Source organism: Roseobacter denitrificans OCh 114 (genome assembly GCF_000014045.1).
Classification (GTDB): Bacteria; Pseudomonadota; Alphaproteobacteria; order Rhodobacterales; family Rhodobacteraceae; genus Roseobacter; species Roseobacter denitrificans.
Genome location: NC_008209.1, coordinates 1,215,017 through 2,137,762, shown reverse-complemented (window position 1 = coordinate 2,137,762; position 922,746 = coordinate 1,215,017). Strand labels below are relative to the sequence as shown.

Below are 922,746 nucleotides of genomic sequence, written 5' to 3'. Positions count from 1 at the left end.
GAGCACGTCGGGCGATGGGACTGCCTCAACTTCGCCTTCGGTGCCCGTGTTGAGGTCAATCTCGTAGGTGCGCAGTCCATTAGTGCAATAGGCAAAGCGCGCGCCGATCCTGCGGGCATAGTCGAGGGCTTGGCCGCGCCCTTCAGTATAGGATAGCGAGGCTTTCTTGGCCTCCAACACAGCCATAACGTGGCCCTTCATGCGCAGCACGTAGTCAGCGGGTTTGGGCGCGTTCTGCCCACCGCCCGACATGATGCGACCGGGCCAGAGCATTTCCTCGCGATGCACCCGCGCGCCGTCGATCTTTCCCGCGCCTTCCCATCCGGCGGCGGCAAGCGCAGGGTCTATCCGCTGAGCGCGCGTGTCCGCTTCGGTCTCTGTGGCAAGGGAAGAATGTTCAACCATTGTTGGAGGTTAGCGTCAGGTGAGTTCCCCGGCAAAGGCTTTTTGCAGGAGGGATTGACGCAGGTCGGCAATGTCAGTGAGTTTGGTTCGGTAGTTGGTTTCGCACTCTGCTGAATGCGTGGCCAGTTCTTCAATCTCCTGCACGATCCTTTCTTGTGCCTCCAATTCTGGCAACGGCACTAAGAACTCCCGAAAAAAGGCAAGGCTGAGATTTGCCCTAGCCATGTTACTTTCGCCTTCATGAAGGCGGGCCTTAAAGTAAGGAGAGTTCAGCAAAAAGCTTAAAAACTTGGGGGAAAGTCGCTCCGGCAAGCAACGCATCAAACAAACCGCTTGATTGATATTCGCAACCGCGTCCAAGTCAAAAACAGCGGTGCGCCCAATAGATGCCCCGACAATGTTCGACAGCACGTCACCCGGTGCAAGAATAGACTTCCTATCTTTCTGATTGAAACCCTCTTCGACATACTTTGTCTTTTCGAGGAGCAACTCATTTTTGCCTACGTTTTCGCTTGTGACAAAAAGCACTCCCGGCGAATCGACATATGAAAACCCCTGCCATTTAGGGGAAGAGCCTTTCGTGATTTTTGAGGTGACTTCCTCGAGCTTGATCGTCGCGTGTACAGCAACTAGTTCTGCGAAAACTCTTTCGAGGGTTCGATCAAACAACTCGCGGGCGTTTTGGAGATTGGCTTCGGCGTTCTCTTTGGCACGGTCCAGCCTCTCAAACGCCGCATCCAAAATCGCCACAATCCGCTTTTGCTCTTCAAGAGGCGGGATTGGGAGACCAAGTTCGTACACGTCATTACGGTTTATTCCGGGCTTCACACCTTTTGCCAGAGACGGGAGATTTAGAGTCATTAGACCATAGTGGAAATAGTCGAAGTCCAGACGATTTGGGTCGTGCTCGGTGTAATACGTTACATCGCTGGGCCAAAACGGGCCGTCTACACGATTGACCTCTCCTGCGGAACCTTTACGGCCAACGATGAGCGAGGGGCCTTCTGTAAGTGTATGGTCGGACCAACCCAGAACACCATTTGCACCGTACACTGGCACAGTGCCGTTTGGACTACGCTCAGATTCTGCAAGGGCTTTTCCATAGTGCAATTTTGCAACTTCGCCAAGCGGCTTAACCTCCCAACCTGCTTTCACAACATCCCCCGGATGTCTTCCAGTATTGCCGCTGTCTCCTTGTCTCGGGCCAGCATATCTTCGATGATCTCTTCGGGCGAGCGGAGCGGCGCTTCTTCGGGGGCGAAGGGGTTCTTCACAGACATATCCATCGTCTCCGCATCGATGTCCTCGCGCGCGACGGTCCAGCTTTTGGGGCTGTCGGCCTTTGTCTTTTGAAGCTCCAGAAACTCCGCCAGCTCATCATCCCGCAGCGGAGAGCCTTTGCCCAATGACCGCCCCGGATCGAGCGCGTAGTACCATGTTTTGCGCGTTTTGCGCCCTTTCTCGAAAAACAGCACGACGGTTTTCACGCCCGCGCCCTGAAACACCTTGGCGGGGCAGTCGAGCACCGTGTGCAGGTCACAAGTCTCCAGCAACTCACGCCGCAAGGCCGCCGCATCGCCATTGCTTAGAAAGGTGTTCTTGATGACAACCGCCGCGCGCCCACCCGCCCGCAGTTTGCGGATGAAGTGCTGCATGAACAGATACGCCATCTCGCCCGACTTGATCGGGAAGTTCTGCTGTACCTCGGGACGCTCGCCAGAGCCAAAAGGCGGATTGGCAAGGATCACGTCGTGTCGGTCCTTTTCCTGAATATCCATGACGTTTTCGGTGAGCGTATTGGTGCGCCGGATGTTGGGCGCGGTAATTCCGTGAAGGATCATATTCATAATGCCGATGATATAGGCGAGCGACTTTTTCTCCTGCCCGTAGAAGGTGCGCGTTTGCAGGGTGCTGTAATCGCTGGCCGAGATGTCGGTCGTCAGCATATGCGCGTAGGCTTCGCAGAGAAAGCCCGCAGAGCCGCACGCGCCGTCATAGACCGTCTCGCCGATCTTGGGGTCCACCACCTTGATCATGGCGCGGATAAGGGGCCTTGGCGTGTAGTATTCGCCGCCGTTGCGCCCTGCGTTGCCCATGCGTTTGATGCGGGACTCGTAAAGGTCGGAAAGCTCATGTTTGGCTTCCTGCGTGTTGAACTCCAGCCCGTCCACGATTTCAAGCACGTCCCGCAGGGAATAGCCGGAGCGGAACTTGTTGGTGATCTCGGAAAAGATCTCGCCGATCTTGTATTCGATGGTATCGGGGCTTGTGGCGTCCTCGCGGTACTTCTTGAGCGTCGGGAAGAGTTCGGTGTTGACGAAGGTGATGAGGTCTTCGCCAGTCAGAACGTCCTTGCGGTCGGTTCCGTCAGGATTCTTGGGTGAGGCCCAGGATTTCCAACGCATGTCGTTCGGAAGGGTTGGCGTGTAGTCCTTGCCTTCGAGTTCCGCTTCGTCTTCGCGCTCCTGCTCCATATCGTCCAGATACTTGAGAAAGAGGATCCAAGAGGTCTGTTCGGCGTAGTCCAACTCCGACGCCAATCCGTCTTCGTTGCGCAGTTCCTTGTCTATGCTGTTGAAAGCGTTCTCAAACATGTTTTGCCCTGTTTTTTGATTACCGTAGGCGCTGGGCGCGGAATGGACAACGGCCTAAGCCGGAATTTTGGGTGCTTTGATGAGTTCGCCTTGTCGTTCCGTACTGACAGGGCAATACGCACTTAGGGTCGTTGCGACGTTTGAATGCCCGATGTTTTGCGAGAATGCTTTGAATGCTTCGTGGGTGGGATATTGGACTGTCGCCCACTTGGTCAGTGTTTTGCGAAGCGAATGCGGAGCGAAAATCGGTAGGCCTGCATTCTCAAAGGCTTGTTTTACCACTGTCCGGAGTGCGTTGGCGTTTTGATAAGTTTCCCGCTTCAAGCCTACGACCGTAAATTGACCATCTTTGAGACCCATCTCCGGGGGAGGGAAAAGCGGATCATCGGGGCCAAAGAGCAATTCAGATTGAAGATATTGCACCCATGTGCAAAAACACTCCATGTAAATCGGATCAACAGGCATGAAGTAGGTCGTGAAGGTTTTGGAGTTTTTCGTTTTCACCTCGCGCGCGTCCTGAAAAACGTACCCGTCCACAAGATTGATGTGCTTGAGCCGAAGTGACGCTGCCGCCCCATCTCTTGCGCCGGAGATCATGAAAAACGCGATAACTGCCGCGTTACGTCGCTCTAATTCTGTATTTGCAGGCATCTGATTAAAAGCGTGGCGAACCATCTCCAGAGAGGGATGGGGCCTTTCTCTGACCGCGTTAGCAACGCGCTGTCCTTTTGCGTCCATGTTGAAATAGTCCGCATCAGAGTAGCGTATCCGGCTTTTGTATCCCTGTTGATCTGCCAGCCAAAAGATGAATGCCTTGATGCTGGCCAAACGCTTGGCGATGGTCGCTTTTGCCAGCGGCTTACCTGTCTTCTTGTTTTTCTCGATGTCCAGTTTATCCCGGTAGCGGATCGCCTGTTCAATGCGAAACTTTTTGAAAGGCGCGTAGTTGGTGCTGGCTTCAAAGTGCAGGATCGCCTCCGCATCTTTGTCAATGGTCGCTTCATCCTTGCGCTGGGCGGTCTTGCGGTATTGGAAGTATTTTCGCTTTATCCGCTCGTTTTCCTCGTTTACTTTTCTCATGTCCGTTCATCTCCTTCAGATGTGTTGTTCAAACGGTAAGAGCCGGTATCTATTAGTCTCTTCTGGCGCGTTTTCTTTTGAACCCGAACACTTGGAAGAAAAGAGGTTCGTCCTTAGCGGATATGATCCGCGACATTGGTGCGCCGCAGGTCCCGCAAAGGCCGTTGATCCTGCTGGTTTTACTGGTTTGTGCACTCAAGGTGACTGACATAGCGAGCGGTGTGCGTCCGGCTTTGCAAGACAGGCAGTAGATTTCGTCTGGCGCGAGTGGTCTTTTCCGTGACGCCGATTTTGCCTTGATGTAATCGCGGATCGCTTGACCAAGGATCAGATACGGTTTGCGCGACGCCATGATCTCTAACCCATCCTTGATCCAGTGCCGGATGGTTGCGGGCGTCCGTCCAAGCGCATTGGCTGCTTCGATCACGTCATAGGTGCGGGATGCTTTCACCAACATGGGGTTCGGATACTTAGCCATCAGCGTCACCTTCAAAAAGTGCGCGGATGTCTTCAACCTTCCAAACCGTTGTGCGGGGACCAAGTTTTTGAGGCTGGGGAAAGCGACCATCCTTTACGCCTTGCCACCATGCAGACTTGGAAACCGGTATAGGCCCGGCGGGCGCTAAAATCTGGGAAAGGCGAACAAGTCCGGTCTTGGGGAATGCTGGAAAATCCATACTGCTTCATCCTCGTTTGATTAAGTTCGAGGAGAACCTGTCTGAAATTCCGGGATAAGTATCGGATTAGCCTTTTGCCCAAACGGAACAATCTTAAGCATTGATTTCATTAAATAAAGCCAAACTAATCGGAAACCGATTAGGAGTTGTTTGGCTTCCAGTCTTTCGAAATCATCTTCGTGCTGAGTTTCAGGTACTTTCGGACCGTATCATCAGTAAGACTGATTCCTAATTTGCTGGCGTCGTTTACGATATCTGATGTAACATCACTCTTCTTGTCTCTTGGATTGTAAGTGTATCCAGCAACGGCCATCGTTGCTATGATTTTGAGCATTGATGATCTGACGCGCGGGTCCAAGTTTTCGTCGGTTTCATTTGCATTGGGCGTCGCCTGTGCCTTTCCCGTTGAAACGAAATGCGAGTGAAATTCTGGATGCATGTCGAGCTGCACATAATGCGCCCATTCGAAGAATTCTTTTGGGTCGATCTTGTGTCCGCGCCCGTAAGACCGAAACTGACGCTCAATTTGTTCACGGCGTCTCAATAGGTACACCAGCGGCAGCCAAAGTGTGTCACCTCTTTCAAGCTGCGATTGCATGTTCATGACTTCTTCTTCGCGGAAGTGCTTGGGTTCAACGCCTAATGATAGAAGGAGCGCCTCGTGGTTCGTGAAGGACGACATCTGCGCCCAGTATTCGAAATCCGCCCTATAGTTCTCGTGCCCAAAGCCACCTGCGTACCAAGGCGGGTTGAACTTTTGCATCTGGCGAATGGCTTCGCGTTCGTGTCGCAACCAATTTGACTTATCGTCGTCGTCGCTGGGAGTTTCCGGATCGGAGAGTTTGTCAACTACCTCATCCGACAGGTCGGCAAGATAATCCTGTACGCGCTTGACCAGTGCCAAGCGTTTTTCGTCGAAGTCTGCGAATTTGGACGGATCATGGGGACCCACGGTTTCAACAATAGTGGGCAATTCCCATTCAAATAGCCATCCAAGCTTTTGCTTCAATAGATTTTGAAAGGCTAATCCGCGTGACGATTCATTTAACTTCAAGCTGTTACTCCCGAAATGAGTCGGTTCAGCTTGAACGGAAATCGTCCAGTCTTCCAGCCCACCAGTCGGATAATTTCACGCGCTCTTCCCAGTGTGCCCCGCGCGCATAGGCTCTGCGCACTTCGTTGCGTTCTTCATGCGCCAATGCTCGTTCAATTGCGTCTGGGTTCCAGAGACCGCTTTCATTGGCCAGCGTGGAAAACGTGGCGCGGAAACCGTGGGCGGTCATTTCATCGCCGGAGTATCCCATACGCCGAAGTGCCGCGTTCATAGTGTTTTCGCTCATTGGCCGGTGCCATGACCGAAGGGAAGGGAAAAGGTACTCGCTTTCGCCGGTCAGAGGGCGAAGCTCGTTCAGCAACGTAATCGCTTGATCTGCGAGAGGTACAAAGTGATCGCGGCGCATTTTCATTTTGCCAGCCGGAATTGCCCACACTTTGTCCGCCTCATCGAACTCGCTCCATTTGGCGTGCCGCAACTCTCCGGGGCGCTGGGCGAGTAGGGCCAAAAGCTGAAGCGCGATGCGAGTTGTCACTTGGCCATCGAAGACATCAATTTCGCGCAGCAAAGCGCCGAATGCTGTTGGGTCCGTGATTGCAGCACGATGCTGCCGGGTCGGACGGATGAGCGCATCGCGCAAAGCATAGGTCGGATCGGTTTCTGCGAGGCCACTTGCAACCGCATAACGGAACACAGACCCGATCCGCGCCCGAAGGCGATGCGCCGTCTCATAGTTGCCCTTCGCTTCGACCTTGCGCAGCGTGCGCAGGATCATTGGTGCAGTTATCGCCGTTATGGGCTTCTTGCCAAAGTCGTGGTTCGCGAGCTTCAGATGATATGCGGTCTTGTCGAGCGTAGCCTTGGACTTTCCCTCCTTGCGCTGCTTATCAAGAAACATGCCGCCAATTTTCTCGAAGGTCTGTCCACTGGCCTCGCGCTTCAGTCTCTTTTGTTCCTGCTTCTCTTCGGAAGGGTCTTCACCATTGGCAATCATCGAACGGGCTGCATCCCGCGACTTTCTGGCTTGCTGCAACGACACAGCCGGGTAAGCGCCGATGGAGAGCGTTTTTTCGCGTCCATCCAAGCGGTACTTCATCTGCCAAAGCTTCGAGCCGTTCGGTTTGACCAGCACATACAGGCTGTCGAAATCAGCGACTTTGTATTGCTTGTCGCGCGCTTTGAGGTTTCGAATCTTGGCGTCGCTTAAAGGCATTTTGGGGGTATCGTGATTTTTGTGTTCTGCCGATACCCCCAATATTGCCCCTTTTCTGGGGGTATTGTATCGGACGGCAGAAAACGTGGCTGGACAATAAATCTCATAAAAGCTCTTATATACAAGGCTTAAATGGATGTCACTGGACTTTGTAATGTAGGTAAATGGTGCCCCCACACGGACTCGAACCGCGGACCTACTGATTACAAATCAGTTGCTCTACCAGCTGAGCTATAGGGGCAGACGCTTGGACAAAACTTGTTTTTCATGCGTCAGGCGTTAATCGGAGAACCGGGTTTGCAATAATCTTGCGATGAACCGGTTATCCCCAACGCTGGTGCGGAGGCGTGTAATCGCAAAATCCGATTAGTGCAAGACCCTAAGGGCCAGAAAATCGGACGAATTGAATGGATCGAGCACAAGCGGGGATCTGCGTCTCAATCCTGCTTGTTGCGCCTTCAATTTCGCACGCCAGCGACAGTTGGAGACCACGCATCCGGCAATTGATTTGCAAGTGATGGACATAGGTGTGGGCATTGCTCATTCGGATCGCCCAGCGCCTGTGGTAAGCGCTGATCGTAAGAGCAAGGACAAAGCGCGTTGCATCTCGTCAGCAACTCAGAACAGTGTCCCGCGCGCGCGTATTGCCAACGTCACAATGAGTTACTGCGACGAATTTCATCCAAAAGCATACATCGGCTTTCTCACACGACGCAGCCCGGCTGAAGGTTTAGATGAACCGCTAAAACCGTCTGAAAACGGTCAAGATCGCTTGATCCCAGACGGCGGTGACATCACCCGATCAGGTTCCATGCGTCAGCGGCACATCGTTCGAGCGCGGGTGTCTGCTGATGCGGACGTACATGAAAAACAAGTGCGGGAAGCCACGTCACCCGACATGGGGATTGAATTAGGGGCCGGATTTCCCGTCAGGCTCTTGCCATTGACAAAAAATAGCCCAAGGTTGCAGCGCAAAAATAACAACCACGGGGATTCTGAATGAAACCGACAATAGCAACCATGATCGGCGCCTTGCTGCTGACCACTGCCGCACCACTGAGCGCAGAGACACTGCGGTGGGCGCGCTCCGGCGATGCGCTGACGCTTGATCCGCACGCCCAGAACGAAGGGCCGACCCACACGATCCGCCACCAGATGTACGAGCCGCTGATCATCCGCGACGTCACCGGCGCGTTTGAGCCAGCTTTGGCCACGGACTGGGCACCCAAGGCGGATGATCCGAATGTCTGGGTGTTCAACCTGCGCGAAGGCGTGAGTTTTCACGATGGCGCGGCCTTTACGGCCGAGGACGTGGTGTTCAGCTTTGAGCGTGCCAAGCAGCCAAATTCCGACATGAAGGAGTTGATCGGCTCAATCACCGAAGTGCGTGCCGTTGACGATTTCACCGTCGAGATCGTGACCGATGGGCCAAACCCGATCTTGCCGTCGAACCTGACCAACCTGTTCATCATGGACAAGGATTGGACCGAGGCAAACGACACCGTCAATGTGCAGGATTTCGAGGGTGGCGAGATCACTTTTGCGACCACCAACGTCAACGGCACCGGGCCCTACGTGCTGACCAGCCGCGAGCCGGACGTGAAAACGGTGATGACGCGCAATGAAGCCTATTGGGGTCGGGATCAGTTCCCGATGGAAGTGAGCGAAATCATCTATACGCCGATCCAAAATGCAGCGACCCGCGTGGCTGCGATGCTTTCGGGTGAAATTGATTTCCTGCAGGACATGCCCGTGCAGGACCTCGTGCGCGTGAATGACGTGGATGGGCTGGTGGTCAAACAAGCGCCGCAAAACCGGGTCATCTTCTTTGGGATGAACCAGGGCGCGGATGACATCGAAGCGGATAACGTCGACGGTGCGAACCCGTTGGCCGATGTGCGCGTGCGCAAGGCCATGTCGATGGCGATCAACCGCGATGCGATCCGTCAGGTCGTGATGCGCGGGCAGAGCCAGCCTGCCGGCATGATCGCCCCCCCCTTCGTGAACGGCTGGACGGCCGAGATGGATGCGGAATCCACAACGGATATCGAAGGGGCCAAGGCGCTGATGGCTGAGGCCGGATATGCCGATGGGTTCTCGATCCGGCTGGATTGCCCGAACGATCGGTATGTCAATGACGAAGGCATCTGTCAGGCGGCGGTCGGCATGTTGGGTCAGATCGGCGTCACGGTGAACCTTGATGCCAAACCGAAGGCGCAGCATTTCCCGCTGATCACCGATGGCAAGACTGACTTCTACATGTTGGGCTGGGGCGTGCCGACGTACGATTCCGAGTACATCTTCAACTTCCTCGTCCACAGCCGCGAATCTGACATCGGCACGTGGAATGGCACCGGATTTGGTGATGCCGACCTCGACGCGATGATCAAATCGCTGGCCTCCAACACCGATCTGGAAGCGCGCAACGCCGATATCGCCAAAATCTGGCGGGTCGTTCAGGATGAGCAACTCTACATCCCAATCCACCATCAGGTGCTGAACTGGGGTATGGCGGAAAAAGTCGGCATCGAAGTGGATCCCGAAGATCAGCCGAAGGTGAAATACTTCACCATGAACTAAACGAGACGCGGTGCGCCCTGCCCTTGGGCGCACCGCTGTTTTCATGCGTCAGCACAGGCCACCGCTTTGGCCCGGTTCAGGGATAGAATGTTACGTAATTTCAGCTTTGCCGCCCTCTTTGCCGTTCTGGCACCTGTCACGCAGGCAACAGAATTCACATGGTCCAGCACGACGGATCCGCAAACCATGGACCCCCATGCGGTCAATTCCGCACCGGTTCTGGGGTTTCTCAACAACGTCTACGAAGGTCTTGTACGGCGCGGCCCGGACATGGCCATCGAGCCCGCCCTCGCCACAAGCTGGGAAGCGATTGGCGAGGGCGCGGGCTGGCGTTTCAACCTGCGCCGCGATGTGACCTTTCACGATGGCGCTGAATTCACCGCACAGGACGTGCTGTTTTCCTATGAGCGCGCCGCCAGCGATGCGGCGGACACCAGCAGTTGGTTCGCGCCGGTCTCGGAGGTGATCCTCGTCGATGATTTCACGGTCGATTTCATGACCACCGCGCCCAATCCGATCTTTCCCGACAGTATCGCAAACTGGATGATCATGGACAGCGACTGGGCTGTGGCAAACGATGCCACCCGCCCGGACAAGGAACGCGGCAACCATGCCACGCTGCACGCCAATGGCACCGGGGCCTTTGCGATCACCAGCCGTGAACCCGGGCTGCGCACCGTGCTTGAACCGCACGCAGGCTGGTGGGGCGCGGCGACCCATAACATCACCCGGGCAGAGTTTACGCCCATCCAGAACCCCGCCACCGCCATCGCGGCTTTGCTTTCGGGGGAAGTCGATTTCATCAACCCGGTGCCGGTGCAGGATGTCGCGCGCTTGCAGCAGGACGCCAATATCAGGGTGATACAGGGCATCGAGGCGCGTGTGATCATGTTGGGCTTTCCCCATGAGGCAGAAGCATTGAAGTATTCTGCGGAAACACCGGACGCCAATCCCTTCACCGACCCGCGCGTGCGCCGCGCCGTAGCCCATGCCATCAACGTGCCCGCGATCCTGCAAACAACGATGCGCGGCAACGCCGAAGCGGTGAACCAATTGGTCAGCCCCGCCATGCGCGGCTATTCCGATGCGCTGGCCGGGCAGCCCCCCTATGACCCCGATGCCGCGCGCGCCCTGTTGGCCGAAGCAGGATATCCGGATGGGTTTTCATTCGGGTTCAAATGCCCCAATGACCGCTACCTCAATGATGAAGCGGTCTGTCAGGCGATCACGGCCATGCTGTCACAGGTGGGCATGCGCGCCACGCTCGATGCCATGCCGGTGCAGACCTATTGGCCTGAATTGCGCGCGGACAATTACGACATGTACCTGCTGGGCTGGTCGCCCGGCACCTTTGATGCTGAACACCCGATCCGCTTTCTGGCCGCGACCCCGAATGCGGAAAAGCGGCTGGGCAGCTGGAATTTCGGCGGCTACTCCAATGCACGCGTCGATGAATTGCTGCCAATGATCCAGTCGGAAATTGACGAGCCTGCGCGTCAGGCGATGCTGGATGAGGTGGCGCAGATCCTGCAGCGGGACACGGCCTATGTGCCGCTTTATGTGCAGCCGCTCGTGTGGGGAACCCGTGCGCATATTGATCTGGTGCAACGGCCCGACAACTTCTTTATTCTGCGCTGGGTTAGCCTTAACTAGGAACATCTGCGGGGCGTTCAGGCCCTGCGGCAACGGGGATAGTCACCATCATGCTTGCCTTTATCATCCGGCGTGTCCTGCAATCCGCGCTTGTCCTGCTGATCGTGGGGCTGACGGCGTTTTCCATGTTTCGCTTTATCGGCGATCCGATTGACAACATGCTCGGACAGGAACGCACGGCGATGGATATCGAACGGCTGCGTGAGCAGTTGGGGCTCGATCAGTCCTTTCCCGTTCAATATTACAGGTTCCTGCAGGAGGCGGTGCAGGGGAATTTTGGTGTCAGCTATCGTCAGGGACGGCCCGTGGCGGAAATCCTGCTCGAACGTGCGCCCGCCACGCTGGAGCTGGCCGCCGTGTCGGGCATCCTTGCCATTGCCTTTGGCATCGCATTTGGAGTGTTCACGGCGATCCGGCGCAACGGGTTCACGGCCAATTTCATCATGTCCGCCTCTCTGATCGGTGTGTCCCTGCCGACGTTCCTGATCGGGATCCTGCTGATCTATATCTTTTCTGTTGAACTCGGCTGGCTGCCCAGTTTCGGGCGCGGCGAGGTCGTGCAGATCGGCAATTGGTCCACGGGGCTGCTCACCAGTTCCGGCCTCAAGGCGCTGATCCTGCCCTCGATCACGCTGGGTCTTTATCAGATGACGCTGATCATGCGGCTGGTACGATCCGAGATGCTGGAGGTGCTGCGCCAGGACTACATCCGCTTTGCCCGCGCGCGGGGCCTGCGCGACCGGGCGATCCATTTCCGCCATGCGCTTAAAAATACGATGGTGCCGGTGATCACCGTGATCGGCCTGCAGCTTGGCGCGATCATCGCCTTTGCCATCATTACCGAAACGGTGTTCCAATGGCCGGGCGTCGGTTTGCTCTTCATCAACGCTGTGCAATTTGTCGATATCCCCGTCATGGCCGCGTACCTCATGCTGATTTCGGTCATGTTCGTGGCCATCAACCTGATCGTGGATATCCTTTATTTCTTTATCGACCCGCGCCTGCGGGTTGACCGTGCGGGAGGGCACTGATGACGGATTTGCCAGTAAAGGCGGCAGAGCAATCGCGCTTGCGGGTTTTTCTCGACAGCGACGTTTTCTACATGTTCAGGAAATCGCCTGTCGCCGTGGTCTCTTCAATCGTATTCGGGCTCCTTGTGCTCTCGGCTGTCTTTGCACCGCTGATTGCCCCGACCAACCCGTTTGATCCGTCATCCCTCAACCTGATGAATGGTTTCACCGCGCCGATGACCCCGAACGCCTTCACCGGGGAGAGCTTTTTACTGGGCACCGATGATCAGGGGCGGGATGTGTTTTCGACCATCCTTTACGGGATGCGCGTGTCGCTTTTTGTCGGGGTGTCCGCCGTACTGCTCGCGATGGTGCTGGGCATCACGCTGGGGTTGATATCGGGATATGTGGGTGGGTGGACGGAAACCATCATCATGCGCACGGCGGATGTGCAGCTGACCTTCCCCTCCATCCTCGTGGCCATGCTGATTTTCGGGATCGCCAAGGGGATCACGCCGGTCGAATACCGCGACCAGATGGCCATATGGGTGCTGATCCTCGCCATTGGGCTGGGGGAGTGGGTGCAGTTTGCCCGCGTCGTGCGCGGAGCTACGATGGTCGAAAAGCGCAAGGAATACGTTGAGGCGGCGCGCCTGATTGGGCGCACGCCCTTTGCCATCATGCTGCGGCACATCCTGCCCAATGTGCTCTCGCCCGTTCTGGTGATCGCCACGATCACGCTGGCGCTAGCGATCATCGCCGAGGCCACGCTGAGCTTTCTGGGCGTCGGCGCGCCGCCCACCCAACCCTCGCTGGGCACCTTGATCCGCATCGGGCAAGGGTTCCTCTTCTCGGGCGAGTGGTGGATTTTGCTGTTCCCGGCGATCACGCTTCTGGCACTCGCGCTCAGTGTCAATCTGCTGGGCGACTGGCTGCGCGATGCGCTCAACCCGAGGCTGCGCTGATGTCGGATGCTGTCTTGTCAATCCGCGGGCTGTCGGTCGAAATCCCCAACCGCAGCGGCACGGTCAAACCGGTGGACGGTGTCAGCTATGACATCCGTGCGGGCGAAATCCTTGGTGTTGTGGGCGAAAGTGGTGCGGGCAAATCCATGGCGGGCAATGCCGTGATTGGTCTGCTGACGCCACCTGCACATGTGGCAGCAGGTGAGATCTGGCTGAATGGCACCCGGATTGATGGTCTTGAAGGCGAAGAGATGCGCCGGTTGCGCGGCAAGCAGATCGGCATGGTGTTTCAGGACCCCCTCACCTCTTTGAACCCCCTGCTCAGCATCGGCGATCAGCTGACCGAAACCATATTGACCCACCTTGATGTGAGCCGCAGCGAAGCACACAAGCGCGCGGTTGCGGCCCTCGAAGAGGTCGGCATCCCCGGCGCCGCCGAACGCATCGACAGCTATCCGCATGAATTCAGCGGTGGTATGCGCCAGCGCGTCGTGATCGCCCTCGCCCTATGCGCCGAACCGTCCCTGATCATCGCGGATGAGCCGACGACCGCGCTCGATGTCTCCGTGCAGGCGCAGATCATCGCCTTGCTCAAGCGGCTCTGCCGTGAACGTGGCACGGCGGTGATGCTGATCACCCATGACATGGGCGTGATTGCCGAAGCCGCCGACCGCGTCGCCGTCATGTATGCGGGCCGGCTTGCGGAACTGGGCAGCGTGCGCGATGTCCTGACCGCCCCGCGCCATCCTTACACCTTTGGCCTGATGGCCTCGACCCCGCTCGCCTCACAGGGCAAGGCGCGGCTGCATCAAATCGAAGGTGCGATGCCCCGGTTGAACAAAGTCCCCGAGGGCTGTCCGTTTCATCCACGCTGCGCGCAGGCGCAAGACAAATGCCGCGCGGCCCCAAGCCCGCAGATCACCGACGGTGTTGCCGCCTGCTGGTTCCCGATGGCCGCACAAAAGGTTTCCTGATGTCCCTGATTTCCGTCAAATCCCTCACCCGTGTCTTTGACGTCTCAAAGCCCTGGTTGAACCGCGTGCTGGAACGGCGCCCGAAATCCCTGCTGACGGCCGTCTCGGAGGTGGATTTCGAAGTCGCGGCACGCAGCACCTATGCGCTTGTCGGCGAAAGCGGCTCCGGCAAGTCCACCATCGGGCGCATGCTGGTCGGGCTTTTGACCCCCACCTCCGGGACCGTCGAAATCAACGGCGTCAACCTTGTCCGGGAAACGGACGCGGGCAAGATTGATGCGATCCGCTCTGACATCCAGATGATTTTCCAGGACCCTTTCGCCTCGCTCAACCCGCGCTGGCGGGTGCGCGACATCATCGTGGAACCGGTTGTGGCGCGGGGCGGTAACGCGGACGGTCTGGCGGAGAAGCTGCTGGAGCAGGTGGGGCTGTCCGCTCTGGATGCGGGCAAATTCCCCCATGAGTTTTCGGGAGGTCAGCGCCAGCGCATATGTATTGCACGCGCCCTGTCATCCGAACCCAAACTGATCGTCTGCGATGAGCCGACATCGGCACTTGATGTCTCCGTTCAGGCGCAGGTTCTGAACCTGATGAGCGATCTCAAGGATAACTTCGGCCTGACCTATGTGCTGATCAGCCATGATCTGACGGTTGTGCAGCATATGGCGGATCGCATCGGTGTGCTTTACCTCGGTCGTCTTGTTGAAGAAGCCAGCCCTGAGGATCTGTTTGCCACCCCCAAACACCCCTATACGCAAATGCTGCTCGACGCCGCGCCCAGCATGACCGCCATCGGTCGCGAGGCCACCCTGCCCGAGGGAGAGATACCCGACCCCATCAACCCGCCAACCGGATGCGCCTTTCATCCGCGCTGCCCGCTTGCAACCGACATCTGCAAAACAGAGCGCCCGGCCATGCGGCACCTGAATCAATCCCGCGTGGCCTGCCATCTGGCGGAATGATTCATCGCATACGCCACGGGGTAAAACAGACCGCCACGCGCTTGCCTATTGCCAGAAACACAACCCTGCGATAACTGGCACCAGATCGGGTGCTACGTTACCTGTGGCAACGCAAATACCCCCTGCACTGCAAGAAGGTGAGCTGACACACTATGAAGAATTCCAATCGCGATCGCTTTGACGGACGCTTGAAAAATGCATCCGAAGCGAAAAAGGACCTGCTGGAGCGGTTCAAGGCAGCCGCAAGCGATCCTGACCGGTTGGCAAAGCGGGCAGAGAGGGACGAACGAGCGCTCGCCCGCGCGGCAGAACGCAAGGCCGAAGCGGAAGAACTGCGCAAGGCGCAAGAGGCCCTTTCGGCGCAACAGGCGGCAGATGCCGAACGCGATGCCGCACAGTCGGCAGAACGCGCCGCGGCACTGGCGGCTGAACAGGCCAAGGCGGCAGAAAAAGAGCTTGAAGAATTCGCAGCGCTCGAAGCGGAGCGCAAGGCCGAACGCGACCGGCGCTATGCCGCGAGACGCGCGCGCAAACGCTGATTGCACTGACCTGCCCGCCCCGGATGACGGAGCATCTGAGGCAGGATTGCCGTAAACCCAAGGGCTTGCGTCACTGAGCACCGCCCCTGTTACCAACAAGGAATTGAGCACGACACCCGCGCTCAAATGCGACCGATTTGATGTAAATGCGCAAAATCCAATGCATTGTTGCAAAAGGAATTTCAGAAAAAATTAGAGCTTTGATGGGCACCTTATGCGCTGGAGCAGAGGGGAAACGCATGAGCTCACAGATCAGCACGGCACATCGCATAGTGTTCCCGGTGATTTTTCCGGCAAGGCGTACTGCCTGCATTCTGGCGGCATGGAGGCATTGCGCATGACACAACAGAACACTGTCCCGATCCACCGCGACCCCGATCAATCACTTCATCTCGCAAATGTGTCGGCGCTGCAGCGGTTTCGCATTCTCGACAGCGCACCCGAAGCAGCCTTCGATCATATTGTTGAAATTGCCTCGCGTGTTTTTTCGGTTCCTATTGTTCTCGTCTCCTTGATCGATCTCAACCGACAGTGGTTCAAGGCCAAGGTTGGCTTGGAATTATGCGAGACAAACCTTGATGTCTCCTTTTGCACCTACGCCGTGCGCCAGAACGATGTGATGGTCATTCCTGATGCGACCAAGGACGCCCGCTTTGCAAATAACGAACTTGTCAGGGGACCAGACGGCATTCGTTTTTATGCGGGTGCGCCACTGCGCACCGCCGACGGTTTTGTTGTGGGGACATTATGTCTGGTTGATGGGGTTCCACATCTGGACTTTGGGTCCGAAGACCGCGCACTCCTTGCGAAACTGGCGGTTCTTGTTGTCGACCTGATGGAAGGGCGCGCCAGCCATCAGGCGAGTTTGGAGGCGAAAAGCAAACTGGAGGATTTCACAACCGCATCACTCGATATTTTCTGGGAAACAGATGTCGAGCATCGGTTTACCCGTTTGTCTTCCGAAACAATGCCCGGCATGTCGGCCAGCGCCAACCCCTGGGACTCAGGGCTGGAAAGCATGGTGGGCCATAAAAGATGGGACATCCTGAAGGTGGATACGACGCGCGAGCCCTGGCGTTCTCACCTGAAACTTCTGGAAGCTCGCAAGCCCTTTCGAGATTTGCGCTATGCCAAGGAGTTTGACGGCAAACTCATGTATTTTTCGGTAAGCGGACGACCGGTTTTCGACAAGGACGGTGCATTTCTTGGCTACCGAGGCGCGACGCAGAATGTCACCGAACAAGAGCAATCGAGACTTGAGGCGGAAAGGTTGGCCAATTCGGACCCGCTGACGGGCCTTGCCAACCGCCGCTGTTGGAACGCGGCCCTGCGCGAGCGTCTCAACGCGGATGAGATACCCCCGACGGGCATTTTGCTGTTCGACGTGGATCGGTTCAAGGACATAAATGACGCGCTCGGGCATGCCGTCGGTGATCGCCTGCTGATCGAAATCGCCAAGCGTATTGTGAATTGTTCGCTGAAAACATCGCTCGCCGCGCGCCTTGGCGGGGATGAGTTCGCTTTGATGATAGAAGGCAAGAACAAAGATACGGTGCGTTCAGCCGATTGCATCTTGCAGGCGATGAAACAGCCTTTCGAAATTGACGGGCACAATCTGCATGTCGAGCTTTCGATCGGGATAAAACTGGTTGGAACGCGCGAATTTGAATGCGACAGGATCATGGTCGACGCGGACCTCGCATTGCGAACGGCCAAGATGCAAGGCCGCAGTCGGCATGTCGTTTATGAACCGAGCATGCGCAAAGAGAATGACAGCCGCATAACGCTCACCGCACAATTCGAGCGCGCATTGCAGAATAACGAATTCGAGCTGCATTTTCAGCCGCAGATACGTCTTTCAAACGATACTGTCGTCGGTGTCGAGAGCCTGCTGCGGTGGAACCATCCGGAACGCGGGTTATTGTTTCCCAATCAGTTTCTGAACGCACTTGAAACATCTGCATATGACATTCCCGCAGGCCAGCAAGTGATCGACCTTGCCTGCAAACAAGCGCGGATCTGGCAGGATTTGGGCACGCCAGTGCGGGTCGGGATCAATGTATCGGCCAGCCAGCTTTACGGGGACAACCTGCCGAAGGTCCTGAATGACGCAATGACCCGGCATGGCACAGCACCCGCTTTGATCGAGGTTGAGGTCACCGAGCGCGTCGCGCTTGGCAACGTGGAGAAAATCACCTCAGTGCTTGAAGCCATACGCGACTTGGGCGTTACGATTGCCTTTGATGACTTCGGAACCGGCTTTGCATCTCTGAGTTCTTTGATGCAATTCCCGCTGGACCGGGTCAAAGTCGACCAGCGGTTCATTACCGATCTTCACAAGAATCCGGCCAACACGCGGCTGACAAGCGGTCTGATACGCCTGTGCCATAGCCTCGGTTTTGAAGTCATCGCCGAGGGTGTGGAAAAGCACGCGCATGAAACCTTTCTGCGCAAACAGAATTGCGACGAGGTACAGGGGTATCTGTACAGCAAACCGGTAAGTGCGCAGAAAACGACAGATTTCCTGATCAAAGGAAAACATGCGCAAACACGAAGGAAGCAGGCAGGCTGACGGGTGGGTCGGTTTTCCTGCTCGCTGGTCAAAAACCGCAGAACTTGCTGCCGGGGTCCATGCGCGGGTTGGCATACCTGCCAAATGCGTGCCATCAATGGTCGTTGCGGCCCATACGCCTGACACGCGGATGTACATCAATCGGCAAGACCAGTCCAAGTCCCGCAGCATGCAGTACCGCCTTAATCAGTTGCTGCACCAAGAGATGGAAACAAGAGAGTAAGATCGAACGCGTCAGGTCGCCTGAAACCAGTCCGAAACCCACGTCTGCCATGACTATTCGCCCTGCGCCGGGGCATATCAGTTTCAGAGAGCGGCTGCACTCAGGCAGATTTTGGTCAACGGATGCCGTCTATTCCGGTCATTTCAGGCGGGTAACACGGCGAAAGCGGGTGATCGTTTCTCACACCAAAACGATCGACGGGTTTCCAATCGGATAACGCTCTCTAAACGAACAATTAATCAACATAGTTCAAAATCGTCGTAATTTGGCGGGTTGAAGTGCTAGAACAGGGAGGCTAAGTGAGTCGAGTTGTAAATAGTTTAAAAGAGTTGAATATGGTACGGTATGTGATGTTTGCCGCTTGTGCAGCGGTTCTGAGCGCGACTTCGTCTGTCGCAAGCACAATTTCCGGAGATTTTAGCGGCTCGATATCCGACCCGCGCGGCTCGAACACGACGCCGATGAGAACAGTGGGACAGAACACCGATACTTTGTATTGGGGTACGCCGAATGCCACCTCAAGAAATGTGAACAAGTCAAACTCCAGCGTGCTTTCCGTGCACGGTCAGTCATTTAACCATACGTTTTCCGGGCCAGGCGATGTCCTGCTGGGGTCGATTTCATGGGTAAATCACTCCAACTGGTTCGCCGGGCGGAGATGGAGCAGCGTGCTGTCCTTGGACATCGACTTCGACACGGCCAGCGGCGGTGTGTCACAATCGCTGCAAGTCGGGTTCAACACCTACAATTCGATCGACGGTTCGGTCAACACCAACAGGAACGAAAGAACCGGCGACAATCCTGACGAGATCAGCGGCTTTTACATTGACACTTCAGACCTGAATCTTCCTGTGGCGTTGGATGGCGGGTTAAAGGTGATGGATATCTTCTTCCGTCTTGACGATGCGGGCACGCCCGGTACCAGAACAGGCTTCCTTCACAACGGTCAGGCCTCTGGCAGCACGTACGATCAGTCAACAGGTCTATGGGTCAACCGCGAAGGCGGAAGCTCAACCATCGGCGTCTATGCATCCATCGCAGCCGTTCCTTTGCCAGCAGGCATCTGGTTGATGCTGTCAGGCCTCGGCAGCGTTCTCTTGGCCCGACGCTTCAAACGAAAAACGGCGTGAAAACCTTGGTAATCTTTGAAACCCGTCTGCTCAGTCAAGGACTTTCACCGTAGATCCGCAGACCTGACGAATTCGCCTTCATACTTCCTCTCAACGGGGCTTTGGACTGACCGACACTTTGTAGGCGCCAACCACCCCGCAACCCAATCCGATCCGAAAGGTAATTAAAATGAGAATCTCTGTTTACTCAAAAGCTGCCGTTTTGTCTTCCGTCTTCCTGCTCGCCTCCATGGCGTCTGCCAGCGCTGAGCAGACGAACAAATGGGATATGTGCAACTGGGAGAACATCCCTCAAAACGTGGTGATGCGCATTACCAATCGCGCCGATTACGACGATATCCTGCGCCGTATGTTCGAAGCATGCCCGGAAAGCGCACTGTCTTTGACCGACCGCCCGACCGCTAGCTTGTCATCAACGCGAGACGCACTCGGTCAACGTGATAACTCCGGCGGAGAGAACACTGGATCATCAGACAGCTCGAGCCAGGGTGGCGATGGAAGCTCATTGCCCGGGTAAGTCGCACCTTTAAAAAACCGCACGACGCTATCACAACTCCGGAAGGCGCAGACAAACGTTCGATTGTCTGCGCTTTTTTCGTCACACGATGGCAAAACTACTGTCAGCGCGACGCAGTAGGCCGGTCAGAAATGACACCGCCGGCCAGCACGGCATCCCACCGGTTCAGCGACTTGGGGTTTTGAAGCTTCAGGAACGTGTAGCCCGTTTCTTTCCATGGCTTGATCTTGTTTGTCAGATTGTCGAGCACGAGATCACCCGCCTTTGTGCGCATAACCAGAACCGCGTGACTGTTGAGTTTGCGGTCCAGAACGGTGGCGATCAAAAGTGCGTCCGAAGGAACACCACGCTCCACCAGCATTTTCTTTTTCAACAACACGAGATCTTCGCAGTCTCCGCCGCGCGCAGAGGGCAGCGCCCAGTGCTCTTCCTTGCCATATTGGCGCAGATCCTCGATTTCCTTGACCTGGCGGTTGACCGTTCGATTGATGGTTTTTGCCAATGAAATATGCTCGGCGGTTACGTTGCCGCGCGCTTTTGTTGCAGAACAAACCCAATCGTAGCGCGCACACAGCCCGATAAACCCGGACGGTGCCTTTGCCGGCTTTTGCGCCACAAGAAACGCGCTGCCAACATTTCCGGCAGCGGCGACAGGCACAGTGCTCACCGCAAGTGCCACGCCAACGGCCAAACCAAGAAACAACCCTTTCACAGGGTTTTGCGGTTGGGGAAAAAGCCGTGAGATGAAAGGGGTCGGACGCGCAGCCAGAGTTGCATTTGCTTTTTCCGAACGGTTCTGCTGAAACGGCACCAAAATTCCCCCTTAAATAACGTTAACACTTATTAATATGTCAAAATATTCGGGTGGGAAAGTGTTAAGAATGTGCCCAACTAGGGGATGAGTTCTTAAAATTCACAATGAATTGCCTTCTTTTCACTATCACTACCGCAATAGGCTAACGGCGAGAGTCAATGCACTCAAAAGTGGCCATCTGACGCCATCGGTTTGGATACCAGAAAATACTGAGAGAAAACGGGAACGCATGCCGCACCGATGCCGCGCGCCTCGGCGCCGACCTGCCCGGCGAGAATATTCGGAAGAATGAGGCCGCGACTGTCTTCCTTGGCCACGTAAGCCGCGACAGCCTCCACCAAAGCGCTGCGCACCCAGTCCGGGATGTATCCGTCGATCAGGACGGCTTCAAAATCAATGACCGAACAGGCGGAAATGCAGGCTTGCGCAATGGCATGGGCGGTTTCATCTATCCAGGGTGTGACCTGCGCTGAAAATTTGTCCCAGTCCTGAGGCTGCGACCAAAGCTGTTTGGGGTCATGGCCCGATTGTGCCAGCCGCGTTTCGAGCACATGCAGCGATGCAATATCCAGCAGTTGCCGCGTGCGCCCCGCCTTGTCACCGACACGAAGCGGCCCAAACGCGCCCGCATTGCCCAGCTTGCCTTCATAAACCGAATTGCCCAGAACAACGCCCCCGCCGATAAACGTGGACACAAAGAAGTAGACAAAATTGTCCAACGCCTTGCCACGTCCGTAGATTTGTTCGGCCCAGCAGGCGCTGGTTGCATCATTCACCATGTAAAGCGGCAAATCGGTGAAGCCTGCGACCTCGTGTTCAAAAGAGACATCTTTCCACGACAGAAATTCCTCAGGCGTATTGCCGTCCGATGCGCCCCATTTCCAGATTTCAAAGGGCGCGGCGATCCCGATGCCGCATAGCTTGTTGGCAAGCTCCGGGCCAATCTGTTCCACTGCTTCGGAAAAAGCCGCGCGCAAAAAGGCGAAGACCTCATGCGGCAAGGCAAGATCGTACTGGATATGTTTTCTGAACAAAATCAGCCCGTTGAGGTCGGTCAGCAACACGTCACTACCGCGGCGGCCCAGTTTGCACCCAACCGAAATGGCCCCTTTGGGATTCAAGGCCATCGGTATGGATGGCTTGCCCACCCGCCCCTTGGAGGGCCGCCCCTTGGTCACGAGACCGTCGCTTTCCAGTTTACGCAAAATGACCGAAACGGTTTGGGCCGAAAGCTTGGTCTGTCGGGCGATCTCACTGCCCGGCAGTTGCCCATTCCGGTGCAGAACCGACAGAATCAAACGCTCGTTGTAGGCGCGCAACCCCTTCTGATTGGCCCCGCGATTCGACGCCCTGATGACAGGTGACTGGGTCATCCGCTCCCTCGCAAATTCGCTTCCAAGCTGCCGGAGCGGAGTTAATAAATCAAGTTTACTTATTAATTGACTCGCGCCGCGATTTAGCGCACCGTCCGGCCTCAAGCACGTCAGACAACGTGTGTACAAATTGGTTTGGGAGGATCACATGAAAAGACTTATCGCTGGCACCGCATTGGCGCTGATTGCATCCGCAAGCACCGCCGTGGCGGACGATTCCGTTTCCGCGTGCCTGATTACAAAAACAGACACGAACCCCTTCTTTGTCAAAATGCGCGAAGGCGCTGCCGCCAAGGCCGAAGAACTGGGGATTACGCTGAACTCCTATGCAGGCAAGGTCGACGGCGACCATGAAACGCAGGTCGCTGCAATCGAAACCTGCATCGCGAATGGCGCGGATGGCATTCTGCTGACAGCTTCAGACACGTCCTCGATTGTGCCTGCGGTGCAGCAGGCCCGCGACGCCGGACTGCTGGTGATCGCGCTGGATACGCCGCTTGAACCCATTGACTCAGCCGATATGACCTTTGCGACGGATAACTTTCTGGCTGGTGAATTGATTGGCAAATGGGCGGCCGCAACCTTGGGGGATGATGCAGCGAATGCGAAAATCGCCATGCTGGATCTGGCCGTGAGCCAACCCTCCGTCGGGGTTCTGCGCGATCAGGGCTTCATGACCGGCTTCGGGATCGACGTCAAAGACCCCAACCGTTGGGGTGACGAGGACGACCCGCGTATTGTTGGCCATGACGTGACCGCCGGAAACGAGGAAGGCGGGCGTCGCGCCATGGAAAACCTGCTGGCCAAGGACCCGATGATCAACGTGGTCTATACGATCAACGAACCGGCGGCAGCGGGTGCCTATGAAGCGTTGAAATCCATTGGCCGTGAAAACGACGTCTTGATCGTTTCGGTCGATGGCGGCTGCCCCGGCGTGCAGAATGTGGCGGACGGCGTGATCGGCGCGACCTCCCAGCAATATCCGCTGCTGATGGCCTCCAAGGGTATCGAGGCGATTGCGAATTGGGCCAAAGACGGCAGCAAGCCCGAAGCCACTGAAGGCAAAGGGTTCTTTGACACAGGCGTTGCCTTGGTGACGGACCAGCCCGTGGACGGTGTGGACAGCATCGACACCAAAGAGGGCATGGATCTGTGCTGGGGTTGATCCGCGGGTCGCAATAATCTTACCTGAGATAAGAGGGGGGCGCGTCTGAACCCGCCCCCCTTGGTTGTTCAAAACCAGATGTCACGGCATCTCAACAAGGAGAGACCGCAATGTCCGGACCCGACAATTACGAGGCCGCAAGCGCGGATGCCGCGAATGAAATTGCCTCGTTTGATACAGGCAAGAAGGGGATTGTCAGCCGCTTTCACCATGCGCTGCATACAACCCCTGCCCTTGTCCCGCTCATCGTCCTGCTTGCATCCATTGCCATCTTTGGCGTCTTGCTGGGCACGCGGTTCTTTTCGCCCTTCGCGCTGACGCTGATCCTGCAACAGGTGCAGATCGTCGGCATTGTGGCGGCAGCGCAAAGCCTTGTGATCCTGACCGCCGGCATTGACCTCAGCGTCGGGGCCATCGCCGTGATCTCATCGGTTGTGATGGGACAATTCAGTTTTCGCTACGGGGTGCCGGTTGAGGTTGCAATCGTCTGTGGTCTGGCGTTTGGCACAATGATCGGTGCCGTGAATGGCTGGCTGATCGCGGTGATGAAACTGCCCCCATTCATCGTGACGCTGGGCATGTGGCAAATCGTGCTGGCGGCGAATTTCCTGTATTCCGCGAATGAAACAATCCGAAGTCAGGACATCGCGGAACAGGCCCCGATGCTGCAATTGATGGGTGCGAAGTTCAATGTGGGCGGCGCGGTCTTTACCTTTGGTGTGGTCTTTATGCTGGTCCTTGTGCTGGTGCTGGCCTATGTGCTCAAACACACGGCTTGGGGGCGGCACGTCTATGCGGTGGGCGATGATCCCGAAGCTGCCGCCCTGTCCGGGGTGAATGTCAAGAAGACGCTGATTTCTGTCTATGCGCTGGCCGGTTTGATCTGCGCCTTTGCCGGATGGGCACTGATCGGGCGGATCGGCTCGGTCTCCCCCACGTCAGGACAGCTGTTGAACATCGAAAGCATCACCGCCGTGGTGATCGGGGGGATTTCGCTGTTTGGCGGGCGCGGGTCGATCCTTGGGACGTTCTTTGGCGCGCTGATCGTCGGGGTTTTCACGCTCGGCCTGCGTCTGCTCGGTGCGGATGCGCAATGGACATTCCTGCTGATCGGGGCGCTGATCATCGCCGCGGTGGCGGTTGACCAATGGATCAGGAAGGTGGCGGCATAATGGAACCGATTTTGAAGGGCCGCGGGCTGGTCAAACGCTACGGCAAGGTTACAGCGCTTGATCATTGTGACTTTGACCTGATGCCGGGCGAAATACTGGCCGTGATCGGGGACAATGGGGCGGGCAAAAGCACGCTGATCAAAGCCATGTCCGGCGCTGTGACACCGGACGAAGGCATCGTTGAACTGGAAGGCCAACAGGTGCGCTTCACCTCCCCCATTGATGCGCGTCATGCCGGTATTGAAACGGTATATCAGACACTTGCCATGTCACCGGCCCTGTCGATTGCCGACAATATGTTCATGGGGCGCGAGCTGCGCAAACCGGGGTTTCGCGGCAAGGTGCTGCGCCAGCTTGACCGCAAAAAGATGGAAGAGATCGCGCGCGAAAAGCTGTCCGAACTTGGGTTGATGACGATCCAGAACATCAATCAGGCGGTCGAGACGCTTTCGGGCGGGCAACGTCAGGGGGTGGCGGTCGCACGCGCTGCGGCGTTCGGGTCCAAGGTCATTATTCTGGACGAGCCGACCGCCGCACTTGGCGTCAAGGAAAGCCGCCGCGTGCTGGAACTTATTCAGGACGTCAAAAGCCGAGGCATCCCGATCATCCTGATCAGCCACAACATGCCGCATGTTTTCGAGGTCGCAGATCGCATTCACGTGCACCGTCTGGGCAAACGCCTCTGTGTTGTCGACCCCAAGGATCACTCCATGTCCGACGCCGTGGCCTATATGACCGGGGCCACCGTGCCGGATGGGGCGCATGCAGCTTGACTGGGATCTAGAGGCGCTGGCCGCACGGATCACGGCGCTGCCCTTTCGCAACAAAAGGCGGCTGATTGCCTTGGCTGGCCCGCCCGCAAGTGGGAAATCAACGCTCGCCGAGGCCTTGGCCGAACGCGTCCCCAACAGCTGCGCGCTGCCGATGGACGGGTTTCACCTTGACAACCGCATCCTGCGCGAACGCGGGTTGAGTGCGCGCAAGGGTGCGCCCGAGACCTTCGACGTGGCCGGATTGGCGCATCTGCTGCGCCGCCTGCTGCGGGAGGACAGCGTGGTTTACCCGCTCTTTGACCGCCATCTGGATTGCGCCGTGGCTGGCGCAGGCATCGCCGAGGCGAGTGCGACGACCGTTATTGTCGAGGGCAACTATCTGCTGCTCGACGCCCCGGAGTGGCGCGATCTGCGCCCTCTTTGGGATTTCGCGGTTTATGTGTCCGTCTCCTCCGACGTACTGCGCGCTCGCCTGTTGAAACGCTGGCACGATCACGGGTTCGCGGATGCAGATGCGCAGGCAAAGGTTGCGCAAAACGACATGCCCAACGCGCAAACCATATGTAACGCATTGCTGACCCCTGATTGCACCCTGCACCAAAAATCAACGCCCTAAAGCGACATGCGAAAAACCGCAATCACGTAACGCCGCCTGAAAACAAAGGTTTCAACACGTTACGTGCTTCTTGATGTTTCAGGTATTTCGTCAGACGCCCTAAACCGTGCCCCGGTGCTCGGCAGGCTACTTGTAGGCGGTATCCGCGATCTTCAACAGGTCATCGAAAACCGCACTTCCGCCAGCGATCACGCGTCCACCCTGTGCAATCATCTGGTTGGCGCTTTGATCCTCGATCTGCCCACCGGCTTCGGCAATCAGCAGCTGTCCGGCCAGACAATCCCAGGCGTTCATGTGCTCTTCGATATACCCAAGCAACCGTCCCGACGCCACATAGGCCAGCGACAGCGCGCCCGATGCATTGCGATGAAACACGCCACCCTTTTCCAGAATGGCCAGCACGACCTCGGCAGAGGCCTGCGCGGAAATCCGGCTTGAATAGCCGGTGCCAACGGTCCCACGGGTAATCGGCGCATCGCTCGCACAGGCCATGGGCGCACCATTCAGAGTGGCCCCCGCACCGCGATTGGCCACGAACATCTCGTTATGCACCGGATCAAAGATCACACCGATCTGCGTGCTGTCCTCGCACACGACAGCCAGCACCACCGTCCACGCCGGAATGCCGGAGATGAAATTTGTGGTCCCGTCAATCGGGTCAATGACCCAAGTGTACCCCGTCGTGGATGGCTTTGGCGCATCCTCCTCACCAACGATCCCATCATCCGGGAAAGCGGCGGTGATCAGGTTGCGAATATGTGTTTCAACCGCTTTGTCAGCCTCGGATACAAAGTCCTGCGGGCCCTTGTCTTCGATCACGAGTGATCCGAGGCGTCGAAAATACTCCAGCGCCAGTTCGCCCCCGATCCGCGCAATTTCAACGGCTGCCTGACTTCGATTGTTCACGGTCACTCTCCTTCAATACAATTGGTGCGACCCTTACAGTGAATGGGCTTCTGGTCCACCGTTTATCCGCTGAAATCAAAGAGATTTTATCACTCGGCGGGGTCTTGCCGATGGCGCGATCACCCTATGGTTGTGGTCACGACCCGCCGGGCAATGTCCTCCAGCACATGTTCCAGATCGACGGTCACTCTTTTTTCGGTCAGCTTGCCGTCTATGGTCAAAAACGACAGACCATGTACGAAACTCCACAACAGGAACGCCTGATGTTCGTCCTCAGGCGTCACCTCATCCGCGCCGCGGCAGCGCGCCACTTCTTTTTTGACGACCAGAAACGTATCATCGCCCATCGCCACGAGATCGCTGTGATCCCCGTGATCTTCGGACAGACCAAACATCAGCCGAAAAACGCCCGGTTCCGCCACCGCGAAATTGACATAGACCCGCCCCATACCAACGATGCGCCCCAACGTGCCGGGCTCGTATTTCTGCAATTCGGCAAGAAGCTGTTCGCGCTGGCGCACCATCCCTTCCATGGCGACGGCGCGCAGCATGCCGCTTTTATCCGCGAAATGTTTATAGGGCGCCGCAGTGGACACACCGGCACGGCGACAGGCCTCGGATACCGAAAAGTGATCCGGTCCTTTTTCCTCGACCAGGGCGCGCGTGGCTTCGATCAGTTGAGACCTGAGATCCCCGTGATGATAACTGCCCCGTTTTCCGGCATTTGTACTCTCTTCCATAATCCATTCTGTTTCAGAATACGTAACCCTTGTCAAAGTAAGAAGTTCTAACATATGTTAGAGGTGCTAACTTGAGTGAGAGTTGAGATGACCGGACCAACAAAGCAGACTTGGACAAGAAAGGTGTTGGGCACAACGGCGCGCATGATCCTGACCGTTAGTTTCATTGGGATCGCGGGTTTTGCTGTGGTCATGGGCGTAGGCCTTTTGAGCGACCGCGCGCGCGCTGTGCCGGAACCCGAAGCTGCCCGCCCCCTGCCCGTTCATGTGCAGACGATCGAGATGAAGCAGGGCTATACCACCCCGCGCCACTTTACCGGTCAGATCGAGGCGCGCGCAAATGTGTCCCTGTCCTTTGAATTGGGGGGGCGCATTGTCAGCCTGTCGGTCGATGAGGGCGACAGCGTCGTGGCAGGGCAGGAAATTGCCCGCCTTGATACCGATCTGCTGGATGCAGAGGCAACCCGGCTCAGCGCGTCGCGGGGCGCGGTTGCCGCACAACTCAGCTCCGCAGAGGCGCGTTTGACCCGCGCGATTGAGCTGCAACGACAAGGATTTACCAGTCAGGCGCGGCTTGATGATGCACTGGCTGCGCGCGATGAATTGACCAACCGCATCGCCGAAATCGACGCCGCACTGAAATCGGTACAGATCAATCTTGAGAAATCGGTGATCTATGCGCCTTTTGACGGGCAGGTCGGGATGCAGAACGTGGATGCTGCAGAAACCATTCAGGCCGGGCAACCCATCGTGCGGATCATGGAAACCTCCGCGCCGGAACTGCGGGTCGGCTTGCCGCTCGATATCGCTGCGGATGACCTCAGGTCGGTGGAGATCTCCCTTGGTGGCACGCTCCACCCTGCAAAACTGTCGCGCATCCGGCCTGATATCGACCCGATCACCCGAACCCGCACCGCCCTGTTTTCGCTGGAGAAACCGGGAAACCTGCTGTTCGGGCAAAGCGCATCCCTCGTCCTGCGCTCGGACATCAAGGCGCAGGGTGCCTGGGTGCCAGTTGATGCGCTGCAATCCGGTGAAGGCAGCGTCTGGACGCTGATGCTGGTGGTCGAGGACAGGCTGCAACCCGCAGCCGTGGAAATCCTTCATATCGAAGACCAGCGCGCCTATGTGCGCGGCACCTTTGAGCAGGGCAGCGTTTTCGTCACCACAGGCGCGCACCGCGTGGTGCCCGGTCAGAGCGTCAGCGTTCTGACGCAGGAGGGCTGACGCGTGGAAACGCTGACCTTTCGCCACCCCCGGCTTGTCGCGCTGATCATTCTGGTCCTTGTCTCGGCGGGGTTGTCCTCCTTCCTGTCGCTGGGCCGTCAGGAAGACCCGACCATCACCAATCTGTTTGCAACGATCACAACGCCCTTTCCCGGCGCTGATCCTGCGCGCGTCGAAACGCTGGTTACGGCGGAGATCGAAGAGGAATTGCGCGAAATCGCCGAAGTGGACGTGATCGAATCCGTGTCCCGCTCCGGTGTTTCGGTTGTGTCTGTCGAATTGTTGCAAACGCTGGATGAGGCCACCATCGAACAGGTCTGGTCGGAGGCGCGGGATGCGGTCGAGGACGCGCGCCGCAATTTTCCCGCCGGTGTCGAAGCCTCGGAATTCAACGCCGAGGGCATCTCCGCCTATTCTGCCGTCGTCGCTGTCACGTCGGATCACGATGGCGTCCCTCTCTCGATCCTGCACGATCATGCAGAGGCGCTGGCGGACCGGCTGCGCACGATCCCCTCCACGCGCGCCGTTGACCTTTTTGGCGAACCGGAGGACGAAATCCGCGTCGAGGTCGACCCCCAGCAGGCCGTTGCGCTGGGTCTGACCGCCTCGGATATCTCCGCACGTATCGCCGCCGCCGATGGCAAAGTGCAGGCGGGGCGCTTGCAAAACAGCGACGTGGACCTGACCATCAACATCTCGGGAGAAATCGAAAGGCTGGACAGGCTGGGGTCTGTCGTTCTGCGCGAGAATGAGGGCAGCGCCAGCGTCGTTCTCTCCGATATCGCGCAGATCAAGCGCACCGTCGCCGACCCGCCCGAAGAACTCGCGCTGGCCTTGGGGCGACCGGCGGTGCTGGTGGGTGTTCTGGCGCAGGATGGCGTGCAGATCGACCGCTGGATGTCTTTCGTGCGCGAAGAACTGCAAAGCGGCCAGGACGCCCTGCCCTATGGCATCACCGAAACACTGATGTTTGATCAAAGCACCTATACCGCGGACCGGCTGGCCGAGGTCGGCATGAATATGGCCATCGGCGTTTCCCTCGTTGTGGCCGTGTTGTTTGTAACGCTTGGCGTGCGGGCGGCAGCAATCGTGGCGGTGGTCTTGCCGGTTGTGTCTCTGGCGACACTGGCCAGCATGAACTTTCTCGGTCTGCCGATCCACCAGATGTCCGTCACCGGGTTGATCGTGGCACTGGGTCTCCTGGTGGACGCCGCCATCGTGATGGTCGACGAAGTACGCCAGCGTCTCGCCCGCGGGATGGAACGGATAGATGCGGTCGGTGACGCCACGCGCCGGTTGGCGGCACCGCTGCTGGCATCGACCGTCACGACCGCGCTGTCCTTCACTCCGATGATCCTGCTGCCGGGGCCTGCGGGTGATTTCGTCGGCGCCATCGCGATTGCCGTGGTGTTGATGTTGATCTGGTCGCTGTTCGTCGCCGTGACCGTCACGCCCGCACTGGCCGGTCGTTTCATGAAACGTGGCACGGGCAGTGGCCTGTCCATCCCCGTGCTGGGCCGCGCGTTTCACAAGACCATTCAATGGTCCGTCACCCACCCTGTAAAATCCATTGCGCTGGCCCTGATCCTGCCAGCCATGGGCTTTGGCGCTTTCCCGACGCTGACCGCGCAGTTCTTTCCCGGCGTTCAGAGGGATCAGTTTTATATCGAAGTGGAAATGCCCCCCGGCACGGCGATTTCTGAAACGGCAGAGATAGCCGCGGCAATTGATGCGCGTCTTGCGGCACAACAGGGCATTGATCGCGTCTACTGGTCGATCGGAAAATCCGGCCCTGCGTTTTACTACAACATCACCAGTGGCCGCTCGTCAGAGCCCGGATATGCGCAGGCCATGGTCAAGACCACGGACGCCTACGCCGCTGAACGGTTGGTGCCAGAGGTGCACAGGCCCTGAACCGCGCGCACCCCAAGGCCCGCATCATCGTGCGCGACCTCATTCAGGGCCCGCCCGTTGCCGCCCCGGTCGAAATCCGGCTGGTCGGCCCGGATCTTGATGTGTTGCGCGCTCTGGGCGATCAGGCGCGCGCGCTGATGGCCGATTTGCCGCTTGTGACACAGGTCCGCTCCGGCGTGACGGGGGGTGCGCCGCAACTGCGCTTTGAGATTGATGAGACCGCCGCACGGCTGCTGGGGCTGAATGTCACCGATATTGCAGCGCAGCTTCAGGCCGCTTTGGTTGGCGTGACGGGGGGCAGTATGGTCGAAGGCACCGACCAAATGCCGATCCGCGTCCGCCTCACTGACGCCGTGCAGGGCGAAATATCCGCCATGGCGGACCTGCCGATTCTGATGCCAAATGCGGCTGAGCTTTCCGCGCAGGGGCTTTACCCGGCGGTGCCACTGTCGGAACTGGCCCGCCCTGTGGTTGAGGCGGCAGAAAGCGTCATAACCCGGCGCAACGGGGAACGCGTCAACACCGTGCAGGCCTATATCGTGCCCGGCGTCTTACCCGAAGAGGCGCTGCAATCCGTGCTCGCCTCGCTTGAGGCTGCGGGTTTCGAAACCCCCGCCGGCTACCGCATTGAACTGGGCGGCGATTCCGATGCGCGGTCAGACACGATTGGCAATCTGCTCGCCTCTGTCGGGCTGATTGTGACACTGACGATTGCCACGATTGCGCTGACGTTCAATTCGTTCCGCCTGACAGCGGTGGCCCTGATCGTGTGCGTCCTGTCTGCCGGATTGTCGATGCTGGCCCTTGCCGTGATGCAATTTCCTTTTGGCATCAATGCAATCATCGGCGTGATCGGCTCCATCGGTGTGTCGATCAATGCCGCGATCATAATCCTAACGGGCCTCAAGGGAAACGCACGCGCCGCGATGGGCGATACTGAGGCCATGGCGCAAGTCGTCACCGGGTCCAGTCGGCACATTATCTCAACGACGATCACGACCTTTGGCGGGTTTTTACCGCTGATCCTGGCGGGCGGCGGGTTCTGGCCACCTTTTGCCGTGGCGATTGCCGGGGGTGTTCTGCTGTCCGCCGTTGTTTCGTTCTACTTCGTCCCGCCGATGTTTGCGCTGCTCTATGCCCGCCGTCAAAAATCGCAGGACGCAAGCCAAACAGGGACGCTGACGGATGCGCCGCGCCCGCTGGCCGCGCAGTAGTCGTGCCGATTCCGCTGTGACTGGCGTCACGATTGCTCAATTGTATACCATGGGGTGCGGCGTATCCGCTCTGTTACCGCAACACGCTGTGGACCTGCGCAGAACGGTCGGTTAATCAACGCCAACTGACATGAAAGGCTTGGAATCTATGTCCGATACAACCACTCCCGACATCATCTACACCAAAGTTGACGAGGCACCGCAGCTCGCATCCGCGTCGCTTCTGCCGATCATCCGCAAGTTCGCAGCCGCCGCCGGCGTTTCGGTGGGGGTCAAGGATATCTCGCTCGCCGGGCGCATCCTCGCCGCATTCCCCGAGCATTTGTCAGCCGATCAACGCCAAAGCGATGATTTGGCGGAACTGGGTAAACTGGTGAAGACACCAGATGCCAATGTCATCAAACTGCCGAATATTTCCGCCTCGGTCCCGCAACTGGTCGCTGCGATCGAGGAACTGCAAGCGCAAGGATACCCGGTGCCGGACTATCCGGAAAACCCGCAGACAGAGGCCGACAAGGACGCGCGCGCGCGCTACGACACGATCAAGGGGTCCGCAGTCAACCCGGTGCTGCGCGAAGGAAACTCGGACCGTCGTGCCGCAGTTGCCGTGAAGAATTACGCCCAATCCAACCCGCATTCCATGGGCGCATGGTCGAAAGACAGCAAAACCCGCGTCAGCACCATGAGCGCCAATGACTTTCGATCCAATGAAACATCCGTGACCCTGAGTGCCGCGCAGGCAGGCCCTGCCAAGATCGAACTGATCGGCGCGGATGGTGCCGTGACAGTGCTGAAAGACGGCATTGATTTTCCGGCAGGCACAGTGGTCGATGCCACCTTCATGTCTGCCAAGGCGCTCTCGGCTTTCCTCGAGGCACAGATTGAGGCCACCAAGGCAGAGGGTACGTTGTTCTCGATCCACCTCAAAGCCACGATGATGAAGGTGTCCGACCCGATCATCTTTGGTCATGCGGTCAAAGCCTATCTGAAACCGATCTTTGCCGAATATGGCGATGCTTTTGCTGCGGCCGGAATTGATGCAAACTCCGGTATGGGCGAGGTGCTGGACCGCATCAAGGACTTGCCGCAAGGTGCTGAAATCCTGTCGAAAGTGGATGCGCTGATGCAGCAGCAGCCCCCGATGTACATGGTGAATTCCGACAAGGGCATCACCAATTTGCACGTCCCCTCCGATGTGATCATCGACGCCTCCATGCCCGCGCTGATCCGTGCCGGCGGCAAAGGCTGGGGGCCGGACGGGGCCGAAGCGGATGCAAATTGCGTCATTCCTGACAGCTCCTATGCGGCGGTCTATGAGGAATCGGTGAATTTCTGCAAGACCAATGGCGCGATCGACCCTGCCACTGTGGGCACCGTGCAAAACGTGGGCCTGATGGCGCAAAAGGCCGAGGAATACGGCTCGCACCCGACCACTTTCGAAATCCCCCATGACGGGACGGTGCGCATGAGCGCCGCCAACGGTGATGTTCTGCACGAACATACGGTCGAGGCTGGCGACATCTGGCGTTCCGCCTCCACCCGCCAGGCCCCGATCGAGGACTGGGTACAACTGGCGATCGACCGCCAGAAGGCCGAAGGGTGTCAGGCGATCTTCTGGCTCGACGAAGATCGCGCCCACGATGCGGAGCTGATCGCCTATGTGAAACCCTTGCTTGCCGCTGCGGGGGCCACCGACAAATTCCAGATCCTCGCCCCCCGCGAGGCCACACGCCTGTCCTTTGAAACCATTGCCAAGGGCGAAAACAGCATTGCCGTCACCGGCAACGTGCTGCGCGACTATCTGACGGACCTGTTCCCGATCCTTGAGTTGGGCACATCGGCCAAGATGTTGTCGATCGTGAAACTGATGCAGGGCGGTGGTCTGTTTGAGACCGGTGCAGGTGGGTCAGCCCCAAAGCACGTGCAGCAACTGGTCGAGGAAAACCACCTGCGCTGGGACAGCCTTGGTGAATTCTGCGCCTTGGGGGAAAGCCTGAAGTTTCTGGCAGACGTCAAAGGCAACGAAAAGGCCCGCGTGCTCGGAAAGGCCGTAGACGTGGCGACCCAAGGCATTCTGGATCACAACAAATCACCCGGCCGCCGGGTTGGTCAGCCCGACAACCGCGACAGCCACTTCTATTTTGCGCTCTATTGGGCGCAGGCACTGGCCGCGCAGACCGACGATGCGGAACTTGCAGCCAGTTTTGCGCCCATCGCAGCGGCACTGGCCGAGAATGAGGCCGCGATTGTGGCTGATTTTGCCAAAGTACAGGGCGCGCCTGCCGACATCGGTGGCTATTTTCACACCGATGACGCCAAGACCGCTGCCGTGATGCGACCGTCACAGGTTCTGAACAAAATTCTGGCCTGAGCCACGAATTGACCGCTGAAAAAGCCCCGGCGCGCGACATCGCCGGGGCTTTTTTTGTACCCAGCCCGGTTCTGTCAACTTTCGTACCGGGTGGAGCCGCGCCGGTTGGCATCCACCGGCAGGTTGACATGCAAGGGCTCATGCGCGCGTTCCGAACAGGCCTGACGCGGGCAAATGTGACAGTTGATGCCGATTTTAGCGATGTTGGCACGGTCTTCGATGTTCAGCGGGGCCGCATAGCCGATCTGATCCACATGCGCGCGTTCGCACCCCAAGGTCACAACGCGCCGCCGGTCCGGCGTGTGGCGACTGACCACAGGCCGGTCTGAGGTGCGGCTGATGGTGAAAAACTGCCCGGCATCCGGCAGTTCGACCATTTGCGCCACGATACGCCCCGGCGAGATGAAGGCGCTGTGGATGTTCCATACCGGACAGGAACCGCCCTGCTCCGCAAGGGTGAAGGCGGTGGCATTGAAGCGTTTCGTCACATTGCCCGATGTATCGGTGCGCAAAAAGAAAAACGGTACGCCCTGCGCCCCCTTGCGTTGTAGCGTGGTGAGCCGTTGGCACGCTTGCTCAAAGGACACGCCAAAGGTGGTCGCGATCCGGTCTATGTCATACTGCGTGTCTCGTGCGACCCGCAGCACATCGTCATAGGGCATCATGAAGGCCGCGGCGAAGTAGTTGGCCAGTTCCACCCGGCAACGCGCCTGACCCTTTTGCGTCGGAATTTGCGCGCTGGCGGATAACTTATCCAGCAATCCCGCACAGCTGACCAGCGCCAGAACATGGGCCAGCTGGAAATTCCGGTTGATCTGATCCAGCGCCTCGGAAAGCTCAACGCGCCCCTGATCTTCGGCGAAAATGCGCAGGGCCTCGGGCATCTTGTCCACACCCATGATCTCCACCTCAATACCAAAGGCATTTTTGAGGTGCCGTTTGAGGTTGCCGTAAATGTCGTCCTGCCGCCCACCCACAGCACTGCGGGCCGAATCCGCCGCCAGTTCGAGATCGCTGAAATAATTGGCGTGGTTGCGAAAAAAATCATAGATCGCCGTTTCCGGCGAGGTCACCATCATCTCCGCAACGCCACCGGCTGCGGTGACACTGCGCATGTTGTCGCGCAGTTTCGCGTGATTGCGATAAAGCTGCAAAAACAGATCGACCAGTTTGGGCGCATGGTCCAGCGCTGCGCGCATTTCCTGTAAATCCGGCGTATCGCCTTCGAAAATCGGGTCGCGCACCGCTGTGCGCAGATCGGCCAGATGCGTGATTTCGCTGTCATTGACCAGGCTGCGCCAATCAATGCCGTAGCTTTCGGTCAGTTCCATCAACATCTTGACGGACAGGCTGCGCTGGTTGTTCTCAAGCAGGTTGATATAGGCGGCGGAGACACCAAGCTGGCGCGCCATTTCTGCCTGCGTGTGATTAAACGACCGCCTGAGTTGTCGCAACTGCGGTCCGACAAGTGTTTTACTCATATTAACAAGTTTACAAGAAATAATTTCGTTAATGCAATAATTAACATCCGAACACGTATTTTCGTGAAATAATATTTCGCGGGTCTATGTAGCTTCGTCAGGTAAGGTACGCGACAGCCTTTCTCAACGCTTTCATAAGGGGTGCATGCCCCGTTTGGTCTTAGGGAGGACACTACATGACTAACAGATTTACACGGCGTATCGCGCTCGCCATGGCAGCCACCGCGGCGCTGATGACGGCAGCCCCCGCCATCGCTGGCGACTGGAAGCCGCAAAAACCGGTCGAGATGGTCATCATGGCCGGTCAGGGTGGTGGTGCGGACCGTCTGGCGCGTCTGTTCCAGTCGATCATCCAAAAGGAAAACCTTGCCTCCATGCCGATCCTGCCGGTGAACAAGGGCGGCGGGTCCGGCGCTGAAGCGCTGCGCTATCTCAAGGACAAAGAAGGCGACAACCATGTCATCATGGCGACGCTCAACAGCTATTACACAACCCCCCTGCGCACGGACATCGGTGTCGATATCGAAGAGTTCACGCCAGTGGCGCGTATGGCGCTCGACACATTCGTGCTCTGGGTAAACGCCGACAGCGACATCAAAACGCTGGATGACTATGTGGCTGCGGTCAAGGACGCGGGTGGCACATGGAAAATGGGCGGCACCGGCACAGGCCAGGAAGACAGCCTCGTCACGGCGATGCTTGAGAAGGAATTCGGGATCGAAGTCACATACGTGCCCTTCAAAGGTGGCGGCGATGTTGCCAAGAACCTTGTCGGTGGGCACATCGACAGTTCCGTGAACAACCCCTCCGAAGCGCTCGGTTTTTACAATGCGGGCAAGGTACGCCCCATCGCGGCCTTCACGCCCGAGCGGATTTCGGTCTTTCCCGACACGCCCACCATGGGAGAGTTGGGCCATGATCTGGTCTATTGGATGCAGCGTTCCTTCGTAGCTCCCAAAGGCATGGATCCGGCAGCGGTTGCTTATTACACAAAGATGTTTGAAAACCTCGCCGCCTCGGAAGAGTGGCAGACATACACGCAGGAAAAAGCCCTGATGGCGGACTTCCTGACCGGTGATGAGCTGCAGGCCTATTTCATCGAAGAGCGTGCAAAACATGCCGACCTGCTGAGCTCCATGAACGAAGGTTCCTAATTCGATTATCCTCGGACACGAGCCGGAAGGGGGCGCGCAGGTGCCCCCTTTTCCTACCCTTCTGAAATGCAAAGAGATACCTCATGTTAATGGCTGACAGAGTGATCGCCGGGGCCATAATGGCCCTTTCCCTGTACTTCATGTGGCACGCATCGGAGCTGTCCATTGGCTGGAACGGAATGACCGGCGGGCCGGGCGGCGGGGCCTTCCCGTTCTGGCTCTCGGCGATCATGTTTGTCTGCGCCGCAGGTATTCTGGTCCGGAGCCTGCGGGGCAAGACCGACTATTCAGGCAACTTCTTTGACCCTGAAACGCTCTCCTGGGTGGTCAGCGTCGCAGTTGCACTCACGATCACAATTGCGCTGATGCCCGTGGCGGGCGCCTACATCGCACTGCCGCTCTTCATGTTCTGGTATCTCAAGATCTTTGGCAGACACGGCTGGACCCTGACAGCGTCCCTTTGCATCTGCACGCCGATCTTCCTGTTCTTTTTCTTCGAAGTCACTCTGAAGATCCTGTTGCCCAAGGGCCTGACAGAGCCACTCTTTTTCCCGCTCTACGCGATGTTCTTCTAGGAAAGCAGAACCATGGAACTCATCGGTCATCTGGCGGACGGCTTTGCCACGTCCCTCTCGCCGCTCAACCTCTTTATCGTGATCATCGGCGTCACAGCCGGGCTTTTCATCGGCGCTATGCCGGGTCTTGGCTCGGTCAATGGTGTGGCCATTGTGCTGCCCATGACGTTTATCGTGCCGCCCTCCTCGGCCATCATCCTGCTGTGCGCCATCTATTATGGCGCCATGTATGGCGGCGCGATCAGTTCGATCCTGCTGGGCATCCCGGGCGCTTCCACGGCCGTGGCGACAACATTTGATGGACGACCCATGGCGCAACAGGGCCGCGCGGGTCTGGCGCTGATTGCGGCGGCTGTTGCTTCCTTTGTGGGCGGTACGATCTCGGTGATCCTGTTCACGCTGTTTGCCGCCCCTTTGGCCGATGTGGCGCTCGCCTTCGGCCCTGCTGAGGAGTTCGCGCTGGTCCTGCTTGCCTTCACCACATTCGTGGGCCTCGGTGGGGATGACATCCTGAAGACCATCATCATGATCTGTCTCGGTCTTGCGCTTTCCACTGTTGGGCTGGATCTGATCTCCGGTGATCCAAGGCTGATTTTCTTTGACCAGCCGGGCTTTTACTCAGGCGTCAGCTTTCTGGTGCTGGCTATCGGCATCTATGGCGTCGGCGAAATTCTCTATACCATCGAAACATCAAAATCCGCCCCCTCCGTCACGCCGGCAAGACTGACGTTCCGCGATCTGTGGTTTGGCATCAAAGAGGTAGGCAAACTCTGGAAAACCCTCGGTTTTGGCTCTTCCATGGGCTTCTTCGTCGGCATGCTGCCCGCCGCCGGGGCCACGCCTGCCGCGCTGATGTCCTATGGTCTGTCCAAACTGATGTCCAAACAACCAGAGACCTTTGGCAAGGGCAATATCGAGGGCGTCGCCTCGCCTGAAACGGCCAACAACGCCGCCTCGACCGGATCGCTGCTGCCGATGCTGACCCTGGGGATTCCCGGCTCTCCGACCACGGCCTTGTTGCTGGGCGGGATGGTCATGTGGGGGCTTGTGCCCGGGCCGATGTTGTTCATCGAACAGCCCGATTTCGTCTGGGGTCTGATTTCCTCGCTGTACACGGCGAACCTTGCCGCGGTGCTGGTCAACCTCGCGCTGATCCCGGTCTTTGTCTGGGCGCTGAGGATGCCGTTCACTGTTTTGTGCACGCTTGTTCTGGTGCTCTGCATCGTCGGGGGATTTGCGCCGAGCCAGAAAATGCATGACGTCTGGCTGATCATCGGCTTTGGCGTTGCGGGGTATCTGTTGCGCAAGGCGGAATACCCGATGGCACCGCTGGTGCTGGCCCTCGTGCTGGGTCCGCTGATGGAAAAGAGCTTCCGTCAAACCCTCATCTCGGAGCAGGGCAACATGATGGCCTTTATCGAACGGCCCTTGTCTGGCACCTTTATCGCCATCAGTGTGGTGTTCTTCTTGCTGCCCTTGCTCAAGTACGTCAAAAAGGCGAACCGTGCGCAAAAGGCTTGATCGGAGCCGGAAGTCAAATAAACCAAGGATTATTACGATGCATACAACAGTGTCTGGTTTCATCGCCGCTCATGCAGATGACGCGCCCGCGCTTGGATCGCCGACAGCGGCGTGGCTGAGTTATGGGGGCTTGCGTGAGTTGAGCACAAATGTGCGCGACGCACTGCACGGGTTCGGCATTGGCCGGGGCGACCGCGTTGCCATCGTGCTGCCCAATGGGCCCGAAATGGCCGCCTCTTTCATCACCGTAGCACAGGTCGCAGTCACCGCCCCTCTGAACCCTGCCTACCGCGAGGATGAATACGTTTTCTACCTTGAGGACCTGCAGGCCAAAGCGCTGATGGTCATGGCAGGCGACGAAGGGCCCGCCGTTGCGGCAGCTCGCCGATTGAACATCGCCATTCTGCGCGTCAGCGTCCCTGATGGCGCTGACGCCGGCCGTTTCGAGTTGTCCTCGGACGCGACCGGTCAGGCCGACACAGCCGCACCCGGCCCGGATGATGTGGCGTTGATCCTGCATACGTCCGGAACGACATCGCGACCGAAAATCGTACCGCTCCTGCAATCCAATGTCGCCGCCTCGGCAGAACACATTCGCGCATCGCTCGACCTGACACCCAAGGATCGCTGCATGAACGTCATGCCGCTGTTTCACATTCACGGGCTGCTTGCCGCTGTTTCCGCGACGCTTGCGGCGGGGGCCTCGGTCTGGTGCACCCCCGGTTTTGACGCCCTCAAGTTCTTCGGCTGGATGCGCGATGCCAAACCGACCTGGTACACCGCCGTTCCCACAATGCATCAGGCGATCCTGACGCGCGCGGGGCGCAATGCAGAGATCATCGAAAATGTGCCCCTGCGGTTCCTGCGGTCGTCCTCTGCCTCGCTGCCTGCGCAAGTCATGCATGCGCTGACCGAGACCTTTGGCGCGCCGGTGATCGAAGGCTACGGCATGACGGAAGCCGCGCATCAGATGGCGTCAAACCCTCTGCCCCCGCGCGCGCAAAAACCGGGTGCCGTCGGAATTGAAGCCGGCCCGAAGGTGCGCATCGCCCATGAGATCGAGGATCGCTTGACCGAAGGCACCGGCGAGGTTGTCATTTCCGGCCCCAACGTCACGCCCGGGTATGAAGGCAACCCCGAAGCCAACGCCAAGAGTTTCTTCGAGGCCGATGGCGACCGCTGGTTCCGCACCGGGGATCAGGGGGCGTTTGACGAGGATGGATACCTGCATCTGACCGGACGCCTGAAGGAGATCATCAACCGCGGCGGTGAAAAGATCAGCCCCCTCGAAGTGGACGGCGTTCTGCTGGATCATCCGGCGATTGCACAGGTGGTCACCTTTGCCCTGCCCCATCCGAAACTCGGCGAAGAGGTTGCAGCCGCAGTTGTATTGAAAGCGGAAGCGACCGAACGCGACATTCGCAATTTTGCCGCTGAACGGATGGCCGATTTCAAAGTACCGCGCAAAGTGATCATTCTGGATGAAATTCCCAAAGGGGCCACCGGCAAGATGCAGCGGATCGGGATGGCGGAAAAGCTCGGCCTTGTCGAAAGCGCCTGACCGGGTACTTTGCAAAATGCGCTGATCAGCTTTGCAAAGTTGATCAGCGCAGTTAAGCCCCTGTTATAGCTGCAATACCACCAGCGCGGCTCAGGGGATTTGAAGGAAAAACACCATGAAGATTTGCATATTCGGAGCGGGCGCCATAGGCGGCTATATGGGCGTAAAACTCGCACAGGCTGGCGCGGACGTCAGTCTCGTCGCGCGGGGCCCACACCTTGCGGCCATGCAGGAAAAGGGCCTGACGCTGATCGAGGAAAGCGGCGAAAGCACCGTCAAGGTCACCGCCTCTGACAACCCGTCGGACCTTGGGCCGCAGGATTACGTGATCGTCACGCTCAAGGCCCATTCTGTCCCGCCTGTGGTGGATAAAATGCAGCCGCTGATCGGTGAGAACACGACCATCGTCAGCGGCGTGAACGGCGTGCCGTGGTGGTATTTCCACAAAATCGGCGGCCCACTGGAAGGCACACGACTCAGCACCGTGGACCCGGGCAATGCACAATGGGACGGGTTCGGTCCGGACCGCGTGCTCGGCTGCGTGGTCTATCCCGCCGCCGAAGTGTCCGAACCCGGCACGATCAAGCACATCGAGGGCAACCGCTTTTCCCTCGGCGAACCGGATGGATCAAAGTCCGACCGCGCCTTGGCCTTGTCAAAAGCGCTCGCATCTGCAGGGCTGAAGGCCCCCGTGCGCCCCCGCCTGCGCGACGAAATCTGGGTCAAGCTATGGGGCAACCTGTCTTTCAACCCGATTTCTGCGCTCACCCATGCAACGCTGGATGTGTTGTGCACAGATCCCGGCACCCGTGCCGTTGCGCGCGGCATGATGGTCGAAGCGCAGGAAATCGCAGAAAAACTTGGCGTGAAATTCCCGATTGATGTGGATCGTCGCATCGACGGGGGGGCGGCTGTGGGCGCGCATCGCACATCTATGCTGCAAGACCTCGATGCTGGTCGCCCGATGGAAATCGATGCCCTGCTCGGCTCGGTACATGAATTGGGCAAGGTGACGCAGACGCCGACGCCCACGATTGATACGGTGCTTGCGCTGACCAAATTGCGCGCGAAAACGGCCGGGCTCTACGCCTGAGGGAGGGTCGCTATGTCCATCAAGAACATTCTTGTCGCCTATAACGGCCTGCCCGGATCCGGTGCGGCCCTGCACGGCGCGGTCACGATGCAGAAGTTTTTCGATGCGCATCTGACCGGCCTGTTTGCGCATGGTGGCTCTCAACTCTCCAGCCAGATCAAACCCTGGATGCCCAAGCGGGTCAAAGAGGCGATCATGGAGGTCGAGAACCAGTCGAATGAGGAAATAGAGAATAGTTTCAGAGAGATATGCGCCGACGTTCCAGCAGATAAACTGCATTGGATCGACAGCGACGGGCCGGTTCAGCAAACGGTGGCAAGCTATGCCCGCCTGTTTGATCTCACGGTCATTGGCATGCATGAGACATCCGATAAACCCGGTCAGTCGCATATCGAAATCTACCCCGACCGGGTCACATTCGACAGCGGGCGCCCGGTGATGATCTTTCCCGCCGGGTATCGCGGCTCGGTTTTCAACAACAAGGCTGTGGTCGCATGGGATGGCGGACGGGCGGCGGCGCGCGCACTGGCGGATGCGATGCAAATCCTTGAGACCGAAGTTTCGGTGGAAATCGTATCCGTGGGCCGCTCGCCGCTCGCAGGCAGCCTGCCCGGTCTGAATGTCGAAATGGTGCTTGATCGCCACGACGTGAATGTGTCGATCAAGCAGCTTGATCGTACTGGCAAAACCATCGCCGACACGCTGGTGGACTATTGTGAAACGTCAGGGGCGGGCTTGCTGATCATGGGGGCCTATGAGCACTCGCCTTTGCGCGAGGGCCTGATCGGCGGTGTGACGCATGACATCGCGTTGCACGCAAAAATCCCGGTTCTGATGAGCCACTGACTTATCGAATATAGAAATGGCACCGGGCACGCATCACGCGCCCGGTGCCATTGATTTTAGGCCGCCAGATCGAAGCGGTCCGCGTTCATCACCTTGGTCCAGGCTGCCACGAAGTCACGCACGAATTTTTCGGCGTTGTCATCCTGTGCATAGACCTCGGCGTAAGCGCGCAGGACGGAGTTCGAACCAAACACCAGATCAGCACTTGTTGCCGTCCACTTGACCGCACCCGTGGCCCGGTCGCGGATTTCATAGGTGTTTTCCCCGTCCACCGGATGCCAGCTATAGGCCATATCGGTGAGGTTGACGAAGAAGTCAGGCGTCAGCTGCCCTGCGCGGTCGGTAAAGACACCATGTTTGGAATTGCCGTGATTGACACCCAGCACACGCATGCCACCCACCAGAACGGTCATTTCCGCCGCTGTGAGCCCCAGCAATTGCGCCTTGTCCAGCATCATTTCCTCGGCGCTGACGGCGTAGTCCGCCTTTTGCCAGTTGCGGAAACCATCGGCAAGCGGCTCCAGCACATCAAAGGATGCAGCATCGGTTTGATCTGCCGTTGCATCGCCGCGTCCTTGGGCGAAAGGTACGTCAACATCATACCCTGCGGCCTTGATGGATTGCTCCAGCCCCACATTCCCGGCCAGAACGATCACATCCGCAACAGAGGCACCGGTTTCCGCGGCGATCGGCTCAAGAATGCCCAGCACTTTCGCCAGACGCTCAGGCTCATTACCGGCCCAGTCCTTCTGCGGCGCAAGACGGATGCGCGCGCCATTGGCACCACCCCGCTTGTCAGAACCGCGGAAGGTGCGCGCGCTGTCCCAGGCGGTCGCGATCATATCAGCCGCAGACAGACCGGAGTCGGCAATGCGCGCCTTGACGGCAGCGACGTCATACTCCGTGCTGCCCGCCGGGATGGGGTCTTGCCAGATCAGGTCCTCTGCGGGCACATCCGGGCCGATATAGCAGGCCTTTGGCCCCATATCGCGGTGCGTCAGCTTGAACCACGCGCGCCCGAAGACATCGGCGAAATACTCCGGATCGGCCATGAACTTCTGGCAGATTTCGTTGTAGATCGGATCGACTTTCATCGCCATATCCGCATCGGTCATCATCGGCTGGTGACGTTTTGAAGGGTCGGTCGGATCGACCGGCATGTCTTCTTCCTTGATGTCGATCGGCTCCCACTGCCATGCACCGGCGGGAGATTTGGTCAACTGCCACTCATAGCCGAAGAGCAGCTTGAAATAGCCCATGTCCCATTGTGTCGGATGCGTGGTCCAGGCCCCCTCGATACCGGAAGTGAAGGCGTTTGTCGCCTTGCCGTCATGCCTGGGGTTTGACCAGCCAAAGCCCTGCGCCTCAATCCCTGCGGCTTCGGGTTCGACACCGATGTTATCGACAGCGCCACGCCCATGCGCCTTGCCCACGGTGTGCCCGCCACAGGTCAGGGCGGCAGTTTCCTCGTCATCCATCGCCATACGCGCGAAAGTCTCACGCACATGCTGTGCGGTGCGGGCCGGATCAGGTTGTCCATTCACACCTTCAGGGTTGACATAAATCAGCCCCATATGCACCGCCGCCAGGGGGTTTTCCAGGGTGGAGGCATCATCCAGATCGCCGTAACGGTTTTCGCTTGGCGCCAGCCATTCATTCTCGCTGCCCCAATAGACGTCGGTTTCAGGGCCCCAGATATCCTCACGGCCAAAGCCGAAGCCAAAGGTTTTCAGGCCCATGGATTCATAGGCCATGTTACCGGAGAGGATAATCAGATCCGCCCAGCTGAGCGCGTTGCCGTATTTCTTTTTGACAGGCCACAACAGGCGACGCGCCTTGTCGAGGCTGGCGTTGTCGGGCCATGAATTCAGAGGCGCAAAGCGGATGTTCCCGGATCCCGCACCGCCACGGCCATCCTGCATGCGGTATGTGCCCGCCGAGTGCCACGCCAGCCGGATCATCAAGCCACCGTAGTGTCCCCAGTCTGCGGGCCACCAATCCTGATCCTGCGTCATCAGCGCTTTGACATCCGCCTTGACCGCTTCGAAATCAAGCGCCTTGACCGCCGCGCGATGGTCGTAATCCGGGTCCATCGGGTTCGTGCGCGCACCATGCTGGTGCAGAATGTCGAGGTTCAGCGCATTGGGCCACCATTTGGTCACGGGCTTGTCCATCGCCGTGTTACCGCCATGCATCACAGGGCATCCGCCGGTTGGATCTACGTTATTTCCGTCCATCACAGTCTCTCCACAGTTGGTTGAGGGTTCAGTTTGGAACGGTTCTAACAACTGCACCGCAAAGACACTAATTGATTATTCTGACCATCGTGATAAGTTTTTCTTATGATTGGCCTCACCCTGAAACAGCTCAGATATTTCGACGCGCTCGCCCGCCACAAACACTTTGGGCGCGCCGCTGATTCCTGCGCCATCACGCAGCCCGCCCTGTCCCTGCAGATCAAGGAACTCGAAGCATTGGTGGGCGCGCCGCTGGTTGAACGGGCAACGCGCGAAATTCGCCTGACGTCCCTGGGGTCGGATTTCATCACCAGAACCCGCAAAATTCTGCTGAGTATTGATGAGCTGGACGAACTCGCCCGCGCGGCGCAAGGCCCACTTGCCGGCCGACTCAGGCTCGGGGTCATTCCAACCGCCGCCCCCTATCTGTTACCGTCGATCATGACATCATTCGCGCAGAGGTTTGCGGATCTTGATGTCGAATTGCGCGAATCCGTGACGCAAGCCCTGATTCAGGACCTGTTGGAGGCGCGATTGGATCTGGCGATTGTGGCCCTGCCGATTTCGGAACCCGCGTTGCGGGAGTTTGCGCTCTTTGAAGAGGATTTCGTGCTGGTCCGCCCGCCGCAGGATGCAGGAAAACCCGTCCCAAGCCCGGAAATGCTGCAGGAGATGCGCCTGTTGCTGCTTGAAGAGGGTCATTGTTTTCGCGATCAGGCCCTGTCCTTTTGCAAATCGGTCGAAGCGCACCCCCGCCAGATGATGGAGGGCAGTTCGCTCTCGACGCTTGTGCAGATGGTCGGGGCGGGCATCGGCGTCACCTTGATCCCCGAAATGGCTCTGTCGCTGGAAACGCGGTCTGCGGATGTGGCGGTTGCGCGCTTTCCCAAACCCGGCCCGTCGCGCACCATTGGCATGGTCTGGCGCAAAACCAACCCCCTGTCCGACCAGCTGATGCAGATTGGGGCCATCGTGCGCGGGGTTGGGCAGAAGGCGCGTGATACGCACCCCCTGCCCCCGGCCAGCGGCGCAAAACGCATGCCCTGATGCACGACTGTGGCATGTGGCGGCACAGATTGGTAAATAATATCAGACCTCTAAGACGTCAAACACACGCCAGCGTATGCGCATCGCCCAAATGACACATCCGCAAGGCAATAGACAATAATACCCATGATGTTTAACGTTAAAACCAAACATCCGACCGCCGGAACAACATCACTGGCGCAGCGGACCAATGGGAGGGCACCTTATGTGCGACGTTTTTGCCGGACAGGATCCGGAACGATATAGCTGCACCACGCGTCGGTTGCGGTTGAACGGGCAAAGCACCAGCATCAGGCTGGAGAATGCCTTTTGGGAAGTGATTGACGAAATCGCGCAGAGCGAGGGCACAACCGCCCCCTGTTTCATTTCAAAGCTGCACACCGAAGTTTTGGAAAAACGCGGGGAACCAAAGAATTTCACCTCACTGCTGCGCTGCGCCTGCCTGAAGTTCGCAGAGATGAACCCGGAGCGCAAAAGCCTGACGCTGGCTGCTGAATAGCGGCTGCCAGACAGGCCAAAGAAAAAATACGGGGTAGTACGGGAATACTACCCAAGTCCTGCGGCCCTCCTGCACGATGTTCCATGTGAACAACGGGAGGGACCACTTTGGCCAAAGCCATTCATTCCATGATCCGGGTGCGTGACGAAAATGCGTCGGTTCGCTTTTACGATACCGCATTCGGGTTGAAAGTCGCAGACAGGCTGGATTTCACCAATTTCACGCTGCTTTATCTCAGCAATCCGGAAACCAGTTTCGAACTTGAACTGACCGTCAACAAAGACCGCACCCAACCTTACGAGCTTGGCGAAGGCTATGGCCATCTGGCGGTGTCGGTCACGGATCTCGACAGCGAACATGCCCGATTTGAGGCCGCAGGCCTGTCACCGCGAAAGATCGTTGAATTTGCGCCCGATGGGGAGGTCATCGCGCGCTTTTTCTTTGTGGCCGATCCGGATGGCTACGAGATCGAAGTGCTTGAGCGCGGTGGACGCTATCTGTAATTCAAAGGGAGGATACCATGACAACCACAACCGGCCCGAAAGGGCTTACCCGACGCCAGCTATTGTCGCGTGCGACATCTGCGGGGGCTTCATTTGTTGTCGGCGCGGGGTTTCTTGCCGCACCCGATGGGGCATGGGCGATGGAAACGAGCGAGCTGCAACCGGAAACCTTTGCGACGCTGGTGCAAATGGCGCGCGATATCTATCCGCATGACAAGGTGGGCGATGCCTTTTACGTGATCGCCGTGAAAGGCTATGACTCAGCCGAGGCCGCACAGGCAGTTGAGGATGGCATTGCCGCGCTCAACGCAGCGGCGGCCGGCAAAGGCTACGCCAGTTACCTCGACATTGGCTGGGAACGCGACCGGGTCGACATCCTGCGCGGTATGGAGAACAGCGCGTTCTTTCAGCAGGTCCGCGGCGGCCTTGTAACCGGGCTTTATAATCAGAAAGCGGTCTGGCCGATCTTTGGCTACGAGGGCTCTTCTTATGAATTCGGTGGTTATATCGACCGCGGATTCAATGACATCAACTGGCTATAAGGGAGACTAGGCACCATGACGGCACCTTTTGATCTCACGGACGACAGCGTTATTGTCGTGATCGGAACAGGCGCGGGCGGCGGCGTTCTGGCAAATGAACTGGCGCAAAAAGGCATCAGCGTTGTCGCGCTGGAAGCCGGCGGGCGCTACCTGCCCGAGGACTACGTCAACGACGAATGGGAAAGCTTTGGGCAACTGGCGTGGCTGGACCCGCGCACGACATCGGGCGACTGGCGCGTGGCCAAAGATTTTTCCGGCCTGCCTGCCTGGATCGTCAAGGCGGTGGGTGGTGCGACGACCCACTGGGCGGGGGCGAGCCTGCGCTTTCAGGAACACGAATGGAAGGCGGCGACCACCTATGGCAACGTGCAGGGCGCAAGCCTGCTGGATTGGCCGATAGATGCAGCGGAAATGGACCCATGGTACGCATTGGCTGAGGAAAAGCTGGGCGTGACACGCACGGGCGATCGACCGGGCCTGCCGGGCAACAACAACTACCTTGTGTTCGAGAAAGGCGCCAAGGCGCTGGGATACACCGAAGTCAGCACCGGGCGCATGGCGATCCAGTCCACCGATGGGGGCGAACGCACCGCCTGCCAACAGACAGGGTTTTGCTTTCAGGGCTGCAAATGGGGGTCGAAATGGTCGACCGCCTATACCGACATCCCGCAGGGTGAAGCGACCGGCAACCTCGAAGTGCGCGAACGGGCCCATGTGGCGCGCATCCTGCACGATGACGCCGGCAAAGTCTCGGGCGTTGAATACTTCGACGCGGACGGCAACCTGCAGCTGCAAAAGGCGCGCGCCGTCTGTGTGGCAGGCAATTCGTTCGAAAGCCCGCGCATGCTGTTGAATTCGGCGACATCCATGTTCCCGGATGGGCTGGCCAATTCCTCCGGTCAGGTGGGGCGCAATTACATGCGTCACATGACAGGGTCGGTTTATGCCACCTTTGATCAGCCGGTCAGGATGTGGCGCGGCACGACCATGGCAGGCATCATTCAGGACGAGGCCCGCCATGACCCCAGCCGTGGTTTCGTCGGCGGATATGAACTTGAGACGCTCGCGCTCGGCCTGCCGTTCATGGCCGCCTTCCTTGATCCCGGCGCATGGGGCCGCGAGTTCACTTCCGCGCTGGATGCCTATGAGAACATGGCGGGCATGTGGATTGTGGGCGAAGACATGCCGCAGGAAACCAACCGCGTGACACTCAACCACGACGTCACGGATCAATACGGCCTGCCGGTGGCAAATGTGCACTTTGATGACCACCCCAATGATATCGCGATGCGCAATCACGCCTATCAGCAGGGGCAGGCCGTCTATGATGCGGTCGGGGCCACGCGCACCTTCCCGACGCCGCCATATCCGTCAACGCATAACCTTGGCACCAACCGGATGTCGGAAAATGCCCGCGACGGGGTGGTGAACAAATGGGGTCAGACCCATGATATCCCGAACCTGTTCATCTCCGATGGGTCGCAGTTCACGACGGGGGCGGCCGAAAACCCCACGCTGACCATCGTGGCGCTGGCCATCCGGCAGGCCGATCACATGGCGCGCGAGATGTCCGCCGGAAACCTGTAACACCACATCGCCGCATCTTTTGGTGCGGCGATATCGCCCCTGATCTGATCCCCCCGCTATCCGGCGTTTTTGATCTGGCAAAGCCCTAGGATATGCGGCTTACTGCGCGTTGAAGCGTCGCCGAGACGGGACGCAACAGGACAGGTAGAACGTGCAGCCGATGTCAAAAGATCCCTTGATGCAACCCTTTCAACTCAAGCATCTGACGTTGAAGAACCGCATCATGACCACCAGCCATGAACCTGCCTATCCCGAAGACGGCATGCCCAAGGAACGCTACCGCGCCTATCACGAAGAGCGCGCCAAGGCCGGGCTTGCACTTGCGATGACCGCAGGTTCGGCGGCGGTGTCCAAAGACAGCCCGCCGGTGTTCAACAACGTGCTGGCCTATAAGGATGAGGTGGTGCCATGGATCACCGATCTGACCGATGCCTGCCATGCGCATGGCTGTGCGGTGATGATCCAGTTGACGCATCTGGGGCGGCGCACGACGTGGAACAAAGGCGACTGGTTGCCCTCCCTGTCTTCCTCGCGCCACCGCGAACCGGCGCATCGCGCCTTTCCCAAACTGATCGAAGACTGGGATATTGACCGGGTGATCACCGATTTCGCCGACGCAGCCGAGCGGATGCAGGCCGGTGGCATGGATGGGATCGAATTGCAGGTTTACGGCCATCTGCTGGACCAGTTCTGGTCACCGCTTACGAACGATCTGTCCGGTCCTTACGGTGCCGATACTTTGGAAAACCGGATGCGGTTTCCGCTGGATGTCTTGGGGGCCATTCGCAAACGCGTGGGCGAGGATTTCATCATCGGCTTTCGCTTTACCGCCGATGAGGTGCAAAAAGGCGGGATCACGCCCGAAGAGGGCCTGCGCATTTCAAAAATCCTCGCCGATGATGGGCGTCTCGATTTCCTGAATGTGATCCGGGGGCGCATCCATACGGACCCTGCGATGGTCGACGTGATCCCGGTGCAGGGCATGAGCAATGCGCCACATCTTGATTTCGCCGGGGCGGTCAAAAAGGCAACCGGCCTGCCCACATTCCACGCCGCCAAAATCCCCGATGTGGCGACTGCGCGACATGCCGTGGCAAACGGGCTGCTCGATATGGTCGGGATGACGCGGGCGCATATGGCTGATCCGCATATTGTGCAGAAAATCCGCGAGGGGCGCGAGGACGACATACGCCCTTGTGTCGGGGCCACCTTTTGTCTGGATCGGATTTATCAGGGCGGCGAGGCGCTGTGCATTCACAACGCGGCCACGGGGCGCGAACTGTCCATGCCGCACGTCATAGCCCCGGCCCCTGCCCCACGCCATGTTGTGATTGTCGGCGCAGGTCCGGCGGGGCTTGAGGCCGCCCGTGTTGCCGCCGAGCGCGGGCACGTTGTCACGGTCTTTGAGGCGCAAGCCGATCCCGGTGGGCAAATCCGGCTGACCGTCCAGAACCCGCGCCGCCGCGATATGATTTCAATCATCGACTGGCGCATGGCCCAATGTGCCGCGCGCGATGTGCGTTTTCATTTCAACACATGGGCCGAACCTGAAACAATCACCGACCTGAATCCGGATGTGGTGATCGTGGCGACGGGCGGCCTGCCAAACACCGAACTTTTCGAGGCTGGCCGCGACACGCCCCATGTGATCAGCAGTTGGGAGATGATCGCAGGCGATGTCAAACCGGCAGATCACGTGTTGATCTATGATGAAAGCGGCGACCATCCGGGGCTGCAAGCCGCTGAGACGGCTGCCCTGGCCGGTGCAAAAGTCGAGGTGATGACGCCTGATCGCGTATTTGCGCCCGACATCATGGCGATGAACCTGACACCTTACATGCGCGCGTTGCAGGACAAGGACGTCACCTTTACCGTGACGCGCCGCCTGCTGGATGTGGCGCGCAATGGCAACAAGTTACGTGCCACAATCGGGACGGATTACAGCGATCACAGCTATCAGACCGATTACGACCAGATCGTTGTGAACTATGGGACCTTCCCGCTGGATGAGCTTTACCACGCGCTCAAACCGCTCAGCAGCAACCTTGGCGCTGTGGATCATGACGCGCTGATCGCGGGCGAAGTCCAGAATGTGAACACCAACTCCGATGGCGCGTTTCAGCTTTTCCGCATCGGGGATGCGGTTTCGGCCCGCAACACACATGCGGCGATTTACGACGCCCTGAGGCTGGTCAAGGACTTGTGAGCACGCATCCGGCGACCCCGACGCATACTCAGTCGCGCTTTGAGGACGCATAGGCTTGCGACGCCGCATAGTAGTCGTCAAACCCGATCCGGCTGCGCAACTCGCCAAAATCCATCAATCCGGGCCGCTGATCCGCGCGCATCGCGCGCAACGATGTGACCATCGCCTGCATCGCCGCCGCCATCAGAGACAGCGGATAGGCCGCGATGGAATAGCCGATGTCATGCAGGGCCGCATTGGGCAAATCCGGTGTTTCCCCACCTTCGACGATATTCGCCATCTTGGGACCGGGCAGGTTTGAGCAGATATCCTGCATCTCTGCGATGGATTTAGGAGCCTCCACGAACAGGATATCGGCGCCGAGTTCGGCAAAGACTGCCGCCCGTTCGATCGCCTCTGACAGCCCGTGTTCATGACGCGCATCCGTGCGGGCAAGGATCAGGATATCGCCGCCGTCTTCGCGCAGGGCATCGCGCGCATCCACCGCCGCCTTGATCCTGTCATATGCCTCTTGTCGTGGCACAACCGCCTTACCCGGCGTGTGCCCGCATCTTTTCGGGGCAAGCTGGTCTTCGATCATCACCGACGCGCAACCGGCTTGCGCAAACCCCGTCACCGTGCGGCGCACATTCATCGCATTGCCATAGCCCGTATCGCCATCCCCGATCAGCGGAATGTCGATGGCAGTGGCGATGTTGCGGGCCTGATCCACGACTTCACCATAGCTCATCAGGCCGAGATCCGGCGCGCCGATCCGGCTGGCGGAGGCGGCAAAACCCGACATGAAGGTCAGATCATACCCCTCCTGCGCGATCAGTTTGGCCGAGAGCGCATCAAAGCAACACGGCATCACATGGCATTTATCCTGCGCCAGCAAGGTACGGAGCGTTTTCGCAGCAGTCATGATTTCACCATTTGAACGGGATATAAAGCGCCAGATCAGGCACCAGATAAAGAATGCCAACCGTGAACAGCATCAGCATCAGGAACGGCCAGACCCCGCGCGCAACATCGGCCAGCGTGGCGCGCGCAACCGATTGTATGACGTAGAGGTTTAGACCCACCGGCGGCGTGATCAGGGCGCATTCCACCATGATCACCATGTAGATGCCAAACCAGATCGGATCGAAGCCCAGACCCATCGCCGCGGGCAACAGCACCGGCGTCATGATCAGGATCATCGACAGGGCCTCGAACACCAGCCCCATCAACAACAGCACGACCGAGACGACCAGAATGAACATGATCGGCCCGTCGATGGTCTGGGCCAGGAAGGCCGAAATATCCTGCGGGATGCGATAGAGGGCGATGGCCTTGCCAAAGATTTTCGCCCCCGCCACGATCAACAGGATCGCGGCCGTGGTGATCGCGGATTCGCGCACCGCTTCCCAGAATTTAGCCCACGTCATGGTGCGCAACCAGAATACGGTGATCAACAGGGCCGCAGCAAAGCCAATCGCAGCCGCTTCCGTAGGGGTGAACGCCCCGGAATAGAGACCGAGAATGACCAGAGCCGCAAGCGCCACAGAGGGCAATGCGCGTTTGGAGGCTGTCGCGCGTTCGCGCATCGACGCCTTGGGCACCGGCGTGTACCCGCCCCAAAGGCGCGCGTGCAACATCGCGAAAAGCACGAACAATGTGACCAGCACAGCCCCCGGCCCGATGCCTGCCAGAAACAGCGCAATCACCGATTGCTCGGTCACAAAGCCATAGACGATCATCGGAATGGAGGGCGGTATCAAAATGCCCAGCGTGCCGCCCGCCGCCAGCAACCCGTAAACAAAGCGTTTTTCATATCCCCGGTTTATCATCTCCGGAATGGCCACCGTGCCAATCGTGGCTGCCGTCGCGACGGACGAGCCTGAGATGGCGGCAAAAAGCGCGCAGCTGAGAATGGTAGCAACGGCAAGCCCCCCCGGCCAGTGCCCGACCCAGGCCTGTACGGCCGAAAAAAGGTCACGCCCGACGCCCCCCTTGAGCAGCAGGTTCGACATCAGCAGAAACAGCGGCACCGCCAGAAGGATGAAACCATCCAAGGTAGAGAGCAGCGATTGCGGCGCCATGAGCGGTGAAAAACCGCCCAGCAACAACATGCCAAGCCCCATGCCCCCCAGCGCAAAGGCCACCGGCACCCCGACCAGCAACAGCCCGAAAAGGGAGCCCAGAATAAGCAGAATGGTCATTCGTGTGTCGCTCCAAGGCTTGTGGTGCCCGCGCCGGGCAGTCGGATCAACTCAACAAGACCCTGCAAGGCGAGCATGCCAAACCCCACGGGCACAGACAGTTCCGCGATCCAGACCGGCAGGTTCAGCAGCGACCCGGTGGTGCGCCCGCGCGAAAAGCTGTCGTAGAATATGTGCCAGCCGTAAAACGCAACGATGGATGAAAACACGATAATCGCGACAAGCGCAAAAGCGGCGCAAACCTTCTGCGCACGCTCAGGCAGCAGGTTGGTAACAGCGTTCACCGTGATGTGGCGACGCAACACCAAAAGATGCGGCAGTGCGAGAAAACACCCCCAGATCAGGCACAGCTGACTGAGTTCAGCGGCCCAGATCGTCGGTTTGATAAAGAAGTATCTGGCGATCACCTCATAGGTCAGCATGGCCCCGGTGGCGGCCATCAGGACCGCACCAATGGCGCACAGCGCCCGTGATATTCTGGAAATGACTGACATATTACATGGACGCGGGCAGCCCATCAGCCACCCGCTTTCCTTCTATATTACAGATACTTCAGGAGCCTCCTGCACCCAAAGCATCAAGAATTTTCTGACCTGCTTCACCCGTGGCCTCAAGATAGGCGTCATAGACGGGCTGTGCGACCTCCTGCCATGCGGACAGTTCTGCATCGCTGAGTTCGACGATGGTCATTCCGTTCTCTTCGGCGGCTTTGTAGGCTGCCGCTTCGATCCCACTCATGCGGTCGCGCACGTCATCTTGTGCGACCTGTGCTGCCGCCTTGATATGGCCTTGCAACTCGGGTGACAGACCGGCCCACCAGTCGCTGTTCACGACAACCACAAATTCGATATTGGCGTGGTTGGTTTTGGTGATCGTATCCATGACCTCCCAGAGCTTGCGGGATTTGACGCCGGATACCCCGGTCATACCAACATCCACCGTCCCCCGCTGATAGGCCAGATATTGCTCCGAACCGGAGATCAGCGTCGGTGCCCCGCCCGCTGCGGTGACAAAGTCACCGAGGGTTTTACCGAAAACCCGCGCCTTTTTGCCCTTCATGTCTTCCGGTGTGCGGATCGGGCCTCCTTGTGAGAGCAAAATCGCACCGCCATAGGCCTGCCAATAGAGAACCTGACCGCCGGTCTTGGCGATTTCCTCTTCAAGCACAGTGCGCACGGGCGACCCTTCGGCCACGGCGGCGCGCACCTTTTCCTCGGTGTTGAACAGGAACGGCATGTAGAACACGTCAACAACAGGCGCATCGCCCACATAGCGCGTCAGGGATGCGACACCGGCTTCGATGGCACCCGACCCGACCGCAGCGGGGACTTCCTTGTCCTTGTAAAGCGTCGCACTGTCGTAGATTTCGACGTCGATGGCACCGCCCGTGCGTTCCTCAACCTCTTTTTCGAACAGAACGAGGTTCTCTCCGAGGTGGCTGGTCAGGGGCAGTTGCAACGAGATGCGCATTTTCTCCTGCGCAATGGCGGCACCGCTGAGCGCAGTCAGCGCAACAGCGCCCAGGATTGCATTTCTGAACATGTGGTTCCTCCCGTGAATTCTTCTTTTTGGAGTTGCGACGTTAACGGCGCTTGCAGAACTTGCAACTGTTTATTCGCCGGGACCGCTTCCTCCCAGCAGCGCAAAGGCTCAGCGCAGCACCGCTTTCAAAAAGGCCCGGGTGCGTGGCTTTTGCGGTGCCGTGAACATCTGCTCCGGGTTGCCCTGCTCAAGGATACGCCCGCCATCCATGAAACAGATGCGATCCGCCACCTCGCGGGCAAAGCCCATCTCATGGGTTGCAAGCAACATCGTCATGCCTTCAGCGCGCAAATGGCGCAAAACGCTGAGCACCTCGCCCACGAGTTCGGGATCAAGGGCCGCCGTAATTTCATCAAAGAGCATGATTTCGGGTTCCATGGCCAGCGCCCGGATCACGGCGACACGTTGCTGCTGCCCCCCTGACAACTGATCGGGAAACTTATGCATATGTTGCGCAAGACCAAAGCGGCTAAACAACGCCTCGGCCTTTTCGGTTCGGGCATCCGCCGATTGTTTCAGCACCCGGCGCGGTGCCAGTTGCACATTTTCAAGCGCGCTCATGTGCGGAAACAGGTTGTATGATTGAAACACAATGCCAATGCGCCGCCGGATCGGGGCCAGATCCATCCCCGGTTCCGAGATGTCCACACCGTCGAGCCAGATTGACCCCTCATCAATCGCTTCAAGCTGGTTGATGCAGCGCAGGAGCGTCGATTTACCCGAGCCCGACGCGCCAATCAGGCAGATCATTTCGCCCGCATGCACATCCAGATCAATACCGGCAAGGACCTGATTGTCGGCAAAGGATTTCTGCACGCCGCGCAGCGACAGTTTAGCTTCGGGCATCGCGGTCTCGGTTCAACAGGTAGTCGGCGTAGCGCGTGGCGGGCACGGTCACCATCAAAAAGATCACTGCGGCCACCAGATAGGGCGTGAAATTGGCCAGCAGGCTTTTGTAGATGCCCGCCTGACGCAATATTTCGACCGGGCCGATAAAGCTGAGCAGTGCCACATCTTTCTGAAGCGCCACCAACATGTTCATATTGGCCGGCACCACGCGGCGGATGGCCTGCGGCAGCACGACATAGCGCATGGTATCCCGCTCCGACAGGCCAAGGCAGATGGCGGCGTTGCGCTGACTGGCGTGCACGCTCTCGATGCCGGAGCGCAGCACCTCGGCCACATAGGCCGAGTAGGTCAGCACCAGCGCCACCGTTCCCCAGATGTAGGGTGAATTCCACGGGCGCGGCAGGCCAAGACCCGGAATCCCGAACCCGATCAGATAGATGGTCAGGATCACCGGCACGCCGCGAAACACATCCACATAGACGGCCCCGAAAATCCGCAGCGGGAAAAGGGCCGGCGCGCGTGCGCCGCGCGCCAGCGCAATGGCAAGCCCCAGCCCGAGGATCAGCGGCACCGACCACGCGAAAATCATGACATCAATCATGAAGGCCTGCAAAAGCGTCGGGAAGGTTTCGGCAAACACCGAGGCGTCAAAAAAGCTGGCCCTGACCGCTGGCCAGCCCGGCGCGAGCGGCACAAGAACGACCACGGCAGCCAAGACCAGCGCCGTGCTGATGCCCGCAATGCTCAGCGACCTGCGCCGCTGCTGCGCTTCATATGCCTGCCTGCGGTTCACCACCGGCTCACTGGATCAGTGGCACACCGGTTGCTTCCTGCAACCATTGCGCCTCGATAGCGGCAAGGCTGCCATCAGCTTTCATCTCCGTAAGTGCCGCATCAACACATTCCTTCAGCGGATTGCCTTCAGTCATAAGCGCGCCGAAATGATCAGGGTTCTTGGTTTCATCGGCGGTAAACTGGCCCAGCACCTGCCCGCCCTCCAGCACCACCGCCCCCAGATAAAGCGCGGTGGGCAGATCAAAGAGTGCTGCATCTATCTGACCCGCTTTCATGGCCTCGACCACATTGACGTTGTCGTCATAAATCAGCGGAGGGCTTTCGGGCGCGATCTTCTCCATCACCACCGGCAGCGCGGTCGTGGTCGCAACAACACCCCATTTCAACCGTTTCAACGTTGCCATGTCAGCGGTCAACCCGTCCCCGCCCCGCACCAGCACAGCCATGGGTGCGGTGTAGTAAGGTGCTGAGAAATCGACGACTTTATCCCGCTGCGCGGTGATGGAAAACTGCTGCATGTTCAGATCGAAATCCTTTGCACCCGGCTGGATCGCCTGATCAAAGGACGTGCGGGTCCAGATCACATCTTCCTGCATGAACCCCATTTTGCCCGCCAGCGCATAGGCCACAGCCGCCTCAAAGCCCTGCCCGCTTTCCGGCGCATCATCCAGCACCCAAGGGTAATAGGCCGGGTTGCCGGTGGCGATGGTCAGCTTGCCCGCACTGATCGTCTTGCCCTCGTGGCAGCTTTGCGCCTGCGCGCCACCGACTGCAATCATTGACGCAATAATGGAAATGGCCAGGACCTTGTGCATTTCGACTTCTCCCCATTTGGTTGTGCTGTTTGGCACTTTTATTGCGACCCGGAGTGTTTCGCGCAAGGGGCAAGACATGACGGCGGGGCCGACGTCGGAATTATCCCGCCCGGTGCTGCAAATTCGATCCAGTGGTGGTTGACCCTGCTCAGCGGGAATGCACTAACTGCGCCAACACAAGCACGGGGATTTCCAGCATGTCTGACGAAAACGAACGTCACAACGCCAAGATGCGCAAGATCAAAGCGGCACGCGACAAGATGATGGAGCAAAAGACCGAACAAAAGGGTCTCATCATGGTGCATACCGGGAAGGGCAAAGGTAAGTCATCCTCCGGCTTCGGGATGATCATGCGCTGCATTTCGCACAAGATTCCCTGCGCCGTGGTCCAGTTCATCAAGGGCAACTGGGACACGGGCGAGAAGTCGTTCCTGCGCGACAATTATGCGGATGAATGCCGGTTTTTCGTCTCCGGCGAAGGGTTTACATGGGAAACGCAGGACCGGGCGCGCGACATTGCGGCGGCGGAAAATGGCTGGCGGATCGCGAAAGAGCAAATCCTTGATCCCGACATTCAATTCGTACTGCTGGATGAGATAAACATCGCGCTGCGTTATGACTATCTGAACATCGACGAGGTGGTCGAGTTTCTGTTGACGCAAAAGCCACACATGACCCACGTCTGCCTGACCGGGCGCAATGCCAAGCCCGAACTGATTGAGGCCGCCGATCTCGTGACCGAGATGACCTTGGTGAAACACCCGTTCAAAGACGGTGTCGTTGCCCAAAAAGGCATCGAGTTTTAGGGTAACGCGCATGGGCCGCGCGATCATGCTGCAGGGCACAGGCTCTGATGTCGGCAAGTCACTTTTGGTGGCAGGGCTTTGCCGCGCTGCCAAGCGTCGCGGCATATCTGTCGCGCCGTTCAAGCCGCAAAACATGTCCAACAACGCGGCAGCCACGACGAACGGGGGCGAGATCGGCCGCGCGCAGGCGTTGCAGGCTTTTGCCTGCGGGCTAGACCCAACGGTGGACATGAACCCGATCCTGCTCAAGCCTGAAACCGAAACAGGCTCGCAGGTGATCGTTCAGGGCCAGCGCATGACCTCCGTTGCAGCGGGCGATTATGCAAAGCTGAAACCGACATTGCTCGGCCCTGTGCTCGACAGTTTCAACCGGCTCAAGGCGCAGTATGATCTGATCATCGTCGAAGGCGCCGGCAGCCCGGCAGAGGTAAACCTGCGCAGCAATGACATCGCCAATATGGGCTTTGCTGAGGCGGCGCAGGTTCCCGTGCTACTTTGTGGGGACATCAACCGAGGCGGTGTGATCGCGCAGGTCGTGGGCACGCAAGCAGTCATATCACCCGCTGATGCAGGCATGATAAAGGGCTTCCTTATCAACAAGTTTCGCGGCGATCCTAAACTTTTTGATGAAGGCTATGAGATCATAAAAAACCATACTGGTTGGCCCGGATTTGGCGTGCTGCCGTGGTTTACTGATGCCTGGAAGCTCCCGGCTGAAGACGCCTATGATATCAAAACGCCACCCCGCAAGGGTGGTCTGCACATTGTGTGTCTGCACCTGTCTCGCATCGCAAATTTCGACGATATGGACCCGCTGAGCCATGAACCCGGCGTGCAGATGACCATGTTGCGCGCAGGCGAGGTTTTGCCTGCGGATGCGGATATCGTGATCTTGCCGGGCAGCAAATCAACGCGGGGTGATCTGGCCTTCCTGCGTGCGCAAGGATGGGACATTGATCTGGCCGCGCATCTGCGCCGTGGCGGCCATGTGCTGGGCTTGTGCGGTGGGTATCAGATGCTGGGGCAGTCCATTGCCGACCCTGATGGCATAGAAGGCCCCCCCGGCACGACGGAGGGTTTGGGGTTTCTGGACATCACCACGGTCATGACGCCGCAAAAACGGGTCGCCCGGATCACAGCGAAACACGCGCAGAGCGGTGCGATGTTCCCCGCCTATGAAATTCACGTTGGTCGCACAGACGGGCCCGATTGCGCCCGCCCTTTTGCCTATGTTCACGGGCAACCCGATGGTGCGATCAGTCAGAACGCGCAGGTCACGGGCACCTATCTGCACGGTATGTTCACGGATGATGCGTTCAGGGCGCAATGGCTTGCACAGTTCGATGTCACGCAGAACGCATCCTACACGGCGACGGTTGAAACCACCCTTGATGCTCTGGCGACGCATCTTGAAGCTCATGCGGATGTTGACGGTATACTGGCGCTGGCGCGTTAGACAGGGCCATTCAAGACCAGCACGGTATCACTGGAAACACAACCACCCCGATTGACTCCGCGCGCGTCAGGCCACAGACCTTGGCACAACGACCAAACCGCAGGACAGACCACCCCATGGAACTCAGCGCACATCACCCCTACCCCTCGCGTCGCTCTGCTGTTGCGGCGGACAACATCGTGTCATCCTCGCATCCGCTGGCCACGCAAGCCGGGGTGTCCATGATGGCGCGGGGCGGAAATGCGGTGGATGCTGCCCTTGCCACGGCGATCACGCTGACGGTGGTTGAGCCGACAGGCAATGGTATCGGTTCAGATGCCTTTGCCATTTTGTGGGATGGGCAGGACTTGCATGGGTTGAACGCATCGGGCCGCGCCCCGGCTGCCTATACGGCTGAGAGGTTTGCCGGGCTTGACCAGATACCAATGCACGGCTGGGGCTCTGTCACCGTGCCGGGGGCGGTGTCGGCATGGGTGGCGCTGTCGGATCGCTTTGGCAAATTGCCCTTTGCGGCCTTGTTTGAACCAGCGATCCGCTATGCGGAAAACGGATTTCCTGTCTCACCCGTGATTGCCAAACTATGGCAGCGCGCGGCAGAGCAACTGGCCGAACAGCCCGGCTTTGCCGATGCTTTCCTTCCCGGTGGCCGCGCCCCGCGCGCAGGCGAATATTTTCGCAGCACAGGTCACGCGCGTTCGCTGCGACTGATCGCCGAAACCAAGGGCACAGCCTTTTACGAAGGTGTGCTGGCCGAGGAAATCGCAGCCCATGCGCAGGCCCACGGCGGCGCGCTGACGGTGACCGATCTGGCCGCACACAGGGCAGATTGGTGCGGCACGATCGCGCGCGATTTTGACGCGGTCTCGCTGCATGAAATCCCGCCCAATGGTCAGGGGATAGCAGCGCTGATGGGCCTGGGGATCCTGTCCCGGACCAACATCCGCGATCTTGACCCTGACAGCGCGCAGGCCTTCCATCTACAGATCGAGGCCATGAAACTTGCCCTGCGCGACGCCGAAGGATTCGTGGCGGATGCGGACCATATGACATCCGTCACCGTGCAGGACTTGCTGGACGATGGGTATCTCGCAACGCGGGCGGCGGAAATCAATCTGGACACTGCGAGCGACTTCAAACCCGGCGCGCCGAAACGCGGCGGCACCGTGTATCTGAGCGCGGCAGATGCCAGCGGGATGATGGTGTCCTTCATTCAATCGAACTATATGGGGTTCGGGTCCGGCGTGGTTGTGCCAGATACCGGAATATCCATGCAGAACAGGGGTTTCGGATTTTCTCTTGATCCATCACATCAAAACCACATCGCCCCCGGCAAACGCCCGTTTCATACGATTATCCCCGGCTTCCTCATGCGCGATGGCGCGCCTCTGATGAGTTTTGGGGTCATGGGCGGCCCCATGCAGGCGCAAGGGCATGTTCAGATGGTGCTGCGCACGCAACTCTGGGGCCAGGACCCGCAGATGGCGGTGGATGCCCCCCGCTGGCGCGTGACGCAAGGCCTCGGCGTTGCCTGCGAAACGACCATGGCCCCCGATACGATTTCGACCCTGCGCGCGATGGGGCATGACATCACGCTGGAAACCCCGGACAATGCCTTTGGTTTTGGCGGCGCGCAGCTTATTCACCGCCTGCCGGGGCGCGGGTATGTCGCCGGGTCCGACCCGCGCAAAGACGGCTGCGCAATGGGGTTTTAAACGCGCTGCGTCAGGTAAATTTGCGGAACAGTTTGGTGCTGTCAAAGATCTCTTCCAGCTCCTGCATGCGCTCTTTGGTCTCGCCCCAATGCAGCCCCTGCACGGCGGCAATCAGTGTCTCGACCAACAGTAATGTGGTGGCGGCTGAATCCCATGCCGAGGGCACGACGATACGACTGCTGAGCGTGATATCGGCCAGCGGATGCACCGGCGATCGCCACTGATCGGTAAAGAGCACGATCTTCGCGCCGCGCGCATGGGCCAGTTCCGCCAGTTTCAGTGTGTTGTTTTCATAGCGGCGCACGTCGAAAATCACAAAAACGTCGCCCTTGCCCGCATTCAGCAAATAATGCGGCCAGGTGTTTGACGTGGACTGCACATGCGTCAGGTTCGGGCGGATCACCTGCATGTGCAAAAAGAGGTATTCCGCCATGGTATGCGTGATCCGCCCCCCCACGATATAGAGATGCCGCGCCGGGTCAGCGACCAGCGCGCAGGCCTCATCAAATCCGGCCGGATCAATATGGCCCAGCGTGTGGCGGATGTTGTCGATCACCGCATCGGTAAAGCGGTTGAGGATATGACCCGAGGGCGCCGCCTCTGCCCATGTTTCATGCTTGGCGATGGGGCTTTTGACTTTGGCGCGCAATTCCTCGCGCAGTTCGGCCTGAAAATCGGGGTAGCCTTTGTAGCCCAGCTTTTGCACCATCCGCGCCACCGTCGGCACAGAGACATTCGCGTCCTTGGCCAGCGCGGTCAGCGGACCAAGACCCGACGCGGGATAGTTTTCGAGGATCGACAGGGCCAACTGCCGCTCGGCACGCGTGAGATCTTCCAGCTTTTGCTGGATACGATCCGATATGGTCTGCGCTGCTTCTGCCATGCGCCCCTCCAAATGTTCAGAAAATTACCAGCAGCGGCACGTCTGTGATAAATTTTTCACAATTTTGTTGACATATCTGCGCTGAGGCAAGCACTTTATCGCTCAGGGGTGCGGATGAATCAGTCGCAAAACATAGATGATGACGCAGTGGTCGAGGTGCTCAATGCCGCGGGAACCTCGGATATCGTGCTGGTCTGCGAACATGCCAGCGCCTTCATCCCGCCTGCGTTGAGCGATCTGGGGCTGTCTGACGCGGCGAAGCGGAGCCATGCGGCGTGGGACCCCGGCGCGCGCGCGGTGGCTGTGCTGATGTCCCGACAGTTGGACGCGCCTCTCGTTGCATCGAAAGTGTCGCGGCTGGTCTATGATTGCAACCGCCCGCCCCATGTGCCGAGCGCGATGATTGAGCGCAGCGAAGTGTTCGACATTCCCGGCAACCAAAATCTGACGCAAGAGGACCGCAAGACCCGGGCGGCCAGATATTACACCCCGTTTCGAGACCGGCTGACACAGGTTCTGGCCGCAAAACCCGATCCCATCATCGTAACGATCCATAGTTTCACACGCATCTATCAGGGGATCACCAGAGAGGTCGAGATCGGCATCCTGCATGATCAGGACACGCGGCTTGCCGATGCGATGCTGGAAGCCGACACCGGCAGATTTGTGACCCGGCGCAATGAACCCTACGGGCCGGCAGACGGCGTGACGCACACTCTGAAGGAGCACGCGTTGCCCCATGGCCGCCGCAATGTGATGATCGAAATCCGCAACGATCTGATTGAAACAGAGGACACGCAGACCGCCATGGCGACGCTGATGTCGCGTTGGGTGGCGGAGGCTGTCGCGCACACCAAGGGCCTTTCATGCAAGGTCTGATGCGCGGATACATACGCGGCGTCGATGCGCTCAACTATCGCCTTGGGCGCGTGGTGATGTATGGAATTTTCGTGCTGATGGCGATCCTGCTGTGGTCCTCGATCAGCAAGACGTTCTTTCTGCCCACGCTCTGGACGCTGGAAATGGCGCAATTCGTGATGGTCGGTTATTACATCCTTGGCGGGCCCTATTCGATCCAACTGGGGGCGAATGTGCGGATGGATCTGCTTTATGGCGAATGGTCGATAAGGCGCAAGGCGTGGTTTGACCTGACTACCGTGTGTTTCCTGATCTTTTACCTCTGCGTGTTGCTTTATGGCGCGGTCAGTTCCACCGCCTATTCGCTGGGCTATTGGAAGGACGCGCCGTTTTCCTATCTGTTTGGCGTTTTGATCGGCACCGAGGAAGTCGGCCGGATGGAGCGATCATCGTCCGCGTGGCGTCCCCTTATGTGGCCGATCAAGGCCGTGATGATCGTCGGGTTTTTCCTGATGCTGCTGCAGTGCATTTCCGAGCTGTTCAAGGACGTGCTGCGTCTGAAAGGTCACACCATCTGATGCCCTATGAACTGATCGCCACGCTGATGTTCTCGACCATGATGCTGATGCTGCTGACGGGACAGCGGGTCTTTGGCGCGATTGGTTTTGTGGCTGTGGTTGCCGCCCTACTGCTCTGGGGGGATCGGGGCGGGTATGATCTGGGCTTTTCAGCGGCGATGAAGCTGATGAAGTGGTATCCGCTGCTGACCCTGCCGATGTTCATTTTCATGGGCTACGTGCTGTCTGAAAGTAAAATCGCAGATGACCTCTATCGCATGTTCCACGTCTGGATGGGCGGCGTGCGCGGCGGGCTTGCCATCGGGACAATCGGGTTGATGGTGCTGATTTCCGCCATGAACGGGCTGTCGGTTGCGGGCATGGCGATTGGCGCGACCATTGCGCTGCCCGAATTGCTGAAACGTGGCTATGACAAACGGATGGTGACGGGTGTTATTCAGGCCGGATCGTCCCTTGGGATATTGGTGCCACCCTCGGTGGTGCTGGTGCTTTACGCGATGATCGCGCGGCAACCCGTGGGGCAATTGTGGCTTGCGGGTGTCATTCCGGGGCTGATGATGGCCGCGCTTTTCATCCTCTACATCGCGCTGCGGTGTCGGATAAACCCCACTCTTGGCCCCGCGCTGGCGGCGGAGGAGCGCGACATTCCCCGCGCTGAAAAGATGCGCCTGTTGCGCGCGGGTCTGCTGCCACTGACGATCTTTGCCGTGATGATGGTGCCTTTTGTCAACGGCTGGACCTCGCTGGTCGAAAGCTCTGCCATCGGAGCGCTGGCCGCCTTCCTTGCCGCCGTGTTCAAGGGCCGCATGACGCGCGAAGTCTTTGAGAATTCGGTGCGCAATACGCTGGGCATCACCTGCATGTTCATGTGGATCATCCTCGCCGCGCTCGCCTTTGGCGCGGTCTTTGACGGGCTGGGCGCTGTCAAAGCCATAGAGAGCCTGTTCACCGAACGCTTGAACCTGAACCCATGGATGATCCTGATCCTGATGCAACTCAGCTTTATCCTGATGGGCACCTTTCTGGATGACACCGCGATGCTGGTTATCGTGGCCCCGCTTTACGTGCCGCTCGTGGGCGCGCTGGGGTTCGATCTGATTTGGTACGGCATCCTTTACACGATCACCACGCAGATCGCCTATATGACCCCGCCCTTTGGTTACAATCTGTTCCTGATGCGCGCCATGGCCCCGCCCGAAATCTCCCTGCGCGACATCTATGCCTCCATCACGCCTTTTGTGTTGATCATGGCGGGCGCACTGGCGCTGGTGATGCTTTTTCCCGGCCTTGCGCTTTGGCTGCCGGAGTATGTTTATGGAAATTAACCAACCAAGATCAGGCCAACCTGACATAACCCAATAAGGAGAACCACTATGACAACCAGACGTAAGTTTATCCAAGGGGCCGCCGTGGCCGCCCCCGCCGCCCTCGCGGCCCCCGCAATTGCGCAGGGCACGATCACATGGCGCATGCAGACCTATGCCGGGGCTGCCCTGGCCGAACATGTGATCGACCCGGCCATCGAGATGTTCAACAAGATCGCGGGCGACCGGATGCAGATCGAGCTGTTTTATGCCGACCAACTGGTCCCCACGGGCGAATTGTTTCAGGCCCTGCAACGCGGCACCATCGACGCCGTGCAGTCAGATGATGACTCCATGGCCTCCCCGACCGAAGTCACGGTGTTCGGCGGCTATTTCCCGTTCGGATCGCGCTACAGCCTCGATGTGCCGGTGCTGTTCAACCAGTACGGCCTGAACGAGATCTGGGACGAGGAATATTCCGCCGTCGGCGTCAAACATATCTCTGCGGGTGCGTGGGATCCGTGCCATTTTGCGACCAAGGACCCCATTCGCAGCCTCGAAGACCTCAAGGGCAAGCGCGTCTTTACCTTCCCCACGGCGGGCCGCTTCATGTCGCAGTTCGGCGTGGTCCCTGTGAACCTGCCATGGGAAGACATCGAGGTCGCCTTGCAAACGGGCGAGTTGGATGGCATCGCGTGGTCGGGCATCACCGAAGATTACACCGTCGGCTGGGCGGATGTGACCAACTACTTCCTGACCAACAACATCTCCGGTGCCTGGGCCGGGTCGTTCTTTGCCAATATGGAACGCTGGAACGAGTTGCCCGAGGACCTGCAGACATTGTTCCGGGTCTGCTGCGATCAGTCCCATTACTACCGCCAGTGGTGGTATTGGGGCGGCGAGGCAAACCTGCGCGTCAACGGCACCAAGCTGGAACTGACCACCATCCCCGACGAGGAATGGGCCACGGTCGAAAACGCAGCGCTGGAATTCTGGGAAGAGATCGCAGCCGAATCCGACGTCAAACGCCGCGTGGTGGATATCTTCAAACAGTATAACGCCGACATGTTGAAAGCGGGTCGTCCCTACCGCTATACGTGACGTCGTGCGGGGCGGCTTTGTGGTCGCCCCCATGCCCCCCCTTTTCACGAAAGAGCAGACTTATGCCCGGCACCCTCAGCTTTGATGATCTGAAATCGCGCGTCACCGACGGCAGCATCGACACGGTACTGGCCTGTTTTCCCGACATGCAGGGCCGCCTGATGGGCAAGCGCTTTCACGCGGTCAACTTCGTGGAAACGTCCTTCAAGGAGACCCACTGCTGCAACTACCTGCTGGCCACGGATCTTGAGATGGCAACGCCCGATGGCTATGCCGCCAGCAGTTGGCAGGGCGGCTATGGCGATTATGTCATGCAGCCCGATCTGGACACGATCCGGCCCGTGCCATGGCTGGAGGGCACCGCAATGGTGCTTTGTGACATTCTCGATCACCATACCCATGCCGAGGTGCCCCATTCGCCGCGCGCGATGCTGAAAAAGCAGATCGCCCGGCTGAAAGCGCTTGGCTTTGACGCGATGATGGCCACCGAGCTCGAGTTTTTCCTGTTTGAGAAATCCTTTGATGATATTCGAAAGAGCGGTTTTCGCGATATGGCCCCGATCAGCGGCTATAACGAGGACTACCACATCTTCCAGACCACCAAGGAAGAAGGGGTCATGCGGCCCATCCGCAACCATCTATACGCGGCTGGCCTGCCGATCGAAAACACCAAGGGTGAGGCCGAGGCGGGGCAGGAAGAGCTGAACATCCGCTATTCAGAGGCGTTGCTCTGTGCCGATCACCACACCATCGCAAAAAACGCCATAAAGGAAATCGCATGGGCGCAGGGTCACGCCGCGACCTTCCTGCCCAAGTGGCACCATGACCGCGTGGGCAGTTCCAGCCATGTCCACCAATCGCTGTGGCAGGATGGCACGCCGGTCTTTGTTGACGACGCCGACCCGCTGGGCATGTCGGAGCTGATGAAAAACTATATGGCCGGGTTGATTGCCTATGCACCGGATTACACGTTCTTTCTGGCCCCCTACATCAACAGCTACAAACGTTTTGCCAAGGGGACCTTTGCGCCCACGAAAACCGTCTGGTCCGTGGACAACCGGACTGCGGGCTTTCGCCTGTGCGGCGAGCGCACCAAGGGCGTGCGCGTGGAGTGTCGCATCGGTGGCTCGGACCTGAACCCGTACCTTGCGCAGGCCGCGATGCTGGCCGCAGGGATCAAGGGGATTGAAGACAAGATGCCCCTGCCCGCCCCCACCACCGGCGACGTCTATGAAGACGCCAAAGCCGCCGATATCCCGCAAACCCTGCGCGCGGCCACGCAAACCCTGCGCGACTCTGCCATGCTGCGCGCGGCCATGGGCGACGATGTGGTCGACCACTACACCCGCTGCGCAGAGTGGGAACAAGAAGAATTTGACCGTATCGTGACCGACTGGGAAGTCGCGCGCGGATTTGAAAGGGCCTGAGCCATGATCACCTGTATCTCCCCCATTGATGGCAGCGTCTATGCCCAGCGCCCGACCCTGAGCGCCGAGGACGCAGAAGCCGCCGTGGCCCGCGCGCGGGCCGCCCAAAGCGACTGGGCCGCGCGCCCGCTCAGCGAGCGCATCGCTCTTGTCCAAAAGGCGGTGGCTAATGTGGGCGCCATGAACGACGAAATCGTGCCAGAACTGGCGCATCAAATGGGCCGCCCCATCCGCTACGGCGGTGAATTCGGCGGGTTCAACGAACGTGCGAGTTACATGGCCGATATCGCAAAGGACGCGCTGGCCGATATCGTGATCGAAGACAGCGCGGCCTTTCGCCGGGTCATCAAACGCGTCCCCCACGGCGTTGTTCTGGTCGTAGCCCCGTGGAACTATCCCTATATGACGGCGATCAATACCGTGGCCCCTGCGCTGATCGCGGGCAATGCGGTGATGCTCAAACACGCAAGTCAAACCCCGCTGGTGGGCGAACGCCTCGCACAGGCCTTCCATGCGGCAGGCATCCCCGCGGATGTGTTTCAAAACGTGTTTCTCGACCATCAGACGACATCCGACCTGATCGCGGCGAAATCCTTTGGTTTTGTGAATTTCACAGGCTCGGTTGGCGGTGGGCAGGCGATTGAACGCGCCGCCGCCGGGACATTCACGGGGATCGGGCTGGAACTGGGCGGCAAGGATCCCGGGTACGTCTGCGATGATGCCGATATCGACGCGGCAGTGGATACGCTGATCGACGGGGCAATGTTCAACTCCGGGCAATGCTGCTGCGGGATCGAACGGATTTACGTCGCCGAGCAGCATTTTGATGCCTTTGTGGAAAAGGCCGTGGCCATCGTCAGTGGCTACAAGCTGGGCAACCCGCTGGACCCCGAAACGACGCTTGGCCCCATGGCGCATGCGCGCTTCGCCGAGGAGGTCCGCGCCCAGACCCGCGAGGCGATCGCCGCCGGTGCCAGGGCGCATATCGACCCCGCGTTGTTCCCGCAGGATGCGGGCGCATATCTCATGCCGCAAATCCTCACCAATGTGACCCACGACATGCGCGTGATGCGCGACGAGAGCTTTGGCCCCGTCGTGGGCATCATGCCCGTCAAGGACGATTCTGAGGCGATCCGGCTGATGAATGACAGCAATTTCGGCCTCACCGCGTCCATCTGGACGCAAGATGCATCGCGTGCCGAAGCCATCGCCGACCAGATCGAAACCGGCACCGCATTCATGAATCGCGCCGACTACCTTGACCCCGGCCTGTGCTGGACCGGATGCAAAGACACCGGGCGCGGAGGTGGTCTGTCGCTGATCGGCTATCACAACCTGACGCGCCCCAAATCCTACCACTTCAAGAAGGCCTGAGCCCATGACCCTTTCAGCAAACTGGTCCTATCCCACCGCCATCCGTTTCGGTGCCGGCCGTATTTCAGAGATCGGGGAAGCCTGCGCGGCTGCCGGGATCAAAAAACCCCTGTTGATCACCGACCGTGGGCTTGCAGGGATGGATATCACCACCCGCACGCTTGACCTGATGGCAGCGGCGGGCCTTGGCCGTGCGATCTTTGCCGATGTGGACCCGAACCCCAACGAAAAGAACGCCGCCGCTGGTGTTCAGGCCTTCAAAGCGGGCGGATATGACGGTGTGATTGCCTTTGGCGGCGGCTCCGGCCTTGATCTGGGCAAGCTGGTGGCCTTTCTGGCAGGCCAGACCCGACCGCTGTGGGATTTCGAGGACATCGGCGATTACTGGACGCGCGCGGATGCCGATGCCATCGCGCCAATCGTGGCCGTGCCCACCACCGCCGGGACCGGTTCAGAGGTCGGTCGCGCCTCCGTCATCACCAATTCTGAGACCGAAGAGAAAAAGATCATATTCCATCCGAAATTCCTGCCCAGCGTCGTGATCTGCGATCCCGAACTGACAGTCGGCATGCCAAAATTCATCACGGCAGGCACCGGGCTTGATGCCTTTGCCCATTGTGTCGAGGCATTCTGCTCACCGCATTACCACCCCATGTCGCAGGGCATTGCGCTTGAGGGCATGCGACTGGTCAAGGACTACCTGCCACGCGCCTATGCCGACGGCAGCGATCTGGAGGCGCGCGCGCATATGATGTCCGCAGCTGCCATGGGGGCAACGGCGTTCCAAAAAGGGCTTGGGGCGATCCATGCCTTGTCCCACCCGATTGGCGCGATCCATCATACGCACCACGGCACCACCAATGCCGTCTGCATGCCGGCGGTCTTGCAGTTCAACAAATCCGCCATTGCCGCCCCCCTTGGCAACGCCGCGGCTTATCTGGGCATCGAGGGTGGTTTTGACGGCTTCTGTGCCTTCGTGGATGATCTGAATGCAACACTGGGCATCCCCAAGACACTGACAGAGCTTGGCGTCACTTCACCTGATATCGACCGGATCGTCGCAGGAGCACTCAATGATCCAAGCACGGGCGGGAACCCGGTTGAGATGACCAAATCCAACACCACCGCGCTGCTGGAAGGACTGTTTTAAAGCGTCATGCGAAAATCTTGCATCACGTAACGCTGCCTGAAGTCAAAGGTTTCAACGCGTTGCGTGACACTTGATGTTTCAGATGTTTCGTTGGACGCTCTAAACGACAGCGGTGGCGCTGGTTGATCTGTGCGACCAGCGCCATTTTCCATGATGCGGCCCGTTCATGGGGCTGGGTCTTTCGCGATCTGCGTACGCTGTCTTGTGGCCCGCATTAAAAAACTGTCCGGATTTTAGACGCATTTTCTGCAAAATAATCCGTGGAATGACGCGCCCATACGCCCCGGTAACGCCATATTAGATGGTTTGTGTCAGCATTGACGTGTTCAAATCAAACAGCGATGCTGAAAAAATGGGCAGTGTGAAAAGACTTGTTTTTGTAGTCCTTGCGGTGGCGTCTTTGGCGGCCCCGGCGGTCGCGGACAATGGTCTGTTTCGGGTTTTTGCGGAATGCGTCGGGCGATTTTCCGCTGAGCGTGAACACGCCTGGCTGGTGGGCGATCCTGATGCGGCGCTTTATGAGGATCAACACCGGGTGTTCTTGTCACTTCTGGATGCGACCCTGCCACGGGATCGGGCACGTGATGCACTGGCCCACCGGGTTGAGGTAAAAATGGCGCATGCCTCGCTGCTGCAGCGCGCCACGTTTTCGCAACACCCCGAGCAGGTCACCAGAGCGAGACAGCTTGCAGCCTCTTACCGAAAAACCTGTCAGCATCTGTTGTTGGACAGCTAGGGCAGCGGATTCACCGCGCGCCGCATTATTAAGCGCTTTTACACGTATAGGTTAAAAAACAGGCACAGGGTCGCGCTGTTTTTCCCTTAATGCACGCTGCGACTCCATCCTCCCCCGATAATGGACATAGCCTCCGGAGTGACTGAACAGGTCATTCAGAACCGTGCGACGGCACCGGCCTACGAACCCAAGCGCCGCCGCACGCCGCAATAAATTGCGTGAGTGGGATATGGGGAAGGTTAAGAGACTTCGCAAGCCCACCGCGCATCGTAAGAGAGGAATTTACGATGTCACGAAAAATGCTTGGCGCGACAACCGCCCTTGTTTTGGCGGGAACGCTGCCCGCTCTGGCGGATTGTCCGATCAAGGTTGGCGTGCTGCACTCGCTGTCCGGAACCATGGCAATCTCCGAAACGACGCTGAAAGATACGATGGAGATGCTTGTCGAACAGCAGAATGCGGCGGGCGGCGTTTTGGGCTGTCAGCTTGAAGCGGTTGTTGTGGATCCCGCATCCGACTGGCCGCTCTTTGCCGAGAAAGCGCGCGAGTTGCTGACGGTACACGAAGTTGATGTGATCTTTGGCAACTGGACGTCCGTGTCGCGCAAATCCGTGCTGCCCGTGATCGAGGAACTGAACGGGCTGCTGTTCTATCCCGTCCAGTATGAGGGCGAGGAAAGCTCCAGAAACGTATTCTACACCGGTGCTGCACCCAACCAGCAGGCGATCCCGGCCACGGATTACTTCCTCGAAGAGCTTGGCGTTGAAAAATTCGCGCTGCTCGGAACGGATTATGTCTATCCACGCACGACCAATAATATCCTCGAATCCTACCTGCAGCACAAAGGCATCCCGACCGAAGACATCTTTGTGAACTATACGCCTTTTGGTCACTCTGACTGGTCAAAGATCGTCGCTGACGTGGTGGCGCTGGGGGCCGATGGTAAAAAGGTCGGTGTGATCTCCACCATCAATGGTGATGCGAATGTGGGCTTTTACAAGGAACTCGCGGCGGCGGGCATCTCGGCAGATGACATTCCTGTCGTTGCCTTTTCCGTCGGCGAAGAAGAGCTTGCGGGTCTCGACACGTCGAACCTCGTGGGGCACCTGGCCGCATGGAACTACTTCCAGTCGGCAGACTCCGAGGCAAACGACGCATGGGTCGCGGCCTGGAAAGCCCGCATGGGCGAGGAGCGTGTGACCAATGACCCGATGGAAGCCCATTACATCGGTTTCAACATGTGGGTAAACGCCGCGACACAAGCGGGTTCGACCGAGGTCGATGCCGTGCGCGCTGCGATGTACGGGCAGGAATTTCCGAACCTGACCGGCGGCACGGCAGTGATGTTGCCCAACCACCACCTCGCCAAACCGGTATTGATCGGGGAAATCCAGGCCGATGGTCAATTCGACATCATCTCGCAGACAGAAGAGGTGCCGGGCGATGCCTGGACCGATTTCCTGCCGGAATCGGCGGTGCTGAAGTCGGATTGGCAAGAACTGGGCTGCGGTATGTTTAACACCGAGACCAATTCCTGCGTGCAGATCAAATCCAACTACTGATCCGCCCTGAACGCTGAACCGGGCGCGTGCCGGACGCTGGCACGCGCCGCCTTCCAGATCCGAAGGATTCTCCCATGATTTCTGTCGTCCTGCGGTGCTGTGCGTGCCTTCTCATTTGCGCCGCGCTTATAGGTCCTGCGCCGGCGCAGGATAGCCAAGCACCGATCCAGCAGTTGTTGCAAACCCATGGTGAGATCATCAAGAAATCATCGCGCCGCACCATCGGACCGGCCATTGATGCGCTTGCAAACAGCGGCATGGTGGAAGCGCAGAGCATTCTGCAGCGCTGGCAGGACAAGGAGATGTGGTACAATAAATCCACCGGCGTCTTTGTCTTTGCCCAACCTGCAGAGGGCGATGCGCTGGCGCTGTTCGATGTCGCCGGTGGCGGGGCGCTACCGCAGGGTGACGCAGACGATTACAAACAGCTCAAACCCAATTCCGGCATCCGCGCGATGATCGGCGCAGCCCTCGTGCAATTCCAGTTGAACAGCCCTGATCCCGCAGAACGCGCTGTCGCGCTCAGCGCGATTGAGCGGGATGCGGACCCGTCTCACCTCACTGCCCTGCGCAGCGTCGCCGCTACGGAAACCGACCCGGCCCTCAAACTGCGAAAAGAGCGTCTGGAGCGTCTGCTGACCATCCGTTTTGACACGGACGACACCGCCAGGATCGCCGCGATTGAAAGCTTCTCCGGCGATCTGGGCGTGGACCTGCGCGCCGCGCTGAACCCTCTGGTCGCGACCCGCATTGAGGTCGGCGAGACCGTGCCTGATGGCGCCCGCGCGCTGGAGGTTGGCAGCGATGCCCTGCCCCGTGTCACCGCCTATGACGCTCTGATCGCACGGGACCTCGCGCCGCCGCGTGTGTCCACAGACAACATGCGCGATACGCTGATCGCCAATATCGACGCAGGCCAGATCGCAGGTGTTCAGGTCGCCTCTTTGAACACGGATGACGCGCGGGCCGCCGCCTATGCGCTGCTGGCCGCAAGCGGGCTGGCACAACCGCTGGTGACAGAGGCCGACATCGACGCGGCACTTGCGTCGTTCAGGTTTTTCGAGGTTTTCACCGGCGCGCCCCTGCCCGTCGCGCAAGCGGCCCAAACCGCGCTTGAGCAGATCGAAACCCGTGTCGCCGTCAACCAGACCGCTGATCTGGCGCTGGATGCGCTGTCGCTGGCGTCGATCTATTTTCTGGCCGCCATCGGGCTTGCCATCACCTTTGGCGTGATGGGCGTGATCAACATGGCGCACGGGGAATTCATCATGATGGGGGCCTATACAGGCTATGTGGTGCAGCTGTTCATCCCCGATTATACGCTGTCGATCCTGCTGGCCATTCCGCTCGCCTTTATGGTGACTTTTGGCGCGGGTGTCGCGATGGAGCGTTTGGTGATCCGTTGGCTCTACCATCGCCCGCTGGAGACCTTGCTGGCCACTTTCGGGGTCTCGATTGCGCTGCAACAGCTGGCCAAGAACATCTTTGGCACGCAGGCCCGCCCGCTGACCGCCCCCGGCTGGCTGGATGGATCATGGGTGATCAACGATATCGTGTCGATCAGCTATATTCGCATCGCGATCTTCTTCCTCGCCTTGATGTTTCTGGCGCTGTTCCTTTTCGTGATGAAAAGAACAAGACTGGGGCTTGAGGTGCGCGCGGTGACGCAAAACCCGCGCATGGCCGCCTCCATGGGCATCAACCCGGACAGGATCAACATGCTGACCTTTGGCTTTGGCTCGGGCATCGCGGGGATCGCGGGCGTGGCCATCGGGCTTTATTCAAAAGTCACCTCCGAGATGGGCAGCGAATACATCGTGCAGAGCTTCATGACTGTTGTTGTGGGTGGCGTTGGCAACATCTGGGGCACGCTGCTCGGGGCCACGATGGTGGGCACGCTGCAAAAAGGGATCGAGTGGCTGAACCCCTCAAACACATTGGCGGCGCAGACCTATATGATCCTGTTTATCATCCTCTTTATACAGTTCCGGCCCCGCGGCATCATCGCGCTCAAAGGCCGGGCGGCGGAGGCCTGAACCATGGCAGACATCGCCCTCGCCCCCCCGCACAAACCCTTCGTGGCGCGCCATCCTTCGGTCCTGATTTTCCTCGGGCTTCTGGCGCTCTTTACCCTCGGCGTGACCATATTGGCCGAAGGCTTTGGCATCGGGGTGATCAGCACCAGTTTTGTCAAAACCCTTGGCAAAACGCTGTGCCTGTGCGTTGTGGCGCTGGCGATGGACCTCGTCTGGGGCTATTGCGGTATCCTTTCACTCGGTCATATGGCGTTTTTCGGCATCGGCGGCTACGCCATCGGGATGTGGCTGATGTATGCGCGCACCGAAATCATCGTGCGCGAAAGTCTCGCGAATGCCCCCTTGCCGCCGACCCCGCAAGAGATATCGGATGGAATCGCGGGCCAGATTTTCGGCGTTGTGGGTGCATCCGAATTCCCGCCCATCTGGGCGGTGGCCCATTCCTTGCCCCTGCAACTGGCCGCTGTGGTGGTCGTGCCGGGACTGATTGCGCTGATCTTTGGGTGGCTGGCATTCCGCAGCCGCGTCACGGGCGTCTACCTGTCGATCCTGACACAGGCGATGACGCTGGCCCTCGCGCTCTATCTTTTTCAGAACGACAGCGGGTTGCGCGGCAATAACGGCCTGTCTGGTCTGCAAAACCTGCCCGGGCTCAGCCATGTGCCGCAATCGACTGTTTCCATGTGGTTTTTCTGGGCTTCGGCTCTCGCGCTTGGGCTTGGCTATGTGATATGTGCGGCCGTCGTGTCGGGTAAATTCGGCTCCGTCATTCGCGCGATCCGGGATGACGAGGCGCGCGTGCGCTTCCTTGGCTATTCGGTTGAGGCCTACAAGCTCTTTATCTTTACCTTCACCGCCATTCTGGCGGCAATCGCGGGCGCGCTCTACTACCCGCAGGCGGGCATCATCAATCCGGCGGAAATTGCCCCGATCGCTTCGATCTATCTGGCCGTCTGGGTGGCGATCGGCGGGCGGGGCAGGCTCTATGGTGCTGTGATCGGCGCCGCTTTCGTGTCACTGCTCTCGACCTGGTTCACCGGTGGACAGGCACCCGATATCAACCTTGGGTTCTATACCATCCAGTGGGTGAATTGGTGGACGATCCTGCTGGGCCTTTCCTTTGTGGCGGTCACGCTGTTTGCGCCGCGCGGGATCGGCGGCCTGATCGATCTGATCTCAGACCGGCGCAGCCCCAAACGGCATGGGGCAGACCTTGGCCCGGATGCGGGTGCCCTGCAAGAAAGGGAGGCGGACAAATGAGCACATTGCTCGAGGTTTCCGGCGTTTCGGTCTCATTTGACGGGTTCCGGGCGATCAACAATCTGACGTTCAAGATCGGTGCGGCTGAGATGCGCGCGGTGATCGGGCCGAATGGCGCGGGCAAGACCACCTTCATGGACATCATAACCGGCAAGACAAAACCTGACAGTGGCCACGTGCTTTGGGGCGAGAAATCCGTCTCATTGCTGGCCATGTCGGAAAGCAGGATCGCGCAGGAAGGCATCGGGCGCAAGTTTCAGCGCCCGACGGTTTTCGAGGACCAATCGGTCGCGGACAATCTGATGATGGCGTTGAAAAAACCCCGCAATCCTTTCGCTGTTTTACGCTTCAGACCGACGCGGCAAGACCATGAAAAAGTTGCGGATCTCGCCGATCAGATCGGTTTGTCCGCAGCGCTGCACCGCAAGTCGGGGGAGCTGTCGCACGGCCAAAAACAATGGCTTGAGATCGGCATGTTGCTCGCCCAGGACCCGCGGCTGCTGCTGGTGGATGAGCCCGCCGCCGGCATGACCCCTGCCGAGCGGGAGCATACCACGGAACTGCTGGTGCAGGCCGCGAAAACCCGCGCCGTCGTTGTCGTTGAACATGACATGGAATTCGTGCGTCGGCTGAACTGCAAGGTCACGGTGCTGCATGAAGGGTCCGTTCTGGCCGAAGGGTCGCTGGATCACGTGACTTCGGATGAAAAAGTAATCGAGGTGTATCTTGGCCGCTGACCTGCTTCAAATCAACGATCTGACGCTGCATTATGGCGGCAGCCAGATCCTCAATGGTATTTCCATGTCGGCGGCCAAGGGCGAAGTCACCTGTGTGATGGGCACCAATGGCGTTGGCAAAACCAGCCTGCTCAAGGCGATCTCCGGGACGCACCCGCGCAGTGACGGCAGCTACAGGCTTGAAGGGCAGGACATCGGGAAGACCAGCGCGCAGGCGCTGGCACATATGGGCGTCGCCTACGTCCCACAGGGGCGCGAAATCTTTCCATTCCTCACCGTGCGCGAGAACCTTGAAACGGGTTTTGCCTGTCTGCCCAAACAGCATCACAAAATCCCGGATGAGGTTTTTGACCTTTTCCCGATCCTCAAGGACTTTCTGTCCCGGCGCGGCGGCGATCTTTCCGGGGGTCAACAACAACAACTGGCCATCGCCCGCGCCTTGATCACGCAGCCCCGGCTGTTGCTGCTGGATGAACCGACCGAAGGCATTCAGCCCAATATCATCAAACAGATCGGCGAAGTCATCAAGCTCCTGCGCAGCCGGGGGGATATGGCAATCATACTCGTTGAGCAGTTTTTCGACTTTGCGTTTGAACTTGGGGACAAGTTTGTCGTGCTTGAACGCGGACAGATCAAGCTGAGCGAAACTGCCGGACACATTGATCGTGATCGCCTGCATGCCGCTGTCTCCGTCTGAGGCGCAACGGACCGGGTTTTGATCGCAGCCCGCAGATGCCGCAGAATACAAGCGCGGTGCGGGATCATTAAAACAATAGTCACTTTCTTCTGACCCTTTACGCTTCATGCACGCTTTTCGGTGTACTGAGGCTGCGGCAAGTATTTTCTGCGTGGCACGTCCGAACGATCTGGCGCGCGTCCTGTGGCGGATAACGTAACTCAGTGTGTAGTCAGGCGGTGCAGCAATGACCCTTCAAAACCTAAAAATCGGCGTAAAACTCCCCATCGTGATGGGTATCCTGGTCGCCTTTACCATTCTCATCATGTCTGTCGCCAACTTCTATTTCACGTCGAAAATAATCGCAGATGCCGCGTCGCAGCGCCTCGAAACGGTTGCAGTTTTAAACAAGAGCCGCATTGAAACACTGTTGGAAACTGTTGATCGCGACATCAGATTGCGGGCGGCTGCACCAGCGACCTCTGTCGCACTTATTGCTCTGGCGGATGGCTATAACGCGCTGGAAAATGCCGAAGACGTGTTGCGCCGGGTTTACATCGACGAAAACGAACACCCGCTGGGCGAGAAGGACCTGCTAGTCAAAGCCGATACCGGTTCAAGCTACGGGTTTATCCACGCAATCTATCACCCGGCGTTTGATGTCCTTCAAAATGAGATGAATTACTACGACATCTTCCTTTTCGACACTGAGGGCAACCTTGTGTACAGCGTCTTCAAGGAAAACGACTTTGCAACGAATATGATAAACGGCCCCTGGGCCACCTCTGGCTTGGCACAGGCCTATACCGCCGCTGCGGCATTGGACGCGACTGCGCCGTCAGTCTTCATTGACTTTGCGCCCTATGCACCCAGCAACGACGCACCAGCCGCTTTTATCGCACGCCCCGTGTTTAACGAACAAGGCACGCGCCTTGGCGTGCTTGCCTATCAGATGCCGATTACGGAGATCAGCAGCGCGGCGAGCGATCTGCAAGGCAAAGGGGAAACGGCGGACGGGTTTCTGGTCGGCTCGGATGGTTTGATGCGCTCTGACTCCACGCAGACGGACATCGATGACATTCTGACGACCCCTGTTCAGACCGCTGCCATTCTGGAAGGATTGGCTGACAATCAGGCACGTCTGTTCGAGGCGACGGGCCACTATGGGCAGGACGTGATGGGGTACATGATCCCGGTCGAGTTTCTCGGCACGCGTTGGGCCACGGTTGTCCAGCAAGACACAAAGGAGCTGTTTGCCGGTCTTTATGCTGCCAAACTGCGCGCGCTGGTTCTTGCAAGCGTCATTTTGCTTGGCGTGCTGATTATCGCCATTCACTTTTCACGCAGCATTGCGCAACCAATCCAGCGACTTACAAAAGCCGTCAAGGAAGTTGCCGAAGGTGCGTTGGACACAGTCGTACCCGGCACCGACAGACAAGATGAAATCGGTGAACTTGCTCTGAAAACCGAGGTTTTCCGACAAAACGCGCTGAAAATGGAAGAGATGGGCCAGCAGCAGGAACAGGCTGCGAGGAAAATGGCAGAACTCAGTGATGAGCGGGAAAAATCGGCGCAACGCGAAATCGAACTGGCGAAGGAAAAGGAACAGGCCGATCTCGCCGCAAAAGACCTGCGTGAAGAGATGATGCGCACCCTTGGCGCATCTTTCGGAGAGGTTGTACACGCGGCCCGCAACGGCAACTTCAAAAACAGAATAGATGCTAAGTTTGACGATCAGATCTTAATGGAACTGTCCGAAAACATGAATCAACTGATGTCCACAGTCGACGACGGCCTTTCGCAAACAGGTGCCGTGTTGAGCCGCGTTGCGCAGGGCGATTTGACACATCGGATGGAAGGCGCGTTCAAGGGGGCTTTTCAGGAGTTGCAAACAAATGTGAACAACATGCTGGGCGCGCTGACAGGGTTGATCGTGGAAATCTCCGAAAGCGGTCAGACACTGTCCGGTTCGGCCTCGGAGTTGCGTCAAACTGCCGATGTTTTATCGCGTCAAGCGGAACAGAACGCAGCATCGGTTGAGGAAACCTCCGCCGCGTTGGAAGAGCTGAGCGCAAGCATTTCGCAGGTCAATGACAATATCACTGACGTCAGCAACAACGCGAAGGAGGCCAAAGAAACCGCCGTTTCCAGCGAAAGGATTGCGCAAACAGCGTCAGAATCCATGGATAAGATCGCAAATGGCTCGAAAGAGATCATGCGTGTCACCGAGGTGATCAACGATATCTCGTTCCAGATCAACCTGCTTGCTTTGAATGCAGGCGTGGAGGCGGCCCGTGCCGGAGACGCCGGGCGCGGGTTCTCTGTCGTTGCATCCGAAGTGCGGCAGTTGGCCCAACGCGCAAGTGAAGCCTCCAAGGAAATCTCGGTCGTCCTGACTCAAAGCGACGCTGCCGTGACGGAAGGTGTGGAAAACGTATCAAACGCCAAAGCTTCGCTTGACGACATTGCCAGTACGGTGATCAAAATCTCGCAAAGCGTCGAAGAGGTCACTCGCGCCGTTTCCGAACAAGCCGCCGGCATCAAGGAGATATCCACCTCCGTCTCGCTGGTCGATGGCAACACCCAAAAGCAAGCCGCCGCATTCGAAGAAGTAACGGCCTCCAGCCATGTGCTGGCAAAGGAAGCAGGCGATCTGCTGACCTCCACCGCCCGGTTCCGCGTGTCGGGGACTACGAACACGCTCACACCCCCCTTGCCTGACAACATCATAACAGCGGACACAACCAAAGTCGCACCAGCCAAAGCAGTTGGCGCAGAAAACTACGGGGGCTGGGATGAGTTCTGAGACTTGCACGGGCAAATGAAGTATGTTGCCGGGTATACGAACACAACCTGGCGTTCTGTTTCCCGCGATGAGAACCCACAGGGATTTTGCACCATCGCCAAAAAACGAGTTGTCACACCACGTCTTGCGTCAGCCCCCGTGGCCATGCATATTTGCGAACTTCCGATAAGAAGGGCCGCCCCAGCCCAGACATTAATTGAGTAACGTATGAGCGGCGAGACTGACCTGGAAACACTGCTGCATACAATGACGGCGAAGCTCGACGACTCTACCTATGTCTTCGCAACGCTTGCCCGCCACGGTGTTCCGCCGGATATCAAGCCGCGCATGGTATTCGAGGAAGAAGAAGGCACAACATTTATTCTGAAACTCAGCGACGCAGAGCGGCACAATCTGCCATATGAGTTTGCGTGCAGGATGATCACGCTTGATGTGCATTCATCCCTCGAAGCGGTTGGCTTCATCGCACGGATCTCCGCTGCCTTGACCAAGGCCGGCATGGGCGTCAATCCGGTTTCCGGTTTTTATCACGATCACCTGTTTGTCCCTCTGGGCCGAGAAGATGAAGCGATGCGCGTGCTTGCACAATTGGCAAAGTCACAGAGTTAATCGCATCTGGACGCACCGAAAAAGCGCGCAAAAAGCGGGGCACCGATGATGATCACGATGATCCGAAACACGTGATGTGCAATGACGAAGGCCATATCGGCCCCCACGATCAAGGCGAGGACCGCCATTTCCGCCTGCCCTCCGGGCGCAAAGGCCAGGAGCGCCTCGCGACCGGGCGCAAGACCGGCGATATAAACGATTTCCACAAAAACGAATGTGATCAGCAACAAAACGACGCAGTACCCGAGGCCGGCGGCCAGATCATGCCGGACCTCATCAAGTGTAATACCGCTGTATTTGACGCCCACCGTCATACCGATGAAAAACTGCGCAGCCCAGATGGCTTCGGCCGGTGGGCGCACGATCAACACTTCCGTCACGGCCGCCGCACCCGCGAAAATCATCGGCCCAAGAATTGACGCACCAAACAAGCCAACAAGGTTTGCCAGATACCACCCCAAGGCCGCACATATGAGCATGACCGTCAATTGCCCCGGCGCGATGGACGTCAGTGGCGCGCCCGGCGGCGTTGACAAATCTGCCGACCAGAATGACTGCAAAAGAAAGGGCAATGCCGTGACGATGACCAAAATACGCGTCGCATGGATCAAGGATAGCGTTCTGGGATTGCCCCCCGCCTCTTCCCCGAAAACAAGCATATCTTGCAGCCCGCCCGGCATGGCGGAATAATAACTCGTCGCAAAATCATACCCCCACAGCTTCTGAAAATACGGCACACCTACAGCGGCCACGCAACATATCATCACAGGTATCAACAGCAGCGTGACCCACATATCGACCATCAAGGACAGGATAGCCGGCGTAAAGGTTGCACCGACGGCAACACCCAAAATCGTGCGCATGGCCGCATTCACGGGTGCAATCGCGCGCATCTTGAAGCCCATAAGCGCCGCCGCCAGACAAGCCGCAATCGGCCCGATCAGCCAGGGTAAGGGCAAATCCAGAACGTGAAAGAGCCACGCACCGCTCAAGGCGAATACAAAAGGGGTCACATATCGCAGCGCGCCATCGCCAAGAAAACCCACGTCTGTCACCACCTTTTCCAGCTTCGTCAGTGGCTCAGTTGACGCCATGCAGCGGGCAATACTGCCGCCCGGTCAGCCCTGCCCGCGCAGCCATTCCATGACCGCAGGTCGCACGGACATCTCACCCCGGTGACGCGCGTCTGCGATGACCTTGCGGACCTGACCCAGATCGCTGCGGCGCAGCAGGTTTTTCACCGGGCCGATGGAGGCAGGCCGCATCGACAGGCTGCGCAACCCCATCGCCGCAAAGCACAAAGCCTCAACCGGGCGTCCGGCATCTTCGCCGCAGAATGAAACAGGTGTTCCGGTCGCCTCGCAACGCTCCACAATCCGCTCCACAAAGCTCAGAAACGAGACATTCAAAGTGTCATAGCGCCGCCGCACCCGCTCGTTTTCCCGGTCCGCCGCAAAGAAAAACTGCTTGAGGTCATTGCCACCAATCGACAGAAAATCCACGTTTTCAAAAAATTTGTTCGGGGCGAATGCGAGGCTCGGCGTTTCAAGCATTGCGCCGATTTCAATCGTTTCAGGCAAAATGTGACCCAGTCGCGCTTCGGCGGCCACGGTTTTATCCATCAGGCGCCGCGCCTCGGTATATTCTTCCATTTGCGCCACAAAGGGAAACATCACGGTGAGCGGGCGGCCATTTGCAGCCCGGATGAGCGCCTGAAGCTGCATGCGCATGATGCCCGGCTTGTCCAGACCGACGCGAATGGCGCGCCAGCCAAGCGCCGGGTTCGGCTCTTCGTTCGGCTTCATATAGGGCAGCACCTTGTCGGAGCCGATATCGAGCGTTCGAAAAACGACCCGCTTGCCCTGCGCCGCATCAAGCACGCGGGCATAAAGAGCCACCAGTTCAGAGCGCCTTGGCATCTGGTTGCGCACGAGAAACTGCAATTCGGTCCGGAAAAGACCGACACCTTCCGCCCCAGAAGAGACCAGCGAAGGCAGGTCCGCCATGAGCCCGGCGTTCATATTAAGCGCCACTGTGAACCCGTCCTGCGTCAGTGCGGGTTTTTCGCGGATGGAGGCGTAGCGTTCCTGCGCGGCGGCCAGCATCGCGATTTTGTCGCGAAACGCAGAGACAACGGATTCGTCCGGTCGCAGGTGTGCGATGCCCTGCTCTCCGTCCACCATGATATGATCGCCATTCAACGCCTCGGTCGTGATCCGCTGGGCATGGACGATCAACGGAATGGCCAGTGCGCGCGCGACCACCGCGGCGTGGCTGCCAACCGAACCCTCCTCCAGCACGATGCCTTTCAGCTTGCGCCCGTATTCCAGTAATTCAGCCGGCCCGATATTGCGTGCAATCAGGATCGGATCATCCGGCATCTCGGCGCCTGTGTCGGCACCCTGCCCGGTCAGAATGCGCAGCAGCCGGTTTGACAGATCATCAAGGTCACTCAAGCGCTCGCGCAGGTATCCGTCCGTGATCTGTGACATGCGCGCACGCGCGGTCGATTGCTCCTTTTCGACGGCGGCTTCGGCGGACAGACCGTTTGCGATATCCTCCTGCATGCGCCGCATCCACCCCTTGGAGTTGGCAAACATGCGGTAGGCTTCGAGCACCTGACGCTGATCCTTGTCCTGCCCACCGGCAATCTGCATCATCTTGTCAACGCCGACACGCAACTCTTCGACCGCTTCGTCAAGACGCTCTGCCTCGCGCACCGGGTCATCGGCGATCGGGTTGGTTACGACAACGCGGGGTTCATGCAGCCAGACATGACCCTCCGCAGCGCCTTCCTGCCCGACGGTCCCCGGAAACATCGCAGGCTGGGAATGACGCGCCGACATGGCGGCCCCCTCGCCCACGAAAGCGCCAAGTTCCGTCATCTCGGCCAGTACCATCGCAACAACTTCGAGGGCATAGACGGCATCTGCGGAAAACTCCCGCGCCGCGCGCGACTGCACCACAAGCACGCCCAACGCATCACCAAGGCGCTGGATCGGTATACCGAGGAAACTGGAGAAAACCTCTTCACCGGTTTCGGGCATGTAGCGAAAACCCTTGGCCTGCGGCGCATCGGGCGTGTTCACGATGGTGCGCTGTTTGGCGACACGCCCCACAAGACCCTCACCGAGTTTCATGCGTGTCTTATGCACGGCCTCTTTGTTCAGGCCCTTGGTGGCGCATAGCTCCAGCGTTTCTGCATCGCGAAACAGGTAGATGGAACAGACGTCACAGTCCATGCTTTCCGCGATCAGCGATGTAATCTCATCCAGCCGTTCCTGCCCGGCGGCGAGCCCTGCCATCGCATCGCGCAATCGCCCCAGCAGTTTGCGCGATTCACTCTCGAGACGTTCAGCCACGTATGCTTCCTTCCCATATGCGCGACGCCATTTTGCGTGTGACGGTCAGGCGGCCTTTTCCAATTCGAAGGCATCATGCAGGGCCTGCACGGCAAGTTCCATGTATTTCCGGTCAATGAGGACAGAAATCTTGATTTCCGAGGTCGTTATGACCTTGATGTTGATGCCTTCGGCACTGAGTACCTGAAACATCTTGGCAGCGACACCCGTATGGCTGCGCATACCGATTCCAACCACCGACACTTTGGCCACATCAAGATCCGCGATGACCTCGTGGTAGTTGATAACCCCTTCGGATTTCGCATTTTCCACCGCTTTCTGGGCGCGGGCCACATGATCGGTGGGGCAGGACCACGTCATGTCGGTGCGCCCTTCTTCGGCAATATTCTGCACGATCATATCCACGTTGACACCCGCATCGCTGAGCGCGGTGAAGATGTTCGCTGCGATTCCGGGTCGGTCGGCGACGCTGAGAAGGGTCATTTTGGCCTCATCGCGGCTGAAGGCGACACCGGCGACTACATTGCTTTCCATGATTTCCTCCTCATCACACACCAGCGTTCCCGCTGTGTCAGATTGTTCTTCGAAACTGCTCAACACGCGCAGTTTCACTTTGTAGCGCATTGCCAGCTCGACCGAGCGGGTCTGCAGAACCTTTGCCCCCAATGATGCCAATTCAAGCATCTCTTCAAAGGCGATCTTGTCAAGCTTGCGCGCCTTGGCGCTGACGCGAGGATCGGTTGTATAGACCCCATCGACATCGGTATAGATATCGCAGCGCTCTGCCTCAAAAGCAGCGGCAAAGGCGACGGCCGTGGTGTCCGACCCGCCGCGCCCCAGCGTTGTGATGCGCCCTTCCGGGCTGAGGCCTTGAAACCCCGCGACAACAGCGACCCGCATCCCTTCGGCGAATTTTGCACGTATATTTTCGGTTGGAATCTCTTCGATCCGGGCGGAGGAATGCGCATTGGTGGTTCGGACCGGCACCTGCCAGCCTTGCCAACTGCGCGCAGGCACGTCCATTTCCTGCAAGGTCAGAGCCATGAGGCCCGCCGTCACATTCTCACCGGAGGAGACAACAGCATCATATTCGCGCGCATCATGAAGGGGCGAAATTTCATTGACCCAGCCGACCAATTCATTGGTTTTACCCGACATCGCCGAGACAATCACAATGACATCATAGCCCTTGGCCACTTCGACCCCGACCCGTTTTGCCACGCGCCGGATACGGTCCAGCGTCGCGACCGATGTCCCCCCGAATTTCATTACCAGAACAGGCATTTGTGCGTCCCTTGCATCAGTCGCGGCGGGTTTACGCGCAACGCCCATGACACACAAGTACTTTGCAAACGCCCAAAGCATCTGCATCCCGATCCCCGGACGGGTTTTTTGCTCTCACCAAGGCTTTTCGAGTTTTGCGTGAGGCTTTACACACCACTTTGCGCGTTCGACCGCAGGGAAAGACAGCAAACAGCACGGCCCGAACCTGCAAGATACCCGAACCCATCGCTGGTGGCGGTCATCAGACCGGTTTACGTTCAGTTCGCCTTTCGGTTTGGCAAAAAGGGCAGCGGTGCAACGGGTACCCCGTCTTCGATCAGCGCTTTTGCTTCTGTCCCATTCGCCTCGCCGTAAATCGCGCGCTCCGGTGTTGCGCCAAGGTACATGGACCGCGCTTCCTGCGCGAAATTGCTACCGACGTAATCCGCATTATCCTCGACGTGTTTGCGAAGGGCGGCAAGCGCCTTTTCACTGTCCGACTGCTCAGACGTCAGTGCCGGCACTTTTGGCGCATCGGCATTGCTGGACACACGCGGTGACATAATCGCCTTGGCCACATCGGTGCTGCCGCAGACCGCACAGGACAAATGCCCGGATTTGGCAAGCGCATCAAAAGCCGATGCCGATTGAAACCAGCTTTCAAACTGGTGACCTTCATCACATTTCAAAGCGTATTGAATCATACCGCGCTTGCGTCTCCGAATGCTCTTCCCACTCAGAAAATGGGGATTGAAAAAGCGAAGGTCAAGCCGGGCTAGCCGTAAAACCGCGGGTCGAAATCCAGCAAAATGCGCGCCAGTTCAGGCTCTTCAACCATTTTCGCGGCCCGCTTGCGCGACACCCATGTGCGCTTTCGCTCGGACACCTCGGGGTACACATCGGCCAAAGACGTCACCTCAACCGCGAATACCATCGCCAGACATGGCAATTCGCCCTGCGTGTCGGTTTCTTTGCTGTAGGAAAAAATGCCAATGCAGCGCCCATCGCTCTGACCGCGCACGCCCGCCTCTTCCCAGGCTTCGATGGCGGCGGATTCCGCCGGCGTTTTGCCATCCATCGGCCAGCCCTTGGGCACAATCCAGCGTTTGGTATTGCGCGATGTAATCAGCAAAATCTGCACTTTTTTCTTGCGCACGCGATAGCAAAGCGCGGCAAACTGCGACCTCACATCGGACTTTCTGCCACCGGGCAGAGAAATGGGAAGTTGCTTGATCATGTTATGCTGATGCTTGCTCATACGTCCGAAAAGGCCGCATCAATAGTACAAATACGCCGCAGCATAAAGCCAGTTTCCAACAATTTCATATAATCTATCACTAGGCGAGCTTCTTTAACGGCGCGTTAACGCCACATTTTGCGCGGACAGCGGGTTTACACCAAGGCCCTCTTTTCAAGCCGAAGGCGCAGACGCTCCACCAGATCCTCAAGTGGGACATCAGCATCAATCGCCAGCCTGCGCAGTCCGAAATGAACATGCGCCATTTCCTGATAATAGCTGGTGTAGGCATAATTTGTTGCAGCCCCCGCCACTGCCCCCAAAATAGGCACGGTTTGCGCGGCAAGCTTTTGGCCCAAAACAGTCGCAAGCCGTGGCGAAACCCGGCCAATCAACCCATGCACCGCAGCCCCGGTCAGGGTCACGCGGGCGGAAATGAAGGCCAGATCTGCGCCATCATCCGCCTCCAGCGGTCCTGCCGAGGCAAAGACACGGATGCAATCAAACTGCACATTTTCCGCCGAAGCATCAAATCCCTGCTCCTGCGCCGCCCCCTGGATGACGCGCAGCAAAAGGGTTGTGGTCACGGGCAATTCAGCCAGCGCCGTGGGCAATCCGCCCATGCCACCAACAGCCCCCATCGCCGCACCGACAGCCGAATTCAGCCACCCCTTTTGATCCGGCACAACGCCACGGCTGCCATGTGCCGCTTTCATCGCCTGCTCGAGCGCGCGGGTGGTGGCCTGTTCCAAACCACCCCGCACGGGCCCCGGCAACCGGTCGAGCAACCCTTCGGCGCGCCCCCCGATCAGGTTCAGGATTTCAACCCCAAAGCCGCCCGCGCGCCGATAGCGCTCTGCCAGTGCGTCCAGTCGTGCCTCGGTATCCGGCAGGTCGTTGACGTTGATCAGGTCCATATGCCCTCCTTGCGTTCAAGATGGGATAGGCAGGGTGCAATTTCAATCCGCCCGCCAGCGCGTCACCTCACCAGCCACCCCGTCCCAGGCCCCCGGCACCAGCGCCCGCCCCAACACCCGGTCAGGATTCGTCGGCGGTGGCATAGTGACATCGCTCAGGCGTGCGAACTGATACCGCTGGTAATAGGGCGCGTCCCCCACGAGCATCACGCGCTGCCACCCCGCCTCTGCGGCCAGTTCAAGTGTGCTGCGGATCAACAGCGACGCCAGCCCCTCGCCCTGACGGGTGGGGTGTACCGCAACCGGCCCCAAGAGCAGCGCACTCGCCTCGCCAATCCGCACCGGCCAATAGCGGATCGCCCCGCCAAGGATGCCATCCCGATCCCGCGCAACATGGCTGAGGTTTTCAACCGCTGGCACATCGTCCCGCAACCGATAGGACGACAAAGCCTCACGGCCCGGCGCAAAACACAGATCATAAAGCGCTTCGACCTCGTGATGGTCCTGCTCGGTTTCATGGGTCAGGGTATACACAGGAATAAAGGGCCGTTTGGGGATTGCATCGTGTTTCAGGTGGTCCGGCCCTATCACATGGGATATGCCGCCTGCAAACCATCAGGAGTGATCATGTTCTACCGTCCGCAAGAAGGCCACGGCCTGCCGCATAACCCCTTCAACGCCATCGTGTCGCCGCGCCCCATCGGATGGATTTCAACGCGTGATGAGGCGGGGGCGAACAACCTTGCACCCTACTCCTTTTTCAATGCGGTGGCCTATGTGCCCCCCCAGGTGATGTTCGCCTCGACATCGGCCAAACCGGATCGCGACGACACCAAAGACTCCGTCGCCAATATCCGCGAAACCGGTGTATTCTGCGTCAATATCGTCGAATATGACATGCGCAACGTGATGAATGCCTCATCGGAGGGCCTCGCGCGCGAGGTTGATGAATTCGAACACGCCGGTATCGCACCAACGCCCTGCCGCGACATCGACTGTGCGCGGGTCACGGGCGCACCGGCAGCGCTGGAATGCCGTATGACGCAGATCGTCAAGATCGAAGGCGCACATAATTTCGTGGTGTTCGGTGAGGTCGTCGGCGTCCACATCCGCGATGATACACTGATCAACGGCCGGTTCGACGTGACGACCTTCAATCCGCTCAGCAGGATGGGCTACCGCGACTACACCAAGGTAAGTGAGGTTTTCGAACTGTCGCGGCCCGACGACTAAGCACCATCGCAATCGGATTCACGCGGTTTCCCACGCTCCACGGCTGTGGGACGGTGGGTGGGGCGCATTGGCCAAGGGCCAACAGCGCCGCCAAACCGTCAGTGCCCGCCCAGAACCCCCGTGCGCACACTGTAATTCACCGCCAGCGCGTAGTCCGGATCGTCATCGCTATCCACCATGAGATGCCCTGCCTTATTCAGCAGTCTGTGGCAATCAGGGCTCAGGTGACGCAGCTGAATGCGCTTTCCCTGCGCTTCGTATTTTCCGGCAATCGCCTCAATGGCCTGCAGCGCGGATTGATCCACCACACGGCTGTCTGCAAAATCCACAATCACTTCGGATGGGTCGCCCTCGACATCAAACAGTTCCGTAAACCCGTCTGATGAGCCAAAAAACAATGGTCCCTGTACCTGATAAACCCGGGCACCTTCCGGAGTGGTATAGGCCTTTGCGTGGATGCGGCGCGCGTTGTTCCACGCATAGGCCAGCGCGCTCACGATCACGCCGACCACCACGGCAACTGCGAGATCTTCCATGACGGTCACCACCGTCACCAGCAGAATGACAAAAGCGTCCGTAAGCGGCACCTTGCGCAGGATAGTCAGGGAATTCCACGCAAATGTGCCGATCACCACCATGAACATCACGCCCACAAGCGCGGCCAGCGGGATCAATTCAATGACCGAACTGCCCACCAGAATGAACAAAAGCAAAAACACCGCGGCCGCAATACCGGCAACCCGGGTACGCCCTCCCGACTTCACGTTGATCATCGACTGTCCAATCATCGCACAGCCGCCCATCCCACCAAAAAAACCCGTGACCGTATTGGCAAGGCCCTGCGCGATACACTCCTGCGAGGCCCCGCCGCGTTTGCCCGTCATATCGCCCACAAGGTTCAGCGTCAGCAGGCTTTCGATCAATCCGATCGCCGCCAGAATGATCGCATAGGGTAGAATGATTTCCAACGTCTCCCAATTCAGCGGCACCATGGGAATATGCAAACTCGGCAAGCCGCCCTGAATCGATGCAAGATCACCGACGCGCGGCACATCCAGCCCGAAAAAGATCACAACCGCAGCAACGATACCGATCCCCGCCAAAGGCGCCGGGATCGCCCGCGTGATGCGGGGCATCACCCAGATGATCGCCATGGTCGCCGCCACCAGCAGCAACATCAGCGCAAGCGGCTGCCCCGACAACCACTCTCCGCCGCCCATGCCATGACCTGTATTCTCAAGCGTTCCGGGCACTTTGAACTGGCTGAGCTGTGCGAGGAAAATCACGATCGCCAACCCGTTGACAAAGCCCAGCATCACCGGGTGCGGCACCAGCCGGATGAACTTGCCCCATTGCATCACACCCGCGAAAACCTGCAAGAACCCCATCAAGACAACAGTCGCAAAGAGATATTCGACACCATGTTCGGCCACCAGCGCCACCATGACAACGGCCAAAGCCCCCGTCGCGCCGGAGATCATACCGGGCCGTCCGCCGATCAGGGCAGTGATCAACCCAACGATGAAGGCCGCGTAAAGCCCGACAAGCGGATGCACACCGGCCACGAATGCAAAGGCAACGGCCTCCGGCACCAACGCCAGCGCAACCGTCAGGCCCGACAAGAGCTCAATCCGCAACCGCGCCGGTGAAAAGCCCTTATCGGGCATCCAACGCAGGTCCGTCACATCCAAATTCTTTGCAAAGGTGCGAAACGATGCGCGCGCCATAATGTCATTTTCCTGAGTTTGAGTCGTCTGAACCCGCGTCCTGCGCGCGCTAACATGGTGGCTCCCTAGACCTATTCGGTACAAATGAAAACCCCGCCCCTTGTCGTTGATCATGGTAAATCAATGATGAACAAACGCCATCCGCCCCACGCCTTGGCGCGCGCGCCCTTCACAACACCTTAATGAAACCGGGCGATTTGTGCCTTTTCAACCTGCGCTTCAACGGGCAAACTGCCGGCAACGCACGAAAGGACAGCTTCAATGACCCAAACAAAAATAGCCGTGATCGGTGGATCCGGTCTTTATGATATAGAGGGTATGACCGGAGCGAAATGGACACAGGTGTCAACACCATGGGGCGCACCATCCGATGATATTCTGACCGGGGAACTTGATGGTGTTCCGATGGCCTTTTTACCACGCCACGGACGCGGCCATGTGCATAGCCCCACCACAGTGCCCTACCGCGCAAATATCGACGCGCTCAAGCGGCTTGGGGTGACAGATGTCATTTCGGTGTCGGCCTGCGGTTCCTTTCGCGAGGAAATGGCACCGGGTGATTTCGTCATCGTGGATCAGTTCATCGACCGCACCTTCGCGCGGGAAAAATCGTTCTTCGGCACAGGCTGCGTGGCACATGTCAGCGTCGCCCATCCGACCTGCCCCCGTCTGTCCAAAGCCTGCCACACGGCGGCCACCGATGCGGGCATCACGGTGCATGACGGTGGGACTTATCTGGCGATGGAAGGCCCGCAGTTTTCGACCCTTGCGGAATCCAAGATGTACCGCACAAGCTGGGGCGCGGATGTGATCGGCATGACCAACATGCCCGAAGCGAAACTCGCCCGCGAAGCCGAACTGTGTTACGCCTCGGTCGCGATGATCACCGATTACGACAGCTGGCACCCCGACCACGGCGAAGTCGATGTCACGCAGATCATCCAGACCCTGATGGGCAACGCGGATAAGGGCCGCGATCTGGTGCGCCGCCTGCCGGCGATGCTCGGGCCGGAGCGCGCACCCTGCCCCCACGGCTGCGATCGCGCGCTGGATTTCGCGATCCTGACGCAACCCGACGCACGCGATCCGGCGGTCATGGCCAAGCTGGATGCCGTGGCCGGGCGCGTACTCTAATCCAAGGAATCCATGAAATGCCTCTCGACCTCTGGCTGACCTTTGTTGCAGCCTCCACCGCGCTCCTGCTGATCCCTGGCCCGACTGTGCTTTTGGTGCTCAGCTATGCGCTGTCCAAAGGGCGCTCGGTCGCCGTGGCCTCGGCAGCCGGCGTTGCTTTCGGCGACCTTATTGCGATGACTGCATCTTTGCTGGGCCTTGGCGCGCTCCTGCTGGCCTCTGCGACGGCCTTTACGGTTCTCAAATGGGTCGGTGCCGCCTATCTGGTCTGGCTCGGCATCAAGCTGATCCGCTCTGCCCCCACGGACGGTTTGACCCCTGCACGCGATGTGACCGCGAATGGTGTCTTTGGTCACACGGCCATGGTGACAGCGCTCAACCCGAAATCCATCGCCTTTTTCATCGCCTTTGTACCGCAGTTCATCCGGCCTGACGCAGCACTCTTGCCGCAATTCGCGATCCTGATCGCAACTTTTGTCACGCTTGCTGCCCTGAACGCACTGGCCTATGCGCTTCTGGCGGATCGTTTGCGCCGTGTCATCGCCAGACCCTCCGTCCTGACGTGGATCACCCGCGCAGGCGGCGCCACCCTGATTGGCATGGGCGTGCTGACCGCAACCCTGCGCCGCGCCACATAACCCTGAGAGACATTATGAAAACCGTACAAGACTACATCCGCACCATCGTCGATTTCCCCCACGAGGGGATCATGTTTCGCGATGTGACCACGCTTTTCGCAGATCCACGCGGGTTTCGCATCGCGATTGACCAGATGTTGCACCCCTATGCGGGCTTGCAGATTGATAAGGTTGTGGGGCTGGAGGCACGCGGGTTCATCCTCGGCGGCGCCATCGCGCACCAGTTGTCCAAGGGGTTCGTCCCAATCCGCAAGAAAGGCAAGCTGCCGGGCAAAACCATCAGCGAAGCCTATACGCTGGAATATGGCGAGGCGATTGTCGAAATCCACGATGACGCCATCCAACCGGGCGAAAAGGTGCTGGTGGTCGATGATCTGCTCGCCACAGGCGGCACTGCCGAAGCGGGCATCAAGCTTATCGAGCGGTTGGGAGGGGAGATCATCTCCACCTCCTTTATCATTGATCTGCCCGATCTTGGCGGGCGCGCGCGCCTTGAGGCCATGGGCGTGGAGGTCAACGCGCTCTGCGCCTATGAGGGGCTGTGATCAACCCACAAGCGTTGGCCAGTTTGCATCCCCCGCAGCGATGTTGCCCGCGACGTCACGTTCCCATTTGCGTTGAATGCGGCGTGAAAAGTTGAGGTACAATTTGCCATCCACGATCTTCCACGCCTCCGGCACGGTAGAAGCGGTGTAGCCTTTGCTGACCGCATAGGCGCAAAAGCCGCCGTATTGCGGGGCATAGGCAGTCGGATCGGCCGCAAAGACATCGCGGTTCTCTTCACTGGCAAAGCGCCATGTGACGCCCATCCAGTCATGGGTGAGGTCCGTGCGGCCCTTGGTTGGCACACCATCGGTGAAATAAGCGACCACGTCGCTGCCATCTACCGCAATACCACCCTCAGAATATACTTTGCCTGCCCCGGCGTCCGCGCGACGGCTGCTGATCGCCCAGCCTGCGACGGGTAAAGCCGCGATGCCCCATAAAACCTGTCTGCGTGTCAATGCCATACCTGACCTCTCTTTTCATGACGGTGATCCTGTGCATGAGATCAGTACGCATGTGCCGACAGACAACCGCACCCACGGACATGTTATGTCTGTTGCACCGCACTCGGCACTGTTTTGAGAACCGCGCCCGGGTTCATGATCCCCAGCGGATCAAGCGCCGCCTTGATCGCGCGCATCGCCGCCAGTTTGGCCGGGTCGCCATAACGTTCCAGATCGTCCACCTTCAACCGCCCCACCCCATGCTCCGCGCTGACCGAGCCGCCGAACGCATGCACGAGGTCATGGACCACACGCTGCACTTCCATGCGCTGGTTGGCGTGATCGGCAACACTGCGGCCCTTGGCCGGAAACACGTTGTAGTGCAGGTTGCCGTCCCCCACATGGCCGAAGCAATTGATGCGGAAATCGCCCAACGCCTGAACCAGCTTGTCCCCCCGTTCAATGAATTCCGGCAAGACCCCCAAGGGAAGCGAAATATCATGGGATGAGATGGAACCGATGCGCTTGTTCGCCTGTGGAATATGCTCGCGCACCGACCAGAATTCAGCGGCTTGTTGATGGCTTTGGGCCACGATGCCGTCCTCGACGAGTCCCGCCTGCATGGCGGCGGCAAAGAGTGTTTCCAGTGACTTCTGCGGATCAAGCCCGTGCACAAGGCCCACTTCGATCAGGACAGACCACGCAGGGGCTGTGTCAAAGGGCTGGCGCACATCGGGCAGCGTTTCGCGTAAAAAGGCCAGGCCCTGCCCGCTGATCAGCTCGAAGGCGCTGACCAATTCCCCGAGTTGCGCGCGCGCAAGGGCGAGCAGCGACAATGCGGCCTGTGGCGATGACACGACCAGGACCGCCGTGCCCATATGGGCCGGTTGCGGGCTGAGCTTCAACGCAGCCGCCGTGATGATCCCCAGCGTCCCTTCGGAACCGATCAGCAGATGCCGCAAGTCATAGCCGCTGTTGTCCTTGCGCAACCGTTTCAGCCCGTGCCAGATTTGCCCGTCGGGCAGAACAGCCTCCAGCCCCAGACACAAGTCCCGCGCGTTGCCATAGCGCAAGACCCCGGTGCCACCGGCATTCGTCGCCAGATTACCGCCGATCCGCGCGCTGCCCTGTGCTGCCAGCGACAGCGGGAAAAGCCGCCCCGCATCTGCAGCGGCCTGCTGGACATCCGCAAGGATCGCGCCTGCGTCACAGATCAGAACATTTTCCTGCGGATAAACCGCGCGAATGCTGTTCATCCGCTCCAACGAGATCATGAGCGGCGCAGGACCCTCCGGCATGACCTGACCGCCCACCAGTCCCGTACCGCCGCCATAGGGGAGGATGGGCACACGCGCATCCGCGGCCAGCCGCACCAGATGCGCCACCTCTTGGGTGGAACGCGGGGCCGCGAGCACCCCCACCTTGCCCTGCCACCGGCCACGCGGCTCCTCGCGGTAGCGCGATTCAGCGTCGCGCAGCACCTCGGCTGGCAACTGCTCCAGAAGCGTCTGTCGAAACGCGGAATCGGCTGAATTATGCATCATGCGCCTTGATCCCTTGCCGGGCCGCCGGATGCAAGGGCGCGCTAGTTTTCGCTCAGGAAGGCAGGGCGCAGCACCATCACCGTGGGGCGTGACGGCAGCCGGTCCAGTGACATTTCCAGCGAGGGGCCACCGACCTCCACGATCTGGAATTCATCGGACATGCCTTGCAGAAAATCATCCAGCGCAAACAGCGAAAACCAATGCATCGGGATCACGACAGAGGACCTGAGCCGTTTCAACACGCGCGTCATCGTCGCAAGATCAAGCGTATAGCCCCCATCCACCGGCGCCATCACGATATCGACCCGCCCCAGCGCGGCATATTGTTCCGCATCCGGTTCATGGTGCAGATGCCCCAGATGCCCAACACATAACCCCGCCAGCTCAAAGACAAAAATCGAATTGCCTTTCGGCTCCACTCCCGCAAAGGAGGAGCGTATATCTGTCGAGACATTGCGCACCAGAACCTCCCCGAGATCCAGGTTGTGCACGATGCCTTCGCCAAAGGGGCCCCAGCCGGGCAGCACATGGGGGATCGCGGGATCGGGGTTTGCCGTCCAATGCGTGGAATGGGCATGGTTCATGGTGACCACATCAGGGATCAGCGGCAGCGTGCCGGTATAGCCTGTGTAATCGGTAACCATATTCAGCCCGCCGTGGCTGCGGATAAGAAAGCTCGCGTGGTGGATATAGTGGATGCGCACCGTCTCTTCATCGACAGGGCCAAGGCTGGCGGGCACGATGTATTCGACGCCCGGTGTACCTTCGGCCAGCGCCAAACAATGGCTCGGCGTGCGTTCAAGGCTTTGTGCCTGCCCTATTCCGGCCGACAAGATGAAGATAAAAAGACTTCGCAATATCATGTCATATCCCCTCCGCTAGGCCTAAAGACTAGCACAGTGCCGTGAAATTCCAGACCGTGGGGCGCAGAAATTCGCGATGTTTGACAGTGATCCGCTCAAATGGCGGGCAGATGTCGCGTTCACGACACGTTGGTCTTGCCCCGCCGGTCAGAGCGCAGCGCCGCATAAAGCACATGGGTGCGCCAGCGGCCGTCGATTTGCAGATAGCTTTGAGCAACGCCCTCGTATTTGAACCCCGAGGTTTCCAAGAGCCCGCGCGACGCCTTGTTTTCAGGCAGGCAGGCGGCTTCGATCCGGCTGAGGTCAAGGCGCGTAAAGGCATAATGCACCAGCGCCGTGATCGCTTCGCGCATGAATCCCTGCCGGGCAAAGGGCTCGCCCGTCCAATAGCCCAAGGTGCCGGCCTGTGCCGGGCCACGTCGGATATTATCAAGCGTGATCGCGCCCAGCAGTTGCTCATCCTGCCTGCGGATCAGGAAGAGCGGCAAGGCGGAGCCCCCCGTGACCGACCGCTGCGCCCAGTAGACGCGGTTGGTAAAGGCCTTGCGGCTCAGGTGATCATCGGCCCAGTTCGGCTCCCACGGGGTGAGGTAATCCATGCTTTGCGCACGCAGGTGCGACCACGCGCGGAAATCCGAATGGACCGGCGGGCGCAATGTCATCCGCTCCGTCTCGATCCTGAGTTTGCGACGACCGCGAAGTATCACGCTGCACGGCGCTCCTGCAGAGCCGCCAGCGTCGGCGCGCCGTCAACCGGCCCGTAAAGCGCGAGGGCCGCCGGTGCACTTTGCGCAATTCTTTGGGCAAATTCACGCACGTCCCCGGTGGTCACCGCGTCGATCATCGCCACTGTTTCATCCAGTGGCGGCACCCGGTCCCAGATCTGCACCAGACGCGCCAGCCGTTCTGCGCGGTTGGAGGGGCTTTCCAGCCCCATCAGCAGACCCGCTTTCATCTGCGCGCGCGCACGGGCCACTTCGGCGGGAGACATGTCATCCACGGCGCGTTTTATCTCGTCGATTGTGATCTCCGCCAGTTGACCCAACTGCTCGGCACTGGTTCCGGCATAGATCGTCGTCATACCGGTGTCGGCATAGGCCCCGGCTTGTGCAAAGATCGAATAGCACAGGCCACGGTTTTCGCGGATTTCCTGAAACAGGCGGCTCGACATGCCGCCCCCCAGTGCAGAGGCGTAAATCTGCGCCGTATAGATGCAATCATCCCGGTAGCCGGGGCTTTCAAAGGCCAGCGCAAAATGCGCCTGCTCGAGCGCTTTGCTCTGGCGACGCTCACCGCCCAGAAACTGCGCGGCATCCACATCAAACATCGGTTTGGCCTGCATGCTGCCGAAAAGCTGCTCCGCGAGGCGCACGATCTCATCGTGATCCACAGCGCCAGCCGCCGACAGGATCATCTGTTCGGGTCCGTAGTGCTGAGCGATGAACTGCTGCAGATCATTCCTTGAAAACTGCGATACCCGCTCGCTCGGTCCCAGAATGGTGCGCCCCATGGGGTGGTTTGGATAGGCTTCTTCCTGAAGCCAGTCGAAAATCACATCGTCCGGCGTGTCCAGCGACTGGCCGATTTCCTGCAGGATAACACCACGCTCGACTTCGATCTCGGCCTCTTCCAGCGTGGGATTGAGCAGAATATCCGCAATCACATCCAGTGCCAGCGGGACATCGTTTTGCAACACCCGCGCGTAATAGGCCGTCACCTCCCGGCTGGTATAGGCGTTGATGTAGCCGCCCACATCCTCGATGCTTTCCGCGATCTGCAAGGCTGTGCGCTGCGTCGTACCCTTGAACGCCATATGTTCCAGAAAATGGGCGATGCCGTTTTGTTGCGGCGTTTCATGACGTGCCCCCGCCGTGACCCAGACGCCGATCGAGGCAGAGGCAAGCCCCGGCATATGTTCCGTTACAATGCGAAAGCCATTCGGCAGGCGGTGTTGGTTCAATGTCACGCTCAGATGTGCCCTTTTATGTGGTCTTTGAGGGCGGCCAGATCGTTTGGCACGCGAGTCACCCTTTCGGTGCGGTCATACAGGTCCGCCATGCGCGCAGGCAAGGGCGGGTGTACGCCGGATGCCGCCTCGACGGCTGCGGGGAATTTGGCCGGATGGGCGGTTGCCAGCGTGACCATGGGCGTGCCGATTACGCGCTGCTCTTCGGCGACCTTGACGCCAATGGCAGAATGCGGGCACAGCAACTCTCCGCTGTGTTTCAGCGCGCGCGTGATGGTCGCCGACGTTTCCTCTTCGGAGGCGCGACCGGACGCATAATGCGATTGCAGGACCTGCATCGCTCCCTGGCTGACGTCAAAGCCGCCGGCCTTCAACTCATCCATCAGCTGGACGATGGCGGGTGCCTCACGGTCATAGGCGTCAAAGAGCGCGCGTTCAAAGTTTGAACTGACCTGAATGTCCATCGACGGGCTGATCGAGGGCACGGTTTCGCCCTTGTGATAGCCCTGCCCGCTCAAGCACCGGTGCAGAATATCGTTCTGATTGGTGGCCACCACCAGCTTGTCAATCGGCAAGCCCATCCGCTTGGCGATATAGCCGGCAAAGACGTCCCCGAAATTTCCGGTGGGCACGGTAAAGCTGATCTGGCGGTGCGGCGCGCCAAGCGCAACGGCGGCTGAAAAGTAATAGACCACCTGCGCAAGCACCCGGCCCCAGTTGATCGAATTCACCCCGGCAAGGCGCACGGTATCGCGGAATTCGAAATCATTGAACATGTCCTTCAGACGCGCCTGACAGTCGTCAAAATCACCATCCACGGCGAGCGCATGCACATTGCTTTCGCCCGGTGTAGTCATCTGGCGGCGCTGGACCTCTGAAATGCGGCCATGGGGATACATGATGAACACATCCACGTTGCTCAGACCCCGGAAGGCCTCGATTGCAGCGGAGCCGGTGTCACCGGATGTGGCCCCCACAATCGTCACGCGTTCGTTCTTGCGCCCCAATGCGGTCTGGAACATCTGACCGATCAACTGCATCGCAAAATCCTTGAAGGCCAGCGTCGGCCCGTGAAACAGCTCCAGCAGGAAATGACCCTGATCCAGCTGTTTCAAGGGCGCGCGTGCATCATGGCCAAAGACCGCATAAGCGCGCGCGATGATCTCGCGGAACTCCGTGTCCGTGAACACCTCCCCGACAAAGGGGCGCATCACCCTGTAGGCGATCTCCTCATAAGGCTGACCCTCCATCGCGCTGATGGCTTCGGCCGACAGCTGCGGGATCGTCTGGGGCACATAGAGGCCGCCGTCACGGGCAAGGCCGCTCAACATCGCCTCTTCGAAATTCAGCACAGGGGCCGTGCCACGGGTCGAGATATACTGCATATCGTTCAGCTTTTGATTGCGCCGGATTTCCGGCGGAGAAAGAAGAAAGTCATCAGGGACCAGATTGCCGCAAGGGAAAACCACGTTACCGCATATTGCAAGTGATCGTTCGGAATCGCGCGCGTGTCCACAGGCATTGGCGACAAAGGCCCCCCGAGTTGCGGCGCATCCCGGCGCACCACGAGGATCGGCCGCGTCCCGAGCGCTGCCGCCATGGCATCAACGTCGCGGGCAAACCAGATATTGCGCGCAAGATCAGGTTCCGGGGTAAATCCGTCGACTTCCTGCGGCCATTGCAGGTTGCCCACGATGTTCAGCGGCGGGCCTTCCTCGAACTTGAGACCGGCGGCGTTTTCGGTCGTCACAAAGCCGAGGTCGATCAGGATGTCACCGTCGGGGTGCAACAGTGGTCGGATGATCCGGTAGCCCGCACCGACGTCCTTTTTGGACACAAGCACCCTGATATAATCCGCGCGCAACGTGCCCGTCACCCGCACGGGCAGATAGGCGTCGCGTGTCGGGTCCAACTGCATCGGCAGCGCCACCGGTTCGGCCGCAATGCGGCTGTTGATTTGAGCGATCACGCCTTCTTTCCACGCCAGACGCTGCACTTGCCAAACGCCAAGGCTGATCAGGATTGCCGCCCCGCCCAGCCCTATAACCACCAGAAACACCAACCGGCCCATTCGGTGCTGCCTTTCCCAAAGAAAAGCGCGCGAAAAAACGCGCGCTTTGATTTCAAACCCTGAAGGAACGCCTAGTGCGCGCCGGGCATCACGCTGACCCCGTAGATGTAGACGGCGAAGAAGAGGAACAACCAGACCACGTCAACAAAGTGCCAGTACCAGGCCGCCGCCTCAAAGCCGACATGTTTCTCGGGGGTGAAATGCCCCTTGATGGCACGCACCAGACAGACGGTCAGGAAAATCGTGCCGATGATGACATGCAGCCCGTGGAAGCCGGTGGCCATGAAGAAGTTCGAGAAGAACTTGTCGCCGCCAAACTCCCAGCCCTTGTAGAGCAGGTAAGAGTATTCGTAGGCCTGCAGGAAGGTGAACAAAACCCCGAGGATGATCGAGATCGCAAGACCCCAGATCAAATCGCGGCGGTTGTTCTCATGCACCAGCGCGTGGTGCGCCCATGTGACCGCACAGCCCGACAAAAGCAGGACCAGCGTGTTGATCAGCGGCAGGTGGAACGCATCCACATGGTAGATTTCCGGCTGAACATATTCGGTGCCTGCATATCCGCTCATCGGGTAGATGGCGTGTTTGAAGAACGACCAGAACCACGCGGCAAAGAACATCACCTCGGACATGATGAAGAGGATGAAGCCATACCGCAGCCCGATCCGCACGACCGGCGTGTGATCCCCCATTTTGCTTTCCGCGACCACCTCGGACCACCACCCGAACATCACGTAGAGCACGGCGACAAAGCCCATCAGGAACATCCACGGAAACTGCCCCTGCATCCACAGCACAGCGCCAAAGAGCATGAAAAATGCCCCGACAGAGCCAAGCAGCGGCCAGATCGAGGGGTTTAAAATGTGATAGTCATGGTTCTTTTCATGCGCCATGGTTTCGTCCCTTACCTTATGTTGGTCAGTTCAGACTTGTGTCTGAATTTTCTTCGATGTCCTGCGCGTCGGCATATTCTTCGGGCAGGTCGATTTCGTAAAATGTGTATGACAGCGTGATCGTGTGGACATGCTTGCCATCCCGGTCGTCCACGATTTCCGGATCGACATAGAAGGTCACGGGCATCTGCACCCGCTCCCCGGGTTGCAGAACCTGCTCTTCAAAGCAGAAGCACTGGATCTTGTTGAAAAACCCACCGGCCTGATAGGGGGTCACATTGTAGCTTGCCGAGCCGGCGACGGGCCTGTCGGTCGGATTATACGCCTCATAGAATGCCAGACCGGATTCGCCGATGCGCACGTCCATCTCGCGCACGACAGGTTTGAATTCCCACGGCATATGGTTGTTCAGCGACCCGTCAAACCGAATGGTGATGGTTTGATCGAGGATATCCTCGGGCGCGACATCGGACACACCCGTCACGCCCCCGAAACCGGTCACCCGGCAAAACCAGTCATAAAGCGGCACCGACGCCCAAGCCAGCGCGCCCATGAAAATCACGACGCTGACGGTTTGCGCTACGGTTTTTGCGGGTCCTCTCAGGGCCATCAGTTAGATACCTCCGATGCATCTGGCACAACAAAATCATCGCTCGTGACCTTGGCAAAGGTGATTGCCAGAACAAGCACGACAAATCCGGCCAGCATCAGGCCGACGCCCACATTGCGCCCTTTGCGGCGCGAATGGATTTCATGTTCAGCGCGAATGGCCATGTTTTACCAGCCTCCCAAACCAAAGGGGCGCAGCGCCGATTCCAGCAGGATGGCCCCGAAATGCGCGAACAAGTACCACAGCGACAGCCGGAAGAACTTTTTCTCAACCCGGTATTCATCCGCGATGGCAGTGTCTTCATCGCGCCGCCAGATGTCGATTGCGCCCTTGAGGAACAGTGCATTCAGAACCAGCGCCGCCGCAAGATAGACCGGCCCGCCGATCGCGCTGAAGCCCGTCCCGACCGCAAGCACGGCAAGCAGCACGGTATAGGCGATGATATGCGCGCGGGTTTTCTTGCGCCCATGGGTCACCGTCAGCATCGGGACACCGGCGTCGTCGTAATCAGACTTCATGAACAGCGCCAGCGCCCAGAAATGCGGCGGCGTCCACATGAAGATCAGCGCAAACATCAACCACGCCTCAATCGACAGGCTCCCCGTGGCGATGACCCAGCCGATGACCGGCGGAAAGGCCCCCGCGGCACCACCGATCACTATGTTCTGAGGTGTCCAGCGTTTCAGCCACATGGAATAGATCACCGCGTAAAAGAATATCGTGAAGGCCAGCAGCCCCGCCGCCAGAAAATTGGCCGTCAGCGCCAGCATCATGATCGAAAGGCCCGACAAGGCAGCGCCAAGGTTCAGCGCTTCGCCCGGCTGGACGCGGCCAGCAGGGATCGGGCGGTTGGCCGTGCGGCGCATCACAGCGTCAATATCCGCATCCCACCACATATTCAGCGCGCCGGACGCCCCTGCACCGATGGCCACAAACAGGATTGATGCAAAGCCGATGACAGGGTGCACAGACACAGGCGCGGCCTGCAAGCCGACAAGCGCAGTGAAGACCACCAGCGACATGACGCGCGGCTTGAGCAACGCGAAATAGTCGCCAAGCTGCGCTTCATATTCCTTCGCCGCCGGGGAAGATGTATATCCTACGTCAGCCATTTGCGCGCCTCACGGTCTCCAAAGCCAAAGGGAAGCATCTGCGAACCCCACCCCACGTGCATCAGTTGGACGCCAGGACCCGGTCGCGTGGGATACCGGCATATTCCTCGCGCGCGTCCGCAAGCCATTCGGCATATGCCTCTTCAGATACGACTTTGACCGTGATCGGCATATAGGCATGGTAGAAACCGCACAGTTCGGAACACTGGCCGAAATAGATGCCTTCACGCTCCGCGTTGAACCAGAGCTCCGCCAGACGACCGGGCACCGCGTCCTGCTTTACGCCAAAGGACGGGATGGTCCATGCGTGGATCACATCCGCCGCGGTGACCTGCATAACGACGGTTGCACCGACGGGCACGACAACGGACGTATCTGTCGCCAACAGGAACTCATCACGGCTGTATCCCGCGTCGATGAGTTTGGCTTCCATATGCTCATCCAGCACGAAGGGTGTCACATTTGCATCGTCAGGACGGGCGTTTTCGTCAAGCGTCGCGGGCGAGCCCAGCATGTAGCTTTCGAATTCGAACCCTTCGTCGACATACTCATAGCCCCAGTACCACTGGTAGCCGGTCACCTTGATCGTCAGGTCAGCCTCGGGGATTTCCTGTTGTTTGAACAGGATCGGCAGCGAAAACGCCCCGATGAAAACAAGAATCACGATCGGCACGACAGTCCATGCGATCTCAACCGGGGTGTGGTGGGTAAAACTCGCCGCCTCAGGGTTGCGTTTGGCGTTGTAGCGGATGGCCACCCACGCCAGCAGGGCGGTCACGAAAAGCGTAATGATCGTGATGATCACCAGAATCATCCCATCCAGCCACTGCAGATCGGTTGCAAGCTCTGTCGCTGCGGGCTGAAAACCAACCGCGCCGTCCACAGGCGTTCCGATGATCTCAAGGCCCTCTTGTGCCCAAGCAGCCGTCGCCGTTGATGCAGCCGCCAGTGCTGCCATTGAAAATAGTCGTGTCATTTGCCGTCCTGATCTTGAACTGATCGTGGGATCATGTTGCGCATTGTGGGCAGGGTAAAGGTGTGCGCACCGTCCTGCCCGTTGTAATCTTCATCCTTACAATCATATTCTGTACACAAGATAAAGACTTCATGCTGCGAATTTCCGACGCAGTTCTTGCAATTCACAACCCCGGACGGAGCCTTTCATGACAGCAAATGCCTTTTCTCCTTTTGAGGACGCTCTGGATCGGGACGCCGCCCTGCGGGTCCTCAAAACGGCCACGGATGGCGCGGATGATGGCGAGCTTTTTCTGGAACGCCGCCGCTCTGAGTCGCTGGTTTTTGACGATGGGCGCCTCAAGACCGCAAGCTATGACGCCTCCGAAGGATTCGGGCTGCGCGCCGTGCGCGGCGAGGTCGCAGGCTATGCCCATTCCACCGAGATGACCGAGGCCGCGTTACAACGGGCGGCGCAGACCGCGCAACTGGCGGTCGGTGATGGCGGCGGGACCTGGGCGGATGCGCCCGCCGCGACGAACAAGCGGCTCTATACGGACCGAGATCCGATTGCCGGCGCCGAATTCCCGGTAAAGGTGGAAACGCTGCGCGAAATCGATGCCTATGCGCGCGGTCTTGATGCCCGTGTGGTGCAGGTCTCCGCCACGGTTGCCGCAAGCCTGCAGGAAATCGAAATCCTGCGCCCCGATGGCTATTCTGTCCGGGATGTGCGGCCGATGACGCGCGTGAATGTGTCCGTGATCGTTGAGGAAAACGGGCGGCGCGAGGCAGGGTCAGCAGGCGGTGGCGGGCGCGTCGGGCTGGACGGATTGCTCGATCCGGCGGATTGGCAGGCCAAGGCGCGAGAGGCCCTGCGGGTGGCCTGCGTCAACCTTGAAGCCGTCGCCGCGCCTGCGGGTGTGATGGATGTGGTGCTTGGCCCTGGCTGGCCGGGTATCTTGCTGCATGAAGCCATCGGTCACGGGCTTGAGGGGGATTTCAACCGCAAGGGGTCATCGGCTTTTGCCGGATTGATGGGTCAGCAAATCGCCAGCAAGGGCGTTACGGTGCTGGATGACGGCACGATCCCGGATCGGCGCGGGTCGATCACCGTGGATGACGAAGGCACGCCGTCGGGCAAAAATACCCTGATCGAAGACGGCATTCTGGTCGGCTATATGCAGGATCGCCAGAACGCGCGCCTGATGGGTGTTGCCCCCACCGGCAACGGTCGCCGCGAAAGCTATGCCCATGCGCCGATGCCCCGTATGACCAATACCTATATGCTGGGGGGGGATGCCGCGCCGGCTGATATCGTCTCAGACCTCAAGGATGGCATCTATGCTGTGGGGTTTGGCGGCGGTCAGGTGGATATCACGAATGGAAAGTTCGTCTTCTCCTGCACCGAGGCCTACCGCGTTCAAGACGGCAAGGTCGGCGCGCCGGTAAAGGGCGCAACCCTGATCGGGGACGGTGCAACCGCATTGAAACACATCCGGGCCATAGGCAACGACATGTCGCTTGATCCCGGCATGGGCAATTGTGGCAAGGCGGGCCAGTGGGTGCCGGTCGGTGTGGGCCAGCCGACCCTGATGATCGGCGGCCTGACAGTCGGAGGGTCTGCGGCGTAAAACAGCGCACAAAATTAGTGCTGAATACAAGGCATTTCGTTCATCCGTTGTTAACCAAGTCGGCTTAAACCTGATTCTGCAACGGACGGAGCCACGGATGACTGACAGGGACCACAATCCTTCTTCCACTCACCCCCCACTCCCACCCACCTCGGAAGATGAACAGTTTTCCAGGCTCCGTCTGTTGCGATCCCGCCGGGTTGGCATAACGACGTATAAACGACTGCTGACTGAACACGGCACTGCGCAGAACGCGCTGGCCGCGCTACCTGAGGTAGCGCGTGCCGCCGGCGTAGAGAAATATGAGATTTGCCCCGAAGCGGTCGTGCAGGCGGAACTGAACAAGGCGCATGCCGCGCAGGCGCGCCTCGTGATGCAAGGCACCGACGCCTACCCTGACCTTTTGAACGAGCTTGAGGATGCGCCGCCCTTTTTATGGGTGATCGGCGACGTTGAATTATTGAAAAAACCGATGGTGTCCCTCGTTGGAGCGCGCAACGCGTCGTCGCTGGGCACGCGTATGGCGCGCGCGCTGGCGCGGGACCTTGGCGCTGCGGGCTACACGGTCGTATCCGGTCTTGCGCGCGGAGTTGATGCGGCAGCCCACAACGCAGCACTGGAGACCGGCACGATCGCGGTACAGGCCGGCGGTGTCGACGTGATCTACCCGGCGGAAAACACCGAACTGGCGCTGTCCATGGCCGAGCATGGGTTGCGCATCTCCGAACAGCCCATGGGCCTGCAACCCATGGCGCGGCATTTTCCCAGCCGCAATCGAATCATCGCCGGCCTCAGCCAGGCCACGGTCGTGGTCGAAGCCGCCGCGAAATCCGGCAGCCTGATCACCGCGCGCGATGCATTGGATCAGGGGCGGGATGTTCTGGCCGTGCCGGGCAACCCGTTTGACGCCCGTGCGGCGGGGTGCAATCAACTGATCCGGGATGGTGCGACGCTCATCCGTTCCGCAGCGGATGTGATCGAAGCGCTCAGCCCGATGCACAAAGACGCCCCTGAACTGCCCTTGCCCGCATCCGCAACCGCCCGCCCGAAGGAAACCGCCCGCCCCACCAAAATCAAAACCACATTGAAACAGGCGGCTGCGTTGCACCGTCAAATTCTCTCGAAACTGAGCCCTGCCCCGGTGCCCGAGGATCAGTTGATTCGCGATTTGGCCGTCAGCGCGTCAGAGGCAGCGCCCGCGCTGCTTGATCTGGAGTTGGATGGCCAAATTAAGCGTGAGGCAGGCGGTATGCTGTCGCGCGCCTGACCCATTATCAGGGCACCGCGTCACCGCTTGCGCCCGCACCCACCGGCGCGGCGCGAGACAGGCGGCAGCGCAGGTCAATCGCGCGCTTCGTGCGGTTTTTTCAACCCCGCCTCACGGGGGCCAAAGCTGTTGCCCGGCGGCCTCACTCCCGCAAGATAAAACCGCGCTGAAATCAGCTTACCATTGAAAATAATGACTTGCGCACCACCTGTCTCACGGCCATAGACACAAGATATTTTTGATCAGAGGTGCTTCAGTACATGCCGGTTGTTGTCGTCGAATCCCCTGCGAAAGCCAAGACAATCAATGCGTACCTGGGCGACGATTATACGGTGCTGGCCTCCTACGGCCACGTGCGCGATCTGCCCCCGAAAGACGGCTCGGTCAATCCCGATGCGGATTTCGAGATGCTTTGGGAAGTGGGCTATGACAGCCGCAAACACGTCAAGGCTATCGCGGATGCACTGAAGGAGGATAACGCCCTGATCCTCGCAACCGACCCCGACCGCGAGGGCGAAGCGATCAGTTGGCACCTTCAGGAAGCGCTGACAAAACGCAAATCCATCAAAAAGGATACCCCCGTCAGCCGCGTGGTCTTTAACGCGATCACAAAGGCGGCCGTGACAGAAGCGATGCAGAACCCGCGTCAGGTGGATATGCCGCTGGTTGAGGCATACCTTGCGCGGCGGGCGCTGGACTATCTGGTCGGGTTCAACCTCAGCCCCGTGTTGTGGCGCAAGCTGCCCGGCGCAAAGTCCGCAGGCCGCGTGCAATCGGTGACCCTGCGCCTGATCGTTGAGCGCGAGATGGAAATCGAAGCGTTCCGCGCGCGCGAATACTGGTCCGTCAAGGCACTGCTGGCCACGCCGCGGGGTCAGGAGTTCGAAGCCAAGCTGACCGTTCTGGCGGGCAAGAAACTGGACCGCTTCGACATCGAAAACCAGACGCAGGCCGAGTTGGCCGTGCAGGCCATCACCAGCCGCGATCTGAGCGTCAAATCGGTTGAGGCAAAACCGGCGAACCGAAACCCCTCGGCCCCCTTCATGACATCGACGCTGCAACAGGAAGCAAGCCGCAAGTTCGGCATGGGTGCGCGCCAGACAATGAGCACCGCGCAGCGGCTTTATGAGGCCGGCTACATTACCTACATGCGGACCGATGGCATCGACATGGCGCCCGAAGCGGTCACGGCCGCGCGCGATGCGATCAAAACGCTCTACGGGTCGAAATACGTGCCCGAAAAACCGCGTATCTACAAGAACAAGGCCAAGAACGCGCAGGAAGCGCATGAATGTGTCCGCCCCACGGACATGATGACCAAGGCCGAGGACCTCAAGACCACGGATGCGGATCAACGCAAACTCTATGATCTGATCTGGAAGCGTACCCTCGCCTGCCAGATGGAAGCCGCCCGGATGGAACGCACGACCGCCGAGATCGCGAGCGAAGACGGCCAGGTTGGCCTCAGGGCGACCGGTCAGGTCATGTTGTTCGACGGTTTCCTGCGCGTCTACGAAGAAGGCCGCGACGATGTGGCGGTGGTGGATGACGACGACAAACGCCTGCCACAGATTGATCAGGGCGACCGGCTGGACAAACGCACCGTCACCCCGGAGCAGCATTTCACCCAGCCACCGCCCAGATATACCGAAGCCACGCTGGTCAAACGCATGGAAGAATTGGGCATTGGTCGCCCCTCCACCTATGCTTCCGTGGTCACGACGATTCAGGACCGTGAATACGTTCGAAAGGACAAGAACCGCCTGATCCCGGAGGATAAGGGGCGTCTCGTTACCGCCTTCCTGAGCAATTATTTCCGCAAATACATCGGATACGACTTCACTGCCGACCTTGAGGATCAGCTCGACACGGTCAGCGCAGGAAATGCCGATTACAAGGAGGTTTTGGGGCGGTTCTGGCGCGATTTCTCCGCAGCGATTGCCGAAACGGCAGATCTGCGCATCACCGAGGTGCTGGAAAAAATCAACGAGGTGCTGGAACCGCATCTGTTTCCGCCGAATGAAGACGGAAGCGATCCGCGCCTGTGTCCAAACTGCGGCGCGGGGCGACTGAGCATGCGCACGGCCCGTTCCGGCGGTGCTTTCATCGGTTGCTCGAATTACCCCGAATGCCGATATACCCGCGCCTTTGGTCCGCCCGGCGAAGAGGATGACAGTGGCATCCCACCCGAAGGCAAGCTGCTGGGCGAGGACGGCGACGACAAGATTTATGCCTTCAAGGGACGTTTCGGCCCCTATGTGCAGCGCGGTGAAGTCACCGAGGACAACAAGAAACCACCGCGCCAGTCCATCCCGAAAGACTGGCCGCCGGAGGATGTCGATCTCCCGCAGGCGCTCAAACTGCTGTCACTGCCACGCGAAATCGGGCCCCACCCCGAGGATGGGATCATGGTCTGGGCCAATATCGGTCGCTATGGGCCCTACCTCAAACACGCGCCATCGACCTCTGACCGGGGGGGCACAAATGCCAATCTCGAGAGCATCGAGGAGGTCTTTACCGTCGGCATGAACCGCGCGGTGCAGCTTCTGGCGGAAAAAGTCGCATCCCGTGGCAGGCGCGGTGGCGCTGCGAAAACGCTGCGTGACCTTGGTGAACACCCCGAAGAGGGCGGCCCCGTCGCGATCATGGAGGGCAAATACGGACCCTACGTGAAATGGGACAAGATAAACGCCACCCTGCCCAAGGACAGCGACCCTGCCGAGCTGACCATGGAAGCCGCCATCGCGCTGATCGACGAAAAAGCCGCCTCGAAAGGCAAGAAGCGGCGCAAGGCGGCCCCCAAGAAGGCAGCCGCCAAAAAGACTGCGACAAAAAAGGCCGCGCCCAAAAAGACGGCTGCAAAGAAAAAGGCACCGGCAAAAAAAGCCAAGGAGTAACGGACGTTTGAACGGCGTGCGCCCCAGGCCGTGTTAATATCTTGTGCTACGCGCATGCGTGAAATAAAACGTGGGCAACACCGGCCTGCGCTGTGGCAATACACCACAAATTTGTCATCGGCTTCCGGTTCGCAGAGTAGAAGTAAGGAAGCACGATGAATAAAGTGTACGGATCGGCCTCTGAGGCGCTTGAGGGAGTTTTGCACGACGGCATGCTCATCGCGGCGGGGGGCTTTGGGTTATGTGGCATCCCCGAATTGCTGCTCTCTGCGATCCGCGATGCTGGCACCAAGGACCTGACCTTTGCCTCCAATAACGCCGGTGTTGATGATTTCGGCATCGGCATTTTGCTGCAGACACGGCAGGTCAAGAAAATGATCTCCTCCTATGTCGGCGAGAATGCGGAATTCATGCGCCAGTACCTGTCGGGCGAATTGGAGCTGGAATTCAACCCGCAAGGGACTTTGGCCGAACGGATGCGCGCGGGCGGCTGCGGCATACCCGGATTTTACACAAAAACCGGCGTCGGCACGGTGATTGCCGACGGCAAGGAGCACAAGGATTTCGATGGAGAGACCTACATCCTCGAACGCGGCATTGTTGCGGATCTGTCCATCGTAAAAGCGTGGAAGGCGGATGCGACCGGCAACCTGGTGTTCAGAAAAACCGCGCGCAACTTCAACCCGCCCGCCGCGATGTGCGGAAAAATCTGCGTGGTTGAGGTTGAAGAGATCGTGCCAACTGGCAGCCTTGATCCCGACAGCATCCACCTGCCCGGCATCTATGTGCATCGCCTGATACAGGGCGAACACGAAAAACGCATTGAACAGCGCACCACAAGGGCCGCGTAAGGCGCAGGGTATGGCAGATACGAATACGAAAACGCGCAGCGATGCGACGCATGCGGCGGGGACACCATCGGAGAAAGACTTCGGCGGGTTTTCCCGCTCTCAGGTGGCGATGGTGATGACCAACCCGAACCTCGACGACAATCCCATCGTCTATGCGAACGAAGCTTTCGTGCGGACCACCGGCTATTCCCATAGTGCGATCGTGGGGCGTAATTGCCGCTTCCTGCAAGGTGAAGATACGGATAAGGCGGCTGTGGATGTCCTGCGCCATGCAATCGAACTCGATCAGAATGTGACGGTCGATATTCTGAACTACAAAGCCAATGGTGCGCCTTTCATGAACCGGCTGATTGTATCGCCGATCATGGACGCACAGGGCAGGACCGAATACTTCATCGGCATTCAGAAAGAGTTGCGCAACGGAGAGCGGGATCCGAACGCGGAAAAAGTGCATGACCATCTGATGGAAGTGCAAAACCGGGTTCAATCCGATCTGTCCATGATCATTACGATGATCCGGAACCAGTCGGCAGCAACCTCGGTTCCGGATGATTTCGCGGCCCTGAAGCGGCGCGTCGAGACGCTGGAACTCCTTTATGAAGAGATGAAGCTGGCGGATCAGCACGCAAATCGCGACGCGGTTCAGATGGGCAGTTTCGTCTCCCGGCTGGCCAGTGCGATTGCCCATACGGAAGGCCGCCCCGGCATCCGCATGAATATGCAGATCGAACCGCTTGAGGTCTCCATCGAGGTGGCGACGCGTGTAGGTCTTGTGGTGTCGGAACTGCTGACCAATGCGTTTCAGCATGCGTTTGAACGCATGGACACGGGTCTTGTGGAAATCCGGATGTCGCAATTGAGCGCGGGCGGTCTGCGCCTAATTGTATCCGACGATGGGATCGGCATACCGCGCTCGATGGAATGGCCCTCCAGCGCCACCGTTGGCGGGCGGATCGTCTGCGGCCTGATTGAAGGTCTGGAAGGAACACTGCACCTCGGCCGTGGGGCTGCGGGCAGCTTTGTAACAATTGATGTGCCGGCAGGCGCGTCGGTCACCGAATAGGATAGGACTTTTATGCCTTGGGATCGAAACCAGATGGCGGCGCGTGCGGCGCAAGAACTTGAAGACGGCTGGTATGTCAACCTCGGGATCGGCATCCCGACGCTGGTCAGCAATTACATCCCCGACGGCATCGAAGTGACGCTGCAGTCGGAAAACGGCATGCTGGGCATGGGCCCTTTCCCCATCGAGGGTACCGAGGATGCGGACCTCATCAACGCGGGCAAACAGACCATCACGGAACTGCCGCAGACCGCCTATTTCGACAGCGCCCAGTCCTTCGGCATGATCCGGGGCGGCAAGATTGCGATGGCGATCCTCGGGGCAATGGAAGTGGCCGAAAACGGCGATCTGGCGAACTGGATGATTCCGGGCAAGCTGGTCAAGGGTATGGGCGGCGCGATGGACCTTGTAGCGGGCGTCGGGCGCGTTGTCGTGGTGATGGATCACACCTCGAAACACGGCGACAGCAAGCTGCTGCGCGAATGTACCTTGCCGTTGACGGGCAAAAATGTCGTGGATCGGATCATCACGAATCTCGGCGTGCTTGACGTGGTCGAGGGTGGTTTAAAAATCGTCGAGACGGCGGATGGCGTCAGCGAAGAAGACCTGCGCGCCGCGACCGAGGCGACAATCGTCTGATACCGCTTTGAGGCAGGCCGTCGCGTTGCACGATACGTGCTACCTCGGGCACCTCATCCGCCGCGCTCGTTCAGCCCGGCAAAAACACATCCGTCCGACACGAGTTCGGGCGGGGTGAGGCATAAGCCCCTTGCCACCTGAAACGCCGCAAGAACCTTGGGCACATAGTCGCGCGTTTCGGGAAACGGTGGCACGCCGTCATGTTTGGCCACAGCCCCCTCGCCCGCGTTATACCCGGCAAGCACCATGATCGGGTCGCCATCAAACCTCTCCATCAGCCAGTCGAGGTAGCGCACGCCGCCTTGGATGTTCTGCTGCGCTGACAATGGATCCTCGACCCCGAAGCGTTCTGCCGTGGCGGGCATCAGCTGCATCAGACCTGCGGCGCCTGCCTTGCTAACCGCTCCCGGATTGCCGGCAGATTCCACCGAAATCACCGCCAGCACGAGAGCGGGCGACACACGCGTCCCCACGGTCGCGCGCAGAATTGTGGCGCTGTTGTGACGCGCGATTTCCTGCAGATGCTGCAATCTCGGCTGTGCAATGCTGCCTTCACGGCCCATCACACTGATCGCTTCGTGCAATCGCCCCGGACCGGAATCGCGCAGTTGCGGGGAAATGCGCGACCAGAACCAACTGTAGGCCCCGATTTGCAAATCTTCCAGAAGGACCACGTCCCGCAGGGCTGGCGGCTGGGCAACACGGGCCAGCAAGCGCGCTTGTTCTTCGGGATCAATCTGCACGATCCGGGGTCTTTCACCGGCTTTGGGCACACCGATGCGCTTGGCACTGAAGTCAGGGAAAGCCGCAGGGGTGTCAGCCGCTGCAACACAGCCCATGAATAACGCCGCCAAAAATGGCAGTGGGAAACGAATGCGCATGATCTCTGCTCTCGGTATTCTTGGTCTTGTTTTGGGGGAAGTATTTCAGATCAGGCAGCCCCTGACCAGAAATCGAGGCTCAGATCACGGCGATTTTGCCCCGCTCAAAACAGCATCCGCCGGTACAAGATCGAGTCCGGATAGTTTTTCAAATTAGATTCAATACCTTGGAAATGAACACGACACTTCCTCAATAGATACGCAAAAGTCACAATCAGCGTCAAAATGATGCCTTATTCACGCAGCTATATGTCCGCATACCAAGTCGGGCCGATCAAGATACGCAAACGGTCACTGAAATCGACAAGGTGCGTACGTTTAATCAAGTGATCCTTTGGAGGGACAAGGCATGATGAAATCTTTCAATAAATTCCGCACGGACGAAGACGGTGCCGTCACGGTCGACTGGGTCGTGTTGACGGCTGCTGTCGTTGGTCTGGCTGTTGCGGCGTATAGCTCGATCCAGACGGGCGCGACAGAACTGACCGGCAAGACCAGCACGTTCCTTGGTGCGCAGGACCCGGCACTTGCCGCGGGCGGCAACATTCAGGGCGTCGTTGGCGGTGGTACAACAACACCGGCGACCACGACACCAGCCACAACGACACCAAGCGCGACAACACCCGCCACGACGACAACGGAGTAAAAGCCCCAACCGTCTATATCCATAGGGGGGCCGCAATCTGCACGCAGACTGCGGCCCCCTTCTTTTCAAAGGCTGCTATGCAGGGGGCACGGGGTGGTGTGATGCTGGCCAAGTTGAATAAATTCATGTCCAGGGAAAATGGCGCAGTATCAGCGGACTGGGTGGTCCTGACCGCTGCCGTTGCCGGTTTTTGCATCGCTTTCATTGTGGAACTGCGCAGCGACGCCACCAGCCTTAGTTTTCTGACACAAAGATACCTCGAAGCGCAGGACCCGCAGGCGGCCGCTGGCGGCATGATACAAGATTGACGGTGCGGCGTGAACCATCGCGGATCCGCACCGTATTATGGGGTATGCGCGCAACAAACCATTGAGATACCGCACGAAAACCGCGAAATGGCCATATTTCACCAGCACCCTCAATACCAAGGCGACGACGCGCGAAGGCGTATCGGCAAAACGAGGTGACAGGATGCGAGTGATATTCGGAATGGTTCTTCTGGCGGGCGTCGCCCTTGCCGGTGGCGCGGTATATATGGCCAAGGGCTATATTGGCCAGTATCAGGCGGAACTGGCGCGCGCGCAGCAGATGCACAGCGCCATTGTGCCCACGCAACAGGTATTCGTCGCCACAAGGCACCTGCGGTATGGCGACACCTTGAAACCCGAGGATGTGCGCGCGGTCAACTGGCCGGTCAACGCCATTCCTCAAGGGGTCTTCACCGATATCGCAGCGCTCTTCCCCGAAGGGACGGATGAACCACGCCTGATCATCCGCCCGATGGAGCCGAGTGAAGCGGTGCTCGCGGTCAAGATCACCGAACCCGGCGAAGATATCGGGCTGACCACGCGGCTCGAAAAGGGCATGCGTGCCTTTGCGATCCGGGTTGATGTGGCAAGCGGTGTGTCGGGCTTCTTGCGGCCCGGGGACAAGGTGGATGTCTATTGGACCGGCGGCGTGCAAACCGGCAATGGGCGCGAAGACGTCACCAAGCTGATCCAGACCGCCGTGCGCTTGATCGCGGTTGACCAGATCGACGACCAGATGAATGGCGCGCGCATTGCCCGCACCGTGACGGTCGCCGCAACGCCAGAACAGGTCGCAGCGCTGGCGCAGGCCCAATCCACCGGCAACCTGTCACTGTCCCTTGTCGGGGTGGGGGATGATGAGGAACTGGATGAGATCAAGGTCAATCAGGTCTCCCTGCTGGGATTGCAACAGGCCGCCCCCGTGATCGCCGCGCCCGCAGCGCGCGTATGCTCCATCCGCACCAGACGCGGCTCAGAAGTTGTGGCGATCCCGATCCCCTGTACAAACTGAACAAAACCATGAGTTTACACAGGCGCAATCGCATAGGTTGCGCCTATTCCCGTTTTGCGTGTTGCCGTTTATCCACATAAGGAGCACCGCAGAACCCGTTGATTCTTGCAAAAAAACCAAAACCTGCGCAGAGTGTCTCAAAGACGGGCGAAAAGACCCGAAACCGAGGCGTGATCAAAAAAGGCAGGTCACATGAAAACCAATGGAATATTGAAAGCAGCCCTTCTCGGGCTGGCGATCAGCGTGAGTCCTATTGCCTTTACGGCACCTTTGAGCGCGCAGGCCGAAGCCCTGCGGATCATTGCAAGAGAGACCAGCGAGACGCTGAATGTGTCGCAAAACCGGGCGGTTGTGGTTGAAAGCGAAATTCCTTTCGCAGAGCTCAGCATCGCAAACCCCGGTATTGCCGATATCTCGTCGCTGTCGGATCGCAGCATCTATGTGCTTGGCAAGGTGCCGGGCATCACGACGCTGACTCTTCTGGATGCGGCCGGGCAGCTGATCACCAATGTGGAGGTGCGGGTTGCCCCCGATCTGACCGAGTTCAAGGAACGCCTGCGCCAGATTCTGCCCGGTGAAGCGATCGAAGTGCGCACCGCCAATGACGGCATCGTTCTGTCGGGACAGGTATCGAGCAGCCAACGGCTGTCAAAAGCGCTTGAACTGGCAGCGCGCTATGCACCGGATCGGGTTTCAAACCTGATGACGGTAGGCGGTGTGCAGCAGGTGATGCTTAAGGTGCGTTTTGCCGAGATGAGCCGCGGTGTTTCCAAACAATTGCAAAGTTCCTTGCGGATCGGCGGCAGCGACGCTCAGGCAGGGATCGGGCGCGGCATCGGCGGCATTCCGAACCTCGCCGCAGATTCAGCGCAGGGCGCGGTGTTCTTTGACTTCGGCCTTGGATCGACGCAGGTACAACTGTTGTTGGAAGCGCTGGAAACCAAGGGGGCCGTGCGCACACTGGCCGAACCCAATCTTGTGTCGCTTTCCGGGCAAGAGGCGAATTTCCTTGCAGGTGGCGAATACCCCGTCCCGGTGCAAAGCGAAGATGGCATCAGCGTTGATTTCAAACCTTTCGGGATCGAATTGAACTTTGTCCCCCGCGTTGTGGACGGCGATCTGATCAACCTGCAACTCTCGGCGGCAACCTCGTCGATTGACCCCTCAAACGGGATCAGCGTCGGTGACGGTTTCACCGTGGATGCGTTTATCCGCCGCGAAGCGTCAACCACGGTCGAGATGCGCGATGGTGAAAGCTTTGCGATTGCCGGGCTGCTTGAGGACAATTTTAACGACAACATCACACAGGTGCCCTGGATCAGCGATGTGCCGATCCTTGGCGCCCTGTTCCGCAGCACGGATTACATGCGCAACCAGACCGAACTGGTGATAATCATAACCGCGCATCTGGTGACCCCGACCCGTGGCGAAGCCCTTGCCTTGCCCACGGACCGGATCAGGCCACCAAGCGAAAAGGATCTGTTCCTGAACGGGCGCACGATCGAAACCCTGAATGCGCGCGGTTCTGCGGGCGAAGTGGCCAAGCAAGACTTCAGCGGGTCTTATGGCTACGTGATGGATTGATCAGATGGTTGTTTCTCTCACCACACCCGCACGTGCTTTTCTCATTCTGACCGGGCTGGCTGCGCTCACCGCCTGCGCCCCGGACACAGGGGTCGGTCAATTTTACCGCGAGGCTGGCGCACAGGTTGACACAGGTGAATTCGGTAACGCGACGCTGCACAATCAACTGTCGCAAACCTGTCGTACAAACAATGCAGGCGTGGGCAAGGCCGGTGCTCAGGGGCGCGACCCGCTCGTGGTGCTTGACCCGGAAAGCACGCTGCAGCGCCGGGTATACCGTGTGCACTGCGATGGCACGCTGGATGGAAAGTTCGCGCAAGTGATCTACCGCGAATACGTCGGCAGCAGCGTGCAGACTTCAAATGTGCAGCAGGCCGACGCACAATAACGCCCCCAATCCGCCGCAGAAACACAAGGCAGAGCAGCCATGCTCTGCCTTTTTTGTTGGCCCGGGCCGCTCCAACAATTCGACATGACATGCGCCATTGTGTCGGCAAACCCAACAATTGGGCGGATTCAGCCCTAATAATGCCCAAGTTCACTGCGATGTTCTGCGAGGGGACACGCAGGTTCGGCACAATCAGCCGAGCGCTGGCGTCAAAGAGGTAACGCAGGGCGCTGATGATGCGCCATCCTTGTTTGATCCGCTGCGGAACACGAAGGAAGACGAGGCAATGACCAGCACACCGCCAAATTCGCAGATCGCACCGATCGTCGCTTGTACGGTCAGCCGCGATGTCCAGAACTTTGATCTGCTGATCGAAGACATGGAACTCGCCCTTGGTGAAAACTGGGGCGACCTTGGCTTTGGCGAAGCGCTGGCGTTCTTTGCCCAACCCGAGGCGCAGGCGCTGGGGTTCATCGCTCTTGCGATTGACGAAACCGATGAGGAAAACCTCACCCATATCGGCGACATCATCGCAGAGGCGAAAATACGTGGAATCAAGGTGATCCTGATTGCCGAAGACGTGACACCCGCCGCGCTGCATACGCTGCTGAGGAAAGGCGCGGATGAATTTGTGCCCTACCCCCTGCCCGAAAACGAACTGGCCGAGGCAATTGAACGTGTGCGCGCCGCCGATCAAACAGTGCAGGCGAGCGCCAATACCCCCGCGTTGCATGCTGGTGCACAAAAGGAAGGGGCCGTGATCGTCGTACATGGGCTGGCGGGCGGAACCGGGGCCACGACCCTTGCGGTGAACCTCGCCTGGGAACTTGCAAACCACGACAAGACAGACGCACCACGCGTCTGCCTGATCGATTTCGACCTGCAATACGGCGCAGTTGCCACCTATCTGGATCTGCCGCGTCGCGAAGCGGTCTATGACATGCTGGCCGACACGGAAAATATGGATGACGAGATTTTCGGCCAGTGTTTGATGACCTTTCAGGACCGGCTCGAGGTCTTGACCGCCCCGGCGGATATGCTGCCGCTTGATCTGATGTCCGCGCAGGATGTGAGCCGGATTCTGGATATGGCGCGCCGGCATTTTGACTATGTGGTCGTTGATATGCCCTCCACGCTTGTGACGTGGTCCGAAACGGTGCTGAGTGCAGCGCATGTCTATTTTGCGACCCTGGACATGGACATGCGCTCGGCTCAAAACGCGCTGCGCTTCAAACGCGCGCTGCAATCCGAAGACCTGCCCGTCGAAAAACTGCGCTATGTGATGAACAAAGCGCCCAAATTCACCGATCTGTCCGGTAAAAGCCGGATCAAGCGGATGGCGGAAAGTCTGGACATTTCAATTGATCTGCAAATGCCGGATGGGGGCAAACCCATCACGCAAGGCGCGGATCACGGCATACCGCTCGCCCAATCAGCCGCCAAAAACCCATTACGTCATGAGATCGCCAAGCTCGCAGCCTCCATCCTCGCGCTTGGTACGCGCGACGTCAAAGCCGCCTGATTTTCAAAGGAAACCCTGCATGTTCTCGAAGTACAAGAAGGCAAAGGGCGCGACACCCGTCGCGTCAGGCGCTCTGGCCCAGCAAGCTGGATCCGGCGATCCTGCCAATGCGCCGGTGCAAAATGTCATGCGCAAGGCGGCGCAACCCGCCCCGGCACAGGCCGCGGCCATGGACAAGGAACGCAAACGCAAGGAGCGGATGGGCGAGATCAAGCTGGACCTGCATCACGTGCTGCTCGACAACCTCAATCTTGCGGCACTTGAACATGCGACCGAACAGGATTTGCGTCAGGAAATCAGCGCCATCACCAGCGAGCATCTGCAAGCCCAGAGCATCGTTCTCAACCGCGAAGACCGCCAGACGCTGACATCCGAACTCTATGATGAGGTCACAGGGCTCGGTCCGCTTGAGACGCTTTTGAAAGACGACTCGGTCAACGATATTTTGGTCAACGGGCCGCAGCAGATATTCGTGGAACGGGATGGCAAACTGCAACTCACGGATGTGATGTTCAAGGATGAACGCCATCTGCTACGCATTATCGACAAGATCGTCTCGGCCGTCGGGCGGCGCGTCGATGAAAGCAACCCCTACGTCGATGCCCGCCTCAAGGACGGGTCGCGGTTTAACGCCATGGTGCCCCCCGTGGCCGTGGACGGCAGCCTCGTGTCGATCCGGAAATTCAAGAAAGACAAGCTGGGCATTGATGATCTGGTGCATTTCGGCGCCTTTACCGAAGAGATGGCCGCCTATCTGCAGGCGGCTGTGGCGACGCGCCTCAACATCATTGTTTCGGGCGGGACAGGCTCGGGCAAGACCACAACCCTGAACGCCCTGTCGTCCTTCATCGACAACTCGGAGCGTATCCTGACCATCGAGGACACGGCGGAACTGCAATTGCAGCAGACACACGTGGGCCGCATGGAAAGCCGACCGCCCAACGTGGAGGGCAAGGGCGAAGTTTCCCCCCGTGACTGCCTCAAGAACGCGCTGCGGATGCGGCCTGATCGCATCATCGTGGGCGAGACGCGTGGCGAGGAAGTGATTGACATGCTGCAGGCGATGAACACGGGTCACGATGGATCAATGACGACAATCCACGCGAATTCGGCGCGCGACGGGGTGTCTCGTCTGGAAAACATGATCGCCATGGCGGGGATTGAAATGCCGCTCAAGGCGGTGCGCAGTCAGATCGCCTCGGCGGTGAACCTGATTGTTCAGGCCTCGCGCCTGCAGGATGGCTCACGCCGCATGACCTCGATCACCGAGGTCACGGGGATGGAGGGTGAAGTCATCTCGATGCAGGAGATTTTCCGCTACCAGCGCGTGGGTCTCACACCGGAAAACAAGATCATCGGCCACTACACGGCCACGGGTGTGCGCAGCGCCTATGCCGAACGCTTCCGTATGTGGGGCTACGATTTGCCGGCTTCCATCTATGAACCCACCGCAGCCCCGCAAGGGTTTTCAACGTGACCTGCCGTTGCGTCACTTGAGGATTTGACCATGAGCCCAGAACCCATCATCTATGGCCTGATCTTTATCGGCGTGCTTGTTCTGGTCGAGGGTCTTTACCTCGTGACCTTCGGCAAATCCATCAGCCTGAACAGCCGGGTGAACCGCAGACTTGAGATGCTGGACAAGGGCACGGGCCGCGATGAAGTACTGGAAAAGCTGCGCAAGGAAATGCAGCAGCACATGAAGTCGAAGTCGATCCCGCTCTATTCGCTGCTCGGTGAAAAGGCGCAAAAGGCCGCGATTGCCTTCACGCCAAGCCAGCTGGTCATGATCATGGGCATGCTCGCGGTCGTTGCCTTTCTGGGCCTGAGCGTGGGCACGGCTTCATCCCTGCCTGTGCGGATTATGATGTCCATCGGCATCGGTGTCGGTGCTGTCTATTTCTGGGTTTCCAGCAAGGCCAACAAGCGCCTCGCCATGATCGAAGAACAACTGCCCGATGCGGTGGAACTGATGGTCCGCTCCCTGCGGGTTGGGCATCCGTTCTCCTCGGCGGTGCAGATCGTCTCCAAGGAAGTGCAGGACCCGCTGGCATCCGAAATGGGTGTCATCGCGGATGAAAGCGCGTATGGGCGTGATGTCGGTGACGCCCTCAAGGAAATGGCGGAGCGTCTGGACATGCAGGATTTGCGCTTTCTGGCGGTTGCGGTGAACATCCAACAGACCTCCGGCGGCAATCTTGCGGAAATCCTCGCTGGCCTCGCCAAGGTGATCCGGGCGCGCTTTCGCCTCTTTCGCCGGGTCAAAGCCATCACCGCCGAGGCAAAGTGGTCAGGCAAGTTCCTCTCTGCCTTTCCGGTCGTGGCGCTGATCGTGATCAATGTCGGCGATCCGAATTACTATGACGCGGTGCGCGATCATGCGTATTTCATCCCCGCATGTTTCCTTGTGGGCATCTTCCTCGCGTTGAACCTTTTTGTCATGCGCGTCCTGACCGACATCAAAGTATAGGAAGTGAGATGATGGATTTCTTTCACAATATCAACGCGTTGATTATTGAATACCTTGGCCCCCTCGGCCCGGTGATCCTGCTGGGCACGCTGGGTCTGATCATGATCGGCGTGACCGTTGCCCTGATGCTGGCCCAGCCCGAAGACCCGATAGAAAAGCTCAAAAGGCAAATCCAGACCCCTGAGACCAACGCCCCCGAACAACGCCTGCGTCAGGGCGAACGCAATGAACAGCTGCAAAGGTTTGCGTCCTTTCTCGAACCACAGGACGTCGCGGAACTGAGCGCGCGGCAATTGATGCTGCGTCAGGCCGGGTATCAAAGCCAGGACGCTGTCCGCTTTTTCCACTTTGCACAATTTGCCTTGGGGATTGCGGGGTTGGTTCTCGCCTTTGTCTACCTCAACCTGCTGGGCCACGGTGAGGGGTTCACCACGCAGAAAATGATGATCTATACGATCATTCCCGGCGCGGTGGGGTATTATCTGCCGGTCTATTGGGTGCGACGCCGGGTCGACGCCCGCAAGGATGAAATCACACGCGGTTTCCCCGACAGCCTTGATATGATGCTGGTCTGTGTCGAGGCGGGCCAGTCGCTGGATCAGTGCATCGTGCGTGTCTCCAAGGAGTTGCACGCCTCCTACCCCGCGCTGGCACAGGAATTTGATGTGGTGGCCTATGAGATGAAGGCGGGGAAGGACAAAACGACTGTCCTGAATGATTTTGGCGAACGCTGCGGTGTGCAGGATGTGTCGTCCTTTGTGACCGTGCTGAACCAGTCGCAGCAATTTGGCACATCCATCGCCGAGGCCCTGCGGGTCTATGCAGAAGAGATGCGCGATAAACGTGTGATGCGCGCCGAAGAGGCCGCAAACAAGTTGCCAACCAAGATGACCCTTGCCACTATGATGCTGACGGTCCCGCCCCTGCTGATCATTCTGGTTGGCCCATCGGTGCACGGGATCACACAACTGGGGAATCTGGGCGCCGGACAATGAAAACAGCAAAACGGCGGGCTTTTGCCTTTGCCACCTTTGCGATTGCTGGATTGGCCGCGTGTGAAAACACAAGCAGCCCGTCGCTGCCCAAAGATCAGGTCATGGCACCGGGTGTCGATCTGCGCGCTGCGGCCAAACAGGACAGTTCAGAAGCAGTCGAAGCCGGGCACCGGATGATTGCCGCCGGGGAATACGAACTTGCCCTGCGCGCCTTTAATCGCGCAGCACTGAGCCGCGGCGCGTTGGATGCGGAAATTCTGTCCGGTCTGGGCACCGCCAATCTGGGCCTCGGCCGTCTCGGGCAGGCCGAAGAACTGCTGCGGCGCGCCGTGCGTGACGATGCGGCACAGCCGGTGGATTACAACAATCTGGGCGTTTTGCTGATGGAACAGGGCAACACCGCCGAGGCGCTGCAGTATTTTCGCCGCGCCTTCGCCCTCAGCAATGGCGAAAACATCGCAATCCGGGATAATCTGCGCTTGGCACTCGCAAAAACAGAAAATTCTGCTACGCTGGAGGCAGAAAAAAGCAGTGAATACAAATTGGTGCGACGCGGAAACAGCGATTTTGTGATCCGCCCGACGCCATAAACGAGGCCAGAGCAGAAAAAGGACGCAAAAATGCGCCACCCTTACGTTTTTCCCGCCTGCGTTGCGGGCGCGTTGCTTGTTGCAGGTTGTGCCCCAAAGCAGACAGATGAAGAAACCGTCGAGCGCGCCTTTCAGGACGTGAACGTGGTTGATGAAACCAACCTGTCCGAAGTCATGCTGACGGTGACGGACCCGAATGAAGCGATTTCATATTACCAGCGGACATTGAAAAGCGATCCGGACAGGCTGGATTTGCGGCGCGGGCTTGCCACGTCTTTCGTGCGCGCCAAACGCTTTACCGAAGCAGCCAGCGCATGGGAGAAAGTCACAGAACTCAAAGACTCAACGCATGAAGACAGCGTGAATTACGCCGATGCGCTGATCCGCAGTGGCGATTGGGACACCGCCGAAAAGGTGCTGGATACCGTGCCCCCGACCTATGAGACCTTCAAACGCTACCGCCTCGAAGCAATGATGGCAGACGCCAACAAAGAGTGGAGAAAAGCCGACAGTTTTTACGAAACAGCGATCGGGCTGACCACAACGCCAGCCGGTGCCTTCAACAACTGGGGTTATTCCAAACTGACCCGTGGTGATTTTTCCGGCGCGGAGAAGCTGTTTGGCCAAGCGATCCGTCAGGACCCCACATTGTTCACAGCCAAAAACAACCTTGTTCTGGCCCGAAGCGCACAGCGTAAATACACCCTGCCCGTGGTGCCGATGACACAATCCGAACGCGCGCAACTGCTGCACACGATGGCGCTTTCGGCGGTCAGACAGGGGGACATTCAAACCAGCAAGAGCCTGCTGCGCGACGCGATTGACACGCACCCCCAACACTTTGACGCCGCCGTGCGTGCGCTGGAAGCCCTCGAAAGAAGCGGCTGAAGCGGCATGGCATTTTCATCAACGGCCGCACTGTGGTTCCTGCCCTTTGTGCTGCCGCTGTGCCTTTATGTCGCCTATACCGATCTGGCCCGGATGAAAATCACCAACAAGGCGGTTGTCACACTGGGGGCCATTTACGTGATCCTTGGCCCTTTCGTCCTGCCCTCCATTGAGGTCTATCTTTGGGGCTTTGCGCAGTTCGCCATCGCCTTGGGCGTTGGATTTGTGCTGAGTGCCATCGGGGCGATGGGGGCGGGGGATGCGAAATTCATCGCCTTCGCCGCGCCCTATATCGCACCGGGCGACCTGCCCCGCGTTGTGTTGCTTTTCACCTGCATCCTTTTGGCGGCCCTGATCACGCATCGCGGTGCGCGCGCGAGCCGACTGCGCAACCTCGCGCCCGACTGGGTCAGCTGGTCACAAGACAAACGCTTTCCCCTCGGGCTCGCACTTGGCCCCACCCTCGCCCTTTATCTGTGCCTCTGCGCGCTCAATGGTGCCTGAATTACGCCATTTTCCTTTTGTATCCCACGGGTCATGGGCGCGAAACGCCCCACGGAGAATGACGAAAGCAAGGTCCGCCAGATGAATATGCACACCACCGACGTGATGTCGCCGCCCGCCCCAATGCGACTGGCGGATATGAAACTTTCGACCGTGATGATGCGCGATATCATCCTCAAGACCATGTTTCGCAAGAATGTCGATGTGGTCAGCGAACTCAGCGCGGCGGTCTGCCTGCCCGTCCCGGTGACGCAGGAACTGGTTGATCTTGCCCGCAGCCAGCAACTGCTCGAAGCGACCGGAACGCTGAATGCCAACAACGGCAACGAGATGGGCTATCAGCTGACAGAACAGGGCAAGGCGCGCGCGCTGGATGCGCTGGCGCAATCTGAATACTTCGGCCCGATGCCCGTGCCGCTGGATGTCTACCGCGAACAGGTCAAACGGCAGTCGATCCGAAACATCATGGTCACAAAAGGTCAGTTGACCGATGCGATGGGGCATCTTGTGCTGCCGAATGATCTCTTGGGCCAACTTGGTCCTGCGGTATCCGCCGGCCGCTCGATCCTGATGTATGGCCCGCCCGGAAACGGCAAATCCTCGATTTCAAACGGCATTCGCGACGCGCTGGGGGATCAGGTCTATGTGCCGCGCGCCATCGAATACGCAGGACAGGTCATCACCGTTTATGATCCCATCGTGCATGTGGCCGTGGCGGACGAGGCCGAAGACCCCACCTGCCTGCGCCGCCGCACGCGGTATGACAAACGCTATGTAAAATGCGAACGCCCGACGGTGATCACGGGTGGCGAACTGTCGCTCAATATGCTGGATCTGGTCTACAACCCCACCGCGCGCACCTATCAGGCCCCGCTGCAATTGAAATCGACGGGCGGTATTTTCATCGTGGACGACCTTGGCCGACAGGCAGAACCGCCCCAAGCGCTTGTGAACCGCTGGATTGTGCCGCTGGAAGAAGGCAAGGACATCCTCGCGCTGCAATCAGGCGAAAAGTTCGAAGTGCCCTTCGATACGCTGGTGATCTTTTCCACGAACTTTCACCCCAACGAGATTTTCGATCAGGCGGCCCTGCGGCGGATCTTTTTCAAGATCAAGATCGACGGCCCGGATCAGGAGAGCTTCCTCAAGATCTTTGCCATGATGGCCAAGAAACGCGGCATGCCGCTGGATGAGGCGACCCTTGAGCATTTGCTCAAGGTGAAATACCCGGAAATCGACAATGTGTACGCCAACTACCAGCCGATATTCCTGATCGACCAGATGATCGCGATTTGCGAATTCGAAGGCATCCCCTATCAGATGCGGCCCGACCTGTTGGATCGTGCATGGGCGAATATGTTCGTCAAAAGCGAAAAAATCGTCAAATAGGGTCAGAAACGCAGCGTGGTATTGGCCGTTGCGCTGCCTGGCACTACAGTCTGGCCATGACCGGCGTGCCGCAGAAATTCACCGATTGGTTCGCCTCGAAGGGCTGGCAAATCCATCCGCACCAGCTTGACATGCTGGCGCGCGCGCATGATCCGGCGTTACTGCTCATTGCGCCGACGGGCGGCGGCAAGACATTGGCGGGTTTCCTGCCAACGCTGATTGATCTGGCCACTGCGCCACGGGATGGATTGCACACGCTTTACATCTCTCCTCTCAAAGCCCTGGCGGCAGACATAAAGCGCAACCTGACAACCCCTGTGACTGAGATGGACCTGCCCATCCGGGTTGAGGACCGAACAGGCGACACATCAGCCGCGCGCAAGAAACGCCAGCGCGCTGACCCGCCGCATATTCTGCTGACAACACCCGAAAGCCTTGCGTTGCTGACCAGTTACGAGGACGCACCGCGCATGTTTAAAGGGCTGCGGCGCGTTGTTGTGGATGAAATCCACGCGCTGGCAGAATCCAAACGCGGCGATCAGTTGATGCTCGCACTTGCGCGGTTGCAGCGGCTTTGCCCGGACCTGCGCCGGGTCGGGTTGTCCGCGACTGTGGATGATCCGCAGGCCATCGCGCGCCTGCTGGCAAAACACCCCGACCCGTGCGAGATTTTGCAGGCCGACCCCGGCCCGGCCCCAGATATCTCGATGCTGACCACGCCCAAGGCGCCGCCTTGGGCGGGGGGCAATGCGGCCTATGCCATTCCGGCAGTGCTTGAGCAGATCAAGGCGCATCAAACAACGCTGATCTTTCACAATACCCGCGCGCAGGCCGAGATTTTCTTTCATAACCTGTGGCTTGCCAATGAGGAGGGCTTGCCGATCGGCATCCATCACGGATCGCTGGACCGCCAACAGCGCGAAAAGGTCGAAGCGGCGATGGTGCGCGGCGATCTGCGCGCGATTGTCTGCACCGGCAGCCTCGATCTGGGGATCGACTGGGGCGATGTGGACCTGGTCATACAGATCGGCGCGCCCAAGAACGTCAAACGTCTGGTGCAGCGGATCGGACGCGCCAATCACCGTTACAACGCCCCCTCCAAGGCGCTGCTCGTGCCTGCGAACCGGTTTGAAGTTGTCGAATGCCATGCCGCTCTGGATGCGGTTTACGCCGGGCAGCTTGATGGTGAGCCGCGCGGGCGCGGGCCGCGTGATGTCTTGTGCCAACATATCCTCATCACCGCCTGCGCCGGACCATTTGACGCGGATGCGCTTTATGGTGAAGTGATCACCGTCGGGGCCTACGCTGACCTTACGCGCGCGGAATTCGATGAATGTCTGACCTTCTGTGCGACGGGCGGATACGCGCTGCGCGCCTATGATCAATGGCAACGTCTGATGCAGAATGCCGATGGGTTGTGGCACCTGCGCGACCCGCGCGCCGCACAGAAAATCCGCATGAACATCGGCACGATACAGGACACGGACACGCTGAAAGTACGCTTGCAACGCAGCCGTGGCGGCAAACCTCTGGGCGAGATCGAGGAAGGCTTTGCCGCAACACTGACACCCGGCGATACCTTTCTGATCGGCGGGCAGATCGTGCGCTATGAGGGATTGCGCGAAATGACCGTCGAGGTCAGCCGCAACGCTGCCAAGAAGCCCAAGGTTGCCACGTTCCTCGGAACGAAATTCGCAACCTCCACGCAGCTCAGTGCCCGCGTTGTCGAAATATTTCAGGACACCGCCTGGCCCTATCTGCCCGCACATACCGCCGATTGGCTGGCGCTACAGCGCGAACGCAGCCAATTGCCCGCGCCGGGCCGTTTGCTGATCGAAAGCTTTGCCCACGACGGACGCGCGCAGACCGTCGTCTATGGCTTTGCGGGGCGAAACGGGCAACAGACCCTTGGCCTTTTGCTGACCAAACGCATGGAGGAGATGGGGCTCGACCCGCTGGGATTTGTCGCGACAGATTACGCGACGCTGATCTGGGGGCTGCAACCTGTGACGGACCCCGCACCGCTGTTTGATCTCGAAGCGCTTGAAACCGGGCTGGAAACCTGGCTGGCAGGCAACGCCGTCATGAAACGGACCTTTCGCGCCAGCGCGACAATCGCCGGTCTGATCCAACGCAACACGCCATCGGCGCGCAAGACAGGCCGGCAGGCGACCTTCAGTTCGGATATTCTTTACGACACATTGCAAAAATATGACCCCGAACATCTGTTGCTGGACGTCACCCGCGAGGAGGCGCTGCGCGGTCTGGTCGATTTTGGCCGGATCAGGGAGATGGCAGAGCGTGTCGCGGGCCGGATCGACCATGTGACCCTGCCCCGCGTCAGCCCGCTCGCCGCACCGATGCTGTTGGAAATGGGCCGCGTTCCCGTCAAGGGCGCTGCCGAGGAGCGGCTGCTCGCCGAAGAGGCCGAGCGTCTGATGAATGCGGCAGGTCTGGCACAGATCACACCGCCGCCGAGCGACAAGCCGAAATGGCGCGTGGGCTGGTAACCCCTTGTCAAGACCGCCGGAGTGCGCGATGAACAAACCATGAACTCCTACGAATTCTCCTTTTGTGGCGTGACGCTCTGGGCGATGCCTTCGGGCGCGCTTTTCTGGCCGGACGCCGAACTGCTCTGCGTTTCCGATCTGCATCTGGGAAAATCCGAGCGGGTGGCGCGGCGCAGCGGGCAAACCCTGCCGCCCTACGAGACCCGCGACACGCTGGCGCGGCTGGCAGAAGATCTGGGGCGCACCGATGCCCGCGTGGTTGTCTGTCTCGGGGACAGTTTTGACGATGTCACCGCCGCAGAGAACCTTGCGCAGGAGGATCGCCACTGGCTGATGCGGCTGCAAGCAGGGCGGCGCTGGATCTGGATCGAGGGCAATCATGATCCGGGGCCGGTTGAACTGGGTGGACAACACCTGCGTGAACTGCAGCAAGGCGGGCTGACCTTTCGCCATATCGCAGACCCCGGTCAAGAGGCTGAGGTATCGGGACATTATCACCCCAAGGTACAGCTTGCGACGCGCGGGCGGATGATCTCGCGCCGGGCCTTTCTGATGGATGAAAAGCGCCTCGTGATGCCTGCCTACGGGACCTATACGGGCGGGCTTCACACACAGCACCAAGCCCTTAACCAACTGATGGGCCCGCAAGCTCTTGCAATTCTGACTGGTCCGGTGCCCACTTGCGTGCCGATGCCACGATAGGACAGACCGATGGATCAAGCCGAATTGAACCGCATTCAACGCAGTTTTGAAGCGCAAAGCATGATGCACACCCTCGGCGCGGAGCTGGCCAGCATCGCCCCGGCAGCGATCACCATCAAAGCGCCGATCTTGCCGGGCAGTCGGCAACAACAGGGGTTTGCCCATGCCGGGCTGACCTTTGCCATCGGGGACAGCGCGGCAGGATACGCGGCGCTGACCACCCTGCCCCTTGACCGCGAGGTTGTGACGGCCGAGATGAAAATCAACCTGCTTGCCCCTGCGCTTGGTGACCATCTGATCGCAAAGGGCCGCATCATCAAGACGGGCCGCCAGTTGATCGTCGTCGCCGCGGATGTCTATGCGATGAACGGTGCACAGGAACGCCACGTCGCCGCCTTGCAGGGCACGATGGTGCCCGTTCCCGCAACCTCAAAGCATCCGGCTTAAGCCGTCAGCCCTTCGGGTTCCTCAAGACCGTTTGCACGACAACAGGCAGTGACCGTATTGGCCAGCAGGCAGGCGATGGTCATCGGCCCTACACCGCCGGGCACAGGCGTGATGGCCCCGGCAACTGCCGCACAGCTGTCAAAATCCACATCGCCCACGAGGCGCGTTTTGCCTTCGCCCTTTTCCGGCGCATCCAGACGGTTGATGCCCACATCTATCACCGTCGCGCCGGGTTTGATCCAATCCCCCGGCACCATTTCGGGCCGCCCCACCGCCGCCACGACAATGTCGGCGCGGCGCACGACATCCGCAAGGTCCTTGGTGCGGCTATGGGCAATGGTCACGGTGCAACTATCACCCAGCAAAAGCTGCGCCATCGGTTTGCCGACAATATTCGAACGTCCCACGACGACCGCATCCATCCCCAAGAGGGAACCATGATAATCCCGCAGCATCATCAGACAGCCCAGCGGCGTGCAGGGCACCATGCTTTTCTGTCCCGTGCCCAACAGCCCCACGTTCGAGATGTGAAAGCCATCGACGTCCTTTTCCGGCGCAATCGAATTGATCACGAGATCCTCGTCCAGGTGCCCCGGCAAGGGCAGTTGCACCAGAATGCCGTGGATGTCAGGATCCTTGTTCAATTGATCCACAACCGCCAGCAAATCCGTTTCCGAGGTGTCGGCATCCAGCTTATGCTCAACCGATTTCATCCCCACCTCGGTGGTCTGTTTGCCCTTGGAACGCACGTAGACCTGACTTGCCGGGTCTTGCCCAACAAGCACAACCGCCAGGCCCGGTGTGATCCCGTGGTCGGCCTTGAGCCGCGTTACATGCTCTGCGACCTGCGCGCGCACGCGCGCGGCAAAGGCTTTGCCATCAATGAGCGTAGCTGACATATCTGACCCTTCCGTCATCTGATGAAATCGACCCGGTGGGCCCAGTTTTGACCGTCACTGATGATCAACTCATCAAAGGCCAGCAACTGTAAAAGATCGTAAAATGTGACGACATACTGCAGGTCTTCCTGACGGAAATACCCCCCTTGCCGGACACTGACCGTCAGTTGCGCAAGGATGGCACGCGCACGGTAAATGGTTGAAAACACGTCATCATCAAGGGCCACAAGGATCAGCGTATCCGCCCCCTCGCCCTTTGTGAAAAAGACAAAGCGCGGGCTTTCCGGCGCTTCCAGTTGCGCTTTGGTCAATACGTTCACAAAGTCGATCCGCACACTTTTGCTCGTACCTTCCGAACTGCGCACAACCCGATCAAATGTCTCTGAGGTCGTCACCCGGGGATAGTAATACCCGGCATACCGGTCCTCAGCCACCGCGCCGCCCGCAAGCAACAGGGCCGCAACAAAAGCGATCCATCTGATCATCGTGGTTCCTTTCCGCTCCTCAGGCGTTCAGACTGCCCAACAACTGTACTGCGAGCAAGGTAAAACGCGCACCGTCCTGTCTTTATGGCTCTGTGATCCCACGCGACGCTGACCCCTGACCTCCAGTTTGAACGCGGTAGCAAGCGGTGCGTGCGGGGCATGGAACACCTTTGACAGTTACGCATCGGGAGAACCCGTGCGCTGTCACCCCCTGCAATGCGCCTCTTCCCGCCAAAGATCGGGCCCTTGCGCATGCAGGCAGCGGCCGCGCTGACTGTCCTGTTCCAGCATCGCAAAGAAGGGCAAAAACGTGGATTCATCTTCGCCCGCGGGCATGGGAGCGATGGGGAGAGCAACGACCAGATCGCCATTTGACGACCCTGCGCCAAGTTGACCAACCACTGCGCCGGCACAACATTTTCCTGTCCTGGTGGAAACAACGCCTGACAGGCGCCCCCCACGCGCTAGAATGCGGGGTTTTGACCGCGCGCCTCTCCCAACATCTGCCAAACTGGCTGATCCGGTATATGCAGGCGCAGGGTGTCTCCCACTGATACCGACCCTTCACGTTCGACCCAAGCCGTCACACCGCGCCGGTTTTTTGCGGCAGGTTTGAATTTTGGACCTAAGCCGGGACGGTCCTTTTCAATCTCTCGTCCGGGATAAATACAGGGTCGGTTTTCCATATCCACCACGATGCTGGCACCGCTTTGGACCTGCAGGCGCGACGAGGGTGGAATATGGCTGAAATCGGGAATGCCCGCGATGACCATAGATGCCCCGAGCCACGCCGGGTCAATGTCGGGCATGCCCATGTCACGCGCGATCGCGTCCAACTCCTCTTGCGATAAAATACTGAGCTGGCGCACGTTCCGAATTTCGGTGCCCTGCGGATACTGCGCCTCGGTGCGCACGCAGGCAGGCCGGGTCAGGCCACCATGGCATTCGCCTTCAATGCCGGAAAACGTCAACATCGCGGACTGCAAGGTTTCGGATCGCAGCGTTTCCTGCGTATTGATCACGCGCCCCAGCCATTTCACATGGCCGCGAAACTCTGTGGGCATCAGTGCTGGCATTGTCCGCCTCCGCTTTTGGATTTGACGGCAGGATGCAGAAACGGCGCACAAAAGAAAAGGCCCCTCAGCAAGCCTGTCAGGCTGGAACGGCCAGATCACGCACTGGCAAAGGGCGGCATAGGCCGTCGCCCCCAACCTGTGCGATTGTCTGCCGGGCATAAAACCATCCGCGAACACTATCCTGCACCGCCGACGCCGGGACGCAGGAAACACTCACACGCCACATCGAAACGGATGCCAACGGGTCAACCGACCGCGCAAATATCGCTACACGCGCAGACAGGAAACCACCGCATCGCCCCCCGGCACGCCAACTCTCCGTCCTTTGCATAACGCAGCAGACGGATTGCAAAGGCGCTCAAGCACATCGCGCCTCAAGTCGCCTGACGATAAAACAGCGACCCGATGCGTCACATCAGTACAAACGAAAACCCCGCCGAAAGGGCGGGGTTTGCAAGTGAGGCCGCAGATTTCAAGCGCAACCTCTTATGGATAAAGGCCCGTTCAGACCGATGGTTCAGGCTCCAGACCGCCATCCGATGGAGGCCTTTTGCTCGCCTTGGCCTTCGCTTTTGGAATGGCCGTCACGCTTGTTGTCTCACCGCTGTCCGGCTTGTCGGACTGATCCGAAGGCGGGACAGGTGGTTCGCCATTCATGACGCGTTTGATCTCTTCTCCGGTCAGGGTTTCGTACTCCAGCAGACCCTGCGCGAGGCGTTCGAATTCGACCTCGTTTTCCTTGATGATCTTGCTCGCCCATTCATAGCCGTCCTGAATGAAGCGTTGTACCTCTTCCTCGATCAGCTCCTTGGTATTGGCCGAAACGGAGAAACCCGCCGTATTGCCCTGATACCCTTCGGCTGCTTCCGAATAGTCGATGTTGCCGACCTTGTCCGACATGCCCCAGCGCAACACCATCGCGCGCGCCAGACCCGAGGCCTGCATAATGTCACCGGCAGGACCGTTCGACACCGCATCAGGACCGTATTTGTGGATTTCAGCCGCCTTACCAGCCATGGTCATGGCGAGGCGCTGGTGGCATTCGTCCTTGAACATGTTCAGACGGTCCATCTCAGGCAAGCTCATCACCATGCCCAACGCGCCGCCGCGCGGAATGATGGTGGCCTTGTAGACCGGGTCACATTTCGGCAGCTTGATCCCGACCAGAGCATGACCGGCTTCGTGATAGGCTGTCATCTCTTTCTGCTCGGTCGTCATGACCATGGAGCGGCGCTCAGCCCCCATCATGATCTTGTCTTTTGCCTGCTCGAAATCAATCATCGTCACAAAGCGACGTCCGACACGCGCCGCACCCAATGCCGCCTCGTTCACGAGGTTTGCCAGATCAGCCCCGGAGAACCCGGGCGTTCCCCGCGCGATGATGCGCAGATCAACATCAGGGCCCAGCGGCGTTTTGCGCGCATGCACGCCGAGGATCTTCTCACGGCCCTTGATGTCCGGATTACCGACAGTGACCTGACGGTCAAACCGGCCCGGACGCAACAAGGCCGGGTCCAACACGTCCTTACGGTTGGTCGCGGCGATAATGATCACACCTTCATTCGCCTCAAAACCATCCATTTCGACAAGAAGCTGGTTCAACGTCTGTTCGCGCTCGTCGTTACCGCCGCCGTAACCAGCGCCACGGTGGCGCCCGACCGCGTCGATTTCGTCGATGAACACGATGCAGGGCGCGTTTTTCTTGGCCTGTTCGAACATGTCGCGGACACGCGAGGCACCCACACCGACGAACATTTCCACAAAGTCCGACCCGGAAATCGTGAAGAACGGCACGCCCGCCTCGCCCGCGATGGCGCGCGCCAGCAGCGTCTTACCGGTCCCGGGAGGACCCTCAAGCAAGGCGCCTTTGGGAATTTTACCGCCAAGGCGGCTGAACTTTTGTGGGTTGCGCAGGAATTCGACGATCTCTTCCAACTCTTCCTTGGCTTCATCAATACCAGCGACATCGTCAAATGTGACACGGCCATGCTTTTCGGTCAGCATCTTGGCCTTGGACTTGCCAAAGCCCATCGCGCCGCCTTTGCCACCGCCCTGCATCCGGTTCATGAAGTAGATCCACACGCCGATCAGCAACAGGAAGGGCAGCAAGGACATCAAGAATGTCTGAAACCCGGATTGCTGTTGTTGTTCGGCCCGCACAGCCACGTCATTGGCGATCAAAAGCTGCGTGATTTCAGCATCCGATGGCTTGATCGTGACATAATCTGTCCCGTCTTCCTGACGGAAACGCACATGTTCCCCGTCCAATGTCACATTGCTGACATTGCCGGATTCGACCGCTTCAACGAACTCCGAATAGCTGATTTCGCGGCTTTGCATGGTGCTGCCGGGACCGCTGAACAGGTTGAACAGCGCCAAGATCAACAGAAATAGTACAACCCAAAAGGCTATGTTGCGTGCGTTTCCCAAAGAAAACCTCCTAATACCGTTTGTGGTCTTGATCCGCATGATAAAGCCACAGTCTTAAGATAGACGTACCACCAGTATGTTCAATGGCCGAATACCTCATCAAAAAGGCAGCCCGGCCTTTTTATCACGTCCGCGCGCCATCGTGCCGTGTTTTGCACCACCGGTGCCGCGATCAGGACGTCGCCCTGGTAAACAGCCGGCGTGGCGAGCAAGAGTGCACGCGGCAGGCCCATGGTTCGCCACTCCGGGTGCTGTTGCAGACCAATTTCACCCAAGGCCCTGATTTCTCTTGCCTGTTTGCCCTGACCACCGGTGACTTTCCAGCGATTATCCCACAGCTGTGATGCATCTGCACGCGCATGCGCCACGGCCTGAAATTCCCTGAACATCCAGAACCGGTCATCCTTGAGGATCAAACGACAGCCCGCCACTGTTGCGCTGCCGCTGGCCCTTAACGCCGACAGAGCGGCGGTGAGGGCTTTTTGTCGCGGCGCATGGGGCGGCGCGGCGATCCAGTCGATGGCGGCCATCAGCACCCGGCGCGCAATCTCGCTCGGCAGGGTCTGAAAGCCGGACCATGGCATCATCGCACCACCGCCAAGCAGGCTGACAAGATCACCAATCGCCCGCCGCGTCTGCTGCTCCAGTGCTGCCCGCGCCTGTGCCATATTCTGTGCAACCTGCGCGAGGGATGCGCGATCCACCCCCAGTTCCGCCAACGTCGTGAGCGCGCGGCGTGCCTTTATCCTTTCGAATTGCGCATCATCGTTGCTGGGATCCTCGCACCACGCCACACCATTCGCGCTCAGGAAACCGCGCAACCCTGCCCGCGATGTAGCGAGGAGGGGCCGGTGCCAGCACAGGCCCCGATCATCGCGCCGTGCCGGCATCGCGCTGAGCCCATCAACACCGGACGCACGCGCGAGCCCCATCAGCACGGTTTCGGCCTGATCATCCTGCGTGTGCCCCAGCGCGATATCCGCAATGCCCTGCCCCCGCGCCCAGTCCGCCAGCAGCCGATACCGCGCCACGCGGGCAGCGTTTTGCGTATTGCCCGTGCCGTCCCATCCCTCCCATTTCAGCGTGACATGCGGCACATCATGCGCGGCGCAATATCCTGCAACGCTCCGCGCCTCGTCAGCCGCCTCGGGCCTCAGCCCATGATCCACCGTCGCACAGGACAGCGCGACCCCATTGCGTTCCGCAAAGCCGCACAGCAAGACCAGCAGCGCCATTGAATCACTGCCGCCCGACACGGCAACACCAAGTGCTTTCGGGATGTCATTCACAAAATGTGCGTCGATCTCAGCGTCAAGATCGCACATGACGTGCTATTGACAGGCCAGCGCGCGCCGGGCCTCTTCGGCTTGCGCCACCGCTGGATCACCGGCAAAGCGGATGCCCACCTCGGCTAGGGTGACGCAGGCTTCGGCGACCTGATTCAACGCACCCAATGACCGTCCAAGCCGGAAGAGCGCCTGCGGGGCCACCTGCCCGGTTGGTTCTGCGCTGAAACTGTCCAGATAGGCGCGCGCCGCTTCGCGTGTGCGCCCCAACCCTTCGAGTGCCTCCCCACGGCCCAGATCAGCGCCAGCAGCCAGCGGACCCCCCGGATAATTCATTGAAAAAGCGGCAAATTGATCCGCAGCGGATTGATAATTCCCTTGCGCCAAAGCCGCCTGTGCCTTTTTGAAATCATCCTCCTCACCGACCGCAAGCTGACCGCCACCTGTCACGCCCGCCGAGGCTGCAGGCGGCTGAAGCGCCGCAGTGCCGCCGGTTGCAGGCACCGAAGCGCCCGTGTCGCCGCCGAGCGTCGTGGTTTCGCCCAAGGTACTGATATCGCCGCCCTCAAGTTCAACCAGACGGAATTCAAGATCGCCAATCCGGTTTGTCCCATCCTCGACGATCCGGTTGACCCGGAATTCCAGTTCCTCGGTCTTGGAGGTCAGCCGCTGCATTTCGCCTTCCATCACGGACAGACGCTCAAGCACCGTATCCCCTCCCACGACGACAGACGGCCCACCGGTCGTGGAAAGCTCGCGCTTGAGGCGCTGCATTTCCACATAAAGCACGGTGAGTTCCTGCCGGATGTCGGCAAGGGTCTGATCATCCTGTGCCGCTGCCGGCAGGGGCGCAAGCAACAAAGCTGCGGCACAGATCACGAAAAAGCGCATCGGATCAACCGGACAGGCCACTGGCCAGAACCGTTACAGCCCGGCGGTTTTTCGCATAACACTCTTCGCTGCTGCAAATCTCAATCGGGCGTTCCTTGCCATAGCTGACAGTCTGCAACCGGTTGCCCGCAACCCCGCGCGAAATCAGATATTCGCGCACCGCATTCGCGCGCCGCGCGCCCAGGGCGACGTTGTATTCGCGCGTACCCTGTTCATCCGCGTGCCCTTCGATCACCGCCGTGTAATCGGTGTTTGCCAGCAGCCACTGCGCCTGACCTTCCAATGTGGTTTGCCCGGCCGGATTGATCGAGGATTCATCCACTGCAAACAGCACCCTGTCCCCCACGGTCTGATTGAAAAACGCAGGAGAGTTTGGATCATTGGCGCTGCCGGGCACAACCGCACCACCGCCAAGGCCACCAGCCCCGGTGCCGTCACTGCCAAAACGGCCCGGATCGGTACAGGCGGCCAGCGCCAGCCCCGCCACCAGTAAAAGAATATTCCGTGTAAGTTTCATGCTCTTTGCCTCATTCGGTCAGATTATATTTCTATGCCTGATATTTTACCAGATGCGCGCCGCCAATAGAAATTGTTTCGCGCGCACCGTTATCTCTGCAGCGGGGACCACGATGGGTCCGACCCTCCTTCGGGCGTGCGCACCGGGCGCAGGTTTCTGCCCGTGATGTCCACGGAATAGAGCGTGGCGCGTCCCTGGGCACCCTGGGTTTCGCGCGAAAACATGATCACGCGGCCATTGGGGGACCATGTGGGCCCTTCGTCAAGAAACGAAGCCGTGAGCAAACGCTCTTCGGAACCATCAAGGCGCATCACGCCGATATGGAACCGCCCGGCGTTTTGCTTGGTGAAGGCGACGAGATCGCCGCGCGGCGACCAGACCGGCGTGCCATAGCGTCCGGGTCCGAAAGAAATGCGGCGCGCCTCCCCCCCGTTTGCGGGCATCACATAAAGCTGTTGAGAGCCGGACCTGTCGCTTTCGAACACGATCTGCGTGCCATCGGGCGAATAGCTCGGCGCGGTCTCGATCGAGGGCGCCGATGTGAGCCGTGTCGCCGACCCGCCATTGACGTTCATGCGGTAGATATCGGTATTCCCACCCTGACTGAGCGAAAAGACGATGGTCTGCCCATCCGGTGCAAAACGCGGCGCAAAGCTCATGGTGCCTTCCTGGCTTTCAAGGCCACGACGCTGCAGCGAGGTCACATCCAGCACATAGATGCGCGGAAAGCCTGTTTCATAGCTGGTATAGAGAATGCGCTGTCCATCCGGCGAAAACCGCGGGGCCAGCACGATGGAACTGCTGTCGGTGAGGTATTTCACATTTGCCCCATCGTAATCCATGATCGCCAGCCGCTTCTGGCGTGCATCCTTGGTGCCGGTTTCGGAGACGTAGACGACGCGGCTGTCGAAATACCCGCCCTCCCCCGTGATCCGGCTATAGACCGCATCCGCCACCTTATGCGCCATGCGACGCCAGCCGTCGGGCGTGGCGGAAAACTGCAACCCATCGCCCATTTCCGCCCCCGAAAACACATCATACAGGCGGAATTTCACGTTCAACTGATTGCCCTGCACCGCTACAGCCCCGGTGATCAGCGCTTGCGCGTTGATGGCTTTCCAATCCGCGTATTGGATCGGCGCGGCAAAGCTACTGACCGTGCTGATGAAAGCGTCCGGCTCAATCTGGCGAAACAGTCCCGTCCCTGTCAGATCCGCCGCGATCACCTGTGTGATCTGGGCCGCCACATCGGCGGCATCGGCAGTCTCGGCCTCGAAAACCGGCAGGGCAAAGGGCAAAGGTTCGATCACACCTTCGGTGATCTCAATGCGCAGCGGGCCGCTGTTCTGGGCCAGCACCGGCGCGGTGAAGAGCGATAGAACAGCCAGAATTGCTGTGAAAACGCGTATCTGAAAACTCATTTGACCCGCATCCTTTCGGGGTTGAATGTCATCTCAATCTCTTGCCATTGGCTGTATTTCTCAACCGGTAAATTGAATCCGCGCGCGCCACAGCGAATGATTGCACGGCGCGCCGCCTCAAAGGCCTGTCTTGCCGCCGCCTCCGAACCACCGGAACTGGAGGTCATCCGGATCGACCCGGTGATCGGTTTACCATCCTGCGTCATGGACACTTCGACCACGACCGTGGTGCCAAGCGCATCCGTTGACAGCGAACCGACGTTCCAGCAGTTGGATACCGCCACGCGCAGCGCATCCTTTTCACCCGCCGACAGCGGCGGGCCCTGCGGCACGGCAGGCGCGGGCGTTTCATTCGACAGCGCCTCTTGCAGGGCCGCATTCACGGCATCCTCCGTTGGCGGCGTTTGCGGTGCTGCAACGGCAGTGCGCACGGGCGCTTCGGGGCGGCGCGCGGGCGGGCGCTGTGATTGCTCGGGCGCGCGCGCGGGACGGTCGGCTTCGGTCACAATCTCGGTCGCGGCAGCCTCCGGTGCGGTCGCATCCGCGGGTTCCTGTGTATCATCTCCCGTTGCATCCGGCGCGACCGCGTCGCGCTCAACAGGGTCGGGCAAGGCTTCGGGCGCTGGCGGCGCAAAGGCTTCGGGGGCGACACGGTCTGCGGCTTGCGGCACGGGTGTGTCGCTGACGTCGGGCGCCAGAACGGCGATATCCGCCTCGGGCTGATCCAGAACAGGAGCCTGATCCGAGATGTCGGCGCGCGGCGGCAAGGGTTCGATCTCGGACACATCCGGCGGCGTCTCTGCCTGCGGTGTCGGGGTCGCCTGCGGTGTGGCGATATCAGTCTGATCCTCTGGCTGATCCGGCACTTGCGGTGCGTCCGGCACCACGGAGGGTGTCGCAGGTTGCGCAACCTCGGTTACCGATTGCGGCGGCTGCACGGCAGCGACCAGCGCGTCGAATTCGGCACTGGAAATCACCGACACATCGGTGGTCTGGAACGGCAAGGGTTCAGCGGCAAAGACGTCGCCAAACGCCATCCAGCCCAGCAAAAACAGATGCCCCGCCCCCGAGATATAATGACCGGTGTGCACCGCGCCGCCTACCGATCTGCCCCGTCGGCAGCCCCATCGCGCCCATCAAGCGTCGGCCCGCCGATATCCGTCACCAAACCGATGTTGGAAAACCCACCGGCGTTGAGCGCCCCCATCACCTCCATGACGCGCAGGTAAGGCACAGAGCCATCGGCACGCAAAAACACCCTGTCCGAGGTCCGCTCCGCCGCGATGGAGCGCAGTTTCGGGATCAGTTCATTGCCTGCCGTCTCAGTGGTCTGGATCTGGATGGATCCTTCCGCCGTGATCGTTACGGTCAGGGGTTCCTCCTGATCCGTGGGCAAAGCGCCAGCTGCCGTCTTGGGCAGTTCAACCGGCACGCCGACCGTCAACAGCGGTGCGGCGACCATGAAGATGATCAGCAGCACCAGCATCACATCGACGAATGGCGTTACGTTGATCTCGGACATGGGCTGCGCGCGCGTGGTCCGCCTGCGCCGCTTTGTGCTGCCGCCCGGTTTCTGAAGAACATTCGCACCCATGGCTCAACTGTCCAACTGGCGGCTGAGGATGGTTGCGAACTCATCGGCAAAGGATTCATAACCTGCGAGAATACGATCCGCATCCGCACTGAGCTTGTTGTAGTAGATCACCGCCGGGATCGCCGCAAAGAGCCCCAGACCCGTGGCCAGCAAGGCCTCGGCAATGCCGGGGGCGACAACGGCGAGGTTGGTGTTCTGCTGCTCTGCAATCTCGATAAAGGCATTCATAATCCCGATGACAGTCCCGAAAAGGCCAATGAACGGCGTGGACGACCCAATGGTGGCCAAGACCGTCAGACCATCGCGCAGATGCTCGGCTTCCTTGTTGATCGCCACATCCATGGAGCGGTCGATCCGCTGCGTCGCCCCTGCGATCAGCCCGCCGTCATCGTGATGCGAGCGTTGCCATTCCATCATCCCGGCGGCGAATATCTTTTCCGTACCGCCCGAAGGGGCCGGGCCGACTTCTTCAAAGAGACCGTCCAGCGGCTCCCCCGACCAGAACGCACGATCAAAAACCGCTGCTTCATGGCGAGTCTTGCGATAGAGGATCAGCTTGATCACAATCACCGACCACGCCCAGAACGAGGCCACGATCAGCATGATCATCACGATCTTTACGATTAAAGTTGCGCGCGCGAATAATCCGAAGAATGAGAAATCAATCTCATGCGCCATAGCCAGCGTTTCTGCTTCCATATGCCTGCTCTTTGCCCAATACGCCCGGGGTCGATTGTTTCGACCTCCATTGCTGGCAAGTCTAGCGCAGCCTTGTACAGAAAGCTATCACTATGGTGTTATCGCTCGTCAGATAAGGGCAGTGAGCGGAGATTTGCTGGCAACCTCGCAGGCTTACTCCCCGGCCCGATGCACACAATCGTCACCTTTGCTGCAAACATCAGCGTCTCATCGCGCCAAATGTCCTGCGACATCACCATGCGTGCGGGTGTCAGCTGCGTCATTTCGGTGCGCACCACCAGCCGGTCATCAAAGGTTGCCGGGGCGATGTAATCCGCCTCGACCCGCCTGACGGCGAAGACAACGCCTGCGGCTTTCATCGCAAGCTGATCGATGCCGATCTCGCGCACCCAGTCGCTGCGCGCGCGCTCAATATAGCGCAGGTAATTGGCGTAATAGACGATCCCGGCCATATCCGTGTCTTCGTAATAGACGCGGATGGGAAAGCTGTGGCTCATTGTGACAGCCCCACGCGCGCCGCAAGCCGAAGTGCATGGCTGGCATCCGACGATGCCACCGGCAGAACAGGATCATAGGCCGCGCGGATAAGCCCGGCGATATCCGGGCGCAGAATGGTCTTCTCCCCCGCTACCGCCAAGGGTGAGCGGTCTTTGAAGGCCGTGTCCGACCACAGTAAAACCGATTGCACGATCTGGCTCAACGCGAGGGTTTCGGCCGGCACAGCGCTCAGGTTTTCTTCCATCCGCAGAAAAACGAAACAGGCCTTGATCCCACCGTCGGTGTCAAAATGGAAAATACGGTATTGGTTCGCATCCGCCTGTTTGAGGCGCGCCAGCAACGGCCCCAGATCCGGCACGAGACGATCCAGCCCCGGCACCTCCGGCAATTCGTCCCATTCACGAAAGAAGAACATCATCAGGTTGCTGCCAAGCTCGGGGTCCGTCTCGGCCATCTTGTGCCCCGATAGCGCCATGACCGCCTCAAGCGCGCCCTTGATCACGGACAGTGTTTCATCCGTCACACCAAAAACAACAGGCGCAATGGGCCGCCCCCACCGGGCAAAGGCGAACTGACCTCCGCTGCGCGTAAAAAGCGCTTCGATCTCGCTGGCATCCATCATAAAGGCTGCTGTCTCCTGCTTGGCGGCACGCGCAGGCGCCGCTTATCCCTCGAACAAATCCGTCTGGGCGCGCGGCGCGTCAAGGCCCAGATGCGTCCAGCCCTTTTGCGCCAGCATGCGCCCGCGCGGCGTGCGCTGGATCAACCCCTGCTGCAACAAGAAGGGTTCGATGACCTCTTCGAGCGCATCGCGGCTTTCGCTGAGGGCCGCGCTCATCGTTTCAATGCCCACAGGTCCGCCGCCATAGTTTTCCGCGATCAGCCGCAAATAGCGCCGGTCCGCGCCATCAAGGCCCAGATGATCCACCCCCAACCGGTTCAGCGCCATATCCGCAAGCGCGCGTGTCACCCGGCCATCGCCCTCAACGACTGCGAAATCCACAACGCGGCGCAACAATCGCCCGGCAATCCGGGGCGTGCCACGCGCCCGGCGCGCAATTTCACGCGCGCCGCCCTCATCCGCGGGCGCACCCAGTTTGCGCGCGTTGCGATCCACAATGATGAAAAGCTCATCTTCGGTGTAGAACTGCAACCGCGTGGGAATGCCGAAACGGTCGCGCAATGGCGTCGTCAGCAGCCCCATCCGCGTGGTTGCGCCCACAAGCGTAAAGGGTTGCAGTTCAATTCGCACCGTGCGCGCCGCAGGGCCCTCGCCGATGACCAGATCAAGTTCGAAATCCTCCAGCGCGGGATAGAGCACTTCTTCCACGGCGGGGTTGAGCCTGTGGATTTCGTCAATAAAAAGCACATCGCGTTTTTCCAGATTGGTCAGGATCGCCGCAAGATCGCCCGCCTTGGCCAGCACCGGGCCGCTGGTCATGCGAAACCCGACGCCCAATTCGCGCGCCATGATCTGTGCCAGCGTGGTCTTGCCCAGACCGGGGGGGCCGTGAAACAGCGTGTGATCCATGGCCTCGCCGCGTTGCCGTGCAGAGGCGATGAACACCTTGAGGTTGGCGCGCGCCTCCGCCTGCCCAACGAACTCCGACAGCATCTGCGGGCGCAAGGCGCGGTCGTGATCCTCTGGCAGGGGATCGGCGCGCACGGTCGGATCAATATCGCTCATGAGGTATCCTGCATCTGGCCCAGCCTAACCTTTGGGGGCGAGCCGTTTCAATGCCGCCCGGATCAGATCGGGCGTTTCTGCGTCGGGCAACTCACCTGCCGCCTGCGCCACGGCGGCGGCCGCATCACCCGGAGCATAACCCAGATTGGATAGCGCCGACAGGGCCTCAGCCTGCGCCGACGGGTTTTGGACAACGGGGCTTGGTGCGGCGCGCGTTTCGATGACCGCATCTGACGACTGAGCAGCCACCGTGGCTTGCGTGTCGCTCATACCCATCACGCTGGGGGCCTTGTCCTTGAGGTCCAGAACCACGCGTTGGGCGATCTTTGGACCGACCCCCTTGGCCGCCTTGACCGCGTTCCAGTCCCCCAGCGCAATGGCCCGGCTGACGCCATCCGCTCCCAAGGTGCCGAGGATCGCAAGCGACGCCTTGGCCCCGACCCCCTGCACAGAGGTCAGCAGCCGGTGCCATTCCTTTTCCGTCAACGTGGTGAAACCGAAAAGCTGCATCACGTCCTCGCGCACCAGCAGGTCCGTATATAGCGCGACAACCTCGCCCACACCCGGCAGAGCCGCCAATGTACGTTCCGAGCAAAAGACCAGATACCCGACCCCGCGCACATCAATCAGCACATGATCGCTCGCGCGGTATTCAAGTCGGCCCGTGATCTTGCCAATCATGCCGTTGCCTTTGCAATTGCCGCGCCCAAACCAGCCGCCCCCCCGTGATGTGCATGACAGATGGCAATCGCCAAAGCATCCGCCGCATCCGGGCTTTTGATCTCTGCGCCGGGCAATTGCAAGCGTACCATATGCAGCACCTGCGCCTTATCCGCATGCCCAACCCCCACCACGGTCTTCTTGATCTTGTTGGGCGCATATTCACCTACGCGCAGACCGGCCTGCGCGGGCACCAGCATGGCAATCCCGCGCGCCTGACCCAACTTGAGCGTTCCGGCCCCGTCCTTGTTGACGAATGTCTGTTCCACCGCGGCCTCATCCGGCGCAAAGGTCGAAACCACCGCCGTCAGTTGCTGGTGGAGGGACAGCAAACGGTCTGCCAAATCGCTGCCCCCCGACACGCAAACCCCATTGGCTATATGCGCGATTCGGCTGCCGGACACTTCAATGACACCCCAGCCCAGATTGCGCAGCCCCGGATCAATGCCGATTACCCGTGTCATAGATGCTGTCCTGCTCTTTTTATTCGTTTTGTACGCATTAGCACGAAAGGCGAACATCCGCCAAGCAGTTCCTTTTTCGCATCTCCCTATGTGCGTTTTCCGGCACATCCGCCGACAAAGGCCCGAAAACGCCATCAAAAGGCAGAATTCCGACACGTCCGGATGATTATTTATTGTTTATTTACTTTAGGTTAATCACCGTTTCGACCTATGCGAAAACTGCATACCGACCATGCAGTTTCTCACCTTGCTGAAATATCAGGCACACCCTATCTGCCCCTCACAACACACCGGCATGACCGGTCAACTCAGTAACATAAAGGACGGCTACAATGGCTACTTTTGACACCACCCGCACCACATACGGCTCCGCCACAGCATCGAGCCGTTTCTTTGCCGCCATCAGCGCGGTCATTGCAACTGTTGTTGCATGGAATGACGCGCGCGTCACACGCAATGCGCTGTCCGGTCTGACCGACCGTGAACTCGAAGACATCGGCCTGACACGCGGAGACATCGACGCGGTCGCAGAAAACACGATGATCCGCTAACAAGGCGCGCGTTCGACCCTGCGCGGGTAGGACACGATAGGCAAAAACACCAAGCCGCGTTTTCCGATACGGGAAAGCGCGGCTTTTTTATGTGATTGCGCATGAATAAGTGCTGCGTTTTATCCAACGGTCATCAGCAGAAATGTTGCGATCTGTAGCGATATCGGGTCGGCTTGCATGATCCATGCGCATAGCTTTTCAAAACCATGCCCGGCCGCCAGAGCATCAATCCGACCCTGATAGGTCACCGGGCCGATCAAAGCGATTGCCAAGGCTTTGAACGCCAGGAAACCAAATGCGGCCGCGCCGATAAAACGGAAGTTCAGACCGGAACGCGTCGGCCTGGCGGAAATGGTGATCAATCCATCGGGATCGACCTGCGCCACATAGCCTTTGGCCGGTGCGCGATGCCTGCGCTCAAGCCTGTCGCGCCGTTTTTCAAACTGAGTGAATGCGTCGGACATCCCACTCTCCCGCTGATCAAGCCCCCACCCGATCAGCGCACAAGGTGTTCTGAATTTATGAAAAATTCAACGAAAACTGGTCAAATACGTCCAATTTCACCTGTTCCTGCTTAACGTAAGCGTTGTCCAGTCAACAATCTCTTCGCGATGGGCCAGATTGAACCCGGCCTGTGTATAAACGTCGAGAACGCCATCCGCCTGTTCGTTCAGGATGCCAGACAGGATTGCCTGCCCGCCGGGCGCGATATTGGCGGCCATATCCGGCGCAAGCGCGATCAGCGGTCCCTTGAGGATATTCGCAAAAACAAGATCAAAGGGGGCGGCTGCGCGCAATTCCGGGTGATCGAAACCGGCGGCCTCGACACAGAAAACGCGCCCCGTCAGCCCATTAGCCGCGATGTTGCTCTTGGCCACATCCACCGCAACCTCGTCAATGTCGCTGGCCAGCACCGGGTTTTCCCAGATCCTCGCGGCGGCCATGGCCAGCACAGCCGTGCCGCAACCAATGTCGGCGACGTTCTTGCCGGAAAACCCGCTGTTGTCCAAACGATCGAGCGCACGCAAACAGCCCAGTGTTGTACCGTGATGCCCGGTGCCAAAAGCCATCGCGGCCTCGATCAGCAAAGGCTCTGCGCCTGCGGGGACCTTGTCCGCGTCATGGCTGCCATAGACAAAAAACTGCCCCGCCTCGACCGGCACCAATTCGCGGCGGACATGGGCGACCCAATCGGTTTCGGGCAGTTCTGAAATCACAAAAGGGTTTGCATCAAGCGCTGTGGACAGCAACAGCAAGGCCGTCTCATCCGGAGATTCGGTGAAATAGCCACCCACTTCCCAAAGGCCCGACCCATCCTCAACCTCAAAGACGCCAATGCCGGTGGGTTCAGGCTGCAAGCCCTCCATCGCGAGGCCGAGTTTTTCGGCAGCATCCTTTCCGCGCAGCGTCGTCAGGGCAGTAAAAGTAGGCATCAGCGTCTCCGGTATCGATCAGGGTTCGGGTAGGGCCGCAGCGCTGCGCCGTCAAGCATCCGTTTGCGCGCACCGTGCAAACCGCCCACGAAACGCCATCCCCAAACCCCGGCAAGCGTTCCAACCAGCATGCTGGCGAAGGCCTGCCCGTAAATCACACCGGACGCCCCGAAAGAGAGCGCAAGCGCGGCAGCGGCGGGCCATCCAAGCACCGCTTCCTTGGACCAGTTCAGCAGCGTCGACCGGCTGGGTCTGCCAAGGCTGTTGAAGGCGGCGTTGGCAACAAAGAGCGGTCCCGCAAAGACAAATCCGCCAACACCGATCAGCGTGAAGGCATGCAACACCTCAGCCCCCTGCCCGGTCAAGCCGAACACCGCGCTGACGTAAGGCGTTGCCCAGAACAGGGCGCACCACATGGTCAATGTGTAGATAAGACAGAACACCAAGGCGTCCCGGTAGGTGGAGCGCAGGCGCGCATAGTTCCCCGCCCCAAAGTTCTGCCCAAAAATGCCGCCAATCGCACCCGACAAGGCAAAGATACCGCCAAAGACCACCACCGTGAGCCGCCCCACCACCGCCCATGCCGCGACCGCATCATCGCCAAAAGGGGCCATGACCATTGTCAGCAGGTAGTTTCCGACCGGCGTGGCCATCTGGGTGGCGATGGCGGGCACGGCAATGGCAAGGTATAGGGGCAGCACGCAGCGCACCGCCGCCAAATCGGGGCGCGCGATCAGCTTGTTCTGCCAGACCGCGAAATAAAGCCCGAGGCCCATCAAGGCGGCGCGGAAGAGCCACAGACCGATTGCAGTACCATCCAGCCCCCAGCCAAAGCCGAGGATCAGCACCGGGTCGATCACCATCAGCAAGGTTCCCGACAAAAGCGTGGTGTACATCGCCTTGGCCCCGAACCCATCAGCCCGCAGCACGCCGGAGGCAATCAGACCAATGGCCATCACCACGAGCGAGGGCATGGTGATCAGCAGATAGCGCGCCGCCATGGCGGCCGTTTCACCAGTGGCCCCTGCCAGCGCCAGCAAATCATGGCGCAGCAGGATGACCAGCGTGGCCACAACGGCCTGAATAAGGGCCGCCGTGACAATGGCCGCGCCTGCCTGCATCCGGGCTTTCTCGCGGTTCCCCTCTCCGATGCTGCGTGACACCATGGCGGTGGAGGCGATCATCAACCCCACGCCGGAGGAGACCGAAAAGAACTGGATCGCAAAAGCAAAACCGATGGCCGCAACAAGCCTCGGGTCCCCCAATTGTGCGATCCAGACCAGATTGGCCGCATCCACGAGAAAAACGAAGGTGATCCCGAAGGCCCCTGTGGCCGTCATGCGCACAACATGCCCCATGGTCGATCCCGTGAGGAACCGACCGGTGCTCATTCTGCCGGTGTGGGGATGCCACGCGCGAAAATGGTTTCAAACCCTTTTTCGGGATGGCGCGGGATCATCATCGCCAGCACAAAGGACACCGCCGCCATGGACGCCGCCAGAAAGAACACCGCCGCCGGGGACCATAGCCACAGCAGACCAAAAGACACGGGCAGAAAGACCGCCGCAATATGGTTGATGGTAAAGGCCACGGCAGCGGTCGGCGCGATGTCACCGGGATCGGCGATTTTCTGAAAATAGGTTTTCAGCGCCAGCGCGAGCCCAAAGAAAATGTGATCCAGCACATAAAGCGTCGCCGCCACTGCCACGCCCCAGCTGAAATAGTAAACGCCACCATAACACAGGAACACCAGCACCAGACCGATGTATTCAAACCCGAGCGTGCGCCGTTCGCCAAAATAGCCCACCGCACGGCCCAGCAAAGGGGCCACCATCATGTTGACCACAAGGTTGATAAGATAGAGCAGCGTGATCTCATGCACATCATAGCCGAATTTCTCGACCATCATGAAACCCGCAAAAACCACAAAAATCTGACGCCGTGCGCCGGACATGAACTGCAGCGCGTAATAGAGCCAGTAGCGTTTGCGCAGCACCATTTTCTTGATCTGCGGATTGGGGGCTTCGAACTGCGGATAGGCAAGCATCGCAAAAACTGCCAGGACGACGGTGATGCCACCGCCCACCATGTAGACCGTATTGTAGGACAGCCCCAAAGTGTCCCAGAGCGCCATGATCGCCAGATAGGCAATCAACGTGGCCCCTGATCCGGCCGCGAGCAGCCAGCCGAGGACACGCGGCGCTTCCTGTTTGCTCAGCCATTGCAGTTGCAGGGATTGATTGACCGTCTCGTAATAGTGAAAGCCGATCGAACTCAGCATGGTGATGGCCAGAATGCCGCCCATGGACGGGAACCACGCCGTGACCGCAGTGGCAACGCCGAGCAGGATCAGCGACACCAGCCCCAGCACCTGTTCGCGCATGAAAATGATGATGGCGATGACACCGACCGCCAGAAACCCCGGTATTTCGCGCACCGTGTGCAAAAGACCGATGTCGGAACCGTCAAAATTGGCGGCTTCAATCACGAAGTTGTTCAGCAATGCAGACCATGTATTGAACGCAATCGGCATCGCAAGCGCCATCAGGAACAACAAGGCGATGGGCCGCCGCCACAACGGGAGGCGATGTGCATCTGCAAGGGGAACATAGCGGGCCATACCGGTTGCTTAGTCCTTTTGCTGGCCTTTGACGAGGTGCTATTTCGCGGCGCGTCAATGTCCCTGATGCCCCGCATGATGACGGTGAAGGTCAGTAGAAACTCTGTGGGTCGATATCAACGGCGACACGTAAATCACCTTTGATCCGCAATTGGGCCACCCAACGCGCGAGCGCTTCCTGCAAAGGGGCGGATTTCTCGGCCTTTACAAGCATCCGGACCCTATGGCGCCCGCGGACCCGCGCAATCGGCGCAGGCGCTGGTCCGAAAACCTGCGCACCGATGGCCCGCAACGGCGCATCCTGCCGCGCCAGTTGGTTGCCTGCGTCAAACACCATTGCCACGTCCGACCCGCTGAGGATGATACCCGCCATGCGCCCGTAAGGTGGCACACCTGCGGCCTTGCGCTCGCGCGCCTCGGCAGCCCAGAATTCATCTTCGTCCCCGGCCAGAATGGCGCGGATGACGGGATGTTCGGGTTGATAGCTTTGCAACAGGGCCACGCCTGCTTTCTCGGCACGCCCTGCACGGCCCGCCACCTGCCGCATCAATTGAAACGTCCGTTCGGCAGCGCGCAGATCAGATCCTTGCAGGCCCAGATCCGCATCAATCACACCAACCAGCGTCAGGTTAGGAAAATTGTGCCCCTTGGCCACGAGCTGCGTGCCGATGATGATGTCCGCACCGCCCGCCGCGATATCTTCGATCTCCGCCTTGAGCGCGCGGGCGGAACCATACATATCCGAACTGAGCGCGGCGATCCGGGCGTCGGGGAACAATTCTGTCGCCTCTTCTGCGAGCCGCTCGACACCGGGCCCGACCGCGGCCAGTCTGTCTTCGGCATTGCAGGACGGGCAGACCGTCGGCATCGGTTTGCTTTCGCCGCACTGGTGACAGACAAGGCGCTTGAGAAAGCGGTGCTCCACCATGCGCGCGTCGCAATGATCGCAGCCGATTTGATGGCCACAGGCGCGACACAGCGTGATCGGGGCATAGCCGCGCCGGTTGATGAACAGCATCGACTGCTCCCCCCGCGCCATGCGTGCCTCCACCTCTTTGTGCAGCACATCAGAGACCCAACGATTGGACGGAAGGCTTTCAACGCGCATATCAATGGCCCGCATCTGCGGCATCACAGCGGCCCCGAACCGCGAGGTCAGTTCCAGCTTGGCGTATTTGCCCGCCTGCGCATTGGCCCAGCTTTCCAGCGAGGGCGTGGCAGAGGCAAGCACGACCTGCGCCCCGCAGATCGAAGCGCGCAGCACTGCCATATCGCGCGCGTTGTACAAAACCCCCTCTTCCTGCTTGTAGGAAGTATCATGTTCCTCATCGACCACGATCAGGCCAAGGTTCTGATAGGGCAGAAACAGCGCCGACCGCGCGCCGATGACAAGCTGCGCCTCACCCTGACCAACCATGCGAAAGATACGCCTGCGTTCGGTCATGGTCGCGCCTGAATGCCATTCAGCCGGGCGCGCACCAAAGCGCTCCTGCACCCGGGTCAGAAATTCAGCGGTCAGGGCGATCTCGGGCAAGAGCACCAGCGCCTGCCGGCCCGCCGTAAGGGCCGCCGCAACCGCCTCAAGATAAACCTCGGTCTTGCCCGAACCCGTGACACCACGCAGCAAGGTCGTGCCATATCGTTCTGAACGGACCGCTTGCGTCAATTGCGCCGCCCCCGCCGCCTGATCCGCTGTCAGTGCCTTGCCGGGGCGCGAGGGGTCAAGACGGGGAAAGGGCAGATCGCGCGGGCTGTCTTCTTCGACAACAGCGCCCTGTGCGACCAGACCTTTGACCACGGACGTACCCACATCGGCCATCTCGGCGAGTTCCTTGAGCGTGAAGGCCAGATCACCGTATTCCGCCAGGGCCGCCAGAACCTTGCGCCTGGCCGCCGTCATCTTGTCAGGTTCTCCTGTTCCGCGCCGGTAAATCTTGCGCATCGACGGCGGATCACCCAGACCCGGCGCGCGGGTGGCAAGACGCAACATCGCAGGCAGCGGCGTCAGGGTATACTCCGCCGCGCGTTTGAGAAACAGACACATCTCTTCGCGCATGGGAGCGGCATCCAGCACCCGGTAGGCCTGACGGATTTTGGAGCGTTCATAATCCCCCTGCCCCGGCCCCCAGACCACCCCCAGCACCTTGCGCGGGCCAAGCGGCACCTCGACAAAAGCACCCAGATGGCACCCCCCTTCGGGCGCGCGATAATCCAGCGTGCGGCCCAGAGGCTGGGTCGTCAGGACAGCGATCAACGCATCACAATCGTAAAATTGCGGCAGGCTCAAAGGGCAGGCTCCGGCTGAAACGGCAATTGAGGGTTTCAGCATCGCAGATCATGCGGTAAAGCCAAGCGCAAGAGCGATCAACGCCGCGACACCTGAACACCGCGCCAAAAAGGATACCACGCACATGAAGTTTTTCGTCGATACCGCCGACACGCAGGCCATTGCAGAGCTTAACGATCTGGGCATGGTCGATGGCGTCACCACGAACCCCTCGCTGATCCTGAAATCCGGACGTGACATCATCGAGGTGACAAAGGAAATCTGCGGCATCGTCTCTGGCCCGGTGAGCGCCGAAGTGGTCGCGCTTGAAGCAGAGGCAATGATCGCCGAAGGGCGCAAGCTTGCCGAGATCGCGGAGAACATCACCGTCAAACTGCCCCTGACGTGGGATGGCCTCAAGGCGTGCAAGACCCTGTCGGATGAGGGTAAAATGGTCAATGTGACCCTCTGCTTCTCGGCTAATCAGGCGCTTTTGGCGGCCAAGGCCGGTGCCTCCTTCATCAGCCCCTTTATCGGGCGGCTCGATGACATGAGCCTGGATGGCTGCGAATTGATAGAGGACATCCGCACGATCTATGACAACTACGGGTTTGGCACTGAAATCCTCGCGGCCTCCATCCGCACGGTGAACCACGTTCAGCAAGTGGCGCTGATCGGGGCAGATGTGATGACAGCGCCCCCAGAAGTGATCCAGAAACTGGCCTCGCATCCGCTGACCGACAAGGGCTTGCAGCAATTCATGTCGGACTGGGAAAAAACCGGCCAGAAGATCCTCTGAGACCCTGACACACCGCCTTACCGGCGCGCCGCCCTGACGCGGGGTGGCGCGTGCGGGCAACACATGCGGGTCGGTCGCACATTTTGGCAGATTTTGAACATGACCCGTGGTAGTGTTCGGAAAAACCAAAAAAATGAGCAGCATATGACCAGCACACCGAAAATCGAAGACGCATTGCGCGCAAAGATCATCGCCACTCCCGATGTCATTCTGGACGACAAGGACGTCATGCGCGCCCTTGTGGCCGCCAATGAAAAGATCATGGGCGACAATATTGTCGATCTGCGCGGCATCGCGATGGACCGTTTGGAAAGCCGCCTTGACCGGTTGGAAGACACCCATCGTTCCGTGATCGCGGCGGCTTATGAAAACGTTGCGGGAACCAACCAGATACACCGCGCGATCCTGCGGATTCTCGAAGCCGACAGCCTGCCAGACCTGCTTGCGCATCTGCAAGGCGATGTGGGCGAAACCCTGCGAGTCGATGCGATCCGGCTGGTTCTGGAGAGCGATCAGAACGACAGTGGCCCGCCCCCGGCGGCGGCTGAAAACGGTATGCTGCGCGCACCTTCGGGCTATATTGATGGCTATGTGACCCAAGGGCGCGGGGGCATTTCACGGCAGGTGACGCTGCGCCGCGTGGATCACGGCGATGCTGATCTTTTTGGACAGGACGCCGCGCAAATCCGCTCCGAGGCCTGTCTCAAACTTGATCTGGGCACGCAGCGCCTGCCCGGCCTTGTGGTTCTGGGCTCACAGGACGCCGAGATGTTTGGACCCCAGCAAGGCACGGATTTACTTGTGTTTTTCACCGGCGTGCTGGAACGGACCCTGCGCCGCTGGGTGACGTGAGCTTTATCAGCCCTGCCGCCGCTGATGCGCTGCAAAGCTGGCTGGCGCATCAACGCGCGATCAAGGGTGCCGCGGAGAACACACTGATCGCCTATCAGGGCGATGTGATCGACTTTCTGTCCTTCATCACCGCGCATAAGGGCGCGCCGCAAGGTTTGGGCGCGCTGGCGGATGTATCCGTAACCGACATGCGGGCGTGGATGGCGCAGACGCGCGAAACTGGCGTCGCGGCGCGCTCGCTGGCGCGAAAACTCTCGGCGGTGAAGGCGTTTTACAAGTGGCTGGCCCTGCGCGAGGGCTTTGAACCCACGGCGGTTTTATCCACGCGCGCACCCAAGTTTCAAAAGAAACTGCCCCGCCCGCTGGCCCCGGATGCGGCGCGAAACCTGATCGACGCCATCGAAATCCAATCGCAACACCCTTGGGTCTGCGCGCGCGATGTGGCGGTCGTGACCCTGTTGTGGGGCTGCGGGTTGCGTATTTCCGAAGCGCTCTCGCTCACCGCAGCCGACGCGCCACTGCCCGCCACACTGCGGATATCGGGCAAGGGTGGCAAGGAACGCATCGTGCCCGTATTACCCGCCGCGCGCGACGCGGTGGACGCATATGTCAGGATGTGCCCTCACCCGCAGACCGCTGATGCCCCGCTGTTTCGGGCGGTGCGCGGCGGGCCCTTGCGCCCCGGTGCGATCCAAAAGGTCATGGCCGCCGCGCGCATGCAACTGGGTTTGCCCGCCACCGCGACACCGCATGCGATGCGCCACTCCTTTGCAACCCACCTTCTGAACGCGGGCGGTGATCTGCGCGCCATTCAGGAACTGTTGGGCCATGCCTCCCTGTCCACAACGCAAGCCTATACGGCCGTTGATACCGTGCGTCTGATGGAGGTTTATGACCGCACCCACCCCAAAGCGTGATCTCTTTGCAATGGATCCCCGCGAAGGCGACATTTCTTTTGCATCCCAAGGCCGTATCGGTCAAAAAGCCCGCATGACCAATCGAATGGCCGCGCTTGCGGTTCACCTTCTGACCGCAACAGGCGCGGTATTTGCAATGCTGGCGATGCTGGCCGCCGTGGACGAAAAATGGGACCTGATGTTCCTGTGGCTCGTCGTCGCCTTTTTCGTCGATGGCATAGATGGCCCGCTTGCCCGGAAATACCACGTCAAGGTCAACGCGCCGGAGTTTGATGGCGTATTGCTCGACCTGATAATCGACTACCTCACCTATGTCTTCATCCCCGCCTTTGCGCTGTTCAAATCTGGGCTAATGGATGGCTGGACAGGCTGGGTCGCGATCATCGTGATTACCTTTGCCTCGGCCATGTATTTCGCCGATACGCGCATGAAAACAAAGGACAATTCTTTTTCAGGGTTTCCGGGATGCTGGAACATGCTAGTGCTGGTGATCTTTGCGCTCGAGCCCAATTTCTGGGTCAGCCTTGCGCTTGTCTCTGTACTTGCCGTTGGCATGTTCCTGCCGCTGAAGTTTGTGCACCCGGTGCGCACACGGCGCTGGCGGTGGGTGACGCTGCCCATGGCCATAGCGTGGACGGGGTTTGCGGGCTGGGCCGCCTGGGTGGATTTCCACCCCGAAAGCTGGGCACATTGGGGATTGGTCACGACATCCGTCTACCTTCTTTTCGCAGGGGTCGCCCAACAGATCATCCCGGAAAAAGCGCACCACTGATCCGCAATGACGGCGCATCAGACACCATGAATTTCAGCACAAGCGTTTCAAGTTGATCCTGAAGCATCATGCAAAAAACCTGATACTCGCAACGCTGCCTGAAATCAAAGATTTCAACGCGTAACGTGATACTCGATGTTTCAGGTTGTTCGTCAGACGCTCTAGATCAACAAACCCGCCGCCCCTTCGTGACGCAAAAGCGCCACTTTGGTTTCCACCCCACCTACCCCCGAAAACCCGGTAAGCCCTTTGGCCCCCATGACACGGTGACAGGGTATGATGATCGGGATCGGATTTGCCCCGCAAGCCTGTCCGACCGCTTGTGCAGGCACGCCGAGCGCTCTGGCGATATCCCCGTAGGTGCAGGTATCGCCAAACGGAATGGCGCAGATTGCGTCGCAGACCGCCCGTTGAAAGGCGCTGCCCCGGATGCGAACAGGCAGATCGAACTGCTGGCGCGCGCCTTGATCATATTCCGAAACCTGCAAGGAGGCGCGCTGCAAAAGCTCTGATGCATCCTCTCGGGCTGCACTGCCCCAGCTGACGGAGACAAGTGCGCCCGCCTCTTCCCTCAGGGTCAGGCGTCCGAATTGCGTATCCACCGTGCATGTCAACATCGCCCGACCGTCGCGCATCACGGCCCTCGGAACAACCCGAAAGCTGCGCTTTCGGGCCGCGCCTTTTCGGGTCAGCTCATCGCACTGTCACAACGCCCGCAAACACCTGCATGGCTGTGGCTGCCCACATCCGGCAAGATCTTCCAGCAACGCGCACATTTTCCGCCCTCGGCTTTGCGGAACACAACGGCGATCCCATCGGTCTCCGGCAGGCGGAAGGCCCCGTCCGGTGCCGCATCCCCCGTCAGGGTGATCTGCGATGTGATGCAGATGTCTTCAAAGGGGACGGCGTCCAGCGTGGCGCGCAGCGCGGCGTCGCTGACATGGACCGTCGGCGCCGCTTCCAGCGACGCGCCGATGACCTTGTTGGTACGCTCGACTTCCAGCGCAGCCGTGACAACACGGCGCGCGCTGCGCACCCCGGCCCATTTCGCGGCAAGATCAGGGTCCAGCCAGGCGGCGGGTGTCTCGGGGAAGTCCTGCAGATGCACCGAACTGTCAGGCCCGTCAAAACGCTGCAGCCAGACTTCTTCCATGGTGAAGACCAACACCGGTGCAAGCCATGTGGTCAGACGGTGAAACAGGATGTCCAGAACCGTCCGCGCCGCACGCCGCTGCACAGTGTCGCCATCACAATAAAGCGCATCCTTGCGGATATCGAAATAAAAGGCCGACAAATCCACCGTAGCAAAGGTAAAGACCGCCTGAAACACGCCCTGAAAGTCATAGGCCGCGTAGCCATCGCGCACGGTCTTGTCCAACTCGGCCAGCCGGTGCAGCACCCAGCGTTCCAATTCCGGCATGTCGGCAGGGTCCATGCGGTCGCTTTGCGTAAAATCCGTAAGCGAGCCCAGCATATAGCGCATGGTGTTGCGCAACCGCCGATAGCTGTCGGCCACACCCTTGAGGATTTCCGGCCCGATGCGCTGATCTAGAGTGTAATCGGTCTGTGCCACCCAAAGCCGCAGGATATCCGCACCGTATTGCTGAACGATCTTTTCAGGCACGATGGTATTGCCGAGCGATTTGGACATCTTCATACCCTTTTCATCCAGCGTGAACCCATGGGTGACCACGTTACGGTAGGGTGAGCGCCCCGTGGTGCCCACCGATTGCAACAGCGACGAATGGAACCAGCCGCGGTGCTGATCGGTGCCTTCCATATAGACATCCGCGATGCCATCCTCGGACCCATCCGCCCGGTCGCGCAGGGTAAAGGCATGGGTCGATCCGCTGTCGAACCACACATCAAGGATATCCATCACCTGATCGTAGTCGTCCGGGTCAACGATCCCGCCGAGGAACCGTTCCTTGGCACCCTCCTCATACCACACATCCGCGCCTTCGGCCTCAAAGGCATCGACGATGCGCTGATTGACATCCTCATTGCGCAGCAGGAAATCAGGATCGGTTGGCAAGGCACCCTTCCTGGTGAAACAGGTCAGCGGGACACCCCAGGCGCGCTGGCGCGACAACACCCAATCAGGCCGTGCCTCCATCATCGAATGGAGCCGGTTGCGCCCCGATTGCGGGGTCCAGTTCACCCTGTCGATCTCGCGCAGGGCGCGGGCGCGGATGGTAAATTCGTCATCCCCGATCTGCATGGGCTTGTCGATCGCCGCGAACCACTGGGGGGTATTGCGATAGATGATCGGAGCCTTCGAGCGCCAGGAATGCGGATAGCTGTGCTTGATCTTGCCCCGTGCAAGCAGACCGCCGACCTCTGCCAGCTTGTTGATGACCGCAGTATTGGCATCGCCCTCCTTGCCCTTGCGGTTGAGGATGTATTTGCCACCGAAAAACGGCAGGCTTTCGCGGAACATGCCCTCATCGGTGACGTTATAGGTGATCACATCCTGCAACATGCCCAGATCACGGTAGAGCTCATATTCCTCCATCCCGTGGCTGGGCGCGCAGTGGACAAAACCGGTGCCTTCCGTGTCAGTCACGAAATCCGCAGCGCGGAAATCACGCAGGCCGTCCCATTCGCCGTCGGCGCCCTCTTTTTCCTTCAGTGGGTGCGCCAGTTTGATACCGGCCAATTCATCGTTGGTGACGTCACGTAGGCGCCTCCACATTCCCTCGTCGAGGCGCGCTCTCGTCAGTACCTCTTCAGCCTGTTTGTCGGCGAGGATGTAGCGATCGCCGATCTTCACCCAGTTTTCTTGGGGCCGGCCGGTGATCTCATAAAGCCCATAGGAGATGTTCTCGCCATAGACCACGGCCTTGTTTGACGGGATCGTCCATGGCGTAGTTGTCCAAATGACGACATGCGCTCCCATCAAATCCTCCGGCATTTCTCCGATAGGCTCATCGCCTAGAGATCCAGCTTGCGGCGCGGAGATCATATCCACCCGGAACTTCACCCAGATGGTAAAGCTCTCCTTGTCGTGATACTCCACCTCCGCCTCGGCCAGCGCCGTCTGCTCGATCGGCGACCACATCACGGGTTTGCTGCCCTGATAGAGCGTGCCGTTCATCAGGAACTTCATGAATTCCTCGGCAATCACCCGTTCGGCGTGGAAATCCATCGTCAGATAAGGTTTTTCCCAATTGCCCGTGACACCCAGCCGCTTGAATTCCTCGCGCTGGATATCGACCCAGCCTGCGGCAAATTTGCGGCACTCGGCGCGGAAATCGTTGATCGGCACATCGTCCTTGTTACGGCCCTTTTGGCGGTATTGTTCCTCGATTTTCCACTCGATCGGCAGCCCGTGACAATCCCAGCCGGGGATATAGCGCGCGTCATGCCCCATCATCTGGTGGCTGCGCACGATCATATCCTTGATGGTCTTGTTGAGCGCATGCCCGATATGCAGATGCCCATTGGCATAGGGCGGCCCGTCGTGCAGCGTAAAGGGCGTGCGCGTGGGTTTGCCATCTTCGCCCGTCGAGGCAAGCGCCTTTTCACGCAGCCGGTCGTAAATCCCGATCCGTTCCCAGCGGGCCAACCAGTCGGGTTCGCGCTTGGGCAGACCTGCGCGCATCGGAAAATCCGTCTTGGGCAGGTTCAGCGTGGATTTGTAATCAGGGGCGGCTGTCGTGTCAGTCGTGTCGGCGCACATTGCGGGCGTCCTCTCGGATGGTCTTTGAAATGGAGTAAGCTGTCGGTGCGAAAAGCTCAAACACCTTGGCCCGGCGTCTCATCAACTCAGAGCGCCGGGGATGTAATTCGCACGGTAATCACGAAAAATCCTGTCATGCGCGCGTGTATAAGCCCAGCGTTGCGCCATCACAAGACCCCATCCAACGGACCTGCAGCCAGCGCCTTCAGGTTCTGCCGGGTTTGAAAAGGCCGCTCAGGCTGTTGGTGATGATCTCGCGCACCTTCGGGCGTTTTTGCGTCGCGAAAGCCATGGGCCGGCACACCTCCATCGCCGCGACACCCACGCGTGCGGTCAGTGCTCCATTGACGAGCCCCTCGCCAAATCTCCGCGACAGCTTGCCCACGATGGAGCCGCCAAGGATCGGCTCAAGCATATCGTCCCCCACGGCAACCGCACCCGTCGCCACCATATGCGCAAGCACAGCACGCGTCAGCCGCCAGCTGCCCAGTGTCCCGGCGCGCCCGCCATAGACTTCGGCGATACGGCGAATCATGCGGATGTTGGCGGTCAATGCAGCGGCCACATCCGCGAGGGCCAGCGGCACCAGCGCCGTTACCGTGGCGACGTGCCGCGCGGCCACCTCAACTTCGCGCGCCGCCATCCGGTCCAGCGGGGCGAGCAGTTCGGTTTCACACACGCCCAGCAAGCCGGCCGCATCCAGTTGATCGGGGGCCAGATCGGCAAACCGTCCGCGTGCCCAGCGGGTTTCCTCGCGGGTTTTATACAGCGCGACCAGACGATCCGACACTTTGCGCGCCGCTGCCAGATCAGCGTCCAGCAAGGCGGCATCGGCATCGCGGCGCAGGCTGTCAACCTTTGCCAGACGGCTCAGCGCGGCAAGTTCACGCAGGACAATCAGCGCCAGCACGACAAGAAAAGCAGCAAGCAGCACCGTCACCGCCCAGCCCAGCACCGGATTGCGCATCACGAGGCCGGTGACAAAATCCCAGGCCGCAACCGAGACGATGGCCCCCATCAGCCCCGCGCCAAGGCCAAAAAACCAGCGCACAAGCCGGGACGGGCGGCGCGCGGCCAGCCCTGCCACGCTTTGCATCGCCTGCCCCTGCGGGGGCGGTGTCAGGTCTGGGACCGGCGGCGCCTCGGCGACGGATCTGGTTTCTTGCGCCTCAAGGTCGATCAGCACAGGACCTTTGGCCATCAGCCCGTTTTCCTTGCGCCGCGCGCGGGTTTGAATTCGGGCGCATTGCGAGTCCATTCAAAGCGGATGTCCGGCAAACCGGCCTCGTTCCCACTGCCGTTCGTGCGATCCACGCTTACGAAACCGCGCAACTCATAGAAAATCGCGGCAACGCCATTGGCCTCATAGCTCCATAAGCCGAGCTTGTCGCATTCGCCCTTCGCATCTTCAAGCAGCGCGGTGCCGATGCCCTTGTCCTGCGCTTCTGGCAGGACATACAGCGCGTAAACCTCGCTCTCGTGACGGGCGATAAAACCGACAACCTTGTTGTCGATCTTGGCAACCTTGACCCACCCGGCCTCAATCATGTCGCCGGCATATTTGATTTCTTCCGCCGCCGAATGCACGCGCGGCAGCCACGGCATCAAGTCATTTGACACCGACAGAATGTTTCCAACAGCACCGGCATCCAGCGACCGGGCGGGAGAAATAGTGAATTCGATCATAGCCTATCCCCTAAAAGGAATTGGGCCGCCTGATCAAGTCGGATATGCGGCGGACCATCGCCGGGGCGCAAACTCAACACCGATGGTGCGAAATTCATCACACGGTAATCGTCATCGAGCCAGCTTTCGGCGCCCTCCCGCGCAGGCGTCAGCACTCTGGCCGGATCGCCTGGCAGGTCACCGGGATAAAACGCCGCCTGTTTGCCGGTCTCAAGCAGTTGACCGCGCACCACATCAAGGGTTTGACCCGCGTGGGTGACGGTTTCTTCGGTGGTGGCGCGCAAAGAGGCAATCGCCATCGCCTGTGTCTGCGCCCCTGCAAACTGCGCCTTGTTGCGCGCATCGCGCACCAGAGCGTCAATGATCGCGGTGAGTTTATCGTGCTGCTTGTGATGCAAATGATCCGCTTTGGTCGCGGCAAAGAGTATCTTTTCCACCCGTTTGCCCGCAAATAGCTGCGTCAGAAAGGCGTTGCGCCCGGGCCGGAAGGCACCAAGAATGTCTGCCATGGCCCCGCGCATATCCTCAACTGCCCGTGGGCCCTTGTGGATCGCGCCCAAGGCATCAACCAGCACGACCTGACGGTCGATCCGCGCAAAATGATCCCGGAAAAACGGGCGCACGACCGCGCGTTTATAGGCTTCAAACCGCCGTGCCATCTCGCGGCGCAACGATCCGCGCGCATTTGTTCCATCCCCTGTCAATGGGGCAAAGGTCAGCACGGGGGACCCCTCCAGATCACCGGGCAGCAAAAAACGCCCCGGTGAACAGTCGTAATATCCCGCAAGGCGCGCGACATTGAGGTAGTCGGTAAAGCCCGCCGCCAGCGCCTTGGCCAACGGTTCGTCCAGTTTTGCATCCGCTGCGACGGCCGCGCTTTGCGCCAGATAGGCTTGCGCCTGTGGGCGCTCAGCCGCGCGCGCCAGCGTTTCCTGCGACCATGTGGCGTAATCCTTGTCCAAAAGCGCCAGATCCAGCAGCCACTCACCGGGATAATCAATGATGTCCAGATGGATCGTGCGCGGCCCCTGCAGCCCCGCCAAAAGCCCCGCGCGGCGCACCCGCAACGACAACCGCAACTCGGAAACCGCGCGTGTGCTGTCGGGCCAGCGCGGTTTGGGACCTGTCAGATCGCTCAGATGCGCCTCGAAATCAAAGCGCGGCACCGTATCGTCGGGCTGCGGTTGCAGAAAAGCGGCCTCGATGCGCGCCTCTGCAGCGGCGGCCAGATGCGGCATCCGCCCCCGGTTCATCAGATTCGCAACCAGCGAGGTGATGAAAACCGTCTTGCCCGACCGGGCCAGACCCGTAACGCCGATCCGTATCACCGGTTCGAACAAGGTCTCATTGACCGAGTTCTGTACCGTTTCGATCTGGCGCAGCACCGTGTCGGCGAGTGTCGATATAACCAAAACGTGTCTGCCTTTGAACTTCTCGATTGGCCCTACATAAGCGCGCATCCCCGAGCACGCCAGAGCAAGAAAGCCATTTGACGCTGGCGGGCGAGTTGGCTAGGCCCACGCCCATGCACAGATACGCCCTCAAAGTCGAATATAACGGTGCGCCCTTTGTCGGATGGCAGCGTCAAAAAGAACACCCCACCATTCAGGGGGCGATTGAGCGCGCGTTGGGCAAGATCGCGCCGGGCCCGCACACGATCGCGGCTGCAGGGCGCACGGATGCGGGTGTGCATGCGATCGCGCAGGTGGCGCATTGTGATCTTGAGCGCGACTGGGACCCCTTTCGTCTGTCGGAAGCGTTGAATTACCACCTCAAACCCGCGCCCATCGCCATCACCGCCTGCACAGCCGTGGACGCGGAGTGGCACGCAAGGTTTTCCGCGCGCCAACGTCAGTATCTGTTTCGCATCCTGTGCCGCCGCGCCCCGGCCACCCACCAAAAAGGGTTGGTGTGGCAGGTGAAACAGAAGCTTGATGTAACCGCCATGCGCGAAGCCGCGGCGCTGCTGATCGGCCAGCATGATTTCACGACATTCCGCTCCACCATCTGTCAGGCGGAAAGCCCGGTCAAAACGCTCGACCGGCTGGATGTGAACGAAGTCGATACGCCCTATGGCCGTGAGATTCATTTCGACGTGCGCGCCAGATCCTTCCTGCACAATCAGGTGCGCAGCTTCGTGGGCACGCTGGAACGGGTTGGGGCCGGGTCGTCCACACCGCAGGATGTGGCAAGGGCGCTGGCCTTGCGGGACCGCGCCGCCTGCGGGCCGGTTTGCCCGCCCCATGGCCTCTATCTGGCGCATGTGGTTTACGACCGCCCGCCCTTTGAGGCGGAGCGATCGATCTAATCGTTATCCGTCAGCCCGGCACCGGCACCGGCACTGCGTGAGGCGGCACTTTCGGGCACAAAGGTGCGCGCGGCCAGATCGCTCATCCGCGCGACCAGCGCATCACATCCCGTGATCCGCAGCGCCTGATTGCGCGGCCGGGGTTTTGCGAAATCCACGACCAGCCTGATCGCACCGTCCTGCATGCATTCGGTATGCGCCGTGAAAGGCAATGCCGCGACATAGCTGTCCAGCAGGCTATCCTGTGTAACGCTGACGACAACAGCGCACCCGTCGGTGCGCGCAGTGCTCAACGCTGCATCGAGCGCCAAAGGGTATTCCAGAATAGGCCCCCCCGGCAGGCAATCCAAAGCCTGCGCCAGCGCATCCGGGGGCCGCGCCGCGGTCAGATGCACAGCCGCCGCCTGTCCAAAGCGTGCAGCCTGCAGCGGCGGTGCCCCTGCCCCGCGCGCGGCCTTGCTCGCCAGTGCCGTGATTTCAGTGGCCGACCAGTTCACGCAGCATAGACCGGCAACCACCAGTCATCCGAACGATCCTGCAATTCATCCGCCAAAGGCGCACCCTGACACAGGGTGATCCGGGTCCAGCGGTCTGATTTCGGATCGAACTTGGACGCGCCAAAGAACGAAAGCTTGCAGCGCAGCATGTCAATCGGCAGGCAGGTTTGCGCGATCAGGTTGTCACGGATTTCGCCGTAAGGATACTGGGTCGCCGCCGCAACGCGCGATGCGGCCAGCGCATGATCCGGGTGATCAGCCAGAAAATCGGCCATGGGTTGCGCCGTTTCGGGCAAATCCTGATAGAGCGCCTTGATCCGCCGCCCGATGTCCAGCGGCGATTCCAGATCGGCCCCCGGCTCTTCGAAACGGTTGCCCAGACGCGGTTCCTGTTTTGCCGCACTCACATACCAGAACTGGTGACATTCTGGTTTGGCATCATAGTCAGGCGCGAGCGCCCAAGGTGCCGCCTCTTCGATCTGCGCCTTGACGGCATCCGTGTCAGGCAGCGGCGGCACCATCGCGCCAAAGGGGTCGGACATGCAGTCAGCCAACCCGTCAATCACATCGCCAAAAGGTTCAAGCAGCAGTGCGACCACCAGTTCCAGCACATCAAGCGACGCGGTTTCGGACCACGCCAGCAACGCCTCGATCGCACCCATCTTGACCAGCGCGCCTTGCTCAAAGCGACCCTCGGCACGCGCCGCTGCCCAGTCGCGCAGCAACCGGTCGATCCGGTCCTGATGTCCGGCATCGGGGACGTGCCACTCGCTCAGGTGGCGTTCTGCACGCAGCGCCAGCGCTTCCAGTTGCGCCGCTTGCCCCTTGGGCACGAGTTGGATCGCGCGCACCTGCGCCAGCGCCGTTTCGCGCGCCAGCATCCAGTTATTCAACAAAACGGGGTGGTTGACCAGAAACGGCGCCATGCCAAGGCCCGTTGAATTCCCAATCCCCAGATGGCGTTTGATGCGCCGATCAAGCGGAGCACCACCGACAAATTCCACAAGATCATGGGTGAAATGCCGGATCAGCCAGACCGTCAGCATTTCGGCCATGAAAGGCCCGCCAAACCCCGGGCGCGCCTCAATACGCGCGCGGTCCGCGATCCCGAATTTACCGTTGCCATAGACGGCCGTGGTGCGCATCAGATACCCGGTTTGGCGCACCAGTGCTTCGTCGGGTTGCTGCCCGGCCTTGAGCCGCTCAACCACATGGGCAAAGAGGCGCACGGATTTATTAGCCCGGCTCAACACCAGATCACGCTCTGTAAAGCGGGCAGCTTCCTGCTTGGGGGCGGTGGCGCAGATCCGCGCGATTTCATCCGCATCAGGCATCCCGTCATAAAGCACATAGGCCGTGTCCCAGGCGGTCGCGATCACGCGATCCGTGCGCTGATCCGCAGGCAGATCGGTGGAGACGGCAACGAGCGCATAATCATGCCCGCCGAACCGCAGGGCATAGACCGCATGGCCAAACCCCTGCGCGTCGATCTGCCAGACGGGCCGCGACACCTGCACGTTCTCAGCGGCAAGCGCGCGCATCAAGGTACGCAGGAAGGACAAACGCGTGGGAAACATCGACCCCATCCGGTCCAGCCGCATGACCGTGTCCGGGCTGCGCAGCGGCGCTTGGGGCGGGTTTGGAAAATCCTTCATAGCGGCGCAAAACTCTCTTCGTAAAACCTCAACCAATTGCCGCCCATGATCCCGTCCACATCAGCTTCGGATAGAGAGGTCTGCGACAGTCCTGCGCGGATGTTACCAAAATCGCGGTTGTCTTGGAACCATGTCGGCATCGGCGGAAAACCTGCATTGCTGGCGGAACCTTCGCCGTAATCCATGACCTTGGACCATCGCCCCACCCGCATCCATTCCACAACGCTGTCGGGCTGGTCCTGACACAGGTCCGTGCCGATGCCCAGATGGGACGCGCCATAGCGGCGGGCGGCCTCTTCGACCATCGCGCAAAAACCATCGAGCGTGCAGGCCGAACCACCCTTGAGGTGGTGAGGATAGACCGAAAACCCCAACATCCCCCCCGCGCGCGTCAAGGCCTGCAACACCTCGTCTTTCTTGTTGCGCAGCGCGGCGTGCCACCAATGCGGATTGGCATGGGTGATGGCGATGGGCCGGGTCGAATGTTCGATCGCCTCCAGCGTCGAGCGGTCGGCGGAATGGGACATATCCACCACCATTCCCACGCGGTTCATCTCGGTGACCACCTGTTTGCCCATGCGCGTGAGGCCCGTGTCATCGTCTTCGTAACACCCCGTGGCGAGCAGGGACTGATTGTTGTAGGTCAGTTGCATGAAGCGGATGCCAAGCTGGTGGCAAATCTCAACAAGGCCGATGTCGTCCTCAATGGGGCTGGGGTTCTGGAACCCAAAGAATATCGCCGTGCGGTTTGTTTCCTGTGCAAGGCGCACGTCCGCAGCGCAGGTGCCCTTGAAGATCAGATCAGGGTGCGCCTCGAACCAGCGGTTCCACTGCTCAAGGTTCAGCACCATCTCACGAAAGCTCTCGTGATAGGCGATGGTGACATGCACCGCATCCACCGCGCCCGCGCGCATCTGCGAAAATATCTCAGGTGAAAAATTGGCGTATTGCAGGTTGTCGATCAGCGGTGTTTTCATAAGGGCATGTTGCGAAATCCTGCGCATTACTCAATTCCAAAAGCGGCATGTGCCCGGTCGTTTAAGTCAGCGCCAAACGCGCAGGTGCCGGAAATCCGCTGATATCGGCGCCCGCGGCTTTTCATTTATCGACATAACTGACCAACGAACACTTCCAGAATACAGAATTATATACATTTTACGATATTTCGCCATATTCGCCGCCCCGCGCCCTGCATGGCATGGACAACCAAATGTCTCAGATTTTTTGCTGCGTGTGTTTGCGCAATTCCGTGCGCGCAACCTGACGGCGGTGCACCGCATCCGGGCCATCGGCAAAGCGCAGAGCGCGCTGCCATGTCCAGGCCATGGCCAGCGGCGTGTCCTGACTTATGCCCTGCCCACCATGCATCTGCATCGCCTCATCAATCACCTTGAGGGCCATGCGCGGGGCCACGACCTTGATCTGGCTGATCCACGGGGCGGCCGCGCGCGCGTCTCCCTGATCCATCATCCACGCCGCCTTGAGGCACAACAGACGGGCCATCTCGATTTCCATCCGACATTCCGCGATGATGTCGAAATTCGCCCCCAGCATCGCCAGCGGTTTGCCGAAGGCTTCCTTTTGCAGGGACCTTTTGCACATCAACTCCAGCGCCGCTTCGGCCTGCCCGACCGAGCGCATGCAGTGATGAATACGCCCCGGCCCCAGACGCCCCTGCGCGATCTCAAAACCGCGCCCCTCACCCAGCAACAGGTTTTCGGCAGGCACGCGCACATCCGAAAAACGGATATGCATATGCCCATGCGGCGCATCATCATGGCCAAATACCTTCATCGGGCGCAGGATTTCGATCCCCGGTGTCGCCGCATCCACGACAATCATCGAATGGCGCTGGTGTTTTGAGACCTCGTCACCGCCCGTGCGCACCATGACGATGTAGACCTTGCAGCGCGGATCACCGGCACCGCTGGCCCAGTATTTTTCGCCATTGAGCACATAATCGTCCCCATCCCGCACGCAGGACATGGCGATATTGGTCGCATCAGACGAGGCCACTTCCGGTTCCGTCATCAGATAGGCAGAGCGAATCTCCCCCTCCAGCAGTGGCGCGAGCCATTGTTCCTTCATCGCGGGCGTGCCGTAGCGTTCAAAGACTTCCATGTTGCCCGTGTCAGGTGCCGAGCAGTTGAACACCTCCGCCCCGAGGGGGGTCTTTCCCATCTCTTCGGCAAAATACGCGTATTCCACGGTGCTGAGGCCGAACCCCTTGTCACTGTCGGTCAGCCAGAAATTCCACAACCCGGCCGCTTTCGCCTGCGCCTTGAGCCCTTCGAGGATTTCCGCCTGCCGGTCGGTATAGTGCCAGCGGTCCCCCTGACCGATTTCGCCGTGGTATTCTTCTTCCAGCGGCATGACGACGTCCCGGATCATATCGGCGACACGCTGCAACAACGCGCGGTTCTCTTCTCGCATGCCGAAATTCATATCCATCACCGTCTCCTTCAGCCCGCCCAACGGGGCTTTCCCCCGCGGCACAGGTTTGCTTAGATCACCTGCGGTGTCCATAAGACAAATCAAGGGGGATGCGCATGCACAGCTATGATCACAAAACGCTGGAGGCGTATCTGGCCACACACGTGCCGGGATTCGGGTCGCTGGACGGCATCGAAAAATTCTCGGATGGGCAATCCAACCCGACCTACCGGCTCACCAGTGGGGGCACGGATTTCGTGCTGCGCGCCAAACCCCCCGGTGTCCTGCTGAAATCCGCCCATGCGGTGGATCGCGAATTCCGCGTGATGCAGGCGCTGGCCTGCACAGATGTGCCGGTGCCCCATGTGCTGCATCTGAGCGGTGAAGACACCCCGCTGGGCGCGCAGTTCATGGTGATGGAGATGGTCAAAGGCCGCATCTTCTGGGATCCGGCTCTGACCGGCATGTCCCCGGCAGAGCGAGCCGCGATCTATGACGCCATGAACGAAACGCTCGCTCGGTTGCACAGCGTTGTGCCCGACAGCATCGGGTTGGGCGATTACGGCAAGCCGGGCAATTACTTCGAACGGCAAGTGACCCGCTGGTCTGGTCAATACCAGCAAGCTGCGCGCGCGCCGCTGCCTGATGCGCTCTGGCTCATGGAATGGCTCAGCACAAACATGGTGAGCGATGACGGCGCGAGCAGTATCGTGCATGGCGATTACCGCATCGACAATATGATCTTTGCGCCCGACGCGCCGCGCGTTCTGGCCGTTTTGGATTGGGAGTTGTCCACCCTCGGCCACCCGCTGGCCGACCTTGCCTATCAGTGCATGCATTGGCGGCTGCCCCATGCCGGTCATTTTCGCGGCCTGGGGAGGGTGGATCGTGCCGCCCTTGGGTTGCCGGATGAGGCCGCCTATGTGGCCGCCTATTGCGCGCGGCGACAGATTTCGGTGCCGGACAACTGGACATTCTATCTGGTGTTTTCCTATTTCCGCCTGCTTGCGATCCTGCAAGGGGTGCGGCGCCGCGGGCTGGAGGGCAACGCCTCAAACCCCAAGGATACAGAGCGGTTGCGCGATGTGATTGCGCTTTTGGCCCACGATGCGCGCCAGCTTGCACAAACGGCATGACCTGCTTTGACCGGCTGAAGGCTTGACGCCGTGGGCAGACCTGTGATCCTGCTTTGGCGGCACCGCGATTTTCGAGGATTACGATGAACCCCAAACACGCCAGTTATGATGTTGTGATCGTCGGCGGCGGCATCTACGGCTCCAGCATTGCGTGGTGGCTGACGCAGATGGCGGGCTTTGACGGCCGCATCCTCGTGATCGAAAAAGACCCGACTTATGCACAGGCCGCCACCAGCCTGACCAACAGCTGTATCCGGCAGCAATTCTCGAACCCGACCAACATTGCGATCTCGCAATTCGGGGCGGAATTTATCCATAACTTTCAAAAGTTTATGGGCGCGTCGGATGACGTACCCGCGCTTGCCTTGCAAAACTTCGGCTATCTCTATCTGGCCGACACAGCCGCGCAGGCCGACACATTGCGCGAAAGCCAGCAGGTGCAGGCGCAGTTGGGCGCAGGTACCCGGCATATGCTGCGCGATGAGATCGCCGCCGCCTACCCGTTTTACAACCTCGACGATATTCTGGCCGCCAACCATAACCGCGTGAACGAAGGGTATTTTGACGGCGGCACCATGTTTGACTGCCTTCGGCGCACAGCGCGCAAGAACGGCGCGGAGTATCTGAGCGATGAGGTCGTCGCCATGACGCGTGCCCGCACCCGCGTGGAAAGTGTGACGCTGAAGTCCGGCGCGACGCTCTCCTGCGGGCTGGTGGTCAATGCATCAGGCACCCGAGCGGCTGCCACTGCGCGCATGGCGGGCCTCGACATCCCCGTGGAGGCCCGCCGCCGCTACACGTACATCTTTGACGCCGCCGAACCGCTTGACCGGGATCTGCCGCTGACGATCGACCCCTCCGGTGTGCATTTCCGCACCGATGGGCGGTATTACATGGCCGGCGGCGGGCCGGACCAGGACCCCGCAGTTGATGTCGATGATTTCGAGGCGGATCACAGTTTGTGGGAAGAGAAATTCTGGCCCATCATCGCCCATCGCATCCCGCAGTTCGAACGGATCAAGCTGGTGAACATGTGGGTTGGACATTACGATTATAATACGCTGGATCAGAACGCCATTCTCGGCCCGCACCCGGAAGTGAGCAACTTTGTCTTTGTGAACGGGTTCTCGGGTCACGGGTTGCAGCAGGCCCCGGCCATCGGGCGCGGCATCGCCGAATGGATCGCCTATGGTGCCTATCGCAGTCTTGATCTTGCGCCCTTTGGGGTCGAACGTGTCCTGCGGGGCGAGAAATTCTTGGAAAAAGCCGTGATCTGACGGCAGGGAGACAAATATGAAGAAACTGGTTTTGACAGGAGCCGCAGGTCGCCTTGGCTCTTACCTGCGCGAGCCGCTCACCGCGCTCTGTGACACGTTGGTCAGCACGGATATCGTGGACGATATCGGCACGCTTTATGCGGGCGAAACCTATGTCAAAGCCGATCTTGCGCAGATGGACCAGATTGCGCCGGTGCTCGAGGGGGCCGATATGGTGGTGCATTTCGGGGCCATCGTGGATGAAAAACCCTTTGAGGAATTGCTGGGTCCGAACTTTGTCGGCTCCTACAACATCTGGGAAGCCGGGTATAAGGCCGGTGTGAAACGGATCGTCTATGCCTCGTCAATCCACGCGGTAGGCATGCATCTGAAATCCGATTTCATCGGAATCGACGCAGAACACCGCCCCGATACGTTTTATGGGCTCGCCAAATGCTTTACCGAAGATCTGGGCCGGATGTATTGGGACAAACGCGGGCTGGAATCCGTTCACCTGCGCATCCTCTCCTGCGCGCAAGTCAACAACACGCGCGCCCTGGGATCATGGCTGAGCTATCCCGACCTGATCCAACTCGTCACCCGTGCCATCGACACGCCATCGGTGGGGTTCAGCATCATCTACGGCGTGTCCAACAACGACCGCGCGCCCGTGGACAATGCCAAAGCGAGCTTTCTGGGCTACCGCCCCATCGACAATGCCGAAGTCTATGCCGCCGAGGTTCTCGCACAGGCAGAGCCGGTTGATACCACCGACCCGGGGCAGATGTGTCACGGCGGACCTTTTGCCAAGGTCGACCTTGGACAAAGCGGGCTGGCCCAGATGAATGTCGTGAACGACAAAAAGCAGACCTGACCGATGGCTGTCGTGTGCAGTGACAGATTGACCGAACGGCGCGTGAACTCCGCGCTGTCAAATTACCAGTATGATCTTGCCGCTGCATTCACTGATATTGGGGGGGTATCCGCATGCCGTTGGAAATAATTCCGGGAAATGGCCCTTTGATCGTTGCGATGCCCTATACCGGCACGAATATCCGGCGCGAACTGGTGGAGCGCCTGCATGATCAAAGCCGCTATTTTACCTCCAATGACCGATATCTTGACCGGCTGCTCAGCGGTCTGGCACAGGATGCAACGACCATTCGCACCAACTTTCATCGCTATGTCTCGGATGTGGATGCGGTCTCAAAAGGCTCGGAATTGCGTGCGCGCGATGGCATGCTCGGCGTGATCCCCCTGATTGATCGCGATGGCACCGGTATCTGGGACACGCCGCCCAGCGTGAGTGACGCAAGGGTTTGGCGGGCGTTGTATTTCGCGCCCTATCATGCAGCGCTGGCCACACAGATTGCCCGCGTACGCGCCAAATATGGCCATGCGATTGTGCTGAACTGTCGGGCAAGGCGCGACACGAACGCCGCTGGCTCAGATGTACCGGACATCGAATTCTCCACGCATTTGGGGGCATCCTGCGCTGTCAGCCTGTCGATGAAACTGGCCACGCTGGTTAAAAGTAGCAGCGCCCATAGTGTGACGTTCAACGGTCAGTTGCGAACCGGGTTGACCACGCGCCAATATGGCAGGCCAAAGGCAAACACGCATGCCTTTGATATGGACGTGCACGAAAGATGCTACCTGACGGAAGAGCGTGAGGGCGAAGGCGGGCATTACGACGCTGAAAAAGCCGGACCCCTGCGGGAAACGCTGCGCGAGGTGATGGACCATCTGAGCCGTTGGACGCCGTACTGACAGTGCCACGTCGCTTTTGGCAATAGCGCCTGCCGCCTGTACAGGCCCGGCGTCTACTGCGCCTGACGAATTAACCGAAACATCAAGAACCACGTAACGCGTTGAAATCTTTGATGTCAGGCAGCGTTGCGTGATCCGGGTTTTTCGCATGACGCTTTAAGGCGGCTCTCCCTCGGTGGCCTTGAGCGTGCGCAAAGTAACGCCCCAAAATCGCTGTGACAACAGGAGCGCCGCCACCGACAACCCGACAACGAGGCCGAGCCACACGCCGATCCCGTCCAACCCAAGAACGAACCCAAACACATAAGAGCACGGGATGCCCACGCCCCAATAGCTGACGGCGGCATAGATCATCGGAATCTTGGTGTCTTGCACCCCGCGCAAGAGTCCCAGTGCGATGACCTGGGCCCCATCCACCAGTTGAAACAGGGCGGCCATCGCCAGGAGCCCAACGCCGATGGCCATGATCCCCGCGCGCTGCGGGTCGTCTTCTTGCATGAACAGCGACAAAAGCGTTTCGGGTACGGCGAGGAAAATGATGATCGTCAGGGCCGCAAAGCCAAGCGACATGAAGGTGACCATCTTGCCGCCCCGCCCCATCTGAACCGGGTCATTACGCGCATGAGCGTTGCCCGCGCGAATTGTGGCGACATTGGACAGACCCAGATGCACCATGAAGGTGATCGACGCCAGTTGTAACGCAATCCCATGGGCCGCCAGCGGCACCGTGCCCAGCCATCCCATCATTACGGCGGAACCTGCGAACAGGCCCACTTCTGCCAGCGCGGTAAGACCGATGGGCCAGCCCAACAGAAAAACTTGCAGCAACATCTGCCAGTCGGCCCGCCACAGGCGCTGGAACAGGGCATGCTCCGGCAAGCTGAGCCGCGCATAAACCACCACCCCGATCAGCGACACCGTTTGCGTGATCAGCGATGCAATCGCGGCCCCCCTGATGCCAAGTTCCGGCGCACCCCAGTTGCCGAAGATCAGCGCATAATTGGCGATCGCATTGACCACCGCCGCCAGGATCGTCACCCAAAGCACCACCTGCGTGCGCTCCAACGCCGCCAGATAGGATTTGATCACCATCACCAGCAAGGCGGGTATGATGCCATAGGCCGCCACCTCAAGGTAGGCGCTGGCATCTCTTGCAACACTGTCCTCCTGCCCGATCAGATGCAAAATCGGCTCGGACCAGATCATCAACGGCATGGCGAGAAAGCTGAACCCAAGGCTGAGCCAGAGCGCCATGCGCGTGCAGCGGCGCAGCCCGATTTCATCCCCTTTTGCCGCGAAAGACGCCACCATGGGCATCACAGCCCAGGCAAAACCCGACCCGAAGATGAACAGCACAAAGAAATAGGTAGACCCCAGCGTCACCGCCGCCAGCGCTTCGACTGAATACCACCCCAACATGACCGTGTCGGTCATGCCGATGGCAATCTGCGCCAAATGCCCGCCGACAAGCGGCAGGCCGAGGCTCAGGATGGCACGTGCGTGCTGGGGATATGTGACACTGGCTTGCATTGGTTTTCCATACGCCTGCGTTGCCCCGAACGAAAGAGGCCAGCCGCCCGGATCAGGACAATTTGCGACACAACCGACACAGCCATCCTGTATCCGTGACACATTTTCAGGCCACGCGGATACGATACTGATCACGGGTCAACCTAAAAAACAGTTCTTAAGCGCTTGATTTTCTGGGGGAGTCTGTCACTTTACGGGTGCTGTCAATTACGGCGGCACCGACCGGAGCCCAAGAATGAAGACAACCACCAGGATCGCTGCGATTGCGAGCCTAGCTGCAGCGCCGGTGTTTTCCAACTCGATTGATCAGATAAGACCCGACGCTCCCGAACTCGCCCCCTATGGCGCCATGCCAATCGGTGTGCAGACGCTGTCGATGGTCAACCCGGATCAGATTGATGTCGTTTCGATTACGGACGATGACATCCCGATGTATGATCGCCCGCTTACTGTCGAGATATGGTATCCAAGCAGCGCTCCCGCCAGTGAACGCGGCAGCTATTCTGCCATTTTGCGCGATGGCGTCTCCGTCGTGACCCTGAGCGGTCGTGCACAGCGTGACGCGCCACCGGCCACGTCGGAGCGCTATCCCCTCATCGTGATCAGCCACGGCTATCCCGGCAACCGCTATCTGATGTCGCATCTGGGTGAGAACCTCGCGTCAAAAGGCTATGTCACGGTTGCCATTGATCACGCTGACAGCACCTACAGCGATCAGGCGGCAATCGGATCCACGCTGCTGAACCGGCCGCTCGATCAGCGATTTGTCATCGACTATCTGGCAGAGACGGACACGCCGCTGGGCGAGATCATCAACACGGATGTGGTCGGGGTGATCGGATACTCGATGGGCGGGTATGGCGCGCTGGTCTTTGCCGGCGCCGGGGTGACGGAGGCTGCGACCGAATACAGCTGGGGCACACCCAACGGCCTGCTGGCCGCGCATCTTGCCGGATCAGAACAGCACGAGGCGCTTGTGGACCCTCGGGTGCGGGCCACCATCGCGATCGGACCATGGGGTCGAAATGCAGGGCTATGGGATGCGGGCAGCATGGCGGGACTGCGCACACCGACGCTGCTGATGGCGGGCAGTTCGGATGATGTTTCCCTTTATGAGGCAATCCGAACCATTTTTGACGAGGCGACCGGCACCGACCGGCATCTGCTGACGTTTGAATATGCCAATCACAATGCCGCCGCCCCGATCCCCGCTCCGATCGAAAGCTGGGAGCCTGTCGACACCCTCGATTTTGTCCCGTTTGAGCATTACGCCGATCCCGTCTGGGATACCGTGCGGATGAACAACATCGCCCAGCATTTCGCGACCGCGTTTTTCGATCTTCACCTCAAGAACGACGCAACCAAGCAACCCTACCTCGAGCTTATCCCGAATGGGGCCGACGGTGTCATCGCGCTGGATGAAAACGCCGAACCAACCGAAGATCACACCTTCTGGACCGGCTTTGCTCCGCGCACCGCCAATGGCCTCAGGTTTGAAACCAAGCTGAAGGGCGAATAAAACGGGCGGCTGGTGCTCTGAGGCCAAAGGGCACAGATCCACGCATCGTCCTTGCCACGCATCCGGCCGAAACCGGCCCCTCCCGCGCAGCGCTGGCGCTTGATCTGGCACATGCGTTCACGCTCCGTGACGTCGCGGGCTTGTGCCCCTCGCGCGGCTGCCAGGGGTTGCACGCATGGCCAAAGCACTTTTGCAACTGCGCGAACAGGTGCATGCCATATCCATCGGGCGATGGCCGCTCTTCGGCGCTCAGATCACCGATCTGACGGATCACCTTGATCCTGCGCGATGGCCGCACACACCGCGGCGCTGTGTGCACAGCGCGAAGGGGCAGACCCGCCGCCTGCGACAGCTTTTTGCGCTGTGACGGCATGCGCGCGGCGACACGGTCTTTTCCCCAAGCGGCGCCTCTGCCATACTCATGGTCAAACCAACACAAAAAAGAGCAGCGGTATGAATGACCTTCTTTCCTCGGGGACCGAGGCCACAGATTATGATGCGTCTTCCATTGAGGTGCTCGAGGGTCTCGAACCCGTACGCAAGCGCCCCGGCATGTATATCGGCGGCACGGATGAACGCGCGTTGCACCATCTGGTGGCCGAAGTGCTCGACAACTCGATGGATGAGGCCGTCGCCGGTCACGCCACAAGGATCGAGGTCGAGTTGCACGAGGATTACGCCATCACCATCCGCGACAATGGCCGTGGCATCCCCATCGACCCGCACCCGAAATTCCCCGACAAATCCGCACTTGAGGTGATCCTTTGCACGCTGCATGCGGGGGGTAAATTTTCCGGCAAGGCTTACGAGACATCGGGCGGTTTGCACGGCGTCGGGGCTTCGGTGGTGAATGCGCTCAGCGACAGTATGGTGGTGCAGGTCGCGCGCAACAAACAACTCTTTGAGCAACGGTTTTCGCGCGGCGTGCCGCTTGGCCCCGTGCAGGAACTGGGCCCGACGCAGAACCGGCGCGGCACGACGGTGACCTTCCATGCGGATGCCGAAATCTTCGGCGCACACCGCTTCAAACCTGCGCGGCTGTTCAATTCCATCCGCTCCAAGGCCTATCTGTTTTCCGGCGTCGAAATCCGCTGGAAATCTGCCATCGCGGATGGCGACACCCCGCAGGAGGCGACGTTCCACTTCCCCGGGGGCCTGTCGGATTATCTGCGCGAAACCCTCGGGACTGCTACCACCTATGCCGACAACCCCTTTGCCGGGTCCGTTGATTTCAAAGAGAAATTCGGCGAACCGGGCAAGGTTGAATGGGCCATCAACTGGACACCCTCACGCGATGGGTTCATCCAGTCCTACTGCAACACCGTCCCCACGCCCGAAGGGGGCACCCATGTGGCCGGGTTCTGGGCTGCGATCCTCAAGGGTATCAAGGCCTATGGTGAGTTGTCCAACACCAAGAAGGCCGCGCAGATCACGCGTGAAGACCTGACATCCGGCGGCTGCGCGCTGGTGTCCTGCTTCATTGCCGAACCCGCCTTTGTCGGGCAGACCAAGGACCGTTTGTCCACTGAAGCCGCCGCGAAAATGACCGAAGGGGCCGTGCGCGATCATTTTGATAACTGGTTGGCGGCGGATACGAAATCCGCCGGGGCGATCCTCGATTTTCTGGTGCTGCGCGCCGAAGAACGCCTGCGTCGCCGTCAGGAAAAGGAAACCGCGCGCAAATCGGCCACCAAGAAACTGCGCCTGCCCGGCAAGCTGACCGACTGCACTTCAAAGGATCGCGCCGGCACGGAACTGTTCATCGTGGAGGGCGACAGCGCCGGCGGCTCCGGCAAGGGTGCGCGCAACCGCAACACGCAGGCGCTCCTGCCGCTCAAGGGCAAGATCCTGAACGTGCTGGGGGCGGCGTCGTCAAAACTGGGCACCAACGCCGAAATCTCGGACCTGTGCGAAGCGCTTGGCTGTGGCATGGGCACCAAATTCAACCTCGATGATCTGCGCTATGAAAAGATCATCATCATGACCGACGCGGATGTGGATGGCGCCCATATCGCGGCCCTGCTGATGACGTTCTTCTACACCCAGATGCGGCCGCTGATCGACGCGGGCCACCTCTATCTGGCCTGCCCGCCCCTGTTCCGGCTGACTCAAGGGGCCAAACGCGTCTACTGCCTGACGGAGGAGGAAAAGAACGACTGGCTGGAAAAAGGTCTGGGCGGCAAGGGCAAGATCGACGTCTCGCGCTTCAAGGGCCTGGGCGAAATGGACGCCAAGGACCTCAAGGAAACCACTATGGACCCCACGACCCGCAAACTCATCCGCGTGTCAATCGACGAGGACGTACCGGGCGAGACGGGCGATCTGGTGGAGCGTTTGATGGGCAAGAAACCCGAACTGCGCTTCCAGTATATTCAGGAAAACGCGAAGTTTGTGGAGGAGTTGGATGTTTGAAGCCAGAAAAATTAGAAGATCCCGAGCTATGTCGGCGCGTCAAACGCTTAGATAAAGTTGTCGGGCAGCTTGAAAAGCGCTTTTCGTCAGCACTTTATGACATTGGCTCGTTGAAGGGGACTGTTGATAACCCAAACGTAGGAAAGAAGCTGGGGCACTCGTATTCTGGGCACTTTCTAGACACTTCAATTCGGGCGCTTAGTGCCAAAGTTGCGCTATTCGTAACTAAATCCTTTGATAAAAATTCGCACTCCGTCACGAGCTTTCTGAGAGAAGTCGATGGAATGGCACCGTACATTGAACACGTGAGAAAAAGTAAACACCCAGATTGGAGCGACGAATGGCTTGAAGTCGGCGGCGTTGCAAAAACAATTCGCGAGCTCTCTGAACGCGTTGATCTTTTGCAGAGCAGCGAGCAATTTCTTGCTTTAAAGATAAATCGCGACGAGATGTTGGCGCATTCCCTCGAAGGAGAAAGCGGCCAGCGAAGAAAACTCAATAAAATAGACATTGATCCAAGTCCGATAACATATCGTCAGCTATTGGATATGTCGGTTGAAACAGCCGAAATCATTAGTGAAGCTATTAGAATTTGGACTTTTTCAGTTATCGACCCAAAAGACTGGATTGAAAACGCTGAAGAATACGCGGTGATGTTTTGGCACTCTATCCCTTCGCTTACCGAAGTAGAGGAGATGCCAGACAAAAAAGAATAGCTGCAGCTCGCTTTGTCGACATTCATAAAACAACATATGCACTGGCTGCAGTTTTGCAAATGTGCCCGAGGCCCCGCCTCGGGCAGCGCCCGACCTCCCCCCGGGGAGGGCGCACTGCGTTTGCCCTGATGCTCCCGCATCCCTCCGGGCTCAAAAGGTCCCCCGGACCTTTTGCAAGACGCCCTCCGGCCCGAGGTCGAGCGCTGCCCTGAACAACGTTCACACAGAATAAATTCCAGTTTCGGCCGCTCAGCCCGACGCAAACACCACCCCGCCGGTTTTGTTCTGCATTGTCATGGGCAACTCCTCCGTCGCCTCTGCGCGGATGGCGGCGATCTTTTCCTGCGCGGATATGGCGGTCGCTTCATCAACATACTGTGTCACGACGGAAAATGCGTTTTCATCCGTGCGCAGCATCTGCACGCTGGATGCGCCCACGGCCATGACGAGGGGCACGTATTTCTCGCGCGCCAGCGCCTCCATCTCGTCGGTCCATGCGGTCGTTGTCCAATGGCTTACTGTGCAATAGCTCATTTCAATACCCTCCCTTAAAAGATGCAACAGCGTTGCACGCGAGGGGGTATTCACCTAGAAACTTCCGCCCGAAGTCCCGGAAGGGTCATCCGGGCGGCGTCGTTTCTTACATCACCACCATGTGGAATGTCGAAAATACAACCCATACGCCCATCAGGGAGGCGAATCCGACGGCGGTTGGCAAAATGACTTTCAGCATGTCTCTTTTCCTTTCCAGGCATCCCGATTCCGGGGTGCGGTGTGCGCCGCAGGACGTTCTGCCCTGCGATCTGGAAAAGAGATGGGGGCGCTTCGTTGACACAAAAAGCCCCCGTTTCGTCACGATGCCTCACCCCTGCGGGAGCGGCTGTAACATCGTGTCAGTCCTGCAAACCCTGCAAAAACGCCACCAGATCCGCCACGGCGGGGGAGGTCAGGATCGGCTGGCCGCTTTCGGTCCTGAGCGAGAGATCATCGCCCACGAAGAAGTCACCATAGATCGGCATGGGAGAGCCGTGGCTGACCAGCGGGTCGCGCCCGTCGATGCGCATCACCACGCGCGTCATGGGGAAAACGCCGTCGTTGCGCGCCGACAGCGCCGTCAGATCAGGCGGTTGCAGCACCAGCACCGGGGCCATCGGCCCGCCGCCTTGCGCATCGGCACCGTGACAGGTCGCACAGTGGCGCGCGTAAATCTGCGCACCGTTTTCGACGTCCTGCGCAGCCGCAGCCCCTGCGCAGATCGACAGCGCCACACCAAGAATCAGGTTCTTCATCGCTCCCTCCTCATCACTTTCGATCCGAGTGTAGCATCAGACCCGGCAAGGGGCTGTGATCTCGATCAATGATCTTGCCGAACGCGCCTGTGAATGTGACCCAAAGACATCTTGATCCCTGCGCCACAATTCTGCACTGCTGCGGGATGCGATTGCTGATCTTTCTTTGTCTCGCCCTGTTGACCGCTTGCGGGCGCCCGATGACGGATAATGAAAAGGCGTTTGCCTATACGCTGCATGGCGACACGCTGGATACATCGCGGGTGCGCATCGTCGATGGCGCGCCCACGCGGGCGGTGACCTTCACGCGCACGCCGCAACCGCGCACAACCTGCCGCCAGCGTATTTTACCGCCCCCAACAGGGGAAACGGTGACATCGAAACCTGCTGCGATCGCGCTTTACAATCACATCCTGTTTGATCGCGACTGGTATCTTGAGGATTACATGCCCGATTACCCCGATCAGATCGGGTTGATCGCAGCCATGCTGTTTGGCCATGAGTTGACCCATGCCTGGCAATGGCAAAACCGGGCTGAAACGGGCTATTCCCCCTGGGCGGCGGCATTCGAGCACCGCGGGGCGCGCGACCCTTACCTGTTCGATATTGATGCAAGCCCGGCATTCAACGATTTCGGATATGAGCAACAGGGCGCCATCGTCGAGGAATTCATCTGTTGCCGCGCATTGGACCCGACCGCCCCGCGCACCGCGCGCCTGCATGCGCTCCTGTCGCAGGTGATGCCCGTCGCCCCGCTGCCAAAGGAGAGGCCCTATGCTGTGGGGCTGCCGTGGGCGGGCGTCGAGTTGAAGGGGATTTGCCGTTGATCACGGCAGTTGCGACGCTTCAAGATAGGCCAGCAGGGCTGCTTGAGGTGCGGGAATCCGGGTGCGCCCCTGTTCGGTCTTAATGCGCTCGGTGTCTTGCGATGTCAGATGGGCAAAGGGGCGCATCAGCCGGCCCGGTTGTACACCGGCCGCATAGTCATTCAGCAGCGCGAGAACCTCGCCACGTGGGAAATCCCCGCCCGAACGCACCGCAAGGGTCGTCAGATCGGTCGGAACCTTGTTGAGCCCCACAACCCCGATGCCGCCGCCCCCGCGCAAATCGCCACCATGACAGATCGCACAGTTTTCACTGTATAAAACGGCCCCACGGCTGACGCGGTCCTCCGGACTGCAAGCGGCCAGAAAAACACAAGCGGCCATGATCAGACTGCTGAAACGGGGCATCGCATACTCCATCGAAAAACGCGTTGCACCCATCCTAGCCTAATTGTCTTGCTGATCTGGTAACGAGCCTGCATTCTCTTTACAGCCCGGATTTTCAAAGGATGATGGCCATGGCGCAATACGCATTCACGATGGTTCTGGCCGGTATCGGCATCCCTGTTCTGGCCGCGCTCAACGCAGCACTCGGTGCCAAGATCGGCTCTCCCGCGGCTGCGGCGACGGTTTTGTTCACCGTGGCTTTCATCAGTTGCGCCTGCGTGGTCGTAACCACGGGTCCAGAGGCCTTGTGGCGCCTCACAGATGCCCCAAAACACTTGTTCCTTGCCGGTGTGCTGATCGCGTTCTACGTGCTCAGCATCACCTATATCGCACCCAGCTTTGGCATTGGAAACGCTGTGTTTTTCGTTCTGTTGGGCCAATTGATCAGCGCCGCTGTCATCGATCACTTTGGCCTGTTTGGCGCACGCGTCAGCCCGATCAGCGCAACCCGCGCCCTCGGGATAGCGGTCATGGCAACCGGCGTGTTCATCACCCAGAAGGTTTAGGCCCCTGCGCCAGTTCCTGCAATCTGTTCCAGACCTGATCCACCACTTCGACTTCCTGCATGATCTGGCGTGACTGGCCCGGCATGCGCGCCCCTTCATCCTTGGTAGCAGCCTGAGACAGCGCGGCGAGCCGCTCGGCAAAGGCCTCCCCGCTTTGTGGATCGATGAGGATGTAAAACTGCCCCAGATCATGCGGCGGTCCCTGCGGGGCCTTGAGCGGTTTGACGCTGCCCGACAGGACCGAGCCCGTCATGCCGGCTGCGAGGATTTCAGCCATCAGGCCAAAGCCCCAGCCCTTATGCCCGCCAACCGACACCAGCGAACCTTCGAGAGCGGCCTGCGGATCGGTGGTGGGCTTTCCCTGCGCATCCAGCGCCCAGCCCAACGGAATCTGCTGGCCCAGGGCCTTGGCCATCGTGATCTTGCCCAAGGCCACGGTGGTGGTTGACTGATCAAACTGCATCGCGACGCCGCCAGCCCCGTCAGGCACCGAAAACGCGATCGGGTTTGTGCCGATCACCCGCGTTTTACCACCGGGTGCGGCAACGATGGGCGAGGCATTGGTGAACCCGATCCCGATACACCCACTTTGAGCGATCTGTTCGGTAAAATACCCCAGCGACGTGCAGGTGTGTGCATGCCCCACGGCAAGCGTCGCGGTTCCCAGCGTCTTGGCCGCGTCCAGCGCAGGCACCAGACCCTGCGCAAAGGCAGGCTGGGCAAATCCATAATTGGCGTTCACATGGATCGCCGCGGGACGGGGGTTGGTCACATCGGGCACCGCATGCCCGTCGACCCGACCCGTTTCGAGCTGCAAACAATAACTTTCGACATAGTACAACCCGCAGATCTTGTTGCCATAGCCCTCGGCCACGCGCACGGCGCGGGCAACTTCGGCGGCCACAAACGGGGTCGCGCCATAGGCCATGAGTGCCTGTTTGGTCAGCGCTTCTATGTCTTCCAAGCTGTGGTATGGCATCACTGTTCCTTCCGGTTCGCCCGCTAGCCTGCGTAAGGCCTTGATATTATACGTCAGACAGCTGCCCTGCGTCCAAACGGATTTGCCGGTCCATACGGGCCGCCAGCGCGAGGTTATGCGTTGCAATCAGCGCCGACAGGCCTGTGTCGCGCACAAGATTCATCAGCGCATCAAACACCTGATCCGAGGTGCCGGGATCCAGATTGCCCGTGGGCTCATCCGCCAGCAACATTTTGGGCGCATTGGCCAGCGCGCGGCAAAAGGCGACGCGTTGCTGTTCGCCCCCCGACAGCGCACCGGGGCGATGCGCGGCCCGCGATGCAATCCCAACCGCAGAGAGCAAGCCCGCCGCACGCTCCGCCGCTGCGGCTTTGGACACCCCATTGGCCAGTTGCGGCAGAATGATGTTTTCAGCGGCGTTGAATTCCGGCAGCAAGTGGTGAAACTGATAGATGAAACCCACATCGCTGCGCCGGATCGCAGTGCGGCGCGCATCGCTGAGGCCCCGCATCTCTTCGCCCTCGATCAGGACCTGACCGGTATCGGCCTCATCCAGCAGACCTGCGATGTGCAACAGCGTGGATTTCCCTGCACCCGATGGTGCAACCAGCGCGACCACTTCACCCTTGGCAATACGCAGATCCACTCCGCGCAGGACGGTGACGGCATTGGCCTGACCTGCGTTGTAGGACTTGGTGATGCCGCGCATTTCGAGGATTGGATTACTCATAGCGCAGCGCCTCAACCGGGTTCATGCGTGCCGCGCGCCGGGCAGGAAAGATTGTCACCACAAACGACAGACCAAGCGACAGCGCCACAGCGGAGAGCACATCCCTGAGGTGCAGTTCGGCGGGCAGCGCATAAATCCCGCGAATGGACGGATCCCAGACACCGCCCCCCATCGCGACATTCACAAAAGAGAAAATCGGATCAATATAGAGGGCAAAGAGCGAACCCAGAATGACACCCGCGGCTGTGCCGATAATGCCCGTGAACGCGCCGCAGATGAAGAACACCCGCAGGATGGACCCCTCGCTCAGCCCCATGGTGCGCAGGATGCCGATGTCGCGGCCCTTGTTCTTCACCAGCATGATGAGGCCCGAGACGATGTTCATTGCGGCGATCAGCACGAGAATCGACAGGATGATGAACATCACATTGTCCTCGACTTCGAGCGCGCGCAGAAAGCCGCCGGATGCATCCTGCCAGGTCCAGAGTTGCCCACGCTCCCCGGCGGCTTTCAAAAGCTCCATGCGCATCAGATCGATGCGTTCAGGCTCTTGAACCATCACTTCAATTTCATCCGCTACCCCCTGGCGATTAAAGAAACTTTGCGCCTCTTTAAAAGGGAGGTAAGCGCGTGTTCGGTCGATGTCATAACGCCCGGCGGTAAAGATGTATGTCACCTCATAGGCGTTCACGCGCGGCGATGTGCCAAAGGCGGTTTTCACCCCATCCGGCGAGATCAGACGGATGCGATCCCCGATACCGACCCCCAATTCGCGCGCCACACCAGAGCCGAGGGCAATCCCCTCACCAAAGCGCGCGATATCACCACGCGATGTGGCCGGATCCGCAATGCGCGGCAATGAGCGCAGGTTTTCAGGGGCCACGCCAAACACTTCGACACCGGCATTTCGCCCGCGATGCGCGGCCATGACCTGCCCCCGTACCAGCGGTGCGACGCGGGTGACACCCGGCACCACCGCAAGCTCCGCGGCGATCGCATCAAAATCCGGTATGGTGCGATCCATCTGGCCATTTTCCGTCACGGATGCCAGCGCATAAACGGTCACATGGGCATTCGCCCCCAAAATCGTATCCACGAATTCCGCCCTGAAACCGGAGCGCACAGAGAGGGTGGCAATCAGCGCAAAGACCGCAAGCGTGATGCCGATCAGGCTGATCCACGTCATGACACTCACACCGCCTTCGCTGCGGCGGGCACGCAAATAGCGCCATGCAATCATCCATTCGAAACCCGCAAATGGTGGGGGTGTTCTGGTCATTCAACGTCCTCGACTGAAACTGCGCGCAACCTGCGATTTCGCGCGTCGCGGGTCAAGCCGACAGTGCTTTGGATCTGCGCCGGGACCGCAACAAGCCTGCGAGCAAAGCCGCCGATATGCCCCCGGCAACCCCGCCAACTCCCGCAAACAAGGCGCTCGCAAAGGTGATCGGTAGCGCCGGTTCGAAGGCCTCCCACGCCCCTTTTACGATTTCCCCGTCCGTCAGATGCGCAAAATGATAGGCCCGCATGAAAGGCCCCTGCCCCTCTAGCGTGTCAAGCGCGGCGCGCAGCCCGTCGTAGCGCCGGAACGCCTGTTGCATATCCGCGCGGCGCGCCTGCACAAAGGCCGAGCCCGTCATCTGCGCCAGCGCCTCCTCCCGGCTGAGCCCCAGTGAGGCCGCAGATGCATCGAAATCCAGTATCACTTGCTGCAACGCGTCCACCGCCCCGCCAAGGCGCTGCAGATACTGCTGTGAAAACGCCGGAAACTGCGCAGCGCCCAGCGCGCCCGCGACACTTGCCGCCAGAATGAAACCGCGAAGGATCATCGCCTTCTCCCGCTCATCCCCCGATGGCGCCTCGACAGCCTAGCAGAAACAGCGCGCCGCTCAAAGCCCCGCGCCGCGCGTCCTTGCTTACAGGTTGCCACTCACATGATGGGGCGCGTATATTTTAGCAATCTTTTCAATTGCCTCTTCGGGTGGAAGCTCTGAGCTTTCGCCGGTCTTGCGGCTGGTCAGTTCGACAACACCGTTTTTCAGCCCCCGTGGCCCCACCGTGATCCGCCATGGCAATCCGATCAGATCCATGGTTGCGAATTTGCCGCCTGCGCGTTCCTTGCGATCATCATAAAGCGGATCAAGCCCGAGCGCACGCAATGACGCATAAAGCGCATCACAGGCTGCATCAGCCTCCGTATCGCCCTGTTTCAGGTTCACGATTCCGCAGTGGAACGGCGTCACGCCTTCGGGCCAGATGATGCCCTTCTCGTCATGGCTGGCCTCGATGATCGCGCCGACAAGGCGGCTGACCCCGATCCCGTGGCTGCCCATATGTACAGCCGTCGGTTTGCCATCGGGGCCCTGCACCTTAGCGCCCATCGCATCGGAATACTTGGTGCCAAAATAGAAGATCTGGCCGACCTCGATCCCCCGCGCCTGGCGCTGACGCTCAGCCGGGATCGCGGCGAACAGGGCCTGATCATGGGTTTCATCCGTGCGCGCGTAAAGGTTGGTGAATTCTTCCATCACCCCCTGACACTGTTCGACGCTGTCATAGTCAATGTCACGGTCCCCAAAGGTCAGATCGGTCACGGCGCTGTCATAGAACACCTCGGATTCTCCGGTGTCCGCCAAGACCAGGAATTCATGCGTGTCATCGCCGCCAATCGGGCCGGAATCAGCGCGCATCGGAATGGCCTGCAATCCCATCCGCTCATAGGTGCGCAAATAGCTGACCAGATGGCGGTTATAAGCGTGCAATGCGTCCTCTTTCGTCAGATCGAAATTGTAGCCGTCTTTCATAAAGAACTCGCGCCCCCGCATCACACCAAAGCGCGGGCGCATCTCGTCGCGGAATTTCCACTGGATGTGATAGAGCGTCAGTGGCAAATCCTTGTAGCTGCTCACATGGCTACGGAAAATGTCGGTGATCATTTCCTCATTGGTCGGCCCAAAGAGCATGTCGCGGTCCTGTCGGTCCCTGATCCGCAGCATTTCAGGCCCATAGGCATCATAGCGCCCACTTTCGCGCCATAGATCCGCCGATTGCATCGTGGGCATCAGCATCGGCACGTGGCCTGCGCGGATTTGTTCCTCATGCACGATGTTTTCCAGCTTGCGCAGCACCTTGAACCCCAGCGGCAGCCACGAATAAATCCCTGCCGCGTTCTGTTTGATCATCCCGGCCCGCAACATCAGACGGTGGCTGACAATCTGCGCCTCTGCCGGGTTTTCGCGCAGTACGGGCATAAAGTATCGGGTCAGGCGCATGGGGTGTCCTCATCTGGTCTACGGAATGCCCTTGATTAGGCCAAAGGCGCGCGGCTCGCAATCGCCAAACCGTCTCAACAGGCTGAGCTGAAAACCAGTCCTTTCGCTCAAACAGGAAATAGGTTTTTGCAGCGCTACACTTCTGCCCAAACCTGCGGTAAGCACGGTGACATCGCGACCACAAAGGACAGAGAGAGAAAAATGGCCCTGCCCATCCGGGATCAGTTGAAATATTGGGGAATTGCCACCGCGGTGCTGTTGGTTGCGCTGATGTTCTTGGGCGATGTGCTCTTGCCCTTTGTTCTTGGCGGCGCAATCGCCTATTTTCTGGACCCTGTGGCAGATCGCCTCGAACGCCTCGGCCTGAGCCGGGTCGCCGCGACCGCGATCATTACGCTTTGCGGCTTGTTGGTTTTCTTTATTGTCGCGCTGCTCGTGATTCCTGCCCTCGTCGAACAGGCTGTAAAGCTGGTCAATGTCGCGCCGGAATATGCACGCAATATCACCGCCTTTTTGACAGAACGCTTCCCAACGCTGCTGGATGAAAATTCTGCCATGCAGCGCTCCCTGCATTCGCTGGGTGAGACGATCCAGAGCCGGGGTGCCGAGTTGTTGGAGACGGCACTGTCTTCTGCGGCGTCACTGTTGAATGTCTTGATCCTCTTGATCATCGTGCCGGTTGTCGCGGTGTATCTACTGCTGGACTGGGACAATATGACGGCAAAGATCGACAGCCTGCTGCCCCGCGATCATGCCCCGACCATCCGCCAGCTTGCGTCCCAGATTGATCAGGTGCTGGCGTCATTTATCCGCGGTATGGGCACCGTCTGCCTGATCCTGGGGACATATTACGCGATCGCCTTGATGGTTGCGGGGCTGCAGTTCGGGCTTGTGGTCGGGTTCATCGCGGGGCTGGTGACATTCATTCCCTACCTCGGGGCCCTGATCGGCGGGGCCTTGGCCATCGGGCTTGCCCTGTTTCAATTCTGGGGCGAGTGGATGTCCGTGGGCATCATTGTCGGCATATTCGCGCTGGGTCAGGTGCTTGAGGGCAATGTCATCACGCCCAAACTCGTGGGCAATTCCGTCGGGCTGCACCCGGTCTGGCTGCTGCTGGCGCTGTCAGTCTTTGGCGCACTCTTCGGGTTCGTGGGCATGCTCGTAGCCGTACCGCTCGCCGCGGCCCTCGGGGTTCTGGCGCGCTTTGGCGTTGCGCAATACACAAACTCGCTGCTTTATCGTGGCATGTCGGACAAGGATCAGGACTGACATGCCCGAACAGCTTGGTTTGGACCTGCCCGGCATCACCGCACTGGGGCGGGCGGATTTTCTGGTGGCGCCGTCAAATGCTCTCGCCGTGGCCCTGATCGAGGGCTGGCAGGACTGGCCGGGGCGCAAACTTGTGCTGAGCGGCCCGGCAGGATCGGGAAAGACGCATCTTGCACATGTGTGGGCCGCCCTCAGCGGCGCAGAGATCTGTCCGGCGCGCGACCTTGTCGGGCAGGACATTCCCGATCTGGCACGACGTTCCGTCGCGATCGAAGACGTGCCCGACATCGCCGGGAATGCGCAGGCTGAAACGGCATTGTTTCACCTACACAACCTTGCGTTGGCCGAGGGCAACGCACTGCTCTTTACCGGTGAGGCCGCGCCGCGTGCGTGGCATCTGAACCTGCCGGACCTCAAAAGCCGGATAGAGGGGACGCAGGCGGTCTCCCTTGATTTGCCCGATGACGCGCTGCTGTCGGCGGTGCTCGCCAAGCTTTTTGCAGATCGGCAACTGACGCCGAAACCTGAGCTGATTGCCTATCTGATCCTGCGCATCGACCGCTCGTTTGCAGCCGCGCGCAGGATCGTTGCGGCCCTTGATGCGGCATCGCTGGCGCAAAAGCGCCCGCTCTCACGGCAACTTGCGGCGGCAGTGCTGGACAAAGAGGATCAGCTTGCGCGATAAATGTCATTCAGCCGACACATGCTTTTTGCAAAAGGTCAAAATGACACAAGCAGATTTTCTCAGCGCAGATTTTCCAGAACCGGTGGCGCTTCCCAATGTGGATGCAAGCGGACCGGAGCGGTTTTTCAATCGGGAACTGAGTTGGCTGGGCTTCAACTGGCGCGTACTGGAAGAAGCCGAGAACCCGCGCGTCCCCCTGCTGGAGCGCTTGCGGTTCTTATCCATCTCAGCGACCAATCTGGATGAATTCTACACCGTGCGGGTGGCAGGCCTGCGCGAATTGGCCATGGCGGGCAATACCACCCCGGCGGCCGACGGGCTGACCCCGGCCGAGCAACTGGTTCTGATCAACAATGACGCGCGCACGCTGATGGAAACGCAGCAGCGTGTTCTGGTTGCGCTGCTTGCCGATATGGAAGCCGAAAACATCTCCGTGCTCAGACGGGATGATCTGACCGCTGCAGACAAGAAGTACCTCGAAGAGGTTTTTCTGACGCAGGTTTTCGCTGTCTTGTCGCCGCTTGCGATTGATCCCGCGCACCCTTTCCCGTTCATTCCAAACACCGGATATGCCCTCGCCCTGCAGCTTGAACGCAGCCGCGACAAACGCCCCTTGCAGGCGCTCTTGCCGATCCCCGCACAGATCGAGCGTTTCGTCGCGTTGCCCGCGCCCGATGGCAGCCACCGCTTTCTTCCCCTCGAAGAACTGCTGGTCATGAACATCGCGCAATTGTTTCCCGGCTATAAGCTCAAGGCGCATTTTGAATTCCGCGTGTTGCGCGACAGTGATCTGGAGGTCGAGGACGAGGCCGAAGACCTCGTGCGCGAATTCGAGGTGGCGCTCAAACGGCGGCGGCGCGGCGAAGTCGTGCGCCTGACCCATTCCGCCGGTGCACCGCCCAAGCTGAAATCGGTGATCATGGAAGAACTGGATGTTGATCTCGACGAGGTGATCCAGCTTGATGGCATGGTCGGCATGGCCGACCTCGCCGAATTGGTGCTGGATGCGCGCCCCGATCTTCTGTGGCCCAATTTCACCCCGCGAATCCCTGAACGGGTCACGGACCATGACGGCGACATGCTGTCCGCGATCCGCAACAAGGACATGTTGTTGCACCACCCCTACGAGACGTTTGACATGGTGGTGCGCTTTTTGCAGCAGGCCGCACGCGACCCGCAGGTTGTCGCGATCAAACAGACGCTCTATCGCACATCACGCGACAGCCCGATTGTCGAAGCACTTTGCGAAGCGGCGGAGGGCGGCAAATCCGTCACAGCGCTGGTTGAGTTGAAAGCCCGCTTTGACGAAGCGGCCAACATCCGCCAGTCCCGCCGCCTCGAACGCGCGGGCGCCCATGTGGTTTACGGGTTTCTTGACCTGAAAACCCACGCCAAGATTTCCACCATCGTGCGGCGCGAGGGCAATCAACTCGTGACCTATACCCACTATGGGACCGGCAATTACCACCCCATCACGGCGCGGATTTACACGGACCTTTCGTTTTTCACCTGCGATGCGCGCCTCGGGCGTGATGCCACCAAGGTTTTCAACTACCTGTCGGGCTATGCACAGCCCGATAGCCTCGACAATCTTGCGATTTCGCCGATCACGCTGAAACCACGGCTGCTGGAACTGATCGCCGCCGAAGCGGATCACGCCCACAATGGCCGCCCGGCCGTGATCTGGGCCAAGATGAATTCCCTGATCGACAGCGAAGTCATCGACGCCCTATATGCGGCCAGCGCTGCCGGGGTCAAAATCAGTCTGGTGATCCGGGGCATCTGCGGTCTGCGCCCCGGGGTGAAAGGTCTGAGCGAAAACATACGTGTCAAATCCATCGTGGGGCGGTTTCTGGAACACTCCCGCATCGTCTGTTTTGGCAACGGCGCGGGCCTGCCCCACAAGAAAGCGCGCGTTTTCATCTCATCAGCGGATTGGATGGGTCGCAACCTCAACCGGCGCGTCGAAACGCTGGTCGAGATCGAAAACCCGACGGTCAAAGCGCAGATCGTCAGCCAGATCATGGCTGCAAATCTGGCGGATGTCGCCCAAAGCTGGGTGATGCGCCCCGATGGTGTTTTCGAACGCCCCCCCGTCCAAGAAGGCAAGTTTGCCTTTAACTGCCATCGGTTCTTCATGGAAAACCCGTCGCTTTCCGGCCGTGGGTCCGCCGGTGCCTCGGATGTTCCCAAACTGACGCACACCGAAGACTGACGCCCACACACAACAAAACGCAAAAGCCGCAAAAATAACCCCGTGATCCGCATTGACGGCTGCGGTGTTTTTGAACAGGCTGCGCGCGAACAGCCGGTGTAGGTCCATGAGCGAAACCAACCTGAACCCTGGAACCCCGGATGCCAGCCATCCCGATGCTGGCCTGTTCGGGCAGCCGCTTTTTCGTGATCCGGGTGCGCGGGCGCTGGCACGTGTCGGCGTTGTTGATGTGGGCTCGAACTCCGTTCGGCTTGTGGTTTTTGACGGGGCTGCGCGCAGCCCGGCATATTTTTACAACGAGAAGATCATGTGTGCGCTTGGCGCGGGTCTGTCCGACTCCGGCGTTCTGAACCCTCAGGGACGGGTGCGCGCGCTGAGCGCATTGCGCCGTTTTCAGCATCTGGCACAGGGCATGGGATTGCCCAATCTGACCGTTGTCGCCACCGCCGCCGTCCGGGATGCAAGCGACGGGCGCGATTTTTGCGCAGAGGTTTTGCGCGAAACAGGCCTGCGCATCTGGGTCATCGACGGCAAGGAAGAGGCACGCCTCTCCGCGCAGGGTGTCTTGCTGGGATGGCCGGGATCTTACGGGCTGGTCTGCGATATCGGGGGCTCGTCGATGGAGCTGGCAGAGATTTCCGACGGGCGCGTGGGGCGTCGGGTCACATCCTCTCTTGGACCACTGAAACTGCGCGAGATCAGGGGCGGCAAGAAAGGCCGCGAGGCACATATCAGAGAAACCATGACGGCCCTGCAAGAGGCGATGGGCGCGCAGCGTGACCGGCTTTTCCTTGTTGGTGGATCATGGCGCGCCATTGCACGGATTGACATGCACCGGCGCGGCTATCCGCTGCACGTGCTGCATGAATACCGCATGACCGCGCGCTCCGTCAGCGCCACCATCAAATTCATCGAGAAAAGCAACCTGGACGAATTGCGCAGCGCCTGCGGTATCTCGTCCGCCCGGATGAGCCTTGTTCCGCTCGCAGCGGAGGTGCTGAGCCGGTTGGTAAAAACCTTCCGGCCCAAGGATATCGCGGTGTCAAGCTACGGCATTCGCGAAGGCATGCTCTATGAGCAAATGCCCCAGCGTTTGCGCGACCGCGACCCCTTGATTGAATCCTGCCGTTTTGCGGAAGCAAAAGACGCCCGCATGCCGGGTTTTGGCAAATCCCTTTATGCCTTCATCCACCCGTTGTTCAAATCTGTCCCCGCCTCCCGGCGCAGGCTGATCAAAGCGGCCTGCCTGCTGCATGACGTCAGTTGGCGCGCGCACCCCGATTACCGGGCCGAAACCTGTTTTGACAATGCAACCCGTGCCAATCTGGGCGGCCTGAAGCATTCCGAACGGGTGTTTCTGGGCCTTGCGCTGCTGCATCGCTATTCAAACAAACGCGAAGGGACGCGTTTTGCCGAGCTATATGAATTGATTGACGAGGCCGAACGACGTCAGGCTGAGATACTGGGCAAGGCGATGCGCTTTGGTGCCATGCTCTGGATGACGCAAGATGCCAAACGCGGCACACTGCGTTGGTTTCCAAAGAAAAAACACCTGCAGCTGAGCCTGACGCCCGACATGGTCCCCTTGTTCGGAGAGGTTGCAGAGGCGCGGCTGATGTCCCTTGCCGCCTCGCTCGAAGCCAGCGTCGAGGTCAAAAAACTGCGTTAGAGCGCCTGACGAAGCACCTGGAACATCACATCACGCATTGAAACCCTTGATTTCAGGCAGCGTTACGTGATTCAGGTCTTTTGCCTGACGCCTTAAAGCTCGATCTGGGGAACGGGGTCTGTTTGCTCCGGGACCGGGTCAACGTCAGGTTTGCGACGAATGATGATGTCGCCATTGTCCAGCATTTCCGGCGGCTCATAAGCGGACCAGTCCTTGACCTCATCCATCAACCCCATCATGGCGGGCCCCATTTCCTCCATGAAGCTGCGCATCTCTTCCCATGCAGGTTGCATCTCTTGCAGCAACCCTTCGAGGAACTGCTGCGCGCCCCTTTCCATCAGGGAGGACCCGTCCTCCTCCTGCGCCAGGGCAGGATGGCCCGCGACGGTCAAAACAAAAAGTGCAGCAAAAACCCGTTTCATGGACAGACCATAACAATCCATCCGCGATTCTGACAGATCAGATCAATCCGACCACAGGCAATGGCACTGAGGTGCCGCCGCCTGACAAACCCTTGACCGCATCACCCTTGTTCAGCGCGGATGTCGTCCCATGCTTTATTGATGTCCGACATGCGCTTCTGCGCAAGTTGCAACGCTTCTTCGGGCACACCCCGCGCGATCATTGCATCGGGGTGATTTTCGCGCACAAGGCGGCGGAACGTCCGGCGTATGTCCTCGATCGGCGTGTCCGGGCTGACGCCCAGAACGGTATAGGGGTCTTGGGGCGCATCGGGTGCGAATCTCATCCGCAGCCTGTTGAATTCGGATTTCGGTATGCCGAAAATATGGGTCACCTTTTCCAGAAAGGCGTTTTCGTTCGGGTGATAAAAGCCATCCGCCATCGCGATATGAAACAACCCTTCAAGAAGGTCGCGCAGGGTGTCGGGCTGCCCGCTGAACATGGTGCCGATGCGCTGCGCATATTCCTCAAAGCCCGCTGCATCCTGACGCGCAAGATTGAACACCTTGGCGGCCCCTGCCTCATCCTGTGCAGCGATACGAAAGACTTCGCGAAAAGCGGTGACCTCATCGCGGGTCACGCGCCCGTCCGCCTTGGCCATCTTGGCCCCCAGAGCAATCACCGCAATCGTAAAGGCAACAGACCGCTCCGGCGGGCTGCGCAGCCGGTCGAAAACGGCCGACAGCCCTTCGCCCGCCGTCAGAGCGGAAAGCGCGTCAGTGATGCGGGACCAGATAGACATGCGCGGACCATAGCCCCTGCGGCGCGGACTGTCAGGCCATCAACCGACGTATCAGAGGTTTTTCTGCATCAGAATAAGGTCAAGCCACTGCCCTTGCTTGTACCCCACACCGGGAAGATGCCCGACCTGTATGTAGGCCAGCCTTTCATGGAAACGGATCGCGCCTCGATTGTGACTGCTGATTGCACCGATCATGACCTTTTTACCTGCCGCGCGGGCAGCGGTTTCCGCCTGCGCCATCAGCGCGCGCCCAATGCCGCGACCATGCGCCTGTGGGTCGATAAGGATGGTATGTTCAACCGTCGCGGCATATCCCGGCCCGGGTCGAAACGGTCCAAAGGTCACAAAACCGACAAATATCCCTTTGTTTTCCGCGATATGAAACTGCGTCGGCGCTGAGGTGATGCGCGCCGCGACCTCTGCGCTGGTTTTTGGCACCGTGGTGAATGTCGCCAATGTGTCGCGGATCATCCAGTTCCACAAAGCCGCAATTGCCGCGCTGTCCTGAGGTGATGCAGGTCTGATCATGCCCCCAGTGTACGGGGCCCCTGCGGTGTGTCAAAATCTGCCTGCATCGCCACAGGCCCTGTTTCGATCGAAATGCGGTCATCCTGCATCTGACCTCGTAACAGGTCCTTCAACTGTAACGCCTGTGGATGGGTTACCGTCAAACGGCGCAGTGTGACCCCAGAGCGCGGCAGGCGTTCAGCCGGGTGCGGTGCGGATTGCCATTCGATCAAGGCCGGGGCGCAATTGTCAAAGGGCAATATTCCATCCTGTGGCACGGCCATCTGCCAACGCAGATCGCCCCGCTTCAAAGCGACCGGCTTTCCGAACGCCTCCGGCATGTTGACCAGTGTTTCGGCTAAATCACCTGTCCGGCAAATCCAATTGGTCAGGCGCGGCGCGCCCTCGAAACGGTCCAGATCAAACCACCTCGGTCGATCTGGCTGCGGCGCATCCGGGTTGATGGCAATCGCCTCAAGGTACAGCCCCGCTTCGAGGCCCAGCAGGGCGTTATGCGTAAAAAACACGTCATGCGCGCCACCGTCTTGCAGGGCGACGCCAAGCGCATCTTCGACATAAGCGCGCGCGGCCGACAGCGTTTCACCGGCGATTGCAATATGGTCAAACGCGATCAACCGCGCGCCTCGGCAATCAGTTTGAGGATATCCTGCGCCGCTTCGGGGATATTGGTGCCCGGTCCGAAAATGGCCTTAACCCCTGAATCGTAAAGGAACTGATAGTCCTGCTGTGGGATTACGCCACCGCAGATCACCAGAATATCCTCCGCTCCCGCTTCCTTGAGGGCCGTGACCAATTGCGGTGCCAGTGTCTTGTGGCCCGCCGCCTGGCTGCTGATGCCGATCACATGCACATCGTTGTCAACCGCATCCTGTGCGGCCTCGGCGGGCGTCTGAAAGAGCGGTCCGACGTCCACATCAAACCCGATATCCGCAAAAGCGGTCGCGATCACCTTGGCCCCCCGGTCATGCCCGTCCTGCCCCATTTTCACGACCAGCATACGCGGTCTGCGCCCTTCGGTCTCGGCAAAGGCTTCGACCGATTTCTGAATGGCGGCAAAACCCGCATCCCCTTCGTAAGCCGCGCCATAAACACCGGCGAGGGTTTTTACTTCGGCTCTGTGGCGGCCAAAAATCTTTTCCATCGCCATGCTGATCTCTCCTACTGTTGCGCGGGCGCGTGCCGCCTCAACGGCCGCTTCCAAAAGGTTGCCACCTTCCGCCGCGCGCCGGCTGAGTTCTTCAAGGGCGGCGTCGCAGGCCGCGCCGTCACGACCGGCACGTACCTGTTCCAGGCGCGCAATCTGACTTTGGCGCACGGCGGCGTTGTCGATGTCCAGAATGTCGATCAGGTCCTCTTTGTCGCGGCGGTACTTGTTGACACCGACAATCACTTCGGTGCCCCGGTCGATGTTGGCCTGACGGGTGGCGGCGGCCTCTTCGATGCGCAACTTGGGCATGCCGCTGGCCACGGCCTTGGTCATGCCGCCCATTTCCTCAACCTCTTCGATCAACTGCCACGCCGCCTCGGCCAGATCATGGGTCAGTTTTTCGACATAGTAGGACCCGGCCAGAGGGTCAACCACATTGGTCACACCCGTTTCTTCCTGCAAAATCAACTGGGTATTGCGTGCAATCCGGCTTGAGTTTTCCGTGGGCAACGCAATCGCCTCATCCAGCGCATTTGTGTGCAGCGATTGTGTGCCCCCCAACACCGCGCTCATCGCTTCATAGGCCGTGCGGATCACGTTGTTATAAGGGTCTTGTTCCTGAAGGCTCACACCGGAGGTCTGGCAATGGGTCCGCAACATCGAGGATTTGGGGTTCTTCGGTTCGAACTCCTCCATAATCCGCGACCAGAGCAAACGCGCGGCACGCAGCTTGGCCGCTTCCATGAAAAAGTTCATCCCGATGGCGAAAAAGAAGCTCAGCCGTCCGGCGAATTTATCCACATCCATGCCCCGCGCAATCGCGGCGCGCACGTATTCGCGCCCGTCAGCAAGGGTAAAGGCAAGCTCCTGCACGAGGTTCGCGCCCGCCTCCTGCATGTGATAGCCGGAGATGGAAATCGAATTGAATTTCGGCATCTCGGCGGAGGTATATTCGATGATATCCGCGATGATCCGCATCGAGGGTTCGGGCGGATAAACATAGGTGTTGCGCACCATGAATTCCTTGAGAATATCGTTCTGGATTGTCCCCGAAAGTACCGCGCGGTCATGCCCCTGCTCTTCCCCCGCGACGATGAAATTCGCAAGGATCGGAATAACCGCACCATTCATCGTCATGGAAACGGACACTTTATCCAGCGGGATGCCGTCAAAGAGGATTTTCATATCCTCAATACTGTCGATGGCCACGCCCGCCTTGCCCACATCGCCTTCAACGCGTTCGTGGTCGCTGTCATAACCCCGGTGTGTCGCCAGATCAAAGGCCACCGAAACACCTTGTTGCCCATTGGCCAGTGCTTGGCGGTAAAAGGCGTTGGATTCCTCAGCCGTCGAAAACCCGGCGTACTGGCGAATGGTCCAGGGGCGGCCTGCGTACATCGTGGCCTTGACGCCGCGCGTATAGGGCGCCGCACCGGGGGTTGAGCCGAGGTGTTTGACGTCTTTCAGGTCTTCTTCGGTATAGAACGGTTGTACGTCGATCCCTTCAAGCGTGCGCCACGTCAGGTCCTCAATCGGACGGCCGCGCAATTCAGCTTCAGCGAGGGCGCGCCATTTGTCTTTTGTCGAGCTCATCTTCTTGTCCTTTGTTTTGTGCCATCCGCGGCAGGGTTGGCCCTGCTCTTTCCGGGCGGCGATCCTCTCTCAGTGTGGCACGGCCATCAGCGCCCGCTGTCAGCCACATTATATCATCAGCATGGATTTCCCGCAGGGCTGCATGCTCTTCATTCGTAAACGGATTCCAGCGGCCCATGCCAAAGGGCAGGTCCGACGATGCGGCTCCGCGATCATTTAACACCCGGCGCAGTTCAGGCAGGCGCGGCATCCGGTTCAGCCATGCGCGCTGCGTGTCAAACGGCGCATCCAAACCGGCGCCCTGCGCCAAAATCAAGTCAGAACGCCCCCTGAAGTCTTCAAACGGCAAAACGGCAATCGTGGTTCGCGGCAGCGCATCAGAGATATCGGTGATCACATCCCGCCACCCGCGCGCATCCCGCGCGATTTGCGCCAAGGCATCACGATCCGGCACATCCAGCCCTTGTGAAATACCATGCGCAAGGGCCGAACACCAATATGTCTCAAGACTGCGGATACTGATCAAAACGGTTGAAATCTGTGCCCCAAGCCTCCCCGCGACCTGCTTTAGCCGCGCGCCCGCCGCCGGGTAGAGCCTGCGTTGCTCAATATTCTGCGCCACGCTCCCGAGGCTGTCCGCATCGCTGATCAGGAGAGTTTGCATGCCGCGTTGGCGCGCTTGATCCATCTGGCTTTGCACGCAGCCATAATCCTGCGCTGTCAGCCCGACACGCGACACAGTCCGCGCATCCGGAAAGGTGGTTGATCGGGCAGGTTGAAAGCAGGCAATATCACACGCCGAAAGCGCCTCCGCATGGCGGCGCAGATAGTCCTGAAAACTTGCAACGCCGGTGCGATGCGCCCCGATATGCAGAATGATGTCCATAGCGCAACTGACCTGCTGAGCAGAGGCCGCCCCTGTCGGCCGGTGTATTGGGGGATGCGTTTGCATTACACCAAATCCATTGCTGCAGGTTTAATGGTAAATTTGCGCGACACCCCCATCGCATCTTGAAAATTCCGGCCTATATTAGCTGCAACAGGAGACATCATGAAAACACTACTACCCTTTGTTTTAGCAGCTCTTTTCGCCTCCCCCCTCAGTGCCGAGAATGGCGAGGCCCCTGCGAGCGAACAGTTGTTCTTTTCCATGGATGAAGTGGATTTGTCACAATTTAAGTGGAAAAAACGCCCCGTCGTGGTTTTTGCCGATTCGGATCTGGACCCGGCCTTTGTCGAACAGATGAAGTTACTGCGCGAAAGACCGGATGAATTGATGGCGCGCGACGTTGTCGTGATCACGGATACCAACCCCGAACCGCTGTCAGATCTGCGGCGCAAACTGCGCCCGCGCAATTTCATGCTGGTCCTGATCAACAAGGAGGGCACAGTCAACGTGCGCAAACCCTTCCCGTGGGATGTGCGCGAGGTGAGCCGCAGCATTGACAAGATGCCGATCCGCCAGCGCGAAATCCGCGAGGAAAAGGCGCGCGCCGCCGAAGGGTAGCGCGCGGCATCTTTCCTGAAAATCTGCGGCGACGGACACTCAGGCATCGCGTTTATTCGAACTCCATGATCACATCATCTACCGCGAGGCTGTCGCCCGCATCGGCATTAACCTTGGTCACGACTCCCTTGCGTTCGGCGCGCAGGATGTTCTCCATCTTCATCGCTTCGATTGTGCACAGCGCCTGACCTTCCTGCACCTCGTCGCCGACGGCGACATCCAGTTTGACCATCAGACCCGGCATCGGGCAGAGCAGCATTTTCGATGTATCGGGCGGCAGTTTCTCAGGCATCTTGCGGGCCAGTTCCGCCTGACGGGGTGTGCGAATATGGACCTTGAGGTCCGCGCCACGGGTGCGGATGCGAAAACCGCCCGACACCTTGCCAACCTTCAGGATCAACGGCGCATCCGCGACTGTCATTTCCGCCAATTGATCGCCCGGCGTCCATGAGCCGGACACACGCAGGCGCGCGGCATCCTCGAACAATACTGTTGCACCGTCCTGATCCGCGTCAATCTTGAGGTCAAACGAATGGCCCTGCAGATGCGCGTTCCAGTCGCTGCCCACTTTGCGCTCGTGGTTGTCCATGCGGCCGGACACCCGCGCACGACGGATTTCAGCCACCCGGTGCATCGCCGCACAGGCCGCTGCAATGCGGCGCAACTCGGCCTCCGGCAAGTCGACCCCTTCAAAGCCATCGGGGTATTCCTCGGCGATAAAGGCCGTGGTCATATCCCCCGACACGAACTTTGGATGATCCATGACCGCCGACAGGAACGGCAGGTTATGCCCGATGCCTTCCACCTCGAAACTGTCCAGCGCAACGCGCATCTTCTCAATGGCTTCTGCCCGCGTCGGCGCCCAAGTGCAGAGCTTGGCGATCATCGGGTCGTAATACATGCTGATCTCGCCGCCCTCATAGACGCCGGTATCATTGCGCACGGCCATATCGCCCGCTGGTGCATCCCCCTGCCATGTTTTCTGCTCTAGCAGCGGACCTGCCGCGACTTCTGCAGGCGGGCGATAGCGCGTCAGCCGCCCGATGGAGGGCAGGAATCCGCGATAGGGGTCTTCGGCATAAAGTCGGTTTTCAATCGCCCAGCCCGTCAGCGTGACATCGTCCTGCGTGATCGACAGCTTTTCGCCATTGGCCACGCGGATCATCTGTTCGACCAGATCGACACCGGTGATCAATTCGGTCACCGGATGCTCCACCTGCAACCGCGTGTTCATTTCGAGGAAATAGAAGTTCTTGTCCCCATCCACGATAAACTCAACCGTTCCTGCGGAGGCATAGCCAACCGCCTGCGCCAAGGCGACCGCCTGTTCGCCCATGGCTTTGCGGGTGGCCTCATCCAGAAACGGGCTTGGGGCTTCTTCGACGACTTTCTGATTGCGGCGCTGGATCGAACATTCCCGCTCGCCCAGATAAATCCCATTGCCATGGGTATCACAGAGCACCTGAATTTCGATGTGGCGCGGCTGCGTGACGAATTTCTCGATGAAAATGCGGTCATCGCCAAAGGAGTTCGCCGCCTCGTTCTTGGACGACTGAAATCCCTCGCGTGCCTCATCGTCATTCCAGGCGATCCGCATGCCCTTGCCGCCGCCGCCCGCCGAGGCCTTGATCATCACCGGGTAGCCAACTTCATTCGAGATTTTGACCGCATCCTCTGCGTCCTCGATCAGGCCCATATAGCCCGGCACGGTGCTCACCCCGGCCTCCTTCGCGATCTTTTTCGACGTGATCTTGTCACCCATCTTTTCGATGGCCCCGACAGGCGGGCCAACAAAGGCAACACCCGCCGCCTCAAGCGCCTGCGCGAATTTGGCGTTTTCGGACAAGAAGCCATAACCCGGATGCACCGCCTGCGCCCCGCTGGATTTGATCGCCTCCATGACCTTGTCAATCACGATGTAGGACTGGTTTGCAGGAGGCGGTCCGATATGCACCGCTTCATCCGCCATCTGGACATGCAAGGCTTGCCGATCCGCATCGGAATAGATCGCAACGGTTGTTATACCCATCTTCCGCGCGGTCTTGATGACACGACAGGCAATTTCTCCGCGGTTGGCAATCAGGATCTTATTGAACATGTGAAGTCTTTCTGTAGCAGGAAGGATATTTCTGAGTGAGGCCAAGACATGCCAAAGGGCCGCGCAAGCCTAGCCTGCGCAGCCCGAATGAAGGCGCTTGGATGTTCGTGTTCGGTCTAGTTACACTGACCGGGGTTGAGCTGGCAGTAGAGCACGTTTGCCCCCGCACCAAGTGCCGCCCCCTGAGCGAGACCGTTGTTCGTGATAACCGCCGCACCGGCACCGATGGCAGCACCCCCGACGGCCTGTTCACCAATTGAGTCGCCACAGGCCGCAAGACTGAACCCTGCCGCCATGACAAATGCGATTGCTTTGATCTGCATTCCCGAATTCCTCTGAACTTGTTCTTTTGTTTTTTGGGTGAGGCGGAGATACGTGCGCTCTGCCTCACCGGCAGAATACCACAGTTGTCCACCCTGCTCAAAGAGACGGGCAACAATGGCAAAAAAGCGCCACGTTGCCCGTCAGGGGAAGGGGTACGAATAGTGTACACAGATACCATGCGGGGATATGCGCCGGCATCTGCACTCTCATGGATACACGCCTCGGTTGAAAAATAAAGCGAAAATTTGGAAAAAATCGCTTCACTGGCCAGGACCCGCCGCTTGGACGGAAATTCAGGCGAAAAAATGCCGATCATGTCTCAAAGGCCTCCGGGAAAGAGGCGCGCGCCACTTTTTCGTCAATGACCAGCATCGCTTCATAGCTTGCAGGATCAAATGGATCCGTCGCGGCAACCACTTCACGGCCGAAAAGCCATGACAAGCGACCCGCGTCCAGATTTCCGCGCTCGAAGGGCTCCGCACCAAAATGCAGCCACAGCGCTTTGAAAAACGCGGCATCCGCCCGACGGTCCGCGGGCTTGCGGTCGTGAAACCGCTCACGGCGGGACAAAGGCGTCACCCCACGCGGATTGAACCTGCGCAGCGTGAAATGATAGTCTGTTCCCGGAAGCCTTCCAGGAAAGCCCTTGTGCTTCAACATATTACATCACTTATCTCATGCATCGCATCAACACCATGGCGGCTGGTGCCATGATCACTGAACCTCGGGTGCGCGTCGCTCACCATAAATCCTTCCATGCGCAGGCGCCATCTACGACGCGAAAGGCCTCGACATACTGTGTTGCCTCTGAATCAGACGCGCCGAATTCCAACGGTCGATCCAACATCGCGATGGAAATCACATCTGTTTCCAGCGAATACTGCCGCATGTAGGGTAAGGCGACCGTGTTGCACAAATGCTCGAAATCGCTCTCCACCTGCGCAAACGACAGGTCGAATGCGTCTCGCCCGATGCCCAACGCCAGAAACCGAAAGCGCAGCCAGACTTCCTCCCCCACCTGATCAATCAGCACTTCGAACAGCTCGATGACCTGACCGGACGGCACGTCTTGCACGGATGCGTTCTGGTGAAACGCCCCGCCCGCATCTGGCATTATTACCGCGACTGACATATCCGCCCCGGCACCGCCGACCCGCCATCAACCCTCGTGACGCAGTCAAACGGCGGCACATGTTCCGGGGTATCGGGAGATTTATGGAAAATCATACCTTACAACACCTTACAGTGGGATGTTATCGTGCTTTTTCCACGGCATCTGTACCGACTTGTTGCGCAAGGAGGCAAAGGCCCGCGCCACACGCTTTCGGGTGCTGCGCGGCTGAATCACCTCATCCACAAACCCGCGCTCGGAGGCGACAAAGGGGTTGGCAAAACGCTCTTCGTAGTCAGCCGTATGTTGCGCGATTTTCTCAGGGTCACCCAGATCACCGCGGTGAATGATCTCAGTGGCCCCCTTCGCCCCCATCACCGCGACTTCGGCGGTTGGCCAGGCGTAGTTGAAATCAGCGCGCAGGTGCTTGGATGACATCACGACATAGGCACCGCCATAGGCTTTGCGTGTGATGACCGTCACCATCGGCACCGTTGCTTCACCATAGGCGTAAAGCAGCTTGGCACCGTGTTTGATCACACCTCCGTACTCCTGGCTGGTGCCGGGCAGGAAGCCGGGCACGTCAATCAAGGTGAGCAGCGGGATTTCGAAGGCGTCACAAAAGCGCACGAAACGCGCCGCTTTGCGCGAGCTGTCAATGTCCAGACATCCCGCCAGAACAAGGGGTTGGTTGGCGACAACACCCACCGTGCGCCCCTCAAGACGGATGAAGCCTGTGATGATGTTTTTTGCGAACTCTTCCTGTATTTCGTAAAAGTCACCCTCATCCGCCAGCTTATGGATCAGCTCCTTCATATCGTAAGGCGTATTCGGATTGTCCGGAACAAGCGTGTCCAGCGAGGGCTCGATCCGGTCCGGATCATCAAAAAACGGTCGTACCGGCGGCTTTTCGCGGTTGTTCAGAGGCAGGAAATCGACCAGTCGACGCACTTCGGCCAAGGCTTCCACATCGTTTTCAAAAGCGGCATCGGCCACCGATGACTTGCGGGTATGCGTCGTGGCGCCCCCCAACTCTTCCGCAGAGACCTGTTCATTTGTAACGGTCTTGACCACGTCGGGTCCGGTCACAAACATATAAGAGCTGTCTTTGACCATGAAGATGAAGTCAGTCATCGCCGGAGAATAAACCGCACCGCCCGCACAAGGCCCCATGATCATGCTGATCTGCGGCACAACGCCCGACGCCATGATGTTGCGCTGGAAAACCTCGCCATAACCCGCAAGGGAATCAACACCCTCCTGAATGCGCGCGCCGCCCGAGTCGTTTATCCCAATCACCGGGGCCCCGTTCTGCATCGCCATATCCATGATCTTGCAGATTTTCTTGGAATGGGTTTCGGACACCGAACCGCCAAGCACGGTGAAGTCCTGACTGAAGACATAGACAACCCGTCCGTTGATCGTCCCCCAGCCCGTAACAACACCATCGCCCGCAGGCTTTTGATCTTGCATGTTGAAATCGGTGCAGCGGTGCGTGACGAACATGTCGAACTCTTCAAAGCTGCCCTCATCAAGCAAAAGGTCCACACGTTCACGCGCCGTCAACTTGCCACGACCGTGCTGTGCATCGATCCGCTTTTGCCCGCCACCCAATCGGGCAGCTGCCCGGCGATCTTCGAGTTGCTCAAGGATGTCTTTCATTCTGAACCCCATTTTTGGTTTTCGGACTTTTACCGAAACAAGGATCGGAATCGAAGGACAAAGAAGCAAATTTGCAAACTTTATTCACGGTAATATTTGCAAAGTGCAAAACTGCAAATATGCTCCTATGGCAGCAGGGTTTTGCACCTATTGGCTGTTGCCCGGAATAGTGGGTATTTACCTCATATAGTCAACGACTTAAAGACTTTTTCCACCTCCAGAAATACCGAACGCACTCTGACCAGCGCCGGGCAGAGAGACCGAGCCGGGCGAGACAGCACAACGCGAGATCATTTCCCCGAGATACAACCGGGCAGCCCCCGCCCCACATCTCCTCTGAACACTTCGGGGTGCGGGGTCCTTTCGCAGCTCATCAAAACCCGGCCCGGGACGGTGTGTCTGCGCGCCCGGGCGACGGATTACGGGTCTGTCGATGGACAAGCCGCCAGTGCTGACCTACAAAACCGTTATGTCTAAACTACCCGCCGTTCGTTTCTTTGATCGGACTACACCCCCGCACATTTCGACGCTGATCCTGCTGGCAGGCATGTCCGCGATTGTCATGAACATGTTCCTGCCAAGTCTGCCGCGCATGACCGCGCATTTTGAAACGGATTACGGGATCATGCAGCTTTCGGTGGCGCTCTATCTCGGCATCAGCGGGGTGTTGCAGCTGTTTCTGGGGCCGATCTCGGATAACTTCGGGCGCCGGCCGGTCATTCTGGTCGGTCTGGCCGGCTTTCTTCTCGCCACGCTGGGCTGCATTTATGCGCCATCGGTCGAGGTGTTCCTGTTCTTTCGCATGTGTCAGGCCGTGGTCGCTGTGGCGATGGTGCTGAGCCGTGCGGCCGTGCGCGACATGTTCGAACAGGACAAGGCAGCCTCCATGATCGGCTATGTCACGATGGGCATGGCGGTGGTGCCCATGGTCAGCCCGATGTTTGGCGGAATTCTGGATCAGATGTTTGGATGGGAGGCTAATTTCTGGGCCCTTTTCATTCTCGGTGCGCTCATGCTCTGGGTGGCATGGGCGGATATGGGAGAAACGGCCGTCAAGAGCGGCAAGACCCTGACCGCGCAATTCGCCGAATACCCCGAACTCCTCACCTCCCCGCGGTTCTGGGGCTATTCGCTGGCGGCGGGTTTTTGTTCAGGCGCGTTTTTCGCCTATCTGGGCGGCGGGCCTTTCGTGGGCTCCGTGGTCTTCGGCATGACACCCTTCTGGGTCGGGATTTTCTTTGGCGCGCCTGCAATCGGGTATTTCTTTGGCAATATGTTCACCGGAATGTTCGCGCAACGCGTCGGGATCAACACGCTGATCCTGATCGGTGCCTTGATCAATGCCGCGGGCGTGGCGCTGTCTTTGCTAATCTTCCTCCTCGGCGCGGGCAGCCCGATCAGCTTTTTTGGCCTGATGACATTCGTCGGCTTGGGCAACGGCCTTGTGATCCCGAATGCGACCGCCGGCATGCTGTCGGTGCGCCCGCATCTGGCAGGCACGGCCTCCGGCCTTGGCGGGGCCATCATGATCGGCGGCGGTGCGGCATTGAGCGCACTGGCAGGCGCGACCCTGAACGAAGCCACAGGCGCATTTCCGCTGCTTTACATCATGCTTGCGACGGCCCTCGCGGCAGTTGCGTCGATCATGGCAGTCTATGCACGCGAACGCCGCCTGACGCGCCAGAACAGCCCGTTTTAAGCCACCGGTTAGGCAAGTCTTAACCATGATGACGCACCTTGCTTCGGCGGGTTTGCAAAGTTAGCCTTTGCCGACTCGACCCATTTGCAAAATCTGCGGAAAGGCACCCGAATGGCCACACAAAAACTATACGCGGGGGCCAAGCTGCGAGAGCTGCGCACCCGTATCGGCCATACGCAAAAGGACTTTGCCGCAAAGCTGGGCGTGTCTCTGCCCTATCTCAACCAGATGGAAAACAACAACCGGCCGGTGTCGACAACGGTTGTGCTGGCCTTGGCGCAGGAGTTCGGTCTGGATGTCACGGAACTCAGCGAGGGCGACAGCGAGCGGCTGGTCAGCGACATGCGCGAAGCATTGGCCGACCCGGTTTTTGCAGAAACCCTGCCGCCCCTCGCGGATTTGCGGCTCGCCGCGTCAAATGCGCCGACCTTTGCACATGCTTTCCTGAAACTGCACCGCAGCTACCGACAGATGCAGGAACGGCTGGCCTCACTGGATGAGGCATTGGGGCGCGAAGATGCGCGCGCCACTCCCAGTCCATGGGAAGAGGTGCGCGATTTCTTTCACTATTGCGACAATTACATCGACGCCGTGGATCGCGCCGCTGAGCGTTTTGCGACGCGGGAAGGGACCTATCGAAACATCCGCGTGGCCGCTGTCTCCACCCTCGGCAACAGCGATGTAACCGTCGCTTTTGAGGAAACGGACCGGCTCCGGCAGTATGACGCGGAAACCAAGAAGCTGACCCTGTCGCGCCGGGCCCCTGCAGAAAGCCAGACCTTTCAGTTGCTGCTGCAGGTGGCTCTGGTCAAACAGGACGCCCTGCTTGAGGCGACGCTCGACCTTGCCCGGTTCCACACCGCCGAGGCGCGCGCCATCGCCAAGATCGGACTTGCCAATTATTTCGCGGGTGCAGCGCTGATGCCCTACACGAAGTTCCAAGAGGTCGCCGCAGAGTGTCGGCATGACCTCGAAGTTCTGGCAGGGCATTTCGGCGCCTCGATCGAGCAGGTGTCGCATCGCCTCTCCACGCTGCAACGCCCCGGGGCCAAAGGTATCCCGTTCTTTTTCGTGCGGGTCGATCAGGCGGGCACGATCACGAAACGCCACTCCGCCACTCGCCTGCAATTCGCGCGGTTTGGGGGGGCCTGCCCTTTGTGGAATGTGCACCGTGCCTTTGAATTGCCCGGCCGCTTTCTGCGCCAACTGGCGGAAACACCAGATGGGGTACGCTACATCAGCCTGGCGCGTGATGTGACGAAACCCGGCGGGCGGTTCGGCGCGCCCGTGCGGCGCTATGCCATCGCGCTGGGGTGCGAGGTCCGTCATGCGCGCGATCTGGTCTACGCTGATGGTATGGATCTGACGACGGATCACGCCTTTGAACCGATTGGTATTTCCTGCCGGATTTGCGAGCGCAGCACCTGTCATCAACGCGCCGTGCCACCGCTGGAACGCCAGCTCAAGGTCGATCCGAACCTGCGGGATGTTCTGCCTTACAGCATCGGATAGGCTTACCGGCGGGCGGCACGCCAGCCCGCCGCGCGCGCCTCGGCCACAGAACAGAACCACCGCTCGCCCTGTTTGGTACGAATACGGGTGCGGTCATAATGATGCTGGCCCGGCACATGATAGATGCGCGTGCCATCGCTTGAGATGTTGCCCTTGATCCGGCACGCCCCGTCCGGCGGCGCATCGGCGTTCGAGCGTGATTTGCGAAACTCCGCCGGGGATTGGAAACGGCTCGAATGAAGCCCTGCGCCACGTGATGCGGCGGCGCGTTCCATGCCGGTATATGCGTCAGAGTATCGCCTGTAGGAGAATGCCAGACCCTCTGTCACAAGATTTGCCGCGATGTCCTGTCCATCGACGTTGCATCTTGCCACCATCCGGCCATAGCGGTCGGTATCTATCGAAACGCACCGCGCTGTTTTTCCGCCAAAGCGCGCCGTTACGGTTTGACTGACCCAAGCGCCGCAGCGCCAGATCTCACCGCCCGTCGTGGTGCAGGTCTGATCCGCTTCGGGGGCGTCGATCCCGTGCAGACGCACACGCGTGCCGCCCACATCCAGCGTATCACCGTCAATCACGCGGATCACGCCCACAGTACCCGCCACCGCAGACGACGCACCCGTGCAGACTGCCATTGCAGTCAACATGCTCAAGACCCACCTCACCATGTGCATGAGATGTGCATCTCACGCCGCCAAAACAAGCGCTGGCCTCAATCTAGACTAACCAAAGCTTACCGCTGTGCAGTTTGCCAGTCCGGATGTATCCACGCCCGGTCATTGCTGCGCGCCAATGTGTCTTTGCCCAGCAGGTGGTCAGAGACTTTTTCCCCCACCATGATGGAGGGCGCGTTCAGGTTACCGTTGGTAATCCGGGGAAAAATGCTGCTGTCCGCGACGCGCAGCCCCTCGACACCGATCACACGGGCCTGCGGGTCCACAACCGCCTGCGGATCATCGGCACGCCCCATCCGGCAGGTGCCGCAGGGGTGATAGGCGCTTTCCACATGTTCCGAGATGAAGTCATTCAAGGCGTCATCGGATTGCACGGCAGCACCCGGCTGGATCTCATGTTTGACGAAGGGTTTGAACGCGTCCTGCGCGAAAATCTCGCGGGTCAGGCGGATGCAACGCCTGAAATCCTCCCAGTCATCCGCGTGCGACATGTAGTTAAAGGTTATTTTCGGCGCTTCAGCCGGATCAGGCGAGGCCAGCGTAACCGACCCGCGTGATTTTGACCGCATCGGCCCCACATGGGCCTGAAACCCGTGACCTTCCGCCGCGACTTTACCATCGTAGCGCACGGCGATTGGCAGGAAATGGTACTGCACATCAGGATAGGGCACGCCCGCCTTGGACCGGATGAACGCTGCACTTTCGAATTGGTTGGACGATCCCATGCCGGTTTTTGTAAACAGCCACTGCGCGCCGATCACGGCCTTGGAAAACAGGTTCCAATAGCGATAGAGCGTGATGGGCTGTTTCGAGGCCATCTGCAGGTAAAGTTCCAGATGATCCTGCAGGTTCTGCCCCACGCCGGGGCGGTCCGCGATCACGTCAACGCCCTGTTCCGCCAGATGCCCAGCCGGGCCGACACCCGAGAGCATCAGCAATTTGGGCGAATTGATGGATGAGGCCGCAAGCACGACCTCGCGCGCCGCGTGGATCACCTTTGTCTTGCCGCCTTGCAGGATTTCGACGCCGCGCGCCCGGCGCCCTTCGAATATCACCCGCTGCGCGAGGCCATTCACAAGCGTGCAATTGTCGCGCTTCAGCGCGGGGCGCAGATAGGCGTTTGCCGCAGACCAGCGCCGCCCGCGCCAGACCGTTTGCTCCATCGGGCCGAAACCTTCCTGCTTGTGACCGTTGTAGTCATCGGTCGCCTGATAGCCTGCCTCGATCCCGGCCTGCACAAAGGCTTTGAAGAGCGGATTTTGCCGTGCCCCCCGGCTGACATGCAGCGGCCCGTCGGTGCCGCGCCACGCAGGGTCACCGCCATGACCGCCATCGTGCCAATTCTCCATCCGTTTGTAATAGGGCAGCACATCCGCATAGGACCAGCCCTCCGCGCCCTGCTCTGCCCAATGGTCAAAATCCATCGCATGGCCGCGGACATAGACCATGCCGTTGATACTGGATGAGCCGCCGATGACCTTGCCGCGTGGGCAAGCGAGCCTGCGCCCGCCCAGATGCGGCTCAGGCTCCGAGCTATAGCCCCAATCATAGCGTTTCATGTTCATCGGATAGGAAAGTGCTGCGGGCATCTGGATGAGCGGCCCGGCATCTGTCCCCCCATGTTCAATGACGATGACGGATGCTCCCGCCTCGGACAGGCGGTATGCCATCGCGCAGCCTGCGCTGCCCGCCCCCACGATAACGAAATCTGCTTGCATCACATGATCCTCAGGCGTTCATGTAGCCAATGAACAAGGAGAGAAACGCGCCGATATGGACGACCATGATCGCCTTGTCTTTCCACATCACGCCAACCGCCAGCCACAGCAAAATGCCGATGAAGAAAGCGAAAACGTTCCATGGCACGATGTTGAGCCCGGTCAGCCCATAGCCGATCAGTTGCACGATTGTGGCGATCCACTTGACGATATCGACGGTTTGGATACGCGTTGGCGTCTTTGGTGTGCTGGTCATCAGAAAGGAGCCTCCAGATCGCCCATGCGGACGTAAACGGATTTGATCTGGCTGTAGTGTTCGATGGCAGCCTTGGAGTTTTCGCGCCCCACGCCGGAGGCTTTTGAGCCGCCAAATGGCGCCTCCACCGGCGCGTCGTTGTAGGTGTTGATGTAGCAGGTGCCTGCTTGGAACCCGGCTGCGATGCGATGCGCACGGGTCAGATCGCAAGTGAATACGCCCGCCGCAAGGCCAAATTCGGTGTCATTGGCGCGGGCGAGTACATCTGTTTCATCATCGAAATCCAGCACCGCCATGACGGGGCCAAAGATTTCCTGCCGCGCGATGATCATGTCATCATGCACATCCGCAAAAACGGTGGGTTGCACGTAAAACCCCGCGCGGTCCATCCGCGCGCCGCCAAAGACAAGACGCGCGCCCTCCGCCTGCCCTTTCGCGATGTAGTCCAGCACGATGGACGTTTGCCGCTCCGACACCATGGGGCCAAAGCTGGTTTGCGGGTCCATCGGATCACCGATAACGGCAGTCGCCAATCGCTCTGTGAGGCGCTTGAGAAAGGCGTGTTTGATGGCTTTGTGAACGAAAACGCGCGTTCCGTTGGAACAGACCTGCCCGGAGGAATAGAAATTCCCAAGGATCGCACCGCTGACCGCATTTTCCAGATCAGCGTCGTCAAAAATGATCAGCGGGGATTTACCGCCAAGCTCCATCGTGACGTGTTTGATGCCCTCGGCTGCGGCGGCATAGACCTTGCGTCCGGTCGGCACAGAACCGGTCAGGGACACCTTGTCGACCCGTGCGTCCGCGACCAATGCAGCCCCCACATCGCCCATACCCTGAATGACATTGTAAAGGCCCTTGGGCAGGCCCGCAGCATGCAGAATCTCGGCCACCTTCAGGGCGCATAGCGGCGTCGTCTCGGACGGTTTGAACACCATCGCATTGCCGCAGGCCAGCGCTGGTGCGCCCTTCCAGCAGGCGATTTGCGTCGGATAATTCCACGCACCGATCCCGACACACACGCCCAATGGTTCGCGGCGGGTATAGACCCAATCCTCGCCCAGCGGGATATGTTCGCCAGTCAGCGTTGCTGCCATACCGCCGAAATACTCCAGCGCATCCGCACCGCTTGTTGCATCGACCACCGATGTTTCCTGATAGGGTTTTCCGGTGTCATAGGTTTCCAGCACGCTGAGGTCATGGTTGGCGGCACGCATCATGTCCGCAGCACGGCGCAGGATGCGCCCGCGTTCAGTACCTGTCATGGCCGCCCATGCGGCCTGTGCAGCCCGCGCCGCATCCAGTGCTGCATCAATGATCGCAGGCGTTGCGGAATGCACCGTTGCGATCACCTCACCGGTTGCGGGGTAAATGACCTCAATCGCTGCGCCATCGGTATCTTCGACATATTGCCCGTTGATGAAATGGCTGGCGGTGGGTTGGGTTGGATAACTCATCAGCTGTATTGCCTTTGGTGCAGGGGTTTTGGGGCGTGGTTACTCACCGCGCGGAAACCGTTTGCTCTCTTCGAGCACGTTGAGGTCCATGTGATTGCGCATGTATTGCTCGGATGCGGCGCGCAGGGGCTGATAGTCCCATGGGTAGTACCCGCCCTCGCGCAGGGCCTCGTAGACGACCCAGCGGCGCGCCTGACTTTTGCGCACATCGGCGTCAAAGGCGTCGAGATCCCAGCGCGCTTCCGCCTTGCTGCGCAAAGCCGACAGGGTGCCTTGGTGATCCGGGTGCCCGGCAAGGTTGTGCAATTCGTGCGGGTCGTTTTCCAGATCAAACAGTTGTTCCGGATCGAGAACGCATTTGTTGTACTTCCACGGGCCATAGCGCAGGGACACCATCGGGGCATAGGAGGCTTCCGCCGCATATTCCATCGCAACGGGTTCTGTGCGTTCGACCCCCTGCCCCATGGGCACCAGCGACACCCCGGTTGTCCATGCCATCACCTCGTCCATCGACACGCCCGCAAGGTCACAGAGCGTCGGACAGACATCGATGTTGGACACGGCCGTTGTCTGCAGCCCCGGTTCCATTTGCGGCGCAGAGATCATCAGCGGCACCCGCGAGGATCCCTCGAAAAAGGACATCTTGAACCATAACCCACGCTCGCCCAACATATCGCCATGATCCGAGACAAAGAGGATGATCGCCTCCTGCCGCGTGTCTTCCAGCGTTTGCAGGATGTCACCGATTTTGTCGTCGAGGTAACTGATATTGGCAAAATACGCGCGTCTGGACCGTTCGATATCGCGTTTCGTGATGTCAAAGCTGCGCCAGTCGTTCGCATCGAAAATACGCTGGCTGTGCGGGTCCTGATCGGCGTAGTCAAAGGCCGCGACCTCAGGCTGAAGATGCGCACAATCCTCGTAGAGATCCCAGTATTTCTTGCGCGCCACGTAAGGGTCATGCGGATGGGTGAAGCTGACCGTCAGACACCAGGGGCGCGCATCTGCCCCGCGTGACAGATCGTAGAGTTTGCGGGTCGCGTTGAAGGCCACCTCGTCATCATATTCCATCTGGTTGGAAATCTCGGCCACACCCGCGCCCGTGACCGAGCCCATATTGTGATACCACCAGTCGATACGCTCGCCCGGTTTGCGATAATCCGGGGTCCAGCCAAAATCCGCCGGGTAGATATCGGTGGTCAGGCGCTCTTCGAAGCCGTGCAACTGATCGGGGCCGACAAAATGCATCTTGCCCGACAGGCAGGTCTGATACCCCGCCCGCCGCAGATGATGCGCATAGGTCGGGATCGAGGAACAGAATTCGGCGGCATTGTCATAAACGCCGGTGGCCGAGGGCAATTGACCCGACATGAACGCGGCACGACCCGGCGCGCACAGGGGGCTGGCGGTATAGGCGTTCTTGAACCGTGTTGAGCGCGCGGCGAGCTTTTTCAGGTTTGGCGCATGCAGCCACTCGGCTGGGCCATCGGGAAAAAGGGTGCCGTTCAACTGGTCGACCATCAGGATCAGGATGTTCGGCTTGCTCATGCGGGGCGCTCCAGCAAGGTCGACAACGCGGCAAGGGCGGTATCGCGTGCGGCGTCGGCACTTTTTGAACGCGACAGGGCGGCGCGCAGATAAAGGCCATCTATGAGTGCCGCGATCACCTCTGCATGCGCAACCGGATCGGACGAAATCGGGCGCAAGGCGTGGATGAGGTTTGAGTGCAGCCGCTGTTGATAGACCCGCAACAGCCGCAGCGTATCGGGATTGGTCGCAGCCGATGCGTAAAGCGTCATCCACGCGCTGATGGTCGAGGGCGTAAAACACGACGGCGCAAAACTGGCATCAATCAACGCCTCCACACGCGCGCGCGGCGTCGGGGCGGCGCGCAGACCGCGGCGCACTTCCGCACCGAAATCGCGCAGGATCTGTTGCATCGCCGCCAGAAATATCTGGTCCTTGCCGCCAAAGTAATGATGCGCCAGCGCGGTGGACATGCCAGCGCGTTTCGCAATCTGACCGACGGTGACATCCAGCGAGCCGCGCGCGCCGATTTCAGCGATGGTGGCATTGACCAGGGCCGTCCGACGGATCGGTTCCATTCCAACTTTTGGCATTTTCCCTCCGGGTCTGAGCACGCAAGCCATCCCTAAAAGGATTTTGATTGATCCGTCAATCAATAAAAACGACGCTAACCTTTGGTCTCGTTCAGCGTCGGTGTCGTTGGTTTGCGCTTGAGCACCGCTTCGCGCCAGGTGATGAATGTAACGGATGACAGGATCACAACACCACCGATCACCACCCAGATGTCCACCGCCTCCCCAAAGGCGAAATATCCCAAGAGCACCGCCCAGATCAGCTGCGTAAAGGTGACAGGCTGCGTAACGGTGACTGGTGCTGCGGCAAAGGCGAGCGTCATGGTGTAGTGTCCGGCGACCGCACAGCAGGCTATGCAAAAGAGCAAAAACAGCTCCCAAAGGGTCGGTGTCACCCAGTTGATCAGCGCGAAAGGGGCCAGCACGATGGTGACGAAAATCGACAACATGGCCACGACAACGGACGGTTTGACCTCATCCGCCGTGACCTTTGCCGTCAGGTAAGACGCACCAAAGGCGAGGGCCGTAAACAGCATGGCAAAGTGCCCGCTGCTGATGTCACGAAACCCGGGTCGCAGGATAATGAACGCCCCGATCAGCGCCATCACGACAGCGGCAATGCGCCGAAAGGCCAGCTTCTCCCCAAGGAACACGGCGGCCCCGATCGTCACATAGATCGGGGCGAGGTAATTCATCGCCGTGACATCCGCGAGCGGAATGCGCGTCATGGCGTAGAACCATGAAATCACGCCCAGCCCGTGGATCACACCGCGAAACCCGAAGAGCTTCCATTGGCGCGGGGTCAGATGCGCGGCCCGCAAGGCCCCGATGGCCGGGATCAGAAAAACGAGCCCGAGCAGATACCGCAGGAAAGCCATCTGCGCCGGCGGCAGCCCGGTGCCCATGAATTTCACCAACGCCGTAACGGAGATAAAGCAAATACCTGTCACCAGCATCCAGAAAATGCCGGTCAGGGGCTGAGAGGTCTTGGTCATGGACATGCGCCATAGACACCTTCTTGGTGAAATAGTGCAAGGGGCATACCGAAGGGCGCTGCTGTGCCGTTCACGGATAGTTTATCCATAAAACTCTCATCACATAAATCTGATCAGGGATGATTGGCGTATCTTTTGCAGATGACCATATCGTAGTGAGAGTAAACAGGAGGTGTGATGTTTGATAACCTGAACCGTCTCGATCTGACGTCGAAAGACATCGACATGATCGAAGCAGCGCTACACACGCAGAAGAAAATTCTGTCTGTCCAGAGTGCGGCGGGCGGGACAGGCGCGCGCCGAAAACTGAACGAAATCAAGCAGTTGATGAAACGTGTCGGGCGCGCGCGTGCCGCGCAAAACGGCAACGCCGCCCCGTCGTGGGCCCAGATGGCGCGTATGATGCTCACAGGGCAAAAAACGTCCGGCTGAATGTCGAACCCGTCGCAGATATGGTGCATTGAGCAGACGGGTTCTGGCGTTAAAGCTGCTCCATCACCTCATCCGAGGCTTCGAAATTGGCCGTGACCCGCTGCACGTCGTCATCATCTTCAAGGGCCTCGATCAAGCGCATCAGCTTTTGCATTCCCTCAAGGTCCAATTCTGTCGTGGTCGTCGGCCGCCATACCAGTTTGGTCTGCTCGCTTTCGCCCAACTCGGCCTCCAGCGCGGTCGCAACCTCGTTGAGATCCGTATCCGCGCACCAGATAACATGGCCATCTTCGGAGCTTTCAACATCCTCTGCTCCGGCTTCGATCGCCGCCATCAGCACCGTGTCCGCGTCCCCGACATCCGCCGGATAGGTGACCGTGCCCTTGCGGTCGAACATGAAACCGACGCTGCCGGTTTCGCCAAGGTTGCCGCCATTCTTGGTAAAGGTCGACCGCACTGTTGACGCTGTGCGATTACGATTGTCAGTCATCGCTTCAACGATCACTGCAACGCCATTCGGGCCGTAGCCCTCATAACGGATTTCTTCGTACTCGTCGCCATCCCCGGCTTGGGACTTCTTGATCGCGCGATCAATATTATCCTTGGGCATGGACTGCGATTTGGCCTCTTTTACCGCCAGGCGCAGGCGCGGGTTCTTGTCAGGATCAGGATCGCCCATTTTCGCAGCAACTGTGATCTCCTTGCTGAGTTTGGAGAAGAGCTTTGCCCGCACGGCGTCCTGGCGCCCTTTGCGGTGCTGGATGTTTGCCCATTTTGAGTGGCCTGCCATTTCGTTTTCCGTCCCTGACTTCACCGTGAGCGTTTTCTATAAAACAGGAGCGCTGGAAGGGGCAAGGCCGCACGGATGCGTAATTTGATGCCGCGCCGCACATGAACGGAGCCAGCGCCACCCTGCCCGTCTTTTCCTCTTGGCGCGCGGCACAAGGGGCAAGGCAAGCTGTGTCAAAGCCGGCGCGCCAGTTTTCGCCGCACTTTCCCCCTTTCCCCGCAGCACCGCCTATGCGTAGATCGGCGGATCATGACAAACGAACAGATCATTCTCTTTTCCCTTTTTGCCGCCGTGTTTGCGATGCTGCTATGGGGGCGGTTGCGCTATGATATCGTTGCCTTTTCTGCCTTGCTGATTGGCGTGGTTCTGGGCGTTGTCCCCACCAAAGACGCGTTTTCGGGTTTTGGGCATCCGGCCACGCTGGTCGTTGCCCTTGTGCTGGTCGTCTCGGCGGGGTTGGTGCGTTCGGGCGCTGTTTTCCTGATCACGCGCACGCTGGTGGATGCCTCGCGCAGTCTGGGTGCGCATATCGCGCTCATGGGGGCCATCGGCGGGGTTTTCTCCGCGTTTATGAACAATGTCGCCGCCCTCGCCCTGTTGATGCCAGTCGATATCCAGACCGCGCGCAAGGCAGGGCGCGCCGCCGGGTTGAGCCTGATGCCCCTGAGTTTTGCAACAATTCTTGGCGGCATGGTGACACTGATCGGCACCCCGCCCAACATCATCATTGCCGCCATCCGCGAAGACAGTCTGGGCGCGCCCTTCGCGATGTTCGATTTCGCCCCGGTCGGCGGGGCGGCGGCCATCGCGGGCCTTGCCTTTGTGTCCCTGATCGGGTGGCGCTTGATTCCGACCCGTGAGACAGACGCAGGCCAAAGCAATGATATTTCAGAGTATATTGCCGAATTGACCGTGCCCGAGGGCAACAAGCAGATCGGCAAACGCGTCGCCGAATTGAGCGAGGCCGCAGACAAGGCAGATGTTGCGATTATCGGCCTTGTCCGCGATGGCAAACGCCGGTACGGGCAGGCCCGCAACACTGTGCTTGAAGCGGGTGATGCGCTGGTGCTGGAGGCAACGCCGGAAGCCCTCGATGAATTCCGCTCCAGCCTTGATCTGGCGGTCACGGACGCCAAGCGCGAAGAGGCGTTGCATGCAGCAGGCGAAGGTGTCGAGGTCATCGAAGTCGTGGTGCCTGAAGATGCGCGCATCCAAGGCAAGACCGCGCAGGCCATCGGGCTTGCATGGCGACAGCGCAGCGTGTTGCTGGGCGTGTCGCGGCGCGGCAAACGCCTGACCAAACGGTTGCGCCAAACGCCCATTCAGACCGGTGATATCCTGTTGATGCTGGTGCCGCGCGACACAGGCCCGGATGTGGCGGACTGGCTTGGCTGCCTGCCTCTGGCCGACCGCGGGCTGGCGGTGACCGTCAACAAAAAAGTATGGCTGGCCATAGGTTTGTTCGGGGCCGCGGTCTTGACGGCCAGCGTCGGGCTGTTGTATCTGCCCATCGCCATGGGCTTGGTGGTGGTTGCCTATGTGCTGACAAAAATCATACCGCTTGCCGAGCTTTATGATCACATCAACTGGCCGGTCGTTGTGCTGCTCGGCTCCATGATCCCGCTGGGTGCGGCACTTGAAAGCTCCGGCGGCACGGAACTGATCGCGACGGCGTTGGTCTCTTTGACCGACGGGCTCCCGGCCTGGGCGGTTCTGACGGTGCTGATGATTGTCACGATGAGCCTGTCAGATGTCCTGAACAACACGGCAACCACCATCGTCGCAGCCCCCGTGGGCATCCAGATGGCGCAAAGCCTTGGGGTATCCCCCGACCCCTTTCTGATGGCTGTGGCCGTGGCCGCTTCCAGCGCCTTCCTGACGCCCATCGGGCACAAGAACAACACGCTGATCCTTGGCCCCGGGGGATACGGTTTTGGCGACTACTGGCGCATGGGCCTGCCGCTGGAGATCATAGTCGTCGCCGTCAGCATCCCAGCAATCCTCATTTTCTGGCCTTTGTGAGACGGCAGAAACAGGCAAAACAGCGCGCTGCCACGTTGTTGCTATGGGACGGCAGCGGCACCTGCTTTGATGCGTCTGTCTCTTGCAGATGCGATCACTGCACGCAACTCAGGCATCTGCCGCCTGCGGGCAAGAGCCGTGATCGGGAACAATATCGCCCCACGAAACCATTCTTTAACGGGTCGAAGGCTACAGTTTCGCGTGGTTCAATCACAGGCCGGGAACATGCTCTCATACTCAAAAAATGAAATGTATCAGTCGCGCAGGAACACCAGTGAAGTGACTCCGGCCTTTGAGGATGCTGGTCTTTTCAAAACCGCGATATGTCAGCAGATGCTTGAACTCATCCCGCTCATGCGCCGCAACAGCCGTGATGACCTCATCGTGCGCGGGTTTGTCGACAGAAAGATCGAGATTGATATATTCTTTGCCGGTCGCCGCACGGCGGAGGTCGGCCCCCTGGAAGCACAACTCAAGGCATTGATGTCCATCGCGCGCAAGAAAGCCGCCGCCGCCGGTGCCCGGCCGCCGGACGTGGAAAAGATTCGGCTCCCCGTCCGGGTTGAGGGGGCCTGGCGGCGCAGCAGGCAAATTGACGACAGCGGATGGGAAACAGGCTCCTATCATTTCGTCGTGGCGCGCTGGTCCCTGCTCGACAAGGATGGCAGCACCGTTTCCTTTGGCGAACCACCGGTCGCCTGAGGGGCTGCCGAGCGGCCGTGGCCGGGTGTTTCAGAGCGGCCAGATCAGCGGAATAACGAGCGAAACGATCACCGCCATACTTATGTTGAGCGGCAAGCCGACCCGCGTAAAATCGGTAAAACGATACCCACCGGGACCGTAGACAAGGGTGTTTGTCTGATATCCGATCGGGGTGGCAAAGGCGCAAGAGGCCGCGATCATGACGGCAACCACCAGCGGGCGCGGGTCAAGCCCCAAAGCAGTGCCCAGCCCAATCGCAAGCGGTGTCATGATCACCGCAACCGCATTATTGGACACGATTTCGGTCAAGGTAGAAGTCATGGCAAAAACCACCAGCACAACGACAGCAGGCGGCATTGTCATCAAAACCGGCGACACACCATCAACGATCAATGCGATAGCCCCGGATTGCTGTAGTGCGGCACCGACCGTCAGCATCGAAAAGATCAGCGCAAGCAAGCGCCCCTCCACAAAGGAGAACGCTTCATCCGCGTCGATGCACCCGGTCACCAACACAAGCGCGACCGCAACAACGGCCAGAAGCAGAATGGGTGCGACATTAAAGGCCGCAAAACCAACGATCCCGGCCAGGGCGGCGATGGCAATCGGCGCATGGCTGCGCCGATACGCCCGTTCCGTGGGGTGCGAAACGTCCACCACGTCCATGTCATCCGCAAGGCGCTGGATATCCGCCGGCGCCCCCTCCAGCAGCAGGGTATCCCCGACCTTGACGATGAGGGAATCCAGCTTTTGCCCGATGTTCTGGTTCCGCCGGTGCACCGCCAGCGGGTACACACCGTAGCGCCGCCGCAGGCGCATCCCGCCAAGCGAGCGCCCGACCATGCGACACCCCGGCGTGATCAATACCTCTACCGTGGTCGTTTCCACTGCAGAGACCTGATCCACGCGGCGCAATTCCTTGTTTGTCTGAAGGCTCAGCAACTCGGTCATCTGCGTGCGTAAAACCACCCGGTCACCGACTTCCAGTTCAACCGCCCTGAGGTCCCGTCGCAACGACAGATCGCCGCGAATGACGTCGATCAGACGCACGCCTTCCCGCTTGAACAATTGCACCCCCAGCACCGAACGCCCGATGAGGTTGCTGTCAGGCGGGATTACCGCTTCCGTAAAGAATTTCATCTTCGAGCGGTCGGTCAGCATATTCGCCATACTGTCGCGCTCTGGCAAAATGCGCGGCGCGATGAAGGCAAGATAGGTCAGCCCCCAGGCACAAACCACCAGCCCGATCGGCATGATCTCGAAAATGGTAAACGGGGCCAGCCCCTCGGTGCGCGCCACCCCATCGACGAGGAGGTTTGTCGATGTGCCAAGCAGCGTCAGCGAACCGCCCATAATCGCCGCATAGCTCAAGGGGATCAGCAGTTTGGAAGCCTTGACGCCCAGCGTTTTACTCAATTGCACAACCACCGGGATCATCACCACAACGACCGGCGTGTTGTTCATGATCGCAGAGGCTCCCATGACGGATAATATCACCCCGGCAACAGCGGCCTTGGGGCGGACCTTTGCCTGCCTTTCCGCCGCGCGCGTCAACACATCAAGCGCACCCGTGCGCACCAACGCGCCCATGACAATGAACATCGCGGCGATGGTCCAGGGCGCGGGGTTGCTCAGCACAGCGCGTGCATCGTCATAGGGCAACACCCCCATCACCAGCATCAGCGCCGCGCCCGCAATGGCCACAACCTCTGTGGGAAAGGTTTCACGGACGAATAGAACGAACATGACGCCCACGATGGCAAGCGTCAGAAGCGGCGCTGCCTGAGCGGGAAGCTGGAAGAGATGTATCAATGCAGATGCGCTCCGTGCTTTGCTCGCCTGTCGGACACTTTCGCTGATCGGTCACACTTGAGCAAGCCCGCCCTTGCCCCGCGGCTGAACAAGATACATGCCAAGAAACATCAGCGCCAAAGCGGCCCAGACCGCAGGCGGGTAGGCTTCGGCAAGTATGACCTTCGCCCATAAAAGCGCAAAACCGGTCACGAGGTAGCTGACCTGCACGGTAAAGACCGGTCCCGCCCGACCGACCAGCCAGACATAGCCTGCGTAAACCAGCACATGCGCAACGGAGGCCGCAACGAGCGCATGGCCCGCGCTGCTGTTCAGATCAGCGGGGGGAATGAACTGCCCCGATGCAAGGGTCACCGGCAAAATGGCGACTGTTCCCAGCAGGGACGCGCCAAAGAGAACCTGTATCGCATCCAGCCCGGCAGTGCCCCATTTGGCCACCGCATTACCCTCCAGGGCATAACAAAGACCCGCGATCATCGCGACCAACAGCCAGAAGACCGGGGCCGCCAGTGCCGCGCTTACCCCCGGCATGACGATGATCAGAACGCCTAAGAGACCCGCGAACAACCCCGACAGGCGCCGCCATGAAAAGCTGTCGAGCCGCAGCGCCAGCGCAATGGGAAAGGCGAACATCGGGATCATCGACAACAAGATGGCCATGATCCCCGCCGGCACATGGACCGCCGCCTGAAAGGATGCGGTATTGGGGATCAATGTCCCGATCAGCGCCACCAGCGCAAAGACGCGCAGTGTTGACGCGTTGAACGGCACGCCCTTGCCGCGCAGAGCGCATAAAATGGCCATCAGCACAGACCCGATGCACAGCTGCCAGAAAATCAGGCCGAAATGACCAAAACCGGTCGACACCGCGATTTTGGTGAGCGGGATCGTCACGCCCCACCCGGCCCCCAGCAGCACCAGAACGCAGGTGAAAAACACGGTTTCCCGACGGGTCATGGCGCGGCGGCTTGCAGTATCCCCCCGTCTCGCACCATGGCGATTCGGGTGGCCTTGCCGGTGCGGTCATCGGTCTCGACATAAACGCCCGACAGGGTGGCTGTTCCGGTCGCGGGCGTGAAGCGTTCCTTGGGCATGCCTGTGATAAACCGGCGCAGGGGTTCGGATTTTTCCATGCCGATCACGGAGTGATAATCCCCGCACATGCCCGCATCCGTCAAATAGCCTGTGCCCCCCGGCAGCACCATCGCATCAGCGGTCGGCACATGGGTATGCGTGCCCACGGCAAGGCTGGCCCGCCCGTCGCAAAAGTGCCCCAGCGCCATTTTCTCCGAGGTCGCTTCGCAATGGATATCCACAAGCACCGCCGCCGCCTGCCCGCCCAGCGGGTGCGTTTTCAGAACCGGTTCAAGCGCCGAAAACGGATCATCAAAGGGCCGCTTCATGAACACCTGCCCGAGGACCTGCGCCACCAGAACCTTGCGCCCGTTTTGGGCGGTGAACAGACGCGCGCCCTTGCCGGGTGCGGCCTTGGAGAAATTAAGAGGTCTCAGGATGCGCGGTTCGTGCTGGATGAATTGCAGCATGTCCTTTTGATCAAAGGCATGATCCCCCAGCGTCAGGCAATCTGCCCCCGCCTCCAGCAGGATCTTTGCATGGCTGCCCGACAGCCCCATGCCAGAGGTTGCGTTTTCGCTGTTCACAACAACGAAATCCAACCGCCATTCCTGCCTCAGTCGCGGCAGGTTTTCCGTGATTGCGCGCCGCCCGGCCCGGCCCATGACGTCGCCAAGAAACAAGATTTTCATGCAAGATGCCTAGGCCCGCGATACGATCAGGGCAAGAGCCGGGAAACATATTTCTGACGCCCATGCAAAGACCGACGGTGCCGCACCCTTTAACAGGACAGCGGAAGGCACCAAAAAACAATACCTAACAATTAATATTATCAATATTTTATAGCTATTTATTCATGCATCACTTGAGCGAAAATCATAGATCTTCTGCTCCGTCACGATGGCATCCAGCGGTTGATCCGTTGGCTCCAGTGGCAGCGTATCGGCAATTTGCGCCGCATAGGCGAATCCAATGGCAAGGGTCGCGCGTTTGGCGCGCAAACCCTCAAGCGTGCGATCATAAAACCCGCCGCCATACCCCAATCTTCCCCCCTGTGCATCAAAGGCCACGAGCGGCGCAATCACAATCTCAGGTTCGAAATACTCGGCATGGGCGGGGATCTGAACGCCGAATTCACCGCTGACCATTTCCATGTCGGGCTCCCAGCGGGCAAAGCGCAGGGGTTGACCCGCGCCGATGATCACCGGCACACCAACCGGACCATGGGCCGCGGCCTCGATCATCGCGGGCATGGGGTCGATTTCCGAACGGATCGGCATATAGCCAGCCGTAGGCACCCCGCGATAGCCCGCCAGAACGCTCGACAGCATCCCCGCCCCGGTCCCTGTATTCTTCGCATGCGCCGCGTCACGACGCGCAAAGGCAGCCTTGCGCGCGGCCGCCTTGATTTGGGTCATATCCGTCATAAAAGCACCATAACTGCAATGCCAAGAAAGGCGAAAAAACCGACCACATCGGTGACGGTTGTCACAAATGCACCCGAGGCCAGCGCCGGGTCAATGCCCATGCGGTCCAGAAGAACCGGAATGGCCGTGCCCGCAAGCCCGGCGACGATCATGTTGATGATCATCGCGATGGCAATGACATACCCCAGCGCAGGTGAGCCAAACCAGATCACACCGACAATACCGATCACCACCGCAAAGATCAGCCCGTTGATCGCGCCCACCAGAACCTCGCGCCGTATCACACGCCACAGGTTGGCGCCGGTGAGGTCCTTGGTCGCCAGGGCGCGCACCGCAACCGTGAGCGACTGGGTCCCGGCATTTCCGCCCATGGACGCCACGATGGGCATCAAAACCGCCAGCGCCACGATCTGCGCAATGGCCTCTTCGAACTGGGCAATCACAAGGGACGCCGCGATCGCCGTGAGCAAATTCACCGCCAGCCAGGGCAGCCGCTGTTTGCTCGTTTCTGCAACGCGGTCCGACAAGGACCCCTCCCCGACCCCGGCAAGCCGCAGGATGTCTTCCTCGTGTTCCTCATCCAGAACGGCCATGGCATCGTCTATGGTGATAATGCCGATCAACCGCCCTTCCTCATCCACCACCGGCGCGGAAATCAGGTGATACTGATTGAACGCATAGGCGACGTCTGATTCCTCCTGCGTGGCGGGAATGATCTGAAAGGTTTCTTCCAGCAAATCCATGAGTCGGGTTTCACGCCGGGACCGCATCAGCTTGCCAAGCGTGACATTCCCCACCGGATGCAGGCGCGGATCGACGATCACGATGTGATAAAACTGATCGGGCAGCTCTTCTTCAGGCGTTGCGCGCAAATGATCAATCGCCTGACCGACGGTCCAATGCTCGGGCGCCATGACGACTTCGCGCTGCATCAGACGCCCGGCGGAATATTCGGGATACCCCAGCGCCTGCCGCACAGCGGCGCGGTCCACATCCTCAAGCGCATCAAGGATCGTTTCCTGCTGATGATCTTCCAGATCCTCAACCAGATCGACCACATCATCGCTGTCCATCTCGCGGACCGCTTGCGTCAAGACCTGAGGTGTGAGAACGGCGATGACCTCTTCGCGGATGCTTTCATCCAGTTCCGAAAGGATTTCCCCGTCAAACTCACGATCATAAAGACGGATCAGCCGCGCGCGGTCAAAGGCGTTGATCTGTTCCAGCAGGTCCGCGATATCCGCCGGGTGCAAAGGCTCCATCAACGCGGTCAGCTTGGCCTGATCCTCGATGTCCACGGCATAAAGAATGGCGGATATCGCTTTGGGACCGAGCACATAGGCGTCGTCCTCGACCTCCACTGGTCCTGTTTCGGTTTGATCCGACATCTGCGCCCTCCTGCTGCAGGGCAGACAATAGGCGCGCGCCAATGTGGTTACAATGGCGCGCGCGGATGATCGTTGCTGTTGCCGGGGCAAGCGCCTAAGAGTTGCCTATGAGCGAATATGATCTGATCCTTGGGCAGACGTTCCAAGTCACCGCCAACCCGATGACGACGCCCTGGCAGCAGGCCGTGACGGTCGCCAGCGATGGCGCTGTTTTGCTGCGAGACGGTCGCATCGAACAGGTCGGTCATGCCAGTGATCTGCGCCAGCAACACCCGCAGGCCCGGATCACGGACTATGGGGATAAGCTGGTCTGCCCGGGCTTTGTCGACGCGCATGTCCACTACCCGCAGACCGCCATCATCGCCAGTTGGGGCAAACAGCTGATCGACTGGCTGAACACCTATACCTTTCCCGAAGAAACCCGCCTGTGCGATCCCGCCTACGCACGGGCCATCGCGGATCGCTACCTCGACCTCGCGCTGGCACATGGCACCACGACGGTCTGCTCTTATGCCACGTCCCACCCGGCCAGCGTGGATGCCTTTTTCGACGCGGCAGAACGGCGCGGGCTGCGCGTTATCGCGGGCAAAACCTGCATGGACCGCAATGCGCCGGAGGCGCTTTGTGATACCGTTCAACACGCCCATGACGAAAGCAAATCGCTGCTGGAAAAATGGCATGGCCGGGGTCGTGCGCATTATGCGATCACGCCGCGCTTTTCGCCCACTTCGACGCCGGAACAACTGGAAGCCCTCGGTGCGCTTTGGGCACAGCATCCGAGCTGCCTCATGCAGACGCATCTGAGTGAGCAGGTGCCGGAAATCAAATGGGTGCGCGAACTTTTCCCGACGGCGCGCGACTATCTCGATACCTATGAGATGCATGGGTTGATCGGGGAGCGCGCGGTTTTTGGCCATGCCATCCACCTTGAACCGCGCGAAATCGACCGCATCGCAGAGACCGGCGCGGCGCTGGTGCATTGTCCGACCTCGAACACCTTTATCGGGTCCGGGTTGATGGATGTGGCGGGCCTCGCGGCGCGTTCCGTCCCTGTCGGATTGGCAACAGACACGGGCGGCGGGTCGTCGTTTTCGATGTTGCGCACGATGGCCGCCGCTTACGAGGTGGCCCAACTGCGCGGCACCGCGTTGCACCCGGCGCAACTGCTTTATCTTGCGACTGCCGGGTCGGCGCGTGCGTTGCATTTGCATGACACAATCGGCACCCTTTCACCGGGGTATGAAGCCGACCTGACGATCCTTGATCTGGCCTCCACCCCAGCGATTTCCCAACGCGCCGCCGAAGCGGAAACCATCTGGGAAGCGATTTTTCCAACCATCATGATGGGCGATGACCGGGCCATTGCAGATGTCTGGATCGCCGGAAAACGGCGGATCACAGACCAGAGCGTCTGACGAAGTATGTGGTTCCGGCTTTTCGCATGACGCCTTAGCCGCCCGGCCCGTCACATCCCGTCGCGCAGGGCCTCCACCAGACTGTTCTGGCGGGCAATCACGGCACTCGTGTCGATCGTGACCATCTGCCCGTCGCGCACCACGTCGCGCCCCTCGACAATCAGGTCTCTGACCGTTGTCGGTCCGGCCAGCAGCAATGCGGCGGGATCCCAACTGCCCGCCGCTTCAATGCCGCTCATGTCCCAGATCGCGATATCCGCCCGCGCGCCCACCTGCAATCGGCCACATTCAGGACGCCCCAGCACATCCGCGCCACCCCGCGTGGCAATCTCCAGCGCTTCATCTGCGCTCATGGCGTCGGCACCGGCGGCCACACGCTGCAACAACATGGCCTGCCGCGCCTCTGCGATCAGGTTGCCTGCATCATTGCTTGCAGAGCCATCAACGCCAAGGCCCACCGGCACCTGCGCATCCCGCATCTTGCGGATCGGCGCGATTCCACTGCCAAGACGGCAGTTCGAGCAGGGGCAATGCGCAACGCCGGTCGATGTGTCGGCAAAGAGTTTAATCTCGGCGGCATCCAGCTTGACGCAATGCGCATGCCACACGTCCGGGCCGACCCAGCCGAGGCTTTCGGCGTATTGACCGGGACGGCAGCCGAAAGTCGCGAGGGAATAGGCGATATCCTCGTCGTTTTCCGCCAGATGCGTGTGCATCATCACGCCCTTGTCCCGCGCGAGCAGAGCGGCATCGCGCATAAGTTCCCGGCTGACCGAAAATGGCGAGCAGGGCGCGACCCCGACCCGACACATGGAAGACGGCGCCGCATCGTGAAAGGCGTCGATTACGCGGATGCAGTCCTCAAGGATATCCGCTTCCTTTTCGACCAGCGTGTCCGGCGGCAAGCCGCCGTCAGAGACACCGATGCTCATCGCGCCGCGTGTGGGCTGAAAACGCAGACCAACCGCGCGGGCGGCATGGATGGTGTCTTCCAGTCGGGAGCCGTTGGGGTAGAGATAAAGGTGATCGCTGCTCAGGCTGCACCCTGACAGCGCCAGTTCGCTCAACCCCACCTGCGCAGCGGTGAACATATGATCCGGCGTGAACCTTGCCCAGATCGGATAAAGCGTCTGCAACCACCCGAACAACAGCGCATCCTGCCCCTGTGGCACAGCGCGGCTCAGGGACTGGTAAAGATGGTGATGCGTATTCACCAAACCGGGCGTGACCAAACATCCACGCGCATCCACCGCAGGCAGATCACCGGCAGCGCCCGGCCCGATGGCCTCGATTGCACCGCCCTTGATGACGATATCCGCCCTTGCCAGTTTTCGGCGCGCATCGTCCATCGTGACGATCACATCCGCATTCCTGATCGCCCGGATCGTCACGGACCGGCACGTTTCAGGATGGCAAGCGCCTCCTTGTGGATGTCCGCATTGGCAGCGGCGATTGCTCGCCCCCCGTCATGGGCCGGTTCACCCATCCAATCGGTGACAATTCCGCCCGCTGCCTGCACCACCGCGATCGGCGCCTGAATGTCATAGGGTTGCAAGCCCGCTTCGATCACGAGGTCAATCTGGCCGCTTGCAAGCAAGGCATAGGCATAGCAATCCATGCCGTACCGCGTGAGTTTTGCCTGACGTGCCACGTTGTGAAAAGCCTCTTGCTCTGCCGGGCTGCCAACTTCGGGGAAGGTGGTAAAGACGGTGGCTTGCGCCAAGGCACGCGGTGGCGCTGTTGATAAGTCCCTGTGGCCCATGGGGCCTGTCATATGCGCATGCGCGGGGGCGCCAATGAACCTTTCACCGATGTAGGGTTGATCAATCAGCCCGTAAAACGGCCCTTTTGCATCGCGCACCGCAATCAGAACGCCCCATGTGGGCGTGCCGCTGACAAATCCGCGCGTCCCGTCAATCGGGTCCAGCACCCATGTGAGCCCGCTGGTGCCGGGTTTGTCGCCCAGTTCTTCTCCCAGAATGGCGTCGTCCGGGCGCATCCGGGCCAAGAGGCTGCGCATTTCCTGCTCTGCCGCGCGATCCGCTTCTGTCACAGGGTCATACCCCGCAGCCAGCTTATTGTCCTGCGTCAGGGAAGGTGATCGGAAAAACGGCAGGATGGCCGCGCGCGCGGCGTCGGCCAGACGGTTCGCAACCGCGTCAATTTCAGTGAGGTCAGTTTCCGGCAAGGTCATAGCCGGAGCAAATGCCATCTAACACCGCCCCTCGCAAGGGGCGGCGCAGGTGGTTTCTTCGCAAACATGTTCAGCCGTTTTACGCTACATCGCTCAACACACGCGCCAGTTCAAACAACCGACGGCGCTGGTTTTCAGGGATCGCGTAATAGGAGCGCACAAGGTCCATCGCCTCCTTGTCGCCCATCATATCAGCGGGAACCGATGAGGTTGGCTCTGGCGCATCCTTGCCCGCTTCCTCTCGCAGCCCTTCAAAGAAGAATGCCACGTCCACATCCAGCGCATCGGCAATGTCCCAGAGACGAGACGCGCTGACCCGGTTGGCGCCGGTCTCATATTTCTGGATCTGCTGAAACTTGATGCCAACACATTCCGCCAGCTTTTGTTGGGTCATACCAACAAGCCACCGGCGCTGCCGAATGCGTTTTCCAACATGTACGTCTACAAGGTGTGCCATATTATCTTCCTCACTCTTACCCATATTACAAACGCGTCGCCGCCACAGTACCGACATAGTTGTGTCACTGGTGCAGCAACCTTAACCTTCTAATACCGTCAACAATACGAAAGTTGTCATTTGGATCAATACCAAAGACCGCACCAACCACTGTGCTCAATTGCGCGATAGACAATCTATACGTGTTTTATCCTGTAGAAAGGTGCGTTTAGCGCCAGGCAATTAAAAGCACTGAATTTGCGTAAAAATTGATATTTCCGGTAAATTTCCGGCAGTTAGACCACAATCAGGCGTTGAATGGACGGGAATTGCACAATTCATGCCGATTCTAGCACTGCGGGAGCGCTGCGAAACAGGGCGAAAAAGTGACGCTGCGGCAGGGCCGGGCCTGCCGCGTTCACGAAAAGTTCAATCAGCGGAATCCAGCTTATCGGCGGCTTTGACGGCCTGTGGCGCGGCATCCAGCGCCGTGTGCCGCCCTTACACGGCTTTGAGCTTCGGATGCTCGGGCGCGGAAAACGCGCGCCGCAGGTAATCCGCCAAAGTATCGTGAATCACCCCTTTGCTGCTATGCGCGCCGTAGAGGTTGATCTGCTGCAGCGGCAGGTCCGGCAGAACACCGCCGTGATCAATCCGTTCCAGGTGCGGCGGCTCTGTGCCCTCGATCATCGTGTGAATGGCGAGATCGGCGCTGACGGTTGCTTCGATGGTGCGGTCGCTTTCCGTTTCGACAATGACATCCCAAGGGATACCGGCGGTATCCAGCGCCTCGACCACGCGCGGGCGAAAGGTGCACAACCGCCCGAACGCCAGTTTCAGCGGTTTTTGCCGCCACGCAGCGCCGCCCGGTGCCCCAACCCACTTCAGCGGCTTGCAGCACAGCGTTTGCGCCCCCGCATCCAGCGATGTTTCGGTCGTCAGGATCACATCGCACTCCCCCCGCCCGAATTTATCCTTGAGCGCGCGGGTATAGGAGGAAACAAGGTGCACCTTGACCCGCGGAAACGCCGCATGGAACTGCTTCAGAACCTGCGGAATGGCCGGGTAGACGATATCATGCGGCACGCCCAGCACGATTTCGCCCTCATAGGCCTGATCGGTCAACCTGCCGATCACCTCATCATTCAATGCCACCATGCGCCGCGCATAGACCAACAGCTGCTCTCCCGAAGCGGTGAGGGCAATGGTGCGCCCGGAGCGGTCCAGCAAGGAGACATCGAGCACCTCTTCAAGACGTTTCAGTTGCATCGACACTGCCGATTGCGTCAGGTGCAAGAACCCTGCTGCGCGGGTGACACCGCCGGAATCGGCCACCGCGACAAAGGAACGGAGCGTGGTGACGTCCAGATTTCTCATATCAACATTCTTGATGGTATGCTTCACAAACATTCGTTTTAAACATCTTAACGCGTCTGCCATATACATCAAGAGAATTGATACAAACCCAAACACCATCACAGAAGCGAAAGGAACGGAACATGGCACTGAGCAATCTTGGCACCCTCTTGGGAACCCGTGGCGCAGGATCGGTACAGCTCGCACTGTCGACCCGCCTCGCCTTGTGGAAATCACGCCGTGCGCTGGCAAAACTGGACGACCGCGCCTTGAATGATGTCGGGATTTCGCGGGCGGAGGCCGATCGTGAGGCCCAGCTGACAGTCTGGGACGTTCCGGCGGCCTGGAAACGCTGCTGACGGCGTTTGAACAGCCGGTTCGAGCATGGATTAACGGCGCATTAGCCAAATCTGGTCAAATCGGCACATTCCTGACCGAAAAGCCTTGAAATGGCCGCGAGAGACCACGATATTCAATCGCGAGAGCGCGCAGAAAACCTGACGCGCCGTTACGTCAATTTGGAGGTCTTTTAGAATGGCTGACGTGAATACAATCCGGACCGCTGCCGGATCCCGCGCCGCCCAGATAGATGAGGGTTTGCGCGCCCACATGAATAAAGTCTACGCGACGATGTCCGTAGGCATGTTGATCACTTTCGCTGTGGCATGGGCCGTCGGGACCGCGCCGCAACTGATGGCGGTGTTCCGTGATCCGGTCACGCTGTCCCCGAACATCCTTGGCTGGATCATCATGTTTGCTCCGCTGGGCATGGTCTTTGCATTCAGCGCGATGATCAACAAACTCTCCGCAGCCGCGGCGCAGTTGTTCTTCTATTCCTTCGCCGGCGTCATGGGCCTGTCGATCTCTTGGATTTTCGTGGCTTTCACCGGCATGTCGATCGCTCAGATCTTCCTGATCACATCGATCGCCTTCGCGGGTCTGTCGCTTTGGGGGTATACCACAAAGAAAGACATCTCCGGCTGGGGTAGCTTCCTGATCATGGGCGTTATCGGTCTGGTGGTTGCATCCATCGTGAACATCTTCCTCGGCTCGCCTGCGATTATGTTCGCAATCTCGGCCTTGGGCGTTCTGATCTTTGCGGGCCTAACAGCCTATGACACGCAGAACATCAAGAACACCTACCTCGCGCACGCCCATCACGGCGACAGCGAGTGGTTGCAGAAGTCGGGCATCATGGGCGCGCTGAGCCTGTACCTGAACTTCATCAACATGTTCATGATGTTGTTGTCCCTGTTCGGAAACAGAGAATAAGTCGCACGCTTGAAGCGACGAAAGACCAAAGCCTGCCAGTCGCCTGACTTGGCAGGCTTTTTATTTTGCCGACTCGTTTTCTTCAGATCGTGTGCGACGGTCAGCTAGACTGTTTGCGAGCCATGCAAAACCGCGCTTCGTTGCGCGCGCGCTCAGGTCCGGATCATCCTGAAACGCGTTAAGCACCGGCGCACCGCCGCAAAGTTTTGCACCCGGACGAAAACAACCACCCTTCGCAGAGCGCTCAGCGCAGACGGAGACTTGGCAAGGGCGCGCATGCGCGGTACATGGCGGCCAAGTAAATGAGGAACCCGCATGTCCATTGATGAAAGCACCGCCGCCCGCGTGGCGAAACTGGCCCGGATCAAGGTTGAACCAGCCGCATTGCCCGCGCTGGCCGGAGAGTTCAACACCATTCTCGGCTTTATCGAACAGCTGAACGAGGTGGATATCGACGGCGTCGAGCCCATGACATCGGTGACACCGCAAGTGTTGAAACGCCGCGCGGATGTTGTTGCGGATGGGGATCAGCAGGCACGTGTCCTGTCCAATGCGCCGGATGCGCGCGAAGGGTTCTTTGCCGTGCCGAAGGTGGTTGAATAATGAGTAAGCTGAATGAATTGGGACTGGCCGAGGCGCGCGATGCCCTGCGCGCAGGTGAAACTACCTCGAAAGACCTGACCGAGGCCTGCCTCACCGCCATCGAAGAAGCGGGCGTGTTGAACGCCTTTGTGCACCACACCGCCGATCTTGCGCTTGAGCGGGCAGCAGCGGCCGACGCGCGTCTGGCACAAGGGGCGGCCCCTGCGATGTGCGGTCTGCCCATCGGGATGAAAGACCTGTTCTGCACCAAAGGTGTCGCGTCACAGGCAGGATCGCGCATTCTCGAGGGCTTTTTGCCCGAGTATGAATCCACCGTCAGCCAGAACCTTGTGGACGCCGGGGCAGTCATGCTGGGCAAGCTCAACATGGATGAATTCGCCATGGGCTCGTCCAACGAAACCTCGATCTATGGCGATGTGATCAACCCGTGGCGGCGCAAGGACGATGAAAAACCGTTGACACCGGGGGGCTCTTCGGGCGGTTCGGCGGCGGCGGTTGCCGCTGATCTGTGCCTTGCCGCGACCGGTACGGACACCGGCGGCTCCATCCGCCAGCCTGCGGCTTTTACCGGCACCGTAGGCATCAAACCGACCTATGGGCGTTGTTCACGCTGGGGGATTGTGGCCTTTGCCTCCTCACTTGATCAGGCGGGACCGATGACGAAATCGGTACGCGATGCTGCCATCATGCTGGAGGCGATGTCAGGGCATGACCCAAAGGACAGCACCTCTGCCGATCTGGCCGTTCCGGATTTCGAGGCGGCGCTGAGCGGGGATATTCGCGGCAAAAAGATCGGCATCCCCAAGGAATACCGCATGGATGGTATGCCCGATGAGATCGAAGCGCTCTGGCAAACCGGCATCGCCATGATGAAGGACGCAGGCGCTGAAATCATCGACATCTCCCTGCCGCACACGAAATACGCGCTGCCCGCCTATTACGTGATTGCCCCGGCCGAGGCGTCGTCGAACCTCGCGCGCTATGACGGTGTGCGCTATGGACACCGCGCCAAGCTGGATCAGGGCGATGGCATCACGGAGATGTATGAAAAGACCCGCGCCGAAGGCTTCGGACCCGAAGTGCAGCGCCGCGTGATGGTCGGCACCTACGTGCTGTCCGCCGGTTTTTACGACGCCTATTACAACCGCGCGCGCAAGGTCCGCACACTGATCAAGCAGGATTTTGAAACAGTGTTTGCGCAGGGTGTCGATGCGATATTGACGCCAGCGACCCCGTCGGCGGCCTTTGGTCTGGGCGAAATGACCGACGCCGATCCGGTCGCGATGTATCTCAATGACATCTTTACCGTGACCGTCAATCTGGCCGGACTACCGGGCATTGCGGTGCCGGGCGGGCTTGACGCCAATGGCCTGCCGCTTGGTCTGCAACTCATCGGTCGCCCGTGGGAAGAGGCCGAGTTGCTGAACACCGCCTATGCTCTTGAGCAGGCAGTGGGTTTTGTGGCCAAGCCGCAGAAATGGTGGTAGTGTTACGGGATGGAAAAAGTGGGTAAAATGATGGGACGGCGCATGCGACCACATCTCTCCATGGCACTGCCTGTGGCACTGCTCCTTTCGGCCTGTGCTCAACAGGTGCCCAACAACCCGAACGGGTCCGGCGTCACCAGCGCGCAAGCCATTGAGGCCCGCGATGCCGCCTTGCAGGGCCTGCCTCTCGAAGCATCCGGCGCGGGTCTGGCGCCGCTGGATGCCACCGGCGCACCAATCGCTGACTCCGCCGAGCAAACGGCCGCCGATACCACCCGCATTTTACAGCAAACCAGCACGACAGGCACGCTGCAGCCGGTGCCACCGACCGTCACGAACACGATCGGCATCTCGAATGAGAACAATTTCGATGCGGTCTCCGAACAGCGCAGCATCGAAAGTGACGCAGAGCGCATTGCCCAAAACCGCGCGCAGTATCAGGTCATTCAGCCCGAAGCGCTGCCCGAACGTACGGGCGATGATCAGCCCAATATCGTGGCCTTCGCGCTTGCGACCAGCCATCCGGTGGGCACCAGGGTCTATGCACGCGCAGGCCTCAATGGCGCCGCACGGGCGGCACGTAACTGCGCGCAATATCCGTCTCCCGACCGGGCGCAACTGGATTTTCTGGCGCGCGGTGGTCCCAAACGCGACCGCAAGGGTCTTGACCCGGATGGGGATGGCTATGCCTGCAGTTGGGATCCGACCCCGTTTCGCAGTGCTGCGCAAGGATAGCCGTGCGCCACTGCCCTTCGCTGAATTTTGGCCCACGGCGCAATAGCCTGACGCCCATACTCATCGTGATACACTACACGGCCATGGCCAGCGCCGAGGCAGCGATCGCGCGCCTTTGTGATCCGCAGGCAGAGGTTTCCGCACATTATCTGATTGATCGCAGCGGCCCCGTGACACAAATGGTCAATGAAGAGCACCGCGCCTGGCACGCGGGCGTCGGGGAATGGCGCGGGCTGACTGACATCAATTCCCGTTCCATCGGAATCGAACTGGATAACGACGGCACGCATCCGTTTCCCGAACCACAGATGGCCGCGCTGGAAGACCTGTTGCGGGGTATCCGGTCCCGCTGGCCCGTGGCGGCAAGCGATATCATCGGCCATTCAGACATGGCGCCGGGGCGCAAATCGGACCCCGGGCCACGCTTTGACTGGGCGCGGCTGGCCCGACAGGGGTTGGCAGCACCGGTGAGCCCGCAGATGCAAGGTGAGGGGTTTGAGCAATCCGCACAGCGCGCAGGGTTCACCGCCCCTGTGGATCGCGCAACGCTGTTGACCGCCACGCGGCTGCGCTTTGCGCCCTGGCGCGAGGGTCCGATCACGGATGACGATCTGCAGCTTTACCACCGGATTTGACCGCGCGCCCGCGCAATGGCCATTGACGCTGTTGCGATTTGAGCGCATCACGCACCCGCGCGGAGGGCCGGATGGCCGCGGCACTGGCAACAGGGTCGAGGAAAGTCCGGACTCCAAAAAGCAACGGTGCCGGGTAACGCCCGGGCAAAGCAATTTGACGGAAAGCGCCACAGAAAACAGACCACCTGTCGTGCAGGTCGGGCAACCGAAACCGCCGACGGGCAAGGGTGAAAAGGTGGGGTAAGAGCCCACCGCGCGGCTGGCAACAGCGGCGGCATGGCAAGCCCCACCGGGAGCAATGCCAAATAGGGACCGCGCGTCGCAAGACGGGGCCGCTTTGGCTCAGCAGGTCCGGGTTGGCAGCTAGAGCCTTGCGGGCAACCGCCGGGCAAGAGGAATGGTCATCGAACCGGGGGCAACTTCGGGGAACAGAATCCGGCTTACAGGCCCTCCGCGCACCTTCGAAACTGTCTTTTTTGCGCCGGATTGAGGTGATTGAAGCATCGTTTAGCTGTTGACTCACTGCCTTAACCGGGTAAAAGCCGGGTTTCAGGATTTACGCGCCCCCTCGCCAGCGCTGGGACGCAGCAGGAGAAAAAACATGGCCAAGCCAACCACGATCAAAATTCGTCTGAACTCCTCGGCGGGGACAGGCCATTTCTACGTCACCAAAAAGAACGCACGGACCATGACTGAAAAGATGGTCATCAAGAAGTATGACCCCGTTGCGCGCAAGCATGTCGAATACAAGGAAGGCAAGATCAAGTAACCGGATCTTTCCCCGAAAAACGTTCAAAGGCTGTGCACCCCGCGCAGCCTTTTTTCATGTGGGCCGGGCGTGTCGCCAAGGCAGGTCTGCCGATTATGCGCGACCTTCTTCAGCCTTTTCGCGCATGAGCCTGACGTAAACCTCGATCATCCAGCCCAGCATCACACCGTTCAGCACATGCCACATGAAATGCGTGCCAATCGGGATGGCGTCACAAGCCGGCTCATCCAGCGTGCGAAAGGTCAAAGAAACCACCAGCAACCCCGCCCCGATCGCCAGACCACGGGCAAACTCCGGTAACCGGTGGCGCAGAAATCCGGCGTAGAGGAAAATCAGCAGCGGCACGGGCGCATAGGCCGCCGATCCGCCGAGCGCCGGGATCAGGGAAAACGCCGGGACCATCATGCCGGCGTAGGGAATGAAAAGCGCCGTCAGCCCAAGGGCGGCCCAGCCGTTCACGTCAAAGGCCGCGCGATTCACCGCAAACAGATAAAGCAGAATGAAACCGATGATGGGCAATACATCCGCCATGGCGGCCCAGACCTGCGCGTGCGTATGAAACAGATAGCTGCCGATCCCGATCAACCCCAAGACGACGCATAAGGCGCGCGCCAAAGCGAGCCCGCGCGCACGCCGCCACATCACCAGCGCCGCAATGACAAAGGCCAGATTTGTCACCGCATTGATGGGTTCCGCCCAGTATTCAGGCCCCATTCGTTCGCAGTATCCGTCAATGTAGCGCGTCCACTCCATTTCTGTCTCCCTTGCACCTGAACATGCGGCCAACGACGGTTTTGCCTAAAGCGGCATCCGCGTCTAAGGTCCAAGTATTGCAGAGAGGGAGAGGTTCAATGCAAATCATTTGGCTCGGGCACGGCAGCTTTCGCATCGAAATCGGGGATCAGGTGCTGCTGATTGATCCATGGCTGACGGGCAACCCGATGCTGGCCGAGGATCAGCACGCCGCTGCCACCACCGGTGCGACGCATATTCTGATCACCCATGGCCATTTCGATCACACGGCGGATGTGGTCGCCTTGTCCAAATCGCTGGAGGCACCGGTCGTGGGGATTTACGACTTCATGAGCTACTTCGAGGCCAAGGAGGGCCTGAGTGTCGTGGGGTTCAACATGGGCGGCACGGTCACCTTGGGCGATGTGGCGGTGTCACTGGTCCCTGCCCTGCACTCGACGTCCTACGGTCCGGATGCGACGGCCCCGCTCGGGCGCGAGGCAGGGTTCATCATCAAGGGCGAACGTTACACGGTCTATGTGTCAGGTGACACAGGGATTTCGGCGGAAATGGATTGGATCGGGGACTATTACAAACCCGACATCGGCATCCTGAGCGCCGGTGGACATTTCACCATGGACATGAAGGGGGCCGCCTATGCCGCGAAACGGTACTTCGACTTCAAAACCGTGATCCCCTGCCACTACAAGACCTTTGATCTGCTGGAGCAATCCGCAACGGACCTCATCGACGCCCTGCCGGATGTCGATGTGATCGAGCCGCAGGTCATGACGCCGATAAGGTTCTGAGCATGGCCTAGCGCCGCGCGGTAAAAAATCCCCTGAGCATCGCCTCGGATTCCGCAGCGGCGATGCCGTCAAATACTTCGGGTGCATGATGGCATTGCGGATGGCTGAACACGCGCGCCCCCTGCGCCACCCCCCCCGATTTGGGATCACTGGCCCCGTAATAGAGCCGCGAAATACGGGCCGCCGAAATCGCTGCCGCACACATCGCACAAGGCTCAAGCGTCACATAAAGCGCATGATCCAACAGACGCTCACTGCCCAGCACCGCGCAGGCCCTGCGGATCGCGAGGATTTCGGCATGTGCGGTCGGATCATGGTCCGCACGGGTCTGATTGCCCGCAGCGGCAATGATCGCGCCATCCGGTGCCACGATGACAGCGCCGACCGGGACCTCTCCGCGTTTGGCCGCCGCGCGCGCCTCAGAGAGGGCCGCTTCCATATGCGTGTTGAACTGCATGGGCCTAGTTGCACGCAAACTGTTCTCTTTCGCAAGGGCCGCAAACAGGCTATGCCCCGCCCCATGACCTCTGAACTCACGCCACAGGGCGACCGCATTGCCAAAGTCCTCAGCCGCGCCGGTGTCGCCAGCCGCCGCGAGGCGGAACGCATGATCGAAGCCGGCCGCGTCAAGGTTAATGGCAAGCCCATTTCATCCCCCGCCCTGAATGTGCAGGCCAGTGACAAGATCACTGTGGATGGCAAGGACGTATCCCCTCCGGAACCCGCGCGGCTTTGGCTCTATCACAAACCCACGGGCCTTGTGACGACGGACAATGACGAAAAGGGCCGCGAAACGATCTACAGCGCCCTGCCTGCGGATTTGCCGCGTGTGATGAGCGTCGGGCGGCTCGATATCAATTCCGAGGGGCTGTTGCTGCTGACCAATGATGGCAGTATCAAACGCCGCCTCGAACTGCCCACGACGGGCTGGCTGCGTCGCTACCGCGTGCGCGTCAACGGCAGGCCCACGGATGCGACACTGGAGCCGCTGCGGCGCGGGATCAGCAGCGAGGGCGAGAATTTTCAACCCATGCAGGTCACGCTGGACCGCCAGCAAGGCGCGAATGCGTGGCTGACAATGGGCCTGCGCGAGGGCAAAAACCGTGAAATTCGCCGCGCGCTGGCAGAACTGGGGCTCACTGTGAACCGCCTGATCCGGATCAGCTATGGGCCTTTTCAGTTGGGCGAGTTGAAATCCGGCGCTGTCGAAGAGGTCCGTCGCAAGGTTCTGCGCGATCAACTGGGCCTTGAAGAGGACGCAGGCACCGACCCGGCAAAACGCCTCGAGGCGGGCAGGAAGCGCGGACCACCCATCCGCCGGACGCGCGCGACTGCTGGCGCAAAACCCGCCAGATACGCCAAAAAACCACGCAAATGACGCGTGCCCTGCGTCTTTCCCCCTCGAATACGGGGGAAAATGCAGCCATGTCATTACCGATGCATCCGCGATCTGTTACCAAGGCAGGCGCGGTTGTTCAGAACTCAGCCCTAGCGCAGTCTGCGGCGAGGGCCTATATCTGTGCATGACATCGCTTTAGGGGACCAAATGCGACCGACGACGCTTCAAAAAACGGCCTATATCGCGCTGCTGCTTCTGATGATTGGCGTGGCCTCCGGTTTGATGGGGGGCTTGTAGGCATGGCAAAACGCTTTGGCGGGAAATACAGCCCCAAAGGCGCGCCGCAAGCACGCTCACAGGCCGAGGCGACATTTACCGCCGCGACCGTGGACCCTGTTGGTGCGCGGGCGAACTTGATGTTCCTGCCTGCTGTGGTCCTGCTTTTCTCCGCCCTGTTTCAGGGTGCATTGGCGCTTGTTCTGGGCCTTGCGGGTGCTGGTGCACTGTCTCTGGGGGCTTGGCTGCTGCGCGGTGGCTTACAGGCCGAGGCCGCCTATCACGATCGCAAGGTCGCACGCCGCCCCGCCCTGCCGCGCAAGATCCTGGCGGGCCTGCTGGCGGGCGCGGGCATTGGCCTTGGCGCGCTGAGCCATGACAACGGCCTTGTCGCTGCCGTTCTTTACGGCGTGGCCGTGACGGGACTGCATCTTGCGGCCTTTGGCATCGACCCGCTGTCCGACAAGGGTATGGAAGGCATCGACATCTTTCAGCAGGACCGCGTTGCACGTGTCGTTGACGAGGCGGATGCGCATCTCAAGGCCATGACGGATGTGCTGCTGCGCATCGGGGACCGTCAGATCAACGAGCGTATGGCCGCTTTTCAATCCGCCGCGCGCAAACTGATCCGCACTGTTGAGGAAGATCCACGTGACCTGACGGCCGCGCGCAAATACCTTGGCGTCTATTTGCTCGGCGCGCGCGATGCGACGGCGAAATTTGTGGATTTTTACGCACAGAACCAACGCGCGCAGACACGTGATGACTATCTGTCACTGCTGGATGACCTGCAGCGCAACTTTGCTGCACGCCATGAGAAACTACTGCTCGATGATCATAGTGATTTGACCGTCGAAATCGACGTCCTGCGGGATCGTCTGGACCGCGAAGGGGTGCGTCTTGACTGATGCATCTTTTGATACTTGATTTAGGGAGCTAAAATGTCCGAAGAAATACGCGTCAAAGCCGAACAAACCCTCGCCATGGTCGAGGAAGTGACCGCAGCGAGTTTGCCGGAACCAACCGAAGCGAACGCCATCGTCCCGTTGGCCGAAGCCGATGCTCCCGTCAGCGCAGAAATCACCAAGCGCATGGCAGAGATCGACATGTCGGATACAAATTCGATCGTGTCTTTCGGCAGCCGCGCGCAGGTGGAATTGCAGGAAATCTCGCAAGCCATGCTGGGCGGTGTGCGCAACAAGGATTTGGGACCTGCGGGCGACAGTCTGCGCGATATCGTGACCACCATTCGCGGGTTTTCCACTGCAGAACTGGACATGCGCCGGGACCGAAGCTGGTTTGAGAAACTGCTCGGGCGCGCCGCCCCCATCGCGAAATTCACCGCCAAATACGAAGAGGTGCAGGGGCAGATCGACCGGATCACGGATGAGTTGCTCAAGCACGAACACACGCTGCTGAAAGACATCAAATCGCTTGATATGCTCTATGAAAAGACGCTGAATTTCTATGACGAACTCGCGCTTTACATCGCGGCGGGCGAAGAGAAACTGACCGAACTGGACGAAACGGTGATCCCCGCCAAGGCCGCGGAGGTCGATGCGGCAGCAGAGAACGATCAGGTCATGGTTGCACAGGAATTGCGCGATCTGCGCGCCGCGCGCGACGACCTGGAACGGCGTGTGCACGACCTGAAGCTGACACGTCAGGTCACGATGCAGTCGCTGCCCTCCATCCGGCTGGTGCAGGAAAACGACAAATCCCTCGTGACCAAGATCAATTCAACGCTGGTCAACACCGTGCCCCTTTGGGAAACACAACTGGCGCAGGCCGTCACCATCCAACGTTCCGCCGAGGCCGCGCAAGCGGTGCGTCAGGCTAATGATCTGACGAACGAATTGCTGACCGCCAATGCCAAGAACCTGCGCGAGAGCAACAAGGTGATCCGCCAGGAAATGGAGCGGGGCGTCTTTGACATCGAGGCGGTGAAACAGGCCAATGCCGACCTGATCGGCACCATCGAAGAAAGCCTGCAAATCGCGGATGAAGGCAAGGCCAAACGCGCCGCCGCCGAAGCAGAACTGCAAGAAATGGAAACCACGCTGCGCGACACGCTGGCCTCCGCCAAGGCGCGCGGCGATGGCACGGGCGATACCGCCGCGACTGCCGTTCCCCGCTAAGGCTGCATGCGACAGGCAAATCTCATACTGCGCTGGGGCGTGGCTTTGGCCGCGCTCCTTGCCGTTGCAGCTTGTGATATGCCGCTCAGGTCCAGCGCCACCCCCAAGGCGCGCCCGGCAGGTCTGGGCCAGCCTGCGATCCAGCCAACCTCGGAAAAAAGTGCCGCGCTGCGCAGTTATTTCGTGCAGGTACAGGCGGCGCAACTCAGGCAGGGATTGCTGCGTGAGGATGGCGGTGGGCCGGACACGCCCTTTACCCCGGATATGTTGGCGCGCAACTTTGAAGACATCGTGTTTTACAACGAATATGCCAGTGCCTTGCAGGGGCGTGGCGGGGAAAGCCCGCTGCGCAGATGGGAAGGTCCGGTGCGCATTGATACGATTTTCGGCGCAGGCGTGCCGCCCTCCGTGCGCAAGGCGGAGGATGCGCGCATCCGTGACTATGCCCGCCGGCTGGGGCGCATCACAGCTCATCCGGTCAACACACTCGGCCCGAGCAATTTCATTGTGATCGTTGCCGGCGAAGATGATCGTGACGCGGCCCTGAACACGGCTGCCGCGCGCATCAGTGGCATCACCGCCCGGAGCCTTGACCCCTTGCGCGACCTTGGCCGCGACACCTATTGCGCGGTGGCCGCCTATGCCTCGGGCGCGGATGCCAACACCTATACCGCCGCCGTGGCCGTGATCCGGGCCGAAAACCCGGACCTTTTGCGCCTGAGCTGCATCCACGAAGAGCTTGCGCAGGGGCTTGGGCTGGCCAATGACAGCCGCGATGCGCGCCCTTCGATCTTCAACGATGACGATGAATTCGCGCTTTTGACCGCGCATGATGAGCTGTTGCTGAAAATGCTCTACGATCCGCGCCTCAAAACCGGCATGAGCGCCGCCGAAGCCGCGCCGATCACACGGATCATCGCACGTGAATTGACCAATTCCGGCCCCTTGTAGGGCTTACAGACCAAAGGACCGAGACATATGGGTATATTTGATTTTCTCTCCGGCGAATTCATCGACGTCATCCATTGGACGGACAACACCCGTGACACCATGGTGTGGCGTTTCGAACGGGAAGGGCATGAGATCAAATATGGTGCGAAACTGACCGTGCGCGAGGGTCAGGCGGCCGTGTTTGTGCATGAGGGGCAACTGGCGGATGTCTTTACGCCGGGGCTTTATATGCTTGAAACCAACAACATGCCGGTGATGACGACGCTGCAACACTGGAACCACGGCTTTCGCAGCCCGTTCAAATCCGAGGTGTATTTTGTCAACACGACCCGGTTCAGCGATCTCAAATGGGGCACCAAGAACCCCGTGATCTGCCGCGATCCGGAATTCGGCCCGGTCCGGCTGCGCGCCTTTGGCACCTATACGATCAAGGTGAGTGACCCGGCCAAATTCCTTGTCGAAATCGTTGGGACCGATGGCGAATTCACCATGGATGAGATCAGCTTTCAGATCCGCAACATCATCGTGCAGGAATTTTCGCGCACGCTCGCGCGCGCAGGCATCCCGGTCATGGACATGGCCGCCAACACGCGTGAACTGGGTCAGCTGGTGGGCAAGGAAATCAGCGGCCAGTTGACCGAATACGGGCTGACCATGCCGGAGCTTTACATCGAAAACATCTCGCTGCCGCCGTCGGTGGAACAGGTCATGGACAAGCGCTCGTCGATGGGTGTGATCGGGAACCTCAACGAATACATGCAGTTTCAGGCCGCTGAAGCCTTGGGCCGCGATGGCGGCGGGGCGGCTGCCCTGCAGACCGGTCTGGGTGCCGGTCTGGGCATGCAGATCGGGCAGGCCGCCGCGCAACAGGCAGGCCCCTGGGGCGCGCGGGCCGAGGCGGCACCGGCTGCTGCGGCGCGGCACATGGCCCCTCCCGCCCTGCCCCCGGTCGAACATGTCTGGCACATCGCAGAGCAGGGTCAGACCAAGGGCCCCTTTTCAAAGGCCAAGATGGGCCGCATGGTGAGCGAAGGGGCGCTGACGCGTCAGACCCTCGTCTGGACGCCCGGTCAGGACGGCTGGATGGCCGCCGAGGACGTCACGGAACTCGCACAGCTTTTCACCGTCCTGCCGCCTCCCCCGCCCCTGCCGAACGCGGGATAAACCCTTGAGAGACCGTCAGAAACCATATGCCGCGCCGTCACCGCTGAACCCGATCACGCGCCAGAAACCGACGAAAGCGCGCGTGTCATGACCCGGCGCCGCGCCACCATCCTGTTACACTGGCTGGTGCTGGTTCTGCTCCTACTGGTTCTGACATCGGGGCGCGAAACCGCACTATTCACCGCCGCCTTCGGGCTGAGCGGTCTGGCCATGGGCGCGCTGGCCCTTGCGTTTGGCCTGATGAATGGGCCGGGTCCGAAACTGACCGGGCCGTTTCGACAGGCGCACCCATGGCTCAATCGCGCCATGTATCTTCTGCTGGTCTGGACATCCCTCAGCACGCTGGCGCTGAGCTTTGGGGCGCATTTACCCGGCCCCGACACGCATGCGCTGCTGGTTGCTCTGGTCGCAGCCACGGCCCTGCACGCACTCTTCAACCTCTGGCGGCACATGGCGCTGATGGACGGGGCGCTGCGCCGGATCACACCTCGATCCCTCCACGGTATGTTATGAGCACAGAGGCGCAAATCCAGCAGGCAGAGCATCATTTTCCCTGCGACACCTGCGGCGCAGACCTGCGGTTTGACCCGGCACAGGGGCAGATGATCTGTGCGCATTGCGGACATATGGAAAGCCTCGATCAGGGGCCATGGGCGGCGGCGAAAATCCGCGAGCTTGATTTCAACACGGCCCTGAAGGGCGATCTGCCGGCCCCCGAGATGGAAGAGACGCGCGTCTCCTCCTGCCCCAATTGCGCCGCCGAAGTCGCCTTTGACCCCAATGTCCACGCCAAGGAATGCCCGTTCTGTGCAACGCCCGTTGTTACCGACACCGGCACCCACCGCCACATCAAACCCCGGGCGGTGTTGCCTTTCGCACTGGACGAGCGCACCGCCCATGACGCGATGAACGACTGGCTGGGCTCGCTTTGGTTCGCGCCAAACGGGCTGCAGGATTACGCGCGCAAGGGGCGCAAGATGGATGGCATCTATGTGCCCTACTGGACCTATGATGCGGACACCACGTCGCGCTATAGCGGCGAGCGGGGCACGGTCTACTATCAGACCCGTCAGGTGATGCGCGACGGCAAACCAACAACCGTGCGGGTGGCCAAGGTGCGATGGCGCGCCGCGCGCGGGCAGGTTGCGCGGTTCTTTGATGATGTTCTGGTGCTGGCATCAAAAAGCCTTCCCAAAAGGTTCACCGATGGTCTGGCCCCCTGGGATCTTGCCGCGCTTGAACCCTATACGCCCGAATACCTCGCAGGCTTCCGCGCCGAAGGATACGCCGTCACGCTGGAGCAAGGCTTTGTGGAGGCGCGCGCGATCATGGACGCCACGATCCGCCGTGACATCAAATTCGATATCGGCGGTGATCGGCAACGCATTCACCGCGTCGATACGCAAATTCGCGATGTCACGTTCAAACATATCCTCCTGCCGGTCTGGCTTGCCGCCTACAAATACCGCGGCGAGACCTATCGCTTTGTGGTGAACGGGCGCACAGGCAAAGTGCAGGGCGAGCGGCCCTATTCAGCGATCAAGATTGCACTGGCCGCAATCGTCGGTTTATCTATGGCCGCTGCCGTGGGATATTTTTACGCGATGAACCAATGATCCAATCTGTCAAACCGAAACACCACCGCGCGGGGGTGACGCGATGAGGGCGCTGCTGCAACGCGTGAGTTCAGCATCGGTCGCGGTCGATGGGAATACGATCGGCGCGATTGACCATGGGCTGCTGATCTTCATCTGTGCCATGCCCGGTGACACGAAGGACACAAGCGCGCGACTGGCCGCCAAGATATCACGGTTGCGCGTGTTCAAGGATGACGCCGGGAAAATGAATCTGAACCTTGCACAAACCGGCGGTGCCGCCCTCGTGGTCAGCCAGTTCACGCTGGCCGCCGACACCTCGCGTGGCAATCGCCCCGGTTTTTCCGGTGCCGGCAAACCCGCAGAGGCGCAAGCGCTGTACGAGCAATTCGCGCAGGATCTGCGCGCGCTGGACATTCCCGTGCAGACCGGCCAGTTCGGCGCAGACATGCAGGTATCGCTTTGCAACGATGGGCCTGTTACGCTCTGGCTTGATACAGCCGATGGCTGACCTTTTCCTTTCAATGGCGCACAACATCGCATGACACATCAAAACACATTGGTATCCCTGTTTGAGGCTGGCGTCATGGCGGTGCGGGGTGACAGCGCTGTGCAGCATGCGCTGTCAACGGATGCCGTGACCGATCCCCCCGATCAGATCATCGCCGTGGGCAAGGCCGCCACGGCCATGGCGATTGCGGCGCATGAGAAATTCCCCAACGCCCCTGTCCTGATTGTCACGAAACATGGCCACGCGGACGGTGCCCCCGCGCATGCGGAAATCATCGAGGCGGCGCACCCGGTACTGGATCAAAGCTCGCTGCGGGCCGGGGCGCGCATGCTGGATGTGGTGTCGCGCATGGCGGCTGGCAGCCATCTGCTGATGCTGGTGTCCGGTGGCGCCTCTGCCCTTGCCGAAGCCCCGGTCGAGGGGCTGGATCTGGCCGGGCTTAAGACGAAAACGACCGAAATGCTCGGCTCTGGCGAGGATATTCACGCGATGAACAGGGTGCGCAAAACCCTCAGCCGGGTAAAGGGGGGCAAGCTTTTGTCCAACTTCAGCGGCGCGCAGGTGACGAGCCTCGCGATTTCGGATGTGGAAGGCGATTTGCTCTGCGTCATCGGATCGGGGATTGCAGATGCGCCGGAGGATCCGCCCTTTTCCTTCACCGCGCAGATCGTCGCCAGCAACGCCATCGCCAGACAGGCCGTCGCGCAAAAGGCCACGGATCAGGGCCTGCCGGTCAGGTCGAACGAAGAGAGCCTTTATCACGACATCAAAACGCTCGGGCCCCGTCTCGGCCGCGCATTTGTGTCCGGGCCTGCGGGCGTGCACATCCGGGGTGGTGAGCCCACCGTGATCCTGCCGCCGCAGCCGGGACGCGGCGGGCGCAATCAGGCGCTCGCCCTGTTGATCGCGCGTGAAATCGCGGGCCAGTCGGGGATTGAGGTGCTGGTTGCAGGCACCGATGGCACGGACGGGCCGACCGATGCCGCCGGGGCCATTGTCGATGGCGAAACATGGGATGCCAGCGGGCAGGACGCGCTTGACCGCGCCGATGCAGGGACATGGCTGGACGCGCGCGGGGCGTTGTTGCGCACGGGGCCGACGGGCACAAATGTGATGGACCTCGTCATCGCGCTGAAGGTGTGACAAGGCCACACCGACTGCTTGACAACAGGGCGCAAGGCGGCAACCGTTAGCGCATGGCTGACGACACCTCCTTACGCGACATCGAAGAAGACGCAGATTTCGGCATCACGCTTTCAGACGGATGCAGGCTCTCTGCGCGATTGTGGAAACCCAAGGATGCAGGGTCAGATCCTGTGCCGGTGATCCTCGAATATCTGCCCTATCGCAAGCGCGACGGCACCTGCGCGCGCGACGCGCTGACACACCCGTGGTTCGCGGCGCGCGGCTACGCCTGCCTGCGTGTGGACATACGTGGCAACGGCGACAGCGAAGGGCTGATGCAGGACGAATACACCCCGCAGGAACTGGCCGATGCGGTCGAAGTCATCAACCAGATCGCCGCCAAGGACTGGTGCAACGGGCGCGTCGGGATGATGGGGATCAGCTGGGGCGGGTTCAACAGCCTGCAGGTTGCGGCCCTTGACCCTGCCCCGCTCAAAGCGGTCATCACACTGTGTTCGACCGTGGACCGCTATGCGGATGACATCCATTACAAGGGCGGCTGCCTGCTGAATGAAAACCTCGGCTGGGGGTCGACCATGTGGGCCTATTCCAGCCGCGCGCCCGACCCTGCCCTGCGCCCGGACTGGCGCGCCATGTGGCTGGAACGCCTTGAAAACGAACCATTTTTGCCTGCGGTCTGGCTGCGTCACCAAAGGCGCGATACCTATTGGCAACACGGCTCGGTCTGCGAGGACTACAGCGCCATCAAGGCCAAGGTACTTGCCATCGGCGGCTGGGGGGATGCCTATAAAAACGCGGTGCCCCAACTGGTCGAAGGACTGCCCGGCGCCAAGGGCATTGTCGGGCCATGGGTGCATAAATACCCCCATTTCGCCGTGCCCGAACCGCGCATCGGTTTTCTGCAGGAGGCGCTGCGCTGGTGGGATCACTGGCTCAAGGATATCGACACCGGAGTGACGCAGGACCCTGACTACCGCGCCTACATCATGGACGGCGCGCGCCCGCAGCGCTGGTATACCGAACGCCCGGGCCGCTGGGTGGCGGAGGAATATGGCGCGACAACCCATATCCCCCATCGCTCCCTGCATCTGACGAACAACGGGCTGTCGGATGGGGCCGGTGCCTTGCGGGCAGAGGTCTCATCGCCACAGGATTGCGGTGCGGAATCCGGTGAATATTGCGCGATCTGGCTGGGGCCGGAAATGCCGGGTGATCAGCGGCGCGATGATACGCATTCCACCACGTTTGACAGCGCCCCGGCGGAGGATGACACGGATATCTTCGGCGCGCCGCGCATCACCTTGCGGCTGAGTTCTGACCAGCCACAGACGCAGATCGCCGTGCGGCTCAATCACGTGCATCCCGATGGTGCGACGACGCGCATCACATATGGCGTGATGAACCTGAGCCACCGCGACGGGCATGCCAACCCCAGCCATCTGACGCCGGGGGAACCGGTCCGTGTGGTTTTCCACCTCGATCATATCGCCTACCGGCTGCCCAAGGGTCACAAACTGCGGGTGTCCGTGTCGACAAACTACTGGCCGCTGATCTGGCCCGCACCGCAGGCGGCCCGGATCACGCTGCACAGCGGGACAATGAACCTGCCCGTGCGCCGCACCGCGCGGCGCGACGAATGCCAGTTCGGACCGCCGACCGCCGCTGAACCCTGGCAGGTCGAAACCCTGCGCGAGGCCAACAGCCTGCGACGCCGCGAAACGGACATGACCACAGGTATCGTATCGCTTGTCATCGAGGATGACTTCGGCAAGCTGCGCGATATTGAACATGGCCTGATCGCGGGTTCGGTTGCGCGCGAACGCTGGGATATTCACCCGGATGATCCCCTGTCGGCCAGCGGTACCTGCCATTGGACCGAGGAGATCGAACGGGACAACATACGCCTGCGTACGGAAACGCACAGCAAAATGTGGTGCGATGCCGACACGTTTTTCCTCTCTGCACGCATCGAAGCCTATGAGAACGACGAATGCATCTATGCACGTGATGTGTCGGACCAAATTCCGCGCGACCACATTTAGATGGGTGCAATGAAATTCACGCAATAAGCCTTGCGGCATGGCAGGAAATGCGCATGCTTACTGACATCAAGAAATAACAGATGAGCGCACAAAGCGCGTCACAATCGGGAGATGACGATGAACGACGAACTCAAGCACCTTAGTACACGTGTGACCAAAGGGTTGATGACCCGCCGCGAATTCGTGGGGCGCGCGGCAGCGCTTGGTGTCACAGCCGTGGTCGCTAATGCCATGCTTGCGAGCGCTGCAAAGGCAGCAGGCCCCGTGCGCGGCGGCACGATCAAACTGGGCGCTTCGGGCGGCGAGAGCACGAACACACAGGATCCGGCCCTGACCGCCTCGGAAGTGCCGCTCTACAACCTGCGCCACTGGGGCGAGACGCTCGTGGATGTCGGCGCTGACGGAAATCTTGAGATGCGCATGGCCGAAAGCGTGGAAGGCTCATCTGACGCCAAGCGCTGGGTGTTCAAAATCCGCAAGGGCATTCCGTTCTCAAACGGCAAGGAGATGACCCCAGAAGATGTGATGCTGACCATGCAGCGCCACTCCAACGAAGACAGCCAGTCGGGCGCCCTCGGCATCATGCGCGGCATCGAGGATATGTCCGTGGATGGCGACAACTTCATCGTTGATCTGAGCACCGGCAATGCGGATTTGCCCTACCTGATGGCCGACTACCACCTGATGATCCAGCCCGGTGGCGGCATGGACAATCCCGCTGCGGGCATCGGCACCGGCCCCTACACCATCGAATTCGACGAACCCGGCGTGCGTCACGGTTTCAAGCGGCGCGATGATTATTGGGATGCGGACAACCGTGGCTTTGCCGAATTTTCCGAGCAACTGGTGCTGAACGACGCAACCGCGCGCACCGCAGCCCTGCAGTCGGGGCAGGTACATATGATCAACCGCGTGGACCCCAAGGTGGCGGCCCTTCTGGACCGTGCGCCCAATCTCACCGTGAAATCGACGTCAGGGCGCGGGCACTACGTGTTCATCATGCATGTGGACACGGCCCCGTTTGACAGTAACGAGCTGCGCCTTGCCCTGAAATACGCCATCAACCGCGAGGAGATGGTCGACAAGATCCTGCGCGGCTATGGTTCCATCGGCAATGATTTCCCGATCAATGCCAGCTATCCACTGTTTGATGACACGATCCCGCAACGCGAGCATGACATTGCCAAAGCAGCGGAGCACTACAAGAAATCCGGCCATGACGGATCGCCCATCATCCTGCGCACGGCCGATGGCGCCTTCCCCGGTGCGGTCGATGCTGCCGCCTTGTTCCAGCAATCCGCGCAAGCCGCTGGTATTCCACTGGAAATCAAGCGCGAGCCGAATGACGGCTATTGGTCCGAAGTCTGGAATGTGCAGCCCTTCTGTGCCTCCTATTGGGGCGGTCGCCCGGTGCAGGACCAGATGTATTCGACGGCCTATCTGTCGACTGCGGACTGGAACGACACGCGTTTCAAGGTGCCGGAGTTCGACGAAAAACTGCTGGCCGCCCGCGCCGAAATCGACGAGGGCAAGCGCAAGGCCATCTATTCGGAAATGGCCATGATGCTGCGCGACGAAGGCGGGCTGATCCTGCCGATGTTCAACGATTTCGTCGGGGCTATTGCCAGCAACGTGGGCGGTTGGGTCGATGATCCGAACGGTCCGCTGATGAACAACAAGGCACCGATCAAATGCTGGCTGACGGACGCTTAGGGCGGTCGGTCAGATGCATCCCATTGTGAAACTGGTAACCCAGCGCGTTGCGCTGGGTATCCTTTTGCTCTTCGCCGCCTCTGTGCTGATCTTTGCGGGAACCTCGATCCTGCCCGGCGATGTGGCACAGCAGATCCTTGGCCAATCAGCCACGCCCGAGGCGCTAGAAAACCTGCGCCGTGAACTGGGCCTTAACGAACCGGCGCTGACCCGCTATTTTGCATGGCTGGGCGGCGTGATGCAGGGCGATCTGGGCACCGCCCTGACCAATGGCCGCGACATCGCCGAAAGCCTCGGCTCACGCCTGTCAAATACGCTTTTCCTCGCCTTCTGGGCCGCCGCCATCTCGGTGCCGCTGGCGATTTTTCTCGGCCTTCTGGCGGTGCGCTACAAGGACCGCTGGCCTGATAAACTGATCTCCGGGGTGACGCTGACCACGATCTCCATCCCGGAATTCATGATCGGCTACATCCTGATCTACTGGATATCCATCCAGTTCGGCTGGTTCTCCTCCGTCGCCATCATCAACGACAGCATGAGCCTTGGTCAAAAGCTCAACGCCATTGCGATTCCGGTCATGGTGCTGACGCTGGTAGTGCTGGCGCATATGATGCGCATGACACGCGCCGCGATCCTCAACGTGATGCAATCGGCCTATATCGAAACCGCCGAACTCAAGGGCATGCCGATGTTGAAAATCATCGCCACACATGCCTTCCCCAACGCCATCGCGCCGATCGTGAATGTGGTCATGATCAACCTCGCCTACCTCGTCGTGGGCGTCGTGGTGGTCGAGGTCGTCTTTGCCTACCCCGGCATGGGCCAATACCTTGTGGATCACGTGGCCAAACGGGACATCCCCGTGGTGCAGGCCTGCGGGCTGATCTTTGCCGCCGTCTACATCGGTCTGAACCTCGTCGCGGACATCGTGTCGATCCTTGCAAACCCAAGGCTGAGGCATCCGAAATGAGAATACCCATTGCGGCCCTTGTCGGCCTGTTTTTCACTTCCCTGTTTTTCCTCATGGCGATCTTTGCGCCCCTGATTGCGCCCTATGGCATGGCCGAAGTCGTCGGCGATGTCTGGGAGCCGCCCTCAGATCAATTCATGCTCGGCACCGATAACATCGGGCGCGATCTGCTCTCGCGTATGATCTATGGCGGGCAAACAACGATCTTTATCGCCACCGCCGCCACGGCGCTCAGCTTCATCACAGGCTCCGTGCTGGGCTTCTTTGCCGCTGTTTCCGGCGGCTGGGTCGATCAGGCGATCAGCCGTTCTGTTGACCTCATCATGTCGATCCCCTCGCTGATCTTCGCGCTTGTGGTTCTGTCTGTCATGCCCACGACGATCACCATCCTCATCGTTCTGATGGGCCTGCTGGATTCCACGCGGGTCTATCGGCTGGCGCGTGCCGTCGCCGTGGACATCACGGTCATGGATTACGTCGAAGCGGCGCGCCTGCGCGGTGAAAAAACCGGTTGGATCATATTTCGCGAAATCCTGCCCAATGCGCTGTCGCCGCTGGTGGCCGAAATGGGCCTGCGGTTCATCTTTGCGGTGCTCTTCGTGTCCACCCTGTCGTTCCTCGGCCTTGGCGTGCAGCCTCCGCAGGCGGATTGGGGCGGCATCGTGAAAGAGAACAAGGAAGGCATCAACTACGGCATCGCGGCGGCCCTTTATCCGGCCTATGCTATCGCCGTGTTGTGCATTTCGATCAACCTCGTGGCCGATTGGGTGCTGAACCGCACCACGAGCCTGAAAGGGGGCCGGGGATGAGCGAACCCCTTCTCAAAGTCCGTGGCCTGAAAATCGGCGCGACGATCTTCCCGCCGGGCGAAAAAGCGCGCGACATCGAAATCGTGCATGGTGTCGATTTCGATCTGGCCCCCGGCAAGGTACTGGGTCTGATCGGGGAATCCGGTGCGGGCAAATCCACCATTGGTCTTGCCTCCATGGCATATGGGCGCGGCGGTGTGGAACTGACGGGCGGCTCGGTTGAGGTCAACGGGCGCGACATCCTGCAATCCGGCATCCGTGACATCCGCCGGCTGCGCGGGGCCGAGGTCACATACGTCAGCCAATCCGCTGCCGCCTCTTTCAACCCGGCCAAGAAGATACTGGAACAGGTCACCGAAGCCGCCATCCTGCAAGGCAAATTCGCCCGCAAGGAGGCCGAGGAACGCGCGGTCGCGCTCTTTGCCAAACTCGGCCTGCCCGATCCGGAAAACATCGGCCAGCGCTATCCGCATCAGGTCTCCGGCGGGCAATTGCAGCGCTGCATGACCGCCCTTGCGCTCTGCCCTGAACCGGACCTCGTGGTCTTTGACGAACCCACAACCGCGCTGGATGTGACGACACAGATTGATGTGCTGGCCGCGATCAAGGACGCGATCCGGGACACCGGTGTCGCCGCGCTCTATATCACCCACGACCTTGCCGTGGTCGCACAGGTGTCGGACCACATCATGGTGCTGCGCATGGGCGAAATGGTCGAATTCGGCACGGTCGATCAGATCATCAACAACCCGCAGGAAGAATACACGCAGGCACTGGTCTCCGTGCGCTCCATCAATCACGAGGAAAAGCAACCCACCGCCGAGCCTGTGTTGAAGATCGAAGGCGTAACCGCGCGCTACCCCGGCACCAAATTCGACGTTCTGAAAAACATCAACGTTGATCTGCATCCCGGTCAGACGCTCGCGGTCGTGGGCGAATCCGGGTCCGGAAAATCGACGCTGGCGCGGGTGATCACCGGGCTTTTGCCGCCCAGTGCGGGTCAGATCACCTTTGACGGGCGCGTACTGACACCTGACCTGCCCACCCGGCCACTGGAAGACCTGCGCGAGTTGCAGATGATATATCAGATGGCCGACACCGCGATGAACCCGCGCCAGACCGTCGGCACGATCATCGGGCGGCCCCTCGAATTTTACTTCGGCCTCAAGGGTGCGGAGAAACAGAAACGCATTCAGGAACTGCTGGACGAAATCGAGCTTGGCAGCGGGTTTCAGGACCGCTATCCGGCGGAACTTTCGGGCGGACAAAAGCAGCGTGTCTGCATCGCCCGTGCACTGGCCGCCAAACCCAAACTGATCATCTGTGATGAGGTCACATCAGCGCTCGACCCGCTGGTCGCGGACGGGATTCTCAAGCTGCTGCTGAACCTGCAAAAAGCCGAAGACGTGGCCTATCTGTTCATCACCCATGATCTGGCAACGGTGCGCGCCATTTCAGACAGCATCGCGGTCATGTATCAAGGCGCGGTCGTGCGCTATGGACCCAAATCGCAGGTGCTCAGCCCTCCATTTGACGACTACACGGACCTGCTGTTGAGTTCCGTGCCCGAAATGCGTCTCGGGTGGCTCGAAGAAGTGATCGCCAACCGGAAAATGGAAAGCGCGGGCAACTGATCGCGCGTCACGGCAGATGTCCGGGTCTGCGCAGCCATCGCGAAAGACAAGGCCCACGCCGTCTGTCTGGCCCTGTCCCTTTTAGCGTTGCCTTGCGCCCTCAAATGGCCTCAGATGCGGCAGCGACAGGCTGAGGGTTTGACATGGACGCCAAATTGCTTCTGATCATCATCGACGGGGTGCCCTATCGGAATTTCCGCAGGCTCTTTGGCAATCTTGAGGGCTGGGTAGACAGCGGTGCTGCGCGCGTCTGGAAACACCGTTCGGTGCTGCCTTCCATCTCGGCCCCCTGCTATGCCTCCCTTCACACAGGCGTTTCCCCGGCCGTGCACGAATGCACCGGCAACCACGCGGTTTTCCGGCTCAAACAGGCGGATCTGTTTTCTCAGGTGCGCGCAGCGGGCGGCGTCACCGGCGCTGTCGCCCATTCCTTCTGGTCAGAGTTTTTCAACCGCGCGCCTTTCGATCCGGTCCGCGATATCGAATATGACGAGCCGCAAAGCAGCAGTATCAACCATGGCCGATTTCATACGATGGAAGGCTATGGGCTGGCCAACCAGATGACCCCGTCGGATGCCGATCTGTTTGCCACGCTGACCCGGCTGTGCACGCGGTTCGATCTGAACTACGGGATCTACCACAGCTGCACGCTCGACAGCATGGGGCACCGGTTTTTCCACGACTGTCAGGAGATGGACGACGCCTGCGCCAAGATGGACGAGATGCTCGCGCCCTATATCATCAAATGGCGCGCGGCGGGCTATGAGGTGATCGTTACCGCGGATCACGGGCAGGACGCGCGCGGGCATCACGGCGGGCGCGACCCGCTGCAACAGGAAACCGCGCTCTATTACTTCGGGCAGGCCGATGGCCCCGATCCGGATACTGTGATTGACCAGTTGCAACTGGCGCCGACGATCCTGTCGCGTCTGGGGGCGCCCATCGCTGCCACAATGCAGGCGCCGGTCTTTCTGACGTAACCGCAGCCTCGCACGTTTGCCCCACCCGTTTGCCAGAACGCGCCTCAGGCTGTGGTGCTGAATTCCCACGGGCGGATAAACTGGCCCAGCACTGCCGCGACCTCATCTTCGCCCGCCCCATGTGCCGCCACCTGCGCCACCAGACCGCGCTTCTTGTCATCTACCACCGTGACCACGCGCGCTGAGACGCCCGCCTCTTCAAGTGCGCCGTTATAGATGCGCATCACCGCATGTTTGCGCAGATCCGGTTTGAAAATCTTGCCCACAGCCGTTTTCGGCAACTCCGGCAGGATCGTCATATGCTTGGGCTGTGCGGCGCGCTCCAGCACGTGTGATTTGCAGAATTCCAGCAGTTCGCCCTCGCTGACCTCTGCCCCCTCGACCAGTTCGACAAAGGCACAGGGCACTTCACCCGCATGGGCATCCGGCTGCCCAATGGCCCCGGCAAAAGCGACCGCCTCGTGGTGCAGCAGCGCCTCTTCAATCTCGGCAGGGTCAATGTTGTGACCGCCCCGGATGATCAGATCCTTGGCCCGCCCGGTGATCCACAGATAGCCATCGCCGTCCACCCGCCCCAGATCGCCGGTGCGCAGGTGATCGCCATGAAACAGATCATTGTTCTTTTCGGCCTCCGTATAGGTGCTGCCGACGAACACACCGGGGTTTGAGACGCAAATCTCACCGACTTCATCGACCCCGGCCTCCACATGGCCCTCTTCGGTGGTCTTGAGGATTTTGACGCTGCAATAGGGAAACGGGATGCCGATGCTGCCCACTTTCTTTTCGCCATCCACCGGGTTGCAGGACACAAGGCAGGTGGCCTCCGTCAGCCCATAACCCTCCACCAGCTTCACGCCCGTGGCCTCTTCGAAGCGCCTGAAAAGCTCAAGCGGCAGAGGGGCCGAGCCTGAGAACGCGATCTTCACGCTGCTCACATCCGCATCAATCGGGCGCTGCATCTTGGCCGAAATTGCCGTCGGCACCGTGATGATGAAACTGATCTTCCAGCGTTCCACCAGCTTCCAGAAATTGTCCATCACCCCCTCACCGCGATAGCCCTGCGGGGTCGGAAACACCACATGCGCGCCGGATACGACCGCCGCCATCAGGATCACGTGACAGGCGAAAACATGAAACAGCGGCAAGGGACACATGATGTTGTCCTGCTCGGTAAAGAGCAGCTTAGTCCCGACCCAGCCGTTGTAGATCAGACCGGAGTAAAGATGCTGCGCCACCTTGGGCATGCCGGTCGTACCACCGGTATGAAAATAGCAGGCCACGCGATCCTCAGTGCTGTCGGCAAAACTGAGGGTCTTGGGTTGTTTCGCAATTTCCGCCGAAAAATTCAGGTATTGCGCCTGATTCTGCACCGCGCGCTTGGGGCGGATCAGCGGAACGATCCAGGATTTCGGCGGCGTGAGATAGCGCAGCAGATCGACTTCGAGCACGGTTTGCACATTGGGGGCCAGGGCAACCGCCTGCGCGGCCTTATCGGCAACATCCGTCTTGGGAAAGGGCCGCAGCGTAACCACGACCTTGGCCTTGGTTTCACGCAGGATCGATCCGATCTGTTCGGCATCCAGCAAAGGATTGATGGGGTTCGCAATACCAGCCACCGCGCCGCCAAGAAGGGCAAGAACGGTCTCATTCGCGTTGGGCAAAATATAGGCCACCACATCCGTCTCACCCACACCCAGCGCGCGGAAGAGGTTTGCCGTCTGCGTCACCTGATCCTTGAGCACGGACCACGTCAGCGTCTCCGCCTTGTCGTTGGGTCCGGAAAATATCTGGTAGCTGACGGCGTTGCGATCGGGATGCTTTGCCGCCGTTTCGCTCATCGCCTGATAAAGCGTGACAGGCAGGCGCCGCTCCGCCCATGCCATTTCGGCTTCAATCGCGTCGCGATCCTCAAAACCGGCAAAACCCATGCGTGTTCCTCCCAAAACATGTCATGCTGCGTCGTGCTACGATGCAAAAACAGTTTGGGCGCAACTGCACCACAGCGCAAGCGATCTGGAAAAAACGTAAGGTCACGCGCCGCCTTATTCGGCGGCGATCCCTTCGGTGAACTGCAGCTTGGCCAGACGGGCATAGAGGCCTCCTTCAGAGACAAGCTGATCATGCGGCCCGGTGGCAACCACACGCCCCTGATCCAGCACGACGATACGATCGGCCTTTTTTACCGTCGCAAGCCTGTGCGCCACGATCAGCGTGGTGCGTCCCTGGCTCAAGGTGTCCACCGCAGATTGCACCGCGCGTTCGCTTTCGGCATCCAGCGCACTCGTCGCCTCATCCAGCAGCAGGACCGGCGCATCGCGCAGAATGGCCCGCGCAATGGCAATGCGCTGCTTTTGGCCGCCCGACAGCATCACGCCCCGCTCGCCAAGGTATGAATCGTACCCGTCCGGCAGCGCTGCGATGAAATCATGCGCCGCCGCCGCCTGTGCCGCCGCTTCGATTTCGGCGTCACTCGCATCGGGGCGCCCGAACCTGATGTTCTCGCGCGCCGAGGCGGCGAAAATTATCGGGTCCTGCGGTACCACGGCGATGTATTTGCGGAAATCATCGCGGCGCAACTCGGCCAGATCAACCCCGTCAAGCAATATGCGACCGGAACTGGGGTCGTAAAACCGCAGCAACATCTGGATGATTGTCGTTTTGCCTGCCCCGGACGGCCCCACGAAAGCAACCGTTTCCCCCGGTTCAATCGCCAGCGACACATTTTCCAGCGCCTTGGTATCCGGTCGGGAGGGATAGGCAAATGTGACATCGTCAAAGGCAAGCCGCCCGACAACCGGGCTCGGCAAGGTCCGCGGGGTGATGGGATCAACCACCGTGTCTTCGGTTTGCAGCAATTCAACCAAGCGCTCCGTCGCGCCTGATGCCCGCTGCAACTCGCCCCAGATCTCAGAGAGCGCGGCAACACCGCCCGCAACCATCACCGCATAGATGACAAACTGCACAAGCGCGCCCTGCGTCATATCGCCCGCGCGCACATCCCGCGCCCCGATCCAGAGCACGCCGACAATGCCTGAAAACACAAGGAAAATCACGATAACGGTCATGACGGCACGGGTGTTCACGCGCCGCCGTGCCGCATCATAAGACAGTTCGGTAAATTCGGAAAACTTCGCCCGGCTGGCCCGCTCATGGGTAAAGGCCTGAACCGTCTGCACCGCGCTCAACCCTTCGGAGGCATTGCCCGACGACGCCGCGATCCAATCCTGGTTTTCCCGACTCAACACCCGCAGTTTGCGCCCCAGCACAAGGATCGGCACCACAACCGCAGGCACGATCAACAAAACCATCGCTGTCAGTTTCGCGGAAGTGAACAGCATCAACGCCAGCCCACCGATGAAAATCAGCAAATTGCGCAGAGCGATGGACACCGATGAGCTGATCACCGAGAGGATCAAGGTGGTGTCCGTGGTGATCCGGCTCAGCACTTCGCCGGTCATGATCTTTTCATAAAAGGCCGGGCTCATCCCGATCACACGGTCAAAGACGGCCTTTCTGATGTCCGCCACCACGCGCTCACCCAGCCGGGTGACAAGCAGGTATCGCAGGCCCGTGCCCACGGCCAGCAGCCCGGCAATCCCCAAGGCCGCTGCGAAGTACAGATCAAGCGTCTGCGCGTCCTTGGTGTAAAAGTTATCGACCACACGCCGAACGGCAAGCGGCAGGGTCAGCGATAAAACAGCCGTGACCACAAGGGCGGAGAGCGCCGCAAACAGCAAGGGGCGATAGGGGCGCAAAAACGGAAACAACGCCTTGAGAGACCCAAGTTTCTTGGATTTCTCGCGCTCTTCTGTCTGCCCGGGCGCGCCGGGAACCGGTGGTGTGGGCCGGGCCATAAACTGTCCTTCGTGGTGTCGCCTTCTGTGATGGCTGGCGCAGCTTGCCGCGTCAAGATGTCGATGCCTACAGGAGACAAACTTACGCAGCCAATCGCGGCGAAAGCATCGCATTTCCCGGATCAAACAGCGCTGCGATTTCGGTGGGTTTTGCATCCCGGCAGATGGATGCGCAAACACTTGCCGGATCGCCCCACGTCAGACCATCTGCGCCGCCAGTCACGATTTTGGTGGGATTTGAAATTCTGGAGCGGGCGGCGGGAATCGAACCCGCGTCATTAGCTTGGAAGGCTAAGGTCTTACCACTACACAACGCCCGCTCAACAGGTTGACGTAGTATTGGATCGCCATGTGAGCGTCAAGTGGCCCTGCGTGAAAAGCAGCCTTTGCGACGCACGTGCCGCTGGCGCATTACCGCTGTCGCGGCCCGCGCCCGACGACACCCCAAAACAGAAACGGACCCGAGGCATTGTTTCAGATCGACCGCGACCCGGCATTGCGGCGCAAAACCCCAGCAATCAGCGTTCAATTTGTTTCGCGCAGATTTGAGCCAAAACGTGAAGTGGTGCGGATGAGAAGACTCGAACTTCCACGGGTGTTACCCCACAGCGACCTCAACGCTGCGCGTCTACCATTCCGCCACATCCGCACGATAATGGTTCGCGGTCTTTAGCCTGCCGCGCCAGCCTTGTGAAGAGTGATTTTGCATTTTTCCGAAATCGAAAGATACGGACAGGCCTTTGCGCGCCCGATCTGCTGCGCTATGGCTGCGCATATGGTGGATTGGATCATCTCTGAGGGGCTGACCGACTTTCGCGCGGCGGAACGCTGGATGGAAAGGCGGGCGGCGGACATTGCGCAGGGCCGCGCGGCGGAATGTATCTGGCTGGTGGAACACCCACCGCTATACACCGCCGGGACCAGTGCCAGGCAAAAGGATCTGATCGAACCGGACCGCTTTCCTGTGTATCCGACCAAACGGGGCGGGCAATATACCTACCATGGGCCCGGTCAGCGCGTGGCTTACACTCTGCTGGATGTGGGCGCGCGCGGGCGGGATGTGCGGCTCTTTGTCCAACAGCTGGAAAGCTGGGTGATTTCAACGCTTGCACAGTTCAACGTCACCGGTGAAATCAGGCAGGGCCGCGTCGGCGTCTGGGTAGAGCGCCCGGACAAACCAAAGACCGCGACGGGCGCCCTTGCCGAAGACAAGATCGCCGCCATCGGCATCCGGTTGCGCAAATGGATTTCCTTTCACGGCGTGTCCATCAACGTCGAACCGGATCTGAGCCATTTCAACGGGATCGTGCCCTGCGGCATTGCCGAGCACGGGGTCACCAGCCTTGTGGATCTGGGTTTGCCCGTGACGATGCATGATCTCGATATCGCGCTGATGCAGGCATTCGCCAAGGTCTTCGGCAGCGTCCCGAAACCGGCGCCGTGGATCGATTCGTAACTGCGCCCAGGCCCGCAGATGAACATACCCGAAAACGCCGCGTGCCACACAAGACTACGCACCTGATAGCTGCGCGGCATTGCCCCTATCGGCCAACTGCTGCGTCAGCGACGCATTGGCCTGCCGCAGCACCGCTTCGGCGTTTTTCTCTGCAGTAATATCAAAGGCAACGCCGATGTGGCGCAGCACGCCCCCATCGGCCGCGCGGGTGAAGACCGTTTCAATCGAACGCAACCACACCTCGTGTCCATCGCGCGCGATGGCGCGATATTCCCAAACCGCCTGCTCATGATCGGCGAGGTGCTGCAATTCGGCCACATGGCCGGCGATGCGGTCAAAATCATCATCCGGCGATGCGGTCAAAATCATCATCATGTATGATGGTGGGTAACAGATCATCGCCCATCGCCTTGATGTCCGCCGGCGAGTACCCAAGCAACTCCGCGATGCAGCGGTTGGTATATTCGTTGCTCATCGTCTCGTGATTGAACACATAGATGATACCCGGCACCAGGGCCGCGACCTGGCGTAAGAATTCCAGACTGTCCGCATCAATGACGCCGGATGTCTGAGACTGCCAGGGGATCCGTCCCAATGCCATGGTTATCATCCTCTATCATCCCCGCCTTGCCAAACGCTGCGTTAACAATGACACCGCGCCGGTAAATAGCGGGTTAAACCCCGCCTCCACTCGTGACGCATCCACAGATTTAACCGCCGGTATTGAGACAAATGCGAATGATGTCGTCGGCACCCGTTTCCGCAGACAGAGAAATTTTCATTTTATCTTACACGTGCGGCATTAGGATCATTGCTCCTTGGCACAACACACTCTAAAACCGTTGTGAATCTACGGTCGGAACGGGAACCCCGGCCTGGAGCAACACACAATCAGGAGGCACCGCATGGCAGACGCAGCCATTCACGGGCACGACCATCAAGATGAGCGCGGGTTTTTCACCCGCTGGTTCATGTCCACAAACCACAAAGATATCGGTATTCTCTATCTGATCACATCCGCGTTCGTCGGATTCGTATCAGTTGCCTTTACCGTCTACATGCGCCTCGAGCTGATGGAGCCGGGCGTTCAGTACATGTGTATGGAAGGCGCACGGATGTTCGCCAGCGATGCGCTCTGTACACCCAACGGACACCTTTGGAATGTTTTGATCACCGGTCACGGTATCCTAATGATGTTCTTTGTTGTCATTCCGGCGCTTTTCGGCGGATTTGGCAACTATTTCATGCCGTTGCAGATCGGCGCGCCGGATATGGCCTTCCCGCGGATGAACAACCTCAGCTTCTGGATGTATGTTGCGGGCACCGCCTTGGCGATCTGTTCCGTCCTTGCACCGGGTGGCAATGACCAGTCGGGTTCTGGCGTGGGCTGGGTGCTCTACCCACCGCTCTCCACGAATGAGGGCGGCTATTCGATGGACCTCGCGATCTTCGCGGTTCACGTCTCGGGAGCCTCTTCGATCCTTGGCGCGATCAACATGATCACGACTTTCCTGAACATGCGTGCCCCCGGCATGACCCTGTTCAAGGTGCCGCTGTTCTCATGGTCGATCTTTGTCACAAGCTGGTTGATCCTGCTGTCCCTGCCGGTTCTGGCGGGCGCGATCACCATGTTGCTGATGGACCGTAACTTCGGCTTTACCTTCTTTGATCCCGCAGGCGGGGGCGACCCCGTGCTCTACCAGCACATCCTGTGGTTCTTTGGCCACCCGGAGGTCTACATCATCATTCTGCCCGGCTTTGGCATCATCTCCCATGTGATCGCGACCTTCGCGCGCAAACCGATCTTCGGCTACCTGCCGATGGTCTGGGCGATCATCGCCATCGGTGCTTTGGGCTTCGTCGTCTGGGCGCACCACATGTACACCGTGGGCATGTCGCTCAACCAGCAGGCCTATTTCATGCTGGCCACGATGGTCATCGCGGTGCCCACAGGGGTCAAGGTCTTCAGCTGGATCGCGACCATGTGGGGCGGATCGGTGGAATTCAAAACGCCCATGCTCTGGGCCTTTGGTTTCCTCTTCCTCTTCACCGTGGGCGGTGTGACCGGCATCGTGCTGTCGCAGGCCGCCGTGGACCGCTACTATCATGACACCTATTACGTTGTGGCGCACTTCCACTATGTGATGTCGCTCGGGGCCGTCTTTGCCATCTTCGCCGGGATCTACTTCTACTTCCCCAAGATGACGGGCAAGATGTATCCCGAATGGGCCGGCAAGCTGCACTTCTGGACGATGTTCATCGGGGCAAACCTGACCTTCTTCCCGCAGCACTTCCTGGGCCGTCAGGGCATGCCACGTCGCTACATCGACTATCCTGAGGCTTTCGCCTACTGGAACCTGTGGTCAAGCTGGGGCGCGTTCCTGTCCTTTGCCTCCTTCCTTTTCTTCTTTGGCGTCATGGCCTATGCCCTGCGCTACGGCAAGAAATGCACCGAGGCGAACCCATGGAACGAATACGCCGACACGCTGGAATGGACCCTGCCCTCCCCACCGCCCGAGCACACGTTCGAGCAGCTTCCAAAGCAGGAAGACTGGGACAAGCAGCACAGCCACTAAGGCGCGCGTCTGAAACACTCAGGAAAAGCCCCGCACCGTCGGGGCTTTTTCGCGTTCGGGATCATCCGAGGCGGGCCGCTGAAAGCCCACAACCGGTTTTGCGCAAGCACCGACGCAATACCGACGTGATACCGACGTCATACCGACAGAGCGTTTTGCCCACCTGACGGCGCTGCGCGGTGCCTGCAAAATCGGCAAAAAACCACGTCGTGCGCCTGTGGTCCGCGTGCCGCATTGCACCCCGCCCTGACCCTGCGGTAAACGTCCATGTAGCCGCAACCAGATCAACGACCGACCATGCCCTATCAATGGATTTCACAGCCCGGTGAGACCCCCCAGACCCTGCGTCTGTGGCCTCATAACTCTCTGCCCCCACAAGGCATGGCCGCCTTTGTGCTGGCCACTTTCGCGATGATCCTGATTCCCGTGGTGACGATGCTCGGCTCCCCGGTGTTATGGGGCCTGCTCCCCTTTGTTTTACTGGCTGTCTGGGGCATCTATCATGCCCTGCAACGCAACCGCAAAGCCCGTAACATCGTCGAGGTTCTGACCCTCAACGACGAAGAGGCGCGCCTGATCCGCACAGAGCCCACAGGTGCCACGCGGGAATGGGACTGCAACCGCTATTGGACCACCATCACCAAATACGAAAAGGACGGACCGATCCCGCATTACGTGACCCTCAAAGGCATGGGGCGCGAGGTGGAAATCGGCGCTTTTCTCAGCGAAGAGGAACGCGTCGCACTCTATGATGAGCTGCAACGCGCATGGCGCCGCTAAAGAAACATGTGGAAGGTATGATCCACGGGTCCTGTCGAAACTGAATTACTTCAACGTGTTAAGGCGCGCGGGTTGGGTGCGATACTTCGTCAGACACGTCAGGCGTGCCCCACTGGTTTTCCTCGCCCCAAAGCTGGCGCAGCAAAACGGATTGTTCCGCAAAGCGATCCTCAAGAACAACGCATGCATAAATCCGGTCCGTCCGGAAATGCCGGAACCCTGTTCGCAGTTCACACCACCCCGCCACCATCACGCATTCCAGATGATAGATCAGCGCCAGCGGGCGAATGACCCGGAGCGATTCCGTGCCATCTGCGCTGCGATAGGTGATCTTTAGCTTCGTCGCATCACGAATGGCCGATCGCAGCGACGCGATCGACACGCAGCCTTTCGCCGGATCATCGCGCGGTGCACCCCATGGGGAGACCTGCAGCCAGTCCGCAGGACCATGAAGCGCATCAACCTTCTGGCGAATGCTCCCGGCCGCAGCCTCAAGCCCACTGTCCCCGGTACGCACGAGCATCGCCAGCCCCACCCGCAGCGCATCTATTTCCTCCGCATCAAAATTCAGTGGCGGCAAATCATAGCCTGCGCGCATCATGTACCCGATACCGGGGGCGCCATCGATGGGCGTCTGGCGCGCTTGCAAGGTCGCTATGTCACGGTAAACCGTCCGCTTGGACACTTCCAGACAGTCGGCCAGCACGTCCGCCGTCATGGGGCGCGGCGCTGCCCGCAACAGCTGGATAATTTCGAACAGGCGATCAGATCTGGCCATGGTGCACCCTTCTCTTCGTTGCTGACACCTTATCATCCGCTGCTGACAGCGTGCTGTCAGCAGGCTTGTGCGACCAAGGTGAAAAAGCGAGGGGGTGTTTATGTATTCCTACGACGAATACACACTGTTGCGGCTGCGTCTGGGGCGGTGGGATCCAGAGTCCAGCCCGAAACCTGTACACGCACAGATCAAGCCGTTACCCTGTAAAAAGCTGCTGCGCCGCGCAAAGCAGATCGTGGGGGTTCGACCATCTCGGATAAAAAGCTGATCAGCTCAAACGCTCTTTGACAGTCGGGCCAATCTTCCCGAAATCCATCTGGCCAGTGTACTTGGCCTTGAGCGCGCCCATGACCTTGCCCATGTCACGGATACTTTCGGCTCCTATCTCGGCAATCGCCGCATCCACAGCCGCGGCAGCCTCTTCGTCGGACAGCTGTTGCGGCAAGAATTCCTCGATAACCGTGACTTCCTGACGTTCCCGCTCTGCGAGGTCAAGGCGCCCGCCCTCTTCGTAGGCGCGCGCGCTTTCGAGACGCTGTTTTGACATTTTCCCAAGGATCGCGAGAACTTCTGCATCGCCCACGCCCTCGTCATTGCCGACAGCGCGCGCGGCAATATCCTTGTCCTTGATTGCCGCGTTGATAAGGCGCAGCGTCGACAGACGATCCGCTGCCTTGTCTTTCATCGCCTGTTTCAACGCGGTCGAAACCTTCGTGCGCAAGTCCATCGCTCACATTCCTTTTTGACTGTCCTGCGCCAGTAATCCGGTTGCAGGAAAGGCGCGGTAAGTCGCAGACATTACCCAAAGCCCGGCGGCGCCGCAACACCCGTCGCTGCGTCATGTCGTTCGCATCAAACGTGCGGCCAGCAGGTGCCAATCCGCTTGACCCGATCTGCCTGCCCGTCTAGGTATCGCCAGATTTTGCTGGCTCCCCTTTCCGGAAAGGACATCCCATGACTGTCCCTGCAACCGACCGTCCTACCGCCTGTCTGGCGCTTGCGGATGGCACTCTGTTTTACGGGATGGGATTTGGCGCAACGGGCCAGACCGTGGCTGAGCTCTGCTTCAACACGGCCATGACCGGCTATCAGGAAATCATGACAGACCCGTCCTATGCCGGGCAGATCGTCACATTCACCTTTCCGCACATCGGCAACGTGGGCGTGAACCCGCAGGATGATGAAACGGCTGATCCTTTCGCGGCGGGGATGGTTGTGAAATGGATGCCGACGGAGCCGTCGAACTGGCGGGCCATTCAGCATATTGATGACTGGTTGACGGCCCGAGGACGCATTGCCATAGGCGGTGTCGACACGCGGCGTCTGACGCGCGCGATCCGTCAATCCGGCGCACCGCATGTGGCTCTGACACATGATCCGGACGGCAATTTCGATGTTGAAGCGCTGGTGGCAGCAGCGCGCGGCTTCAGCGGGCTGGAAGGTCTCGACCTTGCAAAGGAAGTGACCTGCGCGCAATCCTACCACTGGAATGAAATGCGGTGGGCCTGGCCCGAAGGCTACAGCCCGCAGACCGACCCCAAGCACAAGGTTGTCGCGGTTGATTACGGCGCCAAGCGCAACATCCTGCGCTGCCTTGCAAGTGCTGGCTGCGATGTGACCGTGCTGCCGGCAACCGCAACTTATGAGGATGTGCTCGCGCATAACCCGGATGGTGTTTTTCTGTCCAACGGGCCGGGGGATCCGGCGGCGACCGGCGCATATGCCGTGCCCATGATTCGCGGTGTTCTGGACAACACGGACCTTCCGGTCTTTGGAATTTGCCTTGGCCATCAGATGCTTGCCCTCGCACTTGGTGCGCAAACCATCAAGATGAACCACGGACATCACGGGGCCAACCATCCGGTCAAGGATCACGATACCGGGAAGGTGGAAATCACCTCGATGAATCACGGTTTTGCGGTGGATGCGCAAACCCTGCCTGATAGGGTCATCGAGACGCATACATCGCTGTTTGACGGGTCCAATTGTGGGATTCGCGTGGATGGGCGGCCCGTTTGGTCCGTGCAACACCACCCCGAGGCAAGCCCGGGTCCGCAGGACAGCTATTACCTGTTCGAACGTTTCGCCAAAGCGATGGCGGAGCGAGCCGCATAGGTCGCATCAAAGGCACTCTCTTAAGTTGAATAATGCAGGTTTAACAGTTCATTAACCGCGATCTGCAAGATTGCATCGTCCACCAACGATGCAAGGCAATCGACGATGAATGACGTTCACCTGCGTTTGTCTGACAACAAGTCCAACGCGCCCCCGGTAACACACCCGCCCATTGGCCGGGTGCTGCTAGATCAGGGCAAGATCGCATCAAATGATCTGACCCATGCGTTGAACTTGCAACGTCGCATCGATGCGCCCTTGGGCGACATCATGATCTCCGAAGGGTTGATCAACAAAAAGGATGTGTTGAGCGCGCTGGCCGCACAGGCACGGGCAGAGGGTGCCGATCTGGAACTGGACCCTCCTGAAATGGAGATGGCGAACCGCTTGCCTGCTTCGCTCTGTCTGCGCTTTGGCGTGGTGCCCTGGCGTGAAGATGCGCGCGCGCTCTATGTAGCCACCAGCAGCCCGGCGGGCTTTACGCAATTGCTGGATGCCTGTGGCCCTCAGAGCCGTCAGCTTTTTCCCGTGATTGTTGATGACGCGCAGATTCAAGCCCATCAGAGCCGCCTTTATGGCAATGAGCTGGCACAGGGGGCGGCGGTGCGTGTCCCGGCGCAGGAAAGCTGCCGCAGTTGGGCAGACCGCGGGCATCGCCGTCTGCTCTGGGCCGCCATGGCCTTCTGCAGCCTTGTGTCTGCGCTCGTTTTTGCGCCCGCGTGGTCTGTCACTGCGCTGGCCTTGTGGGCCGTCATCACGCTGCTGATGACCAGCACCCTGAAAGCGGCCGCCTTGTTCATTCACCTGAGCGGCGCGCGCGCGGTACAGGGTGCGCGCGCATCCGGCAAACCATTTCGCATGCCGCGCGTTTCCGTTCTGGTCCCCCTGCTCAAGGAGAAAGAGATCGCAGGCCAGTTGATCGCGCGCCTGAGTCAATTGACCTACCCCAAATCCCTTTTGAACGTTGTGCTTGTTCTCGAAGAGGGTGACACGCTTACACGCCAGACCATCGCACGCACGACATTACCCGACTGGATGAGCGTCATTGAGGTGCCCGAAGCAGGCGGATTGACCACGAAACCACGCGCGCTGAACTACGCGCTCGACTTTTGCAAGGGATCCATCATCGGTGTCTGGGATGCGGAGGACTGGCCCGAAGCCGACCAGATCGAGAAGGTCGTCACACGCTTCAACACCGCCCCCGATAACGTCGTCTGTTTGCAGGGCGTTCTGGATTACTACAATTCGCGCAGCTCATGGCTCGCGCGGTGTTTCACGATCGAATATGCCATTTGGTGGCGCATCGTGATGCCGGGCATTGCCCGCATGGGCCTTGTGGTCCCGCTGGGTGGCACGACCCTGTTTTTCAAACGCACAGCCCTTGAGGAGTTAGGCGGTTGGGATGCCCATAACGTCACCGAGGATGCGGATTTGGGCGTGCGCCTCGCGCGGCATGGCTACAAGACCGAACTCTTGCCCACCGTCACCCGCGAGGAAGCCACCAGCCGCCCCTGGGCCTGGGTGCGGCAGCGATCACGATGGCTCAAGGGTTTCATGATTACCTATTTCGTCCATATGCGCCGCCCCGGCGCGCTCCTGCGCGATCTGGGGTTCTGGCGGTTCATGGGGGTGCAAACCATCTTTCTGGCTGCCGTATCGCAATTCGCCGCCGCCCCGGTGTTGTGGAGTTTTTGGCTGACGTTCTTTGGGGTTGCGCATCCGGTTGCCATGACGCTTGGCGCACCGGTCATGTGGGGCCTTGCCGGGTTCTTCATCGCCACCGAAGCGCTCAGCCTGCTCTTGGGCGTGGTCGCTGTATCGGGGAAGGGCCACCGACACCTGATCCCCTTTGTGCCCAGCATGATGTTCTATTTCACCCTTGGCACGGTCGCGGCGTATAAAGCGCTGTGGGAATTGGTGCGCGCCCCGTTCTTCTGGGACAAGACCCAACATGGCGTCAGCGTGCAAACCGACCCGGCCCCCCGCAAATCGGGGCCGCTAGACGGCGGCTAAAGCGTCATGCGAAAAACCTGAAACACGCAACGCTGCCTGAAGCCAAAGGTTCAACTTGTTGCGTGATACATGATGGTTCAGGTGTTTCGTCAGAGGCTCTAAACCTCTTCCTCACGGCGTTTTGCATCCTGTTTCAACCGGGTCATGAAGGCCACGGAAATATGGTCTCTGAGCGCCACATAAGCCGCTTCCTCGTCCTTCTTTTCAATAGCGCTCACAATGCCATCATGTTCGGCCTGCGCGATTGCCCCGCGCCCCTGCGCGGCCAGCGAGGTCGTCGCCATCAAAGCCATCGTGCGATGTACCAGATCAAGTTGCTGCACCAGATATCGGTTGTGTGAGGCAAGATGGACCTGTTTGTGAAACCGCCTGTTCGCGCGTGACAAGGCCACCGGATCATCAATCAGCGCATTGTCCGCCTCAACCATCTCGCGCAGGATGCGCACTTCTTCGGGCGTTGCATGTTGCGCGGCGAGGCGCGCCGCCAGACCTTCAAGCTCACGGCGCACGACATATAACTCCGCCATCTGGTTGTGATCCAGAGAGGCGACAATCAGGCTGCGCCCGTCGCGGGCCAGCAGGGATTGCGTTTCAAGGCGCTGCAGGGCTTCGCGGATTGGCGTGCGCGACACACCGAAGCGTTCGGCCAACTCGCTTTCAACCAGCCTGCTGCCGGGACGGTAAATGCCAAGGTCGATCGCTTCGAGGATCATCGTGTAGGCATCTGTATTCTGGGGTTTTTGCATGGTCAGCGGCGGCCTTTCGTTGCTCTGCATATATTTTAACGACGCCACGCGGCGACGCGCAAGACTTGCCTCGGCACAGCAGAGCTTTTAGGAGGAACGCATGGCTAAAGCTGCTTTCTCGGATGTGCGTCACTGGGTTTTTGATCTGGACCACACCCTGTATCCTCCCTCTGCCCGTCTGTTTGACCTCATCGAAGTGCGCATGACCGCATATGTCATGCAAGTGCTTGGGGTCGAGCGGGCGCAGGCCGATCGCCTGCGCAAGCAGTATTGGGCGGAACACGGCACAACGCTTGCAGGCCTCATGCGCGAACATGATGTGGATCCGGGCCCTTATCTGACGGATGTTCATGATATTCCAATGGATCGCCTATCGCCGGATCCCGAATTGGCGGAAAAGATACGTGCCCTGCCCGGTCGGCGCATCGTCTATACCAATGGCTGTGCGCCTTATGCGGAACGGGTGTTGGAAGCGCGCGGATTGGCGGGCATCTTCGATGCGGTTTACGGCGTTGAACATGCGGATTTCATGCCCAAACCGGACCATGCGGCCTTTGAAAAAATATTCGCCAAAGATGGCCTGCACACCAAAACCGCCGCCATGTTCGAGGACGACCCCCGCAACCTCAAGGCGCCCCATGCGATGGGCATGCGCACGGTCCATGTGTCCGATCAAGCAGACAACAGCGATCACATCCATTTCCACACCGATGATTTAAGCGGGTTTCTGGCAAGGATAATTTAACCGCCCGAATGCGACAATCAGGCTCATTCCGCAGTGCAGCGGACATCCTATCTACAACGTAGTTTGAACAGGAGAGTTTAATGAGCCTTGCCGCCACGCCTACCCGATTGCCGCTTTGGCAGCGGTTGTTTTTTGCGCTGCCCATCATCGGCTGGATCGCAAAAGACCTTTTATTCGGGGATAAGAACAACGTCTGGTTTGCGCTGATCGGCTTTGTCAGCCTGTGGCTGTCGTCCGCGCTGGTCTTTGGTCTGCCCGGTCTTTATCTGCCGGCACTGGCGCTGGTGCCGATCATTTTCGTGACCTTGCTCTTTATCACCTGGGCCTGAGCTTGATGATGGTCATTCGGATTTGCTCTGGCTATTCTGCTCGAAATGGAGCGGGAGTGCCATGACAGATCAAACCTGTGATATTCTGATATCGGGCGGCGGTATTGCCGGGCTTACGGCTGCGGCCGCATTCGGGACCGCCGGTTTTGACGTGATATGCGTTGACCCCGCGCCGCCAGTCACGGACCGCGCCGACCTCAAGGCGGATATGCGTTCCACCGCCATGTTGCAGCCTGCGCGCGAGGTTCTTTCCGCTGCTGGCCTTTGGGATCGGCTTTCGCCCCATGCCTCCCCCTTGCAGGTCATGCGCATCGTGGATGCTGGCGGGCCAGAGCCAGAAGCGCGCATGACGAAGGACTTCAACGCCTCGGATGTGTCGGATTTACCCTTTGGCTGGAACCTGCCCAATTGGCTGCTGCGCCGCGAAATGGTGGGGCGGCTGGACGAATTGCCGAACGTCGATTTCCGACCCGGCACAGGGACGAAATCCCTGTTCACGCGGGAAAACGAGGCCCGTGTCGGATTGACAGACGGCTCGCGCGTGCGCGCAAAACTGGTGGTGGCCGCGGATGGGCGCGCCTCGCGCATGCGCGAAGCCGCAGGTATCCCGGTGCGCACAACCCGCTATGGGCAAAAAGCGCTGGCATTCGCCGTGACGCACCCGATCCCCCATGAAAACGTATCGACCGAAATACATCGCACGGGCGGCCCCTTCACCCTTGTGCCGCTCCCGGATCATGAGGGGATGCCGTCGTCAGCGGTGGTCTGGATGGATGACGGCCCCGTCAGTCAACAGCGTTTACATAGCGATGTGGCGCGCTTCGAAGAAGAGATGTCAGAGCGCAGCTGCTATTTGTTTGGACCGCTGACGCTCGCCTCTCACCGCACAATCTGGCCCATCATCACGCAAAAAGCGGACCTCCTGTGCGGTGAGCGCCTCGCGTTGATTGCCGAAGCGGCCCATGTTGTGCCGCCCATCGGGGCGCAGGGTCTGAACATGAGCCTCGCAGATACATCGACGTTGCTGGCGCTCGCGCAGGAACGGCCGGAGGGTCTGGGTGATCGCAAGATGCTGGATGCCTATCACAAGGCACGTGACAATGATATTGCCCTGCGGGTGCGCGGTATCGACCTGCTGAACCGCGCCAGCCAAGTGCACACGCCCGCCCTCAGAGACGCGCGTGCCATGGGATTGAATGCCCTGTATGCGCTCGGCCCTGTCCGGCGCACCCTGATGCAGATGGGGCTTGGCGTCAGATGACGTCGTCCAACACCCGCGCGAGGCGAGCAACGGTCCCATCGACATCATAAAGCTTGTCGAGCCCAAAGAGCCCCAGACGGAATGTCCTGAAATCTGCCGGTTCATCGCATTGAAGCGGCACACCCGCCGCAATCTGCATGCCCTGCGCCATGAACTTCTTGCCATTCTGGATATCCGGATCAGCGGTATAGCTGACCACGACGCCCGGTGCGCCAAACCCATCCGCCGCGACCGAAACGACCCCTTTTGCGGCAAGCATGTCGCGCACCCGGTTGCCAAGGTCCCATTGTGCATCCTTGAGGCGCTCAAAACCGTACTCGCGCGTTTCCAGCATCGTGTCACGGAACGCGCGCAAGGCATCCGTGGGCATGGTGGCGTGATAGGCATGCCCGCCATTTTCATAGGCCTGCATGATGCTGTGCCACTTGCCCAGATCAATCGCAAAACTGTCCGACTGCGTCTCGGCCAGGCGCGCCACGGCACGCTCCGACAGCATCACAAGTCCCGCCGACGGGGACGCGGACCAGCCTTTTTGCGGCGCTGAGATCAGGACATCGACACCGGTTATGCGCATGTCAATCCACGCACAACCCGAGGCGATGCAATCAAGCACCATCAACGCGCCGACCTCATGCGCGGCGCTGGCCATCGCGGTGACATAATCATCCGGCAGAATGACACCCGCACTTGTCTCAACGTGCGGTGCAAAAACCACATCCGGTTTCTGCTCGCGAATGGCCGCGACAACCTCTTCGATGGGCGCCGGCGCAAAGGGGGGCGGGCTGGCATTGCCGGTCTGGCGCGCCTTGAGAACGGTCGTATTGGCCGTCAATCCACCGGTTTCGAAAATCTGGCTCCAGCGATAGGAAAACCAGCCGTTGCGCACCACCAGAACATCCGCATTGCGCGCGAATTGCCGTGCGACAGCTTCCATCCCGAAAGTCCCGCCACCGGGAATGATCACCACGGCATCCGCGCTGTAGACGTCCTTGAGCATACCGGAGATGTCGTTCATCACCTTCTGAAATGCCGCGCTCATGGAGTTCAGCGACCGGTCGGTGAACACAACCGAAAACTCTTCGAGACCGTCGGGGTCAATCGTGTCAAGCAAGGCAGCCATTTGTATTCTCCTGTAAAATCCTGACTTCTCCTTTAACGCGTCCGGTGATCAGGGGCAAAGCCTGCTTTGCCGCACCCCTGCACATTCCTGCACAGCACCTAAAGAGGTCCGGGCAAGCGCTCTTCACTCAGCAGGACATTTGCCTCCACCTCGCCAGCGCCGGGCAGTGTCATGATCCGGCGCCGCAACACACGTTCAAAGTCCGGCAGATCACGCGCCACGACGCGCAGACGATAATCATAAAGCCCCAGAACATGCTCGACCTGCTGCACTTCGGGGATCGCGCTGACTGCCCGCTCAAAATCCTCAAGGCTGACGCGCCCTTTGGTGGCGAGTTTTACGCCCAGAAAGACCGTGACCCCAAAACCAAGGCTTTGCGCATTCAGGCGCAGGCGGCGGCCCCGCAACACACCCGCCGCCTCAAGTTTGCGAATGCGTCGCCATGTGGCAGGCTGTGACAGGCCAAACCGCCGCCCCAAGGCGCCGGCAGTTTGCAGCGCGTCATCGGCAAGCGCGCGCACAAGCCGTCGGTCAATACCATCCAGTTCGATCATATGGGCAGCGCCTCTTCGGATTTGATCCGGGCGATTTGCATCAGGGCTTCGATATCGGCGATATGCGGCAGGGTCAGAATGCGGTCGCGATAAATGTCGTGATAATGCGGCATATCCCGCGCGATGATGTTCAGACGCGCATCAACACGGCCCAGAAAAGTCTGGATTTCCGTAACCTCGGGAACACCCCGCGCCGCTTCGATGAATTCATCAAACGCGCGCGCGACGGTCTTGTCCAAGGTGACACGCAGCGATACCTCGACCGAATAGCCCAACGCGGCCCAATCCACGACCGCGCCCACCCCTTCGATAACGCCTGCATCCTGCATCCGCGCCAGTCGTCGGGCAGCCTTTCCGGGAGAGATCCCGACACGTTCAGCCAATTCGGCCGAATTCAGGGTGGCGTCCGCTTGCCAGTGGCGCAAGAGACTACGATCAATCGCGTCGAGCATGATTTTATCACTTTCTACCAGATCAACAAATGAATACTGCAAAAAACCAACAATTTCCAGAGCCTCAATCGCTGGTATTACGGGGATATGCGCGTATTGTGCACCCCAGCATAAACCAGACAGAAGGAGCGCCCGACATGCGCGTCTATTACGACAGAGATTGCGATGTAAACCTGATCAAGGACATGAAAGTAGCCATTCTTGGCTATGGCAGCCAAGGTCACGCACATGCGTTGAACCTGCGCGATTCAGGGGCCAAGAACCTCGCCGTTGCGCTGCGCGAGGGATCTGCCTCTGCCGCAAAGGCCGAAGGCGAAGGCCTGCAGGTCATGGGCATTGCCGAAGCCGCCGCATGGGCCGACCTGATCATGTTCACCATGCCCGATGAGCTTCAGGCCGAGACCTACAAGAAATACGTCCATGACAACATCCGCGAAGGGGCTGCAATCGCTTTCGCGCATGGGCTTAACGTCCACTTTGGCCTGATTGAACCCAAGGAAGGCATCGACGTGATCATGATGGCGCCAAAGGGCCCCGGTCACACGGTACGCGGTGAATATACCAAAGGCGGTGGTGTTCCCTGCCTTGTTGCTGTTGACAAAGACGCCTCCGGCCGCGCGCTGGAAATCGGGCTGTCCTATTGCTCTGCCATTGGCGGTGGTCGCTCGGGCATCATCGAAACCAACTTCCGCGAGGAATGCGAAACCGACCTCTTTGGCGAACAGGCCGTTCTGTGCGGTGGCCTCGTTGAACTGATCCGCATGGGCTTTGAGACCCTTGTCGAGGCAGGCTACGCGCCCGAAATGGCCTATTTCGAATGCCTGCACGAGGTGAAACTGATCGTTGATCTGATCTATGAAGGCGGCATCGCCAACATGAACTACTCGATCTCGAACACGGCGGAGTATGGCGAATATGTCTCCGGCCCGCGCGTCTTGCCCTATGACGAGACCAAAGCGCGCATGAAGGCGATCCTGACGGACATTCAGAACGGCAAATTCGTGCGTGACTTCATGCAGGAAAATGCCGTAGGCCAGCCACACTTCAAAGCGACACGTCGCATCAATGACGAACACCAGATCGAAGCAACCGGCGAAACCCTGCGCGGCATGATGCCCTGGATCTCCGCTGGCAAGATGGTTGATAAGTCCAAGAACTAAGCGTTCAACAGCTTTGAACCACGATCACCCCGGCGCAGCACGTCGGGGTGACGCTTTTACGGTAGAAAGAACCCGTGTCACAACACCCCCAGATCACCGCCTCCAGTTGGCTCATGATCGCCATCCTCGGCGTGACGTGGGGCGGGACATTTCTGGTGACGGAAATCGCCCTTGAGGGCATCACACCGTTCTGGCTCGCGGCGGCGCGCATCGGTTTTGCCGCGCTTTTGATGACCGCCTTCTGGGGCGCCATGGGGTTTCGCCTGTTTGAAAGCCCGCCCGACCGGCGTGTCTGGGGCGCGACCCTTTTCATCGGCGCGTTCAGTTCCGCCGTTCCCTTCGTCTTACTGGCCTGGGGCCAGCAGTATGTCACGGCCGGATTTGCCGGTGTATCGATGGCGGCCGTGGCGCTGATCGTCTTGCCGCTTGCGCATTTTCTGGTGCCCGGTGAAACCCTCACCCTTCGCAAGGGCATCGGGTTTGTCATCGGGTTCGTGGGCGTGTGCATACTGATCGGTGGGCAGGCCTTTGACACAACCGGCGCGCGCCTTGAGCCCCTCGGCCGCATCGCCTGCGTTGGCGCGGCAAGTTGTTACGCCGTTTCTTCGGTCGTGCTGCGCCGCTTACCTGCGGTGGATGCCATCGGGCTCTCTACGCTGTTGCTGTTGATCGGGATGGGGGTCGTGGTCCCCGCCGCGTTTATTGTCGAAGGCCCTCCGGTGCTGCCGGACAACAAAACGCTGTGGGTGCTGGCCTTTTTGGGGCTGGTGCCGACCGCCGCCGCCAGTCTGCTGCGGGTGCTTGTGGTGCGCACGGCGGGCCCGGTGTTCATGTCACTGGTCAATTATCAGGTGCCGGTTTGGTCGGTCGTGATGGGCGCGCTCTTGCTGAGCGAGCCGCTGCCACCCTCCCTGCTCTGGGCGATGATCCTGATCCTGAGCGGCGTGGGCCTGAGCCAATATGGATCACTCAGTCGGCTGTTCAGGCGCGGCTAAAGCGTCTAGCGAAATACATGACACATCAAGTATCACATAACCCGTTGAAATCTTTGATTTCAGGCAGCGTTACGTGATTCAGGTTTATCGCATGACGCTTTAAAGTGCCATGCGCAAAGCCTGAATCACCCCCCGGCTGGCTGAAATCAGAGACTTCGGCCCTTGGATGATATGAGATGGTCTGGCAAGTCGCCCGACGCTTTACGTTCCGCCGACAGCATCCGCGACCGCTTCGACAACACTGTCGACCGCCTGCTCCATCACCGTTTGATCCTCATGTTCTGCCATCACGCGCACCAGTGGTTCGGTGCCAGATTTACGGATCAGCAAACGCCCCTTGCCGGACAGGTCAGCCTCCGCCGCCGCAATCGCGGCTTTCACGCGGGCGTCCTCAAGCGGGGTTTGACCTGCTGCAAATCGCACGTTCCTGAGCAGTTGCGGCACCGGTTCAAACCGGTTGAGCAAGACACTCGCAGGCTGTTCGGACTGCGTCATCGCCGCGAGAAACTGCAACCCCGCCATGAGGCCATCCCCCGTGGTTGCATAATCGGTCATCACAATGTGACCTGATTGCTCCCCCCCGAGGTTGAAGCCACCGGCACGCATCCGTTCGACCACGTATCGGTCGCCAACCGCCGTGCGCTCCAGTTTCAGACCCAGATCGCTCAGAAAATGCTCCAAACCAAGGTTGGACATTACCGTCGCGACCAGCGCATTATTCGCCAGTTTGCCGCGTTCCGCCCAGCGTTGCGCCATCAGTGCCATGAACTGGTCACCATCGCCAACCTTGCCGGTCTCATCAATCAGGATCACGCGGTCCGCATCGCCGTCAAGGCAGATGCCCACGTCAGCACCATGGGCGACGACCGTATCTGCCGCGAATTGCGGATGCGTTGACCCGCAGCCCTCGTTGATGTTCTTGCCGTTCGGAGACACGCCAACAGGAATGACCGTCGCACCCAGTTCCCATAGCGCCTCTGGTGCGACGCGGTGTGCCGCGCCATTTGCGCAATCAATCACAACTTTCAGCCCGTCAAGCCGCCGCTGGCGAGGAAAGGAGGTCTTGAGCCGTTCGATGTAGCGAAAACGCCCATCATCAATGCGTTTGGCCCGCCCGATGTCATTCGCTTCCACGGCATCGACGCCGGACGCGATCAGCGCTTCGATCTCCTCTTCGGCCTGATCCGACAGTTTGAATCCGTCAGGGCCAAAGAACTTGATGCCATTGTCACAGGCCGGGTTATGGCTGGCCGAGATCATCACCCCAAGGTCCGCGCGCATCGACCGTGTCAGCAGACCGACCGCAGGCGTCGGCACCGGACCCAGCAACAGCACATTCATGCCCGTTGAGGTCAGCCCTGCCGTCAGCGCGTTTTCGAACATATAGCCTGATAATCGCGTATCCTTGCCGATCACAACGCGATGCGCTGCCGATCCATCGCGCCTGAAGTATTTACCTACCGCAGCACCGATACGCAGTGCCATCTCGGCTGTCATCGGGTGCTCATTGGCCTTGCCGCGCACCCCATCCGTTCCAAAAAGCTTATCCATGCCCCTGTCCTGCCACGACCGCGCGCCAAAGCGCAATGGCCTGCAGGGTCTGTGGCACGTCATGGACGCGCACAATTTGTGTCCCATGTTTCAAAGCCGCGAGCGCCACCGCCAGTGACCCCGGCATCCGGTCGCGCGCCTCTTCGGCCCCGCCGAGCGTTCCGATGAACTTTTTGCGCGATGCCCCCAACAGGATCGGCACGCCCAACGCATGAAACAGGGACAGATGCGACAGCAGCCTCAGATTGTGATCCAGCGTCTTGCCAAAGCCAATTCCGGGGTCGGCAATGATCCGGTCGCGCGGCACACCGGTTTGCACCAGCCGGTCAATTTGCAACGCCAGAAAATCGTATACATCCAGCAACACGTCATCATAAACAGGCCGTTCCTGCATGGTTGCCGGATCACCCTGCGCATGCATCACGCAAACCGGAACCTGCCGCGCAGCACAAAGCGGTGCCAGATCAACATCAAAGGTAAAGCCGGAAACATCATTCACCAATGTGGCCCCCGCATCCAGCGCAGCCTCGGCGACAGATGTCTTGCGGGTGTCGATCGAAATCGTCATCGCGTGTCCCGCCGCGCGCAGGGCACGAATGACCGGGGCGGTCCGTTGGACTTCCTCTGTTTGCGGCACCACCTGCGCACCGGGTCGCGTAGATTCGCCCCCCACGTCGAGAATGTCCACACCCGTCATTTGCGCCGCACCCGCCAGGGCGGCGGCAATCGAATTATGCATGCCCCCGTCCGAAAAACTGTCCGGCGTGACATTTAATATCCCCATGACGCGTGGCTGGCTGAAGTCGAGCCCGGCCACCGCCGGTCTTTCCCGCGTCAGGCAAGTCAGGACGTCTGCTGGCAACTCACTGACAGGAATGACCTGCGATGGACGCCCCCGCTCCAATACCTCGATATCTGTAAACCACGTCCAGCCCCCGGCCAGCGTGACGGCACTGCGCGGACGCACAGGCCCCGATTGCAAGAGCGGTCGAAAATAGGGCTGCATGTTTACCAGACTTCAGCGTCGGCGGAGACATGGCGCAAAGGCACAGAAGCCTCACTGGGCAATTCCGCCCCGATCACGACCATTTCCCGTGCCCCGAGGGTGGCCGCAAACCAAGCAGCCAAGGCCACGGCATCGCGCGGTTGCGCGGATGGGCCATCCACAGCGTCAAGGACGATCTTTGAGGGTGCCCATACCGAGGATTGGCCGTTTTTCATGGCCCAATCAAGTTCCGTGCGCGTGGAAACCACCACGCAGCGGTCGTCCTTTGAAGCCAGCACCCAAGCGTTTTGTTCGATGGCCAACAGGTCGATCCGGCGCTGCGTCATGCGGTGATTGATCTGCGGGGCGCGCGTGTCGGATGCGCCGACACAAAACACCAGCGGGCGGCCGGATTTTTCAAGCTGATCAATCCATTTTTTCAGATGTGGTGAAGCGATGGCCTCGTTGCTGAGATAGAGCAATTCGGGTCGGACGGTTGTAATTTCCTCTTCCGGCGCGGCGGTCAGCATCTTGGCAGAGCGCACAATCTCCACACCCAGCGCGCCCGGACCCCGGTCCAGCTTTTCGATGCGAACAAATGCCCGTGTGGCCTGCGGTTCCAGCAAAATGCGTTCCGCAACGCGCTCCGCCAGTGTCTCAAGCAGGTTGAGGCGTTCATCGGCAAGCGCGCCGGCGATGGCTTCGGTGACGCGGTCATAGCTCAGAATGCGGTCGACATCGTCGTCAATCGGCCCCGTCAGCGGCTGCACCTCGACCACGACGTTGAAGCAAATCCGCTGGGTGACCCCACGCTCGGCCTGAAACGCGCCGATCTCAACCTCGACGATATGATCGCGCAAGGAGATGCGATCCAATGGTGTCGTGTCAGCCGTCGCCTCGGACCTTTCGGAAGGATGCGCAAAGGCAAGCCGTATTTCGGAACTCATTCAAAGCGCCTCTTTTCCCTGAACATTACGCGCATCTTAACGAAAGCGCGCCGGGGCGCAAAGCGCAGACCGCCACTCTGGGTCTGGAATACGTCAGTTGCTGGCCGTACGCCACGTGTGTCGGTAAAAGATATGCGTCCCGATGGCCGTGGTTTTCGTGTATGTCTTGCTCCACCGCGGCTTTACGGCCGTGGTGTGGTAATGGGTGGCGCCCTCGGTCAATTCCGGCGCTTTGCCATCAAGCGCCACGCGGGCAACTTTCGAAACACGCTCGAACGCACGGGGCTCCTTGATCACCTCTTTGTGGCCATCACAGGTATAGGTGAATTGGCATTGATACTTCTTGCCGGTGCCCTGATTGATGACACCGCAGGCAGAGGAAGGAAAACGCTCCGATTCGACCCTGTTCAGGATAACTTCCGCCACGGCAAACTGGCCCTTCACGGTTTCACCGCGCGCCTCGAAATAAAGCGCTTCGGTAAGACAGCTCCACTCCTCGCCACCCGTTGCCTCGGGCAGCCCGTCAATCCAGTCGCGTGTAAACTCCACGCCGTGGCTGGTCGCTCCGCCCTTGGGTGTAAGTCCGAGCGTAACCGACTGAAGCGCATGCTTTTCATCAGATAGCGCGTCGTTGTTTGCAGCCACAGGCGCTGCCGCAAAAAGGCCCAATGTCAGTCCAATGGTCAACAAAAACGTATGTGCACGTAATACTCGCATGCCTGCGTCCCCCACCAAAGTTGCAGTGAGGGCTCTCTAGCGGGATTAAAAGTTTACGTAAAGTTTACCGCCGTTAACATGGTTAATTGGTCAGGCAATCTGACGCTTTACGGCAACACATAATAGCCGATATGGTACTGAAATCGCTCAAAACTACGAAATGCTGTGTCCGATCGCAAGCTGTGCGGCAGCTAGTCGCGCCACGGGGACCCGAAACGGCGAACACGACACATAGTTGAATCCGGCGGCGCGGCAGAAGGCTATCGATTCGGGGTTCCCCCCGTGCTCGCCACAAATGGACAACGTGATGTCAGGCCGCGCCTCCCGCCCTCTTTGTGCCCCAATCTGCAAAAGTTCCCCCACACCGTCGGTATCAAGCGAATGAAAAGGGTCTTCGGGAAAGACACCCTGCCGCACATAATCGGACATGAAACGGCCCGCATCATCGCGCGACAAGCCATAGGTCATCTGCGTCAGGTCGTTGGTGCCAAAGCTCAGAAAGGCGCAATGTGGTGCGATGTCGGCGGCTCGAATGGCCGCGCGTGGCGTTTCAACCATCACCCCGAGCCGGTAGTTGAAATCCTGCCCCTTTTCCAGCCTGACCGACGAGGCAACCGTGTCGATGGACGCCTTGACCAGTTCAACCTCGCGCTTTGCGGACACCAGCGGGATCATGATCTCTGGCACGACCGGATCACCATCCGCGCTGGCATCCAGCGTTGCCTCGAAAATCGCGCGCGCCTGCATCTCGTAGATTTCGGGCACGGTGATGCCAAGGCGCACACCGCGCAGGCCCAGCATCGGGTTGTATTCCATCATCGCATCAATCCGGCGCGTGACGTCAGACAGCGGCAGATCCAAAGCATCCGCAAGTTCGCGCTGCCCCGCCCGATCCGTCGGCAGAAATTCATGCAGGGGCGGATCAAACAGACGGATACAGACCGGTTTGCCTTCCATGATACGGAACAACTGCGTGAAGTCCGCCCTCTGCATCGGCAACAGGCGTTCCAGCACTGCGCGCCTGTCCTGCGAGCTTGCGGCGAAAATCATCTCGCGCATGACGGTCAAGCGCCCCGGTTCAAAGAACATGTGTTCCGTACGGCACAGCCCGATGCCTTCGGCCTGAAAATTCCGCGCGGTCTGCGCATCGGCGGGCGTGTCGGCATTGGCGCGGATCTCAATGTCGCGCAACTCATCCGCCCATTCCATCAGCGTCTGAAAGCTCTCATCCAGCGCCGCCTCGCGCATTTCCGGCGCACCCGCGAGGACCTGACCGTTAGTGCCGTCAACGGTGATGATGTCCCCCGCTGAAAACACCCGACCATCGCTGGCCACCAGTTCCTTGCGCCTGCGATGGAACCGCATGTCGGACGCCCCAACCACACAAGGAAGACCGATCCCACGGCCGATGACGGCGGCATGGCTGGTGATTCCCCCGCGTTCGGTCAGCACGCCCTGTGCGGCATGCATCCCGCGAATGTCTTCCGGTGCTGTTTCGCGCCGCACGAGGATACAGGGTTCACCCCGCGCCGCACTGGCCTGCGCTTCGGTTGCGGTAAAAACGATCGCCCCGGTCGCCGCACCCGGACTGGCTGCGATGCCGCTGCCGATCACATCGCGCACCGCATTGGTGCGCACCTGCCGGTGCAACAACTCGCTCAAGGTGCGCGGCTCGACACGCATCAAGGCTTCCGCTTTGGAGATCACCTTGTCTTGCGCAAGCCGCACCGCGATGCGCACAGCGGCACGGCTGGAGCGCGGCACCCGCACCCCGTCAAGGATATGGACTTTGCCATTGTCCACCGCGAATTCCAGTTGCATTTCGGCCCGCAGTTTGACCCGCATCAGCGCGGCATGCTCCTGAAGCTCCGCGAAGGCTTCCGGCACGAGGTCTTCCAGCGACGGCCCACGCGGATCGCGCCCAAGATAAAGCGCCGAGGAATCCCCCTCGACCGCGTCGCGTCCCTGGCTTTGGCTCAAGTATCGCCCGGTGATCTGCGGCAGCCCCGTGTCACTGTCGACAAGCTGCAAGACGCCGGACCCGCATTCACCCAGACCGACACCGAGCGCCATCTGCTGCACCACAAGGCCCAAGCCCGCATCCGCAGGCGCGCCCTTGGCCTGCCGCAACAGCCGCGCCGACGTGCCATCCCACGCCCGCGCCATGGATTTCAGCACAGCGGCAAGCTGCTCGCCGGGGTCTGTGGGAAAGGGTTCTTCCATTTCGATTTCATAGGCCCGCAGGGAATCCTGCAACGCCTGTGGGCCGCTTTGCGCCACATCATCGAACATATCCGGATCAAGCCGGGCCACATCGACCGCAAAGGACTGCACGAAACGGGTATAGACCGAACTTGCCGCCTCAGCGCCGAGTTCGTCCACCAGCGCCTGAAAACGCGTGTCATTCATCCCGATGTTGAGAACCGCGCCCGGCCCGCCCCAGTCAGGATCCTCCGAAGACGGACGCACGCAGAGCAACGCATCCTCCGGAAACTGGGACACGATGGCCGCGATATCCGGCAACTGGCCCCGGGCGATATTCTGCACCGCTTCAAAGGACAGCGCGACGGTGCGCGGCACCGGCAGATCGAGGCGCACAAGCCGCTGGAGACACTTTGCGCGCCCGCCATGGGTATTGTTTGCGATGGGCGCTGTGGGCGTTACGAGGGTCGTATTCGGATTATTCTGCACTGCGGCACCTTTTTGAACTTGCCTGCAGCATAGAATGTAAACCTAGCCTGACAAGCACTAGTGCAAGCGCTCCCATTTTGCCGCAGGTCGGTTCAGCCCTCGATCCGGGTCAGATCCGCAACTGACAGGCAGATCTGCGTGATCCGATTGAGCAGGTTGAGCCTGTTGCGCCGGACTGTAGGGTTGTCAGAATTGACCTGCACCGCCTCAAAAAACGCATCAATCGGCGCGCGCAGTGTGGCCATGGCGGACATGGCGGTGGCAAAGTCTTCGGATTTCATCGCCGGGGTGATGATCGCCTCAGCGGTGTCCAGCGCTTTGAACAGCGCGCGTTCTTCGTCGGTTTCGGCGAATTTGGCGTCCGCGCCGTAGGAGTATTCGACCCCATCCGCCTCCTGCGCCTGCGTCAGGATGTTGTTGGCCCGCTTGAAGCCCTGGATCAGGTTTTCTCCATCCTCGGTCCCGACCACATCGGACAGCGCCTTGGCCCGTTTGACCAGCAATGTCAGGTCATCATTGCCCGGCATGGCGATGCACGCGTCGATCACGTCGTGGCGGATGCCTTGATCGCGGAGATAGACTTTGAGGCGGTCGTGGAAGAATTCGGATAAGCCATTTTTGCGAGTGTCTACCGTAGAGGAAATCTTCAACAACTCCTCCTCCAGTATCTTTTTTAGCTCTGCCTTTTCTGTTGGATACCTATGAGCAACCCTTTCAACACTACGCTTCACTTCGAGTTTGGCAATTTCGTATCGGTCGGAAAATGATATTTCCAACAGATTTTTGAGCGGTAATTTGAGCCTATTTTCGAGAATTAGCCGAATGGTGCTGAGAGCCGCGCGTCGCAGCGCATAAGGATCTTTTGAACCAGTTGGCAGCTCATTCGCAGCCCACATTCCAGTAAATTGGTCAAGTTTGTCGGCCAGCGCCACAGCGACGCTGACTGAGGCGGTGGGTACGGCGTCGGATGGCCCTAAGGGCGCGTAGTGTTCCTCAGCCGCCGCCGCGATGGCGTCAGACTTCCCGGCAGCTTTCAGGTAGTAGCGCCCCATCAAGCCTTGCAATTCAGGGAATTCATAGACCATTTCAGACGACAGGTCCGCCTTGGCGAACCGCGCGGCCTCCTCGGCCTCGTCCGAGTCCGCACCCACCATCGGGGCCAGCTCCCGGGCAAGGGCCGCGACGCGGGCGATCCGCTCCGCCTGCGTGCCCAACTTGTTGTGGAAGGTCACATTTTCCAAGGCTTTCAGCCAGTCGCCCATGCCCGCCTTGGCCACGCGCAAATCATTGTCCCAAAAGAATTTCGCATCCGCCAAACGCGCCGACAGCACCTTTTCATTCCCCGCCAGAATGGTCGCGCCGTTATCCGCCGTATCGCGGTTGGCCACGGTGACGAACCGCTCGATCCGGCCCGTCTTGGGATTGCGCACGGAGAAGAATTTCTGATGCTCTTTCATCGATGTTTGCAGCACCTCGGGCGGCAGATCGAGGAAATCATCACCAATCCGCCCCATCAGCACCACGGGCCATTCCACAAGCCCCGCAACTTCGGCCAGCAGGGCCGCATCCTCAACCACCTCAAGCCCATTGGCAAAGGCCTGATTGGTGGCATCGTGCCAGATCATATCTGCCCGCTCTGCCGGGTCGAGCACGACAAAGGCGCGTTTCAGCTTGGCCGCATAGTCATCAAAGCCGGTGACCGTAAAGCGGTCCGGCGCCATGAAACGATGCCCCTGTGTGTGGTCCCCCGCCGTGATGTGATCGACGCTCAGCGGTACGACCTGCGTACCTGCCTCATCGGACAGAATGCACAGGATCGAGTGTAACGGGCGCACCCAGCGCAGGGTGCCCGCACCCCAGCGCATGGATTTGGGCCAAGGAAAGTTACGGATCGTCTTTTCCAGAACTTCCGCCACGATCTGCGCGGCGGGCCGTCCCTCCTTGGTGATTTTGGCAAAGAGCACCGGCCCTTTGGGCGTATCGCGCGTCTCGAGTGCCTCGCGCGCGACACCTGCACCGCGCAGGAAACCCTCGATGGCCTTGTCGGGTGCATCGGCCTTGGGGCCTTTGCGTTCCTCGACGGTGGTGGGGCTTGCCGCAAGCACTCCCTCAAGCGTGAGGGTCAGACGGCGCGGTGTCGAGAACGCCGCCGCAGAGGCATAAGTCAACCCGGCCTCAACCAGCCCATCAGTCACCAGTTTTTGCAAATCCTGCGCCGCGCGGCGTTGCATGCGGGCGGGGATTTCTTCACAGAAGAGTTCAATCAGTAGATCAGGCATCAGTTATTTTCCCGTCTGGGGCATTCTTCACCAATGATGGTGCCGTCATAAGCCTTTTCGCCGCAGTCATTCAGCTCGTGCCAGATGTAGCCGCGCCCGTCCTGCGTGATCGCCACAATCCGGTCGACGCCGAAGTCCACGTTCTTTTCGCTCAAAAATGCGAGCGCGGTGCCAGCCTTTAACTCCTCGGCGATGGCGGCGGCATCAAAACAGGCGAACCACGCCGGCGCATTGCGCGGCACGGCCCGCTCAACGCCCACGTAGATCTCGGTCAGCATCGCAAGGCTTGACGGGGTGGTGAAACAGGCGCGAAAGCGAATGGGCGAGCTGTCCGCATCAATCGCCTCTATGTTTTCGGCCAGAATGGGCACAGGTGTCTCGGCCCCCAGCCGCATCAGTCGCACCTGCTGAAGGTCCGCACTTGCCTCTTCGTAGAACCCGTAGACCTGCAGATAATAGAGCGCACCCCCGGCAATCAGAGCCGAGATCAGGATGACGATACCGACGATTTTACCGCTCATGCGGCGCTCTCCGCTGTCCAGCCGCCCGCCTGTGTCTGCACGAAGGCATCGGCGCATTGCTTGGCAAGGTCACGCACACGCCCGATATAGGCCTGCCGTTCGGTCACCGAGATCACGCCGCGCGCATCCAGCAGGTTAAAGATGTGGCTGGCCTTGATGCATTGATCATAGGCGGGCTGGGCCATGACGATGCGCCGCCCGGTTTTGGGATCATCCGGCGCTTGCGCAAGGATGCGCGCGCATTCGGCTTCGGCATCAATGAAGTGCTGCAGCAGTACATCGGTATCGGCCACGTCGAAGTTCCAGCGGGCGTATTGCGCCTCGGCCTCCTGAAAGACATCGCCGTAGGTCAGCGGGATCGGACAATCAGGGTCATTGAATGGCATCTTGTTGCCATCATCGGCTCCCAGAATGTACATCGCCAACCGCTCCAGCCCATAGGTCAATTCGCCCGACACGGGGTGGCAGTCATGACCGCCCACCTGCTGGAAATAGGTGAACTGGCTGACCTCCATCCCGTCGCACCAGACTTCCCACCCGAGACCCCAGGCCCCGAGCGTGGGGCTTTCCCAGTCGTCCTCTACAAAGCGGATGTCGTGCAGGTCCATGTCGATGCCGATGGCGCGCAAGGACCCCAGATAGAGGTCCTGCAAATCCGGCGGGCTGGGTTTGATGATCACCTGAAACTGGTAGTAATGCTGCCAACGGTTGGGGCTGTCGCCATAGCGTCCATCGGTCGGACGGCGTGAGGGTTGCACGTAGGCTGCGGCCCACGGCCTGTTGCCCAGACTGCGCAGGGTGGTGGCCGGGTGAAAGGTACCTGCCCCCACTTCCATGTCGTAGGGTTGTAGGATCGCGCAGCCTTTCCCGGCCCAGTAGTCCTGTAGCCGCAGGATGATTTCCTGAAAGGATTTTGGCGACGTGACGCTGTCTGACATGGCGCGAACCTCAAGCTGAACTCGCGCTCTTCCTACGTGGGCTGGGAACAAGGGTCAATTGTATCTCAGACGATAAATTACCGGCCGACTTATGGTCAAACCGCTGATTTCCTGCTTATTGGTTCCCTGAACGGTGGCCGTGAGGAATGGGACGGGAATGACGAGACTTGTTTTGGTGTTATGTGTCTGGCTGAGCGGCCTTTCAGGCGCCGCGCGTGCGCAATCCGAAAGCGATCTGGTATGGGTGCAGATAGAGGCCCGCCCGACCTATGACGCAGCGCTTGCGCGGGTTCAAAGCTATGCGGCCAGCCTGCCCGATGTGGCCGGATTTTCCGTGGCCGGCGGGTGGTATGCGGTGGCGCTTGGCCCCTATACGCCGGAGGATGCCGAACAGGTTCTGACCACCTATCGCCAGCAGGGCCTGATACCGAATGACAGCTACATCGCGCTTGGCAGCAGTTATGCACAACAATACTGGCCAATGGGCGTTGATGTGCTGGGGCTGGGCGCAATCGGCGCGCTTTCCGCGCAGGCGGAACCAGAGATCGTGCCCCCGGTTCGGGCAGGCGAGCAGAGCGCGCAGTTGCAGGATGTCATCACCGCACAGGACACGGAAACCCCCGCACAGGCGCGTCGCAGCGAAAGCCAGCTCACCGCAGCGCAGAAGCGCGAATTACAAACCGCGCTGCAATGGGCCGGCGTCTATACCGCTGCGATTGATGGCGCCTTTGGTCGCGGAACCCGCAACGCGATGGCCGCGTGGCAGCGCGATAACGGGTTTGAGGCCACGGGCGTTCTCACAACGCAGCAGCGCGCAAGACTGCTTGCGGCCTATACGGCCATTCTCGACGGGCTGGATATGCGCATGGTGCGCGATACAGAGGCAGGCCTTGCCGTCAAACTGCCGACAGCCGTGGTGCGTTTTCAAGGCTATGAAGCCCCCTTTGCACAATATGACAGCGTCGGTGATTTTGGTGCCCGCGTCCTGCTGATCAGCCAGAGCGGAGACCGGGATGGCCTTGCCGGGCTCTATGATATCCTGCAGACCCTGACGATTGTTCCGCTGGAGGGGCCACGCAGCCTGTCGCGCAACAGCTTTAAGATCGTGGGGCGTGGGCCGGATTTCGTCAGCGAAACCGACGTGCGTTTGAACGGGGACGAAATCAAGGGGTTCATGCTGATCTGGCCGTTGGGCGATGATGCCCGCCGCGACCGGGTGCTGAAGGAAATGCGCGCGAGTTTCGAAAGCATCCCGGGCGTATTGGACCCGGGCGCGGGTATTCCCGCCGCACAGCAGATCGACCTGTTTGCCGGGCTGGATGTGCGCAAGCCGACACTCTCGCGCTCCGGGTTTTACGTGGATGCGGCAGGGTCGGTCGTCACCACGGCGGCGGTGGTGGAAAGCTGCGCCCGCATCACGCTGGATGATCAGTTCGAGGCGACACTTGCGGGCGTCGACCGGGAGCGCGGCATTGCCCTTTTGACACCAAATCAATCCCTCGTGCCGCCCGCATTTGCCCAATTCAGCGCGCAGCCGCCCCGGCTTCAGTCCGACATCGCGGTTGCCGGCTATTCCTTTGAGGGGCAACTCGGCGCGCCTTCACTCACATTCGGAACACTGGCCGACCTCAAGGGTCTGAGGGGCGAACGCGACCTTGGCCGATTGTCCGTGCAGGCATTGCCGGGTGATGCGGGCGGGCCAGTACTGGACAACAGCGGCCGTGTTCTGGGCATGTTGCTGCCCCGGATCGACAGCGCGCGCCAACTGCCTGAGGATGTGCGCTTTGCACTCATCGGTCAGGCAATTGAACCAGTGATGGCGCAGGCCGGGCTGCGCCCGCGCAAGGGTGATCAGACCGCCAGCCTTGACCCCGAAGACATTACCGACCTGGGGGTTGGCATGACCGTGCTTGTCAGCTGTTGGGAATGAACCCCTTACGCTATTTTCCGACGTCCGGCGTGACATAGATCAGCGTCGGTCCATCTGCTTCAAAGGCCGCCCGCACCGCGTGCTGCAAAGCCTCCAGTGTTTGCGGCGCCGCTGAACGCGCACCGAAGGCTTCGGCGAGTTTGCAAAAATCCGGGTTGCGGGCGATGACCGCCTTGGGCGCGATCTGAGCGCGCACCATGCTGTCCTCGATCTCTTTCAGCTTGCCATTGTCCCACAGCAGGATCGGCAGGCTCAGCCCAAGTTCAACCGCCACGCCCAATTCCTGCATCGTGTAGTGAAACCCGTAGTCGCCAATGATGGCGAGGGTTGGCTTGCCCGCCCGCCCGATGGCCCCGCCGATCGCAGCGGGGGTCGCATAGCCGAGGGTGCCAAAGCCGAACGGGTGATGCCAGTGGCCCGCGCGGTCCATGTCCCAGACTTCCTTGGCCGCATAGGCAAACTGCGTCATGTCGGAATAGATCATCGTACCGTCCGGCAGGACCGCTTGCAGCGCGTCACAGACCGGCACAATGCCCGGACGTTCCGCGGCTATTTCCGCGCGCCACTGTGCGCGTGTTGCCGCGATGTCCTGCGCGCGCCATTCGGTTTGCGGAATATGCCCTTCGAGGGCCTCACAGAGCGTCTGTGCAAAGGTGGATGCCCGGCACAGGATCTGCGCATCGCCGTCGCGCCGCGCGCCGGTCATATGGGAGGGGTCGATGTCCACGCGGATCATGGGGCATGTGTGCCCGAGCCCGTCGCGCCAGATATCAACCTCTGCAAGCTCCGACCCGATCACCAAAAGCAGATCAGCTTGCGCCAGAACCCGCGCAGAATCCGGGCGCGCCAGTGTCGAACCAAAGTAAAGCGCATAATCCGACGGGACGATACCACGCCCGGCATATGTGCAAAACGCCGCCGCCCCGGCACGGCTGGCCAGTTTGTAACAATCGCTGGCGGCAGACACGGCGCCACCGCCAAATATCATCATCGGGCGTTTGGCGGATTTGAGCGCTGCAACGACCTGACCGGCATCGGCGGGGGGAAACCCATCTGCGCAGATCGTTGCCGGATCGACGCGCGCTGGCGCATCCGGTGCCGGCGCCTGAAGCGCGGCAATCGGCACCTGAATGTGCTTGGGGCGTGCGCGCCGGGTCTGAAACTCGGTGAAGGCGCGGTCAATCAGGTGATAGGCGGCCTGTGCCGTTTGCGCCTGCACCGACCAGTCGCAGACGGTTTCCGCAGCGGCGCGCTGATCCTTCATCTGGTGCAACTGGCCTTTTCGTGCCGCCACCTCATCCAGACAGGAGGACAAAACCAGCATCGAAACCGAATCCGAATAGGCCTGCCCCATGGGCGTCATCGCATTGCACAGGCCCGGTCCGGTGATCACATAGGCCACCCCCGGTTTGCCCGTCGCGCGCGCATAGCCATCGGCCATGAACCCCGCCCCCTGCTCGTGACGCGCCAGGACGTGAGTGATGCCCGCCTCTTCGATGCCACGATACATTTCCTGATTGTGGACGCCGGGAATGCCAAAGATGACATCGACACCGCGATCCTTGAGCATATGTGAAATCTGCGCTCCCAGGGGACGTTGCATATCAATCTCTCCAGAATGAAAGGGTGAGCATGGCATAGACGGCCAGAAGTTCGAGCCGACCCAATAACATGCCAAGTGACAAAAGCCACTTGGCGGTGTCATTCAGACCCGCAAAATTGCCAGCGGGGCCAATTTCATCGCCCAGCCCCGGCCCGACATTGGACAAGGCCGTGGCCGCGCCCGAAAGCGAGGTGATGAAATCAAGACCCGTGAGGCTGAGCGCAACCGCCAGCAACCCCAGCGTCAACACGAAGAACATGAAAAAGGACATCACCGAACTGAGGACTTCCTCATCGACGGCCCGCTTTTCATAGCGCACGATAAACACACCATTGGGCGAGCGGATTTTGCGCAGTTGCAAGCGGATCGAGGCAAACAGCAACTGATAGCGGAAAATCTTGATCGAACAGGTGGTTGAACCCGCACAGCCGCCAATCAGGCCAATAAAGAAGAAAAGCGAGATCAGCAAAGGCCCCCATTGCATGTAATCCGCCGATGAATACCCCGTGCCCGTCATGATCGAGGTCACATTGAAAAGCGCTTCGCGAAATGCGGTTTCGGCGTCCTTGGGAAAAATCTGCGTCAATGCGATGGCGATGGCGAGCACGATGATCATCAGCGTTATCAGGAACACACGCACCTGACTGTCGCGCCACAGCGGTTCCGTGTGGCCATTGATCATCTGCACATAGCGCACGAAAGGCAGGGCTGCGAGGATCATGAACAGGCTCGCCACATATTCCGGCGGGCCGGAAAAGGTGCCGAAGGACGCATCGTAATTGGCAAAACCGCCGGTTGAAACCGTCGTCAGCGCGTGGACTGTCGCATCAAAGGCATCCAGCCCGAGCGCAAGATAGCACAGCGCACAGGCCATGGTCAGGCCAAGGTAGATACTGGAGATCTGGCTGGCGATCTGCGTCGCACGGGGCAGGATTTTACCCATGGTATCAAAGGCTTCAGATTTAAAGATCTGCATACCGCCGACCCGCAGCTCTGGCAGGAACACCATGGCGACAACGATGATACCGATGCCCCCCAGCCATTGCAGAATACCGCGCCACAAGAGCAACCCCTTGGGCAGCGTTTCAAGTCCGGTGAACACGGTGGAGCCTGTGGTGGTCAGGCCAGACATCGCTTCAAAAAACGCATCGACAAAACGCGCCTCGGTCGCGCCAAGCACGAAAGGGATGGCCCCGAAAAGCGGCAGAGCGACCCAGACCCCGGTGGTCAGGATGAACGTTTGCTGGATCGTCAGCCCTTCCTTGACGCCGTTCGAGCAGGCAACGGCAATCAGCCCCCCCGCAAGGACCGTAAAGAGCGCGGATTGCAGAAAAACCGGCCAATGCGCGCGCCCTTCGGCAATGTCGATCATCATCGGCAGCACCATGGCCGCACCCAATACGGCCACCAGCAAACCGATCACATATCCGACGGGGCGCAAGTCCAACATATGCGCAGGGTTGGCGCGGCGCTCCGCTGGTGTCAAGCGCATCCGGTCTGCTCTGCAAATACCGCCTGCCCGCGAGGCCGCCGCGCGTTACGGCCGGTTGAGATACACTCGCGCCGAGTTTGCCCCAAAAAGGCAAATCACATCCATGGTGGTCAAACTAACCGACGTGGAACAGCGTATTGAACAGTTTGGGGTCAAGGCTTTCTGACTTGAAGGTCTCCCCCTCCATCAGGACGCTGACCGCATCATGGCTGTGCAGGCTTTCCTGATGGCTTGCGATCACGCGGAAATCACCAATTCGCGTATCGCTATGCAATTGCTCACAAAACAGCCGCGCAGCATCTTCGACGAAGATCGGGTTGGCGGCGTTGAGTTCTGCGAACGCCTGTTCGTCCTCGCGTTTGACCATAACTTGTGTTTCGGTCGGCACAGCGCGTCGGCAGGCTTCGATCAGATCTTCGAACCACAGACATTGGCCGTCGTTTTCAACCTCAACCGAGATCCGCGCAACAGAGCGTTGCGAATGCGGCGTCGCCAACTGCCCGCGGGTTGCGCGCGCATGCTCGGAAAGCTCAAGCGAGCACGGGCAGGTCGATGAATACACGTAATCAAGATGCATGATTTTCTTGCGCACGCCGCCCTGATCCACCAGTTCCAGCGCGATGTCATAGTACTGGTACCCGGACAAACCAGACCGCAGGCTATCCACTTTCATCGGGAAGCTGAACCGCATCTGAATGCGGGCGTCAAAGCTTTCCAGATCATTGATATAGGCATCAAGCGCGGCTTCGATTACCTCAAAACTGAAGGTTTCTTCTGCATGTTTGTAAAAACTGCGCATGATCCGGGACATGTTGATGCCCTTCTTGTCCGCCTCAAGGCTGACCGAGCCGGTCACGGATGTTTCCAGCGTGATATCCCCACCGCTGCGCGTGTGGAATCGGATCGGCAGGCGGAAGTTGGAGATCCCTACATGCTGGATTTGCTGTTTCGTCCCACGGATCAGGCTCGACGGACCATTCTGCAAATCAGGCAGCGTTTCCTTATAGCCATCGTCCAAGGAAAAGTCGCTTGGATACTCACGCGACAGCGCCGGATACTCCACACCGTCCATGCCCGGGACAAGGCGGGCGACGGATGGGTCAAGCTCGCTGATCTCGGCCGGGGTCGCCTGTTTGGCCCACTGGCGCAACACATCAAGCGCTGCCTGCGCCTCATCTCTGTCTGGTGTGAGCTCTAATCCGGGTGTGTGAATGTTCATCGCGATGATCCCTGTGCGTCTTCGAAGTAGCAACATAGGGCAGCATTAACTGTCTGCCAATCATAGAGGGAAATACATGGTGCATATTTGCCCACTCCAGGCGCCAGCACCGCCGGAAAATCAACCTAAAACATTGTTTTATATATGTTTATCAACGCCGCGCTAAACATGACGCAAAGCCTGAAAAAGGTCCTTTCGCAGGTCTTCCTGATCTTCAATCCCTACGCTGATCCGAATTAGGCCAGCCGAAATCCCCAGTGCATCTTTCTGATCCTGCGGCAAACGCTGGTGCGTCGTGGTTGCCGGATGGGTCAGAATGGTTTTGGCGTCACCGAGGTTGTTGGAGATCACCCCGACCTCGATGGCATTCAAAAACCGGAAGGCCGCGTCCTTGCCCCCGGCCAGATCAATGGCCAGTACCGTGCCGCCTTTTCCCATCTGCCGCTGGACCAGATCATGCTGGCCGTGACTGGCAAGACCGGGATAGATCACGCGGTTGAGCTTTTCATGCCCCTCCAGCGCCGTGGCCAAGGCCATCGCATTCTCAGTCTGCGCGCGCACCCGCAGATCCAGCGTTTCAAGACCCTTCAGCATGACCCAGGCCGTGAACGGGCTCATAGAACCGCCGGTGTGTTTCATGTAGGGTTCAACGGTCTTGCGGATGAAATCCGTGGTGCCAAGGATGACGCCGCCAAGGGTCCGCCCCTGTCCGTCGATGTGTTTGGTGGTTGAATAGATCACCACGTCTGCACCTTGTTCAAAAGCGCGGGACCAGACCGGGGTGGCAAATACATTGTCCACCAACACCATCGCCCCTTTGGCATGCGCGAGGCTGGCTACGGCCTCAATATCAACGACCTGCAGAGTGGGGTTTGAGATGGACTCGAAGAAAACCGCGCGCGTGTCATCCCGGATGGCACTTTCCCATTGCGCAAGGTCGGTGCCGTCCACAAAAGTCACCTCAACCCCATAGCGGGTCAGGATTTCTTCGAGCACATAGAGGCAAGACCCGAACAGGGCGCGCGCCGATACCACATGATCGCCGGCCTTGAGCATGGAGGTCAGCGCGCCTGATACAGCGGCCATCCCCGAGGCAGTGGCAAAGGCGTCTTCGGCCCCTTCCAGAGCGGCGATGCGCTCTTCGAACATCGCAACTGTCGGGTTTCCGTAGCGCGCGTAGATGAACTCATCCGGGCCCGCTTCGATAAAGCGCGCTTCGGCCTGTTCTGCCGTCTCATAGACAAAGCCCTGCGTCAGGAAAATCGCTTCGGACACTTCGCCGTACTGGCTACGTCTTGTGCCTGCATGCACGGCGCGCGTCCGCGGTTTGAGGTCTTTTTTCATTCTCGCCTTCTCCAGCCCAATTGGGCACAAAAAAACCCCATACGCGGTCAATGCGACGGGGTTTCCTCATCGAGTGACCTTTTAGCGGAGTGTTTAATGTGGCCCGCAATCCGGTATCAAATCGCCACGCTCTCCTCCTAGGCGAAAGGGTGTTGCGCGTCAACACCGTCACGGTGGTGTAATACGGTTTTCACTTTTCCTGCATATGCATGGTTGGAATAGCAACCACAAGATACGGTGTAGGAAAAGCGCGATGCCTTTACTCAGGATCAATGCCACGCCGTCGGATCTTGCCCTGCATGACACCTCGACCGGGCTGCGTCGCAGGCTGCGCGCGCTGGCCGCCGCACCCGGACCCGTCGTCATCATGGTGCATGGATACAAATACGCCCCCGCCTCCCCTGATCACTGTCCACACCGCAAGCTCTTTGGAGAAGCTGAACACAGTTGGCCCGCCGCACTCGGGTTCAAGGGGGTGCATCCCGCCGAAGGGCTCGCGATCGCCTTTGGCTGGTATGCCCGCGGCTCGCTTAGATCCGTGCACCAAAGAGCCGCGCAGCTTGGCACACAACTTGCGCATGTTATCGCACGGCTTAAGACCCACGCACCGCAGCGCCCGGTCCATATCATTGCGCATTCCATGGGGTCCGAAGCCGCACTCAGCGCTTTGGCGCATTTGCCGACAGGTGCGGTGGACCGCATGGTTTTGCTGACCGGTGCAAGCTATGCGAACCGCGCAAGCAAACTGTTGGAAACGCCAGCGGGGCGCAGCGCGCGGGTCTTGAATGTGACCAGCCGCGAAAACGATCTTTTTGATGCGGCATTCGAACGCCTGGTCAAACCCGAACATCCCGGAGATCATGCCATCGGCCGGGGCATACGAGCGCAAAATGCCGTCACGCTGCAACTTGACTGCCAGCAAACGATTACAGGTTTGCACCAGATCGGCCTGCCCATTTCACCCCGCAGCAAGCGCATATGCCACTGGTCTGCCTACAAGCGCCCCGGGGTCATGCAACTTTACGCGCGTTTCCTGCGCGACCCGGAAATTCTTCGGCTTGCGCAACTCAAGGCCATATTGCCTGAAACACCCGCGCCCAGATGGTCGCGGCTTCTGCAAATGCCCGGGCAAATTCGCATCCCTCAGGATTTTGACTTGTCGCATCGCACACATCAGGTAGGCTCCGGCGTGCGCCTGCCCAATGCGACCTGCCTGCGGAGTGACAAGAATGAGCCAGCCTATTGATCTGTTTTTCTGGCCCACGCCAAACGGCTGGAAGATTTCGATAGCGCTTGAGGAAATGGGCCTGCCCTATGCGACACATCTCATTGATATCGGGGCTGGCGATCAATTCGCTTCCGACTTCCTGAAAATTGCACCAAACAACAGGATGCCCGCAATCATCGACCCTGAGGGGCCAGATGGTGCGCCGGTTTCGGTTTTCGAATCCGGTGCCATCCTGCAATACCTCGCCGGGAAAACCGGCCTTTTCGGTGGCCAGACCGCCCGCGACAGGATCGCTGTGACCGAGTGGCTGATGTGGCAGATGGGCGGCCTTGGCCCTATGGCCGGTCAGGCGCATCATTTCTTGAAATATGCGCCGGCAATGGACCCGCCCCATGATCTGCCCTATGCGAAAAACAGGTACAGAACCGAGGTTGAAAGGCTATACGGCGTGCTGGATCGTCAACTGGCCCGCCATGAATATGTCGCCGGTGATTTCTACTCGATTGCGGATATGTCGATTTGGGGTTGGGCATCTCTTTGGGAAGGTCAGCAGCAATCCCTTGACGATAAACCACATCTTGAACGCTGGCTTGAGACGGTGAGTGCGCGCCCCGGTGTCATCGCAGGCCGCGCGCTGCATGCGGACAAACGCGGGGATTTCCGCAAGTACAAGGCCGCGCAGGATCAACTGTTCTCAAAACCCTGATTTCCGCAGAGTTCCTGATAAACAATACTTTTCGTCTCGATTTTCTTTGCAATGCCGGGCGTTTTCTCCAAAAGTCCCGCAATGACAGCAAAGTACAGAGTATCAGAATATGTACGGTAGCGTATTGACGCCGGAGCACATGGTTTACCTTGCCGGTGCTTTTTATGTCGCAGGTATGGCGATCACAAATCAGATCATCCTGCGGCTGCTCATTCTGGCGGGAACCTGCGTTTATCTGATCTATTATGCGATCATTGGCGACACCCCCTTGTGGGAAGCGATCTATGTGAGCCTGCTGATCGGCATCGCAAACATCGGAGGGTTGAGCAGCCTGATCGCGCGCCAGTCGCGTCTGGCGATCCCGCGCGCCCACGCCGATATCTTCTACGACTTTCCGCGTCTGCCACCGGGGGATTTTCGCGCCCTGATGAAGCTCGCCAAACGCTATACGGTCGAACAGGACACGCAGGTCACCCTCGAAGGCGAAATGGGCGAAAAACTGTACTTTGTACTCAAGGGCGCGACGCTTGTGCGCAAGGGCGAGCAGGCCTTTGTCCTGCCTCCCAAGCTGTTTCTGGGTGAGGTGTCATTTCTGACCGGTGTCCCCAGTTCCGCCTCGGCGTGGCTGGAAGAAGGCGCCGAGGTGCTGGAGTGGCAATTCGATGATCTGCGGCGCAAGTGCGCGCGCAATCCGCGCTTCAACCTCGCGCTGGAGGCCGCGATTTCACTGGATCTGGCGGCGAAGGTTGCACGCTCCATGGGCGAATCTTCGGTTCATGTGGACAATATTCCGTCGCCGATGGTGAATGCCTTGTCAGATGTCCGGCGCAACTAGGTCTCGTCGGTGCTGTCCTCGTCGATCATGTAGCTTTGCAAGGACGTGAACTGCCACATCAGGAAGGCCATCAGCGCAATCGGAAAGCCAAAGGTTTCGATCTTGACCCATGCATCTGTCGACATGGTGCGCCAGACGATTTCATTCGCCACCGCCAGTGCAAGGAATGCCGCGCACAGACGACGGGTCAGGATCATCCAGCCCTCATCGCGCATTGGCATCAACTCGCTCATCACATAGGCCAGATAGGAGCGGCCCTGCATCAAACCGATCCCGAGCAAAGCGGCAAACACGCCGTAGACGATGGTCGTCTTCATCTTGAAAAACCGTTCATCGTTGAACCATGCGGTCAACCCGCCAAAGAAGATCACCATGAAGGCCGTGAACACCTGCATCCGGCTCAGCTTGCCGGTCAGCGCCCAGAGTATGCCCATCGCAACCAGCAAAATCGGCACAAAGATCAAGGCCGCAACGATAAAGCCGGTATACTCGGTGCCGCCAAACACAAAGACGTCGTCCTTGATCCTGAGGTAAATCAGGAAGAATAAAATGGTCGGCCCCAGTTCCAGCACCTGTTTCAGGATGGGGTTGATGGTTTTTTCGTCGCTCACGTTGCTCTCCTATCCGCCCACCTCAACTATCACGGCCCCCAGCGCAATCAATGCCATAAGCGCAATGCGCCGCGGCCCGACGGTTTCTTTCAGAAACAGCCACCCGATGATCGCCGCAAAAACCGTCGATGTTTCGCGCAACACCGCCGCTTCGCCGACCTTATCAAGCCGTGTGGCAAGCATGATGCTGCCAAAACTGAAATATGCAATGAATCCACCGCTCACACCGCGCATCGCGAGCGCTGGCAGTTCCGGGCGCGCGGTGCTCGGCATGGCCCACCAGCGGCGCACGGCCACAAGCGGCATGAAAAAACCATCAATCAGAAAGAACCACGCCAGAAATGTGAACGGGTTGGCCGTGGCGCGAATCCCGTAGGCGTCATAGGTTGTGTAAAGAGCCACGAATAACCCGGTGAGCACGGCAAACCCCAAGGCTGCATGCAGCGTGTCACGCTCTGATACCAGAAATATCATGTTGTAGATGGCCAACCCGAAGATGCCCGACAACAACACTACGATGCCGCCCCATTGCACGAGGGTGAATGTCTCGCCAAAGATCAGATAGGCACCGATGACAGCAAAAAGCGGGCCGGTGCCGCGCACAACCGGGTAGACAACCGTGTAAGCGCCGCGCGTATAGGCCATGGCTTGCAGTATTTTGTAGAGCGTATGGATCACCCAGGCCCCAGCAAAGATCGGCCACATATGTGGTTCCGGCCAGGGCACGACGAAGAACGCAAAAGGTGCCGCCATCACCATGTAGGAAAAATCAATGGCCCCGCGGGATATCCACGGATCATGCCTGCCCTTTTGCAAGGCACCAAAGACCGCATGCAGAAACGCCGCCAGGATGGCCAGCCAGAGGGCCAGCCGGTGGCCCGCCGCGGTGCCTTCGATGGAGATCAGCCAATCTGTCATCCCGTGGCTTTACGATCCGCTGCAAGGCGCACACCCGCTGCGCAATTGCACGACCGGGCTGCGCGAAAGATCACGCGCGTTCAAGCCCCATGAGCGCGTCGGCGAAATCCTCGGGGTCGAAGGCGTCAAGATCATCGATCTGTTCGCCCACACCGATTGCATGGATCGGCAGGCCGAATTTATCGGCCAGTGCCACGAGCACGCCGCCCTTGGCAGTCCCGTCCAGTTTGGTCATCACAAGGCCGGAGACATCCGAAATATCGCTGAACACCTTGACCTGATTAAGTGCGTTCTGCCCCGTCGTCGCATCCAGCACCAGCAAGGTATTATGGGGTGCCGTTTCGTCGTTCTTGCGGATCACGCGCACGATCTTGGCCAGTTCTTCCATCAGGTCTGTCCGGTTCTGCAAGCGGCCCGCCGTGTCGATCAGCAGCAGATCCGCGCCGTCCCGCTGCGCCTTGAGCATGGCGTCAAAGGCAAGACTTGCCGGGTCGGACCCTTCCGGCGCTGTCAGCACAGGCACGCCCGCGCGATCCCCCCAGACTTGCAATTGCTCAACTGCGGCAGCGCGAAAGGTATCACCCGCAGCGATGACAACCTTTTTGCCTGCCGCGCGAAACTGGCTGGCCAGTTTGCCGATGGTGGTTGTCTTTCCGGAGCCGTTCACCCCCACGACCAGAACAACCTGCGGTGTTCGGGGGTAAAGCGGCAAGGGTTTCGCCACAGGCTCCATGATCTGCGCGATTTCGGAGGCCAGCAACTCCTTGATTTCCTGAACCGAGAGTTTTTTCCCGACCCGCCCTTCGGCCATGTTCGCTACGACCCGCAGCGCGGTGTCCACGCCCATATCGGCCGAAATCAACAGCTCTTCGAGCTGTTCCAGCATGTCATCGTCCAGCGTGCGCCGCACCACGGTGGCAGGCGCCTGCCGCCCCATCAGGCGACCAAGCAACCCCGGTTTATCACGCACGACAGGGGTCGGTTCGGAAAGGTCCGAGGCAATAGGCGCGGTCGCGCGCGGCAGCTCAAACGGATCATCCTCTGCGCTGTGTTGCGCCGGTGCGACCTCAACCTCAGGCACCTCGGGTGTTGGCGGCGCATGGGCGACAGGCGTGCGCTCTGGCTCTGGCTCTGGCTCTGGCTCTGGCTCTGGCTCTGGCTCTGGCTCTGGCTCTGGCTCTGGCTCTGGCTCTGGCTCTGGCTCTGGCTCTGGCTCTGGCTCTGGCTCTGGCTCTGGCTCTGGCTCTGGCTCTGGCTCTGGCTCTGGCTCTGGCTCTGGCTCTGGCTCTGGCGAAAAGGCCACGGTCGCTTCCTGCGGGTCAAGCGCTTTGACGGGCACATCCGCCGTATTTTCATCAACCGTTTTTTGCTCAGCGGGATCAGGTTCCGGCGCGGAGGCATCAGAGGGTTCGGCCAAAACGTCGGCATCCGCAGCTTCAGGGGCCGCGACCTGCGCCGTCGCGTGCGTTTCATGCATCCCGGCAGCAGAGGCCGGTTTAACATCAACCGTTTCCTCCACACCGCCATCATCAACGATGGCTTCCAACCCCTCATCAATCCTTGATGAGGATTTGAACAGTTTGTCTTTGAGTTTTTTGAAAAACGCCATGCGCGGGCCTGCCTCTAAACCGGTTCATGATCATCTAAGAGGATTTGGCAGGAAACAAAAGACCCGAGGGTGGGCCGCACAGGTAGCAGGTCTCGCACCGATGCACCGTCGCCATGCTCTGGCACCTTGCCCAGGGCCGGCACGCGCAAAGGGACAAGGCCGGGCATTGTCAGGTGGTCCTGTGGTTTCGCCGCATAAAAGACCCCACCGCAGAGCAAATCGAAAGCTCCCTTTGGTGCCAGCCGACAGGCGCGCCATTAACCGCAAAACAACAAGTATCTTGGAGCAACAGCCGCAAAGAGGTAAACAGAGTGTTAACAAAAGGCCACCCGAGTAACCACTGGTGCCGCAGCGCAAGAGTATTGCCAGCTTTGGCACCATGGGTGCGCTGGCTTCAGTTTGAAACGTAACGTCCAAAGGTGAGTAAACATGCAGAAACGTCCAATGTTCATTCCGGCAATTGCCACCAGCCTCGCCATCTTTTGCGCCGATCTGGCCCTTGCGGCGGAGCCCATGGATGGTCAGGCGTTTGATGCATATACCCGCGGCAAAACGCTGTTTTATGGCCAGAACGGTGAGAAATATGGGGCGGAGGTCTATCTCGATGACCGTCGTGTCAAGTGGTCGTTTCTGGATGGGCAGTGCAAGGAAGGGTTCTGGTACGAAGAGGCAGGGCAGATTTGCTTTGTCTACGAAGATAACCCGACGCCGCAATGCTGGGCCTTTACCAAGGAGAATGGCCGCCTTTCCGCCCGGTTCGAGAACCTGCCCGGTGCGACCGAATTATACGAAGCTGAAGACGTGAACGAAGAGATGATCTGCCTCGGCCCCGACGTCGGTGTCTGATGCCCTGACGCGTCTGACGAAATGCCTGAAACATCAAACATCACGTAACGCGTTGAAATCTTTGATTAGAGGCAGCGTTACGTGATACAGGGCTTCACATGACGCTTTAGAACAGCGACCCCTGTTCCGGTGGTTTGCCCGCTGATTTCCTCGACGCGGGTTTGCCGCCCAGCGTCACGCGGCCATCTGCGAACTGGATTTCCAGACTGCTGGCCGTTTTCGCGGTCTTGCTGTCTGTCACCACGGCCCCATCCGCACGCACAACGGCAAAACCGCGCGCCAGCGTGGCCTTGTAGCTGAGGGTTTCATTCAGCCGTCCCAACGCGTCGAGTTTGCGGCGGGCCGCATCAAGGTTCTGCTCGCCCACTTTGCCCAGACGGTGCACCACGTCATCAAAATGCTGTTTCTTGCGTCGATACTCCTGCTCAAGGACTGCCGGGCGATATCGCCGCACCCGTGTTTCCAGTTGCTCTTTGCGCGTCGCCAGAGCGCGCAACAAAGCCGGTTGCAGACGGCGCACCTTTTCCTTTAGTTGCCGGTCCTCTGCCTGCACAGCGCGCGTCAGCATCGCAGGTCGCAGTGACCCGCTGACATCCGCCAGACGTATCTTGCGCCTCTGCACCCCGGACATCAGCGCCGGGGCCAGCCGTGCGCCGCGCGTGTCGACCAGTTGACGCGGGCTTTCCAGCAGACTGTCCGGGCGCGGCAAGGCACGGGCCATGTCGCGCAGGCGCTGGTCCCGGCGGGTCAACCCCTGGCTGAGCGCCTGACGCATGCGCGCATCCTGCTGCTCGACCCATGCGATCAGCTCATGGCGTACCGGCACCGCCAATTCAGCGGCCGCCGTGGGTGTAGGCGCACGTTTGTCAGACACATAATCGATCAGCGTGGTGTCGGTTTCATGGCCCACTGCGGAAATCAGCGGAATATCTGACGCTGCCGCTGCCCGCGCGACGCTCTCCTCGTTAAATCCCCACAGGTCCTCGACCGAGCCACCGCCGCGCGCCACGATGATCAGGTCCGGGCGCGGCAAGGCGCCGCCCGGTGCCAGCGCGTTGAAGCCCGCGATGGCTGCCGCAACCTCGGGCGCGCATCTCTCACCCTGAACCGCCACGGGCCAGATCAGCACCTTGCGCGGGAAGCGGTCGCGCAGGCGGTGCAGAATATCGCGGATCACTGCCCCGGTCGGCGACGTCACAACCCCGATGATTTCCGGCAGATAGGGCAACGGACGTTTGCGCGATGCCTCAAACAGCCCCTCGGCCTGCAACTGCTTCTTGCGTTTTTCCAGCAGCGCCATCAGCGCGCCCTTGCCCGCGACAGCTACCTCATCCACATTCATGTTGTACTTGGACTGTGCGCCATAGGCGGTGATGCGCCCTGTCACGACCACCTCAAGCCCCTCTTCGGGGATCACGCTCAGCCGGGCGACCTGCCCTTTCCATGTAGTGCAGGCAAGCTGGTTCCGATCATCCTTGATGTCGTAATACATATGGCCCGATCGCGCCCTGATCACGCGGCTGACCTCGCCGCGCACCCGCACGCGGCCGAACTCTCCCTCCAGCGTGCGTTTCACAGCGCCCGAGATTTCACTGACCGTGAATTCAGGCGTATTCTGACCCGGTGTGGGATCGTCAAGCAAGTCCATAGCGCCTCGGGTGTTGTCACAGGTTCCCCGCCAGCTTAGAACGCCCTGAACCTAAGGCCAAGCAGATCGGGAGCCCTTCATGAACATTCTTATTCTCGGCAGCGGGGGGCGCGAACACGCTCTGGCCTGGGCGGTCAAACAGAACCCCAAATGTGATCGCCTGATCATGGCCCCCGGCAATGCGGGGATTGCGGGGATCGCCGAATGCGCGTCCCTCAACATCGAGGATGGCGGGGCCGTCGCAGGTTTTGCCGATGCAAATGCCATTGATCTGGTGATCGTCGGGCCCGAAGCGCCCCTCGCCGCGGGTGTCGCGGATCGCCTGCGGGATGCGGGCATTTCGGTTTTCGGCCCCGGCCTCGAAGCAGCAAAGCTGGAGGCCTCGAAAGCCTTCACCAAAACCATCTGCGATGCAGCGGGTGCGCCGACCGCCGCTTATGCGCATTTCACCGACCGGGCTGCGGCGCGGGCCTATGTCAAGGCACAAGGCGCACCCATTGTCATCAAGGCCGACGGTCTGGCCGCGGGCAAAGGCGTGATCATCGCCCAGACGGTCGACGAGGCGCTGAACGCTCTTGATGACATGTTCGGCGGCAGTTTCGGCGCGGCGGGCGCAGAAGTCGTGATCGAAGAATTCATGGAAGGCGAAGAGGCGTCCTTCTTTGTGCTCTGCGATGGCGAAACCGTGCTGCCCATCGGCACGGCGCAGGATCACAAGCGTGTGGGTGACGGCGACACAGGCCCCAATACCGGCGGCATGGGCGCCTATTCCCCTGCCCCGGTGATGACGCCCGAGGTAACGCAGGCGGCGCTGGACCAGATCGTGCAGCCAACCATGGCCGAAATGACCCGGCGCGGGACGCCCTATCAAGGGGTGCTCTTCGTCGGCCTGATGATCAAGGACGGCGCACCCCGGCTCGTCGAATACAACGTGCGCTTTGGCGACCCGGAATGTCAGGCTCTGATGATGCGCCTTGGTGCGCAGGTATTGGACCTTATTCAGGCCACCGCCGAAGGCAGACTGGGAGAGGTTCAGGTCAATTGGGCAGATGATCATGCTTTGACGGTCGTGCTGGCCGCGCGCGGATATCCCGGCAGCTATGAAAAAGGCTCCGTCATTGGCGGGCTGGAAGGTTTCAAGGAAGACAGCAAACAGATGATCTTTCATGCCGGGACAGCCCGCAGGGACGGTCGCTACATCGCCAGCGGTGGTCGGGTTCTTGGTGTGACCGCGCGCGCCGCATCCCTGAGCGAGGCGCGCGAAAGGGCCTACGCCATGGTGGATCAGATCGACTGGCCGGACGGCTTTTGTCGCCGGGACATCGGCTGGCGCGCATTGGATTAGAGCGTCTGACGAAATACCTGAAACATCACGTTTCACATACCGCGTTGAAACCGTCGATTTCAGGCAGCGCTTGCGTGGTTCAGGTTTTTCGCATGACGCTTCAGCCTTCGCATTTCATGGCAGCTGCAAACGCATCACGGGACGTGTCCGCACCAAGAAGTCGCGTTTCAAAAAGACCGCCCACGAAACGGACCGCACGCAATTCTTGCCAATCGGCACCTGCGACGATCATCTCCGGCATGCCGTCGCACTGCCGGATGCCACCGGCGATGTCACGCTCCCCAATGCGATGGTTCGTGACCCCGGCAAGTGCCGCGATGTCGTTCAGCCGGCGGTCTTCATAGCGCCAGATGCGCAGTGTTTTTGCCAGATGGGGACGGTCAATGTAGGCGATCTCCATACGCCCGTCCCCATCAAGGTCAGACGCGCCCAAAGGGGCAAGCCAGCGGAAGCGACTTCCGATGTAGGGGGTCGCCGTGATCAGACCGGCCGCGTCATAAACAGCCAGTCGCGCGCCCTCCGACTGGTCGCTTTGCACAACGATGACTTCCGGTGACCCATCTGCGTCAAGATCGGCAAGCCGGGGTTCGGTATCTTCAAAAACCGACGTCTCCGGCAGGGTGAACCGGCGAAACGTCCCATCGGCCAGTGTCAGGACAAGTGTTTCATGCTCGATCCCATCCCCAAGGACGGCATGCGCATAGCGATCCGTCGGGCCTTCGTACTTTGCCGAGACGATGGCCTCAGAGGCCTGTGCCGCGCCCTGCAACAGGCACAACACTGGCAACGCGCGGCGGGTGAACCGGTGCAGGCAGCGCGCCAGAAGACGCCGCGCCCACGCAGGCATCAGATCTGTTTTTCCGGCATTTGCACGATCAGCCCATCCAGAGCATCCGTAACTTTCAGCTGGCAGGTCAGCCGCGAGCGCGCCGGATCAGGTTCATAGGCAAAATCAAGCATGTCTTCTTCCATATCGTCCTTGCCGGGCAGCTTTTCGACCCACGCAGGATCAACATAGACGTGGCAAGTGGAACACGCGCAGGCACCGCCACAATCGGCTTCGATACCGGGAATGTTATTGTCGCGCGCGCCTTCCATGACAGTCAGGCCGTTTGCGACCTCGACAACATGTTCCGTTCCGCCGTGTTCAATATAGGTGATTTTGGCCACGTTGATCCATTCCTTCTTGCCGTGTTCAATCCGTTCTGTGTCGGCATATAGAGCGCGGGCGCCTGTTTTACGACCCCCTTCGCAGAGGATTGTTTTTGATTTCTTTTGTTCTATATTTGTTCTCATGCAGGTTATCACGTCTCACCCCGCCTCGCCGGTCAATGCGAAACCCGCTGGGAAGTGGCCCAGCCCCCCCGCCTGCCTTGTCGCGCGGCAACTGACACAGCCACCGCAAAATGCACGGGTTGCCGTGGCCGGCATCGTCATTTTACGCCAGCGTCCCGGCACGGCAAAGGGTGTTATCTTTCTCACGCTGGAGGATGAGACCGGCGTTGTGAATGTGATTGTCTGGCGGAATATCTATGAAAAATTCCGCCGCGCGGTGATCGCGGGGCGGATGTTGCGCGTTACAGGCAGGCTTCAGCGCGCCCATTCCGTCACCCATGTTCTGGCGGAAAAGATCGAGGATTTATCGCCTTTGCTGGATGGTCTTGTGCAGGAAAACAAGGCATCTGAGTAACCCCCTCCCCGGCACAAAAAAGGGCGCTGCAAGAGCGCCCCTTTTACCACTTTTTCCGATCCGATCACTCGGCGAGGGACAGCGCCACGAACCGTGGATCACCCGCACGGCGCACCAGCAGCAGCAACGACTTGCGCCCGGCTTCCCTGGCTTCTTCAACGCGGGTTTCAAGATCCGCGATGCTTGTCACCTTTTTCTGGCCAGCTTCGGTGATCACGTCCCCGGCGCGCAGGCCTTTCTCAAAGGCTTCGGATGCTTCGTCCACCTCCATGACGGCCAGACCTTCGGTTTCCGGCGTGGCGCCAAGTTGCTCACGCAACTCATCGTTCAGCACCATCAAGGTAAGCCCCATCATCTCGGCAGAGGTTGGCGCATCATCCTCAGGGGCCTGCGCCACGGCAGGTACGGCACCTTCGGCTTCTTCACGGCGGCCAAGTGTCACAAGCAGGGTTTTGGTTTCATCGCCCCGCCGCACGACAACGCGCACAGCCTCACCAACCGGCGTATTCCCAACCTGACGCACCAGACCGCGCGTGTCTTCCACGTCGCGCCCGTCAAAGCTGATGATGACATCGCCGATCTCGATACCTGCTTCCATTGCCGGACCCTCCAGCACACCATTCACCGCAGCCCCATCTGTCGAGGCAAGCCCCATCGCTTCGGCCATATCCTCGGTCACGTCCTGAATTTGCACACCCAACCAGCCGCGCCGCGTCTCGCCGAATTCCTGCAACTGGTCCACCACACGGGTCACAACATTTGCGGCCATCGAGAAACCGAGCCCGATCGACCCGCCCGTCGGTGACAGGATGGCCGTGTTCACGCCAATCACTTCGCCATCCATGTTGAACAACGGACCGCCGGAGTTTCCGCGGTTGATGGCCGCATCGGTCTGGATATAGTCATCATAGCGGCCACTGAGTTCGCGGTTGCGTGCCGATACGATCCCGGCGGAGACGGAGAAACCCTGCCCCAGCGGGTTGCCCATAGCGATCACCCAATCCCCGACCCGCGCGCTGTCACTGTCGCCAAAGGACACGAACGGCAGTGGCGCATCCGCTTCCACCTTCAGCAAGGCGATATCGGTGTTCGGGTCCGTTCCTACCACCTCGGCAACCAATTCGCCGCCATCGAAAAATTCGATCAGAATCTCATCCGCGCCTTCAATCACGTGGTTGTTGGTGACCACATAGCCATCTTCAGAAATCACGAAGCCCGAGCCGAGCGCAGACGAGCGGCGCGGCGCACCCTCTGGTCCGATATTGCGGTCGCGGAAAAAATCCTCGAAGGGCGAGCCTTCGGGCACAATCCCCTGTGGCCCCGTCCGACGTGATACGGTCGTCGAGGTTGTGATATTGACTACCGAGGGGCTGATCTTTTCAGCCAGCGGTGCAAGGCTTGCAGGTTGTGCATGCCCTGTGAGCGGTGCCACCAGCGCAAAAGCCATTGCCAGAACTGCGACCATCAATAACCGAAACCGTGTCTGCGCTGAATCTATGTTTGGCATGGTTACCGTTTGGGATGTCATGCGTCGTCTCCTGAAATACGTTGTTGCCTGTCATACTCTGCGCTTGTTTTGCGCTCTAAGCCAGTCTGCATGTAGCCATGCAGTTTCAAAATCATAAGATGGGCCACCCTCGCGCGGTTTCAACTCCCCGTGAGCGCGGGGCTTCGGTTCACACGCCGCCAAGTTGCCACGCCGCCCACACCAGAATGAGCCCGCTGACCGCGATCAGCAAACCCATTTGCCGCACCGCCGTTTCCGGCAGGGAGCGCAACATCTCAAGCATGCGCTCAATAAGCGAAGGGGCCAGCGCATAGGCCAGCCCCTCGATAATCATCACCAACCCTAAGGCCAGAAGGATCGTGCTCACCGGCTCTCGCCCTCCTCAGAACGCAATCCCTGGTCGCTGCGCAGGTAGTTGAAGAACTCCGAATCCGGTGACATCACCATCGTCGAGTTGGTTCCCTGCAAGGCGCGTTCATAGGCAGTAAGGGAGCGATAGAATTCAAAGAATTCAGGATCTGCGCCAAAGGCATCTGCGAAAATCGCGTTCCGCTCCGCATCCGCCTGACCGCGCACGATGTCGGCCTCGCGCGTCGCTTCCGACGTCAGTTCGACCACCGTACGATCTGCCAGAGCCCGCACCCTTTGTGCCGCTTCCTCACCACGCGCAATTTCGTCCGCCGCTTCGCGCTCACGTTCCGCGCGCATCCTTGCAAAGGTCGCGTCAAGGTTCTGATCGGGCAGGTTCGTCTGTTTCAAACGCACGTCGATCACCTCAAGACCCAGAGGCAAAGCGCGTTGACGCGCCTGCGTTGTGATCCGCGCCATCAGTTCCGCACGATCCGCAGAGAGGATCGTGTTGGACGTCACCCCGTCAGAACCCAGAACCGCCCGGATTGTCGGGTTGAGGATACCTTCAAGACGGTCCTCGGCGGCGCGCAGGCCCCCGACACCAACCGCCTGCCGGAACTGCACCACGTCAGAGATGCGGTAGCGGGCAAAGGCGTCAACAACCAGACGCCGGTCATCCGATGGCGTGACCTCGACCACATCCGTATCCAGCGACAACGTTCTGTCATCGTAGCGCACAACATCCTGAATAAACGGAATTTTGAACGCGAGACCCGGATCTTCCTTGACGGATTTGATCTGGCCAAACTGCAGCACAAGCGCTTTTTCGCGTTCATCCACGATGAACACCGAACTCAGAACACCAACAATCGCAATTACCCCGATCGGGATCAGAAACTTAGCAGCTTTCATCAGTTTATCCCTCCGCCTGTACGACGCAACTCATTGAGTGGCAGATAGGGCACGACCCCGTTTCCGCCTTCACCGCCAAGACCGCTTTCAAGAATGATCTTGTCGACACTTCCAAACACTTTTTCCATGGTCTCCAGATAGAGACGTTTGCGCGTTACTTCCGGGGCCTTGGCGTATTCCTCAAGGACCGATGTGAAACGCGCCGCCTCACCCTGTGCCTCGTTGACTTGCTGGGCACGATAGGCTTCGGCCTGTTCCAGCTGGCTGGCGGCTTCACCCCGTGCGCCCGCGGTCACGCGGTTGGCATAGGCATCGGCCTGACGCTCCAGACGATCGCGCTCCTGCTCTGCCGCCTGCACTTCGCGGAAGCTGTCGATGACCTCGCGCGGCGGGTCGGCCTTGTCGAGGTTGAGACGGATGATATTCACGCCGCTGTCATATTGATCGAGTGTCGCCTGAATAAGCTGTTCGGCCTCATCGGCAATCACCTGACGATCCCGGTTGAGGATAGGTGCCAATTCATTGCGCGCAATCACTTCGCGCATCGCTGATTCAGACACCGCGCGAATCGTTTCCTGCGGTTCTGCAAGGTTGAACAGAAATTTAGCCGGATCATTGATGTTCCAGACCACCTGGAAGTCAATGTCGATGATGTTTTCATCCGTGGTCAGCATCAGCCCGCTGCCTGTACGGGAGCCGATATCTTCGGTTTGCTCCCGCGTGACCGGCAGAACCTCGGCCGTCACAAGCGGCCATGGCGCAAAGTTCAGACCGGAATTACCCGTGGCCGAATATTCGCCCAGAAACAGTTCAACCGACTGCTCTTCGGGAGCCACCGTGTAGAGGCTCGCCATCAACCATGCGCCGAACGCAGCCAGCGCCGCCAGCCCTACCGTGCCACGCGTCAGCGCGGGTCCGCCACCGCCACCGCCGCCAGCACCACCGCCGGTCCCATTTCCACCTTTGCCGCCCATCAGAACGCGCAGACGTTCCTGGCCCTTCTTGACCAGTTCATCTATCTCGGGAATTTGCGGCCCTTCGCCGCCGGGACCGCGCGGGCCACCGCCGCCTGATCCACGATTTCCGCCGCCCGAACCGCCGTTCGGCCTGTCATTGCCCGAATTTCCGCCGCCCCCCCAGGGGCCGCCATTGTTGCCAGCCATTAAGTTCTTTCCCTTCTAAACCGCATAACGTCACGATCAAACCAAGTCATAGGTACGTTGCCCTGCCCGGAATTCAAGCCGTGCGCATGGGAGAACGCATCGTCACGATCTCTTCCGACATTGTGGGGTGGACCGCAACCGTTCGGTCAAAGTCTTCCTTGGTTGCGCCCATCTTGATTGCAACACCCGCCAGTTGGATCATTTCACCCGCATTCGGGGCCACAATATGGCATCCAAGGACCTTTCGCGTCTTTATGGAAACAATAAGTTTCATCAACACGCGGTCCGGTTTTTCGGCAAAAGCCGTCCGCATGGGGCGAAACGAAGTGCAATAAATTTCAACCGGTTCCTGTTCGCGGGCCGCTTCTTCGCCCAGACCGACCGTGCCCATCTCGGGCTGGGTGAAAATCGCGCTTGGGATCAGGTCGTGATCCACGGCAGTCGGATTGCCCTTGAACACGGTTTCGACAAAGGCCATGCCCTCGCGGATCGCAACCGGCGTCAGGTTGACGCGGTCGGTGACATCGCCGATCGCATAGATGGAGGGCACGGCGGTCTGACTGTAGGCGTCAACCTCGATCTGGCCACGCCGGCCCAGTTTCACGCCCTGCGCTTCAAGCCCCATGTCTTTGCTGTTCGGGTCCCGCCCGGTCGCGAAGAGGACCACGTCAAAAACTCCTTCGGTGCCGCTGGTGGATTTCACCCAGACCGGGCCTTTTGTCGCAGCGCTTTCATGCATTTGTGCAAGATCGGCGCGATCCTGCGCTGTGCCGCCCATGGCACCGCCTTCGGACGTGCTGTCGTGCTCCTTGGCCGGGGCCATCTCCAGAATGTTGGTGCCGACTTTCAGATCAATGCCGCGCTCGCGCATCTGTTCGGCCACAAGGCCCCGCGCCTCGTCATCAAAGCCACGCAAAATCTGCGCCCCCCGATAGTATTGTGTAACCTTGACCCCCAACCCGTTCAGAATACCGGCGAATTCGCAGGCGATGTAACCCCCGCCTACGATCAGAACCGATTTGGGCAGGTTTTCCAGATGGAAAATGTCATCGGACACAATGCCAAGATGGGCATTGGGCAAGTCGGGCCTGACCGGGTGGCCGCCGGTTGCCACGAGGATATGTTTGGCCGATTTGGTTTGCCCGTCGGACAGCGTCACCTCATGCTGGCCGGACACCGTGGCGCGTGCATCAAAGGTCTCGACACCTGATTCCGACAGCAGCCTGCGGTAGACCTGCTCAAGACGGTCCAGTTCGGCGTTCAGCTTGGTTTTGAAAGCCGGCCAATCAAAGCCGCCTCTCTGCATGTCCCAGCCATAGGCCTGCGCCTCATCCGGCATGCCCGCATATTCCGAGGCGAATACCATCAGCTTTTTGGGCACACAGCCCCGGATCACGCAGGTGCCGCCGTATCTGTCTTCTTCCGCCAGAGCCACCTTCGCGCCTGCTTCGCTGGCCGCAACACGCGCCGCCCTGACGCCCCCAGAGCCGCCGCCGATTACGAAAAGATCATAGTCAAAGTCAGTCATGGGAAGGGCCTTTCTGTATTAATCTGCTGACCCGCAGCGGGGCCAAGAGGTTTGCCTGTTCCTGCGTCACACCGGTCAGACAGGCATAGCTCCGATCAATCGCTCAGATCGCTGAACAGATTGTCGGTTTCTGCAAAAATCATGCGTTCGCTGGCAATGGTGCCGTCATTGATGTCGCGCACTTCGACTTTTCCGTCCCCAAAACCCAGCACAACCGTGTCACAGATATCAATGAACAGACCGTTCTCAACCACACCCGGCACCTGATTGAGCGTCAGCGCCAGCTGCCGCGCATCGCCAATCCGTTTGAGGTGCAGATCAATGATGTGGTTGCCTTCATCCGTGACGAAAGGTTTGTCGCCATCCATGCGCAGGCTGCTGTCGCGCCCCAGAACGTCCATCGACACAAGGGTTTCATCAACCAGCGCATGGGTCGTCTGCAATCCGAAGGGGATGACTTCGATTGGCAGCGGGAAGGCGCCCAGCGTCTCGACCTCCTTGCCCACATCGGCAATCACGACCATGCGATCAGACGAGGCCGCTACCACCTTTTCATGCAATAAAGCCCCGCCACCGCCTTTGATCAGGTTGAACGCACCGTCAAATTCATCCGCACCGTCAATCGTCAGATCCAGCCGCTTGGCCGCATCCAGTGTGATGATGTCGATTCCAACCTCACGGGCCAATTCGGCGGTACGTGTCGATGTGGGAACCCCCGTGATCTGCAGCCCCTCGTTGCGCACTCTTTGCCCCAGACAGCGCACGAGCCAGGCCGCTGTTGATCCGGTGCCCAAGCCAACCCGCATGCCACTTTCAACAAGTTGTGCGGCCCGTTTGGCACAGACGAATTTTGCCTTGTCGATCGGCGAGAGTTCGGAAGACATCGCAGGCTCCTTGCGTGGACTCACGCGCCTTATAAGAAAGATGCAGCCAAGGTGCGAGGGCGATTCTCGCCTGCCTGCCGAATAGTTCTGCACCACCAGACATTTTTCCGTTGCAATCGCAGCTTTCGCAACCGCCCTTTGCCGTCCAATTCACCATGGCAGAACCATGGAAAAGGTAAATTACGCGTCTTGCTATGCGCCGGATGACGCCCCGGTGGTGATTTGTCTGGCGTTGAAAGACCTGCGCCCTGCGTAGACCACGCAAGTGGTTGATCCCATTGCCGGAAACCCAGCAGGGTGCGATCTTTGAGACCGCTGCCATTTCGCAGTGGCTGTCGGGTACGCACGAGCATCCCCGCCCCGCGCGCGCATCATGGGCTGCGTGGCGCGTCATCTCCCTCACGGGGGTAGAACAAGGTTTGACCTTGAGGCCATTGGCGCGATAGATGCAGCCTTGCATGAACTGAAACAGCGCCCGCCCGTAAAGATCGCACAACCGGCCGAAGGGTTGTGCAGCAGCCCAGTGACTCCCCCACGCCATCCAGACCCGCCAGAAGGAAGTGCCACCTAAATGTTTTTATCTGTCTTTGATATGTTCAAGGTCGGTATCGGCCCCTCATCCTCGCACACCATGGGCCCCATGGTGGCCGCCGCACGGTTCCTTGACATGATGCGCGCCTCGCCATTCGAATTTCACGGGGTGCGCGTGTCGCTGCATGGCTCGCTTGCCTTTACAGGTGTGGGTCATGCCACGGACCGGGCCACCATTCTAGGGCTCGCGGGGTTTGTCCCCGATACCTATGACGCCGACAAGGCCGAAGCCGCGCTCGCAAAGATCAAAGAGACAAAGACGCTGAACGTCGATGGCCTGCCCCCGCTGCGGTTTGACCCGGCAAGCGATCTGATGTTCGACTATGAGACGCCGCTCACTGGGCATGCAAACGGTATGATGATCCGCGCCACGGATGCCCAGGGCGATGTCACTCTGCGCGAGGTTTTCTATTCCATCGGCGGTGGATTTGTGATGACCGAAGCCGAACTCGCAGCGGGCAAGGACACCGATGAAAGCGGTCCGCCCATCCCCTACCCGTTCAAATCCGCCGCCCAGATGCTTGAGATGTCCACCGCCTCCGGCAAGAACATTGCCGAAATGAAGCGGGCGAATGAAATTGCCCGTGGCTGTCCGACCAGCCTCGCAGAAGGCACCAAACGGCTGTGGCAGGTGATGGATGACTGCATCACGCGTGGGCTGACGACGGATGGAATTTTGCCCGGCGGCCTGCAGGTCAAACGCCGTGCCAAGGGCATCTATGATGCGTTGATGGCTGAACGGGGCATGAACCTGAACGCGCCCCATACGATCAATGACTGGATGAGCGTCTACGCCATGGCGGTCAACGAGGAAAACGCCGCCGGTGGGCAGGTGGTCACCGCCCCCACAAATGGTGCTGCGGGCGTTTTGCCAGCCACCTTGCGCTATTATCTCGATCATGTCCCGGGCGCGTCAGAAGCGCATATCGAGGATTTTCTATTGACGGCGGCCGCCATTGGCGGATTGGTCAAGTTCAATGCGTCGATTTCAGGCGCTGAGGCGGGCTGTCAGGCCGAGGTCGGCTCTGCCGCGGCGATGGCCGCTGCGGGGCTGTGCGCCGTGATGGGCGGCACCCCCGCTCAGGTGGAAAACGCCGCGGAAATCGCCCTCGAACACCACCTTGGCATGACCTGTGATCCGGTCAAGGGTCTGGTGCAGGTGCCCTGCATCGAACGCAATGGCCTTGGCGCAATCAAGGCCGTATCAGCGGCTTCGCTGGCCCTGCGCGGCGATGGTACGCATCTGGTTCCGCTGGACGCATGCATCGAAACCATGCGCCAGACCGGCCTTGATATGTCCGAGAAGTACAAGGAAACCTCGCTTGGCGGATTGGCGGTAAACGTGCCGAACTGCTGAGCAGGAAAAACAACCTGTGCTTGCAATGCCATTGGGATCGCCTTAGGCTTGATGCATGACAATTGACCGACCTTTCCTTGGCATCATGCTGATGCTGGGATTTTGCGTGCTTGCGCCAGTCGGCGATGCAATTGCGAAAATCCTCGGACAAACCGTGCCAATCGGCCAGTTGGTGCTGGTCCGTTTCGCGGTTCAGGCTGTGCTGCTGATTCCACTGGTCTGGCTCACACATCGGCACTGGCGCATGAGCAAACGCGTGACATGGCTGACTTTCCTGCGCACTATCCTCCATATTCTTGGCATAGGCGCGATGGTTACCGCGTTGAAATACCTGCCCCTTGCGGATGCGATCGCCATTGCCTTCGTGATGCCGTTCATCATGCTCGTGCTGGGTAAATTCGCCCTCGGCGAAGAGGTGGGCGCGCGCCGTATCATTGCCTGCGCCGTGGGGTTTCTTGGCACGTTGCTGGTCGTGCAGCCCAGCTTTGCCCAGGTCGGCTGGCCTGCCCTTTTGCCCGTTGGCGTGGCCATCAACTTTGCGCTTTTCATGCTGGTTACCCGCCAGATCGCAAAGGAAACCGATCCAATCAGCCTGCAGGCCGTCAGCGGCGTGATGGCAGTGTTTGTGATCCTACCGATTCTTTTGATCTTTCAAAACAGCAGTTTTCTACAACTCCGGATTGTAAATGTGTCGTCCCATGACTGGGCCTTACTGCTGAGCATTGGCGTCTTGGGGACGGTCGCGCATCTGCTGATGACGTGGTCGCTGCGTTTTGCCCCCTCGGCCACGCTTGCGCCGATGCAATATCTGGAAATACCCTTTGCCACGATCCTCGGCTTTATCGTGTTTGGCGATTTTCCAAACCCAGTGGCAAGCCTTGGCATCATGATTACGATTGCAGCGGGCCTTTATGTGGTGCTGCGGGAGCGGGCCATCGCCTTGTCGCTGAAAGCGCCTGCACAACCGGCTGAAGAAACGCGCGCGGCATGATGCACAACATCACCGGGGCATCCATTTCAAGCGATACCGGCCCGGTTGCCCGATTTGATGTACCTGTCCGCGCACCGGGCGCAAAATCAATCCCGTCGATGGGCCAGAACAACCCTTCAGACCGCCCCTGAACCGCCCCCATCGGGAATAGCGACACCCGTGTGCCTTCGGGGGTTGGCACCTGGAAGGCGGGCGGGCACAGGAAAATGATGTCCTGTGCACCGAGCAAGACCACATGCCGGTCCGCCCGGCACACCAACGTGTTCAAGGCCGCCAGCCCATGATCGACCCGCCCTCCGCTGAAACCAACGGCGATGATCAAAGGCGCTTTGATGTGCCGCAGTGCCTTGTCGAAATCTGTGCTGTCCTGTTCCGCAATGTGATGAAACCGCTGTGGCGCGATGCGCGCGCGCGCGGAGGCCGAGATTGAGTCCATATCCCCGATGACGGCGGCCAGATCGACACCGGCCTCCAGCGCCAGATGCGCGCCGCTGTCGGCCGCAACGCATGTCGGAGCCAGCGCCAGCGCGCTGGCCAGATCATCCGCCGTCGCCTCTCCGCCCCCAATCAGGGTTAACGGTTTGGTCGTCTCTACACATGTATAAGTCATGAAAGTTTATGGCTCATTGGGGATACACGCCACAATATTGCCATGATCTGGCACGATGAATAACACGAATGGTGGCTCCTTGAGGCTTCTTTACAGTGTTGAATACCTTGTTACCAAAACGCACGGGACGCGCATGAGATGACAGATGACAGCAAGGTGCTTACCGTATCATATGGTACATTTTCCTGTACTTTAGAAGGGTTTGACGACGCCCTTGATGCGATGAAAGACATTGCTGAGTACTTTCGCGACCTTGCAGAAAGGGACCGGTTTTTCGGGGCCGAACCGTTGCAAGCGGATGCAGAGGTGCTGGCGCGGGTCGCTCGTCAAAACAAGGCCAAACCTTTCGAGGCGGCGCAAGCAGATGGCAAGATCACGCTTAATGCACATCAAACCGTGCATGGCGCCGCGCCAACGCCTGAGCACGCGGCGGCGCGCCATGCGCAAACGGCCTTGGACAGCGCAGCAGCCTTTTTTGCAAAATCAGCGACTCCGTCGGCGATCACGCAAGACGATATGGAAGAGGAAATGACCGCTCAGGCCTTTGCAGCGGTTGCTTTCCGGGCCGGTGTTGCCCCGCCGCCGGGCGCGCCTCTTGCGACGGCAACCCCTGTGGCCGGGTCCACCATGCGATCAACCGATGACCTTGCGGAGAAAAAAGAGCGTCTGCGCGCGGCGGTGGCGCGACAAAAAACCCATGCACAGGATGAGCCTTGCCACCAAGAACGGGCTGGTGACAAAACACGAGCGCTGCGCAGCCGCGCAGCAGGCGATGCCAGCAGTATTGTTGTCAATGCGGCCCACGACATCGAAGAGGCGCTGCAAGCAGACGTTGACCACGTGGATGGGTCAGTTCAGTCGCAGGGCGAAGAGCATGGCGCAGATGATATCGACGCGGTTCTGCGCGCGCTGGAAAAGAACGGGAACGCACCTGACCATGGTCTGGCAGCGGGCAGAACCGACGAAGTAGCGCAACAGAATGGCGGGGAATCAGACGTGGACGCCGCATTGGACAACGGCCTCCCCAAGCCGATCACCGACGGTTCACCCGACGAGCCCGAAGCCGCCCTGTCCCAAGGCGCGCCCGCCGATGGACCGCCCCCCGCGTCGGGTGCAAAACGCAAAGAGATATCTCAAATCAAACAGAGTGCAGATGATGACCTGTCACGCCTCATGGCAGAGGCGGATCACCAGATGAAGCACCCTGACGGCCAAACACGACGCCGCGCTTTTTCACAGCTGCGCGCCGCCGTGGCCGCGCGTCGCGACGACCAGTCTCTGGATCATGATGCGGTGATCCGCGCCAAGGACGTGCAAGCCTATCGCAGCGATCTTGCGGATGTCGTTCACCCGCGCGATGCAGGGTCGCCAAGGGCGCGTTCAACAGGCGGGCGCACCGTTCCGCTTAAACTGGCAGCAGAACTGCGAGTGGATGCGCCGGGCGTGACGCCAAAGGCTCAGCAGTCCGAGATCACGGGATGGGCCGCTGACACAGGTTTTGCGGCTTATGCGCAACGGCTTGGCGCGCAGAGCCTGCCAGAACTGCTGGAAGCCGCCGCAGCATACGTCAGTTTGATTGAGGGAAAGGCGCAATTCACGCGTCCGCAATTGATGTCCCTCATAGAGCAGACCGCAAGACGTAAACTCAATCAAGAAGAAGGATTGCGCTGTTTTGGTCAACTGCTGCGCGCCGGGAAGATTAAAAAGCTGACCGGCGGCTGGTTCACGATATCTGACGGTATCGGATTTACACCGGACCGGCGCGTCACCGCGCAAGGCTGAGCGAAACGAGGGCTGTTTCAGCCTTCGTGTTGGTCCGGATCAGCCTGGCCGACGCCTTTGAACACAAATTTGAACGGCAAGGCCCAGAACACACCCAGCACCACGTAGACAATCAGTTCGACCCAGAGCGAGGGGCGTTCAAGCCAGTTGATCACAGTGATGCAGGACACGATATAGACCGGTAAGCCAATCAGGAGGATCAGCAGTGTCAGGCGGCGTCTGGCTTTGTAACTCAGCGACATGGGGTTCCCTATCAATCGGCAAACGGATCCGTGACGAGGATGGTGTCTTCCCGCTCCGGCGAAGTAGAAAGTAGAGCGACCGGGCAGTCGATCAACTCTTCAACACGGCGCACATATTTAATCGCGTTGGCGGGCAAATCCGCCCAACTGCGCGCGCCTTCGGTGGAATCCGACCACCCCGGCATTTCTTCGTAAATGGGACGGCAGCGTGCCTGATGGTCCGCTGCGGTCGGCAAATAATCCATGCGCTTGCCATCCAGCTCATATCCAACACAGATCTTGAGCGTCTCGAATCCGTCCAGAACATCCAGTTTGGTCAGGGCAATCCCGTTGACACCGGATGTCGCACAGGTCTGGCGCACCAGCACCGCATCAAACCAGCCACAGCGCCGTTTGCGCCCTGTCACTGTGCCAAATTCATGCCCGCGCTCGCCAAGACGCTGGCCGTCGGCATCATCCAGTTCCGCCGGAAAGGGGCCTTCACCCACCCGCGTTGTATAGGCTTTGACGATCCCGAGCACATAGTTGATCGCGCCCGGCCCGACACCAACACCGGTGGCCGCCTGACCTGCGATCACGTTTGATGAGGTTACAAAGGGATAGGTGCCAAAGTCGATATCCAAAAGCGCGCCCTGTGCGCCCTCAAACAGAATACGCTTGCCCGCGCGCCGCTTTTCGTTGAGCACCTTCCACACGGGCGCTGCGTACTTGAGGATGTGCGGTGCAATTTCGACCAGTTGCGCCACCAGCGCGTCCCGGTCCACCGGCTCAATCCCGAGGCCTTTGCGCAGCGGATCGTGGTGCTGCAGCGCACGATCCACCCGCGCTTCGAGCGTGGCAGTATCGGCCAGATCCGCGACCCGGACCGAACGGCGACCGACCTTATCCTCATAGGCGGGGCCAATACCCCGGCCCGTCGTACCGATCTTGGTGCCTTTGCTCGCGGCTTCCTCGCGCGCACGGTCCAATTCGCCATGAATGGGCAGGATCAGCGGTGTGTTTTCGGCGATCATCAAGGTCTCGGGAGAAATATCGACGCCCTGCCCGCGGATAATATCGATTTCCTTGATCAGGTGCCAAGGGTCCAGCACAACGCCGTTGCCAATAACAGACAGTTTGCCGCCCCGCACCACACCGGAGGGCAACGCGTTCAGCTTGTAGACCTTGCCATCAATGACCAGCGTATGCCCGGCATTGTGACCGCCCTGAAAGCGCGCGATCACATCGGCGCGTTCAGACAGCCAGTCGACGATCTTGCCTTTTCCTTCGTCGCCCCACTGAGCGCCCACAACGACGACGTTTGCCATATCTGGTCCTTTGTTTTCGGATAAAACCCGCGCCCGTATAGCGAGGCCTGCGCCGGGGCGAAACCGCAAAATGCAGGCCGCTCAATTGACGCGGCACCGTGGAACGGTAATAGACGTGTGCGAGCCGCAAGCCCCGCTTCCGGCGCAAGGATACAACCGGACGGATTGAAACCATGGGCATACTCACACGTTGGATGGGCGCGTTCGTGCTCTTGGCAGCCACCTTCAACCCGACCCAATACAACTATATCATGTGGCTACAGACGCACGGTGCGCAAAACCTGTCCGTCGCCGTCCTTGTGGGGCTGGTTCTGGCCGTTGGCTATATCATCTTCCTGCGTGCAACGCTGAGATCCATCGGGCCGCTTGGCATGGCGCTGATCCTTGGAATTTTCGCGGCCTCGGTCTGGGTCCTGCATGATTTTGGCGTTCTGTCGCTGGACAACCAGAACCTCAACGTCTGGCTTGCGCTCTTTGCCTTGTCTGCCGTTTTGGGCATCGGGCTCGGGTGGAGCCATGTGCGGCGCGCGCTTTCCGGGCAAACGGATGTGGATGACGTTGAGGATTGATCAAAACTGCCATCAGGCAGGCAATCAATCCGCCAGATGCACGGGCTTTCCATGTGGTGTGCGCAGATAGGCCGTTTCCCAGGCGGCCTTGATTGCGGTAATATCGGATGTTTCAGCCATGCCCTTGGACACCAGCACCTTTTCAAGCGTTTCGAGCCAGGCCAGAAAGTAGTCGTCACCGCCATCCAGTTCTTTGCTCAACCCATGGCGCTTGAGTGTACGCGAAAAGGCCGCCGCCCACTCGGGCCAAGGCAAATGGCCCGTTTCATTCAACCGCACGGTGACGGCGAAAACCTGCGCGTGCCAGGGTTCTGAAAACACAGGTTCCGGCGGTGTCATGCGTCCGCCACCAGATAGCTTTGCCACAGATCCAGCACGACTTCATCCTCCGGATGCTCAGGATGCGCCCAGAGTTCGGCGGCGCGAAAAGCAACAGCGTAAAGCGGTTCGGGTGCATCGCCAAGCCGATGCGCCGCACTGTCCGGCAAGACATGCGTACCGTGGAAACGGACGATGCGGCCCCGCATCCCCGCCGCGTAGCGCGGCAAGCGCGTGTGGCCGCCATCGACAAGGCAGTTCGCCGCAACCTTTCGCGTTTTGACGGCGTCGCCGACACTGAAAAGCTGTGGAACCTGCGACGGTCGGTCCGCAGGCCCGCCAGTTGCAAGCACTTTGTCCACGTCTTGCGCGCGCAAGGCCCGATCCGCCAGAGGGCTTGGCACCGGGTCCGCGCCCGCGTACTCACGTGGATCGACAACACCACTGTGCACCAGCAAATCGGCCAACCCGGCTATCCATTTTTCGTAATAGCTAAAGCGCGCATAATCCGTGGGGGAGAGTTTTTCACGCGCGTGCCGTGAGATGTCGATGTTCCACTGACCCAGACTGCCAGAGGCCAGCGTCACGGCCAAGGCACGCGCATGCCAGTCCTCTTTGAAGCGCAGGTTCTCATTTTCCGGTATGACAGGGCCGTCGCCATACCGCCCGCCCATGTCGTGCGGACGTGTCATGTCGTGCCCGCCGCGGGGTAGTGCGCGAGGCCCGTGCCGATCATGCTGTCGCGGGTGACGAGGTCCATCAAGGCCTTCTCATCCAATCCGTCGGTGCCATCGGGACGTCGCGGAATGACCAGATAGCGCACCTCGGCTGTGCTGTCCCAGACGCGCACGGCCACGTCAGAGGGCAAGGCGACCCCAAAGTCCGCCAGCACCTTTCGCGGCTCGCGTACCGCGCGGGCGCGATACGCATCCGATTTATACCAAGTCGGCGGAATGCCGAGCAGCGGCCAAGGATAACAGCTGCACAGGGTGCACACGACCATGTTATGAACGCTATCCGTGTTTTCAACGGCCACCATATGTTCGCCCTGACGCCCATAATATCCCAGTTCGGACACGACCTTTGTAGCATCCTCCAGCAAGGCGGCGCGGAACGCGGGGTCCGTCCATGCTTTGACCACCACATGCGCTCCGTTGCGCGGGCCGATCCTGTTTTCATAGGTATCAATGATCGCATCCAGCGCTTGCGGATCAATCAGCCCTTTTCGGGTCAGCAGCGTTTCCAGAGCCTTGATGCGCAGCGCAGGGTCGCTGGGCAGCAGAGTATGCGGGTGAGTGTGGTCATCGTGATCATGCGGCATGACGCAAGGATGCGTCCAAGCGGCCATGTTTGTCCAGTCGCTTTGGATGGCAAATGCTGAACCTGGCCACCAAAGGGCCCCGGGCTTCATGCCGGCAAAGGCCGAAGTGAGAGGCAATATCAACCGGTTCGCGCAGCACGATCGAGGCTTGCGAGGGGCCGCAATCGACCTGTTGCGGCAACCTCGATTGGAATCCTCCCTTGCGGGTGGGGACAAACTTGCCTAGATACGCCCAAAGTCGCTTTGAACCCCACAGGTCCTTCATGGAAAACGTCGTCCTGATCATACACCTTATCCTCGCTTTGGGGCTGATCGCAGTCGTACTGCTGCAGCGTTCCGAGGGGGGTGGCCTTGGCATGGGTGGCGGTGGTGGTGGCGCCATGACCGGACGCGCGGCGGCTACCGCCCTGGGCAAGGTCACATGGCTGCTGGCGATTGCTTTTATCTGTACCTCGATCACGCTGACGATATTTGCGGCTGAGAACGCATCGGGATCTTCGGTGATTGACCGCCTCGGCGTGACGCCACCGGCGGCGGATCGCGGCGAGACGCCCGCACTGCCCGACAGTGACCTCTTGCTGCCCCCCTCGGCAGATGAGAACGCGCCTTTGGTGCCGACGCTGGACTGACATAGCACTACAACACCTTGAGAATTGTCAGGATTTTGCAACATCATATTGCGAGTGGCCTTGCTTTGCCCGCACGAATCCTGATAAACTTTACTCCCGTGGTGCTGCGACTTTTCGCAGTCGAAATTTCGCGAAACGGACTTTAATTCGCGGCGACGCACGGGAGCAGCTCAAGCAATGGCACGATATATTTTCATCACCGGTGGCGTGGTTTCGTCGCTTGGAAAAGGGCTGGCCTCGGCGGCTCTGGGTGCCTTGCTGCAGGCGCGTGGTTTCTCGGTCAGATTACGCAAGCTCGACCCCTATCTGAATGTTGACCCCGGCACGATGTCACCCTTTGAACACGGTGAGGTTTTTGTTACGGATGATGGCGCGGAAACCGACCTTGATCTGGGACACTATGAGCGTTTCACCGGTGTCGCGGCGCGCAGCACTGATTCCGTATCTTCCGGGCGGATTTATTCCACGGTTCTGGAAAAGGAACGGCGCGGTGATTACCTGGGCAAAACCATACAGGTGATCCCCCATGTGACGAATGAGATCAAGGATTTCATCGCCATCGGCGACGATGAGGTTGATTTCATGCTGTGTGAAATCGGCGGGACGGTCGGTGATATCGAAGGCTTACCATTCTTTGAAGCGATCCGGCAGTTCACCCATGACAAGCCGCGCGGGCAATGCATCTTTATGCACCTGACCTTGCTGCCCTATCTTGCCGCCTCAGGCGAGTTGAAAACCAAACCGACGCAGCATTCGGTCAAAGAACTGCAATCCATCGGCATTGCGCCCGATATCCTTGTCTGCCGCTCCGAACACCCGATTCCGGAAAAGGAACGGGAAAAAATCGCGCTGTTCTGCAACGTGCGCAAGGAAGCCGTTGTGGCGGCCTATGATCTGAAAACCATCTACGACGCGCCGCTTGCCTATCACGAACAGGGGCTTGATCAGGCTGTTCTGGATGCGTTTGACATCTCACCCGCGCCCAAACCCGACCTGACGGTATGGCGGGATGTGTCGGACCGGGTGCATAATCCCGAAGGCGAAGTCAAAGTGGCCATCGTCGGCAAATACACGCAGCTTGAGGATGCGTATAAATCCATTGCCGAGGCGCTGACCCACGGCGGAATGGCGAACCGCGTCAAGGTGATCGTGGAATGGGTCGACGCCGAAGTCTTCGACACGCAGGATGTCGCGCCGCACCTTGAAGGGTTCCACGCGATCCTTGTCCCCGGCGGGTTTGGAGAACGCGGCACCGAAGGCAAGATTAAGGCCGCTCAATATGCACGCGAGCACAATGTACCCTACCTTGGCATTTGCCTCGGCATGCAGATGGCCGTGATTGAAGCGGCCCGCAATGTGGCCAACATCAAGGCCGCAGGGTCCGAGGAATTCGACCATGAAGCGGGCAAGAAACGGTTTGAACCGGTTGTCTATCACCTCAAGGAATGGGTGCAGGGCAACGCCAAAGTGTCGCGCAGGGTTGGCGATGACAAGGGCGGAACCATGCGTCTGGGTGCTTATGATGCCGCCCTGACCCCGGGCACGCGGGTGGCAGATATCTATCACACCTCCGCCATTGATGAACGGCACCGCCACCGCTACGAGGTCGACATCAAGTACCGCGCGCAACTCGAAGATGCGGGCCTGGTGTTTTCCGGCATGTCCCCTGATGGCAAACTGCCAGAAATCATCGAATGGCCGAATCATCCATGGTTCATCGGCGTGCAATTTCACCCGGAATTGAAGTCGAAACCCTTTGATCCGCACCCCCTGTTCGCCGATTTCATCCGTGCCGCCAAAGAAAACAGCCGCCTCGTTTGATTAAGAGTGGTTTTATTGCGGGTAATTCCCGTGTTGCGTGCGCGAATTACTACCTAGAGTCGCACTTTTTATACCCACGCAATCAAGGCGATAGAAAAAGCAACAAAAATTAACCGCATTATCTTAATCGGCGCGTTTTCGCTTGAAATTAACGGGGATTAACGAGATATTAACGTCACAATTACATTTTTAACGAGGTAACTCATGCTTAGAACGACAGTTGCAGCAGCGGCGCTGCTTTCATTTGGATCGGTTGCACATGCAACGTCGATCTCTATTCAGACCTTTACAATTGCTGACTTCAACAGCCTGACCAGCAGCGCTGTGATCGAAGACTTCGAAGATCAGAGCACGCTGACCGGCTTGTTCGAAAATGGCGCTAACGTTGACGGCACGGGCGGCACCACAGAAGGCGAAATCCAGGGTGTGCTTGGAACTTCCGTTGGTACGTTCACAACAATCGGGCCAATCGGCAACGGTTCCACTTGTGGCGCGCTTGATCTCAATGGCGATAATTGCACGAACATCGCTCTGCAAGAAGATCCAGGCCAGAACGGTCAGGGGAACTTGGTGCCTGCTGCCGGTGATTGGTCAATCAACTCCAACGATACGCTCGGCGTAATCTGGCAAGCTGCTCTGGCGGGTGGGACGTTCTTTGACTCCCTCGTTTTCGCGATCCAAGATGCGGCGGATGCAGGCGCGAAGAAGTTGGCAGTTTCGGCTGACGGTGTGACTGAGACATTCGACAACCTCGGCAACGGAAACGAAAGCATTGTTGTTGTTTCTTTCGGAACAGCTGTAAACGCGGCAACCGTGAACATCGAAACGTCGGCAAACGACGGTTTCACAATTGACGGCGCAGCGATCAGCCCCGTTCCACTGCCAGCATCTTCGCTGCTGTTGATCGGTGGTATGGCTGCTCTGGCAGGCGTGGCACGTCGCCGGAAGAACAAAAAAGCCTGAACACGGCTTTAGGTCTTACAAAGGGCGCTCCGATGTTTCATCGGGGCGCTTTTTTCATGTCTTGGCCCCATACATCATCCTGCCGCTTTCCTGTTGTGCAGGCGTGTCATTCATTCTAGCGATGTATCATGCTAAGCTACCAACATATCTACCACGCGGGCAATCTTGCCGATGTGCATAAACATGTGCTGCTGGCGTGGATTTTGTCTTACATGCTGCGCAAGGACAAACCGCTTTCCTATATCGAGACTCATGCGGGCCGCGGGCTTTATGACCTGCAGGACCCGGCAGCGCTGAAAACGGCTGAGGCAGCGCAGGGTATAGAGAAAGCCCACGCCTTTTTCGACGATACACATCCTTTTGCGACCGTCCTGACCAAAATCCGGCGTGATTTCGGGACCTCGTTTTACCCCGGCTCCCCCCTGATCGCGGCCTCCCTGCTCAGGCCCGGTGACCGGATGCATTTTGCCGAACTTCACCCGGCTGAATTTGAGGCATTGGATTTCAATACCTCCGCAACCGGCGCAAAATGCTACAAGATGGACGGGTTTGCCTTGGCGCATTCCATCTGCCCGCCGACCCCGCGACGTGGCGCGATGCTTATTGACCCAAGTTATGAACTCAAATCCGACTACAGCAAAATTCCGCAGCAGATCGCAAAGTTGAACAAAGCATGGAATGTGGGCGTGATCTGCCTATGGTACCCGATCCTGAAGGTCAGCCAGCACATTGGCATGTTGCAAGGCCTGCAGCGCGATCACCCCAACGCGCTGCGCCATGAGGTTGCGTTTCCGCCTGCCAAAAAGGGGCATGGCATGATCGGCTCTGGCATGTTTGTGATCAATCCCCCCTATGGTCTGGCCGAAGAGATGACCCGCCTCGGCACGCATTTTGGGCAGGCCAAGCGGCTTGTCTCATAACGCGTTCAACGCGGCACAGGGCGAAGCAACGACATGACCAGATCACATCGGTGTGATTGACACCTGATCCATCCACCTTTGCCTGCAATCAAAGATTTCAACACGTTCGATGATATGCGATGCTTTCGGTATGTTGTCCCCCGCTATTCCCAATCGCGCACCTCATGCGCATGATGTAGAGCAATGCGATCCGTTGTGAGTTGAGACGTAAAATGTTTGAACGACTGTTTCCCAGCAGAAAACCGAAGGCGAAACCGCTGCCGCAACCCAATGCACAGCTTGCACTTGGCGCTTTGCTTGTGCGGGTTGCCTTTGCCGATCGGCAATATCGCGCATCCGAGGTGGGGCAGATTGACCGTATTCTTGCGGCGACCTTCGGGCTGAAACCGCTGGAGGCCGCCAAGTTGCGCGCGACCTGCGAAGCATTGGAGCGGGACGCCCCAGGCACCCCCGAGTTTGCGCGCATTCTGCGCGACGAGGTGCCCTATGACGACCGTCGTGCCCTCGCACAAGCGATGTGGTCGGTTGCGCTGGCGGATGGGGAACGCGCCGACGATGAAGAAGCCATGCTTGAACAGATCGAAGAGGCATTGGGCCTGAGCGCAGAAGATATCGCCCAAGCGCGTAAAACGGCCCTCAATGACGATTGAGATTGGCACGTCCGGGAAAGGTATTTATATCATTCCACATGTTTGCTGATTTCCTGAAAAGACTGACCCAGTCTGACGCCGAAGACTTCCCCGATGAGGACGCACGTCTTGCATTGACCGCTTTGCTGGTTCGGATCGCACGGTCCGACAATGACTACAGCAGCGAAGAGCGCGAGCGGATCGACAGAATAACAGCGCGTCGTTACGGCCTCGGGCCGGGTGCTGTCAGTGCCCTGCGCGAAGAGGCCGAAGCGCTCGAAGCCGAGGCGCCCGATACCGTCCGCTTTACCCGCGCGATCAAAGACGCCGTCCCCTATGATGACCGCCTGTCGGTGGTCAAAGCGCTGTGGGAAGTGGTGCTGGCAGATGGTGCGCGGGCCGAGGAAGAAGACGCTTTGGTGCGCATGGTCACGAACTTTCTGGGCATCAGCGACCGCGACAGCGCTTTGGCGCGACAGGAAATAAACCCGCAGGCATGATCGCCAGTCTGCCCATGTATGAAAGCCCGCATACCCGTGCGGCGCATGATACATATTGGCAAGCCATCCGCCATCATTACGGGCGCGGACCTCTCCAGTTGCGCCGCGACATGGACCCACACGCATGTTGGGAAAGAGACGACCTGATTTTATCCCAAACCTGCGGTCTTCCCTATCGCAGCGGCCTGCACCGGTCGGTCTTGCTGGTCGGGACACCGGATTACGGGGTGACCGATTGCCCGCCGGGCTATTACCGGTCACATCTCATTGTACGCGCCACAGACAAGAGAACACACATCGCGGATTTCGCAGGTGCGCGCTTTGCCCGCAATGATGTGCGATCTCAATCCGGATGGGCAGCTGCGGAGCAACACCTCATTGACCACGACGCCGGTTTCAGTTTTGCAACCAACTGTTTGGACACAAAGGCACATCGCGCTTCTGTCGAAGCTGTCAGCACCGGCATGGCGGATATCGCGGCTATCGACGCGGTGACATGGGCCTTGCTGGACCGCGACACGGATCTTACCGGCACTCTGCGCGTGCTCGCCTCCACCTCGCCGACACCGGGGTTGCCCTATGTCTGCGCGCGCGCGCAGGACCCTCGGGCGCTTTTCGCCGCCATCACGCAAGCTATTGCAGGATTGGACCCGGATGTGCGCGCAGCATTGATGATCAAAAACATCGTGTACATTCCGAGGTCGGCCTATCTCGCTGTGCCACAGCCGCCAGCACAGGACTGCGATACGTGACGTAAACGGTCATATTGACCTTGGGGAAACTGAGAATCCGCACTTTCAAAGTTGCCAAACCGGCAAAATTCCTCCCTTATGTTTTAGCGAAACAAGCCAGAGACATCGTCAGTGAAGCCAAACGCGCCAGTCATTGAAATGAAAAACCTGCATAAGGCCTATGGGTCTCTTGAGGTGATCAAGGGTGTCGACATCACAGCCCCCAAAGGGCATGTGATATCGCTTATTGGCTCCTCCGGTTCAGGAAAATCCACGTTGCTGCGGTGTTGCAACCTGCTGGAGGACAGCCAGCAAGGTGACATTCTGTTCAAAGGGGAACAGGTCACGTGGAAAGGCGAGGGTCATGCCCGCCGCCCTGCGGACAGCGATCAGGTTTTGCGCATTCGCACGAACCTCAGCATGGTGTTTCAGCAATTCAACCTCTGGGCGCATATGACCATCCTGCAAAACGTGATGGAAGCGCCGGTGACCGTCCTCAAGCGGGATCGGGAGCAGGTGGAAAAAGCCGCGCGCGCATATCTGGACAAGGTTGGCATCGGTGACAAATGCGACGTCTACCCGGCGCAGCTTTCTGGCGGTCAGCAACAGCGCGCAGCGATTGCGCGCGCGCTCTGCATGGAGCCGGAAGCGCTGCTCTTTGATGAGCCGACCTCCGCGCTGGACCCGGAGCTTGAACAAGAGGTGGTCAAGGTCATCAAGGACCTAGCCAAGGAAGGCCGCACCATGTTGATCGTGACGCATGATATGAAACTGGCCGCCGATGTGTCAGATCATGTGATCTTTCTGCATCAAGGTCTGGTAGAAGAACAAGGGCCGCCGGAAACGCTGTTCGGCGCACCCAAATCGGAACGCCTGCGCGGGTTTCTCTCTGCGACCCAGGCAGCGTAAGCAAAAAATAAAAACGGGAGTACTAATATGAAAACACTTATCCTGACGACCGCCACACTGGCCCTGACAGCTGGTATGGCACTTGCGGATGGTCACGGCAAAACCGTGCGCCTCGGCACGGAAGGCGCCTACCCTCCGTATAATTTCCTCAATGACGCCGGTGAAGTCGACGGGTTTGAGCGCGAACTTGGAGATGAACTCTGCGCGCGTGCCGAGCTGACCTGCGAATGGGTCACAAACGAATGGGACAGCATCATCCCCAACCTCGTTTCCGGCAACTATGATGTCATCATCGCGGGTATGTCCGTTACGGATGAGCGCGATGAAGTTATTGATTTTTCGGAGCAATATACGCTTCCTGATCCCTCTGCCTATCTGGCGACCTCTGCGGATGTGGACCTTGAAAACGGTGTGATCGCTGCACAGGCCAACACCATTCAGGCCAGCTTCATCGCCTCCTCTGGTGCAGTTCTGGTTGAATTCGCCACGCCCGAAGAAACCGTTTCTGCCGTGAAAAATGGCGAAGCGGATGCGGTACTGGCGGACAAAGCCTTTCTGGCCGAACTGGCCAACGCCGATCCGGAGCTGATGTTGCTGGAACAAAACGTCATGATCGGTGGCGGCATTGGTCTGGGCCTGCGCGAAAGCGACACGGAACTTAAGGAAAAGTTCAACGTGGCCATCCGCTCCATGAAGGAAGACGGCAGCCTGAACGCCCTGATCGGCAAGTGGTTGCCCGATCTGGAACAGTTCTGATTCACTCAAACCGGCGCGCGCCTCATCGTGCGCCGGTTTTCTTTCAAGCGAGTTAGATTATTTTCAGCTTTTGCACAGACCCGAGTATTCTGCCCGACTGGCAATGGATGTCGTGTTATCTGACGACACCCAAACACATGTCGCTCTATTGGTCGGTGCTGACGGTTCTTCTGCTGCTGGCCATCACGGCCCCCGTGGCTTTGGCATTCGGGTTTGGCGGCGCATCCGCTGCACGCTCAAACATTGCGCCCCTGCGGTGGTTTGGCAAATCCTACATTGCCGTGGTGCGCGGCGTGCCGGATATCGCCTTTTTCCTGTTTTTCGTCATCGCGCTGGATCAGGGGATCGAATATCTCAGACACAAGGCACTCTGCCCCGACTGGTCGGAACCAATCCGGCAGGGGAACGATTTTGTCGTCTGTCAGGCGGCGAAAATGCCCTTGGGCTCGGCCCCGCAGTGGGTCCATGAGAGCTATGGCTTTGCGCTTGCGGTGCTGACATTCGCCATTGTCTTCGGCGCCTTTGCCGCCAACGTTCTGTTCGGGGCGATGCGGGCTGTGCCGCGCAGCCAACTTGAAACTGCCGAGGCTTATGGCATGTCGCGCCGCCAGACCTTTTGGCGGGTGTTGGTGCCGCAGATGTGGGTCTATGCGCTGCCGGGTCTGTCCAATCTCTGGATGGTGCTGATCAAGGCCACGCCGCTGCTCTTCCTGCTGGGTGTCGAAGACATCGTCTATTGGGCCCGCGAATTGGGTGGGACCAAGACGCCTCGCTTCACGGATTATCCGCATGGCGACTGGCGCATGTGGTATTTCCTTGCGCTTCTGGTCTTTTATCTGCTGTTCACGCGCGTCTCCGAGATCGTGCTTGAACGGGTCATGGCCCGCCTGACCCACGGTCAGGCAACCGCCGCCGGTGAAGCGCAACGAAAGGCCGCCGCATGAGTTGCTGGCAAACCATTCAGGATTATGGCCTGCGCGCGATCGGGATCGGGGAGCGGTTGCTGCCCCGCGATGATTTCACACTGTGCCAACAGTTTACACTGATCGGCTCCGGCATGATCTGGAACATCTATTTCGGTGTTGTTGCATTGATCTGCGGCTTTTTTCTGGCGACCGCCGTGGCTGTCGGCAAGGCGTCCCCTCGCAGGATTTTCCGCAAACCATCTGAGTGGTTCATCTTTATCTTTCGCGGCTCGCCGCTGTTTATCCAGTTCTTTTTTGGCTACTTTCTCTTTCTGAGCCTCAAATCGGTATCACCCATATTCGACCCCTTCACAGCCGCCTGGCTGGGAGCGTTGATCGTTCTGTTCCTCAACACGGCCGCCTATTCGGGCGAGATCTTTTACGGCGCGCTGCAGTCCATACCCAAGGGCGACACGGAGGCCGCAGATGCATACGGCATGACCGGCTGGCCCCGGTTCCGGCGTGTGATCTGGCCCACCATGCTGCGGCTGGCATGGCCTGCCTACACCAATGAGGCGATCTTTTTGTTTCATGCCACGGCGCTCGTTTTCCTGTCCGGCTTCCCGGCGTGGCAACAACGCGGCGATGCGCTTTATTACGCAAGCTACTTTGCCGATAAAACCTTCAATCCCTTTATCCCCTACCCGATCCTCGCGGGGTATTTCATCGTGCTCACGCTGATCGTTGTGGGGATATTCGGGCTGGTCAATGCGCGGCTGAACCGTCATTTGCCGCAGGACATCAGACCGAAATTGAGGTTGCGTCCCAACCTGATCCGGTAGTATCCATAATTTGATCAAATTATCCGTGGCGCTGGCCGTGGTACGGGACGCCGCACCCTTATGACCAGCGCTCAAGACTGGTGCTGTATGAACAATTGGCTTCGAAAAAATCCACAGGTCCGCACGATCCGGGTGGCGGCGTCCGACCTCAACGGTCAGGCGCGCGGCAAACGCATTCCGTCGCGCTATGCAGATAAAGCGGTGGAAGGCGGCACGCGGTTCCCCATGTCGGTTCTGAACCTCGACATCTGGGGTGAGGATATCGACGACAGCCCGCTGGTCTATGAAACCGGCGACCGCGACGGCGTGCTGAAACCGACCGAGCGGGGGTTCATGCCCATGCCGTGGCTCGATGCGCCCTCGGCGCTTTTGCCGATCTGGATGTTTCACGAAGACGGGCGACCCTATGCAGGCGATCCCCGCCACGCGCTGAATGCGGTGGTTGAGCGCTATAGGGCGCGCGGGCTGACGCCGGTCTGTGCGGTGGAGCTGGAGTTCTTCCTGATTGACGATTCCGGGCGCACGCTGCAGGTGCCACCATCGCCACGCTCCGGCAAGCGGCGCGTCGCCGGAGAAATCCTGTCGCTGCGCGCGCTGGATCAGTTCGATGCGTTTTTCACCGACCTTTATGACGCCTGCGAGGAAATGGACATTCCGGCAGACACAGCGATTTCCGAAGCTGGGCTCGGCCAGTTCGAGATCAACCTGATGCATTGCGATGATGCGCTCAGGGCGGCGGATGACGCGTGGCTGTTCAAGATGCTGGTCAAGGGCATGGCGCGGCGGCATGGGTTTGCCGCCAGTTTCATGGCCAAACCCTATGAAGATTACGCCGGGTCCGGCCTGCACATCCATTTCTCCGTGCTGGATGGCGCGGGCAACAATGTCTTTGACGACGGGGGCGAGGCGGGCACCGATGTGCTGCGTCATGCGGTGGCGGGGTGCCTCAAGGCGATGCCCGGCTCGGCCTTGGTGTTTGCGCCCCATGCCAACAGCTTTGATCGGATGGTGCCGGGATCGCATGCGCCCACTGGCATCAGTTGGGCCTATGAAAACCGCACATCCGCCATACGGATTCCGTCAGGCAGCCCCGCGGCGCGGCGCATCGAACACCGGGTGGCGGGCGGGGATGTGAACCCCTATCTGATGCTTGCCGCCGTTTTGGGTGCTGCCCTCAATGGGATCGAAGACGCGCAGGCCCCCCCCGCCCCAATCACCGGGAATGCCTATGCCGCAGACCTGCCGCAAATCCCCGGCGACTGGCAAAGCGCGATTGACCTCTTTGAAACCGACGAACAGGTGGCGCGCATTTTTGCCCCCGACCTGATCCGCAATTTCGTGCTGACCAAACGGCAGGAGTTGAAATACATGGCCGAATTGTCGCCGCAGGAACAGGTCACCATCTATCTGGACACGGTGTAGAATATGAAGATTGGTATCCTGATCACCGGGCACCCGCCTGAAAACATGATGGAAGGCGGCAGTTACGACCGGTATTTTGAGCGGTTGCTTGAGGGCCACGGCTTTGACATGCAGGGCTGGGCCGTTGTGGATGGCATCTTTCCCGAGAGTGTCACGGAGGCGGATGGTTGGCTGATCACCGGCTCGAAACATGGCGCTTATGAGCCCCACGACTGGATCCCGCCACTGGAAGACTTCATTCGCGAGGCTTACGCGGCGGGGCGTCCGATGATTGGCGTGTGTTTCGGCCATCAGATCATCGCGCAGGCCATGGGGGGGCGGGTCGAAAAATTCGACAAAGGCTGGTCGGTTGGACTGACTGAATATCAGATGGACGGTCGCACCTATGCGATCAACGCCTGGCATCAGGATCAGGTTGTAGAACGCCCTGAGAATGCCGAGGTGATCGCCCGTTCAGATTTCTGCGAAAACGCCGGGCTGTTGTACGGTGATCGCATCTGGACCATTCAGCCGCACCCGGAATATGATGCGTCGTTTATCAAGGGGCTGATCGAAACACGCGGGCGCGGCGTTGTGCCCGAGGACCTCTTGGCACGTGCAATGTCCAAGCTCGATCAGCCGAGCGACCGCATGGACGTCGCCAACAAAATGGCTGCATTTTTCAAGAAAGAGAGGGCCGCATGGCCGACTGGATGACAGAACTGCCGGATGCTGCGCGCAGCTATCTGGAGGGGCACCGGCTTGACGAGGTCGAGTGCATCATTTCGGACCTGCCCGGCATTGCGCGCGGCAAGGCCGTACCTGCATTGAAATTCCAACGGCAGGATTCCTTCCACCTGCCCGACAGCATCTTTTACCAGACCATCACCGGCGGCTGGGGCGAAGCGGCGGGGGATGATGGTTTCATCGAACGCGACATGATCCTCAAGCCCGACATGAGCACCGCGACCGCCGCCCCATGGACCGGCGACTGGACGTTGCAGGTGATCCATGACGCCTTTGATCGCGCCGGGGAGCCTGTCCCCTTCAGTCCGCGCAACGTGTTGAAACGCGTCTGCAAGCTTTATCAGGACAAAGGCTGGTCCCCGGTTGTCGCCCCCGAGATGGAGTTTTTTCTGGTGGCGCGCAACATTGACCCGGCCCATGACATCAAGCCGATGATGGGCCGGTCGGGGCGTCCTGCGGCGGCGCGGCAGGCCTATTCCATGACAGCCGTGGACGAATTCGGCCCCGTCATTGATGACATTTACGATTTCGCCGAGGCGCAGGGCTTCGAGATCGACGGCATTACGCAGGAAGGCGGCGCAGGTCAGTTGGAGATCAACCTGCTGCACGGAGAGCCGGTGAAGCTCGCCGATGAAATCTTTTACTTCAAACGGCTGATCCGCGAGGCGGCGTTGCGCCACGATTGTTTCGCCACTTTCATGGCCAAACCCATCGCGGATGAACCGGGCAGTGCCATGCATATCCACCACTCCGTTCTGAACATGGAGACCGGGCAGAATGTGTTTTCTGACGCGGATGGTGCTGAAACCGATCTGTTCCGCCACTTCATTGCCGGTCTGCAAAACCACATGCCCGCAGCGCTCGCGGTGTTTGCACCTTACGTCAACAGCTATCGCCGCTACGTCAAAGATCACGCAGCACCGATCAACCTGAACTGGGGACGGGACAATCGCACCACGGGCATCCGCATACCCCTGTCCAGCCCCGCCGCGCGGCGCGTGGAAAACCGGCTGGCCGGGATGGATTGCAACCCCTACCTGGGCATCGCCGCCAGCCTCGCCTGCGGCTATCTCGGCATGACCCGGCAAGAGGAACCGCAGCCGGAGTTCAAGGGCGACGCTTATGACGGGGATGGGGACATTCCGCGTGATCTGGGCTCTGCCCTGAATATGTTTGACGAAGCAGAGGCGATCCACAAGGTTCTGGGACCAGATTTCGCCCGCGTTTATTCCATCGTGAAACGCGCGGAATACGAGGAGTTCCTGCAAGTCATCTCGCCCTGGGAACGCGAGCATCTGTTGCTGAACGTCTAGGCAACGTCTGGCCGTCATATGGATTTGCTTTACACAAACGACACTGCGGGCCAGTATCCGCCAAGCTGGTATGCGGCAACCGCAATGCCGCCTGCCCCCTTTTCCGCGATCCAAGGGACGCAGCGTGCCGACGTCTGTGTGATCGGCGCGGGCTATACCGGGCTGTCAGCGGCGTTGCATCTGGCACAATCGGGCCGCCGGGTCATTCTGGTGGAGGCCCATCGGGTGGGCTTTGGTGCATCCGGGCGCAACGGCGGACAGCTTGGCAGCGGGCAGCGGGTTGATCAGGACGCGCTCGAACAAATGGTCGGGTTTGATCGCGCGCGTGTGCTTTGGGAATATGGCGAGGATGCCAAGGCGCTGGTCAAATCCCTGATCGCAAAACACAAGATCGACTGCCACCTGAAGCCCGGCATCGCCTGGACCGGGTCGACCAAGGCAGATGTGGCGCATCTGCATGACTATGCAGCACTTCTGCAAGACAAATACGGTTATCAGCAGGTCAAACCCCTCTCTGCTGAGGAATGTCACGCGCTCTGCCCCTCTCCTGATTTCAAGGGCGGGTTGCTGGATATGGGGGCGGCGCACCTTCACCCGTTGGCCTTTGCCTTTGGGCTGGCGCGTGCTGCCGTGGCCGCAGGTGCCACAATTCATGAAAACACACGGGTCACAGAACTGGAGCACGGGCAAACCGTGAAGGTCAAAACCGACAGCGGTGTCATCACCGCAGATCATGTCATTCTGGCCTGCAATGGTTACCTGTCAGGATTGGCGCCGCAGGTCACCGCGCGTGTAATGCCGATCAACAATTTCATCGTCGCCACCGAGCCATTGGGCAAAGAAGCAGACCGCGTGCTGACGCAGGATGTCGCGGTCGCGGACAGCAGGTTCGTGGTGAATTACTTTCGCCTGTCCCATGACAAACGATTGCTGTTTGGCGGGGGCGAAAGCTATGGCTACCGCTTTCCGAAAGACATCGCATCCGTCGTGCGCAAACCGATGGAGGTGGTTTTTCCGCACCTGAAAGACGTGCGCATCGATTATGCGTGGGGCGGGACGCTGGGCATCACGATGAAACGGTTTCCCTACCTTGCACGCGTGGCGCCGAATGTTTTGTCCGCCTCAGGGTATTCCGGTCATGGGGTCGGCACGGCCACACACGCCGGGCAGTTGATGGCCCGCGCGATCGCGGGTCAAGATGAGGGGTTCAAGACGATGGGCTGCATCCCGACACCGGCCTTTCCGGGCGGCGGTGCCTTGCGCACGCCGTTGTTGATCCTCGCGATGAGCTGGTACGCCATGCGCGACCGACTGGGGCTATAGAGCGTCATGCGAAAAACCTGAACCACGCAAACACTGCCTGAAATCAAAGATTTCAGGGCGTTATGTGATACCTGATGTTTCGGGTACTTCGACAGATGCGCCCGCTACGGGCTATTTCAGCTTTGACAGCTTGTCCTGCAGTTCCGAAAGCTGCTGCTTGATGGAATCCAGATCTTCGCCCTGTTCATCTGCGGCGTCCTCGGCTTCGGCTTCATCCTTGGTGTTCCAGCCGGAAGATCCGGCCAGACCGCCAGTCATGGCCTTCATAAAGGCCTTTTGCTGGGCCTCCATCATCTCGAAGCCCGGCATCTTTGCCATCGGGTTCATCGAGCCCATCTGATCCAGCATCTGGCTTTGCCCGCTGCGCAGCATTTCGAAAGAAGCCTGCAGGAACTGCGGCACGACGCTGGCACCGGGGGTCATGTAGCTGCGCACCAGATCGTTGAGCACATCAACCGGCAGGACACTTTCACCACGGCTCTCATGCTCGGCGATAATCTGCAACAGATATTGCCGGGTCAGATCATCCCCGGACTTCAGGTCGAGGATCTGCACTTCGCGCCCCTCCCGGATGAAACCCGCGATGTCTTCGAGCGTCACATAGTCGCTGGTTTCAGTGTTATAAAGCCGTCTGCTGGCGTAGCGCTTTATCAGTAGTGTTTTTTGTTTTTCCGCCACGGGTTGCCTCCGAAAAAATAGCGCTGCAACGCAGCTTAAGACACGGGCGCGCAAAAAGAAAGGGCGAGCTTTCACAAGCTCGCCCGACATCATTGCGCCTTACAGGGAGGATCCAGCGCAAATCAGATTTCTGACTTAGTTGGCTTTTGCAGCTTTCTTGACAACTGCAGTCGCTTCGTTGGTTGCTTTCTTGACTGCGGCCTGAGCGTCTTCGCTCATGTCTTTGCCAGCGGCCATCATTAACTCAACTGTGTCCATTTGCGCTTTTTTCGCCACTTCAGCGAAAGCAGCCATGTGCTCTGCAGCTGTTTCGGAATAGGCGGAAGCGAAATCTGTCATCGCTTTCGCGTAGTCAGCAGGCTCTGCCTTAGCTTTGGCCATGTCCGACATTTTCGCAAGCGTGTCTTGCGCCCATTTGTTGGAGATGTCTGTGGACTTTTCTGCTGCGGTCAGCGCAACGGTGGAGAGCTTTTCATTCAGCGTCGCCGATGTTTTGAAAGCTTCGTCAAATGCTTTGGTGTCTACCGGAAAAGCGCCCAAAACGTCTTTGAACATTGCGGAGAGATCAGGTGTCTTGCTCATATCTAATTCCTTTCGTCGCCTTCCGGGATGATCCCGGTCTGTTGCGTCTGAGAAATATATAGATGCCGCAGCGCAGCATTGCAAGCTTTTTTCTGCACTGCAGCACAAATAAATGCCGCAGCGCAGAATTTCATTAAAATTCAGAGCGTTGCTTTCATCGCAACATAGGTTCCCGGCGCATCACAGAGAATTTCATGGGTGGAATCACCTGGAATGCGCGCCTTGACCTTGCGACCTGATCGCTTTTTCAGCCATTCGCCCCAAAGCGGCCACCACGACCCTTCGTGGAAGTCGGCGCCAGCCTGCCAGTCCTTGTAGTCCAGTTTCATATCGGGGTTCGTGTAGTGCCCGTATTTGTTTTTGGTCGGTGGATTGACGATCCCGGCAATATGCCCGGACTGGGTCATGATGAAGGTCTTGTCCTTTGATCCCATCTGCTGAATGCCACGGTAGCTGTCTTTCCATGCGGCGATGTGATCCGTCTCGCAGGCCACCGCGCAGAGCGGCACATCAATATCCGCAAGTGTCAGCTTGTGGCCCAGCAGTTCGAACCCATCCCCCGCCAGCTCATTGCGCTGGCACAGCCCCCGCAAGTACTGCATCGCCATTTTACCCGGCAGGTTTGCCCCATCCCCATTCCAATAGAGCAGATCGAATGCAGGCGGCGATTGCCCCATCATATAGCTCTTGATGGCAGGCCCGTAGATCAGATCGTTGGAGCGCAAAAACGAAAATGTGCGCGCCATGATGACCGAGGGCAGCACCCCCTTGTCCTCGATCTCCGCCTCGATGCCATCAATGAAGTCATTGGTCAGAAACGGTGTGAATTCGCCCTGATCCGAAAAATCCGTCAGCGCCGTAAAGAAGGTGGCCGACTTGATCGACTTGTCACCGCGCTGCTTCATCAAGGAAAGCGTGAGTGCAAGCGTGGTGCCGGCAATACAATACCCGACCGCATTGACCTGATTTTCGCCGCAGATCTCCTTGACCTCGCGAATGGCGGCCAGATACCCGTCTTCTATATAGTCCTCCATGCCGATATCGCGGTAGGTCGGGTCGGGATTGATCCAAGAGACGATAAAGACCGTCTGCCCCTGTTCGACGGCCCATTTAACGAGGCTGTTCTGTGCCTTGAGGTCGAGGATGTAGAACTTGTTGATCCACGGCGGAAAGATCACCAGCGGGGTCTTGTGGACCTGCTCGGTGCTGGGCGTATATTGCACCAATTCCATCATCCGATTGCGATAAACGACCTTACCGGGCGTTGTGGCGATGTTGCGGCCCAATTCAAAAGCGTTTTCGTCCGCGAGCTTGACCACCATTTCGCCATTGTTCGCTTCAAGATCGCTGATCAGGTTTTCAAGCCCCTGCACCAGGCTCTGGCCTTCGGTCTCGATCGCTTTCTCAAGGGCATCGGGGTTCGTCGCCAGAAAATTCGTCGGGGACATCATATCGACGATCTGTTGGGCAAAATAGTTCAGCCGTGTCTTTTCCAACTCGTCCAACTCAGTCACATCCTGAACCGCGGTCTGCAGCGCTTGCGCGTTGATCAGGTACTGCTGCTTGATGTAGTTGAAATAGGGGTGCGTGTCCCACAGCGGGTTGGCAAAGCGTTTGTCCTTGGGCCCCGGGTCTTCGGGGGCTGCCAGTTTGCCCTGCGCCAGAACTTGCTGCGCTTGCACAAAATGCTTCATCGTGTCGGACCAATAGGACATCTGATGCTCCAGCACCTTGGCCGGGTTGCTCATCATTTCCGCCCAATAGGCTTGTGCCGCGCGTCCGAACAATTCTTGATTCGGGCCATCCAGGGCCGGATTGTGGCCCTGTCGTTGCGTAATGACCCTTTGCAAACGTTCTGACAACACCTCTACTTTTTTGAGGTTTTCGGTCATTTTTTCGAGTGTTTCGCCACTTGGGACAACACTTCCGTCACTTTTTGTTGTCATCGGAACCTTTACTCCCTATGTTTGCACCTGCAGCATTACGTCGTTGGCTTTCAGGGGGCGATGCGACTGTCTGTCTCGGCAATCCGGGCAATGGTTAAGGAGACCCCTTATGCGATACATGGCGACATACGACCTCATGGAAACGATCCGTAACACGAACCAATGGCTTGGTGCTTCTGCATTGGCTATGGGATCATACCCTGCATTTGCACTGATACCCAACCCTGCATTTGCATGGATGACCGCATGGGGTGAAGTGACGGAGCGCACATTCCAGCGCATGATAGTAAAACCGGACTGGAATATTCCACCTGTCCCCTCGCTGGACGCGCAGGACCACCTTGTGTCGACCGAAGTGGTTGTGGAGAAGGATTTTGGCGATTTGCTGCATTTCGTTGTCGCCGACCGCCCCACGCCCAAGCGCAAGGTGCTGCTGGTCGCACCGATGTCCGGGCATTATGCAACACTGCTGCGCTCGACAGTCATCAGCCTGCTGCCGGATGCTGATCTCTACATCACGGACTGGCACAATGCGCGCGACATTCCTGTTAGCGCGGGCAAGTTCGACATCGAAGACTACACCCTGTACCTTGTGGATTTCCTGCGCGAGCTTGGGCCGGACACGCATGTGATTGCCGTCTGCCAGCCCGCCCCGCTGGCCTTGGCGGCGACGGCCTATCTGGCCGAAGAAGACCCCAAGGCGCAGCCGCGCAGCCTGACGCTGATCGGTGGCCCGGTCGATCCGGATGCAACGCCCACCGATGTGACCGATTTCGGTCGCCGTGTGACCATGGGCCAACTCGAAGAAATGATGATCCAGCGCGTTGGTTTCAAATACCCCGGCGTCGGGCGCATGGTCTATCCCGGCCTTTTGCAGCTCAGTTCCTTCATCTCGATGAATGGTGAAACGCATACCAAAGCCTTCGTGAACCAGATCACGCGCGTCGCGCAAGGAGACGCCGAAGAGCACGACAAGCACAACCGGTTTTACGATGAATATCTGGCTGTGATGGACATGACGGCCGAATTCTATCTCTCGACCGTAGAGCGAATTTTCAAGAACCTCGAAATTGCCAAGAACGAGTTCGTGGTTGCCGGGAAAAAGGTTGATCTGGGCAAGATCACAACCGTCGCGGTGAAAACCGTCGAAGGATCAAAGGATGATATTTCGGCGCCGGGGCAATGTGTGGCAGCACTGGATCTGTGCACGGGCCTTCCGGATGAGAAAAAGGCGAGCCATCTTGAGGAGGGTGCGGGCCACTACGGTATTTTTGCGGGCAAAAGCTGGCGGCGCAACATCCGCCCGTTGGTTCTGGACTTCATCGACGCCAACAGTGGCGACGACCAGCCGGAGCCGAAAACCAAAAAGGCTGCAAACAAGAACGCGGCGGCCTGACGGCCCCGTGTCAGGTCACGACGTAAGGCTGTGACATCCATTCCCTGAGCGCCTGCGTCGTTTGCGCGGGATGCTCGAGGGTAGGCAAATGACCAGCATTGTCCAACACACGCAACACGGCTGACGGGATCAGTTCCGCCATGAATTCATGTCGCTTCACCGGGCAAAGCGCGTCATGCGCCCCGCAAAGAACCAGTGCAGGCACTTTGCATTTGCGCAGCGTCGTCTGCTGGTCCGGGCGGCGCTGAAGGGCGCGCGACTGACGCACGAAAACTTCCGGCCCGGCGGCGGCGGCCATATCCATGACCAGATCCAGAACCTCGACCCGTGCCGGGCCGGGGGCAAGGTAATTGGGCTTCATTTCTTCGCGCATCACATCCAGCATTCGACCGGTGCGCGCCGCGACAATCTGCGGTTCCCGCCCGGCGGCCACCTGTGGCGTCTCTGCCAGCGGATTGGTGTCCATCAGCGCGATACGCGTCACCCGCTCCGGCGCGCGTCGCAGGAGTTCCATCGCGACGATGCCCCCCATGCTCAGCCCAGCAAGAGCAAAGCGTTGGGGCAATTCATCCAACAGACCCGATGCGATTTCCTCGACACGCTCGCCGCGTGTAATCGGCGCAACCATCACCGCCGTATCAATGGAAAGCTCGGCGATCTGGGGGCCGAACAGCCGCGCATCGCACATCATACCGGGCAACAGAACGAGCGGTTCAGCCACCATGCCGGCCCTGTATTTTGGAAGGGTGATGTGTGTTCATCACGGTGTTCGAACCTGGAAAGCAGTGTTTGCGCAGTTGTGACTCGCATGGGCCAAAATCACAAGTGCCACGCCCTGTCGCGGCGGGCTCCCTGCGCGAGACATCGCCCATGCGCTCATGACGCGGCGAGTGCGAGGATCTCTTCGACCGCCGCTTCAATCAGGCCAAGACAGGGCCCATCGGAGAATCGGTGATCCGCGTCTTTCACAAGCAGCAGGCGCATATCCGGGCTTTTGGCGTGCTCGAGCAACCGCACCGCGGTCTGTGTGCTCACAGCTGTATCGGCGGTGCCTTGCAGGCATCTGACCGGAAACTCCAGCGGCAGGGGCGTGCGCAGCACCAAGTGCTGCCTGCCATCTTCGATCATGCGGCGCGTGATGATGTAGGGTTCCATATAATCAGAAGGTATCTCGACCTGCCCCTCTGCTTCGATCTGCGCTTTTTGCGCATCGCTGAAAGAAGCCCAATACCCGTCTTCGGTAAAATCCGGGGCAGCCGCGATTGTCACCATCCCGATCATGCGATCCGACATCCGCCGGGACAACAGCAACGCCTGCCAGCCGCCCATGGACGAACCAACAGGCAGGATCGGCCCCGATATCAGCGTGTTCAGGATGTCGAATGTGTCGTCGGCCCAGTCGCCGATGCAGCCTTCCTCAAAAGTGCCGGAAGAGAGACCGTGGCCAGAGTAGTCAAACCTGAGGAATGCTTTGCCGTGTTGCTGTGCCCATGCCTCGAGATGGAGCGCCTTGGTGCCGTCCATATCGGACTTCAGCCCACCAAGAAAAACAATCGTGGGACCAGTGCCCGCGGTAAGATGGAACGCAAGCCTGCGTCCACGGTGGCTATCGAAGTATTTCAGTGCAGACATCACAACCTCTTTGGGTGCGATGATGCGCTGAACGTGGTGGGACGTACAATCCCTAAGTCACTCACAAATCCGACAAAAACCCGCTTGTCCAACTTCTCGAAAACCCACTCGCCACCCGGGTTTAATACGGTCGTACATAAGGTGTTGACGTGAAACATGCGCCGCGCACAAATCGAGTGCGTCACAAAAGTTATAGCGACCCGGTTCAGCCGCGTTTCGCCCGTTCGAACATACGTCAAACGGGCAATTGAGCCCTAGCCGCTGACGTAGGCCTGATTGCGGGGGCGATAGAACACTTTTTGATTGTGCAGCCGGCCCAGCAATTCCTCGTTTTCACGAAGGTCCGCCTCGATCACCCGGATCGATTCAAAATCTGCCGGATCCTGATCGGACAAGGCACGACGCATCTTGCACAACTCGCGAGAGCGGGCGCGCATCGCTTCTTCGATGATGTCCACGTCATGAATGCTAAGTTCGAAGTTTCTGTTAAACCGAGGCATCAGGCAATCTCCTACATTTGAGTGTTTCTTATTGGAAACTTGTGTCGGATTTAACACGTAACAGGTCGTAGTCAACGTATTCTTCGGTATACAGTTTCCGCCTCGCTTGACACGACCGGCTCAGAGGTTCATCAGCGCCACCAAACCAACCCGCAACCGGGCGTCTCGTAGGCGCCAAACTGACGAGGAGCGCCCAAGATGGCCCAAATCTCTCTCACCTTTCCTGATGGCAGCACACGCGAATTCGATGCAGGCGTGACCGCTGGCGATGTCGCAGCGAGCATTTCAACCTCCCTGCGCAAAAAGGCGATCAGCGCCACCGTCGGCGGTGCGCATTATGACCTTGCCTGGCCCATCCATGCGGATGCCACGATCGCGATCCACACGATGCAGGACGAAGAGCAGGCCAACGAATTGGTGCGCCACGACCTGGCGCATATCATGGCGCGCGCCGTGCAGGAAATCTGGCCCGAAACCAAGGTGACAATCGGTCCTGTGATCAAGGACGGCTGGTACTATGACTTTGACCGCGCCGAGGCGTTCTCTCCCGAAGATCTCGGTCTGATCGAGAAAAAGATGAAGGAGATCATCAACAAACGCGACCCTGTGCGCACGGAAGTATGGGATCGCGCGCGCGCCATCGCGCATTACGAGGCGAACGACGAACCATATAAGGTCGAATTGATCAACGCCATTCCCGGCGATGAACCCTTGCGGATGTATTGGCACGGGGATTGGCAGGACCTGTGCCGCGGCCCGCATCTGCAACATACCGGGCAGGTGCCCGGCGATGCGTTCAAACTCATGTCCATCGCGGGCGCGTATTGGCGCGGTGACAGTGACCGCGCGATGCTGCAGCGTATTTACGGCGTGGCCTTTACCGGCAAGGAAAAGCTCAAGGCGCATCTGACCATGCTGGAGGAAGCGGCCAAACGCGACCACCGCAAGCTGGGCCGCGAGATGGACCTGTTCCACATGCAGGAAGAAGCCCCGGGGCAGGTCTTCTGGCATCCAAATGGCTGGTCGATCTACACGACGCTGCAGGATTACATGCGCCGCAAGCAGCGCGCGGCAGGCTATCAGGAGGTCAACACCCCCCAGGTGGTTGATCGCAAACTGTGGGAAGCGTCCGGCCATTGGGACAAATATCAGGAACATATGTTCATCGTCGAAGTGGACGAGGATCACGCGCGCGAAAAAGCGGTCAATGCGCTCAAACCCATGAACTGCCCCTGCCACGTGCAGATCTTCAATCAGGGGCTCAAATCCTACCGCGACCTGCCCTTGCGCATGGCTGAATTCGGCTCATGCAACCGCTATGAGCCATCCGGAGCGTTGCATGGCATCATGCGGGTGCGCGGCTTTACGCAAGACGATGGCCACACCTTCTGCCGCGAGGACCAGATCGAGGCGGAATGCGCGGCCTTCATCACCTATCTGTCGTCCGTCTATCAGGATCTCGGATTCGAGAAATTCGAAATCATGTTTGCCACACGGCCCGAAAAGCGCGTGGGCTCAGAGGAAAGCTGGGACCACGTCGAGGCCGCACTGGAAAACGCGATCAAGGCAACCGGGCACCCCTATACGCTGGACGAAGGCGAAGGCGCATTTTACGGGCCCAAACTGGATTTCAAACTCACGGATGCGATTGGCCGCGAATGGCAATGCGGCACCTTTCAGGTTGATCCGAACCTGCCCGAGCGGCTGGATGCGACCTATATCGGTCAGGACGGCGCCAAGCATCGGCCTTACATGTTGCACCGGGCCTGCCTTGGGTCTTTTGAACGCTTCATCGGAATCCTGATCGAAAACTCTGCCGGAAAGTTGCCCTTCTGGCTGGCCCCGCGTCAGGTCGTTGTCGCTTCGATCATTTCGGATGCGGATGACTACGTTCTGGAGGTGGTTGAGAAACTGCAGGCGGCGGGCGTGCGCGCCGAAGCTGATGTGCGCAACGAGAAGATCAACTACAAAGTGCGCGAACACTCGGTTGGAAAGGTCCCGGTCATTCTGGCTGTGGGTGCCCGCGAGGTCGAAGAGAAAACAGTCACCCTGCGCCGGCTCGGAGAGAAAAAGACCAGCGTCGAGACACTGGACGCTGTAACACAAGCCTTGGGACGCGAGGCAACGCCACCCGACCTTTTGTAACAAAATACGCTGTTTTCAGCCCTGAACCGGAATACACCGCAGATATTGAAACAATTCTGCGGCGTTTTGCGTGTTTTCTCGCCCCTTGGTCACCATTTGCTGACGCATGTGTGACACACAGGCTCGTGAATGGTATGTTTTGCATGCTTTGATACAAATGAGGCACGGATGGCCAGCAGGTCAGTTTAAAAAGGGAAAATGATATGTCCAAAACGATGAAAACCGTCGCAATCGCAAGTGCAGTCGCTGCCGCCTTCGTCGCGCAGACAACCACCGTTCAGGCCGCCGCCAAGGAAAAATGCTATGGCATTTCGCTGGCAGGCGCGAATGACTGTGCTGCTGGTCCCGGCACAACATGCGCTGGTTCGTCCACCGTTGACTATCAGGGCAACGCATGGACGCTCGTTGACAAAGGCACATGCACGGAAATCGAGCTGCCCGCCATGGCGGATGGTACGCCACGCCAAGGGTCGCTTGAAGAGCTGGACCGCGACCGTCCTGCATAAAGAAAACACGTGCGCCCGGCATTTTCTGTGTCGGGTGCTTTTCAGATACCTCTCGGCTGACCGCAATTCTCGGAGAGCCCCATGCTAGACACGTCCCGACACGCGCCCCGCCTGCCCTATGGCCCGGGCGTCGGTTATAAACCACAACATTTCAGTGACCTCATGGAACGGCCGGGCTGCGTTGAATGGCTTGAAATCCATGCGGAAAACTACATGGGCGATGGCGGGCGCCCGCACGCTCAACTGCGCGCTCTACAGGAACGCTTTGCGCTGTCTGTTCACGGCGTCGGATTAAGCATCGGCGGCGCACCGCCCCTCGACAAGGCGCATCTGGCGCGCCTGAAAACCCTGTTGGGTCGCACAAATCCGGCCAGCTTTTCCGAACATCTGGCCTGGTCGACCCATGGTGCGGAATTTCTGAATGACCTGCTGCCCCTGCCCTATACGGACAAAACGCTGGCCGATGTCGCGGATCATATCGATGAGGTACAGGACACGATTGGCCGTCAAATGCTGCTTGAAAACCCGTCAAGCTATCTGGCCTTTGACGAAAGCACGTGGTCCGAAACCGATTTTCTGGCGGAATTGGTCAAACGCACCGGCTGCGGTCTGTTGCTGGATGTCAATAACGTCTTCATCTCCGCGACCAACCTCGGCTACACGCCGAAAGCATATATCGACGCCTACCCGCTTGCCGCAGTGGGCGAGATACATGTTGGCGGTCACGACGAAGATGCCGACGATCACGGCGCGCCGCTGTTGATCGACAGCCATAGCAAGCCGGTGGTGGACCCTGTCTGGGATTTGCTGACCTATACGATCTCGAAAACCGGACCGCGCCCCGTTTTGGTGGAATGGGACAATGACGTCCCCGATTGGCCAGCCCTGCGGGCAGAGGCCGAGCGTGCCGCACACGTCTTAGAACCAGTAAGATGACTGTTGAACAGACCCAGTTTCGCGCAGCCTTGCTCGACGCTCAGGCAGCGGTGCCGCCCGGATTGTCGGATGGCGCAGGGGCACCCGCCGGCAACCGGTTTTCCGTCTACCGCAACAATGTGATTGTCTCGCTGAGCGAAGCGCTGACGGTTGCTTTTCCGTTACTTGTCAAGCTGTTGGGCGCGCAGGGCTTTGGACAACTCGCTGGCATCTACGCGCGGCAAAACCCACCTCAGTCCCCTCTGATGATGCACTATGGCGCGACCTTGCCCGCGTTTCTGGAGGGCTTTGAACCCCTTGCCCACCTTGGATACCTCGCGGATTGCGCGCGGCTCGATATTGAAATGCGGAAATCCTACCACGCAGCGGAGGCCGCAAACCTGAACCCGGAGGTGTTCCAACGGGATGAAACGGCGCTGATGCAGGTACAGTTGCGGCTGAAACCCTCCAGTCGGGTGCTGCGGTCGCGCTGGCCGCTCTATGACATCTGGGCGTTCAATATGACCGAGGGCGCTGCCAAACCGCGCGCCATCGCGCAGGACGTGATCATAACACGCCCCGAATTTGATCCCACACCGCATCTGCTGGCACCCGGCAGCGCGGACTGGCTTGATGCGCTGCATGCGGGTGAGATATTTGTTGCGGCATGCGAGGCCGCCGCCAGCTCATTTCAGGATTTCGACCTTACGACCTCGCTGACGCAGGCGATCACCACGCAGGCCCTGACAGAATACACCACAAAGGAAACACCATGATCACCCTTTACACCGCCATTACCGACCGTCTGACGCGGGCGGAATGGTTCTTGCCGACACTTGCCCGTCTGGTTTTCGCAGGCACATTGCTGATGTATTTCTGGGTTTCCGGGCTTACCAAACTGGGCGACGGTTTCATGGGTCTGTTTCAACCGTCCGTCGGCGCTTATGCGCAGATTTTTCCAAGGATGATGGAAGCCGTGGTCTATGACACATCGCAGCTCTCCATTTGGCACTGGGCGGTGGTGGTCGCTGGCACTTGGGCAGAGTTCATTCTACCCGCCCTGATCGTGGTTGGGCTTTTCACAAGGTTGAGTGCCTTGGGCATGATCGGTTTCGTCGTCGTTCAATCACTGACGGATTTGATCGGTCATGGCGGTCTGGAACATGCCGAAACGTTCGGCGCATGGTTTGACCGGTTTCCTGACAGCATCATCATGGACCAGCGCGCGTTCTGGATATTCCTGTTGCTGGTGCTGGTGATCAAGGGTGCGGGACCACTATCGCTCGACAGGGCGATTTCCCGGCAGGTTCTGCCCCGAGACATATAAACCTTTTCAGACTGCGCCCAACGCAGCCTGCGTTTCCTTGCTCCACCCCAGATGCAAAACACTACCCTGTTGTATCAACGGCCTTTTCATGAGCGCGGGGTGTTCCTTGAGCAGCGCCAGGGCTGGTCTGGCGCGCGCCTCTTCGTCGAGGCCGCGCCACGTCGTTGAACGCGTATTCAACAGTTGGTCTCCGAATGCGTGATACGCCTGCTCAAGAACAGCATCGGGCACACCCTCGCTGCGCACATCGACCAGCGTCGCATCCGGCAAGGCTTTCAGCGCTTTTCGGCAGGTATCGCAATTCTTCAGACCATATAGATGCATAGTTTTTCCTCACTTTTAATCGTGGTTAACGCAGTTTTCATGAGTTTACATCTGATCCCGCTTGATTTTTTGCGGCAAAGCCCAATTTCTTAAAGTAAGGCCGGATTTGGGGTATTTCGCAAGGACAGCCGAAACTGGAAGTGCACACGCCCGTAAAACGGCTGTGTAAAGAGACAAAGGAGGCACGGAGAAGATGCCAACTGGCACCGTGAAATGGTTTAATACCACCAAGGGTTACGGGTTTATTGCCCCCGAGGGCGGCGGCTCGGATGTGTTCGTGCACATCTCTGCGGTGGAACGGTCAGGCCTGACGGGCCTGGCGGACGATCAGAAGGTCGACTTCGAATTGACGGAAGGGCGAGATGGTCGCCAGATGGCGAGCGATCTTAAACTGCTCTGATCCGCAACTCATAATACGAGGCTTGGGCCACGAAATCTGGCCCGAGCAGTGCGACGGCATATGTCGGCATCGTGCTTGTCAACCAGAGCAGATGACAACCATCCTGCACTGCGTCAGTCTCGTCTCAAATGTTCAACCACAAAACACGCAGGATCGCTCTCGCGCAGGGATCGCCTGTCGATCTGGTGCCATTCGGCCAAGTCGACGTGCGGGAAAAAAGTATCCGCGTCTGGCACCTGAAGCTGAACTTCCGAGATGAGGAGTCGATGGGCAAGCGGCAGCATTTCTGCGTAGATAGACGCGCCGCCGATACCATAGATGCGCTGGTGGTCTTGTGCTTTTGCAATCTCAATTGCCGTCTCGACACTTGGCGCGACCACTTCGGCGATATCCGAATTCGACGATACCACGATATTGAAACGTCGGGGCAAAGGTTTGACCGGCAGGCTCTCCCAGGTGTTGCGTCCCATGATCAACGCCCCCCCAAGGGTTTCGCGCTGAAAAAACTTGAGGTCCTCGGGAATGTCCCATGGAATTGTCCCGTCTCGACCGATCGCGCCGTTTTCAGCGCGTGCCACAATAAGCGTGATCATACCTCAGACCGCCACAGGTGCCCGTATAGCCGGGTCTGGATCATAGCCGATCACTTCAAAATCCTCATAGCGGAAGTCGAAAATGGAACTCACCTGCCTGTTTATTCGTAGTGTCGGCAGCGGTTTGGGTGTCCGCGTCAGTTGCAAATTCACCTGATCCATGTGGTTGCTGTAAATATGCGCATCCCCCAGCGTGTGCACGAAATCACCCGGTTCATAGCCCGTGACATGGGCCAGCATCACCAGCAGCAACGAATAGGACGCGATGTTGAACGGCACGCCAAGGAACATATCGGCGGAGCGTTGATAAAGCTGCAGGTGCATACGACCGTTCAGCACGCGCACCTGCCACAACGCGTGGCATGGCGGCAGCGCCATACGCGGCACATCCGCCGGGTTCCACGCGGACACGATCATACGACGGCTGTCGGGACTGGATTTGATCATGTCAATCAGGTTTGTGACCTGATCAACGCCGCGGCCTAGGTACAAGGGCTCGCCATCTTTGACCTCTTCCGTCGGCGAAAGCGCAGAAAACGCACGCCACTGGTGGCCATAGACCGGTCCGAGGTCGCCATTTTCATCGGCCCATTCATCCCAGATCGAGACTCCGTTGTCCTGCAGGTAGCGGATGTTCGTATCCCCTGAGAGAAACCAGAGCAACTCATGAAAGATCGAGCGCAGGTGCAGCTTTTTCGTCGTCACCAGCGGAAAACCGTCCGAGAGCGGGTAGCGCATTTGCATACCGAAGTAGGAGATCGTGCCGGTGCCCGTCCGGTCCGTTGACTCTTCTCCGCACTCCAGAATGGTGCGTAGTGCGTCGTGATACTGCTGCAATTCAATCCCCATCATTCGTTCAGGATGCACCGCGCCGGAAAGGCTGCGGCATGCTCGACCAGAGGCAGATCGCGCTCTGCCCAGACCTTTGATTTACGCGTTGCGCTTGCGAATGGAAATACCCTGTTGAGTTTACATGGATGATGGAGAGTTGAACGCAGGTGACGCCGCGCGTGATTGCACGCGGTAATGCGCGACAACGAGATACCATGGCGTTTCGCGGGCCGTCCTTGCATCCGCTTTTCGATGCAGCTTTTGTTGCCGCGTTCGCATTGATGGGCGGGTGACATGCCGGCGTGTTCACGTCTGCGGGATGATGCTGACGTCGCGGGCTGAGCATGTTAAGCTGCAATCGTAGTACACATAAACGGAATGCCAGATGACACTGAAATACCTGCACACGATGGTCCGCGTAAAGGACCTCGAAAAATCCATCGCTTTTTACGAACTGTTGGGCCTGAAGCAAACGCGGCGCATGGACAGCGAGAGCGGTCGCTTCAGTCTTGTGTTCATGGCACCACCCGGGCAAGAGGAATGCCCGGTGGAATTGACATACAACTGGGATGGTGACGAGGGTCTGCCCAGCGACAGCCGCCATTTCGGGCATCTCGCCTACCGGGTGGGCAACATCTATGAGGTGTGCCAGCATTTGATGGACAACGGCGTTACAATCAACCGCCCCCCGCGTGATGGTCACATGGCTTTTGTGCGCTCACCTGATAATGTTTCGATCGAGCTTTTGCAGGAAGGCGACCACCTTGCGCCGGCTGAGCCATGGGCAAGCATGGAAAATACGGGGCATTGGTAAGAGGAGCCACTCTTGCCGCGCTCATGCTGTTCTCTGCGCCAGCCGCTCTGGCGCAGAATTGTCGCTTGGCGTTGCTCCTTGCGATAGATGTGTCGAGCTCTGTTGATGCAGCCGAAGACAGGCTGCAACGCGGCGGCCTCGTTGCCGCGCTGACGGCACCCGAGGTCCAAGCCGCTTTTTTCGCGACGGATCAGTTTGTTGCGCTTGCCGCTTTTGAATGGTCGGGACGCTATAATCAGGAAATCCTGTTGGACTGGACGCTTATCGACAGTCAGATGACGCTGCTTGACGCGGCGGGCACGATCGCAAACAGCACGCGCAGTCACAATGATTTTCCCACCGCAATGGGGTATGCCTTGGGCTATGGTGCGGGTATGTTGGAGCGTGCCCCTGCCTGTTTGTACAAAACGCTGGACATGGCTGGCGATGGTCAGAACAACGAAGGGTTCAGCCCGGCGCAGGCCTATGCCGCGTTTCCCTTTGACGACGTCACCGTCAACGGGTTGGTTGTCAACGGCGCCGATTTTGAGGCGGAAACAGGTTTGATCGCTTTTTACAAAGGACAAGTCATGCGCGGCCCCGGCGCCTTCGTCGAGATTGCGCAGGGGTTTGAAGACTATGAACGCGCGATGCGCCGGAAGCTTGAGCGTGAATTGACACCTCCCGTTATCGGTTCAACATCATCTCCACATGCCCCTCGGGGTTAGCGATGCGGTGCGTTTTTCTTTGTATAACATGTGCGTGTCTTGCCTTGCCCTCGGGCGTCTTTGCGAATTGTCGTCAGGCACTTGCGATTGGCTTGGACGTGTCTGGATCGGTCGATCTTCGCGAGTATCGTTTGCAGATTGACGGCCTTGTGGAAGCCCTGAACCATCCGGAGGTCACACAGATTTTCCTCGCTGTGCCCTCTGCGCCGATTTCCCTTCTGGTATATGAGTGGAGCGGTCCGGACGATCAGGAATTACTGGTCGATTGGACACCCATTACCGGGATTGACGCGCTGCGCAGCGTCAGCAAAACCCTTGCACAGACGCAGCGACGGGAAGCAACCCCCGGCACAGCACTTGGCGTCGCGATGCAAACCGGTGCGGATTATCTGGACCAGATGGGCTCCTGCTGGAAACGCACGCTGGACTTGTCGGGAGACGGAAAATCCAACCTTGGCCCGCGTCCACGGCATGTCAAAGACTTCCTCAGGTCAAAGGACATCACAATCAACGCGCTTGTGATCGGGTCAGACGCGCCGGCATCCACAGACCGCAGATACGTTGAAATCAGCGAGTTATCCGCCTACTTCGCCGCCGAGGTCATTCTGGGAGCGGACGCTTTTGTGCAGACCGCAGTTGGGTTTGAGGATTATGCCCATGCGATGACACAAAAGCTGAAGCGCGAACTCGCGGGCATTGCCGTGAGTTCGCTGGAATAATGTTCAGTAGATGTAGCGGATCTGGTCCGTCCAATACCGCTCCATCCGCTTGAGCGACCGTGTGATATCGTCGATGCCTGCGGGACCCAATACGCCCTTTTGTTCCAGACCTTCCGCATGTCGTGAAAAGAGCAGCGTGACCACATCACGGATCTTGCGCCCCTTGTCGGTAAGCTTCACCCGAACTGAGCGGCGGTCGATTTCGCAACGCTGATGGTGCATATACCCCATTTCGACCAGCTTTTTCAGGTTGTAACTGACATTGCTGCCCTGGTAATAGCCGCGGCTTTTCAATTCGCCAGCGGTGACCTCATTCTCGCCAATATTGAACAGGAGCAGCGCTTGTACCGCGTTGATTTCCAGCACGCCGACGCGTTCAAATTCGTCCTTGATGACATCAAGCAGCAGCCGATGCAGCCGTTCGACCAATGACAACGCCTCCAGGTAGGCGATCATAAAGCCCTGGTTCTGACCGGGCTGATCTGCCTCGGACTTAATTGGATCAAGAATACTCATACACGCGCTCCGACATTGCTGATTTGTCCAGAAATTGCGCCGGAAAGCCCAATATTTCGTTAAAAATTAGTTTTGTGATCGTTAAAACTGTATAACATGTTGAAAAGTAATAATTCTGTTGGTTCTTTATTCCACAGGAACCGATTTTCAAACGGTGGGCAGATACCCTTCGAGTCGGGTTGTTTACCCCGCAATCTGTGGCCGGTGGCGGATGTCATGTTGGTGCGATGACGTGCGGTCCATTTAAAGGCGGGCAACGAAAACGGACCCCTCGTTGCGCCCCCGGCTGACGCATTTGGTTCAGGTCGTCGGCGGATCGCGCAAGACCCGCCTGAGTATCTTGCCGGATGCAGATTTCGGGATCGCCTCTACCACATTCAGCAAATGCACCTGTTTATAGGGGGCCAGACGTTGTGAAAGATAACTTTGGACGTCCTCCAGCGAGAGCGCTTCGCGGTGCTGGGCGATCACGATGAAGGCCGCCGGCACCTCGCCTGATTCGTCATCCGGCACCCCGATGACGGCGGCATCAAGAATATCCGGGTGCGAGACAAGTGCCGCTTCCAATTCAGCCGGTGCCACCTGAAACCCTTTGTATTTAATCAGTTCCTTGAGACGGTCCGTGATGTAGACAAAGGAATCACCGTCTATTCTGGCAATATCCCCGGTTCGCAGCCATCCGTTTTCGACAATGCTCTCCCGTGTGGCCTCGGGGTTGTTCAGATAGCCCGCCATGACCTGCGGCCCGCGCACCCAAAGCTCTCCTTCCTGCCCGGGCGCTGTGTCTTTGAGGGTTTGTGTATCGACAATCCTGCATTCGGTGTTGGGTAAGGCGGCCCCTGACGCGCCAAGCTTGCCTTTTCCAAAGGGCGATACATGGCTGGCGGGCGACAGTTCTGTCATACCATAGGCCTGCGTGGCATGCGTGCCCAGTCGCTGGCTGATGGCCTCGGCCACATCCGCCCCCAGAGGCGCCGCGGCAGAATTGACCTGCTCGAGACAGGAGAGGTCATATTTGTCGACCATGGGGTGTTTCGCCAGGGCCAATGCCACGGGTGGCACAATCCAGAGTTTCGGTGTTTTATGCGCTTCAATCAGACTGAGAAAAAGCTCAAGATCAAAGCGGGGCATGGTCACAAGACACCCACCCGCCGCCATATACACGTTCTGAAGAACCTGCAGGCCATAGATGTGAAAAAACGGCAAGAAAGCAACGGTCGTCTCGCGCGCGCCTGCCAGCCCAGTCACCGCCAAAATCTGATCCACATTCACAACGAGGTTCTGATGGGTGAGCATCACGCCCTTCGGAAGACCTGTTGTGCCTGACGAATAGGGCAAGACCACCACATGGCTCGCCACATCCACAGGGGTTTGCGCATCCATCGGCGGCCCCCTCAAATCATCAAGGGGGATCATACCCGCAGGGGCTTCATCAATGATGACGATGTCGTTGATGCGCGTACCTTTGATGGCCTCCTTGGCGATATCCGCAAACATCGCGATCGTGATCAGGACCTCCGCCCCGGCATCCTCAAGCTGATGATTGACCTCTGGGGCGGTATAGGTCGGATTGATTGTGGTAACGGTTCCCCCCGCCCAGGCGGACGCGTGAAAAAGGGCGCAGAATTCCGGGATATTTGGTGCCATCAATGCGATGGTTTTCCCGGCACCCCATCCGCGCGCCTCCAGCCCGCCTGCAAGGGATTTCACGTCCTGAATGAATTGAGCACCCGTGCATTTTCGCCCCGTCGGCCCGTCGATCAGGACCGTCATCTTTGGGTCGATGTTTTCAAAGACCCTCTGCGTAATGGTGGCTTCGCTCAGAGGCACATCCGGAAAAGTGCTCTTGTAAATCGTCATTCTCAATCCCCTGTCCACTGAGAGCCGTGCAATGGAAACACTTGCACAGGTCAACTCAGATGTCGTCTCCGGCTTTTTTCCGGTTTGATGATACGCCAAAGCATGCGTTGTTCGGGGAATATTTGTCGAGAGCCGTTTGAACCCGCGCGGTGTGGCCGCGGCAACGCCAGTCAGAAAGGCACTGCGTGAAAAAGGAAATCCCTCTGTGAGGTCTGACGATTTGCGCCCTGAAGTCTTTTGGCAGAATGACCCGATGCAGTTGACCAGACTTGTGCTTTCCACAAAGGTAGACCTGTACGAAAAGACAAAGGCCATCAGGTCCAGGGAGAGAAGATGAAGATTTTGAAGGTTGCCGCTGCGGCACTTGCCGTTTTTGCCAGTCCGGCACTCGCCGAATATCCGGAGCGCGAGGTTCTGGGCGTTGTGATGTGGGGTGCGGGAGGTGCCACAGACACTGTTGCGCGCGCCATCAATCCGGCAGCGGAGGAAGCGCTCGGAAAGCCCATTGTGGTATTGAACAAATCAGGCGGTGCAGGCGCAATTTCCACCGCTTTCGTAAACGCCGCACCGGCGGATGGCTACACGTTCCTCTACGGCGCTGAAAACCCGCAGCTTCATGGTGTGATGGGCGTTTCCGACATCGATTATGGTGACATGTACCCGATCAATATTCTGGGTCGCGGCGTCGCTGTGATCGTGGTTCCCGCCGCATCCAAATATCAAACGCTGGCTGAGCTTCTTGACGACATCGCCGCCAATCCCAATGCCATCAAGATGGGATCGACCGGGCCGGGCGGGTTGCCCTCGACGATTGGTGCGCTGATCTCCAACGCCACAGATTTTGATGTCACGGCAATTCCCTTTGATGGCGAAGGCCCCGGCCTGACCGCGATGCTCGGGGGTGAGGTTGACTTTATGCCAACGGGTATCTCGGCCGCAGCCGAACAGGTCAAAGCGGGCAACATGCGCGCCTTGGCCGTTGTGAACCCGGAGCCGGTGGATACGCTGCCCGATGTGCCCGCGATCACGGACACCATCCCCGAGATGGCGCGTTTCCTGCCCTGGGGCCCGTTTTATGGCGTGTTCGTGCGCAACGCAGTGCCGGATGACGTAAAAGCCACTTTGACCGAGGCGTTTTCCACTGCGGCCACGGATGCAACCTTCCTCGATCTCATGGCGAACCGCGGTAATGTGGTCATGAACATGAGCGGGCAGGAAGCCGTCGACTTCCTTGCAAAGTGGCAGCAGGTCACCGTCTGGGCGCTACAGGATACCGGGGCCGCCAAGGTCAGCCCGGAAGACCTGGGCATCGCGCGCCCCTGATCCAACCGGTCGACCCGCCTGGGAACGGCGGGTCGACCAGCGGAAAACACATGAAAACACCTGACACCCTCAGACCCGGCGAACGGCTTTTTGCGCTGCTTCTGGTGCTCTTTGCCGGTTACGCCTTTTGGGAATCCTATGAAATATCGGGATTTGCCGGGCTAACAACCGGCGGCGTCATGCCCATGCTCGCCTCTGGCGTGATGGGCGTGACGGCGTTGTTCATTCTAAAGGACGCACTGCGCAGCCCGCGCGCACCTGACGCCAGCCCCGCCGGGGTGATCGCCTACCTCTTTCCGTTGCGTGTGGTGCTGTTCACGCTCCTGGTGGGCCTGTTCGTGGCCGTGATCCCCAGCCTTGGCTTTCTGCCTGCTTCGGGCGGGCTGCTGTTTGTCTCGATTTGGGCCCTTTGGCGCAAGGGCCCGGTCTGGGCGCTGGTGCTTTCACTGCTTTCGGTCGGGGCCATCTACGTTCTGTTTCGCGTTGTCTTTCAGGTCGTTCTGCCCCTTGGGAGCCTGTGGCGATGATGGAAACACTGGGCTATTTCGCGACCTCGTGGACAGATCCCTATCTGCTGCTGATCACCGCACTTGGCACATTTGCCGGCATCTATATCGGTGCCATTCCGGGGTTGTCGGTCACGATGGCCGCGTCGATCCTGATTTCCTTCACTTTCAAATGGGACGTCAACGAGGCCCTTGCCCTGATCGTGGGCGTCTATGTGGGCGGTGTCTATGGCGGGGCGCGCACCGCCATCCTGCTCAATATTCCCGGCGCACCCAGTGCAATCGCCACGGCACTCGATGGCTATCCGCTGGCCAAGAAAGGGCTGGCCGGGGAGGCGATCGGTCTTTCGACGGTCATGTCGGTCATGGGCGGCCTTGTCGGTGTTCTTGCACTGGCCCTTGCGGCGCCTTTGATCGCTGATTTCGCCATCAAATTCACCTCGCGCGATTACATGCTTCTGGGCATCATCGGCATTCTGCTCGTCGGGACGCTGTCCGGCGAGAGCTTTGCCAAGGGGGCCTTTGCCGGGGCACTTGGCGTGATGATCGGCATGATCGGTCTTGATCCGATGACGGCCGAGACGCGCTTTACTTATGGCTCGATCAATCTGATGGGGGGTGTTCCCTTCGTTGTGGCGATGATCGGGTTCTTCGGCGTGGCCCAGGCGCTGGTGCAGCTGGAACACATCGACACAGCACCAATCAAGCAAAAGGTATCACGGATCATTCCGGCCTGGTCGGATGTCCGCCGTTATCTGGGCCTAGGCCTCAAATCCTCTGGTCTTGGCACAATGATCGGCGCGTTGCCCGGCACGGGCGGTGATATCGCCGCACTGCTGGCCTACGATCAGGCCAAACGCAGCACGAAAAACCCCGATGTGCCCTTTGGCGAGGGGGCCAAGGAGGGGCTGATCGCGCCTGAAACGGCCAATAACGCCGCCGTGGGCGGGGCCTTTGTGCCGATGCTGACACTGGGCATTCCCGGCGATGCAGTGACCGCCATCATCATCGGCGCGTTATATATTCATGGGCTAAAGCCCGGCCCGCTGCTGCTGAGCGATACGCCGCATTTGTTCTGGTTCATCGTCGGCAACCTGACGCTGGCCAACCTGTTCCTGCTGGTTTTCGGGCTGACCGGCATCCGAATCTTCACAAAGGTCGTCGAATGCCCGCGCGCGATCCTGATACCGCTGATCATCATATTGTCTGCGGTCGGTGCCTATGCGATCCAGAACAACCCGGTACATATCACATGGGCGCTGGCCTTTGGTGTCATCGGCTATTTTCTGATCCGCTACGGATTTCAGGTCGGGCCCATCATCCTAGGGGTCATTCTGGGACCGATGATCGACGCCAATTACCGCCGCGCGATGATTGGCGCGCAGGAAGATATCGGGACGTTCCTTTACGACCTGCTGAGCAATCCCATCTCTCTCGTGTTGACCTGCGCGCTGGTCTTGATGTTCCTCAACCAGCTGCCGTTTGTGAAAAACAGAAAGCGCCGCGCAGACCAGCGGGTCTGATGAAGCACCTGAAACGTCAAGTATCGCGTAGCGTGTTGAAATGCTTGAATTCAGGCAGCATTGCGTGATTGAGGTTTTTCGCATGACGCTACAGCTTTGTACCGGACCACGCTATCCCTTCTGAGAGGCTGGAGCAGGACCAATCTGGTCCAATTCTCATGCCTTTCGGGTTCGCGGCCCCTTTTCGGCGGCTGCAAGCGCTGCACCGCCCAGAACAAGCGGCAGTGCAAACAGAAAACTGGTGGAAAGCGCAACATTGAAGATCAGCAGATCCGCGAGCACAGGCCACAGAAGCGCCACATATTCAAACGGCGCGATCCGGCTGGCTTCGGCGTAGCGGAACGCAAGCGTCATGGCGATATGGGCAAAACCACCGAATAGGCCAGCGCCGATCAACAGCGTCAGCGTCCAGATGTCGGGCGTGATCCAACCCCAGGGCAGCGTCAACAGCCCCCCTATCATGGACGCCAGCGCAAAATAGAACGCGATGGCACCGGGGCTTTCGGTGCGGTTCAGGCTGCGCACCATGATGAGCGCAAATGCCGTAAGCGCCGCCCCCAGCAAGCCGATTGCAAAACCAGCAAGACGGGCCGCGTCCGGTGCGCGCCCGCCAAGCTCCGGCCAGACCAGAATGACGACCCCGGCAAACCCGAGCGCAAGGCCTCCAACCCGCCAGCGCGTCAGCCGTTCCGACAGGAAAACAACCGCCGCAAGCGCCATCAGGATCGGCGAAAGCTGCGCAATCAGGGTTGCCTCAGCCACATTCAGCCGCGCAATCGCCGCAAAGGAAGCAAACATCGCCAAAGCCCCGAAACTCGCCCGTAACAGATGGGCGACGGGGCGTTTGGTTGCCAGACCGCCCGGAAATTCCCGCCTGATCCAGAGGAAAACCACCAGCGGGATCAGCGCAAAGGCGGAGCGGTAAAAGACGATTTCGCCCAATGGCACATCCGCGCTCACAGCTTTGACGCAGACCAGCATGCCGGCAAAGAGAACACCCGACAGGATGCGCAAGCCGATGGCGAGACCGGGTTTATCCGTGCCTGTCATTTCCTGTGATCCCCTTCGGTCAAGGCGTCGCGCAACACGTCCCCGGCAAGGTTGATCGCAAGGACGCAGAAAACGACCGCAAGCCCCGGCCAGATCATCTGCAGTGGGGTCGAGCGCATGTGGATACGCGCATCCAGCAACATCGTACCCCACTCCGGCGTAGGTGGCTGTACACCAAAGCCCAGAAAGCCAAGAGCCGATATGCCCAGGATCGCACGAGCGAACATGCCGGTCCAGACCACCGTAAGCGATGGTAACAGCGATGGCAGGTAGTGCCACCGGGCGATATAGACCGGCGATACCCGGGCGAGCCGCGCCTGAACCACATAGCCGCGCGTTTGCAGGGACAGACCAATGCCACGCGCAACCCGTGCATAGCGAATCCACCCCGTCACGGTCAGGGCAAAGATCAGACTGCCAGTCCCGGCGCCAAGCACGCCTGCAATGACAACCGCAGCGATCAATTCGGGAAAGGCGAGGAATGAATCCGTGGTGCGCATCACCACCCAATCGACGATCCTGCCGCCCTGCGCGGCAAGCAGACCTACCAGCGTGCCGATGCACAGGCCCATGACGGATATCAGAAAGGCCAGACCGAGCGACCAGCGTGCCCCGTGCAAGAGCCTCGACAGGATGTCGCGCCCCATTGCATCAGTCCCGAGCAGCCAGTCAGCGCTTGGCGGGCTGAGGCGGTTGGGGATATTGATCGCAGCGGGATCGTGCGGCGCGAGCACCGGGCCAAACAACGCAAGGCTCACCAGAAGAGCGACAAGCACGAACACACTACGCATTGCGCTCTCCGATCCGGGGGTCGAGGGCACGATATAGCAGATCAATCACGAGGTTGATGATCACAAAGATCACCGCCGTGACGATCACCACGGCCTGCACCTTGGGAAAATCCCGCGCAAAGATCGCGTTGACCAGAAAACTGCCAAGACCAGGGCGCGCAAAGATCACTTCGATCACCACGATACCCTCCAGCAGGAAGGCGAGTTCGAGGCCAAAGACGGTAATGACGGGAACAGCGGCATGGGGGGCGACATGATCACGCTCGACACGGCGCGCAGCGACGCCGCGCCGCCGGATCGCGGGCAGAAAGGGCTGGCTGCGCGCCTCAAGGATCCCTGACCTGAGGATACGTGTGAAAGACGCGGCCACGCCAAGCCCCAAGGCCAGCGCCGGCAGAATGGCGTGTGTGGGCGTGCGTGCGCCCATGGCGGGCAACCAGCCGAGGTGCACCGCGAAGAGCAGGATCAGCAACAGCGCCAGCCAGAACTGCGGAATCGCCGTGCCCATAGAGGCAAGCGCAACGGCCAGGCGGTCCAGCAAGCCGCCGGGCCGCCGGGTGGCAATCACCGCAAGCGGAACAGATATCACCAGACCGACGAGCAGGCCGAGGATCGCCAGCGGAAAGGAATAGGACATGGCCGTGACAAGATCCGGCCAGACATCGCGGCCCGTGACGGACGATTGCCCGAAATCCCCCCTCAGGAGCGGGCTGATCCAAGCTTGGAACGCGGGCCAGAACCCGGTCTCCAATCCGGCCTCACGGCGGATCTCATCGACCACCTCTGCCGGCACCTGTGATCCAAAGCGCGCCAGCGCAATGGCAAGTGCGGGATCGCCCGGCGCGTGCCACAGCAGCGCGAATGTCGCCACTGCGGTGCCCGTCAGAACGACCACCGCCCGCAGGATCAGACCGGACAGCACTGCGATCATGCGACGTGCTCCAAGGCGCCAAGCGCAAAGGCGGCATCGCGCAAGGTGCGGCCATACCCGGACTGCGGCGCATGCACAAATTCTGCCGCAGTTGATTGCTCCTCGATTTGCCCCGCACGCAGCACCGCGACGTCATCAGCGTAGGCAGCAGCATAGCCGAGATCATGGGTCACGATCAGCGCGGCAAAGCCAATCTGTCCCTGAAGATCGGCGATCAGACGCGCGGTGTGTTTTTGCGTAACAGCGTCAAGGGCCGAAAGGGGTTCGTCGAACAAGACCAGCGGTGGTGTGGCGATCAGGGCGCGCAGGATACCGACCCGTTGCGCCTGCCCGATTGAGACCTCTGTGGGCAGGCGATCCAGAAGATCGGGCACAATCTCCAACCCACGGCACAGTCTTTCCAGATGCGTCTCATCAACAGCCCGCCGTTGGGCCACGAGCGGCTCCATCACCGAGCGGCGCAGGGAGAGCCGCGGGTTGAATGCGCTGCGCGGTTCCTGCATGACCAAGGCAGGGCGACAGGATTTGACGGCCCCACCCGTCCACGTGATATGCCCCGATGCGCAGCGGATCAGCCCGAGGATCGCGCCGATCAGCGTCGATTTTCCCGCCCCGCTTTCGCCAACCACCGCCAATGTGCGCCCCGGTGCCAGCGACAGAGAAATGTCTTTCAGCGCAACTGCCCGTCCGCGCCGCACGGTAACATTGCGCACCTCTAGCATGGCAGTTCGAGCCAACTGCGATGCGCGCATAGCGCCCTGGCCGCCGCGGTTGCAGGTGCCGCCAGCAACTGCGCGGTCGGTGCATCCTCGACAATGCGCCCCTCGGCCATGACCATCAACCGCGTCACACGCCTTGCGGCAAGTCCGAGGTCATGGGTGATCAGCAGCAAGGCCGTTGTCCGATCCGACAGGTAGCGATCCAGGAGGTCCATCGTGCCCGCAGCCACAACCGGGTCGAGCGCGGATGTGGGTTCATCCATGACAAGCAGGTCAGGCGTGCCGATCAGGGCCATGGCGATGACGAAACGCTGCTGCATCCCCCGGCTCCATCCCCAGGGGCGTTTGCGCAGATCACCGCCTTCTATGCGCAGGGCTTCAAACAGCATGGACCGGCGGACAGGATCAGGCGGCAGGCCCAATGCCTGTTCCGCTTCACGCCAGTGAAACGCCATACTGCGCAGCGGGTCGAGCGCTTCCTCCGGGCTTTGTGGGACATGTGTCACGCTTTGACCGCCTGCGCGCAGGGCATCAATCAGCACGTGGCCAAGGGTCGATTTACCCGACCCCGACGCGCCAACAAGCCCGACGCGGTCGCCGGGCGCCATCCGCAGATGCGTCGGATGCAGGATCGTGCGGCCCGAGCGCTCAGCGCTCAGGCCCGTTGCATTAATCGTCATTCGCTCAAAGCGGTCTCATGTGTAAGCCAGTAAGTCTCTGTCGGATGAACGGCATAGCCCGTCAAGCCCGCGCGCGCCACATTGGCCTGACTGACGTGAAAGACGGGGATCAGCGGCACATCTGTCGCGATGATCTGCTGAACCTCATCATAAATCCGCTCACGCTCGGACTGCTCAAAGGTGGTTTGCCCCTTTATCAATAGTTCGTCCAAGGCGGGATTCGCATAGCGCCCCGAATTCGCCCCCCCATCGCTGGCCAGCAAAAAGCCGAGAACCGAACCGGGATCACCCTGCGGCAGCATCACCCAAGCCTGCAGAAACATATCCCCCTCCCCGGCCAGCATCGCATCATTGCTGGCGCCATATTCGCCAACCCGGACGCGCGCCGTAATGCCGATCTGCTGCAGGAACGCCTGCGTGATTTCGGCTGTCGGGGGAAGCGCGGCACGCGAGGAATAGGTCAGGATGTCGATCTCAATCGGTTCACCGTCCAGCATCCAGCGCCCGCCCCGTTTGACGGCACCGGCCTCGCTCAACAAGGCCTCTGCGCGCGCGGGGTCATAGGTGGGGGCGATGTCAGCCGCCCAGCTTTTGCCCGCCGGGTAGATGGTGCCCGCAGGCACGCCGCCCACGCCCGACAACACCGCCTCGACGATGCCATCACGATCAATCGCCAGTGAAACGGCGCGGCGGATCAAAGGGTTGGCCAGCGGACCGGATGCCGTGTTCATCGAATAGAAGTAAAGCCGTGCCGTGGGGGCCGTGAAGCCAAGCGCACCCGTCTCCTGTATCCGTTCAAAATCGGTTTCCGGATAGTTGATGACCAGATCAACCTCCCCCGCTTCAAACGCGAGGGCTGCGGCTGCCGGGTCCGGTGAGGCAGCAACGCGCACTTCCTCAAAACCCGGCGCGCCAAGGCGGTAGTCGGGATTGGCCTCAACGCGGTAGAGCTGATCCACAATGGCCTCACGGAACACATAAGGCCCGGTCGCATTGATCGGAAACGCCTCGGAGGCTGCGCCGAGTATGGCCACACCGGGGTCCGACAGGCTCCACTGGAAGGCGGCATTCGGGCTGTTTGTTTCAAACACCACAGTCCTGTCATCCTGCGCCGACATTCCCGCCAGATCCAGCACGCGGGCAATGCGGGCGTTGTAACCTGGATGATCCGCCTGAGAAATCGGAGCAATCGCGTCAATGACGGCCTGCGCCGTCACCGGCGATCCGTCATGGAATTGAAGACCCTCGCGCAGGGTGACACGCCACTGCGTGGGCGCGATCTGCGCGATGTTTTCGGCAAGGCGCGGGTAGAGGTTCAAATCATAATCAATGCCCATCAGGGTTTCAGTCACACCGGTCTGATTTGACATCCACCCGTTGTAGCCTGCCCGCGGGTCGGGCACCTCGGCCGTTGGCCCAAAGGTGACGGAGATGGTAAAACTGCCCTCCTGCGCAAGCGTGGGACCGGCCAGCCCCAGCGCAAATACCGCAGCAGCGGCCATGCGTTTGATAAGTAACATATGTGGTTTCCCTGATAGCTTAAGGTGTGTGAATTTCGCGGATCAAAGGCCGGTCACGCGCCAGTGTTTGCGCCTCGGCACGCGACAGGGCACGGAGTGCATCCTGAACGCTTTGACCCTGCGCCTCGGCACGGTTCCAGATGCGTCGTGCAGAGGTCGGCGACCATGGCAGTGCCGCCTGGGACAGCCAGTTTCGCAAGGGTTTGGGCAAGTTGTCATAACTATGCATCGGATCGACCGGCCGCCGCCTGCGTCGCAGCTTTGTGGCGCCGAGGTTGCGGTTCATAGTGCATCCTCCCGGTCAAAGACCGGATCAAGCACAAGGACCAGCCTCGTTTCCTCGCTGCCCTCAATGGGCGGCGAACGGTGCAACAGACCGGAACGCGGGGAGTCCGGCCAAAGCGTCCCACGCAGCAAAATGGGAGATCCCGTCGGGACGGTGAACACCCGCAACGGATCATCCCCCTTTTTGGAAATGCCATATTGAGTGCCCGTCCCGCGGTAGGTGCAGATCAGACGCGCCATGACCGCATCGACGTGAAACTTGCGGCAGGCATTGGTTTTCACCGGTTCAAGCCGCACCTGCAGATAGCGCGCCTGCATCAGATCTGCGAAAAGATGGGCCAGGGCCGCCATGTCGTCGATGAGTTGGACGCGCTCTGCACATTTCGGCGTCCGAGCCCTATCAAAAAGCTGGCTCAATGCATCAGAAACGTCCTCTGGGCGCAGGGTCGCGCGGAGCCGGGGCAACTGTGTGCTGGGAAGCGCATCCAACCACGATTGAAACGCGGGCGCGGCTTGCCTGCGCCAGATCGCAGCGGCACAACCGGGTTTCCGGATGGCCACGAGGTCTTCAGGCCGGTCCGCAACAGCGACCCCCACGGCGGCGTCTCGCACAACTTCACGCACGAACGTCATGCCGCTTGTTCCGCACGGCGCCACATGGGGAACGGGTCGGGATAATCCGGCAAGTCATCCGGCCCCGGGGCCACCGACGCAGGCACAAGACAGCCATCAAGGCGTGATTTCAGCGAAGGCCAGTCGATCCCTGCCCCGATAAACACCAGTTCCTGACGGCGGTCCCCCCAAGGTTCTTGCCAATGCGCCTGCAAATAGCTTTTCACGCTTTCATGCGCAGGCCAGCTCTCCTTTGACACAGAGGCCCACCACGTCCCCAGCGGTTTCACCGTAGATAACGACCCCGCCAGTGAAAACTCGGCAATCCAGTCAGGGCGCGTTGCGATCCAGAAATGGCCCTTGGCCCGGATGACGCCCGGCATATCACCGTTCAGAACCGCGAGGATCTGCGCCGGAACAAATGGACGCCGCGCCCGGTAGACAAAAGAGGCAACACCGTATTCTTCCGTTTCAGGAACATGATCGGCAAAGCCATACAGCTCTTTGGCCCACATCGGGTGCTCATGGGCCTTTTCGAAATCAAAGAGGCCCGTGTCGAGGATCGCATCCGCCGGGACATCGGATTGATCCGTCTCGATGATCCTCGCATCCGCGTTCAGTGAGCGGATGATCTTGCGCGCAGCATCGACACGTTCGGGACCGGCATCCGTGACCTTGTTCAGGACAATGACATCCGCGAATTCAATCTGGTCGGTAAGAAGGTGAACCAATGTGCGGTCATCCTCTTCCCCCATCGTCTCGCCGCGGTCGCGCAGAAAATCATGGCTGCTGTAATCATTCAGCAAATTCGCCGCATCCACCACCGTGACCATCGTATCCAGTCGCGACACATCTGCCAGGCTATCGCCGAATTCATCCCGGAAATCGAATGTCGCTGCCACGGGCAATGGCTCCGAAATGCCGGTGGACTCGATGAGCAGGTAGTCAAACCGACCCTCAATGGCGAGACGGCGCACCTCGTCCAGCAAATCATCGCGCAACGTGCAGCAAATACAGCCGTTCGACATCTCGACCAGCGTCTCATCTGTCCGGCTCAGCTGTGTATCCGCCCGCACCAGATCAGCGTCGATGTTCACTTCGGACATATCATTGACGATGACCGCAACGCGCCGACCTTCCCGATTGTTCAGAACACGGTTCAACAGCGTGGTTTTTCCAGCCCCCAAGAATCCGGAAAGAACCGTGACGGGAAGACGAGCCTGTGACATTCTGTGCTCCAAAGCTTAGATCGCATATTACGCAACTTACTCAGTTACTAGACTATTGCAACAGCAATTGTTACGTAATGTGGGACGTCAGAGGAAAAGCGCCTATGAAACGTAATTCACGGTTATCGCTTGCGCTGCACACGCTCGGGCATATGGCAGGTGATCCGGAAAGAGTGCAGACATCTGCCGATATTGCGGAACATGCCGGTACGAACCCTGTCGTTGTCAGGCGCGTTTTGGGAAAGCTGCGCAAGGCGGGCCTTCTGACGTCAGAAAAGGGTCACGCGGGCGGGTGGCGGCTTGCGCGTGCACCGGGCCAAATAACTCTGGCTGATGTGTACCTCGCACTTGATGAGAGCCTCGTTGCCACCGGTGAAGCCGAGGCAATTCCTGCATGTTCCGTGGAGCATATCCTGCAGAGGAAAGTCGCATCCGTGCTAAAGGACGTGGAACAAAGCCTTGTAGAAAGGCTTTCCGCCACCACGATCGCAGAGGTCCGTGAGTCCAACGACATGAACGCCGGTTGAACCACGATGGCGGTTGCGACTACGCGCTCAAACGTCAAAGCCGCCGTTTTGCACGACACTTCGGAGTGACAGGGTTAAATCACTGGCAGCATCGACCTTGGCGCCGCCTGAAATCCAATTTGACACCTTTGCAAGAAATACTGTTGCAGTGTCGTCATTGCCATTGCCCCATCGCCATTATGGATCTGCCCAGCTTTTGGTGCCTCCCCAATCGCTCGGTTAAGCCCCCTTCCGCTCGCATGCGACAAGGCTTTTTGAAGAAGCTGAGGAACGAGAAAGGCGACAGTCCAGTGAACTGTCGGCCCCGACATAGTCACCGCCTTGCGGCATGTGTCCGCCTGTTTCAGCCCCGCTGTTCCGCCTCTGTCTGGCAGTAATACAGTCACAAGAACGGCACTTAGTCGGGACAGGCTTACGCCGGGCCGCTTGTCTTTGACAGATAGCCCATCCAGAACGCTCCTGCGGCGCGCCCAAACCAATAATTTTCCCGGAACTCCGCCCTGAATGATGCGGGGCGCGATGGGAAGATACTCATTAAATTAAGTCAGCACCTCAGCGTCATATCGTGAATTGGGGAAGGGGTGAGGATATGCTCTTCCGGATTCCACACGTAGGCTAAAGTTCACCACCAGCCAGTTAAGTTTCTTCTTTGTGACGTAGTCGCTGCGGGCACCACACCAACAGACTGTAAGGTCAAAACCCAGCGTCGGCGCAATCGCTTCCAAGGCTCCGGGAATGCTGGCCCAATACGCTCAGGTCAGTCGAAACGCAGGCAGTGCGCGAAATGTCGCTTGACGCTCAGATTTCAAATCCATATGGCTACGGTGCTAACAGGCGAGTTGGCGGAGTGGTTACGCAGCGGATTGCAAATCCGTGTACACCGGTTCGATTCCGGTACTCGCCTCCAAAATTTCTTAGCGAAAACATGCTTTTACACAACACGGGCGATCAGGCACCTCGTTCAGGAACAGTATAGACACAGTATTTGAGCGAAACATCGCTCGGAGCGTCGTGCTATCCTGCCAAGGCAAAGCCCAGAGGATCGGGTATTCGCAAACGACCGTAGGCGCAGTAACCTGCGGGTGGTGTTCGGGCGGTCGGAGATTCTCAACCCGCACAATTAAACCCATTCAGGCCAAGCCATTACAGGATGGCATTGTTCGTGCGGAGGACCCCAAGTTGGTCTCACAGCTTCAGCGGGTGTCGAGTGTAGACCTGTACTATATCTGCCAGATGGTAGACGGCGTCACGAGGGAGCCTGGGGCATACCTCCGAAACGTCGAGGACATATTCGGCGACATGTCTTCATCTAGCCTGGCGCGGAAGTTCCCGAAGTGGACCTGTTTTCACGTATTCGTGGAAGAGCTGTGACCTGCTCCCCTGAGAGTCCGCTACTTTAGGTTAGCACTGTTCAGGTTTTGGTCTTCCTTTGACCGTTGGTGATACTCCCACGGCGTGAGCCCGTCGAGGCTCGAATGTGGGCGGTAGTGATTGTAGTCGCCGCGCCATGCCGCAATCATGCGGCGGGCATGGCGCAAAGACGGGAACAGGTGTTCATTGAGGCATTCTTCGCGCATTCGCCCGTTGAAGCTTTCGACAAGACCGTTCTGCATCGGCTTTCCTGGCGCGATGTAGTGCCAACCAACTTTGCGGTTTTCCTGCCATTTCAGCATCGCATTGCTGGTCAGTTCTGTGCCGTTGTCTGAGACCACCATGCAGGGATAGCCACGGAGTTCTGCGATGCGATCCAGCTCACGGGCAACACGCGTGCCTCCGATGGATGTGTCCACCACAGCGGCCAGGCATTCCCGGCTGAAGTCATCGATCACATTCAAAACCCGGAACCGGCGACCATCCTCCAATGCATCCGACATGAAGTCGAGTGACCATCGCTGGTTCGGCCCCTGCGGGATCGCCATAGGCGTCCTGGTGCCCACAGCACGCTTGCGCCCGCCCCGTTTGCGAACGGTTAACCCTTCTTCGCGGTAGAGCCGGTACAGCTTCTTCCAGTTCACTTGCCATCCCTCGCGCTTCAGTAGGATATGCAGACGGCGATATCCGAACCGTCGCCGCTCGGACGCCAGTTCCTTCATCCTGGCCCGCAATTCCGTGTCGGCGGGGCGCTTCGACCTTCGCCGATAAACACGCGGATCGATCCCGGCCAAGGAACAGGCCCGTTTCTGATTGTAGCCCTTGGTCTTCATGGCCCAGTTCACAGCATTCCTCCTCGAACCGGGCCTCAGAAGTTTTTTCCGAGCATCTCTTTCAGCGTCGCCACGTCCATCATCTGCTCGGCCAGCATCTTCTTCAGTTTGGTGTTCTCGCTTTCAAGCGTCTTGAGCCGCCGTGCGTCGGACACTTCCATGCCGCCATACTTGGATCGCCACTTGTAAAAAGTCGCATCGCTGATCCCATGCTTGCGGCACAGCTCTTTCGCGCCAAGCCCGGCCTGGTGCTCTTTCAAAATGCCAATGATCTGCTCTTCGCTGAAACGGCTTCTCTTCATCGTCTGTCTCCTCAGTTGGAGAACAGGCTAACCAAAATTCGAGGACTTTTCAGGGGAGCAGGTCACGCAACTACGCCAGGAATCTTCTTAGCCAGCTCGGAGAGCGACTTTTCTCCGATTTCCTCAAGAACCTGTTCTGTAATAAATTGCCGAACTTTCTTGTCGAAGTGCGCTTCGACAGCTTCAAAAAAGTTATCTGTTTCAGGCGCTTGATCCTGTGCTTCCTGAGCAGAGACTTGCTCTGTAAGCGCAAGCGCAAAAGCAAGACAGGCAGAACCTTTGGCTTTCTTCATTGAGATCCTTCCTCCAGTTCATCGAGGACACGCAATTTCATTCGGAAAACTTGATTGTCAAACATCATTCTAGCGGCGCGTTCAAACGCAATACCTTCACTTTCGCGTGCTGATTGTACAGCTTCGCTTTGCAAAGCACTGAGGATCATTAGGTCAATTTTGTCAGAACACTCCGATGCGGCACGACCAACGCTCTCTTCAGTCGACAAGTCTTCTTCAGAGTGCAGGTAACGCGCGGCCAGACGAATGCATATTTCGGCTTCCAGCCATACTGTTGTTTCTTCGGAGACGCTTTGCTCCGCTACCGATTGCACGGGTAGAGAAACGATTGAAAGATTCAAACCCAAGATCAAGAAAAATGTTTTCATGTAGTCACTTTAACAGAGAATTTTGTGTCGTGCGAGCCACAACAAAGTGGGCGATATATTTTTGCAAAGCTCGTATTATTATCTTGGGTGCCAAAAGCTTATCTGTGCAGGTCATAGTCAGCTATGAATCTGGTATTAATTCGGGTGCCGAGTACCTGCGGGCTCTTTAACTAAGTTGTTCCGAACGGGCTTAACCCAGGATGTGATAAGCTGTTAAGAGTTAGTGTGATCAAGCCGGTTGATTAAGTCACAAATCGAACATCGGTGTGGAATACCTGCAACCCCTCATCATCAAACCGCGATGCAAGTCTGCGCTGATCTGTTGGTAGGTTCTTATCGGGTGACGTTATGACGACAAAACGGTGATCACCAGCGTCGTCCATTTCGACAAGCGGGTTCGGCTGCCCTTTTAGATCACGCAGCAAAAGCTGAACGCCATCCGTGATTGCGATGCGTAAACGCCTCTCATCGCCACTAAGAGCCAATGGATAATACTTTCCGCGATAACCCTGAAATGCGATGGCATGTCCAAAGCGATCAGAGGTCAGTTCCAGACAAAACGCGTCGCCAAACCGCAACGCTTTGGAGACTTTACGCATTTTGTCTGCGCGCTGCGCAATCCCGAATTCGTTTTTCATTTGTACGATGCGCAGCCCACCATCGACACTGCGACTATCAAGAAAACGATTCCAAGCACGCTTCGGGTTCATCTGAAACAGCTCTGGCGCAAAGGTCTTCGCCAGCTCGAAATGGTTTTCTTCCAACCATCGATGCATCAGCATGGCTTTGGCCGCTGAAACGTTCCCTCTCCTGAAATTGGAGTCATAGTCGGTGCCGACTTTGGGCAAGCCTAAGAAAGCCTGATCAATCAATTCCGCAATCGTGATGCTGTTGAGGTCTGCAACACCGCTGACTGCCTTAAAGAGGTTTTTCGTCAGGTCAATCCGCTGGTCTTTTGGAAGCTGGTCCCAATCGATATCCCCAGAGTTTTTATCCATGCCCAATACCCGTTCTTACCCGCGCTCTACCTGATGCTGCGCCCCCAGATACACCTTATCCTGCCAAGGCACGACCATAATCTTCACAGATAATGCTTTGAGATATAGGACTTTTATCCTATAATGTTCACATTATGTTCTCGCGCATGGTGCGTGAAGAAAGGAGAGATCAACAAAGCAAAAGCCACAGCGGCAGAAAGGACAACACCATGCGTGAACTACCCCCAAACTTTAATCCAGAGACGGCCCCGCCAACACTGACGATTGATTGGGATGCATATCTGCCGTTTTTTGAAGACGAAGATATTTCCTACGAGGACAAGCATGAGTTGATCGAGGCGCTTTGGTCTATTGTCGTCAGCTTTGTTGATCTGGGCTTTGGCGTCCACCCCGTCCAACAGGCTTGTGGAAAAAGCGATGATCCGCTGAGTGATGTGCCGCCTGATCTGCTATCCTTGTTAAAGAGCGAACAATCAGAACAGGAGGACCCATGGCAGGATCAGTAAATCAACAACAGGCCGTTATTTATTGCCGTGTGTCTGGGGCAAAGCAAGTGCGTGAAGGCGACGGGCTGGCCTCTCAGGAAACGCGCTGCCGTGAATATGCGAAATACAAAGGCTACTGCGTTTTAGACGTGTTCACTGATGACATGACCGGTAAGGCCGCAAGTCGCCCAGGCATGCAATCGATGCTCGGTTATCTGCACATGAACGCCAGCAAGGGTAGTGAGATTGTCGTCATCATTGATGACATCAGCCGTCTGGCGCGCGGCCTGACAGCACATCTTGAGCTGCGTCAGTCCTTGGCTGGCGCGGGCGGTAAGCTGGAAAGCCCATCGATTGAATTTGGCGAAGACAGCGATTCCGTGCTGGTAGAAAACCTTCTGGCTTCGGTTGCCCAACACCAACGCGAGAAAAATGGCGAGCAAACGAGCAACCGCATGAAGGGCCGGATGATGAACGGCTATAGCGTTTTCTGTGCGCCTGTCGGCTATCGCTATGAGAAAACAGCGGGCCATGGCAAGCTTTTGGTGCGCGACGAGCCTGCCGCTTCCATCATTCGCAAGGCAATGGAAGGCTTTGCCTCTGGTCGCTTTGAAACCATGGCCGAGGTCAAACGTTACCTTGAAAGTCAGCCTGCATTTCCAAACATCGACGGATCAATCCGCCAACAGGTTGTGACGGATTTATTCAGCCGTGTTCTCTATGCAGGATATATTGAGCATGAGCCATGGGGGATCACACGACGCAAAGGCCATCATGAGGCGCTTGTGTCCTTGGAAACCTTTGAGCGCATTCAAGCCCGCAAGGCAGAACGCAATCTCGCTCCGGCCCGAACAGATATTAATGCAGACTTTCCACTGCGTGGCGCTGTCGCCTGCGCGGATTGTGATGCGCCGATGACCTCGTGCTGGTCAAAGAGTGCGACGGGCAAACGCTATCCCTATTTCTGGTGCCAAACCAAAACCTGCGGCATGTATCGCAAGAGTATCCGCGCTGAAAAGATCGATGCAGCTTTTGCTGAAGTGATGCATGCACTTTCTCCAGCCAAGGGTCTGGTCGGTCTCGTAAAAACCATGTTGCACGATGCGTGGGGCCAGAGATTGGCGCAAGCCAACACGATCAAAGAGACGACCAAGCGCGACATTGCTCAGTTGGACAAACAGCTCGATGGTCTGCTGGATCGCGTTGTTGAATCAGACAACCCAACGGTCCTTTGGTAATCCCCCCGAAATTTAGGGGTCTGCGGAAGTAGAATTTTCTCGAAGATGGAAGAGGAGATTCTGATGAAGAAATCGAAGTACAGCGACGCGCAGATCATGGCGATCTTGAAGCAGGCGGAGAACGGCGTGCCGGTGTCTGATCTGTGTCGCGAACATGGGATGAGCAGCGCGAGCTTTTATAAGTGGCGTTCAAAATATGGCGGCATGGATGCCAGTCTGATGGCGCGGATGAAGGAGCTCGACGAAGAGAACAAGCGGCTGAAAAAGATGTATGCCGAGAAGAGCATGCAGAACGATCTGCTGAAGGAAGCCCTTGGAAAAAAGTGGTGAGGCCGTCTCAAAGACGCGAGATGGCCGAATGGGCGGTGCGCTACCGTTCCGCCAGCATCGCTCTGGCGTGCCGGGCGTTCTCAATCAGCGAGACCTGCTTTCGATATCAGCCAAAGCTCAGCGATGAGAACGAGTTGATCGCTGATTGGCTGGTCGCGTTGACGAATGCCAAGAAGACATGGGGTTTCGGCCTGTGCTTGCTGCATCTGCGGAACGTGAAAGGGTTCAAATGGAACCACAAGCGCGTTTATCGCATCTATCGCGAGTTGGAGCTGAACATGCGGATCAAGCCCCGAAAACGGCTGCAACGGGAGAAGCCTGAGCCACTGGCCGTGCCGGAGGCCCCGAACGAAGTGTGGTCGATGGACTTCATGGCCGACCAGTTGGCGGATGGCAGATCGTTCCGGACGCTGAACGTGCTGGATGACTTCAATCGAGAAGGCTTGGCCATTGAGGTCGACTTCTCACTGCCGTCAGAACGCGTGGTTCGGACGCTAAACCAGATCATTGCATGGCGTGGCAAGCCGTTGGCCATTCGTGTGGACAATGGCCCAGAATACGTCAGCGCCAGGCTCCAGAACTGGGCAGAGAAGGCGGGGATCGGGCTGATCTACATCCAGCCCGGCAAGCCCCAACAGAACGCCTATGTCGAGAGATACAACAGAACTGTCCGCACGGAATGGCTTGGGCGGTATCACTTCAACAGCATCGAAGAGGTGCAAGACCATGCCACCCGTTGGCTCTGGACATATAACAACGAAAGACCAAACATGGGGATCGGCGGAGTGACACCGATACAGAAACTGAAAGCAGCATAGATTCTACTGACGCGCCCCTCTGAAAATGGGGGGATTACCATTGCAGCCTTCGAGAAAAACATCACGAAGCTGGAACGCGACAAGCTAATTTTGGTGGATAAAATGGATCAAAAGGCGCAACCCAAGCACACACTCGAAGAAATTTTCGAACTTTCCATGGCATTTCTCGCAAACCCTTGGATTATCTGGAAAAACGGCGACCTCACCCTCAAGAAAACAGTGCTGAGACTGGTGTTTGACAAGCCATTGGCCTACAGTAAGAAAACTGGATTTCGAACTCCGCAAACCTCTGTAATCTTTAGGTTTTTGGATGATCTTACTGAGAAATGTAAAATGGTGCCCGGGGGCGGAATCGAACCACCGACACGAGGATTTTCAATCCACTGCTCTACCCCTGAGCTACCCGGGCAACATGCGTCAACATTCTACTGCTGCCTGAGCGTTCTAGGAGGTTGGCAAGGATGTGTCCAGCCCATATTTTGAATTTAGAACTGCATCATTCGGACATCTCGGTTCAACGACCAAAGTTCAAATCCAGAGCGCAGCAAAACCAAGAAATCAGCCATTTAGTTTTGCGTACAAAACACCGTTTGGGATGCGTCATTCCAAACCTTTCGTATAATTCTCAAATTTGATTTCTCGGGCGCAACAGCAACTTGAGCAACATGTAAAAAACTGAACCAAGCCGACTTCACCGGAGAAATGAGCTGGAAGAAACTCTGCAGGCTCCACCATGACAAAGCGCTAAAAGGGGCGGATGCTAGCGCGTACTGGGCGCTGGTACCCCCATGGCGATCCCGCAGGCGCCAAGCCAGCGGTGGTTGCGCAATGTGATGTCAGGCGCGCCAAAGGATAGTCGACGTTTCCATGTGCTGAAGGTGATCAAATTCGTGAACTGGGCGGCTGCCCCTGCATCGCGGTCCCAGCCAACGGCACCGGACTGACTTCGCAGCACATGCTGATATGGCAGGAAGACCACACGGTCGGCCGGACCTGCAATGTATGAGGTAAAAGGCTTCCGGCGCCGCGCACATCAAGACGGATCGTTTTCTCACGATGTCGACAGGTTCCGCCGCAAGGAAAACGACCGCACCCACCTATCAAATTATCGCCTTGGGCTCGGGAGGCTGCAAGTAGTCGCGCAACAAAGCGGCAAAGAGTTCCGGTTTTTCAAGGTGTACCGCATGGGCGCATCCCGGAACAACAGCGAGGTGCGCCTTCTCAATCGCCTGCCATAGCAAGGCGGTCTGCTCCCACGCATAGGTGCGGTCGCAATCCCCCCAGATGATCAGCGTTTCCCGGGTCAAATCGCCAAGCGCTGTTTCTCCTGACCAGCCTTGCATGGCATCGAGGCCTGCCAATATCGCGCCCAGACTTGCGTGTTCTGCAATCGCTGCACAGTCTTCATAGGCCGGTGCCGCCTCGCGGTGCAGGAACCACGTTGCGGCAATGCGTCTGGCGGTGGCCTGTGCACCGTCCAGCCGGGCGCGCTCCTGGCTTTCAGCGATGGGCTCAAAGCGTCCGGGCAAAACACCTTTGGCTCCCGTGGCATAGAGCACGAGTTTCCCGATCCTGTCCGGGGACTTGCGCGCCATCTCCTGCACGATCATCCCGCCCATCGAATGCCCCAACAGATCAAAATCCTGCACCCCCCTGCGGTCCAACGTGTCAATCACCCAATCCGCAAACCCGCAAATGGTGTTGACCGGGGCGAGATGGCTGTTTGCCCCGAACCCTGGCAGATCGAGTGCAATCACCTCGCGTATGTCCGAGAGCCGCGCGACCTCTCCGGCCCATTGTGCGCTGCCGCCCATGAAACCATGCACCATCACCAGAGGTGTCACTTGCGCTTGCCCTGCACAATTCGGTCAAGGATCATGGCACAGAACAGGATCGCAAAGCCCGCCAGAATCCCCTGCCCCACATTGGCGTATTGCAAGGCCTCCAGCACGTCTTCGCCAAGACCCTTGGCCCCGATCAACGATGCAACGACGACCATCGCCAGGGACAGCATGATGGTCTGGTTAATGCCCGCGCGTATCGACGGGCTGGCGAGCGGCAGATCCACCCGTGTCAGCAGATACCACTTGTTGGCACCAAATGAGATTGCCGCCTCTCGAACGCTTTCGGGAACCCCCCGCAGCCCCAGAACGGTCAGACGCACCACGGGCGTGCCGCCAAAGATCATCGTTGTCACCACAGCCGCGGGCTTGCCCGTGCCGAAGAACGCGATGACGGGGATCATAAAAACAAAGGCGGGCATGGTCTGCATGAAGTCCATGATCGGCTGAATGGCTGCGTAAAACCGCGGACGCCGGGCCGCAAACATTCCCAGCGGGATACCAATCAGGATGGACAAGCAGGCCGCAGTGCCCAGCAAGGCAAGGGTTGTCATCGCTTTTTCCCAAAAGCCCAGCAGCCCCATATAGGACAGGAAAGCACCCGACCAAATCGCCATGCGGACACCCGCCGTCAGCCATGTCAGCAGGATGATCAGGGCAGCGATGACAATCCACGGCGTGCTGACAAAGACAACCTCCAAGGCATCCAGCAAGAGCCGGATCACAAAGGTGATCGCATCAAAAAGGGCATCCCCGTTCAACACAGCCCAATTAAAGAACCCCTCGACCTTGTCGATACTGGTGAGCCGGATATCCGCATTTGTCGGGAAGTTGTCCAGCAGATCAAATCGTCCGGGGAAACTGTAGTGCAACATCGCCGCCAGAACGATCAGAGCCATGAAAATCGCGCTGAGCACGATATGCGATATCGGCATGGCCGACCGGATCGTGCGATCAGACACCCAATCAGAAAACCGCGCCTCAAGCGCCCAATTGGCAACGATGGCTTGTGCGGCTTTCGCCACGATCAGAATACCAAGACCGATCAATGCAATCTGCGGCCCCTGTGCGGCCATCGCTGCTGCTTCATCGCGCATGGCATCAATATTGTTTTCCAAACCGTCAACCGCTCGGCGGAATGCATCTACCCTGTCCGAGCCGGACTCGATCGCGGCTGCGAGCTGCTGGCGGCGCAATTCCAATGTGCCCTCGATAGAGGCAATCCGCGCCATCGCATCAGCGCCGAGATCGCCGAAAAGACCACGCGCAATCTGCACCAGCGCCAAGACTTCGAGGATCAGAAAAGGCAGCGCCCAGGACCAAAGCCCGCGCGCCCCGAACCAAACCGGGCCAAATATGCCCGCCATCAGATTGAACGTCGGCGTAAAGCGGGCGGAAGCCCCGATCTTGTTGAAATTCGCGATGTAATAGTCAGGGTTGGTTCGCACAAAGCTGCGAATGTTATCGCGCCGCTCTTCGGCATAGGCGATTGCGGCTTCGCTGTTGGGATCATCAAGCGGATTTACGGATGCGTCCATCATGATACCTCTGTTCCTTCGATCACGGTTCGCAGCAGATCAGCGCGCGTGACAATACCAACATCAGTGCCGGCATCCTGCACAAGGATCGGGTTTTCATCGTCAATGGCAAGGTTGATGAGGTTGCTGAGCGTTTCGTGCCCCGCAACACGGCGGAGATCGCCGGAAATGGGACCGCTTTGGGCGATGTAGCTGTCCAATGGCTGCATGACCGCATGTGCATGTACCACCTTGAGACGCGAGATCCCGGCGACAAAATCGGCGACGTAATCATCAGCGGGCTTCATGACAATGTCTTCGGCGGTGCCAATCTGCACCACCTTTCCGTCCCGCATGATCGCAATGCGATCGCCAATGCGGACAGCTTCATCAAGGTCGTGGGTGATGAAGATCGTCGTTTTCTTCAAAATCTTGGACAGGCGGATGAATTCATCCTGCAACTGTCTGCGGATCAATGGATCAAGTGCCGAGAACGGCTCGTCCATCAACAAGACATCAGGGTTGGCAGCAAGGGCGCGCGCCAGACCGACGCGCTGTTGCATCCCGCCGGACAATTCATGGGCAAATTTTGCCCCCCATGCACCAAGTTCGACGATATCGAGGATCGCCGCCGCCTGTCGCAGCCGTTCATTCTTGGCCACCTGTCGGATTTCCAGGGGCATCGCCACATTATCCAGAACCGACCTGTGTGGCATCAATGCAAAATTCTGGAACACCATCCCGATCTTGCGGTTTCGGAATGCCTGCAACTCTTTGGATCCAAGAGCCATCACATCGGTCCCTTCGATCGCTATTTTGCCCGCAGTAGGTTCAAGAAGGCGGTTGAAATGGCGCACCAATGTCGATTTGCCGCTCCCGGACAGCCCCATGATGCAAAAGATTTCACCGCGAGAAACCGAAAGGGAAACATCGGCGACACCAACGACAGAATTGAATTCCGCCAGGACTTCGGATTTGGAAAGCCCCCTGTCGCGTATGGCCTGCAACGCGGCTTCCGGTTTGGCGCCGAAAATCTTCCACACGTTGGAGATTTCGATAACGCAGTCATTGATTTGCATGCTCGCCCCACCCGCTGTTTGAATGATCGGCGCGATCACGCGCGCCGATCATGTTTGATTCACTCCGCCTCTTACAGGCCCAGCATTGCATCAACGCGGTCAGAATTCGCGGCAACCCACTCTGCTGCGACGTCTGATGGTTCACGGCCATTCGCACTGATCTCAAATGCAAGGCTGCTGACATCATCGGCAGTCAACTGAAAATTCGCAAAGAACTCCGCGATGGCTGGCGCACGCTCGGGCAGGGAATTGGACCATGCGATCTGGACCTGCTTGAGGTCATCCTTGGTCGCCACCATCGATTTCTCATACCAGTCCGCATCATCGGATGGTTGCACCATGATGTATTTTTCCGGGTCGAAAGCTGGCTCAGTCAGCATGACAACGTCAAACATGTACCAAACCGCATGCGGCTCATAGCAATAGAACGCATAGCCCTCGCCCTTTGCAATACTGTCCTTGATCCGTGCGGTCTTGACCGCTTCTTCGGCGCGAATTGGCTCGATAAAGTCGAGCAGGCCGTAGTCGCGAACCTTTACTTCATTGACGTTTGCAGACGCCCAGCCGGGTGCGCCAATCCACATTTCGCCCAGCCCGTTGCCATCGCTGTCCATCAGGGCCGCCACATCCGGGCGGCCCAGATCCGCAATGTCGGTGATGTCGTTGGCCGCTGCAAAATCCTTGGACACGCAGAAGCCCTGATTGCCCTGATAGGGGTTCGTTGACAGCGTCACGGTGCCGGCTTCATCCACATATTGCTTGGTAAAGCTCTCCTGGTTTGGCAGCCAGACATCAGGGTGCACGTCAATGTCGCCCTCGCCCTGGTCCATGGCCTGGAAAATTGTGGCGTTGTTGCCGGGAACATAATCAACTGTTCCGCCAATGCGTGTTGTGACCACCTCGCCCAAGACATAGGCAATCGCCTGCGCCCCGGTCCATGTCGGCACCCCGATTTTCACCTCTTCCGCGAAGGCGGGAACGCTTACCACGCTGGCAAGCGCTGCAGTCATCAGTTTCATCTTCAAAGTCATCTCTAGTCTCCTTGTTGGTCTGTTTCTTGCGTTTTTATGTTACATAGCCGGGCAGTCCGAAGGTGTCGGGGTAGCCAAAGAGCGCGGCACTGCCCCCTGTGTGCAGGAATACAACGTTATTCATACCATCAAAGTGGCCCTTGCGGGTCAAATCGATCAGCCCGTCGAGGCCCTTGCCAGAATAAACCGGATCGAACAAAAGCCCTTCCGTCTGCGCCAAGAGCTTGAGCGCCCCGATCATACCAGCCGTCGGCAAGCCATAGCCCGGACCGACGTAGTCGCAATTGGCCCGCACGCTGCGGCGCGAAATCACATTCGGTACGCCCAGATCGGCCGCCGTGCGCTGCGCAAGATCATGCACCATGCTCTCTTGCTGCTCTTGCGCGGCGCGCACGCCAATACCGAGGAGGTGAATATCGCTCTCAATCGCGGCAAGTCCCGTCACCAGACCGGCCTGCGTGCCTGCGCTGCCGGTGGCGTGAACAAGGGCATCAACGTCCAGCCCCTTGCGGATGGATTGTTCTACCAGTTCACGGGCGCAATTGACGTATCCCAAGGCGCCAATCGTGTTCGATCCGCCACCGGGAACGACATAGGGGGTCTTTCCCGCCTTGCGGCATTTATCCGCGAGGAGTTGCATTTCGGCATTCATATCCGTGCCGCCACTGCGTTTGGACACGCTTGCGCCATGCAGACGGTCCAGCAAGACGTTGCCGTTCATTGTGTAACTGTCGTCATTTGACCCGGTGCGGTCCTCAAGCAGAATATGGCATTCCATCCCCAGCCGCGCCGCCGCTGCGGCCGTTTGGCGGGCGTGGTTGGATTGCGTCGCACCTTGGGTAATGATCGTGTCGGCGCCCCTTTTCTGGGCGTCAGCCATCAGGTATTCCAGCTTTCTGGTCTTGTTCCCGCCAGAAGACAGGCCGGTGCAGTCGTCGCGCTTTACCCACAGGCGCGGGCCGCCAAGATATGCGCTGAGGCGGTCCATCGGCTCAAGCGGCGTTGGGAAGTGGCCCAAGGTCACGCGCGGGTATTTGGCCAGTCGCACGGCCAGATCCTTGCAGCGGCTTGCCACCAAATCCGCCGGCTCCGTCGCGTGTTGCACCATTGCGTGTTCGATTGCCGTCATCCCATGCCCAAATCGCCTTCAGGCAAAGCATCCTCTGGGGTCATACAGAAAAACAGTGCTTTTTTCTATGGCTGCCCATACGATTGATATGAGCAGAGGGGTGAAACGGATGCAATTTCAATGGCTGGACGACGTTCTTGTGCTGCTGGAGGAAGGCAATATGTCTCGGGCTGCGGCGCGCCGAAACATCACCCAGCCTGCGTTTTCAAGGCGGATTCGCGGGTTTGAGGATTGGCTCGGCACGGACATTATCGAGCGCAAGATGAACCGGGTTGAGATCAGCGAAGCGCTCATATCCAACGAAGATGAGATTCGCGCACTGATGACTCGTTTGCGCGAGTTGCGCACAAAAATTGCGCATTATGAAAAGTCGCGGATGACCGTTGAACTGGCCGCCCAGCACGCACCGATATGTGCGGCTTTTCCCGACATGGCCCTGCGCGCGAGGCAAGAGCTGCACGGCCTGCAGTTCCGGTTGCGCGCCGGCAATCTGAACGACTGCGTGTCCATGTTTCTACGCGGTGATACAAGCATGTTGCTATGCTATCAGGCAGAAAGTGTGCGCAGGCTTCAATTCGGTCCGGACATCATACGCGGCGTATGGGGAAATGACTATCTGGTGCCCGTCGTCGGTGGGGCCTTGCGCTCTGTCGTGACAGATTTCGGCACGGTTCCCGCGCATACGCCCGCAATCGTCTATCCAGAGCACAGCTACTTTGGCGAAGTGCTGCGCAGGAATAACAGACCTTTCGGCATTCCGAGTTCCAGCGCAAACACGTTCAGCGTTTCGGCCTTTTCGAGTGGTACGCGCGAACTTGTTCTGAAGGGGTTGGGCATCGGTTGGTTGCCTTTCAGCATGGCGCACCGGGAAATCGAAAGTGGAGAGTTGATTTCGCTTGCAAACCACTACGGTCAGGAAGCGCTTCAAGTGGCGATCTACGCCGACAAAACAGTCGAAACCGCCCGGACACTGATGGAAATCTGGGCGCAGGATGGTTGAAGCATGCCCGCTACCGCCTGCGGCGGATGTGTTGGATTACGCATTTCGGTTCAGATATGCCTCGAACGCCGCCAGCCCTTCGTCCAGCCCGCGGCGACCCAGCCCGATGCGAAAGCGGTCCTGCGGCACGGGGCCGACATCAGATGCGTAGATCGCGCTTGGCAACACGAGCACGCCGCTCTGCTCCACGAGGTTTCGCGCGAAACTGTCCACGCCCTCTGCACCTTTGTAGCGCGGGTATGCCATGCAGGACCCATCCGGGTGCTGCCAGTCAAACAGATCGGGGTAGCGCGCAAAAAACGCATCCCACTTCGGCAGGTTTTCGTCGACAATCGCGCAGTTGCGCGCCAGCAACGCGCGCCGGTTCGCAAGCGCAATCATCGCAAGCCTTTCACTGGGACCCGAGTTGCAGATGGAAAGATAGTGTTTCAGACGCTCCATCCGCGCCAGCACATCGCGGTCCTTCGCAGCAATCCAGCCGATCCGCAACCCCGGCAGGCCATAGGATTTGGACATCACATTCAGCGACAGCCCGCGTTCGTAGACATCCGCGACAAAGGGCAAGAACTGCGTCCCGCTGGGGCCCAGCCCATGAAAGATCTCATCATGCAGAATATAGATGCCATGCTTGCGACACAGCGCGATCAATGCGTCATAACGGTCGCGCGACAGGATCGCCCCCGTCGGGTTATGCGGAAAATTCATCGTCAAAAGCCGGGTGTTGGGTCGGATGGCAGCGGCCACCCGGTCGATATCGAGGGACCAGCCATCATCCGGGTCAAGCGGGACGCCCGTGGCACTGCAGATCGTAACCGGCAGCGTCTCGTGGGACTGATAGTTCGGGGTCACGACGATGGCATGGCTGTCCTTGTCCAGCAGGACCGAATTGGCCGCAAAAATTCCCTCACTGGCCCCGGCAAAACACAGGATGTTGTCCGCTCCCTGCCCTGCATAAGTCTGCGCAATCCGCGCGCGCAGGTCCGGCGCGCCAAAGGTCTCCGTGTACCCAAGCCACATCTCTTCGAATGCCACGCGGTCCTCATCCGAGGCCATGGCAAGAAGGTCACGCAAAGAAATGCTTTCCGCATCCGAAGCCGTCAGATGGTACTGCGCGGTAAACTCCCATTTGGCGAAATGGGTCTCAAGGCGGAAATCGGGCAAACTGGGCATGGGACGTCCTGTGTAGCGTCTGGCGAAGTGCCGCAACCGTCGCATATCGCTTAACGCGTTGAAATCCTTGATTTCACGAAGCCGTGGATGGGGTCGTTTTTTTGCCCATGACGCTTTGGTGTGCCCGGCACGGGAGACCGCGTGCCAGACCTGAGCGATCTGCCCATGGATGCCATGCCCCGGCCACGGCCAAATGCCGACCCTCTCGGGACAGGATGCCTTGCGCACCCTTGCCACCCCGCCTCCTGTCATCGCGCGATCGGGCGCGCACCGGATACCAACACGCAGAGGGTTGCGGATGTGGCGGCCTGGGCGCGCGACCCTTGTACCCTTGTGCGGCTTGCCATAACCATGTGGCAAATCAAGTCCTCAGGAGAACCCACGATGACAGACCCAGAAGGTCCCAGCTACGGCTTTGACACGTTGCAGATTCACGCCGGCGCGCGTCCGGACCCTGCAACAGGTGCACGGCAGACGCCCATTTACCAGACAACCGCCTATGTCTTTCGCGACACCGACCACGCAGCGGCCCTGTTCAACCTGCAGGAAGTCGGATTCATCTATTCCCGGCTGACCAACCCGACGGTTGCGGTGCTGCAGGAGCGGATTGCAACCCTCGAAGGGGGCGTGGGTGCAGCCTGCTGTTCCTCTGGCCATGCGGCCCAGATCATGGCGCTGTTTCCCCTGATGGGGCCAGGCAAGAACGTGGTGGCGTCAACCCGTCTTTACGGCGGCACGGTCACGCAGTTCAGCCACACGATCAAGCGGTTTGGCTGGGAATGCACCTTTGTCGATTTCGACGATCTGGACGCCGTCAAGGCCGCGATCAACGACGACACCCGCGCGGTGTTCTGCGAGGCGATTGCCAATCCGGGCGGATATATCACCGATCTCGATGCGATTTCCAAGATATCTGACGCGGCGGGCATTCCGCTGATCGTGGATAACACATCCGCCACGCCATATCTGTGTCGCCCGATCGAACATGGTGCGACGCTGGTTGTGCACTCCACCACGAAATACCTGACAGGCAACGGCACGGTGACGGGCGGCTGCATCGTGGATTCGGGCAAATTCGACTGGTCTGCCAATGACAAATTCCCGTCGCTGAGCCAGCCGGAACCGGCCTATCACGGGCTGAAATTCCACGAAACCTTTGGCCCGCTGGCGTTTACCTTCCACTCGATTGCCATCGGCCTGCGCGACCTCGGGATGACCATGAACCCGCAAGCCGCGCATTACACATTGATGGGGACAGAAACGCTGTCGCTGCGGATGGACCGTCACGTGGAGAACGCGGAGACGATCACCAAGTGGCTGGAAAAAGACCCGCGGGTCGACTACGTGACCTACGCGGGCCTGCCGTCATCGCCCTACCATGACCGGGTGAAAAGGATTTGCCCAAAGGGTGCGGGCGGCCTGTTCACCTTTGCGATCAAGGGCGGCTATGAAGCCTGCATCAAGTTCGTGAACGCGCTTGAAGTCTTCAGCCATGTGGCAAATCTGGGTGATACACGATCCATCGTGACGCATTCGGCGTCCACCACGCACCGCCAGTTGACCCAAGAGCAGCAGGAGGCGGCAGGGGCCGGGCCGGGCGTTGTGCGTATATCCATCGGGACCGAGGACGCCGACGACCTGATCGCCGATCTGGATCAGGCGCTTGCCAAGGCCACCAGCTGAAAAGCATGAATTTGCCGGGAAAGGGCGGCCGCGCGCGGCCCTTTCTTTTTATCCTCAACCGTTTTCGTCCAGTATCCGGAACACCATGGACACCTGCGACGTCAGGCTGACTTCCCCTGCGGCAACAGGCACATCCGATGCCTGCCGTGCAGCGGCCATATTGAAAATCGAGGGCCGACTGCCACCACCGCTTTCTGATATCGTCTGCACCGGTCCCAATACGACGCCCGCCGCTTCGGCCAATTGCTCGGCCTTGGCGATGGCATCCCGGACCGCATCCTGACGTGCCCTTGCCATGGCAGGTTTCGGGTCCTGCACGGAAAACTGCAATCCGTTGAAGGTGTTGGCCCCATCCTCCACCACCCGATCCAGAATACCGCCGAGCGCATCAAGGTCGCGCACGCGGATGGTCAGCACGTTTTGCGCCACGAATCCGGTAATACGGGGGGGCTCATTATCCGGGTTGTTGCGGTTCCAGACGGGGCGCAGGTTGACACCCTGCGTTTGCATGTCGCGTGGTTCAATTCCCGCCTCGCCCAGTTGTGCAAGAACGGCCGCAACCGCTTCGGACGTCAGGCGCAACGCATCACCAGCCAGCGGCGCCTGATTGGTCACCCCGACGTTCAGCGTCGCCATGTCAGGGGCCATGTCGACAGCCCCTTGACCCGTCGTGGTAATGACGCGGTCCGTCTCCGCCAAAAGAGGCGGGGCCGTCGCCAAGATCCACGCAAGTGCAACAATCAACTGTTTCATCCAGAGCCTCCGTCTGTTTCTGCGAAAAACATGACCCTACCGTCGCCATATGACAAGAGCGTGCACCGTTTTACTTTCCCTCGGCAAAGACCTGCTTTATCATGGTAAATGTCGTCCCGTGACTACAGGCCAACTCCTTTTTCAGGTAACACGCACGCCATGAGACCGAATTTTGCATTGTCCCTGTCCCACGACGGTATCCTTCTGCTGCATCGCACGGCAGCGGGCTGGCGCAGCATTGGCGAAGCGGACCCGGCCTCCGAGAGCCTGGGCGAAGATCTCGCGGGCCTGCAGCGCAGAGCCTCAGCACTGATCAGCGGCGAATTGCTCTGCAAGCTCGTCATCCCCAATGATCAGATCCGCTATATGGCCATTGAAACGCCGGGACTGGAGGATGCGGAAAGGCGCAGCGCGGCAGATCGTGCGCTGGAAGGGGCGACGCCATACGCGGTTTCAGAACTCATCATTGATGTGGAAGCGGACGGTGATACCACGCAGATCGCCGCCGTTGCCCGCGAAACCCTGAAAGAAGCCGAAGCCTTTGCCATCGAACATGGCTTTGCTCCGGTCAGTTTCGTGGCCATCCCGATCGTCGACAGTTTTCAGCGAGAGCCGTTTTTCGGTCTGACCAACGCCGCGCAGAGGCTGCTTGAACCGGGGCAAGATGTCGCGCGGGACGAGGCAGTCATCCACATCGTGGAAACCCCACCGCAAATCGTCCCGGACACCATGGCCGAGATCCCGGATGTCGTTGATACACCGACACCGGGGCCGAGCTTTGTCAGCCGTCGCACGGTGCCGACCTTTCGCACCGACCCTCCTGACCCGAGTGTCACGGCGGGGTTTGTCCAGGGCGAGGCCAGTGTTTCGCCCGGGTTTGCCGAGCCCCCCGCATCCTTCGACGCACCCCAGCCCAAGAAGCCTGCGTCCGTACAACCGCGCCCTACAGCCGTGAGAAAACCGAACAACGAAGCGGAGCGTTTGACAGTATTTGGTGCAAGAAGCGGTAACAGGCTGTCAAACCGTTTTGGTTCTGTCGGCCTTCTTGTTGCGGTTTTTGTTGTGCTCTTTGCCGGTTTCGCCGCCTTTTCCAGTGGTGCGTTTGGCGGCGGCCTCAGCACATTGATTGCACGCCTCTCCACGCCAAAGCCGACCGCGCAGTTCACCACACCGATTGTGGAACAGGCCCCCCTTGCCGAAGAAAAGCTCGAACAACCCGAAAGCAGTGTTAGCCTCGCCTCGCTGAACCGCGACCTCACGGATGAAGATGCCGCCGTTCTGGATGCGCTGCGCGCTGCCGATGAAACAGATGTGGCGCCTGCCCTTCCGCCGGCCCCCGCCCCAACGCCGGCTCCCGCCCTTACCGAAGACCAATTGCGCGCGGATTATGCGGACAGCGGCATCTGGCCCCTTGCCCCCGAGGTGCCAAGCCCGCCTCCGCTCGTCGGTCTCGAAGACCTGTATATCACCAGCATCGACCCGATTAATCCGAACTTTGACGCGGTCGCCCTGCCCGCGCTTGGCGGATCGCCCAGTGATCAGAGTTTCCTCGCGCCCGCGTCCCCCGCGCCTGCCGGCACGACGTTCGATCTGGATGAAAACGGCATGGTGATTGCCACACCCGAAGGCAGCATGAACCCCGATGGCATCCGTATCTTTGCAGGGGCCCCTGCGGTGCGCCAGCCTTCAAACCTGTTGCGTGTCGAAGACCCCGGCGAGGACCTCGCAACACGGTTGCGACTGGCCAGTTTCCGCCCACAGGTCCGCCCCACGGATCTGATCGAAACGACGGAACGCGCGACCTATAGCGGCCTGACACGCGAGGAACTCGGAGAATACAGACCACAGCTGCGGCCCCAGTCCGCACAGGAGAACGCACTGGCCGCCGCAAGTCTCGTGTCGCTGGACAATGCGGGTGGGCAGGCCCTGATCACACAGCAATCCACCGAAGATTTTGACGGCGCCACCGCACGGGCAGTCGCCGCGTCGTTGCGACCGGATGTCCGGCCAAGGGATTTCAGTGCTACCGTTGCAAAAATCCAGAGCGCAACGCCTGCACCCAGAGCTTCGGCGGTCACAACCGCCTCGGCCGCCAGTGTCGCGCCCCGCGTGGTCGCCCCAAAGATACCCTCCAGCGCTTCGGCCAGCAAGGAAGCGACCGTGCGCAACGCGATCAATCTGCGCAAGGTCAACCTGATCGGTGTCTATGGCAAACCCTCCAGCAGACGCGCGCTGGTGCGGCTCAGCAATGGCCGCTATCGCAAGGTTGAGGTCGGGGACAGCATCGACGGTGGCCGGGTATCCGCCATTGGCGATGCGGAACTGCGGTATCAGAAAAGCGGCCGCGCGATCGTGTTGAAAATGCCGCGCGGCTGACCCGGGGGCGTTATTCTGCGGCGATCTCTCCGATTGCGATCTGTTCCTGTTCGATGCTCTCGAACAGCGCTTTGAAATTGCCCTCCCCAAAGCCATCGTCGCCCTTGCGCTGAATGAACTCGAAAAAGATCGGGCCGATCACGGTTTTGGAAAAGATCTGAAGCAGGATCTTGGTTTCGCCACCATCCACGACCCCTTCGCCATCAATGAGGATGCCGTGCGCCTTCATCCGGTCGATTGGCTCTTCATGGCCGGCGACACGCTCGTGGCTCAAGGCGTAATAGCTGTCGGGAGGGCCGGGCATGAATTTCACACCCCGCACGGCAATCGCGTCGGTGCTGTCATAGATATCATGCGCACCCACGGCGATATGCTGAATGCCCTCACCCTTATACTTCCTGAGGTAAGAGACGATCTGCCCGGTCTCGCCGCGGTCTTCATTGATCGGGATACGGATGCGCCCGCAGGGGGACGTCAGCGCCCGGCTCAGCAGGCCGGTATATTTCCCTTCGATGTCAAAGAACCGAACCTCGCGGAAATTGAACAGATCACGGTAGAATCGGAACCATTTATCCATATTGCCCTTGTGGACATTATGGGTCAGGTGATCGAGATAATAGAACCCGACACCCGCCGGTTTTGAAGGCTGCAGCCAATCATATTCAGCGTTGTAGGGGCTGGTGTCGTGATACTGGTCGACAAAATACAACAGCGACCCACCGATCCCGATGATCGCTGGCACATCCAGCACCTTGCCACTGCCCTCATAAGGCACGGCCCCTTTGGAAACCGCATGATCAAACGCCACCTGCGCATCCGCCACGCGCCAGCCCATGGACGGCGCACAGGGTCCGTGATCCTGAACAAAGCCGGCGGCGAAACTGTCCGGGTCCGCGTTCAGCACGTAGGTAATGTCGCCTTGCTGCCAAAGCTCGATCTGACGCGTCTTATGCGTCGCTACATGGCGATATCCCATCTGCGCAAAAAGTCTGCGCAGCGCCTCGGGCTCAGGGTGCGAAAATTCCACAAACTCAAACCCATCTGTGCCTACCGGGTTTTCCTCCGTGATCTGCGATTTCGGGGCATTGTGCGGGAAAGGACCCATTTCCAGTTCTCCTTGCGGATTTTGCGCATGATTACGCCTATGAAGGCAAAATTTAGCAGTTTCTTGCCGCAATGATTGCGCGAATTTCAGGGTCGCACTCGCTATTTTTGCAAGAACACCGCATCATAGGGCCAACTTATGCGGAGGTTGTGCATCATGCTGGACAGCATTGATTTGAAACTCTTGGCTGCCTTGCAGCGCGACGCGCAGTTGACGGCGCAGCAACTGGGGGATTTGTTGCATCTGTCCAACAGTCAGGCGGGCCGACGCCGTCAACGGCTGGAAAGCGAAGGATACATCAAATCCTATGTTGCGCGCCTGGATCCACGGCGACTGGGTCTTGCGGTGCAAGGGTTCGTGCAGGTGCACCTTGCCAGCCATGGTGCGGAACAGGCCAATGCATTTGCGCGGCTGATCAACACGACCCCTCAGATCGTTGACGCATGGACAATGACCGGGGACGCCGACTATCTTTTGCGCGTTTATTGCGCCGATTTGCCCGATTTCAATCATTTGATACAGGATGTTTTACTATTTCACCCTACAATTGCACGCGTGCACAGCCAAATCGTAATGGATCAGTTGAAGACCGACGGTCCGCTGCCCATGTGACCGGACGGGAGACGTAAACGCAATGGAAGGCTTCCTTTATCAGGCGTCCATCTATCTGGCCGCCGCCGTGATTGCCGTTCCAATTGCGGCCCGCCTGGGCCTGGGTTCGGTGCTGGGGTACATTGCGGCAGGCATCATCATCGGCCCGGTGCTCGGGCTGGTGGGCGCCGAAACGCAGGACTTGCAGCATTTTGCCGAGTTCGGCGTCGTCGTCATGCTGTTTCTGATCGGTCTCGAACTTGAACCGCGCGCCCTGTGGGACATGCGCAACCGGTTGCTTGGCCTTGGGGGATTGCAAGTGGCGCTGAGTACGCTCGCACTCATGGGCATCGCCATGGCCTACGACCAGCCGTGGGGCGTGGCACTGGCCATCGGGCTGAGCCTGTCGCTGAGTTCAACCGCGATTGTGCTTCAAACACTGTCCGAAAAAGGGCTGATGCAGACGAATGGGGGCCGCAACGTGTTCTCCGTGCTGTTGGCACAGGATATCGCGGTCATTCCCATGCTGGCCTTTTTGCCCCTGCTCGTCGTCACGATCCCCCTGCAGATCGCGCAGGATGGCTCGATCATAGTGACCGCAACCAGCCATGCCGGCGGGGATGCACATCATTCCCTGTCTCTGGTTGACGGCTTGCCCGCCTGGGGTGTCACGCTGGTGACGATCGGCGCCATTGCCGCCGTCATCTTTGCGGGTGTCTACCTGACGCGGCCCCTCTTTCGCTTTATCCACGCCGCGCGCCTGCGCGAGATGTATACAGCGCTCGCGCTCCTGATTGTCGTGGGGATTTCATTTCTGATGACGCTTGTGGGCCTGTCCCCTGCACTTGGTGCCTTTCTGGCGGGTGTGGTTCTGGCGAATTCCGAATTCCGCCATGAGCTTGAGAGCGATCTTGAACCCTTCAAAGGTCTGCTGCTGGGGCTGTTTTTCATCACGGTTGGCGCGGGGATCAACTTCCCGCTGCTTTTTGACAACACGCCAGCCATCCTTTCCATGGCGCTGCTGGTCATTATCGTCAAAGGTCTGATCCTGTTTGTTCTCGGCTGGGCGTTCAAGCTGAAGGGGCGCGACCAGTGGCTCTTTGCCCTTGGCCTCGCACAGGCGGGCGAATTCGGCTTTGTTCTGACTTCTTTTTCGGTGCAGCAAAACGTCATCCCGCTTGAGATTGCCGAAACGCTGTTGCTGGTCATCGCACTGTCGATGCTGATCACGCCGCTGCTCTTTATCATCTATGATGTCCTGTCGCGCCGCATGGAAGAACAGGTCGAGCAGCATCCCGACGATGAAATCGATGAACAAGGCCCCGTCATCATCGCGGGTGTCGGGCGCTTTGGGCAGATCGTCAACCGATTGGTGCAGGCGAACGGATTCAAAACCGTCGTCCTCGATCAGGATATGGAAACCATCGCCGTCATGCGCCGCTTTGGATACAAAGGGTTTCTGGGGGACCCCAACCGGCCCGATATTCTGCGCGCTGCCGGGATCGACAGTGCCAAGGTGCTGGTTGTGGCGCTGGATGATCCTGAGGCGTCAATAAAACTGGTGAAATACGCCCGCAGTATCCGGCCGGATTTGCACATCATCGCGCGCGCCCGGGACCGCACATTCGTCTATCGCCTGTTTCAGGCCGGGGCCAGCGACATTGTGCGTGAAATGTTCGACAGCTCCCTGCGCGCAGGCCGGTATGTGCTTGAAAACGTGGGCTTGAGCGAGTTCGAAGCCGCCGAAGCAGAGCGTGTATTCTACCATCACGACCGCAAAACGATACGGCAGCTGGCCGATCTTTGGGACCCGTCGCGGCCCGCCAGTCAGAACCCCGCCTATGTCGCGCGGGCCAAAGAGCTGCAAAAGGAGTTGGAAACTGCCATTTTAAGCCGCTCAATCTCCGCAAAAAACACCGACGGTTGAGCCCTCAGCCCGGCTCATCCGTCGGCAACGCCTGCTTCGGCAAAGGTTGCCATGCCGCTGAGGCAGGCAACGGCCCCTTGCAGCACCGCCAGGGACAAAGCCGCGCCAGAGGCCTCCCCAAGGCGAAGGCCCAGGGAGAGCAAGGGCGGTTTCCCGATGGCCTGCAACAGCCGGTCGTGTGACCCTTCGGCGCTCAAATGCCCCGCCACGCAATGTTCCAGCGCATCCGGTGCCGTATGCATCAAACTGCCCGCCGCCGCGCAGCAGATGAACCCATCCAGCAGCACCGGGATCCGCAGCACACGCGCCCGCAGGATGGCACCCGCCATTGCGGCAACTTCACGCCCGCCCAGACAGCGCAGCTTCTCCAGACCGTCATGCACCGTTGCGTGCCGCGCCAGACCTTCGGCCACAACCCGCTGCTTGATGGCCAGACCCGCGTCATCGACCCCCGTGCCGCGCCCCACCCAGTCGGCAGGTGCGCCCCCGAAACAGGCAGCGGCAAGGGCAGCGGCGCAGGTCGTGTTGCCGATCCCCATCTCTCCGACGATCAGGACATCCGCCGCCGCATCGACCGCCTGCCAACCCGTATGGAGCGCGTCGATCACCTCAGCCTCCGACATCGCGGGGGCTTGAGTGAAATCCGCCGTGGGTTGCTCAAGTGCCAGCGCGTGCACGTCCAGCTTGGCGCCGAATGTCGCCGCCAACTGATTGATCGCCGCCCCGCCATGCTGGAAATTCAGCACCATCTGCGCCGTCACTTCCGCCGGAAAGGCCGACACACCTTGCGCAGCGATCCCATGGTTGCCCGCAAAAACGATGATCTGCGGGGTCTCAATGCGTGGCGTCGCAACGCCGCGCCAGCCTGCATACCAGATCGCCAGAGCTTCCAGACGGCCCAAGGCACCGGGGGGTTTGGTCAACTGCCCATTACGCGCAGCCGCATCGTCAATGCTCTCAGCATCACTTTCGGGGAGCGCACGCAGGATATCGCGGACCTCATCAAGGGTGGAAAAAGCAGCCGTCATCAGAGAACCCCGTTGCATGATTGTTGCGTCCTCTTTACCCCAAGGGACGCAACCAGCAAGATGTGAAGAGGCCGCAGGCGCATGAAAACCGACATGATCCCGTCTTTCGTGCGCGAGATCGGGGTCGCCTTTTGTCTGCTGTCACGCCTGCCCATGCCCGCTCTGCCGGCCGCTGCATTTGAGCGAAGTGCGCGCAGTGTCTGGGCTTATCCGCTTGTCGGGGCAACGCTGGGTCTGATCGCAGGGGGCGTCGGCGCCGCGGCCCTGTGGGCCGGGCTGCCTGTAGGCATCGCCGCCGGTTTGACACTCGCAGCTTTGATGCTGAGCACGGGCGCCATGCACGAAGATGGCCTCGCCGACACGGCAGACGGTTTTTGGGGCGGGTTTGATCGCGACCGCCGCCTTGAGATCATGAAAGACAGCCAGATCGGAACCTATGGCACCCTGTCACTGATCGTGACAAGCGGGCTGCGATGGGCTGCTCTTGCGGTTCTGCTGCCTGCGGGGATAGCCCCGGTGATCGTCGCCGCTTGTTTGTCACGCGCCGCGATGCCCGTGATCATGCGCCATGTCCCACATGCGCGTGGCGATGGGCTGTCGCACAGCGTCGGTCGACCGGCAATGCCACATGTGTTCGCGGGCCTGTGCATTGCGGTCTTGCTGGGTGCGGTTCTGTCAGGGCCTGTCGTCCTTGTCGCGCTGGCGCTTGGTGCGGGCCTTGTTTTCGGGGCCATAAAACTCACGCAACACAAAATCGGTGGCCATACAGGAGATGTCCTCGGGGCCACGCAGGTGATCACCGAATTGCTGGTCTTGCTCACCTTCATTGTGGCCACCCCATGAAAAAACCGCGCCGGCACGGGCGCGGTTTTCAACAGTAGCCTTGGCTGCGTTCAGGCGGCGACGCGGCTTTCCAGAACGTCACCGACCTGTTTGGAGGCGGCAAGCTCGTCGCCACCGCTGACGGCCGCGACTTCACGGGTCAGACGCTCAAGCGCTGCTTCGTAAAGCTGGCGCTCGGAATAGCTCTGCTCGCGCTGATCGTCGGTGCGGTGCAAATCGCGCACCACTTCGGCAATCGCGATCAGATCACCGGAATTGATCTTTTGCTCATATTCCTGTGCGCGGCGCGACCACATGGCGCGTTTGACCTTGGCCTTGCCCTTGAGCGTCCGCATCGCATGCGAGATTACATCGGGGCTGCTCAATGCGCGCATTCCGATTTCCGTCGCCTTATGCGTCGGCACCCGCAGCGTCATCTTGTCTTTCTCAAAAGAAATCACAAAAAGCTCAAGGGAGAGACCCGCGACTTCCTGCTCTTCAATCGAGAGTATCTGGCCCACACCGTGGGCCGGGTAGACGACGAATTCGTTGGGGCGGAAATCAAGTTTCTTCGATTTTGTCATTCACTATTCCTCAGCTGACGGCGCTTGCCCCTACTTTCGACAGTCAAAACCACACAAGAGGCGAAGCAGCAATGCTGCGCGATCCAGTGCGTTCATGCCGATTATTTCAGGTCCGTGTCCCACGGGGAGACAGGGCGGAAAGCAGTTCCGTCGTTAGTTTGCACGACTCTTATATCACAAAATTCGTCCCGGCGAAAGCTGCCGTAACGTCATTTCAGAATTCTTCTAATAAAATGAGACTGTTGCGTCCCAATACCGTTGAAAACCGCCGAATCAGCCGCCCTCGCCCGGGTTTTCGGAGAAGTATTTTTCGAGCTTTCCGGTCTCACCATCGCGTTCTTCTGCGGTGGGCAGCGGATCTTTCTTGGTGATGATGACCGGCCAAAGCTCCGAATACTTGCGGTTGAACTCGACCCACTTTTCCATGTCCGGTTCGGTATCCGGGCGAATCGCATCTGCGGGGCATTCGGGTTCACACACGCCGCAGTCGATGCATTCATCGGGATGGATCACCAGCATGTTTTCACCTTCGTAAAAACAGTCAACCGGGCATACCTCGACGCAGTCGGTATATTTGCATGCAATGCAGCTGTCGTTCACGATGTAGGTCATGGACCCTCTTTCCGAATAGAATAGCTAACCGCTTGCTAAATGACAGATTAGAATCATTCAAGAGACCGGGCACGAGAAAGATCAAGGGTGCGACGATCCTTCTTTGTGGGACGACCTTTTCCCTCAAATGAGGGGTTTTTCGGCGTTTCGTCCCGCGTGCGGCGCTCAGGTGGTGACAGGTCGGTATAAAGGGCCCGTGCCTCGGGTGCGGGGCCACGACGCGTCCCCAGCGCCTCAACCCGGATCACGCGGATATCGTCGCCTTGCGGGAAGGTCAGAACATCGCCCGAAACCACCATATGGCTGCGTTTTTGCGTGCGTGTACCGTTCACCCGCACCGCACCGGATGCAACAACCGTTGCGGCGAGCGAGCGGGTTTTGAAAAACCGCCCGTGCCACAGCCATTTGTCGATCCGCAGCTTGTCAGCCACTTACTTGCCGTCCTTCAACCCCATCAGCGCGGCCGCAAACGGGTTGTCGGGGTCGATTTTCTTTTCGGGCTTGGGCGGACGGGCAGAGAATTTTTGACCGCCCCTCGGCTTGTCGCCCTGCGGCGCGCCTCTCTTGCCTTTGCGCCCGGGCTTACCCTTGTTTTGCGCACCCTCGCCACCGCGCCGGTTTTGAGCACCCTGTGCCCGGGGCGCACGACCCCAGGTAAAGGTATAGAATACCTCGGTCTCAACCTCTGCATCACCCTCCGGCTCTGCCATCCCGGCAGGTTCACGCGCGGGCGTTGCAGCTTCTGCTTCCGTGGTCTCGACGGTTTCAGGGCCTGAGGCGGCGGCGTTGTCTCCGGTTTCTGAAGCAACTGGCCCATCCGGCTCATATGCTTCTCCGCCCTCCGGATCTGGCACGCCCGATTGCGGCGCTGGGGTTTCAACCACGGCTTTCACCTTGGGCCGCTCGCCTTTTGCGGCCTTATATCCGAGGCCCTGCATCAGGTCGGCGAACTGTTCGAGTGTCATCCCCGTGATCGACAGCATATCTGCCTTGGCCTCAAAACCTGCTCGGGTGTTCTCCGCCCGCAGCATATCCGCAAGCCGCTCCAGCATGTCGATGCGAATCGCCCGCTCGCCCGCGTTTCTGTAGCCCGACATCGTGTCAGACCCTGCCGGTGCATCCTTGTCGACCGGGATTGTCACCAGCCCGGGCGGTGGCGCTTCGGGAAAGGCATCGATCCCCTGGGACAGCGACCACAACACCAAACGCAAACGCGTCGGCGCAGGTTTCAGCAGCAAAGGCAGGAAAATCGTGAACTGGCCAAAGCGAATACCGTGTTTGCGCAACGCGCCGCGGGCATCCTGATCCAAGGCCTTGACCTCATCCGCAACCTGAGCGCGGGGCAAAACGCCAAGGGCCTCGACCATCTGAAAGGCAAAGCCGCGCGCCAGCCCCGACAGCGTCTCATCCCGGCTGAGGTTCATCAAAGGTTCGAACAAGGCGGCGATCTTGCGGTCAATGAAATGCTGCAACCGCCGCTGCACCTTTTGCGCAACTTCCGGTCCGGCCACATCATCCACGAACACCTCAACATGAGGCTTGAGCGCATCAGACCCGGCGACAAGCTTGCCCACCGCATCCTTGCCCCACATCAGACCCCCCTGCTCGGTAAAGTCTATTTCCGTGTCGGGCGCGTTGTAAAACCGATCCGCGCGCAGGTGGAACTGCGGGGCGAGGGCCTGCAAGGCCGCCGTTTTAATCGTCTTGGCTTCGGCGCCGGTTGTGCCCTTGTCCTGACTGAACCGGAAACCTTCCAGTTTTCCAACGTATTCACCTTCAACGGTCACTTCGCCGGTATTCGATACTTCTGCCACCATGGCTTCCTTCTGGCCGAGCCGGCGCAAAAGCACGGATGTGCGCCGATCTACAAATCTTTGGGTCAGACGCTCGTGCAGCGCATCCGACAATCTGTCTTCTACAGAACGCGCATGCCCGCGCCAATGGCTTTCGTCATCTGTCCACCCTTTGCGCTGCGCGACATAGGTCCATGTGCGAATAAACGCCAATCTTTTTGACAAAGCATCAATATCACCGTCCGTTCGGTCGATCCGGTCGATCTGGCGCGCCATCCAATCATCCGGAATTTTGCCCAATTGATGCAGATAGCCGAAAATCTGCTCCAGAAGGGAGGCATGCTCCGCGCTGCTGATGCCGCGAAAGTCGGGGATTCGGCACACATCCCACAGCAGACGGACCGACGGCCCATCCGTACAACGCGCCATGATGTCTGCGGTTTGCCCGATGCTTTTGAGCGCACGCAGATCGTCTGCCTCACGTGCTTTGACAAGGATTTCATCGTCGGGCGATGCTTCGAGCGTCTGGATCAACCTGTCGATCGAGCCGAATTGCAACGCATGATTGCGCCAGTTCAGCTTTTTCAGCGGGGTAAAACGATGATCGGTAATCGCCTGCGCGGTCCCGTCATCGAGTGCGGAGGCGTCCCCCGTCACGCCAAAGGTGCCGTTTTTCATGCCACGCCCGGCCCGCCCGGCAATCTGCGCCAGCTCATTCGGCGCCAAGGGGCGCATCCTGCGCCCGTCAAATTTGGTCAATGAGGAAAACGCGACGTGATCCACATCAAGGTTCAGGCCCATCCCGATGGCATCTGTTGCCACCAGATAATCGACCTCTCCGTTTTGATACATATCCACCTGCGCATTGCGCGTGCGCGGGCTCAGCGCGCCCATCACGACCGCTGCGCCGCCCTTCTGACGACGGATCAGCTCCGCAATGGCATATACATTCTCAACCGAAAACCCCACGATTGCGCTGCGCGGCTTCATCCTGCTTATCTTTTTCGGACCAATATAGGATAAGGTCGACATGCGTTCGCGCTGGATGAATTCGGCATTGGGCACCAGCGCACGGATCGGTCCGCGCATCGTATCCGCCCCAAGAAACAGCGTTTCATGCAGGCCCCGCGCGCGCAAAAGCCGGTCGGTAAAGACATGCCCCCGCTCCGGGTCGGCGCATAGCTGGATCTCGTCGATCGCAAGAAAGTCACAGCCCATGCCCTCGGGCATCGCCTCGACGGTACAAACCCAATATTGCGCGCGCGGCGGTACGATCCGCTCTTCGCCAGTGACCAGCGCCACCACAGACGGGCCCCGCGCGACAACGCATCGGTCATAGACTTCGCGGGCCAGCAGTCTGAGCGGCAATCCGATGACACCCGTTCTGTGTCCCAACATACGCTCAATCGCATAGGTTGTTTTGCCTGTGTTGGTCGGGCCTAAAACGGCCACGACCCTTTTGTCACCTGTCACGGCGTTTCCCTTGCTCAAACCTGACTAGAGTGTCTGCCCCAGTCCTTGCACGGCCATTTGTTCTTTCGCTGCTTTCGCGCGTTTGTGATGCGGATGCAATTCGAGCACGCGGTCAAATGCGCGCGCCGCACGGTCCAGATCGCCGAATTCACGCATCATGACCCCAAGGCCAAAGATTGCATTGAAGTTGTTCGGGTTGAGCAAGAGCGCCTGATGCAGCGCATCCAAAGCCGGGCCATACAATCCGGCGCGATAAAGGGCGGTTGCGCGCGCGTGCCAGCCTTCGGCAAACTCCGGCGCATGATCGGTCAGCGCGGAGAGATGTTCGACCGCGCGGGCATTATCCTCATCCTCCAAGGCTTCGCGACCGCGTTTGAGCAACAGGTCCATGGCGGCTGATCCGGATTGATCCCAGATCAGCGCAAGTTCACGCTCCAGCCGGTTGGCCTCTGATTCCGGCGCGGTCTGCAATTGCGCCAGCAGGTCGGTTTCGCTGGTCTGTGCCTCAGCCGGTGCTAAAAACAAAGGGACGACAAAAAGTGCCGTAACGATAAATTTGAGAATCTGCGCGTGCATGGCCATAACATGTGTCAATGTAACAGCCATGCGGGCCAATTCCAGAGCTTGCGGGCAGATAAGGCAAAAGGGTCTATAAAATGAGCGATATTGTGAACGGTGCCGTTGCGCGGTTGAATGAAAAACTGGCTGGTTCCGAGTTTGCGGGCACCGCCAAGTTCGACATCACCGGCGAAGGTGCCATCATCGTCGATGGTTCGGGCGCCCGCGCCGGGGATGAGGACACGGATGTGACGCTCACCGCCGATGCGGAGACGTTTCAGTCAATTCTTGACGGTGAAACGGACCCGACCGGGGCCTTCATGACCGGCAAGCTGACGGTCGACGGCGATATGGCAATGGCGATGCAACTCGCGGCTGCTTTGGGCTGATGCCCCTTCCGCCCGCCCCGTATTTTGGCGACATAGCGCATGGTCCCGACGACGCGGCGGCCTATTGGGTGTCGACATCGGATGATATCCGCATCCGTGTGAGCCATTGGCCCCTGCAAGCGGCCAGGGGCACGGTGCTGATTTTTCCGGGGCGGACGGAGTACATTGAAAAATACGGCCAGATCGCCAAGGCGCTCGGCGCGCGCGGTCTGGCGAGCACCGCCGTGGACTGGCGGGGTCAGGGCCTTGCGGACCGTCTGCTTGATGATCCGGTGATCGGGCATGTGCAGCATTTCACAGATTACCAAAAGGATGTCGCGGCCATGATGCGGGCGGCGCGCGCGTTGGGCCTGCCCCGACCGTTTTATCTGCTTGCGCATTCAATGGGCGGGGCGATCGGGCTGCGCGCGGTGATTGAGGGCCTCCCCGTCAGTGCTGTTGCATTCAGCGGCCCGATGTGGGGGATCAAGATCGCCCCCCACCTCAAACCCGCCGCCTGGATACTGAGCCATGCCATGCCGCGCATCGGTCAGGGCCACAGGCTGCCGCCGGGCACGAAAATGGAACACCACGTGCTCACCGACGGGTTTGACGACAACGTACTGACCCGCGATCCGGCACAGTTCGAGATCATGCGCCAGCAGTTGATCGCCCATCCGGAACTGACGCTGGGTGGTCCCAGCTATGTCTGGCTGCGTGAAGCACTGTTGGAAACACGCCACCTTGCCAGCCGCGCGGCACCCGACCTGCCCTGTATCACGCTGCTGGGCAGCAATGAACGTATTGTCGATATCTCCGCTATTCACACGCGCATGCAAAGCTGGAAAAGCGGGCATCTCGAAATCGTACCGGAGGCAGAGCACGAAGTCCTGATGGAAAGCGCGCAGGTGACAACGGGGTTGTTCGATCAGATAACCGACCTGTTTCTTGGAACAGACAGGGTTTAGCCTCTGGGCATTGGACATTCTGTTGCTAGGTTAAGCAGATGTCGAAAACACCGGTCCTTTCCTTTACCGACAAGGGTATCTACTGCGCAGCGGGCGATTTCCATATTGACCCGTGGCGTCCTGTCGCGCGTGCGCTCATCACGCATGGCCATGCAGATCACGCGCGCAGCGGTCACGGCCATTATCTGGCCACCGAACAGGCGCTTCCGGTCATGAAACACAGGCTCGGCGACATCACCTGTCAGGGCATCCGCTACGGGGAGGTGCAGCAAATCGGCGCGGCCGAGGTATCCTTTCATCCCGCAGGCCACGTTCCCGGTTCCGCGCAGATCAAAGTCAGCGTCGCGGGCGAAATCTGGGTCGCATCCGGCGATTACAAGATTGAGGACGACGGTTTGTCCGAACCGTTCGAGCCGCAGCGCTGTCACCATTTTATCACGGAATCGACCTTTGGCCTGCCGGTTTTTCGCTGGCGGCCCCAGCCCGATATCGCGCAGGACATCAATGCATGGTGGCAAGGATGCGCCGCCGCGTGCAAGACCGCTTTTCTGGGGGCCTATGCGCTTGGCAAGGCGCAGCGGCTGTTGCGCATGCTGGACCCTTCCATCGGCCCGATCCTGACCCATGGCGCGGTTGAGGCAACGAACGCGGTTCTGCGCGGACAGGGCATCGTGCTGCCGCAGACAACCCAGTTGACGAAAGACACAGACCCCAAGGCGAACCGCGGCGCGCTGGTCGTGGCCCCGCCGTCAGCTTTGGGCAGCACATGGGCCAAGCGGTTTGGCCCCAGTGAAAGCGCCTTTGCCAGCGGGTGGATGCAATTGCGCGGCGTGCGCCGCCGCCGGTCCGGCGATCGGGGGTTTGTCATCTCGGATCACGCCGATTGGGACGGATTGCTGAGTGCGATCAAGGCCACAGAGGCAGAAAACGTATACGTCACGCACGGTTATACGGATATCTTTGCCCGCTACCTCAGCGAGAACGGGTGGCATGCGCAGGTGGTTCCCACCGAGTTTGGCGGTGAGAGCGACGAAAGCGAGGCAGAACCGTGAAAGAATTCGCAGCGCTTTTCAATGCGATCGACCAGAGCACCAAGACCACCGTCAAAACGGCGGCACTTGCGTCCTATTTTGCCAAGGCCCCGAAAGAGGACCGGCTGTGGACAATCGCGCTCTTTTCCGGTCGCAGGCCAAAACGGGCGGTCACAACCTCAAAGTTGCGCGAATGGGCAGCGGAAACGGCCGACATTCCCTTGTGGCTCTTCGAGGAAAGCTATCCGATCGTCGGCGATCTGGCCGAAACGATCGCCTTGGTTCTACCCGACACCACCAGCACGAACGACACACCCCTGTCCGATTGGATCACCGCCTTGCGCGCCTTGTCAGAGGCGGACGATGCGCAACGCAAAGCCTTCGTGCGGGACGCATGGGCAACCCTCGGCGGCACGGAGCGTTTTGTGTTCAACAAGTTGATCACCGGCGGTTTTCGCGTTGGGATCAGTCAAAAGCTGATGACCCGCGCGTTGTCAAAGGCCACGGGCAAGCCCGAAACCGAACTGGCGCATCGCCTGATGGGCAACTGGCACCCGGATGACACCACATGGGACGCCCTGATCGAGGCGGACGACCCGATGGCGGATGCCTCGCGCCCCTATCCGTTCTACTTGTCCTACGGGCTGGAAGGGGCGGTTGAAGACCTCGGCAGCCCATCAGACTGGGTTGCGGAATGGAAATGGGACGGCATTCGCGGCCAGTTGATCCTGCGCGACGGGCAATATTTCGTGTGGTCGCGCGGCGAGGAGTTGATGACGGACCGCTTTCCGGAACTGGCGCAGGCGGTTGACTTTTTCCCGGCAGGCACCGTGCTGGATGGCGAATTGCTGGTCTGGGAGGCGGGTGCCGACGCGCCGTCCAGTTTCAATGCGCTGCAAAAACGGATCGGGCGCAAAACGGTGCCCAAAAAGCTGCTCGCAGAAGCACCTGTCGTGCTGCACGCCTATGATGTGCTGGAATGGCAGGGCGTGGATATCCGCCAACGCCCCTTTGCGGAACGGCGCGCGATCCTGCAGGACGCCTGCACGGCCCTGCCGGCAACGGCGCCGGTAAAACAATCCCCCCAGCTTTCGTTTCAAGACTGGGACAGTCTCGCGCAACATCGCGGTGCTGCGCGCGAGGCACAGGCCGAAGGGGTGATGCTGAAACGCGCCGACAGCCCCTATCTGGTGGGACGCAAAAAGGGGGATTGGTGGAAATGGAAACTTGATCCACTGACGATTGATGCCGTGATGATCTATGCGCAGGCCGGGCATGGGCGGCGCGCGAATCTCTTCACCGATTTCACCTTTGCGGTGCGCCATGGCAATGACCTCGTGCCATTCACCAAAGCCTATTCCGGCCTGACCGACGCCGAATTCCGCGCCATTACCGCTTGGGTGCGTAAAAACACGCTGCAGCGTTTTGGCCCGGTGCGCCAAGTGACGCCGCACCATGTCTTTGAAATCGCATTTGAAGGCATTCAGGCCAGCCCACGCCATAAATCCGGCGTGGCGCTGCGCTTTCCCCGCATGGCGCGGTGGCGACAGGATAAACCCCTGCAAGAGGCCAATACGCTGGATGACCTCAAGCAGATGCTTGAATTATATGGCTAAGGCCCAGAGCCTCTGACGAAATACATGGTACACCCAGTACCACGTAACGCATTGAAATCCTTGATTTCAGGCAGCGTTACGTGATCGAGGGTTTTCGCATGGCGCTTTAGTTGCAAGCACCCTCCAGCCCGACCATGCCATTGCCGACGCCGGTGACAGTCACATTGCAGGTCTGATCGCCTGCCGCGACCTCAATCGAGGCACCGGAATCAACCACTTGCGTGTCGATCCCATTGACTGCGATCCGCGCCGAACTGCCGTCCTGTGCAAGGCTGGACACGAATACCCGCAACGCCCCGTCAGACAAAAGCGCAACGGAACCAGGTGTATAGCCTTCTTCAGGGGCTGGCGGCACGTCAGCGGCTGACATCTCGGACATGCTACAATCCGAGCCGACCTCAACGCCTGCATCACTTACCCCAACCACCGACACGGCGCAGTCGCCACTTTCGAGGGATACGGTGGTCGATGCCCCGGCATCCAGCGTTACCATCTCTCCGTTTACGCTCAGCTTGGCGGAATTCGCCGCGGCGTCAAAGGAAGAGACAAAGGCCCTGACCGCGCCTTCGGCAAAGACTGCCGTCTCTCCCACACCCATGGCGTTCAGGCTGGGCATCTGTGTTTCGACCTCAGGTGCCGCGGCAGGCGCCACAGCCGCCGCTGCCAACTCGGCCAGCGCAGCTTCGAACTCACCGGCCTGCGCCGCCGCCGTTTCGGACAGGGCAGCCAATTGCGCGCCAAAGCTTTCCTCGAGCGCGGCAATCCGGGCCTCTGCTTCCTCAGATGCTGCCGCTGCGCCATCGCTCAGGCGCGCCTCAAGCTCGGCGAGTTGTGCCGCCATGGCCTCCGTTGCATCCGTCACGGCGCTGCTGGTGGCTCCTTCAGCACGCTCCAGCGCGTTGGATATCTTCGTATCCACGCGCGAGCCGCTGATTGCCACGGCAAGAAGTACGCCAATGACCATGCCGCCTGCGGCGATTGCGATCGGTTGATTACTCATGAATGGTTCTCCCTTATGGTCATGCAACAGATACCGGAACGGCCCTGTCGTTTGTTTTCCCCGAATGCAGTTTAACGAGTTTCCGGCTCTTTTCTATACATTTCGGGCGCCGCCAAAGCGTTATGTTTGCGCAGATAATGACATCTGCTTGCTTGTACCCTGCCCTGCTGCGGCCTAGGTAATACAGGAATTCAAAACGAGGTCTTTCATGTTTCAACTTCCCTTTCCGGTGCGCGATGCAAATGCTTCAGGCGCGGCTGATCCCTTGGGCGATCTGCCCGAGTGGAATCTCGACGATCTCTATACCGGCGAGGATGCGCCCGAACTGAAACGCGATCTGGACTGGCTGGAACAGGCCTGCGCCAGCTTTGCCACGGATTACGAGGGCAATCTGGAAACCCTCGACGCTGCGGGCTTTCTTGAATGCGTGTTGCGCAACGAAAAAATCAGCCAGATCGCCGGGCGGATCATGTCCTATGCCGGGCTGCGGTATTACCAACTCACCACAGATGCCGGGCGGGCCAAATTCATGTCCGACCTGCAGGAAAAGATCACCAATTTCACCACGCCGCTGGTATTTTTCACGCTGGAGATCAACCGGCTTGCGGATGATCATCTTGACGGGCTTTATGCGCATAATGGCGATCTTGCGCGCTATAAACCCATCTTTGATCGCATCCGCGCAATGAAACCCTATCAACTCAGTGATGAGTTGGAGAAGTTCCTGCATGATCTCGGCGTGGTGGGCGATGCCTGGGAGCGGTTGTTTGACGAAACCATCGCCGGGCTGGAATTCGATGTTGACGGTGAGACGCTCAACATAGAGGGCGCACTGAACCTGCTCACGGATCCGGACCGCACCAAACGCGAAGCCGCCGCGCGCGAGTTGGCGGATGTCTTCGGCGCGAACGTCAAAACCTTTGCCCGCGTGCACAACACTCAGGCCAAGGAAAAAGAGATCGCGGATCGCTGGCGCGGCATGGAAAGCCCACAGCAAGGCCGCCATCTGAGCAATCAGGTCGAACCCGAAGTGGTCGAAGCGCTGCGCAACGCGGTGGTGAAATCCTATCCGAAACTCAGCCACCGCTATTACGAGCTCAAGCGCAAATGGCTGGGCCTCGACAAGATGCAGGTCTGGGACCGCAACGCGCCGCTGCCGCTGGAGGACAACCGCATCGTCGGCTGGGATCAGGCGCAAGACATGGTGATGGAGGCCTATACCGCCTTTGATCCGCGCATGGGCGAGATCGCCGCGCCGTTTTTCAGCAAGGGCTGGATCGACGCAGGCGTGAAGCCCGGCAAGGCACCCGGTGCTTTTGCGCATCCGACCGTCACCGATGTGCACCCCTATGTCATGCTGAACTACCTCGGCAAACCACGCGATGTGATGACCCTCGCGCATGAGCTTGGGCACGGTGTCCATCAGGTTCTGGCCGCCGGACAGGGGGAGATGCTGTCGTCCACACCGCTCACACTGGCGGAGACGGCCAGCGTGTTTGGCGAAATGCTCACCTTCCGCAAGATGCTGGACGGCGCCAAGGACAACGCGGAACGCAAAGTCCTGCTGGCGGGCAAGGTCGAGGATATGATCAATACGGTCGTGCGCCAGATCGCCTTTTACGATTTCGAGTGCAAACTGCATGATGCGCGGCGCGGTGGCGAATTGACCCCCGATGACATCAACGCGTTGTGGATGTCCGTGCAGGCCGAAAGCCTCGGACCGGCGTTTGAATTCATGGACGGATACGAAACCTTCTGGGCCTATATCCCGCATTTCGTGCATTCGCCGTTCTACGTCTACGCCTATGCTTTTGGCGACGGGCTCGTGAATGCGCTCTATTCCGTTTACGCGGAAGGCACCGAAGGATTTGAGGAAAAATACTTCGACATGCTGAAAGCAGGTGGCTCAAAGCACCACAAGGAATTGCTGGCGCCATTCGGTCTGGATGCCTCCGACCCTGCGTTCTGGGACAAGGGGCTGAGCATGATTTCAGGCTTCATCGACGAGTTGGAAGCGATGGAAGAGTAATCCGCAAAGACAGGATCGCCCGGCCCTTGCGATCAGGGGCCGGGCGGTTTTGTTTGCGGCGTCTGACCCGTGAGGGGGGAGTCAGACGCGGGATGGTAGGTACGCCGTTGAACCAATGCGAAAAACGCAGGTTCCCAAGGGTCAGGCCGAAACGGGCATGCCTTTTTCCTTGGCCAGATCGCGCATCTTCTTTTGCAGCTTTTCAAAGGCGCGCACTTCGATCTGACGGATACGTTCACGACTGACGTTATACTCGGCGCTGAGGTCTTCGAGCGTCACCGTCTGCTCGGACAGCCTGCGCTGTTGAAGGATATCTCTTTCCCGGTCATTCAGGACACTCATCGCGTCTGCCAACAGTTCGCGCCGCGCTTCCAACTCGTCGCGCGCCTCGTAATCACCGGCCTGATCGGCATCCTCGTCCTCGAGCCAGTCCTGCCATTGCATCGTCCCCTCGCCTTCGGACCCGACGGTCGCATTGAGAGAAGCATCACCGCCTGACATGCGCCGGTTCATCGAAATGACTTCGGTCTCGGTTACACCAAGGTCCTTTGCAATACGTGCCACGTTGTCGGGATGCAGATCGCCTTCTTCGAGCGCGCCAATCTTGTTTTTGGCTTTGCGAAGATTGAAAAACAACTTCTTTTGACCCGATGTCGTGCCCAGCTTTACCAGCGACCAGGACCGCAGGATATATTCCTGAATCGACGCGCGGATCCACCACATCGCATATGTGGCCAGCCGGAACCCTTTTTCCGGATCGAACCGTTTCACCGCCTGCATCAAGCCGACATTCGCCTCTGATATGACTTCGGCCTGCGGCAATCCGTAGCCACGATAGCCCATGGCGATTTTTGCCGCCAGACGCAGATGCGAAGTGACCATCTTATGGGCCGCCTCCGTATCCTGTTCTTCGACCCAGCGCTTTGCCAGCATGTATTCTTCTTGCGGTTCAAGCAGCGGGAACTTGCGAATTTCCTGCATGTAGCGGTTCAAACCGCCCTCCGGCGTCGGGGCCGGCAGATTTGCGTAATTGGCCATTTGAAGCCTCCCGATGTTTAAGGTGTTAACATAGATATGGGATCTAAACTGATCGGTTCAAGTCTCGATCCACAGAAATTGTTAACGCAAGACGCACAGACGCCCCGCTTGTCTGAACATATCCATAAAAGCCGCCCGTTAACACTTGGCAAAGGCCGCGTTCACGCGGGTTTGCTTTTCATGTTACTGACCGCGCAGGGTGTTCAGCAATTGGGCCATATCCTGTGGCAAAGGTGCTTCAAACCGCAGATGTTCCCCCGTGACAGGGTGCTCAAATCCCAAAACAGCCGCATGCAGCGCTTGCCGATTGAAACATTTCACTGCCTCAAGTGCCGTTTCGGGCAGCGATTTGGCGGGCAATTTACGCTTTCCGCCATAGGTCGGATCGCCCACCAACGCATGCCCTGCATGGGCCATATGCACCCGGATCTGATGCGTACGCCCGGTTTCCAACCAGCATTCCATCAGGGTCAGCACAGGCGGCGTGCCGAACCGTTCGAGGCTGCGTGCGCGCGTGACCGCGTGCCGCCCGCCCTGAAACAGAACCGCCTGTCGCTGCCTGTCGGTCTTGTGGCGCGCCAGTTGCGTGGTCAGTTTCAGGATGTTACCCGCCTCGAACCGCGCGCCCTTCACCCCGCGCAGGCGTGGATCATTCGCATCAGGAGCACCATAAACGAGGCAGTTGTAATAGCGTTCGACCGTATGGGCCTGAAACTGCGCCGCCAGCCCGTGGTGGGCGGCATCGGATTTCGCGACCACCAGCAAACCACTGGTGTCCTTGTCGATCCGGTGCACGATGCCCGGACGTTTGAGTCCACCGACCCCGGATAAATCGGCCCCGCAATGGGACAGCAGCGCATTCACCAGCGTGCCAGACGGGGTGCCGGGTGCGGGGTGCACGACCATGCCAGCGGGTTTGTTCACCACGATCAGATCGCTGTCCTCATGTATGACGTCAAGGGCGATGTCTTCGGGCAGGATGTGGCTGTCCTGCGCCTGCTGCACCTGGATCGTGATCTGCGCGCCCGCCGCGACGCGCGCTTTGGCATTGGACTGCACGACACCATCCACAAGAACGCCGCCCTCGTCGATCAGACGCGCAAGTCTTGTCCGTGAAAGTGCCGCCTCCACTGGCACATCGCGCGCCAGCGCTTTATCAAGACGAGGTGGCGGCGCTTCGTCGATCACGAATTGGATTTGACGCACAGACATGAATACCCCTGAACTCACCCCCGACAGGGAGCCTGAAGAACCCGCAAACCTCAAGTTTTTGCGGCGTTTGGTGACAGTGCTGACCGCCACGATGATTGCAGGCGTTCTACTCATCGTCGCGCTGATTGTCATCCGCTTCTATGACGTGCCCCCGGTTTTACCCCAGAGCCTGTCGCTGCCGGATGGTGCGCAGGCGGTATCTTTCACCCAAGGGCCTGACTGGTACGCCGTTGTCACGGACGACAACCGCATCCTGATTTATGACCGGATCACGGGCACGCTCAAGCAGACAGTGACCATCGACTGATGCCCGCCGCTCAGGTGTTCATTTGGCGGTATTCTCTGGGGGACAGGCCGGTTTCGCGCTTGAATGCCGTGGAGAAGGACGCCGTCGAGCCATAGCCGAGCCGCCAGCTGATCTCGCCGATCTGGTTTTTGCTTTCGCGCAACTCACGCGCGGCCACCCGCAGGCGAACATGGTTCAAGATGCCGGAATAGCTCGTTTCCGCTTCGTTGAGCCGACGCGCCAGAGTGCGTTGGGACAGGCCAAGCGCATGCGCGATATCGCTGATTTTGGGCACTTCATGTGCCAGCCCCGCCTCGATCAAGACTTCGACCTTCTCTGCCGTGCTCGCCTGCGCGTGAGACACTTTCGCCTCGATGGCCTTCGCTTGGTCAAGCAGCAGGCCAAGCAGCACTTCGTCGCTGGAAACCATGCAGGCATCAAGGATCGCAGGGCTCATCGACATCTCGATCTGCTCTGCGCCAAACGCGACCGCGCACCCCATCCGCGCGCGCACTTCGGCCCCGATGGGCGGCCTGTGATAGGAAAAGCTGATTGCATCCGGATAAAAGGCGCGCTTGGTGAAGGCACGGACCTGCGCCGTGACACCGGCATAGATCATCTCCGTGTGCCGGGGAAACTCCAGCAGCTTGGTATCAGACAGCACCAGCCTCAGATTTGCCGCGTTTCCGCTTTCATCCAGCACGAAATCCATCCCCGGTCTGACGGTGTGCAAATGATCTATTGCGAGGTTCAACCCTTCGCGCAAGGTACTGGCGTGCTCGGCAAGATAGGCGGGCAAGGTTCCGGCGGTGGCATAGGTCAGACCGCATGAAAACCCGAAATCAATGTCGCGCAAAGCCCGGCTTGCCTGCTCAACAAAGGCCGCTTCCTGATGCGTCGTGATCTTTTCCGTGCGTTTGGCCGTCAGAGGGTCCGGCATATCCAGATTATCCGCGATTTGCTTCACGACCTCTGCGGAAGCCTGATGGCGTAACCGCAATGCGGCGTGGCTGGCCAGCGCGAGGTTTGGTCCGATGAACGTCATATCCCGAAGGAATACACTTCACCCGGCTTTACGCAAGATCACGCGGTGCGCTTGCCCTATCCGAACCCGGCTGCAGCGACGACGTTGTAGGGGGGGTGGTACCACCTCCCCGGCTTGAACGGGGGACCTCCTGATCCACAATCAGGCGCTCTAACCAACTGAGCTAAGGCGGCACTGCGCTGGATTTAGCCGCCACGCCTGCGAATTGCAAGAGGGTTAAAAGGCGTAGATGTAACTCTCGACGATCAAATCCTGCCCGAAGGATCGCGTCGGTTTGGTCTCGATGCACTGCCACCCCTGCGCTTTATAGAGGGCGCAGGCGGCTTCGTGGCTTTGATGGGTCCAAAGCCGCATGCCCGAGTATCCACGTTTTTGGGCGAACCGCATGCAATGGCGCAGCATGCGTCGGCCCAGCCCCTTGCCACGCGCCTCGGGAAGCAGCAGGAACAGGCGCAGTTGCGCGGTGCACTCATCCAGACGCACGCAGAATATCGACCCGAGCCGCGCGCCCTCGCTTTCGGCGATCCAGCCGCATTCGTCTTTCGGATCGTGGCGCAAGAGAAAGTCATCCAGCACATCCGCGACCAGATCACCAAAACTGTCGTCAAACCCATCCGTTTGCGCATAGATTGCGCGGTGTTTATCCACCAGCCAATCACGGTCCTGCGCTCCGATTTCTCTGAGAATCACCTCTTTCATATGCCCAGAGGACCCGGCCGATGCTTGCGTTGCAAGCCGCTACGCGCTAGCCATGCGGCAATACGTAAAGGAGGCCGCGATGGGCATTGACACCGAACGGGACATTGAGGCGAACCTGCAAATCGGCCCGACAAACAAAGGCATGGTGCGCATTTACGTCGAGGCCGAAGGCGCCGAGATTCCAATGGATTTCACGCCGGATGACGCCGAAGAAATCGCCGAGGAAATCGTGGCTGCTGCCAATCGTGCGCGGGCGATGAAATAACCGCGACGTGATCAGGAGCAGGCCAACTGCATGTCCGGGTCGCGCAGACTGTGCAGCCGACGCGCTGCGGTGATCGCGAATTTCTGAACAAGCTGTTTGCGGCGCGCTGGGACCAGTTTGTGTTCCGGCCCCATGCGCAGGATTTCCCCACCGTAGGGGTCCGCGATGATCAGGCCAGTTTCATCCGGCAAAAGCTCTGTCGGGAAATCCGTATCCACAGCCCAGAAGAAGCGATCGCACCAGTTCAGATAGCCCTGCCATTTGTGATCCGAAAGGAAATCCGTTCGGCTGGATTTACACTCAACAACCCAGATTTCGCCTTTTGTGCCAAGAGCCATGACATCCACGCGCAATCCGCGTGACGGCACCAGCTCTTCGACAGTGACCATGCCATGGCTTGCAAGCAACCGTGAGACACCACGCGCCAGAAGCGGTCCGCGCGGTACGAAGCATGTCTTTTCGGCATCCATGGTTGAAATATGAACAAAGTAGGAACACCATGCAACATTTATATTGCGCGATGTGCCGCTTGCCCTTGTTCTTGGGGTCCGTGCGGCCTAAGTCGTGAGGTGTGACGGGTGCTGCTTCTCTCGTGACTGGTTACATTCCAGTGGCCTTAAGCAAATCCGAGGGAGCTGGCTCTGTCCTGGCCCTGGCCTGGTTACCTGGCGCCCACCTGTATATACAGGTCCTCGGGAATAAAAACCAAAACGGTTACTGCGGGCCCGTCACACCCGCAATCATCACCCGGCAGATTGACATCAACGGCGGCGCAGTTGGTCCTGTTTACGGTCTACGCGCACGGGGATCAGAATTTCCTGCCCCTGTGGCTGTGCAAACAATGATCGAAAGAACGATATGATGGCGTCAAACATTTCTGCTCTCCTTTAATCTTAAGATGGCATTTGGAAAAAAAATGTCCAGTGCCGATGCCGTTTGATATGGCGATAAAAGCGACCTTAGGCAGAATTTCTTAATATTTTGCCACAAACGACCCGGCTAGCGGCCGGTTTCATCCAGTTCAGACGGATCAACACGTACCATCTGCGACAAAGCCCAGGCAAATTGAACGCCGGAAAAGACGATTCCATTCAGAATCCAGAACGCGACCGTGGCCAGAACGCCGATATCGGATGTACCGACGAGATGGCGCAGGTTTGCGATGTTAAAGACAAGGATCAATGCCACGAAGGCCAGCGAAATGCCAAAACCATTCAGCGCACTCATCAGGTACAGTTTGAAAACACGCGGCATGACGTTCGTTCCCTTCCTGTCGCCAAATAGCCCGCTCGACGCGCCCGGCAAGCCTCAAAAGGCGTCGGGCCGTGCCTCGCGCGCCATGTGGTCCAGCACGCCGTTGACCAGTTTCGGCTCTTTTCCGTCCTCGAAAAACGCCCGCGCCACATCTACATATTCCGAAATCACAACCTTGGGCGGCGTGTCCTTGCCATTCAATTCCGCGCCAGCGGCGCGAAACAGGGCACGCAGCGTCGGGTCGATGCGCCCCAGGGGCCATTTCGCCACCAAGGCGCGGTCGGTCATCTGATCAATCGGGGCCTGATAATTCACTGCCCCCTCGATCACTGCTCCAAACAGGTCCACGTCGCCGTCCAGCATCTCTTGCCCGTCGTATGTCTCTCCGAAGCGATGGTCGAGAAATTCGCGCCGCACGGCTTCAATGGTCTGACCCGAATGCTCCATCTGAAACAGCGCCTGCACCGCATAAAGCCGCGCGGCAGATTTCATCTTGCGGCGCTGATTGCCCGACAGGTTCCCGTGAAACGCGCTCATACTGTGTTAGTTCCGTCCGTATCGCCAGCCATCCGGATCGTTTGACCCAGCGGCTTGAAGCCGATGCCCTTGCTCTCGGAGGACCACTTACGCGCCAGTGCGATCAGATGCAACGCCGCAGCCGCCGCACCGCCGCCCTTGTTCTGACCCGAAACCTCTGCGCGTGCCTCGGCCTGCGCGCGCGTCTCGACAGTCAGGATGCCATTGCCGATGCAAAGCCCCTGTAGCCCCAAAAGCTGCAAGGCACGGCTGCTGTCATTGCAGACCGTCTCATAATGGGTCGTTTCGCCACGGATCACGCAGCCCAAGGCCACATAGCCGTCAAAATTGCTGCGCCGGTCCGCCATGGCAATCGCCGTGGGCACCTCAAGCGCGCCGGGCATTTCCGCCACTTCCCACGTGCCGCCCGCCGCTTCAATCTCGCCTTGGGCACCTGCCACCAGACTTTCGGCGATGTCCTTGTAATAGGGAGCGACCACGATCAGAATCTTCACCGGCTTTTCGAATGTCGGACGCGGCAAGACGTGGTGCTGTTCATGTGCGGCCATGGTTCAGTCCTTTGTAATCGGGCGGGTCCCGACGATGGAGAGGTTGTAGGCTTCAAGCCCCAGGTATTTCGTTTGCGGGCTGTCGGTCAGCAGGATCAGTTCGTGCAGCCCCATGGTCGACATGATCTGCGCGCCCACACCGGTGCGTTTGATCGTGCGCGGGCCGTCGTCCTCATCACCGTCCAGACGCAGTTTCGGGTGCGGTTCGCGAAACAGCAGGACCGCGCCGCGCCCTTCCTCGGCGATGATCTGCATGGCGCGAGGCAACTCATCCGCCGGGCTTGGACCAAGGCCCAGAACGTCTTCCAACGCGTTCAGAGCGTGGGTGCGCACAAGCACCGGTTCCGGCGTCGAAATATCGCCCTTGGACAGCATGACGTGATCCGTGCCGGTCATCTCATCGGAGAAAATCCGCATGCACCACTCACCGCCAAAGGCGGAAGTGACCATCCGCTCGTCCCGCTGGCGCAGCAGATTGTCGTGTTTGTGGCGATAGGCAATCAGATCGCTGATCGTGCCGATCTTCAGGCCGTGTTCCTGCGCAAAACTCACAAGATCCGGCAGACGCGCCATTTCACCATCCGGTTTCATGATTTCGCAAATCACGCCCGAGGGATGCAGCCCGGCCAAGCGGCTGATATCAACTGCGGCTTCGGTATGCCCGGCCCGCGCCAGTACGCCACCCGTGCGCGCGCGCAGCGGGAAGATATGCCCCGGCGTGGCGATATCCGCCTGCCCCTTGTCCTCATCAATGGCGATGGCGACCGTCAGCGCCCTGTCAGGGGCGGATATGCCGGTGCTCACCCCTTCGCGCGCCTCGATCGACACGGTGAAGGCCGTCTCATGGCGCGACGAATTGTTGACCGCCATCATCGGCAGACCCAGCGTTTCGATGCGCTCCGAGGTCATGGGCAGGCAGATGAGCCCACGGCCATGGGTGGCCATGAAGTTGATCGCCTGCGCGTCGGCAAATTGTGCGGGGATCACGAGGTCGCCTTCATTCTCGCGATCTTCATGATCGACCAGAATGAACATCCGACCGTGACGGGCATCCTCGATGATCGCTTCGATGGGTGAGATGCTGTCGCGCAGCTCACGCTCAACTGGGCCGGATGTTTCAAATGTCATAGCATGCACGCCTCTTTGTCTGGGACAGGCTCATAGACCAAGCGGCAAGGCTTGACCAGCCGCCCCCGGTTCAATGCGCAGGCATTTCCGCAAGACGCGCGACGTAACGGGCCAGCGTGTCAATCTCAAGGTTCACCGCATCCCCAACGCGCACACCGCCCCATGTTGTGACTTCTTTCGTATGGGGAATGAAGTTGATCCCGAAGTCCCTGCCGTCGACCTCGTTCACCGTCAGAGAGGTCCCGTTGAGGGCCACCGACCCTTTGGGCGCGATGAACCGTGCCAGTGCCTCAGGGGCGCGCAGTGTCACCCGCGTGCTGTCGCCCTCCTCCGTGACCGCGATGACCTCGGCGACACCGTCCACATGCCCGGACACGATATGGCCGCCCAACTCATCGCCCACACGCAACGCGCGTTCGAGGTTGACGCGACCGCCGACGGCCCACTGGGTGAGGTTCGTCTTGCTCACGGTCTCGGCGCTGATCTGCACATCATACCAATCCGGCCCGAGATCGACCACGGTCAGGCAGACACCATCCGACGCGATGGAGGCCCCCATATCAATGCCGGACGTATCATAACCCGTGCGAATGCGCGCCCGCAGGTCGCCCTCCTGCTTGAGGTCGATGATCGTGCCGATGTCGGTAATGATTCCCGTAAACATGAAAGCCCCGCCGTGCTGGTGTTTGTGATGACGTAGCGGCGCGACCCAAAGCTGACAAGCCCCCGCAGCGCGTCACGGCCTTGCGGCTGGCATTCGTGCACCGTGCAACCGGTGGCAGAAGCGTTCATTGCCCCGCGTGTCAATCAGGGCTGCGCACGCTCCCAGATGTGCATGACGTCCGGGCCGACGGTCTGCGTGCTGCGCAGGTCATAACGCGGTGCGCGAGACAATTTGCTCAGCCCCAAGGCGCCGATCGACGGCAACCCCTCCGCCCCGATCGCCAGACCTGCGGTGAAGCCGATCAACTCATCCACAAGGTCGGCCTCGAACAAAGACGCCGCCAAGGCGCTGCCCCCCTCGCAAAAGATCCGCGTCAGACCATGCCCCGCCAGTTGGCGCATCACATCCGCAGGGTCCAATTGCCCACCCCGCGCCGCGCAGGGCAGCAGGACAGCCCCCAAATCCTGCCAGGTTCGGATCAACTGCGGGTCAGCGTCCTTGCCATGACATAAGATCACCGGCACCTCGGTCGCCGTGCGGGCCAAGACCCCCATCAGCGGCACATCAAGCCTGCGACTGATCACAACGCGCGCAGGCTGCCACGCGGTGCCAAGGTCCCGGACGGTCAGCGCCGGGTCATCCTTGCGCGCCGTACCCGCGCCCACCATCACCGCATCATGCCGCGCGCGCAATGCATGCACCACGCGGCGTGCCTGCGGGCCCGTGATCCACTTGCTCTCGCCTGTGCCGGTTGCAATGCGCCCGTCAAAACTGCCCGCAAGCTTGAGCGTCATGAAAGGGCGATCCAGTTCCACGCGCGCAAAAAACCCCGCGTTGTCCCGGCGCGCCTGCGCTTCCAAAATGCCTGACTGAACATGAATGCCCGCCTGCTCCAAGGCGCGAAAACCTGCACCATGCACCCTCGGATCCGGGTCCCCGGTGGCCGCGAAAACCCGCGCAACGCCCGCCCTGACCAATGCCTCTGCGCAGGGTGGGGTCTTGCCGTGATGTGCGCAAGGTTCCAGCGTCACATAGACGTCAGCACCGCGCGCCTGCGCCGCGGCTTGCGCCAGCGCCTGCGTCTCAGCATGCGGACGGCCCCCCGGTTGGGTCCAGCCGCGCCCGATAATCCGGCCGTCTTTGACAATCACGCAGCCCACGGCCGGGTTCGGCCATACACGACCAAAGCCCCGCCGCCCCAACGACAGGGCCAGCGCCATGTAGCGGGACGCCTCGGTCACTCGTCGCCGGGAACGTCCGGGCGCAATTCACTGACAAACTTGTCAAAATCATCTGCGGCCTGAAAGTTCTTGTACACACTGGCAAAACGCACATAGGCAACGGTGTCGATCCGCGCGAGCGCTTCCATCACGATCTCACCGATCTGTTTGGAGCCGATGTCGGTTTCGCCCATGCTTTCCAACCGGCGCACAATGCCCGATATCATCTGGTCGATCCGTTCGGGATCAATGGGTCGTTTCTGCATGGATATGCGGATGGAGCGCTCCAGCTTGTCGCGATCAAAATCTTCTCGTTTGCCGGTGGATTTGATCACAACCAGATCGCGCAGCTGCACACGTTCATAGGTCGTAAACCGCCCCCCACAGGCCGGGCAAAACCGGCGTCGCCTGATGGAGACATGGTCCTCCGCCGGACGGCTGTCTTTAACCTGAGTGTCAATATTTCCGCAAAACGGGCAGCGCATCGGCCGTCCCCCTTATTCCAGTCTCTGCCTCTTGTTGTGGGATCGCCGCCCCACTTATCCACAAGTATAGGCGAACGCCTAAGTTTTGGGTAGAGGCGAATTATCATCCCACATGTTGTGGCAAAAACCGTGTCTTATCGGTCAGCATTAAAGTGCGCGGCCACCCGCCTGCGGTGCGGGCGGCGGCGATGCTCCACAAGATAAATCCCCTGCCATGTGCCCAATTGAAGCTGCCCCGCCGCGACCGGAATGGACAGGCTCACCGGCAGGATCGCCGCCTTGATATGCGCAGGCATATCGTCCGGACCTTCCAACGTATGGCTCAGATAGGACATTCTTGGGTCGTCCGCAGGCGGCACCAGACGATTGAAAAACGCCTGCAAATCGGTTTGCACATCCGGATCGGCATTTTCCTGGATCAAAAGCGATGCGGACGTGTGCTGCACCAGCAGCGTTAACAGACCATCACCGAATTGCCGGACCCAAGGTGCGATCTGGTCGGTCAAGTCGTAAAGCCCGGGCCCGCCTGTGTGACATTCAAACTGTCTTTGCATCATTCATGTCCCCTGCGTTCCCTCAAAAGGCGCTGCTCAAAATCCGCCGAATACTTCTTCCAGCAGGTTATCGCAAAAGTTATACGCGTGACCGATTGCAAGGTTCTCGTTGCGTCGTTTCACCGAGACCGAGTAGGAAGAGGGCGTGTTTTTCATCGCATCATCCGGGGTGACCGTAAACACCACGCCTTTGACACCGTCCGTTGTTTTTGAAGCACCCAGCGGATCAACGATATACAGCCGCTTACGCACCCCATCGAGACCCGATGCGCGGGCGTAATCCGCCGCCGCGCACCAGAAATCCTTTGCGCTGGACCACCGGTCATCCAGAACCTCAAAGCTGTCTTGGCTGATCGGGACAACATACAGCCAATTCACCGCGCGGTATGGTTGCGCCGCAGCCGGCAATGCCAAAGCAACACAGCATAGCGCAGTGATCAAAGCCCGGGGCATCATGATCCAACCCGTTTCAATTCCTGCATTTAGCTTACAGGCTCGCCTTGCAAATACCAGACATTTGCAGCCCTTCAGGAACGGAAAATTCGATCTCCCTGCTCGTCAATGACTTGTTTCGCCTTGCGAAAACTGGCAGCCTGTGCGTCTTCCAGCCCTTGCACCATATCCGAGCGGATCAACTTGTGGCTGCGTGTTTCACCGTCGATTTCTTTTTCGATGATCGCGCAGATCCGATAGGACGGGCCTTCGGCCATTGGTGTGGCCGTGATCAGAAAGCCCTCATGGGTTTCAGTCGGGGCTTTGGCCTCAGACCCACCGCCACCGCTACCTCCGAATAGTTTTTTGAGAAATGACATGCGCGCTCCCCTTTTGGCTTTGCCCAAGCTTAACGCGGCGGCGGTGCAGGGAAAAGACTGATAACGGCGAACTATGTCATTGCTGTTTGATCAGTTCGATCTCATCGTAGAAGACTCCCCAGCGGTTGCCGGTGCCATGCAGGCGGATTGTGTCACCGGGTTTTGCATGTTGCCAGATATTATGAGGAACCCTGTAGACAGAACCACCCAACGGAAGACGATCGGGCAGTGATATGTAGTCGGCCATCCTGTATTCTTGATTCAGCCTTCCAATTGTAAAATCTTGATTGGTCGTCCGCGAATCCATCAAGACCGTCGCCATTGGAAACCACAGCACTGCGAGCGCAGTGAACCCGAACCATGGTACGAGAGGAGAAATGAACACAATGACCGACACCCATCCCGAACGCCGAACTGGCACATCTCGTTTGTAGGTCGCCGGAGGCTTCCGGAGAACGCCAAGAACCCGGTCTCCAAATGCATCAAGCCAACCCGGGATTACTAGCGGCCAACATAAAAGGGCAAAGAAAGCAAGAGATGCAAGACCTGTGAAGTGTCGCACAAAGTCGCCAGCATCTGCAGCTGGAACAAAGCGTATTGCCCCCAGCCACATAAACAATACGACATAGGCAATACCACTTGCTGCAAGCACGATGTGCATAACAGCGTACGCATCCGGTAACTTTGATCTAATGGTCCGCCAAAAATACAGTAAGTCGTAGCTCACTGATCGAGGAAACTCCGCAGCTTGCGTGACCGGCTGGGGTGCTTGAGTTTGCGCAGCGCCTTCGCCTCGATCTGGCGGATACGCTCGCGTGTGACCGAGAACTGCTGGCCGACCTCTTCGAGCGTGTGGTCCGTGTTCATACCGATACCAAAGCGCATGCGCAGCACGCGTTCCTCGCGCGGGGTAAGGGACGCCAGCACGCGGGTCGTGGTTTCCTTGAGGTTTTCCTGAATGGCGCTGTCCAAAGGCAGAACGGCGTTCTTGTCCTCGATGAAATCGCCAAGCTGGCTGTCTTCCTCATCGCCAATCGGTGTCTCAAGCGAAATCGGCTCCTTGGCGATCTTCATCACCTTGCGCACTTTCTCAAGCGGCATCTGCAGCTTCTCGGCCAGTTCCTCAGGCGTCGGTTCACGCCCGATCTCATGCAGCATCTGGCGGCCCGTGCGCACCAGTTTGTTGATCGTCTCGATCATGTGCACAGGAATACGGATTGTCCGCGCCTGATCCGCAATCGAGCGTGTGATCGCCTGACGGATCCACCACGTGGCATAGGTCGAGAATTTATACCCCCGGCGGTATTCAAACTTGTCAACGGCCTTCATCAGGCCGATGTTGCCTTCCTGAATGAGATCAAGGAATTGCAGGCCGCGGTTGGTGTATTTCTTGGCAATGGAAATAACCAGACGCAGGTTCGCCTCTACCATTTCCTTCTTGGCCTGACGCGCTTCCTTCTCGCCCTTTTGCACCTGCTGCACGATCCGGCGGAATTCCGAAATATCGAGACCCACGTATTGGCCAACCTGTGCCATATCAGCGCGCAGTTCCTCGACCTTGTCGCTGGAGCGTTCGATGAACATCTGCCATCCACGCCCGGATTTTTCCGTCATCCGCTCCATCCAGTTCGGATCAAGCTCGTATCCGCGATATTCATCGACGAATTCACGCCGGTTGATGCGGGCCTGATCCGCCAGCTTCACCATCGCGGAATCGATCTGCATGATGCGGCGGTTGATCCCGTACAGCTGGTCGATCAAAGCCTCGATACGGTTGTTGTGCAGGTGCAACTCGTTGACCAGCAGGACAATTTCAGAGCGCAGCTTTTGGTAGAGCGCTTCATCCCCTTCGTCAAAACTACCGTCTTCATTCAGCGTCGCGGAAATGCGGCTGTCCTGCATCTCGCTCAGTTTTGTGTAGTCACTCGCGATGATATCCAGCGCTTCAAGCACCTGCGGCTTCAACGCCGCTTCCATCGCGGCGAGGCTCATGTTGGCCTGTTCGTCCTCATCGTCGTCGTCATCATTGGCAATCGGATTGCCATCCGCGTCAAGCTCAGGAGACGATTCCTCTTTTTGCGGCGCAGTGGCACCGTCCGCAGCCACCACCGGCTCTCCGACGCTGACGTCTTCATCCAGTTGATTGCCGAAGGTCGCTTCGAGGTCAATCACATCGCGCAGCAGAATGTCCTCAGACAAGAGTTCATCGCGCCAGATCGTGATCGCCTGAAAGGTCAAAGGGCTTTCGCAAAGCCCTGAAATCATTGTATTCCGGCCAGCTTCGATCCGCTTGGCAATCGCAATTTCGCCCTCGCGGCTCAGCAGTTCAACCGACCCCATCTCGCGCAGGTACATGCGAACCGGATCATCCGTGCGGTCCAGCTTCTCGCTGGTGCCGGACCCGAGCGTGACTTCACGGGTGCCTTCGGTCGTGGCAATCTCGGTCGAGCCTTTTGCCTCTTCCTCCTCGGCGTCTTCGTCTTCGATGATGTTGATGCCCATTTCGGAAAGCATCGACATCACGTCCTCGATCTGTTCGGAATTCACCTGATCAGGGGGCAGCACGGTGTTGAGCTGATCGTAGGTGATGTACCCCTTCTCGCGCGCCTCCGCGATCATCTTCTTGACCGCCGCCTGACTCATATCAAGCGAATGGCCCGCATCCTGATCGTCTGGCTTTGCGTCGTCATTGGTGTCTTTGGCGGCCATGCGCTGCTCCTCACAGAATAGGTTGATTCGCTTGCCCGAATCACAGGGGAATCATCTAGCGTTTTGGGTGATTCGACCACCCGTTAAGCAATACTATTTCACGCTTTACTCTTCAAATATGGTTAACCATGCGGTTTTTGCGACTTAATCGCCTCCAGCAGGGCGTCCAGAGTATTTCTTTCATCCCGACTGATTCGCGCCCCATTTGCCCCAGTTTCGTATTCTGCCCGGTCCTCATGAACACTCTTGCGCGCATTTTCAGCCGCTTTGGCCGCCTGCGACAGCCGCCACGTCAACCCTTCATCCGCCAGACCGCTCATGTCTTCCGACGCCTCCTCGATTTCCGCGTTCAGGCCACGGGTTGCACTGAGCTTTGCGAATTCTTCCGCGACGGTCATGCGGGTTTTTTCCACATCACCGGGCCGGCGGATGCAGGGTACGATTGCCACATGGCTCTGTGTCAGCAGGTTTTCAAGGGCGTCAGGTCCCAGAGTTTCAGAAATCACCGCCCGCATTTCGGCTGCGGTGGCCGACATGTGGCGCAACAGAATATCCCGCAGCGCCTGATGTGTGTGATCACTGCACGTCATACGCTCGAGATCACTTTCAAACTCTTCGATGACCGAAGGGCAGGTTGCGAATGCGGCGAGCAGAACCGCCTCGCGCAGGTTTTCCGTCACATCGATCGTTTGCGCACTCGCCAGCGCCGAGGCTTTGGTCGATTGCAACGGTGTCGCGACAGACGCGCCCCAAGGCCGCCCGCCTTTACGCCAGCCCTTGTTTTTCTGGCGTTGAGGGCGAAACAACTGCCATTGCAGGTCTTTTAACTCCTGCTTGTAATGGTTTTGAATGGAGGGATCCTTGATCAGCGCAACCTTGTCACGCAGCGCTTTTTCAAGGGCAGCCTTGCGCTCCGGGCTATCGAAAACGCCGCCTTCGGTCTCGCGCTGCCACAACAGTTGCACCATCGGCAGGGCCTCATCCAGCAGCTTTTGCAGCGCCCCGGCCCCCTGCTCGCGCAGCAGGTCATCCGGATCCTTGCCCGCTGGCATGATCGCAAAGCGCAAGGACCGGCCCGCCTCAAGCAAGGGAAGGGCAAGATCAATCAACCGCATTGCGGCACGCAAGCCCGCTGTATCGCCATCGAGCGCGACAATCGGTTCGGGGGCAATCCGCCAGAGCATCTGGAGCTGGTTTTCGGTGATCGCGGTGCCCAGCGGAGCAACGGCGGCAGTGAACCCGGCGGCATCAAGCGCGATAACATCCATATACCCCTCCGCCACGATCAGGGGCTGACCCTTGCCGGCTGCGGTCCGCGCCTCTTTCTGATTGTAGAGACTGCGGCCTTTATCAAACAACTCCGTTTCCGGAGAATTCAGATATTTGGCGTTATCATTCGGGTCCATTGCCCGACCGCCAAAGGCGATGGCCCGGCCCCGGGCATCGCGGATCGGGTACATGATCCGTCCGCGAAACGTGTCATAGGGCCTGCCCCCTTTGGTGGATGGCTTGGCAAGTCCCGCTGCCAAAATCAGATCATCCGCAACACTCTTTGCCTTGAGGTGATCCCAAAGTCCCTGCCACTGATCCGGCGCAAAGCCTATTTCCCAGCGCTCCAAGACCTGCGCGCTCAGGCCGCGGCGCTCCAGATAGCCGCGCGCCTCTGCCGCAAGGCCGGTGTTCAACTGTAGGCGGAAATACTTGACCGCCAGTTCCATCACCTCTGCCAATTGCGTGCGGCGGTCCGCTTTCTGCTGGGCTTGCAGGTCCCGCTCCGGCACGGGCATCCCGGCCTCCTGCGCAAGAATTCTGACCGCTTCCATGAAGCCGACATTTTCGGTTTCGCACACGAAGGAAATCGCGTCCCCCTTGGCATGACAGCCGAAACAGTAATAAAACCCTTTGCGGTCATCTACATGAAAAGACGCTGTTTTTTCCTGATGAAAAGGGCACGGCGCCCACATGTCGCCCTTGCCCTGATTGGACTTGCGCGCATCCCACATGACCTTGCGTCCGACCACCTGAGTCAGGCTCAATCTGGTGCGCAGTTCATCTAGAAATCCGGGCGGCAGGCTCATGCCTCAAGTATCGGGCCAGCCGGGCAGAGAGTCCAGATGCCGTGGCGTCCCCGCGCTACACTGCGGGCAACGCAAGCGTGCGTTTCATTGGCCGAGGCAATTCTGGTTCCAGATTTCGCTCAGGTCATTGTCACGCACCTGCTTCATTGGCAACTCGTAAACCCATGGTGTGATGAGCGGAATCGCATTGCTGTAATTCGCAGGCCATGCCGGATCAGACGCAAGGATCGTCTTTTCCACGTTGCGTTCCTTGACGTTATCCAGACGCGCTTGCTGGATCGCCGAAACGACCTGCGCCTGAAACCCGCAGGATTCCGCTTTTTCCGCATCGGCCAGAACAGGCACCGCTATGCAGGCCAAAAGGACAGCTAGTGAAAGACGCAACATTGTGAAACTCCTTTGGTATGACGCGATGCATGTTAACCGCGCGCCGCGACCGCTTCCATAGCTTCTTTCAACTCATCCACCAATGTGACCGCCATGGACCGGAAAACAAGGATCAGCACCTCATCCGGCGCGGTTCGGGTGATGGAGGCGTGCATATGACCCAACAGCGTGCGCGTTGTATGGCCCACCTCAAAGCTCTTCAGACGCAGGTCAACCGGCACGAGCCGCGCCAGCGCATCCGTATGTCCGGGGCCGGACAGGGTCACGCAGGCCCAGGCGTCTGATTGATCGGTGATCGCGGCAATCTTGTCCAATCCGGGCGGCACAGGCGCACCAACCAGAACGGCGGTTTCGCGTCCAAACCAGATCGCACGGGCCCTGTCCTCACCTGTTGTTCGGTTGGGCGCCGGGAACGCCAGACCATACGCCTGGGTCAGTGCATCCGACACCGCAACCTGCTGATCCTGAAACGGAGAAATGGACGTCAACGTGCCAAGGTCGGCTTCGACAAGGGTCATGGACCCGATCTTGACGGGCAGTATGTCGAGACATGCGGATCGTGCTGTCAACTCAACCACGCAAGTGCCCTCCATCCGGATCCACAAAAACCGGTGCGCAGATCTCAACCAGATGATCATGGCCACGCAAGGCGTCCACCATGCGCATGACGTCACCATGACGCGCCCGACCATCGGCCACAAAGCCCAGACCAATCCAGTGCCCCAAGGTGGGCGAATAGGCGACAGAGGTCATGTACCCTTCATCGTTTGCACGCGTGGCCGCTGCGCCGCGCTCAAAAAGATGCGCGCCGGCTGTCAGCTCATCTGTCGGGCAGACGGGTCTGACACCGACAAGCTGGCTGCGCTGCGCGCCAACCAGACCGGGCCGGGCGGCCATGGTCTTGCCAATACAGTCTTTTTTCGCGCTGATCATCCGCTCAAACCCGATGTCAAAAGCAGTCGTTGCCCCGTGGATTTCCGCATGGGTGATATGCCCTTTCTCGATCCGCAGGGCATTGAGCGCCTCCATGCCGTAGGGCCCGCCTTGCAGCTTGTGCGCCCGGCTGACCAGCAGATCAAACAGGCTCGCACCATAGCGCGCAGGCACGGCAATCTCATAGGCATGCTCGCCCGAAAAAGATATCCGGAAAATCCGCGCCGCCACATCGCCGATCCGAACCGGCCCGCAGGACATGAAGGGCCAGCTTGCGTTGTCGATTGGCTCTGACAGCACAGCATTCAGCAAGTCGCGCGACTTCGGACCGGCCACGGCAAACTGCGCCCATTGCTCGGTCACCGAGGCAAAGCGCACATCAAGTTCGGGGCGCAGGGCTTGATGCACGAATTCGAGGTGGCGCATCACCGGCCCCGCCGCCGCCGTCGTCGTTGTCATCAGAAAATGCGTCTCTGCCAGCCGCGCGGTTGTCCCGTCATCCATCACGTGGCCGTCTTCGCGCAGCATCAGGCCATAGCGCACGCGCCCCACATTGAGCGTGGAAAACATGTTGGTATAGACAAAATCCAGAAAGCGGCCCGCATCCGGCCCCTGTATGTCGATCTTGCCGAGGGTCGAGACATCGCAAATGCCCACGTGGCCGCGCACCATCTCCACTTCACGATCGCAGGCATCCCGCCAAGTTGTCTCGCCTGCTGCGGGAAAATAGCTTGGCCTGTACCACAGCCCCGCTTCGATCATGGGGGCTGCACGCGCCACGCTTGCAGCGTGCGACGTCGTAAGGCGGCGCGGCGCAAAACCCATGCCGCGCCCCCCGGCCCCCATCGCCGCGATCGCCACCGGGCTATAGGGCGGGCGGAACGTGGTCGTGCCCGTTTCCGGGATACCGCGCCCGGTCGCATCCGCGAGAACGGCAAGGGCGGTGACGTTGGAATTCTTGCCCTGATCGGTGGCCATCCCTTGCGTGGTATAGCGTTTCATATGCTCAACAGATCGGAAGTTCTCCGTCGCTGCCTGTTTGATATCCTTGACCGACACATCGTTCTGATAATCCAGCCACGCCCGCCCTGTACCGGGCACCGCCCAGAGCGGCTGGATCGCATATGGCGCCTCTTCTGCCGCTGGTACACCGGTGGATTTCACCTTCATACCCAACGCCGTGCAGGCTTCAGCGGCGGCCTGTGCACCCGCCGCAAGACAGCCAGCCGTGCTGAACACACCCGCACAGGCCCCCACCGCCACCAATCCTGGCACGGCACCGGGCGTCGGGACAAAGCTGGCGATGTCGGGCTGCCATGTGGGACGACCATTCATGTGGCAGGTCAGATGCACTGACGGGTTCCACCCGCCCGAAACCGCAAGGCAATCCGCATCAATATGCCGAACACCCCCGCGCGTTCTGACATGGACGGTTTTGAGGCCCAGCCTGCCGCTGGTATCCTCGACCACCGCGCCTGTAATTACCGGGAAGTCCGCCGTGCCGACGTTTACATCCTCCCGCGCATCCACCAGCGCCGCAATTTCGATCCCGGCATGAGACAAATCAAACGCCGTGCGGTGCGCATCATCGTTATTGCCAAACACCACAACGCGTTTGCCCGCCGCAACCCCCCAGCGGTTGAGATAGGCGCGCACGGCACTGGCGGTCATGATACCGGGGCGATCATTGTTGGCAAAGGCGATCTGCCGCTCAAGCGCACCTGCGGCCAGAATGCAGCGGCGCGCGACGATGCGCCAGAATGTCTCGCGCGGGCGGCCCTCCACCGGCGCACCGGGCCACCGCTCAAGCGCGCCAAAGGTTCCCTGATCATAGGCCCCGGTGACAGTCGTGCGCGTCATGATGCGCACATTGGGCATGGCGCTGAGTTCAGCAACAACCGCTGCCGCCCATGCATGGCCCGCCATCTCTTCGACCGTGTGGGTTTCGGCGTTCAGACGTCCGCCCGGCAGGCTGTCTTCATCGGCGAGGATCACATCTGCCCCTGCCCGACCCGCGGTCAGTGCCGCCATCAAACCCGCAGGCCCGGCTCCGATCACCAGCAGATCGCAAAAGGCAAAGGCCTTTTCATACGACTCATCGGCAGGCAGACCGCTGAGCGCCCCAAGCCCTGCCGCGCGCCGGATCACGGGTTCATAGATCTTTTCCCAAAAGCCCTGCGGCCACATGAAGGTTTTGTAGTAAAACCCGGCCCCCAGAAAGGGCGAGATGAAATCATTGATCGCCATCGCATCAAAGGACAGGGACGGCCATGCATTCTGGCTGCGCACCTGCAGGCCCTGGTAAATCTCTTGCACGGTTGCGCGCACATTGGGGTCCTGCGCCGCCCCCTGCCCCACGGTAACCAGCGCGTTTGGCTCTTCGCTCCCGGCAGTCATCACACCGCGCGGACGATGATATTTGAAGGAGCGCGCCATCAACCGCTGCCCCTTGGCCAGAAGCGCGGAGGCCACCGTGTCCCCGGCAAAACCGGTATGACCGACGCCATCGAACTGAAACCGCACCCTTGTGCTGCGGTCGACCAGCCCCTTGCCCGCAACCCTCACGACGTGGCTCCTGCATCGCGCACGAGGCGCACGTCCGTCACGTCATGGGTCACTGTGTTGCGCGTCACGACCAGCCATGCACCACACCCCGCCTCATGCTGCCACAAGTCTCTGGTGTCACCCGCCGGGTTGTCGCGCAGATGCAGGTAATCGTCCCAAACGTCGGCCCCCGCATCCGGTGCGGGACGGTCCAAGGCACGCGCCGCTCCCTGGTAATAAAACTCCCGCCGATCACGCGGGCCGCACAGCGGACAGGTCAGCCTCATGTTTCTCGACCCTTCTTATGCATGCGCCCAGCCTCGTTCATCAGTGCAGGTTGTGCTGGGCACCGGTGCCCTCTTCGTCCATCAATCCGCGCCCTGTGCGAAACCGATCAAGGCGAAAGCCTGCCGCTGTCTCATGCGGCGCGCCCGTCGCCATCAGATGCGCCAGCGCATACCCGGAAGCGGGCACCGCCTTGAACCCGCCGTAACACCAGCCGCAATTGATAAAGAGCCCGGCGGTATCCGTTGTGTCGATAATGGGCGAGCCGTCGGGCGTCATATCCATGATCCCCCCCCACGACCGCAACACCTTTGCCTTGCCGATCATCGGCATTAGGGTCATGCCCGCCTCCATCACATGTTCGGCCATGGGCAGATTGCCGCGCTGCGCATAGGAGGCGTAGAAATCAAGATCACCGCCAAAAACCAGCCCGCCCTTGTCGGACTGGCTGATATAGAAATGCCCCATCCCAAAGCTGATCACATGGTCAATGCAGGGCTTCAGCCCCTCCGTCACAAAGGCCTGCAACACATGGCTTTCGATCGGCAGCCGCATGCCGGCCATCGCGGCCACCTGACCGGACCGCCCGGCCGTCACGATGGCGACTTTTTTGGCGCGGATCACACCGCGCGATGTTTGCACGCCGCGCACCGCGCCGTTTTCAATGTCGATGCCCGTAACTTCGCAGTTCTGCAGCAGATCGACGCCTCTTTGATCAGCACCGCGCGCATAGCCCCAGGCAACCGCATCATGGCGCGCAGTGCCCCCACGGGCGTGCAAAAGCCCGCCGTAAATCGGAAAGCGGCTGTTTTCAAAATCCAGATAAGGCAGCTGTGCGCGCACCCCTTCACGATCCAGCAGGACCGCGTCATCGCCCTGCGCATGCATCGCATTGCCGCGCCGCACGAAAGCATCGCGCTGCCCATCGGAATGAAACAGGTTGATGATGCCACGCTGGGAAAACATCACATTGTAATTCAGGTCCTGCTCCAGCCCCTCCCAGAGTTTGAGCGAATGGCTGTAGAATTCCTGATTGCCGGGAAGGTAGTAATTCGCGCGCACGATCGTGGTGTTGCGCCCGACATTGCCCCCGCCGATATAGCCCTTTTCCAGCACCGCGATGTTGGTCATGCCGTGGTTCTTGGCCAGATAAAACGCGGTGGACAGCCCATGCCCGCCGCCGCCGATAATGATCGCGTCATATTCCGCCTTAGGCGCCGGGTCGCGCCATTGCGGCGTCCACCCCCTGTTACCCGTCAGCCCTTCGCGCAGGACCCGCAGACTTGAAAAACGCATCAATACCCCTGTACCGGCAGCCGTTTTGGACATGCTGCCGGCCTAGGGTAGCAATGCAAATCCCGCGACAACAGCCAAAAGACGACGCGATATGTCGCTTTTTGAGGCCGCTTTGCGCAGGGATCAACAGGGTGTCATTCACTTGCGTTTCGGATCACCGCGTGGATAGCAATGGCCGCAACCGTTTTCACGGGCATCGCCCCTGCTCCAGCGCTATGCCCTTCAGCGACGGACCGAGGCAGCGAGAAACCCGGTTTCACGGCAAACGGGGCAGCCTATGGCCCATGGAATGGAGGCCATGGGCCAGAGGTGAAAACCTACAGACCCTTCGCTTGATAGCTTGCGGCCACCTTGCCGATGGACACAAGGTAGGCCGCCGTGCGCAAATCCTCCACATCATCGCGGTCATGCCAGACCTGCGCCATGGATTGATAGGCAATGCGCATCGTATCATCGAGACCGGAGCGCACGAGTTCCAATTCATCCGCGCCGCGCAGGTATTTCTCTTTGAAATTCGGGCTTAGTTCCCAGTTCAGCTCCTTGTCGCGGGACAGGCGTTCCAGCTCGTTGATCAACAGCTGGTGGCGCGATTCTTCCTGACGCCGCTGCATCCGGCCAAACCGGATATGGCTCAGGTTCTTGACCCACTCGAAATAGCTGACCGTGACACCGCCCGCATTGGCGTACATATCCGGAATGATGACCGTCCCGCGCTCGCGCAGGATTTCATCGGCCCCCGCCGTGATCGGGCCATTCGCGGCCTCAATGATCAGCGGGGCCTGTATGCGTTTGGCATTTCCAAGGTTGATCACGCCCTCAAGCGCGGCAGGGATCAGGATATCGCACGGCTCTTCCAGCACCTTGACCCCATCCGCAACCTGATGCCGGTCCGAATATCCCGCAATTCCCCCATGTTTGGAAATCCACGCACGGATCTTGTCAACGTCGAGACCCTTGGGGTTATAAAGCGCACCATCATGTTCGATGATCCCCACGATGTCGCAACCATCTTCTTCGTTCAGGAATTTGGCCGCATGATAGCCCACATTGCCAAGCCCCTGAACGATCACGCGCTTGCCATCCAGTGAGCCGGTCAGCCCGGCTTTCTTCATCCCTTCACCGTCGCGGAAAAACTCGCGCAGAGCGTATTGCACACCGCGCCCCGTCGCCTCCACCCGGCCGGAAATACCCCCTGCATTCAGCGGCTTGCCGGTCACACAGGCGTTGCCGTTGATATCCGTCGTGTTCATCCGCTTGTATTGATCCGCAATCCACGCCATTTCGCGTTCACCGGTTCCCATATCAGGGGCCGGCACGTTCTGGCTGGGGTTGATCAGGTCACGCTTGATCAACTCATAGGCAAAGCGGCGGGTGATCAACTCCATCTCATGCGGTTCATACTCGCGCGGGTCGACACAAAGCCCCCCTTTGGAACCACCAAAGGGCGCTTCAACCAGCGCGCATTTATACGTCATGAGCGCTGCAAGCGCTTCAACCTCGTCCTGATTGACCTCAAGGGAAAACCGGATGCCGCCCTTGACCGGTTCCATATGTTCCGAATGAACCGAGCGATAGCCGGTAAAGGTCTTGATCTCGCCGCGCAGCCGCACCCCAAAACGCACCGTATAGGTGGCGTTGCACACCCGGATCTTCTCTTCCAGACCGGGGGACAGGTCCATCAGGCTGACCGCCCGGTTGAACATCTGGTCGACACTTTCGCGAAAGCTTGGTTCTGAGGCGGGGATATTCACATTCGTTCTCCTGTTGAACTGCAAGACGGGCATGCGCCGACGGCTACATGACCGCGACCCTATGCCCGCACTGGTGGAATTGCCAGTTTTTTAGGCAGTGTGAGAACCTTAGCGGAAGGCCGGTTAAAAGGGTTTAAACGTCACCGCTGACGGCGTCAGTCCTGCTGTTCACGCTCTGCAAGCATGATGGCGATGACTTCGGCCATGTATTTCGTCGCGCGCATCGGGGTCATCCCGCCCACGCCGACGCGCGTTGCCGAACGCCACCACAGGCCCGGGCGCCAGTCGCGCGCATACGGTTTTGTCAGCCGCAGCAAAAACCCGTTGGACGGTTTGAACGCAAAGGCCCCGCGGTCAATGGAGGAGATGTCTTCGATGCGCACGACAAGCGTGCCTGTATCGTCGCGCAGCTCGGTACGCGTCAACTCAAGCGTTCGGCAGGTCGATTTACGCATCGCATTGGCGATCATCAGCGATCCGGTGCCCAGAGCGATCAGGAACACCTGCCAGCCCAGCGAGGGCGGCGAGACGATGGCGACATAAATCACCAGCACCGCCAGAAACGCCAGCATCCCGATCCCGAGAATACGCCGCCCCATGGAGGGGGTCACACGTGCCAGAACTTCGTCTTCGGATTGCTGTGCCATACCTGCGCCTTGTCTGTGACTGGCGCAGTTCCTAGCCTGCAAGCCCCATGGCTCACAAGCGCAATCGGCGTCAGGGCTTGCGAAAAAGCCGTGGCATCACCTTGCGCAGCGATCTGGGGCGATAGCCGGTTAGCAAAACCGCACGCAGCCGGACAGTCGGATGCAGGTCTGTGGCCGCGCAGGGTCCGGCCCGCCATGCCTCAAGCCATGGAAGCAGACGATAGGCCCAGTGCACCCGGTATAAATCCGGTGCTTCTACCACCGCATCAATGGGCGTGTCCGGAATCTGATAGCCCGTTTTTACCTCCAACCCCGCCGCGCAGGCCGCCTTGAATATCCACGCAAGCGAGGCTGCGGCCAGCCCCTGCGGCGCGGCGGAGCCGCCGACAATGCCGTGATTACCTGCAAACCAGACCTGCTGGTAACGCCGCGCCTCGCTCTGATCGCCGCGATTGAGGCCTGGCCCTGCGTCCGATGCGTCCAGATTATCCCACAAGGCCGGCGCAAAAAGCGCGCGTTTTTCATCCAGTGCCAGCGCATGGCGGGCCTGTTCCACAAGATGCGTGAGGGATGTGTCGTGAAACGCATGGCGCTGGTTCCAAAAGGCGGCCAGACGCCCCAGAAACAGCGCAGGAATTCCCAGCGCACCCACCGTATCCCACACCCCAAGGTACGTGATGCGCACCAGATAACTGTGATCGGCCCGTTCGATGGCATCAACCGCACTGGTTGCGTAGTCGGGCGACAGCCGCCGCCGCTGCGCGCGCACATGCGGCGCATCCGGCGCATTGCGCGCCCCGCGTGAGCGGTAGAGCCGAAAGGCCGAGCGCAGGTTTTCCGGCGTCGGGTCGGACAGGATACCGCATTTTCGGATCATGCCGACCAGCGACCGCGCCGTATATGCGCCGCGCGAAAAGCCAAAGATCATGATCCTGTCGCCCGGTTGATAGGTCTTGCAGAGGGCGAGATAGGCGATCCTGATATTGCGGTTCAGACCCCAGCCGAAAAACCCGCCCCCCACCTTGGAAAGCCAGCGCCCCAAGGCACTTGCCATGCCGGTGCCGGTGCCGACACCGGGAACATAGATGATCTTTTGCGTTTTCGACTCCGCGCAGTCCCCGGCGAGGCGCGCCACATGTGTCTGCGCGCCGCTTTCCAGCGTGCTCCAGGTGCCATCACAGAATATCGCGATCACGGCCATTTGCTTCTCCTCTTGAAAGCTCTAGACCTAACGACCAAACGCTGGGGGCCGGTTACGCCACCGCGCGCTGCCTTAATCTGAACAGCGCATTTTCGCGCGCAAAGGACCAACCATGACGAAACCAATTGCCTTTCTTGCCGTGCTGCTCTGCCTGACCTTTGCGGGGTCCACCCTCTGGGTGCCTGATTTTGGCGGTTTTGACGCTGACCAGTTCCCGATCCCGCAAATGGACCCGCCGGTGCAACCCGCAGGCTATGCCTTTGCGATCTGGGGCATCATCTATCTGTGGTTGCTGCTGGGGATGGGCTTTGGCCTGTGGAAACGCCGCGAGGACCCCACATGGCACGCCATGCGCGCGCCGCTCTGCGTGTCACTGGCGGTCGGCTCCATCTGGTTGCCGGTGGCTGTCGTCAGCCCGGTCTGGGCCGCGATCCTGATCTGGGCCATGCTGATCCCCGCGCTGATCGCGCTGTTTCGCGCACCACGCGATGATCGGGGCTGGGCGCTGGGGCCGGTCGGGCTTTATGCGGGCTGGCTGAGTGCTGCAAGCTGTGTCGCCCTCGGGCTGGTGGCCGCGGGCTATGGATACCTTGATGACGAGACCGCGGCCTTCGCCTTCATATTCCTGGCCCTGCTGATTGCCTCGGCGGTGCAAAACCAACTGCGCCGCGCGCCAAGCTACGGCATCGCCGTCATCTGGGCGCTGGTCGCAATCGTCGTACAGAACATGGCCAGCTATCCCACCGTTGCAGCGCTCGCCGGGGGTGGCGCATTGGCCCTGACGCTGCCGGTCTGGAAGGCGTGGCGCGCGGGCAGAGCAGCCTCCGCCTAGAACGTCTGACGAGATAGCTGAAACATCAGTCACCTCGTAACGCATTGAGATCATTCATTTCAGGCCGCGTTACGTGACCAAGGCTTATCGCACGACGCTTTAATCCTTGCGACGCCCGTCGGTGTGTTTGCGCAGTTTCGAAGGCGGCGCCTTTTTGCGCCCCTTATAGGGGTTGGCATCGTTCTGACCGCGCATCCACAACCGGATCGGCGTTCCCGGCATATCAAAGTCGAGCCGCAATCCGTTCACCAGATAGCGGTTGTAACTGTCCGGCACCTTATCGGGATGCGAACACATCACCACAAATCCCGGCGGGCGTGTTTTCGCCTGCGTCATATAGCGCAGCTTGATCCGTTTGCCCTGCGGCGCGGGGGGTGGATGCGCCTCCAGCATGCCGGCAAGCCAGCGGTTCAGTTGCGCGGTGGTGACGCGGCGGTTCCAGACCTCATAGGCGCGCAGAACAGCCTTGTGCAACCGATCAAGACCCCGCCCGGTCCGCGCCGAGACCGTGACCAAAGGGGCGCCGCGCAACTGCGGCAAAAGCCGCTCAAAGCTCTCACGCAACTCATTCAACTTGGCCTGTTTGTTTTCCTCGATGTCCCATTTGTTGACCGCAACGACGACCGCGCGCCCCTCACGCTCGGCCAGATCGGCGATGCGCAAATCCTGCTGTTCAAAGGGGATCGCAGCATCCAGCAGCACGACGACCACTTCGGCGAATTTCACCGCCCGCAATCCGTCACCGACCGACAGTTTTTCCAGCTTTTCCTGCACCTTGGCCTTTTTGCGCATGCCTGCCGTGTCGAAGATCCGCATGGGGATAACATCCCCCTCCGGCCCGACCCAATCCGTGCGCAGCGAAATGGCATCGCGCGTGATCCCTGCTTCGGGCCCGGTGAGCAATCGGTCTTCGCCAAGGATCTGGTTGACCAGCGTGGATTTGCCCGCATTGGGCCGCCCGACAACCGCGACCTGCAACGGCTTGTTGGCCGTTGGCATGCGGAGCGCCGCCTCCATGTCACCGCTGTCCTCATCCAGCGCGACATCTGTTTCGGGTGCGTCTTCGGCGGCGCGTTCGGCATAGGCATCCGCCAGCGGCATCAGATGGGTATAAAGGTCGTTCAACCCCTCCCCATGTTCCGCAGACAGGCGGATCGGCTCCCCCAGACCGAGACTATAGGCCTCGATCACACCGGCATCCGCAGCCGCCCCTTCGGCCTTGTTGGCCGCCAGAACGACATGCCCCGCGCGTTTGCGCAGAATATCAGCGAACACCAGATCAGTGGGCGTGATGCCAACCCGCGCATCCACCATGAAGAGGCAGATGTCCGCCATATCAACCGCGCGCTCTGTCAAACGGCGCATCCGCCCCTGCAGGCTGTCATCGGTCACATCTTCAAGCCCTGCGGTATCAATCACCGTAAACCGCAGATCCGCCAGCCGCGCCGCCCCCTCGCGCAAATCGCGTGTAACGCCCGGCTGGTCATCCACAAGGGCAAGACGCTTGCCCACCAGACGGTTGAACAGCGTGGATTTGCCCACATTGGGCCGCCCTACGATGGCGAGCGTGAAAGACATGGCAAAGGCTCCGGATGTCAGGAATTGTCCTGCGCTTTACCGCAAAGCCGCGTCAACGGAAAGCATGCAATCGGCCATTTGACGACACGACATAAAGAACACCGCCCGCAACCACCGGGCTGGTCGTGGCACCGCCCGCGATCTCGACCGTGTTTACCAAGGCGCCGCTGGCAGGATCAAAGCTGCGCAGGAACCCGTCGTTGGAGGCCACGTAAAGCCGCCTACCGGCGAGGATCGGCCCGTGGTGAGCATAAATCTCGGCCCGTCTTCTGGGCCGGTCCTTGACGAAACGCGGCAGGGGCGTGCCCCAGATGCGGCTGCCGTCAGAGGCATCAAGGCGCAGCAATTCGTTGAGATCGGAGAGGATGAAAATACTGTCGCCTGCCGCCACGATGTTGCCCTCTGCCCCCTCATTGGCGGTCCAGATGCGTGCACCTGACTCAAGGGACAATGCCACCAGTCGCCCCGACTGATTGCCGACATAAACGCGGTTGCCCACGATCACCGGCGGGGCCGTAACATCGCCGATGCTGCCAAGGGCCGTGCCCGGACGCTCACCACGCACGGATGCATCCCAGCGCCGCAAGCCGCCCCGCCGGAACACCGCCTGCACCTCGCCCGAGCCAAAGGCAAAGACCGCCAGATCACCCGCCACCGCAGGGGCCGGCGCGCCCAACACGTTCGTCACATCCGGCGAGGCGGTGAGTTGCCACAACAGCCGCCCCTCATCCGCCGTAACCGCCCAGCCGCGATCATCGCCAGCGGTCAGATAAACGATACCGTCAACGATCGTCGGCGTGCCGGAGGCTGTGCCATCAAGCCGCTGACGCCACAACTCCGCACCCGTTGCCGCATCCAGAGCCACCAGATTGCCGTACCCCAGCGAGACGAAAACGCGCCCGCTGTCATAGGCCACACCGCCGCCTGTTGCCTGACCGCCGCGATCCCGGGCGGGGCGCACATCCGACTGCCAGACCGTTTGCCCGGACGGTGAGGTCGCGCTCACCAGAGCCTCGGCATCCAGGGTGTAAATCAGCCCGGCCCCGACAACCGGTGTGGCGACAATTCTCTGTCTGCGCCCGTCCCCCTGCCCGATGTCAGCCGACCAGATTTCGCTGATCTGTGCTGCAAGCGCCGGGTGCGCTGTGCGAAATGCGGGTGAGCCATAGGCCTGCGGCCAACTGTCATTCGATTGCACCGCGGGCAGGGAAATGGCGCGTTCTTCGTTCTGGATGGCGAGGCGCTCCGTTGCCTCTGTCCCGTTGAGAATGGATTCGACGCTCTCGCGCTTGCCCACCAGAATAGTGTCGTCTTCGGCACAGGCCGCAAGAAAAACCGTTGCAGCCAGCAGTAAAGACAGAGGTCGCGAAACGCGCGCCGGGGCTACAAAAAACATATACTCTATTCCGCCCTATTCACCCGCGTCAGCATCTGCGCGGCTCTCCCCAAGCTGCGCGCCACTCCGGTTCAGTTCCCCAACCCGGGAAGACTATCCAGTTCCGGCGTGCCGCCGAGCGCCACAATCACCTGTAAGGCGCGTTGTTGCAAGTCCGCGCTCGCACCCTCCGCCTGCAAAATCGACTGATACTGCGCAAGCGCGGCCTCGGTATTGCCAGCGGCGACTTCCATCAGCGCAAGCTGCTCCTGCGCCAGAAAGGACAGCGGCGCACCGGGCACGGCCAGCGCTTCGAGTTGCTGGCGACGTTCGGATGGGTCCATCGTGTCCGCCTGCAGAACAATGGATTTGAACGCGGCAATCTGGCGGTAAATCTCAGGCACATCACCATCAACGGCGACCTGTTCCAGCGCTGCGAGCGCTGCGTCAAGTTCACCGGCCTGCTGCGCTTCGGCGGCGGACAAAAGGCGCACCACGGCGGCCGCGCCGGGTGTTGCGGTGTCAATCGTATCAAGGCCCGCCTGACGGGTCGCGGGTTCGCTCAGCGACAAGGCGTCCAGAATCTGATCGCCCAGACGTTCCGCCTCGGCACGCGCCTGCGCCTTGCGGTATTCGCTCCACGCGGCACCGCCCACGATCAGCACGACCACCAAAGCGGCGACCCAACCATAACGGCGCAGCATCAGGTAAAACCTGTCGCGGCGCACCTCTTCGTTGACCTCATCGATGAAACTGTCTGTGTCGCTCATATTGCCCCGCCAAAACTCGCTTGTGGCCTCTCTTACAGTGCGCGGACGGGCAAGCCAAGACCCTGCACTTTCTCTGCGGGCATGCCATTGCACTCGGGCCGGAAAATAACTATTCTGAACTGATCAGTTTAGCGCGAAAACCAGTTTTCAATCGCCAGAGAGACCACCCAACGCGGCGCATTGACGGCTGAAAATCCACAACGAGGCAGCTTTAATGCGTATTTTTTCCATCGTTGCAGCGATTGCAGTGGCGGCGGCTTTGTACTTTGCCATCGTTGATCGCGGCGCTCTGCTGGCCCTGTTGGGACAGGATGCCCCCGCCCAGACCGGCGACGATTCGCCGGAAGCGGCGGCGCAAGATACCGTCCCGAGCAGTGATCTGGTCAAGGTCGTGGTGCAAAGGTCGGTGGCCCAGGCCATTGAAACAGCCGTGTCACTGCGGGGCGAAACGCGGGCCGCGCGGGTCGTGGATGTGAAATCCGAAACATCCGCCATCGTGATTTCCGACCCCCTGCGCAAGGGCGAGAATGTGGAGAAGGGTCAGATCCTGTGCCGTCTTGACGAATCCACACGCGGCGCGGCGCTGGCACAGGCCAAGGCACAGTTGGAGGAGGCCCGCGCACGCGCGCCCGAGGCGCAGGCACGTCTGGATCAGGCCATCGCGCAACTGGCCGAGGCGCGGATCAATCAAAACGCATCAAGCAAGTTGAGCGAGGGCGGATTTGCCTCAACCACCCGCGTGGCAAATGCCGAGGCCAATGTCGCAACCGCGCTCGCATCCGTCGAGTCCGCGCGTGCGGGTGTGCAGGCGGCACAGGCCGGGATCGAAAGCGCGCAGGCCAATGTCGCCACCGCCGAAAAAGAGCTGGAACGCCTGCTGATCCGCGCGCCTTTCGCGGGCCTGCTGGAAAGCGACACGGCGGAACTCGGCACGCTTTTGCAGCCCGGTGATCTCTGCGCGACGGTGATACAGCTCAACCCCATCAAACTCGTGGCGTTCGTGCCCGAAACCGAGGTGGAGCGGGTCAAGATCGGTGCGCAGGCGCGCGCCACGCTCGCCACCGGGCAGGACAACGTGACCGGGCAGGTCACATTCCTGTCGCGCGCCGCGGACGAAATGACCCGTACCTTCCTCGTCGAGATCGAGGTGGCCAATACGGATATGAACATCTCCGACGGTCAGACCGCGGAAATCCTCGTCGCGGGCGCAGGTGCCAAGGCGCATCTGCTGCCGCAATCCGCGCTGACCCTGAACGATGATGGCGTGCTCGGCATCCGCAGCATCGACGAGAACGCCATCGTCGGATTCCATCCCGTGAAATTGCTGCGCGACACACCGGAAGGCGTCTGGCTGACCGGGCTGGCGGACAGCGTTGATGTGATCGTTCTGGGTCAGGAATATGTGATTGCAGGTGTTCGCGTCGCCCCCACCTACCGGGATCTTGTGCAATGACCGGCATCGTCGACTGGGCCGCCGGGCGCGCACGCATGATCGTGGCGTTTATCCTGCTGAGCATCGTGGTCGGCGCATTTTCCTACACCACATTGCCGAAAGAGGGCGAGCCGGACATCGAGATACCTGCCCTCTTTGTCTCGGTGCCCTTTCCCGGCATTTCAGCCGCGGACAGCGAAACGCTGCTGGTCAAGCCGATGGAGACGGAGCTTGCCGATCTCGACGGGCTGAAGAACATGAGCGGCACCGCCGCCGAAAACTACGCCGGCGTGGCGCTTGAGTTCGAATTCGGCTGGGACAAGACGAAAATCCTCGCAGATGTGCGCGACGCCATGGGCAAAGCCGAAGCGAATTTCCCGGACGGGGCAGAGCAATATTCGATCAACGAGATCAACTTTTCCGAGTTTCCGATCATCATCGTGAACCTGTCCGGCCCCGTGCCAGAGCGCACAATGGTGCGCATTGCCAAGGACTTGCAGGACGATATCGAAGCATTGGATGCGGTGCTGGAGGCAGGCATCGCCGGATCGCGCGACGAGATGCTGGAGGTGCTGATCGACCCGCTGCGCCTTGAAGCCTATAACGTCACCGCCAGCGAACTGATCTCGACCGTTCAGAACAACAACCAGTTGATAGCCGCGGGTGAGGTGGATTCGGCCCAAGGCACATTCGCCGTCAAAATCCCCTCATCGTTCGATGAGCCGCGCGATGTCTACAACCTCCCGGTCAAGACCAATGGCGACCGCGTCGTGACCCTTGGTGATCTCGCAGAGATCAATCTCACTTTTGAGGACCGCGCGGGGACCGCGCGTTTTGACGGGGAAACCACGGTCGCCTTGCAGGTGGTCAAACGCAAGGGTTTCAACCTGATCGACACCGCCGCACTGGTCAAAGACCTCGTGGCCGAGAGAAGCGAACGCTGGCCGGAAGGCCTGCGCTCGGCGGTGCATGTGGGCACGTCAAATGACCAGTCGCGCATCGTGGACAGCATGGTGCAGCAGCTTCAGGGTTCGGTCTTTACGGCGATTGCGCTGGTGATGATCGTCTCGCTGGCCGCTCTTGGCATACGCGCCTCCCTGCTGGTGGGTTTTGCGATCCCCACGTCTTTCCTGCTCTGTTTCGCCTTTCTCGCCGTGATGGGAATCTCCATCTCGAACATCGTGATGTTCGGACTGATCCTTGCGGTGGGGATGCTGGTGGATGGTGCCATCGTGGTCGTCGAATACGCCGACAAGCGCCAACAGGAAGGCGTCGGCCCCATGCAGGCCTATGTGGAGGCGGCCAAACGGATGTTCTGGCCCATCGTGTCGTCAACTGCCACGACCCTTTGTGCCTTTTTGCCCATGCTCTTCTGGCCCGGTGTGCCGGGTGAATTCATGGGAATGTTGCCCGTCACGCTGATCTTCGTGCTTTCGGCCTCGCTGGTCGTGGCGCTGATCTATCTGCCGGTCATGGGCGGCGTCACAGGGCGTCTGGAACGCTGGATTTCGCAGTACATGCAAGAGGTTGCGGGCCTTGCGTGGTATCTGCACCTCGCGCTCTTCCCGATTGCCGCCTTGATGCTGATGACATTGGCCGGGCTGCCACCGGTGTTTGACGGTATCAGCGCGCGGTTTGCGACGATGGACGGGCTGAACCTGCTCGGCTCCGTGATCCCGACCTTCTTTGTGGTCTTTCTGTTGCTTGTGGCGGCGGCGGCCTGTGTGGCCATTGCCATCGGCGGTTTTCTGGTGCTGCTGGTTTCAACCTTCGCGCTGTTGACCCGCATGGGGCGCGCAGGCCGCTGGCTGGCGGCGCGGCTCTTCAGCGCCGAACCTGCGCAGATCACCGCAGGCTATCGCCGCTCCGGCTTTGGCCATGTGATGGCGGCAATCGTCGGCAACCCGGCCATGCCGCTGGTGATGGCGGGGGCGGTTTTCGTCTTTGTCGGCACGATTCTGATCTATTTCATAAACAACAACAATGGTGTTGAGTTCTTTGTGGAATCCGAACCCGAACAGGGCATTGTCTATGTTCTGGCGCGCGGCAACCTCTCGCTTGAGGAGAAAGACGCGCTTGTGAAAGACGCGGAAACCATCGTGCTGGCCCATCCCGGCATCAGCAACGCGTTTTCCTTCGCGGGGCAAGGCGGGCTGAACACGGATACCTCCGGTGCGTCGACCCCGAACGATATGATCGGCCAGATTCAGTTCGAAACGATCCCCTGGGAGGAGCGCGCCGACCGGCCAGAGCTTGACGGCAATATCGTCATCGCCGAACTCAGTGAGCAACTGGCGCAACTGCCCGGTATCAAAACCGAGATCCTCGAAGTCGCGCAAGGCCCCGCATCGGGCAAACCCGTCCATCTGCGCCTCAAGGCAGACAGCTTTGAAACGCTGACCGAGGCCACGAAAATCGCGCGTACACAGTTTGACGCCACCCCCGGCCTGACCCTTGTAGAAGACACGCTGCCCCTGCCCGGCATCGACTGGCAGATCGACGTGGATGTGGAAAAAGCGGGCCGCTACGGCGCTGATGTGCAGATCGTGGGCGCGATGGTGCAGCTTGTGACACGGGGGCTGCTGCTTGACACCATGCGCATCGACAGTTCGGACGAAGAGGTGGACATCCGCGTCCGCCTGCCCGCTGAGGATCGCTTCCTGTCCACGCTTGACACGCTCAAGGTGCGCACCACCGACGGGCTGGTCCCGCTCAGCAATTTCATCACCCGCACGCCGGTGCCAAAACTGGCCGAGATCAACCGGATCGACCAAAAGCGGTACTTCGATGTTAAGGCCGATGTCGCACCGGGGCTGGTCAAGGTGGTGGGCGACCCCGATGGCACAAGCGGCGAGCTGACCCTCGCCATGCTGCGTCCCGCTGGTGCTGCGGCGGATGTCACCGCGCCGGATGGCACCGGTTACAATTGGACATTTCGCGCGAATATCGACAACGACGCGCTGCAATCAGGTCTTGACGACGGACGCTTCAGGCTGGTGCCTGTGAATGCAAACGAACGTATCGCGGTTCTGACGGCGTGGCTTGTCACCGACCCCCTGCCGGACGGTGTCGAATGGGAATGGACCGGCGATCAGGAAGAACAGGCCGAAAGTGCGGCCTTCCTGCAGACCGCCTTTTCCGCCGCGCTGGGTTTGATGTTCATCATCCTGCTGGCGCAGTTCAACAGTTTTTACAACGCCGTCCTTGTGCTTGTGGCCGTGGTTTTGTCGACCACGGGCGTGCTGATCGGGATGCTGGTCATGGATCAGACGTTTTCCATCATCATGACCGGCACGGGGATCGTGGCGCTGGCCGGCATTGTGGTGAACAACAACATCATCCTGATCGACACCTATCAGGAATACAGCCAGTACATGCCCCGGATCGAGGCGATCATTCGCACCGCCCAAGCCCGCATTCGCCCCGTATTGCTGACCACGATCACCACCATGGCAGGTCTTGCGCCGATGATGCTCGGGCTGAGCCTGAATTTTTCCGAAGGCGGCTACACCCTCAACAGCCCGACGGCGCTGTGGTGGAAACAGCTTGCAACGGCGGTGGTCTTCGGGCTTGGCATTGCGACCGTGCTGACGCTGGTGGTGACACCGTCGATGCTGGCCATCCGCGTCTGGGCCACAACCTATGTGCGCTGGGTCGCCACGTTGCTGGCCAAGCTGTCACTGGGGCGCGCCTCGCGGGCGGCCCGCGACTGGGCGCTGGAGCGTGACGCCCGCCGTGTGGCGAATACCGAACTGATTTGGGACGACACCCCGGCCCCCGGCCCCGCAGACACGACGCTGAAGGCCGCCGAATAAGGCACTTCACAGCACTGTGACGAACATCTTGCCAGCGCCGTGCTAGCCTGTGCGCGACCATCAAAGGAGAATACCCATGCCGAACACTGCCGCCATCGCCGGACTGATCACGATCGTCAGCGCAACCAGCGCTTTTGCCGCCGATCTGATCGAAAAGACCAGCCCCCATGCCGTCGGCTACACAATCGACCGCCTTGAGGCGGCTGTCACTGGGGCTGGGGCGACGGTTTTTGCGCGCGTGGACCACGCTGCCGGTGCTGCATCCGTCGATCTGGAGCTTGCGCCCTCGCAACTGCTGATCTTTGGCAACCCCAAACTGGGCACGCCCGCAATGCAGGGCGGTGCGACGGCTGGGCTTGATCTGCCCCTGCGGGTTCTGGCCTACGAGGATAACGCAGGCGTCGTGCATGTGGTCTATCACGACCCGGCCACGCTCGCCGCAACCCACGGCCTGCCTGCGGATGCGAAATACATCCAGATGATGACCGGCGCGCTGGACAAACTGACCGACAAAGCGGTCGCTGCGCAATAGATCTTTGGCAACCCATCTGCCGGCCATCTCGCGCGCGGTCGGCAGATGCCCGTCAGAGGTGTTGAAAACTGTTATCGAGGCACTCGACGATTTCGATGCGCTGCGGATTGCGCAACAGCTTTGCGTATTTGTATTTGAACACGCCACCAGAGAGCTCAACGATTTGAGCGGCCACCCAATCCGGCGAGAGCATGGTTGCGCTGTCCTCCTCTGTTTCGGCCCGGAACGCGCTGTCAATACCTGAGGGTGCAACCACGAGCACCTTGCCGATCTCGCGATCCCGCACCAATGACGCGCCAAACATCCCCAACCCGGCTTGGGTGGCGCAGTAGGCAGGTTCAAGTTCCCTTGGTGTGTACTGCGCGCTTGAGGTGACAAGCATCACCTTGAGCGGCCCCGACGTGCCCGCTTTCAAACGCTGCACAAGCAACATCGGCGCGAGCAAACCTACATTCACCATGGTCCCCAAGGCTATATCATCGAGGTCATCAATATGGCCCCTTTGCAGAAACCCCGCCGCGTAAACCAAGGTGTTCACCGCCGGAAAAGCCGCCAAAAGAGCGTCTGCCGCACGGGCCAGATCCTCGGCTTTGTCCGTGATCGCAAACGCATGGAACTGCGCGCCCGCTAGCCTGGGGTCTTTGCGCCCGGCAACACACACATGATGTCCCTCATGCACATAGTGTTCTGCCAGTTTCAAACCAACGCCCGACGTCCCGCCAACGACAAGAATATTCTTTCTCACGTCACACCCTTCCTTGTCGGCCCCAGTATCTGCCCCGAAACCCTCTGATGCGGGGCAAACAGACCATTATGCTTCAAGCTCCTCAGACTGCTGACGCCGCCAAAGCTGCGCGTAGCGACCCTCGCGCGCGAGCAGCGCGTCATGTGTGCCCGTTTCGATGACCACGCCTTTTTCCAACACGATGATCTGATCCGCCTCGGCGATGGTGCTGAGCCGGTGCGCGATCGTGATAACAGTACGCCCACGGCCCGCTTGCATCAGCGCCTCCTGAATATCGGCTTCGGTTTCGGAATCCAGCGCCGATGTCGCCTCGTCCAGCAACAGGATCGGCGGGTCCTTCAGCAAGGTGCGCGCAATGCCGACCCGCTGCTTTTCCCCGCCCGACAGTTTCAGCCCGCGCTCCCCAACAGCCGTTTCGTAACCCTCGGGCAAGGATATGATGAAATCGTGGATCTGCGCAGCCCTTGCCGCCGCCTCGATCTCCTCCGGGGTCGCGCCGTCCTTACCATAGGCGATGTTGTAGCGGATGGTGTCATTGAACAGCACCGTGTCCTGCGGCACGACGCCAATCGCGCGGTGCAGGCTTTCCATCGTCACATCGCGCACGTCCTGTCCGTCAATGCGCAACGCGCCACTGGTCACATCGTAAAACCGAAACAGCAGCCGCCCGATGGTGGATTTGCCCGACCCGGTCGAGCCGCAGATCGCCACCATCTGACCGGGGTCCGCCGTGATCGAAACCCCCTTGAGGATGGCCCGGTCCGTGCTGTAGCCAAAGTGCACGTCATCCAGTTCTATGCGCCCGCCTTCAACCCGCAGGGGCCTGGCATCCGGGGCATCCACCACTTCTGCCGGTTGCTCCAGCAGATCGAACATCTCGCCCATATCCACCAGCGCCTGCCGGATTTCGCGGTACACTGTACCCAGAAAATTCAGCGGGATGGTGATCTGTAGCATATAGGCGTTGACCATCACGAAATCGCCTACCGTCAGCGTCCCGTTCTGCACCCCGATCGCCGCCATCACCATGACCCCGATCAATCCGGAGGTGATCAGAAACGACTGGCCAAAGTTCAGGAACGTGAGGCTCAGCGCGGTTTTGATCGCGGCATCCTCGTATTTTTCCATCGCCCTGTCATAGCGTTCCGCTTCGCGTTTTTCGGCGACGAAGTATTTGACAGTTTCGAAATTCAGCAGGCTGTCGATGGCCTTCTGATTGGCATCCGTGTCCTGATTGTTCATCTCACGGCGCAGTTTGACGCGCCACTCCGTCACCGCAAAGGTGAACCAGACATAAAGGACAATCACCACCGCCACGACCAGCAGGTAGTAGAAATCAAAATAGAGCGCGAAGATGATCCCCACGAGGATCAGTTCAAAGATCAGCGGCCCGATGGAAAACAGCAGGAAACGCAGCAGGAAATCAACACCCTTGACGCCACGCTCGATAATCCGGCTCAAGCCGCCGGTCTTGCGGGTGATATGATAGCGCATTGACAGGCGGTGAATGTGGTTGAAGGTCTCCAGCGCCAGCATGCGCAGGGCGCGTTGCCCGACCTTGGCAAACACCGCATCACGCAGTTGTTGCAGGCCCACCGTCATCAGACGCGCCATGCCATAGGCCACCGTCATGCCAATGGCCCCAAGCGCAAAGAGCGGCACGCCCTCCTCGGCCAGCGCATCCACCGCGCCCTTGTAAAAGAACGGCGTCGCGACCGATACCAGCTTGGCCAGGATCAACAGCGCAAACGCCATCAGCACCCGATGACGGACCCAAGCCTGATCCTGCGGCCAGAGATACGGCGCGACCTTGCGGATGGTCCGCCATCCCGAGCGGCGTTCTTTTTCTTCGATGTTCTGCTCGGCGCTGTCAGTGCTCTGATCGGCGGCGGTATCACTGGGCATATAGGGTCCTGTCACGTCTTGGAAGCAGATACCTAAGACACAGGCCCCGGCTTGGCCAGCGTGCCGCCCGATTTAGTCTGCGGGAAGGTCGAAAACCTGTCCCGGATAGATCAGATCGGGGTCGCGTATTTCACTGCGATTGGCCTCAAAGACCTGCACATAAAGCAAGCCCTCCCCATATCGCTCACGCGCAATGGCCCAGAGCGTGTCGCCCGCCTGCACGGTAATTGCCTGTATCTGCCCGGTGGCTGCCTGCGTGGCCGCCTCCAGCACAGCCGGTGCCTCGCGTTTGAACGGTGTTTCCAGACGGCTCGTCACCGCGCCATCCTGCCCCAGCGCATCCACACGCAACCGGTAGATACCCGCTGCCACATCTTCGATGACACCGCGCCATTGCCCGTCGGGCTCCACCCTCATACGGGCCACCGCCCGGTTGTCGAGATAGGCGCGCACTTCGACCGCGCCGGTGCCCGCGCGCCCGCCAAGCTGCACGTCGCCCGCATCCGAATAGCTGATCGTGTCGAGCATGATCCGCGACGCCGGGGCCGTCTGCACCCGCGACACCCCTTGCGCATCCGAACGCAATACGGCGATCGCGGGATCTTCCGTCCCCTCGGCAGTGGGCGCGGCCTCCGCCTCCGCCGGGGGCGCGACATCGCTTTGATCAGGCGCGGGGGGATCCACCGCCGCAATCTCCTGCACCGCTTGCGCAGGTTCTTCGTCCTGCGCCGGCTCCGCACCCGTGCCCGCATCCTGCACCATAGCCGTTGGCGCGGTCGCAGTCTCGGGCTGGTCTGGCGCTGCGTCCGGTGGCGGCAGGTCCGCCAGCGGCGTGACCGGGGCGAGGATAATCTCATCCACGGACGCGACCGCTTCGTCCCCTTCACCGCTGCGCAGGGTCAGGCTGCGTGCGCCCTCATCCGCCGTTACCGAACTCACCGCCGCGAATGAACCGGTTGAATCGGCCTGCGCTGTGGTGACGACCTCACCGTCGAGCAGCACATCGACCTGCGCGCCCGGCCCTGCGCGCCCGGCAATCACCATCGTTCCGCCCGTGTCTACCCGCACCTCGTCAATCGTGGGCGCGGCCTCCTCGGGCTCTGTTTGCGCAACGGGCGCGTCTTGCGGCGCGTCCTGTGGTATCTCCTGCGGCGCATCATCGGCTTCGATCTGCTGCGTGACGACCTGATTGCCCCCCGCCCCGCCAGAGGATTCCAGAACCGCCACGGCCTCTTCGCTCAGCCGCCCGGAATCGCGCATCGACAAAAATACCGCCGCCGCGATCAGCCCCGCAATCACGAGGCCCGCGGTCAACAGACCGGTGCTCTGGGATGGGTTGGCAGACCCATTGTCTTTCATTTTGATCTCAACTTTCCGGGTTCACGCGCTCGGATGCGATGCAGACATTGAGCCTACATAGCAACTGCCCTATCACTGGTCAAAACGAATGAAGTCATAAATCCGCGATTTGAAACAAGAAAGTCATGCCGATGCCCCCAAAATCCGTCTGTGTCTATTGCGGATCCCGCCCCGGAACCGACCCCGACTTCCTGCAGGACGCGCAAAACATCGGCCGCGTGATCGCCGATGAAGGCTGGCGGCTGGTCTATGGCGCAGGCGATGTCGGGCTGATGGGAGCTGTGGCGCGCGCGGCGCAGGAGGCGGGCGCTGACACCTTTGGCGTGATCCCGCAACTTCTGGTGGATTGGGAAATCGGGAAAACCGATCTGACCACCTATGTGATCACCGAAACCATGCATGAGCGCAAGAAAGTCATGTTCATGAATTGCGATGCCGTCGTGGTGCTGCCCGGTGGTGCCGGATCGCTGGATGAGATGTTCGAAGCCCTGACATGGCGGCAACTGGGCCTGCATCAAAAGCCGATATTCCTATTGAATACAAACGGATATTGGGACCCGCTGGTATCGCTTCTGCAACATGTGACAGCGCATGGTTTTGCCGATGAAACGCTGCACGGGTTCTACACCACCGTGCCCGATGCCGAGGCCTGCCGCCAAGAGCTGCAGCGCGCCTTTGGTCAGGGCGCCTGACGAACCACCCGACACATCAAGAATCCCGTAGGGCGTTGAACTCCCTGATTGCAGGCAGTGCTTGCGTGATCCAGGTTTTTCGCATGAGACTTTAGGGGGCTCCGGGCATTCAATCGCTACGAAAAACCCCGCGCCATCAACGATGACACGGGGCTGCAACAACTTAACCTGTCACGCGGTTACATGCGCGATGCGACGTTTTCCCAATTGACGAGGTTGTCGAGGAAGTTTGTCAGGTAGGCAGGGCGTTTGTTGCGGAAATCAATGTAGTACGAATGCTCCCACACATCGCAGCCGAGCAATGCCGTCTGGCCAAAACACAGCGGGTTCACGCCGTTTTCCGTCTTGGTCACCGCCAGCGAGCCGTCAGGGTTTTTCACCAACCAGCACCAGCCTGACCCGAACTGACCCGCACCGGCGGCGGAAAACTGTTCCTTGAACGCATCGACAGACCCGAAATTCTCGGTCAGCGCTTTTTCCAGCTCTCCGGGCATCTTGCTCTCACCCGGACCCATCATTTCCCAGAACTGGTTGTGGTTCCACAACTGGCTGATGTTGTTGAAGATGCCATTCTGCGCCACGGCAGAGGCATCATAGGTGCCCGTGATGATGTCTTCCATGGACTTGCCCGCCCATTCGGTGCCCTCAATCGCCTTGTTGCCATTGGTCACATAGGCGTTGTGGTGCAGGTCGTGGTGGTATTCCAGCGTTTCGGCGGACATGCCTTTGCCCGCCAGAGCATCATGCGCGTAGGGAAGATCAGGAAGTTCAAAAGCCATTGTCGGGCCCCCTCTTGGTTATTCAATGCGGTGTGTAGTGCAATGAAGCGCTACACGCTCGCAGTTCAAGTATCAGGGCGCGCAAAAAGTTCCAAGCGTATAGACAAAAGCTATTTTGCGGTCTTGGTCACACAGTTGCCTTTGCCGCTGAACCGATTGGGATATCCATCCGGCTTGGCATAAAGGCTGAAGGCACCGGTTTGCTTGTTGATCCGGGCGTTGTAATCCATGTGGTTGACGGTCTGATTGGCATCGTCGCGCGCCCCACGCAAGGTCCACCTTACATCCAGCTTGTTCGCCCTGTTACGAACCTGCGTTGTCTCGATGGGCTTTCCGTAAAAGTGCAAGATAACCGAATCTGAGATAACCGCGGGTTGCCCCTGTCTTATGACAATGCCAACCTTTTCGGATATCCAGTCAACACCTTCGCGTTTTTGAGTGATTGTGCAGTCATAAAGAGTGCCCGCAGCACGCGACGCGGCGGGCACGACCCCCACGACACCGACCACCGCGAGCAGCGCGCACACCGTTGCTGATCTATTCATCGGATCAGCCGTTTTTCAGCACGCAGGTGCCCGAACCTGTAAACCGGTTAGGATAGCCATCAGGGGAGCCTGATACATGCACCTTGTTGTTCGATTTCGTCAGCGAGGCGGTATAGTCGAAGGAGGGCGTCTGCTGGTTTTGGCTGTTGACGTTATTGTTCAATCGCCAGCGCACGACCATCTTGCGATCATTGTTCCGCGTGACACGTGCCACGATGGGGGCTTTGTTAAACTGCAAAACCACGGAGTCAGAAACAAGCACCTGCCCGTTTTCTTTCATAATGATTGCTAATTTTTCGGAAACCCACCCACCGCTTGCGCGGGTCGTGTTGATATCGCAGTCGTAATAAGTGCCGCCCGCTGTTGCGGTCCCGGCGAAAAGCAAAGAAACCAGTGCGGACGCCGTCAATTTTTTAAACATGTGGTACCTAACGCAAAGAAGTATGTTGTCAGGGTACCGGCAGCGCTTGGACAATTCAAAGTCCAAAGTGTCGCGATTTCCGCGAGCCACATTCACCTGCGATGCCGCGCGGGCACATCTGGCGCAAAAGGGCGCACGGTGTCACACGCGCGCCCTCGTAGGTTTCAGTGAATACCCTGTATTATTCCGTGATGGCCGGTGCCGTTTCAGGCTCTGCCACCGGGGTGGCGGGATCTATGACAGCAGTGCCCGGTTCAACTTCCGAGCCGTTCGCGCCGAGGAACGCAAGCCCTGCCACAAAGAGCCCGATGAGAAGCAATCCGACAACAATACCTTTGCCACCGATGCCTTGGTTGTGCTGTGAGTAGTCTGACATGATCTTCTCTCCTTTTGATGAGAGGCTCATGATGACGGGTCCGGGGCACGCTGCAATATAGGCGGAAATCCCCGACAACTTTCGGCGGGTGACAGCCTTTGCGCCCCAACCCCATCGGCTGAGCACCGCGCATTTGGCCCGCCTGCCAACTTGCGCTATACTGAAGCGAACCTCACAGAACGGAGAGACTTGATGAGTGAACAAATGTTGGCAGTACTTGGATTTGGCAGCATCGGCGCGATTGCCATCGTCTTGCTCGTACTGGAACGGCGCGGCATGGCCAAACGCAAGGCAGCGCGCGGCGGACGTGAAGTAGATGTCAGCAACCTGATCGCATTCGGCTCTGCCGCAGGCGAAAACAACAAGACAGACAAAACGCCCAAGTAACCGGCGAAACCACGGCGCAGGGTCGGTTCGCGGCCCATCACGGCGCCTGTGTGCGCCCTGAGCAATGGGCCACAGGGCGCATTGGCCTGCCCGGCGCAAACAAGGCATGCGCGCGCGCCCTTGCCCCAAAACCGGCGACGCGCGACATCATCTCGCATGCAACTGCCATGCTCTTGATCGTTTGCCCCTTTTGCGCGGCCCATTTGATCGCTACATGAATAGTCCAACGCTGCAAGAGGGCTTTATGACGTTCTGGATTATCTCGGCTGGACTGGCAATCATTGTGGCCGTTTTGATGGTACTTGCCCTGCGCGCGCCGAAACGCGGCATGACCGAACCTGCGGCGGCCTATGATCTGCGAGTCTATCGTGATCAGCTGCGCGAGGTGGAGAAGGACCTGGCGCGCGGCGTTGTGGATCCTGCCGATGCCGACCGCGTGCGGGCCGAGATCTCACGCCGCATCCTCGCGGCAGATGCCGCCCTGCAAACCGATGCGCTCGAAGCGGACGCAAACAAGGGTGCACCGGGTCTGGTCGGGGCCATTCTGGCGGTGGTTCTGGTCGGTGGCAGCCTGTGGCTTTACATGAATATCGGCGCGCCGGGCTATGGCGATCTGGCCCTCAAGGATCGCATCGTTCTGGCCGAAGAAGCCCGCGCAAACCGTCCCAGCCAGCAAGAGGCCGAAGACAGCCTGCCCGCCTATGTGGCCCCCCCGGACATCAGCCCCGATTACGTCGCATTGGTGGAACGGCTGCGCGAGGCCGTGGCCGCACGCCCCGACGATATTCAGGGCCTGACCCTTCTGGCGCAGAACGAGGGTAACCTCGGTAATTTCCGCGCCGCCGCCCGCGCGCAGGCGGAAATCATCAGGGTGCGCGGCGATGAGGCGACCAGCGAAGACTACGCGAATTACGCCGACATGCTGATCCTCGCCGCCGGTGGCTATGTCTCTCCCGAAGCGGAAAGCGTGCTGACCCGGGTGCTTGCCCTTGATCCCACCAATGGCGCGGCGCGCTACTACGTCGGCCTGATGCTGGCGCAGACCGGACGCCCCGACAATGCCTTTCGCATCTGGGATCAACTGCTGCGCGAAGGCCCGCGCGAGGCCGCCTGGATCGAACCCATTCTCGCCCAGATCGAAGACCTCGCGTTTCGCGCTGGCGTGAACTATCAACTCCCCGAAATCGGCCCCGGACTGGACGCTCCCGGCGGGCCGAGCGCTGCGGACATCGAAGCCGCCGGTGAGATGAGCCCCTCCGAACGCCTCGAGATGATCGAGAGCATGGTGCAGGGCCTCTCGGACCGGCTCGGCACCGAAGGCGGCCCGGTACAGGACTGGGCGCAGCTGATCACCGCACTTGGCGTCCTGGGCCAGACCGGTGCGGCGCGCAGCGTCTATGAAAACGCCATTCAGGCCTTTGCCGACGACACCCGCGCGCTCGATCTGCTGCTGCGCGCCGGACAACGGGCGCAAGTGGCCGAATGATCCTTGAAGACACCGCTGACTTTCTCGCGGCACTTCCCTCCATGCGCAGCCTCATGGGCCTTGATCTGGGCACCCAGACCATCGGTGTTGCCGTCAGCGACACGTTCCTGTCCGTCGCCACGCCGCTGGAAACCGTCAAACGGCGCAAGTTCACGCTGGACGCCGCACGTCTGAGCGACATCGTGGCACAACGGCGGCTCGGCGGGCTGGTGCTGGGCCTGCCGCGCAACATGGACGGCTCCGAAGGGCCGCGCTGCCAGTCGACCCGCGCCTTTGCCCGCAATCTGGACAAATCCATCGGGTCGGACCTGCCCATCACGTTCTGGGATGAGCGCCTGTCCACCGTCGCCGCCGAACGCGCGCTCCTTGAGGCGGATACGTCCCGAAAACGTCGCGCAGAGGTCATTGACCACGTTGCCGCAGCCTATATCCTGCAAGGCGCGCTGGATCGCATCCGCGTAATTCGAGCAGAACAGGACCAAGAATGAGTGACATCTGGAAGCGGGACGAAGTCGAAAGCCCCTGCGTCAAAATCTGTGTGATCCACCCCGAGGCACGCCTGTGCACCGGCTGCCTGCGCTCCATCGAGGAGATCACGATGTGGTCCAAACTCTCCCCCGACGCGCGGCGCATGGTGATGGACGAATTGCCAGGCAGGCAAGGGCTGCTCAGCAGACGTCGCGGCGGACGGGCCGCACGGCTGGCCCGCTGATCCACCGGCCGATGCCACGGCGTGATGTCGCGGCAGGCGCCCACCCCCCACGAAACAGATCACAACGACCTTGAATCACGCCACCCGCGCGCACATCTATGATGTGCAAGGCAGCGGATTCACGCTGCCTTTTTTTAATAAAAAACAGGCTATAACGACATATGAAATCTACCAGAATTTGCCTTGGTGCCTTTGGCCTTCTGACGCTCACAGCGGGCGCAACCTTTGCGGACGGACACGGCGCTGTCGGCGATGATGTCATCGCCGCACAACGGGCAGCCTTGGCCGAAAATACGCAAGGCGCCGGTTTCGGGCCACAATCCCCGCGTGACCTCGAAACCCTGCGCGGCAACAACCCGCGCGCCTTCGGCACCGCCCCCGAATATACGCAAATGAACCTGTGCAACATCCACTTTCATGAAAACGCCGAACACCGGGGCGGCGAATTCACGACCTACGCAGGCAACGGCGATGGGGCGGGCGCTGGCACGGGCTTCAGGTATAATGGCACCCTGTCCGAAGCTGAACTGGCCCCTTTGGGACGCACCATCGGCGCCGGGACATATGGCGATCTGGCACCGGGCGACACGATTGAACTGCATTACGTCCACACCACTGCGCAAATCGAACCGGGCCCGACACTGGGCTCCTGCCTGTCAGACGCCATCGGCAACCCTCAATTGCGCGTCGAAGCACAGGTCTATGTGCTCGTCAACGATCCCGACGCGGCAGATTTCGTGACCCTGACCCAAGTCGAACAAGTCGACGGCCTTTATCAGGCGGTCAACATCCCCACCGACACCGGCACCCCGATCGCCTACAACGGATCGACAACGGGCCCCTCTTTCAACGAACAAGGATCACCGCTGCAGGTGTCATGGCGTGTGCGCCCTGAGGTCATGAAAGTCTCCATCACCAGCGTCGAGACATGGCTGTCCGACAATATTTTCAATGAGGGCGAAGCCCATGGCGTGCGCAACCTCGTCGCGAACCCGGACCTGATTTCCGACATCAACTAGAGCGTCTGACGAGATATCTGAAAGACCAAACATCACGTAACACGTTGAAATCTTTGATTTCAGGCAGCGTTGCGTGACAGAGGTCTTTCAGCAGACGCTGCAGGTGACCAGATACCCGCCCCGCACCCTGTACCCATATGTGACAAGGGCAACGGGGCGGGTCCGTCACATTTGACTTACGCCGACTGCAGTTTCCGCGCCTCCTCCCCTGCGAGGTCGAGCAAATGCTGCATGAAGGGCTTGTCCAGATCATCACTGCGCACCGCCGCATAAAGACGCCGCGTGATCCCTTGGGCCGTAAGGGGCCGCGTGACATAATCAGATGAATACTTCACCTCGCGCACCACCCAATCGGGCAAGACCGCGACCCCCCGATTGGACGCCACCAACAGCAGGATAACGGCCGTCAGTTCCACCTGCCGGATCGCCGCAGGTTCGACCTTGGCCGGGATAAGCAACTGGCTGAACACATCCAAACGCGAACGCTCCACCGGATAGGTGATCAGGGTCTCACCACGAAAATCGCCCGCCTCGACATAGGGTTTCTGCGCCAGCGCATGGGTGCTGGCGGCCACGAAAACCGGCGCATAATCAAAGAGTTCGACAAATTCCACACCGGGCAGGTCTTCGGGGTCGGATGACACCACCAGATCGACTTCCTCCTTCAGCAGCGCGGGCAGCGCATCAAAGGCCAGACCGGGGCGGATGTCCACGTCGACCTCCCCCCAGGCCTTGCGAAACTGTTCCAGCACGGGAAACAGCCACTCAAAACAGGCGTGGCATTCAATGGCGATATGCATCCGCCCCGTGCTGCCCGCGCGCAAGCCGGTGAATTCATCCTGCAATGCCTTGATCTGCGGCAAGACCTGCCGCGCGAGTTTCAGCAAGCGCATCCCCGCCGGAGACAGCTTGAGCGGTTTGGAGCGGCGCACGAAGAGCTCAACCCCCGCCTGATCCTCCAAGCCCTTGATTTGATGACTCAAAGCGGATTGCGTGATATGCAACTGTTCCGCCGCACGCGCCAAGCCCCCGGCCTCATGGATCGCCTCGATCGTGCGCAGATGGCGAAATTCAATATGCATACCGAACTCATGTTAAAGATGAAAGTTATGAATTTGTCTCATTTTTACTTCTGTGGCACAAGTCATGAAAAGCCCAAGGATAAAACGATGCCCGCTCCAGAAGTCTCATTCGAAGTTTTCCCGCCCCGCTCCATTGATGCATCGTTCAAGCTTTGGGAGACTGCGCAGGCGCTTGCCCCTCTGGCGCCACGGTTTTTCTCGGTTACCTATGGCGCGGGCGGCACGACGCGCGACCTGACCCATGATGCGGCCTATACATTGCACAAATCGTCCGGTCTGCCGGTCGCTGCGCATCTGACCTGCGTGGGGGCCTCCAAATCGGAAACACTCGCCATCGCGCAGCGTTTTGCCCAGGCCGGGATCACGGATATCGTCGCTCTGCGCGGCGACGCCCCCGAAGGCAGCAACGGCTTTACCCCTCACCCGGACGGGTTCGCCAACGCGGTGGAGCTGATCGACGCTCTCGCCCGCAGCGGCCAATTCACCCTGCGCGTCGGCGCCTATCCCGAAAAACACCCCGAAGCCGCCAGCCAGCAGGCCAATATCGACTGGCTCAAGGCCAAGGTTGACGCAGGCGCCTGCGAGGCGATCACGCAGTTTTTCTTTGAGGCCGATACCTTCCTGCGGTTTCGCGACGATTGCGTGCGCGCGGGCATCTCGGTGCCGATCACACCCGGCATCCTGCCCATCACCAACTGGACGAATGCCCGCAAATTCGCGCAGCGCTGCGGCACATCTATTCCCGCGTGGCTCGATCAGGCGTTTGACGCGGCCATTCGTGATGACCGGCACGACCTGCTGTCACGCGCGCTGTGCACCGAACTCTGCTCGGATCTGGTGGGTGAGGGCGTCGACAAGCTGCATTTCTACACCCTGAACCGGCCAGAGTTGACGCGCGAAATATGCCATGCCCTCGGTGTCACACAGGCCGTGACAGGCATTAAGGACGTCGCGTAAACCTTGAAGCCGCGCCCCAGCCGCTTAAGCTCCCCGCAACACACTTTTGCGGAGAACCAGATGCCCTACGCTGCCCAAACCCCTGACGATTTGCTGCCCCGCTCGGAAATCCTAGGCATGTCGGGGCTGACCTTCATGCAGCGCGTGCTCAAGGGAGAGATCGCGGGCGCCCCCATCGCGGCGACGCTCAACTTCAACCTGCTTGAGGTCGAAGAGGGCCGCGTGCGCTTTTGCGGCACACCGGAATTCAGCGCCATGAACCCCAGCGGTGCCGTGCATGGCGGCTGGTATGGGGCCTTGCTCGATTCGGCTCTGGGCTGCGCTGTGATGACCAAAGTGCCGCAGGGTTCGGTCTATACGACGCTGGAATACAAGGTGAACATTACCCGCGCCATTCCCCTCGGCATGTTCGTCCACTGCGATGCCTTGGTGGATCACGCAGGCCGCACCACAAGCGTGGCCCATGGCGAAATTCGCGGTGCCGAGGATGGCAAGCTCTACGCCACCGGCTCAACGACCTGCATCATTATGAAACCGGGCTAAAGACGACGCGCCGAGTAGATGGACAGTATTTAAACACCTGCGCGTCGCAGTTGCCTTTGTTTTGGGGCGTTTTTTATAGCGACGGTCGAATCCATGGTAAAACTGCCGGATTCCAAAACCTACGACCTTGCTGCCGCAGAATCCGAGGTGCAGCGTGCCCTGTCGGCGAAGGATCCGATGCGGAGGCAAAAACTGCCTTTAGCGGAGCGCATCAGGCAGGGCGGCGGATCTCAGACAGCGGTCAACCTGTCTGACGCGCTTATGCTAGACGGCCCGGCCAAAGGCCATTCTGCGGCGGGGCGCGGGACGGGCGGCGGCGCGCAAATGCACGCTGTCATGCATCCGCTCGGACGCATCTGTCAGCGCCACACGCGCACGGCGCGTCACGAACCACTTGCCGCGCCCGCGAAAGGTGCCCAGCATCGGCGCGTTCGGATCACAGGGAAACCGCTTCGCCCAGCCCTCGGGCAGCGGCAACCCGGCCAGCTGCGCACGCTCCAGCATCCAGACCAGCGGGATGTTGGACAGGGGCCGCGCCTCCTCGAACCCGCCCAGCTGCCCGCCGATATCGCCATGGGTCCCGGGAAACCAAAGCTGCTCCACCCGGCCCTCGAAACCGTCAGGGGTGTTCCACATCACCGGCGTATAGGCCGCGCGCGTTTCATCCAGCGCCACCGCGTGAAACCCCGCCTTGACGTTGTGACTCAGCGCATCGTTGTGAAACGCATGCGCCTTTTCGCTCAACCGCCACAGCACGGGCATATTCAGGCCCAGCGCCTTGACCGTATCCCACACGCCAATCATCTCGATCTCGATATCTTGCAAACACTTGGCCCGGGAAAAGGCGCGCGCCACATCGGCCTTGGGATCACATTCGTAATGGCGATAGACATCACGAATGTTCCGCTCCGTCGCGACCTGCGCGCGCAACAGCCCCATCATGTCAATGACACCCGCAAGGCTGCGCACCGCATAGGCCCCGCGCGAATACCCCATGAGGAAAATGCGGTCCCCCGGCCTGTAGCGCGACGCGAGATAGCCATAGGCGCGCCTGATTTGCCGGTTGATGCCGCGCCCGATCATCACATCGCGCGCGGACCGCCAGTCGGTCCATTGCAGCCCCGGCTCATAGTAAATCGACAGTTGCGCCCCCATCTCGCGGCACAGATGATAGGCGATCCCGGCGTTCGTCTCCTGACCGGGGGTGAGCGACGACATCGTGCCATCCAGAATGACAACATGTGTGACCGGCCCCCGCCGGGGCCCGAAATCCCGCGCTGGCCGGCGCCAGATCGCCCGGCGCAGCCAATGCCACGTCTTCCTATTCGGCCGCGATAGCCTCACTGTTTAACAACTCCCAAACCTTGAGCGGGGTAAAAGGCATATCCGCCTGCCGCACGCCATGCTCCCAAAGCGCATCCTGAACCGCATTCGCCACAGCCGCGAGGGCCCCAACCGTGCCGGCCTCTCCGCACCCCTTCATCCCCATGATATTCGCCGTTGACGGCACAGGTTCAGAGGTAAAGCGAATATTGGGCACACCATCCGCCCGCGGCATGGCGTAATCCATGAAACTCGCGGTCAGCAACTGGCCCTGCTCATCAAAGACCACATGTTCGCTGATCGCCTGTCCGATACCTTGAGCGACACCGCCATGCACCTGTCCTTCGGCCAGCATCGGGTTGATAAGATTGCCAAAATCATCCACCACCGTATAGCGGTCCACGCGGACAACGCCGGTATCGGGATCAATCACGACCTCGGATATATGGCAGCCATTGGGGAAACTGCGCGCAGGCAGGGTCGCGCGTGCTTCATGGCTCAACAGATCGTCGCGGCCCTTTTCGCGGGCCATCTCCGCCACTTCCAACATGCTCGGCGTCATATTGCTGCCATCCGCGCGAAAGCGTTCATCGTCAAAACTGATCTCGGAGGCTGGCACACCCATTTCATCGGCCAGAAACGCTGTGAATGCTGTGGTCATGACCTCAACCGTGGCCAGCGTCGCCGTATTCTGCACGGTAACGGAGCGTGACCCGCCAGTGCCGCCGCCCTGCGCAATCTGATCACTGTCGCCCTGCACGACAAAAATCTGATCCGCCGGTATCCCGGTCTGATCACTCAGGAACTGGGCGTAGACGGTTTCATGCCCCTGTCCTGTGCTTTGTGTGCCGACATAGATGCTCACGGTGCCATCCTCATTGAACGCGATCTTTGCGCCTTCACTAGGATCACCCAAAATACTTTCAATATAGTAACACAGCCCCAGACCGCGCAGCAGACCCCGGTCCGCATCGGCTTTTTTGCGCGCGGCAAAGCCCGCAAGATCGGCCTCAAGCTCAGCCCGGCGCAGCACCTTGTCGAAATCGCCGACGTCATAAACCTCACCGGTGGAGTTCTGATAGGGGAACTGATCCGGCTTGATGAAGTTGATGCGCCGCAATTCCAGCGGGTCCACACCGAGGGTCCGGGCCGCGCGGTCAATCAACCGCTCCAGCACGTAAATCGCCTCCGGTCGCCCTGCGCCGCGATAGGCGTCCACATAGGTCGTGTTGGTGTAAATCCCCTCGACCCGCAGCCATGTGGCCTGCACGTCATAGACCCCCATCAGCACCCGGCTGAACAGCTGGCTCTGGATGAACTGCGCATACATGCTGTTGTAAGCGCCAAGGTTGCAGCGCGTGTGGACACGATATCCGATGATCTTGTGGTTTTCATCAAAGGCAAATTCGGCAAAGCTCGTCAGGTCACGCCCGGCGTTATCGGTCAGCATCGCCTCGGTGCGTTCGGACATCCAGCGCACAGGCTTGCCCACAACCTTGGCGGCATGGGCGGCCAGAACATATTCCGGATAGGGGAACCCCTTCATCCCGAAACCACCGCCTGTATCGGGGTTGGTGACGCGCACACGCTCTGCGTCGATGTTCAGCAATTCCGCGATCTCTGATTTCTGCGCCCAGACGCCCTGCCCGCCCACGGAAACGTGGACCCGCTCGCCGTCCCACTGCGCGAAACATCCGCGCGGCTCAAGCGAATTGACGATGATGCGATTGTCCGGCACCTCCAGCGATACGGTGCGCGCAGCGGCGGCAAATGCAGCGTCCGTGGCCGCCTCATCCCCCATGCCCCAGTCAAAGGCCACATTGTCAGGGGCCTCGGCGTGCAATGGCGCGCCACCGGCCTGAATATCCATCTTGGCGGGCAACTCCTCATAGGACAGGTCGATCAATTCCGCCGCATCACGCGCCTGATCAAGCGTTTCTGCCACGATGAAAGCCACAGGCTCACCCACAAAACGCATACGCTCCTCGGCGAGGATCGGTCTGCGGGGGGCCGCGCCCATGCTGCCATCGCGGTTCTTGACCGTCTGGGCTGACATCGACTTGGTTATCCCGGCCGCCTTCAGATCATCCGCCGTCAGCACCGCGTGCACGCCCGGCGCGCCGCGCGCCTGCGCCACATCCAGACCGGTGATCACCGCATGGGCCACAGGCGCGCGAAACACAAAGGCAAAAAGCGCCCCCTCAGGCGCGATATCATCCACGTAGCGACCTTCACCTGTGAGAAAACGAACATCCTCAACCCGCTTTACGGGCTGTGATTTGCCAAATTTTTCCATGTGATGCCTCCTTGCATACCGATCTGTGTCCGTGGGGACAGTAGCGGCGATGACCCGCATGTCCAGTGCTGTGGCCCGTCACGGCATAATCGCACAGAAAGGTGATTTCGCAGCCTGCAATCCAGTGTCGCAAACAGAACAGAAGCCCGCCCGCGCCAAAGCGATCATTCAACCACACGACAAGGAGGATCAGATGCCCCACCCCTTGCCACTGGAACAGGGCCGCCTGACACAGGCGCAAACCGATCAATACTGGCGCGACGGCTATCTCTTTCCGCTGCAGGTGATGCCCGCGACTGAGGCGACCGCCCTGCGCACCGAACTTGAACGGATCGAGGCGGATTACCTTGACGCGGGCTTGCCGCTCCCGCTGAGCACCTATAAACGTGTCAATGCGCATTGCGTGATGCCCATGGCCCATCGCATCGGATCCGACCCGCGCATCCTGGACGTTGTCGAAGGTATCCTCGGCCCCGACATCATGATCTACGCGGTTGAATTCTTCATCAAGGAACCGCGCACCAACCAGATCGTCTCCATGCATCAGGACCTGACCTACTGGGGTCTCGGCGCGATTGACGGGCTGGTTACCGCATGGCTGTCGCTCTCGCCCGCAACACCTGCCTCCGGGTGCATGGATTTCGTGCGCGGCTCACACAAGAACGCGATCCTGCCGCATGAAGACACCTTTGCCGAGAATAACCTCCTGTCGCGCGGGCAGGAAGTGCAGGTCGATGTGGCGGACACCGACAAGGTGCCCATCGAAATCCACCCCGGCCAGATCTCGCTCCACCACGGGCTGACGATCCACGGCTCCGGCCCCAACACCACCGAGGATCGCCGCATTGCCGCCGTGATCCGCTACTGCGCGCCGGATGTGAAACAGCAGGTGGCCGAGGTCGATTACGCCCTCCTCGCCCGGGGCACAGACAGGCACGGCCATTTCGCCAGCTTCCCCGCGCCATCGGCGAATTTTGCCCCCGATGCCCTCGCGCAGTATGATGAAATCCGCGCCGCACAGGCCAAGGCGATGATGTCCGGCGCCAGGAAAAAAGGAACCCTCTACGGATGATCGACCGCGTCAGCTTTACCCAGATGAAAGACGGCACCAAGGAAGACTACGACTTCCTCACCGAACACGAAACCGCCTATACCAAAGGCACCGCCGACCGCCTGCTCACCGCGCTGGTCAGCCTTGATGAAAGCCTCTCGGGCTACCAGATCACGCGCCTCGGCCACTCGCTGCAATCGGCCACCCGCGCCGAACGCGATCGCGCTGACACGGATTGGATCGTCTCCGCCCTGCTGCATGACATCGGCGATATCTTTGCGCCCTACAACCACGACGAATACGCCGCCACCATCCTGCGCCCCTTCGTGCGCGAACAATGCACATGGGTCGTGGAAAAACACGGTGATTTCCAACTGCTCTACTACGGCCACCACGTCGGCGCAGACCCGCACAAACGCGACGCCTACCGCGACAGTCCCTATTTCGACGACTGCGCGCAGTTTTGCGAACGCTGGGATCAGGCGAGCTTTGATCCCGCCTATGACACCCTGCCGATCGAACACTTTGCCGACCGGGTGCGCGCCGTCTTTGCCCGCACACCTTACGATCCGGCCATCATCCGCCCCGGTGCGCGCGAACCCCTGATCAGCACATAAACCGCACGCCCGACCTTTCCCTTTGCGGCGACCTCGGCTAGATCATCGCGCAAGCAAGGGTAAAGGACGCATGTAATGGCGCTGGACAAGACATTCGACGCAAAAGAGGCCGAAGCACGCCTCTACGCCGCCTGGGAACAGGCGGGCGCATTCAAGGCCGGGGCCAACGCCCGGGCAGCTGCTGAAACCTTTTCGATCATGATCCCCCCGCCCAATGTGACGGGATCGCTGCACATGGGGCACGCCTTCAACAACACGCTGCAGGATATCCTGATCCGCTGGCACCGCATGCGCGGCTTCGACACGCTCTGGCAGCCCGGCACCGATCACGCGGGCATCGCCACGCAGATGGTCACCGAACGCGAAATGGCCGCCAATGGCGAAGGCCGCCGCCAAGACATGACGCGCGATGACTTCGTTGCCCGTGTCTGGCAGCAAAAGGTCAAATCACGCGGCACGATCATCGGGCAACTCAAACGCCTCGGCGCGTCCTGTGACTGGTCGCGCGAAGCCTTCACCATGGGCGGCGCACCGGGCGACCCTGACGCAGGCAACGGCCCGAATTTCCACGACGCGGTCATCAAGGTCTTCGTGGACATGTACAACAAGGGCCTCATTTATCGCGGCAAGCGGCTGGTCAACTGGGACCCGCATTTCGAAACCGCGATCTCGGACCTTGAGGTCGAGAACATCGAAGTCGATGGCCACATGTGGCACTTCAAATACCCGCTCGCCGAGGGGGCCACTTATGAATACGTCGAAAAGGACGAGGACGGAAACGTCACCCTGCGCGAGACCCGCAATTATATCTCGATCGCCACGACCCGGCCCGAAACCATGCTGGGCGATGGCGCGGTTGCCGTGCATCCGTCAGATGAACGCTATGCGCCAATCGTCGGCAAGCTCTGCGAAATCCCGGTCGGACCCAAGGAACACCGCCGCCTGATCCCGATCATCACCGATGAATACCCCGATCCCGACTTCGGCTCCGGTGCGGTCAAGATCACAGGCGCGCATGACTTCAACGACTACGCCGTGGCCAAACGCAACGGCATCCCGCTCTACCGCCTGATGGACACCAAAGCCGCCATGCGCGACGACGGTGCCCCCTACGCCGAGGCCGCCGCGATTGCGATGGCCGTGGCCCAGGGCGAGCGCACACTCACTGAAGCCGAAGCCGACTCGGTCAACCTCGTGCCGGACGAATTGCGCGGGCTGGACCGGCTCAAAGCCCGCAAGGCGGTCGTGAAACAGATCACCGCCGAAGGGCTGGCCGTCATGGTCCCCGTCGCCAACCCCGACCCCGAAGACGCGTTTTTGCCCGTGGACGAACCTTTCCTTGAGCCGCTGGTCGAGAACAAAAAGATCATGCAGCCCTTTGGCGACCGCTCCAAGGTCGTCATCGAGCCGATGCTGACCGACCAGTGGTTCGTCGAAACCTCCAAAATCGTGCAGCCCGCGATTGACGCCGTGCGCAATGGCGACACCCAAATCTTCCCCGAGCAGGACAAGAAGGTCTACTTCAACTGGCTGGAAAACATCGAGCCATGGTGCATCTCGCGGCAATTGTGGTGGGGGCACCAGATCCCGGTTTGGTACGGGCCGAGTAAATACGAGATTTCCGACTATCCCGCGACCCATTCGGGTACACCCAAATCGTTCTGTGCATCATCGTTTGACGATGCATGTGAACTAGCCAAAGAATACTACGGCGATAACGTTTCGTTTGCTCAACATCCGCAAGACGAAGGCACCATGCAATATGGTTTTGGCTTTAGCAACGGTAGTCTGTCCTCGGTCTCTTTACGTCGCGACCCCGACGTCCTCGACACATGGTTCTCCTCCGGCCTCTGGCCCATCGGCACGCTGGGTTGGACGGGCGACGCCGAACTGGACGCGCAGAACGACGCGCTGCAAAAATACTTCCCGACCTCCACGCTGATCACCGGCTTTGACATCATCTTCTTCTGGGTCGCCCGGATGATGATGATGCAATATGCGGTGACGGGGCAAAAGCCGTTCTCGACCGTCTATGTCCACGCGCTCGTGCGCGACGAGAAGGGCAAGAAGATGTCGAAATCCCTCGGCAACGTCATCGACCCGCTCGACATGATCGACGAGTTCGGCGCGGACGCCGTGCGCTTTACCCTCACCGCCATGGCCGCCATGGGGCGCGATCTGAAACTCTCCACCCAGCGCATCGCGGGCTACCGCAATTTCGGCACCAAATTGTGGAACGCCTGCCGCTTTGCGGAGATGAACGAAGTCTTTGCCCAGCGCGCGGCCCGCACCGACGTGATACCGACGCAAAACCGACCTCCTGCCGATGTCGAACAGGCCGTGAACAAATGGATCATCGGAGAGACCGCGAAAGTCCGGGAAGAGATCGACGCAGCGCTCGAAAATTACCGTTTCAACGACGCGGCCAACGCGGCCTATGCCTTTGTCTGGGGCAAGGTCTGTGACTGGTATGTGGAGCTGTCCAAACCCCTGTTGCAGGACGCCGCCAACGCCGAATTCGCGGCCGAGACACGCGCGACGATGGCGTGGGTGCTGGATCAATGCATGATCCTGCTGCACCCCATCATGCCCTTCATCACCGAAGACCTCTGGGCGCAAACCGGCCGTCGCGACGAGATGCTGGTGCTCACCGATTGGCCCATCTATACCGCCGCTGAACTGGTCGATCCCGATGCCGATGCGGAAGTGAACTGGGTCATCAGCCTGATCGAATCCATCCGCTCCGCACGGGCGCAAATGCATGTCCCCGCAGGGCTTTACGTCCCCCTCGTCGTCACCGAGATCGACGCCGCCGGACAGACCGCTTGGGACCGCAACGAAGTGATGATCAAACGCCTCGCCCGCGTTGAAGCACTTGAGCACGCAGAGGGTTTCCCCAAAGGCACAGTATCCCTCGCCGTGCGCGGCGCATCCTTTGGGCTGCCGCTGGCCGATATCATTGATATTGCTGAGGAAAAAGCGCGGCTTGAAAAGTCACTGGGCAAGCTCGCCAAGGAGCTTGGCGGGCTGCGCGGGCGGCTGAACAATCCGAAATTCGCAGCCTCCGCCCCGCCTGAAGTGGTCGAGGAAACCCGCGCCAACCTCGCCCTGCGCGAAGAGGAAGAAGCCAAGCTGAAAGAAGCGCTGGCGCGACTGGCCGAACTGGGCTGAGCGGAGCGCAGCCAAGCCGATAAATGCGCCCCCGGCGCTAGCCAAAATCCGGGGCGCGTTTGGCAAATTGCGCGGCGATCACTTCCATCTGCTCGGGCTTGCCCAACAAGGCCACCTGCAGGCGCGATTCCTCCTTCAGGACATCCGCCGGCGCAGCGGTATGGGCATAGGCGCACAGGCTCTTTGCGGCCCGGATGGCGTTCGGCCCATTGCCCGCGATCTGCGTCGCCAGGTCCTGCGCCGCCTCCAGCGGGTCGGCGACAACCTCCGTGACCAGCCCCCAGGCCGCCGCCTGCTCCGCCGGGATCGGGGCGGCGGTGTAGATCATCCGCTTCATCACATCGTCGCGCACCAGACGCGGCAGCAGCACCATGCCCCCCATGTCCGGAATAAGACCCCACTTCATCTCCATCACCGCCACCTGCGTGCCCGGTGCCGCAAGTCGAATATCCGCCCCCAACGCCAGCTGCAGGCCAGCGCCAAAGACGACGCCATGCAGCGCGGCAATCACAGGAATATCAAGGCGATGCCAGATCATCGCGACCTCCTGCCAGCGGTTCGTCGTCCCCATGCCGTGGGTGCGGGGCATGACAAGCGCTTCGATATCCTGCCCGACCATCCCGGACAGACCGGCGATATCAATGCCCGCACAAAAACAACTGCCTTCCCCCGACAAAACCACGGCGCGGGCAGAAGAGGCTGCAACGTCTTCGCCCGCCGCGATAATGGCATCAATCATCTCATCATCCATCGCGTTTTTCTTTTCCGCCCGGGTCAAGGTGACGTGGGCGATATGATCGTGGTGGCTCAGGCGCAGGCGCGACATCGCGGCTCTCCTTTTCTGATAGCTGTAGAAATCCTGACACACATTTCACTGCCTGCGCAACGTCACTGCAAAGCGGGCTTGCTCAAGACGCATACCTTGATTTATCACGCCGCATGATTCGTTTTCGCCTGACCAAAATCGCCGAAACCCTGCCAGCCACTGTTCCCTTTGTCGGCCCCGAAACGCAGGAACGCGCGCGCGGCATGCGCTTTGATGCGCGGCTTGGAGCCAATGAAAGCGTCTTTGGTCCCTCCCCGAGTGCGGTGCGCGCGATGGCGGAAACCCCGCAGTGGATGTATGGCGATCCGGAAAACCATGACCTGCGCAACGCTCTTGCACAGCATCTCGGCACCCCGCCCGATACGATCATGATCGGTGAAGGGATCGACGGGCTGCTTGGCAATCTGGTGCGGCTTTTTGTGGGCCCGGGCGATGCGGTTGTGACCTCGGACGGAGCCTATCCGACGTTCAACTATCATGTCGCGGGTTTTGGCGGGATTGTGCATAAAGTCCCGTATAATAAGGACTTTGAAGATCTCGCGGCCCTGTTCGAAACGGCCGGTGAGGTGGATGCAAAACTGGTCTACATGTCCAACCCTGACAACCCCATGGGCACGGTCCACAGCGGCTCCGACATCGCCGCAGCCCTCGATGCGCTGCCCTCCGGCACGCTGCTCGTGCTGGATGAGGCCTATCTCGAATGCGCCCCGGAAAGCAGCGCGGTGCCGGTCGCCTATGACGATCCGCGCGTGATCCGGCTGCGCACCTTCTCCAAAGCGTATGGGCTTGCAGGGGCACGCGTCGGGTATGCGATAGGACATGCGGATGTCATATCGGCCTTCAACAAGGTCAGAAACCACTTCGGGATGAACCGCTCCGCACAGGAAGGCGCACTGGCGGCACTGTCCGATCAGACATGGCTGCGCTCGGTGGTGGCACGTATCACCTCGTCCCGGCTGCGGATCGCCAAGATCGCCACATCCTGCGGATTGAAGCCAATCAAATCCGCAACAAACTTCGTTGCCATTGATTGCTGCCGCGACAGCGCCTTTGCCAGCCGCGTGTTGGAAGAGATGCTGGCGCAGGGCATCTTTGTGCGCATGCCCATGGTCGCCCCCCTCAATCGTTGCGTCAGGGTCAGCTGCGGCACACCCGCGGACCTTGACCTTCTGGCCGAAGTTCTGCCAGAGGCCCTGCGGCGCGCAGAAAAAGGCTGACGTCCACGCGTGCCGCTCTATACTCTTTGAAAAGAGCGGTCAGCGAGGTGTGATATGGAAGGTCACAAGCTTGGGCGGGCTCCGAATTTCACAGGTGCCTGTATCGTCATGTTCGGCGTCAATCTGGCGTGGATCCTATTGTTCCTCTTTGCGGTCTACGGCCTTGTTGCAGCGGTCTTTCTGGGTCTGGTCGTCAACCATTGGGTGTCGTGGCTGGAACATCGCAAACAACTGGAAGATCAGCGCTACTCCGACGCCCCCGCCGACAACTGACCGGTGGCAATCACGGTGGATGCAGCCTCAAGCGCGCCCGGCCCGTGCGGAATGTCCAGCGCTTTCAAACCCGCATCCACGCCGCCGAGCATCCCCATGATCATGTGGCCGTTGATGTGACCCATGTGACCCAACCGGAAAAACCCATGCCATGCCGGATCGCCCCGTGTCGCCATGCCAAGTCCGATGCCAAGGGTCAAGCCAAGCTGGTTTTCAGTCCAGTCGCGCAGCGCGGTGGCCTGCGGGCTTTCAAGTTTCAGTGACGTAACAGCCCGGCTGCGCGCATCCGGTTCGGCCACATTGAAGGCCAGACTGCCACCTGCGCCCCATGCGCTGCAAGCCGCCCAGATCGCATGTGCGAGCACTTCGTGACGCCGCCACACAGCTTCGATTCCTTCGGCGTGGATCATGTCCAAGGCAGCCCGCAGACCGTAGACATGATGCGTGGGCGCTGTCCCGTTCCAGTATTGATAAAACAGGTCAGGTGCGGCGCGCGGGGTCCAATCCCAATAGCGGCTGACCCTCGGCATTTGCCGTCGAACCTCGCCAGCCTTGTCGTTGAAAAAGACGAAAGCCATGCCCGGTGGCACCATCAGCCCCTTTTGACAGGCAGTGACCATCACATCCACGCCCCAGTCGTCCATCTCGAACACGTCGCAGCCCAGTGACGCAATGCAATCCACCATCAACAACGCGGGATGCCCGGCCTCATCCATCACCGCGCGCAGGGCTGCAATATCATTGCGCACCGAGCTTGATGTGTCCACATGCACCGCCAGAACCGCCTTGATGGCATGTGATCTATCCGCCTTGAGCGCCTCGCCGATCCGCGCCATATCCATGGCCGACGCCTTGCCAAAATCGAGCGTTTCAACCTCTGCCCCAAGCCCCGCGGCCATATCCCCCCAATCATGGCCAAAACTGCCCGTGGCAGGGACCAGCACCCGATCCCCCGCGCCAATGACATTGGCCAGTGCTGCCTCCCATGCCGCATGCCCGTTGCCGATGTAAATCGCAACATGATGGCGGGTGCGCGCAACGCGGCGCAGGTCGGCGACAAGGCCCGGCATCATGTCAGGCAAGGCACCGGCATAGATGTTCGGCGCTGCGCGGTGCATGGCCTGCAATACCGCATCAGGAATTACGGAAGGCCCCGGAATCGCGAGATACTCCCGCCCGGCAGACAGGTTGCTTTTTTGGGTCATCAAGACTGCCCTTTTTGTTTCTCGGCAACACTAGCGTTCTGAAACCACGCGTCAATTGCCAGCGTGCTTGCAGCTTGGCGACGCGCAGCATAGACCAGAGTTTACGTAAAACGTCACCCAATGCGGAAACAAAGGCATTTCATGAGCAGCAAAAGCGTTTCCTCAGGCATTTTGTTCAAATGGCTCTGGCGAGGATATTTGCGCAAGCACGCAAGGCTGATCGCAGTGGCGCTGGTCTTCATGTTCATCGAGGGATCAATGCTGGGCGCGCTCGCCTATATGATGCAGCCCATGTTCGACAATGTCTTTGTGCAGGGCGATGGCCGGATGCTCTATGTCATCGCCGCTGTGGTGATTGGCATCTTTCTGGTGCGGGCGGTCTCGGGTGTCGTGCAGAAAATACTGTTGTCACGGGTCGCAATGCTGACCGCATCTGAAGTGCGGCAGGATCTTCTGGCCAGAATGATGAAGCAGGGGGGCGAGTTTCACCAGACGCATCCGCCCGGTTATCTGATCCAGCGGGTGCAGGGCGATGTAGGCGCCGTGAACAAGATCTGGCGCACCCTTCTGACAGGTGCGGGGCGGGATTTTATCGGCCTCTTCGTCCTGCTTGCCGTCGCGATCAATGTTGATGTGACATGGGCCTTGCTCGCCTGTTTCGGGGTGCCAATCATCGTGCTGCCAGCCATTGTCGCGCAACGTTTCGTGCGCCGGCGCGCGCGCGAGGCCCGCGATCTTGGTGCTCATCTGGCCACCCGTCTGGATGAGGTGTTCCATGGCATCGTGCAGATCAAGCTGAACAGTGCAGAAGACTACGAACGCAGACGCTACCGCGAGACAACCAAGAAGTTCATCAAGACGAATATGCGTACCATCAAAGGGTCGGCGTCTCTGCCCGCCATGGTCGATGTGATGTCGGGTTTTGGTTTCATGGCGGTGATCCTCTACGGAGGCAGCGAGATCATTTCGGGCGAAAAAACCATTGGCCAGTTCATGAGTTTTTTCACGGCCATGGGTTTTGCATTTGACCCGATGCGGCGGCTGGCCAGCATCAGTGGCCAGATTCAGGTCGCCTCGGCGTCGCTTGAGCGATTGAAAGAGCTCATGGAAATGCCTGTGAAACTCGTCTCCCCCGAGAACCCGAAGCCGGCTCCAACAGGCACACCTGATATCGCGCTGGAAAACGTGTCCTTGAGGTACGGCGAAACCGAAGTTCTCGACAACCTTTCCCTGACCGCCGCCGCCGGCCAGACCACAGCACTTGTGGGGGCTTCCGGAGCGGGCAAATCCACGGTCTTCAACCTCTTGACCCGGTTGATCGACCCCACGGAAGGCGTGGTGCGTGTCGGCGGTGTCGCTACCAACGAGATGTCACTTCCCGATCTGCGCGGCTTGTATTCCGTGGTCACGCAGGAGGCGTTGCTCTTTGACGAGACCATCCGGGAAAATGTTGTGATGGGGCGCAAGAACGTCAGTGACGAGGCGCTGCACGCAGCCCTTGACGCAGCCCACGTCAGAGATTTCCTCAAGCAGATGCCCAAAGGTGTCGACACACCTGTGGGGCCACGTGGCTCTGCCCTCTCGGGTGGGCAACGACAACGGGTCGTGATCGCCCGCGCGCTGTTGCGCGACACCCCCATCCTGCTGCTGGACGAGGCCACCTCCGCCCTTGATGCGCAATCTGAATCCGTGGTGCAACAAGCACTGGACAAGCTCGCATCCGGCCGAACGACACTTGTGATCGCGCATCGTTTGTCCACGGTGCGCGATGCCGACAAGATCATCGTGATGGACCGTGGCCGCGTCGTGGATGAAGGCACACATGACGAACTGCTTGCCCGCGGCGGCACCTACGCCGACCTCTATCGCCTCCAGTTTCAGGATGGCAAGCTCGTTGCAGACACACGTTCCATCAGCCCGGAACAGAGACAGAAAACCGCGACGGATGCACCCGCGAACCTTCTGCAGCGGATTGGCGGATTCTTCACAAACTAGCCACGGTAGCTCTGGGCCAGTTGCTGGGGCGGCGTGCCCGCAAAATACCGGATCAGCGTCCAAAGGTTGCGCCCGCCCCGGCGTATCCAGCCTTGTTTCTTGTAGCGCGACGCACTGGTGGTTGCGGTAACGTTCAATCCAACCATATGGCCTTTGAGAGCGCGCGCAATCGCGACGTCTTCCATCAGCGGCTGATTGGGATAACCCCCGACACGCGTGTATAACGCAGCAGGCACAAGCAACCCCTGATCCCCATAGGGCAGCCCCAGGTGGCTGCGCAGGTTGGCCCAGGCCGCCACAATGCGCCCTGCCCTGCCACCGTCCTCAAAGGCGAGCCTGAACCACGCAGCCTGCGCGCTGCCAAGATGCTGCACGACCGGACCAACCCAAGCCTCATTCAGCCGGGTGTCTGCATGAAGCACCAGCAACCATTCGCCCTGCGCCACACGACATCCACGTGCCAGCTGCCCGCCGCGCGACGCATCACCCTCAACAACGTCGGCCCCCCATGCTTTGGCAACTTCGACGGTTGCATCGGTTGAGCCGCCGTCCGTCACGATCAGCTCACGGATCAACCCCGCCTCCACGCCCGGCATGAGCGCCCCAAGACAGGCGCCAAGACAGTTTTCGGCATTCAGTGTCGGAATAATCACCGAAATCGGTGCGCGCATTCAGCTACCTCTTCAAACTTGCGGCTGCATTGCTATATGCCTGTCATACGTTAACAAAGAGGCCCCCATGACCAAACGTCGCATCCTCAGACTGACCGGAACAGATGTCTCCGAGTTTCTTCAGGGCCTGATCACGAACGACATCAAAGGCGTGGAAACAGGGCTGGTCTATGCCGCCATGTTGACGCCGCAAGGCAAGTTTCTGGCCGACTTCTTTATTTGCAGATCGGGCGACGCCATGCTGATCGACGTTGCCGAAAGTCATGGCGATATGCTGATGCAACGGTTGAACATGTATAAGTTACGCGCCGATGTCACCATTGAGGCGACAGATCTGCATTTGCACCGTGGCCTCGGCGATCCGCCTGAAGGAGCGATGGCAGACCCGCGTCATCCCGCCCTTGGCTGGCGTCGCTATGCTGACGCGCCACAGACAGATGACAGCACCGACTGGACCGCCCTGCGGGTGGAACATCAGATCCCGGAAGCCGGAATTGAACTGACGCCGGACACCTTCATCCTTGAGGTCGGATTTGAACGCATCGCGGGCGTTGATTTTCGCAAGGGCTGTTATGTCGGGCAGGAAGTCACCGCCCGCATGAAGCACAAGACCGAATTGCGCAAAGGCCTTGCGCAGGTTTCGATCGCGGGTCCGGCGGAGCCGGGTGCGGAAATCACTGCGAATGGAAAACCAGCCGGCGTGCTGCACAGCCGTGCGGGCGACAGGGCACTGGCCTACCTGCGCTATGACCGTGCAACGGGGCCAATGCAGGCGGGCGCGGCGGAAGTGCACCGCATCGCCTGACCCCGCGATGTGAGGCCCGGCGCGCGATGCCAGGACGCTCACGCGCGTTCGGAGTATTCCATGGTCTCGGTGTTGACCACGATATTCTCATCCTGCCCGACGAAGGGGGGGACCATGACCTTCACGCCGTTCTCCAACAGGGCCGGCTTGAAGGATTTTGCGGCAGTCTGGCCTTTGACCACGGCCTCGGTTTCCACGATTTTGCAGACCACCTTCTGGGGCAAGGTCGCGTTCAGCGCCTCTTCTTCGTAGAATTCCACCACGATGGTCATGCCATCCTGCAAAAACGGGCGACGTTCGCCCAAAAGCTCCGCAGGCAGTTGCACCTGCTCATATGTCTCGGTGTCCATCACGACCAACATACCCGCATCTTCATAAAGAAACTGCTGGTCTTTTTGTTCGAGACGCACGCGTTCCACCTTGTCCGCAGACCGGAACCGCTCGTTCAATTTGGACCCGTTGCGCAGGTTGCGCATCTCGACCTGGGCAAAAGCCCCGCCCTTCCCCGGCTTGACATGATCGACCTTTACCGCGGCCCAAAGACCATCATTGTGTTCAAGCACGTTTCCGGGCCGGATTTCGTTTCCGTTGATTTTAGGCATGTGTCTAAACCGATACAAAAGGTTGATGAATTATTACCCGCTCCTATATATGGGAGGCTGTTGGGTGACAACCCGACGATATGTCGTGGTCAACGCCCTAAGTCATGCAAAATTCACATAGAAGGTATGCAAAAACGGGGTACCCGAATCACTCCGGTTCCTGCATAAGGGACTTCACGCCGAAAAGACAAGAGCAAGAATAATGGAAAGGACGACGAGATGAAAGATTTCGTTGACGGCACAGCCTTCAATAACGAGCAAGGCAATCGTGCGCGTAAACTTTTTGCAGCTGTGGTACTTGCTGCACTCGATGATGCAATTGCTGATGACAAGAAATACGGCAATGGCCCTGAACAGATTGCGCGGTGGGCGCGCTCGCGTGATGGACGCGAAGTGTTGAGCTGCGCTGGTATTGACCCCAACGAACGTGTGGTCGAAGGCCTGATGGATTTCGTCGGCAAAGGCGTCAGAACATCCGTTGCACTTTCACGCGAAGAATCCGAGCGTCGCAATGCTGCTCAGCAGGCGGAAGCAGCGTAGGCAAGCCGGTATCCCAGACAAAAACGCGTCCGCTTCCGGGCGCGTTTTTCTATTGGGCCATAAAGATAAACAGCCACTGGCGCACGATCCAGAATTCCGCCATCAACAGGATCGCAACCAAAACCGTCACTGCAAGCCCAAGGCGCTGTTGCCACAGGATCACCGCAGCGGCGACGGCAAGACCAGCTTCCATCGGAGCAAGCCAAACTGCGCCATGCGCGCGGTCCCAATAACTCAGCGGGCTTTCAAACACCCAACGCGTAATCGGCCAGAAATGTGGTCGCCCGTCGTCGTGATGCAACGGAAAATCGAGGCAAAGGTGCAAAAACGCGGCGCCGCTCAAAGCCACCGCCCATGGCGCGCGCCTCCGGATGGCGAGCGCCAGCAACAGCCCCCAAAGGATGAATGAGTTATCAATGGCGAAAATGGTCTGCCATAGGGTCGAAAAATAGAGCTCATCGAAAACGATCTGCGGCGGGATGCCGAGAACGAACAGCGATATGCCCGCCATCACGTAAAGTGACAAATCTGGCAAAAGCCCGCCAACAAGCGCTGCCAGCACCACCCTGCGGGATTTGTGCCGCCCCCAGACGGCTGCGCCGATCAACAGATGCGCCGGCGTATTCACGTGTAGCAGACTTTCCTGGCCATCCCGTGGGGATTGCGCAGACAGATCACCGCATCACGCCCGGCGCATTTCAGGAAAATGACTTTGCCGTCAGCGCCCGGTGGATCTCACGTCGCACCAGTTTGCGCACGTTGCGGGTGATCCTGTCGCCCAACTCGCCCTGAAGCTCTGACTTCACGATATCTGCAACCATGCTGCGCAGTGCTTTCTCATCCAGAACCTGCCCCGACACCGCCGTCTGCACCGCATCCGTGAGCGCCTTGCCAGTGGCAGGCCCGCGCACGAGATGTTGCAACGCCGTTGCGGTGTCATCAGCATCATCCTCGGGCCACGCCATCGAAAGCGGCTGTTTCCCGGCGTAAGGGTCGTTGCTGGACCCATCCGGTTCCCACTGATCCACCGTTTTGGCGATGGCGGTTTCCAACTCGGTTATCTTTGTTTTCAAATCGCTGACGTCTGTCGGTCGCGACGCTGCAGGCTGTTTGATGGGGGACGTCAAAACCAGCACATCTGCTTTTGAACCGTCCTGTTTCACAGGTTCCGGCGCGGGCGTCCGGACCGGTTCGACATGGGGTGTAGACACGCTCTGCTTCGTCGTCGGCGGCGTGTCATTTGCGTCAGGTCCCTCGGCCGCCGGGACGGCATATTGCGACGACAAACGCAGAACGCCCGCGTTGCCAACCCGCAGTTTCGGCGTCAGTATCAAGCGTTCGTTTGACCCTGCATGGGGGGTCTTGCGCGCCCTGCTGCCCATCAGGCGCAGCGTCGCCCGCACGTCATCACTCACCTCTGTATTCGCAACACGCTCTGACATATCTTACCACTCCACACAGGCGTGCAGTCTACCGCGCGCAGCCGCGCGGCACAATGGTTTGACAAAAAAGCCTTAATTTCGCTGCAGCGAACGCAATACCCGATCAAGCTGGCGGCCCTGCTCCGACTGTGTGGTCGGTGCATCTTTGGCGAGATTGTAGTAGGCCGTCGGATCATACTGCTGCACACCGAGGTTCAGGTTCTGGGCCGTCAGCCTGCCCGTCGCATCGAGCACCCCGTAGGCCGCGATGTAAAGGTTTGCCTCATCAGATATGCGTGCTGTCTCAGCGTCCAGCAATTCCTGCTCGGCATCCAGAACATCAAGAGTTGTCCGCGCGCCAAGCGTTGCCTCTTCGCGCACGCCCCGGAACGCGATCCGCGCGGCGCGAATACGCTCTTCACTCGCCGCAAGGCTGGCACGACGCGCGGCCAATGCGGCATAGGCGTTGCCCACGTCCTGTGAAATCGTTTTGCGCACCTCATGCAGGTTGCCCAGTTCAGCATCACGCGATGCGATCGCGCGACGGATTGAAGAGCTGAGCGCGCCGCCGCGATAGATCGGTTGTGAAAGCTCGATCCCGATCGTACCCGAGTTGCGGTAGTCACGCGATTCCAGATCATCGGTCACGCCCAAACTGCCGACGGCCGAAATCGTCGGCTGCAACGCGGATCGCGCGCGTTGAACATTGATTTCAGAGGCTGCCACACGGTGCTGAGCCTCCCGCAGATCGGGATGTATCCTGACCGCAAGGGCGCGCGCAGCCTCCACGTCGCTTTCAATCTGCGGCAATTGCGGCGGCGGCACGATCTGACCGGGCTGGCGGCCAATCACATTCTGATATTCCTCAATCGCCTGTTGCAAATCACCCTGCGCGGTTGCCAAACCACTGCGCGCCTGCGCGAGGCTGGCCTCGGCCTGTGCAACGTCGGTGCGCGTCACCTCGCCAACCTCAAAGCGATCCTGTGCCGCACGCAATTCCTCGGAGAGAAGCCGCAGGTTGTTCTGGCGCAATTGCACCGCGTCGCGGTTCGCATAGACACTCAGGTAGGCCACGACAGCGCGCAACAGCACTTGTTGCTCGACACTGATCAGGCGCTGGCGCGTGGCCAATACGGTTTCCTTTGCCGCCTCGACGTCCAGCGATGCCGCCCCGCCGTCATATAGCAAAAGACTTGCAACCAGCCCCACGTCGGCCTGCGTACTGTCCAGCCCGGAGACAATGCCACCCGCGTTGGTCGTGGACCGGGCCGTTCCAAAGTTACGGGTGACATTGGCCGTGAAATTCAGAATTGGCCTCAGTGCCGCGACGGCACCTGCCACGTCTTCGTCCGCAGCACGCAACAGCGCCCGGTTCTGATCAAGCAAGCCGCTGTTTTGATAGGCCGATGCCAAAGCATCCGCCAGAGTTTCGGCCTGCGCTGCCGGTCCTGCCAATGCAAAAACAACGCCAAGTGAGAATGCCGCTTTGCGCATAACTTGCGCAGCGCTTCTGGTTTTTCTTCTTACTGCCATTTATTATGCCTCTCCGAGAGCCTGTTTACTGTCCCACACCGCCTAAAACTGAAATGCCGCAGCCTTTTCAAAGCCGGGCAGAACGGGCGCACCTGCATTAAACGCCATCCGCCAGCTTATTTTCCCATTTTGCTTGCGCCCAATGCGCACCTCGCCCAGAGCGCCCACCATGAAGATACAGGCAACACGCCCGCCCTCATTGAGTTGATCGGCCAATGTCTGGGGGAATTCAACCACGCCGCCCTGCACCAGCATCACATCATAGGGACCGTGCTGTGCAGCCCCTTCGGCCAGTGGCGCAACATGCAAGATCACGTTGTCGACACCCGCAGCACTCAGGGCTTCCTGTGCCTCTGACGCCAGCGCTTCGTCTTCCTCGACCGCGACAACCGCCTCGGCCATGCGCGCGATGACCGCTGCCGAATACCCCAGTGCCGACCCCACATCCAGAACCAGTTCATCCACAGATACATCAAGCGCATCCAGCATCTTGGCCAGCGTTCTGGGTTCAAGGATCACCCGGTGACCGCCGATTGGGAGGTTTTCGCCCAGATAGGCCGCCTCGCGTTGTGCAGCAGGTACAAATTCCTCGCGCGGGATGGTCAGCATCGCATCTATGATTGGGAACTTTGTCACATCGGACGGGCGCACCTGCGTGTCCACCATCATCGTGCGTCGTGATAAAAAGTCGGCCATTTGGCTAAACTCTTTCGTTTAGAAGTTTCTTTTCAACATGTCGCACATCTCAGTTTGCTCGGCAACGCTTCACAACGGGATTTTATGTGGCTGTGACACTTGAGTCACCCGTCGCAAAACACTTGGGCAAACCGCGCCAAATCAGTCCGCAAACCCAAGCCGGTTCTGCACCCGTTGAAACCTGATGAGACATGATAAGGATGATCACGCACCTTCTGCGCGGTCTTTTTCACTACGCTTTGATCTGGCGCCACAACAAACCGGGCAACGCTGCGACCGGGCGTGCGCGACTTATTGCAAAAGGCGTCGGTCCTTGGGTGTTCGTCACTGTACAACACCCCGGGCTGCTGTTATGGTATAAAGTAACAAAAACCAGCCGCTCTGCGCAGGTGATTTGCATCAGACAGACAGATGCTCTGCATGATCACGACGCGCCGGCATGGACCGTAGCAAACCGATAGAATAGACATATGAAAATTCTGCCTCTGATCGCAATTTCCACCCTTATTTCGTCGCCCGCACTGGCCGAAGAGGTCCGTCAGCTGGACGCACACGAACACGGGGTTGGCCATTTGGACATTGCTTTTGAGGGGCAACAGATTGCGATGCAGTTGCATGCACCGGGTGCCGATATCGTAGGCTTTGAATATGAAGCCAAAACCGCTGAGGACCGCACCAGCATTGACTCCGCCGTTGCAAAACTTGCGCAGCCGCTGACGCTGTTTGTTCTGCCCGAAGCCGCCCAATGCAGCGTCGTTCAGGCCAGCGCGGCACTCGAAAGCGAAGAGGAGCACCATGATCACGGGGCACATGACGATCACGCCGCGGATCACGGACACGAGGATCACGACGATCACGCGGCCGATCACGGGCACAAGGATCATGACAAACATGGCGAAGATCACGCGCATGACCATGATGCGCATGCCGCAAGTCACAGCGAGTTTCACGCCGAATACCTTTTGACTTGCGCGGACCCGGCCGCGGCATCTGAAATCACATTTGCATATTTTGACGCTTTCCCCAACGCGCGGGAACTGGAAATCCAAATGATCTCGGAAAGCGGGGCCACGGCCTTTGAAGTTTCGCGCGACAGCCCCATTTTGGACTTACGCGGCATGTTTTGAATATAGGAACCCGATGGCCAGTCCGACGCCGATCCTGAACCTGCACAAGGTACGCTACCAATGGCCGGGACGGGAAGCGTTCGGGTTGATGGTGCCGGAACTTTACCTCAACGCAGGAGAAACGACGCTCTTGCTGGGGGCAAGCGGGTCGGGGAAATCCACGCTGCTTTCGCTGATCTGCGGCACGGTCAACGCGCAATCGGGCACCGTCAGCGTGGCGGGAACGGATATCTCCGCACTCTCCGAAGGCCAGCGGGACCGTTTCCGCGCAGAACACATTGGCTTGATCTTTCAACAGTTCAACCTGCTGCCCTATGCCAGTGTTCGGGACAACATCCTGCTGCCCTTGCAATTTGCACCGCGACGTCGGGCGCGCGTGACATCGCCTTATGATGAGGCAAGGAGGTTATGCCTCGAATTGGACTTGCCTCAGGATGTCCTGCTGAAACGCGCCGGAACGCTGAGCGTCGGGCAGCAACAACGCATCGCGGCGGCGCGCGCCCTGATCGGCGCACCGCCCTTGATCCTCGCGGACGAGCCGACATCTGCATTGGACGCCGCCACACAGGCCACGTTTCTGCGCCTTTTGTTTGCGCAGTCCAAAGCAAACAATACCGCGATCCTGATGGTCAGCCACGATGCACGGCTGGCCTCGCAATTCGATCACGTGGTGGAAATGTCCGATATCGCCTCAACGCTGGCAGAGCCTGTATGATATTTCGTCTTGCCTTTTGCTCCATGGCCGCGCGCGCCCTGACCGTCACGATGACGGTGATTGCCATCGCTTTATCCGTGGCGTTGTTTCTGGGTGTGGAAAAGGTACGCACCGGAGCCAAGGCGAGTTTTGCGGATACGATTTCCGGCACCGACCTGATCGTGGGTGCGCGGTCGGGATCGGTGCAACTGCTGCTCTACTCCGTGTTTCGCATCGGCAATGCGACCAATAACCTGACCTGGGAAAGCTACAGCGACATCGCCGCGCGTCCCGAAGTCGACTGGATCGTGCCGATCTCTCTGGGCGACAGCCATCGCCAGTTTCGCGTGATGGGCACCACCACCGAATTCTTTGAGCGTTACAAATACCGCTCAGGCCGGTCGCTGACCCTTGGCGACGGGGCGATCATGTCCGACCTGTTTGACGCGGTCATCGGGGCGGATGTGGCAGCGACCCTGAACTACAACGTTGGCGATCCGATCGTGGTGGCGCATGGTCTGGCCTCTTTCACCAACCACGATGACCAGCCTTTTCGCATCTCGGGTATTCTGGAGAAGACCGGAACACCCGTGGATCGCACCGTAATCGTGAGCCTGCGTGCGATCGAGGCAATCCACGTGGACTGGGCCAGCGGGGCCAGAATTCAGGGACAATCCACGCCTGTTGAGGTGATCCGACAGATGGACCTGCAACCACAGGCCGTCACCGCAGCGTTGATCGGAGTCAACAGTCGTCTTCAGGTGTTCAGCCTGCAACGGGCGATCAACGAATACCCGCAGGAACCTCTGCTGGCCATTTTGCCCGGCGTCGCCCTGCAAGAACTGTGGCAGATTGTCGGCATCGCCGAAACCGCCCTGATTGCCGTTTCCAGCATGGTCATCATCACGGCTTTGATCGGCATGATGGCGACGATTTTCTCCAGCCTCAACGAACGCCGCCGCGAAATGGCGATATTCCGCGCGATGGGCGCGCGCCCCCGGATCGTGCTGGGCATGCTGGTGCTCGAAGCGACCCTTATGGCGGCACTCGGGGCTGCCCTGGGCCTCTTGTTGCTTTATGCGGGGCTTGTTGTGGCGCAGCCGATGGTCGATCGCGCCTTTGGCCTCTGGCTGCCCATCGAAGCACCGACCCTGCGCGAACTTTGGGTTTTGCTGGGCGTGGTCGCTGCTGGCGCAATTGTGAGCCTGATCCCCGCACTCAGGGCTTACAGAATGTCACTCGCAGATGGTATGATGGTCCGGATCTGAGGCCGACTGAAAAAAGGTATCGCATATGAACTTGTCCCGCCGCAGCCTTATCACCACCGCAACCGCCAGCGTTTTCTGGCCGCACACGGCTTTTGCGCGCACCGCACGCCAGATTACGTGGGACGATTTGATCCCTCCCGGCGTCCCCTATTCAGAGATCATCGGCCCCGGTCAGGTGGATGAGGTAAACGACACATGGCTTCCGGTGTTCGACGAAAACGCGGTCAAGCTCAACGACGCACTCGACGGGGCCTATATCAGGATGCCGGGCTATATCCTGCCGTGGGACATGACATCGGAAGGGGTAACCAGCTTTATCCTCGTGCCCTATGTGGGGGCCTGCATCCACGTGCCGCCCCCGCCTGCCAATCAACTGGTGTTCGTGACGACCGACAAACCATGGGCCAGCACCGACCTCTGGGAAGCGGTCTGGGTCACAGGCGAAATACGTCACGAGATGCAGAGCACGGAAGTCGCCGAAATCGGGTACTATATGACTGCCGACTTAATGGAGGTTTTTGAATGGGACGAAAACGGGTGAAACGCAGAAGCCTGCTCGCCGGGATCGGTGCATGCGCTCTGTTGCCCCGCCTTGGTTTGGCCAAGGAGTACATTGATCTGAATTGGTCAGACCTCGTGCCAGAGGGCGAAACAATCATGCCGCCTATGCTGCAGGGCCTGATTGATCACGACGACTCCAACCTGATGAGCCAGCAACCGCCCTCAAGCGGGCTGCGCACGGATTGGAATGGTCAGATCGTGCGGCTGCCGGGGTTCATCGTCCCGATTGATTACACCGGCGCGGGTGTGACGGCCTTTATTCTGGTTCCGTTTGTTGGCGCCTGCGTGCATGTGCCGCCCCCGCCTGCAAACCAGCTTGTCTTTGTCACCACCGCCGAACCCTATGAAAACACAGGGCTGTTTGAAGCGGTAAACGTGGTTGGCATGTTTGGTACCGCCTCCATGACGACGCAGCTGGCGGAAATAGGATACGCCCTGTCGGCAGAGAACATCGAACCCTTCAGGGCCAATTGATCGACAAGCCACGCGCAGGCTTTAGAAAATACGTTCCTGCGCCTCGTTGAAATGAAACACCTGTTGCGGCGCGAAGGTCAGATGCACCACATCCCCCACCTCGCTCGGATCCTGACCGAAAACCCGCACCGTCAGAGTTTCATCTTGCGGTGTCCTGACCAGCAGGTTCGTATCCCCACCCAGCCGTTCGACATGCGTGACCCTGCCCGAAATCGGCCCCGCATCGGACAGGCGCAGATGCTCGGGGCGGATACCCATGGTCTGCCCGGGCGGTAAATCCGGCACCGAACGCACAAGGAAGTTCATCGACGGGGACCCCAGAAAGCTGGCCACAAAACGGTTGGCCGGATTGTTGTAAAGCTCCATCGGGGTGCCGATCTGTTCGATCCGCCCGTCGCGCAAAACGACGATCTTGTCCGCCAGCGTCATCGCTTCGATCTGATCGTGGGTCACATAGATCATCGAGGCGGACAGCGTGCGGTGCAGTTCTGCGATCTCGACGCGGGTGTTCATCCGCAGGGCGGCATCCAGATTGGACAGCGGCTCGTCAAAGAGGAACAGTTTCGGATCCCGCACGATGGCCCGCCCGATCGCCACCCGTTGCCGTTGCCCGCCGCTCAATTCGGCCGGTTTACGCGTGGCATAGTCATCAAGGTCAAGCATCTTGATGGCTTTGGATACCCGTTCCTGCACAACCGATTTCGGCTGGCCCTCTTGTTTCAGGCCAAGGCCCATGTTGTCCTTTACCGACAGATGCGGATAGAGCGCATAGGACTGGAAAACCATGGCAATGCCGCGTTTGGCCGGCGGGACCGCATTGACCACATCGCCCCCGATGGCAATCGTCCCGCAGGATGCATCCTCAAGCCCTGCAATCACGCGCAGCAAGGTGGATTTGCCACATCCCGACGGGCCGACAAAGACAACAAACTCGCCCTCCTCCACAGTCAGGTTGATGTCTTTGAGAACATGCACGGGGCCAAAGGATTTGTTGACACCCTCAAGTTTCAATGCGGTCATGCGCCGGGCCTCAGGTTGATTGTTTGTCCGGTGCGAATGCTTTCATCCGCCGCAAGGCAGATGCGCAGCGATTGCACCGCGTCCTTCATATGACGGCTCAGATCCACGTCGCGCCGGATGGCATCCACAATCCAGCCTTGTTCGGCATCGCAGAGTTGCTGGTGTCCGGGTTCATCGGGCAGGTCGATCCGGCGGTCCCCCCCGGGTCGGTGCACGAGCAGCCCGCCGACTTTGGTATGGCCATCAATGTCATCGGATGCCCCCTTGTTGCCATCGGTGATCGACACCGCACCGTTGGGGCTGATCACGTCTTTTACAAAGAACGCGGTCTCTGACATCATCGGCCCCCACCCGGCTTCGTACCAACCTACGGAGCCATCCTCAAACACGACCTGAAGCTGGCCGTAGTTATACATATCCGGCGCGATTTCATCACTGAGGCGCAGGCCCATCCCATGCACCCGCACCGGCTGCGCATCGGTGATCTGACACATCACATCAACGTAATGCACACCGCAATCCACCAAGGGAGACGTCGTTTCCATCAACGCCTTATGCGTCTCCCAGGTTGGGCCGTCTGACTGCTGATTGAGGTTCAGGCGGAACACATATGGCCCGCCAAGGCCACGCGCCTCCTCGATCAGGCGCGTCCAGCTTGGGTGATGGCGCAGGATATAGCCGACGCCAAGTTTGCGCTTGAGGCGACGTGCCGTGTCCACCACGCGCGCGGCATCCTGCGCCGTCATGGCGAGCGGTTTTTCCACAAAGACATGCGCCCCCGCCTGCATCGCTGCGATGGCATAATCCGCATGGGTGTCGGTATAGGTTGCGATCACCACAAGCGCCGGGCGCGTGGCGCTCAGCGCCGCATAAAAATCATCATCGAGCGGGTAGCCCCGCAGCGCGTCGGGCAAATCCACCGCCGAACGATTAACAAGGGCGACAATCTCTGTCTCTGGGTGGTGGTGATGGGCCAGCGCATGGCTTTTGCCCATGTTGCCCAATCCCGCGATAAGCACTTTCATTTGACCGCTCCTGATGTAATGCCCCGGATCAACTGGCGCGAAAAGATCACATAAAGCACCATCACCGGCAGGATCGCCATCGACAGCGCCGAAAGCACCGCGTTCCAGTCCGTGACGAACTGCCCGATAAAGACCTGACTGCCGAGCGTCAGCGTTTTTACCTCTTCTGCGGGGGCAAGGATCAGCGGGAACCACAGATCGTTCCAGATCGGGATCATGTTAAAGACCGCAACAGTCGCCATTGCGGGCCGCACCAGCGGCAAAACCAACCGCCAGAAGATCTGGTATTCGGACAACCCGTCCATCCGCCCTGCGTTTTTCAGATCATCCGACACCCCGCGCATGAATTCACTGAGGATGAAAACCGCCAACGGCAACCCCTGCGCGGTATAGACAAGGATCAGCGCCACCAGCGTGTTGACCAGCCCCGTGGACACCATCATTTCAAGGATCGCCACCGTACCAATCCGTATGGGGATCATGATCCCAAGGGCCAGATAAAGCCCCATCAGCGTATTGCCTTTGAACCGGTATTCAGCAAGCGCAAAGGCCGCCATCGCGCCAAAAAGCAGGATCAGCGTCAGGGACACAACCGTCACAATCATCGAGTTCTGAAAGTAGAGCACGAAATCCCCCTGCCTGAACACGGTCTGATACCCGATCAGGGAAAAGGTCTCTTCATTCGGCAGGCCAAGCGGGTCCCGAAAGATGGCACGCCGTGTCTTGAAGCTGTTGATCAGGATGACGAACACCGGGAAAAGCGCGATCACCGTATAGGTCATCAGCACAGCATGAGCGGCAATCGTTGTCCCGGAGATGCGGCGCGCGGTGGTCATGGTCTCGCCCCCCTCAGAACTGGTAATTGCGCAGGCGGCGCTGAATGCCGAAGAGGTAAGTGCACACGCCGATCAGGATGATGCCGAACATGGCCGAGGCAATCGCGGAGCCCATATGCGGATCGCCCAGTTGCAACTGAAAGCCAAAGAAGGTGCGATACATGAACGTCCCCAGAATATCCGTCGAGAAATCCGGCCCCGCAAGCGCACCCTGTGCCGCATAAATCAGATCAAAGGCGTTGAAATTCGCCACGAAAGTCAGAACCGAAATGATCCCGATAGAAGGCAGGATCAGCGGCAGTTTGATCTTCCAGAACGCGGACATGCCCGTGATCCCGTCGCATTCGCCCGCCTCCAGAATTTCATCAGGAATGGACAGCAGGGCCGCATAGATCAGCATCATGGGAATGCCTACGTATTGCCAGACCGACACAAGGCTCAGCGTGGTCAGGGCGTACTCTTCCTTGCCAAGCCACGGCTGGTAGAGGAACTTCAAACCAATTGCATCCAGCATACCCGGCGCAATGCCCCAGATCGGGGAGAGGATCAGCTTCCACGCGAAACCAACGATGACAAAAGACAGGATCGTGGGGATGAAGATCGCGGATCGGTAAAACGCCGAAAACCGCAGACGCGGGGATGACAATAGCGCCGCGAGTGCAATGCCAATCGGGTTCTGCACCAGCATGTGGATCAGAAAGAACCACGCATTATTGCCCAAGGCATTCCAGAATTGTTCAGACCAGATCGCATCCCCGAACAGCGTTTGAAAGTTCTGCAGGCCCACCCATATCCGCTGCTGATCGACCTCAGCATAAAGCGCAAGTCGCAGGGTGTTGAAGAGCGGATAGATCATGACCGCGGTATAAACCAGCACGGCAGGTGCCAGAAAAACAGCGATATGCCATCTGGTTTTCGGTTTTGAGGGCGCAGGCATGCGGCGTCTCCTTGGCGATGTCAGCGCGGGTCAAACCCCGGGGCGAGCATGCATCGCCCCGGGGGATTTGCCGCAGGCGTTACTGTTGTGGTGTGTACCACAGGGCCAATCCATCCTGCAGACGCTGCGCGGCATCCTCAGGACTTTCATCGCCCTTGATAACCGCGACGGATGCATTCCACGTTTCGTTCTCGAGGTTAGGCGTGCCACGCGACAGGATTTGATAGGTGGAGCGGATGGAGCTTTCGCATTTGCCGCGCCACGAAATGAACTCCTGCGCGAGCGGATCTTCGAGCGCCACATCGGCCTTGGACAACGGGAAGAACCCCGGCAGTGAATTGGCAAAGATATTCGAAAACTCCGATGATGCCACCCAGTTCAGAAAGGTCATGGCGGCTTCGGGGTTTTCGGTGGCCGCATTCATGCCAATACCGATATCCGTGTGATCCGAGATGTAGCAGGTATCGCCCGCATTCTGGACCGGCGGATGGAAGGCACCCATTTCGAAATCGGCCAGCGCATTGAAGCCCGAGATTTCCCAGCTTCCGGCCGGGTAGATCGCAGCGCGCCCGAGCGTAAAGATGTTCTGACTGTCAGGATATGTCTGCGCTTCAAACCCATCACCCAGATAGGCCCCCCATTTCGCCAACTGCCGGAACGGCGCAACCCAACCCTCATCCGTCAGCTTTTGCTCCCCGGCGATGAGAGCCATGCGCCCCTCCTCGCCCTTCCAGTAGTTGGGGCCGATGTTGTTATACCCCATCGTGGCCGCTTCCCACTGATCATTCGTGCCCATGGCCATGGGAATGTAATTCCCGTCTTCCTTGAACGCTTCCAGCACGGCAAAGAACTCTTCTTCGGTCTGCGGCACGGCCACACCGACTTCTTCGAAAGCATCCTTGTTGTAGATAAATCCATGGATCACCGAAGCCATTGGGACGCAGTAGGTCGCGCTGCCATCATCCGTGGACCAGCCCGATTTTGCCACATCCGAGAAGTTCGACATCCCTTCCAGATCGCTCAGATCGGCAAGCCGTCCAGCCTCGAACAGGGCGAGCGATGCGTCAAACGGACGACATGTGATGATATCCCCCGCCGATCCCGCATCCAGCTTTGAGTTGAGCACAGCGTTGTACTCCGCGGGCGCGGATGGTGTGAAGCGAACGCTGATGTCCGGATGTTGCGCCTCAAATGCCGGGATGATCTTGTCTTGCCAGATAGCAAGGTCATCATTGCGCCAGCTTTCAATCGTCAATTCCGCCTGCTGTGCCGTCGCGGCTGATGCGCCCAAAAGCGTTGTGGCCAGAAACAGCCCCTTGAAAGTGTTTTTATGCATTGGTGTCTCCCGTTGGAATGTCGTCAGATGTTCATTTTTGTTTTTATTCCCGCATCTTGCAAGCACGCGCACAGATCACCCTGTCAGAGTCGTCCTCTCGCGTTTTGACCACATGGACAATGAGACATGGCTTGCGATGCCGCATTTGGCCCAGATTCACCACAAACGCGCGTATGGCGCCGAGGTCTGCGGAGCAACATTTCGAATGGTTGCTGCATTCTCAAACCCGGCTTTACCAGCCTGTTGTTCACCATGTCATTTCCTGGTGAGAAAGGTGTCATTCCATGGTGCCGCCACCGACTTTGGTTACAATACCTAAATAACACCTTTAGCCTATCATTGGTTTAAGATCACGATTATTCGCCGAGAACCATATAGTTTCACCCTTTTGGTCTATTATTGGCTATTTATGAATCAAATAGGTATGATATAGGTATTTTATGAAACTCAGCCCCAAATCCTATTTGCTTGGTGTGGACGGCGGCGGAACCGGCTGCCGGGTCGCCATATCCGACACGTGTGGTCGGCGCATTGGCGGTGCATCCGGCGGGCCAGCCAATTTCGCAACCGACCCGGACAGCGCACTCCGGAACATTCTTACCGCCCTCGATGCGGCAGCGTCTGATGCCGGTCTTGCAAGCGGGTGGTCGGAGGCATGCGTGGCCCATGTGGGGCTTGCGGGCATTATGGAACCTTCGGATGCGGAACGGGTCGAATCCGCCCTGCCGTTCACACAGATCACCGTGAGCGACGACCGCGAGACCTCGGTGGCGGGTGCGCTTGGCCCACAAGACGGGGTCTTGATGGCCATTGGCACGGGAACGATCGTTGCCGCGCAGTCGCAAGGTTCTACCCGATACTTCGGCGGATGGGGGATGGCCCTGGCGGATCAGGCTTCGGGCGGGTGGCTCGGGCAACGCGCCTTGCGCCAGACCGTTCTGGCGCTTGATGGCCTGCAAGCGCATTCCGCCATGACCAAAAACCTGCTGGACCTTTTTGACAACGATCCAAACCAAATTGTCCAATTCTCAAAACACGCCGAACCCGGGGACTATGCCGGTTTTGCGCCAATGATTATCGACGCCGCACGTATGCAGGATGACAACGCACAGGCCTTGATGCAGCGGGGTGCCGCCTATCTGAACGCCTGCATCAAAGCGGCGGATCTCGCCGAGACGGCCGCTTTGTGTCTTTCAGGTGGGGTGGGCCCGCATTACGCCGACTATCTTGATCCGCGCTGTCAGAACCGACTGCAAGCCCCCAAGGGCTCCGCCCTCGACGGGGCGTTGATGCTTGCGCATCAGGCCTTGCATCAAGGGACGGGCGCGCGATGAATGTTGCCGCTTTCCTAGAACCTGCGGACTGGTTCCGTTCAAAAGGGGGCCCGCGGTATATTCAACTGCGCCAAAGGCTCAGCGACGGGGTCACGACCGGGCAACTGGCGACGGGCAGCCCCTTGCCCCCAGAACGCGAGATCGCGGCCATCACGGGTTTTTCCCGGGTGACCGTGCGCAAGGCCATCCGGTCCCTGGCCGAGGATGGCGTGATCTTGCAGAAACAAGGGTCCGGCTCGTTCATCGCCTCAAGACCAAAGCAGATGGAGCAGAATCTGTCCCGGCTGACCTCATTTTCAGAAGAAATGGCACGACGGGGTAAGGACGCAACATCCCGTTGGTTGGAACGTGGGCTGTTCATGCCCTCTGCGGATGAGATCACCTGCCTGTGTTTGACCAACGAAGATCAGGTCGCACGGATCACCCGCCTGCGCCTTGCGGATGGTGATCCGATCGCGATTGAGCGCGCGTCCCTGCCCACGGACATCCTGCCCAACCCGTTGGCGGTGGAGACCTCGCTTTATGAAACACTCGAAGGCCACGGCCACCGACCGGTCAAAGCATTGCAAAAGATTTCCGCCATCAACCTGACAGATCAGGATGCCGATTTGCTGGCCACATCCCCGAAAGACGCGGGCCTGCAGATTGAGCGCACCTCATACCTGAGCTGCGGACGGGTCGCGGAGTTCACGCAATCCACCTATCGGAAGGATGCCTATACCTTCATCGCCGAACTCAGACTCGCCAAGGAGCCAGCATGACTTCTCAAACCCACATGCGGCGCGAAATCCTTGAAATTCCGGACGCGGTCGCAACCCTGCTGACACGGGGCGCGCCCGAAGTCAGGGCCGCTGCACGCGCCTTGCAAGACGCAGACCCCGCGTTCCTGATTTCGGTTGCGCGCGGCTCGTCCGATCACGCAGCGACCTATTTCAAATATGCCACCGAGCTTGTCGCCGGTATTCCGGTTGCCTCCGTCGGCCCGTCAGTTACCTCTATCTACGGGCGCAACCTGCGGCTGTCCCGCGGTGCCTGTCTGGCGATTTCGCAGTCAGGGAAAAGCCCGGATATCGTGCGCATGGCAGAAATGGCCACCGCGCAGGGTGCCGTTTCCATCGCCCTGACCAACCACATCAACAGCGATCTGGCCGGGGTCAGCACCCATGCGGTCAATCTGCATGCCGGTGTCGAACACAGCGTGGCCGCCACCAAGACATTCGTGACCTCTGCCGTGTCGGCCATCTGGCTGATGGCCGAGTGGCAGCAGGACCATGCGCTGTTGCGTGCCCTGCATGATTTACCGCAGGTGTTGAAGAAGGCGGCGCACATGGATTGGTCCATCCTGGAAGATGAGATCGTTTCGTCCCGGTCGCTCTTTTGCCTTGGCCGTGGGCCCGCGTTGGCGATAGCCAATGAGGCGGCTCTGAAGTTCAAGGAAACCTGCCAACTGCACGCAGAATCCTATTCCTCCGCCGAAGTGCTGCACGGGCCGGTTTCCATAATCGAACGCGGATTTCCCGTGATCGCGCTCGCAGCCGCTGATCAGGCCGAAGCATGGCTGGTGGATGTGGCCGACCAACTTGCCGCGAAAGGCGCGCATGCCTTTGTGACCTCTGACAAGACCGCGCTGGCCCGCGCCCTGCCCTGCGCGCGCACATCGCACCTCTTGCTTGATCCGCTCGCGTTGATCGTTTCATTCTACGCCATGGTCGAACAGGTCGCCCGGGCGCGCGGCATCAACCCCGATGCGCCGCGCCACCTCAGGAAAGTGACGGAAACACTGTGATGAAACGCGCATATACGGGAGCGGATATCTTTGATGGCAGCACGCTCAGCTCTGACAGCGCGCTGCTGTTGGATGGCGGTGTCTATCGCGGTGTCGTGCCAAGGCGTGACATCCCGTCTGACTACGCGGTTGAAACCTTGCCGGGGGGTACGATCCTGCCGGGGTTTGTTGATTTGCAGGTCAACGGTGGTGGCGGTGTTCTGTTTAACGAGGATCCTTCAGTGGCAGGTTTGCATGCCATCGCGCAGGCGCATGCGACCACGGGAACGCGCGCCCTGCTGCCCACGCTCATCACCGACACGCCAGCGCGCACACAGGCAGCCGTCGACGCCGTCGCGGCGGCCATTGAACGCAAGGTGGCGGGGATCATCGGCATTCACCTTGAGGGGCCGCACCTGAGCCTTGCCAAAAAGGGGGCGCATGACCCCGCCTTGATCCGCCCGATGACGGATGCGGATGAAGCATTTTTGCACGATGCTGCACGGCGTTTGCCAAACATCATGCTCACGGTGGCCCCGGAAAATGTGACGAACGCACAGATCACCCGCCTGTCCCGCGCTGGTATCATCATTTCGCTGGGTCACACCGATTGCAGCATGGCCGATGCGCAAGCCGCCTTTCGGGCCGGTGCCCGCTGCGTCACGCATCTGTTCAACGCGATGCGCCAGCTGGGCAGTCGTGAACCGGGCCTTGTCGGGGCGGCGCTGGATACCGGTGATGTGCATGCAGGTCTGATCGCGGATGATATCCACGTGCACCGGGCCAGCATGCGCGCAGCTCTTTGCGCCAAGCGCGCGGGTGGCGGTATTTTTCTGGTGACCGACGCCATGGCCACCGCCGGGTCCGACATCACGGAATTCCGTCTCAACGGGCGGCGCGTGCTGCGTCGGAACGGTCGCCTGACCCTGGAGGATGGCACGCTTGCCGGGGCTGATCTGACGTTTCCGCGTGCGCTGGACGTTCTGATCAACATCGTGGGCTGCGAAAAAGAGGTCGCGTTTTCGATGGCAACCCGTGGCCCTGCGTGTGTCTTGACCAACCCTGGCGCGGTGGGGCGGTTTACACTGGACCACGGCGCGCAGGCCATCCATCTGGACGATGATCTGCGCTATGTCGGGGGTCTGTAGGGGCGCTGTCTGATATCCCGAAAGACGCTATAGCGCCGATCGCATCCGTTACCGACGCCGCAAGCCCTGCCATGCACGCAGCCGCAGCACCACATAGCCCGTTGCGATGATCACCAATGCGCACAGCGCAACCTTTGAAACGATCTCCATCGTTCCCTCGATCAAAAGTGCATGCACCACGCTACCTGCGACGATGATCAGGGCAAAAACCGTGTGAATGATCCGCCAGTACCGGGGTCGCAGCCGCATGCGATGGCGCAGTGCTGCAAGCAATGCGGTCGCAAAGATCACCCACATCGCAATCACACCCCAAAGAGAAAACGGCGTGGGCGAGACAAAAAGAAGCGCATCGACAACATCCGGCGGACTTGTGATCCAGAGCGCTGCAACATGGACAAGCACGGCTGCAAGCAATGACACCCCGATCCAGCGGTGAACACGTCGGCCCCGCATCATCGACACGCCGGGCAAAACGCCACCCGCCAGCAGCGGCTGTACCAGCAAAAGGGTCAGGGCGATGACACCTGATAACCCGGCGATGATGTAAATGGGATCACGCCACGCCAGCAACGGGCTTGCGGCAGATGCAGCTACAGGCACGATCACAGCCAAGGCGAGCGCGACCCATATCGCGACCGCGCGGATCAACATCCCAACCATGTCAACAGGGGATCAGACCGGTTGCAGAACAAAATCCGCGCTCAACGTGGTGTCTTTTGCGCTGCGCATGACCGGCCTGAGGAAGACAGTTTCGAATTCATCGCTGTCATAGGCCAGATGTGCATGCGGTTGACCAAAGGCCGGAACGATCTGCGGCATCTCAAGGCGAAACGCGCCATTGGCATCGGTCAAAGTCGCGCCGTGGCTGTGCGGGTCGCGTTCGTGCCCTTCGGTTGTATCCGCCGATCCGTTCGACGATTGGGGCACCGGGCAGGTAGTTGTTCGCGCCCCCGCGCATGGTGGGCGTCGGGGCCAATCCGCTGGCCTGCGCGGGCAGGATCAAGCTTGTCGCGGCCGCCGCCGCGCTGGCCGTGACAAGTGAACGGCGGGTCAATACTCTGCGGGTCACTTCCGGTTCTCCTGTTACGGTTGTTGTTCCCTTGAAAAACTAGCACGCAATCCGCCGAATCCGAACAAAGCGCCGCAAAACCGGCCATAACACCCAATCACAGCTTCGTGATCGCAGGCGACGCGTCTTGCCGCGCCTCAACATGTAGCCGCCCGTTTGTCTCTACCCCTCGCGGAAGGCGCGGGTGAAGTAGTCGGTCAAAGGTTTGGCCAGATAATTCAACGGCGAGCGTTCCGCCGTTTTGATGAAGGCCTCAACAGGCATGCCCGGCAAGAGCACCTGTCCGCCGAGCTTCTCGGATTCGCCCTCCTTCGGCACCAGTTTAACCTCGTAATAAGACATGCCGGTGACTTCATCTGTGAACACATCTGCGGACATGCGCACCACATGCCCGATGATTTCAGGCGTCAGGCGCTGGTCGAAAGCTGCAAAGCGCAGGGTCGCTTCCTGCCCGACATGGACCTGATCAATGTGAATTGGATCGACCCGTGCGGCGACAACCATCGGCTGGTCCTGTGGGATGATGTACATGATCGGCTCCGCGGGCGAGACAACCGATTGCAAGGCAAAGATGCGCGATCCGTAGATGACGCCGCTGACCGGGGCGCGCAACTCCATGCGCGACAAGGTCTCCATCGTGCTCAGGCGGCGCTGAACCAGTTCGACTTCCTGAAATTGAAGGTCGCGCAGGGTCGATATGGCTTCTTCGCGCAGGCGCGTCGTCAACGCAATCCGCTCGATGCTGAGTGACGCGATCTCACCACGCAGTTGCGCGACGCTGGCGGTGATACTGCCGATTTCACCCAAGAGCCGCGCCTGTTCGCGCTGCAACGAAGAAACACGCGAGGCAGGTGCCAGCCCTTTGTCAAAGAGCGTCTGACTGTCGGTGAGCTCAGCTTCGATCAGGCCGCGCTGGGTTTCCAACGCGGCCAGCTGCGCGGTTGCCCCTTCGATCTGGTTTTCGGCTTGTGCGATCTGCTCAAGGATCTGCTCCGAACTTTGTTGCAGCGAGGTTGCGCGCGCCTCGAAAAGCTGCGCCTGCCCGTCAATAAGCGCCTGCACCGAAGGGTCTTTTTCCGCCAGTTCGGCGAGTTCTTCGCTCAGCGGCAAGGCATCCAGCCCGTCCCGCTCTGCCTTGAGCCGGGCCTTGCGGGCAAGGATTTCGAAGAGTTGCCCCTCTATGATCGCAAGTTCGGAGCGCAGCTGCGTGTCATCAAAGCGCAAGACCGTATCCCCGGCGTTGACGAAATCACCATCCTGAACGGGCAAGGCACCGACGACCCCCCCTTGCGGGTGTTGCAGCACCTGCCGGTTCGATTCCACCTCGATATTGCCAGAGGCAATAACGGCACCGGCGATCCGCGCCTGAACGGCCCAGACGCCGATCACCCCGACCAGTATCAAAAGCGCAGTCATCCCGACCATCAGCGGGCCGGTTGCTTTCCATGCGCGCGGTTGTTTCGATTGTCCGTTCATGATGATGTCGCCTGTGCCAGTGATTTTTTGATGTTCTCGACGTTGCTGACCATGGATTTCAACACTTCATCGCGCGGGCCATCCGCCTTGATCCGCCCGCCGTCAATGACCAGCAAGCGGTCACATTCCGACAACGCACTTGGTCTGTGAGTCATGATCACAACGGCACGGTTGGCCGCCTTGAATTCGCGCACCGCGAGGTTCAGCGCAACCGATCCATCGTTGTCCAGCGCCGAATTCGGCTCATCCAGGATCAGCAGAACAGGGTCACCGTAAAAGGCGCGCGCCAAGGCGATGCGCTGCCGCTGGCCGCCCGACAGTTGCCCATCATCGCCCTGCACGATGGTTTTGTACCCATCGGGCAGCGACAAGATCATGTCATGGGCATTGGCGCGCTTGGCCGCCTCCACGACTTTTTCATCATCGGGGTTGATCGCCATGCGCGCGATATTCTCGGCAATGGTGCCCGAAAACAGCACGACATTCTGCGGCAGATAACCGATGTAGGACCCCAAGGCGTCCGGATCGTACTGATCCAAAGTCGCGCCGCCAAAACGCACCTCGCCCGCCGCCACTCGCGTCAGGCCCAGCAACGTCTTGGCAAGGGTCGATTTGCCCGAACCGCTTTTCCCGATAACGCCAAGTGCCTCTCCCTCCCCGAGGTAAAAAGAGATACCGCTGAGCGTTGGAAACTTTGCGCCCTGGGCAACGACAGAAACGCCTGCAAAAGACACATTGGCGTGCGGTGTCGGCAATGTATGCGTTTCAGGGAGCACAGGGGTCTTTTCCAGCAGCTCCCCCAGCGATGACCAGGCGCCACGGGCACGTTGCACGGTGCTCCACTGGCCCAATGCCTGTTGCACCGGGGCAAGGGCACGGCCCATCATGATCGAGCCCGCGATCATCGCACCCGCCGTCATCTCCGCCTGCAACACCAGATAGGCCCCCAGCGCCAGCATCGCGGATTGCAAAAACAGGGTGAAGGATTTGGACATGGATGTGAACACACCCGTCCAGTCGTTGGATTTGACGGATGTATCCGTCGCCTCCTCGCTCAGGCCCTGCCAGCGGGCCGTGACCGCTGTGCTCATGCCTTGCGCGCGGACAACTTCGGCGGCCCTGCGCGCCTGTTCGGCAAACCCATGCGCGCGGTTGGAGACGTTCTGCGCCTCAAGGGTCTTTGTATTTGTCAGCCAATTGTTGAGCAGCGTGATGATGATCAACAGCACACTGCCGCCCAATGCCAGCCAGCCCAACATCGGGTGAAAAATGAAAATCGCGCCAAGGAACAAAGGGGTCCATGGCACGTCGAACAGCGCGAGGATCACGGGGGAGGCGAAAAACGTGCGGACGGTTTCCAGATCCCTGAGCCCGCTTGCCGGGATCGATCGTTCGCTGGGCAATACCGCGCGCCGCAGCACCGCCTCGAACACGCGGTTTTCAAGGATCGACTGAAACCGTGCACCAAACCGGGCCAGCACACGACCGCGCGCATATTCCAGAAGCATCATCAGGCCGTACAGCGCCCCGACCAACACAAACAAGGCCACCAGCGTTTCTTCGGACCGCGACCCGAGGACACGGTCATAGACCTGAAGCATGAACAATGGCCCGGTCAGCATCAGCAGGTTTACAAAAATACTGAACAGAAACACCGCCCACAGCAGCCATGAACCCGCACGGCGCGCGCTTCGCAACTCTTCAATGCCTGTTACTTTCTTGGCCACGATACCAACCCCACCCGTTTAAATGCCCGTTCTCACGGCGCTCATCAAATACATTAAACCCAATGTGTCTTAAAGTAGTATACACAAACGCGCGGTTTTCCACTGTCCGAAACAATCGCACGCCTAAAATCTGCGGCTTTAACGACCACGCCAGTCATTTAAGCGCTCTTGCGCAGGTCGGCGTCAAGTGGCAGGCGCTGACAGACAAGAAGTTAAGAGACGATCCGCTGCTCGGCCAGTCAAAAAGATGCATCGCAGCGTGATCAGTTTTGCGCCGACAGTTGATACCCCGGGGCCGTCACGGATCGAACCGTCGTGATCGGAGCCGAACCGATCCATGTGGTGCGTTCAATCACCAGCAAGGCCTCTCCTGCCGCGACAGACAGGTGTTCAGCGTTTTCACCTTTGGCATTCACGGCAAAGAAGCGGACATCGAGCTTGCTGTAGGGCTTGTTGCGCACAAGCCATTCGTTGGCGCTGCTACCGGCAAGGTCGACCTGCAGGATATCGGGCGTTGTTGTGATGTCTATCCAGCGATCTTCAAAGATATATGGTTTGCTGTCAGACAGATGCACGGCTTTGACATGCAAGGCTTCGCCCGGCTCGCTGCTGCCAAAACGCAGTAGGACTGACTCCGGCATGGGCTCCACCGCGCTGCTGATCAGCCGGTAGTCATAGGTACTGCCGCGCTGCTCGACCTCACGCCGGGTGATCGGGATATCAAAGGTGGCGCGCGTCACCGGGTCGGCCCTGACATGGGTTCCGCCTTTTCGCTTACGTTCGACCAATCCTATCCGCGCGAGGTCCTGCATCGCGCGGTGCACGGTCGTGCGCGCGCATCCCAACCCCAAAGCGAGATCGTTGTCGCGCGGCAGCTTGTCCCCCGGTGCATATGTCCGGTCGAGAATACGCGCCTGTATCTCATCACGCACATCAGTCCAGGAAAGGCGGGTTTGACCAGTCAAACGGCTGCCTCCCGCCGCCACCGCCGGAGCGGGGCTGCCCGGTCAAACAGGCTGCTTGCAAGACTCTGCGGATGTTTCGCGCAAATGAGTGGCATGCGCGGCCTCCCGTGCTGAAACGACGTTGACATTTTTATGTAGCTACATATTAACTTCAAGTCGGGGATAAAACAAGGACCATAAATGCCAAACACCTGCATCCCGTCACACACTGCGGCCGCTGAAACTGCGCGCCTGATTGATGGTGTGTTGGCGCAATGGTTGCGCGTCCCGCACCGGAACAGCGCGTCACAAACAGCCGGTTAAGAAAACGCATTCAACCCAACAAGGAGAGAGAAATGGACAGACGAGATTTTTTGAGGGCAGGAACCGTTGGAGTTGCAGCATCAACCCTCGCCGCGCCCGCCATCGCGCAGGATGTGATGCAGTGGAAGATGGTCACCGCATGGCCCAAGAACCTGCCCGGCCCTGGTGTGGCTGCGCAAATGCTTGCGGATCGGATTACCACGCTGTCAGGTGGCCGGATTGAAGTAAAACTCTTCGCGGCGGGTGAATTGGTGCCAGGTCGCGGCGTGTTTGATGCTGTCTCCGAGGGCACCGCGGAACTCTATCACGCCGTGCCCGCCTATTGGGGGTCGAAATCAAAGGGCATCCTGTTGTTTGGCTCGCAACCCTTTGGCCTGCGCGCAGATGAACAATTCGGCTGGATGCAGCATGGCGGGGGGCAGGCGCTTTATGATGAGATGTATGGCCGTTTCGGAATCAAACCATTCCTGTGCGGCAACTCCGGCCCACAATGGGCGGGCTGGTTCAAGAATGAGATCAACTCCGTCGAAGACCTCAAGGGCTTGAAATTCCGAACCACCGGGATTGCGTCGCAAATGGCGGCGAAACTGGGCATGGCCGCCGAAGCCATGAGCGGCCCGGCGATGTTCCAGGCGCTGCAGACCGGCGCGCTGGATGCGGGCGAGTTTATCGGGCCGTGGACGGATTCTGCATTGGGCTATTATCAGGTCGCCAAGAACTACTACTGGCCGGGCGTTGGAGAACCCTCCTCCGCAGAGGAATGCGGTGTCAACGCCGACGCTTTCGCAGCCTTGTCCGATGACCTCAAAGAGGTCGTCACGCAGGCTTGTACCGGGCTCTATAACCCGGTGTGGACCGAATACACGACCAAACACGCCCAGTCGCTCAAAACGCTGGTGTCAGAGCATGGCGTCACCGTCCGCAAACTGCCCGATGACGTGATCGCTGCCATGGGCAGCGCCGCCGGTGAAATCATGGAAGAATACCGCGCGGATGACGATGAACTGGTGCGCCGTATTACCGAGAGCTTTATCGCCTATCGCGATCTGGTTGGCGGTTACATGACCTATGCGGACAACGGGCAGATGAATGCCCGCGCCGGAGTTTTCGGCTACTGAAACACCGCTGGCGCGCGGCCCTGTGCTGCGCGCCCATCCTGCGGTAACGAGGGGGAAGTAGCGTGCTGGCATTTGCAGACGCGGTTGATCGGCTGAACCAAAAGGTCGCTTATGCGGTGCGCTGGCTGGCTCTGGCGATGGTGCTGGTACAGTTTTGCATTGTCATTGGCCGCTATGTGTTTGGCTACAATTCCATCGCAGCGCAGGAAAGCGTGCTCTACATGCATGCGACCCTTTTCATGCTGGGAGCGGGGTATACGCTGCTGGTCGACAAACACGTCCGTGTCGATGTCTTCTACGCCAAGCTCACCGAACGTAGCCGCCGCAGGGTCGATATCTTTGGACATGTGTTTTTGCTGCTGCCCTCCATGACGGTGCTGCTCTATTGGTCGTGGCCTTCGGTGCGCAATTCCTGGAAAATCCTTGAGGGTCCGATGTCCGTCGGCGGGATCGAGGCCGTCTTTCTGCTCAAATCGCTGATCCCGGCGTTTTGCTGTCTCATCATCCTGCAATCGCTGTCCCTTTTGATCCGTCTGCTTGTGCAAGGTGCAAAATCGTGACCGAATACCTGGACCTGATCATGTTTGCAGCCCTCATGGTCGCGATCCTTTCAGGCTTTCCCGTCTCTTTCAGCATCGCGGGCGTGGCGGTGATCTTTGCCTATCTCGGTTGGATGATGGGGATCATGAATGTCTCCCTTCTGGGGGCTTTGGGGCAACGCGCCTTTGGCCTGATCAGCAATCAGGTGCTGATCGCCATCCCGGTTTTCGTACTGATGGGCGCGATACTTGAAAAAAGCAAGATCGCCGAAGAGCTGCTCGACACCATGGCGCGCTGCTTTGGTCAGTTGCGGGGTGGCTTGGGTATTTCCGTGGTTCTGGTCGGGGCGCTGCTGGCGGCCTCGACGGGCATTGTGGGCGCGACGGTCATCGCGATGGGCTTGATCGCGCTGCCCACGATGCTGCGTGCAGGTTACAACCCGGCGGTCGCCTCGGGCATTGTCTGCACGGCGGGCACTCTGGGGCAGATCATCCCCCCCTCAACCCTGCTCATCATCCTCGCTGATGTGATGTCAAACGCCTTCCAGCAAGCCCAATACGAACAGGGCAAGTTCTCGGTCGAGGCGCTTTCGGTGGGGCAGTTTTTTGCCGCAGCCCTCATACCGGGCCTGCTTTTGGTGACGCTCTACCTGCTCTATATCCTCATACGCGGCGCGCTCAGACCGACCGATATGCCCCCGGCGGAACTCGGTCTGGGCCGCCCGGACAGCCGTGAGGTTCTGGCGGCGATCCTGCCGCCTGTCCTGCTGATCTTTGCGGTGCTGGGCGCCATCCTTGGCGGCATTGCCACCCCGACAGAAGCGGCCTCCGTCGGCGCGATCGGAGCGCTTTTGATGGCCGGGCGTAAAACCGGCAGTCACACGCGGCTGATCCTTCTGGGCGTTGCGGCCTTGATTGTGCTGGCCATTCTCGCGGGGTCCTTTCCAATTCGCCTGCAGCGCAACGACAATGGCATGCTGGAATGGATGGCCGGGGGCGTCTACGGGCTGCTTGCGCTGACGGGGCTTGGCGCGGTTGGATTGGCGCTGCGGGCCGCATTTCGCAAAAGGATCATCCATGATGCGTTGAATTCGACCCTCACCATGACAGCGATGATCTTTGCAACCATCCTTGCGGCGGGTTTCTTTTCGCTGGTCTTCATTGGCCTGGGCGGAGAGGAACGCGTCGAACACGTCCTCGCCAGCCTGCCCGGCGGCCCCAGCGGTACATTGCTGTTCGTGATGCTCTTTGTATTCGTTCTGGGCTTTTTCCTCGATTTTGTCGAAATCTCCGTCATCGTACTGCCTTTGGTGGTCCCGTCCCTGATCGTGATGGGCCATGACCCGATATGGCTAGGCATCCTTCTGGCCATCAACCTGCAAACCAGCTTTCTGACGCCGCCCTTCGGGTTTTCCCTGTTTTATCTGCGCGCGGCAGCCCCGGACGAGATTGCAACAAGCCAGATCTATCGCGGGGTGGTGCCTTTCATTGCCCTGCAGGCAGTCGGCATTTTCCTTGTCTGGAGCATGCCATCCCTCGCCACGTGGCTGCCCGACGCCCTGTTTTAGCAATCCGGGCCCGTTTACCCCTTCCCCGCGCCCCGGACCGCCTAAACGGGTGTTCAAATCACCCACGCCACTCTACGATCACGCTCAACACAAATTGAGGAGCAAGATGTGGCGGTTTCAACAATAGAAGAAGACCTTACAATCAAAGGCAATGTTTCGTCGAAAGGCGGGAACGTGGACATAAAAGGCAAGGTCGTCGGGGACGTCACGGCAGAAGCGGTTCTGATCCATGGCACAGGTTCCGTAGACGGGGCGCTTGCCGCGAGGAAGATCGCCGTTCAGGGCAAACACAAAGGCAACCTGAAATGCGATGACCTGACATTTGCCTCAACCGCGCAAGTCGAAGCGGATGTCAGCGCGCAAACGCTGACGACGGAAAGCGGCGCTAAAATCCTTGGCAAGGTCCAGATCAGCGGGGGATAATGACGCCCTGTTATGTCTTGGCGTGAATGGTGCATGCAACTGCGCCGGGTCGATATCCTTGGGTATCGGGTTATCTGTATGTGACTGCGCAGAAGTCGGCGGCGTTCATGCTGGTTCAAATCAAATCAAGAGGCACTTATGACACGTGATACAGTTGCCAGGGCGCGCGCGCTTGCGCCTGTGTTCGCGGCCCGTGCGGCGAAATGGGACAGAGAACGCGCCTACTGCTGGGACAATATCACGGATCTGGTTGATGCGCGGATCATGGGCATGACCATTCCCAAGGAGCTTGGCGGCCTTGGGGCCAGCTATCTGGATGTTGTCAAGGTTGTCGAAGAGGTGGCCAAGGCCTGCACGCTCACAGCGCGGGTCGTGGTCGAGGCCAATATGGGCGGCATCAGCGCCGTCATGGCCTATGGCACGGATACGCAGAAGCAACTCTGTGCGCCGCTGGTTCTGGCCGGAGACAAACCGGCGATCTGCATCACCGAGCCCGATGCGGGTAGTGCTGCGACCGAAATGCGCACAACCGCCCGAAAGCAGGGCGATACCTATGTGATCAATGGCACGAAACACTGGATCACAGGGGGCGGGGTTTCAAAGCTCTACCTGATATTCGCGCGGGTTCTGGACGGTGATGGATCAGACCTCGGGATCGGTGGATTTATCGTTCATGTGGACCCGGGCGCGGGCATTGAACCGCCCGGTTTTTATGTCCTTGGCCGCGAGAAAACCATGGGGCTGTGCGGGATGCCCGAGGCTGAACTCAGGTTTGAAAACCTCATGGTGGGTGCAGACATGGCGCTGATCCCGCCATCAGGTTTCAAACGCGGTTTTGCCGACTTGATGAATGCCTACAATTCTCAACGGGTGGGCGCGGGTATGATTGCGATGGGCGTGGCGGCAGGTGCATTGGAACATGCGAAAAAATACCTGCTCGAACGCAGGCAATTCGGCCGTCCCTTGGCAGAGTTTCAGGGGTTGCAATGGATGATCGCCGACATGGACACCCAGCTTTGTGCCGCGCGCCTTTTGTTGCACGCGGCCGCGCAATCGCGCGGACCCGGTGGCAGCCAGTTCCCTGACATGACCATGGCCGCACGCGCCAAGCTGTTTGCATCGGAAATGGCGATAAAGACCGTCAGCGATTCCCTGCAAATGTTCGGCGCGCGCGGATATGGAGACCGCGAACCGCTCGAACGCATGTACCGCGACGTTCGGATGTTCACCATTGGCGGTGGCACGGCGCAAGTGCTGCGCACGCAGATCGCCGGTTCCGTGCTGGGGATCAAAACGCCGCAAACACGCGATACCTGATGAGCGGCGGCGTTGCCATGTCGCGCCGCATTCAAACCAGCCGCGCTTTTCGCAACGATTGTGCTGGATTTATACCTGACAGCCGCAGAAATGTGATCCGGCTCGGACCGGATGACACAGATATCTCAGGGTGCGGGATCGGGGTTTGGCCCGCCCGCGCCCGGTGCGGGAAAGCGCCGCTGCCCTTGACACGTAAAGCGCTGAAATCCTTGATTTCAGGCAGCGTTATGTGGTTCAGGCGGCGGCGGTCGTTGCCAGCGTGATGGCGCGGGAAAGCGCTTCGTCAACAAAAGGGGTTGGTTGGCTGGTATTGCAGACCTGCCTGCGGCCCGGTCCCACTTCGTAAACGCAAGGCACATAGGTTCCATCCGGCACGGCAGAGGCACAGGGAACCCATCGTCCACCCGGACCTTCGATGGCCGTTCCGGTCTGCACATTCACCGTTCCCGGCGGGGGACTGGTTACAAGAACCGATGGGTCAAACAGCTCAGCGAGGCTCATCACGACTCCTTTGGCAGATCAAGGATGAGCCACCGTCATGAAGGATTGGTCTGTCGAGAATGTGACCACATCAGCCGCTTTGCCTTCGATCCGCCGCATTTGCGCAATACCTCGCACGAAATGAGATCAGCTAGCAGGGTGAAACTCCCTGTCTGGTTTCGCAAAACCACAGTAAAGGCTTTAAAAGCAGTAAGTTAGGCAGGCGTGAAAGGCGTCGTAAAATCACCTGAATTTTAGGTGAACGCCTCAGTCTTGCCACTTTTGTCCAAGATTCCCCGCCGACGGAGCCCGAGATCATCCCGCTTGGGCGTCATGGTTTCAAAGCCAACACTGGTGTGCAACGAACAACGGTTAACCTGCGCTGGCGATATTACGCAGCACCTTGCGGTTTTCGTCAACCGGTTGCGGGGACCAGAATTGCCCGCCCGATTCAATGAGCCTGTTGCGCAGATCGCTCTCGCTCATCGGTTTGCCAAAATAGAAACCCTGCAGATAATCGCAGCCCATCTCCGTGACGAGGCGCGCATGTTCTTCGGTTTCGACGCCTTCAGCCACCACCCGCATTCCAAGGCTTTTTCCAATGCCCACAATTGATGCGACCAGCGGCCTTGTGTTTGCCTGCTCGACAATCGGCTGAATAAAATGACGGTCAACCTTCAAAATCGCCGGTCGGATTTTCAACAGGCCAGACACAGAGGCATGTCCGGTGCCAAAATCGTCAAGGGCAATCGTCACGCCCAACTCGTCCAACTCATCAATGGTCCACCGCACCACATCCCCCATCCGGTCCAGATAAACCGACTCAAGGATTTCAATCGTCAGTCTCTGAGGGTTGATACCAGAGCTTTTGATGTCATGGATGAATGTGGGATCCGCCAAGCGCGCGGCAGAGACATTCACAGCAACGCGCGGCAGATCCACACCTGCATCGTCAAAGCGGGACAATGCACCATGCACGCTGGCAAAGACAATTTCATCAATCCGCTTGAGGATTCCCATATTTGCGGCGGTATCAAGAAAGGCGGCGGGTGCAAGAATGCCCTGCGTTGGATGTGCCCATCGCACCAGCATTTCAGCGGAGACAATTTTACCGCTCTGCGCATCAATCAATGGCTGGAAATATGGGATGAACTCACTTCTTTCGCAGGCGAGCAACAAGTCTGATGCGAGCTTTTTGGTGGCGATGGATTTGGCGTGCATTTCCTCGGTGAAAAATGACCAACGGCCCTTGCCCTGCGATTTCGCATGATAAAGCGCTTCATCAGCATCCGCGACCACCTGTTCGGGGTGTTCCATGTGTTTATTCGCAATCGCCACACCAACACTCGCGCTGCAGGCCGTCGACTTACCGTCGCATGCAAAAGGCGCCTGCATCGTCCCGACGATGTCATCGGCCAGACTGCTGATATTCAGAGCGCTCTGCGCGAGTGGCCTCAGTATCACAAACTCGTCCCCGCCAAGACGCGCAACGAGGTCACAGTCACCAGTCAGATCGCGCAGCATATCGGCCACGGAAACCAGCAGCCGGTCACCGGCATCATGACCCAGCGTGTCATTCACGAACTTGAAACGGTCAAGGTCGATGTAGATGACAGCGAATTCCGTGCCGTGCTTTTTCAGGTTCTCAATCCATGTCTTGAGCTCAACCTCGAAATGGCGGCGGTTTGACAGGCCGGTCAACGCATCCTCATTCGCATCTTTGGCAACCGATTTTGCAAGTTGGTGCAAACGTGTGTTTTCCTTTTCCAGACGTTCAACCTGTTCAAGCGCCTTTGCAAAGGCTGCCTGATCTGCCACCGCCGGGTCTTGCAACACCTGCGAGGCGGGTGCCGCGTGCTCTTCCTCAAGTTCTATGATCGAGCATAGCCACCAGTGATTGCCCGTCTCGGCCTCGGAGAGGTGTACCCAACTCATGCGCTGCCAGTAAACCTCGCCATTCTTTCGGTTGTTGCGCGATTTGGTTGAAAAGTTCTCCCACTTCATCAGCTTTTCGATGATATAGAGGTGAACGCCCTGCCCCATATCCGGACCGATCAATATGGTGCCGCGTTCACCCAAAGCCTCGGCGGCGGTGTATCCGGTAATCCTTGTAAAGGCTTTATTACTCCACTGGATTTCCATCACGGCGCCGTCCTCGCTCGACGCCAAAGCAAGTGCGAGCCCTTCGGTGCACTTGTCATTGATTTGATTGAATATCTGAGCAGGTATCATGTGTAGAGCCCTAAACGCTGTCCTCCTTGTGGCATCCAGACGATTAGGAATTGTTAAGCCCAAAGAATGCGCCAAGCCTTTTTTAGGGAAAGTTATAATGATCTGCCTTTGAAATGGCCCAGCCCGCAGCGGCGCAAAAATGCACTCTGGAAAACCCAAACTAGCGCGAAACACGACACCAACTCACACAAGATTAACCAATTGATGGGAGGGTCCGCCACAGGCAGAAATCAGAGGGCCGACTGAATGTTGATGTCACCGAGTAGACTATTTGAACTGACGAGACAGTTGAGCGACACGCTCACAGAACTTGAGCAGGCCGGAATTCGCGTCGAGATCGGTGACGACTTTGCCAAATACCGCGCCTATCGCAACCAGCAGCACGACCGCAGCCCTCTCTATCCGATGTTTGATGTGACCCGATCCTACGTCGATCACACCAATGGCTTCTGGGTGTGTGGTTTCAACACCGATGGCGAATTGGTTCACACGCAGGCCGTCCGTCTGCTCGACCTGACGGGCATTTCCCTTGCAACACATCTGAACAAACACCGACACAAATACATCACCCCGGATTCAACACCCGACCCGGATCTGACCTTCTATTCCGGTCCGGATGCGCTGCACATCATTACCGGCAAGGTCTGTTATCAAGGCGACTTCTGGCTGCGCGCGCGGGGCCTTGGCGGGCCACGAAGTCAGGGCACGACGTCACTTTTGTCCCGCGTCCTGCTTGAGGTCATGATCGCCGCCTGGAACCCGTCTTTCGTCTTTGCGCTGGTGCCCAAACCACTCGCCGCAAAAGGTGCACATCTGCGGTATGGTTACAATCACTGCGATCCCGGACGATGGCTGGGCCCGGACCAGCAGATAACCGAAGAGGACTATCTGATCTGGATGGGTGCGAATGACATGGCCAATTTTGTCGGACGTACCCCGCAAAACCTGCAGCGCACGACAGGTATGCTGACCGCCGCGGAAAGTGACAGGAAGCGCAATGCGCCCACAAATGCAAATGCCTGAGCGGCGAGTTGGTATAAATGACATCGCACATACCGCAGATTGACAAGGCAAGCGCCGCCGCCGTATCGCCGCGTGGCATGATTATCGGCCCGGTGGCGGCGCATGTCGCCTTCGTGCTGGAACTGACATTGGTGCCTCTGCTGCTGCCAGCGATGCAGTCGCACCTTGGTTTGTCGGTTGGTGATCTGGCCTGGATCTTCAATTCTTACGGCATTGCAGTTGCAGTTGGTGTTTTGCTGAGCGGATGGTGCGGCGACACCTTCAACCCGAGGAAAGTCTTCGGATACGGCGTCGCCCTCTTTGCAGTCGGCTCGCTTTTGGTGGCCGCTTCAAACAGTTTCGAGATGCTCCTTTTCGGGCGTGCCGTTCAAGGTCTCGGCGCGGGTGTCTTTTCACCTCTCCTTCCCCTGCTTCTGACGCGTGCCTCACCTTTGAAACCGGGGAGAATGTTGATCGTCTGGGGCAGTATTGCAGGCTATGTGTCCGCCCTTGCCCCGTTTTTTTACGGCAGCTTCTTCAGCAAATTCGGCTGGAACATCGCCTTTGTCTTCATTGCGCTTGTGGCGCTTGTTGCATTGATACTGCTGAACAGGTTGCGCGACCCCGATGAGCACGCAGCAACACCGCCTGCTCCCAAGGACTACACTCAGATTTTGCGCGCCCGCTATCTCTGGATCACCTTTGCCTATGTGTTTTGCACCTATGGCGCGATCACCTATTACCTGTTTCGGCTGCCGGTCTGGCTGTCGGACAATGACGTCAGGACGGCCAGTGTCGGCCTTGCCCTGACGGTTTTATGGCTGACATTTTCCGGGTTGAGCACCTTGCTGCGAAACATGGTGGACAGCCCACACATCCGCACGATCATGTTTGCCTCGCCAATCCTTATCGTCGTTGGCTTTCTTCTTTCATATGGCAATGAAAATCTGTTTTTCATCGTGCTGTCGTGCGTCTTCGTCGGTGCCGGCTTGGCCTGTAGCAATGCACCATCAACGCAGCTGATCCTGCGATTTGCTCCAAAGGGGCTCAGCGCGGCCTCGACCAGTCTGGACATAACCTTCGCACGGCTCGGCGGAATTGCGATGGTCGCGCTGCTTGCAACTGCGGGCTTTGCCTTTGCTTTCTACGCAACTGCCTTGTCGTGTTTCATCGCCGCGACCTGCGCGCTGATCGCCAGCAGGGGCCTCGGGTTTCCCCCCAGCCCCGCTGCGCGCTCAACACTCTGACCCAACGTCCGGGTGCGCCCCAGAAAAACAGGGGAGTAAGCAAAAAATGTTTCTCACCGATATTTGGCAACGATGCGCGTTTCTCTGCGTAAGGCTGGGCAATACCGAACGTCCCACCCGTTCAAGCCAAAAAATACCCAGCTCAAAACAACGGTTACAAACCAACCGAGAGCTCTGTAACTCCGATCTCCAGCAGGCCATGGACATGGGGGAAATAGGACCGCCAGACTTCGACGCGGAAGGCATCCTCCGCGTCCCGGATCAGTACGATCTGCGCATAGTCAAAAACCGTGCGCTTAGCAGTTCCCACCGCCATACGTGCCAGATCGAGCGGGCAACCAACAGCCAAGAGGTCAATCGCTGCCGATCCTTTGATCCCGATTGTGAGTTCACGATCTGAGATCACCGTCAAACTATGCGGTGTCTTTGCGCGGACCGCATCAAAAACTGCAACGATGGCTTCCTGATCCGCCTCGCCTGCGTGCAACAGCCACTCATCCGGCCCGATGCAATAGGCCGCGCGATCGCCCTTTTTCGCGCCCTGCCCGATCTTGCCGGGTAGGTCCAGTCCAAAGGCCTTGCTGGCGACGGACAAATCGGCCGGCGCAATACGCAGGTTGAAACGTGCCACCGGCGGCAGGACACTCACCGATACGGCGTCAAAAGAGTTTACGGGAGCATTCATCTGGTCGTCCTCCTCATTCAACCTTCAGGCGGTCGCCCGCCGGGTCATAAAATACGGTTCCGGTGACTTTGGCAGGAATGCTCCCCCCGTCTTCGGTCGGGACATGCAGCGTTTCATCCATGCGATCAAACCCGCCTTCGACAACGGCCATGGCGATCGAACGGCCCAGTGTTTCAGACCAGTAGGACGAGGTCACATGACCGATCATTTTCATCGGCTTGGGCTGCTTTGGGTTCGCCACGATCTGCGCGCCTTCCACCAGCACGGTTTTGGGATCCTCTGTCAGCAAGCCGACAAGTTGTTTACGCCTCGGCGCCACGATGTCAGGGCGATCCAGTGAACGCTTGCCAACGAAATCAGGCTTCATCTTGCCGATGGCCCAACCGATGCCCGCATCCTGCGGCGTGACGGTGCCATCCGTATCCTGACCGACGATGATAAAGCCCTTTTCAGCGCGCAAAACGTGCATGGTTTCAGTGCCATAGGTGCAGATATCGAATTTCTGCCCCGCCTCATGCAGTTTTTCCCAAAGGGCAAGACCATGGCGCGCAGGCACGTTGATCTCAAAGCCCAGCTCTCCGGTAAAGCTCACCCGGAACAGGCGCGCGGGAAAACCGGCAACCGTGCATTCGACAAGCGCCATATGCGGCATCGCATCGGCGGAGATATCCGCGCCTTCAACGAAGGGCTGCAACAATTTGCGCGCGTTCGGACCGTTCAGCGCGATGGTGGCCCATTCCTCCGTGGTGGAGGTCAGCCAGACCTTCAGGTCGGGCCATTCCGTCTGGAGGTAATCCTCCATCATGTTCAACACGCTGGCGGCACCGCCCGTCGTGGTTGTCACATGGAACAGATCGTCCCGTATCCGCCCGATGACACCGTCATCGCGGATAAAGCCGTCCTCCCCCAGCAGCAGGCCATAGCGGCACCGCCCCACGCCCAGTTTGGTCCAGGGATTGGTGTACATCCGATTCATGAATTCGACCGCATCCGGGCCGGACACCTCGATTTTACCCAAGGTGGAGGCGTCGAACATGCCGACACTTTCCCGGGTCGCCTTGCATTCGCGCGCAACAGCCTTGTGCATGTCTTCACCGGCTTGCGGGAAATACCACGCGCGCCGCCACAGCGCGACCGGCTCAAACACTGCACCGTTTTCTTCGGCCCAGCCGTCGATGGGTGTCTTGCGTGTCACTTCGAAATGCTTGCCTTTGTGATAACCCGCAAAGGCGCCGAATGTTGTCGGGGTGTAGGGCGGGCGGAAGGTCGTCAGACCAACTTGCGGGGCCTCCTTGCCCAAGGCGTCGGACGCAATCATCAGACCGTTCATATTCGACAGTTTGCCCTGATCCGTTGCCATCCCGTTTGTCGTGTAGCGTTTGACGTGTTCGATGGATTTCATGCCCTCGCGCACCGCCAGACGGATGTCCTTGGCGGTCACATCGTTCTGGAAATCGACAAAGGCCTTGGCCTTGCCCGCACTGCGATCACTGGGCAGTTCTTTTTGCGTGATGCCGGTGCCGGTACGGTCATCGGTCACCTTATACGTCACCGTATCCGCCGTCTGCCCCAGCGCCTGCACCGCGTCAACGCCCGCCTTTGCGCCATCCTCAAGCGCGGCGGCGACACCCCAGAGGCCGCGCCCCGCACCCGCAATGTGGACGTCTTCGGTCTTGTTGCCGGGCAGATAGGCTTTGGCGTCCGCATCCCAATCGAGGGACCCTTTGGTGTGCGAGAACAGATGCAGCGACGGTGTCCACCCACCACAGACCAGCACCGCGTCACAGGACAGCATCCGCGCATAACTCACACGGCCCTCCTTGATCGGGTTAACCCGCAGCCCCTTGACGCGCAAACGGCCCTTTGTGCCGGTCGCTGTATGTCCCACCAGCGTTTCGATCCCGCGCTTCATCGCCTGCTGCACAAGCGAGGGCGCAACATCAGGCCGGGTGTCGACAATCGCCACGACTTCCGCGCCTGCATCCGCCATGTCAAAGGCACTGTACCAAGCGCTGTCATGGCTGGTCAGCACCACGGGCCGCCTGCCGACCAGAACGCCAAAGCGGTTCAAAAAGGTCTGCGCCGCACCCGCCATCATCACGCCGGGGCAGTCGTTACCGTCAAAAACCATAGGCCGCTCGATCGCGCCCTGCGACAATACGACCTCATGCGCACGCACCCGCCACATGCGTTCACGCGGTGCGCCATCAGGAATATCGGCCATGTGATCGGTCAGTTTCTGCACCATGCCGATCATGTTCTGGTGATAGTATCCCATCGCCGTGGTGCGCGTCATCAGGCGCACGTTGGGCATCTGATCGAGTTCTTTCATCGCGGCGGCGAGCCAGTCCCACGCGCTCTGCCCCTCAATCGAAACCGTAGGTTCAGAGAGCAAAGTACCGCCCATTTCGCTGTTTTCGTCGACCAGAACAACATTGGAACCGGCGCGCCCCGCTGTCAGCGCCGCAGCAATCCCCGAAGGGCCCGCGCCCACGATCAGGACATCGCAATGCAGATAGCGACTGGCGTAATGGTCGGGGTCGACCTCGGTCGGGGCCTTGCCAAGACCCGCAGCCTTGCGGATCAGTGGCTCATAGACGCTGTCCCAGAAACTGCGGGGCCACATAAAGGTCTTGTAGTAAAACCCGGCGGAAAACAGCATGTAAAGCCGGTCGTTGATCGCACCAAGGTCAAACTGCAAGGTCGGCCATTTGTTCTGGCTTTCGGTTTCAAGACCTTCATAGATTTCCTGAATTGTGGCGCGGGTGTTCGGCTCAAACCGACCCTTGCCCCGCATTGTTCCGATCAACGCGTTCGGCTCTTCGGAACCAGCAGTCACCACGCCGCGCGGGCGGTGGTATTTGAAACTGCGCCCCATCAGGTGAACGCCATTCGCCAGCAACGCCGATGCGACCGTGTCACCCTCAAGACCTTTGTAGATTTCGCCGTCGAATATGAATTTTACCGGCTTTTCCGCGTTGACACGGCCCCGGCCTTCTACACGAAATTCGTTCATTTCCCGGCCTCCTCGGCTGTCGTGTCAGGGCGGGGCTGCCCGGCCTTGTAGGTTGTGACAAAACGGTCACTGACCGTGTCCCGCAGGGCATTGAAAAAGCGTCCGCAACCGTTGATGTGACGCCAGCGCTCGGCGTGCACGCCTTTCACGTTGGTACGGATAAACAGGAAATCGCGCCATTCCTCATCCGTCAGCTTTGATGGATCGGCGGGGCGGTCGATGTGCGCCTCACCCGCATACGCGAATTCCAATTCGGGCAGCGTCTCATCGCAATAGGGGCAATGTATCAATAGCATCAGATTTCTCCTTAATGCGCGACGGCGGCGGCGGCGGCTTCGTCGATGAGCCGACCCGTCGTGAAACGCTCCAGCGTGAAGGGCGCGTTGATCGGGTGCGGTTCGTCCTTTGCAACGGTCCATGCCAGCGTGTGCGCCGCCCCCGGCGTGGCCTTGAAGCCCCCCGTGCCCCAGCCGCAGTTGACATAGAGCCCCTTGACCGGCGTCTTGCCCAGAATGGCCGAGCGGTCCGGGGTCACATCGACGATACCGCCCCATTTACGCAGCATCCGCATGCGGTTGAAGATCGGGAAAATCTCGCAGATCGCCGCGACGGTGTGTTCGATCAGGGGCAAGCCACCGCGCTGCGAATAGCTGGTGTATTGATCGGTGCCCGACCCGATTACCAACTCGCCCTTGTCGGACTGGCTGATGTAGGCGTGCACGGTGTTGGACATCACTACGCACGGGAACACGGGCTTGATCGGTTCCGAGACAAGCGCTTGCAGCGGATAGCTTTCCAAGGGCATGCGCACGCCGGCTGTGTCCATCACCACGCTGGTGTGTCCGGCGGCGGAGACGGCGACCTTCTTGGCCTTGATGAACCCTTTGCCGGTTTCCACGCCCTCGACCGCGCCATCTGCACCACGCCGGATCGACAGCACCGGGCAGTTCTGGATGATATCCACGCCGCGTTTTGCTGCCTGACGTGCATACCCCCAGGCCACCGCGTCGTGCCGTGCGGTTCCTGCGCGTTGCTGCAAGGCAGCGCCCATGACCGGATAGCGCGCATCCGGCGAGATATTGAGCGGCGGGCAAAATTCCTGCGCCTCTTTCGGGGTGAGCCAGCGGTTGTCCACACCGTTCAGGCGGTTGGCGTGAATATGCCGCTGGAAGCTTTGGACGTCATGCACATTATGCGCGAGCATCATCACACCGCGCTTTGAATACATCACGTTGTAGTTCAATTCAGTGCTCAGGTTGTCCCACAGATCAAGGGCATGATCAAAAAGCCGCGCGCTTTCGTCATAGAGATAGTTGGATCGGATAATCGTCGTGTTCCGCCCGGTATTGCCACCACCGAGCCAACCTTTTTCGATCACGGCGACATTCGTGATGCCGTGTTCTTTCGCAAGGTAATAGGCCGCGCCCAACCCGTGACCACCCGCACCGACGATGATCACATCGTATTCGTCCTTGGGAGCCGAGTCGGGCCATTGCTCGGGCCAGTTCTTATGGCCGGACAGAGCATTCTTGAGGAGCGATATCCCGGAAAAATGGGTCATGATGCGGCCTTCCCGAACAGTCAAAATGTGAAGCTCGCGCTCGTTAACACATTATCCCGAGTCGCCGCTGTATAATAACGCCAGATGCGCGTTATTATATCGTCATGAAGCACCCTGATTCTGCCATTTCTTCAGATCGCACGCGCTTGCGCATCGGATTCATCCTGACGCGGCAATTTACGATCTGTGCCTTTGCAAATTTTGTCGATGTGCTGCGCCTGGCCTCCGACGAAGGCGACCGCTCGCGTGCCATTCTGTGCAATTGGCGGGTGCTCTCTGCGGACATGACCCCCGTCACTTCTTCAAGTGGCGTCACGGTGCAGCCCGAAGAGCGCCTTGGCGACCCCAGACGCTTTGATTATATCGTGGTCATTGGCGGCCTGATGGGCGAGTTGGAGCAGGTCGAACCCGAATACACCGCCTTTCTGCGCCGGGCGGCGATGGCGCGTGTACCTTTGATCGGCGTGTGCACCGGGTCTTTCGTGTTGCACGCTGCCGGGCTTCTGGATGGTTATCGCTGCTGCGTCAGCTGGTTTCACCATAATGACTTTCTTGAGCAGTTTGATGGGTTGGAGCCGGTATCCGATCAGATTTTCGTGGTCGACCGGGACCGGCTGACATGTTCTGGCGGCACAAGTTCCGCGCATCTCGCGGCCTTTCTCGTGGACCGCCACATCAGCAAGGCCGCCGCGCGCAAAAGCCTGTCCATCATGATGATCGACGAGGCGATGGAAGCCGACCGCCCGCAACCGGGGTTGCCGCTGGATATGACAACCAGCGACCCCATCGTGCGGCGTGCCTTGCTGCTGCTGCAACAAGCGCTGGACGCGCCGCCGACACTTTCCACCCTCGCTGCACGCCTGAAGGTAAGTCCAAGAACACTGGAACGCCGCTTTGACGCCGCGCTGAACATGACGCCTTTCGAGGCAGGCAAACGGATACGTCTGGCGCAGGCCGAACGCCTCTTGCGACAGACGCAACGGTCCGTGACGCAGATTGCGCAGGATACGGGTTTCTCGGATGTGTCCCATTTCATTCGGGTTTTCAAAGCGACCTATGACATCACGCCAGAAAACTGGCGGCTCAAGCGAACATCATCAGCGTGATAACACCGGTCAACAATGTGCCGAGAACGGGTTCCAACGACACAAGGTCACGGATCTCTTGCCCGTTTCGACCAACTCAAACGGAGTCTTAACGGATAGGGTGCTAGGCTGCACGCTGGAAGTGCCGGATAGGACCCGGTTCAGCGTAGGATAACCGCACCGATGAGTAAAATGGACAGGCACTCAATCGAGTTGAATGAAGCCGCCCGAAATGTTGCCCTTGTGCTGAAACGCGGCGCGCTCGAACCACTTTGGCTTGCCTGTATCGCCGTTTGTATCGACGTGTTCGTTTTCGCCCTGGCCTTCTGGTTTGCGCTCTACGGGGCCACGCCAACGGAACAATTCGCGCCCGTCGGTGCGGCGGGCTGGGCCATTCTGGGCAGTGGCGTGGTTGTTGCATCCATGGTTGCCATTGGCGGATATCGCAGTGCGGTCATGGCCAATCGGGTGTCCTTCCTCACCTATAGCCTGCTGTGCGCTGCTGGGCCAATTGCTGCAGGCATTGCCTTTTCGCCCGTCACAAACCTGAGCACGGCATTCGCAAGCGCCGCTTTGAGTTTGACAGTTGCGATCATCCCGACCCGGCTTGGCGGCAATATGATCATCAGATGGGTCATCGAAACCGGTTTGATCGCACGTCGCGCCGTCATCGCCGGTGGCGGCGAGGAAGCGGCACGCCTTATCCGTGGGCTGAATGCGCGACCGGGCAACGATATTCGCCTGCACGGCATATTTGATGACCGTGATGATATACGCTCGCCCAAACAGGTTCTGGGCGTTCCCAAGATCGGGGGGTACAAGGACCTGATCGCCTTTGTGCGCGCTGCAGACATTGAACTGGTGATCATTGCCCTACCCTTTGCCGCAGAAAAACGCATCAAGTGGCTGTTGGATGAATTCCGTGTCCTTCCGGTCGAAGTTGGGCTGTCGACCTACAGCAAGGATTTTGCCTTTGATCAAAACCGGCGGGCGCCATTGCTGGCGAGGGTCAAGCGCAGCTATGCGCCCGAGTGTCGTTTGGCCAAACGTCTCTTTGATGTGTTCTTTGCGCTCTGTGCCCTTGCGGTTTTTTGGCCTGTGATGGCCTTGGCGGCCCTCGCCATTCGTCTGGAATCTCCTGGCCCCGTCCTGTTTCGACAGCACCGCCACGGCTATAACAACCGCATTATCGAAGTGCTGAAATTTCGCTCGATGTACACGGAAATGAGCGATCCGTTGGGCAAGAATGTGGTGACCAAGGACGATCCCCGTGTAACGCGGGTCGGGCGCTTCCTGCGGCGCTCTTCGATTGACGAACTTCCCCAGCTTTTCAATGTGTTGCGCGGCGACTTGTCACTCGTCGGGCCGCGCCCCCACGCCGTCGAAGCAATGTCCAGTCAACATGAGCGCTTCACCCAGATCGTGGATGGGTATTCGGCCCGCCACCGGCTGCCACCCGGCATTACCGGCTGGGCTCAAATCAACGGTTGGCGTGGCGAGATTGATGACGCCAAAAAGCTGGAAGCCCGCTTTGAACACGATCTGTTTTACATTGAAAACTGGTCAATCTGGCTGGATCTCAAGATCCTGCTCCAAACCCCTTTAAGCCTGTTCCGGGCAAAAGGCGCGTATTGAAGCGTCTGGCGAAATACCTGAAACATCATGCATCACGTAACGTGTTGAAATCCTTGAATTCAGGCAGCTTTACGTGATCGAGGCTTTTATCATGACGATTTAAGCAGCGCACGCCTTTCCGTCTGGCCTTTGTCACGCAGGATCGCAGGGGGCTTTGTGCGCCGACGCTCCACTGACCGGGCGCATGTTGATCACCGGGTCAGTCAAGACCCACGCAGCTGGCATAGTAGCTGGTCGTGGCAGGCCAGTCCGAAAAGATGCCCTTAACGCCAACCTGCTGGGCCAGCACGTCGATCACCTCGTACATGATACCATCGGAATTGGTGACGTCCTTTATGGTCTGGTAATACCACCCACCGCCATTCTGCAGCGGCCCGGACCGTTCTATCGTCCAAGTGATAATTTCAATTCCGGCCGCGCGGGCTTCGAGCGCGTATCTGGATGGCACGATCTCACCATCCACCAGTGCCAGCAGCACCCATGTGGGCGGCGCGATGTAATTCACACCCATCGCCTTGAGATCACCCATCTGGTGAACCCATGTTTCGGGCAGGTCCGGGCGCCACCCCTCGATCCTGTAGCTGCCATCCAGATAGACCGCCTGCGCCCCGAACTCTGGCGCGTGTCTGATCCAATAGAGCACATCATCAAGGTTGAACGATTGCACCCAGACATCCGATGCGGGGATGCCGGCGGATATGTATTCATCGATCAACTTCTGCGCGTAGTCTTCCTGCGAAAAGCCGTCATACGGCATCTCGACAACCGCCGGTTTCAGTTCAGGCGTGAATTTTGCGCCGAGTGATTTGAACAGCGCAATCGACTCCGCATGGGTCATCAGATCGCCACCATCCGCTGCATAAAGATCGGTACGCCAGCCTGCCGTGCCGTCCATGTATTGCGCGACAGACCGGGCATTTGGGTTGGCCGCGTCCATTTTGCCGGTCAGGGTGCGAAACTCGGCCAATGTGATGTCTGAGGTTCTGCATTCGGCATGTGCCCTCATATCGTCATCCGCAGGGGTAAAACCGGCCGTGCACTTTACCGCAAGATCCGTGGCAAGGATGTTGGTCGTGGTGTGCAGATCGTTTTGCGCATGGCGGCAAACCAGTTCCTTGTCCGCCGTAAATGTCACGTCGCATTCAAGAATGCCCGCCCCCATCCGCGCGGCGGCGACGTAACTCTCCACGGTGTGTTCGGGGAACTGCATGGGCGCGCCACGGTGGCCAATGGAGAACAAGGTGCGCCTCACCGGATCATTTGCACAGGACATCAGCCTGTCGCGCAACGGTCCTGGTGCCATCTGGTCAACCAGGTACAGCGGACGCGGGCCGGAGGTGATTGGCTCCGCCAAGGCGGGCGCGCAAAGGAGCAGCGCGAGGATGATGGGTCGGAACATGGTGGAACCTTTCAAGCGGGATTGCCCGGCACTATAACCGCAAAAACCAGTGCGGGTCTAACCAACTGCGATCTCGCACCGCAGGACAGCGCAACCTGCAACAGGTCGCACTGAAAAGCGCGCAGGTCTGCCTGTTGCCACGAACGGATACCTGGCGCGACGCAGATCACCGCATGGCAGTCCCACGCACTGATCCGCTCACACCCCGGGTGGCAGGAAACTGTTGCGTTTGATCAGTTCCGGCAAAAGCCTCAGACATCCTCCATCTGCTGAGTGCCGCCACCGCAGGCTTTGACCTCTGCGCCATTGGGCATCTTGAACGCCTGGCTTCTCTCCTGCGCCCGCTCTTTACCCTGCTCGCGCAGGGCTGCGCGACGTTCGGCGGCTCTGGCGGCCTTGTCGGCAGAGGCTTCCCAGTCTTCCATCTGCGCCTCGGCGATGGTGCGGGTGTCATCGAAATGGAAATCGAGTTTGTGCTTTGATTGCGGACCGGTGTAGCCGACCTTGCCCAGATCATAGAATGTGCGCCCCACACCTGCCTTTAGGAAGGCATAGAGACAGCCCAGCAGGTAGCGGCGGCGGAATCCGTTGCCACGCCATGGATAATGGAACAGCGCCTTGCGCGAATAAAACCGGCGGTAGTTTTTCATCACACCGTCCAGCAATTCACCCCGCGTCATGGATTTGGGTTTCATGATGGGCGTGACGAAATTGTAGCGGCTATAGTCGAAAACCTCGACCTTGTCCTTCAATTCCTGAAACAGCGGCGTGAACGGCCAGGGCGTATACATGGACCAGTTTGCAAGGTCCGGCTGCCAGTCCCAAGCCATCTGGAACGTCTCTTCGAGGGTTTCAGAAGTTTCATTGTCCAGACCCACGATAAACTGTGCCTCGACAAGGATGTCGGCCTCGCGCAGCAAGCGGATCGCCTCTTTGTTCTCTTCAACTTTGGTCTCTTTGTTGAAGATGTCGAGCTTCATCTGCGCGGCCGCCTCAGTCCCAAGACTGACGTGCACCAACCCGGCCTCACGGTAGAATTTCAGAAGATCGCGGTCGCGGTAGATATCCGTCACACGGGTGTTGATGCCCCATTTGACCCGGTCCGGCAGGCCCCGGTCAATGAGTTCCTGACAAAAGGCGATGAACTTCTTCTTGTTGATCGACGGCTCCTCATCCGCGAGGATAAAGAAGCCGACGCCGTGATTGTCCACCAGATCTTCGATCTCATCGACCACGTCCTTGGGGTCGCGCACGCGGTAGTCACGCCAGAATTTCCATTGGCTACAGAACGAACAGGTGAACGGGCACCCGCGCGCAAGGTTCGGAATGGCCACCCGCGTACCGAGCGGGATGTAGATGTATTTCGACCAGTCGAGGACCGTCCAGTCCGGTTTGATCTTGCTCAGATCCTTGACGGTGGAAGCTGCAGGCGTGGCGATGATCTGATCGCCGTCCAGAAAGGCGAGGCCTTTTATATCGTGCCGGTTTCCCGGAAAGCTGCCATCCTGAATGGCGAGCATCAGTTCGGAGCAGATTTCCTCACCTTCGCCGCGCACGATCACATCGATCCACGGGGCTTCGGAGAGAACCTGTTTATACATGAACGTCGCATGGACACCGCCCATCACCCGCACGGCGTTGGGGACCAGTTCCTTGGCGATTTTCAGAACATCTTCGGCGCGATAGATCGACGGTGTGATGGCCGTGACCGCCACGACATCCGGTTGCAGCGCCTCCATCTTCTGTGCCAGATCCGCATCTGTCAGATTGTCGGTCATCGCATCAATAAACTCGATGTCATCAAAGCCCACACCGCGCAGGTGACCGCTCAGATACGCAACCCAGGCCGGGGGCCATGTCCCGGCAATTTCAGCGCCGCCGGACCGGTAATTTGGATGTACAAACAGAATTTTCATGATGATTCCTCAATCTGTGTAAATCCAAATTGACAGTCATTTTGTAAATCCACCTTGACATATATCAATGTCCGCCTCGCCAACACGGCACCAATGCCGTGTGGAACAGCGCCGGGCAGCGAGAATCGGGGAGTATCACGGGGACATCACCCGAACCCTCCGCACGCCAGTCCGGCGCAGTTGGGTGCGGGGCAAGTGGTAGGCAACGGAGCATCGCCCGTCAAAAGGCGCATGGGGTGCAGCGGGGCTAAAAGCCCCTAGACAGCAACCGCATGGCGTGCCCGCTGCGCCGCGAAATAGGCGTCAAAGACAGCTGCCGCGACGCGCACGACCGGTGCGCCGTGATCCGTGACCGTGATTTTTCCACCCCGGCGCGTGATCAGACCATCGGCTTCAAGAATGGCCAGTTCTGCTTCGTGGGGGTGATACCAATCGCGCGGCGTGCCAAACTGCAGGGCAGCCGCGTCGAGGTCCACCTCCCCATTGCACATCAGCCGCTCTATGACATGACCGCGCAGGTTGTCATCCTTGCTCAGGCCGACGCCCTTGGCGATGGGCAGCACACCTGCTTCAACAGCGCGCGCCCAGGCACCCGTTTCCGCGAGGTTTTGAACGTATCCTGACGGCGTGCGCCCGATGGACGTTGACCCCACGCCCAGCATGGTTTCCGCGCGGTCGGTTGTGTATCCTTGGAAATTGCGGCGCAGGCTGCCTTCTCGGGCAGCTTTAGCCATCGGGTCAGAGGGCAGCGCGAAATGATCAAGGCCAATGGCCACATATCCCGCCGCGACCAGGGCGAGGGCCGCCGCCTGTGATTGCTGCAAGCGAGCATCCCCATCGGGCAGGGCAGCCTCATCAATAAGCCTTTGTTTCTTGGCCATCCAGGGCACATGCGCATATCCAAACAGCGCAATGCGATCCGGCTGCATTTCCACGCAGAGGCGAATTGTCTCCAACAGCGTATCGACGGTCTGATGCGGCAGCCCGTAAATCAGATCAAAGTTGATGCCCGTGACACCCGCCGCACGCAGGCCCTCGACTGAATGGCGCACCATGTCGGGCGGCTGTATCCGGTTGATGGCTTTTTGCACCTTGGGGTCAAATTCCTGCACCCCAAAGCTGGCACGGGTGAAACCCATTTGCCCGATCCGCAGGGTCATCTCATCGGTGAGCGTGCGCGGGTCACTCTCGATCGCCAGTTCGGCGTCAGGGGTGAAATCGAAGCTGGCCTGCACAGCGTCCATCGCACGCTCCAGATCGTCCGGCACAAGGGCTGTGGGTGTTCCACCGCCCCAATGCAGATGCGAAACCTGCATCCGCTGCGGCAGATGTTGCGCCAACAAGCCGATCTCGCGGTTGAGCGTCTTTGCGTATTGCGCGACAGGCGCATCCTTTTTCGCCAGTTTCATATTGCACCCGCAATACCAGCACAGCTCACGACAAAAGGGCACATGCAGGTAGAGAGAGACTGGTTTTTCGGGAGGAAGCGTCGACAACCACGCCGCATAGTCCTCAGAACCGATGGCATCGGAAAAATGCGGCGCCGTGGGATAGCTGGTGTAGCGCGGCACGTTGCGGTTCATGTAGGTTTTAAGCGTGTTGGTCATCGAAGTCCCAGTCTGTTTTTTCAGCGTTGTGGCTGCGGGCCTGGAAACCGTCCCAAGCCATTCGGTCGTCAGGGCCTTGAAGACAGCCCGGTTTCGGTCAGTTTCGTGAAAGACGCCCGGACTGTCTTTGATCCAGATCATCACCGGGGTCTGATTTCAGTGTGCCATCGGCTCATGGATCAACCGGCAAAGACCGCGCCACCCCCGCGCAAACCGCTGATATCAAGACAAAACAGGGACGCCGATCACAACCGGATGCAAAAAGACAAGCACCAGATAGAGGATAACGCCGGCACCAAGGCGCAGCATCATCGCGGGCGACGGCACTCGAATGCGGCGCTGGCGGCGGGTTTCGCCCACCAGTGCCTCCCAGGCCTCGGCGCCCATGTCGCGCCTATTGCGCGCATCAATGATGCGCGGTCCGACATATGCGAAAAGGCCCAGAGTGCCAAACAACAAGACATGCGCCAGATCGCCATTCGCCAACACATGCAAGAGTGCCCAAAGGGCAAGAACGCTCAGCAGCGGGTGGCGCATATACCCGATGATACCGCAATCCGTCGGATCGAACGCGTCATTGTCGCGGCCCCCGAATGAAAACGGGTTGGGTTGCCCAATGGACGCGGCAAGGATCAGGCAAGCGGCCAGCATCCCCACCAAAATGGCCGGACGATGCCAGGCCGCCTCAGCCCAGAGCAGCACGAAAGGCGCCTGCCCCGCAGCCCAGATCAAGAGCGCCAGAATGCACAGCGACAGTGCCGAATAGGCGGTCGTAAACCCCTTGGCACCCAGATGCCTGACCAGACGTTTTTTGACGGGCGGCCGCACGGGGATGGAATGCGTCGCAAAGAACAGCGCGAACACGCCCGCAAATGTCAGCCAACCGCTCATGCGCGCGCCGCTTTGGGCTTCAGCAGAGCGGGGCCGTAAACAATTGCAAAGCCGACAAACGCGCCGGCCCACAACACGCCGGATACAGCGTAAAGCGTCATGGCCGAACCGACCCAGATTGCCCCGGCAAGCCGGGCGAACACCGAACCGATCAAGGCGAGGTAGATCGCAACGGTACCCGGTCCTGCGGTCAGTTCCTGCCCGGTATGCCCCAATGTCGCGCGGGTCATCATCGCCAGGGTCATCAGACCGAAACCACCTGCCATCCATAGGTGTTGCGCAGCGACGAGCATCATTGCGTCGGTAATGAATATCGAAACCGCGGCGACAAATGCACCAAGCGGGACAAAAAGATACCCCAGATGCAACACCAACAGCAGCGGCTCAGCGACGGTTTGCACACCCTGCCAGCGCATAAGGCGGATCAGATGCACCCCCCCGATGATCAGCAACGCCGCTGCCGACATCGTGTGATCTGGCGCCGCAACCCAGCAACACAGGCCAAACAGCGTGATCAGAAGCGCGACCTTGTCAAAACCCTGCATCGGCGGGGTCGGCAAGCGCGCCGCCTTTTGGCGCACGAGCCAGTTGCGGGTAAAGGATGGGATAACGCGCCCCCCGATGACAGCAATCATCATGATCACGCATGCCACACCAAGACGCGCCCCAACCCCCTGCGCGGCCATCTCGCCCCGCGCCGCTTCGATATGGAAAAGCAGATTGGCCAGCGTGAAGACCACAACCATCGCAAGCACCACCAGATTGCGCCAGTTCTTGCCCGCAATGATTTCACGCAGCATGACACCGCAGAGCGCGATGGGAAACAAAAGGTTGAAGGCCTCGGCCACACCCGGGGGCAAAAGAGCCGACGTGGCGATGGCAACCCGCCCGCCGAGCCACAGAACGAACAACCCGGCCAATGGCCAGCCGACAATCGGCAACCGCCCGGTCCAGTTGGGCACTGCCGTCAGCAAAAAGCCCGCGATGATCGCCCCGAGATAACCAAAGAGCAGCGCATGCGCATGCCAGGAGGCCGGATCAAGCCGGGTCGGCAGGCTGACATGACCCGCGAGCGCCAGAACCCAGAACACCATCGCCAAAGCCGCCCAAACAGCACCAAAAAGAAAGAACGGCCGGAAGCCGTAGGAAAAAACACCGGGACCCTGCCATTCCCGGCTTTGTTGAGACGTTGTTTGCGCCATGGCAGACCCTCGATCGATCTTTCGTTACACTTCCGGCGCGATGTCAGCACGCGCCGGGGTGCGGGATTTTGCGGTAAAACTGGTGCGTTTCAGGATCGCACCGGTCTGATCGACGACAAGTCGAAGCGCGCGGTCACCATAGTGAAAGGTCAGCCGCGCGCGCCCCGCATCCTCCCCAACACCTGTTTCGCTCAGGGATGTGATCTCGCCCTTGCGCATCAGGCCCTGCACATCGCCCGGCTCCAGCGCAAAGGCCTCGGCCAGCAATGTGGCGTCAACCACGAAACCGCTTTCGTTGATTTCCACCTGTTTCATGTAACCTCTCTACGGTCGCCGTTGGGTGCTGCAACGGTTGAAATATGCGGGGCACTACACGTCATCAAATCTGGCAACAGCACCGGATATCACACCACGATGGCCCAAACGACGATCAGGCTCAGCACGAGGTAAACAAGCGTGTTGACCATCCAGCGGATCAGCCCCGCCTCGCCCTCAGGGTCCACGCCCAGACGTTCGCAGACCTTGGTTCCCGGCCACAGAAAAGCTTCGGATAGTGACATCAGTTTGCCCCTTTACCAGATAATTCACCTGAATATTAACTAACGCTTTTAAATACGTATTGTAAATGCTAATTATAAATTCATGCAACTGGACAAATTCACCGACTATGCCCTGCGCATCCTGATGACGCTGGCGGTGCGCGCACCGGCACGGGTTGCCACGTCAGAAATAGCGACGCTGTTCGGGCTATCGGAAAACCATTTGTCCAAGGTTTCGACACAGCTTGTCCGTGAGGGTTTTGTCCTTTCGGAGCGGGGACGCAATGGCGGCCTGACCCTCGCGCGCGCGCCCGAGCGCATTCTCGTCGGCGCGGTTGTGCGCACGATGACGCGCAAGGCACATGTGGTGGAGTGTTTTGGCACGGACAAATCCTGCCTGATCCTCCCCTCCTGCGGATTGCGCCAGCCCTTGGCAGAGGCGCAAGAGGCTTTCTTTGCGACGCTGGATCACTATACGCTGGCTGACGTGACACGGTCACGGCACGGCCTTGGCGCCTTGCTGAACCCACAATTCGCCAATACCTGAGGCGGGCATGATCCGGGCGACGGTATGGGCAACGGTGATCAAAGCGCAGGCCGTTTTGCCAAACACTTGATGACCGCAAACCCATTCAGTTTATTCGGCTTGCATGACGTGCGGTCGTTCGACATGCTTTGGTGCAACCGCAAGACGCGCACCGGCAAAACCGAACCGGTGGCACAGCAACAAAAGAACGACCCGGCATTATGGTTTTTGAAGTCTTCGCAATCGGCGCTGCATTCATCTTTGGCCTTGCGGCAAAACCGCTGGGGCTGCCACCGCTGGTGGGTTTTCTGACTGCGGGATTCGTCATCAACGCCGCCGGGCCGCGTGTCGGCATGCCCGATACGACCGGGCCGATCCTTGAATATATCGCAAACCTCGGTGTCTTGATTCTACTCTTCACGGTGGGCCTCAAGCTGAAGATCAAACAGATCGGCGAGCCGCATGTTGTCGGTGTGTCCCTGCTGCACTTTGCCTTGTCGGTTGCGCTTTTCACCCCGCTGGCGCGCGCATTTTTCACCGATGACTGGACGGTGGCCCTGCTGGTCGGCATCGCACTGGCGTTTTCCTCGACCGTGCTGGCCGCCAAAATGCTGGAATCCAAACGCGAAATGGGCACATTCCATGGCCGCACCGCCATCGGCATTTTGATCGTGCAGGACATCATCGCGCTTGTTGTGCTGGCGATCTTTTCGGGCAAGGTGCCGGGACCCTGGGCGCTGCTGATCTTTGCCACGCCCCTGTTGCGCCCGTTTTTGCACAAGCTGCTCGACTGGGCGGGCCATGACGAGGTGCTGGTGCTCGCAGGCATGGCGCTTGCGCTTGTCATCGGCGGTTACGGGTTCGAGGTCATCGGGCTAAAGGGCGAGATCGGCGCGCTTGTGATGGGCCTGCTGTTGTCCAATCACCCGCGCGCAAGCGAGTTGTCAGACGCCCTTTGGTCGCTGAAGGAGGTATTCCTCGTCGGGTTCTTTCTGTCGATTGGCATGTCGGGCTTGCCGGACTGGGACGCGCTCGTCTTTGCCATCGTGCTGGGGCTGATGCTGCCGCTCAAGGGGATCCTGTTCTTTTTCCTGCTTGTAGCCTTCCGCCTGCGGGCCAGAACCGCGTTTCTGTCCGCCCTCTCGCTGACGGTCTACAGCGAATTCGGCCTGATCGTGGCCACCGGCATACCGGCAGCGGAACCCTTCGTGGTGCCGCTTGCCATCGCTGTATCGGTATCCTTCCTGATCGCGGCACCAGTCAACCGGCTGGCCCATCCGCTTTACGAACGCTTTGAAAACCGTTTGCACCGGTTTGAGCGGGTGACGCGCCACCCCGATGAGCAGCCCGCGGATCTCGGGGATGCGGATGTGATGATTTTCGGCATGGGACGCACCGGCTCCGCCACGTATGAGGTGCTGATCCACAACGGGTCCCGCCCGATCGGGCTGGATGCGGACACCTACAAGGCCGCAGCCCACGTCAAAGCCGGGCGCAATGTGGTATTTGCCGATGCCGAAGACAGCAATTTCTGGAGCAGTGTCGATCTGAGCAAGATCAAATCGGCGGTTCTGGCGATGGATGATCTGGAGGCAAAGCTGATCGCGACCCGCACGTTGCGCGCCAAAGGGTTTACAGGTCCGATCGTGACCCATGCCCTGCATGAGGAGCACATTGATCTGATGAAAGAGGCCGGCGCCAATCAGACCTATCTGACCATGCAGGAAGCGGGGCGCAGCCTCGCGCACCACGCCGCCGGCACCACGGGCGTCGATCCCTTGTCGGACAAATGACCGGCGCGTGCTGCGTCAATGCGGCTTGGGGCGGGGTTGGTTTTCCCGCTCTGCATCAAGTGCCTCTTGCAAAGCATCCGCATCGTCCGGGTTTTCGGAGGCAACCGCATAGCTGCCATTGAACCACCGCGCCAGATCAAGGTCGGCGCATCGTTTTGAACAGAACGGGCTCACCGCCTGAACAGTCGGCTTTCCACAGATCGGGCAACTCACGGCAAGACCTCATGCAAGGGCACACGCGCCCGTTTGCGCTGCAACTCATAGTGGCCCAGCGGCGTCCACCCCACCAGCGCAGTTTCCACACTACAGCTTTTGAACGCCTGCCGAAGCGCCGTTTCAAACCGACGCCGATCCTTTTTCGGCATCGGGGCCAGATCAAGGACAATCTGCCCCCCCAGCCCCTTGACGCGCAACGCACGCGGCAACATGCGCGCACAGGCGAGATTTGCATTCAGCCCCGCCGCAAGCGAGGTATCGCGCCCTGTGTTGACGTCCACCGCGATCAGGGCCCGGGTTGGTTCAATGTAGAAACTTGCCCCCCCATCAAGCGGTTGCAGGACACCAAGGTCGCGGTCCAATGCGTCCAGCACGCCATGTGTCTCAAAGGAACCCGCCTGCGTCACCACCTCACCGGGATTGACCCAGTCGCGCCATGCAAGCAGATGCGGGCCGTCCCCCGTGGCCAGCACGGCCATGTCACCGCCCGCATCATTCAGCACGTCGGATGCCAGCGCCATCATCGTGTCGATGTCCTGCGCAATATCCTCTTCATCCGCGTTCTCACAGGAAGACCGCAGGATCAAACCGTATCCGGACCCGCCTGCGCCCTCGTGGGCGATTTCCAGCAGGCGGTCGCGTTCCGCCTCATCCCTGATTGAGCGGCTGATGTTGAGACCGGGCGCATCCGGCGTCACGATCACATAGCGGCTCTTGAACAGCAGTTTTTGCGCAACGGGGATGGCCTTGCCCGCTTCGGCGTAGCCACTGACCTGCACCAGCACCGCCTGCCCCGGGGCCATCCCCTTGACCTGCCGCAGAAACGCAGACCCATCAGGCGTCTTGAGGAACATGCCCCCCTGCCCTTTGACAGGCCGGTCGGCAATCGCGCGGTAAATCGTACCGGGGCGCGGTTGATCCGACGCTACGAGCATATCCTGCAAGGTGCCATCCACCATCAGGGCAGCCGCTTCCCGGTTTTCGATGTGATCGAGAATGATCGTCTGGCCCTTCATGAGGCCCCCCTGTATCCCGCCGCCTGCAACAGACCGGCCGTTTCGGCCAGAGGCAACCCGACGATGCCCGTGTAGGACCCACTGATCCACGGAATCAATGCCGCTGCCGGGCCTTGGATGCCGTATCCCCCCGCCTTGCCACGCCAGTCCTCGCTGTCGATGTAGCTTTGAATCTCCGCTTGCGACAGTGATTTCATGCGCACGATGCTGACCACGTCCTTTTCCCAGACACGTTCGGCGACGCGCACGGCAATTGCCGTGATCACCCGATGCCGGCGTCCGGACAGTAGTTTGAGAAATGCCGCCGCCTCGGTTGCATCCTCGGGTTTGCCAAGTATCCGGCGGCCCAGGGCGACAGTCGTATCTGCGCAGAGCACAACATCATCGGGCAGCGCATCAACCGCGCAGGCTTTCTCGCGCGCCATTCGCGCACAATAGGGCCGTGGCAATTCCCCCTTCAGGGGCGTTTCATTAATATCGGGCGGGCGAATATCGTCAGGCACAACGCCAATTTGCGCCAGCAATTCCTTGCGGCGCGGCGATCCTGACCCCAAAATAAACAAAGTCTATTTGAAGCGGTAGTTGATCCGACCCTTTGTCAGATCATAGGGTGTCATTTCGACCTGAACCTTGTCGCCAGCCAGAACGCGGATGCGGTTCTTGCGCATCTTGCCTGCCGTATGTGCGATGATTTCATGGCCGTTTTCAAGCTCGACCCGGAATGTCGCATTCGGCAGGAGTTCCTTCACGACACCGGGGAATTCGAGCGTATCTTCCTTGGCCATGTTTTCTCCTACAAACACATCCACCATTGTGGACGCCGCTTAAATGAGCGCATTCGCAAGTATTTTCAAGCCTGATTCAGCGTAAATCGACGATTGGCGCAGGCGCATCACGGCCTGATTGCTCTGTCCAGTGCTTTCGGCCCAGCACAATGCCGTCTTCGCGCACATGCTGGATGCTCTGCAAATCAATGTCTGCCATGGTCCACCCCGCCGCATCCAGCGCGCCAATGCTGACCACGCCTGTCTGCGGAAATCCCCGGTCCGGTGGTGCAAACACACCGCCTGCGCCGGTTGAGATATCGACCGCCTCGGACCACTCGACCATGCCAACCACCGATGACATGACACTGACGCATTGCATTTCAAGCGCGCGCGCCATGGCACCGATGCGCACACGCCAATACCCGGCCAGCGTTTCCGTGCAGGAGGGCACAAGAAGAATGTGACAGTCGGCCAGCGCACGACCCAGCAGCGGGAACTCGCAATCGTAACAGATCAGAATGCCGATCCGGCCAATGGATGTGTCAAACACCTGCAGCGGGCCACCGCCGATCACATCCCATGTTTCACGTTCAAACCGGGTCATGATCTGCTTGTCCTGCACGCCGACGCTGCCTTGCGGGGTAAACAGACGGGCGCGGTTGACCGGGCGCGTCGCCGTCAGCGCGGGACCCGAGGCCGCAAGGATGTGCATGCCGTATTCGACCGCCAGTTTTTTGTGCAAAGCGTCCGCATCCGCCAGCCGATCCGACACCGCCTTGAGCGATTGTTCCAGATCTGCTGCGACGGAGGCGCCGGCGAGGGTTGCAAGTTCCATCGCTCCATACTCCGGGAAGACCGCCAGATCCACGTTTTGCCCGGCGGCCTGAGACACCCAAGCGGCAATTTTATCTTCGTACTGCGCCCAGGATGACAGGAAATCCAAAGGATAGGCAGAAGTCGCAATTTTCATCACAGGATCCTCAATGCGTTTGTCCCGCACCGTTTCGAAAAATCACCGCCTTCGCAAGCCCGCAGCGCAGCGTTTCGCACAGGCTTTGACATGAACCGGCAGACTGGGCACAACGGGGCCAGCAATGGGAAAACCGATATGAAGAAAATCGTGATACTGACCGGGGCCGGCATTTCAGCGGAAAGCGGGCTTGGCACCTTTCGCGCCGAAGGCGGTCTCTGGGCGGAGCACCGGATCGAAGATGTGGCCACGCCAGAAGGCTTTGCGCGCGATCCCAGGCTCGTGGTCGATTTTTACAATGCCCGCCGGGCACAGGCGGCAGAGGCTGCACCGAATGCCGCTCATCTGGCGCTGGCGAAACTGGAGGAGGCCTTCGACGGGGAGGTCGTGCTGGTGACGCAGAATGTCGATGATCTGCACGAAAAAGCCGGGATGAAACGGGTGATGCATATGCATGGTGCCCTGAACGGGGCCTTGTGCGGTGCCTGTGATCATCGCTGGCCTGCCCCGATGGTCATGGCGCCCGGTGACACCTGCCCAGGCTGCGAAGCCCCCGCAGCACGCCCGGACATCGTCTGGTTCGGCGAAATGCCCTATGACATGGAAGAAATCTATGACCACCTCGCGCAGGCGGACCTTTTTGCGGGCATCGGCACGTCGGGGAATGTCTATCCTGCAGCCGGTTTCGTGGCCGAAGCGCGCCGCTCCGGGGCGCGCACGCTTGAATTCAACCTTGAGCCTTCAGCGGTCGGCAGCCAGTTCGATAACATCCGCATCGGCCCTGCGACCCAGACAGTGCCTGCATGGGTCGCAGAAATCCTTGGGAGCTGAACGCAGTTTCGGTTAGTTGGTTTTGCCGTGGTTCATGTGGCCATGGTTCATATGCCCATGCTTCGGCTTGCGCTCATTATCGACGGGGATCATGACGGTCACATCACCCGCTTGCTCAAAGGTCAGCGTGACCGAGACTTCTTCGCCCTGCTCAAGGCTTTCGGTGAGACCCATGAACATGACGTGATCGCCACCGCGCACCATCATATGCGTGCCGCCTGCGGGTATCTCGATACCCTCTTCGATCTCCACCATTTTCATGACGCCCTCGCCCTGATCGATGTGTGTATGCAGTTCAACGCGCTTGGCGATATCTGACGTCGCCGAAACCAGACGATCCGCCGTCTCGCCTGTGTTCTTGATCATCATGAAGGCAGCACCGGTCGGCGCGTTGGGGCGGGACGCACGCGCATAAGGGTCATCAATGACGATATCGGCAAAGGCGAATGTGGGCAGAGTGATGAACGCGGCTGCCAGAACAGCACGCGAGACGTGAGAAGGGAACATGGATGTCTCCTTGAAAAATATGACGTTTTTGATGGGTTTTACGACTCAGAGCACGGCAGGGGGTGCACGGCTCTTGAACCCGGTCTCAACGTCGCAGGCGCGCGCGATGTCGCGCCGCAACATCTTGACCTGCGTGCCAATAATCTCGGTCGGTGGCGTCAAGATGACAGGGGACGCCAGATCACCGATCACCAGAATACAGTCGGGACAGATATGCGGCGCATCCGTTGGCGCGCCTTCTGCATCCATATAGACGACCACGGGGCCTGCACCGGTGCAGATCACCATTTGCCCTGTCGCGCCCGCCGCACCGCGCGCCATCGCCATATTGTGACCAGTGGCGATCAGCAGCAGGCTCAGCAGAACACCAAGCACAGGGGATAAAGAGGCACGCAACATGCCCCGATTATACGATCCGGGCGGCGTCACTTTCCAGCACAAAAGCGAAAGGCCCCGACCTTTTCAGGTCGGAGCCCTTACAAGACTTCTTGCACGCAGGCTTAGCTCAGCGCTTCGGCACCATCGGATGCTTTGCTGATCGCTTTTTTTACTTTCAGGGCGTTAGCGGACAGGTCGCTGTCCTTGGCCTTCGCCATGAATTTATCCAACCCGCCCCGGTGATCCACGGTGCGCAGTGCCGCGGCGGAAATGCGGAACTTGAACCCACGGCCCAATGCTTCGGACTGCAGGGTCACATCATTCAGGTTCGGCAGAAAGCGCCGACGTGTCTTGTTGTTGGCGTGGCTGACGTTGTTGCCAGTCATCGGGCCTTTTCCGGTCAATTCGCATACGCGCGACATGAGATCATCCTTTTTTACAGGTCGCACCGGCGGTCCGGTAAACGACAAAGGGGCTGGCGTCACGCCGAACCCCGGAAATTCGTTCGCTGGCTTTAGTGGGAATCGCACGTCCGGTCAACCCAAGCCGGGCGCAAAATCACGACTTTGATCCCTCGCGCCGCTCAAGACCCTGCAAAAACGACTGTGCGGCGACAGAAGGGGGCATCTCACCAGCTGCGACCTTGTCGCCAAAGGACTGCAAGGCCGCGCGTGCCTTCGGGGTTTCCAACTGTTCAAGCAGGGCGTTGCGCACGTCCTGACCAAACCAGTAGCGCGCCTGAGCAGCGCGGGTGCGGTCCCAAAACCCCTGCGCGCGCCGCCATGCGGTCAGCGTTTCGATATCGCCCCAGACATCGGCCAGACCTATGCTGTTGAGGGCCGACACCATGGCCGCCTTGGGAAATCCATCGGGATCCTGTGGCCGCTTGCGCAAAAGCCGCAAGGCCCCCGCATAATCCGCACAGGTCCGCGTTGCCGCAGGCTTGAGATCCCCGTCCGCCTTGTTGATCAGAATCATATCCGCGATCTCCATGATTCCGCGTTTGACGCCCTGCAATTCATCCCCGCCCGCCGGGGCCAGCAAGAGCAGAAAGAGATCGGAAATTTCCGCAACCACGGTTTCGGATTGCCCCACGCCCACGGTTTCGATCAAAACCACATCAAACCCCGCCGCCTCGCACAACGCAACCGCCTCGCGCGTGCGCCGCGCCACGCCACCAAGGTGCGTCTGGCTCGGCGAGGGGCGGATGAAGGCGTTGGGCGCACGGGCCAGCCGGTCCATCCGTGTTTTATCCCCAAGGATCGACCCGCCCGAGCGGGACGATGACGGATCAACCGCCAGAACGGCGACCCGCAGGCCCTTTTCCACCAGCATCATGCCAAAGCTTTCGACAAAGGTGGATTTTCCGACGCCCGGCGTGCCCGACAGCCCGATACGCAGCGCCTGCCGGTCCCGGGGCAGGTGCTGCAACAGGGCGCTGGCCTGCACCCGGTGATCCTCGCGCGCACTTTCCACCAGGGTGATTCCCCGCGCCAAGGCACGACGTTCGCCCTTTATGATGCCTGCCGCCAGCTGCGCCGTCTCCATATGCCCTGCCCTTTTGTTCCCCGATGGTTTTCCGGCAGCCGCCGGGAAATGTCCAGTGCTTGGCGCGCCTGCACCCATGGGCTAAGAGGCCACATGTCCTTTTCTTTGCCAATTGATGCGATTTTACCTGCGGTTATAGACGCGTTGGGCCGTGACAAACGCGTGGTTCTGCAGGCCCCGCCCGGTGCGGGCAAAACGACCCGTGTTCCGCTGGCGATCCTGTCTGCGGGCCTGACGCGCGGGCGTATCCTGATGCTGGAACCCCGGCGGCTGGCCGCCCGCGCCGCTGCCGAACGTATGGCGCAAACGCTGGGCGAGCCCTTGGGCGGTCGTGTCGGATACCGGATCAAGGGCCAGTCGAAGGTCAGTAAGGACACGCAGATCGAGGTCGTGACCGAAGGCATCCTGACGCGTATGCTGCAAAGCGATCCGGAACTGCCCGGCGTGGGTGCCGTGATATTTGACGAATTCCACGAACGCTCGCTCAATGCGGATCTGGGCCTTGCCCTATGTCTGGAAGTGGCAGAGGCGCTGCGCGATGACCTGCTGCTGGTGGTGATGTCTGCAACGCTCGATGCAGCCCCGGTGGCGGATCTGATGGGCGCGCCGGTTCTCACATCGCAAGGGCGCAGTTATCCCGTGACCGAACACTGGCTGCCCCGGCCCATCGGCAAAACCCGGAGGCTGGAGGCGGCCACTGCCGATCTGATCCTGCAGGCATTGAATGAGGAAGAAGGCAGCGTGCTGGCCTTTCTGCCCGGTGAGGGGGAAATCAGACGTACATTGGCGGCGCTGAAAGACCATGTGACGGGCGATACAACCCTCCAGCCGCTTTACGGCGCCATGGATTTCAAGGACCAGCGCGCCGCCATCGCGCCCTGCAAGGAGGGGCGAAAGGTGGTTCTGGCCACTGCGATTGCGGAAACCTCGCTCACCATCGAAGGGATACGCGTGGTTGTGGATGCGGGCCTGTCGCGGCGCGCGGTTTTTGATGCGGCATCCGGCATGGCCAGACTGGTGACGACAAAAGTGTCCAAGGCCGAGGCACGCCAGCGCGCGGGACGCGCCGGTCGCCTCGCCCCCGGTGCCTGTTACAAACTATGGACCAGGGGCGAAGACGGCGCATTGGCGACCTTTCCTCCTGCTGAGATCGACGTCGGCGATCTGACCGGTTTTGCCCTTGAGGTGGCGATCTGGGGCAGCAGCCCGGACGCGTTGCGCTTTGTGTCACCGCCGCACGCCGGGCGGTTGGCGGAGGCGCATGCGGTGCTGCGCATGTTGAACGCGCTGGATACCAGGGGCCGGGTGAGCGCGCATGGGCGCGCCCTCGCGCAGGTGCCGCTGCATCCGCGGTTGGCGCATATGGTCGCGCTCGGGGGGCAGAACGCGCCCTTGCTGGCGGCGATGCTTGCGGAACGTGACGTGCTGCGCGGTGCGCCCTGTGATCTCACGCTGCGCTTTGAAGCCCTGCGTGACCCGGCCGCCTTTCAACGCGCACATGGGTTTGAGCCGCATCGCGCAACCATCCAGCGCATCCGGCAGGAAGCCAGGCGGCTCTCCCGCAACACGCAGGGCGATGGGCCGGACGACATCGCTGTACTGGCGGCTCTTGCCTATCCGGATCGCATCGGCCTGCGCCGCGCCGGAGACGCCCCGCGATACATCCTCGCAGGGGGCAAGGGTGCGCGCCTGCCGGACGGCGACCCCCTCGCGCAGACGCGATTGATCATCGCGACCGATCTGGATGGCGATCCGCGCGAGGCGCGCATTCGCCAAGCCGCAGCCCTGTCCGAGCAAAACCTGCGCGACACCTTCGCAGATCAGATCGCATGGCACGATGTTTGCCAGTGGTCGCGTCGCGAAAACCGGGTTGAAGCACGCCAGCAGGAGCGGTTCGGCGCGCTGGTGCTGGACAACCGGGTTTGGCGTGACGCACCGGCGCAGGACATCGCCCGCGCCATGTTGGAAGGTGTGCGCCAATTGGGCCTGTTGCCAAGCAAACCTGCCGAGCGGCTCATGGCGCGCGCGGCGTTGATGCGCCGGGAACACGCGGATTTCCCCGACCTGAGCGAACCACATCTGATGGACACGGTCGAAACATGGCTGCTGCCCTATCTGAGCGGTGTCAAAACAGCCAGCGACTGGCGCGGCTTTGACATCACATCCGCCCTGCAGGCGCATCTGGGCTGGGATCGGATGCAGGCATTGGACCGCGCCGTGCCCGCGCATTTCATAACGCCACTGGGCCGCAAGATCGCCATAGACTACGAAGGGGCGCAACCCCGCATCGCCGTCCGCCTGCAAGAAATGTTTGGCGTTACGCAGCACCCCAGCGTTGCCGGAACACCGGTGCAGGTCACGCTGCTGTCGCCTGCCCAACGCGCCGTGCAGGTGACCGAAGACCTGCCGGGGTTCTGGGCCTCCTCCTATGCGGATGTGCGCAAGGATATGCGCGGCCAATACCCCAAACACCCCTGGCCCGAAGACCCGACCGCAGCCGACCCGACACTGCGGGCCAAACCGCGCCGCCGGTGAGATGCCAAAGCGTCATGCGAAAAATCTGAAGCACGCAACGCTGCCTGAAATCAAAGATTTCAACGCGTTACGTGATACTTGATGTTTCAGGTATTTCGTCAGACGCTCTAGACAGCCAGACACCACCGCATGATGGCTTTTTGCGCGTGCAACCTGTTTTCCGCTTCGTCAAAGATCACCGACTGCGGCCCGTCCATCACCTCGGATGTGGCCTCATCGTCGCGATGGGCCGGCAGGCAATGCATGAACAAGGCTTCCGGCTTGGCCCGCGACATCAGCGCCGCATCCACGCGGTAGGGCCTGAGCTGATTGTGGCGGCGTTCACGCGCCGATTGCGCGTCATGCATGGAAACCCACGTATCCGTGACCACGAGATCGGCGCCCTCGACCGCCTTGGCCGGGTCACGTTCCACCGCGACATTCACCCCTTTTGACCGGGCGAGTTCGACGAACTCCGCATCCGGGTCGAGCGTTTGCGGACCGGTAAAGGTCAGATCAAAGCCGAATTGCCCGGCGGCATGCAGAAACGACGCGCAGACATTGTTGCCATCCCCGGACCAGACCACCTTCTTGCCCGCAATCGGGCCGCGGTGCTCTTCAAAGGTGAGGATATCGGCCATGATCTGGCAGGGGTGCGTGCGATCCGTCAGACCGTTGATCACCGGGACAGTCGCAAACTCGGCCATCTCGGTCAGCACAGCCTCATCAAAGGTGCGGATCATGATCAGGTCGACATAGCGGCTCAGCACGCGGGCCGTGTCGGCGATTGTTTCGCCGTGACCCAACTGCATGTCGGCGCCAGAGAGGACCATCGTCTGCCCCCCCATCTGCCGCACGCCGACGTCAAAAGACACGCGGGTTCGGGTGGACGGTTTTTCGAAAATCAGCGCAACGATGCGATCTTTCAGCGGTTGCGTGTCATCCGGGGCCCCACGCGGGCGACCTTTGCGCGCGCTTTTCATGATGGCGGCCTGATCAATGATTTCGCGCAAATCCGCAGGGTCCGTCAGGTGGATGTCGAGAAAGTGGTTCATTATATTTTCTCTGCTCAAGGCGGGCGACTGTCGCGCCCTGCATACTAAAGGTTCGAGGTTCAGGCCGTTGAGACACGACGCGCGGCGGCATCAAGACGCGCAATGGCCTCCGATATTTCATCGTCCGAAATTGTAAGCGGCGGCAACAGGCGCACCACATTGTCAGCGGCAGGGACCGTCAGGATCAACTCCTCATACCCCGCCGCCACAACATCCGAGTTGGTCGCACGGCATTTGATGCCCAGCATCAGACCCGCGCCGCGCACGCTGTCAAAGACCTCCGGATGCTCCGCCACGAGCCCCTCAAGCCGCTGGCGCATCAAGGCGCCCTTGCGCGCCACATCCGCCAAAAACGCAGGATCGGCAACGTGATCCAGCACCGCGCAACCCACCGCGCAACCGAGCGGATTACCGCCATAGGTCGACCCATGCGTGCCCAGCGTCATGCCGCTGGCGGCCTCTTCGGTGGCCAGCACCGCGCCAATGGGAAACCCGCCGCCGATGCCTTTGGCGACCATCATGATGTCCGGTGTCACCCCGGCCCATTCATGTGCAAAAAGCCGCCCCGTGCGCGCCACGCCGCATTGCACTTCGTCAAAGATCAGCAAAACACCATGGGTGTCACACAGATCGCGCAAGCCCTTGAGGCATTGATCCGGCACGGGGCGAATGCCGCCCTCCCCCTGAACGGGTTCGATGATAACCGCCGCTGTGGTCTCGTCAAACGCGGCATTCAGCGCATCGTGATCGCCAAAGTCCAAATGCGTGAAACCGGGCAAGAGCGGGCCAAAGCCCTTGGTCATCTTCTCCGACCCCGCCGCGGCGATCCCGGCGGCGGAGCGCCCGTGAAACGACCCTGAAAAGGCCAGTATCTGCGATTTCTCCGGCTGGCCTTTGTCATTCCAGTATTTGCGCGCCATCTTGACGGCCAATTCGCAAGCCTCGGTGCCCGAGTTGGTGAAAAAGACCGTATCGGCAAAGGTCAGGTCAGTCAGCCTGTCGGCGAGGTCTTGCTGTTGCGGGATCTGATAGAGGTTCGAGGTATGCCACAGGGCCTCTGCCTGATCGCTGAGCGCCTTGACCAGCTTGGGATGCGCGTGCCCCAGAGCCGTGACCGCAATCCCCGCCGCCAGATCCAGAAAGCATCGCCCATCCGCCTCGATCAACCAGGAACCTTCGCCTTTTACAAAGCTCAGGGGGGCACGGGCATAGGTCGGCAGTAGTGTGGGGATCATCGGATCATCCTCAGGTAGGTATCTCAGGCCAGAGCGCGGAACGTGCATGAGCCGGGGACACAGGTCAATAATGTTTAAGGGTTTTCAGTTGGTGTCAGTGCACGCAAAGACGTGCAGTCACGTAAATCCGGCATCAGCCGTGGCGTCGGGATGCTCGTCGCAAGGGGATATTTTTCAACATCAACATACGGGCGGTTTAGGGCACCGCTTCCATTTTGCAAAGCGGAATTTGTGTCCTACTCGCGATTTATGCCCACATAACGCGGTTTAAGCCTGATGAAAGGACGTTCGCGGCTTGTATCTCCGGGTCCAGTCTCTAGAATAGAGGACTACGCTGACACGGTGGCGGTCCTGATCCTTGGGCCGCCTTTTGAATTGGGGAATGCTGATGTCCTGGACAGACGAACGGGTTGAACTGCTCAAGAAAATGTGGGGCGAAGGCCAGTCCGCAAGTCAGATCGCCAAGGAACTGGGCGGTGTGACCCGTAACGCCGTGATCGGCAAAGTGCACAGGCTGGGTCTGTCAAACCGCGCCACGACCGGCACGAAGACCGAGACCAAAGCCAAGGCCGCGCCAAAAGCCGAGGCCAAGCCCAAGCCCGCGCCAAAACCGGCAGAACCGGCGGCACAAGCGGCCCCCGAACCGGCGACGCCCAAGCCCCTGCCCTCCCGCAAACAGATTATCCCCGCAGGCCAGCCCCTGCCGCCGCAACCGTCCGCCAATGAAATCAGCCCGGAGGCCCTCGCCAAGGTGTCGGCCATCGAGAAGAAAGCGAAAAAGCTGACGCTGATGGAGTTGACCGAACGGACCTGCAAATGGCCCGTCGGCGACCCTGCGACCGACGATTTCTGGTTTTGCGGCCTGACGGTGCAGCAGGGCAAACCCTATTGCGAGGCGCATGTGGGCGTTGCCTTTCAGCCGATGTCGTCGCGCCGGGACCGCCGCCGCTGATACGGCCGGTGGCAAAGCGCCAGCGCCACCCTCCTGAAATATCGAAAACGCAAAGGTGAGTTGCGCGTGGCTTCGGGTCAGGTATGAACCGTTGGCAACAACGACGGAAAGACAACCAGCGTGAGCACCAAAACCCAAATCCGCGCCGCAGACGCGGTTGCGCAAAGATTGTACCGGGCGGGCTGTCGATACGCCTTTGGCATGCCGGGCGGCGAAGTTCTGACGCTGGTGGATGCGCTTGAGACAGCGGGCATCACCTTTATCCTCGCCAAGCATGAGAATGCAGCAGCTTTCATGGCCGAGGGTGTGTATCATCAGACCGGCGCGCCGGGCATTCTGGTGGCGACGGTTGGTCCTGGTGCCCTGAACGGTGTGAATGCGGTTGCGAATGCACATCAGGACCGCGTGCCGCTGATCGTTCTGGCCGGTGCCGTGGACGCGGATGAGGCGCAAAGCTACACGCATCAGGTTCTTGACCAGCAGGCCGTCTTTCGACCCATCACCAAAGCCAGCTTTTCGCTTGTTCCGGGTGCGGCGCATATCATCGCGGACAAAGCCGTGGCCATCGCAACCGAAGGGCGCCCCGGCCCGGTGCATATTGACGTGCCGATCTCCGTCGCCGACAGCCTTGTGCCCGCAAACGCCCCCCCAGACCGCCAGCCTGCCGCACCAACAGCCCCCGCCGGCGCTGATCTGGAACAGGCGCGCGCGTGGCTGACCGCTGCCAGACGCCCGATCATCGTCGCGGGCGTTGATGCCATGAACCAAGGCTGCGGCGCGACGCTGTTGCAGTTTGCCGAGCGCTTCGGCGCGCCGGTGATCACGACCTATAAGGCCAAAGGCATCATCCCGGAGGATCACCCGCTGGCCCTTGGCGGTGCGGGTCTGTCGCCGCTGGCGGATAAGCATCTGGTGCCACTGCTCAATGCCGCTGATCTGATCCTTTGTGTGGGCTATGACCCGATCGAGATGCGCACCGGCTGGCGCGACATCTGGACGCCGCAAACGCAGAACATCATCGACATAACGGCCGCACCGAATCACCACTACATGCATCAGGCCAGCCTGAACATCATCGCGGATTGCGCGGCGACGCTTGAGGCGCTGTCCGCAGGGACCACGCCGGCCGCCACTTGGCCCGACCAAGCACCTGCAGCGACCAAGGCAGCGCTGGCGGCGGCTTTCCCGAGGGATGATGACTGGGGCCCGGCTGCTGTCATCGACACCTGCCGCACCACCCTGCCGCGAAAGACCATTGCAACAGCCGACAGTGGCGCGCATCGCATTCTGCTCAGCCAGATGTGGCACTGCCATGCGCCGCGCGGCCTGATCCAATCCTCTGCCCTTTGCACGATGGGCTGCGCAGTCCCGCTGGCCATGGGCGCGACGCTGGCCACGACGGACACGCCGGTGGTGTCGTTTTCCGGGGATGCGGGGTTCCTGATGGTCGCCGGAGAGTTGTCGACTGCCGCCGAACTGGGGCTGCGCACGATCTTTGTGGTTTTCGTCGATGCCTCCCTCGCCCTGATCGAGCTCAAGCAACGCGCCCGCCAGTTCGGCAACAACGGCGTGGATTTTGCTGAGCATGATTTCGCGGCCATCGGACGCGCCTTCGGCGGTGCCGGGGTCACAGTCCACAACCGCGCAGAGCTACGCGACGCGCTTGAAACAGCACTTTCGGCAGAAACGTTTACCGTGATCGCCGCCAAAATCGAACGGGGGTCCTATGACGGTCGAATCTGAAACTGCTGGCGCGCTCGATGGTCTTGTCGTGCTCGACCTCAGCCGCATTCTCGCCGGGCCGACAGCCACGCAGCTGCTCGGGGATCTGGGCGCGACGGTGATAAAGATCGAGAACCCCAAAACGGGGGGCGATGACACACGCGGATGGGGGCCGAACTATGCGCTGAACGAGGACGGCACGCGCACGGACCTTTCGGCCTATTTCATGGCCGCAAACCGCAACAAACAATCGGTAAGCGTTGATCTCTCGACCCCGGATGGACAGGCGATTGTCCAAAAGCTGGCGGCGCGGGCGGATGTGGTGATCGAAAACTACAAACCCGGTGGTCTGAAAAAATACGGGCTGGATCATGCGACGCTTTGTGCCGCGCATCCGGCGCTGGTCTATTGCTCAATCTCCGGCTTTGGGCAAACCGGGCCGAACAGGGATCAGCCGGGCTATGACCTGATGGCGCAGGGCTATGGCGGCATCATGTCCCTGACGGGGGAACCTGACGGCCAGCCGATGAAGGTTGGCGTCGGGATCGCCGATGTCATGTGCGGCATGTATGCCACCATCGGCATATTGGCGGCCCTGCGACACCGCGATGCCACCGGCGAGGGGCAGCACATAGACCTCTCTCTTGTCGATGCGCAGATGGCGTGGCTGATCAATGAGGGGACCAACTATCTCACCTCCGGAAAACTGCCGGTGCGCCGCGGTAATGCGCATCCCAACATTGTCCCCTACGAAGCCTTTGCCTGTTGCGACGGGCATGTGCTGGTTGCCGTGGGCAATGACGCGCAATTTGCGCGGTTCTGCGATGTGCTGGGCTGCCCGGAGATGGCAGCCGATGCGCGCTTCAACACGAACCTTGCACGCATTGAAAACCGCGATGTGCTGATCCCGCAGATCGCAGATCGACTGTCCCGCATCACCAAGGCGGATCTCATTGCCCGTCTGAACGCCGTCAAGGTGCCCGTGGGGCCGATCAATACGGTTGCAGAGGCGCTTCATTCCGATCAGGCACAGGCGCGCGGTGTCGTTCAGGAAATGGCAGCGCCGGGTGTCGAGGGCGGCGCTGTGCGGCTGTTGGGCAACCCGCTGAAGCTGTCACGCACGCCCGTGCGGTATGACCGGCCGCCGCCGCGTTTTGGCCAAGACACCGAAGCGGTGTTGCGCGAATTCGGCCTGTCCGACGACAAGACCTGAAAGACATGAAACAGTTGATGCGCAGAATTCCGCTGAAATCATGATGTTGATCGCCTGAAACTGTGAAACATTCATCGTTTTTCCACACATGCATTCACGTTGGCGTGTAACTTTTGCGCGACCCCTTCGCACCGTGCAGTTTTTCGATAAACAGAATGCGACATGTGTAAAAAGGTGCGTTTTCAATGAATTTCGATATTTGCCAAAGCCCGGTGTCCCTGTCGACCCCCGAAGCGGTCGAGGACTGGAACGGCATGATCCGCGCCTTTTTGGCCCACGGAACTGCAACACCGACCTATCTTGGTGCCGTCATGACGGCAGAGCCCGATTTCGCCATGGGTCATGCGGCGCGGGGGATTTTTTCGCTCATGATGGGGCGACGCGAATTGGTTCAGACGGCGCGGGAAGCGCTGCAGGCCGCCCGCATGTGCGACGCCAAAACCCCGCGAGACCGCGCATGGGTAGACGCGCTTGACGCGTGGCTGGCCGGGCGACCCTCTGACGCTGTTGGCGCGATGGAACGCGCGATGCGTACTTATCCGACTGATACGCTATCGGCAAAGGTCAGCCATGGGATCCGGTTCATCATGGGCGACGCCCCTGGCATGCGCCGGTCCATCGAACGGGTTCTGGCCGCGCATGATGCGGATCACCCGCTGCGCGGTTTTATCCTTGGGTGCCACGCCTTCACGCTGGAAGAGACCGGCGAGTATGACCGCGCCGAAGAGGCCGGTCGCGCCGGGCTTGAACTTGCGCCCGATGATGCCTGGGGCCTGCACGCCGTGGCGCATGTTTTCGATATGACCGCGCGCCCGGATCTGGGCATCGATCTGATCGAAGGCAATACCGCTGCCTGGGATCATTGCAACAACTTCAGATATCACGTGTGGTGGCACAAGGCGCTCCTGCATATGGATCGCGGCGAGTTCGACGTGGCACTGGGCCTTTATGACGCGCAGGTCAGATCGGACAAGACCGATGATTACCGGGACATATCCAATGCAACGTCGCTTTTGCTGCGCCTTGAGTTGGAGGGAATGGACGTTGGCCCCCGCTGGGCCGAACTGGCCGATATCGCCGAACGCCGCACCGAGGATGGCTGCGTCGTCTTTGCCGATCTGCATTATATGCTGGCGCTGGCCGGTGCGGCCCGCCCGGAGGCACAACGCGCCATGGCCGCACGATTTGCGCGTGACGCGCGCTGTGACGGGGAAATGTCCCTGCGCTATGCCGATCCCGGTGTGGCGGCGGCATCAGGACTGAATGCCTTTGCCGAAGGGCGCTATGAGGCCGCTTTCAGTGATCTCGCCGCAGCACGTCCAAACATGCAAACCATTGGCGGCAGCCACGCACAGCGCGATGTTTTCGAACGTTTGACCATTGATGCCGGGCTGCGCGCCGGACGCTATGAGCAGACAGAACGGATCCTGCGCGCGCGCCTGAAACAGCGGGCCGGACAAGCAGACAGGTTCAGCAAAACGCGTCTGGCAGCCATTGAGGACGCCCGGCGGATCCCTGCCCAATAAAAGCGCCGCCCTGATGACAAATCTCAACAGACGACATAAAGACGCGCCATGACACTTGCCGATGCCTCCAACATCTCTGCCGCGCGCGACGACGCGGCCGCGCGCAAACATGCGCAGGCTGGTCAGCGTATCCGCGACCCGCGCCTCGACTTTTTCCGCGGTATCGTGATGTTCATCATCCTGATTGCCCATACGCCGGGCAACTGGCTGACGCTGTGGATTCCTGCGCGCTTTGGCTTTTCGGATGCCACCGAGGTTTTTGTCTTTTGTTCGGGCATGGCCTCTGCCATCGCCTTCGGGGCTGTGTTTCGCGATCAGGGCCTGTTGATGGGCGCGGCACGGGTCGCGTTTCGCTGCTGGCAAGTCTATTGGGCGCATATCGCGCTGTTTTTCGCCATCGCGGGCACGATGGTCTTTCTGAACAGCACGGAACTTTTTGAGCGCGACTATGTTGGGCAGTTGAACCTCTACCCGTTTTTCAACCGGCCCGAGGAAAACCTGCTGGGATTGCTGACGCTGACCTATGTGCCCAATTACTTTGACATTTTGCCGATGTACCTCGTGGTCTTGGCCATGATGCCGCTGGTGATTGCCTGCCACCGCGCTCATCCCGCCCTGGCGGGCGCGCTGATCGTCGGTGTCTGGTTCGGGGCGCAGATTGATGCCTTGGCCCTTCCGGCAGAGCCTTGGTCGCAGCGGCATTGGTTTTTCAACCCCTTTGGCTGGCAACTGGTGTTCTTCACCGGCTTTGCCTTCATGGCGGGTTGGATACCCCCGCCCCCGCGTCGCAAACTGTTGGTGATCGTGGCCGGGGTGATCGTACTTGTGATCATCCCGCTGGCCTATTTCCGCATCACCCGGCAATTGCCCGAGGTGCGTGAATGGCGCAAGGAATACAATTTCCTGATCAACAAATCGGATTTCGGCGTCTTGCGTTATGTGCATTTCCTCGCCCTTGCCTATCTGTGCTGGATCGCCGTGGGCGAGGCGGGGCGGCGCATTTTGCCGCCGCAGACAGGTGGGGTGCTGGCCGAAGCGTGGCGTCGCATCCTTGCCGTCATCATGAAAGTCGGGCAGCAGTCGCTGGCCGTTTTCATCACCTCCATGTTCACGGCCCGTCTGCTTGGCGTGGCGCTGGACACATTGGGGCGCAACTCCCTGTTCAACCAGGTCATCGTCAATCTGGCGGGTTTTGCCATCCTCATCGGGGTCGCCTATGGGGTGGGATGGTTCAAATCCCAGCCCTGGCGCAAAAAGGCGGTGCGTTAATGCTGCGTCGAGAGCTTCTCAAATCACTGGTGGCCGTGGCCACCTTGCGCCCGACCGTTCTGGCGGCGCAGGAACCCGGGCTGCAAACCGGTGCCGCGACCGCATTCGACGCGCAGATGGTGACGGCGCGGGCCAAGGCGCTGGCGGAAAAACCCTATGCCCCGCGCCCGCTGATCCCGGAAAGCTGGCGCAACCTCAGCTATGATCAATATCGCAAGATCTGGTTTGACGGGCGCAACGCGCTTTGGGAAAACACGGATCGCCCGCAACGGGTTGATGTCTTTCCCCCCGGTCTCTATTTCCCGCAACCGGTCGAGATCAATGTCGTGGAAAACGGCACTGCACGGCCCTTGCAATTCGACATGGGTGTCTTTGACAGCACGGACAAATTTCCCGACGTGGAGATTGACGAGACGCTGGGCTATTCGGGCCTGCGGCTGCGCGCCGAACTGGAACAACCCGGCATCTTTCAGGAATACGCGGTTTTTCAGGGCGCCAGCTATTTTCGCGGCATCGGCACGGGCGAGACATACGGGCTGTCCGCACGGGGTCTGGCCTTGAAAACCGCCGACCCCGAGGGCGAGGAGTTTCCCGATTTCACCGCCTTCTGGCTGGAAACGCCGCAACCCGGTGCGCCGGACGTGGTGTTGCACGCGCTGCTGGATGGTCCAAGTTGCACCGGGGCCTACCGCTTTGTCATCACCCATGGTGAGACACTGACCATGCAGGTCGAGGCCGAGATTTTCGCCCGCGAAACGCTGACCCACATTGGGATCGCGCCTCTGACATCCATGTTTCTCTTTGATGCCACGATGCGCGAGCGGTTTTCCGATTTTCGCCCCGCTGTGCATGACAGCGATGGCCTGATGATCCATAACGGCGCCGGCGAAACCATCTGGCGTCCGCTCGCCAACCCCAAGAACCTGCAGATCAGCGCCTTTGTCGACAATAACCCGCGCGGCTTTGGCCTCATGCAGCGGGCGCGTGCCTTCAGCGATTTTGCCGATCTTGAAGCGCTTTATCACAACCGCCCCGCGCTTTGGGTCACGCCCGGTGAGGGCTGGGGGCCGGGGGCGGTCACGCTGGTGGAAATCCCCGCCGATCTGGAAATCTACGACAACATCGTGTCCTATTGGCGCCCCGCTGCGCCGCTTCCTGCGGGCGAAAGCCACAAGATGTCCTACCGTCTGGACTGGGCCGATGATCCTGCCCCCCGGACAGGCATGCCGCTGCGCGTCAGGGACACGGCGATGGGCGCGCGACCGGAAGGCGGAATTGTCGTCGCCATCGACTTTGAGGGACGCGAAGATGTGCCCGAAGACCTGAGCCAGCTTGATATTGTCTTGCGCAGCAGCACCGGTGAGGTGTCGCAAGGACTCGTGCAGCGCAATCCGGAGACCGGCGGACCCCGCCTTGCCTTCACTTTTGACCCGCAAGAAGCCGATCTGGTGGAATTCCGTGCCCAGTTGCGCCTGCAGGACGCGCCTTTCACAGAAATCTGGCTTTATCGCTGGACACGCGCATGAGCGACAACGGCAAAACCGCCTTCATGGCAATGCCCCGGCGCGCCCCGCTTGAGATGATCGCGCAGGACTTTGGCCGCCAGCCGGTCCACCATGCGCCTGCGCCGGACCGATCCGGAACCTCATTCTACTGGCGTCTTGCGCTTTTCGTGCCCGCATTGATCGGCACCGTGCTGTTGATGCGCGGCATCTACGGATGGTTTTCGGAAACCGGCATGGCGGGCCTTGAATGGTTCCTGCTCAGCCTGATTGGCCTGACGTTCATATGGGTCAGCCTCTCAGTCAGCACGATTGGCATCGCCCTTGCTGGCCTGTTGGCGCGCGCCAGTGACGCGCAGCGTGTCAAAAGGGACGCAGCGCCCATGGATGTTGCCTTGCTGATGCCGATCTACAACGAAGCCACCAGCGATGTTTTCGGCAACGCGGCGGCGATGCTGGATGATCTGGCCCGCCAGAAAGCCCACCACCGTTATACGTTGTTCATCCTGTCCGACACGCGCGACCCACAAACCGCTGCGCGGGAAGAGCGCGCCTATGGCCTGCTGCAAGCCACGGCCCCTGCGGGCATCGGTGTGTATTACCGCCGCCGGGCCGAGAACACCGACAAGAAAGTCGGCAATCTGATGGACTGGATCACGGGCTGGGGTGCGGCGCATGACGCGATGGTTGTGCTGGACGCGGATAGTCTGATGACGGGACAGGCCATCGACCGCCTCGCCTATGAACTCAGCGCGGACCCGCAGGCCGCGTTGATCCAGACATGCCCGGTTCTGATCGGAGCGGAGACGCTTTTTGCGCGCCTGCAGCAGTTTTCAAACATCGCCTATGGCTGGTTGATGTCCGAAGGTCTGGCCAACTGGGCGAGAACTGAGGGCAATTACTGGGGCCACAACGCGATCATTCGCACCCGCGCTTTCGCTGCCTGCGCCGGGTTGCCACGTCTGGCGCGCCGGGGGGGACGTTCAGACCTGATATTCAGCCATGATTTCGTCGAAGCGGGCCTTTTGCGGCGCGCAGGCTGGCGTGTGCGTTTCATGCCGCGCCTGACCGGCAGCTTTGAAGAGACGCCCGGCACGCTGATCGATTATGTGCTGCGCGATCAACGCTGGTGTCGGGGCAACCTGCAACACCTGCGGCTGCTGGGCACTGCCGGGCTGCACCCTGTCTCACGGTTCCACCTGCTGCACGGCGCGGTCAGTTATTTGCTGTCACCCGCATGGTTCGTGCTGCTCATCGTGTGGTCTTTGCTGGGCAAGGACCGCGATACCAATGTGATCCGCTACTTCAACGAGGCCAATCCGCTGTTTCCCGACTGGCCGCCCGCCATGAGCCACATCGATTCCGCAGTCTTTCTGGTGATCATGTATGCCATGCTGCTCACCCCCAAACTGGTGGGGGCCGGCATCATCGCCACGCATCCCAAGGCCACGCGTCTTTATGGGGGGCGACGTGCCTTCCTGTCGGCCTTTGGGGTCGAGGTGTTCTTGTCCATCGCCTACGCCCCGATCCTGATGATCCAGCAAACGCGCGCTGTCGTGCGCACGGCTATCGGGCGCGAGATGACATGGGCGGCACAGAACCGCACGGCGACGGCCTATCCGCTCAGGGACCTGTTGCGGTTTCACTGGATGGAAACAGTCATCGGTCTCGTGCTGACGGCGGGTCTTTTGTCGGGTCTGGTGTCCCTGTGGCTGATCCCGATTGCCGCCAGCCTGCTGTTGGCCGTACCGCTGTCTGCTGCCAGTGCCTTGCCCGTCGCGCGGTATCTGCCGGGCCCGCTGCGCATGCACAGCCCGCTCACGCTGCGCGAACCGGGCATCGTGCAGAATGCCCGGCGTAAACGGCTACAGCTTCTGGCGGTTCTTGACCGGCCCCATCACGCGGCGGAATAGCGCCAAAGCGTCATGCGGAAAAGCTGAACCACGTAACGCTGCCTGAAATTAAGGATTTCAACGCGTTACGTGATACTTTACGTTTCAGACTTTCCGTCAGACGCTCTATTGCGCCACCACCACCGGCAAGCCACGTTTCAACCATCCCGGGCCTGCGCCAGATCCCAGCATCCCCTCGGGCACGTCAATAATGCGCGTAAAGCCCGCGGCGGCCAGTTGTTCTGACATGTGGCGTGATCTGACACCCCGCGCGCAGATCAAGGCGACAGGGCGCGCTTTGTCCCCTTGGGTCGCAGCGAGCAGCGCATCTACAAAATCCGGGCGGCGCATGTCTATGGGCACGGCACCCTGACCGATACCGGTATGCGCCCATTCTTCAGGCCGCCGGATATCAACCAGAACAACCTCACCGCTGAGGGCGGCCTGATGCACATCCGGGGCGCTCAGCGCGGCCTCGCCGTTTTCGGCGAGGATGTTGAACCACTGTGCAGCAACGGCACCGCCCGTCGCCACGCCCGCAACAGCAAGAACGAGCAATCCCCGCCGCGACATGCGCAACGGGGATTTTTGGCTTTGTTCGATCGGATCGAGCTGGCCCATCAGTTCACGGGAGCAGCGCTGCTGAACTGCGGTATCGCACGATCAGACGCGGCGGCGGGCTCAAGGCTCACCCAGTTGTTTTCAGACAGGGTCAGGTTGCCGGGAATATCCTCTTCCCAGAAGCCCACGACATTGTCCGTGATGTTCAGATAGAGCTTCCCATCCACAATGCGCCACAGTTCCGGGTTGCCGGGAACCTTTCCGCCCTTGGAAACACCATAGGCGCAATGCCCGTCATATTGCGGCGCAAAGGCGGCGGGGTCCGCATCAAAGCGCGCTTTGTTGGCTTCGCTGGAGAACGCGAATGTCGCCCCGTTATAGGTGGACGTGATGTTCTTGTTCCCCGGCACTGCGGCAGGCTGGTCCTGACCAACGGGTGCCTGATCGAGGTCGAAATAGGCAACGACATCATACCCGGACACGGCAAAGCCTGTCGGGTCGATATATTGCTCGCCCGCGAAGGCGGAGGTTGCAAGGGTTATCGCAGTTGCCGCAACGGCGATCATCTTAAGTGGGAAACGCATCGGAATACTCCAGTCTGGCATTTTTCATCAACGGGCGCTTTTGCACCGCTGTCAACTGATTTAACCGCTTGCCCCGCACAGGTGCACCCCTTGGGCCCGCGCCTCTCAGGCTTGTGAAAAATGGGCTGTTCGCGTGATCGTTTCGTGAGAATTCGCGCTTCACTTGGCCGAATTATTTCAGTTTGGGCGGATTATCGGGGTCTGAGCCGGGGGCTGGGCGGGTTTGTGTTACGGAGTTTTGCAACTGAGGCAGGTCAAACCGCAGGCCCACCCGCTCCATTCTGGCCGTCACCGGGTCCGTGCTCAGGAAAAAGGCAACATCCATCGCTCCTGCCTCGATACCCGAAAAGGTCAGCGCCTCGGCGGCTGCACTGGCGAGCGCCCCTTCGGCCTGTGGCAGTGCATCGACAAACCCCAGCATATGACTTTGGCGTCCCTTCGCAAAACGCACACCGACAAGATAGGCGCAAGTTGCAAGCCCCATGGCGGTGGCAAGCTTTGTGTCGAGCGCCTTGATCAGGGATTCCGGCAGGCCTTTGGGAGGCGAGAGTTCAGCGATCTTTTCCTCAACCTCATCGGGTGCGTTGCCCAATGTCTGGTGCAACCAGTCCACCGCCGCATCCGCCAATAGAATTGACGACGGGGCCACGTCCAGATTGACACCAAGCCCGATCCCCTGCCCTGCCAGCATCCCCGCGATGGTGCGACCGGACACGGCGATGTAAGGCGTCACCTGCCCGGCAAAACCGGCCAGACGCTCTTCGCGGTCGAACACCAGCACGTATTTTGCGCCCTCCAGTTCGAATATTTCGGGCGAGACCGCGTCATCCTCCGCGTTGAGGTCTTCGGCCAGCATCAGGAACAACTCACTCTCTGCCAGTCGTTCGTAAAACCCCAACCGCGCCTGATCATTTTCCTCATCCGCAAGCATCAGCGCATGGGCCTTGTCCAGAGGGGTCAGATCGGTCATGCAGAACATCCTTTAAACGCGATCGCGGACGAGCCAGCAGCTCTTGTGCGAACCATGGGTTTCTCTTGCGCCATCCCGTATTGCGCCTGCTTGGTTGGGGCAAGACAAAGATATCCCCATTGCGATCTTTCCAACTGTGATCCACCAGCCGAACCGCAGATGCCTTGTTCAGGGCAAACCCCTCGTGTGGCGGTGCAGCGGTCGCATGTCCTGGCCCGTTCGTGCCTGTTTCCGCGGCGGGGCAGATCGCGGCCAGACACGAAACGGCCCGCAATGACGCAGGTTGATGACCTGCAAGCTATCCATAATCCGGCGATCCGATTGATATGATCTTGTTCTTGCCAAACTAACCGGACGACAGTTGGTTATCTGCCCTCTGCTTCCCTCAGACTGCGCCTTACGTTTTGCCGGATTCTTGGCACCACATCCGCTTCAAACCAAGGGTTTTGCTTGAGCCATCTGTTGTTGCGCGGGCTTGGGTGGGGCAGGACGAACATTCGATCCTCACCGTCAGACGCGTGCCTGACCGCTTGTACAACACTCTGTCGGCTGAGGTGCGGCAAATGCCACGCGATGGCGTAGGCCCCCAAAACCAGGGTCAATTCGACATGTTTCAGAGCGCGCATTGTCTTCTCACGCCAAGTCATTGCACAAATGTCCGGTGGTGGTTTATCGCCTGAAGGCCCTGAGCCAGGGAAGCAGAGTCCCATTGGAAAAATGCCAATCCGCGGATCCCCGTAGAAAGCAGATTTCTCAATCCCGAGCCAGCCCCGCAAACGATCCCCGGAAGGATCATCAAACGGGCGATTTTTCAAATGCGTGATGCGACCGGGTGCCTGGCCAACGATCAGGATCTTTGCGCGTTCATCCAGTTGAAAAATAGGATTTGGACCAAGCGGCAGGTCGTTGCATAGCCTGCAAGCCCGCATCTGACGCGTGAGCGTATCAAAATCCTGTTGCATCCATTCCCAGTTCAGCAGTTTCAAAGGCCGCAGGCTGAATTTTGGCGTATGTCAGCAATACATGAGATGTCCCCACATTCAACCGAATGCTGGGGCCTGCAGACCGGGGAGCAGGTCAGCGCAGCCCTCATCGACCAGGCGGGGGCTCGTATGAACGGATTGGGCGCGCAATAGCGCGAGGGTGGGTCGGCGCAAGCCTCGATGCGTTTCGATCAGGCACCACCACATGTTCAACGCGCAGAAGGGCAACACAAGCCTTGGCGAACACGCCCTGACGCCCCGCAGGAGGCGCGCTATCCGCGCAGCTTTGGCAACACGACGCGCGCCTTCTTGATCTTTACCGGAAACTGCCTGATGGTCTTTCTGACAGCATCAATTCTCACAGAACAGGTAACTTCTTGACATGACACATGTTCCCGTCGGCGATCTTGTGATCGGTAACGACCGCCCCCTGACCGTGATCGCAGGCCCTTGCCAGTTGGAAAGCGCGGATCACGCCCAGATGATCGCAGGCCGCATGAAAGAGGCCTGCGACAAGGCCGGCGCGCAATATGTGTTCAAGGCCTCATACGACAAGGCAAACCGGACGTCACTGTCCGGCATTCGCGGCCCCGGCATGGATGAGGGCCTCAAGATCTTGCAATCGGTGGGACAGGCAATTGATGTGCCCGTCCTGACCGATGTGCACAATGAGGGACAATGCGCGCCAGCCGCCCAAGCCGTCGATATCTTGCAAATCCCGGCGTTTTTGTGCCGCCAGACCGATATGCTGCTGGCGGCGGGTCAAACCGGGGCTGCGGTCAACGTCAAAAAGGGACAGTTTCTGGCCCCCTGGGAGATGTCGAACATCACGACCAAGATCGAAAGCACCGGCAACACCCGTATCTTGCTGACCGAGCGTGGGACGTCCTTTGGCTATAACACGCTGGTGGCTGACATGCGCGCCCTGCCCCAGATGGCGCAAACCGGCTATCCGGTGGTGATGGATGCGACACATTCGGTGCAGCAACCGGGCGGCAAGGGTGGATCATCGGGCGGTCAGCGCGAATTTGCACCCGTGATGGCGCGGGCGGCGGTCGCCATTGGTGTTGCCGCCGTCTTCATTGAAACGCATGAAAACCCGGACGCCTCGCCCTCGGACGGGCCCAATATGATATACCTCGACCAGATGCCGGACCTGATCGAGACGTTGATGCAATTTGATGCGCTGGCCAAGGCCAGACCGGTCGTGATCTAAAGCGGCATGCCCAAAACATGGATCACGCAACGCTGCCTGAAATCAGGGATTCCAACGCGTTACGTGATTTTCAAGTATGTCGCCAGACGCTCTAGTCGAACAGTTTGCGCAGCAATTCGTCTTTGACTTTGTCCTTGATGGCATCTTCAGTGGATTTTCCCTCCTCCTGCTTGATGCCAAGGCGCTCTGACACTTCGCTTTTGGCGCGATCCTCAAGGTCTCTGCGCTCCTGATCAAGGTTCAGATCAAGCGCCGCCTCAAGGTCCGGTGTGATGGACACGTCCGACCATGGTCCGCGAAACCGCACCGGAATGGCCACGCCATTCCCGGAGTTGGCGCGCAGGGCAATCGGTGTCACCGTGTAATTGAGTGTGCGCTTGCCCAACCCGATCTGACCCTCGCCGGAGGCGCTGTAGTTTTTCAACTGCAATAACAGGTCATCGTTGCGCAAAACCCCGTCCTTGATGTTCCATGTGGCCGACAGATCATCGAAAATCGTTGTGCCGCTGGAGGCACCCCCGCGCAGCAGTTGATCAAGGTTGATCCCCTCAATCGTGCCGCGTGCGATGTTCAAACCGCCGTTTCCAGACAGCGAATTCATAATGGCGTGCACGGAATTGCCCGCCCCGAGAAAGGACAGTTGCACATCGCCCTGACCCGTCAGCCGATCAAATTCAACCGCATCCTTGAGCAGGGGTTGCATCTGCATCCCCGCGACATTCATCCGGCCGCCCACCGACAGGCCACTGCGGTTATTGACCACGAATTCACCTGTGACCTGCCCGCCATAGGCGCTGACCTGACGCAGTTCGAACACCATGCGCGAATTGTCGTTGCGCAATACGGTTTGCGTCGTGCCCAGCTTGAATTGCCCCAGATCAATGCTGTTCGCGCTCAAGGCAATATCACCGTTAAAAGAGGCCAGTGCGCTGGCATCAATCGGGGATTTCGACCATCCGTCAGAGGCCGGTTCAGCACCGGATTGCCCAACAGAGGATCCCGAAGAACCCGAGGCAGTCTGCACCGGGCGCAGATCAAGATCACCCGCCGCCAATTGCACATTCACATTCGGGGTGCCGTTCAGGGAAACATCGGCGGCACCTGTCAACCGGTTGCCATGCAGATCAAGGACCAGATCACGCAGTGCCAACTGCCGATCCGGCGTCAGGGTCAGGTCCGTGCGCATGTCGATCTGCGCCCCGAGTTTGGGCGGCAGTGCAATACCCGGAAGACCAAGCGCGGCCAGAAACGCTTCGGTGTTACCGGCACTGAAACTGACGGCGCCCGCGACAGCCCCGGCTGTGCTGGCACGCCCGTCGAGGCTCAATTCTCCCGACGGCACCGCCACGGTGGCATTGACGCCGCGCGTCTCTCCCGCGATGAAATCGCCAAAGCCCTCGATTTGCGCCGCGATGCGGACCGGCACGTCCGCTGGCCGGACTGTGGCCGAGATTTCGGCAGGGCCGCCCGGGTCCGGCCAATCAAGCGCCAGATCGACACCAGCCAAAGTCACCAGATCGCTGCCTTCGGCGTCATAGACCAAGGTGGCATTTGTAACGCTCAGCCGTTCGATGCTGATCGTGCGGCTTTCATCTGCCATGGCGGCGGGTGCATCGGTGCTCGCATCGGTCGATGTTGTGATCTGCGCGGTGTCTTCGGCGTTCGTAAATTCCCAGCTGGCCCGCCCGTCAAGGCGCTGTTCGAGCCGGATGGTCGGGCTGTGTGCCTCGACATTTGTTATTCGGATGTCACCGCGCAGCAGTGCCATAACGTCAACGCCAATCGCAGCATTTGCCGCCTGCAGCATCGGCCCCTGTTCGGCCCATGCTGCATTGCCGACCTCCAGATCATTGGCGCTGACGCCCAAAACAGGCCAAAAGGTCAGCGCCACATCACCGTTGATTGCAACATCCCGACCCGTGGTCGCCGACAGCTGCTCCGTCGCGATGCGCGCCAGCCGGTCCGCTGGCAGAAAAAACACCGTCACGACCAGCAAAACCACAAGGGCAAAGATCAGCCCGAAAAAACGAAAAACCCATTTCATCCCGCACACTCCCGCGCCAACGCAAGGCCTTTCAAGCCTCTGACAACTGCAGTATAGCGCAGATCATGAGCACAAACCCACCAGACCTGCGCCCCGATCTTGCGCCCAAAGCCCGGCTGACGCAACCGGACCGTCCCGGACAGCCGACAATCGGCATGGTCAGCCTCGGCTGCCCCAAAGCACTTGTCGACAGTGAACGCATTTTGACGCGATTGCGCGCGGAAGGCTACGGCATATCACCGGATTATGATGGGGCGGATGCGGTCATCGTGAATACCTGCGGATTTCTGGACAGCGCCAAGGCGGAATCGCTTTCTGCCATCGGGGAAGCGCTAAATGAGAACGGCCGGGTGATCGTCACGGGCTGTCTGGGCGCTGAGCCCGAGTACATCACAGGGGCGCACCCAAAGGTGCTGGCAGTGACCGGCCCGCAACAATACGAACAGGTGCTGGATGCGGTGCATGCCGCCGTGCCGCCCAGCCCGGACCCTTTTGTTGATCTCTTGCCTGCAACGGCGGTCAGCCTGACACCGCGCCATTTCAGCTATCTGAAGATTTCCGAGGGCTGCAATCACAAGTGCAAATTCTGCATCATCCCTGACATGCGCGGGCGTCTGGCCAGCCGTCCGGCCCATGCGGTGATGCGGGAAGCGGAAAAGCTGGTCGACAACGGCGTCAGGGAACTGCTGGTCATCAGTCAGGACACATCGGCCTTTGGCGTGGACATCAAACACGCCGAGGAGCGCGGGCACCGCGCCCACATCACCGACCTTGCACGCGACCTCGGATCGCTGGGGGCATGGGTTCGGCTGCATTACGTCTATCCCTACCCCCATGTGCGCCAGTTGATCCCGCTGATGGCGGACGGTTTGGTGCTGCCCTATCTGGACATCCCCTTTCAGCACGCTCATCCGGATGTGTTGCGCCGCATGGCACGCCCTGCCGCTGCTGCAAAAACGCTGGATGAAATCGCGGCTTGGCGCGCGATTTGTCCGGACCTGACGCTGCGCTCGACCTTTATCGTGGGCTATCCCGGCGAAACGGAGGAAGAGTTTCAGACCCTTCTTGACTGGCTGGACGAAGCGCAACTGGACCGGGTCGGGTGCTTTCAATATGAAAACGTCGCCGGTGCACGCTCAAACGCGCTGCCGGATCATGTGCCCGAGGACGTGAAGCAGGACCGCTGGAACCGGTTCATGGCCAAGTCGCAGGACATCTCTGAAGCGAAACTCGCCGCGAAAGTCGCTCAGCGCCTTGAGGTGATCGTGGATGAGGTGGACGCTGATGCCGCCACCTGCCGCACCAAAGCCGATGCGCCGGAAATCGACGGCAACCTGTTCATTGATGACGGCCACGATGGCTTGAAACCGGGCGACATCGTCACGGTCGAGGTCGATGAGGCAGGTGAATACGACCTGTGGGGACGCCTTGCGCCATCGGCGTAACCGCGGAGTTTGCCTTTGACGCGGCTGCGCTATCTTTTGCACACAGCAAGGAGAACCCAGCCATGTCCGACACGCCCAAAATCGCCCAGACCGCCCCCTACCCGGTCGACGTCATTGCCGGTAAATCATATTTCTGGTGCACCTGCGGTCAGTCGTCCAAACAGCCATTTTGTGACGGCTCGCACAAGGACACGGGCTTTGCGCCAATGAAATACGAAGCCGAAGAAGACCGTAAGGTGTTTTTCTGCGGCTGCAAAGCGACCAGCAAGGCCCCCATGTGCGACGGCTCACACAGCAAACTGTGATACTGGCGCGCCGGCCTGCGGTGAATTGTCCGCCTCTTTGGTCAATGCAGCGATGGCACCTACATCTGGTGCATGAGCGAGACCGACGACAATAAAACCGCCGTGCTGTACAACGCGGCCTGCCCCGTGTGCAGCTATGAGATCAACCATTATGCGCAGTATAGCCGGAACAAGGCTCTGCCGATCGCGTTTGATGACCTGAATGACCGCGACCGGCTCGCCGCATGGGGGATCGACCCCGACACCGCCGCGCGCAAACTCCACGTGATGAAAGACGGTGAGGTTTTCGCAGGCATCCCTGCATTCATCGTTCTGTGGCAGGATATGCCACGATACCGCTGGCTGGCGCGACTGGTTGGCCTGCCCGGCGTGCATTGGCTGGCCTGTGTCGCGTATGACCATATGCTCGCCCCGCTGATTTACCGCTGGTACATGCGGCGGCTCAGGCGCGGGACGGCGTGATCACAGACCGGCAGCGACCCGTCTGACGGTGGCGATGCGCTGCGCATTGGGCGGATGGGTGCCAAGAAACTTGTTGCCCGGATCGGGGATGCGCGTAAAAAACTCAGCACCCCGCACCGGATCATAGCCCGCGCGAGATGCAATCACCGTGCCAAGCGCATCCGCCTCCAGTTCGAAATCCTTGGAATAAGTGCGCGCGCCAACCTGCGCGCCGCGTTGCTGCGCAACTTCCACAGCGGTGGCATCCCCGCCCAGCAAGACCGCAAGGCTGCCCGCGATCACGGCACCTGCCACGGCGTTTTGTTGCTGGCGTCCGATATGGCCCGAAATATGGTGCGCGGCTTCATGGCCGAGCACAAAAGCCAGCTCATCCTGATTGCGCGCATCGGCGATCAACTGCACCGTAAAGGCGATAATCGGGCGGCCTGACTGATCAATGGTCTGAAACGCATTGGGCGGTTGATCCGGGCGTTCATCTACCAGAATTTTGAAATCACAGTTCACCCGTGACGTCCGGGCCCGGCATTCGCGCTCGGCAACCGGTTCAACGGTTCGCACCACGTTCCTGAAGTTGCGCATCGTATCGGATGCGGGCAGAGGATCCGTGCGGGCCGGCGTCTGCGCCGGTGGGGCAGACGGGCCGGGCTGGGTCGAGACGGTGCACCCGGCACACACCAGCGCGATAACGGCAAATAAACCAATCTTGCGCATCAGAACGTACCCCTGTTTCACAACGACCCTGCTGGGAAACATATTAGCATCATTCACGCTGACAACCAGTCCCCGCTCGCGGCCTTGTGAGACTTGCAAAACCTGTATCAGAACGTAGTCTGGTGACATGTTTACCATTGAGCATGAATTTGATGCGACCGTCGTGACGCTTGTTGATGACGGAACCGCCCCCTTGCAGGAAGACGTCACCGTCCATGCAACGGAAAGTGTTATCCTGCTAAATCAATATGATGCGCGCACCGATCAGGTCGTATCAGTCAGACTGTCGCCCGAACAATGGCGGGACCTGACCGCAGCGCTCGACCTGCCCGAAGGTGTCTACAAGGCGACCTGACGCCCAACAGGGCGTTGACCCCACGCCATAAAACAGCGACGTTGCCGCGATGGATGAAAGGGGTGCGGCGGATGGCGACCGGAACGAATATTTCAACGTGGTTTGACGGGCGCTGGCACCGGGATGACGTGATGATCATGCGCGCGGCGGACCACGGCAGCTGGCTGGGCAGCAGCGTGTTTGACGGTGCGCGGTATTTCAACGGGAAAACCCCTGATCTGCTGGCCCATTGCAAAAGGGTGAACCGTTCTGCCCGCGCCTTGATGCTGAACCCGACGGTCACGGCAGAAGCCATGGTCGAGATCATCCGCGAGGGTCTTAAAACCTATGGCCCGCAGGATGCGGTTTACATAAGGCCCATGTATTGGGGGATCGAGGGCGATGTCACAGCGATCGTGCCTGACCCTGATCAGGTCGGTTTTGCCATCTCGCTTGAGGAAATCCCGATGGCCCCGGCGGATACGGCCGTGAGCCTCGGGCGCACCAGTTTCAGGCGGCCCGTGCTGGAAAGCAGCGTCGTCAACGCGAAAGCAGGGTGCCTTTATCCAAACAATGCGCGCATGCTCAATGAAGTGCGTCGCCGGGGCTTTGGCAATGCACTCGTCGCGGATGCCATGGGCAATGTCGCGGAATCAGCGACGGCCAATGTCTTCATGGTCAAGGATGGCGAAGTGTTCACACCGATTCCGAACGGCACATTTCTGGCCGGGATCACGCGCGCGCGGCATATGTCCAATATGCAGCGCGACGGGATTACAGTGCATGAAAAGGTGCTCAGCTTTGCTGATTTCGAGCAAGCGGATGAAGTGTTTCTGACCGGGAACATGTCCAAGATCACCGCCGTCAAGGCGTTTGAGGACACATCCTATCAGATGGGTCCGGTGACCCGGCGACTGCGCGAGATGTATTGGGACTGGGCCGCGTCAGAGCGCTTATGACGCCTCGGATGAGCGGATAAATACCGCCCTCACCTGATCTGCGGAAACGGTCTGCAGGATGCCATCGTGGATTTCATCCGGCGACCAAAGCCACGAATGCGCCGGATCATGTTTCATGTCCCACTCCGGGAACAGCCGGTCTTGTGGCTGCGCGCGTGACAAGACGGTGACCTCAACGTGGCGATCATCCCTGCGTATCTTTTCGAACAGTGTGTCGATTTTTTCTGACGGACCCTCAATGAGTTGCAGATAGATATCGGACCGGCAGATCAGCGATCCGGTGATGTCGTTCTGCTTGTTGCTGACACGCGCTTTGGACAGAATGCCCGCCAAGACGGATGAATCATATCCGAAGGGCCGCGACGCATAGATGAGTTGTTGCAGCGCCATTGTTGTCCACCCTTGTCCAGACCGCCCTCAATGTGATCCTGATTTGCAAAGCTGTCCAGTGACTTTCGCGCCTAAATTGCGATTGCGTAAGCCTGTTTCTGCGGTCATGATCTGCGCCAACAGGGGAGCGTGCGATCATGCGCAAGTTTTTGGTGGTACTCGATGACAGCAGTGAATGTCTGAATGCGATGCGATTTGCCGCGATGCGCGCCGCACGCACAGGCGGTGGTGTTCAGATTCTGTCGGTCATTCCCCCGGATGAGTTCAACCACTGGATCGGTGTCGGCGAAGTCATGCGCGAAGAAGCGCGCGAACGTATCGAAGTGCATTTTGAGGTCTTCGCGAAATGGATGCGGGACCGGCAGGGCATTGATCCTGAACTGGTGATCCGTGAGGGGCAGGCCGTTGATGAAATCGTGGCACAGATCGCAGAAGACACTGAGATTGGCGTTTTGGTTCTGGGTGCCGGCACAGGCAAGAAAGGTCCCGGCCCGCTGGTTACACAGCTGACCAAGAATGCCGGGGGCCTGCCCATTCCAATCACGGTCGTGCCGGGCGATCTGAGCAAAGAGAAACTCGAAGCAATCACCTGAGCGCCGCCGCGGGCGCTGTGATCGGGGCGTATTGCGAAAACCCGCCAGCACGCGTTTAAAGCGCCCGGCGAAATATCTGGGACGTCAAATATCACGTAACGCGTTGATATTCTTGATTTCAGGCAGCGTTGCCTGATCAAGGTTTTTCGCATTGTGCTTTAGAACGGTTCTAAACCTTGACTTGCGCAGATGTGATCCGCATATCTAGGTCAACCTCAGGAGATTGCCGATGTTTATCCAGACCGAATCCACGCCGAACCCTGCGACGCTCAAGTTTCTGCCGGGTCAGACCGTTCTTGAAATGGGGACCGCCGATTTTCCCAGTGCGGAGACAGCGGATAAATCCCCGCTGGCCGAACGCGTCTTTGCGGTTGAGGGCGTGACCGGTGTGTTTTTCGGGACCGACTTTGTCACCGTGACCAAGGCGGATAATGTGGATTGGGACCATATCAAACCTGCCCTGCTTGGCGCGATCATGGAGCATTTCCAATCCGGCCAACCTGTCATGGCCGGCGATCACACACCGACCTCCGGCCATGCCGAGCACACAGGGGATGACGGTGTAATCGTCAACCAGATCAAGGAGTTGCTGGACACCCGTGTACGCCCTGCTGTTGCGCAGGATGGTGGTGACATCACCTTTCACGGGTTCGAACGGGGCGTCGTTTATCTGCATATGCAGGGTGCCTGCGCCGGTTGTCCGTCCTCTACGCTGACGCTGAAGATGGGGATCGAAAACCTGCTGCGTCACTATATCCCCGAAGTGACCGAGGTGCGCCCGGTCGCTACCTGACACCGGACGCAGCCTACCCGCCCCGAAATCACTGAAAGACCTGACAGTGACAAGCGCGCCCGTTGTCCTCGCCTTTGATACCGCGTCGGCGTGCTGCGCTGTGGCTGTGATCCGCGGTGATCACTTGCTCGCCACACGGGTTGAACCGATGACCAAGGGACAGGCGGAACGCCTGCTTGTGATCTGTGAGGAGCTTCTCGCCGAAGCCGGCATTTCGCTGCCCGAGGTCGATGTGATCGGCGTGGGCACCGGCCCCGGAAATTTCACAGGAATTCGCATATCGGTATCTGCGGCGCGCGGGCTGGCGCTGGGGCTTGGGGTGCCGGCCGTGGGCGTGACGGCGTTCGACGCCTTGGGATACGGGCAAACACCCCCTTTTGCCTGCGCCATCGACGCGCGGCGCGACCATGTGTATTTTCAAAGCACCGCAAAGGATGGCAGCGCGCGTGATGCCGCCCTCTTCCATCATGCGGAATGTCCGACCCACGAGGGCCCGCTGATCGGCGCGGGTGGCGATGCGGCCGCGGTGCCCACGGCGGTGGCTATCGCGCATATTGCAGCCAAGCGACGCAATGAAACGCCTGAGCGCCCCGCACCCTTCTACATCAGGCCCGCGGATGCGGCACCTGCAAAAGACGCCCCCCCCATGATCCTGACATGACGCCCTCGGTCCTCGCGCAGCTTCACAAGGTGGCTTTCGCCCCGGAGCGCGGGTGGAGGGCTGATGAGTTCGACACCCTCTGCGCATCCCCGCATGTCGATCTTTTTACACAGAACAACGGGTTTGCCCTGACGCGCACCGTCGCGGGGGAAACGGAACTCCTGACCCTCGCGGTCCATCCTGAATACCGTCGGCGCGGGATCGCTGATGCCCTGCTGAAAACATGGCTCGTTTCGGTTGAGGCGGACGCGGCATTTCTGGACGTCGCAGCAGATAATGAAGCCGCACACGCCCTTTACGTCAAACATGGATTCGCCGTCACCGGGCGGCGCACAGCCTATTACGCGCGCGCAGATGGCGCCAATGCGGACGCGCTGCTCATGAGACGCGAATTGACCCGTCGTAAGGGGGCTGAATCACCGGCCTGAAGGACAAAAACCGGTTGACCCGGCCAATGCCTTAGGCCCTAAATTGGGCAGGATCAGAAATCATCTGCTCAACAAGAGCGGTGGCAGGGTGATGCCCATGCACACTGCTCCAATATCAAAACCTGGGAGACCCTAAATGACCCTCATGCAAAAATTTCTTGGCGCAACGGCAGCCATGACCTTGTCGGCGGGTGCCGCACTGGCGGAACCTGCGCTGATTTTCGACCTCGGCGGTAAATTCGACAAATCCTTCAACGAAGCGGCCTTTGGCGGCGCAACCCGCTGGGCCGAAGAAACCGGGCAGACGTTCCGCGAAATCGAGCTGCAATCCGAAGCACAGCGCGAACAGGCCCTGCGCCGCTTTGCAGAAGCGGGTTCAAACCCCATTGTGATGGCCGGTTTTGCCTTTGGGGATGCTTTGGGACAGGTCGCGGCGGATTATCCTGACACCAGCTTCGTGATCATCGACATGGTTGTGGATGCGCCCAACGTCCGCTCCGTTGTGTTCAACGAACATGAAGGGTCCTATCTGGTCGGCATGATGGCCGCGCAGGCGTCCAAATCAGGTACCGTCGGCTTCATCGGCGGCATGGATATCCCCCTGATCCGCAAGTTTGCATGTGGCTACGCGCAAGGGGTCAAGGCGGTCAACCCGGATGCGACCGTGATCGCCAATATGACGGGAACGACGCCTGCCGCGTGGAATGATCCCGTGAAAGGGTCGGAATTGACCAAGGCGCAGATCAACCAAGGCGCGGATGTGGTCTATGCGGCTGCGGGCGGCACGGGCGTCGGCGTTTTGCAAACCGCAGCGGATGAGGGCATTCTGTCCATCGGCGTGGACAGCAACCAAAACCACCTGCATCCGGGCAAGGTCCTGACATCCATGATGAAACGCGTGGACAATGCCGTGTTCGAAGCCTTTACCGACGGGCCGGGGCTGGAGACTGGTTTTCAGGTCATGGGGCTGGCCAATGGCGGTGTCGGCTATGCGATGGACGAAAACAACGCCTCGTTGGTGACCGAAGAGATGCAGGCCAGCGTGGACGCAGCCTCGGCTCAGATTGCAGCTGGCGAAGTGACGGTCCATGACTATATGTCCGACGACAGTTGCCCGGTACTGAGCTTCTGAACGTGAGTTCTGAAAGCACTTTGGGGCGGCAGGCCACTGCCGCCCCAGCCATCGAATTGAAAGGCATTTCAAAAGCCTTTGGCCCGGTTCAGGCCAACAAAGACATTTCCATCAGTGTGATGCCCGGCACGATCCACGGGATCATTGGCGAGAACGGCGCCGGGAAATCGACGCTGATGTCGATCCTCTATGGATTTTACAAGGCCGACAAAGGCGAGATTTTCATCGCAGGCAAGAAAACCGACATTCCCGACAGTCAGGCAGCCATCGCTGCGGGCATCGGCATGGTCTTCCAGCATTTCAAGCTGGTTGAGAACTTCACCGTTCTCGAAAACATCATTCTGGGTGCCGAGGATGGCAAGTTGCTGCGCCCCTCTTTGGCCAAGGCGCGCCGCACGCTCATCGAACTGGCAGAGGAATACGGGCTGAACGTGGACCCGGATGCGCTGATCGAAGAGATCGGCGTCGGCATGCAGCAACGTGTCGAAATCCTCAAGGCGCTGTACCGTCGCGCCGATATTCTGATCCTTGATGAACCCACCGGCGTGCTGACCCCGGCCGAGGCGGATCAGCTGTTCCGGATTCTGAGCCGCCTGCGCGAAGAGGGCAAAACCATCATCCTGATCACTCACAAGTTGCGCGAGATCATGGAGGCCACCGATACGGTCAGCGTCATGCGCCGGGGGGAAATGACTGCGACTGTCAAAACATCCGAGACGTCACCCGCTGCACTTGCAGAACTGATGGTGGGCCGTAAGGTCTTGCTGCGGGTGGATAAAAAACCTGCCACACCCGGCAAAGTCATTCTGGACATCAAAAACCTGCGCGTCGTGGACGAGCAAAAGGTCGCGCGTCTGAAGGGCATCGATTTGCAGGTGCGCGCAGGCGAAATCCTCGGGATCGCGGGGGTTGCGGGCAACGGGCAGTCTGAATTGCTCGAAGTGCTCGGCGGCTATGCGCATGGCACCGGCGAGATCACGTTGAACGGCACGGCCCTTGATCTGACCGGGCGCGATTCCGATGGCCGCTCACGGCGCACCCACGGGATCGGACATGTGCCCGAGGACCGCCAGCGCGAAGGTCTGATCATGGATTTTGCAGCCTGGGAAAACACCGCCTTTGGCTATCACCGCTCCGAAGGGTATCAATCCGGTCTGTTCCTGAACAACACGGCCATCCGCGCGGATACCGAGGAAAAGATGGGGCGTTTCGATGTGCGCCCGCCCAACCCGGCCCTCGCCGCCAAGAGTTTTTCGGGCGGGAACCAGCAGAAAATCGTACTGGCGCGCGAAATTGAACGCAATCCGGATCTGTTGCTGGTGGGGCAACCGACGCGCGGCGTGGATATCGGCGCGATCGAATTCATCCACCAACAGATTGTCGCACTGCGCGATCAGGGTAAGGCGATCCTGCTGGTCTCGGTTGAGTTGGAAGAGATTCTGGCGCTCGCCGACCGCGTTGCCGTCATGTTCGACGGTCACATCATGGGCGAACGTCTGTCGGCAGAGACCGATGAAAAGGAACTGGGCCTTTTGATGGCCGGAGTGGGGAGCTAACACCATGGACGTCGTGCCAAAGTGGGCAGAAGTCATCCTCGTGCCACTGATCTCGCTGATCCTCGCGGCGATCCTGTCGGCGCTGGTCATTCTGGCCATCGGCGAAGACCCGGTGGCCGCGGTCAAGCTGATGGTGACCGGCGCCTTGGGCAGCACCTACGGCTGGGGCTACACCCTTTACTACGCGACGAACTTTCTGTTCACCGGCTTGGCGGTATCTGTCGCGTTTCATGCCGGTCTGTTCAACATCGGCGGCGAGGGGCAGGCGATGTTGGGCGGGCTTGGCGTCGCGCTGGCCTGCCTGCTGATCCCCTGGCCGCATTGGACGGTTGCGCTTATCGCGGCCACGGTGGCTGCGGGGCTTTTTGGTGCAGCATGGGCCGCGATCCCTGCGTTTTTACAGGCCAAACGCGGCAGCCACATCGTGATCACGACGATCATGTTCAACTTTATTGCCGCAGCCGTGCTTAACTATGTGCTGGTCAATCTGCTGCGTCCTGCGGGCAGCATGGACCCCGCCACCGCGCGCTTTCCCGAGGCGGTTCATCTGCCGACGCTCCATGACATCTTTGCCACGGTGGGGATCAGCTTTTCCAAGGCCGCGCCCGCCAATGTCACCTTTCTGATCGCGATCGTGGCCTGCGTGCTGGTCTGGCTGCTGCTGTGGCGCACGTGGCTTGGCTATGAGATCCGCAGCTATGGCAAATCAGAACCCGCCGCGCGCTATGCAGGCATTTCCCCGGTCGCGATTACGATGATCGCCATGCTGATTTCCGGCGCACTGGCCGGGATGATGGCCATCAACAACGTCATGGGCGAGGCCGAGCGGCTGGTTCTGAACGCGGTTGAAGGGGCCGGCTTTATCGGCATCGCCGTGGCCCTCATGGGTCGAAGCCACCCCTTTGGCGTGTTTCTGGCTGCAATCCTCTTTGGATTTCTTTATCAGGGCGGTGCTGAACTTGCGCTCTGGACGTCGATCCCGCGCGAGTTGATTGTCGTCATTCAGGCGCTTGTCATCCTGTTTACCGGCGCGCTCGATAACATGGTGCGCATGCCGCTGGAGCGTATTTTCCTGATGCTGCAGCGGGGGAAAGCGTGATGGATTTCCTCACTCTCATTCAATTGCTCGACAGTACCGTGCGCCTTGCAACGCCGCTGCTGCTGGCCTGTCTTGCGGGGTTGTTTTCGGAACGCGCTGGCATTTTCGATATCGGGCTTGAAGGCAAGATGCTGGCGGCTGCTTTCTTTTCCGCCGCTATCGCGGCGATCACCGGCTCGGTCTGGCTGGGCCTGATGGCGGGGATTGCGGCGTCCATGACGCTCAGCTTGCTGCACGGCGTCGCCTCCATCACTTTTCGCGGCAATCAGCTTATTTCCGGTGTGGCGATCAATTTCCTCGCTGCCGGGCTGACGGTCCTGATCGCGCAGGACTGGTTTCAGCAAGGGGGGCGCACGCCATCGCTCATGGGCGGTGCGCGGTTCGAGCCGATCACCCTGCCCTTTGCCGATGCGCTGGCAAGCGTTCCGTTGCTTGGCCCGATTTACGGCGAATTGATCTCGGGTCATTCGATCCTTGTCTATCTGGCTTTTGCAACCGTGCCCCTGACGTGGTGGGTCCTCTACCGCACGCGTTTCGGGCTGCGCCTGCGCGCGGTGGGCGAAAATCCTGCGGCGGTAGATACCGCAGGCGTATCCGTTGTCGGTTTGCGCTACGCGGCTGTGCTGATTTGCGGCGTCCTGTGCGGCATCGCGGGGGCATACCTCTCGACCGCGCTGCAGGCCGGTTTTGTCAAGGACATGTCAGCCGGGCGTGGTTTCATCGCGCTTGCCGCGCTGATCTTTGCGAAATGGCGCCCGTGGTATGCGCTTTATGCCACGCTGCTGTTTGGGCTTTTCGGCGCGTTGGAAACGCGACCAGACGTCATTCAGGCGGTGATTGGCATCAAGGTACAGGGGCAAATCCTCGGCGCACTGCCCTACATCATGACGGTCATCATTCTGGCGGGTTTTGTCGGCAAGGCCATTCCCCCACGTGCGGGCGGCCAACCCTATGTAAAGGAACGCTAGCCACATAAGGCCAGTTTTCAAAATTTCATCAGTCCTGATGCGTCCAGAGGCCCGCTAAGCATTGATTTTGCATGGCCCTGCGCCTAAACGAGGTCATGCAAATCTACCTCCCCATCGCCGAAGTGTCGGTCAACGCCTTCCTGCTGCTAGGCCTTGGCGGCATCGTGGGCATTTTGTCGGGAATGTTCGGAGTCGGCGGCGGATTTCTGATGACACCGCTGCTCTTTTTCATCGGCATTCCACCGGCTGTTGCCGTGGCGACCGAAGCAAACCAGATTGTCGCCTCGTCGTTTTCCGGCGTTCTGGCGCACCTCAAACGCAAGACCGTAGACCTCAAGATGGGAACGGTGCTCTTGATCGGCGGCCTTGCCGGGGCCGCTGTGGGGGTCGTGATTTTCAACTACCTCAAAGCGCAGGGCCAGGTCGATCTGCTGGTCAAGCTGTGCTACGTTGTTTTCCTTGGCGTGATCGGCGGGCTGATGTTTATCGAAAGCCTCAATGCGATCCGCAATACCAAGAAGGGCAAGCCGCCCGCACGTAAAAAACACAACTGGATCCATGGGTTACCGTTCAAAATGCGGTTCCGGGTCTCGGGTCTATACATCTCGGTCATCCCACCGTTGATTGTTGGCCTTTGTGTTGGGATTCTGGCGGCCATCATGGGGGTGGGTGGTGGTTTCATCATGGTGCCTGCCATGATCTATCTGCTTGGCATGCCAACCAAGGTTGTTGTCGGCACCTCCCTCTTTCAGATCATCTTCGTGACCGCCTTCACCACGCTTTTGCATGCGACCACCAATTTTACCGTAGATATCGTACTGGCTGTTTTGCTGCTGATTGGTGGCGTGATCGGCGCACAGGTGGGCACGCGCATCGGCGTGAAGCTCAAGGCGGAACAGCTGCGCATCCTGCTCGCCATTATGGTTCTTGCTGTCTGTGGGAAACTGGCGCTTGATCTGCTTCTGATGCCTTCGGAGCTGTATTCCATCGGCGCAAGCGCGGGTCATTGAAAATGCTCGCACGCCTTTTGACCCTGATCGCTTTTGCTGCACTGGCAATGACAGCCTCAACAGCGCCTGCCGAGGAAGTCGTTCTGGGCCTGAGCAAGGACAGGATTTCGATCAACACCAATTTTGACGGCTCGGAAATTCTGATTTTCGGCGCCATCAAGCGCGAAGAGCTGATCCCGGATGGCCCCCCCATACAGGTGATCGTGACCGTGGCCGGGCCATCGCTGCCGATCACGGTGCGGCGCAAGGAAAAGAAGCTGGGCATCTGGGTCAATACCGATGCGGTCGATGTGGATGCAGCGCCAAGTTTTTACGCGGTCCTGTCCAGCGGTCCGTTGCGCGAAGTGCTCAAGGAGGTCGAAGACCTGCGCCACAAGGTGTCTGTGCCGCGCGCGATCCGGTCCGTGGGCGCACCTCAGGATATACAGGACTCGGCCAGCTTTACCGAAGCACTCATTCGGATCCGGGAAAACGGCGATGTTTACCAGTTGCGCGAAGGCAGTGTCGAGATCGAGGAACAGACGCTTTTTCGCACATCGGTACGCCTGCCCGCTGCATTGACCGAGGGGGATTACGTGACCCGTATTTTCCTCACACGCGGGGGCGATGTGGTATCCAGCTATGAAACCACGATCGACGTCCAGAAGGTTGGCATGGAACGCTGGCTGTTCGAACTGTCACGCCAGCAGCCCCTGATCTACGGGTTGATGTCACTTGCCATCGCCATCGCCGCAGGCTGGGGGGCGGCCGCCGTTTTCAAGCTTTTTCGCGCTTGACGCCGCCCGACCGGCACCTTCACCCCTCCGTCTCGGGTTGCGCAAGGCTCAGCGGCGCGGCGGGCAAGGCGCGCAGATCATCAACCCGCAACCCACCCGTGGGCTTTGCAAGACGGTTGCGCACCACCCAGACCAACCTGTTTTGCGCGCGCGTGATCGCCACGTAGGCCAGCCGTTTCCACAGCGGTTGTCCGGCCTCGGACCGCCCCATGCGCGCCGCTGCGTAAAGGTCGGGTGCAAAGACCTGTACCGTGTCCCACTGGCTGCCCTGCGCCTTGTGGATCGTCACCGCCGCCCCATGCAGAAAAGTCGCGCCCATGCGCGCGGCAAAGGGGATGAACGGTTCTTCTTCATCGGGTTTTTCAATCTTTACGATCGACGCGGCAGAGACTTGCGGGTCTTCGGCCCCCATCACGTGCAAACGGCTGAACCCCGGTTTGCGCCCCTCGCCCAGATAGATCACCTGCGCCCCTTTGATCAGCCCGCGCGCCTCAAGATCCAGACGTTTCTTGCGGTGTTTCAAGGGCAGTTCCAGCCCGTCGCAGATCAGCGGTTCACCTTCCAGCAACGCATCTTCGGGCGCGCCATGCACCTGACGAAAGGCATTGATCAAGCGGATCCGGGTCGCGTTGCGCCAAACCAGCACCGGGCTGCGCGCCATCAGGTCGACCTCGACCCGCTGACCCCAGACGACACGTTCATCGCGACTTGCGGCGTCTTCGACCATACGTTCGAAGGTTTCAAAACCGATGTCGGGGTCCGACAGGGCATGCGCCAGATCAAGGATCGGGTTGTCCGCTTCCTGACGGTGCACGCGGCTGAGTTTCAGGACGCGCGGGGCCGGGAGTTTGTCGAACACCATCGCGCCGGACTGGTTGACCGGGGCGAGTTGCGCCGGATCCCCGAAAAGCAAAAGCGTGGGGAAAATCTCGCGCAGATCCTCGAATTGCCTGTCATCGAGCATGGAGGATTCATCCACGAAACCGATATCAAGCGGTTCCTCACGGCGTTTCCAGCCTGTGATAAAATCCGAACCGCGCAATCCTGCGGCCGCCAGCGCGCCGGGGATGGATTTATTGTTGGCATAAAAGGCTTCGGCGCGCGCCAACGCTGCTTCGCTCAACGCTTGGGTCTCGGGTTTGTCACCACTGCCGGCCAGCCATTCCGCAATCCGTTCATATTCGGGATCATAGACCGGGGTGTATAAAATGCGGTGGATCGTGGTTGCCGGAACACCGCGCAACCGCAGCACCGATGCCGCCTTGTTGGTCGGCGCCAGAATGGCCAATGTGCGCCTGTCGCGTTTCTTGCGCGGCTCATAGTCCCCTGAAACCACATCAACGCCCGCTTCCTGGATGGCCTTGTAAAGCTCTGCAAGCAGGAGGGTTTTTCCCGAACCCGCCTTACCGGTGATCGCCATGACCGCCGCCTTGGAACTGCGCGGCGGCATCAGGAGTTGATCTTCGAGGTTTATGCCTGCCTCGCTCAGCAAAGCAGTTACCGCATCAAAGGCAACCGCTTGGTCATCAGAGTATTTTACAACAGAGGCATCCATGGCGTGACCCTACAGGCAGGCCACGCCGGGAACCAGTGAGGAACGCTCTGTTTTAACCGGCCTGCGCCAGTGTTTGTTCGGATGTGGTGCCAAAGGCGCGGTTGAACCACAGGCGGGACAACTCCAGCGAAAGACCGGCCTTGGCTGCGACCTTGGCCTGTGCATCCGGCGTGAACTCCCACAGACCGACGCTGATCTTGTCCCTGCCCTCGCCCATGCTGCCCAGCACCTCCGGTGAAGAACCGATCAGGCGATAAATACGCACCATGCGCGCATCAAAGACACCGGCAAAATGCGCAACCTCGAAGTTCTGCATGATTTCGCCCCCTGCCAGCATCAAGGCCGCGGCCACTTTGCTCTCCGCACCACGGCTCAGGCAGAAACGTGTGCATTCCCAGATCAGCGGGCTGGTAATAGTGCCGCCGCCCAGAATATCGGTAAAGTGCTCATTGATCATCGTACGGCCAGTCGTCGGCAAAAAGCGCATGGACCCGCCGTGCGTGCCATCTGCGTTTTCCCAGATCACATAGAGCGGATTCAGCGCATCATACTGATCCCGTTCGAACCCGTTTTCGTCGATATCAACGTCCCAACCCAGCCGCGTCTTGAACTGATCCGCGCGGTCCCGGAACATGGAATCGCGCAGTTTCGGGTGTTGGTTCAGTTGGTCAGCGTATAGATAACGGATCATTTGTTTTTCCTCTGGTCGGTTCGTTTGATGACCAAAGGAATAACTTGAGGATGCTTAACAGCCGCCAACCCGCACGCGCGTGTTGGTAACCTTTGGCCTTCAAAACGCCAAAGACTCAGACCACGATAAGGCCCCTGCTGAGGGCCCGGGCAACTGCGTGTGTGGTATTGGCAGCACCCAATTTGAACCGCGCGCTTTCGATGTAGACGCGCAGTGTATGTTCGGAAATCGACAGAGTTTCAGCGACTTGCGCTCGGTTGTATCCGATTGCAAGGAGCGTCATCGCATCAATTTCCCGGGGCGACAGAGCCTGCGATTGCTCGGGTGTCTTGTTAGGTTCGAACTCCAGCGCCTTTTGGTTAAAATAATGGGCGATCAGGATCAGCTCACGCCGGTTTTCTTCGGTAAATTTCGCCCACTCCTCATCGTCGCAACTGGTGTTCACCGTAAAGAGCGCGAACTGCCCGTTAGGGCCCCTGATGGGAATAGAATAGCCCTGGTTGCCCAATCCGTATGTCGCAGCTTCGGCACGAAGCGCCCTTGCGGCCTTGCTCGACCAGTCGAGGCGTTTCCAGTCTACAGGGTGAAACCTTTGGTAGCACCCGATGACGACCGGATCCACGCGAATGTAGTTTTGCTCCTGATACCGTGCTGCCCATTCAAGGGAGTATGTGCCGTAGCCATATTGCTCGCCCGCACTGTCAACCCAGTGATAGACCATATGCTCGACGCCAAAGTGACCCCGCAGCGTGAATATAGCCTCGTTTATTCCTTCAAGCGTGTCCGCTTGCTCCAGCGCCGCTAGCACTTCCTCCACTACTGTGTTCGTCGCCATGAGCGTTGTTCTGCGTCCTTTCATGAAGCGATGCAATCTCTGCCAATGCGACAATCGCAGTATCGTCCAACTGTTCCGCAAGTACCGGCAAATCGTTGGCCGTGGCAAAAGTTTTCAAGTCCGTCAGGGCGTCCAGTATCCAGTCGCTTCGCATGGTAGACTCGCCTCTCAAAGGTTAACAAATGATTAAGAATAATGTACCATTTAGTAACCACGTTTGAAATTCGCGGATATACACTCCCCAGAAATAGCGATGCGCGGTTTTCTAACCTGTTGATCCTGCACAGCGTCAGTTTCTTGAAGTAAAAAACCCGCGATTCACTGTGGTGATTCGCGGGCTTCAGCATTCAAAACGACTCGGTTTGCGGTTAACTGCGCGCCTCCAAAGCGTCTTCCAATGTACGCAGTCCCGTTGTCGGCGCTTGTACCAGGACCGACATGTTACCCGGCTTGTGCTGATTGCGCAGCATTTTCATATGTGCCAGCGGCAGGTCAGCCCAGCTGAAGACTTCGGACATGCAGGGATCGAGCCGCCGTTCCAGCATCAACTTGTTCGCCGCACTCGCCTGTTTGAGGTGGGCGAAGTGGCTGCCTTGCAAACGCTTCTGATGCATCCACATGTAGCGCACGTCAAACGTCAGGTTGAAACCCGTGGTCCCCGCACAAATGACGACCATACCGCCTTTCTTAACGACGAAGGTCGACACCGGGAACGTGCTTTCGCCGGGATGTTCAAACACCATATCGACATTCACGCCTTTGCCCGTGATGTCCCAGATCGCCTTGCCGAATTTGCGGGCTTCAGTAAACCATGTGGCATATTCAGGCGTGTTCACCGTGGGCAATTGTCCCCAGCAGTTGAAATCCTTGCGGTTCAGAACGCCTTTGGCACCGAGGTCCATCACGAACTGGCGTTTGCTTTCATCCGAAATCACGCCGATCGCATTGGCACCAGCCGTGTTGATCAACTGGATCGCATAGGATCCAAGCCCGCCCGATGCGCCCCAGACCAGCACGTTCTGCCCCGGCTTGAGGTCATGCGGCTCATGACCAAACAGCATCCGATACGCCGTTGCCAGTGTCAGCGTGTAGCACGCAGACTCTTCCCAGGTGAGGTGTTTGGGGCGGGGCATAAGCTGTTGGCTCTGAACGCGTGTGAATTGCGCGAAGGACCCATCCGCGGTTTCATATCCCCAGATACGCTGCGATGGCGAATACATCGGATCGCCCCCGTTGCATTCCTCGTCATCGCCATCGTCTTGGTTGCAATGCACGACCACTTCATCGCCCACTTTCCAGCGCGTCACACGATCTCCGACCGCCCAAACGATCCCGGCCGCATCCGACCCGCAGATCTGATACGGTTCATCGTGGCTGTCAAAAAAGCTGATCGGCTTACCCAGCGCAGCCCAGACACCGTTGTAATTCACCCCGGCCGCCATCACCAATATCAGCACGTCCTGGCTGTCGAGTTCCGGCACATCCACCACTTCCTGCAGCATTGCCTTGTCAGGCTCGCCATGGCGTTCGCGACGGATGGCCCAAGCATACATTTGCTTTGGCACATAGCCCATGGGGGGCATCTCACCGACCTCATAGAGATCTTTTTCGGGTGCTTCGTAATGTGCGACGGTCGTATCCAGTGCCATTGCAGTCTCCAGCCTGTTTCATTCATGCCGCGCCGCAGAATCGCGTCGCTCTGCGCTCTGAATAAGTTCTCATACGCAACATTGCAACATATGAGACCTCATTTTTGTAACTTTATGACCGAGCACCTGCAGAAATCATGATGCGGCGACCTGATCCTCCGGAAATCTGTGGGCAATCGAATTTGCGTAGAAATCAATGACCGCACGCTCGGAGCCAATCGTCTGCCACTGCGCGCCGCGCTGTTCCAGCACTTTGTTGCGCCGCATGCGCACCAGCCCCTTGCCCACGGCCTTGGCCAGATCCGGCGGCGACATCCGCGGCATGTGATCGCCCAGATTGGCCGCATCGCGCGCCACCTCATTAACCAGTTCGTCCTGTGACACCGGTCCGGGCCGTTTCTGGAATTGACGCGCCAGCAAGGGAACGATCAGGACCGGCATGGCGTCTTCGATCCGTGTCATCAGTTCGGCGGCCAGATCCTCCACCGACCGCTCAGCGCAAAAGCCCCGAATGGACAACGGCTCGCCGAAAACCACCGCTGCGGTGCCGAACCGCACGTAGCGGCCGCGCAGTGCCTGCCAGAACTTGCGCAATATGAACCGCACGGCGACCGATATCCGCGCGCCAAAACGACGATCCCCTCGTTGAGCGGCCGCGATCAGCACCCGGTCCTCTAGAACGCGGTCATAGTTAATCGCAACCGGCACAAAGACCACATCGCGCGCCGGCCCGTTCGGCCCCTGCGCCAGATAGGACAACAGCCCCATCTTGGGCGGCATCAAGCGTCCCGTCAGACTGAGCCCGCCTTCGGGGAAGATTCCCTGTGCCACGCCGCCGTCAGTCGCCATCTGCACATACCGCTCCAACACCTTGCGATAGAGCGCCCCGCGCGAGCGACGCCGGATGAAATAGGCTCCCATCATCCGGATCAACCGGCTGAGCGGCCAGACACGCGCCCATTCCCCCACCGCGTAGGACAGGGCCGATGTCTGCGCGGCCAGATAGGTCACCAGCACGTAGTCCATGTTGGAACGGTGGTTCATGATGAAAACGATCGTGGCGTCCTTGGAAATGGACCGGATGATTTCGTCGTTCTGCGGGCCGGTCCATACCTCGTAGATCGAGTTGACCAGCATGCGCGCCAGACGCGTCCCAAGCCCGAAATAGGTCACGGCACTGAAACTGGGCACGATTTCACGGGCATAGCTGCGGGCTTTTTCAAAGCCTACGTTCTCTGGCACACCATGGCTTTTTGCGTAGTTGACGATTTCGCGCGTGACTTCGGGGTCGTAAATCAGGCGCTGGATCATGTCGTAGCGCCGCGCCAGTTTGAAAGGTTCAATCGGACGCGTCAGGCGTTCGTTCAGTTGTGAAACGGCCCGTTCAAGACGCCGCCGGAAAAACCACCGTACGGAAGGAAATAGAAAGTGGGACGCAAAGGTCACTGCTGCAAACAGCAGGATCAGAACAAAGAACCAAACCGGCAATTCCACTGTCGAAGTCATGCTGGCTTGTTTCAAGAATTGGCCGACGGGTAAACCTTTTTCGTGCGCGCAAGCGGGTGTTCTGCGCATGAGCATCGTTTTCCTGCATCACCCCGACGGCGCAGCTTTTGCCAAGTGCGGACATATGGCGTATGGCAGGACAAAAGCGCAGGCAAGTTGCTGCAGCGCGGCAAATTTGCATTGATATAAAATTCCGCATATGGCAGCTTGCACGTAAGAAAATTACTCAAGCTGATTCAGGACGACTCACATGACGCACCCGCAGAAAGACCGACCCTGGCTGATCCGGACCTATGCCGGCCATTCCACCGCGAAAGCGTCAAACGAGCTTTATCGCTCGAACCTTGCCAAGGGGCAGACCGGCTTGTCCGTGGCCTTCGATCTGCCGACCCAGACCGGCTACGACAGCGATCATATCCTCAGCCGGGGCGAAGTCGGGAAGGTCGGCGTGCCGGTTGGCCATCTGGGCGATATGCGCGCCTTGTTTGACCAGATCCCGCTGGATCAGATGAACACCTCGATGACGATCAATGCGACAGCACCATGGCTGTTGTCACTCTATATTGCCGTGGCCGAGGAACAGGGCGCGGATATCTCAAAGCTGCAAGGCACGGTGCAGAATGACCTGATCAAGGAATATCTGAGCCGCGGTACCTATATTTGCCCGCCCGCGCCCAGCCTCAAGATGATCGCGGATGTGGCCGAATACTGCTATACGCATGTGCCGAAATGGAACCCGATGAACGTCTGCTCCTACCACTTGCAGGAGGCGGGTGCGACGCCGGAACAGGAACTCGCCTTTGCGCTGGCGACCGCGACCGCTGTGTTGGATGCGCTCAAACCCCGCGTCCCGGAAGAGGATTTCCCCGCACTTGTGGGTCGAATTTCGTTCTTTGTGAACGCGGGCATCCGCTTTGTGACCGAGATGTGCAAGATGCGCGCCTTTGTCGATCTGTGGGACGAGATCTGCCGCGACCGCTATGGTGTTGAGGACCCGAAATATCGCCGCTTCCGCTATGGTGTGCAGGTAAACTCACTTGGCCTGACCGAGCAGCAGCCCGAAAACAATGTCTACCGCATCCTGATCGAAATGCTGGCGGTCACCCTGTCCAAAAAGGCACGCGCGCGCGCCGTGCAATTGCCTGCGTGGAACGAAGCGCTTGGCCTGCCCCGTCCGTGGGATCAGCAGTGGTCGATGCGCATGCAGCAGATCATGGCCTATGAAACGGACCTTCTGGAGTTTGACGACCTGTTTGACGGCAATCCGGCGGTCGATGCCAAGGTCGAAGCGCTCAAGGAAGGTGCGCGTCAGGAACTCGCGAACCTCGACAGTATGGGCGGCGCGATTGAAGCCATCGACTACATGAAAGCACGCCTTGTGGACAGCAATGCCGATCGTCTGGGCCGTATTGAAGCGGGTGAGACCGTCGTGGTCGGTGTCAACAAATGGCAGCAGGGCGAACCCTCGCCGCTGATGACGGGCGACGGGGGTATCATGGTCGTCGACCCGGCGGTCGAGGCGGAACAGATTTCGCGCCTTGATGCTTGGCGCGCCGCGCGGGACCCGGAGGCCGTCAAACAAGCCCTTGGTGATCTGCGCGCAGCGGCAAAAGAGGGGCGCAATGTCATGCCCGCCTCGATTGCGGCGGCCAAGGCGGGTGTGACCACGGGCGAATGGGCCGCACAGATGCGCGCCGTGCATGGTGAATACCGCGGCCCGACCGGCGTGTCCGGTGCGCGCTCCAACAGGACCGAGGGTCTGGATGATCTGCGCGATGCGGTGGATGTGGTCAGTGACAAACTGGGCCGCCGCCTGAAGTTCCTTGTAGGCAAACCCGGGCTGGACGGTCACTCCAACGGGGCCGAACAAATCGCCGTGCGCGCCCGTGATTGCGGCATGGAAATCGCCTATGAGGGCATCCGCCTGACTCCGGCGGAGATCGTAAACGCCGCGCTGGAGGACGAGGCGCATGTGGTCGGCCTGTCGATCCTGTCAGGCAGCCACATCCCGCTGGTCGAAGACCTGATGACCCAAATGCGCGAGGCCGGGCTGGCCCATGTGCCTGTGATCGTCGGCGGTATCATCCCGGACGATGACGCCGAACGCCTGCGCGCGATGGGGGTTGCGCGGGTCTATACGCCCAAGGACTTTGAACTCAACACGATCATGATGGATATCGTCACGCTGGCGGACCCTCAGGCGGTGGCGGCACAGTAGCTGATGGCTTGCACAGGGCAGTGAGGTGCCGTTAACTGCGCCGAACTGCCAAAGGAGTCCTGCATGACCATCCATATCGGTGCCCGCCCCGACCAGATTGCCGAAACCGTACTGATGCCGGGCGATCCTTACCGCGCCAGATGGGCGGCGCAGACCTTTCTGGACGGCGCCGAACTGGTCAACGAAGTGCGCGGCATGCTGGGGTTCACCGGCACCTACAAAGGCAACCGCGTGACCATCCAGGGCTCCGGCATGGGCATGCCCTCCCTGTCGATCTACGCCAATGAGCTGATCTCAAGCTATAACGCGCAAACCCTGATCCGCATCGGGTCCTGTGGTGGGATGCAGCCGCATGTGGCCGTGCGTGATGTGATCATTGCCATGTCCGCCACCACGATCACCTCGCCGTCTTCAGGGATTTTCCGTGAGGTGAATTTTGCGCCCACCGCGCATTACGATCTTTTGGCCGCTGCTGTCACCGCCGCCAAGGCAAAAGGCACGCGCACCCATGTGGGCGGTATCTATTCATCGGATGTTTTTTACGCCGAACGCCCCGATCTGGACGAACAGATGGTGCGCCACGGTATCCTCGGGGTCGAAATGGAAGCCGCCGAACTCTACACGCTGGCGGCGCGTCACAACCGACGCGCGTTGGCCATACTCACCGTCAGCGACCACCTGCAGACCGGCGAGGCGCTCCCGGCTGAGGACCGCGAACAGACCTTTGGCGATATGGTCGAAATCGCGCTGGAGGCCGCCTTCGCCTGAGACTATGGACCATGGGTCCGGTCATAGCTGTTCGCTGCCGGTGGGTTCCAACCTGCCAAAGCCTTCGGCGCGGGTTTGAACACCTCCACCAGCAGGGGATGGCAGGGCGCAGCATCGCTTGAATGCTCGGAGGAGCAATCCCCACCCGGGCAGGCCGACAGATTGCCCAAAAGGTCGATCTCGGCGAAAAACTCGATAAAATCACCGGGCCGCACCGGGCTGGCCTTCATGAAATACTGGCCTGTGTCCCGGGTAAACCCTGTGCACATAAACACGTTGAGCACATCATGCACCAAAGGCTCCGCCTCAGCGCGCGACACCCCGAGGTGATCGGAGAGGGCGCGCGTCAGGTTCGAATGGCAGCAATGGTGATACTGCCCCCCGTCGGACAACAGCGCATGGGTATAAGGGTCGCAGCGGGTGCCGATCACATCGTGCACCGACCCGCCAAAAGGATCGATGCCGTACCAGCCCAATGTGTCCTGCGTGATCGTCGCCATCGGACGCAGGTGCGGGAAACTGGACCACATGCGCTGGCCTGTCGTCAGATGCGTGCCATGCAGGGCGCGTGTCTTTCCGGAATAAAACCGCTCGGACACATCCTGCGCGTTATGCAGGTTGAGATCGCCAACCTGTGCCCCCTCCACCGAAGTGATACGAAAGAAATGACCGCGCGGCACCGAAAAACACCGTGCATCGCGTGCGGGAACGAGCACCTCATCGACTTTGCTCAGACTGTCGCGCGCACGCGTGTAGAGCGCCATATCCGGTGCGGGCAGCGTCTCGACCGGGTAGCAGATCACCGGCTTGACGGCGCGGCGGGCATCGGCATCCTTTGGTTCGCTCACTTTTCTGTTCCTTTGGGTTTGGGTCATGACACGGTCGTTAAGGTTTAAACTGCGGGGTCACACACGGTCTGACAGGCAGAGATTTGGGGGCGATTTCGTCTTGGTATAGGTTTCTGCCCCGCAGGCGGCGCATTTGTATTTGTACAGGATATCCTGATCGCCACTGTGGTCCGCGCGCCAACGACACATACGTGAGGTGCGGTTTTTGCGCTCATAGAGCATCACAAGCAGAAAGGCGATCAAAAGACCAATGATGATATGCATCAGATGAACAAATCCCCCGCCAGCCCAAGCCCGAAGCCCAACACGCCACACAGCGGCGGGAGCATGGCGTTATCCAACCGGACCTGCGGCGCAATATCCTGCAACATGAGGTAGAGTATACCCCCCGATGCCAACATCATGACCGCCCCGATCAACGCGTCCTGTTCCGCCGGCAAGGTCACACCGATAAAAGCCGCCAGCGGCCCAAGGGGAACCATCACAAAGAAAATCCAGAGCGGCACCGGCCTGTCCTGCGACATCTCACGCATGGCGTTGAACCCTTCGGGCAGGTTCTGCAACGCGATCAGCCCCGCCACCAGAACGGCCGCGCCCGGATCCCCGACGATCAACGCGCCAAGGGCAAGCGCCTCGGGCAGATAGTCCATCATCATGGCCAGAAACTGCGAGAGCCGTCCGCCGGTTTTGCCGAGTATCCTGTCGATCAGCGCAAAACCCACGCCGCCAGCAAAAAACCACAACAAGGCAGGGGCAGGTGCCAACCTCTCGCTGCCTTCGGGAATGAGGACCAATGCAACCGCAGCCAGCAAGGCGCCAGCGCCAAACGCTACGACGCCGTGGCGCGCCTCATCCTCCAGCCAGTCCGGCATGATATGGCGGTGAAAAGTGCCCAGCCACGCGCCCAGAGGGATGGAAGCGCCCGCAAGTGTTGCAAGAACGAGCGCACCCCAGATGCTGTCGACCGCGCTTTCCATGGCGAAAGCTTAGACGCGCCGCTCCACCATCATCTTTTTGATGTTCGCAATCGCTTCGGCAGGGTTGAGGCCCTTCGGGCAGGTCTTGGCGCAGTTCATGATGGTGTGGCAGCGATACAGTTTGAACGGATCTTCCAGATCGTCGAGCCGTTCGCCCGTGGCCTCATCCCGGCTGTCAATGATCCAGCGATAGGCATGCAGCAAAGCGGCCGGTCCAAGGTAACGGTCCCCATTCCACCAGTAAGACGGGCATGACGTTGAGCAGCAGGCGCACATCACGCATTCATAAAGACCGTCCAGCTTTTTGCGGTCGTCAATGGATTGCTTCCACTCTTTCGCCGGGCGGTTCGTCTTGGTTTCAAGCCATGGCATGGTCGATGCGTGTTGGGCGTAAAAATGCGTCAGGTCCGGAATAAGGTCCTTGACCACAGGCATGTGGGGCAGCGGGTAGATCCTGACATCTCCCTTTACCTCATCCATGCCGTAGATACAGGCCAGAGTGTTGATCCCGTCGATGTTCATCGCACAGGATCCGCAAATACCTTCGCGGCAAGAGCGCCGGAACGTCAGCGTCGGGTCGATTTCGTTCTTGATCTTGATCAGCGCGTCCAAAATCATCGGCCCGCATGTATCCATATCGACAAAATACGTATCCACGCGTGGGTTTTGACCGTCATCAGGGTTCCAGCGGTAAATGCTGAATTTACGCAGGTTGGTCGCCCCTTCGGGTTTGGGCCAGGTTTTTCCCTTGGTCATACGGGAGTTCTTCGGAAGCGTCAGTTGAACCATTTTTAAGGTCTCCTGTTCTTATGTCCTAAAGCGTCAAGCCAGCCGCCGGGGCCGCAGCGCGCAAACAATCCTGTGTGGCGCTGCGGCTCAGCACTGCGCGGATCGTATCCGCCGTGCCGGCATCGACGCCGACGATGGCATCACCTGCAAGCGCCTGCACCTCGCTGGCGTTGGCATTGTCCACCACACAGTCCGTGAAAGGGGTGAACAGCGCCTTGGGCACTTGCGGGAAATAGACCGCGATCGCCTCTGGCATGATGGTCTTGGCCGCATTGCGCCCCGCTTGGTCCGTGGTTTCCTGCACCGCAGCGCAAGCCGAAAGCGCCACAGCCGCCCCCAAAAGACCAGTGCCTTTGGCAAGGCGGGATAGGTTTCGTATCATCTCAGAACGTCCGTTTTTTGGGCGCGATCTTTTTGGGATCAATGCCGCCATCATTGTGGCTGGTGAGCGCTTGTTCATGCACGCCGCGATAGCCAAGGCTCGCCTTGTTGCCCTTGAACCAGATCAGTGAATGCTTGCGCCAGTTCTCGTCATCCCGCTCCGGGAAATCCTCATGCGCATGCGCGCCGCGGCTTTCCTTGCGGGCTTCGGCCCCGGTGATCGTCGCCACCGCGTTGGGGATCAGGTTGGCGAGTTCGAGCGTTTCCATCAGGTCGGAATTCCACACAAGGCTACGGTCGGTGACACCAACGTCCGACCATTTGTCCGCAACCTCTTCCATTGCCTTCTTGCCTTCGGCAAGGGTTTCGTTGGCACGGAAAACAGCGGCGTCTTTTTGCATGGTCTGCTGCATTTCAAGGCGCAAAGCGGCGGTCGGCATATGCCCTTTGGCGTAGCGCGCGTTGTCGAACCGATCGAGTGCTGCCTCAACGGATTTCTGGTTCGGGCTTGGCACCGGGCTGTTGGGATCGACAATCTTGCCCGCCCGGATCGCCGCCGCACGCCCAAAGACCACAAGGTCGATCAGGGAGTTCGACCCCAGCCGGTTGGCCCCGTGAACCGAGGCACAGCCCGCTTCGCCCACAGCCATCAAACCGGGCGAGATACGATCAGGATCGTCCGGTGTCGGCGCCAGCACCTCACCCCAGTAATTCGTCGGGATACCGCCCATGTTGTAATGCACCGTCGGCAGAACCGGGATTGGTTCCTTGTTGAGGTTCACGCCCGCAAAGACGCGCGCGCTTTCCGAAATACCCGGCAGGCGCAGTTTCAGCGTTTCTGGCGGCAGGTGGTTCAGGTTGAGGTGAATGTGATCGCCGTTCGCGCCAACGCCGCGTCCTTCGCGGATTTCCATCGTCATGCAGCGGCTGACATAATCGCGCGGCGCGAGGTCCTTATACTGCGGCGCATAGCGTTCCATGAAGCGTTCGCCCTCAGAATTGGTCAGATAACCGCCTTCGCCCCGCGCCCCTTCGGTGATGAGGCAGCCTGCCCCGTAGATGCCCGTCGGGTGGAACTGAACGAATTCCATATCCTGCAACGGCAGACCCGCACGCGCGGTCATGCCGCCGCCATCCCCGGTGCAGGTATGCGCCGACGTTGCAGAGAAATAGGCACGGCCATAGCCACCCGTCGCCAGAACCACCATTTTCGAAGAGAACAGGTGCAGCGTGCCGTCGTCCAGCTTCCAGCACAGCACCCCCTGACAGATGCCATCGTCGGACATGATCAGATCAATCGCGAAATACTCGATGTAGAATTCCGCGTTGTTCTTGAGCGACTGCCCATAAAGCGTGTGCAGGATCGCGTGGCCCGTCCGGTCGGCGGCGGCACAGGTCCGCTGCACCGCGGGGCCTTCGCCGAATTCGGTGGTGTGGCCGCCGAAGGGGCGCTGGTAAATCTTGCCCTCTTCTGTCCGGCTGAAGGGGACACCGTAGTGTTCCAGCTCATAAACCGCCTTGGGCGCTTCGCGGGCGAGGTATTCCATCGCATCCGTATCGCCCAGCCAGTCCGACCCTTTGACCGTGTCATACATATGCCACTGCCAGTTATCCGGCCCCATATTCGCCAGCGAGGCGGCGATCCCGCCCTGCGCGGCAACCGTATGAGAGCGGGTCGGGAATACTTTGGTGACGCAGGCGGTGCGAAGCCCCTGCTCGGCCATGCCGAGAGTCGCACGCAGGCCAGCACCGCCTGCTCCTACGACGACAACGTCGTATTCATGTGTTTCATATTCGTATTCAGCCATCGAGTATCTCCCGGAAGTCTAGCTGGCACACAGGCGCGCGCCGGAATAATTTTTACAATGCGAGCCGCACAACTGCGTAAAGGCCAAAACCCATGGCCGCATAACTGACGCATGTCATTGCCACGATCGCCACCTTCTGCGCTACACCGTGCACGTAGTCTTCAAGTAGCGCCTGAACGCCCCCCGCAAAGTGCTTGAACGTGACAATGATCGTCAAACCGGCAATCACAGCCGGGAACGGGCGGGCGAAATAGGCGGTGACTTCGTCGTAGGATGCGCCCAGCATCGGGCCAAAGGTAAAGACGAACAGCGGGATGAGAATGAGCAGCGCCCCCGAACTGACCGTCATCGACCAGTGGTGTTCCGTCCCCGACTTGGCAGATCCAAGTCCCACAGCGCGCTTACGGTCGGTTAGATAGCTCATCACAGGCCCCTTAGATCAAGATGATGGTCAGAAGTGTCAGTACAAAGGATCCGCCGATCACCGCATAGCCCAGTTTATAGGCGGTTTCGATGTCAAGGCCGATGCCCTGGTCCCAGATCAGATGCCGCACACCGGCAAGCGTATGATACCACAGCCCCCAGAGCGACAAGGTCATGACCAGATCACCGAACCAGCTGGTCAGCACGCCATTGGCAACCGCGAAGTATTCAGGCGACGTTGCCGCTGCGAGAAACCACCACACGACCAGCAGGGAGGAAATCAGCAGTGCGTTTCCCGTGATCCGCGTCAAGATGGAGGTCATCGACGTCAGTTGCGGGCGATAGATTGTCAGATGCGGTGACAAGGGACGGTTGCCCCGATTCACATCAGCCATGATATGTTCCTTTCGATCCTTGGTATTCTTTTACTCCTATTATAGTCTGTGTCACCTGCGGCATCGTTCAAAAACCGCGTTAAATTGGCGCGATCTGAACAAAATTCTGTCTTTTGCGCCCTTTGTGATCACACGGCGCAAACCCGTGATCACATTAATCCGTCTGACTGAGTTGCCGCGTCGTTTCGCGTTGCAGCTTGCGTTTGATCTGTGCCGGATAGTCCTCAAACCCGTTTGCGGTCATGACAAAGGCACCTTCCCCGTGGATCAGGTTCTCGTAAAACCACCCGGTCAGATCGTCCTCATCGGTTTCAATGGCCAGCGCGTTTACCGTCACGCCCAGAGCGCTCAGCGCCGCTCGGCGACTGGCGGGCGCGGCACCTTCATTCGAAATCCCGTCGCCTGACACATCAATGACCTTGCGCGCGCAGTGGGGCACGGATTTCAACGCCTGTTCAGCCGCGATCAGGGCCTCTCCGATGGCCGTTGAATAGTTGCGCCAGACCCGCTCATCCGCCGCGATCCGGTCCGCAAGTCGGGTGACATCCTCGGCCACGCGCAACGCGCTCCACGCGATTGTCTGACGCTGACGGCTTGAGCCGGTCCACTGGATCAGCGTCACCATCGCCTCTTGCTCCAACAGCGCATCCACGACAATGCCATCCCTCAAACCGGCGGCAAGCCCGTCCATCTGGATACGATATTCATGTTTGTCGACAGACCCCGAAACATCAACCGCCAAGACCAGCGCCAACTGGCAGGCCAGCGCAGCCTGCACGGACCAAAACAGATAAATGACGCCAGCCCAAAAACATTTCATGCGCCGAGGTTACGCCACTATCGGGACATGCCCAGCATTTTCAGCACAACAGCGATCAAAAATCCGACAGGGCGCGCAAATACCCATCCAGTTCAGAACACAGAATGATCTCGCGTGTTTCCGAGTCGTAAAACCCATTTGCTTCGTCGCAATCCTGCACGGACAGATGAACGCTTTCGGGCAGGACAAAATCGGCGTTCAGCGCGGCAACCTCCTCGGCCAGCACTGCGCCAAGCAAACTGGTTGCGTCGCCTGTAAAAACAAGGCTCTCACCCGGCGCCTCCGCAGCAATCTCATCCAGCACAGGACCCCAGCTTGCCTCGGCCAGTTCAAACTCATCGGAACAGGTGTCACGTCGTTCTTCCGGCAGATCAAGTTCCTCTGCGAGGTCATGGCGCGCATCGGGATCAGCGCCATAAAACAGGCAAATCATCGTGTAATAGCGCTGCAGGTCCGGACCATGCACACCCCAGAGCGCGGGTTCATGTTCTTCTGCCTCCCGCAGGAACCCGAAGGCCGCATCATAGATGATATCGGTCGCATCGCCATCATCGTAAAGCTGGTGGATCAGCAACACGCTCAATACGTCTGCTGCGTCTTCCTCCTGACCGAAGACGGGCAAGCCGAGGATGTCAATCAACGCGTGACCCAATTCGTGATAGAGAATGGCCAACGCATTTGCGGTCACGAAATCATCCGCCCGGTCATCTGATTTCGCCATGGCGGGCAAAACGAGCGTGGCCGCGAGTAGCATCGCGATGAACGCTTTACGCATGGTGGACCTTCCCATCTGTGTACTCCCGCGTGCAGCAACCGAGCACAGCGCTCAGGTTACGCGGCATGCGCAACGAAGTCACGCCGTTACAGGGGCATCAAGGCCCAGTAATCGAGGTCCAGCAGCACGTCGGGCAGGTATTTCCCATCCTCACCGCGCAACTCGAAAGGCGTGCCGCCCTTGGTCGCAACCAATCGCAAGCGGATCGCACCAACGCCCGGGGCGGATGTTTCGGCCTTGTCCAGCACTTCGGACCACGCGCGCACCGTATCGCCACTGACACAGGGGTTCGCATGGGCACCGCCATTCAGTCCAACGATCATCTGCGCATTCGCCAGCCCGTTAAAACTGAGCGCACGCGCCATCGAGATCACATGCCCGCCATAGATCAACCGCGAGCCATCAGGCCGGGCAGAGGTGTCGAAATGCACCTTGGCGGTGTTCTGCCACAGCCGGGTCGCCATCATGTGCTCTGCTTCTTCGATGGTGACGCCGTCCACATGGTCAATCGTCTCGCCCACCGCGTAGTCCCCCCAGCGATGCGGCTCACCGGCGAGGGTGAAATCGTAGTTCGTGAAATCCAGACCGCGCGGGATCACCAGCGTGTCCGGCGCAACCACTTTGGCAAGGTCCGGCACCACCGGTTCGGGCGCATCCGCCCCCGGGTCCCGTTTGCGCACCATCACCCAGCGCACATAATCCATGACTGTTTCGTCATGCTGGTTCAGCCCGGTGGTGCGCACCCAGACCACGCCGCTTTTCCCGTTGGAATTCTGCTTGACCCCGATGACCTCGGACTGTGAGCGCAACGTGTCCCCCGGCCAGACCGGCAGATGCCAGCGCCCTTCGGCATAGCCCAGATTGGCGATGGCATTCAGCGACACATCCGGCACGGTTTTGCCAAATACCACATGGAAGGCGATCATGTCATCCAGCGGGCTGAAGGGCAGCCCACAGGTTTGCGCAAACTGGTCCGATGAATAAAGCGCATGCCGCGCCGGGTAGAGCATATGATAAAGCGCGCGCTCGCCCATTTTCACCGTGCGGGGCACCGCGTGGTTGATCACCTGCCCGACCGCGTAGTCCTCGAAAAAACGGCCGTCATTGGTTTTGGTGCGCATCAGTGCTCTCCGAGTTTGGTGTCAGCGGTATAGGTGCCGGGCGCCTCTTTGGTGACCGCCTGCCCGCACCGCATGACACCCGCATCATGGTCCCACGTCTGCGTCGGACTGCCGTGCAACGACCAGCCCTTGTTCAACGCCTCCGTGACCTTGTGGCAAAATGCGGATGTATCCTCTGCCGAGAGGAAGCGGTATAGTATCATGCCAATTGCTCCGGAATTAGCTGGGGAACGGCCAGACGCCTGCCCATATGTGAACGGCCGAAATGAGCGCGTAAAGAACCAGTGTGATGATGGCCAGACGCACCCGCGTCGCCATGCCCGCCCGCTCTGGCGCTGTCCACTCGGGTTCTGCCTTGTTGATCAGGATCACCGATCCCACCGCCCAGCCGAGCAGCCCGCCGAACAGAATGATCGACGCAAGATCGCCATTGACCAGCAAATGCGCCAGCGCCCAGATCTTGAACCCGACAAGCTGCGGGTGACGCAGTTTATACGCAGGCCACGCCTTGGCCCCTTTTGCCGCGCTTGATCCATAAACCCAGAGCGCAAAGAGCATCAGCGTATTGTTGACGTGCATCATGAAAGCAGGCGGTTGCCAGACCGGGATAAACTCCGCCGCGCGATAGCCCATCACCATCAGCACCAGAGATGCGATGATCGCAACAGCCACACCCCCCTTGCCCGCATTCCCCATCGCCGCGCGCTGTTGCGGCATCAGACGTTTGAAGTAATGCGCTGCGATCCAGAGGATCAGGCCGGCGATCAGGAGTAACATGTGGCTACCTCGCGTTCAGGGTTGCTATTGCGTCCCTTTTTGCCAACGTTTCGCGCGCAGTTGCAACATGCAGATTTTCAACGATCCGATTGTCCACCACCGCAACCGCCTGCCCTTCGGCAATTGCTGCCTCATAGGCGTCGATCTGGCGGCGGGCCAGCTCAACCTCTTCTTCGGTCGGTGCAAAGGCTGCGTTGGCGATGGCGACCTGCGCGGGGTGGATCAGCGTTTTTCCATCAAACCCCATATCGCGCCCCTGTTCACATTCGGCTTTCAGCCCCTCATCATCCTTGAAGGCATTATACACACCGTCCACAATCGCGACGCCATGCGCCTTGGCGGCCAGGAGGCACAGACCCAGCCCGGCCATCATCGGCAAACGATCCGGACGGAACCGCGTGCCCATATCCTTGGCCAGATCATTGGTGCCCATGACCAACCCGGCACAGCGCCCGTGGGCCGCGATTGCGGCGGCATTCAGCATACCAAGCGGCGTCTCCATCATCGCCCAGAGCGGCAAATCACCAGTGAGTGCAGCAAGCGCGTCAAGCTGCGCGGGCCCGTCAACCTTTGGCAGCAGTACCGCATCCGCGCCCATGTCAGCCGCCGACTTGGCATCCGCAACACCCCAGGGTGTGTCCAGCGCATTGACCCGCACGATTTTCAGGCGCGCGCCATAGCCGCCCTCGTCCAGCGCCTGCGCAAGTGTATTGCGCGCGCCTGCCTTTTCATCAGGTGCGACCGCATCTTCGAGATCAAAAATAATCGCATCCACTTCCAGACTGCGCGCCTTGACCAAGGCGCGCGCGTTGGACGCAGGCAAATATAAAACGGACCGCAGGGGTCGGTTGGCATGTAACATGAAACAGCTCCGATCGTGACCGCGACGCCGGGAGCCTGAGCCAAAGGACCGGGGCATCGGCGTGCCTAATAAACTTGCGCAAACTCGTATTATTTTCGGAATTAAACATCAAGCATTTTCTCGCTGCAGCGCAGAAAGCCTCAAATTGAAACTGTTTGCGCACGGGGTCTTTACGAATAGTTCAACTCTGTAACGGATGCTTCAGGGGTCGCTCATCAGACCTGCGCATCGTGCAGAAACGTGCCGCCTGAAATGGCCGGACACATCCACAGCGACACGCATAGCAGCCGGATCATTCCGGCCACTGCCGGGAAAACCGGTCTGACCAGAAGGTCAAATTTACAACTTAATCTTGAGGCAGATAGACATGAAACGCACTGTGAAAGTACTGCATCTTGGCGCGCTCACCGCAGCCGCCGCTCTTTATATCGTTACCAGCCAAAGCGCGGCTGCCCAAAACCCGCGCAATTGTGCCCCACGTGAGGCGGTTGTTGACAGGCTGGCCGAAGGATACGGCGAAACCCGCCAATCCATGGGCCTTGGCGCAAACAACTCCGTTGTCGAAGTATTCGCGTCAGAACAGACCGGCACCTGGACGATCACCGTCACAACGCCCAACGGTCTGACCTGCCTCGTGGCATCCGGACAGTCCTTTGAAGAGTTGCAGGAAGCCCTGCCCGTCAAAGGCGAGGACGTGTAACCGGTCAAGCCGCGCGGAATCCGTGGCAGATGGCGGGTTAAAAACGCCATCATTTCAGGGCCGGACGCCGTTCAGGTCAGCCCGTCCCAGATCAGCTTGCTCCCCGTGACGGTCAGCAAGACATATGTCAGCGCGAAAAATGCGCGCTCGGGCACCACCGCGTGTGCCTTGACACCCAGCCAGGCGCCCAGAAACGCGAAGGGCGCAAGCACCAGATTGGCCGTTGCTGTCTGCAACGTGAACATGCCCAGAAATGCGTATGGTACGAATTTCGCAATGTTCACGGCCCAGAACACCAGCACCGTGGTGGCCTGATATTCGGTTTTGCCGAGTTTCTTGGAGAGCAGGTAAATCGCTGCGGGGGGGCCGCCGGCATGGCTCACAAAGCTGGTAAATCCTGCAACCGCACCCGCACAAACACCCGCCGCAGGGGACAGCATCCTGCTGGCCATTTTGACGACCCCCTTGGCGGTTGCGATCTGCCAGATGACAAACCCGACCGAAATAACGCCGATCAACACGCGGAAAACGTCAGGTTCAGTAAATTTGTACAAAGCCGCCCCAAGCGCGACCCCCGGCAGCGCACCCAAAATCAATAATATCGCGGCCTGCGTATCCCACTTGCGCCAGTAGGGTCGCAGTGTGCTGACATCAATCAGCATCAAAAGCGGCAGCATCACCCCCAGAGCAACGCCCGGCTCCACGACCAGCGCCAAAATGCTTGCAGATGCAAAAGCTGCACCTGATCCAAATCCCCCCTTTGAAACGCCCGCGAAAATCACAGCCGGTCCTGCGATCAGGAAAAAGGTCAGGTCGAGTGTCAACATGGCTGCCTTTAACACCCATAGGCCCGGCTTTGTCCAATGCTATCCGCCTGCGCCCATCATCAGGGCAATCGGTCGAGTAAACTTGCGCAACCCGCGTTCATTCGCTAGCAGGGCTACGAAATCAACCGAACGCGGAGCATCTTCAAAATGGCAAGACCCAAAATCGCACTGATCGGCGCAGGCCAGATCGGCGGCACGCTCGCCCACCTCGCAGCCCTCAAGGAATTGGGCGACGTTGTCCTCTTCGACATTGCCGAAGGAATCCCGGAAGGCAAAGCGCTGGACATCGCGGAAAGCGGCCCATCCGCCAAATTCGACGCCAGAATGTCCGGCACACAGTCCTATGCGGATATCGCGGGGGCAGACGTCTGCATCGTCACCGCCGGTGTCGCGCGCAAACCGGGCATGAGCCGCGATGACCTGCTGGGCATCAACCTCAAGGTCATGAAATCTGTCGGTGAAGGGATCGCGGCCCATGCGCCGAATGCCTTTGTGATCTGCATCACCAACCCGCTCGATGCGATGGTCTGGGCGCTGCGCGAATTCTCCGGCCTGCCGCACGAAAAAGTCTGCGGCATGGCGGGTGTCCTTGATTCGGCGCGCTTCCGCCATTTCCTCGCGGATGAATTTGACGTCTCGATGAAAGACGTCACCGCCTTCGTTCTGGGCGGTCATGGCGACACGATGGTGCCCCTCGTGCGCTATTCCACCGTTGCCGGCATTCCGCTGCCCGATCTGGTGAAAATGGGGTGGACCACACAGGATAAACTGGACGCGATCGTGCAACGCACCCGGGATGGCGGCGCTGAAATCGTCGGATTGCTGAAAACCGGTTCGGCCTTTTACGCACCCGCCACATCGGCTATCGAAATGGCCGAAAGCTACCTCAAGGATCAGAAACGCGTGCTGCCCTGCGCGGCCTATGTCGACGGCGCTTATGGCCTCAAGGGCTTTTACGTGGGCGTGCCAACCGTGATCGGCGCAGGTGGCGTTGAACGCGTGGTCGAAATCTCGATGAACAAAGATGAACAGGCCATGTTCGACAACTCCGTCAACGCGGTTAAAGGACTTGTCGCAGCCTGCAAAGGCATCGACGACAGCCTGTCCTGATCCTGACAAAAGCGACCAAAACACCCCGGACATGTCCGGGGCGTTTTTTTGAGCGCAGCCTCATACTGTTTTGCCAAGACGGCGCAGCGGACACCGCAAAACGTGACCCGCCGCGCTGTGGTGCAAACCGGCAAGGCCTGTCGCGCTGCGCTGCGCGTCATGAATGGCCCGACCCGCAGCCCTCTGCACCATCCCGGCGAGGATGGAAACGGCGGTTTCGTCGATCTCCCCTTGCAACGCGCAGAGCTGCCCGGAGGGAAAAAGGCGATGTATCCTTGGCTTCCGGGTGCCTGCCGTCCATTCCATGGAGTGATTCGGTTTCATCGACAGCACCGAAACACCGCGCGCCACAGTTTGTGATCACACGCTGAAAAACTGTGATCACAAAAACGGAAGAATACTATTCATGTCCGCTTTTTACCGATAATCCGGTTCACTCAGACGAAGATTTCGATCTAGGGTGCGCCAATCGCAATCTGACAGGACGCTGACATGAATATCCACGAATACCAAGCCAAAGCCCTCCTCCGCAGCTATGGCGCACCGGTCTCCGACGGGCGGGTCGTGCTCAAGGCCGAAGACGCCAAGACGGCAGCAGGAGAGCTTGATGGTCCGTTGTGGGTAGTTAAAGCGCAAATTCATGCGGGCGGTCGCGGCAAGGGATCGTTCAAGGAAGCCGACGCCGGTGAAAAAGGTGGCGTGCGCCTGACCAAATCCGTGGCAGAGGCGGCGGAAGAAGCCAAGAAAATGCTCGGCCGCACATTGGTGACGCATCAGACAGGCCCCGCAGGCAAACAAGTCAATCGCATCTACATCGAAGATGGGTCAGGGATTGAAACCGAACTCTACCTCGCGCTTTTGGTGGACCGCCAAACCAGCCGCGTCAGCTTTGTCTGCTCAACCGAGGGCGGCATGGACATCGAAGAGGTCGCCGCTTCAACGCCGGAAAAAATCCTGTCTTTCTCCGTGGATCCCGCGTCCGGCTATCAGGCGTTTCACGGGCGTCGCATCGCCTTTGCGCTCGGCCTTGAGGGCAAGCAGGTCAAGCAATGCGTGGGCCTGATGGGCCTGCTTTATACCGCGTTCATGGAAAAAGACATGGAAATGCTGGAAATCAACCCGCTGATCGTCACCAATACCGGCGATCTCAAGGTGCTTGATGCCAAGGTGGCTTTTGACGGCAATGCCATCTACCGCCATGCCGACATTTCCGAACTGCGCGACACGACCGAGGAAGACAGCAAGGAGTTGGAAGCCTCCAAATACGATCTCAACTATATCGCGCTGGATGGTGAAATCGGCTGCATGGTGAACGGCGCGGGGCTGGCGATGGCGACAATGGACATCATCAAGCTCTATGGCGCGGAACCTGCGAATTTCCTCGATGTGGGCGGTGGTGCAACCAAGGAAAAGGTCACCGAAGCGTTCAAGATCATCACTTCCGATCCGCAGGTCAAAGGTATTCTGGTCAACATCTTCGGCGGCATTATGCGCTGCGATGTAATCGCCGAGGGCGTCGTCGCTGCGGTGAAAGAAGTCGGCCTGAAAGTGCCGCTTGTGGTGCGCCTCGAAGGGACGAACGTGCAACAGGGCAAGGACATCATCAACAACTCCGGCCTCGATGTCATCGCCGCCGATGACCTCAAGGACGGTGCCCAGAAAATTGTGAAAGCGGTTAAAGGTTGAGCCATGGCCCTGCTACTCAAGGTGAAGCCCGATACACTGCGGGAAAACGAGGTGACCGTACCGCGCATGAAATCGGCGGACCTGGGATCCGGCGATCTGGGATCGACAGTTTATGTTTGGCTCGGCGATGAGCCGGAGCGAGAGAGCGCCCTGTTCGCCGTCGCCACGCTTACGGCATTCACTCCGACCACGGCCCCCCAAGTCCGCAACCCGACAAAGAATAAGGACGTTTATCGACTCACTATATCAGACCTTAGCACTGACATCGCTTATCCACTGACCACGAATGACCTTAACCATTTCCGCTACGTGGAAGAGGCTGATGGAATTGAGAGCCTCGGACGCATCCACCGCGACCGCAATGACAAAATTTTGCGCTTGACCGGCGCAGAAGCAGCCGCTCTTGCTGAACGGTTTCAGAATTAGGAGTGACGACATGGCCGTACTAATCGTCCAGAATGCAAAAGTGATCCGTCAGGGGCTTTCCGACTCGCAAGCTGCATGCCTCAGCGAACAAGCAGTAAGCCACGGTCAAATCTGAGATCGGTTGAATAATGATCCGTGCCCTCGCCATATCTCTCTGCCTTGCAGGCCCTGCCGCAGCGCAGGCGCCCAGCGCGATTCTGACGGATCTTTGGAACGACTTTTCCAGTACCTGCGCGCCGTTTCTTGAAAATCCGGTGGCGGCCATGGCGCAACCTCCGGCAAATCTGCAATATCTCAGGCAGGAGCAATCGGCAGATGGTCGCCTGTTTCGGCGTCATCAGGGGCGCTGGGGGCTCGGACAGTATCGCCTGATCGAAGTCGCCGTTGGCACGCAATCGGCGCATGTCTATTGCCAGATCGCCCGGACCAGCCCCGATCACACCTTCAACTCGGATGCCATGGAAGCAACCCTGCGCCAGATCCTGCCAGCTGACGGCAGCATGCGCATGGCGGGCGGCTTCACGGCTCTAACGCTGTTTGACCCGAATGACGATGCCGAGGGTGACGTAGATGGGGTCTCGCAGACCTACAAGAAATTCCTGCTCGAAGGCGCGCTTGGCGCGCGTGCGGACCTCATCGTGATCGAAATGAGTTCCCCGCAGGTGCTCTTCACCGTCTCGACCCACGTATCACTGGGGGCGAACGAATGATCCGCCTCGCCCTTATCCCCGCCGCCGTCGTGGCGCTGCTTCCGATGCCGCTCACCGCGCAAGGCTCGCTCAAGGTCGGCATGCAAAACATGCGGCTGGCAATGGAGATCTGTTTGCGCAAGTACCGCAGCGAAGAAACGCTCCGGCAGGGGTTCGCGCAGGCCGGTTTCGCGCTGCGCCAGAGCCATGATGCGGATGTCCTAGATTTTGACGCACCCGGCGTCAGCGGCGGGTTCCGCACTTCAGGTCCCGAAGGCTATTGCCACATGGCCTCTGGCGATGTTCCCCTCGCGCTGGCCGAGGAAATGGGCCTGAAGCTCGCTCAGATGCTTTTTCCCGGCATGGTCACGCAGGGCCATCCCGAACGCGACATGAACCAACCCGTCGCCCCCTGTGACGGGCTGTCGATTTTTGCGCCGCAAACGCTGATCCGCGTCACCTATTCCGCCGCTGGCAACAGCGGCGATTGCCTCAATGATGGCACCAGTGCCATCGCCATTCAAATGTAAGTCAAAGGAAACAAAATGGCCGTACTTATCGACGAAAACACCAAGGTGATCTGTCAGGGTCTGACCGGCTCGCAGGGCACCTTTCACTCCGAACAGGCCATCGCTTACGGGACAAAAATGGTGGGCGGCGTGACCCCCGGCAAGGGCGGACAGACGCATCTGGACCTGCCGGTGTTCAACTCCGTGCATGAGGCGAAACATGCGACCGAGGCCAACGCCTCCGTGATCTATGTGCCGCCCCCCTTTGCCGCCGACAGCATCCTTGAGGCGATTGATGCCGAGATGGAACTCATCGTCTGCATCACCGAAGGCATCCCGGTGCTGGACATGATGAAGGTGCAGCGCGCGCTTGAGGGGTCCAAATCCCGACTGATTGGCCCGAATTGTCCCGGGGTTATCACGCCGGATGCGTGTAAAATCGGCATTATGCCGGGACATATCCACAAGCGTGGATCTTGCGGTGTCGTGTCACGCTCCGGCACGCTGACCTATGAGGCGGTCAAGCAGACCACCGATCTGGGGCTGGGCCAGTCCACCGCCGTCGGCATTGGTGGTGATCCGATCAAGGGCACCGAGCACATCGACGTTTTGGAAATGTTCCTTGCGGACCCAGAGACCACCAGCATCATCATGATCGGCGAAATTGGCGGCTCCGCCGAGGAAGACGCGGCACAGTTCCTCGCCGATGAAAAGAAAAAGGGCCGCTGGAAGCCGACTGCCGGATTCATCGCGGGCCGCACAGCCCCTCCCGGTCGTCGCATGGGCCACGCAGGTGCGATTGTTGCCGGTGGCAAGGGCGGTGCCGAGGATAAGATCGACGCCATGCGCGCCGCTGGCATCGTCGTCGCCGACAGCCCCGCAACGCTGGGCGAAGCGGTTCAGGAAGCGATTGCGAAGGGGTGAATCGCGATCCGAGCATAAGCGAAGCGAATGCGCCAATGGCGCTTTCGAGCGGCGAACGGGCGGAGCCCCGGCCAGCACTCAAGCGTTGGACTTGCGCACAGAGGGCAGTGCCCGAACCGAGGCTAAGGAAGCGAAGCGCCCGCCCCGTGAGGGCGGTTCGGGCGCTGCCCGGCGGTACCCGCCAGGCGGAAGGGTGCGCTCAATGACCTTCACCCAATCCATCAAAACCTGCTTTCGAAAATACTTCACGTTCTCCGGCCGTGCATCGCGATCAGAATACTGGTGGTTTTTCCTGTTCACTATCTTGGGCGGTTTGTTTTTCGGTTTTATTGAGGGGTTCATCAACGGAGCATCGGGCACCCCCGACGGCCCGACCCTGCTGTCCGGAGCCTTCAACCTGGCTACTTTTGTTCCAACTCTCGCCGTTGGCTGGCGTCGCATGCACGACAGCGGGCGGTCGGGTGTCTATCTGTTTTATCCGTTGATCGCGATTGTTGGGCTATCCATTTTCATCGGTCTTTTTGGAGGCACTGAGCTTCTCACCAGCTCCGACCCTGCATCTTTATTTGAGGGTGCCTTCGGGATCATCGTGATCATTTCGCTGATCGTCGTAGCACTTTCGCCATTCATCGTAGTCTTCTGGCTCACTCGCCCGTCTCAACCCGGCCCCAACACCTACGGTCCCAACCCAAATGAGGTATCCCAATGACCGACCATCCCGCCAACGACCAGTTCCATGCGTCCTCCTTCATGCAGGGGCACAACGCGGAATATCTCGAACAGATGTATGCGCGCTATGCCAATGACCCCTCGGCGGTCGACGCGGCATGGCAGGCGTTTTTCAAAGCCATGGGCGATGATGAGGTTTCGGTCAAACGCGAGGCACAGGGGCCATCCTGGGCGCGCAGCGACTGGCCACCCCAGCCCGGTGACGATCTGACCGCAGCGCTGACCGGTGAATGGGCGCCGGAGCCCGAGGTCCAAGCGGCCGCTGGCAAAATTCAGGCCAAAGCCGCCGAGCAGGGTGTCGAAGTTACAGATGAGCAGATCAAACGTGCGGTGCTGGATTCCATCCGCGCGCTGATGCTGATCCGCGCCTACCGCATCCGGGGTCACCTTGTGGCCGATCTGGACCCGCTGGGCATGCGCGAGCAGACCCCCCACCCCGAACTTGACCCCAAATCCTACGGGTTCACTGAGGCGGACATGGATCGCCCGATCTTCATCGACAAGGTGCTTGGCCTTGAAATGGCGTCGATGCGCGAAATCCTGTCGATCGTAAAGCGGACCTACTGCGGGACCTTTGCGCTGCAATACATGCACATTTCCAACCCCGAAGAAGCCGGCTGGCTCAAGGAGCGGATCGAGGGGTTCGGCAAGGAAGTCGCCTTCACCCGCGAAGGGCGCAAGGCGATCCTGTCCAAACTGGTTGAGGCAGAGGGTTTTGAGAAATTCCTCCACGTCAAATACATGGGCACCAAACGGTTCGGCCTTGATGGCGGCGAAAGCCTCGTGCCCGCGATGGAACAGATCATCAAACGCGGCGGCGCGCTGGGTGTGCGCGACATCGTGATCGGCATGCCCCACCGGGGGCGGCTGTCGGTGCTGGCCAATGTGATGGCCAAACCCTACCGCGCCATTTTCAACGAATTTCAGGGCGGCAGTTTCAAGCCCGAAGACGTGGATGGTTCAGGAGACGTAAAATATCACCTGGGCGCGTCCTCGGATCGCGAGTTTGACGGCAACACGGTGCACCTGAGCCTGACAGCCAACCCCAGCCACCTTGAGGCGGTCAACCCTGTGGTTCTGGGCAAGTGCCGTGCCAAGCAGGATCAGAACAACGATCCGGACCGCACCAGCGTCATGCCGATCCTGTTGCACGGCGATGCGGCCTTTGCCGGACAAGGGGTCGTGGCGGAATGTTTCGCGCTTTCCGGTCTGCGCGGGCACCGGACGGGCGGCACCATGCATATCGTGGTCAATAACCAGATCGGCTTTACCACGGCACCGCATTTTTCACGCTCCTCACCCTATCCGACAGACAATGCGCTGGTGGTCGAAGCGCCCATTTTCCACGTCAACGGGGATGATCCGGAGGCGGTCGTTCATGCGGCCAAGGTCGCGACGGAATTCCGCCAGAAGTTCAAGAGAGATGTGGTAATTGATATCTTCTGCTACCGCCGGTTTGGTCATAACGAAGGCGATGAGCCGATGTTCACCAACCCGATGATGTACAAGAAGATCAAGGGCCATAAAACCACGCTCAGCCTTTACACTGAACGGCTGGTCAAGGACGGGCTGATCCCCGAAGGCGAGATCGAAGACATGAAAGCCGCGTTTCAGGCCTATATGAACGAAGAGTTCGAGGCCGGAAAAGAGTATCGCCCGAACAAGGCGGACTGGCTTGACGGGAAATGGTCACATCTGGACAAACAGAAAAACCAGTACCAGCGCGGCAAGACGGCGATCTCCAAGGCCACGATGGCCGAGGTGGGCAAGGCCCTTTACACAGCACCGGACGACTATCCGATCCACAAGACGGTCGGGCGTCTGCTGGAGGCCAAGAAGCAGATGTTCGACACGGGCAAGGGGTTTGACTGGGCAACCGCCGAGGCGCTGGCCTTCGGCTCGCTGCTGACCGAGGGCTACCCTGTGCGCCTTGCCGGGCAGGACAGCACGCGCGGCACCTTTTCGCAGCGCCACTCCGGTCTGGTGAACCAGAACACCGAAGAGCGCTTCTATCCGCTCAACAACATCAAATCCGGGCAGGCCCAATATGAGGTCATCGACTCGATGCTGTCGGAGTATGCGGTGCTCGGGTTCGAATACGGGTATTCCATGGCCGAACCCAACGCGCTGACGCTCTGGGAAGCGCAATTCGGTGACTTTGCCAATGGCGCGCAGATCATGTTCGACCAGTTCATTTCTTCGGGTGAAAGCAAATGGCTGCGCATGTCGGGCCTTGTCTGCCTGCTGCCCCACGGGTTCGAGGGGCAAGGGCCGGAGCACTCCTCCGCCCGGCTGGAACGGTTTTTGCAAATGTGCGGTCAGGACAACTGGATCGTTGCCAATTGCACGACACCGGCCAACTATTTCCACATCCTGCGGCGTCAGATTCACCGCTCCTTCCGCAAGCCGCTGATCCTGATGACCCCGAAATCGCTGCTGCGCCACAAGCTCGCGGTCAGCACGGCCGAGGAATTCACCACCGGTTCCAGCTTCCACCGCCTGATGTGGGACGATGCGCAGCAGGGCAATTCCAAAACCGAACTGGTGCCGGACAAGAAAATCAGACGCGTCGTGATGTGTTCGGGCAAGGTCTATTACGACCTGCTTGAGGAACGCGACGAACGCGGGATCGATGACATCTACATCCTGCGGGTTGAGCAGTTCTATCCTTTCCCCGCGCAATCTGCGGTCAAGGAGCTTGAACGCTTCAAACAGGCCGAGGTTGTCTGGTGTCAGGAAGAGCCCAAGAACCAGGGCGCATGGACCTTTATCGAACCCAACATCGAATGGGTTCTGGGCCGCATCAAAGCCAAACACCCAAGGCCGATCTATGTGGGCCGCGCCACCTCCGCCTCGCCCGCGACCGGACTGGCCTCTCAGCACAACGCACAGCAAGCAGCCCTCGTGAACGAAGCGCTGACGATTGAAGGAAACTAAGACATGACCACTGAAGTACGCGTACCAACATTGGGCGAATCCGTCACCGAGGCCACCGTCGCCACCTGGTTCAAGAAGCCTGGTGAGGCTGTGGCCGTGGACGAAATGCTCTGCGAATTGGAAACGGATAAGGTCACGGTCGAAGTGCCCTCGCCCATGGCGGGCACATTGGGTGAGATCGTGGCAGGCGAAGGCGAAACCGTCGGCGTCAATGCGCTGCTTGCGACCATTTCCGAAGGGGCGGCAGCACAGGCCCCGGCTGAGAATTCCGCCCCAACATCGGCTGCCGCATCCGCCTCCGTCGATGTGATGGTGCCGACGCTCGGCGAGTCCGTGACCGAAGCAACGGTCAGCACGTGGTTCAAAGCCGTCGGCGACAGCGTGGCGCAGGATGAAATGCTCTGCGAGCTGGAGACCGACAAGGTCAGCGTCGAGGTCCCCGCCCCCGCCGCCGGCACCCTGAGTGAAATCCTTGCACCCGAAGGCGAGACCGTCGCCGCGGGAGGCAAACTGGCTGTCCTGTCTTCAGGCGATGGGGCCACCTCCGCCCCGGCAGCAGCCGCCGCCACACCTGCCCCCGCAGCGCCCGCCGCAAGCGGGAGCAAGGACGTCGAAGACGCCCCATCCGCCAAGAAAGCCATGGCGCAGGCCGGTCTGAGCCCTGATCAGGTCACCGGCACGGGCCGCGACGGGCGCATCATGAAGGAAGACGTAAGTCAGGCCATTGCTGCTGCGGCTTCGGCCCCAGCGCCTGCGGCGACTGCGCCCGCCCCGCGTGCCCCTGTCTCTGCCGATGATGCAAGCCGCGAGGAGCGGGTGAAGATGACCCGTCTGCGCCAGACCATCGCCAAGCGCCTCAAGGACAGTCAGAACACCGCCGCCATGCTCACCACCTACAACGAGGTCGACATGACCGAGGTGATGGCCCTGCGCAACGAATACAAAGACCTGTTTCTCAAAAAGCACGGGGTCAAGCTGGGGTTCATGTCCTTCTTTACCAAGGCCTGCTGCCACGCCCTGCGCGAGGTGCCCGAGGTCAACGCAGAGATTGATGGCACGGATATCGTCTATAAGAACTTCGTGCATATGGGCATCGCGGCGGGCACGCCCACGGGCCTTGTGGTGCCGGTCATTCGCGATGCGGATGCCATGTCGTTCCACGCCATCGAACAGGCGATTGCCGAAAAAGGCGCGCGCGCGCGCGACGGCAAGCTGAGCATGGCGGAAATGCAGGGCGGGACCTTCACGATCTCGAACGGCGGGGTTTACGGCTCGCTGATGAGTTCCCCGATCCTGAACCCGCCGCAATCGGGCATCCTAGGCATGCATAAAATTCAGGACCGCCCCATGGCGATCAATGGCCAGGTCGTGATCCGCCCGATGATGTATCTGGCGCTCAGCTATGACCACCGGATCGTCGACGGCAAGGGTGCTGTGACCTTCCTCGTGCGCGTGAAGGAAGCGCTGGAAGATCCACGGCGCTTGCTGATGGATTTGTGATCTGCTGACTTTTGAAATCATGGAGCCGCGCCCAAACTCGGGCCACATGCCATCTTGCAAAAAGTCCAGCGGACCTTTTGACGTCGAAGGGGTCGTCAGCCCAAGGGCCTGCAACATGCACCCGCCATATGAAGACGCAAAACTTGTTCAGGAGTGTCACCATGTATAAACTCGTGCCGTTTGTGGGGTTGGCAACCCTTGTCCTAGCAGCCTGTACACCCACAGAAGTTGCGTTATTGTCAGGAAATACAACTACGGCGTTGGATATTGCCCGTGGCACCGGCACGGTAGTACGTGGCCAAGATGGCAGCTCTGGCTTTAGATATGCGTTTACAACCAATGGCTTGAATGGTCTGGTAGATCCGAGCCAACAAGAAAACGTTCGGCAGGACTACATTGCCCAGTTTGTCGCGCAGAATGGTATTTGCCAGAATGGCTGGGATATCAATGACCGGGCCGACACGGGTGGTATGCTATTGTATCAGGGAACATGCAGATAGCCGCCTGGCACTACTGTAATGCTGATCAACGGTATCGCGGCTTAGGTTTGTAAGAGAAAGGCAAACAATATGACCGAAATCACCATCCTCGTTCTCTACGGCCTTCTGGTCATCCTCACCCTGATCCTGCAAGCCACGGGGGCCATGACGCAGCTTGGCATGGGCTACCTGTTGGGCGCGCGGGATGAGGGGCGCACGGTGTCGGGCATTGCGGGGCGGCTGGAACGGGCGCTCAACAACTCGGTCACGGCCATGGTGCTCTTTGCCCCTGCCGTCCTGCTGATCGTCATCACCGAAAGCGCGACCAACCAGTCCCTCCTCGCAGCGCAGGCGTTTTTGCTCGCACGCCTCGTCTACCTGCCCGCCTATGCCTTCGGATTGACGGGCATCCGCAGCCTCGCGTGGACGGTCGGGTTGCTGTCGACCGCACTGCTCTATTTCCTGTCGCTGTGAAAGGGATCCCGTGACCACGAAACCATCCCCAGAACCACCGGCATCCCCGCTTCTGAAACCGATCTTGCGCTTCATCGCCTTCGCGATTGAAGCGCCCGCAACGGCAGCGGTCCGGATCGCCTGCGCCATGAGCGTGATCGCCCTGCTGATCCATACCAAGGCCAGCCTGCTCGGCGCATCCGCCACCGGCACAGGGTTTGCCGTGCTTTATGCCACATCCGCATGGGGCATCGCGCTTTATCTGCGCGCAAAAGAACGCGGTGGAAAAGATGACACCTGAACTGACGGTCCTTGCGCTGGCAGCGCTGTTGCAGGTCGCCCAGATGTGCGCCTATTCCGTCGCCGCCAATATGCAGGTTGATGCCAAAACAGCCTTCGGGCCGCGCGACACGCCGGTCCAACTTAGCGGCGTTGCAGCGCGTTTACAGCGGGCGATGAACAACCACTTCGAAGGGCTGGTGCTGTTTTCGATTGCCGTGGGCATCGTTGCGATTTCGGGACAATCCACGGGCTTTACCGCCGCCTGCGCGTGGGTCTATCTGGGTGCGCGCATCGCTTACGTGCCCGCCTATGCCTTTGGCCTCAGCCCCTGGCGGTCGATCATCTGGATGATCGGCATCGCCGCGACAACCGCGCTGTTGATTGCAGGGCTGATTTGATGCCAGTTTACACCCAAAAGCGCCACCGGCGCACCGACGACATACCGACGTGATACCGACACGTCACCGATACCACTTTCAGGCGCGTCACCAACACCAGATCCGGACGCGTCACAGACACGATACCAACGCCTGACAACAAAGGAAAAATACCATGGCCAGCTACGACGTGATCATCATCGGCTCAGGCCCCGGCGGCTATGTCTGCGCCATTCGCTGCGCCCAACTGGGGCTGAAAGTGGCCTGCGTCGAGGGGCGCGACACGCTGGGCGGCACCTGCCTGAATGTCGGGTGCATTCCATCCAAAGCGCTCCTGCATGCCAGCCATATGCTGCACGAGGCAGAGCATAATTTCGCCGCCATGGGGCTGGTCGGCAAGAGCCCGTCGGTGGATTGGAAAAAGATGATGTCCTACAAGGAAGACACCATCGGCCAGAACACCAAGGGCATCGAATTCCTGTTCAAAAAGAACAAGATCGACTGGCTGAAAGGTTGGGGGGCCATTCCTGAGGCCGGCAAAGTCAAGGTCGGGGATGAGGTGCATGAAGCCAAGCACATCATCATCGCCTCTGGCTCCGAACCCGCATCCCTGCCCGGTGTCGAGGTCGATGAGAAAACCGTCGTGACCTCAACCGGCGCATTGGAACTGGGGAAGATCCCCAAGAAGATGGTGGTGATCGGTGCTGGCGTGATCGGGCTTGAACTGGGATCGGTCTATGCGCGCCTCGGTGCCGAGGTCACGGTGGTTGAATTTTTGGACGCGATCACCCCCGGCATGGACGCCGAAGTGCAGAAGACCTTCCAGAGAACGCTGAAAAAGCAGGGTCTTAAGTTCATCATGGGCGCTGCTGTACAAAAGACGGAGAGCCTCAAGACCAAGGCGAAAGTACACTACAAGCTGCGCAAGGACGACAGCGAACATGTGCTGGATGCCGATGTTGTTCTGGTGGCCACGGGCCGCAAACCCTTCACCGAAGGGCTGGGTCTGGACGCGCTGGGGGTCAAGATGTCCGCGCGGGGACAGATCGAGGTCAACGCCCATTGGGAAACCAATGTGCCGGGCATCTACGCGATCGGCGACGTGATCGACGGCCCGATGCTCGCCCACAAGGCCGAGGATGAAGGGATGGCCGCCGCCGAACAGGTTGCGGGCAAACATGGGCACGTGAACTACGGCGTGATCCCCGGCGTCATCTATACCCACCCCGAAGTGGCCAACGTCGGCATGACCGAGGAAAACCTGAAAGAGGCGGGCCATGCCTATAAGGTCGGCAAGTTCAGCTTCATGGGCAATGGCCGCGCGAAGGCGAATTTTGCCGGCGACGGTTTCGTCAAAATCATCGCCGACAAGGACACGGATCGCATCCTTGGTGCGCATATCATCGGCCCGGCGGCAGGTGATTTGATCCATGAAATCTGCGTTGCCATGGAATTCGGTGCCTCGGCAGAAGACCTCGCCATGACCTGCCATGCGCATCCGACCTACTCCGAAGCGGTCCGTGAGGCGGCACTGGCCTGCGGCGATGGTCCGATTCACATGTGATCCACGCCTGCGCGGGCTACCACATGGTTTCAGCAGCCCGCGCGCCCCATGCCTGATCATAGGCTGTGCCACCCTCGGCCCCGTCGGTCATTTCCGACAGGATCTCGCCAACGGTGGGCAGTTGCGCTGACAGATCATCGCCAGACCATAGCCCCGCACGCATCAACGCCCGGGCGCATTGGGTGTAAATCTCCGCAATCTCAACAACGATGACAGTCGCAGGTTGACGCCCCTGCCGATCAAATCGTGCGCGCAAATCAGCATCATCACTCAGCCATGCCGTGCCATTCACACGCACCACATTGTGCGCGCCCGGCACCATGAACATCAGCGATACGCGCCCGTCCTGCACGATGTTACGCAGTGAATCCAACCGGTTGTTACCCCGCCAATCAGGCATCAGCAGCGTTCCGGGGTCCAATTCCTGCACCACCGGGCCATCATCTCCGCGCGGGCTGCCGTCGGTGCCTTCTGGGCCCACTGTGCTGAGCACGCAGAGCTTCGAGGTCATGACCCAGCGGCGATAAAGCGGTGTCATCCGGCCGGCCACTTTGCGCAGCGCCGGGGCGCCGGGCGTGCCATAAAGCGACTCCAGCGCCTCCACACTGGCGATCCGGTTAGGTGTGGTTTCCATCCGTGAACCCCGCTTCTGCCATCAATGCATCGGAACGCGTCTCAACCACGTTTTCCAGCTGTTTCATAAACGCATCACGCGGCAGGCCCGGTTCGATCACCGGCAAGAACTCAACCACCGCCACCCCGGGTTTGCGCAACAGCCCGTGTTTTGGCCAAAGCACGCCGACATTGGTCGCAACGGGGACACATGGCTGACCCAACTGTTCATAAAGGATGCCCGTCCCCACCTTATACGGGCGCTTTTCCCCCGGCGGGACACGCGTGCCTTGCGAGTAAATGATCAACTGTCCCGGCGTGCTGCGCCCGGCCTCGACATCCGCCACCATCTTTTCAATGGCCGCGCCACGTTTTCCACGATCCACGGCGACACAGTCCAGACGCCGCGCATAAAGCCCGATGATCGGCGTATAGAGTATCTCCTTTTTCATGATGAATTTCGCCGAGGGCAAGGCGGTAAAGATCATCATGATATCAAGGAAAGACTGATGCTTGGCCGCAATCAGCGCCTCGCCCTGAGGCGGCGTCCCGCGCACTTCGCAGCGCAGCCCGACCATCCATTTCGCCGTCCAGAACACATAGCGCGAATAGCCCTTGCAAGCGGCAAAGGCACCGCGTTTGTCCACCAATGCCCAAGGCGCGAACAACAGACCAATGATCGGCATCGCAATATACATTTGTGCAATGAACAGCACGGATCGCAGGTATTGAAACATCACGACAACTCCTTGAGGACGCGGCGGGCAGCCCAGCCCGTCGCGCTGAATGCCACAGCAGCGGCAAGGACCGGGATCAACAGCGGCAAAAGCCACTGGCCGCCCTGAAACCCAAGACCAGTCAGAAATCCGCCTGCATCCGAGGCGGGCGGCAAAAGCAACACCGCGCCCATCCCGAGCACCATGCCCCCTGCCGCCCCCGCCAGCGCGCGCAGGGTAAAGCGGCGGATAAACGCACGCGCAATGAATTGATCAGTTGCCCCGACAAGGCGCAAAACTGAAATGACCTGCGCATTTGCAGCCAGTGCGGCATTGGCCGCCAGCGTCACCATCGCGGCCATGCTGGCTGCCAGCAGCAGAACGGACACCACGCCAAGCGCGTTGAGACGGCGTGCCGATTGCACCAGCGGCGCGCGCCATTGCTGGTGATCGTCAAATACTGCCCCCGGCACCTCTGCTGCCAGACGCAAACGCAAGCCCGCCGCGTCAAAACCGCTGCTCTCCTGAATGACCTCGATCAGCTGCGGGACCGGCAGCGCGTCAAGGTCCAGTTCAGGCCCGAACCATGGCGCCAGCAGCGCGCGTTGTTCATCAGTATCCAGCGCACGGGCAAAGGCGACGCCAGCCGTTGTTTCGAGGATGCGCAGCGTCAGGGCTGTCTGATCCGCACGCTGCTCTGGCGGGGCAACAATACGGATGGTGGAGGATTGCGCCAACTCATCCCCCCAACGCGCCGCCAAGCGACCCGAAGCAAGGCTGAGCGCCAGCGCAAAGACCGCCAGAAAGGCCATGGCACCCGCCGCGAAAACAATAAGCTGCGCCGTAAAGCCCGAGGGCGGCACAACGCGGTCAGCCCCGCGATCCCCCAGCACGATTTCCTTGACGCCCATCACAGATCCGCCCCCGAAAGCTGAACCTGGTGGTTGGCGATCCGCAATACACGGGCCTGTATTTGTGACTTGGCCGCCCGGATCAGACTAAGGTCATGGGTCGCAATGAGCACTGTTTTACCCATCTTGTTCAATTCGATCAGCAGGCGCAAAAGACGCTGTGACATCTCCCAATCGACATTACCGGTCGGCTCATCCGCAATGATCACGTCGGGTGACATGATCACCCCGCGCGCCAGAGCCGCACGTTGGCGTTCGCCCCCTGACAACTCGGGCGGCATGGCGGTTGCGCGATGGGTCAGCCCCACCCAGCCGATCAATTCGATCAGGTCATCCGTTGCATGCTCCGCCCCGCGTCCGGTCACTTGCAGCGGCAATGCGATATTCTCCGCCACGGACAGATGGTCCAGAAACTGACAATCCTGATGCACGACACCGATGCGCCGTTGCAGCAGTGCCATCCCATCGCGCTCAAGCGCTGCGAGGTCCTGACCAAAGGCGCGAACCTGCCCAACCGATGGCAACAAAGCGCCGTAACACAGCTTGAGCAACGTCGTCTTTCCGGCCCCGGACGGACCGGTCAGAAAATGAAAAGAGCCCGGCGCAAGTGTAAGGGATATATCCGAAAATAATGCGCCGCCACTGTAACTGTAAGCGACGTTGTCCAGCTCGATCACGTGACCTCCGGGTCGTTGTCTGAGGCTCTTGTGCCTCAGGTCCGGTCTGGTTTCAATGCATCACTTACCGAGTTTATGCTCAGTTAAGACTTTTCGTTGAAACACCTGTCACATAGGGTAGCCCAAAACGGAAAGGTCCGTGAAAACCATGCAGCAGGGTTCAAAATGCGGTTGATTTGCCCCAATTGCGACGCACAGTATGAAGTGCCCGAAGACGTGATGCCGCTGGATGGCCGCGATGTGCAGTGTTCCAACTGTGGCCAGACTTGGTTTCAGGAACATCCGAGCGCACCAGCCGATGCGACGACGGAAACCTTCGATTTCGCCAAGACGCCGGAACCTGCCCCCGGGCAGACGCGCGAAGAGGCGGATGAGACGCCCGAACTGCCAACGCCTCCGGTGCGCCGCGCGCTGGACCCGGCGGTCGAGGACGTGTTGCGCGCCGAGGCCGAGTTGGAGGCGCAGGCACGCAGGGCTGAGAGGTCCAATCTGGAAAGCCAACCTGACCTCGGCCTTGGCGATACCCCCCAAAAACGCAGCCCCCAGATTGATCCGGCGCCTGAGCGAAAGACGCGGCCAGCGGTTGACCCGAAGAAGGATGAGGAAACCTTTGCAACTGCGTCCTCCTCCGCCATGTCCAGCCGCCGCGAATTGTTGCCGGATATCGAAGAGATCAACTCGACGCTGCGCTCTAACAATGATCGCTCACCGGGCAGCGACCCCGGACAAACCGCCCAGATTGAGGTGCGGGAAAAACGAAACTCCCGGCGCGGGTTTATCCTTGCCATTGCTTTGGTTGGCGGTCTCGTGCTGGTCTATCTCTACGCTCCGCAGATCGCACAGCAGATACCGCAGGCCGAGCCTGCGCTGATGAGCTATGTGGAGATCGCCAACGGGTGGCGCGTCTGGCTGGACACGCAATTCACTGCGCTGCTGACATGGCTTGATCAGGTGTCAGGCAATGGTACTTCCTAGCATGGCCCGGGTTTGCCACACGTATTTTGCGTGTCGTCCAACGAGTTAAAGCGTCATGCGAAAAACCTGAATCACGTAATGCTGCCTGAAATCAAGGATTTCAACGCGTTACGTGATACTCGATGTTTCAGGTATTTCGTCAGACGCTCTAGAGCGCCTGAAACAACGCATCGACCTCTTTCTTTTCACACAGCAATCCATGCCATGGGTTTTTCGTCAAACGCCCTAGAACCTGTCCAGCAAGCGGTTGAGGTAATCGCGCTCCACCTCGGGCCGTTCCGTGTCGCCTGATCTGCGGCGGATTTCGTCCAGCAATTCGCGCGCACGCCCATAGGCATCATCGTTCAACGCCAGCGGGCTGTCATCGCCCTGCACACCGGAGTTGCCTGCTTCGCGTCCCAGGGGATCGCGGCTGTCGGCGCGCTGATCGCCCGGTTGCGTGCCCTGACCGGGCTGGCCGTTTTGCTGCTGTTCGGCCATCATTTCGCCCAGAGCGCGCATGCCCTCGCGCAGCGCTTCCATGGCCTGTCCCTGATTGTCGATCGCCTCCGCCAGATCATTCTGGCGCAGCGCATCCTCCGCGTCGTCCATCGCACGGCCGGCACGATCCAGCGCATCGCGCGCAGCGTCACCTTCGGGGGTCCCGGCACCGGGCAGGTTCTGTTGCTGGCGGCTCAACTCATTGCGCAAGTCTTGCTGGCGGTCGGCAATGCTGCCCTGTTCACCACCTTCGCCCGGCTGGCCATTCTGGGCTTGTCCGTCCTGTTGACCGCCTTGCCCCTGACCCTCGCCTTCGTGCTCGGTGCCGCGCCCCTGACCGCCATTTCGCCCTTCATTACCCTGATTTTCACCGGCCTGCGCGTTGGGATTGAATTGCTCCTGAAGATCGCGGAACGCCTGATCGCTCAGACCCTGCTGCTCGCGCAGCGTTTCTGACAGTCCCTCCATGGCTTGTTCGCCCGGGCTTTGACCGCCCTGCCCTTGCTGGCCTTGGGTGACGCGCATGTTCTCCATCATTTCCTGAAGCTCTTGCAGCGCTTGCTGGGCTTCGGCCATGCGACCTTGCTCCATCAACTCCTGAATCCGGTCCATCATGCGCTGCAGATCATCCTGCGTCATCTGCATGGAATTTTGCTGATCGCCCTGCTGACCGGGCTGTTGTTCCTGCTGATCGCGTTGCGCCTGACGCGACAGTTGCTGCAAATAATCCTCGGTCGCACGACGCAGTTCCTGCATCAATTCGGCTATTTCCTCGTCCGATGCGCCGTTCTTGATCGCCTCGTTGAGACGCTCCTGCGCCCGGCGCATCCGTTCCGCCGCATCGGCCAGATCGCCCTCTTCGAGGATCAGCGCAAGGTCCCACATGTCATCGGCAAGCTCTTGCTGCTTTTCGTCCGTAATCCCATATTTTGCGTGCAACTCCAGCGTCCGGATCACCTGCCTCAGGCGCAGTGCATCCGTCTCTTTGCGAAACAGTTCCTGCGGTTCGTAAGAGACAGCGCGCATGACCTGCGCGATGGTTGGCCCGTTGGCACGCGACCACAACAGATCACGCCGTGCCTCGATCACGGCCGCCGCCACCGGGTCAAAAAAGCGCCGACCCGGCAGGACAATCGCGCGTGGTTCCGTTTCAAACTGCTGCTCGGCACCATCAAGCGCCGACAGGCTGACCGCCACGGGCAGGTTTGCCCATGGATGCTGCGAGAAATCTTCGATGAGGTTTTCCTCGAATTCGGCCCTGCTGCCCGAGATCGGCATCGGCAAAGGCACGATGAGTTCGGGACGTGATTCAGGCTCAATCGTCAGACCATAGCGGCGATCAACGGCGGCCAGATCAAGCGAAAAGCGCGCCTCTCCGGCCTCTACTGCGTAATCATCGACCGCATAAAACGGCAACGTCATCTCGCCCATCGCAGAGGCACTGGGATCCGACAGAACCGCAATTTCCGGTGGCTGATCCGGGATAACGACCACTTGCCAGCTACGTCCGCCGGGGCCACTGATGGTGATCTCCCCATCCTGCACGACGACGAAATCCTGCGCCGGATCCGAGACTGCCGCAACATCCGCGCGCCCGGACACGGTTTCCGTAAGGGTCAGCGCGCCGATCTCGCCATACATGCGCATGGTGATCAGGCTGCCCGCCGGGACCGCCAGTTCGCCTGCGTCGATATCGTTGAGATAAATGGTCGGCCGCCCGGTGTAGCGCGGGCTTTCGGCCCACCCCTCCCAGACCGGTCCGGCGGCAAGGCCCGCCCCGCCGGGGGTCATTTCGGACACCGAGCCGACCCGCCAGATCGAGCCAAACAGCAATGCAATGCCAAACGCCAACAGCGCCATATAGCGAAGTGCGTAGGGATCACGTTTCGGGGTTTGCAGATCCGCCGGCACGGGTTTGGCCAATTGTGCTCGCGCGGCCATTCGTTTTTGATGTGCGCGCCAGACAGCCGTTGAGGCGGCATCGCCGGAACCGATCGTCTGCGTGTCCGTCAGCGCCTGCAGCGGCCTGCCGGGCAAGCTCGCATCAAGGCGCAGGATCGCGTCCTCCCGAGTTGGCAGGCGGAAACTTCGGAGGGCGTAAACAAGTGCCGCGACACCCGCCAGTACGGAAATAACCGCCGATCCCCAGACAATTTCCACGCCAACAAGGTCCTGAAGCCCCAGCATCAGCGCCGACATGACCAAAAGACATACACTGAGCAACGGCCAGAAACTGTGCACGACAGCTTCGGTCAGCAGCCCCATCCACGTCAAACGCAGGGGCCATCGCACTGATTTCAATGTTTTTTCCGCATCATGCCGGGAAAAAGACGCCATATGTCATGCTCCGTTGCCAATGGCCCCTTTGCACGCGCACGATCAGAGCCAAGTAGGAATGGTATCTCGTTTTATCATTTCGTCAAAGGTTGGACGTGGGCGAATAACCGCAAATTGATCTTCATGCACCAAAACTTCGGGAATAAGCGGGCGGGAATTGTACTCGCTGCTCATGACTGCGCCATATGCACCGGCCGAGCGGAAGGCGACGCGTTCTCCGGCGGCGACCGGCGGCATGATGCGTGCGCGCGCGAATGTATCGCCCGTTTCGCACACAGGGCCGACGATATCGAATTTCACCTGTTCAACCCCCGGATCAGGCTCAACCACCGGAATGATATCGTGATAGGCTTCGTACATGGCAGGGCGGATCAGGTCATTCATCGCCCCGTCAATGATCAGGAAATCGCGATCTTCACCGGATTTCACGTAAATCACCTCAGAGACCATGATACCGGCGTTCCCGACGATCAGCCGACCCGGCTCAATCTCGATCTCGCAGCCCAGATGCCCCAGCTTGCGCTTGATCATCGCGCCATAGTCGGAGGGTAAAGGCGGCGCCTGATTGTCGCGTGCATAGGGAATGCCAAGACCCCCACCGAGGTCCAGACGCCGGATGTTGTGGCCTTCGGCGCGCAACTGCTCTGTCAACTCCGCAACCTTGTCATAGGCGGCTTCGAACGGGGCAAGCTCTGTCAACTGGCTGCCGATATGCACATCAATGCCGATCACCTCCAGCCCCTTCATCGAAGCGGCGAGCGCATAGACCTCGCGCGCGCGCGAAATCGGGATGCCGAATTTGTTCTCGGACTTGCCCGTGGCGATCTTTGCATGCGTTTTGGCGTCCACATCGGGGTTCACGCGAATGGTGATTGGTGCGGTAACGCCCATCTCCAGCGCGGCGGCGTTCAGCACCTCCATCTCCGGCTCGGACTCAACATTGAACTGTCGAATGCCCCCTTCGAGCGCGAGGCGGATTTCGGCGGCTGTCTTTCCCACCCCTGAAAACACGATCTTGTCGCCGGGCACCCCGGCGGCCTTGGCCCGCAGATACTCACCCCCCGACACCACGTCCATGCCCGCCCCCGCCTGAGCGAGGGTCTTCAGGATCGCCTGATTGCTGGCCGCTTTCATGGCGTAGCATACGAGGTGGTCCATCCCGTCAAGCGCCTCATCAAAAAGGCGGAAATGCCTCAGAAGCGTTGCAGTGGAATAGAGATAAAACGGCGTGCCCACGGCGGCCGCAATCTCGGGCACCGATACATCCTCGGCGTGCAACACGCCATCGCGATAGAGAAAATGATCCATGCGCGCGCTTTACGCAAAAGCGCAGCCAAGATCAATCAGCCTTTGCCGCGCGCGGCGTTTCGGCCCAACAGGCAGTTCCAGCCGCAGACCTCAACGATTGTGCATCCGCAACGCCAGGTACAGCGGCAAGCCGCAGCTGACGCCGATGCAAAAGGTTGCGGGGATCGCAATCAGGCCCAGCCAACGGCGCGTACGGAAGGTTTCAGCCAGCACCCAGACGGTCAGTGCCACGGCGGCAATCGTGAGATCCCACACCAAACCACTTGTCGCGGCGTTGACATGCCATGCATCGACCATGGCCATCAGATCATAGCCGTTGGCGTTGAACCAGCTGATGAAATAATACATGGGGTGGATGGACCCCCACACCGCCAGTGCAAAGAAAACCATACGCAGCATATTCATTTCAGCCCCTTTTGACCACGCCGTAGCGCGCATAGCCGGAAATACTCACCCCCGTCTGCGGCGCAGGCTCAGATGTCGGTTTGGATGCGGGCTGACGCTGTGTCCCCGTACAGGCGGACAAGAGCGCAACGCATGATACCAAGGCGAGCAGCTTGATCACGCGCGTTACAGCCCCAGAAATATCGAAAACGGGCCTTGGTTCAGACCGACACCGATGTTCGAGTTCACGCCACCTGAGCCAATCGCGACGGATGCTCCGACGGACGGGCGCACCGGCTCACCATCCACACCACAGGCGGATAGCGTACCGATCAAAACCAACACCGCAACACTTCGGATCATCACAGGAGTGCCCTCCACCGAGCGATTTGTTCGCGCACCCGCACGGGTGCCGTTCCACCGTATGATATACGGCTTTGAACCGAGTTTTCCACCCCGAGCACATCAAAGACATCCCCCGTGATGCCAGCATGTACGCCGCGCATATCTTCCAGCGTGAGGTCCGGCAGGTCGCAGTGTTTCGCTTCGGCCAGTGCGACCAATGCGCCAGTGACGTGATGTGCCTCGCGGAACGGCAGGCCAAGTACGCGCACCAACCAGTCCGCAAGGTCCGTGGCCGTTGAAAAGCCCGAACCCGCCGCCTGCGCAAGGCTCTCGCGGTTGGCCGTCATGTCGCTGACCATGCCGGTCATCGCCGCCAGCGCGAGCATGAGGTTGTCGGCGGCATCAAAGACTTGCTCTTTATCCTCCTGCATGTCCTTGGAATAGGCCAGCGGCAGCCCCTTCATCACCATCATCAGCGCCGTATTGGCACCGAAAATGCGACCAACCTTGGCGCGGATCAGTTCAGCGGCGTCCGGGTTCTTCTTTTGCGGCATGATCGAAGAGCCAGTGGAAAAGCGGTCCGACAGCGCCACAAAGCGGAACTGAGCAGAGGACCAGATCACCAGTTCCTCGGCAAAACGACTGAGGTGCATGGCGCAGATGCTCGCCGTGCTCAGGAATTCGAGGGCAAAGTCACGATCGCTCACGGCGTCGAGGGAATTGGCCGCAGGCCGGTCAAACCCCAGCGCCTGCGCGGTCATGTGACGGTCAATCGGAAAGGACGTACCCGCCAGCGCCGCCGCCCCAAGCGGGCTTTCATTCATGCGCGCGCGCGCATCACGCACACGGCTCAGGTCGCGTCCGAACATCTCCACATAGGCCATCATGTGATGGCCCCAAGTCACAGGTTGCGCGGTCTGTAAATGGGTAAAGCCGGGCATGACCCAATCTGCCCCGGCTTCGGCCTGATCGAGCAACGCACGGATCAGCGCCAGCAATCCGGCCTCACACGCATCCAACTGATCGCGCACCCAGAGTTTGAAATCCGTGGCGACCTGATCGTTGCGACTGCGGCCCGTGTGCAAGCGCCCGGCAGGCTCGCCGATGATCTCCTTCAGGCGCGCCTCCACATTCATGTGAATATCTTCCAGCGCGGTCGAAAACGGGAAATTTCCCGCCTCGATTTCTGACAAGACCGTGAGTAGCCCTTCCCCCATGGCCTGCGCATCGCTAGGCTCAACAATGCCTGTCGCGCCCAGCATCGCGGCATGTGCTCGCGACCCTGCAATATCTTGTGCAGCCATACGCTTGTCGAACCCGATTGAGGCATTAATTGCTTCCATGATCGCATCGGGTCCGTCCGCAAAACGGCCGCCCCACATCTGATTGGAAGATTTCGGGTTTTGCGTGTCTGTCATCTGTGTTCACCCTTTGGAGGGAAAATGAAAAATATTGTTTCCGCGCTCGTTTATACGGCCCTTTCCTTGGGTGCAATCACCGTGGGCACGACGGCCCATGCCGATCTTGCGGCCGCAGCAGAAATGCGCGACGGCGACATGAAAAAACTGGTGTTTCATGCGACCCCGCAGGATACGTCGGATGCGGCGTTCTTTCTGGAAGATGATGGCGGCACAACCACGTTGGAAAGCTACCGGGGCAAATACGTATTGCTGAATTTCTGGGCGACATGGTGTGCGCCCTGCCGGGTTGAGATGCCCCACCTGTCCGAATTGCAGACAGAATTCGGCGGGGACGATTTCGAGGTGCTTACCATTGCGACGGGACGAAATTCGCCCACCGGTATCAAGAAATTCTTTGAAGAGATCGGCGTGGATAATCTGCCCCGCCATCAGGACCCAAAACAGGCGCTTGCCAGCGAGATGGCGATCTTTGGACTGCCGATCACCGTGTTGATAGACCCCGAGGGCAAGGAAGTCGCCCGCCTGCGCGGCGACGCGGATTGGGCATCGGACAACGCCAAGGCGATCATCGAAACGATCCTCGCGCGCGCACCATCCTGATTAAAACGGCTGCTGCGCAGGAAACAATGGACCTGTGACCAGATTTCTCTAGGCTGATGGATATTCAATCGATTGGTTTTTGAGAGGCCCGCACCGTGCCGTTTTACAGCAGTTTACGCAAAAGCTATCCCGCTGGCTCTGCTGAGGAAACGCTGCGCAAACGCACGCTTGCCGGTATTCGACGACTGCGCGCCGCCTTGGCTGACCATTTTCCCAGCGATACAGATCGCATGGGAACGGTGCGCATCGGCACATGGAACATCCGCGAATTCGGTAATGCAAAATTCGGCGGGCGCGACAGCTATGAACCGCTGTATTACATGGCCGAAATCATCTCGAACTTCGACATCGCCGCAATTCAGGAAGTGCGCGATGACATGCGCGAGTTCACCCAACTGCTGGAAATTCTCGGACCCGATTGGGATTACATCGCCACCGATGTGACAGATGGTGCCGCCGGAAACGGTGAGCGGATGGTGTTCATGTTCAACCGCAATCGCGCACGGTTTCGCAATATCGCGGGCGAGTTGACACTGCCCGAGGGCAAGAAGGTGCTCGCCAGCTTTGGTGAACGCATCAAGCTGGAGAACGGCATCGCTCTGCAATTGCCGCCCGGGGCGGACCTGTCCGGCGTCTACCGGGCGCGATCCTTGCGAAACAACAGCAAGATACGTCTGGATCAGGACGTGGAAATCCCGCTGCCCGACGGCACGATGTTGCAACTGCCCGACGGCAGCGGGCTGGCCGTGACAAAAGGCACCGAGGTTACCCGCCCGCCCAACACACGCGGACAGGTGAATGTGGATTTGCCAGCAGGCGTTGTGGCGGGAGAGGCCTTTCGCCTCAGGTTTCCCGGGGATGCGCTCGACCAGAGCTTCAAGCAGTTCGCGCGCACCCCTTTTCTGGTCAGTTTTCAGGCAGGGTGGCTAAAAATTGACCTCGCCACGGTGCATATCTATTTCGGCTCGAATGAAGACGACAGGTTGCTGGAACAGAGACGCCGGGAAATCGCCAGACTGACCGAAGCCATCGGCAACCGCGCTTCAAAGGAGATGAAAAAGAACCCTGACAATGCGATGGTGACTGCCGTTCTGGGTGATTTCAACATCATCAGCCCGGAACATGAGACGATGCAGGCACTGGAAGCCAACGGTTTCGAAGTGCCCGACAAGATCAAGCAAATTCCCGGATCAAACGTTGATAAATCAAAGGCATACGATCAAATCGCATTCTGGGAACCCAAGCGCAGCCGCGGCTATGCCCATGTGAAAGTACATGGCGCGAACGTCTTTGACTTTTTCGAACATGTCTATCGGCTGGATGAACGCGACACCTATCAGCCACACCGCTCAGAGCGGTCGTATAAAAACTGGCGCACCTATAAAATGAGCGACCACCTGCCCATGTGGGTTGAGCTTGCAAGCGACTTTTCGGACGCTTTTCTTGATGTGTGCGACGCGGCAGAGCCACCCGAATAATACACGGTTATGGCATTTATCCCGGTGCGGGAGCCTGAAACTTGTCAAAACCAAACCTTTCGTAGGTATTGTTCACACTGCCGGGGTGGAAAACACATGCGCCATCCCTTTTTCGCGATCAGATGGAAAAAACGTTGACGGGCCAAGAGATAGGTTTAGCTTCGCGCACAACCGGAGGCACTGCCCTATGCCGCTTTTGACGCGACTTTTCATTTCATTCCTTGTTCTGTGGATCGGCGTAGTCGCAAATGCTCAAAATGGGCCGCCGCCGGTCACTTTGGCCAACCCTGTCGTGAAGACCATCGTCGAAGACGACGAGTTTGTCGGACGCTTCGAAGCCGAAGGCGAAGTAATCGTGCGCGCCCGGGTGTCGGGCTATCTGCAGACGGTGCACTTTGATGACGGAAGCCGGGTCGAAGCAGGGCAGCTTTTGTACACGATTGACCAGCGCCGCTTTCGCACTGCTTTGCGTCAGGCACAGGCGCAGATCGACGTGGCACAAGCCACCTATGATTTCACGTTGGAGCAGTTGGAGCGTGCAGAATCTCTGATCCTGAACGGAAACATTTCGCAAAGCGCGGTCGACTCCCGCAGAGAAGCCTATCTCGCCGCGCAGGGCGCTCTTGAGCAGGCCCGTGCAGCCCTCGAACTGGCGCAGATCGACCTTGAGTTCACACAGATCACAGCCCCCATGTCAGGCCGGATCGACCAGACGCAGGTTGACCCCGGCAACCTTGTGCTTGCCGACCAGACGGAGCTTACGTCGATCGTATCCTCTGATCCGATCTACTTCTTTTTTGATATTGATGAGCGCTATTTTCTTGCCTACGCCCGCGACGCCCGCGCACGCGGCGCTTCCCTGCAAGAGGGTGGCGGGCAGCTTCAGGTCAAAGTATCCCTGTCAGACGAATCCATTCCCCCGATCGACGGCACGCTGGACTTTTCGGAAAACAGGATCGACGCGGAAACCGGCACGATGCGTGTGCGTGCCGTCTTGGACAACCCCGATGAGATGCTGACGCCGGGTCTGTTTGGTCGGGTCAATGTACCGGGGTCCCTGCCCTACGAGGGGATTTTGGTGCCCGATGCGGCGATTGTCGCAGACCAGAACCGGCGCCTTGTGATGAGTGTCGATGCAGAGGGCAACGTCACGCCCATTCCTGTGCGCCCCGGTCCGCGCATTGATGGCTACCGCGTGATACGCGAAGGGCTCGACGGGAGCGAGTTGATCGTGATCGAAGGCATCATCCGCGCACGCCCCGGCAGCGTTGTCACGCCGGAACGGGTGGAATTACCGCCGGTTGCGGAAAACTGAAATGGGCCGTTTTTTCGTAAGCCGACCGATATTCGCCATCGTCATGTCGGTCATCATGACCATTGTCGGCATGCTCGCCTATACCCAATTGCCCATCGAGCAATATCCGCAGATCGCGCCCCCCTCAATTGTGGTGCGGGCAAATTACCCTGGCGCGGATGCCGAAACCATTGCGGCGACCGTCGCCACGCCGCTTGAGCAAGAGATCAACGGTGTGGAGGGGATGCTGTATCTGTCTTCCTTCTCGACCGCGGACGGCTCTATGAGCCTGACCATCACCTTCGAGCTGGGCACTGACCTTGATGCCGCACAGGTTCTCGTTCAAAACCGTGTCGCCATCGCGGAGCCGCGCCTGCCGCAAGAGGTGCGCGCACTCGGGGTAACAACCACCAAATCCTCGCCCGATCTGATGATGGTTGTGCATATGCTGTCACCGGATGAAACCTTTGATCAGCTCTATGTGTCGAACTACGCACGGGCACGGGTGCGTGACCGGCTGGTGCGCCTTGATGGGGTTGGTGATCTGCTGATCTTTGGTGAACGGGAGTTTTCGGCGCGGGTCTGGCTCGATCCGGACCGGTTGTCATCGCTCAGCCTGACCGCGGCGGACGTGGTGGATGCGCTGCGCGAGCAGAATGTACAGGTCTCCGGTGGCGCGCTCGGCGCGCCGCCCAACGATATGAACAGCGCTTTTCAGGTCACCATCACCACGCAAGGACGCCTTGAAAGCCCGCGCGAATTTGGCCGGGTCATCGTAAAAGCTTCTGAAGACGGCAGGGTCGTGCGCGTGCGCGATGTTGCTCGCGTTGAAATCGGCGCGCGGTCCTATGTGAACAATTCATACCTCAACAACAAACCGGCGGTGGCCTTGGGTATATTTCAGCGACCCGGCTCAAATGCGTTGGCCTCTGCGGATGAGATCATAGCGGTGATGGATGAACTGGCCGAGGATTTCCCGCGCGGGCTGGAATATCAGGTGGTCTATAACCCGACCGAATTCATCGCCGCATCCGTCAACGCAGTCTACCGCACCTTGTTCGAGGCGGTCTTGCTGGTGGTCGTGGTGATCCTTGTTTTCCTGCAAAGCTGGCGTACCGCCATCATCCCGCTGCTGGCCATCCCGGTGTCACTGATCGGCACCTTCGCGGTGATGTTTGCGCTTGGATATACGCTGAACCTGCTGACGCTCTTTGGCCTGATCCTTGCCATCGGCATTGTGGTCGATGATGCAATCGTGGTCGTCGAGAACGTCGAACGCAACATCAAGAACGGGATGACACCCCGGCAAGCCTCCGCGCGCACCATGGACGAGGTGCAAAGTGCCATCATTGGCACCTCCCTTGTCCTGATCGCGGTGTTTGTACCCGCAGCACTTGTGCCCGGCATCACGGGCCAGTTTTACAAGCAGTTTGCTGTCACGATTTCCGTGGCGACCGTGATTTCGACGATCAATTCCCTGTCGCTCTCCCCTGCCCTCGCCGCAAGCATCCTCAGACCCCACAGCGAAACGCCGTCCCGCAACCCGCTGACCCTTTTGACGCAGCCGCTCGCCCGTGGGTTCAACCGCGGATTTGACAAGCTGACGGCCGGATATGTGGCTATCGTCTCTGTGCTGGTGCGATCATACAGAATGCTGGCCCTGTCATTCGTGGCCTTTGCCGGGCTGCTTGGGACGACCTACTGGCTTAGCCAGCAAGTCCCGACCGGTTTCATTCCTGACGCAGATCAGGGATATGCCATTGTCGTGGTTCAATTGCCCGATGGCGCCTCTTTAGAACGCACGGATGCCGTGATGCGGCAAGCAACCGAAATCGCGCTTGAGACACCCGGTGTGACAAATGCCGTTGCCTTTGCGGGTTTCTCCGGCGCGACTTTCACCAATGCCAGCAATCAGGGCGTCATCTTCACCACATTCGACAGCTTTGAAAACCGCATTGAAACAGGGCTGGACGCAGGCGCAATCGTCGGCCAGCTTTTCGGACGGATGCAGTCCCTCCGGGAGGCGTTCATCATCGCGATTGCTCCGCCGGCTGTGCGCGGGGTCGGCAACGGCGGCGGCTTCAAGCTGCAACTGCGTGAGAACGAAAGCGCGGACATGTCGCGTGTACTGGGGACGGCCTATGCGATCATGGGGGCCTCGGCGCAGTCCGACAAGGTGCAACGTGTGTTCACGACGTTTTCGGCCAACTCGCCACAGGTCTATCTGGAGATTGACCGCGTCAGGGCGCAGATGCTCAACGTGCCCATCGGGGAGATTTTCGAAACCCTCGCGATCAACCTCGGGTCGGCCTATGTGAATGATTACAACGCGCTTGGCCGACTGTTTCAGGTACGCGCCCAGGCGGATGCGCAATTCCGTCTCGATGAGAAAGACATCACCGCGCTGAAGGTGCGTACGGCCACCGGCGCATTGGTGCCCTTGGGCACTTTGGTGTCCGTGGTGGATACGGCAGGCCCCGCACTGGTGCAACGCTACAACCAGCAAGTATCAGTGCCAGTTCAAGGCTCCGCAGCGCCGGGCGTGTCGACCGGTGAGGCCTTGATCGCAATGGAGGAAATGGCCACGGCCCTGATGCCCCCCGGCGTTGATTTTGAATGGACGGAACTGGCCTTTCAGGAACGCAATCAGGGCGATACAGCGGCCTATATATTCGCCTTTTCCATCCTCTTTGCCTTTCTGTTCCTCGCAGCCCTCTACGAAAGCTGGGCCTTGCCTGTGGCAATTATCCTCGTTGTGCCCCTTGCGGTTCTGGGGGCTTTGGCGGGCGTGATGTATCGCGGGATGGATAATAACATCCTGACGCAGGTCGGGTTGATCGTCCTTGTCGGTCTTGCGGCCAAGAACGCAATTCTGATCGTGGAGTTCGCAAAACAAGCGCATGAAGAACGCGGATGCTCTGCGGTTGAAGCCGCAGTTGAGGCCAGCAAACTGAGGTTACGGCCGATACTGATGACCGCATTGGCGTTTATCCTCGGCGTGGTGCCCTTGATGATAGCCACCGGCCCGGGGTCGGAGATGCGTCAGGCGCTTGGCACGGCGGTCTTCTTTGGCATGTCCGGCGTGACCTTTCTGGGCCTGTTCTTCACGCCTGTGTTCTATGTGGCGATCCGGTCCCTGTTCCCCTTGAAACAGTTGCCGGACTGATCAATCCGTCTCACCGACACTTATCCATGCAGATTGGGTAAACCAAGGTTTAAAAACGGCGCCTCATCGCTTAGTCAGCCTGTGGCGAAGGTGCGTACTTGTGTCTTTGCGCCGCCAAACAGCAACCAGATCAAAGGGTCAGACATGCAAAACCGACAGCTGCGCCAAGACGGAAAAACAGTTTCAGCGATCGGTCTGGGGTGTTGGAGCTTTGCAGGATCCTACGGGGCCACCAGTGAGAGCGAAGCGCATGAAACACTGGCCGCAGCGCGCGATCTTGGCGTCGATTTCCTCGACACGGCGAATGTCTACGGCATGGGCGTATCGGAAAGCATCATCGGTTCCTACCTGAAAACAACGCAAAACACGTTCACCATTGCGACAAAAGCGGGTATCTCGCGCGATCCGCAAACCGGGGCGCGCGTGTTCAATAACACGGCGGCGTATCTGCGCGGCGAATTGGAAAACTCCCTGTCACGGCTGGGTCTTGAGCAGGTCGATCTCTATTACATTCATCGTCGCGATGCCGATGTCCCGATTGAAGATGTCATGGAAACGCTGCTGGCGTTCAAGGCGGAGGGCAAGATCGGCGGGATCGGGTTTTCCGAAATCTCGCCCGCGTCGCTCAGACGGGCCGCCGCCGTTGGGAACGTTGATGCGGTACAAAGCGAATACTCCCTCTGGACCCGCCAGCCGGAGATGGGCATGATCCAGACCTGCAAGGCGCTAGGGGTCGCCTTTGTGCCGTTTTCGCCGCTTGGGCGCGGTATGCTCACAGCGACGCCACCTGACCCTGCGACCTTCGAAAAAGGTCATTTCCGTACCGGCACACCGCGTTTTTCAGAGCCGAATTTCAGCCACAACATGACCTTTATATCCAAGTTCCAGAGGCTCGCGCAGACGCTTGATATCTCTCCGGCAACTCTGGCGATTGCGTGGTGCCTGACGCGCGGCGATCACCTCATCCCGATCCCCGGAACGCGCAGCGCAGCGCATTTGGCCGAGTGCGTTGCCGGGTGCTCGTTTGAGATGACCCGGGAAATCGAAGACGCCATAGATAACATCCTGCCGATTGGATGGGCTCATGGCGACCGCTACGCGCCGGAACAATGGCCGGGCGTGGAAGGCTACTGCTGAGCCTCTCAAAGGGGCCGCGTTCCAGCTAGAGCGTCTGACGAAATACCTGACACATCAAGTTTCACGTAACGCGCTGAAATCCTTGTTTCCAGCGCGTTACGTGATCGCGGTTTTTCGCGTGACGCTTTGAAACAGCCCGCAAACCTTACGCCTTAAACGCCAGCGTATTCCCGGTCATCAATATGCGTCAATGAACACCAGCTCATCATTGAAGAAGGTTGTGACCGCAGAGCCCGAAGTGAAACCTGGCAGCAGCCCGTCATCTTCCAGCAAGCCCACTTCCAACGTCACCCTTGCCGTATCGGTCCCGCCATTTCCGTCACTGACCGTATAGGTAAAGCCGGTCGTGTCCCCCGGACCAACCAGATCGCCCCGGTTCTGGAAATCAACGACCCCGCCCGGGTAAACCCGGAACTCGCCGCCATTGTCACCAGCAAAGAGGATGCCCGGTTCAATGGGCTCACCGTTCACAAAGATGATTTCATCGGCACCAAAGTCGTTTTCGAGCAGGTCGGTTTGGTCATTGATCGCCCCAAGGCGGAACAGGCTGCGGCCTGCATCGTCGAGGTCGAACGCGGACACCATGAAGACGTCATCATCCGCAATGTCAGGCCCGACGTTCAAGGTCACCCGCGCGGTATCTGTGCCGCCATTGCCATCGCTGACCGTGTAGGTGAAGCCGGTGGACTCCCCCGCAGCCACGAAGTCACCACGGTTCTGGAAATCAACCACACCCCCCTCATAGACACGGAATTGGCCACCATTGTCACCGGCAAACAGAATGCCCGGCTTGATCGGCTCGCCATTGACCGAGATGATCTTGTCCGCACCGATGTCGTTTTCGAGCAGGTCCGTCTGGTCATTGATCGCCCCAAGGCGGAACAGGCTGCGGCCAGCATCGCTCAACTCACCCTCGGTGATGTCAAAAGTATCATCCGCGGCAATGTCGGGCCCGATTGTCAGGGTCACCGTCGCCGTGTCCGTGCCGCCGTTGCCATCACTGACCGTGTAAGTAAAGCCAGTTGTATCACCGGGCGCAACCAGATCCCCCCGGTTCTGGAAGTCGAGAACGCCGCCTTCGAACACACGGAATTGACCGCCATTGTCACCGGCAAACAGAATGCCCGGCTTGATCGGCGCACCATTGACCGAGATGATCTTGTCTGCGCCGATGTCGTTTTCGAGCAGGTCGGTCCGATCGTCGATCGCCGCAAGCCGGAACAGGCTACGGCCAGCAGCCGTCAATTCGCCCTCGGACACAACGAATGCATCGTTGCCTGCGGTGACATCACCACCCTCCGGGCTGATCGTGATCGTCACCGTCGCCGTGTCCGTCCCGCCGTTGCCGTCGCTGATGGTGTAGTCGAACGTGTCCGTCGCCGTTGTCCCTGCGCCCAGACCGCTGAAGCTGCCGTTCTGGTCGTAGTCAAACGTTCCGTCCGCGTTCAGCGTCACGATGGCGCCGGAGGCGAGCGTCGTGGCGACGCCAAGGGCCGCTGCCGAACCGTTCAGCGCGGTCACCGAAAGCGTATCGCCGTCGATATCACTGTCCGCGCCATTGCCATTGTCGGCCAGCACATTGCCGCTGAGCGCGCCATCGACGCTCACGCCACGGCTGTCATCCACCGCATCCGGTGCGTCATTCACGCCGCTCACGCCAATGCTGACCGTGGCAGTGTCCGTGCCACCGTTCCCATCGCTGATGGTATAGGTGAAGCTGTCCGTCGCCGTCGCGCCAACGCCGAGGAACTCGAACGCGTCGTTCGGGTCATAATCAGCCGTGCCATCGGCATTCACCGTCAGCAAAGCACCCGAGGCCAGCGTGATTTGCACTCCGACACTCGCCGCACTGCCGTTGATGGCCGACACCACCCGCGTATCCCCGGCATCCACGTCGCTGTCAGCGCCGTTGCCGTTATCGTTCAGGATGTTGCCACTGACGGCGGTGTCTTCATCCGTCGCAAAGCTGTCATCCTGTGCAACAGGTGCATCATTCACTCCGTCGATTGACACGGTGACCGTCGCCTCATCCGTTGCGCCGAACTCATCCGCCAGAGTGTAGGTGAAACTGTCGCTGCCGACATCTCCGAGCGCGAGCGTCTCGAAGGCACCGTTTGGATCGTAGTCAAACGTACCATCCGCGTTGAGGGTCAACAAAGCGCCAGAGGCCAGCGTGATCTGGGATCCGACATCGCCCACCTGCCCGTTGACAGCCGCGATGCTCAGAACCGCGCCGTTGTCCACATCGTTGTCGACCCCGTTGCCGTTATCCGCAAGCACATTGCCGCCGATGATACCGGTATCTTCATCCGTGGATACGGTATCATCCTGTGCAACAGGTCCGTCATTCACACCCGTGATCTTCACATCGACGGTCGCAGTGGCAGTGCCGCCGTTTCCATCCGTCACCGTGTAACTGAAACTGTCTGAAGCGGTTTCACCTTGGGCAAGTGTTTCGAACTGACCATTGGTGTCGTAGGTGATGGTGTCATTATCCGCCTCGACCAGCACGGCACCGATGGTGGCGAGATCATCTACCGATGTGATCTCGACATCGTCACCATCTATGTCGGTGTCATTCGCGGTAGCGATCACCGATCCCGAAGTATCTTCGGTTACAGCAAGCGTATCATCGCCCGCCACCGGCGCATCGTTTACGCCGTTGATCGTGATGCTGACGGTTGCGCTATCCACGCCGCCATTGCCATCGCTGATCGTATAGGTGAATGTATCCACCGCCGTTTCACCAACCCCAAGCGTTTCGAATTGCCCGTTCGGGTTATAATCAAACGTGCCATCGCCGTTATTCGTGACGATACCAACAGTCGTGGTGTCATCAAAGCCGGTGACGGACAGAGGATCGGTATTCGGATCCTCGTCGTTGGCCAGAACCGAGCCGGTGGTAAAGGCCGTATCCTCATCGGTGTCAAAGGCATCGGCAATCGCGACGGGTGGCAGGTTCGACCCGCCAATGGTGATCGTCACTGTCGCCGTGTCCGTCCCGCCGTTGCCGTCGCTGATGGTGTAGTCGAACGTGTCCGTCGCCGTTGTCCCCGCGCCCAGACCGCTGAAGCTGCCGTTCTGGTCGTAGTCGAACGTTCCGTCCGCGTTCAGCGTCACGATGGCGCCGGAGGCGAGCGTCGTGGCGACGCCAAGGGCCGCTGCCGAACCGTTCAGCGCGGTCACCGAAAGCGTATCGCCGTCGATATCACTGTCCGCGCCATTGCCATTGTCGGCCAGCACATTGCCGCTGAGCGCGCCATCGACGCTCACGCCACGGCTGTCATCCACCGCCTCCGGGGCATCATTCACGCCTGTGACGCCAATGCTGACCGTGGCCGTGTCGGTGCCACCGTTCCCATCGCTGATGGTATAGGTGAAGCTGTCCGTCGCCGTCGCGCCAACGCCGAGGAACTCGAACGCACCGTTCGGGTCATAATCAGCCGTGCCATCGGCATTCACCGTCAGCAAAGCACCCGAGGCCAGCTGGACCTGCGTGCCAACATTTGCGGATTGCCCATCGACCTGCGTCACAACCAGCATGTCCAGCTGATCAATGTCGCTGTCCACCCCGCCGCCGTTATTGGCAAACAGGTCAAGGCCGACGAGTCCGGCGTCTTCGCTAGTGGTAAAGAAGTCGCCCTGCGCGACGGGTGCATCGTTCAGACCGGCAATGTCGATTGTAACCGTTGCCGTATCCGTCCCCCCGTTCCCGTCAGAGACCGTGTAGTCAAACGTGTCGGTTCCCGACTGGCCCGCAGACAGGGTTTCAAACTGTCCGTTCGGGTCGTAGTCGAACGTGCCGTCACCGTTCAACGTCAACAATGCCCCGGAGGCCAGCGCCACCTGCACACCGACGTCGCCCGCCGCCCCATTGAGGGCGCTGACCAGCAGCGTGTCGCCATTTGCATCCGTGTCATTGGCGAGCACGTCACCAGTGACTGCCGTGGCCTCATCCGTCGCGGCACCATCATCAACCGCAACCGGCGCATCGGCATCGCCGTTGATCGTGATGGTCGCGGTGGCCGTATCCGTGCCGCCGTTTCCGTCCGACAAGGTGTAGACAAAACTGTCGGTGGCCGTTTCGCCCGCGTTCAGCGTGTCGAACGCCCCATTGGTATCATAGCTGAATGTGCCCGATCCGTTGACGGTCAGCAAAGCACCGGAAGCCAGCGTGATCTGTTGACCGATATCCGCCGCCTGCCCGTTGACCGCACTGATAAACGGCACGTCAGAGGCATCCGGATCGCTGTCGGCCCCGTTGCCATTGTCCGCCGTGAGGTTGCCAAACAGGGTGCTGTCTTCGCCGGTCGTCAGCGCATCGTCATTTGCAACCGGCGCGTCATTTACACCGTTCACGACAATCGACAGGGTTGCGGTCGCACTGCCGCCGTTGCCATCCGCCACCGTGTAGCTGATCGAATCCGTCGCCGTCTGCCCCACGCTCAGCGTGTTGAACGCCGTGCCAGGATCATAGATGAATTGCCCATCCGAGCCCAATGTGACAGAGCCGCCGCCGCTGGTTGTGGTGGCGACGCCCACCGCGAGGGTCGATCCCCCAACCTCGGTGACCACAAGGGTGTCGTTGGCATCGATATCGGTATCATTGCTCAGGACATTGCCGGAGGTCGAGCTGTCTTCATCCGTGCTGACCGTGTCGTTTACGCCAAGCGGCGCATCGTTCACACCTGCAATCGTCAGCGTCACGGTCGCCGTGTCACTGCCGCCATTGCCATCTTCGATCGTGTATTCGAAGGTCTCGGTCGCGGTATCCCCGACGCTGAGGTCTTCATAGCCGTTGTTCGGGTCAAAGCCGAACTGACCGTTGCTTTGCAGGGTGACTTGCCCGCCACCCGCCAGGAGCACGGCAACACCCACATTGGCGGCACTGCCGTTCACTTGCGTTACGGTGATCGGATCGCCACCGGCATCGCTATCGGCGCCATTGCCGTTATCGGCCAGAACATCGCCAGTTACCGTCACCTCTTCGTCGGCTGCGATACTGTCGTCTCGCGCTACAGGTGGCGGGTTGGTGCCGTTGATCGAAATCGTCACCGATGCCGTGTCTGTGCCACCGCGTCCATCCGAAAGCGTATAGTCAAAGCTGTCGGTGCCGCCGGTGCCAAAGGCCCCGTTCGGATCATAATCAAAGGTGCCGTCCGCATTCAACGTCAGCAGCGCGCCAGAGGCCAGAGTGATCTGATTGCCAACATCGCCCGCCTGACCGTTGACTTCGGACACAGTGAGGGTGTTGACCGCATCCACATCGCTGTCAGCGCCGCTGCCATTGTCATTCAGCACATTGCCTGAGATCGGGTTGTCGTCATTGGCGGCAAAGGCATCATCAACCGCATCGGGATCATCGTTTTCACCCCGTACAAAGAAGTTGACCGTGGCCGTATCCGTGCCGCCTTCCCCGTCCGAAATCTCGTAAGACAGTTGATCGGAAGTGGTCTGGAAATCCGCGAGGTCTTCGAACTGACCGTTTGGATCATAGTCAAAGCTGCCATCGGCATTCAGTGTCACCAGCGCACCGGACGCCAGCGTGATCTGCTGCCCGACGTTTGCCGCAACACCGTTCACCGCACTGACCGTCAGCGCATCCCCGCCCGGATCACTGTCGTTGGTCAGGGCGTTGCCAGTCAATGCGGGGCCGTCTTCGTTGACATTGACAAAGTCATTCGTGGCATTCGGGTTGGCATTCACAACCGTCACTTCGAATGTATCAGTCTCAACCGAATTTGCCTCACCCGCATTGTCATCCACCGTCACCGTGACGGTGAAGGTGCCTTCGCCCGCGAAAACATGGTTGAGCACAGGAGACAGCGACGACGTGGTGAACGTCGCAAGCGGCGAACCGTCGCCATAAGCCACCGTGAAAGAACGCGAATCCGTATCCGGGTCCGTCAGCGTCAGGGTCCGGTTCAGGTTTGCGCCTTCACCGACACTCGTATCTGCACCGGCCTCCAGACCGGGGGCATCATTGACCGGGTCGACGGTAATATTCGCAGCAACAGGCGGATCTTGCGAGAAGGCAATCCCGTCAGAACCCGTCCACAGGAAGCTGTCAAGGCCATTGAAATCCTGATTACCGGTGTAAATCAGATTACCCGCCAGCAAATCCGCTCGGGACACGATCTGACCCGCAATCACGGGAACACCATTCAACGCCAATGCGCCATTCACCGGGAAGGTTTCGATGCGGATTTCTTCCAGCGTGTTGCCGTTGGGGTCAACAAAGCCTGCTTCAAAGATCGCGGCATCCAATACGATCGCCGTATCTTCGTCGCCATTGGCAGATACCGGCGAAATCGACGGTGCATCATTGCCATAGATCTGGATCAAAACCGACCCGTTCCATGTGATCACAAAACCACCACCGGGCAGACCGGCGATATCAGGCTGGTTCTGCGACCCGCTTGTTGTTGTGTTGACCTGGAATTGGCTGTCGACGCGCGCACCACTGGAGTCGTATTGCTGCGCGAACACGCCCTGACCCGATCCATCCGTTCCGGCGTGATCAACCCATGCGATCACGAAATCGCCATTGTCCAGTGCCGCAACCACGGGATCGTTCTGCGTGGTAAAGCGCTGGTCGTTGACGCGGAACTCATCCACCAGCGGTGTACCGTCAGGGGCGATGATCGTGGCGTAAATGCCCGTCCCGCTCAGGTCCGCGACTGAATCTGTCCATGTCACCACGACATTACCGTCGCTCAGAACCGTTACCTCGGCGTCCGTCTGGTCGCGCCGCGTCGCGGTATTGACCTGGAACTCTGCACCGACAGGTGCCGCGCTGGCATCATAGCGCTGTGCGAAAATACCAAAGCTGTCACCGTCCGCAGTTCCGGCACTGGAGAACGACTGCCAAGTAACAAGGAAGCCACCATCGTTCAGTTCAGTGACCGCAGGGGCCGACTGCGTGCTGACCGTTTCCGTGTTCACGACAAACTGGCCGCCGATGGGCGTACCATCCGCCTGGAAATGCCGCGCGACGATGCCGCTGCCGTTGCCATCACCCGCGCCGCCTGAATTCGCGGATTCCCACGTGATTACAAATGTATCATCATTCAATACGGCAATGTCCGGGTTGGTCTGCGTGCTGCTCACCAGATCGTTTGCAACAAACTCGCTGCCATTCAGCGTGCCGTCAGGGTTGAAGACCTGCGCGACGATGCCGCTGCCACTTCCGTCCAGCGTGTCGTCCACCCATACAACAACCCAGCCTCCGTTGGAGAAGGCGGCGATTTCCTGCAACGACTGATCCTGTGCCGTTGTCGTATTGATCTGGAACTCATCGCTTGCACCTGAGGCGAGACCCGTCCCGTCGCGTGCCAGCTTGTTGCCGTTCACGTCAAAGCGTTGGCCAAAGATGCCCTCTCGGCTGCCATCCGTCCCAAAGCTTGTCCATGTGACGATGAAATCGCCCCCGGTCCCCGGCAGGGTCACGATCTCAGGGTCATCCTCGCTTCCGGTATCAGTCGTGTTCACGATCTGCTCGCTACCCACGGGTTGCGCAGAATCCGGCGTTGGCGTGATGGTGATCGTGACGACCTGCGGCTCTGACGCGCCGCCATCGCCATCGGTCACCTGAATGCGCAGGTCCCGCGTCGGCAACGGATCATCCGAGATGTTGCGATAGGTCAGGTTTTCAACCAAAAGTTCCACGATCTCGGCTGTCGCATTGGCATTCAGGCGCAATTCAAACGGTGTGCCGTCCTGCCCGTTCTGAATGATCTGAGCCACTTGGGTGCCATCCACCGACACCGCCGTTCCTGCAATCGTGATCTGTGACGTCTGACGCAGGCCAAGCTGGTCCTGCGTCAGATCATCCGGTGCATTGATCTGATCGATCAACGGCGCCGAAGAAATCAGGTTCGAAACAAGAATGGACCCGCCATCAAAGTCCGCTGAGTCCGGATCGGAAACCGCCGCAGCACCATCCGCATCAATCAGTTGCGGCACGCCATTCAGCGTGTTTTCGAGGTATGTGACCTCGCGGTTGATCCCCTCAACCACCGGATCGCCCCCACTGGCAAAATCCGCAGGGTCCCCGATGATGCGATGGAATACGCCGGCACTGCTCCCGTCACCCGCGGTGCCGCTGGTTTGCGAGGTAAAGGACACGACAAAATTTCCGCCCGGCAGCGCCGCGATGGAGGCTTCGTTTTGCGTGGAACTGAATTCCTGATTGACCTGCAACGCACCATCAATCCGGTTTCCCTGCGCATCGTACTGCTGCACGAACACGCCGGTGCCGCTGCCGTCAGTATTGTTGCCGTCGGAGTAGGTGATCGCAAACCCGCCACCGGAAATGGCAATCACATCGGGCGCGGATTGGACGCTATCAACCACTTCGTTGACAAGGAACTCCTCGCCCACGCGGTTGCCGAACCCGTCAAAACGCTGTGCGTAGATCCCGGCGGATGTGGTGAAGCCGAAATCATCCGCCACATCCGATTCAAAGACGACGACATAGCCGCCATCCTCAGTTGCGGCAACCTTTGGCGCGAACTGCGAGAACCGCTCGGTCGTGTTGACCTGCACCGGCCCACCAATCTGACTGTCGTCAGCGGCATAACGCTGCATGAAGACACCAGCGTCGTTATCGCCCGGATTATCCACGTTTGTCGCGGTAAAGACGACGACATATGTACCGTCCGATTGTACCGCGACATCTGGTGCGACCGCACTGGAAGACCCGAGTGGGGCGATCACGGTTTCACTGCCGACCGCACCCCCCTGATCGTTGTAACGCTGCACATAAATTTCGTCGATGAACGGGCTGGTTGATTCACGGCCGTTGCGGACAAGGACAAAATCACCGTTGTCAAAGGCCGCAAGTGCCGGGGCATCTGCATCGAAATGGGTCGTGCTGGCCACGGCGATTTCGCCGCCAACAGGCTGACCATTGACGTCAAACACCTGAATCGCGATTTCTTCGTCACCATCGACACCGATCAGGCCGGAGCTATCCTCCCAGGCGACGACAAAACCACCCGTGGACAGACCGACCACATCCGGGTTGTTTTGCGCAAAAGCCGCATTTGTGTTGACCTGAATTTCACCACCGACCGGTGCACCTGAAGCGTCATACCGCTGGGCAAAAACACCGAAATCGTTATCGCCTGTCGCATCCTGATTGGTGGAGGACCATACGATAACGTATCCCCCGTCAGCAAGCGATGCGACCTTGCTGTCGGCTTGACTGTTTGTCGTGAAGGAGTTCGTCTGAACCTCATCGCCGACCGGAACGGCACCGTCGGTTTCCGGCGTGATGTTGATCTGCACCACATCGCGCACATGCCCGCCGTCGCCATCATTGACCTGAATGGATACAAGCCGCGACGTTTCCGGATCATCCGAAGAATTCGCATAGGTCAGAGAGCGAATCGCCTCCTGAACCCGTTCCTGCGTCGCCGCAGCGTTCAGTTGCACCACCAGTTCGGCGCCATCCGCACCGTCGGATGTGATTGTCCCGATCGCGGTCCCGTCAACCGAAAGCGTCGTGCCGGAAATCGACACAGCGCCGCTTGTATCAAAGCCGAGGTTGTCCTGGGATGCATCATCCGGTGCCGCGAACTGCGATTGGATCACATCATTGACAACCATCGAAACCGTCAGCGCGCCACCGTCAAAATCAGCGGAATCCGCGTCGCCCAACCCAACGGCAGTCGCAAACAACTGACCCGACGCGTTCACATCCGCCTCATCAAGCGTGACACTGGCGTCCAGCGCGACCAGAACCGGGTTTTCGGAAATCTGCACCGTGCCCGCATTGGCAAAGACCTGTTGGAAAATGCCGTTGCTGTTCCCATCGCCCGCCGTGCCCGAGGTGACCGAGGTCCAAACGGCGGTGAAGCCGCCATTTGGCAATGCCACCAGACGTGCTTCACTCTGCGTGGAACTGAATTCGGTGTTCAACTGGAACTCACCGTCGATGCGGCTGCCGTCTGCTGCATAGATTTGGCCAAACACGCCGTTTCCGCTGCCGTCGGTCCCGCCGTTGTCCGACCAGGCCACGACCCAGCCGCCCGTATCGAGCGCGATGACATAGGGATCAAACTGCGCATTCACGGTGGTTTCGTTGACCAGCGTCTCGCCACCGATTGCCACCCCATTTGCGTCAAAGCGCTGCATCTGGACGCCGGTGGAGCTGCCGTCCACACCGCTGTCGTCATCCCAGACCACCACAAAGGAGCCATCCGCAAGCGCTGCGACGCGGGCGGCATCCTGATTGCTGGACGTTGCGGAATTGACCTGGAATTCCCCGCCAACCGCTGTGCCATCTGCCTCGAAAAGACGCGCGAAAACGCCGTTTGCGCTGCCGTCGCCAGCCGTGCCAGAGGTGAAAGACGTCCATGTCACAACGATCCGACCGCCGCTCAGAATGGCGACGGAGGCGTCGCTTTGCGTGGATGAAAACTCTTCATTGACCTGAACAGACGCGCCCAAAGGCGTGCCGCTCGCATCAAACTGCCGCAGGAATACGCCGACGCCACTGCCATCCGCACTGCCCGAGTCAGAGAAAACCGCAACGATCGTACCGTCCGATTGCGCAGCAAGATCAAGCTGGTTTTGCGTGCTGCTGGTGATGTCGTTGACAAGGAACTCACCGCCGACCTTGGCGCCGTTTTCATCATAAACCTGCGCAAAGGTGCCACTGCTGATTTCACCAGCCGCGATACCAGCCGGATTCGCAAAGCTGTTATCGCTCCACCCGACGACAAAACCGCCTGTGGGCAGGCCGGTGACTGTAGGATCGGTTTGCGCGAATTCGGTATGCAGGTTGATCTGGAATTCACCACCAACCGGATCACCGTTCAGATCATAACGCTGGCCAAAGATCCCGGCGTTGGCATCTTGCACACGGTCCTGATCCGCACTGACCCAGACGACCACATATCCGATCTGCGCACCGGAGGAATCGTAGATCTCCGATGTGGCGGCATCATTCTGGCTGCCGGCCACGAATGTATTGACCTGTTCTTCGTCACCCTGCGGCAGAACTGTGCTGTCGACTTCACTATTTACAATAATGTCAATGATTTGCGATCCGGTTGAGCCGCCATCACCATCCGTAACCTGCACAGCGACCTGGCGCGATTCAAGCGGGTTGTCCGACAGGTTCTGATAGGACAACTGCGCGATGATCGACTCCACCGCCTCGGGTGTGGCTGATGCGCTGCTGAGCGCGATTTGCAGCGGGTTGCCCCCACTGCCGTCTTGCACGATCGTCCCGATGACGCTGCCGTTAACCGAGACCTGCGTTCCGGAAACGCTGACGCCATTGCCGTCCAGAACACCCAGCAGGTCTTGCGCAATGCCTTCGCCGGGGCCGCGCAGTTGTTCCTCATTGAGGCTGCTGCCCACGATGCGCTGCACAAGGATGCTGCCGCCATCAAAATCGGTTGAATCCAAATCGGTCAGGGACAGCGCGCCATCCTGATTCAGCAGTTGAGGGGCCGCATTTACGGTGTTTTCCTCAAAACGCGCCGTGTCCTCGACACCTGCCAAGACCGGTGCCATCGCCCCCGCTGGAAGCGCCGGTTGGTCAAACAACGCCTGGAACACACCTACGCCTGAACCATCTCCGGCTGAGCCAGAGGTCTGCGAGGCCCAAACGGCGGCCAGTGTGCCATTGTTCAACACGGCGAGGTCTGGTTGGCTTTGCGTGGATGAAACCTCTTCATTCACCACGAATGCATTGCCGTCGAAAGAGCCATCCGCGTTGAAACGCTGTGCAACGACACCGGTACCGGACCCGTCAACACCGCTGGAATCTGACCATGCAACGGTAAAGCCGCCGCCCGGCGTTCCCACCACAACAGGATCAGCCTGCGTTGAGATTGTCGATGTGTTGACCTGGAATTCAGCGCCCTGTGCCGCGCCACTGCTGTCATACACCTGACCGAAGATGCCATCGCTGCTCCCGTCATCGCTTTGCCATACGACGATAAACCCACCGTTTGGCAATGTTGCACTAGAGCCCAGAACGGCCACGTCCGGGCGCGACTGGCTGCCTGCCGTTGTGGTGTTGATCTGCTGCTCATCGGCACCGGCAAGCGTTCCGTCAAAGGAAACCAACTGGCCGCTTGTATCCACACGCTGTGCAAAAATCCCGATGGACGAGCCATCGCTGCCGCCCTGTTCTTCCCAGACGACCATGACATCGCCATTGTCCAGCAAGGTGACCTGCGCGCGTTGCTGCGCGCCAGACGTCGTGGAGTTGATCTGGAACTCGCCGCCTTCCGGCGCACCGGATGCATCGAAAACACGCCCGAACACGCCATTGCCGCTGCCGTCACCCGCAGAGCCAGAGGCAGTTGAGGTCCAGACAACCATGAAGCGACCAGCACCAAGGTCGACCGCCTCCGGTTGGTTTTGTGTCGATGAAAACTCTTCGTTCACCTGAAAGGCGGAGCCGACCTCCGTGCCGTCATTCTGATAAACCTGGGCAAAGACGCCCTGCCCGCTGCCATCCCGCCCGGTGTTATCGTTCCAAAGCAAAACGAACGTCCCATTGGACAGTCCCTCGGCCCGCGGCTGGATCTGATCACCGAAAGCGATATCGTTCACCTGAAATTCAACGCCGACCTGCTGGCCTTGTTCATTGAACTTTTGCGCAAAGATACCGCGATTGCCCGAGGCGGGGTTGTCTTGCTGCGTTGAATTCCAGACGACGATGTAGCCACCATCGCTCAACTCCGCGATGCGCGGGGCCTGCTGCGTGCTGGCAGTGAAGGAATTCACCTGCGATTCCTCCGCAAGGCCGGTGTCAATCGTCACCAGATCGCGGATAAGCTCTTGCTCCATGCGGGTGAACGGCGTCTGGTTCCCCGCCTGATTGCCGATTGCGAGGTCAAAGCCGAGGCGGTTTGTGCTGCTCAGCCCGCCGGTGATGCCAAATGTCAGCGCTTCGGCAAGGGCTTCGATCCCGGCTTCGGATGCATTTGCATTCAGATCGACCCGCAGTGTCGCCCCGTCAACACCGTTCGATGTCGCGTTGACCGTACCGATGACCGTCCCTTCGTAAGACACATTTGTCCCGTCAAAGCCGATCTCGCCCGCACCAGTGCCTTGATCTTGAATTGATATCTGCTTGTTCGCCGAAGAGTTGAACACTTCCGAAATCGACAAAAAGCCACCGTCAAAGCTCGTGCCTGCCAGATCATCAAAGTCGATATCTGCATCAATGAGTTGCGGTGCAGCAAACAATGCCGCCTCACTGCGCGCGGGCGCATCGTCAAGCTGCGTCGCCTCGTTCTCAGGGTCTGCAAAATCATCCAGTGCCAGCCCGGTAGCCGTTGAGGATCCGGGCGAGATCCGGACGTAGATCGAATCCGGCTCAGTCTGACCGCCATTCCCGTCCGTCACGGTGAACCCGATGCCGCGGTTGGTGAACTGGAGGTTCACGGCGGTATCGGTGGAACCATAGGCCAAATGCTCCATGATCGTTTTGACCGCTGCCGCATCCGCCGCCGCGTTGAAATCAATCCGCAAGGATTCCCCGTTGACGCCGTTTTGCGCCGCAGCAATGGTCCCGATGGCCGTGCCATTGATACTGATCGTGCTGCCCGAAATCGTCACGACGCCATCCGTCGCGATGCTCAGCTGATCGCTCGCGGTCCTGCCCGACGTGTAATAGACCTCAAGAGCGCCACCGTTGAAATTGGCGTTGTCAGGGTCAGAAAACCCGATTGCGTCATCCAGAATTTGCGCACCACCTACAATGTCATCCGCAAACAGCTGAACATCCCGCTCAACGTCTTCAAGCACAGGAGAGTTGTTCGCGCTCGGTGCGGATTCAAATGTTCGCAACGAAACGCCAAGGCTAGATCCATCGCCCGCGCCGCCGCTGTTGAAGGAGGACCAGACCGCCGCAAAACCATCGTTGAAAGATGTAACGGCGGATTGGAATTGCTGCGATGATGTCTCAACGTTCAGCTGGATTTCACCGTCTATGCGGTCACCATTGGCGTCAAAACGTTGCCCGAAAACACCATCGCCGCTGCCATCCTGATTGCTGCCCGCGGTCCAGCTGACCAGGAAGCCCCCATCACTCAGGGCCGTGATGTCCGCATCACTTTCGCTATTGAGCCGGTCCGTATTGACGCGGAATTCACCGCCAACGGCAGCGCCATTTACGTCATAGCGTTGTGCAAAGATACCACCAGCAGACCCGTCCAGCAGGTCATCTGTCCAGACGACGACAAAACCACCGCCATTCAAACCAATCACAGCCGGCTGTGACTGATCATCAAGGGTTGTCGTGTTAACCTGAAACTGCGTACCCGCTGCGGCGCCGTTTGCGTCAAAACGCTGCGCGAAGACACCATTGCGCGCGCCGTCCCCTTCGGAACCGCTGGCAAAGGATGTAAACACGACCACATGGCCTGCGTTGTTGCCGTTGGTGTCCACAAGCGTCGCAACATCGGGTTGCGACTGATTGCCCGACACCGTCGCTGTGTTCACCGTGGTTTCGGCACCGACGGCAACACCACTTGCGTCAAATCGCTGACTGAGGATCGCGTCCTGATTGCCATCGCCTTCATCCGACACATAAGTGGCGACAAATCCACCGTCAGCAAAGGCTGCGACCGCAGGTGAAAACTGGGAAAACGCCACGGCTGTATTTACAATGATTTCAGCGCCTTGTTCGACGCCATTTGCATCATAGCGCTGTGCCACAATGCCTGTGTCGAAATCGCCGGGATTGTCCTGATTGGTCGATTGCCACGCAACGACGAAGCCGCCGTCGGCCGTTGCCGTCACGGTGGGTGCGCTCTGCGCGTTTTCGGTGATGTCATTCACCAGGAATTCAGGGCCTGAAGGTATCCCGTTCGCATCATACAACTGGGCGAATACGCCGGTGTTGAAATCGCCGTTGTTGTCCTGATTGGTAGACTGCCAGACCACGACGATGCCGCCACCCGTCAGTTCAGCGACCTGCGCATTGTCCTGATTGTTTTCTGTTTGCGCGTTCACACGACGTTCATCACTGGCGACAAGCGTGGAATCCGTCTCGGGCACGACGGTGACTTCGATCAACTGTGTCGGTGTACTTTGCCCATCCCCATCGGTGAGGTCCACGCTCAAGCGTCGCGCTGCCGCTGGCGCATCCGAGCCATTGCCGTAGGCAAGGTTGCCCAGCAGGGCCTCGACCGCTTCACTGGTCGCATTCGCATTCAGCGTAATCGCAAATACAGACCCGCTGTTTGTAATGGTGCCGACGGTTGTGCCGTCCACTGTTACCGTGTCGCCGGTGTCCAGCCCGGAGAATTGAACATCACCATTGCCCACGTCTCCGGCCACAAGTCCAAGCTGGTCCTGCGCATCATCATCGCCGGGATTGAGCTGTTCGATAGCATCAAAAGTCCGCGCCACCGCGAGCGTGAGCACGCCCCCGTCAAAGTCATTCGAATCCGCATCCCCAAAAGCAACAGTCGCGTCAGCGTCCAAACGTTGCAGCCCTGCGTTGACATCCGCTTCATCAAAAGTCGCAGTGTCGGAAAAGCCCTGAAGGACAGGCGCCGCGCCCGGGGTGAAATCTGCCGGATTGCCATAAACCTGCTGGAAAACACCATTGCTGCTGCCATCACCCGACGCGCCGGATGTGACCGACGAAAATGTCGCGACGAAATTACCACCCGGCAAGGGGGCGAGCTTGGGCGAAAACTGGCTGCTGACAAAAGTTTCCTGATTGAGCAGGAATTCCCCATCGAGCCGTTCGCCCGTGGCCGAATAGCGCTGTGCGAGCACCGCATCACCGCTCGCATCCGCATTACCGGAAAAATTACGCCACGCGATGACGAACGTGCCATCATCCAGCCCGATCACATCGGCTTCGCTTTGGGTGCTGGAAACGCTGTCATTGACGATGAAAACATCGCCTGCGGGCGCACCAGACGCGTCATACCGTTGCGCAGCAATACCCTGACCTGACCCATCAAGACCGCTCGTATCTGTACATGCAATGACAAAACCGCCATCCGCCGTGGCTGCAATTGCCGCCCCGAACGTGCTGCTTGACGTCACCCCGACCTGTGCTTCGGCCACAGCTTCGGTGCCATCGGGATTGAACACCCGCACGAAGGCCGTGCCGCCAGAGAAATAGGTTACTGCAATGCTGCCATCGGTCAGAACGGCCACATCTGCCGTGCCCTGATTGCCGGAGGATGTCGTATTTGCAACGATCTCGCCCCCGACAGGCGTGCCGTCTGTGGCAAAGCGTTGCATCAGGACAGCATCCGCAGAGCCGTCCCCAATGTCGGACGTGTAGACAACGACATACCCGCCATTCGCAAAGCCCGGTGTGCCGGTCGGGATGGTGGCAACGGCGGGGTCGAACTGCGTGGATGTCACCGATGTGTTGACAACTGTTTCGCCTCCAACCGGCGTGCCGTCCGCCGCGTACCGTTGCGAAATTATGCCGAAGTCGCTGCTTTCCGGCACATCGAGGAAGCCGGACTCCCAGACGACAACCCAACCGCCGTCCGTCAGACCGGTCACGACAGGATCGGCCTGATCGCCTAAAGTCAACGTGTTGATCTGAAATTCACCGCCAACGCGCACCCCTTCGGAATTATACCGCTGGCCAAAGACGCCTTCACCGCTTTCGTCCTGCGCTTCGGAATTCCAGACAACAACCCAGCCGCCATCCGTCAGCGCGGCCACTTCCTGCTCATCCTGTGCGTTTGCGACAAAACTGTTCACCCGGCCCTCGGGTCCCACAGGCACCGGTGCGCCCGCCTCAGCGACTTGGTTGATCCGGATTTCCAGTGAACGCGGCTGGGTCAAACCACCATCACCATCCTCGATCAACAGCGAATAGGTCCGTGAATCCCGCGGGTTATCAGAGTCCGTCTGGTAAGACAGCGCATTCAACAGCGTCTGAACCCGATCCGGCGTTGCACCGGCAAGCAAATCCAGCTCCAGATCAGCCCCATTCAGCCCATCCGAAGCAACGCTCGCAACCGCCACACCGTCAACGCGCAGGGTTGCGCCGGTTTGCGTGACAGCCCCCCCAACGGCGACAAAGACCGAGTCCTGCGTCAGATCATCAGGCGCGCCAAAGCGGTCGGCAAGCGGTTCAGTGACGACACGGCTCAGGCGGATGACACCGCCTTCAAGGTCCGCTGAATCCGCATCGGTCAAAGACAGACCACCCGTCAGAACAAGCTGGCTGCCGATGTTTGCAGCGTCTTCGTCTATCTCGATGATCTGCGGCAGCCCTTGCAGCACGGGCGCGGCAGACTGCGCGATTTCGGCAGGGTCTCCGATGATCTGCTGGAAAACACCGCGGCTGCTCCCGTCCCCGGCCGTGCCAGAGGTCTCGGATGTCCACTGCACCACGTAGTTTCCATTGGGCAGGGCGGCCAACGCAATCTCGTTCTGCGTCGACAACACCTCGGTATTGACCCACGTTTCACTGTCCAGCCGCGTGCCATCGGCGTCAAACACCTGCACGAACACTTCCTGACCATTGCCCGGCGCGGGCACGGAGGTATCCGTCCAGCCGATGACAAAGCCACCGGTATCCAGCGCGATGATATCCGGGAAGGTCTGGTCCCCGGCCACGGTATCATTCACGCGGGTTTCGTCACCGATTGCGACCCCGGTATCGCTGAAGCGCTGATAGTAAATCCCGCCGGAACTGAAATCCTGACCCTCAGAGCGCCAGACAACGACGAAATCGCCATTGGCCAATGTGGCGACCTTGGGCAGTGCTTGCGCACTGTTCGTAAATGAATTGACCTGGAATTCGCCACCTTCCGGGCTGCCGGCGCTGTCGAAAATACGTGCTGAAATGGATGAAGACGACCCATCGCCATTTGCAACGTCGTTCTCCTCCCAGGCCACAACGAAACGACCTCCGCTGAGGGCCGAAACCGCAGCGGTATCCTGTGCGTTGATGGTTTGTTCATTGACCGCAATTTCACCGCCCACACGCGCACCTGCCGCATTGAACAACTGCGCAAAGACACCGTTTGAATTGCCATCCCCGGCCGTACCGGAATTCACCGAAGTCCACGTGACCACATAGCCGCCATTGCTGAGCCCCGTGACCTGCGGCTGGAACTGACTGCTTGAGGTTTCCGTCTCGACCTGCACCTCGCTGGCAACAAGGGCACCGGACGCGTCATAGCGATTGAGGCGCACGCCCGAGATCGTGTCATCGTCCCAGACGATAACCCAGCCGCCGTCGTTCAGGCCAGCAACATCCGCGTCAAACTGCGACGAGGTAACTGTCGTATTCACCTGAAATTCCGGCCCCACTGCGCCACCCGCCGCATCATAACGCTGCGCAAAAACGCCGAAGTCATTATCGCCGGAGTTATCCTGATTCTGTGACGTCCAGACGGAGATATATCCACCATCCGCCAGACCTGCGATCGCGGAATCCGACTGGCTTGAAACCGTGACTGTATTGACCTGCCGCTCGGTTCCGACAAACCCATCGATATCGGCGTCCGGCGTCACCTCAACGCTGATCAAAACGGGATCGGATGTCGCGCCATCCCCATCTTCGACGAGGAGCTCAAGCGTCGTCTGTTCGCGCGGATCATCAGACACAATACCAAAGGTCAACTGCTCTAGCAGCACCTCGACCGCCGCAGCGTCAGCCGCAGCATTCAGATCAATAATCAAAGGTGAACCGTCGGTGCCATCGCTGCTGATACTGCCGACCAGCGTTCCGCCGACCGACACATTTGCACCGTTGAGCGCGACAAGCCCGGTCGCGTCCAACCCCAATTGCAACTGGGCATCAGCATCCTGATCGGCAAAGCCATCTTCGGACAAAGACTGCCCGATGGTAGACAGGACAATCCGACCCCCCGCGAAATTCATCGAATCCGCATCGGAAAATGCAACTGCACCTTCTGCATCAAGGCGCTGTGGCGCGGCGTTCACATCTGCTTCGGAAAACGTCCGCGTCACGGAAAAGGCTTCGACCAGAGGCCGTGCCGAGGGCGCCGAGAATGTCAGCTCCTCTCCAAAGATGCGCTGGAACACACCCTGCCCCGCCCCGTCACCCGCGTCACCAGACGTATCAGAGGTCCAGACGGACACGAAATCGCCATTGGCAAGGGCCGAAATATCGCTCTGCGTCTGGGACCCGCTTGTCTCTTCGTTCAACAGGATCTCACCCGACACGGCGACACCATCGACGTCGAAACGTCGGGCGAAAACGCCGTCACCGCTGCCGTCGCCAGCAGTGACGCTGGTTGCGGATGTCCATGTGACCACGAAACCGCCGTCTCTTGTCGAGGTGACCTCCGGATCATATTGTGACGAAGAAGTCTCGATATTGACCTGGAATTCGCTGCCTACGGCCGTGCCATCCCCCTCAAAGACCTGCCCGAAGATACCGAAGCCGCTGCCATCCGCCGCACTGGTGTCTTCCCAGACGACCACAAACCGGCCACCGTCCAGCCCTGAGACGGCAGAATCCTGCTGCGCGCCCGCTGTTGTCGTATTGACCAGAAACTCGCTGCCGATCGCGGTGCCGTTCGGTTCATAAAGCTGTGCAAAAACGCCTTGACTTGATCCATCGCCCGCTGTGCCGGACGCAGGACTGGTCCAGGTGACAACGATGCCGCCAGCGGCAAGCCCATTAGCGCCACCACTTGGCGCGACGGCAGCGATCGAGACCTCCCCCTGATTTGACGATATTTCCGAATTAACCTGCACGTCATCGCCAAGCGGCGCGCCCGCAGCATCATAGAAACGCACGCGGATGCCATCGCTGTTGCCATCGCCGAGATCATCCGAGAAGGCGACGGCAAAGCCACCACCGGGCACGCCTGCGACCTCAGGATCAAACTGCGTCGCAGCTATGTTCACCGCATTGACCTGAAACTCGCCGCCCGCTTTGGACCCATCCGCCGCAAAGCGCTGTCCATAGATGCCAAAGTCAAAGGAGCCCGGCGTATCCTGATTGCGGGATTCCCAGACGATCACGAACCCGCCGTCATCCGTTGCCGCAATCGACGGGTCGCGCTGAATCTCGATGGCTGTGTCGTTGACAACGGTCTGCGCGCCGATGCGCTCACCCTGCGCCGAGAACCTTTGCGCGAATATACCGTCCTGATCCCCGTCCTGACCCGCCGACACCCAAGCTATCACATAGCTGCCATCGGCCAGTGTTGCGACCCGTGCTTCGTTCTGATTTCCGACGGTAAAGCTGTTGACAAGTTGTTCTGGCGTCAAAGGAGAATTCATGGGACCCTCTTAAAAATTTGGACCGCTAAAATGCGGACATAAAAACCTGATGGAGCATGAAAACAGCCCCGAATTGGTAAACAGAGTTTATCGCTCTTAACTTTCTGTCAACCAATTTTCCGGGCTTTCGGCTCGGGAATTTTAACTGAAGCCGGGCATGCAAGGGCGCATCGGGACCGCCGTTTTCACCGCAACCTCGCTATTTCGACCTATACGTGTAGATGCAGTGTATCTAGGACATGCAGAGGTTTCTTGCGGCCATCCCTATGGCGAGCGCTGCGGCGGGCTCGATTGGTAAATATATCCAAGCATTTAGCGATTTAGCCGGCGCAATCAGAAGCCATGGCAACGGCCCGGCACCCTGCGACGCGCACCTTGCAAGACTGAGAAATGGCAAATTTTGTCGCGCAGCAGGTGGGCGGCGCAGGATTTTAACAATTCACGTCGATACATAATTCGCGATTGATGAAAGAAATCAATCACACACACGCCTCGCGTGAATTCCTGCCGCAGCGATCAGAATCGAAGGCGCGGGTTGACGGCCGTGTCGCGCTTTTGGGCGAAAACCCTTTGCCCCGGATCATGCCGTTTCTGTTTTACGCCTGTGTCTTGGCGACGTCCTGGCCGATGAAACGGGACAGGAAGAACAATGCGACCGCCCCCGTGATGCCGATCAGGTCAGAGACCAGACCGCCTTCAATCATGAACAGAGCGACGACGATCAACGCCCCGCGTATCACGATATTCGCGCGACGTGCAGCCCACCACCCCTGTACACCCGAAGACAAAAGGTAAACGCCGAGGATGGCTGTAACGCCTGCCCTGAGGACTTCGAACCATGTGCCATCCATCAACAGGGCCGAGTTGTAAAAGAACATGAACGGCACGATGAAAGCGGAGATTCCGATCTTGAAAGAGGCGACAGAGGTGGCCATCGGGTTTGCGCCCGAGATACCTGCCGCCGCATAGCTGGCCAGCGCCACAGGCGGCGTGATGGCCGAAACCACAGCAAAGTAGAAGACAAAGAAATGCGCCGTCAGGGCCGGAATTCCAAGCTGCACAAGTCCCGGTGCAACGACGCTGGCGGCAACAGCATAGGCCGCAGTCGTCGGCATCCCCATGCCCAGCAGGATCGAAATACACATTGCAAAGAACAGCGCCAGCAGTTGGTTGGTGTCTGCAATGCTCAGCAGAACCGACGAGAACCGCGCCCCGACGCCCGTCAGCGATATGACCCCGACGATGATACCCGCACAGGCACAGACCGCGATGATCTGGATGGACATGACGCCCGCGAGTTCAAAGGCCTTGGAGACCGATTTGATCCCCATCCGGTAGGGCGTGAACCAGCTGACCACGGCGGCGGCGGCTGTGGCGAGTGTGCCTGCGCGAATGACCGAGTATCCCATGAAGAGAGCAGCGATCAGGATGATAATCGGCAGGAACAGAAAGACCCGGCGCGCCATATCGCGGAATTTGGGCAGTTCATCCTCGCGCATGCCACGCATGCCCAGTTTCGCCGCCTCGAAATCCACCATGAAATAGACGGACACAAAGTAAAGGACCGCCGGAATGATCGCGGCGATGGCGATGTCGGTGTAGGGGATGCCTGTGATCTCGGCCATGATGAAGGCACCTGCACCCATGATCGGCGGCATGATCTGACCACCCGTGGAGGCCGCAGCCTCAACCGCACCCGCCGTGGTCGGTTTGTAGCCGACCTTCTTCATCAGGGGGATTGTCAGGGACCCCGTTGCAACCACGTTCCCGGCGGATGTGCCGTTGATCATGCCCATCAGACCGCTGGCAAAGATGGACACTTTCGCAGGACCACCGCGCGCGCGCCCCGCAGCCGCAAATGCGAAGTTCACAAAGTATTCACCCACTTTGGACGCCTGCAGGAACGCGGCAAAGATGATGAACAGAATGATATAGGTCGAGGATACCGCCGTGGTCGGCCCCAGAATTCCCGCATCCGTATAGACTTGGCTGAAGAACCTCTGCCATGTGATGTCAGGCGCATTGAGGAATCCCGGCAGGCGTTCACCGACAAAGACATAGACGAGGAAAACCCCCGCGATCACGATCAGCGCAAGGCCCGCAACCCGGCGCGTCATCTCCATGATCAGAATGGTTCCGGCCACGGCTGCGAGGCTCATGCCGATCGGGGCAAACGGCGTGCCCGTTGCATTGCGCATCAAGGTGCCAAAAATCGTGATCAGGTAGATCGCAACACCGCCCGCGCAGATGATCAGCACGAGGTCGGCGGGGGACAGCCTGCCCCGTTCCGGCGCGCGCATCCAACCGACCAGAACGCCGATGGATGTCGCAGCGATCAGGGGGATACCATAATGCCAGATCTCTGCATTTCTGATCGCAGGATCAATGCCGTTCCACATCGTGCCACCCGCAATGTCACGCGCGAAACCAAGCGCGGTGACACAGGCGTAAAGCGCCGGCAGCAGCGCAACATATGCAACGATATCAAGCGGATGGTTGCGACGCTGCGGCTCATCCGAAAAGCCACGCGCCGAGTAGAGCAGAAAGCCCAGCGTCAGCGCCCCGGCGATATGAACGATCCGGAAATTCCACGTCTCCATCGGGAAAACCGGCAGGTAGGGGATGTAAATGCCGGTCCAGCCACCAATCGACCACCCGTTCAGAACCGCCATGTGAAACAGCGCATAGATCCCTGCAAAAGCAGCGATCAGGAATTTGGTGCGCCCCTCAAACACGCGCTGGTTGCTGCCAAGCGGTTCGTCATCGACCCCTTGCGTGTTGATCGGGCTTTCGACCGCACTGTCTGGCTGGGGGGTGCTGACCATGGCTGAGCTCCATTTCGCTGTGAGCGTCGTCTGCACAACACCGGATATTGGCGCGTGCAGGAAATGCGTATCAACCTGAGCCACGCCAGCGGCGCAGCTCAGGGGCTTTGAGATTTACTTGCTGTGGATCTGATCGGCGGGGATATCGGCCCCGGCGTTCTCAATGAACCACTCTGCGGCACCTGGATGCCAGGCGATCACACCGGCGTTCTTGTCCCAGTTTTCCGGCACAGTCGTGCGGGCGGCCTTGTGGATGTTCATCATACGCTCATTGTCCGACATAATGATATCGACCACCGCTTTGACAAAGCTGTTGGGCAGATCGCAATTCGCAATGGCAAAGTTCCACATCGAAACCGAGCGCGCATCGGCTTCAAGCGTTGAATAGGTGCTTTCGGCAATCGCATAGGCCGCCACCGGGAATGCCTCCATGATGGTCGCCTGCTCTTCGGCGGTGAACTCGATGATGTTCACATCCGTTTGCACTTCAAGCTGGCTGACCGCAGGAACCGGCACACCCGCCGCAAAGGCGATCACGTCCAGCAGACCGTCCTGAAGCTGACCGCCCAGATCGCTCCATGATCCGTTGCGGCGCTCGTAATTGACGCCGAGCGTGTCCATCATGCGTGGGAAGTACGTATCAGACGTGGAACCCGCGGGGCCAAACCCGATGCGCGCACCTTCAGGGATTTCGGAAATTGCGGTGATCCCGGAGGATGCAAGCGTCGTGACCGAGAAAGGCGTCTGATACATCGGGAACATCGCACATGCGTTGGTCATTTGCAGGCCCGGCGCGATCGGGCTTTCGCCCGCGATGGCTTCGGCGGCCGGCCCCATGGTCGTCATGCCGAATTGCGCATCACCCGTGTGCACCAGCGCCATGTTCTGACCCGGACCACCGGTGACTTCGCCACCGCCACTGATGCCGAGTTCTTCCGCGACAAGGTTGGCCCAACCCGATCCGTATGCGAAATATGTGCCGCCCTGAGACGCGGTCGCAACCGTAAAGCTTTCGGGCCATCCCGTGCGGTCTTCGTGACCATCGGCAAATGCAGCCTGGCTCAGCAAGGCTGTTGCCACAATAATTGCGGGCGTTTTCATAAGTCTTCCTCCACGTGTTCATTTCGGGTGCTTTCAGATGCACCGCGCTTGTTATCTCCCGACGACCCGCGTCGAGTGTGCTTTCGTAATTAGGCGTCATTTGGCCGCTAAGCAATCAATATAAGGCAATTTTTGCCCATCCATGATCACATTCCCGATAAAGGGCGGTGTTGCGGCAGGGTGCACCGCAGTTCATCGCGCAATTTCGAGCGCGCAGGTTGACATCTTGCGGACAGCCAGGTCTTACTGATGTAACCAAACAGTTACAAAAACAAGGGCCAGGGATGCAGGAGGTTTTCGACTACATCATCGTGGGGGGCGGGTCGTCGGGCTGCGTGATGGCCGCCCGGTTGAGCGAGGACAAAAACACCTCTGTCTTGCTGTTAGAGGCGGGCGGTCCTGACCGTAACCCATTGTTTCATATACCTGCAGGCTTTGCGAGGATGACCAAGGGCATCGCATCATGGGGGTGGTCCACCGTGCCCCAGAAAGGGCTGAACGGTCGGTCGCTCTGGTATACGCAGGCCAAGGTCATCGGCGGCGGCTCTTCGATCAACGCGCAGATCTATACGCGGGGCAATCCGCATGACTACGACAATTGGGCAGAACACCACGGCTGTCGCGGATGGAGCTATCGCGAAGTTCTACCGTATTTCAAGCGCTCCGAAGGCAATGAGGTCTTTTCCGACCTGTATCACGGTCAGGACGGTCCCCTTGGTGTATCAAAGCCGCGCGGTGCGCTGCCCATCTGCACGGCATTTATTGAGGCCGCGCAGGAATGGGGCCTTGCGCATAACCCTGATTTCAACGGGATGCGGCAGGAAGGCTGCGGGTTTTACCAACTGACGCAACGCGACGCGCGTCGTTCCTCCACCGCGCGGGCTTTCCTGAAACCGGCCCAGACACGCGCAAACCTGACCGTGCGCACGCGCGCAGAAGTGTCGCGTATCAAGCTTGAGGGACACAAGGCAATCGGGGTTCTTCTGCGCCACAACGGTGCTGATCTGCTGATCCGTGCGGACCGCGAAGTGATCGTCACAGCCGGCGCCATCGGATCACCCCGCCTGTTGATGTATTCAGGCATTGGCCCCGCGGATCATCTGCGCAGTGTCGGCATTGACGTTGCGCTGGATGTGCCCGGTGTCGGGTCAAACCTGCAGGATCACCTCGACCTTTGCACGATATCGCAATGCACCGGGCGGCATACCTACGACGGAGCCGACCGCATTGATCGCACGCTGTTGGCGGGTTTGCGCTATTATCTGACAAGGACCGGACCTGCCACGGCATCGCTGTTTGAAACGGGGGGCTTTGGCTATGCCGATCCGAACGCGCCCTACCCCGACCTTCAGTTTCACCTCGGCCAAGGATCGGGCATTGAGAAAGGGATCGTCAGGATAAAAGGCGCGGGCGTGACGCTCAACAGTGCCTTGATCCGCCCGAGATCACGCGGGTCCGTGCGGCTCGCGTCCTCCGATCCCACTGTGCCGCCCCTGATTGACCCGAATTTCTGGGGTGACCCCCATGACCGGGAGATGTCGTTAAGAGGTCTGGAGATCGCCCGCGAGATCATGGCGCAACCTGCACTGTCGAAATACGTTGCAACCGAGGTCTTGCCCGGACCCGGCACCACCAAAGAGGACCTGCTGCGCTATGCGATCAGAATTGCCAAAACCGACCACCACCCCGTCGGGACCTGTCGGATGGGAACGGGCCCCGATGCTGTTGTCGACCCGGCGCTGCGCGTGATCGGGGCGTGCGGGCTGCGGGTCTGCGACGCGTCCATCATGCCCCGGATCAATGCGTCAAATACCAATGCGCCCACGATCATGATTGGCGAAAAAGCCTCGGACATGGTGCGGGGCCTTGCACCGCTGCCTGCGGCGGACTTGCCAGTGAGGGGCGAGGCGAGCGCACCGCCGTAAGGGGTGACGCCCGCGCAGGTCAACGCGTGGAATCATGGCACAGTGAAGTCAAGAACCCGCCCGTTGACCTTGCCAGCCGCGATGATGAGGGCCGCCGGAAGCCGGACAAACCCCTTGGCCGCTTGAGGCCCGGCCATCACAATGATAGCGCAGTGTCATCGCCCTTGGATTTAGCGGAGCGTTGAGAGTTGCAACAGGAACCGCGCGTTTCCGTCATAATGCCCGCGCATAACGTCGAGGATTTCATCGACGAGGCAATCGCGTCGATTGCCGCGCAGTCCTATGCCTCACTCGAACTGATCATCGTCGATGATGCATCCACCGACCGCACCGCAGAAATTCTTGCCGCATGGCAGCAAAACTGGCCGCTCGACCCGCAACGCTTGCGGGTTTTGACACAAGAAAACGGGGGCGCGTCCTCTGCACGCAACCACGGAGTTGCGCAGGCGCGGGGCGCACTTTTGGGCTTTATCGACGCGGATGACCGCTGGGCGCCGCAAACGCTTGCGCAGCTTGTGGACACTCTGGATGCCTATCCTCAAAGCGATATCGCCTGTCCGCATTACCGTCGGATTGATGAAGCCGGGCGAGAGGTCAATTATCTGGGCGAAACGATCCACCGGGCGCACAATCCGCCGCGTGACCCAAAACACTTCGATGCGGGTGAGACGCTGATCGCCACACCGGCAGAAAGCGCCACGGGCGTGCTTGTGCGCAGCGAGGCTTTCGCCGCGGGTGGTGGTTTTGATACCGCGTTGAAATCGAACAATGACGTGGATTGTTGGCTGCGCATTCTATGGGTGCGCAAATCAACGCTCGTTCAGTGCCCGCAAGCGCTGGTGGACTATCGCATCCGGTCGGCACAGATAACCTCCGACGTGCGGCGCATGCAAAAGGGTCATGCCCAGTTCCTCGGCAATCACCAGGCCCTGTTGCGCGAGATCGGCGTCTTTGCACGGCGAAGGCATTTTGGTCTGGTGCGCGCCTATTGGTCGTTGCTGGCGGCCCGGCATGGGGATGTGTGGTTGGCCATCAGCTATTGGATCAGCGCGCTGTTCTATTCGCCGCGCCTTGCTCTGCCCGGCACCCTCGGCAGCAGCGCGGCCTTTGCCATCGCCAAAGCTGTCCTGCCGCCGGCCCTGTGGCGCGGGGTGAGCCGCCTGCGCAAGCGTTTGCGGTCATAAGGGGCGCGCCCTTTGGTTCAAACCAAGGGATCGCGGGTGCTCAGAAGATACGTTTGAGCGCCTTTTGCGCCTCATGAAACAGCACATTGCGCATTACGCAGACCGCCAAAACAAACCCGACAGCACCGGCTGATGCAGATAGAATAAGTTCCAGAAAGACGCTGCCGGTGGATACAAAACTCAAGGCCAGGGCAGCGGGCGCAACTGTGCACAGCGTGAGCAAAAACGCGTTCAAGGCCACGTTGAACAGTTGGCGCTTTTCATAGCCCGTGGAGCGCGCGAAGGCGCGGGTCTGGCGTATGGCGTCGATCACACCTGACATCGCGAGGGCGATGCAGACCGCTTCAAGGGAAATCAACGCACCACAACTGGCCAGCGCCACCCGCGTGATGTGATGCTGCACATCAAGCCGCGTGCTCAGGCGCAATTCACCCAAGGCAATGAAAAGCGCCTGATTCATCTGCGTGAAAGGCCGCGCGATGCCGATCAACGCCAGCAGTTGCACGACAACAGGGGCTGCATCCCACCCCGGTCCCAGCACCACGCGACACAGCGGGTCCGCAAGGATGGCGATCATCGCAAAGGCCGGCCAGATCAGGGCGGTCAACAACTCTACCTTCTTGAGATAGATCGTTGCCGGGTCATGCTTGTCCTTGATCGCCTGCACAAACGCCGGGTGGATCACCGGGCTGAAGCTGTTGAGGAATATCTTGTCAAACAGCTTCACGACCTGATCCGCACGGTTGTAGACCCCGAGCGTTGCAACGCCGAGAAAGCCGGAAATTGCGCCCATCAGGCCCAACTCGCTCAGATGGCGGATAACCTGATTTCCGCTCAGGCGCGCGCCGTCTTCGATCAACCTGCGCCAGCCGGTCATGCGCGGGGCCGGTACCTGCTCGTTGCGTCTGGCAATTGCAAACATGGCAAAGGAGACGATCTGCTCCGCCAGCAGCCCCGCCGCGAGTGCAGCCGGACCAGCCCCGTAGAGTGCCGCGATGATCGAGACGCCGCAGCGGATCCATGCGCCGAACACGTTGACCACGGAAATCAACCCGAAGCGCATGCTCTGCATGAGCGGAATGTTGAACAGCAACTCCAGCGGGCCAAGCAGAACCGCGGCTGCGAATATCCACAGTGTCGCGTCCAGCGATGGGGGGGCGAGCGCGTCGGGCAACAGCAACGCAACCCCCAGAAAACCCGCCGCGACGACACAGGCAGCGGTCAGCGCGAGGCCGAAAGCCTCACCATGGCGGTGGGGGTCCAGCGACGGGCTGTTCAGCAACTGGGTCTTGATACCCAGATCAGCCAGAGCAACCGCAATCTGATGGGCGACAGCGGCAAGGGCAAACAAACCGAATTCGGCGGGTGTCAACAGGCGGGACAGAACCAACAGCGTCACCGCATGGGCGGCCAGAACGGCCGGGCGGCTCAGTATCCGGTCGCGTATCGCCCGGCGCAGGCTCATGAGGTGTAACGCGGCAGCATGGCGCGACCATAGGCACGACCGCCCATTTGAGGGAAGGCGCGCACGGCATCCGATACTTGAGCGCTCCGATGACTGGCTGGCATTCCGCGCGCCAATCGACAGCCACCCGATGGGCTGTGTTGTCGCGGTATCCTGCGCCGATCAATCGCCACCAGATCACTGCGCATGCTCATTGAACCTTGGCTCAGCATTGCCTGGTAGACACGGACGATTGACGCAAAAGACGCCGCATCGTGCGAGAACGCAGAGGGTGATAGGACACACCATAATGCGTCTTGGGGTCCATATCCTGAAACCTTGGTGGTTTGCTGCGTTTGAAATTCGCCCCGGCAGAGCGAATAAAGCGATAGGCGAGATCGCGAAGGCGATAAAAGGAATAGGCCATGGTTGCAAATACGTTGATGCGAAATGCCGCCGAGAATTCAGAGACGGCATTGGCGATCTTTCCGGCCCGCGCGCTGGAAATCGCCAGTTCAGCCCGCGCCTGAGCGCGTGCCAGTTGCATGATTTCCTCCGGCACATCAGGATGGCGTTGCGCGACGATATCCAGCAGTTTCAACCGTGCCAGCGCCATGCGCACGTGGTTTCGGGACATCGACACATGGTCGTACCGATACCCGGTCATGTATTCCGGCACGACCCCGACACGCCAGTCATGCGAAATGAGGATCTGCAGCAAGTAATCCTCACATCCGACCCGGTTCAGTTCCATCGCATAGCCGCCGACCTGCTCGAAAGCGCTGCGTCTGACCATGATCGAACTGCCGTTGCCCACGCAATTATAGAGCAAGGACGCATGAAAGACATCGCCCGACCAACAGGTCAAAGCACCATCACGGATCAGATAATCCCATTGGTCGATCCGCCTGAACAATGTGTAGACCATGCCCATGTCGTCCCCGCCTGCCGCAAAAACATCGAGCTGTTTTTGGATTTTATCGCGGTGCCAGATATCATCTGCATCCAGCGGGGCTATGAAAGCGCCCGACCCCGCACGCGCCCCGGTATTGCGCGCCGGACACAAACCACAGTTGGGCGTGACAACGATTGATATGCGCTCATCCTGTTGCGCATGCTGTCGTGCGATTGCCTCGGTGCCATCCGTGGCGCCATCGACAACAACGATGATTTCAAGGTTTTGATATGACTGATTGCGAGCGCTGTTCAGCGTGGCATCAAGTGTCGTCTCAACATTGTAGGCCGGTATGACAACTGTCACCAGGGTCTCAACTTCCGACAGTTTCATCGTATCCACGCCCATGCACCGAACCAAGCCGAACTTATCAATCTAGATCATCGCATTGGAAAGGGAAAAATGCGCCTCCGGAAATCACCCTGCCATAATTCACCCGTTTTTTTAAAATATGATAAAACACACGGTGGTTTTATGCCGATCCGGTGCAGTTCAGTCCTGGTTCAGACCTTGGCTGGCTGAAGGGCTTTTGTCGGGCAAGCCCCGGCGATTCCATGCAGAACAGCGGCATCAGGCCGCCCCGAAAACGGTTTTTCCCGCAGAGGTTTCAGGCAACTGCCCGGTTCAGCGCGCATTGCGACCACAGATCGGACAGTGCCGCAACCAGACGGTCGGTATCTTCATCCGTATGCAGGGGTGAGGGCGTGATGCGCAACCGCTCCGTTCCTTTGGGCACGGTCGGGTAATTGATCGGCTGCACGTAGATGCCATGCTGCTCCAGCAGGGTGTCGCTGAGGAATTTGGCTTTGAACGGATCACCGACCATCACCGGCACGATATGGCTTGGGTTGTCCAGATGGGGCAGACGCATCGCATCAAGGCGCGCGCGCAGCTTGGCCACATTGGCCTGTTGGCGGCGGCGTTCCAGATCACTGCGCCGCAGATGCCGGATGGACGTCAGCGCGCCCGCGGCCAGCGCGGGGGGCAAGGCGGTGGTAAAGATGAACCCGCTGGCAAAAGAGCGCACGAAATCGCACATCACGGCTGATCCCGCGATATAGCCCCCCATGACGCCAAAGGCCTTGCCCAATGTGCCCTCGATCAGGGACACGCGGTGCGCCAGCCCCTCGCGTTCGGCAATGCCGCCGCCCTGCGGGCCATAAAGCCCGACGGCATGCACCTCATCGAGATAGGTCATGGCCCCATGCGCCTCGGCCACATCGAGGATTTCCGCGATTGGCGCGATGTCTCCATCCATGGAATAGACCGATTCAAAGGCGATCAGACGCGCGCCCCCTTTCGGCAGCGCCTCAAGCTTGCGATTGAGGTCTTCGGGGTCGTTGTGTTTCCAGATGACCTTGCCTGCCCGGCTGTGGCGGATGCCTTCGATCATGCTGGCATGGTTCATTTCATCCGAAAGAATGGTGCAACCGGGCAGATGCGCACCCAATGTGCTGAGGCTCGCCCAGTTGGACACATAGCCCGACGTGAACAGCAATGCGGCTTCCTTGCCGTGCAAATCCGCCAGTTCGGCCTCAAGCGCGACGTGCTGCGTGGCCGTGCCTGAAATGTTGCGCGTGCCCCCGGCACCGGCCCCATCCTTCAGGGCCGCGTCGGCAACGGCTTGCCGCACGAATGCCGATTTGCCCATCCCAAGATAATCGTTGGAACACCAGACCGTCACGGGGCGCGCCTTGTCAGCCCCGTGCATCGTAGCGTGGGGCGCATCAGTGGCGTCTCGTTCAAGTTCCGCAAAAACGCGGTAGTTCCCTTCGGCGCGCAGTTGGTCCAGTTGTTCAGCGAAAAAGGCGTCGTAGTTCATGCAGGTCTCTCCCCCGGGGTTTCACCCATAAAACCGGGGGTGCGCGCCCATGGCCTTGACATTGGTCAAGTGCCCTCGTCTGCCTCATCCATTAAATGACGTGCCCAGCGACCCGCCGCCCATGCGGCCGGCACCCCCAGAACAACGGACAGTTTCAACGCCGTCAGCGGGTTCAGCGTGTCCAGCCCCACAACCGGCGCCATCAGGCTGAGCATGAAGAGGTTGATCGCCACCGCACCAGACGCAAAGGGATACATCAACAGCGCCAGTTTCCACACCGGCCAGGGGCGGTCATCGCTCATACACACTCCGGTTTGAACAGGTCGGTAATCGCGGCCAGCGCCAGCGCAGGCGTCTCTGGCCATGTTCCAACAGGGTCCAGAACCGGCCCGTTGAACCGCGCAGCCTCAAGTTCTTCGGGCAGATCACCCGTGACATGACCCGCACGCACGGCAAAGAACGGCACCACAATGGCGTGACCCTGAACCGCAGACACCACATCGCGGATCGCGGGGGGCTCGTCCACGTAACAGGGTCGAACCGCCTTGAATGCGCCCTGTGCCGCCAGCGCCCTTGCTGCGGCTTCGGTCGCCTCGCGCGGCTTGCTGCTGGAGGGTGAGCCGTGCGCGGCGAGAATGACAGTGGTTTGCGCCATCTGCCAATCCAGCGTCGCAATACGCAGGCGTATGCGATCACACATCAGCCGCGCCACCCCCGGCATCAGCCCCATCGGCGCTGTCGCCTCCCAATCGGACAGACCCGCCGCTTTCAGCCGTTTGGGCAGATGGGTTTTGACAAACCAACCATCGGACATGAACCAGGGGCAGACGATCGGCCGCTCCAGGCCCCGCACAGCCCGATCCAGCGCGCCCTCGGACGCAAGGGTCGCGCCGCGCACCGTAGTGTCGGGCAGAAGCTGGTTCAGCCGCGCCGCCAACGCCTGCACGGCCGCTTCCTGTGGTGCAGGTTCAGAGGGTGAACCATGTGTGACCACAAGGATGGGCCGATCAATGACTGGTGCCGTCAGAAAAGGTGATCTTATTGAAAACATTGTATTTCCCTGATGGTTTGCTCATGGGTAGCCGTTTGACTTCTTCCAGCGTCTGCGCGTCGTAGATCAGGATCGCCCCGTCGTCTTCCCACAGGCTGACAAGCGCGTGGCGACCTTCACGATCAAACTCCACATGCGCCAGCGTCTTGCCGGGCACGGGGCGCAGGGTCTTGACGATCTCCAGCGTCTGCTTGTCGATCACATGCATCACGTCACGGTTGGGGCCGAAAAACACATCAGCCCAGACGTAGGGCGAATTTTCATGGCTGCGCATGAAAAACCCCGGCCCGTCGGTGTCGATCTGCGTCAGGACTTCCCAGTTCTGAATGTCGATAACCGACAGTTTTGCCTCGCGCAGGTGCGGTGTCGCCATGACGCGCCGCCCCTGATACTCCCAAGAGATGCCCGACCCCAGATGCGGCAGACCCGAGAGCGGCAATTCATGCGTCTCGCGGCCCACGTTCAGGTTGACCACAACGCCCCGGTCGCTTTCCCGCGCGGCCCCGATCAGAAACCGGTAATCCGGCGTGAAAAAGAAATCATCCAGCGGCTCGGTCACTTCGATGCGGCGGCGCGCAAAAAGCCCCTCGGACGAAGCGATCGCCTCGACCATGCCCTTTTCGCGACTATGCACGAAACCTTCGTACACGGGGTCCGCCTTGGGATCGGTCGCAACCTCCCAGATCTCGGGGATGTCTTTCAGAGCAAGAATGAAACTGTCGCGCTGCGGGGCCTGATAGACGGCAGAGACCCGCGAGGATTCACCGTCTTTGCCCACCACATCAAAGATGCGCTCTACCGACATATCCGCCGTGGAGAGAATGGTCAGGCTATGGGGCAGGTAATTGGCCACGGCGAGGTATTTGCCGTCCTTGGACATGGCGATGTTGCGGCTGTTGACGCCCGCGCGCAGACGCGCGACCTCCTGCATGGACCACAGGTCGATCTTTTGCACCCAGCCGTCGCGCGACATCACAAAGGTGAACCGCCCGTCGGGGGTGAATTTCGGCCCGCCATGCACGGCCAGCGGTGTGGGTAGCCGGGCGAGCACGTCAAATGTGTCGCCATCCAGCACGCTGATGTGGTGATCACCGGTTTCCACCACCACGAAGATATTGAGCGGATCGGCATCATGTTGCGGCGCATCGGGTGCGACGTAATCGGGGTTCACCTCAAGCGTTTCGGCAATACGCTCCGCGTTCCACACCGGTATTTCCGGCAGGGGCGTGTGCAGATAAGCGGCCAGTTCGGTGATATCCTCGGCACTGATCTGTGCGTCAAAGCCGGGCATCTGCGTGCTGATGCGCCCCTGTGCGATCACCGCTTCCAGCTTGTCGCCCTTCAGACGGCGCAGGCTTTCGGGGATCAAGGCAGGGCCAAGGCTGCCCAGACGGTCATCGCCGTGGCAGACCGCGCAATGGGTGGCATAGAGAACTGCCGGTTCGCCTTGAGCGCTCAGCGGTGTGAGCGCCAGCAGACTAAGTGAAATTATGCGCCGGATCATGTCGCCTCCCGGTGAATTTGCGAAGTTCAATGCGCGGGGCCTTCGCCCCGTCCAACCCGATCTCGGCGTCTGACAGATAGCAGGCGGGGTCTTCCTCCCACGGATCACCCGTCAGTTGCAGCGCGCGGATGCGCGTGTTGCCGCCACAAACCGATTGATGCGCGCAGGCCCCGCAGCGCCCTTTCAAAGGACGGGGTCGCGTGCGCAACAAGGCCAGCATCTCGTCTGAGCCAGTCCAGAGGTCCGAGAACGTATCGGATTTCACATTGCCTACGGTGTAATCGGACCAATAGGTATCAGGATGCACCTTGCCCGTGGGGTCGATATTGGCCACGCCGACACCGGAGGAATTCCCGCCCCAGGCCTGCAAATGCGCGGTCAGGTGGTCGATCTGCTCAGGGGCAAAGCGGTCGCTGGCCCAGTTCAGGAACCGCACTGCATCGGCGTCATTGTTGCCGGTGACAACCTCGAAATGACGGCCCTGTTGCAGCGCGCTCCACGCGCGATCAAGCAGCAGATCAACGCAGGAGCGTGCGCGGGCATGCCCTGCGTCTTCGCCCCGGTTCTTGTTGCCGCGCCCGGCATAGACCAGATGCGACATGTAGAATTTATCAATGCCTTCCGCCTCGCAGAGATCAAGGATCGCGGGCAGCTGTTCGGCGTTATCCTCGGTGGGGGTAAAGCGCAGGCCGACCTTGATGCCCTTTTCCTTGCACAGGCGCGCGCCGGCGAGCGCCTCGTCAAAGGCACCTTCCTGACCGCGGAACCAGTCATTTGTGGCCCCCACGCCGTCGATGCTGATGCCCACATAGTTGAACCCGATGTCAGCGATCTTTTCCACCGCCTCGGCGTCGATGCGCGTGCCATTGGTCGACAACGCCAGATAGCGGACCTTTTCGCGGGCGTACTGTGCAAGCTCGTAAATATCCCCACGCGACAGCGGCTCACCGCCCGACAGGATCAACGCGGGAATCTTGAATTCCGCCAGATCGTCAATCACCCCCAGCGCCTGTTTCGTGGATAATTCACCGGGGAAGATATTGTCCGAGGAGGTCGTATAGCAGTGACGGCATTTCAGATTGCAGCGCCGCGTCAGGTTCCAGATCACAACGGGCCGAACCGGGCCACGCCTGACGCGGGGTGGTGTGGGCGTGATCAGCTGTTCCATATATTGGGTCAGTCGAAACATCAGGTGGCTCCTTTACTGGCCAGTCGCAGACCGGTTTTCTTGAGGATTTGCGTCGAATAGAGCACGTCATGCGCGCGCACCGCAGAGCCCAGCAATTGCACGATATGCTGGCGTTTTTCCTCAACCTCGTCGCGGGTGGAGCCGTGCAGCATGGCAAAAAGGTTATAAGGCCAGACGGGCCGCTTGCGCGGACGCAGATAGCAATGGGTCACATCCTCCATCGCACCGACCAGCGCGCCCAGTTCTTCGGCCTGCGCATCGTCGATGTCCCAGACGGTCATGCCGTTGGCGGCCATGCCGAGTTTATAGTGATTGGGCGCAATGCCCACACGGCGGATGACCCCCTGCCCCAACAGCACCTCAAGGCGGTTCATCACATCCGCCTGTGTCATATCCAGCTGTTTGGCGATCTGCGCGTAGGGTTCCGGCACCAGCGGTAGGCCCGCCTGACAGGCTTTGATCAGGGCGCGGTCTTGGGGTGAGATGCTCATGCCGCCACCCGGAAGCCCACGAAGAATTCCTTGAGTTTGGGAAACTGGAACACCGGCAGGCCGGTTGCCGCCTCGATGCGCGCGGCGGTCTCGGTGATCCCCGCGGGAGTCTCGGTGGCCAGCACGAACCACATGTTCAGACGGTGATCGCGCGCATAATTATGCGCCACTTCATCGAAACTGTTGACGGTGCGGGTCATCGCCTCGAACTGCGCAGGCGGGACTTCCATGGCACACAGGCAAAAGGCACCGCCCATGGCTGCTGCGTCCAGAAACGGGCCGAAACGCGTGATGATGCCTGCGTCTTTCATGCGGGCCAGCCGTGCGATCAGATCGCCCTCGGCCAGTCCGAGACGCTCAGCGGCCAGCGCAAAGGGGCGGGGCGCAATCGGAAACCCGGTTTGCAGCGCGTTGATGATCTGCCGATCGGTATCGTCAATCTGCATGTGATTCTCCTGATGTCTTGCTGGATGGCGCCACGATCAGCGCACCCTGCTGGCGAAAACAGCGGGTGCTGAAAAGGACGCGGTATTCATAGGGCACCAGACGCGCGGCCACCCGGGCCTGGCTCAGAACATCCAGCGTTTCAGCGCGGCTGCGCCCGTGGATCATGCAGTAAAGCGTATAGGGCCATACCCCCGGCACGGCGCGCCGCTCGTAACAGAGCGTCACCCCCTGCACGGCGGTCAACGCAAGTCCGCAGGCCTCGACCTCATCCGGCGGTACATTGAAGACGCACATCGCATTGGCGCGCCATCCCAGCGCCCGGTGGCGCACGATCAGGCCGATGCGCGACAAGATACCCGACTGCGCCAGTACCCGGACCCGCTCCAGCACCTCAGCCTCGGTCTGACCCAGCCGCGCGGCGAGGTCCGCAAACGGGCAGGCGGTGGGCGTCATCCCTTCGGAAAGCGCCTGCATGATCGCGCGGTCGCTGGCTTCGATCCTGATGTCCATATCGACCGCGCGCGGTTGCGGCAGCGCGTTCGACCCATCCAGCGCAAAGCCAAGATCCACGTTGAAGGGCCGCTCAAGCCGCAGATCCAGCACCCGCAGGCCGGTCTGTTGCGTAATCCGCCGCAGGATGTCATCGACAAAAGCGCGCGTCGGCCCGGTGGCGACAAACCAGATATTCCATTTGTTTTCGCGCTCATAGGAATGGTTGACCCCTTCCTGCGCATTGATCACGGCGGCGATTTCTTCGATCTGGCCTTCGGGTGCTGCAACGGCGGCAAGCGTGCTTGCGGCCAGCGTGTTGGGCCGGCAAGTGGCCCCGATCCGGCTGATCGCGCCGGTTTCCAGCAGCTTTTGCAGCCGTTCAATGATGCACGCCTCTGATGTATCAAGACGGCGCGCTATTTCGTCAAACGGGCGTGACACGAGCGGCAAGGCACGTTGCCAGTCGTTCATCAGCCTCCAGTCGAGCGCATCCAGCGTCATATGTGTCCTCTCAAAGCCCAATGCGATGGGCCCTTGCGGTGAAAAAGATGCCCGATGGGGTTTCTGCCGGGATCTCTCCGATTTTCTCAAAGGTTTGCGTGTCGTAGATGTCGATCCGGTTGGCATCGCGCACCGACACCCAGACCTGATGACCGCGCGCGGTGAATTCCATGTGCAATACGGCGGGGCCGGGTTTGAGGCTGTGCAGGACTTCGCCCGATGCGGCTTCGATCACCTGAACCGTGTCATTGTGAGGATGGGCGTAATTCACCCAGACGTGCCGCCCGTCGGGGCGTGCCACGGCGAAAACCGGCTGGCCATGGGTTTTCGTGCGCCCCAGTTCGGTCAATCGTTGCGCATCGAGCCAAAGCAATTCGTGGCGTCCGACCGCAGGCAGGGCAAAACGGTCCCCTGCCAGCGCCCAGCCTTCAAGGTGGGGCATCTTGTAGACCGGCAGCGGTTCTTCGCCACGGCCATAACCGGGCAGAATACGCTGTGCGACCGGCGCATCTGACCACAGGTCAAGCGTGCTCATACCGTCCTCGCCAAACAGCCCCACAATGTAGCGACGCCCGTCGCCGGTGATCAGCGCATCATAGGGATTTGCGCCCATGCCAGTGATTTTTGTGACATCAGGCGTGGCATCGGACATGTCGACAATCCACGTCTCGCCCGTGTCCCACATGGAAAAGACGAACCGTCCGCCGGGAGCATCCACAAGGCCAATGGTTTTCGACTGCGTTGGGAAATTCGCAACCAGATCAAGTGTTTGCGCATCAAACACCCGCACACCGCCCGGTTCGTAGTTGGAAACCGCCACGAGATGCCCATCGTCGGAAATGGCCCCGCCGATGGAATTGCCCGCCTGTATGACCCGGCCTGCGATGGTTTGTGTGACCAGATCGAGCTTGGTCAACCCGCCGTCGCGGCCAAAAATATAGGCAAAGCGCGCATCGGGTGAGAATACCGCACTGGCATGGGACAGATCGCCAAACCCTTCAACCCGGGCGAGCACATCCATATCGGATTGATCCACGATCAGCACAGACCCGGTTGTGCGTTCAATCACGACGCCCAGATCGCCCGTGGCGTGGACCTCCACCTCGGCTGTGGCGGGCAGGGCAAGGACCAACAAGAGGGACAGGAAACTCATCAGGCGCATCACGGGCTGATCTCCAGCAGGTATTCGGCAATCCATTGTGCCTCGATTTCGGTTAAGAGCGGACGCCAGGGCGGCATGGCCGTCCCCGGAATGCCATCCAGAATGATCGACGTCAGACCATCGACCGTGTGCCCCTCAAGGGCCTCCGGCGTGATCGGGCTGCCAAGACCCCCGGTCATCTTGAGACCATGGCATGACCCGCAATCCTGTTGCACGAAATGCGCAAGGCGGTCCTGTTCGGCTTGCGGCAGTGCTTCGGCAGCGAGAGAGGGCGCGGCAAGCACAGATATCGCCAGCAATGCGACCGCCCTAGCCATGCAGCACCCGCTGCAGTTCGGGGGCCCGGAGAAGCGTGTCCGCCGCCGTGCTGTCCTCGCTGTCGATCAGGGTGACGACGCGGCCCACGATGAACAGAACCGGACCGGGCACGGGAATATTGGCACGTTTGATCTGCAAGGCTCCCAATTGCGTCACGAGACGGGTTTCATTGGGCCGCGTGCCATTTGCGACCACCAGAACCGGATGTTCCGCAGGCAGCCCGCGTTCGATCAGGCCAGCCGCGATCTGTTGCATATTGGCGTGGCCCATATAGACGACCAGCGTGGTATCCGCATCCGCCAACCCGTCCCAGTCGAGGTCAAGCGGACGGTTGGCCTGACAATGACCGGTGACATAGCGCACGCCCGTGGCCAATCCGCGGTGCGTCAGCGGCACGCCCGTTGATGCAGACACGCCCTGCGCGGCTGTGATACCGGGAGCGTAACTCACCTTGATACCGGCGGCGTGCAGAACGGCGGCCTCTTCGGAACCGCGTCCGAAAATCATCGGGTCGCCGCCTTTGAGGCGGGCGACGGTCGCCCCCTCCTGAACCAATTGCACCAACAGGGCATTGATTTCATCCTGCGGCACCGGATGGTGGTTGGGTTTCTTGCCCACATTGATCCGACGCACACCCGCAGGCACGAGCGCCATGATATCGCGTGATACCAGCCGATCATGGACCACCACATCCGCTGATTGGATCATCCGCAGCGCGCGCAGCGTCAGCAATTCGGGATCGCCCGGCCCTGCACCGACCAAAAAGACCTGACCTTGGTTCATTTTCTTCAGCATTTCAAGTCCTTACCAGTTCAGTTGCATTTTGGGGCCACAGTGTTGGAAAAAGCGCGGCAGGGGGGAGAGTCCTGCCGCGCCCGGTTTGCGCAAAAGATGTCAGTAGACATCCGCGCGGGTGTTGAAGACGTTGAACTTGCCGGTCGGTGTGACCAGGCGTTCGTCCTTGATGACGTGCTTCATTTCGAGGGTCTTGTCGTCGACCACAACGATGGCCGATTCCAGATCAGCGGCGTTCCAGATTGAGAACCAGATCTCGTTACCGGCCTGATTGAACTCGCCCTGCACAACGCGGGGCTGTCCTTCGGCAATCCCGGCCCATTCAACCAGCGGCAGAACGGTGTATTCCGGCTCTTCCTGACCCAATTCGTCGATCTTGAAGACCGCGACCGAGCCCGACGTTTCCGCATCCGGGTTCAGCGTCGCATCCACATAGAGGTGGTTCGACGTCGGATGCGATTTCACGAAGAGCGACCCACCACCCAGTGCGTAAAGCTGCTGCACCATTTTCCAGGCGTGATCCGGGTTGCCTTCGGGGTCTGTCCCGATCAATGCAACCGTATCATCCCCAAGGTGCGATGTTGCCCACACGGGTCCGTATGTAGGGTGGTTGATATTGGCGCCACGACCGGGGTGCGGTGTCTCGCCTTCGGTCTCGATCACGGCGACCTTCTTGCTTTCCTTGGTGTCGATCACGACGATCTTGCCACGGGCATTCGCCGCCGTCAGGAAGTAGCGCTGCGTGCTGTCCAGACCGCCATCATGCAGGAAGCGCTCCGCGTTGATCTCAGTGATTTTCAGCGCGTCGATGTCGGAATAATCCACCATCATGATCTTGCCGGTTTCTTTCACGTTCACAAGGAACTCGGGCTTGTAGTGTGATCCGAGGATCGCCGCGACGCGGGGTTCGGGGTGGAAATCCTGCTCGTCATAGGTCATGCCGCGCGTGGATTTGATGCGCAGTGGCTCCAGCGTGTCACCGTCCATGATGACGAATTGTGGCGGCCAATAGGCCCCGGCGATGGCGTATTGATCCTCGTATCCTTCGAATTTCGAAGTCTCGACCGACCGCGCCTCGGATCCGACCTTGATTTCAGCCACCGGACCGGGTGTTTCCATCCACAAATCAATCATCACGACCTTGGCGTCCCGACCGATCACAAAGAGATAGCGGCCCGATGCGGAAATCCGGCTGATGTGAACCGCGTAGCCGGTTTCGATGATCGTCTTGATCTCGTAGCTCGCGCCGTCGATCAGCGCGATCTCGCCCGCATCCCGCAGCGTGACCGAGAACAGGTTGTCGATGTCGATGTCGTTCATCTTTTCGGTGGGCCGGTCTTCGGGGGCGACGATCACTTTCCAGCTGTCGCGCATCTCCGCCATGCCCCATTCCGGCGGCACAGCGGGCTCCAGCAGCAGATACCGCGCCATGGCATCGACCTGCTCTTCGGTCATGTCGCCCGAGGTGCCCCAGTTGGGCATGCCCGCAGGCGAGCCATAGGTGATGAAGTCGCGCAGGTATTCAAACCCGTTCGGACGTGTGATGTCTGTGGTCAGCGCCTTGCCCGTCGCGCCTTTGCGCAGAACCCCGTGGCAGCCCGCACAGCGCTGGAAATAGATCGTGTTCGCATCCTGATATTCGCTAGGCGTCATGACCGGATCACCGGGCTTGCGACCCGGAATTTCGACCTGAATCTGACCCAGTGTTGTCAGGGACGGCTGGTAGGCAGCGGACGCATCATCGCCGTGATCCGCAGGCTTGTCCTGTGCGAACGCCAATGTGGCAGACAGCGACAACAGCGCGCTGACCGCAACAGAACGTGTGAGAATGGATAGGGACATATATCGGCTCCAATTGCAGAAAATTCGATACGTCCAAGGCTGACGGATGCAGGCGGGGGGTCGCCTTGACTTTGATCAAGACGCGGTGGGCCGGACCTTGTCAGGGTTGTTTTCAAGGTGGAAAGAGCCATGGCAAGACCTTTGATGTTCGCGATCCTCGCGCTCTTTTGGAGCGCGTTTTACGCGTGGGCAGAGACCACCCCCGACCCCCAAATGGCGCGCGCTTTGGTCGACGCGGACACAGCGCAGGTGCTGGTGCAAAGACAAGAAGCGCCCCTGCCCCACTGGCAAGTTCTGGACGCGGGCGACCGCCGCGTGCTGGGGCACATCGGCTCCACCTGGGAAGTGCTGAAATCCACCGGTTATTCAGGCAAACCGCTGGACATTCTGGTCGCTGTGGACGGTTCGGGCACCATCACCGGGGCGCGTCTGATTGAACATGCGGAACCTATCCTGACGCTGGGCATATCGGATCAGGACATTGCCGATTACGTGGATCGTTTCGCGGGCTTGCGCATGGGCGCGCAGGGCCTTGAGGGCGACGCGCCCGACATCATCAGCCGCGCGACCGTATCCACAGGGGTGATTCGCGATTCGATTCTGCACACCGCGCGATTGCTGGCCCATGCGGATCACGGGGGCATTGACCGTATGTCCTTTGAACCAGCAAACTGGGCCAGCTTGACCCAGATGGGCGCCTTCGCCACGAAAATCGTGAGCCTGCGCGATGCGCGTGCGGCCTTGCCAGATGCAAACCCGCCGATCCCCGACAAGGACGGCATATTCCTTGAAACATGGATCAGCGTGCTGGACCCGGCCACGATCGGGCAGAACCTGTTGGGCGCGCAGGGATTTCGCCGCGCCATCGCCGCCCTGCCCGCGGATCATGACGCGCTGCTGATCGCCAGCCGGGGTCTGCACTCGCACCGCGGCACCGCCTGGCGCAGGTCCGGGGTTTTCGACCGGGTGATACTGGAACAGGACGGGCGGCAATTCACGCCGCTGTCATCAGGCTACCAGCGCCTGAACCAGTTCGAACCGGACGACGCGCCAGAGGTGAAAGAGGCCAGCCTCTTTGCCATTCCGCGTGATCAGGTCGACCTTGGCGAACCTTTCACCGTGACCATTACCGCCACCCGTGGCGATGCGGTTTTCCCGATCTCGGTGCCGTTCGAACTGGTCGACAGATTCCTGACCCCCGCTGCCGCCCTGCCCACCCCGCCGCCCGCATGGCAAGCGGCATGGCAGGAAAAGCAAGGGCCCCTGATCGGGCTTGCAGTTATGCTTGGCACGCTCTTTACGATCCTGTTTTTCCAGGACGCCTTCGTGAAACGCCCACGCCTCTGGCTTTGGACGCGGATGGGTTTTCTGTCTGTCACCTTCCTTTGGCTGGGGCTTGTCTTGGGTGCGCAACTCTCCGTGGTGCAGGTGGTTGCCTTTGTCCATTCGCTGCTCAACGGGTTCAAATGGGAAGTCTTCCTGATCGAACCACTGATCTTTGTGCTCTGGGGGTTCACCGCCCTTGGTCTGCTGTTCTGGGGCCGGGGCGTTTTTTGTGGCTGGCTGTGCCCATTCGGGGCGCTGCAGGAGTTGTCAAACCAGGCCGCGCGCCGTCTGGGCATCAAACAGGTCGCCGTGCCGCATGCGGTGCATGAACGGCTGTGGATCATCAAATATACGCTGTTTCTGGCGATCCTCGGCCTGTCGTTTTATTCGATGAAAGACGCGTTGATCCTCGCCGAGGCGGAGCCGTTCAAGACCGCGATTTCCCTGCGGTTCATGCGCAGCTGGCCCTTCCTGCTGTTTGTCGGTGCGATCCTGTTCGTGGGGCTTTTCGTTGAGAGGGCCTATTGCCGCTACCTCTGCCCGCTGGGGGCTGCGCTTGCGATCCCGGCCAAGCTGAAAATCTTTGACTGGCTGCGCCGGCGTCCCCAATGCGGACGCGAATGCCGCCTGTGTGAACAACAATGCACCGTGGGCGCCATCGATCCGCTCGGGCGCATCAACCCAAACGAATGCATCCTCTGTCTTCGCTGCCAGATGATCTTTCACGAGCCGCACACCTGTACGGTTCTCAAACGTCGCAATCGCGCGGCATAACTCTGATCTGAAAGGACAAATTCATGTTCCAGAAACTCACAGCCGGCCTGCTGGCCCTGACCCTCGCGGCCCCCGCCTTCGCCTCGGGCGACCCTGCGAGCGGCGAAAAGGTCTTTCGCAAATGCAAAGCCTGTCACGCCGTGGGCGAGGACGCCAAGAACAAGGTGGGCCCGACGTTGAACGGCATCATGGGGGCCGCTGCGGGGGCCAATCCTGATTTCAAATATTCGGATGCGTTGATGACGATGGCCGCTGACGGTCTAGTCTGGACCGAAGAGGAGATGGCGGCCTTTCTCAAGAAACCCAAGGAATACATGCCCAAGACCAAGATGAGCTTTGCGGGCCTTCGGAAAGACGACGATATCGCGGATGTCATCGCCTATCTCGCGACCTTCAACTGAGCCCAGCTTGACTTTTGTTAAGGCGGCAACGCGCCGCCTTAACCATCGTGTTTTCATAGGCCTGCTATCAAAAGGAGCAAAGGATGCGTGACGTTCTCACGACTTCCATGGCCCGTAACATATTCTATGGCGGGTCATTATTTTTCATACTCATCTTTGTCGGACTTTCGGTCCATTCACACAGATACATCGTCACCACCTCCACGGATGCAGCCACGCTGACCGCAGAGGTCGAGCACGGCAAGCACCTGTGGGAAATCCACGGCTGTGTGAACTGTCATTCCATCCTCGGTGAGGGGGCGTACTTTGCGCCTGAACTGGGCAATGTGATGACACGCTGGGGCGTCGAGGACGACCCGGATGCCGCGTTCGAGGCCCTGAAGGGGTGGATGGACGCCATGCCCACCGGCATCGAGGGGCGCCGTCAGATGCCAAACTTTGGCCTGAACGACGAAGAGTATCGCGCGTTGAGCGACTTCCTGCTGTGGACCAACACGATCCGCAATCAGGACTGGCCACCGAACGACGCTGGATAAGGAAACACCATGAAATACCAATCTCAATCCATTGCCCTTGTCTACTTTGCCGTAGCGCTCGGGCTGTTTGCCATTCAGGTTTCGGGGGGTCTGCTGCTGGGCTGGATCTATGTCAGCCCCAACTTCCTGTCCGAAATCCTGCCCTTCAACATCGTGCGCATGCTGCACACGAACTCCCTGATCGTCTGGCTGCTGCTGGGCTTCATGGGGGCGGCGTACTTTGTCATCCCCGAGGAATCAGAGCGTGAAATCCACTCGCCGCTGCTGGCCTACCTCCAGCTGGCGATCATGGTGCTGGGCACGCTCGGCGTTGTTGTGACCTATCTGTTCAACCTCTTTGAGGGCAACTGGCTCTTGGGCAAAGAGGGGCGCGAGTTCCTGGAACAACCCGTCTGGGTCAAGATGGGCATTGTCGTGGCCGCGTTGATCTTCATGTACAACATCTCCATGACCGTGCTGCAAGGCCGCAAGACTGCGATCACCAACGTGCTGCTGCTGGGTCTGTGGGGGCTGACGCTCCTGTTTCTCTTTGCTTTCTACAACCCGTCAAACCTCGCGCTGGACAAGATGTACTGGTGGTACGTCGTTCACCTGTGGGTCGAAGGCACATGGGAGTTGGTCATGGCGTCGGTACTGGCATTCCTGATGCTCAAACTGACAGGTGTTGACCGTGAGATCATCGAAAAATGGCTCTATCTGATCGTTGCTACCGCGCTGTTCTCGGGCATCCTCGGCACCGGTCACCACTATTTCTGGATCGGGACACCGGGCTACTGGCAGTGGATCGGGTCGATCTTCTCCGCCCTCGAAGTCGTTCCCTTCTTTGGCATGATGGCCTTTGCCTTTGTCATGGTTTGGAAAGGCCGCAAGGATCACCCCAACAAGGCCGCTCTGCTGTGGTCGCTGGGCTGTGCGACGCTGGCGTTCTTCGGGGCCGGTGTCTGGGGCTTTCTGCACACGCTGCACGGGATCAACTACTACACCCATGGCACGCAGATCACCGCCGCGCATGGGCACCTTGCCTTCTTTGGGGCCTATGTATCGCTGAACCTCGCGATCTTCAGCTATGCCTTCCCGATCCTGCGCAAGCGTGATCCCTACAATCAGGTGCTGAACATGGCGTCCTTCTGGCTGATGGCCGGTGGTATGACCTTCATGACCTTCGTGCTGACCTTCGCAGGCACGGTCCAAACCCATGCACAGCGCGTGCAGGGCGACTATTTCATGGATGTTCAGGATGCGATCACCATCTTCTACTGGATGCGGTTCGGCTCCGGCATCGCCGTGGTCCTTGGGGCGCTGTTGTTCATCTACGCCGTGGCAGTCCCCCGCAAGGAGATCATCTCGCCCAGCGACAAACAACCGGTGGCTGCGGAATGAACATGCAATCTCCCACACTTGACAAGGGGGCGGCTGACGCCCCCTTTTACATGCCTCAAGGTTCCGAATGTGAGCTGTTCGAGGCGGCCTATGAAACCAATATGCCGCTTTTGCTCAAAGGGCCGACAGGGTGCGGCAAGACCCGTTTTGTCAGCCATATGGCGGCGCGCCTTGGTCGCCCGCTTTATACCGTGGCCTGTCATGACGATCTGTCTGCGGCCGATCTGATCGGGCGCTATCTGCTCAAGGGCGGCGATACCGTCTGGGCCGATGGCCCGCTGACCCGTGCTGTGCGCGAAGGTGCGATCTGTTATCTCGATGAGGTTGTAGAGGCCCGCAAGGACGTCACCGTCGTGCTGCACCCGCTGACCGATGACCGGCGCATCCTGCCGATTGACCGCACTGGCGAAACGCTGGAGGCCGCGCCCGGCTTCATGCTGGTGGCTTCCTATAACCCCGGCTATCAGAATATCCTCAAGACGCTCAAACCCTCGACCCGCCAGCGGTTCTTGTCAGCCACTTTCGATTTCCCCCCGATGGATCAGGAGGTTGCGATTGTCGCGCAGGAAAGCGGGCTGGAAAGCGATCGTTGCCAGAACCTCGTGCGTCTTGCGGGCAAGTTTCGCGCGCTCAAGGGGCAGGATATCGAGGAAGGTGTTTCAACCCGGCTGGTGATCTATACCGCAACGCTGATCGCCAAGGGCATGCCGCTCGAACAGGCCATCCACGCGGCGATGATCGAACCGCTGTCCGATGACGAGGACGTGCAGCAGGGCCTGAACGATATCGTCACGGCGGTCTTTGGCTAAGCCATGTCGGACGCGTTGGAACCTTGGGAGCCGGAAGAAACCATCGGCAAGATCTGGCACCGCTGGGCCAGCCATTTTGACGCGCCCGAACCCACGCACCCGCAGGCGGCGGTCCATCTGGAAGATGAAACCGCCCGCCTTTCGGTGCTGTTTCGGGGCTTGGGCGGTGATCCATCCGTCGAAATCCGCCCCGTCATGGATGCGGCCAGCCATCACCGGCTGAGCTGGCGGCGCAGGCTGGGCACCTGGGTCGAGCACGCGCCCCAGGCCAGCTTTGACGGCGGTATCCTGCGCCTGCCGATCACCCTCGATCTGTTTGCCGACAGCGCGCTGAACCGCGGCCTTTATACGTGGCTGACGGTCTGCGCTGCCGGTGTGCGCGCCATCCCTGCGATCCCCGATGATCCGCTGGCCGCTGATCTGGCCTATCTGCATGTAGGGCAGGAAATGGCCCTGCGCGCGCTGACGCAATATCCCGGTTTCAAGACGCTGTTCGTGGCCTTAAAAGACGCGCATCTGGCCGCCCGCCCCCGCCGCACCGCCCTGCCCCGTGTCGAGGCCAGCGTTGAGAGGCTGGCGCGCTATGTTCTGGGTGAGGGCGACGCCCCGGACGCGCCACCGGGTGCCGCCCCGCGCAAATACCGCCCCCTGCGCCCTGTGCCACTTTGGCCCCGGTTGGTGCCCGGTGGTCCCAGTGCTTTTCAGGCCATGGATGACATGCCCGAAGAGGCCGAAACAGGCACCGAGGAAACGCTGGAAACGACCAAAAAGGGCAAACGCAAAACCGCCGATCAGACCGAACGGCGCGACAGCCTGATCCTGCATAAATTCGAAGCGATCCTGAGTTTTACCGACTTCCTGAACCTGAACCGCCGCACCGACGACGATGATCTGGAGGCAGCAAAAAAGGCCATGGATGACCTTGAGGAACTCTCCCTCACCGATATCTCCAAAGCGCCTGCCAGCAAATTCAAGCTGAACCTCGATCTGGCCCCGTCTGATGTGAACCGCGAGGCGATCTCGGGCAAACACACCTATGACGAATGGGATGTGCAAAGCCACAGCTACCTGCCCGATCACTGCCGGGTCTTTGCCTCGGAAACCGAACCCGCCGACGCGCCTGCCCCGCAGGATGCCGCCGCCAAACGCCGCATCCGCAATGTGCGCCGTCAGTTCGAAACCTTTCGCCCGCGTCCCGTCACGTTGAAAGCGCAGCCCGATGGGGACACGCTGGATTTGTCCGCCGTGATCCGCGCCCGCGCCGACATTGCTGCGACCGGGTCGGCCCATGATCGGCTCTGGTGTCAGACACGGCCCTCTTCGCGCAATCTGGCGGTATCCATCCTGATCGACACCTCGCGCAGCACCGAAAGTGCTGTGACCGGCCGCGCTGTGATCGACATCGAACGCGAGGCGCTGACCGCGCTGGCCTGGGGCCTGCATGCCTGCGGTGATCCGCTGGCGATCCACGCGTTTTCGTCATTGCGCCGCAACCGCGTCTATGTGGAGCGGTGCAAGGATTTTTCCGAACCGATGAGCCATGAGGTCGAATGCAAGCTGGCCAGCCTGCGCCCCGGGTTCTACACCCGTCTGGGGGCCGCGATCCGGCATGTATCGGCAGATCTGCAAACCACGCCGCAATCGGCCAAGCTGTTGCTAGTGCTGACGGACGGCAAACCCAACGACATCGACCACTACGAAGGGCGTCACGGCATCGAAGACACCCGCATGGCCGTGCGTGAGGCGCGGATGCGGGGCCAGTCCGTCTTTGGCATCACGGTCGATCCAAAAGGGCAGAGCTGGTTTCCCCGGCTGTTCGGCCCGGGCGGTTATGCGGTCATCGCGCAACCCGAACATCTGATCACCACGTTGCCGGCGCTTTACCGCCAACTCGTCGGGGATGGGGGGTGAGCACGCAAGTAAAGGGCCTGCCGGGCGAGGTCATGATGTGGGTGCTGATCTTCTCCGAACTCGCGGTGTTTGGCGCGGGGCTTGCGGCCTTCATGGGTGTGCGCCTGACCGACCCGGCGGGATTTGCCGCCGCGCAAGGCAATCTGATGATTGAACTGGCCGGAACGAATACGATCATCCTGATCACTTCGGGCCTGTTCGCCGCCCTTGCCTGTATCGCCACAACAACACGCGCCGCGCGCCTTTGGCTGTTGGCCGCCAGCCTGCTGGGCATGGTGTTTTTGTGGCTCAAGGGGATCGAATATGCCGCGAAATCTGCCGCCGGGATCACGTTTGAAACCCATGGGTTCTATACGTTTTACTACCTGCTCACCGGGTTTCACGCAGCACATGTGATCGCCGGTATCGTCATTCTGGCACTGGTCGGTTGGAGCGCGCACCCCCGCGTCATCCAGACCGGCGTTGCATTCTGGCATATGGTCGATCTGGTCTGGGTGCTGCTTTTTCCGGTCATCTACCTGCTATGACGCGCAGCACTCTGATCCGTGCATGGCTCGCACTTGCAGCCCTCACCGCCTTGGGCACAGCGCTGCATTTCAGCGCCCTGCCGCCCAAAATTGCCGGTGGTCTGATCCTGCTGAGCGCATGGCTCAAGGCCCGGCTGGTACTGCTGGATTATCTGGAACTGCGCGGCGTGCAAGGGTGGTCAGGGGGCATCTTGTTCGGGCTGTTCAGCTTTGTCGCATTGCTGCTGGCCCTGTTTCTGGCAGCCTAAAGCGTCATGCGAAAAACCCCGCTCACATAACGCTGCCTGAAATCAAGAATTTCAACGCGTTACGTGATACTTGGTGTTTCAGGTATTTCGTCGGATGCTCTAGGCCGCAGCCTTGACCGCATCTGCCAGAGGGTCGGGCAGATCGAATTCCGCCAAAACCCTCACACGTGCATCCGACGACATCTTGCGCGCGGTTTTAGCCACGATATCCAATACCTTGTCGTCCGGGTGTTTGGCCGCGAAGGGCGCAAAATACCACTTGAGGAAGGTAAAGCAGATTACATCCTCAAGCTGCTGCACTTCGGCGTCGCGTTTGATGCCCTCTTTGCGCAGCAGGACGCCCACACGCGCGCAAGAGTCCGCGTCGTAGCCTGCGTCTTTCATCAACCCGCCCAGACGCGCACCATGCGCTTTCCCCTGATCGCGCCGCCACTGCAGATATCCGGCACGGCCCTCGGGATACTCCGCCCGTTTGAGCATCCAGCGTTCGATATGCTGACCGCGCGCGGCGATGCGCAACACGTCGCTGGCCTGATCGCCAAACAAACGGTCCAGTTCAGAGGTCATGCGCAGCCCGTAAAGATAAGCCTCGGGTTGATCTACGCCAGCGTCATCAGGCTCCTGCACCGGATCGGCGCGATTGGCCGCATCAATTGCTTCCAATACAGCGTTCAGCTTTGCAGTCATTTTTCGCACTCCAGGATTCGGCCGGGTCTTCATCTGCATAATGGGCCAGCCGTTCGACTGACTCGATAATGGCATGATCTTTCTGGATCGTCACGCCATATGCCTTGAGACGCCGAAAGGCGCGGGACAGGGATTCCGGTTTCATGCCGAGCCAGGCGGCAATCAGCACTTTGTCATAAGGCAGGATCACGGTGCAGTTGCCGCTTTTATCCCCACAAAGCGAAATCAGGAAATCAGCGATGCGCTGCCCGCCCGTATGGGACTTCAGCTGCTCGACATGTTCCACCAGACAGCGGTTGCTTTCCATCGCACCGGCCAGCACTGACTGACACAGTACCATATCCCCGGACAGCGCCTGCGTCAGAACCTGTGCATCAATCTGCAACACGATGCCTTGCGACACGGCCTCGGCCCCGGCCACGAAGTTCTGATTTCCAAGCGCGGCTTCTTCTCCGAAACTGTCGGACTTGGTAAAGATACCAACGACGGCTTCGTTGCCGCAGGGCGTCATGCGGTAGGTTTTCACCCATCCTTCGAGAACCACAAAAAGGCTATGCGCTTCTTCGCCCTGCAGATACACGCATGCACCACGATCCAACTGTCTGACAGAAGATCTTTGCAGTAAACGCTCCAAATCCGGCGGGGGCACGTGCCGAAATATTGGGGCACGCCCCGCGATCTCAAACATGGTTCTCATTTCATTTCTTTCTATTGCTTCCAAAGCGAGGTGGCTAGCGACGCGTCGTCTGGCGATTCCCTTGAGAGTAGAAAAACGCCGTGCAATCTAACCTAAATGTTAACGAAAATGTGTCCTTGAGGAATCTCAAAAAACGCGCGCAGGTGTAAAAAATAATTTACAGTTCTGTGGTGCGCAGCGTTTACGATACGGGGCAATAGTGTAGTGTGAAATCAGTTTGAAAATCGTAGGACCGCCCCATGAATATCGCACTTCTGACCGACCAGGACCGTGAGGTGCTCAAGTCTTCCCTGCTGTGTTCCGCGATGAGCGATGCCGATCTTGCCAGCATCATCACGCGAGGAGGGGTCATCGAATACAGGCGGTCCGAATACCTGTTCGAACAGGGCGAACGTGCCGAGACGATTTATCTTATTCTGGAGGGCTGGGCACAGATTACCCGCGATGAGGTGGACGGTTCAAACACCCTCGTGGAAGCCTTTCACAAGGGCGATTGTCTGGCCGAGGCACCCGCACTGCTGGGCAAAGCCTATCCGGCGTCCTGTCAGGCCATGACTGACATGCGCGCCCTTGCCCTTGATGGTCCGAAGCTGCTGGATTTGATGCAAACCAACCGGACGGTTCTGACGCAGTCGTTGGCGGCACTGTTCCAGAAATTGCATGGGCTTGTGGATGATGTCGAATGGTTGAAATCCCGCACGATCCGGGAACGATTGGTGAGATTCCTGCTGCAGCAGTCGGAACATATCAATGATGGACAGGAATTCATGCTACCCTTCAGCAAGTCTCTGATCGCTGCCAAGATCGGAACGAGTCCGCAACAGCTCTCACGCACCTTCACGGAACTGAAAGAGCACGGTGTGACGACACGCGGCCAGAAAGCCACGATCCGGGAGCGGCGCGTTTTGCGGGCGATGATCCGAAGGCACTAGAGCGTATCACGTAACTCGTTGGAATCATTAATTTCAGACGGTATTTCGTACTTCATTTTTCTCGCATGACGCTCTAGGCGCGCAGGGCGAGTTCTGCTTCCGGGAAATGGCGCAGCATCGCGTCGGTCTCTGCCGCTGTCAGGCAACAGGCCGCCGTGGACAAGGCATCTGCAAGCGCTGCGCTTTCGTGGAACAGGCTGATCGTGTTCCAGTGCTGGGCAGACTTACCGCTGCGCGCGTCGATAATGTGACCCGCACCGTCCGGCAACAGCGTCCCGCGCGGTGAGGAGGTTGCAAGGGCGCGGTCACGCAGGCTGACCTCTTGCAAGATAACACCTGCCGGGTTTGAGATACCCACGCGCCACGCACCCCCGCCGGGTCGCCCACCCCATGCGCGCTGCTCGCCTGCATCCACGATCAGATCGACGAGACCGGCGCGGCGCAACAGGCCCGCGACGCGGTCGGTGATGTAGCCCTGCGCGATCCCGTTGAAGGTCAGCGCCATGCCCGGTCGCAGTGCAACCGCCTGCGATGAAAAGGTCAGATCGCTGAATGTCTGTGCGCGCGTGGCCGGAAGGCCACCCGCAGCGCGCGCGCGCCACAGTGGCTGGACGCTGGGGTCAAACGCGCCAAAAGATGCCTGCCAGACGCTCCGGGACAGGCTCAGAACTTCGAGCAGTTCCGGCGCAGGATGATCCAGACAGCCAGCCGCATTCAGGCGCGAGAGGTCGGAGTGGTTTTGATGAAGGCTGAAGATACCTTCAAGCCGTGCGATTTCATCGCGCACCTGCGCGAAGAGAGGGGCGGCTTCGGCGTCGCTTACCCCTGACAGGACGATCTGCGAGGAGGCACCAAGTGCCACCCCGTGCCAGCGCGCCGCCGGGGCCGCGGCCATCGCGCGCCCGGACATCCCCGCAAGCGGCAGGGCCGCCGCGATGTTCAGAAACCTGCGTCTTGAAAAGCCGTGCTGTGTCATCCGTTTTCCTCCTGCCCGAACATCAGGTCTACCGGCGCCAGAAAGGACTGTTCCGGCACCTCGTGTTTTTCGTAGATCGCTCCTCCATAGCGGCTGGCAAAGGCCAGAGCACGGGCGGGGTCCGAAAAGGGCACCAGTTCGGGCGCGCCCATACCTCCGGGTTTGTCCGACCCCACGACGTAATGCGCGTTTTGCGCCAGCATCCAGTTTTCCGCGCCCGGTCTGTCCCAGGACACAGTGGACATGTCATTGACATAGACGGCAGCGACATAGCCGTCCTGTTCGGCGCTGGCGAGGTAGGTGAAGGCATCGCGCACCTGCGCGAAAAAGATCGGATCGGGTACGCCGCTGAGGAAAATCTGCGCCTTGGGGCCGGGGTGTTCGGAGATATTCATCATGCAGTAATGCGCCACATTCTCGGCGGTCAGCGGCATCGGATCCGGCGCCTCGGCCAGCTCTTCCTTGCAGGCAATCAGGAGCAGCGCAGACAAAAGCAACAGTTTCTTCATGGAACCCTCCGTCCAAACACGAGGCGCGCCAGCGCCAGACCCAGCAGCGGCCATAGCAACAAGGACACCAGTGCCGCGCCCTGTGGCAGGGCCGCAACCGCAGCGCCCATGCCTGTCACCAGCGCCTGATCGGCAGAGGCCGTGACACTGAACAGGCGCAAGGCGTCCGCCGGGTTTGCCGCCAGCAGCCACGGAAACACCTGACGGCTGAACAGCCCGCCATCATCCCAGACCACAAGCGCGAGCAGCACCAGATCATAAAGCACCACAAGGACCAGCCAGATGAACCCCGCGCCCCCGGCGGCGGCGGCAACAGACCGGCTGAACCCCGATACGACATAGCCAAGCGCGATGAAGGCCGCCCCCAACAGGACCGCCCCCAGCATCAGACGCAGCAGCGCCAATCCACTGGACACACCCGCACCCCCCAGCGCAAAGGCCAGCGCCCCGGCAAGGCCAAAGCCAATGCCGACCGCGATGGCGAGGCCCAAAAGATGCGCAAGGAACTTGCCCGCCAGCAACACGCCGCGCGACACCGGATAGGTCAGCACCAAAGCCAGCGATCCGCGTTCGGCATCCCCCGCGATGGCCTCGAACGACATCAACAAAGCGACCAGCGGCACCAGATAAACCGCCAGAGTGGTCATCGAGGCCACGGAGACGGTCAGCAAATCAACACCCAATGCCCCGGACGTGGTCGCCCCGGATACGGTCAGCGCCAGCGCAAACACCGACAGCAGTGCCGTGGCAATGACCAGCCAGCGATTGCGGCGCAGGATGCGGAATTCCGTAGCGGCGATGGCGAAGAGAGCGCTCATGAAGCCTCCGCAGGTTTTGAATAGTATCGGTAGAGGTCCTCAAGCGAGGGCGGGATAATCTCAACATCCGCGACCTGCGCGCCCATGGCCGTGACATCGGCCAAACGGGCCATCTTTTGATCCGGGGTTACGTTGAATTCCACGCGCGCACCATTGATGCGCTGCCCGCCAAAACGGTCAAACAGCGCGGTGGCATCGGCCTGCGCGGACAGCCGGAACCGGATCGGCATATTGGCCCGCGCGAATAACTCTTGCAGCGGCGCATCCGCAACCAGTTGCCCGCCGCGCAGAATGGCGATGCGGTCGGTGCGCGCCTCGATTTCCGTAAGGGCGTGGCTTGCGATCATCACGCCAGTGCCCTGCGCGGCCAGCGCGTCGATCAGCGCATAGAGGTCATGGCGCGCGATGGGGTCAAGCCCGCTCGTCGGCTCATCCAGCAAGGCGAGCGCGGGTTTGCCCAGAAACACCTGCGCCATGCCCAGCCGTTGCCGCATGCCTTTTGAATAGGTGCCGATACGGCGTTCGGCGGCGTGTTCCAGCCCGACCCGTTCGAGCAGTGCGTCGGCCTCGCTGCGCTCCACGCGGGCGAGTTTAGCAAAGAGGCGCAGTTGTTCGCGCCCGGTCAGGGCCGGGTGAAACGATACCGCCTCGGGCAGATAGGCGACGGCGGCACGGGCTGCCGTGCTGCCGACCTCATGCCCTGCGATCAGGGCCGTGCCGCTGTCGATGGGCAGCAGGCCCAAGATAACCTTCATCAGCGTCGATTTGCCCGCGCCGTTGTGGCCCAGCAGTGCGACCCGTTCGCCGGCCCTGACGCTCAGCGACACATTGCCCACACCATCCGCGCCCTTGAAACGGCGGGTCAAACCACGCACATCCAGAACCACATCATCCCCCATAGGATTTCCCCCAATCCGGCACGGCGATCTCAACCGGGCGCATCAGCGGGGCGCTGTCCATGACACCACCCGGCGTCAACGCGGGAAAGGCCGATTGCGCCCATTGCACAAGCTGCACCGCAGGTGATCCGAGCAACAAGCGCGCGGCAGGCTGTTGCCAGAGCATCTGGTCAATGCTGTCGTTGGGCCGGTAGGTGCCATCGGCGATCCCGTTGCCATCCAGATCAGTCGCGACAAAATCAGACCAGTAATTGCCCCGCCCTTCCGCCGCCCAGTCCAGCCACTTGGTGGAGACATATTTGACCTGCGTGCGGTTGCCGACAAAAGCGTTGCCCGTCACATCATTGCGTTCGGAGCCGGCGGTGAAATGGATGCCGATGCCGCACCGCTCAAACCGATTGTCCACAATTTCGTTCTTATGCGCGTTATAGACAAAGAGGCATTTCTTGGCCCCATCCTGCACGTAATTGCCCCGCACCACGGAACGGTTGGTGAAGTTCAGCATCACGCCGTGATCCCGATCCCCGATGGAGACGTTATCCAGCACCCGCACTTTTTTCGAATACATCACCGCAAAGCCCAGATGGTTGCCCATCGACAGGTTACCGCTGACCTCGCTGTCATTGGCATACATGTAATGCACCGCAAAGCGCAGATCGCGGAACCGGTTGCCCCGGAACACATTGCGTTTTGAGGTATTGACGAAAATCCCGTCCCGCCCCCAGCGGATATCATTGCCCTCAATCACCGTGCCGGGCGCGTTCCAGACATAGATGCCATTGCCGCGCTGGTTCATCCGGTGGCCCTGACGGCCTTCGATCACATTGCGCGCAATCATCGCATCGCGCGCGCCGTGCACGTCGATCCCATAAAGGTTGCCCTGCAACAGATTGCCCTCGATCACTGCACCGGTGGCGGCCTTGGTCAGGGTGATGCCGGCGTCCTTGGTCTCGTGACTGTCACCGGAGCCGGTGAGGCGCAGGCCCTCGACCCGCACGCCCTCAGCATCGACCGTGAGGACCGTACCCTGCCCGCCCCCGTCCAGATGCACGCCCGGCCCGCCGATCACGGTCACAGGGTGCGCAAGGTGCACCGGGCCAACATACTGGCCCGGTGCGAGCCGCAACACCGCGCCCGGTGCTGTGGCGTCAACCAGTGGCTGCAAAGGCGTCCCGCTGGCAAACACAGGGCCTGCCAATGTCATCAAAAGGAACAGGAACGCCTTGAGCAACCGCATGGATCAGGTCGCCCTTGGTTCGACAAACATGCGGCCGCGCATCTCCATATGCAGCGCATGGCAGAACCACTGGCAGTAGTACCAATGCACGCCGGGGCGATCCGCAGTGAAGGTGATGGAGGCGGTCTGCTGCGGTCCCACTTCCATGGCCACACCGTGGTTGGACAGACAGAAGCCGTGGGTCACATCATCGATGTCATCAAGGTTGGTGACATAGACGGTAACCTCATCCCCCTGCTGCACGGTGAATTTCTCAAGGCTGAATTCCGGTGCGATGGAATACATGTAGACCCGCACCTTGTTGCCATCCCGGATCGGTTCGGGATGCCCGTCCTCAAGGCTGACCCCATCGGCTGCCGCCTGCTGGCGCGCCGCTTCCCAGCCCGGATCATCGCGGCTGTAGATGTTGACCGGGTTCACCTTGGAGGCATGCACGATGATACTGTCATGCGGCTCGGCAAAGGTCGGCCCATCATGCACCACCTTCATCTCATCCCCGGAGATATCGATCAGCTGCTCATTCTCCGGCTTCAGCGGCCCGGTATTGAGGAACCTGTCTTTCGAGAACTTGTTCATCGAAATGAGCCATTTGCCGTCGGCCTCTGCGGTTTCGCCCATGGAGGTGGAGTTATGCCCCGGCTGGTAATGCACATCGACCTTGGAGATGATCGGATCGACGTCTTCGCCGTTATAGGCCGCAATCGCCTTTTCCATGTTCCACTTGGCCACCTGGCTGTCGAGGAAGAGCGTGGTGAAACAGTTGCCCTTCCCATCAAACGCGGTGTGTAGCGGGCCAAGACCCAGTTCAGGTTCCGCAACGATGCAGGAGCGTGGGTCCGCACCCTCAAACACCGCATCCACCAGCGTCACGTCAATGACGGACACGGTCGGGGACAGCTTGCCGTTGATGACGATATGCTGCTTGTCGGGGGCAGCGTTACAGCCATGCGGGCTGTTGGGGATCGGGATGTAGCGGGTGAATTGCGAATTGGCCGCCTTGCGCCCGTCGAGCACCCGCACACCGTTCAGTATCTGGCCTTCGCCCGCCTCGACTGCCGCCTCAATCGCCGCGATGTTGAACACGACGCAGTGATCCGTTTCATTCGCGGTCATTTCGGCAAGGTTCATACCCATTTCCGAGTTATACGAGGTCGCAAAGGCATATTTGCCCTGATAATCCGCATCGCAGTTATCAAGGTTGCCGCTCACGATCACCTGCCAGGCGACTTTCATCTCATCACCGTCGATGGCGGTGAAGATATTCACATACTGATCCGGCTCATCCAGAATTTGCCCGTCATTGACCAGCGGCACTTCGTGTTCGCCATTGGCGAAGACATAGCCTGTGCGCGGGTATTTCTGAGGGCGCATGCCGTGGATATCCTGCGCATTCGGGATCTCGATGATCTTGTCGCATTTCATGATGTCACAGCGGATGCGCGCGACCCGCGTGTTGGCCTTGTCATTGGCAAAGATATAGCGCCCGTCATAGGTGCCATCGGTGAAGCTCATATGCGGGTGGTGCAAGTCGCCGTTGTCGTAGGTTTTCATGCCCCGCTTGGCGAGCATTTCCTTCGTTTCGGGCAGCAAGCCTTCGGTCAATACCTGAAGGCTTTCGTTGGTCTGACCCCATCCGGTGGCCGAACAGCGGTTGAACACCGGGATCCGCATCAGTTCGCGCATGGACGGAAAACCGAGAATTCGGATTTCGCCCGATTGGCCTGACGACCAGAACCCGTAATATTCGTCCAATTCTCCGGGGGCGAGGTTGAATGCGCCCGACGCCGCGTTCGCCTTGCCCGCACTGCCCAGCAGCCCGGCACCGCCCGCGGCTGCAAATGCAGCGCCCCCTGCGGTTGCACCCATCAACTGTCGGCGGTTGAGGCGCATTTGCGCTTTGCGTTCTTCTTCAGACATCGTTTTTCTCCTCTATTTTCAGGTTTTTTCCAAGACCCGTGGTTTTGTGGAAAACGCCTCCAGCGCTTCCGTGCCGGCACTTGCTTTGGCGCGGCGTTTAAGCTGTTTGATGATGACCGGGCATTTCGCGTCAGACTGGTAGAGCACCTGACAGTGCAGGCAGTTGACACATTCATTGGGGTTGATTTCGCCCGTCGGGTGGATCGCCTGCACCGGGCATTCATTGGCGCAGGTATGGCAAGGGTTGCCGCATTCGCGATAGCGTTTGAGCCAGTCAAACATGCGCATCCGCGCCGGGATCGCGAGCGCTGCGCCCAGCGGGCAGACATAACGGCAGTAAAACCGTTCGATGAACAACCCAATGAAGAGCATGCTCAGAGCAAAGACCACAAAGGGCCATTCACGCGCGAATTTCAGGATGATTGCGGTCTTGAACGGCTCGACCTCGGCCAGCGCTTCGGCGCGGGGGAGCGAGGCCAACGAGACCGCGAACAGCCCCAGAAAGATCATGTATTTCATGGGCCAGAGGCGTTCATGCAGCCCCCACGGCAGTTCAAACTGCGGGACCTTGACCGCCCGCGCGATCTTGTTCGAAAGTTCCTGCAGTGCGCCAAACGGGCAGAGCCAGCCGCAATAGGCCCCCCGGCCCCAGAACAGCAGCGCCGCTGCGATCGCGAACCACTGGATGAACACCAGCGGATCGAGCAGGAACGCATCCCAGCTAAAGCCGGACCGCAAGGCCCCACCAAGTGCCAGCAGGTTCACGACCGACAGTTGCGCGTTCGTCATCCAGCCCAGAAACAGCAGCGTGATCGTCAGAAAACCGATCCGCACCCAATAGAACACCCGCGCGTTTCTGGTGAATTGCTTCTGAAAGAAGAAAATCGCCGACAGGGTGAGCAGCATCGCGATCAGAACGCCGATCTCGACCTGTTTGTCGCGCCACACACGCTGCCACAGGGCGGTTTTGGCAGCCGCCTCATCCTCAACCGCCGGATGGACGACAGGGGCCTGTTTGATGAAGCGCTCGGGCAGTTGATAGCCCAGATCGACAGTCACGAAGGCTTTGGTTACGGCACCGGTCGCGCGTTGTACCAGCAACTGCAAGCGCCATGGCTCGGCCGGATCGAATTCGGCATCGACGGGGATCTTGAAGATATCAAGCTCGGTAAAGGCAGGCGCATCCGCAGGGTCCAACCGCCCCAGCCGCTTGTGATCACGGTCAAAAAAGCGCAGCGCGCGGTCGCCCTGAATAAGCTGAATGCGGTCAAAGATACCGCCCCGCACATAGCCCGATCCCTTGAACGAATATTTGCCGCGCCCGGTGACTAGGATCGCTTCTTCGCCCTCGTCCAGCCAGTCGGTCAGGTTGGCATATTCGGCCTCGCCCAGCAGGCTGCGCCCGATTTCGGGGATGCTGACCAATGCGGCGGTCATTTCAATGAAGGTATCTTCGGGTGCGCCGGGTTCCGGGCGGGCTGCGGCCTTTTCATCGCCACCCTGTTCAAAGGCGCGGTTCACCTGCCCCACATCCAGCGCCAGCGTGCGCACAGAGCCATCACCCGTCAGCGTCATCCAGTCGGCAGTCGCCGTGCTGCTGCGGTCGATTTCACGCTTGGGCAACGCGACCTCTACCGACAATCCGCCCAGCGACAGCATCCGCGCCACCTTGATCCCGGCGCGCACGATGCTGTCATCGATCACCATGATCGTGACGGTCGCCCCCGAGATGATATCAAGGTCATGCCCCGCGCCACCGGCTTGCACTTCGGCCTTGAGGTCGAGGCCACGATACCCTTCGGTCACAGCCTTTACCTTGCTGTCCGGGATGCCGATCAGGACAATCGGTTCGGAGTGTTTGACCAGATGCGCCGCCATGACGTTGGCATCGAGGTCGATCGCGGCAACCACGTGGATCGGCTTGCCTGAATACCCCGTCGTGCCAACAAAATCCGAGGTCAGGAAAACATATCCCAACGTCTCGCCACCGCGTAGAATCGGGGCCACTTTGGTATCAGGATCAATCGCGCCAAAACCATCGGCATCAGCCGCAAAATCGGTGGCCGCAAGATCGGGCAGGAAACTGGCAAGCGTCTCGGCAGACGCTGTGCGTGCAGCGCCAAGCACACCCAAAAGTAGAAGTGCACAGATCAGGATCAAGTTGCGGGCTAATTGCATGTCGACGGCTCCCCGCCCGACATTCCGGCACTGCGACGCAGCACACCTTGACTTTCGTCAAGATGCGGCCGTTTCAGCGTAAATTCACCATTGGTATTTTCCCGCGCTGCGGCTTCGGACCCCGCACGACAGGGCAGGTACAAACCCGATCAACCCCGGGTTCGGGGCGGCAATACCCCAAAAACACCACGGCGCAGATCCGCAAAGACATCCGGCCTTGTGATCACAAGCGTGCCAGACAAAGCGCACCCAGTTCAACCGCCGCCAGTCACTGGCATTAAGACAATTGGATTGTTGACTGAATGCGCACAATACGTGCAAAGTATCGGCATTTGATAATGGTTAATAAAGGATTAACATAATGGCGACTCCCACAGAATGGCTCAGCGCATTTCAGGTAAACACGGGGACAGCGGCGACTGGAACCCAAGACGCCCCCCAGATCATCGGGTTGAACAACGGCCATTTCGTTGTTGCATGGGTTGAATCGGCAAGCGGTGCGGTCGCGACAGCCGCAGGAACCGATATCGTTGCCAAGATATATGACGCCGAAGGTAACGTCGTGCGCGATTCCTTCCGGCTGAACTCGGACCGGAATTTCGACGATGAAGGCGATTTCGACCTGACAGCCACCCACGATGGCTTCGCGATGACCTACGTTGACGATTCCATCAGCAACGCGAACCAGACCACCGTCTACTACGAACGGTTCGACTTTGACGGGACGCCACAGGTCGGCACGGGCACGGCATTTACGATTGCCGATGAAAACGTCGCGGCAGACTTCCTGCGCAACCCGCAAATCGCCGCAAACCTGATCGCTGCGAATGACGACGTGCTGGTGGCGTATGATGACCAGGTCGGCACGGGTGATACAGATGTAAACGGCAAGGTAATTGACCAAGCGGGAGTGCTTGGCGCGGAATTCGGCGTCGGTTCCAACAGCTCGGGCGTCAACAGCCTTGGCGATATCGCGGTCCTCAGCAACGGTAACTTCGTAGCTGTCTACGAGGAAGAGGACTCTGTCACCGGCATTGAATTCCGGATCTTGACACCTGCAGGCACACTTATCAGCAATGTAAACGTCACGGACGCTTTCGGCAGCGGCACGCCTGCCTCTGACCCTGCGGTGACGGCGCTTGCAGGGGGCGGTTTCGTCGCCACCTGGGTTGAAGGCAGCGATATCTTTATCCGGGGTTATTCGAACTCCGGCAACTCGCTCTATGCCGAAACAAAAGCGGTCGCGACACCGAATCCGAACGAGCCTGTTGTCGTGGCGCTTCCGGATGGAGATTTCGTGCTCTTTTGGGACGATGACTCTGCCAATAACCTCCAGGCACAACGGTTCAACGCGGACGGCACGACGGATGGCGGGCCTTTTGTGGTATCAGGCCCCGGCAGAGATCCGGAAATCGGCGTCACGGGAGACGGGCGTATCCTATTCACATGGGAAAATGTCTCCACCGGTGAGATTTTTGCGTCGATCTGGGATCCGCGCGGCACGACGATTGATCCGGATGACTACAACACCGAGCTTGCCCATATTCTGAATTCGAACGTGATCACCACCGGCACCGGAAATACCACCGTTCTCGCGGCCTCCGACAGTGAGGATTACTTCGTCTTTGGCCAGGGCGGCAATGACACTATCAATTCGAACGGTTTTGGCGAATACCTTGGCGGTGCGGGCAATGACACCATCCGGGCCGGGGCCGGGACAAACGGTACGGGTCGCTCCGAACTGCTCGACGGCGGCGTGGGCACCGACACCCTCGACCTCACGGGTCAGGCGGGCGCCTATGACATCAACCTCGCAACTGGCGTGACCACGTTCAACGGCGCGGTGGTGACCGAGGAAAGCTTCATCAACTTCGAGAATGTGAATACGGGCTCCGGAGATAACACGATTGTCGGCACTTCAGGCGCAAATGTGATCGACGGCGGCGCGGGCAATGACGACATTAATGGCGGTGGCGGCAACGACACGATCTTTGGCGGTGACGGCAACGACGTAATCGATGGCGGCTTTGGCACCGATGATGTCTTTGGCGGCGCGGGCGATGACCTTTTGTTGCTGGTGTCGGGCGCAGGGTCGGACAATTTCGACGGCGGTGCGGGTACCGACACGGTGGATTTCACAGGCGTCAACCTTGACACTACTATCGATCTGGATGCGGGCATTTGGAACTTCACGGGTTTCGCGCCCAACTTTGACATGATTGATGTAGAGAATGTGATCCTCTCTGGCGGCGATGACGTCGTGACCGGGTCTTCCGCAGCCAACGTCATTACCACTGGCGGCGGCAACGATACGATTGATGGCGGCGCCGGGGACGATACGATCTTTGCCGGGGCCGGGAATGATACGGTATTCAACGCGAACTTCAGCGGCGCCAATACGGTGTTTGGCGGCGACGGCGATGACACCATCACCTCCTCCGGCGAAGATACGGTCTTCGGCGAGGCCGGGGACGACACGATCTTTGCCGGGCTCGGGGTGTTAGAAAACTTGGACGGCGGCGACGGCGAGGATACGTTGAACACCACGCTCTTCAACGGTGCATATGTCGTCAACCTCGCGACCGGTCTGACAAATTTCGCAGGCGAAGTCTTCACCAACTTCGAGAATATCATTTCCGGCAACGGCAGTGATGAGCTTTTCGGCACGGCAGGCGAGAATGAGATGACCGGCGGTGGCGGTAACGACCGGATCCTCGGCTTTGATGGCGATGATGACCTGTTTGGCGGTTTGGGCAATGACATCCTGAACGGCGGCAATGGCAATGATGACCTCGAAGGCGGCGACGGCAACGACATCATGTATGGCGGTGCCGGCAATGACGAAATGGAAGGAGGCGACGGTGACGATCTGCTGATCGGTAATGACGGCAATGATCGGATGGAAGGCGGCCTGGGCAATGACATGTTCCGCGGCGGCACCGGGGTCGATATTATCGACGGCGACGAAGGCGACGACGAAGCCTTTGGCGGCGACGGCAACGACATCCTGCGTGGTGGCGATGGCAATGACCTGATGGACGGCAGCGCCGGCGACGACTCCATTCAGGGCGGGGAGGGCGATGACATCCTTGTAGGTCAGATCGGCAGCGACATTCTGCAGGGCGACAACGGTGCAGATGAGTTGCGCGGCGGCGGCGGTAATGACGTACTGAATGGCGGAACGGGCAACGACACGCTGTTTGGTGGCGCCAATGAGGACACGTTGTTTGGCGGGACTGGCGATGACTTCCTGCAGGGCAACCAGCAGGACGATGATCTCTTTGGCCAGTCCGGCAATGACCGCTTGTTCGGTGGCGATGGTTTTGACTTCTTGGATGGCGGCATCGGAGATGACCGGCTTGAGGGCAACAACGGGCGCGATACGCTGGTGGGCGGCACGGGCGCGGATATCCTCATCGGCGGGGCCTTGGGCGACACGTTCCGGTTCAACAGTGTGGCGGATTCCAACCTTGCCAGCAGAGACACGATTGTCGGCATCGATGGCATCGGCGTGGCCAATGGCGACGTGATCGACGTCTCCGCCATCGACGCGGACACCACTGTCGGTGGCAATCAGGCCTTCACCTTCCTCGGGTTGCAGACGACCGCATCGGCCCTGTCCTTTGGCGCAGGCGCGCTTTGGGTCGAGAACGCGGGCGGGCCGACACTCCTGTTCGGGAACATCGACAACGACGCCACGATCGAGTTCGCCGTCCAGATCAACGACGGTGCGGGCACCTCGGCGGCAGATTACACCTTGGGTGACTTCATCGTCTGAAGCACGCCCTTGACCTGAAAAACCACCACGCGCCGCTCAACACAGAGCCCGCGTGGTGGGCACCAAAGGCCCTAGAGTTCGAGAAAGAACAGGCTGATCGAAGGAACCAGCGCCAACAGGACCAGGACGCAGCAGGTTACGATGAAAAAGGGCACGGCCACGCGGAAGACCTTGAGCGGACTGACCCGCGCCACGGAGGCAGCCACATAAAGACCGATCCCCACCGGGGGCGATAAAAGCCCCAGTATCAGGTTGATCGACACCACGACCCCGAAATGCACTGGATGGATGCCATAGACTTCGGTCGCGATGGGCAGCAGGATGGGCACCACCATGATCAGCCCGGGTATCCCGTCGATCACCGTACCGACCAGCAGCAGCATGACCAGCACCAGCAACATGAAACCCGCAGGCGACGTGGCCACGGTTTCTATCCACGCCGCTGCCGCCTGTGGCACCTGCCCGAACACCAGAACCCATGAAAACACCCCTGCCGCCGCCACCAGAAACAGCACCAGCGCCGAATTGATGCCCGTGCGCAGCAGGATCTTGGGCAGGTCCGACAGCTTCAGCGTCCGGGTGATGAAACCCAGCAGCGCCGCACACAGCGCGCCAAGTGCTGCCGCCTCGGTGGGGGAACCGAAACCGCCCATAATGGTGCCGATGATCACGGCGGGGATCGACAGCATCGGCAAGGCCTTGCGCACCGCCACCCACCGGTCGGGCCAAGTGACCTTTTGCCCCCTCGGATAGCTGTGCCAGATGCCCAGAAAGGCAATCGTGCCAATAAACAGGGCCGTCAGGATCAAACCCGGAAGGATGCCTGCGACCAACATATCGCGCACCGCCACCTGCGCGAGCACCGCATAAACCACAAAGACGATGGACGGCGGGATGATCGGCCCCAGCAATCCACCAAAGGCGGTGACCGCGGTGGCAAATTCGCGTTTGTAGCCTTCCTTTTCCATTTCGGGCACCATGACCTGCGACATCATCGCGATCTGCGCCGTGGCCGACCCGAGGATCGAGGCCACCATCATATTGGCAATCAGGTTGATATAGGCCAGCCCGCCCCGGACCGCACCAATAAAGGTCGCGGCCAGCCGGACAAGGCGTTGGGTAATACCCGCCCCGTTCATCAACTCTCCGATCAGAATGAAGAGCGGGATCGCCAAGAGACCAAAGTTGTTCAGCGCGCTGAACATTTGCAAGCCGTAGCTGTTCAAAAGCAGGCCGTTGCCCGTCCATAGAATGAACACGACCGCCGCAAGCGACAACACGATGCCGATGGGCACGCCGATGACCAGCAGGACAAAAAAGGCGGCTCCAGTCACGCGTTACTCTCCGGCCTGCAGGTCTGACAACAGACCTTCGGGGCGCGCGACAAATCCCATGTCTTCGGCAAGGTTCGTGACCGCGTGGATGGTGATCGCAAGGGCGAACCACGGCATGATCAGATAGATGTAAAACAGCGGCACGCCCATGACCGGGGTCGTATCCGTATAGGTGAAATTGAACGTGGCCCCTTCGAAGGCGGGGATGTCGAACCCGGCTGCGGCAAGGGCCAGCGGATCAAACCAGAGCCAGCAGAAGTAGCACAGCGAGACGCCAAAGACGGCAGTGGCCAGCGACACGGCCGTGCGCAACGCGCGGATAACCCGCGCAGAGGCCAGTTCATAGACCAGAAGCACAGCCGGATCGATGCGCGCACGCAGCATCAGCGATGCGCCCAGAAAGCCGCTGATGATCATCGAGTAAACCGCGACCTCATCCGCCCATGCGATGGTGATGCCAAAGACGCGCAGCACGACATTCATCAGCACAAAGACGAAAATCATCAGCACCAGCAGCATGAGCAACACCTTCTCGATGCTGGCGATGACCGCAGACAGTCTGCTGAGGGATCGACTGAGCATGAAGGCGCGTCTCTCGTCTGTTCAATTGGCACCGGGCAGCCACAGTGGCCGCCCCGTGCCGAAGTGAGTTGGATCAGAAATCAGCGACGAGATCACGCATGCGCTGGACGTAGGGCGTCTGCTCAGCCCATTCCGCGTCCCAACGTTCGACGATATCACCAAAGAATTCAGGCCCCACGTTCTCAACGATGTTCAGTCCCTCGACCTGACGCAATTGCTCCAGCTTGGCGTCTTCGCCTTCGACGAAACGGTCGATGGTGCGGTCACAGTGGATCTGGATTGCGTCGCGCAGGATCGTTTGATCTTCGGGCGAAAGTCCCGCCCAGACGCGCCCGGACACCAACGCCACCATCCCGAAGAGGTGGTGGTTTGTCTCCATCATATAGGACGCATGGTCGTAGTAACCAAAGTTGATGATCGACTCGTGGTCCATGTCGATCGCGTCGATCTGCCCATTGGCCAGAGCGTCATAAACCTGTGTCAGCGGCATTGGTGCGGGGGCCGCGCCGAACATCTCGAAGAAGGTGCGGATCGGCGGGGCAGGTGTAATGCGGAACCGCAAGCCGTCCAGTTCAGCAGCGCTTTCAACCGGGTTCTGCGTCAAAAGCTGGCGCATGCCCGTCATGGCATAGCAGACGCCGACCGTACCCGTGGCGCGCGGCAATTCGTCAAGGATTTCGCGTGCTACATCCGAGCGCAGGACCTTGGCCGCATCACCGATGTTATCGACCAGAAACGGCGCATGCAGGGCGCCCATGGCGGGCACGCGGTTCGTAATCTCCGCTGACGTCAGCCAGGCCATATCAAGTGCGCCGGTCTGCAATTGTTGCAGCATCGTCGTTTCGCTGCCCAACTGGCCTGACGGGAAGGCAACGACGGTAAAACGGCCATCCGACATCTCGGAAAGCGTATCGCTGAGCGCTGCAACCTCCTGATTCCACACATGAACAGGGGGTGTGATAAGCCCAAGACGGAACTCCCGGTCCTGTGCTGATGCGGAGAATGGCAGCGCCAGCACCGCAAATGCAACAGCCGCGAACGTAGTTAATTTCGACATTTTGTGATCTCCCTGACAGCCACGCATTCTGCATGGCCTGAAACTATTCAAATCCGCGTCCTTGGGATACCCTCGACATAGGCCGGGGCTACCCTGAACATCTCATTTGAGTACATACATTCGCAGCACAGACGTGCAGGTCAAGTTTTTTCGGCGCAAACAACGCGCAAGGCTCCGCATTTTGACCAAAAGAGTGAGATTTCACCATGTTTACCCGATGCACTCCGGCAGCCTCATAAGACGGCACCGCCACCCTGCGATCAGTCGACAAGGGCGCGGTTCACCCGATTTTCCGCGTTGGGCCGCCCGATCATCACGCACTCGCCGGACAGGACGCCAACGCTTCGTCAAAAACCTCTGCGGCATCACACAGGCGGCGGCGCTGCCCTGCACTATCGGCGCGGATGTTGGCCTGACCGTCTTTGCCGTCAACGCATGTTGGATGCGCCGCATGATGGCTTAGCGCAGACCGTCTTTGCCTTCCGCCGCATCGTGGGTCAGCCCACCGACACGTGGCAAAGGTCGCCCGCTGTCTGTCACAGCCACCGCAACAAGGATCTCATTCGGGCGCGGTGCGTCATTCAGGCGGACTTCAACCCCGTCGAAATGGGACCGTACATAGGCCGCATCCTTATGACCCAGCGGCACGTCAAGGTCCTGCCCCAGGCCACCGCGTTTTTTCGACGATGGCACGAGGGCCGCGCCCTTTTCCACGGCCTGGCGCAGCGGCGCGCCCAATTTCGGGTGCAGGATCGCGGCGGCATGCTCCAACTCGCCATTCTCGCCCACCATCGCGGCCTTGCCATAGCTTTCGATCCTGTCGGGAGTGACGCCCAAAGCCGCCACCGCGCGCGCGCCCAAGAGCCCGCCAAGATCAGCGCCGATATCCATCAGGGGCGTCAAATCTTCAACGTATTGACCCGCGAATGGGTTTTCGATCACGGCCACAGCGACGGCCTTGCGGGTCGGGGGGGCGATGTCACGCCCGCCTTCGATATGGGTTTCCTCGGTAAACGTCGCGATTTTGCGGATTTTCGCACTCATCTCAGGCCATCCTCCCCTTTGATATCTGCCGCTTCCAAACCGCCAGAGCGTGAATGGACCCGCGGCCCCGTGGTCATCACCAGCGCCAACAGCATTTCGCCCGCGCGGGGCGCATCATTCAGACCGACCTCCATGGAGTCGAAATGACTGCGCACATAGGAGGCGTTGATATGGGTGATCGGCACGTCGATGCGCGCGCCCGTGCCCCCGACTTTCTTGGCTGACGGCACGATCGCCTTGGTGCCTCCGATGACATCGCGCATCGCATAGCCACCCGGCGCATGCCAGAGCGCACCGTGTTCAAGCTCGCCCGCCGATCCCACAAGCGAGGCCTTGCCGTACCCTTCGATCTGGTCCGCACCGCCAAGGGCCACCGCCAGTTTTTGTGCCATATCCAACCCGAGGGGACGCAGCACATCCATGAAGCCCTGAATGTCAGGTTCAAAGCGTCCGGCAAAGGGGTTGGTGATCACCGCCAGCGCGGCACCGCGCAGCAGGGGGGTATCTGCTACCGGGCCGCCTTCGTGATAGATTTCCTCAACGATGAGGGCGCGTTTACGGGTTTCAAGTCCAGGCATGTTCGATCTCCATCTTCATTTCGGTCCGGATGAACATGTCACCGGTCTGTGTTGTTTCGCCCTGCAAAAACAGGGCCGCGCCAAGAATATGCCCTGCGCGCTGCATGTCATCCGCCACCGCGCGCCCGGCTGCAAGCGCGCGTGCACGATCCTTTGCAGACAAGGCACCAACGGCGGTTACAACAGCCCGCGCGCCAAGGTCACTGTCGGGCTGAATGTCATGGGCGGGATTGCGCAGGATTGCCGGATGGCCGGGCAGATCCACGGCGTTCGCGATCAGGGTTGCGGCCACATCGGCCTGCGCAGCACTGCGGGCAAGAACGCTGACACTATCCGCGATACCCCGCGAGAGGCTGCGCCCCCCTGCCCCACTGGTGGCAATACCGCCGATGCCCGCATCAGCGCCAAAACGCAAGCGCCCAAGGTTACCCCCTTCAAGCCCTGACATGGCCACCGAGAAGGTCGCCCCCGGGGCAAGATGCACCGCGATGTCCCCGCCATTGTTCACATAGGCCCGATCCAGCGGACAGGCCGCGAGCATGGCGGCCAGAACCTCATCCGCGACCGATCCGGCCACAGCGCTCATCGGGGTCACAAACGTCGTGCTGCAAAAAGGACGCGCCGCTCGGTACATGCGCTGCGCGGTCACATCCTGCGGAAGCGGCGTATCGGGCGTCAGTTGCGTGCGATGCTGCGGCAATTCCCTGCACAAACCTTCAAGGATCGTGTCAAACCGCTCCTTGGCCGCCTTGAAGGCCCGCTGACGTGTTTGCGCACCCTCAGGGTCAGCACCGATAATCAGATCAATCGGCCCGTGCTGCAAATGCAGCCTGCGCCCCCCCTCCAGCAGTGCCGCGACCGGTTTGCTCATGGGCTCATTGCTCCGGGCGCCAGCGGTAATTGTGCCGCGCGGTCGGGTTTGCGTCCGGGTCGATCTGATCCACCCGCCGAACATCGGGTGTGAGCACCTCATCAATCGGGCGCACGGCTTCGACATGCCCGCCAAGGGCTGCATAATCTGAAAGGCGCATCGTGAATTCGATCGGGGCGACCAGCGCCGGGGTCGGCACATAGCCAAAGGAGTTTGACGGCATTTCCAACACATCCGCCATGACCGTGATCCCGCCGCCGGGCCAGACATAGGCGTTCGCCCCGCCGCACGACACATGGGTCAGCGACTCCTTGACTGAATTCGTCAGCTTGACGGGGTTTTCCGTCACCCCGGCACGCAGCGACCCGCCAGCGCCCCCCATGAACAGCACCGAACAAACCGAAGGTTCACAGTTCTCTGCAATTCGGTCGACCGACACGCGCAGCGCTTCGGGCAGGGGCCTTGGTTGCGGTTGCAGATCCGCATCAAGTTCGAAATAGGCGTATTGCTCGCCTGTGGTCGAGACCATCAGCAGGCGCAACCCTTCCCACGCCACATCGGCGTTCCACGGCTTGAGGATCGTCAACGGATCATCCACATCGGTACCGCCCCAGCCGGTGCCGGGCTCGGCCACCTGAAAATAGCGCCCCGGAGTCGAGCGGCGGCCATTTATCTTGATGCCCGTGGGGGGCACGTCCAGCATCTTGCCCGCCTGATGCTCGGACAGAACCCCGGTGATATGGTCATCGACCACAACAACCTCATCCACATGATCCACCCATTGCGAGGCGAACATCCCGATAGCAGCAGAACCGCAGCCCACGCGCATCAGCTTTTCCGGCACTCCGTTCACAATCGGCGGCTTGCCCGCCTGAACCACGATGGTCACGCCGTTGTCGATGGTCAGTTCGACTGCTTCGCAATTGCACAGCTTGAGCAACGTGTCACAGGTCACACGCCCCTCTTTCTTGGTGCCACCCGTCAGGTGTTCCACCCCGCCCAGCGACAACATCTTGGAGCCATATTCGCTGGTCATCACATGGCCCACGGGTTCCCCCTGACAGCGGACGATCTCGCGCTCGTGGCCAAGGAAACGGTCCGTGTCGATCTTGACCTTCACGCCGCAGTAGCTGAAAATCCCCTCGGTCACGACGGTCACCATATCCGCATCATCGACCGTCTGGCTGACGATAAAGGGTGCTGGTTTGTAATCGGGATAGGTGGTGCCGGCCCCGACGGCGGTGATAAAGGGGCGGTTGGCCTGCACCAGATCCCCGTCCCAATCCTGCCCATCGCCCCCATTCAGGAAGGGCACCGATTGCACGCCCTTCTCGCGCGCCCCTTCGATAATCGTCAGCGGGTCCAGCCGGATCAACTCACCGCCCGAGTTGGCATAGCGATCACAAGCGCCGGTTTTCCCATCCGCGATATAGCACAGCACCGGGCAGGCATCGCAGCGGATTTTCTCGGGTTTGACGCGGGCTGGTTTATCCATTGGTCTTGCTCCGAATGGCCTTGCGCAGTTTTGCAGGTGTGACGGGAACCGAAGCCACCCGCACGCCGGTGGCATGGGTGATCGCGTTCAGCAAGGCAGGGGCGGTCGGGATCAGGACATGTTCGCCCAGCCCCTTGGCACCGTAAGGCCCATGCGCATCGGGCACCTCAAGGATGATCGAGGTGATCGGCGGGATATCCCCGATGGTGGGAATAAGATAGTCGTGCAGGTTTTCCGTCCGTCCCGGAATATATTCCTCCATCAAGGCCATGCCGAGCCCTTGGGCGATGCCGCCCTGTATCTGGCCCTCCACCAGCATCGGGTTGATTGCATGGCCGACATCATGGGCTGCCACAAACCGGATCGGCTTGACGGTGCCAAGGGCAGTGTCGACTTCGACCACGGCCAATTGCGCGGCATAACCGAATTGCGCGTAAGGCGAACCCTGACCCTTTGCATCCATTGGCTTGGTGGGCGGATCATAGCTTTCGGTCGCACAGAACACGTAACCTTCGGCATCCGCTTCCATGGCAGAGGTGTCGATGCGATGGTCCCGCCCCTCTTCCAGCACGGTAATCGCGCCGTCCACAAAGCGCAATTCAGCATCGTCCGACGCATTGGCATGACGCAGGATCAGGGCGCGCAGCGCTTCACCACACAGACGCGCCGCATTGCCCGACACGAAGGTCTGGCGCGATGCGGATGTCTTGCCCGCATCCGGTGTGATATCCGTATCTCCCCCCACGCGGGTCACATCGCTGACGCGCGCGCCCAGTGCGGTGGCAAAGATCTGAGAGACAACCGTGTTGGAGCCCTGCCCGATATCCACCGCCCCCTGATGCAGCACAATCGTGCCGTCAGCGCGTACCCCCGCCTTGATGATCGACGGGTTCGGCAAGCTGGTGTTGCCACAGCCATACCACCCCGCCGCGATCCCGACACCACGTTTCCTTGGGGTATCATTATCACGGTTGAACGACTCGGCCTTGGCGCGTTCCGCCGTCCAGTCATCGCGCAGCGCTTCAAGGCAGGCCTTGGCACCGACCCCTTGTTCAAACACTTGCCCGCAGACCGTGGGCACGCCGTCTTGCAGGACATTCAAAAGCCGGAAGTCCAGCGCGTCCATGCCCAGTTTCGCGGCCAGCTCGTCAAACAGGCTTTCCTGCGCGATGGCGGATTGCGGGACGCCAAAGCCACGAAACGCCCCGGCAGGCGGGCAATGGGTGTGCACCCCATTCGAGACCGCGCGATAATCAGCGATGCGGTAAGGACCCGATGCATGGACCGGCACGCGGTTCGCCACGGTTGGTCCCCAGGACGCATAGGCCCCGGTGTTGAACGCCCCGAAGAAATCAAACCCGCTGATCTTGCCGTCCCTCGTCGCGCCGATCTTGAGTTTGATTTCCGATGGGTGCCGTTTGGTGGATGATTGCATCGACTCCGTCCGGCTGTAGGTCAGCCGCACGGGACGCCCGGTTTTGAGGGCGGCGAGCGCGAGGTAGGGCTGCACCGACAGATCCAATTTGGAGCCAAAGCCACCGCCCACCGCCGTCGGCACGATCCGGATGCGCGCGCGGTCCATGCCCAGAATGATCTCTAGCGCCTCAAGGTTCATCACGGGGGCCTGTGTGCAGACGTGAATTTCCACGCGCCCGTCGACGATTTCGGCAAAACCGGCCTCTGGTTCGATATAGGCGTGTTCGACAAAGCCGGTGTCAAACGCCCCCTCGACCACCACATCGGCAGCCGCCAGCGCCGCTTGCGCATCACCGCAGGCAACCAACCCCTCGCACATTAGGTTGCCGGTGCGCTCCTTGTGCAAGGATGGTGCGCCCTCGGCACGCGCGTCGCTTACCGTCATGACGGCATCGCGTTCGCGCCATGTGATCGGGAAATCTTCAGCCCGGAAATGGGCAATCGCTTCGGGCGTGCCGACCACTGCCGCCACCGCTTCACCCCGGAACCGCACGTGATTTTCGGCAAAAACCGGCTGATCCGCAAAGGCCGGGATCACACCGTGGCAGTTGGTGCCGGGCACATCGTCCGCGGTCAGCACGGCCTCGATCCCGTTTTGCGCCGCAACCCAAGCGTCAATATCCCCGAACGAGAACCCCGCATGGGCAAAGGGCGACCGCACGATGCGGATTTCAAGCGTATCGGATGGGGCCACATCATCGCCAAACCGTTCGGCGCCAGACAACTTGTCGGCCCCATCCACACGGCGGATCGCCGCCCCCGCCCCGCCATCGGCGACAAGGTTACCGGGCAGGTTTGCAACAGCGTCAATGATCTTGCGATACCCGGTGCAGCGGCACAGCACGCCGGCCAGCGCATCCTGAATATCCTCTTCGCTCGGCGCGCTGTCACGCCGCAACAGCGCCACCGCCGACACCATCATGCCCGGTGTGCAGATGCCGCATTGGGCCGCACCATGATCCTGAAAGCTCTCCGCCAGACGCTGAGCCAGCGGGTCATCTGCCACCAGACGTGACACGGTTTCGATCTCGCGGCCACGCGCCTGTTGGGTTGTCATCAGACAGGCGCAGACCGTTTCACCATCCAGCAAAACCGAACAGGCCCCGCAGTCACCGGCGTTGCAGCCAATCTTGACATCGCGCGCGCCAAGGCGTTCGCGCAGCGTCTCTGACAGCCGCTCGCCAGTGGTCGGCGACACGGTGACAGCTTCGCCATTCAGGGTAAACGCGACACCCGCGTCAGGGATTTCCCCATCCATCTACGATCCTCCCCCACAGGCCTGCACCACGGCACGGCGACACAGTTCCGCCGCCACGTCCATTCTGTATTCCGCTGATCCGCGCACATCTGAAATCGGCGTCAATGGCGCGAGGTTATCGTCTGCTGCAAAATCCAGCGTGGCAACGTCACCGACAGCACACCCGATCAGCCGCGCCTCAAGGCCCGGCAGACGCTGCGCCACCGCAGAACAGCTGCCAACGGCGACGCGCACGTCCGACAGCCTACCGTTTTGCACCTCTGCGACGGCTGCAACCATCGCGATGGAAATCACCAGATGCTTTCGGCTGCCGAGTTTCAGAAACGCGCTCTGTGCAGTGGCGGAAACCTTGGGGACGATCACGGCAACGACCATCTCATCCCTCGCCAGATCAACCTTGCGCACCCCCTGAATAAAGGCACTAAGCGGCACGGTGCGGGTGGCGTCGCTGGATGCAATCTCGACCTGTGCATTCAGCGCCAGCAGTGGCGGCACACCATCCGCGGCGGGTGAGGCATTGCAGATGTTGCCCACCACGGTGCCCCGGTTCTGTATCTGTATTGACCCGACCTCGCGCGCGGCCAGTTTCAGCGCATCAAAGGCGGGCGGCAGCGGCGCACGCACCACGTCTGTCCAAGTCACCGCAGCGCCGATCCGCCAGCCGTCCGCTGTTTCGCTGATGCCTCGGCAGTCCGAGATCGCCGTGATGTCAAGGAGGCTCTGCGCGCGCGCGCCCGGCGCTTGTGAGGGAAAGAAATCCGTGCACCCTGCGATGACACGCGGCGAGCCATCACGCAGCAGGGCAAGCGCTTCGCAGAGCGTTAAGGGCATTGCATAGGACAATTGTGCACCTCTCGATTTCCACTTGATGCCGCGATCGGGTCACGACGTTAACGCTGGTCATTTGTATACGAACGATAATAGCACTTTCTGACGCGAGTCAAACTTTTCCTTGGGGCGGCGGGGCCGTCAACCGGCGGCGTTTTCACCCGCCTGAATGATCGGCAAATGCAGCCTTTTTCAGCAAGCGGACGAATTCGGCACGCTCGTCCGGGTCGAGGGGATCCAATGTCCTTTCCGAAATGTGAAATCCCGTCTCATGCAGCGCTGCGATCATATCGTCCAGCCCCGACACGAGCGACAGCATCAGGCGGCGTTTGTCACCCGCATCCGGGTGTGTCTCCACGAAGCCTTTCTTGCGCAACCGGTCAACAACGCCCTTGATCGTGGCGGCATCGACCGCGATCTGGCGGCCAAGCTCGTTTTGCGAACAGGTGCCAAGCTCGGCCAGTCGCATCAAGGCCGCGAATTGGGTGGGTGTCAGTTCATGGGGAAGGTGCTCTTGCAGGATATGCGCATGGCGTTGCGTTGCAAGGCGCAGCAGGTAGCCGACCTGCTCATCAAGGCGATAGGGCTGCGTGCGGGCGGTCTTGTGTTCCCGGGAAACTGGCAAATGATCTCTCCGACGTCAGGGCAGGTGCGGCGGTGGAAGGCTTGCGCTCCGCCTGCGCATTGTTAGTATACCTACAAGAGGTGCCTATGACGACGGAAAAAAGCAAACTTGTCATCAAGAATATCGGACTGCTGCTGACGGGCAAGATTGAAGCGCCCATTGCAGATGGCGATTGCGTGATTGCAATTGATGGTCGGATCTCCGCCTTTGGATATGCCCGCGATCTGGACACCGACGGCGCGGATACCGTCGTTGATGCAAAGGGCATTACGCTTGCTCCCGGCCTGATCGACAGCCACGTCCACCCGGTCGTTGGCGATTATACCCCGCGCCAGCAGCAGTTGCATTGGATCGATTCCACCCTGCACGGCGGCGTCACAACGATGATCTCGGCGGGCGAAGTCCATATGCCGGGCCGTCCCAAGGACATCGTCGGGCTGAAGGCGATGGCGATTGCCGCGCAGCGCTGGTACGAGAATTTCCGCCCCTCCGGCATGAAGGTGCTTGCCGGTGCGCCCGTGATCGAACACGGCATGGAAGAACACGATTTCAAGGAGTTGGCGGATGCTGGTGTGAAATATCTGGGCGAGGTCGGGCTTGGCACCGTCAAGGACGGCAAGACCGCCAACCAGATGGTCAGCTGGGCGCGGAAATACGGCATACAGTCGACGATCCACACGGGCGGGCCGTCGATCCCCGGCTCGGGATTGATTGATGCTGATATGGTGCTGGAAACCGGCACGGATGTCGTCGGGCACATCAACGGTGGCCATTCCGCCTTGCCGGATGATCAGATCATCTGCCTGTGCGAAGGCTGCAAACAAGCGCTGGAGATCGTGCATAACGGCAACGAACGCGCGGCACTTCTGACGCTCAACACGGCCCGCGAACTCGGCAAGCTGGATCAGGTCATCCTCGGCACCGATGGTCCTGCGGGATCAGGCGTTCAACCGCTGGGAATCTTGCGCATGGTCGCCATGCTGTCGAGCCTCGGGAATGTCGATGCTGCGACCGCATTTTGCTTTGCAAATGGTAATACGGCCCGCCAGCGTGATCTGGACGTCGGCTTGCTGGAGGTCGGCTACAGCGCCGATTTCGTGCTCATGGATCAGGCTCAGCACGCACCGGGCAAGAACTTGCTGGAATCCGTGCAACTGGGCAACCTGCCCGGCGTCGGGATGACGATCATCGACGGTATCGTGCGATCCAGCCGCAGCCGCAACACACCGCCCGCAACGACCTTGCCCGAAGTTGTGCCGTCGGTCTGACGACGCTGATCAGCATCCATGCGGCGTCGTTTGCATTTGCGCGGGTTTGGGGTCAGGCCAGTCTGATCTCTTTGGGGTATTCCGCCGCCGGACGGTCATGCAGCCCGCGCGTTTTACCTACAGGATTTTGAAAGCGCTCTGCGCCTGAGCGGCACAGACTGCCTCCTCTATCCCGCGCAGACTGGAGGAATGGACCCTGAGCAGCGGCTGTTTTTCCGCGATCTGATCCCCGACCTGAACGTTCAAAACCACGCCGGCGGCCTTGTCCTTGGGCGCGCCAGACAAACGCGCGACTTCCGAAATCCCTTGTATGTCGATGGCCTCAACGCGGCCCGATCTGTCGGCGCATATATCTTCGGTGAATTGCCCGGGCTGGAGCGGGTCGTGTTGGCGCCCCTGCGCATCCCTGATCTCAAACAGCTTTTCGAAGGCCTTTCCGCTGGACACCAGATCGCGGGTCACCTGTGCGCCCTGCCCCTGGGACACGGCCCCGGACCATTCCAGTATCGTCGCCGCATAGCCGATGGATTTATCGAGCAAATCGGTCGGCGCGCCTGCCTCTCCACGCAATACACTCAAGACATCCAAGGCCTCGAGCACCGGCCCGACCCCGCGCCCGATGGGTTTTGTGCCATCCGATATCTGCACCTTTGTGTTCAGCCCGATGCCCTGCCCCACCGATTCAAACAGGTTTTTCAACGCGCCCGCTTCGCCTTGGGTGCGCGTCTTGGCTTTTGGCCCCACCGGCATGTCGATCAGCACATGGGTGGACCCTGCCGCAAGCTTTTTGGACATGATCGACGACACATCCAGCAATGTGGATTGCAAGCCCAGCGGCCGGTTTATCGCATTCATGACGTCATCCACCGGGGAATGAGTCAAGTTGCCGTTCCATGCGATGCAGCCATTTGTCTGTTCCACGACCGATTTCATTTCGTCCGGGGACAAATCAACGCGCGAAAGCACTTCCATCATATCCGCCGTCCCTGCCGCCGAAGTGATGGCCCGCGATGATGTCTTGGGCACGGTCAGGCCAAAGGCTGCCAGAATGGGAATGATGATCGGTGTGATGCGATTGCCCGGCACGCCCCCCATGGAGTGTTTGTCGACGACGATCGCCTTGCCCCAATCATGGCGATGCGCGAAGGCGGCACGTACCTGCGTCAGCGAGATCACTTCGTCCATCGTCAGGTTGTTCGATGCCGCGACAAGAAACCCCGCGATTTCCGAGGTACTGAACCGCCCGTTGACCAGATCGTGGATGAAGGCTTCCATCTCGGCGTGAGACAACTCACCGCCGCGCACTTTCTTTTGCAAGATGGACCGGCTTTTGGGCGTCGGCGACCGCTCGATTGAGACGACATCGCCCTCCACCGCGTCCAGCGCCGCCATCGCGCCCTCGGACAACGCACAGAGGTCTTGCGACACGATTTCATCGCTCCACGTTTCGCCCAGTTCCGCAGAGACGGATTTGCCCCGCAAAGACAGTGTGACCCGCGACGACCCCGCCAGCACGCGGCTGGCGATCTGATTACCCTTGTGAACCAGACAAACCTGTTTTGACCCGATCGTGACCGGAAAGCGGGTGATTTCTGCATTCAGATCGCACGCCCCGGCGATCAGGTCGACAAGCGCTGTTATGCCTTCCTCGATGGTTCTGTCATTCACGATTTCCAGCGCATAGCCTGTCAGGGGGGCTTGCTCCACAAGGCGCGCCAGACGCCGCTTTATTTCTTCTTCGCTCTCGCGCCCGCGCTCATGAAGGCGTTCTTCAACGATGCCGGGCGGCGCAGAAATTCCAATGGTCACGACATGCGTCGCCTTGTCACGAAACGCGCCAATCTCATTGCGTGACGCGTTCAGCACGACGTTGATGCCGTTGTCCAGATCGCGCGCGACCTGCATGGGGATGCCGTAGGACAGGCCATGCGCGTGCCATTGATGCCAGAACGCCCCGGCGGCCAGTTGCTGTTCGAATTCGGACGGGGTTACGGGAATGTAATCCTCCCCGCCCGCATCAGCGGCCCGCGTGACAACCCGCTGCGGGAAGGAAAACCACCGGCTCGTTGCCAGACGATCGCGCGCGCCCTCCAGCAAGGTGTCCTTGCCAACGCCACTTGGACCGACAATGAGAAACAGCGTACCCGGCACGATTAACCCTTTCCTGGTCCAGATCAGAGGTCGTCGAGGCCGATATCAACACAGGTCGCTGACTGCGTGATGCGGCCCACCGACACAAAATCCACGCCGGTTTCGGCTTTCGCGCGGATCGTATCGAGCCGCACACCGCCCGAACATTCCAGCGGAATGCGTTTGTCCACGATTTTAACGGCTTTGCGCATATCGTCATTGCTCATGTTGTCCAGCATGATGACATCCACGCCTGCATCAAGTGCTTCGCGGACCTGATCCAGACGGTCCGCCTCAACTTCGATCTTGGTCAGCATCGGGGCTTTGGCCTTGGCGCGCTGGACGGCTGCGGCAATGCTGCCTGCGACGGCGATGTGGTTGTCTTTCAGCATGATGCCGCTATCCAGTCCCAGCCGGTGGCTGCGCCCGCCCCCACAGACCACGGCATACTTTTCGATCATGCGCAGACCAGGCGTTGTCTTGCGCGAATCCAGCAAGATCGCGCCAGTGCCTTCGATCTCCTTGACATATTGCGCTGTCAGACCGGCAATGCCGCACATCCGTTGGACGAGGTTCAGCGCAACCCGCTCCGCCGTCAGCAGTGCCTGCGCATTCCCGGTGATCACGGCAAATGTCTCGCCTGTTTCAACGCGCTCGCCATCCTTTCGCGAAGTCTCAAACGTGCACTCGGGGTCCATTTTGCGAAACACCATTTCCGCCAGCTTCAACCCCGAAAGGGTGATCGGTTCGCGCGCGTTCATCCCGAATTTGGCCACCGCGTCATCATCCACCATGATCTTTGCGGTAAGGTCATAATAGTTGACGTCCTCATCCAGCCAAAGGTCGATGAGTTGGTTCATTTTTCGCAGGTCGAGGAGCATATTCATGCCTTTCTTTAGACGGCCAGATCACGGGTTGTTTGTTTCATGAGGTAACGAGGCGTCCGTATTGGTCTTTGAACTTCTTGATGGCGAAGGTGAGCAGCATCAGCCCGCTGACACAGCCGATGATTTTGACATTCGTGTCCGGAACCGCCAGCAACGCGGCGCTGAGGAGCATTCCGACACGCGTGGGCATGGACCAACGGTCATGCCACTTTGCCTCTGACGCGCAGGCGACCAGCACGCAGGCGAAGGCCACACCGGCGCTGACCAGCATCGCCTCGACGCTGGAAAAGGGTTGCAGCACCAAAGGGTTCGCCACGAACATGAAGGGCACGACAAAGGCCACGATGGACAGGCGCATCGCAACCACCGCGATCTTGAGCGGATTGGCCCCGGATATGGCCGCCGCCGCATAGGCCGCCACCGCAACCGGCGGCGTCATCGCAGACATCACCGCAAAATAAAGCAGGAACAGATGCGCGTTCAATTCCTGAAAGCCAAAGTCGTTCACCAAAGTGGGGCCGATCAGAACAGCCGCGAGCACATAGGCACTGGGCGTGGGCATGCCCAGACCCAGAACGATGGTCACAACCGCGCTGAGCATCAGGATGATCATGATGTTGTCACCCGCAGCCGCAAAAGCGATGAAGGAGAACTTTGACGCCAGCCCGGTCATGGTAATACCACCGATGACCAGCCCCGCTGCGGCGCAGGCACCGGTGACGCCAATCATGCGAATGGCGGTATCTGACAGGGCTTCGATGGTCGCCTTAAGCCCAAGGCGCGTGTGCGGGTTGAATTGCGAAACAACCCAGACCGCAATCGCGCTGAAGACTGCGACCATTGTCGGTGAATAGCCCATCACCAGCAAAACGATCAAACCCACGATCGGCAGGAGAAACTGCCAGCCCTGACGCATCGTTTCGCCCAAGGTCGGCACCTCGGATGCATCCAGCGGCGCAAGGTTCAGCGCGACGGAGCGCAGGTGCACCTGAATGGAGATGCCAACATAATAGAGCAACGCAGGCAAAAGCGCGGCGATGACGATCTCTCCGTATCCAACGCCGATCAGTTCGGCCATGATAAAGGCGGCAGAGCCCATGACCGGCGGCAAGAGGCTACCGCCCGTCGACGAGGCGACCTCAACACCGGCGGCCAGACTACGGTCATAGCCCAGCCTTTTCATCATCGGGATCGTGATCGACCCGGTGGCCACAACGTCGGATGTGGGGCTGCCTGACATGGTGCCGAACAACGCCGATGAGACCACGGCGATCTTTGCAGGGCCACCCACGGACCGGCCCGAAATCGTCGCCGCAAGGTTAAAGAAAAACGCGCCCCCCTTGGCTCGCTCCAGAAACGTGCCGAACATGACGAAGAGGAACGCATATGTGGCCGCCACGCGCACCGGCACGCCGAACAATCCGTCGGTGGTGTAGATGTTGATGTCCACAAAGTGGTTGAGCGAGATATACCCGTGCCCCAGCGGGCCGCTGATCAGATGCCCATAGAGATTGTAGATGATGAAGGTCAGAACGATGCACATCAGAAACAGGCCAACCGTGCGCCGGGTGATCTCAAGCGTCAGCAGGATCAGGATGGACGCCATAATGAACTGATCGGTGCTCAGCTGGTCAAACAGGCTGATCCGGGAGGCTGTTTCGGGAATTTTAATGATGAAATAGCAGGCACAGGCAGCCGCCGCCAAGGACAGGATCCAGTCCGGCAGCGTGGCCTTTGTCCCTGATCTGTCTGTGGCACCGATGAGCAGAAACGCGGGTACATATATCAGGCACAGGAAAATGACCGTCAGAGACAGCGCATCAATCCGCGACAGCGTTGCCGCCCACATGACCCAGACAGAAAACAGCGCGGTGTAAAGCCGGATGGGCCAGTACAAACGCCCCTTGATGCTGCGGCGGGATCCTGTGGAGAAGAGAAGCCCAAGTATTCCAGGTGCCGACATTGGGTGCCTTTCGATCGTCTCAACAGCACGCGAGTACACACCGGCGCGCCCCTTGTGCCCACGCCGGAATGATCGCGCGGTTTAGCTGCCAGCAGCCTTGATCGCAGCCATCGCCGCAGGGTGGTAGTCGATCAGCGTGATCGAGGCCCCGAGGTCTGCGTTGAAGGCCCCCATGGCTTTGTGCACACCCTGAATTTCGCCGACGTTTTCGTAGATCGCCTTGGCAACCAGACCGACGATTTCGGGATCAGCCCCTTCTGCGGCGATCAGTGCCGCCTGTGCGCCAAAGGTCTTGATGTCGCGATCAAGCCATTCGTAGGCACCTGCCGGGATGGTCACAGCCGTTGAGCCATAGGCGTCCTGCATGGCGGCGATCACATCATCGGAGACGGACAACAACGTCAGGTCCCGCTTTGACGCGATGGAATTGATGCTTCCGCTTCCGACGAATGTTGCGTTGACCCACGTATCCGCACGCCCGTTCTGCATGATCTCGGAGGCAGTGCTGGAGCCCTGAAACTGCACACTGCCGCCTTTGCCTTCGATGGCCTCAAAGGTTATGCCCGAGGCTTCGAGCGACTTCTCCGCTAGGATCGACGGCAGGATGCCTCGGCGGTTTACCACCAGATTGTATTCGCCTTCCAGCGCCGCCAGATCACTGATGGATTCAATCCCGTTCTCCTGCGCAAAGGATTTGTCCGTGACCCATTGCATCGGCGCCCAGTTGTAAAGAAGCGCAACAGCAGCAACACCGCCCGTCGGCTCCCTGAACGGGGCTTCGCCCCGCGCGGCGATGGCCACCTCGCCGACGTGAACGATGGCCAGATCACACTTGCCCTGATTGACCTGCACGATATTGGCAAAGCCACCGCTGGATGTTTGATAGGTCACATTCGACTCCGGATCGACCTTTCGCACGGCGGCGTCGATGCCAGCGCCCAACAGGGACCACAGACCACCCGGGCTGCCACCACAAAGCGTGATGTTGTTTCCGGCATGGGCCGGTGCGGATGCTGAAAATGCAACGCCGGAGATCGCGGCGGCTGCGACAAACTGAAATAATCTAGGCAATTTTACTCTCCCGATGGATATCATTTTTTTGTTCGCATACAAACGAGACAATAGGCTTGGAATTGAGTCAAGGAATTTCTAGCCACCGCTCACACGGCAAAATCTATCCATTGCATCTGCCAAGGTGATTTTGAGCAATGATGCTGGCCGCGCGCAAATAGTCGAAAAACCGAATTATCGCAGGCAGTTGCCCAATCCTGCGCCGCAAAAAGCATCAGAAGCAGCCGGTGTCATGCAAGACCGGGGGCCAGCGCCGAGCATGACAGCGAAAACCCGCGATCAACGATAGTGCTTGCGTCATGCCATACAATCAATCACATTCATATAATAGAATTGATGGGGGAAAATATGCGCGGCAGACGAAGGCTTTTGAAACAGGGCGCAGGGCTGACGGCGACTGCGATGCTTGGTCTGCACGCGACACAGGCCCATGCGCAGGTGATGGTCGGCAGCACGAGGCTTGATGTCGTCAGCGACGGTTCGTTGACCTTACCGGGCGGTTTCATCTTTGATCCAATGCCTAAAAACGAGTTGTTGCCGATACTCGCGCGCTACGGTCAATCCCCCGACACGCTGACGCCGCCCTGCAACGTGACCCTATTGCGACGGGGCGCGCGGACGGTCCTCTTCGACGTGGGGTCTGGTCCTGGGTTCTCCCCGAACACGGGGGCCATTGTGAACTCCCTTGATGCCCTCGGCGTTGCCCCGGAAGACATAACCGACGTCATCTTCACGCATGCCCATCCCGATCACCTGTGGGGGCTCTTGGATGATTTCGACGACCCGCTGTTTGCCAATGCCAGCTACATGATCGGCAAAGCGGAATGGGAGTATTGGATGAACCCCAATACCGTGGATGACATCGGTGAGGCGCGCGCTTCCTTTGCCGTAGGTGCGAAACGGCGCCTTGAGATGATCGAAGACCAGATCAGCTTTCTCAATGACGGTGATGAGATCATCGGCGGTGTCGCCGCGCGGGCCACCTTTGGGCACACACCGGGTCACATGGCCTTTGAGGTGCGGGACGGCAGTGACGCGGTGATGATCCTCGGCGATTCCATCGGCAACGATCATATCGCCTTTGCACGGCCGCAGTGGCATTCCGGCGCGGACCAGAACCCGGAGGCCGCCGCCGCCACACGCGTTTCGCTGATGGATCAACTGGCGCTTGAAAAGACCCGCGTGATCGGTTTTCACCTGACCGGCAACGGCGTGGGCCATGTAGAGAAAGGCACAGACGGGTATACGTTTGTGAAGGAGGGATGAGCATGAAACACGCAAGCCTCGCACTCGCTTTGCTGTGTGGTCCGGTGATGGCCAGCGAAGACATCCCCGATCAGTACCCCGCCTCGATGCTCTATGCCAAACCGGTCGAGGTCATTCCGCACGTGTTTTCGGCGATCGGTGCGACCGCCCCGCCCACCTACGAAAACGCAGGCCATAACAACAACCTCAGCTTTATTGTCACCGGCGACGGCGTGGTGGTGATCAACGCGGGCGCCTCCTATCTGCTGGCCGAGGCGCTTCATGCCGAGATCAAAGCCGTGACGGATCAGCCGGTCAAACTGGTGATCAACGAAAACGGTCAGGGCCACGCGATGCTGGGCAATTCGTATTGGGCCGACCTTGGCGTCGATATCGTGGCACATGTGGACGCGGCCGCAGCGTTTGAGGAGAATGGCGATGCCTCTTTGCAAGCCGCCATCGCGCGGGTCAGGGAACGGGCGGATAAAACCTGGCTTGCCGCCCCGTCGATCACTTTTGAGGACAGTTACACCGTTGAGATGGGCGGCATGCAGATCGAGGCGCGCTACCTTGGTCCCGCGCATAGTCCGGGCGATATCATCGTATGGCTACCGCAGCAAAGCATGGTGATTTCCGGCGACATGGCCTTTCACGAACGCATGCTGCCGATCTTTGAAGATACAATGACCGCAGAGTGGATTGAGACATGGGAAACTGAATTCGAACCCCTCGCCGCGACCTATGTCATTCCCGGTCACGGCCATCCGACAAATATGGATCAGGTGCGCCGCTATACCCTCGATTACCTCGTGTTCTTGCGCGGGCAGATCGGGGCGCTTCTGGAGGAAGGCGGCGGTCTTGCCGAAGCCTATTATGTTGATCAGTCACCCTATGCGCATCTGGACACATTCGAAGAACTGGCAACCAAGAACGCAGGTCGCGTCTTTGAGCAGATGGAGTTCGAATAGCGGCCTATAGCGTCTGATGAAATTACCATTATAACCGCGTATCACCCACCGCTTTGAAACCTTTGGTTTCACACAGCAATGGGTGATTCAGGTGTTTCCCATGACGCTTTAAGCCAGTGTTGCCCTGCGGTCGTGAACCCGGGCCAGGATGACATGGGTCACCATCGCGCCCAGCCACATGCAAAACAGCGCAACCCATGCGGTCAATGCAAAGATCGCCCCGCCGGACATGCCCGCCCCCACCGCACAACCGCCCGCCAGCATGCTGCCAAACCCCATGAAAACAGCGCCGATCAAGTACCGTTCCATCGGGGTATCTGCGCCAAAGCGTTCCAATGCGGCCTCGCGGGTCAACAAGGCCATGGCGCCCGCGCCGATAAACACCCCCGGTACCAAGCCGACACCGAACCCAAGCGGCAAATCCGAAGTGTTCACCAGCCCCATCAGCGTATCCGCCGAAGGCCCCGTAAAGGTCACGGAAGCAATCGGCACGATTTCGAAGGAGACCTGCGCCACGGCATAGGTCAGCATCCAGCCAAGCGCCACAGCCGCCCCCACGCCAGCGGCAGCGAAAGCCTGGGTCCCTTTGACCGCGCGCTGCTGCGCCAGCACGACAGCCAGACAAAGCCCGATGCCTGCCAGCACGCTCAACAACAGGGGCGTCAAACCGAAATAGGACATGATATTGCGCCCCTGCCCCCCCTCAATCAGCCAGAGACCGGAGAGGTTTTCGCGCAGCGGAGAGAGCACTCCGCGCAAGGACGCTTGCGCCACAAGGGTCAGGACGAGGCCGGTGATCAGCGCTCTCAGGTTTCCTGTGGCCGACAGCACCAGCAGACGGCTCGCGCAGCCGCGCGCAAGGATCATACCCGACCCGAACAACAGCCCGCCGATGATCGCCCCCGACATGCTGCCGGTGGCAGACAACTGGCGGCTGGCAGAGACATCCAGAACGTTCAGAGCAATCGCGCCCTGCACGAAGAGGACCGCCGCACAAAACGCGATCAGCCATATTGCCAGACGTGGCCCAAGGGACGCGGTCGAGACTTCGACCGTGGCCGCGCGCAGGCAGAACCGGGAATGTTGCGCCATGACGCCGAACAGAACGCCCGTCAACGCCCCCGCGCCCGCAAGCACGGCACCCTCACCAAATTGATCCAGGAGCCCTTCGATCATCTCTGTGCCTTGTTCTTGGTCAGAGCCAACACGGCTTTGGCCGCAAACACCCTGATGCAGATCAATGACCGGAGCGCAGCGGGCAGCATTTTTGAAGAACCCTGGGCGATTACTCCAATCCAACCGCCTCGCGCGCGATGCCATCGAGCAGCGATTGAACCTCTTGCATGGGGCCTTCGGGATAGGTTCGGTATCCCACCATCACCTCGCCTGCGCGTTCGGCAACAAAGATGCCGTAGGGGCAATGCGCGATGTTCATGGGATCCGCTTCCATCACTTTGCGCGACACCACAGCAGAACAGAACACGTAGATGTCCGCCGCTTCAAACAGTTTTACATCACTGCCGAGGTCTCCGCCCGTCCGGTTGAGCATCTCGCCCGTGTGACTGACGTAATCAATCACCAGCCCTTCGCCGAGGATCGCGTTTTCCACGCTGAAGGCAGCATCATCAAAACTGCCGTCAAACGGATATACCACAGAAGTATCCTGCGCCTGTGCCACCCCGAAAGTGACCACGCAGGTCAGCCCCGCCCAAAGTAATATTCGCATATCCGTCCCCTTTCGCAGTTCAAATCAGCGATATGGTCAAAGAGAGCCTTGCGCGTGATCAAAGCCCTCTCCGTTTCAGCCTAAGCTCCGAACATGTCGGCGGTGATACCGGTATACCACCCTTCGGATTCCTCATAGGTCGTCTTGCGCAGTTCTGCGGTCTCGCCCGTCGCCGAGATGAAACCGTCAACCTTGGCGATCTTTTCCTCGGTCGCCTCATAGGTCGCACCGACCTTGACGCCGTTGTTGGTGTCGATCAGCGACCAGCAGGTGTTGGAGAACTTGGCCGGGAAGACTTTGGACCCGGTCAGCGCACCGCGCACCGCATTGGCACATACCTTTGCCTGCGAATTGGCCGAATAGCCCGACTTTGGCATATCCCCCTGCTGCGCAGCATCGCCCAGAACATAGATATCCGCATCCGCCTTTGACGACATATCGTGCGCATTCACAGGGGCCCAGTTTCCGTCTGTCACACCGGCAAGCGTGGCAATATGACCCGCTTTCATGGCGGGGATGACATTGCAGACATCGACATTTGTGACTTCACCATCGATCGACAAGGTCATCGCATCCGCGTCAACTGCTACATTGCCGCCGCCGAAATCGTCACCCACCCAGTCGATCATGCCTGCGTAGTGATCCGCCCAGCCTTCCTCAAACAGCGCTTGTTTTGAGAACTTGGCTTTCGGATCAGCAATAATGATCTTGGCCGTCGGATTGTTCGCCTTGAGGTAATGCGCCACCATCGACACCCGTTCATAAGGACCGGGGGGGCAGCGGTAGGGGTTGGGCGGTGCGACCATCGCATAGGTGCAGCCCTGCGGCATCGCCATCAGTTGCGCCTTGAGCAATTCCGTTTGCGATCCCCCCTTATAGGCATGTGGCATCGCATTTTGCGCAGAAAGGTCCCATCCCTCGACCGCGCCCTCGACAAAATCAATGCCGGGCGACAGGATCAGCTTGTCGTAGGGAACCGATCCGCCCCCCGCCAGCGCAACCGTCTTGGAATCGCGATCAACGCCCGTGGCCCAATCATGCACAACATTCACACCACTGGCAGCAAGGCCACCATAGGAATGACCGAGCTGCCCCATCTCTTTGAACCCGCCGATATAGAGGTTCGAAAAGAAGCAGGTGTAATACTGGCGTGTCGGCTCGATCAAGGTGACCCCGACCTCACCCTTGCTGTCCTTGGCGATATAGCGCGCAGCGGTCGCACCGCCTGCGCCCCCACCGACAACAACCACCTGTGGTTTGCCGTGGCCAGCCGCAAAAACGGCGGGCGCCGCAAGGGTTCCCATTGCGGCGGCACCCGTGCCCAGAAAGGCGCGTCTTTTAAGTGTCATCGTTCTCTCCTCCCAGAGTTTGGCCCCGTTATTCGAGGTCCTGAAAATATGCGGCCAGCGCCGCTATTTCGTCATTTGACAACCGCCCCGCCATCATCTGCATGACGGGATGGGGTCTGAGCTTGCGTTTGTAGGCGTGCATGGCCACTACGAAATCCTCCGTCGGCCATTGCGTAATTCCAGGAATACCATCGTTTGCGCCACTTGTCTGGTGGCAGGTCTTGCACTCACTTGCGAGGTATTCGCCGTATTCAGGATCCCCCTGAATGGCGAGGATCACCGGGTCCAGATCATGATCGGTGCCCGTCGCGGTCGGTTCGGCTTCGGGGATGTTGCCCGGATCATCGGAGTAACGGCGCAAATACGCCATGAGGTCGGAGCGTTCTTGTTCGTTTTTGATGCCCCGGAAACTCATCCGTGTTTTGGAGACCAAGGCGCGCGGGTTTTCGATGTAGGCGTCAAGGGTTTGCGCCGTCCAGATCAGGCCGTCATTGCCCATCCGGATCATGCTCTTGGAGTATTGCACCCCCTCAATGCGCCCTGCCGCGCGGCCAAACACACCGTTCAAATGGGGGCCGATGCCATTTTCAGCCCCCTCCCCCACCGCATGGCAGAATGCGCATTGACGGAACACCTCCCGGCCCTTGTCCGCATCGCCCAAACCACTGGCCACCGCGCCCCCCGCTGCCAAAGCAAGGGCAAGACCGGCCAAAGTCGAAAAGAACACGCGCATCGCCCTAGTCCCCGAACGATTTGAGGTATTCGACAACCGCCACCAGATCGTCTTCTTTCCTCAGCCCGGCGAAGGCCATCTTGGTGCCCCTCATGTAGTCTTTCGGATTGGCCAGAAAGGCGATCAGTTCGGCTTCGCTCCAGACCAATCCTTCCTCACCGGCAGCGGCCATGGGTTTGGAATACCTGAAACCCTCGACCGCACCGGCAGGCTTGCCGACAATTCCGTTCAGGATCGGACCGACACGGTTTTTCGCATCCTCCCCCACCTGATGACAGGATTTGCACTTGCGAAACACCTTCTCGCCCTCTTCGGCAAGGTCTGCATCGAATAATGCTGCGACGACCTCGGGTTCGGCCTGTGCCGCGCTCTCAGCGACAATCGTCCCCTCGGCAGGGGCCTCAGCCTCTTCCTGCGGTGTGACGTCAAGGACCATGGCGCGCATGGTGACGCTTACAGGTTCGGGTTTGCAGTTTTCCATGCAGGGCTCACCGCGCCATTGCGCATATTCCGTCTCGGCCCGGTCATCGATGATGAACCCATCCGCGTTCGGCATCTCAACGTCGAAAAACGTCTCATTGGACAGCACAAAGTCATCGTCAATCAGATCGTTTGAATAGAGAATATAGGCAAGCAGCGCATATGTCTCATCATCGCTCAGCGTCCCTGCGTTGCCATAGGGCATCGAGCGTTTGATATAGTCAAAAGCCGTCGACAGATAGGGCCAATAGGACCCGACCGTCTTGAGCGGATCGTCGTGATAAAGCGTGTCGATCCCACCGGCCAGTTTGGGCCAATTGTCGATGCCTTCGGCAAAATCGCCATGACAGGCCGCGCATTGGGTGGCAAATATTTCCTCGCCGATGATCGCATCCCCTGACCCCACGGGCAGCCCAGTGCCGTCGGGGCGCACATCCCCATCCCACGCGGCGATTTCCTCGGGCAGTGCCGCCCGGCCAAGGCCGAGCCTGTCCGCCATCGCAGGTGCGGCCATCAGGGACAGCGCGGTCAGGGCAACGGTTGATTTAAGAAACTTCGACATTTTCAGTCTCTCCATTCGCGCGTACCAGCCATGTCTGGATGCAGTTGTTGTGGTAAATCGAATTCAATCCGCGCACTTCGCGCAGCTGCGCCTTGGTGGGCTGTACATATCCTGTGTCGTCCATGGCCCGGCTCTGCAGCAGCATTTCCGACCCGTCCCACTCCGTATCAAGGTAAAAACGTGTCAGGGCCATTTTCTCACCCGGTTTGGCAAGCCGCGCGGTTTGCCAACTCATGCCGCCATCCTTGGACACATCGACACGGGTGATAGCACCATTGCCCGACCATGCCAGACCACTGATCACCAGCGGTCCCTTGCCATGGGTGATGGGGGATTGCGGGCTTGGGCTGGTCACGACAGACTTTGCATCCATCGCCCATGTCCACTTGCGGCTGATACCATCCGCAAGGGTATCGGTATATTTCGACGTCTCTTCGCGGCTTTCGACGGGGCCGTCCATCACTTCGATGCGGCGGATCCATTTCACCCACATGTTGCCTTCCCATCCGGGCACAACAAGGCGCACCGGATAGCCATGTTCCTTGCGCAGCGCTTCGCCATTGGCCTTGAACGCGATCAGGCAATCATCCAGCGCCTTTTCCATGGGGATCGAGCGGCCATTGGACGAGGCATCCGCCCCTTCCACAAAGACCCATTTGTCCTTGAGATCACCCGCCGTGTCGAGCCCGGCTTCCTCCAGCAACATGCGCAGGGGTACGCCGGTATATTCCATATTGTGGATCATACCATGGGTGAATTGCGCGCCATTCAGTTGCGCGCCGGCCCATTCCATGCCGGTATTCGCCGCACATTCGCAGAAATAGACGTGGTTTTCGCGCGGGAAGCGTTCAAGATCGCCGTAGGTGAAGACCAGCGGGGTATCGACCAGACCATTGATCATCAGGCGATAGTCTTCTTTCTTCAGATCAATCGCGCCTGAATGATGACGCTCGAACGCGCAGCCTTGCGGCGTGATCGTGCCGTCCAATGCGTGAATGGGCGTGAAGTTAATCGAACTGACCGTATCCGCCGTCAGCCATTCGACATTGCGACGGATCACGTCACGTTCATGCGCGATGGGCAGACCATAGGGGGTTTCATCGACGCCATCGCCAAAGCCCTGCGCCCATTCCTGCACTTCGGTGATCAAAGGGTCGGGGGTTTGGCTGCGCGCCGCTGTCGCGCTCAGCGCGCCCGCGCTAACGGCTGCTGCCCCGCGCAAGAACGCACGCCGCGAGGTGCCGTCTGGTTTGTTGTCATGCTCGGCCATGCCGCCTGTCTCCTGTCGTTTGGGTCCGCTCATGCGCCGACCACTTGCACACTGTTGTTGGGATCAAGCGAGATGACCCCCTGCTTGGCGATATGCGCCTCAACCACATCCCAGATCGCAGGCCCCTCGGTGCCTTCATTGACCGAGGCCCAGCCCGCAACCTGATAGGTTCTGGCAGGGTCAATCGCCTCACCCGTCTTGAGCAGGGTCATTTCCGTGATCCGGCTGCCCTGCGGTTTTGTCACATCAATGCGGTAGCCAAGGCCGCCAACCCGCACCATATCCCCACCCTGCTGGTAATAGGGGTCCGGGTTGAACAGGTTGTCGGCCACATCCTCAAGAACCACATGCAGGAATTCTCCGGTCATTTCGGTACGATACGCGGCACCATAGCTCATCGAGGTAACATTCCAGATGTCTTCGCGGGTGATGTCCTGCCCCGGCAGGATCGACGGCCCCCAGCGCACGCCGGGGCTGAGCGCGATGTCTGCTTCCCGCTCGGAAATCAGCGCATCGCAGAGCAGATCATCCCACGTCCCGTTGAAATTACCGCGCCGGTAGAGCAGTTGATCCTCGCCCGTGCGGCCAATGACTTCGCTCAGCTTATCCATATGGGGTGCCCGCTGGTCATCAATGACTTTCGCAACCTCCGGATCAGGCGCGATCACATCGGAAAAAATCGGGATCAGCTTGTGACGGAACCCCATCATCCGCCCGTCGCGCACATCCAGATCCACACGGCTGACGAATTTCCCATTCGATCCGGAGGCCACGATGATCGTGTCACCCACAAGCACCGGTTCGGGCAGCGCATCATGGGTGTGGCCCGACAGGATGACGTCGATGCCGGTCACTTTGCCCGCCATCTGCTTGTCCACGTCAAAGCCATTATGCGACAGGCACACCACCAGTTCAGCACCCTGCGCGCGGACCTGATCAACCATCTCCTGCATGTTCTCATCGCGGATGCCGAATGAATATTCAGGAAACATCCAGCCCGGGTTCGCAATCGGCATATAGGGAAAGGCCTGACCGATCACGGCGATCTTGACGCCGCCCCGCTCAAAGAACTGAAAAGGTGGAAACAATTCCGCAGGCTCGTCCCATTCCGCGTCAAAAATGTTCTGCCCGAGGGCGGCGAAGGGCAGCCCTTCCACAATTTCATTGACGCGATCAGAGCCCAGCGTGAATTCCCAATGGAACGTCATCGCATCCGGTTTCAGCGCATTCATGACATTCACCATGTCCTGCCCTTGCGTGTGGAAGCAGGTGTAGCTGCCGTGCCATGTGTCCCCGCCGTCCAACAACAGGGCATCAGGGCGGTCCGCACGGATCGCATTGATCACGGTCGCGACACGGTCCAATCCGCCTACACGCCCATAACTTTGCGCCAAAGCGGTGAAATCATCATAGGTCAGCGCGTAGGCCGACGGGCTGCCATCCGCAATCCCATAGAGTTTGCGAAACTCAGCACCCGTGATGTGCGGCACGGCACCCCTGTTGTCGCCGACGCCGATGTTAATTGAGGGCTCGCGAAAATAGATCGGTTTGAGTTGTGCATGTATGTCCGTGATATGGATCAGCGACACATTGCCGAAGGTGTCAAACTCGAGCAGCTTGTCTTGCGTCAGCGCCTGCTGCGCCGCCAGACGGGACCAGTTCCCGAAGCCAGAGGCCCCCAAAAGCGCCGTTGCTGCCATGCTGGTTTGCAAAAAATCACGGCGAGATATCATCCCGAAACTCCCAGTCGCAAAAACATATGCGGTTTATTGAATTAGTCATGTGCCAGAAAACCCCGCGCCGATCTCTCGGGCGGGGCTTTTTTTTTGTTCAGTTTCGAACGGAAGGTCCTTCGACGCTCAGGCCATTGCCGCGTGAGGCGACATAAAGCTCCAGTGCCACGAACTCGGCACTGCCGGGGCTGTATGTTTCCGCGCGGGTATCGCGAACGCACCCCTTGAAGCGCGAGTGTACCCCGTTCAGCTTGGTGTTTTTCAACCGGTAGACCGGAAAGCCGTTGATTTGGCCCTGGCTCAGGTGATCCGCCCGGATCATCATGCCATAGTTGTCCTCATGGCAGTTCGAACAGGACAACTCCAACTGGCCGGTGCGGGTGTAATAGAGCTCCTTACCAAGTTCCCAGGCGGATTGCGCGGGACCGTCAATCGCAACGTTCACCGGCATGCCACGCGACACCGACGCAAGGGCCGCTTCCATGTTGATCGCATCACCGCTGTCGTATTTCCACGCCTCGGCCCCCATGCGGTTGGTGCGGCAATCGTTCACCTGCATCTGCAAGGTGCGTACTTCGCCGGCGGCTTCATTCCATTTTGGATACGTCGCTTTGACGCCGGCCATGCTGTCGATGTCATTGTGACAGGCCGCACAGGATTTACCTTCCGTGCCCTCTGCCGTCTCCCAGACCTCCAGCGCCTGTTCGACAAAGATCATGCCGGGGTTGTCGAAATCATCCGCCTGCATGGCGCGTGTTTCAGTGCCACGAAACAGCCACCCTGACATGACTTCATCCAGCGCGTCCGACACATGCGCCGGTGCCGCGGTGCGCGTCACGATGGAAATGTCTTCGTTTACCACCAGTTGATCGTCCACCGGTTCAGCGAAAGCGCCCGGTATTGTCAAAAACGTCGCCAGCACAGCGCTTGTTATTCTCCGCATGGTATCCCTCCCAAGAATGATGCGCTTATCCGCTGATCGCGATTGATTTGGATGTCTCGTAGACGGAGCCGTCGTCATCGTACCATGTGAATTTGAACTCACCGGCCTCGGGGACCTTTGCTTCGAACTCAAAATAGGGGTTGGTGGAAATCGCAGGTTCCATCTTTACGTCCACCACGTTTTCACCGTTAAAATCGCAGGTGAAGCGGTTGATGATCGAACGCGGGATGACATTACCTTCTTTGTCTTTACGCTGACCGGATTCCATCTTGTGGCTGATCAGCGTCTTGATGGTGATCGTGTCACCGACCGCCGCCGTTTTGGGTACTTTCACGCGGGGTTTTACACCTGACGCCATGTTAAATCTCCTTGATCGCTTTAGCCGCCGCAGCCGCCGATTGTTACCTTGACCGTGCTGGAGGCTTGCACGAACGACCCATCCTCAAGCTTGGCGATTGCCACGACATCCTGCGTACCAGCGAGGCGGATACGGGTGGACGCAGCGCGCGAGGCCGAAAGCGGTCCAAACTTGAAGATGGCCACACCGGGCGTCGGATTGCCCGTGGCCAGCACGAGGATTTCCGCAGCCGTTTCCGAGGCGACTTCGATCGGCACCGTATTGCCGTTTTCGGCAATCTCGGGGGCAATCAGGCTGATATCGCCCACACCCACGTCGGCACCGCCCGTGAAGGCAGCAATTGCATCTTCCGTTGCAGAGGAGACGCGCAATGGAACACCCGCAATCAAGAGCGCCCCCGTCCCCATCAAGATTGCATTTCGTCGTGTCAGTTCCATTCTTGATCTCCTTCATTCTCTTTCAGACTGCGTCCGAAAGGGTTTGGATTATTCCTTGAGCGTCGTGAGATAGGCAACGACGTCTTCAACCTGCTGGGCGCTCAGAAGCGGCCCGAACGTCTCATCAGCGGCTTTGCCCGTGTAGGCATTGCCGGGGCGTATGAACCCTTCCGTCTTGTAAAAGGATGGCATCATGCTGTCCTCGAACATGATCTTGGCGTTCACGACTATGCCGCGCAACTCCGCCTCGGACCAGCGGTCGGCGGTGCCATCCAGCATCGGGCCGATTTCACCATGCCACGGCACATCCGCCAGATCGCTGACCTGATGGCAGGCCACGCAATTGCCCTGCCCCTTGTCGCCGACGATCAGACGGCCATTTGCAGGATCACCGGGAACACCGGTCAATGACTGCTCCACCGCGCCTTCGTTGAAACTGACAGCGGTGGGTGCAACCTCCTCGGCCAGCGCACCTGAACCAGCGAGCCCCACGAGCGAAGCCAAAATTACGGAAATCCTCATACGTCCTCCCAAACGCTGCATTTCGTATACCGTAGCGCACAGGATCGCGTTGACGCAACAACAAATTCAACTAATTGAATTTTATTATGTGATACGTCGGAACCGCTTGTTTTTGCGCTTTATTTCGACTGCTCTGCGAATTTGCGCGCATGATATCGCTGGAAACCTTCGTCTGCGTCATAGCCTTCCTCCACGACCCAGTTCAGCATGTTAAAGGTCGTGTAACGCCCAAAGGCACCGGGCATTGTTGCAACGGCGGCCTTGCCCGCAGAAACGCCATCCTCGACCTCCGTCGGGAAAAACAGGATCATGGGCGTGAATAATGCGCCCCATTTCCTGACCATTTCCTTCTCCGGCAAGGCCTCGCCGTCAAAGTCTGTCACCTCGATGTCACCGAACATGTTGATCTGCACGACAAAGTAGTTTTCCTCGATATAGGCGGCGATTTCATCAATCGGAAACACCTCTTCATGCATCTTGGTACAATAGATGCAGCCACGCTGTTCGATGATGACCATCAGGCGTTTGCCCTCGGCATTCGCCTCGGCAAGGTCCTCCGACAGGTCCTTGAACGTATCGCGCATCCACGGCGCTTTGTGCAGCCCGTCATCCCCCAGATTTGCAGCCACAGCCCCCGTGGCCATTATGACCAGTGCAACACATGCAGTGAACAGTTTTCTCATGAGGTTTCCTCCCCTTTATCCAAGCACGCCAAAGTTTGGAAAGACCTCCAGCATCAGCAGTGCGATGTAATTCATTGAGTTTGTCGCGATCAGCAGGCCAAAGACGATCAGCATCACCCCCATCGCCTTTTCAATCCGCCCCAAATGACGGCGAAACCGGTGCATCCAGCGCATGAAGGGCGCGATAAACAAGGCCGCCAGCACAAAGGGCGCAGTCATGCCCACACCATAGACGAACAGCAGCCAGGCACCCGTCGATGCCGTATCAGCCCCCGCTGCCGTGAACAGAATGGCCGCAAGGACCGGCCCGACACAGGGCGTCCAGCCAAAGGCAAAGGCAAGGCCGATCACATAGGCACCTGCATAGCTGACACTCAACGCCCCGCCGGTATCCGTACGCAGTTGTCGGTACAAAACGCCGATCCGGATCACGCCCAGAAAATGCAGGCCCATCGCGATAATGATCGCCGCAGCGATCCAGCGCAGGATGTCGAAATAGTCGCGCACGACCTGCCCGAACAGCGTTGCCGCGGCGCCAAGGCCCACAAAGATCGTGATCACACCTGCGGCAAAGCAACAGGCCGCCAGAACGGCGCGCGTGCGTGTGCGGGCATCAATCTGTGCGTCGGCGGAAATCTGGTTCATGCCAACACCGGCAAGATAACTCAGATAAAAAGGCACCATCGGCAGGATACAGGGGGACAGAAACGACAACAAACCGGCAAGGGCAGCGCCCAGAAAGGTGATATCCATCATGACAACGCCCGAGCCTTGTATTATTCACATATTCATATTACGTTATTTGTAGATTAAAGGTCAATTTGACATGTTCCTTCGCGCCCTCCTTTTTTCGAGCCTGCTGGTTTTGGCCGGTACGTATCCTGTTCTGGCGGACACACGGCTGGTGATGGTGGAGGAAAAGGGTTGCATCTGGTGCGCCCGCTGGAATGAGGAAATCGCGGATATCTATCCGAAAACCGGCGAAGGAAAAGCCGCGCCGCTGCAGCGTATGGACATCCACGCGCCGCGACCCGAGAGGCTCAGCTTTGCGCGCGCGCTGCATTACACCCCGACGTTCGTGCTGATGGTGGATGGCGTGGAAGTGTCGCGCATCGAAGGCTATCCGGGCGAAGATTTCTTCTGGGGCCTGTTGGCGCAAATGCTCGTTAACGCAAATATTGCCATACTTGAATAAAATACCGGGCTGCGGCGCAATAGGCCGTTGAAGGAAAGGTCAGGCCCCCTTATGAACAAACAAACCCCGGCTGTTGAAGCCGATACAAATTCCAGCATCGGGCAGAAGATGGGCCTTCCAGTTTTTGACGCGAACATGTGTGCGGAAGATTTGGACAAGATGGCAGCCAATGCCGTCGAAGCAGCCAATTTCCTCAAGGCAATCAGCCATGAGGGCCGGTTGATGATCCTTTGCCATCTTGCATCCGGCGAGAAATCCGTGACCGAGCTTGAAACACTGCTGTCCGCACGTCAGGCCGCCGTTTCGCAGCAGTTGTCTCGTTTGCGCCTTGAGGGACTCGTGACGCCGCGGCGTGACGGCAAGACAATCTATTACAGCCTTGCGGATGACCGCCCCAAACAAATCATGGAAGTGGTTTATGAGCTGTTCTGTCAGGACAAGTAAGGCGCACGTCCAATCGCCTGACCTCTAGCAATGATGCTTGATCTGATGTCCGAATCCAGCCTCGTCGCTCTTATCGGGCTCGTGGGCGGTATTTTTCTGGGGTTTGCCGCGCGGATAGGACGCTTTTGCACCCTCGGCGCGATCGAAGACCTCCATTACGGCGAAAACGCGCTGAGGCTGCGCATGTGGGGCATCGCCATCGGCGTGGCCGTCTTTGGCACCTTTGGCCTGTCGGCGATGGGATTGCTGGACCTGCAACAGACGCTTTATCTCTCGATCGCGTGGAACCCTGTGGCGAGCATCGTCGGCGGCTTGCTTTTTGGCTATGGCATGGCACTGGCGGGGAACTGCGGCTACGGCGCTTTGGCGCGGGTCGGGGGCGGTGATTTGCGCGCGCTGCTGATAGTACTTGTCATGGGCATCTCGGCATATATGACGCTGGGCGGGCCGTTTTCAGGTCTGCGCATCTGGCTGTTCGGGGCGACAGAACCCACCACCGCCGCCCCGTCATTCGCCCATGCGCTGGCCGGGGCGACCGCCCTGCCCGTCAATGGCGTCGGGATGGCAATAGGATGCGCAATCCTCGCGCTTACGCTACTGAGCAGAGAACTGCGCGCCTCAACGAGCCATATCATCTGGGGCGCTGTCGTGGGCCTCACCATCGTCTCCGCCTGGGCCGGAACGCAATGGGTTGCAAACAATGGTTATGACGCAACGCGCGTTGTCAGCCACACGTTTTCCGCCCCCATCGGTGAAACACTGATCTACGCGATGACATCCTCCGGCAATTCGATCAGCTTTGGCACCGGGTCGGTGATCGGCGTCGTCCTTGGCGCGCTGATCGGCAGTCTCATCAAGGGTCAGTTCAGATGGGAAGCCTGCGACGATGCGAGGGAATTGCGCCGTCAGATTCTTGGCGGTGCGCTCATGGGGGCGGGCGCAATCATTGCCGTCGGGTGCAGTGTGGGTCAGGGCCTGTCTGCCTTCTCTGTGCTTTCCTACGGCGCGCCGCTTACCTTTGCCTGCATCATGATCGGCGCTGCCATCGGCCTGCGCCAGCTCATCCTCGGGTTCAGCCCGCCCGTATAACCGTAAGGCGCTGGCGGGACTGAGCCCTTTATTGTGGCAACGCACTACCGGCTGACCTCTTGACGCGGCACCCTGATCCGGGCGGGTCATATGCGGGGGCGTTTCCTGCGTCTTTCGGGTGATTGGATTGTCGTCGAAACCTGCCGGGCGGCGCGGTTACCTGCGCGATCAGCACGCAAGGTGACACATCACTTGTCCCTCAGCACCAGTTCCTCGATTTCGCGGTCGCCCATAACGCCCACCGGGCGCAACGCCATGGTCAGAACGATGACAAGGCCGAGCATCACGCCGGACAGGCCCAGCACTTCGGGAAAATCAATCCCGACGATCACCGGGCCGGTTTCCAGCCAGCGCACAACCTCCAACCCGAATGAGATCGCAAATGTACCCAACACCGCGCCCGTCACCGTGCGCATGCCCCCAAAGATCAGCATCGCGAGTGTCAGAAACACATGGTTGAAATAGAAAGGCCGCGCAGAGATCGTACCAAGGAAATAGGCATAGGCGATTCCGGCACCCGCAAGGATCAGACCCGACAGCACCCAGGCGATCAGGCGCAGGCGCACCACATTGACGCCCATCGCCGCAGACCCGGTTTCGTCATCCGCCGAGGCGCGCAGCATGACACCCCATGGGCTTTCGCGGAACCCGCGCACGATAAAGACGACGACCACCGCAAGGATCACGATCGACGTCAGCGAAAAGACCTGCGGTATGCCAAAGAACGCCTGATTGCCTTTGAAAATATCCGTGCGGTAAAGGAATATGGAATGCACGATCACCAGAATAGCAAGGGTCGCGATGGTGGCCCCGGTCCCGGTCATCCGCACGATAAAGATACCCACCAGAAACGCGATAGCCCCGGTGATCAGCAACGCGACAATCGCGGATGTCAGCGGGTCCAGCGCAAAGGCATTCAGGCCCCACGGAGCATCAGGCAGCGATATCTGTTTCATCGCCACAGGGGTGACACTGATGGCCGCCGCATAGGCACCGATGCCCATGAATGCACTGTGGCTCAGATTTGTGAGCCGCGAATTGCCCATGAACACCTGCAGGCCAAGGACGACAATCAGGTTCACATAGGCGCTGTAGATCAGGCGCAACTGGTATTTGGAGGCAAAGAAGGTGGCCAGCACCCCGATCAAAATGAGGATGGCGGCCAGCATGCATGCGCCAAGTACCCCGCGTTTCTGGCCTCGGGTCAGGGTCACAGCTTGTCCCCTTTTTCCTTGGCCGGGCTGAGGATACCATCGGGGCGCCACACAAGAACCAGCGCGATGATCCCGAAGACAAAGGCATCCTTGAGGCCCCCATACTCCTGCGGCAGCAACACCAGCATGCTCACCTCGACGGCCCCCAACAAAAACCCGCCCAGCACCGCACCCGGCAAGCTGCCAAAGCCGCCGACGACGCAGGCCACGAAAGCCTTGAGCACCGGATTGAAACCGAAATGCGGATCAACAGAACCGCGCCGCGCCATGATGAAGATACACGCCAGCCCCGCCAGCAACCCCGAAATCAGGAAAGCCAGCGCAAAGACGCGGTTCGCGCGGATCCCGGTCAGGCGCACCATCTCGAAATCAAGCGAAGCCGCCCGCATGGCCAGACCAAGCGTGGTGCGTTGCAGGAACAGCACAAGGCCGACGATGACCACGACCGTCGTGATGGATTCGAATATCTGCAACGAGGATATCTGCACCCCGAAGAGGGTCACGGGCACATCCAGAAAATAAAGTGATGTAACCGCAATCGGGCGCGGAGAGATAAAGAGCAAAAACAGGTTTTGCAGCACGATCGAAACACCAAAGGCCGTCAAAAGCCCCGTGGTGGGGTCTGCGTATCTGACAGGCCGGAAGGCGACCCGTTCCAGCGCGACCGAGGTCAGCGCCGCAGCAGCCACCGCGCCCACAACGATAATCAGCGGGTTGGCCGTCACCAGTGCCGCAAAAGCCACCATCGTGTAGCCGCCAACGGCAATGACCTCTCCGTGGGCGAAATTCACCAGACCCATAACGGAAAAGACAATCGCCAGACCCAGTGCCAGAAGCGCGTATTCAGCCCCGAATGACAGCGCGTTGATGATCTGTTGTGCTGCATATTCCATCTCAGACCAGCCCCGTCAGTTTCGCCATCATGTCTTTGCTTCCCCCCAGCACCTCGGCGGTGCCTTCGGCCTGAATGCGGCCATTGTTCAGCAGGTAGGCATAGTCAGAAATCTTCAGCGCCTGCCGCGCGTTTTGTTCAACCAGAAGGATGGTCATACCGTCGGCCCGCAGTTGCGCGATGAGATCAAACACCTGTGCAACAATACGGGGCGCGAGCCCGAGGCTGGGTTCATCCAGCAGCAGGATCTTGGGCTTGGACATCAGGGCGCGCGCGATGGCGAGCATCTGTTGCTCGCCCCCCGACAGCGTGCCACCCGGTTGATTGCGGCGTTCGCCCAAGATGGGAAAGGTGTCAAACCAGCGCTCGATGTCCCGCTGCACCTCCGCCCTGTCCGTCCGGATACCGCCACCAAGGCGCAGGTTCGCCTCCACGCTCAGGTTGCTGAAAATCCGGCGGCCTTCGGGCGATACCGCGATGCCACGCTGGATGCGGTCTTCGACGCTGACACCGCTGAGGTCCGCACCCTCCAGCATGATGCTCCCGCTGGCCTGAGCCACGCCGCATATGGCCGAGATTGTCGAAGTTTTCCCCGCGCCATTGGGCCCAAGCAGCACCACGCATTTCCCCGCACCAACCTGCAGGGAAATGCCATGCACCGCCTCGATGGGGCCATGCGAAACGCGGAGGTTCTGAATATCCAACATCAGGTCACGGGGGCATGGTGATAAAGCCCTGCCCCCCTTTGCCTTTACCAGTCGGCCGGCACGTTTTCAGGGATTTCGTTCGAAATCAGCACGCGCTTGCCATCTTTAAACCCGATGACGGGAATGGTGCGCTGCGCGTATGTCCTGGTCTCCTTGAACGAAATGCTATCCACGGTCAGCACCGGAATACTGTCCGCGTCGCGGATCGTTTGGGCGATGGTCTCAGGATCCACGCTGCCCGATTGCTCCACCGCCCAGGCCAGCGCCTTGACCGTATCCGCGCCCGTCGCCGGGAAAAGACCCGGCACATCGATGCCCATCTCTTTGCAATCAGCCATGAACTGGACGACCGCGCTGTCCGCCTGGCTTGGCGCGAGCGTGGCAAAGAAGACCTTGTCAAGGATCGACGGATCATCCGTGCCGATGGCGTCCAGCGACGGGTCATCAAAACCATCTGAGCCCACGACCCAGGCATCTATGCCAGCACTGCGCAACTGGCGCACCAAGACGCCGACATCCGGCATGATCGAAGAGATATAGACCGCGTCCACCTCTTCCCCCAGTGCGCGCATTTCCGCGATCTGGGGGGACCAGTCAGATGTGCCAAAGCTGAAATTCAGCGTGCTCAGGACCTTGCCGCCACCTGCTTCGATGACCTCGCCGAACCAAAGCGGCGTTTTGGCAGACCAGCTGCCCCCTTCGTCAGATGCCAGCAGGACGACGTTCTTGACGCCTTTTTCCAGCGCATAGTTGGCGGCTGCTGTCGCGGTGAAAGGATCAGGTGAAACACCGGTAAAGAAGTTATCGACGATGCCTGCGTGCATCTCGACCTGAGTCGATTGTGGCTGAAAGATCGACACGCCATAGCCCTGCGCGATCTGGGCGACAGGTATCATCGTGTCGGAAAACGGGATCGTGCCCAGCATGACCGCCCCTTCGTCCAGAAACTTCTGCGCCAGAGAGATCGCGGTCTGCGTGTCAGCACCGGAATCCTGCACCAGAATCTCGATCATCTTGCCGTCAACGCCACCATCTGCGTTGATCATTTCAGCCATGCAGCGGGCCCCCTGCCATTCGGAATAGGGCGCATAGTCACCGGTCATCGGCACGCCGAGGCCAATCTTGATGGTGTCTTGGGCAAAGGCGGGTGTCACCAATGCGGTGCATGCCAGCGCGGTGATTATGGACTTTTTCATTACGTTCTCCTTGATGTTGGTTTCTTGGACTCAGGCGTCAGTGCCTGCGTCTTCTCCGAGGTAGGCGGTGACAACCTTTGGGTTCTTGGTGACCTCTTCGGGGGTGCCCTCGGCAATGATCGCGCCCATGTCGAGCACGGTAATCCGCTCGCACAGGTTCATGATGAACTTCAGGTCGTGGTCGATTACGAACAGCGCACATTCCGCCTCACGCTGCACCCATGTGAGCGCCCGCCCAAGGGCTTCGGTCTCTTCTTCGTTCATGCCCGCCGCAGGTTCATCCAGCATCAGAACCTTGGGCCGCAACGCCAGCCCCCGTACGATTTCCAGCCGTCGTTGATCGCCGTAGGACAGGGCATTGGCCCGCTGTGTCAGCTTGCGCCGCAGCCCGAATTCATCAATCGCCGCCTCGGGCAAGGGCGCACCCCGACCCGCATAGCGCGCCACATCTATGTTCTGCTCGACGGTCAGGCTTGGAAAAACGCGCAGGTTCTGAAACGTGCGTGCAATGCCCTTGCGGGCACGCTCGTGGGCGCTTTGACGGGTTATGGGCTGACCCTCAAGCGTGATCGTACCCGCCGTTGGCACGAGCAGACCGGAGATCAGATTGACGAGCGTGGATTTGCCCGCACCATTCGGCCCGATCAGGCCCCGCACTTCTCCGGCAGCAAGTGTCAGAGAGACGTTGCGCACCGCGTGCACGCCACCAAAGGATTTATCAATGCCGTTCAACTCGAGCATGCGACCCTCCTGCGGGCCTGTTGCTTCTGAGTGAACGTGGTCATCACAGCCCGCCCAGTTCTGCCAGCAAATCCGCCGTGGTCACCTGACGACAATAACCTTTGATGGTGCTGAGCGAATTTTCGTGCCGCTCCGGCGTGTAGGTCAGGCATGCATCCACAACCTGTGTGACCAGATAGCCCAGATCGCAAGCATCGCGGATCGCACTTTCCACGCATTGATCCGTGATCAGACCGCAGAGCACCAATTGCTTGACGCCGAGGTTGCGCAGCACATAGTCGATATGGGTCGACACAAAGACCGAGGAAGAGGATTTCGGCAGCACGATTTCATCGCCGCGCGGCGCGATCTGGTCGATGACCTTGCCGTCCCATGACCCTTTGGGCACGTTGAACCCGGTGATCTTGTAATCCAGCGACCGATCGCGCCCATCCAGCGTCAGGCTTTCGATCGTGGTATACATCACCTCGATGCCCGCCGCGCGACTGGCGGTCTGGATCGCTTGCATATTTGGAATCACGCGCGCGTCCAGCTCATCAAAGAACCACCCGTATTTCGACGTGAACTCCGCCGCATCCAGATCTTTGAATTCACCGCCTTCGCGGTGCGCGGCAAAGTTCTGCACGTCAATGAACAACAGCGCGGATTGCTCTGGAACCAGGGGCACATTTCGGGTCAGGGTCATGGGGTATCCTCCAGAATGGACCGGATCGCAGGGGCCAACAGACCGGCCCAGCGCGCCACACCGTCAGCATCGCGCAAATGATCGTTGCGCACCTCGATCAACGCGTGTTGCAACCGACGTGCCTCGGCGTGCTGGGGGATGAACCAATCACTGGCGTCATCAATCTGATAGGGTTGGTTCAGGGCCAGTGTCAGTTCCGGCGCGGCGTTTGAGATCGACGACATCAGACCCTGCGCGGTCTTTACATCCTGCCGGGTCAGAAACCCCGCATCCCACTGCCTGTCTTCGCCCTGAAAGTGGCGCGTGTAGGAATGGATGGAAAACACCGTATGCCGGGGGTGCGTTTCAAAAGCAGCAGTGATCGCATCGTTCATCGGATCAAAAATCTCTTGCTGGCGCAGATGACGGTCATGGGCCGTCAGCCCCATGTTTCCCGGCACAGGCACATCATCGCTGAGCGTCGGAATGGACCCTTCGGACCCGGGCGGCCGATTGCAGTCAATCACAAGGCGGCTGTAGCGTTGCAGGATCAGCGGGCACTGCAGCCGTTCCGCGAGCGCACGGGCCAGCTTTTCCGCACCGATGTCCCAGCCGATGTGCCCGTCTATTGCCCCCTCAGGCAACCCCAAACCGCCCAAGGCTTGCGGCACGACCTGACCGGCATGTTCACACAACAGCAGCAACGGCGCGGCGGACTCCGCATGGCACACTTCAATTGGCGCGGGATCCTGCGCACCCAACAGCGGACCAGTCCCCTGGCGTGCATTTCGCGCATGTGACGCGTCGATGGCGTTTGATTGAGTCAAGGCGTTCCCCACAAGTTGCAGAAAGTAGACGAATGAAAACTTCCAAAGTCAAGAGAATTGAATTGACTGAAATTATTTTTTCACTCACGCTATACCTAACCGGAGCAGACGCATGCCTCATATGCAGATCAGATATAAAATAGAACAAGCCTCCGACACCTTCACCAAAGGTGAGCGCAAACTGGCGGCGGCGATCCTTTCGGACTACCCCTATGCAGGGCTGTCCTCCATTCAGGATCTTGCCAAACGCTCAGAGGTATCCGCCCCGTCGATTTCGCGTTTCATGACCAAGATCGGCCTTTCCGGGTATCAGGAGTTCCACCGTGCGCTGATCGCCGAACTGAAAGACGGCGACCGCAGCCCGGTCGAGATGCACGTGGGTGATCGCCATATTGAAGGCGACTACCTGTCTGATTTTCTGGCGAAAGCCAGCGCGCAAATGGCCATCGCCGGTGACGCGATTACCGAAGAGCAGTTCAACCGGGTCTGCGCGCTGCTGGCCAACCCCAAACACAGTATTTATGTGATTGGCGGGCGGATCAGCGACACGATTGCGGCCCATCTGTCCTTTCACCTGCGTCAGGCGCGGCGGGGTGTTTATCATCTGCCGTCTGATCCGGAAACATGGCCGGAATACCTGCTGCGGATGAAGGGGGGGGATATCTTTTTCGTTGTGGACTTTCGCCGCTATCAAAAGGCGCTGGCATCCCTTGCCGGGTTGGCGCGCAACGAGCGGGGAGCGCGTGTTGTGGTCATGACCGACAAGTGGATTTCGCCCGTCGCGCGGCATGCTTCTGACGTTTTACCCGTGCCCATCGAATCCGGCACCCTGTGGGACACCTATTCCTCCGCCCTCGCCATTACAGAGGCGATCGTCACCCGCATTGCCGAAGACAACTGGGCGCATACAAAGGACCGGATCGAAAGCTGGGACAAGCTGCGCGTCACCAAAAAGGACAGTATTGAATGACACCGATGCCATTGATTTTCGCCGCCACCTGCGACATCGCAGGCAAGGTACGCGGCAAGGCTTTTCCCGCAGATCAGCTTGAAAAACGGCTCAAGCGTGGTGTGGGCTGGGTGCCAACGAACGTGCAGATTACCTGCTTTGACAGTATCGCCGACAGCCCTTTCGGCTCTTTGGGGGATCTGCTGCTGGTGCCTGATCCCGCTTGCGACGTGAAGGTCGCCTTTGGTGAGTGCCCGGCGGAGCATTTCATGCTTGGCGATATCGTAACTCTGGACGGCGCACCTTGGGATTTCTGCACCCGGCACATTCTGCGCGACGCTCTCGACAGGCTGCACCGCCTGTCGGGCGCGCGCCTGTTTTCCGCCTTTGAACATGAGTTTCAACTGAAGGGCACAGGCCAGCCCAACCAAGGCTTCGGGCGCGGCGCCTTTGAGCGCCAGCGCGCGTTGCTCGAAACCCTGATGGGGGCGCTGAAACAGGCGGGGCTGTCCCCGGACAGTGTCATGAAGGAATACGGCCCCAACCAGTTTGAGGTCGTCGTCGCCCCGGAAATCGGCATCAAATCCGCCGATCAGGCGGTCATCCTGCGTGAATTGACCCGCTCTGCGGCCACCCATCTGGGAGAGGCCGCAACCTTTGCCCCGATCCTTGACGTCGCCTCCGTGGGGAACGGCGTGCACATCCACATGAGTTTCCGCGATGATGAGGGCGCGCCGCTGACCCATGACGAAAACGGCCCGTGCGGCATGTCCAAGCTGACAGACGCTTTCGCCGCCGGCGTGTTAAGATACATGGGCAATATCCTCGCGCTCACAGCTCCGTCTGTGGTGTCATATGAACGTCTGACGCCGCACCGCTGGTCGGCGGCCTATAACAACCTTGGCTTTCGCGACCGCGAGGCATCGTTGCGGGTGTGTCCCGTCACAACGCGGGACCCTGCCTCCGTCGCGCGGCAGTTCAACATCGAATACCGCGCAGCGGATGCCGCCGCCTGCCCCCATCTGGCACTGGCGGCGGTGGTCCATGCGGGCTGTCAGGGGATCGAGGACGGCCTGAGCGCGCCTGCCGCAACACAAGAAGACCTGTCGCTGCTCTCGCCTGCTGAATTGGGCGCGCGCGGTTTCACGCGCTTGCCCAAAACGCTGGAAGCCGCCCTTGATGCCTTTGCCACCAGTGATACGGTCAGAGGCTGGTTCCCGACGCAATTTGCCCAAGTTTACCTCGCGCACAAACGCGCAGAGATCGCACATCTGGCGGACATGGACACCGATGCGAAATGTGCCGCCTATGCCGACACGTACTGAGGATACCCGATGAAACTCGCGCTGTGGCAGACCCATCCGAGAACAGGCATCGCCGCGGCACTGACGGCGCTGCGCGAGGCTGCGACATCCGCCGCCACGCAAGGGGCGGATGTGTTGATCACGCCTGAAATGTTCGTGGGCGGGTATAACATCGGGCCGGAGCGCATCGCCACACATGCAGATCATGCCGCAGAGGTGCTGGACAGCCTCACGTCGATTGCCAAGACGCAGGACATCGCATTGGTCGTGGGCCTGACCCTGCCCGCGCCCCCCCTGCCCCATAACGCCTGCGTGGTCATCGACAACACGGGCACGCAGGTCGCCCGCTATCACAAAACGCATCTTTTCGGGGATGTGGATCGCGCGCAGTTCAGCGCGGGTGCCGCACTGTCAGAGGTCTTTGACTTAGCGGGTTGGAAGGTCGGCCTCGCGATTTGCTATGACGTTGAATTCCCCGAACTGATAAGATCGCTGGCGCTGCGCGGAGCCGAGGTTATCCTGACACCCACCGCCAATATGGAACCCTTTGACAGCATCAACACACGTCTGGTCCCGGCCCGCGCAGAGGAAAACGGCGTTTACGTGGCCTATTGCAACTACATCGGGGCCGAAGCGCAATTCACCTATAATGGCCTGTCCTGTCTATCCGGGCCGGACGGCCAGGATCATGTGAGAGCAGAAAAGGCAGAAGCGATGCTCTTTGCGACCCTCGACCGGGCGGACCTCGCGCGTGCACGGCAATCGCAAACCCATCTGCAGGATCGTCGCCCTGACCTTTATGGAGACATCACATGAAGCCTGTCACCGTCTTTGGACCCGACTTTCCCTTTGCCTATGACGACTGGATCGCGCATCCCGACGGGCTGGCCACTTTGCCTGCCGCAGCGCACGGCGCGCACGTCGCCATCATCGGCGCGGGTGCTGCTGGGGTAATCGCGGGCTATGAGTTGATGAAGCTTGGCCTGTGCCCGATCCTGTTTGAACCCGGTCAATTCGGCGGGCGCCTGCGCTCGCAACCTTTCGAAGGTGCCGAAGGCGTCATCGCGGAATTAGGCGGCATGCGGTTTCCCGTCTCCAGCACCGGGTTCTACCATTATGTTGATCTGCTCGGCATTCAAAGCAAACCCTTCCCCAACCCGCTGACCCCCGCTGCGGGATCAACGGTGATCGACCTGCTGGGCAAGACCTATTACGCGCAGACCTTGCAGGACTTGCCACCGCTCTTTCATGAGGTCGCGCAGGCCTATGACGCCGCACTGGAACAGGAGGCCAATTTCAGCGCCCTGAAACAGGCGATACGTGACCGCGACATCCCGCGTATCAAGGAAATCTGGAACCCGATTGTCACCGCATGGGACGAGCGTACCTTTTATGACTTCGTGGCCTCCTCCGAGGCATTCAAGAAGCTTACTTTTCACCACCGCGAGGTGTTCGGGCAGGTCGGTTTCGGCACGGGCGGCTGGGACAGTGATTTTCCCAATTCCATGCTGGAGATCCTGCGCGTCAACGTCACCGAATGTGACGATCACCAACGCTATATGGTTGGTGGGGTGGAACAGGTGCCGCGCAAGCTCTGGCAGCATAAACCCGACCGCCTTGTCCACTGGCCCGCCGGCACATCGCTGCGATCGCTCAATGACGGGGCGACGCGCTCGGGCGCCAAGCGCATCCGGCGGCTGGACGCTGGCCAGATCGAGGTCACGGATGCCTGGGGGCGTGCGGAAGGGTTTGACGCCGTGCTCGTCACCTGTCAGACGCATCTGCTAAGCACGCAGATCGACACCGAAGAATCCCTGTTTTCGCAAGACCTGTGGATGGCGCTGGACCGGACCCGCTACATGCAATCGGCCAAGACCTTCGTGATGGTGGATCGCCCCTTCTGGAAAGACAAACACCCCGTCACGGGCCGTGATACGATGTCGATGACCCTCACGGACCGGATGACGCGGGGCACCTATCTGTTTGACAACGGGCCGGACAAACCCTCGGTGATCTGCCTCAGCTACGCTTGGATGACCGACGCGCTCAAGGTGCTGCCCCTGCCGGTTGAGCAACGCGTGGAACTGGCCCTCGCGGCCTTGGCGAAAATCTATCCCGACGTGGATATCCGCAGCCATATTCTGGGCGATCCGATCACCGTCAGTTGGGAGGCGGATCAGAATTTCCTTGGCGCTTTCAAAGGCGCTTTGCCCGGCCACTACCGCTATAATCACCGCATGTTCGGGCATTTCGTACAAAGCGACATGCCCGCGCGCGAACGCGGTATTTTCCTCGCCGGAGATGGCGTTAGCTGGACGCCTGCATGGGTCGAGGGGGCTGTGCAAACCTCGCTCAATGCCGTGGCCGGGATCATCGCCCATTTCGGCGGCACCCCCTCGCCTGCCAATCCTTCACCGCTGGAGGCCTATGAAAAACACGGACCCGTGAGGTTGAGCGCATGACCCGCATACCGGCGCACTGTCCTTTTGCCATGGACGCGGTAATCTGGTCACGATCCATAACGCACCCACAACGATCAGCATGTCACCGAAGCGGAGGCCAAACATGAGCTGCAATCACACGATCCACAAGCACCACCATCACCTTGGCTGGGACAATGCGATCGACCCCGTGCTCAGCGTGGCCCCCGGAGAGACCATCGCGGTTGAGACGATAGATGCCTCCGGCGGGCAATTGCATGCGCAGGCGACCCTGGATGATCTGAAGGCGCTGGATTTTGACAAGGTCAATCCGGTAACCGGCCCGATTTACGTGGAGGGGGCCGAACCGGGCGATACCGTCGCGATCACTTTTCAGGCCTTTCATGCCTCGGGCTGGGGCTGGACGGCGAATATTCCGGGCTTCGGGCTGCTGGCCGATGACTTTCCCGATCCGGCCCTGCATGTCTGGTCCTACGACACCGGGCTTGCCAGACCCGCCGTATTCGCGCCCTTCGGTCAGGTTGCGTTGAAACCCTTCGTCGGGACGATCGGGCTGGCGCTGGCCGAAGCAGGGCAGCACAGCGTCGTACCGCCGCGCCGCGTGGGCGGCAATCTGGACATCCGCGACAATTGTTTGGGCACGACGCTCTACCTGCCGGTCGAGGTAGCGGGTGGTTTGCTGTCACTCGGTGACACCCATGCGGCACAGGGCGACGGCGAGATCTGCGGCACCGCCATCGAAAGCCCGATGGATGTTGAGATCAAGGTCGATCTGATAAAAGGCACGCAATCCCCCTTCCCACGGCTCGAAACCAGCGGCCCCGTCACCAATCATATTGACCAGCAAGGATACCGGATCACGACGGGCATCGGTCCTGACCTTATGCAGTCATCGCGTGATGCGGTCCGACAGATGATTGATTGGATCTGCGCGACCTGCGGCATTGCACCCGTTGAGGCTTACATGCTGTGCAGCGTTGCGGGCGACTTGCGGATATCGGAAATCGTGGACATGCCCAATTGGGTGGTAAGCTTCTACTTCCCGAAATCTGCCTTGGGGTAGTGGCGATAGCTGCTACGCACCAGATGGGTTGGGGTATGGCGCCGACTGCGCGCCATTACGCCGTGGGAACGTTTTGGCCGCGACGGCGATAAACGCCCCGTGTGTCGATCAGCAAAGGCGCATGTTCGGCGATCATATCATAGTCGAAACCCGTGTGATCCGTCAGCAGCAGAACGGCATCCTGCTCTGCAAGGGTTTCAGGGGTCAAAGGTGTCGATGACAGATCGAATTGATGTTCACGCATCACGGGGAATACCGGCACATGCGGGTCGGAATAGGAAAGGTCGACATGCCAGTCGCGCAACAACTCCATGATCAGCACGGAGGGGCTTTCGCGCACATCTTCGATATCGCGTTTGTAGGCGATCCCCAGAACCATGACTTTTGCGCCCTTCAACGCCTTGCCACGCTCGGATAAGGCTCGGATGAGTTTGTTGACAACATAGGACGGCATCGATGCGTTGATCTCACCCGCAAGCTCGATAAATCGTGTGTGCAGACCAAATTCCCGCGCTTTCCACGTCAGATAAAACGGGTCAATCGGGATGCAATGCCCGCCAATGCCGGGACCGGGATAATACGGGACAAACCCGAATGGTTTGGTCGCAGCGGCATCAATGACTTCGTGGATATCAAGGTCCATCGCATCCGCGACGACTTTCATCTCGTTCATCAGCCCGATGTTCACGGCCCGCTGAATGTTCTCAAGCAGTTTGGTCATTTCCGCGGCCTTGGTGGAACTGACCGGAACAACCTGGTCGATGAATGCGCTGTAAAGGGCGACGCCCACGTCACGGCACGCCTGCGTATCGCCCCCCAGTACTTTGGGGATTGACTGCGTGTTGAAATCGGCATTGCCCGGATCCTCGCGTTCCGGCGAATAGACAAGGAAGAAATCAGTACCCACAGTCAGGCCGGTGCGCGCGATGTAGGGCTTTAGAACCTCATACGTGGTGCCAGGCCACGTGGTGCTTTCCAACGCCAATATCTGACCGGCCCTCAGGTGGGGCGCAATCGTTTCCATCGTGGATATGATAAAACTCAGGTCAGGTTCGCGCATCTTGTCCAGCGGTGTCGGCACACAGATCATAAGCGCGTCGCATTCACAGACGCGCGCGAAATCACCCGTGGCGACAAAACCGGTCTTTGAAATCTCTTCCAATGCTGAATTCGGGATTTGACCAATCGGGCTCTGGCAGGTGTTCAGCTGTTCAATGCGCGCATCAAGGACATCAAATCCGATAACAGGATACCCCGCCCGCCCCACGGCCACCGCGAGAGGAATACCGACATACCCCATCCCGATTATGCCGATGACGGCCTTTTTTTGCGTTATCCTGCTTAAAATGGTCTCCAGTGGTGTGGAATTGACACGTTCGGACATAGCGAGCCTTGTTCGGGGATTAAGCAGAAACCTGTCCCAGCGTTAGTGCAGGCAATGATATGAAGCAACCACATTGACCACTGGCAGATGCCCAATCCGCGCGCGTGTTTCAAAGGGCTGACGGGTTGTCGACTTCATCACGACTGATATTTATCGTTCAGAACCTGCTGCGCGAAACGGTGAGAACACTGTCAACCCGGATAAAACAGCAGTCTCAGCGACTGGATGAAACACTCTGGTTCACTTTGGCAACTCGACAATTCTGGCGTAGGAGTCGATCATGTTGATTGCCTTGATAAAACTGTTTCCCAGATCATTCTTTACAATATAGCCGGCGATGTTCTTCTCATAGGCCGCATCGACGTCCTTTGGCGCGTCGGACGTGGAAAGCACGAAGATGACGGCCTGATGCAATTGCGGGTCTTTGCGCACTTCATCGAGAAACTCGAAACCGTCCATACGCGGCATGTTCAAATCGAGGGTGATCAAAAAGGGCGGAAGAAGCTTGTCTTGTCCGCATTCACCTCTGAGCAGATCGAGGGCCTGCTGACCGTCCTTCGCAACCAGAACCGGGTTGATGATCCTGAGCTTTTTCAAAGCGCGTTTGATCGCCATCACACTCACCTGATCGTCATCCACGATCAAGAACTTCACCGGCGCGGTATCAACCTGTGTTGCCGTTTTTTGTACTTCAGCATCCATATTTTTGCCTTCCAGGGGGGTCTAAGCAGCCAGATTGGGTGCTTTCATGTCTGCGGACATCTCCGGCATATCAAAGGTGAAGATGGTTCCGCGGCGGATTTCCGGGTCTGAGGTCACACTGATGGTGCCTTTGTAATGCGCCAAAAGTTTGCTGATGATGGCGAGGCCAAGTCCACTGCCTTCCACCTCATCGCGTGGCCTCAGTGTCTGAAAGAGACCAAAGATGCGGCCATGGTACTGCGGCAGGATACCGGGGCCGTCATCTTCCACTGTGAAAATGATCCGACCCGCATCGCAGTGTGTGGTCACGGTTATCTTTCCTTTTTCCCTGTCGTGATGTTTCATCGCGTTGTTGATCAGGTTCAGCAGGATTTGTCTGACGGGCGTCGCGAAGACGACGACCCTGTCGCAGGTGCCCTGAAAGCTGATCTGAAACCGTTTCTCAGGGTCCAGCAGTTCGGCCGTTTCAATAACGACTTCCCGAAGAGAAACGTGAATCAGATCGTCGTTTTCCTGACCTGCGCGCGCGTATTCGAGAAGGTCGGAAAGCAGGTTGTTCAACCGGAGCGTTCGTTTTTGCAAGAGCGTCATGTTTTCCAACCCATCGGCAGAAAGCACGGTTTCCTCATCCTCCAACGTCCATTCGGTCAGGTCCTGAATTGCGCGCAGAGGGGAACGCAGGTCATGTGCTGCAACATAGGCAAACTTTTCCAACTCGGCATTGGAACGGTGCAGCTCTTTCGCGTTAAGCTTGAACACCTCAAGAGCTTTGGCCATTTTCCCAAGCTCATCCTGCCCCGACACTTCCACCTCGTGATCCGTCTCACCCCCTGCGATAGCCAGAACAGAGCGGGTCAGCCCCGCCATTCTCTGATTGATTTGCTTTTCAACGACGAAAACGACCGTCCAGAGAATTGCAAAAAAGGACAGGACGGCAGCAAGCGTGAACACGATGGTCATGTTGTCTGTAATCGCTTTGAGTTTCTGAGCCGCGAGGTCAATTTCGCGTTGCGCCGTTTTTGTCAGCTGATCAGACAGCCGCGAGACCGTTTCTATCGGCACGAACTGTGCGCTTCTCTCGGTTTCCAGCGAAGCCCTTTGCGCCAATAGTTCAGCGACTTCGTTGACCATGCCCCCCGCACCGAAAAGCAGATTGCGTATATCAACAACCGACCGCGCCAACTCAGTTCGGTAGCTGCTTTCCCCCAACTGTCCGATCAAAACGACAATCCCGCGCAGTTTTGCCCGCAACGCTTGCTGGGTGATGTAAAGCTGGTCCGCGTCAGGTATGTTTCGCAGTCCAATGGCTGTATCGACGACGGATTCAACGTCCAACGAAATCTTGGTGATCGTCGTCGCGAGAACCAAGTTCAGCCGGTATTGTGTCTGGGTGTTTTCAGGAATGGGCAGCTGAAAGTACTGTATGTTTTCGCCTTCTGACAGGGCGACGCTGTAAGAGAGATCCTCTAACGAAGCGCGGATATCTTCCCGCACCTCTTCGAGGGATTCGACCTGTTGCAACAGGTTCTGTTCATGCAGGATGATTTCCTTTTTTTCCGCCAGAACCTTGGAAAACCCGACGTCGATTTTGCTCAGCGCGGCCAGTATGCTGTCTGTGATCTCGACGGAGATCGGCGACTCTGAAATGTTTGTTTTGTTCGAGCGTAGAATGGCGAGTTTGGACTGAAGCTGCTCTGATAAAGGCGGCAATTCGTCCAGACTGCTGACGGAGTCAATTTTCTGAACCAGCAACAGGAGTTGCGTCAGGTTGCGCACCATCTCTTCGGCACGCACAAACACAGGCACGGATGACTCCGTCAGCTGTTTTACGGACGCTTTCTGGATTTTTATCTGGCTGGTTCCGACAATCAATGTCGCGAGAAGGATCAGGAAAATCGACAAGAACACAACGCGAAGGCGAAGAACGATTCCACCCGCCACTGCATATCTTTCTTGCGAAAACATCTTGGTATTTCCTGTAAGGCGACGCGCCCTGCACGACGGTAGCCTTTGAGAATTAATGGAGCCTTAATGATCTTCTATAATGCTCCGCTCAGTGCGCTCCTAAGAGATCGGCAGTTGGAATGAGCAATAAACCATCGACGCACGGCCACCTCAGCCGCCGTTCTGTATTGGCTGGCGTGACCGCCTCAACCGCGTTTTTGAACCCGCTGCAGACGGCTCGGGCCTCTGAACCGCTATTGCACGATATTGTTGCAGAACATGTGCGTGCTTTGGCCGGTGGCAAAAACCTGAAGTTGCGTCTTTTGCTGCCGCGTGGCGCGCGCGCGAATGTCGGGCCTGTGATCACGGCATTCCGCGAAATGACCGGGGTCGAAGTTCTTTTGCACGAAGCCGATTTTGACGAAATCAACACCGAACTTTATCTGGACGCTCTCACTGGAACTGACACCTATGACGTCGCCTTGCCTGCAACCTTCGGGGTGCCTGATCTGGTCGCATCCGGCGCAATTCTCCCCATTTCCCAATACGCGGACAGGTATGAGCCGGCTGGCTTCAGGGATGGCATTATATTCAGCGTGGGCGACACATTCGACGGGAAAATATACGGGTTTCAAGCGGATGGCGACGCTTACACCATGTTCTACCACAAGGGGATGCTGGAGGATTCACAGGAACAGGCGCGATATTCAGACAGGTACGGACGGGCCCTGAAGATCCCTGACACGTGGGAAGAACTCGACCGCCAGATGGACTTCTTCAACCGGCCAGATGAGGGAAAGTGGGGCGGTCTGTTGTTCAGAACCCCCAATTACCTGGCCTGGGAGTGGTGGATCAGGTTCCATGCCAAGGGTGTATGGCCTTTTTCCACTGAAATGACCCCGCAGGTGGCCTCTGACGAAGGCGTTGAAGCGCTGGAAGAAATGATCAGGGCCACCGCGCATCTTGCGCCCGAAGCGTCTCGGTTGGGTTTGTTCGAAAACTGGGAGCGATACAGTCAGGGCGATGTCTACTGCAACATTGGCTGGGGCGGCTCACAAAAACACCTGAACGCGACACAGTCGGACATACGCAACCAAATGGTATACGGGCCGATACCGGGCGGCATCCTGCAAGGCAAACCGTTGGCCATGCCCTATTTCAACTGGGGATGGAACTACGTTGTCGCCAGCAACAGCCGACAGCCGGAAGTGGCCTATTTGTTCTGTCTTTTCGCCTCAACGCCTGAAATGTCGACCTTGGCTGTCCGCCAGAAAGACGGCTTTTTTGACCCCTTCCGCGCCGAACACTATGAAGACGCAGGAATTAAGGAAGCCTATACGGCTGAATTTCTTTCCGTCCAGCGCGCCAGCCTCGAATCCGCCATTCCGGACTTGTACCTGCAGAATCAGGGGGAGTATTTCCGTGTCTTAAACGAATGGTTGATGCGTGCACTGACAGGAGAGGTTAGCCCTAAAAACGCCCTTGAGCGCGTGTCAAACAGATGGTGGTCGATCACGAACACCTCCGGGCAAAAGAACCAGAAGGCGCGTTGGGCACAATTGCGCGCCAAGTATCCAAAACAAATCGGACTCGCACTGAGAGACCTGAGTTGATGCAAACGCAGGCCCATTAATCCGGTTTTAAGGCGCTCAGAGGTATACTGACACCAGTCTGTTGCAAAGGTATTCCATGATCAATTCTTGTGAAGGTCGTCAGTATACTGTCATGTCGAATGTGGCCGTTGAGCACAATAGTTCAAAGGACTTTGAAGACCTCGTGTATTTACTGAGCCATGATGTCGGCAATTCGGTTCGGGCACTGCTGGAAGTGCCGCAGTGGATAAAAGAGGACTTTGTTTCAGCCGGGCATTCGATGTCCAAACCAATGGCTGAGAATTTTGACCTGTTGGAAACACAGACGCGACGCCTCGATCGGATGCTCTCGGACCTTCTCGCTTACTCAAGGGTCGGCAGGCTACAGTCGACGCGACTGGTTGATTTTCACGAGGCGCTGGACCTTGTACTTGACCAAGTGTCGCTCCCCAGGTCTTTTCGAGTGACGCACGACTTTCAATGCAAGAGTATGAAGTTTGGTGAACATGACATGCTGACGCTTTTGTCGGCCCTGATATCCAACGCCATCAAACACCATGATAAATCAAGCGGTCACATTCATCTGAGCTCACTTACCTTGGCAGGCGAAATCGTAATCTGCGTTCAAGATGACGGGCCGGGCATCGCAGAGAAGTACCGCGACCGTGTGTTCGAAGCGATGTCGACGCTTAAACCGCGTGACGAAGTTGAGGGGAGCGGCATGGGATTGGCTATCGTACGCAAGATAGTTCACAACCACGGCGGCGAACTTGCGTGGATTGAACCGGATGCCCAGTTTAACACTGCCTTGGAGATGCGTTTCAAAATAGGGCTTTAACTGGTTGCACCCGTCACTCAATGCGATTGGACCGACAAGCGACGCTTTGTCTGAAATGATCAACCGACCTTCGAGAAGACAACTTGCCCGGGTGGCCGTTTTGAGGACCTGGAACACGACATACTCGAATACGTAGATGAGACAAAAACCTTCAGGCCGTTAGGAAGGCCATCCCGGCCGCGCCGAGGCAAGCTTCTTTAAGCATCTGCAAGGGTCAGAAGGTGCCGCGTATAGACAGTTCAACTCAAAACACCAACCGACCCGACACAGCTGATACTTGTTCAGCGGGCACCTTTGAAAATGCACAGGCAGTATAAATGCGCATCGCTCATAGGCAGATTCCGTGTCGCCCGAGCCCGTTTACGGCCTCTGGTCACGAATGCCCTTGACGGCTTACAGAGGGTTTTTGTACGGTAAAAAAGTTATCGCGCGTAATTTTTTACCGTCAGGGGTAAAAATGGGACACTCAAAAATTCGCAATATGGAAGAATTTGCCGCGCTCAGCGGCATTTCCCGCCCAACCGTTTCAAAGTACTTCAATGATCCGGAAAGCGTACGCTCCTCGACACGTGCGAAGATCGAGGCGTCCCTCAAGCAATACGACTACCAGCCCAATGTTTTCGCCATAAACCAGAACAGGCGAACGACCAAGAACATAGGAATCGTCGTACCAAACCTTGCAGACCCTTTTTTTTCGGAGATTGGCAGGCGGGTTGAGCTTGCCTGCATCGCAGCTGGTTATAGCCCGATTTTACAAAGTTCGCACGGCAGCCCGGAGATGGAGCGGGACAATCTGAATTCCTTGCGGTCCCTCAAACCGGCGGGGGTTCTGCTTGCACCTTTCGGTCGCATGTCTGACGCAGATGCCGTCAAGAGTTTTGACGATGACTTTCCGCTGGTTCTGTTTGACGCCAATATGGATGGCATCGGTCAGGCCTTTGTGGGTACGGACAACTATCAAAGTGTTGATTTAATGGTGGAATACCTTTGTCGTAGTGGCGAAGCACCCTGTTTTTTTGAAATGAAATATCCCTCTAACCCCAACGCAAACAAGCGTCGGCAGGCCTACATTCAAAGTATGGAGCGCCACGGGCATGCGCCGCGCATCTTTCAGGCTGATGGCGAGGGCTGGAACTTTGAGGAGATCGGACGCACAGAGGGCGGGCGGTTTTTGTCTGCAAAAGAATTCAGCACGAACACGATCCTGTGCAGCAACGACCGTCTGGCAATTGGGATGCTATCCGCCGCCTATAGCCTTGGGTTGCGGGTGGGCCATGGTGCGGATTGCGATCTGCGCATCGCCGGGCATGATGACCATCCCTTCTCACAATTCACATGCCCGCCGCTCACGACAATCGCACAAGACTACGAAACCATCGCGAATCGCGCCGTCAGCGAACTTTTTGGCATGTTGGAAAATAATGACCGGCTCTCGGATCGCACAGAAACGACGTTTTATGGTCGCCTGATCATGAGGGATTCCGCCTAAGCACTTGTTTTGACATGCGCCTCGCCTTTTATTTACGCGCGATAACTTTTAATTGACTTCGCGCCATCTCCCCTGTTAGTGATTAACCATCATCCAACCAGGAGGAGTTTCGGGATGTCACGTATAACAACACTTTGCACTGCGACGGCGATGGCACTTGTCATGTCTGGCGGTGCATTTGCCGAAAATTTGGTAATTGCCACAGTCAACAACGGCGACATGATCCGCATGCAGGGTCTGACACAGGATTTCACTGACAAGACCGGCCACACCGTGGAGTGGGTCACATTGGAGGAAAACGTCCTCCGTCAGCGTGTCACAACAGATATCGCGGCCAAGGGCGGATCCTTTGATATCATGACAATCGGCATGTATGAAACGCCGATCTGGGGCGCCAATGGCTGGCTGGTCCCTCTCGATGATTTTTCCGCCGAATATGACGTGGATGACATTCTGCCCGCAATGCGCGGCGGCCTCAGCCACGACGGCACGCTGTACGCGGCGCCATTTTATGGGGAAAGCTCCATGATCATGTACCGCACCGACCTGATGGAAGCGGCGGGGCTCGAAATGCCGACCGCACCCACATGGCAGTTCATTCGTGAGGCGGCGGCGGCGATGACCGATCGTGACGCCGACATCAACGGCATCTGCCTACGCGGCAAGGCCGGTTGGGGCGAAGGTGGCGCGTTCATCACCGTGACGGCGAACTCTTTCGGGGCACGCTGGTTTGATGAGGAATGGAATGCACAGTTCGACCAGCCAGAGTGGAAGGAAGCGCTGACCTTCTTCACCGAAATGATGTCTGAATCCGGCCCGACCGGCTATGCGACCAACGGTTTCAACGAGAACCTGAACCTGTTCCAGCAGGGCAAATGCGGCATGTGGATCGACGCGACCGTTGCGGCGTCCTTCGTGACCAACCCGAACGATTCAACCGTTGCGGACAGCGTCGGCTTTGCGCTGGCACCAAACGCTGAAGGCGTTGAGAAGCGTGCGAACTGGCTCTGGGCCTGGGCGCTGGCGATCCCTGCCGGTACGCAGAAAGAAGATGCCGCCAAAGAGTTCATCGAATGGGCAACCTCGAAAGAATACATCGAACTGGTCGCTGCGAACGAAGGTTGGGCGAACGTCCCTCCCGGTGCGCGCACATCGCTCTATGAAAACCCGAATTACAAAGAGGTTCCCTTCGCGCAGATGACACTGGATTCGATCCTTGCGGCTGACCCCAGCAACCCGACCGTCAAACCAGTGCCTTACGTAGGTATCCAGTTTGCGGCGATCCCTGAGTTTGCCGGTATCGCAACTGAAGTCAGCCAGGAATTCTCGGCTGTCTATGCAGGTCAACAGACCGTGGAAGAAGCGCTTGCCAAAGCACAGGCGCTGACCAACGACGCGATGGAAGCTGCTGGCTACCGCTAAGCGCTCCTCCTGACCCGGGGGGCACAATTCCCCCATGTGCTCCCCGGGTTTCTTCTCTTTCAATATTGCAGCTCCGTTTTAAGATCACCCACCGGCGATCAACACAGGAGGTATGCCCCATGGCAACCCAACACTCTCGATCAGCGGCCCGCCTGATGATGGCCCCTGCGGTCGTCCTGCTCCTCGGCTGGATGCTTGTTCCCCTGATCATGACCCTGACGTTCTCGTTCAAACAATACCTGCCGCTTCGGGGCGGTGATCTTGGATGGGTTGGTTTTGACAATTATGTTCGGTTTGTAAGTTCCAGTGCCTTTTGGCCTTCTGTTGTCGCCACCCTGACGATTGTGGGTGGTGTTCTTATCATCACTGTTGTGCTTGGCATCCTGCTGGCCATCCTGCTCAACCAGCCCATGTGGGGACAGGGGATCGTGCGCATCCTCGTGATCGCCCCGTTCTTTGTCATGCCCACCGTCTCGGCGCTGGTCTGGAAGAACATGTTCATGGATCCGGTGAATGGATTGTTTGCGCATTTATGGAAGTTCTTCGGCGCGGAGCCGGTCGCCTGGCTTTCGGAGGCCTCCATGCCCTCGATCGTAATGATCGTATCCTGGCAATGGCTACCCTTTGCGACGCTGATCCTGCTGACGGCCATTCAGTCGCTCGACAGCGAGCAGCTGGAAGCCGCCGAAATGGACGGTGCCCCGCCGATCAAGCGCTTTGGCTACATCATCCTGCCACACCTTGGCCGTGCGATCACGATTGTGATCCTGATCCAGACCATATTCTTGCTGGCGGTCTTTGCTGAGATCTTCGTGACAACAGGCGGCGCCTTTGGCACCCGCACGCTGACCTACCTGATCTATCAGCGCGTGCTCGAAAGCCAGAACGTCGGACTTGGGTCTGCCGGTGGTGTCTATGCAATCATTCTCGCCAATATCGTTGCCATCTTCCTGATGCGCATCGTCGGCAAGAATCTCGACGCGTGAGGAGGACATAATGGCCCGCGCAGTTACACAACAACGTAAGCTCATCAATACCGCACTGGCATGGGGTATCGGTCTGCTGATTTTCTTTCCGATCCTCTGGACGATCCTGACCAGCTTCAAAACCGAAGCCACAGCGATTGCGGATCCACCGGTGTTCCTCGCCTTTGACTGGACGCTGGAAAACTACGAAGCCGTGATGGAGCGGTCAAACTACGCCAAATTCCTGTGGAATTCGATTATCATCGCGGGCGGTTCAACCATTCTGGGCATCATCGTCGCGGTGCCCGCAGCATGGTCCATGGCCTTTGTGCCCTCCAAGCGGACCAAGGACATCCTGCTTTGGATGTTGTCCACCAAAATGTTGCCAGCGGTGGGTGTGCTTTATCCGATCTACCTGATCTTCATCAATCTCGGAATTCTGGACAGCCGTGTCGGTCTGGTCATCGTTCTGATGCTGATGAACCTGCCAATCATCGTCTGGATGCTTTACACTTATTTCCGCGAGATTCCGGGCGAAATTCTGGAAGCGGCGCGGATGGACGGGGCCTCCCTCAAAGAGGAAATCCTCTATGTGCTGACCCCGATGGCCATTCCGGGCATCGCCTCGACCGTGCTGCTGAACTTTATCCTCGCGTGGAACGAAGCTTTCTGGACCCTGAACCTCACAGCGGCCAATGCGGCACCTCTGACGGCTTTCATCGCAAGCTACTCCAGCCCGGAGGGATTGTTTTTCGCCAAGCTCAGTGCGGCCTCGACCATGGCCATCGCACCGATCCTCATCCTCGGCTGGTTCAGCCAGAAACAACTTGTCAGCGGCCTCACCTTCGGCGCCGTAAAATAAGGAATTTGACCAATGGGACAAATCAAACTCAACCAGGTGACCAAAAGCTTCGGTGAAACTCAGGTCATCCCACCGCTGGATCTGACCATCGAAGATGGCGAGTTCACGGTGTTTGTCGGCCCTTCGGGCTGCGGTAAATCCACCTTGCTGCGGCTGATCGCGGGGCTTGAAGACATCACGTCGGGGCATATCGAGATCGACGGCGCAGACGCCACCAACGTCCCCCCCGCCAAACGCGGCCTGGCCATGGTGTTCCAGTCCTACGCGCTTTATCCGCATATGTCGGTGCGCAAGAACATCGCCTTTCCAATGAAGATGGCAGGCGTGCCGGAGGATGAGCAGAAGCGCCGCATCGAAGGGGCTGCCAAGGCGCTGAACCTCACGGATTATCTGGACCGCAAGCCCGGCCAGTTGTCCGGCGGGCAGCGTCAGCGGGTCGCCATCGGCCGCTCGATTGTGCGTGAACCTTCTGCGTTTCTGTTTGACGAGCCTTTGTCGAACCTTGATGCGGCATTGCGTGTGGGCATGCGCCTCGAGATCAGCGAGCTGCACGAGCGGCTCAAGACGACCATGATCTACGTCACCCACGATCAGGTCGAAGCGATGACCATGGCCGACAAGATCGTGGTACTGCGCGCAGGCTTTATCGAGCAGGTCGGCTCCCCGCTTGACCTCTATCACGCCCCGCGCAACGAGTTCGTGGCGGGCTTCATCGGCTCTCCCAAGATGAACCTGATCAAGGGGCCCGAGGCCGCAAAACACAATGCGGCAACCATCGGCATCCGCCCCGAACATACGGACGTAAGCATGACCGAAGGCATGTGGGAAGGACGCGTCGGCGTTGCAGAACACCTCGGCTCTGATACCTTCATCCACGTCCATGATACAGGCCTTGGGGATATGATCACCGTGCGCATCACTGGCGATATTCAGGTCAAACACGGCGACCCAATCTTTCTGACCCCCCAATTGGACAAGCTGCACAAGTTCAATGATCAAGGCCTCCGGATAGACTGATGCAGGTGCCCGGACAGACATCCCGGATAACACGTGACGCCCGACGGGTCGCGCGACCCCATGCTGCGCAAAACAGGCAGGCGCGGCGGCACCATGGCTTACCTGACCCAAACGGATGTCTGTCCGGCGGGCCGCGCCGCAATCCCTATCATCGCACAACCTTTTAACGTGGATATTGGACCATGGATGAACTGATCGCCCTTTCAAATGCGACGCTGGATCGACTGCGCGTTGAACGTCCAAACTATGATCGCGGGGCCCTGACACCGGGCATTGTTCACATCGGTGTCGGTAATTTCCATCGTGCGCATCAGGCCTGGTATCTGCACCGTCTGATGCAGGACGGCAAAGCGCATGACTGGGCCATCATCGGAGCGGGGGTGCGCCCCTACGATACCGCGATGCGCGAAAAACTGATGGCGCAGGACTGCCTTACCACGCTGATCGAACTGGACCCTCGGAAAACCTCGGCTGAGGTGGTGGGTTCGATGATCGACTACCTGCCGATCGAGGATGGAAATGGCGCGCTGATCCGTCAGATGGCGGACCCTTCCATCCGGATCGTCTCGATGACCGTTACCGAAAGCGGGTACTATATCGACCCGGTCACCAAGGGGTTTGATGCCAGCCACGAAGACATGCTTCACGATGCTGCACATGTCGATACGCCGCGCACGGCGTTTGGCGCAATCATCGCCGCACTTCGCGCCCGTCGTGCTGCCGGGCATCTGCCTTTTACCTGCCAAAGCTGTGACAATCTGCAGGGCAATGGCGATATTCTGCGACAGACGGTGGTATCGCTCGCTCGCATGTCCGATCCTGCTCTTGCCGGTTGGATCGATGAAAATGGGGCCTTCCCCAATTCGATGGTTGATTGCATTGCGCCTGCCACCGGTCCCAAGGAGCTCGCCCTTGCCCGCGATTTCGGGATCAAGGACAACGCAGTAGTGACGCATGAAGCCTTCCGTCAATGGGTCATCGAAGACGCATTTTGCGCAGGCCGTCCGGATTGGGAACAAACCGGCGCGACATTCACGGATGATGTCCACGCATATGAGACGATGAAAATCCGCATTCTGAACGCGGGCCATCAGGTCATTGCAAATGTTGGTGAAACCCTCGGGATTGAGACGATTGCAGGCTGTATGGCCGATCCCAACATTCGCGCCTTCTTCGGCGCGGTCCAGAGAAGCGAGATTGCGCCGACTGTCGCGCCGGTGCCGGGAAAGACACCGGCAGAATACGTTGACCTGATCGAGCAGCGGTTCGCGAACCCGCAGATTGTCGACACGACACGTCGCGTGGCCTTTGACGGCTCCGCGCGTCACACCGGATTCGTGCTGCCCATTCTGCGCGATCAACTGGCTGCAGGGCGATCCATTGAAGGGCTCGCGCTGGTTGAGGCCCTCTGGGCGCGCATGTGTGCAGGTACGCGCGAAGATGGCTCTGAGATCGCCGCAAACGATCCTATCTGGGATGCGCTCAAAGATGCTGCCTTGGCTGCAAAAACACGCCCCGTGGCATGGCTTGAGCAGACCAATCTATACGGGGATCTATTGGAAAACCCCACGTTCTCTCGGGCATTTATCAGGTGGTTGGAGATGATCTGGTCGCAAGGCTGCCAGGCTGCTCTTGTCGAATATACCAAGAGTGCGCGCGCATAAAGCGTCTGACCAAATACCTCACACATCGAATATCACGTAACGCGTTGAAATCTTTGATTTCAGGCAGCGTTATGTGATCGAGGTTTTCCGCATGACGCTTTGGATTGCAAGAAAACAGCAGCAAACACGCGGCGAGATGACAATTTCGCAGCCTCGCCGCCCGTCAGGGTTGGCCCCGTGTCGCAGCCGGGTCGGGTTGGCGGGGCGTTTGGGTAACATTTTCCACCAGAGCGCCCGCAGACTATTGTGCACGTGCAGCATTTTGGTTAGCGCTAACACATCCTGTTTCGGCAACAAGGAGTTTTGCTATGACCGAAAAACACATTGATGAATCCACCGTCCGTGAAGCCGCGTATTTCATCTGGCTCAACGAGGGCCAACCGGCGGGACAAGAGCACGCGCACTGGATGCGCGCGGTTGAAATGCTCAAAACCAGCCAGCCAAAAGCCAAGAAACCGGCGAAGAAAGCCAGTGCCGCAGCGACGCGCAAACCAGCAGCGGCATCGAAAAAGCCCGCCGCCAAAAAGGCTGCCGCCAAGCGCAAGACAAAGACCTGAGCGCCGAACGGCCCCTGCCGCGTGATCAAGTTCAAGTCACTGCACACTGCCGGGTGACAGTCCGGCAAGTTACGACCTATGCGCACAGCATGCGCTTCATGGCTCATCGCTGTGCCACTTTCGGCCGACCGAAGTATCGCAACAGCCCGAGGCAAGGATGTTTTTGACTGATGAGGACAGCCCCGCCCGATTTCGAATTGGCACCCGTCGCGGTTTGATAACCGGACCTAGTTCTTCAGTCCCGCCATCAGTTGCTGGAATTTCTCACCTTGAACCGTGACGTGGGCGCGCAGCAGTGTTGCGGCAAGCTCAGCCTCTCCGGACCGAAGCGCCTCGATGATCTCTTCATGTTCGGCGAGCGACTGGGCCATGCGCCCCCTGAAGCGCAACTGCACCCGGCGATAAGGCTTGAGCCGGTTCTGCAGCCGCAAGGCTTCGTTTCGCAGGTAGGCATTCGTGGCCCCGTGATAGATTTCCCGATGAAACGCCTCGTTCTCCTGATAATATCCGGCGGCGTCTTTCTTTTCGACCGCTGCCTTGCACCGGACGTTCGCATCTGCAAGTCGCTCCAATCCCTCATCCGTCATTCGCACCGCAGCAAACCGACCACAGGCCGCCTCAAGTTCGGCCATGGTTTCAAACATTTCCAGCAATTCCACAGGGCCGGGCTGGCGCACGAAAACGCCTTTGCGCGGTATTTGTTCGGCCATGCCGGACATGACCAGCCGCTGCAGCGCTTCGCGGATCGGGGTGCGGGATACATTGAAACGCGCCGCGAGCTTGATCTCGTCAAGCCGTTGACCGTCTTTGTATTTCCCTTGGAAAACGAGTTGTTCAAGGGAGTCTGCAATCTGTTCTGCGCGCTTCAGCTCCATAGGAAACGGATACTATAAATACGTCACAAAACGCAATATTTATTATATTGTATACAAGAATGTTGACTGGGAATGCCAAATGAGCAATGGTGGATTACTGCCGACCCTAGGGAGTCGGCTCACCTTTGGGAGGAAACCATGAAAACGAAATTTCTAACGACAGTCGCGGTGGCGGCGGCAATGGGCCTCGGGGCGATGGCACATGCGACCGAGCTTCGCCTGTCTCACCAGTGGTCCAACCAGGACATTCGCCATCAGGTCGCGCAAATGGTTGCCGATGGTGTCGCTGAGGCTGATGTGGATCTGGAGATCAAGATTTTCCCTTCCAGATCGCTGTTCAAACCCCGCGAACAATACCGCCCCCTGACGCGCGGGCAATTGGACATGACCGTTCTGCCATTGAGCTACGCAGGCGGTCAGCAGCCAGCGTTCAACCTGACGCTGATGCCGGGCCTTGTGAAAAACCATGACCACGCCGCCCGTTTGAGCGCATCGCCCTATATGGCCGCCCTTGAGGAAAAGATGGCAGAGGATGATGTCATGGTGCTGGTCCACGGCTATCTGGCCGGTGGTTTCGTGGGCAAAGACAAATGCATCACCAGCCCTGCCGATGTGGATGGTTTGCAGACACGTGCTGCGGGCAAGGCCTTCGAGCAGATGCTGGCGGGCGCGAATGCGTCGATCACATCCATGGCGTCTTCAGAGATCTACAACGCCATGCAAACCGGTATTCTGAATGCCGCGAACACATCCTCCTCGTCCTTCGTGTCCTATCGGATTTACGAGCAGGTCTCCTGCTACACGCCTGCGACGGAGGATTTCGCATTGTGGTTCATGTATCAGCCGCTTCTGATGAACAAATCCACCTTTGAAGGCCTGTCGGAAGAACAGCAAAACGCCCTGCTGGCGGCTGCGGAAAAAGCCGAGGCCTTCTATCTGGAAGAAGCGAAAAAGCAGGATGCCGCCTCGGTAAAGGTCTTTGAAGACGCCGGCGTTGAAATCGCCGCGATGACAGCGGAAGACTTCGAAGAATGGCGCGCACTGGCGCAAGAGACCTCTTACAAGGCCTTCGTGGAGGATGTGCCAGACGGGCAGGCCTTGCTCGATATGGCGCTGGCCGTCGAGTAACCCGGCATAGGGCGACCGCGCAATGCAGCGGTCGCCGCAATGCTCCGAAACTCTTACTTCTAAAAGGAAAATCGACATGGCTGGTCAAAGCTCAGCCGTCACCGCGCGTACGGGCAATAACCCTTTTCTGCGCGGCGTGGCGGTCCTATCTACCCTCGCCGGTTGGTGCTCGGCGGCCATGATCGTTGCGGCGGTCGCCATCACCTGCCAGATGATTTTCGTGCGTTTCGTGTTGAACCAATCGACGGTCTGGCAAACCGAAGCCGTCATTTATCTTGCGATCGGTGCCACATTGGTCGGGCTGCCCTACGTGCAGCAACTGCGCGGACATGTGAATGTCGACCTGATCCCACTCGCGCTGTCACCGGGTGCGCGTTACTACATGTATATCCTCACGATGACACTTTCGATTGTGATGGTCGCAATCGTTCTGTTCTACGGATTTGAGCATTGGCATCTCGCCTACGAGCGCAACTGGAAATCCGACACCATCTGGGCGGTCAGGCTCTGGATTCCCTATCTCGCGATCCCTGTCGGGTTTGGCCTGTTCCTGCTGCAACTGATCGCTGATCTGGTCGCAGTGCTGCTGAAAATCGACACCCCCTTTGGACTGGAGGACGAATAATGGACCCGATCCTGCTCGGCGGCATTGTCGCACTCGCCACTATTCTCGTGCTGTTTTCCGGGGTGTCGGTGGCCCTTGGGCTGCTGATTGTATCCACCGGCTTCTTGCTGATCTTCGATGGGCTGCGCTCGCTTGAACTGATCCCTGAAATTCTGTTTGGCAAGCTTGACAATTTTGCCCTGCTGGCGATCCCGATGTTCATCATCATGGGCTCTTCCATCGCATCGACGCGGGCGGGGGCTGACCTTTATGAGGCGCTTGAACGCTGGCTGACCCGCGTGCCGGGCGGGCTGGTGATTTCCAACCTCGGGGCCTGCGCGCTCTTTTCGGCCATGTCGGGATCAAGCCCTGCGACCTGTGCTGCCATCGGCAAGATGGGCATCCCCGAGATGCGCAAACGCGGCTATCCCGACGGGGTCGCGGCGGGGTCCATCGCGGCCGGGGGAACACTCGGTATTCTAATCCCGCCGTCAGTCACGATGATTGTCTACGGCATCGCGACCGAAACCTCGATTGGTCGTTTGTTTCTGGCCGGCGTGATCCCGGGGCTTTTGCTAGTGGGCCTTTTCATGGCGTGGTCGCTGTATTCCACATGGAAAAGCGGCGACCAGATGCTGCTGGCGTCGCGCGTCTACAGTTGGAAGGAAAAGTTTGAAATCCTGCCGCGCGTCCTGCCGTTCCTCGCCATCATCGTGGGCGTTCTCTATGCCATGTATGGCGGCATCGCGACACCGTCCGAGACGGCCGCCGTCGGTGCATTGCTCTGTCTGTTGATCGCGATCATCATTTACAAACTGTGGAACCCCAAAGACCTGTGGGTGGTGCTGCGCGACAGTACCAAGGAAAGCGTGATGATCATGTTCATCATCGCAGCCGCCGGTGTCTTTTCCTACATGCTTTCAAGCCTCTTCATCACGCAAGCCATCGCGGAATGGATCGGGACACTGGATGTAAACCGCTGGGTTCTCATGGGTTTTGTGATGCTGTTCCTGCTGGTGGCCGGGTTCTTCCTGCCGCCGGTGGCGGTGATCCTGATGGCCGCACCGATCCTGCTTCCAATCATTACCACGGCTGGTTTTGATCCCATCTGGTTTGCGGTGGTTCTGACCATCAATATGGAGATCGGATTGATATCGCCGCCCGTGGGTCTGAACCTCTATGTGATCAACGGCATCGCGCCGGATATTTCGCTCAAGACGATCCTCAAGGGGTCCCTGCCCTTCGTGGCCTGCATGGTCATTGCGATCATTCTGCTGTGCTTCTTTCCGGGCATCGCGACATGGCTGCCTGATGTGATCATGGGTGAGGCCGTATGAGCTATTTCGGCGGATTGATCTCGACCCTTTTTGAGCGGCGATACCAGCAGGCTCTCTCGGATGAGGTGGACAGCCGGACAACCTGCGAACTCTGCGAAGCGCTGCTGAGCAGCCACGGCGAAGTTTCAGGTGTCACGCTGGCGCGCAACCTGCTGGATCGCTACGCCGCAATGACTGAGGCAGAAAAAACCGCCCTTTTTGGCTTCATGGCGCATGATCTTGAGATTGACCCGGACGCGGTCACACACACGCTGGAAGCCTATAAGAACAACCCGGGCAAAGACACATATCGTGCCTTTGCCGCAGCTTGCGAACCTCGGCGTCAGGAATTGGCGCGACGTCTGAATCAGGTGCCGGGGGCGACGGGACAGTTGGTGCAGATGCGCAAAGACCTGTTGCGGATGATGAAAGACCACCCCGATCTCGAACCCGTTGATGTGGATTTCAAACATCTGTTTTCGTCATGGTTCAATCGCGGCTTTCTCGTTTTGCGCCCGATTGACTGGTCCAGCCCGGCGAATATCCTTGAACAGATCATCGCCTATGAAGCCGTGCATGAAATTGACAGCTGGGATGAACTGCGGCGCAGGCTGCAACCGAGCGACAGACGCTGCTTTGGTTTCTTTCACCCCTCAATGGCGGATGAGCCGTTAATTTTTGTCGAGGTCGCATTGACCGAGGGTGTGCCCAGTTCAGTGCAGGATTTGCTGGCCGATGAACGGGATGTGATCACGGCGCAGGACGCAGACACGGCCGTCTTCTATTCCATCTCGAACTGCCAGTCGGGGCTGGCGGGTATTTCATTCGGCAACTCACTGATCAAACAAGTTGTCGCTGATCTGGCCAAGGATTTGCCGGGGCTTACGACCTTCGTTACGCTGTCCCCGATCCCCGGATTGAACAGATGGCTTCAGGATGCCGATATCGACGCGCTCAAAGACGCCGACACGCAGGCCCTCGCAGCGCACTATCTGCTGGAAGCCAAGCGATCAGACGGCATGCCCTTTGACCCGGTCGCACGCTTCCACCTTGGCAATGGCGCTTTGGTCCATGCAGTTCACGCGGAGGCAGATGTTTCACCGAACGGGCGCAAACAATCCAACGGCGCGATGGTCAACTATCTTTACGACCTCTCTCAAATCTCGCAAAACCACGAGAAATTCGTCGGTGACAAGATCGTCGTCGCCTCCACAACCGTCAAAGCACTCAGCGGATCAGTGACCACAAGTTTAGGAACCTGAACATGGCAAACCCTCTCTATGATACATTTTTCGGGCGTCATCAGGGAAAGGAGACCCCTTTTCTGGAATTGGTGGATGGTGCAACGATCAACCACAAGGCGTATCTTGAGTTGGCCGCGCAATATGCGCATGTATTGACGCACCTCGGGGTTCAGCCGGGGGAGCGGATTGCAGTTCAGATTGCAAAATCCCCCCAGGCGCTGGCCATCTACGCCGCATGCGTCCAAGCCGGGATCGTGTTTCTGCCCTTGAACACGGCCTATACGGCAGATGAGGTATCGTATTTTGTGCAAAACAGCGGCGCGCGGGTCATCCTGTGCGATGGCCGTAGATACGACGCCCTGACGCCCATTGCGCAAACAACCGGTGCTGTGCTTGAAACGATGAACAGTGATGGCAGCGGCAGTTTTGCATCAAGGGCCGAGGGCATGCCCACCACCTTTGAAACAGTCGCGCGATCAGAAGACGATCTGGCCGCATTTCTCTATACTTCCGGCACAACGGGGCGGTCCAAGGGGGCGATGCTCACCCAAGGCAACCTGCTTTCCAACAGCAAGGTGTTGACCTCTGAATGGGCGTTTACCTCAAAAGACGTTCTGCTGCATGCGCTGCCAATTTTTCACACTCATGGGCTTTTTGTGGCGACAAACATATCGCTGTTTGCGGGCTGCAAAATGGTCTTCATGCCGAAATTCGATCTCGACGTCGTCCTTGATCGGATGCCGACGGCCACAGTCATGATGGGCGTTCCGACCTTTTACACCCGCCTGCTGGAGGACCCTCGGTTCACCAAGAACGTGGCGCAAAACATGCGGCTGTTCATATCTGGCAGTGCGCCGCTGCTCGCAGAGACCCATGTACAGTTTGAAAAACGCACCGGCCACCGCATTCTCGAACGCTACGGCATGACCGAGACGAATATGAATACCTCCAACCCATACGCCGGCGAACGCCGGGCGGGGACCGTAGGCTTTCCCCTTCCGGGCGTCGAACTCAAGATCACCGATAGCAAAACCGGTGCCACGCTGCCGCAGGGCGAGATCGGGCAGATCGAGGTGCGCGGGCCCAACGTATTCAAGGGCTATTGGCAGATGCCGGAAAAAACCGCCGAAGAGTTGCGGGAGAACGGTTTTTTCATCACCGGCGACCTCGGGCAGATTGATCAGGATGGCTATTTGCACATCGTCGGGCGCAACAAGGATCTGATCATCTCCGGCGGCTACAACATCTATCCCAAAGAAATCGAGCTTTTGCTCGATCGCGAAGCAGGCGTTCTGGAAAGCGCTGTCATCGGTGTTCCGCATCCCGATTTTGGCGAGACTGTCGTGGGCATTCTCGTGGCTGAGCCCGGTGCAGAACCCGACCTTGATGCCATCAAGCAAAATATCAGCGCATCACTGGCGCGCTTCAAGCACCCTCAAAAACTGATCGTACTGCCGGAACTGCCACGCAACACGATGGGCAAGGTGCAAAAGAAGGCGCTGCGCGCGCAATTCCAGGATCTGTTCGCGCCCGCTTGAAGATGCCGAATGTGCCCGTGGCAGCCTGCGGGCACCATCGGGCCGCCTCCTCGCGGTCAAGGCCGCTACCCCGCACGACATGTCGCTCATGCCAGCCGACCGTTGGCGACGGCGGCCCTGAATACATACCGAACCTACCTTCCGCGAAACCGGCGCAGGGCCAAGCGGAGGCGTCATTCAAACCGACGATTGGTCCATATTCGGGAAATAATCTTCACATGTACCCTCTCGGAACACATCCGCCGTGCAGCAATGCAAGCCGCCGCCAAAAGCATAGGCGTCACGCAACTCCACCTCCACGACCTCCATGCCAAGCTTGTCCATCTGTTCAGCTTGGTAAACTTCCGATTTTTCCACACAGACTGTCTTGGGATCAAGCACGAGCACGTTCATCGAAAGCCATGTGGACGAATAGCACAGTGGCGGTGGCGTGTTATGGGCGGGCTGTGCCGCATCCACGATTTCCCAGTCATTGTCCCGGTACATCTTGCGCTGTTCCTCGGGCAAGCGGCGCTGCGGATTGTTGAGGATCAGACCGGGGCGCAACGGTGTGAACGTCGCATCGATATGTATCGGATAGGGATCGCCCGGAAAATTGACGGTGTGAACGCGATGGTCGGGGAAGTGCCGACGCAGCCATTCAATACCTTTCAGGTTGGTGGTAAACCCATGCTGCACCACGAGATCGCGACCGAAACGCAGAACATCGGCGGCATCAAAAAGCGGCTCTTCTTCGGTGGTCACAAAGAACTTTTCAGCGGTCCATTTCAGGCGCTTTTCGACACCGATTTTGTCGCTCAGGTAATCGGGATGGTAGTCTGCATCCGTCAAACGGGGTTTGGGCGCACTCTCATGGCGGAAGTTGGGATCATGCTCGAAGTACTGCTGCATGAGCGGTCGATAGTTCAGATATTCAAACCAGCGACAACGATAGGACATTGTTGCTTCGAGCATTTCCGAGCCGACTGTCAGGAGAACATCACGCGGCGGCATGCACCCGAACTGGCTTTCTGTTCGAAAATCAGGGGTCATCGCGGGCTTGGAATGATCAATGGGTGTGGGACGGTCGACCCGAATACCACGGGATTCGAGAATGGATGCGAAATTATCCAAAAGTTCGTTTGCGCGATCAATTGTTTCTTGTGGCCTGCGCCCCCACTGGCCGCGCATGTCGCTGTCCTCCGGCACTTTCGCGTCAAGAGCAGGCTCTTCAGGGGGGATATGGCAGTCATCGGCACGGCCCACAATCACATGCTTGAGCGGGTCCCATTCGTTCCAGCTGTTGACGACAGTTTTTTGCATACTTCCACCTCGAAAATGATGCGGCAGTCGTATTACTAAATTTATTTGTACACAAGCACTGGCAAGCGCATTGCCTTGCGTTCTGGCAGGTGCTGCCATGGGTAAGTTTGACGGGTTTAGCGAGCCTGAATGCAGATAAAATCGCGGCTTGAAATACGAACTCAATAGTCTCCGGAAAAACCGGGGCGATTGATATAGTGACCAGAGGGGTCGTAGAGACCCCTCTCACTGCGTTTAGAATATGTACTCATCGAAGAATTCGGGGCCGCTGAACGATGCCAAATCGGAAGAAGCTGACATACTCAACGCGATGTTTTGCGTTTCGCCATTGCTGCTGGCGGCTCCGAATAGATCAGTGTCTCCCTCCATGGCCAGAACCTCGACGGTTGGGCCATTCTCTGAACTGGCGAGCGATCTGATACTGGCGCTGCTGATCGTTGACCCGGATTCCGTTCGCACGTTGGGGCCAAACTCAAAGACGAAGTCATCGGAGCCGAGTTCCATAGCTCCTGCATCGTCGCACACGCCCGTCCCTTCATCGCGGACTCTGGAAACGATGGGAGCTTGTGTACTGGGGATGGCGATGGCTGCCGAACCCGCGTCTTCTGCAGTTACATCATCAACTGTTGCTGATCCCTGACCACTGAAATTCCCTTCGCCTTGCACATCCACCGACGGACCATCCGTGCCGCTGGCAACTGACGTGACTTCGACACTGCTTCTGGTGGTTTGAGTGTTTGAGCTGCCCGTGCTCGTTTCTTCAACGTCTTCGGTTGTCTCTTGAATTATACTGAAACCTCGCGAAGCCATGAACTGTTCGATATCAAAGCCGGTTCCGGCAGTGATTTCTGATTCCGTCACTTCCGGTTCTGCAGGTGCTGTGTCTTCAACCACGGCAGGTGTTGGTTCCACCACGCTCGGAGCGTCCGTATCTGCATCGGGAAGTACGACGGTATTTGCGCTCGTTGTACCAAAGTTCTGGGTGACAAATACCGCATCAAGCGTCTGCCCATCGTCAACAAAATCACCGGCTTCGATACCAATCCCGATTTCCTTGAAGTCCGGGTTCAACAGGTTTGCACGATGTTCGGGGCTGTTCATCAGGTTGGTGTGCAGCCGGGCAACTTCGTCTGACAAGCCATTGTCACCGGCTTCGTTGACCCAGGCTATGTTTTCGCCGGTTTTCCAGTTTCCTTCCAATTCATAGCCTGAAGCCTCGATACGCTCGCGCGAATTGGATCCGTCAGCACCAGTGTGACTGAAGCGATCGTTGTCCAGCATCCATGCGCTGTGGTCTTCACCGGCTTCATTGAGGTCTGAGTTGAATACTAAAGGATCGAGGCCGACTTTTGCACGGTCTGCATTTATCAAATCCAGCATCTGCTGCTCGTATTTGTTGGCTTGTGACATGATATTCTCCTTTGAGTGGTTTGTGGCATCATGTGGCCGTCGACTGCATCCAAAACATGACCCGCGTTCTCGGTATGCGGGAATCACTGGTATCCCGAATCCACCATTCCGCTTTCCGGAATTACTTCAAAGGAGCGTCCGCCAACTGGCGAATTGAACGCAATAAAACCAATTTCGGTGTGTGATATTGACGAAACTGACAGCAAAACTTCGCCTATACATCAGCGACGCTAGATGCCTCAGAACACGGTGCCCACCCATGTTTCGGTAAGCTCAATCACAGCCGCCAGTTTGTTTATCAGGTAACCTGCACGCCGCGTCCTCAGGGTGACCGGAAGCGCATGAACGCAAAACGCAGTGGTGTCATTTTCGTCCGCAGTCTCGGCCGTTTGCAATACACCACCAACGGCCAAATGCACTGAGTGCCCGTGTTTGCGAAGCGGAACTGAGCGTCAGAAACTGCGGCAACCGCCATCCCACAATCCGAAATGCCAAAATTGCCCGATCGGCGCAATTCGTGAAATTCACCAGATCAAACTGATCCGCTGAACTCGGGCAAAGGAATTTAAGGGACATGCAAAGATGAAACCTGAAATGAACGTTATCGTCTGGGTGCTAATCTTCATCCCCCCCGGTATATATCTTTGGGTAAAGTTCTTTCAGCTTGTGTTCTCAGTCCTGATGGGAAACCACTGATGGAGATCTTGAAGGGTCTATCGACAGGGGGTTACAGGCAGCGAGCCTACTTGGTTCTCGCTTGTTTGAACGCGGAAACTGCTCCCCATACCAGAGGCTTACAGCCATTTGCGGTTGATATGACAAATCTGCCAATGTTCCACGCATGTCATCAGCCAACAGGCCCTGAAATAGATGCTGCGTTTGCTGCTAAACCTGAGGGGGACAGAAATTTCTTAAGATTAGTGAACGAAGCCACCGAGGCGATCACGTCCAATGGTCCTTCCCATGGCAAAAGCTAAGATCGTCATGGCTGAAAAGTTGTGTGACGTAGAGTCTACTTCGGACGAGGTTCTGGCTGGCTGTGCAGATGCTAGCACGCAGCCACAAGACGTTGGGAAGAAGAACCTCTGCCTCCACACCAGTGAAGTTAAAGGCGGCATGGCGCAAATTCTGTGCCTGAGTTTTTGTGCCGAAAAACGGAACAGTCTCCGGCGCGGAGTCTTTTCGTTCATATGCCGGGCTGCTTGCCTTGTCGGAGCTGGAGCAATCGCGTTGAGAGCATTTCAGTGAGCCGAGCTTCTTCCGAGCCGCGGCATTTTGAGGTTTTGAAATGTTGTCAGACCTGTAGCGTACGCATTTTGTTTAAGGTTTTTAGCAAGTTTATGGCCGACTTTACTGTCGATATGACCGAGATTTCGACAAGATAGACATAACAGAAATACTTCGGAGGATCGGGAGAACACAGGTAACCATAAAAACCGATGTTCTGACACGATAGCAAAATCACAGCTTTCGAGCTTCCTTAATATATCTTGGGCTTTCACAAGTTGCGCCTCGTCCAGCTGTGGCTTGCCCACCGCAAAACCTGCATACTGAAGAACCTGTAAAAGGAAGCGACAACAATCAGCAGCCATCACTTGCTCGTTTCGTTCAGGGCACTTGTAAATGCTGTCATCGACGAGTTCGGCTGATACGGTTGTTTCTTGTTGAAAAATACGTGTTCTTATTGACTTCAAATCGATGCTTTGGGTGATCACTGGTGTGAGTTGCTCGATTTCTTTCTTCGGTTCAACTTTCGAATTTAACTTTTGCTCAACTCTTGATGTGAGCACATATTGGCGCCCATCTAGCCTGAGCCTTATCCATCCACCGTCTTCCAACCTTTTTAAACCGCGAAAGGTGGCAGATCGACTGATAGCAGTTTTTTGAGCGAGTTCATCTAGGGTAATCGGTCCGTATTTCGCCACATTTTCCAAGATTTCGAATATCCTATTTTGCAACGGTCCCGCTCCATAGACTAGTATCCCAGTTTCTTATCATTGATGATTCCTGCTATCCAACTCGCAATTCCGATAAGCGAAATGGTGGTGCTTCGCGCCATAGTCTTTGGTGCAACTTGGCGTCAATTATTTGAATTTACGCCATAAAATTAGTTAATAACTCGTAGTTTGAATCTACTTTTGCCGCCCGCTTGAAAGGTGGCAGAGCTCACCAGAGAGGCTCGGAAAACGTGCGGTCTATTTCGTTCGTGATCTATCCCCATCCAAACCAAGAAGAGCTTTTGCAAGCTCGCCAGAGAGAAGTCCCGTAAATGACCAAGATAGGATGACGGGATACAACCGCGCTGATTTTGGTAGAGCCGAAACGCCAGCCGCAGCTTTTCGTTGCGCAGATAGACATCCCAGCTACCCTTGCAATCGATAGCTAGTTCATGCACTTTCGAGCGCCTCTCCTGGAGAAAAAGTGAACAGGAAAGCCAATTTTCATGTTGTGTATCCTCCCTCCGCCAGCATTATCTGGTTCAGGTTCTAAGGGTACATCTCAGCCAAAAAGCGCCCCCGGTGAGGTAGCGATTATGAGCTTCCTTCAAGCTGGTCAAACGGTTTGCCATCTCCGCGAGCTAATGAGCGGTAGACTGCCAATTGGCGTCCTCCGCAAACGCCCGGTCAGCGAAAGCCAGCGAAAAGTTATCGTGGTACTTTCGCGCATGCGTGGGCGGTTTGCTCTGTCTTTGGGGCGCCGTGGTCTCTGCCAAGAGGATGCAGCCTCTGCTCGGCAGGCGATTGCACAGAAACCTGCCGAGATGGCAACACTTCGATTGCGGCCGCGAAGACTGTTTTCACGATTGTCAGCGAGTCCGGCATCTGAAGGATTTCAAGACGGCAATGCTTAGAGCTGACAATCATTCCGACAAATTGGCTGTCGAAACCTACCTTGAGACGATCACGCTAAGCTGCGGCAGTAACGGCCCTCGAAGAAGCGATGTGATGCCGAAATTGCAATACATGAGCACACCAGTAGCTTCCACAATCTGGGCAGGCACTGTCTACTACCCGGCTGGAAAAGCCCCTTGGCCTTCGAAGAAAAGGCTGCAAAAATGAGCAATAGCATCTACATTAAAACGGCACAGGCTCACCAAAAGAAACCTGAGCACATAAACCGAGATGATTTTAGTCCATTCTGTTTTTTATTGTTAATAGGAAAAGGAGTTATCAATAAAGTGTTTCGAAACAATGAAATACCGCCGGAGGGCAAGGTATGATTAGCCCGTGCCTTGCAGTTCAAGAGGGAGTAGCAACAAACCGTAAGGATGTAGAAGTTGTCGTTTGGCGCGATTACATTTGCCGTCACGGCTTGCATCTGAGGCTTTGGATAAACAATCATGAGTTGGAGCGTCCGGAAAGGACGTACTCAGTTCTACTTTCCGTTTAGGACAGTGACCTAACGTGTTGAGGCTCAGATCTGATCTGACAGGTTTCCGTTGCTCCGACAGCGTCCGTCATGCCAAGTTCAAATCACGAACTTTTCCTTGCCGGTTTCTTCGACCTCGAACATGGTCTTGAGCGGTGTTATGCCTCAACACGTTTTGTCCTGACGAGTTCGTACGGTGTATTAGTGGTCGGTAAGCGTTCGGGCCGACGCCCCCGGCGGCATCGAACGTGGCAGGGTAGTGGGTGTTGAAACCTTCTAAAAGGAGAGCTTAGATATACGAAGGCAGCACTAGCGGCCTCGATTTGGCCGAGAACATCGTAAGCATATTGCCTCGGAAATGTACTTACCACGGCATTTCCACGCAAAAAAATTTCAGAAAACTAAAACTGCTTACGAGTTAGATGCGGGGCCTAGATGCATAAACGTTGGGCCCATTTTTTGGGGGCACCCCGTCGCTGAGCGCATATGCGAAGGGGGCAGGTGGGGGTCGATCGGGTATGCCGACACCCCACCCTGTGTTTTACTTTTTGATGTTCGCGACGCCCTTTGACGACGCTTCAAAGATCATGTCGTGATCAGGCAGAGTGTTGCCCAGGACGAAATCCCCCAGATCTTCTTTGAACCATGCGATTTGTGCGATTAGGTTTTCTGGCGAAGTGGCCGGAGTGCTGGCCAAAAGGATGCTAAGCGCTTCGGCAGTATCCATGTGTTCCGTCTCTTCGGGTGTATCATCTGAGGCTTCCGCCGCGGCGTCTCTGGCCTTGTGCCAATCCGCTAGCCATTGCACATGACTAACACCGCAACGCCCGGCTAGGCTGCGAAAATCGGATATCAATTGTAGCAACTTTTCTTTTCGCATTGCGTCACTGTCATCAGCTTGAAATCCAGCGTTATCTAATGCGGCCAGTAAAGACGCTTTGTCTTGGCTGCTGATCTGATCGAGTATGTTTTGCAAGTCTTTCATTGACTCTTCCTTCGTTTAAATTGCCCGAAATGGGCGGAAAGAAGAGATGATGCTTGGCTAGATCCATATGGTGGGAAAAGTGGTGGGATGAAAAGTCATCTCCCCTATTTTCACATAAGTATCAGTATCTTAATTTATGCAAGTGGCGGACCGAGGAGGATTCGAACCCCCGACCCCTTGATTCGTAGTCAAGTACTCTATCCAGCTGAGCTATCGGTCCACTAGCGCGTGGTTTAGTGATGCCTTATGATTTATGCAAGCCCAAAGGCATCAAAATTGCTGTCATTTTTTCACCCCCGTTTTCGGCCTGTATGTGCGGCCTCGGCGGACTCCGCGCAGTTTATGTATCCAGCTGCCGATCGGGCAATGTGCCGTCCCCTTTGGGCAGCGTAATGGTGAAACACGTGCCGTCCGGTCCGGTCCACGCCAAATCAAGGATACCGCCGTGACCTTTGACGAGCTCGGCGGAAATCGCGAGCCCAAGGCCTGATCCTCCTTTGCGCGCGCCGCCTTGGAAAGGGGCAAACAGGAACTCCTGCGCTTTTGGGGGCAAACCCGGACCTGTGTCTGCGACATCGAGATACCAGGCACCTGCGTCCTCCCTGCCCTCGATGTTGATCTGTCCAGGCTGACTGGTCGCAGTGATGGCCTGACGTGCGTTTCGCATCAGGTTTGCAATGACACGGTAAAGCTGCTCCGGGTCTGCACGCACCATCATCATTGCGGGGACTTTACAGACGATCTCTACATCATGATCACCGATCGCCAGCACCTCCCCATCGATCACTTCATCGACAAGATCGCGCAGCGCAAGCCGCGTGAGCGTCGGGCTTGGTTCTTCGGCCTTACCAAACGCCAGCGTACTTTCGCACAGATGAACTGCCCGCGTGATCGACCCGACAAGCTTGGGGGCCATCCGCTTGACGGTCGGATCCTCGCTCATCTCGATCCGGTCCGTGAATAGCTGAGCCGAGGTCAGAATATTGCGCAGATCGTGGCTGATCTTGCTCACAGCACTACCCAGCTGCGCCAACCGCTCCTTTTGGCGCAAGGCCTGCGTCAGGTCGGTTTCCAGCTTTTGCAACGCTTCTTCGGCTTCGCGCAACTCGGTCACACTGGCAGAGGGCACAATAATGCGGCGCGCATCCTCGGGGGCCGCGGCGTAATTCTGCATGTCCCCCACCACCCGTTTGATCGGCTTGAGCAACAGGGCCCGCATCGCCACGAACAGCAAAGAGGCGGTGATAACCGAAATCACAGCCGAGAGGATCAGAATACGGATGCCATAATCTATCATCGTCATCCGCAATGGATCAGTCTCCATCGTGATTTCGATCAGCAGGCCCGCATCCCGCACAGGCGCCCCGATCACGCGGATCACCTCGTTTTGCGGTGAGACAAAACGCGCCAGCGCATCGCGGATCAAGACCACAGCGGAGTTGTCTCGCATGTCATATGTGGCCGCGATAGCTTGCGGCATATCGGAGGACAGCACGAGTTGGCGCACCTGATCGCGACGCAGCACCACATTGAAAACGCCCGCGTTTTCCAGCAGCTCCTTTTCCAGCTCGCCGTCAAGCATATCATCCGCCAGCAAGGCCAGCGACGCGATCTGCGCCCGCTCCAGCTTGTTGTTGAGATAATCCTCGCGGAACCGCGCGATCGAGGGCACAAAAATCAGGACCTCTGCAATCATCACAAAGATGGTTGTCAGAATGATGAGACGACCTGAAAGCGAATTGAACATATGTCAGATTTTCACGGGATGTAGCGTTGAACAAGCCCCACGATCTTTTTGACCTTGGGATTGTCGAAAAGTCGCGGACTGTAATAGGCCCCTGCGGCGCGTTTGTTGATCTCTCCGATGGTGGGATAGGGGGCGACCATGGCGGCGATCTGGCTCATCTTCATACGGTTGGCCAGCGCCAGCGCCCAGAGGTTGATCAACTCGCCCGCCTGATACCCGACGATGGACGCGCCCACCGGTCTGCCCTTGTGCACCATCAGCTTGATGAACCCTGTGGTCTTGCGCTCTGCAATGGCGCGATCATTATGGGCATAGTCAAAGCGCACGACCTCCAGAGCGGTCCCATGTTCCTTACGCGCCTGTGCTTCGGTCAATCCGACCTGCGCCAGTTCAGGCTCCGTATAGGTCGCCCATGGGATGTGGGACACCTTGGCCTTTGACGGCAGTCCAAAGAGCATGGATCGGATGATCACACCCGCATGATACCCCGCCACATGCGTAAACTGCAGCCCGCCTGCCACATCGCCAATGGCATAGACCCTGCGGTTGCTGGTGCGCAGACCTGCATCTACCTCAATTCCGTTTCCCTTGGTTTTGATCCCGCCTGCCTCAAGCCCGAGGGTGTCAATATTCGCCTTGCGCCCCACGGCCATCAAAAGATGCGTGCCTGAAATCGTTTCACCGTCCTGCGTGATGACGTCGATCGCACCCGCCGCCCCTTTGATCTGTGCGGCCTTGGTCTGTTCCCTGATCACGACGCCTTCTGCGCGCAGACTGTCCAGAACGACCGCCGCCAGTTCGGGATCATCCTTGCCGAGGGCCTGCGCGCCCTCGATCACCGTTACCTCGCAGCCAAGGCGGATGTGCGCCTGCGCCATTTCCATGCCAATCGGGCCACCGCCAATGATCAGCAGATGTTCCGGCTTGTCGCGCAGATCGAAAATCGTTTCGTTCGTCTCGAAAGGCACATCGCCCAGCCCCGGGATCGGAGGCACCAGCGGTGATGAGCCGGTGGCGATCACCACGCGACGGGCGGCGATCACCGTCTCGCCCGCCTGCACCTCAGTGGGCGAAATGAAACGCCCGTACTCACGGATGACGTTGATGCCAAAGCCTTCGAACCGCTCCTGACTGTCGACCGGCGCAATTTGCGCGATGACGTCATGCACGTGGTCCTTGGTGGCGGCATAATCCGCCGCACCCGGCCCATTGGCGACGCCGTATTGGGACGCATTGCGCTGGCTTTGCGCCGCCTTACCGCTGGCAATCAGCGCCTTCGATGGAACGCAGCCGAAATTCAGACAATCGCCGCCCATCTTATGCCCTTCAAGCAGGACAACATTTGCCCCCATCTGGGCGGCACCCGCGGCGACGGACAAACCACCCGACCCGGCGCCAATGATCAGGACATCGGTTTTGATACGTTTCATGTCAGAGGTCTTTCTTGCCAGTGATGGCCTTGATGAGGACGGGAAGCACTGACAGCGCACTCAACCCCAGGATCGGCAGTAATATATGTGGTTCAAAGATGATGCCGAAGTTGGGCGTCTCGCCTCGGGCGAACACCTCCCCCAGCCCCGCACCCACCGATGAATACACAAGCGAGCCGGGGATAATCCCCAGAAAGGTCGAGATGACATAGCGATGCAGCGGCACCGCCAGAAAGGCGGGAACGAGGTTGGCCACGAAGAACGGCACCACAGGCACCAGCCGCATGAAAAACAGCATCGACCACTGATTTTCATCCAGCCCCTTGCTGATCTTGCCCACGGTGCCCTCGGCTGCATCCATCCGCGCCTTGAGCTTTTCACCCAAACCGTTGCGCGCGGCCAGAAAAATGACCGTCGCCCCCAGCGTTGCAGCGGTAACGCTTAGCGCGGAGCCGCCAAAGGTGCCGAACAGAAAGCCGCCCGTCAGCGTTGCGATCAATGCGCCGGGCAGTGAGAATGCAACAATCACGACATAGGTCAGCACAAAGCCCAGCACGGTTATCGCGAAGTGACTGTCGCGCACCGCAATCAGCGCCTCTCGATTGTCGCGCAAGGCCTCGAACGACAGATAATCCTTGAGCGTGAACGCCCCGATCGCCGCCACCGCCAGAATAAGGATCAGCGGCAGTCGGCGCGTCCAGCCGGATTTTTGGATTTGTGTCATTTCAAGCATTACTGTCACCTTTTGCGGCCCGGTTGCAATTGACACTTTACATGACGCCTGCGCCGGCGTGGCGATAGCCCCCTCACGCGCGCTTGATCCGGCGTGACAGGCTGAGGCCGTTTTACCCGGCGTCACGTTGGTTCTTGAAACATCTTCTTTGCCCGGCAGGGCGAATTATTGCAAAACAATAGAAATAACCGGGCGTGAGGGTTTGACTTGGAACCGGATGCGCTTTAGACGACGGGCTTCGAATACCACCGGACAGGGGCCGATTCCGCCCCTTCCGAAGCATCAAATGGAGACGGAGCGATGAAACGCACCTTTCAACCTTCAAATCTCGTGCGCAAGCGGCGCCACGGTTTTCGCGCGCGTATGGCCACAAAGGCGGGCCGCAAGATCATCAACGCGCGCCGCGCCCATGGCCGCAAGTCGCTGAGCGCCTGATCTGATCCCAACGGGGTCATTCAGATGTCGCCGCTGCATGTCACACCTGTGAAATCAACCGCCGAAGGGGTCGCACCTCCGGCGGTTTCTTCGCGTTTGACGCAGATCACCAAGCGCGCCGACTTTTTGCGCGCCGCCCGCGCGCCGCGCGCTGTTACCCCCGGTTTCATCCTTCAGATGCGTCGGCGACCGGCAAGTGACGCTGCGGTCATCCGCGTCGGGTTCACCTGTTCCAAGAAGGTCGGCAATGCAGTCGCGCGCAACCGCGCCAAACGCCGCCTGCGCGAAATAGCCCGGCTGATCCTGCCCGAAAAGGGTCTTCCAGGTGTTGATTACGTCTTCATTGGACGCGCAAATACGACAGCACAACGGCCGTTTCCTTTGCTGATGCAGGATCTTGCTACCGCATTGGATAAACTCCACACAGCGGCGCGATGAGCCCGCTGGCCCATCTTCTGGCGCTGCCCGTGCGCGCCTATCGGCTGATTTTCAGCCCATGGGTCGGCTACAATTGCCGATACCAGCCGACCTGCAGCGCCTACGCCCTTGAAGCGTTGCAAAAACACGGCGGCTTGATCGGCGCGTGGCTGACCCTGCGGCGGATTTTGCGTTGTCACCCGTGGGGGAAATGCGGCTATGACCCTGTGCCCGAGCGCACGCGCAAGCCCTGACCCTGCAATCCGTGGCGCGCACGCTCGCCTTTATGCAGAATGCAGGGGTATCGAGCCTCTTTTGGTTCATCCCCACACGCGATATAGAACGTCAAGCCAACTTCAGGACGCCGCTGATGCTTGATCATTCAGATGAGATTCACCCGCTCTTTCACGGGGCTCCCAAAACGACCGAGTTTCGCAAGCTGCGCAAGCGCCTTGTCAGGCAGACCCGCGACGCGATTGAACGCTATGGCATGATCGAAAAAGATGCGCGTTGGCTGGTCTGTTTGTCGGGCGGCAAAGACAGCTACACCCTGCTCGCGGTGCTTTACGAGTTGAAATGGCGCGGCCTGCTGCCGGTTGAACTGCTGGCGTGCAATCTGGATCAGGGCCAACCCGGTTTTCCCGCCACCGTATTGCCCGAATTTCTGAAAAAGATGGAGGTGCCACACCGCGTTGAATATCAGGACACCTACTCCATCGTCATGGATAAGGTGCCGCAGGGGCGGACGCTTTGCGCGCTGTGTTCTCGGCTGCGGCGCGGCCATCTGTACCGCATCGCGCGCGAAGAGGGTTGTTCGGCCGTCGTGCTGGGGCACCACCGCGACGATATACTGGAAACGTTTTTCATGAACCTTTTTCACGGCGGTCGGTTGGCAACGATGCCGCCAAAACTGGTAAACGAAGAAGGCGATTTATTCGTTTATCGACCACTTGCCCATGTCAGCGAAGCCGATTGTGATCGGTTCTCGACGGCGATGGGCTATCCGATCATCCCTTGCGACCTATGCGGCAGTCAGGATGGATTGCAGCGCCAGCAGGTCAAGGCCATCCTTGAAGGCTGGGAAAAAAACAGCCCCGGACGGCGGCAAGTCATGTTCAAGGCTTTGATGAACACACGCCCCTCGCATCTTTTGGACACGGCGCTTTTTGATTTCGCTGGTCTTGCACGAAAATAGATCGGTTTTTAGGCAATACCATCGTAAAAACCATCCGCCTGTTAACCGAGACGTCATTCTGACTCGTCTAGTCTCTACGCGTTTACCGCTATGCAAAGCGCCGTTGAGAGAGGAATGACATGTTCAAAGTGCTGGCAGAGGCGTTCGCCTCAGCACGACTCCGACTTGGCGCAATTCTTTTCAGCCCGCAAAGCCTCGCTTTCTTGCCCGCATTTTGCCTTGGGCTCTATTGGTATGGCGGTGAAACGGCTTTGATGATCACTGCCTTGGTTTTTCCCGTATTCTTCCTCGTGGCACGTGCAAAACTAGCTGAAACAGTGACCACGTCCAGGCAGGATAGCGTGCTGGGCGTGATGCAGCCCGATGGCTTTCAGGATATCGTTGCGGCAAGGTTCAGGGAGGCGCGCGCAGGCGGATTGATCTCCACCGTGTTTCAGATTGAAATTGATGATCACACTTCGCTGGTCGAAAGACATGGGCAGCGCGCGGCCGAAGTTATTTCCACAACATCCGCTGACCGGATTGCCGCAGTGCTACGAGACCGGGACGCTGTAACGCATCTGGATACCTTTAAATACGCAGTCTGCCTTGAACCGGTGCGCCAGATGGATCTTGAACTGTGTATCCAGCTCGCCGGCAGGATACAGGCCGCTTTGGAGGAGCCGATCGCACTGGATGCCACCGCAGTGTGTATCACCAGTTCGGTCGGCTTTTGTCAGCAGACCAAAGTGCTTTCGCGCTCGGGCGAAGCATGGCTGGCAGCGGCGGGCCATGCCCTGCGGGAAGCCCATCTGAATGGCCCCGGGGCGATCCGCGCCTATTCAGAGAAAATGCAACAAAAATCGGAAATCCGCGCGGAACTGCGCGAAGAGGTCGCGCAAGCCCTCGAAAAAGGGCAGATAAAGCCCTGGTTTCAACCCCAGATATCCACCGATACAGGGCTGGTTACCGGTTTTGAAGCTCTCGCAAGGTGGAACCACCCCAAGCGGGGCATGGTGCCACCGGGGGCTTTTCTGACCGCCATTGAACAGGCGGGTATGTTGGAAAAACTTGCTGAAGTCATGATATTCCACGCGTTTACCGCCCTCAAGGCATGGGACAGCGCAGGGGTGTGCGTCCCACAGGTGGGTGTGAATTTTGCCGGTCCGGAATTGAGCAATCCCAAACTGGTCGACAAGATAATCTGGGAGTTGGACAGGTTCGATCTCGCCCCAGAGCGCCTCGCCGTCGAGGTGCTGGAAACTGTCGTCGCGAATTCACCGGACGATACGATCACGCGCAACATCAACGGGCTCAGCAAACTGGGCTGCCGGATTGACCTTGATGATTTTGGGACAGGGCATGCATCCATCTCATCCATACGCCGGTTTTCCGTCAGCCGGATCAAGATAGACCGCTCTTTCGTCATAAAAGCAGATCGCGACCCCGAACAGCAGCGCATGATCAGCGCCATTCTGACCATGGCGGAACGGCTGGAGGTTGAAACATTGGCCGAAGGAGTCGAATCCGTTGGCGAACATGCGCTGCTGGCCCAACTGGGTTGCGATCATGTGCAAGGCTTCGGCATCGGAAAACCCATGCCTTTCGACCAGACACTGGACTGGATTGCCAGCCACAACGCCAAGCTGCAGGCCACGCCACAGATATTGCCCAATAAACTCCGCTAGAAGCGGCCCATGTCGGCAAGGTTGAAGCGATCGCCCCCACACACGCCGAGCGACCGCTTGCACAAGCGACGATCGGTAGCAGATCATGGGGAAAACCCCGAATCTGCTTGACCTTTGTGCCGACACTCTGTTGAACCACGCTGATACTCAACAGAGCAGGTGGCTGCCCCGATGGACGACCAAAACAAGAACCTTATTCTTGCAACAGCACTCAGCTTCATCGTGATCCTGGTGTGGTTTGTTCTATTCCCCCCACCCGAACCCGAGATGCCGCTCACCGGGGAGACGTCGACCGAACTGACACCGGACGCGGCCACGGGCAGCCTGCCATCCGTGACCTCGGACACCGCGCCATCCGTGGTGATCGAGGGCGAAACCCGCTCCGCCGCACTTGAACAGGCGCCCCGGGTTGAAATCGCCACGGACCGCGTGAAGGGGTCGATTTCACTGCTGGGCGGACGGATCGATGACCTGTCCCTGAAAGACTACCGCGAAACCCAGGAGGAAGACGCAGACATCGTTACGATGCTCTCCCCCGTGGGCAGCCCCGGGGCGTATTACGCGCTCTACGGCTGGGCGGCCGGCGCGGGCGTAGACCCATCCCAAGTGCCCGGCCCGGATACCGAATGGCAAGTCATCGACGGCGATATTCTGTCGGTGGATGCCCCTGTCACATTGCAGTGGGACAATGGCGCGGGGCTGTCGTTTACCCGCATCATTGAAATTGACGACAACTACATGTTCCAGATCACGCAATCGGTGGCCAACACGTCCGACGCCCCTGTGACCGTCGCGCCTTACGGAATTCTCGCCCGCCATGGCGAGCCGGACGATCTAAAGAACTTCTTCATCCTGCATGAAGGCGTGGTCGCAATGGCAGACGGCGAGTTGACGGAAACCAATTGGGACGACATCCCGGAATTCCCTGTGGATCAACGGGAAGGCGTGCCCGCCGAGCGGATCGAAAACGTGCTGAACGGCTGGATCGGCTTCACCGATCACTTCTGGATGTCGGTTCTGATTCCCGACCCCAGCGCCTCGGCAAGACTGACGACCAAATACCGTCCTCGTGCCGACATCTATCAGGCGGAAACCGTTTTGCCCGCGCAGACGGTCGCACCGGGCACATCCGTAAGCGCCACGACCCAGCTCTTTGCAGGCGCAAAGGAATGGGAAACGATCCGCAACTATCAGACCGATGGCGTTGACCGTTTCATCGACAGCATCGACTGGGGCTGGTTCTTCTTCCTGACCAAACCGATCTTCTTTTTGCTGCATTACCTCAATGCGTTCATCGGCAACATGGGCTGGGCGATTATCGGCCTGACCCTGATCATCAAGGCAATCCTACTGCCGCTGGCCTATAAATCCTATGTCTCCATGGCGAAGATGAAAGAGCTTCAGCCGCAAATGGAAAAGCTGAAGGAAGAGGCTGGCGACGACCGTCAGAAAATGCAGCAGGGCATGATGGAACTCTACAAGAAGGAAAAGGTGAACCCGGCGGCGGGCTGCCTGCCCATCCTGCTCCAGATCCCGATCTTCTTTTCGCTTTACAAGGTGATTTTCGTCACGATCGAACTGCGCCACGCGCCTTTCTTCGGGCCGTTTCAGGACCTCAGCGCGCCGGACCCCACTTCGATCATGAACCTCTACGGGCTCTTGCCGTTCGACGGGCCAGAGCCGGGGTCGATCATGGCACTCATCTTTATCGGTATCCTTCCGCTGTTGCTGGGTATTTCCATGTGGCTGCAACAGAAACTCAACCCCGCGCCCACTGACCCGACGCAACAGATGATCTTTGCATGGATGCCTTGGGTGTTCATGTTCATGCTCGGTGGCTTTGCAAGTGGTCTGGTGGTCTACTGGATCGCGAACAACACGATCACCTTCGTGCAACAATACATGATCATGCGCAGTCAGGGATATAAACCGGATGTCTTTGGCAACATAAAAGGCGGGTTTCAGAAGAAAACAAAACCCGACTCGAAATGACCACCATCACGACGTTGCTGCGCCATCCGCTCAAAAGCCATGGGCGGGAGGCGTTGCAGCACACAACCCTCACAGCAGGGCAGCCGATGCCGTTCGACCGGCTTTGGGCCGTGGCGCATGAGGCATCAAAGGCAGACGGCAGCACATGGGTGCCCTGCGCGAACTTCAGCCGCGTGTCCAAAGCGCCAAACCTCATGGCGATCACCTGCCGGCTGAACGAAGCGACCGGCACGTTGACCCTGTCGCACCCCGACAGACCCGACCTGACGTTCAACCCGGACACCGACACGGATGCGTTTATTGCCTGGGTCAGCCCGCTTGTTCCGCAGGACCGGGCCTTGCCTGAGCGCATCATCAAACTGGCGGGCCGCGGATTTACCGACAGCGATTTTCCATCTGTCACCCTGTGCAACCACGCGTCGCATCGGGCAGTTGAGGCCGAATTGAAACAGCCTTTGTCGATCCACCGCTGGCGGGGCAACATCTGGTTTGAAACCGATACGCCATGGATTGAATTTGACTGGCTGGGCAAGGATGTCCGCATCGGCGACTGTATTCTCACCGTGCGCGAACGGACTGACCGTTGCCTTGCCACCACGGCCAATCCGGACACCGGCATGCGGGACGCGGATACGCTGGCCGCGCTGGACACCTGGGGCCATCAGGATTTTTCTGTCCGCGCCGAGGTCAAACACGGTGGCACCATTCGCGTCGGCGATCAGATTGAGGTGCTGTGATGCAACTGCCCTTCCCGGTCGCGCAGGACCCTGATCAACACTCGCTCGAAAAGGGCCGCCTGCTCTTTGCGGGCGACACCGAATTCGTCAAGGGCGTGGTGGCCATGTCCGGCCTGCCGGATCCTGACCGCCTCGAAGTCTGCTTTGCCGGTCGCTCCAATGTTGGTAAATCCTCTTTGATCAACGCGCTGACGGGCCGCAAAGGTCTTGCGCGCGCCTCCAACACACCTGGACGCACGCAGGAAATCAATTTCTTTACCGCGGGTGAGAGCCATTACCTCGTCGATCTGCCCGGCTATGGCTATGCAAACGCGCCGGTGCCCGTGGTCGAAAAATGGCAACGGCTGCTGAAACAATACCTGTCCGGTCGCCAGACCCTGCGCCGCGCCTTCGTGTTGATTGATGCCCGTCACGGCGTCAAAAAGGTGGACGAAGAAATCCTCAGCCTGCTCGACAGTGCCGCCGTCACCTTTCAGGTCGTTCTGACCAAGGCCGACAAGGTCAAGGAAAAGGAGCGCGAAAAGGTGCTGGATCAGGTGCGCACCGCCCTGTCAAAACACCCGGCCGCATTTCCGGAACTTGTTATCACCTCGAGTGAAAAGGGATGGGGTATCCCCACACTGCGCTCGATCATCACCGACCTGACCTGACACGCCCCAACCAAACCCATGGCCCCAAGATGAAGACCCAAGATATGAACCGCGACTGGATTTCAACCGCAAGCACGCTGAACAAGGCGCTGCCCTATCTGCAACGCTATGCCGGGGCGACCGTGGTGATAAAACTTGGCGGTCATTCGATGGGCAGCGATGAGGCGATGGACGAATTTGCCCGTGACGTGGTGTTGATGCGGCAGGTCGGCGTGAACCCGGTGATTGTGCACGGCGGTGGCCCGATGATCAACGCGATGCTCGACAAGCTGGACATCAAATCCGAGTTCGTGAACGGCAAGCGGGTGACGGACCGGGCCACCATGGATGTGGTCGAGATGGTGTTGAGCGGCCTCGTCAACAAGCGGATCGTTCAGGCGATCAACGGTCAGGGCGGCTGCGCGGTGGGTATTTCGGGCAAGGATGCGCGCCTTATTACCTGTTGTCAGACAGACCCCGATCTGGGCTTTGTGGGCACACCGCAGGATGTTGACCCGCGCCTTTTGCGCGACCTCACCGAAAAGGAATACATTCCCGTCATTGCGCCCTTGGGGGCGGACCAAACGGGCCAGACCTATAACATCAACGGGGATACGGCTGCGGGTGCGGTCGCGGCAGCGCTCAAGGCCGACCGGCTGCTTTTGCTGACGGATGTTGCCGGGGTGAAAAACGACGCCGGCGATGTGCTCACTGAACTGAGTGCGAAACAGATCGAAGATATGACCCGCGATGGCACAATCGCCGGGGGCATGATCCCGAAAACGGAAACAGCGCTTGCCGCATTGCGCGGCGGCGTGCGTGCAGCAGTCATTCTGGATGGGCGCGCCCCGAACGCCTGCTTGCTGGAACTCTTTACCGAACATGGTGCAGGCTCGATCATCCGCGCGGACTAGCGTTCCGCCATGCGATGGCATAGGCGTTTTCTGACGCAGATGTGTCAGGGAACGGCTTGTTCTGACAGTACTGGCGACTAGGTTAGACACATGGAAAACGAAGCACTTATCCGGCTCGCGATTTTCGTCGCTCTCTTTGCGCTCCTGGCGACACTTGAGACGCTCGCACCGCGTCGCCTGCGCAAGCACACGCGCCGCACGCGGTGGGTCACAAATTGGAGCGTGACCGTCCTGAACACGCTCACGCTGCGCGCGCTCGCCTTTGCCTTGCCACTGCTCGCCGTGGGTGCTGCCATGGACGCTGAGGCGAACGGTTGGGGGCTTTTCAACCTGATTGCGCTGCCCTTCTGGATTGAGGTCATCTGCGTCGTGCTGATCCTTGATTTCGCGATCTGGCTGCAGCACCTCATCACCCACAAGGTGCCGCTCCTGTGGCGCCTGCACCGGGTCCACCATGCGGATGTGGATATGGATGTGACGACTGCGATCCGCTTTCACCCGATCGAGATTGCATTGTCGATGCTGCTGAAAATCGGTCTGGTCTATCTCTTGGGGCCAGCGGCCATCGCCGTGGTCCTTTTCGAGATCATCCTCAACGGGACCGCGATGTTCAATCACGCCAATCTTGCCCTGCCGAAAGCGCTGGATCGTCTGGTGCGCAAGGTACTGGTGACGCCTGACATGCACCGGGTCCATCATTCGGTGCACCGCCATGAACATGACAGCAACTACGGCTTTGCCCTGTCGATCTGGGACCGCATGTTCGGGACTTACATCGCGCAACCTGCTGCCGGGCATGACGCCATGCAGGTGGGCCTTGAATGGCAGGATGACCGCCCGAGCAAGCTCGGCTGGTCGCTCTCCCTGCCGTTCGTGCGCAAGTGACATATGACGCCCTTCAGGCTGCGGCTCTGACCCGGTCCCTGACCATCCTTGGCGGGTTCCATCCCGCAGCCGATGACGGGGTTCCGCCGGGTTTTCAGACCCTCTTGCTGCTCGGCCCACACGAACCCGGATTCTGGGCGAGTTTCACCCAAAGCCCTGAATGGCAGGACGGCGCGCCTGACCCGATGGACCGCTGGTCGACGCGGGTCATTGACGCATGGGCCGCTGATCTGGATGCGCTGGCGCTTTATCCGTTTGGCGGGCCGCCCTTCAAACCGTTCTTTTCATGGGCGCTGAAAACCGGCCGGGTGCATGCCTCTCCAATCATGTTGCTGGTCCACGACAGCGCCGGTTTGTTCGTGTCGTTCCGGGGCGCGCTTGCCCTGCGCGACAGGATCGACCTGCCGCCCAACCCTGCCAACCCGTGTCTCGGCTGTATCGATCAGCCCTGCACCACCACCTGCCCCGTCGATGCATTGGACGGGAAAAACTATGATGTGGTGGCCTGCAAGACATTCCTCGAACAAGCCGGGGGGCAGGACTGCATGGCGTATGGCTGCGCGGCGCGGCGGGTTTGCCCGGTGTCGCAGCAATACCCGCGCACCTCGGCGCAATCGGCCTATCATATGACCACTTTCAAAGGGTAGCGGATGCTTCGACTGATCCTGATGCGGCACGCGAAATCGGACTGGAACCATATCGGCACCGCTGACCACGACCGCCCGCTCAACAAGCGCGGACGCAGGTCGGCCACTGCCTTGGGGGTCTGGCTGCGCGCGCAGGGGCACATCCCGGATGAGGTGCTGTGCTCTTCTGCCGAGCGGACCGGCCAGACGCTGATGGGGTTGCAGATCGACCCCACGCCGCCAACCCGGTTCATCAGAGCACTGTATCTGGCGGAGCCGCGCATCATGATCGAAACACTGCATGAGGCGACCGGCGTGTGCGTGCTGATGATCGGGCATAACCACGGCATCTGCGAGTTGGCCAACCTGTTGGTGGAGTCGCCCCCGGCGCATGCGCGGTTTGCGGATTATCCGACAGGGGCAACGCTTGTGTGCGACTTTGACGTGGGCAGTTGGACAGAGGTGGACTGGCATCAAGGCCGGGTCGTTGATTTCATCGTGCCGCGTGAATTGACCGACTGAAACGGAAAACGCCGCCCCCATGGGACGGCGCATCCAATCAATACCAACCTCGTTCAGTGCCCGAGGATCTGGCTCAGGAACAGTTGCGTGCGCGGGGATTGCGGGTTGTTAAAGAACGCCTCAGGCTCGTTCTGCTCGACGATCTGCCCGGCATCCATGAAGATCACCCGGTTGGCGACCTGACGCGCAAAGCCCATTTCGTGGGTCACGCAAAGCATGGTCATGCCCTCTTCGGCCAGTTCGATCATGGTGTCGAGCACCTCTTTGATCATCTCCGGGTCCAGCGCAGAGGTCGGTTCGTCAAACAACATGATCCGTGGCTTCATGCAGAGCGAGCGCGCAATGGCCACCCGCTGCTGTTGCCCGCCCGAAAGCTGCCCGGGATATTTGCCCGCCTGATCCGGGATTTTCACCTTTTCAAGGAAGTGCATCGCCGTTTCTTCGGCCTCTTTCTTAGGTATCTTGCGCACCCAGATCGGCGCAAGCGTGCAATTCTCAAGAATCGTCAGATGCGGGAACAGGTTGAAGTGCTGAAAACACATACCAACCTCTGAGCGGATCTTGTCGATATTCTTCAGGTCAGACGACAGCAGCGTCCCATCCACGGTGATGGAGCCTTGCTGATGCTCTTCGAGCGCGTTGATGCACCGGATCAGCGTGGATTTACCCGACCCCGATGGCCCGCAGATCACGATCCGTTCGCCACGATTCACCGTCAGGTCAATGTCGCGCAGTACGTGGAACGATCCGTACCATTTGTTCATGTTGCTGATGGTGATCGCGATCTCGTCAGAGACCTGCATTTGCGTTGCTTGTTCAGCCATTGGTCAGGCCTCCTTATCTGTGATCGGTCGCGAGGCGACGTTCGAGCCATTGTGAATATTGCGAAATGCCGTAGCAGACGACAAAGAACAGCAGAGCGGCGAAACCATAAAGTTCCCAATAGACGCCTGCCCAATCCGTCGAGGCGAGGATCGGCCCCCGGATCATCCCAACAAGGTCGAACATCGAAATGACCGACACTAGCGTGGTATCCTTGAAAAGCCCAACGGCCACATTCACGATGCCCGGGATCGAAATTTTCAGCGCCTGCGGCAGGATGATCAGACGGGTTGCCTGCGCATAATCCAGCCCAAGGCTGTCCGCCCCCTCGTATTGTCCCTTGGGCAGGGCTGCGAGGCCACCCCGGATCACCTCGGCAATGTAGGCCGAGGAGAACATCGTGATCATGATCACCACACGCAGGAACAGATCGACCGTGGATTCCGGCGGAAAGAAATAGGCCAGCATCACCGAAGCCACGAACAACAAGGTGATCAGGGGCACGCCACGAATGAATTCGATAAAGATAACACAAATCCATTTGATCAGCGGCATGCTCGACTGACGACCAAGCGCCAGCACGATCCCCAATGGCACGGACAGCGACACACAGGTCACACCCAGCATCATGTTGAGCATGAAACCACCAAGGTCACGGCTTGGCACCGCCGTCATCATCGCCGTGTCATTCGCGTTTTCAGGGATCAGCAACCCGCCAAGGTTCCAGACGATCAATGCCGCAGCAATCCCGCCGAAAAAGCCCTTGGCAAAGCTACCGGCCACAAAGCGACTGTAGACGAGATAGCCCGCGACACAGCCCACCAACGCCAGAACAGGCACGCCCAGCGCGCCGCCCCAGATGAGGTAATAGGCAATGAAGGGATAAAGCGCCGTGAAGATCAACAGCTTGCGTGGCAGATCGAAAAACAGCACTGGCGCACCCGCAACGAAGAGCAATACCAGAGCCAGCGCCGGCCGCCAGTAAAGCTCGCTCGGGTATTGGAACCCGAAGAGCAACTGGTTCAAACGCTCCGTCAGAACCGAGAAACAGGCACCGACCGCGCCGCCAAGCACTTCACGACACTCAGACAGGCTGCTGGTCGTCCAGACGCCATTCAGCAGCCACGGCAGGCTTCCCGCCAGAAGCAGGTAAATGAAGTAAAGCGCGATGATCGTCAAAACGCTATTCGCCGGCGTCGCAAACAGGTTTTCACGCACCCATTTCACCGGGCCGGATGCCGTAACAGGCGGAGCACGTTCGGGGATGGTTTCCGTGCGCACAAAGGAAGCGGAGTGTTGGTTTGTATCGGTCATCAATCAACGCTCCTTCAGGGTGACGGTTTTGTTGTAGACGTTCATGATCGCCGAAATGGACAGCGATATGACAAGATAGAACAGCATCAGCAGCAACACGCATTCAATGGCGCGACCGGTCTGGTTCAGGGTAATGCCGCCAAGCGTCGCAGTGATATCCGCATAGCCCACGGCAATCGCCAGCGATGAGTTCTTGGTGATGTTGAGGTAATGTGAAATGAGCGGCGGAATGATCACGCGCAGGGCCTGCGGTAGCACGACAAGGTTCATGACGCGTCCCGGATGCAGCCCGAGGGCGGATGCCGCTTCGGTCTGGCCTTTGGACACGGCCTGAATACCCGCACGCACGTTTTCAGCGATAAAAGCACCGGTGTAGATGGACAAGGCAAACCAAAGCGCGATCAGCGGTGCACCAATCTGGATACCACCCCGAAAGTTGAAGCCACCCAGCTCGGGTATGTCCAATCCGATGGGACGCCCCATGATGAAAAACATCACGATGGTCGGTACGAAAAAGATGGCAAGGCTCGGCCATCCCATGGGCAACAGACGCCCCGTTTGATACAGCAGGTTTTTGGCGTAGCGACGATAGGCAAAGACGCCCACGACCGACGCAATAAAGGTCGCAACGACGACCATAGACCCCGGTCCCCAGATCGGCGCAGGGATGTAGATACCGCGGTTGGTAAAGGCAAAGGCCCCCAGCAGCATCGTCGCTTCGGGTTCGTCACCCCGGAAAGCGCGCGGGGCAGGCATCACGGCGGTCATGATCGTAAAGATGATGATGATCCAGATCAGGACGGGAATGTTGCGGAAAATTTCGACATAGAAAGACATCAGCTTGGAAACAAGCCAGTTGTTGGACAGCCGCAAAACCCCTGCGATCACACCAAAGACAGTCGCCATGATACAGGCCAGAAACGCCACAAGCAGGGTGTTCAGGATACCGACGAGAGCCGCACGCGCATTGGAGGATTGGCTATCGTATTCAATCAGACGCTGGTTGATGTCATAGCCCGCCGGATCACCCAGAAACCCATATGAGATGTTCAGGCCCTGCGCGGCGAGATTGGTAAACAGATTGTTCGCGAGATAGGCAATGGCCACGATCAGGGCCAAAAGCGCGATCGCCTGAAACGTAATCGACCGGTAGCGCGTGTCGTTCAGCAGCATGGATAGCCGGAACGACTCCCTCGGTGGGTCCGTCATTATTGTCATTATTGTCTTCCCCGTGGTTCCGGCTATTCGCCTTTGTGGACGCTTGTGCGCCTCTGGCCTGCCGGGATTTTATGTTGGTCGTCCAATGTGCCAGGGGCGCAGATTTAACTCTGCGCCCCTGCGTTTTCAGTTCTTAACGGAACGGAGGCGAGTAGATCAGGCCGCCGTTTGTCCACTGTGCGTTCAGACCGCGCGACAGCGCAATCGGGGTATCCTCGCCAATGTTCTTGGCAAAGATTTCGCCGTAGTTACCCTGCGACGCGATGGCTCTCATGGCCCAGTCGGCATCAAGGCCCAGCATTTCGCCAAGGGTGCCCTCGGTGCCGAGCAAACGCTTGACTTCCGGGTTGTTGGACCCTGTCGCCATCTCGCTGACGTTGGCCGATGTCACACCCAGCTCTTCTGCCGTGATCAGCGCGTTCAGCGTCCAGCGCACCACGTCACCCCATTCGTCATCGCCGTGGCGCACAAGCGGGCCCAGCGGCTCTTTGGAGATGATTTCGGGCAGCAGAACGTGATCGGACGGGTTCTCGAAGCTCGCACGTGTCGCCGCCAGACCGGAGGCGTCTGTCGTGTACGTGTCACAGGCACCGGCGAGATACTGCTGCTGGCCTTCGGCGTTCGTCTCGATCGGAACAGGCTCATAGCTGATGTTGTTGGCACGGAAGAAATCCGCGAGGTTCAGCTCGGTGGTTGTGCCGGTCTGGATACAAACCGTTGCGCCATCGAGTTCTTTTGCCGATGTGACGCCAAGCGATTTCGGCACCATGAAGCCCTGGCCGTCATAGTAGTTGATGCCCACGAATGTGAATTTCAGGTCAACATCGCGGGAGAACGTCCATGTGGTGTTGCGCGCCAGCATGTCGATTTCGCCAGAGGCAAGTGCTGTGAACCGCGTTTTGCCTGTTGTCGGCACGAATTCCACGGCGGTTGCATCGCCCAGAACCGCAGCGGCAACCGCGCGGCAGACTGCGACGTCAAACCCGTTCCATTCGCCATCCGCATTCGGCGCGGCAAAGCCGACGAGACCGGTTGTCACGCCACAGTTCAATGTGCCGCGCGCTTTCACGTCATCCAAAGTACCGGCAGCCGCAGCGCCGGCCGCAAGACCAGCAATCGTCAGCGCACCTAAAAGTACTGATTTTTTCATTTTAAACCTCTTCCTGATTTTCCGCTTTATCAACAGCGGGTCGACCGGTTGCATAACCGGCGGTGACACTTGAGCACTTTGTGTGCTCCGAGTGGTCGCAATACTGTTCGTTTTAGGGTGTGAACGTCAAGGGTAGGATTGCCTATTTCACCACAAGACAGCCTATCCTAACGTCAACTTCATCCGGGCGCGCAACTTTTAGACAAAGGACAAGTCAAATACCTGCTTTGCATGAATAAATGCGGCTTCTTTGATAGCTGCGGCGGCCTCGGCTTCCGCGTCGCGACCCCACTCTTCCGCCTGCCAGATCTCATCCAGTCGCGAAATATCCCAAATCGTCTTCGCAGGCAGAAAATCATGGGTCGCGGCAAAGCCGAGAATCAGTGAGCCGGACAGGCTCACGAGATCGTGAAAACCTGCAAGTTCGAAGGACGACAGTGCGCGTGTCTTTTCCGTCAGAACGGCCAGTGCTTCAGGTGCCTGCGGCACATGCATCACGCCGGCCCGCGCATCCAGGCGCGCCCCCAAAGCATCCGCCGCCCAATCAAGCAGCGGATCCCATTGCGCCGCCTGCCGCGCCACCAGCCCTTCGGGATACTCCGCGCGGTAGCACAAAAGATCGCTGTCCCCATAGGCGGCCAACATATCCGCCACCTCTTGCTTTTGCACTGCGACCTTGTCCAGCGCGGCATTGGCGCTTCTGGTGAATGGCATGGTTGCGGGATCAATCTGCTCGCCCTGCGCATTCCATTCAGCGGCGATTTTCTCCGCGAAGGGCCGCGTCGGAGCAATCAGCGCGCGTTTCGCCGGGGTTTTGACTGCGCGCCCATCCAGCGCAATGCCAAACCCCTCTGCCGTTTCATCAATCACGGCCTCTTTCCAGAAGCGTTTTGCCTTCCATTCACTCATGTTTCATTCTCCCCAAAGTCGCGAGAGTGCCGGGGGCAGCCCGGTAAAATCCGTCAGAACCTCCGCCGCGCCCGTCAGCGCCGAAACCGGATGATACCCCCAACTGACGCCAATGCCGTGCACCCCAGCGGACCGGGCCATCTCCATATCGAAACTTGTGTCCCCGATCATGACCGTGTTCTCCGGATCAACCCCGGTGTCCGCCATCGCCTGCAGGATCATCGACGGATGCGGTTTGGACGGGTGAAAATCTGCCACCTGCCGTGTGACGAAAAACGACCCCAGATCATGGGCCTTGATCAGACTGTCGAGCCCGCGCTTGGACTTGCCCGTCGCCACGCCCAGCAAGACCTCGGGCGTGCTGTGCAACTGCTCCAGACTGCCCCGCGCACCGGGATAAAGCGGGCTGGACTGCGCCGCGCCAACCTTGGCGCGCATGTCAACATAGGCGGATTTATACCCCTCCACCAATTGGCTCTGCAGCGCCGGGCCCACATCCGGCGCCAGACGCGCCATGGCGACGGGTAAGGACAGGCCCACAATGCCCAACACCGCATCGCGCGACGGCACATCAAGGCCCAGACCCTCGAAGGCATGGCGCATCGCGCCCAGAATGTCGCCCTGGCTGTCCACCAAAGTGCCATCCACATCGAATATCACCAATCGCAGCGGCGTGGGCATCAAAGCGCCTCGAACGGGTCTTCGGCGGCCAGATCCTCGGTCCAGCCAAAGGTCTCCCAGCTCTGTTTCATATGGTCCGGCATATCCGCCGTGATCGTGACGGGTTTGCGGGTTTCAGGGTGCTCAAACCGCATCATACGGGCATGCAGGTGCAGCTTTTTGGAGATCACGCCGCCCAGTTGCGCGCCCCATCCGTCGCCCATGTTTTCCTGACCCGAACCGCCATATTTGCCATCACCGATAATGGGATGCCCGATTTCGGCCATATGCGCGCGCAACTGATGGGTCCGCCCAGTGATCGGCTCCATCGCAACCCATGACGCGCGCGAGCCCACCCGGTAAAGCGTCGCATAAAGCGTATGCGCGCGTTTCGCACCCGGCGTCTCGTCCACCTCGCGGGGCGGCAGGGCGATCATCTTTTCGCCCTCGCCACCGCGCCCGCGTCCCTGCGCCTTGACCAGCGCATAGCGGATTTCACCCAGGTAAGGCGTCGGCACCCCGGCCACCAAAGCCCAATAGATCTTGCGCGTTTCCTTGTGCCGCATCGCGGTCGTCAACGCCTTGGCCGCCATCCGCGTGCGCGCCAGCAGCAAAACCCCGGAGGTGTCCTTGTCGAGGCGGTGCACAAGGCGCGGTTTGTCCTCAAACCCGAATTTCAACGCCTCAGCGAGCCCATCGACATGGCGCGTCTGACCCGACCCGCCCTGCGTCGGCAGGCCTGCCGGTTTGTTGATCGCGATGATATGGTCATCCCGGTAGATCACACAGGACTGGATCATCCTGGCATCCGCCGCCGACACCGCAGAGCGCGCGACAGGTGCTGGTGCCGCCGTGTCCGGCAGGGGCGGAATGCGCACCTGCTGGCCCACTTCCAGACGGGTCGCCGCCTTGACACGGCCCCCATCGACGCGGATTTCGCCCTTGCGGCACATCTTTTCGACGCGCCCCTGACTGATCAGGGGAAACTGCTTTTTGAACCACCGGTCCAGCCGCTGGTCCCCCTCGTCTTCGCCGACGGTCAGTGTTTGCACTGCGCTCATAAATATACCCCACGCGCGACCCAGAGGCCCGCCATCAATCCAAATACCGACAGCCCGACCGACAGCGCAACATAAAGCCCCGCCTGCCAGATCTCGCCCCGCTCAAACAATGTCACGGTTTCCAGCGAAAAGGCGGAAAACGTCGTGAAACCGCCCAGCACGCCGGTCATGACAAAGGGGCTCAGATGCGTCAGCCCGCGATGCGCCGCCCAGACCACGAAAAACCCCATGGCAATCGACCCCAATACATTGGCCATCATGATCGCCACCGGAAAACCCGTTGGACCCCCGGTCAGACGGTAAACGCCGGCCCCGAGCAAATAGCGCAAAGACGCACCAATCGCACCCCCGGCGGCCACAAGGATCAAAGACTTCATCATGCGCGGTCTGTCCCGCGTCCAGCACCCGTTGTCAAGTTTTCCGCCCGCGCCGCAAGGGCCTGCGGATCACGTTGCATTGTCGTCCCGCTCCTGACGCAACTTGTCAAAGTAGCGCACGCGCTTTGCAAGTTCCCGCTCAAAGCCACGTTCAACGGGCGCGTAGTGCTGCGGCCTTTTCAGACCGTCGGGAAAGTAATTCTGACCCGAGAAGCCTTCCGGTGCATCATGGTCATATTGATAGCCCTTCCTGAAACCGAGGTCCTGCATCATCTTTGTCGGCCCGTTCAGGATATGCATCGGTGGCGGCAGGGAGCCGGACTTTTTCGCATCCGCACGCGACGCTTTATGCGCCACATATCCGGCATTCGATTTCGGCGCGAGCGCCAGATAAATCGCCGCCTGCGACAAGGCCAGATCCCCCTCCGGGCTGCCGAGCCTTTCGTAGGTATCCCACGCGCTCAGGCAAACGCGCGAGGCTTCTGGGTCCGCCAGCCCCACGTCCTCCCAGGCGATCATCGTCAGGCGCCGCAGAATGAAACGCGGGTCTTCCCCCCCTTCAAGCGCCCTGTGCACCCAGTAGATCGCCGCCTCCGGATCAGATCCGCGAATTGATTTCTGGATGGCACTGGCGATCGCGTAATGACCGTCTCCGGCGCGGTCATGCAATGCGGCGCGCCGGGTCAGCCGACCGGCGATATCCTCTGCCGAATAGGTCTGATCCTGTGGCCATGCACGCACACTTTCAACCAGATTGAGCAGGGCACGCCCGTCCCCATCGGCCATGGCGCATAACAGCGATTTGGCATCATCCGTCAGCGGCAGCGCCTGTCCGGTCTGCGCCTCTGCGCGTGCCAGCAACCTTGCCAGCGCCGTGGCATCAAGGCGCTCCAGCACCATCACCTGACAGCGGCTGAGCACAGAACCATTCACGCTGAATGAGGGGTTTTCGGTGGTCGCACCGCACACAGTAACGGTGCCGTCCTCCATCACCGGCAGCAGCGAATCCAACTGTGCCTTGTTGAACCGATGAATCTCATCAATGAAAAGGAAAGTGCCCTGCCCGAGCGATGCACGATCACGGGCAGCCTGGAAGACCTTCTTGAGATCGGACACGCCGCTGAAAATCGCGCTGATCTGTTCGAAATGCAGATCGGTCCGATGCGCCAGAAGTCGGGCAATCGTCGTCTTCCCAACGCCGGGCGGCCCCCAAAGGATCAAAGACGTCAAACGTTCCGCCGCCAGCATGGACCCCAGTGGGCCGTCCTCAGCCAGCAGTTTTTCCTGACCTATCACCTCGTCAAGAGACTGCGGCCTGAGCAAATCCGCCAGCGGACGCGTCTTTGCATGCTGTGGCGTCTTGTCGTTTCCGCCCGACTGGCCAAACAGGTCCATAGCCTACTCCATTTTTGCGCCGTATTACCGAAAAACGCACCTTGGTGCGAGTCCGCGCAGCGCTGCAAACCACACGCGATTTTACATGGCGACACCCCCGGCGCGCCTGTCCCAAGCCGGGCAAGTGCAACGCCATCAGCACCATGCGCTACAACCACCTCATCAAAAAAGCCCTCGTCCCGCGCGGGACAAGGGCTTTTCCAGCAGTGGCCTTTAAAGAGCTTATGCCTCTTCGGCGTTCTCTTCTGCTGCGAGGCGCGCTCTGTCGGCGGCCCCTTTTGCATCCCGGTCGCGGTCTACGAATTCGATGATGGCCATCGGTGCCATGTCGCCATAGCGAAATCCGGCTTTCAGAACGCGGACATAGCCACCCTGACGGTCTTTGTAGCGTGGGCCCAGAACGTCAAACAGTTTCGCAACGTATTGATCTTCCTTCAGTTTCGATGCCGCCTGACGGCGCGCATGCAAATCGCCGCGCTTGGCCAGCGTGATCATCTTCTCGATGATCGGGCGCAGTTCCTTGGCCTTGGGCAAGGTTGTCTTGATTTGCTCATGTTCGATGAGCGAACCCGCCATATTGGCCCAGAGCGCCTTGCGGTGCTCATGTGTGCGGTTCAGGCGGCGGTATCCACGTGCGTGACGCATTGTCTCTTCTCCTAAATGTGCCCTCTACGGGCCGTTTTGCTTTGTCTGACCGGGTGATGCGTGTCACCCGGTTCTCCTTGGGGCCTTGCGACCCGGATCGTCCCCGCACCTGCGGGCATTGGTCGGACCTTAGAAAGAGTCTTCGAATTTCTTGGCCAGGTCTTCGATGTTGTCCGGCGGCCAGTCCTCGACGTCCATGCCGAGATGCAGACCCATGCCCGAGAGCACTTCCTTGATCTCATTGAGCGACTTACGCCCAAAGTTCGGCGTGCGCAGCATCTCCGCTTCGGTCTTCTGAATGAGATCACCGATGTAGACGATGTTGTCATTCTTCAGACAGTTTGCAGAACGTACCGACAGTTCCAAGTCGTCCACTTTCTTGAGCAGCAGCGGGTTGAACTCCAGACCGTCGTCCTCATCCGCGCGGGAGGCGGATTCAGGCTCTTCGAAGTTGACGAAGATGCCCAGCTGGTCCTGCAGAATGCGCGCGGCGAACGCCACCGCATCATCCGGCGTCAGTGACCCATCGGTTTCGACCTTCATGGTCAGCTTGTCATAATCCAGCACCTGACCTTCGCGGGTCGGTTGCACGTCATAGCTGACCTTCTTGACCGGCGAATAGATCGCATCAATCGGGATCAGGCCAATGGGTGCGTCCTCTGGCTTGTTCTTTTCGGCAGAAACATAGCCTTTACCCTGATTGACGGTCAGTTCCATGTAAACGTCGGCACCGTCATCAAGGTGGCAGATCACATGATCCCGGTTCAGGATTTCGATGCCCGCAGATTCCGAAATGTCACCAGCAGTCACAACACCCGGCCCCTTGGCGGAGATCGACAGCCGCTTTGGCCCTTCGACTTCCATACGGATGGAAACGCCCTTGAGGTTCAGGATGATGTCAGTGACGTCTTCCCGCACACCGGCCACCGATGAAAACTCGTGCAATACATTGTCGATCTGCACAGAGGTGATCGCGGCCCCCTGCAGCGACGACATCAGAACACGACGCAGCGCGTTGCCCATGGTCAGGCCAAAGCCGCGCTCCAGCGGTTCCGCCGTGACGGTTGCCTGACGTGCCGGATCATTGCCCGGTTTGACGTCAAGTTGTTGCGGCTTGATCAATTCAGCCCAGTTCTTGTGGATCATGCGTCCCTCCATTCTTGTCTGCGCCCCATGTCCGAAAGGTGCAGACGCTCGAGGTTTCAAAAAAGCGGATGGGGGCCGTGCGCGAACACACGGCCCCAAATCTGGTAAAACAGCTTAAACGCGGCGGCGCTTTGGGGGGCGGCAGCCGTTGTGCGCCATCGGCGTTACATCACGGATCGAGGTGATGTTGAACCCGGCAGCAGCCAGCGCACGCAACGCGCTTTCACGCCCCGAGCCCGGCCCCTGCACTTCGACCTCAAGCGTTTTAACGCCATGTTCCTGCGCCTTGCGGCCCGCATCCTCAGCAGCCATCTGTGCGGCGTAAGGTGTGGATTTCCGCGAGCCTTTGAATCCCATCGTGCCGGCAGAGGACCACGAGATCGCATTGCCCTGCACGTCCGAAATCAGGATCTTGGTGTTGTTGAAGGAGCTGTTCACATGCGCCACACCTGCGGCGATGTTCTTGCTGGCCTTTTTCTTAACGCGTACTTTATCACGTGCCATTGGTCAGACCCTCCCTTATTTCTTCTTGCCGGCAATGGCCTTCGCGGGGCCTTTGCGCGTGCGAGCATTTGTGTGGGTGCGCTGACCGCGAACCGGCAGGTTGCGACGGTGGCGCAGGCCACGGTAGCAGCCAAGGTCCATCAGACGCTTGACGTTCATCTGCACTTCACGACGCAGGTCACCTTCAACGGTGTAGTTGGCGTCGATATGCTCGCGCACGGCCAGAACTTCGGCATCGCTGAGCTCGTTGACACGGCGGGATGGATCGATGCCAACCGCTTCGCAAATCTGTTTTGCGGAGGTGTTACCGATTCCAGTGATATAGGTGAGGGCGATGGGAACCCGCTTTGCAGTCGGGATATTGACGCCGGCAATACGTGCCACGTGGTATCTTCCTTTTCGTTGCGGGTCCGTGATTCCAGACCCTTTTTTCACAAACGAAGCCCAGCGCATCCAAAGCACCGGGCGTCAGCTGATCAGGTGATCCTGCACAGACAAGAGCGACAAGTCCCGCAGATTGATTCTCGTTAGAGATAGCGCGTGGTATGGGGTTTTTAACATGGCGTCAAGGCGCTGGTTTTCACAGCAGTACGCGGCACAAAGCTGCGCGCGCGCCGCACCAGCATAGACCCAAAGATCAACTTATACTAGTATCCCTCTGGTAACGATCATCAGCAACGAGGTGGCAGCCTTGGGCACTTACAAACAACAAGGGCGTGCAACCCGCAACCAGCGCCGCGCGCATGGCAGCCCTGGGACCGGACGTCACCCGGCGAACGAGACGCTGAGCAACCTGCAGACGTTGGCAGATAGAAGCCAACCCGTCCAACAACTTCGCGCCTACCAGCACCGTGCAAGCCTGACGCTTCAACGCGAGGTGGACACCAGCCGCAGCCCGTCACTCGGACGCGGCGTTGAAGACTATAAGTATCCGTTGCCCGCATCAGACAAGCTGCCGGGCTGGGCTGACAAAGGCTACGGCAAACCCGCTTATGACGAAAAAGGCGTGCTTAAAAACGATCCTGCCGATGGCGCGCCCGGCTGGGCGCAAGAGGAATATAGAAAAAAGGTCGGCAAGACCGGCACTGTCGACACCTCCTCAAGCCCGCGCCTGCCTGATGTCGCACCGGGCGAAAAACCCGGTTGGCAGAACATCGACCCCACCGGCGTGCCAAAGTGGGCAAAAGACGAATATAAAGAGGAAGCACCCAGAACACTGATTGCCAGCGTCGCCGATGGCAAGATCGGCAGCATCTACTTTCCGGACGGACGCATCCGCACGACCCACGGCAAGGGTCCGACCAAGTCCAAACACGGCCAGACCCTGCAATACAACATTGATTTCGATGCGGCCGCCGCCGAGTTTGCAAAGAAGAACCCCAAGCTCTACCGGAGGTTTCTGAATGAAGGTCTGGCGCTGGCCGAGAAAGACCCCTCCATCACCCGAAAGGAGGTCGAAAGGGCTGCCTCCAAGGCCTATTTCCACGAGGAGGCGAAATACATTGCCAAGAGGCTGAATGTGCCCAACCCGTCAAAGATGCCCGCCTTCGTAAGGTTGGTGACAAGAGGGCGCAAACTGCCAAGCTGGGCAGGGGAGGCCATCAAATCGCCCGATGATGCACCGGGTATGGACGTCGCGACCGACGGAAAGCTCTTCGAAGTGTTTCGCAAGATTAATGGCCGGGTGGAAGGGTGGCATCCTTCACGCGGGGCGGCCAAAAAATGGGAAACCAACAAACAGGTGGTGTCTGTTCTGGAAGCGGCCATCAAGCACCTCAAGGATCAGAAGATCAAAGGGGCCAAAAAGCGCAATGCTGCCTTTTATGACTTCATCCTGCACCGGATTCCCAGCTTCGCGGCCCAGATCAGAAAGCCTGACGAAGTTTAAGTCGGGATCTTAGCCGGTGTCGGCGTTTACGCGTCCAACACAGCCTTGATTTCGCCCTGCACCGCATCAATCGCGCCCAGACCGTCGACCCGCGACAGCATGCCCTTGGCATAGTAATACCCGATCAGCGGCGAGGTCTGTTTGTAATATTCCATCAGACGCGTCTTGAGGCTTTCCTCATTGTCATCCGCGCGACGCTTGAATTCCTTGGCCTGCCCGCAATTGGTGCACACCCCGTCGGCCGGGATTGGCTTGGTTTGATCGTTGTAGACCTCACCGCAGCCCGCGCAGGTCGACCGTGCCGTGATCCGCGCCACAAGGGCTGCATCATCAACGCGCATCTCAACCACTTTATCCAGCGTCTGGCCCGTTTCTTCCATCAAAGCACCCAAGGCATCGGCCTGCGCCAAAGTGCGTGGGAAACCGTCAAAGATGAAACCCGACGCCTCGACCGTATCCAGCTTTTCCTTGATCAGACCGATCACGATCTCATCCGTCACCAGGGCACCGCGCGCCATCACATCGGCGACAACCTTTCCCATCTCCGTGCCGCTGTCCTTGGCCTCGCGCAGCATATCACCGGTGCTCAACTGGACCATGCCGCGCTCTTGTTCGAGCATCCGGGCCTGTGTTCCTTTACCGGCCCCTGGTGGCCCCAACAGTATTATATTCATCGACGCACAGGGCTCCGTTTCTTGCGGCCCTTGCCGCTTTTGCCGCGCAGTTGCGACTTCTCCAGCAGGCCTTCGTATTGGTGGGCCAGCAAATGGCTTTGCACTTGCTGAATGGTATCCATCGTTACCGAGACGACAATGAGAACAGATGTGCCGCCGAAATAGAACGGAATGGCGAATTCACCGCGCAGGATTTCCGGCAAGAGGCACACAGCCGCCAGATAGGCCGAGCCCAGAACCAGCACGCGGTTCACCACATATTCCAGATATTCCGAGGTCTTCTTGCCCGGGCGGATGCCCGGAATGAACCCGTTCTGGTTTTTAAGGTTATCCGCCACATCGTCTGGCTTGAAGCTGACGTTGAACGTGTAGAAATAGGTAAAGAACACAATCATCGTCGTGAAAAACGCCAGATAGAGCGGCTGACCGGGGCCAAAATTCGCCAGCAGCCACGACATGATCGGGTTCGTCGAATTGCCCGAGAACGTGCTGATCGTTACCGGCAGCAACAAAAGCGACGAGGCAAAGATCGCCGGGATAACGCCCGCCGGGTTGACCTTGACCGGCAAGTGGCTGGAACCACCGTCATAAACCTTCATGCCCACCTGACGGCGCGGGTATTGTATGTGGATCTTGCGCAGGGCACGCTCCATGAACACCACGAACATGATCGTCGCGATCACCATGATAATCACACCGATGATCACCGCAGGGCTGATCGCGCCCGAGCGGCCAGAGGCAAAGAACTGCGCCATCGCGGCCGGAACCTCGGCGATAATGCCCACAAAGATGATCAGCGAAATACCGTTACCGATGCCGCGCGCGGTGATCTGCTCGCCCAGCCACATCAGGAACATGGTGCCACCGACCAGCGTAATCACGCAGGATGCGCGGAAAAACATGCCCGGATCGGTGACGATGTCGCCCGCTTCAAGGCTCACCGCAAGGCCATAGGCCTGCAACGTGGCAAGGAAAACCGTACCATAGCGCGTGTATTGGTTGATCTTCTTGCGGCCCTGCTCGCCCTCTTTCTTCAGGGCTTCCAGCTTGGGCACCATGGCCGTCATAAGCTGCACGATGATCGAGGCCGATATATAGGGCATGATGCCCAGGGCAAAGATCCCCATCCGCCCCAAGGCGCCGCCGGTAAACATCGACACCATACCGCCGATGCCCTGCCCCGCCTGCTCCATGAACTCGCGCAGGGCGACGCCATCAATCCCCGGCACCGGGATAAACGTCCCGAGGCGGTAAACGATCAGCAGTCCCAGCGTAAACAGGATACGGTTGCGCAGGTCAGTTGCCTTACCCAGCGCGGACCAACTCGTATTGGCAGCCATGCTCTCGACAGCAGAAACCATGAAGGGCTCTCTTTCGTAACAAATGCGCCGCCCGGGCCGTTTTCCGGCTGGGCGGCGTCATGGAAAACTAAAGACGTATGTAAGCGGCGCAGCCGCCGCCCACAAGTCTGATCTTGGGCTTACGCCTCTGACGTTTCCGCGACGGGCGCCGTAACGGTCAGGGAACCGCCCGCTTTGGCCACGGCTTCGATAGCGGATTTGGATGCGCCGGTGACTTCGATGTTCAGTTTGCCCGTCACATCGCCCTTGGCCAGCACGCGAATACCGTCCTTCTTGCGACGCACGAGGCCGGAGGCAATTAGTGCGTCTTCGGTGATGGCGGCGCTCGCGTCGATCTTGCCCGCATCCACGAATTTCTGGATGAGACCAAGGTTTACAACGGCATAGGCCTTGCGGTTCGGCTTGTTGAAGCCCCGCTTTGGCAGACGTTGATAGAGCGGCATCTGGCCGCCCTCATAGCCCTTGATGGCCACACCCGAACGGGATTTCTGACCCTTGATACCCCGGCCACCCATTTTACCGGTGCCAGAACCCGGACCACGCCCAACGCGCTTGCGTTTCTTGGCCGCACCATCATTGTCGGAAAGTTCATGCAGTTTCATTGTCGCTTCTCCTTTTGCCGGATGTGGTCCCCAGCGACGGGAGCGACCAAACACGGCGTTTCGATTCTATGTCACCAAAATGGTGATCGTGGGCATATAATCGACGGGTATGCAGGGATCAAGGTCAAGATTGCTTTGTGACCCTCATAAATGTTGATTGAAATGTTGCCACTTGCCCGATTAAAATCTCGCGCTGTGGGAGTATAAGCTTGGCTAGAGGAGCTTCGTCACTTGGACGGCTGACGCCTAAGTTTTGAAGCACAAAATCAATCGACTCCAGCGTGTCAGACAGTCGCGTTCCATAAACCGGTTCATGGTGTGCGAGCCGGTTTCTCGTTTGGTAAATGACTTCTAATTTTTTTCGGCAACGTTTGCTCTGCTAATTGATTTGTTAGGAAACACCCGTTTCAGAGCCCTTTTCCAGAGAACTTTTTCATAGTCTTGTGAAAACAACCTTTTCCAAAAGTGCATTGTAAGTTGGGCTATGACTTGGCCTTCCAAAACATGCAGTGTTGATTGCCGTTTTTGCACCAGCTTTCGATGTTTAATTTTGGCATAGTTCCCATTCGGAAGTGCAACAGCGTCCAAGGCGCTTTTCTCCGGTCCTGACAGCTTGGAGTATGCTGCTCTTTGCGCATTCGAATTTGCCTTTTTTATGGAAAACATTTCCAAACTACCCCATCTCAGAGAGGCTGGGGGTTTCCTAAGCCAATCCGTAATCTTAAATTCCACAAGCATCTGATGACAAACCGCATTGCGCAATCCGATTTCAATTAACCCAGAGACCGCCGAAATCGCCACTCCCAAACTCATTGTGGATTGATGCAACTCTATGGCACTTTCTCGCGTTTTGGTCAGATTCATAAATGTACTGAGCCGCTCCTGAGATAACAGCTTCTCGATCTCTGGCATGTCAGCTGGAGTTAAAAACCTTGACACCATTCACTCCTTACAGTACTTTTGCAGTTGAAACGTCGGGATAATGGTCGGCAGCGCGCTTAGTTCGTGACGGACCCCCGACGCTATAAGATAAAGCCACCGTTTTGGTGGCTTTTTCATTTTGATCTTTTGATAAGTTTAGTCAACATCAAGTGACACACAATTTTCTGCCATGAGTTTTGATTGCTTCAATGCACCGAAAGCAGACTCGATCTAGCTTTCGCTGAAATCACCGGACTCGATGTTTGCGCGCAAGGCTTCCAGATAAAGAATACAATTGCGCTCACGTCCGCTTGCAAAGAGTTGTTGGATTTTCTTGAACTGCTTTTCGGCAAAGGCCTTATCCGTGGCATCCGTCATCTCATCAACCATCGCGCGGACTTCTGGCATGCGCTCGGTGCAGGTTTTTTCGCTGTTCGCCGCCGCAGGAGACGCAAACGCCATGACGGCCAAAAGGGGAAACACGCCAGGGGTGTTGAATTTACGCATAAGACGCTCCTGAAAGAATTTTGTTTAACCCTTAATAGCAAAGCGCAACCAGCTAAACGGTAAAAGCGGCACAAAACGAAAAACCCCCCGCAGTCTCCTGCGAGGGGTTCAAATTCTCAAGACGTCAAATAGGGGGTCAACCCTTCTCTTCGACAATCTCCACCATATGCGGGATGGAGTTGATCATGCCGCGCACGGAAGGGGTATCTTCCAGCTCGCGGGTCTTGTGCATCTTGTTCAGGCCCAGACCGATCAGCGTGGCACGCTGTTTTGCGGGGCGACGGATCGGGGAGCCGATCTGTTTGATGACGATTGTTTTAGCCATGATACCGCTCCTTTATGCCTCTGCTGTTTCAGCAGGCGCAGGCGCTGCGTCAACTTTGGGCAGAATGTCAGCCACTTTCTTGCCGCGACGTTGTGCGACCGAACGGGGCGAGGACTCCTTGCGCAATCCATCCATGGTGGCGCGGATCATGTTGTAAGGGTTCTGCGAACCGATGGACTTGGACACAACGTCCTTCACGCCCAGCATTTCAAAGACGGCACGCATCGGACCACCGGCGATGATCCCGGTCCCCTCAGGTGCCGAGCGCATAACGACTTTACCGGCGCCATGACGGCCTTCCATGTCGTGGTGCAGCGTGCGGCCTTCACGCAGCTGTACGCGGATCATCTGGCGCTTGGCCTGCTCGGTGGCTTTGCGGATGGCCTCGGGGACCTCTTTCGCCTTACCTTTGCCGAAACCGACGCGGCCCTTCTGATCGCCCACAACCACGAGGGCTGCGAAACCAAAGCGCTTACCACCTTTTACAGTCTTGGACACGCGGTTGATCGCGACCAGGCGGTCTGCGAATTCCGGTGCTTCGTCACGATCGCGGCGGTTGCCACGACGGTTGTTGTCACGTTCTGCCATAGAGAACATCCTTTTTTGCGGGCAAGCGCCCAGTTGTTTCAATCCAAGTGAGCACAAACCGCCCCCGGATCATCGAAGCCGCCCCCAAAGGAGCGGCTTGCAAGTCTTAGATCTTCAAACCGCCTTCACGCGCGGCTTCGGCGACGGCCTTGACCTTGCCGTGAAAGAGGAAACCGCCACGGTCGAAATAGGCCTCGCTGACACCGGCTTTCTTGGCCCGCTCAGCAATCGCCGCGCCGACCTTGGCCGCCGCTTCGATGTTGTTCTTGCCCACAACGCCCAAATCTTTTTCCAGCGTGGAGGCCGAAGCAAGCGTCTTGCCGGCCACATCGTCGATCAGCTGAACGCTGATGTTCTTGTTGGAGCGGTGCACACTCAGGCGCACGCGCCCTGCATTCACCTTGCGAAGCTTGTTCCGAACGCGCAGGCGGCGTTTGATGAACAGTTGTCTTTTACTGTTTGCCATTGTTTGCGTCCTTACTTCTTCTTGCCTTCTTTGCGGAAGACGAACTCACCTTTGTAGCGGATGCCCTTGCCCTTGTAGGGCTCGGGTTTACGCCACTGGCGGATGTTCGCGGCGACCTGACCAACAAGCTGTTCGTCAATGCCCTCCACAACGATTTCGGTTTGCTTCGGCGCTGTCACGGTGACACCCGCTGGCGGGGTGTAATCCACGTCATGGGACAGGCCGAGGTTCAGTTTCAACGTGTTGCCAGTCATGGCCGCACGATAACCAACACCCTGAATTTCAAGCTCTTTCTTGAAACCTTCGCTGACGCCGGTGACAAGGTTCGCAACCATCGTGCGGGACATGCCCCACTGCTGGCGCGCGCGCTTGGATTTGCCGCGGGGCGTAACGGTGACGACATTGTCCTCGACCGTCAGGGTCACATCATCCGTTGCCTTGAACGCACGCGTGCCCTTGGGGCCCTTGATTTCGATGGTCTGGCCGCTGACGGATGCGCTTACACCGGCGGGCAGATCGACCGGTTTTTTACCAATACGAGACATTCTGCTCTCCTTAGAAGACGGTGCAAAGCACTTCGCCACCAACATTGGCGCTGCGTGCTGCTTGGTCCGACATCACACCCTTGGGGGTGGAGACAATCGACACGCCGAGGCCCTGACGGACAACGGGGATGTCATTGACGCCCATGTAAACGCGACGACCGGGCTTGGAGACCCGCTTCAATTCGCGAATGACAGGTTCGCCTTCGTAATACTTCAGGCTGATTTCGATGGCCGGATGGCCGTCTGCACCCGTGATCTTCTCATAGCCACGGATGTAGCCTTCGTCCGCCAGCACATCCAGCACCCACGCCCGCAGCTTTGACGCCGGGGTGATGACGGTGGATTTGCCGCGCAGTTGAGAGTTACGGATGCGTGTCAGCATATCTGCGATAGGATCGTTCATGTGATGCGCTCCTTACCAGCTCGACTTGACCATGCCGGGGATCTGACCGCTTGAGCCAAGGTCCCGCAGCGCGATCCGCGAAATTTTCAGTTTACGATAGTAGGCGTGCGGACGACCGGTCAGCTGGCAACGGTTGTGCAAACGCACAGCCGATGAGTTGCGCGGCAGTTTCGCCAGCTTCAGGGAAGCGCGAAAACGCTCTTCCATTTCGAGCTCTTTGTTGTTGATGATCTCCTTCAACTCAGCACGTTTTGCTGCGTATTTGGCGACCAGTGCTTCACGCTTTTTCTCGCGTGCGACCATGGATTTCTTAGCCATATCTAATATCCTTCCCGCGCTTATGAGTTGAAAGGCATGTTGAATGCTTTCAACAGGCTCTTCGCTTCAGCGTCGGTTTGCGCCGTGGTGGCGATCACAATGTCCATTCCCCAGTTCTCGTCGATCTTGTCGAAATCGATCTCGGGAAACACGAGGTGCTCTTTGAGGCCCATGGCATAGTTGCCACGCCCATCAAAAGACTTGCCCGAAATGCCGCGGAAGTCGCGGATACGAGGCATCGCAATTGTGATCAGACGGTCCAGGAATTCATACATGCGATCACCGCGCAGGGTCACTTTGGCCCCCAGCGGCATTTCTTCACGCACCCGGAAACCCGCGATGGACTTCTTGGCCGTTGTGGTCATCGCTTTCTGACCGGCAATCAGCGTCAGGTCGGCTTGCGCGGACTTGGCTTTCTTGCTGTCGCGCACGGCTTCGGCACCACATCCGATGTTCAGGACGATCTTGTCCAGACGCGGGATCTGCATGTCGTTCTTGTAGCCGAACTCTTCCTTAAGCGCTGCGCGGATCGTGTCGCGGTAAACCGCCTTGAGGCGCGGGGTATAATTTGCGGAATCAAGCATCGATCACATCCCCTGTTGTCTTGGCGAAGCGCACTTTCTTGTCGCCTTCCATCTTGAAGCCGACGCGGGTGGCCTTGCCGTTGGCATCCACATAAGCAAGGTTGCTCAGGTCGATCGGCATGGCCTTTGGAATACGTCCGCCCTGCTCAGTCTGGGACTGACGCGTGGCACGGATGGCGATGTTGATGCCATCCACGATGGCCTTGCCGGATTTCGGGTCCACAGACGAAATGCTGCCTGTCTTGCCCTTGTCCTTGCCTGCCAGCACGATGACCTTGTCACCTTTTTTCAGTTTAGCAGCCATGATTACAGCACCTCCGGAGCGAGCGAGATGATTTTCATGAAGTTCTTGGCGCGCAACTCACGCACAACCGGCCCAAAGATACGTGTACCGATCGGCTCATTGTTGTTGTTGAGGATAACGGCGGCATTGCGATCAAAGCGGATCGCGGTGCCGTCTTCGCGGCGTACTTCCTTGGCGGTGCGCACAACGACGGCCTTGCGGACGTCGCCTTTTTTCACACGGCCGCGTGGAATGGCTTCCTTGACCGACACGACAATGATGTCGCCGACGGATGCGTATTTACGCTTGGAACCACCCAATACCTTGATGCACTGAACACGGCGTGCGCCGCTGTTGTCAGCAACATCCAGGTTGGTCTGCATCTGGATCATTTGGTTTCTCCCGACCTTTGGGGGGCGATGCGTGCCTGATCCCCAGGGTTTCGATTAAAGGTTGGTGCTTCAGACCTCAGCGGCTTGCAGCACTTCCCAACGTTTGGTCTTCGACTTTGGTGCACATTCAACGATGCGGACGGCGTCGCCCTTCTTGAATGTGTTGTTCTCATCGTGCGCCCGGTATTTCTTGGACTTACGGATGGTCTTTTTCAGAACCGGATGGGTAAAGCGGCGCTCGACGGACACGCTGACAGTCTGGTCATTTGCATCGGAAGTCACGACGCCGGATAGAATACGCTTTGGCATGAGAGCTCTCCTTACTCGGACGCAGCAGCAGATGCCGCTTTTTGGTTCAGAATCGTTTTGACACGGGCCGCGTCGCGGCGTGCCTTGCGGATCTGCGCAGGGTTCTCCAACTGGCCCGTCGCTTGCTGAAAGCGCAGGTTGAAGGAGGTTTTCTTCAGATTGGCCAACTCTTCACGCAGCTGGTCCGGCGTTTTATCGTGTAGTTCCTTGGCGTTCATCGCCCTATTCCTTTCAACATCACGGGAAGGCCGCCAAAAGGCGTCACCCTGATTCCCGTGGAGTCCATGATGAAAGGGCCGTATAGGCCCAAGCCGCCCATACCGCAACCCCTTTTGACACCTGTTCCCCAGTCCCCCAAAATCCGCCTGACACGACAGGCCGATCAATCCGGCGCGTCCCTTTTACGCGGTGCTGTGTTGTGTACCCGTGTCGGCCATCCTTTAGCGCGCGGCCTTGTCCGGATCAAAATAATCAGCGACGATACATGAAAGCGGATGATTGGGATGGGCAAAGATGTTTTCGATTTATGCACTCACGTGGCTAGGTGTCCTCGCAGCCCAGATATCGCCCGGTCCGAACCTCGCGGCAGTCGCATCTGTCGGATTGGCGCAGGGACGGATACCTGCCCTCTGCGTGGTCACCGGAATTTCGTCAGGAATGCTCGTTTGGTCAGCGGCAACGGCATTGGGACTTGGCGCCTTGATAGAAGCCTTTCCGCTCTCACTGTTATTCCTGAAGTTCGTGGGCGGGGGATACTTGCTCTTTCTCGGACTCAAGGCAGCCCGTGCAACCCTCAAAGGCGGTGGCAGCACAACCTTTGCACCTGATGCGCGCCCGCTCACCAAGGGCCGTGCATGGCGTCGGGGTGTTTTGGTGCTGCTGAGCAATCCCAAGGCTGCTCTGATGTGGGCGGCGGTCGCGTCTTTCCTGTTCGGGCAGGGATTGAGCGCGTGGCATGTCCTTGCATTCGGACCTATGGGCGCCTTGTCGGGCCTGGTCATCTACGGGACCTATGCGTGGCTCTTTTCGACTGGCGTCGCCATGCGCGGTTACGCGCGTTTCTCTCGCTGGTTCGAGGGTGTTTTCGCAGCAGCCTTTGGAGCAATGGGAGCAAGCTTGATTTGGGCAGGTATCCATGAAGCCAGAAACTGAGCGGCCATAAGCGCAAACTCATCAAACACCCAGGCAGTGATATGGCTTGCCGAGACGGCCGATTTCGACCAAAGGAACGCAATATGCGATAGAGGTACGCATGCGGTGAGGTCCACGGGCCAATCCGCATCCGCGAAAGCAAGATCATCGTGACGGCCGTCCAGAAACCAACTGCGCAAGAGGGCAAGATATGACCAAGCAAAAATGCATTTTAATCGGCGTGCCGATGGATTGCGGCAAACGCCGTCAGGGTTGCCTGATGGGTCCGGATGCCTATCGCACCGCGGGGCTTGCCCCGGCCATCCGTGACCTCGGATATGTGGCCGAAGACCGCGGGAATATCAGCCCCGGCGCTTTCACGCCTGACACGCATGACGGCAGGCTCTATGCCTTGAACGAAACAATCGCATGGACCAGGAGCCTCAAGGAGGCGGCGCAGGTCGCCATGGCCGACGGTTTTCCGATCTTCATGGGGGGCGATCATGCGCTCTCGCTGGGCACGGTTGCCGGGGTTGCGGCCCACGCCGCCGGGCAGAACCGTCCGCAATTCGTTTTGTGGCTCGATGCCCATCCCGACTATCACACGCCCGACACCACCGATTCCGGCAATCTGCACGGCACACCGCTGGGGTATCTGACCGGGCGCGGGGCCTTTGACGGCTTTCCCGAGGTTGAGGTCAAAGTGCCCACCGGAAACGTCGCCATGATCGGCCTGCGCTCCGTCGATGCACCCGAACGGGAGGCGATACAGGCGACCGACATTCAGGTCGCCGACATGCGCGCGATTGATGAAAACGGCATCGCCGCCCCCCTGCGCAGGTTTCTGGAACGGGTGGAGGCGGCGGGCGGCATGCTGCATGTCTCGCTCGATGTGGATTTCCTCGACCCTGCCATCGCACCCGCCGTTGGCACCACCGTGCCGGGGGGTGCGACCCTGCGCGAGGCCCATCTGGCGATGGAGATGCTGCACGACAGCGGCCTTGTGACCTCGCTTGATCTGGTCGAACTCAACCCCTTCCTTGACGAACGCGGTCGCACTGCGTCGCTTATGGTCGAACTCACCGCGTCGCTTTTGGGACGCCGCGTATTTGACCGCCCAACCCGCAGCTATTCCTGAGAGACATCATGGCCAACCCCTCCCCTTCCAAGCTCGCCTTCGTGCCCTTCGTCAGCGTCGAAAACATGATGAAACTGGTCCACCACATCGGGATTGAAACGATGCTGAAAGGCCTTGCCGACTATATCGAAGATGATTTCCGCCGCTGGGACCTGTTTGACAAAACCCCCCGCGTGGCCAGCCATTCAAAAGAGGGCGTGATCGAACTCATGCCCACATCGGACGGCGAGGTTTACGGATTCAAATACGTCAACGGCCATCCGAAAAACACACGGGAAGGGCTGCAAACCGTCACCGCCTTTGGCCTGCTGGCCACGGTCGATACAGGATACCCAGTGCTGTTTTCGGAAATGACCGTGCTGACGGCCCTGCGCACGGCAGCAACCTCTGCGATGGTGGCCAAACACCTTGCGCCAAAGAACGCGCAGACCATGGCGATGATCGGCAATGGGGCGCAATCCGAATTTCAGGCCCTCGCGATGCGGGTGATCTGCGGCGTTGACACCCTGCGGATGTACGACGTTGACCGCGCCGCGACGGATAAGGCGATGCGCAACCTCGATGGCTTCGGCTTCACGCTTGTGCCCTGTTCCACGCCAGAAGAGGCGATCGAGGGCGCGCAGATCATCACGACCTGCACGGCGGACAAGCAATATGCGACGATCCTGACCGACAACATGGTTGGCGCAGGGGTACATATCAATGCGATTGGCGGGGACTGCCCGGGCAAAACCGAATTGCACGCGGATATTCTGACGCGCTCGGATGTCTTTGTCGAATACCCCCCACAGACACGGGTAGAGGGCGAGATCCAGCAGATGCCCGAAGACTTCCCCGTGACCGAAATGTGGCAGGTCATCAACGGCACCGCGACGGGTCGCACGAATGAACGTCAGATCACGCTCTTTGACGGGGTCGGTTTCGCCATCGAAGACTTCTCCGCCCTGCGCTACGTGCGCGACCAACTGGCGGAAACCGGGCTTTGTCAGGAACTCGACATGATCGCCGACCCTGATGATCCGCGCGATCTGTTCGGCATGGTGCTGCGCGCCAAACCGTGATCCAGGCCCCTGACAATTGAGCCAGTCGCGCTTTTGGGGTCCGCGCGCCATTGGCTCCGCTCTGTCGAGGCGGGACCTCATCCTAAGCCAATCTGGATGACCACATGATGAAAGCCCGACGGCGACCTGTTTTACCCCGGTCTGACGCGGGCCCATCTGCGGGCGCGCCCGCACAAACACCAATGCGTCCCGCATCCGACCTGCAGCGTTGGACGCAATAGCTGAGGCAACGCCTGCCTTCGGACGCAGTAAAATCCTTGATCTCATTCAGCGTTGGATGATTTACGTTTTCGCATAGCGCTTGGGAGCGTCTGACGAAATCGCTGCAACATCACGCATCACGCAACGCGTTGAAATCTTTGATTTCAGTCAGCGTTGCGTGATCAAGGCTTTTCGCATGACGCTTGCATGCACCCCGGACAACAACGCTTCCTGCCATCGGATGATCCTGTCCGGGCCGGATGGCCCGTCAGGGCGAAGATCACGCGGGTTTGCGCCGACGTCCAAAGGCCGCAAGGCCACCCAACCCGGCAATCAGCATCCAAGCTGCGGCGGGTAGTGGTACGGCGGCAGGGATGCCCACGCCGTCAAATGCGCCACGCGTCTGGCCTGCATTGAACGTGGACGACCCCCTGAACACGATGTTGCCCGTGCCGGAGAACAGGAAAGCAACCCCTTCGTAATAGGAGTTTGACGAGCCAACCGTGGTCGTGCCGAGCGCCTCAAGCGTGCCACCAGTATAGGTCAAGCTGGAGTTGCGCCCGTTCAGAAACGCGATGATGTTGCCCGCGCCGCTGGTCACCGAATTGGCCATCGTGGTCTGATCAAACGTATCGCCGGCATTGAACACCGTGCCGCTGCCCTCGCGCACCCGGAAAAAGCCGATCCGCGTTGCGGATGCGTCGCCAAGCGCCGTGGCCTGCGCGGCCGTCAAAGTATACACACCGTCGTTTGTTGTCTTGTTGAACTGGTTGATCGTCGCCGCGGACGCCGAAGACCCAAGCACCACCAAACCCGCAACGATGAAACTTCTGACAAGATTTCTCATGACCACTCCTTACGATACTATTCTTCACCACTTCCTTAACATGGGCGGCTTTGTCTCAAGAAGCGGATCGTTAACTATTGGTTAACGGGTGCATGTCACGCGCGAGAAGGCAGATCGCGCATGGACCGCCTTTCGCACCGACGAAACACCGACGTTATACCGACGTGATACCGACCCCTCGATCGGGCCAAAAACGGTGCAGGCACGCCATTCCCGGACCTCGCATCACGAACCCTTTGTCGGTGTTGCGCGCACGATGCCTTAACACGGCGCATCGCCTCCGCTATGACACCCGCATGAGCACCATAGATTCCCTCTTCGTCACCCGACTTTACCGCGCTGCCCTGTCCGAGCACGGCAAGCCAATTGATACATCAGAGCTTGAAGCCTCCTGCTGGTCCATCGCCGAAGACGACGAAGCCGGTCAGGAATGGTGCGAGGAAAACGGCTATCCGGGCTATACCAGTTATGCCTCGCTCACCGACCTGCCCTATCGCTTCCCGATCTTCAAAGACCTCGTGAAAGTGCTGGACAAACATGTCAAAACCTTTGCCGAGGACCTCGAGTTTGACCTCGACGGGCGCAAGCTGAAGCTCGAAGACATTTGGATCAACATCCTGCCGCAGGGGGGCGTGCACACGTCTCACATCCACCCCCACTCCATTATCAGCGGCACGACCTATGTGGCCGTTCCCACGGGGGCGAGTGCCATCAAATTCGAAGATCCCCGCCTGCAAATGATGATGGCCGCCCCCCCGCGCCAAAAATCCGCACGCGACGCCCTGCGCAGCTTTATCTACAAGGCACCAGAACCGGGCGATGTCCTTTTGTGGGAAAGCTGGCTGCGCCACGAAGTGCCGGTCAACATGTCGGAAGATGAACGCATCAGCATCAGTTTCAATTATAGCTGGTAATTCACTGCCGGGTTGCGCGAGTGCGTTCTACCATGGCGAGATTTTGCGCGTGTTTTCGCTGACTTACGCCATTTCGCGATCAAAATGACAGCATGCTGCGCCTGAATGGGCTAGCCTTGGTTAACTTTGAATTAAGCGATCAAAAACCTGAATGCAGCAACCCTTTGGCACCGCGCGGGAAGTCTCCGAATTTCTGTTGGAGCGTACCGGCACCGCTCTGTTGGAAGACAAATTTGATACCTTTTTGTCCTGCATCATCCTGCCCCAGCAAGTTGAGACATTCGCAGGGCAGCGTCTTCTGACCTCGCCACAAGAGGTCCATCAGGTGTTTCGCGCCGTGCGGGCCTATCACCAGAAAAACGGCGTGACGGACATCGTCCGCCACTGTGTCGAAGCGGCATTCAAAGACCCCCATACGGTCGCTGCCACCCATGAAACGCGCCTCCTCAGCGGGGATATCATGACGCAGGATCCCTACCCGGGTTTTTCCGTTCTCAGATTTGATGGAGACACATGGCGCATCGCCAGCATGAGCTATGCCATCGAGGATCGGGATGATCTCAACGCAGCGCTGATGAGTGCCGGAACCACCGCGCCCTGAACGCAGGGGCAACCGACCGCGCGCAAACAGAGATCATCCCGTGAACGGAACCGGTTGGGAAAGCCGAACAGTGCATATGCGTCAGACACCAAACGGTGCAGATATCGCAGCCCTGAGCCGACGCGCAGGCCTGCACAGCGGTCGTTCAAATCGCCTGTTGCCGGCAGGATGCCTCACCCCACCATTCCTGCTCGCTGCAGCTGCTAGCGGCGCGCACGCCAGACCCGGAAGTAAAAAACGACCCGACGGAGTGTTCCGCCGGGTCCTTTAAAACTCTGAAACCTCTGCATTATTTTCGACGCAGAGGCGGGATGCCATCGTCGGTCAATCCCGCGCTTACCAGTCCTCGCGGACGACAACACGCGTCTTGATCGGCAGTTTCATCGCGGCAAGGCGCAGCGCCTCACGTGCGACGTCATCGTTCACACCGTCGATTTCGAACATCACGCGACCCGGCTTGACCTTGGCCGCCCAACGGTCGACCGAACCCTTACCTTTACCCATCCGAACTTCGATAGGTTTGGCAGTGACCGGCACGTCCGGAAAAATGCGGATCCAGACACGACCCTGACGTTTCATGTGACGTGTCATCGCGCGGCGTGCCGCTTCGATTTGACGTGCAGTGATCCGCTCCGGCTCAATCGCTTTCAGACCGTAGGTGCCAAAGTTCAGGTCAGACCCGCCCTTTGCCAGACCCTTAATCGAGCCCTTGAACTGTTTGCGGAATTTAGTGCGTTTTGGTTGTAGCATCTGTCATTCCCCCTTAGCGACGACCGCCAGCACCACGCGGTGCAGGGCCATCCTGGAGTTCCTGTGCTTTACGGTCACGTGCAGCCGGGTCGTGCTCCATGATCTCACCTTTGAAGATCCATGTCTTGATCCCGATGATACCATAGGCAGTTGCCGCTTCCACATGTGCGTAATCGATGTCCGCGCGCAGCGTGTGCAAAGGCACGCGGCCCTCACGATACCATTCGGTCCGCGCGATTTCCGCGCCGCCCAGACGACCGGCGACATTCACACGGATGCCCAAGGCACCCATACGCATGGCGTTCTGCACGGCGCGCTTCATGGCACGACGGAAAGACACCCGGCGTTCCAGCTGCTGCGCAATGCTTTCACCGACAAGCGCCGCGTCCAGCTCAGGCTTGCGCACTTCAACGATGTTGAGGTGCAACTCGCTTGCAGTCATCTTGGCGATCTTCTGGCGCAGACCTTCGATGTCCGCACCCTTTTTACCGATGATGACACCGGGGCGTGCTGTGTGGATCGTGACGCGGCACTTCTTGTGCGGACGTTCGATGATCACACGGGCCACACCGGCCTGATGACACTCTTTCTTGATGAAATCACGGATCGCGAGGTCTTCCAGCAGAAGGTCCCCGTAATCTTTCGTGTCGGCATACCAGCGGCTGTCCCAGGTGCGGTTCACCTGCAGGCGCATGCCAATCGGATTGACTTTGTTACCCATTAGGCTTGCTCCTCAACTTGGCGCACGACGATCGTGATTTCCGAAAACGGCTTGATGATCTTGCCAAAACGACCACGTGCCCGCGGGCGGCCACGTTTCATCGTCAGGTTTTTCCCGACATAGGCCTCTGCCACGATCAGCTCGTCCACATCAAGGTTGTGGTTGTTTTCACCATTGGCAATCGCGGACTGAAGGCATTTCTTCACGTCATGCGCGATCCGCTTCTTGGAGAACGTCAGATCCGTCAACGCCTGTTCCACTTTCTTGCCGCGGATAAGACCTGCAACAAGGTTCAGCTTTTGCGGGCTTGTGCGAAGCATGCGCAGTTTTGCCATCGCTTCGTTGTCAGCCACGCGGCGGGGATTTTTATCCTTGCTCATTTGCGTTTCGCCTTCTTGTCAGCCGCGTGACCGTAGTAGGTCCGCGTCGGTGAATATTCACCAAACTTCTGACCAATCATGTCCTCGGTGATGTTGACCGGGATATGTTTGCGGCCGTTGTATACGCCAAACGTCAGGCCCACGAACTGGGGCAGGATTGTCGAGCGGCGCGACCAGATCTTGATCACTTCGTTGCGACCGCTCTCGCGGGACGCTTCGGCCTTTTTCAACACATAACTGTCGACAAAAGGACCTTTCCATACTGAACGAGACATATTTTAACGCCCCTTCTTCTTGGCGTGACGCGAGCGGATGATCAGCTGGCTGGACGCTTTTTTCTTGTTCCGGGTTTTTGCACCCTTTGTCGGCTTGCCCCAAGGGGTAACCGGGTGACGACCACCAGAGGTCCGGCCTTCACCACCACCATGTGGGTGGTCGATCGGGTTCATCACGACACCACGCACAGAAGGACGAACGCCCTTGTGACGCATGCGGCCCGCTTTACCGTAGTTCTGGTTGGAGTTGTCGGGGTTGGACACGGCACCAACGGTGGCCATGCATTCCTGACGTACGAGACGCAATTCGCCGCTGCTCAGACGGATCTGAGCGTAGCCGCCATCACGGCCCACAAACTGGGCATATGTGCCCGCAGCACGGGCGATCTGGCCGCCTTTGCCGGGCTTCATCTCGATGTTGTGGATGATCGTCCCGATCGGCATGCCAGAGAAGGGCATCGCGTTACCGGGCTTGATGTCCGCTTTTTGCGACGCAACCACAGTGTCACCCACGGCCAGACGCTGAGGAGCCAGGATGTAGGCCTGCTCGCCGTCTTCGTATTTGACAAGCGCGATGAAGGCTGTGCGGTTGGGGTCATATTCGATGCGCTCGACCGTGGCCGCCACATCCATCTTGTTCCGTTTGAAATCTACGATACGGTAAAGGCGCTTTGCCCCACCGCCTTTGCGACGCATCGTGATCCGTCCGGTGTTGTTCCGTCCGCCATGTTTGGACAAGCCTTCTGTGAGGGCTTTGACCGGGCGGCCTTTCCAGAGCTCCGAACGGTCGATCAGTACCAGCCCACGCTGGCCCGGCGTCGTCGGTTTATACGACTTGAGTGCCATGTTGTCTGTCTTCCGTTTTGCTATGCGCCGGGTTGCCCCGGCGATGGTATGAAGGCCCCCGTAGGTGCCCGATTTAGATGTCCTTTCGAACAACAACGAAGCCCCGGACGAATCCGGGGCTGCCTTGCTGGAGGTCTGATATGCCGTTGTTGTGGGTGCGTCAAGGCCGCATAACTGCGCTTTGCGGTATACCGACGTCATGATAGGCTAATGGCATAAATGCTCGTCCGGAAAGACAGTCATCAGACAAAGACCGCTGAAACGCTTACTGTCTCCCGCTTTATTCAAACTGTTATTGAAAGGTATGCTCCCCATGTCAAAATACAGATCAATTGTGATCGCAACGGCCTTTGTTTTCGCTGGCTCGACAGCAGCATTGGCATCCTGCGACGGGTCATTGGGCCGTGGTTGGGCCGGTGGAAATGGTAAAGGCAGCTACGAAATGGCGGCGGGTGCGCAAAGATGCGCAATTCCTTTTGCCAGCTTCTATTCAAACAATGGAAATACGCGCACACCTGCAAATGAAGTCAGCCTGCGGCGCGCACCCAAATCCGGCACCATAACGCTATCATCTTCGGGTATCGTTTATACACCCGAAGCGGGCTTTACCGGCAAAGACCGTTTCTGCACCATCAACCGGAGCAGCAAGTTCGAAGGTGAGACCCTCTCGGGCTGCATTACTGTCACGGTAAAATAGGGGCTGAAGCGTCTGACGAAACACCTGAAACACTAGGCATCACGTGACGCGTTGAAATCTTTGATTTCGAGCAGCGTTACGTGGCTCGGATTTTCCGCATGACGCTTTGGGATCGCTCCGCTGACTGACCCGGAGCGTCGCGCGATAATTGGTGCTTTAGGCAAGTCACCAACGCTCTGATCACGTACCGTCGCGACCTTTTCCGGTGTCGGGCAATAAGACGACTAATTTGGTAGTGTGGCGGTCAAGCTGACCGATATGGCCCATAATCCGACCTGTCCATACATGGAAAATCCGATCAGAACCTGAACCGCACGGCGAGACCGCCAAGCGGGGCTGTGTCGTAGGATTGGCTGCTGATTTGATTGCCCGAGGCGTCATCCAGCCTGAGCCGCCCGTCAAATTCTGCCCCCACAAAGGCGCTGAGCGACAGGCCGGGGTTGGGGTTGTACTGGTAGGAGATCACGACAGGGATGCTTTCGTCCTCGCCCACGCCATCTGGTGCAAGGCCCTTGTCATCAAGCCGAAAGCGCACGCTTTCAGAACGCGCGGACAGGGAAAGCTGCGACGTATCGCTCAGCTTATATCCCAGGGTCAGCCCCGGACCGCCCGTCGCACCAAGGCCCGCGCCCGTGTTCAGGTTCCAGCGCTTGGTGATGTCCCAATCAACCAGAATCGCCGGAAACACATCGGCACCACTTTCTTCCAACTGACTATAGGCGCCAAAGGCCGGGCCAATCGTAAGGCTATCACTGATCGTCCATGCCACGCCGCCGAAAATGCCGTAGGTCGTGCTGTCCGACCTGTCGGCCCCGCTCTCATAATCCCACCGGACCTGAGGCGACAGGAACACGGTTGCCGTTTCACTGGCGCGAAACCGCGTGGGGATCGACAGGCGGATGTCCTGAATATCATCCCATGGTCGTTGCGCCGCATCGCCAAAATCATAGTCGAACAGCCCAAAGCTGGCGGAGACCCCAACAGATGTGTCGTTGTCAAAACTGTATATGGAACTGCCGCGCACAAACGTGCGGGATGACGAAAAGCTGCCGCCTTTGCTGAGGTCCGTATCCCCTTGGAACACGGTGAGCGCCTCAAGCTGGGCGCGCCACCCGGCGCGGTCCTGCGCGAGACCAACAGAGCTGGTGGCGCAAAACACAAGAGCGCAACAGATCGTTCTCAAAGGCAGATCAATGCGCAAGACGCCGTTCTCCATCAGTTCTGCTTCAGTGTAACAAACTAACGCGCAGCCGCCTACATTCAATCATGGCGCGTGATTTATGTCGCGACCCTGTCCGCAACAGGACGGTTAAAACGTCGTCCACAGCACATGACCCAAAACGAAAAAGGGCGGACCCCTTGGATCCGCCCTTGTCAAAATTCGGTCCCCGGAGGGAAAGGCTTACGCCAAGGCGAGGTTCGACGCGCTTTCGCGGCCGTCGCGGCCTGCTTCGATGTCGAATGTTACTTTCTGGTCATCGTTCAGACCTGTAAGGCCCGCCCGCTCCACCGCAGAAATGTGTACAAACACATCTTTGCTGCCGCCATCGGGGGCGATAAAACCAAAACCTTTAGTTGCGTTAAACCATTTGACGGTGCCAGTAGCCATCGTCGTACTCCTAAAATTAACGCTGCCCACATTATGCGGCAGCTCGGCTAAGTCCCTGAAAGATCGTATGACTGGGCCGTGAGGAGCAGAATTTCGATAGATAGATCAACGTCGCCTCTGCCGCCTACAGGGCATTTCAGCAGATAGCAAGCGGTTTCCGCATCAAAGGCTGCTTGGCCTTGGCCGCCACCTCGACAACAAAGCCGATGCACCACAAGAAAAAGCCCCTGCGTGCACAGGGGCCTTTCGGTATTCATAATACGCTCTGATCAGAGACCGGTGGACACGTCAATCGTGTTGCCGGCTTCCAGCGTGACATAGGCTTTTTTCACGTCCTTGCGTTTGCCAAGCTGGCCACGGAAGCGCTTGACTTTGCCTTTGGTGATCGTGGTGTTGACCGCTTTGACCTTCACACCAAAGAGCGCTTCGACCGCTTCCTTGATCTGGGGTTTATTGCTGTCGATCGCCACTTCGAACACAACCGCGCCGTTTTCGGACGTCATGGTTGCCTTCTCTGTGATGATCGGCTTGCGGATCACATCGTAGTGTTCAGCTTTGGCGCTCATTTCAAACGGGCCTCCAGTGCTTCGACGCCCGCCTTCGTGATCACGAGAGTGTCACGCTTGAGGATGTCATATACGTTTGCGCCCATTGTCGGCAGGATATCCAGACCGTCAATGTTGCGCGCGGCTTGGGCAAAAGTCTCGTTGACTGTCGCACCGTCGATGATCAGCGCGCGTTTCCAGCCGAGGTTTGCAACCTGTTTGGCCAGAGCGGCGGTTTTCCCATCAGAAGACACTTCGTCAATGATGACCAGCTCGCCCGCTTTCATCTTTGCGGACAAAGCATGGCACAGACCCAGTTTGCGGAACTTCTTGGTCAGCTCGTGACCGTGGCTGCGCACCTTCGGGCCTTTGTAGACACCACCACCACGGAAGATCGGTGCGGAACGCGCGCCGTGGCGTGCGCCGCCGGTGCCTTTCTGACGATAGATCTTCTTGGTGGAGTAGTTGACTTCGGACCGGGTCTTGACCTTATGCGTCCCTGCCTGCGCGTTGTTACGCTGCCAGCGTACGACGCGGTGCAGGATGTCGGCACGTGGTTCCAGACCGAACAGCGCTTCGTCGAGGTCTACAGACCCGGCTTTGGCACCGTCAAGTTTGATGACATCGAGTTTCATGCGTCACCTTCTTTCTTTTCTGCAGCTTCTGCTTCGGCCACCGTATCGGTCTTGGCTTCGGCGGCTTCTGCGGCTTCCATCGCGGCCTGTTCTTCGGCGGCTGCGGCAGCTGCGGCGGCTTCTGCTTCGGCGGCGGCGGCGGCAGCAGCAGCTTCGGCGGCTTTCTCAGCTTCTTCGGCTGCGGATTTCAGCGCAGCGGGCAGAATGGCGTTTTCAGGGAACGGCTTTTTAACCGCATCCTTGACTGTCACCCATCCACCTTTGGAACCGGGAACAGCGCCTTTGACCATGATAAGACCACGGTTGGCATCTGTGCGCACAACCTGAAGGTTTTGCGTTGTCACACGGGCAGCCCCCATATGACCGGCCATTTTCTTGCCCTTGAAAACCTTGCCCGGGTCCTGACACTGCCCTGTGGAGCCGTGCGAGCGGTGCGAGATCGACACACCGTGGGACGCGCGCAAACCACCAAAGTTGTGGCGCTTCATCGCACCGGCAAAACCCTTACCGATCGAGGTGCCCGCCACATCGACGAACTGCCCTTCAAAGTAATGGTTGGCGGTGATCTCTTCGCCGACACCGATCAGGTTCTCGGGATCCACGCGGAATTCAGCAACCTTGCGCTTGGGTTCCACCTTCGCCGCTGCGAAGTGGCCGCGCATGGCCTGCGATGTCCGCTTGGCCTTGGCTGTACCGGCACCAAGCTGAACCGCTGAATAGCCATCCTTCTCGGAGGTCCGCTGAGCCACAACCTGCAGCTTGTCGAGTTGAAGAACGGTCACAGGGATCTGCTTCCCGTCTTCCATGAACAGCCGGGTCATCCCGACCTTTTTTGCAATAACGCCTGAGCGCAACATGATAATTACCCTCCTGTGGCTTATGACTGCAGTTTGATCTCGACGTCCACACCAGCGGCCAGGTCGAGCTTCATGAGCGCGTCCACGGTCTGGGGGGTCGGGTCAACGATGTCCAGCAAGCGCTTGTGCGTGCGGATCTCGAACTGATCACGGGATTTCTTGTCAACGTGGGGACCACGCAGAACGGTGAATTTTTCGATCTTGTTGGGCAGTGGGATGGGTCCACGCACAGAAGCACCGGTCCGCTTTGCGGTATTCACGATCTCTTGTGTGGATGTATCCAGCACCCGGTAATCAAACGCCTTCAGGCGAATACGGATGTTTTGGCTCTGAGCCATATGCATATCCCTTGAATTGGGGATCTTAACGGATTGGAGGATATACGCTCATCGTACACCCTCATCGCGTCTTTTAAATAACCCCGCAGGGGCTCGGCAGACCGAACCCCCATGAAGTTAGCGCCGTTTAGGCGGAGTCGCCGCAAAAGGCAATGGGGTTTGACATGAATCCACGCCTTTTGTTTGCGGCCCCGCGCGCAGGCGGCCAATTGGCCAAGGCGCGGCGCGAAAATACACAGGATGACCACAACGCTCCAGCCAATGCAGGGCAAAAAGGTGCCGTCTGGTGCGCTGTCAGTTTGATTGCTAGGCTGTGCGTGGAAGGCGCCATGCTTTGCGTTCACATTCCAGGGGAGGACACAGAATGAACGGTAAGAGAATCCTGATGCTCATCGGTGAGTATTCCGAGGAATACGAGATATTTGTTGTTCAGCAGGCCATGGAAGCGGTCGGGCACACCGTCCACATCATCTGTCCCGAAACGAAGAAAGGGGATCGCGTAACGACCAGCGTGCATGACTTCGGCCCGGGCGTCATGACCTGGACGGAGCACAAGGGCCATGGCATCGAGGTCGATGTAGATTTTGATCAGGTGGATACATCCGATTACGATTCCGTCTACATTGCCGGCGGACGTGGCCCGGAGTATATCCGGACCTATCCCAGAGTCCGGGAAATCGTGCGCGAGTTTCATCGCGACGACAAACCCATCGCCTCGATCTGCCATGGGCTACAGGTCCTCATCGCCGTGCCGGAAGTTATCGCGGGCAAGAAGGTCTCGGGTTTGTTCACAGTCGAGCCGGAGGTTGCCTTGACCGATGCCACCTATGTCAAAATCGGACCCAAAGCCGCCTTGCGCGACGGCAACCTTGTGACCGCAGAAGGCTGGACAGCGCTTGCGGCCTTTATCCGCGAGTATCTGGTGCTGCTGGGAACGGAGATCGTGCACAGGGACATCGCGCAAGCCGCGGAATAAAGCCAGTGCCACAGCCAAACCGCGAATAAAACGAGCTGCTGGGTGATTGGAATGCCGTAACGGCAGTCCAGATGTCCAGTTTGCTCCGCAGTCTTGCAGCGCATCTAAATCAGCAAAGCCGCAGTGATATCACTGCGGCTTTTGTTGTTACCGGTTGCCACGACACGCGGGGCCTTTCGTAGACAAGAACCTCGCGCAGCGGGGCGCGTCTCGGGATTGCTACGTAATCTTCGACACGCTTTTGAGGGCGCGTCTCGGGATTACTCCGTAATCTTCGACACGCTTTTGGGGGCGCGTCTCGGGATTACTCCGTAATCTTCGACACGCTTTTGAGGGCGCGTCTCGGGATTACTCCGTAATCTTCGACACGACGCCGGCGCCGACGGTGCGGCCGCCTTCGCGGATCGCAAAGCGCAGGCCCTGCTCCATCGCGATCGGTGCGATCAGTTCAACGCCAAAGGACACGTTGTCGCCCGGCATGACCATCTCGGTGCCTTCCGCCAGCTGAACCGTGCCCGTCACGTCCGTTGTGCGGAAGTAGAACTGCGGGCGGTAGTTCGCAAAGAACGGCGTGTGGCGGCCACCTTCGTCCTTGGTCAGGATATAGGCTTCGGCCTCGAACTTCGTGTGTGGCTTGACCGACCCCGGCTTGCACAGAACCTGGCCACGCTCAACCGCCTCACGGTCAATACCACGCAGCAGCGCGCCGATGTTGTCGCCCGCCTCACCGCGATCCAGCAGCTTGCGGAACATCTCAACACCCGTACATGTTGTGCTCTGGGTGTCCTTGATCCCCACGATCTCGATGTTGTCGCCCACGTTGATCACGCCACGCTCAACACGGCCCGTCACAACAGTACCACGACCGGAGATCGAGAAGACGTCCTCAACCGGCATCAGGAACGGCTGGTCAATCGCACGCTCAGGCGTCGGGATGAACTCATCCACAGCCGCCATCAGCTTCTTGATCGCCTCTTCACCGATCTCGGGATCACGCCCTTCCATCGCCGCCAGCGCGGAGCCGGGGATCACGGGAATGTCGTCGCCGGGGTAGTCGTAGGAGGACAGCAGCTCGCGGATTTCCATCTCGACCAGCTCAAGCAGTTCCTCGTCATCGACCTGATCGACCTTGTTCATGAAGACAACCATCGTCGGGATGCCAACCTGGCGACCCAGCAGGATGTGCTCGCGCGTCTGGGGCATCGGGCCGTCAGCCGCGTTCACAACCAGGATCGCGCCGTCCATCTGCGCCGCACCGGTGATCATGTTCTTGACGTAGTCCGCGTGACCGGGGCAATCCACATGCGCGTAGTGACGGTTTTCCGTCTCGTATTCCACATGCGCGGTCGAAATCGTGATCCCGCGCGCTTTCTCCTCAGGCGCGCCGTCAATCTGGTCATACGCCTGAAAATCACCGAAATACTTCGTAATCGCAGCCGTCAGCGTCGTCTTGCCGTGGTCAACGTGACCAATCGTGCCAATGTTAACATGCGGTTTATTACGTTCAAACTTTGCCTTTGCCATGATCGTGGCGCCCTTTTGTTGTCAGAGGGTCACGATCTGCGACCCGGTCCATTTGGTAACGCGGGCGATGTATTGCGAACTGACGGGAAAATCAAGCGCGACTTGTGCCGATTTACCCCTCGGTTTGCGACGCCCCGCTCTGAACGTCTCGCAAAAGACCGCCGTCCGCTTGATCCTCGACCACATCGCCCTGCGCGCCATCATCCTTGAACCAGCCTTTGTCTTCGTTTTCACGCACAAGAAAGTTCTCGATGGATTTGGCCGCATTTCGGGCCAGCCCTTCCAGTTGCTTTTCCGCCGACTGCGTCCAACCGGTGCCAATCAGGCTTTCACCGTCGATGTTCTCCAGAATCGTCATCTGTTCGGGCGGCACGTTCAGCTTTTTGGCCTGCGCATCGTCCCAGACGGTGACGCGGATGATCATCGCGGATTTGGGCGCAGCCACGACCGGCACGCCCGCGCGCGCCAGAATATAGCCTTCGATGCTGACGCCCAGATGATACCGTTTGCTGCCCTCATAGCGATCAAAGCGCGCGGCAATGGCATCACGCAGCGCCGTGGTCAGTTGTTCCTCGGTCACCGAACGGCTTATGGCGGTGGAGGTTTCGGCGAGCGGCGCAACCACGATGTTATGTTCAAGCCGGAAGTTGCCCAGATCCACGGGGGGATCGTTCAAGTCTTCGGGATAGGTGCAGGCCGCCAGCAGCACCAATGCAATCACCATACAGATCCGATTTATCATCGCGAAAACCCCAAAACCTCAGCGTCCCAACGCCTAAACCAATGCAGCAGAAGTCGCAACTTGGCATAGGTTGGACGCATTGCCGCTGCGCGCTAATTCACCGGTCAGGCAAGGAGTGCGCAAATGGCAAAGGACGCATTTACAGATGACAATCGCACGCCGGTGCGTATCCCGCTGGCGACCGAGCCTGTCGGCATTCTGAAAAGCTGGCAGATGATGCGCGAGAATGTGCTCAACATCATTCCCGAACAGGCGACTGAAGAACCCGTCATTTCCGGCAAGACGGCAAAGCGCTGGCATATGGTGATGGACCCGGGAGCGATCCAGCAGATTCTGCTGGACCGTGTCGAGGACTATCCGAAATCGACCGTGACGAAAAACCTGCTGCGCCCGGCCATTGGTGAATCGCTGTTTATCGCCGAAGGCGCGCATTGGCGCTGGCAACGGCGCGCCTCGGCCCCTGTGTTTTCGCACCGCAACGTCGCAGCCCTTGGGCCCGTCATGACGGCGGCGGCGGAGCGCACGGCACAGCGGGTGGCGCAGGCAGGTCCGCGGGCGGTAAACATGCTGGACGAAATGATCACTGCCACTTTTGACGTGATTGCCGAGGTGACGTTTTCCGACGACGGGAGCTTTGATCGAAACGCCGTCCATAAGGCTCTGGAGACATACGTGAACGATGCAGGTCGGGTGTCACTGCTGGACGTGCTCGGCATGCCCGATTGGATTCCGCGCCCCGGTCGCACAACCGCATCTGCGGAAATGGCACAGATGAAGCAGGACGCAGATGCCGCGATCGAGGCGCGCGCCGCGCGCGGGCCGGGAGATGTTCCCGACCTGCTCGATTTGCTGCTGGCTGGACAGGACCCGAAATCGGGCCGCTCCATGACCACCAGTGAATTGCGTGACAATCTCCTGACTTTCATCGTGGCAGGGCATGAAACAACCGCGCTGACGCTGGCTTGGTCGTTTTACCTCTGCGCCTTCGACAGCCGGGTTCAAGACAAGGCACGCGCTGAGGCACAAAAGGTTCTGCAGGGGCGCGCCGCAACCACGGCGGATGTCGAGAACCTGCCCTACATCCGTCAAATCATTGACGAAGCCTTGCGGCTTTACCCGCCAGCCGGGGTTGTCTCGCGCACCGCGCAAAAGCGCGACACTCTGTGCGGGGCCGACATCCAACCCGATGACACCGTCATGATCCCCATCTACGCGCTGGGTCGTCACAAACTGCTTTGGGACAATCCGGATCAGTTTGACCCGGACAGGTTTCAGAACCGCAAATCAATCAAACGATACGCCTATCTGCCGTTTGGCGATGGGCCGCGCATCTGTATTGGTGCATCATTCGCGGTGCAGGAAGCGGTGATCATACTGGCAACGCTTCTGTCACGGTTCCGTTTTACACCGGTGAAAGGCCGCGATCCAAAGCCTGTGATGGTCATCACGCTGCGCCCCGAAGGCGGCGTCTGGTTGATGGCTGAACCGGTCTAGGTGAACTTGTTGTCGCGCGGGAAACCGCGCGGCGCCATCCGGCCCGCCGTGGCGCGTTTTCCCGTCCATTCGGCGAGGTCCGTTTCGCTGCGGGTACGCCCTGCCGGGTCCAGCCAGCTGAGCCCTTCCGCGCGCATGAAGGTCGTCGCATCGGACAGCCCGCCGTCTTTGTACTTTTGCAAACGGACACCTTTGCCCCGGCCCATTTCAGGCAGATCCTCAAGCGGGAAGACCAGAACCTTGCGGTTTTCACCGACGACGGCCACTGTATCCCCATTCACCGGTTTGCAGATCATCGCACGCGTATCGCCGCGCACGTTCAGCACCTGTTTGCCCGTCCGGGTCTGGGCCACGACATCTGCTTCGGGCACGACAAAACCATCACCCGCGGAGGACGCGACCAACAGCTTGCGATCAGGCGCATGGGTAAGAATTGTGACGATTTCCGCCTCATTGGGCAGATCAATCATCAAGCGCAGCGGCTCTCCCATGCCCCGACCGCCCGGCAGGCTGGAGGCGGAGACCGTATAAAACCGCCCGTTCGATCCAAACACCAGCAAACGATCCGTGGTTTCCGCATGGAAGATAAAGCGCGGCCCGTCGCCATCCTTGAATTTCAACTCCCGCCCGAGGTCGATGTGGCCCGTCATTGCGCGCACCCATCCCATTTGCGAGCAAACGACCGTGATCGGCTCGCGGTCGATCATCGCCTCGATGGGCACGTCTTCGATCACCGCAGCCTCGGAGAATGTGGTGCGGCGCGCACCGCCGTCCCAGTCCTTGCCGAACTGTTTCTTGGTCGCGCGCAATTGCTCGGTGATGCTGGCCCATTGCAGACCGGGATTTTCCAAAAGGTCCTCCAGCCCGGCGCGCTCTTCCATCAGGGCCTCCTGCTCACGCACCAGTTCCATTTCCTCAAGACGGCGCAAAGACCGCAACCGCATATTCAAAATGGCCTCGGCCTGCACCTCGGTCAGCGTCACATCATCCGTCGACACTGGCGGTACATAATCCGCCTCATTGAGAGCACGCGGGTGATCGCGGCCCCAATCCTCGGCCATCAAAGCCGCCTTGGGATCGTCATCATAGCGGATGATGTCAATCACGCGATCAAGGTTCAGAAAGGCGATGATGAACCCTTCAAGCACCTCAAGACGGTGGTCGATCTTTTCCAGACGATGCGTTGAGCGCCGCTGCAAGACTTCCTGCCGATGATCAAGGAAGGCCTGCAACACCTCTTTCATCGAACAAACCTTGGGCGTCACGCCGTCAATCAGCACGTTCATGTTCAGCGAAAACCGCACCTCAAGATCGCAGTTGCGAAACAACATCCCCATCAGCACATCCGGATCAACCGACCGGGAACGCGGCTCAATGATCATCCGGATGTCATCGGCGGATTCGTCACGCACATCCGCGAGGATCGGGATTTTCTTGGTCTGAATAAGCTCCGCGATCTTTTCGATCAGCTTGGATTTCTGCACCTGATAGGGGATTTCGGTGACCACGATCTGCCATTGACCCCGGCCCAGGTCCTCCACCTCCCAACGGCAGCGCAGACGAAACCCGCCCTTGCCCGTACGATAGGCCTGCGCGATGTTTTCCGGCGGCTCCACGATCACACCACCGGTCGGGAAGTCCGGTCCGGGCACATATTTCAACAAGGTGTCATCGCGCGCATCGGGCGTTTTGATGAGGTGAATACAGGCGTCACACAGTTCGGCGATGTTGTGGGGCGGGATGTTGGTGGCCATCCCCACGGCGATGCCGCTGGACCCGTTCGCCAGCAAATTCGGGAACTGCGCGGGCAAAACCACCGGCTCGGTCAGCGTGCCGTCGTAGTTCTCACGAAAATCGACCGCATTCTCGTTCAGCCCTTCCAGCATCGCCTCGGCAACGGCGGTCATGCGCGCTTCGGTGTAGCGGCTGGCGGCGGGGTTATCGCCGTCGATATTGCCAAAATTCCCCTGCCCGTCGACCAGCGGATAGCGGACGTTGAAATCCTGCGCGAGGCGGGCCATCGCGTCGTAAATCGCGGCGTCCCCATGCGGGTGATAGTTGCCCATCACGTCGCCCGAAATCTTGGCGGACTTGCGGAAACCGCCGGTAGAAGACAAGCGCAATTCGCGCATCGCATACAGGATCCGGCGATGCACGGGCTTGAGACCATCACGCGCATCGGGCAGCGCACGATGCATGATCGTGCTCAGCGCATAGGTCAGATACCGCTCGCCAAGCGCGCGGCGCAATGGTTCGGAAAGGTCTACCGGTTTTGTGTCGCTGACATCGTTCATCGGCTTTGTTTAGCGGGGCCACAAGCAGGGAACAAGCGCCGATTGACAACACCTGTGATTGCATGGCGGCACCGGGCTGCGGGGCCTTGACTGGTCAATTTCCCCTCTTCAATACCAGCGCAGATTGCTATTGGGCCTGTGGCGGTGATTTGTGATATAAGACCACGGTGGGGATTCTGGGTGTTGTAATGAAACGATTTATTCTGTTGTCATTTGTAGTTTTGGCACTTGGGTTTTATGAACTGAGTGGTGGGCCGGATTTTGATCCGGAGGTCGCGCGGGCAAGCATCATCGACGCCCGTCAGGAACGCGAACTTGCGCGCAAGGCGGCCCTGCCCGGCCCCGTCTATGTTGCTGCTGCCCCTTCAGCTGAACCTGAAGTCGAAGACTCCGTGACGCGGGCCAATCTGAACCTTGTGTCATTTGCCTCCGTCGTGGCCGAACCCGAAATCAGCACCGTCACCGCCCCGGTGGCGGTTGCGCGCGCAGACACCCCCGAGACAGCACCGGAGATTACCGTCAAACGTCTCGCGGCAGCGCAGGATGAACCGCTCAGCCTCGCCGCGCTGAGCCCTGCGCAAGAGCCGTCACGCAATGTCTTTGCCGGATCGTCCATCGTCGCATCCTCATCGGATATCAACGGTGAGAAAAACCTGCGGTCCGTCAAAGGAACGCGGGTCAACATGCGCTCCGGTCCGGGCACGCAATACGATGTCGTCGCGCAATTGACGCAATCGGAAGAGGTCGAGGTGCTCACTGACACCGGCAACGGCTGGGTTGAACTGCGCCCGCTGGAGGGTGGACCCACGGGGTGGGTTGCGGAATTCCTGCTTACGGGCGGTTAGAATTGCATCTGGCAATCTATCTTGGCACATGGTGACCTGAAACGAAGGGAGCCCGCGTGCAAAAATCGATTCTGATCACAGGATGTTCGTCCGGCATCGGCTACTGCGCGGCGCAGGGGCTCAAAACCGCCGGCTGGCGCGTTTTCGCATCGTGCCGCAAGCAGGAAGACTGCGACCGGTTGCGCGCTGAAGGGTTTGAGAGCCCGCTGATCGACTACACCCAACCCGACACCATCCGACAAGGGCTGGACGAGGTTCTGGCGGCGACGGGTGGGACGTTGCACGCGCTGTTCAACAACGGCGCGCATGGCACGCCGGGCGCGGTCGAGGACCTGCCCACGGACGCATTGCGCGCCATATTCGAGGCGAATTTCTTTGGCTGGCACGAACTGACGCGCGCCGTGATCCCGGTCATGCGCGCGCAGGGACATGGGCGGATCATCCAATGCTCATCTGTCCTTGGCTTCGTGACGCTGCCGTGGCGCGGCGCATACAACGCGACGAAATTCGCACTTGAGGGCCTGACCGATACGCTGCGGATCGAAATGCGGGATACGGATATTCATGTGGTGCTGATTGAACCGGGGCCTGTCACCTCGAAAATCCGGCAGAATTCGATCCCGCATTTCGAACGCTGGATCAAATGGGAAACCTCGCTGCGGCGTGCGCAATACGAAAACACGCTGAACAAACGCCTCTATCACAGCGGCGGCCCCGACCCCTTTGAACTGCCCCCCAAAGCGGTGCTCAAGAAACTGCGCCATGCGTTGGAGGCGCAGACCCCCAGACCGCGATACTATGTAACGACGCCCACCTATCTGATGGGCGCCTTGCGGCGCATTCTGCCAACCCGCGCCCTCGACCGCGTTTTGGCGCGCATTTAATTTCGCTGACGCCTGAAATAGGCGTTCGCTTTTGTCAACGACGCCTCTACATCGTGCGGGGAAACAAAAAGGACTAAATATAATGGGAGATCCGTTTTTCATTCTGGCCGTGATTGCTTGTGTGGCGGTTGTTATTGTGTTGGCCCTCGGCCTCGGCGGCTTTGCAGGTGGTGGCGCATTCAACAAAAAGAACTCGAACAAACTGATGCGCTACCGGATCGGCGCGCAGTTCATCGCGGTGATCTTTATCGTGTTGTTTGTTTATTTTCGAAATCAGGGGAGCTAGGCGGCAATGGTCGTTTTGAATAAAATCTACACCAAGACCGGCGACGCGGGCGAAACCGCGCTCGGCAATGGTGCCCGGGTGGCAAAACACGCGGTGCGCGTGGCGAGCTACGGCACCTCTGATGAGTTGAATTCCTTTGTCGGCGTTGCCCGGCTGGAAGCCGAAGGCGAGATGGATGAAGCGCTGAGCCGCATACAGAACGACCTGTTTGACCTGGGCGCGGACCTGTGCCGACCCGACATGGATCAGGACGCCGAAGCGGAATATCCGCCCCTGCGGATGATCGAAGCGCAGGTCGAACGGCTGGAAAGCGAAATCGACGCGATGAACAAGAACCTTGAACCGCTGCGCAGTTTCATCCTGCCGGGCGGGTCGCGACTGGCCGCGCATTTGCATGTGTGCCGGACCGTTTCGCGTCGCGCCGAACGCCTGTGCGTCGAACTGGCCACGATGGAGGCGATCAACCCGTCGGCCGTCAAATACCTCAACCGGCTGAGCGATTGGTTCTTTGTTGCCGCGCGCACGGTCAATAATGGTGGCAAGGATGACGTGCTCTGGGTGCCGGGCGCAAATCGCTGATCGACGCACCCCGCTGGATGTCGGGCACCGGTGCGCCACACAAACACCGAAACGTGGCGTATCAATGACAGAACGTGACGATTTTACACTGTTTCACCGGCGCAGGCTCCGATAAACCACGGCACAGGACATAACGGTTGGCTTGTGATTGAGTCGCCCCACCAAGGAGAGAGACGCATATGAAGGTACTGGTGCCTGTCAAACGCGTGATCGACTACAACGTGAAAGTGCGCGTGAAAGCGGACGGTTCCGGAGTTGATCTTGCAAATGTGAAAATGTCGATGAACCCGTTTGACGAGATTTCCGTCGAACAGGCCATCCGGCTCAAGGAAGCAGGTCAGGCCGACGAGGTTGTCGTCGTCTCGGTTGGCGTCAAGCAAAGCCAGGAAACACTGCGCACAGCATTAGCGATGGGTGCGGACCGCGCCATTCTGGTGGTCGCGGCGGAGGATGTGCACAATGACATCGAACCGCTCAGTGTTGCCAAAATCCTCAAGGCCGTCGTCGAAGAAGAGCAACCTGGCCTCGTGCTCTGTGGCAAACAGGCGATCGACAATGACATGAATGCAACCGGTCAGATGCTGGCCGCCCTGCTGGGCTGGTCGCAGGCCACATTCGCCTCCGAGATTGGGGTTGAGGGCGACAAGGCCGTCGTCACCCGTGAAGTCGACGGCGGCTTGCAGACCATCAAGGTCAACATGCCAACCGTGATTACCGTTGATCTGCGTCTGAACGAGCCGCGCTATGCCTCCCTGCCCAACATCATGAAGGCCAAGAAAAAGCCGATGGATGAGAAAACGGCCGCGGATTATGGTGTGGACGTCTCGCCACGGCTGGAAATCATCAAGACTGAGGAACCGGCCGAACGGGCTGCCGGGATCAAGGTCGGTTCGGTGGACGAACTGGTATCCAAACTCAAAGAATCGGGAGCAGTATAATGGCCGTTCTTCTTCTTGCAGAAGTGACCGATGGCGCGCTGGCAATGGACGCGACCGCAAAGGCCGTCACCGCAGCGCAAGCGCTGGGTGATGTGACACTGCTCTGCACCGGGGCAAGCTGCGCGGATGCAGCGGCTGAGGCTGCGACCATTCAGGGCGTGGCCAAAGTGCTCTGTGCCGAGGATGCGATTTACGGCAAGCGATTGGCAGAGCCGGTTGCTGACCTGATCGTCTCGCTCGCAGGTGACTACGAACACATCGCAGCGCCCGCGACGACGGATGCCAAGAATATCATGCCTCGTGTGGCGGCCTTGCTGGATGTCATGGTGATTTCGGACGCAACTGCCGTCATCGACGCCAACACGTTCGAGCGTCCGATCTACGCAGGCAACGCGATGCAAACGGTCAAGACCGCCGACGCCAAGAAGGTCCTGACCTTCCGTGGCTCCACATTCGATGCGGCCCCGACAGGCGGTTCCGCCAGTGTCCAGAACATCGGTGCTGCGGCAAATCCGGGCTTGAGCGAATGGGTCGAGGACAAGGTTGCTGCAAGCGACCGCCCCGAGCTGACCTCGGCCGGTGTGGTCGTATCAGGCGGTCGCGGTGTGGGTTCCGAAGACGATTTCGCCCTGATCGAAAAGCTGGCAGACAAGCTTGGCGCGGCGGTCGGCGCCTCCCGCGCCGCCGTGGATTCCGGCTATGCACCCAATGACTGGCAAGTGGGACAGACCGGAAAAGTCGTAGCCCCCGAGCTTTATGTCGCCGTGGGCATTTCCGGTGCCATCCAGCATCTGGCCGGTATGAAAGACAGCAAAATCATCGTGGCGATCAACAAGGACGAAGAAGCGCCCATCTTCCAGGTGGCGGATTACGGGCTCGTCGCGGATCTGTTCACCGCAGTGCCGGAATTGATCGAAAAGCTCGACTGATCCTGCACGCATGACGTGATGAAAGGCCGTGGCATCCGTGCCGCGGCCTTTTTCTATACCAGATTTTCCAAAACGCTGCTCAGTCTCATCGCGGCCTCGCCATGGGCCTGCGGCCCCAGCATCTTTCGCGCGGCCATCGTCTCCATTTCACCAAACGACATCCCCTTCGTGCCGGCGGCTCGCGCATGTGCAGACGCGGCGACCTCCACAAAGCTGGTGGCATGAGCGGTCAACTCATCAATCATCGGACGTGTTATAAACAATGGCTCGGGCGCTTGCCCGGGATCGCTGAACAGCCCGTTATCCGCAGGCGGCATATGATCAGCAAACCAAAGCAGAACAGTGCGACCGGTTATGCGTCGCAACATGAGTTTCATGCGTGCTGTCCACGCGGCCTGCACCTCGTCCACCACAAGCTCAAATCGTTCATGGGATACCTGATGCAGCATCCCAAGCATGTGGCGGTTGAAATGGAACTCGGAAAAATCCACCTCCGGATAGATCGATGCCAGAAGCGCTGAGGCTTTGAGAAAACGATCATTCCGACGCGGGTGCACAGTATAAAACCGGTTGGACAGGTTTTGGGCACCAATAATCTGTATTACGGTCGCCTGCGCGCGGTTGGCCGCTTCCAAAACGAAACAGTCATTCAGAAACGCATCTATGCCCGCGTTCGCTACACCGAAATTAACGCAGTTCACCCCGATCTGGCTTTCAACCATGGCCGGAAACGGCGCATTTATGAATTTACCGTATGTTTCGGTACCGCCAATAAAAGCAACATAGGGAACGTCGAGCCGCCGCTGCGGACCGCGAAACAGAATACGCGATTCTCCGTACCGGCACGGCTCGTAGTTCAGGGCCCCCGCCCCGAGTACTTCATAGGTCATAAACCCACCCTTAATTTCACCCAAGATTGTGTATACAGGCCGGGTCCTTAGAATTTCTTAATGCTGGAATTTTAGACAATGCTGCTGTGCCGCATTGCACTTGCAGCTACCTGCCCCAAAGCCCTAGAATGGCGGTGTACAAAGGGGACTTCCGTGGAAATCAAATCAATTGGAATCGTGGGTGCGGGTCAGATGGGCAATGGGATTGCGCATGTCATGGCCTTGGCAGGGTATGATGTGATGCTGAATGACATCAATCAGGAAACACTGACTGCCGCGATGGAGACCATGACGCGCAACATGGACCGGCAAGTCAGCCGTGAGAAGATCTCCGCCGACGCGCAGAAAGACGCCCTCGGGCGGATCATCACGACAACCACACTCACGGATCTGGGTCAGACCGATCTGGTGATCGAGGCTGCGACTGAACGAGAAACCGTCAAACAGGCGATTTTCGAAGACCTCATTCCACATCTGAAACCGAACACGATCCTCACTTCCAACACCTCATCCATCTCGATCACGCGCCTGGCCAGCCGGACAGACCGGCCAGAAAGGTTCATGGGCTTTCATTTCATGAACCCCGTACCCGTGATGAAACTGGTTGAACTGATCCGTGGGATTGCGACAGATGAAGAAACCTATGCGGCCTGCAAGGCTGTTGTGGACCGGCTGGATAAAACCGCCGCCTCCGCCGAGGACTTCCCCGGATTTATCGTGAACCGGATATTGATGCCGATGATCAACGAGGCCGTCTACACGCTGTACGAGGGTGTCGGAAATGTCCAATCCATCGACAGTTCGATGAAGCTCGGCGCGAACCATCCGATGGGGCCCCTCGAACTGGCCGATTTCATTGGCCTTGATACCTGCCTTGCGATCATGAACGTGCTGCATGACGGGCTGGCGGATACCAAATACCGTCCCTGCCCCCTGCTCACGAAATATGTGGAGGCGGGGTGGCTGGGCCGAAAAACCCAGCGCGGGTTTTACGATTACCGTGGCGACACGCCCGTTCCAACGCGATAGGGGTTAATCCGTCAACGACAGGGTGTGATCGCGCAACCATGCCATGAAGGCGCGCGGGTCATCCTGCCGCTTGATGATCTCATCAGGGTCTATCGGATGCCCGACGATGGGTGCCTGCGGTTTGTTCAACGCGTGCACGATTTCATGCAACAGCAACCCCTGACGCAGCATCGGCGAAAGCTGGTTCGCGATCTGATAGGCGCGCGAGTTCTGGCCGGGGAATTTAATCGGTAGAACCGTCGCACCGGAGCGCCGGATCATCTTGGCCGTAAAGACATTCCATTCGCCCTCAATCGCGGGGCCAAAGAAGGTCTCCGACGACGCCACGCCACCGGAGGGAAACAAAGCCACGACGCCGCCGTTTTTCAAATGCTCCATCGCATGCGCCCGCATCGCCACACCCTTGCGCTGTGCATCAGGATCGTGCGGAAAGGGCACAGGGATCATGTAGGACCCTGCGACCTCGTCGATAACAGTCAAAAGAGAGCGGGTCAGAATGCGGTAATCGGGACGCACCCGCCCGATAAGGTCCGCAAAAATCATGCCGTCGACCATCCCATGCGGATGGTTTGACACCACGATCAAAGGCCCTGTTTTGGGAATACGGTCAAGCTGGTTCTGGGGGGTTTGCAGTTCAATCCCCATCACATCCAGCGCCGCACGCCAAAACGCCTGACCTTGCGGTGCACCGCGACGTTCGAATTCCCGCACGAGGCGCAGAATTCTCAGCCGGCCGGTGAATGTCTCAACGACACGGATAAAGGTCGCCTTCCAGGGGTCTTCAAATGTTGAAGCATAGGAAATCGCGCTGCGGTCATACTTTTGAAAGTCTACCGGTTTCGCTTGTTGATCTTGGCTGAATTCCTGCGAACTTTCTACCACGAAGTTATCCTTCAGTTCGTAAGGTCAAAGGGCTGACGCGTTAAGTCTCTTCCCCGAAGCGGTTTGCAACCAACGCGGTGAGCGCTTCTGCAAGCGCTTCTGCGTCCGGTCCGTCTGTTTCCACCTCAATAAAGCTTCCCTTGGATGCTGCCAACATCAAAAGTCCCATGATACTGTCCCCAGACGCGGACATCCCGTCCTTGGACACCTCGGCACTTGCGTCAAACCCCTCGACCACTTCGACCAGTTTGGCAGAGGCACGGGCGTGCAGCCCTTTGATATTCACGATTTCAAGTGAGCGTTTTGTCATGGGCTTTGGGGCCTTGTTATTCTGCGCTGATATTCTGACTGTCTATGTATTTTTTACCAGCTTCAAGTGCGGCACGTACGGCGTCAGGTATCGTTTTATGCCGACTTTTGGCAAGCTTGATCAGCATCGGCAGATTTGCCCCATAAAGAATTCGGCGGTTTGCGGGAACACAGGCCTGTAAACTCAGATTTGAGGGGGAACCACCAAAGAGGTCGGTGACCAGCACCACGCCATGTCCCTGATCCACGGCATCGGCGGCCACGCAGATTTCACGCTCTTTCTCGGCCCGGTCATGATCTGCATCTATCGCAATCGCCTCAATCCCGCTTTGTGCACCGACCACATGTTCAATGGCAGCCAGATATTCTCTGGCCAATCCTCCATGTGCGACGATTACAATTCCGATCAAAACTCAGGTCTCTTCATTTTTGCGCAAATCAAGCTCACGGTGTCTAATTGACACCTGCCAGCCTTCTTCTGCAAGGCGCAAAGCATGGCATTGGGCCATCACAACTGAGCGATGTTGGCCGCCCGTACACCCAAAGGCGATTGAAAGATATGACTTTCCCTCATCGCGATAAGCAGGCAGTAGCAAAAGGCTCAGATCATCCACCTTTCGGGCAAACTGCTCAAAACGGGCGTCAGCGGTCACGTACTTTTTGACCAAATCATGCGTCCCATTCAAACTGCGCAATTCGGGCACCCAGTATGGGTTGGTCAGAAAACGGCAATCAAACACCATATCAACGCTGCGCGGCAATCCGCGTTTGTAGGAAAAAGACTGCACCGAAACACTCAGCCGCCGCTTTCCACCCGGGGCAAACCAGTGTTCCACTTCAGCGCGCAACTCATGCACATTCAGATGCGTCGTGTCGATCAGCACATCGGCCCGCGCCTTCAGGGGGCCGAGCATCTCCAACTCGCGCACTATGCCTTCGGACGGGCGATCAACCGGTGCAAGCGGGTGGCGACGCCGTGTTTCCGAAAACCGACGCAACAGCACCTCGGTCGAGCAATCAAGATACAACAGTTCCGGTGCGAGACCGGGGATACCCGTCAATTTCCCCAACGCATCCACGATCACGGTTGTTGAAAAATCTCTGTTGCGCGGATCAATTCCCAGGGCCAGCGGTTGGGCGCTGGAGGGGACATCGAGGAACGCATCCAGCAGCCGCAGGGGCAGGTTGTCCACGACTTCGAAACCCGCATCTTCGAGCACGTTGAGGGCACTTGAACGCCCCGCCCCCGACGGTCCGGTGACAAATACAATGCGACGTGCGGTGGTTGATGTGTCAGTCATGCGGCTCTCTTCTGCCCGCCTTAAGGTATTGCAGAATGCTGGCAGGGAAATAGGGAGCATCAAAATGATACAAACAGGGCAACATGACCCCACAAACATCCCTACTGTGCAGCTGTGGGAGCCGTTCTGCCTCCTGCCGGTCCAGATCGATCACCAGTTCGACCTTCGTTTTTTCGAGCGTCTGCGCGTTCAGCAGGCCGATGCCTCTGGCTTCGATCATGCCCTGGGTCGGCTCCGGGGCGCGGGCAAATGCCCCGCCGTCCTTTGCACAAACCTCGGTCTGATCGTCCGCGACAAGCACAGCGCCATGAGCCATAAGCTGCAGTGCAAGCGCGGATTTACCCTGACCGGAGCGCCCTGTGATCAAGACCCCTTTGGCGTGATAATCCACACAAGTCGCATGCAGCATTTGCCAGGACACTTCGCTCACTCTCTCCTTCGATTAGATCGGCAGCCCGACAACAAAACGCGCCCCCAGTGGTTCAGAGGTAATATCCGCTTCGGTCGGGCGGATGTTTTCGGCCCATATCACCCCACCATGGGCTTCCACGATTTGCTTGGAAATGGCGAGGCCCAGTCCTGAGTTATTGCCGAAATGTTCATCCGGGCGTTGGGAGTAGAACCTTTCGAAAACGCGCAACAGCGCTTCCTCTGGGATGCCGGGCCCGGTGTCTTCGACGACGATCAGCACACGGCTGTCTTTCTTGCGCGCCCATATCCGGATCGCATCACCATCTTCGCAAAACGACACGGCATTGGTGATCAGGTTGACAAAGACCTGCGCAAGCCGCGCTTCAAGGCCATGCACGAATATTGGGGAATCGGGAAGGTCTGTAATAAAGTCAATGCCTTGGGATTGTGCATCCTCTCCGAGATACTGGCCGAGGTTCGTCAGGGTCACAAGGACGTCAAACCGTTCTGCCTCTTCCTTGACCAACTCGCTGTCCAGCCGCGATGCGTCGGAGATGTCGCTGACAAGTCGATCAAGGCGGCGAACATCATGGTCGATCACATCAAGGAGTTTCTCGCGCTGGTCCTCCCGTTTGACCATACGCAGCGTCCCGACGGCGGATCGCAGGGACGCCAGCGGGTTCTTGATCTCATGTGCCACATCCGCAGCGAACTGCTCGTTCCCGTCGATGCGATTATAGAGAGCGGAAATCATACTTCGCAATGCCGCGCTGAGCCGCCCGATCTCGTCCGGGCGGTCTGAAAGGTCCGGGATTCTGATGCGCCCCGGTTTCATCTTGCGGTTGTTTTTATCGCGGCCGATCTCTGCCGCCGCGGCCAGATCAGCCAGCGGGTTCGCGATGGTGGAGGCAAGCACAAGGCTCAATCCGACGGACACGACAGTTGCTATGACAAACATCTGCAGCACGCGTTCACGCTCTCCGCGCAGAAGGTTGTCTATTTCGCCTGCGGCAGTTACGACCGCGACAGCACCGATGGCAGTGCCGTTTTGCAGCACCGGTGTCACCACCGTGTAAAGCGTCCCGCCGGAATTGTCGGATTGGTTTCGAAACTTTGTTCCGTCTTCAAAACTCGCGTCGATCAGTGGCTTGATCTTGTCGCTCAGTGACATTTGAGCGGTGTCAGGCGCATTGCGCAAAGGGCTTGATACAGCGTGCCAGAGCCATCTGAAAGCGTCGGTAAGATAGGTTTTACGGTCAGCTTCGGCGGAGTCTGGCGTGACGGAGAGGCGGCCTTCGGTGTTCGCGATCAGCGTTTTGGAACGGTCGTACACAAAAACCTCGACACCACGGCGCAGGTCGAGGTTTTCGAGGGTCAGACCTATGTCGATACCGTCACCTGTCGCGAAATTGACCGGTGCGCCCGCTGGCAGTTGCACTTCTATGACGTCTGCAATCAATTCTGCTTCGGTGACCAGAGATGCCGCCCGTTGGAACGTCAATGCGTCGCGCGAGGAGCTCAGGTAGACGATGCCCGAGAATAGAAAAACAAGGGCTATCAGGTTCCAGGTAATGATCTTGCGCGTCAAAGGGGATGAGCGCAGCGACATCCAGCTGCGTGAGCGGCGTGCCTCGCTCTTTTCGCTTTGCGCTTCTTTCTGTGACGTCGCCCGATCGTCGTCCGGCGCGACGCTCTCCTCTTGGGACGATAGTGAGGTCATGTCGCGCAAGTATATGTCCCCTTAATCACACAGATGCGGCGGTTTATTCCTCGTTATATCTGTAGCCGATCCCGTAAAGGGTCTCAATCGCCGAGAACTCTTCGTCTGCCGACCGCATTTTCTTGCGCAAGCGTTTGATGTGGCTGTCGATCGTGCGGTCATCCACATAGACCTGATCGTCGTACGCGACATCCATAAGCTGATCGCGCGACTTCACAAAACCGGGGCGCTGCGCGAGCGCCTGAAGCAAAAGGAATTCCGTAACCGTCAGCGAAACATCCTTGCCTTTCCAGCTCACAGCGTGACGCAACGGGTCCATCCGCAGATCGCCGCGCTCAATCACTTTCGTTTCTTCGCTGTCTGCCACGACATCACCGGCCACTGCATCCTGACGCCGCAAGAGCGCGCGAATGCGCTCAACCAACAGACGTTGCGAAAACGGTTTCTTGACGTAGTCATCTGCGCCCATGCGCAGGCCCAGGACTTCGTCGATCTCATCATCCTTGGACGTGAGAAAAATCACAGGCATCGCCGATTTCTGCCGAAGCCGCTGGAGCAAATCCATCCCATCCATGCGCGGCATCTTGATATCAAGCACGGCCATATCCGGGAGGCTTCTGTTGAAGGCATCCAACGCGGCCTGACCGTCATTATAGGTCTCGACCTCGAAACCCTCAGCTTCCAGCGTCATGGACACCGAAGTCAGAATATTCCTGTCATCATCCACCAGCGCGATCTTAGACATGGGCCAAATCCCTACAGTGGTTCATTTTTTCTTGTTTTACAGCAATCAGCATCTTCAACCCCACCGAATCAATCCTTGAAAGCGAATCAGAACTTAACGCGCCGATCATTTGGTCACGAATTAGTTACGAATGACTAAATAACCGCAGATTGTTGACGCTCGGCGGACTGCGTTAACCCTTTATCGCGTGATAAATCGCCTGCCTGCGACAAAGATTGCGATGATGGCGCTAACTGCCAAAACCGTCCTGTTCACTTCGTAAAACGTCATGTTATGGACCTGCAGGCGGCCCACGCCGTCCGACGTAAATTGCGACAATCCGCCATCAAAGCGGGCATCTAGGAGAAGTAAACATGACACATGGACGGGTAAACCCGGACTTTCGGCTCGAGGATCAAGGGATCACAGGGCTTGGCACTGTCTATTACAACCTTATTGAGCCCGACCTGATCCAATACGCGCTGGCCCGTGGCGAAGGGTCGCTTGGCAAAGGCGGATCGTTCCTTGTCACCACAGGCAAATTCACCGGGCGCTCGCCAAAGGACAAACACGTCGTCAAGACTGACTCGGTTGCCGATACGATCTGGTGGGAAAACAACAGGGAGATGTCACCCGAGGGGTTCGACCAACTCTACACGGACATGCTTGCCCATATGGAAGGGCGCGATTATTTTGTTGAAGATCTGACCGGTGGTTCGGACCCCAAACACGCGATCAACGTGCGTATGGTTACCGAACTGGCATGGCATGGGCTGTTTATCCGCCACATGCTGCGCCGCCCGGACCGCGAAGATCTGGATGATTTCATCGCTGATTTCACCGTTATCAACTGCCCAAGCTTTCAGGCGGACCCCGCCAAACACAACTGCCGTTCAGAAACCGTCATCGCGATGAATTTCGACAAGAAACTCATCCTGATCGGCGGCACGGAATATGCCGGCGAAAACAAGAAGTCAGTCTTCACCCTGCTGAATTACCTGCTGCCTGAAAAAGGCGTGATGCCGATGCATTGCTCTGCCAACCACGCAGTGGGGAATCCGGTGGATACGGCCGTGTTCTTTGGCCTGTCCGGTACGGGCAAAACAACATTGTCCGCCGATCCTGCGCGCACGCTGATCGGGGACGACGAACATGGCTGGTCCGACACCGGCACGTTCAACTTTGAGGGCGGCTGCTATGCCAAAACCATCAGCCTGAACCCCGAAGCTGAACCCGAAATCTACGCCACCACAGAAAAATTCGGCACTGTTATCGAAAACATGGTCTATGATGCGGAAACCAAAGACCTTGATTTTGAAGATGACAGCCTGACAGCCAACATGCGCTGCGCTTACCCGCTGCACTATATCTCCAACGCTTCGCAAGCGGCGCGGGGCGGTCACCCCAAGAACATCATCATGTTGACCTGCGATGCCTTTGGGGTGTTGCCGCCCATCTCACGGCTGACGCCTGCGCAGGCGATGTATCACTTCCTGTCCGGGTTCACATCCAAGGTCGCCGGGACAGAGCGTGGCGTGACTGAACCGGAACCGACCTTTTCAACCTGTTTCGGCGCCCCCTTCATGCCCCGCCGCCCGGAGGTCTATGGCAACCTGCTGCGTGAAAAGATCGCGACCCATGGCGCGACCTGCTGGCTGGTGAACACGGGATGGACAGGTGGCGCCTATGGCACGGGCAGCCGGATGCCAATCAAAGCGACGCGGGGTCTTTTGACGGCAGCACTGGATGGTTCTCTGGCGGATGCCGAATTCCGCAAGGATCCCAACTTCGGCTTCCAAGTGCCGGTCGATGTCACAGGCGTGCCCGGCATTCTGCTTGATCCGCGCAGGACCTGGGACGATGCAGAAGCCTACGACCGGCAAGCGGCCAAACTCGTCAAGATGTTCTCGGACAACTTCGAACAATACCTGCCGTTCATTGACGAAGACGTCCGCGCGGCCGCCATAAGCTGACCGCGGCAGTCGTTCGTACAGATCCTTCGAATGCCTGATTGCGGGGCTTATGCAGCCAATGCGTCAAGCTCCGCAGCAGGCAGATCGAGGATGAAACGAATGTCTTCATTGCTCATGTAGACCATGACAGCTTCGACCGGTTCTTCCTCATTCTGGATGTACCAGCGCAGCGCCATGGGTTCAGCGTGCATGAACCCCATGCGCAGGCAGAAGCCCTTGTAAGCGACCGGTTTGATCATGAAGCCAACCACGTAATCCACGTCGAATTCCTTGATCGCAGACAGCAATGCATATCGCCCCAGCACAGTCGACAGACCGGAGCCGCGATACTTGCCCGGCGCGCCACCGACCCAGGTTTCACCAGAGTAGGCAACTCTGCCCGTCATGCGCTTTGCACCCGGTCCGGCCCGGTAGCGGGACCGCTCATAATCAATGTCCGGGCGCGACGGCGCAAAGCCGCGAAAACTGGTGCGAAAATACTCACCAACGCTTTTTATCCCCGTCGGCAGAATACGCAGCGCCTGCGTGTGCATTATCTCGCCCTGTTCATCGCGACCGATAATCCAGCGCGCGTTGCCTTTGCCAAGCTGATGTTGCTTGCTGTCGAAGGGATCCCCTACGACATGGTCGGGCCGCGCTTGTTTAACCCAATGTCTGTATTCGTCAAAATCATATCCCATGGTAAGCCTGACGCCGAACCGGTTCAGTATCTCTGAACTGGACGCCGCAAACTTGTCTTCTGCACTCATTCCGTGAATCGCCATTAGCCCCTCCTGCATTAAGCATTCAAGGCTGACTTTAACTCATTTTATTGGTTTTGCTGCAAAATTCGCGCAGAGGTTACAATTTACTTAACTACATCACCATGTCCTCCGGCATCTGACGCAGCATTTCGTGGGTCACTCCATTAATATGCACATCATAGGTTCGCCTAACGACTGTTATCATGGCAAAACTGTCATCGGGATATCTCGCTCCCAACAGCATCCGCTCATAACAGATAGGCATCATGACACCTTCATCGCCCTTCGGCATGAGGGTGAAGACGTGGTCGAGCCGCACAGAGCGAGTCGCCTCGATTTCTTCATAGGCATAGTTGACCAGCCGGCCAAAACCGTCACCGCCCGGCATTTGCCCCAGGGCGCTGCCGATACTGGACCGCGCCCTTTTCCAGCCAAACCACGTCACAAACGAACTCTGGTCCCCGACTTCGGTGAACAACCAGTTTCCTTCGTGGCGCCGCGAAACCGTACAATAGGGCCGCACAGCCTGAAACGCTTCATGCTCCAACTCACCCCGCGCTTGCGCCCATGCACACATGACCTCTTCGAGAATCGTTCCGGTGGACGTGAACACCTCACTGATCGGTTTTTGCTGCTGGAAATGACACCAGCCATCAGGCTCGACATGTCGCAAATACTGCAAACCGTTGATCACATCGGACTGTCCGGAAAGCCACGCATCACCCCGCGCCAGCACCTCTTCCGCCTCAGGCAAAGCGCGTCGACCTGCCTCCGTCAAATGATACTGGCGGTCTTTTACTGTAAACAATTCAACGCCTTTGGACTCTTCCAAAAGCGCGATGTGACGACGAAGTGTCTGCCGGGTGCTGCCCAGTTCCTTAACCGCATGACTAAGGTTCAACGTCCGCGCAAGTGTCGTAAATGACCGGATCATCTCATGCAAAAGCGCATGGCTATCAGGCGGCTTTCTCACCTGACTGGCGTTCTGATCTATGTCCATAATACGGTTCATGAGGGCTGATGGTAAATAAATCATCCACTAATGCAACATTTTTCACCCAGCACCCGTAAATCTTTTGTCAAAAAAAAAGAAAAAGGTACTCAGTTGATCCAAACGGTGATTCCCGCGATGAGTGAAGCCAACGCAGTAAAAGGGTTTAAAAAGTTATGTCTCATCCAGTTGATGCTCACGTTGGTCGCAAGCTTAAGCAGATCAGAACCATGCGCCGTTTGTCCCAGACAGATGTTGCCCGGGAACTGAATTTGTCTTTTCAACAAATTCAGAAATACGAGATCGGGTCCAACCGAATTGCGGCAAGCCGGCTTTATGAATTGTCACGCATCTTCGACGTTCCGACCTCTTATTTCTTTGAGGGTCTCGACGCCGCAACCAAAACAACATGCGAACGCGATCCAAGCATGGAAATCGTGACCGCACTTGCAAACATCCGGGATGACAGCGTGAAATCGCGGATCGTGACCTTTATCGAAGATGTATCCGGCGTGACAGTGGCGCGCCAAGGTTAAGGCAATTTAACGGTTTTGCCGGCAGGTGGTTTCCCGGCCGGTGTGTTGAGGTTAGTATTTGTAACGATTAACGCCCGCGGCTTGGTGCTGCGGGCTTTTTCTTGTTCTGAACCAGGTGAAACCGCCCCGGCCGCGACCGCACGCCGAAAAAGGCAAAGTAATTTTCATCCAAAATGACACACCCCAGCGTATTTAAGTTGCGCTGCAAGTGCGAAAGACTTAAACCGAGCGAGATCGAAAAAGGATGTTGATATGGCCCATGACGGACAAGACCCCTCATTTCATGTGACAGTGCTGCTGGATGACCTGCTTGAACTGACGGCAGCGGCTGTGCCGCCGGTTGAAGCGCTGCTGGAGACAGCCAAAGCGCGGGTCAAAGCCAAGGTGAGCGAGAATGGCCGCGTCTCTGGCGCGTTGATTGAACAGCATCAAACGGCTGCTCATGGTCTGGCCTGGCTTGCAACCTATGCGCAATCGCTCAAGCAGATGCAAAAATGGGCGGAGACACTGAGCGCCGAAGGCAACTTCGGAGAGACCGAACAATTGCTGCACCAGATCGCCTTTGGTGAATACCTCTGGCAAATCTATGGCGGCATTCAGATGAATCAGGGTGAGATCGTGCGGCTGCAGGATCTCGGGCTTGATCAATCTGAGATGCGCGGTCTGATGGAACCTGCGGTGATGACCCTCACGCAGTCAGGCAACACGCAGGCAGCGCGCACGCGGCTTGCCGAACTGATGCAGGAGCACTCCGCAAATACAACGGTCGGCGCCTGTGGTCTTGACGAAGAACTGGAAATGATCCGCGATCAGTTCCGCCGCTACGCTGTCGAGAAGGTAGAGCCCTTTGCTCACGAATGGCATCTCAAGGATGAGTTGATCCCGATGGAGGTGATTGACGAGTTGGCCGAGATGGGCGTTTTCGGCCTGACCATCCCCGAGGAATACGGTGGCTTCGGTCTGTCCAAAGCGTCCATGTGCGTGGTGTCAGAGGAGTTGTCGCGCGGCTATATCGGCGTGGGATCGCTCGGTACTCGGTCGGAGATTGCGGCCGAACTCATCATCGCCGGCGGTACGCAGGAGCAGAAAGAGAAATGGCTGCCCCGCCTTGCCTCCGCCGAAACACTGCCGACGGCGGTCTTCACAGAACCGAACACCGGATCGGATCTGGGCAGCTTGCGCACACGCGCGGTGAAAGATGGCGAGAATTACACCATCACCGGGAATAAAACCTGGATCACCCATGCGACCCGCACAAACGTCATGACGCTGCTGGCCCGCACAGACCCCGACACGACCGATTATCGCGGGCTGTCGATGTTTCTGGCGGAAAAAACCCCCGGTGACGATGAGAACCCCTTTCCCACCGATGGCATGACCGGCGGCGAGATCGAGGTGCTGGGCTATCGCGGGATGAAGGAATACGAACTCGCCTTCGACAACTTCGAGGTGAAGGGCGAAAATCTTTTGGGCGGCGAAGAAGGCAAGGGCTTCAAGCAACTGATGGAGACGTTCGAATCTGCGCGCATCCAGACCGCTGCCCGCGCCGTTGGCGTCGCGCAATCGGCCTTGGATATTGCCATGCAATATGCGCAGGAACGCAAGCAATTCGGCAAATCGCTGATCGAGTTCCCGCGCGTATCGGGCAAGCTCGCCATGATGGCCGTTGAAATCATGATCGCCCGTCAGCTGACCTATTTTTCAGCCTTTGAAAAAGATGAAGGGCGGCGCTGTGATGTGGAAGCCGGGATGGCAAAGCTGCTGGGTGCGCGGGTCGCATGGGCGGCAGCGGACAACGGCCTTCAAATCCACGGCGGCAATGGTTTCGCGCTCGAATATAAGATCAGCCGCGTGCTCTGCGATGCCCGTATCCTGAACATTTTCGAGGGTGCCGCAGAAATTCAGGCGCAGGTTATCGCGCGCCGCATCCTCGGCTAGAATACACAAGACATGAGGGCGCAGTTCGGTGACGGCTGCGCCCTTCTTACATCCGGCCGCCATTGTGCAAACGCACATCCAACAGGCAAGAACATGCTGCATCTGCACAACTCGCGCCTGCGACTTTCTTCGCACTTGCAGCATTTTCGCTTCGGGCGTATGCCTGAGGCATGAAACATCAGCGACTGAACAAACAATCATGGGTGGACAGGGGCCTTGCGGCACTGGTGCTCAAAGGTCCGACCGCGCTGGCCGCGGAACCACTGGCACGTGATCTTGGCACGACGAAGGGCTCGTTTTACTGGCATTTCAAGGATGTACCGGACTTCCAATCAGCGGTGGTGAAACACTGGCAGGGGCAGGCCTTTGCCAAGATGCTCGCGGCCCTCGAAGACGACGGCAGTGCCGAGCAGCGGTTGCGGCGGTTCGGCAAGGAAATCCTCGCTGATTCGCATGATCCGGCCATGCGCGCATGGGCACGCTCCGACAAATCCGTCGCAAAGGCAATTTCTCAGGTGGATACAGAACGCCTGACCTATCTGAGCAACCTGCTGCGCCATCTGGGCATCAAGAACGATGACTTTGCGCAAAGCCTGCTCGCCGCGCTCATCGGCCTGCCTGCCGTGACCAACAAAACAGCCGCCGCCAAATCCTTTGAGACGATGGTTGATCTGGTGCTGGCACTCAAGTGAAGACATCAGCCGCCATCGCGGTCGCCCTTCTGGCCGTTAATGGCTGCACCAGAGATGAAACCGCAGCGGCCTATGGTGGTGCGGATAAGGTCTGGCGCGTGGTTGAAATCGACGACATCCCCTTTGCCAGCCGCGCCACTTTGACATTCCCGGCACCGGGGCAGATTGCCGGTGATGCGCCCTGCAACAGCTACAGCGCAGCGATCACCGTGCCCTACCCCTGGTTTGATGCCGGCCCGATTGTGGCGACAAAGAAACGATGCGCGGATGCAAGCCATGAGGCACGTTTCCTCGAAGCGCTTGCAAACATGAGTCTGTCGGAAATCCTGCGTGACACGATGATCCTGTCCACGCCCGAAGGACGCAGCATCATTTTCAAAGCCGACGGCTGAAGGTTTCGACAAAACGCGCCCGCGCTTCGGGCAGAGGCTTGCCGCCCAAGTCCCGTGCCAGATGTTCGGTCAGAAAATACCCCGTCGTGATGAACGCCTGTGCGATTTCAGCATCCGGACCACCGCCGATTCCGCGCAAAATGGGCGGCAGCGGCAACAGACGGTCCGCCCAATCGCCCGCGCCCTTGGCAGAGACCGCCCGACCGCTTTTAGGGGAAACATAGATCAGATCATCACGCTGGCCCGTTACCGCACATGCCTCAAGCGCCAGCGCATAGCCCATGTCATGCAATAACTGCACCTCCCAGCGCAGATAGGCCAGCGGCCAGATTTCCCCTTCCCCCAGCAGATCCAGCAAACGCTCGGTCTCAACGTATAATGGGCGATGCGCTTCGCGTTCCGGCAGGCAGAACCCCAATAGCGCCGTTACCGCATTCAGGCCTGCGAGCGCCAGCCGGTCCCCCATCGCGGCGGCGGCGCGGCTGCGCACGGGTTCAACGAGAAAACTGCCGATGTGATCTTCGAGCCGCGCGCGCCAGGTCAGGTCAAGCTGCGCGCCTGGTTGCAGGATCGGCGCGATCTTGCGGCTGGTGCCACCGCGCACCACCCCGGCATGACGCCCATGTGAGGGGGTAAAAACTTCGATGATCGCGGCACTTTCACCATGGCGGCGCGTGCTGAGCAATATGCCTTCCTCGCGCCATTCCATCAGGCCAAACCGGGTGTATCAAGCAGGTGCCGCCCGGCGCGGTCTTCAACCTCGATCACCCAGAGATCCGGGTCAAAACCGCGTTGCCGCGCGATGGCCGCATCCACTTCGGCTTCGGACTCCGTCAGGATGACCTCCCAGGCACGGCTGTCCTGCAGCAGGTCATAGCGGCGTTGAAAGAGGGTGGCGGCACCATCCAAGGTGTTGAGTTTCACCAGCACGCTGCCTGCGGTATCGTCGCCATGCGACACCACAAAGGCAGGGATATCCTGCGCCCTGAGCCGTGTCAGATAGGCATCGACCCAGAACCGCGCCGTCAGCTGGGGCATGGCCACATGCCCTGCGCCACACACCGGCGGATATGGGCGGCGCGTTCAGACATTGCCGTCTTTGAACTCCAGACCCATCTGCGTGTATCTTTCCGCTTCATCCAGCCAATTCGGGCGGACCTTGACCTGCAGGAACAAGTGCACGCGCCGGCCAAGGAATTCTTCCAGTTCCTCGCGCGCGGCTTTGGACACGGCTTTGATGGTTTCGCCTTTGTGGCCCAGAACGATGCCCTTGTGACCATCGCGCACCACATAAATCAGCTGGTCGATCCGGGCAGAGCCGTCTTTGCGCTCTTCCCAGCCTTCCGTCTCAACTGTCATCTGATAGGGCAGTTCCTGATGCAGGCGCAGCGTCAGCTTCTCGCGCGTCATCTCGGCAGCGATGGTACGCATGGGCAGGTCTGCAATCTGGTCTTCCGGATACAGCCACGGCCCCTCCGGCACCTTGCCCGCAAGCCATGCGCGCAGCGTGTCCACACCGTGCCCCCGCTCCGCCGAAATCATGAAGGTTTCGACAAAATCATAGCGCTCATTCAGGTCTTTGCTGAGCGCCAGCAAGGCTTCGGCCTGTACCCGGTCAATCTTGTTGATGGCCAGCGCGACCATCCGGCCCTGCCCGACCTCGGCCAGCCCCTCAAGGACACGCTCAACACCCTCGGTCACACCGCGATGCGCCTCAACCAGCAACACAACCACATCCGCATCCGCTGCCCCGCTCCATGCGGCGGCCACCATGGCCCGGTCAAGCCGTCTGCGCGGCTGGAAAAGACCGGGTGTGTCCACGAAAACAATCTGGCTGTCGCCCTCCATGGCCACGCCGCGAATGCGCGCGCGCGTGGTCTGCACCTTATGCGTGACAATCGACACCTTTGCCCCGACCATGCGGTTGAGCAAGGTCGACTTTCCCGCGTTCGGCTCCCCGATCAGTGCGACAAATCCTGCACGTGTACTCATCCGCTTGTCTCCAGTTTGGCCAGCAAGGCCTGTGCCGCGGCTTGTTCGGCCTGCCGCTTTGACCCGGCCGTGGCCTGATCCGTTTCCCCGGTGCTGATCCGCACGGAAATCGTGAAAATCGGGGCGTGGTCGGGGCCCTTGCGGCTCACCTCTTCGTAGCGGGGGGGCTGCAGACCGCGGGCCTGCGCCCATTCCTGCAGCGCGGTTTTGGGATCGCGCGCGTCTTCCTCGACCTCGTGAACCCGGTCGCCCCAGAGCCGCAGGATCAGAGCGCGCGCCGCATCAAATCCCGCATCCTGATAAACGGCCGCAATCACTGCCTCGATGGCATCGCCCAAGAGTGCCTGCTTGCGCCGCCCGCCCGACAGCATCTCGGAACGCCCCAGACGCAAAACCGCCCCAAGGTCGATTTCGCGCGCAACATCGGCGCAGGTTTCTTTGCGCACGAGGGCATTGAAACGCGGAGCAAGCTGCCCTTCGGTGGCGTTATTGTCCAGCCTCAGCAAGGCTTCGGCCATGACCAGACCCAGCACCCGGTCACCCAGAAACTCCATGCGCTGATTGTCGCCCCGGTTTGCCGTGGACATGGAGGCATGCGTTACCGCCTGAGCCAAAAGCGCCGGTTGGTTAAACTGATGCCCGAGCCGCTTTTGAAAGGACTTCAGTTCCGCCGAGAGTTTCACTCCACCCTCTTGAAGAAACGATCACCGCGCCATGTCCAGAAAAACAACATGGACCGTCCCGCGGAGGAGAACATCACCCGGTCTGCCCGCCCGATCAGATTTTCGTAAGGCACAAACCCGACGCCACGCACCTGCCGCGCCAGACGGCTGTCGGCGGAATTGTCGCGGTTGTCCCCGATGAAGAAATAATGCCCTGCGGGCACCGTATAGACACCCGTGCGGTCAGACGCCTGTGGCCCGATGTCCAGCACCGTGTGGCTGACCCCGTTCGGCAGGGTCTCGATCGCGCGCGCCTTGAGGCAGTCGCCCCCGTCACCGACCGGGCCATTTGAACAGCGCGGCCTGCGCCCTTCCGGCCCCTGCGGCTCCATCACCTCGACAAAGTTCCCGGCGGGTTCCTGCGGGGCTTCTACACCGTTGATATAGACGATGCTGTCGCGCATCTGCACGGTGTCACCGGGCAAGCCGATCAGACGTTTGATATAATCGCGCCCCGACACCGGATGGCGGAAAACGATCACATCGCCGCGCTCGGGCTCTCCCCCCAGAATGCGCGTGTTGTCCCCGTCCAGAAACCCGCAGATGTTCTTGGCGTCGATGTTGATGCCAAAGCGCGGCATGATGATGCTGGGACAGGAGGCATAGGAATAGCCATAGGCCATCTTGTTCACAAAGAGAAAATCGCCCACCAGCAACGTTTCCTTCATCGAGCCCGACGGAATCCAGAAGGGCTGAAAGAACAGTGTGCGGAAAACACCCGCAATCAGCAGGGCATAGACGATCGTCTTGATCGTCTCGACAATCGCGTTTCCGGATGTCTTCTCTTCTTTGGCGGCCATGTGGGCAGGCTCCATCAATTTGTTTCGCTCGTAATGGGGGGGGCGCGGGGCACTGTCAAGACAGGCCCACACAAGGTTCAGTGAGTTTGCCGCTCGTGTGTGAACGCGCTGCGCGCCGAAATGCCAAAGGACACAGCGATCGGCGGTCAAACGGCGCCGGTGGTTTTGTTTTGGGCCGCACCTGGCATCCGTCAGCTTTTGAGGGGCAAGGCCTCGATCACCACAAAGGCCTGCGCCCATGGGTGATCATCGGTCAGTGTGACGTGGATCACCGCTTCATGACCGGGCGGGGTCATCGCCGCCAACCGCTCTTGGGCCCATCCGGTGACATGCATGACGGGCTGGCCGGATTTGAGGTTGGTGACCGACATGTCCTTCCACGCGATCCCCATGGCAAGGCCAGTGCCAAGCGCCTTGGAACACGCCTCTTTTGCCGCCCAGCGTTTTGCATAGGTGCCAGCAACATCCTTGCGCCGCTCCGCCTTGACCTGTTCAATATCGGTGAAAACCCGGTTGCGAAACCTGTCCCCAAAGCGGTCCAGCGTGCGCGCGATACGCTCAATATTCGCAAGATCCGTGCCGATGCCAAGGATCATGCCAGCCGTGTCGTCAGGATCTTGAAACTGGCAAATGCAAACAGGAAACCAAACGCCGCCTCAAAACCGCGCTTGGCACGCGTGTACGCCCGCGCAATGGGTGCCGCAGAGAAAAGGATCGCATACCCGAAAAATACGGCGCTCGATGCGCAGATCAGGGCGGCAAACAAACTCCAGACAGATGCGTGGTCTGCGCCTGGTGCCAATGCAATCGCGTAAATTGCGCCCCACCCGAGAACCGCCTTGGGGTTGGTCAGGTGAAGCATAAGTCCTTTGAGGAAAAGTTTGCGTCCTGAAACAGACGGTATCTCGACCACGCCACCGTGCCATGCCGAGCGCAGGGATTTCAGTGCAAGATACATCAAATAGGCAGCACCGACATATCGCATGATTTCAAAAAGCCACGCGTTGTTCATCATGATAGCAGAAAAGCCCAAACCGGCGGTGATACCCCAACATGCTGAGCCGACAACGATACCCGCGGCCACGGTGAGCCCGGACCGGCGCCCCATTTGCATTGAAGTGCCCGAGATTGCGAGTGTCGCCGGCCCGGGGCTTCCCCCGCCGATGACCCATCCCAACAGGATAAGCGGCAAAGGCAACAAAAACATTGCGTCTGTCATGCCCGCGCCGCATCCATCAGGCGGCGCATTTCTGCGATGGCGGGTTCCAGCCCACGAAAGATGCTTTCACCAATCAGGAAATGTCCGATGTTGAGTTCGATCACTTCGGGAAAAGCGGCAATGGGCTGCACGGTGTCATAGGTCAGCCCGTGGCCTGCGTGGACCTCAAGGCCCAACCCATGCGCAAAGGTGGCCATATCCCTCAGACGCGCCAGTTCCGCATCGCGCTGTGCGAAATCCCCTTCGGCATGGGCGTCGCAATAGGCACCGGTGTGCAGTTCGATGACCTCGGCCCCGATCCGGTGCGCCGCTTCGATCTGACGTTGCTCTGCAGCGATAAAGATCGACACCCGGCACCCGGCCTCGCGCAGCGGCGCAATGAAATGGGCCAGCACGTTTTCCTCGCGGGCGACCTCAAGACCGCCTTCGGTCGTGCGCTCTTCGCGCTTTTCGGGCACAATGCACACCGCGTGCGGTTTATGGCGCAGGGCGATCTGTTGCATCTCATCCGTCGCTGCCATCTCGAAATTGAGCGGCACGCTCAGCACATCCATCAACCCTTCGATATCCGCATCCGAAATGTGACGGCGGTCTTCGCGCAGATGCGCCGTGATGCCATCCGCGCCAGCCTCTTCGGCAATGCGGGCCGCGCGCAGCGGATCAGGATAGGCCCCCCCGCGCGCATTGCGCACCGTCGCCACATGGTCGATATTCACGCCAAGACGCAGTTTTTTTTGATCGGACATCTCAAGCCCTCCCCTAGTATTGTGGCCGGGTCACTCCCCGGCGGGCGGACGCTCCGCTTTTCGTTTCGCCTCTGCTTTGCTGGCCGCTTTGGCCTTGATCGCCTCAAGTTTGTTTTTGATCAAACCCTTGCGTCGCTTTTGATATACGCGGATCAGCGGCACTGACAAATAGTAACACACCGCGCCAAAGAAAATACCCGACACGAACCCGCCGACCATATAGGGAAAGAAAATCTCGTCATAGAAAACCCGCAGATGCGACCAGTCTGCCGTATCATCCGTGAACATCGCAACGAAGTTATGATGCAGATCTGCCGCCGCGTCCGCGAATTTGCCGCCAAAGGAGCGGTGAATGCCCTCATCCACCGGATCCCCGAGAATCCAGTGACCCGAGGACAGAGCCGCCACACCGATCGGCACATAGGTCAGCGGGTTGCCAAAGAACGTCGCCATCAGGGACGCAATGACATTGCCCCGCATCACAAAGGCCAGTCCCGCCGCGATAAAAAAGTGGAAGCCGTAAAATGGCGTGAAAGACGCGAAAACACCCGCGAATATGCCACGCGCGATGCGTTCGGGGCTGTCCGGCAGCCTGCGCATGCGATGCTTGACATAGTGAAACGCGCGGGCCCACCCACCCCGTGGCCACAAAGTTTCCAGCACGGCACGCGGCCAGCTTTTCGGATCTCTGCGTTTAAAAACCAAGAGGGGCGTCCTTACTCAATTCCAATACAGGGTGGCTTACGCCATTCTTGTTAAAATTATGATGATCTGACGACTGCGCTGCGACATCAGGCAGGTGTTTCCGTCTTATCATGCGCCATATTTCTATACCGCGATACAGAGGCCACATCACTTTCCGCTTCAAGCGTCAGCATCAAGGAATGCAGATGCGCCACATCCCGCAGTTCCACATAGATCAACAACAGGAAATAATCAGGCTTTCTGTCGACAAATTGTAAATCTGAAATATTCGCTCGGGTTTCCCCGATCAATGTGCAAATTCGTCCCAGTGTCCCTGCATCGTTGTTCAGGGTAAGCTCAATCGTCGCGCCGTAAACCGCAGGGTGCGCGCCTTCGTGCCAGCGCAAATCGAGCCACCGGTCCGGTTGATCTTCGTAAACGCTCATGCGGTCGCAATCGATCGCATGCACCACCACTCCGCGCCCCTTGAAGGTGATCCCGACAATCCGCTCGCCCGGCAGGGGCTGACAGCAAAAGGCGCGTTCGAACGACTGCCCGGGCGACAGACCGATCACCGCGCGCTTCGCATCCACTTTCACGCCTTCCCTCGGCACAAGTTCGGGATAGACTGCCTGCACGACATCGCGGCCGGTGATCTCGGCGCTGCCCAGGCGGGCAAGCAGATCAATGCGATCATTGCACCGCATGTTGCGCGCAGCCGCCTCAAGCGCCTTGTCGGTCGCCTTACGCCCCACATGCTCGAACGCGGAGCGCGCCAGTTCCTGCCCCAGTTTGACAAAGCGGGCCCGGTCTTCCTCGCGCAGCGCACGCCGGATAGCAGATCGCGCCTTGCCGGTGACGGCGATGTCAAGCCATGTGGCCTGCGGGCTTTGACCCTCCGCCGTGATCACCTCCACCGACTGGCCGTTTTTCAGCCGCGTCCAGAGCGGTACGCGCATGTGGTCAACCTTGGCCCCCACACAGGCCATGCCGATGCGCGTATGGATCGCAAAGGCGAAGTCGATCGGCGTGGCCCCGCGCGGCAGCTTTACGACCTCCCCCTTGGGCGTGAAACAGAAAACCTGATCCGAATACATCTCAAGCTTGACCGCTTCGAGGAAGTCCTCGTGATCTTCCTCGGCGTCGAACTGTTCGGTCAGGGTGCTGATCCATTTTGCAGGATCAACAGCAAAGGGATTGTTGCTGCGCACACCGTCCCGATAGGACCAATGCGCCGCAACGCCGGTTTCGGCCACATCATGCATCTGGACGGTTCTGATCTGGACCTCGACCCGCTTGCCGTCACGCCCGGAAACGGTTGTATGGATCGACCGGTATCCGTTACTTTTCGGCTGGCTGATGTAGTCCTTGAACCGCCCCGGCACCGCCCGCCACCGCTGATGGATGGCGCCCAGTGCCCGGTAACAGTCTTCTTCGCTGTCCGTGATGATGCGAAAGCCGTAGATATCCGAAAGCCGTGCAAAGGACTGGTCCTTTTCCTGCATCTTGCGCCAGATCGAATAAGGCTTCTTGGCGCGACCGAAGACTTCGGCCTGCACTCCGGCCTTGTCCAGTTCCAGCCGCATGTCACCTGTGATGCGCTGAATGACGTCGCCCGTTTCCTTCTGCAGGTTGATGAAGCGGCGAATAATGGACGCGCGCCCCTCCGGATTGAGAACCCGGAACGCGAGATCTTCGAGTTCTTCGCGCATCCACTGCATCCCCATACGCCCCGCCAACGGCGCATAGATATCCATTGTTTCGCGTGCCTTCTGCGCCTGCTTTTCTGGCTTCATCGCGCGGATGGTGCGCATGTTGTGCAACCGGTCCGACAGCTTGACCAGAATGACCCGCAGGTCTTTCGACATGGCCATGAACAGCTTGCGAAAATTCTCGGCCTGTTTGGTCTGTGACGAGTTGAGTTGCAGATTGGTCAGCTTGGTCACACCATCGACAAGCTCTGCGATCTCGTCGCCAAAGCGCGCGGCGACCTCGGAATAGGAGGCTGGGGTGTCCTCGATCGTGTCATGCAGCAGCGCCGTGATCAGCGTTGCATCATCCAGGTTCTGTTCGGTCAGGATTGCCGCTACGGCCACCGGGTGATTGAAATACAGCTCACCCGAATGGCGCAGTTGATCCGCATGCATCTCGCGGCCATAGTCATAGGCCGCGCGGATCAACTTCTGGTTGGTTTTCGGATTGTAGCGCAGAACGAGCGACACGAGGTCATCGGCGGATATTTCCAAATGATCGCCGTCTTTCATGTCAACCGCCTCTCACACCAGATCAGGCGGGCTGCGTTCAGCCCTGCCCTTGGGCCGCCATCAACTGGCGCAGCAACATCTCTTCGGACATGCTGTCTTCTTCAGGCTTGTCCTGTTCGGCACCCATCAGCAAGGCCATTGCGTCCTCTTCGGGTTCATCAACCTCGATCTGGTGCTGGTTGCTCTCGATCAGACGCTCACGCAGGTCATCGGCGCTCTGGGTTTCTTCGGCAATCTCGCGCAGCGAAACGGCGGGGTTCTTGTCGTTGTCCCGGTTGACCGTTGGCGCAGAACCGGCCGAAATTTCGCGCGCACGATGTGCTGCGAGCATCACAAGCTCGAACCGATTTGGAACTTTATCAACGCAATCTTCGACTGTGACGCGGGCCATGAAACATCTCCATCAGACAGAGTAGGGGCGGAAGTCCGTTATTTAGGTCGGTTGGCACCGCTTTACAAGCAAAGAATTACAGCGGTTCGACTTCGTTTTTGAGGTTTTCCGGCAAGGCATCGACCATCTCCTGAACGCTGACACCGCGGACCGGGTGACGCCATTCCGGTGCCACATCCGCCAGCGGGATCAGGACAAATGCCCGCTCATGCACACGCGGGTGCGGCAGGATCAACCGCTCCGGCGATGTGGTCATCTGTTGATCGATCGGCAACTGCGCCCAGTGATCGAATGTCTCGCGATCAGGCAAAACCTGATCCGCCATCGCGATCAGATCAAGGTCCAGAGTGCGCGGCCCCCACCGCTTGGTCCGGTTGCGCCTGAACAGTGATTCAACCTCGTGAAGATGGCTCAAAAGGTCGGCTGCATCCAGTTCCGTCTCAAGGGCAAAGGCCGCATTGACGAAATCCGGGCCGGATCCCGCCGGGAAGGCAGCCGTGCGAAACAGCCTGCTGAAAGCCCGAATCGATCCAACCTTAACGGGAAATTCTTTCAATGCATTCAGTACGGTATCGTGTGGGGTTCCGTTGCGTAAGCCTTGGTTTGACCCAACGGCAATCAGTGCAAGTGACCGTAATTGTGGCGATTTTTTGCCAATTTTCCCCTGTCTTGTCACTTGCGGCACAGTCAAAAAACCCTATTTTGTTCAATTGTCGGGTGCAGAAATTTTATCACAACTTTTTACGAGCACCAGCGCCTGACCAATCGAAAGGACACTTAGATGTTTTACAAGGACGAACGGCTCGCGCTGTTCATCGACGGCTCGAATTTGTACGCCGCTGCCAAATCACTGGGGTTTGACATTGACTACAAACTGCTGCGTCAGGAGTTCATGCGCCGTGGCAAATTGCTGCGCGCGTTCTACTACACGGCGCTGCTTGAGAATGACGAGTACTCTCCGATCCGACCACTTGTGGACTGGTTGAATTACAACGGGTTCACGATGGTGACGAAACCGGCAAAGGAATACACCGACAGCATGGGCCGCCGTAAGGTCAAGGGCAACATGGACATCGAACTGACGGTGGACGCGATGGAGCTTGCCCCGCGTGTTGATCACATTGTCCTGTTTTCCGGCGATGGAGATTTCCGCCCGCTGATCGAAAGCCTTCAGCGCTCCGGTGTGCGTGTTTCCGTCGTGTCGACGATTCGCAGCCAGCCCCCGATGATTTCTGACGAGTTGCGTCGTCAGGCGGACAATTTCATCGAGCTCGACGAGCTGAAAGACGTTATCGGTCGCCCTCCACGCGAGTATAACGAAGCAAGCTGAAAGAAAGCCGTTTCAGAGGGGGGCCTGCGTTGCGGCATGTCACCCTCTGGACGCAGCCGCGTCAAACCCTTACCTCTGAGACATCTGATCCGGAGTAAGACATGACGAAACCGCCCCTGACCCTCTATCTTGCAGCGCCCCGTGGCTTTTGCGCGGGCGTTGATCGCGCGATCAAGATCGTGGAACTGGCGCTCGATAAATGGGGCGCGCCCGTTTATGTCAGGCATGAAATCGTGCACAACAAATTCGTGGTGGACGGGCTGCGCGCAAAAGGCGCCATCTTTGTCGAAGAGCTTTCGGAATGCCCCGACGACCGACCCGTCATTTTTTCCGCCCATGGCGTGCCCAAATCCGTGCCCACGGCGGCGCAAGCGCGCAACCTCGTCTATGTGGATGCGACCTGCCCGCTTGTGAGCAAGGTGCATATCGAAGCCCAACGCCATGCGGACAACGGGCTGCAGATGATCATGATCGGTCATGCAGGCCACCCCGAAACTGTCGGCACCATGGGGCAATTGCCCGAAGGTGAGGTGCTGTTGGTGGAAACCCCGGAAGATGTGGCGACCGTAAAGGTAAGAGACCCCGCGAAACTGGCCTATGTCACACAAACCACGCTCAGCGTTGATGACACCGCCGATGTGGTCCACGCCTTGCAGCAGCGTTTCCCATTGATCGTGGGCCCGCACAAGGAAGACATCTGCTATGCGACCACCAACCGACAGGAGGCCGTCAAGGCCATGGCCCCGAAATGTGACGCGATGCTGGTTGTCGGGGCTCCCAACTCGTCAAACTCGCGCCGCCTTGTCGAGGTTGGCGCACGGGCCGGTTGTCAATACGCGCAACTCGTCCAGCGCGCCACGGATATCGACTGGCGCGCCCTTGATGGCATCAGCAGCATTGGCATCACCGCCGGGGCATCTGCGCCAGAGGTCTTGATCAACGAGGTGATCGCCGCGTTCGACGCACATTATGATGTGACCCAAGAGGTGGTCGAGACGGCGGTCGAAAACGTGGAATTCAAAGTACCGCGTGTCCTGCGCGAACCGGCCTGACCGTCACCGCATGTCCGCCAGACAAGACACTTTTGGCTCCCCCGATCAGCAAGCGCTTTTGGGCCGGGGGCGGGCCCTGCATGATCTGACCAGAAGCAACATCAACTATACCTATTATGGCCGGACCGTCGGCATCGTCAGCCCGGACCGTACCCCCTTTGCGGAACTGGTGTCCATGACACGGCTGCAAGGGGCCAGCCATTTTGCCCATGTGCAAAACGATCAGATGCCTGCGCTGGTGCAGCAGCTCAAACCCCATGACCTGAGCGCTGTGCACTATGCACGCTGGGTCGGTGACGCCTCTGCATTGCAGGCCGCGCGCGAAACCGTCACCAGCAAACAGCTGCCTGACGGTCTCACCAGCCTCTGGCTGACGGGCGAAAGCGACAACCGCCTGCGCGCATCCTTGGCCCGCGCCGCGCTGGCTTGCGGCGTTCTGCCACCACACCTCGCCGTGTTGAGCGGCGCGCTACAACCGGGGCTGTGCCGCATGGCCGTCACGGATCAGGGCGAGGTCGTCTCCTGTGCGGCCGCCGCCTCCTATATGCACGCCGATCACCCTGAGGGGCAGGTCGAATGCTGGTGGGGCATGCTGTCCACCGTGCCGGACTGGCGCGGTTTCGGGCTGTCATTGCGCCTCGGGGCCGAGGTGATGCTGGAGATGGCGCAAAGATACGGCTTTACGCGGTTTTTCACCGGAATCGAGCCCGGCAATACTGCTTCCGAAGTGGTCTGTACACGGCTCGGCCTGACCCTCACGGACACCAGCACGCTGTCCGTGGCGGACCCCGGCCAGTTGAGCGGCGGGCGCATGACAAAGTGATCACAGCCTCTTGCCTTGGGCGGCGCTCAGGCTCATGTTGCGGCTCATGAAATCGATCCCCTTTGCACCGCTCCTCCTTGGCCTCGCCGGCCTCATCCCCTTTGTCTGGGGGGCCGCGACCTATCTGGCCGAGCCACTGGCCCAATGGGGGGTCCGCGCACTGGGCCCGCGTTTTGTCGGGCCCTACATACAGCTTTTCTACGGGACGGTGATCCTGTCCTTCATGTCGGGCGTGCTCTGGGGCTTTGCAACCAAGGCGCAGGGTGCGCGCGCAGCCACCGCTTACACGCTTTCAGTGGTCCCTGCCCTTTGGGCGTTTTTCATGTCCGGGGGCGGGCCGACGGCAGCCGCAACCAATCTGATTTTCGGGTTCCTTGGTCTCCTGATCCTTGATTTCGCCTTTTCGATCTGGGGCCTCGCGCCAAGATGGTGGATGTCCCTGCGCATTTTGTTGACCAGCATCGTAGTCGCCTGTCTGGCCGTCGGGGTGTTCCTGTGAGTGATGCTGAAACCCTCTCCGTCTATGCGGCCAAAGCGGATGACTATGCCAATCTGACCGACGAGGCCGCCGCTCGGGACCCGAGCCTGGTCGCCTTTATCGCGGCCATGCCGAAGCGCGGGCGCGTCCTTGATCTGGGCTGTGGTCCGGGCGGGTCAGCCGCCGCAATGGCACGAGCCGGGCTTGTTGTGGACGCCTTTGACCCGGTCCCTGAAATGGTGGCACTGGCCGGGCGCCACGCGGGTGTGAGCGCCCGCAAAGCCGGTTTCGAGGATGTCACACAGGTCGATCACTACGATGGGATCTGGGCCAATTTCTCGCTGCTCCATGCCCCGCGCGATGACATGCCAAAGCATTTGGCCCGGATCGCGACCGCCCTGAAACCCGGCGGGCGGTTTCACATCGGGGTCAAAACCGGCACGGGCAGCAAACGCGATACCTTGGGCAGGCGTTACACATATTATAGCGAAAGCGAGCTGGTCGACCTGCTGGCGGCGGCGGGGCTCACGGTATTTGATCGCCGCGAAGGCTGCGACACGGGTCTGGACGGCGTTGATGCCCATTGGATTGTACTGGCCGCCCATGCCTGAGTTGTTCGCCTATACGGATGGTGCCTGTTCGGGCAACCCGGGCCCCGGCGGCTGGGGCGTTTTGCTGCAGGCCAAAGAGGGCGACAGGCTGGTCAAGGAACGCGCGCTCAAGGGCGGTGAGGCACATACCACCAACAACCGGATGGAGCTTTTGGCCGCCATCAACGCGCTGGAATCCCTCAGCCGCGCCAGCACGATCACCGTCGTGACCGACAGCAACTACGTCAAAAATGGCATCACCGGCTGGATTCATGGCTGGAAGCGAAACGGCTGGAAAAATGCCGCCAAGAAACCCGTCGCGAACGCAGAACTCTGGCAAAGGCTGGATGAGGCCAACGCACGTCACGACGTCACGTGGAAATGGGTCAAGGGGCACGCCGGGCATGCGGAAAACGAACGCGCGGACGAATTGGCGCGCGCGGGCATGGCCCCGTTCAAACCATGAGCGTGATCGGTTTCCTTGACTATGCGAGCGTGTTTATTTTTGCCCTGACCGGTGGGCTGGCCGCCAGCAGGCAGCAGTTGGACATCGTTGGCTTTGCCTTCATCGCCTGCCTCACGGCGGTGGGCGGCGGCACGCTGCGGGACCTGCTGCTGAACCGGGAGACGATTTTCTGGATTGCGCAACCGACATATATTGGCGTGGCCTGCACCGCCGCCTTGGTCGTATTTTTCACCGCGCATTTGTTTGAGAGCCGCCTGAAAACGCTGATCTGGCTGGACAGTTTCGCGCTGGCCGTGGCCGTGTCAGCCGGCACCGGCGTCGCGCTGGCGCTCGATCAGCCCGCACTGGTGGTGGTCCTGATGGGGACAATCACGGGATGCATGGGCGGGCTTTTGCGCGATGTGGTGTTGGATGATGTACCGGTGGTTTTGCGTCAGGGGGAGCTTTACGTGACCGCCGCCTTTGCGGGCGCGACGATGGCCGTGCTGACGCGCCCCTTCCTGGCGGAACCTCTCATCGCGCTGGCGCTGTGTTCCGGGGTTACATGGGCCTTGCGCGCCGGGTCACTTGCCTTTGGCTGGCGCTTGCCTGTTTATAAGAGCAGGCCACCCCGACAGTGACACCCACACCAGACACAAGAGCCTTGGAATGCCCCTTCCCGCCCAGAGAACCTCACCGCACCGCCTGATCGCAGGAATGTGCTTCACGCTGGCCGCCACCGGCGTCAACGCGGAAACCACCGGCCCGTCATTTGACTGCGCAAAAGCCAGTTCACAAGCCGAGGACCTGATATGTGCCGACGCAGCACTTGCCACGCTTGACCGGAGGTTGGCCCTGCGTTTTGGCGCCGCCCTCGAGGCGGCAGGCAACATAGAGGACGACACTGAAAATGCGCGGACTACATTGCGCGCGATGCAGCGCGGCTGGATCAAGGGACGCGACGAGTGCTGGAAAGCACAGGATGTGCGCGGCTGCGTCGAACGGGATTATCTCACCCGCGAAGGTCAACTTGTGGCCGCCTGGATGCTCGAAACACCCCTCGCGACCGTGACCTATACCTGCGAAGACAATCCCGCCAATGAAGTCACCGCCTACTTTTTTGATACCGAACTGCCCAGTATCCGCGTGGAATACGGGGACAGCGTCGCTGTCGGCTCGCTTGAGCCTGCCGCATCAGGCAGCAGATATGCCATTGAATTCGGGGGTATATTCTGGACCAAGGGCGACAGCGCGGTCTTTGAATGGCGCGCAGGCGACCCGATGTCCTGTACTGCAATCACGCGCTGACACGCAATTTGTGCCAGTAACCTCAAAGAAGATTTGCGGGGAACCCTTCATGTCAGATTTCGTTATTCCAGTGCCGCCAACCGCCTGTGTCCCCGTGGCAAGCGGGGGCATGTTTCCGGTCCGGCGCGTCTATTGCATCGGGCGCAACTATGCCGCTCATGCCGTGGAGATGGGCCATGACCCGGAGCGCGAAGCACCCTTCTTTTTCCAGAAAAACCCCGATGATCTGAACACATCCGGATCATTCCCCTACCCTGCGCAAAGCAGCGACGTGCACCATGAGGCCGAAGTCGCCGTGTTCCTGAAATCGGGCGGCACCAACATCAGCCCCGATGACGCGCTGGATCACGTTTACGGCTACGCGCTATGCCTCGACATGACCCGCCGCGATTTACAGGGCATCGCAAAAAAGGCCGGGCGTCCGTGGGAGATCGGCAAGGCCTTTCATGCCTCGGCACCGGTCGGGCCAGTCCACAGGGTGGCGGAGGTCGGCCACCTTGATCAGGGCAGGATTACCCTGCATCTGAACGGCGTACTCAAGCAAGATGGTGATCTGAACCAGATGATCTGGAAAGTGCCGGAAATGATCTCCTACCTGTCCGAATACTACACGCTTGCACCCGGTGATGTAATCCTGTCGGGCACACCCGCGGGCGTGGGGCCGGTTCAAAAAGGCGACGCCATGACGATTGCGGTCGAGGGCCTAGGCAAGATGACGATCACCGTCACCTGACCTGCGAAAAGACAAAAGAACCCCCGGATTTCACGGCCCACCCGTGCGGAACACGCGCAAAGTGACGCAAGGATAGACTCGCGTTTCAAGGTCTTTCGTCGTCTATTTCCCATCGTGCGCAGGAAAACATGCGCAGCTTACAGGGAGAGGATCAAATGAAACATCTTGCGATACTGGGTGCGGCAGCACTTTTGGCCGCCCCGGCACAGGCATCACCGCTCACAGATCAGTTCAGCAGCTTTTCCGTCCTCGGCGACAGCCTGTCGGATATCGGGAACACCGAACGGCTTTTGGGCATTCTGGCGCCGCCGGCACCGCCCTCGACAACCCCGCCAACCGATGCAGAGACCAATTTCGCCCGACTGCGCGCACCGGGTGTCTTTTCCGACGGTCCGACCTGGGCTGCCGGTTTGACGAATGAGTTTCGCAACAACGGGAAAACCGGCGTAAACCTGTCTTTCGCAGGGGCGCTGGCCGCAAATAACTGGGATCCTGTCCCCGATCTTCTGGCACAGATTTTCGCCCCTGCAAACTTGCCGCTACCGGTCACACCCCCGGTCTCTACCTATGCGGATGGGCTGGGCGGGTTGCTGAACGCGCCAACAGCACCGGGCATGCCGCCAACGCTTAATGCTGCGCGCAACCTTGGCACCACCCCCTTGGTCAGCGTCTTTATCGGCGGGAATGACTTTCTGAATGCGGCAAACAGCATTGACAGCGCTGCACCTGATTTCACGGCACTGAAAACCGCGTTAGGTAGCGCTTTGACGACCGTACAAGGCGGGTTGCAGGCCTTGGCGGGCGCCGGGGTGCGGGATTTCGTCGTCATGAACCTGCCGGACTTTGGCCTGATCCCAAGGTTCCAGAACGAAGCACCCGCGTTTCAGGACCAGCTTTCAGCGATGGCGGCCGACTACAACACGCAGCTCTCCGCCTTCTTGCAGGGCAACAACCTATTTGGCGCGACCGTGACCGAAGTGGACGTCTTTGACGCCCTGAGCGATCAGGCATTGCTGGCGTCTCGCGGCATCACGGACACGCAGAATGCCTGCGTTCAAACTGTCTCGACCACGGCTCCGTCCTGTGCGGGCTTCCTGTTTTTCGACGACATTCACCCCACCGCCGCAGGTCACGCGCTGATCAACGACATCACCCGCGCAGCGCTGAACGACACCTATCAACTGGCCCCTGTCCCGCTGCCAGCCTCTGTGCTGTTGTTGCTCTCTGCCCTTGGCGGCACATTTGTCTTGCGGCGTCGCAAACGGGCAAGCTGAAACGTCAATGCGCCGGGGCGAGCCCCGGCGCTTCTCGATCATGCATTGCAGCCATCCATCCCGACCCGCGCAATCGCATCCGCACCAAAAGTGGCCTCGCGCACACCGCCATCGTGGCTGACAAAAACCTTCGCCCCCTCGATTTCAGCGCCGGACACGGTAATCTCGCGCGTTCCGACCGTGTCATCCACGTCTATCGTGAACGCAACCTGCGCCCCGGGTGCAAAATCCGCGATGGGCAGGGCTATGCTGTTGTCCCCGTCCCTGACATCCGGCACCTCGCCCAGCAAATCGCGTCCGGCCACGAGTTCGAGGGGCTGAAACACCTGCACACCCGCACCGCGCGCGGTCACGTCAAAGATCAGACCCGCCGCAGATGCGCCAAGATCTATGGTGACGGTCACATCACTGAGCGGGCAGGTCCCATCGTTCACAAGGGTGAACCGATCCTTGGGCGCGCCCTCGTCAAATGTGACGACGATATCCGCAAACGCCGCGCCCGACGCCACGGCGGCCACTGTCAGCCCTGCAACGATTTTCATATCCGTTCTCCTGCTTGCTGCGATACAGCCTAGTGCGCAGCCACGGCCTGCACAGTCAAAGCCGCAGAAAAGAAAAAAATCTTGACCGATGAATGCTATTGAACCTAGCGTTCTGAGCAGAACTGTACACAAATGTACAGTAGTCGCGTCTGATACGAATCGAAAGGCCACAGCATGAAGTCACATTACCGCGTTGTCGTGATCGGCGGGGGTGTCGTGGGCACGTCCATCCTCTACCATCTGGCCAAGATGGGGTGGAGCGACGTGTGCCTCATCGAACGTTCCCTGCTGACAGCCGGGTCAAGCTGGCATGCGGCGGGCGGGTTTCATGCCCTGAATGCGGACCCGAACATCGCACAGCTTCAGTCCTATACGATTGACCTCTTTGACGACATTCAGGAGGAAAGCGGGCAGGACATCGGCCTGCACCGCACCGGCGGGTTGACCATGGCGGGCACGCCGGACCGTTGGGAATGGCTGCAATCGGCGTATCGCACGTTTCAGTCCATCGGCATCCACGACTGCCGCCTTGTGACGGTGGAAGAGGCAGTGGCCCTCAATCCGATCATGTCCGGTGACGGGCTGCTTGGCGGCATGTGGGCCGACCGCGAAGGGTACATCGACACAACCGGCACGGTGCACGCCTATGCAGGCGCGGCCAAGAAACGCGGCGCCACCGTGATCGAACACAACCGTGTGCTGGAACTGAACCAGACTCTGCAAGGGTGGGACGTTGTTACCGAAAAAGGGACGGTGAGCTGCGAACATGTGGTCAATGCGGCGGGCCTCTGGGCCAAGCAGGTGGGGCGTATGGCCGGGATCGAATTGCCTGTCTCCCCGCTCAACCACCACTATCTGATCTCGGACACGATCCCGCAGCTTGAAGGCCTTGATTTCGAGGTCCCCATGACCGTGGATCTCGAAGGATTCACCTATCTGCGGCAGGATCAGAAGGGCGTGCTGCTGGGCATCTACGAGGTCAATCACCAGCACTGGATGATGGACGGCGCACCGTGGGAATACGGGTTTGAATTGCAGCAGGAAGACCCCGACCGCATCGAAAATGAACTGATCATGGGCTTTGAGCGCTACCCCTGCCTGCAGGAGGTCGGCGTCAAGACATGGGTGAACGGCGCGTTCACCTTCTCGCCCGATGGCAACCCGCTGGTGGGGCCTGTGCCGGGCAAGCGCGGGTACTGGTCGGCCTGCGCGGTGATGGCCGGGTTCCTGCAGGGCGGCGGCGTCGGCAAATCGCTGGCCGAATGGATGATCAACGGCACACCTGATGCGGATGTCTACGGGATGGATGTGGCCCGCTATGGCGTCTGGGCCGAAAACAAGCAGTACATCAAGGAAACAACCGGCCAGTTCTATACCCGCCGCTTTGTGATGACCTATCCGAATGAACAGCTGCCCGCGGGCCGCCCGTTGAAAACCGCCGGGGCCTATGCGGATATGAGTGCTGCGGGCTGTCAGTGGGGGCAAAGCTGGGATTTGGAAGTGCCGCTTTATTTTGCCGAACCGGGCTTTGTCGAAGCGCCCTCGCTGAAACGCTCGAACGCGCATGGAATCGTGGCGGATGAATGTCAGGCGGTGCGCAATGGCGTCGGCCTGCTGGATATCACCGGCTTTTCCCGCTTCGAGGTGTCAGGGCCCAACGCCGAGCAGTGGCTTGACCAGATCATGGCAAGCAAGCTGCCCAAACCGGGCCGCGCGCGGCTCGCCCCCATGCTGGCCGAGGATGGGCGGCTCAAGGGTGATCTGACCGTCTTCAACTGGGGCGATGGCATCTGGTGGATCATGGGCAGCTACTACCTGCGCCGGTGGCACATGCGCTGGTTTGTCGATCACATGATGGAGGGCGTCACCCTGCGCGATCTGGGCGACGAGGTGTCCGGGTTCTCTCTGGCGGGTCCTGCATCGCTCGGTGTGATCGAGAAACTGACCGACGGCCCGATTGCGGATCTGAATTTCATGGGCTGTGGTCATTTTGACATCGGGCTGTTGCGCTGCAAGGTCGGGCGTCTGTCGGTCGCGGGTGAGCGCGGGTATGAAATCCACTGCCGCGCGGGGGATCACGCGGTGCTGCGCCGTATCCTGCTGGAGGCGGGCGCGGATGCGGGGATCCGCGAATACGGGTTCAATGCGCTGCTGAGCCTGCGGCTGGAAAAGAGCTTTGGCATCTGGAATGCGGAATTCACCCAAGGCTACACCCCCGGCATGACCGGAATGGACCGCTGGATCGACTGGGACAAGGAGTTCATTGGCAAATCCGCAGCCATGGCGGAACGCGATGGCAATGGCCCGGCACAAACACTTGTCACGATGGAAATCGACGCCGATGGTGCGGACGCCAGCGGGTTCGAACCGATTTGGGTCAACGGCGCTCAGGTCGGTTTTGTCACCTCCGGCGGATATGGCCACACGGTCGGCAAATCGCTCGCCATGGCGCTGGTGGACCCGACCCACAGCAGCGCAGGCACAGAGGTCAGCGTGCATGTGGTCGGCGTCAAGCGGGCCGCACGCATCATCGCCGCATCGCCCTATGATCCGGACGGCAAGGCCATGCGCGGATGAGCTTGCGCGAAAACACCGGGCGCAGACGGACCCGCCGCGATGGCGGGCCCAAGGCCGCACCAGAGCGCAACGTGAACTATCGCAACCTGCGCAACCCCTTTCCCCCGATGGAGGTCTTTTCCAGCGATCAGATCGCGGCCATGCATGAAACATCCCTGCGCACGCTGGAAGAGCTTGGCATCAAAGTGCTGCTGCCCGAAGCGGTCGAGGTGTTGCGCAAGGGCGGTGCGCGCGTGGTGGATCAGATGGTCTATCTCGGGCGTGACATGATTGACGCAGCCCTTGCCACCGCCCCCAGATCCATCACCGGCCGCGCCGGGGCGCGCGACCGCGACATCCTGCTGGAACTTGGCAGCCTGGTTTTTCAACCCGGCGCCGGTGCTCCGCACGCCACCGATCTCGCGCGGGGCCGCCGCCCCGGATCGGCACGGGATTTCCGGGAATACACAACGCTTTGCCATCACTTTGACGTGTTCCAGATGATGTCGCCTTCGGTCGAACCGCAAGATGTTCCCACCCATCTGCGTCACTACTTCACCACCGAAGTGCAGCTGACACGCACCGACAAATTCCCCTTCGTTTTCGCACGCGGCACACCGCAGGCGATGGACTGCTTTGAGATGCTGCGCGACTTTCGCGGCCTATCGGATGCTGAATTTGCCGACTCCCCGCACTGCTACACCATCATCAACACCAACAGCCCCCGCACGCTCGATATACCGATGGCACAGGGGTTGATTGACTTTGCCCGCAACGGGCAGCTGTCCATCGTCACGCCCTTTACACTCATGGGCGCGATGGCGCCGATCACGGTTGCAGGCGCGATCACCCTCAGCCATGCCGAGGCGCTGGCGGCGATCACCCTGACACAACTGGTCAAACCCGGCGCACCGGTCTGCTATGGGACATTCACGTCCAATGTGGACATGAAATCGGGTGCACCCGCGTTTGGCACCTCGGCGCATTTTCAGGCCTCGCTGGCGGCGGGCCAACTCGCGCGTTTTACCGGTCTGCCGTGGCGCAGCGCGGCGGGCTCTGCCTCCAATATCAACGACGTGCAGGCGGCCAATGAAAACCAGATGGGCCTCTGGGGCTCCCTGATGGGTGGCGCGACGGTGATCATCCACGCCGCTGGCTGGCTTGAGGGCGGCCTGAGCGTATCTTACGAGAAAATCATCACCGACTTCGAAGTGTTGAACATGATCGCAGAGCTATGCGCGGGCAAGCAGGCGGGCATTGATGAGATCGGGTTTGACACAGCCCTCAGCGCGGTTGAACCCAGCGGCCACTTCTTTGCCGCCCCTCAAACCATGGCGCGTTACAATACCGAATTCTACGAACCTATCGTGCATGATTACGCAAATTTCGGCACATGGACAGAACGCGGCGCACAGGACGCCAACCAGCGCGCCACCAGAGTCTGGCAGGATATTCTGGCCGCAGATAAACGGCCCGAGGTGGACGGCAAACGTCTGGAGAACCTGCAGGATTTCATCGCAAAACGCACGGCCGAGGGCGGTGCCCCGCCCGAAAGCTAGACACCGATGGACCGTTCAGACCCCACCTTGCACCGCGACAACCCCGACAGTGAACCGCTGATCGGCAATATCAAGGTGACCCGCGATGATTGGCTAAACATCGCCATGGCCGCCCTGATCCGCGACGGGGTCGAAGGCGTGAAAATTCAGGCCATGGGCGCGGCCCTTGGCGTGTCACGATCCAGCTTCTACTGGTATTTCAAATCCCGACAGGACCTGCTTGATGCGCTGCTGGAGCATTGGCGCCACACCAATACGGCGGCCTTGGTCCGTATGGCCGAGCGCCCCGCCGATACGATCACCGAAGCGGTGGGAAATGTGTTTCGCTGTGTGATTAATCCCGCGCTTTTTGACACGCGGCTGGATTTTGCCGTGCGCGATTGGGCGCGTCGCTCGCAAGAGGTGCGCGCTGTGCTGGACGCCTCGGAAACGCAGCGCCTGAGCGCCCTGCAGGCGATGTTCGAGAGGTTCGACTACCCACCCCTCGAAGCGACGGCCCGGGCGCGCATCCTCTACTACATGCAGATCGGGTATGATGACGCAAAGTTGAACGAGCCGATGGAGACCCGCAACAGATTGATGCCCGCCTATCTGGTTGGCTTTACCGGAAAGACACCATCGGCACGCGAAGTTGCGGAATTGCGGGCCTATGCCAATGCGCTGGACCCGGTAAAAGGTGCCAACGACGGTTCGGCCTGACACAGTTCTTCGCGCGCGCACGCGCAGGCCCCGCCCTTGGAGGCGTGCAATTTCGAACTAACTGGTTTACCTGTGCAATGATTATTTTACAGGGCGCTCCAATGACCCACCCCTTATTCCTATTCCGGCTCACCTGCGCGCTGTTTATCGCGATCTGTCTGAGTGTCCCCTCCATGGCCGCTGCACAAGGCGGGCCGGCTGCCGTGGGCGTCGAAACCGTCGAGGTCAAAACCATCGCCGACACTGTTCCGCTCTTTGCCGAGGTGGTGACTGCCCGCGAGGGGACGATTGCCAGCCGCATCGCGGGCACGGTCGATGAAATCATGGTGCTTGAGGGCGCATCCGTCGATCAGGGCGAGATGCTGGCAACCCTCGACACCGAGCTTCTGGACATTCTGGCCCGACAGGCCCAGGCACGGCTGGCAGAGGCCCGCGCAGGCATCGTGATCGCGCAGACGCGCGTCAACCGCGCAGCCAATGCTTTGGCGCGGATCGAGGGTCTGCGCAACACGGCGTCTTTCTCGACCAGCCGTTTTGATGATGCGCAAAGTGACCTGTTTGAGGCCAACGGGCTGCTCGCCGAAGCAGAGGCGCGCGTCCAGACCGCCGAGGCGACTTTGGCAGAGACCCGGTATCAACTGGACCGCGCGCGCATCACCGCCCCCTACGCCGGGATCGTGCTGGAAGTGCAGATCAACCCCGGCGAATTCATCGCATCGGGTGCCGCCGTCGTCACGCTGCTGGATGTTCAGTCCATGGAGATCGAGGCCAGCGTACCATCGAAATACGTCAGCGTTCTGCAACCCGGACAGGCGGTCGCCGGAAGCACAGAGACCGGCGTGCCGCTGGATCTGAACGTGCGCGTGTTGCTGCCCGTTGAGGATACCGCCACGCGGACGCGTCCGGTGCGCTTTACGTCGTCTGATCTGGCCTCTCTGGACCGTTTGGCCATCGGCCAGTCCATCACCATCAACATCCCCATCAGCGCCCCGCGCGAGGTTCTGTCGGTGCCCAAAGACGCCTTGGTGCAGGCCCGCGGCGGCTGGACGGTCTTCGTGGCGGCAGACGGAACGGCGCAACCGCGCACCGTGCAGATCGGTGTCGCACTGGGGGATCGCTTTGAGGTGCTGGATGGGTTGAGCGAGGGCGACGTCGTTGTGACGCGCGGCAATGAACGGCTGCGCCCCGGACAGGAAATCACGCCGATGACCGGCAGCGAGAAAGGCTAGCCCATGGACCTGATCCGCTACGCAATTGATCGCCCGATTGCCGTGATGGCTGCCGTCATCATGGCCGTTCTGTTCGGCACCATCGCCGTCAGCCGCATTCCGATCCAGCTGGCACCGGATGTGCGCAAGCCCATCGTCGTGATTGAAACGCAGTGGCCCGGTGCCGCCCCTTCCGAGATTGAGCGCGAGATCGTCAACCCGCAGGAAGAGGCGCTCAGGGGCCTCGAAGGGCTGGATATCATGACCTCCCGCTCCCGCACCGGAGAGGCGGAGATCACACTCGAATTCGGCGTCGGCACCGACATGGTGCAATCGCTCTTGCTGGTGTCAAACCGGTTGGACCGTGTCGGCGATTACCCTGACGAGGCCAGCGAACCCACACTGGACACTTCCGGCGCGGATGACAGCCCCATCGCGTGGATCTTGTTGACAGCGCAAGAGGGCAACACCCGCGAAATGGCCACCTATGGCGATTTCGTCGAGGACGTCATTCAGGACCGGATCGAACGGATCGAGGGCGTCTCGGCGGTCAATGTATTCGGCGGTGTCACCCGCGAATTGCAGGTCGTGGTCGATCCGCGCAGGCTGTCGCGTTTTGACCTCACGGTGCCCGAAGTCGTGCGCGTTCTGCGAGATGAAAACATCTCCCTCTCCGCAGGGGACGTCGAAGAAGGCAAGCGCCGCTACGTGGTGCGTGCCGAGGGCAACCTCAACACCGTTGAGGCCATCAAATCGGTCGTGCTGCGCTCTGACATCGGCACCGGCGGGTCAGGTCGCGTGCGGGTGGCGGATGTGGCCGACGTCAGCTTTTCCTTTGAAGAAGCCAACTCGCGTCTGCGTTTTCGCGGCGAGCCGGGGCTGGCGTTCAACATCGTCCGTGAACCCGGCGCGAATGTCATCGAAACCATGGCCGAGGTCAAAGAGGTGCTGGCCGAACTCTCGGCAGGCCCCGTGGCAGAGGTCGGGCTCAACATGCGGCAGGCCTACGACGAAACGGTTTATATCAACGGCGCGATTGATCTGGTGACGCAGAACATCTGGATCGGCGGGGCACTGGCCGCCGCCGTGCTGATGGCGTTTTTGCGCAGCCCGCGCGCCACGCTCGTTGTGTCTCTGGCGATTCCCGTCAGCATCGTGTCCACATTCGTCGCGATGGCCGCCACCGGGCGCACGCTCAACGTCATCTCGCTCGCCGGGATTGCCTTTGCGGTGGGGATGATTGTGGATGCCGCGATTGTGGTGCTCGAAAACATCTACCGATTGCGGGAAGAAGGCAAATCGAGGCGCGAGGCCGCCTATCTCGGCGCGAAACAGGTCTGGGGGGCGATACTTGTATCCGCACTGACGACCGTTCTGGTCTTTGTCCCGATCCTCATCATGCAGCTTGAAGCGGGCCAGTTGTTCCGCGACATTGCGGTGGCCATTTCGGTGTCGGTTCTGCTGTCGCTTGTGGTCGCGGTCACGGTGATCCCGGCGCTCTCCAGCAAACTGCTGTCAAAAGGCGATCAGAAAAAGGTCAACATCTGGGGTCTTGATCACCTTGCGCGCGGCTTTCACGGGATGGTCATGTCCTATGTGCGGCTCACGGTGCGGTTCCGCGCTCTGGGGCTGTTCATGGTGGCGCTCATCGCAGGGGGTGCTGCGGTGGCAACGATCACCTTTCTGCCGCGCCTTGAATATCTGCCAGAGGGCAACCGCAACCTTGTCTTTGGCCTGATCATCCCGCCACCCGGCTATAACCTTGATACGACGCAGACCATTGCCGAGCGGATCGAAACAGTCGCCCAACCGCTCTGGGAAGCCGCGCCGGAAACGCAGACCGAAGACGGCACCCCGACGATCGACAACTTCTTTTTCGTGGCGCGCCCGGGGGCAAGTTTTGTCGGCGCATCCGCAGTGGATGGCACGCAGGCGGGGGCATTGATCCCCGTCCTGTCACAACCGATCTTTGCCGAACCCGGCACCTTCGGCTTCATGACGCAACCGTCCCTCTTTGGCCGCGGCGTCGGCGGGGGGCGCACGATCGAGTTGAACATCTCCGGTCAGGACCTCAACGATATTCTGGCAGTTGCGGGCCGCGCCGCCGGTACGATCTCGCAACTGCTGCCCCGTTCGGAAGGGCATCAGTTCCGCCCGCTACCGGGCCTTGAACTCGGCGCGCCCGAGGTGCGTCTGGTGCCGGACCGGTTGCGCCTCGCGGATGCGGGGCTCACGTCGTCGGACCTTGCCCTGACCGTTGATGCGTTCAACGACGGTCTGCGTGTGGCAGAGATCACCGTGGGGGCTGAACGCGTCAATCTGATGCTCAAGGGTGATCCCGGCCTGCAGGTCGGGCAGCGGACGCAGGACATCGGCAATTACCCTGTTGTCACCCCCTCCGGTCAGATCATCCCGGTATCCGCCCTTGCGGATGTGGTCGTCACTGCCGGCCCGACAGAAATCCGGCATCGGGATCGGTTGCGCACCGTCACGCTTGAGGTCAGACCTTCGGACGCGCTCGCACTGGAAGAGGCCGTTGAACTGCTGCAGGAAGAAGTCATCGACGTTCTCGAAGAAAGCGGCCTGCCCAATGGCGTCCGGATGAGCGTTTCAGGCACCGCCGATCAGCTCAGCCAGACGTGGGACGCGATCCAGATCAACCTCGCCGTGGCGCTGGTCATCGTGTTCCTCGTCATGGCGATCCTGTTCGAAAGCTTCGTACTGCCGCTGGTCATCATGATTTCGGTGCCCGTGGCCGCTGCGGGCGGTGTCGGGGGTCTTGCACTGCTCAACACCTTCCAGACGCAACCGCTGGATACGCTGACGCTGCTGGGGTTCATCATCCTTGTCGGGATCGTGGTCAATAATGCGATTCTGATCGTGCATCAGACGCTCTATCATTTGCGCGACGAAGGCATGTCCCCGGTCGACGCCATCGAAGAGGCGACACGCAACCGCATTCGCCCGATCTTCATGTCCACGCTGACGTCTGTCTGTGGCATGCTGCCGCTGGTCGTCTTCCCCGGCGAAGGCTCTGAACTTTATCGTGGCCTCGGCGCGGTGGTGGTGGGCGGTCTGTCCATGTCGGCGTTTCTGACCCTGCTGACCGTGCCGCCCCTGCTCAGGCTTTGCGTGCGCGCACCGATCGAGGACGAAGAGAAACTGGCGCTGCGCACCCCGGCGCAGTGATCATTTACGCCACCGGGTCGGCACGATGATCAGCGCCCCGACGGAGGCCGCAATCGCATTGATGCCGGGGCTGCGAAAGCCGATCCCGAACATCAGCGTGACGAAATACATCACGAAGGCCCCGCCAATGCAGATGATGATGCTCTGCACATAGCCGTTGTGCGTAAACCCCGACCGTTCGGAAAAGAACCCCACAAGGCCCGCGATCACAACCGTACCTATCAACGTCGGGAACATCAGCTTTTTCCTTTGAAAAGGGTGCCGTCTTCAATTGCGCTGCCGTTCAGAAAATCAGCCGCACTCTGCACCGCTTTGCCCGCGCGCTGCACCTGCGTGAGTTCCACCGCCCCCGTCCCACAGACCACCCGCAGCGGGTTCAGCCGGACCGTGCCCGGCACCCCCGACGCCTCGGCAATGCGCGACCCGAGCAGTTTGACGCGCGTGTCGCCCAGCAAGGTCCAGGCACCCGGAAACGGCGACAGCCCACGGATCAGCCGATCCACGTCTTCGGCGGGCTGGTCCCAATCCACCTGCGCCTCCGCCTTGTCGATCTTGGCCGCATAGGTCACACCGTCTTCCGGTTGTGGGACCGCCTCAAGCTGATCGAGCCGCGCCAGCGTGTCGACTATCAACGCGGCCCCCAAGGCGCTCAGCCGGTCATGCAACTGCGCTGTTGTCTCCTCGGGTCCGATGTCGACAGCTTCACGCGCAAGCACGGGGCCGGTATCAAGGCCTGCTTCCATCTGCATGATGCACACACCGGTCTGCGCATCCCCCGCCATGATGGCGCGGTGGATCGGCGCAGCCCCCCGCCAGCGCGGCAGTAAACTGGCGTGAATGTTCAGACAGCCGCGCGTCGGCGCATCCAGAATGGCCTGCGGCAGGATCAGCCCATAGGCCACGACCACGGCGACCTCGGCCTGCAGCCCCGCGAAATCCGCCAGCGCCTCATCGCTACGCAAGGACACCGGGTGGCGCACCGGGAGCCCAAGCGCCTCTGCCCGCGCCTGCACGGGCGAGGGCCGGTCTTTCTTGCCCCGCCCCGCCGGGCGTGGCGGCTGGCTGTAGACACAGGCGATCTCATGTCCTGCCGCCACCAGTGCCTCAAGCACAGGGACCGAAAAATCGGGTGTTCCCATGAAAACCAAACGCATCTTATCCTCCAGAGGGCACTAGCCGTTCAGTTTACGCGCCTTGCGCAGCAGCATATCCCGTTTCACCTTGCTGAGATTGTCGAAATACATCTTTCCCTGCAAATGGTCGATCTGATGCTGCACGCTCGTCGCCTCAAGCCCGACAAAATCGCGCTGCACGTAGGTGCCGGTTTCATCCATGAAACGCACGGTCACGCCGCGCGGACGCCGGATTTTGGCAAATACACCGGGTAAATTCGGACTCGCCTCTTCATGATCATTCATGATGGCAGACGCCTCGATAATCTCCGGATTGGCGAGACGAATGCGCCGGTCGCGCGTGTCTGATGCATCCACGACGGCCAGCCGCAACATCACGCCGATCTGCGGCGCCGCCAGCCCCACCCCCGGCATGGCATCCATCGTGTCGATCATATCATCCCAGATGCCCAGCACCTCCGGCGTGATCTCCGCTACATCGGCGGCGGCAGTGCGCAGCCGCGCGTCTGGCCATTTAAGGTAAGCGCGTACGCTCATGTGCGGGCCAGTTCCCGTTTCAGCTTGACCATCTTGCGGGTAATCATCTGGCGGCGCAGCGGCCTGAGGTAGTCAATAAACAGCTTGCCATCCAAATGGTCGATCTCATGCTGGGCGCATGTGGCCCACAGCCCGGTAAACACTTCAGACTGTGCCGCACCATCCCGGTCCATCCAGCGCACTTCGACTTCTGCCGGGCGGGTCACCTCTGCGAATTGCTCGGGGATCGACAGGCACCCTTCCTCGTAAACACTGGTCTCGTCAGAGGTGGCGATGACTTCGGGGTTGAACATGATCACCGGGCGCGGCGTATCGCCCGGCTCCTTGATACAATCCATCACGACAACCCGCTGCAGAATGCCCACCTGCGGTGCCGCAAGCCCGATGCCCGGCGCATCATACATCGTCTCAAGCATGTCATCGCCAAGCCTGCGCAACTCATCACTGATGTCGGCAACAGGCTCTGCCGTTTTCTTGAGCCGCGGATCAGGGTGCAGAATGATACTTCGTTTCATGTTTTTCATTTAGGTCAAGCGCCCGTGCTGTGCAACTGATCTCGGACTTGCGCTCGCCTCGTTTCCCGCTAGCTTGCGCCCGAAGCACACACAGGAGCACATCATGTCATTCAACGATCCCATCGAACGCCGCGGCACGCACAGCAGCAAATGGGACATGATGGAAACCCTCTTTGATGTCCCGCAACAAGACGGGATCGCCATGTGGACCGCAGACAGCGACTACGCAACCGCGCCTTGTGTGATCGACGCTTTGCGCCGCGCGGCAGATCACGGTGTCTTTGGCTATATGCCGGTCCATGATGACTACCTGAATGCCATTCAATGGTGGATGAAAACACGCCACAACTGGGACATCGACACCTCATGGGCGCTGACATCGCAAGGGTTGGGCAACGCCATCGCGCTCTGCCTTGATGTCTGGACGGACCCCGGCGCGCGGGTGGTGATTTTCACGCCCGTCTATCACGAGTTTCAGATCAAGATCGAAAAGGCGGGACGCGAGGCGGTGACCTGTCCGCTCAAACACACAGGCGACACCTATGTGCTTGACCTTGAGGACGCACAATCACGCCTTGATGGCTCCGAACAGATGCTGATCTGGTGCTCACCGCAAAACCCATCGGGCCGGGTCTGGACGACGGACGAATTGCGCGGGATTGCGGAGTTTGCTGCGCGCAACGACCTGATCCTTGTGTCCGATGAAATACACCATGATCTGGTGTTTCCCGACCATACCTTTGTGCCCATGCACATCGCCGCCCCCGAGGTCGAGGATCGCCTGATCGTCCTCACTGCAGCCTCCAAGACCTTCAACATCGCAGGCCAGCGCACGGGCAACATGATCATCCCGGATGCGAAACTGCGCAAAACGATGCAGAACCGCCTCAATACACTGGATTACAAACCCGCCGCACTGAGCCTGCAAATGATCACCGCCGCCTATTCACCCGAAGGCGCCAAATGGGTCGATGCGCAGATCGAGCACCTTGATCAGAACCGCAGGACCTTTGATGCGGCCATCGCCGACATCCCCGGCGTCATCTCCATGCCGCTGCAGGCGACCTATCTGGCCTGGGTCGATTTTTCAGGCACGGGCATGAGCTATGATGAGATATCGCAGCGGGTGCGAAAATCCGCGCGCATTGCACCCAGTCCCGGACCGGACTTCGGACCGGGCGGTGAAACCTTCCTGCGCTTCAACCTCGCCACGCAACACCACCGCATCGAGGAGGCCTGCGCCCGCCTGAAAGACGCCTTCAGCGATCTGCAATAGGGATCAGCGCGCGTCTTCGATCAGGCCTGCGGGTGCATGCTCGGGCGTTTCAAAATCCAGCGCCGGCGTTCCGCGCACAGCCGTTGCGCGCTTGAATTCATAGTGCCGCTCGCCTGATTCTTCGGCCGTTGTCACCACCAGACAGCGGAACAGATGGATGCTGCCGTCATAAAGATCGACCATACCCCGCATGTCAGGCGCATCAGCCTCCATTGCGAAACCGGTTTTCCACATGCGCAGCACCGTCTGTTTCTTGCCATCCGCACAGACCCGCAAGCGCGAGGATTTTTTCATGCTCGCAACTCTGGCCTGATCAAGACCCGATTGAATTTCCTTGGAAAATACCGCTTCCATTTTACGCAACTCCTTCTTCCCCGCCCATAAGGAGTGCCCGAAGTCTGGTAAAATGCAAGTTAAGTTTTTGTGTCACCGCTCAGAGTTGTGCAGCAATGCACCAATCCTGCGCGAAGCGGATTGTGGGCCTCTTTGAATCAATGGCTTACGATTGGCCCAACCGAAAAGGAGAGGTGACATGGGTCTTTTGATTGACGGCGTTTGGCATGACCAGTGGTATGATACCAAATCCACGGGCGGGTCCTTTAAACGCCAGGACGCGAAGTTTCGTAACTGGATCACCCATGACGGGAGTGCGGGGCCATCAGGCACAGGCGGCTTCACCCCCGATTCGGGCCGCTATCATCTCTACATCAGCCATGCCTGCCCCTGGGCGCACCGCACCATGATCTTTCGCACGCTCAAAGGTCTTGAGGATCACATCACCATCTCCGCCGTCCATCCTGATATGCTGGGCGAAGGCTGGACCTTTGAACCCGATGACAATGGTGCCACCGGTGACACCCTCTACAACAGCGCCTTTGCACGCGACATCTACACCCGCGCCGATCCCAGGTTTACCGGCCGCGTCACCGTGCCGATCCTCTGGGACAAACAGCGCGAAACCATCGTCTCGAACGAAAGCTCCGAGATCATCCGTATGTTCAACGCAGCCTTCAACGGACTGACCGGAAACAGCGATGACTATTGGCCCGAACCCCTGCGCGACGCCATCGCCCCGGTGAACGAGCGCATCTACGACACCTTCAACAACGGTGTGTACAAGGCGGGTTTTGCCACGACGCAACAGGCCTATGATGCGGCGATTGTCCCCCTGTTCGACACCCTCGACTGGCTCGAAGAGCGCCTGTCACACAACCGATACCTCATGGGCGACCAGCTGACAGAGGCAGACTGGCGGCTGTTTACCACGCTTGTGCGCTTTGATCCGGTCTATCATCTGCATTTCAAATGCAACCGCAAGCGCATCGTGGATTATCCAAACCTGTGGGGATACACGCGCGAACTCTATCAGACGCCCGGCGTTGCCGACACGGTCAACTTCGATCATATCGTGCGCCACTATCACTACAGCCACGAAACGATCAATCCGAACCGGATCATCCCGATCAACCCGGTTCTGGATTTTCACAGACCCCACGGGCGCGGCTGAGCCTGCCGCACCCGGCGGTGCGCAGCGGTACCTGCCGGGTGAATAAAAAATGTCGTGCGCCGCAGGCGCGCCTTTGGATCACGCGACGCCGTGGGGTGCCGGATCCTCCGCCGGGCCATAGTGCTCGACAATGGCGGCAAGGTCTTCTGGTGGTGTCGCACTTTGCACAAAGGCGCAGGCATTGGGCGCAAAGGAGAATATCGACCCATCCGAAAAGAAGGACGTATTGGTGACAAAGACCACCCGTGCGTCGGGCAACCGGTAGCTTGCATAATCTGCCACCGCCAAGGCACAGCCCTCCGCCAGCACAAGATCGAGAATAATGATATCTGTCGGATGTTCGCTCAGATGCGCAATAGCATCGGTCTCACCCCCCGCACAGCAGACATGCATCCCCATTCGCTGGAGATGCTTCTGCCAAATCCTGGCCAGACCATCCTCGCTTTCAACGATCAGGACTTTCATGCAGCCTCCATTCCGGCGCGATAAAACACTTTTTTGAAACAACACGTAATAGGTGTGCCCCAAAGATTAAGAAACGGTTAAGAACTTGCCTTAATTCTTAACCGTTTCCGTCAGACTTGAATAACCGGCTGAATTCCGCTTTGTGCCACGTAGATAGCGCAAAAATATGCCGATTTAGAACCGATAGGACCTGTTTTTGACAACAATACGACGCGATCATGGCGGTGGCATTGATGCGGCCCGCGCACGTTTCGGCGGCAATCGAATCGGCTGGATCGACCTTTCGACGGGTATAAATCCGCTCGCCTACCCTACCCAGCCTGTGGCCCAGAACCACTGGACGGCCCTGCCCGACCAGATGGCCTCTGATCGCTTGCTGGATGCTGCGCGTGCGCTCTGGCGCGTGCCCCCGGGCGCTGCGATCATTGCAGCCCCCGGCGCCTCCGCCCTCATTGCGCAGATACCCGGTCTCGCCACTCCCGGCGCGGTCTGCATCCCCACCCCCACCTATAACGAGCACGCAGCCGCCTTTGACGCGCATGGCTGGACCGTCGGTACGGACGCCGACGCCGCTGCTCAGGTCGTCGTGCATCCCAACAATCCCGATGGGCGTTTCTGGCACGACGACATGCTGCCCGCCCCCAAGGCCAGCCTCACCATCATCGACGAAAGTTTTTGCGACGTCGCACCCGAAAAATCGCTGATCCACCTTGCGACACGTCCCGGCACAATTGTCCTGAAAAGCTTTGGCAAATTCTGGGGGCTGGCGGGCCTGCGGCTGGGGTTTGCCATCGGTGATCCCGCACTGATCGCCGCGCTGCAGTCCCGGCAGGGGCCCTGGGCCGTGGCAGGCCCGGCGCTCGACATCGGGACCCGCGCGCTTTCCGATACCATATGGGCTGACGCGACAAGAACACGCCTGACGCAGGACAGCGCCCGGTTGGATGCCCTGATGCAAAACGCTGATGCGCAGGTGATCGGGGGCACGTCGCTGTTCCGCCTGTACCGCGTTTGCGATGCCGCCCGCTGGCAGGAACGGCTGGCAGAGCATCACATCTGGACCCGTATTTTTCCCTATGACAAGGAATGGCTGCGTCTGGGTTTACCGCATCCCGTCCAATGGGAACGCCTCGAAAACGCACTGGCATGACGCTCGCCCTGGTTCTGCTCTGTGCGTTGATGCTGGACGCTGTGCTTGGAGAACCCAAGTGGCTCTGGTCCCGCCTGCCCCATCCGGCCGTGCTCATGGGCAGGCTGATCGGCTGGCTGGACAGAACCTTCAACACCGGCCCGGCAAAGCGCGCAAAAGGAACGCTCTGCCTGATTTTTGCGGTTGGCTGCGCTGTGATCACGGGCTTGGTCCTGTCTGCCCTCGGCCCCCTTGCCGAAGTTATCATCGCCGCCATTCTGCTCGCGCAGCGCTCTTTGAGCGATCACGTCGCGGCAGTTGCCAAGGGCCTGCGGCGCTCTCTGCCCGAGGGTCGCGCGGCGGTTGCGATGATCGTCAGCCGCGATACATCCGACATGGACCCGTCACAGACCGCGCGGGCCGCCATAGAAAGCGCTGCGGAAAACATGTCGGATGGCGTGATCGCGCCTGCCTTCTGGTTTCTCATCGGCGGGCTGCCCGCAATGCTCGCCTACAAGATGATCAATACCGCCGACAGCATGATCGGCTATCGCACCCCGCGCCATCACGCCTTCGGATGGGCCGCCGCGCGCATGGACGATCTGGTCAACATCCTGCCCGCGCGGCTCACCGCTCTGCTGATCGCGAACGCCGCTTGGCAATGGGACGGGGCCGCGATCCGTGCCGATGCCAGATTGCACAAATCGCCGAACGCCGGCTGGCCGGAGGCCGCAATGGCCCGCGCCCTTGGCATCGCGCTGGCCGGTCCGCGCGCCTATGACGGCACGCTACAGGACTTCCCATGGGTGAACGAAGCAGGGCGCAAAGTGCTGAGCGCAGATGATATCGACGCGAGTCTTTCTATTTTATGGAAAGCGTGGGGCATGATGTTTACCCTTTGCGTGGTACTTGCCATCCTGTCCTAGAACAGACCGGAGTTTCCGATGCGCTTAAAAACACTCGCCTTCGTCCTTTGCTTTGCCTTCTCCCCCTTACCGCTTCTCGCAGCCTGCGGGGGCAGCTTTAATAACTTCGTGCAAAATATGAAGGCCGAAGCGGTCAGCAAGGGACATGCCCCCGCGAGCGTGGATCGCTTCTTCTCCGGCATCCGACAAAGCCAGAGCGTGCTGCGCGCGGATCGCGATCAGGGCATGTTTCAACGCCCCTTTCTGGATTTCTCCCGCAATCTGATCTCGGATGCGCGGCTGTCCAAAGGTCAGCGTCTGGGCCGCGAATATGACGCCGTTTTTGACAGTATTGACCGCCGCTACGGTGTCTCACGGGGTGTTTTGCTGGCCTTCTGGGCGTTTGAAACCGCCTATGGAACCTATCAGGGCGATTTCAACACGGCCAACGCGCTCGTCACGCTGGCTCATGACTGCCGCAGGCCCGATCTCTTTCGCCCGCAGGTCTTTGCCGCGCTCGAGCTTTACGAGATGGGCGATTTCGACCCAAAAACCACGACAGGCGCATGGGCCGGTGAAATCGGCATGGTGCAAATGCTGCCGCGCGACATCCTCGAAAACGGTCAGGACGCGGATGGCGATGGGCATGTGCGCCTCAAAACCTCGGCACCCGATGCGCTGATGTCCGGGGCGGCGATGCTGGCTGATTTCGGCTGGCGCAGAGGCGAGCCCTGGCTGCAAGAGGTGCGCCTGCCCGATAATTTCGACTGGTCGCAAACCGGCATACATATCACCAAACCGGTCAGCACATGGGCCGATATGGGTGTGACAGCGCGCAGCGGTAACCTGTTTCGCGGCGCGACCGCATCGCTGATCCTGCCGCAGGGTCACAAGGGCCCCGCCTTTATCACATATCCAAACTTCAATATTTATTTCGACTGGAATCAGAGCTTTACCTATGTCGTAACCGCCGCGTATTTCGCAACCCTGATCGAAGGCGCACCCAAAATGGACCGCGGCGCACCGGACAAGGGATTGAACGCAGAGCAGATGAAAGCCCTGCAAACCAAGTTGCAGGCGCGCGGCCATGATGTGGGAAAAGTCGATGGCATCCTTGGGGCGCGCACCCGCATTGCGGTGCAACTTGAACAGCAACGACTGGGCCTGCCCGCAGACGCATGGCCGACCCCTGCCCTGCTCGGCAAACTCTGAGGGCGAAGCATTTACCGCTTTTTAGGCGTTGAACCCTAGGGTGCGTGATGCAACATACATTCAGGTTGTTTTTTCTTTAGACCCCGCAAGGACCGCTGCCTTGTGGGGTTATTTTTTTGCCGCAGGGCGCACCGGAAAGCGCAAGCCCTTTTCAGTCAGCAGGATAATCCGCTCGCCACTCTGCACATAGCGGTCACATCGCGAAAACCCGTTGCGATAGCTGATGCAGACGGTGCCATCCTCTTCGATTTCATAGCGACCGAAAGCGGATTCGCCTGAAGCATAGGTATAGGAATACGCCCCGCCAACGGAGTATTTCGACTGCCCGTCGTCATAAAAGACAAGGGTTTGCCCCGCCGTCAGCGCATCCACCTCGTGTCGGTCCAGAATGCGGTCCGTCTCATTCAACGCCCAGTCCGCAGCGACCGCGGGAAAGGCGACAAGTCCAAAAAACAGGCCAATCAGGGTTCTCATCCACTCACCATAGACCACATTCAGGGAAACTGGGTCACACGAATGAGTGATCAGGCAACCAGCGTCTCCGCCTTTTTCAGATCAACCGACACAAGCTGGCTGACCCCTTGTTCCGCCATCGTCACCCCGAACAGTCGGTCCATGCGCGCCATGGTGACCGCATGGTGGGTGATGATCAGAAACCGGGTGTCGGTCTGGCGGCACATCTCGTCCAGCAAGTCGCAAAACCGCGTCACATTGGCGTCATCCAGTGGTGCATCCACCTCGTCGAGCACGCAGATCGGCGCGGGGTTGGCCAGAAACACCGCAAAAATCAACGCCATCGCGGTCAGCGTCTGCTCTCCGCCGGACAAAAGGCTCAGCGTCGACAGTTTCTTACCGGGCGGCTGGCACATGATCTCCAGCCCGGCCTCAAGCGGGTCATCGCTTTCCACCATGACAAGGTTGGCTTCACCCCCGCCAAACAGATGCGTGAACAGCAGCGAAAAATTGGAATTGACCTGCTCGAAAGCGGTCAAAAGCCGCTCGCGCCCTTCCCGATTGAGGCTTGCGATGCCACCGCGCAGGGTCCGGATCGCCTCTTCCAGATCGTTCTTCTCCTGCACCAGCGTGTCATGCTCGACCTGCACTTCCTTGGCGTCTTCTTCCGCGCGCAGGTTCACAGCCCCCAAGGCATCCCGCTGACGCTTCAGGCGATTGACATCCGCCTCAAGCGCTTCGGCGCGGGGCATGTCATCGGGTGTCACATCCAGTTGTTGCAGCAACTGGTTCGGCGTCAGTTGCGCGTCATCCGCGATACGCTCCGCTGCGATTGCAACGGTCTCCTTTGCGGCATCGCTGCGCGCCTCGGCTCTGGCACGCTCCTCACGCGCCTCGGACGCCAGACGCTCGGCCTCACGCTCGGCCATTGTGCTGTCGCGCAGAGCTGCTTCCGCCACGGACAACTTGTCACTGGCCTGCGCCTTGCGCGCCTCCGCCACAGTGATCGCCTCGCTGAGTTCTGCGCGTTTGGCGGCGATTTCGTCCGGTGCCGCACTGGCCTCTTTCAACTCCGCCTCGGCCGTGGCCTTGCGCTCGATCAGTTCCGCATTGCGTTTCTCGGCCGTTTCAAGACGGTGCCGCCAGCCGCTGATCTCCTTGGTCACTTCCTGCGCGCGCCTGGTCCGGGCCTCCCCCTCACGGCGCAACTCATCATGCGCGGACCGGCGCGACATCATCGTGATGCGCGAGGCCTCAACGGCGGTGCGGATCGCCTCGACCCGGTCACGCGCTTCGGCCAGATCACCCAGTTCCGCCAGCGCTGTTTCCGCTTCTTTCAGACGCGTCCGCGCGCCCATCGCCTCTTCTTCGTGCCGCGACACCGCCAGACCCAGCGATTCAAGCCGACCTTCGGCAAGATTGCGATCCGCTTCGGCCCGGCTCAGGGCGCGCCCCGCATCGGCCACCGCACGGTCCGCCGCACGCCGCGCCTCGCGCGCTTGCGCATCCGCACGGCTCAACTCTTCCAACTGGAGTTTCAGCGCATCATGCGCGGCCCGTGCTCCACCTGCGCGTTGCGTGGCCTGCTCAAGTGCCTGTTTCAATTCCTCAAGCCGGTTCAGCTGCTGCAAGCGCAGCGCCGCTGCCGACGGCGCATCCTCGGCCCAGGCGCGATAGCCATCCCAGCGCCACAAATCCCCCTCGGTGGAAACCAGCCGCTGCCCCGGCTTCAAGGCTGCTTGCAAACGCGGCGCATCTTCGGGCTCGATCAACCCGATCTGGCTCATCCGCCGCTCCAACACATCCGGCACCGACACATGCAGCGTCAGCGGCGTTACCCCCTCCGGCAGGGGTTGCGGCGCAGGATAGGCCGGCAACACGGACCAGCCCGAAGGGCCGTCCACCTCAACCTGCGGCGCGCGCAAATCATCCGCAAGGGCCGCGCCCAAAGCCTTTTCAAACCCATGCCCGACCTGCAAGCGGTCCAGAATTTGCCCACCTTCGGCTGTGTCACGCTCCAACAACTTCGCCAATGCGCCAACCTCGGCGCGCAGCGCGTTCAACTCGCCCTCTGCCTCAGATCTCTGCGCACGCGCCTCCGCTTCGCGCGCCTGCGTGTCCGCGCGCGCCTCTTCGGCGTCAATCAATGCCTTATCCGCCGCCGCTGCCTGCGTCACCGCCGTCGCCTCGGCCTCCTGCGCAACCGCAAAATCACTGCGCGCCTTTGTCAGCGCCTGCGTTGAAGCGGCAACGGCCTCGCGCGCCTTTGCGGCCTCGCTTTCGGCCTTCTCCTTGGTCTTGCGGCTGTCTTCCAACAACCGCTGGGCTGACCCATGACGCGCCGCAAGGCGGGCCACATCCTCGGTCTGTTCCGACATCTCGCCCTCGCGCGTCTGCAAAACAGCCGCCGCTTCCCGGGCCGCTTCCGCCGCCGCCGCCAAGGCCTCATCGTGGCCTTCAGCGGCCTTTTCCAACTCCTGCGCTTCCCACTCAAGACGCGCGATGGTTTCCCCCGCATCCCGGTTCAACCCGCCTTCGCGCTCTATGTCGCGGCTCAACTGTGCGATGCGGCCATTCAACGTCTCGATCAGCGACTGCGCACGCGCGTCCTGATCCGCCAGCGTGTCCCGCTGCACAGCCAGACGTTGCACGATTGCGCCCGCGACCGCTTCCTCTTCGCGCAAAGGCGGCAGGGCTTCTTCCGCTGCCACACGCGCCTTGGCCGCCTGCCTGACCGCGCCCTCCGCCTGCGCCGCTGCCGTGACCTGCGCACGCAGCGCATCCTCCGCAGCGGCACGGGCCTCATCGGCCTCGCGCCAGCGCCGATACAGCAACATGCCCTCGGCGCGACGCAGGTCATTACCGATCTCACGATAGCGCGCCGCTTGCCGGGCCTGACGCGCCAGTTGCGCCAATTGCGCCGCCAGTTGCTCGATCACATCATCAACGCGGGCGAGGTTTGTCTCCGCCCCCTTCAGCTTCAGCTCGGCCTCATGTCGGCGCTGATAGAGACCCGAAATCCCCGCCGCTTCTTCGAGGATGCGCCGCCGGCTTTTGGGTTTGGCATTGATCAATTCGGCAATCTGTCCCTGACGGACCAGCGCGGGCGAATGCGCCCCTGTCGATGCATCCGCAAAGAGCATCTGCACATCGCGCGCGCGCACATCGCGCGCCCCGACCTTATAGGCACTGCCCACATCGCGGGTGATCCGGCGCACGATTTCCAGCACATCATCATCATTGAACCCCGCCGGAGCCAGCCGCTCCGAGTTGTCAATCTGCAAGGACACTTCGGCAAAATTGCGCGCAGGTCGCGTGGAGGCCCCTGCGAAAATCACGTCCTCCATCCCGCCGCCGCGCATGGCGGTGGGCCGGTTTTCGCCCATGACCCAGCGCAGCGCTTCCAACAGGTTGGATTTGCCACAGCCGTTCGGCCCGACCACGCCGGTCAACCCGTCCGCGATCACCAGATCGGTCGGATCCACAAAGCTTTTGAAGCCAGTCAGCCTGAGTTTTGAAAAACGCACCGCGATGTGTCCATTGATTCCCAGAGATTTCAGCCTGCCGCCGCAATGCCCCATAAGTCAACGGGAGCACCCCATAATCTGGGGCGATGCGCGGGTTATCCACAACATATTGCGGCAAATGAGGGGGCAACCGCTGGCCCATGGACACCAAAGGCCGCACGTAAACCGTTTGCCGCAACCGCATTTTGGTCATATCATTTTACCAGTAAGGAGATTCCAATGCCATTTCGCCCCGTCGTTTCTGAAAAACTGTCGATTGCCGTGGTGCATCAGATCGAAGAGTTGATCCTGCGCGGCATCCTGTTGCCCGATGAACGGCTGCCTGCGGAACGGGAACTGGCGGAACGGCTCTGCGTGTCCCGGCCCAGCCTGCGCGAAGCCATCGGGCTCTTGCAGGACAAGGGTCTGTTGACGACCAGAGCCGGTGCGGGTGTCTACGTGGCGGATGTTCTGGGGTCCGCGTTTTCCCCGGCCCTCGTCGAGCTTTTCGCCCGTCATGACAGGGCAAAATTCGACTACCTCTCCTTCCGCCGAGACATGGAGGGGCTGGCCGCAGAACGGGCGACGCGGCTGGCGTCTGAAACCGATCTGCGCGTGGTGCAGGAAATTTTCGATCAGATGGAAGTCGCCCATGGCAAGCGCAATCCTGAAAACGATGCGCATCTGGATGCGAAATTCCATATGGCGATCATAGAAGCCAGCCACAACGTGGTCATGCTGCACATGATGCGCTCCATGTATCAATTGCTGCGCGAGGGCGTGTTCTACAACCGGCAGGTCATATTCAAACAGCGCACGACCCGCAGCGTGCTGCTGGACCAGCACCGTGCGATCAACACCGCCCTGCAAGCCCGGGATGGCGCCGGGGCGCGCGCCGCCGTGGCCGCACATCTCGACTACATCGAAACCTCGCTGCGCGATGACGTCAGGGCCGCCGAAAACGAAGAGACGGCGCAGCGTCGTCTGGATCACGTCAAGGAAACGGGGCGTGCAACCGGGCGCTAGCGCTGCGGCCAAAGCGGCGTGCGAAAAGCGTCACTCACCTGCCGTGGCCTGAACGCGCGAGGTGACATTGGGTGTTTGCCTCTCGTCCCACGCCATAACGCAAAAAGCCCGGTCTGGGACCGGGCGTCTTGCTGTGTCTCGCGATCAGTGATCAGTGCAGCTTCGCTTCGACTTCGGTGATCGCGCCGTCAATCAACGCGTTGGCATCTGCCGCGGTCAACTGCTTGGCGATCACGTCCTGCGCCGCCGCGATGGCAATGCTGACCGACTGGTCGCGCACTTCCTTGATCGCAGCCGCCTGAGCACTTGCAATCTGGTCTTCTGCCGCCGCCATCCGCCGGGCCAGCGACACCTCAAGATCGGCGCGCGCCTGTTCGGCAGCAATGGTCGCTTCTTCCTTCGCCGCTTCGACGATACGGTCCGCCTGCTCCTGCACTTCGCGCTGCTTGCGCTCATAACTGGCCAGCAGGCTCTGTGCTTCCTCGCGCAGGGCGCGGGCTTCGTTCAGTTCAGCTTCGATACCCTCGGCACGCGAATCGAGCATCTTGCCGATCATGCCCGGCACCTTGAAATAGACCAGAATGCCGATGAAAACGAGAAGGCCGAGCAAGACCACGAAATCGGTGTTCTTTAGGGATATTCCGCCCCCCGCCGCAAAGGCAGGGTTGGCTGCCAACATGGCAAGGGCAAGCACTGAAAGACGTGACAAGTTCCGCATCTGCTTCATCCTTTCAACTGGCCGTCGACCGCTGCATCCACGGCCTTGGCATCTGCCTTGCCGCCGAATGTGGCAACGATTTCCTGTGCCGTGTCCTTGGCGACCTGTTGAATCGCTTCGGCGGCACCGGCACGTATCTCTGCGATGGCTTTTTCGGATTCCGCTGCCTTTGCCGCAATTTCCGCATCTGCCTTGGATATCGCTACATCCAGATCGCTCTGAATGTCAGCCTTGGCCTCGGCGACAATGCGCTGCGCTTCGGCACGCGCATCCGCCAGCGCCTTTTCATAGGCGGCCTCGGCGTCTTTCGCCTTGGCTTTGAAGTCTTCAGCCGTGGCGATGTCATTTGTAATGGTGCCCTGACGCTCGGACAGGATCGCCGCGATCCGTGGCAGAGCGACCTTCGAAAGCACCATGTAGATGATCACGAGCGTGATCACCAACCAGAATATCTGGTTCCCCCAAGTGGAAAAATCCAACTGTGGCATGCCCGGGCTGGAAGCCGCGACATCAGCGCCGTTTGTCTCTGTTGCCATTGTTATCTCCTGCAAGGGGCCGTTACATCGGGCAGCGCGTCAACCGCACTGCCCGACCGTAAGGATTTCGTCTGTCTGTTGCTTAGACAGCGAACATCAGCAGCAGGGCGACGAGGAAGGCAAAGATGCCCAGCGCCTCGGCGAACGCGATGCCGATGAAGAGTGTTGCTGTCTGGCTGGCAGCAGCGGATGGGTTGCGCAGAGCGCCTGCGAGGTAGTTGCCTGCAACATTACCAACACCGATGGCTGCTGCCCCGGAACCGATTGCCGCCAGACCTGCGCCGATGTGTGCGAGTTCGCCTTCCATGTGAATTCTCCTTACGATTGGAAGTTGAGTATTTGAACGGGTGTAGCCGCCCGAATTAGTGATGCGGGTGAAGCGCGTCTTTCAGATAAACGCACGTCAGAATTGTGAAAACATAGGCCTGGATGAAGGACACGAGGACCTCCAGACCATACATCGCCGTGATGCCGAGGATTGCGACCGGGCTGACGAGGGTCAGCGCTGCAAAACCTGCGAAAACCTTGATCACCGCGTGGCCCGCCATGACGTTGCCCGCCAGACGAATGGAGTGGCTCACCGGGCGCACGAAATAGGAAATGATTTCGATGATGGCCAGCACCGGGCGCAGCGCCAAAGGTGCCGACGAAACCCAGAACAGGCTCAGGAAAGCCGTCCCGTTCTTGACAAACCCCAGAATGGTCACCGTCACAAATACCGCCAGCGCCAGCACGACGGTGACCGCAAAATGCGAGGTCGGGGTAAAGGACGACGGGATCAGACCCAGAAAGTTCGCGCAGACAATGAACATGAACAACGTCATGATGTAGGGGAAAAACTTCAGACCCTCTTTGCCGCAGATGTCCTCAACCATCTTGTAGATGAACCCGTAGGCCAGTTCGGCAACCGACTGCGCACGCGATGGCACCACCGCACGTTTGGAGCTTCCCACGACCAGCAGCAGCACCACGGCAATGATCGAAAAACCCATCCACAGCGCCGTATTCGTCGGCGTGTACCAGGTCACATCACCCCCAAACAGCGCAGTGATCTCAAACTGCTCCATCGGTTTGAAAACCAACCCGCCGCCTTCTGCCTTGTCCGCCATGTCAGGCTCCCTCGTCTCGATCTGCGGCCTCTTCGGCCAACTTCTTTTCCTGGATTTCCTGCGCGGAGCGGAGCATCGTCTTCACCCCGGCCGCCAGACCCAGCATTGTAAATAGCACCATGAATATCGGCAGCGTCCCAAACAGAACATCCAGCCCGTATCCAATACCGAACCCGATCCCAAGACCGGCAACGAGTTCGATGACCATCCGCCACGCCAGTTGCGCTTGGGAATAGTGCTCATCCGATCGGGGGCCGGGCTCTTGTGCCTTTTTCGCGGCGGCGATTTTGGCCTCTAGCTGCTCAAGGCGCTGCTGTTGGTCAGGATCTGTCACGCGCAAATTGCCCCTTCAGGGAGTTGCCCTGTGCTACGGTGCAGCGTGGCGTGAGTCAACCGGCTTTGACAGAAGCGGAAAACTGGCACAACATATTGTTTTCATGTCATATTACCAAGCACCGCCATCAACGGGTCACCCTGTCGCAGGCGCGAAAATCCCCTCATGGCGCCAAATGGGATATTCAACCATTTGGTTGACGTTTGACATGCAAAGGTGCAGATCGGGCGGCATGACACGCGACCTCGATCAGGTTTTTGCAGCCCTTGCAGACCCGACCCGTCGGGCCATCCTCGCCATGTTGCTGGAGGATGATATGGCCGTGACCGATGTTGCCGACCCCTTCGAGATGTCGCTCGCCGCGATCTCGAAACATCTGCGCGTGCTGACGCAGGCGGGGCTGATCTCCCAGGAAAAACGCGGCCGCGTGAAATGGTGCAAGCTTGAGCCGGACGCCCTGCGCGACGCTTCGGTCTGGATGCAGGGGTTTGGTCAGTTCGAACCCGTCAACCTCGACGCCTTCGAACGCTTTCTCGCCACAGAGGTGCACGCCCCCGAGGGCCGCGATGAAAGCGTCTGACGAAACACCAGAAACATGAAAAACTACGTGCCGCGTCGAAATCTTTGATTTCAGGCAGCATGACGCGATTCAGGTTCCTCGCCTGACGCGTCAGCGGCGCGCCACGGCCTCTTCATCGCGCAGCAGCAGGGCCAGCGCGATCATCGTCAAACCGGCGCCGCCCAGTATAACCGGCGATGGCAGCCCCTGCCCGAGTGCCGCCTCCCAACAGATCACCCAGCTTGGCACAAGATAGGTATAGGCCATCACCTTGGAGGACGGCAGGCACAGGGTGGCCGTCTGCAACAACACGAAACTCGCGGCGGAGGCAAAGAGCGACAGATAGATCAGGGTCAACCAGACCATACCGGGCAACTCCGCCCAAGGGGTCGCGGCAATGTCGCGCCAGCCAAAGACCGTCAGCAAGACCGCGCCCGCCACCAGCGTGCCAAAGGTGAACACCACCGCCGGTTCTCCCCGGTTAAGTTTGCGCACCATGGGCGTGTAAAGCGCGTGGCAGATGCAGCCGATGAAATAGATGACCTCACCCCGCCCGATGGCAAAGGTCCTGAGCGCCGCAAGATCCGCGCGAAAGATCACCCAAAGCGCGCCGACGGCGCCAATCATCAAGGCCAGCGCGATGCGTGGCGTCGCAATCTGGCGCAGCAACAGCCACCCGAACCCCGCAGCAATCACGGGGGTCAGCGTGAAAACGGCGGCGGCGCTGACAGGCGGCGCGGTCTTCAACCCTTCGAACATCAGCACGAAATACGTCCCGAACAGCCCGCCCAGCAGCCCGTAGCGCCAGGACGACACAAAAGCGCGACGCGGCATGCCGGTCGTGGCCAGCGCCGCGAGGCCGATCACCCCCGCCGCCAGCCAGAAGCGCAGCGCGTTGAGGGCCGCCGGGGCCACCTCGTTGGCGATCTGCCCGCCGAGTGAGAAAGACCCCGCAACGAGCGCCGAAAACAGCAGCATGGCAGCATGGCCCTTGTGTGCCGCTGTCACTCCACCCAGTCTTTCGCGGCTTCCTTCACAAAATTCAGGAAGGTCTGCACCTTCGTCGTACGATGCAGATCCACATGGGTGACCAGCCACAGCGGGCCGCTCCACCCTTCCTGTTCAGGGTGCACCTCCACCAGTTCCGGGTGATTCTGCGCCTCAAAGGCGGGCAGAAACCCGATCCCGGCCCCGTCCAGAATTGCTTCCCGCTGGGCGCGCGTGTCCGAACTGCGAAACTTGATGCTGGAAGCGGGCACGTTCTGGCGCAACCACCGCTCAAACGGCGCGCGGCTGTTGTCCGCATCATGCGCCACAAAGCGGTGATCGCCAAAACTCTTGACTCCATTCGGGCGGCCATGTTCGGCGATGTAATCGGTCGTCGCAAATAGGGCGACCCGGTGATGACGAAACTCCTGCACGACATTATCGGGCTGGTCCGGCACGGTGCCCGCCCGGATCGCCACATGCGCCTCGCCGTATTCCAGCCGGAACAGACGCTCGCCTGTGAGGTAGCGCACGACCACATCCGGATAGGCTTTCTGAAACGCCACCAGCACAGGCACCATCCGCGAGGACAGATCAATCAGCGACGTGACCACAAGATCACCCGACACCTCATTGCCACGCCCCTTGATGCGCCCGGCAAGCTGATGAAACTGGTCATCCGTCGCCTGCGCAACGCGCAACAGGTCCTGCCCGGCTTCGGTGGCGGTATAGCCGCGCGCATGGCGCTGAAACAGTTTGACGCCCAGACGTGCTTCGAGCGCATCCACATGCCGGATCACCGTCGCATGATGCACGCCCAGCACCTCGGCCGCGCCGCTGACGGTCCCCATGCGAGCGACTTGAAACGCTGTCCTGACCTCGTCCCAGCTGTTCATCCTTCACCTCATCCGGTTTCTGCGCGCGAAACGGCAGGTTTCACAATTTCGCCGCGCAAGACAAGGCGTAACTCCACCACGCACGGTCGCAAAAACGACACGCGCGACAAACCTTGCGCCAGCGGTATAACCGCCAAACCATTCACAACCGCTTAACCGCCCCATTCGGGGCGCTGGTGCGCGCTCCAACCATGTATATACCAGAAAAACCCCTGTGGCCGAACAGCGCCGGGTGCGCTATCTCACGGGGCATGAAGCTGATCCGCCAAACGCCCGATGAACTCCTGCTGCTGCACCGGCCCATACTGCTGTGCATCGCACTGGCAGCGGGGGCGGCGCTGGCGCTGGGGGCGGCTGTGTGGAACATCACGCAGGGCGAATGGCTCAAGACCGGGATCGCGCTGCTGGCAACCGCAGGCCTCGTGGCACCCGCCCTCTGGTTCGGCGCGGAACGGGTGCAGATCGCCTTCAGCCGGACAAGCGGCACCTGCACCATCGACACCCACCGTCTGTCCGGGGCGCAGCATGAGGTCTTTCGCCTCGATGAGATCGACGCCGCGATCGTCGAAACCCACAAGGGTCAGGGCGACACCGCAGGCTCCCACCGCGTGGCGCTGACCTTTACCGCCGGGGACGCCGAAAACCGCCGCCCCCTCACCCCCGGCTATGCCGGCGGCAAAGGCGCCAAGGACATCGCCGCACGCATCAACGGCTGGCTCGACACGGCCCGCCCCCCGGCAGAGCAAGACTTGACTTGAAGGCTGCAGCCCTTTAAGGCCACGCCCATATCCGGAAGTTTATCCCTTCCGGTCCCGGTGCAACCGGGATCGCCCTCCGTCAGCGCGTTGCGCCCACGGGGGCAAAACCATTTGGTTTTGTCCCATCGCAATGACACCGGGCGTTTGTGAAATGCACGCAGGTTGCCTACATCAGGGGCATCCTGCAACCGAAACCAAAGGGGGCCATGGCCCATGTTTGAAAATCTGTCCGAACGCCTCTCCGGCGTCTTTGACCGTCTGACAAAACAAGGCGCGCTCTCCGAGGAGGACGTGAAAACCGCCCTGCGCGAGGTTCGCGTCGCCCTGCTGGAGGCGGATGTCTCCCTGCCCGTCGCGCGCGACTTCGTCAAAGCGGTGCAGGAAAAAGCCACCGGACAGGCGGTCACCAAATCCATCACGCCCGGCCAGCAGGTCGTCAAGATCGTACATGACGCGCTGATCGACGTGCTCAAGGGCGAGGGTGAACCCGGCACGCTCAAGGTCGACAACCCGCCCGCCTCGGTCCTGATGGTCGGCCTGCAAGGCTCGGGTAAAACCACGACCACCGCCAAACTGGCAAAACGCCTCAAGGAAAAAGACGGCAAACGCGTGCTCATGGCCTCGCTCGACGTCAACCGCCCCGCCGCGATGGAACAACTCGCCATCCTGGGCGCCCAGATCGGCGTCGACACCCTGCCCATCATCGCCGGACAGGACCCCGTCGCCATCGCCAAACGCGCCAAAACGCAAGCCGGGCTGGGCGGCTATGACGTCTATATGCTGGACACCGCCGGTCGTCTGTCCATCGACGAAGAGTTGATGCAACAGGTCGAAGCCGTCCGCGACGTCGCCTCCCCCCGTGAAACGCTGCTGGTGGTCGACGGGCTGACCGGACAGGACGCCGTGCACACCGCGCAGAACTTTGACGAACGCATCGGCATCTCCGGCGTGGTGCTGACCCGGATGGACGGTGACGGGCGCGGGGGTGCTGCCCTGTCCATGCGCGCGGTAACCGGCAAACCGATCAAATTCGTCGGTCTTGGCGAAAAGATGGACGCGCTCGAAACCTTCGAGCCGGACCGCGTGGCAGGCCGCATCCTCGGCATGGGCGACATCGTTGCGCTTGTCGAAAAAGCGCAGGAAACGCTCGAACTTGAGCAATCCGAGAAAATGGTCAAACGCATGATGAAGGGTCACTTCACCATGAACGATTTGCGCATGCAGCTTGAACAGATGCAGAAAATGGGCGGCATGCAGGGCATGATGGGCATGATGCCCGGCATGGGTAAAATGGCCAAACAGGTCGAGGATGCAGGCTTTGACGACAATATCCTCAAACGCCAGATCGCGCTGATCCAGTCGATGACCAAGAAAGAACGCGCCAACCCACAAATCCTGCAGGCCAGCCGCAAAAAGCGGATCGCCAAGGGCGCGGGGCTGGAAGTCTCCGAACTGAACAAACTGCTCAAGATGCACCGCCAGATGGGCGACATGATGAAAAAGATGGGCAAGATGGGCAAGGGCGGCATGATGAAACAGGCCATGAAAGGCATGTTCGGCGGCAAAGGTATGGGGGGCGGCCCCTCACCACAGGACATGGCCGCAGGCATGGACCCCAAAGCGCTCGAAGCTGCCGCAAAGCAATTGGGCGGCGGCATGCCCGGTCAGAACCCGTTCGGCGGCGGCGCGGCCCTGCCCCCCGGCCTGTCAGGTTTCGGCAAAAAGAAATGATGCACGCGGGCGATCATACGCTTGTGCAGATTCCGACCGTGCGCACGGAGCGATTCGTGCTGCGCGCGCCGAGGCGCTCGGATCTTGACGCCTACACTGCGTTTCGCACATCCGACCGGGCGAAAGGGATCGGCGGCCCGTTTCCCGCATTCGATACCCATGCCAAGCTCTGCTCCCTCGTGGGCCATTGGCTGATCGAAGGGTTTGGACGCTGGATCGTTGCCGACAAGGACGACGCCCCCCTTGGCGTCGTCGGCTTTTACTATCCCGACGGCTGGCCCGAACCCGAAATCGCGTGGAGCGTTTTCGAACATGCCGAGGGTCAAGGCGTTGCCTATGAAGCTGCCGTTGCCACGCGCGCCTATGCCTATGACGTGCTCAACTGGAAAACCGTGATGAGCTGCATCAGCCCGGACAACAGCCGTAGCCTCGCGCTGGCCCGGCGCATGGGGGCTGTCTTTGAACGAAGCTTCACCCATTCGGTCGAGGGCGAGTTGCAAATCTGGCGCCACCTGCCGCCGGAGGCGTTGACGTGAGCGACACATTGATCCCGATCATCGAAACCAAACGCCTGATCCTGCGCGGCCCAGAGCCCGAGGATTACCCGGATTTCAAAGCGACCTTCACCAGCTACCGCGCGCGCTTCATGGGCGGCCCGCTCAACGCGTATGAGGCATGGATGCTCTATGCCGCTGAAATCGGCCATTGGCAGATTCGCGGGTACGGCATGTGGATGATCCACGACAAGGACACGGATGAAACCTACGGCATGGCAGGCGGCTGGAAGCCGGCGAAATGGCCCGAAGCGGAAATCGCATGGGTGATCTGGCCTGACAAGAACGGCAAGGGCTACGCGCTTGAGGCGACCCATGCGGTGCGCAATTATCTCTACGGGTTTTGCGGCTGGGACACGGCGGTCAGCTACATCGACCCCAAGAACCTCGACAGCATCCGGCTGGCCGAACGTCTGGGCGCGATCAAGGATCACGACGCGGCCACCATCGACGGCAACGACGCGGTTTATCGCCACCCGGCTCCGGCGGATCTGCGCGGCTCGCAACTGTCCCATGGCATCGAGATGGAGATCAGCCACTACGCCGATCCGCTCTTCAAACCGAAAGGCTGGGCCCTTGACTGATCGTAAAACATGCGCGCGCCGCGCACCGACGCAATACCGACGTATCACCGACGTGATACCGACCGCCCAAAATCACCGTTCCGGAGGCCCCAAATGAGCGACGCCGCAACCCGTGCCGCAAGCCTGTTGAAAGAGCATCGCGCGTCCATCGACCGTCTGGATGCCATCCTCGTCTACACCCTCGGCGAGCGGTTCAAACATACGCAGGCTGTGGGGAAACTCAAAGCCGAACACGACCTTCCCCCGTCCGATCCCTCGCGTGAAGCGGCACAGATCGAACGGCTCGAAGATTTGGCAAACCGGGCCGACCTCGACCCGGAATTTGCCAAGAAGTTTCTTAACTTCATCATCGCTGAAGTCATTCAGCACCACCACAAACACCAATCATAAGGCGCATGACGCGCCCCACATATCCAAAGGAAAAAAGACCATGGCCATGAAAATTCGTCTCGCCCGCGGCGGCTCCAAAAAGCGCCCCTTCTACCGTATCGTTGCAGCGGACAGCCGCATGCCACGCGACGGCCGCTTCATCGAAAAACTGGGCACTTACAACCCCTTGCTGCCCAAAGACAGCGAAGAGCGCGTGAAAATGGACGCCGAGCGCGTGCAGTACTGGCTGGGCCAGGGCGCGCAGCCCACGGACCGCGTTGCCCGTATGCTTGAGGCCGCAGGCCTGCGCGAGAAAGCCGAGCGCAACAACCCCAAGAAAGGCACACCCGGCAAGAAAGCCCAGGAGCGCGCCGAGGAGAAAGCCGCCAAGGCCGCGGCCCCCGCCGAAGAAGAAGCAGCCGCAGAATAATCTGCGCGGCGGGCCTGTTCCGCCTATCCCAAAGCCCTCCGGCCTGTATTGCGCAGGCCGGGGCGCACCACCAGAATTTCAAACCGGGACAGAGCCGTGTTCAAGCCGATCCGATTGCTTTTCCTGATCCTCGCAGCCTTTCTTGCCGGGCTGCTGTTTGAGCGAAACAACACATCGGAAAAATGCCGAACCGCCGGTGGCACGATGGATGCCGGCCTATGCAGGAACGTACCATGAGCGACGAGAAAATCTGTGTCGGTGCCATTGCCGGCGCCTATGGTGTGCGTGGCGAATTGCGCATCAAGAGTTTCTGTGCAACCGCCGAAGACATCGAAACCTATAGCCCTCTGACCAGCGAGGACGGGCAACGTCATTTCCACCTTGCGCTCGTGCGTCCGATCAAAGGCGGCTTTGTCGCGCGGATCGCAGAAGTGAGCAGCAAGGAAGAGGCGGATGCGCTGAAGGGCGTACAACTCTTTGCGCTGCGTGATCAATTGCCGTCCCTGCCCGATGATGAATACTACTATACCGACCTGATTGGCCTGCAAGTCCTTGATACCGGGGGGGAACTGCTCGGCAGCGTCAAGACCGTCGCCGATCACGGGGCGGGCGATATTCTCGAAGTGCAGCGGCCCGGCACGTCCGAGACCATACTGCTGCCCTTCACCCGCGCTGTTGTTCCCACCGTCGATCTGCTCGCAGGGAAACTCATTGCCGATCCGCCAGAGGGGGCGCTCTGAGGTGGTGCAGGCACCAAAAAGCCACGGCCGCAAGACCATCCGCCCGACGCGCACCCCAAGCGCGCTGATGGCAGCGGACGAAGAGCTGTCAGGCGTCTGGCAAGCCCGGGTAGTCACCTTGTTCCCGGACGCCTTTCCCGGTGTCCTTGGCCTGTCGCTGACGGGCAAGGCGCTACAGGACGGGCGCTGGCAGTTGCACACCCATGACCTGCGCAGCTTTGGCGTGGGCAAGCATCGTAACGTGGACGACACGCCCGCAGGCGGCGGGGCGGGCATGGTCATGCGCGCAGATGTCGTCGGCCCGGCGATTGAGGCGGCACAACGCTTTGCCCGGGGGCGCTGGCCGATCCTCTACATGTCGCCCCGGGGCCGTCCGTTTACACAGAAAATGGCCAAGGATCTCGCGCGCTGTGACGGTGTAACCGTGTTATGTGGGCGCTTTGAAGGGGTCGATGAACGTGTTCTGGAACACTTTGGCGTCACCGAGGTGTCCATCGGCGACTATGTTCTGACAGGTGGCGAGATTGCCGCACAAACGGTGCTGGATGCCACCGTTCGGCTTTTGCCCGGTGTTCTGGGCAACGCGGAAAGCACCGTCGAGGAAAGCCATTCCAATGGCCTGCTGGAGCATCCGCAGTATACCCGCCCGGCCATCTGGGAAGGGCACGCCATTCCAGAGGTGCTCATGTCCGGCAATCATGCTGAGATCGCGAAATGGCGCGCGGCTCAATCACACCGCCTGACGCAGAGCCGTCGTCCGGACCTGTGGGCCGCCAAGGGGGCCAAGGAATAACCCACCGGACGCGACGCTGCCCCCGCGCCGAAGGAGAGATAGTGGACAATCGCCCGGCAACTGCCGGGATTATCCGTGAAATCACCTAAGCCCTTGATGCAAAACACAACCCAAGGGTGATTTAAACATCCGATCACGCCATCAAAACGCGAAACCATTGAGTGCGCCCCGACAGCCTTGTACGATCACGGACATTATTGATTGACCGGATACGTATATTTTGAACCAAAGCGATTTTCAGTCCTTTCTGGACGATGTCTCGGAGTGCTTTATCGAGCGCGATTTCGCGCTCTGGCGAAGCCGTGTGCTCTACCCTTTTTCACTGATCACCAGTGCTGGCGCGATCGTCATTGAGAACGACGATGAATTGCGTGACAATTTTGAACTGTATCTGCAGGCCTGTGACGCCATGCAACTGGATCGCATTTACCGCGTTCCTCTTGGTCTTGAGGCATGCAGCGACGGCACATGGCTTGGCAGCTATGAAACCAATTTGTTGCGCAATGGGATGCGGGCAACAGCACCCTATAGATCGACGGCATTGCTGCACAAGAACGCCGATGGGATCAGAATGAGTTCGATCATGAATGCGCGCGGGCACCACGACTGGACCGGCAAGCAACCGAACATGGATGACTGAACACATCACGCAGGCGGCTGCGTTTGAACAGCCGTTGCCGCTGGATCAATTGGCGCACGCATCGGGCTTGATCTGTGCTGCGTTTCCACTTAGACAGCGCGGGCTGGGAGTCGTTTTTACGGGGCCGGGCCCATTTCATATGGAATCACGTGAATAAGGAATGATGTTTGTACCCTCCGGGCGGGCGCTGCGGCGCACCGGCAAGACCCGAAGCTCTGAAACACGCACAAACTTCGTGGACATACCACGAGCATCATAGGAGACGATCAGATGGATCTGATTGCACAGATTGAAGCGGAACAAATCGCCGCGCTGGGAAAAGACATCCCCGACTTTCGCGCCGGTGACACCGTCCGCGTCGGATTTAAAGTAACCGAGGGGACGCGCACCCGGGTTCAGAACTACGAAGGCGTTTGCATTGCACGCAACAATGGCCACGGTATCGCCGGGTCGTTTACAGTGCGCAAAATCTCTTTCGGTGAAGGCGTTGAGCGGGTGTTTCCGCTGCACTCCACCAACATCGAAAGCATCACAGTTGTGCGCCGTGGCCGCGTGCGCCGCGCCAAACTCTACTACCTGCGCAGCCGCCGCGGAAAATCCGCACGGATTGCGGAAAACACGAATTACAAGCCCAAGTCGGGCGCGAGCGTCTAAGGAGCGGACCGATGAAAGCAGATACACATCCAGATTATCACATCATCGACGTCAAGATGACCGATGGCACCGTGGTGCAGATGAAATCCACATGGGGCAAGGAAGGCGACCAGCTGTCGCTTGACATCGACCCGTCGGCACATCCGGCATGGACAGGCGGGTCTTCGCGCCTGCTCGACACCGGCGGTCGCGTGTCCAAATTCAAGAACAAATACGCAGGACTCGGCTTCTAAACCGACTCACTTTTTTGCATGTCCCGAGGTCGCGCTTTACGGCGCGGCCTCTTTTTTGTGCGTAATCTCAACTTTCACCAAGCCCGGAAATGGCATTAGAAACAGCCGGTTACACAACCCACACACGATCATACCTTTAAACTTCTTGCCAGAGTGGCGGTATTTTGCCAACCTTTGAGGGCCGCATCAGATTTAGCGGCGACAATTTTTTGTGTTTAACAAAGTCAATTTTAAAGGAATATCAGCATGTCCGAACATGATGAGGAAGATTGCTGCTGCGGAGGTCTGTTAACCAGTAACGACGTCCGAACCGGCATCATCTCCGGCGATACTTTCAAGAACAAGACGGTTCAATACGCGGCAGTCGATGGGCTTGCCGTGTTTGAAGGCTGCATCGTGCTTGGCACGGTGGAGGAAGTCGAAGAGCGCACTGCGGCGGCCAAGGCTGCCCTTGATGCAGGCGATGATCCAGACGAGATCGCACATGGCGTGGTGATCACGGGGGCCAATCGGCGCTGGCCGGGCGCGTTGATGCCATATGAAATCGACCCGGCCCTGCCCGCAACCAACGTGCAACGCGTCAATGATGCCATCGCCCACTGGAAACAGAAAACCGGCATGCGCTTTGTGCTGCGCACGAATGCGAACAAGGCGCAATATCCCAATTACGTGCGGTTTCGCCCTGCCACGGGCTGTTGGAGTCAGGTCGGCATGCGCGGCGGCAAGCAGGAAATCGGCCTTGCCGGTGGCTGCGGGTTTGGCGCGACCGTCCACGAGATCGGCCATGCGTTCGGGCTCTGGCACGAACAAAGCCGGGAAGACCGCGATACCAAGGTCAAGATCAACTGGCAGAACATCACCGCGGGCAAAGAGCATAACTTCAACCAGCACATTGCGGATGGGGATGACGTGGGACCCTATGACTACGGGTCCATCATGCACTATGGCCGCTATGCGTTCTCCAAGAACGGCCAGCCGACCATTGAGTCGATCCCACCGGGCAAGACGCTGGGTCAGCGCACCGGGCTGAGTGCCGGTGATATTGTCGCCATCCAGAGCATCTATCAGCTATGGGAAACCGTCGATGTTGCACGGGTCTATGCGACCTCGGGCACAAAGAACTGCTGGGTCATGCCGAAAGGTCAAGGGTGGTTCCGCATTGATCCGGACACCACCGATGGATGCAGCAATGTGTTCGACATCTGCTGTTCGGCGATGGCCTTCGGCAAGAAGCTGTCCCTTTTCAAGGACGGCGACAAGGTCTACCGCGCTCAACTATTATAACTTCTTTCCAGTATCATTTTTATCAGGAGAATTTCTCATGTGGCATAACAACAAAACCGTTTCACGCACCTATACCTCTAAAGACTCGCAGAACTGTCATGCGATCATCAGCGGCATTTCCGGCTGGAAAAAGATCAAGACAGGCGCCAGCGATGGTGTCTCGAATGTCTTTCACGCCCTGAATGCGGCCCGTGCCGGCGGCAAGAAGGTGGATGTCTACATCGTCAACAACCAGATTGAACGCGTGGTAATGCGCTGAGCGCGATGGGAGAAAGATGATGTCAAATTCAATCACGGTGACCGTCCAGATGGATGGTGGCACAAGTACATCGCAAAGCTTCGCGATGGATGACGGGGCCGGTGCGCCGCCCCCGCCCATGGACATGAGCGAAGACACCACTGTAGCAGCCAGCGGGGACGCCCTGCCACCCGTGGCGGATGATCTTGCCGCGTCTGCAGGTGTTTCAGGCGATGATGCGCCGCCCCCCGGTTTTGAGGACGCGCCGGACGAGGACGCAGCACAAGACCCCGACGATGCGGGTGACAGCCCCCCGCCGCCCGACGTATAAGATACAAGAGCCCGGCACCCTCAGGCGCCGGGCTTTTTTTCATGCAACATGATCGGAGCGATATGCCATGATACGCGGCTTTGTGAAATTCGAAGATCCCGGTGCCCTGCCCCGTGGTCAGAACGTGACCCTTACCGTTCAGGATACATCCCGCGTCGGGGCGGATGCGATCAAGATCACGCAGAAACAGCTGCGCATCCCCGAAGGATTTGACGCCACCAATGACACTTTACCGTTCGAAATCGACGTATCGGGCAACATCGAGGACTATACGATCCGCGCGCATCTCGCCCGCCACTCCGGGGATGACATCCGCCTTGGAGATATGATCACGACCGGGGCCATTCCCCTGTCCGGTGCAGGTCATCTTGAAGTGCTGTTAAAGCAGGTCCGCTAGCCCCTAAGACACCGCGCAAAGCTCTTTAAAATTCGCGCATCTAGAGCGTCTGACGAAATACCTGAAACAAGAAGTATCACGTAACGCGTTGAAATCTTTGATTTCAGGCAGCGTTGCGTGATTCAGGTTTTTCGCATGACGCTTTAGGCCTGCAAGAGACCCGTTCCCGCCTTTCCAAAGCGCATTTCCACTCATATAGTGCCGCCAACAAGGCCATTTGTAATCGGCCGGGGCAAAGGATCGGGCAAATGGCGCATATTATCGTTGTGGGGAACGAAAAGGGCGGTGCCGGAAAGTCGACCGTCTCCATGCATGTGGCCACTGCCCTCGCGCGTCTGGGCCACAAGGTCAGTGCGCTTGATCTGGACCTGCGTCAGCGCACTTTCGGGCGCTACACGGAAAATCGCGCAGCCTTTCTGGCCAAGGCGGAACTCGCGCTGGCCAGCCCAAATACGCATGAGTTGCCCCAAATCGCGCCCGAGACACTGCAGGCTGGCGAGAATATCTACGACCACCGCTTGTCGGCTGCAGTGGCCGATCTTGAGCCGCACAACGACTTCATTCTGATTGACTGCCCCGGCTCACACACGCGCCTCAGTCAGGTGGCGCACAGTCTGGCCGATACGCTGATCACGCCGTTGAATGACAGCTTTGTGGATTTTGACCTGTTGGCGCGCACGGATTCGACGGGTGATAAAATACTCGGGCCCTCGGTTTATTCTGAAATGGTCTGGAACGCGCGGCAGCTGCGCGCGCAAGCCGGTCTGTCCCCCATTGATTGGATCGTGGTGCGCAACCGCATGGGTGCACAGCGCATGGTCAACAAGGAAAAGATGGAACGCGCCATCGCCAACCTGTCCAAAAGGATCGGGTTTCGCATTGCTCCGGGTTTTTCCGAACGCGTGATCTTTCGCGAGCTTTTCCCGCGCGGGCTTACCCTGCTGGATCTCAAGGACATTGGCGTCAAACAGCTGAACATTTCCAATGTCGCCGCCCGGCAGGAGTTACGCGATCTCATGAAGGCGCTGAACCTGCCCGGTGTGTCCGTTGATTTTTGAGCATCACGATGTTTGACACCAAAAGGGCGCCAATAACGATGGCACCCCCGGCAAGGGCATAGCGGCCGGGGTCCTCTCCGACCACCGCCCAGGCGAGCAAGGGGGCCAGAGCGCTTTCCAGCAAAACAAGCAAACCCACCTCGGCAGAGGTGATGTAACGTGGACCGATTGCCAGCAACACCGAACTGCCGAGGATGAACCCACCGTGGCACAGGACCAGCGGCACCTGATCCGGCAGCACGGACAGGGGGGCGGCAAATGGCAGCAAAACAAGTGCAGCCGCCACATAGCCCATCGCGACGCTCGGCACCATTGAGACATGTTTGACCCGACGTGCGGCGGTAAGGGCCGCTGCAAACAGCGCCGAAACCGCGAGTGCCAAAGCATCCCCTGCAAGACTTGCGTTTTCCGTTTCGCCCGACCCATAAGCGATCACCGCAAGCCCCACCAGAACCGCCGCCATTGTCAAGAGCATCCGCAAACTGATGGGTTCAGCCAGAAACACCCGGCTATACACCGCTGCAAAAACCGGAAGGGAAGCGATGATAAAAACGACATTCGCCACGGATGTCAGCGCAACCGCCTGAATAAAAAGCACACCACTTGCCCCAACGCCGATCATATGGATCACCCCATAGCGCCCGGTTTGCAGAACCGCCCTGAACGGCGCGGTTCCATGCAGCGCAAAGATCCCAAGGCCAAGACAGCCCCCGGCCAGAAACAGACGCCAAAACGCGATTGTAAGGGCCGTCGCATCAATCAGGCGCACGAAGAGCGCGTCCGGCACAACCAGCAAGACCCCGGCTGTGGTAATGATCAGACCTTTGGCATTGTCTTTCATCTGTTGCCTGTTCTCGCTGGCTCTCTGCCGCACCATCAAAGGCCAATGAGGTCAGAGGTCAAGCGATGGGCGCGCGATTCAGGCACATGCGCGGTTCGTAACAGTGGCAGCGCCGCCTCAAAGAGACTATATCCATCACAGCGCGTTAGAAGACCCAACACACACCGAGACGAAAGCAGGAGACACATATGAGCACAATTCTTCTGGACCTGCTGTTCTGGATCATCGTTTTTGTTGTGTTCGTTTACGGATTCAAATGGCTTCAACGCCGCAAAAAGGGCAAGGAGAACGACACGGAGTCCTGACCGCGGTGCCTGATGTCTCAGGTATTTCATCAGACGCGGCAAGGGACCTCAGAAAGAAGGTCAGATTTCCCGGAATCGGCCGCGATCTTCGTGGGTTTCCCGCAGAGTTATCCCGGAATTCGCGGATGACATGATCTGTATGCATTATCTGACCCTCATCGTCACAGACGACTGTGAAACACCGCAAATCTGGGCAGAAAAGCGCGATCCGCACAGTAACGACCAACCACAGGGCAGCGCCCAAAGGTGCGGCATTGCCTGATGTGACCGCAAGAGCCTGTTGCGACAGCCTTGCCGTTCTTGGTGCCACGCAGGTGAAACCGCTGCGCCAAGATGGCTCGTTGCCCGAAACGATTGATGGTCACTATAGTGCGCGACAGGGTAACGGCACATGGTGTTTCACTGCCGCTGCCGCTTGTGCACCGGGTGGGAAAGGGCCGCGAGATGAGCAAATTTGATCCCCCCAGATCAGAGCTGATGTTCCGCCTTTGGGTGTCCGTCCTCGGGCTGCTCATGCTGGCCGGTGCCGTGACCTATCGCGGATGGCCAAGCGGACTCGCCATGTTTGAAGTCATCGTGATCGCAGGCGGTTTTTTCGGCGGCACCTTGATCTGGACGCTTCGCAAACTGCGCAAACACAAGGATACGGATCGCCCATGACGGCGCACCTTTTCCATTTGCGGCACCGCCAAAGCGCCATTCGAAAAACCCGAATTACGAAACGCTGACCCGAGGCTACGGTTCGGCGTGGGGCCTCTCATGCTGGCCTTGCGCGAATCCAGATCGGCATGTTGCACACAGGCCTGTACGCAACGGCGGCATGCCACCGACCTGAGCGTCAGAGCTTTGCGGCCCAGACCTCAACCTCGACGACAAACTCGGGCCGGGTAAAACCGGAAACGATCATCAGCGTGGAGGTTGGCAAAACAGACACTTGCGACAGGAACTGATCCCGCGCGGCCATATACCCTGCCATATGCGCGCGATCCGTTACAAATGCGCTGATGTGGAACACATCATTGGCCTGCGTCCCGGTCTCTTTCAAAATCGCAGCGATATTCGCAAAACAGATGGCCGCTTGCGGCTCTGCCCCCTCCGGCACAGCGCCATCCCCATCCTGACCCAATTGCCCCGAGGTGCGCAGAAGACGCGCGCCTGCGGGCAATTCTATGCCATGTGAATAGCGCGCGAACGGCGGCGCAATGTCGGGTGGGTTCAGCGATTTCATGGCGGCTTCTGTTTCCTTTGTGGTGTATTCATCCTTGCGCAAAACAAAAAAGTTTGAAAGCATCGCAAGTGTAATTCAGGCACAGATTTCAAATCTCTCAGGGCCGCCCTTTGTTTTCCTAGGTAAGGAGGATTGGCGATGCCGTGCAGAATGACGAAACCCGTAAGACTCGCAGATTTGGGCCGCAGCAGATGACAGTGCTGCGCGATATACTGGTGCCTTTGTCGCTCCTGCGCGACCCCGCCACATTCGGCGGCCGCACGGAAGGTGATTGCCTGCGCGGCGATCTGACGGTCAAAGGGGGTCGGGCCATGGGTTTAACCCCGGTCGCGCCCTCGCAAACGCCGCGCATCCTGATGCCCGCGCTGGTCGAGGCGCATTGTCACCTGGATAAATGCCACAGCATCGACCGCATGAAAGGCATCGGCGGCGATCTGTCCGCTGCCATCGCCGCGCAGACCACCGACAAACAGCATTGGACTGCCGATGACCTGCGCCACCGCATGACGCGCGGGCTGCGTGAGTTGGCGGCAGCGGGCTGCGCGCTGACACGCAGCCATATTGATTGGGGCACGGAACCCGCACCGCCCCTCGCATGGTCCGTCCTGCAGGAGGCCGCGACCGGGTTCCCGGACATGACTGTCCAGATGGCAGCGCTCACCAGTATTTCGCAACTCGCGGACCGGGAATTCTGCTTTGCCGTGGCCAGCCATATCGCACGGCACCGTGCCGGGGTTCTGGGGGCCTTTGTTCTGCACCACGACCAAAGTGACGTAAACGACGGCCTTGCCCATGTCTTCGCAGCCGCAGACCGCTTTGGCCTCGCGTTGGATTTCCACGTCGATGAAGGTCTCGGACCCTACAACGGGCTTGAGGCGATATGTGATGCAGCTTTGGCCAGCAGGTTCGAGGGGCCAATCCTTTGCGGCCACGCAGTCAGCCTGATCGAGCATGACACAAAGACACGGGATCGGATAATCGACAAGCTTTTGCGTGCAAACATCTCAGTCTGCGCGCTGCCGACGACCAATCTCTATCTGCAGGGGCGGCGGTATGGCACGCCCCGCCAGCGCGGTCTGACCTGTCTGCGCGAACTAGATGCGGCGGGCGTGCCAATCGTCATCGCATCGGATAATGTGGCGGATGCCTTCTGCCCCGTCGGACAACACGACCCGCGCGCGGCCCTGCATCTGGCGTGCCTGGCCGCCCATCTGGACCCACCGATGGGGGACTGGCTACCTGCGATCACGCTGAACGCGGCGCGCGCCTTGGGGCAGGACCCGGTCCACATGGACACAACCCCCATCTCGCAACTGCGCCTGTGCACCGCCGCAAGCACCGCCGAACTGCTGGCCACGCGCAACCCATTGCTGCCGCTGCATCATTTTGAAAAGGCATCGACCCCATGACCTCAATCTCTGGCAAAACTGACATAGACTGGCGTGCCTTTGCCGCAGCCCTCGCCCCCGTGCAGGTGATCGACGAGCCGGTACTGGTCAAAAAGCGCAGCCGCGATTTCTTTTGGTACAGCCCGATCCTGAACGCGGATCTGAAACGCTGCTTCGGCGATCTGGTGGCTCGCCCCAAAAACGCGGATGAGATGCGGCATGTGCTGGCCGTGGCCTATGCGTTTGACGCGCCTGTCGTCCTGCGCGGCGGGGGCACAGGCAATTACGGTCAGGCCGTGCCGATGGAGGGCGGTCTGATCATCGAGACAACCGCCATGAACAAGGTTCTGGAAATCGGCGAAGGCTATGTGCGCGCCCAAGCCGGTGCCTTGATGGCAGACATAAATGCAGCCCTTATCGCGCGGGGCTACGAAATGGCGATGTTCCCGTCCACGCAGGACATCGCAACGATCGGCGGGTTTGTCGCAGGCGGCTCTGCCGGGATCGGGTCCATCGCCAATGGTGCGCTGCGCGATCCGGGCAACCTCATGTCGATCAAGGTGCAATCAGTCGAGGAAATCCCAACCGAACATGTCTTTGAGGGCGCGGAAACGCTGCACATCCATCATGCCTGGGGGTTGAATGGTGTCATCACCGAAATCACCCTGCGCACGGTGCCAACGCAGGATTGGGTTGGATGCCTTGCGACCTTTGAGACCTATGAAAATGCCTATGCGGCCGGGCTGGCTCTGGCGCAGGCAGAGGACGTCCGGTGCAAACTGCTGACCACGGTTGATGCCCGGATCTGCGCCTATTTCCCGCGCCTCAAGGGGTACATCCGGCCCGACAAACACCTGTTGGTGTCCTTGGTGCCGAAAGACGACATCGCAGGATTTGAAACATGCATCCGCGCTGCGGGCGGGCACTGCGATCTGACCCTGAGCGAGGCGGACAGGATCGCTGCAAAGCTGCCGCATGTCTTTGACTTTTCCTATAACCACACGACGCTGCAGGTGCTCAAGGCGGATCGCAGCGCCACCTACCAGCAAATCGGATGCCCGATACCGCCCGATCCCACAGCCATTGCAAGGCTGCGGCCCAAGCTGGGAGATGACGTGTGGATGCATCACGAGTTTGCACGCGTCGGCGGGCAGATCGTGACCTTTGATCTGCCGATCATCTGGTTTTCCACGGCACAGCGGCTGGCGCAGATCAACGCAACCTATGAGGCGAACGGGTTTGCGGTTTATGATGCGCATACGTGGCAGGTCGAGGGCGGTGGCCTCAAAAACGCGGATTACCGGCACCTTGCGTGGAAAAAGCGGATGGACCCAAAGGGACTGCTGAACAGCGCCAAGTCAGCGGTTTGGAAGACGGTCAAACATCTACCCGCTGACGAGATCGAAGCCCTCGCTGCAGAGGCGCAAAGCTGAAAAAGTCCCTTCAAAGGGAGCCTGTGCGCGCGGCAGATTCTACCGGGCGCGCCCCGGGAGTGTGCGAGAACAGATTCGCAACAAAGCGCTTTGGCATGGCGCGACCCGTCTGATGCGCGGTTTTTTCCCGGCCCTTATGACGCAGATCACGGTGAGCGTTGGCCTCGGAAATCCGCCAAAAGCCAAACGGTGGTGCAGATAGCATCATTCATGCAGGCTCATTTGCGACCGCTCACGGCAAAAGAACGTCGTTCATGCGGCTCATCCGCGGCGGATCGCTTGCGGGCTGGCCATCAGGAGACGGCCGCCGCCGAGAAACATAACACGTCAGCAGACCGGTCGAAAACCAATCGCGCCTCGTTACCGCAAGGTGATCCGAAGATGGGCTTGACGCCACGCCTGAGAGTGTTTGACTATGCCCGCGACGCCCGCTCGGGGCGCGAAAGAAAGGCAGATCAACTGCATCATCTTGCCGTCACAGACATCGGCAATGGCACGCCACACGCGCGTGTTCCAACAGAGAGGAAGAACATGACATTTCTGACAAGCACCGGCAAACCCTTGCCGAAGTCCATTCTGGACTCCGCTGCGAAGACCGGCAACGACGCCGTAAGCCGACGCGAGTTTCTAGCGCTCGCGAGCGCTTTCGGTGCGACATCCGCCACCGCCTATGCAATGCTTGGCCTCAGCGCGCCCAAAGCGCATGCAGCGGCGCACACGATGGGCGGCACGGTCCGCATTCAACAGGAAGTCCGCGCGCTCAAAGACCCGCGCACCTATGACTGGAGTCAGATCGCGAACTTCAGCCGCGGCTGGCTCGAATACCTCGTCCATTACGAGAACGACGGCACCTTTACCGGCAAGCTGCTGGAAAGCTGGGAAATCAACGAAGACGCGACTGTTTACACCCTGAATGTGCGTCAGGGCGTCAAGTGGAACGACGGCAGCGATTTCACTGCCGAAGACGTGGCACGCAACATCGCCGGCTGGTGCGACAAGAGCCTTGAGGGCAATTCAATGGCAGGCCGCTTTGCGACCCTGATTGATCCCAATACGGATCAGGCCATCGACGGCGCAATCGAGGTCGTGGACAGCCACACGGTACGCCTCAATCTGCCCTCTGCGGATATCTCGCTGATCCCCGGCATGGCCGACTATCCGGCTGCGATTGTTCCGGCGGGCTTCTCAGCGGAAACGATGCTCGACAACCCGGTGGGAACAGGGCCTTACCTGCCTGAATCGCTGGAAGTCGGCGTGAAGGCCGTTCTGGTGCGCAACGAGGGGCACACCTGGTGGAACGCAGGCAATGGTGCCTGGATAGACCGGGTGGAATACATCGACTATGGCACGGACCCTTCCGCCTTTGTCGCGGCGGCAGAAGCCGAAGAGATCGACATGACCTACTCCATAGAGGGTGATTTCATCGACATCTTTGACACACTTGACGGCTGGCAAAACAACGCCGTTGTGACAGGCGCCACGATCGTCATACGACCCAATCAGCAGGTCGAAGTCGACGGCATCAGGCCCTATGAAGACAAACGCGTCCGTCAGGCGATTTCGATGGCCGTTGACAACGCGGTGCTGCTGGAACTGGGGTATGCCGGGCGGGGAGAGGTAGCCGAAAACCACCACGTTGGCCCCATGCATCCCGAATACGCGGAATTGCCACCGCGCAAACATGATCCAGCCGCCGCCAAGGCGCTGATGGACGAAGCCGGCATGGGAGATTTCGAGCATGAATTGTTCTCGATTGATGATGCCTGGCGCAAGGACACAACAGACGCCGTGGCAGCCCAGCTGCGCGACGCGGGCATCAATGTGAAACGCACCATCCTGCCCGGCTCAACCTTCTGGAACGACTGGACGAAGTACCCGTTCTCCTCCACCAACTGGAACCACCGCCCCCTTGGTGTGCAGATCTGGGCACTTGCCTATCGCTCCGGCGAGGCGTGGAACGAATTCGGTTGGTCCAACGAAGAGTTCGACGCCATCCTCACCGAGGCGCTGGCAACGCCCGACCTCGAAGCGCGCCGTGCGCTGATGAAGAAGGGTCAGGCGATCATTCAGGAAGAAGGTGTAACCATCCAGCCCTATTGGCGCTCGCTTTACAACCACACGCGCGAAGGACTGGTCGGCGGTGAGCACCACATCTCATTCGAGATCCGTCCGGAGCAGATCGCCTGGACGTAACCCATCCATCAAACAACGGGGCCATGCCATGAGTGTGGCCCCTTTTTTGTGATCGCGCGGAGCCGCAGGAGAAGCCCATGGAAACCGCCTTGCTGCTCGCGCAATTCAGTGCCACCGGGTCCATCGCAGGCTGGCTGAGCCTTGGGGTGCGGGACAATATTTTGCATCCATCCGTGAATGAAACCTACACGGCCGAGGTCATGGACATGACCCGCATGCGCACGGAGTTTCCCGCGCAATTCGCGGAAGTTGCCCATCGCGCGGTTTCAGATCGCCGCACTCAACTCTTGGCGTTTCGCCTGATCGTGGTCATCGAACTGGCCACGGTGGTCTTGCTTTGGGTTGGTGCGACCGCATTGGCCATGGCGCTTTTTGGCTTTGCCCTGCCCGAAACCGCACGCGCACTGGCGATCCTGGGCGCCACTGCTTTTACCACGATCTGGGCCGGGTTTTTGATTGTGGGGAACCATTTCAGCTATTGGTTCTGCCATGAAGGGGCGCAAAACACGCATTACCAGATGACGCTCTGGGGACTTGGGACGCTGATCCTGCTGGCCCAGACCGCCTGAACCACCTCTGTGCCAAGGGTTACTTCATCGCTTCCTTTGCGATGCGCCGCGCTTCACTGACCAAAGACACCATGTCCGCGACCTTCAGCCCCAGCACTATGCCGCTCGACGGGCAACGGGACAAATGCGTATCCACCATATCACATAGCCGCCACGCCGCGCGGGGTTGCAGCATCAGCACCTTCAGGCGCGCATTGGCCAGTTGGATAAGGGCCAGCACCATGTCCCGTTCGGGGCTTGGGTCCTTGGTTTGGATCCAGACCGCCTCCAACACCTCATGCGCTTCCCAAAAGTACCCCGCGTCGTAGTAAAGCCGCCCTGCAATGAAGGCAGGCGTGTTGTGCAACTCACTCACAGGAACATGTGGTGTAACCGAACGCTTGATCGGGTCGAACCAGTCATCGTGATGTCTCGGACTGAAACCCGGCACATAAACATGTGGTGGCATCGGAATGTCGTGAGCGGAATTAAGCACGGCATTGCTCCAAATAAAGCAGGTTAGACCAAAAGGGTTAAGATAGCTCCGTAGAAAAGATGCAAACCGTACTGGCACCGACGGGTCTGGCTCTCAGGCCCGTCAGTACCATGACGGCGCGTTTTCGTCTGCTGGCCGCCCGGTTACGCGTCACGATTGCCTCCCGACTTACCTCCCAGCGGCAAGAAGCCATCGCATCAAAGACGTGTGTCACCGTAAGCAGCACGAATCCCTCCCAAGACCCTGCAAACGTCACCGGGGACATCCTGCACTAACTGCCGCCCTTCGCAAGTTGTTCCGGCAAGAATTCCTCGGGCAATTCGCCTTTTAAGCGAAGTAATACACTTTAAGCGGGAATTAGAAACAGCGTAATCGCTGGAAACGCGACCAACACCACGACCCGCAGGATGTCAGAGCCAACAAAGAACAATACGGCTTTGTATGTTTGTGTAATCGGCGTTTCACGATCCATGGCGTTTATGATGAACAGGTTCATGCCAACCGGCGGTGTGATCAGGCCCACCTCAACCACGATCAGAACGAGGATACCGAACCAGATGGCCACATGTTCCGGCGACATCCCGAAATCCATCGCCGAGATTACCGGGAAAAAGATCGGAACGGTCAGCAGGATCATCGACAGGCTGTCCATCAGGCAGCCGAACACGAGATAAAAGAGCAGGATGATCGACAGGACAAACCACGGGCTATAGTCCTGCGCCAGCACCCAGTCTGCCATGAACTGCGGCACACCGGAGAGCGCCAGAAATCCATTATAAAAACTGGCCCCCAACACGATGAAAAAGATCATCGCGGTCGTGCGGCCCGTCCCCAAGAGGCATTCCTTGAACGTCTGCCAAGTCAGGCTGCGCGACACCACGGCAATCAGCCCTGTACCTGCCGCACCGACCGCGGCCCCCTCGGTCGGGGTAAACCAGCCCAGATATATGCCCCCGACGACCACGCCAAAAATGGCCAGCACAGGCCATGTCGCCCCCAAAGCGCGCCAACGATCGCCCATGGGCACAGGCGCGCGCGTGCCGGCTGCATCGGGGTAAAGGCGCACATATAGTGAGATGGTGAGCATATACCCCAGCGCCGCGAGAATGCCGGGAATGAACGCCGCCAGAAACAGCTTGGCAATGTTCTGCTCGGTGATGATTGCGTAGATCACCAGAATAACCGAAGGCGGGATCAGAATGCCAAGTGTCCCGCCAGCGGCAAGCGTCGCCGTTGAAAACCCGCCGGAATAGCCGTAGCGGCGCAATTCGGGCAAGGCGACCTTGGACATCGTGGCCGCCGTTGCCAAAGACGATCCGCAAATCGCACCAAATCCCGCGCAAGCGCCAATGGCCGCCATGGCAACGCCACCGCGCCGATGGCCCAGAAAGCTCTCCGCCGCCTTGAACAGCGCCTGCGACAGGCCGGACAGGGTGGCAAACTGCCCCATCAGCAGAAACAGCGGGATGATCGTCAGGGAGTAATTCGAAAAGGTGGTGTAGGTTTCGGATTTGAGTTTCGCAAGCAACGGCACCGGGTTGCCATTCATCGCGTAATACCAGCCCCCAAACCCGCAGAGCAGCATCGCCAGCCCAATCGGCGCGCGCAAAAACACCATGCCCAGCAGCACCAGAAACGACCAGAACCCAAGTTCGAGCCGGTCCATCTGGGCAAAGGGTAAGAGGCCAAGAAACGCGGTCATTAAAGGGCTATACCTGCGGCAACAGGCTGCGGCCCGTCACGCTTTCACACAGGCGCATAATCGCACAATAGACCGCCACGATGCAGGTCACAACAGAAGCCGCAAAACTGGCCGCATAGGCCCACCAGAGGGGAAACTGCAAGAACAACGTCGTTTCGCCATTGCCATAATATCTTTGCACCCCGCCAAAAAGCTGCACGCTGATCAGGATCAGACAGGCGGTCAGGATCACCTCCCAAAATGCCATGAGGTGACGCGTCAGAGCCTGCGGCAGCCGTGACGTGAACACATCGACCGTGGCATGACCGGTGTACAATTGACAGATCGGAAAGAAGGAAAAGATCGCAAAGGCGACGCCAGCCTCCAGCAATTCGTAGCTGCCTTTGACTTCGCCAAGCCCGAGGTCGCGCATTCCTTGCGCAAAACCGCCCAAGGCATGGGCCGCAAAATCCGAGTGCAAGATATCGCCAAGCGACCGACCGACGATCGACACCGTGGTCATTATGATCAGCGCCACCAGAAGAAAGCCCCCGATGAGCGCCGTGCTCCGGGCCAGCCGTATTATAGCCTGATGTATCATGATCTGCGCTGCCGGGCGCGTCTGGGGGCAGGCATAGTCGCAAGCACCTGTCCGGGGTTATTCGGTGTATTGATCAATCAACATCCGCGCCTCGTCAATCAGCGCCTGACCGTCAATGCCCTTTTCGGACATTTCCGCGACCCATTCGTCATAGATGGGGGCGGCGACATCGCGCCATGCCTGTGCCTCCTCTGCCGTCAGGGTCACGATTGTATTGCCCCGGTCCGCCGCCAACTGGCGCGCGGGTGCGTCATTGTCTTCCATGACACCGCCCGCAAAAACAGAAAATTCAAGCCCGGAATTATCGTCAATGATCTGGCGCAGGTCATCGGGCAGGCTGTTATAGCGGTCTTTGTTCATGGCCAGCACAAAGGTCAGAACATAGAGCGCATTACCGGTGAATTCGGTGTGATTGTCCACCAGCTCGGGGATTTTCAGCGCCGTGGTCACTTCCCAGGGGATCGTGGTGCCGTCGATGACACCTTTGGACAGTCCCTCAGGCACTGCCGGAACGGGCATGCCTACCGGCGCGGCCCCGACCTTCTCCAGCAGCGAATTCACAAGCCGCGAGCCGCCACGGATTTTCATCCCTTCCATATCGGCGGGCGTGCGGACTTCCCGGTTCGAATGGATGATGCCCGGCCCGTGCACCCAAGTCCCGAGGATCTCGACATCCTTGAAATCCGCGTCCCGCATGTGGGTTTCAAACATTTCCCAATAAGCGCGGGACGCCGCACGGGCATTGGTCATCATGAAGGGCAGTTCAAACACTTCGGTCCGTGGAAAACGGCCCGGCGTATAGCCGACCACGGTCCAGACCACATCCGCCACGCCGTCAATCGCCTGATCAATCAGCTCCGGTGGACGCCCGCCAAGCTGCATTGACGGAAAACGGTCGATCTTGATGCGCCCCGCGCTTGCCTCTTCGACGTTGTCCGCCCAGACATCGAGGATCAGTTTCGGCACATTTGCCTGTGGCGGCAAAAACTGGTGCAGGGTCAGTGTGACCTCTTGCGCCGACACGCCCCCCGCGCCACCGCCCAAGGCCATCACGGCGGCCGCAGCCAGGTTCAAAAACCGCTTACGTGAAATCATGGTATCTGTTCTCCCCCCGAGCAGCTGGTTGGCGTGTTCACACAACTGACCTGACCATCAAGTGAAAAGCTAAGCCAGATGGAAAAGCTTGTCACCCATCTTTGTCGAGCCATCCGCAGGTCGGATGACAACAGGCAAATGCGGGGAAAGTGGAATGGTGGCGTTACCTGGACTTGAACCAGGGACCTAACGATTATGAGTCGTTCGCTCTAACCAACTGAGCTATAACGCCATCGAAGCGTCAGTTATTCCAGCCCGCTCTGACCGTCAAGGCACAATCCGCGTTTACTGCCCCCGAACCGCGTCAATCATGCGCTGCACATTGTCCGGGTCAGCATCCGGTGTGATTCCGTGACCGAGGTTAAAGATGTGCGGGCCGCCAGAAAACGCCTTTACGATCGCGCGCGTCTCATCAATCAACGCCTGCCCGCCCGTGACCATATGGCTTGACGCCAGATTACCCTGCACGCAGCCATCGACCTGAACATTGGCCGCCGCCCATTCCGCGCTGACCGAGTTGTCGAGGGCGACGCAATCCACGCCGGTGGCTTTTGCGAAGCCGATGTATCCATCCCCTGCCTCGCGCGGGAAGCCGATGACCGGAATATCCGGATGACGCGCCTTGATCGCGGCGGTGATCTCGCGCGCAGGTTCCAGCGCGTATCTCTGGAAATCCGCGCCTTTCAGCGACCCGGCCCAACTGTCAAAAATCTTGACCACCTCTGCGCCGGCTTCGATCTGTCGGGACAGATATTCGATGGTGCCCTGCGTGATCCGCGCCAGAAGTGCCTCGAACAATTCCCGGTTTTCATCTTTCAGCGCATGCGCAGGTGCCTGATCAGGCGTGCCGCGCCCGGCAATCATATAGGTCGCCACCGTCCAGGGTGCCCCGGCAAAACCAATGAGCGTCGTTTCCTGCGGCAACTCGCGGCGCAGAATACGCACGGTTTCGTAGATCGGATTCAGAACCGCGTCGATCTCGTCCACGGGCTTGAGCTTGTCGAAATCCGCTTGGGTTGTGATGGTGGACAACCTCGGCCCCTCGCCGGTGACAAACCACAAATCCGCCCCCAGCGCCTGCGGCAACAGCAGGATATCGGCAAAAAGGATGGCCGCGTCGAACCCATAGCGACGGATCGGCTGCAACGTCACCTCGGCGGCCAATTCCGGGTTATAGCACAGCGACAGAAAATCACCGGCCTGCGCGCGCGTCGCTTTGTATTCGGGCAGATATCGCCCTGCCTGACGCATCATCCAGATCGGAGGGGTGGGAAGTGTTTCGCCTGCCAAAGAGCGCAGGATGGTTTTTGCCGCGGCCATGTTCGTCCTCTTGGTAACTCAAAACGTTGGTCTTCGTCTCAGGCGGTATTGTCAAGTCACAGACGGGTTGTCAGGGTAAATTGACGCGCTTAAAGATGTGATTATGACAGTAATGCTTCCTTCCCCCGACTCGCCCCTCAAGATCGGCACCCGCGGCTCGCCTCTGGCGATGGCGCAGGCCTTTGAAACCCGTGCGCGCCTGATGCAAGCCTTTGATTTGCCTGAGAATGCCTTCACCATCGTCGTGATCAAAGTCACCGGTGACATGATTCAGGATCGCGCGCTGAAAGACATCGGTGGCAAGGGTCTTTTCACCCGTGAAATTGAAGAAGATCTGCTGTCAGAAAAAATTGACATCGCGGTGCATTCCATGAAGGACATGCCGACGCTGCAACCGGACGGGCTGATCCTTGATACCTACCTGCCGCGCGAGGATGTGCGCGATGCGTTCATCTCGCCGACGCTGAAAGGTATCGCCGATCTGGCGCAGGGCGCGGTGGTCGGCACTTCCAGCCTGCGGCGCAAGGCACAGCTGCTCAACCGCCGCCCGGACCTGAATGTGGTCGAATTTCGCGGCAATGTGCAGACGCGGCTGAAAAAGCTGGCGGATGGCGTGGCCGAATGCACCTTCCTTGCCTGCGCCGGGTTGAGCCGTCTGAAAATGGATGAGGTGCCTGCGACGCCGATTGAAACCGACCACATGCTGCCAGCGGTAGCGCAGGGTGCCATCGGGATCGAACGCCGGATCGCGGACACAAACACGGCAGAGTTGCTGAGCGCGATCCATGATGGCCCTACCGGTCAGCGGCTCGCGGCCGAACGCAATTTCCTGCTGACGCTGGATGGTTCCTGCGAGACACCGATTGCGGGGCTGGCAGAGCTTTCGGGCGATCATCTGCGGCTGCGCGGTGAAGTGCTTCGCCCGGATGGGTCCGAAGCGCTCAACGGTGAACGCTCAGGTCCGATATCGGATGGCGCGGCCATGGGGCGCGATCTTGCCGAAAAACTGCTCAAGCGCGCCGGACCCAGCTTTTTCGACTGGCACTAGATCGTCTCACGAAACACCCGAAACATCACTTAGCGCTTTGAGATCTTTCATTTCAGGCAGCGTTACGTGGTTAGGATTTTTGGAATGACGCTTTAGCCCATGTATCTCACTCCCCGGCGCGATCCCTAAAGGGCATCGCGCCGGGGCAGTTTCACTGCATCACACCCATTTTGCCAAGGGCGGCAGGCTCATCAATACGGCATTCGCGTCGTGGCCTGTCTCCAATCCAAACTTGGTACCACGATCATAAACCAGGTTGTATTCGGCATAGAGGCCGCGATGCACCAGTTGCGCATCCTTGTCCGCGTCCGTCCAGTCTTGCGTCCGACGTTTGCGCACCAGTGGCACATAGGCAGGTAGGAACGCGCGCCCGATGTCCTGGGTCAGGGCAAAGTCCCGTTCCCAATCGTTCGTGCAGTGATCATCCATGAAAATCCCGCCCACGCCGCGCGCCCGATTGCGGTGCGGGATATAGAAATACTCATCCGCCCATTCTTTCAGCCGCGGGTAGAGCTCTGCCCCATGTGGGTCCAGTTTTTCCTGTTGCTGGGCGTGAAAATGGGCGGTGTCCTCGTCGTATTCGATGCAAGGGTTCAAATCGGAGCCACCCCCGAACCACCACGCATGGGGCGTCCAGAACATCCGCGTGTTCATATGTACCGCAGGCACATGCGGATTTTGCATATGCGCGACAAGGCTGATGCCAGAGGCCCAGAAGCGCGGATCATCCTTCATCCCCGGAATGCCCTTGCGCGCCGCCATCGCGGATTGCGCGCGGGTGCCAAGGGTGCCGTAGACGGTGGATATATTCACGCCGACCTTCTCGAACACACGACCGCCGCGCATCACGCTCATCAAACCACCACCGGCGTCAGAACCATCATCGCTCTGGCGTTTGGTTTCACTTACATCGAAAACGGCCGCCTCTCCATCGCTGAGAGGGCCTGTCGCGTGATCCCGCTCCAGCTCTTCAAAAGCTGCTACGATCTGATCGCGCAGGTCACGAAACCAGGCAGAGGCGCGTGTTTTTTCCGTATCGTAGTCTGTGGTCATAGTGCAGCCTAATGTGTCAGTTTATCCTGACACCATCTCTAAACCGCTTTTCCACGGCATTCCAAGCGCAATTGTCAGTGCGCCGGCACCGCGACCGCATCCAGCAGGCTGCGCCCGCCGTCGACCGTCATGACTTCCCCGGTCATGAAGCTTGAACTCTCTGCCGCAAGAAACTGGACAGCATCAGACAGTTCAGCCGGGCCCGCAATGCGCGCCAGCGGCGTTTGATTGCGAATTTCATCGCGCCACTCACTATGTTCGCTCATCGAGGTTTTCAGCGATGCACTCATCACCGACCCGAAGGCGATGGCATTCACGCGGATGCGCTCAGGCGCCAGAACCAGCGCCATGGAGCGGGTCATCTGCTCAAGCGCGGCAGAGGCGATGGAATAGCCCATCAACTCCGGGCGCGTGGTGCGGGCGGTAATTGAACTGAGATTGATGATTGATCCACATTGACCCTCTGGCTGGTCAACCCCCTGCTTTATCATCCTTTTCGCGACCTGTTGTGTCAGATGCAGTGCTGTCATAAGGTTCTGTTCCAGCAAAATCGAAACCGATGTGTCCTCAAAGTCCAGCGCATCCGTTTCAAGCACCTGCCGCGATGCGTTGACCAGAATATCGACCCGGTCAAAGCTATCAATCGTCGCCGAAACCAGATTGGCGATTGTCAGACGCTGGCGCAAATCACCGCCGAAGTAACGCAGATTACTGTCTTCGGACAGATCGCCCCACTCTTCGGCGAGCCTCCTTTCGTCGATATCGGCACACATCACATTCGCGCCACGATCTGCAAATTGCCGGGCGATCGCCAAACCGATGCCGTTCGCCGCGCCTGTTACGATCGCCGTTTTGCCACTGATGGAAAAAGACATGAGTCTCCTTTCGGGATAGCCAGCCTAGCGCCGGACCTGTCGTTTGGGGCGCGCTGCATGGAACAGTTTAAAGCGCGTATCACCACCAATTTCAAAGCAATTTGCAAAGCTGTCTTGCAGGCATTGCTCGTAGGGCAAATGACGGTTTGCCACCATCCAGAGCTGCCCCTGCGGCTTGAGCATCGCCGCCGCTGCCCGCACAAACGCCTGCCCCAATGCGGGATCAGCCGTGCGGGATGTATGAAACGGCGGGTTCATCACCACGGCATCCACTTTGCGCCCGGGCGTCCACGCGGTGGCATCGGCCCAGTGGAAGACAGCGCGCGGGTCAGTGACATTTCGCCGTGCGCATTCGAGCGCCATATGCTCCGCCTCCACGAGGTGCACCGCTTCGACATCCGCACGGGTCAAGATATGGGCAGACAAAAACCCCCACCCCGCGCCAAGGTCAGCAACCTCATGCCCCAGTTTATCCGGCAGCGCATCCACCAGCAGGGCGGAGGCCGGATCAATCGCATCCGCCGAAAAAACACCAGGCGCGGTCCAGAACCCACCCTCGGTCAAGGCCGGCCCATCCCGCCAGTCTTCAAAAAGTTCCGCATCCGGTGCCATACACCAGAAAAGCTTGCCATGGGCCTTGGAGATCGGCGCGGAAACCTCCACACGCTTGCGCATGTCCCGCAGAATGCTGTCGATACCGTCGGTTTTTTGACCGTCAATGATGACCATTTCCGCGCCCGGCGCCATAGCTTGCGCAATCAAGGCGCGCGCATCTTTCTTGGCGCGCGGCAGACAGATGATGGTGGTGGCATGTGATCCGCCAAACTCCGCCTCACAGGGGTATCCGCGCGCTTTCCACGCCTCATGGGCCGGTTTGAATCCCTCGACAATGCACGTCCGATCACGCGGCAGTTCCATAAGTCGCGCGTCAAGCGGCGGCTTAACAACCGTGATTTGGCCGGCGTCAGGCAGCACCAGACCACCCTCGCTCAGCGCCAGCACCAGACGGGCGTCGATCACCTGCTTACTCTTCTTTTTCCATTGTGCACTGCAGCGGATGCTGGTGGCGACGCGCAAAATCCATCACTTGCGCGACTTTCGTTTCGGCGATTTCGTGACTGAAGACACCCACGACCGCGACGCCTTTTTTATGCACCGTCAGCATGATCTCGAACGCCTGCGCATGATTGAGACCAAAGAAACGCTCAAGCACATGCACCACAAACTCCATGGGCGTGAAATCATCGTTCAACAACAAAACCTTGTAAAGCGGCGGGCGCTTCGTTTTCGGTTTCGTTGCGGTCAGGATGGAGGTATCCCCATCATCTTCCGAACGGTCAGACATCATGTGTAAATCTCGGTGCATTGCTGCTCCTGATATTGGCGGGTGTGGTGAGTCCTTGAACAGGTTATATAACTTGTCTGCGCGTTTAGAAAAGGGGCAAGGCCGAGTGGAAAATTCCGCCCATTGCCAAGGTCGATGTGACTGCGGCGCGCATCGGCGCTACACGATCCGGGAAATCGCACCGCTGTGCCGGTGACTCAACGGCTGCGCAGCGATTTTGGGCAGAATTGCGCTCGCCTTTGACGAAACCGGCTGATGCCTGCGCTTAATTTGCATCAAGTTTAAGCTTCATCGAAGCTTAACACATTCTCTTTAATTCAATGGTTTATTGAAACCAAAAGCTGTGTTAGCGTCAGCGCCAATAAAGTCAGCCGAAAAAATTCGGCGACATGAGGCAGAAAAAAGGCGGTTATCATGAAGGTTCGGCGCACCTGGCCGGCCCGGTATGGGCTATATGCATTCGCGGTACTGTGGATGCTCGTTATCTTACCTCTCACCGCAGCAGCCGCCCCCTATGCGGCGTTTGTGATGGATGCGCGGACGGGCGAGGTTTTACATTCCCGCAACGCAGATACGCGTTTGCACCCTGCATCCTTGACCAAGATGATGACGCTCTACATCGCTTTTCAAGCTGTTGAAAACGGGGAGATTTCGCTTGATACCAAGGTCAAGATTTCCCGCTTTGCCGCTGCGGAACCTCCTTCAAAACTGGGGCTGAAATCAGGCCAGCGCATCGCCTTTCGCTACCTGATACGGGCCGCTGCGATCAAATCCGCCAATGATGCGGCGACCGCCATCGGTGAAGCACTCGAAGGCTCAGAGGCGGCCTTTGCGCGGCGCATGAACCGAACCGCGAAAGAACTGGGGATGACCCGCACAACGTTCAAGAACGCGCATGGTCTGACGGAAAGTGGGCATATGTCCACCGCGCGCGATATGTCGCTATTGGGGCGTCATGTGCTTTATGATTACCCCGAATATTACAATCTGTTTTCTCGTCGGTCGACCCATGCCGGGGTCAGGGATGTTGCAAACACGAACCGCCGCCTTCTGGCAGCCTACCGCGGAGCGGATGGTATCAAAACAGGATACACGCGTGCGGCGGGCTTCAATCTCGTTGCCTCCGCCGAGCGTGGTCAGGAACGCATTATTGCAACCGTTTTCGGCGGCACCTCGACAATTGCGCGCAACAAGCGGGTTGCGGAGCTGCTCGACATGGGCTTCAAACGCGCGCCAAGCAGGGCAACCGTGCGCAAGCCCAAAAAGCCGTCCTATTTTGCGACACGACATCAGGGGACACGGGACGCGACGATCATGACGGCCAGTTTGCGCCCACAGATCCGGCCGCTTGTCGCTGCGGTGGAAAGCCCGGTCAATGCGGAGGACATAATCGCCGCAGTTGAGCAGGCAAAGACGTCGACAGCAAGCATCGCAAGCACCACGGGAATACTGAACAGCGATATCAAATCGGCCCTGATCGAAGCACAGGAAACCCCGTCAACAGGTTCTGCGGTCCCGATCGGCGGGGTCGCACCCGTGTCGATCAGGCCTGCCATGCGCCCCACGGACCTGATCAACGCCTCGCTGGACCAGTCAGCGGAAACCGAAGTCGTCACACGACTGTCGACATCAGGCGGGCGGCAATGGGGTGTGAATGTCGGGCAGTTTGGCAGCCGATATCTTGCCGAACGCGCGTTGTTGACGACCGCGCTCACAGAGATGGAGACGCTGGATGGCACATTGCGCAAGGTTGTGCGGCGGTCGAGTGGGTTTGACGCCAACTTCCTCGGTATGACCGAAGACTCCGCAGATCTTGCATGCCGTCGCCTTCAGGCGCGCAACATCACATGCAAAACGGTGGGGCCATCCTGAGCCCTTGGCAAACCGCTTGTCACCTCCCGGCGCAAAACTGCGGCGGGCAACCACGGGTTATGATCGGCACAAAACCCTTCGTGACGATTTTAAAAAGCTAAAGCGTCATACGGAAAAACTGAATCACATAACGCTGCCTGAAATCAAGAATTTCAACGCGCTACATGATACGTGATGTTTCAGGTATTCCGTCAGACGCTCTAATCGCTTTTCGGCTTATCGTCCCATTCATCACTTAGAATGCGGCGGCTGTCACCTTCGGGGTCTTCGTATTGACGGCTGCGCAACGTATATAAGAACCCGGCCAGCCCAAGGCCTCCGAGTATCAGGGAAATGGGGATCAGATATGCCAGGACGTTCATCCGCGCCCCCTGATCCGCAGAGCATTGACCGATACCGTTAGCGACGACGTCGACATCGCCAAGGCCGCGATCAGCGGCGTGGCCAGACCGGCGACAGCAAGCGGCACCGCGACGATGTTGTACACCGTTGCGATTTGAAAGTTCTCCCGGATGCGCTTGGTTGCCAGCCGCGCCGTTGCAACCGCATCGGCCACGGGCATCAGATCCTGACCGAGCAGCACGATATCAGAGGCAGCGCGTGCTGCATCCAGAGCCTGCGCCGGACTGATTGACACATGTGCCGCCGCCAAAGCGCCGGTATCATTCAAACCATCGCCGATCATCAAGACCCGTTGGCCCTCATCGGTCAGGCGCTGGACGAATGCAACCTTGTCAGCGGGCAGCATTTCGGCTGCAAAATCCGGCATTCCCAGATGTGCCGCCGTTTGGGCAACAGGTGCCTGACGATCGCCAGACAGCAAGATTACCCGCATTCCCTGCCGTTTCAGCGCAGCCATCAGATCAGCGGCACCGGGGCGGGGACGGTCTTCGAACCGCAGGATGATCGGCGCGCCCTCGCCGGTATCCAATGCCGTGCACAAACCATCGGTTTCAACCAGCGCCCCGATCCACTCAGGACGTCCCAGACGAACAGGCCTGTCCGCATAATGCGCTTGCGTGCCAAATCCCGGTTGCTCCGTCAGATTTGAAAGCGCGATCTCAGCCGTATCATCATCCTGCGCAGCGGTCACGATTGCCTGCGCCAGAGGGTGTGATGATCCCCGCGCCAGCGCATAGGCCAGCGATTGTTGATCCTGCGTCAGATCATGCCAATTCGTGGCGCGCGGCATGCCCAGCGTCACCGTGCCGGTTTTGTCAAAGACGACCGTATCCACCTCTGCCAGACGTTCGAGAGCGGTGGCATTCTTGATCAGGAGACCCTTTCGAAACAGCCGCCCGGATGCCGCAGTTGTAACTGCCGGCACCGCAAGACCGAGCGCGCAGGGGCAGGTGATAATCAGTACCGCTGCCGCAATATTCAGTGACACACGCATGTCGCCCGACCACAAGAGCCAGCCCAGAAATGCGAGGGCGGACAGGATATGAACCCCCGGCGCATAAAGCTTGGCGGCGCGATCCGCCAGTGATGTGTAGCGGGACCGCCCGCTTTCGGCGACGGCGACAAGGGCGGCGAGTTGGTGCAGGGATGTGTCCGTGCCCACCGCTGTGGCCTCAAGTGTCAATGGCCCTGTCAGGTTCACCTCGCCTGTGCTCATCGGGTCACCGACCGTGCGCATGACCGGCATTGCCTCACCGGTCAGGGCAGAGCGGTCGACCTCGGATGTGCCGTCAATCACAACGCCATCCACGGGCGCGCGCGCACCGGGGCGCACCAGCACATGATCCCCGAGACGCAGCGCGCTCACGGCAATTTCGCTGGTTTCACCGTTTTGAATTCGGAAGGCCCGGGGCACTTCGAGCGCGGTCAGTTCTTCGGCGGCAGAGCGTGCGGCAGAGCGCGCACGCGAGTCCAACCAGCGACCCGCCAGCAAAAAGAAGACCAGCGTCAGCGCGGCGTCAAAATAGGCGTGCTTGCCGGAAAGCCCGGTTTCCCAAAGGGATGTTACGACCGCCAGCACAATGGCCAATGTGATCGGCACATCCATATTGAGCCGCCCCGCCCGCAGCGCCGCCCATGCGTTCCGGAAAAACGGCTGGGCGGAAAAGGCAAGGGCCGGCAGGGTGATCGCTGCAGATATCCAATGGAACATGTCCCGCGTTGCATCCGTGGCCCCCGACCAGACCGCGACCGATAACAACATCACATTCATGGCGGCAAAGCCGGCAACCGCAAGGCGCATGAGGATATCACGACTGGCGGCATCGGTCTGCGTCTGCGAGAGCGCGCCCAGATCAAGCTCATGCGCTTCAAAACCCGCGGCCATGACCAGATCGGCAAGCTCCTGCGCCGTCACACCCGGAGCGGCATCAATCATCACGCGTTTGCGTGTCAGGTTGACGCGCGCCGCACGCACACCAGCATGGGCCGTCAGGCTGTTTTCAACCTTTGAAATACAAGCCTGGCAATGGATTGTCGGCAAGGACAGGGCCAGCTGCGCATCCGGCAACGGCACTTCAGCGCGCGCGGCAGGTGCCGAAAGACAACCGGGGCAGCTCGCAGGGCCATTTGTGGCCGTTGCCGTCATGAACGCGCCTTTGGAACATGCAGGATCACGCGCTGGCGAAATACCCGGCCGTCAGCGGATGTGGCCGACATGCGGATGTTCCAGTTTCCCGGCGCCAGATCGGCCGGTGCCACGTAGCGTTTGCCGTCGAATTTGAAATCCGGCGTGGAATCGTCTTTGACATGCGTGGCGCGCCCAAGGGTTGCGTCCAGTGTCGCGACCTCTACGGGCTGGCCGGCTGCATCCGTGACGGACAACAAGACCTGCCCCCCCCGCGCATCGGCACGCACAGACCAGCCAAGCGACTGCTGGACTTCGCGGTCTTTGTCAAAGCTTTGGCTGGCCACGTAAGAGTTCTTGACCTCAAGGCCGGGGAACGTGCTCACGGCGTTGAACGCCAGGGTCAGGTTGACAGTGATGATCACGAAAAATGCACTGCATAAGATGAACGCGACGTGGCGTCCGGTCAATTCCTTGGTCATTGGTTTGTACCCTTCCCTGTGAAGTTACTGTCTTTGTAGGCGCGATCACCATTGGTGAGGTCCTCGATCCAGAACCGCAGATCGGTGTGATCGCCTTCTGCCGGTGCCGAGTTTGGCGGCGCGATGACATAGACCCGCTGAAGGTGTGAGGCATCCGCGCCGACGGAAACCGACCCGTAGGGCGTGCCTTCCAGCTGGATGCGCACAGCCGGATCACCTTGCACGGCAATTCGGAACAGCCGCTCTTCGTTGTTCTTGTTGCGCAGGCGGATGTCATATGTGTTGCGGATGGATCCGTCAGACATGGTGACAAATGTGGGGTTGCGCACCGGTGCGACGGTGACTTCGATGTCCGCCCGGATAAAGAGCGCCACAAGCAAAGCCACACCAACACCACCCCAAAGCGCGGTGTAAATCAGGGTCCGCGGGCGGAAAATGTGTTTCCAGACCGGCCGTGGCGGATTGCCCGCGCGCTCCAGTTTCTCATCCGACAGGGCAAGGTAGTCAATCAATCCGCGCGGCTTGCCGATCTTGGCCATGACGTCGTCGCAGGCATCAATGCAAAGCGCGCAGGTGATGCATTCCATCTGCTGCCCGTCGCGAATGTCGATCCCCACAGGGCAGACGTTCACGCAAGCCATGCAGTCGATGCAGTCACCCATCGGCTCGCCCGCCTTGACTTCTTCGGAGTGCTTGCGCGGCTCCCCGCGCCATGGCCGATAGGCAACGGTCAACGTATCCTCATCCATCATCGCGCCCTGAATGCGCGGCCATGGGCAGGCGTAAATGCAGATTTGTTCGCGCGCGAACCCACCGAAAACAAAGGTTGTCGCGGTCAGGATCGCCACCGTGATATAGGCCACAGCCGCCGCCTGCCCCGTGAACAGATCGACAAGAAGCGTCGGCGCATCGGCAAAGTAGAACACCCAAGCCCCACCGGTCGCAACAGCTATGAACAGCCAGACCGTCCATTTCGTCAGCCTGAGCCGCAGCTTGCGCGCATCCATCTTTTCCTGGCGATGCAGACGCAGCCGCGCGTTGCGGTCCCCTTCGATCCAGCGTTCCACCAGAATGAACAGGTCGGTCCAGACGGTCTGCGGGCAGGCATAGCCACACCACACACGCCCCAGCGCCGAGGTGAACAGGAACAACCCAAGACCCGCCATGATCAACAGACCGGCCACGAAATAGAATTCATGGCTCCAGATATCGATCCAGAAAAAGTAGAACCGGCGGTTTGCCAGATCCAGCAAGACCGCCTGATTTGGCAAATCCGGTCCCCGGTCCCACCTGATCCACGGCACGACGTAATAGATGCCCAGCGTAACGATCAGGACGATCCATTTGAAATTGCGAAACGGACCCGAAACCCGGCGCGGAAAAATCGGCTCGCGGGCGGCGTATAGGCTGGGTGGTGTTGTCTGGTCGGACAAAGCGGTTCACTCCGGGTTGCGGTCACGATCAACCTAGTCTGATTGCATAAGGCGCGGCCTTGATTTGCATCAAAACCGCGCCCGCTTTTTCGTGACGTGGCGTTAGGTTACTCGCCGCCGCCCAGCTGGTGCACATAGACGGAGACTGCCCGGATTTCAGCCTCAGAAAGACGCTGTGTCCAAGGTGGCATGACGCCATAGCGACTGTAGGTCACAGTCTCCATCAGGGTGTCGTAGTCGCCGCCATAAAGCCAGATCGCATCCGCAAGGTTCGGGGCACCCTGATCGCGATCTCCAAGGCCTTCTTCGCCGTGGCAGGCGCTGCAGTTGTCCAGATAAACCTCTGCTCCGGCACTGACCTGGGATGCATCAAGCGGCGTCGCGCCAGACAGGTCCATCACATAGTTGACCACGGATGTGATTTCTTCTGGTTCGAGAATGTCGCCAAAGGCGGGCATTTCCGAATAGCGTGCATCGTCATCATCCTCATTGCGGATACCGTGCGAGATGGTGGCGTGAATGTTCTCAATATCACCGCCCCAAAGCCAGTCGTCATCCAGCAGGTTGGGATAGCCCACAAAACCGGCGGCACCGGAACCGTGACACTGCGTGCACCACGTACGGTAAACCGCAGCCCCGGCAGATGTGGCGTAGGAGTTCAGCTCCGCATCATTGGCGATCTCGGTCAATTCGACAGATGCCAGACGCATGTTGATGCCTTCGTTTGCCACTTCGACCGCCGCGATTTCCTCGGCGACTTCCCCGCGTGTGGAATAGCCGAGCAAGCCCGACGTTGCGGACGACACCAGTGGCCATGCGGGATAGGCAATCGTATAGCCGACACCCCAGATGATGGTCAGATAGAAGCACCAGAGCCACCACCGCGGCATCGGGTTGTCGAATTCCTCGATCCCGTCCCAGCTGTGGCCGGTGGTGTTGGGATCACCTTCTTGTTTCGGGGGGACTTTGGTCATTTTTGTGCCTCCTCTTGCGGGGCGGGTCGTTCATCATTTCGGAAGATCATCGTTTTGGCTTCGTCATGCAGCTTGTTGGACCCGGGTCGTGCGACCCAGAACCAGATGCCAACGAAAATGCAAAACAATAACAAGAGCATCCAGCTATCGGCGAATTCACGCAGGAAAGAATAGGTTTCCATCTTTTCCCCTCCCTAGCGGCTTGCATCTGGGGTGAAGGTCGAGAAATCGACCAGCGTGCCCAGCATTTGTAAATAGGCGATCAGCGCATCGGCCTCGGAGATACCGGGCGCCCCGTCAAAGTTGCGCACCTGCGCCCCCGGGTAGCGTTCCAGCATTTCGTCATAGTCGCTGTCCGGATCGGCCTGCGCGCGGAAATCCGCATTTGCCGCCGCGATCATCTCATCGGTATAAGGCACGCCCACGAACCTATGTGTCGACATCAGTTCGGCCACATAATCCGGCTCGATCAGCGTCTCTTCGAGAAAGCCATACTTCGGCATGATCGATTCAGGCACAACCGACTGTGGGTCGCGCAGGTGATCAATGTGCCAGTCATCCGAATAGCGACCGCCAACACGCGCCAGATCCGGCCCGGTCCGCTTGGAACCCCATTGGAACGGATGGTCGTACATGGATTCCGCCGCCAGCGAATAATGCCCGTAGCGCTCGACTTCGTCGCGCATCGGGCGGATCATCTGGCTGTGGCAGACATAGCACCCTTCGCGGATGTAGATGTCACGGCCCGTCAGTTCCAGCGGCGAATAGGGCCGCATGCCTTCAACCTTTTCGATGGTGTTTTCGAGGTAGAACAGGGGGGTGATCTGCACCAGCCCCCCGATTGTAACCACAAGGAAGCTCAGCACCAGCAACAGTGTTGCATTGGTTTCAATGAACTTGTGTTTTGCGAGGATCGACATGTATTGATCCCTCCTTATTCAGCAGGGACAGCTGTGCCGAGCGGCGCCTTGGCGGGCGCAGCCTTCACAGTCATCCAAAGGTTGTAACACATGATCAGTGCGCCGCCGAGGAACAGAACCCCACCCAGACCACGGACCACATACATCGGGAACTTGGCGCTGACGGTGTCGGCGAAAGAGTTCACGAGGAAGCCGTTGGCATCCACTTCACGCCACATCAGGCCTTCCATGATTCCGGTCACCCACATGGACGCCGCGTAGAGCACAATGCCGATGGTGGCGAGCCAGAAGTGCCAGCTGACCAGTGACAGCGAATAAAGACGCTCGCGCTTCCACAGCACCGGCACGAGGTAGTAAAGCGCGCCGAAAGTGATCAGCCCGTTCCAGCCAAGCGCACCGGAGTGCACGTGCCCAATGGTCCAGTCGGTGTAATGCGACAGCGAGTTCACCGCGCGGATCGACATCATCGGACCCTCGAAGGTGGACATGCCGTAAAAGGCCAGCGACGTCACCATCATCCGCAGAACCGGATCGGTGCGCAGCTTGTCCCAGGCGCCTTGCAGCGTCATCAGACCATTGATCATGCCACCCCAGCTTGGCATCCACAGGATGATCGAAAAGACCATGCCCAGTGTCGCCGCCCAATCAGGCAAAGCGGTATAATGCAAGTGGTGTGGACCCGCCCAGATATACAGGAAGATCAGCGCCCAGAAGTGGATGATCGACAGCTTGTAGCTGAACACAGGCCGTTCAGCCTGTTTGGGCACGAAGTAGTACATCATGCCGAGGAACCCGGCGGTCAGAAAGAAGCCAACCGCGTTGTGGCCGTACCACCACTGCACCATCGCATCCTGAACGCCCGAAAAGACCTGCACGGACTTGGAGCCCCAGATCGACACGGGGATCGAGATGTTGTTGACCACATGCAGCATCGCAACGGTCACGATAAAGGCCAGCAGGAACCAGTTTGCCACGTAGATATGTGGCTCTTTGCGGCGGATGATCGTGCCGAGGAAACAGGCCAGGAAGGCAAGCCAGACGACTGTCAGCCAGATATCAACATACCATTCTGGTTCCGCATATTCCTTGGATTGTGTGCCGCCCAGCAGATACCCGGTCGCGGCAAGAACGATGAACAACTGATAGCCCCAAAAGACGAACCACCCCAGATTACCGCCCCAAAGCCGCGCCGCCGACGTCCGCTGCACGATGAAGAACGAACTGGCGATCAATGCGTTACCCCCAAAGGCGAAAATCACCGCAGAGGTGTGCAAGGGCCGCAGCCGTCCGAAGTTGGCATATCCCTCGGCCCATTCGAAATTGAGGCTTGGAAAGGCCAGTTGGAAGGCAATCACGACGCCCACCAAGAAGCCCACAACACCCCAAAAGGCCGTTGCAATCACGCCTGCACGGACAACGCTGTCGAAATACTCATCTTTGGCGATGGGCGTGACAGGTTCATCCGTCCTGCGCAGCGTGACCAGAAACAGGCCGCCTGCCACAAGCATAAAGATAATCATATGAAGCTGGTAGGCCAGATCGCGCGCATAGCTGGCTGCGATCATCGCAAACAGTGTAACGAGCCCCAGCGCCACCAACTTTAGGTAATTCAGTGTTCCGGTATTCATACTCCGGTATCCCTTCCGTCTCGGCTATGTGCAGACGGAGTCCGCCCGCACAAATCTCATCAGTCATGAGGAGTGTTCTTGCCCGTCGGCGGTTTGAATACTTTGATCTGCATCAACACGAGTCGAGATTTTAAATGATGCGGATCAAGGAAACCTCGTTCAGCCCCGTTAGGATAGCCGTGTTCCATGGCCAAAAAGGAGCGGAACATGGCTTATAAATCCATCTTCACTGCGCTTACTGCCTTTGATGAAACCTCACCGGCGCTGGCATTTTCAGCCGCAACCGCCGAAGCACAGGACGCGCATCTTGAGGTGCTTTGTGTCGGGGTCGACCGCACACCGAACACCTATTTTGAAATCGGATCAAACGCGGTGGTGATGCATGCCGCGATCGAGACGGCGCATGAATCCGCGGAGCAAATTCAAGCCGCAGTGCGCGCATATCTGCAAAACTCCATGTTGCGCTGGGATGTTCTGAACAGCGTCGCGCCAATCGCCAGTCTGGGGCGGACAGTGGCCACGCAGGCCCGCTTTGCAGATCTTGCGATTGTAGGCCTGCCCTACGGCAAACCGACACAAACAGATGATTGCAGTATTCTCGAAGGCTTCCTGTTTGAGGCCGATTGCCCGACGGTGGTCGTCCCCGAAGGCGCAGCCGTGGCAAAACCCCAAAGCATCGTGATCGGGTGGAACGAAAGCACCGAAGCCCTGCGCGCCATCAAGGCGGCGATTCCCTACCTGCAAAAAGCCAAGCACATTCACATTGCCATCATCGACCCGCCCGAAACCGGGCCGGAGCGCTCTGATCCCGGTGGCGCGCTCGCCGTCTATTTGTCGCGCCATGGTATAAAGTGCGACATCAATGTGATGACGCGCGCAGGGTTGAAGGTCAGCGAGCGGCTTTCGCAATATGTGACGGAAACCGGGTCCGATCTGCTGGTTATGGGCGGATACGGTCACTCACGTTTCCGCGAAGCCGTTCTGGGTGGTGCCACCCGCGACATGCTGGAGCACAGCAAGGTGCCGGTCATGATGGCACACTAGCCCTCGCGACCCGAGCGCATGTCAGCTCAGGATACCGCCATCGCTGTCATCCCCCGCCTCTTCCATGAGGCGGTCCATATCGGGCACCACGATGCGCCGCTTGCCCTCAAGCACGACGACACCGTCCTTTTTGAGCGCCGACATCTGTCGGCTGACGGTTTCCAGCGTCAGGCCCAGATAATCAGACATGGCCTCACGGGTCAGCGGCAGATCAAAGACAAGGCTGTTGGATTCCGTATTCTTGGACAGAATTGCATCGCGCCGGGCAATAATCGCAAGCAGGCTGGCGATTTTTTCGCGCGCTGTCTTGCGTCCCAGCACAAGCATCCACTCGCGCGCGGCATCCAGTTCATCCAGGGTCATCTCAAGCAGGCGATGCGCCACATGGGGCGTCGATGAGATCATCTGCTCAAAGGGTTTGCGTCTGAAACAACACATGACAAGGTCGCTTGTCGCAGTCACGGTATAAGTCGCAATTTCGCGACCCGGGCGCCCGACAAAGTCCGATGGCAACAGCAGACCGACCATCTGTGTGCGCCCGTCTTCCATCGTTTGGGTCAGGGAGGCCACACCGGAGACCACGGAGGCGACGAAATCCATGCGGTCCCCCGACCACATGATCGTTTGACCCGCAGAGAAGCTGCGATAGTATTTTATATCCTCAAGAAGCGCCAATTCTTCTGTGTCACAGCGTGCACAAACAGCGCGATGCCTGATCGGGCAATTCACGCATTCCTTGACGTTAGGCACAACGACGTCTTGCATCAAATTTCTCCGCACTTGATCCACATCAAAGTCTCCGCTTCCGACAAACCATATCCAGTCTCCATGACACTGACATCCAAACTCGCCAAATTGGGTCTATTTGACGCAAGAGTTCCGCGTTACACCAGCTATCCGACGGCTCCGCAGTTTTCTGCCGACACCACGGACGCTGACGCGCGCGCCTGGATCGCTGCGATACCGCCGGGAAGCCGCATTTCATTGTATTTGCACATACCGTTTTGCCGACGGTTGTGTTGGTTTTGCGCCTGCCGCACTCAGGGCATATCAAATAATGGCCCAGTGGCGGCCTATCTGTCTACACTAAAAGCAGAATTAAGTATGTTGGCGGCCATTTTACCGCCCGACATCAGCCTCAGCCGTGTCCATTGGGGCGGCGGCACGCCCACCCTGTTTGAAGCGGGCATGATCGAAGAGCTGGCCGGGGCAATCAACGATCTGGCCCCCATGGCCCCAAATGGTGAGTTTTCGGTCGAAGTCGACCCCAATGAAATAGACCAGTCCCGGGTGGATGCGCTGGCAGCGGCCGGTATGACCCGCGCCTCGATTGGCGTGCAGGATTTCGATGTCGAGATACAGACAACCATCGGCCGGCTGCAGAGTTTCGACGTGACACGCTTTGCGGCGGATATGTTGCGGGCCTCGGGGGTGCATTCGCTGAACACGGATATCCTGTTTGGACTGCCACATCAGACGACGGAAAAAATTGCCGCCAGTGTGCAGAAGCTTCTTACGTTGTCGCCTGATCGTGTCGCGCTTTACGGCTACGCGCATGTGCCATGGATGGCGCGGCGCCAATCGCTGATTCCGTCCGATGCGCTGCCAGCACCCGAAGAGCGGCTGAAACTCTTTGAAACAGCCCGGCAACTGTTTGAATGGGACGGGTATCGCCAGATCGGGATTGATCACTTCGCCGTGCCACACGACACGCTGGCCGTGGCCGCGCGGACCGGCAAACTGCGCCGCAATTTTCAGGGGTATACGGATGAACCGGCTGAAGTGCTGATCGGTCTGGGCGCATCGGCAATTTCGCGCTTCCCGCAGGGCTATGCTCAAAACAACCCCTCGACATCCGGCTATACCAAATCCATTCGCGAAGGCGCGTTTTCCACATCGCGCGGGCATTGCTTTTCAGAGGATGACCGACTGCGCGGGCGTCTGATCGAAGCGATCATGTGCGATTTCGAAGTCGACATCGATGATATGATCTCCCGCTTTCCGAAGCGTGAAGCGCACATTCGGGCCCTGCTGGCGCGGGCCGCAGCCCATTTTGGCGATATCGTTCAACTTAAAAAAGACAGGTTCCAGGTTTTGCCCGATGGGCACGCGCTGGCACGGATCATAGCGCGCCATTTTGATGCCTATGAAATGTCCAGCGCGGGACATGTGTCGGCAATCTGAGGATGAGAGCCTCTGACGAAGTGCCTGAACCTTCAAATATCACGTAACGCGTTGCGACCCTTGATTTCAGGCCGTGTCACGCGCCGCAGGTTTTTCGCATGACGCTCTAGGTCGCGGCCGCCAGCAAGCTGCGCGTGTATTCGTGGCGCGGTGCTTCGAATACCTGCTCGACGCTGCCCGCCTCAACCACATCACCGCGTTTCATGACCATCACGCGGTGCGACATGGCGCGCACGACGCGCAAATCGTGGCTGATGAAAATGTAGGCCAGCCCGTATTTCTTTTGCAGATCCCGCAGCAAATCCACGATCTGCACCTGTACCGTCATATCCAGCGCCGATGTCGGCTCATCCAGCACCAGCAGTTTGGGGCGCAACACCATCGCGCGTGCGATTGCGATGCGCTGACGCTGTCCTCCGGAGAATTCATGCGGATAGCGGTCCATCGTGGCCGGATCGAGGCCCACCTCCACCATCACATCATGCACAAGGTCCCGGTGTTCGCGGTCCGGATCAACGCTGTGAATGCCCAGCCCTTCGGCAATGATCTGCATACAGGTCATCCGCGGGCTGAGTGACCCGAAAGGGTCCTGAAACACGATCTGCATGTCTTTGCGCAGGCTGCGCAGCTGACGCGTGGACCACTTGCGCACATCCTGATCCATGAAGGTGATCTTGCCCTCTGACGCGATCAGCCGCATCAGAGCCAGCGCCATCGTGGTCTTACCCGACCCGGATTCGCCCACCACGCCGATGGTTTCACCCGCGCGCACGCTCATGCTGGCATCATTGACCGCTTTGACGTGCCCGACGGTGCGACGCAGCAATCCCGCCTCGATCGGGAACCAGACCTTGAGGTTGTCGGTCTGGGCCACGATGGTCGCCTGATCCGGCACAGAGACCGGCGCGCCCGACGGCTCGGCACTCAACAGTTTTTGCGTGTAGGGGTGTTGCGGGTTGGCAAATATCTCGGTGGTTTTGCCGCTTTCGACGATTTCGCCATGTTGCATCACGCAGACCTTGTCGGCAATGCGCCGCACAATGCCAAGGTCGTGGGTGATGAACAGAAGACCCATGCCCAGACGGTCCTTCAAATCCTTGAGCAGGTCGAGAATCTGCGCCTGAATTGTCACATCCAACGCAGTTGTGGGTTCATCCGCAATCAGCACATCCGGTTTGTTGGCCAGCGCCATGGCGATCATGACCCGCTGGCGTTGCCCGCCCGACAGCTGATGCGGATAGCTTGTCACGCGTGTTGCGGCGTCATGGATACCCACCTGTTCAAGCAGTTCGATAATACGCGCCCGTGCCGCGGCCCCGCTCAGCGCCTGATGCAAGGCAAGGCTTTCGCCCAGTTGCTTTTCGATTGTGTGCAAGGGGTTAAGCGATGTCATCGGCTCTTGAAAGATAAAGCTGATGTCATTGCCCCGCACCTTGCGCAACAGCGTCTCGCTCGCCCCGATCATCTGCTGACCGTCATAGGTGACAGAGCCCGACACCTCGGCGCTATCCCCCAGCAGAGACACCGTGGATAAGGCCGAGACGGATTTTCCCGACCCGGATTCGCCCACCAAGGCGACGGTTTCTCCCCGCTCAACCGAAAAGCTCACGCCCTTCACGGCGGTCGTCAACGCGCCGTCCTGCCTGAATTTTACCACCAGGTCCTTCACATCCAGCAGTGCACTCATGAAAAGGTCTTTCTGGGGTCGAAGGCGTCGCGGATCCCTTCAAAGATGAAGATCAGCAGCGACAACATGATTGCGAAGGTAAAGAACGCGGTGAAGGCCAGCCAGGGGGCCTGCAGGTTCTGTTTCGCCTGCAACGTCAATTCGCCCAGCGACGGCGCAGAGGACGGCAAGCCAAAGCCAAGAAAATCCAGACCCGCAAGCGTCGCGATTGTCCCCGTCACGATAAAGGGCAGCATGGTCAGCGTCGCCACCATCGCATTGGGCAGCATATGCCGGAACATGATGGTGATGTTGGACACACCCAAGGCGCGGGCAGCCCGGACATATTCCAGATTACGGGCACGCAGGAATTCCGCACGCACCACACCAACAAGGGACATCCACCCAAAAAGCACCATCAGCAGGACGAGCAACCAGAAACTTCGCCCCAGAATGGCAAACAGGATGATGATGACGTAAAGCTGCGGTGTGGAGGACCAGATTTCGATGATGCGCTGAAAGATCAGGTCGGTCTTGCCGCCGAAATACCCCTGCACAGCACCGGCGATGATGCCGATAATGCTGGCCAGTCCGGTGACCATCAACGTAAAGAAAATCGACAATCGGAACCCATGCACGACCCGCGCCATCACATCGCGTTTCGTGCCATCCGTGCCCAACAGGTTTTCGCCGTTTGGCGGCAAGGGGGCCGCACCGGGCCGGTCAACAGCCGTATCGTAGGAATAGGGGATCAGCGGCCAGATCGCCCAACCCTTTTCAATCGGATCACCGTCGATGATGCCATCGCTCGCGTCTTCAATATAACCTTCGGGATCATCAAAACACAGATCAAGACCGCCTGTGGCGATCAGACATTTCACCTCCGGATCGCGATAGACCGCTTCGGTCTGGAAATCGCCGCCAAAGGCCGTTTCCGGGTAAAAATTCCAGATCGGCGTGTAAAGCTCGCCCCGGTATTGCACGAGGATGGGTTTGTCATAGGCGATAAACTCGGCAAAGATCGACAACCCGAACAGGATCGAGAAGATCCACAAGGACCAATAGGCCCGCCTGTTGCGTTTGAAATTGCGCCACCGCCGTTGGTTCAACGGCGACAGGCGTCCGCGTTTTGGCGCAGCTTTGGGTGCAGCGCCTGGTGCCGGTGAAGCCTCTGGCAGGGGGTCAATAGCCGCCATTCCCTAGCCCTCCCGCCGTTCAAAGTCGATGCGCGGATCAACCAGCACATACATCAGATCAGACAGCAGCCCCACGATCAGCCCGATCAGGCCAAAGATGAACAGCGTGCCAAAGACAATCGGATAATCCCGGGCAACGGCGGCCTCAAAACCCAATCGGCCCAATCCATCAAGGCTGAAGATGGTTTCGATGATCAGCGAGCCGCCAAAGAACACACCGATGAACACCGCCGGGAAACCTGCGATGACAATCAGCATCGCATTCCTGAACACATGCCCATAAAGCACGCGCGCCTCTGTCAGCCCCTTGGCGCGCGCCGTCATGACGTAGTGTTTCTTGATCTCATCCAGAAAACTGTTTTTGGTCAGCAGCGTAAGCGTGGCAAAAGCCGAAATCGTCGAGGCCATGACCGGCAGCGTGATGTGCCAGAAGTAATCGACAACCTTGCCCCAGGCCGACAGCTCATCGAAGTTATCGCTCGTCAGCCCCCTCAGCGGAAAGATCTGCCAATAGGAGCCCCCGGCAAACAGCACCAGCAGTAGGATCGCAAACAGAAACCCCGGGATCGCATAGGCCGCGATGATGGCCCCAGAGGTCCAGGTATCAAAACTGGTGCCGTCCTTGACCGCCTTGCGGATGCCCAGCGGGATCGACACAAGATAGGCAATCAAGGTGGACCACAGCCCCAAGGTGATCGACACGGGCAGCTTTTCCTTGATCAGGTCAATAACGGAGATCGACCTGAAATAGCTCTCTCCGAAGTCAAAGCGCATGTAGTTCCAGATCATGTTCAGGAACCGCTCAACGGGCGGTTTGTCAAAACCGAACTCCGCTTCCAACTCCGCGATGAATTCCGGCGGCAGCCCGCGCGCTCCGATATACTGGCTGTCGTTCCCGGCACTCAGATCCTGCGCACCGGCATCATTATTTGCGCCGGAAAACCCTTCGAATACGTCGCCGCCCCCCTGGATACGGGCAATGGCCTGTTCCACCGGGCCGCCGGGCACGAATTGCACCAGCGCGAAGTTGATCAGCATGATCCCGAGCAGCGTCGGAATGATCAGCAACAACCGTCTGATAATATAGGCGCCCACGGCGTTACCTCAGCGCTCCGGCGGCGCGCAAGGCATCCGCCTTATCCTGATTGTACCACCAGAAATCCAATTGCCCGAGGGCAAAGGGCGGGATCTCCGCCGGGTGCTCATACTGGTCATAATAGGCGACCCAGTGGCTGGGGTTATACCAGACGGGGATCATGATGAATTCATAGCGCAGCGCCCGGTCGAGCGCTGTCAGGGATGCCTGCTCTTCTTCGCGTGTTGTGGCGTTCAGCGACCGTTCGATGATGGCATCCACTAGAGGGCTGGCGAGCCCTGCCGGGTTGAACAGCGAAAATTCCGCCGCCTCTGAGCCGTAGCGCTGCATCAAACCGGTGCCGGTGCCCAGAAATGCCGCATAGGCGTCAAAGACAAGGTCATAATCGCGGTCCCGCTCGCGCGTCGTGTATTGCGCGGCGTCCACCTTTTCAAAAGTGATGTCGACGCCCAGTGTTTTCACATTGGCAACGTAGTTCTCCATTACCGCGCTCAGCGTCGGTGAAGTGGCGCTGTTGAACAGGAAATTCAGCGATAGGGTTTCGTCATCCGCATTCCTGCGGATACCGTCGTCCCCGACAACCCAGCCTGCATCGTCCAGCAGTCGCATGGCCTTGCGTGCATTGCGTCGGTCCAGCAGGCGTTCAGCGTTGGAAGTATGTGGCACCAAAGCCGGTTCGCTCAGCATTTCCGGCGGCACGAGGTCGCCAAGGCTTTGCAGGAACGCAAGTTCCGCATCAACGGGCAGGTCAACGGCCATCACAGGCGTGCCCTGCGTGAAAGACGCGCGCTGCCGGAACAATCCGTATTGCAGGCTTTCGTTTGTCCATTCAAAGTTGAAGGCCAGCGCCAGAGCCTGACGCACCCGGCGGTCCGTCAGCGTGTCGCGGCCAAGGTTGAAAACGATACCCGAGGGCGTGGGCGGTGATCCGTTGGGCAGTTCCTTGGTGACCACCAGCCCGTCGCGGGTCTTGGGAAAATCATAGCCGGTTGCCCATTTCTTGGAATCACCTTCGCTGCGGAAGGTGTATTCCCCCGCCTTGAACGCCTCGAATGCCGCCGTGTCATCGCCGAAGTACTCGATGCGAATCTCGTCAAAGTTGTTGCGTCCGACGTTGAACGGCAAATCCTGACCCCAGTAATCCGGGTTGCGCTTGTAGGTGATGCGACGGTTCACATCGACACTGTCGATCATGTAAGGCCCGGAACCGGGCGACACTTCGAGCCGGCTTTCATCAAGGCCAGCGCCGGTTTCCTCGTACCATTTCTTGGACCACGCAGGCACAAAGCCGACCTGATCAATCAGGCTGCGGCGCGAAATGCCTTCGGTGAAATAGAATTTGATGGTGTGATCATCAATGACTTCGACCTTGGGAATACGCTTGCGCACCGCATCCGCATAGGATTTCAGGCCCTCATCCAGCAGCAGGTTGTGGCTGAAGGCAATGTCATGCGCCGTTACAGGGGTTCCGTCAGAGAACCGCGCCTCAGGGCGCATGTAAAAGATCACCCAATCCTTGGTCTCGGGGTATTCGACCCTTTCGCACAGCAAACAGTAGGATTCGCCATAGGTGTCCGCCGGGGCACTTGCGCCGCCAGTGCCATCACCCAGCAGGCTTTCATACATGATGCTGGACAGGGCACCGGCGCGGCCCTTGCGCGTGTAGGGGTGCATCGAATCGAATGTCCCCACCACGCTCAATGCGATTTCACCACCTTTGGGCGCATCAGGGTTCACATAATCAAAATGCGCGAAATCGGCAGGATAGCTCAAGTCACCGTAAAAGGAATAGCCATGGCTGACGATCATATTGTCCGCCGCGCGCGCCGAAGTTGTCCAGAAGGAGCAGATTGCCAAGACCAGAATGCCAAGACTAAGACCAACCAGACCCTTGTTTTGCTGGTTCTTATCGATCCGAACTTGCGATCCTGCCATCTGGACGTCCTCCTTTTGCGCGCCGGAGTGCCCCGGCTTCTTCCCTCAGATGTAAGCTAACGGGACGCCGGGCCAAGATACAAGTTGCGAAAATGTGATTGTAGCCGCCAACATACCCGGCAAAGAATAAAAAAGCCGCGGGCAGAGATGCACGCGGCTTGATCAATTGGTGTGTCTTTTCGATCAGTCGTCGAGGCTGTCGAGGTAGGCGATCACATTGGCGCGATCCTCAACCTTGCGCAGCCCTGCAAACCCCATGGAGGTACCGGGCGCATAGGAAGATGGTTTTTCAAGGAAACCGCTCAGGTTTTCCGGCGTCCAGGCACCTTCCATGGAGGCGAGCGCATCCGAATAGCCATAGCCTTCTGCCGCAGCCTTGTCGCGCCCAACCACACCGTAAAGATATGGTCCGGCGACGTTCTCGCCCTCAACCAGCTTGTGACAGGCTGAACACTTGCGGAAAACCTTCGCGCCGTCTTCCACGCTTGCCGACGCCATGATGGTCGCGAAATCAACTTCTTCCACTTCGGCGGTGTCTTCACCGCTTTCGACTTCGATCACATAGGATGCTTCACCATGCATCTCTACGTGGTAGAGTTCTTCTGCGGCCCATTTGCCCAGAAGGAACACCAGCAAGGCACCACAAATGCCACCGGCTGCTTTCGTAAATGTCATTGTATCAAGCATGGGTAGGTTCCATCACTAACTTCTTGACGCGCTATCTACGTCTTCACCTTGGCCGTGGCAAGGTGTACTTACCGCGACGAAACGCCTCTTTTTTCGCACGAATGTATTAGGAAACCGTAATGACCCGTAAAACTGCCGTCCGCATCGCTTTTCAGGGGGCGCTTGGTGCGTATAGCCACGAGGCAGCATTGAATGCGCGCCCCGATGCGATTCCCGTGCCATGCGCCACATTCGACGATGTGATTGCGGCGATGCACGCGGGTGATGCGGATCTCGCCATGCTGCCGGTGGAAAATTCAACCTATGGTCGGGTTGCGGATATTCACAGGTTGCTGCCAGAAAGCGGACTGCACATCATTGACGAGGGGTTCGTGCGCGTTCGCATAAACCTGATGGCCCCCAAGGGTGTCAGCCTCGCAGAGGTCAGGCACATCCGCGCCCATCTTGTCCTGATCCCGCAAGCGCGCAGTTTTCTGGATCGCCACGGGATCACTGCCGAAGCGGCCGCCGATAGCGCAGGGGCCGCGGCGGAACTTGCGCGCCACCCCGAACCCGGCGTTGGTGCTTTGGCCAGTGCCGTGGCGGCCGACATACATGGTCTTGATATTCTGGCCCGCGACATCGAGGACGAACATCACAACACCACCCGCTTCTTGTTGATGTCGCACGATTTGGACAAGACACGTCGCGCGGACAAGATGATCACCACCTTTGTCTTCGAGGTCCGCAACATTCCCGCGGCCCTCTATAAGGCCATGGGGGGGTTTGCGACCAATGGCGTCAATATGACGAAACTGGAAAGCTACATGGTCGGCGGGTCGTTCACGGCAACCCAGTTTTATGCGGATATCGAAGGCCACCCGGATGATCCGGGCGTGCGGCGTGCCTTGGAAGAGTTGGACTATTTCACCAATATGATTGAAATCCTCGGTGTTTATCCCGCGCATCCGGATCGCGATCAGACGGTGGCGCGATAAGCGCTTTCCGTCTCGCGGGCGAAATCAGCCATGCGTTTTGCAATCTTTTGTTCCATCGTGGCTTTGGTCACCTCCAGCGCCTTCAGAAACAGACGGCCAGAGAGTGTTTGACCTTCAAACATGAAGCTCAGGGTCATCTGCGTCTTTTCGGTTTCGCGCGGTGACAATTGGCACATGGCCCGCCCTTTGAACGATTTCGCCAGCACGGACATGACCAGATGATCCGGTGCCATAAGGTCCGTCACCGCAAGGGTCAGGTCCAGCGCTTTGCCGTGAAACAGAAACTGCACATCCCAAACTGGCCCCGCCACCGCATCAGAAGGCGCGGCGCGTCGGTGCACCTTTACCCCGCGCGCGATCGCAACCTTTTCAAACCGCTCGAAATCCGTGACTGCCTGAAAAACAAACGCGGCCGGTGCGTCGATCTCCTTGCTCAGCGAAATATCCATCTCAACGCCTTTGTTGCCTTTTGCGCAAAGATGCAGCCGCGACTGCGTAAATCAATGCGCTGTGCGCGCCAGCCATTGTCTGACCCTGCGCGGTTTACTCGGTGTCACTCCAGACGATCCGCCAGCCAGTGTTGGATCAGGAAATGCGCAATCGCCCCCTTGCGCGCGGGCAGAATATCGGGGTGATGCCCTGAATAAGCGATCAACATGTCTTCCTTGCTGACCCACATGGCATCTTCGATTTCCAGCGGGTCAATCGTCAGCTCCGTGTTCAGCGCTTCAGCGGCGCAGCCAAACATCAAGGACGCGGGAAAAGGCCATGGCTGGCTGGCAAGATATTCAACCGCACCAATGCGCACGCCGACCTCTTCGAAAACCTCGCGCCGAACCGCCGCTTCGAGCGTTTCACCCGGTTCGACAAACCCCGCGAGGAGCGAATACATCTTGTCCGGCCATCCCGGCGAACGCCCGACCAGCACAGAGTTACCGTTTGTCACCAGCATGATAACAACCGGATCCGTGCGCGGAAAATGCGACGCATTGCACGCGGGGCACCGCCGTTGCCAGCCCGCCTGCACCATATCCGTCTCCACTCCACAGCAGGCGCAAAACCCATGGGTCGCGTGCCAGCCGAACACCGCCTTGCCGGTGGCGGCCAGTTCAGCATCGCGCGGTGACAGCCATGTCATGACCCGGCGCAATTCTGCAAATACCATGTCATCCGGCAGATCAGGATGCCTTTGCTCGGAAGGGTCAAGAAACCCGCCCAACTGATCCTCGTCCAGATCCTCGGGCACCCAGTTTGACAATTCAAAGGCAAACCGTGCCGCACCGTCTTCGCGCCCGAGCAGAATACTGTCCTGTGACGCATGACGCAGCACCGGGTGATCCAGCGGCAGGCGCACAAGCGTGGCCGGGGTATCAAGCGACAAAAGCGGCTTGCCACGCCAGAACAGCACCGCACGGCTTTCGGGATCGGTTTTCGTGGCAGCCAGTGCCGCCGGGTTGGCGCGGATCTCGCCGGCCCGGTCCAGATCTGAGCCGCCAAAAGTTACTGTTTCTGCACGTTTCATATCTGCTCCGCCGCATGGGCGTTGAGCATTTGCATGCAAACATAAAGAGTTCAAGAGCTTGGGCAATAAACTCGCCACCAAGCCTTGCCAACCCCAGCATGATCTGTTGGAAGTTGATACACCCATCAGTTGTCTTGCCATGCCGATCCGGAGAAAGAAAATAACAGACGCACGGTCCAGAGAATTTCGCCTGCGCATTCTGGCAACCAGTGATCTGCACATGCAGATGACCTGTTTCGACTATGTCAATGACCGCCCCAATACCGGTGGCAGTCTGGCAAAGCTGGCGACGCTGATCAAAAAGGCGCGCCGGGAAGCAGATGAAGCCGGGGCTGCGTGCCTGCTGTTAGACAATGGCGACACATTTCAGGGCACGCCCATGGCGGACCTGCTGGCGCGCGACGAAATCCATGGCCCGCACCCCATGGTTCAGGCGATGAATGCGCTGCACTATGACGCGGGCGGGCTGGGCAATCACGATTTTGACTACGGCAGCGCGCATCTCGACAAGGTGCTGTTTGAGCAAAACATGCCGGTCGTCTGTTCAAACCTGATCTCGTCAGAACTGAACACCGTCAAAACACAAGTGATCCTCGAACGCAGCTTGACCGACCAATATGGCAAGCCCGAAACCCTTCGAATGGGAATCCTGTCCAGCCTGCCCGACAAAACTGCGCTGTGGAACCAACATCAACTGAAAGACCGCGTCGCATTTACCCCCCCGATACCCGCCTTGCGCGACGCGGCGGCGGCGTTGCGCGCGCAGGGCGTCGATCTGATCATCGTACTGGCGCATATGGGCTTTTCCCTGTTCGACGAGGGGCCCGCAGCGCAGAATCTAGTGAGCGAAGTTGCCCAGCTTGCCGACGTGGACATCGTCGTGGCAGGGCACACGCACCTGCGTTTTCCCGGTCCTGATCACGCGGGTCTGAAACATGTAAATACCGTCACGGGACGTGTCCACGGCAAACCCGTGGTGCAACCCGGTCCGACCGGCAATGACCTCGGTGTCATTGATCTGACGCTTCGCAAGGCAGATGCAGCAAGCCTCTGTACCATGGCCGACGCGCAGATTGCGCTCTGGGCGACGGGTCCGAATACCGCCGAAGACACCGACATCATTGCCTGCACGCAAGACATGCATGACCAGACCCGGCGCCACCTTGGCCAACAGGTCACCCATATCGAAAAACCCATGCACAGCTATTTTGCGCTATGCCAGCCCAGTCCGATACCAGCCCTGCTTGCAGCGTCAAAACACAAGGCCATCCGCAAGATCATTGCAGGCACAAAATATGCTGACCTGCCCCTTCTGGCCGCTGCATCCGCCCCCTCAACGGGTGGGTTTGACGGGCCGGAGAACTTTCTGTTCCTCTCAGAGGGCAAAGTTGAAAGGCGCCATATCTCGGGCATGAACCCCTATGCCAACCACGTCTGGGCGGTCAAAACCACCGGAGCACAGATTCGTGACTGGCTCGAACGCTCTGCCCTGATTTTCAACACGCTGATGCCCGACGCACCGGACCAGATGCTGATCAACACCCACATCCCGAGCTTCCGGTGCGATTTTATCTACGGGTTACGCTACGAGATCGACCCTTCCCGCCCTGCACGTTTTGATGCCGCCGGGCAGGCCGTTCCCGGCGCGCGTGGCAGGATCGGGGATATAACGTGGAACGATGCGCCCTTGCAGGACGCTCAGGAGTTTCTTGTCGCAACAACCGACCATCGCGCCAGCGGGGGCGGGCTGTTCAAGGTGTTTTCGCGGGATGAGATCGTCGTGCAGGGCCATGCGCCGCTGCAGGCCGCCGTGATGGATTACCTCAGCGATCCGGACTTTGATGCCTTGCAGGCCACGCAGCCATGGTCGTTTCCCAAGGATATCTGCCGCAGCGCGATTCTACTGACGGCGCCGGAGGCCGAAAGCCATCTCCACGAGATCGCCCATCTCAAACCACAGGTGTGCGGCCAGACCGATGACGGTTTCCTGCGCATCCGTATCACGCTTTGAGCGCAAACGCGGTCTTGCGCAACGCAACCCTCTTGCCTATATGGAAAGTGAGAGGTTGGTGCGGGCGAGCGCCTCGCCAACCCGGTCAGATCCGGAAGGAAGCAGCCGTAACGAGCCCCGCTTGGGTCGTTATCCAGCCTCTCACCCTTTCCCCTCCTCGTGTGATCTCACCGCCATCGGCAGGTCACAGATCAATGAGCCAAGTTAAATGTCCTGGAAACCGAGCGGAGGTCGGATGACCAGAGCGTCCGGCGAAATACCTGAAACATCACGTACCGCGTTGAAATCCTTGATATCAGGCAGCGTTGCGTGAGCGAGGTTTTTCGCATGACGCTTTAAAGAAAGTGGCGAGCCGTGGAGGACTCGAACCCCCGACCTGAGAATTAGAAGTTCCCTGCTCTAATCCAGCTGAGCTAACGGCCCGCGTTTGCAGCAGGATGAGCCATTCAGCCGTCCCCTGCTCGCGTGTGTCTAACCCTCGCCCTGCGCCCGGTCAATTGACGAAATGCGCATCGTGCAAAGACATCTGCAAGGTGTCATCCATTTCAGACAAGATGCCCCGTCGCAAAAAACGAAAGTTACCGAGCGCTTGTTCAAATGATTCCACAGCCACGCCACGGATCGGAGCGACCCGACAACACGTCGTCCGCCGGGTTTTCGAGTGCTTTACAAGGTACGTGAGCGTCTGACGAAATACCTGAAATATCACGCGCTGAAGTCCTTGATTTCAGGCGTCGTTACGTTACTCAAGTTTTCCGCATGACGCTTTAATGTGTCCACGCCCCACGGCGTCCCGTTGCGAAATTCTCGCCGTATCCACCGGGACGAATGTTCGGGCGGCGCTTCTTTGGCTCCTGCACATCGGCGTCGATGCCATTCTCGCGCGCATATTCCACCGCGGCTTCCTTGGAGTCAAAGCGCAGCCTGACCTGCGACTGCATATCGCTAGACGATGTCCACCCCATCAACGGATCAACCTCGCGCGAGGACTGAGGCGCGAACTCCAGTATCCATTTATGCGTTTTCGCCAAGCCGGATGACATTGCGGTTCGGGCAGGTTGATAAATTCGCGCGCGCATCGTGCCACTCCTCAAAAATCATGCATGTATATCGGCAATTTTCCCCTCAAGAGCAAGACGCCAAATACGCGCATCCCGGCTAATTTAACTCAAAGGCGTAGCGCAAGGGCCCCAGAAAATCCGACGGTCGCGCCCGGCCTGACAACGGGCCGTTGCGCGACGGGGCCCCGACGCGCCCCCGCCGTCCCGTTTGCTTTCCTGCCAAAACATGTCAGCAAGCACAGGCACTGGCCTTGATCATGGCGCAGATAAGCGCATCTTGGCAGGGAAAGAGAGAACCGCATGCCCTACGCACATTCCGACACCACCGAGGCCGTTCTGGCCAACGCTGCACCCGACGTGCGCGCCCGCGAGAAACTGGAGGGTGGCAAGCGCTTCAAGCTGGCGACCGACTTCGAACCCGCAGGTGACCAGCCCACCGCCATCAAGGAACTCGCTGCCGGTGTGCTGAGCGGGGAACGCGACCAAGTGCTTCTGGGGGCGACCGGCACGGGCAAGACCTTTACCATGGCCAAGGTGATCGAGGAAACGCAACGCCCCGCGATCATTCTGGCCCCCAACAAAACCCTCGCTGCCCAGCTCTATGGCGAGTTCAAAGGGTTCTTTCCCGATAACGCGGTGGAGTATTTCGTCAGCTTCTACGACTACTATCAGCCCGAAGCCTATGTGGCGCGCTCGGATACCTACATCGAGAAAGAGAGCCAGATCAACGAACAGATCGACCGCATGCGCCACTCCGCGACACGCGCCCTGCTTGAACGCGACGACGTGATCATCGTGGCCTCGGTGTCCTGCATCTATGGCATCGGATCGGTGGAAACCTACGGCGCCATGACGCAGGACCTCAAGACCGGGCGGATGTATGACCAGCGACAGGTGATGGCGGATCTGGTGGCGCAGCAATACCGCCGCAACGATCAGTCCTTTCAGCGTGGGTCTTTCCGGGTGCGCGGCGACAGCCTCGAAATCTTTCCCGCCCACCTTGAAGACCGCGCCTGGAAGTTGTCTTTTTTCGGCGAAGAACTGGAATCTATCACCGAATTCGACCCGCTGACCGGTGAGAAAACCAACACATTCGAGCAAATCCGCGTTTATGCCAACAGCCACTACGTGACGCCGAAACCCACGATGCAGCAGGCAATCATCAGCATCAAGAAAGAGCTGCGCACCCGGCTCGATCAACTCGTGGGCGATGGCAAACTGCTCGAAGCGCAGCGGCTGGAGCAGCGCACGAACTTCGACCTTGAGATGCTGGAAGCCACGGGCGTGTGCAACGGGATCGAGAACTATTCGCGCTATCTGACCGGTCGCGCACCGGGGGAGCCGCCCCCCACGCTCTTTGAATTCATCCCCGACAACGCCATCGTCTTTGCCGATGAGAGCCACGTCTCCGTGCCGCAGATCGGCGGCATGTACAAAGGCGACTACCGGCGCAAATTCACGCTGGCCGAACACGGGTTCCGCCTGCCTTCCTGCATGGACAACCGCCCCCTCAAGTTCGAGGAATGGGACGCCATGCGCCCGCAATCGGTCTTTGTTTCCGCCACGCCCGCCGCCTGGGAAATGGACCAGACAGGCGGTGTGTTTACCGAACAGATCATCCGCCCCACCGGCCTGATCGACCCGGAAATCGAAATCCGCCCGGTCGAGATGCAGGTGGACGATCTGCTGGATGAAGTACGCAAGGTGGCCGCCGATGGCTTCCGCACACTGGTCACGACGCTCACCAAACGCATGGCCGAGGACCTCACCGAATACATGCACGAACAGGGCATCCGCGTGCGCTACATGCACAGCGATATCGACACGCTGGAACGCATTGAAATCCTGCGCGATCTGCGGCTGGGTGCCTTTGACGTGCTGATCGGGATCAACCTGCTGCGCGAAGGTTTGGACATCCCCGAATGTGGGCTGGTGGCGATTCTGGATGCGGATAAGGAAGGCTTCCTGCGCTCTGAAACCTCACTGATCCAGACCACGGGGCGCGCCGCGCGCAATGCCGAAGGGCGCGTGATCATGTACGCCGACCGCATTACCGGCTCGATGGAACGCGCGATCGAGGAAACCAACCGCCGCCGCGCCAAACAGATCGCCTATAACGAAAAACACGGCATCACCCCGACAACGGTGAAAAAGAACGTCGAGGATATCCTCGCCGGGCTTTACAAAGGCGACACGGACCAATCCCGCGTCACCGCCAAGATCGACAAGCAGATGGCGGGCGGCAACCTGCAGGCGGTGCTGGACGGGCTGCGCACGGATATGCGCAAGGCCGCCGAGAACCTC

The 922,746-nt window shown here is 59.2% G+C and carries 888 protein-coding genes, 9 tRNA genes, 2 other RNA genes, 2 pseudogenes and 2 riboswitches (2 of these 903 only partly in view); of the genes and pseudogenes, 403 read left to right on the top strand and 498 right to left on the bottom strand.

From position 1 onward, the window contains the following. From hsdR to RD1_RS10280, 9 genes are all read right to left on the bottom strand, one after another. Nucleotides 1–405 carry the 5' end (the start) of an EcoAI/FtnUII family type I restriction enzme subunit R gene (gene hsdR / locus RD1_RS10315; RefSeq protein WP_011568442.1) on the bottom strand. The gene continues 1,944 nt to the left of window position 1, outside the view, so only the first 405 of its 2,349 coding nucleotides appear in the window; it begins with the start codon at nt 403–405; its stop codon lies off the left edge, out of view. A 15-nt stretch (nt 406–420) separates the two neighbouring features. Beyond that, nucleotides 421–1,560, bottom strand: a complete 1,140-nt coding sequence (locus RD1_RS10310) for a restriction endonuclease subunit S (RefSeq protein ID WP_011568441.1) — start codon at nt 1,558–1,560, stop codon at nt 421–423. Then, the gene (locus RD1_RS10305; RefSeq protein WP_011568440.1) at nt 1,557–2,999 is read right to left on the bottom strand and encodes an N-6 DNA methylase; all 1,443 of its coding nucleotides are present in this window, start codon (nt 2,997–2,999) and stop codon (nt 1,557–1,559) included. Before RD1_RS10305 ends, RD1_RS10310 begins: the two co-directional genes overlap by 4 nt. 54 nt (nt 3,000–3,053) lie before the next feature. After that, a complete protein-coding gene (locus tag RD1_RS10300; protein ID WP_011568439.1) occupies nt 3,054–4,079 on the bottom strand; it encodes a site-specific integrase in 1,026 nt (341 codons plus the stop codon). Between the two features lie 52 nt (nt 4,080–4,131). Continuing rightward, nucleotides 4,132–4,647 carry a helix-turn-helix domain-containing protein gene (locus RD1_RS10295; protein ID WP_011568438.1) on the bottom strand — a complete coding sequence of 172 codons (516 nt, stop codon included), beginning with the start codon at nt 4,645–4,647 and terminating at the stop codon, nt 4,132–4,134. Next, the gene (locus tag RD1_RS20675) at nt 4,550–4,756 is read right to left on the bottom strand and encodes a helix-turn-helix transcriptional regulator (protein ID WP_074958647.1); all 207 of its coding nucleotides are present in this window, start codon (nt 4,754–4,756) and stop codon (nt 4,550–4,552) included. Before RD1_RS20675 ends, RD1_RS10295 begins: the two co-directional genes overlap by 98 nt. 139 nt (nt 4,757–4,895) lie before the next feature. After that, nucleotides 4,896–5,810, bottom strand: a complete 915-nt coding sequence (locus RD1_RS10290) for a hypothetical protein (protein WP_011568437.1) — start codon at nt 5,808–5,810, stop codon at nt 4,896–4,898. Nucleotides 5,811–5,835: 25 nt separating this feature from the next. Continuing rightward, nucleotides 5,836–7,065: a tyrosine-type recombinase/integrase gene (locus RD1_RS10285; protein WP_011568436.1), complete on the bottom strand. Its 1,230-nt coding sequence runs from the start codon at nt 7,063–7,065 to the stop codon at nt 5,836–5,838. Between the two features lie 123 nt (nt 7,066–7,188). Further along, nucleotides 7,189–7,264 (bottom strand) — tRNA-Thr (locus RD1_RS10280). Between the two features lie 240 nt (nt 7,265–7,504). Between RD1_RS10280 and RD1_RS20950 the strand changes: the two genes are divergently transcribed. The 11 genes from RD1_RS20950 to RD1_RS20670 all read left to right on the top strand — a co-directional run bounded on the left by RD1_RS20950 (nt 7,505) and on the right by RD1_RS20670 (nt 20,148). Beyond that, the gene (locus RD1_RS20950; protein WP_143090247.1) at nt 7,505–8,026 is read left to right on the top strand and encodes a hypothetical protein; all 522 of its coding nucleotides are present in this window, start codon (nt 7,505–7,507) and stop codon (nt 8,024–8,026) included. After that, entirely contained in the window at nt 8,023–9,603 is a 1,581-nt protein-coding gene (locus tag RD1_RS10275) for an ABC transporter substrate-binding protein (RefSeq protein WP_011568435.1), read from the top strand. The genes RD1_RS20950 and RD1_RS10275 overlap by 4 nt, the downstream gene beginning before the upstream one ends. A gap of 87 nt (nt 9,604–9,690) precedes the next feature. Continuing rightward, on the top strand, nt 9,691–11,256 hold the full coding sequence (locus RD1_RS10270; RefSeq protein WP_011568434.1) for an ABC transporter substrate-binding protein: 1,566 nt from the start codon (nt 9,691–9,693) through the stop codon (nt 11,254–11,256). A gap of 50 nt (nt 11,257–11,306) precedes the next feature. Continuing rightward, nucleotides 11,307–12,287, top strand: coding sequence for an ABC transporter permease (locus RD1_RS10265; RefSeq protein WP_011568433.1), 981 nt, complete (start codon nt 11,307–11,309; stop codon nt 12,285–12,287). Further along, nucleotides 12,287–13,231, top strand: a complete 945-nt coding sequence (locus RD1_RS10260; protein ID WP_011568432.1) for an ABC transporter permease — start codon at nt 12,287–12,289, stop codon at nt 13,229–13,231. Before RD1_RS10265 ends, RD1_RS10260 begins: the two co-directional genes overlap by 1 nt. Next, complete coding sequence (locus tag RD1_RS10255) at nt 13,231–14,205, top strand: ABC transporter ATP-binding protein (protein ID WP_011568431.1); 975 nt, start codon at nt 13,231–13,233, stop codon at nt 14,203–14,205. The genes RD1_RS10260 and RD1_RS10255 overlap by 1 nt, the downstream gene beginning before the upstream one ends. Beyond that, a complete protein-coding gene (locus tag RD1_RS10250; RefSeq protein WP_011568430.1) occupies nt 14,205–15,167 on the top strand; it encodes an ABC transporter ATP-binding protein in 963 nt (320 codons plus the stop codon). Before RD1_RS10255 ends, RD1_RS10250 begins: the two co-directional genes overlap by 1 nt. 152 nt (nt 15,168–15,319) lie before the next feature. After that, entirely contained in the window at nt 15,320–15,706 is a 387-nt protein-coding gene (locus RD1_RS10245) for a DUF6481 family protein (protein ID WP_011568429.1), read from the top strand. Between the two features lie 337 nt (nt 15,707–16,043). Beyond that, nucleotides 16,044–18,278 carry a putative bifunctional diguanylate cyclase/phosphodiesterase gene (locus tag RD1_RS10240; RefSeq protein ID WP_105880351.1) on the top strand — a complete coding sequence of 745 codons (2,235 nt, stop codon included), beginning with the start codon at nt 16,044–16,046 and terminating at the stop codon, nt 18,276–18,278. A gap of 558 nt (nt 18,279–18,836) precedes the next feature. Then, nucleotides 18,837–19,631, top strand: a complete 795-nt coding sequence (locus tag RD1_RS10235; RefSeq protein ID WP_146120760.1) for a VPLPA-CTERM sorting domain-containing protein — start codon at nt 18,837–18,839, stop codon at nt 19,629–19,631. A 169-nt stretch (nt 19,632–19,800) separates the two neighbouring features. Beyond that, on the top strand, nt 19,801–20,148 hold the full coding sequence (locus RD1_RS20670) for a hypothetical protein (protein ID WP_011568425.1): 348 nt from the start codon (nt 19,801–19,803) through the stop codon (nt 20,146–20,148). Nucleotides 20,149–20,251: 103 nt separating this feature from the next. On the opposite strand, the gene RD1_RS10230 is transcribed toward RD1_RS20670, so the two are convergent. After that, complete coding sequence (locus RD1_RS10230; RefSeq protein WP_245897249.1) at nt 20,252–20,860, bottom strand: transglutaminase-like cysteine peptidase; 609 nt, start codon at nt 20,858–20,860, stop codon at nt 20,252–20,254. 266 nt (nt 20,861–21,126) lie between these two features. Continuing rightward, nucleotides 21,127–22,335 carry an ROK family transcriptional regulator gene (locus tag RD1_RS10225; RefSeq protein ID WP_011568423.1) on the bottom strand — a complete coding sequence of 403 codons (1,209 nt, stop codon included), beginning with the start codon at nt 22,333–22,335 and terminating at the stop codon, nt 21,127–21,129. A 148-nt stretch (nt 22,336–22,483) separates the two neighbouring features. Between RD1_RS10225 and RD1_RS10220 the strand changes: the two genes are divergently transcribed. The 4 genes from RD1_RS10220 to RD1_RS10205 all read left to right on the top strand — a co-directional run bounded on the left by RD1_RS10220 (nt 22,484) and on the right by RD1_RS10205 (nt 26,061). After that, the gene (locus RD1_RS10220; RefSeq protein WP_011568422.1) at nt 22,484–23,500 is read left to right on the top strand and encodes a sugar ABC transporter substrate-binding protein; all 1,017 of its coding nucleotides are present in this window, start codon (nt 22,484–22,486) and stop codon (nt 23,498–23,500) included. A gap of 110 nt (nt 23,501–23,610) precedes the next feature. After that, entirely contained in the window at nt 23,611–24,672 is a 1,062-nt protein-coding gene (locus tag RD1_RS10215; RefSeq protein WP_011568421.1) for an ABC transporter permease, read from the top strand. Then, nucleotides 24,672–25,445 (top strand): ATP-binding cassette domain-containing protein, encoded by a 774-nt coding sequence (locus tag RD1_RS10210; protein WP_011568420.1) that lies wholly within the window; start codon nt 24,672–24,674, stop codon nt 25,443–25,445. The genes RD1_RS10215 and RD1_RS10210 overlap by 1 nt, the downstream gene beginning before the upstream one ends. Next, the gene (locus tag RD1_RS10205) at nt 25,435–26,061 is read left to right on the top strand and encodes an AAA family ATPase (RefSeq protein WP_011568419.1); all 627 of its coding nucleotides are present in this window, start codon (nt 25,435–25,437) and stop codon (nt 26,059–26,061) included. Before RD1_RS10210 ends, RD1_RS10205 begins: the two co-directional genes overlap by 11 nt. Before the next feature lie 126 nt (nt 26,062–26,187). Here RD1_RS10205 and RD1_RS10200 read toward each other — a convergent pair whose 3' ends face one another. Both RD1_RS10200 and RD1_RS10195 read right to left on the bottom strand, forming a co-directional pair. Continuing rightward, complete coding sequence (locus RD1_RS10200; RefSeq protein ID WP_011568418.1) at nt 26,188–26,967, bottom strand: inositol monophosphatase family protein; 780 nt, start codon at nt 26,965–26,967, stop codon at nt 26,188–26,190. A 119-nt stretch (nt 26,968–27,086) separates the two neighbouring features. Then, nucleotides 27,087–27,707 carry a TetR/AcrR family transcriptional regulator gene (locus RD1_RS10195; RefSeq protein ID WP_011568417.1) on the bottom strand — a complete coding sequence of 207 codons (621 nt, stop codon included), beginning with the start codon at nt 27,705–27,707 and terminating at the stop codon, nt 27,087–27,089. 87 nt (nt 27,708–27,794) lie between these two features. Here RD1_RS10195 and RD1_RS10190 point away from each other — a divergent pair, with 87 nt between their 5' ends. The 4 genes from RD1_RS10190 to RD1_RS10180 all read left to right on the top strand — a co-directional run bounded on the left by RD1_RS10190 (nt 27,795) and on the right by RD1_RS10180 (nt 34,433). Next, nucleotides 27,795–28,934 carry an efflux RND transporter periplasmic adaptor subunit gene (locus RD1_RS10190; protein WP_011568416.1) on the top strand — a complete coding sequence of 380 codons (1,140 nt, stop codon included), beginning with the start codon at nt 27,795–27,797 and terminating at the stop codon, nt 28,932–28,934. A gap of 3 nt (nt 28,935–28,937) precedes the next feature. Next, nucleotides 28,938–30,848: an efflux RND transporter permease subunit gene (locus RD1_RS21285; RefSeq protein WP_245897247.1), complete on the top strand. Its 1,911-nt coding sequence runs from the start codon at nt 28,938–28,940 to the stop codon at nt 30,846–30,848. 29 nt (nt 30,849–30,877) lie between these two features. Further along, nucleotides 30,878–32,062: an efflux RND transporter permease subunit gene (locus tag RD1_RS21280; RefSeq protein WP_245897245.1), complete on the top strand. Its 1,185-nt coding sequence runs from the start codon at nt 30,878–30,880 to the stop codon at nt 32,060–32,062. A gap of 148 nt (nt 32,063–32,210) precedes the next feature. Further along, nucleotides 32,211–34,433: an NADP-dependent isocitrate dehydrogenase gene (locus RD1_RS10180; protein WP_011568415.1), complete on the top strand. Its 2,223-nt coding sequence runs from the start codon at nt 32,211–32,213 to the stop codon at nt 34,431–34,433. 74 nt (nt 34,434–34,507) lie between these two features. On the opposite strand, the gene RD1_RS10175 is transcribed toward RD1_RS10180, so the two are convergent. Continuing rightward, a complete protein-coding gene (locus tag RD1_RS10175; protein ID WP_011568414.1) occupies nt 34,508–35,914 on the bottom strand; it encodes a helix-turn-helix domain-containing protein in 1,407 nt (468 codons plus the stop codon). A gap of 176 nt (nt 35,915–36,090) precedes the next feature. On the opposite strand from RD1_RS10175, the gene RD1_RS10170 reads away from it, so the two are divergent. The 6 genes from RD1_RS10170 to RD1_RS10145 all read left to right on the top strand — a co-directional run bounded on the left by RD1_RS10170 (nt 36,091) and on the right by RD1_RS10145 (nt 42,664). After that, on the top strand, nt 36,091–37,068 hold the full coding sequence (locus tag RD1_RS10170; protein ID WP_011568413.1) for a tripartite tricarboxylate transporter substrate binding protein: 978 nt from the start codon (nt 36,091–36,093) through the stop codon (nt 37,066–37,068). An 89-nt stretch (nt 37,069–37,157) separates the two neighbouring features. Further along, on the top strand, nt 37,158–37,643 hold the full coding sequence (locus RD1_RS10165; protein WP_253186811.1) for a tripartite tricarboxylate transporter TctB family protein: 486 nt from the start codon (nt 37,158–37,160) through the stop codon (nt 37,641–37,643). Between the two features lie 12 nt (nt 37,644–37,655). Then, nucleotides 37,656–39,164, top strand: coding sequence for a tripartite tricarboxylate transporter permease (locus RD1_RS10160; RefSeq protein WP_011568411.1), 1,509 nt, complete (start codon nt 37,656–37,658; stop codon nt 39,162–39,164). Nucleotides 39,165–39,201: 37 nt separating this feature from the next. After that, nucleotides 39,202–40,725 carry an acyl--CoA ligase gene (locus RD1_RS10155; RefSeq protein WP_011568410.1) on the top strand — a complete coding sequence of 508 codons (1,524 nt, stop codon included), beginning with the start codon at nt 39,202–39,204 and terminating at the stop codon, nt 40,723–40,725. Nucleotides 40,726–40,840: 115 nt separating this feature from the next. Further along, a complete protein-coding gene (locus RD1_RS10150; RefSeq protein WP_011568409.1) occupies nt 40,841–41,818 on the top strand; it encodes a 2-dehydropantoate 2-reductase in 978 nt (325 codons plus the stop codon). A gap of 12 nt (nt 41,819–41,830) precedes the next feature. Next, complete coding sequence (locus tag RD1_RS10145) at nt 41,831–42,664, top strand: universal stress protein (RefSeq protein ID WP_011568408.1); 834 nt, start codon at nt 41,831–41,833, stop codon at nt 42,662–42,664. 56 nt (nt 42,665–42,720) lie between these two features. Here RD1_RS10145 and katG read toward each other — a convergent pair whose 3' ends face one another. Then, nucleotides 42,721–44,901: a catalase/peroxidase HPI gene (gene katG, locus RD1_RS10140; protein ID WP_011568407.1), complete on the bottom strand. Its 2,181-nt coding sequence runs from the start codon at nt 44,899–44,901 to the stop codon at nt 42,721–42,723. A 105-nt stretch (nt 44,902–45,006) separates the two neighbouring features. Here katG and RD1_RS10135 point away from each other — a divergent pair, with 105 nt between their 5' ends. The 6 genes from RD1_RS10135 to RD1_RS10110 all read left to right on the top strand — a co-directional run bounded on the left by RD1_RS10135 (nt 45,007) and on the right by RD1_RS10110 (nt 51,285). Beyond that, complete coding sequence (locus RD1_RS10135) at nt 45,007–45,948, top strand: hydrogen peroxide-inducible genes activator (RefSeq protein WP_011568406.1); 942 nt, start codon at nt 45,007–45,009, stop codon at nt 45,946–45,948. A gap of 205 nt (nt 45,949–46,153) precedes the next feature. After that, nucleotides 46,154–46,447 (top strand): ribbon-helix-helix domain-containing protein, encoded by a 294-nt coding sequence (locus RD1_RS10130; protein WP_011568405.1) that lies wholly within the window; start codon nt 46,154–46,156, stop codon nt 46,445–46,447. Between the two features lie 107 nt (nt 46,448–46,554). After that, nucleotides 46,555–46,950: a VOC family protein gene (locus RD1_RS10125; RefSeq protein WP_011568404.1), complete on the top strand. Its 396-nt coding sequence runs from the start codon at nt 46,555–46,557 to the stop codon at nt 46,948–46,950. A 17-nt stretch (nt 46,951–46,967) separates the two neighbouring features. Beyond that, nucleotides 46,968–47,492: a hypothetical protein gene (locus tag RD1_RS10120; protein WP_011568403.1), complete on the top strand. Its 525-nt coding sequence runs from the start codon at nt 46,968–46,970 to the stop codon at nt 47,490–47,492. Between the two features lie 15 nt (nt 47,493–47,507). Then, nucleotides 47,508–49,079, top strand: a complete 1,572-nt coding sequence (locus RD1_RS10115) for a GMC family oxidoreductase (RefSeq protein WP_011568402.1) — start codon at nt 47,508–47,510, stop codon at nt 49,077–49,079. A 160-nt stretch (nt 49,080–49,239) separates the two neighbouring features. Further along, complete coding sequence (locus RD1_RS10110; RefSeq protein WP_011568401.1) at nt 49,240–51,285, top strand: NADH:flavin oxidoreductase; 2,046 nt, start codon at nt 49,240–49,242, stop codon at nt 51,283–51,285. Between the two features lie 28 nt (nt 51,286–51,313). On the opposite strand, the gene RD1_RS10105 is transcribed toward RD1_RS10110, so the two are convergent. The 7 genes from RD1_RS10105 to RD1_RS10075 form a co-directional block, all read right to left on the bottom strand. Then, nucleotides 51,314–52,189 carry an isocitrate lyase/PEP mutase family protein gene (locus RD1_RS10105; protein WP_011568400.1) on the bottom strand — a complete coding sequence of 292 codons (876 nt, stop codon included), beginning with the start codon at nt 52,187–52,189 and terminating at the stop codon, nt 51,314–51,316. A gap of 4 nt (nt 52,190–52,193) precedes the next feature. Further along, nucleotides 52,194–53,468 carry a TRAP transporter large permease gene (locus RD1_RS10100; protein WP_011568399.1) on the bottom strand — a complete coding sequence of 425 codons (1,275 nt, stop codon included), beginning with the start codon at nt 53,466–53,468 and terminating at the stop codon, nt 52,194–52,196. Further along, entirely contained in the window at nt 53,465–53,962 is a 498-nt protein-coding gene (locus RD1_RS10095; protein ID WP_044033069.1) for a TRAP transporter small permease, read from the bottom strand. The genes RD1_RS10100 and RD1_RS10095 overlap by 4 nt, the downstream gene beginning before the upstream one ends. Before the next feature lie 58 nt (nt 53,963–54,020). Continuing rightward, entirely contained in the window at nt 54,021–55,010 is a 990-nt protein-coding gene (gene dctP / locus RD1_RS10090; protein WP_011568397.1) for a TRAP transporter substrate-binding protein DctP, read from the bottom strand. Nucleotides 55,011–55,118: 108 nt separating this feature from the next. Next, nucleotides 55,119–55,856, bottom strand: a complete 738-nt coding sequence (locus tag RD1_RS10085; protein WP_011568396.1) for an amino acid ABC transporter ATP-binding protein — start codon at nt 55,854–55,856, stop codon at nt 55,119–55,121. Next, a complete protein-coding gene (locus RD1_RS10080) occupies nt 55,843–56,655 on the bottom strand; it encodes an amino acid ABC transporter permease (RefSeq protein WP_085978946.1) in 813 nt (270 codons plus the stop codon). Before RD1_RS10080 ends, RD1_RS10085 begins: the two co-directional genes overlap by 14 nt. A gap of 4 nt (nt 56,656–56,659) precedes the next feature. Beyond that, nucleotides 56,660–57,469 (bottom strand): ABC transporter substrate-binding protein, encoded by an 810-nt coding sequence (locus RD1_RS10075; RefSeq protein ID WP_011568394.1) that lies wholly within the window; start codon nt 57,467–57,469, stop codon nt 56,660–56,662. A 197-nt stretch (nt 57,470–57,666) separates the two neighbouring features. On the opposite strand from RD1_RS10075, the gene cobO reads away from it, so the two are divergent. The 3 genes from cobO to RD1_RS10060 all read left to right on the top strand — a co-directional run bounded on the left by cobO (nt 57,667) and on the right by RD1_RS10060 (nt 61,443). Further along, nucleotides 57,667–58,275 (top strand): cob(I)yrinic acid a,c-diamide adenosyltransferase, encoded by a 609-nt coding sequence (cobO, locus tag RD1_RS10070; RefSeq protein WP_011568393.1) that lies wholly within the window; start codon nt 57,667–57,669, stop codon nt 58,273–58,275. Between the two features lie 10 nt (nt 58,276–58,285). Next, nucleotides 58,286–59,731, top strand: a complete 1,446-nt coding sequence (locus RD1_RS10065; RefSeq protein ID WP_011568392.1) for a cobyric acid synthase — start codon at nt 58,286–58,288, stop codon at nt 59,729–59,731. 116 nt (nt 59,732–59,847) lie between these two features. Beyond that, a complete protein-coding gene (locus RD1_RS10060) occupies nt 59,848–61,443 on the top strand; it encodes a gamma-glutamyltransferase family protein (protein ID WP_011568391.1) in 1,596 nt (531 codons plus the stop codon). A 10-nt stretch (nt 61,444–61,453) separates the two neighbouring features. Here the strand turns inward: RD1_RS10060 and RD1_RS10055 are convergent, their stop codons facing one another. Continuing rightward, complete coding sequence (locus tag RD1_RS10055) at nt 61,454–62,326, bottom strand: MurR/RpiR family transcriptional regulator (protein ID WP_011568390.1); 873 nt, start codon at nt 62,324–62,326, stop codon at nt 61,454–61,456. A 114-nt stretch (nt 62,327–62,440) separates the two neighbouring features. On the opposite strand from RD1_RS10055, the gene RD1_RS10050 reads away from it, so the two are divergent. The 15 genes from RD1_RS10050 to RD1_RS09980 all read left to right on the top strand — a co-directional run bounded on the left by RD1_RS10050 (nt 62,441) and on the right by RD1_RS09980 (nt 80,540). Further along, a complete protein-coding gene (locus tag RD1_RS10050) occupies nt 62,441–63,205 on the top strand; it encodes an N-formylglutamate amidohydrolase (RefSeq protein WP_011568389.1) in 765 nt (254 codons plus the stop codon). Then, entirely contained in the window at nt 63,193–63,762 is a 570-nt protein-coding gene (locus tag RD1_RS10045; RefSeq protein ID WP_044033068.1) for a TRAP transporter small permease subunit, read from the top strand. The genes RD1_RS10050 and RD1_RS10045 overlap by 13 nt, the downstream gene beginning before the upstream one ends. After that, nucleotides 63,762–65,087, top strand: a complete 1,326-nt coding sequence (locus RD1_RS10040) for a TRAP transporter large permease (protein ID WP_044033067.1) — start codon at nt 63,762–63,764, stop codon at nt 65,085–65,087. Before RD1_RS10045 ends, RD1_RS10040 begins: the two co-directional genes overlap by 1 nt. A 48-nt stretch (nt 65,088–65,135) precedes the next feature. Continuing rightward, nucleotides 65,136–66,167, top strand: a complete 1,032-nt coding sequence (locus tag RD1_RS10035) for a TRAP transporter substrate-binding protein (protein ID WP_011568386.1) — start codon at nt 65,136–65,138, stop codon at nt 66,165–66,167. A 62-nt stretch (nt 66,168–66,229) separates the two neighbouring features. Further along, entirely contained in the window at nt 66,230–67,594 is a 1,365-nt protein-coding gene (locus RD1_RS10030) for a glutamine synthetase family protein (protein WP_011568385.1), read from the top strand. 3 nt (nt 67,595–67,597) lie between these two features. Beyond that, on the top strand, nt 67,598–68,968 hold the full coding sequence (locus RD1_RS10025; protein WP_011568384.1) for an aldehyde dehydrogenase family protein: 1,371 nt from the start codon (nt 67,598–67,600) through the stop codon (nt 68,966–68,968). Between the two features lie 4 nt (nt 68,969–68,972). Further along, nucleotides 68,973–70,118 carry an iron-containing alcohol dehydrogenase gene (locus tag RD1_RS10020; RefSeq protein WP_011568383.1) on the top strand — a complete coding sequence of 382 codons (1,146 nt, stop codon included), beginning with the start codon at nt 68,973–68,975 and terminating at the stop codon, nt 70,116–70,118. Between the two features lie 352 nt (nt 70,119–70,470). Then, the gene (locus RD1_RS10015; protein WP_105880348.1) at nt 70,471–70,854 is read left to right on the top strand and encodes a hypothetical protein; all 384 of its coding nucleotides are present in this window, start codon (nt 70,471–70,473) and stop codon (nt 70,852–70,854) included. A gap of 287 nt (nt 70,855–71,141) precedes the next feature. Then, nucleotides 71,142–72,416 (top strand): urea ABC transporter substrate-binding protein, encoded by a 1,275-nt coding sequence (urtA, locus tag RD1_RS10010; RefSeq protein ID WP_044033066.1) that lies wholly within the window; start codon nt 71,142–71,144, stop codon nt 72,414–72,416. A gap of 74 nt (nt 72,417–72,490) precedes the next feature. Continuing rightward, entirely contained in the window at nt 72,491–74,452 is a 1,962-nt protein-coding gene (urtB, locus tag RD1_RS10005) for an urea ABC transporter permease subunit UrtB (RefSeq protein WP_044033065.1), read from the top strand. Between the two features lie 3 nt (nt 74,453–74,455). Then, on the top strand, nt 74,456–75,712 hold the full coding sequence (gene urtC, locus RD1_RS10000) for an urea ABC transporter permease subunit UrtC (protein WP_011568376.1): 1,257 nt from the start codon (nt 74,456–74,458) through the stop codon (nt 75,710–75,712). Further along, nucleotides 75,709–76,449: an urea ABC transporter ATP-binding protein UrtD gene (gene urtD, locus RD1_RS09995; protein WP_011568375.1), complete on the top strand. Its 741-nt coding sequence runs from the start codon at nt 75,709–75,711 to the stop codon at nt 76,447–76,449. Before urtC ends, urtD begins: the two co-directional genes overlap by 4 nt. Next, complete coding sequence (gene urtE / locus RD1_RS09990; protein ID WP_011568374.1) at nt 76,439–77,146, top strand: urea ABC transporter ATP-binding subunit UrtE; 708 nt, start codon at nt 76,439–76,441, stop codon at nt 77,144–77,146. The genes urtD and urtE overlap by 11 nt, the downstream gene beginning before the upstream one ends. Nucleotides 77,147–77,372: 226 nt before the next feature. Next, nucleotides 77,373–79,931 (top strand): methyl-accepting chemotaxis protein, encoded by a 2,559-nt coding sequence (locus RD1_RS09985; RefSeq protein ID WP_011568373.1) that lies wholly within the window; start codon nt 77,373–77,375, stop codon nt 79,929–79,931. A 207-nt stretch (nt 79,932–80,138) separates the two neighbouring features. Beyond that, nucleotides 80,139–80,540, top strand: a complete 402-nt coding sequence (locus tag RD1_RS09980; RefSeq protein WP_011568372.1) for an ACT domain-containing protein — start codon at nt 80,139–80,141, stop codon at nt 80,538–80,540. Here RD1_RS09980 and RD1_RS09975 read toward each other — a convergent pair. The 7 genes from RD1_RS09975 to RD1_RS09945 form a co-directional block, all read right to left on the bottom strand. Continuing rightward, complete coding sequence (locus RD1_RS09975; RefSeq protein WP_011568371.1) at nt 80,537–81,634, bottom strand: AbrB family transcriptional regulator; 1,098 nt, start codon at nt 81,632–81,634, stop codon at nt 80,537–80,539. The two genes, RD1_RS09980 and RD1_RS09975, sit on opposite strands and share 4 nt — an antisense overlap. Nucleotides 81,635–81,658: 24 nt before the next feature. Continuing rightward, a complete protein-coding gene (gene ptsP, locus RD1_RS09970) occupies nt 81,659–83,902 on the bottom strand; it encodes a phosphoenolpyruvate--protein phosphotransferase (RefSeq protein WP_011568370.1) in 2,244 nt (747 codons plus the stop codon). Between the two features lie 45 nt (nt 83,903–83,947). Further along, the gene (locus tag RD1_RS09965; protein ID WP_011568369.1) at nt 83,948–85,186 is read right to left on the bottom strand and encodes an aspartate kinase; all 1,239 of its coding nucleotides are present in this window, start codon (nt 85,184–85,186) and stop codon (nt 83,948–83,950) included. A gap of 257 nt (nt 85,187–85,443) precedes the next feature. Further along, nucleotides 85,444–85,869 carry a DUF1178 family protein gene (locus RD1_RS09960; protein ID WP_011568368.1) on the bottom strand — a complete coding sequence of 142 codons (426 nt, stop codon included), beginning with the start codon at nt 85,867–85,869 and terminating at the stop codon, nt 85,444–85,446. Nucleotides 85,870–85,940: 71 nt separating this feature from the next. Then, nucleotides 85,941–86,402, bottom strand: a complete 462-nt coding sequence (locus RD1_RS09955) for an NUDIX hydrolase (RefSeq protein ID WP_011568367.1) — start codon at nt 86,400–86,402, stop codon at nt 85,941–85,943. A gap of 155 nt (nt 86,403–86,557) precedes the next feature. Continuing rightward, on the bottom strand, nt 86,558–87,319 hold the full coding sequence (locus RD1_RS09950) for an EcsC family protein (protein ID WP_011568366.1): 762 nt from the start codon (nt 87,317–87,319) through the stop codon (nt 86,558–86,560). A 42-nt stretch (nt 87,320–87,361) separates the two neighbouring features. Then, nucleotides 87,362–87,853, bottom strand: a complete 492-nt coding sequence (locus tag RD1_RS09945) for a GNAT family N-acetyltransferase (protein ID WP_011568365.1) — start codon at nt 87,851–87,853, stop codon at nt 87,362–87,364. Between the two features lie 93 nt (nt 87,854–87,946). Here RD1_RS09945 and RD1_RS09940 point away from each other — a divergent pair, with 93 nt between their 5' ends. Then, nucleotides 87,947–88,552: a flavin reductase family protein gene (locus tag RD1_RS09940; RefSeq protein ID WP_011568364.1), complete on the top strand. Its 606-nt coding sequence runs from the start codon at nt 87,947–87,949 to the stop codon at nt 88,550–88,552. Between the two features lie 98 nt (nt 88,553–88,650). On the opposite strand, the gene RD1_RS09935 is transcribed toward RD1_RS09940, so the two are convergent. Next, nucleotides 88,651–90,279 (bottom strand): SulP family inorganic anion transporter, encoded by a 1,629-nt coding sequence (locus RD1_RS09935; protein WP_011568363.1) that lies wholly within the window; start codon nt 90,277–90,279, stop codon nt 88,651–88,653. Between the two features lie 261 nt (nt 90,280–90,540). Between RD1_RS09935 and RD1_RS09930 the strand changes: the two genes are divergently transcribed. From RD1_RS09930 to RD1_RS09920, 3 genes are read left to right on the top strand one after another with little or no spacing between them, the layout of a single operon-like run. Further along, nucleotides 90,541–91,413: an S-methyl-5'-thioadenosine phosphorylase gene (locus RD1_RS09930; protein WP_011568362.1), complete on the top strand. Its 873-nt coding sequence runs from the start codon at nt 90,541–90,543 to the stop codon at nt 91,411–91,413. A gap of 17 nt (nt 91,414–91,430) precedes the next feature. Beyond that, nucleotides 91,431–92,051 (top strand): LysE family translocator, encoded by a 621-nt coding sequence (locus tag RD1_RS09925; protein WP_011568361.1) that lies wholly within the window; start codon nt 91,431–91,433, stop codon nt 92,049–92,051. Nucleotides 92,052–92,065: 14 nt separating this feature from the next. Beyond that, nucleotides 92,066–92,596 carry an adenine phosphoribosyltransferase gene (locus tag RD1_RS09920; RefSeq protein WP_011568360.1) on the top strand — a complete coding sequence of 177 codons (531 nt, stop codon included), beginning with the start codon at nt 92,066–92,068 and terminating at the stop codon, nt 92,594–92,596. Here RD1_RS09920 and RD1_RS09915 read toward each other — a convergent pair whose 3' ends face one another. From RD1_RS09915 to coxB, 12 genes are all read right to left on the bottom strand, one after another. Further along, nucleotides 92,597–93,061 (bottom strand): YHS domain-containing (seleno)protein, encoded by a 465-nt coding sequence (locus tag RD1_RS09915; protein ID WP_011568359.1) that lies wholly within the window; start codon nt 93,059–93,061, stop codon nt 92,597–92,599. A gap of 83 nt (nt 93,062–93,144) precedes the next feature. After that, nucleotides 93,145–94,584 carry an FAD-binding oxidoreductase gene (locus tag RD1_RS09910; protein ID WP_044033064.1) on the bottom strand — a complete coding sequence of 480 codons (1,440 nt, stop codon included), beginning with the start codon at nt 94,582–94,584 and terminating at the stop codon, nt 93,145–93,147. 41 nt (nt 94,585–94,625) lie between these two features. Then, nucleotides 94,626–95,447 carry an MBL fold metallo-hydrolase gene (locus RD1_RS09905; RefSeq protein ID WP_011568357.1) on the bottom strand — a complete coding sequence of 274 codons (822 nt, stop codon included), beginning with the start codon at nt 95,445–95,447 and terminating at the stop codon, nt 94,626–94,628. 119 nt (nt 95,448–95,566) lie between these two features. Beyond that, complete coding sequence (locus RD1_RS09900) at nt 95,567–96,151, bottom strand: GNAT family N-acetyltransferase (RefSeq protein WP_044033411.1); 585 nt, start codon at nt 96,149–96,151, stop codon at nt 95,567–95,569. Beyond that, entirely contained in the window at nt 96,151–97,413 is a 1,263-nt protein-coding gene (locus RD1_RS09895) for a M16 family metallopeptidase (protein WP_011568355.1), read from the bottom strand. Before RD1_RS09895 ends, RD1_RS09900 begins: the two co-directional genes overlap by 1 nt. 2 nt (nt 97,414–97,415) lie before the next feature. Next, on the bottom strand, nt 97,416–98,798 hold the full coding sequence (thrC, locus tag RD1_RS09890) for a threonine synthase (protein WP_011568354.1): 1,383 nt from the start codon (nt 98,796–98,798) through the stop codon (nt 97,416–97,418). A gap of 5 nt (nt 98,799–98,803) precedes the next feature. Beyond that, nucleotides 98,804–99,484: an SURF1 family protein gene (locus tag RD1_RS09885; protein ID WP_011568353.1), complete on the bottom strand. Its 681-nt coding sequence runs from the start codon at nt 99,482–99,484 to the stop codon at nt 98,804–98,806. 71 nt (nt 99,485–99,555) lie between these two features. After that, nucleotides 99,556–100,377 carry a cytochrome c oxidase subunit 3 gene (locus RD1_RS09880; RefSeq protein WP_011568352.1) on the bottom strand — a complete coding sequence of 274 codons (822 nt, stop codon included), beginning with the start codon at nt 100,375–100,377 and terminating at the stop codon, nt 99,556–99,558. A 25-nt stretch (nt 100,378–100,402) separates the two neighbouring features. Next, nucleotides 100,403–100,987, bottom strand: a complete 585-nt coding sequence (locus tag RD1_RS09875) for a cytochrome c oxidase assembly protein (protein ID WP_011568351.1) — start codon at nt 100,985–100,987, stop codon at nt 100,403–100,405. Next, complete coding sequence (locus RD1_RS09870; RefSeq protein ID WP_011568350.1) at nt 100,987–101,151, bottom strand: hypothetical protein; 165 nt, start codon at nt 101,149–101,151, stop codon at nt 100,987–100,989. The genes RD1_RS09875 and RD1_RS09870 overlap by 1 nt, the downstream gene beginning before the upstream one ends. 3 nt (nt 101,152–101,154) lie before the next feature. Next, entirely contained in the window at nt 101,155–102,099 is a 945-nt protein-coding gene (gene cyoE, locus RD1_RS09865; protein ID WP_011568349.1) for a heme o synthase, read from the bottom strand. Nucleotides 102,100–102,160: 61 nt separating this feature from the next. Further along, nucleotides 102,161–103,075, bottom strand: coding sequence for a cytochrome c oxidase subunit II (coxB, locus tag RD1_RS09860; protein WP_011568348.1), 915 nt, complete (start codon nt 103,073–103,075; stop codon nt 102,161–102,163). A 187-nt stretch (nt 103,076–103,262) separates the two neighbouring features. Here coxB and tldD point away from each other — a divergent pair, with 187 nt between their 5' ends. The 6 genes from tldD to RD1_RS09830 all read left to right on the top strand — a co-directional run bounded on the left by tldD (nt 103,263) and on the right by RD1_RS09830 (nt 111,401). Next, nucleotides 103,263–104,684, top strand: a complete 1,422-nt coding sequence (gene tldD / locus RD1_RS09855) for a metalloprotease TldD (RefSeq protein WP_011568346.1) — start codon at nt 103,263–103,265, stop codon at nt 104,682–104,684. A 97-nt stretch (nt 104,685–104,781) separates the two neighbouring features. Continuing rightward, on the top strand, nt 104,782–105,951 hold the full coding sequence (gene dprA, locus RD1_RS09850) for a DNA-processing protein DprA (protein WP_011568345.1): 1,170 nt from the start codon (nt 104,782–104,784) through the stop codon (nt 105,949–105,951). Nucleotides 105,952–106,211: 260 nt separating this feature from the next. Further along, entirely contained in the window at nt 106,212–108,848 is a 2,637-nt protein-coding gene (gene topA, locus RD1_RS09845) for a type I DNA topoisomerase (RefSeq protein WP_011568344.1), read from the top strand. Between the two features lie 155 nt (nt 108,849–109,003). Beyond that, nucleotides 109,004–109,699, top strand: coding sequence for a CoA transferase subunit A (locus RD1_RS09840; protein WP_011568343.1), 696 nt, complete (start codon nt 109,004–109,006; stop codon nt 109,697–109,699). A 10-nt stretch (nt 109,700–109,709) separates the two neighbouring features. Next, nucleotides 109,710–110,762: a PAS domain-containing protein gene (locus RD1_RS09835; protein WP_011568342.1), complete on the top strand. Its 1,053-nt coding sequence runs from the start codon at nt 109,710–109,712 to the stop codon at nt 110,760–110,762. A 12-nt stretch (nt 110,763–110,774) separates the two neighbouring features. Continuing rightward, on the top strand, nt 110,775–111,401 hold the full coding sequence (locus RD1_RS09830) for a 3-oxoacid CoA-transferase subunit B (RefSeq protein WP_011568341.1): 627 nt from the start codon (nt 110,775–110,777) through the stop codon (nt 111,399–111,401). A gap of 53 nt (nt 111,402–111,454) precedes the next feature. On the opposite strand, the gene RD1_RS09825 is transcribed toward RD1_RS09830, so the two are convergent. Beyond that, on the bottom strand, nt 111,455–112,282 hold the full coding sequence (locus tag RD1_RS09825) for a lytic transglycosylase domain-containing protein (RefSeq protein WP_011568340.1): 828 nt from the start codon (nt 112,280–112,282) through the stop codon (nt 111,455–111,457). Between the two features lie 349 nt (nt 112,283–112,631). On the opposite strand from RD1_RS09825, the gene RD1_RS09820 reads away from it, so the two are divergent. The 16 genes from RD1_RS09820 (at nt 112,632) to RD1_RS09745 (ending at nt 128,237) form a co-directional block, all read left to right on the top strand. Beyond that, entirely contained in the window at nt 112,632–112,928 is a 297-nt protein-coding gene (locus RD1_RS09820; RefSeq protein ID WP_011568339.1) for a hypothetical protein, read from the top strand. A 101-nt stretch (nt 112,929–113,029) separates the two neighbouring features. Next, nucleotides 113,030–113,236, top strand: coding sequence for a hypothetical protein (locus RD1_RS09815; protein WP_044033410.1), 207 nt, complete (start codon nt 113,030–113,032; stop codon nt 113,234–113,236). A gap of 163 nt (nt 113,237–113,399) precedes the next feature. After that, nucleotides 113,400–114,248, top strand: coding sequence for a Flp pilus assembly protein CpaB (gene cpaB, locus RD1_RS09810; protein WP_011568336.1), 849 nt, complete (start codon nt 113,400–113,402; stop codon nt 114,246–114,248). A 192-nt stretch (nt 114,249–114,440) separates the two neighbouring features. Further along, complete coding sequence (locus tag RD1_RS09805) at nt 114,441–115,832, top strand: type II and III secretion system protein family protein (RefSeq protein WP_011568334.1); 1,392 nt, start codon at nt 114,441–114,443, stop codon at nt 115,830–115,832. A 4-nt stretch (nt 115,833–115,836) separates the two neighbouring features. Further along, on the top strand, nt 115,837–116,220 hold the full coding sequence (locus RD1_RS09800; RefSeq protein ID WP_011568333.1) for a hypothetical protein: 384 nt from the start codon (nt 115,837–115,839) through the stop codon (nt 116,218–116,220). 286 nt (nt 116,221–116,506) lie between these two features. Continuing rightward, entirely contained in the window at nt 116,507–117,742 is a 1,236-nt protein-coding gene (locus RD1_RS09795) for an AAA family ATPase (protein ID WP_011568332.1), read from the top strand. A 19-nt stretch (nt 117,743–117,761) separates the two neighbouring features. After that, nucleotides 117,762–119,219 (top strand): CpaF family protein, encoded by a 1,458-nt coding sequence (locus RD1_RS09790; RefSeq protein ID WP_011568331.1) that lies wholly within the window; start codon nt 117,762–117,764, stop codon nt 119,217–119,219. A gap of 30 nt (nt 119,220–119,249) precedes the next feature. Continuing rightward, the gene (locus RD1_RS09785; RefSeq protein ID WP_011568330.1) at nt 119,250–120,212 is read left to right on the top strand and encodes a type II secretion system F family protein; all 963 of its coding nucleotides are present in this window, start codon (nt 119,250–119,252) and stop codon (nt 120,210–120,212) included. Between the two features lie 11 nt (nt 120,213–120,223). Continuing rightward, nucleotides 120,224–121,207: a type II secretion system F family protein gene (locus RD1_RS09780; RefSeq protein WP_044033409.1), complete on the top strand. Its 984-nt coding sequence runs from the start codon at nt 120,224–120,226 to the stop codon at nt 121,205–121,207. Continuing rightward, nucleotides 121,204–121,797, top strand: coding sequence for a tetratricopeptide repeat protein (locus tag RD1_RS09775; RefSeq protein WP_011568328.1), 594 nt, complete (start codon nt 121,204–121,206; stop codon nt 121,795–121,797). Before RD1_RS09780 ends, RD1_RS09775 begins: the two co-directional genes overlap by 4 nt. A 30-nt stretch (nt 121,798–121,827) precedes the next feature. After that, on the top strand, nt 121,828–122,685 hold the full coding sequence (locus RD1_RS09770) for a tetratricopeptide repeat protein (protein WP_011568327.1): 858 nt from the start codon (nt 121,828–121,830) through the stop codon (nt 122,683–122,685). Between the two features lie 6 nt (nt 122,686–122,691). Then, on the top strand, nt 122,692–123,189 hold the full coding sequence (locus tag RD1_RS09765; protein WP_044033063.1) for a prepilin peptidase: 498 nt from the start codon (nt 122,692–122,694) through the stop codon (nt 123,187–123,189). 81 nt (nt 123,190–123,270) lie between these two features. Further along, nucleotides 123,271–124,578, top strand: coding sequence for an ATPase (locus RD1_RS09760; protein WP_011568325.1), 1,308 nt, complete (start codon nt 123,271–123,273; stop codon nt 124,576–124,578). A gap of 56 nt (nt 124,579–124,634) precedes the next feature. Beyond that, the gene (locus RD1_RS09755) at nt 124,635–127,088 is read left to right on the top strand and encodes a ligase-associated DNA damage response DEXH box helicase (protein WP_011568324.1); all 2,454 of its coding nucleotides are present in this window, start codon (nt 124,635–124,637) and stop codon (nt 127,086–127,088) included. Nucleotides 127,089–127,127: 39 nt separating this feature from the next. After that, on the top strand, nt 127,128–127,790 hold the full coding sequence (gene pdeM / locus RD1_RS09750) for a ligase-associated DNA damage response endonuclease PdeM (RefSeq protein ID WP_011568323.1): 663 nt from the start codon (nt 127,128–127,130) through the stop codon (nt 127,788–127,790). A gap of 9 nt (nt 127,791–127,799) precedes the next feature. Next, nucleotides 127,800–128,237 (top strand): PaaI family thioesterase, encoded by a 438-nt coding sequence (locus RD1_RS09745; RefSeq protein WP_011568322.1) that lies wholly within the window; start codon nt 127,800–127,802, stop codon nt 128,235–128,237. Here RD1_RS09745 and folD read toward each other — a convergent pair. The 16 genes from folD to ruvC form a co-directional block, all read right to left on the bottom strand. Further along, nucleotides 128,234–129,136 carry a bifunctional methylenetetrahydrofolate dehydrogenase/methenyltetrahydrofolate cyclohydrolase FolD gene (gene folD / locus RD1_RS09740; RefSeq protein WP_011568321.1) on the bottom strand — a complete coding sequence of 301 codons (903 nt, stop codon included), beginning with the start codon at nt 129,134–129,136 and terminating at the stop codon, nt 128,234–128,236. The genes RD1_RS09745 and folD overlap by 4 nt on opposite strands. A 14-nt stretch (nt 129,137–129,150) precedes the next feature. Further along, complete coding sequence (locus RD1_RS09735) at nt 129,151–129,621, bottom strand: hypothetical protein (RefSeq protein ID WP_011568320.1); 471 nt, start codon at nt 129,619–129,621, stop codon at nt 129,151–129,153. A gap of 464 nt (nt 129,622–130,085) precedes the next feature. Continuing rightward, nucleotides 130,086–130,697: an MOSC domain-containing protein gene (locus RD1_RS09730; RefSeq protein ID WP_011568319.1), complete on the bottom strand. Its 612-nt coding sequence runs from the start codon at nt 130,695–130,697 to the stop codon at nt 130,086–130,088. A 504-nt stretch (nt 130,698–131,201) separates the two neighbouring features. Then, nucleotides 131,202–133,127: an ATP-dependent zinc metalloprotease FtsH gene (gene ftsH, locus RD1_RS09725; protein WP_011568318.1), complete on the bottom strand. Its 1,926-nt coding sequence runs from the start codon at nt 133,125–133,127 to the stop codon at nt 131,202–131,204. Nucleotides 133,128–133,207: 80 nt separating this feature from the next. After that, the gene (gene tilS, locus RD1_RS09720; protein WP_011568317.1) at nt 133,208–134,452 is read right to left on the bottom strand and encodes a tRNA lysidine(34) synthetase TilS; all 1,245 of its coding nucleotides are present in this window, start codon (nt 134,450–134,452) and stop codon (nt 133,208–133,210) included. A gap of 6 nt (nt 134,453–134,458) precedes the next feature. Then, nucleotides 134,459–135,304, bottom strand: coding sequence for a tol-pal system protein YbgF (ybgF, locus tag RD1_RS09715; protein ID WP_011568316.1), 846 nt, complete (start codon nt 135,302–135,304; stop codon nt 134,459–134,461). 4 nt (nt 135,305–135,308) lie between these two features. Further along, the gene (gene pal, locus RD1_RS09710; protein ID WP_011568315.1) at nt 135,309–135,821 is read right to left on the bottom strand and encodes a peptidoglycan-associated lipoprotein Pal; all 513 of its coding nucleotides are present in this window, start codon (nt 135,819–135,821) and stop codon (nt 135,309–135,311) included. A gap of 89 nt (nt 135,822–135,910) precedes the next feature. Beyond that, nucleotides 135,911–137,242, bottom strand: coding sequence for a Tol-Pal system beta propeller repeat protein TolB (gene tolB, locus RD1_RS09705; RefSeq protein ID WP_011568314.1), 1,332 nt, complete (start codon nt 137,240–137,242; stop codon nt 135,911–135,913). After that, nucleotides 137,239–138,333 (bottom strand): hypothetical protein, encoded by a 1,095-nt coding sequence (locus RD1_RS09700; protein WP_044033062.1) that lies wholly within the window; start codon nt 138,331–138,333, stop codon nt 137,239–137,241. Before RD1_RS09700 ends, tolB begins: the two co-directional genes overlap by 4 nt. An 8-nt stretch (nt 138,334–138,341) precedes the next feature. Then, nucleotides 138,342–138,836: a protein TolR gene (gene tolR / locus RD1_RS09695; protein WP_011568312.1), complete on the bottom strand. Its 495-nt coding sequence runs from the start codon at nt 138,834–138,836 to the stop codon at nt 138,342–138,344. A 3-nt stretch (nt 138,837–138,839) separates the two neighbouring features. Further along, a complete protein-coding gene (tolQ, locus tag RD1_RS09690; RefSeq protein ID WP_011568311.1) occupies nt 138,840–139,535 on the bottom strand; it encodes a protein TolQ in 696 nt (231 codons plus the stop codon). A gap of 98 nt (nt 139,536–139,633) precedes the next feature. Then, a complete protein-coding gene (gene ybgC, locus RD1_RS09685) occupies nt 139,634–140,032 on the bottom strand; it encodes a tol-pal system-associated acyl-CoA thioesterase (RefSeq protein WP_011568310.1) in 399 nt (132 codons plus the stop codon). Next, nucleotides 140,029–140,655 carry a hypothetical protein gene (locus tag RD1_RS09680; protein ID WP_011568309.1) on the bottom strand — a complete coding sequence of 209 codons (627 nt, stop codon included), beginning with the start codon at nt 140,653–140,655 and terminating at the stop codon, nt 140,029–140,031. The genes ybgC and RD1_RS09680 overlap by 4 nt, the downstream gene beginning before the upstream one ends. A 42-nt stretch (nt 140,656–140,697) precedes the next feature. Further along, on the bottom strand, nt 140,698–141,720 hold the full coding sequence (gene ruvB, locus RD1_RS09675) for a Holliday junction branch migration DNA helicase RuvB (RefSeq protein WP_011568308.1): 1,023 nt from the start codon (nt 141,718–141,720) through the stop codon (nt 140,698–140,700). 24 nt (nt 141,721–141,744) lie between these two features. Beyond that, nucleotides 141,745–142,401 carry a Holliday junction branch migration protein RuvA gene (ruvA, locus tag RD1_RS09670; RefSeq protein ID WP_011568307.1) on the bottom strand — a complete coding sequence of 219 codons (657 nt, stop codon included), beginning with the start codon at nt 142,399–142,401 and terminating at the stop codon, nt 141,745–141,747. Continuing rightward, on the bottom strand, nt 142,398–142,904 hold the full coding sequence (gene ruvC / locus RD1_RS09665) for a crossover junction endodeoxyribonuclease RuvC (protein WP_044033061.1): 507 nt from the start codon (nt 142,902–142,904) through the stop codon (nt 142,398–142,400). Before ruvC ends, ruvA begins: the two co-directional genes overlap by 4 nt. A 332-nt stretch (nt 142,905–143,236) precedes the next feature. On the opposite strand from ruvC, the gene RD1_RS09660 reads away from it, so the two are divergent. Further along, nucleotides 143,237–143,455 (top strand): DUF1127 domain-containing protein, encoded by a 219-nt coding sequence (locus RD1_RS09660; RefSeq protein ID WP_011568305.1) that lies wholly within the window; start codon nt 143,237–143,239, stop codon nt 143,453–143,455. 119 nt (nt 143,456–143,574) lie between these two features. Here the strand turns inward: RD1_RS09660 and RD1_RS09655 are convergent, their stop codons facing one another. The 5 genes from RD1_RS09655 to RD1_RS09635 all read right to left on the bottom strand — a co-directional run bounded on the left by RD1_RS09655 (nt 143,575) and on the right by RD1_RS09635 (nt 149,837). Next, nucleotides 143,575–143,919: a hypothetical protein gene (locus RD1_RS09655; RefSeq protein WP_011568304.1), complete on the bottom strand. Its 345-nt coding sequence runs from the start codon at nt 143,917–143,919 to the stop codon at nt 143,575–143,577. A gap of 96 nt (nt 143,920–144,015) precedes the next feature. Then, entirely contained in the window at nt 144,016–144,888 is an 873-nt protein-coding gene (locus tag RD1_RS09650) for a 50S ribosomal protein L11 methyltransferase (RefSeq protein WP_011568303.1), read from the bottom strand. Next, nucleotides 144,888–146,246: an MATE family efflux transporter gene (locus RD1_RS09645; RefSeq protein ID WP_011568302.1), complete on the bottom strand. Its 1,359-nt coding sequence runs from the start codon at nt 146,244–146,246 to the stop codon at nt 144,888–144,890. Before RD1_RS09645 ends, RD1_RS09650 begins: the two co-directional genes overlap by 1 nt. Before the next feature lie 29 nt (nt 146,247–146,275). After that, nucleotides 146,276–147,508 carry an MFS transporter gene (locus tag RD1_RS09640; RefSeq protein WP_011568301.1) on the bottom strand — a complete coding sequence of 411 codons (1,233 nt, stop codon included), beginning with the start codon at nt 147,506–147,508 and terminating at the stop codon, nt 146,276–146,278. Between the two features lie 91 nt (nt 147,509–147,599). Then, the gene (locus tag RD1_RS09635; protein ID WP_050759069.1) at nt 147,600–149,837 is read right to left on the bottom strand and encodes a primosomal protein N'; all 2,238 of its coding nucleotides are present in this window, start codon (nt 149,835–149,837) and stop codon (nt 147,600–147,602) included. Between the two features lie 82 nt (nt 149,838–149,919). On the opposite strand from RD1_RS09635, the gene fsa reads away from it, so the two are divergent. The 4 genes from fsa (at nt 149,920) to RD1_RS09615 (ending at nt 153,114) form a co-directional block, all read left to right on the top strand. After that, complete coding sequence (fsa, locus tag RD1_RS09630; RefSeq protein WP_011568299.1) at nt 149,920–150,573, top strand: fructose-6-phosphate aldolase; 654 nt, start codon at nt 149,920–149,922, stop codon at nt 150,571–150,573. A 144-nt stretch (nt 150,574–150,717) separates the two neighbouring features. Further along, nucleotides 150,718–151,425, top strand: coding sequence for a DUF484 family protein (locus RD1_RS09625; RefSeq protein WP_011568298.1), 708 nt, complete (start codon nt 150,718–150,720; stop codon nt 151,423–151,425). Next, nucleotides 151,422–152,342: a tyrosine recombinase XerC gene (locus tag RD1_RS09620; RefSeq protein WP_011568297.1), complete on the top strand. Its 921-nt coding sequence runs from the start codon at nt 151,422–151,424 to the stop codon at nt 152,340–152,342. Before RD1_RS09625 ends, RD1_RS09620 begins: the two co-directional genes overlap by 4 nt. A 73-nt stretch (nt 152,343–152,415) precedes the next feature. Next, entirely contained in the window at nt 152,416–153,114 is a 699-nt protein-coding gene (locus RD1_RS09615) for a CDP-alcohol phosphatidyltransferase family protein (RefSeq protein WP_011568296.1), read from the top strand. 161 nt (nt 153,115–153,275) lie between these two features. Here the strand turns inward: RD1_RS09615 and RD1_RS09610 are convergent, their stop codons facing one another. The 5 genes from RD1_RS09610 to RD1_RS09590 all read right to left on the bottom strand — a co-directional run bounded on the left by RD1_RS09610 (nt 153,276) and on the right by RD1_RS09590 (nt 159,894). Continuing rightward, nucleotides 153,276–153,731, bottom strand: a complete 456-nt coding sequence (locus tag RD1_RS09610; protein ID WP_011568294.1) for a methylated-DNA--[protein]-cysteine S-methyltransferase — start codon at nt 153,729–153,731, stop codon at nt 153,276–153,278. 71 nt (nt 153,732–153,802) lie between these two features. Further along, nucleotides 153,803–156,796 (bottom strand): isoleucine--tRNA ligase, encoded by a 2,994-nt coding sequence (ileS, locus tag RD1_RS09605; protein ID WP_011568293.1) that lies wholly within the window; start codon nt 156,794–156,796, stop codon nt 153,803–153,805. 205 nt (nt 156,797–157,001) lie between these two features. Further along, nucleotides 157,002–157,997: a YcjF family protein gene (locus RD1_RS09600; protein ID WP_011568292.1), complete on the bottom strand. Its 996-nt coding sequence runs from the start codon at nt 157,995–157,997 to the stop codon at nt 157,002–157,004. Next, the gene (locus RD1_RS09595; RefSeq protein ID WP_011568291.1) at nt 157,997–158,482 is read right to left on the bottom strand and encodes a GNAT family N-acetyltransferase; all 486 of its coding nucleotides are present in this window, start codon (nt 158,480–158,482) and stop codon (nt 157,997–157,999) included. Before RD1_RS09595 ends, RD1_RS09600 begins: the two co-directional genes overlap by 1 nt. After that, complete coding sequence (locus RD1_RS09590) at nt 158,479–159,894, bottom strand: YcjX family protein (protein WP_011568290.1); 1,416 nt, start codon at nt 159,892–159,894, stop codon at nt 158,479–158,481. Before RD1_RS09590 ends, RD1_RS09595 begins: the two co-directional genes overlap by 4 nt. A gap of 113 nt (nt 159,895–160,007) precedes the next feature. On the opposite strand from RD1_RS09590, the gene truA reads away from it, so the two are divergent. Next, on the top strand, nt 160,008–160,790 hold the full coding sequence (gene truA, locus RD1_RS09585; protein WP_011568289.1) for a tRNA pseudouridine(38-40) synthase TruA: 783 nt from the start codon (nt 160,008–160,010) through the stop codon (nt 160,788–160,790). Here truA and RD1_RS09580 read toward each other — a convergent pair. The 4 genes from RD1_RS09580 to RD1_RS09565 form a co-directional block, all read right to left on the bottom strand. After that, a complete protein-coding gene (locus RD1_RS09580) occupies nt 160,787–161,287 on the bottom strand; it encodes a hypothetical protein (RefSeq protein WP_105880241.1) in 501 nt (166 codons plus the stop codon). The genes truA and RD1_RS09580 overlap by 4 nt on opposite strands. Then, the gene (locus RD1_RS09575; protein WP_011568287.1) at nt 161,284–162,942 is read right to left on the bottom strand and encodes a hypothetical protein; all 1,659 of its coding nucleotides are present in this window, start codon (nt 162,940–162,942) and stop codon (nt 161,284–161,286) included. Before RD1_RS09575 ends, RD1_RS09580 begins: the two co-directional genes overlap by 4 nt. Continuing rightward, a complete protein-coding gene (locus RD1_RS09570) occupies nt 162,939–163,919 on the bottom strand; it encodes a membrane dipeptidase (protein ID WP_044033060.1) in 981 nt (326 codons plus the stop codon). The genes RD1_RS09575 and RD1_RS09570 overlap by 4 nt, the downstream gene beginning before the upstream one ends. Before the next feature lie 238 nt (nt 163,920–164,157). Next, nucleotides 164,158–165,393 carry an acyl-CoA dehydrogenase family protein gene (locus RD1_RS09565; RefSeq protein ID WP_011568284.1) on the bottom strand — a complete coding sequence of 412 codons (1,236 nt, stop codon included), beginning with the start codon at nt 165,391–165,393 and terminating at the stop codon, nt 164,158–164,160. A gap of 98 nt (nt 165,394–165,491) precedes the next feature. Here RD1_RS09565 and RD1_RS09560 point away from each other — a divergent pair, with 98 nt between their 5' ends. From RD1_RS09560 to RD1_RS09545, 4 genes are all read left to right on the top strand, one after another. Continuing rightward, nucleotides 165,492–166,511 carry a phosphotransferase family protein gene (locus RD1_RS09560; protein ID WP_011568283.1) on the top strand — a complete coding sequence of 340 codons (1,020 nt, stop codon included), beginning with the start codon at nt 165,492–165,494 and terminating at the stop codon, nt 166,509–166,511. Between the two features lie 83 nt (nt 166,512–166,594). Beyond that, on the top strand, nt 166,595–167,788 hold the full coding sequence (locus tag RD1_RS09555; RefSeq protein WP_011568282.1) for an NAD(P)/FAD-dependent oxidoreductase: 1,194 nt from the start codon (nt 166,595–166,597) through the stop codon (nt 167,786–167,788). A gap of 16 nt (nt 167,789–167,804) precedes the next feature. Beyond that, the gene (locus RD1_RS09550; RefSeq protein WP_011568281.1) at nt 167,805–168,641 is read left to right on the top strand and encodes an NAD-dependent epimerase/dehydratase family protein; all 837 of its coding nucleotides are present in this window, start codon (nt 167,805–167,807) and stop codon (nt 168,639–168,641) included. Between the two features lie 113 nt (nt 168,642–168,754). Next, complete coding sequence (locus RD1_RS09545; protein ID WP_011568280.1) at nt 168,755–169,537, top strand: N-formylglutamate amidohydrolase; 783 nt, start codon at nt 168,755–168,757, stop codon at nt 169,535–169,537. 156 nt (nt 169,538–169,693) lie between these two features. Here RD1_RS09545 and RD1_RS09540 read toward each other — a convergent pair whose 3' ends face one another. Further along, on the bottom strand, nt 169,694–171,067 hold the full coding sequence (locus tag RD1_RS09540) for an MATE family efflux transporter (RefSeq protein ID WP_044033059.1): 1,374 nt from the start codon (nt 171,065–171,067) through the stop codon (nt 169,694–169,696). Between the two features lie 235 nt (nt 171,068–171,302). On the opposite strand from RD1_RS09540, the gene RD1_RS09535 reads away from it, so the two are divergent. From RD1_RS09535 to RD1_RS09520, 4 genes are all read left to right on the top strand, one after another. After that, nucleotides 171,303–172,586, top strand: a complete 1,284-nt coding sequence (locus tag RD1_RS09535) for an alpha/beta hydrolase family protein (RefSeq protein ID WP_011568278.1) — start codon at nt 171,303–171,305, stop codon at nt 172,584–172,586. 175 nt (nt 172,587–172,761) lie between these two features. After that, on the top strand, nt 172,762–172,953 hold the full coding sequence (locus RD1_RS09530) for a hypothetical protein (RefSeq protein WP_011568277.1): 192 nt from the start codon (nt 172,762–172,764) through the stop codon (nt 172,951–172,953). A gap of 86 nt (nt 172,954–173,039) precedes the next feature. After that, a complete protein-coding gene (gene parE, locus RD1_RS09525; protein WP_044033058.1) occupies nt 173,040–174,998 on the top strand; it encodes a DNA topoisomerase IV subunit B in 1,959 nt (652 codons plus the stop codon). Next, the gene (locus RD1_RS09520; RefSeq protein ID WP_011568275.1) at nt 174,995–175,714 is read left to right on the top strand and encodes a hypothetical protein; all 720 of its coding nucleotides are present in this window, start codon (nt 174,995–174,997) and stop codon (nt 175,712–175,714) included. Before parE ends, RD1_RS09520 begins: the two co-directional genes overlap by 4 nt. Before the next feature lie 249 nt (nt 175,715–175,963). Here RD1_RS09520 and RD1_RS09515 read toward each other — a convergent pair whose 3' ends face one another. Both RD1_RS09515 and RD1_RS09510 read right to left on the bottom strand, forming a co-directional pair. Beyond that, the gene (locus RD1_RS09515; RefSeq protein ID WP_011568274.1) at nt 175,964–176,248 is read right to left on the bottom strand and encodes a hypothetical protein; all 285 of its coding nucleotides are present in this window, start codon (nt 176,246–176,248) and stop codon (nt 175,964–175,966) included. 359 nt (nt 176,249–176,607) lie between these two features. Then, nucleotides 176,608–177,003 (bottom strand): c-type cytochrome, encoded by a 396-nt coding sequence (locus tag RD1_RS09510; protein ID WP_011568273.1) that lies wholly within the window; start codon nt 177,001–177,003, stop codon nt 176,608–176,610. A 200-nt stretch (nt 177,004–177,203) separates the two neighbouring features. Between RD1_RS09510 and RD1_RS09505 the strand changes: the two genes are divergently transcribed. Next, the gene (locus RD1_RS09505) at nt 177,204–177,830 is read left to right on the top strand and encodes a hypothetical protein (RefSeq protein ID WP_011568271.1); all 627 of its coding nucleotides are present in this window, start codon (nt 177,204–177,206) and stop codon (nt 177,828–177,830) included. Here the strand turns inward: RD1_RS09505 and RD1_RS09500 are convergent, their stop codons facing one another. After that, nucleotides 177,831–178,235 carry a c-type cytochrome gene (locus tag RD1_RS09500; protein ID WP_105880400.1) on the bottom strand — a complete coding sequence of 135 codons (405 nt, stop codon included), beginning with the start codon at nt 178,233–178,235 and terminating at the stop codon, nt 177,831–177,833. A 110-nt stretch (nt 178,236–178,345) separates the two neighbouring features. On the opposite strand from RD1_RS09500, the gene RD1_RS09495 reads away from it, so the two are divergent. After that, nucleotides 178,346–178,780 (top strand): DMT family transporter, encoded by a 435-nt coding sequence (locus RD1_RS09495; RefSeq protein ID WP_044033406.1) that lies wholly within the window; start codon nt 178,346–178,348, stop codon nt 178,778–178,780. Here RD1_RS09495 and RD1_RS09490 read toward each other — a convergent pair. From RD1_RS09490 to proS, 5 genes are all read right to left on the bottom strand, one after another. Further along, nucleotides 178,764–179,759 carry an Ldh family oxidoreductase gene (locus tag RD1_RS09490; RefSeq protein WP_011568268.1) on the bottom strand — a complete coding sequence of 332 codons (996 nt, stop codon included), beginning with the start codon at nt 179,757–179,759 and terminating at the stop codon, nt 178,764–178,766. The genes RD1_RS09495 and RD1_RS09490 overlap by 17 nt on opposite strands. A 46-nt stretch (nt 179,760–179,805) precedes the next feature. Then, nucleotides 179,806–180,489, bottom strand: coding sequence for an ABC transporter ATP-binding protein (locus RD1_RS09485; protein WP_011568267.1), 684 nt, complete (start codon nt 180,487–180,489; stop codon nt 179,806–179,808). Next, nucleotides 180,482–181,768 (bottom strand): lipoprotein-releasing ABC transporter permease subunit, encoded by a 1,287-nt coding sequence (locus RD1_RS09480; RefSeq protein WP_011568266.1) that lies wholly within the window; start codon nt 181,766–181,768, stop codon nt 180,482–180,484. Before RD1_RS09480 ends, RD1_RS09485 begins: the two co-directional genes overlap by 8 nt. Nucleotides 181,769–181,820: 52 nt before the next feature. Then, a complete protein-coding gene (locus RD1_RS09475; RefSeq protein WP_011568265.1) occupies nt 181,821–182,318 on the bottom strand; it encodes a DUF2937 family protein in 498 nt (165 codons plus the stop codon). An 87-nt stretch (nt 182,319–182,405) separates the two neighbouring features. Beyond that, on the bottom strand, nt 182,406–183,761 hold the full coding sequence (gene proS / locus RD1_RS09470; protein WP_011568264.1) for a proline--tRNA ligase: 1,356 nt from the start codon (nt 183,759–183,761) through the stop codon (nt 182,406–182,408). Between the two features lie 201 nt (nt 183,762–183,962). On the opposite strand from proS, the gene RD1_RS09465 reads away from it, so the two are divergent. The 4 genes from RD1_RS09465 (at nt 183,963) to RD1_RS09450 (ending at nt 189,599) form a co-directional block, all read left to right on the top strand. Beyond that, nucleotides 183,963–185,030: an AI-2E family transporter gene (locus RD1_RS09465; protein WP_011568263.1), complete on the top strand. Its 1,068-nt coding sequence runs from the start codon at nt 183,963–183,965 to the stop codon at nt 185,028–185,030. Nucleotide 185,031: 1 nt separating this feature from the next. Then, a complete protein-coding gene (locus RD1_RS09460) occupies nt 185,032–185,715 on the top strand; it encodes a DnaA ATPase domain-containing protein (protein ID WP_011568262.1) in 684 nt (227 codons plus the stop codon). 40 nt (nt 185,716–185,755) lie between these two features. Further along, the gene (locus tag RD1_RS09455; RefSeq protein WP_044033405.1) at nt 185,756–187,930 is read left to right on the top strand and encodes an RNA degradosome polyphosphate kinase; all 2,175 of its coding nucleotides are present in this window, start codon (nt 185,756–185,758) and stop codon (nt 187,928–187,930) included. 106 nt (nt 187,931–188,036) lie between these two features. Further along, nucleotides 188,037–189,599 (top strand): Ppx/GppA family phosphatase, encoded by a 1,563-nt coding sequence (locus RD1_RS09450; protein ID WP_011568260.1) that lies wholly within the window; start codon nt 188,037–188,039, stop codon nt 189,597–189,599. A gap of 92 nt (nt 189,600–189,691) precedes the next feature. Here the strand turns inward: RD1_RS09450 and RD1_RS09445 are convergent, their stop codons facing one another. The 6 genes from RD1_RS09445 to RD1_RS09420 all read right to left on the bottom strand — a co-directional run bounded on the left by RD1_RS09445 (nt 189,692) and on the right by RD1_RS09420 (nt 194,957). Then, a complete protein-coding gene (locus tag RD1_RS09445; protein ID WP_011568259.1) occupies nt 189,692–190,021 on the bottom strand; it encodes a hypothetical protein in 330 nt (109 codons plus the stop codon). Nucleotides 190,022–190,122: 101 nt separating this feature from the next. Then, nucleotides 190,123–190,803, bottom strand: coding sequence for a molecular chaperone DjiA (locus RD1_RS09440; RefSeq protein ID WP_011568258.1), 681 nt, complete (start codon nt 190,801–190,803; stop codon nt 190,123–190,125). Between the two features lie 51 nt (nt 190,804–190,854). Further along, nucleotides 190,855–191,331: a GNAT family N-acetyltransferase gene (locus RD1_RS09435; RefSeq protein WP_011568257.1), complete on the bottom strand. Its 477-nt coding sequence runs from the start codon at nt 191,329–191,331 to the stop codon at nt 190,855–190,857. Beyond that, nucleotides 191,328–191,945 carry a VOC family protein gene (locus RD1_RS09430; protein ID WP_011568256.1) on the bottom strand — a complete coding sequence of 206 codons (618 nt, stop codon included), beginning with the start codon at nt 191,943–191,945 and terminating at the stop codon, nt 191,328–191,330. Before RD1_RS09430 ends, RD1_RS09435 begins: the two co-directional genes overlap by 4 nt. Then, a complete protein-coding gene (gene scpA, locus RD1_RS09425) occupies nt 191,942–194,071 on the bottom strand; it encodes a methylmalonyl-CoA mutase (RefSeq protein ID WP_011568255.1) in 2,130 nt (709 codons plus the stop codon). The genes RD1_RS09430 and scpA overlap by 4 nt, the downstream gene beginning before the upstream one ends. Continuing rightward, complete coding sequence (locus RD1_RS09420; RefSeq protein WP_011568254.1) at nt 194,034–194,957, bottom strand: hypothetical protein; 924 nt, start codon at nt 194,955–194,957, stop codon at nt 194,034–194,036. Before RD1_RS09420 ends, scpA begins: the two co-directional genes overlap by 38 nt. 165 nt (nt 194,958–195,122) lie before the next feature. Between RD1_RS09420 and RD1_RS09415 the strand changes: the two genes are divergently transcribed. Beyond that, nucleotides 195,123–195,578, top strand: coding sequence for a DUF4174 domain-containing protein (locus RD1_RS09415; protein ID WP_011568253.1), 456 nt, complete (start codon nt 195,123–195,125; stop codon nt 195,576–195,578). Nucleotides 195,579–195,630: 52 nt separating this feature from the next. Here the strand turns inward: RD1_RS09415 and RD1_RS09410 are convergent, their stop codons facing one another. The 5 genes from RD1_RS09410 to RD1_RS09390 all read right to left on the bottom strand — a co-directional run bounded on the left by RD1_RS09410 (nt 195,631) and on the right by RD1_RS09390 (nt 200,773). Continuing rightward, nucleotides 195,631–197,676 (bottom strand): acetyl-CoA carboxylase biotin carboxylase subunit, encoded by a 2,046-nt coding sequence (locus RD1_RS09410; RefSeq protein WP_011568252.1) that lies wholly within the window; start codon nt 197,674–197,676, stop codon nt 195,631–195,633. A gap of 116 nt (nt 197,677–197,792) precedes the next feature. Beyond that, on the bottom strand, nt 197,793–197,999 hold the full coding sequence (locus RD1_RS09405; RefSeq protein ID WP_011568251.1) for a hypothetical protein: 207 nt from the start codon (nt 197,997–197,999) through the stop codon (nt 197,793–197,795). Between the two features lie 313 nt (nt 198,000–198,312). Next, nucleotides 198,313–198,660 carry a hypothetical protein gene (locus RD1_RS09400; protein WP_011568250.1) on the bottom strand — a complete coding sequence of 116 codons (348 nt, stop codon included), beginning with the start codon at nt 198,658–198,660 and terminating at the stop codon, nt 198,313–198,315. A 79-nt stretch (nt 198,661–198,739) separates the two neighbouring features. Continuing rightward, the gene (locus RD1_RS09395; protein WP_011568249.1) at nt 198,740–199,132 is read right to left on the bottom strand and encodes a DUF6497 family protein; all 393 of its coding nucleotides are present in this window, start codon (nt 199,130–199,132) and stop codon (nt 198,740–198,742) included. A 108-nt stretch (nt 199,133–199,240) separates the two neighbouring features. Continuing rightward, nucleotides 199,241–200,773, bottom strand: a complete 1,533-nt coding sequence (locus RD1_RS09390) for an acyl-CoA carboxylase subunit beta (protein ID WP_011568248.1) — start codon at nt 200,771–200,773, stop codon at nt 199,241–199,243. A gap of 469 nt (nt 200,774–201,242) precedes the next feature. Here RD1_RS09390 and RD1_RS09385 point away from each other — a divergent pair, with 469 nt between their 5' ends. Then, complete coding sequence (locus tag RD1_RS09385; protein WP_044033403.1) at nt 201,243–202,472, top strand: multidrug effflux MFS transporter; 1,230 nt, start codon at nt 201,243–201,245, stop codon at nt 202,470–202,472. A 111-nt stretch (nt 202,473–202,583) separates the two neighbouring features. Further along, nucleotides 202,584–203,984, top strand: a complete 1,401-nt coding sequence (locus RD1_RS09380; protein ID WP_044033057.1) for a helix-turn-helix domain-containing protein — start codon at nt 202,584–202,586, stop codon at nt 203,982–203,984. 2 nt (nt 203,985–203,986) lie between these two features. Here the strand turns inward: RD1_RS09380 and RD1_RS09375 are convergent, their stop codons facing one another. The 7 genes from RD1_RS09375 to RD1_RS09345 all read right to left on the bottom strand — a co-directional run bounded on the left by RD1_RS09375 (nt 203,987) and on the right by RD1_RS09345 (nt 211,189). After that, nucleotides 203,987–204,631, bottom strand: coding sequence for a thermonuclease family protein (locus tag RD1_RS09375; RefSeq protein WP_044033056.1), 645 nt, complete (start codon nt 204,629–204,631; stop codon nt 203,987–203,989). Nucleotides 204,632–204,717: 86 nt separating this feature from the next. Continuing rightward, on the bottom strand, nt 204,718–206,376 hold the full coding sequence (gene betA / locus RD1_RS09370) for a choline dehydrogenase (protein WP_011568244.1): 1,659 nt from the start codon (nt 206,374–206,376) through the stop codon (nt 204,718–204,720). Between the two features lie 10 nt (nt 206,377–206,386). Next, nucleotides 206,387–206,632 (bottom strand): DUF6552 family protein, encoded by a 246-nt coding sequence (locus tag RD1_RS09365; RefSeq protein WP_044033055.1) that lies wholly within the window; start codon nt 206,630–206,632, stop codon nt 206,387–206,389. After that, nucleotides 206,632–208,089, bottom strand: a complete 1,458-nt coding sequence (gene betB, locus RD1_RS09360; RefSeq protein ID WP_011568243.1) for a betaine-aldehyde dehydrogenase — start codon at nt 208,087–208,089, stop codon at nt 206,632–206,634. Before betB ends, RD1_RS09365 begins: the two co-directional genes overlap by 1 nt. Before the next feature lie 39 nt (nt 208,090–208,128). Then, a complete protein-coding gene (gene betC / locus RD1_RS09355) occupies nt 208,129–209,637 on the bottom strand; it encodes a choline-sulfatase (protein ID WP_011568242.1) in 1,509 nt (502 codons plus the stop codon). Then, nucleotides 209,634–210,209 (bottom strand): transcriptional regulator BetI, encoded by a 576-nt coding sequence (gene betI, locus RD1_RS09350; RefSeq protein ID WP_011568241.1) that lies wholly within the window; start codon nt 210,207–210,209, stop codon nt 209,634–209,636. The genes betC and betI overlap by 4 nt, the downstream gene beginning before the upstream one ends. Nucleotides 210,210–210,283: 74 nt before the next feature. Further along, complete coding sequence (locus RD1_RS09345) at nt 210,284–211,189, bottom strand: DMT family transporter (protein ID WP_011568240.1); 906 nt, start codon at nt 211,187–211,189, stop codon at nt 210,284–210,286. 171 nt (nt 211,190–211,360) lie between these two features. On the opposite strand from RD1_RS09345, the gene RD1_RS09340 reads away from it, so the two are divergent. Next, on the top strand, nt 211,361–211,615 hold the full coding sequence (locus tag RD1_RS09340; protein WP_011568239.1) for a hypothetical protein: 255 nt from the start codon (nt 211,361–211,363) through the stop codon (nt 211,613–211,615). A gap of 49 nt (nt 211,616–211,664) precedes the next feature. Here the strand turns inward: RD1_RS09340 and RD1_RS09335 are convergent, their stop codons facing one another. Then, on the bottom strand, nt 211,665–212,405 hold the full coding sequence (locus RD1_RS09335) for a YebC/PmpR family DNA-binding transcriptional regulator (RefSeq protein ID WP_011568238.1): 741 nt from the start codon (nt 212,403–212,405) through the stop codon (nt 211,665–211,667). 249 nt (nt 212,406–212,654) lie between these two features. On the opposite strand from RD1_RS09335, the gene RD1_RS09325 reads away from it, so the two are divergent. Next, nucleotides 212,655–214,427, top strand: a complete 1,773-nt coding sequence (locus RD1_RS09325) for an SLC13 family permease (protein WP_011568236.1) — start codon at nt 212,655–212,657, stop codon at nt 214,425–214,427. 333 nt (nt 214,428–214,760) lie between these two features. After that, nucleotides 214,761–215,129, top strand: a complete 369-nt coding sequence (locus RD1_RS09320; RefSeq protein WP_245897239.1) for a hypothetical protein — start codon at nt 214,761–214,763, stop codon at nt 215,127–215,129. A gap of 30 nt (nt 215,130–215,159) precedes the next feature. On the opposite strand, the gene RD1_RS09315 is transcribed toward RD1_RS09320, so the two are convergent. The 5 genes from RD1_RS09315 to mgtE form a co-directional block, all read right to left on the bottom strand. Continuing rightward, entirely contained in the window at nt 215,160–216,941 is a 1,782-nt protein-coding gene (locus tag RD1_RS09315) for an SLC13 family permease (RefSeq protein ID WP_011568234.1), read from the bottom strand. A gap of 51 nt (nt 216,942–216,992) precedes the next feature. Then, the gene (locus tag RD1_RS09310) at nt 216,993–217,898 is read right to left on the bottom strand and encodes a DMT family transporter (protein WP_011568233.1); all 906 of its coding nucleotides are present in this window, start codon (nt 217,896–217,898) and stop codon (nt 216,993–216,995) included. After that, a complete protein-coding gene (locus RD1_RS09305) occupies nt 217,895–218,707 on the bottom strand; it encodes a TIGR00282 family metallophosphoesterase (protein WP_011568232.1) in 813 nt (270 codons plus the stop codon). The genes RD1_RS09310 and RD1_RS09305 overlap by 4 nt, the downstream gene beginning before the upstream one ends. A 162-nt stretch (nt 218,708–218,869) precedes the next feature. Further along, nucleotides 218,870–219,442 (bottom strand): 5-formyltetrahydrofolate cyclo-ligase, encoded by a 573-nt coding sequence (locus RD1_RS09300; RefSeq protein ID WP_011568231.1) that lies wholly within the window; start codon nt 219,440–219,442, stop codon nt 218,870–218,872. Next, complete coding sequence (gene mgtE, locus RD1_RS09295; protein WP_011568230.1) at nt 219,439–220,830, bottom strand: magnesium transporter; 1,392 nt, start codon at nt 220,828–220,830, stop codon at nt 219,439–219,441. The genes RD1_RS09300 and mgtE overlap by 4 nt, the downstream gene beginning before the upstream one ends. A gap of 107 nt (nt 220,831–220,937) precedes the next feature. Between mgtE and guaD the strand changes: the two genes are divergently transcribed. After that, on the top strand, nt 220,938–222,245 hold the full coding sequence (gene guaD / locus RD1_RS09290; RefSeq protein ID WP_011568229.1) for a guanine deaminase: 1,308 nt from the start codon (nt 220,938–220,940) through the stop codon (nt 222,243–222,245). A 50-nt stretch (nt 222,246–222,295) separates the two neighbouring features. Here guaD and RD1_RS09285 read toward each other — a convergent pair whose 3' ends face one another. The 4 genes from RD1_RS09285 to RD1_RS09270 form a co-directional block, all read right to left on the bottom strand. Continuing rightward, nucleotides 222,296–223,636 carry an 8-oxoguanine deaminase gene (locus RD1_RS09285; protein WP_011568228.1) on the bottom strand — a complete coding sequence of 447 codons (1,341 nt, stop codon included), beginning with the start codon at nt 223,634–223,636 and terminating at the stop codon, nt 222,296–222,298. After that, the gene (hisN, locus tag RD1_RS09280) at nt 223,633–224,439 is read right to left on the bottom strand and encodes a histidinol-phosphatase (protein ID WP_050759068.1); all 807 of its coding nucleotides are present in this window, start codon (nt 224,437–224,439) and stop codon (nt 223,633–223,635) included. Before hisN ends, RD1_RS09285 begins: the two co-directional genes overlap by 4 nt. Nucleotides 224,440–224,518: 79 nt before the next feature. Then, a complete protein-coding gene (locus tag RD1_RS09275) occupies nt 224,519–224,896 on the bottom strand; it encodes a helix-turn-helix domain-containing protein (RefSeq protein ID WP_011568226.1) in 378 nt (125 codons plus the stop codon). 480 nt (nt 224,897–225,376) lie between these two features. After that, the gene (locus RD1_RS09270) at nt 225,377–226,252 is read right to left on the bottom strand and encodes a LysR family transcriptional regulator (protein WP_011568225.1); all 876 of its coding nucleotides are present in this window, start codon (nt 226,250–226,252) and stop codon (nt 225,377–225,379) included. A 122-nt stretch (nt 226,253–226,374) separates the two neighbouring features. Here RD1_RS09270 and RD1_RS09265 point away from each other — a divergent pair, with 122 nt between their 5' ends. The 8 genes from RD1_RS09265 (at nt 226,375) to rpmG (ending at nt 231,732) form a co-directional block, all read left to right on the top strand. Further along, nucleotides 226,375–226,590, top strand: a complete 216-nt coding sequence (locus tag RD1_RS09265; RefSeq protein ID WP_050759067.1) for a DUF1127 domain-containing protein — start codon at nt 226,375–226,377, stop codon at nt 226,588–226,590. A 175-nt stretch (nt 226,591–226,765) separates the two neighbouring features. Next, nucleotides 226,766–227,503: a Bax inhibitor-1/YccA family protein gene (locus RD1_RS09260; RefSeq protein WP_011568223.1), complete on the top strand. Its 738-nt coding sequence runs from the start codon at nt 226,766–226,768 to the stop codon at nt 227,501–227,503. Nucleotides 227,504–227,818: 315 nt separating this feature from the next. After that, entirely contained in the window at nt 227,819–228,106 is a 288-nt protein-coding gene (gatC, locus tag RD1_RS09255; protein ID WP_011568222.1) for an Asp-tRNA(Asn)/Glu-tRNA(Gln) amidotransferase subunit GatC, read from the top strand. Beyond that, on the top strand, nt 228,106–229,593 hold the full coding sequence (gene gatA, locus RD1_RS09250) for an Asp-tRNA(Asn)/Glu-tRNA(Gln) amidotransferase subunit GatA (RefSeq protein ID WP_011568221.1): 1,488 nt from the start codon (nt 228,106–228,108) through the stop codon (nt 229,591–229,593). Before gatC ends, gatA begins: the two co-directional genes overlap by 1 nt. A gap of 42 nt (nt 229,594–229,635) precedes the next feature. Further along, the gene (locus RD1_RS09245) at nt 229,636–230,328 is read left to right on the top strand and encodes a hypothetical protein (RefSeq protein WP_011568220.1); all 693 of its coding nucleotides are present in this window, start codon (nt 229,636–229,638) and stop codon (nt 230,326–230,328) included. 2 nt (nt 230,329–230,330) lie between these two features. Further along, a complete protein-coding gene (locus RD1_RS09240; RefSeq protein ID WP_105880346.1) occupies nt 230,331–230,963 on the top strand; it encodes an N-acetylmuramoyl-L-alanine amidase in 633 nt (210 codons plus the stop codon). Nucleotides 230,964–231,022: 59 nt separating this feature from the next. Further along, nucleotides 231,023–231,422: RNase P RNA component class A (gene rnpB / locus RD1_RS20515), an RNA gene on the top strand. Nucleotides 231,423–231,564: 142 nt separating this feature from the next. After that, complete coding sequence (gene rpmG / locus RD1_RS09230; RefSeq protein WP_007119221.1) at nt 231,565–231,732, top strand: 50S ribosomal protein L33; 168 nt, start codon at nt 231,565–231,567, stop codon at nt 231,730–231,732. Nucleotides 231,733–231,825: 93 nt separating this feature from the next. Here the strand turns inward: rpmG and RD1_RS09225 are convergent, their stop codons facing one another. Further along, entirely contained in the window at nt 231,826–232,485 is a 660-nt protein-coding gene (locus RD1_RS09225) for a ceramidase domain-containing protein (protein ID WP_011568216.1), read from the bottom strand. 98 nt (nt 232,486–232,583) lie between these two features. On the opposite strand from RD1_RS09225, the gene RD1_RS09220 reads away from it, so the two are divergent. Continuing rightward, complete coding sequence (locus RD1_RS09220) at nt 232,584–233,273, top strand: metal-dependent hydrolase (protein WP_011568215.1); 690 nt, start codon at nt 232,584–232,586, stop codon at nt 233,271–233,273. A gap of 7 nt (nt 233,274–233,280) precedes the next feature. Here the strand turns inward: RD1_RS09220 and RD1_RS09215 are convergent, their stop codons facing one another. After that, nucleotides 233,281–233,730, bottom strand: coding sequence for a nucleoside deaminase (locus tag RD1_RS09215; protein ID WP_044033051.1), 450 nt, complete (start codon nt 233,728–233,730; stop codon nt 233,281–233,283). Nucleotides 233,731–233,793: 63 nt separating this feature from the next. Between RD1_RS09215 and RD1_RS09210 the strand changes: the two genes are divergently transcribed. From RD1_RS09210 to RD1_RS09140, 15 genes are all read left to right on the top strand, one after another. After that, complete coding sequence (locus RD1_RS09210; RefSeq protein ID WP_011568213.1) at nt 233,794–234,651, top strand: pseudouridine synthase; 858 nt, start codon at nt 233,794–233,796, stop codon at nt 234,649–234,651. Nucleotides 234,652–234,911: 260 nt separating this feature from the next. Beyond that, nucleotides 234,912–235,796 (top strand): 5-bromo-4-chloroindolyl phosphate hydrolysis family protein, encoded by an 885-nt coding sequence (locus RD1_RS09205; protein ID WP_011568211.1) that lies wholly within the window; start codon nt 234,912–234,914, stop codon nt 235,794–235,796. Between the two features lie 33 nt (nt 235,797–235,829). Then, the gene (locus RD1_RS09200; RefSeq protein WP_011568210.1) at nt 235,830–237,026 is read left to right on the top strand and encodes a toxic anion resistance protein; all 1,197 of its coding nucleotides are present in this window, start codon (nt 235,830–235,832) and stop codon (nt 237,024–237,026) included. A gap of 6 nt (nt 237,027–237,032) precedes the next feature. Then, nucleotides 237,033–237,977, top strand: coding sequence for a DUF2927 domain-containing protein (locus RD1_RS09195; protein ID WP_011568209.1), 945 nt, complete (start codon nt 237,033–237,035; stop codon nt 237,975–237,977). 27 nt (nt 237,978–238,004) lie between these two features. Further along, complete coding sequence (locus tag RD1_RS09190; protein WP_011568208.1) at nt 238,005–239,141, top strand: SPFH domain-containing protein; 1,137 nt, start codon at nt 238,005–238,007, stop codon at nt 239,139–239,141. A gap of 87 nt (nt 239,142–239,228) precedes the next feature. After that, nucleotides 239,229–239,654: a hypothetical protein gene (locus RD1_RS09185; RefSeq protein ID WP_011568207.1), complete on the top strand. Its 426-nt coding sequence runs from the start codon at nt 239,229–239,231 to the stop codon at nt 239,652–239,654. Further along, nucleotides 239,651–240,757, top strand: a complete 1,107-nt coding sequence (locus RD1_RS09180; protein ID WP_011568206.1) for a TFIIB-type zinc finger domain-containing protein — start codon at nt 239,651–239,653, stop codon at nt 240,755–240,757. Before RD1_RS09185 ends, RD1_RS09180 begins: the two co-directional genes overlap by 4 nt. A gap of 43 nt (nt 240,758–240,800) precedes the next feature. Next, nucleotides 240,801–241,247: a D-aminoacyl-tRNA deacylase gene (gene dtd / locus RD1_RS09175; protein ID WP_011568205.1), complete on the top strand. Its 447-nt coding sequence runs from the start codon at nt 240,801–240,803 to the stop codon at nt 241,245–241,247. Nucleotides 241,248–241,277: 30 nt separating this feature from the next. Then, entirely contained in the window at nt 241,278–242,390 is a 1,113-nt protein-coding gene (locus RD1_RS09170; RefSeq protein WP_044033050.1) for a glycerate kinase type-2 family protein, read from the top strand. Nucleotides 242,391–242,443: 53 nt separating this feature from the next. After that, nucleotides 242,444–244,435: a CocE/NonD family hydrolase gene (locus RD1_RS09165; RefSeq protein WP_011568203.1), complete on the top strand. Its 1,992-nt coding sequence runs from the start codon at nt 242,444–242,446 to the stop codon at nt 244,433–244,435. A 117-nt stretch (nt 244,436–244,552) separates the two neighbouring features. Further along, nucleotides 244,553–246,148, top strand: a complete 1,596-nt coding sequence (locus RD1_RS09160; RefSeq protein ID WP_011568202.1) for an ABC transporter substrate-binding protein — start codon at nt 244,553–244,555, stop codon at nt 246,146–246,148. A gap of 13 nt (nt 246,149–246,161) precedes the next feature. Next, nucleotides 246,162–247,118 (top strand): ABC transporter permease, encoded by a 957-nt coding sequence (locus tag RD1_RS09155; RefSeq protein WP_011568201.1) that lies wholly within the window; start codon nt 246,162–246,164, stop codon nt 247,116–247,118. Then, entirely contained in the window at nt 247,115–247,927 is an 813-nt protein-coding gene (locus RD1_RS09150) for an ABC transporter permease (RefSeq protein WP_011568200.1), read from the top strand. The genes RD1_RS09155 and RD1_RS09150 overlap by 4 nt, the downstream gene beginning before the upstream one ends. Further along, nucleotides 247,924–249,561 (top strand): ABC transporter ATP-binding protein, encoded by a 1,638-nt coding sequence (locus RD1_RS09145; RefSeq protein WP_011568199.1) that lies wholly within the window; start codon nt 247,924–247,926, stop codon nt 249,559–249,561. The genes RD1_RS09150 and RD1_RS09145 overlap by 4 nt, the downstream gene beginning before the upstream one ends. A 143-nt stretch (nt 249,562–249,704) precedes the next feature. Then, entirely contained in the window at nt 249,705–250,541 is an 837-nt protein-coding gene (locus RD1_RS09140; protein ID WP_011568198.1) for an alkaline phosphatase family protein, read from the top strand. 44 nt (nt 250,542–250,585) lie between these two features. Here the strand turns inward: RD1_RS09140 and RD1_RS09135 are convergent, their stop codons facing one another. From RD1_RS09135 to RD1_RS09120, 4 genes are all read right to left on the bottom strand, one after another. Next, entirely contained in the window at nt 250,586–252,469 is a 1,884-nt protein-coding gene (locus RD1_RS09135; RefSeq protein WP_011568197.1) for an acyl-CoA synthetase, read from the bottom strand. 114 nt (nt 252,470–252,583) lie between these two features. Next, the gene (locus tag RD1_RS09130) at nt 252,584–254,395 is read right to left on the bottom strand and encodes an ABC transporter transmembrane domain-containing protein (protein WP_044033049.1); all 1,812 of its coding nucleotides are present in this window, start codon (nt 254,393–254,395) and stop codon (nt 252,584–252,586) included. 246 nt (nt 254,396–254,641) lie between these two features. After that, nucleotides 254,642–254,715, bottom strand: a tRNA-Gly gene (locus RD1_RS09125). Between the two features lie 243 nt (nt 254,716–254,958). After that, a tRNA-Leu gene (locus RD1_RS09120) sits at nt 254,959–255,044 on the bottom strand. A 126-nt stretch (nt 255,045–255,170) separates the two neighbouring features. On the opposite strand from RD1_RS09120, the gene lipB reads away from it, so the two are divergent. Continuing rightward, nucleotides 255,171–255,851, top strand: a complete 681-nt coding sequence (lipB, locus tag RD1_RS09115) for a lipoyl(octanoyl) transferase LipB (protein ID WP_044033398.1) — start codon at nt 255,171–255,173, stop codon at nt 255,849–255,851. 54 nt (nt 255,852–255,905) lie between these two features. Here lipB and RD1_RS09110 read toward each other — a convergent pair whose 3' ends face one another. Together RD1_RS09110 and RD1_RS09105 are read right to left on the bottom strand one after the other, a co-directional pair. After that, on the bottom strand, nt 255,906–256,226 hold the full coding sequence (locus RD1_RS09110) for a PAS domain-containing protein (protein WP_074958651.1): 321 nt from the start codon (nt 256,224–256,226) through the stop codon (nt 255,906–255,908). Next, complete coding sequence (locus RD1_RS09105) at nt 256,195–256,452, bottom strand: hypothetical protein (protein WP_044033047.1); 258 nt, start codon at nt 256,450–256,452, stop codon at nt 256,195–256,197. Before RD1_RS09105 ends, RD1_RS09110 begins: the two co-directional genes overlap by 32 nt. Before the next feature lie 304 nt (nt 256,453–256,756). On the opposite strand from RD1_RS09105, the gene ctaD reads away from it, so the two are divergent. Then, complete coding sequence (gene ctaD / locus RD1_RS09100; RefSeq protein WP_011568192.1) at nt 256,757–258,427, top strand: cytochrome c oxidase subunit I; 1,671 nt, start codon at nt 256,757–256,759, stop codon at nt 258,425–258,427. A 297-nt stretch (nt 258,428–258,724) separates the two neighbouring features. Beyond that, nucleotides 258,725–259,207 carry a DUF2244 domain-containing protein gene (locus tag RD1_RS09095; protein WP_011568191.1) on the top strand — a complete coding sequence of 161 codons (483 nt, stop codon included), beginning with the start codon at nt 258,725–258,727 and terminating at the stop codon, nt 259,205–259,207. 58 nt (nt 259,208–259,265) lie between these two features. Here the strand turns inward: RD1_RS09095 and RD1_RS09090 are convergent, their stop codons facing one another. Both RD1_RS09090 and RD1_RS09085 read right to left on the bottom strand, forming a co-directional pair. Further along, nucleotides 259,266–259,985, bottom strand: coding sequence for a helix-turn-helix transcriptional regulator (locus RD1_RS09090; protein WP_011568190.1), 720 nt, complete (start codon nt 259,983–259,985; stop codon nt 259,266–259,268). Nucleotides 259,986–260,253: 268 nt separating this feature from the next. Next, on the bottom strand, nt 260,254–260,712 hold the full coding sequence (locus RD1_RS09085) for a GatB/YqeY domain-containing protein (protein ID WP_011568189.1): 459 nt from the start codon (nt 260,710–260,712) through the stop codon (nt 260,254–260,256). Between the two features lie 227 nt (nt 260,713–260,939). On the opposite strand from RD1_RS09085, the gene carA reads away from it, so the two are divergent. Together carA and RD1_RS09075 are read left to right on the top strand one after the other, a co-directional pair. Then, nucleotides 260,940–262,100: a glutamine-hydrolyzing carbamoyl-phosphate synthase small subunit gene (gene carA / locus RD1_RS09080; protein ID WP_011568188.1), complete on the top strand. Its 1,161-nt coding sequence runs from the start codon at nt 260,940–260,942 to the stop codon at nt 262,098–262,100. A 105-nt stretch (nt 262,101–262,205) separates the two neighbouring features. Further along, nucleotides 262,206–264,113, top strand: coding sequence for a glycosyltransferase (locus RD1_RS09075; RefSeq protein WP_011568187.1), 1,908 nt, complete (start codon nt 262,206–262,208; stop codon nt 264,111–264,113). 98 nt (nt 264,114–264,211) lie between these two features. Here RD1_RS09075 and RD1_RS09070 read toward each other — a convergent pair whose 3' ends face one another. Then, a complete protein-coding gene (locus RD1_RS09070; protein WP_044033397.1) occupies nt 264,212–264,859 on the bottom strand; it encodes a GntR family transcriptional regulator in 648 nt (215 codons plus the stop codon). A gap of 100 nt (nt 264,860–264,959) precedes the next feature. Here RD1_RS09070 and RD1_RS09065 point away from each other — a divergent pair, with 100 nt between their 5' ends. From RD1_RS09065 to RD1_RS09055, 3 genes are all read left to right on the top strand, one after another. Further along, nucleotides 264,960–265,604, top strand: coding sequence for a pyrimidine 5'-nucleotidase (locus RD1_RS09065; RefSeq protein WP_011568185.1), 645 nt, complete (start codon nt 264,960–264,962; stop codon nt 265,602–265,604). Nucleotides 265,605–265,684: 80 nt separating this feature from the next. Continuing rightward, a complete protein-coding gene (locus RD1_RS09060; protein ID WP_011568184.1) occupies nt 265,685–265,933 on the top strand; it encodes a hypothetical protein in 249 nt (82 codons plus the stop codon). Between the two features lie 61 nt (nt 265,934–265,994). Further along, on the top strand, nt 265,995–267,194 hold the full coding sequence (locus tag RD1_RS09055) for a UbiH/UbiF family hydroxylase (protein ID WP_011568183.1): 1,200 nt from the start codon (nt 265,995–265,997) through the stop codon (nt 267,192–267,194). Here the strand turns inward: RD1_RS09055 and RD1_RS09050 are convergent. The 3 genes from RD1_RS09050 to RD1_RS09040 all read right to left on the bottom strand — a co-directional run bounded on the left by RD1_RS09050 (nt 267,187) and on the right by RD1_RS09040 (nt 269,320). Beyond that, the gene (locus RD1_RS09050) at nt 267,187–268,314 is read right to left on the bottom strand and encodes an aminotransferase class V-fold PLP-dependent enzyme (RefSeq protein ID WP_011568182.1); all 1,128 of its coding nucleotides are present in this window, start codon (nt 268,312–268,314) and stop codon (nt 267,187–267,189) included. The genes RD1_RS09055 and RD1_RS09050 overlap by 8 nt on opposite strands. A gap of 98 nt (nt 268,315–268,412) precedes the next feature. After that, nucleotides 268,413–268,868, bottom strand: a complete 456-nt coding sequence (locus RD1_RS09045) for an Lrp/AsnC family transcriptional regulator (RefSeq protein ID WP_011568181.1) — start codon at nt 268,866–268,868, stop codon at nt 268,413–268,415. Then, complete coding sequence (locus tag RD1_RS09040) at nt 268,865–269,320, bottom strand: Lrp/AsnC family transcriptional regulator (RefSeq protein ID WP_011568180.1); 456 nt, start codon at nt 269,318–269,320, stop codon at nt 268,865–268,867. Before RD1_RS09040 ends, RD1_RS09045 begins: the two co-directional genes overlap by 4 nt. A 137-nt stretch (nt 269,321–269,457) precedes the next feature. On the opposite strand from RD1_RS09040, the gene ilvC reads away from it, so the two are divergent. Further along, complete coding sequence (gene ilvC, locus RD1_RS09035) at nt 269,458–270,480, top strand: ketol-acid reductoisomerase (RefSeq protein WP_011568179.1); 1,023 nt, start codon at nt 269,458–269,460, stop codon at nt 270,478–270,480. 74 nt (nt 270,481–270,554) lie between these two features. Next, a complete protein-coding gene (locus RD1_RS09030; protein WP_011568178.1) occupies nt 270,555–271,475 on the top strand; it encodes a DMT family transporter in 921 nt (306 codons plus the stop codon). A 201-nt stretch (nt 271,476–271,676) separates the two neighbouring features. On the opposite strand, the gene glmM is transcribed toward RD1_RS09030, so the two are convergent. The 8 genes from glmM to RD1_RS08990 form a co-directional block, all read right to left on the bottom strand. Then, nucleotides 271,677–273,026 (bottom strand): phosphoglucosamine mutase, encoded by a 1,350-nt coding sequence (glmM, locus tag RD1_RS09025; protein ID WP_011568177.1) that lies wholly within the window; start codon nt 273,024–273,026, stop codon nt 271,677–271,679. Then, entirely contained in the window at nt 273,019–274,032 is a 1,014-nt protein-coding gene (gene folP, locus RD1_RS09020) for a dihydropteroate synthase (protein WP_044033045.1), read from the bottom strand. Before folP ends, glmM begins: the two co-directional genes overlap by 8 nt. A gap of 2 nt (nt 274,033–274,034) precedes the next feature. Further along, complete coding sequence (locus tag RD1_RS09015) at nt 274,035–274,958, bottom strand: dihydroneopterin aldolase (protein ID WP_011568175.1); 924 nt, start codon at nt 274,956–274,958, stop codon at nt 274,035–274,037. 93 nt (nt 274,959–275,051) lie between these two features. After that, nucleotides 275,052–275,675: a cell wall hydrolase gene (locus tag RD1_RS09010; RefSeq protein ID WP_011568174.1), complete on the bottom strand. Its 624-nt coding sequence runs from the start codon at nt 275,673–275,675 to the stop codon at nt 275,052–275,054. A 153-nt stretch (nt 275,676–275,828) separates the two neighbouring features. Continuing rightward, the gene (locus tag RD1_RS09005) at nt 275,829–278,366 is read right to left on the bottom strand and encodes a putative PEP-binding protein (protein ID WP_011568173.1); all 2,538 of its coding nucleotides are present in this window, start codon (nt 278,364–278,366) and stop codon (nt 275,829–275,831) included. A 92-nt stretch (nt 278,367–278,458) separates the two neighbouring features. Then, a complete protein-coding gene (gene glyS / locus RD1_RS09000) occupies nt 278,459–280,645 on the bottom strand; it encodes a glycine--tRNA ligase subunit beta (protein WP_011568172.1) in 2,187 nt (728 codons plus the stop codon). Beyond that, the gene (locus tag RD1_RS08995) at nt 280,645–281,166 is read right to left on the bottom strand and encodes a DUF6446 family protein (RefSeq protein ID WP_011568171.1); all 522 of its coding nucleotides are present in this window, start codon (nt 281,164–281,166) and stop codon (nt 280,645–280,647) included. The genes glyS and RD1_RS08995 overlap by 1 nt, the downstream gene beginning before the upstream one ends. Further along, nucleotides 281,163–282,104 (bottom strand): glycine--tRNA ligase subunit alpha, encoded by a 942-nt coding sequence (locus tag RD1_RS08990; protein ID WP_011568170.1) that lies wholly within the window; start codon nt 282,102–282,104, stop codon nt 281,163–281,165. The genes RD1_RS08995 and RD1_RS08990 overlap by 4 nt, the downstream gene beginning before the upstream one ends. A 157-nt stretch (nt 282,105–282,261) precedes the next feature. Between RD1_RS08990 and RD1_RS08985 the strand changes: the two genes are divergently transcribed. Beyond that, entirely contained in the window at nt 282,262–284,034 is a 1,773-nt protein-coding gene (locus RD1_RS08985) for a serine protease (RefSeq protein WP_011568169.1), read from the top strand. Between the two features lie 10 nt (nt 284,035–284,044). Here RD1_RS08985 and RD1_RS08980 read toward each other — a convergent pair whose 3' ends face one another. The 4 genes from RD1_RS08980 to metZ form a co-directional block, all read right to left on the bottom strand. After that, nucleotides 284,045–285,637, bottom strand: coding sequence for a thiamine pyrophosphate-binding protein (locus RD1_RS08980; protein WP_011568168.1), 1,593 nt, complete (start codon nt 285,635–285,637; stop codon nt 284,045–284,047). A 1-nt stretch (nt 285,638) separates the two neighbouring features. Beyond that, a complete protein-coding gene (locus RD1_RS08975) occupies nt 285,639–287,129 on the bottom strand; it encodes a TrkH family potassium uptake protein (RefSeq protein WP_011568167.1) in 1,491 nt (496 codons plus the stop codon). Nucleotides 287,130–287,244: 115 nt separating this feature from the next. Next, on the bottom strand, nt 287,245–288,348 hold the full coding sequence (folE2, locus tag RD1_RS08970) for a GTP cyclohydrolase FolE2 (RefSeq protein WP_044033044.1): 1,104 nt from the start codon (nt 288,346–288,348) through the stop codon (nt 287,245–287,247). Between the two features lie 162 nt (nt 288,349–288,510). Beyond that, nucleotides 288,511–289,692 (bottom strand): O-succinylhomoserine sulfhydrylase, encoded by a 1,182-nt coding sequence (metZ, locus tag RD1_RS08965; RefSeq protein WP_011568164.1) that lies wholly within the window; start codon nt 289,690–289,692, stop codon nt 288,511–288,513. Nucleotides 289,693–289,753: 61 nt separating this feature from the next. Next, nucleotides 289,754–289,830, bottom strand: a riboswitch (SAM riboswitch). Nucleotides 289,831–289,945: 115 nt separating this feature from the next. Between metZ and RD1_RS08960 the strand changes: the two genes are divergently transcribed. The 3 genes from RD1_RS08960 (at nt 289,946) to RD1_RS08950 (ending at nt 292,461) form a co-directional block, all read left to right on the top strand. Next, the gene (locus RD1_RS08960; RefSeq protein WP_011568163.1) at nt 289,946–290,938 is read left to right on the top strand and encodes an alpha/beta hydrolase; all 993 of its coding nucleotides are present in this window, start codon (nt 289,946–289,948) and stop codon (nt 290,936–290,938) included. Continuing rightward, nucleotides 290,922–291,626: a glutathione S-transferase N-terminal domain-containing protein gene (locus tag RD1_RS08955; RefSeq protein WP_011568162.1), complete on the top strand. Its 705-nt coding sequence runs from the start codon at nt 290,922–290,924 to the stop codon at nt 291,624–291,626. The genes RD1_RS08960 and RD1_RS08955 overlap by 17 nt, the downstream gene beginning before the upstream one ends. 109 nt (nt 291,627–291,735) lie before the next feature. After that, the gene (locus RD1_RS08950) at nt 291,736–292,461 is read left to right on the top strand and encodes a Crp/Fnr family transcriptional regulator (protein WP_044033043.1); all 726 of its coding nucleotides are present in this window, start codon (nt 291,736–291,738) and stop codon (nt 292,459–292,461) included. On the opposite strand, the gene RD1_RS08945 is transcribed toward RD1_RS08950, so the two are convergent. The 3 genes from RD1_RS08945 to ftsY all read right to left on the bottom strand — a co-directional run bounded on the left by RD1_RS08945 (nt 292,458) and on the right by ftsY (nt 295,599). Then, nucleotides 292,458–293,072: an inner membrane-spanning protein YciB gene (locus RD1_RS08945; protein ID WP_011568160.1), complete on the bottom strand. Its 615-nt coding sequence runs from the start codon at nt 293,070–293,072 to the stop codon at nt 292,458–292,460. The genes RD1_RS08950 and RD1_RS08945 overlap by 4 nt on opposite strands. Before the next feature lie 9 nt (nt 293,073–293,081). Further along, a complete protein-coding gene (locus RD1_RS08940) occupies nt 293,082–293,990 on the bottom strand; it encodes an EamA family transporter (RefSeq protein WP_011568159.1) in 909 nt (302 codons plus the stop codon). A gap of 70 nt (nt 293,991–294,060) precedes the next feature. Further along, entirely contained in the window at nt 294,061–295,599 is a 1,539-nt protein-coding gene (gene ftsY / locus RD1_RS08935) for a signal recognition particle-docking protein FtsY (RefSeq protein ID WP_011568158.1), read from the bottom strand. Nucleotides 295,600–296,028: 429 nt separating this feature from the next. Between ftsY and RD1_RS08930 the strand changes: the two genes are divergently transcribed. Continuing rightward, nucleotides 296,029–296,445 carry a hypothetical protein gene (locus tag RD1_RS08930; protein ID WP_011568156.1) on the top strand — a complete coding sequence of 139 codons (417 nt, stop codon included), beginning with the start codon at nt 296,029–296,031 and terminating at the stop codon, nt 296,443–296,445. A gap of 106 nt (nt 296,446–296,551) precedes the next feature. Here the strand turns inward: RD1_RS08930 and xseA are convergent, their stop codons facing one another. Next, nucleotides 296,552–298,093 (bottom strand): exodeoxyribonuclease VII large subunit, encoded by a 1,542-nt coding sequence (gene xseA, locus RD1_RS08925; RefSeq protein ID WP_011568155.1) that lies wholly within the window; start codon nt 298,091–298,093, stop codon nt 296,552–296,554. Between the two features lie 79 nt (nt 298,094–298,172). On the opposite strand from xseA, the gene purD reads away from it, so the two are divergent. Further along, entirely contained in the window at nt 298,173–299,438 is a 1,266-nt protein-coding gene (purD, locus tag RD1_RS08920; RefSeq protein ID WP_011568154.1) for a phosphoribosylamine--glycine ligase, read from the top strand. 100 nt (nt 299,439–299,538) lie between these two features. Here purD and RD1_RS08915 read toward each other — a convergent pair whose 3' ends face one another. Both RD1_RS08915 and RD1_RS08910 read right to left on the bottom strand, forming a co-directional pair. Beyond that, nucleotides 299,539–300,285: an FG-GAP repeat domain-containing protein gene (locus tag RD1_RS08915; protein ID WP_011568153.1), complete on the bottom strand. Its 747-nt coding sequence runs from the start codon at nt 300,283–300,285 to the stop codon at nt 299,539–299,541. Then, a complete protein-coding gene (locus RD1_RS08910; RefSeq protein WP_011568152.1) occupies nt 300,285–300,608 on the bottom strand; it encodes a 2Fe-2S iron-sulfur cluster-binding protein in 324 nt (107 codons plus the stop codon). Before RD1_RS08910 ends, RD1_RS08915 begins: the two co-directional genes overlap by 1 nt. A 124-nt stretch (nt 300,609–300,732) precedes the next feature. On the opposite strand from RD1_RS08910, the gene RD1_RS08905 reads away from it, so the two are divergent. Further along, nucleotides 300,733–301,128 carry an OB-fold nucleic acid binding domain-containing protein gene (locus RD1_RS08905; RefSeq protein ID WP_011568151.1) on the top strand — a complete coding sequence of 132 codons (396 nt, stop codon included), beginning with the start codon at nt 300,733–300,735 and terminating at the stop codon, nt 301,126–301,128. A gap of 64 nt (nt 301,129–301,192) precedes the next feature. On the opposite strand, the gene RD1_RS08900 is transcribed toward RD1_RS08905, so the two are convergent. From RD1_RS08900 to rpiA, 6 genes are all read right to left on the bottom strand, one after another. After that, the gene (locus RD1_RS08900; protein WP_011568150.1) at nt 301,193–302,656 is read right to left on the bottom strand and encodes a Do family serine endopeptidase; all 1,464 of its coding nucleotides are present in this window, start codon (nt 302,654–302,656) and stop codon (nt 301,193–301,195) included. Between the two features lie 148 nt (nt 302,657–302,804). Continuing rightward, nucleotides 302,805–303,002 (bottom strand): DUF2065 domain-containing protein, encoded by a 198-nt coding sequence (locus RD1_RS08895; RefSeq protein ID WP_011568149.1) that lies wholly within the window; start codon nt 303,000–303,002, stop codon nt 302,805–302,807. Further along, the gene (gene hflC, locus RD1_RS08890) at nt 302,999–303,898 is read right to left on the bottom strand and encodes a protease modulator HflC (RefSeq protein WP_011568148.1); all 900 of its coding nucleotides are present in this window, start codon (nt 303,896–303,898) and stop codon (nt 302,999–303,001) included. Before hflC ends, RD1_RS08895 begins: the two co-directional genes overlap by 4 nt. Then, complete coding sequence (gene hflK, locus RD1_RS08885; protein WP_011568147.1) at nt 303,898–305,061, bottom strand: FtsH protease activity modulator HflK; 1,164 nt, start codon at nt 305,059–305,061, stop codon at nt 303,898–303,900. Before hflK ends, hflC begins: the two co-directional genes overlap by 1 nt. 73 nt (nt 305,062–305,134) lie before the next feature. Next, nucleotides 305,135–306,589 (bottom strand): FAD-dependent oxidoreductase, encoded by a 1,455-nt coding sequence (locus tag RD1_RS08880; protein ID WP_011568146.1) that lies wholly within the window; start codon nt 306,587–306,589, stop codon nt 305,135–305,137. 95 nt (nt 306,590–306,684) lie between these two features. Beyond that, entirely contained in the window at nt 306,685–307,473 is a 789-nt protein-coding gene (gene rpiA / locus RD1_RS08875; protein WP_011568145.1) for a ribose-5-phosphate isomerase RpiA, read from the bottom strand. 571 nt (nt 307,474–308,044) lie between these two features. Here rpiA and RD1_RS08870 point away from each other — a divergent pair. Further along, nucleotides 308,045–309,421, top strand: a complete 1,377-nt coding sequence (locus RD1_RS08870; protein ID WP_011568144.1) for an L-serine ammonia-lyase — start codon at nt 308,045–308,047, stop codon at nt 309,419–309,421. Nucleotides 309,422–309,476: 55 nt separating this feature from the next. Continuing rightward, on the top strand, nt 309,477–310,412 hold the full coding sequence (locus tag RD1_RS08865) for a DMT family transporter (protein WP_011568143.1): 936 nt from the start codon (nt 309,477–309,479) through the stop codon (nt 310,410–310,412). On the opposite strand, the gene RD1_RS08860 is transcribed toward RD1_RS08865, so the two are convergent. Further along, nucleotides 310,312–311,022 carry a thiamine diphosphokinase gene (locus tag RD1_RS08860; protein ID WP_011568142.1) on the bottom strand — a complete coding sequence of 237 codons (711 nt, stop codon included), beginning with the start codon at nt 311,020–311,022 and terminating at the stop codon, nt 310,312–310,314. The two genes, RD1_RS08865 and RD1_RS08860, sit on opposite strands and share 101 nt — an antisense overlap. A gap of 138 nt (nt 311,023–311,160) precedes the next feature. Here RD1_RS08860 and RD1_RS08855 point away from each other — a divergent pair, with 138 nt between their 5' ends. Then, nucleotides 311,161–312,804: a hypothetical protein gene (locus RD1_RS08855; protein ID WP_011568141.1), complete on the top strand. Its 1,644-nt coding sequence runs from the start codon at nt 311,161–311,163 to the stop codon at nt 312,802–312,804. A 17-nt stretch (nt 312,805–312,821) separates the two neighbouring features. Here the strand turns inward: RD1_RS08855 and RD1_RS08850 are convergent, their stop codons facing one another. Next, a complete protein-coding gene (locus RD1_RS08850; RefSeq protein WP_011568140.1) occupies nt 312,822–313,046 on the bottom strand; it encodes a DUF2842 domain-containing protein in 225 nt (74 codons plus the stop codon). An 11-nt stretch (nt 313,047–313,057) separates the two neighbouring features. Then, nucleotides 313,058–314,353 carry an adenylosuccinate synthase gene (locus tag RD1_RS08845; protein ID WP_044033042.1) on the bottom strand — a complete coding sequence of 432 codons (1,296 nt, stop codon included), beginning with the start codon at nt 314,351–314,353 and terminating at the stop codon, nt 313,058–313,060. 173 nt (nt 314,354–314,526) lie between these two features. Here RD1_RS08845 and RD1_RS08840 point away from each other — a divergent pair, with 173 nt between their 5' ends. Beyond that, complete coding sequence (locus RD1_RS08840) at nt 314,527–314,922, top strand: DUF6524 family protein (RefSeq protein ID WP_044033041.1); 396 nt, start codon at nt 314,527–314,529, stop codon at nt 314,920–314,922. Between the two features lie 24 nt (nt 314,923–314,946). On the opposite strand, the gene RD1_RS08835 is transcribed toward RD1_RS08840, so the two are convergent. From RD1_RS08835 to nthA, 3 genes are read right to left on the bottom strand one after another with little or no spacing between them, the layout of a single operon-like run. Further along, on the bottom strand, nt 314,947–315,261 hold the full coding sequence (locus RD1_RS08835) for a nitrile hydratase accessory protein (RefSeq protein WP_044033040.1): 315 nt from the start codon (nt 315,259–315,261) through the stop codon (nt 314,947–314,949). Further along, nucleotides 315,258–315,932: a nitrile hydratase subunit beta gene (nthB, locus tag RD1_RS08830; protein WP_011568136.1), complete on the bottom strand. Its 675-nt coding sequence runs from the start codon at nt 315,930–315,932 to the stop codon at nt 315,258–315,260. The genes RD1_RS08835 and nthB overlap by 4 nt, the downstream gene beginning before the upstream one ends. After that, nucleotides 315,929–316,561, bottom strand: coding sequence for a nitrile hydratase subunit alpha (nthA, locus tag RD1_RS08825; RefSeq protein WP_011568135.1), 633 nt, complete (start codon nt 316,559–316,561; stop codon nt 315,929–315,931). The genes nthB and nthA overlap by 4 nt, the downstream gene beginning before the upstream one ends. A gap of 263 nt (nt 316,562–316,824) precedes the next feature. Between nthA and secG the strand changes: the two genes are divergently transcribed. The 15 genes from secG to RD1_RS08745 all read left to right on the top strand — a co-directional run bounded on the left by secG (nt 316,825) and on the right by RD1_RS08745 (nt 330,950). Further along, nucleotides 316,825–317,190 carry a preprotein translocase subunit SecG gene (secG, locus tag RD1_RS08815; protein ID WP_011568134.1) on the top strand — a complete coding sequence of 122 codons (366 nt, stop codon included), beginning with the start codon at nt 316,825–316,827 and terminating at the stop codon, nt 317,188–317,190. Nucleotides 317,191–317,367: 177 nt separating this feature from the next. Further along, a complete protein-coding gene (locus tag RD1_RS08810; RefSeq protein WP_011568133.1) occupies nt 317,368–319,011 on the top strand; it encodes a CTP synthase in 1,644 nt (547 codons plus the stop codon). A gap of 324 nt (nt 319,012–319,335) precedes the next feature. Continuing rightward, a complete protein-coding gene (locus RD1_RS08805; protein WP_253186823.1) occupies nt 319,336–319,974 on the top strand; it encodes a VPLPA-CTERM sorting domain-containing protein in 639 nt (212 codons plus the stop codon). A 128-nt stretch (nt 319,975–320,102) separates the two neighbouring features. Next, nucleotides 320,103–320,894 carry a 23S rRNA (adenine(2030)-N(6))-methyltransferase RlmJ gene (locus RD1_RS08800; RefSeq protein WP_011568131.1) on the top strand — a complete coding sequence of 264 codons (792 nt, stop codon included), beginning with the start codon at nt 320,103–320,105 and terminating at the stop codon, nt 320,892–320,894. Nucleotides 320,895–321,106: 212 nt separating this feature from the next. Beyond that, entirely contained in the window at nt 321,107–321,544 is a 438-nt protein-coding gene (locus tag RD1_RS08795; RefSeq protein ID WP_044033038.1) for a TerB family tellurite resistance protein, read from the top strand. A 38-nt stretch (nt 321,545–321,582) separates the two neighbouring features. Continuing rightward, nucleotides 321,583–322,023, top strand: coding sequence for a TerB family tellurite resistance protein (locus RD1_RS08790; protein WP_011568128.1), 441 nt, complete (start codon nt 321,583–321,585; stop codon nt 322,021–322,023). Next, complete coding sequence (locus tag RD1_RS08785; protein WP_011568127.1) at nt 322,020–322,775, top strand: phosphate/phosphite/phosphonate ABC transporter substrate-binding protein; 756 nt, start codon at nt 322,020–322,022, stop codon at nt 322,773–322,775. Before RD1_RS08790 ends, RD1_RS08785 begins: the two co-directional genes overlap by 4 nt. A 138-nt stretch (nt 322,776–322,913) precedes the next feature. Beyond that, nucleotides 322,914–323,663 (top strand): ABC transporter ATP-binding protein, encoded by a 750-nt coding sequence (locus tag RD1_RS08780; RefSeq protein ID WP_044033037.1) that lies wholly within the window; start codon nt 322,914–322,916, stop codon nt 323,661–323,663. Nucleotides 323,664–323,690: 27 nt separating this feature from the next. Further along, complete coding sequence (locus RD1_RS08775; protein ID WP_011568125.1) at nt 323,691–324,419, top strand: transporter substrate-binding domain-containing protein; 729 nt, start codon at nt 323,691–323,693, stop codon at nt 324,417–324,419. Nucleotides 324,420–324,478: 59 nt separating this feature from the next. Next, nucleotides 324,479–325,363 (top strand): ABC transporter permease, encoded by an 885-nt coding sequence (locus RD1_RS08770; protein WP_171959993.1) that lies wholly within the window; start codon nt 324,479–324,481, stop codon nt 325,361–325,363. Continuing rightward, nucleotides 325,360–326,166 carry an ABC transporter permease gene (locus RD1_RS08765; protein ID WP_044033036.1) on the top strand — a complete coding sequence of 269 codons (807 nt, stop codon included), beginning with the start codon at nt 325,360–325,362 and terminating at the stop codon, nt 326,164–326,166. The genes RD1_RS08770 and RD1_RS08765 overlap by 4 nt, the downstream gene beginning before the upstream one ends. An 87-nt stretch (nt 326,167–326,253) precedes the next feature. After that, nucleotides 326,254–327,588: a glutamine synthetase family protein gene (locus RD1_RS08760; protein ID WP_011568122.1), complete on the top strand. Its 1,335-nt coding sequence runs from the start codon at nt 326,254–326,256 to the stop codon at nt 327,586–327,588. A gap of 3 nt (nt 327,589–327,591) precedes the next feature. Continuing rightward, nucleotides 327,592–328,284: a type 1 glutamine amidotransferase gene (locus RD1_RS08755; RefSeq protein ID WP_011568121.1), complete on the top strand. Its 693-nt coding sequence runs from the start codon at nt 327,592–327,594 to the stop codon at nt 328,282–328,284. After that, on the top strand, nt 328,269–329,627 hold the full coding sequence (locus RD1_RS08750; protein WP_011568120.1) for a glutamine synthetase family protein: 1,359 nt from the start codon (nt 328,269–328,271) through the stop codon (nt 329,625–329,627). The genes RD1_RS08755 and RD1_RS08750 overlap by 16 nt, the downstream gene beginning before the upstream one ends. 18 nt (nt 329,628–329,645) lie before the next feature. Continuing rightward, nucleotides 329,646–330,950 carry an NAD(P)/FAD-dependent oxidoreductase gene (locus RD1_RS08745; RefSeq protein WP_011568119.1) on the top strand — a complete coding sequence of 435 codons (1,305 nt, stop codon included), beginning with the start codon at nt 329,646–329,648 and terminating at the stop codon, nt 330,948–330,950. Nucleotides 330,951–331,061: 111 nt separating this feature from the next. Here RD1_RS08745 and phaR read toward each other — a convergent pair whose 3' ends face one another. The 3 genes from phaR to phaC form a co-directional block, all read right to left on the bottom strand. Continuing rightward, nucleotides 331,062–331,628 (bottom strand): polyhydroxyalkanoate synthesis repressor PhaR, encoded by a 567-nt coding sequence (phaR, locus tag RD1_RS08740; RefSeq protein WP_044033396.1) that lies wholly within the window; start codon nt 331,626–331,628, stop codon nt 331,062–331,064. Nucleotides 331,629–331,763: 135 nt separating this feature from the next. Continuing rightward, the gene (locus RD1_RS08735) at nt 331,764–332,210 is read right to left on the bottom strand and encodes a phasin family protein (RefSeq protein WP_011568117.1); all 447 of its coding nucleotides are present in this window, start codon (nt 332,208–332,210) and stop codon (nt 331,764–331,766) included. Between the two features lie 140 nt (nt 332,211–332,350). Further along, nucleotides 332,351–334,156, bottom strand: coding sequence for a PHA/PHB synthase family protein (gene phaC / locus RD1_RS08730; protein ID WP_011568116.1), 1,806 nt, complete (start codon nt 334,154–334,156; stop codon nt 332,351–332,353). A gap of 109 nt (nt 334,157–334,265) precedes the next feature. On the opposite strand from phaC, the gene phaZ reads away from it, so the two are divergent. After that, a complete protein-coding gene (gene phaZ / locus RD1_RS08725) occupies nt 334,266–335,552 on the top strand; it encodes a polyhydroxyalkanoate depolymerase (protein ID WP_011568115.1) in 1,287 nt (428 codons plus the stop codon). Nucleotides 335,553–335,562: 10 nt separating this feature from the next. On the opposite strand, the gene RD1_RS08720 is transcribed toward phaZ, so the two are convergent. From RD1_RS08720 to RD1_RS08710, 3 genes are all read right to left on the bottom strand, one after another. Then, nucleotides 335,563–336,276, bottom strand: a complete 714-nt coding sequence (locus tag RD1_RS08720; protein WP_011568114.1) for an alpha/beta fold hydrolase — start codon at nt 336,274–336,276, stop codon at nt 335,563–335,565. Nucleotides 336,277–336,428: 152 nt separating this feature from the next. After that, on the bottom strand, nt 336,429–337,184 hold the full coding sequence (locus RD1_RS08715) for an alpha/beta fold hydrolase (RefSeq protein ID WP_011568113.1): 756 nt from the start codon (nt 337,182–337,184) through the stop codon (nt 336,429–336,431). 254 nt (nt 337,185–337,438) lie between these two features. After that, on the bottom strand, nt 337,439–337,684 hold the full coding sequence (locus RD1_RS08710) for a hypothetical protein (protein ID WP_011568112.1): 246 nt from the start codon (nt 337,682–337,684) through the stop codon (nt 337,439–337,441). Nucleotides 337,685–337,882: 198 nt separating this feature from the next. On the opposite strand from RD1_RS08710, the gene thrS reads away from it, so the two are divergent. From thrS to RD1_RS08685, 5 genes are all read left to right on the top strand, one after another. Beyond that, nucleotides 337,883–339,829 carry a threonine--tRNA ligase gene (gene thrS / locus RD1_RS08705; RefSeq protein ID WP_011568111.1) on the top strand — a complete coding sequence of 649 codons (1,947 nt, stop codon included), beginning with the start codon at nt 337,883–337,885 and terminating at the stop codon, nt 339,827–339,829. A gap of 203 nt (nt 339,830–340,032) precedes the next feature. Continuing rightward, nucleotides 340,033–340,335, top strand: a complete 303-nt coding sequence (locus tag RD1_RS08700; protein ID WP_011568109.1) for a BufA1 family periplasmic bufferin-type metallophore — start codon at nt 340,033–340,035, stop codon at nt 340,333–340,335. Between the two features lie 81 nt (nt 340,336–340,416). Then, nucleotides 340,417–341,271 carry an MNIO family bufferin maturase gene (locus RD1_RS08695; protein ID WP_011568108.1) on the top strand — a complete coding sequence of 285 codons (855 nt, stop codon included), beginning with the start codon at nt 340,417–340,419 and terminating at the stop codon, nt 341,269–341,271. Continuing rightward, entirely contained in the window at nt 341,268–342,026 is a 759-nt protein-coding gene (locus tag RD1_RS08690; protein WP_011568107.1) for an HvfC/BufC N-terminal domain-containing protein, read from the top strand. Before RD1_RS08695 ends, RD1_RS08690 begins: the two co-directional genes overlap by 4 nt. Continuing rightward, nucleotides 342,023–342,577 carry a DoxX family protein gene (locus RD1_RS08685; protein WP_011568106.1) on the top strand — a complete coding sequence of 185 codons (555 nt, stop codon included), beginning with the start codon at nt 342,023–342,025 and terminating at the stop codon, nt 342,575–342,577. Before RD1_RS08690 ends, RD1_RS08685 begins: the two co-directional genes overlap by 4 nt. Before the next feature lie 6 nt (nt 342,578–342,583). Here RD1_RS08685 and RD1_RS08680 read toward each other — a convergent pair whose 3' ends face one another. Beyond that, nucleotides 342,584–342,901: an ArsC/Spx/MgsR family protein gene (locus RD1_RS08680; RefSeq protein ID WP_011568105.1), complete on the bottom strand. Its 318-nt coding sequence runs from the start codon at nt 342,899–342,901 to the stop codon at nt 342,584–342,586. A 193-nt stretch (nt 342,902–343,094) separates the two neighbouring features. Between RD1_RS08680 and RD1_RS08675 the strand changes: the two genes are divergently transcribed. After that, nucleotides 343,095–343,301: a cold-shock protein gene (locus RD1_RS08675; protein ID WP_011568104.1), complete on the top strand. Its 207-nt coding sequence runs from the start codon at nt 343,095–343,097 to the stop codon at nt 343,299–343,301. Nucleotides 343,302–343,414: 113 nt separating this feature from the next. On the opposite strand, the gene RD1_RS08670 is transcribed toward RD1_RS08675, so the two are convergent. Together RD1_RS08670 and RD1_RS08665 are read right to left on the bottom strand one after the other, a co-directional pair. Continuing rightward, nucleotides 343,415–343,894: a dihydrofolate reductase gene (locus tag RD1_RS08670; protein WP_011568103.1), complete on the bottom strand. Its 480-nt coding sequence runs from the start codon at nt 343,892–343,894 to the stop codon at nt 343,415–343,417. Between the two features lie 3 nt (nt 343,895–343,897). Then, entirely contained in the window at nt 343,898–344,731 is an 834-nt protein-coding gene (locus RD1_RS08665) for a thymidylate synthase (protein WP_011568102.1), read from the bottom strand. Nucleotides 344,732–345,110: 379 nt separating this feature from the next. Here RD1_RS08665 and RD1_RS08660 point away from each other — a divergent pair, with 379 nt between their 5' ends. From RD1_RS08660 to RD1_RS08650, 3 genes are all read left to right on the top strand, one after another. After that, the gene (locus tag RD1_RS08660; RefSeq protein ID WP_011568100.1) at nt 345,111–345,539 is read left to right on the top strand and encodes a VOC family protein; all 429 of its coding nucleotides are present in this window, start codon (nt 345,111–345,113) and stop codon (nt 345,537–345,539) included. Next, on the top strand, nt 345,506–346,246 hold the full coding sequence (locus tag RD1_RS08655; RefSeq protein ID WP_245897237.1) for a DUF1194 domain-containing protein: 741 nt from the start codon (nt 345,506–345,508) through the stop codon (nt 346,244–346,246). Before RD1_RS08660 ends, RD1_RS08655 begins: the two co-directional genes overlap by 34 nt. Before the next feature lie 98 nt (nt 346,247–346,344). Beyond that, entirely contained in the window at nt 346,345–346,965 is a 621-nt protein-coding gene (locus RD1_RS08650) for a DUF1194 domain-containing protein (protein WP_342751905.1), read from the top strand. Nucleotides 346,966–346,968: 3 nt separating this feature from the next. On the opposite strand, the gene RD1_RS08645 is transcribed toward RD1_RS08650, so the two are convergent. Further along, the gene (locus RD1_RS08645; RefSeq protein ID WP_011568097.1) at nt 346,969–347,481 is read right to left on the bottom strand and encodes a MarR family winged helix-turn-helix transcriptional regulator; all 513 of its coding nucleotides are present in this window, start codon (nt 347,479–347,481) and stop codon (nt 346,969–346,971) included. Nucleotides 347,482–347,781: 300 nt separating this feature from the next. Then, nucleotides 347,782–349,341 (bottom strand): AMP-binding protein, encoded by a 1,560-nt coding sequence (locus tag RD1_RS08640; RefSeq protein WP_011568096.1) that lies wholly within the window; start codon nt 349,339–349,341, stop codon nt 347,782–347,784. A 333-nt stretch (nt 349,342–349,674) separates the two neighbouring features. Here RD1_RS08640 and RD1_RS08635 point away from each other — a divergent pair, with 333 nt between their 5' ends. Genes RD1_RS08635 through RD1_RS08625 form a run of 3 tightly spaced genes read left to right on the top strand, consistent with a single transcriptional unit; the run spans nt 349,675 to nt 352,693 of the window. Next, complete coding sequence (locus tag RD1_RS08635) at nt 349,675–350,664, top strand: tripartite tricarboxylate transporter substrate binding protein (RefSeq protein WP_011568095.1); 990 nt, start codon at nt 349,675–349,677, stop codon at nt 350,662–350,664. Nucleotides 350,665–350,714: 50 nt separating this feature from the next. After that, on the top strand, nt 350,715–351,191 hold the full coding sequence (locus tag RD1_RS08630) for a tripartite tricarboxylate transporter TctB family protein (RefSeq protein ID WP_011568094.1): 477 nt from the start codon (nt 350,715–350,717) through the stop codon (nt 351,189–351,191). Continuing rightward, nucleotides 351,188–352,693, top strand: coding sequence for a tripartite tricarboxylate transporter permease (locus RD1_RS08625; RefSeq protein WP_011568093.1), 1,506 nt, complete (start codon nt 351,188–351,190; stop codon nt 352,691–352,693). The genes RD1_RS08630 and RD1_RS08625 overlap by 4 nt, the downstream gene beginning before the upstream one ends. 156 nt (nt 352,694–352,849) lie before the next feature. On the opposite strand, the gene RD1_RS08620 is transcribed toward RD1_RS08625, so the two are convergent. Genes RD1_RS08620 through RD1_RS08580 form a run of 9 tightly spaced genes read right to left on the bottom strand, consistent with a single transcriptional unit; the run spans nt 352,850 to nt 360,510 of the window. After that, entirely contained in the window at nt 352,850–353,743 is an 894-nt protein-coding gene (locus RD1_RS08620) for a DMT family transporter (RefSeq protein ID WP_011568092.1), read from the bottom strand. Then, complete coding sequence (locus RD1_RS08615) at nt 353,740–354,534, bottom strand: ABC transporter permease (RefSeq protein WP_011568091.1); 795 nt, start codon at nt 354,532–354,534, stop codon at nt 353,740–353,742. Before RD1_RS08615 ends, RD1_RS08620 begins: the two co-directional genes overlap by 4 nt. Further along, complete coding sequence (locus tag RD1_RS08610) at nt 354,527–355,465, bottom strand: ABC transporter permease (protein ID WP_011568090.1); 939 nt, start codon at nt 355,463–355,465, stop codon at nt 354,527–354,529. The genes RD1_RS08615 and RD1_RS08610 overlap by 8 nt, the downstream gene beginning before the upstream one ends. Then, nucleotides 355,462–356,187 carry an ABC transporter ATP-binding protein gene (locus RD1_RS08605; protein WP_011568089.1) on the bottom strand — a complete coding sequence of 242 codons (726 nt, stop codon included), beginning with the start codon at nt 356,185–356,187 and terminating at the stop codon, nt 355,462–355,464. Before RD1_RS08605 ends, RD1_RS08610 begins: the two co-directional genes overlap by 4 nt. After that, a complete protein-coding gene (locus RD1_RS08600; protein WP_044033034.1) occupies nt 356,181–356,864 on the bottom strand; it encodes an ATP-binding cassette domain-containing protein in 684 nt (227 codons plus the stop codon). Before RD1_RS08600 ends, RD1_RS08605 begins: the two co-directional genes overlap by 7 nt. Next, a complete protein-coding gene (locus tag RD1_RS08595; RefSeq protein ID WP_011568087.1) occupies nt 356,861–358,384 on the bottom strand; it encodes an ABC transporter substrate-binding protein in 1,524 nt (507 codons plus the stop codon). The genes RD1_RS08600 and RD1_RS08595 overlap by 4 nt, the downstream gene beginning before the upstream one ends. Before the next feature lie 19 nt (nt 358,385–358,403). After that, the gene (locus tag RD1_RS08590; protein WP_011568086.1) at nt 358,404–358,670 is read right to left on the bottom strand and encodes a DUF6525 family protein; all 267 of its coding nucleotides are present in this window, start codon (nt 358,668–358,670) and stop codon (nt 358,404–358,406) included. Next, complete coding sequence (locus RD1_RS08585) at nt 358,667–359,302, bottom strand: DUF1826 domain-containing protein (RefSeq protein WP_044033033.1); 636 nt, start codon at nt 359,300–359,302, stop codon at nt 358,667–358,669. The genes RD1_RS08590 and RD1_RS08585 overlap by 4 nt, the downstream gene beginning before the upstream one ends. Beyond that, the gene (locus RD1_RS08580; protein WP_011568084.1) at nt 359,299–360,510 is read right to left on the bottom strand and encodes a GTP-binding protein; all 1,212 of its coding nucleotides are present in this window, start codon (nt 360,508–360,510) and stop codon (nt 359,299–359,301) included. Before RD1_RS08580 ends, RD1_RS08585 begins: the two co-directional genes overlap by 4 nt. 104 nt (nt 360,511–360,614) lie before the next feature. Between RD1_RS08580 and RD1_RS08575 the strand changes: the two genes are divergently transcribed. Together RD1_RS08575 and RD1_RS08565 are read left to right on the top strand one after the other, a co-directional pair. After that, entirely contained in the window at nt 360,615–361,037 is a 423-nt protein-coding gene (locus RD1_RS08575) for an RrF2 family transcriptional regulator (RefSeq protein ID WP_044033032.1), read from the top strand. An 833-nt stretch (nt 361,038–361,870) separates the two neighbouring features. Then, nucleotides 361,871–361,944 (top strand) — tRNA-Cys (locus RD1_RS08565). 484 nt (nt 361,945–362,428) lie between these two features. Here the strand turns inward: RD1_RS08565 and RD1_RS08555 are convergent. The 4 genes from RD1_RS08555 to RD1_RS08535 all read right to left on the bottom strand — a co-directional run bounded on the left by RD1_RS08555 (nt 362,429) and on the right by RD1_RS08535 (nt 365,202). Beyond that, nucleotides 362,429–363,543, bottom strand: a protein-coding gene (locus RD1_RS08555; RefSeq protein WP_076611555.1) for an IS3-like element ISRde2 family transposase whose coding sequence is annotated in 2 segments (ribosomal slippage) — nt 362,429–363,288 and nt 363,288–363,543 — 1,116 coding nt in all. Because the reading frame shifts where the segments join, the coding sequence is not laid out codon by codon here. Nucleotides 363,544–363,605: 62 nt separating this feature from the next. Further along, on the bottom strand, nt 363,606–363,836 hold the full coding sequence (locus RD1_RS21150) for a hypothetical protein (protein ID WP_044033029.1): 231 nt from the start codon (nt 363,834–363,836) through the stop codon (nt 363,606–363,608). Beyond that, a complete protein-coding gene (locus tag RD1_RS08540; protein WP_044033028.1) occupies nt 363,833–364,204 on the bottom strand; it encodes a hypothetical protein in 372 nt (123 codons plus the stop codon). Before RD1_RS08540 ends, RD1_RS21150 begins: the two co-directional genes overlap by 4 nt. 242 nt (nt 364,205–364,446) lie before the next feature. Continuing rightward, nucleotides 364,447–365,202 carry a hypothetical protein gene (locus RD1_RS08535; RefSeq protein ID WP_011568081.1) on the bottom strand — a complete coding sequence of 252 codons (756 nt, stop codon included), beginning with the start codon at nt 365,200–365,202 and terminating at the stop codon, nt 364,447–364,449. 209 nt (nt 365,203–365,411) lie between these two features. On the opposite strand from RD1_RS08535, the gene RD1_RS08530 reads away from it, so the two are divergent. The 4 genes and pseudogenes from RD1_RS08530 (at nt 365,412) to RD1_RS08515 (ending at nt 368,073) form a co-directional block, all read left to right on the top strand. Then, entirely contained in the window at nt 365,412–365,708 is a 297-nt protein-coding gene (locus RD1_RS08530) for a hypothetical protein (protein WP_011568080.1), read from the top strand. After that, nucleotides 365,693–366,925 carry a recombinase family protein gene (locus RD1_RS08525; RefSeq protein WP_011568079.1) on the top strand — a complete coding sequence of 411 codons (1,233 nt, stop codon included), beginning with the start codon at nt 365,693–365,695 and terminating at the stop codon, nt 366,923–366,925. The genes RD1_RS08530 and RD1_RS08525 overlap by 16 nt, the downstream gene beginning before the upstream one ends. 45 nt (nt 366,926–366,970) lie before the next feature. Next, nucleotides 366,971–367,141, top strand: a pseudogene (locus RD1_RS21275) (transposase); the annotation flags it as partial. Then, nucleotides 367,108–368,073, top strand: a complete 966-nt coding sequence (locus tag RD1_RS08515; RefSeq protein WP_245897203.1) for an IS3 family transposase — start codon at nt 367,108–367,110, stop codon at nt 368,071–368,073. The pseudogene RD1_RS21275 and the gene RD1_RS08515, both read left to right, overlap by 34 nt. 334 nt (nt 368,074–368,407) lie before the next feature. Here RD1_RS08515 and RD1_RS08510 read toward each other — a convergent pair. From RD1_RS08510 to RD1_RS08480, 6 genes are all read right to left on the bottom strand, one after another. Further along, nucleotides 368,408–368,482 (bottom strand) — tRNA-Phe (locus tag RD1_RS08510). Between the two features lie 691 nt (nt 368,483–369,173). Beyond that, on the bottom strand, nt 369,174–369,917 hold the full coding sequence (locus RD1_RS08500) for an alpha/beta fold hydrolase (RefSeq protein WP_011568076.1): 744 nt from the start codon (nt 369,915–369,917) through the stop codon (nt 369,174–369,176). Beyond that, a complete protein-coding gene (locus RD1_RS08495) occupies nt 369,914–371,452 on the bottom strand; it encodes an ABC transporter permease (protein ID WP_044033393.1) in 1,539 nt (512 codons plus the stop codon). Before RD1_RS08495 ends, RD1_RS08500 begins: the two co-directional genes overlap by 4 nt. Further along, entirely contained in the window at nt 371,452–372,510 is a 1,059-nt protein-coding gene (locus RD1_RS08490; RefSeq protein WP_044033392.1) for a quaternary amine ABC transporter ATP-binding protein, read from the bottom strand. The genes RD1_RS08495 and RD1_RS08490 overlap by 1 nt, the downstream gene beginning before the upstream one ends. A 71-nt stretch (nt 372,511–372,581) precedes the next feature. Continuing rightward, on the bottom strand, nt 372,582–373,541 hold the full coding sequence (locus RD1_RS08485; protein ID WP_011568073.1) for a glycine betaine ABC transporter substrate-binding protein: 960 nt from the start codon (nt 373,539–373,541) through the stop codon (nt 372,582–372,584). Between the two features lie 34 nt (nt 373,542–373,575). Continuing rightward, nucleotides 373,576–374,670, bottom strand: coding sequence for a D-cysteine desulfhydrase (locus RD1_RS08480; RefSeq protein WP_044033026.1), 1,095 nt, complete (start codon nt 374,668–374,670; stop codon nt 373,576–373,578). Between the two features lie 109 nt (nt 374,671–374,779). Between RD1_RS08480 and RD1_RS08475 the strand changes: the two genes are divergently transcribed. Further along, nucleotides 374,780–375,670 carry a LysR family transcriptional regulator gene (locus RD1_RS08475; RefSeq protein ID WP_011568071.1) on the top strand — a complete coding sequence of 297 codons (891 nt, stop codon included), beginning with the start codon at nt 374,780–374,782 and terminating at the stop codon, nt 375,668–375,670. 36 nt (nt 375,671–375,706) lie between these two features. On the opposite strand, the gene RD1_RS08470 is transcribed toward RD1_RS08475, so the two are convergent. Next, the gene (locus RD1_RS08470) at nt 375,707–376,840 is read right to left on the bottom strand and encodes an aminotransferase class I/II-fold pyridoxal phosphate-dependent enzyme (protein ID WP_011568070.1); all 1,134 of its coding nucleotides are present in this window, start codon (nt 376,838–376,840) and stop codon (nt 375,707–375,709) included. Between the two features lie 384 nt (nt 376,841–377,224). Here RD1_RS08470 and RD1_RS08465 point away from each other — a divergent pair, with 384 nt between their 5' ends. Next, nucleotides 377,225–378,523: an O-acetylhomoserine aminocarboxypropyltransferase/cysteine synthase family protein gene (locus RD1_RS08465; RefSeq protein ID WP_011568069.1), complete on the top strand. Its 1,299-nt coding sequence runs from the start codon at nt 377,225–377,227 to the stop codon at nt 378,521–378,523. 54 nt (nt 378,524–378,577) lie between these two features. On the opposite strand, the gene RD1_RS08460 is transcribed toward RD1_RS08465, so the two are convergent. Continuing rightward, entirely contained in the window at nt 378,578–379,276 is a 699-nt protein-coding gene (locus tag RD1_RS08460) for an SIMPL domain-containing protein (RefSeq protein WP_011568068.1), read from the bottom strand. A 159-nt stretch (nt 379,277–379,435) separates the two neighbouring features. Between RD1_RS08460 and RD1_RS08455 the strand changes: the two genes are divergently transcribed. After that, nucleotides 379,436–381,652, top strand: coding sequence for a hypothetical protein (locus RD1_RS08455; RefSeq protein ID WP_044033025.1), 2,217 nt, complete (start codon nt 379,436–379,438; stop codon nt 381,650–381,652). Nucleotides 381,653–381,662: 10 nt separating this feature from the next. Here RD1_RS08455 and hppD read toward each other — a convergent pair whose 3' ends face one another. Continuing rightward, nucleotides 381,663–382,757 carry a 4-hydroxyphenylpyruvate dioxygenase gene (gene hppD / locus RD1_RS08450; RefSeq protein ID WP_011568065.1) on the bottom strand — a complete coding sequence of 365 codons (1,095 nt, stop codon included), beginning with the start codon at nt 382,755–382,757 and terminating at the stop codon, nt 381,663–381,665. 156 nt (nt 382,758–382,913) lie between these two features. Between hppD and RD1_RS08445 the strand changes: the two genes are divergently transcribed. Further along, nucleotides 382,914–383,369: an Lrp/AsnC family transcriptional regulator gene (locus RD1_RS08445; RefSeq protein ID WP_011568064.1), complete on the top strand. Its 456-nt coding sequence runs from the start codon at nt 382,914–382,916 to the stop codon at nt 383,367–383,369. A 22-nt stretch (nt 383,370–383,391) separates the two neighbouring features. Then, nucleotides 383,392–385,275, top strand: coding sequence for a monovalent cation:proton antiporter-2 (CPA2) family protein (locus RD1_RS08440; protein ID WP_011568063.1), 1,884 nt, complete (start codon nt 383,392–383,394; stop codon nt 385,273–385,275). Between the two features lie 14 nt (nt 385,276–385,289). On the opposite strand, the gene cobT is transcribed toward RD1_RS08440, so the two are convergent. Next, entirely contained in the window at nt 385,290–386,303 is a 1,014-nt protein-coding gene (cobT, locus tag RD1_RS08435) for a nicotinate-nucleotide--dimethylbenzimidazole phosphoribosyltransferase (protein ID WP_011568062.1), read from the bottom strand. An 81-nt stretch (nt 386,304–386,384) separates the two neighbouring features. Between cobT and cobS the strand changes: the two genes are divergently transcribed. Next, on the top strand, nt 386,385–387,146 hold the full coding sequence (gene cobS, locus RD1_RS08430) for an adenosylcobinamide-GDP ribazoletransferase (protein ID WP_044033024.1): 762 nt from the start codon (nt 386,385–386,387) through the stop codon (nt 387,144–387,146). A 50-nt stretch (nt 387,147–387,196) separates the two neighbouring features. Here the strand turns inward: cobS and RD1_RS08425 are convergent, their stop codons facing one another. The 5 genes from RD1_RS08425 to RD1_RS08405 all read right to left on the bottom strand — a co-directional run bounded on the left by RD1_RS08425 (nt 387,197) and on the right by RD1_RS08405 (nt 392,193). Beyond that, on the bottom strand, nt 387,197–387,709 hold the full coding sequence (locus RD1_RS08425; protein ID WP_011568060.1) for a CarD family transcriptional regulator: 513 nt from the start codon (nt 387,707–387,709) through the stop codon (nt 387,197–387,199). Between the two features lie 273 nt (nt 387,710–387,982). Beyond that, nucleotides 387,983–388,321 (bottom strand): ferredoxin FdxA, encoded by a 339-nt coding sequence (fdxA, locus tag RD1_RS08420; protein WP_011568059.1) that lies wholly within the window; start codon nt 388,319–388,321, stop codon nt 387,983–387,985. A gap of 53 nt (nt 388,322–388,374) precedes the next feature. Then, nucleotides 388,375–388,752 carry an RNA-binding S4 domain-containing protein gene (locus RD1_RS08415; protein ID WP_011568058.1) on the bottom strand — a complete coding sequence of 126 codons (378 nt, stop codon included), beginning with the start codon at nt 388,750–388,752 and terminating at the stop codon, nt 388,375–388,377. Next, nucleotides 388,753–391,587, bottom strand: a complete 2,835-nt coding sequence (locus tag RD1_RS08410; RefSeq protein ID WP_011568057.1) for a helicase-related protein — start codon at nt 391,585–391,587, stop codon at nt 388,753–388,755. A 24-nt stretch (nt 391,588–391,611) separates the two neighbouring features. Continuing rightward, nucleotides 391,612–392,193, bottom strand: a complete 582-nt coding sequence (locus tag RD1_RS08405) for a tetratricopeptide repeat protein (protein WP_081432920.1) — start codon at nt 392,191–392,193, stop codon at nt 391,612–391,614. A 50-nt stretch (nt 392,194–392,243) separates the two neighbouring features. On the opposite strand from RD1_RS08405, the gene RD1_RS08400 reads away from it, so the two are divergent. Genes RD1_RS08400 through RD1_RS08385 form a run of 4 tightly spaced genes read left to right on the top strand, consistent with a single transcriptional unit; the run spans nt 392,244 to nt 396,128 of the window. Next, nucleotides 392,244–392,534 carry an SCP2 sterol-binding domain-containing protein gene (locus RD1_RS08400; RefSeq protein ID WP_011568055.1) on the top strand — a complete coding sequence of 97 codons (291 nt, stop codon included), beginning with the start codon at nt 392,244–392,246 and terminating at the stop codon, nt 392,532–392,534. Further along, the gene (locus tag RD1_RS08395) at nt 392,534–393,481 is read left to right on the top strand and encodes an alpha/beta fold hydrolase (RefSeq protein ID WP_044033022.1); all 948 of its coding nucleotides are present in this window, start codon (nt 392,534–392,536) and stop codon (nt 393,479–393,481) included. The genes RD1_RS08400 and RD1_RS08395 overlap by 1 nt, the downstream gene beginning before the upstream one ends. 38 nt (nt 393,482–393,519) lie before the next feature. After that, nucleotides 393,520–394,533 (top strand): ligase-associated DNA damage response exonuclease, encoded by a 1,014-nt coding sequence (locus tag RD1_RS08390; protein WP_011568053.1) that lies wholly within the window; start codon nt 393,520–393,522, stop codon nt 394,531–394,533. Continuing rightward, nucleotides 394,530–396,128 (top strand): ATP-dependent DNA ligase, encoded by a 1,599-nt coding sequence (locus RD1_RS08385; RefSeq protein ID WP_011568052.1) that lies wholly within the window; start codon nt 394,530–394,532, stop codon nt 396,126–396,128. The genes RD1_RS08390 and RD1_RS08385 overlap by 4 nt, the downstream gene beginning before the upstream one ends. A gap of 106 nt (nt 396,129–396,234) precedes the next feature. Here the strand turns inward: RD1_RS08385 and RD1_RS08380 are convergent, their stop codons facing one another. Continuing rightward, on the bottom strand, nt 396,235–397,128 hold the full coding sequence (locus RD1_RS08380; RefSeq protein ID WP_011568051.1) for a hypothetical protein: 894 nt from the start codon (nt 397,126–397,128) through the stop codon (nt 396,235–396,237). A gap of 208 nt (nt 397,129–397,336) precedes the next feature. On the opposite strand from RD1_RS08380, the gene RD1_RS08375 reads away from it, so the two are divergent. After that, nucleotides 397,337–399,157 carry a M3 family oligoendopeptidase gene (locus RD1_RS08375; protein ID WP_011568050.1) on the top strand — a complete coding sequence of 607 codons (1,821 nt, stop codon included), beginning with the start codon at nt 397,337–397,339 and terminating at the stop codon, nt 399,155–399,157. 141 nt (nt 399,158–399,298) lie between these two features. On the opposite strand, the gene rpoH is transcribed toward RD1_RS08375, so the two are convergent. Continuing rightward, nucleotides 399,299–400,195, bottom strand: coding sequence for an RNA polymerase sigma factor RpoH (rpoH, locus tag RD1_RS08370; protein WP_011568049.1), 897 nt, complete (start codon nt 400,193–400,195; stop codon nt 399,299–399,301). 183 nt (nt 400,196–400,378) lie between these two features. After that, on the bottom strand, nt 400,379–401,407 hold the full coding sequence (locus RD1_RS08365; RefSeq protein WP_011568048.1) for an RluA family pseudouridine synthase: 1,029 nt from the start codon (nt 401,405–401,407) through the stop codon (nt 400,379–400,381). Between RD1_RS08365 and RD1_RS08360 the strand changes: the two genes are divergently transcribed. Further along, entirely contained in the window at nt 401,406–401,714 is a 309-nt protein-coding gene (locus tag RD1_RS08360) for a DUF6476 family protein (RefSeq protein ID WP_011568047.1), read from the top strand. The genes RD1_RS08365 and RD1_RS08360 overlap by 2 nt on opposite strands. A 10-nt stretch (nt 401,715–401,724) precedes the next feature. Here RD1_RS08360 and RD1_RS08355 read toward each other — a convergent pair whose 3' ends face one another. The 3 genes from RD1_RS08355 to RD1_RS08345 form a co-directional block, all read right to left on the bottom strand. Continuing rightward, nucleotides 401,725–402,738 carry a helix-turn-helix transcriptional regulator gene (locus RD1_RS08355; protein WP_011568046.1) on the bottom strand — a complete coding sequence of 338 codons (1,014 nt, stop codon included), beginning with the start codon at nt 402,736–402,738 and terminating at the stop codon, nt 401,725–401,727. Nucleotides 402,739–402,834: 96 nt separating this feature from the next. Then, nucleotides 402,835–402,911, bottom strand: a tRNA-His gene (locus RD1_RS08350). Between the two features lie 43 nt (nt 402,912–402,954). Further along, complete coding sequence (locus tag RD1_RS08345; RefSeq protein WP_011568045.1) at nt 402,955–403,437, bottom strand: GNAT family N-acetyltransferase; 483 nt, start codon at nt 403,435–403,437, stop codon at nt 402,955–402,957. A 79-nt stretch (nt 403,438–403,516) separates the two neighbouring features. Between RD1_RS08345 and RD1_RS08340 the strand changes: the two genes are divergently transcribed. Continuing rightward, entirely contained in the window at nt 403,517–403,702 is a 186-nt protein-coding gene (locus tag RD1_RS08340) for a DUF6324 family protein (RefSeq protein ID WP_011568044.1), read from the top strand. Between the two features lie 11 nt (nt 403,703–403,713). On the opposite strand, the gene RD1_RS08335 is transcribed toward RD1_RS08340, so the two are convergent. From RD1_RS08335 to RD1_RS08230, 22 genes are all read right to left on the bottom strand, one after another. Further along, nucleotides 403,714–404,172 (bottom strand): MmcB family DNA repair protein, encoded by a 459-nt coding sequence (locus RD1_RS08335; protein WP_011568043.1) that lies wholly within the window; start codon nt 404,170–404,172, stop codon nt 403,714–403,716. Nucleotides 404,173–404,701: 529 nt separating this feature from the next. Beyond that, a complete protein-coding gene (locus tag RD1_RS08330; RefSeq protein ID WP_044033021.1) occupies nt 404,702–404,956 on the bottom strand; it encodes a hypothetical protein in 255 nt (84 codons plus the stop codon). Nucleotides 404,957–405,010: 54 nt separating this feature from the next. Next, complete coding sequence (nusB, locus tag RD1_RS08325; protein WP_044033020.1) at nt 405,011–405,493, bottom strand: transcription antitermination factor NusB; 483 nt, start codon at nt 405,491–405,493, stop codon at nt 405,011–405,013. Then, complete coding sequence (locus tag RD1_RS08320; protein ID WP_011568039.1) at nt 405,490–406,041, bottom strand: 6,7-dimethyl-8-ribityllumazine synthase; 552 nt, start codon at nt 406,039–406,041, stop codon at nt 405,490–405,492. Before RD1_RS08320 ends, nusB begins: the two co-directional genes overlap by 4 nt. Nucleotides 406,042–406,044: 3 nt before the next feature. Continuing rightward, nucleotides 406,045–407,169, bottom strand: coding sequence for a 3,4-dihydroxy-2-butanone-4-phosphate synthase (gene ribB / locus RD1_RS08315; protein ID WP_011568038.1), 1,125 nt, complete (start codon nt 407,167–407,169; stop codon nt 406,045–406,047). A 70-nt stretch (nt 407,170–407,239) separates the two neighbouring features. Then, a complete protein-coding gene (locus RD1_RS08310) occupies nt 407,240–407,833 on the bottom strand; it encodes a riboflavin synthase (RefSeq protein WP_011568037.1) in 594 nt (197 codons plus the stop codon). A 143-nt stretch (nt 407,834–407,976) separates the two neighbouring features. Next, nucleotides 407,977–409,053, bottom strand: a complete 1,077-nt coding sequence (ribD, locus tag RD1_RS08305) for a bifunctional diaminohydroxyphosphoribosylaminopyrimidine deaminase/5-amino-6-(5-phosphoribosylamino)uracil reductase RibD (RefSeq protein ID WP_044033390.1) — start codon at nt 409,051–409,053, stop codon at nt 407,977–407,979. Nucleotides 409,054–409,070: 17 nt separating this feature from the next. Further along, on the bottom strand, nt 409,071–409,538 hold the full coding sequence (gene nrdR / locus RD1_RS08300; protein ID WP_011568035.1) for a transcriptional regulator NrdR: 468 nt from the start codon (nt 409,536–409,538) through the stop codon (nt 409,071–409,073). Between the two features lie 134 nt (nt 409,539–409,672). Next, nucleotides 409,673–410,092, bottom strand: a complete 420-nt coding sequence (locus RD1_RS08295) for a secondary thiamine-phosphate synthase enzyme YjbQ (RefSeq protein ID WP_044033389.1) — start codon at nt 410,090–410,092, stop codon at nt 409,673–409,675. Between the two features lie 36 nt (nt 410,093–410,128). Beyond that, nucleotides 410,129–410,548 (bottom strand): hypothetical protein, encoded by a 420-nt coding sequence (locus RD1_RS08290; RefSeq protein WP_245897233.1) that lies wholly within the window; start codon nt 410,546–410,548, stop codon nt 410,129–410,131. 71 nt (nt 410,549–410,619) lie between these two features. Beyond that, nucleotides 410,620–410,904: an HlyU family transcriptional regulator gene (locus RD1_RS08285; protein ID WP_011568032.1), complete on the bottom strand. Its 285-nt coding sequence runs from the start codon at nt 410,902–410,904 to the stop codon at nt 410,620–410,622. A 76-nt stretch (nt 410,905–410,980) separates the two neighbouring features. Beyond that, complete coding sequence (locus RD1_RS20940; protein WP_105880341.1) at nt 410,981–411,565, bottom strand: hypothetical protein; 585 nt, start codon at nt 411,563–411,565, stop codon at nt 410,981–410,983. Nucleotides 411,566–411,627: 62 nt separating this feature from the next. Then, the gene (gene rpoD, locus RD1_RS08275) at nt 411,628–413,613 is read right to left on the bottom strand and encodes an RNA polymerase sigma factor RpoD (RefSeq protein ID WP_011568031.1); all 1,986 of its coding nucleotides are present in this window, start codon (nt 413,611–413,613) and stop codon (nt 411,628–411,630) included. Between the two features lie 122 nt (nt 413,614–413,735). Beyond that, entirely contained in the window at nt 413,736–415,691 is a 1,956-nt protein-coding gene (gene dnaG, locus RD1_RS08270; RefSeq protein ID WP_011568030.1) for a DNA primase, read from the bottom strand. Between the two features lie 84 nt (nt 415,692–415,775). Continuing rightward, nucleotides 415,776–416,078, bottom strand: coding sequence for a hypothetical protein (locus RD1_RS08265; protein WP_011568029.1), 303 nt, complete (start codon nt 416,076–416,078; stop codon nt 415,776–415,778). A 32-nt stretch (nt 416,079–416,110) separates the two neighbouring features. Further along, the gene (locus RD1_RS08260) at nt 416,111–416,656 is read right to left on the bottom strand and encodes a sarcosine oxidase subunit gamma (protein ID WP_011568028.1); all 546 of its coding nucleotides are present in this window, start codon (nt 416,654–416,656) and stop codon (nt 416,111–416,113) included. Beyond that, on the bottom strand, nt 416,649–419,576 hold the full coding sequence (locus RD1_RS08255; RefSeq protein ID WP_011568027.1) for a sarcosine oxidase subunit alpha family protein: 2,928 nt from the start codon (nt 419,574–419,576) through the stop codon (nt 416,649–416,651). The genes RD1_RS08260 and RD1_RS08255 overlap by 8 nt, the downstream gene beginning before the upstream one ends. Then, nucleotides 419,573–419,842 carry a sarcosine oxidase subunit delta gene (locus RD1_RS08250; RefSeq protein ID WP_011568026.1) on the bottom strand — a complete coding sequence of 90 codons (270 nt, stop codon included), beginning with the start codon at nt 419,840–419,842 and terminating at the stop codon, nt 419,573–419,575. The genes RD1_RS08255 and RD1_RS08250 overlap by 4 nt, the downstream gene beginning before the upstream one ends. Nucleotides 419,843–419,882: 40 nt before the next feature. Then, nucleotides 419,883–421,136 carry a sarcosine oxidase subunit beta family protein gene (locus RD1_RS08245; RefSeq protein WP_011568025.1) on the bottom strand — a complete coding sequence of 418 codons (1,254 nt, stop codon included), beginning with the start codon at nt 421,134–421,136 and terminating at the stop codon, nt 419,883–419,885. 317 nt (nt 421,137–421,453) lie between these two features. Continuing rightward, the gene (locus RD1_RS08240) at nt 421,454–422,920 is read right to left on the bottom strand and encodes a Glu/Leu/Phe/Val family dehydrogenase (RefSeq protein ID WP_171959999.1); all 1,467 of its coding nucleotides are present in this window, start codon (nt 422,918–422,920) and stop codon (nt 421,454–421,456) included. A gap of 122 nt (nt 422,921–423,042) precedes the next feature. Continuing rightward, nucleotides 423,043–423,534, bottom strand: a complete 492-nt coding sequence (locus RD1_RS08235; protein ID WP_011568023.1) for a hypothetical protein — start codon at nt 423,532–423,534, stop codon at nt 423,043–423,045. A gap of 70 nt (nt 423,535–423,604) precedes the next feature. Beyond that, a complete protein-coding gene (locus RD1_RS08230) occupies nt 423,605–424,735 on the bottom strand; it encodes a DUF2235 domain-containing protein (RefSeq protein WP_011568022.1) in 1,131 nt (376 codons plus the stop codon). A gap of 112 nt (nt 424,736–424,847) precedes the next feature. On the opposite strand from RD1_RS08230, the gene RD1_RS08225 reads away from it, so the two are divergent. Next, a complete protein-coding gene (locus RD1_RS08225) occupies nt 424,848–425,567 on the top strand; it encodes a tryptophan-rich sensory protein (RefSeq protein WP_011568021.1) in 720 nt (239 codons plus the stop codon). A 99-nt stretch (nt 425,568–425,666) separates the two neighbouring features. Here RD1_RS08225 and der read toward each other — a convergent pair whose 3' ends face one another. From der to RD1_RS08210, 3 genes are all read right to left on the bottom strand, one after another. Then, complete coding sequence (gene der, locus RD1_RS08220; RefSeq protein ID WP_011568020.1) at nt 425,667–427,145, bottom strand: ribosome biogenesis GTPase Der; 1,479 nt, start codon at nt 427,143–427,145, stop codon at nt 425,667–425,669. Between the two features lie 52 nt (nt 427,146–427,197). Beyond that, a complete protein-coding gene (locus RD1_RS08215) occupies nt 427,198–428,541 on the bottom strand; it encodes a PQQ-like beta-propeller repeat protein (RefSeq protein WP_011568019.1) in 1,344 nt (447 codons plus the stop codon). Between the two features lie 71 nt (nt 428,542–428,612). Continuing rightward, on the bottom strand, nt 428,613–429,290 hold the full coding sequence (locus RD1_RS08210) for a tetratricopeptide repeat protein (RefSeq protein ID WP_044033018.1): 678 nt from the start codon (nt 429,288–429,290) through the stop codon (nt 428,613–428,615). A 214-nt stretch (nt 429,291–429,504) separates the two neighbouring features. Here RD1_RS08210 and RD1_RS08205 point away from each other — a divergent pair, with 214 nt between their 5' ends. From RD1_RS08205 to RD1_RS08195, 3 genes are all read left to right on the top strand, one after another. Then, a complete protein-coding gene (locus RD1_RS08205; RefSeq protein WP_011568017.1) occupies nt 429,505–430,743 on the top strand; it encodes an efflux RND transporter periplasmic adaptor subunit in 1,239 nt (412 codons plus the stop codon). Beyond that, on the top strand, nt 430,740–434,537 hold the full coding sequence (locus RD1_RS08200) for an efflux RND transporter permease subunit (protein WP_011568016.1): 3,798 nt from the start codon (nt 430,740–430,742) through the stop codon (nt 434,535–434,537). The genes RD1_RS08205 and RD1_RS08200 overlap by 4 nt, the downstream gene beginning before the upstream one ends. Before the next feature lie 76 nt (nt 434,538–434,613). Next, nucleotides 434,614–435,069: a DUF302 domain-containing protein gene (locus RD1_RS08195; protein WP_011568015.1), complete on the top strand. Its 456-nt coding sequence runs from the start codon at nt 434,614–434,616 to the stop codon at nt 435,067–435,069. A gap of 52 nt (nt 435,070–435,121) precedes the next feature. Here RD1_RS08195 and RD1_RS08190 read toward each other — a convergent pair whose 3' ends face one another. From RD1_RS08190 to RD1_RS08180, 3 genes are all read right to left on the bottom strand, one after another. Further along, complete coding sequence (locus RD1_RS08190; RefSeq protein ID WP_011568014.1) at nt 435,122–435,814, bottom strand: SDR family NAD(P)-dependent oxidoreductase; 693 nt, start codon at nt 435,812–435,814, stop codon at nt 435,122–435,124. Nucleotides 435,815–435,880: 66 nt separating this feature from the next. Beyond that, entirely contained in the window at nt 435,881–437,719 is a 1,839-nt protein-coding gene (locus RD1_RS08185) for an ABCB family ABC transporter ATP-binding protein/permease (RefSeq protein ID WP_011568013.1), read from the bottom strand. Nucleotides 437,720–437,791: 72 nt separating this feature from the next. Continuing rightward, on the bottom strand, nt 437,792–439,078 hold the full coding sequence (locus tag RD1_RS08180) for a LysM peptidoglycan-binding domain-containing protein (protein WP_011568012.1): 1,287 nt from the start codon (nt 439,076–439,078) through the stop codon (nt 437,792–437,794). A gap of 131 nt (nt 439,079–439,209) precedes the next feature. Here RD1_RS08180 and RD1_RS08175 point away from each other — a divergent pair, with 131 nt between their 5' ends. After that, the gene (locus tag RD1_RS08175; protein WP_044033388.1) at nt 439,210–439,770 is read left to right on the top strand and encodes a TIGR00730 family Rossman fold protein; all 561 of its coding nucleotides are present in this window, start codon (nt 439,210–439,212) and stop codon (nt 439,768–439,770) included. Nucleotides 439,771–439,949: 179 nt separating this feature from the next. On the opposite strand, the gene RD1_RS08170 is transcribed toward RD1_RS08175, so the two are convergent. From RD1_RS08170 to RD1_RS08155, 4 genes are all read right to left on the bottom strand, one after another. Next, nucleotides 439,950–440,549: a superoxide dismutase gene (locus RD1_RS08170; RefSeq protein ID WP_011568010.1), complete on the bottom strand. Its 600-nt coding sequence runs from the start codon at nt 440,547–440,549 to the stop codon at nt 439,950–439,952. Between the two features lie 110 nt (nt 440,550–440,659). Beyond that, on the bottom strand, nt 440,660–441,094 hold the full coding sequence (locus tag RD1_RS08165) for a hypothetical protein (RefSeq protein WP_011568009.1): 435 nt from the start codon (nt 441,092–441,094) through the stop codon (nt 440,660–440,662). A 4-nt stretch (nt 441,095–441,098) separates the two neighbouring features. Next, entirely contained in the window at nt 441,099–441,515 is a 417-nt protein-coding gene (locus tag RD1_RS08160) for a hypothetical protein (RefSeq protein ID WP_044033017.1), read from the bottom strand. A gap of 181 nt (nt 441,516–441,696) precedes the next feature. Next, nucleotides 441,697–441,891 (bottom strand): hypothetical protein, encoded by a 195-nt coding sequence (locus tag RD1_RS08155; RefSeq protein ID WP_105880339.1) that lies wholly within the window; start codon nt 441,889–441,891, stop codon nt 441,697–441,699. 192 nt (nt 441,892–442,083) lie between these two features. On the opposite strand from RD1_RS08155, the gene RD1_RS08150 reads away from it, so the two are divergent. The 5 genes from RD1_RS08150 (at nt 442,084) to RD1_RS08130 (ending at nt 445,495) form a co-directional block, all read left to right on the top strand. Next, nucleotides 442,084–442,278: a hypothetical protein gene (locus tag RD1_RS08150; RefSeq protein ID WP_050759066.1), complete on the top strand. Its 195-nt coding sequence runs from the start codon at nt 442,084–442,086 to the stop codon at nt 442,276–442,278. Between the two features lie 244 nt (nt 442,279–442,522). Further along, nucleotides 442,523–443,764: a c-type cytochrome biogenesis protein CcmI gene (gene ccmI, locus RD1_RS08145; protein ID WP_011568005.1), complete on the top strand. Its 1,242-nt coding sequence runs from the start codon at nt 442,523–442,525 to the stop codon at nt 443,762–443,764. After that, nucleotides 443,761–444,252, top strand: a complete 492-nt coding sequence (gene ruvX / locus RD1_RS08140; protein WP_011568004.1) for a Holliday junction resolvase RuvX — start codon at nt 443,761–443,763, stop codon at nt 444,250–444,252. Before ccmI ends, ruvX begins: the two co-directional genes overlap by 4 nt. After that, entirely contained in the window at nt 444,249–444,476 is a 228-nt protein-coding gene (locus tag RD1_RS08135; RefSeq protein ID WP_011568003.1) for a DUF1289 domain-containing protein, read from the top strand. Before ruvX ends, RD1_RS08135 begins: the two co-directional genes overlap by 4 nt. 161 nt (nt 444,477–444,637) lie before the next feature. Continuing rightward, the gene (locus RD1_RS08130) at nt 444,638–445,495 is read left to right on the top strand and encodes a delta-class carbonic anhydrase (protein ID WP_011568002.1); all 858 of its coding nucleotides are present in this window, start codon (nt 444,638–444,640) and stop codon (nt 445,493–445,495) included. A gap of 176 nt (nt 445,496–445,671) precedes the next feature. Here the strand turns inward: RD1_RS08130 and RD1_RS08125 are convergent, their stop codons facing one another. Next, the gene (locus tag RD1_RS08125) at nt 445,672–446,577 is read right to left on the bottom strand and encodes a LysR family transcriptional regulator (RefSeq protein WP_011568001.1); all 906 of its coding nucleotides are present in this window, start codon (nt 446,575–446,577) and stop codon (nt 445,672–445,674) included. 87 nt (nt 446,578–446,664) lie between these two features. Here RD1_RS08125 and metF point away from each other — a divergent pair, with 87 nt between their 5' ends. Both metF and RD1_RS08115 read left to right on the top strand, forming a co-directional pair. Continuing rightward, nucleotides 446,665–447,534: a methylenetetrahydrofolate reductase [NAD(P)H] gene (gene metF / locus RD1_RS08120; protein ID WP_011568000.1), complete on the top strand. Its 870-nt coding sequence runs from the start codon at nt 446,665–446,667 to the stop codon at nt 447,532–447,534. A 60-nt stretch (nt 447,535–447,594) separates the two neighbouring features. Continuing rightward, entirely contained in the window at nt 447,595–448,077 is a 483-nt protein-coding gene (locus RD1_RS08115) for a PaaI family thioesterase (protein WP_011567999.1), read from the top strand. Between the two features lie 264 nt (nt 448,078–448,341). On the opposite strand, the gene RD1_RS08110 is transcribed toward RD1_RS08115, so the two are convergent. Continuing rightward, the gene (locus tag RD1_RS08110; RefSeq protein WP_245897362.1) at nt 448,342–449,382 is read right to left on the bottom strand and encodes a DUF2235 domain-containing protein; all 1,041 of its coding nucleotides are present in this window, start codon (nt 449,380–449,382) and stop codon (nt 448,342–448,344) included. Between the two features lie 16 nt (nt 449,383–449,398). Further along, nucleotides 449,399–451,696, bottom strand: coding sequence for a xanthine dehydrogenase family protein molybdopterin-binding subunit (locus tag RD1_RS08105; protein ID WP_011567997.1), 2,298 nt, complete (start codon nt 451,694–451,696; stop codon nt 449,399–449,401). Between the two features lie 193 nt (nt 451,697–451,889). On the opposite strand from RD1_RS08105, the gene RD1_RS08100 reads away from it, so the two are divergent. From RD1_RS08100 to RD1_RS08090, 3 genes are all read left to right on the top strand, one after another. Continuing rightward, complete coding sequence (locus RD1_RS08100; protein ID WP_011567996.1) at nt 451,890–452,768, top strand: phytanoyl-CoA dioxygenase family protein; 879 nt, start codon at nt 451,890–451,892, stop codon at nt 452,766–452,768. Next, nucleotides 452,765–453,364 carry an HD domain-containing protein gene (locus tag RD1_RS08095; protein ID WP_011567995.1) on the top strand — a complete coding sequence of 200 codons (600 nt, stop codon included), beginning with the start codon at nt 452,765–452,767 and terminating at the stop codon, nt 453,362–453,364. Before RD1_RS08100 ends, RD1_RS08095 begins: the two co-directional genes overlap by 4 nt. Before the next feature lie 75 nt (nt 453,365–453,439). Further along, nucleotides 453,440–456,535, top strand: a complete 3,096-nt coding sequence (locus RD1_RS08090; RefSeq protein WP_011567994.1) for a valine--tRNA ligase — start codon at nt 453,440–453,442, stop codon at nt 456,533–456,535. A 37-nt stretch (nt 456,536–456,572) separates the two neighbouring features. Here RD1_RS08090 and RD1_RS08085 read toward each other — a convergent pair whose 3' ends face one another. Then, a complete protein-coding gene (locus tag RD1_RS08085) occupies nt 456,573–457,361 on the bottom strand; it encodes a crotonase/enoyl-CoA hydratase family protein (protein WP_011567993.1) in 789 nt (262 codons plus the stop codon). Between the two features lie 113 nt (nt 457,362–457,474). Between RD1_RS08085 and RD1_RS08080 the strand changes: the two genes are divergently transcribed. Beyond that, nucleotides 457,475–458,578 (top strand): pyridoxal phosphate-dependent aminotransferase, encoded by a 1,104-nt coding sequence (locus tag RD1_RS08080; protein ID WP_011567992.1) that lies wholly within the window; start codon nt 457,475–457,477, stop codon nt 458,576–458,578. 54 nt (nt 458,579–458,632) lie between these two features. Further along, nucleotides 458,633–458,851, top strand: a complete 219-nt coding sequence (locus tag RD1_RS08075; RefSeq protein WP_011567991.1) for a hypothetical protein — start codon at nt 458,633–458,635, stop codon at nt 458,849–458,851. On the opposite strand, the gene RD1_RS08070 is transcribed toward RD1_RS08075, so the two are convergent. Next, entirely contained in the window at nt 458,824–460,056 is a 1,233-nt protein-coding gene (locus RD1_RS08070) for a pyridoxal-phosphate-dependent aminotransferase family protein (protein WP_011567990.1), read from the bottom strand. The genes RD1_RS08075 and RD1_RS08070 overlap by 28 nt on opposite strands. Nucleotides 460,057–460,197: 141 nt before the next feature. Between RD1_RS08070 and RD1_RS08065 the strand changes: the two genes are divergently transcribed. After that, entirely contained in the window at nt 460,198–462,051 is a 1,854-nt protein-coding gene (locus tag RD1_RS08065) for an ABC transporter ATP-binding protein (protein WP_011567989.1), read from the top strand. Here RD1_RS08065 and RD1_RS08060 read toward each other — a convergent pair. Then, nucleotides 462,048–462,722, bottom strand: a complete 675-nt coding sequence (locus RD1_RS08060; protein ID WP_011567988.1) for a TIGR04283 family arsenosugar biosynthesis glycosyltransferase — start codon at nt 462,720–462,722, stop codon at nt 462,048–462,050. The genes RD1_RS08065 and RD1_RS08060 overlap by 4 nt on opposite strands. 67 nt (nt 462,723–462,789) lie before the next feature. Here RD1_RS08060 and RD1_RS08055 point away from each other — a divergent pair, with 67 nt between their 5' ends. Continuing rightward, nucleotides 462,790–463,527, top strand: coding sequence for a YgfZ/GcvT domain-containing protein (locus tag RD1_RS08055; protein ID WP_011567987.1), 738 nt, complete (start codon nt 462,790–462,792; stop codon nt 463,525–463,527). 38 nt (nt 463,528–463,565) lie between these two features. Here the strand turns inward: RD1_RS08055 and efp are convergent, their stop codons facing one another. Beyond that, entirely contained in the window at nt 463,566–464,129 is a 564-nt protein-coding gene (efp, locus tag RD1_RS08050; RefSeq protein WP_011567986.1) for an elongation factor P, read from the bottom strand. A gap of 219 nt (nt 464,130–464,348) precedes the next feature. Here efp and RD1_RS08045 point away from each other — a divergent pair, with 219 nt between their 5' ends. Beyond that, nucleotides 464,349–464,669: a DUF6280 family protein gene (locus RD1_RS08045; protein ID WP_011567985.1), complete on the top strand. Its 321-nt coding sequence runs from the start codon at nt 464,349–464,351 to the stop codon at nt 464,667–464,669. A 49-nt stretch (nt 464,670–464,718) separates the two neighbouring features. Here RD1_RS08045 and RD1_RS08040 read toward each other — a convergent pair whose 3' ends face one another. From RD1_RS08040 to RD1_RS08025, 4 genes are all read right to left on the bottom strand, one after another. Next, nucleotides 464,719–465,297 (bottom strand): hypothetical protein, encoded by a 579-nt coding sequence (locus RD1_RS08040; RefSeq protein WP_044033015.1) that lies wholly within the window; start codon nt 465,295–465,297, stop codon nt 464,719–464,721. A gap of 70 nt (nt 465,298–465,367) precedes the next feature. Continuing rightward, nucleotides 465,368–466,111 carry a hypothetical protein gene (locus RD1_RS08035; RefSeq protein WP_011567983.1) on the bottom strand — a complete coding sequence of 248 codons (744 nt, stop codon included), beginning with the start codon at nt 466,109–466,111 and terminating at the stop codon, nt 465,368–465,370. 72 nt (nt 466,112–466,183) lie between these two features. Further along, the gene (locus RD1_RS08030) at nt 466,184–467,623 is read right to left on the bottom strand and encodes a TolC family outer membrane protein (protein ID WP_044033014.1); all 1,440 of its coding nucleotides are present in this window, start codon (nt 467,621–467,623) and stop codon (nt 466,184–466,186) included. A gap of 42 nt (nt 467,624–467,665) precedes the next feature. Next, nucleotides 467,666–468,319 carry a protein-L-isoaspartate O-methyltransferase family protein gene (locus RD1_RS08025; RefSeq protein ID WP_011567981.1) on the bottom strand — a complete coding sequence of 218 codons (654 nt, stop codon included), beginning with the start codon at nt 468,317–468,319 and terminating at the stop codon, nt 467,666–467,668. Nucleotides 468,320–468,789: 470 nt separating this feature from the next. Between RD1_RS08025 and RD1_RS08015 the strand changes: the two genes are divergently transcribed. Genes RD1_RS08015 through RD1_RS07995 form a run of 5 tightly spaced genes read left to right on the top strand, consistent with a single transcriptional unit; the run spans nt 468,790 to nt 472,443 of the window. Continuing rightward, complete coding sequence (locus RD1_RS08015) at nt 468,790–469,446, top strand: zinc uptake protein ZrgA (RefSeq protein ID WP_011567980.1); 657 nt, start codon at nt 468,790–468,792, stop codon at nt 469,444–469,446. Nucleotides 469,447–469,459: 13 nt separating this feature from the next. Beyond that, nucleotides 469,460–470,161: an ABC transporter ATP-binding protein gene (locus tag RD1_RS08010; protein ID WP_011567979.1), complete on the top strand. Its 702-nt coding sequence runs from the start codon at nt 469,460–469,462 to the stop codon at nt 470,159–470,161. Beyond that, nucleotides 470,158–471,408, top strand: a complete 1,251-nt coding sequence (locus RD1_RS08005) for an ABC transporter permease (protein WP_011567978.1) — start codon at nt 470,158–470,160, stop codon at nt 471,406–471,408. The genes RD1_RS08010 and RD1_RS08005 overlap by 4 nt, the downstream gene beginning before the upstream one ends. Nucleotides 471,409–471,433: 25 nt before the next feature. Beyond that, nucleotides 471,434–471,949 (top strand): DUF3299 domain-containing protein, encoded by a 516-nt coding sequence (locus tag RD1_RS08000; RefSeq protein ID WP_044033012.1) that lies wholly within the window; start codon nt 471,434–471,436, stop codon nt 471,947–471,949. Beyond that, nucleotides 471,946–472,443, top strand: coding sequence for a DUF3299 domain-containing protein (locus RD1_RS07995; protein ID WP_105880337.1), 498 nt, complete (start codon nt 471,946–471,948; stop codon nt 472,441–472,443). The genes RD1_RS08000 and RD1_RS07995 overlap by 4 nt, the downstream gene beginning before the upstream one ends. Nucleotides 472,444–472,464: 21 nt before the next feature. Here RD1_RS07995 and RD1_RS07990 read toward each other — a convergent pair whose 3' ends face one another. The 5 genes from RD1_RS07990 to RD1_RS07970 all read right to left on the bottom strand — a co-directional run bounded on the left by RD1_RS07990 (nt 472,465) and on the right by RD1_RS07970 (nt 477,597). After that, on the bottom strand, nt 472,465–473,463 hold the full coding sequence (locus RD1_RS07990; RefSeq protein ID WP_011567974.1) for an ABC transporter ATP-binding protein: 999 nt from the start codon (nt 473,461–473,463) through the stop codon (nt 472,465–472,467). Continuing rightward, nucleotides 473,460–474,488, bottom strand: coding sequence for a Gfo/Idh/MocA family protein (locus RD1_RS07985; protein WP_011567973.1), 1,029 nt, complete (start codon nt 474,486–474,488; stop codon nt 473,460–473,462). Before RD1_RS07985 ends, RD1_RS07990 begins: the two co-directional genes overlap by 4 nt. Further along, on the bottom strand, nt 474,485–475,324 hold the full coding sequence (locus RD1_RS07980; protein ID WP_011567972.1) for a carbohydrate ABC transporter permease: 840 nt from the start codon (nt 475,322–475,324) through the stop codon (nt 474,485–474,487). Before RD1_RS07980 ends, RD1_RS07985 begins: the two co-directional genes overlap by 4 nt. Before the next feature lie 13 nt (nt 475,325–475,337). Further along, nucleotides 475,338–476,261: a carbohydrate ABC transporter permease gene (locus RD1_RS07975; RefSeq protein ID WP_011567971.1), complete on the bottom strand. Its 924-nt coding sequence runs from the start codon at nt 476,259–476,261 to the stop codon at nt 475,338–475,340. 79 nt (nt 476,262–476,340) lie between these two features. Then, a complete protein-coding gene (locus RD1_RS07970) occupies nt 476,341–477,597 on the bottom strand; it encodes an ABC transporter substrate-binding protein (protein ID WP_011567970.1) in 1,257 nt (418 codons plus the stop codon). A gap of 440 nt (nt 477,598–478,037) precedes the next feature. On the opposite strand from RD1_RS07970, the gene RD1_RS07965 reads away from it, so the two are divergent. The 4 genes from RD1_RS07965 to nagA are packed head-to-tail and all read left to right on the top strand — an operon-like array spanning nt 478,038 to nt 481,844. Next, a complete protein-coding gene (locus tag RD1_RS07965; protein WP_011567969.1) occupies nt 478,038–478,931 on the top strand; it encodes a BadF/BadG/BcrA/BcrD ATPase family protein in 894 nt (297 codons plus the stop codon). Beyond that, nucleotides 478,928–479,692 (top strand): GntR family transcriptional regulator, encoded by a 765-nt coding sequence (locus RD1_RS07960; RefSeq protein WP_011567968.1) that lies wholly within the window; start codon nt 478,928–478,930, stop codon nt 479,690–479,692. Before RD1_RS07965 ends, RD1_RS07960 begins: the two co-directional genes overlap by 4 nt. Continuing rightward, the gene (locus RD1_RS07955) at nt 479,689–480,717 is read left to right on the top strand and encodes an SIS domain-containing protein (protein WP_011567967.1); all 1,029 of its coding nucleotides are present in this window, start codon (nt 479,689–479,691) and stop codon (nt 480,715–480,717) included. Before RD1_RS07960 ends, RD1_RS07955 begins: the two co-directional genes overlap by 4 nt. Beyond that, nucleotides 480,717–481,844 (top strand): N-acetylglucosamine-6-phosphate deacetylase, encoded by a 1,128-nt coding sequence (gene nagA / locus RD1_RS07950; protein ID WP_044033011.1) that lies wholly within the window; start codon nt 480,717–480,719, stop codon nt 481,842–481,844. The genes RD1_RS07955 and nagA overlap by 1 nt, the downstream gene beginning before the upstream one ends. A 48-nt stretch (nt 481,845–481,892) precedes the next feature. Here the strand turns inward: nagA and RD1_RS07945 are convergent, their stop codons facing one another. The 5 genes and pseudogenes from RD1_RS07945 to RD1_RS07925 all read right to left on the bottom strand — a co-directional run bounded on the left by RD1_RS07945 (nt 481,893) and on the right by RD1_RS07925 (nt 487,081). Beyond that, nucleotides 481,893–482,504 (bottom strand): ferric reductase-like transmembrane domain-containing protein, encoded by a 612-nt coding sequence (locus RD1_RS07945; RefSeq protein WP_011567965.1) that lies wholly within the window; start codon nt 482,502–482,504, stop codon nt 481,893–481,895. A 12-nt stretch (nt 482,505–482,516) separates the two neighbouring features. Further along, a pseudogene (locus RD1_RS07940) lies at nt 482,517–482,913 on the bottom strand (twin-arginine translocation pathway signal). A gap of 162 nt (nt 482,914–483,075) precedes the next feature. Further along, nucleotides 483,076–484,389: an HlyD family type I secretion periplasmic adaptor subunit gene (locus RD1_RS07935; RefSeq protein ID WP_011567962.1), complete on the bottom strand. Its 1,314-nt coding sequence runs from the start codon at nt 484,387–484,389 to the stop codon at nt 483,076–483,078. Continuing rightward, nucleotides 484,386–486,116, bottom strand: a complete 1,731-nt coding sequence (locus tag RD1_RS07930) for a type I secretion system permease/ATPase (RefSeq protein WP_011567961.1) — start codon at nt 486,114–486,116, stop codon at nt 484,386–484,388. Before RD1_RS07930 ends, RD1_RS07935 begins: the two co-directional genes overlap by 4 nt. Nucleotides 486,117–486,379: 263 nt before the next feature. Then, nucleotides 486,380–487,081 carry a GntR family transcriptional regulator gene (locus tag RD1_RS07925; RefSeq protein WP_011567960.1) on the bottom strand — a complete coding sequence of 234 codons (702 nt, stop codon included), beginning with the start codon at nt 487,079–487,081 and terminating at the stop codon, nt 486,380–486,382. 335 nt (nt 487,082–487,416) lie between these two features. On the opposite strand from RD1_RS07925, the gene RD1_RS07920 reads away from it, so the two are divergent. The 5 genes from RD1_RS07920 (at nt 487,417) to acdA (ending at nt 492,349) form a co-directional block, all read left to right on the top strand. Then, on the top strand, nt 487,417–488,502 hold the full coding sequence (locus RD1_RS07920; protein ID WP_011567958.1) for a TRAP transporter substrate-binding protein: 1,086 nt from the start codon (nt 487,417–487,419) through the stop codon (nt 488,500–488,502). Between the two features lie 62 nt (nt 488,503–488,564). Continuing rightward, nucleotides 488,565–489,062, top strand: coding sequence for a TRAP transporter small permease subunit (locus tag RD1_RS07915; RefSeq protein WP_011567957.1), 498 nt, complete (start codon nt 488,565–488,567; stop codon nt 489,060–489,062). Continuing rightward, complete coding sequence (locus tag RD1_RS07910; RefSeq protein WP_011567956.1) at nt 489,059–490,609, top strand: TRAP transporter large permease; 1,551 nt, start codon at nt 489,059–489,061, stop codon at nt 490,607–490,609. The genes RD1_RS07915 and RD1_RS07910 overlap by 4 nt, the downstream gene beginning before the upstream one ends. 108 nt (nt 490,610–490,717) lie before the next feature. Next, a complete protein-coding gene (locus RD1_RS07905; protein ID WP_011567955.1) occupies nt 490,718–491,032 on the top strand; it encodes a bactofilin family protein in 315 nt (104 codons plus the stop codon). Nucleotides 491,033–491,170: 138 nt separating this feature from the next. After that, a complete protein-coding gene (gene acdA / locus RD1_RS07900) occupies nt 491,171–492,349 on the top strand; it encodes a 3-sulfinopropanoyl-CoA desulfinase (protein ID WP_044033010.1) in 1,179 nt (392 codons plus the stop codon). Nucleotides 492,350–492,583: 234 nt separating this feature from the next. Here the strand turns inward: acdA and RD1_RS07895 are convergent, their stop codons facing one another. After that, entirely contained in the window at nt 492,584–492,850 is a 267-nt protein-coding gene (locus tag RD1_RS07895) for a hypothetical protein (RefSeq protein WP_011567952.1), read from the bottom strand. A gap of 351 nt (nt 492,851–493,201) precedes the next feature. Next, entirely contained in the window at nt 493,202–495,061 is a 1,860-nt protein-coding gene (locus RD1_RS07890) for a sensor domain-containing protein (protein WP_011567950.1), read from the bottom strand. Between the two features lie 288 nt (nt 495,062–495,349). Here RD1_RS07890 and RD1_RS07885 point away from each other — a divergent pair, with 288 nt between their 5' ends. After that, nucleotides 495,350–496,084, top strand: a complete 735-nt coding sequence (locus tag RD1_RS07885) for a hypothetical protein (RefSeq protein WP_245897231.1) — start codon at nt 495,350–495,352, stop codon at nt 496,082–496,084. A 17-nt stretch (nt 496,085–496,101) separates the two neighbouring features. Further along, nucleotides 496,102–497,310, top strand: coding sequence for an MFS transporter (locus tag RD1_RS07880; RefSeq protein ID WP_050759064.1), 1,209 nt, complete (start codon nt 496,102–496,104; stop codon nt 497,308–497,310). 154 nt (nt 497,311–497,464) lie between these two features. Here RD1_RS07880 and RD1_RS07875 read toward each other — a convergent pair whose 3' ends face one another. Genes RD1_RS07875 through RD1_RS07860 form a run of 4 tightly spaced genes read right to left on the bottom strand, consistent with a single transcriptional unit; the run spans nt 497,465 to nt 502,572 of the window. Further along, nucleotides 497,465–497,995 (bottom strand): sarcosine oxidase subunit gamma, encoded by a 531-nt coding sequence (locus RD1_RS07875; RefSeq protein ID WP_011567947.1) that lies wholly within the window; start codon nt 497,993–497,995, stop codon nt 497,465–497,467. Between the two features lie 13 nt (nt 497,996–498,008). Further along, nucleotides 498,009–501,011, bottom strand: a complete 3,003-nt coding sequence (locus tag RD1_RS07870; RefSeq protein ID WP_011567946.1) for a sarcosine oxidase subunit alpha — start codon at nt 501,009–501,011, stop codon at nt 498,009–498,011. Further along, complete coding sequence (locus tag RD1_RS07865; protein ID WP_011567945.1) at nt 501,008–501,307, bottom strand: sarcosine oxidase subunit delta; 300 nt, start codon at nt 501,305–501,307, stop codon at nt 501,008–501,010. The genes RD1_RS07870 and RD1_RS07865 overlap by 4 nt, the downstream gene beginning before the upstream one ends. Nucleotides 501,308–501,318: 11 nt before the next feature. Beyond that, on the bottom strand, nt 501,319–502,572 hold the full coding sequence (locus RD1_RS07860) for a sarcosine oxidase subunit beta family protein (RefSeq protein ID WP_011567944.1): 1,254 nt from the start codon (nt 502,570–502,572) through the stop codon (nt 501,319–501,321). A gap of 146 nt (nt 502,573–502,718) precedes the next feature. On the opposite strand from RD1_RS07860, the gene RD1_RS07855 reads away from it, so the two are divergent. Together RD1_RS07855 and RD1_RS07850 are read left to right on the top strand one after the other, a co-directional pair. After that, entirely contained in the window at nt 502,719–503,678 is a 960-nt protein-coding gene (locus RD1_RS07855; RefSeq protein WP_342751904.1) for a GlxA family transcriptional regulator, read from the top strand. Nucleotides 503,679–503,849: 171 nt separating this feature from the next. Beyond that, nucleotides 503,850–505,292, top strand: a complete 1,443-nt coding sequence (locus tag RD1_RS07850; protein ID WP_105880335.1) for an exopolysaccharide biosynthesis polyprenyl glycosylphosphotransferase — start codon at nt 503,850–503,852, stop codon at nt 505,290–505,292. Nucleotides 505,293–505,491: 199 nt separating this feature from the next. Here RD1_RS07850 and RD1_RS07845 read toward each other — a convergent pair whose 3' ends face one another. The 7 genes from RD1_RS07845 to RD1_RS21145 form a co-directional block, all read right to left on the bottom strand. Further along, a complete protein-coding gene (locus RD1_RS07845) occupies nt 505,492–506,691 on the bottom strand; it encodes a glycerophosphodiester phosphodiesterase family protein (protein ID WP_044033009.1) in 1,200 nt (399 codons plus the stop codon). Nucleotides 506,692–506,942: 251 nt separating this feature from the next. After that, nucleotides 506,943–508,607 carry a magnesium-protoporphyrin IX monomethyl ester anaerobic oxidative cyclase gene (gene bchE, locus RD1_RS07840; RefSeq protein ID WP_011567940.1) on the bottom strand — a complete coding sequence of 555 codons (1,665 nt, stop codon included), beginning with the start codon at nt 508,605–508,607 and terminating at the stop codon, nt 506,943–506,945. A gap of 257 nt (nt 508,608–508,864) precedes the next feature. Beyond that, the gene (hemN, locus tag RD1_RS07835) at nt 508,865–510,214 is read right to left on the bottom strand and encodes an oxygen-independent coproporphyrinogen III oxidase (RefSeq protein ID WP_011567939.1); all 1,350 of its coding nucleotides are present in this window, start codon (nt 510,212–510,214) and stop codon (nt 508,865–508,867) included. A gap of 222 nt (nt 510,215–510,436) precedes the next feature. Beyond that, nucleotides 510,437–511,105 (bottom strand): NnrU family protein, encoded by a 669-nt coding sequence (locus tag RD1_RS07830; protein ID WP_011567938.1) that lies wholly within the window; start codon nt 511,103–511,105, stop codon nt 510,437–510,439. Next, on the bottom strand, nt 511,102–512,307 hold the full coding sequence (locus RD1_RS07825) for an NnrS family protein (RefSeq protein WP_011567937.1): 1,206 nt from the start codon (nt 512,305–512,307) through the stop codon (nt 511,102–511,104). Before RD1_RS07825 ends, RD1_RS07830 begins: the two co-directional genes overlap by 4 nt. Before the next feature lie 24 nt (nt 512,308–512,331). After that, nucleotides 512,332–512,622, bottom strand: coding sequence for a DUF6522 family protein (locus RD1_RS07820; protein ID WP_011567936.1), 291 nt, complete (start codon nt 512,620–512,622; stop codon nt 512,332–512,334). A gap of 89 nt (nt 512,623–512,711) precedes the next feature. Further along, nucleotides 512,712–512,867: a hypothetical protein gene (locus RD1_RS21145; RefSeq protein ID WP_011567935.1), complete on the bottom strand. Its 156-nt coding sequence runs from the start codon at nt 512,865–512,867 to the stop codon at nt 512,712–512,714. An 82-nt stretch (nt 512,868–512,949) separates the two neighbouring features. On the opposite strand from RD1_RS21145, the gene RD1_RS07815 reads away from it, so the two are divergent. Together RD1_RS07815 and RD1_RS07810 are read left to right on the top strand one after the other, a co-directional pair. Next, complete coding sequence (locus tag RD1_RS07815) at nt 512,950–513,393, top strand: RrF2 family transcriptional regulator (RefSeq protein WP_011567934.1); 444 nt, start codon at nt 512,950–512,952, stop codon at nt 513,391–513,393. A 200-nt stretch (nt 513,394–513,593) separates the two neighbouring features. Further along, nucleotides 513,594–515,165, top strand: coding sequence for a cation:proton antiporter family protein (locus RD1_RS07810; RefSeq protein ID WP_011567932.1), 1,572 nt, complete (start codon nt 513,594–513,596; stop codon nt 515,163–515,165). Nucleotides 515,166–515,180: 15 nt separating this feature from the next. Here RD1_RS07810 and RD1_RS07805 read toward each other — a convergent pair whose 3' ends face one another. The 5 genes from RD1_RS07805 to RD1_RS07785 all read right to left on the bottom strand — a co-directional run bounded on the left by RD1_RS07805 (nt 515,181) and on the right by RD1_RS07785 (nt 518,134). Then, nucleotides 515,181–515,378 (bottom strand): DNA gyrase inhibitor YacG, encoded by a 198-nt coding sequence (locus RD1_RS07805; protein WP_011567931.1) that lies wholly within the window; start codon nt 515,376–515,378, stop codon nt 515,181–515,183. Continuing rightward, entirely contained in the window at nt 515,375–516,397 is a 1,023-nt protein-coding gene (locus RD1_RS07800) for a ribonuclease E/G (RefSeq protein WP_011567930.1), read from the bottom strand. Before RD1_RS07800 ends, RD1_RS07805 begins: the two co-directional genes overlap by 4 nt. After that, a complete protein-coding gene (locus RD1_RS07795; protein ID WP_011567929.1) occupies nt 516,394–516,960 on the bottom strand; it encodes a Maf family protein in 567 nt (188 codons plus the stop codon). Before RD1_RS07795 ends, RD1_RS07800 begins: the two co-directional genes overlap by 4 nt. 3 nt (nt 516,961–516,963) lie before the next feature. Next, nucleotides 516,964–517,182 carry a translation initiation factor IF-1 gene (gene infA / locus RD1_RS07790; RefSeq protein ID WP_005978431.1) on the bottom strand — a complete coding sequence of 73 codons (219 nt, stop codon included), beginning with the start codon at nt 517,180–517,182 and terminating at the stop codon, nt 516,964–516,966. A gap of 76 nt (nt 517,183–517,258) precedes the next feature. Next, on the bottom strand, nt 517,259–518,134 hold the full coding sequence (locus RD1_RS07785) for a carbon-nitrogen hydrolase family protein (protein WP_011567928.1): 876 nt from the start codon (nt 518,132–518,134) through the stop codon (nt 517,259–517,261). Nucleotides 518,135–518,272: 138 nt separating this feature from the next. Here RD1_RS07785 and RD1_RS07780 point away from each other — a divergent pair, with 138 nt between their 5' ends. Further along, entirely contained in the window at nt 518,273–518,965 is a 693-nt protein-coding gene (locus RD1_RS07780) for an NAD-dependent deacylase (RefSeq protein WP_011567927.1), read from the top strand. Between the two features lie 12 nt (nt 518,966–518,977). Here RD1_RS07780 and RD1_RS07775 read toward each other — a convergent pair whose 3' ends face one another. The 4 genes from RD1_RS07775 to meaB form a co-directional block, all read right to left on the bottom strand. Beyond that, complete coding sequence (locus tag RD1_RS07775) at nt 518,978–519,472, bottom strand: copper chaperone PCu(A)C (protein WP_011567926.1); 495 nt, start codon at nt 519,470–519,472, stop codon at nt 518,978–518,980. 45 nt (nt 519,473–519,517) lie between these two features. After that, nucleotides 519,518–519,871 (bottom strand): hypothetical protein, encoded by a 354-nt coding sequence (locus RD1_RS07770; RefSeq protein WP_044033008.1) that lies wholly within the window; start codon nt 519,869–519,871, stop codon nt 519,518–519,520. A 101-nt stretch (nt 519,872–519,972) separates the two neighbouring features. Then, the gene (rpmB, locus tag RD1_RS07765; protein WP_044033385.1) at nt 519,973–520,272 is read right to left on the bottom strand and encodes a 50S ribosomal protein L28; all 300 of its coding nucleotides are present in this window, start codon (nt 520,270–520,272) and stop codon (nt 519,973–519,975) included. A gap of 136 nt (nt 520,273–520,408) precedes the next feature. Continuing rightward, nucleotides 520,409–521,398, bottom strand: a complete 990-nt coding sequence (meaB, locus tag RD1_RS07760) for a methylmalonyl Co-A mutase-associated GTPase MeaB (protein ID WP_011567923.1) — start codon at nt 521,396–521,398, stop codon at nt 520,409–520,411. Nucleotides 521,399–521,491: 93 nt separating this feature from the next. Here meaB and hrpB point away from each other — a divergent pair, with 93 nt between their 5' ends. Next, nucleotides 521,492–523,933 (top strand): ATP-dependent helicase HrpB, encoded by a 2,442-nt coding sequence (hrpB, locus tag RD1_RS07755; RefSeq protein ID WP_011567922.1) that lies wholly within the window; start codon nt 521,492–521,494, stop codon nt 523,931–523,933. A gap of 107 nt (nt 523,934–524,040) precedes the next feature. On the opposite strand, the gene argF is transcribed toward hrpB, so the two are convergent. Together argF and RD1_RS07745 are read right to left on the bottom strand one after the other, a co-directional pair. Further along, nucleotides 524,041–524,967: an ornithine carbamoyltransferase gene (gene argF / locus RD1_RS07750; protein ID WP_011567921.1), complete on the bottom strand. Its 927-nt coding sequence runs from the start codon at nt 524,965–524,967 to the stop codon at nt 524,041–524,043. A gap of 59 nt (nt 524,968–525,026) precedes the next feature. Next, nucleotides 525,027–526,202, bottom strand: coding sequence for an aspartate aminotransferase family protein (locus RD1_RS07745; RefSeq protein ID WP_011567920.1), 1,176 nt, complete (start codon nt 526,200–526,202; stop codon nt 525,027–525,029). 388 nt (nt 526,203–526,590) lie between these two features. Between RD1_RS07745 and RD1_RS07740 the strand changes: the two genes are divergently transcribed. The 7 genes from RD1_RS07740 (at nt 526,591) to mdoH (ending at nt 536,299) form a co-directional block, all read left to right on the top strand. Continuing rightward, nucleotides 526,591–527,154, top strand: coding sequence for a GcrA family cell cycle regulator (locus RD1_RS07740; protein ID WP_011567919.1), 564 nt, complete (start codon nt 526,591–526,593; stop codon nt 527,152–527,154). Nucleotides 527,155–527,274: 120 nt separating this feature from the next. Next, nucleotides 527,275–528,897, top strand: coding sequence for a thiamine pyrophosphate-binding protein (locus tag RD1_RS07735; RefSeq protein ID WP_011567918.1), 1,623 nt, complete (start codon nt 527,275–527,277; stop codon nt 528,895–528,897). After that, nucleotides 528,881–530,089: a CaiB/BaiF CoA transferase family protein gene (locus RD1_RS07730; protein WP_011567917.1), complete on the top strand. Its 1,209-nt coding sequence runs from the start codon at nt 528,881–528,883 to the stop codon at nt 530,087–530,089. The genes RD1_RS07735 and RD1_RS07730 overlap by 17 nt, the downstream gene beginning before the upstream one ends. A 185-nt stretch (nt 530,090–530,274) precedes the next feature. Then, on the top strand, nt 530,275–531,615 hold the full coding sequence (locus RD1_RS07725) for a tetratricopeptide repeat protein (RefSeq protein WP_011567916.1): 1,341 nt from the start codon (nt 530,275–530,277) through the stop codon (nt 531,613–531,615). Between the two features lie 48 nt (nt 531,616–531,663). After that, nucleotides 531,664–532,884, top strand: a complete 1,221-nt coding sequence (locus RD1_RS07720) for an OpgC family protein (RefSeq protein WP_011567915.1) — start codon at nt 531,664–531,666, stop codon at nt 532,882–532,884. Then, complete coding sequence (locus RD1_RS07715; protein ID WP_011567914.1) at nt 532,884–534,410, top strand: glucan biosynthesis protein; 1,527 nt, start codon at nt 532,884–532,886, stop codon at nt 534,408–534,410. The genes RD1_RS07720 and RD1_RS07715 overlap by 1 nt, the downstream gene beginning before the upstream one ends. Then, the gene (gene mdoH / locus RD1_RS07710; protein WP_011567913.1) at nt 534,407–536,299 is read left to right on the top strand and encodes a glucans biosynthesis glucosyltransferase MdoH; all 1,893 of its coding nucleotides are present in this window, start codon (nt 534,407–534,409) and stop codon (nt 536,297–536,299) included. The genes RD1_RS07715 and mdoH overlap by 4 nt, the downstream gene beginning before the upstream one ends. Nucleotides 536,300–536,404: 105 nt before the next feature. Here mdoH and RD1_RS07705 read toward each other — a convergent pair whose 3' ends face one another. The 4 genes from RD1_RS07705 to RD1_RS07690 all read right to left on the bottom strand — a co-directional run bounded on the left by RD1_RS07705 (nt 536,405) and on the right by RD1_RS07690 (nt 539,379). Then, nucleotides 536,405–536,899: a rhodanese-like domain-containing protein gene (locus tag RD1_RS07705; RefSeq protein WP_011567911.1), complete on the bottom strand. Its 495-nt coding sequence runs from the start codon at nt 536,897–536,899 to the stop codon at nt 536,405–536,407. Beyond that, the gene (locus RD1_RS07700; RefSeq protein ID WP_011567910.1) at nt 536,899–537,423 is read right to left on the bottom strand and encodes a YHS domain-containing (seleno)protein; all 525 of its coding nucleotides are present in this window, start codon (nt 537,421–537,423) and stop codon (nt 536,899–536,901) included. Before RD1_RS07700 ends, RD1_RS07705 begins: the two co-directional genes overlap by 1 nt. Nucleotides 537,424–537,595: 172 nt before the next feature. Further along, a complete protein-coding gene (locus tag RD1_RS07695; RefSeq protein ID WP_044033384.1) occupies nt 537,596–538,393 on the bottom strand; it encodes an SseB family protein in 798 nt (265 codons plus the stop codon). 365 nt (nt 538,394–538,758) lie between these two features. Beyond that, complete coding sequence (locus RD1_RS07690; RefSeq protein WP_245897229.1) at nt 538,759–539,379, bottom strand: uracil-DNA glycosylase family protein; 621 nt, start codon at nt 539,377–539,379, stop codon at nt 538,759–538,761. 379 nt (nt 539,380–539,758) lie between these two features. Between RD1_RS07690 and kdsA the strand changes: the two genes are divergently transcribed. After that, complete coding sequence (kdsA, locus tag RD1_RS07680) at nt 539,759–540,592, top strand: 3-deoxy-8-phosphooctulonate synthase (RefSeq protein WP_011567906.1); 834 nt, start codon at nt 539,759–539,761, stop codon at nt 540,590–540,592. A 91-nt stretch (nt 540,593–540,683) separates the two neighbouring features. Here kdsA and RD1_RS07675 read toward each other — a convergent pair whose 3' ends face one another. Continuing rightward, nucleotides 540,684–542,636, bottom strand: a complete 1,953-nt coding sequence (locus RD1_RS07675; RefSeq protein WP_011567905.1) for an AsmA family protein — start codon at nt 542,634–542,636, stop codon at nt 540,684–540,686. 65 nt (nt 542,637–542,701) lie between these two features. Between RD1_RS07675 and rimO the strand changes: the two genes are divergently transcribed. The 3 genes from rimO to RD1_RS07660 all read left to right on the top strand — a co-directional run bounded on the left by rimO (nt 542,702) and on the right by RD1_RS07660 (nt 544,848). Next, on the top strand, nt 542,702–544,081 hold the full coding sequence (gene rimO, locus RD1_RS07670; protein WP_011567904.1) for a 30S ribosomal protein S12 methylthiotransferase RimO: 1,380 nt from the start codon (nt 542,702–542,704) through the stop codon (nt 544,079–544,081). Between the two features lie 62 nt (nt 544,082–544,143). Next, nucleotides 544,144–544,386: a CDGSH iron-sulfur domain-containing protein gene (locus tag RD1_RS07665; protein ID WP_011567903.1), complete on the top strand. Its 243-nt coding sequence runs from the start codon at nt 544,144–544,146 to the stop codon at nt 544,384–544,386. Nucleotides 544,387–544,458: 72 nt separating this feature from the next. After that, complete coding sequence (locus tag RD1_RS07660) at nt 544,459–544,848, top strand: thiol-disulfide oxidoreductase DCC family protein (protein WP_011567902.1); 390 nt, start codon at nt 544,459–544,461, stop codon at nt 544,846–544,848. Here RD1_RS07660 and RD1_RS07655 read toward each other — a convergent pair whose 3' ends face one another. Next, nucleotides 544,849–545,559, bottom strand: a complete 711-nt coding sequence (locus RD1_RS07655; RefSeq protein ID WP_011567901.1) for a M48 family metallopeptidase — start codon at nt 545,557–545,559, stop codon at nt 544,849–544,851. 127 nt (nt 545,560–545,686) lie between these two features. Here RD1_RS07655 and RD1_RS07650 point away from each other — a divergent pair, with 127 nt between their 5' ends. Together RD1_RS07650 and RD1_RS07645 are read left to right on the top strand one after the other, a co-directional pair. Then, the gene (locus RD1_RS07650) at nt 545,687–545,914 is read left to right on the top strand and encodes a hypothetical protein (protein WP_011567900.1); all 228 of its coding nucleotides are present in this window, start codon (nt 545,687–545,689) and stop codon (nt 545,912–545,914) included. Between the two features lie 71 nt (nt 545,915–545,985). Further along, on the top strand, nt 545,986–546,852 hold the full coding sequence (locus RD1_RS07645) for a branched-chain amino acid aminotransferase (protein ID WP_011567899.1): 867 nt from the start codon (nt 545,986–545,988) through the stop codon (nt 546,850–546,852). Here the strand turns inward: RD1_RS07645 and RD1_RS07640 are convergent. Then, nucleotides 546,847–547,242, bottom strand: a complete 396-nt coding sequence (locus RD1_RS07640; RefSeq protein WP_011567898.1) for a BLUF domain-containing protein — start codon at nt 547,240–547,242, stop codon at nt 546,847–546,849. The genes RD1_RS07645 and RD1_RS07640 overlap by 6 nt on opposite strands. Before the next feature lie 137 nt (nt 547,243–547,379). Between RD1_RS07640 and RD1_RS07635 the strand changes: the two genes are divergently transcribed. The 10 genes from RD1_RS07635 to RD1_RS07590 all read left to right on the top strand — a co-directional run bounded on the left by RD1_RS07635 (nt 547,380) and on the right by RD1_RS07590 (nt 556,258). After that, nucleotides 547,380–547,835 (top strand): universal stress protein, encoded by a 456-nt coding sequence (locus RD1_RS07635; RefSeq protein ID WP_011567897.1) that lies wholly within the window; start codon nt 547,380–547,382, stop codon nt 547,833–547,835. A gap of 229 nt (nt 547,836–548,064) precedes the next feature. Next, a complete protein-coding gene (locus RD1_RS07630) occupies nt 548,065–548,628 on the top strand; it encodes a NifU family protein (protein ID WP_011567896.1) in 564 nt (187 codons plus the stop codon). Between the two features lie 46 nt (nt 548,629–548,674). Then, entirely contained in the window at nt 548,675–549,289 is a 615-nt protein-coding gene (gene tsaB, locus RD1_RS07625; protein ID WP_011567895.1) for a tRNA (adenosine(37)-N6)-threonylcarbamoyltransferase complex dimerization subunit type 1 TsaB, read from the top strand. After that, on the top strand, nt 549,286–549,717 hold the full coding sequence (locus RD1_RS07620) for a GNAT family N-acetyltransferase (RefSeq protein ID WP_011567894.1): 432 nt from the start codon (nt 549,286–549,288) through the stop codon (nt 549,715–549,717). The genes tsaB and RD1_RS07620 overlap by 4 nt, the downstream gene beginning before the upstream one ends. A 136-nt stretch (nt 549,718–549,853) precedes the next feature. Further along, entirely contained in the window at nt 549,854–550,849 is a 996-nt protein-coding gene (locus tag RD1_RS07615) for a BMP family lipoprotein (protein WP_011567893.1), read from the top strand. A 2-nt stretch (nt 550,850–550,851) separates the two neighbouring features. Then, on the top strand, nt 550,852–552,405 hold the full coding sequence (locus RD1_RS07610) for an ABC transporter ATP-binding protein (RefSeq protein ID WP_044033007.1): 1,554 nt from the start codon (nt 550,852–550,854) through the stop codon (nt 552,403–552,405). Between the two features lie 4 nt (nt 552,406–552,409). Then, the gene (locus RD1_RS07605; RefSeq protein WP_011567891.1) at nt 552,410–553,504 is read left to right on the top strand and encodes an ABC transporter permease; all 1,095 of its coding nucleotides are present in this window, start codon (nt 552,410–552,412) and stop codon (nt 553,502–553,504) included. Further along, a complete protein-coding gene (locus tag RD1_RS07600; protein WP_011567890.1) occupies nt 553,504–554,472 on the top strand; it encodes an ABC transporter permease in 969 nt (322 codons plus the stop codon). Before RD1_RS07605 ends, RD1_RS07600 begins: the two co-directional genes overlap by 1 nt. Before the next feature lie 95 nt (nt 554,473–554,567). Then, nucleotides 554,568–555,482 (top strand): sulfite exporter TauE/SafE family protein, encoded by a 915-nt coding sequence (locus RD1_RS07595; protein ID WP_044033383.1) that lies wholly within the window; start codon nt 554,568–554,570, stop codon nt 555,480–555,482. Between the two features lie 2 nt (nt 555,483–555,484). Continuing rightward, nucleotides 555,485–556,258, top strand: a complete 774-nt coding sequence (locus tag RD1_RS07590) for a TIGR02186 family protein (RefSeq protein WP_011567888.1) — start codon at nt 555,485–555,487, stop codon at nt 556,256–556,258. 19 nt (nt 556,259–556,277) lie between these two features. Here RD1_RS07590 and RD1_RS07585 read toward each other — a convergent pair whose 3' ends face one another. The 5 genes from RD1_RS07585 to RD1_RS07565 all read right to left on the bottom strand — a co-directional run bounded on the left by RD1_RS07585 (nt 556,278) and on the right by RD1_RS07565 (nt 562,494). Further along, the gene (locus RD1_RS07585; protein ID WP_044033006.1) at nt 556,278–557,813 is read right to left on the bottom strand and encodes an ATP-dependent DNA helicase; all 1,536 of its coding nucleotides are present in this window, start codon (nt 557,811–557,813) and stop codon (nt 556,278–556,280) included. 52 nt (nt 557,814–557,865) lie between these two features. Continuing rightward, nucleotides 557,866–558,504, bottom strand: a complete 639-nt coding sequence (locus RD1_RS07580) for an acyl-homoserine-lactone synthase (RefSeq protein ID WP_011567886.1) — start codon at nt 558,502–558,504, stop codon at nt 557,866–557,868. Nucleotides 558,505–558,619: 115 nt separating this feature from the next. Next, nucleotides 558,620–559,339 (bottom strand): helix-turn-helix transcriptional regulator, encoded by a 720-nt coding sequence (locus RD1_RS07575; RefSeq protein WP_011567885.1) that lies wholly within the window; start codon nt 559,337–559,339, stop codon nt 558,620–558,622. 368 nt (nt 559,340–559,707) lie between these two features. Beyond that, the gene (gene ccrA / locus RD1_RS07570) at nt 559,708–560,988 is read right to left on the bottom strand and encodes a crotonyl-CoA carboxylase/reductase (protein ID WP_011567884.1); all 1,281 of its coding nucleotides are present in this window, start codon (nt 560,986–560,988) and stop codon (nt 559,708–559,710) included. A 135-nt stretch (nt 560,989–561,123) separates the two neighbouring features. Then, nucleotides 561,124–562,494 (bottom strand): 1-acyl-sn-glycerol-3-phosphate acyltransferase, encoded by a 1,371-nt coding sequence (locus RD1_RS07565; protein WP_011567883.1) that lies wholly within the window; start codon nt 562,492–562,494, stop codon nt 561,124–561,126. A gap of 250 nt (nt 562,495–562,744) precedes the next feature. Here RD1_RS07565 and RD1_RS07555 point away from each other — a divergent pair, with 250 nt between their 5' ends. Together RD1_RS07555 and deoD are read left to right on the top strand one after the other, a co-directional pair. Further along, entirely contained in the window at nt 562,745–564,712 is a 1,968-nt protein-coding gene (locus tag RD1_RS07555; protein WP_011567882.1) for a protein meaA, read from the top strand. A gap of 63 nt (nt 564,713–564,775) precedes the next feature. Further along, the gene (deoD, locus tag RD1_RS07550) at nt 564,776–565,480 is read left to right on the top strand and encodes a purine-nucleoside phosphorylase (protein ID WP_011567881.1); all 705 of its coding nucleotides are present in this window, start codon (nt 564,776–564,778) and stop codon (nt 565,478–565,480) included. A gap of 2 nt (nt 565,481–565,482) precedes the next feature. On the opposite strand, the gene RD1_RS07545 is transcribed toward deoD, so the two are convergent. From RD1_RS07545 to RD1_RS07480, 14 genes are all read right to left on the bottom strand, one after another. Continuing rightward, nucleotides 565,483–566,328 carry an urea carboxylase-associated family protein gene (locus tag RD1_RS07545; protein ID WP_011567880.1) on the bottom strand — a complete coding sequence of 282 codons (846 nt, stop codon included), beginning with the start codon at nt 566,326–566,328 and terminating at the stop codon, nt 565,483–565,485. A gap of 57 nt (nt 566,329–566,385) precedes the next feature. After that, nucleotides 566,386–566,592, bottom strand: coding sequence for a hypothetical protein (locus RD1_RS07540; protein WP_011567879.1), 207 nt, complete (start codon nt 566,590–566,592; stop codon nt 566,386–566,388). Continuing rightward, complete coding sequence (locus tag RD1_RS07535) at nt 566,592–567,305, bottom strand: ZIP family metal transporter (protein ID WP_011567878.1); 714 nt, start codon at nt 567,303–567,305, stop codon at nt 566,592–566,594. Before RD1_RS07535 ends, RD1_RS07540 begins: the two co-directional genes overlap by 1 nt. Nucleotides 567,306–567,314: 9 nt before the next feature. Further along, nucleotides 567,315–568,094, bottom strand: coding sequence for a succinate dehydrogenase iron-sulfur subunit (locus RD1_RS07530; RefSeq protein WP_011567877.1), 780 nt, complete (start codon nt 568,092–568,094; stop codon nt 567,315–567,317). Between the two features lie 25 nt (nt 568,095–568,119). Next, nucleotides 568,120–568,476, bottom strand: a complete 357-nt coding sequence (locus RD1_RS07525) for a hypothetical protein (RefSeq protein WP_050759063.1) — start codon at nt 568,474–568,476, stop codon at nt 568,120–568,122. Nucleotide 568,477: 1 nt separating this feature from the next. Then, nucleotides 568,478–570,283 carry a succinate dehydrogenase flavoprotein subunit gene (gene sdhA / locus RD1_RS07520; protein ID WP_011567875.1) on the bottom strand — a complete coding sequence of 602 codons (1,806 nt, stop codon included), beginning with the start codon at nt 570,281–570,283 and terminating at the stop codon, nt 568,478–568,480. Nucleotides 570,284–570,335: 52 nt separating this feature from the next. Next, nucleotides 570,336–570,707: a succinate dehydrogenase, hydrophobic membrane anchor protein gene (gene sdhD / locus RD1_RS07515; protein WP_011567874.1), complete on the bottom strand. Its 372-nt coding sequence runs from the start codon at nt 570,705–570,707 to the stop codon at nt 570,336–570,338. Between the two features lie 10 nt (nt 570,708–570,717). Then, entirely contained in the window at nt 570,718–571,101 is a 384-nt protein-coding gene (gene sdhC / locus RD1_RS07510; protein ID WP_011567873.1) for a succinate dehydrogenase, cytochrome b556 subunit, read from the bottom strand. Between the two features lie 154 nt (nt 571,102–571,255). Next, nucleotides 571,256–571,921, bottom strand: a complete 666-nt coding sequence (locus RD1_RS07505) for a DUF1194 domain-containing protein (protein WP_011567872.1) — start codon at nt 571,919–571,921, stop codon at nt 571,256–571,258. Nucleotides 571,922–571,976: 55 nt separating this feature from the next. Continuing rightward, the gene (locus RD1_RS07500; RefSeq protein ID WP_245897226.1) at nt 571,977–572,696 is read right to left on the bottom strand and encodes a DUF4344 domain-containing metallopeptidase; all 720 of its coding nucleotides are present in this window, start codon (nt 572,694–572,696) and stop codon (nt 571,977–571,979) included. An 86-nt stretch (nt 572,697–572,782) separates the two neighbouring features. Further along, nucleotides 572,783–573,817 (bottom strand): MaoC family dehydratase, encoded by a 1,035-nt coding sequence (locus RD1_RS07495; protein ID WP_011567870.1) that lies wholly within the window; start codon nt 573,815–573,817, stop codon nt 572,783–572,785. Further along, nucleotides 573,817–574,020 carry a DUF1737 domain-containing protein gene (locus RD1_RS07490; protein WP_011567869.1) on the bottom strand — a complete coding sequence of 68 codons (204 nt, stop codon included), beginning with the start codon at nt 574,018–574,020 and terminating at the stop codon, nt 573,817–573,819. Before RD1_RS07490 ends, RD1_RS07495 begins: the two co-directional genes overlap by 1 nt. Nucleotides 574,021–574,036: 16 nt before the next feature. Beyond that, complete coding sequence (locus RD1_RS07485) at nt 574,037–574,594, bottom strand: NnrU family protein (RefSeq protein ID WP_011567868.1); 558 nt, start codon at nt 574,592–574,594, stop codon at nt 574,037–574,039. A 4-nt stretch (nt 574,595–574,598) separates the two neighbouring features. Beyond that, nucleotides 574,599–575,456, bottom strand: a complete 858-nt coding sequence (locus tag RD1_RS07480) for an HpcH/HpaI aldolase/citrate lyase family protein (RefSeq protein WP_011567867.1) — start codon at nt 575,454–575,456, stop codon at nt 574,599–574,601. 367 nt (nt 575,457–575,823) lie between these two features. Between RD1_RS07480 and RD1_RS07475 the strand changes: the two genes are divergently transcribed. Further along, nucleotides 575,824–576,156 carry a hypothetical protein gene (locus tag RD1_RS07475; RefSeq protein ID WP_011567866.1) on the top strand — a complete coding sequence of 111 codons (333 nt, stop codon included), beginning with the start codon at nt 575,824–575,826 and terminating at the stop codon, nt 576,154–576,156. 71 nt (nt 576,157–576,227) lie between these two features. Here RD1_RS07475 and RD1_RS07470 read toward each other — a convergent pair whose 3' ends face one another. Then, entirely contained in the window at nt 576,228–576,983 is a 756-nt protein-coding gene (locus tag RD1_RS07470) for a sulfite exporter TauE/SafE family protein (RefSeq protein ID WP_011567865.1), read from the bottom strand. 147 nt (nt 576,984–577,130) lie between these two features. Here RD1_RS07470 and mdh point away from each other — a divergent pair, with 147 nt between their 5' ends. Beyond that, nucleotides 577,131–578,093, top strand: a complete 963-nt coding sequence (mdh, locus tag RD1_RS07465) for a malate dehydrogenase (RefSeq protein ID WP_011567864.1) — start codon at nt 577,131–577,133, stop codon at nt 578,091–578,093. A gap of 60 nt (nt 578,094–578,153) precedes the next feature. On the opposite strand, the gene RD1_RS07460 is transcribed toward mdh, so the two are convergent. Further along, complete coding sequence (locus tag RD1_RS07460; protein WP_143090255.1) at nt 578,154–578,417, bottom strand: hypothetical protein; 264 nt, start codon at nt 578,415–578,417, stop codon at nt 578,154–578,156. 168 nt (nt 578,418–578,585) lie between these two features. Here RD1_RS07460 and sucC point away from each other — a divergent pair, with 168 nt between their 5' ends. From sucC to lpdA, 13 genes are all read left to right on the top strand, one after another. After that, nucleotides 578,586–579,779: an ADP-forming succinate--CoA ligase subunit beta gene (sucC, locus tag RD1_RS07455; RefSeq protein ID WP_011567862.1), complete on the top strand. Its 1,194-nt coding sequence runs from the start codon at nt 578,586–578,588 to the stop codon at nt 579,777–579,779. A 3-nt stretch (nt 579,780–579,782) separates the two neighbouring features. Continuing rightward, nucleotides 579,783–580,205 carry a hypothetical protein gene (locus RD1_RS07450; protein ID WP_011567861.1) on the top strand — a complete coding sequence of 141 codons (423 nt, stop codon included), beginning with the start codon at nt 579,783–579,785 and terminating at the stop codon, nt 580,203–580,205. Between the two features lie 128 nt (nt 580,206–580,333). Beyond that, nucleotides 580,334–580,915 (top strand): hypothetical protein, encoded by a 582-nt coding sequence (locus tag RD1_RS07445; RefSeq protein WP_011567860.1) that lies wholly within the window; start codon nt 580,334–580,336, stop codon nt 580,913–580,915. Further along, nucleotides 580,912–581,424 (top strand): hypothetical protein, encoded by a 513-nt coding sequence (locus RD1_RS07440; protein ID WP_011567859.1) that lies wholly within the window; start codon nt 580,912–580,914, stop codon nt 581,422–581,424. Before RD1_RS07445 ends, RD1_RS07440 begins: the two co-directional genes overlap by 4 nt. Nucleotides 581,425–581,439: 15 nt before the next feature. Further along, nucleotides 581,440–582,327, top strand: a complete 888-nt coding sequence (gene sucD / locus RD1_RS07435; protein WP_011567858.1) for a succinate--CoA ligase subunit alpha — start codon at nt 581,440–581,442, stop codon at nt 582,325–582,327. Between the two features lie 202 nt (nt 582,328–582,529). Further along, on the top strand, nt 582,530–583,036 hold the full coding sequence (locus RD1_RS07430; RefSeq protein WP_011567857.1) for a DUF805 domain-containing protein: 507 nt from the start codon (nt 582,530–582,532) through the stop codon (nt 583,034–583,036). Next, entirely contained in the window at nt 583,033–585,993 is a 2,961-nt protein-coding gene (locus RD1_RS07425) for a 2-oxoglutarate dehydrogenase E1 component (protein ID WP_011567856.1), read from the top strand. The genes RD1_RS07430 and RD1_RS07425 overlap by 4 nt, the downstream gene beginning before the upstream one ends. 3 nt (nt 585,994–585,996) lie before the next feature. Continuing rightward, a complete protein-coding gene (gene odhB, locus RD1_RS07420; RefSeq protein ID WP_011567855.1) occupies nt 585,997–587,493 on the top strand; it encodes a 2-oxoglutarate dehydrogenase complex dihydrolipoyllysine-residue succinyltransferase in 1,497 nt (498 codons plus the stop codon). 161 nt (nt 587,494–587,654) lie between these two features. Beyond that, a complete protein-coding gene (locus RD1_RS07415) occupies nt 587,655–587,993 on the top strand; it encodes a hypothetical protein (RefSeq protein WP_143090254.1) in 339 nt (112 codons plus the stop codon). A gap of 69 nt (nt 587,994–588,062) precedes the next feature. Beyond that, entirely contained in the window at nt 588,063–588,446 is a 384-nt protein-coding gene (locus RD1_RS07410) for an MAPEG family protein (protein ID WP_011567854.1), read from the top strand. Between the two features lie 10 nt (nt 588,447–588,456). Next, nucleotides 588,457–588,726 carry a hypothetical protein gene (locus RD1_RS07405; protein WP_011567853.1) on the top strand — a complete coding sequence of 90 codons (270 nt, stop codon included), beginning with the start codon at nt 588,457–588,459 and terminating at the stop codon, nt 588,724–588,726. Further along, entirely contained in the window at nt 588,716–589,105 is a 390-nt protein-coding gene (locus RD1_RS07400; RefSeq protein WP_044033003.1) for an MAPEG family protein, read from the top strand. The genes RD1_RS07405 and RD1_RS07400 overlap by 11 nt, the downstream gene beginning before the upstream one ends. A gap of 154 nt (nt 589,106–589,259) precedes the next feature. Further along, on the top strand, nt 589,260–590,648 hold the full coding sequence (gene lpdA, locus RD1_RS07395; RefSeq protein WP_011567850.1) for a dihydrolipoyl dehydrogenase: 1,389 nt from the start codon (nt 589,260–589,262) through the stop codon (nt 590,646–590,648). A 16-nt stretch (nt 590,649–590,664) separates the two neighbouring features. Here the strand turns inward: lpdA and RD1_RS07390 are convergent, their stop codons facing one another. The 4 genes from RD1_RS07390 to RD1_RS07375 are packed head-to-tail and all read right to left on the bottom strand — an operon-like array spanning nt 590,665 to nt 593,564. Further along, on the bottom strand, nt 590,665–591,282 hold the full coding sequence (locus tag RD1_RS07390; RefSeq protein WP_011567849.1) for a pyridoxamine 5'-phosphate oxidase family protein: 618 nt from the start codon (nt 591,280–591,282) through the stop codon (nt 590,665–590,667). After that, nucleotides 591,266–591,997 carry a lysophospholipid acyltransferase family protein gene (locus tag RD1_RS07385; protein ID WP_011567848.1) on the bottom strand — a complete coding sequence of 244 codons (732 nt, stop codon included), beginning with the start codon at nt 591,995–591,997 and terminating at the stop codon, nt 591,266–591,268. The genes RD1_RS07390 and RD1_RS07385 overlap by 17 nt, the downstream gene beginning before the upstream one ends. Continuing rightward, nucleotides 591,997–592,887, bottom strand: coding sequence for a cell division protein FtsX (locus RD1_RS07380; RefSeq protein ID WP_011567847.1), 891 nt, complete (start codon nt 592,885–592,887; stop codon nt 591,997–591,999). Before RD1_RS07380 ends, RD1_RS07385 begins: the two co-directional genes overlap by 1 nt. Continuing rightward, a complete protein-coding gene (locus RD1_RS07375) occupies nt 592,887–593,564 on the bottom strand; it encodes a cell division ATP-binding protein FtsE (protein WP_011567846.1) in 678 nt (225 codons plus the stop codon). Before RD1_RS07375 ends, RD1_RS07380 begins: the two co-directional genes overlap by 1 nt. A gap of 165 nt (nt 593,565–593,729) precedes the next feature. On the opposite strand from RD1_RS07375, the gene RD1_RS07370 reads away from it, so the two are divergent. Further along, the gene (locus RD1_RS07370; protein WP_011567845.1) at nt 593,730–594,539 is read left to right on the top strand and encodes a zinc-ribbon domain-containing protein; all 810 of its coding nucleotides are present in this window, start codon (nt 593,730–593,732) and stop codon (nt 594,537–594,539) included. A gap of 225 nt (nt 594,540–594,764) precedes the next feature. On the opposite strand, the gene RD1_RS07365 is transcribed toward RD1_RS07370, so the two are convergent. The 5 genes from RD1_RS07365 to argH all read right to left on the bottom strand — a co-directional run bounded on the left by RD1_RS07365 (nt 594,765) and on the right by argH (nt 600,811). Next, nucleotides 594,765–597,356 (bottom strand): TIGR02302 family protein, encoded by a 2,592-nt coding sequence (locus RD1_RS07365; RefSeq protein WP_011567843.1) that lies wholly within the window; start codon nt 597,354–597,356, stop codon nt 594,765–594,767. A 42-nt stretch (nt 597,357–597,398) separates the two neighbouring features. Then, complete coding sequence (lysA, locus tag RD1_RS07360; protein WP_011567842.1) at nt 597,399–598,664, bottom strand: diaminopimelate decarboxylase; 1,266 nt, start codon at nt 598,662–598,664, stop codon at nt 597,399–597,401. A 90-nt stretch (nt 598,665–598,754) separates the two neighbouring features. Next, nucleotides 598,755–599,069 (bottom strand): DUF2834 domain-containing protein, encoded by a 315-nt coding sequence (locus RD1_RS07355; protein WP_011567841.1) that lies wholly within the window; start codon nt 599,067–599,069, stop codon nt 598,755–598,757. A 165-nt stretch (nt 599,070–599,234) separates the two neighbouring features. Continuing rightward, nucleotides 599,235–599,411, bottom strand: coding sequence for a hypothetical protein (locus RD1_RS21140; RefSeq protein ID WP_171959998.1), 177 nt, complete (start codon nt 599,409–599,411; stop codon nt 599,235–599,237). Further along, on the bottom strand, nt 599,411–600,811 hold the full coding sequence (gene argH, locus RD1_RS07350; protein WP_011567838.1) for an argininosuccinate lyase: 1,401 nt from the start codon (nt 600,809–600,811) through the stop codon (nt 599,411–599,413). Before argH ends, RD1_RS21140 begins: the two co-directional genes overlap by 1 nt. A 24-nt stretch (nt 600,812–600,835) precedes the next feature. Between argH and RD1_RS07345 the strand changes: the two genes are divergently transcribed. The 5 genes from RD1_RS07345 (at nt 600,836) to RD1_RS07325 (ending at nt 608,489) form a co-directional block, all read left to right on the top strand. Continuing rightward, complete coding sequence (locus tag RD1_RS07345; RefSeq protein WP_011567837.1) at nt 600,836–601,414, top strand: TlpA family protein disulfide reductase; 579 nt, start codon at nt 600,836–600,838, stop codon at nt 601,412–601,414. 95 nt (nt 601,415–601,509) lie between these two features. Next, complete coding sequence (locus tag RD1_RS07340) at nt 601,510–602,892, top strand: endonuclease/exonuclease/phosphatase family protein (RefSeq protein ID WP_011567836.1); 1,383 nt, start codon at nt 601,510–601,512, stop codon at nt 602,890–602,892. A gap of 187 nt (nt 602,893–603,079) precedes the next feature. Then, complete coding sequence (locus RD1_RS07335) at nt 603,080–604,207, top strand: efflux RND transporter periplasmic adaptor subunit (protein ID WP_044033002.1); 1,128 nt, start codon at nt 603,080–603,082, stop codon at nt 604,205–604,207. 1 nt (nt 604,208) lies between these two features. Next, nucleotides 604,209–607,352 (top strand): efflux RND transporter permease subunit, encoded by a 3,144-nt coding sequence (locus RD1_RS07330; RefSeq protein ID WP_044033001.1) that lies wholly within the window; start codon nt 604,209–604,211, stop codon nt 607,350–607,352. 144 nt (nt 607,353–607,496) lie between these two features. Continuing rightward, nucleotides 607,497–608,489, top strand: coding sequence for an aldo/keto reductase (locus tag RD1_RS07325; protein WP_011567833.1), 993 nt, complete (start codon nt 607,497–607,499; stop codon nt 608,487–608,489). A gap of 177 nt (nt 608,490–608,666) precedes the next feature. On the opposite strand, the gene RD1_RS07320 is transcribed toward RD1_RS07325, so the two are convergent. The 3 genes from RD1_RS07320 to RD1_RS07310 all read right to left on the bottom strand — a co-directional run bounded on the left by RD1_RS07320 (nt 608,667) and on the right by RD1_RS07310 (nt 632,641). Further along, nucleotides 608,667–628,715: a beta strand repeat-containing protein gene (locus RD1_RS07320; protein ID WP_011567832.1), complete on the bottom strand. Its 20,049-nt coding sequence runs from the start codon at nt 628,713–628,715 to the stop codon at nt 608,667–608,669. A 596-nt stretch (nt 628,716–629,311) separates the two neighbouring features. Further along, nucleotides 629,312–631,540: a TRAP transporter permease gene (locus tag RD1_RS07315; protein WP_011567831.1), complete on the bottom strand. Its 2,229-nt coding sequence runs from the start codon at nt 631,538–631,540 to the stop codon at nt 629,312–629,314. Between the two features lie 114 nt (nt 631,541–631,654). Next, nucleotides 631,655–632,641: a TAXI family TRAP transporter solute-binding subunit gene (locus RD1_RS07310; protein WP_011567830.1), complete on the bottom strand. Its 987-nt coding sequence runs from the start codon at nt 632,639–632,641 to the stop codon at nt 631,655–631,657. Nucleotides 632,642–632,925: 284 nt separating this feature from the next. On the opposite strand from RD1_RS07310, the gene RD1_RS07305 reads away from it, so the two are divergent. Continuing rightward, on the top strand, nt 632,926–634,566 hold the full coding sequence (locus tag RD1_RS07305) for a GMC family oxidoreductase (protein WP_011567829.1): 1,641 nt from the start codon (nt 632,926–632,928) through the stop codon (nt 634,564–634,566). A gap of 188 nt (nt 634,567–634,754) precedes the next feature. Next, nucleotides 634,755–635,750: a glycosyltransferase family 2 protein gene (locus RD1_RS07300; protein WP_011567827.1), complete on the top strand. Its 996-nt coding sequence runs from the start codon at nt 634,755–634,757 to the stop codon at nt 635,748–635,750. A gap of 40 nt (nt 635,751–635,790) precedes the next feature. Here RD1_RS07300 and RD1_RS07295 read toward each other — a convergent pair whose 3' ends face one another. The 14 genes from RD1_RS07295 to RD1_RS07230 all read right to left on the bottom strand — a co-directional run bounded on the left by RD1_RS07295 (nt 635,791) and on the right by RD1_RS07230 (nt 649,763). Continuing rightward, nucleotides 635,791–637,215 (bottom strand): oligosaccharide flippase family protein, encoded by a 1,425-nt coding sequence (locus tag RD1_RS07295; RefSeq protein ID WP_011567826.1) that lies wholly within the window; start codon nt 637,213–637,215, stop codon nt 635,791–635,793. A 205-nt stretch (nt 637,216–637,420) separates the two neighbouring features. Continuing rightward, on the bottom strand, nt 637,421–638,482 hold the full coding sequence (locus RD1_RS07290) for a glycosyltransferase family 2 protein (protein WP_011567825.1): 1,062 nt from the start codon (nt 638,480–638,482) through the stop codon (nt 637,421–637,423). Between the two features lie 274 nt (nt 638,483–638,756). Next, nucleotides 638,757–639,971, bottom strand: a complete 1,215-nt coding sequence (gene hemA, locus RD1_RS07285) for a 5-aminolevulinate synthase (RefSeq protein WP_011567824.1) — start codon at nt 639,969–639,971, stop codon at nt 638,757–638,759. Between the two features lie 65 nt (nt 639,972–640,036). Beyond that, the gene (locus RD1_RS07280; RefSeq protein WP_011567823.1) at nt 640,037–640,273 is read right to left on the bottom strand and encodes a hypothetical protein; all 237 of its coding nucleotides are present in this window, start codon (nt 640,271–640,273) and stop codon (nt 640,037–640,039) included. Continuing rightward, nucleotides 640,270–641,022 carry a sirohydrochlorin chelatase gene (locus RD1_RS07275; protein WP_011567822.1) on the bottom strand — a complete coding sequence of 251 codons (753 nt, stop codon included), beginning with the start codon at nt 641,020–641,022 and terminating at the stop codon, nt 640,270–640,272. Before RD1_RS07275 ends, RD1_RS07280 begins: the two co-directional genes overlap by 4 nt. Further along, nucleotides 640,979–642,526, bottom strand: a complete 1,548-nt coding sequence (locus RD1_RS07270) for a nitrite reductase (protein WP_011567821.1) — start codon at nt 642,524–642,526, stop codon at nt 640,979–640,981. The genes RD1_RS07275 and RD1_RS07270 overlap by 44 nt, the downstream gene beginning before the upstream one ends. Continuing rightward, nucleotides 642,501–643,715, bottom strand: a complete 1,215-nt coding sequence (gene nirJ / locus RD1_RS07265; protein WP_011567820.1) for a heme d1 biosynthesis radical SAM protein NirJ — start codon at nt 643,713–643,715, stop codon at nt 642,501–642,503. Before nirJ ends, RD1_RS07270 begins: the two co-directional genes overlap by 26 nt. Further along, nucleotides 643,715–644,206: a siroheme decarboxylase subunit beta gene (locus tag RD1_RS07260; protein WP_011567819.1), complete on the bottom strand. Its 492-nt coding sequence runs from the start codon at nt 644,204–644,206 to the stop codon at nt 643,715–643,717. The genes nirJ and RD1_RS07260 overlap by 1 nt, the downstream gene beginning before the upstream one ends. Continuing rightward, nucleotides 644,203–644,652, bottom strand: a complete 450-nt coding sequence (locus RD1_RS07255; RefSeq protein ID WP_011567818.1) for an Lrp/AsnC family transcriptional regulator — start codon at nt 644,650–644,652, stop codon at nt 644,203–644,205. The genes RD1_RS07260 and RD1_RS07255 overlap by 4 nt, the downstream gene beginning before the upstream one ends. Then, nucleotides 644,642–645,646, bottom strand: coding sequence for a siroheme decarboxylase subunit beta (locus tag RD1_RS07250; protein ID WP_011567817.1), 1,005 nt, complete (start codon nt 645,644–645,646; stop codon nt 644,642–644,644). The genes RD1_RS07255 and RD1_RS07250 overlap by 11 nt, the downstream gene beginning before the upstream one ends. A gap of 10 nt (nt 645,647–645,656) precedes the next feature. Further along, nucleotides 645,657–646,808, bottom strand: a complete 1,152-nt coding sequence (locus RD1_RS07245) for a cytochrome D1 domain-containing protein (RefSeq protein WP_011567816.1) — start codon at nt 646,806–646,808, stop codon at nt 645,657–645,659. Next, a complete protein-coding gene (locus RD1_RS07240; protein ID WP_011567815.1) occupies nt 646,808–647,125 on the bottom strand; it encodes a c-type cytochrome in 318 nt (105 codons plus the stop codon). Before RD1_RS07240 ends, RD1_RS07245 begins: the two co-directional genes overlap by 1 nt. Next, nucleotides 647,118–647,921, bottom strand: coding sequence for a uroporphyrinogen-III C-methyltransferase (gene cobA / locus RD1_RS07235; protein WP_085978945.1), 804 nt, complete (start codon nt 647,919–647,921; stop codon nt 647,118–647,120). Before cobA ends, RD1_RS07240 begins: the two co-directional genes overlap by 8 nt. A 99-nt stretch (nt 647,922–648,020) precedes the next feature. Continuing rightward, nucleotides 648,021–649,763 carry a nitrite reductase gene (locus tag RD1_RS07230; RefSeq protein WP_044032999.1) on the bottom strand — a complete coding sequence of 581 codons (1,743 nt, stop codon included), beginning with the start codon at nt 649,761–649,763 and terminating at the stop codon, nt 648,021–648,023. Between the two features lie 129 nt (nt 649,764–649,892). Between RD1_RS07230 and RD1_RS07225 the strand changes: the two genes are divergently transcribed. The 8 genes from RD1_RS07225 to RD1_RS07190 all read left to right on the top strand — a co-directional run bounded on the left by RD1_RS07225 (nt 649,893) and on the right by RD1_RS07190 (nt 657,675). After that, a complete protein-coding gene (locus RD1_RS07225; RefSeq protein WP_011567812.1) occupies nt 649,893–651,863 on the top strand; it encodes a NosR/NirI family protein in 1,971 nt (656 codons plus the stop codon). A 23-nt stretch (nt 651,864–651,886) separates the two neighbouring features. Continuing rightward, a complete protein-coding gene (locus RD1_RS07220; protein WP_011567811.1) occupies nt 651,887–652,264 on the top strand; it encodes a c-type cytochrome in 378 nt (125 codons plus the stop codon). 83 nt (nt 652,265–652,347) lie between these two features. Beyond that, a complete protein-coding gene (locus tag RD1_RS07215) occupies nt 652,348–652,800 on the top strand; it encodes a c-type cytochrome (RefSeq protein WP_011567810.1) in 453 nt (150 codons plus the stop codon). Nucleotides 652,801–652,809: 9 nt separating this feature from the next. Next, nucleotides 652,810–654,180, top strand: coding sequence for a cbb3-type cytochrome c oxidase subunit I (locus RD1_RS07210; protein WP_011567809.1), 1,371 nt, complete (start codon nt 652,810–652,812; stop codon nt 654,178–654,180). After that, nucleotides 654,177–654,989 carry a CbbQ/NirQ/NorQ/GpvN family protein gene (locus RD1_RS07205; protein ID WP_011567808.1) on the top strand — a complete coding sequence of 271 codons (813 nt, stop codon included), beginning with the start codon at nt 654,177–654,179 and terminating at the stop codon, nt 654,987–654,989. The genes RD1_RS07210 and RD1_RS07205 overlap by 4 nt, the downstream gene beginning before the upstream one ends. 3 nt (nt 654,990–654,992) lie before the next feature. After that, nucleotides 654,993–656,900, top strand: coding sequence for a nitric oxide reductase activation protein NorD (locus RD1_RS07200; protein ID WP_011567807.1), 1,908 nt, complete (start codon nt 654,993–654,995; stop codon nt 656,898–656,900). Nucleotides 656,901–656,935: 35 nt separating this feature from the next. Continuing rightward, nucleotides 656,936–657,427: a cytochrome c oxidase subunit 3 gene (locus tag RD1_RS07195; RefSeq protein ID WP_050759125.1), complete on the top strand. Its 492-nt coding sequence runs from the start codon at nt 656,936–656,938 to the stop codon at nt 657,425–657,427. Beyond that, a complete protein-coding gene (locus RD1_RS07190; protein WP_011567805.1) occupies nt 657,424–657,675 on the top strand; it encodes a cytochrome C oxidase subunit IV family protein in 252 nt (83 codons plus the stop codon). The genes RD1_RS07195 and RD1_RS07190 overlap by 4 nt, the downstream gene beginning before the upstream one ends. Before the next feature lie 99 nt (nt 657,676–657,774). Here RD1_RS07190 and RD1_RS07185 read toward each other — a convergent pair whose 3' ends face one another. Then, nucleotides 657,775–658,362 carry a DUF4202 domain-containing protein gene (locus RD1_RS07185; RefSeq protein WP_011567804.1) on the bottom strand — a complete coding sequence of 196 codons (588 nt, stop codon included), beginning with the start codon at nt 658,360–658,362 and terminating at the stop codon, nt 657,775–657,777. Further along, nucleotides 658,325–658,942, bottom strand: coding sequence for a Crp/Fnr family transcriptional regulator (locus RD1_RS07180; protein WP_245897224.1), 618 nt, complete (start codon nt 658,940–658,942; stop codon nt 658,325–658,327). The genes RD1_RS07185 and RD1_RS07180 overlap by 38 nt, the downstream gene beginning before the upstream one ends. A gap of 356 nt (nt 658,943–659,298) precedes the next feature. Here RD1_RS07180 and RD1_RS07175 point away from each other — a divergent pair, with 356 nt between their 5' ends. Beyond that, nucleotides 659,299–659,991: a Crp/Fnr family transcriptional regulator gene (locus tag RD1_RS07175; protein WP_011567802.1), complete on the top strand. Its 693-nt coding sequence runs from the start codon at nt 659,299–659,301 to the stop codon at nt 659,989–659,991. 73 nt (nt 659,992–660,064) lie between these two features. On the opposite strand, the gene RD1_RS07170 is transcribed toward RD1_RS07175, so the two are convergent. Genes RD1_RS07170 through RD1_RS07140 form a run of 7 tightly spaced genes read right to left on the bottom strand, consistent with a single transcriptional unit; the run spans nt 660,065 to nt 668,525 of the window. Next, on the bottom strand, nt 660,065–660,967 hold the full coding sequence (locus tag RD1_RS07170) for an FAD:protein FMN transferase (RefSeq protein WP_011567801.1): 903 nt from the start codon (nt 660,965–660,967) through the stop codon (nt 660,065–660,067). Next, nucleotides 660,964–661,476, bottom strand: a complete 513-nt coding sequence (locus RD1_RS07165) for a nitrous oxide reductase accessory protein NosL (RefSeq protein WP_011567800.1) — start codon at nt 661,474–661,476, stop codon at nt 660,964–660,966. The genes RD1_RS07170 and RD1_RS07165 overlap by 4 nt, the downstream gene beginning before the upstream one ends. After that, entirely contained in the window at nt 661,473–662,294 is an 822-nt protein-coding gene (locus RD1_RS07160) for an ABC transporter permease (RefSeq protein ID WP_011567799.1), read from the bottom strand. Before RD1_RS07160 ends, RD1_RS07165 begins: the two co-directional genes overlap by 4 nt. Continuing rightward, on the bottom strand, nt 662,291–663,193 hold the full coding sequence (locus RD1_RS07155) for an ABC transporter ATP-binding protein (protein ID WP_011567798.1): 903 nt from the start codon (nt 663,191–663,193) through the stop codon (nt 662,291–662,293). The genes RD1_RS07160 and RD1_RS07155 overlap by 4 nt, the downstream gene beginning before the upstream one ends. Then, on the bottom strand, nt 663,183–664,430 hold the full coding sequence (locus RD1_RS07150) for a nitrous oxide reductase family maturation protein NosD (RefSeq protein ID WP_011567797.1): 1,248 nt from the start codon (nt 664,428–664,430) through the stop codon (nt 663,183–663,185). The genes RD1_RS07155 and RD1_RS07150 overlap by 11 nt, the downstream gene beginning before the upstream one ends. A 3-nt stretch (nt 664,431–664,433) precedes the next feature. Continuing rightward, nucleotides 664,434–666,347: a TAT-dependent nitrous-oxide reductase gene (gene nosZ, locus RD1_RS07145; protein ID WP_011567796.1), complete on the bottom strand. Its 1,914-nt coding sequence runs from the start codon at nt 666,345–666,347 to the stop codon at nt 664,434–664,436. Between the two features lie 18 nt (nt 666,348–666,365). Next, complete coding sequence (locus tag RD1_RS07140) at nt 666,366–668,525, bottom strand: NosR/NirI family protein (RefSeq protein ID WP_011567795.1); 2,160 nt, start codon at nt 668,523–668,525, stop codon at nt 666,366–666,368. A 361-nt stretch (nt 668,526–668,886) separates the two neighbouring features. On the opposite strand from RD1_RS07140, the gene RD1_RS07135 reads away from it, so the two are divergent. Next, a complete protein-coding gene (locus RD1_RS07135) occupies nt 668,887–672,303 on the top strand; it encodes a calcium-binding protein (protein WP_011567793.1) in 3,417 nt (1,138 codons plus the stop codon). Between the two features lie 71 nt (nt 672,304–672,374). Here RD1_RS07135 and RD1_RS07130 read toward each other — a convergent pair whose 3' ends face one another. The 10 genes from RD1_RS07130 to RD1_RS07085 all read right to left on the bottom strand — a co-directional run bounded on the left by RD1_RS07130 (nt 672,375) and on the right by RD1_RS07085 (nt 683,451). Further along, entirely contained in the window at nt 672,375–673,637 is a 1,263-nt protein-coding gene (locus RD1_RS07130) for a TRAP transporter large permease (RefSeq protein WP_011567792.1), read from the bottom strand. Between the two features lie 3 nt (nt 673,638–673,640). After that, nucleotides 673,641–674,219, bottom strand: a complete 579-nt coding sequence (locus RD1_RS07125; protein ID WP_011567791.1) for a TRAP transporter small permease — start codon at nt 674,217–674,219, stop codon at nt 673,641–673,643. Between the two features lie 73 nt (nt 674,220–674,292). After that, nucleotides 674,293–675,276 (bottom strand): TRAP transporter substrate-binding protein, encoded by a 984-nt coding sequence (locus RD1_RS07120; protein ID WP_011567790.1) that lies wholly within the window; start codon nt 675,274–675,276, stop codon nt 674,293–674,295. Nucleotides 675,277–675,735: 459 nt separating this feature from the next. Then, nucleotides 675,736–676,320: an amino acid synthesis family protein gene (locus RD1_RS07115; RefSeq protein ID WP_011567789.1), complete on the bottom strand. Its 585-nt coding sequence runs from the start codon at nt 676,318–676,320 to the stop codon at nt 675,736–675,738. Further along, nucleotides 676,317–676,898, bottom strand: a complete 582-nt coding sequence (locus RD1_RS07110) for an amino acid synthesis family protein (protein ID WP_011567788.1) — start codon at nt 676,896–676,898, stop codon at nt 676,317–676,319. The genes RD1_RS07115 and RD1_RS07110 overlap by 4 nt, the downstream gene beginning before the upstream one ends. Continuing rightward, entirely contained in the window at nt 676,885–677,769 is an 885-nt protein-coding gene (locus RD1_RS07105; protein ID WP_011567787.1) for a UPF0280 family protein, read from the bottom strand. The genes RD1_RS07110 and RD1_RS07105 overlap by 14 nt, the downstream gene beginning before the upstream one ends. A 4-nt stretch (nt 677,770–677,773) precedes the next feature. Further along, nucleotides 677,774–679,264, bottom strand: coding sequence for a hypothetical protein (locus RD1_RS07100; RefSeq protein ID WP_011567786.1), 1,491 nt, complete (start codon nt 679,262–679,264; stop codon nt 677,774–677,776). Then, nucleotides 679,257–681,998 carry a molybdopterin-dependent oxidoreductase gene (locus RD1_RS07095; protein WP_011567785.1) on the bottom strand — a complete coding sequence of 914 codons (2,742 nt, stop codon included), beginning with the start codon at nt 681,996–681,998 and terminating at the stop codon, nt 679,257–679,259. The genes RD1_RS07100 and RD1_RS07095 overlap by 8 nt, the downstream gene beginning before the upstream one ends. Next, on the bottom strand, nt 681,999–682,841 hold the full coding sequence (locus RD1_RS07090; protein WP_011567784.1) for an FAD binding domain-containing protein: 843 nt from the start codon (nt 682,839–682,841) through the stop codon (nt 681,999–682,001). Between the two features lie 142 nt (nt 682,842–682,983). Next, nucleotides 682,984–683,451, bottom strand: coding sequence for a MarR family winged helix-turn-helix transcriptional regulator (locus tag RD1_RS07085; RefSeq protein ID WP_011567783.1), 468 nt, complete (start codon nt 683,449–683,451; stop codon nt 682,984–682,986). Between the two features lie 86 nt (nt 683,452–683,537). On the opposite strand from RD1_RS07085, the gene RD1_RS07080 reads away from it, so the two are divergent. Further along, nucleotides 683,538–684,719, top strand: a complete 1,182-nt coding sequence (locus tag RD1_RS07080) for an amidohydrolase family protein (protein ID WP_011567782.1) — start codon at nt 683,538–683,540, stop codon at nt 684,717–684,719. A 117-nt stretch (nt 684,720–684,836) separates the two neighbouring features. Here the strand turns inward: RD1_RS07080 and phnN are convergent, their stop codons facing one another. The 4 genes from phnN to RD1_RS07060 form a co-directional block, all read right to left on the bottom strand. After that, on the bottom strand, nt 684,837–686,870 hold the full coding sequence (gene phnN / locus RD1_RS07075) for a phosphonate metabolism protein/1,5-bisphosphokinase (PRPP-forming) PhnN (protein ID WP_011567781.1): 2,034 nt from the start codon (nt 686,868–686,870) through the stop codon (nt 684,837–684,839). Between the two features lie 23 nt (nt 686,871–686,893). After that, a complete protein-coding gene (nadC, locus tag RD1_RS07070; RefSeq protein ID WP_245897222.1) occupies nt 686,894–687,736 on the bottom strand; it encodes a carboxylating nicotinate-nucleotide diphosphorylase in 843 nt (280 codons plus the stop codon). 37 nt (nt 687,737–687,773) lie between these two features. Beyond that, complete coding sequence (locus RD1_RS07065; protein WP_044032998.1) at nt 687,774–689,699, bottom strand: TRAP transporter permease; 1,926 nt, start codon at nt 689,697–689,699, stop codon at nt 687,774–687,776. 81 nt (nt 689,700–689,780) lie between these two features. Further along, nucleotides 689,781–690,770, bottom strand: a complete 990-nt coding sequence (locus RD1_RS07060) for a TAXI family TRAP transporter solute-binding subunit (protein ID WP_011567778.1) — start codon at nt 690,768–690,770, stop codon at nt 689,781–689,783. Between the two features lie 348 nt (nt 690,771–691,118). On the opposite strand from RD1_RS07060, the gene RD1_RS07055 reads away from it, so the two are divergent. Together RD1_RS07055 and RD1_RS07050 are read left to right on the top strand one after the other, a co-directional pair. Then, the gene (locus tag RD1_RS07055; RefSeq protein ID WP_011567776.1) at nt 691,119–692,036 is read left to right on the top strand and encodes an MBL fold metallo-hydrolase; all 918 of its coding nucleotides are present in this window, start codon (nt 691,119–691,121) and stop codon (nt 692,034–692,036) included. A gap of 2 nt (nt 692,037–692,038) precedes the next feature. Beyond that, nucleotides 692,039–692,983 carry an MBL fold metallo-hydrolase gene (locus RD1_RS07050; protein WP_011567775.1) on the top strand — a complete coding sequence of 315 codons (945 nt, stop codon included), beginning with the start codon at nt 692,039–692,041 and terminating at the stop codon, nt 692,981–692,983. 108 nt (nt 692,984–693,091) lie between these two features. Here the strand turns inward: RD1_RS07050 and RD1_RS07045 are convergent, their stop codons facing one another. The 13 genes from RD1_RS07045 to RD1_RS06985 all read right to left on the bottom strand — a co-directional run bounded on the left by RD1_RS07045 (nt 693,092) and on the right by RD1_RS06985 (nt 704,535). Further along, the gene (locus RD1_RS07045) at nt 693,092–694,159 is read right to left on the bottom strand and encodes a YeeE/YedE family protein (RefSeq protein WP_011567774.1); all 1,068 of its coding nucleotides are present in this window, start codon (nt 694,157–694,159) and stop codon (nt 693,092–693,094) included. A gap of 109 nt (nt 694,160–694,268) precedes the next feature. Then, the gene (locus RD1_RS07040) at nt 694,269–694,709 is read right to left on the bottom strand and encodes a DUF302 domain-containing protein (RefSeq protein WP_011567773.1); all 441 of its coding nucleotides are present in this window, start codon (nt 694,707–694,709) and stop codon (nt 694,269–694,271) included. An 80-nt stretch (nt 694,710–694,789) separates the two neighbouring features. After that, on the bottom strand, nt 694,790–696,058 hold the full coding sequence (locus RD1_RS07035) for an NAD(P)/FAD-dependent oxidoreductase (RefSeq protein ID WP_011567772.1): 1,269 nt from the start codon (nt 696,056–696,058) through the stop codon (nt 694,790–694,792). 28 nt (nt 696,059–696,086) lie between these two features. After that, nucleotides 696,087–696,791: a c-type cytochrome gene (locus tag RD1_RS07030; protein WP_011567771.1), complete on the bottom strand. Its 705-nt coding sequence runs from the start codon at nt 696,789–696,791 to the stop codon at nt 696,087–696,089. 4 nt (nt 696,792–696,795) lie between these two features. Then, a complete protein-coding gene (locus tag RD1_RS07025) occupies nt 696,796–697,833 on the bottom strand; it encodes a c-type cytochrome (RefSeq protein ID WP_011567770.1) in 1,038 nt (345 codons plus the stop codon). Further along, a complete protein-coding gene (gene soxC, locus RD1_RS07020) occupies nt 697,817–699,103 on the bottom strand; it encodes a sulfite dehydrogenase (protein WP_011567769.1) in 1,287 nt (428 codons plus the stop codon). Before soxC ends, RD1_RS07025 begins: the two co-directional genes overlap by 17 nt. Nucleotides 699,104–699,132: 29 nt before the next feature. Continuing rightward, nucleotides 699,133–700,836 (bottom strand): thiosulfohydrolase SoxB, encoded by a 1,704-nt coding sequence (gene soxB, locus RD1_RS07015; RefSeq protein WP_011567768.1) that lies wholly within the window; start codon nt 700,834–700,836, stop codon nt 699,133–699,135. Nucleotides 700,837–700,933: 97 nt separating this feature from the next. After that, nucleotides 700,934–701,779: a sulfur oxidation c-type cytochrome SoxA gene (soxA, locus tag RD1_RS07010; protein ID WP_011567767.1), complete on the bottom strand. Its 846-nt coding sequence runs from the start codon at nt 701,777–701,779 to the stop codon at nt 700,934–700,936. Between the two features lie 25 nt (nt 701,780–701,804). After that, complete coding sequence (gene soxZ / locus RD1_RS07005; RefSeq protein ID WP_011567766.1) at nt 701,805–702,137, bottom strand: thiosulfate oxidation carrier complex protein SoxZ; 333 nt, start codon at nt 702,135–702,137, stop codon at nt 701,805–701,807. Between the two features lie 20 nt (nt 702,138–702,157). Next, nucleotides 702,158–702,574: a thiosulfate oxidation carrier protein SoxY gene (soxY, locus tag RD1_RS07000; protein WP_011567765.1), complete on the bottom strand. Its 417-nt coding sequence runs from the start codon at nt 702,572–702,574 to the stop codon at nt 702,158–702,160. 48 nt (nt 702,575–702,622) lie between these two features. Beyond that, nucleotides 702,623–703,096, bottom strand: a complete 474-nt coding sequence (gene soxX / locus RD1_RS06995) for a sulfur oxidation c-type cytochrome SoxX (RefSeq protein ID WP_011567764.1) — start codon at nt 703,094–703,096, stop codon at nt 702,623–702,625. A 119-nt stretch (nt 703,097–703,215) separates the two neighbouring features. Next, nucleotides 703,216–703,779, bottom strand: a complete 564-nt coding sequence (locus tag RD1_RS06990) for a thioredoxin family protein (RefSeq protein WP_011567763.1) — start codon at nt 703,777–703,779, stop codon at nt 703,216–703,218. Nucleotides 703,780–703,794: 15 nt separating this feature from the next. Further along, nucleotides 703,795–704,535 (bottom strand): cytochrome c biogenesis CcdA family protein, encoded by a 741-nt coding sequence (locus RD1_RS06985; RefSeq protein WP_044032997.1) that lies wholly within the window; start codon nt 704,533–704,535, stop codon nt 703,795–703,797. Nucleotides 704,536–704,605: 70 nt separating this feature from the next. On the opposite strand from RD1_RS06985, the gene RD1_RS06980 reads away from it, so the two are divergent. The 3 genes from RD1_RS06980 to RD1_RS06970 all read left to right on the top strand — a co-directional run bounded on the left by RD1_RS06980 (nt 704,606) and on the right by RD1_RS06970 (nt 706,507). After that, nucleotides 704,606–704,974, top strand: coding sequence for a hypothetical protein (locus RD1_RS06980; protein ID WP_011567761.1), 369 nt, complete (start codon nt 704,606–704,608; stop codon nt 704,972–704,974). Nucleotides 704,975–705,082: 108 nt separating this feature from the next. Further along, nucleotides 705,083–705,418, top strand: coding sequence for an ArsR/SmtB family transcription factor (locus RD1_RS06975; protein WP_044033380.1), 336 nt, complete (start codon nt 705,083–705,085; stop codon nt 705,416–705,418). Between the two features lie 33 nt (nt 705,419–705,451). Further along, complete coding sequence (locus RD1_RS06970; protein ID WP_011567759.1) at nt 705,452–706,507, top strand: YeeE/YedE family protein; 1,056 nt, start codon at nt 705,452–705,454, stop codon at nt 706,505–706,507. A 188-nt stretch (nt 706,508–706,695) separates the two neighbouring features. On the opposite strand, the gene RD1_RS06965 is transcribed toward RD1_RS06970, so the two are convergent. Genes RD1_RS06965 through RD1_RS06935 form a run of 7 tightly spaced genes read right to left on the bottom strand, consistent with a single transcriptional unit; the run spans nt 706,696 to nt 712,748 of the window. Beyond that, complete coding sequence (locus tag RD1_RS06965; RefSeq protein WP_011567758.1) at nt 706,696–707,721, bottom strand: branched-chain amino acid ABC transporter permease; 1,026 nt, start codon at nt 707,719–707,721, stop codon at nt 706,696–706,698. Further along, nucleotides 707,718–708,614 (bottom strand): branched-chain amino acid ABC transporter permease, encoded by an 897-nt coding sequence (locus tag RD1_RS06960; protein WP_011567757.1) that lies wholly within the window; start codon nt 708,612–708,614, stop codon nt 707,718–707,720. Before RD1_RS06960 ends, RD1_RS06965 begins: the two co-directional genes overlap by 4 nt. Before the next feature lies 1 nt (nt 708,615). After that, nucleotides 708,616–709,320, bottom strand: a complete 705-nt coding sequence (locus tag RD1_RS06955; RefSeq protein ID WP_011567756.1) for an ABC transporter ATP-binding protein — start codon at nt 709,318–709,320, stop codon at nt 708,616–708,618. A gap of 44 nt (nt 709,321–709,364) precedes the next feature. Beyond that, nucleotides 709,365–710,516 (bottom strand): ABC transporter substrate-binding protein, encoded by a 1,152-nt coding sequence (locus RD1_RS06950; protein ID WP_011567755.1) that lies wholly within the window; start codon nt 710,514–710,516, stop codon nt 709,365–709,367. A gap of 30 nt (nt 710,517–710,546) precedes the next feature. After that, nucleotides 710,547–711,257, bottom strand: a complete 711-nt coding sequence (locus tag RD1_RS06945; RefSeq protein ID WP_011567754.1) for an ABC transporter ATP-binding protein — start codon at nt 711,255–711,257, stop codon at nt 710,547–710,549. A gap of 43 nt (nt 711,258–711,300) precedes the next feature. Beyond that, complete coding sequence (locus RD1_RS06940; protein WP_011567753.1) at nt 711,301–711,942, bottom strand: isochorismatase family cysteine hydrolase; 642 nt, start codon at nt 711,940–711,942, stop codon at nt 711,301–711,303. Further along, nucleotides 711,939–712,748, bottom strand: a complete 810-nt coding sequence (locus RD1_RS06935) for an N-formylglutamate amidohydrolase (protein ID WP_011567752.1) — start codon at nt 712,746–712,748, stop codon at nt 711,939–711,941. The genes RD1_RS06940 and RD1_RS06935 overlap by 4 nt, the downstream gene beginning before the upstream one ends. Nucleotides 712,749–712,860: 112 nt before the next feature. On the opposite strand from RD1_RS06935, the gene RD1_RS06930 reads away from it, so the two are divergent. The 5 genes from RD1_RS06930 (at nt 712,861) to RD1_RS06910 (ending at nt 718,505) form a co-directional block, all read left to right on the top strand. Next, nucleotides 712,861–713,718, top strand: coding sequence for a MurR/RpiR family transcriptional regulator (locus RD1_RS06930; RefSeq protein ID WP_011567751.1), 858 nt, complete (start codon nt 712,861–712,863; stop codon nt 713,716–713,718). Beyond that, nucleotides 713,715–715,022 (top strand): glutamine synthetase family protein, encoded by a 1,308-nt coding sequence (locus RD1_RS06925; RefSeq protein WP_011567750.1) that lies wholly within the window; start codon nt 713,715–713,717, stop codon nt 715,020–715,022. Before RD1_RS06930 ends, RD1_RS06925 begins: the two co-directional genes overlap by 4 nt. Nucleotides 715,023–715,031: 9 nt before the next feature. Next, complete coding sequence (locus RD1_RS06920) at nt 715,032–715,817, top strand: carbon-nitrogen hydrolase family protein (protein WP_011567749.1); 786 nt, start codon at nt 715,032–715,034, stop codon at nt 715,815–715,817. Beyond that, nucleotides 715,814–717,463 carry a flavin monoamine oxidase family protein gene (locus RD1_RS06915; protein WP_011567748.1) on the top strand — a complete coding sequence of 550 codons (1,650 nt, stop codon included), beginning with the start codon at nt 715,814–715,816 and terminating at the stop codon, nt 717,461–717,463. The genes RD1_RS06920 and RD1_RS06915 overlap by 4 nt, the downstream gene beginning before the upstream one ends. Before the next feature lie 103 nt (nt 717,464–717,566). Continuing rightward, nucleotides 717,567–718,505, top strand: a complete 939-nt coding sequence (locus RD1_RS06910) for an acetamidase/formamidase family protein (protein ID WP_011567747.1) — start codon at nt 717,567–717,569, stop codon at nt 718,503–718,505. A gap of 55 nt (nt 718,506–718,560) precedes the next feature. Here the strand turns inward: RD1_RS06910 and RD1_RS06905 are convergent, their stop codons facing one another. The 3 genes from RD1_RS06905 to RD1_RS20425 form a co-directional block, all read right to left on the bottom strand. Further along, complete coding sequence (locus RD1_RS06905; protein ID WP_011567746.1) at nt 718,561–719,889, bottom strand: nucleotide sugar dehydrogenase; 1,329 nt, start codon at nt 719,887–719,889, stop codon at nt 718,561–718,563. Between the two features lie 240 nt (nt 719,890–720,129). Then, complete coding sequence (locus RD1_RS06900; protein WP_011567744.1) at nt 720,130–720,591, bottom strand: response regulator; 462 nt, start codon at nt 720,589–720,591, stop codon at nt 720,130–720,132. A 21-nt stretch (nt 720,592–720,612) separates the two neighbouring features. Continuing rightward, entirely contained in the window at nt 720,613–722,556 is a 1,944-nt protein-coding gene (locus RD1_RS20425) for a sensor histidine kinase (RefSeq protein WP_011567743.1), read from the bottom strand. Nucleotides 722,557–722,675: 119 nt separating this feature from the next. Here RD1_RS20425 and RD1_RS06890 point away from each other — a divergent pair, with 119 nt between their 5' ends. From RD1_RS06890 to RD1_RS06850, 9 genes are all read left to right on the top strand, one after another. Continuing rightward, complete coding sequence (locus tag RD1_RS06890) at nt 722,676–724,148, top strand: extracellular solute-binding protein (RefSeq protein ID WP_011567742.1); 1,473 nt, start codon at nt 722,676–722,678, stop codon at nt 724,146–724,148. 76 nt (nt 724,149–724,224) lie between these two features. After that, nucleotides 724,225–724,965: a sensor histidine kinase gene (locus tag RD1_RS06885; RefSeq protein WP_011567741.1), complete on the top strand. Its 741-nt coding sequence runs from the start codon at nt 724,225–724,227 to the stop codon at nt 724,963–724,965. Between the two features lie 457 nt (nt 724,966–725,422). Further along, the gene (locus tag RD1_RS06880; protein ID WP_011567740.1) at nt 725,423–726,454 is read left to right on the top strand and encodes a LacI family DNA-binding transcriptional regulator; all 1,032 of its coding nucleotides are present in this window, start codon (nt 725,423–725,425) and stop codon (nt 726,452–726,454) included. Between the two features lie 114 nt (nt 726,455–726,568). Further along, nucleotides 726,569–727,876, top strand: coding sequence for an ABC transporter substrate-binding protein (locus tag RD1_RS06875; protein ID WP_011567739.1), 1,308 nt, complete (start codon nt 726,569–726,571; stop codon nt 727,874–727,876). 119 nt (nt 727,877–727,995) lie between these two features. Beyond that, nucleotides 727,996–728,862: a carbohydrate ABC transporter permease gene (locus tag RD1_RS06870; RefSeq protein ID WP_011567738.1), complete on the top strand. Its 867-nt coding sequence runs from the start codon at nt 727,996–727,998 to the stop codon at nt 728,860–728,862. Between the two features lie 10 nt (nt 728,863–728,872). Then, nucleotides 728,873–729,703, top strand: coding sequence for a carbohydrate ABC transporter permease (locus RD1_RS06865; protein WP_011567737.1), 831 nt, complete (start codon nt 728,873–728,875; stop codon nt 729,701–729,703). A 12-nt stretch (nt 729,704–729,715) separates the two neighbouring features. Next, the gene (locus tag RD1_RS06860) at nt 729,716–730,720 is read left to right on the top strand and encodes an ABC transporter ATP-binding protein (protein WP_011567736.1); all 1,005 of its coding nucleotides are present in this window, start codon (nt 729,716–729,718) and stop codon (nt 730,718–730,720) included. A 182-nt stretch (nt 730,721–730,902) separates the two neighbouring features. Next, entirely contained in the window at nt 730,903–732,384 is a 1,482-nt protein-coding gene (locus tag RD1_RS06855; RefSeq protein WP_011567734.1) for a mannitol dehydrogenase family protein, read from the top strand. A 308-nt stretch (nt 732,385–732,692) separates the two neighbouring features. Further along, nucleotides 732,693–732,941 (top strand): DUF2934 domain-containing protein, encoded by a 249-nt coding sequence (locus tag RD1_RS06850; protein ID WP_011567733.1) that lies wholly within the window; start codon nt 732,693–732,695, stop codon nt 732,939–732,941. A 227-nt stretch (nt 732,942–733,168) separates the two neighbouring features. Here RD1_RS06850 and RD1_RS06845 read toward each other — a convergent pair whose 3' ends face one another. Further along, nucleotides 733,169–733,816, bottom strand: coding sequence for a GntR family transcriptional regulator (locus RD1_RS06845; RefSeq protein ID WP_011567732.1), 648 nt, complete (start codon nt 733,814–733,816; stop codon nt 733,169–733,171). Between the two features lie 138 nt (nt 733,817–733,954). Between RD1_RS06845 and dctP (RD1_RS06840) the strand changes: the two genes are divergently transcribed. The 5 genes from dctP (RD1_RS06840) to RD1_RS06820 all read left to right on the top strand — a co-directional run bounded on the left by dctP (RD1_RS06840) (nt 733,955) and on the right by RD1_RS06820 (nt 739,646). Then, complete coding sequence (gene dctP, locus RD1_RS06840; protein WP_011567731.1) at nt 733,955–734,944, top strand: TRAP transporter substrate-binding protein DctP; 990 nt, start codon at nt 733,955–733,957, stop codon at nt 734,942–734,944. 76 nt (nt 734,945–735,020) lie between these two features. Beyond that, the gene (locus tag RD1_RS06835) at nt 735,021–735,569 is read left to right on the top strand and encodes a TRAP transporter small permease (protein ID WP_044032996.1); all 549 of its coding nucleotides are present in this window, start codon (nt 735,021–735,023) and stop codon (nt 735,567–735,569) included. Further along, a complete protein-coding gene (locus RD1_RS06830) occupies nt 735,569–736,885 on the top strand; it encodes a TRAP transporter large permease (RefSeq protein WP_011567729.1) in 1,317 nt (438 codons plus the stop codon). Before RD1_RS06835 ends, RD1_RS06830 begins: the two co-directional genes overlap by 1 nt. Next, the gene (locus tag RD1_RS06825) at nt 736,882–738,126 is read left to right on the top strand and encodes a malonyl-CoA decarboxylase (RefSeq protein WP_011567728.1); all 1,245 of its coding nucleotides are present in this window, start codon (nt 736,882–736,884) and stop codon (nt 738,124–738,126) included. Before RD1_RS06830 ends, RD1_RS06825 begins: the two co-directional genes overlap by 4 nt. 2 nt (nt 738,127–738,128) lie before the next feature. Then, on the top strand, nt 738,129–739,646 hold the full coding sequence (locus RD1_RS06820) for a malonate--CoA ligase (protein ID WP_011567727.1): 1,518 nt from the start codon (nt 738,129–738,131) through the stop codon (nt 739,644–739,646). A 177-nt stretch (nt 739,647–739,823) separates the two neighbouring features. Here RD1_RS06820 and RD1_RS06815 read toward each other — a convergent pair whose 3' ends face one another. The 8 genes from RD1_RS06815 to RD1_RS06770 all read right to left on the bottom strand — a co-directional run bounded on the left by RD1_RS06815 (nt 739,824) and on the right by RD1_RS06770 (nt 750,622). After that, on the bottom strand, nt 739,824–740,948 hold the full coding sequence (locus RD1_RS06815; protein WP_011567726.1) for a serine/threonine protein kinase: 1,125 nt from the start codon (nt 740,946–740,948) through the stop codon (nt 739,824–739,826). Between the two features lie 234 nt (nt 740,949–741,182). Next, nucleotides 741,183–742,358, bottom strand: a complete 1,176-nt coding sequence (locus RD1_RS20420; protein ID WP_011567725.1) for a CAP domain-containing protein — start codon at nt 742,356–742,358, stop codon at nt 741,183–741,185. A gap of 1,241 nt (nt 742,359–743,599) precedes the next feature. Then, on the bottom strand, nt 743,600–744,283 hold the full coding sequence (locus RD1_RS06795; protein ID WP_044032994.1) for a transcriptional regulator: 684 nt from the start codon (nt 744,281–744,283) through the stop codon (nt 743,600–743,602). A 514-nt stretch (nt 744,284–744,797) separates the two neighbouring features. Beyond that, nucleotides 744,798–744,886: riboswitch (TPP riboswitch) on the bottom strand. A gap of 1,382 nt (nt 744,887–746,268) precedes the next feature. Beyond that, entirely contained in the window at nt 746,269–746,712 is a 444-nt protein-coding gene (locus RD1_RS06790) for a hypothetical protein (protein WP_011567721.1), read from the bottom strand. 143 nt (nt 746,713–746,855) lie between these two features. Then, nucleotides 746,856–746,932: transfer RNA gene (locus RD1_RS06785), tRNA-Arg, on the bottom strand. Nucleotides 746,933–747,052: 120 nt separating this feature from the next. Next, on the bottom strand, nt 747,053–748,459 hold the full coding sequence (locus tag RD1_RS06780) for a sensor histidine kinase (protein WP_011567720.1): 1,407 nt from the start codon (nt 748,457–748,459) through the stop codon (nt 747,053–747,055). Between the two features lie 11 nt (nt 748,460–748,470). Further along, nucleotides 748,471–749,889: a dihydrolipoyl dehydrogenase family protein gene (locus tag RD1_RS06775; RefSeq protein ID WP_044032993.1), complete on the bottom strand. Its 1,419-nt coding sequence runs from the start codon at nt 749,887–749,889 to the stop codon at nt 748,471–748,473. Nucleotide 749,890: 1 nt separating this feature from the next. Then, nucleotides 749,891–750,622: a TVP38/TMEM64 family protein gene (locus RD1_RS06770; RefSeq protein ID WP_011567718.1), complete on the bottom strand. Its 732-nt coding sequence runs from the start codon at nt 750,620–750,622 to the stop codon at nt 749,891–749,893. Between the two features lie 300 nt (nt 750,623–750,922). Between RD1_RS06770 and rpmH the strand changes: the two genes are divergently transcribed. The 12 genes from rpmH (at nt 750,923) to RD1_RS06710 (ending at nt 760,641) form a co-directional block, all read left to right on the top strand. Beyond that, nucleotides 750,923–751,057 (top strand): 50S ribosomal protein L34, encoded by a 135-nt coding sequence (gene rpmH / locus RD1_RS06765; RefSeq protein WP_011567717.1) that lies wholly within the window; start codon nt 750,923–750,925, stop codon nt 751,055–751,057. A gap of 24 nt (nt 751,058–751,081) precedes the next feature. Further along, nucleotides 751,082–751,495, top strand: a complete 414-nt coding sequence (gene rnpA / locus RD1_RS06760; protein ID WP_011567716.1) for a ribonuclease P protein component — start codon at nt 751,082–751,084, stop codon at nt 751,493–751,495. Further along, nucleotides 751,492–751,728, top strand: a complete 237-nt coding sequence (gene yidD, locus RD1_RS06755) for a membrane protein insertion efficiency factor YidD (protein WP_011567715.1) — start codon at nt 751,492–751,494, stop codon at nt 751,726–751,728. The genes rnpA and yidD overlap by 4 nt, the downstream gene beginning before the upstream one ends. A 116-nt stretch (nt 751,729–751,844) precedes the next feature. After that, a complete protein-coding gene (ttcA, locus tag RD1_RS06750; RefSeq protein ID WP_044033374.1) occupies nt 751,845–752,669 on the top strand; it encodes a tRNA 2-thiocytidine(32) synthetase TtcA in 825 nt (274 codons plus the stop codon). A 119-nt stretch (nt 752,670–752,788) separates the two neighbouring features. Beyond that, complete coding sequence (locus tag RD1_RS06745) at nt 752,789–754,336, top strand: putative bifunctional diguanylate cyclase/phosphodiesterase (RefSeq protein ID WP_011567713.1); 1,548 nt, start codon at nt 752,789–752,791, stop codon at nt 754,334–754,336. A 171-nt stretch (nt 754,337–754,507) separates the two neighbouring features. Continuing rightward, nucleotides 754,508–756,328, top strand: coding sequence for a membrane protein insertase YidC (gene yidC, locus RD1_RS06740; protein WP_011567712.1), 1,821 nt, complete (start codon nt 754,508–754,510; stop codon nt 756,326–756,328). Beyond that, complete coding sequence (locus RD1_RS06735) at nt 756,325–757,065, top strand: MOSC domain-containing protein (RefSeq protein WP_011567711.1); 741 nt, start codon at nt 756,325–756,327, stop codon at nt 757,063–757,065. Before yidC ends, RD1_RS06735 begins: the two co-directional genes overlap by 4 nt. Further along, nucleotides 757,065–757,715 (top strand): ribosome biogenesis GTP-binding protein YihA/YsxC, encoded by a 651-nt coding sequence (yihA, locus tag RD1_RS06730; RefSeq protein WP_011567710.1) that lies wholly within the window; start codon nt 757,065–757,067, stop codon nt 757,713–757,715. The genes RD1_RS06735 and yihA overlap by 1 nt, the downstream gene beginning before the upstream one ends. A gap of 29 nt (nt 757,716–757,744) precedes the next feature. Further along, a complete protein-coding gene (gene argB / locus RD1_RS06725; protein ID WP_011567709.1) occupies nt 757,745–758,608 on the top strand; it encodes an acetylglutamate kinase in 864 nt (287 codons plus the stop codon). Nucleotides 758,609–758,698: 90 nt separating this feature from the next. Continuing rightward, nucleotides 758,699–759,493: a sterol desaturase family protein gene (locus RD1_RS06720; protein WP_011567708.1), complete on the top strand. Its 795-nt coding sequence runs from the start codon at nt 758,699–758,701 to the stop codon at nt 759,491–759,493. Further along, on the top strand, nt 759,490–760,140 hold the full coding sequence (locus RD1_RS06715; RefSeq protein WP_011567707.1) for a hypothetical protein: 651 nt from the start codon (nt 759,490–759,492) through the stop codon (nt 760,138–760,140). Before RD1_RS06720 ends, RD1_RS06715 begins: the two co-directional genes overlap by 4 nt. A gap of 3 nt (nt 760,141–760,143) precedes the next feature. Continuing rightward, a complete protein-coding gene (locus RD1_RS06710) occupies nt 760,144–760,641 on the top strand; it encodes a SixA phosphatase family protein (RefSeq protein ID WP_011567706.1) in 498 nt (165 codons plus the stop codon). Nucleotides 760,642–760,694: 53 nt separating this feature from the next. Here RD1_RS06710 and RD1_RS06705 read toward each other — a convergent pair whose 3' ends face one another. The 13 genes from RD1_RS06705 to rpsM all read right to left on the bottom strand — a co-directional run bounded on the left by RD1_RS06705 (nt 760,695) and on the right by rpsM (nt 772,226). Further along, entirely contained in the window at nt 760,695–761,465 is a 771-nt protein-coding gene (locus RD1_RS06705) for an amino acid ABC transporter ATP-binding protein (RefSeq protein ID WP_044032992.1), read from the bottom strand. Between the two features lie 13 nt (nt 761,466–761,478). After that, nucleotides 761,479–762,777 carry an amino acid ABC transporter permease gene (locus RD1_RS06700; RefSeq protein WP_011567704.1) on the bottom strand — a complete coding sequence of 433 codons (1,299 nt, stop codon included), beginning with the start codon at nt 762,775–762,777 and terminating at the stop codon, nt 761,479–761,481. A gap of 3 nt (nt 762,778–762,780) precedes the next feature. Further along, entirely contained in the window at nt 762,781–763,995 is a 1,215-nt protein-coding gene (locus tag RD1_RS06695; RefSeq protein WP_011567703.1) for an amino acid ABC transporter permease, read from the bottom strand. A 133-nt stretch (nt 763,996–764,128) separates the two neighbouring features. Continuing rightward, the gene (locus RD1_RS06690; RefSeq protein ID WP_011567702.1) at nt 764,129–765,145 is read right to left on the bottom strand and encodes an amino acid ABC transporter substrate-binding protein; all 1,017 of its coding nucleotides are present in this window, start codon (nt 765,143–765,145) and stop codon (nt 764,129–764,131) included. Between the two features lie 198 nt (nt 765,146–765,343). After that, a complete protein-coding gene (locus RD1_RS06685) occupies nt 765,344–766,054 on the bottom strand; it encodes an ATP12 family chaperone protein (RefSeq protein ID WP_011567701.1) in 711 nt (236 codons plus the stop codon). A 3-nt stretch (nt 766,055–766,057) separates the two neighbouring features. After that, nucleotides 766,058–766,735 carry an HAD-IA family hydrolase gene (locus RD1_RS06680; protein ID WP_011567700.1) on the bottom strand — a complete coding sequence of 226 codons (678 nt, stop codon included), beginning with the start codon at nt 766,733–766,735 and terminating at the stop codon, nt 766,058–766,060. Next, complete coding sequence (locus RD1_RS06675; protein ID WP_011567699.1) at nt 766,735–767,775, bottom strand: RluA family pseudouridine synthase; 1,041 nt, start codon at nt 767,773–767,775, stop codon at nt 766,735–766,737. The genes RD1_RS06680 and RD1_RS06675 overlap by 1 nt, the downstream gene beginning before the upstream one ends. Then, complete coding sequence (gene crcB / locus RD1_RS06670) at nt 767,772–768,155, bottom strand: fluoride efflux transporter CrcB (RefSeq protein ID WP_011567698.1); 384 nt, start codon at nt 768,153–768,155, stop codon at nt 767,772–767,774. Before crcB ends, RD1_RS06675 begins: the two co-directional genes overlap by 4 nt. A gap of 66 nt (nt 768,156–768,221) precedes the next feature. Next, a complete protein-coding gene (locus RD1_RS06665; protein WP_011567697.1) occupies nt 768,222–769,547 on the bottom strand; it encodes a replication-associated recombination protein A in 1,326 nt (441 codons plus the stop codon). A gap of 222 nt (nt 769,548–769,769) precedes the next feature. Next, the gene (rplQ, locus tag RD1_RS06660; RefSeq protein WP_011567696.1) at nt 769,770–770,192 is read right to left on the bottom strand and encodes a 50S ribosomal protein L17; all 423 of its coding nucleotides are present in this window, start codon (nt 770,190–770,192) and stop codon (nt 769,770–769,772) included. A 129-nt stretch (nt 770,193–770,321) separates the two neighbouring features. Continuing rightward, a complete protein-coding gene (locus RD1_RS06655) occupies nt 770,322–771,338 on the bottom strand; it encodes a DNA-directed RNA polymerase subunit alpha (RefSeq protein ID WP_044033372.1) in 1,017 nt (338 codons plus the stop codon). A gap of 114 nt (nt 771,339–771,452) precedes the next feature. Then, nucleotides 771,453–771,842, bottom strand: coding sequence for a 30S ribosomal protein S11 (rpsK, locus tag RD1_RS06650; RefSeq protein ID WP_011567694.1), 390 nt, complete (start codon nt 771,840–771,842; stop codon nt 771,453–771,455). A gap of 15 nt (nt 771,843–771,857) precedes the next feature. Beyond that, nucleotides 771,858–772,226, bottom strand: a complete 369-nt coding sequence (gene rpsM, locus RD1_RS06645) for a 30S ribosomal protein S13 (RefSeq protein ID WP_011567693.1) — start codon at nt 772,224–772,226, stop codon at nt 771,858–771,860. A gap of 307 nt (nt 772,227–772,533) precedes the next feature. On the opposite strand from rpsM, the gene RD1_RS06640 reads away from it, so the two are divergent. After that, the gene (locus RD1_RS06640) at nt 772,534–773,730 is read left to right on the top strand and encodes a hypothetical protein (protein WP_011567692.1); all 1,197 of its coding nucleotides are present in this window, start codon (nt 772,534–772,536) and stop codon (nt 773,728–773,730) included. 26 nt (nt 773,731–773,756) lie between these two features. Here the strand turns inward: RD1_RS06640 and RD1_RS06635 are convergent, their stop codons facing one another. The 16 genes from RD1_RS06635 to rpmC all read right to left on the bottom strand — a co-directional run bounded on the left by RD1_RS06635 (nt 773,757) and on the right by rpmC (nt 782,226). Continuing rightward, on the bottom strand, nt 773,757–774,404 hold the full coding sequence (locus RD1_RS06635) for an adenylate kinase (protein ID WP_011567691.1): 648 nt from the start codon (nt 774,402–774,404) through the stop codon (nt 773,757–773,759). Then, a complete protein-coding gene (gene secY / locus RD1_RS06630) occupies nt 774,401–775,765 on the bottom strand; it encodes a preprotein translocase subunit SecY (RefSeq protein ID WP_011567690.1) in 1,365 nt (454 codons plus the stop codon). The genes RD1_RS06635 and secY overlap by 4 nt, the downstream gene beginning before the upstream one ends. 119 nt (nt 775,766–775,884) lie before the next feature. After that, a complete protein-coding gene (gene rplO, locus RD1_RS06625; RefSeq protein ID WP_011567689.1) occupies nt 775,885–776,367 on the bottom strand; it encodes a 50S ribosomal protein L15 in 483 nt (160 codons plus the stop codon). Nucleotides 776,368–776,718: 351 nt separating this feature from the next. Further along, the gene (locus tag RD1_RS06620; protein WP_105880331.1) at nt 776,719–777,309 is read right to left on the bottom strand and encodes a hypothetical protein; all 591 of its coding nucleotides are present in this window, start codon (nt 777,307–777,309) and stop codon (nt 776,719–776,721) included. Nucleotides 777,310–777,519: 210 nt separating this feature from the next. Beyond that, nucleotides 777,520–777,795, bottom strand: a complete 276-nt coding sequence (locus RD1_RS06615; RefSeq protein WP_011567688.1) for a hypothetical protein — start codon at nt 777,793–777,795, stop codon at nt 777,520–777,522. Between the two features lie 136 nt (nt 777,796–777,931). Then, a complete protein-coding gene (rpmD, locus tag RD1_RS06610) occupies nt 777,932–778,120 on the bottom strand; it encodes a 50S ribosomal protein L30 (RefSeq protein ID WP_011567687.1) in 189 nt (62 codons plus the stop codon). Between the two features lie 12 nt (nt 778,121–778,132). Beyond that, nucleotides 778,133–778,708, bottom strand: coding sequence for a 30S ribosomal protein S5 (gene rpsE / locus RD1_RS06605; protein WP_011567686.1), 576 nt, complete (start codon nt 778,706–778,708; stop codon nt 778,133–778,135). 106 nt (nt 778,709–778,814) lie between these two features. Further along, complete coding sequence (gene rplR / locus RD1_RS06600) at nt 778,815–779,174, bottom strand: 50S ribosomal protein L18 (RefSeq protein WP_011567685.1); 360 nt, start codon at nt 779,172–779,174, stop codon at nt 778,815–778,817. Nucleotides 779,175–779,185: 11 nt separating this feature from the next. Then, nucleotides 779,186–779,719 carry a 50S ribosomal protein L6 gene (gene rplF / locus RD1_RS06595; protein ID WP_011567684.1) on the bottom strand — a complete coding sequence of 178 codons (534 nt, stop codon included), beginning with the start codon at nt 779,717–779,719 and terminating at the stop codon, nt 779,186–779,188. A 10-nt stretch (nt 779,720–779,729) separates the two neighbouring features. Next, the gene (gene rpsH, locus RD1_RS06590) at nt 779,730–780,122 is read right to left on the bottom strand and encodes a 30S ribosomal protein S8 (protein WP_011567683.1); all 393 of its coding nucleotides are present in this window, start codon (nt 780,120–780,122) and stop codon (nt 779,730–779,732) included. Nucleotides 780,123–780,134: 12 nt separating this feature from the next. After that, nucleotides 780,135–780,440, bottom strand: a complete 306-nt coding sequence (gene rpsN / locus RD1_RS06585) for a 30S ribosomal protein S14 (protein ID WP_011567682.1) — start codon at nt 780,438–780,440, stop codon at nt 780,135–780,137. Between the two features lie 20 nt (nt 780,441–780,460). After that, on the bottom strand, nt 780,461–781,024 hold the full coding sequence (gene rplE, locus RD1_RS06580) for a 50S ribosomal protein L5 (protein ID WP_011567681.1): 564 nt from the start codon (nt 781,022–781,024) through the stop codon (nt 780,461–780,463). Beyond that, nucleotides 781,017–781,328, bottom strand: a complete 312-nt coding sequence (gene rplX / locus RD1_RS06575) for a 50S ribosomal protein L24 (RefSeq protein ID WP_011567680.1) — start codon at nt 781,326–781,328, stop codon at nt 781,017–781,019. Before rplX ends, rplE begins: the two co-directional genes overlap by 8 nt. Nucleotides 781,329–781,330: 2 nt before the next feature. Then, nucleotides 781,331–781,699 carry a 50S ribosomal protein L14 gene (gene rplN / locus RD1_RS06570; protein ID WP_011567679.1) on the bottom strand — a complete coding sequence of 123 codons (369 nt, stop codon included), beginning with the start codon at nt 781,697–781,699 and terminating at the stop codon, nt 781,331–781,333. A 69-nt stretch (nt 781,700–781,768) separates the two neighbouring features. After that, nucleotides 781,769–782,008: a 30S ribosomal protein S17 gene (rpsQ, locus tag RD1_RS06565; protein WP_011567678.1), complete on the bottom strand. Its 240-nt coding sequence runs from the start codon at nt 782,006–782,008 to the stop codon at nt 781,769–781,771. An 11-nt stretch (nt 782,009–782,019) separates the two neighbouring features. After that, complete coding sequence (gene rpmC, locus RD1_RS06560) at nt 782,020–782,226, bottom strand: 50S ribosomal protein L29 (RefSeq protein WP_011567677.1); 207 nt, start codon at nt 782,224–782,226, stop codon at nt 782,020–782,022. A 295-nt stretch (nt 782,227–782,521) separates the two neighbouring features. Between rpmC and RD1_RS06555 the strand changes: the two genes are divergently transcribed. The 3 genes from RD1_RS06555 (at nt 782,522) to RD1_RS06545 (ending at nt 785,338) form a co-directional block, all read left to right on the top strand. Then, nucleotides 782,522–783,160, top strand: coding sequence for a LysE family translocator (locus RD1_RS06555; RefSeq protein WP_011567676.1), 639 nt, complete (start codon nt 782,522–782,524; stop codon nt 783,158–783,160). 190 nt (nt 783,161–783,350) lie between these two features. Beyond that, nucleotides 783,351–784,277, top strand: a complete 927-nt coding sequence (gene rocF, locus RD1_RS06550) for an arginase (RefSeq protein ID WP_011567675.1) — start codon at nt 783,351–783,353, stop codon at nt 784,275–784,277. An 8-nt stretch (nt 784,278–784,285) separates the two neighbouring features. Beyond that, entirely contained in the window at nt 784,286–785,338 is a 1,053-nt protein-coding gene (locus RD1_RS06545; protein WP_011567674.1) for an ornithine cyclodeaminase, read from the top strand. A 481-nt stretch (nt 785,339–785,819) separates the two neighbouring features. Here RD1_RS06545 and RD1_RS06540 read toward each other — a convergent pair whose 3' ends face one another. Further along, nucleotides 785,820–786,386 carry a VPLPA-CTERM sorting domain-containing protein gene (locus RD1_RS06540; protein ID WP_011567673.1) on the bottom strand — a complete coding sequence of 189 codons (567 nt, stop codon included), beginning with the start codon at nt 786,384–786,386 and terminating at the stop codon, nt 785,820–785,822. 296 nt (nt 786,387–786,682) lie between these two features. Here RD1_RS06540 and RD1_RS06535 point away from each other — a divergent pair, with 296 nt between their 5' ends. Both RD1_RS06535 and RD1_RS21135 read left to right on the top strand, forming a co-directional pair. Beyond that, nucleotides 786,683–787,300, top strand: coding sequence for a 2OG-Fe(II) oxygenase family protein (locus RD1_RS06535; RefSeq protein WP_011567672.1), 618 nt, complete (start codon nt 786,683–786,685; stop codon nt 787,298–787,300). 151 nt (nt 787,301–787,451) lie between these two features. Continuing rightward, nucleotides 787,452–787,901, top strand: coding sequence for a hypothetical protein (locus tag RD1_RS21135; protein WP_011567671.1), 450 nt, complete (start codon nt 787,452–787,454; stop codon nt 787,899–787,901). Nucleotides 787,902–788,237: 336 nt separating this feature from the next. On the opposite strand, the gene rplP is transcribed toward RD1_RS21135, so the two are convergent. Genes rplP through rplB form a run of 5 tightly spaced genes read right to left on the bottom strand, consistent with a single transcriptional unit; the run spans nt 788,238 to nt 790,873 of the window. After that, on the bottom strand, nt 788,238–788,651 hold the full coding sequence (rplP, locus tag RD1_RS06525) for a 50S ribosomal protein L16 (RefSeq protein WP_011567669.1): 414 nt from the start codon (nt 788,649–788,651) through the stop codon (nt 788,238–788,240). Between the two features lie 13 nt (nt 788,652–788,664). Then, nucleotides 788,665–789,372 (bottom strand): 30S ribosomal protein S3, encoded by a 708-nt coding sequence (gene rpsC / locus RD1_RS06520; RefSeq protein ID WP_011567668.1) that lies wholly within the window; start codon nt 789,370–789,372, stop codon nt 788,665–788,667. After that, entirely contained in the window at nt 789,372–789,752 is a 381-nt protein-coding gene (gene rplV / locus RD1_RS06515) for a 50S ribosomal protein L22 (RefSeq protein ID WP_011567667.1), read from the bottom strand. The genes rpsC and rplV overlap by 1 nt, the downstream gene beginning before the upstream one ends. Next, nucleotides 789,749–790,027, bottom strand: coding sequence for a 30S ribosomal protein S19 (gene rpsS / locus RD1_RS06510; RefSeq protein WP_011567666.1), 279 nt, complete (start codon nt 790,025–790,027; stop codon nt 789,749–789,751). The genes rplV and rpsS overlap by 4 nt, the downstream gene beginning before the upstream one ends. Nucleotides 790,028–790,030: 3 nt before the next feature. Then, complete coding sequence (rplB, locus tag RD1_RS06505) at nt 790,031–790,873, bottom strand: 50S ribosomal protein L2 (RefSeq protein ID WP_011567665.1); 843 nt, start codon at nt 790,871–790,873, stop codon at nt 790,031–790,033. A 313-nt stretch (nt 790,874–791,186) separates the two neighbouring features. Here rplB and RD1_RS06500 point away from each other — a divergent pair, with 313 nt between their 5' ends. Next, complete coding sequence (locus tag RD1_RS06500; RefSeq protein ID WP_044032989.1) at nt 791,187–791,570, top strand: Ig-like domain-containing protein; 384 nt, start codon at nt 791,187–791,189, stop codon at nt 791,568–791,570. Between the two features lie 298 nt (nt 791,571–791,868). On the opposite strand, the gene RD1_RS06495 is transcribed toward RD1_RS06500, so the two are convergent. The 6 genes from RD1_RS06495 to rpsJ form a co-directional block, all read right to left on the bottom strand. Next, complete coding sequence (locus RD1_RS06495; RefSeq protein WP_011567663.1) at nt 791,869–792,786, bottom strand: hypothetical protein; 918 nt, start codon at nt 792,784–792,786, stop codon at nt 791,869–791,871. A 186-nt stretch (nt 792,787–792,972) separates the two neighbouring features. Beyond that, a complete protein-coding gene (locus RD1_RS06490; RefSeq protein WP_011567662.1) occupies nt 792,973–793,179 on the bottom strand; it encodes a cold-shock protein in 207 nt (68 codons plus the stop codon). A gap of 269 nt (nt 793,180–793,448) precedes the next feature. Further along, nucleotides 793,449–793,745, bottom strand: coding sequence for a 50S ribosomal protein L23 (locus tag RD1_RS06485; protein ID WP_011567661.1), 297 nt, complete (start codon nt 793,743–793,745; stop codon nt 793,449–793,451). Beyond that, nucleotides 793,742–794,359 carry a 50S ribosomal protein L4 gene (rplD, locus tag RD1_RS06480; RefSeq protein ID WP_011567660.1) on the bottom strand — a complete coding sequence of 206 codons (618 nt, stop codon included), beginning with the start codon at nt 794,357–794,359 and terminating at the stop codon, nt 793,742–793,744. The genes RD1_RS06485 and rplD overlap by 4 nt, the downstream gene beginning before the upstream one ends. Next, nucleotides 794,356–795,216 carry a 50S ribosomal protein L3 gene (gene rplC, locus RD1_RS06475; protein ID WP_011567659.1) on the bottom strand — a complete coding sequence of 287 codons (861 nt, stop codon included), beginning with the start codon at nt 795,214–795,216 and terminating at the stop codon, nt 794,356–794,358. Before rplC ends, rplD begins: the two co-directional genes overlap by 4 nt. A 20-nt stretch (nt 795,217–795,236) precedes the next feature. Beyond that, on the bottom strand, nt 795,237–795,554 hold the full coding sequence (rpsJ, locus tag RD1_RS06470) for a 30S ribosomal protein S10 (RefSeq protein ID WP_011567658.1): 318 nt from the start codon (nt 795,552–795,554) through the stop codon (nt 795,237–795,239). 364 nt (nt 795,555–795,918) lie between these two features. Between rpsJ and RD1_RS06460 the strand changes: the two genes are divergently transcribed. Then, nucleotides 795,919–796,530 carry a DJ-1/PfpI family protein gene (locus RD1_RS06460; RefSeq protein WP_011567657.1) on the top strand — a complete coding sequence of 204 codons (612 nt, stop codon included), beginning with the start codon at nt 795,919–795,921 and terminating at the stop codon, nt 796,528–796,530. A gap of 348 nt (nt 796,531–796,878) precedes the next feature. Here the strand turns inward: RD1_RS06460 and tuf are convergent, their stop codons facing one another. Together tuf and RD1_RS06450 are read right to left on the bottom strand one after the other, a co-directional pair. Next, entirely contained in the window at nt 796,879–798,054 is a 1,176-nt protein-coding gene (gene tuf, locus RD1_RS06455) for an elongation factor Tu (RefSeq protein ID WP_011567656.1), read from the bottom strand. A gap of 112 nt (nt 798,055–798,166) precedes the next feature. Then, a complete protein-coding gene (locus RD1_RS06450; protein WP_011567655.1) occupies nt 798,167–798,796 on the bottom strand; it encodes a hypothetical protein in 630 nt (209 codons plus the stop codon). 123 nt (nt 798,797–798,919) lie between these two features. On the opposite strand from RD1_RS06450, the gene RD1_RS06445 reads away from it, so the two are divergent. Next, nucleotides 798,920–800,290, top strand: coding sequence for a cytochrome P450 (locus RD1_RS06445; RefSeq protein WP_011567654.1), 1,371 nt, complete (start codon nt 798,920–798,922; stop codon nt 800,288–800,290). On the opposite strand, the gene RD1_RS06440 is transcribed toward RD1_RS06445, so the two are convergent. Then, entirely contained in the window at nt 800,287–802,584 is a 2,298-nt protein-coding gene (locus tag RD1_RS06440) for a DNA topoisomerase IV subunit A (RefSeq protein ID WP_011567653.1), read from the bottom strand. The two genes, RD1_RS06445 and RD1_RS06440, sit on opposite strands and share 4 nt — an antisense overlap. 188 nt (nt 802,585–802,772) lie before the next feature. Between RD1_RS06440 and RD1_RS06435 the strand changes: the two genes are divergently transcribed. The 6 genes from RD1_RS06435 (at nt 802,773) to RD1_RS06410 (ending at nt 807,045) form a co-directional block, all read left to right on the top strand. After that, nucleotides 802,773–803,429, top strand: coding sequence for an SH3 domain-containing protein (locus RD1_RS06435; RefSeq protein WP_011567652.1), 657 nt, complete (start codon nt 802,773–802,775; stop codon nt 803,427–803,429). 56 nt (nt 803,430–803,485) lie between these two features. After that, on the top strand, nt 803,486–804,313 hold the full coding sequence (locus RD1_RS06430; RefSeq protein ID WP_011567651.1) for an SDR family oxidoreductase: 828 nt from the start codon (nt 803,486–803,488) through the stop codon (nt 804,311–804,313). 82 nt (nt 804,314–804,395) lie between these two features. Continuing rightward, entirely contained in the window at nt 804,396–804,599 is a 204-nt protein-coding gene (locus RD1_RS06425) for a twin transmembrane helix small protein (protein WP_044032987.1), read from the top strand. 6 nt (nt 804,600–804,605) lie between these two features. Then, a complete protein-coding gene (locus RD1_RS06420; RefSeq protein ID WP_011567649.1) occupies nt 804,606–805,178 on the top strand; it encodes a cob(I)yrinic acid a,c-diamide adenosyltransferase in 573 nt (190 codons plus the stop codon). A 179-nt stretch (nt 805,179–805,357) separates the two neighbouring features. Continuing rightward, the gene (locus tag RD1_RS06415; protein ID WP_011567648.1) at nt 805,358–806,116 is read left to right on the top strand and encodes an electron transfer flavoprotein subunit beta/FixA family protein; all 759 of its coding nucleotides are present in this window, start codon (nt 805,358–805,360) and stop codon (nt 806,114–806,116) included. Next, the gene (locus RD1_RS06410) at nt 806,116–807,045 is read left to right on the top strand and encodes an electron transfer flavoprotein subunit alpha/FixB family protein (RefSeq protein WP_011567647.1); all 930 of its coding nucleotides are present in this window, start codon (nt 806,116–806,118) and stop codon (nt 807,043–807,045) included. Before RD1_RS06415 ends, RD1_RS06410 begins: the two co-directional genes overlap by 1 nt. Nucleotides 807,046–807,098: 53 nt before the next feature. On the opposite strand, the gene RD1_RS06405 is transcribed toward RD1_RS06410, so the two are convergent. Next, a complete protein-coding gene (locus RD1_RS06405; RefSeq protein WP_011567646.1) occupies nt 807,099–807,935 on the bottom strand; it encodes a DUF6473 family protein in 837 nt (278 codons plus the stop codon). 153 nt (nt 807,936–808,088) lie between these two features. Between RD1_RS06405 and RD1_RS06400 the strand changes: the two genes are divergently transcribed. Continuing rightward, on the top strand, nt 808,089–808,964 hold the full coding sequence (locus RD1_RS06400) for a 3-hydroxybutyryl-CoA dehydrogenase (protein ID WP_011567645.1): 876 nt from the start codon (nt 808,089–808,091) through the stop codon (nt 808,962–808,964). Between the two features lie 3 nt (nt 808,965–808,967). Here the strand turns inward: RD1_RS06400 and RD1_RS06395 are convergent, their stop codons facing one another. The 7 genes from RD1_RS06395 to RD1_RS06365 are packed head-to-tail and all read right to left on the bottom strand — an operon-like array spanning nt 808,968 to nt 814,332. Further along, nucleotides 808,968–809,846 carry a lysophospholipid acyltransferase family protein gene (locus RD1_RS06395; RefSeq protein WP_011567644.1) on the bottom strand — a complete coding sequence of 293 codons (879 nt, stop codon included), beginning with the start codon at nt 809,844–809,846 and terminating at the stop codon, nt 808,968–808,970. 40 nt (nt 809,847–809,886) lie between these two features. After that, a complete protein-coding gene (locus RD1_RS06390; RefSeq protein WP_011567643.1) occupies nt 809,887–810,156 on the bottom strand; it encodes an HPr family phosphocarrier protein in 270 nt (89 codons plus the stop codon). Between the two features lie 16 nt (nt 810,157–810,172). Next, a complete protein-coding gene (locus RD1_RS06385) occupies nt 810,173–810,565 on the bottom strand; it encodes a PTS sugar transporter subunit IIA (RefSeq protein WP_011567642.1) in 393 nt (130 codons plus the stop codon). A 3-nt stretch (nt 810,566–810,568) separates the two neighbouring features. Next, nucleotides 810,569–811,456, bottom strand: a complete 888-nt coding sequence (gene rapZ, locus RD1_RS06380; RefSeq protein WP_011567641.1) for an RNase adapter RapZ — start codon at nt 811,454–811,456, stop codon at nt 810,569–810,571. Next, entirely contained in the window at nt 811,449–811,886 is a 438-nt protein-coding gene (locus tag RD1_RS06375; RefSeq protein WP_245897220.1) for an HPr kinase/phosphorylase, read from the bottom strand. Before RD1_RS06375 ends, rapZ begins: the two co-directional genes overlap by 8 nt. Nucleotides 811,887–811,898: 12 nt before the next feature. Continuing rightward, nucleotides 811,899–813,587, bottom strand: a complete 1,689-nt coding sequence (locus RD1_RS06370; protein WP_011567639.1) for a sensor histidine kinase — start codon at nt 813,585–813,587, stop codon at nt 811,899–811,901. A 43-nt stretch (nt 813,588–813,630) separates the two neighbouring features. Continuing rightward, on the bottom strand, nt 813,631–814,332 hold the full coding sequence (locus tag RD1_RS06365) for a response regulator transcription factor (RefSeq protein ID WP_011567638.1): 702 nt from the start codon (nt 814,330–814,332) through the stop codon (nt 813,631–813,633). A 353-nt stretch (nt 814,333–814,685) separates the two neighbouring features. On the opposite strand from RD1_RS06365, the gene RD1_RS06360 reads away from it, so the two are divergent. Continuing rightward, nucleotides 814,686–816,284, top strand: coding sequence for a phosphoenolpyruvate carboxykinase (locus RD1_RS06360; protein WP_011567637.1), 1,599 nt, complete (start codon nt 814,686–814,688; stop codon nt 816,282–816,284). Nucleotides 816,285–816,331: 47 nt separating this feature from the next. Here the strand turns inward: RD1_RS06360 and RD1_RS06355 are convergent, their stop codons facing one another. Both RD1_RS06355 and RD1_RS06350 read right to left on the bottom strand, forming a co-directional pair. After that, nucleotides 816,332–817,048, bottom strand: coding sequence for a hypothetical protein (locus RD1_RS06355; RefSeq protein WP_011567636.1), 717 nt, complete (start codon nt 817,046–817,048; stop codon nt 816,332–816,334). 91 nt (nt 817,049–817,139) lie between these two features. After that, on the bottom strand, nt 817,140–818,039 hold the full coding sequence (locus RD1_RS06350; RefSeq protein WP_044032986.1) for a LysR family transcriptional regulator: 900 nt from the start codon (nt 818,037–818,039) through the stop codon (nt 817,140–817,142). A 155-nt stretch (nt 818,040–818,194) separates the two neighbouring features. On the opposite strand from RD1_RS06350, the gene RD1_RS06345 reads away from it, so the two are divergent. From RD1_RS06345 to RD1_RS06330, 4 genes are all read left to right on the top strand, one after another. Continuing rightward, complete coding sequence (locus RD1_RS06345) at nt 818,195–818,554, top strand: helix-turn-helix domain-containing protein (protein WP_011567634.1); 360 nt, start codon at nt 818,195–818,197, stop codon at nt 818,552–818,554. Between the two features lie 252 nt (nt 818,555–818,806). After that, nucleotides 818,807–820,492 (top strand): acyl-CoA dehydrogenase family protein, encoded by a 1,686-nt coding sequence (locus RD1_RS06340; protein ID WP_011567633.1) that lies wholly within the window; start codon nt 818,807–818,809, stop codon nt 820,490–820,492. A gap of 170 nt (nt 820,493–820,662) precedes the next feature. Beyond that, entirely contained in the window at nt 820,663–821,184 is a 522-nt protein-coding gene (locus RD1_RS06335; protein ID WP_011567632.1) for a TetR/AcrR family transcriptional regulator, read from the top strand. Continuing rightward, nucleotides 821,181–821,576 (top strand): META domain-containing protein, encoded by a 396-nt coding sequence (locus tag RD1_RS06330; protein WP_011567631.1) that lies wholly within the window; start codon nt 821,181–821,183, stop codon nt 821,574–821,576. The genes RD1_RS06335 and RD1_RS06330 overlap by 4 nt, the downstream gene beginning before the upstream one ends. Here the strand turns inward: RD1_RS06330 and recO are convergent. From recO to folK, 12 genes are all read right to left on the bottom strand, one after another. After that, the gene (gene recO / locus RD1_RS06325; protein ID WP_011567630.1) at nt 821,560–822,285 is read right to left on the bottom strand and encodes a DNA repair protein RecO; all 726 of its coding nucleotides are present in this window, start codon (nt 822,283–822,285) and stop codon (nt 821,560–821,562) included. The two genes, RD1_RS06330 and recO, sit on opposite strands and share 17 nt — an antisense overlap. Next, a complete protein-coding gene (locus RD1_RS06320; protein ID WP_011567629.1) occupies nt 822,285–822,614 on the bottom strand; it encodes a DUF1491 family protein in 330 nt (109 codons plus the stop codon). The genes recO and RD1_RS06320 overlap by 1 nt, the downstream gene beginning before the upstream one ends. A 45-nt stretch (nt 822,615–822,659) precedes the next feature. Next, nucleotides 822,660–823,568 (bottom strand): GTPase Era, encoded by a 909-nt coding sequence (gene era / locus RD1_RS06315; RefSeq protein WP_011567628.1) that lies wholly within the window; start codon nt 823,566–823,568, stop codon nt 822,660–822,662. After that, a complete protein-coding gene (rnc, locus tag RD1_RS06310; RefSeq protein ID WP_011567627.1) occupies nt 823,565–824,251 on the bottom strand; it encodes a ribonuclease III in 687 nt (228 codons plus the stop codon). The genes era and rnc overlap by 4 nt, the downstream gene beginning before the upstream one ends. Then, nucleotides 824,248–825,090, bottom strand: a complete 843-nt coding sequence (gene lepB / locus RD1_RS06305; protein ID WP_044032985.1) for a signal peptidase I — start codon at nt 825,088–825,090, stop codon at nt 824,248–824,250. The genes rnc and lepB overlap by 4 nt, the downstream gene beginning before the upstream one ends. A 191-nt stretch (nt 825,091–825,281) precedes the next feature. Beyond that, nucleotides 825,282–825,686, bottom strand: coding sequence for a holo-ACP synthase (gene acpS / locus RD1_RS06300; RefSeq protein WP_011567625.1), 405 nt, complete (start codon nt 825,684–825,686; stop codon nt 825,282–825,284). Then, nucleotides 825,683–826,309, bottom strand: a complete 627-nt coding sequence (locus tag RD1_RS06295) for a LysE family translocator (protein WP_011567624.1) — start codon at nt 826,307–826,309, stop codon at nt 825,683–825,685. Before RD1_RS06295 ends, acpS begins: the two co-directional genes overlap by 4 nt. Beyond that, nucleotides 826,306–827,055 (bottom strand): pyridoxine 5'-phosphate synthase, encoded by a 750-nt coding sequence (locus RD1_RS06290; RefSeq protein WP_011567623.1) that lies wholly within the window; start codon nt 827,053–827,055, stop codon nt 826,306–826,308. Before RD1_RS06290 ends, RD1_RS06295 begins: the two co-directional genes overlap by 4 nt. 30 nt (nt 827,056–827,085) lie before the next feature. Beyond that, nucleotides 827,086–827,760, bottom strand: a complete 675-nt coding sequence (locus RD1_RS06285) for a DUF2062 domain-containing protein (RefSeq protein WP_011567622.1) — start codon at nt 827,758–827,760, stop codon at nt 827,086–827,088. An 86-nt stretch (nt 827,761–827,846) separates the two neighbouring features. Beyond that, on the bottom strand, nt 827,847–830,003 hold the full coding sequence (locus RD1_RS06280) for a RelA/SpoT family protein (protein WP_011567621.1): 2,157 nt from the start codon (nt 830,001–830,003) through the stop codon (nt 827,847–827,849). 37 nt (nt 830,004–830,040) lie between these two features. Beyond that, nucleotides 830,041–830,394, bottom strand: coding sequence for a DNA-directed RNA polymerase subunit omega (rpoZ, locus tag RD1_RS06275; RefSeq protein ID WP_011567620.1), 354 nt, complete (start codon nt 830,392–830,394; stop codon nt 830,041–830,043). Nucleotides 830,395–830,470: 76 nt separating this feature from the next. Continuing rightward, nucleotides 830,471–831,070 carry a 2-amino-4-hydroxy-6-hydroxymethyldihydropteridine diphosphokinase gene (gene folK / locus RD1_RS06270; RefSeq protein ID WP_245897360.1) on the bottom strand — a complete coding sequence of 200 codons (600 nt, stop codon included), beginning with the start codon at nt 831,068–831,070 and terminating at the stop codon, nt 830,471–830,473. 105 nt (nt 831,071–831,175) lie between these two features. Between folK and RD1_RS06265 the strand changes: the two genes are divergently transcribed. From RD1_RS06265 to RD1_RS06220, 10 genes are all read left to right on the top strand, one after another. Continuing rightward, nucleotides 831,176–831,724 (top strand): NYN domain-containing protein, encoded by a 549-nt coding sequence (locus RD1_RS06265; RefSeq protein ID WP_011567618.1) that lies wholly within the window; start codon nt 831,176–831,178, stop codon nt 831,722–831,724. Nucleotides 831,725–831,825: 101 nt separating this feature from the next. Next, nucleotides 831,826–832,776, top strand: a complete 951-nt coding sequence (ispH, locus tag RD1_RS06260; RefSeq protein WP_011567617.1) for a 4-hydroxy-3-methylbut-2-enyl diphosphate reductase — start codon at nt 831,826–831,828, stop codon at nt 832,774–832,776. Nucleotides 832,777–832,786: 10 nt separating this feature from the next. After that, on the top strand, nt 832,787–833,599 hold the full coding sequence (locus tag RD1_RS06255) for an N-acetyltransferase (protein WP_044032984.1): 813 nt from the start codon (nt 832,787–832,789) through the stop codon (nt 833,597–833,599). Nucleotides 833,600–833,645: 46 nt separating this feature from the next. Continuing rightward, a complete protein-coding gene (locus tag RD1_RS06250; protein ID WP_044033368.1) occupies nt 833,646–834,098 on the top strand; it encodes a DUF3429 domain-containing protein in 453 nt (150 codons plus the stop codon). After that, nucleotides 834,095–834,688: a class I SAM-dependent methyltransferase gene (locus RD1_RS06245; protein WP_011567614.1), complete on the top strand. Its 594-nt coding sequence runs from the start codon at nt 834,095–834,097 to the stop codon at nt 834,686–834,688. The genes RD1_RS06250 and RD1_RS06245 overlap by 4 nt, the downstream gene beginning before the upstream one ends. Beyond that, nucleotides 834,681–835,133, top strand: coding sequence for a ribonuclease HI (rnhA, locus tag RD1_RS06240; RefSeq protein WP_011567613.1), 453 nt, complete (start codon nt 834,681–834,683; stop codon nt 835,131–835,133). Before RD1_RS06245 ends, rnhA begins: the two co-directional genes overlap by 8 nt. Beyond that, the gene (locus RD1_RS06235) at nt 835,130–835,753 is read left to right on the top strand and encodes a trimeric intracellular cation channel family protein (protein WP_044032983.1); all 624 of its coding nucleotides are present in this window, start codon (nt 835,130–835,132) and stop codon (nt 835,751–835,753) included. Before rnhA ends, RD1_RS06235 begins: the two co-directional genes overlap by 4 nt. A 28-nt stretch (nt 835,754–835,781) precedes the next feature. Next, complete coding sequence (locus RD1_RS06230) at nt 835,782–836,420, top strand: MliC family protein (protein ID WP_011567611.1); 639 nt, start codon at nt 835,782–835,784, stop codon at nt 836,418–836,420. A gap of 49 nt (nt 836,421–836,469) precedes the next feature. Next, nucleotides 836,470–837,153 (top strand): fumarylacetoacetate hydrolase family protein, encoded by a 684-nt coding sequence (locus RD1_RS06225; protein ID WP_011567610.1) that lies wholly within the window; start codon nt 836,470–836,472, stop codon nt 837,151–837,153. A 155-nt stretch (nt 837,154–837,308) separates the two neighbouring features. After that, nucleotides 837,309–838,427, top strand: coding sequence for an SGNH/GDSL hydrolase family protein (locus RD1_RS06220; RefSeq protein WP_011567609.1), 1,119 nt, complete (start codon nt 837,309–837,311; stop codon nt 838,425–838,427). 38 nt (nt 838,428–838,465) lie between these two features. Here RD1_RS06220 and RD1_RS06215 read toward each other — a convergent pair whose 3' ends face one another. Then, entirely contained in the window at nt 838,466–838,969 is a 504-nt protein-coding gene (locus RD1_RS06215) for a hypothetical protein (RefSeq protein WP_011567608.1), read from the bottom strand. 174 nt (nt 838,970–839,143) lie between these two features. Here RD1_RS06215 and RD1_RS06210 point away from each other — a divergent pair, with 174 nt between their 5' ends. The 5 genes from RD1_RS06210 to RD1_RS06190 all read left to right on the top strand — a co-directional run bounded on the left by RD1_RS06210 (nt 839,144) and on the right by RD1_RS06190 (nt 848,180). Then, the gene (locus RD1_RS06210) at nt 839,144–841,546 is read left to right on the top strand and encodes a GcvT family protein (RefSeq protein ID WP_011567607.1); all 2,403 of its coding nucleotides are present in this window, start codon (nt 839,144–839,146) and stop codon (nt 841,544–841,546) included. Further along, nucleotides 841,543–843,084: a trimethylamine methyltransferase family protein gene (locus RD1_RS06205; protein WP_011567606.1), complete on the top strand. Its 1,542-nt coding sequence runs from the start codon at nt 841,543–841,545 to the stop codon at nt 843,082–843,084. The genes RD1_RS06210 and RD1_RS06205 overlap by 4 nt, the downstream gene beginning before the upstream one ends. 6 nt (nt 843,085–843,090) lie before the next feature. Then, complete coding sequence (locus RD1_RS06200) at nt 843,091–843,783, top strand: TetR/AcrR family transcriptional regulator (RefSeq protein WP_011567605.1); 693 nt, start codon at nt 843,091–843,093, stop codon at nt 843,781–843,783. 101 nt (nt 843,784–843,884) lie between these two features. After that, entirely contained in the window at nt 843,885–845,012 is a 1,128-nt protein-coding gene (locus RD1_RS06195; RefSeq protein WP_011567604.1) for an efflux RND transporter periplasmic adaptor subunit, read from the top strand. 3 nt (nt 845,013–845,015) lie between these two features. Continuing rightward, nucleotides 845,016–848,180, top strand: coding sequence for an efflux RND transporter permease subunit (locus RD1_RS06190; RefSeq protein ID WP_011567603.1), 3,165 nt, complete (start codon nt 845,016–845,018; stop codon nt 848,178–848,180). Here the strand turns inward: RD1_RS06190 and RD1_RS06185 are convergent, their stop codons facing one another. Genes RD1_RS06185 through def (RD1_RS06170) form a run of 4 tightly spaced genes read right to left on the bottom strand, consistent with a single transcriptional unit; the run spans nt 848,181 to nt 850,365 of the window. Further along, nucleotides 848,181–848,417, bottom strand: a complete 237-nt coding sequence (locus RD1_RS06185; protein WP_011567602.1) for a hypothetical protein — start codon at nt 848,415–848,417, stop codon at nt 848,181–848,183. After that, nucleotides 848,417–849,334, bottom strand: a complete 918-nt coding sequence (gene fmt, locus RD1_RS06180; protein ID WP_011567601.1) for a methionyl-tRNA formyltransferase — start codon at nt 849,332–849,334, stop codon at nt 848,417–848,419. The genes RD1_RS06185 and fmt overlap by 1 nt, the downstream gene beginning before the upstream one ends. 18 nt (nt 849,335–849,352) lie before the next feature. Next, nucleotides 849,353–849,850, bottom strand: coding sequence for a peptide deformylase (gene def / locus RD1_RS06175; protein WP_011567600.1), 498 nt, complete (start codon nt 849,848–849,850; stop codon nt 849,353–849,355). Beyond that, the gene (def, locus tag RD1_RS06170) at nt 849,847–850,365 is read right to left on the bottom strand and encodes a peptide deformylase (protein WP_171960006.1); all 519 of its coding nucleotides are present in this window, start codon (nt 850,363–850,365) and stop codon (nt 849,847–849,849) included. The genes def (RD1_RS06175) and def (RD1_RS06170) overlap by 4 nt, the downstream gene beginning before the upstream one ends. Before the next feature lie 103 nt (nt 850,366–850,468). Between def (RD1_RS06170) and RD1_RS06165 the strand changes: the two genes are divergently transcribed. Beyond that, nucleotides 850,469–851,641, top strand: coding sequence for a MalY/PatB family protein (locus RD1_RS06165; protein ID WP_011567598.1), 1,173 nt, complete (start codon nt 850,469–850,471; stop codon nt 851,639–851,641). A 3-nt stretch (nt 851,642–851,644) separates the two neighbouring features. On the opposite strand, the gene RD1_RS06160 is transcribed toward RD1_RS06165, so the two are convergent. Then, nucleotides 851,645–851,995 (bottom strand): hypothetical protein, encoded by a 351-nt coding sequence (locus RD1_RS06160; protein WP_011567597.1) that lies wholly within the window; start codon nt 851,993–851,995, stop codon nt 851,645–851,647. A 178-nt stretch (nt 851,996–852,173) separates the two neighbouring features. Between RD1_RS06160 and RD1_RS06155 the strand changes: the two genes are divergently transcribed. Beyond that, nucleotides 852,174–853,148 (top strand): glutathione S-transferase family protein, encoded by a 975-nt coding sequence (locus RD1_RS06155; RefSeq protein ID WP_011567596.1) that lies wholly within the window; start codon nt 852,174–852,176, stop codon nt 853,146–853,148. 78 nt (nt 853,149–853,226) lie between these two features. On the opposite strand, the gene RD1_RS06150 is transcribed toward RD1_RS06155, so the two are convergent. Continuing rightward, nucleotides 853,227–853,613, bottom strand: coding sequence for a response regulator transcription factor (locus tag RD1_RS06150; RefSeq protein ID WP_011567595.1), 387 nt, complete (start codon nt 853,611–853,613; stop codon nt 853,227–853,229). Between the two features lie 196 nt (nt 853,614–853,809). Here RD1_RS06150 and cobD point away from each other — a divergent pair, with 196 nt between their 5' ends. The 3 genes from cobD to RD1_RS06135 are packed head-to-tail and all read left to right on the top strand — an operon-like array spanning nt 853,810 to nt 856,859. After that, the gene (cobD, locus tag RD1_RS06145) at nt 853,810–854,763 is read left to right on the top strand and encodes a threonine-phosphate decarboxylase CobD (protein ID WP_011567594.1); all 954 of its coding nucleotides are present in this window, start codon (nt 853,810–853,812) and stop codon (nt 854,761–854,763) included. Next, entirely contained in the window at nt 854,760–855,668 is a 909-nt protein-coding gene (gene cbiB / locus RD1_RS06140; protein WP_011567593.1) for an adenosylcobinamide-phosphate synthase CbiB, read from the top strand. The genes cobD and cbiB overlap by 4 nt, the downstream gene beginning before the upstream one ends. A gap of 18 nt (nt 855,669–855,686) precedes the next feature. Continuing rightward, nucleotides 855,687–856,859 carry a lytic murein transglycosylase gene (locus RD1_RS06135; RefSeq protein ID WP_011567592.1) on the top strand — a complete coding sequence of 391 codons (1,173 nt, stop codon included), beginning with the start codon at nt 855,687–855,689 and terminating at the stop codon, nt 856,857–856,859. A gap of 108 nt (nt 856,860–856,967) precedes the next feature. Here RD1_RS06135 and RD1_RS06130 read toward each other — a convergent pair whose 3' ends face one another. Then, a complete protein-coding gene (locus RD1_RS06130; RefSeq protein WP_044032982.1) occupies nt 856,968–857,333 on the bottom strand; it encodes a hypothetical protein in 366 nt (121 codons plus the stop codon). A gap of 50 nt (nt 857,334–857,383) precedes the next feature. Beyond that, complete coding sequence (locus tag RD1_RS06125; RefSeq protein ID WP_044033367.1) at nt 857,384–860,839, bottom strand: chromosome segregation SMC family protein; 3,456 nt, start codon at nt 860,837–860,839, stop codon at nt 857,384–857,386. A gap of 219 nt (nt 860,840–861,058) precedes the next feature. Between RD1_RS06125 and RD1_RS06120 the strand changes: the two genes are divergently transcribed. Continuing rightward, nucleotides 861,059–861,844 (top strand): FadR/GntR family transcriptional regulator, encoded by a 786-nt coding sequence (locus RD1_RS06120; RefSeq protein WP_011567589.1) that lies wholly within the window; start codon nt 861,059–861,061, stop codon nt 861,842–861,844. A gap of 151 nt (nt 861,845–861,995) precedes the next feature. On the opposite strand, the gene RD1_RS06115 is transcribed toward RD1_RS06120, so the two are convergent. From RD1_RS06115 to RD1_RS06095, 5 genes are all read right to left on the bottom strand, one after another. Further along, a complete protein-coding gene (locus RD1_RS06115) occupies nt 861,996–862,562 on the bottom strand; it encodes a F0F1 ATP synthase subunit B (RefSeq protein ID WP_011567588.1) in 567 nt (188 codons plus the stop codon). A gap of 5 nt (nt 862,563–862,567) precedes the next feature. After that, nucleotides 862,568–863,098 carry a F0F1 ATP synthase subunit B' gene (locus tag RD1_RS06110; RefSeq protein WP_011567587.1) on the bottom strand — a complete coding sequence of 177 codons (531 nt, stop codon included), beginning with the start codon at nt 863,096–863,098 and terminating at the stop codon, nt 862,568–862,570. 82 nt (nt 863,099–863,180) lie between these two features. Beyond that, nucleotides 863,181–863,405 (bottom strand): F0F1 ATP synthase subunit C, encoded by a 225-nt coding sequence (locus tag RD1_RS06105; protein ID WP_011567586.1) that lies wholly within the window; start codon nt 863,403–863,405, stop codon nt 863,181–863,183. Nucleotides 863,406–863,460: 55 nt separating this feature from the next. Then, nucleotides 863,461–864,207 (bottom strand): F0F1 ATP synthase subunit A, encoded by a 747-nt coding sequence (locus RD1_RS06100; protein WP_011567585.1) that lies wholly within the window; start codon nt 864,205–864,207, stop codon nt 863,461–863,463. Between the two features lies 1 nt (nt 864,208). Next, complete coding sequence (locus RD1_RS06095; protein WP_011567584.1) at nt 864,209–864,541, bottom strand: AtpZ/AtpI family protein; 333 nt, start codon at nt 864,539–864,541, stop codon at nt 864,209–864,211. A 232-nt stretch (nt 864,542–864,773) separates the two neighbouring features. Between RD1_RS06095 and RD1_RS06090 the strand changes: the two genes are divergently transcribed. Beyond that, nucleotides 864,774–865,121, top strand: coding sequence for an ArsR/SmtB family transcription factor (locus RD1_RS06090; protein ID WP_044032981.1), 348 nt, complete (start codon nt 864,774–864,776; stop codon nt 865,119–865,121). Between the two features lie 90 nt (nt 865,122–865,211). Here the strand turns inward: RD1_RS06090 and RD1_RS06085 are convergent, their stop codons facing one another. Together RD1_RS06085 and RD1_RS06080 are read right to left on the bottom strand one after the other, a co-directional pair. After that, nucleotides 865,212–866,078: a DMT family transporter gene (locus RD1_RS06085; protein WP_171960007.1), complete on the bottom strand. Its 867-nt coding sequence runs from the start codon at nt 866,076–866,078 to the stop codon at nt 865,212–865,214. Nucleotides 866,079–866,104: 26 nt separating this feature from the next. Next, complete coding sequence (locus RD1_RS06080) at nt 866,105–866,983, bottom strand: LysR family transcriptional regulator (RefSeq protein ID WP_011567581.1); 879 nt, start codon at nt 866,981–866,983, stop codon at nt 866,105–866,107. 251 nt (nt 866,984–867,234) lie between these two features. Between RD1_RS06080 and RD1_RS06075 the strand changes: the two genes are divergently transcribed. The 16 genes from RD1_RS06075 to RD1_RS06000 all read left to right on the top strand — a co-directional run bounded on the left by RD1_RS06075 (nt 867,235) and on the right by RD1_RS06000 (nt 877,777). Beyond that, nucleotides 867,235–867,741 carry a hypothetical protein gene (locus RD1_RS06075; RefSeq protein ID WP_105880327.1) on the top strand — a complete coding sequence of 169 codons (507 nt, stop codon included), beginning with the start codon at nt 867,235–867,237 and terminating at the stop codon, nt 867,739–867,741. A gap of 213 nt (nt 867,742–867,954) precedes the next feature. Beyond that, the gene (gene ffh / locus RD1_RS06070) at nt 867,955–869,472 is read left to right on the top strand and encodes a signal recognition particle protein (protein WP_011567579.1); all 1,518 of its coding nucleotides are present in this window, start codon (nt 867,955–867,957) and stop codon (nt 869,470–869,472) included. Further along, nucleotides 869,469–870,008 carry a GNAT family N-acetyltransferase gene (locus tag RD1_RS06065; RefSeq protein WP_245897216.1) on the top strand — a complete coding sequence of 180 codons (540 nt, stop codon included), beginning with the start codon at nt 869,469–869,471 and terminating at the stop codon, nt 870,006–870,008. Before ffh ends, RD1_RS06065 begins: the two co-directional genes overlap by 4 nt. Then, nucleotides 870,005–870,610, top strand: coding sequence for a GNAT family N-acetyltransferase (locus tag RD1_RS06060; protein WP_011567577.1), 606 nt, complete (start codon nt 870,005–870,007; stop codon nt 870,608–870,610). Before RD1_RS06065 ends, RD1_RS06060 begins: the two co-directional genes overlap by 4 nt. Before the next feature lie 93 nt (nt 870,611–870,703). After that, nucleotides 870,704–871,000, top strand: a complete 297-nt coding sequence (locus tag RD1_RS06055; RefSeq protein WP_011567576.1) for a chorismate mutase — start codon at nt 870,704–870,706, stop codon at nt 870,998–871,000. Between the two features lie 40 nt (nt 871,001–871,040). Beyond that, nucleotides 871,041–871,409, top strand: a complete 369-nt coding sequence (rpsP, locus tag RD1_RS06050; protein ID WP_011567575.1) for a 30S ribosomal protein S16 — start codon at nt 871,041–871,043, stop codon at nt 871,407–871,409. A gap of 233 nt (nt 871,410–871,642) precedes the next feature. After that, nucleotides 871,643–872,149 carry a ribosome maturation factor RimM gene (rimM, locus tag RD1_RS06045; protein ID WP_011567573.1) on the top strand — a complete coding sequence of 169 codons (507 nt, stop codon included), beginning with the start codon at nt 871,643–871,645 and terminating at the stop codon, nt 872,147–872,149. A 1-nt stretch (nt 872,150) separates the two neighbouring features. Beyond that, nucleotides 872,151–872,942, top strand: coding sequence for a tRNA (guanosine(37)-N1)-methyltransferase TrmD (gene trmD, locus RD1_RS06040; protein ID WP_081432918.1), 792 nt, complete (start codon nt 872,151–872,153; stop codon nt 872,940–872,942). A gap of 220 nt (nt 872,943–873,162) precedes the next feature. Beyond that, entirely contained in the window at nt 873,163–873,582 is a 420-nt protein-coding gene (locus tag RD1_RS06035) for a hypothetical protein (protein ID WP_011567571.1), read from the top strand. 270 nt (nt 873,583–873,852) lie between these two features. After that, the gene (rplS, locus tag RD1_RS06030; protein WP_011567570.1) at nt 873,853–874,236 is read left to right on the top strand and encodes a 50S ribosomal protein L19; all 384 of its coding nucleotides are present in this window, start codon (nt 873,853–873,855) and stop codon (nt 874,234–874,236) included. An 11-nt stretch (nt 874,237–874,247) separates the two neighbouring features. Next, nucleotides 874,248–874,469 carry a 50S ribosomal protein L31 gene (gene rpmE / locus RD1_RS06025; protein WP_011567569.1) on the top strand — a complete coding sequence of 74 codons (222 nt, stop codon included), beginning with the start codon at nt 874,248–874,250 and terminating at the stop codon, nt 874,467–874,469. Nucleotides 874,470–874,715: 246 nt separating this feature from the next. Continuing rightward, nucleotides 874,716–875,753 (top strand): Dot/Icm T4SS effector Zinc-dependent metalloprotease LegP, encoded by a 1,038-nt coding sequence (gene legP, locus RD1_RS06020; protein WP_011567568.1) that lies wholly within the window; start codon nt 874,716–874,718, stop codon nt 875,751–875,753. Between the two features lie 37 nt (nt 875,754–875,790). Further along, a complete protein-coding gene (locus RD1_RS06015) occupies nt 875,791–876,012 on the top strand; it encodes a hypothetical protein (RefSeq protein ID WP_044032980.1) in 222 nt (73 codons plus the stop codon). 16 nt (nt 876,013–876,028) lie between these two features. Then, the gene (locus RD1_RS06010; RefSeq protein WP_044032979.1) at nt 876,029–876,322 is read left to right on the top strand and encodes a hypothetical protein; all 294 of its coding nucleotides are present in this window, start codon (nt 876,029–876,031) and stop codon (nt 876,320–876,322) included. Between the two features lie 67 nt (nt 876,323–876,389). Further along, the gene (locus RD1_RS06005) at nt 876,390–876,719 is read left to right on the top strand and encodes a YbaY family lipoprotein (RefSeq protein WP_011567565.1); all 330 of its coding nucleotides are present in this window, start codon (nt 876,390–876,392) and stop codon (nt 876,717–876,719) included. Between the two features lie 248 nt (nt 876,720–876,967). Then, nucleotides 876,968–877,777 (top strand): division plane positioning ATPase MipZ, encoded by an 810-nt coding sequence (locus RD1_RS06000; RefSeq protein WP_011567564.1) that lies wholly within the window; start codon nt 876,968–876,970, stop codon nt 877,775–877,777. On the opposite strand, the gene RD1_RS05995 is transcribed toward RD1_RS06000, so the two are convergent. Beyond that, entirely contained in the window at nt 877,734–878,618 is an 885-nt protein-coding gene (locus RD1_RS05995; RefSeq protein ID WP_011567563.1) for a DMT family transporter, read from the bottom strand. The genes RD1_RS06000 and RD1_RS05995 overlap by 44 nt on opposite strands. Nucleotides 878,619–879,367: 749 nt before the next feature. Between RD1_RS05995 and RD1_RS05990 the strand changes: the two genes are divergently transcribed. Beyond that, on the top strand, nt 879,368–879,583 hold the full coding sequence (locus RD1_RS05990) for a hypothetical protein (protein WP_074958726.1): 216 nt from the start codon (nt 879,368–879,370) through the stop codon (nt 879,581–879,583). Nucleotides 879,584–879,761: 178 nt separating this feature from the next. Here the strand turns inward: RD1_RS05990 and RD1_RS05985 are convergent, their stop codons facing one another. Continuing rightward, nucleotides 879,762–880,151, bottom strand: a complete 390-nt coding sequence (locus RD1_RS05985; RefSeq protein WP_011567559.1) for a RidA family protein — start codon at nt 880,149–880,151, stop codon at nt 879,762–879,764. Between the two features lie 191 nt (nt 880,152–880,342). Between RD1_RS05985 and RD1_RS05980 the strand changes: the two genes are divergently transcribed. From RD1_RS05980 to RD1_RS05960, 4 genes are all read left to right on the top strand, one after another. Continuing rightward, a complete protein-coding gene (locus RD1_RS05980) occupies nt 880,343–881,560 on the top strand; it encodes an amidohydrolase family protein (protein WP_044032977.1) in 1,218 nt (405 codons plus the stop codon). After that, nucleotides 881,557–882,972 carry an FAD-binding oxidoreductase gene (locus RD1_RS05975; protein WP_011567557.1) on the top strand — a complete coding sequence of 472 codons (1,416 nt, stop codon included), beginning with the start codon at nt 881,557–881,559 and terminating at the stop codon, nt 882,970–882,972. Before RD1_RS05980 ends, RD1_RS05975 begins: the two co-directional genes overlap by 4 nt. A gap of 531 nt (nt 882,973–883,503) precedes the next feature. Next, a complete protein-coding gene (locus RD1_RS05965; RefSeq protein WP_011567556.1) occupies nt 883,504–885,165 on the top strand; it encodes an ABC transporter substrate-binding protein in 1,662 nt (553 codons plus the stop codon). Between the two features lie 77 nt (nt 885,166–885,242). Further along, complete coding sequence (locus RD1_RS05960; RefSeq protein WP_011567555.1) at nt 885,243–885,734, top strand: DUF2165 domain-containing protein; 492 nt, start codon at nt 885,243–885,245, stop codon at nt 885,732–885,734. 19 nt (nt 885,735–885,753) lie between these two features. Here the strand turns inward: RD1_RS05960 and RD1_RS05955 are convergent, their stop codons facing one another. The 6 genes from RD1_RS05955 to hemE all read right to left on the bottom strand — a co-directional run bounded on the left by RD1_RS05955 (nt 885,754) and on the right by hemE (nt 890,906). Further along, the gene (locus RD1_RS05955; RefSeq protein ID WP_011567554.1) at nt 885,754–886,209 is read right to left on the bottom strand and encodes a DUF309 domain-containing protein; all 456 of its coding nucleotides are present in this window, start codon (nt 886,207–886,209) and stop codon (nt 885,754–885,756) included. Between the two features lie 346 nt (nt 886,210–886,555). Continuing rightward, the gene (locus RD1_RS05950) at nt 886,556–887,875 is read right to left on the bottom strand and encodes a TRAP transporter large permease (RefSeq protein WP_044033364.1); all 1,320 of its coding nucleotides are present in this window, start codon (nt 887,873–887,875) and stop codon (nt 886,556–886,558) included. 43 nt (nt 887,876–887,918) lie between these two features. Continuing rightward, nucleotides 887,919–888,491 carry a TRAP transporter small permease gene (locus RD1_RS05945; RefSeq protein WP_011567552.1) on the bottom strand — a complete coding sequence of 191 codons (573 nt, stop codon included), beginning with the start codon at nt 888,489–888,491 and terminating at the stop codon, nt 887,919–887,921. 57 nt (nt 888,492–888,548) lie between these two features. Beyond that, nucleotides 888,549–889,586 carry a TRAP transporter substrate-binding protein gene (locus RD1_RS05940; protein WP_011567551.1) on the bottom strand — a complete coding sequence of 346 codons (1,038 nt, stop codon included), beginning with the start codon at nt 889,584–889,586 and terminating at the stop codon, nt 888,549–888,551. 155 nt (nt 889,587–889,741) lie between these two features. Continuing rightward, nucleotides 889,742–889,818, bottom strand: a tRNA-Met gene (locus tag RD1_RS05935). Nucleotides 889,819–889,871: 53 nt separating this feature from the next. Continuing rightward, nucleotides 889,872–890,906 (bottom strand): uroporphyrinogen decarboxylase, encoded by a 1,035-nt coding sequence (hemE, locus tag RD1_RS05930; protein WP_011567550.1) that lies wholly within the window; start codon nt 890,904–890,906, stop codon nt 889,872–889,874. Nucleotides 890,907–891,009: 103 nt separating this feature from the next. Here hemE and hemC point away from each other — a divergent pair, with 103 nt between their 5' ends. Beyond that, the gene (hemC, locus tag RD1_RS05925) at nt 891,010–891,954 is read left to right on the top strand and encodes a hydroxymethylbilane synthase (RefSeq protein WP_011567549.1); all 945 of its coding nucleotides are present in this window, start codon (nt 891,010–891,012) and stop codon (nt 891,952–891,954) included. Between the two features lie 159 nt (nt 891,955–892,113). Here the strand turns inward: hemC and hemF are convergent, their stop codons facing one another. The 4 genes from hemF to clpS all read right to left on the bottom strand — a co-directional run bounded on the left by hemF (nt 892,114) and on the right by clpS (nt 895,248). Beyond that, a complete protein-coding gene (hemF, locus tag RD1_RS05920) occupies nt 892,114–893,007 on the bottom strand; it encodes an oxygen-dependent coproporphyrinogen oxidase (RefSeq protein ID WP_011567548.1) in 894 nt (297 codons plus the stop codon). 74 nt (nt 893,008–893,081) lie between these two features. After that, nucleotides 893,082–893,882 carry an SDR family NAD(P)-dependent oxidoreductase gene (locus tag RD1_RS05915; RefSeq protein WP_011567547.1) on the bottom strand — a complete coding sequence of 267 codons (801 nt, stop codon included), beginning with the start codon at nt 893,880–893,882 and terminating at the stop codon, nt 893,082–893,084. A gap of 24 nt (nt 893,883–893,906) precedes the next feature. Next, a complete protein-coding gene (locus tag RD1_RS05910) occupies nt 893,907–894,902 on the bottom strand; it encodes a class I SAM-dependent methyltransferase (RefSeq protein WP_044032975.1) in 996 nt (331 codons plus the stop codon). Between the two features lie 4 nt (nt 894,903–894,906). Then, a complete protein-coding gene (clpS, locus tag RD1_RS05905; protein WP_011567545.1) occupies nt 894,907–895,248 on the bottom strand; it encodes an ATP-dependent Clp protease adapter ClpS in 342 nt (113 codons plus the stop codon). 393 nt (nt 895,249–895,641) lie between these two features. On the opposite strand from clpS, the gene RD1_RS05900 reads away from it, so the two are divergent. Then, a complete protein-coding gene (locus tag RD1_RS05900) occupies nt 895,642–897,099 on the top strand; it encodes a D-alanyl-D-alanine carboxypeptidase family protein (protein WP_011567544.1) in 1,458 nt (485 codons plus the stop codon). 200 nt (nt 897,100–897,299) lie between these two features. Here RD1_RS05900 and ccoS read toward each other — a convergent pair whose 3' ends face one another. The 8 genes from ccoS to ccoN form a co-directional block, all read right to left on the bottom strand. Beyond that, the gene (ccoS, locus tag RD1_RS05895; RefSeq protein WP_011567543.1) at nt 897,300–897,461 is read right to left on the bottom strand and encodes a cbb3-type cytochrome oxidase assembly protein CcoS; all 162 of its coding nucleotides are present in this window, start codon (nt 897,459–897,461) and stop codon (nt 897,300–897,302) included. Further along, a complete protein-coding gene (locus RD1_RS05890; protein WP_011567542.1) occupies nt 897,458–899,647 on the bottom strand; it encodes a heavy metal translocating P-type ATPase in 2,190 nt (729 codons plus the stop codon). The genes ccoS and RD1_RS05890 overlap by 4 nt, the downstream gene beginning before the upstream one ends. Beyond that, complete coding sequence (locus RD1_RS05885; protein WP_011567541.1) at nt 899,644–900,108, bottom strand: FixH family protein; 465 nt, start codon at nt 900,106–900,108, stop codon at nt 899,644–899,646. The genes RD1_RS05890 and RD1_RS05885 overlap by 4 nt, the downstream gene beginning before the upstream one ends. Continuing rightward, a complete protein-coding gene (gene ccoG / locus RD1_RS05880) occupies nt 900,105–901,541 on the bottom strand; it encodes a cytochrome c oxidase accessory protein CcoG (RefSeq protein WP_011567540.1) in 1,437 nt (478 codons plus the stop codon). The genes RD1_RS05885 and ccoG overlap by 4 nt, the downstream gene beginning before the upstream one ends. Nucleotides 901,542–901,648: 107 nt before the next feature. Beyond that, entirely contained in the window at nt 901,649–902,515 is an 867-nt protein-coding gene (gene ccoP / locus RD1_RS05875) for a cytochrome-c oxidase, cbb3-type subunit III (RefSeq protein WP_011567539.1), read from the bottom strand. Next, the gene (locus RD1_RS05870) at nt 902,512–902,697 is read right to left on the bottom strand and encodes a cbb3-type cytochrome c oxidase subunit 3 (RefSeq protein ID WP_011567538.1); all 186 of its coding nucleotides are present in this window, start codon (nt 902,695–902,697) and stop codon (nt 902,512–902,514) included. The genes ccoP and RD1_RS05870 overlap by 4 nt, the downstream gene beginning before the upstream one ends. Before the next feature lie 12 nt (nt 902,698–902,709). Continuing rightward, nucleotides 902,710–903,435 carry a cytochrome-c oxidase, cbb3-type subunit II gene (ccoO, locus tag RD1_RS05865; RefSeq protein ID WP_011567537.1) on the bottom strand — a complete coding sequence of 242 codons (726 nt, stop codon included), beginning with the start codon at nt 903,433–903,435 and terminating at the stop codon, nt 902,710–902,712. 14 nt (nt 903,436–903,449) lie between these two features. After that, nucleotides 903,450–905,063: a cytochrome-c oxidase, cbb3-type subunit I gene (gene ccoN, locus RD1_RS05860; RefSeq protein WP_011567536.1), complete on the bottom strand. Its 1,614-nt coding sequence runs from the start codon at nt 905,061–905,063 to the stop codon at nt 903,450–903,452. Nucleotides 905,064–905,270: 207 nt separating this feature from the next. Here ccoN and RD1_RS05855 point away from each other — a divergent pair, with 207 nt between their 5' ends. After that, nucleotides 905,271–906,107 (top strand): universal stress protein, encoded by an 837-nt coding sequence (locus RD1_RS05855; RefSeq protein ID WP_011567535.1) that lies wholly within the window; start codon nt 905,271–905,273, stop codon nt 906,105–906,107. A 21-nt stretch (nt 906,108–906,128) separates the two neighbouring features. On the opposite strand, the gene fnrL is transcribed toward RD1_RS05855, so the two are convergent. After that, nucleotides 906,129–906,872 (bottom strand): transcriptional regulator FnrL, encoded by a 744-nt coding sequence (gene fnrL, locus RD1_RS05850; protein WP_011567534.1) that lies wholly within the window; start codon nt 906,870–906,872, stop codon nt 906,129–906,131. Between the two features lie 63 nt (nt 906,873–906,935). On the opposite strand from fnrL, the gene hemN (RD1_RS05845) reads away from it, so the two are divergent. Then, nucleotides 906,936–908,291, top strand: coding sequence for an oxygen-independent coproporphyrinogen III oxidase (hemN, locus tag RD1_RS05845; RefSeq protein ID WP_011567533.1), 1,356 nt, complete (start codon nt 906,936–906,938; stop codon nt 908,289–908,291). Between the two features lie 106 nt (nt 908,292–908,397). Here the strand turns inward: hemN (RD1_RS05845) and RD1_RS05840 are convergent, their stop codons facing one another. From RD1_RS05840 to RD1_RS05820, 5 genes are all read right to left on the bottom strand, one after another. After that, complete coding sequence (locus tag RD1_RS05840; protein WP_011567532.1) at nt 908,398–909,978, bottom strand: ABC transporter ATP-binding protein; 1,581 nt, start codon at nt 909,976–909,978, stop codon at nt 908,398–908,400. After that, nucleotides 909,975–911,153 (bottom strand): ABC transporter permease, encoded by a 1,179-nt coding sequence (locus RD1_RS05835; protein WP_011567531.1) that lies wholly within the window; start codon nt 911,151–911,153, stop codon nt 909,975–909,977. Before RD1_RS05835 ends, RD1_RS05840 begins: the two co-directional genes overlap by 4 nt. Nucleotides 911,154–911,156: 3 nt before the next feature. Beyond that, nucleotides 911,157–912,248 (bottom strand): microcin C ABC transporter permease YejB, encoded by a 1,092-nt coding sequence (locus RD1_RS05830; RefSeq protein WP_011567530.1) that lies wholly within the window; start codon nt 912,246–912,248, stop codon nt 911,157–911,159. A gap of 4 nt (nt 912,249–912,252) precedes the next feature. After that, nucleotides 912,253–914,184 (bottom strand): extracellular solute-binding protein, encoded by a 1,932-nt coding sequence (locus RD1_RS05825; protein ID WP_011567529.1) that lies wholly within the window; start codon nt 914,182–914,184, stop codon nt 912,253–912,255. A gap of 183 nt (nt 914,185–914,367) precedes the next feature. Further along, nucleotides 914,368–914,871 carry a c-type cytochrome gene (locus RD1_RS05820; RefSeq protein ID WP_011567528.1) on the bottom strand — a complete coding sequence of 168 codons (504 nt, stop codon included), beginning with the start codon at nt 914,869–914,871 and terminating at the stop codon, nt 914,368–914,370. A gap of 119 nt (nt 914,872–914,990) precedes the next feature. On the opposite strand from RD1_RS05820, the gene RD1_RS05815 reads away from it, so the two are divergent. Further along, the gene (locus RD1_RS05815) at nt 914,991–915,848 is read left to right on the top strand and encodes a prephenate dehydratase (protein WP_011567527.1); all 858 of its coding nucleotides are present in this window, start codon (nt 914,991–914,993) and stop codon (nt 915,846–915,848) included. On the opposite strand, the gene RD1_RS05810 is transcribed toward RD1_RS05815, so the two are convergent. After that, complete coding sequence (locus tag RD1_RS05810; RefSeq protein ID WP_011567526.1) at nt 915,830–916,297, bottom strand: SRPBCC family protein; 468 nt, start codon at nt 916,295–916,297, stop codon at nt 915,830–915,832. The genes RD1_RS05815 and RD1_RS05810 overlap by 19 nt on opposite strands. A 104-nt stretch (nt 916,298–916,401) precedes the next feature. Next, nucleotides 916,402–917,370, bottom strand: a complete 969-nt coding sequence (gene nudC, locus RD1_RS05805; protein WP_011567525.1) for an NAD(+) diphosphatase — start codon at nt 917,368–917,370, stop codon at nt 916,402–916,404. A gap of 58 nt (nt 917,371–917,428) precedes the next feature. Here nudC and RD1_RS05800 point away from each other — a divergent pair, with 58 nt between their 5' ends. Continuing rightward, complete coding sequence (locus RD1_RS05800) at nt 917,429–919,381, top strand: 5'-nucleotidase C-terminal domain-containing protein (protein WP_254658790.1); 1,953 nt, start codon at nt 917,429–917,431, stop codon at nt 919,379–919,381. 49 nt (nt 919,382–919,430) lie between these two features. After that, nucleotides 919,431–919,527, top strand: an RNA gene (gene ffs / locus RD1_RS20655) — signal recognition particle sRNA small type. Between the two features lie 199 nt (nt 919,528–919,726). Here the strand turns inward: ffs and RD1_RS05795 are convergent. Both RD1_RS05795 and RD1_RS05790 read right to left on the bottom strand, forming a co-directional pair. Further along, nucleotides 919,727–919,804 (bottom strand) — tRNA-Arg (locus RD1_RS05795). A gap of 344 nt (nt 919,805–920,148) precedes the next feature. Then, the gene (locus tag RD1_RS05790) at nt 920,149–920,460 is read right to left on the bottom strand and encodes an ETC complex I subunit (protein ID WP_011567522.1); all 312 of its coding nucleotides are present in this window, start codon (nt 920,458–920,460) and stop codon (nt 920,149–920,151) included. A 282-nt stretch (nt 920,461–920,742) separates the two neighbouring features. Here RD1_RS05790 and uvrB point away from each other — a divergent pair, with 282 nt between their 5' ends. After that, nucleotides 920,743–922,746, top strand: the 5' portion of a protein-coding gene (gene uvrB / locus RD1_RS05785; RefSeq protein ID WP_011567521.1) for an excinuclease ABC subunit UvrB. The gene runs 195 nt beyond the window's last position; 2,004 of the gene's 2,199 nt are visible here — the first part of the coding sequence; the start codon lies at nt 920,743–920,745; its stop codon lies off the right edge, out of view.

Coding starts and splice junctions, on each gene's coding strand:
- RD1_RS10305 (WP_011568440.1), bottom strand. CDS start 2,999: ATGTTTGAGAACGCTTTCAACAGCATAGACAAGGAACTGCGCAACGAA.
- RD1_RS10300 (WP_011568439.1), bottom strand. CDS start 4,079: ATGAGAAAAGTAAACGAGGAAAACGAGCGGATAAAGCGAAAATACTTC.
- RD1_RS10295 (WP_011568438.1), bottom strand. CDS start 4,647: ATGGTCGCTTTCCCCAGCCTCAAAAACTTGGTCCCCGCACAACGGTTT.
- RD1_RS20675 (WP_074958647.1), bottom strand. CDS start 4,756: ATGGATTTTCCAGCATTCCCCAAGACCGGACTTGTTCGCCTTTCCCAG.
- RD1_RS10275 (WP_011568435.1), top strand. CDS start 8,023: ATGAAACCGACAATAGCAACCATGATCGGCGCCTTGCTGCTGACCACT.
- RD1_RS10270 (WP_011568434.1), top strand. CDS start 9,691: ATGTTACGTAATTTCAGCTTTGCCGCCCTCTTTGCCGTTCTGGCACCT.
- RD1_RS10265 (WP_011568433.1), top strand. CDS start 11,307: ATGCTTGCCTTTATCATCCGGCGTGTCCTGCAATCCGCGCTTGTCCTG.
- RD1_RS10260 (WP_011568432.1), top strand. CDS start 12,287: ATGACGGATTTGCCAGTAAAGGCGGCAGAGCAATCGCGCTTGCGGGTT.
- RD1_RS10255 (WP_011568431.1), top strand. CDS start 13,231: ATGTCGGATGCTGTCTTGTCAATCCGCGGGCTGTCGGTCGAAATCCCC.
- RD1_RS10250 (WP_011568430.1), top strand. CDS start 14,205: ATGTCCCTGATTTCCGTCAAATCCCTCACCCGTGTCTTTGACGTCTCA.
- RD1_RS10245 (WP_011568429.1), top strand. CDS start 15,320: ATGAAGAATTCCAATCGCGATCGCTTTGACGGACGCTTGAAAAATGCA.
- RD1_RS10240 (WP_105880351.1), top strand. CDS start 16,044: ATGACACAACAGAACACTGTCCCGATCCACCGCGACCCCGATCAATCA.
- RD1_RS10235 (WP_146120760.1), top strand. CDS start 18,837: ATGGTACGGTATGTGATGTTTGCCGCTTGTGCAGCGGTTCTGAGCGCG.
- RD1_RS20670 (WP_011568425.1), top strand. CDS start 19,801: ATGAGAATCTCTGTTTACTCAAAAGCTGCCGTTTTGTCTTCCGTCTTC.
- RD1_RS10225 (WP_011568423.1), bottom strand. CDS start 22,335: ATGACCCAGTCACCTGTCATCAGGGCGTCGAATCGCGGGGCCAATCAG.
- RD1_RS10220 (WP_011568422.1), top strand. CDS start 22,484: ATGAAAAGACTTATCGCTGGCACCGCATTGGCGCTGATTGCATCCGCA.
- RD1_RS10215 (WP_011568421.1), top strand. CDS start 23,611: ATGTCCGGACCCGACAATTACGAGGCCGCAAGCGCGGATGCCGCGAAT.
- RD1_RS10210 (WP_011568420.1), top strand. CDS start 24,672: ATGGAACCGATTTTGAAGGGCCGCGGGCTGGTCAAACGCTACGGCAAG.
- RD1_RS10205 (WP_011568419.1), top strand. CDS start 25,435: ATGCAGCTTGACTGGGATCTAGAGGCGCTGGCCGCACGGATCACGGCG.
- RD1_RS10195 (WP_011568417.1), bottom strand. CDS start 27,707: ATGGAAGAGAGTACAAATGCCGGAAAACGGGGCAGTTATCATCACGGG.
- RD1_RS10190 (WP_011568416.1), top strand. CDS start 27,795: ATGACCGGACCAACAAAGCAGACTTGGACAAGAAAGGTGTTGGGCACA.
- RD1_RS10180 (WP_011568415.1), top strand. CDS start 32,211: ATGTCCGATACAACCACTCCCGACATCATCTACACCAAAGTTGACGAG.
- RD1_RS10175 (WP_011568414.1), bottom strand. CDS start 35,914: ATGAGTAAAACACTTGTCGGACCGCAGTTGCGACAACTCAGGCGGTCG.
- RD1_RS10170 (WP_011568413.1), top strand. CDS start 36,091: ATGACTAACAGATTTACACGGCGTATCGCGCTCGCCATGGCAGCCACC.
- RD1_RS10165 (WP_253186811.1), top strand. CDS start 37,158: ATGGCTGACAGAGTGATCGCCGGGGCCATAATGGCCCTTTCCCTGTAC.
- RD1_RS10160 (WP_011568411.1), top strand. CDS start 37,656: ATGGAACTCATCGGTCATCTGGCGGACGGCTTTGCCACGTCCCTCTCG.
- RD1_RS10155 (WP_011568410.1), top strand. CDS start 39,202: ATGCATACAACAGTGTCTGGTTTCATCGCCGCTCATGCAGATGACGCG.
- RD1_RS10150 (WP_011568409.1), top strand. CDS start 40,841: ATGAAGATTTGCATATTCGGAGCGGGCGCCATAGGCGGCTATATGGGC.
- RD1_RS10145 (WP_011568408.1), top strand. CDS start 41,831: ATGTCCATCAAGAACATTCTTGTCGCCTATAACGGCCTGCCCGGATCC.
- katG (WP_011568407.1), bottom strand. CDS start 44,901: ATGGACGGAAATAACGTAGATCCAACCGGCGGATGCCCTGTGATGCAT.
- RD1_RS10135 (WP_011568406.1), top strand. CDS start 45,007: ATGATTGGCCTCACCCTGAAACAGCTCAGATATTTCGACGCGCTCGCC.
- RD1_RS10130 (WP_011568405.1), top strand. CDS start 46,154: ATGTGCGACGTTTTTGCCGGACAGGATCCGGAACGATATAGCTGCACC.
- RD1_RS10120 (WP_011568403.1), top strand. CDS start 46,968: ATGACAACCACAACCGGCCCGAAAGGGCTTACCCGACGCCAGCTATTG.
- RD1_RS10115 (WP_011568402.1), top strand. CDS start 47,508: ATGACGGCACCTTTTGATCTCACGGACGACAGCGTTATTGTCGTGATC.
- RD1_RS10110 (WP_011568401.1), top strand. CDS start 49,240: ATGTCAAAAGATCCCTTGATGCAACCCTTTCAACTCAAGCATCTGACG.
- RD1_RS10105 (WP_011568400.1), bottom strand. CDS start 52,189: ATGACTGCTGCGAAAACGCTCCGTACCTTGCTGGCGCAGGATAAATGC.
- RD1_RS10100 (WP_011568399.1), bottom strand. CDS start 53,468: ATGACCATTCTGCTTATTCTGGGCTCCCTTTTCGGGCTGTTGCTGGTC.
- RD1_RS10095 (WP_044033069.1), bottom strand. CDS start 53,962: ATGTCAGTCATTTCCAGAATATCACGGGCGCTGTGCGCCATTGGTGCG.
- dctP (WP_011568397.1), bottom strand. CDS start 55,010: ATGTTCAGAAATGCAATCCTGGGCGCTGTTGCGCTGACTGCGCTCAGC.
- RD1_RS10085 (WP_011568396.1), bottom strand. CDS start 55,856: ATGCCCGAAGCTAAACTGTCGCTGCGCGGCGTGCAGAAATCCTTTGCC.
- RD1_RS10075 (WP_011568394.1), bottom strand. CDS start 57,469: ATGCACAAGGTCCTGGCCATTTCCATTATTGCGTCAATGATTGCAGTC.
- cobO (WP_011568393.1), top strand. CDS start 57,667: ATGTCTGACGAAAACGAACGTCACAACGCCAAGATGCGCAAGATCAAA.
- RD1_RS10065 (WP_011568392.1), top strand. CDS start 58,286: ATGGGCCGCGCGATCATGCTGCAGGGCACAGGCTCTGATGTCGGCAAG.
- RD1_RS10060 (WP_011568391.1), top strand. CDS start 59,848: ATGGAACTCAGCGCACATCACCCCTACCCCTCGCGTCGCTCTGCTGTT.
- RD1_RS10055 (WP_011568390.1), bottom strand. CDS start 62,326: ATGGCAGAAGCAGCGCAGACCATATCGGATCGTATCCAGCAAAAGCTG.
- RD1_RS10050 (WP_011568389.1), top strand. CDS start 62,441: ATGAATCAGTCGCAAAACATAGATGATGACGCAGTGGTCGAGGTGCTC.
- RD1_RS10045 (WP_044033068.1), top strand. CDS start 63,193: ATGCAAGGTCTGATGCGCGGATACATACGCGGCGTCGATGCGCTCAAC.
- RD1_RS10040 (WP_044033067.1), top strand. CDS start 63,762: ATGCCCTATGAACTGATCGCCACGCTGATGTTCTCGACCATGATGCTG.
- RD1_RS10035 (WP_011568386.1), top strand. CDS start 65,136: ATGACAACCAGACGTAAGTTTATCCAAGGGGCCGCCGTGGCCGCCCCC.
- RD1_RS10030 (WP_011568385.1), top strand. CDS start 66,230: ATGCCCGGCACCCTCAGCTTTGATGATCTGAAATCGCGCGTCACCGAC.
- RD1_RS10025 (WP_011568384.1), top strand. CDS start 67,598: ATGATCACCTGTATCTCCCCCATTGATGGCAGCGTCTATGCCCAGCGC.
- RD1_RS10020 (WP_011568383.1), top strand. CDS start 68,973: ATGACCCTTTCAGCAAACTGGTCCTATCCCACCGCCATCCGTTTCGGT.
- RD1_RS10015 (WP_105880348.1), top strand. CDS start 70,471: ATGGGCAGTGTGAAAAGACTTGTTTTTGTAGTCCTTGCGGTGGCGTCT.
- urtA (WP_044033066.1), top strand. CDS start 71,142: ATGTCACGAAAAATGCTTGGCGCGACAACCGCCCTTGTTTTGGCGGGA.
- urtB (WP_044033065.1), top strand. CDS start 72,491: ATGATTTCTGTCGTCCTGCGGTGCTGTGCGTGCCTTCTCATTTGCGCC.
- urtC (WP_011568376.1), top strand. CDS start 74,456: ATGGCAGACATCGCCCTCGCCCCCCCGCACAAACCCTTCGTGGCGCGC.
- urtD (WP_011568375.1), top strand. CDS start 75,709: ATGAGCACATTGCTCGAGGTTTCCGGCGTTTCGGTCTCATTTGACGGG.
- RD1_RS09985 (WP_011568373.1), top strand. CDS start 77,373: ATGACCCTTCAAAACCTAAAAATCGGCGTAAAACTCCCCATCGTGATG.
- RD1_RS09980 (WP_011568372.1), top strand. CDS start 80,139: ATGAGCGGCGAGACTGACCTGGAAACACTGCTGCATACAATGACGGCG.
- RD1_RS09975 (WP_011568371.1), bottom strand. CDS start 81,634: ATGGCGTCAACTGAGCCACTGACGAAGCTGGAAAAGGTGGTGACAGAC.
- RD1_RS09965 (WP_011568369.1), bottom strand. CDS start 85,186: ATGCCTGTTCTGGTAATGAAATTCGGGGGGACATCGGTCGCGACGCTG.
- RD1_RS09960 (WP_011568368.1), bottom strand. CDS start 85,869: ATGATTCAATACGCTTTGAAATGTGATGAAGGTCACCAGTTTGAAAGC.
- RD1_RS09955 (WP_011568367.1), bottom strand. CDS start 86,402: ATGATCAAGCAACTTCCCATTTCTCTGCCCGGTGGCAGAAAGTCCGAT.
- RD1_RS09950 (WP_011568366.1), bottom strand. CDS start 87,319: ATGGACCTGATCAACGTCAACGACCTGCCGGATACCGAGGCACGACTG.
- RD1_RS09940 (WP_011568364.1), top strand. CDS start 87,947: ATGTTCTACCGTCCGCAAGAAGGCCACGGCCTGCCGCATAACCCCTTC.
- RD1_RS09935 (WP_011568363.1), bottom strand. CDS start 90,279: ATGGCGCGCGCATCGTTTCGCACCTTTGCAAAGAATTTGGATGTGACG.
- RD1_RS09930 (WP_011568362.1), top strand. CDS start 90,541: ATGACCCAAACAAAAATAGCCGTGATCGGTGGATCCGGTCTTTATGAT.
- RD1_RS09925 (WP_011568361.1), top strand. CDS start 91,431: ATGCCTCTCGACCTCTGGCTGACCTTTGTTGCAGCCTCCACCGCGCTC.
- RD1_RS09920 (WP_011568360.1), top strand. CDS start 92,066: ATGAAAACCGTACAAGACTACATCCGCACCATCGTCGATTTCCCCCAC.
- RD1_RS09915 (WP_011568359.1), bottom strand. CDS start 93,061: ATGGCATTGACACGCAGACAGGTTTTATGGGGCATCGCGGCTTTACCC.
- RD1_RS09910 (WP_044033064.1), bottom strand. CDS start 94,584: ATGATGCATAATTCAGCCGATTCCGCGTTTCGACAGACGCTTCTGGAG.
- RD1_RS09905 (WP_011568357.1), bottom strand. CDS start 95,447: ATGATATTGCGAAGTCTTTTTATCTTCATCTTGTCGGCCGGAATAGGG.
- thrC (WP_011568354.1), bottom strand. CDS start 98,798: ATGCAGTATATCTCGACCCGTGGCACGGCCCCTGTGCTGAATTTCGAA.
- RD1_RS09885 (WP_011568353.1), bottom strand. CDS start 99,484: ATGGGCCGGTTGGTGTTTCTGGTGGTTATAGGGCTGGGCGGGGCGGCA.
- RD1_RS09880 (WP_011568352.1), bottom strand. CDS start 100,377: ATGGCGCATGAAAAGAACCATGACTATCACATTTTAAACCCCTCGATC.
- RD1_RS09875 (WP_011568351.1), bottom strand. CDS start 100,987: ATGGCCCTGAGAGGACCCGCAAAAACCGTAGCGCAAACCGTCAGCGTC.
- RD1_RS09870 (WP_011568350.1), bottom strand. CDS start 101,151: ATGGCCATTCGCGCTGAACATGAAATCCATTCGCGCCGCAAAGGGCGC.
- cyoE (WP_011568349.1), bottom strand. CDS start 102,099: ATGGCTGACGTAGGATATACATCTTCCCCGGCGGCGAAGGAATATGAA.
- coxB (WP_011568348.1), bottom strand. CDS start 103,075: ATGACACGACTATTTTCAATGGCAGCACTGGCGGCTGCATCAACGGCG.
- tldD (WP_011568346.1), top strand. CDS start 103,263: ATGACAGCAAATGCCTTTTCTCCTTTTGAGGACGCTCTGGATCGGGAC.
- dprA (WP_011568345.1), top strand. CDS start 104,782: ATGACTGACAGGGACCACAATCCTTCTTCCACTCACCCCCCACTCCCA.
- topA (WP_011568344.1), top strand. CDS start 106,212: ATGCCGGTTGTTGTCGTCGAATCCCCTGCGAAAGCCAAGACAATCAAT.
- RD1_RS09840 (WP_011568343.1), top strand. CDS start 109,004: ATGAATAAAGTGTACGGATCGGCCTCTGAGGCGCTTGAGGGAGTTTTG.
- RD1_RS09835 (WP_011568342.1), top strand. CDS start 109,710: ATGGCAGATACGAATACGAAAACGCGCAGCGATGCGACGCATGCGGCG.
- RD1_RS09830 (WP_011568341.1), top strand. CDS start 110,775: ATGCCTTGGGATCGAAACCAGATGGCGGCGCGTGCGGCGCAAGAACTT.
- RD1_RS09825 (WP_011568340.1), bottom strand. CDS start 112,282: ATGCGCATTCGTTTCCCACTGCCATTTTTGGCGGCGTTATTCATGGGC.
- RD1_RS09820 (WP_011568339.1), top strand. CDS start 112,632: ATGATGAAATCTTTCAATAAATTCCGCACGGACGAAGACGGTGCCGTC.
- RD1_RS09815 (WP_044033410.1), top strand. CDS start 113,030: ATGCTGGCCAAGTTGAATAAATTCATGTCCAGGGAAAATGGCGCAGTA.
- cpaB (WP_011568336.1), top strand. CDS start 113,400: ATGCGAGTGATATTCGGAATGGTTCTTCTGGCGGGCGTCGCCCTTGCC.
- RD1_RS09805 (WP_011568334.1), top strand. CDS start 114,441: ATGAAAACCAATGGAATATTGAAAGCAGCCCTTCTCGGGCTGGCGATC.
- RD1_RS09800 (WP_011568333.1), top strand. CDS start 115,837: ATGGTTGTTTCTCTCACCACACCCGCACGTGCTTTTCTCATTCTGACC.
- RD1_RS09795 (WP_011568332.1), top strand. CDS start 116,507: ATGACCAGCACACCGCCAAATTCGCAGATCGCACCGATCGTCGCTTGT.
- RD1_RS09790 (WP_011568331.1), top strand. CDS start 117,762: ATGTTCTCGAAGTACAAGAAGGCAAAGGGCGCGACACCCGTCGCGTCA.
- RD1_RS09785 (WP_011568330.1), top strand. CDS start 119,250: ATGAGCCCAGAACCCATCATCTATGGCCTGATCTTTATCGGCGTGCTT.
- RD1_RS09780 (WP_044033409.1), top strand. CDS start 120,224: ATGGATTTCTTTCACAATATCAACGCGTTGATTATTGAATACCTTGGC.
- RD1_RS09775 (WP_011568328.1), top strand. CDS start 121,204: ATGAAAACAGCAAAACGGCGGGCTTTTGCCTTTGCCACCTTTGCGATT.
- RD1_RS09770 (WP_011568327.1), top strand. CDS start 121,828: ATGCGCCACCCTTACGTTTTTCCCGCCTGCGTTGCGGGCGCGTTGCTT.
- RD1_RS09765 (WP_044033063.1), top strand. CDS start 122,692: ATGGCATTTTCATCAACGGCCGCACTGTGGTTCCTGCCCTTTGTGCTG.
- RD1_RS09760 (WP_011568325.1), top strand. CDS start 123,271: ATGAATATGCACACCACCGACGTGATGTCGCCGCCCGCCCCAATGCGA.
- RD1_RS09755 (WP_011568324.1), top strand. CDS start 124,635: ATGACCGGCGTGCCGCAGAAATTCACCGATTGGTTCGCCTCGAAGGGC.
- pdeM (WP_011568323.1), top strand. CDS start 127,128: ATGAACTCCTACGAATTCTCCTTTTGTGGCGTGACGCTCTGGGCGATG.
- RD1_RS09745 (WP_011568322.1), top strand. CDS start 127,800: ATGGATCAAGCCGAATTGAACCGCATTCAACGCAGTTTTGAAGCGCAA.
- folD (WP_011568321.1), bottom strand. CDS start 129,136: ATGTCAGCTACGCTCATTGATGGCAAAGCCTTTGCCGCGCGCGTGCGC.
- RD1_RS09735 (WP_011568320.1), bottom strand. CDS start 129,621: ATGATCAGATGGATCGCTTTTGTTGCGGCCCTGTTGCTTGCGGGCGGC.
- RD1_RS09730 (WP_011568319.1), bottom strand. CDS start 130,697: ATGCCAGCACTGATGCCCACAGAGTTTCGCGGCCATGTGAAATGGCTG.
- tilS (WP_011568317.1), bottom strand. CDS start 134,452: ATGTGCGATCTTGACGCTGAGATCGACGCACATTTTGTGAATGACATC.
- ybgF (WP_011568316.1), bottom strand. CDS start 135,304: ATGCGCTTTTTCGTGATCTGTGCCGCAGCTTTGTTGCTTGCGCCCCTG.
- pal (WP_011568315.1), bottom strand. CDS start 135,821: ATGAAACTTACACGGAATATTCTTTTACTGGTGGCGGGGCTGGCGCTG.
- tolB (WP_011568314.1), bottom strand. CDS start 137,242: ATGAGTTTTCAGATACGCGTTTTCACAGCAATTCTGGCTGTTCTATCG.
- tolR (WP_011568312.1), bottom strand. CDS start 138,836: ATGGGTGCGAATGTTCTTCAGAAACCGGGCGGCAGCACAAAGCGGCGC.
- tolQ (WP_011568311.1), bottom strand. CDS start 139,535: ATGGAAGCAGAAACGCTGGCTATGGCGCATGAGATTGATTTCTCATTC.
- ybgC (WP_011568310.1), bottom strand. CDS start 140,032: ATGAGCCACAGCTTTCCCATCCGCGTCTATTACGAAGACACGGATATG.
- RD1_RS09680 (WP_011568309.1), bottom strand. CDS start 140,655: ATGATGGATGCCAGCGAGATCGAAGCGCTTTTTACGCGCAGCGGAGGT.
- ruvB (WP_011568308.1), bottom strand. CDS start 141,720: ATGAGCGATATTGATCCGACCGTGCGCGCCGATCCCCTGCCAGAGGAT.
- ruvA (WP_011568307.1), bottom strand. CDS start 142,401: ATGATTGGCAAGATCACGGGCCGACTTGAATACCGCGCGAGCGATCAT.
- ruvC (WP_044033061.1), bottom strand. CDS start 142,904: ATGACACGGGTAATCGGCATTGATCCGGGGCTGCGCAATCTGGGCTGG.
- RD1_RS09660 (WP_011568305.1), top strand. CDS start 143,237: ATGGCTACTTTTGACACCACCCGCACCACATACGGCTCCGCCACAGCA.
- RD1_RS09655 (WP_011568304.1), bottom strand. CDS start 143,919: ATGTCCGACGCATTCACTCAGTTTGAAAAACGGCGCGACAGGCTTGAG.
- RD1_RS09650 (WP_011568303.1), bottom strand. CDS start 144,888: ATGCCTACTTTTACTGCCCTGACGACGCTGCGCGGAAAGGATGCTGCC.
- RD1_RS09645 (WP_011568302.1), bottom strand. CDS start 146,246: ATGGGGCATGTTGTGCGCATGACGGCCACAGGGGCCTTCGGGATCACC.
- RD1_RS09640 (WP_011568301.1), bottom strand. CDS start 147,508: ATGGCCCGCTATGTTCCCCTTGCAGATGCACATCGCCTCCCGTTGTGG.
- RD1_RS09635 (WP_050759069.1), bottom strand. CDS start 149,837: ATGCTGAAACCCTCAATTGCCGTTTCAGCCGGAGCCTGCCCTTTGAGC.
- fsa (WP_011568299.1), top strand. CDS start 149,920: ATGAAGTTTTTCGTCGATACCGCCGACACGCAGGCCATTGCAGAGCTT.
- RD1_RS09625 (WP_011568298.1), top strand. CDS start 150,718: ATGACCAGCACACCGAAAATCGAAGACGCATTGCGCGCAAAGATCATC.
- RD1_RS09615 (WP_011568296.1), top strand. CDS start 152,416: ATGACCAATCGAATGGCCGCGCTTGCGGTTCACCTTCTGACCGCAACA.
- RD1_RS09610 (WP_011568294.1), bottom strand. CDS start 153,731: ATGTTGACATGCACGGTGGATACGCAATTCGGACGCCTGACCCTGAGG.
- ileS (WP_011568293.1), bottom strand. CDS start 156,796: ATGTGCGCCGACACGACTGACACGACAGCCGCCCCTGATTACAAATCC.
- RD1_RS09600 (WP_011568292.1), bottom strand. CDS start 157,997: ATGGCCAAAGGTCCTGTGCTGATCGACCTTGAGGCGCAAGAAACCAGA.
- RD1_RS09595 (WP_011568291.1), bottom strand. CDS start 158,482: ATGATCGAATTCACTATTTCTCCCGCCCGGTCGCTGGATGCCGGTGCT.
- truA (WP_011568289.1), top strand. CDS start 160,008: ATGCACAGATACGCCCTCAAAGTCGAATATAACGGTGCGCCCTTTGTC.
- RD1_RS09575 (WP_011568287.1), bottom strand. CDS start 162,942: ATGAAGGATTTTCCAAACCCGCCCCAAGCGCCGCTGCGCAGCCCGGAC.
- RD1_RS09570 (WP_044033060.1), bottom strand. CDS start 163,919: ATGAAAACACCGCTGATCGACAACCTGCAATACGCCAATTTTTCACCT.
- RD1_RS09565 (WP_011568284.1), bottom strand. CDS start 165,393: ATGGATATGAATTTCGGCATGCGAGAAGAGAACCGCGCGTTGTTGCAG.
- RD1_RS09560 (WP_011568283.1), top strand. CDS start 165,492: ATGCACAGCTATGATCACAAAACGCTGGAGGCGTATCTGGCCACACAC.
- RD1_RS09555 (WP_011568282.1), top strand. CDS start 166,595: ATGAACCCCAAACACGCCAGTTATGATGTTGTGATCGTCGGCGGCGGC.
- RD1_RS09550 (WP_011568281.1), top strand. CDS start 167,805: ATGAAGAAACTGGTTTTGACAGGAGCCGCAGGTCGCCTTGGCTCTTAC.
- RD1_RS09545 (WP_011568280.1), top strand. CDS start 168,755: ATGCCGTTGGAAATAATTCCGGGAAATGGCCCTTTGATCGTTGCGATG.
- RD1_RS09540 (WP_044033059.1), bottom strand. CDS start 171,067: ATGCAAGCCAGTGTCACATATCCCCAGCACGCACGTGCCATCCTGAGC.
- RD1_RS09535 (WP_011568278.1), top strand. CDS start 171,303: ATGAAGACAACCACCAGGATCGCTGCGATTGCGAGCCTAGCTGCAGCG.
- RD1_RS09530 (WP_011568277.1), top strand. CDS start 172,762: ATGGCCAAAGCACTTTTGCAACTGCGCGAACAGGTGCATGCCATATCC.
- parE (WP_044033058.1), top strand. CDS start 173,040: ATGAATGACCTTCTTTCCTCGGGGACCGAGGCCACAGATTATGATGCG.
- RD1_RS09515 (WP_011568274.1), bottom strand. CDS start 176,248: ATGAGCTATTGCACAGTAAGCCATTGGACAACGACCGCATGGACCGAC.
- RD1_RS09510 (WP_011568273.1), bottom strand. CDS start 177,003: ATGAAGAACCTGATTCTTGGTGTGGCGCTGTCGATCTGCGCAGGGGCT.
- RD1_RS09505 (WP_011568271.1), top strand. CDS start 177,204: ATGACGGATAATGAAAAGGCGTTTGCCTATACGCTGCATGGCGACACG.
- RD1_RS09500 (WP_105880400.1), bottom strand. CDS start 178,235: ATGCCCCGTTTCAGCAGTCTGATCATGGCCGCTTGTGTTTTTCTGGCC.
- RD1_RS09495 (WP_044033406.1), top strand. CDS start 178,346: ATGGCGCAATACGCATTCACGATGGTTCTGGCCGGTATCGGCATCCCT.
- RD1_RS09490 (WP_011568268.1), bottom strand. CDS start 179,759: ATGCCATACCACAGCTTGGAAGACATAGAAGCGCTGACCAAACAGGCA.
- RD1_RS09485 (WP_011568267.1), bottom strand. CDS start 180,489: ATGAGTAATCCAATCCTCGAAATGCGCGGCATCACCAAGTCCTACAAC.
- RD1_RS09480 (WP_011568266.1), bottom strand. CDS start 181,768: ATGACCAGAACACCCCCACCATTTGCGGGTTTCGAATGGATGATTGCA.
- RD1_RS09475 (WP_011568265.1), bottom strand. CDS start 182,318: ATGATCCTTCGCGGTTTCATTCTGGCGGCAAGTGTCGCGGGCGCGCTG.
- proS (WP_011568264.1), bottom strand. CDS start 183,761: ATGCGCCTGACCCGATACTTTATGCCCGTACTGCGCGAAAACCCGGCA.
- RD1_RS09465 (WP_011568263.1), top strand. CDS start 183,963: ATGGCCCTGCCCATCCGGGATCAGTTGAAATATTGGGGAATTGCCACC.
- RD1_RS09460 (WP_011568262.1), top strand. CDS start 185,032: ATGCCCGAACAGCTTGGTTTGGACCTGCCCGGCATCACCGCACTGGGG.
- RD1_RS09455 (WP_044033405.1), top strand. CDS start 185,756: ATGACACAAGCAGATTTTCTCAGCGCAGATTTTCCAGAACCGGTGGCG.
- RD1_RS09450 (WP_011568260.1), top strand. CDS start 188,037: ATGAGCGAAACCAACCTGAACCCTGGAACCCCGGATGCCAGCCATCCC.
- RD1_RS09445 (WP_011568259.1), bottom strand. CDS start 190,021: ATGAAACGGGTTTTTGCTGCACTTTTTGTTTTGACCGTCGCGGGCCAT.
- RD1_RS09440 (WP_011568258.1), bottom strand. CDS start 190,803: ATGTCTATCTGGTCCCGCATCACTGACGCGCTTTCCGCTCTGACGGCG.
- RD1_RS09435 (WP_011568257.1), bottom strand. CDS start 191,331: ATGATCAGACCTGCATCACCTCAGGACAGCGCGGCAATTGCGGCTTTG.
- scpA (WP_011568255.1), bottom strand. CDS start 194,071: ATGAGCTCGACAAAAGACAAATGGCGCGCCCTCGCTGAAGCTGAATTG.
- RD1_RS09420 (WP_011568254.1), bottom strand. CDS start 194,957: ATGGACATCATTCTGCATATCGGGGCGCATCGCACCGGCGTTGCAAGT.
- RD1_RS09415 (WP_011568253.1), top strand. CDS start 195,123: ATGAAAACACTACTACCCTTTGTTTTAGCAGCTCTTTTCGCCTCCCCC.
- RD1_RS09410 (WP_011568252.1), bottom strand. CDS start 197,676: ATGTTCAATAAGATCCTGATTGCCAACCGCGGAGAAATTGCCTGTCGT.
- RD1_RS09405 (WP_011568251.1), bottom strand. CDS start 197,999: ATGCAGATCAAAGCAATCGCATTTGTCATGGCGGCAGGGTTCAGTCTT.
- RD1_RS09400 (WP_011568250.1), bottom strand. CDS start 198,660: ATGTTGAAGCACAAGGGCTTTCCTGGAAGGCTTCCGGGAACAGACTAT.
- RD1_RS09395 (WP_011568249.1), bottom strand. CDS start 199,132: ATGTCAGTCGCGGTAATAATGCCAGATGCGGGCGGGGCGTTTCACCAG.
- RD1_RS09390 (WP_011568248.1), bottom strand. CDS start 200,773: ATGAAAGACATCCTTGAGCAACTCGAAGATCGCCGGGCAGCTGCCCGA.
- RD1_RS09385 (WP_044033403.1), top strand. CDS start 201,243: ATGTCTAAACTACCCGCCGTTCGTTTCTTTGATCGGACTACACCCCCG.
- RD1_RS09380 (WP_044033057.1), top strand. CDS start 202,584: ATGGCCACACAAAAACTATACGCGGGGGCCAAGCTGCGAGAGCTGCGC.
- RD1_RS09375 (WP_044033056.1), bottom strand. CDS start 204,631: ATGTTGACTGCAATGGCAGTCTGCACGGGTGCGTCGTCTGCGGTGGCG.
- betA (WP_011568244.1), bottom strand. CDS start 206,376: ATGCAAGCAGATTTCGTTATCGTGGGGGCGGGCAGCGCAGGCTGCGCG.
- RD1_RS09365 (WP_044033055.1), bottom strand. CDS start 206,632: ATGACCAGCACACCAAAGACGCCAACGCGTATCCAAACCGTCGATATC.
- betB (WP_011568243.1), bottom strand. CDS start 208,089: ATGAGTTATCCAACCCAACCCACCGCCAGCCATTTCATCAACGGGCAA.
- betC (WP_011568242.1), bottom strand. CDS start 209,637: ATGAGCAAGCCGAACATCCTGATCCTGATGGTCGACCAGTTGAACGGC.
- betI (WP_011568241.1), bottom strand. CDS start 210,209: ATGCCAAAAGTTGGAATGGAACCGATCCGTCGGACGGCCCTGGTCAAT.
- RD1_RS09345 (WP_011568240.1), bottom strand. CDS start 211,189: ATGTCCATGACCAAGACCTCTCAGCCCCTGACCGGCATTTTCTGGATG.
- RD1_RS09340 (WP_011568239.1), top strand. CDS start 211,361: ATGTTTGATAACCTGAACCGTCTCGATCTGACGTCGAAAGACATCGAC.
- RD1_RS09335 (WP_011568238.1), bottom strand. CDS start 212,405: ATGGCAGGCCACTCAAAATGGGCAAACATCCAGCACCGCAAAGGGCGC.
- RD1_RS09325 (WP_011568236.1), top strand. CDS start 212,655: ATGACAAACGAACAGATCATTCTCTTTTCCCTTTTTGCCGCCGTGTTT.
- RD1_RS09320 (WP_245897239.1), top strand. CDS start 214,761: ATGCTTGAACTCATCCCGCTCATGCGCCGCAACAGCCGTGATGACCTC.
- RD1_RS09310 (WP_011568233.1), bottom strand. CDS start 217,898: ATGACCCGTCGGGAAACCGTGTTTTTCACCTGCGTTCTGGTGCTGCTG.
- RD1_RS09305 (WP_011568232.1), bottom strand. CDS start 218,707: ATGAAAATCTTGTTTCTTGGCGACGTCATGGGCCGGGCCGGGCGGCGC.
- RD1_RS09300 (WP_011568231.1), bottom strand. CDS start 219,442: ATGACGGATATGACCCAAATCAAGGCGGCCGCGCGCAAGGCTGCCTTT.
- mgtE (WP_011568230.1), bottom strand. CDS start 220,830: ATGTCGGATCAAACCGAAACAGGACCAGTGGAGGTCGAGGACGACGCC.
- guaD (WP_011568229.1), top strand. CDS start 220,938: ATGAGCGAATATGATCTGATCCTTGGGCAGACGTTCCAAGTCACCGCC.
- hisN (WP_050759068.1), bottom strand. CDS start 224,439: ATGACCTTGCCGGAAACTGACCTCACTGAAATTGACGCGGTTGCGAAC.
- RD1_RS09275 (WP_011568226.1), bottom strand. CDS start 224,896: ATGGCACACCTTGTAGACGTACATGTTGGAAAACGCATTCGGCAGCGC.
- RD1_RS09270 (WP_011568225.1), bottom strand. CDS start 226,252: ATGAGAAATCTGGACGTCACCACGCTCCGTTCCTTTGTCGCGGTGGCC.
- RD1_RS09265 (WP_050759067.1), top strand. CDS start 226,375: ATGGCACTGAGCAATCTTGGCACCCTCTTGGGAACCCGTGGCGCAGGA.
- RD1_RS09260 (WP_011568223.1), top strand. CDS start 226,766: ATGGCTGACGTGAATACAATCCGGACCGCTGCCGGATCCCGCGCCGCC.
- gatC (WP_011568222.1), top strand. CDS start 227,819: ATGTCCATTGATGAAAGCACCGCCGCCCGCGTGGCGAAACTGGCCCGG.
- gatA (WP_011568221.1), top strand. CDS start 228,106: ATGAGTAAGCTGAATGAATTGGGACTGGCCGAGGCGCGCGATGCCCTG.
- RD1_RS09245 (WP_011568220.1), top strand. CDS start 229,636: ATGCGACCACATCTCTCCATGGCACTGCCTGTGGCACTGCTCCTTTCG.
- rpmG (WP_007119221.1), top strand. CDS start 231,565: ATGGCCAAGCCAACCACGATCAAAATTCGTCTGAACTCCTCGGCGGGG.
- RD1_RS09225 (WP_011568216.1), bottom strand. CDS start 232,485: ATGGAGTGGACGCGCTACATTGACGGATACTGCGAACGAATGGGGCCT.
- RD1_RS09220 (WP_011568215.1), top strand. CDS start 232,584: ATGCAAATCATTTGGCTCGGGCACGGCAGCTTTCGCATCGAAATCGGG.
- RD1_RS09215 (WP_044033051.1), bottom strand. CDS start 233,730: ATGCAGTTCAACACGCATATGGAAGCGGCCCTCTCTGAGGCGCGCGCG.
- RD1_RS09210 (WP_011568213.1), top strand. CDS start 233,794: ATGACCTCTGAACTCACGCCACAGGGCGACCGCATTGCCAAAGTCCTC.
- RD1_RS09205 (WP_011568211.1), top strand. CDS start 234,912: ATGGCAAAACGCTTTGGCGGGAAATACAGCCCCAAAGGCGCGCCGCAA.
- RD1_RS09200 (WP_011568210.1), top strand. CDS start 235,830: ATGTCCGAAGAAATACGCGTCAAAGCCGAACAAACCCTCGCCATGGTC.
- RD1_RS09195 (WP_011568209.1), top strand. CDS start 237,033: ATGCGACAGGCAAATCTCATACTGCGCTGGGGCGTGGCTTTGGCCGCG.
- RD1_RS09190 (WP_011568208.1), top strand. CDS start 238,005: ATGGGTATATTTGATTTTCTCTCCGGCGAATTCATCGACGTCATCCAT.
- RD1_RS09185 (WP_011568207.1), top strand. CDS start 239,229: ATGACCCGGCGCCGCGCCACCATCCTGTTACACTGGCTGGTGCTGGTT.
- RD1_RS09180 (WP_011568206.1), top strand. CDS start 239,651: ATGAGCACAGAGGCGCAAATCCAGCAGGCAGAGCATCATTTTCCCTGC.
- dtd (WP_011568205.1), top strand. CDS start 240,801: ATGAGGGCGCTGCTGCAACGCGTGAGTTCAGCATCGGTCGCGGTCGAT.
- RD1_RS09170 (WP_044033050.1), top strand. CDS start 241,278: ATGACACATCAAAACACATTGGTATCCCTGTTTGAGGCTGGCGTCATG.
- RD1_RS09165 (WP_011568203.1), top strand. CDS start 242,444: ATGGCTGACGACACCTCCTTACGCGACATCGAAGAAGACGCAGATTTC.
- RD1_RS09160 (WP_011568202.1), top strand. CDS start 244,553: ATGAACGACGAACTCAAGCACCTTAGTACACGTGTGACCAAAGGGTTG.
- RD1_RS09155 (WP_011568201.1), top strand. CDS start 246,162: ATGCATCCCATTGTGAAACTGGTAACCCAGCGCGTTGCGCTGGGTATC.
- RD1_RS09150 (WP_011568200.1), top strand. CDS start 247,115: ATGAGAATACCCATTGCGGCCCTTGTCGGCCTGTTTTTCACTTCCCTG.
- RD1_RS09145 (WP_011568199.1), top strand. CDS start 247,924: ATGAGCGAACCCCTTCTCAAAGTCCGTGGCCTGAAAATCGGCGCGACG.
- RD1_RS09140 (WP_011568198.1), top strand. CDS start 249,705: ATGGACGCCAAATTGCTTCTGATCATCATCGACGGGGTGCCCTATCGG.
- RD1_RS09135 (WP_011568197.1), bottom strand. CDS start 252,469: ATGGGTTTTGCCGGTTTTGAGGATCGCGACGCGATTGAAGCCGAAATG.
- RD1_RS09130 (WP_044033049.1), bottom strand. CDS start 254,395: ATGGCCCGGCCCACACCACCGGTTCCCGGCGCGCCCGGGCAGACAGAA.
- lipB (WP_044033398.1), top strand. CDS start 255,171: ATGGTGGATTGGATCATCTCTGAGGGGCTGACCGACTTTCGCGCGGCG.
- RD1_RS09110 (WP_074958651.1), bottom strand. CDS start 256,226: ATGATGATGATTTTGACCGCATCGCCGGATGATGATTTTGACCGCATC.
- RD1_RS09105 (WP_044033047.1), bottom strand. CDS start 256,452: ATGGCATTGGGACGGATCCCCTGGCAGTCTCAGACATCCGGCGTCATT.
- ctaD (WP_011568192.1), top strand. CDS start 256,757: ATGGCAGACGCAGCCATTCACGGGCACGACCATCAAGATGAGCGCGGG.
- RD1_RS09095 (WP_011568191.1), top strand. CDS start 258,725: ATGCCCTATCAATGGATTTCACAGCCCGGTGAGACCCCCCAGACCCTG.
- RD1_RS09090 (WP_011568190.1), bottom strand. CDS start 259,985: ATGGCCAGATCTGATCGCCTGTTCGAAATTATCCAGCTGTTGCGGGCA.
- RD1_RS09085 (WP_011568189.1), bottom strand. CDS start 260,712: ATGGACTTGCGCACGAAGGTTTCGACCGCGTTGAAACAGGCGATGAAA.
- carA (WP_011568188.1), top strand. CDS start 260,940: ATGACTGTCCCTGCAACCGACCGTCCTACCGCCTGTCTGGCGCTTGCG.
- RD1_RS09075 (WP_011568187.1), top strand. CDS start 262,206: ATGAATGACGTTCACCTGCGTTTGTCTGACAACAAGTCCAACGCGCCC.
- RD1_RS09070 (WP_044033397.1), bottom strand. CDS start 264,859: ATGCAAAAACCCCAGAATACAGATGCCTACACGATGATCCTCGAAGCG.
- RD1_RS09065 (WP_011568185.1), top strand. CDS start 264,960: ATGGCTAAAGCTGCTTTCTCGGATGTGCGTCACTGGGTTTTTGATCTG.
- RD1_RS09060 (WP_011568184.1), top strand. CDS start 265,685: ATGAGCCTTGCCGCCACGCCTACCCGATTGCCGCTTTGGCAGCGGTTG.
- RD1_RS09055 (WP_011568183.1), top strand. CDS start 265,995: ATGACAGATCAAACCTGTGATATTCTGATATCGGGCGGCGGTATTGCC.
- RD1_RS09050 (WP_011568182.1), bottom strand. CDS start 268,314: ATGGCTGCCTTGCTTGACACGATTGACCCCGACGGTCTCGAAGAGTTT.
- RD1_RS09045 (WP_011568181.1), bottom strand. CDS start 268,868: ATGATCGAACTGGATGGTATTGACCGACGGCTTGTGCGCGCGCTTGCC.
- RD1_RS09040 (WP_011568180.1), bottom strand. CDS start 269,320: ATGCTCGACGCGATTGATCGTAGTCTCTTGCGCCACTGGCAAGCGGAC.
- ilvC (WP_011568179.1), top strand. CDS start 269,458: ATGCGCGTCTATTACGACAGAGATTGCGATGTAAACCTGATCAAGGAC.
- glmM (WP_011568177.1), bottom strand. CDS start 273,026: ATGGATAAGCTTTTTGGAACGGATGGGGTGCGCGGCAAGGCCAATGAG.
- folP (WP_044033045.1), bottom strand. CDS start 274,032: ATGCAGCCCTATTTTCGACCGCTCTTGCAATCGGGGCCTGTGCGTCCG.
- RD1_RS09015 (WP_011568175.1), bottom strand. CDS start 274,958: ATGAGTTCCGAAATACGGCTTGCCTTTGCGCATCCTTCCGAAAGGTCC.
- RD1_RS09010 (WP_011568174.1), bottom strand. CDS start 275,675: ATGCGAGTATTACGTGCACATACGTTTTTGTTGACCATTGGACTGACA.
- glyS (WP_011568172.1), bottom strand. CDS start 280,645: ATGCCTGATCTACTGATTGAACTCTTCTGTGAAGAAATCCCCGCCCGC.
- RD1_RS08995 (WP_011568171.1), bottom strand. CDS start 281,166: ATGAGCGGTAAAATCGTCGGTATCGTCATCCTGATCTCGGCTCTGATT.
- RD1_RS08990 (WP_011568170.1), bottom strand. CDS start 282,104: ATGTCAGACAGCGTCACGTCGCCAAAATCCTTTCAGGAAATCATCCTG.
- RD1_RS08985 (WP_011568169.1), top strand. CDS start 282,262: ATGACGAGACTTGTTTTGGTGTTATGTGTCTGGCTGAGCGGCCTTTCA.
- RD1_RS08980 (WP_011568168.1), bottom strand. CDS start 285,637: ATGCAACGTCCCCTGGGAGCGCAGATTTCACATATGCTCAAGGATCGC.
- RD1_RS08975 (WP_011568167.1), bottom strand. CDS start 287,129: ATGCGCTTGACACCAGCGGAGCGCCGCGCCAACCCTGCGCATATGTTG.
- folE2 (WP_044033044.1), bottom strand. CDS start 288,348: ATGAACATTCACACACCCGGATTAGAGCTCACACCAGACAGAGATGAG.
- metZ (WP_011568164.1), bottom strand. CDS start 289,692: ATGAAAAAAGACCTCAAACCGCGGACGCGCGCCGTGCATGCAGGCACA.
- RD1_RS08960 (WP_011568163.1), top strand. CDS start 289,946: ATGCCTTTACTCAGGATCAATGCCACGCCGTCGGATCTTGCCCTGCAT.
- RD1_RS08955 (WP_011568162.1), top strand. CDS start 290,922: ATGAGCCAGCCTATTGATCTGTTTTTCTGGCCCACGCCAAACGGCTGG.
- RD1_RS08950 (WP_044033043.1), top strand. CDS start 291,736: ATGTACGGTAGCGTATTGACGCCGGAGCACATGGTTTACCTTGCCGGT.
- RD1_RS08940 (WP_011568159.1), bottom strand. CDS start 293,990: ATGACAGATTGGCTGATCTCCATCGAAGGCACCGCGGCGGGCCACCGG.
- ftsY (WP_011568158.1), bottom strand. CDS start 295,599: ATGGCGTTTTTCAAAAAACTCAAAGACAAACTGTTCAAATCCTCATCA.
- RD1_RS08930 (WP_011568156.1), top strand. CDS start 296,029: ATGCAGAAACGTCCAATGTTCATTCCGGCAATTGCCACCAGCCTCGCC.
- xseA (WP_011568155.1), bottom strand. CDS start 298,093: ATGGACTTGCTTGACGATCCCACACCGGGTCAGAATACGCCTGAATTC.
- purD (WP_011568154.1), top strand. CDS start 298,173: ATGAACATTCTTATTCTCGGCAGCGGGGGGCGCGAACACGCTCTGGCC.
- RD1_RS08915 (WP_011568153.1), bottom strand. CDS start 300,285: ATGCCTGCGTGGGCGCGGCGTCTTCTGGCGCGCTGCCTGCACCGGTTC.
- RD1_RS08905 (WP_011568151.1), top strand. CDS start 300,733: ATGCAGGTTATCACGTCTCACCCCGCCTCGCCGGTCAATGCGAAACCC.
- RD1_RS08900 (WP_011568150.1), bottom strand. CDS start 302,656: ATGACATCCCAAACGGTAACCATGCCAAACATAGATTCAGCGCAGACA.
- hflC (WP_011568148.1), bottom strand. CDS start 303,898: ATGAAAGCTGCTAAGTTTCTGATCCCGATCGGGGTAATTGCGATTGTT.
- hflK (WP_011568147.1), bottom strand. CDS start 305,061: ATGGCTGGCAACAATGGCGGCCCCTGGGGGGGCGGCGGAAATTCGGGC.
- RD1_RS08880 (WP_011568146.1), bottom strand. CDS start 306,589: ATGACTGACTTTGACTATGATCTTTTCGTAATCGGCGGCGGCTCTGGG.
- rpiA (WP_011568145.1), bottom strand. CDS start 307,473: ATGTCTTCCGAACTCTCGCCGATCGACAAGGCAAAATTCGTCTGTGCC.
- RD1_RS08870 (WP_011568144.1), top strand. CDS start 308,045: ATGTTTTTATCTGTCTTTGATATGTTCAAGGTCGGTATCGGCCCCTCA.
- RD1_RS08865 (WP_011568143.1), top strand. CDS start 309,477: ATGACAATTGACCGACCTTTCCTTGGCATCATGCTGATGCTGGGATTT.
- RD1_RS08860 (WP_011568142.1), bottom strand. CDS start 311,022: ATGACTTATACATGTGTAGAGACGACCAAACCGTTAACCCTGATTGGG.
- RD1_RS08855 (WP_011568141.1), top strand. CDS start 311,161: ATGACAGATGACAGCAAGGTGCTTACCGTATCATATGGTACATTTTCC.
- RD1_RS08850 (WP_011568140.1), bottom strand. CDS start 313,046: ATGTCGCTGAGTTACAAAGCCAGACGCCGCCTGACACTGCTGATCCTC.
- RD1_RS08845 (WP_044033042.1), bottom strand. CDS start 314,353: ATGGCAAACGTCGTCGTTGTGGGCGCTCAGTGGGGCGACGAAGGAAAA.
- RD1_RS08840 (WP_044033041.1), top strand. CDS start 314,527: ATGGGCATACTCACACGTTGGATGGGCGCGTTCGTGCTCTTGGCAGCC.
- RD1_RS08835 (WP_044033040.1), bottom strand. CDS start 315,261: ATGACACCGCCGGAACCTGTGTTTTCAGAACCCTGGCACGCGCAGGTT.
- nthB (WP_011568136.1), bottom strand. CDS start 315,932: ATGACACGTCCGCACGACATGGGCGGGCGGTATGGCGACGGCCCTGTC.
- nthA (WP_011568135.1), bottom strand. CDS start 316,561: ATGCCGCATGATCACGATGACCACACTCACCCGCATACTCTGCTGCCC.
- secG (WP_011568134.1), top strand. CDS start 316,825: ATGGAAAACGTCGTCCTGATCATACACCTTATCCTCGCTTTGGGGCTG.
- RD1_RS08810 (WP_011568133.1), top strand. CDS start 317,368: ATGGCACGATATATTTTCATCACCGGTGGCGTGGTTTCGTCGCTTGGA.
- RD1_RS08800 (WP_011568131.1), top strand. CDS start 320,103: ATGCTAAGCTACCAACATATCTACCACGCGGGCAATCTTGCCGATGTG.
- RD1_RS08795 (WP_044033038.1), top strand. CDS start 321,107: ATGTTTGAACGACTGTTTCCCAGCAGAAAACCGAAGGCGAAACCGCTG.
- RD1_RS08790 (WP_011568128.1), top strand. CDS start 321,583: ATGTTTGCTGATTTCCTGAAAAGACTGACCCAGTCTGACGCCGAAGAC.
- RD1_RS08785 (WP_011568127.1), top strand. CDS start 322,020: ATGATCGCCAGTCTGCCCATGTATGAAAGCCCGCATACCCGTGCGGCG.
- RD1_RS08780 (WP_044033037.1), top strand. CDS start 322,914: ATGAAAAACCTGCATAAGGCCTATGGGTCTCTTGAGGTGATCAAGGGT.
- RD1_RS08775 (WP_011568125.1), top strand. CDS start 323,691: ATGAAAACACTTATCCTGACGACCGCCACACTGGCCCTGACAGCTGGT.
- RD1_RS08765 (WP_044033036.1), top strand. CDS start 325,360: ATGAGTTGCTGGCAAACCATTCAGGATTATGGCCTGCGCGCGATCGGG.
- RD1_RS08760 (WP_011568122.1), top strand. CDS start 326,254: ATGAACAATTGGCTTCGAAAAAATCCACAGGTCCGCACGATCCGGGTG.
- RD1_RS08755 (WP_011568121.1), top strand. CDS start 327,592: ATGAAGATTGGTATCCTGATCACCGGGCACCCGCCTGAAAACATGATG.
- RD1_RS08750 (WP_011568120.1), top strand. CDS start 328,269: ATGGCCGACTGGATGACAGAACTGCCGGATGCTGCGCGCAGCTATCTG.
- RD1_RS08745 (WP_011568119.1), top strand. CDS start 329,646: ATGGATTTGCTTTACACAAACGACACTGCGGGCCAGTATCCGCCAAGC.
- RD1_RS08735 (WP_011568117.1), bottom strand. CDS start 332,210: ATGAGCAAGACACCTGATCTCTCCGCAATGTTCAAAGACGTTTTGGGC.
- phaC (WP_011568116.1), bottom strand. CDS start 334,156: ATGACAACAAAAAGTGACGGAAGTGTTGTCCCAAGTGGCGAAACACTC.
- phaZ (WP_011568115.1), top strand. CDS start 334,266: ATGCGATACATGGCGACATACGACCTCATGGAAACGATCCGTAACACG.
- RD1_RS08720 (WP_011568114.1), bottom strand. CDS start 336,276: ATGGTGGCTGAACCGCTCGTTCTGTTGCCCGGTATGATGTGCGATGCG.
- RD1_RS08715 (WP_011568113.1), bottom strand. CDS start 337,184: ATGTCTGCACTGAAATACTTCGATAGCCACCGTGGACGCAGGCTTGCG.
- RD1_RS08710 (WP_011568112.1), bottom strand. CDS start 337,684: ATGCCTCGGTTTAACAGAAACTTCGAACTTAGCATTCATGACGTGGAC.
- thrS (WP_011568111.1), top strand. CDS start 337,883: ATGGCCCAAATCTCTCTCACCTTTCCTGATGGCAGCACACGCGAATTC.
- RD1_RS08700 (WP_011568109.1), top strand. CDS start 340,033: ATGTCCAAAACGATGAAAACCGTCGCAATCGCAAGTGCAGTCGCTGCC.
- RD1_RS08695 (WP_011568108.1), top strand. CDS start 340,417: ATGCTAGACACGTCCCGACACGCGCCCCGCCTGCCCTATGGCCCGGGC.
- RD1_RS08690 (WP_011568107.1), top strand. CDS start 341,268: ATGACTGTTGAACAGACCCAGTTTCGCGCAGCCTTGCTCGACGCTCAG.
- RD1_RS08685 (WP_011568106.1), top strand. CDS start 342,023: ATGATCACCCTTTACACCGCCATTACCGACCGTCTGACGCGGGCGGAA.
- RD1_RS08680 (WP_011568105.1), bottom strand. CDS start 342,901: ATGCATCTATATGGTCTGAAGAATTGCGATACCTGCCGAAAAGCGCTG.
- RD1_RS08675 (WP_011568104.1), top strand. CDS start 343,095: ATGCCAACTGGCACCGTGAAATGGTTTAATACCACCAAGGGTTACGGG.
- RD1_RS08670 (WP_011568103.1), bottom strand. CDS start 343,894: ATGATCACGCTTATTGTGGCACGCGCTGAAAACGGCGCGATCGGTCGA.
- RD1_RS08660 (WP_011568100.1), top strand. CDS start 345,111: ATGACACTGAAATACCTGCACACGATGGTCCGCGTAAAGGACCTCGAA.
- RD1_RS08655 (WP_245897237.1), top strand. CDS start 345,506: ATGGGCAAGCATGGAAAATACGGGGCATTGGTAAGAGGAGCCACTCTT.
- RD1_RS08645 (WP_011568097.1), bottom strand. CDS start 347,481: ATGAGTATTCTTGATCCAATTAAGTCCGAGGCAGATCAGCCCGGTCAG.
- RD1_RS08640 (WP_011568096.1), bottom strand. CDS start 349,341: ATGACGATTTACAAGAGCACTTTTCCGGATGTGCCTCTGAGCGAAGCC.
- RD1_RS08635 (WP_011568095.1), top strand. CDS start 349,675: ATGAAGATTTTGAAGGTTGCCGCTGCGGCACTTGCCGTTTTTGCCAGT.
- RD1_RS08630 (WP_011568094.1), top strand. CDS start 350,715: ATGAAAACACCTGACACCCTCAGACCCGGCGAACGGCTTTTTGCGCTG.
- RD1_RS08625 (WP_011568093.1), top strand. CDS start 351,188: ATGATGGAAACACTGGGCTATTTCGCGACCTCGTGGACAGATCCCTAT.
- RD1_RS08620 (WP_011568092.1), bottom strand. CDS start 353,743: ATGACAGGCACGGATAAACCCGGTCTCGCCATCGGCTTGCGCATCCTG.
- RD1_RS08615 (WP_011568091.1), bottom strand. CDS start 354,534: ATGCGTAGTGTGTTCGTGCTTGTCGCTCTTCTGGTGAGCCTTGCGTTG.
- RD1_RS08610 (WP_011568090.1), bottom strand. CDS start 355,465: ATGATCGCAGTGCTGTCCGGTCTGATCCTGCGGGCGGTGGTCGTTCTG.
- RD1_RS08605 (WP_011568089.1), bottom strand. CDS start 356,187: ATGCTAGAGGTGCGCAATGTTACCGTGCGGCGCGGACGGGCAGTTGCG.
- RD1_RS08600 (WP_044033034.1), bottom strand. CDS start 356,864: ATGACGATTAATGCAACGGGCCTGAGCGCTGAGCGCTCGGGCCGCACG.
- RD1_RS08595 (WP_011568087.1), bottom strand. CDS start 358,384: ATGTTACTTATCAAACGCATGGCCGCTGCTGCGGTATTTGCGCTGGGG.
- RD1_RS08590 (WP_011568086.1), bottom strand. CDS start 358,670: ATGAACCGCAACCTCGGCGCCACAAAGCTGCGACGCAGGCGGCGGCCG.
- RD1_RS08585 (WP_044033033.1), bottom strand. CDS start 359,302: ATGACGTTCGTGCGTGAAGTTGTGCGAGACGCCGCCGTGGGGGTCGCT.
- RD1_RS08580 (WP_011568084.1), bottom strand. CDS start 360,510: ATGTCACAGGCTCGTCTTCCCGTCACGGTTCTTTCCGGATTCTTGGGG.
- RD1_RS08575 (WP_044033032.1), top strand. CDS start 360,615: ATGAAACGTAATTCACGGTTATCGCTTGCGCTGCACACGCTCGGGCAT.
- RD1_RS21150 (WP_044033029.1), bottom strand. CDS start 363,836: ATGAAGAAAGCCAAAGGTTCTGCCTGTCTTGCTTTTGCGCTTGCGCTT.
- RD1_RS08540 (WP_044033028.1), bottom strand. CDS start 364,204: ATGAAAACATTTTTCTTGATCTTGGGTTTGAATCTTTCAATCGTTTCT.
- RD1_RS08535 (WP_011568081.1), bottom strand. CDS start 365,202: ATGGATAAAAACTCTGGGGATATCGATTGGGACCAGCTTCCAAAAGAC.
- RD1_RS08530 (WP_011568080.1), top strand. CDS start 365,412: ATGCGTGAACTACCCCCAAACTTTAATCCAGAGACGGCCCCGCCAACA.
- RD1_RS08525 (WP_011568079.1), top strand. CDS start 365,693: ATGGCAGGATCAGTAAATCAACAACAGGCCGTTATTTATTGCCGTGTG.
- RD1_RS08495 (WP_044033393.1), bottom strand. CDS start 371,452: ATGGACGCATCCGTAAATCCGCTTGATGATCCCAACAGCGAAGCCGCA.
- RD1_RS08490 (WP_044033392.1), bottom strand. CDS start 372,510: ATGCAAATCAATGACTGCGTTATCGAAATCTCCAACGTGTGGAAGATT.
- RD1_RS08485 (WP_011568073.1), bottom strand. CDS start 373,541: ATGACTTTGAAGATGAAACTGATGACTGCAGCGCTTGCCAGCGTGGTA.
- RD1_RS08480 (WP_044033026.1), bottom strand. CDS start 374,670: ATGACGGCAATCGAACACGCAATGGTGCAACACGCGACGGAGCCGGCG.
- RD1_RS08475 (WP_011568071.1), top strand. CDS start 374,780: ATGCAATTTCAATGGCTGGACGACGTTCTTGTGCTGCTGGAGGAAGGC.
- RD1_RS08470 (WP_011568070.1), bottom strand. CDS start 376,840: ATGCCCAGTTTGCCCGATTTCCGCCTTGAGACCCATTTCGCCAAATGG.
- RD1_RS08465 (WP_011568069.1), top strand. CDS start 377,225: ATGACAGACCCAGAAGGTCCCAGCTACGGCTTTGACACGTTGCAGATT.
- RD1_RS08460 (WP_011568068.1), bottom strand. CDS start 379,276: ATGAAACAGTTGATTGTTGCACTTGCGTGGATCTTGGCGACGGCCCCG.
- RD1_RS08455 (WP_044033025.1), top strand. CDS start 379,436: ATGAGACCGAATTTTGCATTGTCCCTGTCCCACGACGGTATCCTTCTG.
- hppD (WP_011568065.1), bottom strand. CDS start 382,757: ATGGGTCCTTTCCCGCACAATGCCCCGAAATCGCAGATCACGGAGGAA.
- RD1_RS08445 (WP_011568064.1), top strand. CDS start 382,914: ATGCTGGACAGCATTGATTTGAAACTCTTGGCTGCCTTGCAGCGCGAC.
- RD1_RS08440 (WP_011568063.1), top strand. CDS start 383,392: ATGGAAGGCTTCCTTTATCAGGCGTCCATCTATCTGGCCGCCGCCGTG.
- cobT (WP_011568062.1), bottom strand. CDS start 386,303: ATGACGGCTGCTTTTTCCACCCTTGATGAGGTCCGCGATATCCTGCGT.
- cobS (WP_044033024.1), top strand. CDS start 386,385: ATGAAAACCGACATGATCCCGTCTTTCGTGCGCGAGATCGGGGTCGCC.
- RD1_RS08425 (WP_011568060.1), bottom strand. CDS start 387,709: ATGACAAAATCGAAGAAACTTGATTTCCGCCCCAACGAATTCGTCGTC.
- fdxA (WP_011568059.1), bottom strand. CDS start 388,321: ATGACCTACATCGTGAACGACAGCTGCATTGCATGCAAATATACCGAC.
- RD1_RS08405 (WP_081432920.1), bottom strand. CDS start 392,193: ATGGCTGTTACATTGACACATGTTATGGCCATGCACGCGCAGATTCTC.
- RD1_RS08400 (WP_011568055.1), top strand. CDS start 392,244: ATGAGCGATATTGTGAACGGTGCCGTTGCGCGGTTGAATGAAAAACTG.
- RD1_RS08395 (WP_044033022.1), top strand. CDS start 392,534: ATGCCCCTTCCGCCCGCCCCGTATTTTGGCGACATAGCGCATGGTCCC.
- RD1_RS08390 (WP_011568053.1), top strand. CDS start 393,520: ATGTCGAAAACACCGGTCCTTTCCTTTACCGACAAGGGTATCTACTGC.
- RD1_RS08380 (WP_011568051.1), bottom strand. CDS start 397,128: ATGAGTAATCAACCGATCGCAATCGCCGCAGGCGGCATGGTCATTGGC.
- RD1_RS08375 (WP_011568050.1), top strand. CDS start 397,337: ATGTTTCAACTTCCCTTTCCGGTGCGCGATGCAAATGCTTCAGGCGCG.
- rpoH (WP_011568049.1), bottom strand. CDS start 400,195: ATGGCCAATTACGCAAATCTGCCGGCCCCGACGCCGGAGGGCGGTTTG.
- RD1_RS08360 (WP_011568047.1), top strand. CDS start 401,406: ATGAATACCCCTGAACTCACCCCCGACAGGGAGCCTGAAGAACCCGCA.
- RD1_RS08365 (WP_011568048.1), bottom strand. CDS start 401,407: ATGTCTGTGCGTCAAATCCAATTCGTGATCGACGAAGCGCCGCCACCT.
- RD1_RS08355 (WP_011568046.1), bottom strand. CDS start 402,738: ATGACGTTCATCGGACCAAACCTCGCGCTGGCCAGCCACGCCGCATTG.
- RD1_RS08345 (WP_011568045.1), bottom strand. CDS start 403,437: ATGAAAGAGGTGATTCTCAGAGAAATCGGAGCGCAGGACCGTGATTGG.
- RD1_RS08340 (WP_011568044.1), top strand. CDS start 403,517: ATGGGCATTGACACCGAACGGGACATTGAGGCGAACCTGCAAATCGGC.
- RD1_RS08335 (WP_011568043.1), bottom strand. CDS start 404,172: ATGGATGCCGAAAAGACATGCTTCGTACCGCGCGGACCGCTTCTGGCG.
- RD1_RS08330 (WP_044033021.1), bottom strand. CDS start 404,956: ATGCCGCGTGTTTTCAAACTGTACCTGATGAGTGCGCTGAATGGTTTT.
- nusB (WP_044033020.1), bottom strand. CDS start 405,493: ATGAGCGCGTTTCACGGGAACCTGTCGGGCAATCAGCGCCGCAAGATG.
- RD1_RS08320 (WP_011568039.1), bottom strand. CDS start 406,041: ATGGCCGCACATGAACAGCACCACGTCTTGCCGCGTCCGACATTCGAA.
- ribB (WP_011568038.1), bottom strand. CDS start 407,169: ATGACATTTGAAACATCCGGCCCAGTTGAGCGTGAGCTGCGCGACAGC.
- RD1_RS08310 (WP_011568037.1), bottom strand. CDS start 407,833: ATGTTTACGGGAATCATTACCGACATCGGCACGATCATCGACCTCAAG.
- ribD (WP_044033390.1), bottom strand. CDS start 409,053: ATGGCGCTGGCCCTGTCGTTGGGGCGGCGGGGCTTTGGTCGTGTATGG.
- nrdR (WP_011568035.1), bottom strand. CDS start 409,538: ATGCGCTGCCCGTTTTGCGGAAATATTGACACTCAGGTTAAAGACAGC.
- RD1_RS08295 (WP_044033389.1), bottom strand. CDS start 410,092: ATGCAAAGACAGTTTGAATGTCACACAGGCGGGCCCGGGCTTTACGAC.
- RD1_RS08290 (WP_245897233.1), bottom strand. CDS start 410,548: ATGATGCCCCGGGCTTTGATCACTGCGCTATGCTGTGTTGCTTTGGCA.
- RD1_RS08285 (WP_011568032.1), bottom strand. CDS start 410,904: ATGTCATTTCTCAAAAAACTATTCGGAGGTAGCGGTGGCGGTGGGTCT.
- RD1_RS20940 (WP_105880341.1), bottom strand. CDS start 411,565: ATGCACATCGTGCTTGCAGCAAGTGGTATTGCCTATGTCGTATTGTTT.
- rpoD (WP_011568031.1), bottom strand. CDS start 413,613: ATGGCCGCCAAAGACACCAATGACGACGCAAAGCCAGACGATCAGGAT.
- dnaG (WP_011568030.1), bottom strand. CDS start 415,691: ATGAGCCTGCCGCCCGGATTTCTAGATGAACTGCGCACCAGATTGAGC.
- RD1_RS08265 (WP_011568029.1), bottom strand. CDS start 416,078: ATGTTGCGTCTTTCACTAGCTGTCCTTTTGGCCTGCATAGCGGTGCCT.
- RD1_RS08250 (WP_011568026.1), bottom strand. CDS start 419,842: ATGAGGCTGACCTGTCCGCTGTGCGGCCCGCGTGATCGGCGGGAGTTT.
- RD1_RS08245 (WP_011568025.1), bottom strand. CDS start 421,136: ATGCGTTTTTCAAGTCTGCGGGTCCTGCGCGAAGGGCTGACGGGTAAC.
- RD1_RS08240 (WP_171959999.1), bottom strand. CDS start 422,920: ATGCCCGTCTTGCAGTTCAACAGGAGAACGAATGTGAATATCCCCGCC.
- RD1_RS08235 (WP_011568023.1), bottom strand. CDS start 423,534: ATGGCACAGCAATCCGAAGACGAAGTTCTGGCACGTGTGACCCCCTCC.
- RD1_RS08230 (WP_011568022.1), bottom strand. CDS start 424,735: ATGGCCGTGATCGCGATATTCTGTGATGGCACCTGGAGCACGCTGGAA.
- RD1_RS08225 (WP_011568021.1), top strand. CDS start 424,848: ATGACGAAACCAATTGCCTTTCTTGCCGTGCTGCTCTGCCTGACCTTT.
- der (WP_011568020.1), bottom strand. CDS start 427,145: ATGTCTTTCACGCTCGCCATCGTAGGGCGGCCCAATGTGGGCAAATCC.
- RD1_RS08215 (WP_011568019.1), bottom strand. CDS start 428,541: ATGTTTTTTGTAGCCCCGGCGCGCGTTTCGCGACCTCTGTCTTTACTG.
- RD1_RS08210 (WP_044033018.1), bottom strand. CDS start 429,290: ATGAGCGACACAGACAGTTTCATCGATGAGGTCAACGAAGAGGTGCGC.
- RD1_RS08205 (WP_011568017.1), top strand. CDS start 429,505: ATGCGTATTTTTTCCATCGTTGCAGCGATTGCAGTGGCGGCGGCTTTG.
- RD1_RS08200 (WP_011568016.1), top strand. CDS start 430,740: ATGACCGGCATCGTCGACTGGGCCGCCGGGCGCGCACGCATGATCGTG.
- RD1_RS08195 (WP_011568015.1), top strand. CDS start 434,614: ATGCCGAACACTGCCGCCATCGCCGGACTGATCACGATCGTCAGCGCA.
- RD1_RS08185 (WP_011568013.1), bottom strand. CDS start 437,719: ATGCCCAGTGATACCGCCGCCGATCAGAGCACTGACAGCGCCGAGCAG.
- RD1_RS08180 (WP_011568012.1), bottom strand. CDS start 439,078: ATGAAAGACAATGGGTCTGCCAACCCATCCCAGAGCACCGGTCTGTTG.
- RD1_RS08175 (WP_044033388.1), top strand. CDS start 439,210: ATGCCCCCAAAATCCGTCTGTGTCTATTGCGGATCCCGCCCCGGAACC.
- RD1_RS08170 (WP_011568010.1), bottom strand. CDS start 440,549: ATGGCTTTTGAACTTCCTGATCTTCCCTACGCGCATGATGCTCTGGCG.
- RD1_RS08165 (WP_011568009.1), bottom strand. CDS start 441,094: ATGAATAGATCAGCAACGGTGTGCGCGCTGCTCGCGGTGGTCGGTGTC.
- RD1_RS08160 (WP_044033017.1), bottom strand. CDS start 441,515: ATGTTTAAAAAATTGACGGCGTCCGCACTGGTTTCTTTGCTTTTCGCC.
- RD1_RS08155 (WP_105880339.1), bottom strand. CDS start 441,891: ATGTCAGACTACTCACAGCACAACCAAGGCATCGGTGGCAAAGGTATT.
- RD1_RS08150 (WP_050759066.1), top strand. CDS start 442,084: ATGAGTGAACAAATGTTGGCAGTACTTGGATTTGGCAGCATCGGCGCG.
- ccmI (WP_011568005.1), top strand. CDS start 442,523: ATGACGTTCTGGATTATCTCGGCTGGACTGGCAATCATTGTGGCCGTT.
- ruvX (WP_011568004.1), top strand. CDS start 443,761: ATGATCCTTGAAGACACCGCTGACTTTCTCGCGGCACTTCCCTCCATG.
- RD1_RS08135 (WP_011568003.1), top strand. CDS start 444,249: ATGAGTGACATCTGGAAGCGGGACGAAGTCGAAAGCCCCTGCGTCAAA.
- RD1_RS08130 (WP_011568002.1), top strand. CDS start 444,638: ATGAAATCTACCAGAATTTGCCTTGGTGCCTTTGGCCTTCTGACGCTC.
- RD1_RS08125 (WP_011568001.1), bottom strand. CDS start 446,577: ATGCATATTGAATTTCGCCATCTGCGCACGATCGAGGCGATCCATGAG.
- metF (WP_011568000.1), top strand. CDS start 446,665: ATGCCCGCTCCAGAAGTCTCATTCGAAGTTTTCCCGCCCCGCTCCATT.
- RD1_RS08115 (WP_011567999.1), top strand. CDS start 447,595: ATGCCCTACGCTGCCCAAACCCCTGACGATTTGCTGCCCCGCTCGGAA.
- RD1_RS08105 (WP_011567997.1), bottom strand. CDS start 451,696: ATGGAAAAATTTGGCAAATCACAGCCCGTAAAGCGGGTTGAGGATGTT.
- RD1_RS08100 (WP_011567996.1), top strand. CDS start 451,890: ATGCCCCACCCCTTGCCACTGGAACAGGGCCGCCTGACACAGGCGCAA.
- RD1_RS08095 (WP_011567995.1), top strand. CDS start 452,765: ATGATCGACCGCGTCAGCTTTACCCAGATGAAAGACGGCACCAAGGAA.
- RD1_RS08090 (WP_011567994.1), top strand. CDS start 453,440: ATGGCGCTGGACAAGACATTCGACGCAAAAGAGGCCGAAGCACGCCTC.
- RD1_RS08085 (WP_011567993.1), bottom strand. CDS start 457,361: ATGTCGCGCCTGCGCCTGAGCCACCACGATCATATCGCCCACGTCACC.
- RD1_RS08080 (WP_011567992.1), top strand. CDS start 457,475: ATGATTCGTTTTCGCCTGACCAAAATCGCCGAAACCCTGCCAGCCACT.
- RD1_RS08075 (WP_011567991.1), top strand. CDS start 458,633: ATGGAAGGTCACAAGCTTGGGCGGGCTCCGAATTTCACAGGTGCCTGT.
- RD1_RS08070 (WP_011567990.1), bottom strand. CDS start 460,056: ATGACCCAAAAAAGCAACCTGTCTGCCGGGCGGGAGTATCTCGCGATT.
- RD1_RS08065 (WP_011567989.1), top strand. CDS start 460,198: ATGAGCAGCAAAAGCGTTTCCTCAGGCATTTTGTTCAAATGGCTCTGG.
- RD1_RS08060 (WP_011567988.1), bottom strand. CDS start 462,722: ATGCGCGCACCGATTTCGGTGATTATTCCGACACTGAATGCCGAAAAC.
- RD1_RS08055 (WP_011567987.1), top strand. CDS start 462,790: ATGACCAAACGTCGCATCCTCAGACTGACCGGAACAGATGTCTCCGAG.
- efp (WP_011567986.1), bottom strand. CDS start 464,129: ATGCCTAAAATCAACGGAAACGAAATCCGGCCCGGAAACGTGCTTGAA.
- RD1_RS08045 (WP_011567985.1), top strand. CDS start 464,349: ATGAAAGATTTCGTTGACGGCACAGCCTTCAATAACGAGCAAGGCAAT.
- RD1_RS08035 (WP_011567983.1), bottom strand. CDS start 466,111: ATGTCAGAGCGTGTTGCGAATACAGAGGTGAGTGATGACGTGCGGGCG.
- RD1_RS08030 (WP_044033014.1), bottom strand. CDS start 467,623: ATGGCAGTAAGAAGAAAAACCAGAAGCGCTGCGCAAGTTATGCGCAAA.
- RD1_RS08025 (WP_011567981.1), bottom strand. CDS start 468,319: ATGGCCGACTTTTTATCACGACGCACGATGATGGTGGACACGCAGGTG.
- RD1_RS08015 (WP_011567980.1), top strand. CDS start 468,790: ATGAAAATTCTGCCTCTGATCGCAATTTCCACCCTTATTTCGTCGCCC.
- RD1_RS08010 (WP_011567979.1), top strand. CDS start 469,460: ATGGCCAGTCCGACGCCGATCCTGAACCTGCACAAGGTACGCTACCAA.
- RD1_RS08005 (WP_011567978.1), top strand. CDS start 470,158: ATGATATTTCGTCTTGCCTTTTGCTCCATGGCCGCGCGCGCCCTGACC.
- RD1_RS08000 (WP_044033012.1), top strand. CDS start 471,434: ATGAACTTGTCCCGCCGCAGCCTTATCACCACCGCAACCGCCAGCGTT.
- RD1_RS07990 (WP_011567974.1), bottom strand. CDS start 473,463: ATGACCGCATTGAAACTTGAGGGTGTCAACAAATCCTTTGGCCCCGTG.
- RD1_RS07985 (WP_011567973.1), bottom strand. CDS start 474,488: ATGAAAGTGCTTATCGCGGGATTGGGCAACATGGGCAAAAGCCATGCG.
- RD1_RS07980 (WP_011567972.1), bottom strand. CDS start 475,324: ATGACCACCGCGCGCCGCATCTCCGGGACAACGATTGCCGCTCATGCT.
- RD1_RS07975 (WP_011567971.1), bottom strand. CDS start 476,261: ATGCCTGCGCCCTCAAAACCGAAAACCAGATGGCATATCGCTGTTTTT.
- RD1_RS07970 (WP_011567970.1), bottom strand. CDS start 477,597: ATGCATAAAAACACTTTCAAGGGGCTGTTTCTGGCCACAACGCTTTTG.
- RD1_RS07965 (WP_011567969.1), top strand. CDS start 478,038: ATGAAACTCAGCCCCAAATCCTATTTGCTTGGTGTGGACGGCGGCGGA.
- RD1_RS07960 (WP_011567968.1), top strand. CDS start 478,928: ATGAATGTTGCCGCTTTCCTAGAACCTGCGGACTGGTTCCGTTCAAAA.
- RD1_RS07955 (WP_011567967.1), top strand. CDS start 479,689: ATGACTTCTCAAACCCACATGCGGCGCGAAATCCTTGAAATTCCGGAC.
- nagA (WP_044033011.1), top strand. CDS start 480,717: ATGAAACGCGCATATACGGGAGCGGATATCTTTGATGGCAGCACGCTC.
- RD1_RS07945 (WP_011567965.1), bottom strand. CDS start 482,504: ATGGTTGGGATGTTGATCCGCGCGGTCGCGATATGGGTCGCGCTCGCC.
- RD1_RS07935 (WP_011567962.1), bottom strand. CDS start 484,389: ATGAACGGACAATCGAAACAACCGCGCGCATGGAAAGCAACCGGCCCG.
- RD1_RS07920 (WP_011567958.1), top strand. CDS start 487,417: ATGGACAGACGAGATTTTTTGAGGGCAGGAACCGTTGGAGTTGCAGCA.
- acdA (WP_044033010.1), top strand. CDS start 491,171: ATGACACGTGATACAGTTGCCAGGGCGCGCGCGCTTGCGCCTGTGTTC.
- RD1_RS07895 (WP_011567952.1), bottom strand. CDS start 492,850: ATGAGCCTCGCTGAGCTGTTTGACCCATCGGTTCTTGTAACCAGTCCC.
- RD1_RS07890 (WP_011567950.1), bottom strand. CDS start 495,061: ATGATACCTGCTCAGATATTCAATCAAATCAATGACAAGTGCACCGAA.
- RD1_RS07880 (WP_050759064.1), top strand. CDS start 496,102: ATGACATCGCACATACCGCAGATTGACAAGGCAAGCGCCGCCGCCGTA.
- RD1_RS07875 (WP_011567947.1), bottom strand. CDS start 497,995: ATGAATGCTCCCGTAAACTCTTTTGACGCCGTATCGGTGAGTGTCCTG.
- RD1_RS07870 (WP_011567946.1), bottom strand. CDS start 501,011: ATGAACGAATTTCGTGTAGAAGGCCGGGGCCGTGTCAACGCGGAAAAG.
- RD1_RS07865 (WP_011567945.1), bottom strand. CDS start 501,307: ATGCTATTGATACATTGCCCCTATTGCGATGAGACGCTGCCCGAATTG.
- RD1_RS07860 (WP_011567944.1), bottom strand. CDS start 502,572: ATGACCCATTTTTCCGGGATATCGCTCCTCAAGAATGCTCTGTCCGGC.
- RD1_RS07850 (WP_105880335.1), top strand. CDS start 503,850: ATGGACAGGCACTCAATCGAGTTGAATGAAGCCGCCCGAAATGTTGCC.
- RD1_RS07845 (WP_044033009.1), bottom strand. CDS start 506,691: ATGTTCCGACCCATCATCCTCGCGCTGCTCCTTTGCGCGCCCGCCTTG.
- bchE (WP_011567940.1), bottom strand. CDS start 508,607: ATGAAAATTCTGTTTGTACATCCAAATTACCGGTCCGGCGGCGCTGAA.
- hemN (WP_011567939.1), bottom strand. CDS start 510,214: ATGACCAACACGCTTAAAACCTACATGAACCGCAACGTGCCGCGCTAC.
- RD1_RS07830 (WP_011567938.1), bottom strand. CDS start 511,105: ATGAGCGGTTGGCTGACATTTGCGGGCGTGTTCGCGCTGTTCTTTGCG.
- RD1_RS07825 (WP_011567937.1), bottom strand. CDS start 512,307: ATGGCGCAAACAACGTCTCAACAAAGCCGGGAATGGCAGGGTCCCGGT.
- RD1_RS07820 (WP_011567936.1), bottom strand. CDS start 512,622: ATGAAACAGGTGGAAATCAACGAAAGCGGTTTCGTGGTTGACGCCACA.
- RD1_RS21145 (WP_011567935.1), bottom strand. CDS start 512,867: ATGTCACTATCCGAAGCTTTTCTGTGGCCGGGAACCAAGGTCTGCGAA.
- RD1_RS07815 (WP_011567934.1), top strand. CDS start 512,950: ATGCAACTGGACAAATTCACCGACTATGCCCTGCGCATCCTGATGACG.
- RD1_RS07810 (WP_011567932.1), top strand. CDS start 513,594: ATGGTTTTTGAAGTCTTCGCAATCGGCGCTGCATTCATCTTTGGCCTT.
- RD1_RS07800 (WP_011567930.1), bottom strand. CDS start 516,397: ATGAAGGGCCAGACGATCATTCTCGATCACATCGAAAACCGGGAAGCG.
- infA (WP_005978431.1), bottom strand. CDS start 517,182: ATGGCCAAGGAAGATACGCTCGAATTCCCCGGTGTCGTGAAGGAACTC.
- RD1_RS07785 (WP_011567928.1), bottom strand. CDS start 518,134: ATGAAAATTGCGACTTCTGCCTATCCTTTGGATTTCCTGTCATCCTGG.
- RD1_RS07780 (WP_011567927.1), top strand. CDS start 518,273: ATGAAGAAAATCGTGATACTGACCGGGGCCGGCATTTCAGCGGAAAGC.
- RD1_RS07775 (WP_011567926.1), bottom strand. CDS start 519,472: ATGTTCCCTTCTCACGTCTCGCGTGCTGTTCTGGCAGCCGCGTTCATC.
- RD1_RS07770 (WP_044033008.1), bottom strand. CDS start 519,871: ATGTTGCGTGCCTCTTTATCCCCTGTGCTTGGTGTTCTGCTGAGCCTG.
- rpmB (WP_044033385.1), bottom strand. CDS start 520,272: ATGTCGCGCGTATGCGAATTGACCGGAAAAGGCCCGATGACTGGCAAC.
- meaB (WP_011567923.1), bottom strand. CDS start 521,398: ATGGAGACGGCGCAGCTGGCGGCAGGCATCATAAAGGGCGAACGTCGT.
- hrpB (WP_011567922.1), top strand. CDS start 521,492: ATGTCCTTTTCTTTGCCAATTGATGCGATTTTACCTGCGGTTATAGAC.
- argF (WP_011567921.1), bottom strand. CDS start 524,967: ATGAACCACTTTCTCGACATCCACCTGACGGACCCTGCGGATTTGCGC.
- RD1_RS07745 (WP_011567920.1), bottom strand. CDS start 526,202: ATGATCCCCACACTACTGCCGACCTATGCCCGTGCCCCCCTGAGCTTT.
- RD1_RS07740 (WP_011567919.1), top strand. CDS start 526,591: ATGTCCTGGACAGACGAACGGGTTGAACTGCTCAAGAAAATGTGGGGC.
- RD1_RS07730 (WP_011567917.1), top strand. CDS start 528,881: ATGACGGTCGAATCTGAAACTGCTGGCGCGCTCGATGGTCTTGTCGTG.
- RD1_RS07725 (WP_011567916.1), top strand. CDS start 530,275: ATGAATTTCGATATTTGCCAAAGCCCGGTGTCCCTGTCGACCCCCGAA.
- RD1_RS07720 (WP_011567915.1), top strand. CDS start 531,664: ATGACACTTGCCGATGCCTCCAACATCTCTGCCGCGCGCGACGACGCG.
- RD1_RS07715 (WP_011567914.1), top strand. CDS start 532,884: ATGCTGCGTCGAGAGCTTCTCAAATCACTGGTGGCCGTGGCCACCTTG.
- mdoH (WP_011567913.1), top strand. CDS start 534,407: ATGAGCGACAACGGCAAAACCGCCTTCATGGCAATGCCCCGGCGCGCC.
- RD1_RS07705 (WP_011567911.1), bottom strand. CDS start 536,899: ATGGGCCAGCTCGATCCGATCGAACAAAGCCAAAAATCCCCGTTGCGC.
- RD1_RS07700 (WP_011567910.1), bottom strand. CDS start 537,423: ATGCGTTTCCCACTTAAGATGATCGCCGTTGCGGCAACTGCGATAACC.
- RD1_RS07695 (WP_044033384.1), bottom strand. CDS start 538,393: ATGACCGATCTGACCCCTCTGGACAAGGCCCATGCGCTGATGCTTGCG.
- kdsA (WP_011567906.1), top strand. CDS start 539,759: ATGACACATGTTCCCGTCGGCGATCTTGTGATCGGTAACGACCGCCCC.
- RD1_RS07675 (WP_011567905.1), bottom strand. CDS start 542,636: ATGAAATGGGTTTTTCGTTTTTTCGGGCTGATCTTTGCCCTTGTGGTT.
- rimO (WP_011567904.1), top strand. CDS start 542,702: ATGAGCACAAACCCACCAGACCTGCGCCCCGATCTTGCGCCCAAAGCC.
- RD1_RS07665 (WP_011567903.1), top strand. CDS start 544,144: ATGTCCGACACGCCCAAAATCGCCCAGACCGCCCCCTACCCGGTCGAC.
- RD1_RS07660 (WP_011567902.1), top strand. CDS start 544,459: ATGAGCGAGACCGACGACAATAAAACCGCCGTGCTGTACAACGCGGCC.
- RD1_RS07655 (WP_011567901.1), bottom strand. CDS start 545,559: ATGCGCAAGATTGGTTTATTTGCCGTTATCGCGCTGGTGTGTGCCGGG.
- RD1_RS07650 (WP_011567900.1), top strand. CDS start 545,687: ATGTTTACCATTGAGCATGAATTTGATGCGACCGTCGTGACGCTTGTT.
- RD1_RS07645 (WP_011567899.1), top strand. CDS start 545,986: ATGGCGACCGGAACGAATATTTCAACGTGGTTTGACGGGCGCTGGCAC.
- RD1_RS07640 (WP_011567898.1), bottom strand. CDS start 547,242: ATGGCGCTGCAACAACTCATCTATGCGTCGCGGCCCTTCGGATATGAT.
- RD1_RS07635 (WP_011567897.1), top strand. CDS start 547,380: ATGCGCAAGTTTTTGGTGGTACTCGATGACAGCAGTGAATGTCTGAAT.
- RD1_RS07630 (WP_011567896.1), top strand. CDS start 548,065: ATGTTTATCCAGACCGAATCCACGCCGAACCCTGCGACGCTCAAGTTT.
- RD1_RS07620 (WP_011567894.1), top strand. CDS start 549,286: ATGACGCCCTCGGTCCTCGCGCAGCTTCACAAGGTGGCTTTCGCCCCG.
- RD1_RS07615 (WP_011567893.1), top strand. CDS start 549,854: ATGACCCTCATGCAAAAATTTCTTGGCGCAACGGCAGCCATGACCTTG.
- RD1_RS07605 (WP_011567891.1), top strand. CDS start 552,410: ATGGACGTCGTGCCAAAGTGGGCAGAAGTCATCCTCGTGCCACTGATC.
- RD1_RS07600 (WP_011567890.1), top strand. CDS start 553,504: ATGGATTTCCTCACTCTCATTCAATTGCTCGACAGTACCGTGCGCCTT.
- RD1_RS07595 (WP_044033383.1), top strand. CDS start 554,568: ATGCAAATCTACCTCCCCATCGCCGAAGTGTCGGTCAACGCCTTCCTG.
- RD1_RS07590 (WP_011567888.1), top strand. CDS start 555,485: ATGCTCGCACGCCTTTTGACCCTGATCGCTTTTGCTGCACTGGCAATG.
- RD1_RS07585 (WP_044033006.1), bottom strand. CDS start 557,813: ATGGATGCCTCTGTTGTAAAATACTCTGATGACCAAGCGGTTGCCTTT.
- RD1_RS07580 (WP_011567886.1), bottom strand. CDS start 558,504: ATGATCCGTTATCTATACGCTGACCAACTGAACCAACACCCGAAACTG.
- RD1_RS07575 (WP_011567885.1), bottom strand. CDS start 559,339: ATGGCGACGAACACAGTAGTGGAGGAAGTGCTAGCGGCGCTGGAGCAA.
- ccrA (WP_011567884.1), bottom strand. CDS start 560,988: ATGGCACTGGATACGACCGTCGCACATTACGAAGCACCCGAAAAAGAT.
- RD1_RS07565 (WP_011567883.1), bottom strand. CDS start 562,494: ATGACTTCGACAGTGGAATTGCCGGTTTGGTTCTTTGTTCTGATCCTG.
- RD1_RS07555 (WP_011567882.1), top strand. CDS start 562,745: ATGACGCACCCGCAGAAAGACCGACCCTGGCTGATCCGGACCTATGCC.
- deoD (WP_011567881.1), top strand. CDS start 564,776: ATGACCATCCATATCGGTGCCCGCCCCGACCAGATTGCCGAAACCGTA.
- RD1_RS07540 (WP_011567879.1), bottom strand. CDS start 566,592: ATGCATATCATCATTGGTCTTTTGATCGCCTTTCTGCTTGTGATGCTC.
- RD1_RS07535 (WP_011567878.1), bottom strand. CDS start 567,305: ATGGAAAGCGCGGTCGACAGCATCTGGGGTGCGCTCGTTCTTGCAACA.
- RD1_RS07530 (WP_011567877.1), bottom strand. CDS start 568,094: ATGGTTCAACTGACGCTTCCGAAGAACTCCCGTATGACCAAGGGAAAA.
- RD1_RS07525 (WP_050759063.1), bottom strand. CDS start 568,476: ATGATACGAAACCTATCCCGCCTTGCCAAAGGCACTGGTCTTTTGGGG.
- sdhA (WP_011567875.1), bottom strand. CDS start 570,283: ATGGCTGAATACGAATATGAAACACATGAATACGACGTTGTCGTCGTA.
- sdhD (WP_011567874.1), bottom strand. CDS start 570,707: ATGAGCTATCTAACCGACCGTAAGCGCGCTGTGGGACTTGGATCTGCC.
- sdhC (WP_011567873.1), bottom strand. CDS start 571,101: ATGGCTGATGTGAATCGGGGCAACCGTCCCTTGTCACCGCATCTGACA.
- RD1_RS07505 (WP_011567872.1), bottom strand. CDS start 571,921: ATGAAATGTTTTTGGGCTGGCGTCATTTATCTGTTTTGGTCCGTGCAG.
- RD1_RS07500 (WP_245897226.1), bottom strand. CDS start 572,696: ATGCGTAAAGCGTTCATCGCGATGCTACTCGCGGCCACGCTCGTTTTG.
- RD1_RS07495 (WP_011567870.1), bottom strand. CDS start 573,817: ATGCGCACCAAAACCAATGACGGCCGTTTTTTCGAGGACTACGCGGTC.
- RD1_RS07490 (WP_011567869.1), bottom strand. CDS start 574,020: ATGATACTATACCGCTTCCTCTCGGCAGAGGATACATCCGCATTTTGC.
- RD1_RS07485 (WP_011567868.1), bottom strand. CDS start 574,594: ATGTTACTCCTGATCGCCGGCCTGATCCTCTGGATCGCAGCGCATTAC.
- RD1_RS07480 (WP_011567867.1), bottom strand. CDS start 575,456: ATGTTACATGCCAACCGACCCCTGCGGTCCGTTTTATATTTGCCTGCG.
- RD1_RS07475 (WP_011567866.1), top strand. CDS start 575,824: ATGAAACGCACTGTGAAAGTACTGCATCTTGGCGCGCTCACCGCAGCC.
- RD1_RS07470 (WP_011567865.1), bottom strand. CDS start 576,983: ATGTTGACACTCGACCTGACCTTTTTCCTGATCGCAGGACCGGCTGTG.
- mdh (WP_011567864.1), top strand. CDS start 577,131: ATGGCAAGACCCAAAATCGCACTGATCGGCGCAGGCCAGATCGGCGGC.
- RD1_RS07460 (WP_143090255.1), bottom strand. CDS start 578,417: ATGAAACCGAATCACTCCATGGAATGGACGGCAGGCACCCGGAAGCCA.
- sucC (WP_011567862.1), top strand. CDS start 578,586: ATGAATATCCACGAATACCAAGCCAAAGCCCTCCTCCGCAGCTATGGC.
- RD1_RS07450 (WP_011567861.1), top strand. CDS start 579,783: ATGGCCCTGCTACTCAAGGTGAAGCCCGATACACTGCGGGAAAACGAG.
- RD1_RS07445 (WP_011567860.1), top strand. CDS start 580,334: ATGATCCGTGCCCTCGCCATATCTCTCTGCCTTGCAGGCCCTGCCGCA.
- RD1_RS07440 (WP_011567859.1), top strand. CDS start 580,912: ATGATCCGCCTCGCCCTTATCCCCGCCGCCGTCGTGGCGCTGCTTCCG.
- sucD (WP_011567858.1), top strand. CDS start 581,440: ATGGCCGTACTTATCGACGAAAACACCAAGGTGATCTGTCAGGGTCTG.
- RD1_RS07430 (WP_011567857.1), top strand. CDS start 582,530: ATGACCTTCACCCAATCCATCAAAACCTGCTTTCGAAAATACTTCACG.
- RD1_RS07425 (WP_011567856.1), top strand. CDS start 583,033: ATGACCGACCATCCCGCCAACGACCAGTTCCATGCGTCCTCCTTCATG.
- odhB (WP_011567855.1), top strand. CDS start 585,997: ATGACCACTGAAGTACGCGTACCAACATTGGGCGAATCCGTCACCGAG.
- RD1_RS07415 (WP_143090254.1), top strand. CDS start 587,655: ATGTATAAACTCGTGCCGTTTGTGGGGTTGGCAACCCTTGTCCTAGCA.
- RD1_RS07410 (WP_011567854.1), top strand. CDS start 588,063: ATGACCGAAATCACCATCCTCGTTCTCTACGGCCTTCTGGTCATCCTC.
- RD1_RS07400 (WP_044033003.1), top strand. CDS start 588,716: ATGACACCTGAACTGACGGTCCTTGCGCTGGCAGCGCTGTTGCAGGTC.
- lpdA (WP_011567850.1), top strand. CDS start 589,260: ATGGCCAGCTACGACGTGATCATCATCGGCTCAGGCCCCGGCGGCTAT.
- RD1_RS07390 (WP_011567849.1), bottom strand. CDS start 591,282: ATGGAAACCACACCTAACCGGATCGCCAGTGTGGAGGCGCTGGAGTCG.
- RD1_RS07385 (WP_011567848.1), bottom strand. CDS start 591,997: ATGTTTCAATACCTGCGATCCGTGCTGTTCATTGCACAAATGTATATT.
- RD1_RS07380 (WP_011567847.1), bottom strand. CDS start 592,887: ATGGGCGTCAAGGAAATCGTGCTGGGGGATCGCGGGGCTGACCGCGTT.
- RD1_RS07370 (WP_011567845.1), top strand. CDS start 593,730: ATGCGGTTGATTTGCCCCAATTGCGACGCACAGTATGAAGTGCCCGAA.
- RD1_RS07365 (WP_011567843.1), bottom strand. CDS start 597,356: ATGGCGTCTTTTTCCCGGCATGATGCGGAAAAAACATTGAAATCAGTG.
- lysA (WP_011567842.1), bottom strand. CDS start 598,664: ATGGATCATTTTCTCTATCGCGATGGCGTGTTGCACGCCGAGGATGTA.
- RD1_RS07355 (WP_011567841.1), bottom strand. CDS start 599,069: ATGAATATGCTGCGTATGGTTTTCTTTGCACTGGCGGTGTGGGGGTCC.
- RD1_RS21140 (WP_171959998.1), bottom strand. CDS start 599,411: ATGATCCGAAGTGTTGCGGTGTTGGTTTTGATCGGTACGCTATCCGCC.
- argH (WP_011567838.1), bottom strand. CDS start 600,811: ATGACAGACACGCAAAACCCGAAATCTTCCAATCAGATGTGGGGCGGC.
- RD1_RS07345 (WP_011567837.1), top strand. CDS start 600,836: ATGAAAAATATTGTTTCCGCGCTCGTTTATACGGCCCTTTCCTTGGGT.
- RD1_RS07335 (WP_044033002.1), top strand. CDS start 603,080: ATGCCGCTTTTGACGCGACTTTTCATTTCATTCCTTGTTCTGTGGATC.
- RD1_RS07330 (WP_044033001.1), top strand. CDS start 604,209: ATGGGCCGTTTTTTCGTAAGCCGACCGATATTCGCCATCGTCATGTCG.
- RD1_RS07325 (WP_011567833.1), top strand. CDS start 607,497: ATGCAAAACCGACAGCTGCGCCAAGACGGAAAAACAGTTTCAGCGATC.
- RD1_RS07320 (WP_011567832.1), bottom strand. CDS start 628,715: ATGAATTCTCCTTTGACGCCAGAACAACTTGTCAACAGCTTTACCGTC.
- RD1_RS07315 (WP_011567831.1), bottom strand. CDS start 631,540: ATGGTCAGCACCCCCCAGCCAGACAGTGCGGTCGAAAGCCCGATCAAC.
- RD1_RS07310 (WP_011567830.1), bottom strand. CDS start 632,641: ATGAAAACGCCCGCAATTATTGTGGCAACAGCCTTGCTGAGCCAGGCT.
- RD1_RS07305 (WP_011567829.1), top strand. CDS start 632,926: ATGCAGGAGGTTTTCGACTACATCATCGTGGGGGGCGGGTCGTCGGGC.
- RD1_RS07295 (WP_011567826.1), bottom strand. CDS start 637,215: ATGAGCCTGCGCCGGGCGATACGCGACCGGATACTGAGCCGCCCGGCC.
- RD1_RS07290 (WP_011567825.1), bottom strand. CDS start 638,482: ATGAAACTGTCGGAAGTTGAGACCCTGGTGACAGTTGTCATACCGGCC.
- hemA (WP_011567824.1), bottom strand. CDS start 639,971: ATGAACTACGACGCCTTTTTCGCTGAACAACTGGACCAACTGCGCGCC.
- RD1_RS07280 (WP_011567823.1), bottom strand. CDS start 640,273: ATGAGCGATGACCGCCCCTGGCCGGTGTGGAAACTGGCGCTGTTGATG.
- RD1_RS07275 (WP_011567822.1), bottom strand. CDS start 641,022: ATGTTTTCAATAAGATCACCTTTTCTGACGGCACCAGTCATTGATCGG.
- RD1_RS07270 (WP_011567821.1), bottom strand. CDS start 642,526: ATGATCCGGCGCATAATTTCACTTAGTCTGCTGGCGCTCACACCGCTG.
- nirJ (WP_011567820.1), bottom strand. CDS start 643,715: ATGTTTCGACTGACCCAATATATGGAACAGCTGATCACGCCCACACCA.
- RD1_RS07260 (WP_011567819.1), bottom strand. CDS start 644,206: ATGAGCATCTCACCCCAAGACCGCGCCCTGATCAAAGCCTGTCAGGCG.
- RD1_RS07255 (WP_011567818.1), bottom strand. CDS start 644,652: ATGCAGATTGACGATACCGATCGGCAGATCATCAACGCGCTGCAAACC.
- RD1_RS07250 (WP_011567817.1), bottom strand. CDS start 645,646: ATGACGCTGGATGCGCTCGACTGGAGGCTGATGAACGACTGGCAACGT.
- RD1_RS07245 (WP_011567816.1), bottom strand. CDS start 646,808: ATGCGCCTGATGAGTTTCCTGTCCCTCTTGTTGGTCCTTGCCCTGCCC.
- RD1_RS07240 (WP_011567815.1), bottom strand. CDS start 647,125: ATGGCTAGGGCGGTCGCATTGCTGGCGATATCTGTGCTTGCCGCGCCC.
- cobA (WP_085978945.1), bottom strand. CDS start 647,921: ATGCTGAAGAAAATGAACCAAGGTCAGGTCTTTTTGGTCGGTGCAGGG.
- RD1_RS07230 (WP_044032999.1), bottom strand. CDS start 649,763: ATGTCCCTATCCATTCTCACACGTTCTGTTGCGGTCAGCGCGCTGTTG.
- RD1_RS07225 (WP_011567812.1), top strand. CDS start 649,893: ATGGCAAGACCTTTGATGTTCGCGATCCTCGCGCTCTTTTGGAGCGCG.
- RD1_RS07220 (WP_011567811.1), top strand. CDS start 651,887: ATGTTCCAGAAACTCACAGCCGGCCTGCTGGCCCTGACCCTCGCGGCC.
- RD1_RS07215 (WP_011567810.1), top strand. CDS start 652,348: ATGCGTGACGTTCTCACGACTTCCATGGCCCGTAACATATTCTATGGC.
- RD1_RS07210 (WP_011567809.1), top strand. CDS start 652,810: ATGAAATACCAATCTCAATCCATTGCCCTTGTCTACTTTGCCGTAGCG.
- RD1_RS07205 (WP_011567808.1), top strand. CDS start 654,177: ATGAACATGCAATCTCCCACACTTGACAAGGGGGCGGCTGACGCCCCC.
- RD1_RS07200 (WP_011567807.1), top strand. CDS start 654,993: ATGTCGGACGCGTTGGAACCTTGGGAGCCGGAAGAAACCATCGGCAAG.
- RD1_RS07195 (WP_050759125.1), top strand. CDS start 656,936: ATGTGGGTGCTGATCTTCTCCGAACTCGCGGTGTTTGGCGCGGGGCTT.
- RD1_RS07190 (WP_011567805.1), top strand. CDS start 657,424: ATGACGCGCAGCACTCTGATCCGTGCATGGCTCGCACTTGCAGCCCTC.
- RD1_RS07185 (WP_011567804.1), bottom strand. CDS start 658,362: ATGACTGCAAAGCTGAACGCTGTATTGGAAGCAATTGATGCGGCCAAT.
- RD1_RS07175 (WP_011567802.1), top strand. CDS start 659,299: ATGAATATCGCACTTCTGACCGACCAGGACCGTGAGGTGCTCAAGTCT.
- RD1_RS07170 (WP_011567801.1), bottom strand. CDS start 660,967: ATGACACAGCACGGCTTTTCAAGACGCAGGTTTCTGAACATCGCGGCG.
- RD1_RS07165 (WP_011567800.1), bottom strand. CDS start 661,476: ATGAAGAAACTGTTGCTTTTGTCTGCGCTGCTCCTGATTGCCTGCAAG.
- RD1_RS07160 (WP_011567799.1), bottom strand. CDS start 662,294: ATGAGCGCTCTCTTCGCCATCGCCGCTACGGAATTCCGCATCCTGCGC.
- RD1_RS07155 (WP_011567798.1), bottom strand. CDS start 663,193: ATGGGGGATGATGTGGTTCTGGATGTGCGTGGTTTGACCCGCCGTTTC.
- RD1_RS07150 (WP_011567797.1), bottom strand. CDS start 664,430: ATGCGGTTGCTCAAGGCGTTCCTGTTCCTTTTGATGACATTGGCAGGC.
- nosZ (WP_011567796.1), bottom strand. CDS start 666,347: ATGTCTGAAGAAGAACGCAAAGCGCAAATGCGCCTCAACCGCCGACAG.
- RD1_RS07140 (WP_011567795.1), bottom strand. CDS start 668,525: ATGCAATTAGCCCGCAACTTGATCCTGATCTGTGCACTTCTACTTTTG.
- RD1_RS07135 (WP_011567793.1), top strand. CDS start 668,887: ATGGCGACTCCCACAGAATGGCTCAGCGCATTTCAGGTAAACACGGGG.
- RD1_RS07125 (WP_011567791.1), bottom strand. CDS start 674,219: ATGCTCAGTCGATCCCTCAGCAGACTGTCTGCGGTCATCGCCAGCATC.
- RD1_RS07120 (WP_011567790.1), bottom strand. CDS start 675,276: ATGTCGAAATTAACTACGTTCGCGGCTGTTGCATTTGCGGTGCTGGCG.
- RD1_RS07115 (WP_011567789.1), bottom strand. CDS start 676,320: ATGAGTGCGAAAATCCGCAAAATCGCGACGTTTACCGAGGAAACCCAT.
- RD1_RS07110 (WP_011567788.1), bottom strand. CDS start 676,898: ATGCCTGGACTTGAAACCCGTAAACGCGCCCTCATCGTTGAGGAAATC.
- RD1_RS07105 (WP_011567787.1), bottom strand. CDS start 677,769: ATGAGCAAACCGGTCGCGGCACTGCTGGAGGGGGGGCGCAGGCTGCAT.
- RD1_RS07100 (WP_011567786.1), bottom strand. CDS start 679,264: ATGGATAAACCAGCCCGCGTCAAACCCGAGAAAATCCGCTGCGATGCC.
- RD1_RS07095 (WP_011567785.1), bottom strand. CDS start 681,998: ATGGATGGGGAAATCCCTGACGCGGGTGTCGCGTTTACCCTGAATGGC.
- RD1_RS07080 (WP_011567782.1), top strand. CDS start 683,538: ATGACGACGGAAAAAAGCAAACTTGTCATCAAGAATATCGGACTGCTG.
- nadC (WP_245897222.1), bottom strand. CDS start 687,736: ATGAATATGCTCCTCGACCTGCGAAAAATGAACCAACTCATCGACCTT.
- RD1_RS07065 (WP_044032998.1), bottom strand. CDS start 689,699: ATGTCGGCACCTGGAATACTTGGGCTTCTCTTCTCCACAGGATCCCGC.
- RD1_RS07055 (WP_011567776.1), top strand. CDS start 691,119: ATGCGCGGCAGACGAAGGCTTTTGAAACAGGGCGCAGGGCTGACGGCG.
- RD1_RS07050 (WP_011567775.1), top strand. CDS start 692,039: ATGAAACACGCAAGCCTCGCACTCGCTTTGCTGTGTGGTCCGGTGATG.
- RD1_RS07045 (WP_011567774.1), bottom strand. CDS start 694,159: ATGATCGAAGGGCTCCTGGATCAATTTGGTGAGGGTGCCGTGCTTGCG.
- RD1_RS07040 (WP_011567773.1), bottom strand. CDS start 694,709: ATGCGAATATTACTTTGGGCGGGGCTGACCTGCGTGGTCACTTTCGGG.
- RD1_RS07035 (WP_011567772.1), bottom strand. CDS start 696,058: ATGACACTTAAAAGACGCGCCTTTCTGGGCACGGGTGCCGCCGCAATG.
- RD1_RS07030 (WP_011567771.1), bottom strand. CDS start 696,791: ATGCGCGTGTTCTTTTCGACTTTGGCCGGTCTTGCCCTTGCTTTGGCA.
- RD1_RS07025 (WP_011567770.1), bottom strand. CDS start 697,833: ATGTCGAAGTTTCTTAAATCAACCGTTGCCCTGACCGCGCTGTCCCTG.
- soxC (WP_011567769.1), bottom strand. CDS start 699,103: ATGGCCGAGCATGACAACAAACCAGACGGCACCTCGCGGCGTGCGTTC.
- soxB (WP_011567768.1), bottom strand. CDS start 700,836: ATGATATCTCGCCGTGATTTTTTGCAAACCAGCATGGCAGCAACGGCG.
- soxA (WP_011567767.1), bottom strand. CDS start 701,779: ATGCGGAGAATAACAAGCGCTGTGCTGGCGACGTTTTTGACAATACCG.
- soxZ (WP_011567766.1), bottom strand. CDS start 702,137: ATGGCGTCAGGTGTAAAACCCCGCGTGAAAGTACCCAAAACGGCGGCG.
- soxY (WP_011567765.1), bottom strand. CDS start 702,574: ATGGAACTGACACGACGAAATGCAATCTTGATGGGGACGGGGGCGCTC.
- soxX (WP_011567764.1), bottom strand. CDS start 703,096: ATGAGGATTTCCGTAATTTTGGCTTCGCTCGTGGGGCTCGCTGGTTCA.
- RD1_RS06990 (WP_011567763.1), bottom strand. CDS start 703,779: ATGAGAAAACTGTTCACTGCATGTGTTGCACTGGTCATAATGGCCACG.
- RD1_RS06985 (WP_044032997.1), bottom strand. CDS start 704,535: ATGATGGATATCACCTTTCTGGGCGCTGCCCTTGCCGGTTTGTTGTCG.
- RD1_RS06980 (WP_011567761.1), top strand. CDS start 704,606: ATGTTCCTTCGCGCCCTCCTTTTTTCGAGCCTGCTGGTTTTGGCCGGT.
- RD1_RS06975 (WP_044033380.1), top strand. CDS start 705,083: ATGGGCCTTCCAGTTTTTGACGCGAACATGTGTGCGGAAGATTTGGAC.
- RD1_RS06970 (WP_011567759.1), top strand. CDS start 705,452: ATGCTTGATCTGATGTCCGAATCCAGCCTCGTCGCTCTTATCGGGCTC.
- RD1_RS06960 (WP_011567757.1), bottom strand. CDS start 708,614: ATGGAATATGCAGCACAACAGATCATCAACGCGCTGTCATTCGGGGCT.
- RD1_RS06955 (WP_011567756.1), bottom strand. CDS start 709,320: ATGTTGGATATTCAGAACCTCCGCGTTTCGCATGGCCCCATCGAGGCG.
- RD1_RS06950 (WP_011567755.1), bottom strand. CDS start 710,516: ATGAAAAAGTCCATAATCACCGCGCTGGCATGCACCGCATTGGTGACA.
- RD1_RS06945 (WP_011567754.1), bottom strand. CDS start 711,257: ATGCTCGAGTTGAACGGCATTGATAAATCCTTTGGTGGCGTGCACGCG.
- RD1_RS06940 (WP_011567753.1), bottom strand. CDS start 711,942: ATGACCCTGACCCGAAATGTGCCCCTGGTTCCAGAGCAATCCGCGCTG.
- RD1_RS06930 (WP_011567751.1), top strand. CDS start 712,861: ATGCCTCATATGCAGATCAGATATAAAATAGAACAAGCCTCCGACACC.
- RD1_RS06925 (WP_011567750.1), top strand. CDS start 713,715: ATGACACCGATGCCATTGATTTTCGCCGCCACCTGCGACATCGCAGGC.
- RD1_RS06920 (WP_011567749.1), top strand. CDS start 715,032: ATGAAACTCGCGCTGTGGCAGACCCATCCGAGAACAGGCATCGCCGCG.
- RD1_RS06915 (WP_011567748.1), top strand. CDS start 715,814: ATGAAGCCTGTCACCGTCTTTGGACCCGACTTTCCCTTTGCCTATGAC.
- RD1_RS06910 (WP_011567747.1), top strand. CDS start 717,567: ATGAGCTGCAATCACACGATCCACAAGCACCACCATCACCTTGGCTGG.
- RD1_RS06905 (WP_011567746.1), bottom strand. CDS start 719,889: ATGTCCGAACGTGTCAATTCCACACCACTGGAGACCATTTTAAGCAGG.
- RD1_RS06900 (WP_011567744.1), bottom strand. CDS start 720,591: ATGGATGCTGAAGTACAAAAAACGGCAACACAGGTTGATACCGCGCCG.
- RD1_RS20425 (WP_011567743.1), bottom strand. CDS start 722,556: ATGTTTTCGCAAGAAAGATATGCAGTGGCGGGTGGAATCGTTCTTCGC.
- RD1_RS06890 (WP_011567742.1), top strand. CDS start 722,676: ATGAGCAATAAACCATCGACGCACGGCCACCTCAGCCGCCGTTCTGTA.
- RD1_RS06885 (WP_011567741.1), top strand. CDS start 724,225: ATGATCAATTCTTGTGAAGGTCGTCAGTATACTGTCATGTCGAATGTG.
- RD1_RS06880 (WP_011567740.1), top strand. CDS start 725,423: ATGGGACACTCAAAAATTCGCAATATGGAAGAATTTGCCGCGCTCAGC.
- RD1_RS06875 (WP_011567739.1), top strand. CDS start 726,569: ATGTCACGTATAACAACACTTTGCACTGCGACGGCGATGGCACTTGTC.
- RD1_RS06870 (WP_011567738.1), top strand. CDS start 727,996: ATGGCAACCCAACACTCTCGATCAGCGGCCCGCCTGATGATGGCCCCT.
- RD1_RS06865 (WP_011567737.1), top strand. CDS start 728,873: ATGGCCCGCGCAGTTACACAACAACGTAAGCTCATCAATACCGCACTG.
- RD1_RS06860 (WP_011567736.1), top strand. CDS start 729,716: ATGGGACAAATCAAACTCAACCAGGTGACCAAAAGCTTCGGTGAAACT.
- RD1_RS06855 (WP_011567734.1), top strand. CDS start 730,903: ATGGATGAACTGATCGCCCTTTCAAATGCGACGCTGGATCGACTGCGC.
- RD1_RS06850 (WP_011567733.1), top strand. CDS start 732,693: ATGACCGAAAAACACATTGATGAATCCACCGTCCGTGAAGCCGCGTAT.
- RD1_RS06845 (WP_011567732.1), bottom strand. CDS start 733,816: ATGGAGCTGAAGCGCGCAGAACAGATTGCAGACTCCCTTGAACAACTC.
- dctP (WP_011567731.1), top strand. CDS start 733,955: ATGAAAACGAAATTTCTAACGACAGTCGCGGTGGCGGCGGCAATGGGC.
- RD1_RS06835 (WP_044032996.1), top strand. CDS start 735,021: ATGGCTGGTCAAAGCTCAGCCGTCACCGCGCGTACGGGCAATAACCCT.
- RD1_RS06830 (WP_011567729.1), top strand. CDS start 735,569: ATGGACCCGATCCTGCTCGGCGGCATTGTCGCACTCGCCACTATTCTC.
- RD1_RS06825 (WP_011567728.1), top strand. CDS start 736,882: ATGAGCTATTTCGGCGGATTGATCTCGACCCTTTTTGAGCGGCGATAC.
- RD1_RS06820 (WP_011567727.1), top strand. CDS start 738,129: ATGGCAAACCCTCTCTATGATACATTTTTCGGGCGTCATCAGGGAAAG.
- RD1_RS06815 (WP_011567726.1), bottom strand. CDS start 740,948: ATGCAAAAAACTGTCGTCAACAGCTGGAACGAATGGGACCCGCTCAAG.
- RD1_RS20420 (WP_011567725.1), bottom strand. CDS start 742,358: ATGTCACAAGCCAACAAATACGAGCAGCAGATGCTGGATTTGATAAAT.
- RD1_RS06790 (WP_011567721.1), bottom strand. CDS start 746,712: ATGAAAGACTTGCAAAACATACTCGATCAGATCAGCAGCCAAGACAAA.
- RD1_RS06780 (WP_011567720.1), bottom strand. CDS start 748,459: ATGTTCAATTCGCTTTCAGGTCGTCTCATCATTCTGACAACCATCTTT.
- RD1_RS06775 (WP_044032993.1), bottom strand. CDS start 749,889: ATGAAACGTATCAAAACCGATGTCCTGATCATTGGCGCCGGGTCGGGT.
- RD1_RS06770 (WP_011567718.1), bottom strand. CDS start 750,622: ATGCTTGAAATGACACAAATCCAAAAATCCGGCTGGACGCGCCGACTG.
- rpmH (WP_011567717.1), top strand. CDS start 750,923: ATGAAACGCACCTTTCAACCTTCAAATCTCGTGCGCAAGCGGCGCCAC.
- rnpA (WP_011567716.1), top strand. CDS start 751,082: ATGTCGCCGCTGCATGTCACACCTGTGAAATCAACCGCCGAAGGGGTC.
- yidD (WP_011567715.1), top strand. CDS start 751,492: ATGAGCCCGCTGGCCCATCTTCTGGCGCTGCCCGTGCGCGCCTATCGG.
- ttcA (WP_044033374.1), top strand. CDS start 751,845: ATGCTTGATCATTCAGATGAGATTCACCCGCTCTTTCACGGGGCTCCC.
- RD1_RS06745 (WP_011567713.1), top strand. CDS start 752,789: ATGTTCAAAGTGCTGGCAGAGGCGTTCGCCTCAGCACGACTCCGACTT.
- yidC (WP_011567712.1), top strand. CDS start 754,508: ATGGACGACCAAAACAAGAACCTTATTCTTGCAACAGCACTCAGCTTC.
- RD1_RS06735 (WP_011567711.1), top strand. CDS start 756,325: ATGACCACCATCACGACGTTGCTGCGCCATCCGCTCAAAAGCCATGGG.
- yihA (WP_011567710.1), top strand. CDS start 757,065: ATGCAACTGCCCTTCCCGGTCGCGCAGGACCCTGATCAACACTCGCTC.
- argB (WP_011567709.1), top strand. CDS start 757,745: ATGAAGACCCAAGATATGAACCGCGACTGGATTTCAACCGCAAGCACG.
- RD1_RS06720 (WP_011567708.1), top strand. CDS start 758,699: ATGGAAAACGAAGCACTTATCCGGCTCGCGATTTTCGTCGCTCTCTTT.
- RD1_RS06710 (WP_011567706.1), top strand. CDS start 760,144: ATGCTTCGACTGATCCTGATGCGGCACGCGAAATCGGACTGGAACCAT.
- RD1_RS06705 (WP_044032992.1), bottom strand. CDS start 761,465: ATGGCTGAACAAGCAACGCAAATGCAGGTCTCTGACGAGATCGCGATC.
- RD1_RS06700 (WP_011567704.1), bottom strand. CDS start 762,777: ATGACCGATACAAACCAACACTCCGCTTCCTTTGTGCGCACGGAAACC.
- RD1_RS06695 (WP_011567703.1), bottom strand. CDS start 763,995: ATGACAATAATGACGGACCCACCGAGGGAGTCGTTCCGGCTATCCATG.
- RD1_RS06690 (WP_011567702.1), bottom strand. CDS start 765,145: ATGAAAAAATCAGTACTTTTAGGTGCGCTGACGATTGCTGGTCTTGCG.
- RD1_RS06685 (WP_011567701.1), bottom strand. CDS start 766,054: ATGAGTGAATGGAAGGCAAAACGCTTCTGGAAAGAGGCCGTGATTGAT.
- RD1_RS06680 (WP_011567700.1), bottom strand. CDS start 766,735: ATGCCCACGCCGCTGCGATTGGTGATATTCGATGTGGATGGCACTTTG.
- RD1_RS06675 (WP_011567699.1), bottom strand. CDS start 767,775: ATGAGCGCAGTGCAAACACTGACCGTCGGCGAAGACGAGGGGGACCAG.
- crcB (WP_011567698.1), bottom strand. CDS start 768,155: ATGATGAAGTCTTTGATCCTTGTGGCCGCCGGGGGTGCGATTGGTGCG.
- RD1_RS06665 (WP_011567697.1), bottom strand. CDS start 769,547: ATGGACCTGTTTGGCCAGTCGGGCGGAAACGACAAGACGCCACAGCAT.
- rplQ (WP_011567696.1), bottom strand. CDS start 770,192: ATGCGTCACGCACGTGGATACCGCCGCCTGAACCGCACACATGAGCAC.
- RD1_RS06655 (WP_044033372.1), bottom strand. CDS start 771,338: ATGATCCACAAGAACTGGGCTGAATTGATCAAGCCGCAACAACTTGAC.
- rpsK (WP_011567694.1), bottom strand. CDS start 771,842: ATGGCACGTGATAAAGTACGCGTTAAGAAAAAGGCCAGCAAGAACATC.
- RD1_RS06635 (WP_011567691.1), bottom strand. CDS start 774,404: ATGAATATAATACTGTTGGGGCCACCAGGGGCCGGTAAAGGAACACAG.
- secY (WP_011567690.1), bottom strand. CDS start 775,765: ATGGTTTCTGCTGTCGAGAGCATGGCTGCCAATACGAGTTGGTCCGCG.
- rplO (WP_011567689.1), bottom strand. CDS start 776,367: ATGAAACTGCATGAACTTTCCGACAATGATGGTGCGGCCAAGAAACGC.
- RD1_RS06620 (WP_105880331.1), bottom strand. CDS start 777,309: ATGGTGTCAAGGTTTTTAACTCCAGCTGACATGCCAGAGATCGAGAAG.
- RD1_RS06615 (WP_011567688.1), bottom strand. CDS start 777,795: ATGCGTAAATTCAACACCCCTGGCGTGTTTCCCCTTTTGGCCGTCATG.
- rpmD (WP_011567687.1), bottom strand. CDS start 778,120: ATGGCTAAAACAATCGTCATCAAACAGATCGGCTCCCCGATCCGTCGC.
- rpsE (WP_011567686.1), bottom strand. CDS start 778,708: ATGGCAGAACGTGACAACAACCGTCGTGGCAACCGCCGCGATCGTGAC.
- rplR (WP_011567685.1), bottom strand. CDS start 779,174: ATGGCAAACAGTAAAAGACAACTGTTCATCAAACGCCGCCTGCGCGTT.
- rplF (WP_011567684.1), bottom strand. CDS start 779,719: ATGTCTCGTATTGGTAAAAAACCGGTCGATCTGCCCGCCGGTGTAAGC.
- rpsH (WP_011567683.1), bottom strand. CDS start 780,122: ATGAACGATCCTATCGCAGATATGCTGACACGCATCCGTAACTCTCAA.
- rpsN (WP_011567682.1), bottom strand. CDS start 780,440: ATGGCTAAGAAATCCATGGTCGCACGCGAGAAAAAGCGTGAAGCACTG.
- rplE (WP_011567681.1), bottom strand. CDS start 781,024: ATGCTTGATTCCGCAAATTATACCCCGCGCCTCAAGGCGGTTTACCGC.
- rplX (WP_011567680.1), bottom strand. CDS start 781,328: ATGGCTGCTAAACTGAAAAAAGGTGACAAGGTCATCGTGCTGGCAGGC.
- rplN (WP_011567679.1), bottom strand. CDS start 781,699: ATGATCCAGATGCAGACCAACCTGGATGTTGCTGACAACAGCGGCGCA.
- rpsQ (WP_011567678.1), bottom strand. CDS start 782,008: ATGCCAAAGCGTATTCTATCCGGCGTCGTGACTTCCGATGCAAATGAC.
- rpmC (WP_011567677.1), bottom strand. CDS start 782,226: ATGAACGCCAAGGAACTACACGATAAAACGCCGGACCAGCTGCGTGAA.
- RD1_RS06555 (WP_011567676.1), top strand. CDS start 782,522: ATGTTTTCGATTTATGCACTCACGTGGCTAGGTGTCCTCGCAGCCCAG.
- rocF (WP_011567675.1), top strand. CDS start 783,351: ATGACCAAGCAAAAATGCATTTTAATCGGCGTGCCGATGGATTGCGGC.
- RD1_RS06545 (WP_011567674.1), top strand. CDS start 784,286: ATGGCCAACCCCTCCCCTTCCAAGCTCGCCTTCGTGCCCTTCGTCAGC.
- RD1_RS06540 (WP_011567673.1), bottom strand. CDS start 786,386: ATGAGAAATCTTGTCAGAAGTTTCATCGTTGCGGGTTTGGTGGTGCTT.
- RD1_RS06535 (WP_011567672.1), top strand. CDS start 786,683: ATGAGCACCATAGATTCCCTCTTCGTCACCCGACTTTACCGCGCTGCC.
- RD1_RS21135 (WP_011567671.1), top strand. CDS start 787,452: ATGCAGCAACCCTTTGGCACCGCGCGGGAAGTCTCCGAATTTCTGTTG.
- rplP (WP_011567669.1), bottom strand. CDS start 788,651: ATGCTACAACCAAAACGCACTAAATTCCGCAAACAGTTCAAGGGCTCG.
- rpsC (WP_011567668.1), bottom strand. CDS start 789,372: ATGGGTAACAAAGTCAATCCGATTGGCATGCGCCTGCAGGTGAACCGC.
- rplV (WP_011567667.1), bottom strand. CDS start 789,752: ATGAGCAAGGATAAAAATCCCCGCCGCGTGGCTGACAACGAAGCGATG.
- rpsS (WP_011567666.1), bottom strand. CDS start 790,027: ATGTCTCGTTCAGTATGGAAAGGTCCTTTTGTCGACAGTTATGTGTTG.
- rplB (WP_011567665.1), bottom strand. CDS start 790,873: ATGGCACTCAAGTCGTATAAACCGACGACGCCGGGCCAGCGTGGGCTG.
- RD1_RS06500 (WP_044032989.1), top strand. CDS start 791,187: ATGTCAAAATACAGATCAATTGTGATCGCAACGGCCTTTGTTTTCGCT.
- RD1_RS06495 (WP_011567663.1), bottom strand. CDS start 792,786: ATGGAGAACGGCGTCTTGCGCATTGATCTGCCTTTGAGAACGATCTGT.
- RD1_RS06490 (WP_011567662.1), bottom strand. CDS start 793,179: ATGGCTACTGGCACCGTCAAATGGTTTAACGCAACTAAAGGTTTTGGT.
- RD1_RS06485 (WP_011567661.1), bottom strand. CDS start 793,745: ATGAGCGCCAAAGCTGAACACTACGATGTGATCCGCAAGCCGATCATC.
- rplD (WP_011567660.1), bottom strand. CDS start 794,359: ATGAAACTCGATGTCATCAAACTTGACGGTGCCAAAGCCGGGTCTGTA.
- rplC (WP_011567659.1), bottom strand. CDS start 795,216: ATGTTGCGCTCAGGCGTTATTGCAAAAAAGGTCGGGATGACCCGGCTG.
- rpsJ (WP_011567658.1), bottom strand. CDS start 795,554: ATGGCTCAGAGCCAAAACATCCGTATTCGCCTGAAGGCGTTTGATTAC.
- RD1_RS06460 (WP_011567657.1), top strand. CDS start 795,919: ATGAACGGTAAGAGAATCCTGATGCTCATCGGTGAGTATTCCGAGGAA.
- tuf (WP_011567656.1), bottom strand. CDS start 798,054: ATGGCAAAGGCAAAGTTTGAACGTAATAAACCGCATGTTAACATTGGC.
- RD1_RS06450 (WP_011567655.1), bottom strand. CDS start 798,796: ATGATAAATCGGATCTGTATGGTGATTGCATTGGTGCTGCTGGCGGCC.
- RD1_RS06445 (WP_011567654.1), top strand. CDS start 798,920: ATGGCAAAGGACGCATTTACAGATGACAATCGCACGCCGGTGCGTATC.
- RD1_RS06440 (WP_011567653.1), bottom strand. CDS start 802,584: ATGAACGATGTCAGCGACACAAAACCGGTAGACCTTTCCGAACCATTG.
- RD1_RS06435 (WP_011567652.1), top strand. CDS start 802,773: ATGAAACGATTTATTCTGTTGTCATTTGTAGTTTTGGCACTTGGGTTT.
- RD1_RS06425 (WP_044032987.1), top strand. CDS start 804,396: ATGGGAGATCCGTTTTTCATTCTGGCCGTGATTGCTTGTGTGGCGGTT.
- RD1_RS06420 (WP_011567649.1), top strand. CDS start 804,606: ATGGTCGTTTTGAATAAAATCTACACCAAGACCGGCGACGCGGGCGAA.
- RD1_RS06415 (WP_011567648.1), top strand. CDS start 805,358: ATGAAGGTACTGGTGCCTGTCAAACGCGTGATCGACTACAACGTGAAA.
- RD1_RS06410 (WP_011567647.1), top strand. CDS start 806,116: ATGGCCGTTCTTCTTCTTGCAGAAGTGACCGATGGCGCGCTGGCAATG.
- RD1_RS06405 (WP_011567646.1), bottom strand. CDS start 807,935: ATGACCTATGAAGTACTCGGGGCGGGGGCCCTGAACTACGAGCCGTGC.
- RD1_RS06390 (WP_011567643.1), bottom strand. CDS start 810,156: ATGACAAAACGCTCACTTGAAATCGTGAATATCAAAGGGCTGCACGCC.
- rapZ (WP_011567641.1), bottom strand. CDS start 811,456: ATGACTGACACATCAACCACCGCACGTCGCATTGTATTTGTCACCGGA.
- RD1_RS06370 (WP_011567639.1), bottom strand. CDS start 813,587: ATGACCTCACTATCGTCCCAAGAGGAGAGCGTCGCGCCGGACGACGAT.
- RD1_RS06365 (WP_011567638.1), bottom strand. CDS start 814,332: ATGTCTAAGATCGCGCTGGTGGATGATGACAGGAATATTCTGACTTCG.
- RD1_RS06360 (WP_011567637.1), top strand. CDS start 814,686: ATGACACATGGACGGGTAAACCCGGACTTTCGGCTCGAGGATCAAGGG.
- RD1_RS06355 (WP_011567636.1), bottom strand. CDS start 817,048: ATGGCGATTCACGGAATGAGTGCAGAAGACAAGTTTGCGGCGTCCAGT.
- RD1_RS06350 (WP_044032986.1), bottom strand. CDS start 818,039: ATGAACCGTATTATGGACATAGATCAGAACGCCAGTCAGGTGAGAAAG.
- RD1_RS06345 (WP_011567634.1), top strand. CDS start 818,195: ATGTCTCATCCAGTTGATGCTCACGTTGGTCGCAAGCTTAAGCAGATC.
- RD1_RS06340 (WP_011567633.1), top strand. CDS start 818,807: ATGGCCCATGACGGACAAGACCCCTCATTTCATGTGACAGTGCTGCTG.
- RD1_RS06335 (WP_011567632.1), top strand. CDS start 820,663: ATGAAACATCAGCGACTGAACAAACAATCATGGGTGGACAGGGGCCTT.
- recO (WP_011567630.1), bottom strand. CDS start 822,285: ATGGAATGGCGCGAGGAAGGCATATTGCTCAGCACGCGCCGCCATGGT.
- RD1_RS06320 (WP_011567629.1), bottom strand. CDS start 822,614: ATGCCCCAGCTGACGGCGCGGTTCTGGGTCGATGCCTATCTGACACGG.
- era (WP_011567628.1), bottom strand. CDS start 823,568: ATGAGTACACGTGCAGGATTTGTCGCACTGATCGGGGAGCCGAACGCG.
- lepB (WP_044032985.1), bottom strand. CDS start 825,090: ATGGCCGCCAAAGAAGAGAAGACATCCGGAAACGCGATTGTCGAGACG.
- acpS (WP_011567625.1), bottom strand. CDS start 825,686: ATGATCCTTGGCATCGGCACGGATCTTGCGAATATTGAGCGTATCGCG.
- RD1_RS06295 (WP_011567624.1), bottom strand. CDS start 826,309: ATGACAGACGCAATGTTTTTGTTGCCTTTGCCGCTTATCCTGTTGGGA.
- RD1_RS06290 (WP_011567623.1), bottom strand. CDS start 827,055: ATGTCCGATCAAAAAAAACTGCGTCTTGGCGTGAATATCGACCATGTG.
- RD1_RS06280 (WP_011567621.1), bottom strand. CDS start 830,003: ATGAAAGACGGCGATCATTTGGAAATATCCGCCGATGACCTCGTGTCG.
- rpoZ (WP_011567620.1), bottom strand. CDS start 830,394: ATGGCCCGCGTCACAGTCGAAGATTGCGTTGATAAAGTTCCAAATCGG.
- RD1_RS06265 (WP_011567618.1), top strand. CDS start 831,176: ATGTTTTACAAGGACGAACGGCTCGCGCTGTTCATCGACGGCTCGAAT.
- ispH (WP_011567617.1), top strand. CDS start 831,826: ATGACGAAACCGCCCCTGACCCTCTATCTTGCAGCGCCCCGTGGCTTT.
- RD1_RS06255 (WP_044032984.1), top strand. CDS start 832,787: ATGTCCGCCAGACAAGACACTTTTGGCTCCCCCGATCAGCAAGCGCTT.
- RD1_RS06250 (WP_044033368.1), top strand. CDS start 833,646: ATGAAATCGATCCCCTTTGCACCGCTCCTCCTTGGCCTCGCCGGCCTC.
- rnhA (WP_011567613.1), top strand. CDS start 834,681: ATGCCTGAGTTGTTCGCCTATACGGATGGTGCCTGTTCGGGCAACCCG.
- RD1_RS06235 (WP_044032983.1), top strand. CDS start 835,130: ATGAGCGTGATCGGTTTCCTTGACTATGCGAGCGTGTTTATTTTTGCC.
- RD1_RS06230 (WP_011567611.1), top strand. CDS start 835,782: ATGCCCCTTCCCGCCCAGAGAACCTCACCGCACCGCCTGATCGCAGGA.
- RD1_RS06225 (WP_011567610.1), top strand. CDS start 836,470: ATGTCAGATTTCGTTATTCCAGTGCCGCCAACCGCCTGTGTCCCCGTG.
- RD1_RS06220 (WP_011567609.1), top strand. CDS start 837,309: ATGAAACATCTTGCGATACTGGGTGCGGCAGCACTTTTGGCCGCCCCG.
- RD1_RS06215 (WP_011567608.1), bottom strand. CDS start 838,969: ATGAAAATCGTTGCAGGGCTGACAGTGGCCGCCGTGGCGTCGGGCGCG.
- RD1_RS06210 (WP_011567607.1), top strand. CDS start 839,144: ATGAAGTCACATTACCGCGTTGTCGTGATCGGCGGGGGTGTCGTGGGC.
- RD1_RS06205 (WP_011567606.1), top strand. CDS start 841,543: ATGAGCTTGCGCGAAAACACCGGGCGCAGACGGACCCGCCGCGATGGC.
- RD1_RS06200 (WP_011567605.1), top strand. CDS start 843,091: ATGGACCGTTCAGACCCCACCTTGCACCGCGACAACCCCGACAGTGAA.
- RD1_RS06195 (WP_011567604.1), top strand. CDS start 843,885: ATGACCCACCCCTTATTCCTATTCCGGCTCACCTGCGCGCTGTTTATC.
- RD1_RS06190 (WP_011567603.1), top strand. CDS start 845,016: ATGGACCTGATCCGCTACGCAATTGATCGCCCGATTGCCGTGATGGCT.
- RD1_RS06185 (WP_011567602.1), bottom strand. CDS start 848,417: ATGTTCCCGACGTTGATAGGTACGGTTGTGATCGCGGGCCTTGTGGGG.
- fmt (WP_011567601.1), bottom strand. CDS start 849,334: ATGCGTTTGGTTTTCATGGGAACACCCGATTTTTCGGTCCCTGTGCTT.
- def (WP_011567600.1), bottom strand. CDS start 849,850: ATGAGCGTACGCGCTTACCTTAAATGGCCAGACGCGCGGCTGCGCACT.
- def (WP_171960006.1), bottom strand. CDS start 850,365: ATGAAACGAAGTATCATTCTGCACCCTGATCCGCGGCTCAAGAAAACG.
- RD1_RS06165 (WP_011567598.1), top strand. CDS start 850,469: ATGTCATTCAACGATCCCATCGAACGCCGCGGCACGCACAGCAGCAAA.
- RD1_RS06160 (WP_011567597.1), bottom strand. CDS start 851,995: ATGGAAGCGGTATTTTCCAAGGAAATTCAATCGGGTCTTGATCAGGCC.
- RD1_RS06155 (WP_011567596.1), top strand. CDS start 852,174: ATGGGTCTTTTGATTGACGGCGTTTGGCATGACCAGTGGTATGATACC.
- RD1_RS06150 (WP_011567595.1), bottom strand. CDS start 853,613: ATGAAAGTCCTGATCGTTGAAAGCGAGGATGGTCTGGCCAGGATTTGG.
- cbiB (WP_011567593.1), top strand. CDS start 854,760: ATGACGCTCGCCCTGGTTCTGCTCTGTGCGTTGATGCTGGACGCTGTG.
- RD1_RS06135 (WP_011567592.1), top strand. CDS start 855,687: ATGCGCTTAAAAACACTCGCCTTCGTCCTTTGCTTTGCCTTCTCCCCC.
- RD1_RS06130 (WP_044032982.1), bottom strand. CDS start 857,333: ATGAGAACCCTGATTGGCCTGTTTTTTGGACTTGTCGCCTTTCCCGCG.
- RD1_RS06120 (WP_011567589.1), top strand. CDS start 861,059: ATGCCATTTCGCCCCGTCGTTTCTGAAAAACTGTCGATTGCCGTGGTG.
- RD1_RS06115 (WP_011567588.1), bottom strand. CDS start 862,562: ATGCGGAACTTGTCACGTCTTTCAGTGCTTGCCCTTGCCATGTTGGCA.
- RD1_RS06110 (WP_011567587.1), bottom strand. CDS start 863,098: ATGGCAACAGAGACAAACGGCGCTGATGTCGCGGCTTCCAGCCCGGGC.
- RD1_RS06105 (WP_011567586.1), bottom strand. CDS start 863,405: ATGGAAGGCGAACTCGCACACATCGGCGCAGGTCTGGCGGCAATCGGT.
- RD1_RS06100 (WP_011567585.1), bottom strand. CDS start 864,207: ATGGCGGACAAGGCAGAAGGCGGCGGGTTGGTTTTCAAACCGATGGAG.
- RD1_RS06090 (WP_044032981.1), top strand. CDS start 864,774: ATGACACGCGACCTCGATCAGGTTTTTGCAGCCCTTGCAGACCCGACC.
- RD1_RS06085 (WP_171960007.1), bottom strand. CDS start 866,078: ATGCTGCTGTTTTCGGCGCTCGTTGCGGGGTCTTTCTCACTCGGCGGG.
- RD1_RS06080 (WP_011567581.1), bottom strand. CDS start 866,983: ATGAACAGCTGGGACGAGGTCAGGACAGCGTTTCAAGTCGCTCGCATG.
- RD1_RS06075 (WP_105880327.1), top strand. CDS start 867,235: ATGAAGCTGATCCGCCAAACGCCCGATGAACTCCTGCTGCTGCACCGG.
- ffh (WP_011567579.1), top strand. CDS start 867,955: ATGTTTGAAAATCTGTCCGAACGCCTCTCCGGCGTCTTTGACCGTCTG.
- RD1_RS06065 (WP_245897216.1), top strand. CDS start 869,469: ATGATGCACGCGGGCGATCATACGCTTGTGCAGATTCCGACCGTGCGC.
- RD1_RS06055 (WP_011567576.1), top strand. CDS start 870,704: ATGAGCGACGCCGCAACCCGTGCCGCAAGCCTGTTGAAAGAGCATCGC.
- rpsP (WP_011567575.1), top strand. CDS start 871,041: ATGGCCATGAAAATTCGTCTCGCCCGCGGCGGCTCCAAAAAGCGCCCC.
- rimM (WP_011567573.1), top strand. CDS start 871,643: ATGAGCGACGAGAAAATCTGTGTCGGTGCCATTGCCGGCGCCTATGGT.
- rplS (WP_011567570.1), top strand. CDS start 873,853: ATGGATCTGATTGCACAGATTGAAGCGGAACAAATCGCCGCGCTGGGA.
- rpmE (WP_011567569.1), top strand. CDS start 874,248: ATGAAAGCAGATACACATCCAGATTATCACATCATCGACGTCAAGATG.
- legP (WP_011567568.1), top strand. CDS start 874,716: ATGTCCGAACATGATGAGGAAGATTGCTGCTGCGGAGGTCTGTTAACC.
- RD1_RS06015 (WP_044032980.1), top strand. CDS start 875,791: ATGTGGCATAACAACAAAACCGTTTCACGCACCTATACCTCTAAAGAC.
- RD1_RS06010 (WP_044032979.1), top strand. CDS start 876,029: ATGATGTCAAATTCAATCACGGTGACCGTCCAGATGGATGGTGGCACA.
- RD1_RS06005 (WP_011567565.1), top strand. CDS start 876,390: ATGATACGCGGCTTTGTGAAATTCGAAGATCCCGGTGCCCTGCCCCGT.
- RD1_RS06000 (WP_011567564.1), top strand. CDS start 876,968: ATGGCGCATATTATCGTTGTGGGGAACGAAAAGGGCGGTGCCGGAAAG.
- RD1_RS05995 (WP_011567563.1), bottom strand. CDS start 878,618: ATGAAAGACAATGCCAAAGGTCTGATCATTACCACAGCCGGGGTCTTG.
- RD1_RS05990 (WP_074958726.1), top strand. CDS start 879,368: ATGAGCAAATTTGATCCCCCCAGATCAGAGCTGATGTTCCGCCTTTGG.
- RD1_RS05985 (WP_011567559.1), bottom strand. CDS start 880,151: ATGAAATCGCTGAACCCACCCGACATTGCGCCGCCGTTCGCGCGCTAT.
- RD1_RS05980 (WP_044032977.1), top strand. CDS start 880,343: ATGACAGTGCTGCGCGATATACTGGTGCCTTTGTCGCTCCTGCGCGAC.
- RD1_RS05975 (WP_011567557.1), top strand. CDS start 881,557: ATGACCTCAATCTCTGGCAAAACTGACATAGACTGGCGTGCCTTTGCC.
- RD1_RS05965 (WP_011567556.1), top strand. CDS start 883,504: ATGACATTTCTGACAAGCACCGGCAAACCCTTGCCGAAGTCCATTCTG.
- RD1_RS05960 (WP_011567555.1), top strand. CDS start 885,243: ATGGAAACCGCCTTGCTGCTCGCGCAATTCAGTGCCACCGGGTCCATC.
- RD1_RS05950 (WP_044033364.1), bottom strand. CDS start 887,875: ATGGACCGGCTCGAACTTGGGTTCTGGTCGTTTCTGGTGCTGCTGGGC.
- RD1_RS05945 (WP_011567552.1), bottom strand. CDS start 888,491: ATGATACATCAGGCTATAATACGGCTGGCCCGGAGCACGGCGCTCATC.
- RD1_RS05940 (WP_011567551.1), bottom strand. CDS start 889,586: ATGATTTCACGTAAGCGGTTTTTGAACCTGGCTGCGGCCGCCGTGATG.
- hemE (WP_011567550.1), bottom strand. CDS start 890,906: ATGGCCGCGGCAAAAACCATCCTGCGCTCTTTGGCAGGCGAAACACTT.
- hemC (WP_011567549.1), top strand. CDS start 891,010: ATGACAGTAATGCTTCCTTCCCCCGACTCGCCCCTCAAGATCGGCACC.
- hemF (WP_011567548.1), bottom strand. CDS start 893,007: ATGACCACAGACTACGATACGGAAAAAACACGCGCCTCTGCCTGGTTT.
- RD1_RS05915 (WP_011567547.1), bottom strand. CDS start 893,882: ATGTCTTTTTCCATCAGTGGCAAAACGGCGATCGTAACAGGCGCGGCG.
- clpS (WP_011567545.1), bottom strand. CDS start 895,248: ATGCACCGAGATTTACACATGATGTCTGACCGTTCGGAAGATGATGGG.
- RD1_RS05900 (WP_011567544.1), top strand. CDS start 895,642: ATGAAGGTTCGGCGCACCTGGCCGGCCCGGTATGGGCTATATGCATTC.
- ccoS (WP_011567543.1), bottom strand. CDS start 897,461: ATGAACGTCCTGGCATATCTGATCCCCATTTCCCTGATACTCGGAGGC.
- RD1_RS05890 (WP_011567542.1), bottom strand. CDS start 899,647: ATGACGGCAACGGCCACAAATGGCCCTGCGAGCTGCCCCGGTTGTCTT.
- RD1_RS05885 (WP_011567541.1), bottom strand. CDS start 900,108: ATGACCAAGGAATTGACCGGACGCCACGTCGCGTTCATCTTATGCAGT.
- ccoP (WP_011567539.1), bottom strand. CDS start 902,515: ATGACCAAAGTCCCCCCGAAACAAGAAGGTGATCCCAACACCACCGGC.
- RD1_RS05870 (WP_011567538.1), bottom strand. CDS start 902,697: ATGGAAACCTATTCTTTCCTGCGTGAATTCGCCGATAGCTGGATGCTC.
- ccoO (WP_011567537.1), bottom strand. CDS start 903,435: ATGTCGATCCTCGCAAAACACAAGTTCATTGAAACCAATGCAACACTG.
- ccoN (WP_011567536.1), bottom strand. CDS start 905,063: ATGAATACCGGAACACTGAATTACCTAAAGTTGGTGGCGCTGGGGCTC.
- RD1_RS05855 (WP_011567535.1), top strand. CDS start 905,271: ATGGCTTATAAATCCATCTTCACTGCGCTTACTGCCTTTGATGAAACC.
- fnrL (WP_011567534.1), bottom strand. CDS start 906,872: ATGCAAGACGTCGTTGTGCCTAACGTCAAGGAATGCGTGAATTGCCCG.
- hemN (WP_011567533.1), top strand. CDS start 906,936: ATGACACTGACATCCAAACTCGCCAAATTGGGTCTATTTGACGCAAGA.
- RD1_RS05840 (WP_011567532.1), bottom strand. CDS start 909,978: ATGAGTGCACTGCTGGATGTGAAGGACCTGGTGGTAAAATTCAGGCAG.
- RD1_RS05835 (WP_011567531.1), bottom strand. CDS start 911,153: ATGGCGGCTATTGACCCCCTGCCAGAGGCTTCACCGGCACCAGGCGCT.
- RD1_RS05825 (WP_011567529.1), bottom strand. CDS start 914,184: ATGGCAGGATCGCAAGTTCGGATCGATAAGAACCAGCAAAACAAGGGT.
- RD1_RS05820 (WP_011567528.1), bottom strand. CDS start 914,871: ATGCTTGATACAATGACATTTACGAAAGCAGCCGGTGGCATTTGTGGT.
- RD1_RS05815 (WP_011567527.1), top strand. CDS start 914,991: ATGACCCGTAAAACTGCCGTCCGCATCGCTTTTCAGGGGGCGCTTGGT.
- RD1_RS05810 (WP_011567526.1), bottom strand. CDS start 916,297: ATGGATATTTCGCTGAGCAAGGAGATCGACGCACCGGCCGCGTTTGTT.
- nudC (WP_011567525.1), bottom strand. CDS start 917,370: ATGAAACGTGCAGAAACAGTAACTTTTGGCGGCTCAGATCTGGACCGG.
- RD1_RS05790 (WP_011567522.1), bottom strand. CDS start 920,460: ATGCGCGCGCGAATTTATCAACCTGCCCGAACCGCAATGTCATCCGGC.